At 59.4% G+C, this 909,991-nt stretch carries 820 protein-coding genes, 5 tRNA genes, 3 rRNA genes and 18 pseudogenes (1 of these 846 running past the window's edge); 501 read left to right on the forward strand and 345 right to left on the reverse strand.

Features of this window, described 5'->3' with window-relative positions; genetic code table 11:
• Nucleotides 1-132, forward strand: the final stretch of a protein-coding gene (locus AC3IX1_RS04035) for a tetratricopeptide repeat protein (protein ID WP_489388684.1). 597 nt of this gene lie to the left of the window's left edge; only the last 132 of its 729 coding nucleotides appear in the window; its start codon lies off the left edge, out of view; its stop codon occupies nt 130-132.
• Nucleotides 133-165: 33 nt separating this feature from the next.
• Here the strand turns inward: AC3IX1_RS04035 and AC3IX1_RS04040 are convergent, their stop codons facing one another.
• The 7 genes from AC3IX1_RS04040 to AC3IX1_RS04070 all read right to left on the reverse strand — a co-directional run bounded on the left by AC3IX1_RS04040 (nt 166) and on the right by AC3IX1_RS04070 (nt 6,314).
• Nucleotides 166-1,329, reverse strand: coding sequence for a type III PLP-dependent enzyme (locus AC3IX1_RS04040; protein WP_016986476.1), 1,164 nt, complete (start codon nt 1,327-1,329; stop codon nt 166-168).
• Nucleotides 1,330-1,483: 154 nt separating this feature from the next.
• Nucleotides 1,484-1,891 (reverse strand): hypothetical protein, encoded by a 408-nt coding sequence (locus AC3IX1_RS04045; RefSeq protein WP_489387214.1) that lies wholly within the window; start codon nt 1,889-1,891, stop codon nt 1,484-1,486.
• Nucleotides 1,892-1,972: 81 nt separating this feature from the next.
• Nucleotides 1,973-2,734, reverse strand: coding sequence for a hypothetical protein (locus AC3IX1_RS04050; protein ID WP_489387215.1), 762 nt, complete (start codon nt 2,732-2,734; stop codon nt 1,973-1,975).
• Between the two features lie 132 nt (nt 2,735-2,866).
• Nucleotides 2,867-4,021 carry an osmoprotectant ABC transporter ATP-binding protein OsmV gene (locus AC3IX1_RS04055; RefSeq protein WP_489387216.1) on the reverse strand — a complete coding sequence of 385 codons (1,155 nt, stop codon included), beginning with the start codon at nt 4,019-4,021 and terminating at the stop codon, nt 2,867-2,869.
• On the reverse strand, nt 4,018-4,671 hold the full coding sequence (locus tag AC3IX1_RS04060; protein ID WP_489387217.1) for an ABC transporter permease: 654 nt from the start codon (nt 4,669-4,671) through the stop codon (nt 4,018-4,020). Before AC3IX1_RS04060 ends, AC3IX1_RS04055 begins: the two co-directional genes overlap by 4 nt.
• 12 nt (nt 4,672-4,683) lie before the next feature.
• Nucleotides 4,684-5,577 carry a glycine betaine ABC transporter substrate-binding protein gene (locus tag AC3IX1_RS04065; protein WP_489387218.1) on the reverse strand — a complete coding sequence of 298 codons (894 nt, stop codon included), beginning with the start codon at nt 5,575-5,577 and terminating at the stop codon, nt 4,684-4,686.
• Between the two features lie 20 nt (nt 5,578-5,597).
• Entirely contained in the window at nt 5,598-6,314 is a 717-nt protein-coding gene (locus tag AC3IX1_RS04070; RefSeq protein WP_489387219.1) for an ABC transporter permease, read from the reverse strand.
• A 439-nt stretch (nt 6,315-6,753) separates the two neighbouring features.
• Between AC3IX1_RS04070 and AC3IX1_RS04075 the strand changes: the two genes are divergently transcribed.
• Nucleotides 6,754-8,337 carry a peptide chain release factor 3 gene (locus AC3IX1_RS04075; RefSeq protein WP_489387220.1) on the forward strand — a complete coding sequence of 528 codons (1,584 nt, stop codon included), beginning with the start codon at nt 6,754-6,756 and terminating at the stop codon, nt 8,335-8,337.
• Between the two features lie 336 nt (nt 8,338-8,673).
• A complete protein-coding gene (locus AC3IX1_RS04080) occupies nt 8,674-8,925 on the forward strand; it encodes a hypothetical protein (RefSeq protein ID WP_489387221.1) in 252 nt (83 codons plus the stop codon).
• A 135-nt stretch (nt 8,926-9,060) separates the two neighbouring features.
• On the opposite strand, the gene AC3IX1_RS04085 is transcribed toward AC3IX1_RS04080, so the two are convergent.
• The 9 genes from AC3IX1_RS04085 to AC3IX1_RS04125 all read right to left on the reverse strand — a co-directional run bounded on the left by AC3IX1_RS04085 (nt 9,061) and on the right by AC3IX1_RS04125 (nt 20,997).
• Nucleotides 9,061-10,041, reverse strand: coding sequence for a peptide ABC transporter ATP-binding protein (locus tag AC3IX1_RS04085; protein ID WP_489387222.1), 981 nt, complete (start codon nt 10,039-10,041; stop codon nt 9,061-9,063).
• Complete coding sequence (locus AC3IX1_RS04090; RefSeq protein WP_489387223.1) at nt 10,041-11,009, reverse strand: ABC transporter ATP-binding protein; 969 nt, start codon at nt 11,007-11,009, stop codon at nt 10,041-10,043. Before AC3IX1_RS04090 ends, AC3IX1_RS04085 begins: the two co-directional genes overlap by 1 nt.
• A gap of 10 nt (nt 11,010-11,019) precedes the next feature.
• Nucleotides 11,020-11,931 (reverse strand): ABC transporter permease subunit, encoded by a 912-nt coding sequence (locus tag AC3IX1_RS04095; RefSeq protein ID WP_489387224.1) that lies wholly within the window; start codon nt 11,929-11,931, stop codon nt 11,020-11,022.
• A 10-nt stretch (nt 11,932-11,941) separates the two neighbouring features.
• Nucleotides 11,942-12,952 (reverse strand): ABC transporter permease subunit, encoded by a 1,011-nt coding sequence (locus tag AC3IX1_RS04100; RefSeq protein ID WP_095942372.1) that lies wholly within the window; start codon nt 12,950-12,952, stop codon nt 11,942-11,944.
• A 72-nt stretch (nt 12,953-13,024) separates the two neighbouring features.
• Nucleotides 13,025-14,620 carry an ABC transporter substrate-binding protein gene (locus AC3IX1_RS04105; protein ID WP_489387225.1) on the reverse strand — a complete coding sequence of 532 codons (1,596 nt, stop codon included), beginning with the start codon at nt 14,618-14,620 and terminating at the stop codon, nt 13,025-13,027.
• Between the two features lie 78 nt (nt 14,621-14,698).
• Entirely contained in the window at nt 14,699-16,132 is a 1,434-nt protein-coding gene (locus tag AC3IX1_RS04110; protein ID WP_489387226.1) for an OprD family porin, read from the reverse strand.
• 172 nt (nt 16,133-16,304) lie between these two features.
• Nucleotides 16,305-17,906 (reverse strand): ABC transporter substrate-binding protein, encoded by a 1,602-nt coding sequence (locus AC3IX1_RS04115; RefSeq protein ID WP_489326695.1) that lies wholly within the window; start codon nt 17,904-17,906, stop codon nt 16,305-16,307.
• A gap of 302 nt (nt 17,907-18,208) precedes the next feature.
• The gene (locus tag AC3IX1_RS04120) at nt 18,209-19,834 is read right to left on the reverse strand and encodes an ABC transporter substrate-binding protein (RefSeq protein ID WP_489387227.1); all 1,626 of its coding nucleotides are present in this window, start codon (nt 19,832-19,834) and stop codon (nt 18,209-18,211) included.
• A 446-nt stretch (nt 19,835-20,280) separates the two neighbouring features.
• The gene (locus AC3IX1_RS04125; protein WP_489387228.1) at nt 20,281-20,997 is read right to left on the reverse strand and encodes an SIMPL domain-containing protein; all 717 of its coding nucleotides are present in this window, start codon (nt 20,995-20,997) and stop codon (nt 20,281-20,283) included.
• A gap of 373 nt (nt 20,998-21,370) precedes the next feature.
• On the opposite strand from AC3IX1_RS04125, the gene AC3IX1_RS04130 reads away from it, so the two are divergent.
• From AC3IX1_RS04130 to AC3IX1_RS04170, 9 genes are all read left to right on the forward strand, one after another.
• A complete protein-coding gene (locus AC3IX1_RS04130; protein ID WP_008051702.1) occupies nt 21,371-22,633 on the forward strand; it encodes an ATP-binding protein in 1,263 nt (420 codons plus the stop codon).
• Complete coding sequence (locus tag AC3IX1_RS04135) at nt 22,626-23,186, forward strand: response regulator transcription factor (RefSeq protein ID WP_007973041.1); 561 nt, start codon at nt 22,626-22,628, stop codon at nt 23,184-23,186. Before AC3IX1_RS04130 ends, AC3IX1_RS04135 begins: the two co-directional genes overlap by 8 nt.
• Nucleotides 23,187-23,283: 97 nt before the next feature.
• Nucleotides 23,284-25,011: an ABC transporter ATP-binding protein/permease gene (locus tag AC3IX1_RS04140; protein WP_489387229.1), complete on the forward strand. Its 1,728-nt coding sequence runs from the start codon at nt 23,284-23,286 to the stop codon at nt 25,009-25,011.
• Nucleotides 25,012-25,106: 95 nt separating this feature from the next.
• Entirely contained in the window at nt 25,107-25,856 is a 750-nt protein-coding gene (locus AC3IX1_RS04145; protein ID WP_223467498.1) for a FadR/GntR family transcriptional regulator, read from the forward strand.
• Nucleotides 25,857-26,239: 383 nt separating this feature from the next.
• Nucleotides 26,240-27,151, forward strand: a complete 912-nt coding sequence (gene kdgD, locus AC3IX1_RS04150) for a 5-dehydro-4-deoxyglucarate dehydratase (RefSeq protein ID WP_489318343.1) — start codon at nt 26,240-26,242, stop codon at nt 27,149-27,151.
• A 61-nt stretch (nt 27,152-27,212) separates the two neighbouring features.
• A complete protein-coding gene (locus tag AC3IX1_RS04155; protein WP_489387230.1) occupies nt 27,213-28,658 on the forward strand; it encodes an aldehyde dehydrogenase family protein in 1,446 nt (481 codons plus the stop codon).
• A gap of 164 nt (nt 28,659-28,822) precedes the next feature.
• The gene (locus AC3IX1_RS04160; RefSeq protein WP_489387231.1) at nt 28,823-30,184 is read left to right on the forward strand and encodes an MFS transporter; all 1,362 of its coding nucleotides are present in this window, start codon (nt 28,823-28,825) and stop codon (nt 30,182-30,184) included.
• An 11-nt stretch (nt 30,185-30,195) separates the two neighbouring features.
• Nucleotides 30,196-31,749 (forward strand): galactarate dehydratase, encoded by a 1,554-nt coding sequence (garD, locus tag AC3IX1_RS04165; RefSeq protein ID WP_489387232.1) that lies wholly within the window; start codon nt 30,196-30,198, stop codon nt 31,747-31,749.
• A gap of 187 nt (nt 31,750-31,936) precedes the next feature.
• On the forward strand, nt 31,937-32,878 hold the full coding sequence (locus AC3IX1_RS04170) for an AEC family transporter (protein ID WP_489387233.1): 942 nt from the start codon (nt 31,937-31,939) through the stop codon (nt 32,876-32,878).
• Here AC3IX1_RS04170 and AC3IX1_RS04175 read toward each other — a convergent pair.
• The 7 genes from AC3IX1_RS04175 to gatC all read right to left on the reverse strand — a co-directional run bounded on the left by AC3IX1_RS04175 (nt 32,875) and on the right by gatC (nt 39,895).
• Nucleotides 32,875-34,362, reverse strand: a complete 1,488-nt coding sequence (locus AC3IX1_RS04175) for a PhoPQ-activated pathogenicity-related family protein (protein ID WP_489387234.1) — start codon at nt 34,360-34,362, stop codon at nt 32,875-32,877. The two genes, AC3IX1_RS04170 and AC3IX1_RS04175, sit on opposite strands and share 4 nt — an antisense overlap.
• 232 nt (nt 34,363-34,594) lie before the next feature.
• On the reverse strand, nt 34,595-34,975 hold the full coding sequence (locus tag AC3IX1_RS04180) for a carboxymuconolactone decarboxylase family protein (RefSeq protein WP_489387235.1): 381 nt from the start codon (nt 34,973-34,975) through the stop codon (nt 34,595-34,597).
• Nucleotides 34,972-36,033, reverse strand: a complete 1,062-nt coding sequence (locus AC3IX1_RS04185; protein ID WP_489387236.1) for a calcium/sodium antiporter — start codon at nt 36,031-36,033, stop codon at nt 34,972-34,974. The genes AC3IX1_RS04180 and AC3IX1_RS04185 overlap by 4 nt, the downstream gene beginning before the upstream one ends.
• Nucleotides 36,034-36,083: 50 nt before the next feature.
• Nucleotides 36,084-36,458, reverse strand: a complete 375-nt coding sequence (locus AC3IX1_RS04190; protein ID WP_489387237.1) for a septal ring lytic transglycosylase RlpA family protein — start codon at nt 36,456-36,458, stop codon at nt 36,084-36,086.
• 224 nt (nt 36,459-36,682) lie between these two features.
• Nucleotides 36,683-38,128: an Asp-tRNA(Asn)/Glu-tRNA(Gln) amidotransferase subunit GatB gene (gatB, locus tag AC3IX1_RS04195; protein WP_489387238.1), complete on the reverse strand. Its 1,446-nt coding sequence runs from the start codon at nt 38,126-38,128 to the stop codon at nt 36,683-36,685.
• Nucleotides 38,129-38,138: 10 nt separating this feature from the next.
• Nucleotides 38,139-39,590, reverse strand: coding sequence for an Asp-tRNA(Asn)/Glu-tRNA(Gln) amidotransferase subunit GatA (gene gatA / locus AC3IX1_RS04200; protein ID WP_489387239.1), 1,452 nt, complete (start codon nt 39,588-39,590; stop codon nt 38,139-38,141).
• 17 nt (nt 39,591-39,607) lie between these two features.
• Nucleotides 39,608-39,895 carry an Asp-tRNA(Asn)/Glu-tRNA(Gln) amidotransferase subunit GatC gene (gene gatC / locus AC3IX1_RS04205; RefSeq protein ID WP_007901429.1) on the reverse strand — a complete coding sequence of 96 codons (288 nt, stop codon included), beginning with the start codon at nt 39,893-39,895 and terminating at the stop codon, nt 39,608-39,610.
• 211 nt (nt 39,896-40,106) lie between these two features.
• Here gatC and mreB point away from each other — a divergent pair, with 211 nt between their 5' ends.
• The 8 genes from mreB to tldD all read left to right on the forward strand — a co-directional run bounded on the left by mreB (nt 40,107) and on the right by tldD (nt 51,302).
• Complete coding sequence (mreB, locus tag AC3IX1_RS04210; protein ID WP_002555108.1) at nt 40,107-41,144, forward strand: rod shape-determining protein MreB; 1,038 nt, start codon at nt 40,107-40,109, stop codon at nt 41,142-41,144.
• A 143-nt stretch (nt 41,145-41,287) separates the two neighbouring features.
• A complete protein-coding gene (gene mreC, locus AC3IX1_RS04215; RefSeq protein ID WP_489388685.1) occupies nt 41,288-42,409 on the forward strand; it encodes a rod shape-determining protein MreC in 1,122 nt (373 codons plus the stop codon).
• Entirely contained in the window at nt 42,409-42,900 is a 492-nt protein-coding gene (gene mreD, locus AC3IX1_RS04220) for a rod shape-determining protein MreD (RefSeq protein WP_489387240.1), read from the forward strand. The genes mreC and mreD overlap by 1 nt, the downstream gene beginning before the upstream one ends.
• Nucleotides 42,901-42,932: 32 nt before the next feature.
• Nucleotides 42,933-43,541, forward strand: coding sequence for a Maf family protein (locus AC3IX1_RS04225; protein WP_489387241.1), 609 nt, complete (start codon nt 42,933-42,935; stop codon nt 43,539-43,541).
• A 45-nt stretch (nt 43,542-43,586) separates the two neighbouring features.
• Complete coding sequence (gene rng / locus AC3IX1_RS04230) at nt 43,587-45,044, forward strand: ribonuclease G (RefSeq protein WP_008018726.1); 1,458 nt, start codon at nt 43,587-43,589, stop codon at nt 45,042-45,044.
• 75 nt (nt 45,045-45,119) lie between these two features.
• Nucleotides 45,120-48,923: a YhdP family protein gene (locus AC3IX1_RS04235; protein WP_489387242.1), complete on the forward strand. Its 3,804-nt coding sequence runs from the start codon at nt 45,120-45,122 to the stop codon at nt 48,921-48,923.
• Between the two features lie 69 nt (nt 48,924-48,992).
• The gene (locus AC3IX1_RS04240) at nt 48,993-49,847 is read left to right on the forward strand and encodes a carbon-nitrogen hydrolase family protein (protein WP_489387243.1); all 855 of its coding nucleotides are present in this window, start codon (nt 48,993-48,995) and stop codon (nt 49,845-49,847) included.
• Nucleotides 49,848-49,859: 12 nt separating this feature from the next.
• Nucleotides 49,860-51,302 carry a metalloprotease TldD gene (gene tldD, locus AC3IX1_RS04245; RefSeq protein ID WP_489387244.1) on the forward strand — a complete coding sequence of 481 codons (1,443 nt, stop codon included), beginning with the start codon at nt 49,860-49,862 and terminating at the stop codon, nt 51,300-51,302.
• Nucleotides 51,303-51,350: 48 nt separating this feature from the next.
• On the opposite strand, the gene yjgA is transcribed toward tldD, so the two are convergent.
• Nucleotides 51,351-51,875 carry a ribosome biogenesis factor YjgA gene (yjgA, locus tag AC3IX1_RS04250; RefSeq protein ID WP_008046139.1) on the reverse strand — a complete coding sequence of 175 codons (525 nt, stop codon included), beginning with the start codon at nt 51,873-51,875 and terminating at the stop codon, nt 51,351-51,353.
• A 108-nt stretch (nt 51,876-51,983) separates the two neighbouring features.
• On the opposite strand from yjgA, the gene pmbA reads away from it, so the two are divergent.
• Nucleotides 51,984-53,330, forward strand: a complete 1,347-nt coding sequence (gene pmbA, locus AC3IX1_RS04255) for a metalloprotease PmbA (protein ID WP_489387245.1) — start codon at nt 51,984-51,986, stop codon at nt 53,328-53,330.
• Between the two features lie 209 nt (nt 53,331-53,539).
• Here pmbA and AC3IX1_RS04260 read toward each other — a convergent pair whose 3' ends face one another.
• The 10 genes from AC3IX1_RS04260 to AC3IX1_RS04305 all read right to left on the reverse strand — a co-directional run bounded on the left by AC3IX1_RS04260 (nt 53,540) and on the right by AC3IX1_RS04305 (nt 60,626).
• Nucleotides 53,540-53,812 (reverse strand): HPr family phosphocarrier protein, encoded by a 273-nt coding sequence (locus AC3IX1_RS04260; protein ID WP_007970256.1) that lies wholly within the window; start codon nt 53,810-53,812, stop codon nt 53,540-53,542.
• A 15-nt stretch (nt 53,813-53,827) separates the two neighbouring features.
• Nucleotides 53,828-54,685, reverse strand: a complete 858-nt coding sequence (gene rapZ / locus AC3IX1_RS04265; protein ID WP_489387246.1) for an RNase adapter RapZ — start codon at nt 54,683-54,685, stop codon at nt 53,828-53,830.
• A 2-nt stretch (nt 54,686-54,687) separates the two neighbouring features.
• Nucleotides 54,688-55,152 carry a PTS IIA-like nitrogen regulatory protein PtsN gene (gene ptsN, locus AC3IX1_RS04270; protein WP_489387247.1) on the reverse strand — a complete coding sequence of 155 codons (465 nt, stop codon included), beginning with the start codon at nt 55,150-55,152 and terminating at the stop codon, nt 54,688-54,690.
• A 12-nt stretch (nt 55,153-55,164) separates the two neighbouring features.
• A complete protein-coding gene (hpf, locus tag AC3IX1_RS04275) occupies nt 55,165-55,473 on the reverse strand; it encodes a ribosome hibernation-promoting factor, HPF/YfiA family (protein WP_007941242.1) in 309 nt (102 codons plus the stop codon).
• Nucleotides 55,474-55,547: 74 nt separating this feature from the next.
• A complete protein-coding gene (locus AC3IX1_RS04280) occupies nt 55,548-57,041 on the reverse strand; it encodes an RNA polymerase factor sigma-54 (protein ID WP_015093497.1) in 1,494 nt (497 codons plus the stop codon).
• A gap of 246 nt (nt 57,042-57,287) precedes the next feature.
• Nucleotides 57,288-58,013, reverse strand: a complete 726-nt coding sequence (lptB, locus tag AC3IX1_RS04285) for an LPS export ABC transporter ATP-binding protein (RefSeq protein WP_489387248.1) — start codon at nt 58,011-58,013, stop codon at nt 57,288-57,290.
• Nucleotides 58,013-58,561: a lipopolysaccharide transport periplasmic protein LptA gene (gene lptA / locus AC3IX1_RS04290; protein ID WP_489318361.1), complete on the reverse strand. Its 549-nt coding sequence runs from the start codon at nt 58,559-58,561 to the stop codon at nt 58,013-58,015. Before lptA ends, lptB begins: the two co-directional genes overlap by 1 nt.
• Nucleotides 58,548-59,120 carry an LPS export ABC transporter periplasmic protein LptC gene (lptC, locus tag AC3IX1_RS04295; RefSeq protein ID WP_489387249.1) on the reverse strand — a complete coding sequence of 191 codons (573 nt, stop codon included), beginning with the start codon at nt 59,118-59,120 and terminating at the stop codon, nt 58,548-58,550. Before lptC ends, lptA begins: the two co-directional genes overlap by 14 nt.
• A gap of 7 nt (nt 59,121-59,127) precedes the next feature.
• Nucleotides 59,128-59,652, reverse strand: coding sequence for a KdsC family phosphatase (locus AC3IX1_RS04300; protein WP_489387250.1), 525 nt, complete (start codon nt 59,650-59,652; stop codon nt 59,128-59,130).
• Nucleotides 59,652-60,626 carry a KpsF/GutQ family sugar-phosphate isomerase gene (locus AC3IX1_RS04305; protein ID WP_489387251.1) on the reverse strand — a complete coding sequence of 325 codons (975 nt, stop codon included), beginning with the start codon at nt 60,624-60,626 and terminating at the stop codon, nt 59,652-59,654. Before AC3IX1_RS04305 ends, AC3IX1_RS04300 begins: the two co-directional genes overlap by 1 nt.
• Nucleotides 60,627-60,901: 275 nt before the next feature.
• Here AC3IX1_RS04305 and AC3IX1_RS04310 point away from each other — a divergent pair, with 275 nt between their 5' ends.
• From AC3IX1_RS04310 to hisC, 10 genes are all read left to right on the forward strand, one after another.
• Nucleotides 60,902-61,711 (forward strand): ATP-binding cassette domain-containing protein, encoded by an 810-nt coding sequence (locus tag AC3IX1_RS04310; protein ID WP_007986707.1) that lies wholly within the window; start codon nt 60,902-60,904, stop codon nt 61,709-61,711.
• Nucleotides 61,711-62,508: a lipid asymmetry maintenance ABC transporter permease subunit MlaE gene (mlaE, locus tag AC3IX1_RS04315; RefSeq protein ID WP_489387252.1), complete on the forward strand. Its 798-nt coding sequence runs from the start codon at nt 61,711-61,713 to the stop codon at nt 62,506-62,508. Before AC3IX1_RS04310 ends, mlaE begins: the two co-directional genes overlap by 1 nt.
• Nucleotides 62,508-62,975 carry an outer membrane lipid asymmetry maintenance protein MlaD gene (gene mlaD / locus AC3IX1_RS04320; protein WP_007970271.1) on the forward strand — a complete coding sequence of 156 codons (468 nt, stop codon included), beginning with the start codon at nt 62,508-62,510 and terminating at the stop codon, nt 62,973-62,975. Before mlaE ends, mlaD begins: the two co-directional genes overlap by 1 nt.
• An 11-nt stretch (nt 62,976-62,986) precedes the next feature.
• Nucleotides 62,987-63,640 carry an MlaC/ttg2D family ABC transporter substrate-binding protein gene (locus tag AC3IX1_RS04325; RefSeq protein WP_489387253.1) on the forward strand — a complete coding sequence of 218 codons (654 nt, stop codon included), beginning with the start codon at nt 62,987-62,989 and terminating at the stop codon, nt 63,638-63,640.
• On the forward strand, nt 63,637-63,942 hold the full coding sequence (locus AC3IX1_RS04330) for an STAS domain-containing protein (RefSeq protein WP_489387254.1): 306 nt from the start codon (nt 63,637-63,639) through the stop codon (nt 63,940-63,942). The genes AC3IX1_RS04325 and AC3IX1_RS04330 overlap by 4 nt, the downstream gene beginning before the upstream one ends.
• A 114-nt stretch (nt 63,943-64,056) precedes the next feature.
• A complete protein-coding gene (locus tag AC3IX1_RS04335) occupies nt 64,057-64,296 on the forward strand; it encodes a BolA family protein (RefSeq protein ID WP_489387255.1) in 240 nt (79 codons plus the stop codon).
• 22 nt (nt 64,297-64,318) lie between these two features.
• Nucleotides 64,319-65,584 (forward strand): UDP-N-acetylglucosamine 1-carboxyvinyltransferase, encoded by a 1,266-nt coding sequence (murA, locus tag AC3IX1_RS04340; RefSeq protein WP_489387256.1) that lies wholly within the window; start codon nt 64,319-64,321, stop codon nt 65,582-65,584.
• A 128-nt stretch (nt 65,585-65,712) separates the two neighbouring features.
• Nucleotides 65,713-66,348, forward strand: coding sequence for an ATP phosphoribosyltransferase (hisG, locus tag AC3IX1_RS04345; RefSeq protein ID WP_489387257.1), 636 nt, complete (start codon nt 65,713-65,715; stop codon nt 66,346-66,348).
• A gap of 125 nt (nt 66,349-66,473) precedes the next feature.
• Nucleotides 66,474-67,799: a histidinol dehydrogenase gene (gene hisD, locus AC3IX1_RS04350; RefSeq protein ID WP_489387258.1), complete on the forward strand. Its 1,326-nt coding sequence runs from the start codon at nt 66,474-66,476 to the stop codon at nt 67,797-67,799.
• A gap of 2 nt (nt 67,800-67,801) precedes the next feature.
• A complete protein-coding gene (hisC, locus tag AC3IX1_RS04355; RefSeq protein ID WP_489387259.1) occupies nt 67,802-68,854 on the forward strand; it encodes a histidinol-phosphate transaminase in 1,053 nt (350 codons plus the stop codon).
• 117 nt (nt 68,855-68,971) lie between these two features.
• Here the strand turns inward: hisC and algW are convergent, their stop codons facing one another.
• Nucleotides 68,972-70,132, reverse strand: coding sequence for a Do family serine endopeptidase AlgW (gene algW / locus AC3IX1_RS04360; RefSeq protein ID WP_489387260.1), 1,161 nt, complete (start codon nt 70,130-70,132; stop codon nt 68,972-68,974).
• A gap of 103 nt (nt 70,133-70,235) precedes the next feature.
• On the opposite strand from algW, the gene AC3IX1_RS04365 reads away from it, so the two are divergent.
• From AC3IX1_RS04365 to cysN, 3 genes are all read left to right on the forward strand, one after another.
• Nucleotides 70,236-70,994: a Nif3-like dinuclear metal center hexameric protein gene (locus AC3IX1_RS04365; protein WP_489387261.1), complete on the forward strand. Its 759-nt coding sequence runs from the start codon at nt 70,236-70,238 to the stop codon at nt 70,992-70,994.
• Between the two features lie 260 nt (nt 70,995-71,254).
• Nucleotides 71,255-72,172 carry a sulfate adenylyltransferase subunit CysD gene (gene cysD, locus AC3IX1_RS04370; RefSeq protein ID WP_008046199.1) on the forward strand — a complete coding sequence of 306 codons (918 nt, stop codon included), beginning with the start codon at nt 71,255-71,257 and terminating at the stop codon, nt 72,170-72,172.
• A 9-nt stretch (nt 72,173-72,181) separates the two neighbouring features.
• Nucleotides 72,182-74,080 (forward strand): sulfate adenylyltransferase subunit CysN, encoded by a 1,899-nt coding sequence (gene cysN / locus AC3IX1_RS04375; protein ID WP_489387262.1) that lies wholly within the window; start codon nt 72,182-72,184, stop codon nt 74,078-74,080.
• Between the two features lie 170 nt (nt 74,081-74,250).
• Here cysN and yihG read toward each other — a convergent pair whose 3' ends face one another.
• From yihG to AC3IX1_RS04390, 3 genes are read right to left on the reverse strand one after another with little or no spacing between them, the layout of a single operon-like run.
• Entirely contained in the window at nt 74,251-75,156 is a 906-nt protein-coding gene (yihG, locus tag AC3IX1_RS04380; protein WP_489387263.1) for a 1-acylglycerol-3-phosphate O-acyltransferase, YihG family, read from the reverse strand.
• On the reverse strand, nt 75,157-77,256 hold the full coding sequence (gene pta, locus AC3IX1_RS04385; protein ID WP_489318370.1) for a phosphate acetyltransferase: 2,100 nt from the start codon (nt 77,254-77,256) through the stop codon (nt 75,157-75,159).
• A 60-nt stretch (nt 77,257-77,316) separates the two neighbouring features.
• Entirely contained in the window at nt 77,317-77,643 is a 327-nt protein-coding gene (locus AC3IX1_RS04390) for a DUF3565 domain-containing protein (protein WP_489387264.1), read from the reverse strand.
• On the opposite strand from AC3IX1_RS04390, the gene AC3IX1_RS04395 reads away from it, so the two are divergent.
• From AC3IX1_RS04395 to AC3IX1_RS04405, 3 genes are all read left to right on the forward strand, one after another.
• Nucleotides 77,612-78,097 (forward strand): FKBP-type peptidyl-prolyl cis-trans isomerase, encoded by a 486-nt coding sequence (locus AC3IX1_RS04395; RefSeq protein WP_007901600.1) that lies wholly within the window; start codon nt 77,612-77,614, stop codon nt 78,095-78,097. The two genes, AC3IX1_RS04390 and AC3IX1_RS04395, sit on opposite strands and share 32 nt — an antisense overlap.
• 122 nt (nt 78,098-78,219) lie before the next feature.
• Nucleotides 78,220-78,702, forward strand: coding sequence for a glutathione peroxidase (locus AC3IX1_RS04400; protein WP_110660533.1), 483 nt, complete (start codon nt 78,220-78,222; stop codon nt 78,700-78,702).
• 221 nt (nt 78,703-78,923) lie between these two features.
• Nucleotides 78,924-80,027, forward strand: a complete 1,104-nt coding sequence (locus tag AC3IX1_RS04405) for an NADH:flavin oxidoreductase (protein ID WP_489387265.1) — start codon at nt 78,924-78,926, stop codon at nt 80,025-80,027.
• 119 nt (nt 80,028-80,146) lie between these two features.
• Here the strand turns inward: AC3IX1_RS04405 and AC3IX1_RS04410 are convergent, their stop codons facing one another.
• Entirely contained in the window at nt 80,147-81,346 is a 1,200-nt protein-coding gene (locus AC3IX1_RS04410) for a glycosyltransferase family 4 protein (RefSeq protein ID WP_489387266.1), read from the reverse strand.
• 57 nt (nt 81,347-81,403) lie between these two features.
• Entirely contained in the window at nt 81,404-82,156 is a 753-nt protein-coding gene (gene cysZ / locus AC3IX1_RS04415) for a sulfate transporter CysZ (protein WP_489318374.1), read from the reverse strand.
• A gap of 315 nt (nt 82,157-82,471) precedes the next feature.
• On the opposite strand from cysZ, the gene trxB reads away from it, so the two are divergent.
• Nucleotides 82,472-83,428, forward strand: a complete 957-nt coding sequence (trxB, locus tag AC3IX1_RS04420) for a thioredoxin-disulfide reductase (protein ID WP_223455602.1) — start codon at nt 82,472-82,474, stop codon at nt 83,426-83,428.
• A 178-nt stretch (nt 83,429-83,606) separates the two neighbouring features.
• Here the strand turns inward: trxB and AC3IX1_RS04425 are convergent, their stop codons facing one another.
• The 7 genes from AC3IX1_RS04425 to AC3IX1_RS04455 form a co-directional block, all read right to left on the reverse strand.
• Nucleotides 83,607-84,857 carry a 2-aminoadipate transaminase gene (locus tag AC3IX1_RS04425; RefSeq protein WP_489387267.1) on the reverse strand — a complete coding sequence of 417 codons (1,251 nt, stop codon included), beginning with the start codon at nt 84,855-84,857 and terminating at the stop codon, nt 83,607-83,609.
• A gap of 226 nt (nt 84,858-85,083) precedes the next feature.
• A complete protein-coding gene (locus AC3IX1_RS04430) occupies nt 85,084-85,422 on the reverse strand; it encodes a HopJ type III effector protein (RefSeq protein WP_489387268.1) in 339 nt (112 codons plus the stop codon).
• Nucleotides 85,415-85,711, reverse strand: a complete 297-nt coding sequence (locus AC3IX1_RS04435; protein ID WP_046040093.1) for a DUF1244 domain-containing protein — start codon at nt 85,709-85,711, stop codon at nt 85,415-85,417. Before AC3IX1_RS04435 ends, AC3IX1_RS04430 begins: the two co-directional genes overlap by 8 nt.
• Nucleotides 85,712-85,807: 96 nt before the next feature.
• Complete coding sequence (gene folX / locus AC3IX1_RS04440) at nt 85,808-86,179, reverse strand: dihydroneopterin triphosphate 2'-epimerase (RefSeq protein ID WP_056728405.1); 372 nt, start codon at nt 86,177-86,179, stop codon at nt 85,808-85,810.
• Between the two features lie 2 nt (nt 86,180-86,181).
• Nucleotides 86,182-86,742 carry a GTP cyclohydrolase I FolE gene (gene folE, locus AC3IX1_RS04445; RefSeq protein ID WP_489387269.1) on the reverse strand — a complete coding sequence of 187 codons (561 nt, stop codon included), beginning with the start codon at nt 86,740-86,742 and terminating at the stop codon, nt 86,182-86,184.
• 20 nt (nt 86,743-86,762) lie between these two features.
• Nucleotides 86,763-87,473 (reverse strand): dihydromonapterin reductase, encoded by a 711-nt coding sequence (gene folM / locus AC3IX1_RS04450; RefSeq protein ID WP_489387270.1) that lies wholly within the window; start codon nt 87,471-87,473, stop codon nt 86,763-86,765.
• 109 nt (nt 87,474-87,582) lie between these two features.
• Nucleotides 87,583-88,152: an antibiotic biosynthesis monooxygenase gene (locus tag AC3IX1_RS04455; protein WP_489387271.1), complete on the reverse strand. Its 570-nt coding sequence runs from the start codon at nt 88,150-88,152 to the stop codon at nt 87,583-87,585.
• 223 nt (nt 88,153-88,375) lie between these two features.
• Between AC3IX1_RS04455 and AC3IX1_RS04460 the strand changes: the two genes are divergently transcribed.
• Nucleotides 88,376-89,335 carry a MerR family transcriptional regulator gene (locus AC3IX1_RS04460; RefSeq protein WP_489387272.1) on the forward strand — a complete coding sequence of 320 codons (960 nt, stop codon included), beginning with the start codon at nt 88,376-88,378 and terminating at the stop codon, nt 89,333-89,335.
• 3 nt (nt 89,336-89,338) lie between these two features.
• Here the strand turns inward: AC3IX1_RS04460 and AC3IX1_RS04465 are convergent, their stop codons facing one another.
• A complete protein-coding gene (locus tag AC3IX1_RS04465) occupies nt 89,339-89,944 on the reverse strand; it encodes a hypothetical protein (RefSeq protein ID WP_489387273.1) in 606 nt (201 codons plus the stop codon).
• Between the two features lie 54 nt (nt 89,945-89,998).
• Nucleotides 89,999-90,475 carry a PAS domain-containing protein gene (locus tag AC3IX1_RS04470; protein ID WP_489387274.1) on the reverse strand — a complete coding sequence of 159 codons (477 nt, stop codon included), beginning with the start codon at nt 90,473-90,475 and terminating at the stop codon, nt 89,999-90,001.
• A 102-nt stretch (nt 90,476-90,577) separates the two neighbouring features.
• On the opposite strand from AC3IX1_RS04470, the gene AC3IX1_RS04475 reads away from it, so the two are divergent.
• The 4 genes from AC3IX1_RS04475 to AC3IX1_RS04490 all read left to right on the forward strand — a co-directional run bounded on the left by AC3IX1_RS04475 (nt 90,578) and on the right by AC3IX1_RS04490 (nt 94,159).
• Complete coding sequence (locus AC3IX1_RS04475) at nt 90,578-91,033, forward strand: flavodoxin (RefSeq protein WP_489387275.1); 456 nt, start codon at nt 90,578-90,580, stop codon at nt 91,031-91,033.
• A gap of 227 nt (nt 91,034-91,260) precedes the next feature.
• Entirely contained in the window at nt 91,261-92,043 is a 783-nt protein-coding gene (locus AC3IX1_RS04480; RefSeq protein WP_489387276.1) for a class II aldolase/adducin family protein, read from the forward strand.
• Nucleotides 92,043-92,945 carry an alpha/beta fold hydrolase gene (locus AC3IX1_RS04485; RefSeq protein ID WP_489387277.1) on the forward strand — a complete coding sequence of 301 codons (903 nt, stop codon included), beginning with the start codon at nt 92,043-92,045 and terminating at the stop codon, nt 92,943-92,945. Before AC3IX1_RS04480 ends, AC3IX1_RS04485 begins: the two co-directional genes overlap by 1 nt.
• 302 nt (nt 92,946-93,247) lie before the next feature.
• Entirely contained in the window at nt 93,248-94,159 is a 912-nt protein-coding gene (locus AC3IX1_RS04490; protein ID WP_489387278.1) for an SDR family oxidoreductase, read from the forward strand.
• Between the two features lie 73 nt (nt 94,160-94,232).
• On the opposite strand, the gene AC3IX1_RS04495 is transcribed toward AC3IX1_RS04490, so the two are convergent.
• Complete coding sequence (locus AC3IX1_RS04495; RefSeq protein WP_489387279.1) at nt 94,233-95,003, reverse strand: N-acetylmuramoyl-L-alanine amidase; 771 nt, start codon at nt 95,001-95,003, stop codon at nt 94,233-94,235.
• A 592-nt stretch (nt 95,004-95,595) separates the two neighbouring features.
• Here AC3IX1_RS04495 and AC3IX1_RS04500 point away from each other — a divergent pair.
• The 3 genes from AC3IX1_RS04500 to AC3IX1_RS04510 all read left to right on the forward strand — a co-directional run bounded on the left by AC3IX1_RS04500 (nt 95,596) and on the right by AC3IX1_RS04510 (nt 101,469).
• Nucleotides 95,596-97,389, forward strand: a complete 1,794-nt coding sequence (locus tag AC3IX1_RS04500) for a DUF1302 domain-containing protein (RefSeq protein WP_489387280.1) — start codon at nt 95,596-95,598, stop codon at nt 97,387-97,389.
• Nucleotides 97,390-97,412: 23 nt separating this feature from the next.
• On the forward strand, nt 97,413-98,783 hold the full coding sequence (locus AC3IX1_RS04505) for a DUF1329 domain-containing protein (protein ID WP_489387281.1): 1,371 nt from the start codon (nt 97,413-97,415) through the stop codon (nt 98,781-98,783).
• A gap of 142 nt (nt 98,784-98,925) precedes the next feature.
• Nucleotides 98,926-101,469, forward strand: a complete 2,544-nt coding sequence (locus AC3IX1_RS04510; RefSeq protein WP_489387282.1) for a LuxR C-terminal-related transcriptional regulator — start codon at nt 98,926-98,928, stop codon at nt 101,467-101,469.
• A gap of 15 nt (nt 101,470-101,484) precedes the next feature.
• Here AC3IX1_RS04510 and AC3IX1_RS04515 read toward each other — a convergent pair whose 3' ends face one another.
• Nucleotides 101,485-102,282 carry an IclR family transcriptional regulator gene (locus AC3IX1_RS04515; protein WP_489387283.1) on the reverse strand — a complete coding sequence of 266 codons (798 nt, stop codon included), beginning with the start codon at nt 102,280-102,282 and terminating at the stop codon, nt 101,485-101,487.
• 163 nt (nt 102,283-102,445) lie between these two features.
• On the opposite strand from AC3IX1_RS04515, the gene hmgA reads away from it, so the two are divergent.
• From hmgA to maiA, 3 genes are read left to right on the forward strand one after another with little or no spacing between them, the layout of a single operon-like run.
• Nucleotides 102,446-103,750 (forward strand): homogentisate 1,2-dioxygenase, encoded by a 1,305-nt coding sequence (hmgA, locus tag AC3IX1_RS04520; RefSeq protein ID WP_489387284.1) that lies wholly within the window; start codon nt 102,446-102,448, stop codon nt 103,748-103,750.
• 3 nt (nt 103,751-103,753) lie between these two features.
• The gene (gene fahA / locus AC3IX1_RS04525; RefSeq protein WP_489387285.1) at nt 103,754-105,058 is read left to right on the forward strand and encodes a fumarylacetoacetase; all 1,305 of its coding nucleotides are present in this window, start codon (nt 103,754-103,756) and stop codon (nt 105,056-105,058) included.
• 12 nt (nt 105,059-105,070) lie between these two features.
• Complete coding sequence (gene maiA / locus AC3IX1_RS04530) at nt 105,071-105,706, forward strand: maleylacetoacetate isomerase (protein WP_489387286.1); 636 nt, start codon at nt 105,071-105,073, stop codon at nt 105,704-105,706.
• A gap of 57 nt (nt 105,707-105,763) precedes the next feature.
• On the opposite strand, the gene AC3IX1_RS04535 is transcribed toward maiA, so the two are convergent.
• On the reverse strand, nt 105,764-106,567 hold the full coding sequence (locus tag AC3IX1_RS04535) for a SirB1 family protein (RefSeq protein WP_489387287.1): 804 nt from the start codon (nt 106,565-106,567) through the stop codon (nt 105,764-105,766).
• A 183-nt stretch (nt 106,568-106,750) separates the two neighbouring features.
• On the opposite strand from AC3IX1_RS04535, the gene AC3IX1_RS04540 reads away from it, so the two are divergent.
• Nucleotides 106,751-107,773, forward strand: a complete 1,023-nt coding sequence (locus AC3IX1_RS04540) for a Glu/Leu/Phe/Val dehydrogenase family protein (protein WP_489387288.1) — start codon at nt 106,751-106,753, stop codon at nt 107,771-107,773.
• 159 nt (nt 107,774-107,932) lie between these two features.
• Here the strand turns inward: AC3IX1_RS04540 and AC3IX1_RS04545 are convergent.
• Nucleotides 107,933-108,172 (reverse strand): annotated as a pseudogene (locus AC3IX1_RS04545) (YebG family protein); the annotation flags it as partial.
• 276 nt (nt 108,173-108,448) lie between these two features.
• Between AC3IX1_RS04545 and AC3IX1_RS04550 the strand changes: the two are divergent.
• Nucleotides 108,449-108,949, forward strand: coding sequence for a phosphate-starvation-inducible protein PsiE (locus AC3IX1_RS04550; protein WP_008000650.1), 501 nt, complete (start codon nt 108,449-108,451; stop codon nt 108,947-108,949).
• Here the strand turns inward: AC3IX1_RS04550 and AC3IX1_RS04555 are convergent.
• Together AC3IX1_RS04555 and AC3IX1_RS04560 are read right to left on the reverse strand one after the other, a co-directional pair.
• Nucleotides 108,946-109,260, reverse strand: a complete 315-nt coding sequence (locus AC3IX1_RS04555) for a DUF3509 domain-containing protein (RefSeq protein ID WP_489387289.1) — start codon at nt 109,258-109,260, stop codon at nt 108,946-108,948. The two genes, AC3IX1_RS04550 and AC3IX1_RS04555, sit on opposite strands and share 4 nt — an antisense overlap.
• Nucleotides 109,261-109,569: 309 nt before the next feature.
• The gene (locus tag AC3IX1_RS04560) at nt 109,570-110,946 is read right to left on the reverse strand and encodes an L-serine ammonia-lyase (protein ID WP_489387290.1); all 1,377 of its coding nucleotides are present in this window, start codon (nt 110,944-110,946) and stop codon (nt 109,570-109,572) included.
• 135 nt (nt 110,947-111,081) lie between these two features.
• On the opposite strand from AC3IX1_RS04560, the gene AC3IX1_RS04565 reads away from it, so the two are divergent.
• The 5 genes from AC3IX1_RS04565 (at nt 111,082) to AC3IX1_RS04585 (ending at nt 116,999) form a co-directional block, all read left to right on the forward strand.
• A complete protein-coding gene (locus AC3IX1_RS04565) occupies nt 111,082-112,029 on the forward strand; it encodes a LysR substrate-binding domain-containing protein (RefSeq protein ID WP_108229093.1) in 948 nt (315 codons plus the stop codon).
• 214 nt (nt 112,030-112,243) lie between these two features.
• The gene (locus tag AC3IX1_RS04570) at nt 112,244-112,651 is read left to right on the forward strand and encodes an HPF/RaiA family ribosome-associated protein (protein ID WP_489387291.1); all 408 of its coding nucleotides are present in this window, start codon (nt 112,244-112,246) and stop codon (nt 112,649-112,651) included.
• A 188-nt stretch (nt 112,652-112,839) separates the two neighbouring features.
• Complete coding sequence (locus AC3IX1_RS04575; protein WP_489387292.1) at nt 112,840-113,412, forward strand: RNA polymerase sigma factor; 573 nt, start codon at nt 112,840-112,842, stop codon at nt 113,410-113,412.
• Nucleotides 113,409-114,398 (forward strand): FecR family protein, encoded by a 990-nt coding sequence (locus AC3IX1_RS04580; RefSeq protein ID WP_489387293.1) that lies wholly within the window; start codon nt 113,409-113,411, stop codon nt 114,396-114,398. Before AC3IX1_RS04575 ends, AC3IX1_RS04580 begins: the two co-directional genes overlap by 4 nt.
• 171 nt (nt 114,399-114,569) lie before the next feature.
• Nucleotides 114,570-116,999, forward strand: coding sequence for a TonB-dependent siderophore receptor (locus AC3IX1_RS04585; protein WP_489387294.1), 2,430 nt, complete (start codon nt 114,570-114,572; stop codon nt 116,997-116,999).
• A 79-nt stretch (nt 117,000-117,078) separates the two neighbouring features.
• On the opposite strand, the gene AC3IX1_RS04590 is transcribed toward AC3IX1_RS04585, so the two are convergent.
• A complete protein-coding gene (locus AC3IX1_RS04590; RefSeq protein ID WP_489387295.1) occupies nt 117,079-117,954 on the reverse strand; it encodes a helix-turn-helix domain-containing protein in 876 nt (291 codons plus the stop codon).
• 151 nt (nt 117,955-118,105) lie between these two features.
• Between AC3IX1_RS04590 and AC3IX1_RS04595 the strand changes: the two genes are divergently transcribed.
• Nucleotides 118,106-119,008: a DMT family transporter gene (locus AC3IX1_RS04595; RefSeq protein ID WP_489387296.1), complete on the forward strand. Its 903-nt coding sequence runs from the start codon at nt 118,106-118,108 to the stop codon at nt 119,006-119,008.
• A gap of 27 nt (nt 119,009-119,035) precedes the next feature.
• Here the strand turns inward: AC3IX1_RS04595 and AC3IX1_RS04600 are convergent, their stop codons facing one another.
• Together AC3IX1_RS04600 and AC3IX1_RS04605 are read right to left on the reverse strand one after the other, a co-directional pair.
• A complete protein-coding gene (locus AC3IX1_RS04600; protein WP_489387297.1) occupies nt 119,036-119,545 on the reverse strand; it encodes a DUF2165 family protein in 510 nt (169 codons plus the stop codon).
• 186 nt (nt 119,546-119,731) lie between these two features.
• Nucleotides 119,732-120,706, reverse strand: a complete 975-nt coding sequence (locus AC3IX1_RS04605) for a 2-hydroxyacid dehydrogenase (protein ID WP_489387298.1) — start codon at nt 120,704-120,706, stop codon at nt 119,732-119,734.
• 193 nt (nt 120,707-120,899) lie between these two features.
• On the opposite strand from AC3IX1_RS04605, the gene AC3IX1_RS04610 reads away from it, so the two are divergent.
• Nucleotides 120,900-121,157, forward strand: coding sequence for a hypothetical protein (locus tag AC3IX1_RS04610; protein ID WP_489387299.1), 258 nt, complete (start codon nt 120,900-120,902; stop codon nt 121,155-121,157).
• A gap of 153 nt (nt 121,158-121,310) precedes the next feature.
• Here AC3IX1_RS04610 and AC3IX1_RS04615 read toward each other — a convergent pair whose 3' ends face one another.
• The 5 genes from AC3IX1_RS04615 to norR all read right to left on the reverse strand — a co-directional run bounded on the left by AC3IX1_RS04615 (nt 121,311) and on the right by norR (nt 125,831).
• Entirely contained in the window at nt 121,311-122,060 is a 750-nt protein-coding gene (locus AC3IX1_RS04615; RefSeq protein WP_489387300.1) for a YkgJ family cysteine cluster protein, read from the reverse strand.
• 83 nt (nt 122,061-122,143) lie between these two features.
• The gene (locus AC3IX1_RS04620) at nt 122,144-122,470 is read right to left on the reverse strand and encodes a hypothetical protein (RefSeq protein WP_489387301.1); all 327 of its coding nucleotides are present in this window, start codon (nt 122,468-122,470) and stop codon (nt 122,144-122,146) included.
• Nucleotides 122,471-122,618: 148 nt separating this feature from the next.
• Nucleotides 122,619-123,077 carry a GNAT family N-acetyltransferase gene (locus tag AC3IX1_RS04625; RefSeq protein ID WP_489388686.1) on the reverse strand — a complete coding sequence of 153 codons (459 nt, stop codon included), beginning with the start codon at nt 123,075-123,077 and terminating at the stop codon, nt 122,619-122,621.
• Between the two features lie 27 nt (nt 123,078-123,104).
• Nucleotides 123,105-124,007, reverse strand: coding sequence for a chemotaxis protein CheV (locus AC3IX1_RS04630; protein WP_007970363.1), 903 nt, complete (start codon nt 124,005-124,007; stop codon nt 123,105-123,107).
• A gap of 273 nt (nt 124,008-124,280) precedes the next feature.
• Nucleotides 124,281-125,831, reverse strand: a complete 1,551-nt coding sequence (gene norR, locus AC3IX1_RS04635; protein WP_489387302.1) for a nitric oxide reductase transcriptional regulator NorR — start codon at nt 125,829-125,831, stop codon at nt 124,281-124,283.
• A gap of 156 nt (nt 125,832-125,987) precedes the next feature.
• Here norR and hmpA point away from each other — a divergent pair, with 156 nt between their 5' ends.
• The gene (hmpA, locus tag AC3IX1_RS04640) at nt 125,988-127,169 is read left to right on the forward strand and encodes an NO-inducible flavohemoprotein (protein WP_489387303.1); all 1,182 of its coding nucleotides are present in this window, start codon (nt 125,988-125,990) and stop codon (nt 127,167-127,169) included.
• 266 nt (nt 127,170-127,435) lie between these two features.
• A complete protein-coding gene (locus AC3IX1_RS04645; RefSeq protein ID WP_056728475.1) occupies nt 127,436-127,945 on the forward strand; it encodes a disulfide bond formation protein B in 510 nt (169 codons plus the stop codon).
• A 551-nt stretch (nt 127,946-128,496) separates the two neighbouring features.
• Here the strand turns inward: AC3IX1_RS04645 and AC3IX1_RS04650 are convergent.
• Complete coding sequence (locus AC3IX1_RS04650) at nt 128,497-128,757, reverse strand: hypothetical protein (protein ID WP_489387304.1); 261 nt, start codon at nt 128,755-128,757, stop codon at nt 128,497-128,499.
• A gap of 27 nt (nt 128,758-128,784) precedes the next feature.
• On the opposite strand from AC3IX1_RS04650, the gene cyoA reads away from it, so the two are divergent.
• The 7 genes from cyoA (at nt 128,785) to AC3IX1_RS04685 (ending at nt 134,946) form a co-directional block, all read left to right on the forward strand.
• Nucleotides 128,785-129,729, forward strand: coding sequence for a ubiquinol oxidase subunit II (gene cyoA / locus AC3IX1_RS04655; RefSeq protein WP_489387305.1), 945 nt, complete (start codon nt 128,785-128,787; stop codon nt 129,727-129,729).
• 3 nt (nt 129,730-129,732) lie between these two features.
• Nucleotides 129,733-131,763: a cytochrome o ubiquinol oxidase subunit I gene (gene cyoB / locus AC3IX1_RS04660; RefSeq protein ID WP_150672161.1), complete on the forward strand. Its 2,031-nt coding sequence runs from the start codon at nt 129,733-129,735 to the stop codon at nt 131,761-131,763.
• A gap of 3 nt (nt 131,764-131,766) precedes the next feature.
• A complete protein-coding gene (locus AC3IX1_RS04665; protein WP_489387306.1) occupies nt 131,767-132,393 on the forward strand; it encodes a cytochrome o ubiquinol oxidase subunit III in 627 nt (208 codons plus the stop codon).
• Nucleotides 132,394-132,729 carry a cytochrome o ubiquinol oxidase subunit IV gene (gene cyoD / locus AC3IX1_RS04670; protein ID WP_008046747.1) on the forward strand — a complete coding sequence of 112 codons (336 nt, stop codon included), beginning with the start codon at nt 132,394-132,396 and terminating at the stop codon, nt 132,727-132,729.
• Between the two features lie 11 nt (nt 132,730-132,740).
• The gene (gene cyoE, locus AC3IX1_RS04675) at nt 132,741-133,628 is read left to right on the forward strand and encodes a heme o synthase (RefSeq protein ID WP_008046745.1); all 888 of its coding nucleotides are present in this window, start codon (nt 132,741-132,743) and stop codon (nt 133,626-133,628) included.
• A gap of 243 nt (nt 133,629-133,871) precedes the next feature.
• Complete coding sequence (locus tag AC3IX1_RS04680; protein ID WP_489387307.1) at nt 133,872-134,510, forward strand: DUF6036 family nucleotidyltransferase; 639 nt, start codon at nt 133,872-133,874, stop codon at nt 134,508-134,510.
• Nucleotides 134,494-134,946 (forward strand): hypothetical protein, encoded by a 453-nt coding sequence (locus AC3IX1_RS04685; RefSeq protein WP_489387308.1) that lies wholly within the window; start codon nt 134,494-134,496, stop codon nt 134,944-134,946. The genes AC3IX1_RS04680 and AC3IX1_RS04685 overlap by 17 nt, the downstream gene beginning before the upstream one ends.
• Before the next feature lie 101 nt (nt 134,947-135,047).
• Here AC3IX1_RS04685 and AC3IX1_RS04690 read toward each other — a convergent pair whose 3' ends face one another.
• A complete protein-coding gene (locus tag AC3IX1_RS04690; RefSeq protein WP_489387309.1) occupies nt 135,048-135,326 on the reverse strand; it encodes a DUF3077 domain-containing protein in 279 nt (92 codons plus the stop codon).
• 498 nt (nt 135,327-135,824) lie between these two features.
• Nucleotides 135,825-137,243, reverse strand: a complete 1,419-nt coding sequence (locus AC3IX1_RS04695; protein ID WP_489387310.1) for an aminotransferase-like domain-containing protein — start codon at nt 137,241-137,243, stop codon at nt 135,825-135,827.
• A gap of 148 nt (nt 137,244-137,391) precedes the next feature.
• On the opposite strand from AC3IX1_RS04695, the gene AC3IX1_RS04700 reads away from it, so the two are divergent.
• The 10 genes from AC3IX1_RS04700 (at nt 137,392) to AC3IX1_RS04745 (ending at nt 146,714) form a co-directional block, all read left to right on the forward strand.
• Complete coding sequence (locus tag AC3IX1_RS04700) at nt 137,392-138,492, forward strand: hypothetical protein (protein ID WP_489387311.1); 1,101 nt, start codon at nt 137,392-137,394, stop codon at nt 138,490-138,492.
• A 42-nt stretch (nt 138,493-138,534) separates the two neighbouring features.
• Nucleotides 138,535-139,815, forward strand: coding sequence for an ATP-grasp domain-containing protein (locus AC3IX1_RS04705; RefSeq protein ID WP_489387312.1), 1,281 nt, complete (start codon nt 138,535-138,537; stop codon nt 139,813-139,815).
• 49 nt (nt 139,816-139,864) lie between these two features.
• Nucleotides 139,865-140,359 (forward strand): RidA family protein, encoded by a 495-nt coding sequence (locus tag AC3IX1_RS04710; RefSeq protein ID WP_046040191.1) that lies wholly within the window; start codon nt 139,865-139,867, stop codon nt 140,357-140,359.
• A gap of 80 nt (nt 140,360-140,439) precedes the next feature.
• A complete protein-coding gene (locus AC3IX1_RS04715) occupies nt 140,440-140,925 on the forward strand; it encodes a cupin domain-containing protein (protein WP_489387313.1) in 486 nt (161 codons plus the stop codon).
• Between the two features lie 245 nt (nt 140,926-141,170).
• Entirely contained in the window at nt 141,171-141,815 is a 645-nt protein-coding gene (yfcF, locus tag AC3IX1_RS04720; RefSeq protein ID WP_489387314.1) for a glutathione transferase, read from the forward strand.
• Between the two features lie 32 nt (nt 141,816-141,847).
• On the forward strand, nt 141,848-143,188 hold the full coding sequence (locus AC3IX1_RS04725) for a KamA family radical SAM protein (protein WP_489387315.1): 1,341 nt from the start codon (nt 141,848-141,850) through the stop codon (nt 143,186-143,188).
• A 31-nt stretch (nt 143,189-143,219) separates the two neighbouring features.
• Nucleotides 143,220-144,095 (forward strand): branched-chain amino acid aminotransferase, encoded by an 876-nt coding sequence (locus AC3IX1_RS04730; protein ID WP_489387316.1) that lies wholly within the window; start codon nt 143,220-143,222, stop codon nt 144,093-144,095.
• 18 nt (nt 144,096-144,113) lie between these two features.
• A complete protein-coding gene (locus tag AC3IX1_RS04735; protein WP_489387317.1) occupies nt 144,114-144,872 on the forward strand; it encodes a TauD/TfdA family dioxygenase in 759 nt (252 codons plus the stop codon).
• A gap of 67 nt (nt 144,873-144,939) precedes the next feature.
• On the forward strand, nt 144,940-145,899 hold the full coding sequence (locus AC3IX1_RS04740; RefSeq protein WP_489387318.1) for a diiron oxygenase: 960 nt from the start codon (nt 144,940-144,942) through the stop codon (nt 145,897-145,899).
• 14 nt (nt 145,900-145,913) lie between these two features.
• On the forward strand, nt 145,914-146,714 hold the full coding sequence (locus tag AC3IX1_RS04745; protein WP_489387319.1) for an N-acyl homoserine lactonase family protein: 801 nt from the start codon (nt 145,914-145,916) through the stop codon (nt 146,712-146,714).
• A gap of 113 nt (nt 146,715-146,827) precedes the next feature.
• On the opposite strand, the gene AC3IX1_RS04750 is transcribed toward AC3IX1_RS04745, so the two are convergent.
• The 7 genes from AC3IX1_RS04750 to AC3IX1_RS04780 all read right to left on the reverse strand — a co-directional run bounded on the left by AC3IX1_RS04750 (nt 146,828) and on the right by AC3IX1_RS04780 (nt 154,748).
• The gene (locus AC3IX1_RS04750) at nt 146,828-148,258 is read right to left on the reverse strand and encodes an aminotransferase-like domain-containing protein (RefSeq protein WP_489387320.1); all 1,431 of its coding nucleotides are present in this window, start codon (nt 148,256-148,258) and stop codon (nt 146,828-146,830) included.
• 365 nt (nt 148,259-148,623) lie between these two features.
• Entirely contained in the window at nt 148,624-149,328 is a 705-nt protein-coding gene (locus tag AC3IX1_RS04755; protein WP_489387321.1) for a hypothetical protein, read from the reverse strand.
• Between the two features lie 237 nt (nt 149,329-149,565).
• Nucleotides 149,566-150,393 (reverse strand): ABC transporter permease, encoded by an 828-nt coding sequence (locus AC3IX1_RS04760; RefSeq protein WP_046040210.1) that lies wholly within the window; start codon nt 150,391-150,393, stop codon nt 149,566-149,568.
• Nucleotides 150,394-150,400: 7 nt separating this feature from the next.
• Nucleotides 150,401-151,273: an ABC transporter permease gene (locus AC3IX1_RS04765; RefSeq protein ID WP_489387322.1), complete on the reverse strand. Its 873-nt coding sequence runs from the start codon at nt 151,271-151,273 to the stop codon at nt 150,401-150,403.
• A 10-nt stretch (nt 151,274-151,283) separates the two neighbouring features.
• Nucleotides 151,284-152,396, reverse strand: a complete 1,113-nt coding sequence (locus AC3IX1_RS04770; RefSeq protein ID WP_489387323.1) for an ABC transporter substrate-binding protein — start codon at nt 152,394-152,396, stop codon at nt 151,284-151,286.
• Between the two features lie 88 nt (nt 152,397-152,484).
• The gene (locus AC3IX1_RS04775) at nt 152,485-153,576 is read right to left on the reverse strand and encodes an ABC transporter ATP-binding protein (RefSeq protein WP_489387324.1); all 1,092 of its coding nucleotides are present in this window, start codon (nt 153,574-153,576) and stop codon (nt 152,485-152,487) included.
• Between the two features lie 266 nt (nt 153,577-153,842).
• The gene (locus tag AC3IX1_RS04780) at nt 153,843-154,748 is read right to left on the reverse strand and encodes a LysR substrate-binding domain-containing protein (RefSeq protein ID WP_489387325.1); all 906 of its coding nucleotides are present in this window, start codon (nt 154,746-154,748) and stop codon (nt 153,843-153,845) included.
• A 283-nt stretch (nt 154,749-155,031) separates the two neighbouring features.
• Here AC3IX1_RS04780 and AC3IX1_RS04785 point away from each other — a divergent pair, with 283 nt between their 5' ends.
• Nucleotides 155,032-156,780, forward strand: a complete 1,749-nt coding sequence (locus tag AC3IX1_RS04785) for an amidohydrolase (RefSeq protein WP_489387326.1) — start codon at nt 155,032-155,034, stop codon at nt 156,778-156,780.
• Nucleotides 156,777-157,724 carry a CobW family GTP-binding protein gene (locus tag AC3IX1_RS04790; RefSeq protein ID WP_489387327.1) on the forward strand — a complete coding sequence of 316 codons (948 nt, stop codon included), beginning with the start codon at nt 156,777-156,779 and terminating at the stop codon, nt 157,722-157,724. Before AC3IX1_RS04785 ends, AC3IX1_RS04790 begins: the two co-directional genes overlap by 4 nt.
• A 140-nt stretch (nt 157,725-157,864) precedes the next feature.
• Here the strand turns inward: AC3IX1_RS04790 and AC3IX1_RS04795 are convergent, their stop codons facing one another.
• Together AC3IX1_RS04795 and AC3IX1_RS04800 are read right to left on the reverse strand one after the other, a co-directional pair.
• A complete protein-coding gene (locus AC3IX1_RS04795; protein WP_489387328.1) occupies nt 157,865-159,385 on the reverse strand; it encodes a sensor histidine kinase in 1,521 nt (506 codons plus the stop codon).
• Nucleotides 159,382-160,101, reverse strand: coding sequence for a response regulator transcription factor (locus AC3IX1_RS04800; RefSeq protein WP_056728524.1), 720 nt, complete (start codon nt 160,099-160,101; stop codon nt 159,382-159,384). Before AC3IX1_RS04800 ends, AC3IX1_RS04795 begins: the two co-directional genes overlap by 4 nt.
• A gap of 279 nt (nt 160,102-160,380) precedes the next feature.
• On the opposite strand from AC3IX1_RS04800, the gene msrB reads away from it, so the two are divergent.
• The 3 genes from msrB to msrA are packed head-to-tail and all read left to right on the forward strand — an operon-like array spanning nt 160,381 to nt 163,445.
• Nucleotides 160,381-160,899, forward strand: a complete 519-nt coding sequence (msrB, locus tag AC3IX1_RS04805; protein WP_489387329.1) for a peptide-methionine (R)-S-oxide reductase MsrB — start codon at nt 160,381-160,383, stop codon at nt 160,897-160,899.
• Between the two features lie 33 nt (nt 160,900-160,932).
• The gene (locus AC3IX1_RS04810; RefSeq protein ID WP_489387330.1) at nt 160,933-162,708 is read left to right on the forward strand and encodes a cytochrome c biogenesis protein DipZ; all 1,776 of its coding nucleotides are present in this window, start codon (nt 160,933-160,935) and stop codon (nt 162,706-162,708) included.
• A 29-nt stretch (nt 162,709-162,737) separates the two neighbouring features.
• On the forward strand, nt 162,738-163,445 hold the full coding sequence (gene msrA, locus AC3IX1_RS04815) for a peptide-methionine (S)-S-oxide reductase MsrA (RefSeq protein ID WP_489387331.1): 708 nt from the start codon (nt 162,738-162,740) through the stop codon (nt 163,443-163,445).
• A 23-nt stretch (nt 163,446-163,468) separates the two neighbouring features.
• Here the strand turns inward: msrA and AC3IX1_RS04820 are convergent, their stop codons facing one another.
• Nucleotides 163,469-164,386, reverse strand: a complete 918-nt coding sequence (locus tag AC3IX1_RS04820) for a LysR family transcriptional regulator (protein WP_489387332.1) — start codon at nt 164,384-164,386, stop codon at nt 163,469-163,471.
• Between the two features lie 102 nt (nt 164,387-164,488).
• On the opposite strand from AC3IX1_RS04820, the gene AC3IX1_RS04825 reads away from it, so the two are divergent.
• Complete coding sequence (locus AC3IX1_RS04825; protein WP_489387333.1) at nt 164,489-165,664, forward strand: acetylornithine transaminase; 1,176 nt, start codon at nt 164,489-164,491, stop codon at nt 165,662-165,664.
• 127 nt (nt 165,665-165,791) lie between these two features.
• Here AC3IX1_RS04825 and AC3IX1_RS04830 read toward each other — a convergent pair whose 3' ends face one another.
• Nucleotides 165,792-166,292 (reverse strand): P-loop NTPase family protein, encoded by a 501-nt coding sequence (locus AC3IX1_RS04830; RefSeq protein WP_489388687.1) that lies wholly within the window; start codon nt 166,290-166,292, stop codon nt 165,792-165,794.
• 96 nt (nt 166,293-166,388) lie between these two features.
• Here AC3IX1_RS04830 and AC3IX1_RS04835 point away from each other — a divergent pair, with 96 nt between their 5' ends.
• Nucleotides 166,389-167,477, forward strand: coding sequence for a hypothetical protein (locus AC3IX1_RS04835; protein WP_489387334.1), 1,089 nt, complete (start codon nt 166,389-166,391; stop codon nt 167,475-167,477).
• Between the two features lie 2 nt (nt 167,478-167,479).
• Here the strand turns inward: AC3IX1_RS04835 and AC3IX1_RS04840 are convergent, their stop codons facing one another.
• Complete coding sequence (locus tag AC3IX1_RS04840; RefSeq protein ID WP_489387335.1) at nt 167,480-169,402, reverse strand: alkaline phosphatase D family protein; 1,923 nt, start codon at nt 169,400-169,402, stop codon at nt 167,480-167,482.
• Between the two features lie 204 nt (nt 169,403-169,606).
• Between AC3IX1_RS04840 and AC3IX1_RS04845 the strand changes: the two genes are divergently transcribed.
• From AC3IX1_RS04845 to AC3IX1_RS04875, 7 genes are all read left to right on the forward strand, one after another.
• Nucleotides 169,607-170,587, forward strand: coding sequence for a quinone oxidoreductase family protein (locus tag AC3IX1_RS04845; RefSeq protein WP_489387336.1), 981 nt, complete (start codon nt 169,607-169,609; stop codon nt 170,585-170,587).
• Between the two features lie 13 nt (nt 170,588-170,600).
• Nucleotides 170,601-171,449, forward strand: a complete 849-nt coding sequence (locus AC3IX1_RS04850; RefSeq protein WP_489387337.1) for a TauD/TfdA dioxygenase family protein — start codon at nt 170,601-170,603, stop codon at nt 171,447-171,449.
• A 98-nt stretch (nt 171,450-171,547) separates the two neighbouring features.
• The gene (locus AC3IX1_RS04855; protein ID WP_008050011.1) at nt 171,548-172,600 is read left to right on the forward strand and encodes a beta-keto acid cleavage family enzyme; all 1,053 of its coding nucleotides are present in this window, start codon (nt 171,548-171,550) and stop codon (nt 172,598-172,600) included.
• A 92-nt stretch (nt 172,601-172,692) separates the two neighbouring features.
• Nucleotides 172,693-174,021 (forward strand): MFS transporter, encoded by a 1,329-nt coding sequence (locus AC3IX1_RS04860; protein WP_489387338.1) that lies wholly within the window; start codon nt 172,693-172,695, stop codon nt 174,019-174,021.
• Nucleotides 174,018-174,680, forward strand: coding sequence for a DsbA family oxidoreductase (locus AC3IX1_RS04865; RefSeq protein WP_489387339.1), 663 nt, complete (start codon nt 174,018-174,020; stop codon nt 174,678-174,680). The genes AC3IX1_RS04860 and AC3IX1_RS04865 overlap by 4 nt, the downstream gene beginning before the upstream one ends.
• Entirely contained in the window at nt 174,677-175,003 is a 327-nt protein-coding gene (locus tag AC3IX1_RS04870; protein WP_489387340.1) for a Rieske (2Fe-2S) protein, read from the forward strand. Before AC3IX1_RS04865 ends, AC3IX1_RS04870 begins: the two co-directional genes overlap by 4 nt.
• Nucleotides 175,000-176,010: a YeiH family protein gene (locus AC3IX1_RS04875; protein WP_489387341.1), complete on the forward strand. Its 1,011-nt coding sequence runs from the start codon at nt 175,000-175,002 to the stop codon at nt 176,008-176,010. Before AC3IX1_RS04870 ends, AC3IX1_RS04875 begins: the two co-directional genes overlap by 4 nt.
• 233 nt (nt 176,011-176,243) lie before the next feature.
• On the opposite strand, the gene AC3IX1_RS04880 is transcribed toward AC3IX1_RS04875, so the two are convergent.
• On the reverse strand, nt 176,244-177,272 hold the full coding sequence (locus AC3IX1_RS04880) for an AraC family transcriptional regulator (RefSeq protein WP_489387342.1): 1,029 nt from the start codon (nt 177,270-177,272) through the stop codon (nt 176,244-176,246).
• 356 nt (nt 177,273-177,628) lie between these two features.
• Between AC3IX1_RS04880 and AC3IX1_RS04885 the strand changes: the two genes are divergently transcribed.
• The 8 genes from AC3IX1_RS04885 (at nt 177,629) to AC3IX1_RS04920 (ending at nt 189,630) form a co-directional block, all read left to right on the forward strand.
• On the forward strand, nt 177,629-178,195 hold the full coding sequence (locus AC3IX1_RS04885; RefSeq protein WP_489387343.1) for an RBBP9/YdeN family alpha/beta hydrolase: 567 nt from the start codon (nt 177,629-177,631) through the stop codon (nt 178,193-178,195).
• A gap of 124 nt (nt 178,196-178,319) precedes the next feature.
• Nucleotides 178,320-180,323: a DUF1302 domain-containing protein gene (locus AC3IX1_RS04890; protein WP_489387344.1), complete on the forward strand. Its 2,004-nt coding sequence runs from the start codon at nt 178,320-178,322 to the stop codon at nt 180,321-180,323.
• Nucleotides 180,324-180,364: 41 nt separating this feature from the next.
• Nucleotides 180,365-181,723: a DUF1329 domain-containing protein gene (locus tag AC3IX1_RS04895; RefSeq protein ID WP_489387345.1), complete on the forward strand. Its 1,359-nt coding sequence runs from the start codon at nt 180,365-180,367 to the stop codon at nt 181,721-181,723.
• 168 nt (nt 181,724-181,891) lie between these two features.
• Nucleotides 181,892-182,983, forward strand: coding sequence for a WD40/YVTN/BNR-like repeat-containing protein (locus tag AC3IX1_RS04900; protein ID WP_489387346.1), 1,092 nt, complete (start codon nt 181,892-181,894; stop codon nt 182,981-182,983).
• A gap of 16 nt (nt 182,984-182,999) precedes the next feature.
• Entirely contained in the window at nt 183,000-185,519 is a 2,520-nt protein-coding gene (locus AC3IX1_RS04905; protein ID WP_489387347.1) for an efflux RND transporter permease subunit, read from the forward strand.
• Nucleotides 185,520-185,525: 6 nt separating this feature from the next.
• Complete coding sequence (locus AC3IX1_RS04910; RefSeq protein ID WP_489387348.1) at nt 185,526-187,304, forward strand: acyl-CoA dehydrogenase C-terminal domain-containing protein; 1,779 nt, start codon at nt 185,526-185,528, stop codon at nt 187,302-187,304.
• A 24-nt stretch (nt 187,305-187,328) separates the two neighbouring features.
• Nucleotides 187,329-188,972, forward strand: coding sequence for a fatty acid--CoA ligase (locus AC3IX1_RS04915; protein WP_489387349.1), 1,644 nt, complete (start codon nt 187,329-187,331; stop codon nt 188,970-188,972).
• Nucleotides 188,973-189,288: 316 nt separating this feature from the next.
• Entirely contained in the window at nt 189,289-189,630 is a 342-nt protein-coding gene (locus AC3IX1_RS04920) for a potassium channel family protein (RefSeq protein ID WP_489387350.1), read from the forward strand.
• Between the two features lie 112 nt (nt 189,631-189,742).
• Here the strand turns inward: AC3IX1_RS04920 and AC3IX1_RS04925 are convergent, their stop codons facing one another.
• Genes AC3IX1_RS04925 through AC3IX1_RS04940 form a run of 4 tightly spaced genes read right to left on the reverse strand, consistent with a single transcriptional unit; the run spans nt 189,743 to nt 194,869 of the window.
• Nucleotides 189,743-189,964 carry a formate dehydrogenase subunit delta gene (locus AC3IX1_RS04925; RefSeq protein ID WP_046040259.1) on the reverse strand — a complete coding sequence of 74 codons (222 nt, stop codon included), beginning with the start codon at nt 189,962-189,964 and terminating at the stop codon, nt 189,743-189,745.
• Nucleotides 189,961-192,837, reverse strand: a complete 2,877-nt coding sequence (gene fdhF / locus AC3IX1_RS04930; RefSeq protein WP_489387351.1) for a formate dehydrogenase subunit alpha — start codon at nt 192,835-192,837, stop codon at nt 189,961-189,963. Before fdhF ends, AC3IX1_RS04925 begins: the two co-directional genes overlap by 4 nt.
• Entirely contained in the window at nt 192,834-194,393 is a 1,560-nt protein-coding gene (locus tag AC3IX1_RS04935; RefSeq protein ID WP_489387352.1) for a formate dehydrogenase beta subunit, read from the reverse strand. The genes fdhF and AC3IX1_RS04935 overlap by 4 nt, the downstream gene beginning before the upstream one ends.
• The gene (locus tag AC3IX1_RS04940) at nt 194,393-194,869 is read right to left on the reverse strand and encodes a formate dehydrogenase subunit gamma (RefSeq protein WP_150754863.1); all 477 of its coding nucleotides are present in this window, start codon (nt 194,867-194,869) and stop codon (nt 194,393-194,395) included. Before AC3IX1_RS04940 ends, AC3IX1_RS04935 begins: the two co-directional genes overlap by 1 nt.
• A 590-nt stretch (nt 194,870-195,459) precedes the next feature.
• Here AC3IX1_RS04940 and AC3IX1_RS04945 point away from each other — a divergent pair.
• Entirely contained in the window at nt 195,460-196,404 is a 945-nt protein-coding gene (locus tag AC3IX1_RS04945) for an Abi family protein (protein WP_489387353.1), read from the forward strand.
• A gap of 172 nt (nt 196,405-196,576) precedes the next feature.
• Here AC3IX1_RS04945 and AC3IX1_RS04950 read toward each other — a convergent pair whose 3' ends face one another.
• From AC3IX1_RS04950 to AC3IX1_RS04975, 6 genes are all read right to left on the reverse strand, one after another.
• Complete coding sequence (locus AC3IX1_RS04950) at nt 196,577-196,885, reverse strand: DUF3077 domain-containing protein (RefSeq protein ID WP_489387354.1); 309 nt, start codon at nt 196,883-196,885, stop codon at nt 196,577-196,579.
• Between the two features lie 580 nt (nt 196,886-197,465).
• A complete protein-coding gene (locus tag AC3IX1_RS04955; RefSeq protein ID WP_489387355.1) occupies nt 197,466-198,557 on the reverse strand; it encodes an SIR2 family protein in 1,092 nt (363 codons plus the stop codon).
• A gap of 147 nt (nt 198,558-198,704) precedes the next feature.
• The gene (locus AC3IX1_RS04960) at nt 198,705-199,670 is read right to left on the reverse strand and encodes a hypothetical protein (RefSeq protein WP_489387356.1); all 966 of its coding nucleotides are present in this window, start codon (nt 199,668-199,670) and stop codon (nt 198,705-198,707) included.
• Between the two features lie 231 nt (nt 199,671-199,901).
• Nucleotides 199,902-200,711 carry an ATP-binding protein gene (locus AC3IX1_RS04965; RefSeq protein ID WP_489387357.1) on the reverse strand — a complete coding sequence of 270 codons (810 nt, stop codon included), beginning with the start codon at nt 200,709-200,711 and terminating at the stop codon, nt 199,902-199,904.
• Nucleotides 200,712-200,961: 250 nt separating this feature from the next.
• A complete protein-coding gene (locus AC3IX1_RS04970) occupies nt 200,962-201,291 on the reverse strand; it encodes a hypothetical protein (RefSeq protein ID WP_489387358.1) in 330 nt (109 codons plus the stop codon).
• A gap of 164 nt (nt 201,292-201,455) precedes the next feature.
• Nucleotides 201,456-201,540 (reverse strand) — tRNA-Leu (locus AC3IX1_RS04975).
• A 107-nt stretch (nt 201,541-201,647) separates the two neighbouring features.
• Between AC3IX1_RS04975 and queA the strand changes: the two genes are divergently transcribed.
• From queA to AC3IX1_RS05005, 6 genes are all read left to right on the forward strand, one after another.
• A complete protein-coding gene (queA, locus tag AC3IX1_RS04980; RefSeq protein ID WP_056721282.1) occupies nt 201,648-202,712 on the forward strand; it encodes a tRNA preQ1(34) S-adenosylmethionine ribosyltransferase-isomerase QueA in 1,065 nt (354 codons plus the stop codon).
• A 14-nt stretch (nt 202,713-202,726) separates the two neighbouring features.
• Nucleotides 202,727-203,842 carry a tRNA guanosine(34) transglycosylase Tgt gene (tgt, locus tag AC3IX1_RS04985; RefSeq protein ID WP_191624894.1) on the forward strand — a complete coding sequence of 372 codons (1,116 nt, stop codon included), beginning with the start codon at nt 202,727-202,729 and terminating at the stop codon, nt 203,840-203,842.
• Between the two features lie 43 nt (nt 203,843-203,885).
• Nucleotides 203,886-204,221, forward strand: a complete 336-nt coding sequence (gene yajC, locus AC3IX1_RS04990) for a preprotein translocase subunit YajC (RefSeq protein WP_007982729.1) — start codon at nt 203,886-203,888, stop codon at nt 204,219-204,221.
• Nucleotides 204,222-204,285: 64 nt separating this feature from the next.
• Nucleotides 204,286-206,154: a protein translocase subunit SecD gene (secD, locus tag AC3IX1_RS04995; RefSeq protein WP_489387359.1), complete on the forward strand. Its 1,869-nt coding sequence runs from the start codon at nt 204,286-204,288 to the stop codon at nt 206,152-206,154.
• Nucleotides 206,155-206,163: 9 nt separating this feature from the next.
• A complete protein-coding gene (gene secF, locus AC3IX1_RS05000; protein WP_489387360.1) occupies nt 206,164-207,078 on the forward strand; it encodes a protein translocase subunit SecF in 915 nt (304 codons plus the stop codon).
• A gap of 121 nt (nt 207,079-207,199) precedes the next feature.
• Complete coding sequence (locus AC3IX1_RS05005) at nt 207,200-207,751, forward strand: glycine zipper 2TM domain-containing protein (RefSeq protein WP_489387361.1); 552 nt, start codon at nt 207,200-207,202, stop codon at nt 207,749-207,751.
• Nucleotides 207,752-208,169: 418 nt separating this feature from the next.
• Here the strand turns inward: AC3IX1_RS05005 and suhB are convergent, their stop codons facing one another.
• On the reverse strand, nt 208,170-208,988 hold the full coding sequence (gene suhB / locus AC3IX1_RS05010) for a type III secretion system regulator SuhB (RefSeq protein WP_489387362.1): 819 nt from the start codon (nt 208,986-208,988) through the stop codon (nt 208,170-208,172).
• A gap of 146 nt (nt 208,989-209,134) precedes the next feature.
• Between suhB and trmJ the strand changes: the two genes are divergently transcribed.
• The 19 genes from trmJ (at nt 209,135) to der (ending at nt 226,028) form a co-directional block, all read left to right on the forward strand.
• Nucleotides 209,135-209,905 (forward strand): tRNA (cytosine(32)/uridine(32)-2'-O)-methyltransferase TrmJ, encoded by a 771-nt coding sequence (gene trmJ / locus AC3IX1_RS05015; RefSeq protein ID WP_489387363.1) that lies wholly within the window; start codon nt 209,135-209,137, stop codon nt 209,903-209,905.
• 2 nt (nt 209,906-209,907) lie between these two features.
• The gene (gene cysE / locus AC3IX1_RS05020; protein ID WP_489388688.1) at nt 209,908-210,684 is read left to right on the forward strand and encodes a serine O-acetyltransferase; all 777 of its coding nucleotides are present in this window, start codon (nt 209,908-209,910) and stop codon (nt 210,682-210,684) included.
• Between the two features lie 264 nt (nt 210,685-210,948).
• Complete coding sequence (iscR, locus tag AC3IX1_RS05025) at nt 210,949-211,440, forward strand: Fe-S cluster assembly transcriptional regulator IscR (RefSeq protein ID WP_003227911.1); 492 nt, start codon at nt 210,949-210,951, stop codon at nt 211,438-211,440.
• A gap of 50 nt (nt 211,441-211,490) precedes the next feature.
• Nucleotides 211,491-212,705, forward strand: a complete 1,215-nt coding sequence (locus AC3IX1_RS05030; RefSeq protein ID WP_489387364.1) for an IscS subfamily cysteine desulfurase — start codon at nt 211,491-211,493, stop codon at nt 212,703-212,705.
• Between the two features lie 101 nt (nt 212,706-212,806).
• Nucleotides 212,807-213,193 (forward strand): Fe-S cluster assembly scaffold IscU, encoded by a 387-nt coding sequence (gene iscU / locus AC3IX1_RS05035; RefSeq protein WP_007982746.1) that lies wholly within the window; start codon nt 212,807-212,809, stop codon nt 213,191-213,193.
• A 34-nt stretch (nt 213,194-213,227) separates the two neighbouring features.
• Nucleotides 213,228-213,551, forward strand: a complete 324-nt coding sequence (gene iscA, locus AC3IX1_RS05040; protein ID WP_003227904.1) for an iron-sulfur cluster assembly protein IscA — start codon at nt 213,228-213,230, stop codon at nt 213,549-213,551.
• An 8-nt stretch (nt 213,552-213,559) separates the two neighbouring features.
• Complete coding sequence (hscB, locus tag AC3IX1_RS05045) at nt 213,560-214,081, forward strand: co-chaperone HscB (RefSeq protein ID WP_489387365.1); 522 nt, start codon at nt 213,560-213,562, stop codon at nt 214,079-214,081.
• Between the two features lie 51 nt (nt 214,082-214,132).
• Nucleotides 214,133-215,995 (forward strand): Fe-S protein assembly chaperone HscA, encoded by a 1,863-nt coding sequence (hscA, locus tag AC3IX1_RS05050; protein ID WP_489387366.1) that lies wholly within the window; start codon nt 214,133-214,135, stop codon nt 215,993-215,995.
• A 2-nt stretch (nt 215,996-215,997) separates the two neighbouring features.
• Nucleotides 215,998-216,339: an ISC system 2Fe-2S type ferredoxin gene (fdx, locus tag AC3IX1_RS05055; RefSeq protein ID WP_057398567.1), complete on the forward strand. Its 342-nt coding sequence runs from the start codon at nt 215,998-216,000 to the stop codon at nt 216,337-216,339.
• 14 nt (nt 216,340-216,353) lie between these two features.
• Nucleotides 216,354-216,554 carry a Fe-S cluster assembly protein IscX gene (gene iscX / locus AC3IX1_RS05060; protein ID WP_150726786.1) on the forward strand — a complete coding sequence of 67 codons (201 nt, stop codon included), beginning with the start codon at nt 216,354-216,356 and terminating at the stop codon, nt 216,552-216,554.
• An 88-nt stretch (nt 216,555-216,642) separates the two neighbouring features.
• Nucleotides 216,643-217,068, forward strand: coding sequence for a nucleoside-diphosphate kinase (gene ndk, locus AC3IX1_RS05065; protein ID WP_007903599.1), 426 nt, complete (start codon nt 216,643-216,645; stop codon nt 217,066-217,068).
• Between the two features lie 28 nt (nt 217,069-217,096).
• Nucleotides 217,097-218,239, forward strand: a complete 1,143-nt coding sequence (gene rlmN / locus AC3IX1_RS05070; protein WP_489387367.1) for a dual-specificity RNA methyltransferase RlmN — start codon at nt 217,097-217,099, stop codon at nt 218,237-218,239.
• A gap of 16 nt (nt 218,240-218,255) precedes the next feature.
• Entirely contained in the window at nt 218,256-219,014 is a 759-nt protein-coding gene (gene pilW, locus AC3IX1_RS05075; protein ID WP_489387368.1) for a type IV pilus biogenesis/stability protein PilW, read from the forward strand.
• Nucleotides 219,014-220,042 carry a RodZ domain-containing protein gene (locus tag AC3IX1_RS05080; RefSeq protein WP_489387369.1) on the forward strand — a complete coding sequence of 343 codons (1,029 nt, stop codon included), beginning with the start codon at nt 219,014-219,016 and terminating at the stop codon, nt 220,040-220,042. The genes pilW and AC3IX1_RS05080 overlap by 1 nt, the downstream gene beginning before the upstream one ends.
• A gap of 3 nt (nt 220,043-220,045) precedes the next feature.
• Nucleotides 220,046-221,155: a flavodoxin-dependent (E)-4-hydroxy-3-methylbut-2-enyl-diphosphate synthase gene (gene ispG / locus AC3IX1_RS05085; protein ID WP_007944259.1), complete on the forward strand. Its 1,110-nt coding sequence runs from the start codon at nt 220,046-220,048 to the stop codon at nt 221,153-221,155.
• A 37-nt stretch (nt 221,156-221,192) separates the two neighbouring features.
• Nucleotides 221,193-222,482 carry a histidine--tRNA ligase gene (gene hisS / locus AC3IX1_RS05090; protein ID WP_347910781.1) on the forward strand — a complete coding sequence of 430 codons (1,290 nt, stop codon included), beginning with the start codon at nt 221,193-221,195 and terminating at the stop codon, nt 222,480-222,482.
• Nucleotides 222,483-222,523: 41 nt separating this feature from the next.
• Nucleotides 222,524-223,165, forward strand: coding sequence for a tetratricopeptide repeat protein (locus AC3IX1_RS05095; protein WP_489387370.1), 642 nt, complete (start codon nt 222,524-222,526; stop codon nt 223,163-223,165).
• Nucleotides 223,158-224,309, forward strand: coding sequence for an outer membrane protein assembly factor BamB (gene bamB / locus AC3IX1_RS05100; RefSeq protein ID WP_489387371.1), 1,152 nt, complete (start codon nt 223,158-223,160; stop codon nt 224,307-224,309). The genes AC3IX1_RS05095 and bamB overlap by 8 nt, the downstream gene beginning before the upstream one ends.
• Nucleotides 224,310-224,558: 249 nt before the next feature.
• Nucleotides 224,559-226,028, forward strand: a complete 1,470-nt coding sequence (gene der, locus AC3IX1_RS05105) for a ribosome biogenesis GTPase Der (protein WP_046040936.1) — start codon at nt 224,559-224,561, stop codon at nt 226,026-226,028.
• Between the two features lie 50 nt (nt 226,029-226,078).
• Here der and AC3IX1_RS05110 read toward each other — a convergent pair whose 3' ends face one another.
• Nucleotides 226,079-227,410 (reverse strand): IS4 family transposase, encoded by a 1,332-nt coding sequence (locus tag AC3IX1_RS05110; RefSeq protein ID WP_489385477.1) that lies wholly within the window; start codon nt 227,408-227,410, stop codon nt 226,079-226,081.
• A gap of 177 nt (nt 227,411-227,587) precedes the next feature.
• Between AC3IX1_RS05110 and AC3IX1_RS05115 the strand changes: the two genes are divergently transcribed.
• Together AC3IX1_RS05115 and AC3IX1_RS05120 are read left to right on the forward strand one after the other, a co-directional pair.
• Complete coding sequence (locus tag AC3IX1_RS05115; RefSeq protein WP_489387372.1) at nt 227,588-228,736, forward strand: pyridoxal phosphate-dependent aminotransferase; 1,149 nt, start codon at nt 227,588-227,590, stop codon at nt 228,734-228,736.
• Nucleotides 228,724-229,515, forward strand: a complete 792-nt coding sequence (locus tag AC3IX1_RS05120; protein ID WP_223458608.1) for an amidohydrolase — start codon at nt 228,724-228,726, stop codon at nt 229,513-229,515. The genes AC3IX1_RS05115 and AC3IX1_RS05120 overlap by 13 nt, the downstream gene beginning before the upstream one ends.
• 202 nt (nt 229,516-229,717) lie before the next feature.
• On the opposite strand, the gene leuA is transcribed toward AC3IX1_RS05120, so the two are convergent.
• The 3 genes from leuA to xseA all read right to left on the reverse strand — a co-directional run bounded on the left by leuA (nt 229,718) and on the right by xseA (nt 234,080).
• Nucleotides 229,718-231,397, reverse strand: coding sequence for a 2-isopropylmalate synthase (gene leuA / locus AC3IX1_RS05125; protein ID WP_489387373.1), 1,680 nt, complete (start codon nt 231,395-231,397; stop codon nt 229,718-229,720).
• Nucleotides 231,398-231,875: 478 nt separating this feature from the next.
• Entirely contained in the window at nt 231,876-232,697 is an 822-nt protein-coding gene (locus tag AC3IX1_RS05130) for a peptidoglycan DD-metalloendopeptidase family protein (RefSeq protein ID WP_489387374.1), read from the reverse strand.
• 3 nt (nt 232,698-232,700) lie between these two features.
• The gene (gene xseA, locus AC3IX1_RS05135; RefSeq protein ID WP_056721244.1) at nt 232,701-234,080 is read right to left on the reverse strand and encodes an exodeoxyribonuclease VII large subunit; all 1,380 of its coding nucleotides are present in this window, start codon (nt 234,078-234,080) and stop codon (nt 232,701-232,703) included.
• A gap of 100 nt (nt 234,081-234,180) precedes the next feature.
• On the opposite strand from xseA, the gene AC3IX1_RS05140 reads away from it, so the two are divergent.
• Nucleotides 234,181-234,948 (forward strand): sulfite exporter TauE/SafE family protein, encoded by a 768-nt coding sequence (locus AC3IX1_RS05140; protein ID WP_489387375.1) that lies wholly within the window; start codon nt 234,181-234,183, stop codon nt 234,946-234,948.
• A gap of 180 nt (nt 234,949-235,128) precedes the next feature.
• Here AC3IX1_RS05140 and AC3IX1_RS05145 read toward each other — a convergent pair whose 3' ends face one another.
• Genes AC3IX1_RS05145 through AC3IX1_RS05155 form a run of 3 tightly spaced genes read right to left on the reverse strand, consistent with a single transcriptional unit; the run spans nt 235,129 to nt 237,524 of the window.
• Nucleotides 235,129-235,536 carry a DNA polymerase III subunit chi gene (locus AC3IX1_RS05145; protein ID WP_489387376.1) on the reverse strand — a complete coding sequence of 136 codons (408 nt, stop codon included), beginning with the start codon at nt 235,534-235,536 and terminating at the stop codon, nt 235,129-235,131.
• Nucleotides 235,537-235,544: 8 nt separating this feature from the next.
• Nucleotides 235,545-235,973, reverse strand: a complete 429-nt coding sequence (locus AC3IX1_RS05150) for a DNA polymerase III subunit chi (RefSeq protein ID WP_489387377.1) — start codon at nt 235,971-235,973, stop codon at nt 235,545-235,547.
• Nucleotides 235,974-236,033: 60 nt separating this feature from the next.
• On the reverse strand, nt 236,034-237,524 hold the full coding sequence (locus AC3IX1_RS05155; RefSeq protein WP_489388689.1) for a leucyl aminopeptidase: 1,491 nt from the start codon (nt 237,522-237,524) through the stop codon (nt 236,034-236,036).
• A 415-nt stretch (nt 237,525-237,939) separates the two neighbouring features.
• Here AC3IX1_RS05155 and lptF point away from each other — a divergent pair, with 415 nt between their 5' ends.
• From lptF to pdxJ, 8 genes are all read left to right on the forward strand, one after another.
• Complete coding sequence (lptF, locus tag AC3IX1_RS05160) at nt 237,940-239,058, forward strand: LPS export ABC transporter permease LptF (protein ID WP_489387378.1); 1,119 nt, start codon at nt 237,940-237,942, stop codon at nt 239,056-239,058.
• Nucleotides 239,051-240,112, forward strand: a complete 1,062-nt coding sequence (gene lptG / locus AC3IX1_RS05165) for an LPS export ABC transporter permease LptG (protein ID WP_489387379.1) — start codon at nt 239,051-239,053, stop codon at nt 240,110-240,112. Before lptF ends, lptG begins: the two co-directional genes overlap by 8 nt.
• A 172-nt stretch (nt 240,113-240,284) precedes the next feature.
• Entirely contained in the window at nt 240,285-242,084 is a 1,800-nt protein-coding gene (lepA, locus tag AC3IX1_RS05170; protein WP_223458623.1) for a translation elongation factor 4, read from the forward strand.
• Nucleotides 242,085-242,089: 5 nt separating this feature from the next.
• Nucleotides 242,090-242,944, forward strand: a complete 855-nt coding sequence (lepB, locus tag AC3IX1_RS05175) for a signal peptidase I (protein WP_489387380.1) — start codon at nt 242,090-242,092, stop codon at nt 242,942-242,944.
• Between the two features lie 184 nt (nt 242,945-243,128).
• A complete protein-coding gene (rnc, locus tag AC3IX1_RS05180; protein WP_008053221.1) occupies nt 243,129-243,818 on the forward strand; it encodes a ribonuclease III in 690 nt (229 codons plus the stop codon).
• Entirely contained in the window at nt 243,811-244,713 is a 903-nt protein-coding gene (gene era / locus AC3IX1_RS05185; RefSeq protein ID WP_053162286.1) for a GTPase Era, read from the forward strand. Before rnc ends, era begins: the two co-directional genes overlap by 8 nt.
• 172 nt (nt 244,714-244,885) lie before the next feature.
• Nucleotides 244,886-245,569: a DNA repair protein RecO gene (gene recO / locus AC3IX1_RS05190; RefSeq protein ID WP_489387381.1), complete on the forward strand. Its 684-nt coding sequence runs from the start codon at nt 244,886-244,888 to the stop codon at nt 245,567-245,569.
• A gap of 49 nt (nt 245,570-245,618) precedes the next feature.
• Nucleotides 245,619-246,365: a pyridoxine 5'-phosphate synthase gene (pdxJ, locus tag AC3IX1_RS05195; RefSeq protein WP_489387382.1), complete on the forward strand. Its 747-nt coding sequence runs from the start codon at nt 245,619-245,621 to the stop codon at nt 246,363-246,365.
• A 126-nt stretch (nt 246,366-246,491) separates the two neighbouring features.
• Here pdxJ and mltF read toward each other — a convergent pair whose 3' ends face one another.
• Entirely contained in the window at nt 246,492-247,952 is a 1,461-nt protein-coding gene (mltF, locus tag AC3IX1_RS05200) for a membrane-bound lytic murein transglycosylase MltF (protein WP_489387383.1), read from the reverse strand.
• A 285-nt stretch (nt 247,953-248,237) separates the two neighbouring features.
• Here mltF and purL point away from each other — a divergent pair, with 285 nt between their 5' ends.
• On the forward strand, nt 248,238-252,134 hold the full coding sequence (gene purL, locus AC3IX1_RS05205) for a phosphoribosylformylglycinamidine synthase (protein ID WP_489387384.1): 3,897 nt from the start codon (nt 248,238-248,240) through the stop codon (nt 252,132-252,134).
• Nucleotides 252,135-252,139: 5 nt separating this feature from the next.
• Nucleotides 252,140-252,451 carry an NGG1p interacting factor NIF3 gene (locus tag AC3IX1_RS05210; protein WP_489388690.1) on the forward strand — a complete coding sequence of 104 codons (312 nt, stop codon included), beginning with the start codon at nt 252,140-252,142 and terminating at the stop codon, nt 252,449-252,451.
• 112 nt (nt 252,452-252,563) lie between these two features.
• Here AC3IX1_RS05210 and AC3IX1_RS05215 read toward each other — a convergent pair whose 3' ends face one another.
• Nucleotides 252,564-253,067, reverse strand: coding sequence for a L,D-transpeptidase family protein (locus AC3IX1_RS05215; protein ID WP_007982819.1), 504 nt, complete (start codon nt 253,065-253,067; stop codon nt 252,564-252,566).
• Between the two features lie 121 nt (nt 253,068-253,188).
• A complete protein-coding gene (locus AC3IX1_RS05220) occupies nt 253,189-253,740 on the reverse strand; it encodes an NUDIX hydrolase (protein WP_489387385.1) in 552 nt (183 codons plus the stop codon).
• 14 nt (nt 253,741-253,754) lie between these two features.
• Here AC3IX1_RS05220 and AC3IX1_RS05225 point away from each other — a divergent pair, with 14 nt between their 5' ends.
• The 13 genes and pseudogenes from AC3IX1_RS05225 to tnpC (AC3IX1_RS05285) form a co-directional block, all read left to right on the forward strand.
• Complete coding sequence (locus tag AC3IX1_RS05225; protein WP_185754788.1) at nt 253,755-253,898, forward strand: hypothetical protein; 144 nt, start codon at nt 253,755-253,757, stop codon at nt 253,896-253,898.
• Nucleotides 253,888-254,487 (forward strand): CoA pyrophosphatase, encoded by a 600-nt coding sequence (locus AC3IX1_RS05230; RefSeq protein ID WP_095943064.1) that lies wholly within the window; start codon nt 253,888-253,890, stop codon nt 254,485-254,487. Before AC3IX1_RS05225 ends, AC3IX1_RS05230 begins: the two co-directional genes overlap by 11 nt.
• A 73-nt stretch (nt 254,488-254,560) precedes the next feature.
• Entirely contained in the window at nt 254,561-255,085 is a 525-nt protein-coding gene (locus AC3IX1_RS05235; protein ID WP_489387386.1) for a gamma carbonic anhydrase family protein, read from the forward strand.
• Nucleotides 255,082-255,297 (forward strand): DUF1289 domain-containing protein, encoded by a 216-nt coding sequence (locus tag AC3IX1_RS05240; RefSeq protein WP_489387387.1) that lies wholly within the window; start codon nt 255,082-255,084, stop codon nt 255,295-255,297. Before AC3IX1_RS05235 ends, AC3IX1_RS05240 begins: the two co-directional genes overlap by 4 nt.
• 228 nt (nt 255,298-255,525) lie before the next feature.
• Nucleotides 255,526-255,993 (forward strand): preQ0 transporter, encoded by a 468-nt coding sequence (locus tag AC3IX1_RS05245; protein ID WP_489387388.1) that lies wholly within the window; start codon nt 255,526-255,528, stop codon nt 255,991-255,993.
• An 87-nt stretch (nt 255,994-256,080) separates the two neighbouring features.
• A complete protein-coding gene (purT, locus tag AC3IX1_RS05250; RefSeq protein WP_046040988.1) occupies nt 256,081-257,262 on the forward strand; it encodes a formate-dependent phosphoribosylglycinamide formyltransferase in 1,182 nt (393 codons plus the stop codon).
• Between the two features lie 183 nt (nt 257,263-257,445).
• Nucleotides 257,446-257,994 carry a sugar ABC transporter ATPase gene (locus AC3IX1_RS05255; protein ID WP_489387389.1) on the forward strand — a complete coding sequence of 183 codons (549 nt, stop codon included), beginning with the start codon at nt 257,446-257,448 and terminating at the stop codon, nt 257,992-257,994.
• Between the two features lie 117 nt (nt 257,995-258,111).
• Entirely contained in the window at nt 258,112-259,581 is a 1,470-nt protein-coding gene (gene guaB / locus AC3IX1_RS05260) for an IMP dehydrogenase (RefSeq protein ID WP_008053208.1), read from the forward strand.
• Between the two features lie 99 nt (nt 259,582-259,680).
• Complete coding sequence (gene guaA / locus AC3IX1_RS05265; protein WP_489387390.1) at nt 259,681-261,258, forward strand: glutamine-hydrolyzing GMP synthase; 1,578 nt, start codon at nt 259,681-259,683, stop codon at nt 261,256-261,258.
• 145 nt (nt 261,259-261,403) lie between these two features.
• Complete coding sequence (locus AC3IX1_RS05270) at nt 261,404-266,026, forward strand: NACHT domain-containing protein (protein ID WP_489387391.1); 4,623 nt, start codon at nt 261,404-261,406, stop codon at nt 266,024-266,026.
• Nucleotides 266,027-266,417: 391 nt separating this feature from the next.
• A complete protein-coding gene (tnpA, locus tag AC3IX1_RS05275) occupies nt 266,418-266,735 on the forward strand; it encodes an IS66-like element accessory protein TnpA (protein WP_256453176.1) in 318 nt (105 codons plus the stop codon).
• A complete protein-coding gene (tnpB, locus tag AC3IX1_RS05280) occupies nt 266,732-267,067 on the forward strand; it encodes an IS66 family insertion sequence element accessory protein TnpB (RefSeq protein ID WP_256453175.1) in 336 nt (111 codons plus the stop codon). Before tnpA (AC3IX1_RS05275) ends, tnpB (AC3IX1_RS05280) begins: the two co-directional genes overlap by 4 nt.
• 61 nt (nt 267,068-267,128) lie before the next feature.
• Nucleotides 267,129-268,100 (forward strand): annotated as a pseudogene (gene tnpC / locus AC3IX1_RS05285) (IS66 family transposase); the annotation flags it as partial.
• 79 nt (nt 268,101-268,179) lie between these two features.
• Here the strand turns inward: tnpC (AC3IX1_RS05285) and AC3IX1_RS05290 are convergent.
• The 3 genes from AC3IX1_RS05290 to AC3IX1_RS05300 are packed head-to-tail and all read right to left on the reverse strand — an operon-like array spanning nt 268,180 to nt 271,338.
• Complete coding sequence (locus AC3IX1_RS05290; protein ID WP_489384668.1) at nt 268,180-269,178, reverse strand: tyrosine-type recombinase/integrase; 999 nt, start codon at nt 269,176-269,178, stop codon at nt 268,180-268,182.
• A complete protein-coding gene (locus AC3IX1_RS05295; protein WP_489384667.1) occupies nt 269,171-270,115 on the reverse strand; it encodes a tyrosine-type recombinase/integrase in 945 nt (314 codons plus the stop codon). The genes AC3IX1_RS05290 and AC3IX1_RS05295 overlap by 8 nt, the downstream gene beginning before the upstream one ends.
• A complete protein-coding gene (locus AC3IX1_RS05300; protein WP_489384666.1) occupies nt 270,112-271,338 on the reverse strand; it encodes a tyrosine-type recombinase/integrase in 1,227 nt (408 codons plus the stop codon). The genes AC3IX1_RS05295 and AC3IX1_RS05300 overlap by 4 nt, the downstream gene beginning before the upstream one ends.
• 153 nt (nt 271,339-271,491) lie before the next feature.
• On the opposite strand from AC3IX1_RS05300, the pseudogene tnpC (AC3IX1_RS05305) reads away from it, so the two are divergent.
• The 3 genes and pseudogenes from tnpC (AC3IX1_RS05305) to tadA all read left to right on the forward strand — a co-directional run.
• Nucleotides 271,492-272,082, forward strand: a pseudogene (gene tnpC / locus AC3IX1_RS05305) (IS66 family transposase); the annotation flags it as partial.
• Between the two features lie 113 nt (nt 272,083-272,195).
• A complete protein-coding gene (locus AC3IX1_RS05310; protein ID WP_489387392.1) occupies nt 272,196-273,572 on the forward strand; it encodes a multicopper oxidase family protein in 1,377 nt (458 codons plus the stop codon).
• Nucleotides 273,572-274,069, forward strand: a complete 498-nt coding sequence (tadA, locus tag AC3IX1_RS05315) for a tRNA adenosine(34) deaminase TadA (RefSeq protein ID WP_489387393.1) — start codon at nt 273,572-273,574, stop codon at nt 274,067-274,069. The genes AC3IX1_RS05310 and tadA overlap by 1 nt, the downstream gene beginning before the upstream one ends.
• Before the next feature lie 122 nt (nt 274,070-274,191).
• On the opposite strand, the gene cmoB is transcribed toward tadA, so the two are convergent.
• From cmoB to AC3IX1_RS05350, 7 genes are all read right to left on the reverse strand, one after another.
• On the reverse strand, nt 274,192-275,148 hold the full coding sequence (cmoB, locus tag AC3IX1_RS05320; RefSeq protein WP_477776480.1) for a tRNA 5-methoxyuridine(34)/uridine 5-oxyacetic acid(34) synthase CmoB: 957 nt from the start codon (nt 275,146-275,148) through the stop codon (nt 274,192-274,194).
• The gene (gene cmoA, locus AC3IX1_RS05325; RefSeq protein WP_489387394.1) at nt 275,145-275,924 is read right to left on the reverse strand and encodes a carboxy-S-adenosyl-L-methionine synthase CmoA; all 780 of its coding nucleotides are present in this window, start codon (nt 275,922-275,924) and stop codon (nt 275,145-275,147) included. Before cmoA ends, cmoB begins: the two co-directional genes overlap by 4 nt.
• Before the next feature lie 199 nt (nt 275,925-276,123).
• The gene (locus AC3IX1_RS05330; protein ID WP_489388691.1) at nt 276,124-276,759 is read right to left on the reverse strand and encodes a lysoplasmalogenase; all 636 of its coding nucleotides are present in this window, start codon (nt 276,757-276,759) and stop codon (nt 276,124-276,126) included.
• Between the two features lie 2 nt (nt 276,760-276,761).
• Nucleotides 276,762-277,154: a protease inhibitor I42 family protein gene (locus AC3IX1_RS05335; protein WP_489387395.1), complete on the reverse strand. Its 393-nt coding sequence runs from the start codon at nt 277,152-277,154 to the stop codon at nt 276,762-276,764.
• 216 nt (nt 277,155-277,370) lie between these two features.
• Entirely contained in the window at nt 277,371-279,788 is a 2,418-nt protein-coding gene (gene lon, locus AC3IX1_RS05340) for an endopeptidase La (RefSeq protein WP_489387396.1), read from the reverse strand.
• A gap of 302 nt (nt 279,789-280,090) precedes the next feature.
• Entirely contained in the window at nt 280,091-282,502 is a 2,412-nt protein-coding gene (locus tag AC3IX1_RS05345; protein ID WP_489387397.1) for a glucose/quinate/shikimate family membrane-bound PQQ-dependent dehydrogenase, read from the reverse strand.
• Between the two features lie 191 nt (nt 282,503-282,693).
• Nucleotides 282,694-284,076 (reverse strand): carbohydrate porin, encoded by a 1,383-nt coding sequence (locus AC3IX1_RS05350; protein WP_489387398.1) that lies wholly within the window; start codon nt 284,074-284,076, stop codon nt 282,694-282,696.
• 378 nt (nt 284,077-284,454) lie between these two features.
• Between AC3IX1_RS05350 and AC3IX1_RS05355 the strand changes: the two genes are divergently transcribed.
• Together AC3IX1_RS05355 and AC3IX1_RS05360 are read left to right on the forward strand one after the other, a co-directional pair.
• A complete protein-coding gene (locus AC3IX1_RS05355) occupies nt 284,455-284,685 on the forward strand; it encodes a VF530 family protein (RefSeq protein WP_046041003.1) in 231 nt (76 codons plus the stop codon).
• 2 nt (nt 284,686-284,687) lie between these two features.
• Complete coding sequence (locus AC3IX1_RS05360; protein WP_489387399.1) at nt 284,688-285,329, forward strand: Pr6Pr family membrane protein; 642 nt, start codon at nt 284,688-284,690, stop codon at nt 285,327-285,329.
• A gap of 174 nt (nt 285,330-285,503) precedes the next feature.
• Here AC3IX1_RS05360 and AC3IX1_RS05365 read toward each other — a convergent pair whose 3' ends face one another.
• Together AC3IX1_RS05365 and AC3IX1_RS05370 are read right to left on the reverse strand one after the other, a co-directional pair.
• A complete protein-coding gene (locus tag AC3IX1_RS05365) occupies nt 285,504-286,289 on the reverse strand; it encodes a siderophore-interacting protein (protein WP_489387400.1) in 786 nt (261 codons plus the stop codon).
• Entirely contained in the window at nt 286,286-286,858 is a 573-nt protein-coding gene (locus tag AC3IX1_RS05370) for a PadR family transcriptional regulator (RefSeq protein ID WP_489387401.1), read from the reverse strand. The genes AC3IX1_RS05365 and AC3IX1_RS05370 overlap by 4 nt, the downstream gene beginning before the upstream one ends.
• A gap of 504 nt (nt 286,859-287,362) precedes the next feature.
• Here AC3IX1_RS05370 and AC3IX1_RS05375 point away from each other — a divergent pair.
• The 6 genes from AC3IX1_RS05375 (at nt 287,363) to AC3IX1_RS05400 (ending at nt 294,455) form a co-directional block, all read left to right on the forward strand.
• The gene (locus tag AC3IX1_RS05375; RefSeq protein WP_489387402.1) at nt 287,363-287,851 is read left to right on the forward strand and encodes a CS1 type fimbrial major subunit; all 489 of its coding nucleotides are present in this window, start codon (nt 287,363-287,365) and stop codon (nt 287,849-287,851) included.
• Between the two features lie 109 nt (nt 287,852-287,960).
• On the forward strand, nt 287,961-290,483 hold the full coding sequence (locus AC3IX1_RS05380) for a CS1-pili formation C-terminal domain-containing protein (RefSeq protein WP_489387403.1): 2,523 nt from the start codon (nt 287,961-287,963) through the stop codon (nt 290,481-290,483).
• Nucleotides 290,484-290,486: 3 nt separating this feature from the next.
• Nucleotides 290,487-291,767: a hypothetical protein gene (locus AC3IX1_RS05385; RefSeq protein WP_489387404.1), complete on the forward strand. Its 1,281-nt coding sequence runs from the start codon at nt 290,487-290,489 to the stop codon at nt 291,765-291,767.
• A gap of 59 nt (nt 291,768-291,826) precedes the next feature.
• Nucleotides 291,827-292,567: a molecular chaperone gene (locus tag AC3IX1_RS05390; RefSeq protein WP_489387405.1), complete on the forward strand. Its 741-nt coding sequence runs from the start codon at nt 291,827-291,829 to the stop codon at nt 292,565-292,567.
• A gap of 77 nt (nt 292,568-292,644) precedes the next feature.
• Nucleotides 292,645-293,133 (forward strand): CS1 type fimbrial major subunit, encoded by a 489-nt coding sequence (locus tag AC3IX1_RS05395; RefSeq protein ID WP_489387406.1) that lies wholly within the window; start codon nt 292,645-292,647, stop codon nt 293,131-293,133.
• 62 nt (nt 293,134-293,195) lie between these two features.
• Nucleotides 293,196-294,455 carry a hypothetical protein gene (locus tag AC3IX1_RS05400; RefSeq protein ID WP_489387407.1) on the forward strand — a complete coding sequence of 420 codons (1,260 nt, stop codon included), beginning with the start codon at nt 293,196-293,198 and terminating at the stop codon, nt 294,453-294,455.
• Between the two features lie 61 nt (nt 294,456-294,516).
• Here AC3IX1_RS05400 and AC3IX1_RS05405 read toward each other — a convergent pair whose 3' ends face one another.
• The 3 genes from AC3IX1_RS05405 to AC3IX1_RS05415 form a co-directional block, all read right to left on the reverse strand.
• Nucleotides 294,517-299,181 (reverse strand): dermonecrotic toxin domain-containing protein, encoded by a 4,665-nt coding sequence (locus tag AC3IX1_RS05405; RefSeq protein WP_489387408.1) that lies wholly within the window; start codon nt 299,179-299,181, stop codon nt 294,517-294,519.
• 168 nt (nt 299,182-299,349) lie between these two features.
• Nucleotides 299,350-302,463, reverse strand: a complete 3,114-nt coding sequence (locus tag AC3IX1_RS05410) for a transglycosylase domain-containing protein (RefSeq protein WP_489387409.1) — start codon at nt 302,461-302,463, stop codon at nt 299,350-299,352.
• A gap of 265 nt (nt 302,464-302,728) precedes the next feature.
• Nucleotides 302,729-303,187 (reverse strand): REP-associated tyrosine transposase, encoded by a 459-nt coding sequence (locus AC3IX1_RS05415; protein ID WP_489387410.1) that lies wholly within the window; start codon nt 303,185-303,187, stop codon nt 302,729-302,731.
• 474 nt (nt 303,188-303,661) lie between these two features.
• On the opposite strand from AC3IX1_RS05415, the gene AC3IX1_RS05420 reads away from it, so the two are divergent.
• Nucleotides 303,662-305,083, forward strand: a complete 1,422-nt coding sequence (locus AC3IX1_RS05420) for an amino acid permease (RefSeq protein WP_489387411.1) — start codon at nt 303,662-303,664, stop codon at nt 305,081-305,083.
• Between the two features lie 63 nt (nt 305,084-305,146).
• On the opposite strand, the gene AC3IX1_RS05425 is transcribed toward AC3IX1_RS05420, so the two are convergent.
• Complete coding sequence (locus AC3IX1_RS05425) at nt 305,147-306,280, reverse strand: OpgC family protein (protein WP_489387412.1); 1,134 nt, start codon at nt 306,278-306,280, stop codon at nt 305,147-305,149.
• A gap of 244 nt (nt 306,281-306,524) precedes the next feature.
• On the opposite strand from AC3IX1_RS05425, the gene AC3IX1_RS05430 reads away from it, so the two are divergent.
• The 3 genes from AC3IX1_RS05430 to AC3IX1_RS05440 are packed head-to-tail and all read left to right on the forward strand — an operon-like array spanning nt 306,525 to nt 309,347.
• Nucleotides 306,525-306,899 (forward strand): GtrA family protein, encoded by a 375-nt coding sequence (locus AC3IX1_RS05430; RefSeq protein ID WP_489387413.1) that lies wholly within the window; start codon nt 306,525-306,527, stop codon nt 306,897-306,899.
• The gene (locus AC3IX1_RS05435; RefSeq protein WP_489387414.1) at nt 306,896-307,837 is read left to right on the forward strand and encodes a glycosyltransferase family 2 protein; all 942 of its coding nucleotides are present in this window, start codon (nt 306,896-306,898) and stop codon (nt 307,835-307,837) included. Before AC3IX1_RS05430 ends, AC3IX1_RS05435 begins: the two co-directional genes overlap by 4 nt.
• A gap of 1 nt (nt 307,838) precedes the next feature.
• A complete protein-coding gene (locus tag AC3IX1_RS05440) occupies nt 307,839-309,347 on the forward strand; it encodes a glucosyltransferase domain-containing protein (RefSeq protein WP_489387415.1) in 1,509 nt (502 codons plus the stop codon).
• Between the two features lie 219 nt (nt 309,348-309,566).
• Here AC3IX1_RS05440 and AC3IX1_RS05445 read toward each other — a convergent pair.
• Together AC3IX1_RS05445 and AC3IX1_RS05450 are read right to left on the reverse strand one after the other, a co-directional pair.
• Nucleotides 309,567-310,484 (reverse strand): annotated as a pseudogene (locus AC3IX1_RS05445) (glutamate synthase-related protein); the annotation flags it as partial.
• A 180-nt stretch (nt 310,485-310,664) separates the two neighbouring features.
• Complete coding sequence (locus tag AC3IX1_RS05450) at nt 310,665-311,465, reverse strand: helix-turn-helix transcriptional regulator (RefSeq protein WP_489387416.1); 801 nt, start codon at nt 311,463-311,465, stop codon at nt 310,665-310,667.
• Between the two features lie 124 nt (nt 311,466-311,589).
• On the opposite strand from AC3IX1_RS05450, the pseudogene AC3IX1_RS05455 reads away from it, so the two are divergent.
• From AC3IX1_RS05455 to AC3IX1_RS05470, 4 genes and pseudogenes are all read left to right on the forward strand, one after another.
• Nucleotides 311,590-312,056 (forward strand): annotated as a pseudogene (locus AC3IX1_RS05455) (nitrilase-related carbon-nitrogen hydrolase); the annotation flags it as partial.
• A 649-nt stretch (nt 312,057-312,705) separates the two neighbouring features.
• On the forward strand, nt 312,706-313,149 hold the full coding sequence (locus AC3IX1_RS05460; protein WP_489387417.1) for an NUDIX hydrolase: 444 nt from the start codon (nt 312,706-312,708) through the stop codon (nt 313,147-313,149).
• A 23-nt stretch (nt 313,150-313,172) separates the two neighbouring features.
• Nucleotides 313,173-313,811 (forward strand): LysE family translocator, encoded by a 639-nt coding sequence (locus AC3IX1_RS05465; RefSeq protein WP_489354518.1) that lies wholly within the window; start codon nt 313,173-313,175, stop codon nt 313,809-313,811.
• 2 nt (nt 313,812-313,813) lie between these two features.
• Nucleotides 313,814-314,311 carry a GNAT family N-acetyltransferase gene (locus AC3IX1_RS05470; protein WP_489387418.1) on the forward strand — a complete coding sequence of 166 codons (498 nt, stop codon included), beginning with the start codon at nt 313,814-313,816 and terminating at the stop codon, nt 314,309-314,311.
• A gap of 121 nt (nt 314,312-314,432) precedes the next feature.
• Here the strand turns inward: AC3IX1_RS05470 and metR are convergent, their stop codons facing one another.
• Complete coding sequence (metR, locus tag AC3IX1_RS05475; protein WP_007985733.1) at nt 314,433-315,350, reverse strand: transcriptional regulator MetR; 918 nt, start codon at nt 315,348-315,350, stop codon at nt 314,433-314,435.
• Between the two features lie 117 nt (nt 315,351-315,467).
• Entirely contained in the window at nt 315,468-320,699 is a 5,232-nt protein-coding gene (locus AC3IX1_RS05480; RefSeq protein ID WP_489387419.1) for a dermonecrotic toxin domain-containing protein, read from the reverse strand.
• Between the two features lie 208 nt (nt 320,700-320,907).
• Here AC3IX1_RS05480 and AC3IX1_RS05485 point away from each other — a divergent pair, with 208 nt between their 5' ends.
• The 3 genes from AC3IX1_RS05485 to AC3IX1_RS05495 all read left to right on the forward strand — a co-directional run bounded on the left by AC3IX1_RS05485 (nt 320,908) and on the right by AC3IX1_RS05495 (nt 323,802).
• Nucleotides 320,908-321,942, forward strand: a complete 1,035-nt coding sequence (locus tag AC3IX1_RS05485; protein WP_489387420.1) for an alpha/beta fold hydrolase — start codon at nt 320,908-320,910, stop codon at nt 321,940-321,942.
• A 259-nt stretch (nt 321,943-322,201) separates the two neighbouring features.
• Nucleotides 322,202-322,897 carry a hypothetical protein gene (locus tag AC3IX1_RS05490; protein ID WP_489387421.1) on the forward strand — a complete coding sequence of 232 codons (696 nt, stop codon included), beginning with the start codon at nt 322,202-322,204 and terminating at the stop codon, nt 322,895-322,897.
• The gene (locus tag AC3IX1_RS05495; protein ID WP_489387422.1) at nt 322,894-323,802 is read left to right on the forward strand and encodes a hypothetical protein; all 909 of its coding nucleotides are present in this window, start codon (nt 322,894-322,896) and stop codon (nt 323,800-323,802) included. The genes AC3IX1_RS05490 and AC3IX1_RS05495 overlap by 4 nt, the downstream gene beginning before the upstream one ends.
• A 56-nt stretch (nt 323,803-323,858) precedes the next feature.
• Here AC3IX1_RS05495 and AC3IX1_RS05500 read toward each other — a convergent pair.
• The 8 genes and pseudogenes from AC3IX1_RS05500 to AC3IX1_RS05535 form a co-directional block, all read right to left on the reverse strand.
• Nucleotides 323,859-323,945 (reverse strand): annotated as a pseudogene (locus tag AC3IX1_RS05500) (GlpM family protein); the annotation flags it as partial.
• Nucleotides 323,946-323,968: 23 nt separating this feature from the next.
• Nucleotides 323,969-325,297, reverse strand: a complete 1,329-nt coding sequence (aauR, locus tag AC3IX1_RS05505) for a two-component response regulator AauR (RefSeq protein ID WP_489387423.1) — start codon at nt 325,295-325,297, stop codon at nt 323,969-323,971.
• Nucleotides 325,294-327,195 carry a two-component sensor histidine kinase AauS gene (aauS, locus tag AC3IX1_RS05510; protein WP_489387424.1) on the reverse strand — a complete coding sequence of 634 codons (1,902 nt, stop codon included), beginning with the start codon at nt 327,193-327,195 and terminating at the stop codon, nt 325,294-325,296. The genes aauR and aauS overlap by 4 nt, the downstream gene beginning before the upstream one ends.
• Before the next feature lie 221 nt (nt 327,196-327,416).
• Nucleotides 327,417-328,151, reverse strand: a complete 735-nt coding sequence (locus AC3IX1_RS05515; protein WP_057716227.1) for an amino acid ABC transporter ATP-binding protein — start codon at nt 328,149-328,151, stop codon at nt 327,417-327,419.
• Nucleotides 328,148-328,819 (reverse strand): amino acid ABC transporter permease, encoded by a 672-nt coding sequence (locus tag AC3IX1_RS05520; RefSeq protein WP_095145156.1) that lies wholly within the window; start codon nt 328,817-328,819, stop codon nt 328,148-328,150. Before AC3IX1_RS05520 ends, AC3IX1_RS05515 begins: the two co-directional genes overlap by 4 nt.
• The gene (locus tag AC3IX1_RS05525; protein WP_007985720.1) at nt 328,819-329,565 is read right to left on the reverse strand and encodes an amino acid ABC transporter permease; all 747 of its coding nucleotides are present in this window, start codon (nt 329,563-329,565) and stop codon (nt 328,819-328,821) included. The genes AC3IX1_RS05520 and AC3IX1_RS05525 overlap by 1 nt, the downstream gene beginning before the upstream one ends.
• Before the next feature lie 194 nt (nt 329,566-329,759).
• A complete protein-coding gene (locus AC3IX1_RS05530) occupies nt 329,760-330,674 on the reverse strand; it encodes a glutamate/aspartate ABC transporter substrate-binding protein (RefSeq protein WP_489387425.1) in 915 nt (304 codons plus the stop codon).
• Nucleotides 330,675-330,951: 277 nt separating this feature from the next.
• Nucleotides 330,952-332,580 (reverse strand): glucan biosynthesis protein D, encoded by a 1,629-nt coding sequence (locus AC3IX1_RS05535; RefSeq protein ID WP_489387426.1) that lies wholly within the window; start codon nt 332,578-332,580, stop codon nt 330,952-330,954.
• 416 nt (nt 332,581-332,996) lie between these two features.
• Here AC3IX1_RS05535 and AC3IX1_RS05540 point away from each other — a divergent pair, with 416 nt between their 5' ends.
• A complete protein-coding gene (locus AC3IX1_RS05540) occupies nt 332,997-333,182 on the forward strand; it encodes a hypothetical protein (RefSeq protein ID WP_489387427.1) in 186 nt (61 codons plus the stop codon).
• 64 nt (nt 333,183-333,246) lie between these two features.
• On the opposite strand, the gene AC3IX1_RS05545 is transcribed toward AC3IX1_RS05540, so the two are convergent.
• Nucleotides 333,247-333,753 carry a BRO-N domain-containing protein gene (locus AC3IX1_RS05545; protein WP_489387428.1) on the reverse strand — a complete coding sequence of 169 codons (507 nt, stop codon included), beginning with the start codon at nt 333,751-333,753 and terminating at the stop codon, nt 333,247-333,249.
• 438 nt (nt 333,754-334,191) lie between these two features.
• Between AC3IX1_RS05545 and AC3IX1_RS05550 the strand changes: the two genes are divergently transcribed.
• Together AC3IX1_RS05550 and AC3IX1_RS05555 are read left to right on the forward strand one after the other, a co-directional pair.
• On the forward strand, nt 334,192-335,442 hold the full coding sequence (locus AC3IX1_RS05550) for an AAA family ATPase (protein ID WP_489387429.1): 1,251 nt from the start codon (nt 334,192-334,194) through the stop codon (nt 335,440-335,442).
• 2 nt (nt 335,443-335,444) lie between these two features.
• Nucleotides 335,445-336,071 (forward strand): RloB family protein, encoded by a 627-nt coding sequence (locus AC3IX1_RS05555; protein ID WP_489387430.1) that lies wholly within the window; start codon nt 335,445-335,447, stop codon nt 336,069-336,071.
• A gap of 57 nt (nt 336,072-336,128) precedes the next feature.
• Here the strand turns inward: AC3IX1_RS05555 and AC3IX1_RS05560 are convergent, their stop codons facing one another.
• The 8 genes from AC3IX1_RS05560 to AC3IX1_RS05595 all read right to left on the reverse strand — a co-directional run bounded on the left by AC3IX1_RS05560 (nt 336,129) and on the right by AC3IX1_RS05595 (nt 346,223).
• Entirely contained in the window at nt 336,129-337,613 is a 1,485-nt protein-coding gene (locus tag AC3IX1_RS05560) for an APC family permease (RefSeq protein ID WP_489387431.1), read from the reverse strand.
• Nucleotides 337,614-337,839: 226 nt separating this feature from the next.
• Nucleotides 337,840-339,264, reverse strand: coding sequence for a gamma-aminobutyraldehyde dehydrogenase (locus AC3IX1_RS05565; RefSeq protein WP_489387432.1), 1,425 nt, complete (start codon nt 339,262-339,264; stop codon nt 337,840-337,842).
• 170 nt (nt 339,265-339,434) lie between these two features.
• A complete protein-coding gene (locus tag AC3IX1_RS05570) occupies nt 339,435-340,244 on the reverse strand; it encodes an ABC transporter permease (RefSeq protein WP_489387433.1) in 810 nt (269 codons plus the stop codon).
• Entirely contained in the window at nt 340,234-341,181 is a 948-nt protein-coding gene (locus AC3IX1_RS05575) for an ABC transporter permease (protein WP_489387434.1), read from the reverse strand. The genes AC3IX1_RS05570 and AC3IX1_RS05575 overlap by 11 nt, the downstream gene beginning before the upstream one ends.
• A 1-nt stretch (nt 341,182) precedes the next feature.
• Nucleotides 341,183-342,220 carry an ABC transporter ATP-binding protein gene (locus AC3IX1_RS05580; protein ID WP_489387435.1) on the reverse strand — a complete coding sequence of 346 codons (1,038 nt, stop codon included), beginning with the start codon at nt 342,218-342,220 and terminating at the stop codon, nt 341,183-341,185.
• Nucleotides 342,221-342,468: 248 nt separating this feature from the next.
• Nucleotides 342,469-343,620 carry a putative ABC transporter substrate-binding protein YdcS gene (ydcS, locus tag AC3IX1_RS05585; protein ID WP_489326831.1) on the reverse strand — a complete coding sequence of 384 codons (1,152 nt, stop codon included), beginning with the start codon at nt 343,618-343,620 and terminating at the stop codon, nt 342,469-342,471.
• An 83-nt stretch (nt 343,621-343,703) separates the two neighbouring features.
• Nucleotides 343,704-345,161: a gamma-aminobutyraldehyde dehydrogenase gene (locus AC3IX1_RS05590; protein WP_489388692.1), complete on the reverse strand. Its 1,458-nt coding sequence runs from the start codon at nt 345,159-345,161 to the stop codon at nt 343,704-343,706.
• Between the two features lie 147 nt (nt 345,162-345,308).
• The gene (locus tag AC3IX1_RS05595; protein ID WP_007975056.1) at nt 345,309-346,223 is read right to left on the reverse strand and encodes a LysR family transcriptional regulator; all 915 of its coding nucleotides are present in this window, start codon (nt 346,221-346,223) and stop codon (nt 345,309-345,311) included.
• 194 nt (nt 346,224-346,417) lie between these two features.
• On the opposite strand from AC3IX1_RS05595, the gene AC3IX1_RS05600 reads away from it, so the two are divergent.
• The 8 genes from AC3IX1_RS05600 (at nt 346,418) to AC3IX1_RS05635 (ending at nt 355,865) form a co-directional block, all read left to right on the forward strand.
• Nucleotides 346,418-347,110 (forward strand): tellurite resistance TerB family protein, encoded by a 693-nt coding sequence (locus tag AC3IX1_RS05600; RefSeq protein WP_489387436.1) that lies wholly within the window; start codon nt 346,418-346,420, stop codon nt 347,108-347,110.
• 324 nt (nt 347,111-347,434) lie between these two features.
• The gene (locus AC3IX1_RS05605) at nt 347,435-349,057 is read left to right on the forward strand and encodes a methyl-accepting chemotaxis protein (RefSeq protein ID WP_489387437.1); all 1,623 of its coding nucleotides are present in this window, start codon (nt 347,435-347,437) and stop codon (nt 349,055-349,057) included.
• Entirely contained in the window at nt 349,057-349,593 is a 537-nt protein-coding gene (locus tag AC3IX1_RS05610; RefSeq protein WP_489387438.1) for a chemotaxis protein CheW, read from the forward strand. Before AC3IX1_RS05605 ends, AC3IX1_RS05610 begins: the two co-directional genes overlap by 1 nt.
• A complete protein-coding gene (locus tag AC3IX1_RS05615) occupies nt 349,590-350,861 on the forward strand; it encodes a CheR family methyltransferase (protein WP_489387439.1) in 1,272 nt (423 codons plus the stop codon). The genes AC3IX1_RS05610 and AC3IX1_RS05615 overlap by 4 nt, the downstream gene beginning before the upstream one ends.
• Nucleotides 350,858-351,538 (forward strand): chemotaxis protein CheW, encoded by a 681-nt coding sequence (locus AC3IX1_RS05620; protein ID WP_489387440.1) that lies wholly within the window; start codon nt 350,858-350,860, stop codon nt 351,536-351,538. The genes AC3IX1_RS05615 and AC3IX1_RS05620 overlap by 4 nt, the downstream gene beginning before the upstream one ends.
• Complete coding sequence (locus AC3IX1_RS05625) at nt 351,535-353,808, forward strand: hybrid sensor histidine kinase/response regulator (RefSeq protein WP_489387441.1); 2,274 nt, start codon at nt 351,535-351,537, stop codon at nt 353,806-353,808. Before AC3IX1_RS05620 ends, AC3IX1_RS05625 begins: the two co-directional genes overlap by 4 nt.
• Nucleotides 353,805-354,815 (forward strand): chemotaxis response regulator protein-glutamate methylesterase, encoded by a 1,011-nt coding sequence (locus AC3IX1_RS05630; RefSeq protein ID WP_489387442.1) that lies wholly within the window; start codon nt 353,805-353,807, stop codon nt 354,813-354,815. The genes AC3IX1_RS05625 and AC3IX1_RS05630 overlap by 4 nt, the downstream gene beginning before the upstream one ends.
• A gap of 48 nt (nt 354,816-354,863) precedes the next feature.
• Nucleotides 354,864-355,865 carry a diguanylate cyclase domain-containing protein gene (locus tag AC3IX1_RS05635; RefSeq protein WP_489387443.1) on the forward strand — a complete coding sequence of 334 codons (1,002 nt, stop codon included), beginning with the start codon at nt 354,864-354,866 and terminating at the stop codon, nt 355,863-355,865.
• A 165-nt stretch (nt 355,866-356,030) separates the two neighbouring features.
• On the opposite strand, the gene AC3IX1_RS05640 is transcribed toward AC3IX1_RS05635, so the two are convergent.
• Nucleotides 356,031-357,362 (reverse strand): IS4 family transposase, encoded by a 1,332-nt coding sequence (locus AC3IX1_RS05640; protein ID WP_489385477.1) that lies wholly within the window; start codon nt 357,360-357,362, stop codon nt 356,031-356,033.
• A 185-nt stretch (nt 357,363-357,547) separates the two neighbouring features.
• Here AC3IX1_RS05640 and prfB point away from each other — a divergent pair.
• The 7 genes from prfB to AC3IX1_RS05675 all read left to right on the forward strand — a co-directional run bounded on the left by prfB (nt 357,548) and on the right by AC3IX1_RS05675 (nt 364,589).
• Nucleotides 357,548-358,643, forward strand: a protein-coding gene (gene prfB, locus AC3IX1_RS05645) for a peptide chain release factor 2 (protein ID WP_185754790.1) whose coding sequence is annotated in 2 segments (ribosomal slippage) — nt 357,548-357,619 and nt 357,621-358,643 — 1,095 coding nt in all. Because the reading frame shifts where the segments join, the coding sequence is not laid out codon by codon here.
• Nucleotides 358,644-358,768: 125 nt separating this feature from the next.
• Nucleotides 358,769-360,271 carry a lysine--tRNA ligase gene (gene lysS / locus AC3IX1_RS05650; RefSeq protein WP_150717887.1) on the forward strand — a complete coding sequence of 501 codons (1,503 nt, stop codon included), beginning with the start codon at nt 358,769-358,771 and terminating at the stop codon, nt 360,269-360,271.
• A 99-nt stretch (nt 360,272-360,370) separates the two neighbouring features.
• Entirely contained in the window at nt 360,371-361,087 is a 717-nt protein-coding gene (locus AC3IX1_RS05655) for a TetR/AcrR family transcriptional regulator (RefSeq protein ID WP_489387444.1), read from the forward strand.
• A 249-nt stretch (nt 361,088-361,336) separates the two neighbouring features.
• Nucleotides 361,337-361,891 carry a hypothetical protein gene (locus AC3IX1_RS05660; RefSeq protein WP_489387445.1) on the forward strand — a complete coding sequence of 185 codons (555 nt, stop codon included), beginning with the start codon at nt 361,337-361,339 and terminating at the stop codon, nt 361,889-361,891.
• A 32-nt stretch (nt 361,892-361,923) separates the two neighbouring features.
• Nucleotides 361,924-363,201 (forward strand): flavohemoglobin expression-modulating QEGLA motif protein, encoded by a 1,278-nt coding sequence (locus tag AC3IX1_RS05665; RefSeq protein WP_150728239.1) that lies wholly within the window; start codon nt 361,924-361,926, stop codon nt 363,199-363,201.
• A 147-nt stretch (nt 363,202-363,348) separates the two neighbouring features.
• Nucleotides 363,349-364,263, forward strand: coding sequence for an alpha/beta hydrolase (locus AC3IX1_RS05670; protein ID WP_489387446.1), 915 nt, complete (start codon nt 363,349-363,351; stop codon nt 364,261-364,263).
• Complete coding sequence (locus AC3IX1_RS05675; RefSeq protein WP_489387447.1) at nt 364,260-364,589, forward strand: PA3694 family proteiin; 330 nt, start codon at nt 364,260-364,262, stop codon at nt 364,587-364,589. The genes AC3IX1_RS05670 and AC3IX1_RS05675 overlap by 4 nt, the downstream gene beginning before the upstream one ends.
• Nucleotides 364,590-364,722: 133 nt before the next feature.
• Here AC3IX1_RS05675 and AC3IX1_RS05680 read toward each other — a convergent pair whose 3' ends face one another.
• Entirely contained in the window at nt 364,723-365,067 is a 345-nt protein-coding gene (locus tag AC3IX1_RS05680) for a pilin assembly protein (protein ID WP_150754222.1), read from the reverse strand.
• A 202-nt stretch (nt 365,068-365,269) separates the two neighbouring features.
• Here AC3IX1_RS05680 and ppc point away from each other — a divergent pair, with 202 nt between their 5' ends.
• The 6 genes from ppc (at nt 365,270) to AC3IX1_RS05710 (ending at nt 371,874) form a co-directional block, all read left to right on the forward strand.
• Nucleotides 365,270-367,900: a phosphoenolpyruvate carboxylase gene (gene ppc, locus AC3IX1_RS05685; protein WP_489387448.1), complete on the forward strand. Its 2,631-nt coding sequence runs from the start codon at nt 365,270-365,272 to the stop codon at nt 367,898-367,900.
• 288 nt (nt 367,901-368,188) lie between these two features.
• Nucleotides 368,189-368,836: an adenylate kinase gene (gene adk / locus AC3IX1_RS05690; protein ID WP_489387449.1), complete on the forward strand. Its 648-nt coding sequence runs from the start codon at nt 368,189-368,191 to the stop codon at nt 368,834-368,836.
• 94 nt (nt 368,837-368,930) lie between these two features.
• The gene (tsaB, locus tag AC3IX1_RS05695) at nt 368,931-369,605 is read left to right on the forward strand and encodes a tRNA (adenosine(37)-N6)-threonylcarbamoyltransferase complex dimerization subunit type 1 TsaB (protein ID WP_489387450.1); all 675 of its coding nucleotides are present in this window, start codon (nt 368,931-368,933) and stop codon (nt 369,603-369,605) included.
• A gap of 247 nt (nt 369,606-369,852) precedes the next feature.
• Nucleotides 369,853-370,158, forward strand: a complete 306-nt coding sequence (locus tag AC3IX1_RS05700) for a hypothetical protein (RefSeq protein WP_489387451.1) — start codon at nt 369,853-369,855, stop codon at nt 370,156-370,158.
• Nucleotides 370,158-371,018, forward strand: coding sequence for a DUF72 domain-containing protein (locus tag AC3IX1_RS05705; protein WP_489387452.1), 861 nt, complete (start codon nt 370,158-370,160; stop codon nt 371,016-371,018). Before AC3IX1_RS05700 ends, AC3IX1_RS05705 begins: the two co-directional genes overlap by 1 nt.
• Nucleotides 371,019-371,052: 34 nt before the next feature.
• Nucleotides 371,053-371,874 (forward strand): isocitrate lyase/PEP mutase family protein, encoded by an 822-nt coding sequence (locus AC3IX1_RS05710; RefSeq protein WP_489387453.1) that lies wholly within the window; start codon nt 371,053-371,055, stop codon nt 371,872-371,874.
• A gap of 22 nt (nt 371,875-371,896) precedes the next feature.
• Here AC3IX1_RS05710 and AC3IX1_RS05715 read toward each other — a convergent pair whose 3' ends face one another.
• The gene (locus AC3IX1_RS05715) at nt 371,897-372,517 is read right to left on the reverse strand and encodes an energy transducer TonB (protein WP_489387454.1); all 621 of its coding nucleotides are present in this window, start codon (nt 372,515-372,517) and stop codon (nt 371,897-371,899) included.
• A gap of 93 nt (nt 372,518-372,610) precedes the next feature.
• On the opposite strand from AC3IX1_RS05715, the gene AC3IX1_RS05720 reads away from it, so the two are divergent.
• Nucleotides 372,611-373,393, forward strand: coding sequence for a class I SAM-dependent methyltransferase (locus AC3IX1_RS05720; protein WP_056721019.1), 783 nt, complete (start codon nt 372,611-372,613; stop codon nt 373,391-373,393).
• 112 nt (nt 373,394-373,505) lie between these two features.
• Here AC3IX1_RS05720 and AC3IX1_RS05725 read toward each other — a convergent pair whose 3' ends face one another.
• On the reverse strand, nt 373,506-374,144 hold the full coding sequence (locus tag AC3IX1_RS05725; protein WP_489387455.1) for a TetR/AcrR family transcriptional regulator: 639 nt from the start codon (nt 374,142-374,144) through the stop codon (nt 373,506-373,508).
• 93 nt (nt 374,145-374,237) lie between these two features.
• On the opposite strand from AC3IX1_RS05725, the gene AC3IX1_RS05730 reads away from it, so the two are divergent.
• The 4 genes from AC3IX1_RS05730 to AC3IX1_RS05745 all read left to right on the forward strand — a co-directional run bounded on the left by AC3IX1_RS05730 (nt 374,238) and on the right by AC3IX1_RS05745 (nt 381,107).
• Nucleotides 374,238-375,338, forward strand: a complete 1,101-nt coding sequence (locus AC3IX1_RS05730; protein WP_489387456.1) for an efflux RND transporter periplasmic adaptor subunit — start codon at nt 374,238-374,240, stop codon at nt 375,336-375,338.
• 6 nt (nt 375,339-375,344) lie between these two features.
• Nucleotides 375,345-378,410: an efflux RND transporter permease subunit gene (locus AC3IX1_RS05735; RefSeq protein ID WP_489387457.1), complete on the forward strand. Its 3,066-nt coding sequence runs from the start codon at nt 375,345-375,347 to the stop codon at nt 378,408-378,410.
• Nucleotides 378,411-379,329: 919 nt separating this feature from the next.
• Nucleotides 379,330-379,611 (forward strand): DUF6124 family protein, encoded by a 282-nt coding sequence (locus AC3IX1_RS05740; protein ID WP_489387458.1) that lies wholly within the window; start codon nt 379,330-379,332, stop codon nt 379,609-379,611.
• Between the two features lie 149 nt (nt 379,612-379,760).
• On the forward strand, nt 379,761-381,107 hold the full coding sequence (locus AC3IX1_RS05745) for a Fic family protein (protein WP_489387459.1): 1,347 nt from the start codon (nt 379,761-379,763) through the stop codon (nt 381,105-381,107).
• Nucleotides 381,108-381,152: 45 nt separating this feature from the next.
• On the opposite strand, the gene AC3IX1_RS05750 is transcribed toward AC3IX1_RS05745, so the two are convergent.
• The 3 genes from AC3IX1_RS05750 to plsB are packed head-to-tail and all read right to left on the reverse strand — an operon-like array spanning nt 381,153 to nt 384,827.
• The gene (locus AC3IX1_RS05750) at nt 381,153-381,842 is read right to left on the reverse strand and encodes a DUF4197 domain-containing protein (protein WP_489387460.1); all 690 of its coding nucleotides are present in this window, start codon (nt 381,840-381,842) and stop codon (nt 381,153-381,155) included.
• Between the two features lie 27 nt (nt 381,843-381,869).
• Nucleotides 381,870-382,271, reverse strand: coding sequence for a YbaY family lipoprotein (locus AC3IX1_RS05755; RefSeq protein WP_489387461.1), 402 nt, complete (start codon nt 382,269-382,271; stop codon nt 381,870-381,872).
• Between the two features lie 51 nt (nt 382,272-382,322).
• Nucleotides 382,323-384,827 carry a glycerol-3-phosphate 1-O-acyltransferase PlsB gene (gene plsB / locus AC3IX1_RS05760; protein ID WP_489387462.1) on the reverse strand — a complete coding sequence of 835 codons (2,505 nt, stop codon included), beginning with the start codon at nt 384,825-384,827 and terminating at the stop codon, nt 382,323-382,325.
• Nucleotides 384,828-385,063: 236 nt separating this feature from the next.
• Between plsB and AC3IX1_RS05765 the strand changes: the two genes are divergently transcribed.
• Nucleotides 385,064-385,273 (forward strand): cold shock domain-containing protein, encoded by a 210-nt coding sequence (locus AC3IX1_RS05765; RefSeq protein ID WP_007954750.1) that lies wholly within the window; start codon nt 385,064-385,066, stop codon nt 385,271-385,273.
• A gap of 136 nt (nt 385,274-385,409) precedes the next feature.
• Here AC3IX1_RS05765 and AC3IX1_RS05770 read toward each other — a convergent pair whose 3' ends face one another.
• The 4 genes from AC3IX1_RS05770 to AC3IX1_RS05785 all read right to left on the reverse strand — a co-directional run bounded on the left by AC3IX1_RS05770 (nt 385,410) and on the right by AC3IX1_RS05785 (nt 390,651).
• Nucleotides 385,410-385,787: a hypothetical protein gene (locus tag AC3IX1_RS05770; RefSeq protein WP_046041100.1), complete on the reverse strand. Its 378-nt coding sequence runs from the start codon at nt 385,785-385,787 to the stop codon at nt 385,410-385,412.
• A 75-nt stretch (nt 385,788-385,862) separates the two neighbouring features.
• A complete protein-coding gene (locus AC3IX1_RS05775) occupies nt 385,863-386,672 on the reverse strand; it encodes a putative RNA methyltransferase (RefSeq protein WP_489387463.1) in 810 nt (269 codons plus the stop codon).
• Complete coding sequence (dapE, locus tag AC3IX1_RS05780) at nt 386,672-387,823, reverse strand: succinyl-diaminopimelate desuccinylase (protein ID WP_489387464.1); 1,152 nt, start codon at nt 387,821-387,823, stop codon at nt 386,672-386,674. Before dapE ends, AC3IX1_RS05775 begins: the two co-directional genes overlap by 1 nt.
• Before the next feature lie 236 nt (nt 387,824-388,059).
• Nucleotides 388,060-390,651, reverse strand: coding sequence for a glycosyltransferase (locus AC3IX1_RS05785; protein ID WP_489387465.1), 2,592 nt, complete (start codon nt 390,649-390,651; stop codon nt 388,060-388,062).
• 209 nt (nt 390,652-390,860) lie between these two features.
• Here AC3IX1_RS05785 and tcdA point away from each other — a divergent pair, with 209 nt between their 5' ends.
• Nucleotides 390,861-391,679, forward strand: a complete 819-nt coding sequence (tcdA, locus tag AC3IX1_RS05790) for a tRNA cyclic N6-threonylcarbamoyladenosine(37) synthase TcdA (protein ID WP_489387466.1) — start codon at nt 390,861-390,863, stop codon at nt 391,677-391,679.
• Nucleotides 391,680-391,780: 101 nt separating this feature from the next.
• Here the strand turns inward: tcdA and AC3IX1_RS05795 are convergent, their stop codons facing one another.
• From AC3IX1_RS05795 to AC3IX1_RS05810, 4 genes are all read right to left on the reverse strand, one after another.
• On the reverse strand, nt 391,781-392,185 hold the full coding sequence (locus AC3IX1_RS05795) for a SufE family protein (RefSeq protein WP_489387467.1): 405 nt from the start codon (nt 392,183-392,185) through the stop codon (nt 391,781-391,783).
• A complete protein-coding gene (locus tag AC3IX1_RS05800) occupies nt 392,182-393,387 on the reverse strand; it encodes an aminotransferase class V-fold PLP-dependent enzyme (RefSeq protein WP_489387468.1) in 1,206 nt (401 codons plus the stop codon). Before AC3IX1_RS05800 ends, AC3IX1_RS05795 begins: the two co-directional genes overlap by 4 nt.
• 165 nt (nt 393,388-393,552) lie before the next feature.
• Nucleotides 393,553-394,587 carry a 2,3,4,5-tetrahydropyridine-2,6-dicarboxylate N-succinyltransferase gene (gene dapD, locus AC3IX1_RS05805; RefSeq protein ID WP_489387469.1) on the reverse strand — a complete coding sequence of 345 codons (1,035 nt, stop codon included), beginning with the start codon at nt 394,585-394,587 and terminating at the stop codon, nt 393,553-393,555.
• 32 nt (nt 394,588-394,619) lie between these two features.
• On the reverse strand, nt 394,620-394,982 hold the full coding sequence (locus tag AC3IX1_RS05810) for an ArsC family reductase (RefSeq protein ID WP_008052792.1): 363 nt from the start codon (nt 394,980-394,982) through the stop codon (nt 394,620-394,622).
• A gap of 175 nt (nt 394,983-395,157) precedes the next feature.
• On the opposite strand from AC3IX1_RS05810, the pseudogene AC3IX1_RS05815 reads away from it, so the two are divergent.
• Nucleotides 395,158-396,789: pseudogene (locus tag AC3IX1_RS05815) on the forward strand (Na+/H+ antiporter).
• A 79-nt stretch (nt 396,790-396,868) separates the two neighbouring features.
• Here AC3IX1_RS05815 and AC3IX1_RS05820 read toward each other — a convergent pair.
• From AC3IX1_RS05820 to map, 5 genes are all read right to left on the reverse strand, one after another.
• The gene (locus AC3IX1_RS05820; RefSeq protein ID WP_489387470.1) at nt 396,869-397,654 is read right to left on the reverse strand and encodes a M12 family metallopeptidase; all 786 of its coding nucleotides are present in this window, start codon (nt 397,652-397,654) and stop codon (nt 396,869-396,871) included.
• Between the two features lie 35 nt (nt 397,655-397,689).
• Nucleotides 397,690-398,430 (reverse strand): M12 family metallopeptidase, encoded by a 741-nt coding sequence (locus tag AC3IX1_RS05825; protein WP_489387471.1) that lies wholly within the window; start codon nt 398,428-398,430, stop codon nt 397,690-397,692.
• Between the two features lie 374 nt (nt 398,431-398,804).
• A complete protein-coding gene (gene dapC / locus AC3IX1_RS05830; RefSeq protein ID WP_489387472.1) occupies nt 398,805-400,007 on the reverse strand; it encodes a succinyldiaminopimelate transaminase in 1,203 nt (400 codons plus the stop codon).
• A gap of 171 nt (nt 400,008-400,178) precedes the next feature.
• A complete protein-coding gene (locus tag AC3IX1_RS05835) occupies nt 400,179-402,881 on the reverse strand; it encodes a [protein-PII] uridylyltransferase (RefSeq protein ID WP_489387473.1) in 2,703 nt (900 codons plus the stop codon).
• 41 nt (nt 402,882-402,922) lie between these two features.
• Nucleotides 402,923-403,705 (reverse strand): type I methionyl aminopeptidase, encoded by a 783-nt coding sequence (map, locus tag AC3IX1_RS05840; RefSeq protein WP_489387474.1) that lies wholly within the window; start codon nt 403,703-403,705, stop codon nt 402,923-402,925.
• Between the two features lie 371 nt (nt 403,706-404,076).
• On the opposite strand from map, the gene rpsB reads away from it, so the two are divergent.
• The 23 genes from rpsB (at nt 404,077) to ispD (ending at nt 430,214) form a co-directional block, all read left to right on the forward strand.
• A complete protein-coding gene (gene rpsB, locus AC3IX1_RS05845; RefSeq protein WP_008052780.1) occupies nt 404,077-404,814 on the forward strand; it encodes a 30S ribosomal protein S2 in 738 nt (245 codons plus the stop codon).
• Between the two features lie 189 nt (nt 404,815-405,003).
• The gene (gene tsf / locus AC3IX1_RS05850) at nt 405,004-405,867 is read left to right on the forward strand and encodes a translation elongation factor Ts (protein WP_489387475.1); all 864 of its coding nucleotides are present in this window, start codon (nt 405,004-405,006) and stop codon (nt 405,865-405,867) included.
• A 210-nt stretch (nt 405,868-406,077) separates the two neighbouring features.
• Complete coding sequence (pyrH, locus tag AC3IX1_RS05855) at nt 406,078-406,821, forward strand: UMP kinase (protein WP_056720982.1); 744 nt, start codon at nt 406,078-406,080, stop codon at nt 406,819-406,821.
• Complete coding sequence (gene frr / locus AC3IX1_RS05860; protein WP_042557876.1) at nt 406,818-407,375, forward strand: ribosome recycling factor; 558 nt, start codon at nt 406,818-406,820, stop codon at nt 407,373-407,375. The genes pyrH and frr overlap by 4 nt, the downstream gene beginning before the upstream one ends.
• 14 nt (nt 407,376-407,389) lie before the next feature.
• On the forward strand, nt 407,390-408,145 hold the full coding sequence (gene uppS, locus AC3IX1_RS05865; RefSeq protein WP_489387476.1) for a polyprenyl diphosphate synthase: 756 nt from the start codon (nt 407,390-407,392) through the stop codon (nt 408,143-408,145).
• Nucleotides 408,145-408,951 carry a phosphatidate cytidylyltransferase gene (locus AC3IX1_RS05870; protein WP_489387477.1) on the forward strand — a complete coding sequence of 269 codons (807 nt, stop codon included), beginning with the start codon at nt 408,145-408,147 and terminating at the stop codon, nt 408,949-408,951. The genes uppS and AC3IX1_RS05870 overlap by 1 nt, the downstream gene beginning before the upstream one ends.
• Complete coding sequence (gene ispC / locus AC3IX1_RS05875; RefSeq protein WP_489387478.1) at nt 408,948-410,138, forward strand: 1-deoxy-D-xylulose-5-phosphate reductoisomerase; 1,191 nt, start codon at nt 408,948-408,950, stop codon at nt 410,136-410,138. Before AC3IX1_RS05870 ends, ispC begins: the two co-directional genes overlap by 4 nt.
• Before the next feature lie 53 nt (nt 410,139-410,191).
• Nucleotides 410,192-411,544, forward strand: coding sequence for a sigma E protease regulator RseP (gene rseP / locus AC3IX1_RS05880; protein ID WP_489387479.1), 1,353 nt, complete (start codon nt 410,192-410,194; stop codon nt 411,542-411,544).
• A 74-nt stretch (nt 411,545-411,618) separates the two neighbouring features.
• Nucleotides 411,619-413,994 carry an outer membrane protein assembly factor BamA gene (bamA, locus tag AC3IX1_RS05885; RefSeq protein ID WP_489387480.1) on the forward strand — a complete coding sequence of 792 codons (2,376 nt, stop codon included), beginning with the start codon at nt 411,619-411,621 and terminating at the stop codon, nt 413,992-413,994.
• A 45-nt stretch (nt 413,995-414,039) separates the two neighbouring features.
• Nucleotides 414,040-414,543, forward strand: coding sequence for an OmpH/Skp family outer membrane protein (locus AC3IX1_RS05890; protein WP_056720972.1), 504 nt, complete (start codon nt 414,040-414,042; stop codon nt 414,541-414,543).
• A gap of 3 nt (nt 414,544-414,546) precedes the next feature.
• Nucleotides 414,547-415,602 (forward strand): UDP-3-O-(3-hydroxymyristoyl)glucosamine N-acyltransferase, encoded by a 1,056-nt coding sequence (gene lpxD / locus AC3IX1_RS05895; protein WP_489387481.1) that lies wholly within the window; start codon nt 414,547-414,549, stop codon nt 415,600-415,602.
• A 108-nt stretch (nt 415,603-415,710) separates the two neighbouring features.
• Nucleotides 415,711-416,151, forward strand: coding sequence for a 3-hydroxyacyl-ACP dehydratase FabZ (fabZ, locus tag AC3IX1_RS05900; protein ID WP_007978374.1), 441 nt, complete (start codon nt 415,711-415,713; stop codon nt 416,149-416,151).
• Nucleotides 416,148-416,924 (forward strand): acyl-ACP--UDP-N-acetylglucosamine O-acyltransferase, encoded by a 777-nt coding sequence (lpxA, locus tag AC3IX1_RS05905; protein WP_489387482.1) that lies wholly within the window; start codon nt 416,148-416,150, stop codon nt 416,922-416,924. The genes fabZ and lpxA overlap by 4 nt, the downstream gene beginning before the upstream one ends.
• 2 nt (nt 416,925-416,926) lie before the next feature.
• A complete protein-coding gene (gene lpxB / locus AC3IX1_RS05910; protein ID WP_489387483.1) occupies nt 416,927-418,057 on the forward strand; it encodes a lipid-A-disaccharide synthase in 1,131 nt (376 codons plus the stop codon).
• Between the two features lie 11 nt (nt 418,058-418,068).
• On the forward strand, nt 418,069-418,695 hold the full coding sequence (gene rnhB, locus AC3IX1_RS05915; RefSeq protein WP_340316675.1) for a ribonuclease HII: 627 nt from the start codon (nt 418,069-418,071) through the stop codon (nt 418,693-418,695).
• Nucleotides 418,696-418,771: 76 nt separating this feature from the next.
• A complete protein-coding gene (gene dnaE / locus AC3IX1_RS05920; protein WP_489387484.1) occupies nt 418,772-422,293 on the forward strand; it encodes a DNA polymerase III subunit alpha in 3,522 nt (1,173 codons plus the stop codon).
• 139 nt (nt 422,294-422,432) lie between these two features.
• Nucleotides 422,433-423,380 (forward strand): acetyl-CoA carboxylase carboxyltransferase subunit alpha, encoded by a 948-nt coding sequence (locus AC3IX1_RS05925; protein ID WP_150718431.1) that lies wholly within the window; start codon nt 422,433-422,435, stop codon nt 423,378-423,380.
• A 150-nt stretch (nt 423,381-423,530) separates the two neighbouring features.
• Nucleotides 423,531-424,859, forward strand: coding sequence for a tRNA lysidine(34) synthetase TilS (tilS, locus tag AC3IX1_RS05930; protein WP_489387485.1), 1,329 nt, complete (start codon nt 423,531-423,533; stop codon nt 424,857-424,859).
• Nucleotides 424,860-425,133: 274 nt separating this feature from the next.
• The gene (pyrG, locus tag AC3IX1_RS05935) at nt 425,134-426,765 is read left to right on the forward strand and encodes a CTP synthase (protein ID WP_110657475.1); all 1,632 of its coding nucleotides are present in this window, start codon (nt 425,134-425,136) and stop codon (nt 426,763-426,765) included.
• Nucleotides 426,766-426,770: 5 nt separating this feature from the next.
• A complete protein-coding gene (gene kdsA / locus AC3IX1_RS05940; RefSeq protein ID WP_056720954.1) occupies nt 426,771-427,616 on the forward strand; it encodes a 3-deoxy-8-phosphooctulonate synthase in 846 nt (281 codons plus the stop codon).
• 156 nt (nt 427,617-427,772) lie between these two features.
• On the forward strand, nt 427,773-429,062 hold the full coding sequence (gene eno / locus AC3IX1_RS05945) for a phosphopyruvate hydratase (protein WP_056720952.1): 1,290 nt from the start codon (nt 427,773-427,775) through the stop codon (nt 429,060-429,062).
• Nucleotides 429,063-429,231: 169 nt separating this feature from the next.
• Complete coding sequence (gene ftsB, locus AC3IX1_RS05950; protein WP_007970710.1) at nt 429,232-429,510, forward strand: cell division protein FtsB; 279 nt, start codon at nt 429,232-429,234, stop codon at nt 429,508-429,510.
• Nucleotides 429,507-430,214 (forward strand): 2-C-methyl-D-erythritol 4-phosphate cytidylyltransferase, encoded by a 708-nt coding sequence (gene ispD / locus AC3IX1_RS05955; RefSeq protein ID WP_489387486.1) that lies wholly within the window; start codon nt 429,507-429,509, stop codon nt 430,212-430,214. Before ftsB ends, ispD begins: the two co-directional genes overlap by 4 nt.
• On the opposite strand, the gene AC3IX1_RS05960 is transcribed toward ispD, so the two are convergent.
• On the reverse strand, nt 430,211-431,107 hold the full coding sequence (locus tag AC3IX1_RS05960) for a LysR family transcriptional regulator (protein ID WP_489387487.1): 897 nt from the start codon (nt 431,105-431,107) through the stop codon (nt 430,211-430,213). The genes ispD and AC3IX1_RS05960 overlap by 4 nt on opposite strands.
• A gap of 107 nt (nt 431,108-431,214) precedes the next feature.
• Here AC3IX1_RS05960 and AC3IX1_RS05965 point away from each other — a divergent pair, with 107 nt between their 5' ends.
• The 8 genes from AC3IX1_RS05965 to rpoS all read left to right on the forward strand — a co-directional run bounded on the left by AC3IX1_RS05965 (nt 431,215) and on the right by rpoS (nt 438,351).
• The gene (locus AC3IX1_RS05965) at nt 431,215-432,327 is read left to right on the forward strand and encodes an S-(hydroxymethyl)glutathione dehydrogenase/class III alcohol dehydrogenase (protein ID WP_007970717.1); all 1,113 of its coding nucleotides are present in this window, start codon (nt 431,215-431,217) and stop codon (nt 432,325-432,327) included.
• A gap of 8 nt (nt 432,328-432,335) precedes the next feature.
• A complete protein-coding gene (gene fghA / locus AC3IX1_RS05970) occupies nt 432,336-433,184 on the forward strand; it encodes an S-formylglutathione hydrolase (RefSeq protein ID WP_423502792.1) in 849 nt (282 codons plus the stop codon).
• A 41-nt stretch (nt 433,185-433,225) separates the two neighbouring features.
• Entirely contained in the window at nt 433,226-433,699 is a 474-nt protein-coding gene (gene ispF / locus AC3IX1_RS05975) for a 2-C-methyl-D-erythritol 2,4-cyclodiphosphate synthase (RefSeq protein ID WP_056720941.1), read from the forward strand.
• Complete coding sequence (gene truD / locus AC3IX1_RS05980) at nt 433,696-434,754, forward strand: tRNA pseudouridine(13) synthase TruD (RefSeq protein ID WP_489387488.1); 1,059 nt, start codon at nt 433,696-433,698, stop codon at nt 434,752-434,754. The genes ispF and truD overlap by 4 nt, the downstream gene beginning before the upstream one ends.
• Entirely contained in the window at nt 434,742-435,491 is a 750-nt protein-coding gene (gene surE, locus AC3IX1_RS05985) for a 5'/3'-nucleotidase SurE (RefSeq protein ID WP_008054064.1), read from the forward strand. The genes truD and surE overlap by 13 nt, the downstream gene beginning before the upstream one ends.
• Before the next feature lie 41 nt (nt 435,492-435,532).
• The gene (locus AC3IX1_RS05990; RefSeq protein ID WP_172435346.1) at nt 435,533-436,168 is read left to right on the forward strand and encodes a protein-L-isoaspartate(D-aspartate) O-methyltransferase; all 636 of its coding nucleotides are present in this window, start codon (nt 435,533-435,535) and stop codon (nt 436,166-436,168) included.
• 212 nt (nt 436,169-436,380) lie between these two features.
• On the forward strand, nt 436,381-437,238 hold the full coding sequence (locus AC3IX1_RS05995) for a peptidoglycan DD-metalloendopeptidase family protein (protein ID WP_489387489.1): 858 nt from the start codon (nt 436,381-436,383) through the stop codon (nt 437,236-437,238).
• Between the two features lie 105 nt (nt 437,239-437,343).
• A complete protein-coding gene (gene rpoS / locus AC3IX1_RS06000; RefSeq protein WP_007990225.1) occupies nt 437,344-438,351 on the forward strand; it encodes an RNA polymerase sigma factor RpoS in 1,008 nt (335 codons plus the stop codon).
• A 471-nt stretch (nt 438,352-438,822) separates the two neighbouring features.
• On the opposite strand, the gene fdxA is transcribed toward rpoS, so the two are convergent.
• Both fdxA and mutS read right to left on the reverse strand, forming a co-directional pair.
• Nucleotides 438,823-439,146: a ferredoxin FdxA gene (gene fdxA, locus AC3IX1_RS06005; protein WP_150727667.1), complete on the reverse strand. Its 324-nt coding sequence runs from the start codon at nt 439,144-439,146 to the stop codon at nt 438,823-438,825.
• 142 nt (nt 439,147-439,288) lie between these two features.
• Nucleotides 439,289-441,868 carry a DNA mismatch repair protein MutS gene (gene mutS, locus AC3IX1_RS06010; RefSeq protein ID WP_489387490.1) on the reverse strand — a complete coding sequence of 860 codons (2,580 nt, stop codon included), beginning with the start codon at nt 441,866-441,868 and terminating at the stop codon, nt 439,289-439,291.
• A 209-nt stretch (nt 441,869-442,077) separates the two neighbouring features.
• On the opposite strand from mutS, the gene AC3IX1_RS06015 reads away from it, so the two are divergent.
• The 5 genes from AC3IX1_RS06015 to recX all read left to right on the forward strand — a co-directional run bounded on the left by AC3IX1_RS06015 (nt 442,078) and on the right by recX (nt 445,574).
• A complete protein-coding gene (locus AC3IX1_RS06015) occupies nt 442,078-442,821 on the forward strand; it encodes a LexA family transcriptional regulator (protein ID WP_489388693.1) in 744 nt (247 codons plus the stop codon).
• A 174-nt stretch (nt 442,822-442,995) separates the two neighbouring features.
• A complete protein-coding gene (locus AC3IX1_RS06020) occupies nt 442,996-443,337 on the forward strand; it encodes a phage holin family protein (protein ID WP_489387491.1) in 342 nt (113 codons plus the stop codon).
• A 118-nt stretch (nt 443,338-443,455) separates the two neighbouring features.
• Complete coding sequence (locus AC3IX1_RS06025) at nt 443,456-443,956, forward strand: CinA family protein (RefSeq protein ID WP_056722269.1); 501 nt, start codon at nt 443,456-443,458, stop codon at nt 443,954-443,956.
• An 83-nt stretch (nt 443,957-444,039) separates the two neighbouring features.
• A complete protein-coding gene (gene recA, locus AC3IX1_RS06030) occupies nt 444,040-445,098 on the forward strand; it encodes a recombinase RecA (RefSeq protein WP_489387492.1) in 1,059 nt (352 codons plus the stop codon).
• Between the two features lie 8 nt (nt 445,099-445,106).
• Nucleotides 445,107-445,574: a recombination regulator RecX gene (gene recX / locus AC3IX1_RS06035; RefSeq protein WP_489387493.1), complete on the forward strand. Its 468-nt coding sequence runs from the start codon at nt 445,107-445,109 to the stop codon at nt 445,572-445,574.
• Between the two features lie 45 nt (nt 445,575-445,619).
• Here the strand turns inward: recX and AC3IX1_RS06040 are convergent, their stop codons facing one another.
• On the reverse strand, nt 445,620-446,738 hold the full coding sequence (locus AC3IX1_RS06040; protein WP_489387494.1) for an LOG family protein: 1,119 nt from the start codon (nt 446,736-446,738) through the stop codon (nt 445,620-445,622).
• Nucleotides 446,739-447,219: 481 nt separating this feature from the next.
• Between AC3IX1_RS06040 and AC3IX1_RS06045 the strand changes: the two genes are divergently transcribed.
• Nucleotides 447,220-447,414 carry a hypothetical protein gene (locus AC3IX1_RS06045; protein WP_057716151.1) on the forward strand — a complete coding sequence of 65 codons (195 nt, stop codon included), beginning with the start codon at nt 447,220-447,222 and terminating at the stop codon, nt 447,412-447,414.
• On the opposite strand, the gene AC3IX1_RS06050 is transcribed toward AC3IX1_RS06045, so the two are convergent.
• On the reverse strand, nt 447,415-447,837 hold the full coding sequence (locus AC3IX1_RS06050) for a PA3611 family quorum-sensing-regulated virulence factor (protein ID WP_057716150.1): 423 nt from the start codon (nt 447,835-447,837) through the stop codon (nt 447,415-447,417).
• Between the two features lie 188 nt (nt 447,838-448,025).
• Between AC3IX1_RS06050 and AC3IX1_RS06055 the strand changes: the two genes are divergently transcribed.
• The 3 genes from AC3IX1_RS06055 (at nt 448,026) to AC3IX1_RS06065 (ending at nt 450,090) form a co-directional block, all read left to right on the forward strand.
• Entirely contained in the window at nt 448,026-448,784 is a 759-nt protein-coding gene (locus AC3IX1_RS06055; RefSeq protein ID WP_489387495.1) for a tRNA-uridine aminocarboxypropyltransferase, read from the forward strand.
• A 217-nt stretch (nt 448,785-449,001) separates the two neighbouring features.
• Nucleotides 449,002-449,652, forward strand: a complete 651-nt coding sequence (gene erdR, locus AC3IX1_RS06060; RefSeq protein WP_090453499.1) for a response regulator transcription factor ErdR — start codon at nt 449,002-449,004, stop codon at nt 449,650-449,652.
• Between the two features lie 75 nt (nt 449,653-449,727).
• Complete coding sequence (locus AC3IX1_RS06065) at nt 449,728-450,090, forward strand: diacylglycerol kinase (RefSeq protein ID WP_057716147.1); 363 nt, start codon at nt 449,728-449,730, stop codon at nt 450,088-450,090.
• Here the strand turns inward: AC3IX1_RS06065 and AC3IX1_RS06070 are convergent.
• The gene (locus AC3IX1_RS06070) at nt 450,087-451,013 is read right to left on the reverse strand and encodes a LysR family transcriptional regulator (RefSeq protein WP_046041182.1); all 927 of its coding nucleotides are present in this window, start codon (nt 451,011-451,013) and stop codon (nt 450,087-450,089) included. The genes AC3IX1_RS06065 and AC3IX1_RS06070 overlap by 4 nt on opposite strands.
• A 135-nt stretch (nt 451,014-451,148) precedes the next feature.
• Between AC3IX1_RS06070 and fpr the strand changes: the two genes are divergently transcribed.
• The gene (fpr, locus tag AC3IX1_RS06075) at nt 451,149-451,928 is read left to right on the forward strand and encodes a ferredoxin-NADP reductase (protein WP_008054100.1); all 780 of its coding nucleotides are present in this window, start codon (nt 451,149-451,151) and stop codon (nt 451,926-451,928) included.
• 180 nt (nt 451,929-452,108) lie between these two features.
• Here fpr and tsaA read toward each other — a convergent pair whose 3' ends face one another.
• The 6 genes from tsaA to rimO form a co-directional block, all read right to left on the reverse strand.
• Nucleotides 452,109-452,804 (reverse strand): tRNA (N6-threonylcarbamoyladenosine(37)-N6)-methyltransferase TrmO, encoded by a 696-nt coding sequence (gene tsaA / locus AC3IX1_RS06080; RefSeq protein ID WP_489387496.1) that lies wholly within the window; start codon nt 452,802-452,804, stop codon nt 452,109-452,111.
• Between the two features lie 185 nt (nt 452,805-452,989).
• Nucleotides 452,990-453,760: an SDR family oxidoreductase gene (locus tag AC3IX1_RS06085; RefSeq protein ID WP_489387497.1), complete on the reverse strand. Its 771-nt coding sequence runs from the start codon at nt 453,758-453,760 to the stop codon at nt 452,990-452,992.
• 135 nt (nt 453,761-453,895) lie between these two features.
• Complete coding sequence (locus tag AC3IX1_RS06090) at nt 453,896-454,366, reverse strand: YehS family protein (RefSeq protein ID WP_046041186.1); 471 nt, start codon at nt 454,364-454,366, stop codon at nt 453,896-453,898.
• 75 nt (nt 454,367-454,441) lie between these two features.
• Complete coding sequence (locus AC3IX1_RS06095) at nt 454,442-455,152, reverse strand: rRNA pseudouridine synthase (RefSeq protein ID WP_489387498.1); 711 nt, start codon at nt 455,150-455,152, stop codon at nt 454,442-454,444.
• A 187-nt stretch (nt 455,153-455,339) separates the two neighbouring features.
• Nucleotides 455,340-455,813, reverse strand: coding sequence for a GNAT family N-acetyltransferase (locus tag AC3IX1_RS06100; protein ID WP_489387499.1), 474 nt, complete (start codon nt 455,811-455,813; stop codon nt 455,340-455,342).
• A gap of 112 nt (nt 455,814-455,925) precedes the next feature.
• Nucleotides 455,926-457,263 (reverse strand): 30S ribosomal protein S12 methylthiotransferase RimO, encoded by a 1,338-nt coding sequence (rimO, locus tag AC3IX1_RS06105; RefSeq protein WP_150718460.1) that lies wholly within the window; start codon nt 457,261-457,263, stop codon nt 455,926-455,928.
• 293 nt (nt 457,264-457,556) lie between these two features.
• Between rimO and AC3IX1_RS06110 the strand changes: the two genes are divergently transcribed.
• The gene (locus AC3IX1_RS06110; protein ID WP_489387500.1) at nt 457,557-459,458 is read left to right on the forward strand and encodes a potassium transporter Kup; all 1,902 of its coding nucleotides are present in this window, start codon (nt 457,557-457,559) and stop codon (nt 459,456-459,458) included.
• Nucleotides 459,459-459,715: 257 nt separating this feature from the next.
• On the opposite strand, the gene AC3IX1_RS06115 is transcribed toward AC3IX1_RS06110, so the two are convergent.
• The 4 genes from AC3IX1_RS06115 to AC3IX1_RS06130 form a co-directional block, all read right to left on the reverse strand.
• Nucleotides 459,716-461,011 (reverse strand): virulence factor family protein, encoded by a 1,296-nt coding sequence (locus AC3IX1_RS06115; protein WP_489387501.1) that lies wholly within the window; start codon nt 461,009-461,011, stop codon nt 459,716-459,718.
• Nucleotides 461,011-463,653 (reverse strand): bifunctional lysylphosphatidylglycerol flippase/synthetase MprF, encoded by a 2,643-nt coding sequence (gene mprF, locus AC3IX1_RS06120; protein ID WP_489387502.1) that lies wholly within the window; start codon nt 463,651-463,653, stop codon nt 461,011-461,013. Before mprF ends, AC3IX1_RS06115 begins: the two co-directional genes overlap by 1 nt.
• A gap of 279 nt (nt 463,654-463,932) precedes the next feature.
• Nucleotides 463,933-464,009: transfer RNA gene (locus AC3IX1_RS06125), tRNA-Met, on the reverse strand.
• A 232-nt stretch (nt 464,010-464,241) separates the two neighbouring features.
• A tRNA-Met gene (locus AC3IX1_RS06130) sits at nt 464,242-464,318 on the reverse strand.
• A gap of 300 nt (nt 464,319-464,618) precedes the next feature.
• Here AC3IX1_RS06130 and dinB point away from each other — a divergent pair.
• On the forward strand, nt 464,619-465,680 hold the full coding sequence (gene dinB, locus AC3IX1_RS06135; protein WP_489387503.1) for a DNA polymerase IV: 1,062 nt from the start codon (nt 464,619-464,621) through the stop codon (nt 465,678-465,680).
• A 112-nt stretch (nt 465,681-465,792) separates the two neighbouring features.
• On the opposite strand, the gene AC3IX1_RS06140 is transcribed toward dinB, so the two are convergent.
• The 4 genes from AC3IX1_RS06140 to AC3IX1_RS06155 all read right to left on the reverse strand — a co-directional run bounded on the left by AC3IX1_RS06140 (nt 465,793) and on the right by AC3IX1_RS06155 (nt 470,581).
• On the reverse strand, nt 465,793-466,746 hold the full coding sequence (locus tag AC3IX1_RS06140) for a hypothetical protein (protein ID WP_489387504.1): 954 nt from the start codon (nt 466,744-466,746) through the stop codon (nt 465,793-465,795).
• Nucleotides 466,747-466,765: 19 nt separating this feature from the next.
• A complete protein-coding gene (locus AC3IX1_RS06145; protein ID WP_489387505.1) occupies nt 466,766-468,481 on the reverse strand; it encodes a proline--tRNA ligase in 1,716 nt (571 codons plus the stop codon).
• 142 nt (nt 468,482-468,623) lie between these two features.
• A complete protein-coding gene (locus tag AC3IX1_RS06150; RefSeq protein ID WP_489387506.1) occupies nt 468,624-470,183 on the reverse strand; it encodes an AmpG family muropeptide MFS transporter in 1,560 nt (519 codons plus the stop codon).
• Between the two features lie 44 nt (nt 470,184-470,227).
• Nucleotides 470,228-470,581: an MGMT family protein gene (locus tag AC3IX1_RS06155; protein WP_489387507.1), complete on the reverse strand. Its 354-nt coding sequence runs from the start codon at nt 470,579-470,581 to the stop codon at nt 470,228-470,230.
• Between the two features lie 163 nt (nt 470,582-470,744).
• Here AC3IX1_RS06155 and AC3IX1_RS06160 point away from each other — a divergent pair, with 163 nt between their 5' ends.
• Nucleotides 470,745-471,752 (forward strand): DUF481 domain-containing protein, encoded by a 1,008-nt coding sequence (locus AC3IX1_RS06160; RefSeq protein ID WP_489318624.1) that lies wholly within the window; start codon nt 470,745-470,747, stop codon nt 471,750-471,752.
• A gap of 149 nt (nt 471,753-471,901) precedes the next feature.
• On the opposite strand, the gene AC3IX1_RS06165 is transcribed toward AC3IX1_RS06160, so the two are convergent.
• The gene (locus AC3IX1_RS06165) at nt 471,902-472,111 is read right to left on the reverse strand and encodes a cold-shock protein (protein WP_002554837.1); all 210 of its coding nucleotides are present in this window, start codon (nt 472,109-472,111) and stop codon (nt 471,902-471,904) included.
• A 353-nt stretch (nt 472,112-472,464) separates the two neighbouring features.
• Between AC3IX1_RS06165 and dcd the strand changes: the two genes are divergently transcribed.
• Nucleotides 472,465-473,031, forward strand: a complete 567-nt coding sequence (gene dcd / locus AC3IX1_RS06170) for a dCTP deaminase (protein WP_007940589.1) — start codon at nt 472,465-472,467, stop codon at nt 473,029-473,031.
• 107 nt (nt 473,032-473,138) lie between these two features.
• Nucleotides 473,139-473,348: a hypothetical protein gene (locus AC3IX1_RS06175; protein ID WP_008052149.1), complete on the forward strand. Its 210-nt coding sequence runs from the start codon at nt 473,139-473,141 to the stop codon at nt 473,346-473,348.
• A 66-nt stretch (nt 473,349-473,414) separates the two neighbouring features.
• Here AC3IX1_RS06175 and AC3IX1_RS06180 read toward each other — a convergent pair whose 3' ends face one another.
• The 6 genes from AC3IX1_RS06180 to AC3IX1_RS06205 form a co-directional block, all read right to left on the reverse strand.
• On the reverse strand, nt 473,415-474,179 hold the full coding sequence (locus tag AC3IX1_RS06180) for an ABC transporter ATP-binding protein (protein ID WP_489387508.1): 765 nt from the start codon (nt 474,177-474,179) through the stop codon (nt 473,415-473,417).
• A 13-nt stretch (nt 474,180-474,192) separates the two neighbouring features.
• Nucleotides 474,193-475,311 (reverse strand): succinylglutamate desuccinylase/aspartoacylase family protein, encoded by a 1,119-nt coding sequence (locus tag AC3IX1_RS06185; RefSeq protein WP_489387509.1) that lies wholly within the window; start codon nt 475,309-475,311, stop codon nt 474,193-474,195.
• Between the two features lie 12 nt (nt 475,312-475,323).
• Nucleotides 475,324-476,034: an ABC transporter permease gene (locus AC3IX1_RS06190; RefSeq protein WP_489387510.1), complete on the reverse strand. Its 711-nt coding sequence runs from the start codon at nt 476,032-476,034 to the stop codon at nt 475,324-475,326.
• On the reverse strand, nt 476,031-476,759 hold the full coding sequence (locus AC3IX1_RS06195; protein ID WP_007971646.1) for an ABC transporter permease: 729 nt from the start codon (nt 476,757-476,759) through the stop codon (nt 476,031-476,033). Before AC3IX1_RS06195 ends, AC3IX1_RS06190 begins: the two co-directional genes overlap by 4 nt.
• A 56-nt stretch (nt 476,760-476,815) precedes the next feature.
• Nucleotides 476,816-477,598, reverse strand: coding sequence for a transporter substrate-binding domain-containing protein (locus AC3IX1_RS06200; protein ID WP_056720873.1), 783 nt, complete (start codon nt 477,596-477,598; stop codon nt 476,816-476,818).
• Between the two features lie 354 nt (nt 477,599-477,952).
• Entirely contained in the window at nt 477,953-480,403 is a 2,451-nt protein-coding gene (locus AC3IX1_RS06205; RefSeq protein ID WP_489387511.1) for a penicillin acylase family protein, read from the reverse strand.
• Between the two features lie 193 nt (nt 480,404-480,596).
• Here AC3IX1_RS06205 and AC3IX1_RS06210 point away from each other — a divergent pair, with 193 nt between their 5' ends.
• Nucleotides 480,597-481,154 carry a cysteine hydrolase family protein gene (locus AC3IX1_RS06210; protein ID WP_489387512.1) on the forward strand — a complete coding sequence of 186 codons (558 nt, stop codon included), beginning with the start codon at nt 480,597-480,599 and terminating at the stop codon, nt 481,152-481,154.
• Between the two features lie 171 nt (nt 481,155-481,325).
• Here the strand turns inward: AC3IX1_RS06210 and AC3IX1_RS06215 are convergent, their stop codons facing one another.
• The 4 genes from AC3IX1_RS06215 to AC3IX1_RS06230 form a co-directional block, all read right to left on the reverse strand.
• Nucleotides 481,326-481,532 (reverse strand): SEC-C metal-binding domain-containing protein, encoded by a 207-nt coding sequence (locus AC3IX1_RS06215; protein WP_007955014.1) that lies wholly within the window; start codon nt 481,530-481,532, stop codon nt 481,326-481,328.
• Nucleotides 481,529-482,023, reverse strand: coding sequence for an LEA/WHy family protein (locus AC3IX1_RS06220; RefSeq protein WP_489387513.1), 495 nt, complete (start codon nt 482,021-482,023; stop codon nt 481,529-481,531). Before AC3IX1_RS06220 ends, AC3IX1_RS06215 begins: the two co-directional genes overlap by 4 nt.
• Nucleotides 482,024-482,112: 89 nt before the next feature.
• The gene (locus AC3IX1_RS06225; RefSeq protein ID WP_489387514.1) at nt 482,113-482,589 is read right to left on the reverse strand and encodes a YchJ family protein; all 477 of its coding nucleotides are present in this window, start codon (nt 482,587-482,589) and stop codon (nt 482,113-482,115) included.
• A gap of 4 nt (nt 482,590-482,593) precedes the next feature.
• Nucleotides 482,594-483,091, reverse strand: a complete 498-nt coding sequence (locus tag AC3IX1_RS06230) for a DUF6231 family protein (protein WP_489387515.1) — start codon at nt 483,089-483,091, stop codon at nt 482,594-482,596.
• Nucleotides 483,092-483,280: 189 nt separating this feature from the next.
• Here AC3IX1_RS06230 and AC3IX1_RS06235 point away from each other — a divergent pair, with 189 nt between their 5' ends.
• The 4 genes from AC3IX1_RS06235 to AC3IX1_RS06250 all read left to right on the forward strand — a co-directional run bounded on the left by AC3IX1_RS06235 (nt 483,281) and on the right by AC3IX1_RS06250 (nt 485,947).
• Complete coding sequence (locus tag AC3IX1_RS06235; protein WP_489387516.1) at nt 483,281-483,970, forward strand: PA1041 family peptidoglycan-binding anchor lipoprotein; 690 nt, start codon at nt 483,281-483,283, stop codon at nt 483,968-483,970.
• A gap of 91 nt (nt 483,971-484,061) precedes the next feature.
• Nucleotides 484,062-484,769 (forward strand): PA1041 family peptidoglycan-binding anchor lipoprotein, encoded by a 708-nt coding sequence (locus AC3IX1_RS06240; RefSeq protein WP_489387517.1) that lies wholly within the window; start codon nt 484,062-484,064, stop codon nt 484,767-484,769.
• 148 nt (nt 484,770-484,917) lie between these two features.
• Nucleotides 484,918-485,196, forward strand: a complete 279-nt coding sequence (locus AC3IX1_RS06245) for a DUF1145 domain-containing protein (RefSeq protein ID WP_489387518.1) — start codon at nt 484,918-484,920, stop codon at nt 485,194-485,196.
• Nucleotides 485,189-485,947 (forward strand): collagen-like triple helix repeat-containing protein, encoded by a 759-nt coding sequence (locus AC3IX1_RS06250; RefSeq protein ID WP_489387519.1) that lies wholly within the window; start codon nt 485,189-485,191, stop codon nt 485,945-485,947. The genes AC3IX1_RS06245 and AC3IX1_RS06250 overlap by 8 nt, the downstream gene beginning before the upstream one ends.
• 178 nt (nt 485,948-486,125) lie before the next feature.
• Here the strand turns inward: AC3IX1_RS06250 and AC3IX1_RS06255 are convergent, their stop codons facing one another.
• Nucleotides 486,126-486,590: a CopD family protein gene (locus tag AC3IX1_RS06255; protein ID WP_489387520.1), complete on the reverse strand. Its 465-nt coding sequence runs from the start codon at nt 486,588-486,590 to the stop codon at nt 486,126-486,128.
• 99 nt (nt 486,591-486,689) lie between these two features.
• Here AC3IX1_RS06255 and dinG point away from each other — a divergent pair, with 99 nt between their 5' ends.
• The 5 genes from dinG to pdxH all read left to right on the forward strand — a co-directional run bounded on the left by dinG (nt 486,690) and on the right by pdxH (nt 494,512).
• Nucleotides 486,690-488,834: an ATP-dependent DNA helicase DinG gene (dinG, locus tag AC3IX1_RS06260; RefSeq protein WP_007992389.1), complete on the forward strand. Its 2,145-nt coding sequence runs from the start codon at nt 486,690-486,692 to the stop codon at nt 488,832-488,834.
• Between the two features lie 96 nt (nt 488,835-488,930).
• Nucleotides 488,931-491,342, forward strand: coding sequence for a beta-galactosidase (locus AC3IX1_RS06265; protein ID WP_489387521.1), 2,412 nt, complete (start codon nt 488,931-488,933; stop codon nt 491,340-491,342).
• A gap of 231 nt (nt 491,343-491,573) precedes the next feature.
• Nucleotides 491,574-492,719: a serine hydrolase domain-containing protein gene (locus AC3IX1_RS06270; protein WP_489387522.1), complete on the forward strand. Its 1,146-nt coding sequence runs from the start codon at nt 491,574-491,576 to the stop codon at nt 492,717-492,719.
• A 113-nt stretch (nt 492,720-492,832) separates the two neighbouring features.
• The gene (locus tag AC3IX1_RS06275) at nt 492,833-493,840 is read left to right on the forward strand and encodes an OmpA family protein (protein WP_489387523.1); all 1,008 of its coding nucleotides are present in this window, start codon (nt 492,833-492,835) and stop codon (nt 493,838-493,840) included.
• Nucleotides 493,841-493,864: 24 nt separating this feature from the next.
• Nucleotides 493,865-494,512, forward strand: coding sequence for a pyridoxamine 5'-phosphate oxidase (gene pdxH / locus AC3IX1_RS06280; protein WP_489387524.1), 648 nt, complete (start codon nt 493,865-493,867; stop codon nt 494,510-494,512).
• Between the two features lie 5 nt (nt 494,513-494,517).
• Here pdxH and AC3IX1_RS06285 read toward each other — a convergent pair whose 3' ends face one another.
• Nucleotides 494,518-494,754: a hypothetical protein gene (locus tag AC3IX1_RS06285; RefSeq protein ID WP_489387525.1), complete on the reverse strand. Its 237-nt coding sequence runs from the start codon at nt 494,752-494,754 to the stop codon at nt 494,518-494,520.
• Between the two features lie 165 nt (nt 494,755-494,919).
• On the opposite strand from AC3IX1_RS06285, the gene AC3IX1_RS06290 reads away from it, so the two are divergent.
• Complete coding sequence (locus AC3IX1_RS06290) at nt 494,920-495,384, forward strand: outer membrane lipoprotein (protein ID WP_056720838.1); 465 nt, start codon at nt 494,920-494,922, stop codon at nt 495,382-495,384.
• 104 nt (nt 495,385-495,488) lie between these two features.
• On the opposite strand, the gene nhaA is transcribed toward AC3IX1_RS06290, so the two are convergent.
• Nucleotides 495,489-496,676, reverse strand: a complete 1,188-nt coding sequence (gene nhaA / locus AC3IX1_RS06295) for a Na+/H+ antiporter NhaA (RefSeq protein WP_489387526.1) — start codon at nt 496,674-496,676, stop codon at nt 495,489-495,491.
• 247 nt (nt 496,677-496,923) lie between these two features.
• Between nhaA and AC3IX1_RS06300 the strand changes: the two genes are divergently transcribed.
• A complete protein-coding gene (locus tag AC3IX1_RS06300) occupies nt 496,924-498,021 on the forward strand; it encodes a PLP-dependent cysteine synthase family protein (protein ID WP_489388694.1) in 1,098 nt (365 codons plus the stop codon).
• Nucleotides 498,022-498,137: 116 nt separating this feature from the next.
• Here the strand turns inward: AC3IX1_RS06300 and AC3IX1_RS06305 are convergent, their stop codons facing one another.
• The 3 genes from AC3IX1_RS06305 to AC3IX1_RS06315 all read right to left on the reverse strand — a co-directional run bounded on the left by AC3IX1_RS06305 (nt 498,138) and on the right by AC3IX1_RS06315 (nt 501,222).
• Nucleotides 498,138-499,751 carry an NAD(P)/FAD-dependent oxidoreductase gene (locus AC3IX1_RS06305; protein ID WP_489387527.1) on the reverse strand — a complete coding sequence of 538 codons (1,614 nt, stop codon included), beginning with the start codon at nt 499,749-499,751 and terminating at the stop codon, nt 498,138-498,140.
• Nucleotides 499,752-499,846: 95 nt separating this feature from the next.
• Nucleotides 499,847-500,515, reverse strand: a complete 669-nt coding sequence (locus AC3IX1_RS06310) for a COG3650 family protein (protein ID WP_489387528.1) — start codon at nt 500,513-500,515, stop codon at nt 499,847-499,849.
• Nucleotides 500,516-500,625: 110 nt separating this feature from the next.
• Nucleotides 500,626-501,222 carry a short chain dehydrogenase gene (locus AC3IX1_RS06315; RefSeq protein WP_489387529.1) on the reverse strand — a complete coding sequence of 199 codons (597 nt, stop codon included), beginning with the start codon at nt 501,220-501,222 and terminating at the stop codon, nt 500,626-500,628.
• A gap of 106 nt (nt 501,223-501,328) precedes the next feature.
• On the opposite strand from AC3IX1_RS06315, the gene AC3IX1_RS06320 reads away from it, so the two are divergent.
• Complete coding sequence (locus AC3IX1_RS06320; RefSeq protein WP_489387530.1) at nt 501,329-502,237, forward strand: LysR family transcriptional regulator; 909 nt, start codon at nt 501,329-501,331, stop codon at nt 502,235-502,237.
• 185 nt (nt 502,238-502,422) lie between these two features.
• Here the strand turns inward: AC3IX1_RS06320 and AC3IX1_RS06325 are convergent, their stop codons facing one another.
• The 5 genes from AC3IX1_RS06325 to AC3IX1_RS06345 all read right to left on the reverse strand — a co-directional run bounded on the left by AC3IX1_RS06325 (nt 502,423) and on the right by AC3IX1_RS06345 (nt 507,425).
• Nucleotides 502,423-503,124: an ABC transporter ATP-binding protein gene (locus AC3IX1_RS06325; protein WP_489318650.1), complete on the reverse strand. Its 702-nt coding sequence runs from the start codon at nt 503,122-503,124 to the stop codon at nt 502,423-502,425.
• Nucleotides 503,125-503,892 carry a high-affinity branched-chain amino acid ABC transporter ATP-binding protein LivG gene (gene livG / locus AC3IX1_RS06330; RefSeq protein ID WP_489318651.1) on the reverse strand — a complete coding sequence of 256 codons (768 nt, stop codon included), beginning with the start codon at nt 503,890-503,892 and terminating at the stop codon, nt 503,125-503,127.
• Complete coding sequence (locus AC3IX1_RS06335) at nt 503,889-505,145, reverse strand: high-affinity branched-chain amino acid ABC transporter permease LivM (protein ID WP_223444349.1); 1,257 nt, start codon at nt 505,143-505,145, stop codon at nt 503,889-503,891. Before AC3IX1_RS06335 ends, livG begins: the two co-directional genes overlap by 4 nt.
• On the reverse strand, nt 505,142-506,065 hold the full coding sequence (livH, locus tag AC3IX1_RS06340) for a high-affinity branched-chain amino acid ABC transporter permease LivH (protein ID WP_150812950.1): 924 nt from the start codon (nt 506,063-506,065) through the stop codon (nt 505,142-505,144). Before livH ends, AC3IX1_RS06335 begins: the two co-directional genes overlap by 4 nt.
• A gap of 232 nt (nt 506,066-506,297) precedes the next feature.
• Complete coding sequence (locus tag AC3IX1_RS06345) at nt 506,298-507,425, reverse strand: branched-chain amino acid ABC transporter substrate-binding protein (protein WP_489387531.1); 1,128 nt, start codon at nt 507,423-507,425, stop codon at nt 506,298-506,300.
• A 350-nt stretch (nt 507,426-507,775) separates the two neighbouring features.
• On the opposite strand from AC3IX1_RS06345, the gene AC3IX1_RS06350 reads away from it, so the two are divergent.
• Nucleotides 507,776-508,081: a DUF2288 domain-containing protein gene (locus tag AC3IX1_RS06350; protein WP_489387532.1), complete on the forward strand. Its 306-nt coding sequence runs from the start codon at nt 507,776-507,778 to the stop codon at nt 508,079-508,081.
• A gap of 288 nt (nt 508,082-508,369) precedes the next feature.
• On the opposite strand, the gene AC3IX1_RS06355 is transcribed toward AC3IX1_RS06350, so the two are convergent.
• Complete coding sequence (locus AC3IX1_RS06355; RefSeq protein WP_489387533.1) at nt 508,370-510,565, reverse strand: hypothetical protein; 2,196 nt, start codon at nt 510,563-510,565, stop codon at nt 508,370-508,372.
• A gap of 195 nt (nt 510,566-510,760) precedes the next feature.
• Between AC3IX1_RS06355 and AC3IX1_RS06360 the strand changes: the two genes are divergently transcribed.
• Nucleotides 510,761-511,657 (forward strand): NAD(P)-dependent oxidoreductase, encoded by an 897-nt coding sequence (locus AC3IX1_RS06360; RefSeq protein ID WP_489387534.1) that lies wholly within the window; start codon nt 510,761-510,763, stop codon nt 511,655-511,657.
• Here the strand turns inward: AC3IX1_RS06360 and AC3IX1_RS06365 are convergent.
• Nucleotides 511,614-513,815, reverse strand: coding sequence for a putative bifunctional diguanylate cyclase/phosphodiesterase (locus tag AC3IX1_RS06365; RefSeq protein ID WP_489387535.1), 2,202 nt, complete (start codon nt 513,813-513,815; stop codon nt 511,614-511,616). The genes AC3IX1_RS06360 and AC3IX1_RS06365 overlap by 44 nt on opposite strands.
• A 162-nt stretch (nt 513,816-513,977) precedes the next feature.
• Nucleotides 513,978-514,343: a YkgJ family cysteine cluster protein gene (locus AC3IX1_RS06370; protein ID WP_489387536.1), complete on the reverse strand. Its 366-nt coding sequence runs from the start codon at nt 514,341-514,343 to the stop codon at nt 513,978-513,980.
• Between the two features lie 267 nt (nt 514,344-514,610).
• Between AC3IX1_RS06370 and AC3IX1_RS06375 the strand changes: the two genes are divergently transcribed.
• On the forward strand, nt 514,611-515,960 hold the full coding sequence (locus tag AC3IX1_RS06375) for a spinster family MFS transporter (protein ID WP_489387537.1): 1,350 nt from the start codon (nt 514,611-514,613) through the stop codon (nt 515,958-515,960).
• Between the two features lie 182 nt (nt 515,961-516,142).
• Here AC3IX1_RS06375 and rapA read toward each other — a convergent pair whose 3' ends face one another.
• Nucleotides 516,143-518,989, reverse strand: coding sequence for an RNA polymerase-associated protein RapA (gene rapA, locus AC3IX1_RS06380; RefSeq protein WP_008054181.1), 2,847 nt, complete (start codon nt 518,987-518,989; stop codon nt 516,143-516,145).
• A gap of 216 nt (nt 518,990-519,205) precedes the next feature.
• Between rapA and AC3IX1_RS06385 the strand changes: the two genes are divergently transcribed.
• The 3 genes from AC3IX1_RS06385 to ccoM all read left to right on the forward strand — a co-directional run bounded on the left by AC3IX1_RS06385 (nt 519,206) and on the right by ccoM (nt 520,062).
• The gene (locus tag AC3IX1_RS06385; RefSeq protein WP_489387538.1) at nt 519,206-519,547 is read left to right on the forward strand and encodes an aspartate-semialdehyde dehydrogenase; all 342 of its coding nucleotides are present in this window, start codon (nt 519,206-519,208) and stop codon (nt 519,545-519,547) included.
• 99 nt (nt 519,548-519,646) lie between these two features.
• On the forward strand, nt 519,647-519,808 hold the full coding sequence (locus tag AC3IX1_RS06390; RefSeq protein ID WP_008016476.1) for a hypothetical protein: 162 nt from the start codon (nt 519,647-519,649) through the stop codon (nt 519,806-519,808).
• A 143-nt stretch (nt 519,809-519,951) separates the two neighbouring features.
• A complete protein-coding gene (gene ccoM / locus AC3IX1_RS06395; RefSeq protein ID WP_007976669.1) occupies nt 519,952-520,062 on the forward strand; it encodes a cytochrome c oxidase subunit CcoM in 111 nt (36 codons plus the stop codon).
• A 273-nt stretch (nt 520,063-520,335) separates the two neighbouring features.
• Here the strand turns inward: ccoM and AC3IX1_RS06400 are convergent, their stop codons facing one another.
• Entirely contained in the window at nt 520,336-521,811 is a 1,476-nt protein-coding gene (locus AC3IX1_RS06400) for an inorganic phosphate transporter (protein WP_489387539.1), read from the reverse strand.
• A gap of 376 nt (nt 521,812-522,187) precedes the next feature.
• On the reverse strand, nt 522,188-522,388 hold the full coding sequence (locus AC3IX1_RS06405; protein WP_008054177.1) for a hypothetical protein: 201 nt from the start codon (nt 522,386-522,388) through the stop codon (nt 522,188-522,190).
• Between the two features lie 691 nt (nt 522,389-523,079).
• On the opposite strand from AC3IX1_RS06405, the gene pcaR reads away from it, so the two are divergent.
• From pcaR to pcaC, 11 genes are all read left to right on the forward strand, one after another.
• Nucleotides 523,080-523,922, forward strand: a complete 843-nt coding sequence (gene pcaR / locus AC3IX1_RS06410) for a pca regulon transcriptional regulator PcaR (protein WP_008054175.1) — start codon at nt 523,080-523,082, stop codon at nt 523,920-523,922.
• 123 nt (nt 523,923-524,045) lie between these two features.
• Entirely contained in the window at nt 524,046-525,392 is a 1,347-nt protein-coding gene (gene pcaK, locus AC3IX1_RS06415) for a 4-hydroxybenzoate transporter PcaK (RefSeq protein WP_046041439.1), read from the forward strand.
• Between the two features lie 179 nt (nt 525,393-525,571).
• The gene (locus AC3IX1_RS06420) at nt 525,572-526,429 is read left to right on the forward strand and encodes a CoA transferase subunit A (RefSeq protein ID WP_489387540.1); all 858 of its coding nucleotides are present in this window, start codon (nt 525,572-525,574) and stop codon (nt 526,427-526,429) included.
• Entirely contained in the window at nt 526,429-527,208 is a 780-nt protein-coding gene (locus AC3IX1_RS06425; protein WP_008054172.1) for a CoA-transferase subunit beta, read from the forward strand. Before AC3IX1_RS06420 ends, AC3IX1_RS06425 begins: the two co-directional genes overlap by 1 nt.
• Nucleotides 527,205-528,410, forward strand: a complete 1,206-nt coding sequence (gene pcaF, locus AC3IX1_RS06430; RefSeq protein ID WP_489387541.1) for a 3-oxoadipyl-CoA thiolase — start codon at nt 527,205-527,207, stop codon at nt 528,408-528,410. The genes AC3IX1_RS06425 and pcaF overlap by 4 nt, the downstream gene beginning before the upstream one ends.
• Before the next feature lie 37 nt (nt 528,411-528,447).
• Nucleotides 528,448-529,152 carry a protocatechuate 3,4-dioxygenase subunit beta gene (pcaH, locus tag AC3IX1_RS06435; protein ID WP_150727601.1) on the forward strand — a complete coding sequence of 235 codons (705 nt, stop codon included), beginning with the start codon at nt 528,448-528,450 and terminating at the stop codon, nt 529,150-529,152.
• Between the two features lies 1 nt (nt 529,153).
• Nucleotides 529,154-529,720: a protocatechuate 3,4-dioxygenase subunit alpha gene (gene pcaG / locus AC3IX1_RS06440; RefSeq protein WP_489387542.1), complete on the forward strand. Its 567-nt coding sequence runs from the start codon at nt 529,154-529,156 to the stop codon at nt 529,718-529,720.
• A 193-nt stretch (nt 529,721-529,913) separates the two neighbouring features.
• Nucleotides 529,914-531,218: an MFS family transporter gene (locus AC3IX1_RS06445; RefSeq protein ID WP_489387543.1), complete on the forward strand. Its 1,305-nt coding sequence runs from the start codon at nt 529,914-529,916 to the stop codon at nt 531,216-531,218.
• Nucleotides 531,219-531,263: 45 nt separating this feature from the next.
• Entirely contained in the window at nt 531,264-532,628 is a 1,365-nt protein-coding gene (locus AC3IX1_RS06450) for a 3-carboxy-cis,cis-muconate cycloisomerase (RefSeq protein WP_489387544.1), read from the forward strand.
• 12 nt (nt 532,629-532,640) lie between these two features.
• Nucleotides 532,641-533,432, forward strand: a complete 792-nt coding sequence (gene pcaD, locus AC3IX1_RS06455; RefSeq protein WP_489387545.1) for a 3-oxoadipate enol-lactonase — start codon at nt 532,641-532,643, stop codon at nt 533,430-533,432.
• A gap of 10 nt (nt 533,433-533,442) precedes the next feature.
• Nucleotides 533,443-533,835 carry a 4-carboxymuconolactone decarboxylase gene (gene pcaC, locus AC3IX1_RS06460; RefSeq protein ID WP_489387546.1) on the forward strand — a complete coding sequence of 131 codons (393 nt, stop codon included), beginning with the start codon at nt 533,443-533,445 and terminating at the stop codon, nt 533,833-533,835.
• A gap of 128 nt (nt 533,836-533,963) precedes the next feature.
• Here the strand turns inward: pcaC and AC3IX1_RS06465 are convergent, their stop codons facing one another.
• The 4 genes from AC3IX1_RS06465 to AC3IX1_RS06480 form a co-directional block, all read right to left on the reverse strand.
• Complete coding sequence (locus tag AC3IX1_RS06465; protein ID WP_489387547.1) at nt 533,964-535,223, reverse strand: OprD family porin; 1,260 nt, start codon at nt 535,221-535,223, stop codon at nt 533,964-533,966.
• Between the two features lie 438 nt (nt 535,224-535,661).
• A complete protein-coding gene (emhC, locus tag AC3IX1_RS06470; RefSeq protein ID WP_489387548.1) occupies nt 535,662-537,122 on the reverse strand; it encodes an efflux RND transporter outer membrane subunit EmhC in 1,461 nt (486 codons plus the stop codon).
• The gene (gene emhB / locus AC3IX1_RS06475) at nt 537,122-540,283 is read right to left on the reverse strand and encodes an efflux RND transporter permease subunit EmhB (RefSeq protein WP_489387549.1); all 3,162 of its coding nucleotides are present in this window, start codon (nt 540,281-540,283) and stop codon (nt 537,122-537,124) included. The genes emhC and emhB overlap by 1 nt, the downstream gene beginning before the upstream one ends.
• Before the next feature lie 3 nt (nt 540,284-540,286).
• On the reverse strand, nt 540,287-541,444 hold the full coding sequence (locus AC3IX1_RS06480) for an efflux RND transporter periplasmic adaptor subunit (protein WP_489387550.1): 1,158 nt from the start codon (nt 541,442-541,444) through the stop codon (nt 540,287-540,289).
• 264 nt (nt 541,445-541,708) lie between these two features.
• Between AC3IX1_RS06480 and emhR the strand changes: the two genes are divergently transcribed.
• Nucleotides 541,709-542,341, forward strand: a complete 633-nt coding sequence (emhR, locus tag AC3IX1_RS06485; protein ID WP_489387551.1) for an efflux system transcriptional repressor EmhR — start codon at nt 541,709-541,711, stop codon at nt 542,339-542,341.
• A 269-nt stretch (nt 542,342-542,610) separates the two neighbouring features.
• On the opposite strand, the gene AC3IX1_RS06490 is transcribed toward emhR, so the two are convergent.
• The 3 genes from AC3IX1_RS06490 to AC3IX1_RS06500 are packed head-to-tail and all read right to left on the reverse strand — an operon-like array spanning nt 542,611 to nt 545,188.
• Nucleotides 542,611-543,660, reverse strand: coding sequence for an alkene reductase (locus AC3IX1_RS06490; protein WP_489387552.1), 1,050 nt, complete (start codon nt 543,658-543,660; stop codon nt 542,611-542,613).
• 21 nt (nt 543,661-543,681) lie between these two features.
• Complete coding sequence (locus tag AC3IX1_RS06495; protein ID WP_489387553.1) at nt 543,682-544,851, reverse strand: MFS transporter; 1,170 nt, start codon at nt 544,849-544,851, stop codon at nt 543,682-543,684.
• A gap of 34 nt (nt 544,852-544,885) precedes the next feature.
• Nucleotides 544,886-545,188, reverse strand: coding sequence for an ArsR/SmtB family transcription factor (locus AC3IX1_RS06500; protein ID WP_008019443.1), 303 nt, complete (start codon nt 545,186-545,188; stop codon nt 544,886-544,888).
• Nucleotides 545,189-545,358: 170 nt separating this feature from the next.
• Here AC3IX1_RS06500 and AC3IX1_RS06505 point away from each other — a divergent pair, with 170 nt between their 5' ends.
• A complete protein-coding gene (locus AC3IX1_RS06505) occupies nt 545,359-545,937 on the forward strand; it encodes an acyl carrier protein phosphodiesterase (RefSeq protein ID WP_489387554.1) in 579 nt (192 codons plus the stop codon).
• A 108-nt stretch (nt 545,938-546,045) separates the two neighbouring features.
• Here AC3IX1_RS06505 and AC3IX1_RS06510 read toward each other — a convergent pair whose 3' ends face one another.
• Entirely contained in the window at nt 546,046-546,837 is a 792-nt protein-coding gene (locus tag AC3IX1_RS06510) for a lysophospholipid acyltransferase family protein (RefSeq protein ID WP_489387555.1), read from the reverse strand.
• Nucleotides 546,837-547,592 carry an L-ornithine N(alpha)-acyltransferase gene (gene olsB / locus AC3IX1_RS06515; RefSeq protein ID WP_007996073.1) on the reverse strand — a complete coding sequence of 252 codons (756 nt, stop codon included), beginning with the start codon at nt 547,590-547,592 and terminating at the stop codon, nt 546,837-546,839. The genes AC3IX1_RS06510 and olsB overlap by 1 nt, the downstream gene beginning before the upstream one ends.
• A gap of 155 nt (nt 547,593-547,747) precedes the next feature.
• Between olsB and AC3IX1_RS06520 the strand changes: the two genes are divergently transcribed.
• The 5 genes from AC3IX1_RS06520 (at nt 547,748) to AC3IX1_RS06540 (ending at nt 552,073) form a co-directional block, all read left to right on the forward strand.
• Entirely contained in the window at nt 547,748-548,635 is an 888-nt protein-coding gene (locus AC3IX1_RS06520) for an acyl-CoA dehydrogenase family protein (RefSeq protein WP_489387556.1), read from the forward strand.
• Nucleotides 548,636-548,790: 155 nt separating this feature from the next.
• Nucleotides 548,791-549,885 (forward strand): serine hydrolase domain-containing protein, encoded by a 1,095-nt coding sequence (locus AC3IX1_RS06525; RefSeq protein ID WP_489387557.1) that lies wholly within the window; start codon nt 548,791-548,793, stop codon nt 549,883-549,885.
• Nucleotides 549,882-550,205: an amidase gene (locus tag AC3IX1_RS06530; protein ID WP_489387558.1), complete on the forward strand. Its 324-nt coding sequence runs from the start codon at nt 549,882-549,884 to the stop codon at nt 550,203-550,205. The genes AC3IX1_RS06525 and AC3IX1_RS06530 overlap by 4 nt, the downstream gene beginning before the upstream one ends.
• 118 nt (nt 550,206-550,323) lie before the next feature.
• Nucleotides 550,324-550,914, forward strand: a complete 591-nt coding sequence (locus AC3IX1_RS06535; RefSeq protein WP_489387559.1) for a YceI family protein — start codon at nt 550,324-550,326, stop codon at nt 550,912-550,914.
• Between the two features lies 1 nt (nt 550,915).
• Nucleotides 550,916-552,073 carry a phospholipase D-like domain-containing protein gene (locus AC3IX1_RS06540; RefSeq protein ID WP_489387560.1) on the forward strand — a complete coding sequence of 386 codons (1,158 nt, stop codon included), beginning with the start codon at nt 550,916-550,918 and terminating at the stop codon, nt 552,071-552,073.
• 141 nt (nt 552,074-552,214) lie between these two features.
• Here the strand turns inward: AC3IX1_RS06540 and bglX are convergent, their stop codons facing one another.
• Nucleotides 552,215-554,506, reverse strand: coding sequence for a beta-glucosidase BglX (gene bglX / locus AC3IX1_RS06545; RefSeq protein ID WP_489387561.1), 2,292 nt, complete (start codon nt 554,504-554,506; stop codon nt 552,215-552,217).
• Nucleotides 554,507-554,769: 263 nt separating this feature from the next.
• On the opposite strand from bglX, the gene AC3IX1_RS06550 reads away from it, so the two are divergent.
• The 6 genes from AC3IX1_RS06550 to AC3IX1_RS06575 all read left to right on the forward strand — a co-directional run bounded on the left by AC3IX1_RS06550 (nt 554,770) and on the right by AC3IX1_RS06575 (nt 557,873).
• A complete protein-coding gene (locus tag AC3IX1_RS06550; RefSeq protein WP_489387562.1) occupies nt 554,770-555,375 on the forward strand; it encodes a LemA family protein in 606 nt (201 codons plus the stop codon).
• 37 nt (nt 555,376-555,412) lie between these two features.
• A complete protein-coding gene (locus tag AC3IX1_RS06555; RefSeq protein WP_489387563.1) occupies nt 555,413-556,168 on the forward strand; it encodes a TPM domain-containing protein in 756 nt (251 codons plus the stop codon).
• 28 nt (nt 556,169-556,196) lie between these two features.
• Nucleotides 556,197-556,814: a TPM domain-containing protein gene (locus tag AC3IX1_RS06560; RefSeq protein WP_489387564.1), complete on the forward strand. Its 618-nt coding sequence runs from the start codon at nt 556,197-556,199 to the stop codon at nt 556,812-556,814.
• A gap of 131 nt (nt 556,815-556,945) precedes the next feature.
• Nucleotides 556,946-557,239 (forward strand): helix-turn-helix transcriptional regulator, encoded by a 294-nt coding sequence (locus AC3IX1_RS06565; RefSeq protein ID WP_489387565.1) that lies wholly within the window; start codon nt 556,946-556,948, stop codon nt 557,237-557,239.
• Nucleotides 557,236-557,595 (forward strand): putative holin, encoded by a 360-nt coding sequence (locus tag AC3IX1_RS06570; protein ID WP_056720754.1) that lies wholly within the window; start codon nt 557,236-557,238, stop codon nt 557,593-557,595. The genes AC3IX1_RS06565 and AC3IX1_RS06570 overlap by 4 nt, the downstream gene beginning before the upstream one ends.
• Nucleotides 557,592-557,873, forward strand: a complete 282-nt coding sequence (locus AC3IX1_RS06575; RefSeq protein ID WP_489387566.1) for a phage holin family protein — start codon at nt 557,592-557,594, stop codon at nt 557,871-557,873. Before AC3IX1_RS06570 ends, AC3IX1_RS06575 begins: the two co-directional genes overlap by 4 nt.
• Nucleotides 557,874-557,889: 16 nt before the next feature.
• Here AC3IX1_RS06575 and AC3IX1_RS06580 read toward each other — a convergent pair whose 3' ends face one another.
• Nucleotides 557,890-558,318, reverse strand: a complete 429-nt coding sequence (locus AC3IX1_RS06580; protein WP_489387567.1) for a helix-turn-helix domain-containing protein — start codon at nt 558,316-558,318, stop codon at nt 557,890-557,892.
• A gap of 300 nt (nt 558,319-558,618) precedes the next feature.
• Between AC3IX1_RS06580 and AC3IX1_RS06585 the strand changes: the two genes are divergently transcribed.
• The 3 genes from AC3IX1_RS06585 to AC3IX1_RS06595 all read left to right on the forward strand — a co-directional run bounded on the left by AC3IX1_RS06585 (nt 558,619) and on the right by AC3IX1_RS06595 (nt 560,621).
• On the forward strand, nt 558,619-558,897 hold the full coding sequence (locus AC3IX1_RS06585; RefSeq protein WP_489387568.1) for an Ogr/Delta-like zinc finger protein: 279 nt from the start codon (nt 558,619-558,621) through the stop codon (nt 558,895-558,897).
• 2 nt (nt 558,898-558,899) lie between these two features.
• Complete coding sequence (locus tag AC3IX1_RS06590) at nt 558,900-559,262, forward strand: hypothetical protein (protein WP_489387569.1); 363 nt, start codon at nt 558,900-558,902, stop codon at nt 559,260-559,262.
• A gap of 132 nt (nt 559,263-559,394) precedes the next feature.
• Entirely contained in the window at nt 559,395-560,621 is a 1,227-nt protein-coding gene (locus tag AC3IX1_RS06595) for a class I SAM-dependent methyltransferase (protein ID WP_489387570.1), read from the forward strand.
• Here AC3IX1_RS06595 and AC3IX1_RS06600 read toward each other — a convergent pair.
• Nucleotides 560,611-561,525, reverse strand: coding sequence for a DMT family transporter (locus AC3IX1_RS06600; protein WP_046041497.1), 915 nt, complete (start codon nt 561,523-561,525; stop codon nt 560,611-560,613). The genes AC3IX1_RS06595 and AC3IX1_RS06600 overlap by 11 nt on opposite strands.
• Nucleotides 561,526-561,846: 321 nt before the next feature.
• Between AC3IX1_RS06600 and AC3IX1_RS06605 the strand changes: the two genes are divergently transcribed.
• The 3 genes from AC3IX1_RS06605 to AC3IX1_RS06615 all read left to right on the forward strand — a co-directional run bounded on the left by AC3IX1_RS06605 (nt 561,847) and on the right by AC3IX1_RS06615 (nt 563,271).
• The gene (locus AC3IX1_RS06605; protein WP_008051822.1) at nt 561,847-562,428 is read left to right on the forward strand and encodes a DJ-1/PfpI family protein; all 582 of its coding nucleotides are present in this window, start codon (nt 561,847-561,849) and stop codon (nt 562,426-562,428) included.
• 14 nt (nt 562,429-562,442) lie between these two features.
• The gene (locus AC3IX1_RS06610) at nt 562,443-562,748 is read left to right on the forward strand and encodes a ribbon-helix-helix domain-containing protein (RefSeq protein ID WP_489387571.1); all 306 of its coding nucleotides are present in this window, start codon (nt 562,443-562,445) and stop codon (nt 562,746-562,748) included.
• Nucleotides 562,749-562,926: 178 nt separating this feature from the next.
• The gene (locus AC3IX1_RS06615; protein WP_489387572.1) at nt 562,927-563,271 is read left to right on the forward strand and encodes a YegP family protein; all 345 of its coding nucleotides are present in this window, start codon (nt 562,927-562,929) and stop codon (nt 563,269-563,271) included.
• A 96-nt stretch (nt 563,272-563,367) separates the two neighbouring features.
• Here the strand turns inward: AC3IX1_RS06615 and AC3IX1_RS06620 are convergent, their stop codons facing one another.
• Nucleotides 563,368-564,387: a DUF4917 family protein gene (locus AC3IX1_RS06620; RefSeq protein ID WP_489387573.1), complete on the reverse strand. Its 1,020-nt coding sequence runs from the start codon at nt 564,385-564,387 to the stop codon at nt 563,368-563,370.
• A 91-nt stretch (nt 564,388-564,478) separates the two neighbouring features.
• Here AC3IX1_RS06620 and AC3IX1_RS06625 point away from each other — a divergent pair, with 91 nt between their 5' ends.
• Complete coding sequence (locus AC3IX1_RS06625) at nt 564,479-565,426, forward strand: LysR family transcriptional regulator (RefSeq protein ID WP_489387574.1); 948 nt, start codon at nt 564,479-564,481, stop codon at nt 565,424-565,426.
• 128 nt (nt 565,427-565,554) lie between these two features.
• Here the strand turns inward: AC3IX1_RS06625 and AC3IX1_RS06630 are convergent, their stop codons facing one another.
• Nucleotides 565,555-566,043 (reverse strand): DMT family transporter, encoded by a 489-nt coding sequence (locus tag AC3IX1_RS06630; RefSeq protein ID WP_489387575.1) that lies wholly within the window; start codon nt 566,041-566,043, stop codon nt 565,555-565,557.
• A 77-nt stretch (nt 566,044-566,120) separates the two neighbouring features.
• On the opposite strand from AC3IX1_RS06630, the gene AC3IX1_RS06635 reads away from it, so the two are divergent.
• The gene (locus AC3IX1_RS06635; protein ID WP_489387576.1) at nt 566,121-567,041 is read left to right on the forward strand and encodes a LysR family transcriptional regulator; all 921 of its coding nucleotides are present in this window, start codon (nt 566,121-566,123) and stop codon (nt 567,039-567,041) included.
• A 9-nt stretch (nt 567,042-567,050) separates the two neighbouring features.
• Here the strand turns inward: AC3IX1_RS06635 and AC3IX1_RS06640 are convergent, their stop codons facing one another.
• Nucleotides 567,051-567,335, reverse strand: coding sequence for a type II toxin-antitoxin system RelE/ParE family toxin (locus tag AC3IX1_RS06640; RefSeq protein ID WP_489387577.1), 285 nt, complete (start codon nt 567,333-567,335; stop codon nt 567,051-567,053).
• Nucleotides 567,325-567,564 carry a CopG family ribbon-helix-helix protein gene (locus AC3IX1_RS06645; RefSeq protein WP_489387578.1) on the reverse strand — a complete coding sequence of 80 codons (240 nt, stop codon included), beginning with the start codon at nt 567,562-567,564 and terminating at the stop codon, nt 567,325-567,327. The genes AC3IX1_RS06640 and AC3IX1_RS06645 overlap by 11 nt, the downstream gene beginning before the upstream one ends.
• Before the next feature lie 153 nt (nt 567,565-567,717).
• On the opposite strand from AC3IX1_RS06645, the gene AC3IX1_RS06650 reads away from it, so the two are divergent.
• The 8 genes from AC3IX1_RS06650 to AC3IX1_RS06685 all read left to right on the forward strand — a co-directional run bounded on the left by AC3IX1_RS06650 (nt 567,718) and on the right by AC3IX1_RS06685 (nt 573,475).
• A complete protein-coding gene (locus tag AC3IX1_RS06650; RefSeq protein WP_489387579.1) occupies nt 567,718-568,356 on the forward strand; it encodes a LysE family translocator in 639 nt (212 codons plus the stop codon).
• A gap of 79 nt (nt 568,357-568,435) precedes the next feature.
• Complete coding sequence (locus AC3IX1_RS06655) at nt 568,436-569,782, forward strand: sensor domain-containing protein (RefSeq protein WP_489387580.1); 1,347 nt, start codon at nt 568,436-568,438, stop codon at nt 569,780-569,782.
• Between the two features lie 118 nt (nt 569,783-569,900).
• On the forward strand, nt 569,901-570,059 hold the full coding sequence (locus tag AC3IX1_RS06660) for a KGG domain-containing protein (protein WP_489387581.1): 159 nt from the start codon (nt 569,901-569,903) through the stop codon (nt 570,057-570,059).
• Nucleotides 570,060-570,131: 72 nt separating this feature from the next.
• Complete coding sequence (locus AC3IX1_RS06665) at nt 570,132-570,635, forward strand: DUF4142 domain-containing protein (RefSeq protein WP_489387582.1); 504 nt, start codon at nt 570,132-570,134, stop codon at nt 570,633-570,635.
• Nucleotides 570,636-570,720: 85 nt separating this feature from the next.
• Nucleotides 570,721-570,912, forward strand: a complete 192-nt coding sequence (locus AC3IX1_RS06670) for a hypothetical protein (RefSeq protein ID WP_489387583.1) — start codon at nt 570,721-570,723, stop codon at nt 570,910-570,912.
• Nucleotides 570,913-571,069: 157 nt separating this feature from the next.
• Complete coding sequence (locus tag AC3IX1_RS06675; RefSeq protein ID WP_489387584.1) at nt 571,070-572,155, forward strand: type I restriction endonuclease; 1,086 nt, start codon at nt 571,070-571,072, stop codon at nt 572,153-572,155.
• Between the two features lie 263 nt (nt 572,156-572,418).
• Nucleotides 572,419-573,189 (forward strand): trans-aconitate 2-methyltransferase, encoded by a 771-nt coding sequence (gene tam, locus AC3IX1_RS06680; RefSeq protein ID WP_489387585.1) that lies wholly within the window; start codon nt 572,419-572,421, stop codon nt 573,187-573,189.
• Nucleotides 573,190-573,208: 19 nt separating this feature from the next.
• Nucleotides 573,209-573,475 carry a hypothetical protein gene (locus tag AC3IX1_RS06685; protein ID WP_489387586.1) on the forward strand — a complete coding sequence of 89 codons (267 nt, stop codon included), beginning with the start codon at nt 573,209-573,211 and terminating at the stop codon, nt 573,473-573,475.
• A gap of 167 nt (nt 573,476-573,642) precedes the next feature.
• Here the strand turns inward: AC3IX1_RS06685 and AC3IX1_RS06690 are convergent, their stop codons facing one another.
• The 7 genes from AC3IX1_RS06690 to AC3IX1_RS06720 all read right to left on the reverse strand — a co-directional run bounded on the left by AC3IX1_RS06690 (nt 573,643) and on the right by AC3IX1_RS06720 (nt 578,944).
• Entirely contained in the window at nt 573,643-573,912 is a 270-nt protein-coding gene (locus AC3IX1_RS06690) for a short-chain dehydrogenase (RefSeq protein ID WP_095945127.1), read from the reverse strand.
• A gap of 468 nt (nt 573,913-574,380) precedes the next feature.
• The gene (locus tag AC3IX1_RS06695) at nt 574,381-575,925 is read right to left on the reverse strand and encodes a Fic family protein (RefSeq protein ID WP_489387587.1); all 1,545 of its coding nucleotides are present in this window, start codon (nt 575,923-575,925) and stop codon (nt 574,381-574,383) included.
• 331 nt (nt 575,926-576,256) lie between these two features.
• Nucleotides 576,257-576,330: transfer RNA gene (locus AC3IX1_RS06700), tRNA-Gly, on the reverse strand.
• Between the two features lie 181 nt (nt 576,331-576,511).
• A complete protein-coding gene (locus tag AC3IX1_RS06705) occupies nt 576,512-577,396 on the reverse strand; it encodes an alpha/beta fold hydrolase (RefSeq protein ID WP_489387588.1) in 885 nt (294 codons plus the stop codon).
• Between the two features lie 313 nt (nt 577,397-577,709).
• Nucleotides 577,710-578,402 (reverse strand): pseudouridine synthase, encoded by a 693-nt coding sequence (locus AC3IX1_RS06710; RefSeq protein ID WP_489387589.1) that lies wholly within the window; start codon nt 578,400-578,402, stop codon nt 577,710-577,712.
• A gap of 34 nt (nt 578,403-578,436) precedes the next feature.
• Nucleotides 578,437-578,655 (reverse strand): cysteine-rich CWC family protein, encoded by a 219-nt coding sequence (locus tag AC3IX1_RS06715; RefSeq protein WP_489387590.1) that lies wholly within the window; start codon nt 578,653-578,655, stop codon nt 578,437-578,439.
• On the reverse strand, nt 578,642-578,944 hold the full coding sequence (locus AC3IX1_RS06720) for a diguanylate cyclase domain-containing protein (RefSeq protein WP_489387591.1): 303 nt from the start codon (nt 578,942-578,944) through the stop codon (nt 578,642-578,644). The genes AC3IX1_RS06715 and AC3IX1_RS06720 overlap by 14 nt, the downstream gene beginning before the upstream one ends.
• Before the next feature lie 255 nt (nt 578,945-579,199).
• On the opposite strand from AC3IX1_RS06720, the gene AC3IX1_RS06725 reads away from it, so the two are divergent.
• Together AC3IX1_RS06725 and AC3IX1_RS06730 are read left to right on the forward strand one after the other, a co-directional pair.
• Entirely contained in the window at nt 579,200-579,448 is a 249-nt protein-coding gene (locus AC3IX1_RS06725; protein ID WP_150727543.1) for a hypothetical protein, read from the forward strand.
• Nucleotides 579,449-579,615: 167 nt separating this feature from the next.
• Nucleotides 579,616-580,071, forward strand: a complete 456-nt coding sequence (locus AC3IX1_RS06730) for a hypothetical protein (RefSeq protein ID WP_489387592.1) — start codon at nt 579,616-579,618, stop codon at nt 580,069-580,071.
• Nucleotides 580,072-580,200: 129 nt separating this feature from the next.
• Here the strand turns inward: AC3IX1_RS06730 and AC3IX1_RS06735 are convergent, their stop codons facing one another.
• Nucleotides 580,201-581,313 carry an enoyl-CoA hydratase/isomerase family protein gene (locus AC3IX1_RS06735; protein ID WP_489387593.1) on the reverse strand — a complete coding sequence of 371 codons (1,113 nt, stop codon included), beginning with the start codon at nt 581,311-581,313 and terminating at the stop codon, nt 580,201-580,203.
• 132 nt (nt 581,314-581,445) lie between these two features.
• Here AC3IX1_RS06735 and ung point away from each other — a divergent pair, with 132 nt between their 5' ends.
• Nucleotides 581,446-582,138, forward strand: a complete 693-nt coding sequence (gene ung / locus AC3IX1_RS06740) for a uracil-DNA glycosylase (RefSeq protein WP_489387594.1) — start codon at nt 581,446-581,448, stop codon at nt 582,136-582,138.
• Nucleotides 582,139-582,224: 86 nt separating this feature from the next.
• Here ung and AC3IX1_RS06745 read toward each other — a convergent pair whose 3' ends face one another.
• From AC3IX1_RS06745 to AC3IX1_RS06765, 5 genes are read right to left on the reverse strand one after another with little or no spacing between them, the layout of a single operon-like run.
• On the reverse strand, nt 582,225-583,259 hold the full coding sequence (locus tag AC3IX1_RS06745) for an AbrB family transcriptional regulator (protein WP_489387595.1): 1,035 nt from the start codon (nt 583,257-583,259) through the stop codon (nt 582,225-582,227).
• On the reverse strand, nt 583,252-584,766 hold the full coding sequence (locus tag AC3IX1_RS06750) for a tripartite tricarboxylate transporter permease (RefSeq protein WP_489318720.1): 1,515 nt from the start codon (nt 584,764-584,766) through the stop codon (nt 583,252-583,254). Before AC3IX1_RS06750 ends, AC3IX1_RS06745 begins: the two co-directional genes overlap by 8 nt.
• Before the next feature lies 1 nt (nt 584,767).
• Complete coding sequence (locus tag AC3IX1_RS06755; protein ID WP_489387596.1) at nt 584,768-585,226, reverse strand: tripartite tricarboxylate transporter TctB family protein; 459 nt, start codon at nt 585,224-585,226, stop codon at nt 584,768-584,770.
• Between the two features lie 59 nt (nt 585,227-585,285).
• Complete coding sequence (locus tag AC3IX1_RS06760; RefSeq protein WP_489387597.1) at nt 585,286-586,263, reverse strand: Bug family tripartite tricarboxylate transporter substrate binding protein; 978 nt, start codon at nt 586,261-586,263, stop codon at nt 585,286-585,288.
• A gap of 39 nt (nt 586,264-586,302) precedes the next feature.
• Entirely contained in the window at nt 586,303-587,592 is a 1,290-nt protein-coding gene (locus tag AC3IX1_RS06765) for an OprD family porin (RefSeq protein ID WP_489387598.1), read from the reverse strand.
• 237 nt (nt 587,593-587,829) lie between these two features.
• Here AC3IX1_RS06765 and AC3IX1_RS06770 point away from each other — a divergent pair, with 237 nt between their 5' ends.
• Nucleotides 587,830-588,501: a response regulator gene (locus tag AC3IX1_RS06770; protein ID WP_007979804.1), complete on the forward strand. Its 672-nt coding sequence runs from the start codon at nt 587,830-587,832 to the stop codon at nt 588,499-588,501.
• The gene (locus tag AC3IX1_RS06775; RefSeq protein WP_489387599.1) at nt 588,494-589,882 is read left to right on the forward strand and encodes a sensor histidine kinase N-terminal domain-containing protein; all 1,389 of its coding nucleotides are present in this window, start codon (nt 588,494-588,496) and stop codon (nt 589,880-589,882) included. The genes AC3IX1_RS06770 and AC3IX1_RS06775 overlap by 8 nt, the downstream gene beginning before the upstream one ends.
• Before the next feature lie 145 nt (nt 589,883-590,027).
• On the opposite strand, the gene AC3IX1_RS06780 is transcribed toward AC3IX1_RS06775, so the two are convergent.
• Together AC3IX1_RS06780 and ygfZ are read right to left on the reverse strand one after the other, a co-directional pair.
• Nucleotides 590,028-590,849, reverse strand: a complete 822-nt coding sequence (locus AC3IX1_RS06780) for an HDOD domain-containing protein (protein ID WP_489387600.1) — start codon at nt 590,847-590,849, stop codon at nt 590,028-590,030.
• A gap of 34 nt (nt 590,850-590,883) precedes the next feature.
• Entirely contained in the window at nt 590,884-591,825 is a 942-nt protein-coding gene (ygfZ, locus tag AC3IX1_RS06785; RefSeq protein ID WP_489387601.1) for a CAF17-like 4Fe-4S cluster assembly/insertion protein YgfZ, read from the reverse strand.
• Between the two features lie 149 nt (nt 591,826-591,974).
• Between ygfZ and AC3IX1_RS06790 the strand changes: the two genes are divergently transcribed.
• Together AC3IX1_RS06790 and AC3IX1_RS06795 are read left to right on the forward strand one after the other, a co-directional pair.
• On the forward strand, nt 591,975-592,229 hold the full coding sequence (locus tag AC3IX1_RS06790; protein ID WP_057716026.1) for an FAD assembly factor SdhE: 255 nt from the start codon (nt 591,975-591,977) through the stop codon (nt 592,227-592,229).
• A complete protein-coding gene (locus AC3IX1_RS06795; RefSeq protein WP_489387602.1) occupies nt 592,213-592,665 on the forward strand; it encodes a protein YgfX in 453 nt (150 codons plus the stop codon). The genes AC3IX1_RS06790 and AC3IX1_RS06795 overlap by 17 nt, the downstream gene beginning before the upstream one ends.
• Here AC3IX1_RS06795 and nadB read toward each other — a convergent pair.
• Nucleotides 592,634-594,250: an L-aspartate oxidase gene (nadB, locus tag AC3IX1_RS06800; protein WP_489387603.1), complete on the reverse strand. Its 1,617-nt coding sequence runs from the start codon at nt 594,248-594,250 to the stop codon at nt 592,634-592,636. The two genes, AC3IX1_RS06795 and nadB, sit on opposite strands and share 32 nt — an antisense overlap.
• A gap of 554 nt (nt 594,251-594,804) precedes the next feature.
• On the opposite strand from nadB, the gene rpoE reads away from it, so the two are divergent.
• From rpoE to AC3IX1_RS06820, 4 genes are all read left to right on the forward strand, one after another.
• Nucleotides 594,805-595,386 (forward strand): RNA polymerase sigma factor RpoE/AlgU, encoded by a 582-nt coding sequence (gene rpoE, locus AC3IX1_RS06805; protein WP_003172477.1) that lies wholly within the window; start codon nt 594,805-594,807, stop codon nt 595,384-595,386.
• 31 nt (nt 595,387-595,417) lie between these two features.
• Nucleotides 595,418-596,005, forward strand: coding sequence for a sigma-E factor negative regulatory protein (locus tag AC3IX1_RS06810; protein WP_489318728.1), 588 nt, complete (start codon nt 595,418-595,420; stop codon nt 596,003-596,005).
• A gap of 8 nt (nt 596,006-596,013) precedes the next feature.
• Entirely contained in the window at nt 596,014-596,976 is a 963-nt protein-coding gene (locus AC3IX1_RS06815; protein WP_489387604.1) for a MucB/RseB C-terminal domain-containing protein, read from the forward strand.
• A 178-nt stretch (nt 596,977-597,154) separates the two neighbouring features.
• A complete protein-coding gene (locus AC3IX1_RS06820) occupies nt 597,155-598,579 on the forward strand; it encodes a DegQ family serine endoprotease (RefSeq protein ID WP_489387605.1) in 1,425 nt (474 codons plus the stop codon).
• A 75-nt stretch (nt 598,580-598,654) separates the two neighbouring features.
• Here AC3IX1_RS06820 and AC3IX1_RS06825 read toward each other — a convergent pair whose 3' ends face one another.
• Nucleotides 598,655-600,088 carry a M48 family metalloprotease gene (locus tag AC3IX1_RS06825; RefSeq protein WP_489387606.1) on the reverse strand — a complete coding sequence of 478 codons (1,434 nt, stop codon included), beginning with the start codon at nt 600,086-600,088 and terminating at the stop codon, nt 598,655-598,657.
• A gap of 98 nt (nt 600,089-600,186) precedes the next feature.
• Here AC3IX1_RS06825 and AC3IX1_RS06830 point away from each other — a divergent pair, with 98 nt between their 5' ends.
• Nucleotides 600,187-600,426, forward strand: coding sequence for a sulfurtransferase TusA family protein (locus AC3IX1_RS06830; protein WP_007996208.1), 240 nt, complete (start codon nt 600,187-600,189; stop codon nt 600,424-600,426).
• A 31-nt stretch (nt 600,427-600,457) separates the two neighbouring features.
• Complete coding sequence (locus AC3IX1_RS06835) at nt 600,458-601,528, forward strand: AI-2E family transporter (RefSeq protein WP_489387607.1); 1,071 nt, start codon at nt 600,458-600,460, stop codon at nt 601,526-601,528.
• Nucleotides 601,529-601,653: 125 nt separating this feature from the next.
• Here the strand turns inward: AC3IX1_RS06835 and AC3IX1_RS06840 are convergent, their stop codons facing one another.
• Together AC3IX1_RS06840 and AC3IX1_RS06845 are read right to left on the reverse strand one after the other, a co-directional pair.
• Nucleotides 601,654-602,127, reverse strand: coding sequence for a peroxiredoxin (locus AC3IX1_RS06840; RefSeq protein WP_489387608.1), 474 nt, complete (start codon nt 602,125-602,127; stop codon nt 601,654-601,656).
• A gap of 10 nt (nt 602,128-602,137) precedes the next feature.
• Nucleotides 602,138-602,698, reverse strand: coding sequence for a glycine cleavage system transcriptional repressor (locus tag AC3IX1_RS06845; RefSeq protein WP_007979776.1), 561 nt, complete (start codon nt 602,696-602,698; stop codon nt 602,138-602,140).
• A 328-nt stretch (nt 602,699-603,026) separates the two neighbouring features.
• Here AC3IX1_RS06845 and dapA point away from each other — a divergent pair, with 328 nt between their 5' ends.
• From dapA to AC3IX1_RS06870, 5 genes are all read left to right on the forward strand, one after another.
• Nucleotides 603,027-603,905 (forward strand): 4-hydroxy-tetrahydrodipicolinate synthase, encoded by an 879-nt coding sequence (gene dapA, locus AC3IX1_RS06850; RefSeq protein WP_489387609.1) that lies wholly within the window; start codon nt 603,027-603,029, stop codon nt 603,903-603,905.
• Between the two features lie 17 nt (nt 603,906-603,922).
• The gene (gene bamC / locus AC3IX1_RS06855; RefSeq protein ID WP_489387610.1) at nt 603,923-605,038 is read left to right on the forward strand and encodes an NlpB/DapX family lipoprotein; all 1,116 of its coding nucleotides are present in this window, start codon (nt 603,923-603,925) and stop codon (nt 605,036-605,038) included.
• Between the two features lie 4 nt (nt 605,039-605,042).
• Nucleotides 605,043-605,801, forward strand: a complete 759-nt coding sequence (locus tag AC3IX1_RS06860) for an MBL fold metallo-hydrolase (protein ID WP_218430385.1) — start codon at nt 605,043-605,045, stop codon at nt 605,799-605,801.
• A 28-nt stretch (nt 605,802-605,829) separates the two neighbouring features.
• Complete coding sequence (gene purC / locus AC3IX1_RS06865) at nt 605,830-606,543, forward strand: phosphoribosylaminoimidazolesuccinocarboxamide synthase (protein ID WP_007944067.1); 714 nt, start codon at nt 605,830-605,832, stop codon at nt 606,541-606,543.
• Nucleotides 606,544-606,627: 84 nt separating this feature from the next.
• Nucleotides 606,628-606,717: transfer RNA gene (locus tag AC3IX1_RS06870), tRNA-Ser, on the forward strand.
• Between the two features lie 198 nt (nt 606,718-606,915).
• On the opposite strand, the gene AC3IX1_RS06875 is transcribed toward AC3IX1_RS06870, so the two are convergent.
• A complete protein-coding gene (locus AC3IX1_RS06875; RefSeq protein WP_489387611.1) occupies nt 606,916-607,575 on the reverse strand; it encodes a hypothetical protein in 660 nt (219 codons plus the stop codon).
• Nucleotides 607,576-607,747: 172 nt separating this feature from the next.
• On the opposite strand from AC3IX1_RS06875, the gene AC3IX1_RS06880 reads away from it, so the two are divergent.
• From AC3IX1_RS06880 to AC3IX1_RS06900, 5 genes and pseudogenes are all read left to right on the forward strand, one after another.
• Nucleotides 607,748-609,100, forward strand: coding sequence for a hypothetical protein (locus tag AC3IX1_RS06880; RefSeq protein WP_489387612.1), 1,353 nt, complete (start codon nt 607,748-607,750; stop codon nt 609,098-609,100).
• A gap of 74 nt (nt 609,101-609,174) precedes the next feature.
• Nucleotides 609,175-609,402: a helix-turn-helix transcriptional regulator gene (locus tag AC3IX1_RS06885; RefSeq protein ID WP_489387613.1), complete on the forward strand. Its 228-nt coding sequence runs from the start codon at nt 609,175-609,177 to the stop codon at nt 609,400-609,402.
• 337 nt (nt 609,403-609,739) lie between these two features.
• The gene (locus AC3IX1_RS06890) at nt 609,740-610,687 is read left to right on the forward strand and encodes a YagK/YfjJ domain-containing protein (protein ID WP_489387614.1); all 948 of its coding nucleotides are present in this window, start codon (nt 609,740-609,742) and stop codon (nt 610,685-610,687) included.
• Nucleotides 610,688-610,848: 161 nt separating this feature from the next.
• Entirely contained in the window at nt 610,849-611,052 is a 204-nt protein-coding gene (locus tag AC3IX1_RS06895) for a type I restriction-modification system subunit M N-terminal domain-containing protein (protein ID WP_489387615.1), read from the forward strand.
• Between the two features lie 50 nt (nt 611,053-611,102).
• A pseudogene (locus AC3IX1_RS06900) lies at nt 611,103-611,933 on the forward strand (HsdM family class I SAM-dependent methyltransferase).
• A gap of 158 nt (nt 611,934-612,091) precedes the next feature.
• Here AC3IX1_RS06900 and AC3IX1_RS06905 read toward each other — a convergent pair.
• Entirely contained in the window at nt 612,092-612,241 is a 150-nt protein-coding gene (locus tag AC3IX1_RS06905) for a hypothetical protein (protein ID WP_489387616.1), read from the reverse strand.
• 222 nt (nt 612,242-612,463) lie between these two features.
• Here AC3IX1_RS06905 and AC3IX1_RS06910 point away from each other — a divergent pair, with 222 nt between their 5' ends.
• Nucleotides 612,464-612,919 carry a YMGG-like glycine zipper-containing protein gene (locus tag AC3IX1_RS06910; RefSeq protein WP_489387617.1) on the forward strand — a complete coding sequence of 152 codons (456 nt, stop codon included), beginning with the start codon at nt 612,464-612,466 and terminating at the stop codon, nt 612,917-612,919.
• Entirely contained in the window at nt 612,916-614,676 is a 1,761-nt protein-coding gene (locus AC3IX1_RS06915) for a tetratricopeptide repeat protein (protein WP_489387618.1), read from the forward strand. The genes AC3IX1_RS06910 and AC3IX1_RS06915 overlap by 4 nt, the downstream gene beginning before the upstream one ends.
• Before the next feature lie 246 nt (nt 614,677-614,922).
• Here AC3IX1_RS06915 and AC3IX1_RS06920 read toward each other — a convergent pair whose 3' ends face one another.
• Entirely contained in the window at nt 614,923-615,981 is a 1,059-nt protein-coding gene (locus tag AC3IX1_RS06920; RefSeq protein ID WP_489387619.1) for a diguanylate cyclase, read from the reverse strand.
• A 129-nt stretch (nt 615,982-616,110) separates the two neighbouring features.
• Nucleotides 616,111-616,461: a hypothetical protein gene (locus AC3IX1_RS06925; RefSeq protein ID WP_489387620.1), complete on the reverse strand. Its 351-nt coding sequence runs from the start codon at nt 616,459-616,461 to the stop codon at nt 616,111-616,113.
• A 360-nt stretch (nt 616,462-616,821) separates the two neighbouring features.
• Between AC3IX1_RS06925 and AC3IX1_RS06930 the strand changes: the two genes are divergently transcribed.
• Nucleotides 616,822-617,514 (forward strand): hypothetical protein, encoded by a 693-nt coding sequence (locus tag AC3IX1_RS06930; protein WP_489387621.1) that lies wholly within the window; start codon nt 616,822-616,824, stop codon nt 617,512-617,514.
• Between the two features lie 63 nt (nt 617,515-617,577).
• Here AC3IX1_RS06930 and AC3IX1_RS06935 read toward each other — a convergent pair whose 3' ends face one another.
• The 5 genes from AC3IX1_RS06935 to AC3IX1_RS06955 all read right to left on the reverse strand — a co-directional run bounded on the left by AC3IX1_RS06935 (nt 617,578) and on the right by AC3IX1_RS06955 (nt 625,763).
• Complete coding sequence (locus AC3IX1_RS06935; RefSeq protein WP_489387622.1) at nt 617,578-620,763, reverse strand: UvrD-helicase domain-containing protein; 3,186 nt, start codon at nt 620,761-620,763, stop codon at nt 617,578-617,580.
• 2 nt (nt 620,764-620,765) lie between these two features.
• Nucleotides 620,766-623,381, reverse strand: a complete 2,616-nt coding sequence (locus AC3IX1_RS06940) for a PD-(D/E)XK nuclease family protein (RefSeq protein WP_489388695.1) — start codon at nt 623,379-623,381, stop codon at nt 620,766-620,768.
• Nucleotides 623,382-623,416: 35 nt separating this feature from the next.
• On the reverse strand, nt 623,417-624,397 hold the full coding sequence (locus AC3IX1_RS06945; RefSeq protein ID WP_489387623.1) for a hypothetical protein: 981 nt from the start codon (nt 624,395-624,397) through the stop codon (nt 623,417-623,419).
• A 49-nt stretch (nt 624,398-624,446) separates the two neighbouring features.
• Nucleotides 624,447-624,818, reverse strand: a complete 372-nt coding sequence (locus tag AC3IX1_RS06950) for a hypothetical protein (protein WP_489387624.1) — start codon at nt 624,816-624,818, stop codon at nt 624,447-624,449.
• A gap of 63 nt (nt 624,819-624,881) precedes the next feature.
• Nucleotides 624,882-625,763 carry a hypothetical protein gene (locus tag AC3IX1_RS06955; protein WP_489387625.1) on the reverse strand — a complete coding sequence of 294 codons (882 nt, stop codon included), beginning with the start codon at nt 625,761-625,763 and terminating at the stop codon, nt 624,882-624,884.
• Nucleotides 625,764-625,875: 112 nt separating this feature from the next.
• Between AC3IX1_RS06955 and AC3IX1_RS06960 the strand changes: the two genes are divergently transcribed.
• From AC3IX1_RS06960 to AC3IX1_RS06980, 5 genes are all read left to right on the forward strand, one after another.
• Nucleotides 625,876-626,946 (forward strand): helix-turn-helix transcriptional regulator, encoded by a 1,071-nt coding sequence (locus AC3IX1_RS06960; RefSeq protein ID WP_489387626.1) that lies wholly within the window; start codon nt 625,876-625,878, stop codon nt 626,944-626,946.
• Nucleotides 626,947-627,194: 248 nt separating this feature from the next.
• Entirely contained in the window at nt 627,195-627,809 is a 615-nt protein-coding gene (locus AC3IX1_RS06965) for a hypothetical protein (RefSeq protein WP_489387627.1), read from the forward strand.
• A 327-nt stretch (nt 627,810-628,136) separates the two neighbouring features.
• Nucleotides 628,137-629,567, forward strand: a complete 1,431-nt coding sequence (locus tag AC3IX1_RS06970) for an IS1182 family transposase (protein WP_489387628.1) — start codon at nt 628,137-628,139, stop codon at nt 629,565-629,567.
• Between the two features lie 434 nt (nt 629,568-630,001).
• Nucleotides 630,002-630,325 carry an IS66-like element accessory protein TnpA gene (tnpA, locus tag AC3IX1_RS06975; RefSeq protein ID WP_489387629.1) on the forward strand — a complete coding sequence of 108 codons (324 nt, stop codon included), beginning with the start codon at nt 630,002-630,004 and terminating at the stop codon, nt 630,323-630,325.
• Complete coding sequence (locus tag AC3IX1_RS06980; protein WP_489387630.1) at nt 630,322-630,495, forward strand: transposase family protein; 174 nt, start codon at nt 630,322-630,324, stop codon at nt 630,493-630,495. The genes tnpA (AC3IX1_RS06975) and AC3IX1_RS06980 overlap by 4 nt, the downstream gene beginning before the upstream one ends.
• On the opposite strand, the gene AC3IX1_RS06985 is transcribed toward AC3IX1_RS06980, so the two are convergent.
• From AC3IX1_RS06985 to AC3IX1_RS07010, 6 genes and pseudogenes are all read right to left on the reverse strand, one after another.
• Nucleotides 630,492-634,316, reverse strand: a complete 3,825-nt coding sequence (locus AC3IX1_RS06985; protein ID WP_489387631.1) for a tetratricopeptide repeat protein — start codon at nt 634,314-634,316, stop codon at nt 630,492-630,494. The genes AC3IX1_RS06980 and AC3IX1_RS06985 overlap by 4 nt on opposite strands.
• Nucleotides 634,317-634,591: 275 nt before the next feature.
• A pseudogene (locus AC3IX1_RS06990) lies at nt 634,592-635,170 on the reverse strand (transposase); the annotation flags it as partial.
• Between the two features lie 205 nt (nt 635,171-635,375).
• Nucleotides 635,376-635,711: an IS66 family insertion sequence element accessory protein TnpB gene (gene tnpB, locus AC3IX1_RS06995; protein ID WP_191892900.1), complete on the reverse strand. Its 336-nt coding sequence runs from the start codon at nt 635,709-635,711 to the stop codon at nt 635,376-635,378.
• Complete coding sequence (gene tnpA, locus AC3IX1_RS07000; protein WP_489387632.1) at nt 635,708-636,076, reverse strand: IS66-like element accessory protein TnpA; 369 nt, start codon at nt 636,074-636,076, stop codon at nt 635,708-635,710. The genes tnpB (AC3IX1_RS06995) and tnpA (AC3IX1_RS07000) overlap by 4 nt, the downstream gene beginning before the upstream one ends.
• A 307-nt stretch (nt 636,077-636,383) precedes the next feature.
• Complete coding sequence (locus AC3IX1_RS07005; RefSeq protein ID WP_489387633.1) at nt 636,384-637,175, reverse strand: hypothetical protein; 792 nt, start codon at nt 637,173-637,175, stop codon at nt 636,384-636,386.
• 125 nt (nt 637,176-637,300) lie between these two features.
• On the reverse strand, nt 637,301-637,654 hold the full coding sequence (locus AC3IX1_RS07010; RefSeq protein WP_489387634.1) for a hypothetical protein: 354 nt from the start codon (nt 637,652-637,654) through the stop codon (nt 637,301-637,303).
• 139 nt (nt 637,655-637,793) lie between these two features.
• Between AC3IX1_RS07010 and AC3IX1_RS07015 the strand changes: the two genes are divergently transcribed.
• Nucleotides 637,794-638,141 (forward strand): helix-turn-helix domain-containing protein, encoded by a 348-nt coding sequence (locus tag AC3IX1_RS07015; protein WP_489387635.1) that lies wholly within the window; start codon nt 637,794-637,796, stop codon nt 638,139-638,141.
• Nucleotides 638,142-638,150: 9 nt separating this feature from the next.
• Here AC3IX1_RS07015 and AC3IX1_RS07020 read toward each other — a convergent pair whose 3' ends face one another.
• From AC3IX1_RS07020 to AC3IX1_RS07045, 6 genes are all read right to left on the reverse strand, one after another.
• Nucleotides 638,151-638,480, reverse strand: coding sequence for a hypothetical protein (locus AC3IX1_RS07020; RefSeq protein ID WP_489387636.1), 330 nt, complete (start codon nt 638,478-638,480; stop codon nt 638,151-638,153).
• Nucleotides 638,481-638,531: 51 nt separating this feature from the next.
• Nucleotides 638,532-638,720 carry a hypothetical protein gene (locus AC3IX1_RS07025; protein WP_489387637.1) on the reverse strand — a complete coding sequence of 63 codons (189 nt, stop codon included), beginning with the start codon at nt 638,718-638,720 and terminating at the stop codon, nt 638,532-638,534.
• A 68-nt stretch (nt 638,721-638,788) separates the two neighbouring features.
• Nucleotides 638,789-639,670, reverse strand: a complete 882-nt coding sequence (locus AC3IX1_RS07030) for a recombination directionality factor (protein ID WP_489387638.1) — start codon at nt 639,668-639,670, stop codon at nt 638,789-638,791.
• An 88-nt stretch (nt 639,671-639,758) separates the two neighbouring features.
• Complete coding sequence (locus AC3IX1_RS07035) at nt 639,759-640,760, reverse strand: YqaJ viral recombinase family nuclease (protein WP_489387639.1); 1,002 nt, start codon at nt 640,758-640,760, stop codon at nt 639,759-639,761.
• A gap of 80 nt (nt 640,761-640,840) precedes the next feature.
• Nucleotides 640,841-641,809, reverse strand: a complete 969-nt coding sequence (locus tag AC3IX1_RS07040) for a DUF932 domain-containing protein (protein WP_489387640.1) — start codon at nt 641,807-641,809, stop codon at nt 640,841-640,843.
• Between the two features lie 94 nt (nt 641,810-641,903).
• Nucleotides 641,904-642,233 (reverse strand): hypothetical protein, encoded by a 330-nt coding sequence (locus AC3IX1_RS07045; protein ID WP_489387641.1) that lies wholly within the window; start codon nt 642,231-642,233, stop codon nt 641,904-641,906.
• A 792-nt stretch (nt 642,234-643,025) separates the two neighbouring features.
• On the opposite strand from AC3IX1_RS07045, the gene AC3IX1_RS07050 reads away from it, so the two are divergent.
• From AC3IX1_RS07050 to AC3IX1_RS07080, 7 genes are all read left to right on the forward strand, one after another.
• Complete coding sequence (locus AC3IX1_RS07050; RefSeq protein ID WP_489387642.1) at nt 643,026-644,048, forward strand: helix-turn-helix transcriptional regulator; 1,023 nt, start codon at nt 643,026-643,028, stop codon at nt 644,046-644,048.
• Nucleotides 644,049-644,144: 96 nt separating this feature from the next.
• Nucleotides 644,145-645,155 carry a dynamin family protein gene (locus AC3IX1_RS07055; protein ID WP_489387643.1) on the forward strand — a complete coding sequence of 337 codons (1,011 nt, stop codon included), beginning with the start codon at nt 644,145-644,147 and terminating at the stop codon, nt 645,153-645,155.
• The gene (locus AC3IX1_RS07060) at nt 645,152-647,407 is read left to right on the forward strand and encodes a dynamin family protein (RefSeq protein WP_489387644.1); all 2,256 of its coding nucleotides are present in this window, start codon (nt 645,152-645,154) and stop codon (nt 647,405-647,407) included. The genes AC3IX1_RS07055 and AC3IX1_RS07060 overlap by 4 nt, the downstream gene beginning before the upstream one ends.
• Nucleotides 647,408-647,420: 13 nt before the next feature.
• Nucleotides 647,421-648,311, forward strand: coding sequence for a hypothetical protein (locus AC3IX1_RS07065; RefSeq protein WP_489387645.1), 891 nt, complete (start codon nt 647,421-647,423; stop codon nt 648,309-648,311).
• 16 nt (nt 648,312-648,327) lie between these two features.
• Nucleotides 648,328-651,528 (forward strand): ATP-binding protein, encoded by a 3,201-nt coding sequence (locus tag AC3IX1_RS07070; protein WP_489387646.1) that lies wholly within the window; start codon nt 648,328-648,330, stop codon nt 651,526-651,528.
• On the forward strand, nt 651,525-652,112 hold the full coding sequence (locus AC3IX1_RS07075) for an HNH/ENDO VII family nuclease (RefSeq protein ID WP_489387647.1): 588 nt from the start codon (nt 651,525-651,527) through the stop codon (nt 652,110-652,112). Before AC3IX1_RS07070 ends, AC3IX1_RS07075 begins: the two co-directional genes overlap by 4 nt.
• Nucleotides 652,113-652,123: 11 nt before the next feature.
• Nucleotides 652,124-652,531: an SMI1/KNR4 family protein gene (locus tag AC3IX1_RS07080; RefSeq protein ID WP_489387648.1), complete on the forward strand. Its 408-nt coding sequence runs from the start codon at nt 652,124-652,126 to the stop codon at nt 652,529-652,531.
• A gap of 13 nt (nt 652,532-652,544) precedes the next feature.
• Here AC3IX1_RS07080 and AC3IX1_RS07085 read toward each other — a convergent pair whose 3' ends face one another.
• From AC3IX1_RS07085 to AC3IX1_RS07100, 4 genes and pseudogenes are all read right to left on the reverse strand, one after another.
• Nucleotides 652,545-652,706 carry a hypothetical protein gene (locus AC3IX1_RS07085; protein WP_489387649.1) on the reverse strand — a complete coding sequence of 54 codons (162 nt, stop codon included), beginning with the start codon at nt 652,704-652,706 and terminating at the stop codon, nt 652,545-652,547.
• 18 nt (nt 652,707-652,724) lie between these two features.
• Entirely contained in the window at nt 652,725-653,189 is a 465-nt protein-coding gene (locus AC3IX1_RS07090; RefSeq protein WP_489387650.1) for an ankyrin repeat domain-containing protein, read from the reverse strand.
• 139 nt (nt 653,190-653,328) lie between these two features.
• Nucleotides 653,329-653,520, reverse strand: a pseudogene (locus AC3IX1_RS07095) (integrase); the annotation flags it as partial.
• Nucleotides 653,519-654,778, reverse strand: coding sequence for a tyrosine-type recombinase/integrase (locus tag AC3IX1_RS07100; protein WP_489387651.1), 1,260 nt, complete (start codon nt 654,776-654,778; stop codon nt 653,519-653,521). The gene AC3IX1_RS07100 and the pseudogene AC3IX1_RS07095, both read right to left, overlap by 2 nt.
• A 745-nt stretch (nt 654,779-655,523) precedes the next feature.
• On the opposite strand from AC3IX1_RS07100, the gene AC3IX1_RS07105 reads away from it, so the two are divergent.
• From AC3IX1_RS07105 to AC3IX1_RS07125, 5 genes are all read left to right on the forward strand, one after another.
• A 16S ribosomal RNA gene (locus AC3IX1_RS07105) occupies nt 655,524-657,060 on the forward strand.
• 313 nt (nt 657,061-657,373) lie between these two features.
• Nucleotides 657,374-660,267 (forward strand): 23S ribosomal RNA (locus AC3IX1_RS07110).
• 171 nt (nt 660,268-660,438) lie between these two features.
• Nucleotides 660,439-660,554, forward strand: a 5S ribosomal RNA gene (gene rrf, locus AC3IX1_RS07115).
• The 16S, 23S and 5S rRNA genes sit together here, the layout of an rRNA operon.
• A gap of 159 nt (nt 660,555-660,713) precedes the next feature.
• On the forward strand, nt 660,714-661,640 hold the full coding sequence (locus AC3IX1_RS07120; protein ID WP_489387652.1) for a LysR family transcriptional regulator: 927 nt from the start codon (nt 660,714-660,716) through the stop codon (nt 661,638-661,640).
• A gap of 57 nt (nt 661,641-661,697) precedes the next feature.
• A complete protein-coding gene (locus AC3IX1_RS07125; RefSeq protein ID WP_489387653.1) occupies nt 661,698-662,063 on the forward strand; it encodes a 5-carboxymethyl-2-hydroxymuconate Delta-isomerase in 366 nt (121 codons plus the stop codon).
• 3 nt (nt 662,064-662,066) lie between these two features.
• Here AC3IX1_RS07125 and AC3IX1_RS07130 read toward each other — a convergent pair whose 3' ends face one another.
• The 3 genes from AC3IX1_RS07130 to AC3IX1_RS07140 all read right to left on the reverse strand — a co-directional run bounded on the left by AC3IX1_RS07130 (nt 662,067) and on the right by AC3IX1_RS07140 (nt 665,235).
• Complete coding sequence (locus tag AC3IX1_RS07130; RefSeq protein WP_489388696.1) at nt 662,067-663,005, reverse strand: LysR family transcriptional regulator; 939 nt, start codon at nt 663,003-663,005, stop codon at nt 662,067-662,069.
• A 114-nt stretch (nt 663,006-663,119) separates the two neighbouring features.
• Nucleotides 663,120-664,037, reverse strand: a complete 918-nt coding sequence (locus AC3IX1_RS07135) for a DMT family transporter (RefSeq protein WP_489387654.1) — start codon at nt 664,035-664,037, stop codon at nt 663,120-663,122.
• 13 nt (nt 664,038-664,050) lie between these two features.
• Complete coding sequence (locus tag AC3IX1_RS07140) at nt 664,051-665,235, reverse strand: cyanate transporter (RefSeq protein WP_489387655.1); 1,185 nt, start codon at nt 665,233-665,235, stop codon at nt 664,051-664,053.
• A 472-nt stretch (nt 665,236-665,707) separates the two neighbouring features.
• Between AC3IX1_RS07140 and AC3IX1_RS07145 the strand changes: the two genes are divergently transcribed.
• From AC3IX1_RS07145 to AC3IX1_RS07170, 6 genes are all read left to right on the forward strand, one after another.
• Nucleotides 665,708-667,090: a glutamine synthetase family protein gene (locus tag AC3IX1_RS07145; protein WP_489387656.1), complete on the forward strand. Its 1,383-nt coding sequence runs from the start codon at nt 665,708-665,710 to the stop codon at nt 667,088-667,090.
• A 190-nt stretch (nt 667,091-667,280) separates the two neighbouring features.
• Complete coding sequence (locus tag AC3IX1_RS07150) at nt 667,281-668,930, forward strand: phosphoethanolamine transferase (RefSeq protein WP_489387657.1); 1,650 nt, start codon at nt 667,281-667,283, stop codon at nt 668,928-668,930.
• Between the two features lie 72 nt (nt 668,931-669,002).
• Complete coding sequence (locus AC3IX1_RS07155) at nt 669,003-669,665, forward strand: class I SAM-dependent methyltransferase (RefSeq protein ID WP_489387658.1); 663 nt, start codon at nt 669,003-669,005, stop codon at nt 669,663-669,665.
• 123 nt (nt 669,666-669,788) lie between these two features.
• Nucleotides 669,789-670,922, forward strand: a complete 1,134-nt coding sequence (gene rnd, locus AC3IX1_RS07160) for a ribonuclease D (RefSeq protein ID WP_489387659.1) — start codon at nt 669,789-669,791, stop codon at nt 670,920-670,922.
• Nucleotides 670,919-671,212, forward strand: coding sequence for a YcgL domain-containing protein (locus tag AC3IX1_RS07165; RefSeq protein WP_033041871.1), 294 nt, complete (start codon nt 670,919-670,921; stop codon nt 671,210-671,212). The genes rnd and AC3IX1_RS07165 overlap by 4 nt, the downstream gene beginning before the upstream one ends.
• A 119-nt stretch (nt 671,213-671,331) precedes the next feature.
• The gene (locus tag AC3IX1_RS07170) at nt 671,332-672,264 is read left to right on the forward strand and encodes a D-2-hydroxyacid dehydrogenase (protein WP_489387660.1); all 933 of its coding nucleotides are present in this window, start codon (nt 671,332-671,334) and stop codon (nt 672,262-672,264) included.
• A 124-nt stretch (nt 672,265-672,388) separates the two neighbouring features.
• Here the strand turns inward: AC3IX1_RS07170 and AC3IX1_RS07175 are convergent, their stop codons facing one another.
• Nucleotides 672,389-672,982, reverse strand: a complete 594-nt coding sequence (locus tag AC3IX1_RS07175) for a nitroreductase family protein (RefSeq protein WP_150717811.1) — start codon at nt 672,980-672,982, stop codon at nt 672,389-672,391.
• 164 nt (nt 672,983-673,146) lie between these two features.
• Between AC3IX1_RS07175 and AC3IX1_RS07180 the strand changes: the two genes are divergently transcribed.
• The 4 genes from AC3IX1_RS07180 (at nt 673,147) to AC3IX1_RS07195 (ending at nt 675,877) form a co-directional block, all read left to right on the forward strand.
• On the forward strand, nt 673,147-673,596 hold the full coding sequence (locus AC3IX1_RS07180; protein ID WP_095945369.1) for a YcgN family cysteine cluster protein: 450 nt from the start codon (nt 673,147-673,149) through the stop codon (nt 673,594-673,596).
• Nucleotides 673,597-673,688: 92 nt separating this feature from the next.
• The gene (locus AC3IX1_RS07185; RefSeq protein ID WP_489388697.1) at nt 673,689-674,105 is read left to right on the forward strand and encodes a YcgN family cysteine cluster protein; all 417 of its coding nucleotides are present in this window, start codon (nt 673,689-673,691) and stop codon (nt 674,103-674,105) included.
• A gap of 92 nt (nt 674,106-674,197) precedes the next feature.
• Entirely contained in the window at nt 674,198-674,614 is a 417-nt protein-coding gene (locus AC3IX1_RS07190; RefSeq protein ID WP_489388697.1) for a YcgN family cysteine cluster protein, read from the forward strand.
• A 33-nt stretch (nt 674,615-674,647) separates the two neighbouring features.
• Nucleotides 674,648-675,877, forward strand: a complete 1,230-nt coding sequence (locus tag AC3IX1_RS07195; RefSeq protein WP_489387661.1) for a hypothetical protein — start codon at nt 674,648-674,650, stop codon at nt 675,875-675,877.
• Nucleotides 675,878-675,989: 112 nt separating this feature from the next.
• Here AC3IX1_RS07195 and AC3IX1_RS07200 read toward each other — a convergent pair whose 3' ends face one another.
• The 4 genes from AC3IX1_RS07200 to AC3IX1_RS07215 all read right to left on the reverse strand — a co-directional run bounded on the left by AC3IX1_RS07200 (nt 675,990) and on the right by AC3IX1_RS07215 (nt 678,240).
• Nucleotides 675,990-676,373 (reverse strand): YgaP family membrane protein, encoded by a 384-nt coding sequence (locus AC3IX1_RS07200; protein WP_489387662.1) that lies wholly within the window; start codon nt 676,371-676,373, stop codon nt 675,990-675,992.
• Nucleotides 676,374-676,452: 79 nt separating this feature from the next.
• Entirely contained in the window at nt 676,453-676,923 is a 471-nt protein-coding gene (locus AC3IX1_RS07205; protein WP_007993783.1) for an RNA methyltransferase, read from the reverse strand.
• A gap of 208 nt (nt 676,924-677,131) precedes the next feature.
• Entirely contained in the window at nt 677,132-677,503 is a 372-nt protein-coding gene (locus AC3IX1_RS07210) for a YajD family HNH nuclease (protein WP_007898702.1), read from the reverse strand.
• A gap of 50 nt (nt 677,504-677,553) precedes the next feature.
• Nucleotides 677,554-678,240, reverse strand: a complete 687-nt coding sequence (locus tag AC3IX1_RS07215) for a spermidine synthase (protein ID WP_046043858.1) — start codon at nt 678,238-678,240, stop codon at nt 677,554-677,556.
• A gap of 95 nt (nt 678,241-678,335) precedes the next feature.
• Here AC3IX1_RS07215 and AC3IX1_RS07220 point away from each other — a divergent pair, with 95 nt between their 5' ends.
• The gene (locus AC3IX1_RS07220) at nt 678,336-678,626 is read left to right on the forward strand and encodes a hypothetical protein (RefSeq protein ID WP_489387663.1); all 291 of its coding nucleotides are present in this window, start codon (nt 678,336-678,338) and stop codon (nt 678,624-678,626) included.
• Here the strand turns inward: AC3IX1_RS07220 and AC3IX1_RS07225 are convergent.
• On the reverse strand, nt 678,623-679,096 hold the full coding sequence (locus AC3IX1_RS07225) for a cyclic nucleotide-binding domain-containing protein (RefSeq protein ID WP_056721336.1): 474 nt from the start codon (nt 679,094-679,096) through the stop codon (nt 678,623-678,625). The two genes, AC3IX1_RS07220 and AC3IX1_RS07225, sit on opposite strands and share 4 nt — an antisense overlap.
• Before the next feature lie 205 nt (nt 679,097-679,301).
• Nucleotides 679,302-681,356, reverse strand: coding sequence for a S9 family peptidase (locus AC3IX1_RS07230; protein WP_489387664.1), 2,055 nt, complete (start codon nt 681,354-681,356; stop codon nt 679,302-679,304).
• A 125-nt stretch (nt 681,357-681,481) separates the two neighbouring features.
• Between AC3IX1_RS07230 and AC3IX1_RS07235 the strand changes: the two genes are divergently transcribed.
• Genes AC3IX1_RS07235 through AC3IX1_RS07245 form a run of 3 tightly spaced genes read left to right on the forward strand, consistent with a single transcriptional unit; the run spans nt 681,482 to nt 683,344 of the window.
• Complete coding sequence (locus tag AC3IX1_RS07235) at nt 681,482-681,979, forward strand: MFS transporter (protein WP_489387665.1); 498 nt, start codon at nt 681,482-681,484, stop codon at nt 681,977-681,979.
• A gap of 32 nt (nt 681,980-682,011) precedes the next feature.
• Nucleotides 682,012-682,788: a class II glutamine amidotransferase gene (locus AC3IX1_RS07240; RefSeq protein WP_489387666.1), complete on the forward strand. Its 777-nt coding sequence runs from the start codon at nt 682,012-682,014 to the stop codon at nt 682,786-682,788.
• A 13-nt stretch (nt 682,789-682,801) separates the two neighbouring features.
• Complete coding sequence (locus tag AC3IX1_RS07245; RefSeq protein WP_489387667.1) at nt 682,802-683,344, forward strand: DUF2937 family protein; 543 nt, start codon at nt 682,802-682,804, stop codon at nt 683,342-683,344.
• Nucleotides 683,345-683,388: 44 nt separating this feature from the next.
• Here the strand turns inward: AC3IX1_RS07245 and AC3IX1_RS07250 are convergent, their stop codons facing one another.
• The 3 genes from AC3IX1_RS07250 to AC3IX1_RS07260 all read right to left on the reverse strand — a co-directional run bounded on the left by AC3IX1_RS07250 (nt 683,389) and on the right by AC3IX1_RS07260 (nt 686,784).
• Nucleotides 683,389-685,500: a TonB-dependent receptor gene (locus tag AC3IX1_RS07250; protein WP_489387668.1), complete on the reverse strand. Its 2,112-nt coding sequence runs from the start codon at nt 685,498-685,500 to the stop codon at nt 683,389-683,391.
• An 87-nt stretch (nt 685,501-685,587) separates the two neighbouring features.
• Nucleotides 685,588-685,743 (reverse strand): hypothetical protein, encoded by a 156-nt coding sequence (locus tag AC3IX1_RS07255; RefSeq protein WP_489388803.1) that lies wholly within the window; start codon nt 685,741-685,743, stop codon nt 685,588-685,590.
• Between the two features lie 111 nt (nt 685,744-685,854).
• Nucleotides 685,855-686,784, reverse strand: coding sequence for a LysR family transcriptional regulator (locus AC3IX1_RS07260; protein WP_489387669.1), 930 nt, complete (start codon nt 686,782-686,784; stop codon nt 685,855-685,857).
• A gap of 146 nt (nt 686,785-686,930) precedes the next feature.
• Here AC3IX1_RS07260 and AC3IX1_RS07265 point away from each other — a divergent pair, with 146 nt between their 5' ends.
• The 4 genes from AC3IX1_RS07265 to AC3IX1_RS07280 all read left to right on the forward strand — a co-directional run bounded on the left by AC3IX1_RS07265 (nt 686,931) and on the right by AC3IX1_RS07280 (nt 690,667).
• Complete coding sequence (locus AC3IX1_RS07265) at nt 686,931-688,217, forward strand: MFS transporter (RefSeq protein WP_489387670.1); 1,287 nt, start codon at nt 686,931-686,933, stop codon at nt 688,215-688,217.
• 73 nt (nt 688,218-688,290) lie between these two features.
• Nucleotides 688,291-689,043, forward strand: a complete 753-nt coding sequence (locus tag AC3IX1_RS07270; protein WP_489387671.1) for a 5-oxoprolinase subunit PxpA — start codon at nt 688,291-688,293, stop codon at nt 689,041-689,043.
• Complete coding sequence (locus tag AC3IX1_RS07275) at nt 689,040-689,744, forward strand: 5-oxoprolinase subunit B family protein (RefSeq protein ID WP_489387672.1); 705 nt, start codon at nt 689,040-689,042, stop codon at nt 689,742-689,744. Before AC3IX1_RS07270 ends, AC3IX1_RS07275 begins: the two co-directional genes overlap by 4 nt.
• Nucleotides 689,741-690,667: a 5-oxoprolinase subunit C family protein gene (locus AC3IX1_RS07280; RefSeq protein WP_489387673.1), complete on the forward strand. Its 927-nt coding sequence runs from the start codon at nt 689,741-689,743 to the stop codon at nt 690,665-690,667. Before AC3IX1_RS07275 ends, AC3IX1_RS07280 begins: the two co-directional genes overlap by 4 nt.
• A 103-nt stretch (nt 690,668-690,770) precedes the next feature.
• Here AC3IX1_RS07280 and AC3IX1_RS07285 read toward each other — a convergent pair whose 3' ends face one another.
• Nucleotides 690,771-691,949: a vWA domain-containing protein gene (locus AC3IX1_RS07285; RefSeq protein ID WP_489387674.1), complete on the reverse strand. Its 1,179-nt coding sequence runs from the start codon at nt 691,947-691,949 to the stop codon at nt 690,771-690,773.
• Between the two features lie 12 nt (nt 691,950-691,961).
• Nucleotides 691,962-692,807: an AAA family ATPase gene (locus tag AC3IX1_RS07290; protein WP_007984829.1), complete on the reverse strand. Its 846-nt coding sequence runs from the start codon at nt 692,805-692,807 to the stop codon at nt 691,962-691,964.
• A gap of 205 nt (nt 692,808-693,012) precedes the next feature.
• Here AC3IX1_RS07290 and AC3IX1_RS07295 point away from each other — a divergent pair, with 205 nt between their 5' ends.
• Both AC3IX1_RS07295 and AC3IX1_RS07300 read left to right on the forward strand, forming a co-directional pair.
• A complete protein-coding gene (locus tag AC3IX1_RS07295; RefSeq protein WP_489388698.1) occupies nt 693,013-693,243 on the forward strand; it encodes a DUF4160 domain-containing protein in 231 nt (76 codons plus the stop codon).
• Nucleotides 693,231-693,731, forward strand: coding sequence for a DUF2442 domain-containing protein (locus AC3IX1_RS07300; protein WP_489388699.1), 501 nt, complete (start codon nt 693,231-693,233; stop codon nt 693,729-693,731). The genes AC3IX1_RS07295 and AC3IX1_RS07300 overlap by 13 nt, the downstream gene beginning before the upstream one ends.
• Here AC3IX1_RS07300 and AC3IX1_RS07305 read toward each other — a convergent pair.
• Nucleotides 693,728-694,804: an AsmA family protein gene (locus AC3IX1_RS07305; RefSeq protein WP_489387675.1), complete on the reverse strand. Its 1,077-nt coding sequence runs from the start codon at nt 694,802-694,804 to the stop codon at nt 693,728-693,730. The genes AC3IX1_RS07300 and AC3IX1_RS07305 overlap by 4 nt on opposite strands.
• 129 nt (nt 694,805-694,933) lie before the next feature.
• Between AC3IX1_RS07305 and cysK the strand changes: the two genes are divergently transcribed.
• The 8 genes and pseudogenes from cysK to tnpC (AC3IX1_RS07345) all read left to right on the forward strand — a co-directional run.
• Nucleotides 694,934-695,908 carry a cysteine synthase A gene (gene cysK, locus AC3IX1_RS07310; protein WP_150724362.1) on the forward strand — a complete coding sequence of 325 codons (975 nt, stop codon included), beginning with the start codon at nt 694,934-694,936 and terminating at the stop codon, nt 695,906-695,908.
• 85 nt (nt 695,909-695,993) lie between these two features.
• Nucleotides 695,994-696,931: pseudogene (locus tag AC3IX1_RS07315) on the forward strand (aspartyl/asparaginyl beta-hydroxylase domain-containing protein).
• Nucleotides 696,932-697,407: 476 nt separating this feature from the next.
• Nucleotides 697,408-698,391: a glycosyltransferase family 2 protein gene (locus AC3IX1_RS07320; RefSeq protein WP_489387676.1), complete on the forward strand. Its 984-nt coding sequence runs from the start codon at nt 697,408-697,410 to the stop codon at nt 698,389-698,391.
• Between the two features lie 4 nt (nt 698,392-698,395).
• Entirely contained in the window at nt 698,396-699,466 is a 1,071-nt protein-coding gene (gene rfbB, locus AC3IX1_RS07325; protein WP_489387677.1) for a dTDP-glucose 4,6-dehydratase, read from the forward strand.
• Entirely contained in the window at nt 699,463-700,359 is an 897-nt protein-coding gene (gene rfbD, locus AC3IX1_RS07330) for a dTDP-4-dehydrorhamnose reductase (protein ID WP_489387678.1), read from the forward strand. The genes rfbB and rfbD overlap by 4 nt, the downstream gene beginning before the upstream one ends.
• Before the next feature lie 2 nt (nt 700,360-700,361).
• Nucleotides 700,362-701,246: a glucose-1-phosphate thymidylyltransferase RfbA gene (gene rfbA / locus AC3IX1_RS07335; RefSeq protein ID WP_489388700.1), complete on the forward strand. Its 885-nt coding sequence runs from the start codon at nt 700,362-700,364 to the stop codon at nt 701,244-701,246.
• Nucleotides 701,246-701,791, forward strand: a pseudogene (gene rfbC, locus AC3IX1_RS07340) (dTDP-4-dehydrorhamnose 3,5-epimerase). The gene rfbA and the pseudogene rfbC (AC3IX1_RS07340) overlap by 1 nt, the downstream one beginning before the upstream one ends.
• A gap of 248 nt (nt 701,792-702,039) precedes the next feature.
• Nucleotides 702,040-702,705, forward strand: a pseudogene (gene tnpC / locus AC3IX1_RS07345) (IS66 family transposase); the annotation flags it as partial.
• 230 nt (nt 702,706-702,935) lie between these two features.
• On the opposite strand, the gene AC3IX1_RS07350 reads toward tnpC (AC3IX1_RS07345), so the two are convergent.
• The 8 genes from AC3IX1_RS07350 to AC3IX1_RS07385 form a co-directional block, all read right to left on the reverse strand.
• The gene (locus tag AC3IX1_RS07350) at nt 702,936-703,865 is read right to left on the reverse strand and encodes an NAD-dependent epimerase/dehydratase family protein (RefSeq protein ID WP_489387679.1); all 930 of its coding nucleotides are present in this window, start codon (nt 703,863-703,865) and stop codon (nt 702,936-702,938) included.
• Nucleotides 703,858-705,102: a rhamnosyltransferase WsaF family glycosyltransferase gene (locus AC3IX1_RS07355; protein WP_489387680.1), complete on the reverse strand. Its 1,245-nt coding sequence runs from the start codon at nt 705,100-705,102 to the stop codon at nt 703,858-703,860. The genes AC3IX1_RS07350 and AC3IX1_RS07355 overlap by 8 nt, the downstream gene beginning before the upstream one ends.
• Before the next feature lie 9 nt (nt 705,103-705,111).
• Nucleotides 705,112-706,077: a glycosyltransferase family 2 protein gene (locus tag AC3IX1_RS07360; protein ID WP_489387681.1), complete on the reverse strand. Its 966-nt coding sequence runs from the start codon at nt 706,075-706,077 to the stop codon at nt 705,112-705,114.
• Between the two features lie 35 nt (nt 706,078-706,112).
• A complete protein-coding gene (locus tag AC3IX1_RS07365; protein ID WP_489387682.1) occupies nt 706,113-708,200 on the reverse strand; it encodes a polysaccharide pyruvyl transferase family protein in 2,088 nt (695 codons plus the stop codon).
• Nucleotides 708,197-709,522 (reverse strand): ABC transporter ATP-binding protein, encoded by a 1,326-nt coding sequence (locus tag AC3IX1_RS07370; RefSeq protein WP_489387683.1) that lies wholly within the window; start codon nt 709,520-709,522, stop codon nt 708,197-708,199. The genes AC3IX1_RS07365 and AC3IX1_RS07370 overlap by 4 nt, the downstream gene beginning before the upstream one ends.
• Nucleotides 709,512-710,312 (reverse strand): ABC transporter permease, encoded by an 801-nt coding sequence (locus AC3IX1_RS07375; RefSeq protein WP_489387684.1) that lies wholly within the window; start codon nt 710,310-710,312, stop codon nt 709,512-709,514. The genes AC3IX1_RS07370 and AC3IX1_RS07375 overlap by 11 nt, the downstream gene beginning before the upstream one ends.
• Before the next feature lie 280 nt (nt 710,313-710,592).
• A complete protein-coding gene (rfbC, locus tag AC3IX1_RS07380) occupies nt 710,593-711,138 on the reverse strand; it encodes a dTDP-4-dehydrorhamnose 3,5-epimerase (RefSeq protein ID WP_489387685.1) in 546 nt (181 codons plus the stop codon).
• A 517-nt stretch (nt 711,139-711,655) separates the two neighbouring features.
• Nucleotides 711,656-712,177: a glycosyltransferase gene (locus tag AC3IX1_RS07385; protein WP_489387686.1), complete on the reverse strand. Its 522-nt coding sequence runs from the start codon at nt 712,175-712,177 to the stop codon at nt 711,656-711,658.
• 563 nt (nt 712,178-712,740) lie between these two features.
• On the opposite strand from AC3IX1_RS07385, the pseudogene AC3IX1_RS07390 reads away from it, so the two are divergent.
• A pseudogene (locus AC3IX1_RS07390) lies at nt 712,741-713,674 on the forward strand (IS630 family transposase); the annotation flags it as partial.
• On the opposite strand, the gene AC3IX1_RS07395 reads toward AC3IX1_RS07390, so the two are convergent.
• Nucleotides 713,658-714,026 (reverse strand): hypothetical protein, encoded by a 369-nt coding sequence (locus tag AC3IX1_RS07395; protein WP_489388804.1) that lies wholly within the window; start codon nt 714,024-714,026, stop codon nt 713,658-713,660. The pseudogene AC3IX1_RS07390 and the gene AC3IX1_RS07395 sit on opposite strands and share 17 nt — an antisense overlap.
• 512 nt (nt 714,027-714,538) lie before the next feature.
• On the opposite strand from AC3IX1_RS07395, the gene AC3IX1_RS07400 reads away from it, so the two are divergent.
• Nucleotides 714,539-715,402 carry a DMT family transporter gene (locus tag AC3IX1_RS07400; protein WP_489387687.1) on the forward strand — a complete coding sequence of 288 codons (864 nt, stop codon included), beginning with the start codon at nt 714,539-714,541 and terminating at the stop codon, nt 715,400-715,402.
• Nucleotides 715,403-715,518: 116 nt separating this feature from the next.
• Here AC3IX1_RS07400 and AC3IX1_RS07405 read toward each other — a convergent pair whose 3' ends face one another.
• On the reverse strand, nt 715,519-716,427 hold the full coding sequence (locus tag AC3IX1_RS07405; protein ID WP_489387688.1) for a DMT family transporter: 909 nt from the start codon (nt 716,425-716,427) through the stop codon (nt 715,519-715,521).
• A 159-nt stretch (nt 716,428-716,586) separates the two neighbouring features.
• On the opposite strand from AC3IX1_RS07405, the gene aceK reads away from it, so the two are divergent.
• From aceK to AC3IX1_RS07420, 3 genes are all read left to right on the forward strand, one after another.
• Complete coding sequence (gene aceK / locus AC3IX1_RS07410; protein WP_489387689.1) at nt 716,587-718,305, forward strand: bifunctional isocitrate dehydrogenase kinase/phosphatase; 1,719 nt, start codon at nt 716,587-716,589, stop codon at nt 718,303-718,305.
• A 230-nt stretch (nt 718,306-718,535) separates the two neighbouring features.
• Nucleotides 718,536-722,447 (forward strand): ATP-dependent RNA helicase HrpA, encoded by a 3,912-nt coding sequence (gene hrpA, locus AC3IX1_RS07415; protein WP_489387690.1) that lies wholly within the window; start codon nt 718,536-718,538, stop codon nt 722,445-722,447.
• Nucleotides 722,448-722,788: 341 nt separating this feature from the next.
• Nucleotides 722,789-723,910: a beta-ketoacyl-ACP synthase III gene (locus AC3IX1_RS07420; protein ID WP_489387691.1), complete on the forward strand. Its 1,122-nt coding sequence runs from the start codon at nt 722,789-722,791 to the stop codon at nt 723,908-723,910.
• Between the two features lie 232 nt (nt 723,911-724,142).
• Here AC3IX1_RS07420 and AC3IX1_RS07425 read toward each other — a convergent pair whose 3' ends face one another.
• Nucleotides 724,143-725,474, reverse strand: coding sequence for a putative porin (locus tag AC3IX1_RS07425; RefSeq protein WP_489387692.1), 1,332 nt, complete (start codon nt 725,472-725,474; stop codon nt 724,143-724,145).
• A gap of 281 nt (nt 725,475-725,755) precedes the next feature.
• Here AC3IX1_RS07425 and AC3IX1_RS07430 point away from each other — a divergent pair, with 281 nt between their 5' ends.
• Nucleotides 725,756-726,880, forward strand: coding sequence for a GNAT family N-acetyltransferase (locus tag AC3IX1_RS07430; protein WP_489387693.1), 1,125 nt, complete (start codon nt 725,756-725,758; stop codon nt 726,878-726,880).
• Between the two features lie 11 nt (nt 726,881-726,891).
• Here the strand turns inward: AC3IX1_RS07430 and aqpZ are convergent, their stop codons facing one another.
• The 5 genes from aqpZ to AC3IX1_RS07455 form a co-directional block, all read right to left on the reverse strand.
• A complete protein-coding gene (gene aqpZ / locus AC3IX1_RS07435; protein WP_090453724.1) occupies nt 726,892-727,590 on the reverse strand; it encodes an aquaporin Z in 699 nt (232 codons plus the stop codon).
• A gap of 301 nt (nt 727,591-727,891) precedes the next feature.
• Nucleotides 727,892-729,724, reverse strand: a complete 1,833-nt coding sequence (locus AC3IX1_RS07440) for an ABC transporter ATP-binding protein (protein WP_489387694.1) — start codon at nt 729,722-729,724, stop codon at nt 727,892-727,894.
• A gap of 94 nt (nt 729,725-729,818) precedes the next feature.
• The gene (locus AC3IX1_RS07445; protein WP_489387695.1) at nt 729,819-730,382 is read right to left on the reverse strand and encodes a peptidylprolyl isomerase; all 564 of its coding nucleotides are present in this window, start codon (nt 730,380-730,382) and stop codon (nt 729,819-729,821) included.
• Between the two features lie 3 nt (nt 730,383-730,385).
• A complete protein-coding gene (locus tag AC3IX1_RS07450; RefSeq protein WP_489387696.1) occupies nt 730,386-731,189 on the reverse strand; it encodes an alpha/beta fold hydrolase in 804 nt (267 codons plus the stop codon).
• A gap of 14 nt (nt 731,190-731,203) precedes the next feature.
• Entirely contained in the window at nt 731,204-732,127 is a 924-nt protein-coding gene (locus tag AC3IX1_RS07455) for a PA3225 family LysR-type transcriptional regulator (protein WP_008018223.1), read from the reverse strand.
• A 49-nt stretch (nt 732,128-732,176) separates the two neighbouring features.
• Here AC3IX1_RS07455 and AC3IX1_RS07460 point away from each other — a divergent pair, with 49 nt between their 5' ends.
• The 3 genes from AC3IX1_RS07460 (at nt 732,177) to AC3IX1_RS07470 (ending at nt 734,472) form a co-directional block, all read left to right on the forward strand.
• A complete protein-coding gene (locus AC3IX1_RS07460) occupies nt 732,177-732,491 on the forward strand; it encodes a hypothetical protein (RefSeq protein WP_057400659.1) in 315 nt (104 codons plus the stop codon).
• A 160-nt stretch (nt 732,492-732,651) separates the two neighbouring features.
• Nucleotides 732,652-733,251, forward strand: a complete 600-nt coding sequence (locus AC3IX1_RS07465; RefSeq protein ID WP_489387697.1) for an FMN-dependent NADH-azoreductase — start codon at nt 732,652-732,654, stop codon at nt 733,249-733,251.
• Nucleotides 733,252-733,605: 354 nt separating this feature from the next.
• Nucleotides 733,606-734,472 (forward strand): carboxylate/amino acid/amine transporter, encoded by an 867-nt coding sequence (locus tag AC3IX1_RS07470; RefSeq protein ID WP_489387698.1) that lies wholly within the window; start codon nt 733,606-733,608, stop codon nt 734,470-734,472.
• 60 nt (nt 734,473-734,532) lie between these two features.
• Here AC3IX1_RS07470 and AC3IX1_RS07475 read toward each other — a convergent pair whose 3' ends face one another.
• Nucleotides 734,533-735,831: a mechanosensitive ion channel family protein gene (locus tag AC3IX1_RS07475; RefSeq protein ID WP_489387699.1), complete on the reverse strand. Its 1,299-nt coding sequence runs from the start codon at nt 735,829-735,831 to the stop codon at nt 734,533-734,535.
• 191 nt (nt 735,832-736,022) lie between these two features.
• Here AC3IX1_RS07475 and AC3IX1_RS07480 point away from each other — a divergent pair, with 191 nt between their 5' ends.
• A complete protein-coding gene (locus AC3IX1_RS07480) occupies nt 736,023-737,363 on the forward strand; it encodes a DEAD/DEAH box helicase (protein ID WP_489387700.1) in 1,341 nt (446 codons plus the stop codon).
• A 160-nt stretch (nt 737,364-737,523) separates the two neighbouring features.
• Here the strand turns inward: AC3IX1_RS07480 and AC3IX1_RS07485 are convergent, their stop codons facing one another.
• From AC3IX1_RS07485 to AC3IX1_RS07500, 4 genes are all read right to left on the reverse strand, one after another.
• Nucleotides 737,524-738,258, reverse strand: coding sequence for a DUF899 domain-containing protein (locus AC3IX1_RS07485; RefSeq protein WP_489387701.1), 735 nt, complete (start codon nt 738,256-738,258; stop codon nt 737,524-737,526).
• Nucleotides 738,259-738,449: 191 nt separating this feature from the next.
• Nucleotides 738,450-739,319, reverse strand: coding sequence for a DUF6279 family lipoprotein (locus tag AC3IX1_RS07490; protein ID WP_489387702.1), 870 nt, complete (start codon nt 739,317-739,319; stop codon nt 738,450-738,452).
• A 77-nt stretch (nt 739,320-739,396) separates the two neighbouring features.
• On the reverse strand, nt 739,397-740,119 hold the full coding sequence (locus AC3IX1_RS07495; protein ID WP_489387703.1) for a TorF family putative porin: 723 nt from the start codon (nt 740,117-740,119) through the stop codon (nt 739,397-739,399).
• A gap of 206 nt (nt 740,120-740,325) precedes the next feature.
• On the reverse strand, nt 740,326-740,514 hold the full coding sequence (locus AC3IX1_RS07500) for a hypothetical protein (protein WP_015096330.1): 189 nt from the start codon (nt 740,512-740,514) through the stop codon (nt 740,326-740,328).
• 351 nt (nt 740,515-740,865) lie between these two features.
• Here AC3IX1_RS07500 and AC3IX1_RS07505 point away from each other — a divergent pair, with 351 nt between their 5' ends.
• The 3 genes from AC3IX1_RS07505 (at nt 740,866) to AC3IX1_RS07515 (ending at nt 743,249) form a co-directional block, all read left to right on the forward strand.
• Nucleotides 740,866-741,702: a CvfB family protein gene (locus tag AC3IX1_RS07505; RefSeq protein ID WP_008018234.1), complete on the forward strand. Its 837-nt coding sequence runs from the start codon at nt 740,866-740,868 to the stop codon at nt 741,700-741,702.
• Nucleotides 741,703-741,898: 196 nt separating this feature from the next.
• A complete protein-coding gene (locus AC3IX1_RS07510; protein ID WP_489387704.1) occupies nt 741,899-742,831 on the forward strand; it encodes a DMT family transporter in 933 nt (310 codons plus the stop codon).
• A 289-nt stretch (nt 742,832-743,120) separates the two neighbouring features.
• Nucleotides 743,121-743,249 carry a PA1414 family protein gene (locus AC3IX1_RS07515; RefSeq protein ID WP_007972508.1) on the forward strand — a complete coding sequence of 43 codons (129 nt, stop codon included), beginning with the start codon at nt 743,121-743,123 and terminating at the stop codon, nt 743,247-743,249.
• An 86-nt stretch (nt 743,250-743,335) separates the two neighbouring features.
• Here the strand turns inward: AC3IX1_RS07515 and AC3IX1_RS07520 are convergent, their stop codons facing one another.
• From AC3IX1_RS07520 to speB, 6 genes are all read right to left on the reverse strand, one after another.
• A complete protein-coding gene (locus AC3IX1_RS07520) occupies nt 743,336-743,587 on the reverse strand; it encodes a phosphopantetheine-containing protein (RefSeq protein ID WP_056721421.1) in 252 nt (83 codons plus the stop codon).
• Between the two features lie 70 nt (nt 743,588-743,657).
• Nucleotides 743,658-744,383: an MBL fold metallo-hydrolase gene (locus AC3IX1_RS07525; protein ID WP_489387705.1), complete on the reverse strand. Its 726-nt coding sequence runs from the start codon at nt 744,381-744,383 to the stop codon at nt 743,658-743,660.
• 85 nt (nt 744,384-744,468) lie between these two features.
• Nucleotides 744,469-745,848, reverse strand: coding sequence for a sodium:solute symporter family protein (locus AC3IX1_RS07530; RefSeq protein ID WP_489387706.1), 1,380 nt, complete (start codon nt 745,846-745,848; stop codon nt 744,469-744,471).
• Nucleotides 745,849-746,078: 230 nt separating this feature from the next.
• Nucleotides 746,079-747,590: a purine-cytosine permease family protein gene (locus tag AC3IX1_RS07535; RefSeq protein WP_489387707.1), complete on the reverse strand. Its 1,512-nt coding sequence runs from the start codon at nt 747,588-747,590 to the stop codon at nt 746,079-746,081.
• 55 nt (nt 747,591-747,645) lie between these two features.
• Complete coding sequence (locus AC3IX1_RS07540) at nt 747,646-748,068, reverse strand: YybH family protein (protein WP_489318808.1); 423 nt, start codon at nt 748,066-748,068, stop codon at nt 747,646-747,648.
• 9 nt (nt 748,069-748,077) lie between these two features.
• Nucleotides 748,078-749,028 (reverse strand): agmatinase, encoded by a 951-nt coding sequence (speB, locus tag AC3IX1_RS07545; protein WP_007984912.1) that lies wholly within the window; start codon nt 749,026-749,028, stop codon nt 748,078-748,080.
• 353 nt (nt 749,029-749,381) lie between these two features.
• Between speB and AC3IX1_RS07550 the strand changes: the two genes are divergently transcribed.
• Entirely contained in the window at nt 749,382-750,275 is an 894-nt protein-coding gene (locus AC3IX1_RS07550) for a LysR family transcriptional regulator (RefSeq protein ID WP_007972518.1), read from the forward strand.
• A gap of 5 nt (nt 750,276-750,280) precedes the next feature.
• Nucleotides 750,281-750,877: a tRNA-uridine aminocarboxypropyltransferase gene (locus AC3IX1_RS07555; RefSeq protein WP_489387708.1), complete on the forward strand. Its 597-nt coding sequence runs from the start codon at nt 750,281-750,283 to the stop codon at nt 750,875-750,877.
• 145 nt (nt 750,878-751,022) lie between these two features.
• On the opposite strand, the gene AC3IX1_RS07560 is transcribed toward AC3IX1_RS07555, so the two are convergent.
• Genes AC3IX1_RS07560 through AC3IX1_RS07570 form a run of 3 tightly spaced genes read right to left on the reverse strand, consistent with a single transcriptional unit; the run spans nt 751,023 to nt 755,928 of the window.
• Nucleotides 751,023-752,378 carry an HlyD family type I secretion periplasmic adaptor subunit gene (locus tag AC3IX1_RS07560; RefSeq protein ID WP_489387709.1) on the reverse strand — a complete coding sequence of 452 codons (1,356 nt, stop codon included), beginning with the start codon at nt 752,376-752,378 and terminating at the stop codon, nt 751,023-751,025.
• Nucleotides 752,379-752,387: 9 nt separating this feature from the next.
• Nucleotides 752,388-754,547, reverse strand: coding sequence for a type I secretion system permease/ATPase (locus tag AC3IX1_RS07565; protein ID WP_489387710.1), 2,160 nt, complete (start codon nt 754,545-754,547; stop codon nt 752,388-752,390).
• A 16-nt stretch (nt 754,548-754,563) separates the two neighbouring features.
• Entirely contained in the window at nt 754,564-755,928 is a 1,365-nt protein-coding gene (locus tag AC3IX1_RS07570; RefSeq protein WP_489387711.1) for a TolC family outer membrane protein, read from the reverse strand.
• A gap of 589 nt (nt 755,929-756,517) precedes the next feature.
• Between AC3IX1_RS07570 and AC3IX1_RS07575 the strand changes: the two genes are divergently transcribed.
• The 4 genes from AC3IX1_RS07575 (at nt 756,518) to AC3IX1_RS07590 (ending at nt 772,114) form a co-directional block, all read left to right on the forward strand.
• On the forward strand, nt 756,518-765,175 hold the full coding sequence (locus AC3IX1_RS07575; RefSeq protein ID WP_489387712.1) for a retention module-containing protein: 8,658 nt from the start codon (nt 756,518-756,520) through the stop codon (nt 765,173-765,175).
• Nucleotides 765,176-765,502: 327 nt separating this feature from the next.
• Complete coding sequence (locus AC3IX1_RS07580) at nt 765,503-767,413, forward strand: hypothetical protein (protein WP_489387713.1); 1,911 nt, start codon at nt 765,503-765,505, stop codon at nt 767,411-767,413.
• Between the two features lie 232 nt (nt 767,414-767,645).
• Nucleotides 767,646-769,592 carry a hypothetical protein gene (locus tag AC3IX1_RS07585; RefSeq protein ID WP_489387714.1) on the forward strand — a complete coding sequence of 649 codons (1,947 nt, stop codon included), beginning with the start codon at nt 767,646-767,648 and terminating at the stop codon, nt 769,590-769,592.
• A 233-nt stretch (nt 769,593-769,825) separates the two neighbouring features.
• Complete coding sequence (locus AC3IX1_RS07590; RefSeq protein ID WP_489387715.1) at nt 769,826-772,114, forward strand: autotransporter outer membrane beta-barrel domain-containing protein; 2,289 nt, start codon at nt 769,826-769,828, stop codon at nt 772,112-772,114.
• Nucleotides 772,115-772,188: 74 nt separating this feature from the next.
• Here the strand turns inward: AC3IX1_RS07590 and AC3IX1_RS07595 are convergent, their stop codons facing one another.
• From AC3IX1_RS07595 to AC3IX1_RS07615, 5 genes are all read right to left on the reverse strand, one after another.
• Nucleotides 772,189-778,392, reverse strand: a complete 6,204-nt coding sequence (locus AC3IX1_RS07595; protein WP_489387716.1) for an immunoglobulin-like domain-containing protein — start codon at nt 778,390-778,392, stop codon at nt 772,189-772,191.
• A 261-nt stretch (nt 778,393-778,653) separates the two neighbouring features.
• On the reverse strand, nt 778,654-779,166 hold the full coding sequence (locus AC3IX1_RS07600; protein WP_489387717.1) for a cupin domain-containing protein: 513 nt from the start codon (nt 779,164-779,166) through the stop codon (nt 778,654-778,656).
• 496 nt (nt 779,167-779,662) lie between these two features.
• Nucleotides 779,663-783,229, reverse strand: a complete 3,567-nt coding sequence (locus AC3IX1_RS07605; RefSeq protein ID WP_489387718.1) for a hypothetical protein — start codon at nt 783,227-783,229, stop codon at nt 779,663-779,665.
• Nucleotides 783,230-783,391: 162 nt separating this feature from the next.
• Complete coding sequence (locus tag AC3IX1_RS07610) at nt 783,392-783,790, reverse strand: YbaN family protein (RefSeq protein WP_489387719.1); 399 nt, start codon at nt 783,788-783,790, stop codon at nt 783,392-783,394.
• 10 nt (nt 783,791-783,800) lie between these two features.
• Nucleotides 783,801-784,388, reverse strand: a complete 588-nt coding sequence (locus AC3IX1_RS07615; protein ID WP_489387720.1) for a UPF0149 family protein — start codon at nt 784,386-784,388, stop codon at nt 783,801-783,803.
• Nucleotides 784,389-784,773: 385 nt separating this feature from the next.
• On the opposite strand from AC3IX1_RS07615, the gene recQ reads away from it, so the two are divergent.
• The 4 genes from recQ (at nt 784,774) to AC3IX1_RS07635 (ending at nt 789,138) form a co-directional block, all read left to right on the forward strand.
• The gene (recQ, locus tag AC3IX1_RS07620; RefSeq protein ID WP_489387721.1) at nt 784,774-786,900 is read left to right on the forward strand and encodes a DNA helicase RecQ; all 2,127 of its coding nucleotides are present in this window, start codon (nt 784,774-784,776) and stop codon (nt 786,898-786,900) included.
• 119 nt (nt 786,901-787,019) lie between these two features.
• Nucleotides 787,020-787,454 carry a MarR family transcriptional regulator gene (locus tag AC3IX1_RS07625; RefSeq protein WP_007984163.1) on the forward strand — a complete coding sequence of 145 codons (435 nt, stop codon included), beginning with the start codon at nt 787,020-787,022 and terminating at the stop codon, nt 787,452-787,454.
• Between the two features lie 127 nt (nt 787,455-787,581).
• Nucleotides 787,582-788,817 carry a type IV pilus assembly protein FimV gene (locus AC3IX1_RS07630; protein WP_489387722.1) on the forward strand — a complete coding sequence of 412 codons (1,236 nt, stop codon included), beginning with the start codon at nt 787,582-787,584 and terminating at the stop codon, nt 788,815-788,817.
• 33 nt (nt 788,818-788,850) lie between these two features.
• Entirely contained in the window at nt 788,851-789,138 is a 288-nt protein-coding gene (locus AC3IX1_RS07635) for an Rdx family protein (RefSeq protein ID WP_056721456.1), read from the forward strand.
• Here the strand turns inward: AC3IX1_RS07635 and AC3IX1_RS07640 are convergent.
• Together AC3IX1_RS07640 and AC3IX1_RS07645 are read right to left on the reverse strand one after the other, a co-directional pair.
• Entirely contained in the window at nt 789,132-790,025 is an 894-nt protein-coding gene (locus tag AC3IX1_RS07640; RefSeq protein ID WP_489387723.1) for a DMT family transporter, read from the reverse strand. The two genes, AC3IX1_RS07635 and AC3IX1_RS07640, sit on opposite strands and share 7 nt — an antisense overlap.
• 77 nt (nt 790,026-790,102) lie before the next feature.
• Nucleotides 790,103-790,861 carry a helix-turn-helix transcriptional regulator gene (locus AC3IX1_RS07645; RefSeq protein WP_489387724.1) on the reverse strand — a complete coding sequence of 253 codons (759 nt, stop codon included), beginning with the start codon at nt 790,859-790,861 and terminating at the stop codon, nt 790,103-790,105.
• 134 nt (nt 790,862-790,995) lie between these two features.
• On the opposite strand from AC3IX1_RS07645, the gene AC3IX1_RS07650 reads away from it, so the two are divergent.
• The gene (locus tag AC3IX1_RS07650) at nt 790,996-791,811 is read left to right on the forward strand and encodes a UDP-2,3-diacylglucosamine diphosphatase (protein WP_489387725.1); all 816 of its coding nucleotides are present in this window, start codon (nt 790,996-790,998) and stop codon (nt 791,809-791,811) included.
• Between the two features lie 159 nt (nt 791,812-791,970).
• Here AC3IX1_RS07650 and AC3IX1_RS07655 read toward each other — a convergent pair whose 3' ends face one another.
• Nucleotides 791,971-792,564, reverse strand: coding sequence for an HD domain-containing protein (locus AC3IX1_RS07655; protein WP_489387726.1), 594 nt, complete (start codon nt 792,562-792,564; stop codon nt 791,971-791,973).
• Between the two features lie 27 nt (nt 792,565-792,591).
• Nucleotides 792,592-792,903: an Mpo1-like protein gene (locus AC3IX1_RS07660; protein WP_489387727.1), complete on the reverse strand. Its 312-nt coding sequence runs from the start codon at nt 792,901-792,903 to the stop codon at nt 792,592-792,594.
• 159 nt (nt 792,904-793,062) lie between these two features.
• Between AC3IX1_RS07660 and AC3IX1_RS07665 the strand changes: the two genes are divergently transcribed.
• Complete coding sequence (locus AC3IX1_RS07665; RefSeq protein ID WP_489387728.1) at nt 793,063-794,124, forward strand: AraC family transcriptional regulator; 1,062 nt, start codon at nt 793,063-793,065, stop codon at nt 794,122-794,124.
• Here the strand turns inward: AC3IX1_RS07665 and AC3IX1_RS07670 are convergent.
• Entirely contained in the window at nt 794,081-795,535 is a 1,455-nt protein-coding gene (locus AC3IX1_RS07670) for a TrkH family potassium uptake protein (RefSeq protein WP_489387729.1), read from the reverse strand. The genes AC3IX1_RS07665 and AC3IX1_RS07670 overlap by 44 nt on opposite strands.
• Before the next feature lie 121 nt (nt 795,536-795,656).
• Here AC3IX1_RS07670 and AC3IX1_RS07675 point away from each other — a divergent pair, with 121 nt between their 5' ends.
• Nucleotides 795,657-796,223, forward strand: coding sequence for an NAD(P)H nitroreductase (locus AC3IX1_RS07675; RefSeq protein ID WP_489387730.1), 567 nt, complete (start codon nt 795,657-795,659; stop codon nt 796,221-796,223).
• A gap of 137 nt (nt 796,224-796,360) precedes the next feature.
• Here AC3IX1_RS07675 and AC3IX1_RS07680 read toward each other — a convergent pair whose 3' ends face one another.
• The 6 genes from AC3IX1_RS07680 to AC3IX1_RS07705 all read right to left on the reverse strand — a co-directional run bounded on the left by AC3IX1_RS07680 (nt 796,361) and on the right by AC3IX1_RS07705 (nt 800,631).
• A complete protein-coding gene (locus AC3IX1_RS07680; protein WP_489387731.1) occupies nt 796,361-797,704 on the reverse strand; it encodes a sensor histidine kinase in 1,344 nt (447 codons plus the stop codon).
• A 126-nt stretch (nt 797,705-797,830) separates the two neighbouring features.
• On the reverse strand, nt 797,831-798,280 hold the full coding sequence (locus AC3IX1_RS07685; protein WP_489387732.1) for a Spy/CpxP family protein refolding chaperone: 450 nt from the start codon (nt 798,278-798,280) through the stop codon (nt 797,831-797,833).
• 231 nt (nt 798,281-798,511) lie between these two features.
• Nucleotides 798,512-799,189 carry a response regulator transcription factor gene (locus AC3IX1_RS07690; protein ID WP_007984138.1) on the reverse strand — a complete coding sequence of 226 codons (678 nt, stop codon included), beginning with the start codon at nt 799,187-799,189 and terminating at the stop codon, nt 798,512-798,514.
• Between the two features lie 7 nt (nt 799,190-799,196).
• The gene (locus AC3IX1_RS07695) at nt 799,197-799,610 is read right to left on the reverse strand and encodes an SH3 domain-containing protein (protein ID WP_489387733.1); all 414 of its coding nucleotides are present in this window, start codon (nt 799,608-799,610) and stop codon (nt 799,197-799,199) included.
• Between the two features lie 123 nt (nt 799,611-799,733).
• A complete protein-coding gene (locus AC3IX1_RS07700; RefSeq protein ID WP_056721480.1) occupies nt 799,734-800,033 on the reverse strand; it encodes a YciI family protein in 300 nt (99 codons plus the stop codon).
• Nucleotide 800,034: 1 nt separating this feature from the next.
• Nucleotides 800,035-800,631, reverse strand: coding sequence for a septation protein A (locus AC3IX1_RS07705; protein ID WP_090453780.1), 597 nt, complete (start codon nt 800,629-800,631; stop codon nt 800,035-800,037).
• 87 nt (nt 800,632-800,718) lie between these two features.
• Between AC3IX1_RS07705 and AC3IX1_RS07710 the strand changes: the two genes are divergently transcribed.
• The 8 genes from AC3IX1_RS07710 to AC3IX1_RS07745 all read left to right on the forward strand — a co-directional run bounded on the left by AC3IX1_RS07710 (nt 800,719) and on the right by AC3IX1_RS07745 (nt 809,956).
• Complete coding sequence (locus tag AC3IX1_RS07710; protein ID WP_489387734.1) at nt 800,719-801,582, forward strand: PHP domain-containing protein; 864 nt, start codon at nt 800,719-800,721, stop codon at nt 801,580-801,582.
• Nucleotides 801,583-801,595: 13 nt separating this feature from the next.
• Nucleotides 801,596-802,225 (forward strand): L-threonylcarbamoyladenylate synthase, encoded by a 630-nt coding sequence (locus tag AC3IX1_RS07715; RefSeq protein ID WP_489388701.1) that lies wholly within the window; start codon nt 801,596-801,598, stop codon nt 802,223-802,225.
• On the forward strand, nt 802,226-803,044 hold the full coding sequence (locus AC3IX1_RS07720) for a segregation and condensation protein A (RefSeq protein WP_007984128.1): 819 nt from the start codon (nt 802,226-802,228) through the stop codon (nt 803,042-803,044). It abuts the gene before it with no gap.
• Between the two features lie 11 nt (nt 803,045-803,055).
• Entirely contained in the window at nt 803,056-804,027 is a 972-nt protein-coding gene (gene scpB, locus AC3IX1_RS07725; RefSeq protein ID WP_489387735.1) for an SMC-Scp complex subunit ScpB, read from the forward strand.
• A 295-nt stretch (nt 804,028-804,322) separates the two neighbouring features.
• Complete coding sequence (gene rluB, locus AC3IX1_RS07730; RefSeq protein WP_489387736.1) at nt 804,323-805,543, forward strand: 23S rRNA pseudouridine(2605) synthase RluB; 1,221 nt, start codon at nt 804,323-804,325, stop codon at nt 805,541-805,543.
• Nucleotides 805,544-806,318: 775 nt separating this feature from the next.
• Complete coding sequence (locus AC3IX1_RS07735; RefSeq protein WP_489387737.1) at nt 806,319-807,731, forward strand: amino acid permease; 1,413 nt, start codon at nt 806,319-806,321, stop codon at nt 807,729-807,731.
• Nucleotides 807,732-807,945: 214 nt separating this feature from the next.
• The gene (arfB, locus tag AC3IX1_RS07740) at nt 807,946-808,359 is read left to right on the forward strand and encodes an alternative ribosome rescue aminoacyl-tRNA hydrolase ArfB (RefSeq protein WP_057715927.1); all 414 of its coding nucleotides are present in this window, start codon (nt 807,946-807,948) and stop codon (nt 808,357-808,359) included.
• Between the two features lie 247 nt (nt 808,360-808,606).
• A complete protein-coding gene (locus tag AC3IX1_RS07745) occupies nt 808,607-809,956 on the forward strand; it encodes a hypothetical protein (protein ID WP_489387738.1) in 1,350 nt (449 codons plus the stop codon).
• A 59-nt stretch (nt 809,957-810,015) separates the two neighbouring features.
• On the opposite strand, the gene AC3IX1_RS07750 is transcribed toward AC3IX1_RS07745, so the two are convergent.
• The 6 genes from AC3IX1_RS07750 to phhA form a co-directional block, all read right to left on the reverse strand.
• Nucleotides 810,016-811,215: an MFS transporter gene (locus tag AC3IX1_RS07750; RefSeq protein ID WP_489387739.1), complete on the reverse strand. Its 1,200-nt coding sequence runs from the start codon at nt 811,213-811,215 to the stop codon at nt 810,016-810,018.
• A gap of 99 nt (nt 811,216-811,314) precedes the next feature.
• Complete coding sequence (locus tag AC3IX1_RS07755; protein WP_489387740.1) at nt 811,315-811,500, reverse strand: hypothetical protein; 186 nt, start codon at nt 811,498-811,500, stop codon at nt 811,315-811,317.
• Nucleotides 811,501-811,571: 71 nt separating this feature from the next.
• Nucleotides 811,572-811,703: a hypothetical protein gene (locus AC3IX1_RS07760; RefSeq protein WP_256220589.1), complete on the reverse strand. Its 132-nt coding sequence runs from the start codon at nt 811,701-811,703 to the stop codon at nt 811,572-811,574.
• Between the two features lie 272 nt (nt 811,704-811,975).
• Nucleotides 811,976-813,169 carry an amino acid aminotransferase gene (locus AC3IX1_RS07765; protein WP_489387741.1) on the reverse strand — a complete coding sequence of 398 codons (1,194 nt, stop codon included), beginning with the start codon at nt 813,167-813,169 and terminating at the stop codon, nt 811,976-811,978.
• A complete protein-coding gene (locus AC3IX1_RS07770) occupies nt 813,169-813,525 on the reverse strand; it encodes a 4a-hydroxytetrahydrobiopterin dehydratase (RefSeq protein ID WP_046037728.1) in 357 nt (118 codons plus the stop codon). The genes AC3IX1_RS07765 and AC3IX1_RS07770 overlap by 1 nt, the downstream gene beginning before the upstream one ends.
• A gap of 104 nt (nt 813,526-813,629) precedes the next feature.
• Nucleotides 813,630-814,421 (reverse strand): phenylalanine 4-monooxygenase, encoded by a 792-nt coding sequence (phhA, locus tag AC3IX1_RS07775; RefSeq protein WP_223547430.1) that lies wholly within the window; start codon nt 814,419-814,421, stop codon nt 813,630-813,632.
• Nucleotides 814,422-814,699: 278 nt separating this feature from the next.
• Between phhA and AC3IX1_RS07780 the strand changes: the two genes are divergently transcribed.
• The 51 genes and pseudogenes from AC3IX1_RS07780 (at nt 814,700) to AC3IX1_RS08030 (ending at nt 866,751) form a co-directional block, all read left to right on the forward strand.
• Entirely contained in the window at nt 814,700-816,259 is a 1,560-nt protein-coding gene (locus AC3IX1_RS07780) for a sigma-54-dependent phenylalanine hydroxylase transcriptional regulator PhhR (protein WP_046037726.1), read from the forward strand.
• Between the two features lie 356 nt (nt 816,260-816,615).
• Nucleotides 816,616-817,356, forward strand: coding sequence for a flagellar basal body rod protein FlgF (locus AC3IX1_RS07785; RefSeq protein WP_489387742.1), 741 nt, complete (start codon nt 816,616-816,618; stop codon nt 817,354-817,356).
• 45 nt (nt 817,357-817,401) lie between these two features.
• Nucleotides 817,402-818,187, forward strand: coding sequence for a flagellar basal-body rod protein FlgG (gene flgG / locus AC3IX1_RS07790; RefSeq protein WP_353742318.1), 786 nt, complete (start codon nt 817,402-817,404; stop codon nt 818,185-818,187).
• 52 nt (nt 818,188-818,239) lie between these two features.
• Nucleotides 818,240-818,935, forward strand: a complete 696-nt coding sequence (gene flgH, locus AC3IX1_RS07795) for a flagellar basal body L-ring protein FlgH (RefSeq protein ID WP_095945459.1) — start codon at nt 818,240-818,242, stop codon at nt 818,933-818,935.
• A 27-nt stretch (nt 818,936-818,962) separates the two neighbouring features.
• Nucleotides 818,963-820,051 (forward strand): flagellar basal body P-ring protein FlgI, encoded by a 1,089-nt coding sequence (locus tag AC3IX1_RS07800; RefSeq protein ID WP_489387743.1) that lies wholly within the window; start codon nt 818,963-818,965, stop codon nt 820,049-820,051.
• A gap of 11 nt (nt 820,052-820,062) precedes the next feature.
• Nucleotides 820,063-821,349, forward strand: a complete 1,287-nt coding sequence (gene flgJ / locus AC3IX1_RS07805; protein WP_489387744.1) for a flagellar assembly peptidoglycan hydrolase FlgJ — start codon at nt 820,063-820,065, stop codon at nt 821,347-821,349.
• Nucleotides 821,350-821,359: 10 nt separating this feature from the next.
• The gene (flgK, locus tag AC3IX1_RS07810) at nt 821,360-823,372 is read left to right on the forward strand and encodes a flagellar hook-associated protein FlgK (RefSeq protein ID WP_489387745.1); all 2,013 of its coding nucleotides are present in this window, start codon (nt 821,360-821,362) and stop codon (nt 823,370-823,372) included.
• 13 nt (nt 823,373-823,385) lie between these two features.
• Nucleotides 823,386-824,978 carry a flagellar hook-associated protein 3 gene (locus AC3IX1_RS07815; RefSeq protein WP_489387746.1) on the forward strand — a complete coding sequence of 531 codons (1,593 nt, stop codon included), beginning with the start codon at nt 823,386-823,388 and terminating at the stop codon, nt 824,976-824,978.
• A 299-nt stretch (nt 824,979-825,277) separates the two neighbouring features.
• Nucleotides 825,278-826,207, forward strand: a complete 930-nt coding sequence (locus AC3IX1_RS07820) for a ketoacyl-ACP synthase III (protein WP_489387747.1) — start codon at nt 825,278-825,280, stop codon at nt 826,205-826,207.
• A gap of 248 nt (nt 826,208-826,455) precedes the next feature.
• Nucleotides 826,456-827,901 carry a flagellin N-terminal helical domain-containing protein gene (locus tag AC3IX1_RS07825; RefSeq protein ID WP_489387748.1) on the forward strand — a complete coding sequence of 482 codons (1,446 nt, stop codon included), beginning with the start codon at nt 826,456-826,458 and terminating at the stop codon, nt 827,899-827,901.
• 74 nt (nt 827,902-827,975) lie between these two features.
• Complete coding sequence (locus AC3IX1_RS07830) at nt 827,976-828,326, forward strand: flagellar protein FlaG (RefSeq protein ID WP_489387749.1); 351 nt, start codon at nt 827,976-827,978, stop codon at nt 828,324-828,326.
• An 81-nt stretch (nt 828,327-828,407) separates the two neighbouring features.
• Complete coding sequence (gene fliD / locus AC3IX1_RS07835; protein WP_489387750.1) at nt 828,408-829,793, forward strand: flagellar filament capping protein FliD; 1,386 nt, start codon at nt 828,408-828,410, stop codon at nt 829,791-829,793.
• A gap of 154 nt (nt 829,794-829,947) precedes the next feature.
• Entirely contained in the window at nt 829,948-830,343 is a 396-nt protein-coding gene (gene fliS, locus AC3IX1_RS07840) for a flagellar export chaperone FliS (RefSeq protein WP_489387751.1), read from the forward strand.
• Between the two features lie 17 nt (nt 830,344-830,360).
• Nucleotides 830,361-830,657, forward strand: a complete 297-nt coding sequence (gene fliT, locus AC3IX1_RS07845; protein ID WP_489387752.1) for a flagellar protein FliT — start codon at nt 830,361-830,363, stop codon at nt 830,655-830,657.
• Between the two features lie 172 nt (nt 830,658-830,829).
• Entirely contained in the window at nt 830,830-832,305 is a 1,476-nt protein-coding gene (locus tag AC3IX1_RS07850) for a sigma-54-dependent transcriptional regulator (protein ID WP_489387753.1), read from the forward strand.
• A 128-nt stretch (nt 832,306-832,433) separates the two neighbouring features.
• Nucleotides 832,434-833,627, forward strand: a complete 1,194-nt coding sequence (locus tag AC3IX1_RS07855) for a sensor histidine kinase (RefSeq protein WP_489388702.1) — start codon at nt 832,434-832,436, stop codon at nt 833,625-833,627.
• Between the two features lie 5 nt (nt 833,628-833,632).
• Complete coding sequence (locus AC3IX1_RS07860; protein ID WP_489387754.1) at nt 833,633-835,018, forward strand: sigma-54-dependent transcriptional regulator; 1,386 nt, start codon at nt 833,633-833,635, stop codon at nt 835,016-835,018.
• A 243-nt stretch (nt 835,019-835,261) separates the two neighbouring features.
• Nucleotides 835,262-835,588: a flagellar hook-basal body complex protein FliE gene (gene fliE, locus AC3IX1_RS07865; protein ID WP_008052868.1), complete on the forward strand. Its 327-nt coding sequence runs from the start codon at nt 835,262-835,264 to the stop codon at nt 835,586-835,588.
• A 16-nt stretch (nt 835,589-835,604) separates the two neighbouring features.
• The gene (gene fliF / locus AC3IX1_RS07870) at nt 835,605-837,392 is read left to right on the forward strand and encodes a flagellar basal-body MS-ring/collar protein FliF (protein WP_489387755.1); all 1,788 of its coding nucleotides are present in this window, start codon (nt 835,605-835,607) and stop codon (nt 837,390-837,392) included.
• Nucleotides 837,385-838,404, forward strand: coding sequence for a flagellar motor switch protein FliG (gene fliG, locus AC3IX1_RS07875; protein ID WP_007983391.1), 1,020 nt, complete (start codon nt 837,385-837,387; stop codon nt 838,402-838,404). The genes fliF and fliG overlap by 8 nt, the downstream gene beginning before the upstream one ends.
• Nucleotides 838,405-838,408: 4 nt before the next feature.
• The gene (gene fliH / locus AC3IX1_RS07880; protein WP_489387756.1) at nt 838,409-839,206 is read left to right on the forward strand and encodes a flagellar assembly protein FliH; all 798 of its coding nucleotides are present in this window, start codon (nt 838,409-838,411) and stop codon (nt 839,204-839,206) included.
• Nucleotides 839,196-840,554 (forward strand): flagellar protein export ATPase FliI, encoded by a 1,359-nt coding sequence (fliI, locus tag AC3IX1_RS07885; RefSeq protein ID WP_150724464.1) that lies wholly within the window; start codon nt 839,196-839,198, stop codon nt 840,552-840,554. Before fliH ends, fliI begins: the two co-directional genes overlap by 11 nt.
• Before the next feature lie 6 nt (nt 840,555-840,560).
• On the forward strand, nt 840,561-841,010 hold the full coding sequence (fliJ, locus tag AC3IX1_RS07890; protein ID WP_489387757.1) for a flagellar export protein FliJ: 450 nt from the start codon (nt 840,561-840,563) through the stop codon (nt 841,008-841,010).
• 89 nt (nt 841,011-841,099) lie between these two features.
• The gene (locus AC3IX1_RS07895) at nt 841,100-841,399 is read left to right on the forward strand and encodes an STAS domain-containing protein (protein WP_347911189.1); all 300 of its coding nucleotides are present in this window, start codon (nt 841,100-841,102) and stop codon (nt 841,397-841,399) included.
• 5 nt (nt 841,400-841,404) lie between these two features.
• The gene (locus tag AC3IX1_RS07900) at nt 841,405-843,111 is read left to right on the forward strand and encodes an ATP-binding SpoIIE family protein phosphatase (protein ID WP_489387758.1); all 1,707 of its coding nucleotides are present in this window, start codon (nt 841,405-841,407) and stop codon (nt 843,109-843,111) included.
• Nucleotides 843,112-843,141: 30 nt separating this feature from the next.
• A complete protein-coding gene (locus AC3IX1_RS07905) occupies nt 843,142-843,492 on the forward strand; it encodes an Hpt domain-containing protein (RefSeq protein ID WP_489387759.1) in 351 nt (116 codons plus the stop codon).
• Between the two features lie 100 nt (nt 843,493-843,592).
• Nucleotides 843,593-844,951, forward strand: coding sequence for a flagellar hook-length control protein FliK (locus tag AC3IX1_RS07910; RefSeq protein WP_489387760.1), 1,359 nt, complete (start codon nt 843,593-843,595; stop codon nt 844,949-844,951).
• Between the two features lie 233 nt (nt 844,952-845,184).
• Nucleotides 845,185-845,688, forward strand: coding sequence for a flagellar basal body-associated protein FliL (gene fliL / locus AC3IX1_RS07915; RefSeq protein ID WP_489387761.1), 504 nt, complete (start codon nt 845,185-845,187; stop codon nt 845,686-845,688).
• A gap of 9 nt (nt 845,689-845,697) precedes the next feature.
• Entirely contained in the window at nt 845,698-846,666 is a 969-nt protein-coding gene (gene fliM, locus AC3IX1_RS07920) for a flagellar motor switch protein FliM (protein ID WP_046037701.1), read from the forward strand.
• 66 nt (nt 846,667-846,732) lie between these two features.
• A complete protein-coding gene (gene fliN, locus AC3IX1_RS07925) occupies nt 846,733-847,179 on the forward strand; it encodes a flagellar motor switch protein FliN (protein ID WP_489387762.1) in 447 nt (148 codons plus the stop codon).
• Entirely contained in the window at nt 847,180-847,626 is a 447-nt protein-coding gene (gene fliO, locus AC3IX1_RS07930) for a flagellar biosynthetic protein FliO (protein ID WP_489387763.1), read from the forward strand.
• Complete coding sequence (fliP, locus tag AC3IX1_RS07935) at nt 847,626-848,384, forward strand: flagellar type III secretion system pore protein FliP (protein ID WP_489387764.1); 759 nt, start codon at nt 847,626-847,628, stop codon at nt 848,382-848,384. Before fliO ends, fliP begins: the two co-directional genes overlap by 1 nt.
• On the forward strand, nt 848,381-848,650 hold the full coding sequence (gene fliQ, locus AC3IX1_RS07940) for a flagellar biosynthesis protein FliQ (RefSeq protein ID WP_008058625.1): 270 nt from the start codon (nt 848,381-848,383) through the stop codon (nt 848,648-848,650). Before fliP ends, fliQ begins: the two co-directional genes overlap by 4 nt.
• Nucleotides 848,651-848,653: 3 nt before the next feature.
• Entirely contained in the window at nt 848,654-849,439 is a 786-nt protein-coding gene (fliR, locus tag AC3IX1_RS07945) for a flagellar biosynthetic protein FliR (RefSeq protein WP_489387765.1), read from the forward strand.
• A 3-nt stretch (nt 849,440-849,442) separates the two neighbouring features.
• Nucleotides 849,443-850,582, forward strand: coding sequence for a flagellar biosynthesis protein FlhB (flhB, locus tag AC3IX1_RS07950; RefSeq protein ID WP_489387766.1), 1,140 nt, complete (start codon nt 849,443-849,445; stop codon nt 850,580-850,582).
• A 154-nt stretch (nt 850,583-850,736) separates the two neighbouring features.
• The gene (locus tag AC3IX1_RS07955) at nt 850,737-851,405 is read left to right on the forward strand and encodes a hypothetical protein (protein WP_489387767.1); all 669 of its coding nucleotides are present in this window, start codon (nt 850,737-850,739) and stop codon (nt 851,403-851,405) included.
• 34 nt (nt 851,406-851,439) lie between these two features.
• Nucleotides 851,440-852,125, forward strand: a pseudogene (locus tag AC3IX1_RS07960) (EscU/YscU/HrcU family type III secretion system export apparatus switch protein); the annotation flags it as partial.
• A gap of 224 nt (nt 852,126-852,349) precedes the next feature.
• On the forward strand, nt 852,350-854,479 hold the full coding sequence (gene flhA, locus AC3IX1_RS07965) for a flagellar biosynthesis protein FlhA (protein ID WP_489387768.1): 2,130 nt from the start codon (nt 852,350-852,352) through the stop codon (nt 854,477-854,479).
• Nucleotides 854,480-854,490: 11 nt separating this feature from the next.
• The gene (flhF, locus tag AC3IX1_RS07970) at nt 854,491-855,819 is read left to right on the forward strand and encodes a flagellar biosynthesis GTPase FlhF (protein WP_489387769.1); all 1,329 of its coding nucleotides are present in this window, start codon (nt 854,491-854,493) and stop codon (nt 855,817-855,819) included.
• Between the two features lie 116 nt (nt 855,820-855,935).
• Nucleotides 855,936-856,766: a flagellar synthesis regulator FleN gene (fleN, locus tag AC3IX1_RS07975; protein WP_007975361.1), complete on the forward strand. Its 831-nt coding sequence runs from the start codon at nt 855,936-855,938 to the stop codon at nt 856,764-856,766.
• Nucleotides 856,763-857,503: an RNA polymerase sigma factor FliA gene (gene fliA, locus AC3IX1_RS07980; protein WP_007894214.1), complete on the forward strand. Its 741-nt coding sequence runs from the start codon at nt 856,763-856,765 to the stop codon at nt 857,501-857,503. The genes fleN and fliA overlap by 4 nt, the downstream gene beginning before the upstream one ends.
• A gap of 168 nt (nt 857,504-857,671) precedes the next feature.
• Nucleotides 857,672-858,043: a chemotaxis response regulator CheY gene (locus AC3IX1_RS07985; protein WP_003183998.1), complete on the forward strand. Its 372-nt coding sequence runs from the start codon at nt 857,672-857,674 to the stop codon at nt 858,041-858,043.
• A gap of 21 nt (nt 858,044-858,064) precedes the next feature.
• Nucleotides 858,065-858,853 carry a protein phosphatase CheZ gene (locus AC3IX1_RS07990; RefSeq protein ID WP_008052267.1) on the forward strand — a complete coding sequence of 263 codons (789 nt, stop codon included), beginning with the start codon at nt 858,065-858,067 and terminating at the stop codon, nt 858,851-858,853.
• A 54-nt stretch (nt 858,854-858,907) separates the two neighbouring features.
• Nucleotides 858,908-861,172: a chemotaxis protein CheA gene (locus tag AC3IX1_RS07995; RefSeq protein WP_489387770.1), complete on the forward strand. Its 2,265-nt coding sequence runs from the start codon at nt 858,908-858,910 to the stop codon at nt 861,170-861,172.
• A 48-nt stretch (nt 861,173-861,220) separates the two neighbouring features.
• Nucleotides 861,221-862,351, forward strand: a complete 1,131-nt coding sequence (locus AC3IX1_RS08000) for a protein-glutamate methylesterase/protein-glutamine glutaminase (protein ID WP_489387771.1) — start codon at nt 861,221-861,223, stop codon at nt 862,349-862,351.
• On the forward strand, nt 862,351-863,091 hold the full coding sequence (locus AC3IX1_RS08005; protein WP_489387772.1) for a flagellar motor protein: 741 nt from the start codon (nt 862,351-862,353) through the stop codon (nt 863,089-863,091). The genes AC3IX1_RS08000 and AC3IX1_RS08005 overlap by 1 nt, the downstream gene beginning before the upstream one ends.
• 16 nt (nt 863,092-863,107) lie before the next feature.
• Nucleotides 863,108-863,998 carry a flagellar motor protein MotD gene (gene motD / locus AC3IX1_RS08010; protein WP_489387773.1) on the forward strand — a complete coding sequence of 297 codons (891 nt, stop codon included), beginning with the start codon at nt 863,108-863,110 and terminating at the stop codon, nt 863,996-863,998.
• A 43-nt stretch (nt 863,999-864,041) separates the two neighbouring features.
• Nucleotides 864,042-864,830 (forward strand): ParA family protein, encoded by a 789-nt coding sequence (locus AC3IX1_RS08015; RefSeq protein WP_489387774.1) that lies wholly within the window; start codon nt 864,042-864,044, stop codon nt 864,828-864,830.
• Between the two features lie 39 nt (nt 864,831-864,869).
• Nucleotides 864,870-865,796, forward strand: coding sequence for a CheW domain-containing protein (locus AC3IX1_RS08020; protein ID WP_489387775.1), 927 nt, complete (start codon nt 864,870-864,872; stop codon nt 865,794-865,796).
• A gap of 76 nt (nt 865,797-865,872) precedes the next feature.
• Nucleotides 865,873-866,358 carry a chemotaxis protein CheW gene (locus AC3IX1_RS08025; RefSeq protein WP_007980742.1) on the forward strand — a complete coding sequence of 162 codons (486 nt, stop codon included), beginning with the start codon at nt 865,873-865,875 and terminating at the stop codon, nt 866,356-866,358.
• Nucleotides 866,359-866,751 (forward strand): DUF2802 domain-containing protein, encoded by a 393-nt coding sequence (locus AC3IX1_RS08030; RefSeq protein ID WP_489327151.1) that lies wholly within the window; start codon nt 866,359-866,361, stop codon nt 866,749-866,751.
• Nucleotides 866,752-866,881: 130 nt separating this feature from the next.
• On the opposite strand, the pseudogene AC3IX1_RS08035 reads toward AC3IX1_RS08030, so the two are convergent.
• Nucleotides 866,882-867,091, reverse strand: a pseudogene (locus AC3IX1_RS08035) (EscU/YscU/HrcU family type III secretion system export apparatus switch protein); the annotation flags it as partial.
• A gap of 166 nt (nt 867,092-867,257) precedes the next feature.
• Between AC3IX1_RS08035 and AC3IX1_RS08040 the strand changes: the two are divergent.
• The 7 genes and pseudogenes from AC3IX1_RS08040 to AC3IX1_RS08070 form a co-directional block, all read left to right on the forward strand.
• Nucleotides 867,258-867,512 (forward strand): PAAR domain-containing protein, encoded by a 255-nt coding sequence (locus AC3IX1_RS08040; protein WP_489387776.1) that lies wholly within the window; start codon nt 867,258-867,260, stop codon nt 867,510-867,512.
• 9 nt (nt 867,513-867,521) lie between these two features.
• A complete protein-coding gene (locus tag AC3IX1_RS08045) occupies nt 867,522-868,601 on the forward strand; it encodes a hypothetical protein (RefSeq protein ID WP_489387777.1) in 1,080 nt (359 codons plus the stop codon).
• Nucleotides 868,602-868,636: 35 nt separating this feature from the next.
• A complete protein-coding gene (locus tag AC3IX1_RS08050; RefSeq protein ID WP_489387778.1) occupies nt 868,637-871,513 on the forward strand; it encodes a type VI secretion system Vgr family protein in 2,877 nt (958 codons plus the stop codon).
• 2 nt (nt 871,514-871,515) lie between these two features.
• On the forward strand, nt 871,516-873,477 hold the full coding sequence (locus tag AC3IX1_RS08055) for a phospholipase D-like domain-containing protein (protein ID WP_489388703.1): 1,962 nt from the start codon (nt 871,516-871,518) through the stop codon (nt 873,475-873,477).
• A complete protein-coding gene (locus AC3IX1_RS08060) occupies nt 873,478-874,512 on the forward strand; it encodes an SEL1-like repeat protein (protein ID WP_489387779.1) in 1,035 nt (344 codons plus the stop codon).
• Nucleotides 874,513-874,664: 152 nt separating this feature from the next.
• Complete coding sequence (locus AC3IX1_RS08065) at nt 874,665-875,660, forward strand: SEL1-like repeat protein (protein WP_489388704.1); 996 nt, start codon at nt 874,665-874,667, stop codon at nt 875,658-875,660.
• 44 nt (nt 875,661-875,704) lie between these two features.
• Nucleotides 875,705-875,773 (forward strand): annotated as a pseudogene (locus tag AC3IX1_RS08070) (DUF2802 domain-containing protein); the annotation flags it as partial.
• A 189-nt stretch (nt 875,774-875,962) separates the two neighbouring features.
• Here AC3IX1_RS08070 and AC3IX1_RS08075 read toward each other — a convergent pair.
• Both AC3IX1_RS08075 and fliK read right to left on the reverse strand, forming a co-directional pair.
• On the reverse strand, nt 875,963-876,292 hold the full coding sequence (locus AC3IX1_RS08075; protein ID WP_489387780.1) for an EscU/YscU/HrcU family type III secretion system export apparatus switch protein: 330 nt from the start codon (nt 876,290-876,292) through the stop codon (nt 875,963-875,965).
• On the reverse strand, nt 876,289-877,863 hold the full coding sequence (gene fliK / locus AC3IX1_RS08080; protein ID WP_489387781.1) for a flagellar hook-length control protein FliK: 1,575 nt from the start codon (nt 877,861-877,863) through the stop codon (nt 876,289-876,291). Before fliK ends, AC3IX1_RS08075 begins: the two co-directional genes overlap by 4 nt.
• 199 nt (nt 877,864-878,062) lie before the next feature.
• Here fliK and ccmA point away from each other — a divergent pair, with 199 nt between their 5' ends.
• From ccmA to AC3IX1_RS08130, 10 genes are all read left to right on the forward strand, one after another.
• A complete protein-coding gene (ccmA, locus tag AC3IX1_RS08085) occupies nt 878,063-878,698 on the forward strand; it encodes a cytochrome c biogenesis heme-transporting ATPase CcmA (RefSeq protein ID WP_489387782.1) in 636 nt (211 codons plus the stop codon).
• Complete coding sequence (ccmB, locus tag AC3IX1_RS08090; protein ID WP_007980754.1) at nt 878,695-879,363, forward strand: heme exporter protein CcmB; 669 nt, start codon at nt 878,695-878,697, stop codon at nt 879,361-879,363. The genes ccmA and ccmB overlap by 4 nt, the downstream gene beginning before the upstream one ends.
• Nucleotides 879,364-879,436: 73 nt before the next feature.
• A complete protein-coding gene (locus AC3IX1_RS08095; protein WP_007980756.1) occupies nt 879,437-880,192 on the forward strand; it encodes a heme ABC transporter permease in 756 nt (251 codons plus the stop codon).
• The gene (gene ccmD, locus AC3IX1_RS08100) at nt 880,189-880,365 is read left to right on the forward strand and encodes a heme exporter protein CcmD (protein WP_060541438.1); all 177 of its coding nucleotides are present in this window, start codon (nt 880,189-880,191) and stop codon (nt 880,363-880,365) included. The genes AC3IX1_RS08095 and ccmD overlap by 4 nt, the downstream gene beginning before the upstream one ends.
• Nucleotides 880,362-880,817 (forward strand): cytochrome c maturation protein CcmE, encoded by a 456-nt coding sequence (gene ccmE / locus AC3IX1_RS08105; RefSeq protein ID WP_008052305.1) that lies wholly within the window; start codon nt 880,362-880,364, stop codon nt 880,815-880,817. The genes ccmD and ccmE overlap by 4 nt, the downstream gene beginning before the upstream one ends.
• A 3-nt stretch (nt 880,818-880,820) precedes the next feature.
• On the forward strand, nt 880,821-882,809 hold the full coding sequence (locus tag AC3IX1_RS08110) for a heme lyase CcmF/NrfE family subunit (protein WP_489387783.1): 1,989 nt from the start codon (nt 880,821-880,823) through the stop codon (nt 882,807-882,809).
• A complete protein-coding gene (locus AC3IX1_RS08115) occupies nt 882,806-883,342 on the forward strand; it encodes a DsbE family thiol:disulfide interchange protein (RefSeq protein ID WP_150724492.1) in 537 nt (178 codons plus the stop codon). Before AC3IX1_RS08110 ends, AC3IX1_RS08115 begins: the two co-directional genes overlap by 4 nt.
• Nucleotides 883,339-883,812 carry a cytochrome c-type biogenesis protein gene (locus tag AC3IX1_RS08120; protein WP_489387784.1) on the forward strand — a complete coding sequence of 158 codons (474 nt, stop codon included), beginning with the start codon at nt 883,339-883,341 and terminating at the stop codon, nt 883,810-883,812. Before AC3IX1_RS08115 ends, AC3IX1_RS08120 begins: the two co-directional genes overlap by 4 nt.
• The gene (gene ccmI / locus AC3IX1_RS08125) at nt 883,805-885,007 is read left to right on the forward strand and encodes a c-type cytochrome biogenesis protein CcmI (protein WP_489387785.1); all 1,203 of its coding nucleotides are present in this window, start codon (nt 883,805-883,807) and stop codon (nt 885,005-885,007) included. Before AC3IX1_RS08120 ends, ccmI begins: the two co-directional genes overlap by 8 nt.
• A 14-nt stretch (nt 885,008-885,021) precedes the next feature.
• Entirely contained in the window at nt 885,022-885,429 is a 408-nt protein-coding gene (locus AC3IX1_RS08130; RefSeq protein WP_489387786.1) for a hypothetical protein, read from the forward strand.
• 428 nt (nt 885,430-885,857) lie between these two features.
• Here the strand turns inward: AC3IX1_RS08130 and AC3IX1_RS08135 are convergent, their stop codons facing one another.
• Both AC3IX1_RS08135 and AC3IX1_RS08140 read right to left on the reverse strand, forming a co-directional pair.
• Nucleotides 885,858-886,961 carry an IS110 family RNA-guided transposase gene (locus AC3IX1_RS08135; RefSeq protein WP_489385047.1) on the reverse strand — a complete coding sequence of 368 codons (1,104 nt, stop codon included), beginning with the start codon at nt 886,959-886,961 and terminating at the stop codon, nt 885,858-885,860.
• Between the two features lie 94 nt (nt 886,962-887,055).
• Nucleotides 887,056-888,360, reverse strand: coding sequence for an IS4 family transposase (locus tag AC3IX1_RS08140; RefSeq protein ID WP_489385046.1), 1,305 nt, complete (start codon nt 888,358-888,360; stop codon nt 887,056-887,058).
• A 1,143-nt stretch (nt 888,361-889,503) separates the two neighbouring features.
• On the opposite strand from AC3IX1_RS08140, the gene phnC reads away from it, so the two are divergent.
• The 13 genes from phnC (at nt 889,504) to phnP (ending at nt 900,045) form a co-directional block, all read left to right on the forward strand.
• A complete protein-coding gene (gene phnC / locus AC3IX1_RS08145) occupies nt 889,504-890,337 on the forward strand; it encodes a phosphonate ABC transporter ATP-binding protein (protein ID WP_489387787.1) in 834 nt (277 codons plus the stop codon).
• A gap of 44 nt (nt 890,338-890,381) precedes the next feature.
• Nucleotides 890,382-891,395 carry a phosphonate ABC transporter substrate-binding protein gene (gene phnD / locus AC3IX1_RS08150; RefSeq protein ID WP_489387788.1) on the forward strand — a complete coding sequence of 338 codons (1,014 nt, stop codon included), beginning with the start codon at nt 890,382-890,384 and terminating at the stop codon, nt 891,393-891,395.
• 135 nt (nt 891,396-891,530) lie between these two features.
• The gene (gene phnE, locus AC3IX1_RS08155; RefSeq protein ID WP_489387789.1) at nt 891,531-892,313 is read left to right on the forward strand and encodes a phosphonate ABC transporter, permease protein PhnE; all 783 of its coding nucleotides are present in this window, start codon (nt 891,531-891,533) and stop codon (nt 892,311-892,313) included.
• A 39-nt stretch (nt 892,314-892,352) separates the two neighbouring features.
• A complete protein-coding gene (gene phnF / locus AC3IX1_RS08160) occupies nt 892,353-893,057 on the forward strand; it encodes a phosphonate metabolism transcriptional regulator PhnF (protein WP_489387790.1) in 705 nt (234 codons plus the stop codon).
• Nucleotides 893,058-893,068: 11 nt separating this feature from the next.
• Nucleotides 893,069-893,518 carry a phosphonate C-P lyase system protein PhnG gene (gene phnG, locus AC3IX1_RS08165; protein ID WP_489387791.1) on the forward strand — a complete coding sequence of 150 codons (450 nt, stop codon included), beginning with the start codon at nt 893,069-893,071 and terminating at the stop codon, nt 893,516-893,518.
• Nucleotides 893,518-894,108, forward strand: coding sequence for a phosphonate C-P lyase system protein PhnH (phnH, locus tag AC3IX1_RS08170; protein WP_489387792.1), 591 nt, complete (start codon nt 893,518-893,520; stop codon nt 894,106-894,108). Before phnG ends, phnH begins: the two co-directional genes overlap by 1 nt.
• Complete coding sequence (locus AC3IX1_RS08175; RefSeq protein WP_489387793.1) at nt 894,108-895,184, forward strand: carbon-phosphorus lyase complex subunit; 1,077 nt, start codon at nt 894,108-894,110, stop codon at nt 895,182-895,184. The genes phnH and AC3IX1_RS08175 overlap by 1 nt, the downstream gene beginning before the upstream one ends.
• Nucleotide 895,185: 1 nt before the next feature.
• On the forward strand, nt 895,186-896,049 hold the full coding sequence (locus AC3IX1_RS08180; RefSeq protein WP_489388705.1) for an alpha-D-ribose 1-methylphosphonate 5-phosphate C-P-lyase PhnJ: 864 nt from the start codon (nt 895,186-895,188) through the stop codon (nt 896,047-896,049).
• The gene (gene phnK, locus AC3IX1_RS08185; RefSeq protein WP_489387794.1) at nt 896,046-896,852 is read left to right on the forward strand and encodes a phosphonate C-P lyase system protein PhnK; all 807 of its coding nucleotides are present in this window, start codon (nt 896,046-896,048) and stop codon (nt 896,850-896,852) included. Before AC3IX1_RS08180 ends, phnK begins: the two co-directional genes overlap by 4 nt.
• Before the next feature lie 29 nt (nt 896,853-896,881).
• A complete protein-coding gene (gene phnL / locus AC3IX1_RS08190) occupies nt 896,882-897,601 on the forward strand; it encodes a phosphonate C-P lyase system protein PhnL (protein WP_489387795.1) in 720 nt (239 codons plus the stop codon).
• On the forward strand, nt 897,591-898,736 hold the full coding sequence (locus tag AC3IX1_RS08195) for an alpha-D-ribose 1-methylphosphonate 5-triphosphate diphosphatase (protein WP_489387796.1): 1,146 nt from the start codon (nt 897,591-897,593) through the stop codon (nt 898,734-898,736). The genes phnL and AC3IX1_RS08195 overlap by 11 nt, the downstream gene beginning before the upstream one ends.
• Nucleotides 898,736-899,305, forward strand: a complete 570-nt coding sequence (gene phnN / locus AC3IX1_RS08200; protein ID WP_489387797.1) for a phosphonate metabolism protein/1,5-bisphosphokinase (PRPP-forming) PhnN — start codon at nt 898,736-898,738, stop codon at nt 899,303-899,305. The genes AC3IX1_RS08195 and phnN overlap by 1 nt, the downstream gene beginning before the upstream one ends.
• Entirely contained in the window at nt 899,296-900,045 is a 750-nt protein-coding gene (gene phnP, locus AC3IX1_RS08205; protein WP_489387798.1) for a phosphonate metabolism protein PhnP, read from the forward strand. Before phnN ends, phnP begins: the two co-directional genes overlap by 10 nt.
• A gap of 33 nt (nt 900,046-900,078) precedes the next feature.
• Here the strand turns inward: phnP and AC3IX1_RS08210 are convergent, their stop codons facing one another.
• Nucleotides 900,079-900,960 carry a LysR family transcriptional regulator gene (locus tag AC3IX1_RS08210; RefSeq protein WP_489387799.1) on the reverse strand — a complete coding sequence of 294 codons (882 nt, stop codon included), beginning with the start codon at nt 900,958-900,960 and terminating at the stop codon, nt 900,079-900,081.
• A gap of 296 nt (nt 900,961-901,256) precedes the next feature.
• On the opposite strand from AC3IX1_RS08210, the gene AC3IX1_RS08215 reads away from it, so the two are divergent.
• Nucleotides 901,257-901,469, forward strand: coding sequence for a type II toxin-antitoxin system HicA family toxin (locus tag AC3IX1_RS08215; protein ID WP_223447966.1), 213 nt, complete (start codon nt 901,257-901,259; stop codon nt 901,467-901,469).
• Nucleotides 901,469-901,873, forward strand: a complete 405-nt coding sequence (locus tag AC3IX1_RS08220; RefSeq protein ID WP_489387800.1) for a type II toxin-antitoxin system HicB family antitoxin — start codon at nt 901,469-901,471, stop codon at nt 901,871-901,873. Before AC3IX1_RS08215 ends, AC3IX1_RS08220 begins: the two co-directional genes overlap by 1 nt.
• A gap of 111 nt (nt 901,874-901,984) precedes the next feature.
• On the opposite strand, the gene AC3IX1_RS08225 is transcribed toward AC3IX1_RS08220, so the two are convergent.
• A complete protein-coding gene (locus AC3IX1_RS08225) occupies nt 901,985-903,190 on the reverse strand; it encodes an MFS transporter (protein ID WP_489387801.1) in 1,206 nt (401 codons plus the stop codon).
• 216 nt (nt 903,191-903,406) lie between these two features.
• On the opposite strand from AC3IX1_RS08225, the pseudogene AC3IX1_RS08230 reads away from it, so the two are divergent.
• Both AC3IX1_RS08230 and AC3IX1_RS08235 read left to right on the forward strand, forming a co-directional pair.
• A pseudogene (locus tag AC3IX1_RS08230) lies at nt 903,407-903,502 on the forward strand (hypothetical protein); the annotation flags it as partial.
• Between the two features lie 106 nt (nt 903,503-903,608).
• Complete coding sequence (locus tag AC3IX1_RS08235; RefSeq protein WP_489387802.1) at nt 903,609-904,052, forward strand: hypothetical protein; 444 nt, start codon at nt 903,609-903,611, stop codon at nt 904,050-904,052.
• Nucleotides 904,053-904,114: 62 nt separating this feature from the next.
• On the opposite strand, the gene AC3IX1_RS08240 is transcribed toward AC3IX1_RS08235, so the two are convergent.
• The 5 genes from AC3IX1_RS08240 to AC3IX1_RS08260 all read right to left on the reverse strand — a co-directional run bounded on the left by AC3IX1_RS08240 (nt 904,115) and on the right by AC3IX1_RS08260 (nt 909,839).
• Complete coding sequence (locus tag AC3IX1_RS08240; RefSeq protein ID WP_046037670.1) at nt 904,115-905,113, reverse strand: sulfate ABC transporter substrate-binding protein; 999 nt, start codon at nt 905,111-905,113, stop codon at nt 904,115-904,117.
• A 90-nt stretch (nt 905,114-905,203) separates the two neighbouring features.
• Entirely contained in the window at nt 905,204-906,028 is an 825-nt protein-coding gene (locus AC3IX1_RS08245; protein ID WP_489387803.1) for an ion transporter, read from the reverse strand.
• Nucleotides 906,029-906,049: 21 nt separating this feature from the next.
• Complete coding sequence (locus AC3IX1_RS08250) at nt 906,050-906,964, reverse strand: urea transporter (protein ID WP_489387804.1); 915 nt, start codon at nt 906,962-906,964, stop codon at nt 906,050-906,052.
• Between the two features lie 189 nt (nt 906,965-907,153).
• Nucleotides 907,154-908,569, reverse strand: coding sequence for a pyruvate kinase (gene pyk / locus AC3IX1_RS08255; RefSeq protein ID WP_150716449.1), 1,416 nt, complete (start codon nt 908,567-908,569; stop codon nt 907,154-907,156).
• Nucleotides 908,559-909,839 (reverse strand): glycerate kinase type-2 family protein, encoded by a 1,281-nt coding sequence (locus AC3IX1_RS08260; RefSeq protein ID WP_489387805.1) that lies wholly within the window; start codon nt 909,837-909,839, stop codon nt 908,559-908,561. The genes pyk and AC3IX1_RS08260 overlap by 11 nt, the downstream gene beginning before the upstream one ends.
• Between the last annotated feature and the right edge of the window lie 152 nt (nt 909,840-909,991).

A 909,991-nucleotide genomic window follows, 5' to 3' on the forward strand; every position in this document is an offset into this window, starting at 1 on the left:
AAGGCGTTGGCCGGTGGCAACCTGAATTTTTTGCGAGTGGCCTGTAAGGCATTGTCAGCCGCTAATGTTCCACAGATTCAGGCGATGGCAGTGGACTACAAAAGACGAACCGAACAGTTGGAGACCCTATAGGAGCGAGCAAGCTCGCTCCTACAGTAGTTGCCTTTATACGTAGAACGACTTCAGCGGCGGGAAGCCATTGAACTCGACGGCGCTGTAGCTGGTGGTGTACGCACCGGTCGACAGCCAGTACAGGCGATCACCGATGGCCAGGTTCAGTGGCAGGCCGTACTTGTAGTTTTCGTACATGATGTCGGCGCTGTCGCAGGTAGGACCGGCGATGACCACTTCTTCCATCTCGCCCTTTTTCTCGGTCCAGATCGGGAACTTGATGGCTTCGTCCATGGTTTCGATCAGGCCGGAGAATTTGCCCACATCCGTGTACACCCAGCGCTCTACCGCGGTACGGGATTTACGCGCGACCAGCACCACTTCGCTGACCAGGATACCGGCGTTGGCGATCAACGAGCGGCCTGGCTCGAGGATGATTTCCGGCAGGTCATCACCGAAGTCTTCCTTGAGGAAGCGGATGATTTCCTCGGCGTAGGTTTCCAGGCTGTTGGTGCGGGTGATGTAGTTGGCCGGGAAGCCACCGCCCATGTTGATCAGTTTCAGGTGGATGCCGTCTTCTTCCTTCAGACGCTCGAAGATCACTTTGACCTTGGCGATCGCGGCGTCCCAGACGCTGATGTCGCGCTGTTGCGAGCCAACGTGGAACGAAATGCCGTAAGGCACCAGGCCCAGGTCGCGGGCGAGAATCAGCAGGTCCATCGCCATGTCGGTCTGGCAGCCGAATTTGCGCGACAACGGCCAGTCAGCGGTGGTCGAACCTTCAGTCAGGATGCGTACATAAACTTTCGAACCTGGCGCGGCCTTGGCGATGTTGCGCAGGTCGGCTTCGGAGTCGGTGGAAAACAGGCGCACGCCCTTCTCGTAGAAGTAGCGGATGTCCTTGGATTTCTTGATGGTGTTGCCGTAGCTGATACGGTCGGCGCTGACGCCGCGATCCATCACTTTGTCCAGTTCGTAGATCGAGGCGATGTCGAAGCTCGAACCTTTCTCTTTGAGCAGGTCGATGATCTCGACGGCCGGGTTGGCCTTGACCGCGTAGTAGACCTTGGCGAATTCGAAACCGGCGCGCAGGTCGTCATAGGCCTGGCTGATCATCGCGGTGTCGATCACCACGAACGGGGTTTCCTGCTTGTCGGCGAACGCCTTCATTTTGTCAAAAGTGGCGCGCGCGAAATAATCTTCGACCTGGATCGACATACTTGGGACTCCTAGTGGCAAACATTAGTAATCAATGGGTGCAAATGAACGTCCTCCGTATCCCCACTTTGGTTCGCCTACTTCCCAAGGCATGTCGCCGAAAGCAAAAAGGCCATGGGAAGTGCTGCTTTCCCTTGGCCTTGCTGTCTCGTCGTCAGTACTTGAGCCGGATGGATCGTTTCCAGCATGGACGTTCGGCGCGAACTTTAGGGCGTGAGGGGCTTGAGATCAACAAAAAATGTCGCGTTTTTGCACGCTTCTGACGTGCGTCGCGCACATCACTCTTTGTAGCCGACCGAGATGACGGACAGATGTTCCCCGAGAATTTTTCAGTGTTAAAAATACCTGCACGTTCGACGCTGATATCCGCTAGATTCCAGGTAACTACAATAGCGTCAACATCCTGGACGTTCCCCGCAAAGATGGCGGTCATGGGGTTATTTGCGCGGTCTTGAAGGGTGAGGTGGCGAGCATTTGTTGAGGGCAGGTGTTCATTTTTTTTTCCAGGCGCGGAGGAAGGGGAATCACCCATTAAAACTGGCCGGGCATTCAGTCCAGCCATGGCAATTGCAGTCCATCGCCGGCAAACCTGCCGTACCTCGTGCAAAAAATCCGACGCCTGCCTTGACCCCGCCGATTTGACTCAGGATTTCTCGATTGACTTGCACAGTACCACCCGATCCTTGAGGTGCAGTTCATCCGGGAGTGAAACTTTGTTCATCGCCAGAATGAAATCCATCCACTGGTTTTGTTGTTTCAAAAGGCGCTCAAGCTGTTTTTCACTTGAACCGTTTGGGGGGTTGTCAAAGACATAGGGGTGGCAGCCGGAGAAACCGTTGGGCACCGTGGAAAGAAGCGGGTAATCACGCTCGTAATCAATGTTGCTCTTGACCATCGTGTAGGTCTGCCAACTGGTGTACGACAACACGCCTAGTACAAAAATGCCTAGCAGGGGGAGCGCGATCCGCCACCGCAGTGGTGTGGGAAAGGCTTTGGCCAAGGCTCTGCGAGTCATGAAATCGGTAATTTTCTTTCCATTCACCAGAACCTGCACAACTTCGAAATCGCGCGGGTTGTAGATCGATATCTCTACTTCTTCATTGGGCGGAACCTGTTTGAGTACCAGTTCCTTGTCCGCAGCATTGTGTTCCCATTTCACGGCTGCCTCGTGTCGGGAATAAGTGATTCGAGGGACGAATTCGAAGTTTCCCCGATACAGCAATTTGACGTCGGCCAGGGTTGTATCCGACTCGTTGTAAAGCGCAATTTGGGTACAGGTGTAGCTGTTGTTCCCAGTCACCATCTCTGCTGGAGCGTGAAACAGATAAGGTCCCATTGTTGTCCAGCCAATGGCGTCCGGCAGGTCTTTACGTAGCGAATTCAGTGCTGCAATTTGATCGATCATCCAAGTGTCCTTGATCGGTTCACGCGGACGTTATTATCCGCAAGCCAAGATGCTATCGGCATGTATGTGTTCCGATCAATTCAACTCATTGCAGATGGTCAAGGGCTGCTATGGCAGCCCCATTTCAAATGATCACGCCACCGCCTCGGCCGGCGACACGATATTGGTCTTCATCCCCCGCGAACGTCCTGAACTCAGATACGCCGCAATCGACTCCTGCGTGACCTCGCCGAGGAACACCCGCTCGGCATCCATCACCGGCAACCACGCCCGATTGAACTCGTACATGCGCGACAGCAGGATGCGCAAATGTTCGTCGTACGCCGCCGTGGCATTGAACTCGCGTTGGTACTGCGCGCAGGTGCCGGTCTGACGGTGCAGGTCGCGACGTCGTACATAACCCAGGGCTTTATTCTCGGCGCAAGTGACCACCACGTAGCGTCGGTCATGCTCGTCCATCAACTCCAGCGCTTCGGCCACCGGGGTTTGCGGGCTGACGGATGGCGCGTTGTCCGCCGCATCTTCGGCTTTCACCAACAGCAGACGCTTGAGCGTGCTGTCCTGGCCGACGAAGTTGCTGACAAAGTCATCAGCCGGGTGCGCAAGCAAAGTGTCCGGGTGATCGATCTGCAACAGTTTGCCGGCGCGGAAGATCGCGATCTTGTCGCCGAGTTTGATCGCCTCGTCGATGTCATGGCTGACCATGATCACGGTCTTGTTCAGCGCCCGCTGCATTTCGAAGAACTCGTTCTGGATCATCTCGCGGTTGATGGGGTCGACCGCGCCGAACGGTTCGTCCATCAGCAACAGTGGCGAATCGGCGGCCAGTGCGCGAATCACGCCGATCCGCTGCTGCTGGCCACCGGACAACTCCCGCGGATAGCGATGCAGGTACTGCTTGGGCTCGAGCTTGATCATGCTCATCAACTCGCGGGCGCGGTCGTGGCATTTCTGCTTGTCCCAGCCGAGCAGTTTCGGCACCACGACGATGTTCTCCTCGATGGTCATGTTCGGGAACAAACCGATCTGCTGGATCACGTAGCCGATGTTGCGGCGCAGGGTCACTTCGTCGAGGCCGGTGGTGTCTTCGCCGTTGATCAGGATCTTGCCCGAGGTCGGTTTGATCAGGCGGTTGATCATTTTCAGCGTGGTGCTTTTACCGCAACCCGATGGCCCGAGGAACACGCAGATTTCGCCTTCATTGACGGTCAGGCTTACCGAGTCCACGGCTTTCACATCTTTGCCGTTGCTTTGGAAGGTCTTGCTGAGGTTTTGAAGTTCGATCATTTCAGGAGTCCTTTTGGAGTCAGCGAGCGTTGCAGCACTTGCAGAGCGAGGTCGGCGATGATGGCCAGCAGGCTGACCAGCACGGCGCCGACAATCAGCATCGACATGTCGCTGCGGCTGATGGAAGCGAGGATGAGCACGCCCAGGCCGCCGGCGCCGATGGTGGCGGCGATGGTCATGACGCCGATGTTCATCACCACGGCGGTGCGCACACCAGCGAGGATCACCGGCACGGCAATGGGCAACTCGACCATGCGCAGGCGCTGGCCGAAGGTCATGCCGATGCCGCGGGCGGCTTCGCGGATGCCCGGTTCGACGCTGGTCAGGGCCAGGTAGGTGTTACGCATGATCGGCAGCAGCGAGTACAGGAATACCGCGGTAATCGCCGGCATCGGCCCCAGGCCCTGGCCGAATTTGGAGTAGAACGGCAGCAGCAGGCCGAACAGGGCAATCGACGGCACGGTCAGCAGCACCGTGGCGCTGGCTTGCAAAGGCCCGGCGAGACTTGGGAAGCGGGTCATCAGGATGCCCAGCGGCACGCCGACCAGAATCGCCAGGGTCACGGCAATGCCGACCAGGGTGATGTGTTGCCACGTCAGGTGTAAGACCAATGGCCAGTCGAGATGGGAAAAGGCGTTCAGGAATTCCATGACTTTTCCTCCTTAATTGATCGGGTGCTGGCGCAGGAAATCGGCGGCAACGGCTGAAGGACTTTGGTGCTCGACGTCGACCCGCGCGTTGAGTTCGCGCATGGTGTTGTCGTCGAACAGTTCAGCCAGCGGCTTGAGCTGTGCGGCCAATTGCGGATGCGCATCGAGGTAGGCCTGACGCACCACCGGTGCGGCGGTGTAGTCGGGGAAGTAATGCTTGTCGTCTTCCAGCAGCTTCAGCTTGAAGGCGTTGAGGCGACCGTCGGTGGTGTAGACCAGACCGGCAAACACCTGGCCGTTACGCAGCGCGGTGTAGACCAGTCCGGCGTCCATCTGCCGGATATTCTTGCGGGTCAGGTTCATGTCGTAGAGCTTGACCATGCCATCCAGACCGTCCGAACGGTTGGCGAACTCGGTATCCAGCGCCACCAGGTTGTTGGTATCGGCTTCCTTGCGCAGTACCGTGCTCAGCTCACTGATGGTGTTGATTTGCGGGTATTGGTCGGCGACGTTCTTCGGCAGGGCGAGGGCGTAGGTGTTGCTGAATTTCGACGGGGTGAGCCAGACCAGGCCTTTTTTCCCGTCGAGTTCCTTCACTCGTGCGTAGGATTGTTCGCTGTCGAGTTTTTCAGTGACATGGTTGTAGGCCACCAACGAAACGCCGGTGTATTCCCAGAGCATGTCCAACTGGCCACTTTCGTGGGCGCTGCGGGCCAGATTGCTGCCCAGGCCGCCGGTCACTTGCGCTTCGTAACCCTTGGTGCGCAGGTACTGCGAGGTGATTTCCGCCAGCAGGGTCTGTTCGGTGAACACCCGGGCGCCGATGCGGATCAAGGGTTTGTCAGCGGCTTGGGCAAATCCTGCGAACAGCAGGACGCAGCCTAGTAAAAAGCTTGAAGTTTTCATGACGATTCCTTTGCCGAGGCTTAAGACGGGCGCAAGCCGCGTTCGAGCCAGAGGCGGCTGGCGAGTGTCACCAGGCCGTCGAGCAACAGGGCCAGCAGGGCGGTGCAGGCCGCGCCGAGCAGCAATTGCGGCTGATTGTTCAGGGCGATGCCGGGGAAGATCAGGCTGCCGAGACTGTTGGCGCCGATCAGGAACGCCAGCGGCGCCGTCCCGACATTGATCGCCAATGCCACGCGCACTCCACCGATGATGATCGGCACCGCGTTGGGCAATTCGACTTTCCACAGCACCTGGAGCGGGGTCATGCCGATGCCGACTGCGGCTTCCTTTAGTGAGCCTTGAACGTTTTTCAGGCCTTCGTAGGTATTGCGCACGATGGGCAGCAAGGAGGCGAGGAAGAGGGCGAAGATGGCAGGGCCGCTGCCGATGCCAAGGATACCGAGGGCGATGGCCAGGACGGCCAAGGGCGGAACGGTGTTGCCGATGTTGAAGAACTGCATGAAGCGTTCGGCGCGGCCGACCATGGACGGGCGGCTGAGGAGGATGCCGGCAGGAATGCCCACGACAAGGGCGGCCAGCATGGAAGCGAGAACGAGAACCAGATGAGCTTGCAGGTAAAACAACAAATCGTCGCGGTAAAGTTCGATCGTGTTGATGCCGATCCATTGGATCAGCAGGGCCAGAAGGGCGATTACCAGCGCGCCTCCTATCAGCCCTTTGCCATAGTGGATAGCCACAGGCGGACTCCTTTTTTCAGTCGGCGAATACTTTTTCGTGTGGCAACGCCATTCCTGGCTGCCGAAAAAATGATCGCGATAAGCAGCTCATGCCGAGCGCGTTCCACTGTAGGAGCGAGCTCGCTCGCGAAAAACGTCCAGACAACGCGTACATTCAGGTACCCAGCGTTATCGTTGAGGTCCATCGCGAGCGAGCTCGCTCCTACAGAGGATAGGCGCACGGCTATCGAGCCATGAGCACAGCCTCGTCAGGCCGAATTGCAGGTGTTTCAGGCCCCCGACGAGTGGTCGTTACGGGGGAGTGGACGTCTCCGTGCTTTAAAAGGTTCCCATCTGAAGCAGCACTTGGCCACCCCTAATGTGCTCAACGGTTCGGTTCTTGGATCAACTTGGGCTATAATCTGCGCCCTTTTTTGAATCACCTGCCAGGCGATTTCCCATGACCAAACAGGCCGCCGAAGTCGCGAAACGCCGCACTTTCGCCATTATTTCCCACCCCGATGCCGGTAAGACCACCATCACCGAGAAGCTCTTGCTGATGGGCAAGGCGATTGCGGTAGCCGGTACGGTGAAATCTCGTAAATCCGATCGCCATGCCACCTCCGACTGGATGGAAATGGAAAAGCAGCGTGGTATCTCCATTACCACGTCGGTCATGCAGTTCCCGTATCGCGAGCACATGGTCAACCTGCTCGACACCCCGGGCCACGAAGACTTCTCCGAAGATACCTACCGCACCCTGACGGCGGTGGACTCGGCGTTGATGGTACTCGACGGCGGTAAAGGTGTGGAGCCTCGGACCATCGCCCTGATGGACGTCTGCCGTCTGCGTGACACGCCGATCGTCAGCTTCATCAACAAACTCGACCGTGACATCCGCGACCCGATCGAACTGCTCGACGAAATCGAAGCCGTCCTCAAGATCAAGGCTGCGCCGATCACCTGGCCGATTGGTTGCTACCGCGACTTCAAAGGTGTGTATCACCTCGCCGACGACTACATCATCGTGTACACCGCCGGTCACGGTCACGAACGCACCGAAACCAAGATCATCGAGAAGCTCGACTCCGATGAAGCCCGCGCCCACCTGGGTGACGAGTACGAGCGTTTCATCGAACAGCTGGAACTGGTGCAGGGCGCCTGCCACGAGTTCAACCAGCAGGAGTTCCTCGACGGTCAACTGACCCCGGTGTTCTTCGGTACGGCACTGGGCAACTTCGGCGTCGACCACGTCCTCGACGCCGTGGTTGATTGGGCTCCGCGCCCACTGGCACGCGTGGCCAACGAGCGCACCGTGGAGCCGGTGGAAGAGAAGTTCTCGGGCTTCATCTTCAAGATCCAGGCGAACATGGACCCGAAACACCGCGACCGCATCGCCTTCATGCGTATCTGCTCCGGCAAATACGAAAAAGGCATGAAGATGCGCCATGTGCGCACCGGCAAGGACGTGCGGATCGGCGACGCGCTGACCTTCTTCTCCTCCGAGCGTGAGCAGCTGGAAGAAGCGTTTGCCGGCGACATCATCGGCCTGCACAACCACGGCACCATCCAGATCGGCGACACCTTCAGCGAAGGCGAAGTCCTGGGCTTCACCGGTATCCCGCACTTCGCCCCGGAACTGTTCCGCCGCGTGCGTTTGAAAGATCCGCTGAAATCCAAGCAACTGCGTCAGGGCCTGCAACAGCTGGCCGAAGAAGGCGCGACCCAGGTGTTCTTCCCGGAGCGCAGCAACGACATCATCCTCGGCGCCGTCGGTGTGCTGCAGTTCGACGTGGTCGCCAGCCGTTTGAAAGAGGAATACAAGGTCGAGTGTTCCTACGAGCCGATCACCGTTTACTCGGCTCGCTGGATCGAATGCAGCGACAAGAAGAAGCTCGAGGAATTCTCCAACAAGGCCGTGGAAAACCTGGCATTGGACGGCGGCGGTCACCTGACCTACCTCGCGCCGACCCGGGTCAACCTGGCCCTGATGGAAGAGCGCTGGCCGGACGTGAAATTCCGTGCGACGCGTGAGCATCACTAAGCGCTGAGTTGCAAAATCCAAGAACCCCGTTGCGAAAGCAGCGGGTTTTTTTTGCCTGTCGCAATTCCCTGTAGGAGCGAGCCTGCTCGCGATGATTCCAGGCGCGCTGTGTTTATCCAGACAGAGCGCGTCATCGTTAGTATCCATCGCGAGCAGGCTCGCTCCTACAGGGTGCTGCGGTGTTAGTGGCATTGTGAATAACCCCTATTCCAAACCAATCTCCCAACCCTCTGCATTTTCCCCCGCTCGACAGCATCCAATCTGGAGAACCCGGCTGATCGGAACTAGATTTGACTCAGCGCCAGACAGGCACTCAACGAAAGGAAGGAATCGGCTATGAACAGATTGTTTCGCGTTTTACTGCTGTTGAAGGTGATGGTGATGCTCTCGCTCGGAACTTCGATGGCGTGGGCCGAGTGTATCGATCATGGGGAGCAGGCTTCGAGCGGGCAGGCGGGTTACGCGGGGTTGATGATCGCCAAGTCCGAATCGGAACCGGGAGATCAGGGGCAGGGTGGTGCGGACAACGACGATGACTCGACCACCGACGAGCCGGACTCCGATGAAGAAGGCGACAGCCAGACGTAGTCGCTTTATTGCAGGCAAAAGAAAACCCCTTCTACCTGAGTGATACGCAATCGAGGCGGAAGGGGTCGGGTTAACGCGTAATTACTTGAGCTACTCAATCCCTGTGGGAGCTAGCCTGCTAGCTCCCACAGTTTTTTATGCCGCGCCGTCGAGGAATTGCTCGGCGTAGTGGCAAGCCACCTGGCGGCCGGCGATCAGGCGCAGGGCCGGCTCTTCAGTGCTGCAACGCTCGGTGGCGTACGGGCAGCGCTTGTGGAAGGCGCAGCCGGACGGCGGGTTCAGCGGGTTGGGCAATTCGCCGACGATCTTGATTTTCGGTTTGTTCGGATCCGGGTGGATGGCCGGCGTCGCCGACAACAGCGCCTGGGTGTAGGGGTGCAGGGGGCGAGAGTAAATGTCCTCTTTCGTGCCCATTTCCACCGGGCGACCGAGGTACATCACCATCACATGGTCGGCAACGTGGCGTACCACTGCCAGGTTGTGGGAGATGAACACATAGGCGGTGTTGAACTCTTGCTGCAAATCCATGAACAGGTTGAGCACCTGCGCCTGAATCGACACGTCCAGCGCCGAGGTCGGTTCGTCCGCCACCAGCACTTTCGGTTGCAGCATCATCGCCCGGGCCAAGGCGATCCGCTGGCGCTGACCGCCGGAGAACATGTGCGGATAACGCTGGTAGTGCTCGGGACGCAAGCCCACCTGCTTCATCATCGCCTGGACTTTCTCGCGACGTTCCGCGGCGCTCAGGTTGGTGTTGATCAATAATGGCTCTGCCAGCTGATCACCGACTTTCTGCCTTGGGTTCAACGAGGCGTACGGGCTCTGGAACACCATCTGCACGTCTTTGCGCAGTTGCTTGCGCTGGGCCTTGTCGGCACCGGCGACTTCCTGCCCGGCGATTTTCAAGGACCCGGAGGACGGCTCTTCGATCAGGGTCAGGGCACGGGCCAGGGTGGATTTGCCGCAACCCGACTCGCCGACGACAGCGAGGGTCTTGCCGGCTTCCAGTTCGAACGATACGCCGTTGAGGGCGCGCACGGTGGCGTGCCCCTTGAACAGGCCTCGGGACACCTCGTAGTGACGGGTCAGGTCGCGGGCGGTAAGAACGACGGCCATTACGCCACCTCCTGGTTCAGCGGGTAGAAGCAGCGAGCGAGGCTGTTGCTTTTCTGGTCGAGTGCCGGACGTTGTTGGCGGCAGTTGTCTTTCACGTACGGGCAGCGCGGCGACAGCAGGCAACCCTGCGGACGGTCGTAGCGACCGGGAACGATGCCCGGCAGGGTCGACAGGCGCGCGGCGCCCAGGCTGTGTTCCGGAATCGCCTTGAGTAGCGCTTCGCTGTACGGGTGTGCCGGGATGTCGAACAGTTGCGGCACCTGACCGACTTCGACCGCTTGGCCGGCGTACATCACGCACACGCGCTGGGCGGTTTCGGCAACGACGGCGAGGTCGTGGGTGATCAGCACCAGGCCCATGTTCTGCTCTTTCTGCAACGCCAGCAGCAGGTCCATGATCTGCGCCTGGATGGTTACGTCCAGCGCCGTGGTCGGTTCGTCGGCGATCAGCAGTTTCGGTTCGCCGGCAATCGCCATGGCAATCGCAACACGCTGGCTCATGCCACCGGACAGTTGATGCGGGTAGGCGTCCATACGGCTGGCGGCACCCGGGATCTCGACTTTTTCCAGCAGTTCGATGGCGCGCTTGCGAGCCTGCTTACCGGACATTTTCAAGTGCAAGCGCAGCACTTCCTCGATCTGGAAACCGACGGTGTAGCTCGGGTTCAGCGCGGTCATCGGATCCTGGAAGACCATGGACAGGTCTTTACCGACGATCTGTCGACGCTGGCGATTGTTGAGCTTGAGCATGTTCTTGCCGTCGAAATTCAGGGCGTCAGCGGTGACGATCCCCGGATGCTCGATCAGGCCCATCAGCGCCATCATTGTCACGGACTTGCCGGAACCGGACTCGCCAACGATGGCCAGCACTTCGCCCTTGTCCACTTGCAGATCGAGACCATCGACTACTGGCGTGGCGTTTTTGTCGCCGAAGCGAACGTTGAGATTCTTGATTTCTAACAGTGACATGGGAATCTCCTCAGGCGGCGTTCTTGAGTTTCGGGTCCAGCGCATCGCGCAGGCCGTCGCCCATCAGGTTGATTGCCAGCACGCTGAGCAAAATGGTCAAACCAGGCAGGCTCACTACCCACCAGGCGCGTTCGATGTAGTCGCGGGCTGAAGCCAGCATGGTGCCCCACTCAGGGGTTGGCGGTTGTACGCCAAGGCCGAGGAAGCCCAGTGCGGCGGCATCGAGGATCGCCGAAGAGAAACTCAGGGTGGCCTGAACAATCAGCGGCGCCATGCAGTTAGGCAGCACGGTGACGAACATCAGGCGTGGCAGACCGGCACCGGCCAGGCGCGCGGCGGTCACGTAGTCGCGGTTCAGTTCGCCCATCACCGCAGCGCGGGTCAGACGAACGTAGGACGGCAGGGACACCACGGCGATGGCGATCACGGTATTGATCAGGCCAGGGCCGAGGATGGCGACGATTGCCACGGCCAGCAGCAGGGACGGCAGGGCCAGCATGATGTCCATCAGGCGCATGATGGTCGGGCCGAGCATGCGCGGGAAGAACCCGGCGAACAGGCCCATCAGGATGCCCGGGATCAGCGACATCACCACCGATGACAAGCCGATCATCAGCGACAGGCGCGAGCCAGTGATCAGACGCGACAGCAGGTCGCGGCCCAGCTCATCGGTGCCGAGCAGGAATTGCAGTTGCCCACCTTCCAGCCAGGCCGGCGGAGTCAGCAGGAAATCGCGGTACTGCTCGCTCGGGTCGTGAGGGGCGACCCACGGGGCGAAGATGGCGCAGAAAATCACCAGCAGCATGAACATCAGGCCGGCGACGGCACCTTTGTTCTTGGAGAACGCTTGCCAGAATTCTTTGTACGGAGACGGGTACAGCAGGCTTTGATCGACTGCTACCGATGGAATTGGAGTGGTCATGGTCATGATCTCAGCGCTGATGACGGATGCGTGGGTTGGCAAAGCCGTAGAGGATGTCCACTACGAAGTTGACCACAATCACCAGGCAGGCGATTAACAGGATGCCGTTTTGTACGACTGGGTAGTCCCGGGCGCCAATGGCTTCAATCAGCCATTTGCCGATGCCGGGCCACGAGAAGATGGTTTCGGTCAGGACCGCACCGGCCAGCAGGGTGCCGACTTGCAGACCGACCACCGTCAGTACCGGTATCAGCGCGTTACGCAGGCCGTGTACGAACACTACGCGCGCCGGCGACAGGCCCTTGGCCTTGGCGGTGCGAATGTAGTCTTCACGCAGCACTTCCAGCATCGAGGAACGGGTCATCCGCGCGATCACTGCCAGCGGAATCGTGCCGAGCACAATGGCCGGCAGGATCAGGTGGTGCAGGGCGTCGAAGAAGGCGTCCGGCTCGTCGGCCAGCAGGGTATCGATCAGCATGAAACCGGTGCGTGGCTCGATGTCATACAGCAGGTCGATCCGCCCGGATACCGGGGTCCAGCCCAGGCTTACCGAGAAGAACATGATCAGGATCAGGCCCCACCAGAAGATTGGCATCGAGTATCCCGCCAGGGAGATACCCATCACTCCATGGTCGAACAGGGACCCTCGCTTGAGTGCCGCGATCACCCCGGCCAGAAGGCCCAGGATGCCGGCGAACAACAGGGCGGCCATGGACAGTTCCAGGGTCGCGGGGAACAGGGAGGTGAATTCGCTCCACACACTTTCACGGGTACGCAGGGATTCCCCGAGATCGCCGTGGGCGAGCTTGCCGATGTAATCCAGGTACTGGGCATACAGGGGTTTGTTCAGACCTAGGCGTTCCATTGCCTGAGCGTGCATTTCGGGATCGACCCTACGTTCTCCCATCATGACTTCTACGGGGTCGCCCGGGATCATGCGAATCAACGCGAAAGTCAGCAGGGTGATGCCGAAGAACGTGGGGATCAGTAACCCCAGTCGGCGGGCAATAAAACTAAACATCGTGTGTTGTACCTCATCAGCCGGTTAGGCGTGCCCGGCATGCCTGGGTCAGGAATGCCGGGAGTTTTCTTATTACTTCACCTGGGTAGTGGCGAAGTTATTCGTGGTGAGGGGGCTAATGTGATAACCCTCTACGTTGTTGCGCATTGCGGTGAACATTCTAGTGTGCGCCATGCTGATCCACGGCTGGTCCTGGTTAAAAATAACCTGGGCCTGTTCGTAGAGCGCTGCGCGTTCGGCCGGATCGGTTTTTTCCCGAGCCTGGTCGAGCAGCGCCTGGAACTTGTCATTGCACCAACGTGCGTAGTTTTCTCCGTTCTTGGCCGCTTCACAACTGAGCATAGGCGTCAGGAAGTTATCCGGGTCGCCGTTATCGCCCGCCCATCCGGCGGAAACCATGTCGTGCTCGCCGTTTTTGGCGCGTTTGAGCATTTCGCCCCATTCCATCACGCGGATATCGATCTTGATCCCGACCTTGGCCAGATCGGCTTGCATCATCTGCGCACCGAGCATCGGGTTCGGGTTGGTCGGACCGCCACCGTTGCGGGTGAACAGGGTGAATGTGGTGCCTTCCGGTACGCCGGCTTCCTTGAGCAGGGCGCGAGCCTTGTCCAGATCACGGGCCGGGTTTTTCAGGCTGTGGTTGTAACCCAGCAGGGTGTCCGGGTACGGGTTGACCGCTGCTGTTGCATTGCCTTTGCCGAACAGGGCGTTGACGTAGGCTTCCTTGTCGAAGGCGATGTCGATGGCTTTGCGCACCCTCACATCACTCATGTACTTGTGCGTGGTGTTCATGGCGATGTAGGAAACGGTCATCGCGTTGAGTTCATCGACTTTCAGGTTCGAGTCTTTCTTGATGCTCGGGATATCGTCCGGCTTTGGATACAGCGCGACCTGGCACTCGTTGGCCTTGAGCTTTTGCAGGCGCACGTTGTTGTCGGTGGCGATGGCCAGGATCAGTGCATCGGCCGGCGGCTTGCCACGGAAATAGTCCGGGTTGGCCTTGAAGCGAACCTGGGCGTCCTTGTTGTAGCGCTGGAAGACGAACGGACCGGTGCCGACTGGTTTGTTGTTCAGGTCGCCGGTCTTGTTGGCCTTGAGCAACTGGTCGGCATACTCGGCGGAGTAGATCGACGAGAAGGCCATGGCGATGTCGGCCAGGAACGGCGCTTCACGGCGGGTCAGGGTGAACTTGACCGTGTTGTCGTCGACTTTCTCGACGCTTTTCAGCAGTTCCTTGAAGCCCATGCTTTCAAAGTACGGGAAGCCCACGCTCGACAGTTTGTGCCACGGATGATTCGGGTCCAGTTGGCGCTGGAAGCTCCAGACCACGTCGTCGGCATTCATGTCGCGGGTCGGCTTGAAGTATTCGGTGGTGTGGAACTTGACGCCTTTACGCAGATGGAAGGTGTAGTTCAGGCCGTCTTCACTGATGTCCCAGGAGTCGGCCAGTGCCGGAATCACGTCGGTGGTGCCGGGCTTGAAGTCTGCCAGGCGATTGAAGATGGTTTCGGCCACGGCATCGGCGGTGACTGCAGTCGTGTACTGGACCATGTCGAAGCCTTCGGGGCTGGCTTCCGTGCAAACCACCAGGGGTTTGGCCGAAACGCCGACAGCGACACTGAGCAACGCGGCCGCGATGGCCGCACGTAGGGGAAGCATTTTCATCAAGAACCCTCTGCAATCAGTTAAAGGACAAAAGCCGAACGGCCGATTCGTCATTGAATCAGCCGTTCGGCACGGGTATTACAGGATGTTGAACGGAACCGTGGTCACGAGACGGAACTCGTTGATGCTGCCGTCAGCCTGGTTTTCGCTGGCACGGTGAGCGGTGTAGGTGCCGCGGATCGTGGTGGCCTTGAGCGGGCCGCTCTGCACGGCGTAGGTCGCTCCGATGCCGTATTCATAGTGGTGTTCGCCATCCTGGGACTGGATGCCGTCGTAACCCTTGCCTGCCACGCCGCCGTTGCCGGTGTAGTGAGTACCGTCGATACCCCAGCCGCGAGCCTGGTAGATGTTGAACTTCAGGCCTGGCACGCCGTATTCGGCCATGTTCAGACCATAGGCAACCTGGAACGATTTTTCGTTCGGGCCGTTGAAGTCCGACAGCAGGGAGTTGGCCAGGTAGATACCGTTGGTTTCGTGCAGGTAGTCGAAGTACTCGTTACCGTTCACTTCCTGGTACGAGAAAGTCAGGGTGTGGGCCTGGTGGGTCAGGCCGAACGACAGCGAGTAGGTGTCGTTGTCGATATCGCCGATCAGGGCTTTACCGGTTTCCTTGGTTTTGTAGTAGTTCAGGCCGGTGGTCAGGCTCAGTACCTGGCTGTCGCCCAGTACGTGAGAGGCGCCGAAGTAGTACTGGTTCCAGATGTCTTCAGCCTGGGTCGCCCAGAGGCTGGTGGTCAGGCTGGCAAATGGGGTGTAGGTGATACCGCCGGTGTGAACGTGGTCGGTTTCGACGATGCCGTTGGCGTATTCGGTGCGGAATTTGCGCTGGCTTTCTTCGGTACGCGGTGAGTTGCGGTCGAAGGTGGCCAGGTCGAAGGCCAGGTTGTTCAGCTCTTCGCTGTGCAGGGCCACGCCCTGGAAGCTCGAAGGCAGTGCGCGGTTACCGATCACGTCAACCATCGGGCTGCTGAAGTTCATGCGGCCGGCGGTCAGTGTGCTGTTGGAGACACGAGCCTTGACGTTGGCCAGGCCCAGTTTGCTCCACTGGCCTTGAGCGTCGCCGCCCTCTTTGGTCAGGGTACGGTTGTTGCCCGCGCCTGGACGACTGCCCGGTGCGCCGCCGTTGTTGGACGCCAGGTCTTTGCGGTCCTGGTCCAGGGCGATGGCGTTGTACGCCGCCACTTCGGTGCTGAAGCCTACGGTGCCTTCGGTGAAGCCCGAGTTGTATTTGAGGATGGTGCCCTGGACCCAGTTGATCCGGCGATCGGTCGGGGTCGAAACGCCATCCTTCTTGTAGGCGAACTTGGCGCCGCGTTGCAGTTGCTCGTTGGCGTACCAGTTACGCGTGGTGCCGGTGATCGACTGGCCTTCGACAAAGCCGGTGGCTTCGCTTTGGGCGTTTTTCTCGTTCACGGTAACCGGGGTGAAAGCCTGGCTTTGGGTTTCTGCGTAAGCCGTGGCGCTTACGCTGCTGATGGCCAAGGCCAATAACGCGGTGCTGCTCAGTTTCATGGGTAAAGCTCCTTACTTTCTTTTTTTATGCCGGTCTTTTTTTGTGATCCGGCTATTGGTTTAGAACTCATACACGGCATCGCAAACGTTTGCTGTCAGCCAAATTGGCAAAAGACGGCAAAGCGTCTGCGTGAGGGCGGAAAATCCGCCCCCGGCATTTCTGGCTAATCGGTTATTTTTCTATGCTGACACCCGAGAAAACGTTGCGACCGAACGGGCTCACCTTGAACCCTTCGATTTTGGCGCTCAGCGGCTGGTTGACCGTTGAGTGGGCGACCGGCGTGATCGGCACCTGCTGCTTGAGGTACTGCTGCGCCTGTTTGTAGAGCAGGGTGCGCTGGTCGCGGTCGGTGACGACCTTGGCCTGCTTGATCAGCTTGTCGTAAGCCGGATCACACCACATCGAGTAGTTGTTGCCGCCAATGGCGTCGCAGCTGTAGAGCGTGCCCAGCCAGTTGTCCGGATCACCGTTGTCACCGGTCCAGCCGATCAGGCTGATGTCATGCTCGCCATTCTTGGTGCGCTTGATGTACTCGCCCCACTCATAGCTGACAATCTTGACCTTGAGGCCGATCTTCGCCCAGTCAGCCTGGAGCATCTCGGCCATCAACTTGGCGTTGGGGTTGTACGGGCGTTGGACCGGCATGGCCCAGAGGGTGATTTCGGTGCCTTCCTTGACGCCGGCAGCCTTGAGCAGCTCCTTGGCTTTTTCCGGGTTGTAGGCGGCGTCCTTGATTGTGTCGTCGTAGGACCATTGGGTCGGTGGCATGGCGTTGACCGCCAGTTGCCCCGCGCCCTGGTAGACGGCATTGAGAATGCCTTGCTTGTTCACCGCCATGTCCAGCGCCTGGCGTACTTCGAGCTGGTCGAAGGGTTTGTGGCGCACGTTGTAGGCGATGTAGCCAAGGTTGAAACCAGGCTTCTCGATCAGTTGCAGGGCCGGGTCGCTCTTCAGCGCGGTTACATCGGCAGGGCGTGGATGCAAGGTGATCTGGCACTCGCCGGCCTTGAGTTTCTGCACGCGCACCGAGGCGTCGGTGTTGATGGCGAAAATCAGGTTGTCGAGCTTGACCCGGCTCGGGTCCCAGTAATGCTTGTTGCCGGTGTAACGGATGTTCGAGTCTTTCTGGTAGCTCTTGAACACGAACGGTCCGGTGCCGATCGGCTTCTGGTTGATGTCGCTCGGCTTGCCTTCGGCCAGCAGCTTGTCGGCGTATTCTGCCGAAAGGATGGCGGCGAAGCTCATGGCGATGTTCTGGATGAACGCGGCGTCCACGCTGTTGAGCGTAAAGACCACGGTCAGCGGCCCGGTCTTTTCGACCTTGGCGATGTTCTTGTTCAGGCTCATGCCGTTGAAGTACGGAAACTCTGTGGGATAAGCCTTACGGAAAGGTTGCTGCGGGTCGAGCATGCGATTGAAGGTGAACAGCACGTCATCGGCATTGAAGTCGCGGGTCGGCGTGAAGTATTTGGTGGTATGGAACTTCACCCCTTCGCGCAGGTGAAACGTGTATTTGAGGCCGTCCTCGGAAATATCCCAGCTCGTGGCCAGACCCGGTACGACGTTGGTCGCGCCTTTTTCAAACTCAGCCAATCGGTTGTACAGCGGCTCAGCGGCGTCATTGTCGGTCGCAGTGGTGTACTGCGCCGTGTCGAAACCGGCGGGGCTGCCTTCGGAGCAGAACACCAGGCTGTTGTTGGCGGCCTGGCTGATGGAAGTGGCGGCCAACAGGCCGGTGCCCAGCAATGCGGATAAAACCAGGGTATGGCGCATAACGCTTCCTTTTCTCTCAAAATGTTGTCAATGAGCCGCCGTCCCGTCCGCGGACGTAGAGGCATCACTGATTTCAAGCCATGCACACAGCAGAACCGATGACCCACGCGTGCACTGGTCGGATCCCGACGGTATGAGCCACGGGTCCGGCAGTAAATGCGAAGAGTCCTAAAAAATCGTAGGAAATGGCGATGCGTCCTTACCCGATGCTGTAGTCAGCTGCGGATTTGGATGTAGGCGAATTCCTGCTTTCTCGGTAGATAACGCAACGGCGACGTCAGGAACGTCGCCGTTGCAAAACCTTATTTGCTGACGCTGACGCCGTAGAAGGAGTTCAAGCCAAATGGGCTGATCTTGAAGTCCTGCACGTTGGCGCGCATGGGTTGGAACACCGTCGAGTGGGCGATAGGTGTCATAGGCACTGCGTCTTTGAGGACGTGTTGCGCCTGCTTGTACAGTTCGGTGCGTTTGCCTTGATCCGAAGTGCGCTTGGCTTGCTTGACGATGTCGTCAAACTTCTTGTCGCACCATTTGGAGAAGTTGTTGCCTTCCAGCGAATCGCAGCCGAACAGCACGTTCAGCCAGTTGTCCGGGTCACCGTTGTCGCCGCTCCAGCCAATCAGCATCGCGCCGTTCTCGCCGCCCTTGGAGCGCTTGATGTACTCGCCCCACTCGTAGCTCTGGATCTTGACCTTGAGGCCGATCTTGGACCAGTCGGACTGCAGCATTTCTGCCATCAGCTTGGCGTTCGGGTTGTACGGACGCTGAACCGGCATCGCCCACAGGACGATCTCGGTACCTTCCTTGACGCCGGCTTCCTTGAGCAGCTCCTTGGCTTTCTCGGGATCGTACTTGGCGTCCTTGATGGTGGTGTCGTAGGACCACTGGGTCGGCGGCATGGCGTTGACCGCCAGTTGGCCGGCGCCCTGGTACACGGAGTCGATGATCTGCTGCTTGTTGACGGCCATGTCCATTGCCTGGCGCACTTTCAACTGCGACATCGGGTTTGGCTTGTCGTCACCCTTGATCTTGTCCATCACGTTGTAGGCGATGTAGCCCAGGTTGAACCCGGCCTGCTCAGGCATCTTCAAGGACTTGTCTTCCTTGAGCGCCTTCAGGTCGGCCGGACGAGGGAACAGGGTGACCTGGCACTCGTTCTTCTTCAGCTTCTGGATACGTACCGACGGGTCGGTGGTGATGGCGAAGATCAGGTTGTCGATCTTCACGTCGTCAGGCTTCCAGTAGTCCTTGTTCCCGGTGTAGCGGATGTTGGAGTCTTTCTGGTAGCTCTTGAACACGAACGGGCCAGTACCAACCGGCTTCTGGTTGATGTCGGCAGCCTTGCCTTCCTTGAGCAGCTGGGCAGCGTACTCGGCGGACTGGATCGAGGCGAAGCTCATGGCCATGTTCTGGATGAACGCGGCATCAACGTCTTTGAGGGTGAACTTGACAGTCTTGTCGTCGACTTTATCGATCTTGGTGATGTTGGTATCCATCCCCATGTCGGTGAAGTACGGGAATTCGGTCGGGTACGCTTTGCGGAACGGGTCATCCTTGTTAATCATGCGATTAAAGGTGAACAGCACGTCGTCGGCGTTGAACTCACGAGTTGGCTTGAAGTACGGCGTGGTATGGAACTTGACGCCTTCACGCAAGTGGAAGGTGTAAGTCAGGCCGTCATCGGAGACGTCCCAACTGGTTGCCAGACCAGGAATTACGGCGGTGCCGCCGCGTTCGAACTGGGTGAGGCGGTTGAACATGGTTTCTGCAGAGGCGTCGAAGTCGGTTCCGGTGGTGTATTGACCTGGATCGAAACCGGCCGGGCTCCCTTCGGAGCAGAACACCAGGTTAGTCGCTGCTTGGGCGAACGGTGCGCTGGCTAACAAGCTTGCGCCAACTAAGAACGGAATGACCGCGTGTTTAAGCATGGTGGCCTCATGATTTGTTGTCATTTTTGGAATTAGAGGACGACCTCGTGAGTCGTGCCTGCGGATACTTATGCAGGGGCCATACCCAATGCAAGATCCAGAGTGACTGCAAGCCTTAAACGGTGGCACGAACGTACCTTAATGTCGCATTTGTATAATTCCTGACGTATTTGACCGTTTGCGCGGCATTTTTACGGTGCAAATGACGCACTTTTACCGTGCGCTCTTCACTCAGGTTGCTCTCGCGTGGGGCGGGGTGTTACTTATTCATACCCCGGATTGTGGGGTGGGCATGGCGTGAATAAGAGTGGTTATTGTTGCACCGATAGTGGCCAATCGACGGCTTTTCTCGGGTGGACCTATCCAGTTATAGCTCATGCCTGAAAACTGCCAAAAAAAACGGCGATCATTTTCATGATCGCCGTTTTTGTTTACGGGCTACCGATTCAAGGCATCAGCACTTCAATCGAGCCATCGGCGGTCATGCTGACCTGGCTGGTGCCGGCCTCGACATCCGGCGTCACCGGTGCGCTGTCCATGGCGGCGGCTTTCATCATCATTGGCGCGCGCATGTAAGGCTGTGGATAACCGTTGCTGTTGAGGTTCAGGTTGACGATTTTGTAGCTCTTACCGCCAAGGGCATCGGTGGCCAGTTGGGCGCGGGCCTTGAACGCGGTCACGGCGTCCTTGAGCAGGGCATCTTCACTGGCTTTGCGGGTCGGGGTGGCGATGGCGAAGTCCATGCCGCCCATTTTCAGGTCGGTGAGCAGTTCGCCGGTCAGCTTCGACAGCGCGGCGAAGTCCGAGCTCTCCAGGCGCAATTCGGCACGCTCGCGCCAGCCGGTGATTTTCTGGCCCTTGGTGTCATAGATCGGGTAGCTGTTGCGGCTGCCCTGGCGCAGGGTGATGTCCTTGACCTGCTTGGCCTTGGCCAGCGCCTTGTTCATGGTGGTGCTGACGTCGGCGGCGAGTTTGGCCGGGTCGGTGTTCTGTTCTTCGGTGTAGAGGGTCACGATCATCAGGTCGCGGGCCACTTCCTGACTGACTTCGGCGCGCAGGGAAATCTGGTTGTAATGAAGCTCGTCGGCGGCCAGGGCCGGGAGGCTGGCGACGGTGCCAACACTCAGGGCGAGGAGGGCGGCGCTGCGGCGGAATGTGTGCATGAAGGCTCCTTGAAAGGTGCGCAGGGGTATGGTCCGGGCCTGCGTGAAACCATCAGACTCTAGCTTTTATGCTTCGGTTCGCACAGTTACAACTTCTATACAGATGGAACTCAGGTGGCCCTGTGGCGAGGGGGCTTGCCCCCGTTCGGCTGCGAAGCAGTCGCGATTGCCTCACTTGGTCTGACCGAGAAAAATGCGGCGGCAGGTTTTGGGACTGCTTCGCAGTCCAACGGGGGCAAGCCCCCTCGCCACAAAGTTCATTGCACGCAGATCCATGCGTCTGGCTGTGGCCGTTTGCCGCACTTTTGCCTGTCAGCCCCCGCGCTTGGTTATACTCCCTGCGATCCGCCTGGAGCGCTCATCAGGAGAGCTCATGCTCGCCCCCGTTCAAATCACTTCCGCCACTCGCCAGAACCTCTGGCGGCTGACGTTCATCCGCACCTTGGTGCTGGCCGCCCAGGCCGGTTCCGTTGGCCTGGCCTACTGGCTCGAATTGCTGCCACTGCCCTGGTTTCAACTGGCGGCGACGCTCGCATGTTCAATGCTGCTGTGCGTATTCACGGCCATTCGCCTGCGCACTTCCTGGCCGGTGACCGAGCTCGAATACGCCGTGCAACTGGCCTGCGACCTGTTTATCCACAGCGCCCTGCTGTATTTCTCCGGTGGCTCGACCAACCCCTTTGTCTCCTATTATCTGGTGCCGCTGACCATTGCCGCGGTGACGTTGCCATGGCGTTATTCGGTGATCCTGTCGGGTATCGCGCTGACGATGTACACGCTGTTGCTGGCGCAGTTCTACCCGCTGCAAACCTTCCCGATCGCTCGGGAAAACCTGCAGGTGTACGGGATGTGGTTGAGCTTCGCCCTTGCCGCCGCAGTCATCACCTTCTTCGCCGCGCGTATGGCCGAAGAGCTGCGTCGCCAGGAAGAGTTGCGCGCCATTCGTCGCGAAGAAGGCCTGCGCGATCAGCAACTGCTGGCCGTCGCCACCCAGGCCGCCGGCGCGGCCCATGAGCTGGGCACGCCGTTGGCGACCATGAGTGTGCTGCTCAAGGAAATGCGTCAGGACCACCATGATCCGATGTTGCAGGACGACCTGAGCGTGCTGCAGGATCAGGTCAAGCTGTGCAAGCAAACTTTGCAGCAACTGGTGCGCGCCGCCGAGGCCAATCGTCGGTTGGCGGTGGAGATGCAGGACGTCACCGATTGGCTCGATGAAGCCCTCAATCGCTGGCACCTGATGCGCCCGGAAGCCAGTTATCGCTTCCAGCGCCTCGGCCAGGGCCCGGTCCCCCGCATGGCGCCGCCGCCGGACCTGACCCAGGCTTTGCTGAATCTGTTGAACAACGCTGCCGATGCCTGCCCCGAAGGGCTGCAAGTGACGCTGGACTGGGATTGGGAAAACCTCACCATCAGCATCCGTGACCATGGCGCCGGTGTGCCGCTGGCCATCGCCGAGCAAATCGGCAAACCGTTTTTTACCACCAAGGGCAAAGGCTTCGGCCTGGGCCTGTTTTTGAGCAAGGCCAGCGTGACACGCGCCGGCGGCTCAGTGAAACTCTACAGTCATGAGGAAGGTGGCACGCTCACCGAGCTGCGCCTGCCCCGTGTCGCCCGAGGAGACGAACATGAGTGAAGAGATCCAAGTCGAAGGCGAAGAACTGCCGCATTTGTTGCTGGTCGATGACGACGCCACATTTACCCGCGTCATGGCCCGCGCCATGGCCCGCCGCGGTTTTCGCGTCAGCACTGCCGGTTCCGCCGAAGAGGGCCTGGAGCTGGCCAAGGCCGATCTGCCGGATTACGCCGCCCTGGACCTGAAGATGGATGGCGATTCCGGTCTGGTGCTGCTGCCCAAGTTGCTGGAAATGGATCCGGAAATGCGCGTGGTGATCCTCACCGGTTACTCGAGCATCGCCACCGCCGTCGAGGCGATCAAGCGCGGTGCCTGCAACTACCTGTGCAAGCCGGCGGACGCCGACGACGTGCTGGCGGCGCTGCTGTCCGAGCACGCCGACCTCGACAGCCTGGTGCCGGAAAACCCGATGTCCGTGGACCGCCTGCAGTGGGAGCACATCCAGCGCGTGCTGACCGAGCACGAAGGCAACATCTCCGCCACGGCCCGTGCCCTGGGCATGCACCGCCGCACCCTGCAGCGCAAACTGCAGAAGCGTCCCGTTCGCCGCTGAACCTGCGCTGAACGAATGCGGGCTGTATCTCGCGACAAACCGAACCGATCATCTATGATCGGTTCGTGCGTGTACTTTTCTCTATCGAGCCTTATCCATGAATCAGAACGCTGAGTATTCCGCGGTCAACGACGCCGTGCGCGGGCAGTTTTTTCGCAAAGTGTGGGCGATGATCACGCCTTACTGGCGCAGTGAAGAGAAGGTCAAGGCCTGGACACTGCTGATCGCGGTGATTGCGCTGTCGCTGATCAGCGTGGGGATCTCGGTGTGGTTCAACACCTGGTACAAGGACTTCTACAATGCCCTGCAAAAGAAGGACGAGGCCGCGTTCTGGCAACTGATCCTGTACTTCTGCGCGATTGCGGCGGTAGCGATCATCGGCGCGGTGTACCGGCTGTACCTGACGCAGATGCTGACGATCCGCTGGCGGGCGTGGCTTACTGAAAAGCACTTTGCACGCTGGCTCGCCGACAAGAATTACTACCAGCTGGAACAGGGCGGTTACACCGATAACCCGGACCAGCGGATTTCCGAAGACCTCAACAACTTCACCTCCAACACCCTTGAGCTGGGTATCGGGCTGCTGCGCAATATCGTCAGCCTGGTGTCGTTCTCGATCATTCTGTGGGGCGTGTCGGGCAGTATTGAAGTATTCGGTATCACCATTCCCGGCTACATGTTCTGGTGCGTGCTGGTTTACGCGGTGGTCGGTAGCTGGTTGACGCATTTGATCGGTCGTCGCCTGATCGGCCTGAACAACCAGCAGCAACGCTTCGAAGCCGACCTGCGTTTCTCCATGGTACGAATTCGCGAGAATGCCGAAAGCATCGCGTTGTACAACGGCGAGCCGAACGAAAATCGTCGGTTGAGCAGTCGCTTCGGGATGGTCTGGCATAACTTCTGGGACATCATGAAGGTGTCCAAGCGCCTGACGTTCTTCACCGCCGGTTACAGCCAGGCCGCCATCATCTTCCCCTTCATGGTTGCCGCCCCGCGTTATCTCTCCGGCAAGATCGAACTGGGTGAGCTGATGCAAATCAGCTCGGCATTCGGCAATGTGCAGGAAAGCTTCAGCTGGTTTATCAGTGCGTACCAGAGCCTCGCGTCCTGGCGCGCCACCTGCGATCGTCTGCTGAGTTTCCATCAGGCCATGCGTGACAACGAAGAGCGTGCGCCGGCCATCGACGTACAGAATTCGGGCTCGGTGCTGAAGGTGCACAACCTCGGCCTCGACCTGGCTGAAGGTCGCCACCTGCTGACCAGCGCCGACATGACCGTGGAGGAGGGCGAGCGTGTGATGCTCAGCGGGCGTTCCGGCAGCGGCAAGTCGACCCTGCTGCGGGCGATGGGACATCTGTGGCCGACCGGCCACGGCAGTATTCGCCTGCCATCGGCGCGCTACCTGTTCCTGCCGCAAAAACCGTATTTGCCGATTGGCACCCTGCGTGATGTCCTCAGTTATCCACAGCCCGGTGATACCTATCCGAACGAGCGCTACGCGCAGGTGCTGGAAACCTGCCGCTTGTCGCACCTGATTGCCCGTCTCGACGAAGCCAACCACTGGCAGCGCATGTTGTCGCCGGGTGAGCAGCAGCGCCTGGCCTTCGCCCGTGCGCTGCTTTATGCACCGCAATGGCTGTACATGGACGAAGCCACCTCGGCGATGGACGAAGAAGATGAGGCCACGCTGTATCAGGCGCTGATCGATGAGTTGCCGGGGCTGAGCATTGTCAGTGTCGGCCATCGCAGCAGCCTGAAGCGCTTCCATCCGCGGCACATCCGTATCGAGAATGGCCGTCTGGTGGACCAGGCCGTGACCGCATAAACACCCCGGTTCCCTGTAGGAGCGAGGTGATCGTACAACCGCGTTGCGCTATGATGCGCTTTCAGCCGCCGAACTTTTCGAGACAGATGTTCACCATGGAAAACCCGAACGACGCACCACGCCTCCCTCGCAAGCGCCGCAGCCTCGCTCAGGAACTGGTGACGGTGCTGTCCGAGCAGATCCGCGACGGCCATCTCAAGCGTGGCGACAAGTTGCCCACCGAGTCGGCCATCATGGATGCCCATGGCGTCAGCCGCACGGTGGTGCGCGAAGCGATTTCGCGTTTGCAGGCGGCAGGGCAAGTGGAGACCCGCCACGGTATCGGCACCTTCGTGCTCGACACGCCGAGCCCGAGCGGTTTCCGCATCGACCCGGCGACCGTGGTGACCTTGCGCGATGTGCTGGCGATCCTGGAACTGCGCATCAGCCTGGAAGTGGAGTCCGCCGGGCTGGCGGCGCAACGTCGCAGTCCGGAACAACTGGCCAACATGCGCGCCGCCCTCGATGCGTTGAATGAAAGCGCCGCTCACGCCAGTGACGCCGTGGCCTCGGACTTCGCCTTCCATCTCGAAATCGCGCTGTCCACCGGCAACCGTTATTTCACCGACATCATGACCCACCTGGGCACCAGCATCATTCCGCGCACACGGCTGAACTCCGCGCGCCTGGCCCATGACGACCAGCAGCACTACATGGGTCGCCTGAGCCGTGAGCACGAAGAAATCTACGATGCCATTGCCCGTCAGGATTCCGATGCGGCGCGGGCCGCCATGCGTTTGCACCTGACCAACAGCCGTGAGCGGTTGCGTCATGCCCATGAAGAGGCTGAGGCGCAGCGAGGGTAAGTAATCTGCCCTTGTCCTCCATCGTCTGAACTACCGCTATCGCGAGCAGGCTCGCTCCTACAGTGGATCTCACAACACTGAAGATCACTGTAGGAGCGAGCCTGCTCGCGATAGGGCCGTAAGCCATAAAACAAATCCAGTAGTTTTCCCGCATCTTCCGACAACGTATCTCTCAAGCGACCGTTTATCACGGTGCTCGCAACGGTCCTTCCTCCGCTGAAACTCGCTAAAAATCAGGTCAATAGCCTTTCTTGTCGAACAATTTTCACCCCCTGCGATGAAATGCAGTTGACGGTTGTATTTTAAGTTGTACGATGACCTACAACTTCGGCGCAGGCTGAACGGTTTTCTCACACAACGTCGCTACCCAGGGTGTTCGAATAATGAATCCACAAGAACTGAAGTCCATCCTCTCTTCCGGTCTGCTGTCTTTCCCGGTTACCGATTTCAATGCGCAGGGCGACTTCAACCGCGCTGGCTACATCAAGCGTCTGGAATGGCTGGCCCCATACGGCGCCTCGGCTCTGTTCGCCGCAGGCGGCACCGGTGAGTTCTTCTCTCTGGCGGCCAGCGAATATTCGGAGATCATCAAGACTGCCGTCGATACTTGCGCCACCAGCGTGCCAATCCTGGCCGGTGTGGGCGGTGCGACCCGCCAGGCCATCGAATACGCACAGGAAGCCGAGCGTCTGGGCGCCAAAGGCCTGTTGCTGCTGCCGCACTACCTGACCGAAGCCAGCCAGGACGGCGTTGCCGCCCACGTTGAAGCCGTGTGCAAATCGGTCAACATCGGCGTGGTGGTCTACAACCGTAACGTCTGCCGCCTGACCGCGCCGCTGCTGGAACGTCTGGCCGAGCGCTGTCCGAACCTGATCGGCTACAAGGATGGCCTGGGTGATATCGAGTTGATGGTGTCGATCCGTCGCCGCCTCGGTGATCGCTTCAGCTACCTGGGTGGCTTGCCGACCGCCGAAGTCTACGCCGCGGCCTACAAGGCCCTGGGCGTACCGGTCTACTCCTCGGCGGTGTTCAACTTCATCCCGAAAACCGCGATGGACTTCTACCACGCGATCGCTCGTGAAGATCACGCCACCGTTGGCAAGATCATCGACGACTTCTTCCTGCCGTACCTGGACATCCGTAACCGCAAGGCCGGTTATGCCGTGAGCATCGTCAAGGCCGGGGCAAAAATCGCCGGCTACGACGCAGGTCCTGTGCGTGCACCGCTGACCGATCTGACCGGCGAAGAGTACGAAATGCTCGCCGCGCTGATCGACAAGCAGGGCGCGCAGTAACACATCCGATTAAGTAAGGCCGCTGAGCAATCAGCGGCCTTTTGCGTGAGGAGATCTTCAAGTGGCTGATTCAAAGCGTTTCGATAACTACATCAACGGCGAATGGGTTGCCGGTGGCGATTATTCGACCAACATCAACCCGTCCGAACTGAGCGACGCCATCGGCGACTATGCCAAGGCTGACCTGGCTCAGGTCCACGCCGCCATCGACGCCGCCCGTGCCGCGTTCCCTGCCTGGTCGACTTCCGGCATTCAGGCGCGTCACGATTCCCTGGACAAAGTCGGTACTGAAATCCTCGCCCGTCGCGAAGAACTCGGCACCCTGCTGGCCCGGGAAGAGGGCAAAACCCTGCCCGAAGCCATCGGCGAAGTGACCCGCGCCGGTAATATCTTCAAGTTCTTCGCCGGCGAGTGCCTGCGTCTGTCCGGCGACTACCTGCCGTCGGTGCGTCCGGGCGTCAACGTTGAAGTCACTCGCGAAGCACTGGGCGTGGTCGGTCTGATCACCCCGTGGAATTTCCCGATTGCCATCCCTGCGTGGAAAATCGCTCCGGCCCTGGCCTACGGCAACTGCGTTGTGCTCAAGCCGGCCGATCTGGTGCCGGGTTGCGCCTGGGCCCTGGCCGAAATCATCTCCCGTGCAGGCTTCCCGGCCGGTGTGTTCAACCTGGTGATGGGCAGCGGTCGCGTGGTTGGCGATGCACTGGTCCACAGCCCGAAAGTCGACGGCATCAGCTTCACCGGTTCCGTGGGCGTGGGGCGTCAGATCGCCGTCAGCTGCGTGTCGCGCCAAGCCAAGGTCCAGTTGGAAATGGGTGGCAAGAACCCGCAGATCATTCTCGACGACGCCGACCTCAAGCAAGCGGTCGAACTGTCGGTACAGAGCGCGTTCTACTCCACCGGCCAGCGTTGCACCGCTTCGAGCCGTTTCATCGTCACCGGTGGTATCCACGACCAGTTCGTCGAAGCCATGGCCGAGCGCATGAAATCGATCAAGGTCGGCCACGCGTTGAAGGCTGGTACCGACATCGGGCCGGTAGTCTCGCAAGCGCAGCTTGAGCAGGACATGAAGTACATCGACATCGGCCAGTCCGAAGGTGCGCGCCTGGTCAGCGGCGGTGGTCTGGTGACGTGCGACACCGAGGGTTACTTCCTCGCGCCAACCCTGTTTGCCGACAGCGAAGCGTCGATGCGCATCAGCCGGGAAGAGATCTTCGGCCCGGTGGCGAACATTGTGCGCGTCGCCGATTACGAAGCCGCGCTGGCCATGGCCAACGACACCGAGTTCGGGCTGTCGGCGGGCATCGCTACCACGTCCTTGAAGTACGCCAACCACTTCAAGCGCCACTCCCAGGCCGGGATGGTGATGGTCAACCTGCCGACCGCCGGTGTGGATTACCACGTTCCGTTCGGTGGGCGTAAAGGTTCATCCTATGGATCACGTGAGCAAGGTCGATATGCGCAAGAGTTCTACACGGTCGTGAAAACCAGCTACATCGGTTCGTAAACGCAATACCCCTGTAGGAGCGAGCCTGCTCGCGAAGGTCTCGAGGTCGCGGCGGTAAACCTGATGCCCAGCGTCATCGTTGACCACCATCGCGAGCAAGCTCGCTCCTACAGGGCACAAAAGATTCACCCGCGCATAAAAATAATCAGTGGGAGTACATCTACATGCAATCGACCCAGAAGCCGACTCACGTCCGCTATTTGATCCTGCTCATGCTGTTTCTGGTGACCACGATCAACTACGCCGACCGGGCTACCATCGCAATCGCCGGCTCCAGCCTGCAAAAAGACCTCGGCATCGACGCCGTTACCCTCGGCTACATCTTCTCCGCATTCGGTTGGGCCTACGTGGCCGGGCAAATCCCCGGCGGCTGGCTGCTGGACCGTTTCGGCTCGAAAAAAATCTACGCACTGAGCATCTTCACCTGGTCGCTGTTCACCGTGCTGCAAGGCTTCGTCGGTGAATTCGGCATGTCCACGGCGGTGGTTGCGTTGTTCATGCTGCGCTTCCTGGTGGGCCTGGCCGAAGCGCCGTCCTTCCCTGGTAACGCCCGCATCGTTGCGGCGTGGTTCCCGACTGCTGAACGCGGTACGGCCTCGGCGATCTTCAACTCGGCGCAATACTTCGCCACCGTGCTGTTCGCTCCGCTGATGGGCTGGATCGTCTACGCCTTCGGCTGGGAGCACGTGTTCATCGTCATGGGTATCCTGGGCATCATCTTCTCGCTGGTCTGGCTGAAAGTGATCTACAGCCCGCGCGAACACCCACGGATCAACGATGCTGAGTTCAAGCACATCTCCGAAAACGGCGGCATGGTCGACATGGACCAGAAGGGCAAGAAGGCCGACGGTCCGAAGTGGGACTACATCCGGCAGCTGCTGACCAACCGCATGATGCTCGGCGTGTACCTGGGCCAATACTGTATCAACGGCATCACCTACTTCTTCCTGACCTGGTTCCCGGTATACCTGGTGCAGGAACGCGGCATGACCATCCTCAAGGCCGGTTTCATCGCGTCCTTGCCGGCGATCTGTGGCTTCATCGGTGGTGTGCTCGGCGGGGTGATTTCCGATTACCTGCTGCGCAAAGGCCATTCCCTGACCTTCGCCCGCAAGGCGCCGATCATTGCCGGCCTGCTGGTTTCCAGCAGCATCGTGGCCTGCAACTATGTGGATGTTGAATGGATGGTGGTCGGCTTCATGGCCCTGGCGTTCTTCGGCAAAGGCGTGGGCGCACTGGGCTGGGCCGTGGTGTCCGACACCTCGCCGAAGCAGATCGCCGGTCTGAGCGGTGGCCTGTTCAACACCTTCGGTAACATTGCGTCGATCACCACCCCGATCGTCATCGGCTACATCATCAGCTCCACCGGTTCGTTCAAATGGGCGTTGGTGTTCGTTGGTTGCAACGCATTGGTCGCGGTGTTCAGCTATCTGGTGATTGTGGGCCCGATCAAGCGTGTGGTGCTAAAAGAGCCACCAGCGAACGGTTCTGAAGCCCCTGGCAAATTGTCTCAAGCGCATTCCTGAGGAGCGGCGTCATGCAGTTGATTGAACATTCCGACTCGCCGCGCTACATCCGCCTGCACGAGCGGGACAACGTAGTGATCGTGGTCAATGATCAGGGTGTACCGGCCGGTACCGAGTTTGCGGACGGCCTGGTCACCGTGGACTTCGTGCCACAGAGCCACAAGGTCACCCTGGAAGACATTCCCGAAGGTGGCCAGGTGATTCGTTACGGCCAGGTCATTGGCTATGCCTTGCAGCCGATTCCCCGCGGCAGTTGGGTCAAGGAAGATCAACTGCGCATGCCGACCGCGCCACCGCTGGACAGCCTGCCGCTGTCCACCGACGTGCCGGCCGCGCAGGCACCGCTGGAAGGCTTCACCTTCGAGGGTTATCGCAACGCCGACGGCACCGTCGGCACGCGCAACATTCTCGGCATCACTACCACCGTGCAGTGCGTGACCGGGGTGCTGGATCATGCGGTCAAGCGCATCAAGGACGAGTTGCTGCCCAAGTATCCGCACGTCGATGACGTGGTGGCGCTGACCCACAGCTACGGCTGTGGTGTGGCGATCACTGCGACTGACGCGTACATCCCGATCCGCACGGTGCGTAACCTGGCACGCAACCCCAACCTGGGCGGTGAAGCCTTGGTGATCAGTCTGGGCTGCGAGAAATTGCAGGCCGGGCAAGTGATGCACGAGGGCGATGCTTCGGTTGATTTGAGTGAGCCGTGGCTGTATCGCCTGCAGGATTCCAGCCACGGCTTCACCGAGATGATCGAGCAGATCATGGAACTGGCCGAAACCCGTTTGAAGAAGCTTGATCAACGTCGCCGGGAAACCGTGCCGGCGTCCGAGCTGATCCTTGGCATGCAATGTGGCGGTAGTGATGCATTCTCCGGCATCACCGCCAACCCGGCGCTCGGTTATGCCTCGGACCTGCTGCTGCGGGCCGGTGCGACGGTGATGTTTTCCGAAGTCACCGAAGTGCGCGATGCCATTTACCTGCTCACCTCCCGCGCGGAAAATCAGGACGTCGCCCAGGAACTGGTGCGGGAAATGGACTGGTACGACCGCTACCTGGCCAAGGGCGAGGCGGATCGCAGTGCCAACACCACGCCGGGCAACAAGAAGGGCGGGTTGTCGAACATTGTCGAGAAATCCCTGGGGTCGATCGTCAAGTCCGGCAGCAGCGCAATCAACGGCGTGCTTGGCCCTGGCGAGCGTTTCAAGCGCAAAGGCCTGATCTTCTGCGCGACCCCGGCCAGCGACTTTGTCTGCGGGACCTTGCAGTTGGCGGCGGGGATGAACCTGCATGTGTTCACCACCGGTCGTGGCACGCCTTACGGGCTGGCCATGGCGCCGGTGGTGAAGGTCTCGACCCGGACCGAACTGGCGCAACGCTGGCCGGACCTGATCGACATCGACGCCGGGCGCATTGCCACCGGGCGCGCATCGATCGAGGAGCTTGGCTGGGAACTGTTCCACTACTACCTGGATGTGGCCAGCGGCAAGAAGCAGACGTGGGCCGAGCAGCACAAGCTGCATAACGACATCACCTTGTTCAACCCGGCGCCGATTACGTAAGACCGAGTCGCCTGCTTCGCGAGCAAGCCCGCTCCCACACTGGATTGTCGTCGCGCACAAATTTTGTGTTTGACACTGATCAAATGTGGGAGCGGGCTTGCTCGCGAAGGCGATCTGGCAGGCGCCGAAGTCTTCAGTGGCCTATCATTAGCCCCCTAACGACGCCCACCCCCAAGGTCCTCCCGGCATGCTGGCAATTTTCCTCGAAACCCTGAACATCACCGCGCCGGTGTTTGCCATGCTGTTTCTGGGGGTGCTACTCAAACGCATCGACTGGATCAACGACAACTTCATCCACACTGCGTCGGCCCTGGTGTTCAATGTCACCATGCCGGCGTTGCTGTTTCTGGGCATCCTGCATGCCGACCTGCACGCGGCGTTGCAGCCGGCACTGTTGATCTATTTCTCCCTCGCGACCCTGGCGTGTTTTGCCATCGCCTGGGGCTGGGCGATCTGGAAGTGCCCGCGGGAAGATCGCGGGATCTACACCCAGGGTGCCTTTCGCGGTAACAACGGGGTCATCGGCCTGGCGCTGGCGGCAAGCATGTACGGCGACTACGGGATTTCCCTCGGCGCGATCCTCGCGGCGCTGGTGATCCTGTTCTACAACACGCTGTCGACCATCGTGCTGGCGGTGTACAGCCCGGTGATCAAGTCCGATCCGTGGAGCATCTGCAAAAGCGTGTTCAGCAATCCGCTGATCATCAGCGTGATCACGGCTGCTCCGTTCGCCTATTTCAAGATCGGCTTGCCCGGCTGGCTGGAGACCTCCGGCCAGTACCTGGCGCAAACCACCTTGCCGCTGGCGTTGATCTGCATCGGCGGCACGTTGTCGCTGGCGGCGCTGCGCAAAAGCGGCAGCATGGCGCTGAGTTCAAGCCTGGTGAAGATGATCGGTTTGCCGGTGCTGGCGACGTTGGGGGCGTGGTTGTGGGGCTTTCGTGGCGCGGAGCTGGGGATTCTGTTTCTGTACTTCGGCAGCCCGACCGCCGCTGCCAGTTTCGTCATGGCCAGGGCAGCGCAAGGCAATCATGAACTGGCGGCGGCGATCATTGTGATCACCACGTTGATGGCGGCGGTCACCACCAACATCGGGATCTTTTTGTTGCAGTGGGGCGGATGGATTTAGCGCCCGGCTACGTCAGGCAGGGTTTTGCACAAAGGCCCGGTCTCGGGAGGTGCGCCGGTCGGGTAGCGATCAGGCGTGATTTGCACCGGTGTAGTGGCGACGAAACCATCGGCGAAGGTCGTCTCGACAAATGTAGCTGTCCAGCCCTGTTCGGGCGTATCTATGTGTACCTGTGCACTCAAGGGGCTGGAAGGGGAGATGTGCCTGGGTTCATAGCGAATTCCGCAAGAGTCCCGGAAATCACGAGCCATCGGGTTTACTGCAGTCCACTGAGTCACCTGAACCGGTGCTTCGCTGAACTGCAGGGAAACGGCTTTGCCAGTGCCATTGCTTGTTGTGTTTGTTGTGATGATGGGCAGCGGGCGATTCTGCTGCCACCGATTGATCACTGAAATCAACGAGTTTTCAACGAATTGCCTGATCCCGGTGTGGCTGGCATTGGGGGCAACGCGCAAGCTCTTCGGTCCAGGCAGTTGGTCAAAATAGAAATCCGAGTTGTCGGGAGCGAAAAAATCGTCGCTGCTGGCGTTCACGATGTATTTGGGGATCGACAATCGCTCTGCGTAAGCACTTTCCAGGTAGGTCAGCGGATCTTCGATTTTCATCAGCTTTTTGAAGTTTTCGCTGTGTCGCTGACGCAGGACGCCTTCTGCGTAATAGTCATAGAAAGCCAGCGGCCAGTTTTTTCCAAAGCTTTGATAGGTGTGCTCAAGTACCTTTTCTGTACCCAGGCCATCAATGACAAAGGGCACGACGGCATTGATTCGCTCATCGGCAATTGCCGACAGCCAGGCTGCCCAAGCGCGTTTCGATGCCCCGGTGGCAATGAACCGGTCAACTTGCCATGGTCCCAGTTCTTTCTGGGCCAGATCCATGGTCTTGACCAGCGCTGCCATCATTGGCACATGAACCGACATGTAAGGGCGCGCTTCCGGATTGTTGAGAAACAACTTCCAGCTATGGGCAACGCTGGAATCTTCTGTGCGAGCGAGACCGTCATCGGCATAAGTCAGATATTGATTGGGGATGTTACTTAGCGAAATAACAATAGTGCTGGTTTTGCGTGCAACTTCCAGCGCCATGGCTTGAGTGAAGTCTGTGGGCTCAGAGGCTGCTTTTTTGCCAGCGGGAATGTTGGTTCCGTTATTTGCCACCAACACCGCCTGCCCGCGCATGGCGTTGTGGGGGATGTAGATTTCCACGTCATGTTGCCATTGTTCCGGGCTGACCAGTCCATCAGGTGACCAGCGCTGGGAGGATAGCTCAAAGCTGCGCTTTTCGACGCCTGGAAAAACCTGGGTATCTTTGGCGACATAGAGCAATGGCTGCGAGGCTTGCTCTTTTTTATAGCAATTCAATGTTTCACTGAAGTTGTAAGGGGTGCCAAGACAAGCATTAACGGAAGTTTCGGCTTGTGCAGTGAGGCTTGCAAGCGCAAGGGAAATGCAGGTGCTCGAAAGAATGACACAAAGACTGGATCGCATAGAATGGCTCTCGCTTGTTTCAAATTATATTTGATTTGTTTTTTGCGGGAATTTCTGTGGCGGGAAAAGTTTGTCTTTGTGGGGTTGGTGTTGAAAGTGTTTTTATGAAGGGTTGTTTGTCTGGATATTTGTATTTGAAAGTTGCGAGTGTTAACTGGCGTTAGTTGATGTTGGGTGGGGGCGCATTCAATGGAGAAACCAGGGCCTCCCCATTGAATGAAGGATTAACGCGTTACTGGGGCTGCTGGTATTGCTCGATCACTTCCTGCGCCGCCCGAAACGCATCAATCGCCGCCGGTACACCGGCATACACTGCGCAATGCAGCAACGCCTCGCGAATCTCATCCACAGTGCAGCCGTTGTTCAGCGCACCGCGCACGTGACCTTTCAACTCCTGCGGGCACTTGAGTGCAGTCAGGGCGGCAAGAGTGATCAGGCTGCGGGTTTTCAGCGGCAGGCCTTCGCGATTCCACACACCGCCCCAGGCGTGTTCATTGACGAAATCCTGCAGCGGCTGAGTGAACTCGGTGGCATTGCCCAGTGCGCGGTCGACGAAGGCGTCGCCCATCACTTGGCGGCGGACTTCAACGCCGGTTTTTTTATTCTCGGTCATGGGACTTCCTTCTTATGGTGTTGGCGATGCCAGGCGCGTAGCGACGTGAACAGCAAAAACGCCACCAGCGCCGGCAGGACGAAAAACAGCATCAAGTGTTCCAGCTTGCCGGCCAGTGGCATGCCGGTGGTGAACGACACCACGTGCAGCCCATACGCCAGGTACAAACCCAGAAAAAGCAGGCCTTCGGCGCGGGTCACCCGGTAGCCGGTGTAGAACAGCGGCAGGCACAGCACCGCGACGCCGAGCATCACCGGCAGGTCGAAATCCAGGGCGTTGGGCGACACCGACAGCGGCGACGGTGCCACCAGCGCGGTAAAACCGAGCACACCCAAGAGGTTGAACAGGTTGCTGCCAATCACGTTGCCCACGGCAATATCGCGCTCGCCGCGCATTGCCGCGATCAACGAAGTGGCGAGCTCAGGCAGTGAGGTGCTGACGGCGACGATGGTCAGGCCGATGATCCGCTCCGACAACCCCAGATCGGTGGCGACCGCAACCGCCGCCCCCAGCAGCAAGTGCCCGGCGTACACCAGCATCGCCAGCCCGGCGACGATCATCAGCAGGCTGCTCAGCCATGGCGCTTGCGCATGATGGTCATGGCTCGATACCGGCCGTCCCGAATGCCGTGACTGGCGCAGCAACAAGCCCAGGTAAATCGCCAGAGCCGTCAGTAACATCACGCCGTCGGCACGGGTCAGTTCTTCATTCCAGGCGAGTACGAACACCAACAGGCTGGCGCCGATCATCAACGGAATATCCAGGCGCACCAGTTGCCGGGAAACCCGCAGCGGAATGATCAGCGCGGACAACCCGAGGGTGACGAGGATGTTGAAAATGCTGCTGCCGATCACACTGCCGACGGCGATGTCGGCATTGTGCGCCAGGGTCGCTTGCAGGCTGACCGCCATCTGCGGTGCGCTGCTGCCGAGGGCGACGATGGTCAGGCCGATGATCAGCGGTCGTACGTGCAACCGCGCGGCGATGCGTACGGCGGCGCGCACCATCAATTCGGCGCCGACAATCAGCAGGAGCAATCCGCTGAGCAATTCGATCACGCTGATCAGGGGTAAATCGGCTAGTCCGAAAATGGTCGAGGCTCCATCGGTCAGTCGTCGAGGGCTTGCACGCGAACCCGCGCGGTGCCGCTGCGCAGCATGCCCAGGCGCTCGGCGGCTTCCTTGGACAGGTCGATCAGGCGGCCACGGCTGTACGGGCCGCGATCGTTGATGCGGACCACGCAGGATTTGTCGTTTTTCAGATTGGTGACCTTCACCCGTGTACCGAAGGGTAGCTGGCGATGGGCGGCGGTCATGGAATTCATGTTGAAACGCTCGCCGTTGGCGGTGCGTTTGCCTTGGTGTTTGGCGCCGTAGTACGAAGCCACGCCGGATTTGTCGTAGCCGTGGGGGTCGACGGTGTCGGTGCTGGCGCAACCGGCCAGGAGCGAGAGGAGGGCGCAGGTGCCGAGCAGACGTTTCATTCAAGGGTTTCCCGAAACAAATGTGGGATAGAGCCAATGTGGCGAGGGGGCTTGCCCCCGTTGGACTGCGCAGCAGTCCCAAAATTTCGAAACACGATTTGTAAGATACAAACCGAATCCGGAAATTGGGGCCGCTTCGCGACCCAGCGGGGGCAAGCCCCCTCGCCACAAAAGCTCGCTCCCACAGGGAATGGAGCCAGATTTTAGAGCTGGCTCCATCCTCATCAGCCTTCGAGCTTGCTTTTGAGCAGTTCGTTGACCTGTTGCGGGTTGGCCTTGCCTTTGGAGGCTTTCATGGCCTGGCCGACGAAGAAGCCGAACATCTTGCCGCGCTTGGCTTCGTCTGCCGCGCGGTATTGCTCGACCTGCTCGGCGTTGGCCGCGAGCATTTCGTCCAGTACCGCCGAGATGGCGCCGGTGTCGGTCACTTGCTTGAGACCACGCTTGTCGATGATCTCGTCCGCATTGCCTTCGCCGTTGGCCATCGCTTCAAACACCACCTTGGCGATCTTGCCGGAGATGGTGTTGTCCTTGATGCGCAACAGCATGCCGCCCAGAAGCTCGGCGGAAACCGGCGACTCTTCGATGTCCAGGCCTTGCTTGTTGAGCAGGCTGCCCAACTCGACCATCACCCAGTTCGCCGCCAGTTTGGCGTCGCCGCCGATGCTCGCGACTTTCTCGAAGTAATCGGCTTGCTCGCGGCTGGTGGCCAGCACGCTGGCGTCGTAGACCGACAGGCCGAACTGCTCCTGGAAACGCTCGCGCTTCTGCGGTGGCAATTCCGGCAAGGTGCCGCGCACTTCATCGAGGAACGAGTTCTCGATCACTACCGGCAGCAGGTCCGGGTCAGGGAAGTAACGGTAGTCGTTGGCTTCCTCTTTGCTGCGCATCGGACGGGTTTCGTCCTTGTTCGGATCGTACAGGCGGGTCTGCTGGATTACCTTGCCGCCGTCTTCGATCAATTCGATCTGACGCTGGATTTCGCTGTTGATCGCCTTCTCGATGAAGCGGAACGAGTTGACGTTCTTGATCTCGCAGCGGGTGCCGAACTCGACCTGGCCTTTCGGACGGATCGACACGTTGCAGTCGCAACGTAGCGAACCTTCGGCCATGTTGCCGTCGCAGATGCCCAGGTAGCGCACCAGCGCGTGGATCGCCTTGACGTAGGCCACGGCTTCCTTGGCGCTGCGCATGTCCGGTTCGGAAACGATTTCCAGCAGCGGTGTGCCGGCACGGTTCAGGTCGATGCCGGTGGCGCCGCTGAATTCTTCGTGCAGGCTCTTGCCGGCGTCTTCTTCCAGGTGCGCGCGGGTGATGCCGACACGTTTGACCGTGCCGTCTTCCAGGGCGATGTCCAGGTGGCCCTTGCCGACGATCGGCAATTCCATCTGGCTGATCTGATAGCCCTTGGGCAGGTCCGGGTAGAAGTAGTTTTTACGGGCGAACACGTTGTGCTGGCCGATCTCGGCGTCAATCGCCAGACCGAACATCACCGCCATGCGCACCGCTTCCTGGTTCAGCACCGGCAGCACGCCGGGCATGCCCAGGTCTACGAGGCTGGCCTGGGTGTTCGGCTCGGAACCGAAGGTGGTGGAACTACCGGAAAAGATTTTCGACCGGGTGGTGAGCTGGGTGTGAATCTCCAGCCCGATCACGACTTCCCATTGCATGTGTGTCTCCTCAGAAGCCGGTTGGGGTGCGGGTGTGCCAGTCAGTGTTTAGCTGATACTGGTGGGCAACGTTCAACAGGCGACCTTCCTGGAAATACGGGGCGAGCAGTTGCACGCCGACCGGCAGACCGTCGACAAAACCGGCGGGCATCGACAGGCCTGGCAGGCCCGCGAGGTTGGCGGTGATGGTGTAAACATCTTCCAGGTAGGCAGCGACCGGGTCGCTGTTCTTGGCGCCGAGCTTCCAGGCCGGGTTCGGCGTGGTTGGGCCGAGGATGATGTCGACCTCATTGAAGGCTGCCATGAAGTCATTCTTGATCAGGCGACGGATCTTCTGCGCCTTGAGGTAGTAGGCGTCGTAGTAACCGGCGGACAGCGCGTAGGCACCGACCATGATCCGGCGCTGCACTTCCACGCCGAAGCCTTCGCCACGTGAACGCTTGTACAGGTCTTCGAGGTTTTTCGGGTCTTCGCAGCGATAGCCGAAACGCACGCCGTCGAAACGCGACAGGTTGGAGGAGGCCTCTGCTGGCGCGATCACGTAGTACGCGGGAATCGCGTGCTGCATGTTCGGCAGGCTGATTTCCTTGATCACGGCACCGAGCTTTTCCAGCTCCTTGACGCTGTTGTGGATCAGCTCGGCGATGCGCGGGTCGAGGCCGGCGCTGAAATACTCTTTAGGCACGCCAATGCGCAGGCCTTGCAGCGAGCCGTTGAGGCTGGCGCTGTAGTCCGGCACGGGCTCATCGATGCTGGTGGAGTCGTTCGGATCGAAGCCGGCCATACCTTGCAACAAAATCGCGCAGTCTTCGGCGGTGCGTGCCATCGGGCCGCCCTGGTCGAGGCTGGACGCGTAGGCAATCATGCCCCAGCGCGAAACACGACCGTAGGTCGGTTTCAGGCCGGTGAGGTTGGTCAGGGCCGCGGGCTGACGGATCGAGCCGCCAGTGTCGGTGCCGGTGGCCGCAGGCAACAGACGAGCGGCAACCGCCGCCGCCGAACCGCCGGACGAACCACCCGGAACGTGTTCCAGGTTCCACGGGTTTTTCACCGCGCCGTAGTAGCTCGACTCGTTGGCCGAACCCATGGCGAATTCGTCCATGTTGGTCTTGCCCAGGGTCACGGCGCCGGCAGCGGCCAGCTTGGCGACGACAGTGGCGTCGTACGGTGCCTTGAAGTTGTCGAGCATCTTCGAGCCGCAGCTGGTGCGAATGCCCTGGGTGCAGAACAGGTCTTTGTGGGCGATCGGCGCGCCGAGCAGGGCGCCGCTCTCACCATTGGCCCGGCGGGCGTCAGCGGCTTTCGCCTGCGTCAGCGCCAGGTCTTCGGTGAGGCTGATGAAACTGTTGAGCTGCGGATCGAGCAGGGCGATGCGCGCCAGCAGGACCTTGGTCAGCTCTTCGGAGGAAAACTTTTTATCGGCGAGTCCGCGGGCGATCTCGGCCAGAGTCAATTGATGCATTGCAGGCTCTTTCCCTATTAGTCGATGACTTTCGGAACCAGGTACAGGCCGTTTTCGACCGCTGGTGCGATGGACTGGTAGGCCTCGCGGTGATTGGTCTCGGTCACGACGTCCGCGCGCAGGCGCTGGCTGGCTTCCAGTGGGTGGGCCAGCGGTTCGATACCGTCGGTATTGACCGCCTGCATTTCGTCGACCAGCCCGAGAATGCTGTTGAGGGCCGAAGTGATGTGTGGAAGATCGGCATCATTGAGGCCAAGGCAGGCCAGATGAGCGATTTTTTCCACGTCGGAGCGTTCAAGCGCCATTGGGATTCTCCAGTGGAAAACAAAACGGACGGCGTCCGTGTGTTAGATTGTCGGAACACTACCGCACTTCTACGGTCATAAGGCCGCGATTGTGGGGCTTGGTGCACAGAAAAGCGGCCAATTTAACATATTGGCGCCTTGCCCAAAATCCCTGTCGTTGTTAGAGTTTGCCGCACTTTTTTACCCACGCGTTGCCTAGGGTCCCTTTCCCATGTTCAAGAAACTGCGTGGCATGTTTTCCAGCGATCTTTCCATTGACCTGGGCACTGCCAACACCCTTATTTACGTGCGCGAGCGCGGTATCGTCCTGAATGAGCCCTCTGTTGTAGCCATTCGGACGCACGGTAACCAGAAAAGTGTCGTTGCTGTCGGCACCGAAGCCAAGCGCATGCTGGGCCGTACGCCGGGCAACATTGCTGCCATTCGTCCGATGAAGGACGGCGTGATCGCCGACTTCAGCGTTTGCGAAAAAATGCTGCAGTACTTCATCAACAAGGTTCACGAAAACAGCTTCCTGCAGCCTAGCCCTCGCGTGTTGATCTGCGTTCCGTGCAAATCCACTCAGGTTGAGCGTCGTGCAATCCGTGAATCGGCGCTCGGTGCCGGTGCCCGTGAAGTGTTCCTGATCGAAGAGCCAATGGCTGCTGCGATCGGTGCCGGCCTGCCGGTAGAAGAAGCCCGCGGTTCGATGGTCGTGGATATCGGTGGCGGTACCACTGAAATCGCACTGATCTCCCTGAACGGTGTGGTTTACGCCGAATCCGTGCGCGTTGGCGGCGACCGCTTCGATGAAGCGATCATCACCTACGTGCGTCGCAACTACGGCAGCCTGATCGGTGAGTCCACCGCCGAGCGCATCAAGCAGGAAATCGGTACGGCCTACCCGGGCGGCGAAGTTCGCGAAGTCGACGTTCGCGGCCGTAACCTGGCCGAAGGCGTTCCACGGGCATTCACCCTGAACTCCAACGAAGTGCTGGAAGCTCTGCAAGAGTCCCTGGCAACCATCGTTCAGGCCGTGAAAAGCGCCCTGGAGCAATCGCCGCCGGAACTGGCTTCCGACATCGCCGAGCGTGGCCTGGTGCTGACCGGTGGTGGTGCCCTGCTGCGTGACCTGGACAAATTGCTGGCCCAGGAAACCGGTCTGCCGGTGATCGTTGCCGAAGACCCGCTGACCTGCGTTGCTCGCGGCGGTGGCCGTGCATTGGAAATGATGGATAAACACACCATGGACCTGCTTTCCAGCGAATAAGTCGCCGGATTGCCTCTATGCTGTTGAGCGCGCAGGCGGCACTTTGCAGTGCTGCCTGTTCGCGTTTATCTTCTGTCAGTCTGCATCCAGGCCGGATTGCCGCCGTATGAATAAACAGAACATTTGCCTGGGAGGAGCGGCTTATTAAACCGCTTTTCACCAAGGGCCCTTCACTGGGCGTGCGCCTGTTGGTGCTGGTCGTGCTATCGGTCGCGCTGATGGTGGTCGATGCCCGTTTCAGTCTGCTCAAGCCTGCACGCAGCCAGATGTCGCTGGTGCTGATGGATGCCTACTGGATCACCGACCTGCCCGGACGACTGTGGGAAGGCGTTGCCAGTCAGTTTGGCAGCCGGACCGAGCTCGTCGCCGAAAACGAAAAACTCAAGACCGAGAACCTGCTGTTGCAGGGGCGCATGCAGAAGCTTGCCGCCCTGACCGAGCAGAACGTCCGGTTGCGCGAGTTGCTCAACTCTTCGGCACTGGTCAACGAGAAGGTCGAAGTGGCCGAGTTGATCGGCATGGATCCCAATCCCTTCACCCATCGCATCATCATCAATAAAGGTGAGCGCGACGGCGTGGTCCTCGGTCAACCGGTACTCGATGCCCGTGGCCTGATGGGCCAGGTGGTCGAGTTGATGCCTTACACCTCCCGAGTCCTGCTGCTGACCGATACCACCCACAGCATTCCGGTGCAGGTGAACCGTAACGGTTTGCGGGCGATCGCCAGCGGCACCGGCAACCCGGAGCGTCTCGAGTTGCGGCATGTGGCCGATACCGCTGACATCAAGGAAGGCGACTTGCTGGTCAGCTCCGGCCTCGGTCAGCGTTTCCCGGCGGGTTATCCGGTGGCGACGGTCAAGGAAGTGATTCACGATTCCGGCCAGCCGTTTGCCATTGTCCGCGCCGTCCCGACCGCCGCCTTGAACCGTAGCCGTTACCTGCTGCTGGTGTTCAGCGACAACCGGACTGCCGAAGAGCGCGTCAACGCTGCCGCCCAGGCCCAGGAAAGCCTGGATGCACAGGGCGGTGGGCCGACCATTCCGGCGACGGTTCCGAAACTGGTCAGCCCCACGGCCCCCGCTACACCGGCCGCCGCACCGGCGATTCCTGTCACGGCGGCGCCTGCGGCCACCGCGCCAGCCAAGCCAGTCACCGCGCCAGCCAAGCCTGCGGCAGCTAAACCGCCGGCGGCGCAACCCGCTGCCGCGAAGCCTGCCGCCAAACCGCCAGTCTCCGCGCCGGCCACTCCAGTGGGGAGAGAATAATGGGCGGTGTAAAAGCATCCCGAAACGGCTGGATAGTCTGGCTGACGTTCGCCGTCGGCCTGCTGTTGAGCGTTTCACCTCTGCCGCAATTCATGGAAATCCTGCGCCCGCTGTGGCTGGCTTTGTTGCTGGCATTCTGGGCGTTGAACCTGCCGCAGACCGTCGGGATGGTGACGGCGTTTTGCCTGGGGCTGGCTGAAGACGTGCTCTACGGTACCTTGCTGGGTCAGAATGCCTTGATCCTGACGCTCATCACCTATCTGGTGCTGGCGCTGCAGCAACGCCTGCGGATGTTCCCGATGTGGCAGCAGAGCCTGGTGATCCTGGTGATCTTCGGCCTCGCCCAGCTTGTACAGCTGTGGCTCAGCGCCTTGACCGGCAATCGCCAGCCGACGCTGGCGCTGGTGCTGCCGGCACTGGTCAGCGCATTGCTCTGGCCCTGGGTCAGTTTCGGTTTGCGCGGACTGCGTCGGCGCTACAAAATCAATTAATTCGCTCAGGCATTGGACAGGGAGAGGTCTTGATGAAACGGTTGTACCTCGCCTCTGGTTCGCCGCGTCGACGTGAATTGCTCACGCAGATCGGCGTTCCGTTCTGTGCCATCAGCGCGGACATCGATGAAACTCCCTTGGCTCAAGAATCCCCGTCGGCTTATGTCGAGCGCCTGGCGCGCGGCAAGGCCGAAGCCGGGCGCGGCGGCGTCGTGTCTGACGAACCGTTCTGCGTGCTCGGCGCCGATACCGCCGTGGTGCTCGATGGAAAAATTCTCGGCAAACCGGTTGATCAAGTGGATGCGTGCGCCATGCTGATGATGCTGTCAGGGTGTGAGCATGAAGTCCTGACCGCGATTGCCGTGCTCGATGGCGAGCGTTGCGAATCCCGGGTTGTCACCAGTCGCGTGCGTTTTCGGGATATCAGTCGTGAAGAAGCCGTGGCCTACTGGGCCAGCGGCGAACCACAGGACAAGGCGGGCGGTTATGGCATTCAAGGACTGGGTGCGGTGTTTGTCGCCGGGCTCGATGGAAGTTATTCAGCGGTGGTCGGACTGCCGCTTTGCGAAACCGCGGAACTGCTCGGCCATTTCGGCATACCCTGTTGGCAACCCCGGAACGCATACCAAACAACGTTCTGAACAGATGCGGCCATTATCGTGAACATGCCTGAACGAGACCCTGCCATGAGTGAAGAGATTCTGATCAACATCACGCCGATGGAGTCGCGCGTGGCGGTGGTCGAAAACGGTGTCCTGCAAGAGGTCCACGTCGAGCGTACGCAAAAGCGCGGGATCGTCGGCAACATCTATAAAGGCAAAGTCGTGCGGGTGTTGCCGGGAATGCAGGCGGCATTCGTCGATATCGGCCTGGACCGTGCCGCGTTCATTCATGCGTCGGAAATTTCCCTGCGCGAAGGCCCGGCGGTCGAGAGCATCAGTGCACTGGTGCACGAAGGCCAGAGCCTGGTGGTGCAAGTGACCAAGGACCCGATCGGTTCCAAAGGCGCGCGCCTGACGACTCAACTGTCGATCCCTTCGCGTTACCTGGTGTACATGCCACGCACGGCCCATGTCGGCATTTCCCTGAAGATCGAAGACGAGGCCGAGCGCGAACGCCTCAAGCAAGTGGTCACCGACTGCGTGGCCAAGGAAGGGATCAAGGAGGCCGGCGGTTTCATCCTGCGCACGGCAGCCGAAGGTGCCGGCGCCGATGAAATCCTCATGGACATCCGTTACCTGCGCCGGCTCTGGGACCAGATCAACGCCCAGATCAAAACCATCAGTGCGCCCAGCGTGATCTACGAAGACCTCGGTCTGGCGCTGCGCACCCTGCGTGACCTTGTGAGCCCGAAGATCGAGAAGATCCGCATCGACTCCCGGGAAACCTTCCAGAAAACCACGCAATTCGTCGCCGAACTGATGCCCGAGATTGCCGACCGTCTGGAGCATTACCCGGGCGAGCGGCCGATTTTCGACCTGTATGGCGTCGAAGACGAAATCCAGAAGGCCCTCGAGCGCAAGGTCCCGCTCAAGTCCGGCGGTTATCTGGTGGTCGATCCGGCGGAAGCGATGAGCACCATCGACGTCAATACCGGGGCGTTCGTCGGCCATCGCAATCTCGAAGAGACCATCTTCAAGACCAACCTTGAAGCCGCGACGGCCATCGCCCGTCAATTACGCCTGCGTAACCTGGGCGGAATCATCATCATCGACTTCATCGACATGGAAGATGAAGAACACCAGCGCCAGGTGTTGCGTACCCTCGAAAAGCAACTGGAGCGCGATCACGCCAAGACCAACATCATCGGTATCACCGAGTTGGGCCTGGTGCAGATGACCCGCAAGCGCACCCGCGAAAGCCTTGAACAAGTGCTGTGCGAGCCGTGCAATGCCTGTCAGGGACGGGGCAAGCTCAAGACCCCGGAAACCGTTTGCTACGAAATCTTCCGTGAAATCCTGCGCGAGGCTCGCGCCTATCAGGCGGAAGGCTATCGTGTATTGGCAAACCAGAAAGTGGTGGACCGCCTGCTCGACGAAGAGTCGGGCAACGTTGCCGAATTGGAAGGGTTTATCGGGCGCACCATCCGCTTTCAGGTCGAAACCATGTATTCCCAGGAACAATACGACGTGGTGCTGCTCTGAAGCGTTTCGTCTTGATCGTTCGAGAATGGCTGGCCTCAGCTTTTTGCAAAACTTTTGCCATGGGAGCCACCTGACATGGATCGTCTGACACGCATTTTGGCCGCACTGACCCGCTGGGGTCTGGGCCTGTGCGCGTTGGTTTTGGTGTTGATGGCGCTCTATGTCAGCCTTGGCCGGGAGCTGACTCCGTTAGTCGCCGAGTACCGTGCCGACATCGAAACCAAAGCCAGCGATGCCTTGGGCATGCCGTTGCAGATCGGCGAGCTCGAAGGCAACTGGAGTGGATTCGCCCCCATATTGATGGCCCGCGACGTGACGGTCGGCGAGGGCGCCAATGCCTTGCGCCTGGATCAGGTGCGCGCGGTACCGGACCTTTGGGCCAGCCTGTTGGCTCGTCAGGTACGCATCGCTCATCTGGAATTCAGTGGCCTGAAGATCAACCTCAAGCAAGCTGAGGACGGTCAGTGGGCGCTGGAAGGTTTGCCGGTGCGGCAGGACCAGCCCGCCGATCCGGAGCAACTGCTCAATCAGATGCAGCTGCTCCAGCAACTGTCGGTGCTCGACAGCCAGGTGACCTTGCAGCCATTTGGCGAATCACCGCTGACCCTGACTTATGTCGGTCTGAATCTGAAAATCGGGGCGTCGCGGCAGCGGCTCGACGCACGGCTGACCCTGCCTGACGGGCAACCGGTAGCCATGAGTCTGCGTACTCGTATTCGAGCCAGCGAATGGAAGGACGGTGAAGCCGAGGTCTACCTGAGCCTGCCGCAAAGCGACTGGTCGAAGTGGTTGCCTGAAAGTCTGACCCAACAGTGGAATTTTTCCGAAATCAAGGCCGGCGGCGAGCTGTGGGTGACCTGGGGTAAAGGCACCTTGCAAAGCGCTGCGGTGCGCTTGAACGCGCCACAACTCAAGGGTGCCTACACCGAGCGCAAGCCGATCCAGATCAACAACCTGGCGCTCAATGGATACTTCCAGCGCAGTGCCGAAGGCGCGACAGTGACTCTGGATTCCCTGGCGATGAACCTCGGCGAAACCCGCTGGGAAACGCATTTGCAGCTCACGCAACGCGCCGCGACTGATAAAACCGAAGAGCTCTGGCACCTGCAAGCCGACCGGGTTGATCTCACTCCGCTGACCCCGCTGCTCAACGCGCTGGCGCCGTTGCCAGAAGGTTTAGCCACGGTCGTCGAGCGGCTCAAGGTCACGGGTGGCCTGCGCGACGTGCTGGTCGACTTCCGCCCCAATGCCACTGACGACAGCAAGTTCGGCTTTGCCGCCAACCTCGACCAGGTAGGCTTCGATGCTTATCACGGTGCGCCGGCGGCCCGAAATGTCAGCGGCAGCATCAGCGGTGACCTGGGGCAAGGCGAGCTGCGCATGGACAGTAAGGATTTCATGCTGCACCTGGACCCGATTTTCGCCAAGCCGTGGCAGTACATTCAGGCCAATGCGCGGCTGACCTGGAAACTCGATAAAGAAAGTTTCACCCTGATCGCGCCGTATCTGAAAGTGCTGGGCGAGGAAGGCAAGATCGCCGGCGACTTCCTGATTCGCCTGCATTTCGATCACACACAGGAAGACTACATGGACCTGCGGGTCGGCCTGGTGGACGGCGATGGTCGCTATACCGCCAAGTACTTGCCGACAGTCCTCAGCCCGGCGCTGGACGAATGGCTGCGCACGGCGATACTCAAGGGCGCGGTGGATCAAGGCTTCTTCCAGTATCAAGGTTCGCTCAACCACGGTGCCGCGGACGTCGATCGCAGCATCAGCCTGTATTTCAAGGTTCACGATGCCGAACTGGCTTTCCAGCCGGGCTGGCCCCATGTCAGCAAGGTCAGCGGCGATGTGTTTGTCGAAGACAGCGGCGTGCGGATTCTGGCCAGCAAGGGCCAATTGCTCGACACCCAGGTCAACGATATCTACGTCAACATTCCCCATGTGCCGGACGGGCAGAACGTTCATTTGTTCCTCGATGGCGGATTTGCCGGTGGTTTGGGCGATGGCCTGAAAATCCTCCAGGAAGCACCGATCGGCACCGGGGCAACCTTTGCCGGCTGGGAAGGCGAGGGTGACCTGCAAGGCAAGTTGAAGCTGGATATTCCCCTGGCAAAAGGCGAGGAGCCGAAGATCCTCGTCGATTTCAAGACCGCCAAGGCACGCTTGAAACTGGTCGATCCTGTGCTGGAACTGACCCAGCTAAAAGGTGATTTCCGTTTCGACAGCGGCAAAGGCTTGAGCGGGCAGAACATCCGCGCACGGGCATTCGAAAAGCCGGTCACTGCACAGATTTTTGCCGATGGCAGCCCGGGTAAACTCAATACCCGGGTGACCGCGTCGGGCCAGGTCGAGGTCAAGAAACTGACCGACTGGCTGAAGGTGACCCAGCCTCTGCCGGTGAGCGGCGTGATCCCGTATCAACTGCAACTGACCCTGGACGGTGCAGACAGCCAGTTGATGGTCAATTCCAGCCTCAGGGGCGTGGCCGTCGATTTGCCTGCACCGTTCGGCATCACCTCCGAGGCTGGACGCGACACGACGTTCCGCATGACCTTGCAGGGCGACGAGCGGCGCTATTGGCTCAACTACGGGGACCTGGCGAGTTTCACGTTCGCGGCACCGGCCAGCAATTTCGCCGATGGTCGCGGGGAATTGTCCCTCGGTGGCGGCGACGCCGTGTTGCCTGGCGCCAAAGGCCTGCGGATACGGGGCGTGCTGTCGGAACTGGACGTTGGCCCGTGGAAGGATCTGGTGGACAGATACGCCGGGCAAGACCCCGGCGGTAGCGCCAGGCAATTGCTCAGCGGCGCGGATTTCCAGGTCGGCAAGCTCAGCGGTATTGGCACCACCCTCGATCAGGCTTCGATCCAGCTGGCGCGCAAGCCTTCCGCCTGGGCGCTGCAACTCGACAGCCAGCAGATCAAGGGCAGTGCCAACCTTCCCGATTCGAAGGCCACGCCAATCACGATCAATCTGCAAACCGTGCGCCTGCCCGCGCCGGACCCGACCGTGCTGGCCGATGAAAACTCGCCGGATCCGCTGGCGTCAGTGGACCCGACGAAAATCCCCGCGATGGATATCACCATCAATCAGCTATTCCAGGGGCAGGATCTGGTGGGGGGCTGGTCGCTGAAGATTCGTCCGACGCCCAAGGGCATCGTGTTCAACTCGCTGGATCTGGGCCTCAAGGGCATGCTGTTGGTGGGCAGCGGTGGCTGGGAAGGCGTGCCTGGCGCCAGCAACAGCTGGTACAAGGGCCGTATCAGCGGCAAGAACGTGGCCGATGTGCTCAAGGGCTGGGGTTTTGCGCCGAGCGTCACCAGCCAGGACTTTTATATGGACGTTGATGGCCGCTGGCCCGGCTCGCCGGCCTGGGTGGCGACCAAACGTTTCTCCGGTACGCTCGATGCGACGCTCAATCAGGGCCAGTTCGTCGAGGTCGAGGGCAGTGCCCAGGCGCTGCGGGTGTTTGGATTGCTCAACTTCAACTCCATCGGCCGGCGCCTGCGCCTGGATTTCTCCGACCTGTTCGGCAAGGGCCTGAGTTATGACCGGGTCAAGGGACTGCTGGTCGGGACGAATGGTGTGTATGTCACCCGTGAGCCGATCCAGCTGACAGGCCCGTCGAGCACCATTGAACTCAACGGTACCTTGAACATGGTAGCCGATCAGATTGATGCGAAATTGATGGTGACCTTACCGCTGACCAATAACTTGCCGATTGCCGCACTGATCGTCGGTGCACCCGCGGTCGGCGGGGCGCTGTTCCTGATCGACAAGCTGATCGGTGACCGGGTCGCCCGTTTCGCCAGTGTGAAGTACACCGTCAAAGGGTCGTGGAAAGAACCGAAGATTACCTTCGACAAGGCTTTTTGAGATCCTTTTGAAAAGGCGCTCGGCAAGTCTATGGAGTAGCATGGCCGCATACGATTCCAGGAGTGCGCCATGTCTGTAGCGGTGATTCAAATGGTCAGCCAGAGCGATGTGCTGGCCAACCTGGCCCAGGCCCGTCGACTGCTCGAGCAAGCGGCCGCCGGTGGCGCGAAACTGGCGGTATTGCCGGAAAACTTCGCCGCCATGGGCCGGCGCGACATTGCCGACATCGGGCGCGCCGAAGCGCTGGGCGAAGGCCCGATCCTGCCGTGGTTGAAACAGACCGCACGCGACCTCAAGTTATGGATTGTGGCCGGCACGTTGCCGTTGCCGCCGGTGGATCAACCGGCGGCCAAGGTGCATGCCTGTTCGTTGCTGGTCGATGATCAGGGCGAAACGGTGGCGCGCTACGACAAACTGCATCTGTTCGACGTCGACGTGGCGGACAATCGCGGCCGTTATCGTGAATCCGATGACTATGCTTATGGCAGTGGGGTCGTGGTGGCGGACACACCGGTTGGGCGGGTTGGCCTGACGGTCTGCTATGACCTGCGCTTTCCGGAGCTGTACAGCGAATTGCGCGCAGCCGGCGCGGAGCTGATTACCGCACCATCGGCGTTCACCGCTGTAACCGGCGCGGCGCATTGGGATGTGCTGATTCGCGCACGGGCCATCGAGACACAATGTTATGTGCTCGCGGCCGCCCAGGGTGGGACGCATCCGGGGCCGCGGGAAACCTTTGGGCATGCCGCCATCATCGACCCGTGGGGCCGTGTGCTGGCGCAACAGGATCAAGGCGAGGCCGTGCTGCTGGCCGAACGCGACAGCAGCGAACAGGCGTCCATCCGGGCGCGGATGCCGGTGTCCAGTCACCGGCGCTTTTTCTCGCAGGGCGCCCAGCGACCTGCATCAGAACGACGAATTTAAGGCGTAAAGCATATGAGCGAGTTGTTGTCCTCAGTCAGTGAACACCTGCTGGCGCCCGGTGGCGTCACGATCGAGAGCCTGCAAGGCGTGCTCGGCGATCTGGCCGGGCCGGGCATCGATGCGGCCGACCTGTATTTCCAGGGGCAGATCTCCGAGTCCTGGGCGCTGGAAGACGGCATCGTCAAGGAAGGCAGCTTCAACCTTGACCAGGGTGTGGGCGTGCGTGCGCAATCGGGCGAAAAAACCGGTTTTGCCTACAGCAATGCCATCACCCTGGAAGCCCTTGGCACGGCGGCTCGGGCCGCCCGTTCGATCTCCCGCGCTGGCCAGAATGGCACCGTGCAGGCATTCACCAGCCAGGATGTCGCGCAGTTGTATGCGCCGGACAATCCCCTGGAAGTGCTGACCCGTGCGGAGAAAGTCGATCTGCTCAAGCGAGTCGACGCCGCGACCCGCGCCCTCGACCCGCGCATCCAGCAGGTCACCGTGAGCATGGCCGGTGTCTGGGAACGGATTCTGGTGGCTTCCACTGACGGCGGTCTGGCGGCGGATGTGCGCCCGCTGGTGCGTTTCAACGTCAGCGTGATCGTCGAGCAGAACGGCCGCCGCGAGCGCGGTGGTCATGGTGGTGGCGGGCGGACCGATTACCGTTATTTCCTCGGCGAAGACCGCGCCATGGGCTATGCCCGTGAAGCGTTGCGTCAGGCGCTGGTCAACCTCGAAGCCATTCCGGCACCGGCCGGTACCTTGCCGGTGGTGCTCGGTTCCGGCTGGTCGGGCGTGCTGCTGCACGAAGCCGTCGGTCATGGTCTGGAAGGCGATTTCAACCGCAAGGGCAGTTCGGCTTATAGCGGGCGCATGGGCGAGATGGTTGCATCGAAGCTGTGCACCATTGTCGATGACGGCACCCTGGCCGGCCGCCGTGGCTCATTGAGCGTCGACGACGAAGGCACACCGACCGAGTGCACCACGCTGATCGAAAACGGCGTACTCAAAGGCTACATGCAGGACAAGCTCAATGCCCGCCTGATGGGCGTGGCACGCACCGGTAACGGCCGTCGCGAATCCTACGCGCACCTGCCGATGCCGCGCATGACCAACACCTACATGCTTGCCGGCGAAAGCGATCCGGCGGAAATCATCGCCTCGGTGAAGCGCGGCATCTACTGCGCCAACCTGGGTGGCGGTCAGGTGGACATCACCAGCGGCAAGTTCGTGTTCTCCACCAGCGAGGCGTACCTGATCGAGGACGGCAAGATCACCGCTCCGGTCAAGGGCGCGACCCTGATCGGCAACGGGCCGGAAGCCATGAGCAAGGTGTCGATGGTCGGTAATGATCTGGCGCTGGACAGCGGCGTGGGCACGTGTGGCAAGGATGGGCAGTCGGTGCCGGTGGGTGTCGGCCAGCCAACGCTGAAGATTGATGCGATCACCGTGGGTGGCACGGGTTCGTAAGAGGTGAGGCTGCGGGTGAGCTGCGAGGCAGCTCACCCGATTCGAGAATTAACGCAGACCGCGTTGAGTCTCGTCCAGCTCACGGATGTACTTGAAGATTTTACGGCTGGAAGCAGGAGGCTTGTTTTGCGCAAGCTCATGCTGGGCCTGACGGATCAGGGAACGCAATTGCTGGCGGTCCGCGTCCGGGTAGTCGACGACGAATTTTTCCAGAACGGCATCGTCGCCGGCGATCAGACGATCGCGCCAGCGTTCCAGGTTATGGAAGCGTTCGTTGTATTGACGGGTGGAGGCATCGAGTTGATCGAGCAGAACCAGAATGGCGGCAGTGTCCTGATCGCGCATCAGTTTGCCGATGAACTGAAGGTGCCGTTTACGCGCGATGTTCGCGGTGTGCTTGGGCGCATCGGCCAGAGCCCGACGCATTCCGTCGGTCAAGGGCAGTTTTGCCAGCAAGTCAGGCTTGAGTGTTGTAAGGCGCTCGCCAAGGTCAACCAGAGCATGCAGCTCGCGTTTGACCTGGGATTTGCTTTTTTCTCCCGTATCGAGGGAGTCGTCGTAAGAATCAACCATGGTGGCCGTCCGCAAAGAAACGCCGCCATGATAACCAGTCGGGGGCCGCTTGTCCGGCCCGGTCGCTCGATGACCGTCACCGAAAGCAGAATTTGAGTGGAGAACAGCATGAGTGCAGTTGAAAGCGTCGGCCCACAAGCGTTGCCGGCACTGCAGGAACAAGTCGAGCAGATCATCGCTGAAGCCAGGCGCCAGGGGGCCAGCGCCTGTGAAGTGGCGGTGTCGCTGGAGCAGGGTTTGTCGACTTCGGTGCGCCAGCGTGAGGTCGAAACCGTTGAGTTCAACCGCGACCAGGGTTTTGGCATCACCTTGTACGTGGGGCAGCGCAAAGGCTCGGCCAGCACTTCGGCCAGCGGTCCTGATGCGATTCGCGAAACCGTCGCCGCTGCACTGGCAATCGCCAAGCACACTTCGGAAGACGAAGCCTCGGGCCTGGCGGATGCCGCGCTGATGGCGCGGGAAATCCAGGACTTCGACCTGTTCCACCAATGGGACATCACTCCGGAGCAAGCCATCGAGCAGGCCCTGGCCTGCGAAGCCGCGGCGTTTGCCGCCGACAGCCGGATCAAGAACGCCGACGGCACCACCCTCAGCACCCATCAGGGCTGCCGCGTTTATGGCAATAGCCACGGGTTTATCGGCGGTTACGCATCGACTCGTCACAGCTTGAGCTGCGTGATGATCGCCGAAGCGGACGGCCAGATGCAGCGCGATTACTGGTACGACGTGAACCGCCAGGGCAATCTGCTGGCCGATCCGGTCAGTATCGGCCAACGTGCCGCGCAACGGGCGGCGAGCCGCCTGGGCGCGCGTCCGGTGCCCACTTGCGAGGTGCCGGTGCTGTTTTCCGCAGAGTTGGCCGGGGGGCTGTTCGGCAGTTTCCTGTCGGCGATTTCCGGCGGCAGCCTGTATCGCAAGTCGTCCTTCCTTGAAGGCACTCTCGGGCAGAAGCTATTTCCGGAGTGGCTGACCATCGACGAGCGTCCGCATCTGATGCGTGCCATGGGCAGCGCAGCGTTCGACGGTGATGGTTTGGCAACCTACGCCAAACCGTTCGTCGAAAAGGGTGAGTTGGTGTCGTACATCCTCGGTACCTATTCCGGCCGCAAGCTCGGCATGCCGAGCACGGCCAACGCCGGCGGCGTGCACAACCTGTTCGTCACCCATGGCGACGAAGACCAGGCCGCCTTGCTGCGGCGCATGGGGCGTGGCTTGCTGGTGACTGAATTGATGGGGCAGGGCCTCAACATGGTGACCGGCGATTACTCCCGTGGTGCAGCGGGTTACTGGGTCGAGAACGGTGAAATCCAGTTCGCGGTGCAGGAAGTGACCATCGCCGGCAACATGCGCGACATGTTCAAACAGATCGTTGCCGTGGGTAATGATCTGGAGTTGCGCAGCAACATTCGCACAGGTTCCGTGCTGATCGAGCGGATGACAGTGGCAGGCAGCTAAGCCTCGACCGTTTCGCCAGAAGGCGCGCCACCCATTGGGTGACGCGCCTTTTTTATTGGCTACGCGGCAAACCCCTGTAGGAGCGAGCCTGCTCGCGAAGCGGAATGTCAGGCGACATTGAAGTTGAAAGTGATGACGCCATCGTCGGAACGCCGCCCGGAGCCGGCTCGCTCCTACAATGGCTGGGTCTATCTACTTTTCTGTAGCTGTTATTCGCCTTCGTCGAAGAAGTTGTTGATCAGCGCCACCAACGCATCCAGCGCTTCCTGTTCCTGTTCGCCTTCCGTGCTCAAGTGGATCGTGGTGCCTTTGCCGGCGGCCAGCATCATCATTGCCATGATGCTTTTGCCATCGACCATGGACTCTGGTGTACGACCGGCCCGGATCTGGCACGGGAACTGGCCCGCCACCCCAACGAATTTTGCAGAAGCGCGAGCGTGCAGGCCCAGTTTATTGATGATTTCGATTTCCAGAGCAGGCATCGCGATGTGAATCCTTTAGCTGAGGTCGCGGTGGCGGACCTGGACGTTCTTCAGGGATTGTTGCAGCGTCTGCCCCAGACGCTCGGTCAGGTAGACGGAACGGTGATGTCCGCCAGTGCAGCCAATGGCAATGGTGACGTAGGCGCGGTTGCTGGCGGCAAAACGAGGCAGCCACTTTAGCAGGTATGTGGAAATGTCCTGGAACATCTCTTCGACATCCGGCTGTGCCGCCAGGTATTCGGCAACCGGTTGATCGAGCCCGGACTGCTCGCGCAATTCCGGTTTCCAGTAAGGGTTGGGCAGGCAGCGCACATCGAACACCAGGTCGGCGTCCACCGGCATGCCGCGCTTGAACCCGAAGGACTCCACCAGGAATGCAGTCCCCGGCTCGGGCTGATTCAACAGGCGCAGTTTGATGGCATCGCGCAGTTGATACAGGTTCAGGCTGGTGGTGTTGATCTTGAGATCGGCAAGGTCGGCAATCGGCCCGAGCAGGACGCTTTCGACGTTGATGGCTTCGGCCAGCGAGCGGTTGGCGTTGCTTAGGGGGTGGCGTCGGCGGGTTTCCGAGAAACGCTTGAGCAGGGTTTCTTCGTCGGCGTCCAGGTACAGCACATCGCACTGGATGTGGCGGGCACGGACTTCCTCGAGCAGGTCGGGGAAGCGTGACAGGTGGCTGGGCAGGTTACGCGCGTCAATGGAAACGGCGACCAGCGGCTGCAGCATCTCGGTATGAACCAGGGCGCGCTCGGCCAACTCCGGCAGCAGACCGGCGGGCAGGTTGTCGATGCAGTAGTAGCCGTTGTCCTCAAGAACGTCGAGGGCGGTACTTTTACCTGAGCCGGAACGGCCACTGACGATGATCAAGCGCATGATTACTGACCGTTTTGCTCGTCCAGGACAACCTGATACAGGGCTTCGTTGCTTGACGCACTACGCAGCTTTTCGCGAACTTCCTTGCGGTCGAGCATGCTGGCGATCTGTCGCAGCAGCTCAAGGTGCGCATCGGTGGCGGCTTCCGGGACCAGCAGCACGAACAGCAGGTCAACCGGCGCGCCATCGATGGCGTCGAAATCGATAGGGGCGTCCAGGTGCATCAATGCACTGATGGGCGAAACGCAGCCCTTGAGACGGCAATGTGGAATAGCGATGCCATTGCCAAACCCGGTGGAGCCGAGTTTTTCACGGGCGATCAGTGCCTCGAAGACATCTTGCATCTCCAGGGCCGGCACTTCGCGGGCGATCAGATTGGCAATTTGTTCGAGGGCTTTCTTTTTACTGCCTCCCGGCACGTTCACCAGGGAACGGCCGGGGGTCAGGATACTTTCAAGTCGGATCATGGGTAGGGAGTGTTAACGACCGGTTGCGCCCTGGAGGAGGCTCTGGGTCTTTTCCTTATGCTTTTTGAGTTGTTTATCCAGCTTGTCGGTGAGTGCGTCGATCGCGGCGTACATATCGGTATGTTCCGCGTTGGCGACCACTTCATTCCCGGGAATATGCAGCGTGGCTTCGATTTTCTGCTTCAGTTTTTCGACGGTCATCGTGACCTGCACATTAGTGATCTTGTCGAAATGTCGCTCCAATCGTTCGAGTTTTTCGCCGATGTAGGTGCGAAGAGGTTCGGTCACTTCCAGTTGGTGTCCACTGATGTTGACTTGCATACAGCTTCTCCTTCGTTGCCAGTGCATAAAGCGGTAGATCAGATGATCTACCACTGGAACGCTGTGGCGTGGCTCTACATCAACCGCTTGCGTTCGCTCGAAGGCGCGATCCCGAGGGATTCGCGGTACTTGGCGACGGTGCGGCGAGCCACCTGAATGCCTTGTGCCTCCAGTAAACCAGCGATCTTGCTGTCACTCAACGGCTTTTTCTGATTTTCCGCTGCAACCAGTTTTTTGATGATCGCGCGGATCGCCGTGGACGAGCATTCGCCGCCTTCGGAGGTGCTTACGTGACTGGAAAAAAAGTACTTCAGTTCATAAATGCCCCGGGGGGTGTGCATGAACTTCTGGGTGGTCACCCGTGAAATCGTCGACTCATGCATGCCGACCGCTTCGGCGATGTCATGCAGGACGAGCGGCTTCATGGCTTCGTCGCCGTACTCCAGAAAGCCGCGCTGATGCTCGACGATCTGGGTGGCAACCTTCATCAGGGTTTCATTGCGGCTTTGCAGGCTCTTGATGAACCAGCGGGCCTCCTGCAACTGATTGCGCATGAAGGTATTGTCGGCGCTGGTGTCGGCGCGGCGCACGAAACCGGCGTATTGGGCATTGACCCGCAGCCGTGGCACCGACTCTTGATTGAGCTCCACCAGCCAGCGCTCGTTGTCCTTGCGCACGATGACGTCAGGGACGACGTACTCGGCTTCGGTGGACTCGATCTGCGAGCCAGGGCGCGGGTTGAGGCTCTGGACCAATTCGATCACCTGGCGCAGCTCATCTTCCTTGAGCTTCATGCGACGCATCAGCTGGCTGTAGTCGCGGCTGCCCAGCAGATCGATGTAATCGGTGACCAATCGTTTGGCTTCGGCCAGCCAAGGCGTTTTGGCCGGCAACTGGCGCAATTGCAGGAGCAGGCATTCGCCGAGATTGCGAGCGCCGATGCCGGCAGGCTCGAATTGCTGGATGCGGTGCAGGACGGCTTCGATTTCATCCAGTTCGATGTCCAGTTCCGGGTCGAAGGCTTCGAGGATTTCCTCGAGCGTCTCGTCCAGATAGCCCTGATTGTTGATGCAGTCGATCAGGGTCACGGCGATCAGGCGATCGGTGTCGGACATCGGGGCCAGGTTCAGTTGCCACAGCAAGTGGCTCTGCAGGCTTTCGCCGGCCGAGGTGCGGGTGGTGAAGTCCCACTCGTCATCATCATTGCTGGGCAGGCTGCTGGCGCTGGTCTGGTACACGTCTTCCCAGGCGGTGTCGACGGGGAGTTCGTTGGGGATGCGCTCGTTCCAGTCACCCTCATCGAGGTTATCAACCGTCGGGGCGCTTTCCTGGTAGGAGGGCTCCTGGATGTCAGTGTTGGGCTTTTGTTCGGCGTTGTCGGCCAAGGGATCGGAATTGTCGAAGTCGTCGCCCTCTTCCTGGCGTTCGAGCATCGGATTGGACTCCAGGGCCTCCTGGATTTCCTGTTGCAGGTCCAGGGTCGACAATTGGAGCAGGCGGATGGCCTGTTGCAGCTGCGGTGTCATCGTCAGCTGCTGGCCCATTCTCAAGACTAGCGATGGTTTCATGGCAGGGGCTTAACACCTTATTCGCCGGCGCACATGCGCCATCCACTACAGGGCGCCGGGGCGCCAAACTTAAGCAAATTATATGCCTGAAACTAAAGGGTTTGCCTAGAGCGCTGTAACAATAAAAAACTATAAAGCTGTGTTGCTGCGCTGCCCTTGTCGAGGGCTGACCACGCTTGTCGGCACGAGGTGCTGGAGAGTGGGGCGGTCTGGTGCCCGGGCAACCGCCTGGGCACGGCTCAGCGCTTACAGGCGGAACTCATGGCCCAGATACACTTCCTTGACCAGGTCGTTGGCCAGGATGGTCTCTGCGTCGCCTTCGGCGATCAGTTGACCGTCATTGACGATATAGGCGGTTTCACAGATATCCAGGGTTTCACGAACGTTGTGGTCCGTGATCAGCACGCCAATGCCTTTGGCCTTGAGGTGGTGAATGATCTGCTTGATGTCGCCGACCGAAATCGGGTCCACGCCGGCGAAGGGTTCGTCGAGGAGGATGAATTTCGGGTTGGTGGCCAGGGCGCGGGCGATTTCCACGCGACGGCGCTCACCACCGGACAGGCTCATGCCCAGGTTGTCGCGGATGTGGCTGATGTGGAACTCCTGCAGCAGGCTTTCCAGCTCCTTGCGACGGCCGGCCTTGTCGAGTTCCTTGCGGGTCTCGAGGATGGCCATGATGTTGTCGGCCACCGTCAGCTTGCGAAAGATCGATGCTTCTTGCGGCAAGTAGCCGATACCGGCCTTTGCGCGGCCGTGCATCGGCTGGTGGCTGACGTCCAGGTCATCGATGAGGACGCGGCCCTGGTCGGCTTGCACCAGGCCGACGATCATGTAGAAACAGGTGGTCTTGCCGGCGCCGTTCGGGCCAAGCAGGCCGACGATCTGGCCGCTGTCGATGGACAGGCTGACATCACGCACGACCTGGCGGCTCTTGTAGCTCTTGGCCAGATGCTGAGCTTTCAGAGTTGCCATTACTGGGCCTTTTTCTCGTCGGTTTTCTTCTTCGGCTGGATCACCATGTCGATGCGCGGGCGCGACTCGGTGATCTTGCTGCCTGTGGCGCGACCGGCGCTGGCGAGCTTCTTGTCCGTGTCGTAGACAATTTTCTCGCCTTGGGTGACGTTGTTGTCCTTGTCGACAACCTTGGCCTTGTCGATCAGTACGACGCGATTTTGCGAGGCGTGATACTGGATCGTCACGCCCCAGCCCTGAACAGGCTTGGTATCGCCAGCCGTTTGCAATTGCTCGAAGTACGCCAGGTTGCCCACCGAGGTCACTACGTCAATGTCGCCAGTCGGGGTGCGGGTGATGGTAACGGTGTTGCCTGTCACCTTCATCGAGCCTTGGGTGATGATCACGTCGCCCTTATAGGTAGCAATACCTTGCTTGTCGTCCAGTTGGGCATCGTCGGCCTGAATGCGGATAGGCTGCTGTTGATCTTCCGGCAGAGCCCAGGCGCTCACGCTTCCCAGTGCTGCGCCCAGACTGAGCAAAATCGGGAGGGTTTTAACGAGCCTCATACTGTCCTCTTACGTTCGATAGCAGGTGTATCCTGCTCTCTTTCAAATACGCTTTCATTCCCTTGCCAGTCGATACACCGCCAGCGCCGTCGATTCTAACGTCTTGCTCGGTCTGCGCATATTGCTGCTGCGGGAACACGGTCATGCGGGTGCTGGTGATCAGGGTTCTACGGTTTTTCTCGTCGAAGCGCGTGATGCGCACGTCATCGATCAGTTCGACCTGTGTGCCGTCAGGGTTGACCTCGGCGCGCAGGCTCTGGACGTGCCACGGGAATTCAGTGCCGCGGAACACATTCAGGTCGGGGTTGGTCAGCAATGTCACTTCGGTCGCTTTCAGGTGTTCGACCTTGTCGGACACCAGATCATATTGCAGCTTGCCATCCGGCAGGTACTGCACGCTGTGGGCGTTGATGGCGTAATAGTCGATTGCGCTTTCATCGACGGACGTTACCGGCTTGTCGAGAAAGCGTTCCGGGCTGATGTTCCAGTAGCCAACCGCGGCGAATATCGCCGCGATGCAACTGTACATCAGGGTGTTGCGAAACTTTTTGCTCAGCATAATGGGCTCACAGGTACGCCGCATTGGCCGCGTCGAGACGGTCCTGGGCGCGCAGGATCAATTCGCAGAATTCGCGAGCGGCACCTTCGCCGCCACGGGCGAGGGTGATGCCGTGAGCGTGTTCACGCACGAAACTGGCGGCATTGGCTACCGCCATGCCCAGGCCTACGCGGCGAATCACCGGCAGGTCCGGCAGGTCGTCGCCGAGGTAGGCCACCTGTTCATAGCTCAGGTTGAGTTGGGCCAGTAGTTCGTCGAGTACCACCAGTTTATCCTCGCGACCCTGATAGAGGTGCGGGATGCCGAGGTTTTTGGCCCGCCGTTCGACCACCGGGGTCTTGCGGCCACTGATGATGGCGGTCTGCACGCCAGCGGCCATCAACATCTTGATGCCCTGGCCGTCGAGCGTGTTGAACGTCTTGAATTCGCTGCCGTCTTCGAGGAAGTACAGGCGCCCATCGGTCAGTACGCCGTCGACATCGAATACCGCCAGCTTGATCTGTTTGCCGCGATGCAGCAGGTCCGCACTCATTACATTACTCCCGCACGCAGCAAGTCGTGCATGTTCAAGGCGCCGACCGGGCGGTCTTCACGGTCGACCACGACCAGCGCGTTGATTTTATGATCTTCCATGATTTTCAGCGCTTCGGCGGCGAGCATCTCGGCGCGGGCAGTCTTGCCGTGTGCAGTCATGACCTGGTCGATGGTAGCGCTGTGGATGTCGATGCTACGGTCCAGCGTGCGACGCAAGTCACCGTCGGTAAAGATCCCGGCCAGCTTTCCATCGGCTTCCAGGATCACGGTCATGCCCAGGCCTTTGCGGGTCATTTCCATTAGCGCGTCCTTCAGCAGGGTGCCGCGCTGTACTTGCGGCAACTCCTGCCCGGCGTGCATGACGTTTTCCACTTTCAGCAGCAGGCGTCGGCCCAGGGCGCCGCCGGGATGGGAAAAGGCGAAGTCTTCGGCGGTAAAACCGCGGGCTTCCAGCAGCGCGACGGCCAGGGCGTCGCCCATGACCAGGGCGGCGGTGGTCGATGAAGTGGGTGCCAGGTTCAACGGGCAGGCTTCGTGTTCGACGTGAACATTCAGGTTGACCTCGGCGGCCTTGGCCAGCGGCGAGTCAGGGTTGCCGGTCATGCTGATCAACTGAATGCCCAGGCGCTTGATCAGTGGCAGCAGGGTCACGATTTCATTGGTGGAGCCGGAATTCGAGAGCGCCAGAATGATGTCGTCGCGGGTAATCATGCCCATGTCACCGTGGCTGGCTTCAGCCGGGTGCACAAAAAACGCCGTGGTGCCGGTGCTGGCCAGGGTCGCGGCAATCTTGTTGCCGATGTGCCCCGACTTGCCCATGCCGACCACGACCACGCGGCCTTTGCTGGCCAGAATCATCTCGCAAGCGCGTACGAAATCTGCGTCGATATGCGACAGCAAGCCGTTAACGGCTTCCACTTCGAGGCGGATGGTGCGTTGGGCGGATTGAATCAGGTCGCTGGATTGGCTCATGTCGGAAATCGTTTAGCCTGATGAAAAGGCGGCGATTATAGCGGTTATGATCGAATCCCTCACGCTAGTTCGTCGCGCATTGCCATCCAAGGTGCCGGAAACCTTCTAAACGGGGCTTTCAACCTGTCATTCAGTTGAACATGGCCTGGCTTTGGCCTTGGGCGCGCAGCCTTTGCAGTGATATAGTTCGACGCCAGTTCGGCCTGCCCGGGAGGTATGTGCTTTCGTCAGAAAGCCAGGCGTCCGAGTGAGAGGCTGCATCGCAAGGAGTTTAGATGAGTGCCGATAACGCCTACGCGGTCGAGCTGAAGGGACTGTCCTTCAAGCGCGGTGCGCGCAGCATTTTCAATAATGTCGATATCCGTATCCCGCGCGGCAAGGTCACCGGCATCATGGGGCCTTCCGGGTGTGGCAAGACCACGCTCTTGCGTCTGATGGGCGCCCAGTTGCGGCCCACCAAGGGCGAAGTCTGGGTCAACGGTCAGAACCTGCCAAAACTGTCGCGCAGCGACCTGTTCGATGCACGCAAGCATATGGGCGTGCTGTTTCAGAGCGGCGCACTGTTTACCGACCTCGATGTCTTCGAGAACGTCGCTTTTCCGCTGCGGGTTCACACGCAACTGCCGGATGAAATGATCCGCGACATCGTCCTGCTCAAGCTGCAGGCCGTGGGCTTGCGCGGCGCCATCGAACTGATGCCCGACGAGCTTTCCGGCGGCATGAAGCGCCGTGTCGCGCTGGCCCGGGCGATTGCGCTCGACCCGCAGATCCTCATGTACGACGAGCCCTTTGTCGGTCAGGACCCCATCGCAATGGGTGTTCTGGTGCGCCTCATTCGTCTTCTCAACGATGCGCTGGGCATCACCAGCATCGTGGTATCCCACGACTTGGCCGAGACCGCGAGCATTGCCGATTACATTTATGTGGTGGGCGATGGTCAGGTGTTGGGGCAGGGTACGCCGGACGAGTTGATGAACTCGGATGAACCGCGCATTCGCCAGTTCATGACCGGTGAGCCCGACGGCCCGGTTCCGTACCACTTTCCAGCGACGGATTACCGCGCAGATCTTCTGGGGAAGCGCTGATGCGCAGAATTTCATTGATAGAACGCGTTCGCCGCTTCGGCCAGGCCGGCATCGATGTGTTGGCAGTGTTCGGGCGTTCGAGCTTGTTCCTGTTCCATGCCTTGCTTGGTCGGGGCGGCATCGGTGGCGGGTTCGGGCTGCTGGTCAAGCAGTTGCATTCGGTGGGCGTGATGTCCCTGGTGATCATCGTGGTCTCCGGGGTGTTCATCGGCATGGTGCTGGCGCTGCAGGGCTTCAACATTCTTTCCAGCTATGGTTCAGAACAGGCCGTCGGGCAGATGGTGGCGCTGACGCTGCTGCGTGAGCTGGGGCCGGTGGTGACCGCCTTGCTGTTCGCCGGGCGCGCCGGCTCGGCGTTGACCGCCGAAATCGGCAACATGAAGTCCACCGAGCAGCTGTCGAGCCTGGAAATGATCGGGGTTGACCCGCTCAAGTACATCATCGCGCCACGCATGTGGGCCGGTTTCATTTCCCTGCCGGTGCTGGCGATGATTTTCAGCGTGGTGGGCATCTGGGGCGGCTCGTGGGTAGCGGTCGACTGGCTGGGGGTCTATGAAGGTTCCTACTGGTCGAACATGCAGAACAGCGTGACGTTCGCCGACGATGTGCTCAACGGGATCATCAAAAGTATCGTCTTTGCCTTTGTCGTGACCTGGATCGCCGTATTCCAAGGCTATGACTGCGAACCCACTTCCGAGGGGATCAGTCGTGCCACTACCAAGACCGTTGTGTATGCCTCGTTGGCAGTACTCGGCCTGGACTTTATTCTGACCGCCTTGATGTTTGGAGATTTCTGATGCAAAACCGCACCCTGGAAATCGGTGTCGGCCTTTTCTTGCTGGCTGGCATCCTGGCTTTGCTCTTGTTGGCGTTGCGGGTCAGCGGCCTGTCCCCGACTCCGAGCACCGACACCTATAAACTTTACGCCTACTTCGACAATATCGCCGGTTTGACTGTCAGAGCCAAGGTGACCATGGCCGGTGTGACCATCGGCAAGGTCACGGCCATCGATCTGGATCGCGACAGTTTTACCGGTCGGGTGACCATGCAGCTGGAAAAACGCATCGATAATCTGCCGGCGGACTCTACTGCATCTATCCTGACCGCTGGCCTGTTGGGCGAGAAGTACATCGGTATCAGCGTGGGCGGGGAAGACACCCTGCTCAAGGATGGTGGAACCATCCATGACACGCAGTCATCGCTGGTGCTCGAAGACCTGATCGGTAAATTCCTGCTCAATACCGTTAGCAAAGAAGCTAAATGAGGAACTGTTAAATGATCTCTACCTTGCGACGTGGCCTGTTGGTAATGCTCGCGGTGTTTCCATTGGTGTCCCATGCCGTAGCGGCGCCTTCGGCGCACGATCTGGTGCAGGACACAACCAACCGTATGCTCGCGGACCTGGCGGCAAACAAAGAGAAGTACAAGCAGGATCCGCAGGACTTCTACACGGCGCTGGACAACATCGTCGGGCCGGTTGTGGATGCCGAGGGTATTTCCAAGAGCATCATGACGGTCAAATACTCGAAGAAAGCTACGCCTGCGCAGATGAAGACCTTCGAAGAAAACTTCAAGAAGGGCCTGTTCCAGTTCTATGGTAATGCCTTGCTGGAGTACAACAACCAGGGCATCACCGTTGAACCGGCCAAAGACGAATCGGGCGACCGTACCAGCGTTGGCATGACGGTCAAGGGCAGCAGCGGCGCGATCTATCCAGTGTCCTATACGCTGGAAAAGATCAACGGCGAGTGGAAACTGCGTAACGTCATCATCAACGGCATCAATATCGGCAAGCTGTTCCGCGATCAGTTCGCCGATGCGATGCAGCGCAATGGCAACGACCTGGACAAGACCATCAATGGTTGGGCCGGGGAAGTTGCCAAGGCCAAGGACGCCACCGACAAGAAACCGGAGCAGTCAGCCCAATGAGTGAGTCGGCAGTCCTGATGGACGAAGCGGGCGAGTTACGACTCAGTGGCGTGCTGGATTACCGCACCGGCCCTGGCCTGCGCGAGCAGGGCAAGGCGCTGATCAAGGCCAGCAAGGCTGCAGCGCTGGTAGTCGATTGTTCGGCGGTGACCAAGTCCAGCAGTGTCGGTTTGTCGTTGTTGCTGTGCTTCATCCGCGATGCGCAGGCGGCCGGCAAGGCCCTGAGCATCCGCGGGATGCCGGATGACATGCGTGAAATTGCTCAGGTCAGCGAGCTGACCGAGCTGTTGGCGCATCCCTAACCCGCATCTATGAACAAGCCCCCCGTCCGAGTCCTGCTTGGCGGGGTTCGCAGGCGCGGGGCTTTTTTGTATGATGTCCGACCCGCGCGCACAGGGCGCCGATTGAGGTTGAGCATGCAGGCCAACGAAGTTAAGAGCTTTCTTGAAGGAAAGCTGCCCGGAACGAAAGTAGAAGTCGAGGGCGAAGGCTGCAATTTCCAGCTGAACGTGATTAGCGATGAACTGGAGGCATTGAGCCCGGTGAAGCGTCAGCAGCAGGTCTATGCCCATTTGAACCCGTGGATCACCGATGGCAGCATCCATGCGGTCACTATGAAATTTTTCAGCAGCGCGGCCTGGGCCGAGCGCACCTGAGCCCAAGGGCGTCGAGATTCTTATGGATAAATTGATTATTACCGGTGGCGCTCGTCTTGATGGCGAGATCCGCATTTCCGGGGCAAAGAACTCTGCCCTGCCGATCCTGGCTGCCACTTTGCTGTGCGATGGCCCGGTGACCGTGGCCAACCTGCCGCACCTGCACGACATCACCACCATGATCGAGCTGTTCGGTCGCATGGGCATTGAGCCTGTGATCGACGAGAAACTCTCCGTCGAAATCGACCCGCGCTCGATCAAGACCCTGGTCGCACCGTACGAGCTGGTTAAAACCATGCGTGCGTCGATTCTGGTGCTGGGCCCGATGGTTGCCCGTTTCGGTGAAGCCGAAGTCGCCTTGCCTGGTGGTTGCGCCATCGGTTCGCGTCCGGTTGACCTGCACATCCGTGGCCTGGAAGCCATGGGCGCCGTCATCGACGTCGAAGGCGGCTACATCAAGGCCAAGGCGCCTGAAGGCGGCCTGCGCGGCGCGCACTTCTTCTTCGACACCGTCAGCGTGACCGGTACCGAAAACATCATGATGGCCGCGGCCCTGGCCAAGGGCCGCAGCGTGCTGGCCAACGCCGCGCGCGAGCCGGAAGTGGTCGACCTGGCGAACTTCCTGAACGCCATGGGCGCCAAGGTTTCCGGCGCCGGTACCGACACCATCACCATTGATGGCGTCGAGCGTCTGCACACCACCACTTACAAAGTGATGCCAGACCGTATCGAAACCGGTACCTACCTGGTTGCCGCTGCTGTGACCGGTGGTCGCGTGAAGGTCAAGGACACCGATCCGACCATCCTCGAAGCCGTTCTGGAAAAGCTCCGTGAGTCCGGTGCCGAAATCACCTGCGGCGAAGACTGGATCGAGCTGAACATGCACGGCAAGCGTCCGAAAGCCGTCAATGTGCGGACCGCTCCGTACCCGGCGTTCCCGACCGACATGCAGGCGCAGTTCATCTCCCTCAACGCCATTGCCGAAGGCACCGGTGCTGTGATCGAGACGATCTTCGAAAACCGCTTCATGCACGTCTACGAGCTGCACCGCATGGGCGCCAAGATCCAGGTCGAGGGGAACACCGCGATCGTTACCGGTACCGAAAAACTCAAGGGCGCGCCAGTGATGGCGACCGACCTGCGTGCTTCGGCCAGCCTGGTGATCTCGGCGCTGATCGCCGACGGCGACACCCTGATCGACCGCATCTACCACATAGACCGTGGCTACGAGTGCATCGAAGAAAAACTGCAGATGCTGGGCGCCAAGATCCGTCGCGTTCCGGGCTAGTACCTGCTGCATGGGCACATGGACGTGCCCGTTGAATTGTTGTATGTCGAGCCGGTTTCCGGCTCGATGCGTGTCCGGCGCCGATTGCGACCGGGCATAAGATTCCTGATTAAGGGCTGACGTTTCCCATGCTGACTATCGCACTGTCCAAGGGCCGCATCCTTGACGACACCCTGCCGCTTCTGGCTGAAGCGGGCATCGTGCCGACCGAGAATCCGGACAAGAGCCGCAAGCTGATCATTCCCACGACCCAGGAAGATGTACGCCTGCTGATCGTGCGTGCCACCGACGTGCCGACTTACGTCGAGCATGGTGCCGCCGACCTCGGTGTCGCCGGTAAAGATGTGCTGATGGAATATGGCGGCCAGGGCCTGTACGAGCCACTGGACCTGCAAATTGCCCAGTGCAAGCTGATGACGGCCGGCAAGGTCGGCGCGGTCGAGCCCAAGGGCCGCCTGCGCATCGCCACCAAGTTCGTCAACGTTGCCAAGCGTTATTACGCTGAACAGGGTCGTCAGGTCGACATCATCAAGCTGTACGGCTCGATGGAGCTGGCACCGCTGATCGGCCTTGCCGACAAGATCATCGATGTGGTCGACACCGGCAACACGCTGCGGGCCAACGGCCTGGAGCCACAGGAATTCATTGCTGCAATCAGCTCGCGGCTGATCGTCAACAAAGCTTCGATGAAGATGCAGCACGCCCGTATCCAGGCGTTGATCGATACCCTGCGCAAGGCAGTGGAGTCTCGACACCGCGGCTGATTCACCCGCGCGACGATAAGTCGCGCCCGTCTATCCGCCTCATAGCCAGAATTCTCAGGTGCCCAAGCGGATGGAGTGCTAGCTTCGGGCGCCTGAGTTTTTGCCATTCCTATGAGGCTCTCGCTATGACCGCACCGACTGCAATTCGCCGACTCAACGCTGCTGACCCGGATTTCGCGCATCATCTGGATCATCTGCTGAGCTGGGAAAGTGTGTCTGACGACTCGGTCAATCAGCGGGTGCTGGACATCATCAAGGCCGTGCGTGAGCGTGGCGACGCGGCTCTGGTGGACTTTACCCGCCAGTTCGACGGCCTGGACGTGAAGTCCATGGCCGACCTGATCCTGCCGCGCGAGCGTCTGGAACTGGCGCTCACCCGCATCACCGTGCCTCAGCGCGAAGCCCTGGAAGTTGCCGCAGCTCGTGTGCGCAGCTACCACGAAAAACAGAAGCAGGACTCCTGGAGCTACACCGAGGCCGATGGCACCGTGCTGGGCCAGAAAGTCACGCCGCTGGACCGCGCTGGCCTTTACGTACCGGGCGGCAAGGCGTCGTACCCTTCGTCGGTGCTGATGAACGCGATTCCGGCCAAGGTTGCAGGCGTGACCGAAGTGGTCATGGTCGTGCCGACCCCGCGCGGTGAAATCAACGAACTGGTGCTGGCCGCTGCCTGCATCGCCGGCGTCGACCGTGTGTTCACCATTGGTGGCGCCCAAGCTGTTGCCGCATTGGCTTACGGCACCGAAAGCGTGCCGAAGGTCGATAAAGTGGTCGGCCCGGGCAACATCTATGTCGCCACCGCCAAGCGCCACGTGTTCGGCCAGGTCGGTATCGACATGATCGCCGGTCCCTCCGAGATCCTCGTGGTGTGCGACGGCCAGACCGATCCGGACTGGATCGCCATGGACCTGTTCTCCCAGGCTGAGCACGACGAAGACGCCCAGGCGATTCTGGTCAGCCCCGACGCCGAGTTCCTCGACAAGGTCGCCGCCAGCATCGCCAAGCTGATGCCGACCATGGAGCGCGCCGCGATCATCGAAACCTCGATCAATGGCCGTGGTGCGCTGATCAAGGTGCGCGACATGGAGCAAGCCATCGAAGTGGCCAACCGCATCGCGCCGGAGCACCTCGAATTGTCCGTTGCCGATCCACAAGCCTGGCTGCCGCAGATCCGCCACGCCGGTGCGATCTTCATGGGGCGTCACACCTCCGAAGCCTTGGGCGACTACTGCGCCGGTCCCAACCACGTGTTGCCAACCTCCGGCACCGCACGGTTCTCTTCGCCGCTGGGCGTGTATGACTTCCAGAAACGTTCGTCGATCATCTTCTGTTCCGAGCAGGGCGCGTCCGTACTGGGCAAGACCGCTTCCGTGCTGGCCCGTGGCGAGTCCCTGACCGCCCACGCTCGCAGCGCCGAATATCGCATCGTTGACGACAAGCAGGGGAACTGAACATGAGTAAATTCTGGAGCCCGTTCGTCAAGAATCTGGTGCCTTACGTGCCGGGCGAACAGCCGAAACTGGCGAAACTGGTGAAGCTCAACACCAACGAAAACCCGTACGGTCCATCGCCGAAAGCCTTGGCTGCGATGCAAACCGAACTCAATGACAACCTGCGTTTGTACCCGGACCCGAACAGCGATCTGCTGAAGAACGCGGTCGCCAAATACTACGGCGTGCAGAGCAACCAGGTGTTCCTCGGCAACGGTTCCGATGAAGTGCTGGCGCACATCTTCCACGGTTTGCTGCAGCACGATCAGCCGCTGCTGTTCCCGGACATCAGCTACAGCTTCTACCCGGTCTACTGCGGGTTGTACGGCATCAAGTTCGACGCGGTGCCGCTGGACGAACAGTTCCAGATCAACCCGGCGGACTACGCCAAGCCTAACGGCGGGATCATCTTCCCCAACCCGAACGCACCCACCGGCTGCCTGTTGGCGCTGGAAGCAGTGGAGCAGATTCTCAAGGCCAGCCCGGATTCGGTGGTGGTGGTGGACGAGGCCTACATCGACTTCGGCGGCGAGACGGCAATCACCCTGGTGGACCGCTATCCGAACCTGCTGGTGACCCAGACCCTGTCCAAGTCCCGTTCCCTGGCCGGTCTGCGGGTGGGTCTGGCGGTCGGCCATCCGGACCTGATCGAGGCGCTGGAGCGGATCAAGAATAGCTTCAACTCCTATCCGCTGGATCGCATGGCGAATGTTGGCGCTGCCGCGGCGTTCGAGGATCGCGAGTATTTCGACAAGACCTGTGCGTTGGTGATCGAGAGTCGCGAGAAGGTCGTTGCACAGCTGGAGGAGAAGGGTTTTGAGGTGCTGCCATCGGCGGCGAACTTCATTTTCGCCCGTCACCTCCGGCACGATGCGGCGGGGCTTGCGGCGAAGTTGCGCGAGCAAGGCGTGATCGTTCGGCACTTCAAGCAGGAGCGGATTGCCCAGTTCCTGCGGATCTCCATCGGCACGCCTGAGCAGAATCAGGCGCTGATCGACGGCCTCGGCGACTTGTAAACCACCGCTGCCCCCTGTAGGAGCGAGCTTGCTCGCGATGGTGTCTCAGATACATTAATGTTGACTGACACACCTTCGCGAGCAAGCTCGCTCCTACAAGGGTTTGTATTAGCCGCTTTACTCTTCTTCTTTCTCTTTGACCGGAGCCGGCGGCGGACGCAGGCCGACTTCCGCCATCAGCTTGAGCTCCTTGCCGTTGCGCATCACCTCGATCGCGACCTTGTCGGTCGGCTTGATCCGCGCCACCTGATTCATCGAACGACGGCCATCACCGGCCGGTTCGCCATCGATGGCAAGAATCACATCACCCAGTTGCAGGCCGGCCTTCTGTGCCGGACCATCGCGGAAAATCCCCGCCACGACAATGCCTGGGCGCCCGGACAAGCCGAACGACTCGGCCAGTTCCTGGGTCAGCGGCTGCACTTCGATACCCAGCCAGCCACGAATCACCTGGCCGTGCTCGATGATCGACTTCATCACTTCCATCGCCAGCTTCACCGGGATCGCGAAACCAATGCCCTGGGAGCCCCCGGACTTGGAAAAGATCGCCGTGTTGATGCCGGTCAGGTTGCCGATGGCATCCACCAGCGCACCGCCTGAGTTGCCGGGGTTGATCGCCGCATCGGTCTGGATGAAGTCTTCGTAGTTGTTCAGGCCCAATTGATTGCGCCCGGTGGCGCTGATGATGCCCATGGTCACGGTCTGGCCGACGCCGAACGGGTTGCCGATGGCCAGCGCGACGTCGCCGATGCGGATGTTGTCGGAACGCCCCACGGTGATCGACGGCAGGTTTTTCAGGTCGATTTTCAGAACCGCGAGGTCAGTCTCCGGGTCGCTGCCGATCACCCGCGCCAGGGTTTCCCGGCCGTCCTTGAGCGCCACCACGATCTGGTCGGCGCCGCTGGTCACGTGGTTGTTGGTCAGGATGTAGCCTTCCGGGCTCATAATCACGCCGGAACCGAGGCTCGACTCCATGCGTTTCTGCTTGGGCGAGTTATCGCCGAAGAAGCGACGGAATTGCGGATCTTCGAACAACGGATGATTGGGTTTGTTGATGACTTTGGTGGTGTACAGGTTCACCACCGACGGCGCCGCGGTGGATACCGCTTCGGCATAAGACACCGGGCCCTGCTGCATACTGGTGGTTTGCGGCGCTTGTTGCAGATTGACGTCGAGGCTCGGGAGCCCGACCCATTGCGGGTAACGCTGGATTATCAAAAGAGCGACAAGCACGCCGGCCAACAGCGGCCAGCCGGAAAAACGCAGCGCCTTGAGCATTAAGCAGTTCCTGAGAGAGTTGCAGGCGGTATGAGACCGCTCATAATGACGCGCATTATACGAGGCCGCACGCGCCTCTGAACGGGATATTTAGGAGTCTTTTATGGCCGTCGCCCTGAGCACCCTGGTCGAAGAAGCCGACCGCTACCTCAACAGCGCCAGAATCGCCGATTATTGCCCCAACGGCCTGCAGGTCGAGGGGCGGCCGCAAGTGATGCGCATTGTCAGTGGTGTCACCGCCAGCCAGGCCTTGCTCGATGCGGCCGTGGAGGCCAATGCCGACCTGGTGCTGGTGCATCACGGCTACTTCTGGAAAGGCGAGAACCCGTGCATCACCGGCATGAAACAGCGCCGCCTGAAGACCCTGCTCAAGCACGATATCAGCCTGTTGTCCTATCACCTGCCGCTGGATCTGCACCCGGACGTCGGCAATAACGTGCAGCTCGCGCGGCAGCTCGACATCACCGTCGAAGGTCCGCTGGACCCGGACAACCTGAAGATTGTCGGCCTGGTCGGCTCGCTGAATGAGCCGATGATGCCCCGGGATTTCGCCCGCCGCGTCCAGGAAGTGATGGGGCGTGAGCCGCTGTTGATCGAAGGCAGCGCCATGGTCCGCCGCGTCGGCTGGTGCACCGGTGGTGGCCAGGGTTACATCGATCAGGCCATTCTGGCAGGTGTCGATCTGTACCTCAGCGGCGAGGCTTCCGAGCAAACTTTCCACAGTGCCCGGGAAAACGACATCAGCTTCATCGCCGCCGGTCACCATGCCACCGAGCGCTACGGCGTCCAGGCGCTGGGGGATTACCTGGCGCGTCGGTTTGCGCTGGAGCACATCTTCATCGATTGCCCGAATCCGATTTGACGAAACGCTACCCCTGTAGGAGCGAGCCTGCTCGCGATGAACCTGAGAACTCCGCGGGGTGTCAGGCTCCCAGCGTTATCGTTGACGACCATCGCGAGCAGGCTCGCTCCTACAGGGGAGCGCGTTTGGCCCAAACGCGGGGGCATATTCATATGCTCTTTCGATCTAGTTGGCGTCCTGATTAGAAGAGGTCGCTGTGCTAGGATCCCCGCTCGAACACGGCCCGCTGGCCGTTCATAAGAAAGTTTTCGTGAGTAGCCATGGTCGACAAACTGACGCATCTGAAACAGCTGGAGGCGGAAAGCATCCACATCATCCGCGAGGTGGCCGCCGAGTTCGATAACCCGGTGATGCTGTACTCCATCGGTAAAGACTCCGCCGTGATGCTGCATCTGGCACGCAAGGCGTTCTTCCCGGGCAAGCTGCCGTTTCCGGTGATGCACGTCGACACTCGCTGGAAGTTCAAGGAGATGTACAGCTTCCGCGACAAGATGGTCGCCGAGCTGGGCCTGGACCTGATCACCCACGTCAACCCGGACGGCGTGGCGCAGGACATCAACCCGTTCACCCACGGCAGCGCCAAGCACACCGACATCATGAAGACCGAGGGCCTGAAGCAGGCACTCGACAAGTATGGTTTCGACGCAGCATTCGGCGGCGCCCGTCGCGATGAAGAGAAATCCCGCGCCAAAGAGCGTGTGTACTCGTTCCGCGACAGCAAGCACCGCTGGGACCCAAAGAACCAGCGCCCCGAGCTGTGGAACGTCTACAACGGCAAGGTCAACAAGGGCGAGTCGATCCGCGTCTTCCCGCTGTCGAACTGGACCGAGCTGGACATCTGGCAGTACATCTACCTTGAAGGCATCCCGATCGTTCCGTTGTACTTCGCCGCCGAGCGTGAAGTCATCGAGAAGAACGGCACGCTGATCATGATCGACGACGAGCGCATCCTCGAGCACCTGAGCGATGAAGACAAAGCCCGCATCGTCAAAAAGAAAGTGCGTTTCCGTACCCTTGGTTGCTACCCGTTGACGGGCGCGGTGGAGTCCGAGGCCGAAAGCCTCACGGACATCATTCAGGAAATGCTCCTGACGCGAACTTCCGAGCGCCAGGGCCGTGTCATCGACCACGATGGCGCAGGCTCGATGGAAGACAAAAAACGTCAAGGTTATTTCTAAGGGGCTGTCATGTCGCATCAATCTGATTTGATCAGCGAGGACATCCTCGCCTACCTGGGCCAGCACGAACGTAAAGAGCTGCTGCGCTTTCTGACCTGCGGTAACGTCGACGACGGCAAAAGCACCCTGATCGGGCGCCTGCTGCACGACTCCAAGATGATCTACGAAGATCACCTGGAAGCGATTACCCGCGACTCGAAAAAAGTCGGCACCACCGGTGAAGACATCGACCTGGCGTTGCTGGTCGACGGCCTGCAGGCCGAGCGTGAGCAAGGCATCACCATCGATGTCGCCTACCGCTATTTCTCCACCGCCAAGCGCAAATTCATCATCGCCGACACCCCCGGCCATGAGCAGTACACCCGCAACATGGCCACCGGTGCGTCCACCTGTGACCTGGCGATCATCCTGGTCGACGCCCGTTACGGCGTGCAGACCCAGACCCGTCGCCACAGCTTCATCGCCTCGCTGCTGGGCATCAAGCACATCGTTGTAGCCATCAACAAGATGGACCTCAAGGACTTCGACCAGGGCGTGTTCGAGTCGATCAAGGCCGACTACCTGCAGTTCGCCGAAGGCTTGAAGATGAAGCCCACCACGATGCACTTCGTGCCGATGTCGGCGCTCAAGGGCGACAACGTGGTGAACAAGTCCGAGCGCTCGCCGTGGTACACCGGCCAGTCGCTGATGGAAATCCTCGAGACCGTGGAAGTGGCGGGCGATCGCAACTTCACCGACCTGCGTTTCCCGGTGCAGTACGTCAACCGTCCGAACCTGAACTTCCGTGGCTTCGCCGGTACGCTGGCCAGCGGCATCGTCAAGAAAGGCGACGAAGTCGTGGTGCTGCCGTCGGGCAAGAGCAGCCGCGTGAAGTCCATCGTCACTTTCGAAGGTGAGTTGGAGCACGCAGGTCCTGGCCAGGCTGTCACGCTGACCATGGAAGACGAAATCGATATCTCCCGTGGCGATCTGTTGGTTCACGCCGACAACGTGCCGCCGGTGACCGACAGCTTCGAAGCCATGCTGGTGTGGATGGCTGAAGAGCCGATGCTGCCGGGCAAGAAATACGACATCAAACGCGCCACCAGTTACGTGCCGGGCTCCATCGCCAGCATCGTCAACAAGGTCGACGTCAACACCCTGGAAGAAGGTCCGGCCAGCGCGTTGCAGCTGAACGAAATCGGCAAGGTCAAGATCGCGCTCGATGCGCCGATTGCCCTCGACGGTTACGACAGCAACCGCACCACCGGCGCCTTCATCATCATCGACCGCTTGACCAACGGCACCGTTGGCGCGGGCATGATCGTCGCCCAGCCTTTGGCCCATGGCACCAGCACGCACCACGGCAAGCTGGCCCACGTCGCCACCGAAGAACGCGCACAGCGCTTCGGTCAGCAACCGGCCACCGTGTTGTTCAGCGGCTTGTCGGGCGCGGGCAAAAGCACCCTGGCGTATGCCGTTGAACGCAAATTGTTCGACCTGGGCCGTGCGGTGTTCGTGCTCGATGGCCAGAACCTGCGTCACGACCTGAACAAAGGTCTGCCACAGGATCGCGCCGGGCGTACCGAGAACTGGCGTCGTGCCGCGCACGTGGCGCGTCAGTTCAACGAAGCGGGTCTGCTGACCCTCGCGGCCTTCGTTGCACCGAATGCCGAAGGGCGTGAACAGGCCCGGGAACTGATCGGCAAGGATCGTCTGCTGACGGTCTACGTCCAGGCTTCGCCGACAGTCTGCGCCGAGCGTGATCCACAAGGTTTGTACGCGGCGGCCGGGGATAACATCCCGGGCGAGTCCTTCCCGTACGACGTGCCGCTGGATGCCGACCTGGTGATCGATACCCAGTCCGTTTCGCTGGAAGAAGGCGTGAAGCAAGTGCTGGGTCTGCTGCGTGAGCGTGGTGCGATCTAAGCCTTAGCCGCCAATGAAAAACCCGCCGATGAGTAATCACCGGCGGGTTTTTTATTTTTGGTCAACTCGGTCAAATGTAGGAGTGAGCCTGCTCGCGATAGCGGTGGATCAGTCGACGTAAATTCTGAATGTACGACCGCTATCGCGAGCAGGCTCGCTCCTACAGGGGATTAGTGTTTACCCGGAAATTCGCGATGCATCTGTTCCAGCAATGCATCCTTGTCCTGCCACAGCTGGTTGATCCAGCCCTGAAACTGCAGGCGGTATTCGCCGTCCTGGTCATAGTTCTTGCCAATGAACTGCGGCGGAATCTTCAGCTCTTCAAAGTGCACCACCACATCCGCGACGTTCCCGCACAGCAAATCCCAGAAACCCGGGCGGCCGGCGGGGTAGTGGATGGTCACGTTGACCAGGGATTCAAGCTGCTCGCCCATCGCATCCAGCACAAAGGCAATGCCGCCGGCCTTGGGCTTGAGCAGGTACTTGAAGGGTGACTGCTGTTGCTTGTGCTTGCCCTCGGTGAAGCGCGTGCCTTCGACGAAGTTGAAGATGCCCACCGGGTTGTCGCGGAACCTCGCACAGGTCTTGCGGGTGGTTTCCAGGTCCTTGCCTTTCTTCTCCGGGTGCTTCTCCAGATAGGCCTTGGAGTAGCGCTTCATGAACGGAAAGCCCAGTGCCCACCAGGCCAGACCGATCACCGGGACCCAGATCAGCTCCTGCTTGAGAAAGAACTTCAGCGGCTGAATGCGCCGGTTGAGCACGTATTGCAGCACCAGGATGTCGACCCAGCTCTGGTGGTTGCTGGTGATCAGGTACGAGTGCTGATAGTCGAGGCCTTGCAGGCCGCTGATGTGCCAGCGCGTGCGGCGCACCAGGTTCATCCAGCCTTTGTTGAGGCTGATCCAGGCTTCGTGGGTATGGCTCATCAGCCATCCCGCGAGGCGCTGGGTGAGGGCGAACGGCAGTACCTTGACGAGCGCCACGCAGAACAGGAACGAGCAGAGCAGAATCGTGTTCAGTGCCAACAGCAGCGAGGCGATCACGCCGCGCAACGGGGCGGGTAGGAAGTCCAGCATTTACACATCCATAGGTCGGTTGGCGGCTTGAATCGCGGTCAGGGCGATGGTGTAGACGATGTCATCGACCTGCGCGCCGCGCGGCAAATCGTTCACCGGTTTGCGCAGGCCTTGCAGCATCGGCCCGAGGCTGACGCAGTCGGCGCTACGCTGTACGGCCTTGTGCGTGGTATTGCCGGTGTTGAGGTCGGGGAACACGTACACCGTGGCCCGACCGGCCACCTGACTGTTCGGCGCCAGTTGCCGGGCCACGCTTTCGTTGGCGGCGGCGTCGTACTGCAAGGGGCCGTCGATCAGCAGCGAGTGCTGTTGTTCGTGGGCGAGCAGGGTCGCCTCGCGGACCTTCTCGACGTCTTCACCGCTGTCCGACTCGCCGCTGGAGTAGCTGATCATCGCCACCCGTGGAGTGATGCCGAAGGCGGCGGCCGAGTCAGCGCTTTGCAGGGCGATCTCGGCCAGTTCGCTGGCGCTCGGGTGCGGGTTCATCACGCAGTCGCCGTACACCAGCACCTCTTCCGGGAACAGCATGAAGAACACCGACGACACCAGGGTGCAGCCCGGCGCGGTTTTGATCAGCTGCAGGGCCGGGCGGATGGTGTTGGCGGTGGTGTTGATCACGCCCGACACGAGGCCATCGACTTCATCCAGGGCCAGCATCATGGTGCCGATCACCACGGTGTCTTCCAGTTGTTGCTCGGCCATCGGCGCGTTGAGGCTTTTGCTTTTGCGCAGCGCGACCATCGGCTCGACATAGCGCTCGCGGATCGAGTCCGGATCGATGATTTCCAGGCCCGGTGGCAACTCGATGCCTTGGGCGCGGGCGACGGCCTGCACGTCCTCGGGCTTGGCCAGCAACACGCAGCGAGCGATGCCGCGGGCCTGGCAGATTGCGGCGGCCTGTACGGTCAGCGGCTCGCTGCCTTCGGGCAGCACGATGCGCTTGTTGGCTGCCTGGGCGCGCTGGATCAATTGATAGCGGAAAACCGCTGGCGACAGGCGCATTTCCCGTGGCGTACCGCAGCGCTGGTGCAGCCAGTTGGCATCGAGATGGCCAGCGATGAAATCGGTGATGATTTCGGCGCGCTCGCGGTCGTCGATGGGGATTTCCTTGTTCAGGCCATTAAGCAGGTTGGCGGTGTCATAGGAGCCGGTACTCACGGACAGCACCGGCAACCCGGCCTGCAGGGCGCCGCGGCACAGGTCCATGATGCGCGGGTCGGGCAGGGTGTCGCTGGTCAGCAGCAGGCCGGCCAGCGGCACGCCGTTCAAGGCCGCGAGGCTGACGGCGAGGATGATGTCGTCGCGGTCGCCGGGGGTCACCACCAGCACGCCGGGCTTGAGCAACTCCACGGTGTTGCGCATTGTGCGGGCGCAAATGATGATTTTGGTCATGCGCCGGGTTTCGTAATCACCGGCGTTGAGCACTTGCGCGCCCATCAGGTCGGCGACGTCGCGGGTGCGCGGGGCGTTCAGTTCCGGCTGGAACGGAATGCAGCCGAGCAAGCGGAAATCACCACTGCGCAGCAACGGCGAATGCTCCTTCAGGCGCGTGGCGAAGGCCTCCATGCTTTCCTCGGTCTTGACCTTGTTGAGGATCACACCGAGGACTTTCGGGTCTTTCGGGCCGCCGAACAATTGCGCCTGCAACTCGACGCGACCGGAGAGTTCGGTCAGCACTTCGTTTTCCGGTGCCGAGACCAGGATCACCTCGGCGTCGAGGCTCTTGGCCAGGTGCAGGTTGACCCGCGCGGCGTAACTGGCGCTGCGGGTCGGCACCATGCCTTCGACGATCAGCACGTCCTTGCCGATGGCCGCCTGCTGATAAAGGGCGATGATTTCTTCGAGCAATTCATCGAGCTGACCGTCACCGAGCATGCGCTCGACATGGGCCAGGCCCAGGGGCTGGGGCGGTTTCAATCCGTGGGTACGCGCCACCAGCTCGGTGGATCGTTCCGGGCCCGTGTCGCCCGGATGCGGCTGGGCAATCGGCTTGAAGAAACCGACCTTGAGCCCGGCGCGCTCAAGGGTACGCACCAGCCCGAGGCTGATGGAGGTCAGACCCACACCAAAATCGGTGGGCGCGATAAAAAAAGTTTGCATGCGGATTCTCTAAAGGTGCATTGCAAAGGTGATGACCTATAACTGGTCGTCTACCGAAATTCAGTCGTTAAGGTTATCGCTAACCGAGCCTTGTGCGCACCAACCACAATCAAAGGGTTGGCCTATTTTTTCCTGGCGCTGCGCGGGGTCCATGACCCAGGCGCGGGATTGCCAGGGTGGCTGGTGCCGTAGGTGTTGGGTGTGGCCGCAGGAAAGCTCGGCCACCCAGTGGCCGTCCTCGTCCTGATGGAAGCCTGTGATCGTCGAATCCCGTCTGTCCGGGTTGTGTTCGCTTTCGGACGATGGCTTCGCTAAACTTGGCCTTTCAATCTTCTTATGCAAAAGGTCTCGCCCCATGCTGATCGCCGCCAATAAGGCTGTCTCCATCGACTATACCCTGACCAACGACGCTGGTGAGGTCATCGACAGCTCCGCCGGCGGCGCGCCGCTGGTCTACCTGCAAGGCGCAGGCAACATCATCCCGGGCCTGGAAAAGGCTCTGGAAGGCAAGGCTGTCGGCGACGAGCTGACTGTAGCCGTAGAACCTGAAGACGCATACGGCGAATACGCTGCCGAACTGGTCAGCACCCTGAGCCGCAGCATGTTCGAAGGCGTCGACGAGCTGGAAGTGGGCATGCAGTTCCACGCTTCCGCTCCGGACGGCCAAATGCAGATCGTGACCATCCGTGATCTGGACGGCGACGACGTCACCGTTGACGGCAACCACCCGTTGGCCGGTCAGCGCCTGAATTTCCAGGTCAAGATCATCGACATCCGTGACGCCAGCCAGGAAGAAATCGCGCATGGCCACGTCCATGGCGAAGGTGGCCATCACCACTGATTTCTGCGCTAAGCTCAGATAACTGGAGAGGCGCCCCGAGGGCGCCTTTTTAGTCTGCGGCTGTCCCTGACGACACCGCCAAGTGGCTGTTTCGAAAAGAACACGGGAATCTGGAGTACGTCATGAGTGCTTTTCACGACCTTAAATTGACAGCCCTGGATGGTCAGGAGCTACCTCTGGCGCCTTTCAAGGGCCAAGTCGTACTGGTGGTCAACGTCGCCTCCAAATGCGGTCTGACCCCGCAGTACGCGGCGCTGGAAAACCTCTACCAGCAATACAAGGCCAAAGGCTTCAGCGTGTTGGGCCTGCCGTGCAACCAGTTTGCCGGGCAGGAACCGGGGACCGAGCAGGAGATCAAGGATTTCTGCAGCCTCAACTATGGCGTGACCTTTCCGTTGTCCAGCAAGCTGGAAGTCAACGGGCATGAACGTCATCAGTTGTATCGCTTGCTGGCGGGCGAGGGCGCGGAATTTCCCGGCGACATCACATGGAACTTCGAGAAGTTCCTGCTGGGCAAGGACGGCCGCGTACTGGCTCGGTTCTCGCCGCGTACGGCGCCGGATGATCCGACCATCGTCCACGCGATTGAAAAAGCGTTGAGCTGATATCTCCCCCCCCTGTAGGAGCGAGCCTGCTCGCGATGAACCTGAGAACGCCGCGGTGTGTCTGGCTTACGGCGTTATCGTTGACGAACATCGCGAGCAGGCTCGCTCCTACAATATTCCCTATCTTTTGACCCTTGATCACCGAAATCAATAATGCTGTTCAAGCAGTGGAACTCTCCATATTATCATCGTCATAAAGTCATCCTTCCGTGGAGCGTCCCATGCCCGTCAAAGCCCTGTTCAAACCGTTCCACCTCGGCACCCTCGAACTGCCGACCCGCGTCGTCATGGCGCCGATGACCCGCTCCTTTTCCCCGGGCGGCGTGCCTAATTCCAAAGTGATCGAATACTACCGTCGTCGCGCCGCGGCGGGCGTCGGCCTGATCATCACCGAAGGCACCACCGTCGGTCACAAGGCTTCCAACGGCTACCCGAACGTTCCGCATTTCTATGGTGAAGCGGCCCTGGCCGGCTGGAAGAAAGTCGTCGACGCCGTTCACGCCGAAGGCGGCAAGATCGTTCCGCAGCTGTGGCATGTGGGCAGCGTACGCCGGATCGGCACCGAGCCGGACGCCAGCGTGCCGGGTTATGGCCCGTCGGAAAAAGTGAAGGAAGGTCAGGTCGTGGTGCACGGCATGACCAGACAAGACATCCAGGATGTAATCGCTGCGTTTGCCCAAGCCGCCAAGGATGCCCAGAGCATCGGTATGGACGGCGTGGAAATCCATGGTGCCCACGGTTATCTGGTGGACCAGTTCTTCTGGGAAGGCAGCAACCAGCGTACCGACGAATACGGCGGCAGCCTGGCCAACCGTTCGCGCTTCGCCATTGAATTGATTCAGGCCGTGCGAGCCGCAGTCGGTGAAGGTTTCCCGATCATCTTCCGTTTCTCCCAGTGGAAGCAGCAGGACTACAGCGCACGTCTGGTGCAAACCCCGGAAGCCTTGGGCGAGTTCCTCAAGCCGTTGGCCGACGCGGGCGTGGATATTTTCCACTGCTCGACCCGCCGCTTCTGGGAGCCGGAGTTCGACGGTTCCGAGCTGAACCTGGCCGGCTGGACCCGCCAACTCACCGGCAAGCCAACCATTACAGTGGGCAGCGTCGGCCTGGACGGCGAGTTCCTGCAATTCATGGTCAACACCGACAAGGTCGCGCAGCCCGCCAGCCTGGAAAAACTGCTGGAGCGCCTGAACAACGACGAGTTCGACCTGGTGGCGGTCGGTCGTGCATTGCTGGTGGACCCGGACTGGGCACAGAAAGTGCGCGATGGTCGTGAAGAGGACATTCTGCCGTTCAGCCGAGAGGCGTTGATGACGCTGGTTTAAGCGGCGTCTGGACTGACGCTATCGCGAGCAAGCTCGCTCCCACAGGGGATTTGTGTACGACACAAAACCAATGTGGGAGCGGGCTTGCCCGCGAAGACTGACTCAAGAACACTGCAAAATCAGGGAACAATCGGTGCATTCGGCACCACCATCTCCCCGGTACACGCCCCGCGCAACTGTCCCTCGAACTGCTCGATAATCGACGCCCAACCCTGGCGACTGGCATGCTGGCGTGCATTGAGGCGCACATTGCGCAAGGCTTCCCTTTCCTCCAGCAGCCATGCCGCTGCATCGCAGAACGCTTCTTCATCCCCCGGCATCGCCAGTACGCCGTTGTAGCCATGACGAATATGCTGGGCGGCGGCCGCCTGGTCGTAGGCCACCACGCCAAGCCCCGAAGCGAGTGCTTCAAGCACCACATTGCCGAAGGTTTCAGTCAGGCTCGGAAACAGAAACACGTCGCCCGAGGCGTAGTGACATGCCAGGGCTTCACCCCGTTGCGTGCCGCAGAAAATCGCCTCGGGCATTTCGTTTTCCAGTTCCTGGCGCTGCGGGCCATCGCCGACCACGATCAGTTTCAGCGTGCGCTGGGGATAACTCGCCTTGAGGGTATTGAAGGTGCGCTTGAGCAGGCCGAGGTTTTTCTCCGGAGCCAGGCGTCCGACATGAATGACGGCGATGTCTGCCTCGGCCAGTCCCCATTGCTCGCGCAGGGCATTCAAGCGTTTGGCCGGGTGAAACAATTCACTGTCAACCCCACGGGACAGCAACGCCAGTCGCTCGAACTGACGTCGCTCCAGTTCCATGCGCTGGCTGACGCTGGGCACCAGGGTCATGGTCGAGCGATTGTGGAACCAGCGCAGGTAGTGGGTCAGCAGGCGTGTGAGCAAACCAAACCCGTACTGGTTGGAGTACTGCTGGAAATTGGTGTGGAAACCGCTGACCACGGAAATCCCCAGTCGCCGTGCCGCACGCAACGCAGAGAGGCCCAGTGGGCCCTCGGTGGCGATGTAGAGCACATCCGGGCGGTGACGCGTCCAGCGCCGCAGCAGTTTGTGCATCGACGACTGACCCCATTGCAGGCCGGGATAGCCCGGTAGTGGCCAGCCGCGGCACAGCAGCAACTCATCGTCGCTGCCCAACTGCTGGTCGCAGCCCTGGCGCGGGCGCACCAGTTCCACTTGATGCCCGCGCGCGCGCAAACCGTCGCACAAGCGACCAAGGGTATTGGCCACGCCGTTGATTTCCGGTGGGAAGGTTTCGGTGATCAGGGTGATATGCAGAGCTGTCGTCATGACCCCAGTGTCGACCGGGGCCATGTCGTCAGTGTGACGTCAGGATGATGGATTTGTGACTGCGGTACCGGCGCTGATGGCTCAGCGCTGCGTCACCAGGTTTTCCGCGCCGCGTTCACGCACCCAGAACAACGTCGCCCCGGCCACGGCCGCCGGCATCATCAGGATGTTGACCACCGGGATCAGCAGCACCAGGTACACGCTGCCGCCGAAGCTCATGCTCTGCCAGCGCTTCTGGCGCAGCCAGGCGAGCATTTCGTTCCAGCCCAGCTTGTGGTTGTCCGCCGGGTAGTCGATGTACTGGATCGCCATCATCCACACCCCGAACAACAGCCACAGCGGCGCGGCGATGATGTTCACTACCGGGATGAACGAGAGGATGAACAGCCCGATTGCCCTGGGCAGGAAGTAGCCGAGCTTGCGCATTTCCCGGGCCAGGGTGCGCGGGACCATGGCAATCAGCTCGCCCCAGCTGAAGGCCGGGAAATCATCGGTGCCGCGCACCACCACTTCGACTTTCTCCGCGAGGAAACCGTTGAATGGCGCGGCAATGACGTTGGCGAGCATGGTGAAGGTGAAGAACACCATCAGCACGACGAGCACCACGAACAGCGGCCAGAGGATGTAGTTGAGAAAACTCAGCCAGTCGGGCAGGGACGGCATCAAGGTGTCGACCCACAGGCTGAATTGATGACCGGCCAGGTAGATCAATCCGACGAACAGCACCAGGTTGATTGCCAGCGGCAACAACACAAACAAACGCAGGCTGGGGCTCAGCACCAGCTTGAGGCCTTCGCGCAGGTATTGCGGGCCGGACAGAACAGGGGCGGGCATAAGAGGCTCCGAACAGAGGGAAAACGCGCCGACCTTACCGGCTTTGCTTCACAGGCGAAAGCGCGGTGGCGGTATCGACATTCACTGTAACAAAGACGTCGATATCGTCGGGCAGATGGCATAGAGACCACCTATGAGCTGGATTGTTAAACCGTATTTCCTTAATCTTCGCCCCCTCGATACGCTGCACCCAATCTTTTTACAGGACGGTCGGGTTCAAGCCTTCCCCAAGTGCTTTCAACCGTTCTTTTTTATTCCAGCCGGCAATCCGGCGTTCCGCGCCAGGTGTTCCGGGCCGGTCAACAGGAGCAGGTCATGTCTGAAGTCCGTCATTCGCGAGTGATTATTCTCGGTTCCGGCCCTGCCGGTTACAGCGCCGCGGTCTATGCCGCCCGTGCCAACCTCAAGCCACTGCTGATCACCGGCATGCAGGCCGGCGGTCAACTGACCACCACTACCGAAGTCGACAACTGGCCGGGCGACGTCCACGGCCTGACCGGCCCGGCGCTGATGGAGCGTATGCGCGAGCATGCCGAGCGCTTTGAAACCGAGATCGTTTTCGATCACATCAATGCCGTCGACTTCGCTGCCAAGCCGTACACCCTGATCGGCGATAGCGCGACCTACACCTGTGACGCACTGATCATCGCCACCGGCGCCAGCGCTCGTTACCTGGGCCTGCCGTCCGAAGAAACCTTCATGGGCAAAGGCGTTTCGGCCTGCGCGACCTGCGACGGTTTCTTCTATCGCAACAAGCCGGTGGCTGTGGTCGGCGGCGGCAACACCGCTGTCGAAGAAGCCCTGTACCTGGCCAACATCGCCAGCAAGGTCACCCTGATCCACCGTCGCGAAACCTTCCGCGCCGAGAAGATCCTGATCGACAAGCTGAACGCCCGTGTTGCCGAAGGCAAGATCGAGCTGAAGCTGAACGCGACCCTGGACGAAGTGCTGGGCGACAACATGGGCGTGACCGGTGCCCGCCTGAAGAACAACGACGGCAGCTTCGACGAAGTGAAAGTCGACGGCGTGTTCATCGCCATCGGCCACACCCCGAACACTTCGCTGTTCGAAGGCCAGTTGACCCTCAAAGACGGCTACCTGGTTGTGCAGGGCGGCCGTGACGGCAACGCCACTGCCACCAACCTCGAAGGTATCTTCGCCGCCGGTGACGTGGCTGACCACGTGTACCGTCAGGCCATCACCTCCGCTGGCGCCGGTTGCATGGCGGCACTGGATGCCGAGCGTTACCTCGACGATCTGCAGAACGCTTGATTCTGCTGTTGTTGAAATGAAAAAACGGCTTCGGCCGGTTTTTTTGTGCACACGATTTACAACCCGATCACATTCCAATGTGGGAGCGGGCTTGCTCGCGAAGAGGGAGTGTCAGTCAATATTGATGTCGACTGACACTCCCTCTTCGCGAGCAAGCCCGCTCCCACAGGGATAGTGTTCAGGTCAGTTTTGCCAGGCACGCCTGAAGAATATCCAACCCTTCCTCCAGCACCGCAGCCTCAATGGTCAACGGCGCCAGCAAGCGGATGATGTGCCGCGACTTGCCGCTAGGCATCAACAGCAAACCTGCATCCCGCGCCAGGGCCAGCAGTTGGGTCAATTGTGCCGGGGCGGGCGAGCCATCGGTGTTGATCAACTCGATGCCACGCATGGCGCCGACGCCGGTCAGGCGTCCCAGGTACGGCGTCAGGTTGTTCGCACGCCAGGTTGCATGGCGGCCGACAATCGCTTCTTCCTGCTGTGTGCCCCAGGCATGCAGGTTGGCATCGGTCATTTCGTCCAGGGTTGCCAGTGCCGCAGCGCAGGCGATGGGATTGCCGGAGTAAGTGCCACCGAGTCCGCCCTTGGGCAAATTGTCCAGCAGCGACTTGCGCCCGACCACCGCACCCAGCGGCACGCCGCCGGCGATGCTCTTGCCGAGCAGAATCAGGTCCGGCTCGATGCCCAGTCGCGAGAAGGCAAAGCGCTGGCCGGTACGGCCGAAACCGGACTGGATTTCATCGGCGATCAGCACGATGCCCTTGTCGTCGCAGAACTTGCGCAGTACCTGGGCGAACTCGACGTCCATGGCCAGGAAACCCGCTTCACCCTGCAGCGGTTCGACGATAAAGCAGGCCACATCTTCGACGTCGATCTCGACGCTGAACAGGCGCTCCATGGCTTTGAGGGCCTCGGCACAGGTGACGCTGTTGTCCTGGCTGGGGAAGGGCAGGTGAAACACCGGCCCCGGCAGCACGCCGACTTTCTGTTTGTAGGGCGCGACTTTTCCGTTGAGGTTGAGGGTGGCCAGTGTGCGACCGTGGAAAGCGCCGTCGAAGGCGATGACCGCGCTGCGGCCGGTGGCGCCACGGACGATCTTCAGGGCGTTTTCCGCCGCTTCCGCGCCGCTGTTGGTGAGCATGCCGCTGACCGGGTAACCCACCGGCATGAATGCGCTGAGGCGATCCATCAGTTCGAGGTAAGGCACATGGGGCGCAGCGTTGAACGCGTAGTGGGTCAGTCGGGTGGCTTGTTCGCGAATGGCCTCGACGATGCGCGGATGGCAATGGCCGAGGTTCAACACGCCGATGCCGCCGACAAAGTCGATGTAGCGCTTGCCATCGGTGTCCCAGACCTCGGCATTCTTGCCGTGGCTGAGCGTGACAGGGTGAACGATGTTGATCGACTGGCTGATGGTTTCGCTGCGCATGAATGACCGACTCGGAAGAAGGAGGACTTCTTTTTATCTAAGCCGTGAGCGGTGGTACGGAGCAAACGAAATAAAGTTGCTGGGTCAATCTTAAAAGTCTGGATGTGCTGTCGATCGTTTGTAGGAGCGAGCTTGCTCGCGAAGGTGGTGAACGATTACGCGTAAAACCAGATGCCCAGCGGTGCTCCTGGGTTCTTCGCGAGCAGGCTCGCTCCTACAATTTAAATCAGCGGCGGGTCAGTGGCTGTTGGGTGAAATTCACTCCAGCCAGGCCATGGGCAATCAACGCGCGGATGTTGCCGTGATCGCTGCCTTCAGGTGTGGCAACAACCGAACGGTAATGCTCGCCAAAAGCCAGCAGGGCTTCTTCATCGCTCAAGCCTTCGAGCAGCGCCAGACCCAGGGTCTTGCACGAGCCTTCGTTCTGCCCGGCTGCGTTTTCCACGCCACCGTTGTTGAAGGCCTGAGGCTGATAGTCGTAACCGGCGGCAATGAACGCCAGGGTGTCGGCGAAGGCGTGTTCGCCGCTTTTGAGGCTGGCGCGCAGGGTGTTCAAATCACTCATTGGGTTTTCCTTTGGCGAACGCCGCTTGCTGGTCGGCGCTGGCTTCTTGCTGATATTGGGCTTTCCATTCGGCGTACGGCATGCCGTAAACCACTTCGCGGGCTTCGTCGAGGCTGACCTCGATCTGGCGGTCGTCGGCCGCGGCCTTGTACCACTTGGACAGGCAGTTGCGGCAAAAACCCGAGAGGTTCATCAGGTCGATGTTCTGCACATCCTTGCGGCTGTCCAGGTGGGCCACCAGCCGGCGAAAGGCGGCAGCTTCGAGTTCCAGGCGTTGTTGATCGGTCATGGCGGTCTCTGCGAGTCAGCTTCAAACGGCACGCTTGAAGCTGCAAGTTGGATGGCGGTGGCTGCAAGTTTACAGCCTGGCGCTTGCGGCTTGAAGCTAGCGGCTCGCTGCAAGCGTAATCGACACCGACTCGGCGAATCGCAGCGCGTGGGGCTTGTCGACCTCGACCTCGGCGTACAGCACCGATGCGTTGGCCATCACCAGGTCGAGAATTTCCTGGGTCAGGCGTTCGAGCAGCGCAAAGCGGTTGCCTTCCACATGGGCGATGATCGCCTTGGTAATCGTGCGGTAGTTCAACGCGTGGTCGATGTCGTTGTCCCGTACCGCTTCCTGGGCTGCGTACAGAATGGTGAGGTTGATCAGCACATCCTGCTTGTTGAGGATTTCATCCTCGTTGATGCCGATGAAGGTACGCAGGCCCAGGTCTTTGACCCGGATGCGTGCCATGCCTGGCTGAAGTTGTGGCATTGCTACTTGCTCCGTCCAATCAATTGCAGGAACTCCTGGCGGGTGTTGCTCGACTCGCGAAAGGCGCCGAGCATCACCGAGGTGTTCATGGTCGAATTCTGTTTCTCGACGCCGCGCATCATCATGCACATGTGCTGCGCTTCGATGACCACCGCGACGCCTGCCGCGCCGGTCACTTTCTGCACTGCGTCGGCGATTTGCCGGGTGAGGTTTTCCTGGATCTGCAAGCGCCGGGCGAACATGTCCACCAGCCGCGCGATCTTCGACAGGCCCAGCACCTTGCCGGTTGGAATATAAGCCACATGCGCCTTGCCGATGAAGGGCAGGATGTGGTGTTCGCAAAGCGAGTACAGCTCGATGTTGTCGACGATGACCATTTCATCGTTGTCGGAGGCGAACAGCGCGCCATTGACGATCTCTTCGACACTTTGCTCGTAACCATGGCAAAGGTACTGCATGGCTTTGGCTGCGCGCTTCGGCGTATCGAGCAAACCCTCGCGATCGGGGTTTTCACCGAGACCGATGAGGATCTCTCGATAATTCTGGGGCAGGGATAACGTCATGGAAAATCCTCGCGGGACACTTATTTGATGTGCCTTCCGCCGTTGACGGTCAGGGTGGTGCCGGTGACATAGGGGTTGTCGAGCAGATAGCGCAGGCTCTGGTAGATCACTTCGCAGCCGGGTTCGATGCCCAGCGCGGACTTGGCCAGCGCCTTGGCGCGGTAGGCCGCGTCGTCTTCAGGGTTGAACAGTAGCAGGGCCGGCGCGATCCCGTTGACCTTGATGGCCGGCGCGTACCTGGCGGCGAAGGACAGGGTCAGGCTGTCGAGCCCGGCTTTGCTGGCGCAATAGCCAATGTGCTTGCTGCTGCCCTTGCGGGTCACGTCATCGCTGATGTGCACGATGTCGGCGGGGCTCGAGCGTTGCAGCAGGTCGGCGCAATGCAGGTTGATCAGGTAGGGCGCCAGCATGTGCACGCTGAACATGCGGGTGAATGCCGCGGCGTCGGTGTCCGGCGTTTCGGCCAGCCATTCGGAGGCGTTGTGGACGATCGCCCGCAAACAGTCGGTGTGGGTTTTCAGTTCGCTGATGAAGGCGAGGATCCCGGTCTCGCTGGAGAAGTCCGCGAACACCGCGGTGGCCCCCAGGTCGCGCAGGGCTTGTACGCCGGGGCGCTCGCTGCGGAAGCTGAAAATCACCCGATGGCCATCTTCCAGCAATCGCCGGGCGCAGTGCAGGCCGACACGCTGGCCGGCGCCGGTAATGAGGACAGGGGCTGCGGAAGAAGTCATGAACGGCTCGCATCGCGGTGAGAGCAAAACTATACCAGCGACGGGAGCGCTCTACCTATTGCGAGGGAAACAACTGTGGGAGCGAGCAAGCTCGCTCCCACAGGAGGGATCAATGATTCTGAGTGGAAGGTTCGGCACGCAATGGGCGTGTCGGCGCACTGTTCAGCCAATTGGCCAGCAGACGGGTCGACAGTGGAATGAACAAATAAACCATCAGCGGCGTCAGGCACAGTGTGCTGATGAATACCCGCGGCAGCAGGCTCATGTCACTGATCAGCGGACCCAGCACAAAGTTGAACAGCAGCGAGACCGGAAAGAACGCCAGCCAGATCGCCACGGCCTGTTTCCAGCGCGGCGGGCGTTGACCGACGGTACCGAACCAGCCCTCGATGCCGCTGACCCGATGCTCTGTCGGGTGGGCGAACAGGTCGCTGCCGCGTCCGAGCCAGGCGCTGCGCGAAGCGGAATGTTCCCAGGCATGCAGGGTCAACTCGTCGGCAAAGCGGAAGATAATCTGGAATTCGTCGTCACCGGGCGGCGGTGCGAGTACGCCGGAGCCGAGGTAGCCGGGAAAGTCGGTGGCCAGTTGTTCGCCTTCGCGCAGCCAGGCGATCAGGTCCTGGTAACGTCCATTGGCAACGCGGCGCGCAACCATCAGCGTGACGGGTGGGGTAGACATTGTGCATCTCCGTAAGGCATTTGCGTTGCTCCGGATAGGAGCTTCGCCAGGCGCAGCGCCGGGGTGGTGGGCTGCGACTCGAAACAAGCAAGGATTATTCCTGATTCTGCCCGTGGCGTCTGTGACGTTTATCCGTTCATTCGCGGTATCGATTTTTTACAGAAACTTTACGGGGCAGGGGCATTAGAATAAGGCTCGGACGATACAGGGATGTTTCAACAGGATGCCCGTACTTACAGACGTCGCTTCAGGTTCCGTACAGGCCGTCTCTCTCGAACAGGAAGAGCTCTTTCCCATTCGTGAGGTGTCGCGCCTGACAGGTGTCAACCCGGTCACGCTTCGAGCCTGGGAGCGACGATATGGCCTGATAGTTCCAACACGCACCGATAGTGGGCATCGCCTGTATTCGATGTCCGATATTGAGTGTGTCCAAAGCATCCTCGGCTGGATCGAACGCGGGGTTGCCGTCAGCAAGGTCGGCAAGATCCTGGCCAGGACCGAGCCACTCCAGACGTTGTCGCACATCATCCCCGACAGCCTTGTGGAAGCCGATTACGCGCAGTGGCGGCAGCAGGTTCTTGCTGCGGTCAACGGCTTTGACGACATTCGGCTGGAGCAGGTCTACGGGCAAATCTTTTCCAGTTACGCCCTGCCGGTGGTATTCCAGGACATTCTGATCCCCATCTGGAAGCAGTTGTTGCAACGCCAGGACCAGTTCGGTGGAACCAGCGAGTGGCTGTTCCTGGATGGTTTTCTGCGTTCCCGGGTGGTGCAGCGTCTGTTGTTGATGCGCGAAAAACAGCCGCGTCGCGTGGTCATCTGCGCCCTGGATGGCAATTGCCGGGAACTGGAACTGCTGGCCGCCGCCCTGTTCCTGAGTTCCGGTCCATCGGCCGTTCGCGTGCTGAACATGGGCCAGCCATTCGAGGAACTGGCGCTGATGTGTGAAAAAACCAAGCCCCTGGCACTGGTGCTGTTTTCCAATCATGCGCCGGCTCCCCAGTTGCCGCGGCGCCTGAATCGCCTGGCCATGAGTCTGGAGTGTCGGTTGTTGTTGGCCGGCGATGCTTCTGACCTGGCACAGGAAAGCCTGGCCGGGTCATCGATCGGTTGCCTGGGCAATGAAGGGGAGGTCATGAGCCAGCGTTTGAAGCAGTTCCTGGCGGGTACTCTGGATACTTGAAGTTCAGAGATGCAGCGTTGGATGAGTCAAACGATGCTGTTGCAGGATGAACTGGCGCAGACGCTCGGTTTCGTCCGTATCGCTCTGGCTCAGTTGATAGGCGTAGAAGCCCTTTTCATTTTCTTTCTCGAAGGTACCGCGCAAGGCAATCCGCTCGTAGCCTGAGGGGCTGAACCACAAGGCGAATTGCTTCGGCGGTTTGGTCTTGTTGCGAGCTTCCAGCAAAACCCCTTTGCACGACACTTCGTGTACCCACAGGGTGCCGGGTTGACCCTTGGCGTTTTCCAGCGCTACCGGTTCGTCCAGTACCAGGCGCCAAGGCCGGACCATCGGCCCGTCTTCATAGATGCTCGGTACGCCGAGACGCAAATGCAGTGCATGGAATTCGTCTTCCACCAGGTGCAGGGGGAAGGTCATTTGCTGGTTTTCGAAGCTGGCTTGAATGGTGACCTGCTCATGGGCCGCCAGGCGGGTGAGCAGGTCACGGATTTGCGACCCACCGTTGACGAGCAGGCTCGACGTCGCGTCCCGCACATTGAGTTGCGGGTTGTGTTGCATGGTCTGGATGAAATCCAGCTCATCCTGGGTCAGGAGCGCGTCGCGTTGCATGGCCAACTCGAAGGATATAGTTACAAAGTCATTGGTGATTGTAGTTACTGACCATTAATTCCGGGTTTCGTTTGCGCCGTTCGTCGCCTTGAGCGCGGCAAGCTCGGCCTGGAGTTCAGCCAACTGCCCCTCCAGTTGAACCACGCGCTGTTGCGTCTTGACCTGCACGGTGACGTCTTTCTGCACACCGACAAAATAGGTTTGCCCGTCGGCTGGATTTTTCACCGTTGAAAGGGACAGTTCATTCCAGAACGGAGTGCCGTCCTTGCGGTAGTTGCGCAGTACTTCCCGGCAGGATCCTTCATTGTTCAAGGCGTTGCGAATCAACGGCAGGGCTTGCTGGTCGCGGTCCCCCGACTGCAGGAAGCGGCAATCCTGATAGAGGATTTCTTCGCTGGAGTAACCCGTCAGGCGTTCGAACGCGGGGTTGACGTAAATGAGGATTTTGTCCTGATCGCCTTCCTTTTCGGCAATCACGATACCGTCGTTGGAGGCGTTGATCACCATTTGAAGCAGCTGTGCGTTAATCATCGGAGTATCCTTTCCTGATTGATTGTCAATTGCATTCTAAAAGAATAATCACGACCGTGGTGTTAATATCCCGGTCTTTTACTCGGATTCAGGATCAGATTGATGAAAGTCGCCATCATTTCCGGCTCGGTGTACGGTACGGCCGAAGAAGTTGCCCGCCACGCCGCCAGCCTGTTGAACGCCGCCGGTTTCGAAACCTGGCACAACCCGCGTGCGACCCTCGCCGATGTCCAGGCGTTTGGCCCCGAAGCCTTTCTGGCGGTGACGTCGACCACCGGCATGGGCGAGTTGCCGGACAACCTTCAACCGCTGTATTCGACCATTCGTGACCAATTGCCAGCCGTCTGGCGCGGTTTGCCAGGTGCGGTGATCGGATTGGGCGATGCGAGTTATGGCGATACTTTTTGTGGCGGCGGCGAGCAGATGCGCGAATTGTTCGGAGAACTGGGCATTCGCGAAGTACTGCCAATGCTGCGCCTGGATGCCAGTGAAAGCGTGACCCCCGAAACGGACGCCGAGCCATGGCTGGCGGACCTGATCAACGCACTGCGCGCCTGATTGTTACCCCGGCATCCATGCCAGTCAGGGTTCTGACAGTACGGTAAAAAAAACTGCCAGTCAGACCATCGCTGGGCCGTTCGTTTGACATGTATCCAGGGTGGCGGGGCGACTGACTCACAGGGTCACAAAGCTGGCTGCGAATGCAACTACACGAACCTCAAGGGGTGACTAGACTCGGTAAGCATTGGAAACAATCCATCATAAAAACACCGAGGCTCCTTGCCGTGACTGTCGCTCCCGCCCAATCGCCACACAGTGTCAAAGACCAGGTCAGTGCTGCCAAGTGGCAGACCCGCGTTGACCTGGCTGCCTGTTATCGTCTGGTTGCTCAATATGGCTGGGATGACCTGATCTTCACCCATATCTCTGCCAAGGTGCCCGGTACCGAAGATTTTCTGATCAACCCGTTCGGATTGATGTTTCACGAAATCACCGCGTCGAGCCTGGTCAAGGTGGATCAGGCTGGCAACAAGCTGATGGACAGTCTTTACGAGATCAATCCGGCGGGATACACCATCCACAGTGCCGTGCATGAAGTTCGTCACGATGTCGTCTGCGTGCTCCATACCCATACGGCCTCGGGGGTGGCGGTGTCGGCGCAGAAACAGGGCGTTTTGCCGATCAGCCAGCAATCGTTGTTCGTGCTTTCCAGCCTGGCCTACCACGCCTACGAAGGCGTGGCGCTCAACCATGAAGAGAAAGTGCGGCTACAGGCCGACCTCGGTGAAAACAATTTCCTGATGTTGCATAACCACGGTCTGCTGACCTGCGGCAGCACCATCGCCGATACGTTCCTGATGATGTTCACCTTTCAGCGTGCCTGCGACATTCAGGTCATGGCGCAAAACGGTGCTGCTGAACTGATCGCCATCGAACCGCAGATCCTGGCCGGTGCCAAGGCCATGATCGCGGGTGTCACCCGAAGTGCTCAAGGAATGGGCGGAGCGCTGGCCTGGCCGGCGCTGCTGCGCAAACTCGATAAACTGGACCCGGGTTATAAACTCTAATGACACTCGCCGAGATCCCCCTGTGTGTCTGGCGCAAGCGCAGCCAAGCGTTCGTGTTCCGTGGCCAGACCATCCGTTACTGGACAGCAGGGCAGGGTGAGCCGCTGTTGCTCATTCACGGCTTTCCCTCCGCCAGTTGGGACTGGCATTACCTGTGGCAGCCATTGGCCCAGCGCTTTCGCGTGATCGCATGCGACATGCTGGGCTTCGGCGATTCGGCCAAACCGGCGAATCACGAATACAGCCTGCTGGAGCAGGCGGATCTGCAACAGGCACTGCTTGAACACCTGAGTGTCGAGCAGCCAGTGCACCTGCTCGCCCACGATTACGGCGACAGCGTGGCCCAGGAACTGCTGGCCCGGCATTACGAATCGCGGTTGGAGCTGGCCAGTTGCGTGTTTCTCAACGGCGGGTTGTTTCCGGAAACCCACCACCCGCTACTGATGCAAAAACTCTTGCTCAGCCCTTTGGGCTGGATGATTGGCCGCGCTTTCAGTCGTGACGGCCTGGTGAGAAGCTTTCGGCAGATTTTCGGTCCGCAAACCCGTCCCAGTGAAAGCCAGATGGATGACTTCTGGAGCCTGGTCGAAAGCCAGCGCGGGCCACGGATCATGCATAAATTGATCGCCTACATCCCGGAGCGACGCGTCTGGCGCGACCGCTGGGTGAGCGCAATGCAACGCGGTGAAGTGCCGCTGCGAGTGATCGATGGCGGGGTCGATCCGGTCTCCGGCGTGCACATGGTCGAGCGGTACCGGGAGCTGATCCCGGATGCGGACACGGTGGTGTTGCCCGACATTGGCCACTACCCGCAGATCGAGGCCCCGGGCGAGGTGCTCAAGCACTACCTGGCGTTTCGCGATCAACTGCTGTTGCCGCCGCGCAAAGTGGCGTGTTCCTGAACCTTAAAGTGTACTGTTGTGGCGAGGGGGCTTGTCGGAACGCCGCACCGCCCCGTTCGGCTGCGAAGCAGTCGTAAACCTGCTAAACGCGTTATACCTGAATCACTGCGCTGTATGGTTTGGGGCCGCTACGCAGCCCAACGGGGGCAAGCCCCCTCGCCACAGGGTTTCGTGTCCATTTTCTCCATCAATCATCCCCCAGCCTTATTGCCCACCATTCAGCCTCCCCCGTGTTCATTGTGACCCGCAGCGCCGTGCCTGAAACTCGGACGCACTGTCCCTTGGCCTGCTGGAGTCCCCCCATGAATGAGCCTGTGCGCTTCGAAGATAAAGTCGTGATCATCACCGGAGCCGGTGGTGGCCTGGGACGGGCGCATGCACTGCTGTTCGCCAAACAGGGCGCCAGGGTGCTGGTCAACGATCTTGGCGGCTCGGCCCAGGGCGAAGGCACCAACACCTCGGCCGCCGACCGCGTGGTCGCGGAAATACGCGAGGCTGGCGGCATCGCTGAAGCCAACCACGACTCGGTCACGGATGGAGACAAACTGGTCCAGCACGCCCTGGACGTCTTCGGTCGCGTCGACGTGGTGGTCAACAACGCCGGGATCCTGCGTGACAAGACCTTCCACAAAATGGACGACGCCGACTGGGACCTGGTTTACCGCGTCCACGTCGAAGGTGCCTACAAAGTCACCCGCGCCGCCTGGCCGCACATGCGCGAGCAAAACTACGGCCGGGTGATTTTCACCGCGTCGACTTCGGGCATCTATGGCAACTTCGGCCAGTCCAACTACGGCATGGCCAAGCTCGGTCTCTACGGCCTGACCCGCACCCTGGCCATCGAAGGCCGCAAGAACAACATCCTGGTCAACGCCATCGCCCCCACCGGTGGCACGCGCATGACCGAAGGCCTGATCCCGCCGCAAGTCTTCGAACAGCTCAAGCCGGAACTGGTCAGCCCGCTGGTGGTGTACCTGGCCAGCGAGAGTTGCCAGGAAACTTCCGGCCTGTTCGAAGTTGGCGGCGGCTGGATGGGCAAGGTCCGCTGGGAGCGCAGCCTCGGCATCGGCTTCGATCCACGGGCCGGTTTCTCCCCGGAAGACGTGGCGGCGCACTGGCAGCAGATTTGCGACTTCGAAGGTGCTGCGCATCCGAAGGACAACATCGAAGCATTGAAGGAAATGATGGGGAACTTGCAGAGATATACGCTCTGATACCGTCGGCAACGCCACATTGATTGACCTTGCCGGTTGTTGCATTTGTCGGCTGGGAGCCGTTTGTTACCGATCAGCCAGGAAAGTATTTGACTACCAGTGCCTTCAGGTTGGCGGCTGTTTGCACGTCCATTTTTCCGTCGAAGTTTTCCGGGCGAAAATGCATCTGGAATGCTCGCACCAACTGTTGAAAACCGCCTTCCGTTGACGCGCCCGAAACTTCGTATCCATAGGTTTTGAACAGCTCCAGCAATTCGCCTCGGGCTGGAACGCCTGAAGCGTTGTATTGGCGCAGATACTTGTCCCGAGTAGTTACATCGAACCAGGCGCCGACGCCTTTCAAGTAAAGCTCCCGCCAGGGAAACATCGGTCCCGGGTCACTTTTGCGACCAATCGCAATATCGGAGTGGCCCAGAACCTGGGTCGGCGTGATATCCGGATAGCGCTTGAGGATGTTCAGCGCCAGTTGTTCAATCGCAGCAATCTGCTCGGGGTGATACGGCGGAAAAGTGAATTTGCCTTTGTTGTCGGTCGCCAGGTTGACGACCTCAATGCCGATGGACGTGTCGTTCAGATTGCCGCGGCTACCCCACTGACTGACACCCGCGTGCCACGCGCGATGGGCTTCATCCACCAGGCTGAACACTTCCTGCCCGGTATAGCCGGCTTTCAGGTAGCTGGGGTCCGTGATATCTGGAACCAGATAGTGCGCGCTGACATTCGGGCCGGTCAGGGCACTGGCAGAGCTCGCAAAGTCAGCGGCCGTGTAGTGAAGAATCAGAAAGCGTATTCGACTGTTGAAGCTTCGGGTTGAGCGATAATGGTTGTACTTGATGGGTTTCATGGTTGCACTCGCAATAAGTAAGTTTGAAGTCGGACGAAGATAAAAGTCGTTCGCCGACGTGCTGTTCAACTTAATGACTCGAGTGCTTTTGGTGTTTACCTATGCTTGTAGGCGCTTTCTGAAAGAAATGTAGGTATGCGAAAGTTTGCCTGTATGGTCAGGGGTTACCGATTGGCAGTCGTTATTCATCAAAAACCATCGCCCATAAAAAAGGCCGCTGCAAACGCAGCGGCCAAAGTAAGACGTTGGATCAGGAGCTACAAATCAACGTCAGTGAACACAGGGTGACGAACCGAATCCTCGATTCATCTGAAATCTTTCAGTCACGGCGCAGGCCGGTACAGGGTGCCGGCGGTGGTTTACTGTGATAGCGAGGTAAGAATAAGCCCTCGGCGCTGTAGGAAAAATACCAATTCCCGACATGCACTGTTGCAGCCCCGGCAACAGTCAGGATTCGGGTGCTCGTCGTCTGGGTGATGACCCTGTGCCAGTCATCCTTTAGAGGTACGCCACGAATACCTCCTTGGTGCGCTTATCGACCCCGTTGCCCGGCAGTAGGGTGAGGTCTTCTGTCACTCACCGGGGAAGACGCATGACAAAAACAACAATGCGCGCCATCTTCACACCGCAGGCGCTGGCGGCTGCGGTCACATTGGGCTGCTGTGCCCAGGCTCAGGCCGTTTCGTTCAACATCGGGGAAATCGAGGGGACGTTCGACTCCTCGTTGTCGGTCGGCGCGAGCTGGGGCATGCGTGATGCCGATGACGCCCTGGTGGGTACCGTCAACGGCGGTTCCGGCCAGTCTTCGACCGGTGACGACGGGCGCCTGAATTTCAAGAAAAGCGAAACGTTTTCGAAGATCTTCAAGGGTATTCACGACCTCGAACTGAAGTACGGCGACACCGGTGTGTTTGTGCGTGGCAAGTACTGGTACGACTTTGAACTGAAGGATGAAAGCCGCCCATTCAAGGACATCAGCGATCACAATCGCAAAGAAGGCGCCAAGTCTTCCGGCGGACAAATCCTCGACGCTTTCGTCTATCACAACTACTCACTCGCCGATTTGCCGGGCACGGTCCGCGCTGGCAAGCAGGTGGTCAGTTGGGGCGAGAGTACCTTCATCGGCAACTCGATCAACAGCATCAATCCGGTCGACGTCTCCGCGTTCCGTCGTCCTGGCGCCGAGATCAAGGAAGGCCTGATCCCGGTCAACATGCTGTTCGCTTCCCAGGGCCTGACGGAGAAGTTGACCGTGGAAGGCTTCTATCAGCTGGAATGGGACCAGACGGTCGTCGATAACTGCGGCACTTTCTTTGGTGTCGATGTGGTGGCGGACGGCTGCAACAAGGGCTACACCGTCGCCAGCCCGGCCATTGCACCGTTGCAGCCGATTGCAGCTGCCTTTGGCCAGGGCTTCGAGGTCAGCAAGGAGGGCGTGATCGTTCCCCGTGGCGGCGACCGCGATGCCCGGGATTCCGGGCAGTGGGGTACGGCGTTGCGCTGGCTGGGGGACGACACCGAGTACGGCCTGTACTTCATGAACTACCACAGCCGTTCGCCGAATGTCGGGACCACCACCGCCGGGCTCAGTACGCTGGCAAGCATTCCGGGAATCGTTGCCGCCGCCAACCGCATCGCCCCCGGCAGCGGTTCGGGCCTGGCCCAAAGCGTGATGCTCGGTCGCGGCCAGTATTACCTCGAATACCCGGAGGACATCCGCCTCTACGGCGCGAGCTTCTCCACCACCTTATCCACCGGCACCGCGTGGAGCGGTGAAATCAGCTACCGCCCCAACCTGCCGGTGCAGGTCAATACCAATGACCTGACCCTGGCAATGCTCAATCCGATTGCAGGCGGTGCGGCATCGCCCATCGCCACGTCCCCCGGTGCGGACAACACGGGTTATCGCCGCAAGGAAGTGACGCAGATCCAGAGCACCCTGACGCACTTCATCGATCAGGTCGCAGGTGCGGATCGCCTGACCCTGGTGGGCGAGGCAGCGGTGGTTCGGGTCGGTGGTCTGGAGCCGCGTACCAAACTGCGCTACGGCCGCGACTCGGTGTATGGCCAGTATGGTTTCGGCGGCGATACCGGCGGCTTCGTGACCTCGACTTCATGGGGTTATCGCGGCCGGGCCATCCTCGACTACAACAACCTTATCGCCGGGATCAACTTCAGACCCAACCTCTCGTGGTCCCACGACGTCTCCGGCTATGGCCCCAACGGTCTGTTCAACGAAGGCGCCAAGGCCATCAGCCTCGGTGTCGATGCGGACTATCGCAACACCTACACCGCGAGCCTCAGTTACACCGACTTTTTCGGCGGCGACTACAACGTCCTCACCGACCGTGACTTCGTGGCGTTGAGCTTTGGTGCGAACTTCTGATCTGGCTGAAAAGGATGAATTCAATGCGCAAGATGATTCTGCAATTGGGCACCGTTCTGGCCCTGAGTCTGCTGGCGGCCAACGTGATGGCCGCGGTGTCGCCGGAAGAAGCCGGCAAGCTCGGCACCAGCCTTACACCGCTCGGTGCCGAGAAGGCCGGCAACGCCGATGGCTCGATTCCGGCCTGGACCGGCGGCATCCCGAAAAACGCCGGGGCGGTGGACAGTAAAGGTTTCCTGGCCGACCCGTTCGCCAACGAAAAGCCGTTGTTCGTGATCACCGCGGCGAACGTCGACAAGTACAAGGACAAGCTCTCCGACGGCCAGATCGCGATGTTCAAGCGCTACCCCGAGACCTACAAGATTCCGGTCTACCCGAGCCATCGCACCGTGGCGTTACCGGCAGAAATCTATGAGTCGGCCAAACGCAGCGCACTGAACGTAACACCGATCAACGACGGTAACGGTCTGGCCAACTTCACCGGCAATCGCTACTACGCATTCCCGATTCCGAAGAATGGCGTGGAAGTGATCTGGAACCACGTCACTCGTTACCACGGTGGTAATCTGCGCCGCACCATCACCCAGGCGACACCGCAGTCCAATGGCGACTTCACCGTGATCCGCTTCAAGGACGAGGTCGCCGTGCCTTCGTTGCTCGGCGATCTGAAACCGGGCAGCGACGAAAACGTCCTCAACTACTTCAAGCAGGAAGTGACCGCCCCGGCCCGACTGGCGGGCAACGTGTTGCTGGTTCACGAGACCCTCGACCAGGTCAAGGAATCGCGCAAGGCCTGGATCTACAACGCTGGCCAGCGTCGGGTACGACGTGCGCCACAGGTCGCTTATGACGGCGTTGGCACCTCGTCCGACGGCCTGCGTACCACCGACAACTTCGACATGTTTTCCGGCGCGCCGGATCGCTACGACTGGAAACTGATCGGCAAGAAGGAGATGTACATCCCTTACAACAGCTACAAGCTCGATTCGCCCGACCTCAAGTACACCGATGTGATCAAGGCCGGGCACATCAACCAGGACCTGACCCGCTATGAGTTGCACCGGGTCTGGGAAGTCGTTGCCACGGTCAAGCCGAACGAGCGTCATGTGTACGCCAAACGCCACATGTACATCGATGAAGACAGCTGGCAAGTGGCGCTGGCCGACCACTACGACGGGCGCGGACAGCTCTGGCGCGTCGCCGAAGGGCATGCCCAGTTCTATTACGATCACCAGGTGCCGGCCTACACCGTCGAAGCACTGTATGACCTGATTGCCGGTCGCTATATCGCCTTGGGGATGAAGAACGAAGAGAAGCGCAGCTTCGAATTCAACATCAATGCAAAAGCAGGGGACTACACGCCGGCAGCCTTGCGTAGTACTGGGGTTCGGTAGGTTTCCTACAGGCTCCTACACAAAAGGGTGACTTTGCGGTCATCTTTTTTATAGCGGTCGATCAGTGTGTTGAATACTTCTTCAACAAGCGCTCGGGAGGGGGCTAGGGTGGCGCCAGAATTATAAAAAAGGCGCACCACAAATGACTGCAATGACGCACTGTCTGGACCGCCCTGGCTTCCTGCCCCGACTGTCGTCCCATCATCTGTCCCGCGAGCGACTGATCGAGCCCATGCTGGTCTCGACCGCGCGGGTGAAATTGCTTTGCGCACCGGCCGGTAGTGGCAAGAGCGCATTGCTCACCGAATGCCTTCTGCGGGCACCGGAGCACGCCCGGGTCTGTTGGCTGCCGCTGGCGGGGGCGTCGTTGAGCGCAGCCGATTTTCTGTTGCGCCTGACGCAAGCGCTGGGTCTACCCTCGACGGATGAGCCCGGGTTACTGGCGCATCTGGCGCGATTGCAGGCGCCGACCTGGCTGTTTCTCGACGATTTCTGCCGCGCACCCAACCCGGAACTCGACCGGATGCTTGATCGTCTGTTGGCCGTTGCCAGCCCGGCGCTGACCTGGTGGCTGGGTTCCCGTCGTCGTCCATCCTGCAACTGGCCGCGGTTGCTGCTGGATGATGAGTTGTACGAATGCGAAGGCCGGGCGCTGGCGTTTACCGAGGCCGAGGTCAGGCAGTTGCTTGGCCATGTCGAGCCGACCCTGGCTGCACAAACTGCCAAAAGGGTTGTCGCGCGCAGCGGTGGCTGGTGCGCTGGCGTGCGGATCGCGTTACTCAATGGTTGTCCGTGGTCAGGTGAGCAGGGGCGTTCGGCGACATTGCTCGATTATCTGCAGCATGAGTTGTTCAACACCTTGCCGTCGGAGTTGGTTGAAGTCTGGAAGGTGTTGGTTCATCTGCCCCGCTTCAACGCCAGCTTGTGCGAGCATCTTTTTGGTACGGGTGAGGGCGCGCAGTGGCTGCACGCGTTGCAGGACATGGGGTGCTTCATTGAACCCTGGGAGGATTCGGTCGAGTGGTTGCGGATCTTCGAGCCACTGGCCCGGGAGATGCGAGAAGAGCCGACACCGGCCGGACGATCCTGGCATCGCCGCGCGTGCCAATGGTTCAGCGCCGAAGAAGACTGGCAGGGCGCTTTCGAGCAGGCGTTGCTGGCGCAAGAGCACGAGGTCGCGGTCAGCCTGTTGCAACACTTCAGTTTTGAGCATCTGTTCAAGCGTCAGAACGTCAGCTGGTTACTCAAACTGCACGAGCAGTTGGGTGAACAGTTGACCCTGGGCACACCGCAACGGGTGGGGTTGATCGCCGCGGCGTTGCTGTTTGCCGGGCGTTTCGAGCAGGCGGCTGCCTGCATTGGGCAACTGTCCCGATTTGCCCCGCAACCGACGGCATCCTTGCAACGGCAACTGCTGGCGCGTTGGCAGGCGCAACAGGGTTGGTTGCTGCATTTGCAGGGACGCCTGCCGGCGGCACGGGCGCATTTTATCGAGGCGCTGGACGAACTGGAGGCGGAGGCGTGGCCCGCACGGTTGCTGTGTCTGTCCGGGTTGACCCAGCAAGCGCTGCTCAACGCCGACCTTGATGCCGCCCAGGCCTTCAATCGTGACGCCCTGTGCCTGGCGCGGGCACAAGGCTCGTTGCTGTTTGAAGGCTTGCTCGAACTCGATCATGCGCAGTTGCTGGAGCAGCGTGGTGCACCACGGCGAGCCGGGCAGTTGCTGGCCGACATCCATGAAATGCTCGGACGGCAAGCTGATCGACCGACGCCGCTGCTGGGACGAATCGCCCTTCGGCGTGGTCGGTTGGCCCTGTGCCAGGGTCAGGATGAATTGGCCGGCGAATGTTTCCAGGCGGGCCTTGATGACTGCCTGCACAGTCAGGACAAGCACGTGTTGTACGGATTTTTGGGGCAGGCGCAACTGGCGGCCAATCAACGCGACTACGCCCATGCGTTTGATCGTCTGCGCGAGGCCGAACGGTTGATGCAGCAACGGCAGATCCCCGACACGGTGTATCGCGGGGTACTGCTGCAAATCAGCAGTCATTTCTGGTTGCAACAAGGGCGCCTGGAGTTGGCGCGGGAGGCGCTGACCCGGGTCTTGCGTCATTACCGCGGGGCCCACGCGCGCCAGGCACCGCCGGCCACCTTGCAGCTGATTGCGCGAATCGAATACCAGTTGGTATTGGCCGAAACCCAACTGCAACTGGTGCAACGTCCATTGGATCGACTCAGGGCGTTACTCGAGCACGCGCAACAACACGCCATGCTGGCGCTGGAAACGGAGCTGCAATTGGTCATCTGCGAAGTGGCGGACCTGACGGGGGAGTCGGACATGGCCCACGCAGCACTGGAGGCCGGTCTGGTGTTGGTCAAGCGTTGTCAGGGGCAACAGGCATTGTGTGATTTGAACTTGCGCCAGCCAAGCCTGATCTGCCGTTTACAAGGCGAGGAGACGGTGACCGCGCTGGCCCTGGATGCCAGCCTGCTGAGCAGTCGGGAACTGGAAGTGCTCGGCCTGATTGCCCAGGGTAATTCCAACCAGCAAATTGCCGAGCAGTTGTTCATTTCGTTGCATACGGTGAAAACCCATGCCCGTAGAATCCATAGCAAATTGGGGGTTGAACGTCGCACGCAAGCGGTGGCGATGGGCAAGAAGTTGGGCCTGATCCTGCCTGCCTGATCATCGCCGCTGCGTTCAGGTTGTCGATGAGTCGGGTTCAAAGCCCATGCGCCAGCTCACGGCACGGGTGGCGGCTAACAAACGCTGCGCCGCCGGACCGTTTTCATCAGCATGAAACAGCGAAGTCGGCCCGACCACGGTCAGTACCGCCGCTATTTTGCCCATCGCATTGAACACCGGTGCCGACAAGGCATCCACTCCGGGCATCAACAATCCATGCACATGGTGCAGGCCCCGATGGCGGATCTGTTCGCAAATCGTCGTGTACGCGTGCTGGTCGGCCAAGGCGTGGGCGGTGCTGTTGTGCAATTCCTGATCGCGCAGGTCCACGGTTTCACGCGCAGGCAGGTAAGCGCCGAAGACCAGCCCGGTAGAGGAACTGAGCAACGGCAACACCGAACCCAGTTGTGTCACCACCGTCACCGCACGCACTGCCGGTTCGATATGCACCACGGTCGCGCCCTGATTGCCCCACACCGCCAGAAAACAGGTTTCGTTCAAGTCATCGCGCAGTTCAGCCAGGGGCAGGGCGGCGACTTTCAGCACGTCCATACTGTTGAGTGCCGCCAAACCTACGCGCAAGGCTTCGCGGCCCAGGCCGTAATGGTTGGTGGCGGCGTTCTGTTCGGCGAATCCGCTGGCGATCAGGGCCTGCAAATAGCGGTGAACCTTGCTCGCCGGCATCTGCACATGTTCGGCCAGGCGCGACAGCGAAGTCGAAGGCGACAACTCGGCCAGAGCCTTGAGGATGTCGGTGCCAACCTCGGCCGAGCGGACTTTCTGTTTACCGTTGTTGTCGCTGGTTTTTTCCATGGTGGCTGGGATCCCGGGACGAATGGGCGTCTTTATAGCTTGACGGTCAATACCAATCAAATTACGTTATGCGTAATCAAATTACGATAAAAATAACCCAGGCGTGCCTCGACCTCTGCAACAGAGCGAGCGGCCACTGCCGACTCCCTGTTCAGGAGGCTCCATGAACCCCGATTCAACGACGCCAGCGCTGGCCTACCTGTCAGGCTTTGGCAACGAATTCAGCAGCGAAGCGTTGCCCGGCGCACTGCCTGTCGGCCAGAACTCCCCGCAAAAAGCCCCGTACGGCCTTTACACCGAACTGTTCTCCGGCACGGCGTTCACCATGGCGCGCAGCGAAGCGCGGCGGACCTGGATGTACCGCATTCAGCCGTCGGCCAATCATCCGGCATTCGTCAAACTGGACCGGCAACTGGCCGGCGGCCCGCTGGGTGAGGTGACCCCCAACCGCCTGCGCTGGAACCCGCTGGACATTCCCGCCGAGCCGACCGATTTCATCGACGGCCTGGTGAGCATGGCCGCCAACTCGGGCGCAGAAAAACCGGCCGGGATCAGCATCTACAACTACCGCGCCAACCGTTCCATGGAGCGCGTGTTCTTCAATGCTGACGGCGAAATGTTGCTGGTGCCTGAACGGGGGCGCCTGCGCATTGCCACCGAACTGGGCGTGCTTGAACTCGAACCCCTGGAAATTGCCGTACTGCCACGCGGCCTTAAATTCCGCATTGAACTGCTCGACCCGCAAGCCCGCGGATATGTCGCCGAAAACCATGGCGCGCCGCTGCGTCTGCCGGACCTGGGGCCGATTGGCAGCAATGGCCTGGCCAATCCGCGGGACTTCCTGACTCCGGTGGCGGCCTACGAGAACCTGCAACTACCCACCACGCTGGTGCAGAAGTTCCTCGGCCAGTTGTGGGCCTGCGAGCTCAATCATTCGCCGCTCAACGTGGTCGCCTGGCACGGTAACAATGTGCCGTACAAATATGACCTGCGCCGATTCAACACTATCGGCACCGTCAGTTTCGATCACCCCGATCCGTCGATCTTCACCGTGCTGACCTCGCCGACCAGCGTTCATGGCCTGGCCAACCTCGACTTCGTGATCTTCCCGCCGCGCTGGATGGTGGCCGAGAAAACCTTCCGTCCACCGTGGTTCCATCGCAACCTGATGAACGAATTCATGGGCTTGATCCAGGGCGAATACGACGCCAAGGCCGAAGGCTTTGTGCCCGGCGGTGCTTCGTTGCACAGCTGCATGAGCGCCCACGGTCCCGACGGTGAGACTTGCACCAAAGCGATCAACGCCGACCTCAAGCCGGCGAAAATCGACAACACCATGGCGTTCATGTTCGAGACCAGCCAGGTGTTGCGCCCAAGCCGTTTCGCCCTCGATTGCCCGCAACTGCAAAACACTTACGACGCCTGCTGGGCTACGCTGCCCGCCACTTTCGACCCGACCCGGAGATAACCCATGACGCAGACTTCCATCACTCGCAGCTGGGTTGCATCCGCCAACGGCCACGCGGATTTCCCCCTGCAAAACCTGCCGCTGGGCGTGTTCAGCGTCAATGGCTCGGCACCGCGCAGTGGCGTGGCCATTGGCGAGCATATCTTTGATCTGCAAGCAGCCCTTGAGGCCGGATTGTTCGATGGCGCCGCGAAGGCTGCCGTCGAGGCCACTCGTGGCGGCCAGCTGAATGCGTTCTTCGAACTGGGCCGCGAGGCTCGCGTCGCGTTGCGCGAGCGTCTGCTGGAGCTGTTCGCCGAGGGCAGCACCCTGCACGGCAAGATCGAAGCCCAGGGTGCAAAACTGCTGCCGCTGGCGGCGGATTGCCAGATGCACCTGCCGGCGAAAATCAACGATTACACCGACTTCTACGTCGGCATCGAGCACGCGCAGAACGTCGGCAAACTGTTCCGTCCCGACAACCCGTTGCTGCCGAACTACAAGTACGTGCCAATCGGCTACCACGGTCGTGCATCGACCATTCGCCCGTCCGGTACCGACGTACGTCGCCCGAAAGGCCAGACATTGCCGGCCGGTCAAACCGAGCCGACCTTCGGTCCTTGCGCGCGCCTGGACTACGAACTGGAACTGGGCATCTGGATCGGCCAGGGCAACGACATGGGCGACTCGATTGCCATTGGCGACGCCGCTGATCACATTGCCGGTTTCTGCCTGCTCAACGACTGGTCGGCACGGGACATCCAGGCCTGGGAATACCAGCCGCTGGGGCCGTTCCTGTCGAAAAGCTTCATCACCAGCATCTCGCCGTGGATTGTCACCGCCGAAGCGCTGGAGCCGTTCCGTCGTGCCCAGCCTGCGCGTCCTCAAGGCGATCCGCAGCCGCTGCCGTACCTGCTCGACAAGCGCGACCAGGCCGCTGGCGCATTCGACATCGAACTGGAAGTGTTGCTGCTCACCGAGGCCATGCGCGAACAGAACCTGCCAGCCCACCGCCTGACCCTGAGCAACACCGGGCACATGTACTGGACCGTGGCACAAATGGTCGCGCACCACAGCGTCAACGGTTGCCAATTGCAGGCCGGTGACTTGTTCGGCTCGGGCACGTTGTCGGGGCCGCAGAACGGTCAGTTCGGCAGCCTGCTGGAAATCACCGAAGGCGGTAAAAAGCCGATCGAACTGGCCTCGGGCGAGGTGCGTAAATTCCTTGAGGACGGTGACGAAATCATCCTGCGCGGCCGTTGCCGCCGCGACGGTTTTGCTTCCATCGGTTTCGGCGAATGCCGCGGCAAAGTTCTGCCGGCGCACTAACAGGAGCGGGGCATGGAACTCTATACCTACTACCGTTCGACGTCCTCGTACCGGGTGCGTATCGCGTTGGCGCTCAAGGGCCTGGATTATCAAGCCTTGCCAGTCAACCTGATCGCACCGCAGGGCGGCGAGCATCGTCAGCCGCCTTATCTGGGCATCAACCCGCAGGGCCGCGTGCCCGCCTTGCGCACCGATGAAGGCCAATTGCTGATCCAGTCTCCCGCGATCATCGAGTACCTGGAGGAACGTTATCCACAGGTGCCGCTGCTATCCGGGGACCTGGCTGCCCGTGCTCACGAGCGCGGCGTGGCAGCAGTGATCGGCTGTGATGTGCACCCGCTGCATAACGTCAGCGTGCTCAATCGGCTGCGCCAGTCGGGCCACGACGAACCGCAGGTGGTGGAGTGGATCGGTTACTGGATTGGCCAAGGGTTGGCTACGATAGAGCAGTTGATCGGTGATGACGGATACTGCTTCGGCCCTGAGCCTGGGCTGGCGGACGTCTACTTGATCCCGCAGCTGTACGCGGCCGAGCGTTTCAATGTTTCTCTTGAGGCTTATCCGCGAATCCGGCGAGTGGCGGCATTGGCGGCGACGCACCCGGCGTTCATCAAGGCGCATCCGGTGAATCAGCCAGATACGCCATAACGATTCACACCGTCCCAATGTGGGAGCGAGCAGGCTCGTTCCCACAATGATTTGTGATCAGTGAACGATGGAATTGGGCGGCAGATGCCCCAGCCGTTCCGTCAGGCGAATTCGCTGGATCGGATCGTCGCTGAGCAGTAGCGCATGCTCAAGGTCGAATCGCTCGGCGTTCGGGCAATCCAGCCGCTGGTACAGGCTGGCCCGGGCCAGATAGTCTGAGGCACTGGCGTTGCCCAGTTCCAGGACGCGATCGGCGTCGATCAAGGCATTGATGACGTCGTCGTGGGACAGGTACAACTGGCGCAGGTTGCGCGACAGCCGTTGCAGCATCTGCACCGGTTCGGCGGTTGTCAGGTGCTCGGCGTTGAGCTTCATGTTCGGGCCGTACTGGCGCTGCAACAACTCCCGACAATCGTTCGGATATAGGCGACGGCCGCCGCAGGGATCGAGTAAATGATCGGCGCCCGGCACCCGCAGCAGGAAATGCCCTGGGAAGTTGACCCCGACCATGGGAATCTCCAGGCCTCTGGCCAACTCCAGCGCAATCAGCCCCAGCGTCAAGGGTTGCCCTCGTCGGCGCTCCAGTACCTTGTCGAGCAGTGCCACTTGCGGGCGCAAGGGTGTGAAGTCGTCCTGGGCGAAACCAAGGTCATTCATGCGCCGCAGCAGCGGCTGGGCCAGTTCACTGACCGGCAGCATCGGCAAGCCGCCGCTGACCCGTTGTTGCAACTCCTGGAAATCGGCCAGCAGTGCTTGCGGCTGCACCTCGCTGTCGTGCTCGGCCGCAATCCACAGTGCCGCCTCGAACAGCGCGGGCGGTGAACGTTGCAGGCAGGCGAAGAACGATTGGCGCGGGGTCATCAAAATCTCCGGGCAATGCCTCGTTTTAGCCCCCTCTCCGGCATTCGTCCAGTGCCGCACAAGGGGCAATACAGGTTATTTCCGAAAGCTTGCTTTGTGGCCGCGCTTATTCCTGTGCGCTTCTGCAATTTTTGGGCGCAAGCCTATACTGGCGACTACAAGAAGTGATTCGGGAGCCTTACGATGTTCGCTCTCATGCAAAGCACTCGCCTTGAATCGCTGCATCTGAGCGTTGACTCGGTCACCGGGTTGAAGGCGGTCATTGCCATTCATAACAGCCGGCTGGGGCCTGCCCTGGGTGGTTGTCGTTACCTTGCCTACCCCAGCGACGAATCAGCGGTCGAAGATGCTGTGCGCCTGGCCCAGGGCATGAGCTACAAGGCTGCGCTGGCCGGCCTGGCCCAGGGCGGCGGCGTGGCGGTGATCGTGCGCCCGGCCCATGTGGAAAACCGCGCGGCGCTGTTCGAAGCCTTCGGGCGCTGCATTGAACAGCTCGAAGGCCGCTACATCACCGCCATCGACAGTGGCACCTCTGTGGCGGACATGGATTGCATCGCCCAGCAGACCCAGCACGTCACCAGCACCACTTCAGCAGGTGACCCTGCGCCCCACGCGGCGATGGGGGTGTTCACCGGCATCCGCAGCACCGCCATGGCCCGGCTCGGCAGCGACAACCTCGAAGGCCTTCGCGTGGCCATCCAGGGCCTGGGCAATGTCGGGTATGCATTGGCCGAACAGCTGCATGCCGCCGGTGCCGAACTGCTGGTCAGCGACATCGATCACGGCAAGGTGCAACTGGCCATGGAGCAACTCGGCGCGCACCCGATTGCCAATGAAGCGCTGCTCAGCACACCTTGCGACATCCTCGCGCCTTGCGGGCTGGGCGGTGTACTCAACAGCCATACCGTGTCGCAATTGCGCTGCTCGGCGGTGGCCGGCTCGGCGAACAATCAGCTGACACATCTGGATGTTGCCGACCAACTGGAACGTCGCGGCATCCTGTACGCACCGGATTACGTGATCAACGCCGGCGGGCTGATTTACGTGTCGCTCAAGCACCGCGGCGAAGAACTCTCGACCATCACCGCGCACCTGTCGAAAATCAGTTCGCGCCTGACTGAAGTGTTCGCCCACGCCCAGGCGGAAAAACGCTCCCCCGCACGAGTGGCCGATGAGTTGGCGGAGAAAGTGTTGTACCGGCCATGAAAAAGGCCCTGGGTCATTCGACTCAGGGCCTGTTCAAATTGACTTTGCTTACTTGGCGGCTTTGGGGGCCTTGGCAGGCTTGGCCGGGGTAATCGGCTCAGCGGCTTCAGCGACCTCGGCCGCTGCAACAGGTTGTGCGACTTCAACCGGTGCGCTGAGCAGTTCGGACAGAGCGTCCGGCTGGCTCTTGAACGCTTTGGCGAACACATCGCGATTCTTCGCCATGTAAATTCCGGCTTCTTCCACTTGCTGCTCAGTCAGGGACGGAACGGCTTTTTGCAACACTTCAGCCAGCAATTCGGCCAGTTCGAGCATTTTGTCATGACGGTCAGCTTCGGCTTTATCCATGAACAAGCGCTCCAGATCTCGGCTGCTGCGGTATACCACTTCGACGGCCATTCACCACCTCACATGCCTTCACATTGGTTGTCGATTTCGACTACTGTATCTATATACAGCTAAAGGATAAGCGAAACCCTGTCTTTTGGGTAGTGGCTTTTTAATGTAGACCGGATTCGGGATTTGTCAGGCGAGGCGTTGCACAGGTGCGACCAAACGCCACGGCGCGCAATCTCGAGTGGCTCGCCATCATGGGCTGGCCTTTTTTCTGCATACAGAAAAACCGTCACGTCCAACCCGCATCATCCGGTCGAACCGACCTAAGGAAGCAGCATCGTGAAAATCAACTGGGCCGAAAAACTGCGGCAGAACGTGCATGAACTGGCCGAGTCCCTGGGCAATCTGTTCGTCGAGACCTTTCACTACCTGGCGCTGTTCGCCATTGGTGCGGTGACCGCGTGGGCGGCGGTGATGGAATTTCTCGGGATGATCGAAGAAGGGCACATCAAGATCGATGACATCTTGCTGCTGTTCATCTACCTGGAACTGGGGGCGATGGTCGGGATTTACTTCAAGACCAACCACATGCCCGTGCGCTTCCTGATCTACGTGGCGATCACCGCGCTGACGCGGCTGCTGATTTCCAACGTTTCGCACCACAACCCGCCGGACCTGGGGATCATCTACCTGTGCGGCGGGATCCTGCTGTTGGCGTTTGCGATTCTGGTGGTGCGTTACGCTTCGTCGCAATTTCCTTCGGTGAAGATCGAGAACCCACACCGCAAAACAGGTGCGGGCTCCAGTGAACATCCGGAAGTAGAAAAGGGCGAGCTTTAAAGCCCCATGGCGGGTCGGGGACGGCCATTGGCTGGTGGCGGCAGGCTGTGCATGCCGCCATCGGTCATGGATTCGAGGATGGCCACGGCGCTGTGGCCCTGCTCGATGGCAATGCCGAACTGAATGCTCTGCACCAGTCGTTTCAGGCGCTCGGGGTCATTGCGTTGTTCGGCGCTGATCATGCGCTTTGCGACTACGCGCCCATTGTTGGACAGGGTCAGCATGATGCTGCCATCCAGGCCCTGAATGCTCAGGTTGATCTGGTAATCCGCTGCAAAGGCATCGGTAATGAGCTGGAAAGGGTTGTCCATGATGCGTCACCGCCTGATTGAACGTGCAGTTGTTGACCGGCCGTGATCGGGTTGGTTCGCAATGCCTGACCACCGGCCATCTCGCCATCATTGTTCCAACCAGGATCTAGCAAGGGGCATGCCGACAAATTGTCGAACAAAAAAACACGTTCTGTAGGAGCGAGCTTGCTCGCGATGGTCGTCAACGATAACGCGTAAACCCAGACACCCCACGGTGCCTTTTGGTTTTTCGCGAGCAAGCTCGCTCCTACAAGGGCCGCGTTTTTTGCCCGTTTCAGGGCAATAGCTGCTGGCGTGCAACCAAAATGGTCAACATTCCACCCAGTTCACCGCCAGGCCGCCCCGCGACGTCTCTTTGTACTTGTCGTGCATGTCGGCCCCGGTATCGCGCATGGTGCGGATCACCCGATCCAGGGAGATGAAGTGCTGGCCGTCGCCACGCAGGGCCATTTGCGTGGCGTTGATGGCCTTCACTGCGGCGATCGCGTTGCGCTCGATACAGGGCACTTGCACCAGTCCGCCAACCGGATCGCAGGTGAGGCCGAGGTTGTGTTCCAGGCCGATTTCGGCGGCGTTTTCCAGCTGCTCCGGGGTGGCGCCAAGCACCTCTGCCAGGCCTGCGGCGGCCATGGCGCAGGCGGAGCCGACTTCGCCCTGGCAGCCGACTTCAGCCCCGGAGATCGAAGCGTTTTTCTTGCACAGGATGCCGACGGCAGCGGCGCCCATGAAAAATGCGACCACGTCGTCGTCAGACGCATCGGCATTAAATTTCATGTAGTAGTGCAGCACCGCCGGAATGATCCCCGCCGCGCCGTTGGTCGGTGCCGTGACCATGCGCCCGCCGGCGGCGTTTTCTTCGTTCACGGCAAGGGCGTACAGGTTGACCCATTCCATTGCCGACAAGGTGGAGGTAATGACATTCGGTTTGCCTATTTCCTGCAGACTGCGATGCAGTTTCGCCGCTCGACGCGGAACATTCAGGCCGCCGGGCAGAATGCCTTCGTGACGCAAGCCCTGCTGGACGCATTCGCGCATCACCGACCAGATATGCAACAGGCCCTGGCGAGTATCTGCGTCACTGCGCCATACCCGTTCGTTGGCCATCATCAGTTCGCTCACCCGCAGCCCGTGCTCATTGCACAGCTTGAGCAGTTCGGCGGCACTGGAAAAGTCGTAAGGCAGTTGCACATCGCCGGCCGGTGCGATCCCGGATTCGGCTTCGGCCGCTTCGATGATGAAACCACCACCCACCGAGTAATAGGTTTGCTCGAACAGTTCGCCGGTTTCACCGAAGGCTGTCAGGGACATGGCATTGGGGTGGTAGGGCAGGCTTTCGTCTAGCAGCAGGAGATCGTGTTGCCAGTCGAAGGCAATTTCCGTTAGGCCTGCCAGGCACAGTTTGCCGGTTTCGCGCAGGGTGTGAATGCGGCTGTCGATGGTGGTGGGATCGATACCGTCGGGCCACTCGCCCATCAGGCCCATGACGCAGGCGCGGTCCGTTGCGTGGCCGACACCCGTCGCCGAAAGGGAGCCATAAAGGCGGATTTCCACGCGTCGCACCTCAGCCAGTAAACCCTGATCGACCAGCGCTTGGGCAAAGGTTGCGGCAGCGCGCATCGGACCGACGGTATGGGAACTGGATGGGCCGATGCCGACTTTGAAGAGATCGAAAACACTGATAGCCATGCTAAAGCCTGTACATGCAATGGAGGGGAAATCGCTGCCATTTCTGTAGGACAAGCGCAATTTGGGCGATACTGCCTGTCAAGATCCTGTGTGACCAACGAAAACTCCTAAGACATCCTTTAGCAGGACTAAACGATGAGCCGTCAATTACACGCCCAGACGTATGTCTGGCTGAACGTGTTCGCCTGTGCCGCGCGGCACCTGTCGTTCACCCGATGCGCCGAAGAGCTGCACATCACACCGGGGGCCGTCAGCCAGCAGATCCGCCAGCTGGAAGAGCGCCTGGGCTTTCGCCTGTTTCACCGCCGCGCCCGCGGAGTGGAGCTGAGCGCAGAAGGCCAGCGCCTGGCCATTACCGTCAACGAGGCCTTTGGCAGCATCGACGCGGAATTGCGGCGACTGGATGCGGGCATGATCAGCGGGATTCTGCGGGTGCGCTCGATTCCGTCGTTCCTGAGCAAATGGCTGACGCCGCGCCTGCCGCGTTTGCAGCAGCGTTTTCCGGACATTCAATTGCGCCTGGTGGCCGAGGACAGCAGCGTGCCGTTGCATGAAGGCGACTTCGACCTGGCGATCGACCTGAACGATGGCAGCTACCCGGGCCTGTTATCCACAGCCTTGCTGGATGAACAGATTTTTCCGGTGTGCGCGCCGAGCCTGTTGCGTGGTCGTCCGCCGCTGCACGGTCCGGCAGACCTGATGCACTTTCCCTTGCTGCACGACATCACCGCCTGGCGCGGCAGTTATGAGTACGCGGAATGGGAGTTTTACCTCAATGCCATCGGCTTCGAGGGCGCGGATGTGCGACGCGGGCATACCTTCAACCGCAATCACCTGACCATCGAAGCGGCCATCGCCGGGATGGGCGTGGCGATTGCGCGCCGAACCTTGCTCAATGATGAGTTGGAGCGTGGTGCCTTGATTGTGCCGTTCGGCCTGGCGGTGCCCAATCACAAGCGCTACATGCTGCTTTACGCACCGGGGGCGTTGAGCCATCCGGGTGTGCGTGCGGTGCATGATTGGCTGGTGGAGGAAGCAGGGATTTTTCGTAGCCTGCACCCGCTGGGGGAGCGGCAGATGTGAGAAATTCGGACGGGTAGGCAGGGCGACCTGACTCCCGACATTAACAGTGCTTTTGCTCCTTGTCCGGCTTTTTTTGCGTATGAATATTTATCTTTTTTCAGGGGTTGAATTGTTCAGCGTACAGACCGATTGTGTAGGTAAGAGGTCACGGTGATGACGCCCAAGGGCTTAGCTGACCGGCCTCTCGCGAGCTAGCTGAAATAAGGGATGAACTATGCAAATCCAAGTCAATAGCGATAACCATATTCAAGGCAGTAAACGACTGGAGGAGTGGGTACGTACGACCATTGAGAGCACGCTCGAACGCTACGAAGAGGACCTGACACGAGTCGAGGTTCACCTGCGGGACGAGAACGGCGACAAGCCGGGTCCCCACGACATGCGCTGCCAGCTGGAGGCGCGGCCAAAAGGCCATCAACCGGTTTCCGTCACCCATAAAGCCTCCACCATGGAGCAGGCGATCGACGGAGCGGCCACCAAACTTGAACATGCGCTGGAGCATATGTTCGGCAGATTACGCGGCAAACGAGCCAATGTGGTGCCCATCGAGAGTGCCGCCCATGCCGACCATCTGCTGGAAGAAGAGTTTCTTGAGAACGAACAGGCGGCGCTTAACGGCTGATACCTGATTCACTTTTTACCTTCCCATGAAAACGGGTCTGCATTGCAGGCCCGTTTTGTTTTCGGTGGCTTTTGGATTCCATGCCCCCGATCCTTTTGCATATGAGAATATTTATCATTAATATTGCGACCTTGCCGGCCCCCTGACGCTGTCGTGGCCTCACCGGTTTCCAGGTCGAAACACGAACGATGATCACTCTTCCACCCGACCCTCGCGATATCGAGCGCGATCAGCAGCGCGGCGACCGTGCGCATTTTCTCCAGGTGTTTCTCTCCCAGCGTTCGCAAATGGAAGCACTGGTGAGTCGACGCGTCGGTTGCCGGGCGACGGCGGCTGACCTGGTACAGGATTTGTTCTTGCGATTCTGGCGGCGGCCGCTGGTGCAAGTCGAGGAACTCAGCACCTACCTGCTGCGCTGCGCCGGCAACATTGCCATCGACCACTTGCGCAGTGAAGGCACGCGGGTCCGGGCCAGCGAAGGCTTGATGGTCGAGCCACCGGACAGCCATGGCAGCGGACCGCAAGCAGCGCTGGAGGCGGGCAACGATTTGCGCCACGTCGAAGCCGCGTTGCGCGCCTTGCCGGAGCGTACGCGGCAGATTTTTTTGCTCAACCGCATTCACGGCCGCAAATACGCCGAGATCGCCAAGGCCATGGGCTTGTCCCAAAGTGCCGTGGAAAAACATATGATGCGCGCCCTCGAAGCCTGCAAGGCCAGCCTTCGGGAACCCGAACCGCGTACGCCAGGGAAAGCACCGTGAACCACCTCGAACGCGTCACTCCGACGCCAGCGCAGGAGCAGGCCGCGCTGGCCTGGCTGAGCCTGTTGCATGACCAGCCCAGCAGTGGTGACCAGGCGACGTTCAGCCAATGGCTGCAGGCCGACTCCGCCCATGCCGAAGCCTATGCCCAGGCACAGGTCATGTGGGAGTTGAGCGAAGGGCCGGCGCGCACGCTCGCCGATGCAGACGCTTTTGCCTTGCAGGGCTATCTCAACGCCATGGACAAGTCGCGACGCAGCAGGGTCGGACGCTGGTCCGGTGCGCTGGCGATGGCCGCGTGCCTGCTGTTGATGATCAGTCTCGGTACAGGCTGGCAGCCGATGCGCTGGATGGATGACCTGGGGGCGGATTACGTCTCGGCACCAGGAGAGCTCCGCACCGTCACCCTGGCCGATCAGTCGCAGGTGACACTGGATGCCGACAGCGCCATCGCCGTGGATTTCAGCCGCGGCGAGCGGCATGTGCAACTGCGTCGCGGCGCCGGTTTTTTCAGTGTCACCCACACCGGCGAGCCGTTTGTGGTGGACGCCGAGAAAGGCCAGGCGCGGGTCCTGGGTACGCAGTTCGAAGTCCGTTTGCAGCCCCGCGGTGCACAGGTCACGGTGTTGTCGGGACGGGTTGGCGTGACGGCGGACCAGAACGCCGAACCGCAAATTCTCACTGCCGGCCAGCAAGTGACCTACGGCGAAGGCTCGGCACAAACACTCCACGCGGTGGACAGCGAAGCGCAGTTGGCCTGGCGCCAGGGCTGGCTCAATTACTACAAGGCGACGCTGGCCGATGTGGTGCAGGATTTGGCGCGCTATTACCCCGGACGGATCTTGATACTCAACGATGAACTGGCGACGCGCCGGGTCAGTGGCAGCTTTCCGAGCAGGAACCCGCAGGCGGTGTTGAGTTCGTTGCAGGGGGTGTTGGGGTTTGAGCAGCATCAGGTGTTGGGGCACCTGATTATTTTGCGTTGAAGCGACTGACCTCTTCGCGAGCCTGCTCGCGAAGAGGTCAGTTCAAACACCCCATCACCCTGAATAAAAATATTTTCAAAATTGTAGTGAGGTAAACCCGATTGCCATCCGTGTAGTGACTGAAACTGCGAGTCATTCGCATCCGTTGCAGTTCTACACAGGTCATGAGCAATGAAGTCCAGGGCAAAATCGGGGTCGTTCAAACAATGGTTGGGTGTGTCTGCGTTGAGCTTTTCGGCCTTGGCCTTGTTGCCGCTGAGCGTGGCGCTGGCCGCAGAGGCGGGTAGCAGTCAACCCCGTGGGCAATTCAATTTCGCGCTGGCCGCCAAACCGTTGCCCCAGGCCCTGAGTGATTTCAGCCGAGTGACCGGCATCAGTGTCGTCTACACCGATGAAGCGCCGTACGGCCTCAATGCGCCGGCCATCAATGGCCAGATGAGCGCCGAACAGGCCCTGCAACGACTGCTCACTGGTTCGGGCTTGACGTTCCGGCGCACCGACGGCCACACCATTGCACTGGAACCTCGGCCGACTGAAGGCGCGTTGAACCTGGGCGCGACCACCATCACCTCGTCGATGGATGACTCCATGAGCTACCAGCCGCCACCGACCTCTTCGGTGATGCGCTCTTCGGCCCCGATTCAGGAAATCCCGCAGACCATCAATGTCGTCCCGGCCCAGGTCATTCGCGATCAGGTGCCGCGCAATCTCGATGACGCCCTGGCCAATGTCAGCGGCATCACCCAGGCCAACACTTTGGGCAGCACCCAGGACTCGGTGATGGTCCGCGGCTTTGGCGACAACCGTAACGGCTCGATCATGCGCGACGGTATGCCGATCGTGCAGGGCCGTGGCCTCAACGCCAGCGTGGACCGGGTCGAAGTGCTCAAGGGCCCGGCCTCGTTGCTCTATGGCATCCAGGACCCGGGCGGAGTGGTCAACATGGTCAGCAAGAAGCCCGAGCTTGAGCAGTACAACGCACTGACCGCGCGCGGTTCGAGCTATGGCGACGGCAAGAACGGCAGCGGCGGCGGTCTCGACAGCACCGGAGCCCTCGGCGATTCCGGACTGGCCTATCGCATGGTGCTGGACTATGAAGACGAAGATTACTGGCGCAACTTCGGCGTGCATCGCGAGAGCCTGATCGCGCCGTCGCTGGCCTGGTACGGCGAAAGCACCAGCGTGCTGTTCTCCTATGAGCACCGCGAATTCCTCACGCCGTTCGACCGCGGCACGCTGATCGATCCACGGACCAACCATCCGCTGGACATCTCGCGCAACGAGCGTCTCGACGAACCGTTCAACAACATGGAAGGGCGCTCGGATCTCTATCATTTTGAGGCCGATCACGAACTCAACGACAACTGGAAAGCCCATTTCGGCTACAGCTGGAACCGCGAAACCTACGATGCCAGCCAGGTGCGCGTGACCGCCATCGACACCAAAAAGGGCACCCTGACCCGCAGCATGGACGGCACCCAGAATGCGATCAGCACCGACCGTTTCACCACCGCCAGCCTCGAAGGCAACATGAACGTGCTCGGCATGCAGCACGACCTGCTGTTCGGCGTCGATGACGAGTACCGCAAGATCTATCGCGAAGACTTGATCCGCCAGAAAAGCCTGACCACATTTAGTTACGTCAATCCGGTCTATGGTCGGGAAGTGGCGGGCACCACCGTCAGTGCGGCCGACAGCGCGCAGACCGATGAACTGCGAAGCGATTCGGTGTTCCTGCAAGACTCCATCCACCTCACCGACCAGTGGATCCTGGTAGCCGGCGCGCGTTTCCAGGCGTACGACCAATACGCCGGCAAAGGCGTGCCGTTCCACGCCAACACCGACAGCAACGGGCAGAAATGGGTGCCGCGCGCAGGCCTTGTGTACAAGTACACCGATGCCCTGTCGTTCTACGGCAGCTACACCGAGTCGTTCAAACCCAACTCGACCATCGCGCCACTGAGCGGCAGCAGTACCGTGCTTGATGGCGGCATCGCGCCGGAAGAAGCCAAGTCCTGGGAGCTGGGCGCCAAGCTCGATCTGCCGGGCCGCGTCACCGGCAACATCGCGTTGTTCGACATCAAGAAACGTAACGTGCTGGTGGCGAACTCCGAAGGCCCAACCACGATTTACAGCGCCGCCGGCGAAGTGCGTTCCCGTGGCCTGGAAGTGGACCTGAGCGGTCAGCTCACCGATCGCTGGAGCATGATCGGCAGCTACGCCTACACCGATGCCGAAGTCACCGAAGACCCTGTCTACAAAGGCAATAAACTGCAAAACGTGGCGAAGAACAGCGGCTCGCTGTCGGCTGTCTATGACTTCGGCAGCGTCATTGGCGGTGATCAATTGCGGGTTGGCGCCGGGGCGCGTTATGTGGGTGAGCGCGCGGGCAACGCGGTAAACGATTTCGATCTGCCGAGCTACACCGTGGCCGATGCGTTCGCCACCTACGACACCAAAGTCGAAGGGCAGAAGGTCAAGTTCCAGCTCAACGTGAAGAACCTGTTCGACCGCACCTACTACACCTCGGCGGCGAGTCGGTTCTTTGTTTCGATGGGTGACTCGCGGCAGATTTCACTGTCCAGCACGCTGGAATTCTGATGACAGATCGCGTCATCGTCGGAACGCCGCCCGGAGCCTGCTCGCGATGGCGGCCTGAAAGACGCCGAAAATCCCGCGCCTAGCGCAAAAACGCCTGCCGATATTCACCGGGTGTCCCGCCAAGTGACTGGCGAAAGCGGTTGGTGAAGTGGCTGGCACTGGAAAAACCACAAGCCAGCGCAATCTCCCCCAGTGGCTGCGAGGTCGTGCGCAGCAATACCCGCGCCCGGTCAAGGCGCCGCGCCAGCACATACTGGTGGGGTGGCAAGCCAAAGCTCTCGCGGAACATCCGCGCGAAGTGGTATTCGGACAACGCGCACAACGCCGCCAACTGACCGAGGCTGATGGCTTCGTCCAGATGGCTGTCGATGAACTCCACCAGATGTCGACGCTGATGCGCGGCCAGCCCGCCTTTAAGGCGCAAGCCCTGACGCACGTTGACTTGGCTGAGCAGGGCATGGCTGAGCAATTCGTGAGCCAGGCTGCTGGTGAGCAGGCGCTCGCCCGGCTCGTCCCAGTTCAAGGTGATCAACTGCCGAAAGCGCAGCGCCTGCTGCGGATCATCGAGAAAGGTCTGTTCGCGCAGTTGCATTTCCCGTGGCTCGCGATCGAGCAGGGTGACGCAGCCGAGGGCAAATTGTTCGGGGCTGAAATACAGGTGTGCCAGGCGAATATCGCCGTTGATCACCCAGCCTGACTGGTGATCGGCCGGGAGGATGCACAGTTTGTCCGGACCACCTTTATTGCCGGGCTGGTCGCGGCGAAAGGTGCCGGTGCCGCCGGCGAGGTAACAGGACAATGTGTGGTGGCTGGGCGCTTCGTATTCCTGGGCGTCGTGGTGATTGCTCCACAAGGCTGCGGACAAGCCGTCACCGAGCTCGGCGCTGTGCTCGAGGCGAGCATTGGGCGAGCGGTTGAGGGCTTGAAAAACTTGTAGGGTATCCAGTGCAGCCATGATCGTTGCTCTCTAACACCTGCATCCAGCGCCTTGCATCCTACTCCGTAGACGCGTGCGTGCCAGCCTGTCGCCAGACAAAAGCGCAAGTTTATGCAAGTGCGCCCAGGCGTGGCGCCGGACACTGGGCGCCTATCGAGGAGTCTTAGCCATGAACCTTTCTTTGTACCTGCTGACCGTGCTGATTTGGGGTACCACCTGGATTGCCTTGAAATGGCAACTGGGCGTGGTGGCCATTCCCGTGTCGATCGTCTATCGCTTCGGCCTCGCCGCGCTGGTGCTGTTCGTGATCCTGCTGCTCAGTCGGCGCCTGCAAGTGATGAACCGTCGCGGGCACCTGATCTGCCTGGCTCAGGGCTTGTGCCTGTTCTGCGTCAACTTCATGTGCTTCCTCACCGCGAGCCAGTGGATCCCCAGCGGTCTGGTGGCCGTGGTGTTTTCCACCGCCACGCTGTGGAACGCCCTCAATGCACGGGTGTTCTTCGGCCAGAAAATTGCCCGCAATGTGCTGATGGGCGGTGCGCTGGGCCTGCTTGGGCTGGGACTGCTGTTCTGGCCGGAACTGGCCGGGCATACCGCCAGCCCGGAAACCTTGCTCGGCCTCGGTCTGGCCCTTTGCGGCACTCTGTGTTTCTCGGCGGGCAATATGCTTTCGAGCCTGCAACAGAAGGCCGGTCTCAAGCCGCTGACCACCAATGCCTGGGGCATGGCTTACGGGGCGACGATGCTCACGGTGTGGTGCCTGGTCAAAGGCATTCCCTTCGACATGGAAATGAGCGCGCGCTACATCGGGTCGCTGCTGTACCTGGTGATTCCGGGGTCGGTGATCGGATTCACCGCCTACCTGACCCTGGTCGGCCGCATGGGGCCTGAGCGGGCTGCGTACTGCACCGTGCTGTTTCCGGTAGTGGCGCTCAACGTGTCTGCGTTCGCCGAGGGTTATCAGTGGACGATGCCGGCACTGTTGGGGCTGGTGTTGGTGATGGCGGGCAACGTACTGGTGTTTCGCAAACCCAAACCACGCTTGGTACAGGGGAGTAGCGAGCTCGCTTGAGGTGGTGTTCATCGAGCGCTGAAATCTTCAGTGCTCGACTTTGATCGCAATATAAATCAGCAGCGGTAGTATGAAGTCGACAATATGCCGGGACCAGTCTTTATAACTCCATGCTTGTGATTGGTCCATGTTGAACCATTCCACGCCAATAACCTGGAAACCGACATAATAAAGCAAGAGCGCAATGAGCAGTCCAATGATCGCGGGCTTTTTGGCCTCGTGAAAATCTTCTGCGCTGCTATTCATGTGTTTATAAAGATAACAGGTTCCGATCATGAAGAAGAGCGTGTAGATAACCTCGAGTGTAATGATGAGCCAGTAGATGCGGTGATGGAGAATGTGCGAGGTAATGGCCCTGTAGCTGTACCTCCCGTCCTCATCTGTGGTCTCCATGCTCAGGATATGGCTGATGCTTTCGTAGTTGGTTGTGTAGTCCGTAAAGTTGCTGTACATCACCAGCATTCCAAAAATACTTATGAATAACATTAGCGTGGCTTTGCTGAAGCGTATGATTTTACTTGTCGTAAGATGGTTCAATGTGATGATCTCCTTTATTGTTCCCGTTGTGCCGGGGTAAGTAAGGAGAGTCTAGCGTGTGGTTTTATTGTTGGTTTATTGACTGAATTGCAGGGTGTGTATTCAGACAGCTTTCTGACAGGTTGAGATTGATACTGTTTTATTCTTGGCATTAAAGGGCAGGCGCTGATAACGCCTGCCCTTTTTTCAACCCTTCCAGACTTGCGGGTTGACCAGATCCTGCGGTCGCTCGCCCAACAGGGCACTGCGCAAGTTGGCCAGGGCACGGTTGGCCATGGCATCGCGGGTCTCATGGGTGGCTGAGCCGATGTGCGGCAAGGTCACGGCGTTTTTCAGCTGGAGCAGTGGCGACTCGGCCAGCGGTTCTTTTTCGTATACGTCCAGCCCGGCACCACGAATGCGGTTGTTTTGCAGCGCTTCGATCAGTGCTGGCTCATCCACCACCGGACCACGGGAAATGTTCACCAGAATGGCACTCGGCTTCATCAGCGCCAGTTCACGATGGCTGATCAAATGTCTGGTTCTCTCGCTGAGCGGCACCACCAGGCAGACGAAATCAGCTTCGGCCAGCAATTGATCGAGGCTGCGGTACTGTGCGCCGAGTTCCTGTTCCAGCTCGGTCTTGCGGCTGTTGCCGCTGTAGATGACCGGCATGTTGAACCCCAGGCGACCGCGTCGGGCGATGGCCGCACCGATATTGCCCATGCCGACAATGCCCAGGGTCTTGCCATGCACATCGCAACCGAACAGTTGCGCACCGACAGTGGCCTGCCATTGCCCGGCCTTGGTCCAGGCGTCAAGTTCGGCGACACGACGGGCGCTGCTCATCAACAGGGCAAACGCCAGGTCGGCGGTGCTTTCTGTGAGCACATCCGGCGTGTTGGTCAGCATGATCCCGCGTTCGTTGAAGTAGGCCAGGTCATAGTTGTCATAGCCCACCGAGACGCTGGACACCACTTCCAGGCTGGCGGCGTTCTCCAGCTGTGCACGACCGAGTTTGCGGCCTACACCAATCAAGCCATGGGCATGGGGCAGGGATTCGTTGAACTGGGCGTTGATGTCGCCGTTTTTCGGATTCGGCACGATGACGTCGAAGTCTTGTTGCAGGCGTTCAACCATTTGTGGGGTGACGCGGCTGAACGCAAGGACAGTCTTTTTCATGGGAGGTGGGCTCGTCGGGCGGTGAAGAATGATGAGCACGCTAACATTCTTCACGGGATTTGTGCGAGTCGTCAGGCGGTCAATGCAGCATGCAGCTTACGGTGCTTCATCCAGTTATACTGCCGCACTTCTTATACTGTGGCATGCGGCCCTCTCACCGGGCCCGACATTTCATGCACCACCCGGAGCTTTCATGACTTCCCCGAAACAATCGCCGGTCGCCGACGCCCTGAGCGACGCACAGGCAGAGCTGCCAGACAGCGTCGACTCCAGCGCCGACAGCGAAATCAAAGCCGAAATCCCGGCATTCAAGTTCCCGTTCAAACCGGGCGAACTGGCGGCCGCCAAGGGCTCGAACCAGCCGTGGTACAAGAACGGCGCCAAGAACGGCCACACCAAGACGCCGGGCATGGCACCGCCGGGGACTCGTCGGTCGATGGGTAAGCGCTAGGCCTTCATGCTGCGGTGCTTGACCTGGCCTCATCGCGAGCAGGCTCGCTCCTACAGTGGATCAATGTCGTGCACAATATTCTTGTTCACTGAGGATCCCTTGTAGGAGCGAGCCTGCTCGCGAAGGGGCCGGCACAAACGCTGAAATCCTGGATCAAACCGCCCGCAACGAAATAAACGAGTAATCCGCCGGCACATCCGCCGCCACTTGCGCGCCTGCGGCCAGCACTTGCCCGGCGATATCCTCCCCCGACACGTGAAACCGCCATTCGCTGGCCCACTGCGGCAACGTTTGCCCGGCCAGGTCGTCGATGATCGTGGCGAATTCCGCCATATCCGGAAGATAAGCGGTAAACCCGTCGCCCTTCAGCGCCGTCGTGCGAATCCCCAGTAACGCGCAAATCGCATCCTTCATCAGAATGTCATCACGATCCGCCTGACGGGAGCGCTGGATCAGTTCTGACAACTCCCGGTCGACCAACTCACCACCGACAATCAGGTCCGGTCCTTTTTCCCACGACTCAGGCGGACATTCCTTCACGGCTGTGTTCAGTGGTATGTGTGGATTGATTTCCATCGGATAAATACGGCACACCAGCGGCCGGCGTTCGTAGATGCGACAGAGGTTGTCTTCGTCAAGATTCCGGCAGGGGCCGACATTGTAGGCGGCGAAGGTGATGGCCACGTACGCTTCGGAGTCACCGCTACGCACCGCCGCCGAACGGCGTTCGGCGTGTTCACGTTGCTGTACCGGCAGACCCAGGCCATTGCCCAGAAACGCTTCCACCAGCACGATCACCTGACCGCCATCGGCCGCCCACATCCGGGCTTCGCCCAAGGTCAGGGGCACATGGTGGTCGTTGCAGCATTTGCCGCAGCCTACACAGGAAAACGTCGTATTCATTGAGCGTTCGTTCGCATCACAGGGCATGAAACGGCGACAGAATGCCGCCGCAAAGGCCGCTGTCGAAGCAAGTTATGCGCCACTCAGTTGGTCTTGCCGGTCGGGCGAATGGAGTCCCATTCGGTGACGTATGCAGATTTGCTCTTTTTGTTGTAGAGGCACAACTCGGTGCCTTGTGCGCCTTTCATGTGCTTTTGCGGGTACTGGCCCTGGAGCAGCAGCGCGGTGTAGCCGACCCGGTCATCGAACTGCGCGGCGTTGCCCACGGGTTTGGCGTCCTTCAGGCCGCTGGCCTTGATGCAGCTGGTGAGTACGGCTTTGTCGTAGGTGGCCCAGGCGTCGGGGCTTGAGGCGTGGGCTTGAGTGGTGAGGGCGGTGAGGCAGAGCAGAATCAGTGGCGCAGCTTTCATGGTTCAGGCTTCCTTGGGCTGAGTGGCCAAAGCAGGAGTATGCCTGAAAGGTTGATGGAGACTTTGCTGGCCTCTTCGCGGACAAGCCCGCTCCCACATTTGGAATGCAATCCCCTGTGGGAGCTGGCTTGCCAGCGAAGGCGGTGTGTCAGAGCGGAATCGGCTCCCGGCGGACGGCGCGCATCCCGACGCTTTCATACAAACGCCGCGCCCGAAGGTTGTCTTCACGTACCTTCAGGTCCACGAAACCTTCACGCCGCTGCTGGAACACCTTGAACGCCTGCAACAGCAGCGCACGTCCCAACCCCCGGCCCTGAAACCGCGGGTGTACCACCAGGTTCTTGATATAGGCACTGGTCCAGCACTGGCAAACGCCCACCACTTCTTCGGCATCCAGGGCAATGAAGCATAGGGCCGGGTCATATTCCGGATCGGTTTCGAACTGCCGTTGCCACATGTCCAGCGCGGCTACGCGACCACCGCCGTCGAGATAACCGAACTCCATCAACCGGTGCACGGCTGCGCCCAGTTCGGGGTGGTACTCGCTCAATTGCAGGCCGGCTGGCCAATCGGGGGCCGGCACGACGACAGAGAGGTCGCTCCGCATCAGCCAGCAGAATTCTTCGTTCAACACTCAATAACCCTGTTCGGCGACAGCCTTGGCCGCGGTGATCAGGCACTGGGTCAATTCCGGCGAAGAGAATTTGGTCAGCACTGCGTTCGCCCCCGCCAGTCGTGCTTTCTCGGCGTTCATCGCACTGTCCAGCGAGGTGTGCAGCAGTACGTAAAGATGCGCGAAATCCGGGGTTTCCCGCAGGGTGCGGGTGAAGGCGTAGCCGTCCATCTCCGACATCTCGATGTCCGAGACGATCAGGTTGATCTGCTGCGCGGTGCCTTGCAGGTCCAGCAGGCAGTCGATGGCTTCCTTGGCGCTGCGGGCGGTATGGCATTGCAGGCCAAGGTTACGCAGGGTGTGCACCGATTGTTGCAAGGCGACCTGGCTGTCATCGACCACCAGGATGCGCGCGTTGCCGAGCAGTTCGGCGTCTTCCATGCTCAGTTCGGTCGGCGCCATTTCGATTTGTGCCGGGGCGATGCCATGGATGACTTTTTCGATGTCCAACACTTGCACCAGGGTGCCATCGACCGACGTCACGCCGGTGATGTAGGCACGCAATCCACCGGAGCCGAAGGGTGGCGGGCGGATGTCGGTGGTCAGGCAATGGACGATCTTGCTCACGGCCTGCACGTGCAGGCCCTGCTTGGAGCGGCTGACGTCGGTGACGATCAGGCAGCCGCCGTTCGGGTCTTCCAGCGGACGTTCGCCAATGGCACGGCTGAGGTCGATCACCGACAGCGAGGCTCCGCGCAGGGTGGCGATGCCTTTGACGTGAGGGTGCGACTCCGGCAGCCTGGTCAACGGCGGGCAGGGAATGATTTCGCTGACCTTGAGCAGGTTGATCGCCATCAGCTTGCCGCTGCGCAAGGTAAACAGCAGAAGCGAAAGTGAGTCTGCGCGGGCTTTGGTGGAGGACATAGGAACCTTCTCTGGAAAAAGGTGACGGACAATCCCGGGATCACCAATGACTTCGATGCCGGGTTATCGACTTGTCGGGGGCAGGCTTTAGCGTGAATACCTGTCTCGGGTCAAACACAGGACCATTGTGGCGAGGGGGCTTGCCCCCGTTCGGCCGCGAAGCGGTCGTAAACCCAGCAACTCGGTTTGACTGGCGCAAAGCTGGGGCCGCTTCGCGACCCAACGGGGGCAAGCCCCCCTCGCCACAGTTTTTCATTCGCCACCGTAAAGACACTATTTCATCCCCAACCGCTTGGCCATTCGCCCCAGGTTCGCCCGATCCAGGCCTAGCTCACGGGCCGCGCTTGCCCAGTTGTTGTTGTGCCGCTCCAGGCAGGCACCGATCAATTGACGCTGATAACGCTCGGTGGCCTCGCGCAAATCGCCGGTCACCGCTTGCGTGATGGTGGCGACGGGTTGCTCGGCGACGGCTTCAACGCTGGCATTGGGCAAGTCCAGGTCGGCTGCGCTCAGACTGAGAATCTTCGGCCGTTCCTTGCAATTGCCCAGGGCTTTCAAGGCGCTACGGCCGATCAAGTGTTCAAGCTCGCGTACGTTGCCAGGCCAGTCGTAGGCCAGCAGCGCGGCCTGGGCGTCGCTGTTCAGGCGCAGGCTGTTGAGGCCCATGCGCGAGCGGTTCTGTTCCAGGAAGTAACCGCTGAGCAGCAGCACATCGCGCCCGCGATCGCGCAGGGCCGGCACCAGCAACGGATAAACGCTGAGGCGATGATAGAAGTCGGCGCGGTAACGGCCGCTGCGCACTTCTTCGGCGAGGTCGCGGTTGGTCGCCGCGATCAGGCGCACGTCGACCTGATGCTCCTGGTCCGAACCCAGTCGCTGCAGTTGACCGCTCTGCAGCACCCGCAGCAACTTGGCCTGCACGGTCAGCGACAACTCACCGACTTCATCGAGGAACAGCGTGCCGCCATTTGCCAGCTCGAACTTACCACGGCGGTCGTTCATCGCCCCGGTGAAGGCGCCGCGAACATGGCCGAACAACTCGCTTTCCACCAAGGTGTCGGGCAATGCGGCGCAGTTGAGGCTGATGATCGGCTTGTCGGCGCGGGGCGAGGCGGCATGGATGGCCTGGGCCACCAACTCCTTGCCGACCCCGGTTTCGCCAGTGATCAACACGGTCAGGTCGCTGCCGCCCACCAGGCTGACTTCTTCGACAAGACGCTTGTGGGCCTTGCTTTGGCCAATCATCTCGCGATTCTGCTGGCCGCTGGCCTGGCGGTAGACCTCGGCGCGTTGATGTTCATCTTCGACCCGGTTGTTCAACCGCTCGATGCGCTCGGCGGCGTTGACCGTGGCTGCCGCGAGGCTGGCGAAGGCTTGCAGGGCATCCAGTTCGATCGGTTCGAAGCGCTCCGGGTCGAGGGCATCGAGGGTCAGCAGGCCCCATGGGCGCTCGTCGATGAACAGCGGGCAACCCATGCAGTCGTGGACTTCCAGATGATCATCCAGGCCATCGACCAGGCCGTCATAAGGGTCGGGCAAGTTGCTGTCGGCAGCGAAACGGGTCGGGCCGGGGCCGCTGAGCAGCGCTTCGAAACGCGGGTGCTCGCTGACCTTGAAGCGCCGACCGAGGGTGTCGGTACTCAAGCCGTCGACGGCCAGCGGCACCAGCCATTCACCATCAAGGCGCAGCAGGGCGGCGGCGTCGCACGGGAGCAGGGCGCGCATGGCTTCCAGCAGGCGGCGATAACGCTCACCTTCGGGCAGTTCGCGGGACAGGTCGGAGACCAGGGGTAGCAGGGCGGTGAGCAGGGATTTTGCAGTCATAGTGACTCCGTGTAGTCGGTGTGACTATAAGGCAGGCAGTGTCGAAATGACTATTAAGTTATTAACTCATTGATTTATAACAATTAAATAGTTGGCACGAAAGCTGATATGCATAGGGTAATCCGTTAGCAACCCAAGAAGACCAGGAGTCACCTTATGCTGAGCGCTCAAGACCGTGCCATCGTCAAATCCACCGTACCGCTGCTCGAAAGCGGTGGTGAGGCGCTGATCACGCACTTCTACCGCATGATGCTTTCCGAATACCCGGAAGTCCGCCCGCTGTTCAACCAGGCCCACCAAGCCAGTGGTGATCAGCCGCGTGCCCTGGCCAACGGTGTGCTGATGTATGCGCGCCATATCGACCAACTCGACCAGTTGGGCGACCTGGTGGCCAAGATCATCAACAAGCATGTGGCCCTGCAGATTCTGCCGGAGCACTATCCGATTGTCGGCAGCTGCCTGCTGCGGGCCATCGCTGAAGTATTGGGCGAAGAGATCGCCACCCCGCAAGTGATCGCGGCCTGGGGCGCGGCCTACGGCCAACTGGCGGACATCCTGATCGGTGCTGAAACCAGCATCTACGACCAGAAGGAACAGGCACCGGGCGGCTGGCGCGGGGCGCGGGAGTTCATCGTGGCAGGCAAGGTCGAGGAGAGCGCGGAGATCACTTCGTTCTACTTCGAACCCGCGGACAAAGGGCCGATCCTGGTGGCGGAACCCGGTCAGTACATCGGCATGAAACTGATCCTCGACGGTGAAGAGATCCGTCGTAACTACTCGCTGTCGGCGCTGGCAAACAAAGGCCAGTACCGCATCAGCGTCAAGCGTGAAGCCGGTGGCCGCGCTTCCAACTACTTGCACGACCAGTTGGATGTCGGTGCCAGCATCCAGTTGTTCCCGCCATCGGGCGAGTTCGTCCTGACCGCCAGCGACAAGCCGCTGGTGCTGATCAGCGGCGGCGTCGGCATCACCCCGACCCTGGCGATGCTCGAAGCGGCGCTGGAGACTCAGCGGCCGGTGCATTTCATCCACTGCGCGCGCAATGGCAGCGTTCATGCCTTCCGCGACTGGATCGATGGTCTGGCCGAGCGTCACCCGCAGCTCAAGCGCTTTTACTGCTACTCCGAGGACGACGGCGTGAGCCCGGCGGCGCACAAGGTCGGTTTGTTGAGCCAGCAGCAGTTGAATGCATGGCTGCCGGAGCAGCGTGACCTGGATGCTTACTTCCTGGGGCCGAAAGGTTTCATGGCGTCCATCAAGCGCCACCTCAAGGCATTGGGCGTGCCGGAGAAGCAAAGCCGCTATGAGTTCTTCGGGCCGGCTGCGGCGCTGGAGTAAGACCGAGTCGCCTCCATCGCGGGCAAGCCACGCTCCCACAGGTTTTGTGTCGTTCTCATCAATCTGGACCGACACAAATCCCTGTGGGAGCGGGCTTGCCCGCGAATGCTTCACCTCGGTCTCGAGTTGAAAAAAGTCAGAAAGTTAATCCCTTCTTAACCGCCTTATCGTCTATTCCCCCCGAATCCCCCTCACATGCTCCAGACTCTCAAAGGTCCGGGCCAGCGTGTAGACTGGCGGCAATCGATATCTTGAAGGGAAACGCGATGAGCGATGAATCCATGCGGTTGGGGCGTGAACGGCGCTACCTGGTGTTGTTGGGCATCATTTGCCTGGCACTGATCGGCGGTGCGCTGTACATGCAAATTGTTCTGGGCGAGGCCCCTTGCCCGCTGTGCATCCTGCAACGTTACGCGTTGCTGCTGATCGCGATCTTCGCCTTCATCGGCGCGGCCATGCGCGGCCGTCGCAGCATCACGGTGTTTGAAACCCTGGTGGTGATCTGTGCAGTGGCAGGTGCAGGCGTTGCCGGGCACCACGTCTATACGCAGTTCTATCCGGCGGTCAGCTGCGGCATCGATGTGCTGCAACCGATTGTCGATGACTTGCCGCTGGCGAAGATCTTCCCGCTGGGTTTCCAGGTCGATGGTTTCTGCTCCACGCCATACCCGCCGATCCTCGGTCTGTCGCTGGCGCAGTGGGCGCTGGTCGCCTTCGTGCTGATCGTGGTGCTGGTGCCATTGCTGACCTCGCGTAACCGCAAAGCGCTGCGCTGAGTTCATCTGCCGCCACGCATTGTCGGACAAAAAAGCCCCGTTCCTCGATGAGAGGACCGGGGCTTTTTTTGGCTTGCAGAGCACATTTCAGAGGCCGGGTAAAAAGACTGTGACGGGCGGCAATCAAGGGTGCGACACGTGTGCGACATGTTGTCACAGAGCGAGTGTCGCAGGGCGTTCGAGGAAGCCGGATTGGTGCATGTAAACGTAACGAAATCGGGCTGTTTTGCAGGCTTGCGGTTTTTTCCATTACGGGCACGAACAGGCAGTTTTAACAGGCTCTGGCGAATGGCCAGAGCCCCCGTCATATCGGGCCTTGGGCAAGGTCAAGAGCGGAGAGGAGGGACAGGATACTGTCTGAACCGTGGATGGAAGACCTACTTATTTTGGTGTTTTTGTTGAGAATTAATTTCGATAAGATGCGCCGCTTTTGCGAAAACGGTTAAAGATTGTTGCCGCTTCCGATAAAAATTATTTCGGGATGAGACATGGTTTATAGAACGTTACATATCTACAATCGCCCGCACTGAATTCCCGGCACTGCTCAAATCTTAACCAGGCGTGAGCAGAAACAGGGTGTCGAGAGGTCTGGTGGCTTCATGCGATGCCCAGGTGTCGGAGCCTCCAACTATCCGCACCAAATGGAATTGGTCTGTAACAAGGCCTTTGACCACGTATTCGAATAAGAACTCACCGCAGGCCCGGGATTTGTCGTACAGCGTCTGACGCACGACGGGCATGCCCTTATTCAATCCAAGAAAAATGCCAACCCTTGGCAGGGTGAAGTGTTGGCGATCAAAACCCAACTGCATTGCGCAAGCTGCTTTAGAGGTCGTGAGATGAGTAAAAACAGGTACCCCAGACTACTAGGCTTATTGCCGCTGATCGGCACGTTGCTGCTGTCAGGCTGCAACATGACCTTGCTCAATCCCAAGGGCCAGGTCGGTCTGGACGAGCGAAACCTGATCATCACCGCAACGCTGCTGATGCTGTTGGTCGTGGTGCCGGTCATCGTCATGACCTTCCTGTTCGCCTGGAAATACCGCGCGTCCAACACCAACGCTACCTACACCCCGAAATGGAACCACTCCACCAAGATCGAGATCGCGGTGTGGGCTGTTCCGGTGCTGATCATCATCGCCCTGGGTTACGTCACCTACAAGTCGACCCACGCCCTTGACCCGTACAAGCCGCTGGAATCCGACGTGAAGCCTGTGACCATCGAAGTGGTCGCGCTGGACTGGAAGTGGCTGTTCATCTACCCGGAACAAGGCATCGCCACGGTCAACAAGATCGTGTTCCCGGCGCACACCCCGATCAACTTCAAGATCACTTCCGACGCCGTGATGAACTCGTTCTTCATCCCTGCGCTGGGCGGCCAGATCTACGCGATGGCGGGCATGCAGACCAAGCTGCACCTGATCGCCAACGAAAACGCTGAGATGGACGGTATCTCCGCCAACTACAGCGGCGCGGGTTTCACCGGTATGAAATTCAAGGCGATCGCCACTTCCCAGGAAGAATTCGACGCCTGGGTAAGCGAAGTCAAAAAGGCACCTAAACAGCTTGAACAAGCTGAATACGCAGCCCTTGCCAAGCAGAGCCAGAACAACCCAGTCGAGCTCTACTCCTCGGTGACGCCGAACCTGTTCCAGACCATCGTCGACAAGTACGAAGGCATGAAACCGGGTCCGAAAGTGAAGCACGAGAAAGAAGAGAAAGAAGTGGCCGCTACGCAAGGAATGGACATGAACGCGCATTCAGCTGCCGGGGCAGAGGAGTAAACGATGTTTGGTAAATTAAGTTGGGAAGCGGTCCCGTTCCACGAGCCGATCGTAATGGTGACCATCGCCATGATCGCGCTCGGCGGTCTGGCACTGTTCGCGGGTATCACCTACTTCAAGAAGTGGACCTACCTGTGGACCGAGTGGCTGACGTCGGTCGACCACAAGAAAATCGGCGTGATGTACATCATCGTCGCCATGGTCATGCTGCTGCGCGGCTTTGCCGACGCCATCATGATGCGTACCCAGCTGGCCATGGCCACCGAGGGTTCGCCTGGCTACCTGCCACCTGAACACTATGACCAGATCTTCACCGCTCACGGTGTGATCATGATCATCTTCATGGCGATGCCATTCTTCACCGGCCTGATGAACCTTGCAGTGCCGCTGCAGATCGGCGCGCGTGACGTTGCCTACCCGTTCCTGAACTCCCTGAGCTTCTGGCTGCTGGTTTCCGGCGTAGTGCTGATCAACCTGTCCCTGGGCGTCGGCGAATTCGCCAAGACCGGCTGGGTTGCCTATCCGCCGCTGTCGGGCCTGCAATACAGCCCTGGCGTGGGGATGGACTACTACATCTGGGCGCTACAGCTATCGGGTCTGGGGACAACGCTGACGGGGGTCAACTTCCTGGCCACCGTGCTGAAAATGCGTACCCCTGGCATGAAGCTGATGGACATGCCGATCTTCACCTGGACCTGCACCTGGGCCAACGTCCTGATCGTGGCTTCGTTCCCGATCCTGACCGCTACCCTGGCACTGCTGACGCTTGACCGTTACATGGATTTCCACATTTTCACCAACGAACTTGGTGGCAATCCGATGATGTACGTGAACCTGTTCTGGGCATGGGGTCACCCTGAGGTGTACATCCTGATCCTGCCAGCGTTCGGTATCTTCTCCGAAGTCATCTCGACCTTCACCGGCAAGAAACTGTTCGGCCACCACTCGATGGTCTACGCATCGGGCGCGATCTCGATCCTGGGCTTCATGGTTTGGCTGCACCACTTCTTCACCATGGGTTCGGGTGCCAGCGTCAACGCCTTCTTCGGTCTGGCGACGATGCTGATTTCCATCCCGACGGGTGTGAAGCTATTCAACTGGCTGTTCACCATCTACCAGGGCCGTCTGCGTTTCACCAGCCAGGTTCTGTGGACCCTGGGCTTCATGGTGACCTTCGCCATCGGCGGCATGACCGGCGTACTGCTGGCCATCCCGGGTGCCGACTTCGTTCTGCACAACAGCCTGTTCGTGATCGCGCACTTCCATAACGTGATCATCGGCGGTGCGGTATTCGGTTACATCGCAGGTTTCGCGTTCTACTTCCCTAAAGCATTCGGCTTCAAGCTGCACGAAGGCTGGGGCAAGGCAGCGTTCTGGTTCTGGATCAGCGGCTTCTTCGTCGCGTTCATGCCGCTCTACGCTCTGGGCTTCATGGGCATGACCCGTCGCCTGAACGCCACCACTAACCCTGAGTGGGTGCCGTACCTGTACGTCGCCATGTTCGGTGCGGTGATGATCGCCGTGGGTATCGCTTGCCAGCTGATCCAGCTGTACGTCAGCGTGCGTGACCGCAACAAGCCGGAAAACATGTGCGAACACGGCGACCCGTGGAATGCACACACCCTGGAATGGTCGACCTCGTCGCCACCTCCGTTCTACAACTTCGCCGTGCTGCCAAAAGCCGACGTAGTCGACCCGTTCACCGAAGCCAAGGAAAACGGTACCGCGTACAAGGCCCCGGCCAAGTACCAGCCGATCCACATGCCGAACAACACCGCCACCGGTGTGGTCATGGGCGCGCTGTTGACCGTGTTCGGTTTCGCGATGATCTGGCACATCTGGTGGCTGGCAATCGCTAGCCTGGCCGGCACCGTGATCTACTTCGTGATCCATGCGGCCCGTGATGATCAAGGCTATATGGTGCCGGTCGACGTGATCGAGCGCATCGAAGCCGAGCAGCACAAGCGTCTGGTAGCGGCAGGGAAAATCCCGGCCACCGCCACCCGTGTTGAAACCTCGTTGGAACAGGCTTAAACCATGTCGAACTTAGTGACCAATGCTGGACACACCCATGTCGATGGACATGGGCATGATGACCATCACCACGACTCGGGCGAGATGACCGTATTCGGTTTCTGGCTCTACCTGATGACCGACTGCATTCTGTTTGCGTCGATCTTCGCGGCGTACGCGGTACTGGTTAACAACGTAGCGGGTGGCCCGTCGGGCCACGACATCTTCGAACTGCCATACGTACTGGGCGAAACCGCTCTGCTGCTGTTCAGTTCGATCACCTACGGCTTCGCCATGCTGGCGTTCTTCAAGGGCAACAAGAAGCAGGTCCTGGGCTGGCTGGCCACGACCTTCATGTTCGGTGCCGGCTTCATCGGCATGGAGATCAACGAGTTCCACGTGTTGATCTCCGAGGGCTACGGCCCTAGCCGTTCCGGCTTCCTGTCCGGGTTCTTCACCCTGGTCGGCACCCACGGTCTGCACGTGACCAGCGGTCTGATCTGGATGGCGATCATGATGTATCAGGTGCAGAAAAACGGCCTGACGGCGACCAACAAGACCCGTCTGAGCTGCCTGAGCCTGTTCTGGCACTTCCTGGACGTTGTGTGGATCTGCGTATTCACCGTTGTTTACCTGATGGGGACTATGTAAATGGCTAACACACACTCCCATGACAGCCACGACGCCGGTCACGGCAGCGTCAAGTCCTACGGCATCGGTTTCATCCTGTCGGTGATCCTGACCCTGATCCCGTTCGGTCTGGTGATGTACCCGACGCTGCCGAAGTCGATCACCCTGATGATCGTCGTCGCGTTCGCAGTCATCCAGGTGCTGGTGCACCTGGTGTACTTCCTCCATCTGGACCGTTCGGCCGCGCAGCGTAACAACGTGATTGCGTTTGTCTTCGCCGCGATCGTGATCGTCCTGCTGGTTGGCCTGTCGCTGTGGATCATGTTCAGCATCCACACGTTCATGATGGCGAAGTGAGGTAAGTCCGCATGTCCCTCAAGCACTTTATCCAAATCACCAAACCGGGGATCATTTTCGGTAACGTGCTTTCTGTGGCAGGCGGATTTTTCCTGGCCTCCAAAGGGCATGTCGATCTGGCCATCTTCCTGGCCGCCATGATCGGCACGTCCCTGGTGGTTGCCTCCGGTTGCGTGTTCAACAACTGCATCGACCGCGACATCGACATCAAGATGGAACGCACCAAGAACCGGGTGCTGGTCCAGGGCTTGATCTCCCTGAAACTGGCCCTGATCTATGCGACTGTCCTGGGTGTCGCCGGCGTTGCGCTGTTGTACAAAGTGGCCAACCCGTTGGCCGCCTTGTTCGCGGTCATTGGCTTCGTGATCTACGTCGGCTTCTACAGCCTGTACCTCAAACGCAAGTCGGTTCACGGCACGCTGGTGGGCAGTCTGTCGGGCGCCATGCCGCCGGTCATCGGTTACGTCGCAGTCAGCAACACCTTCGACATGGCCGCGCTGACCCTGCTTGTGATGTTCAGCCTGTGGCAGATGCCGCATTCCTACGCCATCGCGATCTTCCGCTTCAACGATTACCTGGCCGCATCGATTCCGGTGCTGCCAGTGAAGCGCGGCATCCAGGTGGCCAAGAAGCACATCCTGATCTACATCCTGGCCTTCCTCGTGGCGACCTTGATGCTGACCTTCAGCGGCTACGCCGGCATGAGCTACCTCGCCGTCGCCGCGGCCATGGGCATGTACTGGCTGTACATGGCCTGGACCGGCTACAAGGCAGTGGATGACACGGTCTGGGCACGCAAGCTGTTCGTGTTCTCGATCTTCACCATTACCGCGTTGAGCGTGATGATGTCCCTGGACTTCAAAGTGCCGACCGAGTTGTTGCTGACGTACGCGCCTTAAGCGTCGGATGCTGTAAAGAAAAGCCCCGCCTTCGAGAGAAGAGCGGGGCTTTTTGTTGGGGGTAATTTTGATGAACCGTGTTGCCGTCATTGCGAGCAGACTCGCGTAAAGTGGGACGATATGGCACGCGAAAATGCTTACGGATTTACCTTAACTTTCCCACAGGGTTTTCAGGTTGAGGGTCGGAAGTCGCATATCTAGCCTCGGGGATGCTGTCATCACAAGCATCCCAGAGGCTCTACGATGGAACTGCCAGAGATAATCACCCCGCGTGTTAATACGGATACAGCGTTGGGGCAGGCTTTGATTTCGATGTTCAAATCTGTCGAAGCGGAGCTGGAACTTGAGAACGCAGGAGCAGGGGCGGTAAAAATTATCGTCTTCGGTGGCTGCGCTGTTCACCTTTATACCCATCATCGCGTTTCCACCGACGTCGATGCCGAGATTTATGAGGCTCATGTTCCCGAAGGTTTACACCTGCAAACCATGCTCGCAGAGATACCCGAACAGTTTGTTGATGAGCGATCCGGTCGATTGATGGAGCTGAACTACGACCTGCAATACAACACCAGTTTTGGCCCGATACATGAGGACTATTGGGAGCGGAGCCTTCCTTTTGAAGAGTTTCCGATTGAGTCCCCGCTGCACGTTCATATCGCAGCACCTGTCGACATTGCCATCTCCAAGCTGGGCAGGGCGACCGATCAGGACATTGGTGATATCAAGGCACTTCTCAGGGCTGGTTTCATCCTGACTACCGAGTTCCGTCGACTGGCATTGCAGGCGATTGATGTATATGTTGGCAACAAGGAGCCACCAATCTCCGTTCTCACTAATATTTTGCATGATTATCTGGAGAGCACAGATGACGAAGCCCCATAGCGGCCACGTCCTCTTATCCGCCTTGGACACACTGGTAAAAAGACCTTTGAATCAAGCTGATGACGCTGCTCTCGTGAGCGCCGCAAAAGCTGTCTGGTACTCGGACTCAAATCTTGAAAGCGAGGTAACCGCTTTTTTGAATTGTCACACTGACGAAGTGGAGGTTCGGCGCGCTGGCTATCTGCTCGAGCGATTTACTCGATTTACTTGCTTATCCGATCTCCGGGTGTCGGAAACTCTCAATGTCCTCGAGCTTTTTGCACATTCGACTTCCGTGCAAGCCGTGATGCTACAAACCATCACGCCACTGCGTCGACGCCGTGATGAGCTCGCTGTCTCTTGGGGGTTGAGTGAGGGCCTTGGCCTAAAAGCCCAAGCCCTCATGCCTTTTCAGACCCGGCATTACGAAGCTGAGCAGCGCACCATGTTTTCCTGAGCTCTGGTTGCAGCGAAGAGGTTGTATCGTTTGGCCCAAAAGTTGAAACAGCCTGCAGCGCAAAAGCCCCTCCTTTCGAGAGAACGGTGGGGCTTTTTCATTTATGCGCGGTTGTTACATGGTGCATCGAGCACCTTCACCACGTCGTCGATGATTGCCTTGCTCATGTCCTGCAGGAAATGCGAGGCACAGGCATGCCGATCGCTGTCGCGAACCATGGCGGCGTCTGAGGCGAGGAGTTTGGCCAGGTGGAGCAGGTCGGAGGCGTGGTAGAGGGCTTCGATCACCGGGACACCGGCGTTGATGCGAAACAGTGGTTCGTTGGCGTGGTAGGAGAAGGGGGTGAGGCCGATGGTTTTGAGGTCTTGGGGATTGGTCATTGGGCTTCACCTCCTGTTGGTTGGTAGGTGGTGAATGACGTTTGAAGCAGACAGACCAATAGCATTCATGAGTAAAGCTCCCGAATCAAGTTGAGAGCTACCACGTTCGTTATCAGGCGAATGGGTGGCAGCTGTGCGCAGGCTGATAAACCGGAGATACGGGATTCCGGCAGACCCGAAGGTCTCCCACGCACAGCCGCCATTGCACGAATGTGCGGGCATAAAAAAACGCCGGCAATCGTGATTGGTGGCGCTTGTGCGCCCGTATCTTACCCGGGTTATCAGGCCCGGTCGCTGAATTGGCAGCGACAGGGCGAAGTTAGCCGGCGAGGATGAGGTCGGCAATCGTAGCGATCTGGTGGCCGGGGATCTCATTGGATACCACAACCCCTGTGGGAGCGGGCTTGCCCGCGAATGCGGTGTGTCAGGCAATATTGATGCTGGATGTGACGGCCTCTTCGCGGGCAAGCCCGCTCCCACAGGGCCGAGGGCAGTCAGCTATTTTTGGGGATTATCGAGCAACCGGAAAAACCGCTCCCGCACCTGCAAGCTGTCACTGTGCGCCACATTGAATCGCAGGAACTGACTGGCATTCGGGGCTTTGCTCAGCAAGGTGCCCGGCGCCAATACCATATTGTTCTCCAGCCCTTGGCGAGCCAGGTTCTCGGCATGCAAGCCTTCCGGCAACCGTGCCCAGATAAACACGCCTTCGCCGGGCAACGAGGAAAGCGAACACCCGGCCTGCGCCAGCCAACCGGCCACACGGCTATTGGATTCATACAACCGATCCACCGTGCGCCGCGCATGTTTGGCATAGCTGCCGTCGTTGAGCATGGTGCAGGTGATCTGCTCCGCCAGTTCCGACGTCACCCCGCCGCAGGCCATTTTCAGGGCAACCATGCGTGCCGCCAGTTGCGGTGACAGTACGGTGTAGCTGACACGGCTGTTGGCGGTCAGGGTCTTGGAGAAGCCCGACACATAACTCACGTTGTCCAGCCCGCTGGCCGCCAGGCGCGGGGTGCGGCGTTGCTGGATGTCGCAGTACAGATCGTCTTCGACGATGTGGAAGCCATGGCGGTGGCTCAGTTCCAGCAAGCGGTAGACCTGAGCCGGGGTGAACGAGTGGCCGGTGGGGTTATGCAGCGTGCTGTTGGTCATGTACAGCACGGGTTTGTGGGCGATCAGCAGTTGCTCGAAGGCGTCGAGGTCCATGCCGTCGCAATCCCGGGCGATGGTGATGACTTTGGCCCCGTGCAACGCCAGGTTGGCGTGCATGTTGAAGTAGCAGGGGTCGTCGAGCAGCACGGTGTCGCCGGGTTTGACCAGCAGGCGCATCAGCAGGTCGATGGCCTGCATGGTGTTGGCGGTGGTGATGATCTGGTCCACCGGCGCTTCAATGCCGAAGGTCGCAAGTTTCACCCGTAGGGCCTGGCGCAACGGCAGATAACCGCCAGCCACGCCGTACTCGCCCATGCGCAACGACGTTGCTCGCAAGGTACTGCGCACGGCTTTCTGCAATTCTTCGGCGGGTAGCCAGGAGGTCGGCAGAAAACCGCAGCCGGGGCGCAGCGCGCCGTTGTCCAGCAGCAAGGCGCGACGAATCACGCTGAGGGTGTCCTGGGGTTGCAGGTCCGGGCCGGTGCCACTTTTCAGCGCCGCTTCGGAGCGATGCACATAATGCCCGGAGCCCTGGCGAGACACCACCAGCCCCTTGGCCCGCATGCGGTCCAGGGCATCGACCACCGTGGACTTGCCCACGTTCATCAAGTCGGAGAGTTCGCGAATCGGCGGCAGCTTGGCGCCGTGGGGCAGGCCCCCGGTGCTGATGGCCTGGGTCAGCTGATCGACGATCTGCTGCACCAGCGGCGCGCCGGGCTGGAATTCAATGGCGGCGATGACTGCGCGTTGAACCTGCATTTTACTGGTCTCTCCGGCAGTAAAGTTCGTTGGATTCTATACGAACTTGCCCTGATCAGGACAAGCCTCTCTCTCTACCATGCCCTTACAGACTTTTCTGAATGTCGGCCTTTGTTGGCGGGCGTTCACCCGGTTCCTGAGGTGCTGCATGAGTGTCGAAACAACGGTCTCGGTAGCCAAACCGGTCATTAACCTGCGGTTGTTCACGATCCGGATCATCACCGCTGTTTCGCTGTTCGCGGTGCTGGGCAAGGCCAACGTCTGGCTCGACACCGCCACCAACAGCATCCTGGCCCTTGGGTATCGCGCCTTGTTGCTGCTGTTGCCCCTGACTTTACTGGTGCTTGGCCGCCGTTCCCTGAGCGTCACGCTGCTGTGTGCCGGCCTTGGCCTGGTGCTGCTGGCGCTGACCAGCGATCAAGGCATGGTGATGTTTGCTGCCGCGCTGTTTGCCTACGGCATTGCGATTGCCGGTTACCTGATCAAGAGCGAAGCGGCCCAGACCAAGGAAGGCGCGGCCTACAACCGCGTGGCCATGAACATGGGCAGCCTGGTGGCCGGTTTGATCCTGCTGTCGCCACTTCTCACGCCTACGATGTTTTTCCTCGGTGCGGCGGCGTTCGTGTTGCTGTGCCTGCCGATCGCCCTTGGCGCGACCTTCACCTCCGAGCCGGTGGTAGCCCGCCCGGCCAGTCAGGTTGGCAGCAACTGGGGCAACAAACTGCCCTGGGTGATCGCCGGGATCATCATGGGCATCAAGCTGTTCGGGGTGTTCTCGATCCTGCCGCAAGCGATTCTGCTCAAGACCGGCGAACTGCCGGCCTGGTACGGCCTGATGCTGATCCTCAACAGTGCCGTGGTGGTGTTCGCCCAGGTGCCGGTGATGAAGCTGATCGAGCGCACTGGGCGCTTCAAGGTCGTGGCGGTGATCGGGATCATCGTCGGTGGCTTTGCGGTGCTGTCTTCGCCCGCCGCGTTCCACGTCGAAACCCTCGCCGGGGCGCTGGTCTGGGTGGCGCTGCTGTCCATTGCCGAATGCGCCTTCAGCTACCTCGATTACTTCTCGGTCAAACAAAACAACATGTTCGTCAAGGAGGTGTCCCTGGGGGTGGGGGCCGGGCTGACCGTGTTGATCATGCGGGTGGTGCCGGCGCCGTACAACGCGCTGGTGCTGGCCGCCATCGGTGCCGGTGGGATCCTGGCCTGGTATTGGCTCAACCGTAAATCCAATGCGTCGTTGCATGACTGAGTCATCGCCGTTGCGGTTTTCACTTTGCAGGTCGGGGGCATTATGAATACGACTTCATGCGTGGTAGTGGTCGGTTACAACGGCAATCGGGTTCACGACATCCAGAAGCTGCGCGAGCTGTGCAAGTCGCTCTACAACGCCAGGCTTATCCTGCTCGTCGAGAAAATCCAGCCCCATGACGACCAAGTGGCCGATCACGTCTGCAGCACTTCACTGGCCGAAGACGATGTGGCGACGTCCCTTGAACTGGTGGTGGGGTGCCTGAATGCCGACAGCTGGAAGCTGATCGGCGTACTGCCGTTCTCCGATCGCGGCGTGCTGCTCGGTGCGGCGCTGGCCAGTCATTTCGACCTGCCGGGCATTACCCCGGGCGAAGCGCGGGCGGGTCTGGACAAGCAGATCTTCCGCCAACTCGAAGCGGCGGCCAGCACCGCCCCCGAAGAATACCGGCCGGTGTTTTCCGCGCGGGTCGCAAGCCTGTCGGAACTGCGCCAGCGCGTCGTCGAACTGGGCGGCAAGGCCTTCATCAAGCCGGCCTGCGAAGGCGCGAGCCGGGGCTGTCGTGTCATCCATCACCCTTCGGAATGCGAGGATGCCTGGCTCGCCCTGAAGCCTTACCGCGAAGGCGGTATCGTCCTTGAAGAGCTGGTGCAGAACGCCCGCGAATACAGCTGGGACTGCGTGGCCGGCAGCACCTGGGTCACTGAAAAAACCACCACCGAAGGCGCCTACCGCGCAGAGATCCAGCAAGTCGTGCCCGCACCGCTTGCGGCTGAGGTACAGGCGCGTTTGATGGCAGCCGGTCGGCATATGTCGGGCCTGGTCTCCCAGGACAATGGGGCCTGGCACAACGAAGTGTTCCTGCGCAGCGACAACCTGACCTCCGCCGTGGAAACCAACATGCGCCCCGGCGGCATGCACATCTGGGACCTGGCCAAACGCGCCTTCGTCAATTTCGATCCGTGGGAACGCTGGGTGCGCTGGGCGGTGGAAGGCCAGAGCGAACAGCATGAGCCAGTGGCCCGCGGCTACTGCGGCATACGCCTGCTCAGGGCGCCGGCCGGCGGCATCCTGCGCGCGACGCCTGACATCGAGGCCCTGGCCCGCGCCCTGCGTATCGACATGGTGGAGGGGCAGTACGCCAAGCGTGTCGGTGACTCGGTCAGCGCACAGATCAAGGACAACTTCTCATTCATCGGCCACATCGTGCTGTTCAACGAACACTACGGGCAACTGAGCAACGACCTGTTGCGGCTGGCCGAGGTAATTGAGTCTCGCATCGAGGTGACTTGCCTGGCACCGGTCACCCGCGCCGTGTGTTGAGCCGGCAAGCAGCCGTTTTTTTGCATTACTGATCAAGAGGGTTCGATCAATGATCCAGCACATGACCTGCGATGAACGCTTCATCGCCCTGGCCAAAGAGTTTGGTTATGACATCTATGGCGAAAACACCGCGGGCGGGCATTACGCGCCGCTGATCCGTCATCACGATGAGCTGTACATCAGCGGCCTGGTGCCGCGCATGAACGGCAAGATCCATTACCCCGGCCGCGTCGGGCTGGACCTCAGCATGGCCGATGCGCAAGCGGCCGCCAGCATCAGCGCGATGCGCGGGCTGGCGTTGATCGTCGATGCGATTGGCTCGCTGGACAAGATCAAGTCATTGATCCGGGTAACGGTCTATGTGAAGTCCACGGCGGACTTTGTCGATTTGAGTGAAGTGGCCAACGGCGCCTCGGATGTGTTCAGTCATGTGCTGGGCGATGCCGGTAAACATACGCGCACCACGGTGGGTGTTTATCAGTTACCCAAGAACGCAGCGATAGAAGTGGACATGATTGCAGCCTTGCGTCCATCGGTTTTGTAAATTGTTTCCCGGCTTTACAGTGCTGAATCGTTAACTTAAGGTTTAGCGCTAAAGTATGGGGAATTAATAAGGGCGTGCGAATGGATAACTTTCAAGGTGCGTTTTTTTCATATGAGGACTTTCGTCAAAGTCTCCATCATCGACCGCCAGTTCCCAAGGTGTGGAAAGGCACCGAACTGGCAGGTATGCGTCAGACCCTTGAAGCCAGCGACGTTGATATTGTCGCGTTGGCTCACGACAAGAGCATTGAAGGCTGTGAGGTGACGCCTGGCATGGCGATCGCCATGCAATGGCTGAATCCCGGTGTGACGCTCAACGGTCATGCCCATTCCTGGTGGCATCTGTTTGTCATCCAGTGCGGCAGCGGCGTGCTGACCCTCGGCGATGCCGACGGGGTCAACGTCAGCAATGGCGACGTGCTGCTGGTACCAGCGTGGACCAGGCACGGCTTCGTCAACACCAGCAGACACGAGCCTTTGGCGATGCTGAACATGAGCAACATGCCGCAAATGGCGCTGCTTTCGAACTTTGCCGACAGCCATGGCCTGATCACCACCCGACCGTAATTTCCCGTCGCATCAACCCAGGGAGCCAACCTTCGTTGGCTCCCTTTTTTTTTGTTTTTCAGACCTGTCCCGGTATCGCTTTTTGCAGCGCAATTGCCGGGGTTTTGGCTGTGCGTCTGCCGGTGGAGAACAACTTTCTGTATCGATTGAAACGGGCAAATTCTGTATCTATCCAGCCTTCATTCAACTAACTACGATCACTTCCAATGCACGTTAATCCCTGCAGTTGGTCAATGGAGTGCTCTATGGAAAACAGGAAGCTAAAACTATATGTCGGCGCCGATCATGTCAGCGCTTTTGCGATGTCGGCTTTTGTGGCGCTCAAGGAAAAGCAACTTTCATTTGAACTTGTTGCTGTTGATCTAAAAGCACGCGAAAACTATATGCCGAGTTATCGCGGTCTTTCGCTGACCTGCAAGATTCCCACGTTAGTTTACGACGATTTTGCCTTGTCGGAATCATCGGCGATTGCCGAATACCTCGATGAACTCTCCCCTGGGCATAAAAAACTCTATCCGCAGGAGCTCCAGCAGCGTGCCCGTGCCCGTCAATTGCAGGCCTGGTTGCGCAGTGACTTGCTGGTGGTGCGCAAGGAGCGTCCGTTTGACCTGGTGTACTTCGGCAAGAAAAACACCGCGCTTTCCGACGAGGCCCTAGCCGCCGTCGAGCGCCTGTTCTTCGTCGCCGGGCATTTGCTGGAAGAGGGCGCCGAGCATCTGTTCGGTGACTGGAGCATTGCCGACACCGACCTGGCAATCATGCTCAACCGACTGGTTGCCAACGGTGATCCGGTGCCTGCGCGGCTCGCGGCGTATGTACGTCGCCAGTGGGATCGCGACAGCGTCCGGGCATGGATGGACATAGAGCGCAAAGCGCCGGCCATCGCGTAACAACACTCAGGGCAATCACCAGGAGCGCGGCCATGCAAGGACTGTCGGAGCACGAACGCTACAAACCCTATAACTCACGCACCATCCGCGACACACCTTACTGGCACAAGCTGACGCCAGCGCTACAGGAGGCCATGACCGTGGTGGCCCGGGTCATGCCGTTTCGCACCAACGAATACGTGCTGGGCACGCTGATCGACTGGAACAACATTCCGGACGATCCGGTTTTCCGCATGACCTTTCCCCACAAGGACATGTTGCTGGCGGAGGAATATGCCTCGCTCAAGCAACTGATCGAGCTGGATGACAGCGCGGCGATCAAGCGTCGGATCGAGGCGATCTGGCGGCGCATGAACCCGCATCCGGCCGGGCAGTTGACCCACAACGGTGTCACCCTCAATGGAAAAGTCCTGCCGGGCATCCAGCACAAGTACCGCGAGACCGTGCTGTTTTTCCCCGGAGCCGGTCAGACCTGTCACGCGTACTGCACCTTCTGTTTCCGCTGGGCGCAGTTCATCGGCGAAGAAGAACTCAAGTTCAACGCGCGCGAGTCCCAGGAGTTGGTCAGCTACCTGAGGGTGCACACGGAAGTGACCGACGTGCTGATTACCGGCGGCGACCCGATGATCATGAACACCCGCTCCCTGGCCGGTTACATCGAGCCGCTGCTGGATTTGCCACACCTGAAGAACATCCGCATCGGCACCAAGTCCGTGGCGTACTGGCCGCAGCGTTTTGTCAGCGACAAGGATGCGCCTGAGCTGCTGGAGCTGTTCCGACGCATCGTCGCGGCGGGGAAAAACCTGTCGATCATGGGCCATTACAACCACCCGGTAGAGATCCGCCAGGCCATCGCCCGCCAGGCCATCGAGCGCATTCGCTCGACGGGTGCAACGGTGCGCATGCAGGCGCCGGTGATCCGCCACATCAACGAAAACCCCGCCGATTGGGCCGCGCTGTGGACCGAGGGTGTGCGACTGGGCGCCGTGCCTTATTACATGTTCGTCGAACGCGATACCGGCCCCAGCCACTACTTCGCAATGCCGCTGGCCCGGGCCTTCGAGATCTTCCAGGCGGCGTACCGCACGGTGTCGGGGCTTGCGCGCACGGTGCGCGGGCCGTCCATGAGCACCTTCTACGGCAAGGTGTTGATCAACGGCATCGAGACCGTCGCCGGGGAAAAAGTCTTCGTCTTGCAGTTCCTCCAGGCACGCGATCCGCAATGGGTGCTGCGCACCTTCTACGCGCGCTTCGATCCGCAAGTGACCTGGTTCGACGACTTGCAACCGGCCTTCGGCGAGCGTGCGTTCTTCTTTCAGACCGAGCTCACCGCCGTGCCGGAATTGATACCCGTGTTGCTGGAAACGGCGTAGGAAAAATCATGAACAATGGGGAGATATGGATATGAGCTGTATCCCGTTTGATCAGCGCGAGGGCGTTATCTGGCTCGACGGCGAGTTTGTCGAGTGGTCCCGGGCGCAGTTGCACGTGCTGACCCATGGCCTGCATTACGCGAGCACCGTGTATGAAGGCGAGCGGGTCTACAACGGCAGGATCTTCAAGTTGCGCGAACACAGCGAGCGCTTGTATCGCTCGGCGCAACTGATGGACTTTGCCATCCCCTATGAACTGGCTGAACTGGAGGCGGCCAGTCACGAACTGCTGCAACGCAACAAGGTCGTCGACGGCTACCTGCGCCCGGTGGCCTGGCGCGGCAGCGAGATGATTTCCACCTCGGCGCGTTTCAACCGTGTGCACGTGGCCATCGCGTGCTGGCAGTGGCCGAGCTATTTCGACCCGGCCGCGCGCATGGCCGGCATCCGCTTGAAGACCGCGACCTGGCGCCGCCCACCACCGAGCAGCAGCCCGTTCGAAGCCAAGGCCTCCGGGCATTACCAGATCGCCACGCTGAGCAAGCACGACGCCGAGAACACCGGATACCACGATGCGCTGATGCTCGACTGGCGCGGTCACGTTGCCGAAGCCACCAGCGCCAATGTGTTCTTCGTCAAAGGCCACACGCTGCACACCCCTGCACCGGATTGTTTCCTCAACGGTATCACCCGCCAGACCGTGATCGAACTGGCCAGGGCGCTGGACTACCAGATCGTCGAACGCACGATTTTGCCTACAGAACTTGGCGACTTCGACGAGTGTTTTCTCACAGGCACCGCTGCCGAAATCACCCCGGTGCAGAGCATCGACGAGCAACGCTATCGACCGGGCGACGCCTGCCGCGACTTCATCGCCGCGTACACCTCAACCGTCAACGCCGGATAACCCGCCAGGAATCTCACCATGTCAGACCAAGGGATTGTTGCGTCTCAACCTTGCACTTCGCTCGGCCATCGTCACGAAGAACTGTCGACGTTGGGCTGGACGGTGCTGACCCCCGAGGAATTTGCCGATGATGTCGTAGGCACCTTGCGCGAATTCGGCCCGATCATTCCGCAGTTCAACGGCCAGATGGCCTTTCCCATTACCCGCAAGCCGGGTTACGAAGACTTGCCGTATTCCCAGAGCATGAACGGCATCGGCCCGCACACTGAAGCGCCGGTGTACGGACCGCCGCCGCGCTACCTGGCGTTGCATTGCCATAAACAGGCCACGTGCGGTGGCGGGCACACCGGTTTGGTGGACGGCTACGAGTTTCTCAAGTCCCTGGAACGCAGTGAACCAGAACTGCGTGAGTGGCTGGATGACACGCCGATAGAATTTGTCGCCACCGCCAAACCGGGCGAGCCGGGACAGCGGCGGGTCAAGGAATACATTCTCACGCCTACGGAGGACGGGGATATTTTCCGCTTCAGCTACAACCAGTTTCACTACGGCGACGTGAACCCGTCCAAGGACGCGTTGCAGCAATCACTGGTGACCAACAGCACCTCGCCGCTGGCCAGGTTTGCCGTGCTCGGCGAAGCGTACTTCGTCGAGCACAACGTTCCGGTGCTGATTCCCGACGGATGCCTGCTGATTTGGGACAACTGGCGAATGATCCACGCCCGCAGTCGTTACACTGACCCGGCGCGCAACCTGACCCGCTATTGGCTGGCCTGATTTTTCCGGCGCCCTTCATTCCTTTGGCGTACCCCTTGGCGGGTACGCGTCTTACAGGTATCGCGTCATGCAAACAGCAATCGAGATCGCCCAGGTCGATCATCAACTGATCGTGCGGCTCAACCAGGCCTGGACCAAGCGCGCCACGGTGTGCTCGCCGGACAGGGGCCAGGTCGAAGAAGTGTTCGACCCGGCGCGCCCGGATTACCCGGAGTGCATGGTGCCGTTTTTCCATCATCCGAAATTCCAGGCCTTGAGCGACGAGCTCAAGAGCAGTGTGGTGACCTGGGGCTGGATCGGCTACAACCTGCGCACCGTCACAGCCGAAGAACATGTGGTCAATCCGGCGCTGAGCGTCATCGCCAATCAGTACCTGGGCAAGGATGACTGGCATTTTCGCGAGGCCATGCAACAAACCCTGATCGACGAGCACTACCACACGCTGATGCACCTGCGCGCCATCGAGCGGACCAAGCTGGATCGGGCGCTGGATCAGGATCTGGACCTGCCGCCCTCCGTCACTTACCTGCGCCTCAAAGCCCAGCGTGAAGCACTGCCCGAGCAATGGCAGCGGGATCTGGCGGCGATCACTTTTGCCGTGGTGGCCGAGATCAGCGTCAACGCTTATCTGGACTTGCTGGCAGACGACCAGACCATCCAGCCGCAAAACCGCCGGGTGGCCGAGCTGCACAACCGTGACGAGTACGCCCACAGCAAGGTGCTGGCCGAAGTGTCCAAGGTCATGTACGCCAACATGCAGCCCATCCAGCGGGAATTTTTCGCACGCAACCTGTCGGTGGCGCTGAGTGCTTTTATCGCTCAGGACTACTCGATGTGGGAGGCGATTCTGACGCAGCTTGGGGTCGAAGATGCGGCGCAGATCATTGCCGACACCCGCGAGAGCAACAGGAACGCGACCATCATGCGCGACTACAGTGGCCTGCATAAGCTGGCTCAGGACCTGGGCATCAGCGACCAGATCGATTTCGATTTCCGTCCGACCCTCAAAACTACGGCGGTCGCCTGAACCCGGAGGTGTCCATGTCTGCTCCTGTGTACGAAGTGTTCGCTATTCGTGTCGGCGCAAACGCCCAGCGCAGCGCCAGGGAGAATTTTCTCTACGACGCCTGCTGCGGTGATCCGAATGCGCCGATGCCGCTGGATTATTATTTCTGGGTCATCCGCAACGAGCAGCAGGTGATCGTGGTCGACACCTGTTTCCAACCGGCCACGGCGGACCGGCGCAATCGCCAGATGTATCGCCTGCCGGAAGAATCCCTGCGGCAACTGGACATCGATCCTACACAGGTCGAGCACCTGATCCTTACCCATTTGCACTGGGATCATGCCGGCAACCTCGGGCTTTTCCCGAAGGCGACCGTGCATTTGCAAGAAGCGGAACTGCGTTTCTGCACCGGGCCGAAAATGGCCCATCGCACGGTGAACAAAACCTACGAGGTCGAGGACGTGATGTCAGCGCTGCCGCCACTGTTCGAAGGGCGGATGCGGTTGCACAACGGTGTTGTCGAGGTCGTTCCCGGCGTGACCCTGCACCCGGTGGGCGGACATACGCCGGGCAGCCAGGTGGTGCGGGTGAATACTGAGCGCGGCTGGATCGTGTTGGCCTCGGATGCCTCGCACCTGTGGGTCAACATACGTGAGCGCAGCCCGTTTCCGATCCTTGATGACCTGGCGCAAACCCTCGAAGCCTTCACCGAGATCGACCGCCTGGCCGACAGCGAAGACCACGTCATCCCCGGCCACGACCCGCTGATCGCCGAGCGTTTCCCGCACTGGAATGACGACCTGCATATCGTTTGTCTGCACCAGCCCCCGATCTGAAGATCACCCCTCACCTGTAGGAGTGAGCCTGCTCGCGAAGACGGCGGCCCGTTCAGTATTGATGTGACTGACACACCGCTATCGCGAGCAGGCTCGCTCCTACAGGGTTCGGGTCAATCCTGATTTTTCAGGATTTGACCCAACGTCGCCAGCGCCTCATCAATCCGCGGCGAATACGGCGCGCCACAGCCAATGCGCACAAAGTGATCGAAACGCTTGGCATTGGAAAAGATATCCCCAGGTGAAATCTGGATACCGGCCTTCAACGCTTCGTGAAAAAACGCCATCGATGAATGCCGGCGAGGCAGTTCAACCCATAACAACGTGCCTCCCTGAGGGTTGGTCACATGGGTGCCGAGGGGGAAGTAGCGAATAATCGCCTCACTCATCTGTTGACGTTGTTGGGTCAGGGTTTTCCTCAACCGCCGCAGGTAACGTTCGTAGGACGGTGTGCGCATGAACTCGCTGACCGCCAATTGCGATAACGCCTCACACCCCCGTGTTTGCGTATGTTTGAGCATCTCCACACGGTCGTGCCATTTGCCGGCGCTGATCCAGCCCAGACGCATGCCCGGTGCCAGGGTTTTGTTCAACGAGGCGCAATAGATCACGTTGTCGGTGCTATCCCAATGTTTGAGCGTGGACAGCGGCTGTTCGGTGTCCACCAGGTCGCCGTAGGTGTCGTCCTCGATCAGCACGGTGTCGTGCTCGGCGCACAGTTTCACCAGCCGTGCCTTGTTGGCGTCGGGCATGATGCTGCCCAGCGGGTTTTGCAGGTTGGGAATGACGATCAATGCCTTGACCCGTTCGGGGCCTTGCAGTAGCAGTTGCAGGGCCGCCAGATTGAGCCCGGTGTGGGCCGAGGCCGGGACTTCCAGCACGCGCAGGTTCAGGCTTTCGAGAATTTGCAGCAGACCGTAGAAGGTCGGCGACTCCACAGCCACGGTGTCGCCGGGGCGGGTGACCGCACGCAAGGCCAGGTTGATCGCTTCGGTGGCGCCGTTGGTGATCACGATCCGCTCGGGAGCCAGGTGAGTCTTGCTGGCCAGTGCCCGCCGGGCCAGGAGGTTGCGCAACGCGCTGTTGCCGCAGGTTGAGCCCGCAGCACCGAGTAGACCGGCGTCGTAGCGCAGCGACTTGATCATGTTGTCTTGCAAGGTTTTCAACGGATACAACTCTGGCGCGCAGTAGGCGCTGGCGAAATTGACCTTGATCGTCGCCCGCTGACTGGCCTTGAGCACCGCGGACACCTGTTCATGAATGCCGACGTAGACGCTGCTATCCAGTGCGGGCGCCGAGGCAATGGGGGCGGGCTTTGGCACGGTGTCGGGCTGGCGAATGTAGTTGCCGGAACGCGGCCGGGCTTCCAGCACACCGCAGTCTTCCAGTTCCCGGCACACCTGCACGGCGGTCGACAGGCTGACGGCGTGTTTTTCCATCATCAACCGGATCGAGGGCAGGCGTTCACCGGTTTTCAGGGTGCCGCTGCGGATCGCGTCCAGGTAGTGGTTGGCCAACTGGCGATACAAGGGGGTCGTGTTCATGATGACCTCGGCAGTTGCACCACTGAGGTCTGGGCTGGAAAGTGAGTTGACGCTCCCCGCAGGCGGACCCGTGGTGCTCATGGGTGAAGGGAAGTGGTGTTCTGCGTCGATACTGGAAGAGTAATCGCGGTTTTGCCCGAATCACGGGCAATAAAAAGCCCCGCTCGGATGGCGGGGCTTTTAAGGGGGGGCGCTGAGTCACTTGTGGCGAGGGGGCTTGCCCCCGTTCGGCGGCGAAGCCGTCGTAAACTCAGTGAATACGGTGTGCCTGAAAAAATGCGATGACAGGTTTTGGGGCCGCTTCGCAGCCCAACGGGGGCAAGCCCCCTCACCACAGGCAAGCCCCCTCACCACATCTGTGAGTATTACTGCGCAGCGATGCTGTACCCATCGAACGCAGTCTGCTGCTGCAGGGCGGTGATGATGTTCTTGCGGTTGACCGCTTGTTCGGCACCGCTGTTGTCCAGGAACGTCTCGCTTTCCAGTTCCGCCTCTTCGCCTTCGCCAACGAAGGTGAAACCGAGGAATTCCAGGGCTTCACGGTCGACGTTCAGGCGCGAGCGCGGAGTGCGTAGCGGCAAGGTGACGCTGATGCCGTCCTTGCTGATGGTGAACACTTCGACTTCTTTCTTGGCCTTGGCGACTTTGCTCTTGCCGCCGCTCGGGTTGCTGATGGCCTGGTGGGTCTGGTTCAGCACTTTCAGGGCCAGGCCGTAGACGATTTCCTGGAACGCCGGGTCGTCCTTGAAGCTGGACAGGATGCGGCTGATCGGGAATTTGCTGCTCAGGTCTTCCAGGGCGGCGATATCGGCGGCCTCGGCGTCCTTGAGTTGCTTGAGCTGGCCCATCAGTTCGTAGGCTTTGTCATCGTCGAAGCTGTCGTGGGCCTGACGGATGGCGGCACGCAGTTCGCGGATCTGGTCGCTTTCACGGGTGGACTGGAAAGCGTCCAGCACCATCTCGCTGATGGTTTTCGCCTGGGACACGTGTTGTGAAAGATTGATGGAGTTTTCGTATTCCGCTTTGGACGACAAGGTGACTACGGTTTCAGCGGTATTGGAATCGGACATTGAAATTTCACTACTTCTTTGAACTTGAATAGGGGCGAGAAAGCCCGGGGGCTTTTTCAGGTCGCCTAATCTATTGGACCGGGGCGGCGTTGTCACGGATCAACAGGCGGCTGGTCATGTTTTTGCACCCTGTAGGAGCGAGCCCGCTCGCGATGGACGTTAACGATAACGCATTCATTCTGGATGAACGCGTTGCCCTTGAGACCATCGCGAGCAGGCTCGCTCCTACAGGGTGTGTCAGGAATGCTGCAGCTTCTGCGCCCGTTTATCCGCCAGATGCTGAACCACCAGCCTGCCGATCAGCACCAGCAAGGTCAGGCTGATCAGCAACACCGAAATCGCCGCGACGCTCGGGTCGACGTTGTCGCGCAGGCCGCTCCAGATGCGTTTGGGCAGGGTGTCGACGTTGACGCTGGTGATGAACAGCGTCACCGCCACCTCTTCCCAGGACAGGGCGAAACCCAGCAGGGCGGTGGAGGCCAGGCCCAGTTTCAGGTTCGGCAAAATCACCATGAACGTGGTCTGCATCAGGCTGGCGCCGAGGTTGCGCGAGGCCAGTTCGATGCGTCGGTCGATCTGGCTCAAGGCAACCAGCATGGTCACCACGCCGTACGGCACCACCATGATCACGTGGGCAATCACCACACCGGTCAGGGTGTCGTAGCCCATGCCCGGTGCGAAGCGGCCGAGCTTGGTCTCCATGAAGTACAGCACCAGCGCGGAAATCACCGGCGGAATCGCCATCGGCAACAGCACCAGGCCCATCAGCGCCGTGGCCCATTTTGAGCGCATGTACCAGATGCCGAGGCTGAAACTCGCTGCCAGCAATGTGGCGATAATGCTGGTGGCAAAGGCGATGGTCAGGCTCTGGCTGATGGCGTGGAACCAGTCCGGGTTGCTCACCAGCGCCTCGTAGTGGCGCAGCGACCAGTTGCCTTCGGGCATCGACAGGAAGCGTTTGCTGGTGAACGACACCGGAATGACCGTCAGCAGCGGGAACAGCATGAAGGCCATGGCGACCACGGCCAACAGCCGGGTACTCAGGCTTGTGCGATGGGTATTCATAATGATCTCAGCCTACCAGTCGGTTCACGCGGGTCATTTTCAACAGCACCCAGATCAGCGCGCTGACCAGGGCCAGCAACACCACGCTCAGCGCAGCCCCCAGGCCCCAGTTACTGGTCTGGAACATTTGCAGGAACACGTATTCGGCGATCATCACCGTTTGCCCGCCACCCAACAGCACTGGGGTGATGAAGAAGCCCAGGCAGAACACGAAGACCATGATGAACGCGCCCAGGATCCCCGGCAGGGTCTGCGGCAGCAGCACTTGCCAGAAGGTGCGCAAGGCACCGGCACCCAGGCCTCGCGACGCCATGAGCACACGCTGATCCAGTTGACGCATGGTCGACAGCAGCGGGAACACCGCATAAGGGATCATCACGTGGAGCATGCCGATGACCACGCCGATTTCATTGCGGCTCAACTGCAGCGGCTGATCGATCAGCCCCATGCCCATCAGCCCGTTGTTGAGCACGCCGTTGCTGCGCAGGGCGATCAACCAGCCGAAGGCCCGCACCAGCACGGAAATCCAGAACGGGATGAAGATGCAGATCTCCACCACGCGCTGCCAGAACGGCGGGCTGAACACCCAGCAGTACGCCAGCAGATAGCCGATCATCAGGGCCAGGCCGCTGACGGTCAGGCACAGGCGCAAGGTGCGCCAGAGCATTTCGTGGATTGCCGGGTCCGTGGCGATGCGCTGGTACTGCTCGATGCCCGGTGTCGGCAGCGACAAGCTCCAGCCGACCACGCCGAGAAACGGCAGCACGTAGAAGACCAGCAGCAACACCGGCAGCGGAAACAGCAGCAGGCCGCGCTCCAGGCCCGGCGAACTGAACCGGGGCTTGGGGGTGGTCAGGGTTGAGGCCAGGGTGGTAGTCATGGTCACAGGCTCACTTGGACAACCGCGTCAGATACTCTTCCAGGGCTTTGGAATAGTTGTCGGCGTACCACTGGGCGTTGAGGGCGATCTGCTTTTTCAGGTTTTCTTCGGAAGCGCAGTTGGCTTCCAGTTGCTTGGCCGACATCAACTTTTCCGTGGCGCTGTTGGAAGGCCCGTTGCCCAGCAGTTCGAACAGCTTGAGCTGGCCTTCGGGTTGCAACGCTTGCTGGATGAACTGCATGGTCGGTTGCGTGCCGCCGGGGTTGCCGTTCAATACCGCCCAACTGCTGGAGTTGATGAAACCGTTGTCGAAGCTCCAGCGCACGCGGTTGTCGGTGTCTTCGCTGAGCAGCTTGGCGCGGGTGTGCCAGATCGCGCCCACCGACACTTCGCCTTCGACCATCAGTTGCTGGCTCTCGGCACCCGAGCTCCAGAACGACAGGACGTGAGGCTTGATCTCGTCGATCTTCTTCATCGCCCGTGGCACGTCCAGCGGGTACAGCTGATCAGCCGGAACGCCGTCGGCGAGCAGTGCCGCTTCGAGCATGCCGTTCATCCACTTGTACAGCGTGCGTTTGCCGGGGAATTTCTTCACGTCCCAGAAATCGGCCCAGGTCTTGGGCCCGTTTTCACCAAACTTTTCGCTGTCCCAGGCCATGACATAGCTGAACTGGTAGCTGGCGATACCGAAATCGGAGGACAGCGCCGGGGCCACCTGATCGCGCTTGATGGTGTTGTAGTCCAGCGGTTGCAGGATCTTTTCCCGGCCCAGCACGAGGGCGCTGTAGCTCTCGACATCGACCACGTCCCAGCTCGGTTGACCGCTGGCCAGTTGCGAGCGGATCGCGCCTTCGGTCGGGCCGGCGCCGTCGATGCGCACCTGGATGCCGGTGTTTTTGGTGAAGGTGTCGGTCCACGCCGAACGGAACGCGTTCAGGGCATCGCCGCCCCAGTTGACCACCACCAGCGGCTTGTCCGCCGACCAGCTGATGCCGCTGCGCAGCGCCAATGGCACCGCCGCCAGCAGGCCCATGGCCTGGATAAAGGTGCGACGGTTGATCTGACCGTCACGGGCCTTTTCGATAAGCACTTCGATGCAGTCTTGTTGGTGATCCTGGCGCATGGACAAGTCCTCAATCGGCGGGTGTCGCAGCGAGCACCGGCCTTTTTGTTTTGATTGGAAGAGAGCTTTGTGACGCAGTTTTGGGGTTTCAGGCCTGTAGCAGGAAGCTTTGCTGCACCGGCCAGCTCAGCCACACCGGAGCACCGCTGGGCATCTGTGCGCCCGGGTGATTACCCGGCACGGACAAGTTGATCGGCAACGTATCCCCGCCGACCTTCAATGCCAGATGGGTGCTGGAGCCTTGATAAACCTTGTCGGTGAGTTGCGCGGGCATCACGTTGTAGCCCTCCGTGGTCGGGCACTCGCTGTGCAGTTCCATGTGCTCCGGGCGCACGGCCAGCACGATCGGTGCCTTGCTCAAGGCGTTAGGTGCCACGGCGTGCAACAAGCTGGTGCCGCAGTGGCCGCTGGCGGTCTGGCCGTTACGGGTCAGGTTGTCCAGCGGGAACAGGTTCATCTTGCCCAGGAACTCGGCGACGAAACGGCTCTCGGGACGGTTATAGATGTTCTCCGGGGTGTCGACCTGGGTCAGCTTGCCGTGGTTGAAAATCGCGATGCGCGAGGACAATGCCAACGCTTCGTTCTGGTCGTGGGTGACGAACACGAAGCTGGTGCCGACCTGACGGTGGATGCGTTGCAACTCGGTTTGCAGCTGTTCGCGCAGGTTCTTGTCCAGCGCCGACAGTGGCTCGTCGAGCAGCAGCAGTTCCGGCTCGAACACCAGCGCCCGGGCAATCGCCACGCGCTGCTGCTGGCCCCCGGACATCTCGGCGGGCTTTTTGTGCATGTGCGCACCGAGGCCGACCACTTCAAGGATGTGCTTGACCCGGCGGTTGCGTTCTTCGGCCGGGACTTTGCGGATGCGCAGCGGGTAGGCCACGTTCTCGGCGACGGTCATGTGCGGGAACAGCGCATAACCCTGGAACACCATGCCGTAGTTCCGCTTCTCGGCGCTGCGCCGGATGATGTCGACGCCTTGCTCCATCAGCTTGCCCGATGTCGGGCTGAGGAAGCCGGCCAGTATCATCAGCAAGGTGGTCTTGCCCGAGCCGGACGGACCCAGCAGGGTCAGAAATTCGCCTTGGCGAACATCGAGGTCGACGTTATCCAGCGCCGCGAAACGGCCGTAATACTGGCTGATACCTTGAGCGCTGAGCTGGATCGCTGAACGGCTGGACACAATGAGGTTCCTCTTTTTATTGCCCATATGACGTACGAGGACGGATGTGAATCCGAAATGGGCTTTGGGTTCATTATTGTTAAAAGTATCGCTACATCAATGGAATTATTTTGCCCGTATTGGTTAGTTTAATTACCCAATTAACACGGCCTCTGTAGGAGCGAGCTTGCTCGCGATGGTCGATAACGATGATGCGAAAAACCTGACACACAACGGTGCTCTCTGGCTTTTCGCGAGCAAGCTCGCTCCTACAGGGGGATGCGTTGTTACAGGGTGTCCTGCCAGGTCTGGCGGGACGACTGCAGCTGCGTCTTGACCCAGTTGCTGAAGGCCTGGACCACCGCGCGGTCCGCCTTTTGCGGGTCGGTGGCCAGGTAGTAACCACGGTGCAGATCGATGCTGATGTCGAACGGCCGCACCAGCAAACCCTTGGACAAGGCATCGCCGCTGATCAGGTTGTCGCCGATGGCGATGCCCTGGCCGGCAATGCAGGCGGACTGTGCGCAGTGGGCATCGGAGAACAGGATGCCGCTCAACGCATTGACCCCCGAAGCGCCGGCGGCGGTCAGCCAGATGCGCCAGTCCGAGTAGTCGGTCATGTGCAGCAAGGGGTAAGTGCTGAGCTCCTGCGGGTTTTTCAGTCCGCCTAGCGCGTTGATCAGGCGTGGGCTGCACACCGGGAAGAAGCGCAAAGCCACAATCTCTTCAACATTCATTTCCGGCCAGTCGCCAATCCCGTAGGCGATGAACAGGTCGACGTTGGGGTTGTTGGTGTCGTCCGGCGTGCGCGGGGAAATCAGCTGCAACTGCACTTGCGGGTACTGCCGCAAAAACGCACCGATGTGGTGGCACAGCCAATAGGTGGCGAACCCCGGCGCACAACTGACGCACAGCCGGCCGGAGATTTCCTGATCGTCGATCAACTGCCCGGCATCGAGCAGGTTCAGCAGAATCCCGTGCACCTCCCGTGCATAGCGCTCGCCTTGGTACGTCAGGCCAATGCCGCGGCCAATCCGTTCGGTCAGGGCGAAGCCGACGCATTCCTCCAGCTTGCTGATCTGGTGGCTGATGGCGCTGCGGGTCAGGTTCAGTTCACGGGCCGCGACCGACACGCTGCCTGTGCGGGCAACCGCATCCAGCGCACGAAGGGCTGTCATCGAAGGAAATCGCATAAATCATCCCGTTCAAAGGTGGAAGAAAGGCCTGCAGACACCGATCACCGGTGGCTTTCCATATGGTGATGTAAATCGAACAGTCAGGCCAAAAAAAATCGATTGTTGTATCGGTTGATTCAACAATACTAGCGCTAATTGTCATCGGCCGGTCAGGCCCACCCTCAAACCGGGGGCTGCCCGCGACCTTTCCTGCTGACTAAAACAACAACAGTTTTTCAGGTTCCCGACCCGCCTGGCGCCCGGTGGACCTTTCAATCTCCTGAACTCGAAGGTGGCTTACATGGCTGAGTCCGATAACTTTTCCTCTACCCATTCCGTGCAGGGGACCTATGCCGACCTGATCCTTGCCAATGGGCGTATCTATACCCAGGACCCGGCCAACCCGTGGGCCGAGGCCGTGGCCATCCGCGACGGCAAGTTGATCGGTGTCGCCAGGCTCGGCCAGATCGAGATGTTCAAGGGCCCGAACACCCGCGTGCATGACCTGCAAGGCGCGTTCTGCATGCCCGGCCTGCACGACATGCACACTCACCCCGACCTAGCGTTGGCGCCGCGCTACAGCGACGATCTTGACGTCGGCATCGAAGACCCGACCCCGGAACAACTGCGCGAAAGCATCCTCGCCTATGCCGACAGCCATCCCGGCGACGGCTGGATCTACGGTCAGTACTGGGTGCGCTACACCTTCCGCGAAGCTGGCCTGACCCCGGGCCGCGCCTGGCTCGACAGCGTCATGCCGGACCGTCCGGTGGCGCTGCTCGACCGCATGTGGGGCACCATGATGGTCAACTCCAAGGCCCTGGAACTGGCCGGCATCGATGGCAACACCTGCGACCCGCGCAACGGCTATTTCGAGCGTGACGAACTGACCGGCGAACCCACCGGCCTGATGATCGACGGCGCCTACGCGATGATCCACGCAGCCATGCCGCCGACCCCGGTCAGCGTGCTGCGCCGCGCCTATCGCGATGGCGTGCATTTCCAGAGCTCGCGCGGCGTCACGGCGAGCAAGTACGTGCATGTCTGCGAACAGCGCTTGCAGGCCCTCAAGGAACTGGACGACAGCGGCGAACTGACCGTGCGCATCGAAGCGGCGATCAGTTGGCAGGACGACATTTTCCCGGTGCGTCGTCGCTGGGAATTGCTGGCGGGCGAACGTCACTACTACCGCAGCGCACGCCTGAGCGCCAACGCGGTGAAGTTCCACTTCGACGGCACGGTCGAGCCGAAGTCTTCGTACCTGCTGACCCCGTGGCCGCAGGAATCGAGCTGGCGCGGCAAGCTCAACCTGACCCCGGAACACATCACCGACATGGTGGTGGACATGGACCGCAAGGGCATCCGCGTGATTGCCCACTGCACCGGCGACGGTGCGTCGGACGTGTTCCTCGATGCCGTGGCCGAGGCCCGTCGTCGCAACGGTTTCAGCGGCGTACGCCACCAGTGCGCCCACAGCACCTTGCTGCATCCGGGCAACCTGCCGCGCTTCAAGGAACTGAATGTCATCGCCGAGTTTTCCCCGGCCGCCTGGTACCCGACACCATTCGCCAGTGGTGCGCGCTCCGGCTACGGTCAGGAGCGACTCAAGCGCATCTACGATTTCAAAGGCGTGCTCGCCGCCGGTGGCACCGCGGTGATGGGCACCGACTGGCCGGTGGCGTCCATCGACCCGTGGCTGGCGCTGGAAACCATGATCACCCGGCAGAACCCGTGGAACGACGACCCGGCCTGCTTCGGCGACCCGATCAGCCTCGAACAGGCGCTAACCGTGATCACCAGCAACGGCGCCGTGGCCATGGGCCTGGAACACAGCACCGGCAGCCTGCAAGTGGGCAAGGCGGCGGACCTGATCGTCATCGACCGCGACCTGTTCGCCGAGCCGGCGCGCAACTACATCCACAAGACCCAGGTGCTGCTGACCTTCGTTGAAGGGCAACTGGTCTACGACCGCCATTCGACGCTGCAAGCCCTGGGCCTCAAGGCGGTGTGGCAGGGCGAACCACCGGTGCTGGAGGGCAAGGCAGAATGACTTCTCCACGCATTGCCGTGACCGTCGTCTCGGGGTTTCTGGGCGCCGGCAAAACCACGCTACTCAACCGCATGGTGCGCCGTGCCGAAGGCAGTCGGCTGGCGGTGATCGTCAACGACTTCGGTGAGCTGAACATTGATGCGGCCATCGTTTCCGAAGTCACCGACGCGGTGTACAGCCTGCAAAACGGCTGCATCTGCTGCACCGTGCAGGAAGACCTGCTGGCGCAACTGGGCAGCCTTGCTCAATTAGAACCGCGACTGGAGCGCATCGTCATCGAGTGCAGCGGCGTGTCCGATCCGCAGCGCATCGTGCAGACCCTGGCTTATCCACAGCTGCGCAGCCAGATGCAGCTGGACATGGTGATTACCGTGGTCGATGCCACCCGTCATCTGCAACTCGACGGCGAGTACGCGCGGCTGGCCCGGGCGCAGGTGGCGGCCGCCGATTTGCTGTTGCTGAACAAGACCGATCTGGTGGATGAACAACAGTTGCGGACGCTGCGCGAGGCATTGGGCGCCCGGACTCGCGTGCATGAAAGTGTGCAGGCCGAATTGCCCGATGCGCTGTGGCTGGACACCGACCTTGACCTTGAACCTCGGGCGCTGAAACCGCTGACGCGGGTGGCCGATGGCGACCACGGCGAGATGTTCAGCAGCTGGTTGTGGCAGCGCAACGCGGCCCTCGACGTCGAATGCTTGCGTGGCTGGTTGAAGGCGCTGCCCAGCGATGTGTTCCGAGTCAAAGGGTTGGTGATGCTGACACCGGGCAGCACGGCGCACTGGTTGCAACATGTCGGCACGCGCAGTCAGTTTTCCCCGGCAGTGGATGAGGCCCAGGCCAGCTCCACGCGTCTGGTGTTCATCGCACGCCGAGGCTTTGACGGCTGGAAAGCACTGGGGCAAGGTCTGGAGGATTGCATCGTCAAGGATGAGCGTGGGTGAACACACCGAAGACTTCGGATGTTTTGGCTGGCCTCATCGCGAGCAAGCTCCCACAGTGGTTTGGGTTGTTCGCAGATCTTGCGTACACCCGTTAACCCTGTGGGAGCGTGGCTTGCCCGCGATGCAGGCGCCTCGGTCCGTCAGGCCTGCCTCGGTGTATTGAGGTTCATCGACCGCACCGCCAACGCAGTCGCCGTTTCCTCGTCGATCGGCAGCGAAAACCGGAACGTCGCCCCGCGCCCCGGCACATCGACCACCTGAATCTCGCACCCGTGCAATTGCAGGATGCGATGCACGATCCGCAGCCCCAGCCCGCCATCACGTCGTGCACCGCCGATATTGAACGGGCGCAGGAACAGCCCTTCGCGCAGTTCCGGGGCAATGCCGGGGCCGGTATCGCTGACCGTGACTTCGATGAATGAGCCTTGCGGGCGCAGGCCCAGCTCGACCTCGCCACCGGTCGGGGTATGGCGCAGGGCGTTGTCGAACAGGTTGGTCAGCACCCGCTCGATCAATCCGAGGTCCGCGCAGGCCGCCGAGGCGTTAGGCGCGAAGGTGGCCTTGAGTTCGACTTTGCGCGCTTCGGCGGTGAGTTCGAATTTCTGGAAGATGTCCTGGGCCAGGTCGGTCAGGGAAAAGCGTTCCAGCACCGGTTGCACGAAACCGTGCTCCAGCCGCACCAGTTCCAGCAGCGACTGCGCCAGACCGCCGACCTTGCGGCTCTGGTCCAGCGCGATGCCGAGGTAGCGACGACGGTCGGCAGGGGACAGCGTGGCGTCCTTGAGCGACAGGGTTTCCAGATAACCGTGCAACGAGGCCAGCGGCGTGCGCAAGTCGTGGGAGATGTTCGCCACCAGTTCGCGGCGCTCCTGATCCTGGCGGGTCAACGAACGCCACTGCTCGCCCAGGCGGGTCTGCATCTGCCGGAACGCCGCATCGAGCACAGCGATTTCATCGTGGCTGGCGGCTTTTTCCACCGCAACAGGCAGGGCCGGTGTCACCGGGACGCCATCGATGTCGAACTGGCTGACGGTTTCGGTCAGGCGGCGCAACGGCCGGGTAATCAAGGCAAACGCCGTGAGACCGGCAATCAGGCATAGCAGCGCCACCAAACCGATGGACAACAGCGCTGTGTTGAGCGCCGCGCTGGTTGCACCGCGTTCGGCCAGGCGGTCGTGATCCTCACCGAGCAACACCACGTAGAGATAACCGACCGGCTTGCCGTCGACCTTCAGCGGCGCAGCGCTGAACACCTTGCGTGCATCGACGCTGCGCGGGTCGTCGCCGAAAATCGGCAGGGCATCGCCCCGCAACAGGCGCTGGATCGGCGCCAGGTCGATCCGCTCACGACGGATCCGGCCCTCGGGCGCGGCGCTGCCGACAATCTTGCCCTCGGTGTCGAGCAGGTACACCTCGACGCTCGGGTTGACCTGCATCAGTTTGCTGAACAGGTCACGCACGGCATTGGGCATCAGGCCCTGAGTGTCCATCAGCACCGTGTCACTGGCGATGTGCTGCGCCAGGTCCCGGGACAAGCCCTGCACCACTTCCTGCTCATGCATCTGGTTGGAGCGCACCTGCAACCACGCCGACGTGCCGCAGCACACCAGCAGCAGCACGGCGAATACCAGGGACAGGCGTTGCGTCAGGGTCAGCCTCATGGCTGCGGCTCCTCGCCTGTGGCGAATTTGTAGCCACGACCCCAGACCGTGAGGATACGCACCGGTTGCGCCGGGTCGGCCTCGATCTTGGCTCGCAGGCGGTTGATGTGGGTATTGACCGTGTGCTCGTAGCCTTCGTGGCTGTAGCCCCACACGGCATTGAGCAGGTCCATGCGCGAAAACACCTTGCCGGGCTGGCGGGCGAAGAAATACAGCAAGTCGAACTCCCGGGGCGTGAGGTCCAGGCGCCGTCCGTCGAGAGACACATCGCGGGTGATCGGGTCGATGGCCAGGCCGTCGGTGAGCAGGCTGCCGGCGTCCATCTTCAGGTTGCGCGCCATGGCATCGACCCGGCGCAGCAATGCTTTGACCCGGGCCACCAGTTCCAGCATGGAAAAGGGCTTGGCCAGATAGTCGTCGGCACCCAGTTCCAGGCCGAGAATCCGGTGCACTTCGCTGGAGCGCGCGCTGGTGATGATGATCGGCGTGTAGCGGGCCATGGCACGGGCGCGGCGGCAGATTTCCAGGCCGTCGACACCGGGCAGCATCAGGTCGAGGACCAGTGCGTCCCAGTTGCCTTGCTGCAGCAGGCGCATGCCTTCATCGCCATCGGCGCTGTGCACCACCTCGAACTGCTCATCGCGAAGATGCAGGCAGATCAGGTCGGCGATATGCATATCGTCCTCGACCACCAGGACGCGTTTGGTCTGTTCCATACAGCTCAATCCTTCGGCGCAATGGGCGCATTGTGCGAAATGCCACTGTAGGAGCGAGCCTGCTCGCGAAAAACCTGAGGACGCCGCGGGGCGTCAGGTATCCCGCGTCATCGTTGACCTCCATCGCGAGCAGGCTCGCTCCTACATTTGCACTGGCATTGTGCGGGTTTTTCGGGGTCTGAGTTATCACGAATTGTTTAACTTCCCGTGAGGATTTGGCGATCACCCAAAGCCTAGGCTGTGTTCTATGAAAAACCCTTGGATTTTTTGGAGACGAACATGTTTTCACGACGGCAATTTCTTGTGGCGAGCGGCGGGCTGGGGGTGACAGCCCTGGCAATCGGCCTGTTGCCGAAGTTTTCCACAGGCTCGGCATTGATCAGTGAGGCCAGCGCAGCGGAGGTATTCGAAGTGACCCACAGCGACAGCGAATGGCACACGATCCTGAGCGCCGAGCAGTACGACATCCTTCGCGAAGAAGGCACCGAACGGGCCTACAGCAGCCCACTGAACAACGAGCACCGTGAAGGCACATTCGCCTGCGCCGGTTGCGACCTGCCGCTGTTTTCCTCAGCGACCAAGTTCGACAGCCGCACCGGTTGGCCGAGTTTCTGGGCACCGCTGGACAAGGCCGTGGCGACCCGCCAGGACCGTGCGTTCGGCATGGTCCGCGAAGAGGTTCACTGCCGGCGTTGTGGCGGGCATCTGGGCCATGTCTTTGACGACGGCCCGAAACCCACCGGCCTGCGCTACTGCATGAACGGCCTGGCGATGAAATTCATACCGAAGGCGGTGTGATTCCCTTCCACTCACTTTTTGCAGGTAATCGCCATGTGGCTGCTGGTCCTCGCTTATCTCGGTGGTGTGCTGACGATTGTCAGCCCGTGCATTCTGCCGGTGTTGCCGTTTGTCTTCGCCCGCACCGGGCAACCCTTCGTCAAAAGCGGATTGCCGCTGTTGGTGGGGATGGCGCTGACCTTCGCGCTGGTCGCGACATTGGCGGCGGTGGGCGGTGGCTGGGTGGTGCAACTCAATCAGTACGGGCGTTGGCTGGCGCTGGTGTTCGTCGCGTTGTTCGGTCTGACGTTGTTGCTGCCGCAACTGGCCGAGCGCCTGACCCGGCCGCTGGTGGCGGCGGGCAGTCGTTTGTCGGAAGCGGCGGGCGCCGATGCGCGGCCACGTCCCGGTGCTTCGTTGCTGATCGGCGTGGCCACCGGCCTGCTGTGGGCGCCCTGCGCCGGGCCGATCCTCGGTTTGCTGTTGACCGGTGCGGCGCTGCAAGGCGCGAGCATTCAAACCAGCTTTTTGCTGCTGGCGTATGCCGTCGGTGCAGCCACTTCCCTCGCGCTGGCCTTGTTGCTGGGCGGCAAAGTCTTCAGCGCGATGAAACGCTCCATCGGTGCGGGCGAATGGCTGCGTCGCGGCCTGGGTGCGGCGATGCTGGCCGGTGTGGCGGCGATCGCCCTGGGACTGGATACGGGCGTTCTGGCGCGGCTCTCCACGGCGTCGACCGGTGGTATCGAGCAAGCGCTGGTGGAGAAACTGTCCGGCAAGTTACCGCGTAACAGCGGGGCGATGATGGCGCAAAACTCGACCTCCGAGGGTGCGGTGCAAGTGGCTGACAAAACCCCGGGCACCTTGCCGGTCGAAGGCAACCTGCCGCCGCTGGAGGGCGCCGTGCAATGGCTCAACTCGCCACCCCTCGATGCCCAGGCATTGAAAGGCAAGGTCGTGCTGGTGGATTTCTGGACCTACTCCTGCATCAACTGCCTGCGTTCGCTGCCCTATGTCAAAGCCTGGGCCGAAAAATATCGTGATCAGGGCCTGGTGGTGATCGGCGTGCATGCACCCGAGTTTGCCTTCGAGCGCGACGTCAGCAACGTCACCAAGGCTATGAAAGACCTGGGCATCAACTACCCGGTGGCCATCGATAACGAGTTCAAGATCTGGCGCGCCTTCAACAACGAGTACTGGCCGGCGCATTACTTTGCCGACGCCCAGGGACGCATTCGTTATCACCACTTCGGCGAAGGCAAGTACGCTGAATCGGAGCGAGTCATCCAGCAATTGCTGCGCGAGGCGGGGGCGGCCAAGGTCGCGGACGGGCTGATCAGTGCCAAGGCCGACGGTGTGCAAATGGCCCCGGACAAGGACGCCGTGCAGTCGCCGGAAACCTATGTCGGCTACCAGCGCGCTGAGCATTTCGTACCGGAAACCGCGCTGGTGCCGGACAAGGTCGCGACCTACAACCCGCCGGCGCAACTGGCCCTCAACGACTGGAGCCTGGGCGGCCAGTGGCATGTCGGCCCGGAGCGGGCCACCGCCAGCGCGCCGGCCAGTCGCATCGTCTATCGCTTCCACGCCCGTGATTTGCATTTGGTGCTCGGCCCTGGCGCCGATGGCAAGCCGGTGCGCTTCAAGGTGCTGATCGACGGCAAGGCCCCCGGCGATGCCCACGGCATGGACGTGGCCCCCGATGGCAGCGGCACCGTGACCGACCAGCGCTTGTATCAACTGGTGCGCCAGAGCGGCGGCGTGACCGACCGGACCTTCAGTATCGAGTTTCTTGACCCGGGTGCGTCGGCTTACGCCTTCACCTTCGGCTGATAACTATCAACGCTTCAGGAGTTCGCACCATGAAAACCCTCTTTACCTGGCGCCGTACCCTGTTGGGGCTGGCGGCTGCCGGCATCATCAGCCAATGCTCGGCCTTCTCCTTCGGTGGCTCCGAAGAGGGGGTAATCCTTCCACCGCCTGCCCTCGACGAAACCACCCAGGCCCGCAGCGAAACCGCCGTGTTCGCCGGCGGCTGCTTCTGGGGCGTCCAAGGGGTGTTCCAGCATGTCAAAGGTGTGAAGAACGCTGTCTCCGGCTACGCGGGCGGGGCGGCCAATACCGCGCAATACGAGCGCGTCAGCGGCGGTAATACCGGCCATGCGGAATCGGTCGAAGTGACGTTTGATCCGAGCCAGGTCAGCTACGGCACCTTGCTGCAGATCTACTTTTCAGTGGCGCACAACCCGACCGAACTCAACCGCCAGGGACCGGACAGCGGCACCCAATATCGTTCGGCGATCTTTACCAAAAGTGCCGAGCAGCAGCGGGTCGCACAGGCCTACATCACCCAGCTCGACGCCGCCCATGCCTTCGACAAACCGATCGTGACCAAGCTTGAAACCTTCAACGGCTTCTACCCAGCGGAAGAGGAACATCAGGATTTCCTGACCGAGCATCCGACCTATCCGTACATCGTGATCAACGACTTGCCGAAGGTCGCGCAGTTGAAGCAGCTTTACCCGAATCGTTATCAGGAACAGCCGGTGCTGGTGAAGGCGGGGATGTAAATGGCGATCAACGAATGCATGGCCTATTCGGCCGACGGGTGCTTGCCCCACCTCTGTACGGCGAATTCGACGAAGCGCCGCAGTTTCGGCAAACGGTGGCGATCCTGGGCATAGACCAGGTGCATCGGCCGGCTGGGCGGGCAGTAATCGGGCATCAGGGCCAGCAGCTTTCCGTCCTTGAGGTCCTGCTCGACCAAGGCGTCGGGCATCATCACGATGCCCATGCCGGTGCGCGCCGCTTGATGCAAACCCGCCGAACTGTTGATCAGCATCGGCCCGCTGACCCCCACGCTGACTTCGCCATCGGGACCTGCCAGGCGCCATTCCTTTTGCACCGATTGCCAGTCATCGCCGGCCGGATAGGCAAAGGACAGGCAGTCGTGGTGTCGCAGGTCTTCCGGCGTTTGCGGTGTGCCCCGACGGGCCAGATAGTCCGGTGACGCGCACATGGTCAGGGTGTAGTCGATCAGCGGGCGGGCGATCAGGTTCGAGGGCTCCAGCGCGCCGAGGCGAAAAGCTACATCCAGACCGTTTTCCAGCAGATCCGGGCGTCGGTTGGTCAGTACCACGTCGAGTTTCACCCGCGGGTTTTGCCGGCAGAACTCACTCAGTGCCGGTGCCAAACGCTCGGTACCGAAGGTCAAGGGCGCGGTGATGCGCAAGATGCCGCTCGGTTCGTCGAGCGCCTGCTCGGCCAATCGCTCGGAGTCGGCCACCAACCCCAACACTTCCAGGCAGCGCTGGTAATACGCGGTGCCGAACTCGGTCAGCCGCTGGCGCCGTGTGGTGCGGTTGAGCAGGCGCACACCCAGCCGTTGTTCCAGGGCCTTGAGGTGATTGCCGACCATGGTCGTGGACATCTCACACTGCAAGGCGGCGGCGGTCATGCTGCCGGTCTCCACCACTTTCACGTAGACGGTCATTGCCTGGAACAGATCCATTATCAAGCTCTGCTTTTAAATGATTGAAGTTTTTCGGCGTTTATCCAGCTCGGGTGGCTAACCATACTGCAAAAACACCGACCCTTGCTGGAGCTTGATGTCATGACCGCCGCCTGCCTGATGAGCACTTACCAACCCTTGGCCTTGAGTTTCAACAAGGGCCTGGGCACTCGCCTGTGGGATCAGGCCGGTCGCGAATACCTGGATGCGGTCGCCGGTGTGGCGGTGACCAATGTCGGCCACTCCCACCCGAAAATCGTCGCCGCCATCACTGAGCAGGCCGGGTTGCTGCTGCACACCTCGAACCTCTACAGCATCGACTGGCAACAACGGCTGGCGCAGAAACTGACGCGGCTGGCGGGCATGGACCGGGCGTTCTTCAACAACTCCGGGGCCGAAGCCAACGAAACCGCCCTGAAAATCGCCCGGCTGCATGGCTGGCACAAAGGCATCGAGCAGCCGCTGGTGGTGGTCATGGAGAACGCGTTCCATGGCCGCACCCTCGGCACCTTGTCGGCCAGCGATGGCCCGGCGGTACGCCTGGGCTTCAACAAGTTGCCGGGGGATTTCGTCAAAGTGCCGTTCGGCGACCTCGACGCGCTGGACAAGGTGCAACAGGCCTTTGGCTCGCGGATCGTGGCGATCCTGATGGAGCCGATCCAGGGCGAAAGCGGCGTGCAGCCGGCGCCAGCGGGCTATCTGAAGGCCGTGCGCGAACTGTGCAACCGGCGCTCATGGCTGATGATGCTCGATGAAATCCAGACCGGCATCGGCCGCACCGGCCAGTGGTTCGCGTTCCAGCACGAAGGCATCGTCCCGGACGTCATGACCCTGGCTAAAGGCCTGGGCAACGGCGTGCCCATCGGTGCTTGCCTGGCCCGTGGCAAGGCAGCCGAACTCTTCACGCCGGGCAGCCACGGCAGCACGTTTGGCGGTAATCCGTTGGCCTGCCGGGTCGGATGCACCGTGCTGGATATCGTTGAAGAACAAGGCCTGCTGGAAAACGCCCGGCTTCAGGGGGAACGCCTGCTCGAAAGATTGCGCACAGAGCTTGCGGGCAACCCGAACGTCTCACAAATCCGCGGCCAGGGCCTGATGATCGGCATCGAACTCAAGCAACCGATCCGCGACCTGAGCCTGATCGCCGCCCGGGATCACGGCTTGCTGATCAACGTCACGCGGGGCAAAACCATTCGCCTGCTACCGCCGCTGACCATTGATGAGCGGGAGGTGGAGATGATTGTCAGAGGGGTGAGTGGCGTGGTGAAAGAGGCTTGAAATACGCTCGTTGGGCATCGCAATACCTGTGGGAGCGAGCTTGCTCGCGATGGCGATTACACAGTCAATATCGTCGTTGACAGACATTCCGCTATCGCGAGCAAGCTCGCTCCCACAGGTTTGCGTCCTAACTGATCGGTATCACTCCGACTTGCGAGACGAAGTCGGTGATTTCTTTCTTATCCATCAGTTGAATCCTGGATCCGGCAAACCCTTCGAACAACCGCTGATGCGCAGCAAATCCACTTGAATCCTCACGCGTGCGATAGTTGCCCGCCCACTCCAGCAATGCCACCAACCGTTCACCATCCTGTGTTTCCCGCTGGCGAATGTTGGCAACGCAATCCTCGTCATCGACACACAACCAGATCAACGCCGTGGCGCGGTGGAGGATTTCGCTGACGATCCAGCCGTAAACCCCCTCAATCACCCAGCGCTCCTCTTCGGCCGCGATCCGCGCCAGACCCCGTGCCTGTGAGCGGGGGCGGGCGAGGCTATGTTCGTCCGACAGCCAGTGAATCGAATCCAGATCGACCCATGGTGCCTTCAACTGCCTGGCCATTCGCTCGGCCAACCAACTCTTTCCAGAACCGGAATTACCGATGATCAGGATCCGAGTCAGATCCAGTTCGTGTGCATTGCGAAATTTCATCTTCATTCGCTGGCGTCCCACCGGGATAACCCACAGAATCGACCCTCACTCAAGGGGAAGGAGCTCCATCAGGTGTGGGTTCGAATTGCGTTTTTCATGACGTTGGGCATGGCTTCAGGCGTAAATGTTGCAACGCAGACACCGGGCATTGCCGGGCACTACACGCTGCAGGCCAGGGAAATCGTCTCCAGGCTGTCGCTGGCGCCGGACAACACCTTTGAAGCCATGATCGAGTATGCCGGTGCCGAAGGCGCCGCCAAAGGTCGCTGGAAGCTGGTCGACAACACCCTGACCTTGAGCAGTGACGCGGTCGAGCCGCCCGCTGAAAACCTGCTGTTCAATTTAACTCGTACCCACAGTCTGGCAGACCTGCAAGACGCGCATCAGCCCGACGGCGGCAGCCAGTTCAAGCAGGCGCAAAACCACTATGTGCTGAACCTGCGTTACGCCCGCTCCAGCCCCGTGCCGAGCATCGCACCGGTGATGGTGTCGTTCGAGTTCAACCAGGGGCCGACCGCCCAATTGTTGTGGAATAACGCGGTGGGCCGGCAGCTTTACCTGCCGTATTCCGACCAGCGAACCCTGACCCGGGTTGGCCTGCAAAGCAGTGCCGAGCAACCGCCCCAATGGTTTGCCATTGCTCCCCAGACACGCACCCTTTCCTTGAGCTGGAAGGTTGATCGCACGAGCGGGCAAATGACCTATGACAAACCGGATGAGCTTGGCCTGACGCAGTCGCAACAGCTTTTTCGCAACGCACCCAAAGCGCTGGCGCAGATTGATCACAACTACATCCTGACGCTGCTCTACGGCGTGACTGCCCAACCGCCGGCGATCAAGCCTGTGGATATCTATTGGTCGTTCGATGACGGTTCACAAGCGTCGCAACGCTGGACGGATTCGCGGCAACAGCAATTGCTCATGCCGGCACCCGCGGGCAAGATCCTGAAAAAACTCGGTGTGCAGTTGAGCAACGATCAGAGCCCGCAATGGTTCGATGTCATGGCAGACAGCCGGGCAATCGACTTGATGTGGGATGAACGCGTCAACCCCGCACAGATGCGCGATTTGTCCGGGGTCTTCAAAACCCTGGAGCTGGAGGTCAAGGGCGACTGCCTGGCGGTGGACTTGGGCAATGGCATGGCGTGTTATCGCCAGTAGGTTTAGTCGCTGTGCTCGGGCGCAATCATCCGGGTCTTCGGTGCGCCGTTCGAATTGTGCTGATAGATGGTCTGCGGCTGCCCCAGCTCATTGAAAAACACCTGACCGATCCCCGCCGAGTTCCATAGCCGCTCACCGGCTTCGGCGTGTTCGGGCACGTGGGGCACGATGCGCATGCGTCGACGCTTGGTCAGCCAATTCAACGGTGAGCGTGGCGAGTACAGCCAGCGGTTGAGGCGGTCGAACCACTCGAGCAGGGTGGCGGGGAATTCATTCTTGATGCCGCTGCTGGTGATCTGCCAGATGCGCGGCCCGGCCTTGCGGTGGCGAATCAGCACTTCGTAGACGAAGGAGTAGTGCACATCGCCCGACAGCACCACGTAGTTACCCGGGGTGCGCGAGTGACGGAAAATGTTCAGGATCACCTGGGCCGCGCCGCGATGGGCCATCCAGTTTTCCGCGTCAACCAGCAGTGGGTAACCGCACCAGCTGAATACCCGCTGCACGGTTTCAATCAGCTTGACGCCGAAGATCGGCGCCGGCGAAACGATGATCGCACTCGGGTGGTCCAGCAGTTCCTGTTGCAGTTCGCTCAGGGCTTCCCAGTCGAGCAAGCCGGAAGGCTGCTTGAGGTTCATCTCGCTGCGCCAGCGCCGGGTGCGGGTGTCGATCACAACGATGGCCGGGGTGGTCGGCAGCACGTAATGCCAGTGCTGAAACTTCAGCAGATCATTGATCAAATCATCCTGAACGGTGCGGTCGAGGTGACGCTGGTGTGCGCTCGCGCTCAACCCACCGGCCTTTTCCAGCACGGCAGCGAAAGCATCCGGATTGTTGCCCCAGCCCTGACACAACATGTACGCCAGCAACGCGTTGCCGATGATGCGCCGGGAGAACGGATGGCCGTAGGCCGTTTCCTCCCATTGTGCGGAAAGGTTCCAGTCATCGGTGATGTCGTGGTCGTCGAAAATCATCAGCGTCGGCAGATGCGCCAGTGCCCGCGCGACGTTGCCAAGGCCTGCCCTGAAGGCATTGATGTGCGTCTGTTCGAGGGTGTAACGCTTGAGCCGTTCCGGCGTCAGTGTCGGTGCCTGGGGGGCGATCAGGGTCCAGGGCACTGGCGACCAGACCAACACGTACATGGCCATGACTTCGGCAAAGGTCACCAGGTGATTGTCGGCACTGCTGCTGGTGAAAATCGGCTTGCGCGCGCCACCGAAAAATCGCTCGCGCAGGGTTTCATTGCTTTGCAGCGCCGGCAGCAGATCCGCACGGTGGTAGTAACTGGCCGGATGCTCGTAGAGCCTGGCGCTGTCGCTGACCACCGCGCCTTCGAGGTGTTCCCCGAACAGGCCCAGGCGCTCGATCAAGGCGTGAATCGCCCGCAACATCGGCCCCGCGACATCGTCGGCGTAGACCTGATCGCCCGTCATCATCAGCAGTGCCGGGCGGTCCTTGGCGGCGTGTTCCTGCGCCAGCAACCGGTCGACGCACAGCAAGCCGTCTGCCGCCGGGTGATGAGGCTTGCGGCAAGAGCCGTGCAGCATCTGGTCGACCCGTGCGCGCAGGACGAAGTTCGGGCAAGAGGCATCGCCATACAGCAAGTGCGGCGCCCAGTCGGCGATGCCTTGTTCTGTGCCATCGATCAGCAGGTCATAGTCGATCGACTCGTCCCGGGGCAGGGCACCATCGAGTTGCACATCGATCAAGTGCACAAAGGCATGAGCACCCACTGCAATCACCGTGCATTGCCCGGCATCCAGACGGATATCGCCGACGCCCTGCAAGCGCAAGGTCAGCGCCAGCGCCCGGGATCCCACCAGCCACAGCACCAGCCGCGTGGGCTCAAGACGCCGCAACAGCGGGCCGGCCAGGACCGGCGGCAGGGCTGGGTGATCGTCGGGCAGTGGCAGCGTGTCGGACATCCGGGTTCAAGACTCTTGGGGGATCGAGGCGGGCGATGATAGCGCAGGTGGCGACGGGACCGGCTAGTCGATCCCGTTTCTGCCTGTCACCAAATGAAAAGCCATTGTCGTCTGATGAGAAGCGTCCCGACAGGCCTCGTCCTACAGTCCAATCAGCGCAATTCGATGCAACACGCCCACATTGCAGACTGGAGAATAAGAAAAATGGCCAAAGCCGTACGCTTCTACGAAACCGGTGGTCCTGAAGTTCTACGTTATGAGGACGTCGAAGTCGGCGAACCCGGTCCCGGCCAGGTTCGGCTTCGTCATGTGGCAGTCGGCCTGAACTATGCCGACACCTATTTCCGCAACGGCACCTACCCGATTCCGATGCCCAACGGCATGGGTGTCGAGGCATCTGGTGTAGTCCAGGCCGTTGGTGAAGGGGTCACCAACGTCGAGGTCGGTGATCGCGTCACCTATACCGGTTTTCTCAATACCCTCGGCGCCTACAGCACCGAGCGCCTGATCCCGGCCGCGCCTCTGATCAAGCTGCCGGAAACCATCAGTTTCGAAACGGCCGCCGCGATGACCATGCGTGGCCTGACGTCTTCGTACCTGATGCGCCGCATCTACGACTTCAAACCGGGCGACAGCATCCTGTTGCATGCCGCCGCCGGCGGTGTCGGCCTGATCGTTTCGCAGTGGGCCAAACTGCTGGGTTTAAACGTGATCGGCACGGTGTCGACCGAGCAAAAGGCGGAAATCGCCCAGGCTCACGGTTGCGACCATACGATCAATTACAGCCATGAAGACGTAGCCGCTCGCGTTCGCGAATTGACCGATGGCGTGGGCGTCAACGTGGTGTTCGACAGCGTTGGCAAGAACACCTTCATGGGTTCGCTGGATTCGTTGAAACCCCGTGGCCTGATGGTCTGCGTGGGTACCGCGTCCGGGCCGATTCCGGCGTTCGACCCGGTGATGCTGGCGATGAAAGGTTCGCTGTTCCTGACCCGTCCGGCCCTGGCCAACTACATCAGCGATCCTGCGGAAAAAGCTGAGCTGGCCGGTGAGTTGTTCGACCACGTCGGCAGCGGCCGGATCAAGATCGAGATCAACCAGCACTACGCCTTGCAGGATGCTGTGCAGGCCCATCGCGACCTTGAATCTCGCAAGACTACCGGCTCTTCGATTTTCGTCGTTTAAGGAGCGGCCAGCCATGAAAGTCGAACAATTGACCTGCAGCATTGGCGCCGAACTGATCGGCGTCAACCTGGCCGACGCGGTGCATGACGACGGTCTGTTTGCCGAGATCCGTGCCCAGTTGCTCAAGCACCGCGTGGTGTTCCTGCGTGACCAGGACATCACCCGTGCCGAACACGTGGCCTTCGCCCGGCGCTTCGGCGAACTGGAAGATCATCCGGTGGCGGGCAGCGATCCGGAGCATCCGGGCCTGGTACAAATCTACAAGCGTCCGGACCAGCCGGCGGACTGCTACGAAAACTCCTGGCACAGCGACGCCACCTGGCGCGAGGCGCCGCCGATGGGCTGCGTGCTGCGTTGCGTGGAGTGCCCGCCGGTGGGCGGCGACACGATGTGGGCCAACATGGTCGAGGCTTACGCGCGTTTGCCTGAAGACGTGAAGGTGAAGATTGCCGACCTGCGTGCGCGCCACAGCATCGAAGCCAGTTTTGGTGCGGCCATGCCGATCGAAAAACGCCTGGCACTCAGGGAGAGGTTTCCGGATGCCGAGCATCCGGTGGTGCGCACACACCCGGAAACCGGCGAGAAGGTGCTGTTCGTCAACGCCTTCGCCACGCACTTCAGCAACTACCACACCCCGGCGCGGGTACGGTTCGGCCAGGACGCAAACCCCGGCGCGAGCGAGTTGCTGCGTTACCTGATCAGCCAGGCGTACATCCCCGAGTATCAAGTGCGCTGGCGCTGGAAGCCCAACAGCATCGCCATCTGGGACAACCGCAGTACCCAGCACTACGCCGTCATGGATTACCCGCCTTGCCATCGCAAGATGGACCGTGCCGGGATCATCGGCGACAAGACTTACTGATCCACCGCCTCTGCATTCGCTCTCGTAAACACGCCTGCCCGGCGCGACCCCGGGTGGGCGGGACAATCATAAGAACTGGCATAAGAACTGGAGTAACCATGCAATTCTTCGACGATTCCCTGCACCCGGAAAACATGGAAAAGGTAGTCATTACCGTGGCCCCGTACGGCCCGGAGTGGATGCCCGAAGACTTCCCGGAAGACATCCCGCTGACCATGGACGAGCAAGTCCAGAAAGCGGTCGAGTGCTATGAAGCCGGCGCCACCGTTCTGCACCTGCATGTGCGCGAACTGGACGGCAAGGGCTCCAAGCGCCTGTCGAAATTCAACGAGCTGATCGCCGGTGTGCGTGAAGCCGTGCCGGACATGATCATCCAGGTCGGCGGTTCGATTTCCTTCGCTCCGGAAAGCGACGGCGAAGCGGCCAAGTGGCTGTCCGACGACACCCGCCACATGCTGGCCGAGCTGACCCCGAAGCCGGATCAGGTCACTGTGGCGATCAACACCACCCAGATGAACATCATGGAGCTGTTGTATCCGGAATACCTGGAAGGCACCTCCCTGGCCAACCCGATGACCCAGGCTGCCTACAGCGAGATGACCGTACCGGCAGGTCCGGCCTGGGTTGCCGAGCACCTCAAGCGCCTGATGGACAACGGCATCCAGCCGCACTTCCAGTTGACCGGCATGCACGCCATGGAAACCCTCGAGCGCCTGGTGCGCCGTGGCGTCTACAAAGGCCCGCTGAACCTGACCTGGATCGGCATCGGCGGCGGTTTCGACGGCCCGAACCCGTTCAACTTCTTCAACTTCATCCACCGCGCGCCGGACGGTTGCACCCTGACCTCCGAATCGCTGCTCAAGAACGTCATGCCGTTCAACACCATGTCGATGGCCATGGGCATGCATCCGCGTGTGGGCAACGAAGACACTATCATTGACCACAAGGGCGACCGTTTCGGCTCCGTTGCCCAGATCCAGCAAACCGTGCGCATTGCCCATGAACTGGGCCGTGAAATCGCCACCGGCAAAGAAGCCCGCGAGATCTACCGCATCGGCGTGCAGTACGAAACCATCGAAGAAACCCTGTTGGCCAACGGCATGGCCCCCAACCGCAAGGCTGGGCAGAAAGGTACTCCGCAACGCGGTTGACCGTGGGTCGGGACGAGAGGCCGTGACCTCTCGTTCGCCTGACCGTTACACGCTTGATAACAAAAATAAAACAAAGCTCTTGAGGAGGCTGCATGGCCTTTCACCCAATCGCCGCTGACGATGACGACTCCAGCGGAGTCGGCGTTGCGCGCCAATATGCCTGGATCGTCTTTGCCTTGACGTTCGGTTTGTTGATTTCCGATTACATGTCGCGTCAGGTGCTGAACGCGGTATTCCCCCTGCTCAAGACTGAGTGGGCGTTGAGCGACGGACAGCTGGGTCTGCTCAGCGGCATCGTTGCCCTGATGGTCGGCCTGCTGACGTTTCCCCTGTCGTTGATGGCTGACCGCTTCGGCCGGGTCAAGAGCCTGGCGCTGATGGCGTTCCTGTGGAGCGTGGCGACCCTGGGTTGCGCGTTGGCTCAGGACTACCAGCAGATGTTCATTGCGCGATTCATGGTCGGCGTCGGCGAAGCCGCCTACGGCAGCGTGGGCATCGCGGTAGTGATTTCGGTGTTCCCCAAACACATGCGGGCCACCCTGGCCAGCGCCTTCATGGCCGGCGGTATGTTCGGTTCGGTGTTGGGCATGGCTTTGGGCGGTGCGATTGCCGCCAAGCTGGGCTGGCGCTGGTCGTTCGCCGGCATGTCGTTGTTTGGCCTGGTGCTGGCGATGCTTTATCCGCTCATCGTCAAGGAAGCGCGCATTGCGCCCAAGCGTGCAGCCCAGCTGGCGAACAAGGTGGCAGCGGTCAAGCGTCCGTTGTCTACGTTGTGGTCCAGCCGTTCGGTGGTGGCGACCTACATCGGCAGCGGCTTGCAGCTGTTCGTCGGCGGCACGGTGATAGTGTGGATACCGAGCTACCTCAATCGCTACTACGACATGCCCACGGGCAAGGCGGGCGGCTTGGCCGCGATCATCGTCCTGTGCAGCGGTGCCGGGATGATCCTGTGCGGCATGCTCAGCGATCGGCTGTGTCGCAACTCGCCGGAGCGCAAGGTCAGCCTGGCCATCGCTTTTTGCCTGGGCAGCTGCCTGTTGCTGTCGGCGGCGTTCGCGCTATCGGCGGGGCCTTTGCAGCTGGCGCTGATCTGCCTGGGCATGTTGATTGCCGCTGGCACCACCGGCCCCGCTGGCGCGATGGTTGCCAACCTGACCCATTACTCGGTCCACGGCACCGCCTTCGCCACGCTGACCCTGGCCAATAACCTGCTGGGGCTGGCACCCGGGCCGTTCCTGACTGGCCGTGTGTCCGACCTCATCGGCCTGCATGCCGCTTTCCAATTAGTGCCACTGGTCAGCCTCGCGGCGGCAGCGGTGTTCTTCTATGCCAAGTGTCATTACCACAAAGATATCGCCCGGCTTGAGGGTCAGAGCGTGCCTGAGCCCGTCAGTGCAGCCGGGATAGAGGTGAAGTTGTGAGTCGTCGTTTACGAATTGATGTGTTTTTCGATTTTATCTGCCCCTGGTGCCTGATCGGCAAACGCCAGCTGGAGCATGCGCAGGTGCAGTTTCGCAGTCGCCATCCGGACGTGCAGATCACCACGGTGTGGCATGGCGTGCAGTTGCTGCCCCAGATACCGGTAGAAGGTGAACCCTTCGCCGATTTCTACCGCAAGCGCCTGGGCAATGCCGACGCAATGACCATGCGCCAGAATCAGGTGCAGCAGGCTGCCGGGGCGGTTGGACTGGCCATCGACCTCAGCCGTATCGAGACGATGCCCAACACCGCGGACGCCCATCGCTTGTTCGAGCGTGCCAGCGCATTGGGCAATGCCAGTCAGCGTGAAATGTTGCTCGAGCGACTGTTCGCCGCTTATTTCCTGAGACGTGAAAACCTCGGTTGCCGTGAGACCTTGCTTGCCATTGCCCGCTCCTGCGGAGTCGCCCCGGACGCGCTGCTCGATTGCCTGAAGGGTGATGCCACGCCGTTTGAAGGATCCCCCGGCGCGACCAGTGGCGTGCCGAGCTTCAAGTTCGACAACCGCCTGACGGTGATCGGCGCACAACCTGCACAGGCGCTGCTCGCGGCCATGAACGAAGCCCTCAAGGAAAGCGATCGCGAGCGGCAGCCGGCATGACCCGGCGCATTCCCGTGCCGGCCGGCAAACACCCGCAGGCCGGTGGCCGGGCGCTGTTCGAATTCGAAGACAAAAGCCTGGCGTTGTTCAACGTCGACGGGCAGCTGTTTGCCATCGACGACAGCTGCCCGCACCAGGGCTCTTCGCTATGCGCAGGGCGTCTTGAAGGCCGGGTGATTCAATGCCTCGCCCATGGTTTGCGCTTCGATTTGCACAGCGGCTACCTGCTCAATTCCAGGCAGGTCAAAGTCACCAACTACCCGGTCGAGATCATCGACGGCCAGGCGTTTATCGTTATCGCATCCGAGGAGTCCGCGCCATGAGCGCCATTGCTCTTACCCGTATCCACAGTCGCACGCGCGAACTGGCACCGGGGTTTATCGTCAGCCTGATCGTGGCGGCCGCAGCGTCGTTCCTGTCCGAGCACTACGGTGCGCCGGTCATGCTGTTTGCCTTGCTGCTGGGCATGGCCCTGAATTTTCTCGCCGATGACGGCCCGTGCAAGGCCGGCATCGAGTTCACCGCCCGCACCGTGCTGCGCATAGGCGTGGCGCTGCTGGGCATGCGCATCACCCTGGAGCAAATGGCGGCGCTGGGCTGGAAGCCGATAGCCCTGGTGGTGATCCTGGTGGTGGTGACCATCAGCGTGTCTGTGATCGCCGCCAAGGCTCTGGGCTTCCAGCGCCTGTTCGGCATGCTCACCGGCGGCGCGACGGCCATCTGCGGCGCCTCGGCGGCCCTGGCACTGGCAGCGGCGCTGCCGAACCATCCGCAGAAAGAGCGAGCCACATTGTTCACGGTGATCGGCGTTTCGGCGCTGTCGACCCTGGCGATGATCGTCTACCCGATGATCGCCAACTGGCTGGAATTGTCGCCGCAGGTGGCGGGCGTGTTCCTCGGCGCCACGATCCACGACGTGGCCCAGGTGGTCGGCGCCGGCTACAGCATGTCGACCGAAACCGGCGACACGGCCACGGTGGTCAAGCTGATGCGCGTTGCCATGCTGCTGCCGGTGATCGTCACCGCGGCGATGATCACCCGCATGCAAGGCGCCGACCCGACCGGCAAGCGCCCGCCACTGTTGCCGTGGTTCGCCGTCGGCTTTCTGATTCTGGCCTGCATCAACAGCACCGGATGGATAGCGCCTGCGGTGCAAGGATCGGTCAACGAACTGTCGCGCTGGTGCCTGGTGATTTCCATCAGTGCCCTGGGCATGAAGACCCGGCTCAGGGAGCTGGCGGCGGTCGGGATCAAGCCGATTCTGCTGATGGTGGGGGAGACGGTGTTCCTGGTCGTGCTGGTGCTCTTGCTGCTGCGCTGGGGCTTCTAATCGTCAGGTTGATACAAAACCTGTGGGAGCGAGCTTGCTCGCGATAGCGGTTTCACATTCAACACTCATGGCGGCTGACACGCCGCCATCGCGAGCAAGCTCGCTCCCACAGGGCAGGGCTGCACGGCGTTGACTCCTCATGCCGTGGGGCTCCAGACCGGTGCTACAAACACCGGTCTTTCGCGGCGACTGCCCCCAGCAGGCGCCGTTTTTTTTGCACGGTCGATTCAGGGTTATTTCGGGCCGGCGAGGGGTTTGCCAGTGGTTTGTTTCTGCGCGCGCCACGTCGCCGGCGGCATGCCAAACTGACTGATAAACCACCGGGTAAACGAACTCGCCATGGAGTAGCCGAGCATGTCGGCAATGCGGCTGAGGGAGTAGTTGGGGTTGTCCAGGTAGCGCAGCACCAGGTCGCGGCGCACGTCGTTGATCACGTCGTTGAAGGCGCAGCCGTCGTCCTTGAGGCGGCGTTGCAGGGTGCGTACGTTCATGCCCTGGCTCTGGGCGACCTGTTCGATGGTGGCGCGGCCCATGGGCAGCAGCAGGTAGATGGCCTTGCGCACCTCGAACAGCATCGAGGCGCCTTCGTGGTTCTGCAGCGAGTCGAGGTAGCTCTGGGCGTAGCGGGCCATGGCCGGGTCGGCGTTGGGGTTGGTCATGTCGAGGCTGACGTCCGGGCAGACGATGCCGTTGAACTCGCTGCCGAACTCCAGGTTGCAGCCGAACAGGCGGCGATGCAGGTGCAGGTTGTCCGGTGGCTGGTGCATGAAGTTGACGCTGTAGGGGTGCCAGTGCGAGCCCAGCAGGGCCGAGCACAACCGGAACATCACGCCGATGGCCAGCTCTGTGGCCTGGCGGCTGGGCATGGGCGTTTCGGTGACCACTTCTTCGCGAATGATCACCATCTTGCCGGCCTCTTCGATGAAAATCGCCAGCGAGTCATTCATCAGGTGTCGGTAATCCACCACGACCTGCAAGGCATCGCGCAGGGTGCGCTGGTGGCTGAGCAGCAGGCTGACCACGCCGAAGTCCGAGAGCTGGCGCGACTCGGCCATGCTCAGGCCGAAGGTCTGGCAGCCACTGGCGGTGGCCGAGTCTTCCAGCAAGCGGACGGCGGCATCGATCTGGATACGGTGTTCAGGGGCTAGCAGTTGGGCCCTGCTCAGGCCGACAGCGGCCAGCACGTCGCGCGGGTTGAAACCCAGGTACTGGGTGACCTCCAGGTAGTTGGTCAAGACGGCGGCGCGAACAAGCTTGGTCATGCGAAGGTCTTCCCTGGGCCGATGGCGGTTGGCGTGAGCGTGGCGACTATATCCAGCGTATCAACAGTTGAACAGTTGTCATGTCGTCGATGGTTTTCATGCTGTCCGGTCACCCATCTTCTACGCTGCATGGAGCCATCAGCGCCCATCCGTTGATTACAGTGACCTTGCGCCAACCTGCGGGGTTTTTCGACCAGTGGTCGCACTGTCCAAGTGTCCGACAATTTGTCATCAAAAGAAAAGTGCATGACGTCCAATGTAAAGCGCTTCGGGTGGGCGCTCTTTAATGTCGACCCTACAAAAAGCCCCTGGCGAAAACAGCCAGTCGAGTTATCGAGAAAGCGAAGGTGTTGACCGTGGACAAACTGCAAACTGCCGCCACCGTTCTGATCGTCCCAGGTCTGCGCGAGCACGTGGCCGAACATTGGCAAACATTGCTGGCCGCCAGGCTGAGCAACGTGCGCAGTGTCCCGCCACTGGAGACCGACAAGCTCGACTGCATGGCCCGTGTCCGGGCGATCCAGCATGAACTGGAACAGATCGACGGGCCAGTGATTCTGGTGGCCCACAGCGCCGGCGTGCTGATGGTCGCGCATTGGGCTGCGCACTACAGCCGTCCGGTCAGGGGCGCTTTGCTGGCCGCGCCACCGGACCTCGATGCGGTCTGGCCGTCGAACTATCCATCGTCCGAAACCCTGCGTAGCCAGGGCTGGAATCCTCTGCCACAAGGCCCGCTGCCATTTCGCAGCATCGTGGCCGGCAGCACCAACGATCACCTTGCCAGTCTTGCTGCGGTCACCCGCATGGCAGAAGGCTGGGGTGCTGAATTGCTCAATCTGGGCGATGTCGGCCATCTCAATCCGGCCGCAGGATTTGGCCACTGGCAGCAAGCTGAAGCACTCATCCTGGAGCTGGATCGCTAGTACAAGGAGCTGGACTGGCAGTACGCCAACCGGCATTTGCCCTCATTCCTTAAACGCAAACCCGAAGAGGTTTGTGCGAGGGCGGCTGCGCTTAAAACAAAGACAAAAAGGCGGAGACAACTCAATGCACAACAATAAGAGTCACGGCTTCACCGCGCCACGCTGCACCTTGCTGGCCTCAGCCATTCTCGCGGCAACGGTACCTGTGGCCCATGCGGCCGAGATCGAAACGGGGAATCCGGACTGGAACGTACGCGTGGATAACACCATCAAGTACAACTACGGCGTGCGTACCGAAAGCGCCGACAAGCGCATGTTGGGAACGCCGAACAACAACGACGGCGACTACAACTTCCGCAAGGCCGGTACCAACATCACCAACCGTGTCGACCTGTTGACCGAAATGGACGTGGTCTACAAGAACGCCATGGGCTTTCGCGTCAGCGCCGCCAGCTGGTACGACAAGGCCTATGACAACACCGGTTCCAACTCCAACCCGTTCGTCAACGGCAATGGCGAGACGTCGGGCCTGATCGCCAACGACCCGCGCCTGGCAGGGGTCACCCGTGACAACGTCGGCAACGGCAGCCCGCACCTGAGCAATTATGCCCAGCGCTACTACAGCGGTCCTTCGGGCGAAATCCTCGATGCCTTCGTGTTCTACAGCACCGAAGTGGGCGAGGAGTCGATGTTCAGCGCCAAGGCCGGTCAGCACAACGTGTTCTGGGGCGAGACCATTCTCAATCCGGTGCACTCGGTCAGCTATGGCCAGTCCGGCCTCGACCTGGCCAAGCTTGCCGCGTCGCCGGGTACTGAAGCCAAGGAACTGTTCGTTCCGCGCAACCAGTTGTCGATGTCGTTCACCGTCAATCCGGAATTGACCGTGGGCGCCCAGTACTTCCTCGATTGGGACGCCGCGCGTCTGCCGGAAGCGGGCACCTACTACGGTGGTTCCGACCTGGTCGGCTTTGGCGCGCAATCGTTCCTGTTGGGCAACACCAACGGCGTGGTACCGGGCAGCCCGCTGGGTTGTGGCCTGGCGCCGTGCAACGCCTTGACCAATGTGCGTCGTGGCAACGACCTGACTCCGCATAACAGCGGTGACTGGGGCGTCATGGCTAAATGGTCGCCGGCCTGGCTGGATGGCACCCTCGGCGTTTACTACCGCGAAACCTCGGAAATCCTGCCGCAAGCCTGGCTGGATGCCAGGGGTATCAGCTCGGCCAACCCCAACGGCACCCGTCCGGCGGGGCAAGTGCCTGCGGTGATCAACACCCTCAATTCGCTGAACACCGCTACCTATCAACTGGCCTATGCCGACAACATCAAGATCGTTGGCCTGAGCTTGTCCAAGGACGTGGGCGGGATCAGCGTCGGTTCGGACCTGAACATCCGTCACAACATGCCGCTGGCCAGTATTCCGGCGATTGTCAGTACCCGCAGCCCGCAGGGCCTGGGTCAAGGCCTTGGCCTGTTGCCTGCACGTACGGACACCACCGGTGTGGTCTATGACACCCCGAGCCGCGGCGACAGCATGAGCGCCACCGGTGACACCCTGCACTGGACGCTCAACGGTCTGATGACCCTTCCTAAAACACCTGTGTTCGATCAGGCGACGGTGCTTGCCGAGCTGTACTACAGCAACCTGCTCAAGCTCGATAGCGAAAACGAGGCGCTCTACAAAGGCAAGAGCAGCTATCGCGGTATCGACGCGCCGACCCGTGACAACTGGGGTCTGGCAATCAACTTCACACCGACCTGGTACCAGGTATTCCCGGGTGTCGATCTCAACGCGCCGATGTCGGTCAACGTCGGTCTCGACGGTGTGTCGCCGGTCTCCGGTGGCGGTGCCAAGGACACCGGCAACTATGCCGTGGGCGTGGGCGCCATTGTGTACAACAAATACTTCGTCGACCTGAAGTACGTGGACTCTTTCGGCGAAACCGACAAGTGCAATAACAGTGGTGTGAGTACCGGCCCAACCGGCGGTGACGGCTCCACCCCCAACGCCTTCAGCGGCAACGAAAACTACGCCTGCTACGCCGGTGGCTACTCAGCCTTCTCCGGTGGTGGTGCCACGACTGAGGACCGTGGCGCGGTGTACCTGACGATGAAAACTACATTCTGATTCACCACTGATTTGCTTTACGCAAGCAGGAGAATAACAACATGAAATTTGTAAAAACCGTGTTGGCCGCTTCGCTGGCCATGGTCTTCGCCGCTCAGGCACAGGCTGCTGTTTCACCTCAGGAAGCTGCCAAACTGGGCACCAGCCTGACCCAGGCAGGGGCTGAAAAAGCCGGGAACGCTGATGGTTCCATTCCTGCCTACAACGGTGGCCTGACTACCCCGCCAGCCAGCTTCAAGGCCGGCGACAGCATGCGCCCGGATCCGTTTGCCAGTGAAAAACCGGTACTGGTGATCGACGGCAAGAACGTCGATCAGTACAAGGGCCTGCTCACGGCGACCACGGTAGAACTGGCCAAGCGTTTCCCAACGTTCCGTGTCGACGTGTTCCCGACGCACCGCACCGTTTCGCTGCCTCAAGCGATTCTGGATAACGGCGTGAAGAACGCCAGCGGCGCCAAGTCCCTGGAAGGTGGCCTGGCCATCGACAACGTGCTGCCGGGCATTCCATTCCCGATTCCGCAGTCGGGCAACGAAGCGATGTGGAACTTCCTGTTGCGCTACCAAGGCGTCAGCATCAGCTCCAAGTACGACTCCTGGAACGTTGACTCCGCGGGCGTTCCTAGCCTGGCGACCACCGGGCAAGCGAACATCTCCTACCCGATCTATGAAAACCTCTCGCAGCCGATCAGCAGCGCCGACGTGTACTACCAGATGAAACTGGCGTACACCGGCCCTGCGCGCCGCGCCGGTGAGGCGATCATGCTCAAGGACGCCGCCAACCCGTTGCAGCAGCCGCGTCGCGCCTGGCAGTACTTGCCGGGGCAGCGTCGAGTCAAGCTGGCTCCGAGCCTGGCCTACGACACGCCAAACCCTGGTACCGCCGGTGCGGGCACCTACGATGACGTGTTCGTGTTCAACGGTGCGCTGGATCGCTACGACTGGAAACTGGTCGGCAAGCAGGAAATGATCGTGCCTTACAACACCTACAAGCTGACCTACGTGCAGGATCCCAAGTCGCTGACCACCGCCAATCACCTGTCACCTGACTTCGTGCGCTGGGAAAAACACCGCGTCTGGGTCGTCGAAGGCAACCTCAAGGCCGGTGCTCGTCACATCTACCAGAAGCGCCGCTTCTACCTCGACGAAGACAGCTGGACCGCTTTGGCCTCGGATCAATATGACGCTCGTGGTCAGCTCTATCGCGGTTCCTTCGCCTTCCTCAGCCAGAGCTACGACAAGCAGGTTCCGGACTCCACGCCGTTCATGATCTACGACCTGGTCGGCGGTTCCTACAACATCAACGGTGTAGTGGGCCCTTACGGTGGCATCAAGTACATCGAGCCGCTCTCCAAGGCCCAGTGGTCTTCGGAATCCCTGGCCGGCGCCGGCATTCGCTAAGCCAACCGCATTGTGTAGGAGCGAGCTTGCTCGCGATGGACGTTAACGATTACGCGTGTTTTCTGGATGCCCGCGTTGCCCTCCGGTCCATCGCGAGCATGCTCGCTCCTACAACGGCATGAGCTGCACGGCGCGAAGTGTGGCGCGGTTTTCCGAAGAGGACGCAGTATGTGTTCGTATAAAAATAATATGTTGCAGCTGGCGTTTGGCGTTGTGCTCGGCCTGTCGCAGGGCATTGCCCAGGCGGCCGATTACGTCGATGTGCTGGACCTGCCCGCCAGGGTCAGTGCCTTGGCCATTAACAGCCCGTTGTCCGGCATGACCCGCGCCGGTGGGCGTGTGATTACCGTCGGCCAGCGTGGCCATATTCTGTTTTCCGATGATTCGGGAAACCACTGGCAACAGGCCGCCGTACCGGCCAGTGCCGACCTCACGGCGGTGAATTTTCCGACCACCACCCAAGGCTGGGCGGTGGGTAATGACGGCGTGGTGCTGCACAGCAGCGACGCCGGCGCGACCTGGCAAAAGCAGCTCGACGGTCGTCAGATCGGCGCCTTGCTGGTCAAGCATTACACGGCGCTGGCCAGCGCCGAACCGGGCAATGAGCAATGGCCCCAGTTGGCTATGGAAGGCCAACGACTAGCCGATCAGGGCGCGGACAAACCGCTGCTCGGCGTCTGGTTCGCCAACGACAAGACCGGCTACGTGGTCGGCGTGTTCAACCTGATCCTGCGCACCGACGACGGTGGCCTGACCTGGACGCCATTCCAGGACCGCACCGACAACCCACAGGGTTTCCATCTCAACGCCATCGCCTCCACCGGCGACGGTGTGTACATCGCTGGCGAGCAAGGCCTGTTGCTCAAGTGGGACGACAGCGCCCAACGCTTCAATGCCGTGCCGACGCCTTATCAAGGCAGCTTTTTCGGCGTGCTCGGCAAGCCCGGCGAAGTGCTGATCTACGGTCTGCGCGGCAACGTGTTGCGCAGCACCGACGGCGGCCAGAGCTGGACTGCGCTGGACACCGGCCTGCACGTCAGCATCACCGCGGGCCTGATCGACGCCCGTGGCAATTATCGCTTGTTCACCCAGGGCGGGCAGATGCTGGTCAGCCAAGGGACGGGCGCGCAGTTGCATCTGAAGCAGCAACCGGCACCGACCCCGGTCGCCGGCGCCACCCAGTCCGCTGATGGCGCCTTGGTGCTGGCCGGCAGCCGTGGTGCCCGGACGCTGTCCGCCGATCCAGCCCTCGAACCCTAAGAGCGAGAACCCAGACATGGGCAATATCAAACAAGACGCCATGCCGGTGATCCGCGACCTGCGGGATTTCGACCACCGCTCCGGCAACCTCCTAGAACGGCTGGTGTTCAACTACCGCCCGCTGTTCATGCTGCTGATGGCGCTCGCCACCGTGGTGCTGGGCTTCATGGCGGTGACTCGCCTGGAGTTGCGCCCAAGCTTCGAAAAAATGATTCCCCAGAGCCAGCCCTACATCCAGAACTTCCTGGAAAACCGCGCTTCGCTGCGCGGCCTGGGCAACTCGGTGCGGGTGGTGGTCGAGAACACCCAGGGCGATATTTTCGACACCGAGTACCTCGACGTGCTCAAGCAGGTCAACGACCAGCTGTTCCTCACCGAAGGCGTCGACCGCGCGTGGATGAAGTCGCTGTGGAGCCCGGCCGTGCGCTGGACCGAAGTCACCGAGGACGGTTTCCAGGGTGGCCCGGTGATGCCCGACACCTATTCGGGGCAGCCTGAACAGATCGAACAACTGCGCCAGAACATCTCCCGCGCTGGCCTCGTCGGCAGCCTGGTGGCCAGCGACTTCAAGTCGACCATGCTGATCGTGCCGCTGATGGACAAAGCCGCCGCCGGTGGCCAGCGCATCAACTACCACGCTTTCTCGCAGATGCTCGAAGAGCAGTTGCGCGACAAGATCGAATACGCTGGCGACAGCGCTGCGCGTAAATCCGGGGTCGAAGGCACCGGCCATTACAAGGTGCGGGTGATCGGCTTCGCCAAACTCATGGGCGACCTGATCGACGGCCTGATCCAGGTGATGATGTTCTTCGGCCTGGCCGTGGTCACTTCGCTGATCATCATCTACGGCTACACCCGTTGCGTGCGCAGCACCCTGCTGGTGGTCGGCTGCTCGCTGATCGCGGTGGTCTGGCAACTGGGCATCGTCGCCTGGCTCGGCTACGCCATCGATCCGTACTCGGTGCTGGTACCGTTCCTGATCTTCGCCATCGGTGTGTCCCACGCCGCGCAGAAGATGAATGGCATCATGCAGGACATCGCCCGTGGCACCCACAAACTGATCGCTGCGCGCTACACCTTCCGCCGTCTGTTCATTGCCGGTGTCACCGCGCTGCTGGCCGACGCCGTGGGCTTCGCCGTGCTGATGCTGATCGACATCCCGGTAATCCAGGATCTGGCGATCACCGCCAGTATCGGTGTCGCGGTACTGATCTTCACCTCGCTGTTGTTGATGCCGGTGGCACTGTCCTATGTCGGTGTCGGCGCGAAAGCCGCCGAGCGTGCGCTGAAAATCGACAACCGCGCAGAGAAGCACAAAGGCTTCGGTAAACTGTGGGACGCGCTCGATCGCTTCACCACCGCCAAGTGGGCCACGGGCGCCGTTCTGGTCGCGGTGTTGATGGGTATCGGCGGTTTCATGGTCAGCCTGAACCTGAAGATCGGTGACCTGGAAAGCGGGGCGCCGGAGTTGCGCGCCGACTCGCGCTACAACCGCGACAACGCCTACATCACCCAGCATTACGCGCTGTCCAGCGACCTGTTCGCGGTGATGATCAAGACCGCGCCGGAAGGCTGCCTGAACTACAAGACCCTGGTCCTGGCCGATCGCCTGGCCTGGGAGCTGCAACAGTATCCGGGGGTGCAGGCGACCGCGTCCTTGGTCAACGCGGTACGCCAGATCACCGCCGGTACTTATGAGGGCAACCCCAAGCTCAACAGCATCCAGCGCAACCAGGACGTGCTGAACTACGCCGCCCAGCAAGCCTCGGTCAACTCCCCAGAACTGTTCAACACCGACTGCTCGCTGATGCCGGTGATCACCTTCCTCAAGGATCACAAGGCTGAAACCCTGGACGCGGTGGTGGCGATTGCCGACAAGTTCGCCAAGGAAAACAGCACCGCGGATCGCCAGTTCCTGCTCGCCGCCGGTACAGCCGGTATTGAAGCCGCGACCAACATCGTCGTGCGCGAAGCCAACCGCACCATGCTGCTGTACGTGTATGCGGCGGTGACGCTGTTCTGCCTGATCACCTTCCGCAGCTGGCGCGCCACGCTGGTGGCGCTGTTGCCGCTGGTGCTGACCTCGATTCTCTGCGAAGCCTTGATGGTGGCCATGGGCATCGGCGTGAAAGTCGCGACCCTGCCGGTGATCGCCCTCGGCGTGGGCATCGGCGTGGACTACGCCTTGTACCTGCTCAGCGTGCAGTTGCACTTCCAGCGCCAGGGCTTGCCTTTGTCCCAGGCCTACCGCAACGCCGTGTCCTTCACCGGCCGCGTGGTCGGGCTGGTGGGCATCACCCTCGCCGCCGGTGTGGTGTGCTGGGTCTGGTCGCCGATCAAGTTCCAGGCCGACATGGGCATCCTGCTGACCTTCATGTTCCTGTGGAACATGCTCGGCGCGTTGATCCTCATTCCTGCGCTTTCGTACTTCCTGCTGCGCGAACGGGCCCCTCAGCCCGGTTCTGTCGCGGCAACCGAAAACACTGAATCCACTGAACGTCCTGGCATGCCGCATGCCGTGACCACTTCCGAGTAAGCCAAGATGTCTGATTACAAAGCTCCCCTGCGCGACATGCGCTTCGTACTCAACGAGGTTTTCCAGGTGTCCCGGCTCTGGGCACAATTGCCCGGCCTGGCCGACGTGATCGATGAAGAGACCGCCGCCGCCATCCTTGAAGAGGCCGGCAAGATCAGCGCCGAAGTGATCGCACCACTGAACCGCGCCAGCGACGAACAGGGCTGCACCTGGAACGACGGCGCGGTCACCGCCCCGGACGGTTTTGCCCAGGCCTATCAAGCCTTCGCCGAAGGCGGTTGGGTGGGTGTCGGCGGTGATCCGCAGTACGGCGGCATGGGCATGCCCAAGGCGATTTCGGCGCAGGTCGAAGAAATGGTCAACTCGGCCAGCCTGTCGTTCGGCCTGTACCCGATGCTGACCGCCGGCGCCTGCCTGTCGATCAAGGCCCACGCCAGTGAAGAACTGAAAGCCACCTATTTGCCGAACATGTACGCCGGCACCTGGACCGGTTCGATGTGCCTGACCGAAGCCCATTCCGGTACCGACCTGGGCCTGATCCGCACCAAGGCTGAACCCCAGGCCGATGGCAGTTACAAGGTCAGCGGCAGCAAGATTTTCATCACCGGTGGCGAGCACGACCTGACCGAGAACATCATCCATCTGGTACTGGCGCGACTGCCGGATGCACCGGCCGGACCGAAAGGCATCTCGCTGTTCCTGGTGCCGAAAGTGCTGGTCAACGCCGACGGATCGCTGGGTGAAAACAACGCGCTGTCCTGCGGCTCCATCGAACACAAGATGGGCATCAAGGCCTCCGCCACCTGCGTGATGAACTTCGACGGCGCCACCGGCTGGATCGTCGACGCACCGAACAAAGGCCTGGCGGCCATGTTCACCATGATGAACTACGAGCGTCTGGGTGTCGGAATTCAAGGCCTGGCGCAGGGCGAGCGTTCGTACCAGAACGCTGTCGCCTACGCCCGTGACCGCCTGCAAAGTCGCGCACCGACCGGCGCGCAGCACAAGGACAAGGCGGCCGACCCGATCATCGTGCACCCGGACGTGCGCCGCATGCTGCTGACCATGAAAGCCTTGAACGAAGGCGGCCGTGCGTTCTCCAGCTACGTGGCCCTGCAACTGGACATCGCCAAGTACAGCGAAGACGCACCGACACGCCAGCGCGCGCAGGACCTGGTATCGCTGCTGACCCCGGTGGCCAAGGCCTTCCTCACCGACATGGGCCTGGAAACCACCATCCACGGCCAGCAGGTCTTCGGCGGCCACGGCTACATCCGCGAATGGGGCCAGGAGCAACTGGTGCGCGACGTGCGCATCACCCAGATCTACGAAGGCACCAACGGCATCCAGTCGCTGGACCTGGCCGGGCGCAAGATCGTCGGTAGTGGCGGGGCGCTCTACCGTCAGTTCGCTTCGGAAATCCGCGAATTCACCGCCAGTGCCGGCGCGGACCTGGGCGAGTTCACCCAACCGCTGAACGCCGCCGTCGACACCCTTGACGACCTGACCGCGTGGCTGCTGGACCGGGCACAAAACAACCCGAACGAAATCGGCGCGGCCTCGGTCGAGTACCTGCACGTGTTCGGCTACACCGCGTACGCCTACATGTGGGCACGCATGGCCAAGGCCGTGATGAGCGGCGATGCCGAGGACGATTTCTACACCAGCAAACTGGCCACCGCGCGTTTCTACTTCGCCCGGTTGCTGCCGCGTATCCACTCGTTGAGCGCATCGGCCAAGGCCGGCAGCGACTGCCTCTACGAGCTGCAAGCCGATCAGTTCTGATCGAAAGGACAAGGAACCTTAAACATGATGGCGACAAAAATAATTCCGCCCGCCGACGGTGCTTATGCCTATCCCTTGCTGATCAAGCAATTGCTGCTGTCCGGCGTGCGCTACGAGCCGGGCCGGGAAATCGTCTACGCCGACAAGCTGCGCTACAGCTACGAGACCCTCAACAAGCGTATTCGCCGCCTGGCCAATGCGCTGACGGCGGCCGGGGTCAAGGCTGGCGACACCGTGGCTTTGCTCGACTGGGACAGCCACCGTTACCTGGAATGCTTCTTCGCCGTGCCGATGATCGGCGCGGTGCTGCACACCGTGAACATTCGCCTGTCGCCGGAGCAGGTGCTGTTCACCATGAACCACGCCGAGGATGACCTGGTGCTGGTGCATGATGATTTCCTGCCCCTGGTCGAGCAGATCCACGGTCGGCTGGAAACCGTAAAAGGCTACCTGCAGCTCACCGATGACGAGGCGACCACCACCGCGCTGCCGGTGCTTGGCGAGTACGAGAACCTGCTGTCCCTGGCCCCGGAGCAGTACGACTTCCCCGATTTCGACGAGAACTCGGTCGCCACGCTGTTCTACACCACCGGCACCACCGGCGACCCGAAAGGCGTGTACTTCACGCACCGCCAACTGGTGCTGCACACCCTGAATGCCGTCGGCACTCTGGGCGCTTATCAGGGCCAGCCGCTGTTGCGTTCCGACGATGTGTACATGCCCATCACGCCGATGTTCCATGTGCATGCGTGGGGCGTGCCTTATGTCGCGACCCTGATGGGCATCAAGCAGGTCTACCCCGGCCGCTACGAGCCCAACAGCCTGGTCAGGCTGTACCGCGAAGAGAAGGTGACCTTCTCCCACTGCGTGCCGACCATCTTGCAGATGATCCTCAACTGTGAAGAAGGCAAGGCGACCCGTTTCGACGGCTGGAAAATGCTCTTGGGCGGCAGCGCGCTGACCCTGGGCGTGGCCAGCGAAGCCAATGCCAAAGGCATGGTGGTGCACGCCGGCTACGGCATGTCCGAGACCTGCCCGTTGCTGTGCCTGACCTACCTGCGCGATGAAGACCTGCAGCTGTCCGCCGAAGCGCAACTGCCGATCCGCATCAAGACCGGCACGCCGGTGCCGATGGTCGATCTGAAGATCATCGACGCCGAAGGCAATGACGTGGTCCATGACGGCGAGTCCCTGGGCGAGATCGTGGTGCGCGCGCCGTGGCTGACCCAGGGCTATCTGAAAGCCCCGGACAAAGGCGCGGAGCTGTGGCACAACGGCTGGCTGCACACCGGTGACATGGCCTCGATCGACCCATTGGGCGGCGTGGAAATCAAGGACCGCATCAAGGACGTGATCAAGACCGGCGGCGAGTGGATCAGCTCCCTGGAACTGGAAAGCCTGATCAGCGAACACCCGGGCGTGATGTCCGTCGCCGTGGTGGGCATTGCCGATGAACAGTGGGGCGAACGCCCGATGGCTATGGTCGTCTGCGAGCCGGGGCAATACCTCGACCGCAAGATCCTGGAGGTGCATTTGCAAACCTTCGTCGACGGCGGGCGCATCAACAAATGGGCGATCCCCAAGCAGTTCAAGTTCGTCGCCGAAATCCCCAAGACCAGCGTCGGCAAGATCAACAAGAAGCTGATTCGGGAAACTGAAGCGAACTGAGGGATAAACCTGCCGCCGTCCCCGATGGTTGCAAATTTTTTGTAGGAGCGAGCTTGCTCGCGATGGACTGGAGAGCGCCGCGTTTAGCCAGTGAACACGCGTTATCGTTAACGACCATCGCGAGCGAGCTCGCTCCTACAACGAGTCCAGCAGCAGGCGGTTTCTGGATAGCCCGGTCGGCGTCATCTTTGTCATAGTCCTCGCCAAAGATAACGCCCCGTTGGTCGCAGTTTTCAGCGCTTGTGCCAAGCTGAACGGGGTATTGAACCGCCGTGCATTCAATAGCCGGTCAGGCAGACCCCAGGAAGCCCACGACATGAACTTCACCCGTGCATCAAACGTCCGCAAAGAGTTCTACAAAGCCGTCTGGTTCTATTTCAAAGTGGTGTGGCCGATCTTCTCGATACTGCTTTTGGTGATCATCGCGATCGGCCTCGTCATCGCCCAACTGGAAGGATGGAGCCCTGATGACGGGGTCTACTTCGCCTTCGTGACAGGCCTGACCATCGGCTATGGAGAACTGGTGCCCAAGCTGGGCATATCACGGGTGCTGGCGATCCTGCTGGGTTTCAACGGCGTGCTGATGACCGCGACATTCGCGGCGATCAGCGTGCGGGCGATTGAAGTGACCGTGACGGCCTCGAGGAAGGGTGTGTAGGAGCGAGCTTGCTCGCGATGGTCTCAAGGACACCGCGCTTATCCAGGATTCGCGCGTTATCGTTGACGACCATCGCGAGCAGGCTCGCTCCTACAGTTTTTTGGTCAGCAGGCTAAGCCTCCCAACCCGCCCCAGTCACCGCCGCCTGCACCAGTGGGTGCAAATCCGCCCCCTGATGTTCCGTCTGCCAGGCCAGCAATTCCTTGCGCATGCTGGGCGCCCAGTACATCTGCATATGATTGCGCACGCTGAGCACCGCCTGTTGCTGGTCCGGCTGGCTGGCGAAGTACTGGGCGATCTGGTTGGCCATCTTGATCAGGTTGTCCGTGCTCATTTGCGCACCTCGGCTTTCTCAGGGTGCCGACGTTCCTTCAGCAGACGATGCTGTTCATCGCTGAATTCCTGGAAGCGTTTCTGCCACTCCGAAGGGTGATAAACGCGGCTGACCTCCACGGCGGTGACCTTGTACTCCGGACAGTTGGTGGCCCAGTCGGAGTTGTCGGTGGTGATCACGTTGGCCCCCGATTCCGGGAAGTGGAAGGTGGTGTACACCACGCCTGGGGCGACCCGTTCGGTGATCCGCGCACGCAGCACGGTCTGCCCGGCGCGGCTCCCGATGCCGACCCAGTCACCTTCGTTGATGCCACGGCTCTCGGCGTCGGTCGGGTGGATTTCCAGGCGGTCTTCGTCATGCCAGGCGACGTTGTCGGTACGCCGCGTCTGGGCGCCGACGTTGTACTGGCTGAGGATGCGCCCGGTGGTCAGCAGCAGCGGATAGCGACTGTTGACCTTCTCCTCGGTGGGCACGTAGCCGGTGAGCATGAAGCGCCCCTTGCCGCGCACGAACTCATTGATGTGCATGGTCGGCGTGCCATCCGGTGCCTCGGCGTTGCACGGCCATTGCAGGCTGCCGTGGCGGTCCAGTTCGGCGTAGCTGACGTTGGTGAAGGTCGGCGTCAGGCTGGCGATCTCATCCATGATTTGCGACGGATGCTGGTAATTCATCGGGTAACCCAAGGCATTGGCCAGGGCCACGGTGCCTTCCCAGTCGGCCTTGCCGCCCAGCGGTTCCATGACCTTGCGCACCCGGGAGATGCGTCGTTCGGCGTTGGTGAAGGTGCCGTCTTTTTCCAGGAACGAACTGCCCGGTAAAAACACGTGGGCGAATTTGGCGGTTTCGTTGAGGAAAATGTCCTGCACCACCACGCACTCCATGGCCGACAAAGCGGCGGTGACGTGCTGGGTATTCGGGTCGCTCTGGGCGATGTCTTCGCCCTGGCAATACAGGCCCTTGAAGCTGCCGGCCAGGGCCGACTCGAACATGTTGGGGATGCGCAGGCCCGGGTCGGGTTGCAGGGTGACGTTCCAGGCCTGCTCGAACTGCGCCCGTACCACCTCGTTGGAGATGTGCCGGTAACCGGGTAACTCGTGGGGGAAGGAACCCATGTCACAGGAGCCCTGTACGTTGTTCTGCCCGCGCAGCGGGTTCACGCCCACGCCTTCGCGACCGATGTTGCCGGTGGCCATGGCGAGGTTGGCGATGCCCATCACCGAGGTACTGCCCTGGCTGTGCTCGGTGACACCCAGGCCGTAGTAGATCGCCGCGTTGCCACCGGTGGCATACAGGCGCGCAGCGGCACGGATGTCGGCAGCGGGTACGCCGCAGACAGGGCCAAGGGCTTCCGGCGAGTTTTCCGCACGGCTGACGAACTCACTCCAGATCGCGAAATCGCTGTCCTCGCAACGGGCGTCGATAAAGGCCTGGTTGAGCAGTCCTTCAGTGACAATCACATGAGCCAGCGCATTGAGCATGGCGACGTTGGTGCCGGGGCGCAGGGCCAGGTGATACTCGGCGCGGGCATGCACCGTATCCACCAGATCGATGCGACGCGGATCGATGACAATAAGCCGCGCGCCTTCACGTAGGCGGCGTTTGAGTTGGGAGGCGAACACCGGGTGGGCGTCGCTGGGGTTGGCGCCCATCACCAAAATCACGTCGGCCTGCATCACCGAGTCGAAACTCTGGGTGCCGGCGGACTCGCCAAGCGTTTGCTTCAGGCCATAGCCGGTCGGCGAGTGGCAGACCCGCGCGCAGGTGTCGACGTTGTTGTTGCCGAAGGCGGCGCGCACCAGTTTTTGCACCAGGTAGGTTTCTTCGTTGGTGCAGCGGCTGGAGGTGATGCCACCGATGGAATCGCGGCCGTAGGTTTGCTGCAAGCGGCGGAATTCGCTGGCGGCGTAGGTCACCGCCTCATCCCAACTGACTTCCTGCCACGGGTCGCTGATGTTTTTGCGGATCATCGGCTTGGTGATGCGATCCGGGTGGGTCGCATAACCCCAGGCAAAGCGCCCTTTGACGCAGGAGTGGCCGTGGTTGGCCTGGCCGTTCTTGTCCGGAACCATGCGCACCAGTTGGTCGCCTTTCATCTCGGCGCGGAACGAGCAACCCACCCCGCAATAGGCGCAGGTGGTGATCACGCTGCGTTCGGGTTGCCCCAGTTCAACCACGCTTTTTTCCATCAGCGTTGCGGTAGGGCAAGCCTGCACACAGGCGCCGCAGGACACGCATTCCGAATCGAGAAAGTTATCCCCACCGGCAGCGGCCACGCGTGATTCAAAACCGCGCCCGGTAATGGTCAAGGCAAAGGTGCCCTGGGTTTCCTCGCAGGCACGCACGCAGCGGTTGCAGACGATGCACTTGCTCGGGTCGTAGTCGAAGTAGGGGTTGGACGTGTCCTTCACGTCGGCCAAATGGTTGTCGCCTTCATAGCCGTAGCGCACTTCCCGCAGGCCAACCTGACCGGCCACGGTTTGCAGCTCGCAGTTGCCGTTGGCCGAGCAGGTCAGGCAGTCCAGCGGGTGATCGGAAATGTACAACTCCATGACGTTGCGCCGCAGCGTCGCAAGCTTTGGCGTCTGGGTGTGCACGCTCATGCCTTCGCTGACCGGCGTGGTGCAGGACGCCGGATAACCGCGCATGCCGTCGATCTCCACCAGGCACATGCGGCAGGAGCCGAAGGCTTCCAGGCTGTCGGTGGCACAGAGTTTGGGAATGGTGGTGCCCAGCAGCGCAGCGGCGCGCATCACCGAGGTGCCTTCGGGCACGCTGATGCTGCGGCCATCGATGTTCAGGGTGACTTGCACCTGGCTGTCGCGGGCCGGAGTACCCAGGTCAATGTCTGTTTTCGGGTCGAAGAGAGTGATCATTGCTCGGCCTCCGAGGCTTGCAGACCGAAGTCAGCGGGGAAGTGCTTGAGGGCGCTGGCCACGGGATAAGACGTCATGCCGCCCAACGCGCACAGCGAACCGTATTGCAGGGTGTCGCACAGGTCCTTGAGGATGATCACCTGTTCATCGCGACTGTTCTGGTCGGGCGCGGCCAGCAGGCGGTCGATCACCTCGACGCCCCGGGTCGAGCCGATGCGGCAGGGGGTGCATTTGCCACAGGATTCCTCGGCACAGAACTGCATGGCGAAGCGCGCCATGCGGGCCATGTCGAGGGTGTCGTCAGCCACCACCACACCACCGTGACCGAGCATCGCGCCGATGGCCATAAAGGCTTCGTAATCCAGCGGCGTGTCGAATTGCGAAGGTGGCACCCAGGCGCCAAGAGGACCTCCCACCTGCGCAGCTTTCAACGGGCGGCCACTGGCGGTGCCACCGCCGTAGTCTTCCACCAGTTCCCGCAGGGTCAGGCCAAAGGCCCGTTCCACCAGGCCGCCGCGCCGCACATTGCCCGCCAGCTGGAAAGGCATGGTGCCCAGGGAACGGCCCATACCGTAGTCGCGATAGAACTGCGCGCCCTTGGCCAGAATCAGCGGCACCGAGGCCAGGGTCAGCACGTTGTGCACCAGCGTCGGCAGGCCGAACAAGCCCTGTAACGCGGGGATCGGCGGCTTGGCGCGGACGATCCCGCGCTTGCCTTCGAGGGAGTCCAGCAGCGCGGTTTCTTCACCGCAGATGTAAGCACCGGCCCCGACGCGCACTTCCATATCGAAGGCCAGGCCGCTGCCGCCGACATTGGCGCCCAAATAACCGGCATCTCGGGCGATGTTCAACGCTGCGCGCAGCGTGGCCACGGCATCCGGATATTCCGAGCGCACATAGATGTAGCCGAAGGTGGCGCCGACGGTAATGCCGGCAATGGCCATGCCTTCGATCAACAGGAAGGGGTCGCCTTCCATCAGCATGCGGTCGGCAAAGGTGCCGGAGTCGCCTTCGTCGGCGTTGCATACGATGTATTTCTGCGCAGCCTGAGTGCCGCGAACCGTGCGCCATTTGATCCCGGCCGGGAAGGCCGCGCCGCCACGGCCACGCAGGCCGGAATCGAACACCGCCGTCGCGGTTTGCTCGCCGCCAATGGCGATGGCCTGGGTCAAACCCTCGAAACCGCCGTGGGCCCGGTAATCCTCCAACGACAGCGGCTGGGTAATGCCGGCGCGGGCGAACAACAGGCGTTGTTGAGTCTTCAGATAAGGCAACTCTTCCACCAGGCCCAAGGCCAGCGGATGAGCGGATGGCTCGCCTTGCAGTGCATCGAGCACCGACGGCACATCCGCAGCCGTCAGCGGACCGAAGCCGAAACGGCCTTGCGGCGTGTCCACTTCCAGCAGTGGTTCCAGCCAGTACAGGCCACGCGAGCTGGTGCGTTGTATCTCCAGGGGCACAATGCGTCCCCGGGCATGGGTGATAAGGGCTACTACAACCTCTTCGGCGCCCACGGCACGGGCCACCGAATCACGGGACAGATAGAAAGCCGGCATCACGCGTCCTCCCGGCAAGCGTCGAGCAATGCATCCAGACGCTCGGCACTGAGCCGCGCATGCACCCGACCATCCAGCTCCAGAGCCGGCGAACAGGCGCAGGCGCCAAGGCAATACACCGGACGCAAACTGATGCTGCCGTCAGCGCTGCTGCCGTGATCGTCCAGTTGCAGGCGCTCGCGCAACTGCGCGGCAAGCTGCTCGGCGCCACGGCTCTGGCACGACTCCGCCCGGCATAGCCGCAGGATATGCCGCGCGGGCGGCGTGGTACGGAAGTCATGGTAAAAACTGATCACCCCACGAACCTCGGCCTGGCTGAGGTTGAGGGCATGGGCAATCTCGGGGACGGCGACATCGGGGATGTAACCGATGCGCTCCTGAATATCATGAAGAATGGGCAACAGCGCACCCGGAGTACCCTTGTGGCGCTCCAGCAGACTGTTGACCACAGGCAGGTGCAACATCTCATCAGGCATTCAGCAATCCTCACGGTCACGGACAAACCAGGCGGTCGTCGGTTGTCCGAAAGTGTCGGCTGCGGCATTCACACCACGTCACGGTATCGTGGCATCTACAGACCGTCGGCCAGGGCACCCTGAGCGGGCATCTTGTTGTGCCCGGCACGGTCTTTGCCGCGCCTCTATAGGGGCATAAAAGCCAGATTGCCACGCGGCCCTTGATTCGGCCGCACCAGAGCGACGTGTTTGGTTCTGTCTACGACCTTGTATTGAGTCTAGAAGAATGCGGCCCGCGTGGAGGTTTCAGGATGTATGCACAGTGGATCGCTGGGGAAAGCGTTCACCAGAAGAACTCGGGTGTTGCAGATCCAAAAAACCACCACAGCCCCTGTAGGAGCGAGCTCGCTCGCGAAAAATCCGAGGCAACCACCGTTCCTGCTGGCGACGTTGACGTTGACATTGTTATTAGGCTGCGGCAGCATGGATCCCAATCGCGCCCGATCCTCTGGTGCTGGCTCAGTCCGGCATTACGTTCGGGCCTTCTTGTTTATGGAACATGGAAGTTGCCTAAGCCAGCCCCTCCGAAGCCTTTCCTTACGTATCCTGACATGGTTGCGCTCCTGACCAGCAGGGGTGTGCAAATCGATGACCCGTCACGTGCGGAACGCAAGCTCGCGCAGCTAGGGTATTACCGTCTCAGCGGATTCTGGTACCCGGCGCGGGAATTCAAAATGAACGGCCTTCAGCAAGAAGTCTGCCCGGTCGCGGGCAAGCCTCTTCGTCTGGACACTTTCCAAGCGACCACCTCTTTCGATGCGATCGTAGACCTTTACCAGTTCGATAAACGATTGCGAATGCTCATGCTGGATGCAGTCGAGCGTCTGGAGGTCCACCTCAAGACTATAACGGCTCACGAGGTTGGATATCACGACCCGATGGCCTACACCGATGTGAAATTCATTCTGCACAAATGGACCCAGCCATACACGGACAGCCGTGGTAATGCGCGGAACAAGTGGACAGACTGGAGTCTGAAACAGCAGTTGCATATTGCGCGGAGCAAGGAGGACTGCATTCAGTGGCACCTGCGAGCCGGTAAGTCCATTCCCGTTTGGGTCGCCGTGGAAGCTTGGGATTTCGGGGATCTTTCGGAGTTCTTCGAACTGCTCACTAGCAAATATCAGAATCTAATACTCGCACGCCTCGGTTTGAACAACGCCAAGATGCTCAGCCGGTGGATGCAGCAAATCAGCCATTTGCGCAACCGCTGTGCTCACCATACCCGCATCTGGAATCAGGCTTCGGCTAACCCGTTATCGGTCCCCTTGGAACCGTATTTTCAGGTGTTGGGGCTGGATCAGCACGCGCTCAAGCGGCTGTACGGGTTAATTGCGGTCATATGGTTTCTGCTACAGAAGATCGCCCCCGCTTCGACCTGGATCAACGACGTTGCTGATCTGATCGATCGCAAGCCTGCTATGCCCGGCTGCACTTTCAAAGCGATGGGGTTTCCAGATGAAACTGGCTTTCCTCGAAAACTGTTCGGGATCTAACTGGCTTCGATACAAACCCCGAAAACTCGGGGCTATTACCCACCAGACAGCCACACCCCCTGTAGGAGCGAGCTCGCGAAAAACTCAAGGCACCACCATTTCCGATGAGTGCCCGCGCTATCGCAACCAAACTCGCCTCTACAAGCTGATGCCTGACGTCTAGAGCCAGAAGCTATCCCCCAGCTTCCGTCGCCTGCTTAGACGTCGATCCAAACCCCCGATCCCGAGTAAGCACCTTCACCGCATCATCCACCACCGCCTTACTCATCGCAGTCAAATAATGCGCAGCCCAGGCGTGATAGTCCGTGTCTTTGGCGTAAGCCGCATCTTGGGTCAGCGCCTTGGCGAGAAACAGAAAATCAGAAGCCATCGCCAACGCATCCCCAAGCGGAACATCACGAGTGACATGAAACAGCGCTTGATCCGCACAGTAGATGGCCGGTGTCAGGCCGATGGTTTTGAGTTCAGATTGTTCAGTCATTGGCCACCTCCGAGGATGGAGAGGCAATGGTGGAGGGTGTTACGCGATTGGGAAGTGCGTAGAGGGAAAAGCCAAATTTCAAACGGATTGATACTGCGCATTATCCAACTCCTTGATATGAGGAGCTGCCACGTTCGTTTCCACACGAATGGGTGACAGCTGTGCGCAGGGTGGAAAACCGGGAATCAAGGAAACCGGCACGCCCGAAGACGTCCCACGCACAGCCGCCATAACTCACGCCGCAGACACAAAAAAAAGCGCCGGCAGACGTGATGGGGGCGCTGTTGCGCCTTGAATTACACGGGTTTCCACACCCGGTCGCTGAATTGGCAGCGACGGTGGAAGGGTAGCGTCCAGATCCTTTTCCTGCAACCTTCAAAGGGTCTCGATCTTCAAACCAGCCGAGCAGAAAAATGTGTTATATCCGCGTTTTGTTCGTTGCGCATGTGGCAGCCGTTACGCTCAAAGTCCGCTATCTGCCCAGTACCTGACATTCAGCCAAAAAAAACTCCAGACATAACCAACTCCGTTGGTCGATATAGTCAACTCACTAAAGCTGCGCCAGCGAAGGACGAAATGACTACAAGCTGTTAACAAATGATTTTGCGCCATCGAAACTAAAAGTTATTTCACGATTCCCAAAAAATTTTAACCAGTGCCCTCTTATATACTCACTATTCCCCTCGGAAATGTAGTCAACTACATGTATTTTTGCCTCTTTCCTTGTCATTCTTGAAAGTAATTGACGCATTTCAAAGTCAGCTTGAGGCAATGAGTATCCTATGAAAACAATCCTATCCGCTTCTGAAATTTCAATGCCGGCATTTTGCCAAATAATTCTATATTGCGGATTTGATAAATTCTTTAAATAGGTTGGCATTATTAAATTCTGAGAAAGTAAATGCCTACCCGTTTCTTCAGGAAAGTTCCTGTCACAATGACGGCATGAAGTAGAATGTTCAAAGTTATGCATGGCTTCCTTTTCAAAGAACTTCGCATAAAGCCTTGCGCATCTTGGGCATTGCAACCAATTTAGAGAGCCATGAAGTTTTAGAAGCTTTACGTTAAAGCCACCTTGGCCAAGCTTTTCCAGGCCAGGGATTACTGTTGTATCATTTTCATCTTTTGAGCTTATGTAGCAGCAGTAGTCCACAACTCCATCATATTGTTTGTGCGCTAGCAGCGATTTGTATATTGAATTATCAAGAAGAATATCCCAGTTCGTGCTAATTACGCTAACAGGATCATTTCTCTTGTACGCAACCCCAGCGCGTACCGAGGACAATTCAGTAAGGTGGTCCGCGAAACGGTCTATATAATCTTTTGATTTATTAGTTCTGTTTAGCAAAAGTTGGATGGTGCGGCCAACAACATAAAATACAGATTCACGAACTTTCATGATTTTATCAAGACTGATACCTCTGAATTGAGAGCTTTCAGCTAAGCATCGATCCAGTGGTGTAAATATATCTTCAAGATCAATATTTGAAAAACCACCATCCGTCACATTTAGTTGTTCTCTGAGGAAACTGGTAAATTCATCAAACTTTGTAGGCTCAAAGACATGAGGGTTCTCTTTGTAGAGATCGAATGCCTCACGCAAGATGGCAGCCTGGGTCGGCGCGCCTGCCTCGACAGAGAACCCTGCCCCAAGAATGTATACAGTTTTCATCCTTACTTCAGCTCCTTAAATTGTTCTTTTTAAACAAAAAATGGGAAAAATCTATTACTTTAAAAATAAATCTGTCCCCTTTTTTCTTTTTTTTCGGTGAGGGGGCCGATTTTTGAAATTGGCTTTTGGTTAGAGGTGAGTTGACTCTCAGAAGTTTATGCCAAGTTTATGGAAGAATATCTTGTTTCGGATGTTCGCGTCTTTAAGTATTTTATCCCAGCCGAGAACCTCAATATAAAGGTTCAAGCTGTCATGCCATTTGAAATAGCCGAGTCGATCTGGCATAGGTTTGAAGTCTTTTTCATCTTCAAGCCAGCTTTTGGTTTTTTGAGTTAGTTCACAGATAACGTAACCATAAAAAGGCGTGTTATCTCCGATCAATATCTCTCTGCCAGTTGGTGTTTTAAACTCCCCATTTCGGATTTTTCTCACGTATCTTATGATTTGCGTAACTGGGTCTTCACTGGAGGACGGATTGGTGAAGTCATCTCGTTGGGGCTTTTTAAATTCGAAAATTGTTACAGGGTTGCTTTCTACGTTTTCACCTCGGAATAACACCCGTTTATCGTAGGCGATTAAGTCTGGGCGATCGCTATTGCCTTGGAGTGGAAGGTCCGAAGAAAGGTAGTGTGTGAAATTCAGCCTTTCATCGATTAACCATAGGTTGTGGTCTTTGAGTGGTGTTGAAAGGGAGTCACCCTTTCTGGGGAATATGATGTCATGCACAATTCCTTCAGAGGAGTACTTTCCATCAATATTGGTTTCTAGGTTTTTTTCGAATAATTCAATTATATTTTTTCTTGGCGCTATATAGTGAACCAAATCGTTTTTGCTGGCTTCTGAGATTTTTTCTATTATTTCTGCTGTTTTTTCTTCAATGTCAGATTGCTCAGTTGTCGCAAGAATTTGCCGCATTTGGCCTTTGATCTGTACTTCTTGCTCGTATTTTATTTGTTGTAGTCTGCTTTCGATTTCTTCATCTTTAGCGTTGTAAGGGAGGTCCGAAAGGTCGGCGTGCTTCAGGATCTGTGTGTGCCATGGAGCATTATCTCTCACATAATGTGAGACTCGTTCTAATTTTTTTAGTATTCGGGCGTCTACTTCATCATCCACTGCTTTTTTTGCGAAATCTGATGCAATGCTTTCAATTTGTGATTGGGAAACTCCCAGGATGATGTCGTTGTCTTTTTGAAACTCAAATCCCCCTCTTTCAAGGGAGACGTTGTCGTCTAGGTATTTTCCAAAGACATATATTTTTATTATGAAGTTTCTATCTTTTACTTCGAGATCGGTAAGGACTCTATCGTAAAATTCATCAATAAATTCAGGGATATATTTGTGGAGTTATACGCTGGTCACTTCCCGTCGATGAGCGACAAGGCTAACTTTGCTAGTCTGGGTTTTCGGTGAGTAAAACTTAAATACTCGCGCTGTAAATAGTTCGGGTCCTGAAGTGCCCTCGAGATGGAATTCGCCGCTGGCAGACTCAATTTCTTCAATTAAGTGAGAGCCTTCCTTTTCAATGAAATTGTTCAATGTTATGGGGTTTGATTCGTCCTCCTCTCTAAGGACTATCTGAGGGAGTGATTCTGGTTTTATGTAGAAATATGGTAGCAGCTTTTCTACAAGGACTCTTGCGATTGTATGGGTCTTTTTGTCTGGAAGTTTTACGCTTTTTAAATTGGCTAGTGTGACTCTGGATCCAGGCGTGCCACCTGTTATGCTTGATTTAGTTTCATCAACGATAATATCGTTGTCTTTTCCCATTTTGAAGGTTCGAAAGAAAAGACTACTTCCACTCAGGAATGTGCTTTCGATTATTGCTTCGTCGAAATATTTTAAGTAGGTTAGTCGCCCAAACCCCTTTCCTCCTTCCACAATTTTATGTGCGGAATATAGAGTGTCAAATGAGTCTCTGTTAACGTCATTGAAGCCAATTCCGTTGTCGGTAATTATAAATCCGGTTATTTCTGGTAATGATGCGTCTAGCGATATCTGTTTTTCTCTGATGACAATAATTTCGATTAAGCCTTTTGGGTTTTTGTTGGCTTCAATCGCTTGAATTGCGTTGACTATAGATTCGATTAGTGGCGTGTACACACTTGTTCCAGATCGAATATTTTCGATAGCCCTACGGATATTTACGTTGCTCATAGTTAGTCCTCGTGCAAAAAATAGCCATCCTTGTTGAGGCTGGATCTATGATGGTGCAATCATCGAAAATCCATTTTTCGCATTTATTTAGTATTTAGCGATATGCGTTCGCGATTTTCTTCCTTGGAGGGTAGGTTAGCAAGGTCCTTCAAGCTCAGCGGAAAGGGACAGATTTATTTTGGATAAGACGCAACGACCAGCATCGGCCCAGTAGTCAGGCTTTCCCAATCTTTGGGCCGACTGCCTTTACTCACTGTATGTCTTTCAGATAATCCTTGAGCGCGATGAGCGGGGCATCAAGCTGCTCTATCGTCTGAGTAGTGGCAAATTCACCCGCCAACCTCTGCAACTCCCGCCCCAACGGCTTATCCACACCCCCAATGGCTTCCAGCGCCAACCCCACACACTCATCCACCTTCGCCTGGATCGTCTCAACATCCCCCCGCCGCACCAGCAACTCAAACACATCCCGCTGGTAATCACCCATGACCAAATCGTCACGCAAAATCGGGCTCTGACCTTCCGATTCATAAGCCAGTTTGAGGGAGAAGAGGGCGACGGTTTCCAGGTGCAATTCCATGGGGGGGAATCCTTGTGAAATGTTCCGGCGGTGCGGGTGGCGTGGAAGAGAAGAGCAGGAGCAAAAGCATCGCCAGCAAGCCGGCTCCTACGGGTCGGTGGGGTGTCAGCCACTTTATTGCAGACGAAAAAAAAGGCCTTGCAAAGCAAGACCTTTCTTAATTTTGGTGCCCCGAGGGAGACTCGAACTCCCACTCCTTTCGAAAACGGATTTTGAATCCGCCGCGTCTACCAATTCCGCCATCAGGGCTCAATGGCGGCGAAGTATAGAGATGAGATAACCGCTGGTCAATCAGGTACATGGAGAATTTTTGATATTTCCGCTAGACTTCCCGGCCCTGCTAGACGAACCCCATCATGCGCGTTGCTGACTTTACTTTCGAGCTCCCTGATTCGCTGATCGCCCGCCATCCGCTGGCCGAGCGGCGCAATAGTCGTCTGTTGACCCTGGATGGGGTCAGCGGCGCCCTGGCACACCGTCAATTCACTGATTTGCTGGAGCATTTGCGCCCCGGCGATTTGATGGTGTTCAACAATACCCGGGTGATTCCGGCGCGGCTGTTTGGCCAGAAGGCTTCCGGCGGCAAGCTGGAAATCCTGGTGGAGCGGGTGCTCGACAGTCATCGCGTGCTGGCCCATGTGCGGTCCAGCAAGTCGCCCAAGCCGGGGTCGAAGATCCTGATCGACGGCGGTGGCGAGGCCGAGATGCTGGCGCGGCACGATGCGTTGTTTGAGCTGGGCTTTGCCGAAGAGGTGTTGCCGCTGCTCGACCGCGTCGGGCACATGCCGCTGCCTCCTTATATAGACCGTCCGGATGAAGGCGCCGACCGCGAGCGTTACCAGACTGTCTACGCCGAGCGTTTGGGCGCGGTGGCGGCGCCGACGGCGGGGCTGCATTTCGATCAGGTGCTGATGGAGGCGATTGCCGCCAAGGGCGTCGAGACTGCGTTCGTGACCCTGCACGTCGGTGCCGGCACGTTCCAGCCGGTGCGCGTGGAGAAGCTCGAAGACCACCACATGCACAGCGAATGGCTGGAAGTCGGCCAGGACGTGGTCGATGCGGTTGCCGCCTGCCGCGCTCGCGGTGGTCGCGTGGTGGCCGTGGGGACCACCAGCGTGCGTTCCCTGGAAAGCGCCGCCCGCGATGGCGTGCTCAAGCCGTTCAGTGGCGACACCGACATTTTCATCTACCCGGGCCGGCCGTTTCATGTGGTCGATGCCCTGGTCACCAACTTCCATTTGCCCGAATCCACGCTGTTGATGCTGGTTTCGGCGTTCGCCGGTTATCCCGAGACCATGGCCGCCTATAAGGCCGCCGTGGACAACGGTTACCGCTTTTTCAGCTACGGTGATGCGATGTTCATCACGCGTAATCCTGCGCCGACTGCCCCTAAAGAATCGGGCCCAGAGGAAACTGTATGAGTCGCACCTGTCGTATGTCTTTCGAGCTGCTGGCCACTGATGGCAAGGCTCGTCGCGGTCGTTTGACCTTCCCGCGCGGTACCGTCGAGACCCCGGCTTTCATGCCGGTGGGCACCTACGGCACGGTCAAGGGCATGCTGCCACGGGATATCGAGGCGACTGGCGCTGAAATCATTCTGGGCAACACCTTCCACCTGTGGCTGCGCCCGGGCACGGAAGTGATCAAGAAGCACGGCGACCTGCACGATTTCATGCAGTGGAAAGGCCCGATCCTGACCGACTCCGGCGGTTTCCAGGTGTTCAGCCTGGGCGCCATGCGCAAGATCAAGGAGGAGGGCGTGACCTTCGCTTCTCCAGTCGACGGCGCCAAGGTGTTCATGGGCCCGGAAGAGTCGATGCAGGTCCAGCGTGACCTGGGCTCCGACATCGTGATGATTTTCGACGAATGCACGCCGTACCCGGCTGACGAAGACGTCGCCCGTATTTCCATGGAGTTGTCCCTGCGTTGGGCCAAGCGTTCGAAAGAAGCCCATGGCGACAACACGGCGGCGCTGTTCGGCATCGTGCAGGGCGGCATGCACCAGGACCTGCGCATGCGCTCCCTGGAAGGCCTCGATCAGATCGGCTTCGACGGCCTGGCCATCGGCGGCCTGTCGGTGGGCGAGCCCAAGCATGAAATGATCAAGGTGCTGGATTACCTGCCGGGCATGATGCCGGCTGACAAACCTCGTTACCTTATGGGCGTTGGCAAACCGGAAGATCTGGTTGAGGGTGTGCGCCGCGGTGTGGACATGTTCGATTGCGTGATGCCAACCCGTAATGCCCGCAATGGGCATCTGTTCATTGATACCGGCGTGCTGAAGATCCGAAACGCGTTCCATCGCCATGATGATTCGCCGCTCGATCCGACCTGCGATTGCTATACCTGCCAGAACTTCTCCCGCGCTTATCTGCATCACCTGGACAAATGCGGCGAAATGCTGGGAAGCATGCTCAATACCATCCATAACTTGCGCCATTATCAAGTGCTTATGGCTGGTTTGCGCGAGGCTATTCAACAGGGTACATTGGCCGCCTTTGTCGATGCCTTCTACGCCAAACGCGGGTTGCCTGTTCCGCCTTTGGACTGAGTTTACTGACCCCAAGATTCAACATTTGCAACTGGAGTGCTAAATGAGCTTTTTTATCTCTAATGCCATGGCTGACGCCGCTGCACCTGCTGCCGGCCCAATGGGCGGCGGTTTCGAGTGGATTTTCCTGGTCGGCTTCCTGGTCATCTTCTACCTGATGATCTGGCGTCCACAGGCCAAGCGCGCCAAAGAGCAGAAAAACCTGCTGAGCAGCCTGCAGAAAGGCGACGAAGTTGTGACCACCGGCGGCATCGCCGGCAAGATCACTAAAGTGGCCGACGATTTCGTCGTTCTGGAAGTTTCCGACACCGTCGAAATGAAGTTCCAGAAAGGCGCCATCGCCGCCACGCTGCCAAAAGGCACGCTCAAAGCGATCTAAGTTTCAACTTCATTTTCAATCGACGGGGCGCGCAAGGCGCCCCGCGTCATAAACGGGCGGCGTGATGCTGAACAAATATCCTCTGTGGAAATACATTCTGATCCTGGCGGTGCTGGCGGTCGGTCTGATTTATTCCGCTCCCAATCTTTATCCTGATGACCCGGCCATTCAGGTCAGCGGTGCCAGCACTGCGCTGCAAGTCAATCAGGCTGATCTGGATCGTGTGAGCGCTGCGCTCAAGGAATCCGGGATCAACGTCAAGGCTGCCACCCTGGCAGAGGGCGGCAAGGGTGGTCTGATCCGCCTGACCAAGGCTGAAGACCAGCTGCCGGCCAAAGACGTCGTGCGCAAGGCATTGGGTGATGACTACGTCGTCGCGCTGAACCTGGCACAAACCACTCCACAATGGCTGCGCAACCTCGCCGCGCACCCGATGAAGCTGGGTCTGGACTTGTCCGGTGGTGTGCACTTCCTGCTGGAAGTGGACATGGACAAAGCCCTCGACGCGCGCCTGAAAGTCTACGAAGGCGACGTCAAGAGCCTGCTGCGTAAAGAAAAACTGCGCTATCGCAGCCTGCCGCAACTGGGCGGTGCCATTCAGCTGGGCTTCGCTGATGAAGACAGCCGCGAACAGGCCCGCAGCCTGATCCGCAAGAACTTCAACGATTTCGACATTGTTCCGGCCGACCTCAATGGCCAACCGGTGCTGCGTCTGGCGATGACCCCGGCCAAGCTGGCGGAAATCCGCGAATACTCCATCAAGCAGAACTTGACCACGGTACGTAACCGCGTCAACGAGCTGGGTGTTGCCGAACCGATCGTCCAGCGTCAGGGCGCCAACCGCATCGTGGTTGAGCTGCCGGGCGTGCAGGACACCGCCGAAGCCAAGCGTATCCTCGGCAAGACGGCCAACCTCGAGTTCCGTCTGGCGGCTGAGCCTGGCGCTTCGAAAGCCACTTCCGAATCCTTTGAGTTTCGTGAGGGCAACCGTCCTCCGGCACTGATCGAGCGTGGCCTGATCATCACCGGTGACCAGGTGACTGACGCCAAGGCCGGTTTCGGTGAGCAGGGCACGCCGGAAGTGAACATTCGTCTGGACGGTCACGGCGGCGAGCTGATGAGCCGTGCGACCCGTTCGAACGTGGGTCGCAGCATGGCGGTGATCTTCATCGAGCAGCGTCCGGTTACCACTTACGTCAAGCAAGTGGTCAACGGCGTCGAGAAAGACGTGCCGGTGCAGACGTTCAAGGAAGAGAAGAAGATCATCAGCCTGGCGACCATTCAGTCGCCGCTGGGTGCCCAGTTCCGCATCACTGGCCTGAACGGCCAGGGCGAATCGTCCGAACTGGCTCTGCTGCTGCGTGCCGGTGGTCTGGCGGCGCCGATGTACTTCGCTGAGGAACGCACCATTGGCCCAAGCCTGGGTGCCGACAACATCACCAAGGGTATCGATGCATCGCTGTGGGGCATGCTGTTCGTCTCGCTGTTCATCATGGCCATCTATCGCTTCTTCGGCCTCATCGCCACTGTCGCGCTGACGGTGAACATGGTGATGCTGCTGGCCCTGATGTCGCTGCTGGGTGCAACGCTGACCCTGCCGGGTATCGCCGGTATCGTGTTGACCATGGGTATGGCGGTCGACGCCAACGTACTGATCTTCTCGCGGATCCGTGAAGAGATTGCCGCGGGCATGTCGGTGCAGCGTGCAATCAACGAAGGCTTCGGCCGGGCATTCACCGCGATTCTCGACGCCAACCTGACAACACTGTTGGTCGGCGGGATTCTCTTTGCCATGGGCACAGGTCCCGTCAAGGGCTTCGCAGTGACCATGTCCCTCGGGATCTTTACCTCGATGTTCACGGCCATCATGGTGACCCGCGCGATGGTCAACCTGATCTTCGGCGGTCGTGACTTCAAGAAGTTGTGGATTTAAGGGGCTGCCATGTTACGTACAATCAACTTCATGGGCGTTCGCAACTTCGCGTTCGGCGTCACATTGTTCCTTACTGCGCTGGCGTTGTTCAGTGTCGCTACCAAGGGCATGAACTGGGGCCTGGACTTCACCGGCGGTACGCTCATCGAGCTGACCTACGAGCGTCCGGCCGACGTCTCCAAGGTGCGTGAGCAGTTGGCGACCGCCGGTTATAACGATGCCGTCGTGCAGAACTTTGGTGCAACCACCGATCTGCTGGTGCGCATGCCTGGCGAAGACCCGCAACTGGGTCACCAGGTCGCCGAAGCCTTGCAGAAGGTCGGCGGCGAGAACCCGGCGACGGTCAAGCGCGTCGAATTCGTCGGCCCGCAGGTGGGTGAAGAGCTGCGCGACCAGGGCGGCCTCGGCATGCTGATGGCGCTGGGCGGTATCCTGATCTACCTGGCTTTCCGCTTTCAGTGGAAGTTCGCGGTCGGTGCGATCGTGTCCCTGATCCACGACGTGATCGTGACCATCGGTATCCTGTCGTTCTTCCAGATCACCTTCGACCTGACGGTGCTGGCGGCGGTACTGGCGATCATCGGTTACTCGCTCAACGACACCATCGTGGTATTCGACCGGGTTCGCGAGAACTTCCGGGTACTGCGCAAGGCCAGCCTGATCGAGAACATCAACATCTCGACCACGCAAACCCTGCTGCGGACCATGGCGACTTCGATCTCCACTTTGCTGGCGATCGCGGCCCTGCTGTTCTACGGTGGCGACAACCTGTTCGGCTTCTCCATCGCCCTGTTCATCGGTGTTCTGGCGGGTACTTACTCGTCGATCTACATCGCGAACGTGGTGCTGATCTGGCTGAACCTGAGCACGGAAGACCTGATTCCTCCGGTCAATACCGAGAAGGAAGTCGACGACCGTCCTTGAAGGCAAAGTCTTTAAGCGATGTAGTCCAAAAAAGGCGCGAGTTGAACTCGCGCCTTTTTTTGTGCTCCAAGGCAGGGAGAAGCGCGGACATGTTCCGCATGTGATGGTCCAGGAGGTTCATGTGAACAAGTCGATGCTGGTTGGTGCTGTACTGGGTGCTGTCGGTGTAACTGCCGGGGGTGCTGTGGCCACCTACAGCCTGGTTAAAAATAACGGTCCTGAGTACGCGCAAGTACTCGCCGTTGAGCCGGTCAAGACACAAATCAAGACTCCACGTGAAGTGTGCAAGGATGTAGCGGTCACCCGGCAGGCGCCGGTCAAAGATCAACACCAGATCGCCGGTACGGTGGTCGGTGCATTGGCAGGTGGCTTGCTGGGTAACCAGATCGGTGGCGGCACCGGTAAGAAGATCGCCACGGTCGCGGGTGCTGTCGGTGGTGGTTACGCCGGCAACAAGGTGCAGGAAGGCATGCAAGAGCGTGACACCTACACCACGACCCAGACCCGCTGTAACACGGTCAACGACATCAGTGACAAGGTTGTAGGTTACGACGTGCGGTATTCGCTGGACGGCAAGGAAGGCAAAGTGCGCATGGATCGTGATCCAGGCAACCAGATTCCGGTGGATAAGGAAGGCAAGTTGATCTTGTCGGAGAATCAGGCGGCTCAGTGATCTGCTGACGCTGGATAAAAAAGAAGCACCCTGCGGGGTAATGCCAGTCAGTTAAGCGCAATCCATGTGGGAGCGAGCCTGCTCGCGATGACGACGGTACATTCAGCATCAATGTTGGCTGACCCGCCGCTATCGCGAGCAGGCTCGCTCCCACAGGGGAGGGTGTTCAAACTCTTAACTGACTGGCATTAACCCTGCGGGGTGCTTTTTTTGTGTCTGAAATGCAGCTCCGAGAACGCTGCAAAAACCTGTGGGAGCGGGCTTGCCCGCGATGACGGTATCACCTGCGCCATATGCGGTGACTGACCCACCGATATCGCGGGCAAGCCCGCTCCCACAGGGATCTACGGTGTTGTCGGTAGCGATTTTCAGGCATAAAAAAAGCACCCCGAAAGGTGCTTTTTCTGTCGCTGGAAGCTTAGCGCTTCAGCGAGGCCGGCAGGTGTGGCTGGATGGCCGTCAATACTGCCTTGAAGCATTTGGTGTTACCGGCAACGACGTGGCCTTTTTCAAGGAAGTCGTGGCCGCCGGTGAAGTCGCTCACCAAACCGCCGGCTTCCTGGATCAGCAGGGCGCCCGCAGCCATGTCCCACTCGGACAGGCCCGACTCCCAGAAGGCGTCGAAACGGCCGGCGGCCACGTAGGCCAGGTCCAGGCTCGCGGAACCTGCGCGGCGGATGCCAGCGGTCTGGCCAACCAGGGCGCGGAACATGCCCAGGTAGTTGTCGAGGTTGTCCATCTGGTCGTCACGGAACGGGAAGCCGGTACCCAGCAGGGCGCCGTCCAGGCTGGTGCGACCGCTGACGCGCAGGCGACGACCATTCAGTTGGGCGCCGCGACCACGGCTGGCGGTGAATTCTTCCTGGCGAACCGGGTCCAGAACAATAGCGTGTTCCAGGCGACCGCGGTACTTGCAGGCAATGCTGACAGCGAAATGAGGAATGCCGCGCAGGAAGTTGGTGGTGCCGTCCAGTGGGTCGATGATCCACAGGTACTCTTCGCCTTCGATGCCGGTGCCGGCGTGCATGCCGGTCTCTTCACCCAGGATCGAGTGATTCGGGTACGCCTTGCGCAGGGCGTCGATGATTTTCTGTTCGGCGGCGCGATCCACCTCGGATACGTAATCCTTGGCGTCTTTTTCGTCGACCTTGATGGTATCCAGGCGCTCGATGGAGCGGAAGATCAATTCACTGGCGCTGCGGGCGGCGCGCAGCGCGATATTCAGCATGGGCTGCATGGATGTGTCACCTAAGGTTGTTAAAGAAAGCCGGGCATTCTATCAGAAAGTTTCTACAGGAGAAGGACGACGTTCGCTTTCATGGCTTAACGGTAGGATGAGCTGTAAGATTCTGCTCCCGATTATTGTGTTCGAGAGCGCCTCCCTTGCTGCAAAACATTCGTGTCGTCCTGGTCAATACCAGCCATCCGGGCAATATCGGCGGGGCTGCGCGTGCCATGAAGAACATGGGGCTGTCGCGGCTGGTGCTGGTCGAGCCTCGTTTGTTCCCGCATCACGAGGCCGATGCCCGTGCCTCCGGTGCCGGGGACATCCTTGAAAACGCGCAAGTCGTCGCCACCTTGGAAGATGCCTTGGTCGGTTGCAATCTGGTGCTTGGCACCAGTGCCCGCGACCGCCGGATTCCCTGGCCGCTGCTCGATCCCCGCGAATGCGGTACGAAAGTGGTCGAGGAAGCCGGGCAGGGCGCGGAGATCGCTTTGGTGTTCGGTCGTGAAGATTCCGGCCTGACCAACGAAGAGCTACAGCGATGTCATTATCACGTGCACATCCCATCAGACCCTGAGTTCAGCTCGCTGAACCTTGGGGCGGCGGTGCAGGTGTTGGGTTATGAAGTGCGCATGTCCTGGCTGGCGGCCCAAGGTCAGCCAAGCAAGGTCGAGAAGGAAGAAGTGGCCTCGGTCAAAAGCGCTGAGCTGGCGACCATGGACGAGCTGGAACGATTCTATGAACACCTGGAACAGACCCTGGTGGCCATCGAATTCCTCGATCCGGAAAAGCCACGGCACTTGATGGCGCGCCTGCGCCGGTTGTACGGACGCAGCTCGGTCAGCCGGGCGGAAATGAATATTTTGCGTGGCATCCTCACGGAAACCCAGAAAGCGGCCCGTGGTGAGCTCCTTAAGCGGAGGGATTAATGATGTTCGAGCGTTTGCGTGAAGATATCCAGAGCGTATTCCACCGAGATCCGGCGGCGCGTAACGCTTTTGAAGTCCTGACCTGCTACCCCGGCATGCATGCCATCTGGATTCACCGTTTGTCGGCGATGCTGTGGCGCGCGGACCTGAAATGGCTGGCGCGGCTGGTGTCGAACTTCGGTCGCTGGTTGACCGGGATCGAGATCCATCCGGGGGCCAAGGTCGGTCGTCGTTTCTTCATTGACCATGGCATGGGCATCGTCATCGGCGAAACCGCCGAGATTGGCGATGACGTGACTATTTACCAGGGCGTGACCCTCGGTGGTACCAGCTGGAATAAAGGCAAGCGCCACCCGACCCTGGGTGATGGCGTCGTGGTCGGGGCGGGCGCGAAGGTGCTCGGCCCGTTCACTGTCGGTGCCGGGGCCAAGGTGGGTTCCAATGCTGTCGTGACCAAGGAAGTGCCGCCGGGCGCCACTGTGGTGGGGATTCCGGGGCGGATCATCGTCAAATCCGACGAAGAGCAGGACGCCAAGCGCAAGGCCATGGCTGAGAAGATTGGCTTCGATGCCTACGGTGTGACTGAAGACATGCCCGACCCGGTGGCGCGTGCCATTGGTCAGCTGCTCGATCACTTGCAGGCGGTTGATGGTCGTCTGGAGGGGATGTGCGGGGCGTTGAAGGATCTGGGCAGTAATTACTGTGCGAAAGATCTGCCTGAGCTGCGCGAAGAAGACTTCGCTTGTGTGAAGGACAAGGATCAGAGTCAGGTCAGCTAGACCGCGTCGACTTCATCGCGGGCAAGCCCGCTCCCACAGGGATTCTCGGTGTTCACACAATCTGTGTTTCAACCTGGACCTTGTGGGAGCGGGCTTGCCCGCGATGAACGATGACTCGGTATTACTGGCTGTTCAGGCCCAGCCTTTGCTATGATGCGCCCGCTCTTTTGCGGGTAATCCTGACTAAAGTACTAGGTCTTATAGTTGACTTAAATACTCGGGAATTGCATACTCGCCTCATTCCGAACTCCGTGGTAATTGTCCATGCGACTGACTACAAAAGGCCGATACGCCGTGACCGCCATGCTTGATCTGGCGTTGCACGCGCAGCACGGGCCCGTGTCCCTGGCCGATATCTCCGAGCGCCAAGGCATCTCCCTGTCCTACCTCGAACAGCTTTTCGCCAAGTTGCGCCGCAGCAACCTGGTGTCCAGCGTCCGTGGTCCAGGCGGCGGCTACCAGCTGTCACGCGACATGCAGGGTATCCAGGTCGCCCAGGTGATCGATGCGGTGAACGAATCGGTCGATGCAACCAAATGCCAGGGCCAGGGTGACTGCCACTCCGGTGACACTTGCCTGACTCACCACTTGTGGTGCGACCTGAGCCTGCAGATCCACGAATTTCTGAGCGGTATCAGCTTGGCTGACCTTGTGACTCGCCGTGAGGTGCAAGAAGTAGCCCAGCGCCAGGACCAACGCCGTTGCAACAGCAAGGCGCCACGCCTGGACAAGATTGAAGCGTCCGCCGTCGAATGACTGCCAGAGAGCTAGCGGCACGCCAGCCAGCCTGATTTAGGAGATAGTCCATGAAATTGCCGATTTACCTTGATTACTCTGCGACTACCCCGGTTGATCCGCGTGTCGCGCAAAAGATGAGTGAATGCCTGCTGGTCGACGGAAACTTCGGTAACCCGGCGTCCCGTTCCCACGTGTTCGGCTGGAAAGCTGAAGAATCCGTCGAAAACGCTCGTCGTCAGGTCGCTGACCTGGTCAACGCCGACCCGCGTGAAATCGTCTGGACCTCCGGTGCCACCGAATCCGACAACCTGGCAATCAAGGGTGCGGCACATTTCTATGCCACCAAGGGCAAGCACCTGATCACCACCAAGATTGAGCACAAGGCTGTCCTCGACACCATGCGCCAACTGGAGCGTGAAGGTTTCGAAGTGACCTACATCGAGCCTCGTACCGATGGCCTGGTGACCCCTGAGATGATCGAAGCCGAACTGCGCGACGACACCATCCTGGTTTCGGTCATGCACGTGAACAACGAAATCGGCACCATCAACGACATCGCAGCGATCGGCGAACTGCTCCGTGCCAAGGGCATCCTGTTCCACGTCGACGCCGCTCAGTCCACCGGCAAGGTCGAGATTGACCTTTCGAAGCTGAAAGTCGACATGATGTCGTTCTCCGCCCACAAGACCTACGGTCCTAAAGGCATCGGCGCCCTGTACGTAAGCCGCAAACCGCGCGTACGTATCGAGGCGACCATGCACGGTGGCGGCCACGAGCGCGGCATGCGTTCCGGCACCCTGGCGACCCACCAGATCGTCGGCATGGGCGAAGCTTTTCGCGTAGCCAAGGAAGACATGGCTGCCGAGAACGCGCGCATCAAGGCTTTGAGCGAGCGTTTCTACAAGCAGGTCGAGCACCTGGAAGAGCTGTACGTCAACGGCAGCATGACCGCCCGCGTTCCGCACAACCTGAACCTGAGCTTCAACTACGTTGAAGGCGAGTCGCTGATCATGGCGCTCAAGGATCTGGCGGTTTCGTCCGGTTCGGCCTGTACCTCGGCGTCCCTTGAGCCTTCGTACGTACTGCGTGCCCTGGGCCGCAACGACGAACTGGCACACAGCTCGATCCGTTTCACCTTCGGCCGTTTCACCACCGAAGAAGAAATCGACTACGCCGCGCAGAAAGTCTGCGAGGCCGTTATCAAGCTGCGCGCCCTGTCGCCGCTGTGGGACATGTACAAAGACGGTGTCGATATCTCGAAGATCGAGTGGGCGGCACACTAAACAAAGAAGCCGCCGGATACAGGTCCTGTAGCAGCGCGGCGGTAAACGCAGCGTAACTGCAGGGCCTCAAGAGCGGCCCTGATGAGTGAGGATTGAGAATCATGTCTTACAGCGAAAAGGTCATCGACCACTACGAAAACCCGCGCAACGTCGGCAAGATGGACGCGGAAGATCCTGATGTCGGCACCGGCATGGTCGGCGCTCCGGCGTGCGGCGACGTGATGCGCCTGCAGATCAAGGTCAACGACGCCGGCATCATCGAAGATGCCAAGTTCAAGACTTACGGCTGCGGTTCGGCCATCGCTTCCAGCTCCCTCGCCACCGAGTGGATGAAGGGCAAGACCCTGGACGAAGCGGAAACCATCAAGAACACTCAGCTGGCTGAAGAACTGGCCCTGCCGCCAGTGAAAATCCACTGCTCGGTACTCGCTGAAGACGCCATCAAGGCCGCCGTTCGCGACTACAAGCAGAAGAAAGGCTTGATCTGATTTTCGAGTTTTGGCGACGAGTAAGGAGTCACCGATGGCTATCAGCATGACAGAAGCGGCTGCTCGACACGTGCGGCGCTCCCTCGACGGGCGCGGCAAAGGTGAAGGGATTCGTCTGGGTGTTCGCACCACGGGCTGTTCCGGCCTTGCCTACGTGCTGGAGTTTGTCGACGAGGTGGTTGCAGAGGATCAGGTGTTCGAGAGTCACGGCGAAAAAGTGATTATCGACCCGAAAAGCCTGGCCTACCTGGACGGCACCGAGCTCGATTTCGTCAAGGAAGGGTTGAACGAAGGCTTCAAGTTCAACAACCCCAACGTGCGCGGTGAATGTGGCTGCGGCGAAAGCTTCAACATCTGAGGCTTGTCGTGGGTACTCCTTGTCATTTCGCTTTATTCGAGCTGCAACCGAGTTTTAACCTGGACCTCGATCAGCTGGCTACGCGCTATCGCGAGCTGGCGCGCGGCGTTCATCCGGACCGTTTTGCCGACGCATCCGAACGCGAGCAACGGTTGGCCCTGGAGCAATCGGCGAGCCTCAACGAGGCCTACCAGACGCTCAAGAGCCCACCCAAGCGCGCGCGCTACCTGCTCGCCCTGAATGGTGGTGAGTTGCCGCTGGAAGTCACGGTGCATGATCCGGAGTTCCTGCTGCAACAGATGGAGTTGCGTGAAGAGCTCGAAGACCTGCAGGACAGCGCCGACCTCGATGGCGTTGCCGTCTTCAAGCGTCGCCTGAAGGCTGCCCAGGATGTGCTGAACCAAAGCTTCGCAGCTTGCTGGAACGATGCCGCGCAACGTGAACGGGCCGAACGCCTGATGCGGCGCATGCAGTTCCTCGACAAGCTCACCTACGAAGTGCGCCAGTTAGAAGAGCGCCTCGACGATTAACCCAGTGCCGCTCCGGTCGCACGCCTGATATACAGATAAGTCCTGATAACGATGGCCCTACTGCAGATCGCCGAACCCGGCCAAAGTCCTCAACCGCACCAGCGTCGTCTGGCTGTGGGGATCGACTTGGGCACTACCAATTCGTTGGTCGCTGCATTGCGCAGTGGTCTTTCCGAGCCTCTTGCCGACGCAGAAGGGCGGGTCATCCTGCCGTCTGCCGTGCGCTACCACGCCGATCGCGTCGAGGTTGGTGAATCCGCCAAGCTGGCCGCCGCCACCGATCCGTTGAATACGGTGCTGTCGGTCAAGCGCTTGATGGGTCGTGGTCTGTCCGACGTCAAGCAGCTTGGTGATCAGTTGCCATATCGCTTTGTCGATGGCGAGTCGCACATGCCGTTCATCGAGACGATCCAGGGTCCGAAAAGCCCGGTCGAGGTCTCCGCCGACATCCTCAAGGTCCTGCGTCAGCGCGCCGAAGCGACTTTGGGGGGCGAACTGGTGGGCGCGGTAATCACCGTTCCGGCCTATTTCGACGATGCCCAGCGTCAAGCCACCAAGGACGCGGCCAAGCTGGCCGGTCTGAATGTGCTGCGTTTGCTCAATGAGCCGACCGCAGCAGCCGTGGCTTACGGTCTGGACCAGCACGCCGAAGGCCTGGTCGCGATCTACGACCTGGGCGGCGGCACCTTCGATATTTCGATTCTGCGCCTGACCGGCGGTGTCTTCGAAGTCCTGGCTACCGGTGGCGACAGCGCCCTGGGTGGCGATGACTTCGACCACGCGATCGCTGGCTGGATCATCGAGAGCGCGGGCCTGTCCGCCGACCTCGATCCGGGTGCGCAACGCAATTTGCTGCAAACCGCCTGTGCGGCCAAGGAGGCCCTGACCAATGCCGCGACCGTTGAAGTTGCCCATGGCGACTGGAAAGCCGAGCTGACCCGCGAAGCCTTCAATGCGCTGATCGAGCCGATGGTCGCTCGCAGCCTGAGGTCCTGCCGCCGTGCGGTGCGTGATTCCGGTATCGAACTGGAAGACGTGCATGCCGTGGTCATGGTTGGTGGTTCGACTCGCGTGCCTCGCGTTCGCGAAGCCGTCGCCGAAGCCTTCGGTCGCCAGCCGCTGACTGAAATCGACCCGGATCAAGTGGTAGCCATCGGTGCTGCGATCCAGGCCGATACCCTGGCTGGCAACAAGCGCGATGGCGGCGAATTGCTGCTGCTGGATGTGATTCCGTTGTCCCTGGGGCTGGAAACCATGGGCGGCCTGATGGAGAAGGTGATTCCGCGCAACACCACCATCCCCGTCGCCCGCGCCCAGGACTTCACCACTTACAAAGATGGCCAGTCGGCCATGGCCATCCACGTACTGCAGGGCGAGCGCGAGCTGATCAGCGACTGTCGCTCCCTGGCGCGCTTTGAATTGCGCGGCATTCCGGCGATGGTGGCTGGCGCGGCGAAGATTCGCGTGACCTTCCAGGTCGATGCCGACGGTCTGCTCAGCGTTTCCGCCCGCGAGTTGGGTTCGGGTGTTGAGGCCAGCATCCAGGTCAAGCCGTCCTATGGTCTGACCGACGGCGAAATCGCCAGGATGCTCAAGGACTCGTTTCAGCACGCCAATGAAGACAAGGTTGCCCGCGTACTGCGCGAGCAGCAGGTTGACGCCCAGCGCCTGATCGAAGCGGTGCAGGCTGCTCTGGAGGCTGATGGCGAGCGTTTGCTCGACGCCGACGAGCGCATGGTCATCGACCTGCAGGTGCAGGAACTGACCGAACTGATGAAAGGTACCGATGGTTATGCCATCGAGCAGCAGACCAAGCGTCTGTCGCAAGTGACCGATGCCTTTGCTGCCCGCCGCCTGGACTCGACGGTGAAAGCCGCGCTGGCGGGGCGTAACCTGAATGAGATTGAGGAATAACGATGCCGCAGGTCATTTTTCTGCCACACGAAAGGTTTTGCCCGGAAGGCATGGTCGTGGAGGCTGAGACCGGTACGTCCATCCTCGAACTGGCCCATGAGCACCATATCGAGATGGAAAGTGCCTGTGGCGGCGTCTGCGCCTGCACCACCTGTCACTGCCTGATTCGCGAAGGTTTCGACTCGCTGGAAGAGGCCGACGAGCTGGAAGAGGACTATCTTGACAAGGCATGGGGGCTGGAAGCTCAATCGCGCCTGGGTTGTCAGGCCAAGGTCGGTACCGAAGACCTGACCGTCGAAATTCCGAAGTACTCGCTCAACCATGCAGCCGAAGCAGCGCACTGATTCAAGGAATTGTCATGAAACTCAAGTGGACTGATGTGCTGGAGATCGCGATCCAGCTGGCTGAAAGCAAGCCTGACGTGGACCCTATGTCGGTCAACTTCGTCGATCTGCGTAAATGGGTGATGGAACTGCCCGATTTCGACGACATGCCTGAGCATTGTGGCGAAAAGATCCTGGAGGCCATTCAGGCCAACTGGATCGAAGAACGCCACTGAGCCACGCCGCAGGTTAGGCAATACCCGAGAACCCGCGTATAATTCGCGGGTTTAATTTTTCGTAAATTACCGTTTCTGGAGTTACACCATGGCTGTTCAACGTACTTTCTCCATCATCAAGCCTGACGCCGTTGCAAAAAACGTTATCGGCGAGATCACCACTCGTTTCGAAAAAGCTGGCCTGCGCGTTGTAGCTTCGAAACTGAAGCAACTGTCTAAAGCCGAAGCTGAAGGCTTCTACGCTGAGCACAGCGCTCGTGGTTTCTTCAACGACCTGGTTGCTTTCATGATCTCCGGTCCGGTTGTCGTTCAGGTTCTGGAAGGCGAAAACGCTATCGCTCTGAACCGTGAGCTGATGGGCGCTACCAACCCTAAAGAAGCTGCTGCCGGCACCATCCGTGCTGACTTCGCTGACTCCATCGACGCCAACGCTGTACACGGTTCGGACTCCGAAGCCGCTGCCGCTCGCGAAATCTCGTACTTCTTCGCAGCTACTGAAGTAACCACTCGCTAAGCATTGGCTTAAGAGTGAAGGTGAATCCATGACTACATCGACTGTAAAAACTAACCTGCTGGGTCTGACTCAGCTGGAAATGGAAAAATTCTTCGACTCAATCGGGGAGAAGCGTTTCCGTGCCGGTCAGGTAATGAAATGGATTCACCACTTTGGCGTCGATGATTTCGATGCCATGACGAACGTCAGCAAGGTCTTGCGCGAAAAGCTCAAGGCTGTTGCTGAGGTCCGTGGTCCGGAAGTGGTCAGCGAGGACATCTCCAGCGACGGCACCCGCAAGTGGGTGGTGCGCGTGGCGTCCGGCAGCTGCGTCGAGACCGTGTACATTCCCCAGGGCAAGCGCGGCACCTTGTGCGTTTCGTCCCAGGCAGGCTGTGCCCTGGATTGCAGTTTCTGCTCCACCGGCAAGCAAGGCTTCAACAGCAACCTCACCGCCGCCGAAGTCATCGGCCAGGTGTGGATTGCCAACAAATCCTTTGGCAGCGTCCCGGCAACCGTCGACCGTGCCATCACCAACGTGGTGATGATGGGCATGGGTGAGCCGCTGCTGAACTTCGACAACGTCGTCGCGGCCATGCATCTGATGATGGACGACCTGGGCTACGGCATTTCCAAGCGCCGTGTGACCCTGTCGACCTCCGGCGTGGTACCGATGATCGATGAGCTCTCCAAGCACATCGATGTCTCGCTGGCGTTGTCCCTGCACGCACCGAATGACGCATTGCGTAACCAATTGGTGCCGATCAACAAGAAGTATCCGCTTAAGATGCTGCTCGAGTCGTGCCAGCGCTACATGTCGAACCTCGGCGAAAAGCGCGTGCTGACCATCGAATACACCTTGCTCAAAGACATCAATGACAAGGTCGAGCACGCCGTGGAAATGATCGAGCTGCTCAAGAACATCCCGTGCAAGATCAACCTGATCCCGTTCAACCCGTTCCCGCACTCCGGTTACGAGCGCCCGAGCAACAACGCCATTCGTCGTTTCCAGGATCAGCTTCATCATGCCGGCTTCAACGTCACCGTCCGCACCACCCGTGGTGAAGACATCGATGCGGCCTGTGGTCAACTGGTAGGGCAGGTGCTGGATCGCACCCGTCGCAGCGAACGTTATATCGCCGTGCGTGAACTCAACGCCGACAACGATGTAGCGCAAGACGCCGCGCAATAACCAAGAGAGGATCTCTATGTCCCTGCGCTTTGCGCTGCTTTTGCTGTTGGCCAGCCTGTGTGCTGGCTGCGTGCTTTCGGGCGACTACAACCCGATGAAGACCAGCAAGGGCCGTGATGAAGCGCGTGAGGCGTATGTGCAGTTGGGCATCGGTTATCTGCAGCAGGGCATGACCGAGCGGGCAAAAGTGCCGTTGAAGAAGGCGCTGGAGCTGGATGGCTCCGACCCGGATGCCAACGCTGCACTGGGATTGGTGTTCCAGGCCGAAATGGAGCCGGAACTGGCCGATGAGCATTTCCGCAAGGCGCTGTCTTCCCGTCCCGCCGATGCACGAATCCTGAACAACTACGGCAGTTTTCTGTTTGAGCAGCAGCGTTACAAGGAAGCCTACGAGCGCTTTGAGCAAGCCGCCGCCGATACCCTGTATCCTGAGCGTTCACGGGTATTCGAAAACCTCGGCATGACCGCTTCGATGCTGGGGGAGCGTGAGCTGGCCCGGCAGCAACTGGAAAAAGCCCTGCGCCTGAACCGCCAACAACCTCGTGCATTGCTGGAAATGGCTGAGTTGTCTTACGAAGACAGGCATTATGTGCCCTCGCGTGACTACTACGATCGTTTTAGCCTGCTTGCCGAGCAAAATGCACGTAGTCTATTGCTCGGCATTCGGCTGGCAAAAGTGTTTGATGATCGCGACAAGGCCGCAAGCAAAGGCCTGCAACTAAAAAGACTCTATCCCGGTACGCCGGAATATCAGCAATACCTGTCGGAGCAATGATGAAAGCGGCGCATCCCGAAGTTGTAGCAGCGAATCGCGTTAACCCCGGTGAGACCTTGCGCCAGGCCCGCGAAAGCAATGGCTGGTCGCTGGCTGAAGTGGCCCTCAAGCTCAACCTCACCACCACTTCCCTGAGCAATCTGGAAGCCGGCGCCTTCGACAAGCTGCCCGGGCATACCTTTGCCCGCGGTTACATTCGCGCCTATGCCAAATTGCTCGGCATGGACCAGGCCGTTCTGGTCCAGCAATTCGATCAATCCACCGGTACCGACTCCCAGGGCAGCAATGTTCACAGCCTGGGTCGAATCGAAGAGCCGGTGCGGGTTTCCCACACCATTTTGCGAATCGTCAGCCTGCTGTTGCTGGTCGTGGTGATTGGTGGTGGTTTCGTCTGGTGGCAGGATCAGACCTCGATGCGCACCAAGGACCTGATCGGTCTGGCACCAGAACACGTTGAAGTCGAAGGCGCCGACGGTACGACACAGATTCACCCGCTGGACGAGCCGGAAGACCAGGCCGTCGCGGAAGGTCAATCCGAAGGCGGAACCGCCCTCGCGCTGCCACAGGCCGATGCTCCGGCTGAAGCACCAGAACAGGCTCAAGCGATTGCGCCAGCCGCCCCGGCAGCGCCGACCACGCCAGCCGCACCCGCGCACACCACCGCGCCTGTTGTTGCAGCGCCGGTGGCCCCGGCAACTCCGGTTCCGGCAGCTCCAGTTGTTCCGACCCCGGTGGCGACTGCACCGGCAGCCGCTCCGGCTCCTGCTCCAGCAGCGCCGGTGGCCGGTCAAGGCCAGGTCCAGGTGCAGTTCACCTCCGATTGCTGGACACAAGTGACCGACGGTAGCGGCAAGGTGCTGTTCAGCGGTCTCAAACGCAAAGGCGACAGCCTGGCAGTCAATGGCAAGCCACCGTTTTCCGTGCGCCTGGGCTTTGCCCGCGGCGCTCAGGTCAGCTACAACGGCCAGCCGGTTGATGTCGCTCCGTTCACCAGTGGCGAGACTGCTCGCCTGAAGTTGGGTCAATAAGTCATGCACGGCGAATCTCCAATCAAACGTCGCGAATCCCGCAAGATCTGGGTCGGTAACGTGCCTGTTGGCGGCGATGCGCCTATCGCAGTGCAGAGCATGACCAACAGCGACACCAACGATGTCGCGGCCACGGTCGCGCAAATCAATCGCCTGGAAGCGGCCGGCGTCGATATCGTGCGGATTTCCGTACCGGACATGGACGCCGCCGAAGCCTTCGGCAAGATCAAGCAGCTGGTCAAAGTACCTTTGGTTGCCGACATTCACTTCGACTACCGGATCGCTCTGCGCGTAGCCGAACTGGGTGTCGATTGCCTGCGGATCAATCCGGGCAACATCGGTCGCGAAGACCGCGTGCGTGCGGTGGTGGACGCCGCCCGTGACCGCGGGATCCCGATCCGTATCGGCGTGAACGCCGGTTCCCTGGAAAAAGACCTGCAAAAGAAATACGGCGAGCCGACCCCGGCGGCGCTGGTCGAGTCTGCCTTGCGCCACGTCGAGCACCTTGAGCGCCTGAACTTCCAGGACTTCAAGGTCAGCGTGAAAGCTTCCGACGTGTTCATGGCCGTCGAAGCCTACCGCTTGCTGGCCAAGGAAATCGTCCAGCCGCTGCACCTGGGCATCACCGAAGCCGGTGGTTTGCGTTCCGGCACGGTGAAATCTGCCGTGGGCCTCGGTATGCTGCTCGCCGAAGGGATTGGCGATACTATCCGCATCTCGTTGGCGGCCGACCCGGTCGAGGAAGTGAAAGTCGGCTACGACATTCTCAAATCCCTGCACCTGCGTTCCCGTGGCATCAACTTCATCGCCTGCCCGAGTTGCTCGCGGCAGAACTTCGATGTGGTCAAGACCATGAACGAGCTGGAAGGGCGCCTCGAAGACCTGCTGGTGCCGCTGGATGTTGCGGTCATCGGTTGCGTGGTCAACGGGCCGGGTGAAGCCAAGGAAGCCCATATCGGCTTGACCGGCGGCACGCCGAACCTGATTTACATCGACGGCAAGCCGTCGCAGAAGCTGACGAATGACAATCTGGTGGATGAGCTTGAACGCTTGATCCGCCAGAAAGCGGCCGAAAAGGTCGAGGCTGACGCTGCCGTTATCGCGCGCGGCTGAACCTGACTGAAGAGCCGAACGAATTTAAGGATTTAAAGTGAGCAAGTCTCTGCAAGCCATTCGTGGCATGAACGACATCCTGCCCGAACAGACCCCCCTGTGGCGTCACTTCGAAGGCACCGTTTCGCGCCTGCTGGATAACTACGGTTACAAGCAGATCCGCATGCCGATCGTCGAGTTCACCGAACTGTTCAAGCGTTCCATCGGTGAAGTGACCGACATCGTCGAAAAAGAGATGTACACCTTCGACGACCGCAACGGCGACTCCCTGACCCTGCGCCCTGAAGGCACGGCGGCCTGTGTGCGCGCGGTGCTGGAGCACGGCATTACCGGCGGTGGCCAGGTTCAGAAACTCTGGTACATCGGCCCGATGTTCCGCCACGAGCGTCCGCAGAAAGGCCGTTATCGCCAGTTCCACCAGATCGGTGTCGAAGTGTTCAACCTCGACGGTCCGGACATCGACGCCGAGCTGATCGTGCTGACCTGGCGCCTGTGGGGCGAACTGGGCATCCGCGATGCGGTCAAACTCGAGCTCAACAGCCTGGGCACCAGCGAATCCCGTGGTCGTTATCGCGAAGCGCTGGTCGAGTTCCTGTCCGGGCATCTGGACAAGCTGGACGAAGACAGCCAGCGCCGCCTGAAGACCAACCCGTTGCGCGTCCTGGACACCAAGAACGCCGAGACACAGGCGATTCTGGTCGATGCGCCGAAAATGGCCGACTACCTCGACGAAGAATCCCGCGTGCATTTCGAGGGCCTCAAGGCTCGCCTGGACGCCGCCGGCATTCCCTACGTGATCAACCCGAAGCTGGTTCGCGGGCTGGATTACTACAGCAAGACCGTTTTCGAATGGGTCACCGACAAACTCGGCGCCCAGGGCACCGTGTGTGCTGGTGGCCGTTACGACGGCCTGGTCGAGCAGATGGGCGGCAAGCCGACCGCCGGTGTTGGCTTTGCCATGGGCATCGAACGCCTGGTGCTGTTGCTCGAAACCCTGGAGCAGATCCCGCAAGAGATCTCCCGTCAGGTCGACGTCTACCTCTGCGCCTTCGGTGAAGCCGCCGAACTGGCTGGCTTGACCCTGGCGGAGCGCGTTCGTGACCAGTTGCCCAACCTGCGCCTGCAAGTGAATGCCGGCGCCGGCAGTTTCAAAAGCCAGTTCAAGAAGGCCGACAAGAGCGGCGCGCTGTACGCGCTGATCCTCGGTGACGACGAAATGGCCCAGCAAGTGGTAGGTTTCAAACCCCTGCGTGGCCAGGGCGAACAACAAAGCATTGCCTGGGATGCGCTTGCAGCACACCTGGCCACCTGCGTCGTGCAGGGTTGAAGCTGTCTAAACAGCCGAATTAGCGATTAAGGAGTATTGGGGTGTCGAGTACCGAAGACGAACATCTGGCGGATTTCAAGGAGTGGTGGTCACGCAACGGCAAGCCCCTGGTAACTGGCGGCCTGTTGGCGCTGGTCATCGTGTTCGGCTGGCAGGCGTTCCAGAAATATCAGAGCAATCAGTCGCAAGGCGCCTCGATTCTCTATCAGCAATTGCTCGAAACCACGCTGACGCCTGACGGCAAGCCTGATGCGGCCCGTGTTTCGGACCTGGCCGGCAAGCTCAACAGCGAGTTCGGCGGCAGCGCCTACGCGCAGTACGGCAGCCTGTTCGTGGCCAAGGTAGCGGTCGACAGCGGCAAGCTGGACGACGCAGCCAGCGAGCTCAAAGCCATTGTCGCCAAACCGGCCAACCCGGCGCTGGGCGAAATCGCCCGTCAGCGTCTGGCTCAGGTACTCGGCGCGCAGAACAAGGCCGACGAAGCACTGAAGCTTCTCGAAGGCGATGCCGACAAGGCATTCCTGGCCACTCGCGAAGAACTCAAGGGCGACCTGCTGGTGCAGCTGGGTCGTACCGACGAGGCAAGCGCGGCGTATCAAAAAGCCAAGGCGGCACTGTCGGATGAAGCGGCGGTCGGTGGCCTGCAAATCAAGCTGGACGACCTGGCCAAAGGGGATGCATGACGTGATTCGTTGGAAACATGCAGCATTGCTGGCTCTGGCCTTGTTGGCCGCGGGTTGCAGCAGCAACAGCAAAAAAGAACTGCCTCCGGCCGAGTTGACCGACTTCAAAGAAGAAGTGGTTCTGCACAAGCAGTGGAGTCGTTCGATCGGTGACGGTCAGGGCGAAACCTACAACATGCTGGTTCCGGCCATTGATGGCGATACCATCTATGCCGCCGACGTCACTGGCGTGTTGATGGCGATGGACCGCAACACCGGCGACGTCAAATGGAAGAAAGACCTTGAGTTGCCTGTTTCCGGCGCCGTTGGTGTTGGTTACGGTCTGGTCACCATCGGTACGATCAAGGGTGAAATCGTTGCCCTGGACGCGATCAACGGTGAAGAAAAGTGGCGCGCTCGCGTGTCCAGCGAAGTACTGGCACCGCCAGCCAACAACGGTGACGTTGTGGTGGTTCAGACTCAGGACGATCGTCTGATCGGCCTGGATGCCTCCACCGGTAACCGTCGCTGGATCTATGACAGCACGCCCGCGGTACTGACCCTGCGTGGTACCAGTGCGCCGATCGTGACCAATCGCCTCGCGGTGGCTGGCCTGTCGACCGGTAAAGTGGTTGCCGTGGACATCTCCAACGGCGTACCGGTGTGGGAACAGCGCGTAGCGATCCCGCAAGGTCGTTCGGAGCTGGAGCGCGTGGTCGATATCGACGGTGGCTTGCTGCTGTCGGGCGAGACGCTGTATGTCGCCAGCTATCAGGGGCGCGTTGCCGCTCTGGATCTGCAAAGCGGCCGTCAGCTCTGGCAGCGTGATGCTTCCAGCTATGCAGGTGTCGCCCAGGGTTTCGGTACCGTTTACGTGAGCCTGTCTTCGGGCACCGTTGAAGGCGTCGACGAGCGTTCCACCACAGCCTTGTGGAGCAACGACTCGCTGGCCCGCCGTCAACTGTCGGCCCCGGAAGTGTTCTCCAGCTACGTTGCAATCGGTGACCTGGAAGGTTACCTGCACCTGCTGAGTCAGGTGGACGGTCGTTTCGTCGGCCGCGAGCGCATCGACAGCGACGGCCTGCGTGCCCGTCCGCTGGTGGTGGGTGACACGATTTATGTGTATGGCAACAGCGGCAAACTGGAAGCCCTGACCATCAAGTAAGAACTATGCTTGGGGTTAACCACCCCAGGCTGCTTCACTTGTGGGTATGAATGTGGGAGCAGCCGGTCGACGCTCGACTGCTCGCGATGGACGTCAACGATTACGTTTGCGTCCTGAATAAACGCGGTGTCCTGGCGTTTTTCGCGAGCAGGCTCGCTCCCACAGACAAGCGCGCAGTGTTGCCCCGAGCACCAGCCGCTGCCTCGCAGCGGCTTTTGTATTTTCTGAAATAACGAAGTGGAGAGCCGCATGGTTCCCGTAATCGCCCTGGTGGGCCGACCGAACGTCGGCAAGTCCACCTTGTTCAACCGCCTGACCAGGACTCGTGACGCCATCGTCGGCGACTTGTCCGGTCTGACCCGTGATCGCCAGTACGGTGAGGCCAAGTGGCAAGGGCGTTCCTACATTCTGATCGACACCGGCGGTATCTCCGGTGACGAGCACGGTATGGACGAAAAGATGGCCGAGCAGTCGCTGCTGGCCATCGAAGAAGCAGATGTCGTTCTGTTCCTGGTAGATGCCAAGGCCGGTTTCACCGCCGCCGACCAGATGATCGCCGAGCATTTGCGCAAACGTAACAAGCGTTCCTACGTGGTTGCCAACAAGGTCGACAACATCGACCCTGAAATGGCCCGCGCCGAATTCGCTCCGTTGGGCATGGGCCATGCGATTCCGATCGCCGGTGCTCACGGTCGTGGCATCACCCAGATGCTGGAAATCGCCCTGAGTGACTTCCCGAAAGACGACGACGAGCTGGAAGAGGGCGAGGAAGAAGACGTCGCCGAAGGCGAGGAAGCCAAGCGCATTCCTGGCCCAAGCGAAAAAGACGGGATCAAGATCGCGATCATCGGCCGTCCGAACGTCGGCAAGTCGACGCTGGTCAACCGCATGCTCGGCGAAGACCGGGTAATCGTCTACGACCAACCCGGCACCACCCGCGACAGTATCTACATCCCGTTCGAGCGCAACGACGAGAAGTACACGCTGATCGACACCGCCGGTGTGCGCAAGCGCGGCAAGATCCACGAAGAAGTCGAAAAGTTCTCCGTGGTCAAAACCCTGCAAGCGATCAAAGACGCCAACGTGGTGATCTTCGTGATGGATGCCCGCGAAGGCGTGGTGGACCACGACCTCAACCTGTTGGGCTTTGCCCTCGAGGCCGGTCGTGCATTGGTCATCGCGATCAACAAGTGGGACGGCATGACGCCGAGCGAGCGCGACTTCGTCAAGATCGAGTTGCAGCGTCGTCTGTTCTTCGTCGAGTTTGCCGATATTCACTTTATCTCGGCACTGCACGGCACCGGCGTGGGCAACCTCTACGCCTCGGTACAGAACTCGTTCAAGTCCGCGGTTACCCGCTGGCCGACCAGCCGTCTGACCCAGATCCTCGAAGACGCGGTCAGCGAGCACCAGCCGCCGATGGTCAACAGCCGCCGGATCAAGCTGCGTTATGCCCACCTCGGTGGCGCGAACCCGCCGATCATCGTGATACACGGTAACCAGATCGAGAAGGTACCGAAGTCCTACGTGCGTTACCTGGAAAACACTTACCGCCGTGTGCTGAAGCTGGTCGGTACGCCGATCCGCATCGAGTTCAAAGGTGGCGAGAACCCGTACGAAGGCAACAAGAACACGCTCACCGACCGTCAGGTCAACAAGAAGCGTCGTTTGATGTCGCACCACAAGAAGGCCGACAAGAAGCGCCGCGACAAGCGCTGATTGAAGATTTTCCCGTGGGATGGAAAGGGCGCCAATGGCGCTAATGCCAGTCAGTTAAGCTGACTGGCATTTTTATTTTTGATCGGATACTTCGGTGATTTCAGCCGAATCGCCCGAGGATAAACGCGCTCCTCACGTCGATGCGGCAGCACGTAGTGCGGCGCTGAAGCATGAAGCTCGGCCAAATACTTGGGGATGTTCCCGGAACGGTCGGCCGAGACGCTGTTGATAAACCCGAGAATCGCCCAGGTACACGCGGTAAAGCTCATTTCGCACGGGTAAATGCCAGGACAGTGGCGACTCATTTCCACCATCTGATAGCGCAACAAGTTGTAGCCCAACAACACGCCCCACAACTCTTGCTCGATCATCTCGGGTGTCTTGCTGCGCAGCGTATAACTGCTGTTGAGCAGCGTCTGCTTCATTTCCCGAAAGCCTAATTCGATTTCCCAGCGCTGGCTGTACAGATCAACGATCTCGTCGGAAGGAAAACGCAGCGGGTCAGCCATTGAGGTCAGAATCTGACACACCTTGCCCTTCACGGTTTTGCTCAGCAGTCGCGCGGTCAGCCGCTCCGGCAACCCAGGCCATTGCTTGCGGGCCTGCGGCGAAGTGCTCAGCGAAACAATCGCATCCTGGCGCCCCAAACGCTGGATCACCTCGTACTGCGAGCCTTTTTTCAGCGGCATCAGCCAGTGGCGTTCGACGCCTGCCTGCTGCCACTGATGCAGTAAACCTAACGAGTAAAAACCACGATCAAACAGCGTCAGCGAGTGATCGGGGGTGGTTTCGATCAGTTGCTCGGCCAGTTTCATTTCGTTGCTGCGGTAGCCGTCAAACGCACTTCCAATCAGCAAATGGCTGGTCAACTCCATTTGGCAGACCATGCGCACCTGAGGAAAACCGGTGTCGCCGTGCTGGTTGCTGGCGGAGTCATAGCGCGCCCGATTTTCCGGCGTGTCGGGCGTGCGCCAGACAACGCCATCGACGCCCAACAAACGCAGACCGGCCCAAGTCGGATGATTGGCCGCCTCATGCCAACTTTTCTGGGTCAAATCGAAGACTTGTCGTACAGCTTCGCTGCCCAATCTCTGACGGGCCTGGACTACGGCGCTGGGGGCCACCAACGGGCGCTGGCCCGGCAACATGATGTTCATGCGACTGACCACATCCCAGGCCGACATGCGCCGGAAGAACGCCATGGAGATCACGCACCAGAGCATCATTTCCAGCGGCAAACGACGCTTGCGCAGCGTTGCCACACCGGCTTGTTCAAGCGCCTGTTCGACCAAAGAAGGATCGAGCAAGGCATCCAATCCCTCGATGGCGTTGGGGGTAGAGGCGATGTTGTGGGTCAGTTCCAGTGCCCGAGCGAGACGCATAAAAAAATCCGATGCCAGTACAGGCATCGGATTTTGATTTCTTGCGGCCAAAGGTCAAGCGAGAAGGCTTAACTGATCGGCATTAGCCAATGGCGCCCTTTTTCATGCCTGCCGTTTGGGCTATCCTCGGACTCCCCCGCGCCGCCGTAGAGCCGGGTGTAGAGCAGGGAACCACCGATGATCACCAGCAAGCTGCCGAATGTCGGCATCACTATCTTCACTCAGATGTCTCAGCTCGCGGCTCAGACCGGCGCGCTCAATCTGTCCCAGGGCTTCCCCGATTTCGCTGCCCCGCAGGCCCTGTGCGATGCAGTCGGCCGGCATATCGCCAGCGGCCACAACCAGTATTCGCCAATGACCGGGCTGCCGGTGTTGCGTCAGCAGATTGCGGCAAAGATTGCCCGTAGTTATGGCGTGCAGGTGGATGTCGATAGCGAAGTGACGGTCACCCCAGGCGCGACCGAAGCGATTTTCTGCGCCATTCAGGCGGTTATCCACAGTGGTGACGAAGTCATCGTGTTTGACCCGGCGTACGACAGTTACGAACCATCGGTGGAGCTGGCCGGCGGTCGTTGCGTGCATGTGCAACTGGGCCTGAACGACTTCAGTATCGACTTCGAGAAGCTTGCCCAGGCACTGAGCCCGCGTACGCGGATGATCATTCTCAACTCCCCGCACAACCCCAGTGGCGCATTGATCAGTCGTGCCGAACTCGATCAGTTGGCAGCGTTGATCCGTGATCGCGATATCTATGTGATCAGTGACGAAGTCTACGAGCACCTGGTGTATGACGGTGTGCCTCACGTCAGCGTGCTGAATCATGAAGAGCTGTATCAGCGTGCCTTCGTGGTCAGCTCGTTCGGCAAGACCTACCACGTCACCGGCTGGAAAACCGGCTACGTGGTCGCGCCGCCGGCCCTCACGGCGGAGTTGCGCAAGGTGCACCAATACGTGAGTTTCTGTGGCGTGACCCCGCTGCAATATGCCTTGGCCGATTTCATGGCCGAGCACCCTGAACACGTTGAAGAGCTGCCGGCCTTCTATCAGGCCAAGCGCGATTTGTTCTGCGATCTGCTGGCACCGTCGCGTTTCAGCTTCACCCGAGTGACCGGTACCTATTTCCAGTTGGTCGATTACTCGCAGATCCGCCCGGACCTCAATGACGTCGAGATGGCCCTGTGGATGACGCGTGAGCATGGCGTGGCCAGTATCCCGATCTCGGTGTTCTACCAGACGCCACCGGTCGGCCAGCGCCTGGTGCGGCTGTGCTTTGCCAAGCGTGAGGAGACCCTGCTTGAAGCAGCGGAAAAACTATGCGTGATCTGAGTGCATTGCCGAAACTGACCGTTGCGCTGATCCAGACTTCCCTGGCCTGGCACGACCGCCAAGCCAACCTCGAACATTTCGAGCCGTTGCTGGAACAGGCTCGCGGTGCCGACCTGATCATTTTGCCGGAGATGTTCACCACCGGGTTCTCCATGGAATCCGAGACCCTCGCCGAAGCGGAAAACGGCCCCACCAGCAAATGGCTGCGGGCTCAGGCTTTGAGGCTCGATGCTGTGATCACCGGTAGCGTCATCGTCCAGGCCGCCGACGGCAGCCATCGCAATCGCCTGCTGTGGGCGCGCCCGGATGGCGAGGTGTTGCATTACGACAAGCGTCACTTGTTCCGCATGGCCGGTGAGCACAACCACTACACCCCCGGCGAGCGCCAGGTGCAGTTCGAGCTCAAGGGCTGGCGAGTGCGACCGCTGATTTGCTACGACCTGCGCTTCCCGGTGTGGAGCCGCGACGCTCAGGACACTGACCTGCTGCTGTACACCGCCAATTGGCCGGGTGCACGTCGTCAGCACTGGAATCGTCTGTTGCCGGCGCGGGCGATCGAGAACCTGTGCTATGTGGCGGCGGTGAATCGAATCGGTACAGACGGCAAGGGCTTTGCCTATACCGGCGACAGCCAGGTCCTGGATTTCCAGGGCGAAACGCTGCTCAGTGCGGGGGAGGCTGACGGGGTGTTCAAGGTGGTGCTGGACGCGGCAGAGCTGGCGGCGTATCGCACGCGGTTTCCGGCGAATCTTGATGCTGATACCTTCGAGTTCACCTAGTATTTTCGGCGCCTGACAGGGCCTCTTCGCGGGCAAGCCCGCTCCCACAGTTGACCGTTGCGAACACAAGTTTTGTGTACGCCCACATACCCTGTGGGAGCGGGCTTGCCCGCGAAGAGGCCGGTCCAGACAACACAAAACAAGCAGGCAAAAAAAGGCCCCAAGGTTCGCACCTTGAGGCCTTTTTGCATTTCAGCGACGCTTAGGCAGCTTTCGCTTCCGGCTGGCTCAGCGAGCGGTTCAGCGCGCTGAACAGTGCCTTGAAGCTGGCGGTGGTGATGTTTTCGTCGATGCCGACGCCATGCACCGCGCGATCGCCGTTCACTCGCAGTTCAATGTAGGCCGCAGCCTTGGCATTGGTACCCGCGCCGATGGCGTGCTCGTTGTAGTCCATGATTTCCACCGGTACCGGCAGGCCGGCCACCAGGGCTTCGAGGGCACCGTTGCCCTTGCCGCGCCAGTGCAGGTTGGTCTCGCCCTGACCTTGGCTGGCCACTTCCACTTCAACGGCGCTGTGACCGTTTTCTTCCTGCAGACGATGGCTGACCAGCGCGTACGGGGTGTTGGCCTGCAAGTACTCGCTGTACAGCAGCGCGTGGATTTGCTGGGCAGTCATTTCCAGGCCCAGACGGTCGGTTTCACGCTGCACGACCTGGCTGAACTCGATCTGCATGCGACGCGGCAGGCTGATGCCGTATTCCTGTTCCAGGAGGTAGGCGATACCGCCCTTGCCCGACTGGCTGTTGACGCGGATGACCGCCTCGTAGCTGCGGCCGATGTCGGCCGGGTCGATCGGCAGGTACGGTACTTCCCACAATTCGTCCGGTTTCTGTTGGGCAAAGCCCTTGCGGATCGCATCCTGGTGCGAGCCGGAGAACGCGGTATGCACCAGGTCGCCGACGTACGGGTGACGTGGGTGCACCTGGATCTGGTTGCACTCTTCGACGACTTTGCGCACGCCGTCGATGTCGGAGAAGTCCAGCTCAGGGTTCACGCCCTGGGTGTAGAGGTTCAGGGCCACAGTCACCAGGTCGACGTTACCGGTACGCTCGCCGTTGCCGAACAGGCAGCCTTCGACACGGTCGGCGCCGGCCATCAGGCCCAGTTCGGTGGCGGCAACGCCGGTGCCACGGTCGTTGTGGGTGTGCAGGCTGATGATCACGCTGTCACGACGGTTGATGTGACGGCCGAACCATTCGATCTGGTCGGCATAGATGTTCGGCGTCGCGCATTCCACCGTGGCCGGCAGGTTGAGGATCATCTTGTGCTCGGGCGTCGGGTTCCAGACCTCGATCACCGCGTCGCAGACTTCCTTGGCGAACTCCATTTCGGTGGCGCTGAAGGTTTCCGGCGAGTATTCGAAGGTCCACTCGGTGTCAGGCTGCATGGCCGCGTATTTGACGAACAGCTTGGCGGCGTTCACGGCGATGGCCTTGACCCCGTCCTTGTCCTGGTTGAAGACAATGCGGCGGAAGGAAGGGGAGGTCGCGTTGTACAGGTGAACGATGGCTTTCTTCGCGCCGCGCAGGGATTCGAAGGTGCGCTCGATCAGGTCTTCACGGCCCTGGGTCAGCACCTGGATGGTGGTGTCGTCCGGGATGTGGTTGCCTTCGATAAGGGTGCGAACGAAGTCGAAGTCGGTTTGCGAGGCGGCCGGGAACGACGCTTCGATTTCCTTCACGCCGACCTGCACCAGGGTTTTCCAGAAGCGCAGCTTCTTGACGGCATCCATCGGTTCGATCAGCGACTGGTTGCCGTCACGCAGGTCGGAACTGCACCAGATCGGCGCGGCGGTGATGGTTTTCGATGGCCAGGTGCGGTCCGGAATGTCGATGGTCGGGAACGCGCGGTATTTCGAAGACGGGTCTTTGAGCATGCTCATCAGGAAATCCTTATTGTGTTGGCCGAAAAAAGGCGGCCTGCCGGTGGATCAAAAGTTCTTGGAGTAACGCTTGGGACGAGGCACCACGATTCAGCCCGGCAGTCGTGCGCTGACGAGGCACAGGCTGCTGTGCTGGCGGAGCTGAATGAGGGTGTGAGAGGTTTTCATGCCTTCAACCCTAACCGCGGGGGTGAAGGATGGCAAGCGGTCGAAAAAAATTGAGAGGAATACTCGTGAGCGAGTATTTATCGAGATTTTATTGCTTCAAATGGTTGCGATCATCTTGTTGGTTGCGCGAGGTTTGAGTGGTGCGCAATTGGAGAAGGCGCGATTTCAGGGGGGGCAAGGTTGGGGATAACCCTGGATTCTTCTGGTGACTGGAATGCCGTCTTCGCGGGCAAGCCCGCTCCCACAGGGATTGCGCTGTACCTGTGGGAGCGGGCTTGCCCGCGAAGAGGCCATCAGCCTCGGCGAAGATTCAGGGCTGAAACGCACCAATGAAGATAGCCGGATCGACCCGAGCATCGTTCAGGCTGATGTTCCAGTGCATGTGCGGTCCGGTCGCGCGGCCAGTCGCGCCAACCTTGCCAACTACGCCGCCCCGGGCGAGTTGCTGGCCAACCTTCACATCAATTTTCGACATGTGGCAGAACATGCTGATAAAGCCCTGGCCATGGTCGACGAACACCGTGTTGCCATTGAAGAAGTAGTTGCCGATCAGGATCACCTTGCCGGCAGCCGGGGTCTTGATCGGTGTGCCGGCCGGCACGGCGAAATCCAGACCTGAGTGGGGATTGCGCTCTTCACCGTTGAAGAAACGGCGCACGCCAAACTTGCTCGACAGCGGCCCGTTCACCGGTTTGTCCAGCAGCAGGTTGCTCGGGGTGTTGGGGCTGAACGTTCGGTAAGCGGTAATCTGCTCGGCCAGCTCACGCTCGATACGCTTGAGATTTTCCGGGTCAGGATTGACCTGTTGAGTGTTCTTCAGGGTGATGCGCTGTTCCGGGTATTGCTTGTTGCCAACCGTAAAACTCAGATTTCGACCGCCACTGCTGATCGATTGAGTCCCCGGCTTGACCGTCAGCGGTACGCCGACAATGGCCAGCCAGTTGTTCTGCTCCTTGACCACCAGCACCGGTTTGCCTTGATAAGAGGCTTTTGGTGCCTGGGCGGACGTGCCCAGATCCACCACCGCCACGCCGCCCGGCACCGGTTTGTTCAACTGGCGGGTGATGTAGCTGTCGGCGTGGGCGTTGAAGGTCAGGAGCAGCAACAGCAACGGAGCAAAGAAACGCGGCATGGATCAATCCAGTAAAGAAAGGGTGACGGGCGTCAGGTGATTGTCTTCGACCCGCACTTGCAGTTCGCCTTCGCCCAGTTTGGCCTTGAGGCGCTGGCCGGTATGGGTTTGCGCGGCGTTGCGAATGGCGTTGCCGCGCTCGTCCAGCAAAATGCTGTAACCACGGCCGAGGGTCGCCAGCGGGCTGACCACATGCAGTGTCTGCATCTGGCTGTGCAATTGCAGGCGACGGTTCTTCAGCCCTTCGCGGATCGCCCGCGGCAGGCGTTCGGCCAGGCTGTCGAGGCGCTGGCGCAGCATTGCCAGTTGCCGGCCCGGATGTTGTGCGGCCAAACGGGTTTCCAGGCGGATCAAGCGTTCGCGGCGGGTATTGAGGCTGCGCTCGAACGCGCGGCGCATGCGCATGTCCAGGTCATCCAGTCGTTGCGCTTGCTGGCGTAAACGTTCGCCGGGATGGCGCAGGCGTCGGGAGATGCCTTCCAGGCGCAGCCGGTCGCGCATCAAACGGTCGCGCATGCGCATGACCAGTCGGCGGTGCAGGCTTTCGACCCGGCGCACCAGGTCGCTTGAATCGGGTGCCAGCAGTTCGGCGGCGGCGGAGGGCGTCGGGGCGCGAACGTCGGCGACGAAATCACTGATCGACACGTCGGTTTCATGGCCAACGGCGCTGACGATCGGTGTCACGCAGGCATCAACGGCGCGGGCAACCGCTTCTTCGTTGAAGCACCAGAGGTCTTCCAGCGAGCCACCACCACGGGCCAGGATCAACGCATCGAAGCCACGCGCATCCGCGAGCTTCAAGGCGCGGACAATTTGCGCGGTGGCTTCGCGGCCCTGCACGGCCGTGGGGATCAGCGTCAGTTGTATTTGCGGCGCACGGCGACGGAATACGCTGATGATGTCGCGGATCACCGCCCCGGTAGGCGAACTGATGATGCCGATGCGTTGCGGATGCGCCGGCAGCGGGACCTTGCGCTCGGCACTGAACAGGCCTTCGGCGCTGAGCTTTTCCTTGAGTGCATCGAAGGCCAGGCGCAAGGCACCGTCGCCGGCCGGCTCCACGGTGTCGAGGATCAGCTGATAATCACCGCGCCCTTCGAACAGCGAGACTTTGCCGCGCACCTTGACCGCGAGCCCGTCCTTCAAGGCCTGGCGAACCCGTGCCGCGTTCTGCCGGAACAGCGCGCAACGCACCTGGGCGCCGCTGTCCTTGAGAGTGAAATACACGTGGCCGGACGCCGGGCGGGCGAGGTTGGAGATTTCGCCTTCGACCCAGATGTTGCTGAACACGTCTTCGAGCAACACCCGCGCGCGGCCGTTGAGCTGGCTGACGGTCAGGACTTCGCGGTCCAGGCCGAGTCTTGCAAAGGGATCTTTAATCATGGGGCGCAGTTTAAAGGCATTCGGTGGTCAATCTCCATGTGTCAGCACAATTCCCTTGTAGGAGGTAAAGTCGCCAGCGGTATTCAAGGAAGATTGGAGAGTGAGTGTGTTTGAGCTGTTAAACCAATGGCCCTTCGGCCCGCTTGACTGGCTGGTGATCGGTGCAGGCATCGCCCTGGCCTACATCGTGTTCGGCATCGCCGGTTTCGGCACCGCGCTGGTGGCAGGGCCGATTCTGATTCTGTTCATGCCGTTGTCGAAAATCGTCCCGCTGCTTGTGCTGCTCGATTTTGTCGCGGCGTTCGGCAATCTGTTGCCCTCGCGGCGCGATGTGGCCAAACCGGAACTGCTGCGCTTGCTGCCATGCATGGCGGTGGGCTGCACCCTCGGTGTGATTTTCCTGCTGAACCTGAAATCCGATCTGTTGCTGCTGCTGATGGGGCTGTTTATCAGCGCCTATGCCATTTACAGCCTGTGGATAAAGGTCCGTCCGACGCAGTTGTCCGCCGCGTGGGCGCTGCCGATGGGGACAGTGGGCGGAATGTTTGGCGCATTGTTTGGCAGCGGCGGCTTTCTCTATGCGATCTATTTGAACAGCCGGTTGCCTAAGGAGGCGGCGCGGGCCACCCAGAGTGCGCTGATCAGTTGCAGTACGGTGGTGCGTTTGAGCCTGTTTGCAATCGCCGGTGTGTATGCCGATTTGCCGCTGTTGGTGCTGGCGGTTTGTCTGTTGCCGGCGATGGCGCTGGGGCTGTGGTTCGGTCGGCGGTTGACCATGCGCTTGTCCCGCGAGGCGTTCGTGCGTCTGGTGACGTGGTTGGTGCTGGTCAGCGGGATCGCGTTGATCGGGCGTTACTTGAGCGCCTGATCAGAGAACTCGTGGCGAGGGAGCTTTTTGTGGCGAGGGGGCTTGCCCCCGTTGGGTTGCGAAGCGACCCCCTGCTTTTTTCAATTGCACCAGATTGTCTGAATTTGCGACTGCTTCGCAGCCGAACGGGGCGGTGCGGCGGTCCGACAAGCCCCCTCGCCACAGCTAGCCCACATCCATTCAGTCGTTGTACTGGCTCAACAACCGCTCCAGCCGTGCACTGAGGCGGCGTTTGATTTCGGTCTCGATGTGCGGGGCGAAATCGTCGATCACGTCTTGCATGATCAACTGCGCGGCGGCGCGCAATTCGCTGTCCAGGTGCAGCAGGTCATCCGGGTTCTTGCTGGCGGCAAGCGCCGGCGTCGCCGTGGTGACGGGTTCAACGGTGGGGGCAGGGGGTGCCGGTACGACGGTTGGCGAAGGCTCGCTCACGGCGTCGAACAACATGGGAATCTGTTCCTGGTCACCTTCCTCGACCGTGTCGGTCAGCAGGGGCGGTTGCAGGTTGTCATCGCCGAGCAATTGGCGGATCGACTCAAGGTCGTCCAGCAGGTGCGCGGACTGTTGCAGCGGTTTTGGAGTGTCCATTGGAAGGCTCAGAGTCGCTGTAAACGGTGATCTTGCAGAGAATAGCCCTGTTCGCGGTAGAAACGGAAACTCTCCCGCGCGGCCGCTCTGATCGTCGGATCCTCCACCACCACTTCCGCCACCCGGGCGAACTTGTTGGCGAAGGCCGGGACTTTCAGGTCGAGATTGACCAGCAAATCCTGATGCTGACCGCAGTCATCGCCCAACCCCAAGACAATCAAGCCGTCGGGCTCGCTGTCGGCAGGGCCGTGGGGCACGAAGCTTTCGCCCTTGAACGCCCACAGCCGCGCATCGAGATCGTCACGCTGGGCCGCGTCGCTGCAATGCAGGTAGATGCGGTGGCCCATGCGCCAGGCTTTCTCGGTGAGCTTGCAGGCAAAGTCCAGGCGTGCCGAAGGATCGGCGCTGGGCAGGATATAGAAGTCGACTTTGGTCATTGCGGTTCCAGAGCGGCAAGCGGCGTCACCGGGAAGTGACGCCGCCGCCCATCAACGGTTTCAGGCTTTGGCGCGGTCCAGCAGGTACTGGGTCAGCAGGGGAACCGGACGGCCAGTGGCGCCCTTGTCCTTGCCGCCGCTGGTCCAGGCTGTGCCGGCGATGTCCAGGTGCGCCCAGTTCAGGTTCTTGGTGAAACGCGACAGGAAGCAGGCCGCGGTGATGGTGCCGGCTTTCGGGCCGCCAATGTTGGCGATGTCGGCGAACGGGCTGTCCAGCTGTTCCTGGTACTCATCGAACAGCGGCAGTTGCCAGGCGCGGTCGTCGGCAGCCTTGCCGGCGCTCAGCAGTTGGCTGATCAGTTCGTCGTTGTTGCCCAGCAGGCCCGACGTGTGGGAACCCAAGGCAACCACGCAGGCGCCGGTCAGGGTGGCGATGTCGATGACCGCTTGCGGCTTGAAGCGCTCGGAGTAGGTCAGGGCGTCGCACAGCACCAGACGGCCTTCGGCGTCGGTGTTGAGGATTTCCACGGTCTGGCCACTCATGGTGGTGACGATGTCGCCCGGACGCGAAGCGTTGCCGCTCGGCATGTTCTCGGCGCAGGCCAGGATGCACACCAGGTTGATCGGCAGCTTCAGTTCGAGCACGGCACGCAGGGTACCGAACACGCTGGCGGCGCCGCCCATGTCGTACTTCATTTCATCCATGCCGGCGCCCGGCTTGAGGCTGATGCCGCCGGTGTCGAAGGTGATGCCCTTGCCGACCAGCGCGTACGGCTTCTCGGATTTCTTGCCGCCGTTGTACTGCATGACGATCAGGCGCGGAGGCTGGGCGCTGCCCTGGCCGACGGCGTAGAACGAACCCATGCCCAGGGCCTTGATCTTCTTCTCGTCGAGGACTTCGACTTTCAGGTCCTTGAATTCCTTGCCCAGGTCTTTCGCCTGTTCGCCGAGGAAAGTCGGGTGGCAGATGTTCGGCGGCAGGTTGCCCAGGTTGCGGGTGAAAGCCATGCCGTTGGCGATGGCGGTGGCGTGGGTCACGGCGCGTTGCACTTCAGCCTGGGCAGCCTTGATGGTCAGCAGGGTGATTTTCTTCAGCGCGCGGGGTTCGGCTTTCTGGCTCTTGAACTGGTCGAAGCTGTACTCGCCGTCCACCAGGGTTTCGGCCAGCAGGCGGGTCTTGCCATAGCTGTCGCGGCCTTTGACGACCACTTCATCCAGGGCCAGCACCGCATCGCTGCCGCCCAGGCCTTTCAGGGTATTGACGATACCGGCGATGATCTTGCGGAACGGGCGGTCACCCAGCTCGTCGTCCTTGCCAACGCCCACCAGCAGCACGCGCTCGGCCTTGAGGTTGGGCAGGCTGTGCAGCAACAGGCTCTGGCCAACCTTGCCGGCCAGGTCGCCGCGCTTGAGCACTGCGCTGATCACGCCGCCGCTCAGTTCGTCGAGTTGTCTGGCAACAGCGCCGAGCTTGCGGCCTTCGCCGACGGAGACCACGAGAGTGGCGGTCTTCAACGTTTCGGGGTTGACGCTTTTTACAACCAGTTCCATGTCCGGGTCCCTGAATTGATGGTTATCACGCATGCGCCCGACACCTTATGTGCGTCGATTGCTTATAAACAGAAAGGCGCCAGGATCGACCGGCGACAAAGGCCGCAGTTTGAACCTCGCTACCGGCGGCTGACAACCCTCGGTTGTACGATCTTCACGGTTTTGTCGGTCACTGTAGGAGCGAGCTTGCTCGCGAAGAACCTGAGACCAACGTGGGTTTTCAGGCTTTGCGCGTTATCGTTGACGACCATCGCGAGCGAGCTCGCTCCTACAGGCGCTTCCATGCATTGCGCAGTGACAGGCGCACCCAATCACAGGATAATGCGCCATCTTTTTTCGGCGGCTCTGCCTTGCGGGCTGTCCGATACGTTTGCTTGTTTGGCCGCCTTAGCCTGACAACCCTGGAGTGTCTGGTTTGATCGTCTTCCGTTATCTATCCCGCGAAGTCCTGTTGACCTTGAGCGCCGTCAGTGCCGTGCTGCTGGTCATCATCATGAGCGGTCGCTTCATCAAGTACCTCGCCCAGGCGGCCTCGGGCCTGCTGGATCCGGGTTCGCTGTTCCTGATCATGGGCTTTCGCCTGCCAGGGTTTCTCCAGCTGATCCTGCCGCTGGGGCTGTTTCTCGGGATCCTGTTGTCCTACGGGCGCCTGTACCTCGAAAGCGAAATGACCGTGCTCTCGGCCACCGGCATGAGCCAGCAGCGGCTGTTTTGCATGACGCTGTTCCCGGCCACCCTGGTTGCGCTCCTGGTGGCGTGGTTGAGCCTGAGCCTGGCGCCACAGGGGGCCAATCAGTTTCAGTTGCTGTTGAACAAACAGGATGCCCTGACCGAGTTCGATACCCTGGAGCCGGGGCGCTTCCAGGCTTTGCGCGACGGCACCCGGGTCACCTACACCGAGAGCATGTCTGATGACCGAGTGAATCTGGGTGGTGTGTTCATCTCGCAGAAAAACATCAGTTCCAATAACAAGGATCGCGGGATTTCCGTGCTGGTGGCGGAAAAGGGGCGCCAGGAAATTCGCCCTGACGGCAACCGCTACCTGATCCTTGATAACGGCTATCGCTATGACGGTAGTCCGGGGCAGGCCGACTACCGGGCAATCAAGTACGACGAGTACGGCGTATTGCTGCCAAAACCGGACGTCAGCGACGAAGTCACCGACCGTGACGCGATGCCGACCAGTACGTTGATCGGCAGTGACGACATTCGCATGCGCGCCGAGCTGCAATGGCGCATGTCTCTGCCGTTGCTGGTGTTCATCGTGACCCTGATGGCGGTGCCGCTGTCGCGGGTCAACCCGCGCCAGGGCCGATTCCTCAAATTACTGCCGGCGATTCTTCTTTATATGGCTTACCTGACCATTCTGATTGCCGCTCGCGGTGCCCTCGACAAAGGCAAGATCCCCGCGGTGTTTGGATTGTGGTGGGTGCACGGGATTTTCCTGGCCATCGGCCTGGGCTTGCTCTATTGGGAACCCCTGCGCTTGAAGAGGGCGAGTCGCCGCAGCGCGCTGGAGGTGGCCCGTGGTTAAGCTGGATCGCTACATTGGTAGCAGTGTGTTCATGGCGATTCTGGCGGTGCTCGGGATCATTCTTGGTCTGGCGACGCTGTTTGCCTTCATCGACGAGATGGGTGAAGTCAGCGATACCTACACCCTGGTCGATGTGCTGAGTTATGTGGTGTTGACCGCTCCACGCCGGATGTACGAAATGCTGCCGATGGCTGCGCTGATCGGCTGCCTGATCGGTCTGGGCAGCCTGGCCAGCAACAGTGAGCTGACCATCATGCGCGCCGCCGGTGTGTCGATCGGCCGGATCGTCTGGGCGGTCATGAAGCCGATGCTGGTATTGATGCTGGCCGGCGTGCTGATCGGCGAATACGTCGCTCCGCCCGCTGAAACCACAGCGCAGGCCAATCGCTCGCTGGCCCAGGGCAGCGGTGAAGCACAAAGCGCCAGGCACGGCTTGTGGCACCGCCAGGGCGATGAGTTCATTCACGTCAACTCGGTACAACCCAACGGCATCCTGTATGGCGTGACCCGTTATCGCTTCGACAAAGAACGGCACATGCTGTCGGCGAGCTTCGCCAAGCGTGCCGACTTCGAAAATGATCACTGGCAGTTGTCGGATGTCACGACCACGCTGTTCCACGAGCGCAGCACCGAAGTGGTTTCGACCCCGCAAGAGCGCTGGGACGTTGCGTTGAGTCCGCAGTTGCTGAGCACCGTGGTCATGGTGCCGGAGTCGCTTTCGATCAGTGGCCTGTGGGGTTACATCCACTATCTGGCGGATCAGGGGCTGAACAATGGCCGCTACTGGCTGGCATTTTGGGTCAAGGTGTTGCAGCCGCTGGTGACTGCCGCCCTGGTGTTGATGGCGATCTCCTTCATCTTTGGTCCGCTGCGTTCGGTGACCCTGGGTCAGCGGGTGTTCACCGGCGTGCTGGTGGGCTTCACCTTCCGCATCGTTCAGGATTTGCTGGGGCCGTCGAGCCAGGTGTTCGGCTTCCCGCCGTTGCTTTCGGTGCTGGTGCCGGCGGGTATTTGTGCCGTGGCGGGGCTCTGGCTGTTGCGTCGAGCTGGCTGATGGCGGGCATTTTCCGACCGCTTTGACATTAAAAAAACGCCCTTGTCGCAAGACCGGGGCGTTTTTGTAGGCACCGTCTGACCTGCGAACGTGACGCTTGCGCCGTGGATCAGGTACAATTCCCGGCTATTTTTCGGCGGGCTATGCCTGCAGCCTTTTTGAGTGTTGATCCGTGAGTGATTTGAGTCATATCCGCAATTTCTCCATCATCGCCCACATTGACCATGGCAAGTCGACGCTGGCCGATCGCTTCATCCAGATGTGTGGCGGCCTCGCCGAGCGCGAAATGGAAGCCCAGGTCCTGGACTCCATGGACCTCGAGCGTGAACGCGGGATCACCATCAAGGCGCACAGCGTCACCTTGTATTACAAGGCTCGCGACGGTATCAACTACCAACTGAACTTCATTGATACCCCCGGCCACGTTGACTTCACCTATGAGGTGAGCCGTTCTCTGGCTGCCTGTGAAGGCGCGCTGTTGGTGGTCGATGCCGGTCAAGGCGTCGAGGCACAGTCGGTTGCCAACTGCTACACGGCCATCGAGCAGGGCCTGGAAGTGATGCCGGTGCTGAACAAGATCGACCTGCCACAGGCCGATCCGGACCGTGTTAAAGAAGAAATCGAAAAAATCATCGGCATCGATGCCACCGACGCGGTCACTTGCTCTGCCAAGACCGGCCTGGGCGTCGATGAAGTGCTCGAGCGCCTGGTCGCCACCATTCCTGCACCGACCGGCAACTACGAAGATCCGCTGCAAGCGTTGATCATCGACTCCTGGTTCGACAACTACCTGGGCGTTGTTTCCTTGGTACGCGTGCGCCACGGTCGTGTGAAGAAGGGCGACAAGATCCTGGTCAAGTCCACCGGCAAGATCCACCTGGTAGACAGCGTCGGTGTATTCAACCCGAAGCACACCCCTACCGCTGACCTCAAGGCCGGTGAAGTGGGCTTCATCATCGCCAGCATCAAGGACATTCACGGTGCGCCAGTGGGCGACACCCTGACCTTGAGCTCGACGCCGGACGTTGATGTACTGCCAGGCTTCAAACGTATTCAGCCGCAGGTTTACGCCGGTCTGTTCCCGGTCAGCTCCGACGACTTCGAAGATTTCCGCGAAGCCCTGCAAAAGCTCACGCTCAATGACTCGTCCCTGCAGTACACGCCGGAAAGTTCCGATGCCCTGGGCTTCGGTTTCCGTTGCGGGTTCCTCGGCATGCTGCACATGGAAATCATCCAGGAGCGCCTGGAGCGCGAGTACAACCTGGACCTGATCACCACGGCGCCGACGGTAATTTTCGAGCTGCTGCTCAAGACCGGCGAGACGATCTACGTCGATAACCCGTCGAAGTTGCCGGACCTGTCTTCCATCGAAGACATGCGCGAGCCGATCGTGCGCGCCAATATTCTTGTGCCGCAAGAGCACCTGGGCAACGTCATTACCCTGTGCATCGAAAAACGTGGTGTGCAGGTTGACATGCTGTTCCTCGGCTCCCAGGTACAGGTGACCTACGACCTGCCGATGAACGAAGTGGTGCTGGACTTCTTCGACCGTCTGAAGTCCACCAGTCGCGGCTATGCTTCGCTGGACTACCATTTCGATCGTTATCAATCGGCCAGTCTGGTGAAACTGGACGTGCTGATCAACGGTGACAAGGTCGATGCCCTGGCGCTGATCGTGCACCGTGACAACTCGCACTACAAAGGTCGCCAGTTGACCGAGAAGATGAAAGAACTGATTCCGCGGCAGATGTTCGACGTGGCAATCCAGGCCGCCATTGGCGGGCAGATTGTAGCGCGGACAACCGTCAAGGCGCTCAGAAAGAACGTATTGGCCAAATGCTACGGTGGTGACGTCAGCCGTAAGAAGAAACTGCTGGAGAAGCAAAAGGCCGGTAAGAAACGCATGAAGCAGGTCGGCAACGTGGAAATTCCACAGGAAGCCTTCCTTGCAGTGCTCAGGTTGGATAGTTAGGTCCTATGTCGCTAAATTTCCCGCTGTTGCTGGTCATTGCCGTGTTGGTCTGCGGCCTGTTGGCGTTGCTCGATCTGTTGATCCTGGCCCCGCGTCGGCGTGCCGCTATCGCTTCCTATCAGGGCAGCGTCAGCCAGCCTGACATGGTCGTGGTCGAGAAGCTGAACAAAGAGCCGCTGCTGGTTGAATACGGCAAGTCGTTCTTCCCGGTGTTGTTCATCGTGCTGGTGCTGCGTTCGTTCCTGGTGGAACCGTTCCAGATTCCTTCCGGCTCGATGAAACCGACCCTGGACGTCGGCGACTTCATCCTGGTGAGCAAGTTTTCTTACGGGATCCGCTTGCCGGTGATCGACAAGAAAGTCATCGAAGTCGGTGATCCGCAGCGCGGCGACGTCATGGTGTTCCGCTACCCGAGCGACCCGAACGTCAACTACATCAAGCGTGTGGTTGGCCTGCCGGGCGACACGGTTCGCTACACCGCCGACAAGCGTCTGTTCGTCAACGGTCAATCGATTGCCGAGCAGCTGATCGGCTCCGAGCCGGGCACGCTGGGCAGCGCTGAGCTCTACAAGGAAAAACTCGGTGCGGCCGAGCACATGATCCGCAAGGAAATGAGCCGCTACCGCGCCATGCCGGACCATTCGTGGACCGTGCCGGCCGGGCACTACTTCATGATGGGCGACAACCGCGACAACTCGAACGACAGTCGCTACTGGGATGATCCGAACATTCCCAAGGATCTGCTGGGCATGGTTCCCGACAAGAATATCGTCGGCAAGGCCTTCGCGGTCTGGATGAGCTGGCCGGAACCCAAACTCAGCCACCTGCCGAATTTCTCGCGGGTTGGCCTGATCAAGTAATCAGACACGGCGCTGTTGAACACAGCGCCGAATGCATTTCTGGAACCGGCACAATGGGCGCCAGAGGCATTCAAACAATGATATTCAGGACGTTATTTTTGAACACAGCTTTAATTGTCCCAAGCCTGCGCCGCCTCACGGCGATGGCGGTGGAATCCAGCCACGAACTCAGCGTGGGTAAACCGTGAGCGTCTCCTTAAGCCGTCTAGAGCGTCAGCTCGGCTACACCTTCAAGGACCAGGAACTGATGGTCCTGGCCCTGACTCACCGCAGTTTTGCCGGGCGTAACAACGAACGCCTGGAATTCCTCGGTGATGCCATTCTCAACTTCGTCGCCGGCGAGGCGCTGTTCGAGCGCTTCCCGCTGGCTCGCGAAGGCCAGTTGTCGCGTTTGCGCGCACGTCTGGTCAAAGGTGAGACCCTGGCCGTACTGGCCCGTGGTTTTGATCTGGGCGAATACCTGCGCCTGGGCTCGGGCGAGCTGAAAAGCGGCGGTTTCCGTCGCGAGTCGATTCTGGCCGATGCCCTCGAAGCGTTGATCGGTGCGATCTACCTCGATGCCGGCATGGAAATGGCCCGCGAGCGTGTGCTTGCCTGGCTGGCCGGCGAGTTCGAAGGCCTGACGCTGGTCGACACCAACAAAGATCCAAAGACCCGCCTGCAAGAGTTCCTGCAGTCCCGTGGTTGTGAGCTGCCGCGTTACGAAGTGGTGGATATCCAGGGTGAGCCGCATTGCCGGACGTTCTTCGTCGAATGCGAAATCATCTTACTGAATGAAAAAAGCCGAGGTCAGGGTGTGAGTCGTCGTATTGCCGAACAGGTAGCGGCCGCCGCAGCACTGATTGCCCTGGGTGTGGAGAATGGCAATGACTGATACAAACGCAACTCGCTGTGGCTATGTTGCCATCGTCGGCCGTCCGAACGTGGGCAAGTCCACGCTGCTGAACCACATCCTCGGTCAGAAGCTGGCGATCACCTCGCGCAAACCGCAAACCACCCGCCACAACATGCTCGGTATCAAGACCGAGGGCGATGTGCAGGCGATCTACGTCGACACCCCCGGCATGCACAAGGGTGGCGAGAAGGCCCTGAACCGCTACATGAACAAGACCGCTTCGGCGGCGTTGAAAGACGTCGACGTGGTGATCTTCGTGGTCGACCGCACCAAGTGGACCGAAGAAGATCAGATGGTTCTGGAGCGCGTGCAGTACGTGACCGGCCCGCTGATCGTGGCGTTGAACAAGACCGATCGCATCGAAGACAAGGCCGAGCTGATGCCGCACCTGAGCTGGTTGCAGGAGCAGCTGCCGAACGCGCAGATCATCCCGATTTCCGCACAGCACGGGCACAACCTCGATGCACTGGAGCGCGTGATCGCCGATCACCTGCCGGAAAACGATCACTTCTTCCCGGAAGACCAGATCACCGACCGCAGCAGCCGTTTCCTCGCCGCCGAACTGGTGCGCGAAAAAATCATGCGCCAGATGGGCGCCGAGCTGCCGTACCAGATCACCGTCGAAATCGAAGAGTTCAAGCAGCAGGGTAAGACCCTGCACATCCATGCCTTGATCCTCGTCGAGCGCGATGGCCAGAAGAAAATCATCATTGGCGACAAGGGCGAGCGCATCAAGCGTATCGGCACCGAAGCGCGCAAGGACATGGAGTTGCTGTTCGACTCCAAGATCATGCTCAACCTGTGGGTCAAGGTTAAGGGTGGCTGGTCCGATGATGAACGTGCATTGCGTTCGTTGGGTTACGGCGACTTGTAAACCCGATTGGCGTTACGCTGTAGAACCCTGTGGGAGCGGGCTTGCCCGCGAAGAGGATGTAACATTCAGCAGTGATGTTGACTGTTACGCCGCCTTCGCGAGCAAGCCCGCTCCCACATTGGTTTTGGGTTGTATGTAAAACGGCATTCCTTCATTGAGCACTGTGATTTTTATGTCCCAACCCATCCCCCAACCCGCCTACGTCCTCCACTCCCGCGCCTACCGTGAAAACAGTGCGCTGGTGGATTTCCTGACGCCGCAAGGCCGGCTGCGGGCGGTGTTGCGCAGTGCGCGGGGCAAGGCCGGGACGCTGGCGCGGCCGTTCGTGCCATTGGAAGTCGAGTTCCGGGGCAAGGGCGAGCTGAAGAACGTCGGGCGCATGGAAAGTGCCGGGGTTTCCACCTGGCTCATTGGCGAGGCGCTGTTCAGTGGCCTTTACCTCAATGAACTGCTGATTCGCTTGTTGCCCGCTGAAGATCCGCTCCCCTCGGTGTTCGATCATTACGCCGCCACCTTGCTGGCGTTGGCCGAAGGTCGCCCACTGGAGCCCTTGCTACGCTCCTTTGAGTGGCGCTTGCTCGATGACCTCGGCTACGGTTTTTCCCTGACTATTGATATTCATGATCAACCCATCGCGCCGGACGGCCTATACCGTTTGCAAGTGGATGCGGGGCTGGAGCGGGTCTATCTGCTGCAACCGGGTCTGTTCAACGGCACCGAACTGCTGGCCATGGCTGAAGCCGACTGGTCTGCCCCCGGCGCTCTGTCTGCCGCCAAGCGCCTGATGCGCCAGGCGTTGGCCGTTCACCTGGGCGGCCGTCCACTTGTCAGTCGCGAGCTGTTTCGCAAGCCCTGATCACACCGTATGCTGTGCACCGAACTTTCTCTTCTTCTGGAGCGCTTCCGTGACCACCAGCACCCGTATTCTTCTTGGCGTGAACATCGACCACGTTGCCACCCTGCGTCAGGCCCGGGGCACCCGTTACCCGGACCCGGTCAAGGCTGCACTGGACGCGGAAGAGGCGGGCGCCGACGGCATCACCGTGCACCTGCGTGAAGACCGTCGGCACATTCAGGAGCGCGACGTTCTGGTGCTCAAGGACGTGCTGCAAACCCGCATGAACTTCGAAATGGGCGTCACCGAAGAAATGATGCAGTTCGCCGAACGCATCCGCCCGGCGCACATTTGCCTGGTACCTGAAACCCGTCAGGAACTGACCACTGAAGGTGGCCTGGACGTGGCGGGGCAGGAAGCGCGGATCAAGGCAGCGGTCGAGCGCCTGTCGAAGATCGGCTCTGAAGTGTCGTTGTTCATCGATGCCGATGAGCGCCAGATCGAAGCCTCCCGCCGTGTCGGCGCACCGGCCATCGAACTGCACACCGGTCGTTATGCCGATGCCGAGACGCCGACCGACGTCGCCGAAGAACTCAAGCGTGTGGCCGATGGCGTGGCCTTTGGCCTGGCCCAGGGCCTGATCGTCAATGCCGGTCATGGTCTGCACTATCACAACGTCGAAGCCGTGGCAGCGATCAAGGGCATCAACGAGCTGAACATCGGCCATGCGCTGGTGGCCCATGCGCTGTTCGTTGGCTTCAAGTCGGCTGTTTCGGAGATGAAGGCGCTGATTCTGGCGGCTGCTGCCAAGGCTTAAAACACAATACAAATCCCACTGTAGGAGCGAGCCTGCTCGCGATAGCGGTCTGACAGACACAGTTGATGTGGCTGAAAGGGCCTCATCGCGAGCAGGCTCGCTCCTACAGTGGTTTGGTGGTGGTTTTTAGAGCGGCGCTGGCTCTTGAGACGGCTTACTCTTGTCGATCCCCGGAACCAGCAGTTTGCCCTCGGCGACCTGATCGCCTTCAAGTTGCGGCTGCGTGACCCAGGTCAGGATGTCGTAGTAGCGACGGATGTTCGCCACGAAATGCACCGGTTCGCCGCCACGGGCGTAACCATAACGGGTTTTGCTGTACCACTTCTTTTCCGACAGGCGCGGCAGGATCTTCTTCACGTCCAGCCATTTGTCCGGGTTCAACCCTTCCTTGGCCGCCAGTTTGCGTGCGTCATCCAGGTGGCCGCTGCCGACGTTGTAGGCCGCCAGGGCAAACCAGGTCCGGTCCGGCTCCTGAATCGAATCGTCGAGCTGGTCTTTCATGTAGGCCAGGTACTTGGCGCCGCCCATGATGCTCTGCCTGGGGTCCAGGCGGTTGGACACGCCCATGGCCTGCGCGGTGTTCTGGGTCAGCATCATCAGGCCGCGTACGCCGGTCTTGGACGTGACCGTCGGTTGCCACAACGACTCCTGGTACCCGATGGCCGCCAGCAGGCGCCAGTCGACTTTCTCTTTCTTGGCGTATGACTTGAAGTGCTGTTCGTACTTGGGCAGGCGTTGCTGCAAGTGTTGGGCAAACGTGGTGGCGCCCATGTAGCCGAGGACGTCGACATGCCCGTAGTAGCGGTCCTTGAGGCGTTGCAGGGTGCCGTTCTTCTTGACCTTGTCGAGGTAGTCGTTGATTTCGTTGAGCAGGCTGTTGTCGTCGCCCGGGGCGACGGCCCAGCTCTGGTTGCTGGCGTCACCGAGGTCGAAGGCGACCCGGATGTTGGTGAAGTACACCTGGTTCATCGCCACTTCGTTGGAGTCGACCAGCGTCATGTCGATCTGACCTTCGTCCACCATGCGCAGGAGATCGACGACCTCGACCGCGTCAGACTCTTCGTATTCGATGCCGGGAAATTTCTGTTTCAGCTGCGCCAGTTGTTCGGCGTGGGTGCTGCCCTTGAGCACCATGATCTTCTTGCCCACCAGATCCTTCGCATCGGTCGGCCGGGACTGGCCGTTGCGATAGATGATCTGCGGGGTGACTTCCAGATAGGAGTGGGAGAAGCGCACCTGCTTCTTGCGCTCTTCGCTGCTGACCAGGCCGGCCGCCGCCAGCACCGGGCCATTGGGCTTGCCGACCTGATTGAACAGGTCATCGAGGTTGTCGGCGGTCTCTATCTTGAGCTCGACCCCCAGATCGTCGGCGAAGCGCTTCACCAGCTCGTATTCGAAGCCGGTTTCACCGTTGCGATCCTGAAAGTAGGTGGCGGGGCTGTTTCGGGTAACCACCCGCAGCACACCATCCTCCTTTACGTGCTCGAGCGTGTTGGGTTTATCAACACAGCCACCGAGCATCAGGAAGAGTCCGGTTGCGATCAGCCATTTGGCGTACCGCGGACGCAAAGCCGTTGGGAAAAACATGTGCGCAGTATACGCAAAGGACCACGGGCGCCATATCTCGACAGCGAGGGGCTTGTCTGCTAGAGATCACAAAACTGGCCGAAACCCCGCAGGAATGGGCTTTATCTGCATTTTGTTACAGTAAAAATAAGCTGTCGTCACACGCCCCATTAACCTGACTTTCGAGGCAGAAACACAGATCGACACCCGAGTGCAACCGTGCGTAGCGTTTCGGGTGCTGTCGCGGGCTGTTTAGGCTAGAATGCACGGCCTCAAAGCACACCCCTTCCCGAGGCTGTCCCGAAGATGTTGATCCTGCGCGGCGCTCCTGCCCTTTCTGCCTTTCGCCACAGCAAACTCCTTGAGCAACTGAGCCAGAAGGTTCCGGCTGTCAGTGGCCTGTATGCTGAATTCGCTCACTTCGCCGAAGTTACCGGCGTCCTGACCGGCGACGAACAGCAGGTGCTTGCGCGCCTTCTGAAGTACGGTCCAAGCGTTCCTGTACAGGAACCGACCGGTCGTCTGTTTCTGGTGCTGCCGCGTTTCGGCACCATCTCGCCGTGGTCGAGCAAGGCCAGCGACATCGCCCGTAACTGTGGCCTGGCGAAAATCCAGCGCCTCGAGCGCGGCATCGCGTTCTACGTGGCCGGCCAGTTCAGCGACGCTGAAGCCCAGCTGATCGCCGACGGTCTGCACGACCGCATGACCCAGATCGTCCTGGGCAACCTCGAACAGGCTGCCGGCCTGTTCAGCCACGCCGAGCCAAAACCCCTGACCGCCATCGATGTGTTGGGTGGCGGCCGCGCCGCGCTGGAAAAAGCCAACACCGAGCTGGGCCTGGCCCTGGCCGAAGACGAGATCGACTACCTGGTCAACGCCTTCGTGGGCTTGAAGCGCAACCCGCACGACATCGAACTGATGATGTTCGCCCAGGCGAACTCCGAGCACTGCCGTCACAAGATCTTCAACGCCAGTTGGGACATCGACGGCGAGAGCCAGGAAAAAAGCCTGTTCGGCATGATCAAGAACACCTACGTGATGCACAGCGAAGGCGTTCTGTCGGCTTACAAGGACAACGCTTCGGTAATCGTCGGCTCCGTGGCCGGTCGCTTCTTCCCGGACCCTGAGACCCGCCAGTACGGCGCGGTGCAGGAGCCGGTGCACATCCTGATGAAAGTCGAGACCCACAACCACCCGACCGCGATTGCCCCGTTCCCGGGCGCATCCACCGGTTCCGGTGGCGAGATTCGCGACGAAGGCGCCACCGGCCGTGGTGCCAAGCCGAAGGCTGGCCTGACCGGATTCACCGTGTCGAACCTGCAGATCCCGGGCTTCGAACAGCCGTGGGAAGTGCCGTACGGCAAGCCTGAGCGCATCGTTACCGCGCTGGACATCATGATCGAAGGCCCGCTGGGCGGCGCTGCGTTCAACAACGAATTCGGTCGTCCGGCCCTGACCGGCTACTTCCGTACCTTCGAACAATCGATCACCACCCCGCACGGCGATGAAGTCCGTGGCTACCACAAGCCGATCATGCTGGCTGGCGGCATGGGCAACATCCGTGAAGAACACGTCAAGAAAGGCGAGATCCTGGTCGGCTCCAAGCTGATCGTGCTCGGCGGCCCGGCGATGCTGATCGGCCTGGGTGGCGGCGCGGCTTCCTCCATGGCCACCGGCACCAGCTCGGCAGACCTCGACTTCGCTTCGGTACAGCGCGAAAACCCTGAGATGGAACGTCGCTGCCAGGAAGTCATCGACCGTTGCTGGCAGCTGGGCGACAAGAACCCGATCAGCTTCATCCACGACGTGGGTGCGGGCGGTCTGTCCAACGCCTTCCCGGAACTGGTCAACGACGGTGACCGTGGTGGCCGTTTCGAATTGCGCAACATTCCAAACGACGAGCCGGGCATGGCCCCGCACGAAATCTGGTCCAACGAATCCCAGGAACGTTACGTCCTGGCCGTCGGCCCGGCTGACTTCGAGCGCTTCAAGGCGATCTGCGAACGTGAGCGTTGCCCGTTCGCCGTGGTCGGCGAAGCCACTGCCGAACCGCAACTAACCGTGACCGACAGCCACTTCGGCAACAGCCCGGTGGACATGCCACTGGAAGTGCTGCTGGGCAAGGCTCCGCGCATGCACCGTTCGGTGGTGCGTGAAAACGAACTGGGCGACGATTTCGATCCGTCGACCCTCGACATCGCCAACTGCGTCGAGCGCGTCCTGCATCACCCGGCCGTAGCGAGCAAGAGCTTCCTGATCACCATCGGCGACCGCACCATCACCGGCCTCGTGGCCCGTGATCAGATGGTCGGTCCGTGGCAGGTTCCGGTGGCCGACGTTGCCGTCACCGCCACCAGCTTCGACGTCTACACCGGTGAAGCCATGGCCATGGGCGAGCGTACTCCGCTGGCACTGCTGGACGCTCCGGCGTCGGGCCGCATGGCGATCGGCGAAACCTTGACCAACATCGCGGCTTCGCGCATCGGCAAGATCTCCGACATCAAGTTGTCGGCGAACTGGATGTCGGCTGCCGGTCACCCGGGTGAAGACGCACGTCTGTACGACACCGTGAAAGCGGTCGGCATGGAACTGTGCCCTGAGCTGGGCATCACCATTCCGGTGGGCAAGGACTCGATGTCCATGGCCACCCGCTGGAACGATGAAGGCGTGGACAAGTCCGTCACTTCGCCGATGTCCCTGATCGTGACCGGTTTCGCGCCAGTGACTGACATCCGTCAGACCCTGACCCCGCAACTGCGCATGGACAAGGGCACCACCGACCTGATCCTGATCGATCTGGGCCGCGGCCAGAACCGCATGGGCGCCTCGATCCTCGCGCAGGTTCACGGCAAACTCGGCAGTCAGGCTCCGGACGTCGATGACGCCGAAGACCTGAAAGCCTTCTTCGCGGTGATCCAGGGCCTCAACGCCGACGGCCACCTGCTGGCTTACCACGACCGTTCCGACGGTGGTCTGCTCACCAGCGCCGTGGAAATGGCGTTCGCCGGTCACTGTGGCCTGAGCCTGAACCTCGACGGTCTGGCAGAAACCTCCGCCGACATCGCCGCCATCCTGTTCAACGAAGAACTGGGTGCGGTGATCCAGGTTCGTCAGGACGCCACCCCGGACATCCTCGCGCAGTTCAGCGCTGCCGGTTTGGGCGACTGCGTATCGGTGGTCGGTCAGCCGATGAACAACGGTGAGGTCAGCATCACCTTCAACGGCGAAACCGTGTTCGAAGGTCAGCGTCGTCTGCTGCAACGCCAGTGGGCCGAGACCAGCTACCAGATCCAGCGTCTGCGTGATAACGCCGACTGCGCCGAACAAGAGTTCGACGTGCTGCTGGAAGAAGAAAATCCGGGCCTGAGCGTCAAGCTGAGCTACGACGTCAACCAGGACGTCGCCGCGCCTTACATCAAGAAAGGCATCCGCCCACAGGTTGCCGTGCTGCGTGAGCAGGGCGTCAACGGTCAGGTGGAAATGGCGGCTGCGTTCGACCGCGCTGGTTTCAACGCGATCGACGTGCACATGAGCGACATTCTGGCCGGCCGTGTCGACCTGAACGAGTTCAAGGGCATGGTCGCTTGCGGTGGTTTCTCCTACGGCGACGTACTGGGTGCCGGTGAAGGCTGGGCGAAATCCGCGCTGTTCAACAGCCGTGCCCGCGATGCGTTCCAGGGTTTCTTCGAGCGTAACGACAGCTTCACCCTCGGCGTGTGCAACGGTTGCCAGATGATGTCCAACCTGCACGAGCTGATCCCGGGCAGCGAGTTCTGGCCGCACTTCGTGCGTAACCGCTCCGAGCAGTTCGAAGCCCGTGTTGCCATGGTGCAGATCCAGGAGTCGAACTCGATCTTCCTGCAAGGCATGGCCGGTTCGCGTATGCCGATCGCCATCGCCCACGGTGAAGGTCATGCCGAATTCTCCAGCGAGGAAGCACTGCTGGAAGCCGATCTGTCCGGTTGCGTGGCGATGCGTTTCGTCGACAACCACGGCAAGGTCACCGAAAGCTACCCGGCCAACCCGAACGGCTCGCCGCGCGGGATCACCGGTCTGACCAGCCGCGACGGTCGCGTGACCATCATGATGCCGCACCCGGAGCGAGTGTTCCGCGCCGTGCAGAACTCGTGGCGTTCCGATGACTGGAACGAAGATGCACCGCTGATGCGTATGTTCCGTAATGCTCGCGTGTGGGTGAACTGATAGCCGTGTACAAGCTCAGCTTCTTTGTTCCCGACAGTCATGTCGAAGTGGTCAAGAGTGCCGTATTCGCCGCCGGTGGCGGTCGAATCGGTGCTTACGATCACTGCGCATGGCAGGTGTTGGGCCTGGGCCAGTTTCGTCCACTGGACGGCAGTCAGCCGTTCATTGGCGAGGCAGGGCAGGTCGAGCAGGTCGAGGAATGGAAGGTTGAGCTGGTGGTGGCCGATGAGTTGATTCGCGCGGTGGTGGCGGCTCTGAAACAGAGCCATCCCTACGAGGCGCCGGCTTATGAAGTGTGGAGGCTGGAGGATTTCTGATTCTTCACCGCTGAAATGAAAAACCCGCTGAAAGAGATTTCAGCGGGTTTTTTGTTTTCCGTAGGAACTGCCGGTGCAATGCAATCGCCACAAAGCCCCTTTCACAACGAAATCAAGGGCGGATTTCGATCATCGTGCCGTCCGGCACCAGATTCCAGACTTCGCGCATGTCCATGTTGCGCATGGCGATGCAGCCGTCGGTCCAGTCCAGGGTGTGGAACAGGTCTTCGGGGGTGTCTTCGCTGTCCGGGGTGCCGTGGATCATGATCATGCCGCCGGGCTCGACGCCTTCACGACGGGCGCGGGCAGAGTCGCTGATGTTCGGGTAGGAAATGTGCATCGCCAGGTTGAAGCGGTCGCTGATCTTGCGCCAGTCGACCCAGTAGAAGCCTTCCGGGGTGCGCTTGTCGCCCTCCATCAGCTTGGGCCCCTTGGGACGCTTGCCCAGGGAAATGCGATAGGTCTTGAGCGGCTTGCCGTCATTGATCAATTGCAATTGATGGGAAGACTTGAGAATCAGGATCTTCTCGATGACCTTGCCGTCCAGGGTTTCCACGGCAGAAGCCTGGGACACCGTGACAAACGACAAACAGAACAGGGCAAGCAACCAGCGCATTGAAACGATTCCCCAGGAGGTGTCGCGACTATTTATGTATAGAAGTTTTTGCAGGAGCTGCCGCAGGCTCGTGCCGCGTTCGGGCGGTCTTTCGGCGCCTTTGAGTGATGTTGAGATGACATCAGATAATGGCAGGCTGAGCAAGTGGCGGGATCGATTCAGACCGAACGGGATAGACCTCGGTCCGCCGGTCAGCGAAGAAGCATTCTAAGGTACGGCCCACCGTGCGGAAAGCCAGCTCATCCCATGGAATGTCCGCTTCGTCGAATAGTTGCACTTCCAGGCTCTCGGGGCCGGCGCAAAAGTCCAGGTCCGCCAGCTCGGCACGGAAGAACACATGCACCTGGCTGATGTGCGGCACGTCGATCAGGGTATAGATGTTCAGGTTGCGCACCCGGGCGCAGGCTTCCTCGGCGGTTTCGCGGATGGCGGCCTGCTCGATGGTCTCGCCGTTCTCCATGAAACCGGCGGGCAGGGTCCAGTAGCCGCGACGTGGCTCGATGGCCCGTCGGCACAGCAACACCTTGGAGCCCCAGGTCGCCACGCAGCCGGCGACGATGTTGGGGTTCTGGTAGTGAATGGCGTGACAGCTGTCGCAGACAAAACGCAGGCGCGAATCGCCTTCGGGAATGCGCTGGGTCACCGGGTTGCCGCACTGGCTGCAAAATTTCATGCTGGGGTTCCTGAATGCTGCGCCTATCTTGGCGTGCGGCAGTGCCGGTCGGCAAGTTGTCGTTTCGCGACATGGGGCGGTTGCGGGGGTTGGGCGACCGCAGCGATTGGTGCATGATGCCGGGTAAGGCACAGATCGAGAACACTCATGCTGGATGAGCTACTGCATCGGGTTAGTCACCACACACCACGCACATTGGAGACCGACCGTCGTTTTCCCGAGGCCGCGGTGCTGGTGCCCATCACCCGCAGTGACGAGCCCGAGCTGGTGTTGACCCTGCGTGCCAGCGGCCTGTCGACCCATGGCGGCGAAGTCGCCTTCCCCGGCGGACGCCGCGACCCCGAAGACCCCGACCTGATTTTCACCGCCCTGCGTGAAGCCGAAGAAGAGATCGGCCTGCCGCCGGGGCTGGTCGAGGTGATCGGCCCACTCAGCCCGCTGATCAGCCTGCATGGCATCAAGGTCACGCCCTATGTCGGGGTAATCCCGGATTTTGTCGAATACCGGGCCAACGATGCCGAGATCGCCGCGGTGTTCAGCGTGCCCCTGGAGTTCTTCCGCAAAGACCCCCGCGAACATACCCATCGCATCGATTATCAGGGCCGCAGCTGGTACGTGCCGAGCTATCGCTTTGGCGAGTACAAGATCTGGGGGCTGACGGCGATCATGATCGTCGAGTTGATCAACCTGCTGTATGACGCCAAAATCAGCCTGCATCAGCCTCCCAAAAGCTTTATCAATATCTGAAGCCATCGTTCGAATGGCCTGAATCCTGATTTCGCTGAAAAAAAAGCCCGCCTGAGCCTTGAGGAATACAACAATGAAATACCGCCTGGGCGATGCCCGCGTCGAAACCCATCCACAGAGCTGGGTCGCACCCAATGCCGTGCTGGTGGGCAAGGTCAAGCTGGAAGAGGGCGCCAACGTCTGGTTCAACGCCGTATTGCGCGGCGACAACGAATTGATCCTGATCGGCAAGAACAGCAACGTCCAGGACGGCACCGTGATGCACACCGACATGGGCTATCCGCTGACCATCGGCACCGGCGTGACCATCGGCCACAACACCATGCTCCACGGCTGCACCGTTGGCGACTACAGCCTGATCGGCATCAATGCGGTGATTCTCAATGGCGCGAAGATCGGCAAAAACTGCATCATCGGCGCCAACTCGCTGATCGGCGAGGGCAAGGAGATTCCGGACGGATCGCTGGTCATGGGGTCGCCCGGCAAAGTGGTGCGCGAGTTGACCGAGCCGCAAATCAGGATGCTGGAGGCCAGCGCTGCTCACTACGTGCACAACTCGCAACGTTATGCCCGCGACCTGGCCGAGCAGGAACAATGACTGCCACCGAACGCCCGGTGGCATCGCCCTGCGTGAACATTTGTGCGCTGGATGACGATGACATCTGCACCGGTTGCCAACGCACGGTGGAAGAGATTACCCGCTGGAGCCGCATGGACAACGACGAGCGGCGCAAGGTGCTGGGGTTGTGTCATGAGCGGGCGAAGGCCAGTGGGTTGATCTGGATGTTGCCTTCCAAATCCGATCGCTGAGTCGTCAGGGCTTTTTGTGGCGAGGGGGCTTGCCCCCGTTCGGCGGCGTAGCCGTCGCAAATCCGGCTAGTCGGGTGTATCTGAAACTATTCGATTGAATGGTTTTGGGGCCGCTTCGCCGCCCAACGGGGGCAAGCCCCCTCGCCACAAAATCGCCTCGCCACAGGTTATTTGTGTACCGAAGATGAAGTATCCTGTGCACAAAATTGACAGGTATTCCCACCCCTCATGCTCTTCCTTATCGCCTACATCAGCAGCGTCGTGCTGATCAACTTCGCCTTTTCCACCGCCCCCCACCTGGACATCATCTGGTCGGCCTGGGGCGGGCTGGTGTTTGTGTTGCGCGACATGGTGCAAGCCCGGTTCGGGCATGGCGCCCTCGCGGCGATGCTGGTGGCGCTGGTGTTGTCCTATATCACCTCCGATCCGTCCATCGCCCTGGCCAGCGCCACGGCGTTCGCGGTTTCCGAGTGCATCGACTGGCTGGTGTTCAGCATCACCAGACGCCCGCTGCATGATCGCCTGTGGATAAGTTCGGCCCTGAGCATTCCCCTCGATACCTTTATCTTTTTCGGTATGATCGACGCCCTGACGCCGGGGGTGATCCTCGCCGCCCTGGGTTCGAAGTTCGCCGGGGTCACCGCCGTGTGGCTGATCATGGCCTGGCGCCTGCGCAAACAGGCTGTCGTCAGCTGAAGTTCATGTAAAATGCCGCGCTTTCTCCCCATGGGAAGCGCGCATGGCGACGCGTCCCTCGATGATCCGCTTCTTGAGGACCTTAAGATGACCCGTATCGGAACCCCATTGTCGCCGACCGCGACCCGCGTATTGATGTGTGGCTGTGGCGAGTTGGGCAAGGAAGTGGTGATCGAGCTGCAACGCCTGGGCGTTGAAGTGATTGCCGTGGACCGCTACGCCAACGCGCCGGCCATGCAGGTGGCGCATCGTAGTCACGTGATCAATATGCTTGATGGCGCTGCCCTGCGTGCCGTGATCGAAGCCGAGAAGCCGCACTTCATCGTGCCGGAAATCGAAGCCATCGCTACCGCGACTCTGGTCGAGCTGGAAGCCGAAGGCTTCACCGTGATCCCGACCGCCCGCGCCGCGCAGTTGACCATGAACCGCGAAGGCATCCGCCGCCTGGCCGCTGAAGAGCTGGACCTGCCGACCTCGCCGTACCACTTCGCCGACACCTTCGAGGATTACAGCAAGGCCGTCGAAGACCTCGGGTTCCCGTGTGTGGTCAAGCCGGTCATGAGTTCGTCGGGCAAGGGCCAGAGCCTGTTGCGCAGCGTCGATGACGTACAGAAAGCCTGGGACTACGCCCAGGAAGGTGGCCGTGCCGGTAAAGGTCGGGTGATCATCGAGGGCTTCATCGATTTCGACTACGAAATCACCCTGCTGACCGTGCGTCACGTCGGCGGTACCACCTTCTGTGCGCCGGTCGGCCACCGTCAGGAGAAGGGCGACTACCAGGAATCCTGGCAGCCGCAGGCCATGAGCCCGGTTGCCCTGGCTGAGTCCGAGCGTGTTGCCAAAGCGGTGACCGAAGCCTTGGGTGGCCGTGGTCTGTTCGGCGTCGAACTGTTCATCAAGGGCGATCAGGTGTGGTTCAGCGAAGTGTCGCCGCGCCCACATGACACCGGTCTGGTCACCCTGATCTCCCAGGACCTGTCGCAGTTCGCCCTGCACGCACGGGCCATTCTCGGTCTGCCGATCCCGTTGATCCGTCAGTTCGGGCCTTCGGCCTCGGCGGTGATCCTGGTGGAAGGGCAGTCGACCCAGACCGCTTTCGCCAACCTGGGTGCTGCCCTGAGCGAGCCGGATACCGCGCTGCGCCTGTTCGGCAAGCCTGAAGTCAACGGCCAGCGCCGCATGGGCGTGGCCCTGGCTCGCGACGAATCGATCGAAGCCGCCCGCGCCAAGGCGACCCGTGCTTCGCAGGCGGTTGTCGTAGAGCTGTAAAAACAGCGGCGGCGGGCCTATAACTTCTATGGGCTCGCCACAATTCACTGTAGGAGCGAGCCTGCTCGCGATAGCTGAGTGTGCATCAACATCTGTGTTGAATGTGACATCGCTATCGCGAGCAGGCTCGCTCCTACAGGGATTGTTGATCGACCCTTTCATTAAAGCTTCAGGCCTGTACCCATGAATTCCCAAAGCATCATCGTCCCGAAAATCTCCACCCTGCCGGTGCACGAGCCCCGGGCCCGGGCGATCGTGCGTTGGCTGGTGCGCAAGAACATCATCGAGGAAGAACTGACCACTTGCGGCCGCACTGGCAATCGCATGGCCCACGCCATCGCTGAAGGCGCGCGCGCCGTGGTGCTGCACCCCGAAGCCCTGCCGTTCGGCGAACCGGTCAACGGACTGGAAATCATCACCAAGCGCTGCATCTATACGCCGGCCAAGGGATTCCTTGAAGAGGCGGGCTGCGCCGAGTGCCGCAAGGAAGTCGGTGAAGCCCTATTCGAAAGCCTTGAAGACTGGATGCCGGGGCGCACCGACAACTTCACCTGCCCCGAATGCGGGCATGAAGACGACATCAACGGCTTCCTGTTCCTGCAGGAATGCGGCTTCTCCAACCTCGGTTTCATCTTCAACAACTGGGCCGAAGCGGGGTTCAAGCAGAGCTTTATCGATGAATTCGCCGATTGGCTCGATCAGCCGGTCAGTTGGGTGAAAGTCGAATTGTAGGCGGCGCCAATCTCCGTATGTCAGTAATGCCAATAATAGACAGAGTTTTACATTGAACCCGAAGAGGTGTCTGACTATAATGGCGCGCTTCCATTTTCCCGCTCGGGAGCCCCCGCGATGCTGCGTATCAGCCAAGAAGCTCTGACATTCGACGACATTCTCCTAGTGCCCGGTTATTCCGAGGTGCTTCCTAACGAAGTCAGTCTCAAGACCCGCCTTACCCGTGGCATCGAGCTGAATATTCCACTGGTTTCCGCCGCCATGGACACCGTCACTGAAGCCCGTCTGGCAATCGCCATGGCTCAGGAAGGTGGTATCGGTATCATCCACAAGAACATGACCATCGAGCAGCAAGCTGCCGAAGTGCGCAAGGTCAAGCGTTACGAAGCTGGTGTGGTCAAGGACCCGATCACCATCGTCGCCGACGCCACCGTGCGCGAGTTGTTCGAACTGACCCGCATGCACAACATCTCCGGCGTTCCGGTGCTGCACAATGGCGACCTGGTCGGCATTGTCACCTCCCGTGACGTGCGTTTCGAGAACCGTCTGGAAGCCACTGTCCGTGAAGTGATGACGCCTAAAGAGCGTCTGGTCACGGTCAAGGAAGGCGCCGACAAGAACGATGTGCGTGAACTGCTGCACAAGCACCGCATCGAGCGCGTGCTGATCGTCGACGACAAATTCGCCCTCAAGGGCATGATGACCGTCAACGACATCGAAAAAGCCAAGGCTTACCCGCTGGCCAGCAAGGACGATCAAGGTCGTCTGCGTGTTGGCGCTGCAGTCGGCACCGGTAAAGACACCGGTGACCGCGTTGCAGCCCTGGTCGCCGCTGGCGTTGACGTGGTGGTGGTCGACACCGCTCACGGTCACTCCAAGGGTGTGATCGACCGCGTTCGCTGGGTCAAGCAGAACTTCCCTGAAGTGCAGGTCATCGGCGGCAACATCGCCACCGGCGCTGCCGCCAAGGCCCTGGCCGAAGCCGGCGCTGACGCAGTCAAGGTCGGTATCGGCCCTGGCTCGATCTGCACCACCCGTATCGTCGCCGGTGTCGGCGTCCCGCAAATCAGTGCCATCGCCAACGTCGCCGCTGCCCTCGAAGGCACTGGCGTTCCGCTGATCGCCGACGGCGGCATCCGTTTCTCCGGTGACCTGTCCAAGGCCATCGTAGCCGGTGCTTCCTGCGTGATGATGGGCTCGATGTTCGCCGGTACTGAAGAAGCACCGGGCGAGATCGAACTGTTCCAGGGCCGTTCGTACAAGGCTTATCGCGGCATGGGTTCGCTGGGCGCCATGTCCCAGGCTCAAGGTTCCTCCGACCGTTACTTCCAGGATTCCTCGGCAGGCGCCGAGAAGCTGGTTCCGGAAGGCATCGAAGGGCGTGTTCCGTACAAGGGCACCCTGAGCGCCATCATCCATCAGCTGATGGGCGGCCTGCGCTCCTCGATGGGCTACACCGGCAGTGCCGACATCGAAGAGATGCGCACCAAGCCTGAATTCGTGCGGATCACCGGCGCCGGCATGGCCGAATCCCACGTTCACGACGTGCAGATCACCAAGGAAGCACCAAACTACCGCGTAGGTTGAGCCTTCAAGCAACAAGCTAAGCAACCGGGGCTGTTTTATTCAGCCCCGAGTTGTTTCTGAATCACGACTGTTTCTGAATGACTTAGACGAGACTGAATCATGGCCCTCGATATTCACGCTCACCGCATCCTGATCCTCGACTTCGGTTCCCAGTACACCCAGCTGATCGCCCGCCGCGTGCGTGAAATCGGCGTGTACTGCGAACTGCATCCGTTCGATATGGACGAAGATGCGATCCGCGAATTCGCTCCTAAAGGCGTCATCCTCGCCGGCGGCCCGGAGTCGGTTCACGAAGCCAACAGCCCGCGCTGCCCGCAAGCGGTTTTCGATCTGGGCGTGCCGGTCTTCGGTATCTGCTACGGCATGCAGACCATGGCCGAGCAACTGGGCGGCAAGGTTGAAGGTTCCGAGCTGCGTGAGTTTGGTTATGCCCGTGTTGACGTGGTCGGCAAGAGCCGCCTGCTCGACGGCATCGAAGACCACATTGACGCCGACGGCCTGTTTGGCCTCGACGTGTGGATGAGCCACGGTGACAAAGTTACCCGCATGCCGGAAGACTTCCACATCCTGGCCAGCACCCCGAGCTGCCCGATTGCCGGTATGTTCAGCGACGAGCGTCGCTATTACGGCGTGCAGTTCCACCCGGAAGTGACCCACACCAAGCAGGGCGGTCGCATCCTGTCGCGCTTCATCCTCGACATCTGCGAGTGTGAAGCCCTGTGGACCCCGTCGAAAATCGCTGAAGACGCCATCGCCCAGGTTCGCGCCCAGGTCGGCACCGACAACGTCCTGCTCGGCCTGTCCGGCGGTGTTGACTCCTCCGTGGTTGCCGCGCTGCTGCACAAAGCCATTGGCGACCAGCTGACTTGCGTATTCGTCGACAACGGCCTGCTGCGCCTGCACGAAGGCGAACAAGTGATGGCCATGTTCGCCGAGAACATGGGCGTCAAGGTGATCCGCGCCAACGCCGAAGAGCAGTTCCTCGGTAACCTGGCCGGCGAAGCCGACCCGGAGAAGAAGCGCAAGATCATCGGTCGCACCTTCATCGACGTATTCGATGCCCAGTCCAACAAACTGGACAACATCAAGTACCTCGCTCAGGGCACCATCTACCCGGACGTGATCGAGTCGGCTGGCGCGAAAAGCGGCAAGGCTCACGTGATCAAGTCGCACCACAACGTGGGCGGCCTGCCGGAAGAGATGAACCTCAAGCTGGTTGAACCCCTGCGCGAGCTGTTCAAGGACGAAGTCCGTCGTCTGGGCCTGGAACTGGGCCTGCCGTACGACATGGTCTACCGTCACCCGTTCCCGGGCCCGGGCCTGGGCGTGCGCATCCTCGGTGAAGTGAAGAAGGAATACGCCGACCTGCTGCGTCGCGCCGACCACATCTTCATCGAAGAACTGCGCAAGGCCGACTGGTACCACAAGGTCAGCCAGGCATTCGTGGTGTTCCAGCCGGTGAAATCGGTTGGCGTGGTCGGCGATGGCCGTCGTTACGCCTGGGTCGTGGCCCTGCGTGCCGTGGAAACCATCGACTTCATGACCGCGCGTTGGGCTCACCTGCCTTACGAACTGCTGGAAACCGTCAGCGGCCGCATCATCAATGAAATCGAAGGCATCTCCCGCGTCACCTACGACGTGTCGAGCAAGCCGCCAGCGACGATTGAGTGGGAGTGATCCCACAGCGCTGCATGAAAGAACCGGCTTTGGCCGGTTTTTTCATGCCCGCGATAATGGCTTATTCTCGCTATTGAAAGAGCCGCATTATGTTGGCAGCAGCTCTCTGTCGGTAGCTGGATATCGTCAAATACGGAAGACCAGAATGAAAGTCCTCACAGATGATGAGATTAGCGTTGCGTACGCTCACGTCGAAGCCGTAGACGAAGGGCGCGTGGGACCAGATAGAGCAAATTATCTTGCGTTAACGGACGCTGATTTTGAACTCCTCCTGTACAGCATCTATAGAGGGCGTGCGTCTGAGTTGCCGTGGTACAGCAATGCTCGTTTGATGGTCACGGGAGCTGACCAAGGGCGGGATGTTTGGCTCACGAAGGATGAGCGGCCTGTTGGGCTTATTCAGTGCAAAAAGGTTAAAGCTGGTTTCACTCGGCCGGACACGCTCCGTGAGGTAATCAAGTTCCTTCTAAATGTCGTGCTTGAGCCGGCGCTTATGCCAGACCCGACTGATTTCCGCTTTATTCTTGCGCTTGCTTCGGATCCTGCAAGTACAGCAACCGATTTTTTCGATACGCCACAGACTTGGCTAACTGCCAATGAAGCAGAGATTTTAGGTCTGGTTGCCGACGTCATTAAAAAGTATGAAGCATTCTCGACGCTGAAAATCGAGGCTGTCATGCCAGGCATCAGTACGACCCTGAAGAGCCTGAAATATGAGCTTCTTAGGCCAGTCGACCTCGACGAGTTACTGGAGCGCATCCCTGCTGTCCGTCAGCGGTTTTTCAAAGTTCAACTTGTCGTGGCTGTGGAGGATGCCGAGGCCATGATTGAGGCTCGGTTCGCTGCAGTCGGCTTGGTTTCAAAGAGCACAAAGACATTCACCAGAGCTGATGTTGAGGAAGACATTACGCGCGGGTCACGCGGTCTGGCTGATTGGCCTCAAATGATTTGGGGGCAGCATATAGAACGACCAGAGTTCGACGATCTGATCCAGCGGATCAGTCGGCATCCTGCAGGCTCCTCGCTGGTCGTCGGAGGAGCAGGGACTGGGAAGTCAGCACTTCTCGCTGAGCTGTATTGTGCCCTCAAAGCTCGCGGCCAAATTGTGCTGGCGATAAAGGCCGACATGCTCAGTCCAGATATTGTGGACTTCGCCGATCTCGCTCGCGATCTTGGCATGTCAGGTGATATCGAGCAGGAGCTTCTCCTGCTGGCGGTTGAAGCTCCGGTTGTACTGATCATCGATCAGCTTGACGCTGTCAGTGAAGTGATGGACCAGAGTTCACAGCGCATGCAGGTCTTGCTTCGCCTTGCGTCTCGGCTTCAGGAAGCAAAAGGTCAAGAGGACAATAAACTCCCCATCCATGTCATCGTTTCTTCTCGACCATTTGAGGCGAAGTTCGACGCTCGATTTAGGTTGCTTGATGCGGATGAGTTACTACTTTCCCTGCCTCCGTTCGAGCGGATGTCTGCGCTGCTCGGTGAGCTCGGTATCGACGCCACGGTAGTGCCGGATAGTCTCAAAGAGACGCTGCGTACACCATTTGCTCTAGGTATATACGTCGATCTTGCCAAATCTGGCTTGAACCCCGCAGATCTGACAGCAGCAAATTTGCTTGATCGATGGCTCGACAAGAAACTACCCGCAGGGGCAGGACGGGCTTCGTGTATGGCGTTCTTGCGCCAGCTTGCAGCCGACATGACACAGTATGAGAGCCTCTGGCGGCCAGCGGCTCACTATGACCCGGACTACAGCGAGATGCTGCGTTGGGCCGAGTCGATTGGCATCGTTATTCGCGAAGATGCCAACATCGGCTTCAGTCATCAGTCGTGGCTCGATGATTTCCAGGCTAAAACGCTCCGAACCGCAGAGGGGTTGGCTGATTACGCTTGGAGTCGCCAGGAAGGGTTGTTTGCGAGGGGAACAATATTGCGCGGCCTTGAGCACATGCGTCGGGTTGATGTGGCTTCCTATGAGATGGCTATTCGCTTGTTGCTACCAAACCCCAGGACGCGCAGACATTTGCGCCATCTTGTGGCCGATTATTTAGCGAGTACTGATGATCCAGACTTAAGTGATGTTGCTTGGGTCGACTGGATGGCACGAAACGATCATGCACTTGGGAATCGGGCATTCAGGCAGGTAGCAATAAGATGGCCGCGCTGGAGATCAGGACTGATGACGCTCCTACCTTTTCTTCTGCAGGACGAAAAGCATCGCTGGAATGCGATCATGCTGCTCGTTCGAGAGGTTGCGGAGGATTCGAGCCACGTTATGGATCTGGTCGACCGCTATTGGTCGGATGCTTCACATGACGGAGACGTGTTTAGTCTCTGCCAACGCTCTGGTATTGCGTCCGATCGTGCAATCGCTCATGTCCGTAAGATATTCAGTCGAACGGCGCTGGCAGATTGGGCGATATCCCATTACGCCAAGACTTTGCATGAGAACGGTAATAGCCGCGTTGCTTTGGATCTCATCTCATTTTGGGCTGAGACACAGACCGGGGATCGGTACAACGGCATCAAGGTTTATGGTGTTGAAAAGATTGCCGCAGCCGCACCGCTATATTGTGCCGAACGACTCCTGCCTTGGTTTGTCGGGGTGGCATCACGAGAGGTTGGCGATGGACGGCCTGGGCATAGGTATCCGCAGTCCATATCTATTCCATACGATTGGAAAAATGACTCTGGCCAAGGCCATTTGATTCAGCTTCTGCAAAGTGTGCTCGAAGAGTCAGCAGTATCTGACCCGGTAGGTGTACGCGCCTTGCTTGGTACTGTTGTTGCCATTGAAATTGACGAGGTCCAGTCGCTAGTTGCCGGTACCCTGGCGGCGAATCCGAAACTTCTTACTGAGTATGCGCTCGCTTTTCTTTTTGCAGATCAGCGACGCCTTCATCTAGGTAGCGACACGTTCGACGATGAAAGAGGTGTTGGTCAGATGATCTGTGGCTGGTCATCAAGCAATCTGATCGCCCAAGTCATTCCTCACCTCTTCCACGGTGATATTGAGCGGATTCGTGACTATATCGAGTCTTGGGAACCTTGGAAGGAGGAATTACAGGAAGAGCGAGATCCCGCTCAGAGACGGAACTTGCTTCGTTGGTCTGATGAGCGCCGATTGCGTTTGCTTGCCGAGTTACCAGTGCAAGTGCTAACGGCTCGTCGCCGTAGGCAAGTTGAGGAGTGGAAGGTCGAACAGCCCAAACTGCAAATAAAGCACCGAGGCCGGAGGCTGGCGCGGTTCGTTGAGTCCCCCATGAACCATGTTCAGATGGCAAGGGCAAATGACGACGCGATAATCAAAATGCTCAATGCAGTCAACGACAAAGCTGGTCGCCATGAGAATCCGAAACATTGGTTAAAGGGTGGTGTTATTGAGTTGTCGCGGGCTTTTGCCGCATTTGCGAAATCGTCTCCAGATCGTGCTCTTCGTATCATTCCATATTTCCAATCTGGTCTGCACGAGCAGGTAGCGGGCGCAGCTATTCGGGAGTTGTCAGCGATCGAAGAGGTTAGCGCCCAGACCACTAAGGAGTTGGTTTGGGATCTTCATGCCCGAGGCTTCTCTTCGCGCGATTTCTGCCAGGATGCTGCCAGTGCTATGGCGGAACTCGCAAAGCGTATGAAGGGGCTTGAGGATCGCGACATCAGGCTCCTTCGTAGCTGGCTGCAACGTGATCCCAATGTGTTGGTCGCTGAAACAGTGCGTCATGCCGAGCTAAACAGATCCAATCGCGAACGGAATGAGAAGCCAGATCAACACCCTGAGGCCATGCTGTTTGGCCGAGGCGGTGGAATGCACTTTCTCCCTCAGCGCAATTTCACGCTGCTATCAGCGATCGCCGCAGGATATGTCCATCGTGACGGCGTGGATTGTCATGGTTGGCTCGCGGAGTTAGAGCACCATGTTACTCATCCTGAAGATCCCGAAGTTTGGAGTGGGATCCTAATGTTCAGGTCGCATGAGCTCTGGTGGGCGGACGCCTCAAGAGTGGGCGAACTGATTGAGGCGATCTGGCGCAGGTTTCCTGCAGCGTTTGAAGATGCTGCAGTAGTCCAATCGTTGTGGCGCCTGCGCGTTCGCATGCGTATGGGCCTACAGCAGGAGATAGTCAACTTCTGGCTCAGACATAGCGATCATAAACTCAGACAGATTGGTGGTGAGTTCTCTGCTGCTAGCGTGATTGTCGATAGCGCTGTTTTTGGTGAGATGGGCGATCTAGTCGAAGCGGTGATGGCAGGGAGTGATATTTTTGCCAGGTGTGGCGTGTTATTTGCGGCTGCTGCGGGATGGAACGAGCCTGATCGCGATATCCGAAGTCGTTCGCACGCCTATCTCATTCCTGCCGCCAGTATTGTCAGTGGATTCGAGGCTCATGCTCTATCTACAGCTATCGATCGTGGCGAGCGATTGCCTCCCGACGAGATGACGCGAGCCCTGCTGGCTTCTATTGCAATAAATATTGATCTGCTTAAAGAGTCCATGGCGCGTCTGTTTGTACACTCGCTTCAGCACCTGCTGCTTTATCCTGGCTTTGAGATGCTAGTGCTTGAAATCGCAGAGGCTGCAACTGAACTTACATGTACATCACCAGAAAGGAACGTTGGAGGGATGTACGACGGCGAATTTATAGGGCTTGTGATTGCACTTCAGCGCTCACCAATAGAGATCAAAACTCGTGCGATGACGATCTATGAGCGCCTGCTTGACGCTGAGGTTTATGGCGCAGAGGACGCTGCAGCATTTGCTTTGCGCCGTTGAGCGGCCCAAGCCGGTGCCTTGGAGGGTGCAGTATCCTAGCGATACAAGCCCTTGAGAGGGATTTTGATCCTGTATGGTATTTTTCATGGTTTTAAAATTATAGGTGCCTTTAAGACCTATAAATTACTGGTATGAGCGCGTCTATTGATAATAGAGTGAGAATGATCCCGCACCAGCCCTGAAGGGTTGATCGCAGGATGAAAAGCCGTGTGAACGAGAGTTCACGCGGCTTTTTGCATTGAAGCAGGCCCTGCCTGCGGCCCGTCGTCACGCCCACTTTGCTGTTTCTTTGTAAGCGTCCAGCCAACACACCTTCCGAACTCCAGCGTTAAGGGCGATGGTGTCCGCGTATTTTTAAGCGGACGCGATCGCCCTTAACGTCAGGATTTCCATGCGCCAACGAAGCTCTTACCCGAAACCGTTCAAAGCCCAGGTTGTTCAGGAATGTCTGCAACCGGGCGCAACCCTATCCAGCGTTGCCATCAGCCACGGCATCAATGCCAACGTTATCCGCAAGTGGCTACCGCTTTATCGAGATCAGCTACCAGCGGCGTTGCCGGCTTTCGTTCCGTTGAAAGCTACGCCTAAACGGCAGGTGGAAGCGTTGGCGACCATTGAGTTGCCGCTTGGCGAGCAATCGATCACAGTGAAATGGCCAACGTCCGATCCTGAAGGCTGCGCCCGCTTTGTCCGTGGACTCACTCAATGATTCGCATCGACGCCATCTGGCTTGCCACCGAGCCCATGGACATGCGTGCCGGTACTGAAACGGCGCTGGCCAGGGTGATCGCGGTGTTCGGTGCGGCGAAGCCGCACTGTGCTTATCTGTTCGCCAACCGCCGCGCCACTCGTATGAAAGTGCTGGTGCATGACGGGATTGGCGTCTGGCTGGCTGCTCGCCGGTTGAACCAAGGCAAGTTTCACTGGCCCGGTATTCGGAATGGCTGCGAGATGGAGCTGGATACCGAGCAACTTCAGGCCTTGGTGCTCGGTCTGCCTTGGCAGCGCGTTGGGGCGGGCGGTGCAATCACACTGCTTTAACGCCCGCCATTAGCCCATTGGTCTATCGCCGCAAACGGCTTGCTCTGGCAAAATTCGCGGCATGACTTCATCGCCCAATCTCGACCAAATGTCCCCAGACCAACTGCGTGCCCTCGCGGCGCAGTTGCTGTCCCAGGTTGATTCTCTCGGGCAGCAGGTCGACCGGATGGGCAAGAAGAACGACCGCGACCAAACCATCATCGAGCAGCTCACCCACGAAATCGCCTGGTTCAAACGTAACAAGTTTGCCAAGCGCAGCGAGCAACTGAGCCCTGCCCAAGGCAGCCTGCTCGACGACCTGCTCGACACCGACATCGCGGCCATCGAAGCCGAGCTGAAGGCGCTGAATCCGCCGGCTGCGCCGGCCGAACCACGCAAGCAGCCCAAGCGTGTTTCCTTGCCAGCGCAGTTTCCGCGTACCGTGATTTATCACGAACCCGACACCACCCAGTGCGCCTGCGGCTGCCAGCTCCAGCGCATCGGCGAAGACGTCAGCGAGAAGCTGGATTACATCCCGGGCGTGTTCACCGTCGAGCAGCATGTGCGCGGGAAATGGGTCTGCCGCAAATGTGAAACGCTGAGTCAGGCTCCGGTTCCGGCCCAGGTCATCGACAAGGGCATCCCGACCGCAGGGCTGCTGGCTCACGTGATGGTGGCCAAGTTCGCCGACCATTTGCCGCTGTATCGGCAAGAGAAAATCTTTGGCCGCGCCGGCCTGGCTATCGCCCGCTCGACCCTGGCGCAATGGGTCGGCCAAACCGGTGTGCAGCTCCAGCCCTTGGTCGATGCGCTGCGCGAAACAGTGCTTGCTCAAGGTGTGATCCACGCTGACGAAACGCCGGTACAGATGCTCGCGCCGGGCGAGAAGAAAACCCACCGTGCTTACGTCTGGGCCTACTGCACCACGCCTTTTTCGGCGCTCAAGGCAGTGGTGTACGACTTCAGCCCGAGCCGGGCGGGCGAACATGCACGCAATTTTCTTGGCCAGTGGAATGGCAAGCTGGTTTGCGATGATTTTGCCGGTTATGTTGCGGTCTGAGTTATGTTGCGGTGGTAAGAGGCGCCGCCTCCCAATCGGGAGTTCGGCGCAAAAAGTGGCACATAAATTCATGTTACAGCCCTCGCATGAACGCCATGAGAGATGCTGAACTCGGTCGCAGGCGCACAGCCTCAGGCACATTTGTGACGTCCAAACATGCAAGCGCCTTGGCCTTCATTTCGAGATCGACTTCCGCGTAGATGTGGGTTGTGTCCAAGGAGACATGCCCCAGCCAGGCCCGAATTGTATTGATATCGACCCCGGCTCTTAACAGGTGAACGGCGGTCGTGTGTCGAATAGTGTGCGGGCTGATGCGCCTGCCTTGCATGGAATCAACCCACTTGCCGGCTGCTCGTCCATACACCGACACAACGCGATGGATGCCGAATCGAGTCATGGGATTCCCGGCACGACCTATGAATACGCGATCCTCTGTTCTGCGTTCGACGATGAGTGCCCGCAGCGCTGTAGCTGTTACTGACCACAGGGGGCAGACGCGCCATTTGTTTCCCTTACCCAGAATGCGCACGGAGGGTGAAGTCCCAAGTTGCAAATTACCAACGCTGAGGCAGGCAGCTTCGTCAGCGCGGGCGCCGGTGTTGTATAGGAACAGCAAAATCGCATAGTCCCGTGCACCCTGGCTCGTAGCCCGATTAGGTGCCCGGAGCAGAGCCTCCACTTCTGGCTTGTCGAGGTAGTGGATGACTGCCTGGGTAGTTTTTTTGAACGGGATAGAACGGATCTCTGTGCACCACGCCAAATGCTCTGGCGATCGCATAGCAATGAAACGCCCTAATGAATGAATCGCGCAGAGCCGCTGGTTGCGCGTGACGATGCCACAACCGCGCTCGTGTTCGACGTGTTCAAGGAATGCGCGCACGATGGCGGGCGATATGTCGAGCACCGTTAAATGGTCGATTGCCACCGAGGCTCGTCGACTGACAAATGGAAGCAGGAGCGTCAGCGTGTCGCGGTAACTGATCTGGGTGTTGTGGGATAGGTTGCGCTCGGCGACCAGATACTCCAACAAGAAGCGACGTACCCATGCCCCGAGGCGATTGCGGTCAATCATGATCAATCTCCTGGCCTGAATAAATGGCAAATCGGCGACTCGCTTCGTGCAACAGTTCGGGAGTCATATGCAAATAGCGCTGGGTCGACCTTATGTCGACATGCCCCAAATACGTTGCCAATTGCGGCAATAGCCGCTGTACATCCTTACCGGCGCGATACCATCCCAGTACACGATGAACGGCGGCTGTATGCCGCAGATCATGGAGGCGCGGTGGCCGTAGCTCGCCAGTTGGGCGAGCAATACCTGCCGCCAAACGAACACGTTGGAACACAGTTATGACGTATTGGTAGTTCAGGCGATGGCCAGTACGAGTGCACAGCAGGGCAGAGTCTTGGCCCAGTGGAAGTGCCAGCGCGCAACGTTGTCCTAGATAGACTCGCAGTTTCGATGCCAGCCTGGGCCCAATCGGCACCAGTCTTGTCTTATAGAACTTCGTGTCACGAACGGTGATGATTCGCTGCTCGAGGTCGACGTCACAGAGATTTAGTCTGATCGCCTCTCCGACGCGCAACCCTGCACCGTAAAGGATCAGCAGGAGGGTTCTGTATGTCGCAGCTTGAAGGCGACTGAGCGAGGTACTCAGTATGACGGTGGCATCTAACAAGTGCTGTATTTCTGCGGTGGCATAGACATAGGGAGTCTGTGCCGGTGGAAACTGTGGTGGTCGTTCCGGCAGGGGCGAGATCGTTGTGTGACCACGTGCGATTGCGAAGCGATAAAAGCTAACAAGTAATCCTCGCTTCGTCTTCCACGTAGCGCTTAGCTCACCGTGCCCATGCAGAAATGCGGCTACTGCCTCTGGAGTAACTTCGGGCAGCGGCAGGTTTCCAGTCTCACGTGCAAACTGACGTAGTACTCTGGCACTGCTATTCAGGCCCACGCCTTGGGCACGACGGACAGCCACGTAGGCATTGACTACGTCCAAGGTTCTCATAGCAGGTCTCCCAGGTCGAAGTCACCGACTTCACGTAACGAGACCAGATCAACCTTGGTGTACGTCATTGTCGCCGACGTGCTGCGGTGGCCCAGGTGGTCGCCAATCTCCTTGAGGCTCAGCCCATTGGCGAGCAGCCTGGCCGCGCATGCATGTCGCAGCGCGTGCGGCCCCAAATGTGCGACTTGTATGTTGAGCAGACGCAATCTGCCGCTGACGATGTTGTATAGGCCAGCAGCGGAGATGGGGACTCGCGGCGCCCGAGTTCGGATGAATATCTCAGGGTGCAGTACCTTCGGACGCACTGTGTCGACGTATTGCGCTAATGCCTCAGCCACTGTGAACGCCAATGGATAAACCTGTGGCTGACGGCGCTTCAATCGCCAAATATGCAATTGGCCAGCAGCCCAGTCGATCTGATCCAACCGGAGTGCGGCAACTTCTCCCCGGCGTAAACCGTAGACGGCGAGAAGCATCAGGATGGCTCGGTCGCGCACATCGCGTTCAGAGCTTGAATTTGTAGTTGCGAGTACTCGCTGAACATCCTCCCAGCTCAGTGCATAGGGAAGTGACTCTAGGGCGTAATGTCGCGGGGCGCGGATCGAGTCGGCCAATGTACTGCTGCATGCTCCCTGCGTTGCCGCGTAGCGCAGGAATACCCGCAACATTGTTGCGACGTGCCCTGCCGAAATTCGCGACCACCGTTGCGCACCGTAGGTGATGAAGTAGGCATCAATATCCTCGGGGCTAAGCGTCGAAAATCTGCGGCCTGTGTTGAAGCACCAGCGCAAAAAGGTTGCCGTTCGACTGCGCCATTGACTGATGGTACATGGTGTCAACCCGCGTTCATCCCGCATCCACGAGACGAAAAGCTCAAGATTCTCCTCGAATGGAATTGGCTCCGCCGTTGGCTCTTGCCACCAGCCCAGGAACTTAAACCAAGGTCTTGCGGTGTTTATCAACGTCGTAGCAGTTGCAGGAGAATTGGCCGGCAATGGCCCTTCGTGAATGATCTGGCGCAGCCGTGACGAATTGATTGCATTGAGGTCGCTTGGCTGCACCCGTTCGGCGATCCAAAGCAAGCAGCACGCCTTCAAGTAAAGGGAGGCATGCGTACAGCCCTGCTCAGCACAGTGCTGTAGATATCGCTCGCGTTCAGCGGCCAGCGATCCCACACGATGGCGTTTACAGGCAGCGTTTGAAGAATAGATATTCTCGAACATGGCAGACACTCCAGGTGATGAGGGTCTACCAAGGCGCTGCAACTTATGTTGCGTCAATCACCTATCGACAACAGAGAAACTGCCTATTCGCCCGGTCGGGATCACATAACTCAGGCCGCAACATAACCGGCATTATGTGTTGCAACACATAATGCCGGCTACAAAGCCAGCTTCCAGCAAGGCATCACGGAAATCGGCTGCCTGGCCCACGCCCGCCGCAAGTTTTTCGATTTGCACGCGACGAATAAAAGCCAACTGGCTGAGCAGGCGCTGCACTCAATTGGCGGGTTGTACGAAATTGAACGGCAAGCGCGGGAAATGACCGACGAAAATCGCTGGCGAATACGCCAGGAAAAAGCGGCCCCCCTGATCGACGCACTGCATACCTGGATGTTGGCCCAGCGCGATCTTGTGCCCGAAGGGTCGGCCATCGCCAAAGCTCTGGATTACAGCCTCAAACGCTGGACGGCACTGACTCGATATCTCGAGGACGGGGCTGTGCCCATAGATAATAATGCGGTCGAAAATCAGATAAGGCCGTGGGCACTTGGACGCTCGAACTGGTTGTTCGCCGGGTCGCTACGCAGCGGTAAGCGGGCAGCTGCGATCATGAGCTTGATCCAGTCAGCCCGCATGAATGGGCATGATCCTTATGCGTATCTCAAAGATGTGTTGATGCGCCTGCCGACGCAGCGGGCAAGTGAGATCGACCAACTGCTGCCGCATCAGTGGGTGCCGGCCTAACTTACGCAAGGTGAGTTGGGCAGACGCTTACGTTTCTTTCACAACTGCGGGTGTATCGTATTCGCCTTTTGCGGGCCCAGGGCCTGCCGCGTTCAAGTGAGGTAGTTGAGTTCATGTCGTTTACCCGTCGCCAAATCCTCGGTGGCCTGGCCGGTCTTGTTGTCGTTGGTGTCGGTGCGGGGGGCGCGTCGCGCTACTGGCTGGGCAAGATGGCTGACGCCGAGGCGGGCCACGACTACGAGCTGATCGCAGCGCCGCTGGATGTCGAGCTGGTCGCCGGGCACAAGACCCAGGCCTGGGCATTCGGCCCGTCGGCGCCGGGCACCGAATTGCGGGTGCGCCAGGGTGAATGGCTGCGGGTGCGCTTCATCAACCATCTGCCAGTCGCCACCACCATTCACTGGCATGGCATCCGCCTGCCGCTGGAAATGGACGGTGTGCCTTACGTGTCGCAATTGCCGGTGCTGCCGGGTGAATACTTCGATTACAAATTCCGTGTGCCGGATGCCGGCAGCTACTGGTATCACCCGCATGTGAGCAGCAGCGAAGAGCTCGGCCGTGGTCTGGTCGGTCCGTTGATCATCGACGAACGCGAGCCCACGGGGTTCAAGTACGAAAAGACCTTGAGCCTGAAAAACTGGCACATCGATGAGCAGGGCAATTTCGTCGACTTCAGCATTCCCCGTGAAGCGGCGCGTGGTGGTACGGCGGGGCGCCTTTCGACCATCAACGGGGTGCCGCAGCCGGTCATTGAACTGCCTGCCGGGCAGATCACCCGGGTGCGTCTGCTCAATCTCGACAACACCCTGACCTATCGCCTGAATATTCCCGGCGTTGAAGCGCAAATCTATGCGCTGGACGGCAACCCGGTCGAGCCTCGGCCCCTGGGCAAGGAATACTGGCTCGGCCCCGGCATGCGCATTTGCCTGGCAATCAAGGCCCCGGCGGCGGGTGAAGAGCTGTCGTTGCGTAACGGTCCGGTGCGCCTGGGCACTTTGCGCTCGGTGCCCAATAGCGATGCGCCGACCGAATGGCCACCCGCGCTGCCCGCCAACCCGGTAGCTGAGCCGGACCTGGCCAATGCCGAGAAACTCAACTTCAATTTTGAATGGGTAGGCTCGGTGTCGGTCAATGTCGACAACGGCAAGCCGCCGAGCCTGTGGCAGATCAACGGCAAGGCCTGGGACATCACCGACAAGACCTGCGCCGACCGGCCGATTGCCAAGCTTGAGAAGGGCAAGAGTTACATTTTCGAATTGAAGAACATGACCCAGTATCAACACCCGATTCACCTGCACGGCATGAGCTTCAAGGTCATCGCCTCGAATCGGCACAAGGTGATTCCGTATTTCACCGACACCTATCTGCTGGGCAAGAACGAACGCGCGCAAGTGGCGCTGGTGGCGGATAACCCCGGTGTCTGGATGTTCCACTGCCATGTGATCGACCACATGGAAACCGGCCTGATGGCCGCCATCGAGGTGGCGTGATGCGTCAGATTCGTCCCGCCGCCATCATCGACCGCAGCCGTGATCGCGAATTCATGCGTGAGGCCCTGGCACTGGCAGCCCAAGGCGCGGCCCTCGGCGAAGTGCCCGTGGGCGCGGTACTGGTGCAGGATGGAGAGATCATCGGTCGCGGCTTCAATTGCCCTATCAGCAGCAGCGACCCGAGCGCTCATGCCGAGATGGTCGCAATCCGCGCCGCCGCCCAGGCCGTGAGCAACTACCGACTGCCGGGCAGCACGCTGTATGTGACCCTGGAGCCGTGCAGCATGTGCGCAGGGCTGATCGTGCATTCGCGGATCGCGCGGGTGGTGTACGGCGCGCTGGAGCCGAAAGCCGGTATCGTGCAGAGCCAGGGGCAGTTCTTTACCCAAGGCTTTTTGAATCACCGGGTGGTGTATGAAGGCGGGGTGTTGGCGGAGGAGTGCGGGGCGGTGTTGAGCGAGTTCTTCAAGGCCCGCCGCGCCAAACCATCAGACTGAACACAAAACCCATTGTAGGAGTGAGCCTGCTCGCGATGAGGGCCTGACAGTCAGCGATGATGTTGAATGACAGACCGCTATCGCGAGCAGGCTCGCTCCTACAGGGATCTCCATCGGGACAATTATTTGCGGGCGACGATAACCGCCCGCATCGGCGCCGGCAGCCCTTCAACGGTCTTGCTGTGATCCTCGGGATCGAGGAAATCGCTGAGAGACTGATACTTCATCCACTCCGTCCCTCGCTGTTCCTCGACCGTGGTGGTGCTCACGTCCACGCACTTCACATCGGTGAACCCGGCACGACGCAACCACAGTTCCAGCGCCGGCACCGACGGCAGGAACCACACGTTGCGCATCTGCGCGTATCGGTCTTCCGGCACCAGCACCTGATGCTTGTCGCCTTCGACCACCAGGGTTTCCAGCACCAGTTCCCCACCCTTGACCAGGCAATCCTTCAGCGCCAGCAAATGCTCGATGGGCGAACGGCGGTGGTAGAACACGCCCATGGAAAACACCGTGTCGAACCCTTCGAGGTTCGGCGGCAGGTCTTCGAACGGGAAGGGCAGGTGCCAGGCATTCGGCTCGGACAAGTAACGCTGCACGGCCTGGAACTGGCAGAAGAACAACCAGTTCGGGTCGACACCGATCACGCTGTCTGCGCCGGCGCCGAGCATGCGCCACATGTAATAGCCGTTGCCGCAGCCAACATCGAGGATGCGCTTGCCCTTGAGATCCAGGTGCGGGGCAACCCGCGACCATTTCCAGTCCGAGCGCCATTCGGTGTCGACGTGCACGCCGAACAGGTCGAATGGCCCCTTGCGCCATGGCGACAGGCCCATCAGCGCGGTGCGCATTTGCGCACGGGTTGCATCGTCGCAATCGGTGTCCAGCTTCAAGCCGTTGAGCAGATCGACTTCGCTCGGCTGGATCTTCGGCAAGGCGTCCAGCGCGCTTTGCCAGCGCTCAAGGTCGCCGTGGCCCTTTTCCATTTTCTTGTCGAGTTGCGCCTGCAGGGTGTTGGCCCAATCGGCCAGCGGGGTGCCGGCCAAACGGCGGGCGAGGGGGGACAGATCAATCATGGCAAGGCAATCAACGAGGCAAAGTTAAGACACTGGAACCACGGCACGACTTTCGAGAACCCGGCGGCCAGCAGGCGTTCGCGGTGTTCTTCGAGGCTGTCGGGCTTCATGACGTTTTCGATGGCGCTGCGCTTCTGGGCGATTTCCAGCTCGCTGTAGCCGTTGGCGCGTTTGAAGGCGATGTGCAGGTCGGAGAGCAACGCGTGTTCCTGCTCGTCTTCGAAGCGCAGTTTTTCCGAGAGGATCAGGGCACCGCCGGGCAACAGCGACTGACGGATGCGCGACAGCAACGCCGTGCGCTGGTCCGGGGCGATGAATTGCAGGGTGAAGTTCAGCGCTACCACCGAGGCCGGCTGGAACTCCAGCGCGAGGATGTCGCCTTCGATCACCTCGACCGGCAGCAGCTCCTGGAACATCGAATCCTGCCCGTTGAGGTACTCGCGGCAGCGTTCGACCATTGCTGCGGAGTTATCCACAGCGATGACGCGGCAACCATCGGTGCGCACGTGCCGGCGCAGGGCCTGGGTCACGGCACCCAGCGACGAACCGAGGTCGTAGAGCACGCTGTTGGGTTGGGCGAACTGCGCGGCGAGCACGCCGAGGTTTTCGACGATGGTCGGATAACCCGGCACCGAACGCTTGATCATGTCCGGGAACACCCGCACCACGTCCTCGTTGAAGGCGAAGTCAGGCACTTGGGCCAAAGGCTGGGCGAAAAGGCGATCGGGTTCTTTGCTCACGGCGGTTCCAGCGGTGTAGGTGGAAAAGGCCGGCATTTTAGCCAAGTTGGCGCGGGGATGCGCGGGTTGTCTGATAAAGCGGTGGGCTCACTATGATTTATGGAGAGAAACACCATTGTGGCGAGGGAGCTTGCTCCCGCTGGGCCGCGCAGCGACCCCAAAACCATTCAAACTGGTTTGCCGGGATAGCGACTGCTGCGCAGCCGAGCGGGAGCAAGCTCCCTCGCCACAGGGGTTAGCGTGTTCTTTGGGAGAAAGCCGAGGCAGTGATACCCCATTGCCCCAGCCAATAACTGAGGATAATCACATAAGGCGCCGCGTCGAACGGCACCACAAACCGGCTGATGCCGATCACGCTGTCGGAGAACACGAACGCCACTGCGCCCGCCGCCGCCAGCAGCGCAGAGCGTTTGGGCACGTCGGTCCCGAGTCGGGCCAGGGCGCGCCAGAGCATGGTGCTGATCGCCGTGCCGTAGACAATCACGGGCACCAGCAATGGGCCGAGGCCGTTGGAAATCAAAATCCCCAACAGGACGGCACCGACACCGAGGGCCAGCACCAGCGGCAGCACGGCCAGGCGTCGGCAATCGCTCAGATAAGCCTTGAGATAAGACAGATGCGCGACCAGAAACGCGCCAAGGCCAAACACGAACAAGTCCCCCGGCCACGCCAGCAACACGTCGCCGACCAGGGAGAAAATCAACCCCAGGCTGATCCACCGCCGATATTCGCCGGGCGGTGCGTCATGCAGCCACCCGAGCAGGGCCAGCACCGGCAGCGGCTTGACCAGCAGGCACAGCAGGGAGGCATGCACGCTCACGCCATAAAGGAAGGTCACTGCGCCCATCAGCGCCAGAATCAGCCAGCCCACGGTCAGTTGACCGAGATCGCGCAGTCGAACGACTCCACGGGCAGCACTTCCGGCGCCCATGGTTGCTGCGAGGTCAGGCGCAAACGTCCGGTGCCGGGCGCAAAAGCCTGAAAGCGCCAGGTCGAGACCCCGGCCGCGCCGACGATGCCGGCATCTTCCGGATTTCGATAAACCTCTGGCCCCAGGGTGTGCAACACGCCGCCGGCCGAATCCTGGATCGCCCAGCGATAGCCCGTGCTCGGATTGCTCGGCAGGGTCAGGATCAGGTTTTGCCCGTTGCTGAGCTGAACCGGACATTCGCTTTGTTTTTCCACGGTCACGTTGTGGGCGGGTTGCGTGGCGCAAGCGGCCAGCAAGGCGAGTGCGAGGGGGACAAGCAGGCGAATGGGGGACATGGGGTCAGGGGCTCCGGCGTTCACGACGAACGGCGAGCATAACCGAGATGAGACAAATTGTGACAGCCACGGAAGGAAGCGGTGGCAGGGCTGACGCCATCGCGAGCAGGCTCACTCCTACAGTGGTTGGCGGTGTTCACAAATTGTGTGTTCATCGCAAAACCCTGTAGGAGCGAGCCTGCTCGCGATAGCGGTGGTGCAGGCGCTACATGACTGTCAGAACAACACCTTCGCCACATCTGCAAACTTCTTGGCAAAGTGCACGGTAATGCCTTCCTTCAAATACTCCGGCAGTTCCTCGAAATTCCCTCGGTTGGCCTCCGGCAGAATCAGTTCGAAAATCTTCTGCCGCCGCGCCGCAATCACCTTTTCCCGCACCCCGCCAATCGGCAGTACATGCCCGGTCAACGTCAATTCACCGGTCATGGCCACGCCTTTTTTCGGTGGCTGGTTGCGCGCCAGCGACAGCAGGGCGCTGGCCATGGTCACGCCGGCGCTCGGGCCGTCCTTCGGCGTGGCGCCTTCCGGTACGTGCAGGTGGACGAAGGCTTCGTCGAAGAATTTCGGATCGCCGCCATAGGACTTCAGGTGCGAGCTGACGTAGCTGTAGGCGATCTCCGCCGACTCTTTCATCACGTCACCCAGTTGCCCGGTGAGCTTGAAGCCACGGTTGAGGGTGTGGATGCGCGTGGCTTCGATCGGCAGGGTCGCACCGCCCATGCTGGTCCAGGCAAGGCCAGTGATCACGCCGACACCCGACAGCACCTGCTCGTTGCGGAACACCGGTCTGCCGAGTGAGGCCTCCAGGTCTTTCGGGCCGAGCTTGATCACGGCTTGCGGTTCGTCGAGCAGTTTCATCACCGCTTTGCGCACCAGTTTGCCGAGGTTTTTTTCCAGTTGGCGCACGCCGGATTCACGGGCATAACCGTCGACCAGCGCCTTGAGCGCGCTGTCGCTGATGCTCAGGCTGCCCTTGGACACGCCGGCTTTCTCAAGCTGCTTGGGCCAAAGGTGACGCTTGGCGATGGCGACTTTTTCTTCGGTGATGTAACCCGACAGGCGAATCACTTCCATCCGGTCCAACAGCGGGCCTGGGATCGAATCGAGGGTGTTGGCGGTGCACACGAACAGCACTTTCGACAGGTCCAGACGCAAGTCCAGATAGTGGTCGAGGAATTCGACGTTCTGCTCTGGATCGAGGGTTTCCAGCAGCGCCGAGGCCGGGTCGCCCTGGTAGCTCTGGCCCATCTTGTCGATCTCGTCGAGCATGATCACCGGATTCATCACTTCGACGTCCTTCAACGCCTGCACCAGTTTGCCCGGCTGTGCGCCAATGTAGGTGCGGCGATGACCCTTGATCTCGGCTTCGTCGCGCATGCCGCCGACGCTGAAGCGGTAGAACGGCCGGCCCAGAGATTCGGCGATGGATTTGCCGACGCTGGTCTTGCCCACGCCCGGTGGCCCCACCAGCAATACGATGGAACCGCTGATCTCGCCCTTATAGGCGCCGACCGCGAGGAATTCGAGGATGCGGTCCTTGATGTCATCGAGGCCGGCGTGGTGTTTGTCCAGCACCTTGCGCGCGTGCTTGAGGTCGAGTTTGTCCTCGCCGTACACGCCCCACGGCACCGAGGTCGCCCAGTCGATGTAATTGCGGGTCACCGCATATTCCGGCGAGCCGGTTTCGAGGATCGACAGCTTGTTCATTTCCTCTTCTAGGCGTTTCTGCACCAGCGCCGGCAGGACTTTACCCACCAGCCGCTGCTCGAACTGTTCGAGGTCGGCGCTGCGGTCGTCCTTGGTCAGCCCCAGCTCCTGCTGGATGACCTTGAGTTGTTCCTTGAGGAAGAACTCGCGCTGATGTTCACCGATCTTGCGGTTAACTTCGGCGGAAATTTCTTTTTGCAGGCGCGCGACCTCGACTTCCTTGCGCAGCATCGGCAGGACTTTTTCCATGCGCTTGAGCATCGGCACGCAGTCGAGCACTTCCTGCAGCTCACTGCCTGTGGCCGAGGTCAGCGCGGCGGCGAAATCGGTCAGCGGCGACGGATCGTTGGGGCTGAAACGGTTGAGGTAGTTCTTCAGCTCTTCGCTGTACAGCGGGTTGAGCGGCAGAAGCTCCTTGATCGCATTGATCAGCGCCATGCCGTAGGCCTTGACCTCGTCGGTCGGCTCGGTGGGCTGGTGCGGGTATTCGACTTCCACCAGGTACGGCGGGCGGTGATGCTTGAGCCAGGTCTTGAGGCGGACGCGGGTCAGGCCCTGGGCGACGAACTGCAGCTTGCCGTTTTCGCGGCTGGCGTGGTGCACCTTGACCAGGGTGCCGTAGAGCGGCAGGGCCGAGGTGTCGAAATGGCGCGGGTCTTCCTGGGGCGAGTCCACGTAGAACAGGGCCAGGGAGTGGTGTTCGGACTTGGCCACCAGGTCCAGGGTCTCGGCCCACGGTTCTTCGTTGACGATGACCGGCAGGACCTGGGCCGGGAAAAACGGTCGGTTGTGGATCGGGATGATGTAGACCTTGTCCGGCAGGTTCTGGCCAGGCAGGGCGAGGCCTTTGCCGGGGGCGTGGTGCGGGGTGTTTTCCGGGTCGGCGTATTCGCTTGGGTCTTCGGGGAATTCCTGCTGGTCGCTCATGGGGGCACCTGCGCAATGGGTATGGGTCTTAGATGGGGCAGGTTGGCGGTGGTTTCAACGGTCATTTTCTGCGACGCGGTGTTTCGCAGGTGTGTTCAGCGCAGAGACAGGTTAGCTGGGATTCGGCTCGACACCGTTCAATTGTAGGAGCGAGCCTGCTCGCGATAGCGGTCTGACAGTCACTTCAAGGATGTCTGCCATGTCCTCATCGCGAGCAGGCTCGCTCCTACAATGGGACGATGCTGACCATAAAAAAGGCGACGCCTGTGAGGGCGTCGCCTTTTTTTGACTGCCGCTAAAACTTACTCGGACAGTTTGTACGCAATCACATAGTCACCCATCTTGGTGCCCAGTGAGCCGTGGCCACCGACGACCAACAGCACGTACTGCTTGCCGTCCTTGCCGGTGTAGGTCATCGGCGTAGCCTGACCGCCAGCCGGCAGGCGCGATTTCCAAAGCTCGTTGCCGGTGTTGACGTCATAGGCGCGCAGGTATTGATCCAGCGTGCCGCTGAGGAAGCCGACGCCGCCGGCGGTGACCATCGAGCCGCCCATGCTTGGCACGCCGAGTGGCAGGCCGATAGGCAATGGCGAGCTGTCGCGGCTGGTGCCGTTCTTGCGTTTCCACACGACTTTGCTTGTGGTCAGGTCGATGCCCGCCACGTAGCCCCAGGCCGGAGCCTGGCACGGTACGCCGAGCGGCGACATGAACGGGTGCATGATCACCGCGTAAGGTGCACCCGTGTTCGGTTGCACGCCCGCGGTTTCGCTCTCGCGCTTGCTGTCGGCCGCGACTTCGGCGCGTGGCACCATTTTCGAGACGAAGGCCATGTAGTTCGGGCTGGTGAACAGCATCTGGCGAACCGGGTCGACCGAAACTCCGCCCCAGTTGAAGACGCCGACGTTACCCGGATAGATCAGGCTGCCCTGTTCCGACGGCGGGGTGTACTGACCTTCGTAACGCAGTTCCTTGAACTGGATGCGGCACAGCATCTGGTCAAACGGGCTGGCGCCCCACATGGCTTTTTCGGTCAGTTCCGGGGCCAGCAGGTTCAGGTCCGAACGGGCCTGGGTCGGTGCGGTGTGGTCGCCTTTCACCGCGCCTTGCGGCACGGGAATTTCGCGGATCGGGATGATCGGCGTGCCGTCGCGACGGTCGAGGACGTACAGGCTACCCTGTTTGGTCGGGGCGATCAGCGCAGGTTTCACGCCGTCGGCGGTTTTCATGTCCAGCAGGGTTGGCTGGCTGCCGACGTCCATGTCCCACAGGTCGTGGTGAGTGAACTGGTAGTTCCAGCGCACCTTGCCGGTGGCCAGATCCAGCGCGACCAGGCCGGCACTGAACTTCTCGGCGCCCGGGGTGCGGTCTGCGCCCCACTGGTCAGGAGTCTGGTTGCCCAGTGGCAGGTAGACCATGCCGAGTTTTTCATCGACGCTGGCCAGCGACCACATGTTGGCCGAGTTGCGGCTGTAGTGTTCGCCCTCTGGCAGCGGTTCGGTCGCGTCGGGATTGTTGCTGTCCCAGTTCCACACCAGATGACCGTCGTGTACGTCAAAGGCACGGATCACACCGGATGGCTCGTTGGTCGACTCGTTGTCGGTGACGTGGCCGCCCATGATCACCAGGTCACGGGTGATCGCTGCCGGCGAGGTGGAGTAGTAGCCACCGGGGGTGAACGGTCCGATGCCTTGAGTCAGGTCAACCACACCGTTTTTACCGAAACCTTCGCAGACCTTGCCGGTGTCGGCATTGAGTGCGATCAGGCGTGCATCGGCGGTTGGCAGGTACAGACGACGCGGGCAGGCCTGGGCGACGGCTTTGCCGGCCTCGGAAATCACTGCGGAGGCAGCGTTTTCAGACTTGGCGTAGGCCGCTTCGTCGTAGTACGACACGCCACGGCAGGTCATGTGGGCGAAGCCCTTGAAGCCCACCGGGCTCTTGATCTGCGGGTCGAAACGCCACAGTTCCTTGCCGGTGTCCGGGTCCAGCGCCAGCACCCTGCTATGGGCGGTGCAGGCATAGAGCATGCCGTTAGCCTTGAGCGGGGTGTTTTCGTTGGTCAGTTCCACCGGGTCGTCGGCGGTCGGCAGATCGCCGGTCTGGATACGCCAGGCTTCTTGCAGCTTGCCGACGTTGGCCGGGGTGATCTGCTTGAGCGGCGAGTAGCGGTCACCGAATTCGCTGCGGCCATAGGCCTGCCAGTCGCCTTCGGGCATTTGCGGCGCAGTGCTGCTCATGTCAGCCGAGTCACGACCCAACTCGCCGAGGGTCTCGCCCGGATGGGTGAACTGGCTGGCCACGGCGGTGACACCGGCCAGGACCACGGCCACGCTCAAGGCGCCGGTGCCCATGGGGGCAGGGCCGTTGATCAGCAATGGACGACGGAACCACGGCAGCAGCATCACCACACCGAGGGCGAACCAAAGCGCCAGGCGCGGCACCAGTTGCCACCAGTCGAGGCCGACTTCCCACAGCGCCCAAACAGTGCTGGCGAACAGCACCAGTGCGTACAGGCCCAGCGCGGCGCGGCGGGCGGCGATCAGCAGCACGCCGCTCAACGCGATGCCGATACCGGCCAGCAGGTAATACAGCGAGCCGCCAAGCATGCTCAGCTTGATCCCCCCGGCCAGCATGGCCAGGCCCATCAGTAGAAGCAGAATGCCGAGCAGGGTCGGCCAAAGACGGCTTCGACTCGAGGCACTATCAGTGCTCATAGTGTGATTCTCCGTGACGTTTCAAGTAGTCCTGCGCAAGTTCACTGTAGATGACGATCTTGTGCGGGCATGTTGTAGGAGCGAGCTTGCTCGCGAAAAACCTGAGAACGACGCGGGGAGTCAGGTTCGCAGCGTTATCGTTCACGACCATCGCGAGCAGGCACGCTCCTACAGGGGTTTTTCGGTGTTTTCTAGAACGACGACTGGACCTTGATCCCGCCGATCAGCGCATCATCAACCTCGTTCACGCCACCGGGATGGCGGATGTATTGCAGGTTCGGGCGCACGGTCAGCCAGTTGGTCACGTGCACGCCGTAATAGAGTTCGGCGCTGTATTCGGTGTCCTGGGGCGGCAGGTAGGACGGATTGTCGTAGTCGAAGACGACATTGGCCTGGTTGGTCGCCTCGGCATTCTTGCGAAAGGCCGGGTTGACGTGGACACGGGCCATGGCAAAGCCGATGTCGTCCCGGGCGCGCGCGTCGAACGGGCCTTTGTAGACGAGGCCTGCCTGGACGTAGTTGTCGATGGCGTTGGTCTTCTTGTCGTGCATCGTGCCGTTGGCGAACAGGCTCAAGCCCCGGGAGTGGTCGCTGGCGAGGCTGGTGACCTGCTGCTGAAGGCCCAGCCACATGCCGTGTTTGCTCGACGCGCTGCGGTAGGCTTCGCCGCTCAGGGCGGCAGGCTGGCCATTGCTGTCCTTGTAGACGTCGGTGGCGCTGGCGCTGCTGTAGTAGTAACCGGCGCGGTATTCACCCGGCAGGCCGTTGAGCTTCGGCGTCCACACCAGCTCCACCGGCAGGACCGCGCCCTGGGTGCCGCTGCCGCTGAGCTTGAAGCCGTTGTCGCGGTCAAGGTTCGACGGGTTCTGTTCATACGCGCCGATCTGCGCGTACAACTCCGGCGTCAGGTGATATTTGACCCGTAACGCCCACTGGCTGACCGGCCAGTTGTACCAGATGTCGCCCGCCCAGTTGCCCACCTGGGAGCCGCAGAACGCCAGGTTCTGGAAGTCACAGGGGAAGCTGTTGAAATCTTCACCTTCGCCGAAGCGGCCAACCTTGATGTCGAATTTCTCATCGAAGAATTTCTGCTGATACCACATCTGCGTCAGGCGCCAGGTCTGGCCGCGGCCCCAGACTTCCTGGGCCGAGGTGAAGCCGCCGACACGCGGATCGTTGATGCGGTCGTTGCTGATGTTGTTGCCGCTGCGTTCGGTGATGGTCAACTGGAACTCGGCGTCGTCCCAGCCGAGGATTTTCTGCAAGTCCAGATGGGTGCCCAGGCCGAACTGGTCGCTGTAGCGCGCCGTGCGGTCGTGGTCGTAGCCGCCGTGCAGATTGCTGCCCATTTCACCGGTGTAATCGACTTTGAAGTCGTAGCCTTTTTCCGCGAGTTCTGTGCGAGTGCCGTTCCAGTCGCCGAGCATCCACGGTGAATCGCTATCGAAGGCAGGCGCCGCCTGAACGCAGGAGGCAAGGCCCAGCGCGGTGAGACCACCGATCAGGGGCAGGATGTTCCGGTGGGCAGTAGTTGCAAAGACAGCGCTGTCTCGCAAAGATTTAAAGTCAGGCATAGAGACGGAGTTCTTGATCTTTTCTGGGGGATAAACGGAAAGCAGCAGGCGTGAAGCGAAAGCGGAAGCGTTTCAGCAGGCAGCGGGGCGTAAGGATAATGTTCTGTTACAAATAGAGAAAGAGCTTTTGCTGACATGCATCGTTTCGGATTTGGTAACAGTCAGCTCTTTGTAGGAGCGAGCTTGCTCGCGATGGTCGTGAACGATAACGCGTCAAACCAGATACCCAGCGGCGTCGTTGCGTTTTTCGCGAGCAAGCTCGCTCCTACAGAATTGCAGGATCCCAAGATCACCTACATTTAACAGATCGCTTCCACCCGACGAAGCCCTCGGCTAAGGTGCGCGGCTTCCAATTCCCACTCTGCTCGAAGGCCCGGCATGACCGAACACAACACCGATCCGTTGCATGGCGTGACGCTGGAACAGATCCTCAACGCGCTGGTTGAACACTACGAGTGGTCGGGGCTGGCCGAGCGCATCGATATCCGCTGCTTCAAGAGCGAACCGAGTATCAAGTCGAGCCTGACGTTCCTGCGCAAGACTCCGTGGGCGCGGGAGAAGGTTGAACGCCTGTATGTGAAGTTGATGCGCACCAAACGACCGCTTTGAACATGGCCGACCCGTCTGCGTTTCGCCGTCGTTTTGTGGCCGTGGCTGCTCTGCTCGGCTGGGCGGGATTGAGCATCCAGATGTACCTGATTTTCCATTCACGCTGGACGCTGGGCGCCAGCCTGATCGGCGGGCTGATGAGTTTTTTCAGCTATTTCACCGTGCTGAGCAACACCCTGGTGGCGACCGTGCTGACCTGTGAATGGACATCCCGCGAGTCAGCCGGGCGTCGCTGGTTCCTGCAGCCCTGGGTCAGCAGTGGGATTGCCGTGAGCATCGCCGTGGTGAGCCTCGCCTACAACCTGCTGCTGCGCCACCTGTGGCACCCCGAGGGCTGGCAATGGCTGGCCGATGAGCTGTTGCACGACATCATGCCGCTGCTGTTTCTGGGGTATTGGTGGCGTTGTGTGCCCAAGGGCACATTGCGCGTGTGGCATATCGCGCCGTGGGTGATTTATCCGCTGCTGTATTTCGCCTATGCCTTGTTGCGCGGGCATCTGCTGGCGGTTTACCCGTATCCCTTCGTGGATGTGGACAAACTGGGTTATCCACAGGTGTTCATCAATGCCGGCGGGTTGTTGGCGGGGTTTGTGGTGATTGCGTTGCTGGTGATCGGGCTGGATCGGTGGCGGGCGCGAAGGTAACCGCGGATATGGCGGTGTGGAATGCTTTTTGTGGCGAGGGGGCTTGCCCCCGTTGCGCTGCGCAGCAGTGCTAAAACCTGCAACGAGGTTTTATCTGAAACACCGTACGAGCAGATTTTACGACTGCTTCGCAGCCGGACGGGGGCAAGCCCCCTCGCCACATTGTGATTCCAGTCACTCCTCGTCGCTATTCCCCAATTTCCAGTACCCAACCGCCTTGACGAACTGCTCGTCCAGCCCGTGCTCGTCGAGCAACACCCGACGAATCTGCCGCGACACCTTGCTCTCGGTCGCCACCCACGCGTACAGGCTGCCGGCCGGCACCTGGATCTGGCGCACAGTTGTCAGCAGATTGTCCTTGCCACCTTCGCGCAGCACCCAGATCACATTGACCTCGGCCGCACTGTGCAGCACTTGCTGCTCCTTGCCGTTTTCCACTTCTACGATCACCAGCGCACGGCGGTTGGCCGCAAGGCCTTCGAGGCGCCGGGCTATGGCGGGCAGGGCGGTTTCGTCGCCGATCAGCAAGTAGCTGTCGAAAATGTCCGGCACGATCATCGAACCCCGTGGCCCGCCGATGTGCAGGTACTGGCCGGGTTTGGCCTGTTCGGCCCAAGTCGAGGCAGGGCCGTCGCCGTGCAGCACGAAGTCGATGTCCAGCTCCAGGGTATCGAGGTCATAGCGGCGCGGGGTGTAGTCGCGCATTTCGGGCAGCGGACCGTTGTCCTTGCCGGCGCCCAGCACCAGGGTTTCCAGTGCCGCAGCCTGCTCGGCGTTCTGCGGGAACAACAGTTTGACGTGATCGTCCGTACCCAGGCTGACGAAACCTGCCAATTCAGGGCCGCCCAAGGTAATCCGGCGCATGCGCGGGGTCAGGTCGACCACGCGCAACACTTCCAGGCGACGGCGTTTGATGTCGTGCATGACACGGTGAATGGTCGATGCGATCACTTCAGTCATTCGGCGTTCTCCTGAATGGTTTGAACGGCGGGGCCGTCGACAATGGCTTTGGCGGTGTTGTTGAGCAGGTCACGTACCCGCAGGATTTCGTCCGGGCTCCAGCGCCCATGGTGCATTTGCAGGGCGTGGCGCAGGTTATGCACAGCCTCATGGATTTCCGCCGGGCGATCATGGCCGCGCAGTGAACGCTTGCTGACGTCGATGCGCATGCGCACGCCATCCAGTGCAACGGCTTGCTCTTGCAGGAATAGACGTCCGGCATCGGTGATGGTGTAGCGTTTTTTTCCGCCTTCGGCGTCGCCCAGGATCAGTTCGCTTTCTTCCAGGAACGTCAGGGTCGGGTAGATCACGCCGGGGCTGGGGCAGTAGGCGCCCTCGAACATGCCTTCGATCTGGCGGATCAGGTCGTAGCCATGGCACGGCTGTTCGGCGATCAATGCCGGCAGCAACAACTTCAGATCGCCGGGGGCAAACACCCGGGGCCCGCGGCCGCTACGTTCGCGGGGACGTTTCTCGAAGCCGTCGCGGCCATCGCCGTGCTCACGGTGGGGGGAATGATGGTCTCTCATTTTCTGCTTTCTCTCGTCGTGTTTAGATACAACTTAAGATATATCTTAACGAGGGCGCAAGAACACCCGACCAGCGGCCGTCCCATCTGATTCACCATGGGAAGCCATCAAGATCGAAAAAATAGTAGGTGTTAATGCAGGTGAAAAACTTAAAATTAGTGTTAACTCTCTAATGTCGTGTTTTCGCCTATTGATTGCGGGGCGTGTGGTATTGGTCTTACAGAAGTGCCTTCGTTAGTATTTGCTTGTCATTCCTTATAACGCGCGGTTTGTAGTCTGTCTCTTACAGTCAGACTTTGATTTTTATGTTGTTTCAGGTTTTTTCTTTCCAAGGTGATAGCACTTTGGCTACGCACTTGCAGGAACTTGCCTGCTTACTTTCCAGACCAATTGACCGATCATCTTTCGGCGTTGAAAGTTCAGTTGAGCAAATAGCTGCTCGTGACGGTTTTGCCCTTCATGAACTTTCAACTCTTCGATCATTTAAAAAACAGGTACTGAAAGATGTTCAAGAAAATCGCGTTCGCTGCACCTCTGGCTGTTCTGGCATTGAGCTCCTCGATGGCGTTTGCTGCAGAAGAAGTGCGTAGCTCTATCAATATCAGCGCCACCATTCCAAGTAAGGTATTTCACGCTCAACCGGTAAATCCTGACTTCGGTAAAGATGAAAATATGGCGTACAACCTGGCGGATGGCACTCTGAACTCGCTGCGGGCGGCTTATGATGTTCGGCACACCAACGGTTCGGTTGGCGCTTATGTGGAAGGTGGTCCGCAACCTCTGTTCAACGGTGCCAACAACATTGCACTGACCTACACCTTCAATGGCGTGACCTTGACCGGAGCTTCTCAAGAAGTGGTAGGCGATGCCGAATCCAACGGCGGTATGCGCGCTGATCTAGTGATTGCCGCGGCCAAACCATTGGCCACTCAAACGGGTCTTTACACGGCCAATCCGGTTGTGATCTTCGATGCCATCCCGCGCATCCCGTAATAGGGTTATGACTTAAAGCTTGTCCTTTTTCGTTAACGCTTACCGGTCGATGGGTAATCACTACCTGTCGATCGGGTTTTAACGCACTTATCTTCAGAGTACTTAGTTCATGTTCCCGATGACTCCCATCGCGACGGCGCTTGCCTTGCTTTTTTGCGCAAATGCACTGGCCGCGTCAGAGGAAAACCGCCATACCCCTCGAAGTTTGCTGGCGCAGGCCAAGGGTTTGCCAACCGAATTCGAGGAGCACTTCTTTGATGTGCCGTTGGCGGTGCGCGTGGAACTGGACCAACAATTTCTCGGTGAGGCGATGGTGGTGTTAACCCGCGACGATCGCATCACCCTCGTTGACTTCGCTGATGTCAGTGACAGCACGATCAAGGCCAGCGAACGCGACACTTGGTCGAACTATCTGAAACAGGGTGTAGCACTAGGCGGCTGTAAAGCCACATGCCCGGAACAACTGTTGGCGGTGCACTACAGCCTTGAAAACTCGCTGGTGTCGATCCTCACGGAAAATGCCGAGCGCGATGACCAGGAACAGCTGTACTACGCATTGCCCGAGGGCGGTAGCACCGGTTTGATCGTGCGCAATCAACTGAACCTCAACGGTGGCCAGAATCAGGATCTGGGTGGACGCTATGGTCTTGAGGCCAGTAGTAGCCTGGGCAACTGGACTCAAGCGATCAATATGCAATTGTCCCGATTGGGCGGTATAGACGATACGCTCTACCACTCGGTGAATGAGCTTTACACTCAGCGCGAACTGGAGGGCAGCTTCCTGCGCCTGGGGCTTTTCACACCCTCGTCCGAGGGGTTGACCCGACAGCCGCGTACCTTTGGCACCAGCCCGGACACTGCGCTGGGCGTCATGTACGGCAGCTCCGACAGTCTGGCCATCAATAATCCGAAACCGGCGGTCTATCCGATCTACGTCACCGCCAATCGGCAAGGCTCGGTGGAAATCTACCGTGATGGTTTATTGATCAACACCCAGGCAGTGCCCGCCGGGTTGCAGACCCTCGATACCCGGCCGTTGCCGGGAGGGATCTATGAAGTGGAGGTGCGTCTGATCGAAGACGGTCAGATCACCTCCAGCACCCAGGAACTGGTCTATAAGCCCAGCAATTGGCGCAATCACGACGAGCGCTGGCGCTACAACCTGTTCGCCGGTCGTGAATCCAAAGTGCTCAGTAATTGGGACGAACAGGACGACGGCGACATGACCGCCGGTGCGGCGATCAACTACCTGTTACATCCACGGGTTATCCTGGGCCTGAGCGGGCGGCAGGTGGGTGACGCCTTGCAATACGGCACCTCGGTCGACTGGGCGGTCGTCAACAATGCCAGCCTCTATGCCAATGTCTACCAGACCGAGGACTACGGCACCGGCCTCGACGTGCAGGGGCTCTATTCCTATGGCAGCGGCAGCATCGTCGCCAGCCACAACCGCAGTTGGCTCGACACGACCCGGCTCTACGACACGTTACCGGACGGTACGCGAGTGCGGCAGCGCAATGTGTTTGTCGGTCAGACCAGTAACTCTTCGCTATCGGTCAACCATCGGTTGACCAGCAAAAGCTCGGTCAATGCCAGGGTGTCCCACAGCGAAGGCAATACTGAAGGTACGGGCGTTGATCTTGGCTGGACCCAACGCACCCAACTGTTTGGCAGCGATGCCAACTGGCGGTTGTCTCTGTTCGACCGACCCGGCAGTTTCAGCTCGGGTGACGACAGAAATCGGGGCATCGACCTGAGCGTCAACATCGCCCTTGGCGGCCCGGGCGAGCAGATCTCCGGCAGCATCGGCACCCGTACTGACCGTGATGGCGGCCGGGATAACAATGCGTCGATCACCTATCGCAAAGACCTTCAGGATCACTTGCTGCAAAGTGTCTCGGCCACGGCAATCACCGATACCTACGGCGTCGGTTTGAATGCCATGGCAACGATGCAATCGGACCTGGTCAACGCCGACGGTTTTGTTCAGCGTTCGTCTTTCAACAATGATCTCACCGGCGGTCTTAACCTGGACAGTACCGTGGCCGTCGGCGCGCGCAAGATGGTTATGACCAGCCAGTACCACCGCGATGGTGCCGGCATGATCATCGATGTGGAATCGGATATCGATGGCATCGCCCTGCGTGCCGACGACTTGAGTGGCGGAAACGCAGTGCTACGTCCGGGGCGTAACTTCGTGCCCATCACCGCTTACAAAAGCAGCTCGGTGAGCTTCGATTTTGAAGGTAATCATGTGCCTGCCGCCACCATTCAACCGGCCCGTTCCAGCTATCACCTGAACAAGGGCGGCGTGGAGTACCGCAAGATCACCGTCAGCAAAACCGTCACCGTGCTCGGGCGCCTGGTCGACCCCCAGGGCAAGCCGCTCAAGGGCCATCACATCATCAATCACGCCAGTCGTGGCGTCAGCGAAATTGACGGCTTCTTCTCCATGGAAATGAACGCGGGCTCACCCACCCTGGAAGTTCGCTCCGGCAACCAGTTGCTCTGCCAGTTCCGTCTCGATCCGGACAGTGCTCATCGGGAAAACGATGTGTTGATGATCGGGGACTTGCGTTGTTCGCCGGAGACATTGGCGGATGCAACTTACAAAATCGAGAGTGCGGGTTAAACCATGAACGGACTGGACAAGATTAAACGAAAAGTCAAAGTAAGCGTCTTGACCGCCATGGTGTCTGGTCTACTGACAACATCGGTCTTGGCCGATGTGGTGGAGATTAGCGCGGAGTTTACACCCGATCCTTCGAATCCAGGATTGAACAGCTTCAAAAATACAACGCCCGTTAGTGGTTACTGCGCACAGTTTCCGGTAACTTGTAATCAAAGAAGGCTGTTCAGTCTTGAAAGTAATATTACTGCCCAATCTGATGCTCCCATTCAGGCTAATCATAGCCTGCGTAAGGGCCCCATGTTTCAGATTCCGGCACAATGGCGTGATGTAGAAGTACTTCATGAGAATGGGGCTCAATCAGAAACAGTCCAGCTCCGTGTAGTCAGCCTCGGTACTACGTATCGTCTAAGCCGCACGGCGCAGGAGTTGACTGGAAGGCCTGAGCTAAATGATTTCGATGCACATGGGGTTTTATGGGCGAACTCGACGATTTTTCCTACTCGCGGGCATTGGATTTACGGTTCGCCTCCTTGTGACAACATAACTAGTACCACTAGCACTGGTAGGTATCACACCACCTTTTATTGGAGGGTGCCGCAAGCATGTGGAAAAACAGCACTCTTCGATATTCCAGGCTTCTCCTATTCAAAACTGGGTTTCATGTATGAACTGGTCACACCCAATCCACTGAAAATGAAGTCGGGCATTTATACCGGAAGTTTGCGCTATACCGTCGGTCCGATGATGGACTTTGACTTGGGTGACATTATGATTCCCAGCGAGAACGAACTGGTTTTCAATTTCACGCTGAAGGTCGATCATATTTTTAAAGTTGAAGTTCCACCGGGCGGCAATAAAGTCCTCTTGCTGCCTGAAGGCGGTTGGCAGGTCTGGCTGAATCAAGGCCGAAGACCCGCGCGGTTGTTTCGCGATCAAACCTTTAATATCTGGACCTCTGTACCGTTCAAAATGAGCATGGAGTGTCAGTATCCTGCGGCCAACAGTACCTGCGCTCTACAGGACGATAAAAACAATCGAGTGCCGGTGGAGGTCTCGGTGAGTTTGCCCAGCGGTTTAACCGACGCTGAACGGCAATCGGTGAGCCGCCGCCGATTGCGGGTGGATGGTGTCGGGAGCGAAAAATTCGAACCTGTTCTGTATGTCGATCGCAAGCCAGGAACCTTGCACTTTGAAGTGGCCAAAGATGTTGTGGAAGAGATGTTGCAGCGCGACAGTCTTGGCTATTCAGGCGACATCACGGTTATTTGGAATTCGGAAGTTTAAGCGGCGCTCGGGCTATGACGACCCGGTTCGGTTGTGTTTAATAATTGAGGTTTAACGTTATGAAACGGCTGTTGGCATTATTCGGTTTTTACTTACTTTCTCAGGTGGCTCAAGCCGGGCCGCAGATCAATGTCGGGGTTGTATATGACTACCTCGATGGCGATAAAAGTACCTACCTGAAACGGGTATTCAACGGCGGTGAGAGCACGGCGTTCGTAAAAATCAATATCCTCGAAATCATCTATGACGCCGATGGCACGGCCCGCGAGATTCCGTTGCAGAGTCAGGTCGATGGCACTTCCCGCAATGGCCTGATGGCCAGCCCGGCACGATTGATCGTGCCTGCCAATGGCATGCAAGGTTCGCGTTTGCTGTTCATGGGCGAACGGGAGAAAGAACGTTACTTCCGTGTGCGTTATGTGCCCGTAATGCCAGAGAAGGAAGATGAGTTTGCCGTGTCTGCCGAAGAACGTGAAGACTACAAAAAGAATCTGTCGGCCGGGGTCAACGTGCTTGCCGGTTATGGCACGGTGTTTTTCGTGCGTCCGAAAGAGACTCGTTTTGACAGTGTGATCGAGAACGACGCCAGCCAATATCGGATCCGCAACAACGGCAACAGTGTGGTGGTGGTCGATGAGTTCAAGGACTGTTCGATGAAAAACGAACAGGAATGCCAACCGACTACAAAACATCACATCCTGGCCGGTCGTACTTTTAAGTTCGATAAGCAGATCGGTCGTGAATACCGTTTTACCTTGGTTGAAGGCTCCAAAGTCTCGAAGCTGGACGTAAAGGGTTAGCACTGAGTATGGGAGGGGAGTTTTATTTCGGCTTTCAACCTTTTTAATCGCGTGCAGTGCACAAATAGGTGATCACTATGTTTAAAACATCAAAGACCGTCATTTCGATGATGTTGATGACGTTGGCCAGCGCAAATGCGTATGCGCTCGTGGAGCGAGAAACCTTTGAAGTATCGGTCACCATCCCGACGGCGGAATTTTATGTGTTGCCGACCGATCCGAACTGGATTGGGCGGGAACAAAAACTGGCCTGGAATTTGACTACGCAGGAACTAAGCCCGCTGCGTAAACAATTCGATGTCAAAAACAGCAATGGCGAGATCACTGCGCGATTAAGTGAAGAACCTTATTTGAGCAATGGCAGAGACGTAGACAACATTGCTTTGGACGTTCAGTTCAACCGAATCAAGCTCACGGTACATGATGCGCCTGTCATTTCGGAAATGGACGGCAAAACCGGCAAGCGTGTGGAACTGCTGATTGCGGCAGTCAAACCGGATGACGGTTACAAGCCCGGTGAGTACTACGGCAGTGTACATATGATTTTTGAGGCCATTGCTCCTTGATCTTGCTTTGGGCAATAAGTGGCGGGTGTTTTCATTACGTTGGAATTTCAGGTCAATTCATAATGAAGTTGTTTTTTTCGCCAAGAACAATGGCGGCGTTCTCGCTGGCGGGAGGCTTGCTGGCCGGGTTGCATACCCCGCTCGCCGGAGCGGTGGTGCAGGAAATAAGCGCCAAGTTCATACCTGATCCGGCGAATCCCTTGCTCAACAAATTTATCAACACAACGCCACAAAGCGGACTGTGCACAACCCATATAGCTACCCGCTGTAAGCAATTAGGCATCTTTAGCCTGCAGGTACCCACTTTGAAATTTCTTTCTTCAAAGCCTATTCCAGCCGGGCATGCCGACCCCAGGCAGGGGGCGACTTTCAGTGTGCCGTCGAGCTGGCGCGAACTGGACGTCGTCCACAGTCGTACGGGGGAGCGAGAGACCGTTGAGGTGCGAGTCGCCGGAATTGGTGGTACCTGGTGGATCGCGAGGCCACCGGGAGTAAGTGCCTGGGCACGGCCGGGGAGCACCGATTGGCGCGGTCCATGGACACGTCCGCCCGCCCCCTGTACGGGTCTGAACATACCTATCGCCGGCGTCGCTCATGCGTATTTTTTTTGGCTCTATCCTGAAGGAGCGGGGGCCTGCGGAGTAGTGCCTTCTGTGGATGTTCCCAAATTCGACCACTCTTCGGTCGAGTACGTCTATGAACTCAGGACGCCCAACCCTCTGGGTATGTCGTCAGGGCAATATCAAGGTTCATTGACTTACACCACGGGTCCGGGTGGTGACTTCGACATGGGCGATGTCATGCTGCCGACTGACTCGTCGATCACGCTCAATTTCACCCTGGATGTCCAGCATTCGCTCAAAGTTGAGATCCCGCCGGGCGGCCATCAAGTCGAACTACTACCCCAAGGCGGTTGGCAAGCCTGGTTGAATCAAGGACGTAAACCGGTGCGGTTGTTCCGGGACCAGACGTTCAATGTTTCTTCCTCATCACGGTTCAAGATGCAGCTCGAATGTCAGTATGTCGTGGGCAATACCTGCGCACTGCGCGACACGGGCTCTGCCGATCTTGTGCCCTTGAATACCAGCGTGACACTGCCATACGGCTTGACCGATGGAGCGGGACAACCTGTTGAGCGTCTCCCCCTTCGACTTGATGGCAGTGGCACTGAGTTGTTTCAACCTGGTTTATACGTCGATCGAAAGCCGGGAACCCTGCACTTTGAAGTGGCTCGGGAGCACGTCGAACAGATGTTGCGTGAAGGGGGAGCCAAAACCTATACGGGAAATGTCACGGTGATCTGGGATTCGGAAGTGATCTGACAACGCGCCCCTGAAGGCTCATTTTACGAATTCTTCAGGGGCGGTATCAGCTATCGATCGTTTAAATGTTGGCTCTTGTCATGGCTTCTCGAGTCAAACGTCTTGCTAGTTCTTTTTCTTCGTCTCCCAAGTCGATGAGCAGTCGATTGTAAGTATCTTCACTTATTGGAGTGCCGGAAAACACTACGTCTTCCTGAATCGAAAAACCCTTCATGAGTCCAATAAGTCTGGTTCGCAAGTCCAAGCGTTGGACTTTCGTCAAATGCGTCGAATAGACCCACTCAAGCTGGGTGCTTAGTAACGTATCGAGCCGCTCTGATTTACTCAGATAGAGCTGTTTGTTTTCTTCGAACTGCGAAGGGTATGTTTCACGAAGAAAGCGTTCCCAGAAGTCCAGCTCAAGCATTTTGTTGACCAGTCCATCACCATTCTCCAAGGACAGAACTGTTTCGTAGGCGCCGTCAATCATGGCATCGGTGACGCCGGACACCGGCCGGTAAAGCATGGATTCGGATTGCCAAGGCAGGCCCAAACGTCCAGCCAAGCCCGTCTGATAAGCCAGGTAGACTTCCACTTCGTCAGGGTTGCCTTCACGGCTGCTCATATCGGCCCGGGCGATATCGTTTACCAGTTCCAGTCGCGCGGAACCCTTGGCTAGCATCACTAATTTATTTTCAAGTATCGCTGGATCGGTGGAGTAGGCGTGCGCCTCAAAGGCGAGTACCTCAATCCCCATATTGTTGAATAACTGCGCACCCGCATCGGCACATCTCACGGGATCCTTCGCCATTGTGAATAGCTTTTCCCTAAGCTGGGTGTCGATGTAGACGGCATCAAGCATGCGCCACAGGCGATCCAGTAGCTGTGTCCGAGCTTCGCCTCCAGCACGATAATCAGCGAAGCCCTCTGCCCCATTAACGATAGACAGAAAAGGTCCGGAGTTGGGTTCGTGTTTCAGTTCCTCCCAATGATTGATGCGTTCAGGACTCACGTCGGGAGCACCGGACCATATCGATATGGCCGGCGGGATCTCGATAATAGGCGACGCACCTATCTCATTGGGAAGGCCCAACCATTGACGTATTTGATTAATCCTGAGACGGTCAGAACTCGATAAATTCTCGATATCGAGGCGTGTTAGACCTACCACCCATGCATTTGGCGAATTATGAATCACTTCAGGTATTAGATTGATTGGATTGCCCCGCATGTCTAAAACAAACGCCTGAGGTCTGCGTCTGGTAAAAGTGCCGGTTGGCCAAGTAGTAATGCCGGTGTTCCTCAATCCGACAGTATTTAGTCGGGGCATGCGCTCAATATCCGGCAGTAGGGTTAATGGATTGTCGTCCAGCTCAAGAACTTCCAGATAAGTCAGATTCCTCAGTTTCTCGACAGCGGGAGGGTCCAGGGTAATAGCGTTTGAACTCAATCGCAGGCATTCCAAGCGATGCATGGCACCGATGCTATCTGGCAAGCGAGTCAGTTCGCAGTGGTTGGCATTGAGTTCTCGCAGGTTTGGAAAGTCCTTTAGCACCCCGTATAGCTCGCTGGAGAACCTTGTATTGTCGAGCTTGAGCACGGTTACTTTGTCGAGATATTTTTTTAGTTTTGGGCGTTTGGACCACCAGGTTTCCAGATCCAGTGGCAGTAATTCCCTGGAGAGATCGAGAGAGTAGGAGTATGGATCGGTGCGGTTACCAAGCCCTGTATTTTTCCGCTCGTAACAGTCAATGAGCCGTTCGACTATGTGACTTCCCCCACCGCCTTGAAATCCATTGTTGTCCGAAACCGGGCTAACGGGCTGTTGCCGCTCCCAGTGTTCGAGTATCCCCCGCAACTCCGCGAGATCCTTTTCCTGCTCCTCTATAGCCTTAAGTGGTTCATCTGTGGTGCTCAAAGCATTAGCAAATGAATTAACTTCGGCCTCGCTGAAGTGCGGATGAAGATCCTGAATGCGCTCGTGCAGTGTTTTTCCTTCCTTGCTGAGTCCCCCTCCACGAACCAATAACATCGTTTCATGCTGGGCAATCGGTCGGATTGGGGGTGTAGCAAGGACAGTCCTGCGCTCGCTGGGCGGCTCTGATTTAGCGATGACCCATTGCCTGAACCATTCGCCATTGCCCGGCCTGTAACCCAGTGCGTTTCGTCCGTTCCTTTGTGTGGCATGGATCAGGGCTTCGAAAAAACCATCTGGCCCATGGATCGGCTGATCCAAACCATCACGCACTTCATATTTGCCTGCGTCGTCTCGAATCAACACCCGCACCTGCGCTGCGTCTTCTGGCCCAGCGCTACAACGAAGCTCGCCGTCGAATGTTGCCTGACGAATTTCCAGGCGCAGATTGCCGAAGGTGTCGGTATTGATACGCAAGGCGCCCAAGGCCAGGCGTTCGGTGTCGATGTTGCTCAAGGTGTCGCGGTACAGACCTTGGGCGGCACGGACCGATTGCGTTTCGAATTGCAGTTCCCGTGCCCGGGTTTTCAGGTTGAGCGGCAGGCGTTTGTTTTGCGCGATTTGCTGGCGCTCCGATGCCGTGGCGCTGGCGAGGACTTTATCCGCGATGGTTTCAGGCAGCTCGGGGAAATCAGCGAACAGCAAGGCGGTTTCGGGGGATGAGGTTGCGCTGTTGCTGGCGTCAGGGCCGAGGCGTTGCAGGGTGTCAGTCAGCAGCGCAGGAGGTGGGGCATTCTCGACATGCATCCTTCGCAGTTCGGCTTCGTCGGTGCCGCTGATCTGGCGAATCTGTTCCAGTTGTTCGTCGTTGAAGCCGTCGGTGGTGTGACCGATGCGTCTCATCAACGTCGAGCCTTCCCACCCTCGCGGATTTTCCGTTTCGCTGACCCAGGCGCCGTGTCCGTTGTGCCGCAGGGTGGGTGCGTACGCGTCGGGTCGTTGCGGATGCCGGATGCGGTGTTGTTCCGTGACCGGGATCTCCTGCACTTCAAAGTGTTGGTTGTCCAAGCGGATAATCTGTTGACCCTGGTGTTGATAAATTCCCCGTTGATCGGGCTTGGTGCTCGTCGGCAAGTCCAGGTCCGGTTGTCGATAGGGGCGCAGGTCAGGGTTCCACAATCGTGTTTTACCGTTGGCCAACTGCACCGGTTTCAGGCTTTCGAAAAACGGTGAGAGCTTCGCTCGTGCGACGGTACCCAGCTCAGAGCCTGCCGCGAAAGCCCCCAGTTGCACGATACTTTCCAGCACGCCGATCGCCTGTTCACCCGCTTCGGCCAGACGGCCTTCGGCCAGGTCGACAATCCCCTCGACCACCTCTTCGGTCAGTTGACACGCGGTATACACCAGCATCAACACACCCATTTCGGGCACGAACGGTGTCACCACCATCAAGGCAATGTTGAAAATGTCCGAGAGCATTTTTTCCAGGTTGTCCCACCAGGCCCAACGGGCCATGCGGTCGGCGTATTCGGTGGAAATGGCGATTTCCCGGGCGTCGTTGAGAATCTTGTTCAGTTTCTGCCGATAGCAATAACCCCACAGATCGCTTTTGAATTCGGTCTCGCGATCGTCCCGGATGTTCGACACGTGAAATTGCAGATTGGGGTTATCCACAGCCGTTTCGCGCCAGCTCGGCAAGTCGGAATACGCCGGGACCGGCTGCCATGTGATCCGGCTCAAACGCTCATTCAATCCGGCAAAAAAATGGCCACGTTGCTGATGCGGGACGAACTGGCTGAAGAACTGTTGATAGCTGTTGGCGGACGAGCCGTCGCGCAACTGACGTGTCAGTTCGGCCATGAATTCAAGCGACGATGGATACTGCTTGAGCGGGTGCTCCGGGTCATGAGGGACGTAGGCAATCACAGGGACGGGGCTGGTGGCGTTGGCTGCGTCGGCGGCAATGAGAACGATGCCGGTCAGTCGCGTGTCCATCATCGCCAGGTTGTAATAGCCGACGGGTTGGTCGTGCCATTTCAAGCGTGAACGGTCATCGAGCATGCCCTGGATTACGTCATGAGCGGCCTGATCAATGTCGTTTTTCATCAGCGCCATTTGCGCCGCGACATTCAACGCGCTCTTCTGGCTGAGAATGACTTTGTAGCGCAGAGCATTGCTGGCCACTTTCTCGGCTGGTAGTAAACACGCGTTCAGGTGCTCCTGGTAGCGGGCACCGATGTCCAGTTCGCGACACAGGGACTTGAACTGATCGATGCTCAATTTGTGCTTGAGCCGTTTCACTGTGAAATGGCCGCGGAAATCGGGGCGTGTGATGAAATCGGAGTCTTGGGTAAACGCCTCGTCGCGGGAAAAGTTGTGCAGCGCGGCATCCAGTAGCGACACGGTCCGGCTGGTGGTTCCAGCGGAGAAATCATGCACCCACCATGAAGTTTTTACCGGCACATACAGGTGCAGCCAGGTCTCCTCGACGTCCTCTTCGACACCGAAGCGGTCCTTCAACGCCTGTTGCAGCAGAGGTTTGGCAAAGGCGTACACATCCTGCAGATTGTGCAGCGCCTTATCGACATTATTTTGCGAAGTCCAGTTGAGCTTGATGGCGTTTTTCAAACTGCGGTGATTCGCTGCCGAAGCGTTCTTGTGCCAGTCGGGAAGCTCCACCTTGACGGATTTCAGGGCGTTGACCCGCGTCATGGAGGTACTGCGCAGCCAGGCGGGGATGGCCTTGCTGACTGTTTCGAAGTGGATGCTTGTATCGGAATGGGCGATTGAGGGTTGGTCAGACCCTTGAATCGCCTGAGGAAAATTAGACATTGCATGATCGTCCGTTGATCAGAATGGAGCGACCAGACTAAGTAAATGACGTGTCCCGAAAAAGCTCAAAATTTGTTTGCAAAAATGTCGTTTTCGCTTGGATGCTCCCGAAATCAAAGAGTGAAAAGTACATAGTTACCACCCACCATTTCCACCGTTGATCCTCGCTCAACGAACAGCCGTCCTCGCGTTTGGTTCGCACATCGTGTGGGTGCCCGGTTGCAGGTACGGCGTCAGAATCGGTGCCATGCCTTTGAGCACCTGCACCGGCAACGCCGAGGTGAAGGTGAAGCTCTCCGCCGAGCGGCCCGGCACATACGCCGTCAGGGTGCCGAAGTGGGTATCGCCGATGTAGAACACGAACGTGGCCGTACGGTTGAGCGATTTTGAACTCAGAATCCGCCCGCCGGAGCCGATGGCTTCGATACGGTTGTCGCCAGTGCCGGTCTTGCCGCCCATGGCCAGCGGAGTACCGTCGGGCAGCTTGAAGCTGCCGGCAACACGTTTGGCCGTACCGGCATCCACCACCTGTGAAAGGACTTCGCGCATGGCGGTCGCCACCTCGGATGGCATCACCCGTTTGCCGACGTCCGGGTCATTGATCAGTTGGGTTTCAAAGGGTGTGTGCGCGGCGAAATGCAGGCTGTCTATGCGTAGCGTTGGCATGCGCACACCATCGTTGAGGATGGTGCCGATCAATTCGGCCAGGGCGGCCGGACGGTCGCCGGAGCTGCCGATGGCGGTGGCCAGCGACGGCACCAGGTGGTCGAACGGATAACCGACTTTCTGCCAGCGCTGGTGGATGTCGAGGAACGCTTCGATCTCCAGCATGGTGCGGATGCGACTGTCGCGGGCACCCTTGTGCCTGCTTTTGAATAGCCAGCTGTAGACCTCCTGGCGCTCGAACTGGCTGGCTTTGACGATGTCGCCCCACTTGGCGTCAGGGTGATTGAGCAGGTAGCCCATCAGCCACAGGTCCAGGGGGTGGACCTTGGCGATGAAGCCCTGGTCCGGCAGGTCGTAGGAGCCGGGACCGTAGGCCTCGTAGAGTCGCACGAGACGTTCATCAGTGAGTTTTTCCGTGAGCTTGGCGCCGGTGAGGTGCGAGCGCACGAAGGCGTTGAAGCTTTCCTGACTGGCCTGTGGCAGTAGGTAGCGGTGCACGGCGGCCATACGGATCGGGGTCGGCCGCATGCTGTCGAGGAAGGTTTCGAGCCGGTCCTGGGTGTCCTTGTTCTTGTACTTCTTCCAGAACTTGAGCAGGAACGAAGTGCCCTCGCGGTCTGCGAATTCGGCCAGGTACTCCTGACGCCGCGGATCGCGGTCGTCCTTGAGCAGTTCGGCACTGCTGTTGGGGCCGGAGTAGATGGTGTAGCGCACCAGGTCTCGCATCAGGCGGATGAACGGCAGGTTGATCGATTCGCGCAGGGCGTCGCGCAGGGGCGGTATCCGGCCGTTGTCTTCCTTGCGGAAGTTGTTGAACACGTGCAGGCCGCCACCGGTGAAAAACGCCTCGCCGGGGCTGGCGGAGTATTTGCGGTCCAGGGCGGCGCCGAGCATTTTTTTCAGGTCGCGGTCCTTGTTCTCGATCATGTAGTCGACCGCCCAGCGGCTCAGGCGATCCTGGTCCGGCACGTCGACTTTCTTCAGTTCCGGAACGGTCATGCCGACGTATTTGTCGTGCAGCTCGGCGATGATTTGCAGGTAGGTGGTCAGCACACGCATTTTTGCGGTGGAACCCAGTTCCAGCTTGCTGCCTTCGTTGATGTCGAACGGCTGGTCGGTGCTGTCGGTCTGCACCCGAACCCGCGAGCCGTCCGGGGTCAGTTCGAACAAGGTGAAGCTGTAGCGCACCTGGGTGGTGCTGGTGGTGGTCAGGAGGCGCTCGCCGATCAGGCCGATTTGCGTGGCAAACTCAGGGTCGGCCAGTTTTTTCAGGTACTCGGTGGCCTCGGTCTGCAACTCGCCCTGCAAGGTGCTGGTGGCGGACAGGTCAAGGCGGTCGAGGTCATACAGCGGGCGATTGAGCATGCCGGCCAGACGGCTGCGCGCCACACTGATGCCTTTATTGGTTTCAATCGGTTGAATGGTCGGCTGGGTGGCCCAGTCGCGGTAGGTCACTTTGCTGGCCAGGGCGGCGGCGGCGAACTCGGCGTCGATCACATGGTTTTGCGCCAGCAGGCGAATATGGCTGTCGGTGAGGTCGGCCAGTTCATCGTGACCCTTGGTCAGGTAGTGCGACGGGCGGCGCTGGGCAATCATCAGCGATAGCATCTCACGCAGGGCCAGGCCTTTTTCCGCCATGGTCTTTGGATCCGTAGCGGTGCTGGACAGCGCTTCGTTGGCCTGATTGAAGTCGGAGCCGTACCACACGCGCAACCCTTCAGCCATGCCGTGCACTTCACCGTGGCCTGGTACGGCCGACAGCGGCACGCTGTTGAGGTAGTCGCGAACCACGTTCTGCCGGGCTTCGAGGGTTTGTGGCCCGGCCTGGTAGGCGCGCACGGTGGCGGAAATCATCTGGCGAATCTTTTCCGCGCCATTGACCGTCAAGCCATCGGGGGAATGCCGGTACTTCTCCAGTTGCGTGGCCAGGGTGCTGCCACCGGCGGATTGGCCGGGCACGTGCAACATTTTGGCCAGCTGGGACCACGCCGCCATGCCGAACCGAGGCCAGTCCACCGCCGGATTGGCCAGCGGTTGCCTGGGGTCGAGCAGGAAGCGGTTCTCGATGAACAGCAGGCTGTTGACCACCACCGGCGGGATCGAGGCAAAGGTCGAGTAAAGCTGCTGTGGATAGTTGTACTGGTACAGCGGTGCTGCGCGGCAATCGGTGATCGACAGCCCGGCCTGGATTTTTTCGGTGTAAGGCACGAACAGCCCCTTGTCGCTGTACTTCAACAGCGCCGGGGAAAAGCGGGTTTGCGCCTCGACGACGAAATCGCGCTTGATCAGGCGCGGCAGGAACTCATCCAGAGAGCTGTAGCCCAGACGCCGATCGAACGGACCTTCCCCCGGATAGCGAATCGCATCGCTGGGGCCGGGTTTGAGCTCATAGTTCAGGGACGCGGCGTATTTGCTGACTTCCCGGGCCTGGAACTTCGAGGTGCGCATTTCCCTCGCAGCCGCCAACCCCACGACAACCGCGATTATCAACAACAATAGCCAGAACGCTCCCCATCCGTGCCTGGAGCGACGGGGTTTTTCAGGTGTAGGCGCTTCATCCTCTCGTTCATTCGGAACCACGGCTTTACTCGAATCGGTTTGCCACAAAGCGCCCATAGTCGACTGATCCATTCACGCAGATTGATCGGACTTCACTGAAGCTTAGACGGTGGTTGGCGAAGGTGAAAAAAATGTGAAGGGCAAAATGTCGGGTAATAGCCTCTTTTTGTGGCGAGGGAGCTTGCTCCCGCTGGGCTGCGAAGCGGCCCCCAGGAAGGTGAATGCGATTTGTCTGGATAATATGTTTCACCGGCTTTACGACTGCTGCGCAGTCGAGCGGGAGCAAGCTCCCTCGCCACAGGGGGATCAGCCAGCCATTTGATCAGAGCCAGCAGGCATCCCAGAGCGGGTAGTCGCCGATTTTCTCCACAAGTCCCGCCCTGAGTGGATTGGCAACAATGTAGCGGGCGAACGGTAGAAGGTCCTCTCCATCGCGAATGGCCCGGTCGTGGTAGCCGGTTTGCCAGAAGGCACCGCTCTCGTTTAACGCCCGGTTGATCGTCAGTGTGCTGCGGGATTTGATGGCCTGCATGAGTTGCGCCAGCGTGTACCGCTCAAGCTGAATTAACCAGTGGAAGTGGTCTGGCATGATGACCCAGGCCATTGAGTTGACCCATTTTTGCTCGTGGGCCCGCCTGAACTCCTCAACCAAAAGGCGTCCAAGCCGCCAATCCGCGAATATTTGGCGGCGTTGATGCACGACTGCCGTTATTAAATAGCCCCGTCCTGGTTCTGAGTAACGTCCGCGGCGCAATAGATGTGAGTTTGGACGGGGATGCATTCCGTTGCTTCCTTCAGCGGTTGTCTAAATACGCTAGCTCCTTGTTTTCTTACTTGTATCTGCATTGGCTGAATGAAATTTCTCCGCTTATTGAAGGACTCAAAGCAACGTGTGGCGAGGGAGCTTGCTCCCGCTCGGCTGCGCAGCAGTCGCAAAACCAGAGGTCCGGATCAACCAGACAAATCATGGTTGCTGAATTGAGGACTGCTTTGCAGTCCAACGGGAGCAAGCTCCCTCGCCACAGTGGGGTGGCGGTCTGAAACACTTGAGTTAGAGCTTTGTAGGCTTTTTTCTGGGCATGACGATGCACCATTGTTGTGCAATACTCGGCGCCGTTTTTCCCACTGATCTTGCGGGTTTTTCCTACAAGACGACTCTGCCCACGAAGCAGAACCGGTTCGGGAGGCGATGGCTTATCGGTCAGCGCTTCGCCACTCGGTGGTCATATCCAATAACAAGACGAGGTTGTCCCCCATGCCCGTAGGCAATCACCTGCCCCAAGGCGAGACCGCTCAGGGCGGTCCGCTTAAACGCGAACTCGGCGAACGGCATATTCGCCTGATGGCACTCGGTGCCTGTATCGGCGTCGGCCTGTTCCTGGGCTCGGCCAAGGCCATCGAAATGGCCGGTCCGGCCATCATGCTGTCTTACATCATTGGCGGTCTGGCGATCCTGGTGATCATGCGCGCCCTCGGCGAGATGGCCGTGCACAACCCGGTCGCCGGCTCGTTCAGCCGTTACGCCCAAGACTACCTCGGCCCGCTGGCGGGCTTCCTGACCGGCTGGAACTACTGGTTCCTGTGGCTGGTGACCTGCGTCGCGGAAATCACGGCCGTGGCGGTGTACATGGGCGTCTGGTTCCCCGATGTGCCGCGCTGGATCTGGGCGCTCGCTGCGCTGATCAGCATGGGCTCGATCAACCTGATCGCGGTCAAGGCCTTCGGTGAGTTCGAGTTCTGGTTTGCCCTGATCAAGATCGTCACCATCATTGCGATGGTGTTCGGCGGCATCGGCATCATCGCCTTCGGTTTCGGCAACGACGGCGTGGCCCTGGGGATTTCCAACCTGTGGACCCACGGCGGCTTTATGCCCAACGGTGTACAGGGCGTGTTGATGTCGCTGCAAATGGTGATGTTCGCCTACCTGGGCGTGGAGATGATCGGCCTGACCGCCGGTGAAGCGAAGAACCCGCAAAAGACCATCCCCGACGCCATCGGCTCGGTGTTCTGGCGGATTCTGCTGTTCTACGTCGGCGCGTTGTTCGTGATCCTGTCGATTTACCCGTGGAACGAAATCGGCACCCAGGGCAGTCCGTTCGTGATGACTTTCGAGCGCCTGGGCATCAAGACCGCGGCGGGCATCATCAACTTCGTGGTGATCACCGCGGCGCTGTCGTCCTGCAACGGCGGCATCTTCAGTACCGGGCGCATGCTCTACAGCCTGGCGCAGAACGGCCAGGCCCCGGCCGGCTTTGCCAAGACCTCGAACAACGGCGTGCCGCGTCGTGCATTGCTGCTGTCGATTGGCGCGTTGCTGTTGGGCGTGTTGCTCAACTATCTGGTGCCGGAAAAGGTGTTTGTCTGGGTGACGGCGATTGCCACCTTCGGCGCGATCTGGACCTGGGCGATGATCCTGCTGGCCCAGCTCAAGTTCCGCAAAGGCCTGAGCGCCAGCGAAGCGGCCGGTCTGAAGTACCGCATGTGGCTGTACCCAATCAGCTCGTACCTGGCGCTGGCGTTCCTGGTGCTGGTGGTCGGCCTGATGGCGTACTTCCCGGATACCCGCGTGGCGCTGTATGTGGGCCCTGCGTTCCTGGTGCTGCTGACGGTGCTGTTCTACGTGTTCAAGCTGCAACCGACCAATGTTTCGCAAGGTGCGGCGCGTTCGGTTTCGTAAGCTCCAACGCTTGAAATGAAAAAGCCCCGGTCGTAAATGATCGGGGCTTTTTGGTTTTGAAGATCAATGGATCGCAGGCTGCGATCCTTTGATTGTCTGGTTCAACCGCTTGTTGAACTCAAGCCACGCCGCCAACAGCGCCATCAACCCGGCGCCCACCAGCGCCGTGAAGATCTGCATGGCAAAAGCATCGTCGGTCAGCGCATTGACCATGTCCGCCAATGGCGCCAGCAGCACGCCCAGGCAGAAAATCTCCAGCGAGAAACGACCCATGCGGCAACTTTGCTGCGCGAGCCAGTGTTGCGTCCATCCGCTGTCGGGAATCATTTTCGCCGTGACGTAGGCCAGTGCCAGGAAATGCAGCAGACGCACGGGGGACAGGTCGGTCTTGCTGATGGGGTACAGGACGTTTTGCAGGCTCGCTGGCACCACGGCATCGTGTATGTCCGGCCAACGCCACAGGACAGTCAACACACCCGCGACCACGACATACAGCGCCGCACCGACAAACAACGGCTGGCGAACCAATGGGCGGGTCTCGGGCAAGCGCGGGCGCTGGCTGTGGATCGCAGCGGCACCGCCGAGCACGAACAGCAACTGCCAGGCGACCGGGTTGAAATACCACACGCCGTCCTTGATGGCCGCCAGGTTCCAGCCAGCCAGCGGTACCATCAGATACAGCGCCAATGACATCGCGACCACCACCCAGGCCTTGTGCACCAGAATCGGCAGCACCAGGGGCAAGCCCGCCAACAGCACGATGTACAGGGGCAACGGGTCCATCAGGTTCGGCTTGAAGCGCAACAGCAGTTCATCGATCAGGGCCTGCTGAGGGTTGCTGATGAAATGATGCATGCCCATTTCCTCCACCAGGTCCCGTGTTTCCACGTGACTGTTGGCGAAAAACACAATGCCCATCAGCATCGCCAGCAGGAAGATATGCACCACGTAGAGCACCCACGCCCGGCGCAGGATTTTCACGCAGGCGATCAGAAAGCCTTCGCGCGCCAGGACTTTGCCGTACGCCAGCACGGCTGCGTAACCTGCCAGAAACACGAAAACCTCGGCCGCATCGCTGAAACCGAAGTTACGCAGGGTGATTTGCCCCAAGGGGTTGTGGGGCACGTGATCCCAAAAGATGAAGATCAGTGCCAGACCACGAAAAAAGTCGATCCGGTGATCGCGCGCTAAGGTCATGGCAGCAGGCTCGTAACAGCGGGTGAAAATGGGATTGGCCGCGGGCGCAAAGGCCGCGCGCCCAAGCAGCGGGGCGCAGGGTGGACTGATTCGCGGGCAATTGCAAAACCGGGATATTACCGGATGTCTCGGGTGTTGCCCCAAGGCTCAACCGCTGGTCTGAAAGGTCCAAAAACCTGCGATTTCTGACAGTAGACAGGCTCAAATGACAATGAGTACAACGTACTGAAAGCGGGAGCCTCACATGAGACTGTTGTGGAAAGGGCTGTCCAGTTATACGGTGATCGGGGTCGCCAACACCCTGATTCACTGGCAGATCTTTTTCCTGTTGAGCGTGGCGGCCGGCCTCAGCCAGGCGGTCAGCAACCTGGCGGCCTTTTGCGTGGCTGCGTCGTTTTCCTTCTACATGAACGCGCAATTTACCTTCGCCGCCAGCGCCACGGTCGCAGGTTACCTGCTGTTTCTGTTGGGCATGGGGGCATTGAGCCTGGGTGTGGGCCATCTGGGCGACATCTGGCGATTGCACGGTTTGTTCACCGTGGCCGCGTTTTCGGCGTTGAGCCTGGTGCTCGGTTTCCTGTATTCCAAATACGTGGTGTTCCGCGAGCGTGATCAATGAAAATCTCGCTCATAGTCCCGGTGTTCAACGAAGAGCAGTCCATCAACCTGTTTTATCAGGCGGTGCGACGGGAGTTGAGGCTGGGCGACACCGAAGTCGAGATTGTGTTCATCAACGACGGCAGCTCCGACCGCACGGCCGAACAGGCTGCGGCACTGGCCCAGGCGGACGATCAGGTCATGCTGATCAATTTCTCGCGCAACTTCGGTAAGGAACCGGCACTGTTTGCCGGCCTGGAGCATGCCAGCGGCGATGCCGTGATCCCGATGGATGTCGACCTGCAGGACCCGATCAACGTCATTCCGTTGTTGATCGAACAATGGAAAAAGGGTGCCGACGTGGTACTCGCCAAACGCCGCAGCCGGGCCGCCGACGGCTACCTCAGGCGCCAAAGCGCGTCGATTTTCTACCATGTGCTCAATCGCATCGCCTACACCCGCATCGAGGAAAACGTCGGGGACTTCCGGCTGATGGATCGCAAGGTGGTCGACGTGATCCGTTCCCTGCCCGAGCACCAGTTGTTCATGAAAGGCGTGCTGTCGTGGGCCGGGTTCAACACCGTGGTGGTGGAGTTCGAGCGGCCAGGAAGGGTGGCGGGGAGCAGCAAGTTCAATGTCTGGAAGCTGTGGAACCTGGCCCTGGAAGGCGTGACCTCGTTCAGCACGGTGCCGCTGCGCTTGTGGACTTACGTCGGTGGCGGCATTTCGATTTTCGCGGTGCTTTACGCGGTGTACATGGTGCTGGACAAGATTTTCTTCGGCAACAGCGTCCCCGGTTATCCGTCGCTGATGACCGCGATCCTGTTTCTCGGCGGCGTGCAACTGATCGGCATCGGCATCCTCGGCGAGTACATCGGTCGCATCTATATCGAGGCCAAGCACCGGCCGCGTTACGTGATCAAGGACATCGTCGGTGGTAAAGACCGGGGCGGGCGCTAGCATGGGCCGGTTCAACGATTTCTTTGTTCGCGAGCTCAGCCGGCATCAGGTCTGGCGGTTTTTTCTGTTCGCTACCTTGGTGTATGTCCTGCCGTTGATCCTCGCGGACTATCCCTACATCGATGACAACTGGCGCTCGCTGGCGGCGGGCATGGCCTGGGCCGAACAGGGCCGGCTCTTCGCCCAGCTGTTCTACAACGCGCTGACCTTCAGCCCTGCCGCGCCGAACATCTTTCCCTTGCCCTTGTTGATCGCCACGCTGGCCATGACGTCGGCGCTGACCAGCCTGACGTTCCATTACTTCCGCCAGCCCAGCGTCGCTTGTTGCCTGGTGTTGTTGCCGCTCTGGTACAACCCGTTCTTCCTGCAGAACCTGTCCTATCAATACGACGGTCCCACCACGACCCTGAGCCTGGTGGCGGTGATCTACGCCATCACCTTTCGTCACCCGTGGCGTAGCGTGCAATGGCTGGTGCCATCGTTCCTGATTGCACTGGCGCTGGGGTTGTATCAGATCAGCCTGAACGTGTTCCTCGGCCTGTGTTGCCTGGAGTTGCTCAGGGCCGCGAACGATAAAACGTCCCCGGTGCCATGGCGCGACCTGCTGGGCTGGAAAGCCGCCCAGGTCATCCTCGGCTGGTTGATCTACAGCGTCAGTGCTTATCTGTTCATGGACTCGAATCGTACATTGCTGCTCGATTGGGCGGCGCATCCTTTATTGCAGATCCAGATCAACATCGGCCGGGTCCTGGAAAAAGTCGTGCTGCTGTTCCATGGCGGATGGCTCTGGGTGTTTGCCGTGTTGCTGCTGGTGGCAATAGCCGGAGCGATGCGGTTGGGACTGAACGTCGCGGCGCGTCAGGATGATGCACCGAAGAAGCTGCTGATCGGCCTGATGTGTTTGTTGACAGTGCCGGTGGTGACGCTGCTGGTGTCCGGTTTCGCGCTGTTTTTCCGCGATTTCAACGAGGGCGCCCGCACCTTGATGGGCTTCGCCGTGCTGCTGGTGTTGCTGTTCTATTTGAGCCATCTGGCGCTGGCGTCGATCCATGAACGACTGCCACTGTTGTTGGTCATTCCGCTGCTGGCCATGTTGTCGTTGTCGTTCGCCTATGGCCGGGTGCTGACGGTGCAGAAAACTTTCGCGTCCACGGCACTGGCCAGCCTTTCGTACGACATCGCCAGCCGTCAGGCACTGCGCGAAGCCAAGCGGATCTATATGTCGGTGAGTTATTCCGACTACTGGTTGCTGGCGGCAGCTGGCTCGTTCAAGCAGTTGCCGGTGCTGCACTACCTGCTCAATACCGACTTTTACATGCTGGCCGAGAATCTGCCGAAAGCAGGTATCACCAACGTGGTGGCGGAGCGGGAGCGGCGTAACGCGACGCGGGTCGGTTATCAGGGCTATCCGGCGCTGGTGGAGAGCCAGTACTACCGGATTTACCTGTTAGGTGATTACGGTTTCATCGTGATGAAGGAGCCGACCCCGAGCAAAACCCTGCGGTGGTGACGCACGATTTTGATCGGGGTGGCGAGGTCATGCAGCTTCTATTTCACTGGGCTCGAAACTGTCGGCCCGGGCCATCTGCCACATCCGCGAGTAGAACTCGCCGTTCACTTCGCCGGTCAGCAACTCCCCCGGTTTGAGGAATACGTGCAACTGCGAGAACAGCTTGATCTCGGTCGCCGACATGCGTCGCACCAGGTGCTTGGCCGACAGTTGCGACGGATGTTCGAGGCCGGCGGCAGCGAGCATTTCCGCCAGGGCCTTGAGGGTGTTGCGATGGAAGTTGAACACGCGCTGGGCCTTGTCTGGCACCACCAGCGCGCGTTGGCGCAGGGTGTCCTGGGTGGCGACACCGGTCGGGCATTTGTTGGTGTGGCAGCTCTGCGACTGGATGCAGCCGATGGTTATGGCCCCCAAAACTCAACTAATGCCCGGTGAGTGAGTGAGTACGGGCCATGTGAGTAGTTGGGTGTACTACTCACGAACCGAGCGTGACGCTTCCCGCAACGGAAAGGGAGCCCTAACCACCCACCAGAATCGTATCCCCATTCGGCACGATGGCCTTATCCCCTAGGTGAATAAGCTTGAATTCAACGTTATGCGTGGCCTCTCGATACGCCGCCTCGCTGTCGTCGAATGACGCAGCAACGATGCTCTGAAGGTTCTTCTGGGAGGAAAGCTTTTGGAGCAATGCCAACTGGCTTTTCGTTGCCATCGAGTGCTGCTCGGGTCGCTCAACGGCGCCGGGCGCATGGAGTGGCCGATGAATTCGAAGCCCGACTGATACACATCGATCAGCGTGCCGAAGGGTTTGTCGGCGGTTTCATTCTTGGCCCGGGAGTAGACCAGTGAGCGCTGGGCCCGGGAAAAGGGCAGGGCGTCGCTGTCGGATTCGAGCAAGTACTGGCGGATTTCCGGGCGGATGCCTTCGACCAGGTAGCGGATATTGCCGAGGATCGGGTAATTGCGGCGCACCGCATGTGGGCTTTGCAGCAGATCGAACAGGCCGATCAGACTGAGGATAGCGGTGACGGCGGTGATCGGCCAGAGCCAGTCATAGTCAAGAAAAGGCAGGCTGGCGAGGGTGAAGATCACGCAGACGGCAAAGAAGGCGTAGCGGCTCAGGAGTGACAGGCTCATACGGTTTCCTTGGGTTCGGACTCAATAACATTCAGTGCAGCGGGTGCATGGATACAGAGATCCCCTGTGGGAGCGGGCTTGCTCGCGAAGACGGAGTCACATCCAGCATTTTTGTTGACTGACACACCGCTTTCGCGAGCAAGCCCGCTCCCACATGAAGCAAAGCACCTCACCGGGCATTCAGGCATTTTGTGCCTGGAGAAAAATCGAAAACAGCTCGGACTGGGATTTGATCCCCAGCTTGCTGTACATGTGCTTCTTGTGGACTTTCACGGTTTCGACAGAGATTTCCAGCTTACGGGCGATCTCTTTACTGGAGCAACCGCTGAGCATCAAACGCCCGACATCCAGCTCCCGGGCCGTCAACTGCGCACCTTTGAGCTGTTGCACCGAAGCCTCCAGCTGTACCCGCCAATCGGCTTGCGGTGGTGCGGGGGCCAGGGCCACGACTTCGTTGATTTCATAGGGTAGACGCTGGCGCAACAGGCTGAGCACCCACGGCTGGATCAACGACAGCAAGGCGATCTGCTGGCCGCTGAAGCGCTGCTTGCTGCCCAGGGACAGGCACAGCGTGCGGTCGCCTTCGAGCTGACAATTGAACTGGATTTCGTCGGCCACCACATTCAGACGAAAGTAGCGCTGGTAATACTCGGTCAGCTCGAAGTGCTCCGGGGCCACCTCCGACAGACGATACAGCCCGGTGCGCGACTGCTCGCGACAGGCGATGTAGAAGGGGTCGAGCAGGTACAGACCGCGCAGGTAATCCTGGAACAACTGGTCAGGGCTGCCGTCCTCGCCGGGGCACTCGGCAAACACCTGGGGGCGCTGATTGGCGCTGAAAAGCAGCGCCACCCAGCTGTCGAAGGACACGTACTGGTCCAGCAACCGGACAAGCTGGGTCCAGAAATTGGGCTTGTCCAGAGCGTCGATCAGTTGCCCCACCGAGCGGTGCCAGGCGATGTCGTCCAACGAGAGTGTCATGCATCTACCCCTATCGTATTACCCCGGCGGCGTAATTCCGCGCCCGGTTGCTTGCTGCGCATACTGGCGCACAGACACCGACCGGGCAATCTTTCTGCCGCCCGGCGCATAACAAGGAATACCCATGAAGGTCGAACTCGCCCAGTTGGCAGGCCGTGACAACAACACCGCTTACAACCTCGAACGCACTCTGGCGGCGATGGCTGCGTGCGCAGCCGATACGCAGCTGATCCTGTTCCCTGAAGGGCACTTGATGGGCTTCCCTTCGGCCGAGTCCGTGGCCATCGGCATGGCCGAGAACGACAACGGCCGCTTCTACAACACCACGCTGCTGATTACCCCTGAAGGCATCGCGCTGAAATACCGCAAGACGCACTTGTGGGCCTGCTGATTTGCTATGACATCGAATTCCCCGAAAGCGCCCGCGCACTGGCGCAGTTGGGGGCCGAACTGTTGATCGTCACCAACGGCAACATGGACCCGTACGGCCCGAGCCACCGCACCGCGATCATGGCCCGCGCCCAGGAAAACCAGGCGTTTGCGCTGATGGTCAACCGGGTGGAAGAGGGTGACGGTGTGTTCGCCTTTTCCATTTCAAGCCTGGACAGGTTGTATTTGCTGTTTTTTTTCTTCGTGTCTTTGTTTGTCGCGAGGCAGGGCGTTAATGCAGTAGTTGACGTAGTAGAAGGTGAAAAGTCCGGTATAGACCAGGTTCATGCGTAGTTCGAAGTTGTGTTCAGCCAAGGCATATGCCCTTAACACCCTTCGTACACGGAAACACCAGAGCAGGGTCAGCAGTAAATATAGTATGAACAGAACACCTATAAGGGCGAATGCATAGTAGTGAGATACCGAGCCGAGAGTTCCGATAGAACCAATGATGATCAGGTAGAAGACAAATAAAGCCGGGCTCATCGTCTTGATGTGGGTGACCTCCTCAAGTGCCGTGAAGGTTTTGTACATCCAGACATTTATATAGAGCCCACCAGTCAATAGTCCCAGTAGAAGGAGAGGAAACGTTCTGGTGTTGATTTTTTCTTTCAGCGTTGAAATGTCGGACATGCAAGGCGTTCCAGTGGCGGCGGAGGGCGATTGACCGGTGAAGATCGGCAGAACACGCTACCAAAGTCGTTCGTGGGAAATTTCCGGGCTTGTTGGCGGATAGTTCTGGATTCATCCTTGGCCGAGTTTTGAAGGCGTGGGATTCTGTGCATCCCTCAATATGGACCTGTAGTCAGCGATGTCTTCTTCTACTGATGTTTCACTCAATCATTCCAGGCTCATCCGCATCGCCGCCGCCCTGTTGATCGGCCCCGACGGTCGCACGTTGCTGGTGCGCAAGCGCGGTACCACGGCGTTCATGCAACCGGGTGGCAAGATCGAACCCCATGAGCTGCCGATTCATGCACTGGCCCGGGAGCTGGAAGAAGAGCTGGGTCTGGATATCGACCCGGCGCAGGCCGTTTACCTTGGTCACTTCTCGGCACCGGCCGCCAACGAGCCGGGATTTGTCGTACACGCCGAACTCTTTCAGTTGAATATTGATGCAGACGTCACCCCGGCGGCGGAGATCGAAGAGGTGATCTGGATCGACCCGGCCACTGACGGCGATGTCAGCCTGGCGCCATTGACTCGGGACCTGATCCTGCCGTTTTATCGAGCATCGCTGACCGCGATCGCCTGATCATCACGCAAAGGACCTCGCCCATGATCCCGCTTCAAGACCTGCTGATTTTTGCCGCTGCCGCGTTGCTGATGGTACTGACGCCGGGGCCGAACATGATCTACCTGATCTCCCGTTCGATCTGCCAGGGGCGCAAGGCCGGGGTGATCTCGTTGCTTGGGGTGGTCGCCGGATTCTTCGTGCACCTGTTTGCCGCCGCTGCCGGTTTGACCGCGGTGTTCCTGGCCGTGCCGATGGCCTATGAGGTGTTGAAGTGGGCCGGTGCGTTATACCTGTTGTGGCTGGCCTGGCAGGCGGTCAAACCCGGTGCGCGCTCGCCGTTCGAGGCGCAGCAGTTGCCCCCGGATTCGTCGCGCAAGCTGATCACCATGGGCTTTCTGACCAGCGCCCTGAACCCGAAAATCGCGGTGTTCTATCTGTCGGTGTTTCCGCAGTTCATCACGCCGGAGCACGGTTCGGTGTTCAGCCAGAGCATCATCCTCGGCCTGACCCAGATCAGCGTCAGTTTCTGCGTCAACCTGCTGATCGCCATGTTTGCCGCGGGCATCGCCTCGTGGTTCGTCAACAATCCGACCTGGTTGGCGATGCAGCGCTATTTCATGGGCTTCGTGTTGTCGGCGCTGGCGCTGCGGCTGATGCTTGAGCAAAAACGGATGGTCTGAGGATGTGGATCGAACGACTGGATGCCAGCCATGCCCTGGCTTATCGAGAGCTGATGCTTGAAGCCTACGACTTGCACCCGCAGGCTTTCACGTCGAGCGTTCGCGAACGTGCAGCGATGCCGTTGGCGTGGTGGGAATCGCGCCTGACCAGCAAGCTCGATGTGGTGTTCGGGGTGTTCGAAGAAGGCAAGTTGGCTGGCATTGTCGGGCTGGCGTTCGAGTCTCGGGAAAAAGCCCGGCACAAGGCGACGTTGTTTGGCATGTACATTTCGCCGACGGTCCGTCAGCGCGGGCTCGGCTATCAACTGGTTCAGGCGGCATTGGCCGAGGCGCGCAAGCAGGCGGGGTTGCGCCTGATCCAGTTGACCGTCACCGCCGGCAACAATGCCGCGTTCAACCTCTACCGGCACTGCGGTTTCGTCCAGTTCGGCCTGGAACCGATGGCGGTGCGGGTGGGGGAAGATTACTTCGACAAGATCCATATGTGGCGCGAAGTATAAGGATCACCAAGATTCCTGTAGGAGCGAGCCTGCTCGCGATGGCGGCGTGTCAGTCAATGCAGATTTTGAATGTCAGACCGCTATCGCGAGCAGGCTCACTCCTACAGGGATTTTTGTCGCTCTATCGAACCGCACTAACCCCATCCAGCGTCGAAAACGACGTGTCCTTCGCCGTCAGCAAAAAATCCCGCATGTACGGCGCATCCAGCATGTCGGCGCGGATCGCTGCGTATAGTGTGGCGAACAGACCTTTCTCACCCAGCCGCTTGGCCTTCACATAACCCCGTGAGCTGTATTCATGCAGCGCCCAATGGGGCATGCCGCACACGCCGCGACCGCTGGCCACCAGTTGCATCATCATCACCGTCAGTTCCGAGGTGCGGACCTGGGCCGGTTCGATGTCGGCGGGTTCGAGGAAACGGGTGAAAATGTCCAGTCGGTCCCGTTCCACCGGGTAGGTGATCAAGGTTTCCGGGAGCAGGTCTTCGGGGACGATATAGGCCTTGCTGGCCAGGCGGTGCTGGTTGGCCACCGCGAGCATCGCTTCATAAGTGAACAGCGGTACATAGGTGATCCCGGCCAGATCCACCGGGTCGGAGGTCACCACCAGGTCCAGGTCGCCACGGGCCAGGGCTGGCAGCGGGGCGAAGGAGAAGCCCGAGGCCAGGTCCAGTTCGACTTCCGGCCAGGCGTCGCGGAACTGGTCGATGGTCGGCATCAGCCACTGAAAGCAGCTGTGGCATTCGATGGCCATGTGCAGACGACCGGCGGTGCCCCCGGCCAGGCGACTGATGTCGCGTTCCGCGGCGCGCAGCAGCGGCAGGGTGGCGTCGGCCAGTTGCAGCAGGCGCAAACCGGCGCTGGTGAAGCGCACCGGTTTGGTCTTGCGCACGAACAGCGGCATGCCCATGCGCTCCTCCAGCTCCTTGAACTGGTGGGACAGGGCCGACTGGGTCAGGTGCAGGCGATCGGCCGCATCCACCAGGCTGTCGGCTTCGCGCAGGGCGTGCAGGGTCTTGAGGTGACGGATTTCAAGCACCGGGGGCTCCATGAGGAAAACTTGTCGATAAATCGAAAATGGTGAGTTTGTCTCATGTTGATGCCGCTGTCGACCATAAGCACGGCGGAGCACATTGCGTGCTCCGCCGTTGTTACATTACAGCGCGGAAAAGTGTTTGTTGCCCAGCGGTTTGCCGATGTCGCCGCGCCAGATCGCATCGACCGTACCGCCACTGGCGGCCACGTCCTTCTGCCATTGCAGGCCCAGGTTGCGTTGTTCCGGCAGTTTCAGGTGGCCTTTGACGAAGTCGTTGAATACAGGCGTGTCCGAGGTGTAGTGAAAGTGCGCATACCACAAGGTTTGCGCCGGTTTTCGGGTCAGATCGCGCACTTCATACTCCTGTAGAAAATCCCTGCGCCCGTCCGGGCGTTTGCCCAGATCCCGCAAACCACCTTCCTTGCGGATGTCCACCACCCGTTGTTCCAGCAGATAGTCGAGGTATCCCTCGGTAGGCGTTTTGCTGTTCAGGGTCTGGTCAATTCGCAATGTGCGCCCGGCGAGCGACAATTCAGCCGCGCGATTGCGCAATTGCACCGCGACAGGCTCCGAGGGCGACAGCCGTTCGATGGTCTGGGCACGCATGCTCAATTCCGCGGCTTCGCTGCTCATCATGTGCTCAAGATCGACTGGCAACATATCTCGCCGGGCATAGCCTTCGACTTTGCTTTGGTAGGCCGCCACGGTGCCGAGCCTTTTCCTGGCCTCTACCAGTAACGGCGTGACATCGGTCGCAGGCGGAGTTTGCGCCACCCCAACGGGTTCACTGAGGTGATATTTGCCGCTGGAGCGGGGTAGCCAGGTTTCAGTGTGGCCATCGGCACTCTTGATGGTGAACCGCGTTTGCCGGGTGGTGACATCAACGCTGGCGACCCCGATCAGCAATTTATTGTCTTCGGTCTCGAACAGTTGATGGGCGGTACGTCCTTTTTTCGGCGTGATAGAGGACCGGTTCTTGATGGAGCTCCGAGCGTGGTCTTCGACCTTCGCCAGATTGTCCAGAAACGCTGTGACCTGATCCATATCAAGGTGCTGCGGGTAGCCTAGCGACCAGGCGCTGAGGTGGCGACGGAACTCGGCATAAATGGCCAGGCAGTCTTCAAGCACTTTGTTGCGCTGGCTGACACTGGCACGCACTTCAGGAAGTTGATGCTGGGTCAGTAGGGCGCGTCCAACCTTGTTGCGTGCGGTTTTGAGCTGGATATGGAAGTACGTCCAGGACGGATCGGCAACAGCGTCATAGCGGCTGATGATTTCCAGTGCATGTGCTGCTTTCAGGTAATCGCGGTTGGCGTTGCTGTATTTCTCGCTAAAGTTCGCGATGTCTTTGGCCATCTCCGATTTTTGCGTGCGGTTGGTGATACGACGGTTCCATCGGTGAGTTTGTTCGACTGCCAGATGCAGTTGGTCGAAGTCCTGGAGAAAGTCTTTTCGAACCTGTTTGCGTTGCGCCATTAGCCGCAAGTGCGCCGATGTATCGCTAACGGGTGTCGCATCTGAAAGGGCAACTAACCGATCGATACGGTCGAGGTGTTCCACCAATCGCTGACTGGCCAACGTGACCCGGCTCACCAATCGATCGACAATTACCCAGGCGCAGCTGCTTTGGATGTCTTCGATCTGCGCGCGTTTTCGGCCGTGGCTGAATTGCATCAGTTCTTCAAGATTCAGGTACTGGGCCTGTGCAAGATCGATGTCGTTTACACAGGCGATGTCGGCATCGGCTCGATGGGGTTGGCGCTGGCTTGGCTCAAGTTTGAAATAGTTTTTGAGGATGACATTGGAGCGACGAGTCTGGGTACCGAGTTGCAGGGTGTAGGCATCGGCGGTGTTGGTCAGTGTTCTTTGCCGGCGCAAAGCCCGATCGGTCCACCAACGTGGCAGCCAGCGGCGAATGGCAGCCGGCCACAGCGGGTCCAGGCCGTCGGCCATGTGACCGAGCACCGCGCCGCCTCCGACACCGCCGCCTGCTGTCACGGTGCCGTACACCGCGTAATGGGTGTTCCAGTTGCCGGCTTCATCGAGGGCAACCGGTTGTTTGTAGGTTCGCGTGCTCGTTGCGCTTAAACGCCATTGCGGCGGGTTGTTGGTCAACTCGATACGGTAGATGCGTCCCTGGCTGACCATGAAGTCGCCGTCGGCGTGTCGATACACGTTGCGATAAATGCCTTCGGTGCCCGGTTGCAGGCCGGCCAGGGAAATCTCGCGTTCGTACTCATAGCCCTTGAAGCGTTCCAGGGTGCGTCGCGCCTGCCGTTGCGTCGAGATCTGCAAGGCACCCGGGCGTTTGGTCAGTGTTTTTAATTGGCGCAGGCGCGTGAGTGAGCGTGCACCTCTGGAAGTGGCGGGAACACTGGGAAGAATGTCCATTGCTGCATCAATCAGGGACAGAAGCACCGCTTCCACCTCGGCCAGGCCGTGACCGACTTCACCGCGCAGAAAAGCCGCGACCGCCAGGTTGGCACTGTTCCAGGCGTCATACAGCGCAATGGCGCTGCCGACAAAGGGCACCATGCCCAGCGCCATCTTCATGTAGTTGAACAGCGCGCCGCATTTCAACGCGGCATCCTCCAGGTACAAAGCGTCGTTGGAGCGCGATGTTGCCCGATGCGCTTCGAGCAATCGGCCCATATGCACGTTGAGCAGGTGCGCTGCCAGGGACGTGCTGGCCGGCCAGGCTGTGCCGACGCCGATCAATCCATCGAAGTTTTTCAACAGGGCCTGGTTGATCCGGCTGACGTGATGGGCGAAATCCCCGGTCAGGGCCCGTTCGGCCAGGTAGTTGACCATTCTTGTGTGCAGGCACAGGTTGAACAGAGCCTTGCGCGCCTCTTCCAGACTGTCGTACTGACGCAGAACTGTTCCGTCAGGGCTGTCGGGCAGGTAGAGCAGGGTCAGGCCTTTGATCTGTTCCTCGATGAAAGTGACCCCGGCCAAGGTGCTCGGCCCCTGTCTCGGCGTGTCCTCACCGCCTACCGTGAGGTGTGCGGGCAATAGCACGATGCGTTTGCCGTTGGCCGCGTAAGCTTGGCGGCTATTGGCGTCGATGGCGATCTCCAGCACTTGCTGGCCGTCAGGCTTGATATCTTTTTGCAGCAGAGCGAACTCGCCTTGCAGTTTGAGCATCAGGCGCCAAGGCTCGCTCAGGCATTCACGGCGATATTGGTTGTTGAAGGCCGACTCGCCCGAGGGTCCGAGGAAGGTCTCACGGATCAGCGCTTCATATTTCCCGGCCAGATCCAGCTCGGTGACCATCTTGCGCAGCCAGGCTTGGGTGATGCCGCTTTTCACCTTCTGGCGTTCAGCCTCGTCAGGGCCGCTGACCTCGACCTGCATTAACGACAGACGCCACCACATGGCCTGGTTGATGTTGCTTTGCGCCAATTCGGCGAGCGAGAGCTTGCTTCGTTGCGGGCTGGCGATCAGCCTATTTTTTTGAGGCGTCCCCGGCGCAGCGCCCTCGGTGACAACTCTGCGCCAGGTGGTGGAGTCGGGAACGTCCAGCAACACTTCAATGCTTTGCATGAGGCCGAACTCCTGGCGCAGGCGGGCGTCGATGGCCTTTTGGCTGAATGCGCCACGTGGCGGCAGTTCGCGTTCAAGCAACTCATGGGAACGCTTCATTGCTGTGATGTACGACGTGAACAGCGCCTTGAGGCCGTTGCGTCGAGTCTCGGGTAATTGGCCAAGCCACGACGGCAATCGACCCGCCAAGGCGCTGCTGTGGTTTTGCTCGATCAGCTGTGCGTAAGCCAATTCGCGGGCTGTGGCGATGGGGACGGTCAGGCGAGCGAGAGTCTGTTCGCGCAGGTTTTCCAGTTCCGCCGCGCGTTGGCTGGCATGAGAGGGGACGGGGTTGTCGGTCATCAGCCGGATAACTTGTTGGACGCAGGTATAGAGCTGCATTTGCAACGCGTATTCGAACGGATTGCCGCTCAGCGCCAAGAGTTGCAGCGCTTGCGTTGTGTCGTTGGCCGAGAGTTTGAACAACGCCTGTTCCAGGGCCTGGCGAGAGGCGAACCGTTGCAGGCCACCCAGGCGCCCTGGCCAATAGAGCAACAGGCTGTGGGTCGAGGACGGCAGCAACGCGGATGCATGGGCAAACAGCAGCACACCGTCCAGCTCATGGGTTTGAGTCCGGGTGGTTTCGCCCTCGGTGTCAGTCGCCAACAGCATCAGGCGGGCGACGACCACATCGGCCGGCCGGGTTTGATCAGGAGCATCCAGCACCGACTTGAGCCATTGATGTTCTTCGCTGCTGATCTGATTGAGGCTCAATTGCAGCTCGGCTTCAGCGCGCAAACCGCTCAGGCGTGCCTGGTAAAGGGCGGTGTAATGCGGATTCGACGGGTGCCGCAGCTCCAGCATCTTCTGTGCGGTCTCTGTTTGCAGGAGCGCCGTCGCGGCGGCGTTGCTGGCCTGCTCGGCAGTCGCGAGGGCGTCGAGTTGCTGTTGCAGCCGTTGCAGGCGCGGGTCGTTGTGGTCGCCTTGAAAGTCATTGCCGAGCAGGTTTTCCAGCGCTGTTTGCTGTTGCCTCAGGGCACCGAGCCGCATACCCAGCGGAATATCCGGGCTCAGTTGGCCGAATGGGAAGAGGCTTTCGCTGACGTCCGATTCCGGTAGGTCGGGGGGCAAGGAAAAAACCGTTTGGTTACGTTGCCGATCCGCACTCAGGCTAGACAATCTTGCCTGCAGGGACTCGGCACTCTTCTCCAACTCTGGAGCGTCGAGGACGCTGAAGTCAACGCTGATGTTTTCTGCTTCAAGGCGCAGTTGGCCGAACAACTGCGGCTGCTGCTCGATCAGCCAGCGCTCCAGGTCGTTGCGGTTTTCAAAGCTCATCCAGGCGGATGGTGAAGAGGGTAAATACAGTAACTGAGTAACCGGTTGATCGGTGTCCAGGGTAATGACCAACGCTCCCGACAGTTCGACAGTCAGGCCACTGTCGCCCTTGAGCATCGGTTGTTCGACAAACACATGGGCCTCGGGCGTTGTTGCTTGCACTGCCGGGTTGATGAGTGCCTGAAGCGCTTTCATCTGTTCAGCACTCAAGGTGCCTTCGGCGAATGCCAACTGGCTCGACACCTCGAAATGCTGGCGATACAAGCGGATTGCCTGGGCCTTGCGCGAAAGATTCGTGCCGCGCGCACGCGCACTCCACCAGGCTCCATCAAGTGGTGATTGCTGGTTCTGCGCCATGAGGGCGAGCCAATGATCGTGGCAATCTTTCCAGCGCGCCGAGGCGCTCAGATACAGGTTTTCGTCCAGGTTTTGTGCCAATGGGTGGCTCAGGCCGAAGTCGGCTGGGGGGATGGTGAGTTCTTCGAGCATAAAGTGACGGACTCCAATGGGTGAGTGAGTCGGGCCATTAGAGGTCAGTCGGTATCGGGGCTGGTGGTACATAGTTATCGCGTGGTGGTGTGCGGCCTGATGACCGCTCGGCACTGTTCATCAAACTGTCATGGAACTGTGGCAGCGCGCTTGAACAAACTTCATCAGACTCGCGCTCTACTGGGGTTCTGCGTTTTGGTGTTTTTTCATGGGTGCTTCATTCTTTTCACGAATCGTATTTCTGACCGCGTTGTTGTTTGGCCTGCCGTCCCTGGCGGCTTCGCGTTGTGACGTCAATGTTCCGACTGAACGGGTGGATCTGGCCCAGGTAAGCCTGGCGTACCAGAGCATCGGTCGTGCGTCGGATCCGGCATTGCTGCTGGTGATGGGCCTGGGCGGGCAATTGATCCACTGGCCGGACGAGGTGGTGGTCGCGCTGTGCCAGCAGGGTTTTCGGGTGATCCGCTATGACAATCGCGATGTCGGCCTGTCGACCTGGCGGCAAGCACCGGCCGAAGCCAACCTGACCTTCGAAGTGCTGCGCTACAAACTCGGATTGCCGGTGTCGTCACCGTACTCGCTGACCGACATGGCCGACGATGGCCTGGGACTGATGGACGCCTTGCATATCGACCGATTCCACGTGTTGGGCGCCAGCATGGGCGGGATGATCGCCCAGCACATGGCGGCCATGGCACCGCAACGGGTCGAGAGCCTGACCCTGATCATGACCACCTCCGGCGCCGAAGGCTTGCCGGCGCCGAGCGGGGCGCTGGTGCAGTTGTTGTCCCGGCGCGGCGCACCGAACCGCGAAGTGGCCCTGGAGCAGCAGGCCGACCTGTTGGCGGCATTGGGCAGCCCGATGGTCACCGATGATCGTCAGGCGCTGCTGCATCAGGCGGCGCAGTCCTATGACCGGGCGTTCAACCCCGAGGGCGTGAAACGCCAGATCATGGCCATTCTTGCCGAGCCGAGTCGGGTGACCCTGCTCAACCAGTTGCGAGTGCCGGCGCTGGTGGTGCATGGCACCGCCGACCCGCTGTTGCCGGTGATGCACGGCGTGCATCTGGCGGCGCATCTGCGTGGCAGTCAGTTGGTCCTGATTCCGGGCCTGGCCCATCGCTTCCAGGAGGTGTTCAAGGCGCCGTTGCTGGGGGCGGTGTTGCCGTATTTGCGCGAGCATCGTGAAGACACTTCGCACTGGGCACAGATCGAGCCTGTGGTCGATCGCAACCTCCTTTAACCCCAATCACCTGTAGGAGCGAGCCTACTCGCGATAGCGGGGCATCAGTCGACATCATCATTGACTGACATACCGCCATCACGAGCAAGGGGCCTGCCGCGTACTCAGACACCAGGGGGGCGTGCAAGTTTTCCGGCGCCTTTCCAGTTGCGAGGTGCGTAATGATTGCAGTCGTCAAATAAGTGTCAATGTGCCACTAATGTTTTGACCGTTGCTGCCGATAGATGCAACAACGTTTTCAATCATAGGGATTTGATCCATGACATTTCACGCTCTACGTACATTTGCAGCACTGACATTGCTTGCCTGCCTGACCCTCACCGGCTGCGCCAACGTGCAACCTCCGGTACCGCTTGACCAACAATTCTGGGATGCCAAGGAGCCGACCATCGGCGTGGCAATCAGCATCTTGCCGCCCCCTGTGCTGGCATTGACCGGAAACCAGGGGATTCTCGATTACGCCATCAATTCGGGCGTCAACAGCAAGCTCAGTGACAACGTCAAAACCTGGCAGGTTCGAGACTTCGATACTTTGCCGGATGCGATCGTCGCCAAGTTGCAGGCCAAGGGTTACAAAGCCAAGCGCATCGACGAGAAAGTGGATTTGACGGCTTATAAGGAAATTAAATTCCGCGAAGGTTACACGACCAGGGACTTGACCCCGATCAAGGCCAAATATGGCGTCGATCGTCTGCTGTTGGTGTATGTCACCGCCACCGGTGCGACCCGCAGTTACTACAGTGTCGTGCCAACCAGCGTGCCGATGGCACAGGTGGGCGGGCAAGGCATGGTGGTTGATCTGACGGACAACAAATTGTTGTGGTTCCAGCCATTTGTCGCGGTGCAAGCCGCACAGGGCGAGTGGGACGAGCCGACTTACACCAACCTGTCCAATGCGTTCTACCAGGCTGTGGATAGCAGCCGTCAGCAAATGATCACCCCGTTCGCCAAATGAAGCATTCAATCGTAGTGGCCAGCGCGCTGGCCCTGCTGATGTCGGGCGGTTGTGCGCAGAAACCGGCTCCCGAGGCCGGTTTCAAAGACCCGGGGGCATTGCCTTACGTCCAGGCGCACGGGCTCAAGGTCGAAGTGCAAGTGCCACAAGCCTTTGTCGGGGCCAGTACGGTGATCGATAGCAAGGACGCCTTGAAGGCGGCCTCGTCGAGTCAGGCCCTGTTGCTGAACTCTGGCACCAGTGCCGGGCTGGCCGGGGTGATGGTTGCCAGTCTGGTCAATACCCAGATGGGCAGCGGCACCTTGCAGCGCGATGCGGAAAAGACCGCCCTCAAGGACGCGCGGCCAATGGCTGATTTGCTCGCCGGCGTGCCACTGCAGGAACGTCTGCAGCAGCGCTATCAGCAGGCTTCGCAAGCGGCTGGGCTCAAGCAGGGCGAGGGGCAGGTTACGGCTCGATTGTTAATTGAACCGAAACTGATGCTGACTCCGGATCGCGGCAGTTTTGTCCTGATCAATCAGGTTCAGGTCCAGGACATCGCCGGTTCGCCGCTGTACCGTATGCGCATCGAGGTCACCAGCCAGCCGATCCGTCGTTGCGGCAACCAATGTGTCGATGACGGTGTGCTTGAACTGGCGAAAGTCACCGCCCTGCTCGACGAGTGCATCGACGAGTCCATGCGGGTCCTGGCCACCGACCTTATGCAGCCGACGCCTCCGCCGGCCGCCCAGGAAACCTTGCGGTACGTGCTCGATGGTCAGCGCGTGGTCGAGCGCGGTTATCAACTGGCCAACAACGGTAGCTATTGGCGTTACCGCAACCTCTACGGCGCGGTGAAGTCAGTGCCGGTGCCGTTTGAGGATGCGCTGACCCAGGCGCAGCTCGAGAAGGTATACGGGCGCTGACTCGAAAGGGAGCGCTCAAGATCCCGCCATCTGCTCGCGCCCACAGGGGACTTTGCTCAAGTCTGGAAACGAACCCAGACAGTCACCAAGACAGTGGCCGCCATCAACCACGCCACCATCGCCGCACCCAGGGTTGCTTTGAGAATCAGGTCCACGCAGGTCTCGCTTAATGGCTCAGGCCGTACTTTTTCACTTTGTCGAACAACGTGGTCTTGGCCATGCCCAGTTCCTGGCTGGCCTGGGTCAGGTTGCCGCCGCTGCGTTGCAAGGCATCGCTGAGCAGGTTGCGCTCGAACGCTTCCACCGCTTCGGCAAAGGCCAGGCCCTGATTGCCGCCGCCGGCACCGCTTTTCTTGAACGCCGGCAGGCCCAGGGCAAAGCGCTCGGCGACGTTGCGCAGTTCACGCACATTGCCCGGCCAGTCGTGGCTCATCAGGTGCGAAACGGTCTGGTTGTCCAGTTCCGGCACCGTGCGGTCGAAGCGCAGGGATGACTGCTGCAAAAAGTGTTCGAACAATTGCAGGATGTCTTCGCGGCGCTCGCGCAGCGGCGGCAGTTCCAGGGTCACCACGTTGAGGCGGTAATACAGGTCGCTGCGGAACTCGCCGGCCTTGCTCGACTCGACGAGGTCGGATTTGGTCGCTGCGATGACGCGGCAATCCACCGCTACGCTCTGGTTCGAACCGAGGCGTTCGAGGGTGCGTTCCTGCAATACCCGCAGCAGTTTGATCTGCAAGGGCAGGGGCATGCTTTCCACTTCGTCGAGGAACAGCGTGCCGCCGTCGGCGTGTTCGATCTTGCCGATCCGCCGTTTACCCGCGCCGGTAAAGGCGTTGGCTTCGTGGCCGAAAATTTCGCTCTCGAACAGGTTTTCCGGCAGACCGCCGCAGTTCAATGCCACGAACTGCTTGGTGTGCCGCCGGCTAAAATCATGCAGGCAGCGCGCGACCAGTTCCTTGCCGGTGCCGGTCTCGCCTTCGATCAGCACGTTGGCCGAGGTATCGGCAACGTTGGCGATCAGTTCGCGCAGGTTCTGCATGGCCGGCGAGCGGCCGATGATCCGCCCTTCGAGGGAGTCGCGTTCGGCCAGTTGCCGACGCAGCGACGACACTTCCCGCGCCAGACCGCGCTGCTCCAGGGCGCGGCGGGCGACATCAACCAGGCGCTCCGGGGAGAACGGCTTTTCCATGAAGTCGTAGGCGCCTTTCTGCATCGCGCCGACGGCCATGGAGATGTCGCCGTGGCCGGTAATCAGCACCACCGGCAGGCTGCGGTCGCGGGCCTTGAGCCGGGTCAGCAGTTCCAGGCCATCGATGCCCGGCAGGCGGATGTCGCTGACGACAATGCCGGCGAAATCGTCGCCGACCCGCTCCAGGGCTTCTTCGGCGCTGCCCACGCCAATGCAGGGGATGTCTTCCAGGGTCAGGGCCTGTTGGCAGCCGAGCAGCACATGGGGGTCGTCTTCGACGATCAATACACTAAGGTCGTTGTTCATATTGGCTCGGCGGGAGTGGGGCTTACCAACGGTAAACTGAGGACGAATGCGGTACCACCGCTGGCCGGGTGCTCGACACCCAGGTGACCGCCGGTGGCGGCGGCGAGGCTGGCGGAAAGGGTCAGGCCAAGGCCCAGGCCCTGTTCGCCGGGTTTGGTGGTGAAGAACGGTTCGAACAGGTGCTTGCGCGCTTCGGCGTCGATGCCGTGGCCGTTGTCACACACCCGCAGGCGGTATTTGCCATCGAACGCTTCGCCTTCGAGCCACAGCTCGGGTTGCGGCTGCGCTTGCATGGCGTCGAGGGCGTTGCCGATCAGGTTGACCAGAATCTGCTCCAGGCGGGTCTGGTCGATCTGCACCTGCACAGCCTGGAAATGGCGGTGCAATTGCAGAGGGGTGTTTTCCACTCGTGCGCCGTGCAATTGCAGGGCCGCGTCCACCGCTTTGCCGAGGCAGGCCTGGCCCTTGTCGTCCCCGCGCCGGGCGAACGAGCGCAGGCTGGCGGTGATGCGGCCCATGCGGTCGATCAGTTCGTTGATGGTCTTGAGGTTGGTGCTGGCCACGTCGAGCTGGCCGCGTTCGAGGAAGCGCACGGTATTGCCGGACAAGGTGCGCAGCGCCGCCAGCGGCTGGTTCAGTTCGTGGGCGATGCTGGTGGACATCTGGCCGATGGCCGCGAGTTTTCCGGCCTGTACCAATTCATCCTGGGCGCGGCGCAAGGTCTCTTCGGCGAGCCGGCGTTCGCGGATCTGGCCCTTGAGCCGTTCGTTGCTGGCGCGCAGGTCGGTGGTGCGTTCGGTAATCCGACGCTCCAGCTGGTTGTTGGCTTCCTGCAAGGCTTCCCGGGCCGCAAGACGGGTGGCGATTACCTTGCGCCGCTCGTTCCAGGCGATCAACAGAAAGGCGAAGAGGGCAAACGCCACGGCCACCAGAATCCCCTGGTTGATCGCTTCGCGGCGCAGATCCTGCAGCGGCGTGAGCAGGGTGAAATTCCACGGCGTATCGCTCAACGGCCGGGTCTGTGCCAGGTAGCTGATGTTTTCGTCGTCGGACACCAGTTCGCTGTTGGCCGGGAACGTGAGTTTTTCCACGCCTTCGGACAGGGTTTCCCGAGCCAGCGGCTGCAATTCGTTGAGCGGGAACCAGTAGTACTGCAGGCTGCGGGCGAGTTTTTCCTTGGTTTCTTCGCTCAGCGGCACCACCGATTTCAAACGGCGCGCCGGATCGCTGGACAGAATGATGATGCCGTTTTCATCGCTGACGAAGGCTTCCAGGCGTGCCCGTTGCCAGCGTTCTTCCATGGCTTCCAGGCGGACCTTGACCACGGCGACGCCGATGATCTTGCCGTGTTCTTCCAGGCCATGGGCCAGGTAGTAACCGGGTTCGCCGTTGGTGCTGCCGATGCCATAGAAGCGCCCCGGCTGACCGCGCACGGCGTTCTGGAAATAGGCTCGGAAGGACAGGTCTTCACCCAGGTAACTGTCGACATCGCGCCAGTTGCTGGTGGCCATGACGCGACCGGTGGTGTCCATCACGTAGATGGCCCGACTGCGGCTGCGCCGGTTCAGGCCTTCAAGGTAATCGTTGACCGTCTGCCGGTGTTCCGGGGTCGGGTCGGCCAGCAACTGCGAAACACTGGTTTCGAGTTCCAGCAGACTGGGCAGGTAGGTGTATTTGCTGATTTCGCTTTCGACGGCACGGGCGTGCAGTTCCAGCTGACGCTGACCGTTCTCGCCAAGGCTGCGAATGCCATAGTGCTCGCTGATCCAGAAGCCGATATAGCCCAGGCCGATCATCATGGCGATGATCAGCGGCGGCAGGAACAAATGACGAACCAGACGGGGTTTCACGGCGAGTGATGGCGACGCTGCGCGATAAAGAGTGGGGTCGCATTTCATCACAGATGCCTTGGGTCAACCACAACACAAATCTGCAAGCCACCGCCGCCCCCTGTGGGAGCGAGCTCTGTGGCGAGGGGGCTTGCCCCCGTTCGGCTGCGAAGCAGTCGTAAACACTGTGCGTGCGGTTCGACTTTGCAATGCAGGGGCCGCTCCGCGACCCAACGGGGGCAAGCCCCCTCGCCACAAAAGCCCGCCTCCACAGAGGGGGCGGTGTTTGCTTAGTGCTGCAGAATCTTGTTGAGGAAGTGCTGCGTACGCTCGGCGCGGGCGTTGATGTCGCCGAAGAACTCTTCTTTCTTGCAGTCTTCGATGATCTTGCCCTGGTCCATGAAAATCACCCGGTCGGCCACTTTACGGGCGAAGCCCATTTCGTGGGTCACGCACATCATGGTCATGCCTTCGTGGGCCAGTTGCACCATCACGTCGAGCACTTCGTTGACCATTTCCGGGTCCAGCGCCGAGGTCGGTTCGTCGAACAGCATGACGATCGGGTCCATCGCCAGCGCACGGGCAATCGCCACACGCTGCTGCTGACCACCGGACAATTGGCCCGGGTGCTTGTGGGCGTGGGCCGAGAGGCCGACGCGCTCGAGCAGTTGCAGGCCTTTCTTGGTGGCTTCTTCCTTGCTGCGGCCCAACACCTTGATCTGCGCGATGGTCAGGTTTTCGGTGATGGTCAGGTGCGGGAACAGCTCGAAGTGCTGGAACACCATGCCCACGCGCGAACGCAGTTTCGGCAGGTTGGTCTTCGGGTCGGCGATGGAGGTGCCGTCGACCACGATGTCGCCTTTCTGGAACGGTTCCAGGGCGTTGACGCACTTGATCAGGGTCGACTTGCCGGAACCGGATGGCCCGCACACCACGATCACTTCGCCTTTTTTGACCTCGGTGCTGCAATCAGTCAGTACCTGGAAGTCCCCATACCACTTGTTGATGCTTTTGATAGAGATCATACGGCGAACCTTTTTTGCAGACGCTTGACCAGCTGCGAGGCGGCAAAGCTGATGATGAAGTACACGAGACCCGCGAAAATCAGGAACTCATTGGAGCGGCCAATGATGTCGCCACTGGCGCGCGAAGCATTGAGGAAGTCCACCAGGCCGACGGCGTAGACCAGCGAGGTGTCCTGAAACAGGATGATGCTCTGTTGCAGCAACAGCGGCGTCATCTTGCGGAACGCTTGCGGCAGGATGATCAGGCGCATCATCTGCCCGTAAGACATGCCCAGTGCTTGGGCAGCACCCATCTGGCCCTTGGGAATCGACTGCACACCGGCGCGGACGATTTCGCAGAAGTACGCGGCTTCGAACATCATGAAGGCCACGATGCACGAGGCGAACGCGCCGATCGGCGTGTCTTCGCCAGTGATCCAGCGCAGCACGAACGGCACCGCCAGGTAGAACCAGGTGATCACCAGCAGCAAGGGGATCGAGCGGAAGTAGTTAACGTAGGCGCCAGCAATGTTCGACAGCAGCTTGCTGTGGGACAGGCGCATTAACGCCAGGATGGTGCCGAGGATGATCCCGCCGACGACGCCCAGCGCCATCAGTTGCAGGGTCATGACCATGCCGTTCCACAGGCCCGGCAGGGACGGGATGATGCCCGAGAAGTCGAATTCCATCATTTACCCCCTACGGAAATCAGGCCCGGTACGGCGACTTTCTTCTCGACCAGGCGCATCAGCAACATCAGGCTCATGTTCAGGGTGAAGTAGATCAGCGTTGCCAGGGTGAAGGCTTCGAACAGGTTGGCGGAGAACTCGGCGGTCTGTTTGGTCTGCGCGAGCAGTTCCATCAAACCGATCAGCGAGGCCACGGAGGTGTTCTTGAAGACGTTCAGGAATTCCGAGGTAAGCGGCGGAATGATGATCCGGTAGGCCTGGGGCAGCAGCACGTTCCAGTAGATCTGCGGCAGCTTGAAACCCATGGCGCGGGCCGCGGATTCCTGGCCTTTTGGCAGGGCCTGGATACCGGTGCGCACCTGTTCGCAAACCCGGGCGGTGGTGAACAGGCCCAGGCACACGACGACGCTGAGGAAGGCCGAAGTGGTCGGGTTCAGGTCCTGCTTGTACCACTCTTGCAGGTCGGCAGGCAGCAGATCGGGCACCAGGAAGTACCAGATGAACAGCTGAACCAGCAGCGGCACGTTACGGAAGAGTTCGACGTAGCAGGTGGCGATGCCCGATACGATGCGGTTCGGCACGGTGCGCATGACGCCCAGGATCGAGCCCAGTGTCAGGGCGATGATCCAGGCCGCGATGGCGATGCCGATGGTCCAGCCCAAGCCGGTCACGTACCAGTCGAAATAGGTCTCGCTGCCCACGCCGGTGGACTTGAAGAACACGCCCCAGTCCCAGTTGTAATTCATTAGGGTCTCCCCTCAGTTCAATCGATGTACAAGTGCCCGCTTGGGGGAAGCTCCGTTCCCTCCTGATCTTTACGATCAGGCACACGCTCCCGGCTCGACATCCACCGGTTCGAGTGTTTCCAAAAAATGCCAGCAGGAAGTGACAACCTCCTGAAAGGGCGAGGGCCCTCTCAGGAGATAAGGTTAGTCAGAAATCAGGACTTCTTGTCGTCAGCCGCTTTATCAGTCGGTTTGGCGATCAGGGCCTTGAGTTCGTCGCTCATCGGGAAGTTCAGGTTCAGGCCTTTTGGCGGGATTGGCGCCATGAACCATTTTTCGTAGATCTTGTTGATCTCGCCCGATGCGTAGGTGGCCTTGATGGCGTCATCCACAGCCTTTTTGAACGGCTCGTCGCCTTTGCGCACCATGCAGCCGTAGATTTCGTAGGACTGTGGAGTGCCGGTTACGGCCCAGTCACTGGCCTTCTTGGCCTTGGCAGCTTCACCGGCCAGCAGGGCGTCGTCCATCATGAAAGCCACGGCACGGCCGGTTTCCAGCATCTGGAACGACTCGCCGTGGTCTTTGGCGGAGATGACGTTCATGCCCATCTGCTTGTCGGCGTTCATCGCCTTGAGGATGCGCTCGGACGTGGTGCCGGCGGTGGTCACGACGTTCTTGCCGGCCAGGTCAGGGAAATCCTTGTACTTGGAGTCTGCCTTGGACAGCAGGCGAGTACCGATTTCGAAGATGCCAACGGAGAAGTCAACTTGCTGCTGACGCTCGACGTTGTTGGTGGTGGAACCGCACTCGAGGTCCACGGTGCCGTTCTGCACCAGCGGGATACGGGTTTGCGAAGTCACCAGGTTGTACTTGACCTGGAGGTTCGGCATGTCGAGGTCTTTTTTCAGCGCTTCGACGACTTTCAACTGGATGTCGTGGGAGTAGCCGACCGGTTTGCCGGAAGCATCCGCGATATAGGAAAACGGAATGGAAGCGTCGCGATGGCCCAGGGTGATGGTGCCGGACTCTTTGATCTTCTTCAGGGTGCCGGTGAGCTCGGCGGCGAAAACTGGCGTGCTGATCAGAGCGGCAGCAATGGCTGCGCCCAGGATATGGGGAACGATGCGCATCAAATTTTCCTCGACTTTGTTTTTTTTATGGAGCCAGTTCATCGGCCCTTTTGTGCTGCAAAACACCTGAGCGCTATTGAGAGTCGGCGCAAAGGACATTCGTCGAAGAAGTGTAGAGCATGACTCGTGCCAGACCAGTGTGAATTGATCAAAGCCTTGATTTGTAAGGGAATTAAATATTTTTTGCGTTGAGATTTCACTGGGATGATCCGGTTAACCGAACCGACCCGCAGGTCACGTTCGGAAAACCGAATGGTGGCAGGGTGCTACCCGGTCATCAGCTGTACTTGCGCTTGTCGGGTGCTGGCGGGAAGTACTGGTACAACCAGGTTTCACTCAGCGTGCGGTCGTTGGTGCGGATGAACAGGCGCAGCTCGACAGGCTCGACGCTGTCATTGGTCGGGTACCAGTCAAACAGGATGCGGTAGCCCTTGATGTCGTCGAGCTTCAGGATGCTGAAATCCTTGACCTCGCCGTTCGAGCAGGTAACGACCGGCTCGATGCCCGTACCTTCGGGCAAGCGGTCCAGGCCGCCACCGGTGAAGTCCACGGCAAAGCGCCGCGCCCATACTGGCGGGTAATGCTCGCCTGGCGCCCAGCCCTCGGTGAAGCCGCCCATGCCCGAACGGGTCGCATTGACCCGTGCCAACGGCGTTCCGACTGGCGGCAATGCGCTCCAGTACAGCTTGTAGCCGTAGTTCAGCGAATCCCCCGCAGCCACCGGTTTCTTCGGCGTCCAGAAAGCGACGATGTTGTCCATGGTCTCGCCGGTGGTCGGGATCTCCAGCAGATCGACCGAGCCTTCGCCCCATGCGGTGGTTGGTTCGACCCACAGGCTCGGGCGGCGGCTGTACCAGTCGACGGTGTCCTGATAGTTGGCGAACTCGTGGTCGGTCTGCACCAGGCCGAAGCCCTTCGGGTCAGTATCGGCGAAGGCATTGAATTGCAGGGTCGCCGGGTTGTTCAGCGGGCGGCAGATCCACTCGCCGTTGCCGCGCCACATGGCCAGGCGGTCGGAGTCGTGGATCTGCGGGTGGATGGTGTCGCACATCCGGCGTTCGTGGGTACCGCAACTGAACATGCTGGTCATCGGCGCAATGCCCAACTGGTCGATGGCGGTGCGCGCGTTGACGTGGGCATCGACCTCCATCACCACGCGCTCGGCCTGGCAGTCGATATCGAAGCGGTAGGCGCCGGTGGCGCTCGGCGAGTCGAGCAGGGCGTAGACCACGAAGCGGGTGCTGTCCTTGTTCGGTGTCTCGAACCAGAACTTGGTGAAGTCGGGGAATTCTTCGCGTTTCTTGGCGTAGGTGTCGATCGCCAGGCCGCGGGCCGACAAACCGTACTGGCCGGTGGCGTCCACCGCACGGAAGTAACTGGCGCCGAGGAAGGACACCACGTCGTGCTTGTCCAGCTCCGGGGCCTTGAACAACTTGAAGCCGGAGAAACCCAGGTCGCCCTTGAGCTGTACGGTGTCGACCGTGGTGTTTTCATAGTTGAACAGCGACGGGCGGAAATGCACTTCGCGGGCCATCCGGGTTTTCGGATCGACGCTGTACATGCGCACCGGCTGCTTGAACCCCATGCCGACGTGGAAAAACTGCACGTCCAGTTGACCCTTGAGCTCTTTCCACAACGAATGATTGCCGTCGTAGCGGATCGCATTGAAGTTCTGCGGCGTCATGGTCGCCAGTGTCGGCGGCAACTGTTGCTTGGTGTCCTGGTAGCGATTGCTGGCGAGCTGTTTGGCCTGGAGCTTCAGCGCCTCGAAATCGAACGCGGTGGCCTCGCCATCAGCGGTTCCGCCGCTGGCGGCCCAGGCCTTGGCGGCCAACAGGCCCGTGGCGGACAAACCGGTGTAGGCCGCGATGGCCATGGAGGCTTTGAGCAAGTTCCTGCGGTGCATAAATACAACCTGTCGTGAACAATCCCGCGCCGTTCCTGGCACGTGCTGGATCAGAAATATCGGTTCGGACATGCCTTCGGCCAAACGCAACGGACTTTTACACAGATGCCCGACAGCTTAAACCGTTCGATTGCAGAGCAAAATTGATTGATGGCACTGCGCCGGCTCGGCAATGAAACAAGACATGTCGGGAAACAATTCCGACAGGGGTTTCTGATTTACAGGGCATTTCTGCTTTTTTCGACTAATTACTCTAAAAACCGCTTTTCAGCGCCCGGAATATTTCTATTCTGTGCACATGACCGGTTTATGCCCGAAAGACCGGTGCGGTTCAGTCGGCACGATGCGGCTGCTGAAAAGGGGGAGGGCGATGCGGTTTTTTGCAGTTTTCTTTGACGTTTAGAAGGACATCGTCCATGTCGAAAGTACAAGGCATCACCGAAATGTTGGGAATCTTTCCGTGTCTGTCCCTGGGGCGACGAAGACGCCGGCTCAATAGCGAGGAAATGAAACTGGTGGAGCGCTATCGGGAGCTGTCGGAGAGCGACAGGATCGCGATGAGGTATCTGGTGGATGCGATGAGGAGTGTTTCGAGGTTTTAATGAGGCAAACCAAAGGGACGGACTGTGAAGTCTGTCCCTTTTTTCATCAGCCCGATTTATCCCTTCAACGGCAAGTGCCCGCGATTGGGAAGGGTCGCTGTACCTGCATCAGCTCAGGCATGTCTCGCCACTTGATCCAGGCGTGATGTTGGTAATGCAGCAAGGGCACCGAAACTCCGGCCCAATTCAAGGAACTCAGGCATGGCAGGTTTTCCACAGGCGCTGATTTCGCATCACGTAGCGAGGGTATGACTTCGTTGCTCAACCACTGACGCAGATTGCGGTTTTCCGGGACGAAGTGGTGCACCAGCAAGGCGTACATGCCTGATTCGCTGACCATCAGGGTTTCGACCGTTTTGCCGTCCTTGCGCAGCCAGACGGTGCGACGTTGGTCGGGATCGAGTTTCAGGGTCAGGCGTTCATTGAGTGGTTTGCCCATCAAGCGACCCAGATCCTGGGCACAGAACCAGGCTTGATTGTCTTGCATGAAGGCATGGAGGAAGCGGTTGTGGCGGGTGAAGACGGTGGGATCGAAATAGGGAAGAGGCGAGCTTTGAGGATGCATTGGCATAGCGTGATTTCCGTTTTGGCTTGGAAAGTCGCCACCAACCCTTCGACAGATTGGGTGGCGGACCGAGTGGCGTTCGAAGTCGGGACACTTCCAAGTCAAAACGGAAGCCGAAAGGCCCGCGCCACACGGCCCGCCATAATGCAGAACTGAAGGCATAAAACAGCCACAGTTCTATGGGGGCACACGAGCACCGTTTTGACTTGTTCCGGCTTCGACTCCGGGCCGCTGATTTGGCAGCGACGGAGCAAAGCCTATCGGTCAGGCGCTCGCGGCGCCAAGTCTACTCTGGCGACGCTTATTGTAGGAATCGAGGGTTTTTCAGGAAGGCTTCGACTGTAGGAATTTTCTGTTTTTGCATTGGCTGCAGAGAAGCAGCACCTGAAGCGCGTTTTTTCCTTTATTTATTCGAACCCAGCAAACGAACTGCAGGTTTTCTCCATGCTGATCGAATTCTCGGTTACCAATTACCGCTCTTTCCGGGACAGGCAAACCTTGTCCATGGCGGCGACTCCTCTCCTGAGCAAAACGCGTAACACATTCAAGCCGCCCTGCGCAGAAAAGCTCCCCGATCTGTTGAAGGTGGCTGCGATTTACGGCCCAAACGCTTCCGGCAAGTCTTCATTGGTCCGCGCGATGGGGATCGTCGGGCGCTTGCTCGCAACGGAATCCAATCCCAGTGACGAATTGCTATCGGTTTCGCCTTTTCGTTTTGATCGCGCGTTGAAGGATGCGCCCAGCGTATTTGAATACAACTTCATTCAAGGAGGGCTGCGCTATCGGTTTGTGCTGGGGTTAACCGGACAGCGGATTGTCAAAGAGCAGTTGCTCTCTTATCCGAGAGGGAAAGAAACGCTCCTGTATGACCGCCAATTCGACGCCGAAGGGGAGCGTTATGTTTTCGGGAAAACGCTGGAGGGCGGGAAAGAAGTGCACGGCGCATGGCGGCGTCTGACGAGCCCAAAAATGCTCTTTCTCGCGCAGGCCGTGAAGAACAGTAATGAAGAAATGACTCAATTGCGAATGCCGTTCAGCTGGTTCCAAACCGGACTTCTCGTGGTCGAGCAGAACAGCATGATGGAGCTGTCGACGGCGTCGATCCGATTTCTTCAGATGGTATCGAGCCAAACGAACGGTCTTCGGGACTTTCTCAAGGCATTGGACATTCCCGTCTCTATCATTGAGCTCAATTCAGACGAGTTCGATTCCGTTCAGAACAATAAAAAACCTACCCTGAAGGAGATCTGCGCGGCGGTTCAAAAGAACAAAGTGACCCTCACACACTCCAGTCATTTAGGTGCTGCGGAGTTTGATTTTTCAGAAGAATCGTGCGGTACAAAGAACCTGATTGGTTTTTGGTTGCCCTGGTTCATGATGAGTCAGGCGGGGGGTAGCGGGGTGCTTTGTGTCGATGAGCTCAACAGCAGTCTTCATCCAGACATCGTCGCTGACTTGATCGGCAAGCATCTGGACAGTGGCCTCGATACCCAGCTGATTTTTACAACGCACGACACCCATCTAATGAATGAAAAGATCCTGCGGCGGGATCAGTTCTGGATTACCGAACGTGATGTCAACGGCGCCACATGTTTGTTTTCCATTCACGATTTTGAGGGGAAAGAGAGTGAGGATGTCGAGAAACGCTACTTTGAAGGCCGCTATCGCGGATTACCGCTGATAAGGCAGGGATAAGCATGGCGAACTCAGGTAAGTCATTTGATCGCAAGACTTCACTGTACAAGCCTCAGCCTAAAGTGTTGGTGCTGTGCGAGGACAGCAAGTCAGGAAAGCGATATCTGGAAGAAGCTGCATTTTATTTTCGGGCCAAGACTCAGGTGGAAATTGCTCACTGCGGTGTCACGCATCCGAGTGGCATTGTTGAGCGAGCAATCATCCGGCAGAAGCGCTTCGACAAAGTGTTTTGTGTTTTGGATCGCGATACACACCTTTGCTTCCAGCGGGCATTGAATGTTGCGCAGCTTCATCCAAAGATCAAAGTCATTGCATCGTATCCCTGCTTTGAGTTTTGGCTTCTGCTGCACTTCGGTTTTAACCGAAAGCCCTTCAGAGCTGTCGGCAAACGCTCCCCGGGCGATTTGGTTAGCAAGAGTCTGCGAGAAAAACCCAGCATGGAGAAATACGAGAAGGGCAAAGACATCAGTTACTTTGCCCAACTGCTGGGAGAACCCTTCCAAACAGCACGAACCCTGGCACCGAAGATCATCGAAGACGTCGCCATCAGCGGCGAACCGAATCCCAGTACCGAAATCCATTTACTGATTGATGAATTCGAAAGCCTCTCTAAACCCCAGCCAATCTAGCGCCGTGAATCCTGCCCGCATCGCGACGGGCAGGGTGTTTGTTCGAAGGCCAATACTTTACCGACTAACCTTCCAGGCATCCCCAGCAGGCGCCATGCCGTGGTCATACGGCTTGGCGATCCACATGTAGAGCAGGCCCAGGCCAATCACGATGGCCGTACTCAGCACCATCGCGTAGTTGATGTACCACGCGGCATCCGGGGTGCGTGGCCAGGCCATGTTGATGATGGCACCGACACCATAGACCAGCGCGCCGATGTTCACCGCCCAGCCCCAGGCGCCGAGGGTGAATTTGCCGCTCGGTTTCCAGCCCTTCATGCGGGCGTACAGGGCCGCGAGCACGATCATCTGGAAAGCCAGGTAGATGCCGATGGCCGCGAAGCTGACGATGGTGGCGACCGCGTCTTGCAGGAAGAAGCCGAGGATGATGATCAGTGCCGGCAGGACTCCGGACACGAATAGCGCGGCAACTGGAACCTGAGTCGTAGGGGAAATCTTCTTCAGCAGTCGGCTGCCGATGACCATTTCGTCACGGGCGTAGGAATACAGCAGACGACTGGCTGCCGCTTGCAGGCTGATCACACAGGAGATGAAGGAAATCATCACCACACCCATCACTACTTTCGAGCCGACTGGCCCAAAAGCGTTGTTGAGGATGGTGGTGACCGGGTCTTTGTCGGTGCCGTTGATCACCGCTTGCATGTCCGGCACGGCCAGGATCAGCGCCAGGCAGGCGAACATCGCCGCGATGCCGCCGATGTAGATGGTCATGCGCATGGCCACCGGGATTTTCTTGCTCGGGTTCGGGGTCTCTTCGGCCACGTCGCCGCAGGCCTCGAAGCCGTAGTACAGGAACATCCCTGCCAGCGAGGCAGTGAGGAAGGCCGGCAGGTACGAGCCGTCGACGCTGATATCGAAGGTGTTGAACAACACGCTGATCGGTTGATGACGCTCGAAAATCAGCAGGTAAACGCCGACGATCACCGCGCCCACCAATTCGCAGAGGAAGCCGAACATGGCGATCCGCGCCAGCACTTTGGTGCCGCTGAGGTTGACCAGAGTGGCGAACAGCGTCAGGAACAGGGCGATGATGATGTTGGTGTTGTTGCTCGGTTCAAAGCCCATCATGGCGGCGAGGTACGGACCGGCACCGACAGCAACGGCGGCGATGGTTACGCACAGGGCGATGGAGTAGATCCAGCCGACCATCCATGCCCAGCGCTTGCCCACCAAGCGGCGAGCCCACGGGTACACACCGCCGGAAATCGGAAACTGCGAAACCACTTCACCGAAGATCAGGCACACCAGCAACTGGCCGCAACCGACCAGCAAGTAGGCCCAGAACATCGGTGGCCCGCCTGCGGCCAGGCACAGGCCGAACAGGGTATACACGCCGACCACCGGGGACAGGTAGGTGAAGCCCAGGGCGAAGTTTTCCCACAGGCTCATGCTGCGATTGAAGTTGGAGGTGTAGCCCAGCTTGCGTAGTTGCTCGGCATCGCTGTCGGCAAGGGCTGCAGAGAGATCGGGTGTTGCACTCATATGTGATAGCTCCGGAAAATCGGCAGATTTCGGATGTCCGAAACCGTGACGGGGCCTTGGGGCACCGCCCGGATCGGTGGTTATTGTTTTGTCTTCTTTGGGGTGGAGCCTGGTGGTGCTGGTGCCGGTTTCTTCCTTGAGTTTGCGGTGAGGCCTTCGCGGGCAAGCCCGCTCCCACAGGGACAGCGGTGATCTTGTGGGAGCGGGCTTGCCCGCGATGCTTTTCTTAATGCTTGAACATCACATGCCGAACGACGGTGTAGTCCTCAAGCCCGTAGATGGACATGTCCTTGCCATAGCCGGACAGTTTCTGACCGCCGTGAGGCATTTCGCTGACTAGCATGAAGTGTGTGTTGACCCAGGTGCAGCCGTACTGCAAGCGCGCCGACAGACGATGGGCGCGGCCGACGTCGGCGGTCCATACCGACGATGCCAGGCCGTAGTCCGAATCGTTGGCCCAGCCCAGCACTTGTGCTTCGTCGCTGAATTTAGTCACCGAGACCACCGGCCCGAACACTTCACGGCGGACGATTTCGTCATCCTGCTGCGCGTCGGCCAGTACGGTCGGTTCGAAGAAGTAGCCGTTGCCCTCGACAGCTTTGCCGCCAGTGATCAAACGAATGTGCGGCTGGGCGATGGCGCGCTCGACGAAACCGGCAACACGGTCGCGGTGTTGTGCGGTGATCAGCGGGCCGAGTTCGGTTGATGGATCATCCTGCAAGCCGTACTTGATGCTGCTGACGGCAGCGCCGAGTTTCTCGACGAACTTGTCGTAGATGCCTGCCTGGGCATAGATGCGGCAGGCGGCGGTGCAGTCTTGCCCGGCGTTGTAGAAACCGAAGGTGCGGATGCCTTCGACGGCGGCGTTGATGTCGGCGTCGTCGAAGATGATCACCGGGGCTTTGCCGCCCAACTCCATGTGCATGCGTTTGACGCTGTCGGCGGTGCTGGAAATGATGTTCGAGCCGGTGGCGATCGAACCGGTCAGCGACACCATGCGCACTTTCGGGTGGGTGACCAATGGGCTGCCGACGGTAGGACCACGGCCGAACACCAGGTTGAGCACACCGGCCGGGAAAATGTCCGACGCCAGTTCGGCCAGACGCAGGGCGGTCAGCGGGGTTTGTTCCGACGGCTTGAGCACCACGGTGTTACCGGCGGCCAGGGCCGGGGCGATTTTCCAGGCGACCATCATCAATGGGTAGTTCCACGGCGCGATGGAGGCGATCACGCCCACCGGGTCGCGACGGATCATCGAGGTGTGGCCCGGCAGGTACTCGCCGCCAACCGAACCGCTCATGCAGCGGCTGGCGCCGGCGAAGAAACGGAACACGTCGGCAATCGCCGGGATCTCGTCGTTCAGCGCGGCGCTGTAGGGCTTGCCGCAGTTGTCCGACTCCAGTTTGGCCAGCTCTTCGCCGTGGGCTTCGATGGCATCGGCGAGTTTGAGCAGCAGCAGCGAACGCGCTTTCGGCGTGGTGTGCGACCAGCTGTCGAATGCGGCGTCGGCGGCGCGTACGGCGGCATCGACCTGGGCTGCGCTGGCTTCGTTGATTTCCACCAGCACACGACCCAGCGCCGGGTTGAATACGGGTTGGGCGGGGCCTTCGCCGTTGAGCAATTGGCCGTTGATCAAGAGTTTGGTTTGCATGGCATTTGTCCTCACTAATACTTTTATTTTTCTGCCTGAACCGGATCTAAATGTAGGAGTGAGCCTGCTCGCGATGACTGACTGTCATTCAACAGAAATGTCGACTGTAAGACCGCTATCGCGAGCAGGCTCACTCCTACAAAGATTCGGTTCCTTCAGTGGTTACTCGGTTATTTCCCGCCGCTGCCGGCCACGCTTTCGCCGCCCCGGGTCAGGTAATAGGCGCCGAGGATCGGCAGCATGGTCACCAGCATCACCAGCATCGCCACGACGTTGGTTACCGGCACGTCCCGTGGGCGGCTGAGCTGGTTGAGCAGCCACAGCGGCAGGGTGCGTTCATGGCCGGCGGTGAAGGTGGTGACGATGATTTCGTCGAAGGACAGGGCAAACGCCAGCATGCCGCCGGCCAGCAACGCCGAGCCGAGGTTCGGCAGGATGATGTAGCGGAAGGTCTGCCAGCCGTCGGCGCCGAGGTCCATCGAGGCCTCGATCAAGCTGTGGGAGGTGCGGCGCAAGCGGGCGATGACGTTGTTGTAGACGATCACCACGCAGAAGGTCGCGTGACCGACGATGATGGTGAACATCCCCGGCTCGATTCCCAGTGTCTTGAAGGTCGCCAGCAACGCGATCCCGGTGATGATCCCCGGCAGGGCAATCGGCAGGATCAGCATCAGCGAGATGCCTTGCTTGCCGAAGAAGTCCCGACGGTACAGCGCGGCGGACGCCAGTGTGCCAAGGACCATGGCGATCAGGGTGGCAATCGAGGCGATCTGCAACGACAGCTTGATCGCTTCCAGTACGTCCGGCCGCGAGAACGCCACGCCGATCCACTTCCAAGTGAAACCCTTGGGTGGAAAGCTGAACGCCGCATCTTCGGTGTTGAAGGCGTACAGGAAGATGATCAGGATCGGGAAGTGCAGGAACACCAACCCGCCCCAGGCCGCTATGCGCAGGCCAAAAGAAGCTTTCTCAGAGTGCATCGAAGGCCCCCAGTCGTTTGACAATGGACAGGTAGATGGCGATCAGCACGATCGGCACCAGGGTGAAGGCGGCAGCCATTGGCATGTTGCCGATCGCACCTTGCTGGGCATACACCATGCTGCCGACGAAGTAGCCGGGCGGGCCCACCAGTTGCGGCACGATGAAGTCGCCCAGAGTCAGGGAGAAGGTGAAGATCGAGCCTGCGGCAATGCCCGGGATCGACAGCGGCAGAATCACTTGCGTGAAGGTCTGGCGTGGCCTGGCGCCGAGGTCGGCGGAGGCTTGCAGCAGCGACGGCGGCAGGCGCTCCAGGGAAGCCTGGATCGGCAGGATCATGAACGGCAGCCAGATGTAGACGAACACCATGAAGCGGCCCAGGTGCGAGGTCGACAAGGTGCTGCCACCAACCCCCGGAATGCCCAGCACGAACTGCAGGATCGGCTCCAGCCCCAAGTGCTGCACGAACCACTGCGCCACGCCGCCCTTGGCCAGCAGCAGCGTCCAGGCGTAGGCCTTGACGATGTAACTGGCCCACATCGGCATCATCACCGCGATGTAAAAAAACGCCTTGGTCTTGCCGGTGGTGTAGCGCGCCATGTAGTAGGCAATCGGGAACGCGATGACGGCGCTGGCCATCGACACGACGACCGCCATGCTTAACGTGCGCAGGATGATGTCGAAGTTCGACGGCTGGAACAGCGCGGTGAAGTTCGCCAGGGTCAAGTCGGGAGTGACCGCCATGGTGAAGTCATCGAAGGTATAGAAACCTTGCCACAGCAGCACCAGCAACGAGCCCAGGTAGATTGCGCCGAACCACAGCAGCGGCGGCACCAGCAGCATCGACAGGTACAGGTTCGGCCGGCGATACAACAGGTTGGAAAACCTGCGCAACGGCGAGCCGCCTGACGAGGTTTGAGTAATAGCCAAGGCGCTCATCTCACACCCCGCCTGCAAGGGTGTCGTGCAAATGGACCATTGCTTCCCGTGCCCAGCGTGCGCTCAGGCGCTGCCCGGTCTGGTGTTGCGAGCTGCTGTCGATCCACTGATTGTTGGCCTGGCTGATGTTCAGGGTCTGGCCGTTTTCCAGTTTCAGTTCGTAGCGGGTGGCGCTGCCCTGGTACTGGATGTCGTGGAGCAAACCGCTGACTTCAATCTCGTGGCTGGCCAGCGGGCCTTCGGCGAAGCGCACGTGTTCCGGGCGAATCGAAAACGGCTGTGGATTGCCACTGAGTTGCCAGGCCAGGTCACCGCGAATCACGTTGGAGGTGCCGACGAATTCCGCCACGAAGGTGGTGGCCGGTTTCATGTACAGGTTGCGCGGGCTATCGACTTGTTCGATGCGCCCCTTGTTGAACACCGCCACGCGGTCGGACATCGACAGCGCTTCGGTCTGGTCGTGGGTGACGAAGATGAAAGTGATGCCGAGCTGGCGTTGCAGCTTCTTCAGCTCGCCCTGCATTTGCTCGCGCAACTTCAGGTCGAGTGCTCCTAGGGGTTCGTCGAGCAGCAACACACGTGGACGGTTGACCAAGGCGCGGGCCAGGGCCACACGCTGGCGCTGACCGCCGGAGAGCTGCACCGGCTTGCGCTCGCCGTAGCCGCCGAGGGCGACCATTTCCAGGGATTCCTCGGCGCGCTTGAGGCGTTCGACCTTGCCGATGCCTTTGACTTTCAAGCCGTAGGCGACGTTGTCGCGCACGTTCATGTGCGGGAACAGCGCGTAATCCTGGAACACGGTGTTCACGTCGCGCTGGTACGGCGGCAGGCCGGCGGCCTCTTCGCCATGAATGCGGATGGAGCCCGCGCTCGGTTGTTCAAAACCGGCGATCAGGCGCAAACAGGTGGTCTTGCCCGAGCCGGAAGGCCCCAGCATCGAAAAGAACTCGCCGTCCTGGATGTCGATGGAAACCCGGTCTACGGCTTTCACTTCGCCGAACTGACGGGAGACGTTGGTGAACTGGACTGCAAGCGTCATGGTGCGGTGCTCCCAAAAGGCGAAGGCCGTCGCAGCGGCCCTGCCTGGACTTCTGAAAAAACAGTAATTCGAAAATCAGCTTTGCTTCTTGAAAAGCGTCGATCACATAAAGTCGTTTCGGGAGCGTAGCGAGCGGCGATTAGCCGTGTCCGGCCAGCGCGCAGCCCCCGGAGCGTACGTCAGTACGTGAGGAGGCGAGCACTGCCCGGGCGCGGCTGGTCGACGCGCAGTAGCTACCGGAATGACTTTTAGCGGCCGCCCATGATCGCGATGTAATCCTGGGTCCAGCGGCTGTACGGCACGAACTTGCCGCCTTCAGCCTGCGGGGTTTTCCAGAAGGCGATCTTGTCGAACTGGTCGAAACCGTTGGTCTTGCAGCCTTCGGCACCGAGCAATTCACTGCCCTGGCACGCTGCCGGCACCGCTGGCAGCGAGCCGAACCACGCCGCTACGTCACCCTGGACTTTCGGTTGCAGCGACCAGTCCATCCACTTGTAGGCGCAGTTGGGGTGCTTGGCCTCGGCGTGCAGCATGGTGGTGTCGGCCCAACCGGTGGCGCCTTCTTTCGGGATGGTCGAGGCGATTGGCTGCTTCTCGTTCATCAGGCCGTTGACCTGATACGGCCAGGCGCCGGAGGCGACCACGCCTTCGTTCTTGAAGTCGCTCATTTGCACAGTGGTGTCGTGCCAGTAGCGGTGGATCAACGGCTGCTGGGCGCGCAGCAGATCAAGCACGGCCTTGTACTGGGCTTCAGTCAGTTCGTACGGGTTCTGGATGCCCAGTTCCGGTTTGGCGGTCTTCAGGTACAGCGCCGCGTCGGCGATGTAGATCGGGCCGTCATAGGCCTGCACGCGGCCCTTGTTCGGCTTGCCGTCCGGCAGGTTTTCCGCATTGAACAGCACGCCCCAGCTGGTGGGCGCGGTCTTGAACACGTTGGTGTTGTACATCAGCACGTTCGGGCCCCATTGATAAGGGGTGCCATAGGTCTGCTTGTTGACCACGTACCACGGCGCGTCTTTCAGGCGCGGGTCGAGGTTCTTCCAGTTCGGGATCAACGCGGTGTTGATCGGCTGCACACGCTTGCCGACGATCAGGCGCAGGGACGCGTCGCCGGACGCGGTCACCAGGTCGTAACCGCCCTTGGCCATCAGGCTGACCATTTCATCGGAGGTGGCCGCGGTCTTGACGTTGACCTTGCAGCCGGTTTCCTTCTCGAAGCCGGTCACCCAGTCGTAGGCCTTGTCGCTCTCGCCACGTTCGATGTAGCCAGGCCAGGCCACAATATCCAGTTGGCCTTCGCCCGCCCCGACAGCTTTGAGCGGCTCGGCGGCCTGGACACTGGCGCTGGCCAGCAGCGCGGTGGTGATTGCACTGAGCAGTGCGGTCTTGTGCACGAACATGGGAATTCCCTCTTCTTTAAATTATGGTCGGGGCAGTTGTGAACGTGGTGAAGCATGCCGTTGGTGGCTTGTTATTAGCGTAGTCAGAGATGCTCGCCATGGCGGGCCATGATGTGCCGTACCACGCTGTAGTCCTGAAGCGAATCGCTGGACAGGTCTTTGCCGTAGCCCGAACGTTTCAGGCCGCCATGGGGCATTTCGCTGACCAGCATGAAGTGGCTGTTGATCCAGGTGCAGCCGTACTGCAAGCGCGCCGCGACCTGCATGGCCTTGTCGAGGTTCTGGGTCCAGACCGACGAGGCCAGGCCGTATTCCGAATCGTTGGCCCAGTCCACCGCTTGTTCCAGCTCATCGAAGCGGGTCACGGTGACCACCGGCCCGAACACTTCGCGCTGGACGATTTCGTCACTTTGCTTGCAGCCAGCGAGCAGGGTCGGCTGGTAATAGAAGCCGGCGCCGGAATGCACCGCCGCGCCGGTTACCCGCTCAATATGCGGCTGGCCGAGGGCGCGCTCGACGAAACTGGCCACGCGGTCGCGCTGACGGGTGCTGATCAGCGGGCCGATTTCGTTGTCGGCATCGCGCTTGCCGGCGAAGCGCAGGCTGCTGACGGCGGCGCCGAGTTCGGCCACCAAGCGGTCATGAATCCCGGCCTGGGCGTAAATGCGGCAAGCGGCGGTGCAATCCTGGCCGGCGTTGTAATAGCCGTAGGTGCGCACGCCTTCAATCACGGCCTGAATGTCGGCATCGTTGCAGACGATCACCGGAGCCTTGCCGCCGAGTTCGAGGTGGGTGCGTTTGAGTGTCTTCGATGCGGCCTGGAGAATCTTCTGGCCGGTGACGATATCGCCGGTCAGCGACACCATGCGGATCTTCGGATGGCTGACCAAATGGCTGCCGACCCCTTCGCCACCACCGCAAACGATGTTGATCACACCGCGCGGCAGTATCTCGGCCAGCGCCGGCGCCAGGGCCAGGATCGACAGTGGCGTGTGTTCCGACGGTTTGAACACCAGGGTGTTGCCGGCGGCGAGGGCCGGGGCGATTTTCCACGCGGCCATCATGATCGGGTAGTTCCACGGCGCAATCGACGCCACGACCCCGATAGGATCGCGCCGGACCATGCTGGTGTAGCCCGGCAGGTATTCGCCGCTGAGCTGGCCGGTCTGGCAACGCACGGCACCGGCGAAGAAGCGGAACACGTCGACCGTGGCGCTCAAGTCGTCCTGACGGGCCAGGTGCAGCGGCTTGCCACAGTTCATGGATTCGAGGCGGGCCAGCAGGTCGGCGTTTTTTTCGATGGCGTTGGCGATCTCCAGCAACAGGTTCGAACGCTGTTGTGGCGTGGTCCGCGACCAGCCGGCAAAGGCACGGTGGGCGGCGAGGATCGCGGCTTCGACTTGCTCGGTGCTGGCTTCGGCGATTTGGGTCAGGACTTCCCCGGTGGCGGGGTTGAGAATCGGCTCGACGCAGCCTTGACCGGCAACCAATTCACCATCGATCAACAATGCGGTGAACAACGGGGTCTGCGCGCCAGCCATTTTTCGGGTTCTCGTTTTTTGTGTGGCTTCTTGTGTAGACATGGCAGCGCTCCCTGTGACTGGGGCCCGGCCGTCTTTATTAGATGCAACAAGACTAGTTCGCGGACCCGAGGACAACAAATACTAAATACTGAAGGTGGCGTTCGATTAAATAGATGGCTTGCGCCCGCCGTGGGGTTGTTCGCGGGCAACCGTGAGGAAGGGGTCCACCAGCGCCGGCCTAGCCGTGCCGCGACGCCAGGCCAGGCCGACATCCAGGGTCTGGCTGAGGTCGGCGATCGGCCGCGCTTCGATGATGTCGCCCTCCAGTGACCACGGGCGATAGGTCATGTCAGGCTGGATCGACACGCCCAAGCCGGCGGCCACCAGGCTTCGCACCGCTTCGGTCGAGGCCGTGCGCAGGGTGATGCGCGGTTGCAGCGAAGCAGCGGACCACATGCGTTGGGCATTGCGGTCCATTTCATCGACGTTCAGTTGAATCAATGGCTCGCGGGCCACGTCGGCGAGGTTGATGCTGTCGTGTTCCAGCAACGGGTGCTGGGCCGGCAGCCATAGCCGGTGCGGCGAGTGGGTCAACACTTCGGTCTGCAAGGCGTGGCGGTCTTCGAGGTTGGAGAGGATCAATACGCCGACATCGATCTCGCCGCTGACCAGCAAATGCTCGATGTACGGGCGCTCATCTTCCATCACGCGGATTTCCACGTTGGGGTAGGCGCGCTGGAAACGGGTGAGCAGATCCGCCAGGTAATAACCGGCCACCAGGCTGGTCACGCCGACGATCAGTTGCCCGGCGACCTGGTCGGTGCTCTGTTGCAGGCTGCGCTTGGCGTTATCCACCGTGGCCAGGATCAAGTGCGCCTGACGCAGGAATTGATGCCCCTGGTGGGTCAGGGTCATGCCCTTGGCGTGGCGGCTGAACAGGCTGACGCCGATTTCCTCCTCCAGTTGCTGGATCGCCAGGGTCAGGGTGGACTGGGAAATGAACGCGGTTTGCGCGGCGGCCGAGATCGAACCGGTCTCGGCCACGGCGATGAAGTGACGGATCTGACGCAAGGTCATCATGGGAAAGCACCCGGTGGGCTGTTTTTATCGATTGGCGAGAGTGTATATCGTTTTTTCTGATAGTCAGGCTCAAGCGGCGATGCGCGCATTGAGGTAATGCAACATCTGGAAGCACTCTCGCCCACGGGGCGTGGGCACTTTCGTTTTAGGCTGGTGGTCTTGGTTTCAGGTTAAACGTCTTGTGGAGGCGATAAATGAACACCCGTGGATTGCTCGATCAACTACTCAAGTCCGGCCAGGACCTGTTGCAGAACAAGGCCGGCAGCCCGCAGCAAAAGGGCGCGAGCGGTGGCACCGGTGGCCTCGGCAGCTTGCTCTCCGGCGCGAGTGGCGGGGCATTGGCGGCCGGCGCCATGGGCTTGCTGCTCGGCAGCAAAAAGGCCCGTAAAGTCGGGGGCAAGGTCGCAGTCTACGGTGGTCTCGCCGCGTTGGGCGTGCTGGCCTATAAAGCCTATGGTAACTGGCAGGCACAGCAGGGCGGTGCGGCCGGTACGGAGCCGCAAACCCTGGATCGCGTGCCGGCCGCACAAGTCGAGCTGCACAGTCAGGCGATTCTCAAGGCGCTGGTGGCCGCGGCCAAGGCTGACGGCCATGTCGATGAGCGCGAGCGTGCCTTGATCGAAGGCGAGTTCACCCGGCTCGACAGCGACCAGGAGCTGCAACACTGGCTGCACGCCGAGCTCAACAAGCCGCTGGACCCGAGCGATGTCGCCCGCGCCGCCCGCTCGCCGGAAATCGCTGCCGAGATGTACATCGCCAGCGTGATGATGGTGGACGAGGAGAACTTCATGGAGAAGGCCTACCTTGATGAGCTGGCGCGCCAGCTCAAGCTGGAGCCAGGGTTGAAAGCAGAGCTGGAGAAGCAGGTTCGCCAGGCTTCCCTGTAAACCTTCAGACTGCATTCGCGAGCAGGCTCGCTCCCACATCAGGTCTTCAGTGTTCACAGATTCTGCGTACGCCAGAGATTCAATGTGGGAGCGAGCCTGCTCGCGATGGCGTTTTCAGCCACACCACCGCCCCAATGGCCATTCCACGGCCCCTTTCTACCCAATCATCCCTGGCACCCATCCCCTTCATTAGCGGACAGTCCCCACCCAGAGCCCATCCCGCCTTTTTTCAACGGGATGAGAGGTAGCGCGCAACCGTCTTATAAATGAAACACCGCCCTCGGCTATACTCCCCGCATTTCGAATCGGCCCCGAGGAATGACTGTGAAGAACTGGACGTTACGCCAACGCATTTTGGCGAGCTTTGCGGTGATTATCGCCATCATGTTGCTGATGGTCGTCGTGTCGTATTCCCGTTTACTGTCGATTGAGTCCAGTGAGAACGTTGTGCGCTCGGACAGTGTTCCCGGGATTCACTACAGCTCCCTGATTCGCGGTGCCTGGGTCGATGATTACGTGCTGACCCAGCAACTGATCGGGCTGGGGGGCGGTCGAGGCATGACCCAGGCTGACAAGGATATGTACCAGGGTATTGAGGAAAGGCTGCAACGCTCGATGGCCAGCTACCGCGGTACCATCTTCGAGAAAGCTGATCTGGCAAGGTTCGAGGAGTTTGAAAAGCTGCACGATCAATATGACAAGCTGCTCGAAGAGGTGCTCGATGCCTACCAGCAAAAGGACTTCGAACAGGCCCGTCGCATCCTCGCCGAACATTTGACCCCGGCATGGGCTGCCGGCCGCAAACAGCTGGATGAACTCATCGAATTCAACAGGGAGGCGGCTGAGGCGGCCACTGACTCGATCATTTCATCGGTAGCGGTGGCGAAGCTGATCATGGGCATTTCGTTGCTGGTCGCAGTCATTAGTGCCGGGTTGTGTGGTCTTTTGTTGATGCGCGCGATCATGGCGCCGATGAACCGCATTGTGCAGATCCTCGAAATAATGCGTACCGGCGATCTCAGCAGTCGTCTGAACCTTGCGCGCAAGGACGAATTCGGCGCCGTGGAAACCGGCTTCAACGACATGATGACCGAGCTGACGTCCCTGGTGTCCCAGGCCCAGCGTTCCTCGGTGCAGGTCACCACCTCGGTGACCGAGATTGCTGCCACCTCCAAGCAACAGCAAGCGACCGCCACCGAAACCGCCGCCACCACCACCGAAATCGGCGCGACGTCCCGTGAAATTGCGGCCACTTCGCGGGATCTGGTGCGCACGATGATCGAAGTCTCCACCGCCGCCGATCAGGCCTCGGTACTTGCCGGATCCGGGCAGCAAGGGCTGGCGCGGATGGAAGAGACCATGCACTCGGTGATGGGCGCGGCTGATCTGGTCAACGCCAAACTGGCGATCCTCAATGAGAAGGCCGGCAACATCAATCAGGTGGTGGTGACCATCGTCAAGGTCGCCGACCAGACCAATCTCCTGTCCCTCAACGCCGCCATCGAGGCCGAAAAGGCCGGTGAGTACGGCCGCGGTTTTGCCGTGGTCGCCACCGAAGTGCGGCGTCTGGCGGACCAGACCGCCGTCGCCACGTACGACATCGAGCAGATGGTGCGCGAGATCCAGTCGGCGGTGTCGGCCGGGGTGATGGGCATGGACAAGTTCTCTGAAGAAGTGCGCCGCGGCATGTCCGAGGTGCAGCAAATCGGCGAGCAGTTGTCGCAGATCATCCATCAGGTTCAGGCGTTGGCGCCGCGGGTACTGATGGTCAATGAGGGCATGCAGGCCCAGGCCACCGGTGCCGAGCAGATCAACCACGCACTGGTGCAGTTGGGCGATGCCAGCAGCCAGACCGTCGAGTCCTTGCGCCAGGCCAGTTTCGCCATCGATGAGCTGAGCCAGGTGGCCGTTGGGCTGCGCAGCGGCGTTTCGCGATTCAAAGTCTGATGAGCGAACCCACGGCCAAACGCACCGCCGTGAAGCAGGCGCTGCATGCATTGTTTCTGGTGTTTCGCCTCGGCAACGAGCGCTATGCCTTGAAGGCTATCGAAGTGGCTGAAGTGCTGCCGCGCCTGCCCTTGAAGCCTATTCCCCATGCCCCCGCCTGGGTCGCCGGGGTGTTCGCCTATCGGGGCACCGTGGTGCCGGTGATCGACTTGAGCGCACTGACCTTTGGCATGCCAGCACAGGCCCGTACCAGCACGCGGCTGGTGCTGGTCAACTATCGCCCGGATGAAACCGCCGAGACCCAACTGCTCGGGCTGATTCTGGAGCAGGCGACCGACACCTTGCGCTGCGATCCGGCGGATTTTCAGCCCTACGGTCTGGACAACCGCCAGACGCCTTACCTCGGGCCGGTGCGCAAGGACGAGCAGGGTTTGCTGCAATGGGTACGGGTCGGCGATCTGCTGGACGATCAGGTGCGCGTCTTGTTGTTTCCCTCGCCGCCAATGGATCCGGCACTGCTGCAGGAGCGGCCATGAACAGCGACCAGCGTTTTTTCGACTTCCTCAAGGAAGCTATCGGACTCGACGTAACCTCGGTAGGGCCGGCGATCATCGAGCGAGCGGTGCGCCAGCGCAGCATCGTTTCGCAAGCAGTATCGGCCGATGAATATTGGCGCACCTTGCAGGGCTCGCGGGACGAGCAGCAGGCGTTGATCGAAGCGGTGATCGTTCCGGAAACCTGGTTCTTCCGCTATCCGGAATCCTTCGTCACCCTGGCGAAACTGGCGGGCAAGCGTCTGGCCGAGATCAACAACCTGCGCGCACTGCGGATTCTCAGCCTGCCGTGCTCCACCGGCGAAGAACCGTACTCGATCGCCATGGCGTTGCTCGATGCCGGGCTCAAACCGCACCAGTTCAAGGTCGACGGCATGGATGTCAGCCCGTTGTCAGTGGAAAAAGCCCGGCGGGCGCTGTACGGCAAGAATTCCTTTCGGGGGGACGACATTGCGTTTCGCGACCGTCATTTCATCGCCGAAGGCGAGAGCTATCGCCTTGATCAACGGGTGCTCGAACAAGTTCGCCTGCAAGTCGGCAACCTGCTGGATCCGGCCCTGCTGGCCGGTGAACCGCCCTTCGATTTCGTGTTTTGTCGCAACCTGCTGATCTACTTCGACCAGCCGACCCAGAAGCAAGTCTTCGAAGTGCTCAAGTGCCTGACTCATGTTGATGGTGTGCTGTTTATCGGTCCGGCCGAAGGCAGTCTGCTGGGGCGTTTGGGGATGCGCTCGATCGGTATCGCGCAGTCCTTCGCGTTCAGTCGACAGGGCACAGCGGACCCTGATCCCTTGCCGATATTCGTGCCTGCACCGCTGCCAGTGCCTCAACCGCTGCGCAATCCACCGCCTGCACCAGTGCGCAGCCGCCCGTTTGCCCGGGTTGCTTCGCTACGGCCTGCGCCTGCCACCGCCGGTTCCGACACGGCCGCTTTGCTGGCGAACATCGCCGCACTGGCCGACGAAGGCAAAAGCGCCGAGGCGCGAGCGGCGTGTGAAGGTTACTTGCGCAGCCATGAGCCGGTGGCTCAAGTCTTTTATTGGCTCGGACTGCTCAGCGATGTGGCCGGTAATACCCTGGAAGCCCAGGGCTTTTATCGCAAGGCGTTGTATCTCGAACCGCAACATTCCGAAGCGTTGATGCACCTGGCCGGGTTGCTTCAGGCCCAGGGCGACGCGATGGGAGCCAGACGATTGCAGGAGCGTGCCGCCCGCAGCGCACGTTCCGCCGACAGTGAGCGTAAACGATGATCGCCTCCGACACCTTTAGCGTCACCCGGGATGCCCAGGCCATCGACGACTGCTGGAACCGCATTGGTATCCACGGCGACAAATCCTGCCCGTTGCTGGCCGAACATGTTCATTGCCGCAATTGTGCGGTGTATTCGGCGGCCGCCACACGCTTGCTCGATCGCTATGCGTTGCAGCAGGAGGATCGCGGGCCAGCGTCCGTCGCGGTCGAGAGCGAGGTGAAAACCCGTTCGTTGTTGATGTTCCGTCTGGGTGAAGAGTGGCTGGGTCTCCTGACTCGTAGTCTGGTAGAGGTGGCACCGCTGCAGGCGATTCACTCCTTGCCTCATCAACGTTCTCGCGCCTTGCTCGGCGTGGCGAATGTGCGCGGCGCGCTGGTCGCCTGCCTGTCGCTGGTGGAGCTGCTCGGCCTTGACGGCACCGGCAACGTGGCACCCGGCGCGAGGGTCATGCCACGCATGCTGATCATCGCTGCCGACGGTGGACCGGTGGTGGTGCCGGTGGATGAAGTCGACGGGATTCACGCCATCGACGAGCGCACCCTCGATGCCGCATCACGCTCGGGTACCCAGGCCAGCGCCAAATACACCCGTGGTGTGTTGCAATTCAAAGGTCGCAGCCTGCGTTGGCTGGATGAAGAACAGCTGCTGTCCGCCGTGACCCGGAGCCTCACATGACCCCCGAGCAAATGCGCGACGCCTCTTTGCTGGAGCTGTTCAGCCTGGAGGCCGAAGCCCAGACCCAGGTCTTGAGCGCCGGCCTGCTGGCGCTCGAGCGCGACCCGACCCAGGCCGATCAACTTGAATCGTGCATGCGTGCCGCACACTCGCTCAAGGGGGCGGCGCGGATCGTCGGTGTCGACGCAGGGGTCAGTGTCTCCCACGTGATGGAAGATTGCCTGGTCAGTGCCCAGGAAGGCCGCCTGTTGCTGCGCCCTGAGCACATCGATGCGTTGCTGCAAGGCACTGATTTGCTGATGCGCATCGCCACACCGAGCAACAACCCGGAAGCCGCGGACATCGAAGCCTACGTGGCATTGATGGCGCGGTTGCTGGACCCGGCGGCCCCACTGGTTGCGCCTGTCGCACCGGTGATGGCCGAGCTTCAGCTCGAAGCACCCGCGCCCAGGGTCGAGCCACCGGTGCCTGCCGTCGAACCGCCATCGGCCCCGCGCAAGACCAAACGCACCACCGAAAACGGAGAACGTGTGCTGCGTGTCACCGCCGAGCGCCTGAACAGCCTGCTCGATCTGTCGAGCAAATCCCTGGTGGAAACCCTGCGGCTCAAACCGCACCTGGCGACCATGCAGCGACTCAAGCGCATGCAGAGCAACAGCCTGCGCGCACTGGAGAATCTCAATGTGCATCTCAAGGATCACGCCTTGAGCCTGGAGGCCCGGGAAGCCCTTGAGGATGCGCGGCGTTTGCTCGCGCAATCCCAGCAACTGCTCATGGAAAAGAACGCCGAACTCGATGAGTTCGCCTGGCATGCCAGCCAGCGGGCGCAGGTATTGTACGACACGGCACTGGCCTGTCGCATGCGGCCGTTTGCCGATGTGCTGACCGGGCAGGTGCGGATGGTCCGGGATCTGGGGCGCGATCTGGGCAAACAGGTGCGGCTGGAAATTGAAGGCGAAAACACCCAGGTCGATCGCGACGTACTGGAAAAACTCGAAGCACCGCTGACTCACCTGTTGCGCAATGCGGTCGACCACGGCATCGAAACCCCGGAGCAGCGCCTGCTGGCGGGCAAGCCGGCGGAAGGTTTGATTCGCCTGCGCGCTTCGCATCAGGCCGGTTTGCTGGTGCTCGAATTGAGCGATGACGGAAACGGCGTGGACCTGGAAAAGGTCCGTCGCAGCATCGTTGAACGAAGTTTGTCACCTGCGCAAACCGCCGCGCAGCTGAGCGAAGAGGAGTTGCTGACGTTCCTGTTCCTGCCCGGTTTCAGCCTGCGCGACACAGTCACCGAGGTGTCCGGTCGCGGCGTCGGCCTGGATGCGGTGCAGCACATGGTCCGGCAGTTGCGCGGCGCGGTGGTGCTGGAGCAGACGGCGGGCGAGGGCAGTCGTTTTCACCTTGAGGTGCCGCTGACCCTGTCGGTGGTGCGCAGCCTGGTCGTGGAAGTCGGCGACGAAGCCTATGCTTTTCCGCTGGCGCACATTGAGCGGATGTGCGACCTGGAGCCGGCCGATATCGTGCAGGTCGAAGGCCGCCAGCATTTCTGGTACGAAGGCCGGCATGTCGGTCTGGTAGCGGCCAGTCAGTTGCTCCAACGTCCGGCCAGCCAGAACAGCGGGCAAACCCTGAAAGTCGTGGTGATTCGCGAGCGCGATGCGATCTACGGCGTGGCAGTGGAGCGGTTTATCGGTGAGCGGACCTTGGTGGTGCTGCCGCTGGATGAGCGTTTGGGCAAGGTGCAGGACATTTCCGCCGGGGCCCTGCTCGACGACGGCTCGGTGGTGCTGATCGTCGATGTCGAAGACATGCTGCGTTCGGTGGAGAAGCTGCTCAACACGGGACGTCTGGAGCGCATTGCCCGCCACAGCAATCAGGTGGTCGAGGCGGCCCGCAAACGAATTCTGGTGGTGGATGATTCCCTGACCGTGCGAGAGTTGCAGCGCAAGCTGTTGCTCAATCGCGGATACGACGTGGCGGTTGCGGTGGACGGCATGGACGGCTGGAACGCGCTGCGTTCGGAGGATTTCGATCTGCTGATCACCGACATTGATATGCCGCGCATGGACGGCATCGAACTGGTCACGCTGCTGCGTCGGGACAATCGCCTGCAATCGCTGCCGGTGATGGTGGTGTCCTACAAGGATCGTGAAGAGGACCGGCGCCGTGGACTGGATGCCGGGGCCGACTATTATCTAGCCAAGGCCAGTTTTCATGACGACGCCTTGCTCGATGCAGTGGTCGAGCTCATCGGAGGAGCACGGGCATGAGGATCGCAATCGTCAATGACATGCCCATGGCGGTGGAGGCCCTGCGCCGCGCCTTGGCATTCGAGCCGGCCCACGAGGTGGTCTGGGTCGCCGGCAATGGTGCCGAGGCGGTGCGCCAATGCGCGCAGGACACGCCGGACCTGATTCTGATGGACCTGATCATGCCGGTAATGGATGGCGTCGAGGCCACGCGGCGGATCATGGCCGAGACCCCGTGTGCCATCGTCATCGTCACCGTGGATCGCCAGCAGAACGTGCACCGGGTATTCGAGGCCATGGGCTACGGTGCGCTGGACGTGGTCGACACACCGGCCCTCGGCGCCGGCAATGCTCAGGAAGCGGCCGCGCCGTTGTTGCGCAAGATCCTGAACATCGTCTGGCTGATCGGCGACAAGGGCAACCGCCCGCGCCCGGCGCCGGCACCGTTGCGCAGTTCGGGCTCTCGCCAGAGCCTGATCGCCATTGGCTCATCCGCCGGTGGGCCGGCAGCGCTGGAAGTCTTGCTCAAGGGACTGCCGCGTGATTTCTCTCCGGCCATCGTGCTGGTGCAGCATGTTGACCAGGTGTTTGCCGCCGGCATGGCCGAGTGGCTCGGCAGCGCCAGCGGCCTCGACGTGCGCCTGGCCCAGGCAGGCGAGCCGCCGCAAAGCGGCACGGTGTTGCTGGCCGGCACCAATCATCATATTCGCTTGCTGAAAAACGGCACGCTGGCCTACACCGCCGAACCGGTCAACGAGATCTACCGGCCCTCCATCGATGTGTTCTTCGAGAGCGTGGCCAGTTACTGGAACGGTGACGCCGTAGGCGTTTTGCTCACCGGCATGGGGCGTGATGGCGCCCAGGGGCTTAAACTCATGCGCGAACAGGGCTACCTGACCATCGCACAAGACCAAAGCAGCAGCGCGGTGTACGGCATGCCGAAGGCGGCTGCGGCCATCGACGCTGCCGTGGAGATTCGCCCGCTGGACAAGATAGCACCACGATTGCTGGAGATTTTCGCCAAATGAGCACCTTTTCCCTCATTCCTGGCTCAGGTAGTACTCAGGTGACCGCACATGACTGAATTACAACTCGACGACTTCAAGACCGACGAAAACGCCGCCATGGTGTTGCTGGTGGACGATCAGGCCATGATCGGCGAAGCCGTGCGTCGCGGCCTGTCGAACGAAGAGAACATCGATTTCCACTTCTGCGCCGACCCGCACCAGGCCATCGCCCACGCGGTGCGCATCAAGCCGACAGTGATCCTGCAGGATCTGGTCATGCCCGGCCTCGACGGCCTGAGCCTGGTGCGCGAATACCGCAATCACCCGGCGACCAAGGACATTCCGATCATCGTCCTGTCGACCAAGGAAGACCCGCTGATCAAGAGCGCGGCCTTTGCCGCCGGGGCCAACGATTATCTGGTCAAGCTGCCGGACAACATCGAACTGGTCGCGCGCATCCGCTATCACTCGCGCTCCTACATGACCCTGCTGCAACGGGACGCGGCGTACCGCGCGTTGCGGGTCAGCCAGCAGCAACTGCTCGACACCAACCTGGTACTGCAACGCCTGATGAATTCCGATGGCCTGACGGGGTTGTCGAACCGTCGGCACTTCGATGAATACATGGAGCTGGAGTGGCGCCGTTCGCTGCGGGAGCAGAGTCAGTTGTCGTTGCTGATGATCGACGTGGATTACTTCAAGGCCTACAACGACAGCTTCGGCCACCTGGAAGGCGATGAAGCCCTGCGCAAGGTCGCCGCGGCGATCAAGGATGCCAGTGCCCGGCCTTCGGACCTGCCGGCCCGCTACGGCGGCGAAGAGTTTGCCCTGGTACTGCCCAACACCTCCCAGGGCGGTGCGCGGCTGGTGGCTGAGAAGCTGCGCCAGACCGTGGCCGCCCTGAAGATTCCGCATATCTCGCCGACCGAAGGTTCAAGCCTGACCATCAGCATCGGCCTGTCGACGATCACGCCGAAAGCGGGCAGCAACTGCCGTGACCTGATCCTGGCGGCGGACAAGGGGCTGTATTCGGCGAAGAACAATGGGCGTAATCAGGTGGGCGTGGAGTGATCTACCCTATTTCCTGAGCGACGCAAAGCCCTGTGGGAGCGAGCTTGCTCGCGATGGCGTTGTGTCAGTCGATAGTTCCATGGACTGACACGCCGTCATCGCGAGCAAGCTCGCTCCCACAATGGCCTCAATGGCTGTAAAGAACGCCTGTAACCCTAATGCCAGTCAGTTAAGCTGACTGGCATTTTTATTTTTGATCGGATACTTCGGTGATTTCAGCCGAATCGCCCGAGGATAAACGCGCTCCTCACGTCGATGCGGCAGCACGTAGTGCGGCGCTGAAGCATGAAGCTCGGCCAAATACTTGGGGATGTTCCCGGAACGGTCGGCCGAGACGCTGTTGATAAACCCGAGAATCGCCCAGGTACACGCGGTAAAGCTCATTTCGCACGGGTAAATGCCAGGACAGTGGCGACTCATTTCCACCATCTGATAGCGCAACAAGTTGTAGCCCAACAACACGCCCCACAACTCTTGCTCGATCATCTCGGGTGTCTTGCTGCGCAGCGTATAACTGCTGTTGAGCAGCGTCTGCTTCATTTCCCGAAAGCCTAATTCGATTTCCCAGCGCTGGCTGTACAGATCAACGATCTCGTCGGAAGGAAAACGCAGCGGGTCAGCCATTGAGGTCAGAATCTGACACACCTTGCCCTTCACGGTTTTGCTCAGCAGTCGCGCGGTCAGCCGCTCCGGCAACCCAGGCCATTGCTTGCGGGCCTGCGGCGAAGTGCTCAGCGAAACAATCGCATCCTGGCGCCCCAAACGCTGGATCACCTCGTACTGCGAGCCTTTTTTCAGCGGCATCAGCCAGTGGCGTTCGACGCCTGCCTGCTGCCACTGATGCAGTAAACCTAACGAGTAAAAACCACGATCAAACAGCGTCAGCGAGTGATCGGGGGTGGTTTCGATCAGTTGCTCGGCCAGTTTCATTTCGTTGCTGCGGTAGCCGTCAAACGCACTTCCAATCAGCAAATGGCTGGTCAACTCCATTTGGCAGACCATGCGCACCTGAGGAAAACCGGTGTCGCCGTGCTGGTTGCTGGCGGAGTCATAGCGCGCCCGATTTTCCGGCGTGTCGGGCGTGCGCCAGACAACGCCATCGACGCCCAACAAACGCAGACCGGCCCAAGTCGGATGATTGGCCGCCTCATGCCAACTTTTCTGGGTCAAATCGAAGACTTGTCGTACAGCTTCGCTGCCCAATCTCTGACGGGCCTGGACTACGGCGCTGGGGGCCACCAACGGGCGCTGGCCCGGCAACATGATGTTCATGCGACTGACCACATCCCAGGCCGACATGCGCCGGAAGAACGCCATGGAGATCACGCACCAGAGCATCATTTCCAGCGGCAAACGACGCTTGCGCAGCGTCGCCACACCGGCTTGTTCAAGCGCCTGTTCGACCAAAGAAGGATCGAGCAAGGCATCCAATCCCTCGATGGCGTTGGGGGTAGAGGCGATGTTGTGGGTCAGTTCCAGTGCCCGAGCGAGACGCATAAAAAAATCCGATGCCAGTACAGGCATCGGATTTTGATTTCTTGCGGCCAAAGGTCAAGCGAGAAGGCTTAACTGATCGGCATTAGCCTGTAACCCCGTCTTTTCGGCCAAGCGGACTGCCGTTGCCGACCGTTTCCCGGTATACTCGCCGGCTTTCAAAAGTTCGCCAACGAGTGCTGCCCGTCATGGAAATCAACCCGATCCTGAACACCATCAAGGACCTGTCCGAGCGCTCCGAAACTATTCGGGGGTATCTTTGACTACGATCAAAAGCATGAGCGTCTGACCGAAGTCAATCGCGAGCTTGAAGATCCGAGTGTCTGGAACAAACCTGAGTACGCCCAGGAACTGGGCCGCGAGCGCGCTGCGCTGGCGCAGATCGTCGATACCCTGGACGAATTGAACACGGGTCTGGCCGATTGCCGCGACCTGCTGGACATGGCCGTTGAAGAGAACGACGAAGGCGCAGTGGGCGATGTCGTCGCCGAGCTGGCCCGTCTTGAGGAAAGTCTGGCCAAGCTGGAATTCCGCCGCATGTTCAGCCACGAAATGGACCCGAACAACGCCTACCTGGACATCCAGGCCGGCTCCGGCGGTACCGAAGCACAGGACTGGGCCAACATCCTGTTGCGCATGTACCTGCGCTGGGCCGACAAACGCGGTTTCGACGCCACCATCATGGAACTGTCCGCCGGTGAAGTCGCCGGGATCAAGGGCGCGACCGTGCACATCAAGGGCGAATACGCGTTTGGCTGGTTGCGGACCGAGATCGGCGTGCACCGTCTGGTGCGCAAGAGCCCGTTCGACTCCGGCAACCGTCGCCACACCTCGTTCTCCGCGGTGTTCGTCTCGCCAGAGATCGATGACAAGGTGGAAATCGAAATCAACCCGGCAGACCTGCGGATCGACACCTATCGTTCCTCCGGTGCCGGTGGTCAGCACGTAAACACCACCGACTCGGCCGTACGTATCACCCACGTACCGACCAACACCGTGGTCAGCTGCCAGAACGAACGTTCCCAGCACGCCAACAAAGATACCGCCATGAAAATGTTGCGGGCGCGCTTGTACGAGCAGGAAATACAGAAACGCAACGCGGCGTCCCAGGCGCTGGAAGACACCAAGTCCGATATCGGCTGGGGTCATCAGATCCGTTCGTACGTGCTCGATGCCTCGCGGATCAAGGATCTGCGCACCAACATCGAACGCAGCGACTGTGACAAGGTGCTCGATGGCGACATCGACGAATACCTGGAAGCGAGCCTGAAGTCCGGGCTGTAAGCAATGCAATGCCGGATCGCCTGACACAGCGCGATCCCTGTGGTAGCGGCGGTGCGGCGATCCGACTTGCCCGCGATCCCCAGCCGCAGGCTGGGGACAACGAACCTGATGGAATATCTAAAGACATGAGCGACCTAGAACTCGACCCGCAAGCCCTGCAACAGGAAGAAAACTCCCTGATCGCCCTGCGCAAGGAAAAGCTTGCTGCCGAGCGCGCCAAGGGCAATGCCTTCCCGAACGACTTCCGCCGCGAAAACTACTGCGAACAACTGCAGAAACAGTACGCGGACAAGACCAAGGAAGAGCTGGCAGAAGCTGCAATCCCGGTCAAGGTTGCCGGTCGCATCATGCTCAACCGTGGCTCGTTCATGGTGATCCAGGACATGACCGGTCGCATCCAGGTCTACGTCAACCGCAAGACCCTGTCCGAAGAAACCCTGGCCGCGGTGAAAACCTGGGACATGGGCGACATCATTGCCGCCGAAGGCACCCTGGCCCGTTCCGGCAAGGGCGACCTGTACGTTGAAATGACCAACGTGCGCCTGCTGACCAAATCCTTGCGCCCGCTGCCGGACAAGCACCACGGCCTGACCGACACCGAACAGCGCTACCGCCAGCGCTACGTTGACCTGATCGTCAACGAAGACGTGCGCCAGACTTTCCGCGTGCGTTCGCAAGTCATCGCCCACATCCGCAGCTTCCTGATGCAGCGTGACTTCCTGGAAGTGGAAACGCCGATGCTGCAGACCATTCCGGGCGGCGCGGCAGCCAAGCCGTTCGAAACCCACCACAACGCTTTGGACATGGGCATGTTCCTGCGTATCGCGCCGGAGCTGTACCTCAAGCGCCTGGTTGTTGGCGGGTTCGAGAAAGTGTTCGAGATCAACCGCAACTTCCGTAACGAAGGCGTTTCGACTCGTCATAACCCAGAATTCACCATGTTGGAGTTCTACCAGGCCTACGCCGACTACGAAGACAACATGGACCTGACCGAAGAACTGTTTCGCGAACTGGCGCAGCTGGTCCTGGGCAGCACCGACGTGCCGTACGGCGACAAGGTGTTCCACTTCGGCGAGCCGTTCGTGCGTCTGTCGGTGTTCGACTCGATCCTCAAGTACAACCCTGAGCTGACCGCCGATGACCTGAACGACATCGACAAGGCCCGTGCCATTGCCAAGAAGGCCGGCGCCAAGGTGCTGGGTTTCGAAGGCCTGGGCAAGCTGCAGGTGATGATTTTCGAAGAGCTGGTCGAGCACAAGCTGGAGCAGCCGCACTTCATTACCCAGTACCCGTTCGAAGTGTCGCCGCTGGCCCGTCGTAACGACGACAACCCGAACGTCACCGACCGTTTCGAGCTGTTCATCGGTGGTCGTGAAATCGCCAACGCCTACTCCGAGTTGAACGACGCGGAAGACCAGGCCGAGCGCTTCATGGCCCAGGTGGCCGACAAGGACGCCGGCGACGACGAAGCCATGCACTACGACGCCGACTTCGTGCGTGCGCTGGAGTACGGCATGCCGCCAACGGCGGGTGAAGGCATCGGTATCGACCGTCTGGTGATGCTGCTGACCAACTCCCCGTCGATCCGCGACGTGATCCTGTTCCCGCACATGCGGCCGCAAGCGTAAGTGTTTCAATTAAAAAACCGCCTTTTCAGGCGGTTTTTTATTGCCTGTCTGGTACAAACGTATCAACTTGTTACTTTCATCTGAGAGGAAATACCTGTCGTGATTCGTGCAATGGCTCAAGAAGGTGCAGCGGGTATCGCCACTGCGGTCGCTGAAAGTGTTCAGTACCAGGGTCGCAAGGCCAGCCGACAGGGCAGCGAACAGCGACGACAGGAAATCCTGGATGCCGCCATGCGCATTGTCGTGCGTGACGGTGTGCGGGCCGTAAGGCACCGTGCGGTGGCCGCCGAGGCGCAAGTGCCGTTGTCGGCGACCACTTACTATTTCAAGGATATCGATGACTTGCTCACCGATACCTTCGCTCAATACGTGGAACGCAGTGCGGCGTACATGGGCAAGTTGTGGGTGAACAATGAAGGCCTGCTGCGCGACATGATCGCCAGTGGCGATGGCAGCCCGCAGGCGCGCTCGAAACTGGCGGACGATATTGCGCGACTGATGACCGATTACGTTCACCGGCAACTGGTCAATCGCCGCGAACATTTGATGGCCGAGCAGGCGTTCCGCCAGGAAGCATTGCTCAACCCGCGTCTGGCCGAGCTGGTGCGCTCGCATCAGCAAATCCTGTTGCAGGGCTCTTGCCAGCTGTTCCAGGTGCTGGGCTCACGCGAGCCGCATCAGGATGCCAAGGTGTTGACGGCGATTATCGGCCGGATGGAATATCAGGGGCTGCTCAACGTAGACGAGCCTGCCGCCGAAGAGGAAATGCTCGGCATCCTGACGCGCTACATGCACCTGGTGCTGGCGTCGGTGTAGTTCTGGCTGGTGCTTCACCCTGTGGGAGCGAGCTTGTGTGGCGAGGGGGCTTGTCGGAGCGCCGAACCGCCCCGTTCGGCTACGAAGCAGTCGTAAAACCCGCGCATCCGGACAGACTGTCTCACCGAGGTAGCTGGTTTTGGGGCGGCTTCGCCACCCAACGGGGGCAAGCCCCCTCGCCACACAGGCTCGCTCCCACAGAAGGGCGCTGTTCATCTGAGGGCGACGTATGTTCATAGGGAGTTTTGAATGAAAGCCTGGCGTGTCGTTGTGATCGCCTTGTCGTTCCTGCTGCTCAGTGGCTGTCTGGTGACCTTCAAGGAACCGCTGCCTGCAAGCGAACCCGCGCCCAAGGGATTGCTCGGCAAATGGACCAGCACCAATGCCTGGGGCGAGCCGCTTAACCTCGAACTGACCCGCATCGGTGACAACCGCTATCAGGCCGTCAGCTATTACCGGACCAGACCCAAGGAGCGGGAGGCCTATCCCTTCACCGTGACGCGCCATGGCAACCGCTGGTATCTGTCGGCGAAGGTGCCGGCACAGTTCGGCGGGCATTTCACCATTGGCGGGTTTGAACTGACCGACAAGCATGAGCTGGTGGTCTACAACCTCGACCTCGACCAGATCAACCAGGCCATGAAGCAGGAAGCCCTGAGCGGTGAAAGCTTCCAGACCAACGACGGCGATGGCGTATTGATCGACAGCCACATGGATCAAGTCGCCGCCTACCTCGACGACCCGGCCAACTCCGATGTGTTCATCGAAGCCGTACGCTACCAGCGTCAGGCCAAAGCCAAATAAGCAGCACCAACAGGTTTCTACAGGAGTTTCGGGTGGACGATTACCAACAGTCGATACGCATTTTGTCCGATCGCATCGTGCTGGCGCAGACGCCGATCCGCGTCCTCGATGCGGTCAAGTGGGACGACAACATTCGTAAGGGCTTCCTCAAGGCCAAGGGCAAGGAAATGCCGGCGGTGGACCGCGACTACTACCTCAACCGGCCGCTGGCGTTCGACTCCAGCAAAGTGAAGCTGGAGTTCCAGAACATCGAGCGCGACATCACCCGCCAGCTCGGCCAGTTCAACCCGGTCGGCCAGATCATGCGCCGCATGTGCAAGGAATACCGCATGGTGGTCCGCATGCTCGAAGCGCGCGGCACCGAGGATTTCGGCCTGATTTCCCAAGAGCTGTACGGTGCCGCGTCCGACGCGTTCCACGCGGGTGACCCGACCCTGTCCGACCTGGGCATGATGTTGTCCGAATACCTGAACAACATCGACGGCCGTGGCGACCTCAAGGACGAGCCGAAGACCCTGACTGCCAAGGATGCGGTCGACATGCTCCAGCATCGCTTGAACAAGGTTTTTGGCGAAGCCGAGGAAACCATCCGGGTGTTCGAGTCCGACGGCATCGTCGCCGATGCGGCGGCGGGCGCCGACTACATCAAGATCCGCTCCGACGCGATGTTCAACGACCGCGACGTGCGGGCGCTGGAAGTTCATGAAGGGCTGGTGCATGTCGGCACCACCCTCAACGGCCTGAACCAGCCGATCTGCACTTTCCTCTCCAAGGGGCCGCCCTCGTCGACGGTGACCCAGGAAGGCCTGGCGATCCTGATGGAAATCATCACCTTCGCCTCTTACCCGAGCCGCCTGCGCAAACTGACCAACCGCACCCGCGCCATTCACATGGTGGAGGAGGGCGCGGACTTCCTGCAGGTGTTCGAGTTCTTCCGTGAGCAAGGCTTCGAAATGCCCGAGAGCTACAGCAACGCCAGTCGCGTTTTCCGCGGCTCGGTGCCGACAGGTCTGCCATTTACCAAAGACTTGTCCTACCTCAAGGGCTTCATCATGATTTACAACTACATTCAACTGGCCGTGCGTAAAGGCAAGCTGGAGCAGATACCGCTGTTGTTCTGCGGCAAGACCACCCTGGAAGACATGCGTACCTTGCGCCAGCTGGTGGACGAAGGCCTGGTGGTGCCGCCCAAGTACCTGCCGGAACAGTTCCGCGACATGAACGCGTTGTCGGCATGGATGTGTTTCTCCAACTTCCTCAACCACCTGAGCCTGGACCGGATCGAGGCGGATTACTCCAACATCCTTTAAGGCTGGTGAGATCCAAATGTGGGAGTGGGCTTGCTCGCGAAAGCGGTGTGTCAGCCAACTGAGATGTTGAATGTTAATCCGCATTCGCGAGCAAGCCCGCTCCCACATTGAACCGTGTTCCACCATTTTTTCGCGAGGTTTCAACGGATGAGAATCCTCGGCATCCTCTGCCTTCTCCTGGCCTTGAACGGTTGCAGTTCGCTGTTGTTCTACCCCGAACCCGGCCAGCTGTTCACGCCGGAAAAGGCCGGGCTCGAATATCGCACCGTCACCCTGCTCACCGCCGATGGCCTCAAGCTGAATGCATGGTGGCTGCCGGCGAAGAAGGGGGTCGAGGTCAAAGGCACGGTGCTGCACCTGCACGGCAACGGCGGAAACCTGCCCATGCACCTAGGGGGGAGCTTTTGGTTGCCGAAAAATGGTTACCAGGTGTTGCTTGTGGACTATCGCGGTTATGGCCTGTCCGAAGGTGAGCCGACCCTGCCGGCGATCTATCAGGACATCGACGCGGCCTTCAAATGGCTCGATCAGGCGCCGGAGGTCAAAGGCAAGCCACTGATCCTTCTCGGCCAGAGCCTCGGTGGCTCGATGGCCGTGCACTATCTGGTCCAGCACCCGGAACGGCAGAAACAACTGAAGGCTATTGTCCTCGACGGTGTACCCGCCAGTTACCGCAGCATCGGTCAGTTTGCCTTGAGTACTTCATGGTTGACCTGGTCGGTGCAGGTGCCGTTGTCGTGGCTGGTGCCGGACGGCGACAGCGCGATCAACTCCATGGCGCAACTCAATGATGTGCCGAAACTGATCTACCACAGCATCGACGATCCGATCGTGCCTCTTTCCAACGGCATCCGACTGTATCAAGCTGCGCCGCCGCCACGGGTGCTGCAACTGACCCGTGGCGGTCATGTGCAGACGTTCGCCGACCCGGTCTGGCGCAAGGTCATGCTGCGTTATCTCGATGATCCGCAACATTTCAACGGCCTGCGCCGTCTGGGTGAGATCCCCAATTACCCGGTGCCCCCGAATTCAGAAATCGAACCACCAGAGAGCCCGCAATGAGTGAAGAACGTAACGCCATCCCGCTGATCATCACCGGTATCTGCAGCATCCTCGGCACCGTCGGTGCCCTGTGGTGGTACGGCTACCTGCACTTCGCCAAGCCTGAGGATGCGTTGCTGCTCAACGAATTCACCATGCTCAAGACCGTGCCGGGTGAAGACTACAAAGTCTCCCTGCAACCGGCCGCCCAAGTGGCGCAGTGCATCGATGGCGTGCTGGTGCTGTTCGACATGGAACAGAAAGGCCTGACCGGCGTGCTGGTCGACAGCAAGAAAAAAGCCGTGCGCTGCATGGGGCAGGAAACGCCGCAGAAGCTGGAACCGTAAACCGGTTCTCGCAGGCAACATAAATCAAATGTGGGAGCGGGCTTGCTCGCGAAGACGGTTTCACATCCAACATATGTGTTGGCTGATCCACCGCTTTCGCGAGCAAGCCCGCTCCCACAGGTTTTGCGGATGTTCAGTGTTTCTGTTTGTCGTCCGGCATCGACAAATCGTGCAAATGCCGACGGGACAGCGCCAGAAAACGCGGCGTCGGCCCGATGTCTTCGTACAGCGGATCGCCTTCTTCGTCGGTGGCGACCACGGTCGTGCCTTTGACGTACGGGAAGCTTCTTTCCAGCTCTTCCAGTGCGGCGCCGATCAGATCGCCGAGCAGTTCTTCGGGATGCCGCTTGGGGTACATCTCGACGAGCGCGGCCAGCCGTGCGGCAGACTCCACGTCCAGATGAATCGAGTAGCCGGTGTCGGTCAGGCGACCCTTGGCGTTTTCTTCCCAGTGGTGGGCAAGCTCGCGGATTTTCATATTGACCTCATTGCGCTCCCGCTCGTGGCAGGCAGGGTGAGTGTCCGGCACTGGCCGGCGATAACCGTTGTACGGCTTACCGTTCAGACTAGCCTCAACAGGCAAGGTTTAAAGGCCCTTCGTCGTCTTGCTTGTAAGAACCTGCCTGGGGCGGCACTCTCTTGTTTCTTAGCCGCCCGGATTTTTTGCTGGAGACCTGCTGATGACCGATATTGATGCACGCTTGCGCGAGGACGTTCACCTGTTGGGTGAGCTGTTGGGCAACACCATTCGTGAGCAATATGGCGACGGTTTTCTCGACAAGATCGAGCAGATCCGCAAGGGCGCCAAGGCTGATCGGCGCGGCTCCATGGACGCCGAACTCAGCGCCAGCCTCAATCAGCTGAGCGAAGACGAGTTGCTGCCGGTGGCGCGGGCGTTCAACCAGTTCCTCAACCTGGCCAACATCGCCGAGCAATATCAGTTGATTCACCGCCGCGAGGAATCCCAGGAGGCACCGTTCGAAGCCCGGGTGCTGCCGGAGTTGCTCGCGCGCCTGCGCGCCGAGGGGCATGGCGCCGACGCGCTGGCCCGGCAACTGGGCCGGCTGGAGATCGAGCTGGTACTCACGGCGCATCCCACCGAAGTTGCACGCCGCACACTGATCCAGAAGTACGACGCCATCGCCGCGCAACTGGCGGCTCAGGATCACCGCGACCTGACCAGTGCCGAGCGCGAGCAGATCAAGACCACCTTGCAACGCCTGATCGCCGAAGCCTGGCACACCGAGGAAATCCGCCGCACGCGCCCGACGCCGGTGGACGAAGCCAAGTGGGGTTTCGCGGTGATCGAGCATTCGCTGTGGCAGGCCATTCCCAATTATCTGCGCAAGGCCGATCAGGCCCTGCACGCCGCCACCGGCCTGCGCCTGCCACTGGAGGCGGCACCGATTCGCTTTGCCTCGTGGATGGGCGGCGACCGCGACGGCAACCCGAACGTGACGGCGGCGGTGACCCGAGAGGTTTTACTGTTGGCGCGCTGGATGGCGGCCGATTTGTACCTGCGCGATGTCGATCGCCTGGCCGCCGAGCTGTCGATGCAGCAGGCCAGCGATGAATTGAAGGCCAAGGCGGGAGACAGTGCCGAACCGTACCGGGCAGTGCTCAAACAGCTGCGCGATCGCTTGCGGGCAACGCGTAACTGGGCACACGCCGCCTTGTCGACGCCAGCGCCGGCACCGACCGAAGTGCTGCAAGACAACCGCGAACTGCTCGATCCACTGGAGCTTTGCTACCACTCCTTGCACGCGTGCGGCATGGGCGTGATCGCCGATGGGCCGTTGCTCGATTGCCTGCGTCGGGCAGTGACATTCGGTCTGTTCCTGGTTCGTCTGGATGTACGCCAGGACTCGTCGCGGCACTCCGCTGCGATGACCGAAATCACCGACTACCTCGGCCTGGGTCGCTACGAGGACTGGAGCGAGGAGGAGCGCATCGCCTTCCTGATGCGCGAATTGAGCAATCGTCGGCCTTTGTTGCCGACGTACTTCAAACCCTCCGCCGACACTGCCGAAGTGCTGGCGACCTGCCGGGAAATCGCCGCTGCGCCGTCGGCATCCCTCGGTTCCTATGTAATTTCCATGGCCGGTGCGGCTTCCGATGTGCTCGCCGTGCAGTTGCTGCTCAAAGAGTCCGGCGTGTTGCGACCGATGCGCGTGGTGCCGCTGTTCGAAACCCTGGCCGACCTCGACAACGCGGGGCCGGTGATCGAGAAGCTGCTGCTGTTGCCGGGCTATCGCGCGCGCCTGCAAGGGCCGCAGGAAGTGATGATCGGCTACTCCGACTCGGCCAAGGACGCCGGCACCACCGCGGCGGCCTGGGCGCAGTACCGGGCGCAAGAGCGACTGGTGGATATCTGCCGCGAGCAACAAGTCGAACTGCTGTTGTTCCACGGTCGCGGCGGCACTGTGGGGCGCGGCGGCGGCCCGGCCCACGCGGCGATCCTGTCGCAGCCACCAGGTTCGGTGGCGGGGCGTTTTCGCACCACCGAACAGGGCGAAATGATTCGATTCAAATTCGGCCTGCCGGACATCGCCGAGCAAAACCTCAATCTGTACCTGGCCGCCGTGCTGGAGGCGACCTTGCTGCCTCCGCCACCACCTACACCTGAGTGGCGCCATCTGATGGACGAACTGGCCGCAGACGGTGTCAGCGCCTACCGCGCCGTGGTGCGGGAAAATCCGCAGTTCGTGGAGTACTTCCGCCAGTCGACGCCAGAGCAGGAACTCGGTCGTTTGCCGCTGGGCAGTCGTCCAGCCAAGCGCCGGGCCGGGGGGATCGAAAGCCTGCGGGCGATTCCATGGATCTTCGGCTGGACCCAGACGCGCCTGATGCTGCCGGCCTGGCTGGGTTGGGAAGCGGCCCTGAGCAAGGCACTGGAGCGTGGCGAAGGCGAGCTGCTGGGGCAAATGCGCGAGCAGTGGCCGTTCTTCCGCACCCGCATCGACATGCTGGAAATGGTCCTGGCCAAGGCCGATGCCGACATTGCGCAGTCCTACGATGAGCGTCTGGTGGAGCCGAATCTGTTGCCATTGGGTGCGCATTTACGCGACCTATTGTCGCAGGCGTGCACCATCGTTCTCGGCCTGACCGGGCAGTCGCAGCTGCTGGCACATAGCCCAGCGACCCTTGAGTTCATCCGCTTGCGCAACACCTACCTCGACCCGCTTCATCTATTGCAGGCCGAGTTGCTGGCCCGTTCAAGAGTGCAGGACGTGGCGCAGGGCAGCCCGGTAGAACAGGCCTTGCTGGTGTCTGTGGCGGGGATTGCCGCCGGTTTGCGCAACACCGGCTAAGGTTTTTGCCGTGGGGTCAGGCATCCGGCGGGTGCACCGGATGCCGTCGTTTGGCGGGGTTAAAAGTGCTGTCAGGCGACAGTTAATGATGGGGTTGCGACTTGGGGAACTGTGCGCAATGGTCGCAAGAGGCGGCGGTTTCTCCGACTTTTGGCGTCTTGTGTGGGCGCAGCCTGCTGTGTATCTTGATCAGCCTTTGGCCGTTTGGGCGGCCACGACCCTATTTTTGAGATTGGCCCCACGAGGCGAATCTGACGTTATCCATATAAAAAATTGAGGAGCACATCGATGCGCGTCATTCTGCTGGGAGCTCCCGGGGCCGGTAAAGGTACTCAGGCTAAGTTCATCACCGAAAAATTCGGCATTCCGCAAATCTCCACCGGCGACATGTTGCGTGCAGCGGTCAAGGCCGGCACCGAGCTGGGCATGAAGGCCAAGAGCATCATGGATGCCGGCGGCCTGGTGTCCGATGACCTGATCATCGCACTGGTCAAGGACCGCATCGCCCAGTCCGACTGCGCCAACGGTTTCCTGTTCGACGGCTTCCCGCGCACCATTCCCCAGGCAGAAGCCCTGGTGACTGCCGGCGTCGAGCTCGATGCCGTGGTTGAAATCGCCGTTGAAGACGAAGAAATCGTCCAGCGTATCGCCGGTCGCCGTGTTCACGAGGCCAGCGGCCGCGTGTACCACATCGTCTACAACCCGCCGAAAGTAGCTGGCACAGACGACATCACCGGTGAAGAACTGGTACAGCGCAAGGACGACACCGAAGAAACCGTGCGTCATCGCCTGTCGGTCTACCACTCCCAGACCAAGCCGCTGGTGGATTTCTACCAGAAGCTGTCGGCTGCCAATGGCAAGCCGAAGTACAGCCACATCGAAGGCGTCGGTTCGGTTGAAGCGATCACCGCCAAGGTGCTTGCAGCCCTGAGCTGAAAAGTCTGATCCGCTGCATCATCCACGGCCCGCTTGCGGGCCGTAGTTGTTTATACTGACGCACTTTTTTCTGATCTCTCTTGTGGATACATCGATGAGCACCTTGCTGGCCCTGGACACCGCGACTGAAGCTTGCTCCGTTGCCTTGCTGCATGACGGCAAGGTCACGAGCCATTACGAGGTGATCCCGCGCCTGCACGCGCAAAAGCTGTTGCCGATGATCAAGCAATTGCTGGCCGATGCGGGCACCACGCTGCAAGCGGTCGATGCCATTGCGTTCGGCCGCGGCCCGGGCGCCTTCACCGGTGTGCGCATTGCCATCGGCGTGGTGCAGGGCCTGGCGTTTGCCCTGGATCGCCCGGTGTTGCCGGTGTCTAACCTGGCCGTGCTGGCGCAACGTGCGCTCCGTGAACACGGCGCCACTCAGGTCGCCGCCGCCATTGATGCGCGCATGGATGAAGTGTATTGGGGTTGCTACCGTGAAACGGCCGGGGAGATGCGCCTGGTGGGTGCGGAAGCGGTGCTGCCGCCGGAGTCCGCTGGTTTGCCGGCTGATGCCAGCGGCGAATGGTTCGGCGCAGGCACCGGTTGGGGTTATGGCGAGCGTATCGCCGTCAGCCTGAGCGGGCAGGACGCGGGCATGTTGCCCCATGCTGAAGACTTGCTGACTTTGGCACGGTTTGCCTGGGCGCGCGGCGAGGGGATCGTGGCTGATGAGGCACAACCGGTTTATCTGCGCGATAAAGTGGCGACGCCTAAAGCTCGATAGTATCCAGGGCCGAGTCGGTCCAATCGCGGGCAAGCCACGCTCCCACAGGTTATGCGCAGATCCTGTGGGAGCGGCGGTGCGACGATTCGACTTGCCCGCGATGGCGATCTATCGGACGCAGCCAATCGTCTTTTTCTAACCTCAGCTTTAAACCTTTTGCCTTTTATGTGTTCTAGTTATCACTCGGCGGTTTGCGAAGTGGGTTGTGCGCCACTAAACTGCCATCACTGATTCCGAGTATGCATGTATGCGTATAGACGGCGTTTCCTCTCAGTCCTACCCCATCAAGCGCAAACCTCGCAAAGACCGCGTGGTGGAAGACGACGCCATTGATATCGAAGGCGAGCTGGAATTCCCGACTGAAGAGCAACTGGCTGCCCGCGCCGCCAAAGCCTCTGCGCAAAAACTGAGCAATCTTCCCGCCCGTCAGCAAGATCTGATTTACCACCGTGCCATGAGCAAAAGCGTGGCGACAGCCCTGGCCAGCTACCTGAGCACCGCCGGTTTCGTCGATTGGGAAGCGGATGTGCTGGGTCTCGACCTGTACATCTGATGTTGCTGCCGTATTACCTCGGTTGTCCGTCCTGGAGCGAAAACGCCTGGCGCGACTACCTGTATCCGCCGGACGCCAAACCCGCCGATTTTCTTGATCTCTATTCCCGGGTTTTCAATGCCGTCGAAGGCAACACGACCTTCTACGCGAGCCCGGCTGCCAGCACCGTGCAGCGTTGGGCCGAAACGATGCCCGAGCACTTTCGCTTCACCGCCAAGTTTCCCGGCGAGATCAGCCACGGTGGCGACCTGCGCGAGCAACTGACCGCCGCCGAAACCTTCGTGCAATTGCTCAGCCCGCTGGGTGAGCGGGTGTCGCCGTTGTGGTTGCAGCTGTCGAAAAGCTTCACGCCCCAACGTTTGCCTGAGCTGGCCGGATTTATCGATGCCCTGCAGCGACCGCTGGCTGTGGAAGTGCGGCATGACGAGTTTTTCGCCAAGGGTGACAGCGAGCGAATGCTCAACCGCCTGCTGCTGGATCGCGGTGTCGAACGCATTTGTCTCGATCCCCGTGCGCTGTTCAGTTGCACCTCGACCGAGCCTTCGGTGCTCCACGCCCAATCGAAGAAACCCCGGGTGCCACCGCGCCCTGCGGCATTCACGCAATTCCCGCAGGTGCGTTTTATCGGCCATCCGACGCTTGAGGCCAACGATGCGTTCCTGGAGCCGTGGGTCGAGAAAATCGCGTTATGGATCGAAGAGGGCCGCACGCCGTACATCTTCCTGCACACCGCCGACAACCTGCTGGCGGCGAAACTGGCGCAGCGTTTTCACGCGCAGCTGATGCTGCGTTTGCCTGGCTTGCCGGCGCTGCCTGAGCTATACAGAGAGCCCGTCGCCGAGCAACTTGGCCTGCTCTGAGGCGGATTCTTTCCCCTCTTCAGGAGCCTGCCCAATGGATGCGCAAACCCTTCGAGCCCAGGCGTTCAAAGCCCTTCATGAACGCCCCGGGGTTTTTGTGATTCCCAATCCGTGGGATGCAGGTTCAGCGAAAATGCTCGCCAGCCTCGGCTTCGAGGCGCTGGCGACCACCAGCGCCGGTTATGCCTTTTCCCAGGGCCGTGCCGATGGCGGACTAACCCTCGACGATACCCTGATGAACGTTCAGGCGATTGTCGCCGCCACCGACCTGCCGGTTGCCGTGGACCTGGAAAACGGCTTTGCCGACAACCCGGCCGACTGCGCGAAAAGCATTTTGCGCGCGGCAGAGGCCGGCGCTGTCGGTGGTTCGATCGAAGATGCCACCGGCCGCGAAGAAGGCCCGATCTACTGTTTCGAACACGCCGTGGCGCGCATCGAGGCCTCTGTGGCTGCCGCTCGCAGTTTGCCGTTCCCTTTCACCTTGACCGCCCGGGCGGAAAACTTCCTGCACGGCAATCCCGATCTGGCCGACACCATCCGCCGCTTGCAGGCATTCGCCGAGGCTGGTGCCGATGTGCTTTATGCACCCGGTTTGCGCAGCGCCGAGGATGTGTTGGCGGTGGTGCGCGCTGTGGCGCCCAAGCCGGTGAATGTGTTGATGTCGGGCGGCTTGAAGCTGACGGTCGCGCAGTTGGGTGAGATGGGCGTCAAACGCATCAGCGTCGGCTCGGCGCTGGCATTGGCGGCCTATGGCGAATTCTTCCGCGCCGCCGAAGAAATCCAGACGTCAGGCACGTTCGGTTTCACGTCCCGGTCGATGCCGTACCAGAAGGCCAATCAGTTTTTCAAAGGCTGAGGGACGAGGGCGCAGCTGAGGATCAGGCGGCGATACGCAGGTTCTGCAGGATGATCGGGCGCGCCCAGCCATTGTCGTAATCGAGTTGTTTCTGCTGCTCTACCCGTTCTTGCGGCGAGAACGGCGGGAACGGCTTGTCCAGCAGATCGAGTTCAAACTCGGCGATGGGCAGGTGCAGCGGACGCGGTTGCGGGGCAGGGCCAGCTTCTGGCAGCGGCTGACCGGCGTTCAACACGATCGGGCGAACCCAGCCGCTTTCGAAATCCTGCTGTTTTTGCTGGGCGACGATTTCGTCCGCCGGGAACGGAGGGAGCGGCTTGTCGGCCAGGTCCATTTCGAATTCGGCAATCGGCAGGAACAGCGGCTCGGGCGGGCGGATTTCGTTGTCCTTCACCTCGCATTCACGCTGGGACACGATGTGCGCCAGCAGGTCGCTGCCAACGGTGGGCTCAACCGGGCTTTCGAGGTCGACCGGTGGAAAATTCAGGGATTGCGGCAGCACTTCACCCGACTGTTCGGCCAGCGCTCGGGCAAAGAAATCCTGCCAGATGTGGCTGACGCCGCTCAGTGCCTGGGTGTTTCGCAGGTTGTAGTCGCCGTAGGGCGAGATAAAACCTGTGATTGTGGGTTGAATGTCTGACATTTCTCTCGGTCGACGCTCAGCTCTGGCAAAATGCTCGATAGTTTTGTTATCGGCAGTTTTTGCCGATCATTAATTTTTTGAGCGTGTTTTCCGATGATTGATCAACCTGCGGCCTGCCGCATCCATGTCCAGGCCCTCGACGCGGCTTTCGAGCCACAAGCCGAGCAATGGGCCGAGCGCCTGGGCTTGCCGATGCAAGTGGCGGACGGCGAATTTGCCTTGCAGGTGGGTGACATGGGCTTGCAGCTGCAACAGCTGGGGCCGGATGCGCCGGGGCCGGTGCGGGTGGACTTCGTCGAGGGTGGCGCGGCCCATCGCCGGTTGTACGGCGGCGGCAGCGGGCAGATGATCGCCAAGGCTGTTGGCGTCGCCCAAGGCGTACGCCCGCGGGTGCTGGATGCCACGGCGGGGCTGGGCAAGGACGCGTTCGTGCTGGCCAGCCTTGGTTGCGAGATGAGTCTGATCGAGCGTCAGCCGTTGATTGGTGCCTTGCTCGAGGATGGCCTGGCCCGTGGCGCGGAAGATTTCGACGTGGCGCCGATCGTGGCGCGCATGCGCTTGCTCAAGGGCAATTCGATCGAGGTCATGCGCAACTGGGAAGGCGAGCCGCCCCAGGTGATCTACCTCGACCCGATGTTCCCGCACCGCGAGAAAACCGCGCTGGTGAAAAAGGAAATGCGCCTGTTCCGGCCGCTGGTAGGCGATGACCCGGATGCGCCGGCATTGCTTGAGGCCGCGTTGGCCCTGGCCAGCCACCGGGTGGTGGTCAAGCGACCGCGCAAGGCGCCGTGCATCGACGGGCCGAAGCCGAGTCATGCGCTCGATGGCAAGTCCAGTCGGTATGACATTTATCCGAAGAAGGCGCTCAAGCCCTGAGACCGAGTTGCTCCCATCGCGAGCAGGCTCGCTCCTACATGTTGCATAGAGCCAGTGTAGGAGTGAGCCTGCTCGCGATGGCGTCAGTCCAGACACCAACAATCCACCAGGCTCACTCAGGCCGATAAGCCCGCATAAACAACCCCACCACCTCCCGCACATGGCTCTCCGCCTCTTCGCCAACCGGCGGTTCGCCGCAGCCATACAGCAAGCGGAAATTTCCGGCGCCCTTGAGCAGGCAGAAGAAGTGCTCGGCCGCGTTGTGCGGTTTGTCGATGCGCAGCACGCCACTTTCATCGATCTTGCTCAGCAAGCGCTCCATGCCATGCAGCATGCGCTGCGGCCCGGCCTCGAAGAAGATCTGCGAGAGTTTCGGGTCCTGGCTGCCCAGGGTCATCATCAAACGGTGCAGGTTCACGGATTCATCACTGTTGATCAGATGATGAAAACCGCGCGCGATGTTCAGCAGCACGGTCTCCACTGCCACGCCTTCCGGCAACTCGAAGAACAGCGGTGGCAACTGCTCCTCGCATTTGGCCATCACCGCAGCGGAGAAAAGCGTCTCCTTGTCGTTGAAGTGGCTGTAGACCGTCAGTTTCGACACACCGGCCTCGGCTGCGACGGCATCCATGCTGGTATTGGCATAACCCTTACTCAAAAACAGCGTTTTCGCCGCATCGAGAATTGCCTGGCGCTTGGCCAGGTCCTTGGGTCTGCCTGGGCCATTGGGTGCTGAAAGATTGTTTGGCATATTCGTTTTTATTACTGGACTGGTGAGTTTGCTATTAATAACATACTGCTCAGTATAATTATTCAAAGCACCATTAGCGAAAGGTCCTTCACCATGTTCCGCTATGCCTTGCCCCTCGCGTTGCCAGTCACCCTGGCTTTTTTATTGTCTGCGTGCGGTCATGAAGAGGCGCCGCAGGTCAGCGTGCGCCCGGCCATGGTGGTCCAGCCAGAGCCTTCGGCGCAGGCCATGGAAAGCTATCCCGGTGAAGTTCGCGCGCGGTATGAACCGGACCTGGCGTTCCGTATCGGCGGTAAAGTCAGCCGACGACTGGTTGAGGAAGGGCAGCGGGTCAAGGCCGACCAACCTTTGGCGGAACTCGACCCTCAGGATGTACGCCTGCAACTGGAGGCCACTCGCGCCCAGGTCGCCGCCGCCGAAGCCAATCTGAACCTGGTGCGTTCCGAGCGTGATCGCTACAAGACCCTGATGGAGCGCCAACTGGTCAGCCGCTCGCAATACGACAACGCCGAAAACCTCTACCGCTCCGGTGAGGCGCGCCTCAAGCAAATCAAAGCCGAATTCAACGTCTCCAATAACCAGGCCAGTTACGCCGTGTTGCGAGCGCCGCAGGACGGCGTCGTGGCCAAGCGCCTGGTGGAAGTCGGGCAAGTCGTGGCTGCCGGGCAAACGGTGTTCACACTGGCAACCGATGGCGAGCGTGAAGTCTCGATCAGCCTGCCGGAGCAGAACTTCGGCCGCTTCAAGGTAGGTGAGCCGGTGTCGGTGGAGCTCTGGACCCAACCCGATCAGCGATTCGAAGGGCGTATCCGTGAACTGTCGCCGTCGGCTGATCCAAAATCCCGCACCTTCGCGGCCCGCATTGCCTTCAGTTCCGGCAAGGTACCGGTCGAACTGGGCCAGAGCGCCCGAGTGTTCGTGCAGGCCGTCGACGTGGTTCCACTGTCCGTTCCGCTGTCTGCGCTGACGGCGGAAAACGGCGTGACCTATGTCTGGGTCGTCAGCGCCAACAACACCTTGAAAAAGGCCCCGGTGCGGGTCGGTGCCTTCGGCGAGAAAACCGTACCGGTGCTTGAAGGGCTCAACGCCAGCGACTGGGTGGTGGCCGCCGGTGTCCATGTGCTTCTCGAAGGGCAGCAGGTGCGCCCGGTGGATCGCTCCAATCGCGTGGTCAATCTGGCGGACAAGGAGTAAGCCCCGATGCGCTTCAACGTTTCCGAGTGGGCACTGCGTAATCGCCAGATCGTCCTGTTCCTGATGCTGTTGCTGGCCGTTGTCGGCGCACTTTCCTACACCAAGCTCGGCCAAAGCGAAGACCCGCCGTTCACCTTCAAGGCCATGGTGATTCGCACCAACTGGCCGGGAGCGACCGCCGAGGAAGTCTCGCGTCAGGTCACCGAACGCATCGAAAAGAAGCTGATGGAAACCGGCGAATACGAACGCATCATGTCGTTCTCCCGCCCCGGCGAATCCCAGGTGACCTTCATCGCGCGCGACTCCATGCACTCGGTGGAGATACCGGAGCTCTGGTATCAGCTGCGCAAGAAAATCAGCGATATCCGCCATACCCTGCCGCCGGGGATTCAGGGGCCGTTCTTCAACGACGAATTCGGTACCACGTTCGGCAATATCTACGCCCTGACCGGCGAGGGTTTCGACTACGCCGTGCTCAAGGATTACGCCGACCGCATCCAGATCCAGCTGCAACGGGTCAAGGATGTAGGCAAGGTCGAACTGCTGGGGTTGCAGGACGAGAAAGTCTGGATCGAACTCTCCAACGTCAAGCTCGCCACTCTCGGCTTGCCGCTGGCTGCCGTCCAGCAAGCCCTTGAAGAACAGAACGCGGTGTCCACGGCAGGTTTCTTCGAAACCAGCAGCGAGCGCTTGCAGCTACGGGTGACGGGGAATTTTCAGACAGTCGACGAGATCAAGAACTTCCCGATCCGCGTCGGTGATCGCACCTTCCGCATCTCCGACGTGGCCGATGTGCGCCGTGGTTTCAACGATCCACCGGCGCCGCGCATGCGCTTCATGGCGCAAGATGCCATCGGCCTGGCGGTGGCGATGAAGGACGGCGGTGACATTCTGGTGCTGGGCAAGGCGCTGGAAATCGAGTTCGCCCGCATCCAGAAAAACCTCCCGGCCGGTATGCAGCTGCGTAAAGTCTCCGATCAACCGGCGGCGGTGAAAACCGGTGTTGGCGAGTTTGTGCAAGTGTTGGTCGAGGCGCTGGCCATTGTGTTGCTGGTGAGCTTCTTCTCCCTCGGCGTGCGCACCGGCATGGTCGTAGCGCTGGCGATTCCGCTGGTGCTGGCGATGACGTTCGCGAGCATGTATTACCTTGGCATCGGCCTGCACAAGATCTCCCTCGGCGCGCTGGTACTGGCCCTGGGTTTGTTGGTGGACGACGCGATCATCGCCGTGGAAATGATGGCGATCAAAATGGAGCAGGGCTTCGACCGGGTCAAAGCGGCGAGTTATGCCTGGACCAGTACCGCGTTCCCGATGCTCACCGGTACGCTGATCACCGCGGCCGGCTTCCTGCCGATTGCCACGGCGCAATCGGGCACGGGCGAATACACCCGTTCGATTTTCGAAGTGGTTACCATCGCGCTGTTGGCGTCGTGGGTGGTCGCGGTGGTCTTCGTGCCGTATCTGGGGGAAAAACTCCTGCCGGACCTGGCGAAGATTCACGCCGCCAAACACGGTACCGGCCAGCCCGATCCCTATGGCACACCGTTTTATCAGCGCGTCCGGCGCCTCGTGGAGTGGTGCGTGCGCTGGCGTAAAACCGTGATCGCGGCGACCGTGATGTTGTTCATCGCTTCCATCGTGTTGTTCAAGTTTGTGCCGCAGCAGTTCTTCCCGGCATCGGGTCGCCTGGAGTTGATGGTCGACCTGAAACTGGCCGAAGGCGCTTCACTGAGCAACACCGCCGACGAGGTCAAGCGCCTCGAAGAGCTGCTTAAGGACAAGGCCGGGATCGACAATTACGTGGCTTACGTCGGTACCGGTTCGCCGCGTTTCTACCTGCCGCTGGATCAGCAACTGCCGGCGGCGAGCTTCGCCCAGTTTGTCGTCCTGGCGAAAACCATCGAAGAACGGGAAACCCTGCGCACCTGGCTGATCACAACCCTCAACGAGCAATTCCCGACTCTACGTTCGCGGGTCACGCGCCTGGAAAACGGTCCTCCGGTTGGCTATCCGGTGCAGTTCCGCGTGACCGGGGAGCACATCGAAGAGGTGCGGGCGCTGGCGCGTAAAGTCGCGGCCAAGGTTCGCGAAAACCCGCATGTGGTCAACGTCCACCTGGACTGGGAGGAACCGAGCAAAGTCGTATACCTGAATATCGATCAGGATCGTGCGCGGGCGCTGGGTGTGAGCACGGCGAACCTGTCGAGGTTCCTGCAAAGCTCCCTGACCGGTTCCAGCGTCAGCCAGTACCGCGAAGACAACGAGTTGATCGAGATCCTGTTGCGCGGCACCTTGCATGAGCGCACCGAGCTGTCATTGCTGCCGAGCCTGGCGGTGCCGACCGATAACGGTCGCAGCGTCGCGCTGTCGCAGATCGCGACCCTGGAGTACGGCTTCGAAGAGGGCATCATCTGGCACCGCAATCGCCTGCCCAACGTGACGGTTCGCGCCGACATCTACGGCAAGGAACAACCGGCAACGCTGGTGCAGCAGATCATGCCGACACTCGATCCGATCCGTGCCGAACTGCCGGACGGCTACTTGCTGGATGTCGGCGGCACGGTGGAAGACTCGGCGCGCGGACAGAATTCGGTGAAGGCCGGGGTGCCGTTGTTCATCGTGGTGGTGTTGACCTTGCTGATGCTGCAATTGCGCAGTTTTTCGCGCACGGCGATGGTGTTTCTGACGGCGCCGTTGGGGTTGATCGGGGTGACGCTGTTTCTGTTGGTGTTTCGCCAGCCGTTCGGTTTCGTGGCCATGCTGGGGACTATCGCGTTGTCAGGGATGATCATGCGTAATTCGGTGATTCTGGTGGACCAGATCGAGCAGGATATCGCTGCCGGGTTGAAGCCTTGGCAGGCGATCATCGAGGCGACGGTGCGGCGGTTCCGGCCGATTGTGTTGACGGCGCTGGCGGCGGTGTTGGCGATGATTCCGCTGTCGCGCAGTGTGTTTTTCGGGCCGATGGCGGTGGCGATCATGGGGGGGTTGATTGTGGCCACGGCGTTGACGCTGCTGTTTTTGCCCGCCCTTTATGCCGCCTGGTTTCGGGTTCGCAAAGAGTCGGTTTGATGGTTTGGGCGTGGCGGCCTTTGGGCCGACCATGCTCTTGATTGATTGAGTACATATCCGTTTCTGCGGTAACGGCGGCTTATGGTTTCGCCCTTACGGCGAGTCACTTTGGCAAACGCCGGAGTGCCGGCCCAGCCCAAAGTAACCAAAGGTCTCGCCCCGAGCGTCCGGCCCCTCGCTTAGGCTCGGGGTTCCTTCGCTGCGGTATTCATCCGGGGGCATTGCCCTCCGGTCGGCTTCGCTTCGACCTACATGCAACGAGTTCGACTGCGTCGAACGGCGCTGCGCGCCAGTCCCCGGATGAACACCTCCACTCAGCCTCCCGAGGGGGCGGGTGGATCAAGATCAAAAGCTGCAGGCGAGCTAACGCTCGGCCTGATGAGTGGTGAAGAGCGTGGTGTACGCCGATGCTTTTCTGTAGGAGTGAGCCTGCTCGCGATGACGGCCTTCCAGCCGACCTGGTTTTTGCAGGTGTCCCCAATCCCTGTGGGAGCGGGCTTGCCCGCGAAGACGGTCTGCCAGCCAACCAATCCCTCACAGATGTACCCAACCCAATTGTAGGAGCGAGCCTGCTCGCGATGACGGCTTATCAGTCAAAGTATTTATCGCTCAATCAACCATTCAGACCATTCCCACAAGACTTTCAGCTTGCCCGTCGGAAGCATGATCTCTAGCCTTTGCCCGTCGCTGCCAATTCAGCGGCCGGGACTGCAAGCCCGCCAATAGTTTGTTAGGCGCCTACAGGCGCACCTATAATCGTGGCGCTTTTTAGCAACCACCGATTTATGGTGGCTGTGTGCGGGAGATCTTCGGGTCTGCCGAGGTTGCCTAACGACTCGGTCTTGCAGACCCGCATGCAGCTGCCACCCATCATCTGCAAGTGATGCTGGCTGCTCCAACTTTCGTTAGGAGCTTCACAATGATCAAACCCAGCCCCAACCCCCCGGCTTCAGAGTCCGAAGAAAATACCGGCACTTCAAACCGCCCCTGCCCAATTTTCACCATCCGCCCGGACGTCGATTCCGAAACCCTGCTGGTTCATGCCTATGAAACTCTCGCCTCTGCGAATGTAATGGCAACCGAACTGTCGTCCATCCTGAGCGGCCCAACCTGCAATCTGGCACTCGGCATTCAGCAGATGATCGTCCTGGCGCAGCTATCAGTGAACCGCGTCCTCGATCAGTTGGATCCGCAGCAATAGCAATAGCAAAAGGAAAAAGCCCGCTGAACCTGTACCAACCAGCGGGCCTTCATTGTTCCTACATTGATCTCGGACCTGTCTGATATTGAGGCTAAAAAGCTCAGGTGTTGTACTCAGAGCCCGGTTTCACGCATGTTTGAGACAGCGCCATGAAAAATCCACCCACTTTGAGGGGCCAGTCCGATCCGGTGTTTGATCGGCTGTTGCGATCGCCTCACAAGGAACGCCTTTCGGAATACCTCGCCTTGCTTAAGCCCCTGGACGATCAGGGGCGTTACCTGCCTTTCGATTCGTTGCGCTACCGCTGGGCGCCTGGGCTGGATTCGAACCTGTGCTGGGCCTTGGTCAAGAAAGCGCGGACTGCACAGTATTCGAGCCTTTTGCCATTGGGTGAACCGGCGTGCTGGCTGAAGTTCATGCTGACGCCGCAGGCGCAAAAAGCGATTTCCGTAGTGGATCGTCAGGCGACAACCGCTGTGCTGGAATACATGACCGGCCAGATTGGCGAGCGTGCTCATTTCAGCTATTTGCTCAATGATCTGATCGAAGACGAGGCCATCAGCAGCAGTCAGCTCGAAGGTGCGGCCACCACGACGCGGGTGGCCAAGGACATGCTTAAGCGCCGTCGCTCGCCGCGCACGCCGGATGAGCGAATGGTCATCGGTAACTTCAAGATGATGAACTTCGCCTGGGAGCAGCGTTACGAGCCACTGAGCGTTGAGCTGATTGCAGCCATGCATCGGGTTGGCGTCGAGGGCATCGACGATTCGCAGTACTCGCCTGGCGTCTTCAGGATCAACGATGACGTCGTAGTCCAGGATGGCGAGGGCAACACCGTGCATTCGCCACCGCCTGCAACAGGGCTCGTGTCACGTTTGCAGGTGCTGGCCAAGTGGATCAACCAACCCCACAACAACCCTCATCAAGCGGACTACCTTCATCCATTGATCAAAGCCATCGCGCTGCATTTTGTCTTGGGTTACGAGCATCCTTTTCGCGACGGCAACGGTCGGGTAGCGCGTGCGTTGTTTTACTGGTTCATGTTCAAAAATGACTTCTCGGCGTTTCGCTACATCGCCATCAGTGTTTTGTTGCGCAATGCGCCGTTGAAGTACGGGCGGTCGTATTTGAATACCGAAGCGGATGACCTGGATCTGACGTACTTCATCGATTTCCAGTGTTCGGTGGTGTTGCGGGCTGTGGGCAGTTTTACCGAGACGTATCGGAAAAGTCTGGACGATGCGCAGCAATTTGATTGCTGGTTGCGTGAAAGTGGTTTTCTCGACCAGCTCACCGAGAAGCAGCGGGCGCTGTTTCAAGTGGCCAGGAGCGGAATGGCCAAGGAGTTCACGGCGGTCAATGTGAAGGAGAATCTGGGTTGTTCTTACAACACAGCATCAGCCACGCTAAATGGGCTGGTCGCGTTGAAGTTGTTCGAGAAACGCAAGATGGGGCGGGAGTGGGTGTTCTTTCTAAGACCCGTATCAGCGGCCTGAACCTTTGTGGGAGCAAGCCTGCTCCCACAGGTTTTGTGTCGCGGCTCAGAGCGTACCAAACACCTTCTTCGCCAAACTGGTCGCCGCAGCCGCCGGGTTCTGGCGGATGGTTTCTTCCTGTTTGCCGATCATCTCGAACAAGCCATTCAGTGCCTGCTCGGTGACGTAGTTTTCGACGTTGGCATTCTTCGCATCCACTACGCCCATGGTCGCCGCTTGCCCGGCGAACGAGTTGTACTGCTGGGCCAGGCCAACCTTGTCGGTAGCTTGCTTGACGATGGGCAGGAACTTGGCGCGGATCTGTTCGCGACTGGTCTTGTTCAGGTATTGGGTAGCCGAGTCGTTGCCACCGCTGAGGATGCCCTTGGCATCTTCCACGGTCATTTTCTTCACGGCATCGACGAGGATTGGTTGGGCCTGGGTCACGGCGGTTTCCGCCGCCTTGTTCATACTGGCTTCCAGCAGATCGACCTGATCACCCATACCAAACTGTTTCATTTTGCTGGCGACTTTGCCCAGTTTGCCCGGCAGTTCGATTTTCACGTCGGGGTTGTTGCTGAAGCCACCCGGGGTGCCGAGTTGTTTGACGGCCAGTTGCGCGCCTTGGGTCAGTGCGTCCTTGAGCCCGCCGGTGGCGTCTTTCTGCGACAGGTCGGTGAGGGACAGCGCCAGGGCGTTGGCACAGATCATCAAGCCTGCGCACAGGCCGGCAAAGCGGAGGGTAGGGCGGAACATGGCAACTTCCTTTTTCGAAAAAGACACTTAGTAGCGGGCCGGGTCGACACGGACCTTCAGCGGTTGTGGATCGGTGCCGTCCAGGCGCACGGCATGATTCTCGGTGGTGATGAACATCAGTTTGCCATCGACTTCGATGCGCGCGCTCACCGAGTAACGGTGGTTGGGCTCTACCTTCAGCGGGTCGTAGCTGAGATGGAAGGCCAGGGGCACCTGGCCTTTGATCTGGCCGCGCTGTTCGTCGATGACCTTCGCCGGGGCATCGGCGAGTGAAATGTCCTGCAGGCTGACGCTCAGGACCGCCGTCGGTGGCAGTGCGATGCGTTGCAGGTAGAAGACTTCCCCATCAAGGGAGGCCTTGGGAGCCGGTGTCGGGTGCTGGCAGGCTGTCAGTAGGACGGCGGCTGCGATCAGGGGCAGTTTTTTCATCGGTAAATCTCCGTGTCGAGGGCGCCAGAACCGACTGGCGCCCTGATCAATCTAGACGCTTTGCACAGGTGGGGCGGGTTGGTCGGCGGCATCTTCACTGCGATGCAACGCCACCTGACGGATCGACAAACGAATCTCCGCCGGCAACACCCGCTTGGCCGCGCCTTCGGCCAGTTCGCCGAGCAGTTCGTGGTAGCTCAACTTGCCCGCTTCGTCGCGCTTGAGGACTTCCAGGTCGAGCATCGTCTGGATGAAGTGGCGGAACAGGCTCTTGTCGAAGAATTCCGGGGCGTTCAGGCCATGCAGGATCGACAGGCGCTGGGCCATGACCGTGCACAGGTCTTCCAGTTCTTCGGCGCTGATGCTGTTCTGGCCGCTGTTGAGCAGCAGGGACACGGTCATGTAGAAGCGCTGCAAGGTCTGGGCGATGCTTTTCGACAGCAAGGTCAGCAGTACGAAATGCCGCGAGCTTGGCGCCGGGCGCAGGTACACGTCGTTCTCGAAGCGCAGCAGGCCTTGCTCGACGAAGGCTTCCAGCCATTGTTCGATCACCCCGTCCAGTTCCTCCAGCGACCAGCGAATGAACAGCTCCGCTTGCAGGTACGGGTACAGCGCGCGAGTGTAGCGCAGGATCTGTTCGCGGCTCATGCGCGAGGCGCTCTGGAAGAAGCTCGCCAGCAACGCCGGCAGTGCGAAGATGTGCAGTACGTTGTTGCGGTAGTAAGTCATCAAGACGGCGTTCTGCTCGTCCAGATACAGGATCTTGCCTAACGCATCGCTCTGCTCGGACAGCAGGTCCATGTCCTTCACATGCTCGATCAGCGCCCGACCATCGCCTTCCGGCAATGTGGTGTGCGGCGAATACGGGACCTTGCGCAGCAGCGCCAGGTACAGATCCAGCACCCGCGCCATGGCCCGGTCGTCCAAGGCCAGGCGGCTGGTGGACAGCAACGCCAGTGCCACCAGGTTGACCGGGTTGATCGCCGCCGCTTCGTTCAGATGCCGAGCGACTTTCTCGCCGAGGCGGTTGGTGGTTTCGTTGAGCCAGACGGGTCTGAACTGCGGGCCGAGCTCTTGTTTGCGCCAGTCCGGCTGTTCGCTGTCGAGGAATTCCGCCAGCTTGATTGGCTCGCCGAAGTTCACCGCCACCTGGCCAAAGCGCTGTTTGAGTGCGCCGATGACTTTGAAAATATCGAAGATCGACTCTTTCTTCTTGGCCGCACCGCGCAACTCGCCAAGATAGGTTCGACCTTCCAGTACGCGCTCGTAGCCGATGTACACCGGCACGAAGACGATGGGCATGCGCGACGAACGCAGGAAGCTGCGCAGGGTGATCGCCAGCATCCCGGTCTTCGGTTGCAGCATGCGCCCGGTGCGCGAGCGACCGCCTTCGACGAAAAACTCCACCGGGAAGCCCTTGGTGAACAGGGTATGCAGGTATTCGTTGAACACCGAGGTGTACAGCGGATTGCCCTTGAACGTGCGGCGCATGAAGAACGCGCCGCCGCGACGCAGCAGGCCGCCGATCACCGGCATGTTCAGGTTGATGCCGGCGGCAATGTGCGGCGGGGTCAGGCCATTGCGGAACAGCAGATAGGACAGCAGCAGGTAATCGATGTGGCTGCGGTGGCACGGCACGTAGATCACTTCGTGACCCTGGGCGACCTTCTGCACACCTTCGATGTGGTTGACCTTGATGCCGTCGTAGATCTTGTTCCAGAACCAGCTCAGCACCACTTCCATAAAACGGATCGCAGTGTAGGTGTAGTCCGAGGCGATTTCGTTGCCGTAGCGCAGCGCCTGGGCTTTGGCTTTCTCCGGCGAGATGTTCTCGCGCTCGGCTTCGTCGAGGATCGCTTGTTTGACCTGTGGCTGGTTCAGCAGGCCTTTGACCAGGTTACGGCGGTGGGAAATGTCCGGGCCGATCACCGCAGCCTTCAGGTTGCGGAAATGCACCCGCAGGATGCGCTGGGCCATGCGCACGGTGCGCTCGTGGCCCTTGTCGTGCTCGATCAGTTCGCGCAGGTGGATCGGCGCGGAGAACTGCACGCGGGTCTTGCGTCCCAGCACGATGACGCTCAGCAAGCGACGCAGGCGCCCGGTAACGGCCCAGCTGTCGGCGAACAGGAGTTTCCACGGGCTGTTTTCGCTGTCCGGCGACTGGCCCCAGAACACGCTGACCGGAATGATCTGCGCATCTTCGGCGGCGTTCTGGCTCAGGGCGCTGACCAGGCGGGTCAGTGTCGGCGGCGCGCCGCGCTTGTCCTGGCGGCCGAGCCAGTCCGGGTCGGGCGTCAGGTAGAAGAACGCGGCAGGTTCCAGCAGGTTGCCCACCGATACCGGCAGTACCGGGCGCGGCAGGCCGGCCTTGCTGCACTCGGTGTCGACCACGGCGAGGTCGGTCAGCGAAGGGTTTTGCAGGACGTAGAACACCGGACGACTGCGGTCGAGGTTGAGGGTGAACGACGACTGGTTGATCGTCTCCGAGCGAACCCAGAGGTACAACAGTCGGCGCAGGGTGCCAAACACAAGACGGCGGAACGGGGAGCGGGTCATACGGCTTCTGCGTGAGTGAATAAAACCGAGCGTTTGCTCGGGCGGCCGATAGTGTGCCGGATTCGCTGAAAATCGGCAAAAAAGCGGCTAAGTAAACTCCTGTTGAGAGTTTTAGCGTCTGTCATATACTCGGCGCTCTGTCGCCGTTGCCCTCATGGGACCGGTATGCGCAGGCTGACGTTCCCGAGGCTTTCCTGCGAAAAGCCCGACCAATAATAAAAAGGGAGTATGAACAAATGGCAACACGCGAAACCGGCAATGTGAAGTGGTTCAACGACGCCAAGGGCTACGGCTTCATCCAGCGCGAGGACGGGGTGGACGTGTTCGTGCACTACCGCGCGATTCGCGGTGAAGGCCACCGTTCGCTGACCGAGGGCCAGCAGGTTGAATACGCGGTGGTGGAAGGGCAGAAGGGGTTGCAGGCTGAGGATGTTGTAGGTCTGTAACCAAAATCTTCAGAACACCCAAAAGCACTGTGGGAGCGAGCTTGCTCGCGATGAGGACCTTTCAGCCAACTTAGATGTTGAATGTAAGTCCGCTATCGCGAGCAAGCTCGCTCCCACAGGTTTGGTGTGCAGGCTTTTACGCGGTTTTCCAGGTGATCTCTTCTTCACCATCGGCGCTGATGCGAATCCAGCGGTCCGCCGTCTCTTCACCTTCTTCCTCGACCCAGGTGCCCGGTGCGCAACGCACTTCCACGTTCAGCGCGGCAAACGCGGCGCGGGCGCAGGCGATGTCGTCGTCCCATGGGGTCTGGTCGCTTTCCAGGTACAGGCTGTTCCACTTGCCGACGGCTTTTGGCAGCCAGGTCACCGGCACGTTGCCGGCCTTGCACTTGTAGGTCTGGCCCTTCTGGACCCAGTCGGTGCAAGGGCCCAATGCCGCACCGAGCCAGGCGGAAATGGCCTTGTGGTCGACGTCGGCGTCTTTCAGGTAAATCTCGATATCGGGTTGGCGCATGGATGTCCTCACTGCGGGTCTGAAAAATCCATTCGCGGATTTAGCCGGTCTCGGGCGATTGCCCGGAACCAAAAGTTATTGAAGAACGAAATAATCGTAGCGCATTGATACGGTGGTCTCGAACGGCTCGGCCTGTTCGATAACCGCTGTCCGGCGCTCGGCACTGGCACGCCAGCCATGGGGCGTCATCGCCAGCAGGTTGGCGCGGTCCTGCGGCTTGTCCAGCGTCAGCTTGAACGTCAACGTCTCGCTGTGCGCCAGCGCCATGCCTTCCGGCACCAGGTCCAGATGCTTGTCGTCAATGTACTCGCGGACTTCGTCGTACAGCCGCTCACGCAGTTCCATCAGGTGGCCGCTGGTCGGCCCGACTTTCATCAGGCCGCCGCCAACACTGAGCAGGCGCTTGGCTTCTTCCCAATCCAGCGGGCTGAAGACACTGGCCAGGAACTGGCAACTGCCGGAAGCCAACGGCACCCGCGCCATGCTGGCGATCAACCAGGTCAGCTTCGGATTGCGTTTGCAGGCGCGTTTGACCGCTTCGCGGGAGATGTCCAGGGCATAACCTTCGGCACTCGGCAAAGCCTCGGCGATTTGCGCGGTGTAGTAACCCTCGCCACAACCGATGTCCAGCCAGTGCTGTGGCGCGTAGCCGGCCGCCAGCTCCGCCAGACGCTTGGCCACCGGGGCGTAGTGCCCGGCGTTCAAAAAGTCGCGGCGGGCTTCGACCATTGCCTGGTTATCCCCAGGGTCGCGGCTGTTCTTGTGCTGCACCGGCAACAGGTTCAAGTAACCCTGGCGCGCGCGGTCGAAACGATGCCCGGCGGGGCAGGCCACGCCGTTGTCCACCGCATTGAGCGGCTCACTGCAGATCGGGCACGCAAGCATCAGGCGAGCAACTTGATCAGGGTCTGGTAGTAGATCTCGGTCAGCACGTCGAGATCGGCGGCCAGCACGCGTTCGTTGACCTGGTGGATGGTCGCGTTGACCGGGCCCAGCTCAACCACTTGGGTGCCCATGGTCGCGATGAAGCGCCCGTCGGAGGTACCACCGCTGGTGGACGCCTTGGTTTCACGACCGGTGATGTCCTTGATGCTCGCCGACACCGCGTCGAGCAGCGCGCCCGGTTCGGTGAGGAACGGCAGGCCGGACAGCGCCCAGTCGATGTGCCAGTCCAGGCCATGCTTGTCGAGGATGTCGGCGACGCGCTTTTGCAGGCCTTCGACCGTCGATTCGGTGGAGAAGCGGAAGTTGAACACCGCCACCAGGTCACCGGGGATCACGTTGGTCGCGCCAGTGCCGGAGTTGACGTTGGAGATTTGGAAACTGGTCGGCGGGAAGAAGTCGTTGCCGTGGTCCCAGTGCTCGGCTGCCAGTTCGGCCAAGGCCGGGGCAGTGAGGTGGATCGGGTTCTTGGCCAGGTGCGGGTAGGCCACGTGGCCCTGCACACCGTGCACGGTCAGCTTGGCGCCGAGGGAACCGCGACGGCCGTTCTTGACCACGTCACCGACCAGGGTGGTGCTCGACGGTTCGCCGACGATGCACCAGTCCAGACGTTCCTTGCGCGCGGCCAGGCGTTCGACCACGGCCTTGGTGCCGTGGTGTGCCGGGCCTTCTTCGTCGCTGGTGATCAGGAAGGCAACTTTGCCCTTGTGGTTCGGGTAGTCGGCGACAAAGCGCTCGGAGGCGACGGTCATGGCGGCGAGGCTGCCTTTCATGTCGGCGGCGCCACGGCCGCAGAGCATGCCGTGTTCGTCGATCAGCGCATTGAACGGTTCGATCTGCCAGGCCGCCACAGGGCCGGTCGGGACCACATCGGTGTGGCCGGCGAAGCACAGCACCGGACCGTCGTCCTGGCCGTGGGTGGCCCAGAAGTTATCCACATCTTCGATGCGCATCGGTTCCAGGGTGAAACCGGCATCGCCCAGGCGCTGCATCATCTGCTTCTGGCAATCGGCGTCGATCGGCGTCACGGACGGACGGCGGATCAGGTCGATGGCGAGTTGGAGGGTCGGCGAAAGGTCGGCGTGGGCCGTCATGGAAAACTCCGGAAACATGAATGTGGGCGCGGACTGAATGTAGGAGCGAGCCTGCTCGCGAATGCGGTATGTCAGTAACCATAAACATTGAATGTTACACCGCTATCGCGAGCAGGCTCGCTCCTACAGGTATTGGGTTCGATCGGCAAACCGCGACACGCCAAGCCCCGCAAAATGGCGCTTATCTTAAAGCAAAACGGCGACCATTGGCCGCCGTTTAGTGCATCCGCATAGATTTAGACGACAGGTGCCGTTTCAGGTTCGGCGGTCGGTTTCGGCAGCGACGACAGGAACGCCATGATCAGCGCCGCGACGTACGGCAGCGACTGCACCAGCAACATGGTGACCCAGAAACGCATGTCGTTGCTCGGCAGGCCCTGCACCAGGAAGATCCCCAGCGCCGCGCCCCACAACAGCAGCATGATGAACATCTCTTCCCGGGCTTCCGAAATCGCCACCCAGAAGCCGTGGTTGTCGGCATTCTTCGGCGTACGGAAGAACGGAATGCTGCTGGTGAAGAAGCCGTACAGCACCGCTTTGGCGATGGTGTGGGACAACGCCAGACCGGCCAGCGCCGCGCAGAAGGCATCCTTCAGATTCACTCCAACCGCACGACGGTAGAGGAAGATGATCTTGGCGACCTTGAACACGAACAACGCCAATGGCGGGATTGCGAAGATCAGCAGCGGCGGGTCGACCCGTTGCGGCACGATGATCATCGCCGCCGACCACAACAGCGCGCCGACGGTGAAGAAGATGTTCATGCCGTCCGCCACCCACGGCAACCAGCCCGCGAGGAAGTGGTAGCGCTGGCCACGGGTCAGCTCGGTGTCCTTGCCGCGCAGCAGGCTGGCGGTGTGGCGCTTGATGATCTGGATCGCTCCGTAGGCCCAGCGGAAACGCTGTTTCTTGAAGTCGATAAAGGTATCGGGCATCAGGCCCTTGCCGTAGCTGGTGTGGTAATACGCCGCCGACAGGCCTTTTTCGAATACCCGCAGGCCGAGCTCGGCGTCTTCGCAAATGCACCAGTCGGCCCAGCCCAGCTCTTCGAGCACCGTGCGACGGGTCATGGTCATGGTGCCGTGCTGGATGATCGCGTCACGGTCGTTGCGGGTGACCATGCCGATGTGGAAGAAACCCTTGTATTCCGCGTAGCAGAGCTTCTTGAAGGTGCTTTCGTTCTGGTCGCGGTAATCCTGCGGCGACTGCACCACGGCGATTTTCGGGTCAGCGAAGTGCGGCACCATGTGCTTGAGCCAGTTCGGGTGCACGCAGTAATCGGAGTCGATCACCGCGATCACTTCGGCATCCTTGGCGGTGTGCGGGATCAGGTAGTTCAGCGCGCCGCCCTTGAAGCCGGCCAATGGCGCAACGTGGAAGAACTTGAAGCGCGGGCCGAGGGTTTCGCAATAATCGCGCACCGGCTCCCAGACTGCCGGGTCCTTGGTGTTGTTGTCGATGATCAGGACTTCGAAGTCCGGATAGTCGAGGTTGGCCAGGGCGTTGAGGGTCTGTTTGACCATCTCCGGCGGCTCGTTGTAGCAGGGCACGTGAATCGACACTTTCGGACGGTAGCTGGAGTCGCCTTCCACCGGCAGGAACTCGCGCCGGCGCTTGTGCACCCACACCGCTTCGGCCAGTTCATGGGCTTCGGTCAGCAGCACGATAAACACCCCGAGCGCACCGAGGGCGAGCAAGAAGCCCACTGTCAGGCTGAACCAGGTGCTGTATTGCTGGCTGTAGTCGTAACCGATCCACACCAGCACCGAACCGCACAGGAACGCAATGAAGGTCAGGAAGGTGCGGCCACGCTGGCGCAGGGCCGAGCCGTCGATCATCAGCAGGGTCAGCGACAACAGCGCCAATACCACCGAACCAATGGCCAACACGCGCCATTGCGGAATCGCCACTACCGGGCCTTCGAAGTTGAACTTCTGCTGGCGCGCGGCGTTGAACACGCCCCAGTAGGCGCCAACGGAACCTTCGTCGCTGGCTTTCCACGGCTGGTCAAACGCTTCGATCACGAAGTAGTTGAAGCCCTGGCGGTTGAGCTTGTTGACCAGGGTTCGCAGGTATATCGCCTGGTCCGCCGGGGAGGCATCGGCGCCACCGCGCATGCGGCCGTTGCTCGGCCAGCCCACCTCGGACAGCAGCAGTGGCTTTTTCGGGAACATCTTCTTCAAGTCGCGGGCGCGGTCGAGGACGAACTGCCCGGCCTTGTCCATCGGGACGAACTCCCAGTAAGGCAGGATGTGCGCGGCGATCAGGTCGACATGCTTGGCCAGTTCCGGGTGTTCTTCCCAGACGTGCCACTGCTCGGACGTCGTCACCGGCACTTTCACGGCAGCGCGCACACGATCGAGCATGACGCTGAGTTCCTGGGCGGTGATTTCCTTGCGGTAAATCGCCTCGTTGCCCACCACCACACGAACCACGCTGCGCGAGGAGTTGGCAATTTCAATGGCGCGGGTGATTTCCCGTTCGTTGCGTTCCTGGTCCGGGCTGATCCAGATCCCCAGGGTCACGCGCAAGCCGAACTCTTCCGCCAGTTTCGGGATGTTCTGCAGCGTGCCATCGACCGAGTAGATACGGATGTTGTCCGTCAGCTTGCTCATGATCTCCAGGTCGCGGCGCATTTGATCGTCGGTCGGGTACTGGTCCTTCTGCGGGAACTGGCCCTGCTGGAATGGCGAGTACGAGAAGCCGGAGATCTGTTCAGGCCAGTTGGGGGCGGTGACCGGGCGGTTGATCAGCGCCCAGAAGCCGGTAAACAAGGCTGCGATGGCAAGCACCACGACCAGGTTGAGTCCAAATTTACGCGATGACATAGTTATTTCGGGTTCCAAAGACTGTGGAACGAAGGAACGGTTGGCGGTCGCCAAGGGGCGCGCATCCTACACCGGGCATTCTCTGGTCGTACAGCGGACAGGGAATTGCCGGACTTTGGGCAATCTGAATTCGTTAAAGTTCTTTCTCTTTTTCCTGTAACTGATTTTGTCTTCATATCGCCATATAATGCCCGCCGGTTTTTGGGGTAATGGTCATGAGTACTGAAGATCCGCGGTTTGCCGGCATTGCCCGTTTGTACGGCATTGAAGGCCTTGAGCGCCTGCGCGCGGCCCATGTAGCGATTGTCGGCGTCGGTGGTGTCGGTTCCTGGGCGGCGGAAGCAATGGCACGCTGTGGGGTGGGCGAGATTTCGCTGTTCGACCTGGACGACGTCTGTGTCAGCAACGCCAACCGTCAGTTGCACGCGCTGGACAGCACTGTGGGCAAGCCCAAGGTCGATGTGATGGCCGAGCGTCTGCGCGGGATCAACCCGAAGTGCACGGTGCACGCGGTGCCTGACTTCGTCACTCGCGATACCATGGCCGAGTACATCACGTCGAACATCGACTGCGTGATCGACTGCATCGACAGCGTCAACGCCAAGGCCGCGCTGATCGCCTGGTGCAAGCGGCGCAAGATCCAGATCATTACCACCGGCGGTGCGGGCGGGCAGATTGACCCGACGTTGATCCAGGTTTGCGACCTGAATCGTACGTTCAACGATCCATTGGCTTCGAAAGTGCGCTCCACGCTGCGCCGCGACTACGGCTTCTCACGCACAGTGACCCGCCATTACAGCGTGCCGTGCGTGTTTTCCACCGAGCAACTGCGCTACCCGAAACCGGACGGCAGCATTTGCCTGCAGAAAAGTTTTGTCGGGGATGGGGTGAAGCTCGACTGTGCCGGCGGGTTTGGCGCAGTGATGATGGTGACGGCGACGTTTGGCATGGTCGCGGCGACCAAGGCTGTGGATAAGATTGTCGCGGGTGTGCGGCGGCCGGCGGAGCGGGTCAAACCGCAGGTTTAAAGTGCTGCTGATGGCCTCTTCGCGAGCAGGCTCGCTCCCACATTGGAATGCATTCCTCCTGTGGGAGCGAGCCTGCTCGCGATGGACTGCGCAGCAGTCCTTTACTGAGCCAACTCCCGCATCCGCTGTAGCACCGCATTCAAACCATTACTGCGGGACTCGGACAACTGCCGCCCTAGCCCAAGCTGATTGAACCAGTCCGGCAAATCCACCTGCTGCAACTCGGCCGCCGACAACCCGTTGACCCGCGCCAGCAGCAGCGCCACCAACCCGCGAATCAACCGCGCATCGCTGTTGGCGCTGAATTGCCAATTGCCATCGCGCAACTCGCCCACCAGCCACACCTGGCTTTCACAGCCGTGCACCCGGTTGGCATCGCACATCTGTGCATCACTCAAGACCGGCAGGCGTTCGCCCCATTGCATCAGCAGGCGTGCGCGTTGTTCCCAGCCGGCCGCTTTCTGAAAGGTCTCGAGTGCCGTCTCGGCATCGGCAGGCAGGTTCATCGCAATAGCTCCAGCGCCTGATCCAGGGCTTCGAAGAACCGCTCCAGGTCTTCGGAATCGTTGTACAGCGCCAACGACACCCGAATCGCTCCGGCCAGTTCGAAGCGTTTGAGTAGCGGCATCGCACAGTGATGGCCGGCACGCACTGCGATCCCTTGTTCGGTCAGCAAATGCGCGAGATCGGAGTTATGCACACCCTCGACGGTGAAACTGGCCAGCGCCACTTGCGGTTTGCCCAGTAGGCGAATGCCGTTGCGCGCCTCCAGGCCCTTGAGCAGACAGGCATGCAGCGCCGCTTCATGGGCGGACACGGCGTCCTGATCGAGCCCGGCGAGGTAGTCCAGGGTTGCTCCCAGGCCGATCACGCTGGCAATCGGCGGCGTCCCGGCCTCGAAACCCAGCGGTGCCGGGCGAAAGCGTGCGTCGTGATAATTGGCATCCAGTACCATTTCACCGCCGAACTGCCAGGGACGCAGTTGTTGCAGCGCCGTATTGCGCCCGAACAGCACACCCAGGCCATCGGGGCCGTAGAGCTTGTGGCTGGAGAACACATAAAAATCGCAGCCTAGCGCTTGCACGTCGTGGCGGCCATGGACCACGCCCTGGGCGCCATCGATCACGGTCAGGGCATTGTGCGCATTGGCCAGTGCCAGCAATTCAGACAGCGGCTGCCATGCGCCAATCACGTTGGACAACTGGCTAACGGCCAGCAGACGTGTGCGCGAGCCGATCAAACCGGCGGCTGCTTCAAGGTCGATCACGCCGTCGGCATCCAGCGGCAGGATCACCAGTTTCAGCTCGCGACGGTGCGCCAGTTGCTGCCAGGGCAGCAGGTTGGCGTGATGCTCCAGGGCGCTGATGACAATCTCGTCGCCCGGATTGAAAAGATGTTCCAGGCCGTAGGCCAGGAGATTCAGCGCGGACGTCGCGCCGTGGGTAAAGACGATCTGCCCGCATTCGCCGGCATTGAGCCATTGCGCGGCTTTGCGGCGGCTGTCCTCGAACGCCTGGGTGGCGTGGGCGCCGGGCAAATGCTGCGCCCGATGCACGTTGGCCGCGCCGTTGGCGTAGTAGTGCGCCAGGGCATCGAGCAGGGCTTGAGGTTTTTGCGTAGTGGCGGCGTTGTCCAGATAGGTCTGGTCCTGCCGTTGCAGGGCGGCGATGGCCGGAAAATCGGCGCGCCAGGGAGAGAGAATCATCATGCTATCGGGCCCTGGTGAGGGTACGCCGTACCCATGTAGGAGAAGCCGGTCGACGCTCGATTGCTCGCGATGGACGCATGGACGACGCGTGCTGTCTGGTGCCGCGCGTAATCGTTGACGTCCATCGCGAGCAAGCTCGCTCCTACACAGGTGATCGTGTAACGCTTAGTTGTGAGCGTGCAGCGCTTCGTTCAGTTCGATGGCCGATTTGTGGGTTTTGCATTCCACGGCACCGGTCTCCGAATTGCGACGGAACAGCAGGTCCGGCTGGCCGGCCAGTTCACGGGCCTTGACCACTTTGACCAGTTGATTGTTCTCGTCCAGCAGCGCCACTTTGGTACCAGCGGTCACGTACAGGCCCGACTCGACGGTGTTGCGGTCGCCCAACGGGATACCGATACCGGCGTTGGCGCCGATCAGGCAGCCTTCGCCGACCTTGATCACGATGTTGCCGCCGCCCGACAGGGTGCCCATGGTCGAGCAGCCGCCGCCCAGGTCCGAACCCTTGCCGACGAATACGCCAGCGGATACGCGGCCTTCGATCATGCCCGGGCCTTCGGTGCCGGCATTGAAGTTGATGAAACCTTCGTGCATCACGGTGGTGCCTTCGCCCACGTAAGCGCCCAGGCGCAGACGCGCAGCATCAGCGATACGCACGCCGGCCGGAACCACGTAGTCGGTCATTTTCGGGAACTTGTCTACCGAGAACACTTCCAGCAGCTCGCCGCGCAGGCGGGCTTCGAGTTGCAGTTCGGCCAGTTCGCTCAAATCGACCGCGCCCTGGCTGGTCCAGGCCACGTTTGGCAGCAGCGGGAAGATCCCGGCCAGGTTCAGGCCGTGTGGCTTGACCAAGCGATGGCTCAGCAGGTGCAGCTTGAGGTAGGCCTCAGGGGTGGACGACAGCTGGGCGTCTTCAGCCAGCAAGGTGGCAACCAGCGGCTTGTGGCTCTCGGCCAGGCGGGTCAGCAGGGCAGCCTGGGCGGCGTCGACGCTTTTCAGCGCTTCGGCCAGTTGCGAGGCCTGGGCGGTGCTGAACGCGATGGCCTGATTGCCTTCGGTGTAGCCCAGGATCGGTGCGATAGCGGCGAGGACTTCAGCCGATGGCTTGAGTACCGGGGCGGCGTAGAACACTTCCAGCCATGCGCCTTGACGGTTTTGAGTGCCGACGCCGAAGGCCAGGCTGAACAGGGTAGCGGACATGTGTATACCTCTAACAAAATTGAACGGGCTGCTTACTTGAGCGCGGCCGCGTAGATATCTGGCTTGAAGCCAATCAGGGTTCGGTCACCGAGATCGAGCACCGGGCGCTTGATCATCGAGGGTTGTGCCAGCATCAGTTCGATGGCTTTCGTCTGGTCGAGATCGGCTTTGCGTTCGTCGTCGAGCTTGCGAAAGGTCGTACCTGCACGGTTCAACACCACTTCCCAACCGTGCTCGTTGCACCATTGGGTCAGGTGTTCTCGGTCGATACCGACCGCCTTGTAATCATGAAAGTCATAGCTGACAGCGTGTTCATCGAGCCAGGTGCGCGCCTTTTTCATGGTGTCGCAGGCTTTGATGCCGAAAAGGTGCAGCGTTTTGCTTGAAACGGTCAAGGAATTGCCCCTTTTGCAGGTGCCGTAAGTATAAGGTGACGGATTATGCCATGTGCATTGAGTTAAAACGCAAAACCTGTGGGATTGACGCGTTCCGGGTGCGACATAGGTGCAAGGGTCACCGATAGTCTAAGCAGCTAATATGGCACTTCAATGCGTCCGGGAATCCCGCTTTATGCAAACCGCCTACACCGTCCTGATCCTTTTGATGCTGGTCGGCGTTTCGCGCCTGATCGGACGGGTGGTTCCACTGCCGTTGCCGTTGGTGCAGATTGCCGCCGGGGCCTTGCTTGCCTAGCCGACGCTCGGCCTGCATGTAGCCCTCGATCCCGAGCTGTTCCTGTTTCTGTTCCTGCCGCCACTGTTGTTCTCCGACGGCTGGCGCATGCCCAAGCGCGAATTCTGGCACCTGCGCGGACCGATCCTGACGCTGGCGGTGGGCTTGGTGCTGTTTACCGTGGTCGGTGCCGGCTATTTCATTCACTGGTTGCTGCCCGGTGTGCCGTTGCCGGTGGCGTTTGCCCTGGCCGCAGTGCTGTCGCCGACGGATGCGGTGGCGGTGTCGGCCATTTCCCGCAATCGACTGCCGACCCCGTTGATGCACATCTTGCAGGGCGAGGCACTGATGAACGACGCCTCGGGCCTGGTGACATTCAAGTTTGCCCTGGTGGCGGCGGTGACCGGTGTGTTCTCGCTGGCCAGCGCCAGTGTCACTTTCGTTCTGGTGGCGGTCGGCGGCCTGGCGATCGGTGTTGCATTGAGCTGGCTGGTCGGACGCCTGCGCGCGTGGATGATCGCCCGCGGCTGGGACGACCCTGCTACGCATGTGGTGTTCATGTTGCTGTTGCCGTTTGCCGCTTACGTGCTGGCCGAACGGGTGGGCGTGTCCGGCATTCTTTCGGCGGTGGCGGCGGGGATGATGCAGAGCTGGCTCGACCTGCTGCCGCGCCAGACCAACACGCGCCTGCTCAATCGCAGCGTCTGGTCGTTGCTGGAGTTCGCGTTCAACGGCTTGATCTTCCTGCTGCTGGGCTTGCAGCTGCCGGACATCATCAAAGCGGTGGCTAGTCACGAAACGTCTTTGTGGCCGACCTTGTTCTATCGCTGCCTCGATGTCGTGGCGATTCTCCTGGTGCTGTTGGCCTTGCGCTTCGTCTGGGTACAGAGCATTTGGCGATTGTCGGTGCTGCTGCGGCGTCTGCGCGGCAAAGGTGAAGTGACCCGGGTGCCGACCGCGCGATCCTGCTGGTTGCTGACGGTCGGCGGGGTACGCGGGGCGGTGACGCTGGCGGGTGTGATGTCGGTGCCGATGCTCATGGGGGCGGGCGCATTTCCCGAGCGCGACTTGCTGATCTTCATCGCTGCCGGGGTGATTTTGCTCTCGTTGATTGCGGCGTGCATCGCGCTGCCACTTTTGTTGCGTGGCTTCGAGGCCAGCCCGGACGACAAGCGGCGTGATGAAGTGCGCGAGGCTTGGCGCAAGACCGCCGAAGCGGCGATTCATGCCCTCGAAACGGAGGAGGTCAATCCACAGGATGCCGCCCAGTCGGCGCTGGCGGCGGAGCTCAAGGCGCGGATCATGTCCGAGTATCGGCATCAGTTGGAAGTGTTCAATGATTCCGCAGAGGCACAAGCCCTGGCGTTTCAGATGGATTTACTGGAGCGGCGTCTGCGTTTGAAGGCGCTGCGGGCACAGCGCTTGGAGCTTTACAGCCTGAGTCGTCATCACCAGATTGGTGATGACGTATTGCGTGAGGTGCTGGGGGAGCTGGATCTGAGTGAGGCCAAGCTTGGGGTGGTTAAGTAATGAAATTTTATTTGATTGTTTTCAGTGTCGTATAGCGGTGTATATCGAGTAGTCGGCGTTGGCTTGAAGGTTTTATGTTCTAGCGAGAGTTACCGGTAAACGGCGTTTTCAGATAGTTGAATAAATCTGAAAGTGCCTCGAGTATAGTTTTATGAGGGTAGATCTTGCGAATTGTCTCCTTGTCTTTTTCGCTCAATGTAAGGTTTGCAGCTTGCTTCCAGTTGCCTATGGTGGCTTGCTCATCTATCTCGTAATGCATAATTGATAGGGGGTCGTAATCACTGTAGGTGGCATCTGTAGAGTAAGGGCGTGGTAGGACATCGAAATCAACCCTCTCGCGGTCATAGTTGCCATAGAGGTCGTAGATTTTTTCCAAGTCCCATGGAATGGTTGCGTCTGGATGTTGATGTTCGTGAAGAAGTCCCAGTGCGTGACCAAACTCATGCAGTACAGTCCCTTCGAATTCGTCGTCTTCCAAGGGGATGCCTATGCACATGGTTGGGTGTTCAGGAGGTTGTTTCAAAGAGTCTGTACCGACAGTGGAATAAGAAAGCAACGTTTCATTTTTCTCGATTTCCAAACGGATATCTCCTATTGCACCTGGTATAAATTCAAACTTTAAGTTGGCGTGCTCTAACCATTGGTTTGCAATATTTTTTACGATGTCGACGGTTTTTTTGTCCGTGTCATATGTCGCAATTTTCAGGGTGCGCCCAGGCTCCCAGAAGCGCGTATGGGAGGCAACGCTTCTTTTTGTGCGTCCGGAACTGCTGCGTTTTACATTGTCACTGCGCTCATTGATAGCGGCCTCATAAGAAGCAGCTGGATCAATGTTTCTGACGATGCTGCAAGTTTCAATTTTCATAAGTGACGTCCGTGTCATTTATCGAATGTGATGTATCACTGAGAGGGTAACGTTTTTGGATAAATTTTCCGCATCAGTCGTCGATCATTCTGGCTGATGCTTATGTTCTTCTCTACGCTCCAGTCACCGGTAGTCAGTTCATTCGGGACGGGGTAATGCATGATCGACGTTTTGTCGTAGGGCGTTGTACGTGTATTGAGTGATTCCAATGTTTTGAATAAGTTGTGATCAACTTCTTCTTTTGACCAGTTATATCTTGTGAGGTAGTAGTGGTAGACAAATGGCTTGTTCCAGGGGATATCGGCTTTGGGGTGTTGGTGCTCATGTTCCAACCCTAAAGCATGACCAAATTCGTGCAGCACGGCGGCTTCAAGTCCGGGGTGTGCGAGGTCCGTGCCAATATTCATGGTGTTTTCATTGGGCGCGCGCAACGTGGCGTCCGTTCCAATGGCTGAATAATTGAGTGGAGCATCCATGGTGATTCGAATGTCGCCCTCAGTACCACTGACAAACTCCAGTTCGAGGTTGATGGAGGGTTGCCATAACACGATAGCCCTGATCGCGGACTCGCGGTGCGCTTGGGAAGGGGGATCAATAAAGGCGACTTTCAACACTCTGTGGCTTGCCCAGAATTTTGAGTGGGTGGCGACTCCCCGTTTGTGTCGACCACCGGAATGAACATTCTGTCGATTGTCCGGGTTTTCGTTAATGGCGGCTTCAAAAGATTTCTGTTCGTCAAATGGAGCAATCGTTTTGCAGGGGTGTTGATGGGGCATTGACTATTTCCTTGTCAAAATATGTGATCATCCAGGCTTGATTCCTATTCGCTGTTGGTTCAAATGTTTTCGGTCGAAGAGGCAGGATCTACCCTAAATTTATGGGTGGATTTTTCGCATGAACGCAATGTCGCCAGCGCTTATCTGCTTAGAATCGACAGAGGCGGTTGTGGTGATGGTTTTGCAATGGTTTTGATCGGTAGCTTTTATATGTTTTGTGTTGTTGGTGAGTCGTCAAGGTATTTAAGGGCGTGAGGGTTGTCCAGTCGTGGGGAGTTTCAATTTATTGCTTGAAGGTTGTTGTTTTAAGTTTGGCTGGGGCGGTTGCATAAAATAACTTGCACCGCGTTGCACGGTGCAAGTAGCCAAGGTTATTAGTTGCTTCTATTTTTTATAAATACGCGAATACGCTCGGCAGCCTCAATACACTCCGCCAGCGGCGCAACCAACGCCATGCGCACGCGCCCGGCCCCCGGATTGACGCCATCGACATCCCGCGACAGGTAAGAACCCGGCACCACCGTCACGTGCTCCTGTTCGAACAGGTCGCGGCAGAACGCTGCGTCGTCACCGGCGACATTCGGCCACAGATAGAAGCTGCCATCCGGCCGCTGTACGTCCATGACCGGGCTGAGGATTTCCAGTACCGCATCGAACTTCTCGCGATACAGCGCCCGGTTGGCGCGCACGTGCACTTCGTCATTCCACGCGGCAACGCTGGCCAGTTGGGTTTGAACCGGCATCGCGCAGCCGTGGTAGGTGCGGTAGAGCAGGAAGCCCTTGAGGACGTCGGCATCACCGGCCACAAAGCCCGAGCGCAGGCCTGGCAGGTTCGAACGCTTGGACAGGCTGTGGAACACCACGCAGCGCTTGAAGTCCTTGCGTCCCAGTTCTGCGCAGGCGCTGAGCAGGCCTGGTGGCGGCGTTTGTTCGTCGAAGTACAGTTCGCTGTAGCACTCGTCCGCGGCGATCACGAAATCATGTTCGTCGGCCAGGGCGATCAGCTTTTTCAGGGTTTCGACCGGGATCAAGGCACCGGTCGGGTTACCTGGAGAGCACAGGAACAGGATCTGGCAGCGTTTCCAGATGTCCGGCGACACGGCATCGAAATCCGGGTTGAAGCCGTTTTCGTCCAGGCACGGCAGGTAATGCGGCTTGGCCCCGGCGAGGAACGCCGCGCCTTCGTAGATCTGGTAGAACGGGTTCGGGCTGACCACCAGTGCGTCATCGCCACGGTTGACCACGGTCTGGGTGAAGGCGAACAGCGCCTCGCGGGTACCGTTGACCGGCAGCACGTTGCGCGCCGGATCGATCCAGCCCTTGGGGACATCGAAGCGACGCTCGCACCATGCCGCGATGGCTTCGCGCAGCTCCGGGATGCCGAGGGTGGTCGGGTACACGGCCATTTTTTCCAGATTGCTGGCCAGGGCCTCGGCGACGAAGCTAGGCGAACGGTGTTTCGGCTCGCCGATGGACAGCGCGATCGGACGCTTGTCCGGGTTCGGCGTCACGCTGCCGAGCAGGGCGCGGAGCTTTTCGAAGGGGTAGGGCTGGAGCTGGGACAGAGCGTTGTTCATCGGGGGCCTCGTTCAATGTGGGAGCGGGCTTGTGGCGAGGGGGCTTGCCCCCGTTGGGCTGCGAAGCAGCCCCAAATTCTCTGATTTACCAAAGATCTTGTGAGTGCTACGCACTCAAACGGGGGCAAGCCCCCTTGCCACAGGCGTTCCCACAGCGGGAAATTGTTCAATTCAGATGCTGATGCGCGACAGTTTGATATCGGGTTCCTGGTTGACGCTCAACTGCTCAACGATTGCATCCTGTAACCGGCTGCACAGCAGCGGGTCGGATAACGGTTGATTGTTGGCGTCGGTGATGAAGAACACGTCTTCCACGCGCTCGCCGAGGGTGGCGATCTTGGCGTTCTGCAGCGACAGATCGAACTCCAGGAAAATCGTGCCGATCCGCGCCAGCAGGCCCGGGCGGTCGGGGGCGGTGAGTTCGAGTACCGTCACTTGACGCTGGGCATCGTTGTGGATCGTCACCTGTGGCGCAAAGGCGAAATGCTTGAGTTGACGCGGTACCCGGCGCTGGATGATGGTCGGGTAGTCGTCCGGGTTGCGCAGGGCTTCGGTCAGACCCTCGCGGATCTGTTTAACCCGCGCTGGATTGTCGCCAATCGAGTCGCCGTCGGTGTCGAGCACGATATAGGTGTCGAGGGTGAACTGGCTGCTGGAGGTGATGACCCTGGCGTCGTGAATGTTCAGGTTGAGCTGGTCCATCGCCGCCACGGTCACGGCAAAGAAGTCGTGCTGGTCCGGGGCATAGATGAAGATCTGCGTACCGCCTTCGAACTCTCGCTGGGTGGTTTCCTTGATCAGCACCAGTGGCCCGCCGTCGGCCGGTTGCTGGAGGATCGCGTCACTATGCCAGGCCACATCGCCGGCGGTGTGGCGCAGGAAATAGTCATCACCCAACTGCGCCCACAGTTGCTCGACATCGTCCGGGTCGGTCCCGCCGCGCACCAGGATATCCAGCGCGGCGCTCTGGGTCTGGCGGATCTGCTCTTCGCGATCCACCGGGTTTTCCAGGCCGCGACGCAGGGCGCGCTTGGTCTCGGTGTAGAGCTGGCGCAGCAGGCTGGCGCGCCAGGAATTCCACAGGGTCGGGTTGGTCGCGTTGATGTCGGAGACGGTCAGCACATAGAGGTAGTCGAGGCGGGTTTCGTCGCCGACGATCTGGGCGAAATCGTGGATCACCTGCGGGTCGGACAAATCCTTGCGCTGGGCGGTGGTCGACATCACCAGGTGGTTCTGCACCAGCCATACGATCAGGCGGCTGTCCCACACTGGCAGCTGATGGCGCTGGCAAAACGCCTCGGCGTCGACCGCGCCGATGTCGGAGTGGTCGCCATGCCGGCCTTTGCCGATGTCGTGGTACAGGCCGGCCATGTAGATCAGCTCGGGTTTGGGCAGCTTGCCCATGAGCTTGCTGGCCAGCGGGAATTTTTCCGACACCTGGGTGTACTGCAACTTACGCAGGTGTTTGATCAGGTTCAGGGTGTGGGCATCGACTGTATAGATGTGGAACAGGTCATGCTGCATCTGCCCGACGATAAAGCCGAATTCGGGCAGATAGCGCCCCAGGATGCCATAGCGGTTCATCCGTCGCAGGTTGCGGTGGATGCCGATCTTGCACTTGAACAGTTCGATAAACAGGCTGGTGTTGCGAATATCGTTGCGGAAGTCGTCGTCGATCAGGTGGCGGTGTTCCCGCAGTAGACGAATGGTGTCGGCGCGCACGCCCTTGATTTCCGGCTGCTGGGCCATCAGCACGAAGATTTCGAGCATGGCGAACGGGGTGCGGCGGAAAACGTTGTCGTTGCGTGCCTCGATGTAGCCGTCATGCAACTGGAAGCGCGAGTTGATCGGCTGAGGTGGGGCTTCGTCTTCCGGTGCGAGGATGACTTCCTCGAAGTGCTGGATGATCAGGTCGCTGAGCTGGGCGATGCTCATCACCACCCGATAATACTGTTGCATGAAGTTTTCGATGGCTTGCTTGGCGTCGTCGCCTTTGAAGCCCAGCAGCCCGGCAATGGTGCGCTGGTGATCGAACAGCAGGCGGTCTTCGGAGCGGCCAGCCAGCATGTGCAGGGCATAGCGTACCTTCCACAGGAACTCCTGGGAGGAGGCGAGCAGGGCGTTTTCACTCTCGACCAGGAAGCCTTCGCCAGCCAGTGCCCGGAGGTTCAGGGTGCCGTACTCGCGACGGGCCACCCAGAGAATCGTCTGGATATCCCGCAGACCGCCGGGTGAGCCTTTGACGTTGGGTTCCAGGTTGTATTCGGTGTCGTTGTACTTGTGGTGGCGAGCCTTCTGTTCGGCACGCTTGGCCAGGAAGAAGTCCTTGCTCGGCCACATGTGCCCGGTCCCGGTGACGTCCAGCATGCGCTGGCGCAAATGCTCGGGGCCGGCAATGGTGCGGCTTTCCATCAGGTTGGTGACGACCGTCAGGTCGGCGCGGGCCTCGACGGCGCACTCGTCGACCGAGCGAACGCTCTGACCGACCTCCAGGCCGATGTCCCACAACAGCGTCAGAAAACGCTCGATGGAATCGCGGAAAACTTCGTGGTCGGCGCTGTCCAGCAGGATGAGCAAATCGATATCGGAATAAGGGTGCAATTCGCCACGGCCGTAGCCACCGACCGCGACCAGCGCGATGTCGGCGTCCTCACTCCAGCTGAACTGCTCCCAGGCCTTTTGCAGGATGTTGTCGACGAACCAGGCGCGATCCTCTATCAGCCGGCGAATGTCCCGACCGTTGCGAAAGCGCGTGTCGAGCACCTCACGGGCCTGGCGGATCGCCTTCTTGAAGGCCGAGATCGGGCTTGCCTTCAGGGCCAGTTCAGCCTGGAACTGGCCGCGGTCGAAGAGTTCGGGATCCACCTGCGGCATCGATTGGCTTTCCTTTCTATAGGCGATGTACGGTAACGGGATCAGGCCGAAACGCGAGGGATGGTGTCATCGCCGCGCAGGGTGAAGATCTCGTAGCCGGTATCGGTCACCAGCAGGGTGTGTTCCCACTGTGCCGAGAGCTTGCGGTCCTTGGTGATCGCGGTCCAGCCGTCGCCCAGTACTTTGGTGTCGGCACGGCCCTGGTTGATCATCGGCTCGATGGTGAAGGTCATGCCGGCCTTGAGTTCCATGCCGGTGCCCGCGCGGCCGTAGTGCAGGACCTGCGGCTCTTCGTGGAACACCTTGCCGATACCATGGCCGCAGAATTCACGAACCACCGAGAAACCGTTCTTTTCCGCGTGCTTCTGGATGATTTCGCCGATGTCGCCCAGGCGGCAGCCGGGTTTGACGATCTCGATCGCCTTGTACATGCATTCCTGGGTCACCTGGGACAGGCGCTCGGCCCAGACCGGCACGGTGCCGACGTGGAACATGCGGCTGGTGTCGCCGTGGTAACCGTCCTTGATGACGGTGACGTCGATATTCAGGGTGTCGCCATCCTTCAGCGGCTTGTCGTTCGGGATGCCGTGGCAGACCACATGGTTGATCGACGTGCAGATCGACTTTGGATAGCCCTTGTAGTTGAGCGGGGCAGGGATGGCTTTCTGCTCATTGACGATGTAGTCGTGGCAGATCTGGTTCAGTTGATCGGTGGTAACGCCCGGCTTGACGTATTCGGCAATCATTTCCAGCACATCGGCGGCCAGTTTGCCGGCGATACGCATTTTGGCGATATCCTCGGGGGTTTTGAGGGTGACGGTCATACAGGCTCTCTCTGCGCCAGGCGGCGCTTTCTAAACGGAAAGGGCGTTGCGCGATTGATTTTCGCGGCCCTGAAAAATGCGATTCTACCAGACGAGCAGCGCAAATCTGCGCCTGTGTGCATCGCTTCTCTCTATAGAATGGTGCATTCTTGGCGGATTCCAAGGGAAGGAGCAAAACGCTCGCCAGGATTTCAGAATCCGGGTTCCGTTTTGCCCTGTCTTGTGATATAAAATGCGCCGCTTTCCGGGGATGTCCCGTAAAGCCTAAATCCACACACGTGTCGACACGATGACCTGGGTGCCTTCAGCTGATGCTGCTGGTTGGTCATTGGGATACGTGGAGGCCAAACCCGACTTATTAAGGAACTATCATGTCCCAAGTCAACATGCGCGATATGCTGAAGGCCGGTGTGCACTTCGGTCACCAGACCCGTTACTGGAACCCGAAAATGGGCAAGTACATTTTCGGCGCGCGTAACAAGATCCACATCATCAACCTTGAAAAAACCCTGCCAATGTTCAACGAAGCTCTGACTTTCGTAGAGCGTCTGGCCCAGGGCAAAAACAAGATTCTGTTCGTCGGCACCAAGCGTTCCGCTGGCAAGATCGTTGCTGAAGAAGCAGCACGTTGCGGTTCGCCGTACGTCGATCACCGCTGGTTGGGCGGCATGCTGACCAACTTCAAGACCATCCGTGCTTCCATCAAGCGTCTGCGTGACCTTGAAGTTCAAGCAGAAGACGGTACTTTCGCCAAGCTGACCAAGAAAGAAGCGCTGATGCGCACTCGTGACCTGGAAAAGCTGGATCGTTCCCTGGGTGGTATCAAGGACATGGGCGGTCTGCCAGACGCTCTGTTCGTTATCGACGTTGATCACGAGCGCATCGCGATCACCGAAGCCAACAAGCTGGGCATCCCGGTTATCGGCGTAGTCGATACCAACAGCAGCCCGGAAGGCGTTGACTACATCATCCCAGGCAACGATGACGCAATCCGCGCTATCCAGCTATACATGGGTTCGATGGCTGATGCTGTTATCCGTGGTCGCAACAATGTTGCCGGCGGCACTGTAGAGTTCGCAGCTGAAGAAACTCAGGCTGCAGCTGAGTAATTGACGCCCTGGCGTTGACTCAGTAAGCAAAAAGGGGGCTTGGCCCCCTTTTTGCCACCTCGAAAACCATTTGTCGGCGCCCACTGCTCTATCTGTAACGTGCGGCAGCTAACAAGGGTGGTTGGGGAAGAATTGATCGCCCGTTCGATCGGGTGGAATGGTTGAAAACCTATCCAAGAGGATTTTGAAATGGCAGAGATTACTGCAGCGTTGGTCAAAGAACTGCGCGAGCGTACCGGCGAAGGCATGATGGATTGCAAAAAGGCCTTGACCCAGGCTGGCGGCGACATCGAGAAAGCCATTGATGACATGCGTGCTTCGGGCGCCATCAAGGCTGCCAAGAAAGCCGGCAACGTTGCCGCTGAAGGCGCTATCGCCATCAAGTCTGACGACAAGGTAGCTGTGCTGCTGGAAGTCAACTCGCAGACCGACTTCCTGGCCCTGCAAGACGACTTCAAGAACTTCGTTGCTGCCAGCGTAGAAAAAGCCTTCGACGAAAAACTGACCGACGCAGCTCCGCTGATCGCCGCTCAGGAATCGGCTCGTGAAGCCCTGGTGGCCAAAGTTGGCGAAAACGTCAACATTCGTCGCCTGGTACGCGTAGAGGGCGACGTTGTCGGCACCTACCTGCACGGTAACAAGATCGGTGTTGCTGTCGTTCTCAAGGGCGGCGATGTTCAGCTGGCCAAAGAGATCGCCATGCACGTGGCGGCAAGCAACCCAGAGTTCCTGCTGCCATCGCAGGTTTCGCCAGAAGCCATCGAACGCGAGAAGGGCGTTTTCCTGACCCTGAACGAAGACAAGATGAAAGGCAAGCCAGCTGAAATCGTCGAGAAGATGATCGCCGGCCGCATCACCAAGTTCCTGGCTGAAGCCAGTCTGGTCGAGCAAGCTTTCGTCATGAACCCGGAAGTTACCGTGGGTGCCCTGGCCAAGAAAGCCGGCGCTGAAATCGTTTCCTTCACTTACTTCAAAGTAGGCGAAGGCATCGAGAAGCCAGTGGACAACTTCGCAGAAGAAGTTGCTGCCCAGCTGGCTGCCGCCAAGCAATAAGACGGTTTTTTAACTGTCGCCCAGAAGAGGCTGCCCGCTCACGCGCGCAGCCTCTTTTCAGATGGGGCACCAATTTTTAATTGGTTTTCTTTTGGAACTGGCTTACAAAGCCGTGTTCCGATGGCGCTGAAGCAGCGCCAAGCTAGAGTGAGCGCCAGCTGTAAACAGCTCGCAAAGAATTTTTAAAATACGCCGCAGGAGAGATTCGCAATGGCTCAGCAGGGCAGTGGTTATCAGGCTCGCTATAAACGCATTCTACTCAAGCTTAGCGGCGAGGCCCTGATGGGCTCGGAAGAGTTCGGGATCGATCCGAAAGTTCTGGATCGCATGGCATTGGAAGTTGGCCAACTGGTCGGCATCGGTGTCCAGGTCGGTCTGGTTATCGGTGGTGGCAACCTGTTCCGCGGTGAAGCGCTGAGCAAGGCTGGCATGGACCGGGTCACCGGCGACCACATGGGCATGCTGGCCACTGTGATGAACGCCCTGGCCATGCGCGACGCGCTCGAACGCGCCAACATCTCGGCCATCGTGATGTCCGCTATTTCCATGGTTGGCGTGACCGATCACTACGATCGTCGCAAGGCCATGCGCCACCTGAACTCCAAGGACGTGGTGATTTTCGCGGCCGGTACCGGCAACCCGTTCTTTACGACGGATTCGGCAGCCTGCCTGCGTGCAATCGAAATCGATGCCGATGTCGTGCTCAAGGCGACCAAGGTCGATGGCGTCTACACCGCAGACCCGTTCAAAGACCCGCATGCCGAGAAGTTCGATCATCTGACTTACGATGAAGTGCTGGATCGCAAGCTGGGTGTGATGGATCTGACGGCCATTTGCCTGTGCCGCGACCACAAGATGCCACTACGCGTATTTAACATGAACAAGCCCGGCGCCCTGCTGAACATCGTACACGGCGGCGCTGAAGGAACCCTGATCGAGGAAGGCGCACAATGATCAACGAAATCAAGAAAGACGCTCAAGAGCGCATGCAGAAATCCCTGGACTCTCTGGCCCATGCTTTTGGTCAGATTCGTACCGGCAAGGCCCACCCAAGCATTCTGGGCAGCGTGATGGTGCCGTACTACGGCGCTGACACCTCCATCACTCAGGTGGCCAACATCACCGTTAAAGACTCGCGCACCCTGCAAGTCGTGGCGTTCGAGCGCAACATGCTCGCGGCGGTCGACAAAGCGATCCAGAGCGCCGGCCTGAACCTCAACCCGACCAACCTGGGCGAGTTGTTGCTGATCTCCATGCCTGCCCTGACCGAAGAAACCCGCAAGGGTTTCACCAAACAGGCGCGCAGTGCTGCTGAAGACGCTCGTGTTGCCGTGCGCAACATTCGTCGTGATGCCTTGGGCGACCTGAAAAAACTGGTTAAAGACAAAGAAATCAGCGAAGACGAAGAACGTCGTGCCGCTGCCGATATCCAGAAGCTCACCGACAAGGCTGAAGCCGATATCGACGCGGCTACCAAGCAGAAAGAAGCGGATCTGATGGCCGTATAAGGGTCGAGTTTTTAATGGACAAGACCAAGCAGACTGCGCCGTCCGCGGTGCCGCGCCATGTCGCGATCATCATGGATGGTAACAATCGTTGGGCGAAAAAACGCTTTATGCCGGGTGTCGCCGGGCATAAAGCGGGTGTGGATGCGGTACGGGCGGTGATCGAGGTGTGTGCCGAGGCCGGGGTCGAGGTGCTGACACTGTTTGCCTTCTCCAGTGAGAACTGGCAGCGTCCGGCCGATGAGGTCAGTGCTTTGATGGATCTTTTCTTCAAGGCGCTGCGTCGTGAGGCCAAGCGCCTCAACGACAACAACATCAGCCTGCGCATCATCGGCGATCGCTCGCGTTTTCATCCCGAGCTGCAGGCTGCCATGCGTGAAGCCGAGGCCATGACGGCTGGCGCCAATCGATTTGTCCTGCAGATCGCCGCCAATTACGGCGGTCAGTGGGATATCGCGCAAGCAGCGCAGCGACTGGCGCGAGAGGTCCAGGCCGGACACCTGCGTCCGGAAGACATCACGCCTGATCTGCTGCAGACCTGTCTGGCCACGGGCGACCTGCCGCTGCCGGACCTGTGTATCCGCACCGGTGGCGAGCACCGCATCAGCAACTTCCTGCTCTGGCAGCTGGCCTATGCCGAGCTGTATTTCTCCGACCTGTTCTGGCCGGACTTCAAACACGATGCCATGCGCAATGCGCTGGCCGATTACGCTTCCCGCCAGCGCCGCTTCGGTAAAACGAGCGAGCAGGTCGAGGCTGGAGCCCGGGTTTAATGCTTAAACAACGAATCATCACCGCACTGATCCTGCTGCCGATTGCCCTGTGCGGGTTTTTCCTGCTTGAAGGTTCCGGTTTTGCACTGTTCATCGGGCTGGTCGTGACCCTGGGTGCCTGGGAGTGGGCGCGTCTGGCGGGTTTCGCCGCTCAATCGTTCCGCGTCGGCTATGCCGGCGTGGTCGCTTTGGCGCTGTTCCTCATGTACATCCTGCCCGGCCTTGCGCCTTGGGTATTGGGCGCTTCAGTGCTGTGGTGGGCAGTGGCGACGTATCTGGTGCTGACTTATCCGCGTTCGAGCGAGCATTGGTCCAATGCGGCAACCAAGTTGGTGATCGGCCTGCTGATTCTCCTGCCGGCCTGGCAAGGCCTGGTGCAGATCAAGCAATACCCGCTGGGTAACTGGCTGATCATGGCGGTGATGGTGTTGGTCTGGGGGGCCGATATTGGCGCGTACTTCTCCGGTCGTGCTTTCGGCAAGCGCAAGCTCGCACCGCAGGTCAGTCCGGGCAAAAGCTGGGAAGGCGTGTACGGTGGTCTGGCGCTGAGCCTGGTGATTACCACAATCGTTGCTCTGGTACGCGACTGGACGGTGGCCGAACTGTTCAAAGGGTTGATCGGTGCCGCGCTGATCGTGTTCATTTCGGTGGTGGGTGATCTCACTGAAAGCATGTTCAAGCGTCAATCCGGGATCAAGGACAGCAGCAATCTGCTTCCGGGTCACGGCGGCGTGCTGGATCGTATCGACAGCCTGACGGCGGCGATTCCGCTGTTTGCGGTACTGCTGTGGATGGCGGCCCCATGAGCGGCCCGCAACTGATTACCGTCCTGGGGGCGACCGGCTCGATTGGCCTGAGTACGCTCGACGTCATCGCTCGTCACCCTGATCGATACCAGGTCTTTGCCTTGACTGGCTTCACCCGCTTGAGTCAATTGCTGGCACTCTGCGTGCGCCATGTCCCGCGATTTGCCGTGGTGCCTGAAGTTGCAGCTGCCCGCACCCTGCAGGATGATTTGCGCGCGGCAGGTCTTTCGACCCGTGTTCTGGTAGGTGAGGAAGGTTTGTGTCAGGTCGCTTCCGATCCGGAAGTCGATACGGTCATGGCAGCCATCGTCGGTGCAGCGGGATTGCGCCCGACACTGGCGGCGGTCGAGGCTGGCAAGAAGATCCTCCTGGCCAATAAAGAAGCGCTGGTCATGTCCGGCGCGCTGTTCATGCAGGCGGTGCGCAAGAGCGGTTCGGTGTTGCTGCCGATCGACAGCGAGCACAACGCCATTTTCCAGTGCATGCCGCTGGATTATGCCCGTGGCCTTGAGTCGGTCGGCGTACGCCGGATTTTGCTGACGGCTTCCGGCGGTCCGTTCCGACAGACGCCACTGGCTGAACTGGCGCATGTTTCTCCCGATCAGGCGTGCGCTCACCCGAATTGGTCCATGGGGCGAAAAATCTCCGTGGACTCGGCCAGCATGATGAACAAGGGGCTTGAGTTGATCGAAGCCTGCTGGCTGTTCGATGCCAGGCCTTCGCAGGTCGAGGTGGTGATTCACCCGCAAAGTGTGATCCATTCGCTGGTCGACTACGTCGATGGTTCAGTCCTGGCGCAGTTGGGCAATCCGGACATGCGCACACCCATCGCCAATGCCCTGGCTTGGCCGGAGCGGATCGATTCTGGTGTGGCGCCGCTGGATCTGTTTGCCATTGCGCGGCTGGACTTCCAGGCGCCCGATGAAGAACGTTTCCCTTGCTTGCGTCTGGCCCGTCAGGCGGCCGAAGCGGGTAACAGCGCGCCAGCCATGCTCAATGCGGCGAACGAAGTGGCGGTGGCGGCATTTCTCGACGAACGGGTTCGTTACCCGGAAATCGCGAGTATCATCGAGGAAGTACTGAATCTGGAGCCCGTAGTGGCTGTGGATAATCTCGATGCAGTGTTCACGGCAGACGCGAAGGCGCGATTGCTGGCCGGACAATGGTTGAGCCGTCACGGGCGGTAAATGCTGCGGATAGTCGACCCAGGCAGCAGCGGATAGGAATGCGGAGAAAGTAGATGAGCGCGCTCTATATGATTGTCGGCACCCTGGTCGCTCTGGGTGTGCTGGTTACCTTCCACGAGTTCGGCCATTTTTGGGTCGCGCGTCGCTGTGGGGTCAAAGTGCTGCGCTTCTCCGTAGGCTTCGGCATGCCTTTGCTGCGCTGGCACGATAAGCAGGGTACCGAATTTGTCGTCGCCGCCATCCCGTTGGGCGGCTACGTCAAGATGCTCGACGAGCGCGAGGGTGAAGTACCGCTCGATCAGCTTGATCAAACCTTCAATCGCAAATCCGTTCGTCAGCGTATTGCCATCGTAGCCGCGGGGCCGATTGCCAACTTCCTGCTGGCTTTGGTGTTCTTCTGGGCATTGGCGATGCTCGGCAGCGAGCAGGTGCGTCCGGTCATCGGCGCTGTCGAGTCCGGCAGTATTGCGGCCAAGGCGGGTTTGAGCCCCGGCCAGGAAATCGTCGCCATTGATGGCGAGGTGACTTCCGGCTGGGCGGCGGTGAACCTGCAGCTGGTACGTCGCCTGGGCGAGAGCGGTTCGTTGCAGGTAATGGTGCGCGAACAAGGTTCTACGACCGATTCTCCTCGTGAACTTGCGCTGGACAAATGGCTCAAAGGGGCTGACGAGCCCGACCCAATCCATTCGTTGGGGATTCGTCCGTGGCGTCCGGCATTGCCGCCTGTCCTGGCCGAACTCGATCCAAAGGGGCCGGCTCAGGCTGCCGGCCTGAAGACCGGTGACCGGCTGCTGGCGCTCGATGGTCGTGCGCTGGATGACTGGCAGCAGGTTGTCGATACCGTCCGCAAGCATCCTGATACCAAAATCATGCTGCGGGTCGAGCGCGACGGTGCTCAAATCGACGTCCCTGTGACGCTTGCAGCTCGCGGCGAGAGCAAGTCACCCAGCGGTTATTTGGGGGCTGGGGTGAAGGCGATCGACTGGCCGCCGGAGATGATTCGCGAGGTCAGCTACGGGCCATTGGCAGCAATTGGCGAGGGGGCTCGACGCACCTGGACCATGAGCGTGCTGACCCTCGATTCACTGAAGAAAATGTTGTTCGGTGAGCTCTCGGTAAAAAACTTGAGTGGACCGATAACCATTGCTAAAGTGGCGGGCGCTTCGGCCCAGTCGGGTGTTGCTGATTTCCTGAATTTCCTTGCTTATCTGAGTATTAGCCTGGGTGTTCTGAATTTGTTGCCCATTCCGGTACTGGATGGGGGGCATTTGTTGTTTTATCTGATCGAGTGGGTGCGTGGTCGTCCCTTGTCAGATCGGGTGCAAGGTTGGGGGGTACAGATCGGTATCAGTTTGGTGATCGGGGTGATGTTGCTTGCTCTTGTCAATGATCTGGGTCGACTGTAACGCTTCGCTGAATTGCGAATCTGCCGCATTTTGCGGCAGTTTGTTTATTGCCAGTTGGAATAAGAAAGGACTTCATGAAACGTCTGCTGCTAACTGCGGTTCTCACCGTATTGATGATCGCCGAAGTTCACGCCGAGTCCTTCACTATCTCTGATATTCGCGTCAATGGCCTCCAGCGGGTCTCCGCGGGTAGCGTCTTTGGTGCTTTGCCGTTGAACGTCGGTGAACAGGCGGATGATCGTCGCCTGGTGGAATCCACTCGTGCGTTGTTCAAAACCGGTTTCTTTCAAGATATCCAGCTGGGTCGCGATGGCAACGTCCTGGTCATCACGGTAGTCGAGCGCCCGTCGGTCGCCAGTATCGAGATCGAAGGCAACAAGGCGATCTCTACCGAAGACCTGATGAAAGGCCTCAAGCAATCCGGTCTGGCCGAAGGCGAGATCTTCCAGCGTGCCACCCTCGAAGGTGTGCGTAACGAACTGCAACGCCAGTACGTTGCCCAGGGTCGCTACTCGGCTACCGTCGACACCGAGGTGGTGCCACAGCCGCGTAATCGCGTCGGCCTGAAGGTCAACATCAACGAAGGCACCGTTGCCGCTATCCAGCACATCAACGTGGTGGGCAACACGGTCTTCCCTGATGAAGACCTGATCGACCTGTTCGAACTCAAGACCACCAACTGGTTGTCGTTCTTCAAGAACGACGACAAGTACGCCCGTGAAAAACTGTCCGGTGACCTGGAACGCCTGCGTTCCTACTACCTGGATCGTGGCTATATCAACATGGATATCGCTTCGACCCAGGTCTCCATTACGCCAGACAAGAAGCACGTCTACATCACCGTCAACGTCAACGAAGGCGAGAAGTACACCGTTCGTGACGTCAAGCTCAGCGGTGACCTGAAAGTCCCTGAAGACCAGGTCAAGTCCCTGCTGCTGGTGCAAAAAGGCCAGGTGTTCTCGCGCAAGCTGATGACCACCACCTCCGAACTGATCACCCGTCGCCTGGGTAACGAAGGCTATACCTTCGCCAACGTCAACGGCGTGCCTCAACCGCACGATGAAGATCACACCGTAGATATCCTGTTCGCGGTCGATCCGGGCAAGCGTGCCTACGTGAACCGCATCAACTTCCGTGGCAACACCAAGTCCGAAGACGAAGTGCTGCGTCGTGAAATGCGTCAGATGGAAGGCGGATGGGCTTCGACCTACCTGATCGACCAATCCAAGACCCGTCTGGAGCGTCTGGGCTTCTTCAAGGAAGTCAACGTTGAGACTCCAGCCGTGCCGGGTGTCGATGACCAGGTGGACGTCAACTACAGCGTTGAAGAACAAGCCTCCGGTTCGATTACCGCCAGCGTCGGTTTTGCCCAGAGCGCCGGTCTGATCCTCGGTGGTTCGATCACCCAGAACAACTTCCTGGGTACCGGTAACAAGGTCAGCGTCGGTTTGACCAAAAGCGAATACCAGACTCGCTATAACTTCGGTTTTGTCGACCCCTACTGGACCGCCGACGGCGTGAGCCTGGGTTACAACGCGTTCTACCGCACGACTGACTATGACGAGCTCGATACCGACATCGCCAGCTACGCCGTAGACAGCCTGGGTGCAGGCGTGAGCGTTGGCTACCCGATCAGCGAGACTTCGCGTCTGACCTTTGGCCTGACGGCTCAGCAGGACGAGATCAAGACCGGTGTGTACACCGTTGACGAGATCTTTGACTTCGTTAACCAGGAAGGCGACAAGTACCTGAACTTCAAGGCTTCGGCCGGCTGGTCCGAGTCCACTCTGAACAAGGGCGTACTCGCTACCCGTGGTCATTCCCAGAGCCTGGTGCTGGAATCCACGATTCCAGGCAGCGACCTGTCGTTCTTCAAGCTCGACTACCGTGGCCAGTTGTTCCAGCCATTGAGCGAGAACTACACCATGCGTCTGCACACCGAACTGGGTTATGGCGATGGTTACGGATCGACCGATGGCTTGCCTTTCTATGAAAACTACTATGCTGGTGGTTTCAACTCGGTACGCGGCTTCAAGGACAGCACCCTGGGTCCTCGCAGTACGCCAAGTACCGGCAAGAACCCTGGTACAGCGTTCGACCCGGACCAGGATCCGCTGCCGTTCGGTGGTAACGTCCTGATCCAGGGTGGTGTGGAAGTTCTGTTCCCGCTGCCGTTCGTCAAGGATCAACGCTCCCTGCGTACATCGGTATTCTGGGATGTGGGTAACGTGTTCGATTCGTCTTGCTCGGATACCACAAACGCGGATGGCTCGAAGTCCAACACCAAGTGCAATGACATCAGCCTGAGCAACATGGCCAGTTCCGTCGGTGTGGGTGTGACCTGGGTCACCGCACTGGGTCCTCTGAGTTTCGCTTTGGCCATGCCGGTCAAGAAACCGGATGATGCTGAAACTCAAGTGTTCCAATTCTCTCTCGGCCAGACGTTCTAAGCGTCTGACCCAAGATAACGACAATGAATTTTGTAGGAGTGCATCGTGCGTAAGTTGACTCAATTGGTTCTCCTGGCCAGCGTACTGGTCGCTGGTCCGGCGTTCGCCGACATGAAAATTGCTGTTCTGAACTATCAGATGGCTCTGCTGGAGTCCGACGCGGCCAAGAAATACGCCGTGGATGCCGAGAAGAAGTTCGGCCCTCAGCTGACCAAGCTCAAGTCGCTGGAAACCAGCGCCAAGGGCATTCAGGATCGCCTGATGGCCGGTGGCGACAAAATGCAGCAGGGCGAGCGCGAGCGTCTGGAGCTTGAGTTCAAGCAAAAGGCCCGTGACTTCCAGTTCCAGTCCAAGGAACTGAACGAAGCCAAAGCCGTTGCCGACCGTGAAATGCTGAAGCAGCTCAAGCCGAAACTGGACAGCGCTGTGGAAGAAGTCATCAAGAAAGGTGCTTTTGACCTGGTCTTCGAGCGTGGCGCAGTGATTGATGTCAAGCCTCAGTACGACATCACTCGCCAGGTTATCGAGCGCATGAATCAGCTGAAGTAACCCATGACCGTGACCATTAAGCTCGGCCAGCTGGCCGAGTTCCTCGGCGCCACGCTACGTGGCGACCCCGAGAAAGCAATTACTGGGCTAGCCACCTTGCAGGAGGCTGGCCCAGCTCAGTTGAGCTTTCTTGCAAACCCCCAATACCGCAAGTACCTGGCAGGCAGTCAGGCTGCAGCCCTGTTGCTCAAGGCCGCTGACGCCGAAGGTCATGGCGGGGATGTGCTGGTGGTACCGGATCCGTACGCAGCCTACGCGCGTGTTTCTCACCTGTTCGATCCCAAGCCCAAGGCCGCAGCCGGGATTCATCCGACGGCGGTGATCGCGGCGGATGCGGTTGTCGACCCGGCGGCGAGTATCGGCGCTTTTGTGGTGATCGAAAGCGGTGCGCAGGTGGCAGCCGGTACGACTGTCGGCGCGCATTGCTTCATTGGCGCTCGCAGCGTGGTGGGTGAGGGTGGCTGGCTTGCGCCGCGGGTGACCTTGTATCACGACGTTCGCGTCGGCAAGCGGGTCGTCATTCAGTCCGGTGCGGTACTCGGCGGTGAAGGCTTCGGCTTTGCCAATGAAAAAGGTATCTGGCAGAAAATCGCCCAGATCGGTGGTGTGCTGGTCGGCGATGATGTTGAAATCGGCGTGAACACGGCTATAGATCGCGGTGCGTTGGCCGATACCGTCATCGGTAACGGCGTGAAGCTCGATAACCAGATTCAGATTGCCCACAACGTTCAGGTGGGCGATCACACTGCCATGGCGGCGTGCGTCGGGATCTCCGGCAGCACCAAAATCGGCAAGCATTGCATGCTCGCCGGTGGCGTAGGCCTGGTGGGGCACATCGACATTTGTGACAACGTTTTCATCACCGGGATGACCATGGTGACCCACTCGATTACCGAGCCAGGCGCCTATTCTTCCGGTACGGCCATGCAGCCGGCGGCCGAGTGGCGCAAAAGCGCGGCACGCATTCGTCAGCTCGATGACATCGCGCGGCGTCTGCGCCAGCTGGAAAAGCAGGTAGGGGAAGTGACCCCTGACGGTAATGCTTCATCAGATGGCTGATACCATTTCCATATCAAGTGTGCACAGCCGCTAGACTGCCTCCTTGATTTGCTAGAGGAACGTGCGTCAGTCGCGCGCTCCCAATCTTTACATAGGCTTCCCCCCGAAATGATGGACATCAACGAGATTCGCGAATACCTGCCTCACCGTTACCCGTTCCTGCTGGTGGACCGGGTAGTGGAGCTGGATGTTGAAGGCAAGCGCATTCGCGCCTACAAGAATGTCAGCATCAACGAACCATTCTTCAATGGTCACTTCCCTGCGCACCCAATCATGCCGGGCGTATTGATCATCGAGGCAATGGCTCAGGCTGCCGGGATCCTTGGTTTCAAAATGCTCGATGTGAAACCGGCCGATGGCACGCTCTATTACTTCGTCGGTTCCGACAAGCTGCGCTTCCGCCAGCCGGTGTTGCCGGGCGATCAACTGATCCTTGAGGCGAAGTTCATCAGCTGCAAGCGTCAGATCTGGAAGTTCGAATGCCAGGCTTCGGTCGATGGCAAGCCTGTCTGCTCGGCTGAAATCATCTGTGCGGAACGCAAACTATGAGTTTGATTGACCCTCGTGCAATCATCGATCCGACAGCCGTTCTGGCTGACGGCGTCGAGGTCGGCCCGTGGTCGATCGTCGGCGCAGGTGTGGAAATCGGCGAGGGGACAGTCATCGGGCCACACGTGATTCTCAAGGGCCCGACCCGAATCGGTAAGCACAATCGCATCTACCAGTTTTCCTCGGTGGGTGAAGACACACCAGACCTGAAGTACAAGGGCGAGGAAACCCGCCTGGTGATCGGTGATCACAACGTCATCCGTGAAGGTGTGACGATTCACCGTGGCACCATCCAGGACCGTTCCGAAACGACCCTGGGCGATCACAACCTGATCATGGCCTATGCCCACATCGGCCACGACAGCGTTATCGGCAACCACTGCATCCTGGTGAACAACACCGCACTGGCGGGCCATGTGCATGTGGAAGACTGGGCGATCCTCTCCGGTTTTACCCTGGTTCACCAGTATTGCCACATTGGCGCCCACAGCTTTTCAGGCATGGGTACGGCGATCGGCAAGGATGTTCCTGCGTATGTCACGGTGTTCGGCAACCCTGCCGAAGCCCGGAGCATGAACTTCGAGGGCATGCGCCGTCGGGGCTTCAGCGAAGATGCGATCCACGCGCTGCGTCGCGCCTACAAGGTGGTGTACCGCCAGGGCCTGACCGTGGAGCAGGCACTCGCCGAACTGGCCGAGCCTTCTACGCAATTCCCGGAAGTAGCGGTATTCCGTGACTCCATCCAGTCTTCGACCCGCGGCATCACTCGCTAACCATGGCCAATCTGCGTATTGCGCTGGTAGCGGGTGAGGCTTCCGGTGACATTCTGGGTGCGGGCCTCATGCGCGCGCTCAAGGCTCGCCACCCGGCGGTCGAGTTCATCGGTGTCGGTGGTCCGTTGATGCAGGCTGAAGGCCTGACCTCGTATTTCCCGATGGAGCGTCTGTCAGTCATGGGCCTGGTGGAAGTGCTGGGCCGGTTGCGCGAACTGCTGGCGCGGCGCAAGAAGCTGGTCGCCGACCTGATCGACGCGAAACCCGATGTGTTCATCGGTATCGACGCCCCGGACTTCAACCTCAATATCGAACTCAAGCTGCGCCAGGCCGGAATCAAGACCGTGCATTACGTCAGCCCGTCGGTCTGGGCCTGGCGGCAGAAACGCGTGCTGAAGATTCGCGAAGGCTGCGACCTGATGCTCACGCTGTTCCCGTTCGAAGCCAGATTCTACGAAGAGAAAGGCGTGCCGGTGCGGTTCGTCGGCCATACCCTGGCCGATGCCATTCCACTCCAGGCCGATCGCGCTGCTGCGCGGGCCGAACTCGGTTTGCCCGACGGGCCGCTGGTGGCATTGATGCCCGGCAGCCGTGGCGGTGAAGTCGGCCGGCTCGGTGCGTTGTTTCTCGATACGGCGCAGCGCCTACGGGCAATGCGTCCGGGTGTGCGATTTGTCATGCCCTGCGCCAGTCCTCAGCGCCGGACCCAGATCGAAGCATTGCTGGCCGGTCGCGATTTGCCACTGACCTTGCTCGATGGCAAATCCCATTTGGCCCTGGCAGCATGCGATGCGGTGTTGATTGCCTCCGGCACTGCAACGCTTGAAGCGCTGCTGTACAAGCGGCCGATGGTGGTCGCCTATCGCCTGGCGCCGCTGACGTTCTGGATTCTCAAACGCATGGTGAAAAGCCCCTACATTTCGTTGCCGAACTTGTTGGCCCAGCGTCTGTTGGTGCCCGAGTTGTTGCAGGACGATGCCACGGTCGATGCGCTGGCCCAGACCTTGTCGCCGCTGATCGAGGGTGGGGAAGAGCAGACCCGCGGTTTTGACGAGATACACCGGACCCTGCGTCTGGATGCCTCCAACCAGGCTGCGGACGCAGTGCTGAACCTGATCGGCCAAGTAAAATGAGTAAAACGAATATGCAGATGGGGCTGGATTTCACCTTGGTCGCTGAAATCGAAGAGTTGGTTGCCGGTGTCGATGAAGTCGGTCGCGGTCCGCTCTGTGGCGCGGTGGTGACGGCGGCAGTGATCCTTGATCCGAACCGCCCGATCCTCGGCCTGAACGACTCGAAGAAACTCACCGAAGCCCGTCGCGAAAAGCTCTACGACGAAATCTGCGAAAAAGCCCTGAGCTGGTGCATCGCTCGCGCCGAAGTCGAAGAAATCGACGAACTGAATATCCTGCACGCCACCATGCTGGCCATGCAGCGCGCGGTCGCCGGGCTGCACGTTCAGCCGAAGCTGGCGATGATCGACGGCAACCGTTGCCCGAAACTGCCGATGCGCTCCGAGGCTGTGGTCAAGGGCGATAGCAAGGTTCCAGCCATCGCCGCCGCATCGATCCTGGCCAAGGTCAGCCGCGATCGTGAAATGGCCGCGTTCGAATTGATCTACCCGGGTTACGGCATCGGCGGGCATAAAGGCTACCCGACGCCCGTTCATCTGGAAGCACTGGCACGGCTTGGGCCGACCCCGATTCATCGGCGTTCGTTTGCTCCGGTGCGGCTGGCATATGAGGCTCGTGAAGGTTTGATCGAGAGTTAGTCGCAAGGCTGATGTTTTACTCAAGGCCCGGTACAATCCGGGCCTTGTTGTTTTCATGACTTAACGCAGGATCACTATGCCGGCTTCATTCGTTCACCTACGCCTGCACACTGAATACTCCCTGGTCGACGGTCTGGTGCGGATCAAACCGCTGGTCAAGACCCTGGTCGGCATGAACATGCCTGCCGTAGCGGTCACCGACCAGAACAACATGTGTTCCCTGGTCAAATTCTATAAAAACGCCATGGGTGCCGGGATCAAGCCGATCTGCGGCGCCGACCTGTGGCTGTCGAACAAGGATCCGGACAATCCGCTTAGCCGGATCAGCCTGCTGGTGATGAACGCCGAAGGCTATCGCAACCTTACCGAACTGATTTCCCGCGGCTTCATCGATGGTCAGCGCAACGGCGCGATCATCATCGAACGCGAATGGGTAGCTGAAGCCAACTCGGGCTTGATCATGCTGTCGGCGGCCAAAGAAGGCGAGATCGGCCAGGCCATGCTCAGCGGCAACCCCGTCGAGGCCGAAACCCTGGCCCGCGAATGGATGGAAGTGTTTCCGGATCGTTTCTATCTGGAAATCCAGCGCACCAACCGCCCCAACGATGAAGAGCAACTGCACGGCGCCGTGGCCCTGGCCGAGAAGCTCGGTGCGCCGCTGGTGGCGACCAACGATGTGCGCTTCATCAAGCAGGAAGACTTCGCTGCCCACGAAACCCGCGTTTGCATCGGTGAGGGTCGCGCCCTCGACGATCCGCGGCGTTCGAAGAATTACAGTGATCAGCAGTACCTCAAAAGCGCCGATGAAATGGCCGAGCTGTTCAGCGACATTCCCGAAGCGCTGGAAAACACCGTCGAGATCGCCAAGCGCTGCAACATCGAAGTGAAGCTGGGCACGCACTTCCTGCCCAACTTCCCGATCCCCGATGGCATGACCATCGACGAGTACTTCCGCAAGGTGTCCTTCGACGGCCTGGAAGAGCGCCTTAGTGTACTGCTGCCCAAAGACACCACCGAAGACTACGAAGCCAAGCGTCAGGTCTATGTCGACCGGCTGAATTTCGAGCTGGATATCATCATCCAGATGGGGTTCCCGGGATACTTCCTGATCGTGATGGACTTTATCCAGTGGGCCAAGAGCAACGGCGTGCCGGTGGGTCCTGGCCGTGGATCGGGTGCCGGGTCGCTGGTGGCCTACGTACAGAAGATCACCGACCTCGATCCGCTGGAATATGACCTGCTGTTCGAACGTTTCCTTAACCCGGAACGGGTATCGATGCCCGACTTCGACGTCGACTTCTGCATGGACGGTCGTGACCGGGTCATCGACTACGTGGCCGAGAAGTACGGCCGCAATGCGGTAAGCCAGATCATCACCTTCGGTTCCATGGCGGCAAAGGCTGTGGTCCGCGACGTGGCGCGGGTGCAGGGCAAGTCCTACGGCCTGGCGGATCGTCTGTCGAAGATGATTCCGTTCGAAGTCGGCATGACCCTGGAAAAGGCCTACGAGCAGGAAGAAATCCTGCGCGACTTCATCAAGGTCGATGAAGAGGCCGCGGAAATCTGGGAAATGGCCCGCAAGCTCGAAGGCATTGTGCGTAACGTCGGCAAGCACGCCGGTGGTGTTGTAATCGCCCCGACCAAGCTGACCGACTTCTCGCCGATCTATTGCGACGAGGCCGGTGACGGCCTGGTAACCCAGTTCGACAAGGACGACGTCGAGGCGGCCGGCCTTGTGAAGTTCGACTTCCTCGGTCTGCGGACCCTGACGATCATCGACTGGGCGCTGAAAACCATCAACCGCGACCGCGCCAAGGTCAACGAACCGCCGCTGGATATCGCGTTCATTCCGCTGGACGACAAGCCGACCTACACCTTGCTGCAAAAAGCCGAAACCACGGCGGTGTTCCAGCTTGAATCCCGGGGCATGAAAGAGCTGATCAAAAAGCTCAAGCCCGACTGCCTGGAAGACTTGATCGCACTGGTGGCACTGTTCCGTCCGGGCCCGCTGCAATCGGGCATGGTGGACGACTTCATCAACCGTAAGCACGGTCGCGCCGAGCTGGCGTATCCGCACTCGGACTACCAGTACGAAGGCCTCAAGCCAGTACTGGCGCCAACCTACGGCATCATCCTGTATCAGGAACAGGTGATGCAGATTGCCCAGGTCATGGCCGGTTACACCCTCGGTGGTGCGGACATGCTGCGTCGAGCCATGGGTAAGAAAAAACCCGAGGAAATGGCCAAGCAGCGCGGCGGCTTCATTGAAGGTTGCGCCACCAACAATATCGACGCGGACCTGGCCGGTAACATTTTCGACCTGGTGGAAAAATTCGCCGGTTACGGCTTCAACAAGTCCCACTCCGCCGCCTATGGCCTGGTGTCGTACCAGACCGCATGGCTGAAGACGCACTACCCGGCGCCGTTCATGGCCGCGGTACTCTCGGCGGATATGCACAACACCGACAAGGTCGTGACCTTGATCGAAGAAGTGCGGACCATGAAGCTGCGTCTCGACGCGCCGGACGTGAACACGTCCGAATTCAAGTTCACGGTGAACGACGAAGGCCGGATCATTTACGGCCTGGGTGCAATCAAGGGCGTGGGCGAAGGCCCGGTCGAGGCGATCACCGAAGCGCGTCTGGCCGGTCCGTTCAAGGATCTGTTCGATTTCTGCGCCCGGGTCGACCTCAAGCGTATCAACAAGCGCACTCTCGACGGTTTGATCCGCAGCGGTGCCCTGGATCGCCTCGGGCCGTATTTCCACGACGAGCAGAAAGCCTACCAGGCCAACATCGACCGCAATCGCGCGGTGCTGCTGACGGCCATGGAAGAAGCGATCAAGGCGGCCGAACAGACCGCGCGCACCCAGGACAGCGGACACTCCGACCTGTTTGGCGGTCTGTTCGTCGAAGAAGACGCCGACGTCTACGCCAATCACCGCAAGGCCAAGGAGCTGACCCTCAAGGAGCGCCTGAAAGGGGAGAAAGATACCCTCGGCCTGTACCTGACCGGTCACCCGATCGACGAATACGAAGGTGAAATCCGTCGCTTCGCCCGCCAGCGCATCATCGACCTGAAACCGGCGCGCGATACCCAGACTGTTGCCGGGATGATCATCGCCTTGCGGGTGATGAAGAACAAAAAGGGCGACAAGATGGGGTTCATCACTCTCGACGACCGCTCCGGACGGATCGAGGCCTCGCTGTTTTCCGAGGCGTTCCATTCCGCGCAGTCGCTGTTGCAGACCGATGCGATGGTGGTGGTCGAAGGCGAGGTCAGCAATGACGACTTCTCCGGTGGCCTGAAGTTGCGGGTCAAGCGGGTGATGAGCATGGAAGATGCGCGCACCAACCTGGCCGAGAGCCTGCGCCTGAAGTTGCATGCCAAGGACCTCAAGGGCGATCAGCTACGCTGGCTGGGTGAACTGTTGAAGCGTCACCGCGGCGCGTGCCCGGTCACCATGGACTACACCAGCCCTGATGCGAAGGCCATGTTGCAGTTCGGCGAAGGCTGGCGGATCGATCCGGCGGATGCGTTGATTCAAGCCCTGCGTGACCAGTTCGGGCGAGACAACGTCTTCCTCCAATACCGTTGACGGTCAGTGCTATCAGATTGCCCTGACCTTGACCTGAATTTTTAATCTCGACCTCAACGCGCCTGTCCCTTAAGGTAGGGCGCGAATAGACAACCGGCCGGCCCAAGAATCCTTGGGACTCGACCCAAGACGGACGCCTATGAACCCGAATTTTCTAGATTTCGAACAGCCGATCGCCGACCTGCAAGCCAAGATCGAAGAGTTGCGCTTGGTCGGTAATGACAATTCGCTGAATATCGGCGATGAGATCTCCCGCCTGCAGGACAAGAGCAAAACGCTGACCGAAGACATCTTCGGCAAGTTGACCAGCTGGCAGATCGCACGTCTGGCGCGTCACCCGAAACGTCCGTATACCCTGGACTACATCGAACACATCTTCACCGAGTTCGACGAACTGCACGGTGACCGTCACTTCTCCGACGACGCTGCCATCGTTGGCGGTATTGCCCGTCTGGACGACAAGCCGGTGATGATCATCGGTCACCAGAAAGGTCGTGAAGTGCGCGAGAAGGTTCGCCGCAACTTCGGCATGCCGCGTCCGGAAGGCTACCGCAAGGCTTGCCGCCTGATGGAAATGGCCGAACGTTTCAAAATGCCGATCCTGACCTTCATCGACACCCCGGGCGCTTACCCTGGCATCGACGCTGAAGAGCGTAACCAGAGCGAGGCGATCGCCTGGAACCTGCGTGTCATGGCCCGCCTGAAAACCCCAATCATCGCCACCGTGATCGGTGAGGGTGGTTCCGGTGGTGCACTGGCGATCGGTGTCTGCGACCAGTTGAACATGCTGCAATACTCAACCTACGCGGTGATCTCGCCGGAAGGTTGCGCTTCGATTCTGTGGAAAACCGCCGAGAAAGCACCGGATGCCGCAGAAGCGATGGGCATCACCGCCGAGCGCCTCAAAGGCCTGGGCATCGTGGACAAGGTGATTGGCGAGCCACTGGGCGGCGCGCACCGTGACCCGGCCACTGCCGCTGCATCGATCCGCGCCGAGCTGAGCTCGCAACTGGCGATGCTGAAGAAGTTCGATAACGACGCGCTGCTCAAGCGCCGCTACGATCGACTGATGAGCTACGGTCTCTAAGCCGTACACGCAGTACCCATGTGTGGGAGCGAGCCTGCTCGCGAAAGCGGTATAACAGCCAACGAATGTGTTGAATGTTGAACCGTCTTCGCGAGCAAGTCGGGACGCCGAACCGCCGCTCCCACATTTGATTTGTGCAAGGTGATGGATATGAGTCGGTCCAATATTGATCTGCCCGCCAGACTCTTGTTGAATCTTGCCTCGTGGCGCAATGCCGCCACTTGGCACATAGCCTTCTCCGGCGGCCTGGACTCCACCGTCCTGCTGCACCTTCTGGCAACACTCTCCAAAACCCAATCCCTGCCGGCGCTGAGCGCCATCCATGTTCATCACGGCCTTCAAGCCGTGGCGGATGCGTGGCCGGAACATTGTCGTGCTGTGTGCGCTGCGCTGGGCGTTCCGCTGCAAGTGGTTCGCGTGCAGGTGCAACCGGGTGCCAGCCTTGAACGTGCAGCCCGGGATGCGCGGTATCACGTCTTCACTGAAACCGTTCAGGCCAACGAAGTGCTGCTGACGGCCCAGCACCGCGACGATCAGGCGGAAACCCTGTTGTTTCGCTTGTTGCGCGGAGCGGGCGTGCGCGGATTGTCCGCAATGCCGCGTCAGCGCCCGTTGGGCAAGGGGCATCTGCTGCGGCCATTGCTTGATGTGACACGGGCTGAACTGGAGGCTTATGCCAGTGAGCATGGCTTGAGCTGGATCGAAGATCCCTCGAACCAGGATCGACAGTACTCGCGCAATTACCTGCGGCATCAAGTCCTGCCCGCGCTGATCCAGCGCTGGCCGCAAGCGGTGGCGACCATGGCCCGCAGCGCGGCGCATTTGACTGAAGCGCAGGGGCTGCTCGAAGAACTGGCGGACATGGATTTGCGTGAGGCCAGCTCTGCCAGTGAGTTTGCCTGGCTGGGCTTGCGATCCCTTGAACTGGCGCCCCTTGCGCAACTGTCAGATGCCCGGCAGCGCAACGCCTTGAGTCATTGGCTCGAACCGCTGACCCGCCTGCCGGATACCGACCATTGGTCGGGTTGGGAGGATTTGCGCGATGCCACCGGCGATGCCTGCCCGGTGTGGCGGCTGGCCGATGGCGAACTGCATCGGGCGGGCGGGCGGATCTGGTGGCTGTCCGGCCACTGGCTGCGGCCTTTGCCCGGCGCCGGGGTGTGGCTGGATCCGGCTTCTGCGCTGGCTATCCCGGGCAACGGCGTGCTTTTGCTCACCGGCCAAATCCCCGATGGCCCGCTGCATATCCGCTATCGTGAAGGGGGAGAGGTCATGGCATTGCCAGGCCGCGGCCACCGTGACCTGAAACGTTTGCTCAATGAAAACGCTGTACCGTCCTTCGTACGCGGCAGATTGCCGCTGCTCTACAAAGACGGGCAACTGCTGGCGGTAGCGAACCTCAAGGGGCTCGATGGTGGTGCGCTCGGCGACTGGCATTTGCATTGGCAGCCACTGAACGAAGATCAAGGTTTGAGCTGAAAGGGGCTTTCCGGTAGACTACGCTCCCTTCTTGATACAACTTCTGTGGATTCGCCTGAATTGCAGGAGTTGCCGATTACCAAGCAGTCTTTGCTGGGCGATTCCAAAAAATGTGTAGCGAGCAACGAACCGGTGTTTCATTTTCCGGTCTGTCCCAACGCGGCGGTTTTTTTGAAAGGTGCACTGTGATTAATGCAGGTGATCGGGGGCTTCGGCCTTCCTTCGCTTTCCCCGGCGGCTCGGACCGCTTTAACGCAGACTTCTAGGGTTTTTCATGACGCGCTACATATTCGTCACGGGCGGTGTTGTTTCTTCATTGGGGAAAGGCATTGCATCGGCATCATTGGCGGCCATCCTGGAGGCGCGGGGACTTAAGGTCACCATGCTGAAGCTGGACCCGTACATCAACGTCGACCCGGGCACCATGAGCCCGTTCCAGCACGGTGAAGTGTTCGTCACCCACGACGGCGCCGAGACCGACCTGGACCTGGGTCACTACGAGCGGTTCATCCGCACGACCATGACCCAGAACAACAACTTCACCACCGGCCGTGTCTACGAACACGTCCTGCGCAAGGAGCGCCGTGGTGACTACCTGGGCGCAACCATCCAGGTGATCCCGCACATCACCGACGAAATCAAGCGCCGCATCATCAAGGGCGCCGGCGATGCTGACGTGGCAATGGTCGAGATCGGTGGCACCGTGGGTGACATCGAATCACAACCGTTCCTCGAAGCCATCCGCCAGCTGCGTTTCGAAGTCGGCGCCAAGCGCGCGATGCTGATGCACCTGACACTGGTGCCGTACATCGCCACTGCCGGCGAAACCAAGACCAAGCCAACCCAGCACTCGGTGAAGGAACTGCGTTCCATCGGCCTGCAACCGGACGTGCTGGTCTGCCGCTCCGACCACCCGATCGATGTGTCGTCGCGTCGCAAGATCGCGCAGTTCACCAACGTTGAAGAACGTGCGGTGATCGCGCTGGAAGACGCCGACACCATCTACAAGATCCCGGGCATCCTGCACTCCCAGGGCCTGGACGATTTCGTCGTCGAGCGTTTCGGCCTGCAATGCGGCGGTGCCGATCTGTCCGAGTGGGAAGCCGTGGTCGACGCCAAGCTCAACCCTGAGCATGAAGTCACCATCGCCATGGTCGGCAAGTACATGGAGCTGCTGGACGCCTACAAGTCGCTGATCGAAGCGATGAGTCACGCCGGCATCAGCAACCGTACCAAGGTCAACCTGCGCTACATCGATTCCGAAGACATCGAGAACCAGGGCACCGCGCTGCTGGAAGGCGTCGACGCCATCCTGGTACCAGGCGGCTTCGGTCTGCGTGGCGTTGAAGGCAAGATCACTGCCGTTCAATACGCTCGCGAAAACAAGGTTCCGTACCTGGGCATCTGCCTGGGCATGCAAGTGGCCGTTATCGAGTTCGCACGTAACGTGATGGGCTGGAAAGACGCCAACTCCACCGAGTTCGATCGTGCAAGCGGTCACCCGGTCGTGGGCCTGATCACCGAGTGGGAAGATGCCACCGGCGCTGTCGAAACCCGTACCGAAACCTCCGATCTGGGCGGCACCATGCGCCTGGGCGCGCAGGATTGCCTGCTGGAGCCGGGTTCCCTGGTTCATGGTTGCTACGGCAAGGATGTGATTGTCGAGCGTCATCGTCATCGCTACGAAGTGAACAACAACCTGCTGCCGCAAATCATGGAAGCCGGTTTGAAAATCTCCGGTCGCTCCGGTGATGGCGCACTGGTTGAAGTGGTTGAAGCTCCGGATCACCCATGGTTCGTCGCTTGCCAGTTCCACCCTGAGTTCACCTCGACGCCACGCGACGGTCACCCGCTGTTCAGCGGTTTCGTCAAGGCAGCGTTGACTCAACACCAGAAGAAGGCGTAACCCCGATGGCACAGAAGATCATCCGCGTCGGCGACATCGAGATTGCCAACGACAAACCCATGGTGCTGTTCGGCGGCATGAACGTGCTGGAAAGCCGTGATATGGCCATGCAGGTTTGCGAAGAGTATGTGAAGGTCACCGAAAAGCTCGGTATCCCTTACGTGTTCAAGGCCAGTTTCGACAAGGCCAACCGGTCTTCTGTGACCTCCTATCGTGGTCCTGGCCTGGAAGAAGGCATGCGCATCTTCCAGGACATCAAGCAAGCCTTCGGCGTGCCGATCATCACCGACGTCCACGAGCCTGATCAGGCCGCGGTCGTCGCTGAAGTCTGCGACATCATCCAGTTGCCGGCCTTCCTGTCGCGCCAGACCGACCTCGTTGTCGCGATGGCAAAGACCGGCGCTGTGATCAACATCAAGAAAGCCCAGTTCCTCGCACCTCAGGAGATGAAGCACATCCTGAACAAGTGCGTGGAAGCGGGTAACGATCAGTTGATCCTCTGCGAGCGTGGTTCGAGCTTCGGCTACAACAACCTGGTCGTCGACATGCTCGGTTTCGGTATCATGAAACAGTTCGAATACCCGGTGTTTTTCGACGTGACCCACGCGCTGCAAATGCCTGGTGGTCGCTCCGATTCCGCCGGCGGTCGTCGCGCCCAGGTCCTCGATCTGGCAAAAGCCGGCATGAGCCAGTCCCTGGCTGGCTTGTTCCTCGAAGCTCACCCGGATCCGGACAACGCCAAATGCGACGGTCCTTGCGCCTTGCGCCTGGACAAACTGGAGCCATTCCTGGCCCAGCTCAAGGCTTTGGACGAACTGGTGAAGAGTTTTCCGACGGTAGAAACCGCGTAATCCTCAATTCTCCGGTAAAGTACCGCACGATTTAACGCCCAGGCCCTCGGGCCTGAGCCTTGTCGTCTGCAAGACTGCCCGCTGCACCTCACTTGCCGACGATCAAAGATTTCCTACAGCTGCGTCGTTTTCGTCAACTTTGGAGTGTTTACAACAATGGCTAAAATCGTCGACATCAAAGGTCGTGAAGTTCTCGACTCCCGTGGCAATCCCACCGTGGAAGCGGACGTGCTTCTCGACAACGGCATCATCGGCAGTGCCTGCGCGCCGTCCGGTGCTTCCACTGGCTCGCGTGAAGCGCTCGAGCTGCGTGATGGCGACAAGAGCCGTTACCTGGGCAAGGGCGTTCTGAAGGCCGTAGCCAACATCAACGGTCCGATCCGCGACCTGTTGAAAGGCATGGACCCAAGCGACCAGAAAGCGCTCGATCTGGCAATGATCAAGCTCGACGGTACTGAAAACAAAGGTTCCCTGGGCGCCAACGCGATCCTCGCCGTTTCCCTGGCCGCGGCCAAGGCAGCAGCACAGGACCAGGACCTGCCGCTGTACGCTCACATCGCCAACCTGAACGGCACCCCGGGTGTCTACTCGATGCCGGTTCCGATGATGAACATCATCAACGGTGGCGAGCACGCCGATAACAACGTCGACATCCAGGAATTCATGGTTCAGCCGGTTGGCGCCAAGTCTTTCTCGGAAGGTCTGCGCATGGGCACCGAGATTTTCCACCACCTCAAGGCTGTACTGAAGGCCCGTGGCCTGAGCACTGCCGTGGGTGACGAAGGTGGTTTCGCACCGAACCTGGCTTCCAACGAAGACGCTTTGAAAGTGATCTCCGAAGCCGTGGCCAACGCCGGTTACAAGCTGGGCACCGACGTGACCCTGGCCCTGGACTGCGCGGCCAGCGAATTCTACGAAGACGGCAAGTACAACCTGTCCGGCGAAGGCCAGGTGTTCACCGCCGAAGGTTTCGCTGATTACCTGAAAGGTCTGACCGAGCGTTACCCGATCATCTCCATCGAAGATGGCCTGGACGAGTCCGACTGGGCTGGCTGGAAGATCCTTACCGACAAGATCGGCGAGAAGACCCAGCTGGTAGGCGACGACCTGTTCGTCACCAACACCAAGATCCTGAAAGAAGGCATCGACAAGAAGATCGCCAACTCGATCCTGATCAAGTTCAACCAGATCGGCACCCTGACCGAAACCCTGGAAGCCATCCAGATGGCCAAGGCTGCCGGTTACACTGCCGTGATCTCGCACCGCTCCGGCGAAACCGAAGATTCGACCATTGCCGACCTGGCCGTGGGCACCTCGGCTGGCCAGATCAAGACCGGCTCCCTGTGCCGTTCCGACCGTGTTTCCAAGTACAACCAACTGCTGCGTATCGAAGAGCAGTTGAACGGCAAAGCCAAGTACAACGGTCGCAGCGAGTTCCGCGGTTAAGCGGTAACTCGTAAAAAGTCAGCGGATTGTGTCGGAAAAATCGCTACAGCGACGTTTTTGCCACTAATCTGATGCCTTATATGCACAAGCCTGGTTCTTCCAGGCTTCGTGCTATCAGAAGCTTCACGTTTGGCATGGCTGTCTTTTTTCACTGGATACCTGATATTCGATGCGCAGTCCCAATTGGTTGTTCCTCATCCTGCTTTTGTTGCTGGCTGGCCTGCAGTACCGCCTGTGGGTGGGAAACGGCAGTCTGGCGCAAGTGGCCGAGTTGACTCAGCAGATTGCCGATCAGCAAGCTGAGAACCAGGCACTACTGGAGCGCAACCGGGTGATGGACGCCGAAGTCAGTGAGTTGAAAAAGGGCATGGAGACCGTCGAAGAACGGGCTCGCCATGAGTTGGGCATGGTCAAGGACGGTGAAACCCTTTACCAGTTGGCCCAATGATTAATTCGTTACCGGCCTTCTGGGCCGTGATTCCTGCCGCGGGCGTCGGTGCCCGTATGGCCGCGGACCGTCCCAAGCAATACTTGCAACTGGGCGGGCGCACTATTCTCGAACACAGCCTTGGCTGTTTCCTTGATCATCCATGCCTGAAAGGTCTGGTGGTCAGTGTTGCCGTTGACGATCCTTATTGGCCGAACCTGGCGTGTGCCAGTGATCCGCGTATTGCCCGGGTCGAGGGCGGCGCCGAACGTTCCGGCTCGGTGCTCAATGCCTTGCTGCACTTGCATGCGCAGGGTGCCGACGATGAGGATTGGGTACTGGTTCACGATGCCGCACGGCCGAACCTCAGTCGTGACGATCTGGACAAGCTGCTGGCTGAGCTGGCTGACGACCCTGTCGGCGGGCTGTTGGCGGTTCCGGCGCGGGATACGCTCAAGCGGGTCGACAAGCACGGTCGTGTGGTCGAAACCGTGGATCGCAGCGTGATCTGGCAGGCCTACACGCCGCAGATGTTCCGCCTTGGGGCGTTGCATCGGGCTTTGGCGGATAGTCTGGTGGCCGATGCCGTTATTACCGACGAAGCTTCGGCGATGGAGTGGGCCGGTTCGGCACCGCGCCTGATCGAAGGGCGGTCCGATAACCTCAAGGTTACGCGTCCCGAAGACCTTGAATGGTTGAGACAGCGTTGGGTCAATCGTCGCTAATTGGCGTACTCAGGCTGTTCCGCCAACCCCACCTTCAAAAAATCCACCAGCTTGCGCACCTTCGGCGACAAATGCCGCTGCTGCGGGTACAACGCCCAAACTGCCGTGTTCGGTGGTTGATGCGCCTCCAGCAATGAAATCAACGCGCCGCTATTCAAATGCTCCAACACGTAATAGTCCGGCAACTGACACAACCCCACGCCCTGTAGCGCCGCATCCAGCACGGCTTGCCCACTGTTGCAGCGCCAGTTTCCCTGCACCCGTTGGGAAAATTCCCTCCCGTTCTGTTCCAGTTGCCAAAGGTCGGAACTGCCGATGAGGCAATTGTGGCGACTGAGTTCCGACAGACTGTGCGGCCGACCGTAGCGTTCAAGATAGGAGGGCGATGCACAGAGAAACATGCGTCGCGGCGCGAGACGGGTGGCGACCAGCCGTGAATCCTGCAAGCGCCCGAGGCGAATCGCCAGGTCCAGGCCTTCGTGCACCAGATCAAGCTGGCGATTGGTCAGTTCGATGTCGATGCGCAGTTGCGGATACAGCCCCATGAAGCGGGTCACCAGAGGCACGATGAAACGTTCGCCGTAAGCCACGGCGCAGGTCATGCGCAGCATGCCCTTGGGTTCGCTGGTCAGGTCACCGACCGCGCGCAACGCTTCTTCGCGACCATCCTGCAAACGCTGACAATGTTGCAGGAAGGTTTGCCCGGCTTCGGTCAGCGCGACCCGGCGAGTACTGCGGTAGAGCAGACGGGTTTGCAGGCGTTCTTCGAGGCGTACGATTTGTCGACTGATATGGGAGGAAGAAACCCCCAGGCGCTCCGCAGCAGCGGTGAACTGGTTGCATTCGGCAACGGCGACGAACTCGTCGATCCCTTCCCAGCGATTTTCGGACATTGATGATTATCCCTGTACGGCAATAATATTTTGCATTTGCCTCGATTATTCATCGTTGAGCCATGTATTACACTCACTGTCTCGTTTTTATTCGCTGGAGAGTCATCATGATCAAGTCGCGCGCCGCCGTTGCCTTCGAGGCCAAGAAGCCCCTCGAAATCGTTGAAGTCGATGTCGCCATGCCCAAGGCCGGCGAAGTATTGCTGCGCGTGGTGGCCTCCGGTGTTTGCCATACCGATGCCTACACATTGTCCGGCGCTGATCCGGAAGGCATCTTCCCGTCGATCCTCGGCCATGAAGGTGGTGCGATCGTGGAAGCAATCGGCGAGGGCGTGACCTCCGTTGCGGTGGGCGATCATGTGATCCCGCTGTACACCCCGGAATGCCGTCAGTGCAAATTCTGTCTGTCGGGTAAAACCAACCTCTGCCAGGCGATTCGCGCGACCCAGGGCAAAGGCTTGATGCCCGACGGGACTTCGCGTTTTTCCTACAAGGGCGAAACGATTTTCCACTACATGGGTACTTCCACCTTCTCCGAGTACACCGTACTCCCGGAGATTTCCGTTGCGAAAATCGCCAAGGAAGCGCCACTGGAAAAAGTCTGCCTGCTGGGCTGCGGTGTCACCACCGGTATCGGTGCCGTGCTCAACACCGCCAAGGTGAAACCGGGTGACACCGTGGCCATTTTCGGCCTCGGCGGCATCGGTCTGTCGGCTGTCATCGGCGCTGTCAAAGCCAAGGCTGCCCGCATCATCGCCATCGACATCAACCCGGCCAAATTCGAAATCGCCAAGCAGCTGGGCGCAACCGACTGTGTGAACCCGAAAGACTTCGATCGCCCGATCCAGGAAGTCATCGTCGACATGACCGATGGCGGCGTCGACTTTTCCTTCGAGTGCATCGGCAACGTGCAACTGATGCGCGCGGCGCTGGAGTGCTGCCACAAAGGCTGGGGCGAGTCGGTCATCATCGGTGTTGCCGGTGCCGGTCAGGAAATCTCGACCCGTCCGTTCCAGTTGGTCACCGGCCGCGTCTGGCGGGGTTCGGCGTTCGGCGGCGTGCGCGGCCGTACCGAGTTACCAAGCTATGTGGAGATGGCCGAGTCCGGTGAGATTCCGCTGGATACCTTCATCACCCACACCATGGGCCTGGAAGATATCAACAAGGCGTTTGACCTGATGCATGAAGGAAAAAGCATCCGCTCCGTCATCCATTTCTGAGGTCCGCCATGAGCCTGGAAAACATCTCCTGCCAGAAAAGCTTCGGCGGCTGGCACAAACGCTATCGCCATCGCTCGGAAGTGCTCGGCTGCGACATGGTGTTCGCCGTGTACCTGCCGCCGCAAGCGGAGCAGGGCGGCAAGCTGCCGGTGTTGTACTGGTTGTCCGGCCTGACCTGCACCGATGAGAACTTCATGCAAAAGGCCGGCGCCATGCGCATGGCCGCCGAGTTGGGGCTGATCATCGTCGCACCGGATACCAGCCCTCGCGGTCCTGATGTGCCGGGTGATCCGGATGGCGCCTGGGACTTCGGCCTCGGCGCCGGGTTTTACCTGAATGCCACCCAGGAGCCTTGGTCGCGCCACTATCGGATGCATGACTATGTCGTGCAGGAATTGCCGACATTGGTTGAAGCCCATTTCCCGGCATCGGACAAGCGCGGCATCAGTGGCCATTCCATGGGCGGCCACGGTGCGCTGGTCTGCGCATTGCGCAATCCGGGGCGCTATCTGTCGGTGTCGGCGTTCTCGCCAATCAACAATCCGATGGATTGCCCGTGGGGGCAGAAAGCCTTCTCCCGGTATCTGGGAGAGGACCGTTCGAAGTGGCGCGAATGGGATGCCTGCGCGTTGATTGCCGAGGCCGATGAAAAGCTGCCGCTGCTGGTCGACCAGGGAGATCGCGACGATTTCCTCGCCAACCAGCTCAAGCCCGAAGCCTTGCAGCAGGCGGCCAAACTGGCCGGCCACCCGTTGACGTTGCGCCTGCAACCGGGCTACGACCACAGCTATTTCTTCATCGCCAGTTTCATCGAAGATCACTTGCAACATCACGCGCATGCTCTAGGCACTCAATAGCAGGTAGAATCACGCCCTGACAAAAATCGGGGCGTTTTTTTATGCGTATTGGCCACGGCTATGATGTGCACCGTTTCGCTGAAGGCGATTTCATCACTCTGGGCGGCGTGCGCATTGCACACAGCTTCGGGCTGCTCGCTCACTCTGACGGTGACGTCCTCTTGCACGCCTTGAGCGATGCCTTGCTCGGCGCCGCGGCGCTGGGAGACATCGGCAAGCATTTCCCGGATACCGACCCGAAATTCAAGGGCGCCGACAGCCGTGCGCTGTTGCGTCACGTCGTCGCACTGGTCCATGCCAAAGGCTGGAAAGTCGGCAACGTCGATAACACCATCGTCGCCCAGGCGCCGAAAATGGCCCCGCATATCGAATCGATGCGCGCGCTGATTGCCGCGGATCTTCAAGTAGAGTTGGATCAAGTGAACGTGAAAGCTACCACCACCGAAAAGCTCGGCTTTGTCGGTCGCGAAGAAGGCATCGCCGTGCACTCCGTTGCCTTGTTGCTGCGCGCATGAACGAATTGCAATTGCTCGGCCCGCGGGCTTACGGTGAGGCCCTCGGCACGGCGGTCCTGAAAGCGATCGCGGAAGATTTCCAGGTCGACGAAGTCCTCGACATTCCCCTCAGTGGCGAAGGCGAACACCTGTGGATCTGGGTGGAAAAGCGCGGCCTGAACACAGAAGAAGCGGCGCGACGGATTGCCAAGGCTGCCGGCGTGCCATTGCGCACCGTCAGTTATGCCGGGCTCAAGGACCGTCAGGCGTTGACTCGCCAGTGGTTCAGCGTGCAATTGCCGGGCAAGGCCGACCCTGATTTGTCGGCCGCAGAAAACGATACGCTGAAGATCCTCAAGACCACCCGCCACAAGCGCAAGCTGCAACGCGGTGCGCACTCGGCCAACGGCTTCACCTTGCGCCTGACGCAGTTCGCTGGCGACAAGGCAGCGCTTGAAGAGCGTCTGCAACTGATCGCCAAACACGGCATCCCCAATTATTTCGGCGCCCAGCGCTTCGGCCATGACGGCGGCAACGTCGTCGATGCTCGCGCCTGGGCCGCGCGCAAGGCCTTGCCGGAGCAGCGCAACGTGCGCTCGCGCCTGCTTTCCACGGCGCGCAGTTTTCTGTTCAATCAGGTACTGGCCGCACGTGTCGCCGATGGCACCTGGCAGCGTGCCCAGGTCGGCGATCTGCTTGCGTTCACCGACAGTCGCAGCTTTTTCCCGGCAGGCGAAGCCGAGTGCAGCGACCCGCGCCTGGCGATTCTCGATCTGCACCCGACCGGTCCGCAGTGGGGCGAAGGTGACTCGCCGGCCACGGGCGTTGTCCATGAACTGGAGCAGGCGATTGCTGCACGCGAAGCGGACCTTCGCGATTGGTTGATCAGCGCCGGTATGAGCCACGAACGTCGCATCCTGCGGCTGCCCATTGGCGGGTTGACGTGGCATTATCCCTCGCTGGACATTCTGCAACTGGAATTCGTCCTGCCGGCCGGATGCTTCGCCACCGTATTGGTGCGCGAGCTTGTTGATCTGGTGCCGGTGGGGCAGACGGACAGCCCATGCGTATTCTGATTTCTAACGACGATGGGGTAACAGCACCCGGTCTCGCCGCGCTTTATGCTGCGCTGGCGGATTACACCGAGTGCGTGGTTATCGCCCCGGACCAGGACAAGAGCGGCGCCAGCAGTTCGCTGACGCTCGACCGTCCGTTGCACCCGCAAACCCTGGCCAACGGCTTTATCAGCCTCAACGGCACTCCGACCGATTGTGTGCACCTGGGCCTCAACGGCCTGCTGGAGCGCGAAGCGGACATGGTAGTTTCCGGTATCAACCTGGGCGCGAACCTGGGGGACGATGTGCTGTATTCCGGTACGGTGGCGGCGGCCCTCGAGGGGCGTTTCCTGAAACACCCTTCGTTTGCCTTTTCGCTGGTCTCACGCCAGGTAGATAACCTTCCCACAGCTGCCCATTTCGCGCGCAAACTGGTCGAAGCCCATGCTGACCTGGATCTGCCACCGCGTACGGTACTGAACGTGAACATTCCCAATTTGCCGCTGGATCGTATCCGCGGTATCCAGCTGACTCGCCTGGGCCATCGCGCCCGAGCCGCGGCACCGATGAAAGTGGTGGATCCGCGAGGCAAGTCCGGTTACTGGATCGCGGCGGCCGGGGATGCCGAAGACGGTGGCCCGGGTACCGATTTCCATGCAGTGATGCAGGGTTATGTTTCGATCACGCCGCTGCAACTGGATCGCACCTTCAATGATGCCTTCAGAAGTCTGGACGGCTGGCTGGAGGGGCTGCGCTGATGGGTCGCGAACAAGACGATATGCTGCGTCGCGGCATCGGCATGACCTCCCAGCGAACCCGGGAGCGGCTGATCCAGCGCCTGTACGAAGAAGGCATCTCCAACGCCAGGGTACTGGAGGTCATTCGCCGGACCCCGCGCCACCTGTTCGTCGACGAAGCACTGGCGCACCGTGCCTATGAAGACACGGCGCTGCCGATTGGCAACAACCAGACCATCTCCCAGCCTTATATGGTGGCGCGCATGAGCGAGCTGCTGCTGGAGGCCGGTCCTCTCGACAAGGTGCTGGAGATCGGCACCGGGTCGGGTTATCAGACGGCGGTGCTGTCGCAACTGGTCGAGCGTGTGTTCTCGGTCGAGCGCATCAAGGTTCTGCAGGATCGGGCAAAGGAACGTCTGGTCGAACTGAACCTGCGCAACGTGGTGTTCCGCTGGGGAGATGGCTGGGAAGGCTGGCCGGCACTGGCACCGTACAACGGGATTATCGTCACCGCAGTGGCGACCGATGTGCCCCAGGCACTGCTTGACCAGTTGGCACCGGGAGGCCGAATGGTGATCCCGGTCGGGGCCGGCGAAGTCCAGCAATTGATGCTGATCATTCGCGAGGAACAAGGTTTTTCCAGGCATGTCCTGGGGGCTGTGCGCTTCGTGCCGTTGCTCAATGGGCCACTGGCCTGAGCATTTGTTTCGGCGCGCTGAATTCTCTTCGATTGCCTTTGTCTTACAGCAGCATCGTTGGGTTGAACGGGATTCATCGTCAGGCAGCAAACGTGTGCGCGACGCCAATTCGCTACATTAAAGGTAAAGCGTGCACGGCCCGTTATACTTGCGACAGTTCATTACCGGACTCCGGTATTTCACATTTTCAGCCACCACAGAGGGAGCGGCGGGTGAGTCTCACAGTCATTGCGCAGCGAATGAGTAAAACGAGCTTTCAGCGCCTGGTGACTGGCCTTGTCTTGAGCACCTTGCTGGTCGGTTGTTCCAGCAACAAGTCCAGCGATGTTCGTGTCGTGGACCGCAACAATGCCGCGGCTCAGCGTCCAGCCGTGACCACCGGACAATACGTGGTTCGGCCCAAGGACACCCTGTTCTCCATCGCCTTCCGTTACGGCTGGGACTACAAGGCCCTGGCGGCACGCAACAACATTCCTGCGCCTTACACCATTCGTCCGGGTCAGACGATTCGCTTTGATGGACGTACCGATTCAACGTCGACGGCGGTGGTCGGTTCGTCCAGTTCAACACCTTCGTCATCGAGTAAAACAACAGTCATCCGTCGTTCGGCAAACGGTACGACCACCAGCACAACGACGGTTGTACCGTCCGTCGCGAGCAAGCCTGCCTCCGCTGCGATGCCCCCTCCGGGGCCAGCCCCGACCGGCTGGGGATGGCCATCTAATGGCATTCTGATTGGAAAATTCTCTTCAAACGGTAGTTTGAATAAAGGAATTGATATCGCCGGAGATTTGGGACAGCCTGTTTTAGCTGCGTCTGATGGGACGGTGGTATACGCCGGGAGTGGCTTAAGGGGCTACGGCGAATTAGTAATCATCAAACACAGTGAAACCTACGTAAGTGCCTACGGACATAACCGCAGGCTGTTGGTTCGGGAGGGGCAGCAGGTCAAGGTCGGACAGACAATTGCCGAAATGGGGTCAACGGGTACAGACCGGGTGAAACTGCATTTTGAGATTCGCCGCCAGGGTAAACCTGTAGATCCGCTGCAATTCCTGCCACGTCGTTGATCGCTTACCAGCCTGTTCCGTCGCGTAGAGGGGACAGGCTCCAGCGTTGCCAGGGAGAAAGGCGCCGCTTGAGCTTGAGGTCGAACTCACCAAAGGACTATAACAATGGCTCTCAGTAAAGAAGTGCCGGAGTTTGACATCGACGATGAGGTTCTCCTGATGGAGAGCAGCATCGATACGGATTCGATGTCGAATGATGAAGGGGCGGCTCCACCTTCCGTTCGTGCCAAATCCAAACACTCCGCATCCTTGAAACAACACAAGTACATTGATTACACGCGGGCACTTGATGCCACGCAGCTGTATCTCAATGAAATTGGTTTCTCTCCCCTGCTATCACCCGAAGAAGAAGTTCATTTTGCGCGCCTGTCGCAAAGTGGCGATCCGGCCGGGCGCAAACGCATGATTGAAAGTAACCTGCGGCTGGTGGTGAAAATCGCCCGGCGTTACGTCAATCGTGGGTTGTCGCTGCTGGACCTGATCGAAGAGGGCAACCTCGGCTTGATCCGGGCGGTGGAGAAGTTCGATCCGGAACGCGGTTTCCGCTTCTCGACCTACGCGACCTGGTGGATTCGCCAGACCATCGAACGCGCAATCATGAATCAGACCCGGACCATCCGGCTGCCGATCCATGTGGTCAAGGAGCTGAATGTGTACCTGCGGGCCGCGCGGGAGCTGACGCAAAAACTCGACCATGAACCCTCACCCGAAGAAATCGCCAACCTGCTGGAAAAACCGGTGGGAGAGGTCAAGCGCATGCTGGGCCTTAACGAACGGGTTTCTTCGGTCGACGTCTCGCTGGGTCCGGATTCGGATAAAACCCTGCTCGATACCCTGACTGACGACCGTCCAACCGATCCATGCGAGCTGCTGCAGGACGACGACCTGTCCCAGAGCATCGATCAATGGCTCTCGGAACTGACCGACAAGCAACGCGAAGTGGTTGTACGCCGCTTCGGCCTGCGCGGTCATGAAAGCAGCACCCTGGAAGACGTAGGCCTGGAAATCGGCCTGACCCGTGAGCGGGTCAGACAGATTCAGGTCGAAGGCTTGAAGCGGCTGCGCGAGATCCTGGAAAAAAATGGTCTGTCGAGTGAGTCGCTGTTCCAATAAGGCGCTCACTGCGATGGCATGAAAAACCCCGACTGGCTCGGGGTTTTTTATTGTCTGGCCAGCAGACCGAATCCCCTCGGGATTTTGGTTTCGTACTGTAAGCCTGGGCTTACTCTTGCGTAAGTGTTCGTTATTTTTACACCCTGGCAGTCGTCCATGCGGAACGCTGTTCGCCTCTATATTTATGATCTATATGGCTATTTTTTAATATTAATGATGTGTGACAGCTGGATCTGGCGCCAAGGGGCGATTGATCCCGGAGGGGAAAGCTCTAGTATTGAGGTTGTGTCGACGGACAGACACGTCCTTCATGGATGAGGGATATGGATATCGCAGGACGCGATTCATCAGGACGATGAAAAGGAACACAGGGAATAGGGAAAAAATGTGGGCGGGTCAAACCGCCCCTTTTTTTGCCTGCAGAAAAGCAAAAAGGCCCTTGTGGGGCCTTTTTCGCGAACGCGGGGGTAATCAGCGTTCGAGGTCTGCGATCTTGCCTTTCTTGCCATCCCACTCTTCAGCGTCGGGCATCGAATCTTTCTTCTCGGTGATGTTTGGCCAGATATCGGCCAACTCAGCGTTCAGCTCGATGAAGTTTTCCATGCCGGCCGGAACCTCATCCTCGGAGAAGATAGCCACGGCAGGGCATTCAGGTTCGCACAGCGCGCAATCGATGCACTCATCCGGGTGGATCACCAGGAAATTCGGGCCTTCGTAAAAGCAGTCCACCGGACAGACTTCTACGCAGTCGGTGTACTTGCACTTGATGCAGTTGTCGGTGACGACGAAGGTCATTTCTAATTTTCTCCTCAGGCGCGGCTTGCTGCGCCCCTTCTCGTAGGGGTCGCCAGGTTCGGGAGCGATAGTCTGCTGGCCAGGCTATTAGCCAGCAGCATCCCAAACCGCGCGAGATTCTAACAGCTTGCAAGCCGCTGCGTTAGATCCGTGTCTTTAGTGTATAGAGCATTTCGAGAGCACGACGTGGCGTCATGTCGTCCAGGTCGAGCTTGGCCAAGTCATCCAGCACCGGGTGCGGCAGGCTGGCAAACAGATCGCTTTGCTGCGGCGCGGCTGGTTTGCCTTTGGCCGGTGCAGGTGTTTCATGGGGCAGGGCGGTGTCTTCCAGGCGGCTCAGATGCTCGCGAGCACGGGTGATGACCTCGCTCGGTACGCCTGCCAGTTGCGCAACGGCCAGGCCATAACTCTGGCTGGCCGGCCCGGGCAGCACGTGGTGCAGGAACACGATGCGCTCGTTGTGCTCGGTGGCATTGAGGTGCACGTTGGCCACCAGCGGCTGGGCTTCCGGCAGGACGGTCAGTTCAAAGTAGTGGGTGGCGAACAGCGTGTAGGCGCGCAGATGCGCCAGGCGTTCGGCAGCGGCCCATGCCAGGGACAGACCGTCGAAGGTGCTGGTGCCGCGTCCGACTTCGTCCATCAGCACCAGGCTGCGTTCGGTGGCGTTGTGCAGGATGTTCGCGGTTTCGCTCATTTCCACCATGAAGGTCGAACGCCCGCCGGCCAGGTCATCGCTGGAGCCGATCCGAGTGAAGATGCGGTCGACCAGCGACAATTCGCAACTGGCCGCCGGCACGAAGCTGCCGATGTGCGCCAAGAGCACGATCAAGGCGGTCTGACGCATGTAGGTGGATTTACCGCCCATGTTCGGACCGGTGATCACCAGCATGCGGGTGTTGTCGTCCAGACTCAGGTCGTTGGCCACGAACGGCGTGGTCAGCACCTGCTCGACCACCGGGTGACGGCCCTGGCTGATGCGCATGCACGGCTCGCTGACGAAACGCGGGCAGTTCAGGTCGAGGTTCAGCGCGCGTTCGGCCAGGTTGCTCAAGACATCCAGCTCGGCCAGGGCGCCGGCGGTGTCCTGCAACGGTGGCAGCTGGCTGATCAGGTCTTCGAGCAGCGCTTCGTACAGCATCTTCTCGCGGGCCAGGGCGCGGCTCTTGGCTGACAGTGCCTTGTCTTCGAACGCCTTGAGTTCCGGCGTAATGAAACGCTCGGCACCTTTGAGCGTCTGGCGGCGAATGTAGTCGGCCGGTGCCGATTCCGCCTGCTTGCTTGGCAGTTCGATGAAGTAGCCGTGGATGCGGTTGTAACCGACCTTCAGGTGCGACAGGCCGGTGCGGGCCTTTTCCCGTGCCTCGAGGTCGATCAGGAATTGCCCGGCGTTTTCGCTCAGCGACTGCAGTTCGTCGAGTTCGCTGTCGTAGCCGGTTTTCAGCACGCCACCGTCACGAATGACCGCGGGCGGGTTGTCGATGATGGCTTTTTCCAGCAGTGCCGCCAGTTCCGGGTAGGTGCTGGTGATGGTGGCGAGTTGCTGGAGATGCGGGGCTTCGAGCTCCGTCATTGCCACTTGCAGTTGCGGCAGTGCGCCGAGGGCGTCACGCAAGCGGGCGAGGTCGCGGGGGCGGGCATTGCGCAGGCCGATCCGCGCAAGAATTCGCTCGATGTCACCGATCTCCTTGAGCTGCGGTTGCAGTCTTTCGAAGCGGTAACCGTCGAGCAGGCAAGTGATTGAGCTCTGACGCGCCAACAGCACCGTCAAGTCGCGCAACGGGCGATTCAGCCAGCGGGTCAGCAGGCGGCTGCCCATGGCGGTCTGGCAGCGGTCCACCACCGATTGCAGGGTGTTGTCGCGGCCCCCGGCCAGGTTGGTGTCGAGCTCCAGGTTGCGACGGCTGGCGCCATCGAGCACCACGGTGTCGTCCAGGCGCTCATGACGCAGGCTGCGCAAATGAGGCAGGGCGGTGCGCTGGGTTTCTTTGGCGTAGGCCAGCAGGCAACCGGCGGCGCCGATCGCCAGGGTCAGGTTTTCGCAGCCAAAGCCTTTGAGATCCTGGGTCGAGAATTGCTGGCACAGGCTTTTGAGCGCCGAATCGCGCTCGAAATCCCACGGCGCGCGGCGACGTACACCACGGCGTTTTTCTGCCGGCAAGTCCTTGGGCCAGTCATCCGGGATCAGCAGTTCCACCGGGTTGACCCGCTCCAGTTCCGCCAGCAGGTTTTCCCAACCCTTGATTTCCAGCACGCTGAAGTTGCCGCTGGTGATGTCCAACACCGCCAGGCCGAACAGGCGCTCATCACCCAGGACGGCGGCGATCAGGTTGTCCCGACGCTCGTCGAGCAGTGCCTCGTCACTCACCGTCCCCGGCGTGATGATGCGCACCACCTGCCGCTCCACCGGCCCTTTGCTGGTGGCCGGGTCGCCAACCTGCTCGCAGATCACCACCGATTCGCCAAGCTTCACCAGTTTTGCCAGGTAACCCTCGGCGGCATGGTAAGGAATCCCGCACATCGGAATCGCCTGGCCAGCCGACTGCCCGCGGGCGGTCAGGGTGATGTCCAGCAACTTGGCGGCCTTCTTCGCGTCTTCATAGAAGATCTCGTAGAAGTCGCCCATGCGGTAGAACATCAGCTGGTCCGGGTGCTGGTTTTTCAGGCGCCAGTACTGCTGCATCATCGGGGTGTGGGAGGACAGGTCGGAGACGGCTTTATTCATCGGATTGTCAGGAAGCTCGTTGAAAGAGGTGGGGCAAAAGCAGGGCTACGGCCGGGCTTTTCCGCGATGGGCGCAAGGTTACCATGGGCGGTCTGCCCGACGCAGGCACCACGGCCGGGTGGCATCTTTTACGATGCAAAAATCGTGTTATGCATCGATTATGCAAATCGGCATTGTCTTCTTCGAAAAGAGCAAGCACTATGCTTGTTATGCAAAAACGCAACGTATCTACTGTCTTAAGGGCATTGCTCGATCAGCACGGGATCTCCCCCACGGAGCTTCACCGTCGCACCGGCGTGCCTCAATCCACGCTCTCGCGCATTCTCAGCGGGAAGATCGTCGATCCTTCGGATAAACATATTTCGAAGATCGCCGAGTATTTCTCCCTGAGCACCGACCAGTTGCGTGGCCGCGCGGGCGTCGCGCCTGTCGCTAATGCCAAGCGCGCTCCCGTGCATTCGGAACTCAAGGATATAAGTCTGTGGGACGACGATACCCCTGTCGATGATGACGAGGTGTCGGTCCCCTTTCTTCGCGAGGTTGAATTGACTGCGGGATCAGGAAGATTCGTCATCGAAGAAAGCGAGCGCTCTAGCCTGCGCTTCGGCAAGCGAAGCCTGCGCCATAACGGTGTGCAGTTCGACCAGGCCAAATGCGTGACAGTACGGGGCAACAGCATGTTGCCGGTACTGCGCGACGGCGCCACGGTCGGGGTCAATGCCGGCAAGTGCGGCAAGTGCGGCATTGGCGATATCGTTGACGGCGACCTTTATGCAATCAATCACAACGGTCAATTGCGGGTGAAGCAGCTGTATCGCCTGCCGACCGGGATTCGCTTGCGCAGCTTCAATCGTGACGAACATCCGGACGAAGATTACACCTTTCAGGAAATCCAGGAGGAGCCGATTGTTATTCTCGGCCATGTCTTCTGGTGGGGCATGTACGCCCGCTGACACTCCCTGCGTTCAGATAAAACTCGCTTCCCGAGCGGGTTTTTTTTCGCGTGCTGAAAACATTGGATCATCTTTTAAATGCGTTGGTGCATTGACTGTGTATGCATCAGTGCATAATCTGCTTGCCTATCTAGGCAAGAGAGCGGTGTGACCGTTCACTCAAGGAGGCATGAAATGACCGCTGAGCAATATGCGTTGCTGGACATGCCTCTGTGGCTGCTCATCAGTCTGCCAATACTCGGTGGTGTGGCCGGTGAAATGTGGCGTGCCGATAAAGAGGGTGTTCGTGGCTGGCCCCTTGTCCGACGCCTGAGCCTGCGGTCTGGCTCCAGCATGATCTGCGGCGCTTCGGTCATCATGTTGCTGCACGCCGCCAGCGTTTCAATTTGGGCTGCTTGTGCGGGTGGTTGTTTAGCGGCGATGGCCGGGACAGAAGTGGTTCTAGGGTTGTATGAGCGTTGGGTGGCCAAGCGTATGGGGGTCGGTCATGCCCCGTCCGGTGACGTCGAAGATTGATTCCCCGACAGGCCTTTTCCAGAGCCTCTGGTTCTTTACATTTTGATCGGTCCCGTAGCTTGCAAGTGCGGTCTGCTCGTGTACGGTTAACCTCATCCCGCCCGATCAGGAGATGACCGTGAACGAAATCACCCAGCTCGCCGCCGAACTTGGCAGACGCCTGCAGGTTCTCAATGCCCACGTCACCACGGCGGAGTCCTGCACCGGCGGCGGCATCGCCGAGGCAATCACCCGCATCCCCGGGAGTTCGGCCTGGTTCGAGGCCGGATATGTCACTTACTCCAACCGGCAGAAAACCCTGCAACTGGATGTCCCGGTGGAGTTGTTCACCACCGTGGGCGCGGTCAGCCGCGAGGTGGTCGAGGCCATGGTCCGGGGGGCGCAGAAGAAAAATAGCGCGTATTTCTCCGTGGCGGTCAGTGGCATCGCCGGTCCGGATGGTGGAACGGCGAACAAGCCGGTTGGCACGGTTTGGCTGGCCTGGGGCGTTGGAGACCAGGTGTTCTGTGAGCGGCAGCACTTCCCGGGTAATCGCGACGACGTCCGCCGACAAACGGTGAAGGCCGCGCTAGAGGGGCTGCTGCGGTATGCCGCGGCAGAAATCTCAAATCAGGGGTAGGCGATCCGGAATCGCTGTGGAATAATACTGGCTACTTATACAGGTGTTGGCCGTCAGGCCTTATTGATTACGTGAGGACTTTAATGGACGACAACAAGAAGAAAGCCTTGGCTGCGGCCCTGGGTCAGATCGAACGTCAATTCGGCAAGGGTGCCGTAATGCGTATGGGCGATCAGGACCGTCAGGCGATCCCGGCCATCTCCACTGGCTCTCTGGGTCTGGACATCGCTCTCGGCATCGGCGGTCTGCCAAAAGGCCGTATTGTTGAAATCTACGGTCCTGAATCCTCCGGTAAAACCACGCTGACCTTGTCCGTGATCGCCCAGGCTCAAAAAGCCGGCGCGACCTGCGCATTCGTCGACGCCGAACACGCCCTCGACCCTGAGTACGCCGGCAAGCTGGGCGTCAACGTCGACGACCTGCTGGTTTCCCAGCCGGACACCGGCGAGCAGGCCCTGGAAATCACCGACATGCTGGTGCGTTCCAACGCGGTTGACGTGATCATCGTCGACTCCGTGGCCGCCTTGGTGCCAAAGGCTGAAATCGAAGGCGAAATGGGTGACATGCACGTGGGCCTGCAAGCCCGTCTGATGTCCCAGGCGCTGCGTAAAATCACCGGTAACATCAAGAACGCCAACTGCCTGGTGATCTTCATCAACCAGATCCGTATGAAAATCGGCGTGATGTTCGGTAGCCCGGAAACCACCACTGGTGGTAACGCACTGAAGTTCTACGCATCGGTTCGTCTGGACATCCGTCGTACGGGCGCGGTGAAAGAAGGTGATGAGGTCGTCGGTAGCGAAACCCGCGTCAAGGTTGTGAAGAACAAAGTAGCTTCGCCGTTCCGTCAGGCCGAGTTCCAGATTCTTTATGGTAAGGGCATCTACCTCAACGGTGAGATGATCGACCTGGGTGTTCTGCACGGTTTCGTCGAGAAGTCCGGTGCCTGGTATGCCTATGAAGGCACCAAGATCGGTCAGGGCAAGGCCAACTCGGCCAAGTTCCTGGCAGACAACCCGGAAGTCGCGGCAAAGCTGGAGAAGCAACTGCGTGACAAGTTGCTGTCCCCGTCATCGGTAGCAGACGCCAAAGCTTCTGTGGTCAAAGAGACCGAAGACGACCTGGCTGACGCTGATATCTGATCGAAGCAATGACCGCCGTACTCGATACACTCGTCGCGGTGCGGCGAACCGCAATGGACCTGCTCGCACGGCGCGAGCACGGTCGTGTCGAGCTGACGCGTAAACTGCGTCAGCGCGGCGCCCTCCCTGAAATGATCGAAACAGCACTCGACCGGTTGACGGAAGAGGGGTTGTTGTCCGAAACCCGTTACCTCGAAAGTTTCGTTTCCTACCGCGCACGTTCCGGTTATGGCCCTTTACGCATTCGTGAAGAGTTGAGCCAGCGCGGCCTGCAGCGCACCGATATTGAACTCGCCCTTCGTGAGAGCGGTATCGACTGGCAGGAGCAATTGATCGACACCTGGCGGCGCAAGTTCTCCGGGGAATTGCCGGCAGACGCCCGGGAGCGAGCCAAACAAGGCAGGTTCCTGGCGTATCGGGGATACTCCATGGAAATGATCAACTGCCTGTTCAGCGGTCGAGGGATGGACGATTGAACTGAAACGGCCCGCTACTTCGATAGCGGGCCGTTTTTTTATGCCTCACGAAACCTTTGATGGCTCCCGGGTGCGTTGTTGTACCTGGGGTTTTGATTGTGCCCAGTTTTCCGCCAGGTTGATGTAGTCCACAAGCTCGCGCAGGCGGCCATGATTGCGGGCGTTGAAGTTGAAGACCAGCCGCGCCAGATGGCTGAATTCGGCTTCGTTGTGTTCCTCGGCGCTGTAAGTGTGCTGATGGAAATGATCACTCAGGCACAGGTCGGCGAAAGCCTCCTGCATGTGTTCGAGTGCGTGGTCGCTGAGTGTGTGATTCATGCGAATCAGGAACTGATGCTTGAGCCAGCGACTGGAGTGGAAGTTGCTGTAGAACTGGTTGATGTGCTCTACCGCTTCTTCGACGTTGTAGACCAGTTTCACCAGCTTCATGTCAGTGGGCAGGATGTATTGGTTTTCCTCCAGTTGCTGGTGAATGAAGTCCAGTGCGCCTTGCCAGAATTTGCCGCCCGGCGCGTCGAGCAGCACTACTGGCACCAATGGACTCTTGCCGGTCTGGATCAGCGTCAGCACTTCCAGTGCTTCATCCAGCGTACCGAAGCCACCCGGGCACAGCACCAGGGCATCGGCCTCCTTGACGAAGAACAGCTTGCGGGTGAAGAAGAAGTGGAAGGGTAGCAAGTTGGTCGTGCCGTCGACAGTGGGGTTGGCATGCTGCTCGAAGGGCAGGGTGATGTTGAAGCCCAGGCTGTGTGTCAGGCCGGCACCCTCATGGGCAGCGGCCATGATGCCGCCACCGGCACCAGTGATCACCATCATGTTCGAGCGCACCAGCGCAGCACCGAGCTCCCGGGCCATGCTGTAGAGCGGATGTTCCATGGGGGTACGGGCCGAGCCGAAAACAGTGACCTTGCGCCGCCCCTTGAATTGTTCGAGCACGCGGAAAGCCTGTTCCAGTTCGCGCAGGGCTTGCAGGGTGATTTTGGCATTCCAGCGATTGTGATCTTCCTGGGCCATGCGCAGCACGGTCAGGATCATGTCGCGGTAGATCGGGATGTTCGGGCTGTTGGGTGAAATCAGCTTGAGCTGTTCTTCGACCTTGCTGATGAGGTCGTGGCCGCTTTCTTCAAAATGACGGCTCAGGAGGTCATTCGGTTGGTAAGGCATTCAACTTCTCCTTCTGCACAGAACCCTCGGCCCGACAATGTACGTCGGTGCCACGACACTTCATGTGTCGCTGTCTGCCCAGGCCCATGCCTGGGCGACCTACTTGACCCGAAAGGCATCGGATCATCCAAACAGGCTCTGTTTTCCCTTGGATGAAAGAAACGTTCGCACAACACGACAAGCGACGGCCAGCCCCTTTCCAGCCCTGAAAAAGTGAACGTGGGTACCCTGAAATCCAGGCCTTCACAGTGATTTGCGCTGCTTTGATCATTGCGCCACAAAGTCTTTCCTGGCAACCGCTTATTGACGATTTGCAAGGTGCTTTCGCCGCTCGTCTGAACGTACGTCGCATGTGCTGCACTCTGATTTACTAAGTTACAGGTGTCACACGACAACTTTGCGTCAACGGCAAGGCGCACGGTACAAGCGATTCAAGGATTTATCACTCAAACATGAGTGAAGTGCAGGGAGGCGGGAAACCATGGCCAGAGTCGTTCTGGAGATCGATACGCAACTGTATCGATTGCTGAAGTCATCAGCCGAGACCCATCATTTGAGTCTCGAAGAGGAGTGCTGCCGGCGTTTGCGAGGTGGCGAACGCCGTTCACATTACTTGCAGGCGCTGCTGGCAGAACTGCGAGCCGAAGATGAACAACGGCGCGCCAATTCCAGGTGATTACTTTTTCTTCTTGGCCGGTTGCAGGCAATCCGATTCCTGGAAGCTTGCAGAGCCGACCGGGCGGTTGGTCTTCACCTCGGTGAAGTCGTAACGCATGATCGCGCCCTTGGCCATCAGCTTGCGAAACCCTTCGTTCCTGCAGACAGAAGCTCCCAATTGGAAGTACACGGCTTTCGGGTCTGCACGCATCTTGTCGGCGTGGCTGCTCTGCACGCTCAGGTGGTTGATCAGCTGTTTGCCGTCAACGGTGTAGCCTTGATCGAGAATGTCTTCGTTGATCGCTCGAGGAGTGCCGACGCTGCTCTGGGTGGCGACGTTTTGCAGCATTTTGTTCAGTTCCGTGTCTTTCAAGGACGCAGCCTGGGCGTTGAAGGACGACGCCAGCAAAATGGCCGCGGTAGGAACGATAAGGCGCAGCATGAAACTCTCCTGGTTCAGTGATGGGGGTTGGACCCGTCACGTGGCTGTGCGTTCAGTGGCGGCGAATTATAGGGGAGGCTGGCTGGACGGTACAGGCTTGCGCCGGGCGCTCTGGTAAACTGTTGGCACTTTTTACCCTGTCGAGTGTTTTTCGTGTCGATTTCCCTTCTCTGTGGGCGTTGCCCGCCATGAGTCATACCCCCGCGCGCTTTGCCTTGAATGCCGTAGCCCGCTTGCGCGATCAGCGTGAGGAGGAGGGCATCAAGCCGATTCAGGCCCGCGGCTGGCGCGCGACGCGCTGCCGTGACTGCCGGGTGATCGAGAGTCACTGCCTGTGCGCTTGGCGTCCGCAGGTCGCTACCCGCTCCGGCGTGTGTCTGATCATGACCAACAAGGAAGTGTTCAAGCCGAGCAATACCGGTTGGCTGATCGCCGACGTGGTGCCTGACAACCATGCTTTCATCTGGTCCCGTACCGAGACCGATCCGAAGTTGCTGGCGCTGTTGTCCGACCCGCAATGGCAGCCTTACCTGGTGTTTCCGGGTGAGTACGTCGAGCCTGAGCGTGTGACAAACAGCGTGGACGTCAATGGCACGAAGCGCCCGTTGTTCATTCTGTTGGATGCGACCTGGACCGAAGCACGGAAGATCTTTCGCAAGAGCCCCTATTTCGATCGATTGCCGATCCTCAGCCTGCTGCCGGAGAAACTCTCCCGCTACCGGTTACGCCGCTCGACTCGCAGCGAGCATCTGTGCACGGCGGAAGTGGCGGCGCTGTGCCTCGACCTTGCAGGCGATGTCGCCGCGGCATCGGCGCTGGATGCCTACTTTGATGTGTTCAGCCAGCATTACCTCGACGCCAAACACCAGTTGGACATGAACGTTTCGACCCCGGCGCACGCGGAGTTGATGCCCTATGTCCGGTCGGTCACCCCATTGATGGACTGATTGTTGCGCATACTGCAATAAAGTGTACCGGCCATGCTGCTTGACCACCCCGGCTTCGCTGGGCATGCTTGGCGCCGATTAGGGTGCGGCCGGAGTTTTCGACGCCGTTTTTGCGTTGAACGTGCCTTGTCAGTGCAGCTCCGTGGCTGTGCCTTAAGGTGCTTTGGCGAGGTCCGAATGCATCAGGCGTCCCATGAAAAACAGGATCATTTAATAAATGGCCACATACGAAATCCTGATTGCCGATGACCACCCACTGTTTCGTAGTGCCTTGCATCAAGCGCTGACCCTGGGCCTTGGCCCGGATGTCCGTCTGGTGGAAGTGGCGAGCATCGCCGAGCTGGAAGCGCGTCTGACGGAAAAGTCCGACTGGGATCTGGTGCTGCTGGACCTGAACATGCCGGGGGCGTACGGTTTTTCCGGGCTGGTCCTGCTGCGCGGTCAGTACCCGCAGATTCCGGTGGTCATGGTCTCGGCCCAGGAAGAGCCGACCATTATGGTCAAGTCTCGTGAGTTCGGCGCCAGTGGCTTCATTCCCAAATCCAGCGACTTGAGTGTGATCCAGAAAGCCGTGCGTGCGGTTCTCGATGGCGACGTGTTCTGGCCGCCGCAGGCGTTCGAAGCGGTCAGTGTCTCGGATGAGGCCAAGGCGGCCAGCGAAGGCCTTGCCAGCCTGACTCCGCAACAATTCCGTGTGCTGACCATGGTCTGCGAAGGCCTGCTGAACAAGCAGATCGCCTACGAGCTGAGCGTCTCCGAGGCGACTATCAAGGCGCACGTGACCGCGATTTTCCGTAAACTGAATGTACGGACCCGGACCCAGGCTGCGCTGCTCCTGCAACAACTTGAGTCAATTTCCAGCCATTGAAGGCTGGAAAATTCACGCTTTTTTGACTTTGGTTGAACTAGCTTTCCCACTTCTTTTTTGCCAGTTGCCCACTCTATGTCACCTTTCAAAGGCCAGACCGGCCTGAAACGTATTCTCAATGCTTCCGGCTATTCGCTGGACGGTCTGCGCGCAGCCTTCACCGGTGAAGCCGCCTTTCGGCAATTGGTGTTGCTCAACGTCATCCTGATTCCTTTGTCATTCTTCCTGAATGTCAGCCGGGTCGAACAGGCGTTGTTGATCGCGGTATGCCTGTTGGCGTTGATCGTCGAGTTGCTCAACTCGGCGGTGGAAGCGGCCATCGACCGCATTTCCCTTGAGCGGCACCCGCTGTCCAAGAATGCCAAGGACATGGGCAGTGCCGCCCAGGCCGTGGCATTGAGCATGATTGCCCTGGTGTGGGCGGTGATTCTGCTCTAAGCGATCGTCGGCAGCACGATCTCGTCGCTGCGCTGAACCCCTGCGGTGAAGGCGCGGCACAGATCGAGGAACTCGCGCATCGCCGAGGTCTGATATTTCTGTTTATGCCAGATGAAATAAAACTGTCGCGCCAGATCCAGATCCGGCGTCTCGACAGGCACCAGGCTGCCGCGGCGGAATGCGTCGCGCAAAGCCAGCCTGGAAATGCAGCCAATCCCCAAACCTGATTCCACTGCGCGTTTGATCGCTTCGGTGTGCTCAAGCTCGAGCCGGATGTTTAACGAAGTGCGGTGATGGCGCATGGCTTGGTCGAAGGTCAATCGCGTGCCCGAGCCCTGTTCGCGCAAGATCCAGGCTTCGTGGCTCAACTCGTCCATGGTGGCCGTGCCGCGTTTGGCCAACGGATGCTGAGGCGCGCAAAACACCACCAGCTCATCCTCAACCCAGCTTTGCACTTCGATGTCCGGGTGGCTGCAGTCGCCTTCGATTAGACCCAGATCAATTTCATAGTGGGCCACTTGTTGCACGATATTGGCAGTGTTCTGCACATGCAGCTTCACCTGGCTTTCCGGGTGGCGCTGCATGAAGCTGCCGATCAATAACGTGGCCAGGTAATTGCCGATGGTCAGGGTCGCGCCCACGGCCAGCGAGCCGAAACCGGACTTGCCATTGAGCAGGTCTTCGATTTCCTTGGCCTGGTCCAGCAGCGCCACCGCTTGCGGTAACAGCTGTTTGCCTAGGGCGTTCAGGCTCAACCGTTTGCCGGCACGGTCGAACAACTGGCAGCTGCACTGGCGCTCCAGTTCGGTGATCGAGGTGCTCGCCGCCGATTGCGAAAGGTTGAGCAGGCCCGCGGCACGGGACACACTTTCCTGCTGGGCGACGGCGACGAATACTTGAAGTTGACGGAGAGTAAATCGCATATCTATATAACCGATAACCCTTATCTTAATAATCCATTTAACAGATATTGTGTCTGCCTTTAGAATGCGATGCAATTGCGCAGAGCTCACCGTCACCGAGCAGGCGCTCGCGATATCTCCAGGAGTCCCACGTACATGAGCAACATGAACCACGAGCGTGTCCTCAGTGTTCACCACTGGAACGACACTCTGTTCAGCTTCAAGTGCACCCGTGATCCGGGCCTGCGCTTCGAGAACGGTCAGTTCGTGATGATCGGCCTGCAACAGCCCAACGGCCGCCCGCTTATGCGCGCTTACTCGATTGCCAGCCCGAACTGGGAAGAGCATCTCGAGTTCTTCAGCATCAAGGTGCCTGATGGTCCGCTGACTTCGCAGTTGCAGCATCTGAAGGAAGGCGACGAGATCATCATCAGCAAGAAACCTACCGGCACGCTGGTACTGGATGACTTGAAGCCTGGCAAACATTTGTACCTGCTCAGCACCGGTACCGGTCTGGCGCCGTTCATGAGCGTCATCCAGGACCCGGAAACCTACGAGCGTTTCGAAAAAGTGATCCTGTGCCACGGCGTGCGTTACGTCAACGAAGTCGCTTACCGCGAGTTCATCACCGAGCATCTGCCGCAGAACGAGTTCTTCGGCGACGCGCTGCGTGACAAGTTGATCTACTACCCGACCGTGACCCGCGAGCCGTTCGAGAACGAAGGTCGCCTGACCGACCTGATGCGCAGCGGCAAGCTGTTCAGCGACATCGGTCTGCCACCGATCAACCCGCAGGACGACCGCGCCATGCTGTGCGGCAGCCCGAGCATGCTCGACGAGACCAGCGAAGTGCTGAACAGCTTCGGCCTGAAGGTTTCGCCGCGGATGCGCGAGCCGGGTGATTACCTGATCGAGCGTGCGTTCGTCGAGAAGTGACCTCAGGTCACTTGTAGGAGCTAGCTTGCTAGTGATGGTCGTCAACGATAACGCGTGTTCACCGGGTAAATGCGGTGTGTTCGAGTTCATCGCTGGCAAGCCAGCTCCTACAGTTGCCGCGTAGCACAAAGAAAGCCCGCGTGACCTGGAAAGGTGACGCGGGCTTTTTCGTTTCCGGGATTATTTGACCGGAATGACTTCCAGCACGCGGATCAGCGCCGGTGTCGGATAGTGCCAACGCACATCGACATCCCAGAACTGCGCGCCGTACTCCCGCTCCGGTGCCGGCGTTTGATAGGCCGGGCGCGGATCTTGCGCCAGGCATTGCTCGATCAACTCGACCAAGGGCTCTGCAAGGCGCTGGGCATGCTCGTGAGCCTGTTGCAGCGCTGTATCCGTCCACTCCACGGGGATCAGCTGCGGCGTAGCGCTGGCGATGCTGTTGACGGCGCTGTCGATGATGTCGGCGTAGGGCACGTAGGGTTTGATATCGAGAATCGGCGTGCCATCCAGCAGATCGATGCCCGAGATCCACAACCGGCCGGCTTCGACCTTGTCCAGTTTCACCACCGACTGCCCGATGCCGTTGGGGCGGTGGGTGGCGCGGGTGGCGAACACGCCCATGGACTTGTTGCCGCCGAGACGAGGAGGGCGAACCTTCAGGCGGGGCTTTTCCTCCAGGGCCTGGTGGAACAGGAATAGCAGCCACACGTGGCTGACCTGTTCCAGGCCCTGCACCGCGTCTCCTTGATCGAACGGCGCCACCAGTTCCAGCACCCCACGGGCAGCCGGGGCCAATTGGGGTTGGCGCGGAATGGCGAACTTCTCCTTGAAGCAGGAGCGCACGAAGCCGATGGGGGAAACGCTGTAGGTCATGGTTTGGGGTCGAGGCGATAGTGGAGGCGGGCATGATAACCCGATCAACCATTGCTTAGGCGGTGCCTGTCAGTCCGTCATCGCGGGCAAGCCACGCTCCCACAGGTTTTGTGATGGGCACAAATTCTGTGTGCGCTCGAGAACCCTGTGGGAGCGAGCTTGCTCGCGATAGCCGCACCGCCGATCTACAGACTGAACCCGCCATCCAAAGGAATAATGTTTCCGGTCATATAGGCCCCAGCGGTACTTGCCAGACTGATCGCCAGCGCCGCCATCTCTTCCTCGCGCCCCCAACGCTTCATTGGAATCAGCGCCGTATCCTGCGCCAGTGCCTGTTCATCACTGCCAATGTGCTGGGTCATCTTGCTCGGAAAGCGCCCCGGGGCGATCACATTGACGTTGATGTGCTGGCTCACCAGTTCGCGCGCCAGAATCCTCGACAGTTGATGCAACGCAGCCTTGCTCGGCCCGTAGGCATACGCCTGTTCGCCGAAGGATGAAATCCCGGCCACCGATCCGATGTTGATGATCCGCGCCGGATTCGCCTCGGAACCGGCCTTGCGCAGCAAGGGCAGGAACTGCTGGATGCAGTTGAACACCGAGGTCACGTTGAGCTGCATGACCTTCTCCCAGCCCTTGATCGGGTAGCTCTCCAGCGGTGCGCCCCAGGTGGTGCCGGCATTGTTCACCAGAATGTCCAGATGGGTGATCTGCTCGCCCAGGCGCGTGGCCAGTTGCAGGACGCCCTCTTCGGTGGCGAGGTTGGCCGCGATGGCGCGGCAGAGGCCAAGTGCACCGAGTTCGTCAGCGGTTTGCTGGCAGGCTTCGACGTCGCGGGCGCAGACGTACACGGTGGCGCCTGCCTCGACGTAGGCCTTGGCGATCATCTTGCCGATACCACGGGTGCCGCCGGTCACCAGGGCGGTGCGGCCTTGCAGGGAGAAGTAGGGATGCATGGCGAATCCTGAGAACTGAGGTCTTAACACCCTAGTCGTCAGCCGCCAGAAGCGGAGCCACTATTTTTGTGCGGAATGAGGGGCCATTCGGCCCGGCCTTGAACTGCATGTATGCAGTTCAAGGCCAGCGGGCGTTTACTGTGGGCGAACGCGCAGGGTCAGGCCCTTGAGGAAGTTGCGCAGCAGCTGGTCGCCGCACGGGCGATAGTTGGTGTGGCCGAACTTGCGGAACAGTGCGCTCAGCTCAGGCTTGGACACCGGGAACTCGGCGGCCTTGAGGATCGCGTGCATGTCGTCTTCTTTCAGCTCGAACGCTACCCGCAGCTTTTTCAGGATGATGTTATTGGTCACCGGCACTTCGATCGGCTGCGGCGGACGGCTTTCGTCCTTGCCGCGCTTGAAGATCACCAGGCCGTCGAGGAAGTGCGCCATGACTTCGTCCGGGCAGCGTACGAAGCCTTCCTCGTCTTCCTCTTTCTTGTCGAGGTAGGTCAGCAGGTCCGGCAGGGTCACGTCCAGGCCGCCGAGCTTGATGATCTCGATGACTTTCTTGTCGCTGATGTCGAGCATGTAGCGCACGCTGCGCAGTACGTCGTTATGAATCATGTGTGCAGTCCTGATATTCAGCTGTGGGCGTCGCGACCAGGCGCGACGCCGAAATGTGTGGCGGCGAGAAAAGCCTTAGAACTTCTCTTTGCCGGACAGGTAGCGCCATTGCCCCACCGGCACTTTGCCGATGGACACGCCGCCGATGCGGATGCGACGGATGGCGACGACCTTGAGGCCGACCGCCTGGCAGAGCAGGGCGATGATGCCCGGCTGCGGGTTCTTCATGGCAAAGCGCAGGCGGTTCTCGTTCTGCCAGCTGGCCTTGACCGCCGGCAACTCCTTGCCCTTGTAGGTCAGGCCGTGGTTCAGGCGGTTCAGGCCGTGGGCCACCATCTCGCCTTCAACCTCGACCACATACTCTTGCTCGATCTTGCTGGAGTCGGCCGTGAGTTTGCGCAGGATTTTCCAGTCCTGGGTGAACACTAGCAGACCGCTGGCGTTGGCCTGCAGGTCGGTGCTGGCGGTCAGGCGCAGGAAGTGCCCGCGCAACGGGCGCTTGCCGTAGCGGTGCTCTTCGCTCAGGGTTTCGGCGCCGAGGGTGGCCATGGCGGTGTCTGGGTCCATGCCGGCGGGCACATTGAGCAGCAGCGTCACAGGTTCCGGTGCGGTGGCCTTGGCTTCGGGATCAAGCTCGACTTTCTGGGTGTCGACCTTGAATTGCGGCTCGTCGATGACCACACCGTCGACGGTGACCCAGCCGCCCTCGATGAACAACTCAGCCTCCCGACGGGAACAGCCGACGAGTTCGATGAGGCGTTTGGAGAGACGAATCGGGTCAGTCATGTCAGGGCCGTAACAAAAAGGGGGTGGGCATTGTACCTGCCTGGCGCCGGTTAATCCCGGTTCCATTTTGGTAATGCTTTTTGTAGGAGTGAGCCTGCTCGCGATAGCTGAGTGTCAGGCAATGAATTTTCAAGCTTATCTACCACTATCGCGAGCAGGCTCACTCCTACATTGGTTTCGTATTGTGTCAGCCATTGCGCGTCAATTGTTGCGGCTGACGCATACGCATGTGCAACAACGGATACGGCTGCCCCATGCCATCGACTTCCGAGCGACCGATGACCTCGAAGCCCTGTTTGAAATAAAACCCCAGGGCTTGCGGGTTCTGTTCGTTGACGTCCAACTCATTGGCGTTCAGGTGTTCCAGGGCATAGCGCAACAATTTCTTGCCCAGGCCCTGGCCGCGATGGTCAGGGTCGATGAAGAGCATTTCGATCTTGCCTGCCGCGATGCCAGCGAACCCGGTGATGCGCTGGCTCGAATCCTTGGTGCAGATCAGCATCACCGAGTCGAGGTAGCGGGTCAGCACCAGGTTTTTCAGCAGTTCGATGTAGCTGTCCGGCAGAAAATCGTGGGTCGCACGTACCGAGGCCTCCCAGACCCGGGTCAATTCTTCGTAGTCGCCGAGTTTCGGCGTGTGGATGACCGAATGCTGACGCATGCCCGTCTGCCTCTTGTGCAGTGGTTGATAGGAATCCTTTCAACCTCAAACAATAGCCGTAAAAAAGCCCCGCATCTCGTCAAGAGAGCGGGGCTTTGCGTATTTTTTGCGTTTAGATCTGTTCAGCCCACAGATCGTATTCGTCGGCGTCGGTCACTTTGCACCAGACCTTGTCGCCCGGCTTGAGGTTGCTGCCGTTGTCGATGAATACGTTGCCATCGATTTCCGGGGCGTCGAAGAAACAGCGGCCCACCGCGCCTTGCTCGTCGACTTCATCGACCAGCACTTCGATTTCGCGGCCGATGCGCATTTGCAGGCGCGCCGAGCTGATGGCCTGCTGGTGCGCCATGAAACGCTCCCAACGGTCCTGCTTGACGTCGTCCGGGACGACTTCCAGGTCCAGGTCATTGGCCGGTGCGCCTTCTACCGGCGAGTACTGGAAGCAGCCGACGCGGTCGAGCTGGGCTTCGGTCAGCCAGTTCAGCAGGTACTGGAAGTCTTCTTCGGTCTCGCCCGGGAAGCCGACGATGAAGGTCGAACGGATGATCAGGTCCGGGCAGATTTCGCGCCAGTTCTTGATCCGCGCCAGGGTCTTGTCTTCGAAGGCCGGGCGTTTCATCGACTTCAGCACTTTCGGGCTGGCGTGCTGGAACGGGATGTCCAGGTACGGCAGGATCTTGCCGGCGGCCATCAGCGGGATCAGCTCATCAACGTGCGGGTACGGATAAACGTAGTGCAGGCGAACCCAGACGCCGAGGGTGCTCAGGGCTTCGCAGAGTTCGGTCATGCGGGTTTTCACCGGCGCGCCGTTCCAGAAACCGGTGCGGTACTTCACGTCGACGCCATAGGCGCTGGTGTCCTGGGAGATCACCAACAGCTCTTTGACACCGGACTTGACCAGGCGCTGGGCCTCGTCGAGCACGTCGCCCACCGGACGGCTGACCAGCTTGCCGCGCATCGACGGGATGATGCAGAAGCTGCAGCTGTGGTTGCAGCCTTCGGAAATCTTCAGGTAGGCGTAGTGGCGCGGGGTCAGCTTGATGCCTTGTGGCGGCACCAGGTCGATCAGCGGGTTGTGGTCCTGGCGCGGCGGCACGACTTCGTGCACGGCGTTGACCACTTGCTCGTACTGCTGCGGACCGGTCACGGCCAGCACGCTCGGGTGTACGTTGCGAATATTGCCTTCTTCGACGCCCATGCAGCCGGTCACGATGACCTTGCCGTTTTCCTTGATGGCTTCGCCGATCACTTCCAGGGACTCGGCCTTGGCCGAATCGATGAAGCCGCAGGTATTGACCACTACAACGTCGGCGTCCTGGTAGGTGGACACCACGTCATAGCCTTCCATGCGCAGCTGGGTAAGGATGCGCTCGGAGTCGACCAGTGCTTTGGGGCAACCCAGGGATACGAAGCCAACCTTTGGATTGGCCGACGCAGGAGTGGTGGACATGTCTAACCTCGGTATTTTGTGACGCCGCTTGCCGGGAAGGGCAAAACCGACGGACGGGCGCTTGAACTGCGCCTCTGATCAAAAAGTGCGCAATTCTAGCGATGAGTCGCTCACTTGACCAGCTTTATGCAGGGAAATACGACGAGTGCTGCGCTATGCTTCGCGCCGTTACGCTTTACTGATTTTTTATAGTCAACAAAACGTCTGTAACGTGAAGTAAAACAGCGCATGCTGCACGACAAAGCATAGTGCTTCATTCAAAGAAGCCCGGGTCTGAGAAGTAGGAGTGGTGGATGGGTCAGGCAAGTAGTCAGGCTGCGGGCGCCGAGCATTCGGCAGCGAAACCGATCGGTATGCTGGTCGCGGCGGTCGGGGTGGTTTATGGCGATATCGGCACAAGCCCGCTGTACACCCTGAAAGAGGTTTTTTCCGGACACTACGGGGTTCCGGTCAACCATGATGGAGTCTTCGGGATTCTGGCACTGATCCTCTGGTCGTTGATCTGGGTCGTTTCGATCAAATACGTGGTGTTCGTGCTGCGTGCCGACAACCAGGGCGAAGGCGGGATCATGGCCTTGACCGCCCTCGCTCGGCGGGCTGCGGCCGGGCATCCGAAGTTGCGCACGTTGCTGGTGGTCTGCGGGCTGATCGGTGCGGCGCTGTTCTATGGCGACAGCATGATCACTCCGGCGATCTCAGTGCTCTCGGCGATTGAAGGCCTGGGACTGGCTTTCGAGGGTATCGACCATTGGGTGGTGCCACTGTCGCTGATCGTGCTGGTGGCGCTGTTCCTGATACAACGTCACGGCACCGCGCGGATCGGCATTCTGTTCGGGCCAATCATGGTCACCTGGTTTGTGGTGCTGGGGGCGCTGGGTGTCTACGGCATCATGCAGCACCCGGAAGTGTTGCAAGCGATGAACCCGGTCTGGGGTGTGCGCTTCTTCGTTGTGCACCCGGGCATGGGCGTGGCGATTCTCGGCGCGGTGGTGCTGGCACTGACGGGCGCCGAAGCGCTGTACGCCGACATGGGCCACTTCGGTCGCAAGCCGATTGCCCGTGCGTGGTTCATCCTCGTGCTGCCGGCACTGGTGCTGAATTACTTCGGCCAGGGTGCGCTGCTGCTCGGCGATCCAGAAGCCGCTCGTAACCCGTTCTACCTGTTGGCACCGAGCTGGGCGCTGATTCCGTTGGTGGGGTTGTCGACCCTGGCCACGGTCATTGCTTCTCAGGCGGTGATTTCCGGTGCGTTCTCCCTGACTCGTCAGGCGATTCAGCTCGGTTACATACCGCGCATGCACATTCAGCACACCTCCAGTGCCGAACAAGGCCAGATCTACATCGGCGCGGTGAACTGGGCGCTGATGGTCGGCGTCATCCTGTTGGTGCTGGGCTTCGAGTCCTCCGGCGCGCTGGCTGCGGCTTACGGCGTGGCCGTGACGGGCACGATGCTGATGACCACCATTCTGGTGTCGGCGGTGATATTGCTGCTGTGGAAATGGCCTCCGGTCCTCGCGGTTCCGCTGTTGCTTGGTTTTCTGGTGGTGGACGGTCTGTACTTTGCGGCCAACGTGCCGAAAATCATTCAGGGCGGGGCGTTCCCGGTGATCGCCGGTATCGTGCTGTTTGTGCTGATGACTACCTGGAAACGCGGCAAGCAGTTGCTGGTCGAGCGCATCGATGAGGGTGGATTGCCGCTGCCGATCTTCATCAGCAGCATTGCCGTACAACCGCCCCATCGAGTTCAGGGCACCGCCGTGTTCCTGACGGCGCGGGCGGATGCCGTGCCCCATGCGTTGTTGCACAACCTGCTGCATAACCAGGTGTTGCACGAGCAAGTGGTGTTGCTGACGGTGGTGTACGAAGACATCCCGCGGGTGCCACCGCAACGGCGCTTCGAGGTCGATTCCTACGGCGAAGGTTTCTTCCGCGTAATCCTGCATTTCGGATTCACCGATGAGCCGGACGTACCGCAGGCGCTGAAACTGTGCCACCTCGATGAACTGGATTTCAGCCCGATGCGTACCACCTACTTCCTCAGCCGCGAGACGGTCATTGCCTCCAAGCTCGAAGGCATGGCCCGTTGGCGCGAGGGGTTGTTTGCCTTCATGTTGCAGAACGCCAACGGCAATTTGCGCTTCTTCAATCTGCCGCTGAACCGGGTGATTGAACTGGGGACGCAGGTGGAGATGTAAGCGACCCACAAAAAGCCCCCGTTGCCGCAAGGCAGTGAGGGCTTTTTTGTGCTCAATGCAATTTCTGAGGCCAGTGAAGATCCCTTGTGGGGGCGAGCCTGCTCGCGAAGGCGGACTGACATTCAGCATTTAAGGTGACTGAAAGACTGCTATCGCGAGCAGGCTCGCTCCCACAGGGGATCTGTGGCGCCTGGTGGAATGAAAAAAGCCCCCGTAACCAAAAGGCTGCGGGGGCTTTTTTGCAGGCGCTGCTCAGGTCATTCCTGAGCAGCCGTTTCCTTCGCCTGCCGCTTCTCGATCACATCCACCAGGCGCTTGGCCAGCGCCGGGTAGTTCTCGTCGAAGTGGTGGCCGCCAGGCAGCTTGATGGCTTCGCCCACCGCCGTCTTGTCGGTACAGCCACTCTCGTCGGTTTCCTCCTCGCCGTAGATGCACACCACTTTGGCGGCCGGCAGCTTGGCCATTTCCGGGCCGGTGGCGGCTTCCTTGCCGGCGTTGCCGAGCCAGCCTTCGACTTCGATCTCGAAGCTGCCGGTGCGGGCGAAGGCCAGCAGGATGATGGCGTCGACGCGTTGCTGCTCCGACTCGGCCAGACGGTTGTAGATCGCCGGCAGTACGTCGGCGCCGAACGAGTAGCCGGTCAGGATGAAACGCTTGGTGCCCCATTTCTGCCGGTAGTGTTGCATCAGTTCAGCCAGGTCCAGCGCGCTTTGCTCCGGGCTCTTGTGCTGCCAGTAGTAGCGCAGGGTGTCGATGCCGACCACCGGGTAGCCGATCTTGGCCATCTCGCCCGCCACGTCGCGGTCGAGGTCGCGCCAGCCGCCGTCACCGGACAGGAACAGGGTCACGGTGTCACTGGCCTGGCCCGCTGGCACTTCGACCACCGGGATCTGCAGGCCGCCAGCGGCTTTGTCGCCACCGACGAGGATCTTGCGCAGTTCGTTGTTCAGCACTTGCGGCAGGTTGATGTCGTAGTCGCTGATGCTGGTTTCGGCGTTCGGTTGATCACGCACGAAGCCGGCACTGGTGTCGTCCGGGTTGTCGTTCCACGCCGCCAGCCAGTGGCCGTGGGCGGCGCTTTTCGGCAACAGATGCGTGCAGCCGCCCTTTTCCAGGGCCAGGTCAACCGAGACGGCCTGGGCCTTGTCGTCCTTTTGCTCGGACAACCAGCGCCAGGCCAGTACGGCGCCAGGGCCGATGCCGCTGACCAGGGTCGCCGGGCCTTTGAGTTCCCGCAGGCCCGATTGCAGGGCACGGCTTTGCAGCAGGCAATCCTTGGGCAGGATCACCTGGACAATTTGCGCCGAACCACTGCGGCTCAGGGTCATCAATTGCTTGTCGCTGAGTTTCTGGTCTTCGTTGACCGCCACCAGCACCTGGGCGCGTGGCGTGGTGCCGGGGATGACACGGGTCATCGCCGCACCATCGGCCGGGGTCAGCAATTCGAGAGTCGGTTCCGGTACCGGGCGTTTCAGGTACCAGAAACCGCCACCGAGAATCAGGGCCACTATCACCAGCGTGCCCAATACATACCGCAAGGAGCGTTGAATCATCAGCGTTTCACCAATCCGGTCAAGCCGCCCGCGATCAGGGCAGCAGTGTCGGCCAGCGCAACCAGCGGATCGAGTCCGGCGGGCACGGCCATATAACGGGGTTCCCAGTCAGGCTGGAACTTGTCTTTGAAGCGGCGCAAGCCCTGGAAGTTGTACAGCTGCTCACCACGGCGGAATACCATCGAGCCCAGGCGCTGGGTAAGTGGTGCGCCACGACGGGGTTGCAGCCCCGACAACGGCACCATGCCCAGGCTGAAACGCGCGTATCCATGGTTTTTATAATGTTGAATCAGGCCGACCATCATGTACTCCATGGTCAGCTTCGGGGCATCCGGGTGCGCGCGCATCAGGTCTAGGCTGGCCAGGTCATGGCCGTAGGTCTCGAGCAGGTTGGCGAACGCCACCGGGCGTCCTTCGAAACGAATCACCGCGATGCGGAAATGCTTGAGGTAGTCGTCGCTGAAGCGGCCCAGCGAGAAGCCTTTCTCCCGGACGTTCTTGCCGGTCAGCCAGGCATCGGAAATCACCTTGAGCTCATCCATCGGCGCCTGGCCCGGTTCATGGATTTCCAGGGACAGGCCGTCACGGGTGCCACGGTTCCAGGTGTAGCGCAGGTCCTTCATCTCTTTGCCCTTGGCTTCGAGATCAAAACGCTTGAGGTCGACCCGGGCTTCTTCGCCGAGCTTGATCGCGGTCAGGCCGATGTCCATGTAGTACGGCAGGTTCTCCGCGCGCACTTGGTAGAACACGGGACGGGCGTGGTGGATGTCGCACAGGTCGCGGAACTGCCAGATCATTTCCGCCCGTTGCTGGCCCGGGCCGATCGGGTCATACAGCGCCACCAGGCTGCGGCCGCGACGGGCGTACATCAGGAACGCTTCGTCGTTGGGGTGGAACAGCAGCGCCTTGTCACCGGTCAGGGCCAGGCCGCCATCCGGTTGGGCCGAAGCCATGAGGATCTTGCTGGCGCGCTCCAGTTCGTCGGGCGTGGGCAAGTGAATGACCGGGCGCGCAGTGCGCAGCAGCCAGGTCAGGGACACCACCACCAGCAGCACGGCGGCCCCGAGCAGCGAACGCAGGCCGCGAGGGGCGTCGGCATCCAGGGTGAACTGCCACCAGAGTTGGTGGCTGTAGGGAACGTCCTGGTAGGCGAACAGCAGCAGCCACATCGACGCACCGAGTACGCACAGGCTGGCCACCAGATACAGCGGCGAGAACGGTAGTTCGGTCAGGCGGCTGGGGCGATAGAACGAGCGGCGGAATACCCCGAGCAGGCTCGCCGTCAGCACCATCAGGCTGGCTTCTTCCCAGTCGAAGCCTTTGAGCAGCGAGAGCAGGGCGCCGACCAGCAACAGAATGGTGGTCAGCATCCACGCGGCCGACAGCCGGCGACGCAGCCCCTGGGCCAGCAATAGGCAAAGCACACCGACCAGGCTGGCACCAAAGTGCGAAGCATCGACCAGTCGATGGGGGATCAGAAAACCGATGTGTTCCAGGCGGGTATCGATTTCCGGAGTGGCGCCGGAGAACAGCAGAACAACACCGGACAGGAACACCAGCACCGCCAATATCGGAGCCGCCAGGCCTGAGGCCGCGCGCAACGTCTGGCGTGTCTGGAACAGGCGCTGGCCTTCGTTGATCAGCAACAACAGGCAGGCCACCAGCAGGGGCAGGACCACGTAGATCAAGCGATAGAGCAGCAGGGCGGCCGCCAGTGGCGCAGCGCCCAGGGTGTCGGAAAACGCCGCCAGCAAAATGGCCTCGAACACCCCGACGCCGCCCGGCACATGGCTGAGCACGCCGGCGGCCAGGGCCAGCAGGTAAACCAGAAGGAACGCGCCGAAGGGCGGTGTTTCCGGCAGCAGCAGATAGAGCACGGTCGCGGCGGCTGCTACGTCCAGGGCGGTGATGACCAATTGCAGGAATGTCAGGCGACGTCCGGGCAGGCGCAAGGTGCGGCGCCCGACCCTTACCAGCAGGTTATCCGGGTAAGGCTGTTCCGGCAGCCGACGACGGTAGATACCGATGGCCAGCACCGAAAACAGCAAGAGTACGGCGCTCGCCACCACGCCCAGCAACGTTTCGGAGAGACCCAGGGCGTTGGACGCCGCTGGCAGGTCGCTGAGCGTCGCCAGGGCGGCCAGCGGCGGTAGGGCGCAACCCAGCGAGAGGCTGGCGAACAATGTCATGCGGGCGACTTCAGCCGCTCCCAGGCCATGACGGGCATAGAGGCGATAGCGGACCGAACCGCCCGACAACATTGAAAGACCGATGGCATTGCCGATGGCAAAGGCCGTGAACCCACCCAGCGCCAACTCGCGCGGTGCCAGGCTCACCCCGGCATAGCGGCTGGCCGACCATTCGTAGCCGAGCAGAATGATGAAGCCCACCACGGTGGCGCCCAGTGCGCCCATCAAGGCTGGTTTTGGAACATCGAGGATCGAGTCGTGCAGCGCGTAAAGGTCGAGTTCGCTCAACAGGTGGCGACAGGCAATCAGCGCGATCGCGAACAGCAGCAGGGTGACCGCCAGGCCAATGGGTTGACGGTACTTGCTCAATCGATCAAGCAGGCGCAGGCGCTCGGCATTGATCGGTTGTTCCGCTGTGACAGTGTCTTGTGAATCAGACGAGTTGGCGCGCATCAATCACCTCTTGGATTGTGCGCGACAGGATGGAGGTATCCAGCCAAGTTACCAATCCCTGTAGAAAAAAATAATCACAAATATCAACGCCTATCACCGGGCAACGGAGACGGCGCGTTATCAGTCGTGGAGGCTTCAGTCTGTGATTGAGCATAGTCTGAACCCGGCGCATGGGTGCTCCCCAAATGGCTTGCTACACAGTGACAGGTCATTGTTGCGAAAGGACTTTTTCAACAGATACAAAAAAGGCCACTCTTTCGAGTAGCCTTTTTTTATGTTTGGTTGCGGGAGCCGGATTTGAACCGACGACCTTCGGGTTATGAGCCCGACGAGCTACCAGACTGCTCCATCCCGCGTCTGTGTGGCGGCATTCTATAGAGATACGCCGGGGTGTCAACCGTTAATCCTGAAGCAGGTCAAATAAATGTTGAATCGCGTCAAACGGTCGCAGGGATAGCCTAAGTTTCGGAATCAGAACGATTTCCAGTTTCGGAATCGTTGAGCGTCCAGGCCTTGTTCCAGCATTCGGTGCTACAAAACGAGCGCGCACAAAAAAGGCCACTCTTTCGAGTAGCCTTTCTTGATGTTTGGTTGCGGGAGCCGGATTTGAACCGACGACCTTCGGGTTATGAGCCCGACGAGCTACCAGACTGCTCCATCCCGCGTCTGTGTGGCTCATTCTATAGAGATGCGCTCGGGTGTCAACCTCAAATTCCGATAAAACCTCTTCCCGTTCAATCGGTTAGCGTTCAAAAGGGGCGATCGACCGGTCTGTGAGGCAGGCAGGACAAGGCCTGCGCGTCTATTGAAAGTAATTTTTCGATTGAAAAAATAAATTCACAATCGACTCTTCCTACGAATGGAAAAGAACATTCAGACTACTGGTGCTATATACAGGTGTCGGTGAGATACTGTTTATCCGGCACGCCATGACGCCTTTTCTTTGCCATGAACACGGCTTTGCTATGACCCAACGCAAGATCATCCACGTCGATTGTGACTGCTTCTATGCGGCCATAGAGATGCGCGACGACCCACGCCTCGCCGGTAAGCCACTGGCGGTAGGTGGGGCGGCGGACCGGCGTGGGGTGATCGCCACCTGCAATTATGAGGCGCGAGCGTACGGGGTGCGTTCGGCGATGTCCTCCGGGCATGCCTTGAAGCTGTGCCCGGACCTGACCATCGTCAAGCCACGCATGGATGCCTATAGAGAAGCGTCCAGGGAAATTCATACGATCTTTCGCGATTACACCGAGATCATCGAACCGCTCTCGCTCGATGAGGCGTACCTCGATGTGTCGGACAGTGCGCATTTCGCTGGCAGTGCAACGCGCATCGCCCAGGACATCCGGCGCCGGGTCTCCAACCAGTTGCATATCACCGTGTCGGCGGGTGTGGCGCCGAACAAGTTTCTGGCCAAGATCGCCAGTGACTGGAAAAAGCCCAACGGCCTGTTTGTCATCACTCCGGACCAGGTCGAGGACTTTGTCAGTGGCTTGCCGGTGAGCAAATTGCACGGGGTCGGCAAAGTCACCGCCGACAAGCTCGGCAAGCTGGGGATCACCGATTGCCTGCAATTGCGCGAGTGGGACAAGTTGGCGCTGGTGCGTGAATTCGGCAGCTTTGGCGAGCGACTCTGGAGCCTGGCCCGTGGGATCGATGACCGTGTGGTACACAACGACAGTCGTCGACAGTCGATCAGTGTTGAAAATACCTACGACGTTGACCTGCCGGACCTCAAGAGCTGTCTGGAAAAATTACCCGAACTGCTGGAGACCCTGGCGGGTCGCATGGCGCGGATCGACAGCAGCTATCGTCCGGGCAAACCATTCGTCAAAGTGAAGTTCCACGACTTCACCCAGACTACATTGGAGCAGGCCGGGGCAGGGCGGGATCTGGGCAGTTATCAGTTGATGCTGACCCAGGCTTTCAATCGCGGCGGTAAACCGGTGCGGTTGTTGGGTGTCGGAGTGCGGCTGGAGGACTTGCGGGGTGGGTTCGAGCAGATGGAGTTGTTTGAGCGGTAGCTTAGTGGTGAATGTCAGGCCGCCTTCGCGAGCAGGCTCGCTCCCACATTGGATTTGTGAACACCTGAAATCCTGTGTGGAAGCGAGCCTGCTCGCGAATGCTCCTGGCTTTTTAGTTCAGCCCCGGATTCGCCACCAGTCGCTCACCATTCTGGGCCAGTGACTTCAGGAATTCGGTCTGCAATTCTGGATCGTTGCGCGTCAGTTCGATCAGGCTCTGTTCCAGTTCGCTGGCTTCTTCTTCAAGACCCAGTTCCGACAGGCGCTTGACCCGGTGGACCCACTGATTGACTTCGTCGCCCTCGAGATCGTCATAAATCAGCCCGTGGGCCTCATAGAGCTTGCTGCGCAAGGTGCTGCTGACGGCTAGCGAGGAGTCGCTGTGTACGTCGTCCTGGGCATCCTCGACACGAATCAGCAACCGGCTCAGGTGATTGATGTCATGTTCGGCGAACGGGTTGTCCAACAGATTCAGGCGCAACACGCCGTTCTTGTCGGTGGTCAGTTCGAAGGTTTCCTTGCCGGCCTTGACCTCGACCGGCCGCTCGCTCCAGGGCAGGCTTGAGTATTCCGTACGCTTGTCGCGCTGGACTTCATCAATACCGGCCAGGTTCTGCTGCGCGCGGCCGTGGGACTGCACGTTCATGAACGGGTTGAGCCCGGCGAAACCGTAGCTCAGCCAGTCCTTGGTCACGCTGTCCGGCAGATTGCCGAGGGCGAACACATTGACCACGTTGGCACCGACACCCGCCACCACGGCCACCGCGCCCAGCGGGATTTCGTAAATCTCCCGCCAGGGTTGGTACGGCGTATAGCGATCGTAGTGACGAGTGACTTCGTACTCGGTGACTTCGAAAGTCTTCTGCTCGTGGATTTTCACCCGCCGTTGCGGCAGCTCAAGCACCTTGGGCTCACCGACATCGATCTGCAGGCTGTGATCGAGCAATTTGCGCTCGATCCGTTCCTCGTGCTCGCTGCGTTGTGACATGTGATTGGCACAGCCGCTGACCAGCAGGGCGCCGCACAAGGCGGCACCACCGAGGCCTAAGGTGTTTCGCTTGAACATGACGTCTCTATATCTGCTATCAGCGGCGGATGCGGGCCTGAAGGAAGGACAGCACGTCGGCGACCGGCAGCGCTTGTGCGTCGGCCTCGGTACGGCTCTTGTATTCCAGGTTGCCTTCGGCCAGGCCGCGGTCGCTGACCACGATCCGGTGTGGAATGCCGATCAGTTCCATGTCCGCGAACTTGATGCCCGGGCTGGTTTTCTTGTCGCGGTCGTCCAGCAGCACTTCGAAGCCGGCAGCGGTGAGTTCCGCGTACAGCTTGTCGGTGGCTTCACGAACCTGCTCGGTCTCGTAGCGCAGCGGCACCAGGGCGATCTGGAATGGCGCGAGGGTGTCGCTCCAGATGATCCCGTTTTCGTCGTTGTTCTGCTCGATGGCAGCCGCCACCACGCGGGACACGCCGATACCGTAGCAACCCATTTCCAGGGTGACCGGCTTGCCGTTCTCGCCCAGCACTTCGCACTTCATCGCTTTGCTGTACTTGTTGCCCAGCTGGAAGATGTGCCCGACTTCGATGCCGCGCTTGATCTCCAGGGTGCCCTTGCCGTCCGGGCTCGGGTCGCCGGCCACAACGTTGCGCAGATCGGCAACGGTTGGAACAGGCAGGTCGCGTTCCCAGTTCACGCCGAAGTAGTGCTTGTCGTCGATGTTGGCACCGATGCCGAAGTCGCTCATCAGTTCGACCGAGCGGTCGATGATGATCGGCAGTGGCAGGTTCAACGGACCCAGGGAACCGGCACCGGCGCCGATGGCGTCGCGCAGTTCGCTTTCCGAGGCCATGACCAGCGGGCTGGCAACGCCTGGCTGGTTGGCGGCCTTGATTTCGTTCAGCTCATGGTCGCCACGGATGATCAGGGCAACCAGCTTGCCTTTCTCTTCGGCGTGTACCACGAGGGTCTTGATGGTTTTCTCGATCGGCAGGTTGAAGCCTTCGACCAGTTGCGCAATGGTCTTGGCGTTCGGGGTGTCGACCAGGCGCAGCTCTTCGCTCGGAGCGGCGCGCGAGGTTTCGCGGGGCACGGCTTCGGCTTTCTCGATGTTGGCGGCGTAGTCGGAGCCGTTGCTGAAGACGATGTCGTCTTCACCGGACTCGGCCAGCACGTGGAACTCGTGGGAGCCGGCACCGCCGATGGAGCCGTTGTCGGCTTCTACAGGGCGGAACTTCAGACCCAGACGGGTGAACACGTTGCAGTAGGCCTGGTGCATGCGGTCGTAGGTGACCTGCAGCGAAGGCTGGTCGGCGTGGAACGAGTAGGCGTCCTTCATGATGAATTCGCGGCCGCGCATCAAACCGAAGCGTGGGCGGATTTCGTCACGGAATTTGGTCTGGATCTGGTACAGGTTGATCGGCAGCTGCTTGTAGCTGCTCAACTCGTTGCGCATCAGATCGGTGATGACTTCTTCGTGGGTGGGACCTGCGCAGAAGTCGCGACCGTGGCGATCCTTGAAGCGCAGCAATTCAGGGCCGTACTCTTCCCAGCGGCCGGATTCCTGCCACAGCTCAGCCGGTTGCGTGCTCGGCATCAACACTTCGAGAGAGCCGGCGGCGTTCATTTCTTCGCGAACGACGGCTTCGACCTTGCGCATTACCCGCAAGCCCATCGGCAGCCAGGTGTACAGGCCCGAGGCGAGTTTGCGGATCATGCCGGCGCGCAGCATCAGCTGGTGGCTGATCACGACCGCGTCGGAAGGCGTTTCTTTTTGTGTGGCGAGCAAAAATTGACTGGTGCGCATGGTTGGCCGTTATCGATTGCTGATGACGAGAAATGACGGAGCATTGTACGGGCGAGATCCGCTGGCGTACAGGCGTGCGGTCGGTGGTGTGGCAGGAGGGCGCGATTCACTCGGCCCTCCGCGATTCTTCCTGCGCAGGAGCCTACGACTCTTCGGCGACCGGAGTCTGCACCGGTTCCGGTGTCGGTGTCGGGCCTTCACGGCGGTTTTCCTGGAACCAGTGCAAGGCGATCAACAGCAGGGTCGGGACGCCTAGCAGGGCGGTGATCAGGAAGAAGTCATGGTAACCGAATTTTTCCACCATGACCCCGGAGTAGCCGCCGATCAGGCGTGGCAGCAACAGCATGATCGAGCTGAGCAGGGCATATTGGGTGGCGGAGAACTTGAGGTTGGTCAGGCTCGACAGGTAGGCGACGAACGCCGAGGTCGCCAGGCCCGAGCTGAAGTTGTCCAGGGAGATGGTCAACACCAGCATGTTCAGTTTGGGGCCCATGTCGGCGAGCATCAGGAACAGGATGTTGGTCGCCGCGGATGCGACACCGCCGATGAACAGGATCGGCAGGATGCCGAAACGCACGATCAGCAGGCCGCCCATGCCGGCACCCACCAGGGTCATGATCAGGCCGAAGATTTTACTGACGCTGGCGATCTGGTCCTTGGTGAAACCCTGGTCGATGTAGAACACGTTGGCCATCACGCCCATGACCGTATCGGACATCCGATAGGTGGCGATCAAGCCGAGCAGCAGCAGCGCTTGCCAGCGGTATCGCAGGATGAAGTCATTGACCGGCGTCAGCACCGGCGCCAGGCCACGGCGGCCCATGGCCGAAAGGCACAGGGCAGTGAGTGTGGTGTAGAGGATGGCCCGCAGGAGCGCGCGGTCTTCGAGCAGCAGGTCGAGCGGGCTCACGCCTTCGAACAGTACGCTGGCGAAGTCGGTGTTGTAGAGCTGGGTGAACATGGCCGGTACGGACACCAGCATAATGATCAGTACGAACACCGAGGCCAGTTGATGCACGAAGCTGTAGCGCCCGGCCTGCAGTTGCGTGCGCAACGGTACCGGCGGTTCGCGCATGAACAGGCTGGTCAGCAGTGCCGGGACCATCAGGGCGCCGAACAGAATGTAAGTGCCGGCCCAGGCCGAATGCTTGTAGTTGAAGCCGGTGGAGCCAAACCCTTCGGCGAAGTACAGCGCGCCTGCAGTCGCCAGCAGCGCCGCGACCCGGTAACCGGACATGTAGCTGGCAGCCAGGGCGGCCTGACGATTGTCTTCGGCGATTTCCAGGCGATAGGCGTCTACCGCAATATCTTGCGTCGCTGATGCGAAAGCGACGACCACGGCAATGGCGATCAGCCAGGACAAATGCTTTTGCGGGTCGCAGAAACCCATCCCGATCAGACCAAGGATGACCAGTGCCTGGGACAATACGAGCCAGGATCGTCGTCGACCGAGTTTGCCGAGCAATGGCAGTCGCCATTGGTCGAGCAGAGGCGACCAGACCCATTTGAAGGCATACGCCAGGCCGATCAGGCTTGCATAGCCAATGGTTTCACGCGCCACGCCGGCTTCACGCAGCCAGACTGAAAGTGTCGAAAACACCAGCATGTAGGGCAGGCCGGCGGCGAAACCAAGCAGCAACAGCACGAGTGTCGAGGGGCTGGCATAAGCGGCGAGCGCGGCGCGCCAGGTTTTACGGGGCATGGGCTGGAGTCTGCCTCAAGAAATACGGAAACAAAGCGCGCACTCTAACCTCTGTGCTCTACCGGACGCCAGCCATGGCGCTGAATATCAACACGATTATTCTGGATACTGATGCCCTCCATGCGTAATCGTGCACGTTGCTCATCACCCGAAGGGCTGCCCGCCGGCAGGCTGATACGCCCGTTTGCGCCCAGAACGCGGTGCCAGGGCAGCTTGCTGTCGCCGGGCAGTTGACTGAGGGTGCGCCCGACCCAGCGGGCGGCGCGACCCAGTCCTGCAAGCTCGGCCAGTTGGCCGTAGCTGACGACTTTGCCCTCGGGTACTTGTGCCAGCGTCAAATACAGCGCCGTGCGTCGGATTTGCGCTGCGCTCTCGGGGTCATCGATTGGATCAGTCACGTCCGTCAGTCCTGAGGAAGATTGCTTTACTATCTGTAGAGTAATTCCTGCGCAGGAAGTTGAGAAATGAACTCAACAGAAATAGTCGGGTCAGTCCTTGTCATGGTCTTGTTCCTACGGATAATGCCGACTTTTCTCGCAAGCCTGAGCCTGTATTTTGTTTATGTTGTCCAGATCCCTTCTGTGTCTCGCCGTCCTTGGCGCATCCTCTCCCTTGCTGGCCGATACCGTGTGGTTGAAGAACGGTGACAAGCTGAGCGGCAAAATCACGCTGTTCGATGGCGGCAAACTGCTGATCCAGACCGAGTACGCCGGTGCGGTGACGATCGACTGGAAACAGGTCAAGACCCTGGACAGCGATCAGGAGTTGCTGGTCAAGCAGGATGCCTACAGCGGCGAGAAAGCCAAGTCGCTGATAGCGGCGGACGCCGGCAAGGTCACGCTGGCCAACGGCGAGACACCAAAGACGGTCGAACTGGCAAGCATCCAGCAGATTCTCAAGCCAAAACCGGTGGTCGAGGATCTGGTGTGGAAAGGCAACGTCGATGTCGCGCTGGATTATCAGCGGGCGGAAAACGACACCGATGACTACGACATCGATTTCAAGACCAGTGCGCGACACGGTCGCTGGCGGCACACCGCTGAAGGTGAATACAACCGTGAGTTCCAGGATGACGTGGTGACCACGGACAATTGGCGGGCGGAGTACTCCATCGACCGATTCCTGACCGAGCAATGGTTCTGGCAGGGGCGCCTGGTCTACAAGCGCGACAAGGTCGAGGACCTTTCCCGTCAGCGCACGGTCGGTACCGGTCCTGGGTATCAGTTCTGGGATAACGAACTTGGAGCATTCTCCCTGGGCTCACTGATCAACCGCACGGACTATGAATTTTCCGATGGCAGCAATGACAATTTCTACGCCTTGGCCATGAAGTGGGACTACAACCGCTACCTGGTCGGCAAGCGTGTCGAGTTCTTCACCAATGGCGAGGTTGGCAAGCCGCTGTCGGGGGTGGCCGACTACGCGCTCGATGCCGAGATGGGGCTGCGCTACAAGGTGACTGACTGGGCATCGCTGAACCTGAAGGCGGAACGCGACATCATCAGCGGTACTGACGATTCGGATCTGGACAAGACACGCTACACCGCAGGGTTTGGCGTGACCTGGTAAGAAAACCAAAAGCTCGCCGCCTTCGACAGCTCCTGCAAGGTCAGCGCAAGAGCTGTCGAAGGTGGCGAGCTTTTTTATATGGACAAAACACTCGCCCACAAAAAAGCCCCGCTGTTGAGGGCGGGGCTTTTTACTAAAGCAAGTACAAGTTAGATAACTTGTACTTCTTCAGCTTGCATGCCTTTCTGACCGCGGGTAGCGATGAAAGAAACCTGTTGGCCTTCTTTCAGGCTTTTGAAGCCGTCGGATTGGATAGCTTTGAAGTGAACGAACAGGTCGTCACCGGATTGTGGAGTGATGAAGCCGAAGCCTTTTTCATCGTTGAACCACTTAACGGTACCGGTTTGGCGATTAGACATGGTGTAACTCCTTGAACAAAGATAACTGCGACTCAGGAAGAACCCTGGCCGAGACTGAGTGCAAAGAGCAGGAAAAATTCTTGTAGATGGTTGGATCGAAATTCAACATATCGTGTAGAGATTCTCAGTGACACAAGCAGCACAGTGACGCCACCTTAACCCTTTTTCCGGGACGTGCCAATGCTTCTTGCGAAGGTTTCTCTGTTTTAAGGATCGGCGGTGTGACGGTTCGTCGCCAGAGCAGGTAATTCCTGCCTGTTCGGCGAGAATTGCACCGCGGACTTTGAACCCGGCGGCGCGCCCGGTAAGATGCCGGACAGAATTTTTCGACCTCGCTATTCAGGACACCCGCCATGAGCATCAAATCGGACAAGTGGATTCGCCGCATGGCGCAGGAACACGGCATGATCGAGCCTTTCGTCGAGCGCCAGATGCGCGGCAGCGACGATAGCCGTGTGATCTCCTACGGCGTGTCGAGCTATGGCTACGATGTGCGTTGCACCAATCATTTCAAGGTGTTCACCAACATCAATTCGGCCATCGTCGACCCGAAGAACTTCGATGCCGGCAGCTTCGTCGACATCCACAGCGACGTGTGCATCATTCCGCCGAACTCCTTCGCCCTGGCCAGCACCGTCGAATATTTCCGCATTCCGCGTAACGTATTGACCATTTGCCTGGGTAAAAGCACCTACGCTCGCTGCGGCATCATCGTCAACGTCACGCCGCTCGAGCCTGAGTGGGAAGGCCACGTGACCCTGGAGTTCTCCAACACCACCAATCTGCCGGCGAAAATCTACGCAAACGAAGGCGTGGCGCAGATGCTGTTCCTTGAGTCTGACGAAGAGTGTGAAGTGTCCTACAAGGACCGTGGCGGCAAGTATCAGGGCCAGCGTGGCGTGACCCTGCCGCGCACCTGAGTCAACCGTCTGACAAATGTCGGGAATTCCTGAGCGGGCGTACACTCTATGGGGTGTACTGTTCCGATCCGCGCAAGGCGGGTCGGGCCATCGCTCAGGAGTGCCGAATGAAGATCGATCCGCGAATCAGTGCCGAACTGGCAAGGCTTGAACCCAATCAGGTTGGCGTTCTGGCCTGGTCCTTGTTGGCACACCCGCCCGTCAGCATGGCAGGGGGTATTCCCGGCCAGCCAGATCCTGATACCCCGAACGAACAGCCTAATGAACCGGGCGAGCCTACGCTGCCGGATGAGCCGCCGCCTGCGCCTGTCGTCTGATTACCAGTTACTACAGATCAAAATAATGTGGGAGCGAGCTCGCTCCCACAGGTATTGCTGTAGTCGTTACTTCAGGTTGCCGCTGAGGAACTGCTTCAATCGCTCGCTTTTCGGATTGCCCAGCACGTCTTGCGGCGCGCCTTCTTCCTCCACCAGGCCCTGGTGCAGAAACAACACCTGGCTCGACACTTTGCGCGCAAAGCTCATTTCGTGGGTCACCATGATCATGGTCCGGCCTTCTTCGGCCAGGCCCTGGATCACCTTGAGCACTTCACCCACCAGTTCGGGGTCCAGCGCCGAGGTCGGTTCGTCGAACAGCATGACTTCCGGCTCCATGGCCAGTGCGCGGGCAATCGCTACCCGTTGTTGCTGACCGCCGGACAGGAAGGCCGGGTATTGGTCAGCCACGCGGGAGGCCAGCCCCACCTTGTCGAGATAGCGCCGGGCGCGATCCTCGGCTTCTTTCCTGTCGCAGCCCAGCACCCGGCGCGGGGCCATGGTGATGTTTTCCAGCACCGTCATGTGGCTCCACAGGTTGAAGTGCTGGAACACCATGGCCAGGCGGGTGCGAATCCGCTGCAGTTCATCGGCGTCGGCCACGTGCATGCCGTGACGATCCTTGATCATGCGGATGTTCTGCCCGTCGAGGCTCATGGCGCCGTCGTTGGGTTGTTCCAGGAAGTTGATGCAGCGCAGAAAGGTGCTTTTACCCGAGCCGCTGGCGCCGATCAGGCTGATGACGTCGCCGGTCTTGGCCTTGAGCGAAACGCCTTTGAGGACTTCATGGTCGCCGTAGCTTTTATGCAGGCCTTCGATGGTCAGTTTGTACATGGGGCGTGCATCCTCAAGGCGAAAGTAGATAGCCGCTGCGATAGGCTTCGGCGCCCGCGACGTGGGCGATCACCATGCCGGCAGTGGCCATGCGGCGCAGCGAGCGGGCGTACATCAGCCCGGCTGTGGCGCAATGAACGGGAGTGACCAGATCGTTGACCGGATCAATGATCTCGGCGATCAGTTGCCCGGCTTCAAGGTATTCACCCGGCAATGCGGTGAACACCAGCAGCCCGCCCACTGGCGTGGTCACCGGCTCGACACCGGCCAGCGGTGTCGCCGGGTAGGGCAGGTCGGGCAGGGGCGCGGGTTCGCCGGCGATCGCGCCGAAATGGGTCAGGTAGTCGATCAGCGCCTGGCAGTCGAGGCTCGCCAGCGGGTGATTGACGTCGCCCTGTCCGCGCAGTTCGACGGTCACCGAAAAGCTGCCCGGCGGAATGTCGAACTGCTCGCCGAAGCGTTCTTTCAACTGCCACCAGAGCAGGGTGAAGCATTCGTCGAACGACTGGCCGCCGGAATCGGTTGCCAGCAGGCTGGCCTCGGCGCCGATGTAGCGGGCCAGCGGCTCGACCTGCGGCCAGGCATCCGGCGTGGTGTAGAGGTGAGCGACCGCTTCGAAATCGCAATGCAGGTCGAGCACCATATCGGCGTCGCAGGCCAATCGTTGCAGGGTCAGGCGCTGGGATTGCAATTGGGTGGCGGCGGTCTGCCGGGCGAGCGCATCGCGCAAGTTGCTGCGGATCAATTGCAGGTTGTGCTGCGGATCGTCACCGAGCTTGCCTTCGATCGCGTTGCCGACTTCCTCACTGAGGTCGACGAACCAGCGGTTGAAGTTCTGGCCGCTTTCCAGCTCGTAGCGGCCCAGCGGCACATCCATCAGTACCTGTTCCAGGCCCACCGGGTTGGCGATGGGCACCAGCACTATTTCGCTGCGCAGGCGACCGGCGGCTTCCAGCTCCGCCAGGCGCTGCTTGAGGTGCCAGGCCACCAGCATGCCAGGCATTTCGTCGGCGTGCAGGGAGGCCTGGATGTAGATCTTGCGGTTGGCCGGTTGTGGGCCGAAGTGAAAACTGTGGATCTGTCGTGCGGTCCCGGGCAGCGGGGCCAGCAGGTCATGTTTCTGGTGGCGCATTTACGATTAGTCCTAGTGGGTCGGCCCGAGGAAGGCCAGCCATCGGCGTTCGGCAAGGCGGAACAGGCCGACCAGCGCAAAAGTGACGGTCAGGTAGATCAGCGCGGCGATGCCGAACGACTGGAAGGTCAGGAAGGTCGCCGAGTTGGCGTCCCGAGCAACTTTGAGCACGTCCGGGATGGTCGCGGTGAAGGCCACGGTGGTCGAGTGCAGCATCAGGATCACTTCGTTGCTGTAGTACGGCAACGAGCGACGCAAGGCCGATGGCATGATCACGTAGGCATACAGTTTCCAGCCAGTCAGGCCGTAAGCCTTGGCCGCTTCGACTTCGCCGTGGTTCATGCTGCGAATGGCCCCGGCGAAGATCTCCGTGGTGTAGGCGCAGGTGTTCAGGGCGAAGGCCAGGATCGTGCAGTTCATCGCATCGCGAAAGAATGCGTCCAGTACTGGCTGGGCCCGAATGGCGGCGAGGCTGTAGATCCCGGTGTAGCAGATCAGCAGCTGGATATACAGCGGCGTGCCGCGGAACAGGTAGGTATAGAACTGCACCGGCCAACGGATGTAGAAATTCGGCGATACACGGGCGATGGACAGCGGGATCGACACGATGAAACCGAGGAAGATCGAAGCGCTGAGCAGCCACATGGTCATGGCCAGGCCGGTGATGTTGTTGCCGTCGCTATAGAGGAAGGGTTTCCAGTATTCCTGCAGGAGTTCGATCATCGAACGGCCTCCCGGGTCCCGGCGGAGTAACGACGTTCGAGCCAGCGCAGGATGAAGTTGGATGCGCTGGTAATTACCAGGTAGATCAGCGCGGCAAGCACCAGGAAATAGAACAGCTGATAGGTACTTTTACCGGCGTCCTGGGCAGCCTTGACCAGGTCGGCGAGGCCGATGATCGACACCAGGGCCGTGGCCTTGAGCATCACCATCCAGTTGTTGCCGATACCCGGCAGGGCATAACGCATCATCTGCGGGAACACCACGATCCAGAAACGCTGGCCGCGCTTGAGGCCATAGGCGGTGGCCGCTTCGACCTGACCCCGTGGGACGGCGAGAATCGCGCCACGGAAGGTTTCGGTGAAATACGCACCGTAGATGAAGCCCAGGGTGATGACCCCGGCACTGAACGGGTTGATCTCGATGTATTCCCATTCCATGTAATCGGTAAAAGAGGTCAGCCAGGTTTGCAGGCTGTAGAAGATCAACAGCATCAGGACCAGGTCCGGAACGCCGCGAATGAGTGTGGTGTAGAGCTGGGCAGGCACGCGCATCAGTTTGACTTTTGACAGCTTGGCACTGGCGCCGAGCAGCCCGAGCAACACGGCTACCAACAGCGACAACGCCGACAACTTGATCGTCATCCAGGTGCCTTGCATCAGCAGCGGACCGAAGCCCTTGAGGCTGAAGGCAGAGAGCCCCAGATTTTCTAATAGGTTTTCGAACATAAATCAGCAACCTGATCGGATGAAAAAAGCGCCCATCGAGAGATGGGCGCCGGGCATTATTTGCCGCTGTACAGATTCAGATCGCCAAAGTGTTTCTTCTGAATGGTGGCGTAGGTGCCATCATCGTGTAACGCTTTGATACCTTTATCCAAAAGTGCTTTCAGCTCGGTGTTACCTTTCTTAATGCCGATGGCTGTTTTGGCTGGCAGCAAAGCGTTGTCGACCGGCTTGCTGACGTCGTAGTCGGCACCCTGTGGCGACTTCAGGAAGCCCAGTTCGGCTTGCAGCATGTCCTGAATCCCTGCGTCGAGACGACCGGAAGTCAAGTCGGCGTAGACCTGATCCTGGTTGGCGTAGGCCTGGGTTTTCACGCCGGCCTTGTCCAGAACGGCTTTGGCATAGGCTTCCTGAATGGTGCCTTGTTCGTAGCCGACGGTCTTGCCCTTGAGCGAGGCGACGTCTTCAGTCACGCCAGAACCTTTCTTGGACACGTAGGCGGTTGGGCCGGAGAACAGTTCGCTGGAGAAATCGATGACTTTTTCACGGGCTTCGGTAACGGTCATCGACGAGATCACACCGTCGAATTTATTGGCTTTCAGGCCCGGAATCATGCCGTCGAAATCGCTTTCGACCCATTTGCACTTGACCTTCAGTTCGGCGCAGATCGCGTTGCCCAGATCGATATCAAAGCCTACCAGGCTGCCATCGGCCGCTTTCGACTCGAACGGTGCGTAGGAAGGGTCAACGCCGAAACGCAGTTCTTTGTACTCCTTCGCCATGGCGGAGCCAGCAGCCATGCACAACGCCAGTGCAGAAAGGGTCAGCAATGCTTTTTTCATTATTCAATCCCTAAAAACCAATATGAGCGCTTGTGGCGCAGAATTATTGTTACTGGAAAGCGTAAGACCTGTTGAAAGTAGCAATTTCCGAACCAGAGTGCCGAACAAGCGTTTTAAAAGGTGCTTGGAAATGGCCGGAGACAGATTTATGCACGAAAACGGGCGCAGGGAAATGGGTGCACCAAATCATCTCGCCACAAAAAACGGTTTGACTGAGCAGGGTCACCAGGCTCTCCACCGGGTGACACGACTCATCCTCGCGTCAGCGCAACGGCGATAGCGGTCTGACATTCAACCTCTATGTTGAATGTCAGACCGCTATCGCGAGCAAACTCGCACAGGTAAAGGTCCGGGTTACTTCCCTGGAGTCAGCGTCAACCGCGCCTTGCCATAGGCGTTGTCGAAGTTCTGCGGCTGCATCGGCAGGCTCATGTACTGGCCCTTGAGCCACGGCTCGATGCTGTTGAGGTAGTTCGGGCTGGCCGGGTTGCCGGACTGGCCAGTGCCGTTCTGCGCCATCAGCGGTTCGGACTGGCCGAAGTCGACGATAAAGCGCATGGCAGGCGCCAGCGTGGTGTTGAAGTCCTGGCCCCAGGCGAAGGCGGCGGTGTTGAGAGTGGTGTGATCGCCACCGGCCGGCAGCGGTCCGCGTACGGTCTGGCCGCTGCTGTTTTTCCATTCATAGCGATGCAGTTTGCCCCACTGCCAGGCTTTGTGATCGCCGCCCAACTGGCTGTCGCCTGCACTGATCGCGGCGGCGAGGCTGCGAGCGAGAATGGCCGGTTTGTCTTCTTTCTGCGCGGTACGTACGTCATCCCAGAACGGGCTGTCTTCACGCCCGAGCAAGTGATCGGCCTGGGCTGCGTAGGACAACTTGCCATCGGCGACGAAGGCCTTCCACGCCGGGCTGCTTTCCGGACCCAGTTCATCGAGGAAGATCTGCCGCGAGCTTTCCTGCAGGAACAGTTCGTAGATGGCCGCATCCGTGGAGGTCGGGCTGAGCTTGCCATCGAACGCCATCAAGCGGCTGTAGGCTTCGTGTGCCTTGGCGCGATCGACCGCCGGCAAGGCGTCCATGGCTTGTTTGAGCGGTTGGGCCATGCCCGGCGCTTCGAACATTTTCTTCAGCTTGGCAGCGAAGGTGGTGGTCTGGTCGTATTGCATGGCGATCAGGCTGCGGCTGTCGTGCTTGCCTGCGCCGGCCAGTTCGGCCAGGCGCTCGCCGCGCTCCGGAGCCGCCCAGGAATTGGACAACTGCATGCCGTAGCCATGGGGGATGACCCGCTGGTTGGCCGTGCCGAGCCAGCCTTGGGCCGGGTCCTGGTCGTACGGGTGCAGCATCGGGTCGGCGTAACCGTCCCAATCGTAACGACCTTCCCAGCCCGGCGAGGGCAGCAGGCCTTCGCCTTCACGGCGGTTCGGGTAACGACCGGTGACTTGCCAGCCGATGTGGCTGGCGTCGGCGAACACCAGGTTCAGCGCGATGGCGCGGATTTCGCGGCTGGCATCCGAGGCTTTCTCGACGGTCTGGGCGCGGGACAGGTCGAAAAACGCGTCCAGGGTCTTGTCGTCGGTGAAGTTCGGCGTCTGCAAGGCCAGGCCGAAACCATTGGCCAGCGTGGTGCCCTGGGCGCTGTTGAGCAGCGGGCCATGGCGGGTTTCGTACACCGCTTCGCGAATCGACCGCTGGCCTTTCACGAAGTAGGTTTCGTTGCGCACGATCGCCGGCTGCCACTTCCCGGCGTTTTCGTAGGTAAGCCCGCTGCCCTGGCGCTTGATCTTCTCCAGGAACAGGTCCTGGTTGTCGCCCATCACGGACGTCATGCTCCACGCCACCTTGCCGTTGAAACCGCCAAGCACCATCGGCAGGCCCGCGATGGTCACGCCGGACGCCTGATACTTCGGCGCGCGAATCTGCACGTAACTGAATAACGAAGGCACGCCCAGCGGGCCGTGACTGTCACTGGCCAGCAGGCTTTTGCCGCTGCGGCTGCGTTGCGGGGCGATGGCCCAGTTGTTCGACGAAGTGGCGCCCAGCAGGTTGAGGTCCGACAGTTGGCCCGTGGCCTTACTGAGTTCGGCCAGCCCCGGTACTTGCCCGTTTAGCTTGATGCCCTGCAGTTTTTCGCTTTCGGCGGCCGGCAGTTTTTCGTCGGGAGCCGACGGCGTCAGCCATGCCAGTTTGTCGGTGGTGACGGTCTGGGCCAGTACCAGCGAGGAAATTTCTTCCGGCAGGTTGGTCGACTGGCTGAAGTTCAACAGGCAGAAAATCAGCGCCGAATCTTCCGGCTGCCAGTACTCAGGCTTGTAGCCGGTGGCTGCCAGATCCGCCGGTAGTTTGTCGCGGTAGCGGAACAGGTAAGCGTTGACCCCCCGCGCATAGACTTCGAAGAAACGCTTGAGGCGCGGCGAAGACGCCTTGTACAACTCGCCAGCACTTTTCTTCAGGTTGACCGCTCGCATGTAGCGGTCGGCATCCAGCAGGTCGGCACCGTGCATCTCGGCCAAACGGCCCTGGGCCAGCAGGCGCAGGGTGACCATCTGCGTAATGCGGTCGCTGGCATGCACGTAACCGAGGGTGAACAGCGCGTCGTGGAAGCTGTTGCTTTCGATCAGCGGCATGCCCATGGCATTGCGGCGCACCGAAACGTTCTGCGCCAGGCCCTTGAGCGGCTGTACGCCGGAAGTCGGCGGGAGGGTGTCCTGGGCGTTGAAGCTCTGACAACCGGTCAGGCTCAATACGCCGGCCACTGCTGCGGCAACGCCGAACCGGGGTAGAAAATGAGTAAGGGCTGGCGAGGCCATGGCAAAGCTCCTGCGGGGGTAGAGGCGGCGGCGCGCAATAAAGGCGCTACGTTAGTGAGCGGGAGGTGGCCGCGCAAGCGGGGTACAGGGTTATTTCAGGATTTGTCTGATAAACCGGAAAGATCACAGCCTTGCCAGTCGCAATGGGGGATGTTGAAGTGCGACCTGCTCACAATCCAGGAGAACAGTCGGCATGGAGCTCAAGGCAAACGCGGCACTGATCATCATCGATCAACAGAAAGGCATCCTGCATCCCAGGCTCGGCCGCAGGAATAATCCCCAGGCTGAAGAGCGCATGCTGGAATTGCTCGGTCATTGGCGGCGTACCGGTCGGCCGGTGATCCATGTGCAGCACCTGTCCCGCTCGGAGGACTCAGTGTTTTGGCCACAGCAGTCGGGGGTGGAGTTTCAGGAGCGCTTTGCACCGAGGGCCGGCGAACGCTTGATCCAGAAACAGGTGCCGGATGCGTTTTGCTCAACCGGGCTGGAGTCTGGATTACGCGAGGAGGGTATCGGGCAGCTGATCATCGTGGGCGTTGCGACTAACAACTCGGTGGAGTCCACGGCGCGTACCGCGGGCAACCTGGGGTTTGATACGTGGGTGGCCGAGGATGCGTGCTTTACCTTCGACAAGGCTGATTTTTTCGGCCATGCCCATAGCGCCGAAGAGGTGCATGCGATGTCGCTGGGGAATTTGCACGGCGAGTATGCGACGGTGGTCAGCGCTGCCACCCTTCTGATGGACGACTGACAACTATTGTGGGAGCGGGCTTGCTCGCGAAGAGGGCCTAAGATTCAACATCGTTGTTGGCTGACACACCGCTTTCGCGAGCAAGCCCGCTCCCACAAGGGAACTGCATTCACACAACAGGTCTGCTCGCGAAGGCGATTCAACAGGCGAAGCAAGTCTTCGCCCGAAGCATCAAGCGCCGTGGCACTTCTTGAATTTCTTGCCGTTGCCGCATGGGCACGGATCGTTGCGGCCGACATCTTTCAGGGCATTGCGCACCGGTTCCTGGTGAGCGTGGCCGCAGTTCGGACCATGGACATGGCCGTGGTCGTGATCATGGTGGTGATGGTCATGATCGTGGTTACAGTCAGGGCCGTGGACGTGGGGTTGCTGGGTCATCGGTGTTGCTCCGGAATTAAATCGGCGGCGATTATCACGCCATTGCGCGCCAGGTGCACGTAGTGGGCGATGAATATACCGGTTTCCAGTTCACCTTCCAGACGATAGGGAATGGGCTGATCGGATTTTTTCAGCAGTTTGGCCATTTCACGGACCTTGGACCACAGGTTGGTGCGGATCGGCACCTTGAAGTAAGCGCTGTGCCTGGGGCTGATGGTGAACCAGTGTTCGTACTCGCCGTCGGCCAGCAGTATGTCACCCAGGTGAACGCGGTACTCCAGGCTGCGCACCGTCAGGTCGCTGTAGTTGGGGTTGTCGATGCGAAAATGCAGGAGGAATTTCTGCTCCAGCAGTTTGGTGCTGACCACTTCGATCTTCACCAGATGGACCTCGGGGTCCGGCAAGTCGTCACCGAACCACGATGCACAGCCGCCAAGTCCCAGTGTCAGGAACAAAGTGAGCAGATAGAGTGCGCCGCGGCGGATGATCATCGTGGTATTTCTCCCTTGAGCCCCAGTCTAGACCCAAAAGATCGCAGCCTTCGGCAGCTCCTGCGAAGGCAGGCAGGACATTCCATGTCCTAATTGCTGAAATACCCCGCGCAACACTTCTTGAACTTCTGCCCACTCGCGCACGGGCAGGCGTCATTGCGCCCGAGTTTGAGTTGCACGGTGGGGTCGATGAAATACCAGCGACCGGTGTTTTGCACAAAGGACGAACGCTCTCGGTGGCTGTGCTCGCCACTACTGTCGTGCCACCGCGCGGTGAAGGTCACGAAAGCGTGTTCAGGCTGGCCGCCCAGCACTTCGGAGCTTTCCACCTCAAGGCCCAGCCACGTACTTTGCGCGCTCCAGTCGCTGATCGATTGACGGTCGAGGCCGGCCTGTTGGGCGGGCAGGGTGGTGGCCACCAGATAGTCGACCAACCCCAGCACGTAGGCGCTGTAGCGCGAGCGCATCAAGGCTTCGGCACACGGTGCCGGGTGTCCGGCATGGTAGTGACCGCAGCAGGCGTCGAGCAGGGTACCGCTGCCGCAAGGGCAAATGGATGTACTCATTGCATTACCACCAGTATTTCCCGAAGTTTTCCGGATTGGCCCAGAAGCGCGAATTGAGCCAGTCAGGGACTTGTTTGTATTCAAGCAGATCGTAGGTGAACAGGGTCAGGACCTGTTCGTCCCGTTGGAATCGTTCGCTGGCTTGCAGCGCCAGGGAGAAAAAATCCGTTTCCTGCCAACCACAGGCCGGCAGATCCGCCAGCACCGCGATGCGGCTGGCGTTGAGGTTGCGGATGCCTCCCAGCAGGTTCAGGCCGTCGCGCTTGGGCAAATGCTCCAGGCAATCGACCACCAGGGCCAGGTCGAAACGGCGGGCCGCCAGCTCGGCGGGCAATGGCCCGGGGGCAGCGAAAGCGACGCAGCTGTCCGGGTGAGCAAGTTTGAAAGCTTGCAGTGCCGGGAACTCGCTGGCGCCGATCAACAACAGGCGCGCGGGGGCATATCGGTCAAGTAAAGCGGCCAGGGCCTGCTGCGGTGTGCGTGAAGAAATACCTGCAATCATCGAAGATCCCCAATCAGATCTGCCAAGACTAGCTTGCCCGAGCGTTCGGGCCTAGAGCGGCCTTGCGACAAAAGCGCCAACCTGTCGTTATTACACTAATAAACAGCATGGCCTATTGCTGGCGGAGTTTAAAACTCGGGTCTTTACTACCTGAATCGGTTCTAAGCCGATCCTTCAGGAGAAAACTAGATGAGCATAGTTCGGACAGCATTACCCTTGGTTCTGCTAACCAGTGTCTTGACTGGTTGCGCAGGTTTGCAGAAAACCGACTGGCCGACCTGTGCGGCGGTCGGTGGTGTCGTGGGTGCGGGCCTCGGTGCGACCGAAAGCTCGGCATGGGCAGGGTATGGTGCTCTGCTCGTCGGCGGTACGGCAGCGGCTTATTGCTGGGTGCACGGTGATGGCGACGAAGACGGCGATGGCGTACCGGACAGTCGCGACAAGTGCCCAGGCACGCCAAAAGGCGTTCAGGTCGATGCCAACGGTTGCCCACCACCAGCGCCTGTGGTCGAAGAAGTGGTTGTGGTCCAGGAAGAAACCATCGTCATCCGCGATGTTCACTTCCAGTTTGATAAAGCCACGCTCACTTCGTCCGACAAGCAGGTACTCGACAAGATTGCTACTCGCCTGAAAGCGGAAGCCCCGACTGCTCAACTGACCGTAACCGGCCATACCGACAGCGTGGGCAGCGACACCTACAACCAGAAACTGTCTGATAAACGCGCCCACTCGGTGGTTGAGTACCTTATCGAGCAAGGCGTACCTCGCAGCAACTTCGTGTCGGTTGTCGGTGCCGGTGAGAGCCAGCCAGTTGCGGACAACAAAACCGCTGACGGTCGTGCACAGAACCGTCGTACGGAAATCAAAATCCAGCGTTAAGCTCCCCTCGTATCCGCGCCTTGTGCAGTCGCGGATGCGGGTCTTTACTCCTGTGTAACCGGTATTGGCCGGTGACACAGGAGCTTTCAACATGATCGTTCTCACAAGGACCGTCTTGCCGGTTCTGCTACTTGGCAGCCTCTTGACCGGCTGCGCGACCCACAGCGATGGCACTGCCCCCCTCAATCAACGCACCTGGCCAATTTGCAGCCTCATCGGCGGCCTGGTCGGTGGTGGCCTGGGTGCAATCGAGAGTGGCGGTTGGGCCGCGGGTGGGGCGGCGCTGGGTATCTTGTCCGGCGGCTTGATCTGTTATGCCCAGGATGGCGACGAAGACGGCGACGGCGTTTTCGACCGACGCGACCGTTGCGCTGATACTCCCGCCAATACCCCGGTCGACCATCGCGGCTGCCCGGTGCCGCAGTACCCGGACAGCGTCCAGGCCGAGCCTGCGCAATCCGAAGTCATTACTCTGAGCGATGTACTGTTTGTCTTCAATCAATCCGACCTGACCCCGACGGCGAAGAGTCAACTGGATGCGTTGATGAGCAAGTTCGAGGATGCCGATGTGGTCAGCATCAAGGTGGTCGGTCATACCGACAGCGTCGGTTCGGATGCCTATAACCAGGCCTTGTCGGAGCGGCGTGCCAGCAGCGTGGCGGAATACCTGTTGAGCCAGGGTGTGGCGCCGAACAAAGTCACCAGCGAAGGCAAGGGCAAGAGCCAACCGATTGCCGATAACGAAACAGAAGAAGGCCGGGCGAAAAACCGTCGCGTGGAGCTGCATATAAACCGCTGAGCCAAGAGATAGAGCCGTCGGGCGACTGCTGTGATCGCTGCGACGGCCGTTCGGCGGCCATCAAGAAGATTTTTCCGTTGCCCTCTGGCTTATCCCGCGTGGAAGCCGTTACTGTGCGCGCAAACAATAATTCTCATCGGGGGCGCGTATGAAAGTCTTATGGGGGCTGGGGCGGTTGCTGATCTTGCTGTTCTGGTCGGTAGTGCTGGTCAATCTGCTCACACCGTTTGTCTTTCCGCTGCACCCGTTGGTCAACCTGGTCGGCGGCTTGTTGGGGTTCATCCATCTTCTGGAAGCGTTGCTGTGCTATCGCAGCCTTCGAGGTCGTGCCCATCCCTGGCTTGACCGCCTGAAGATCGTCATTTTCGGCGTGTTCCACCTGCAAACCATTCCAGCCCCCACCGCTTCGAAGGCTTCCCATGCGTAAACTCTGTCTGCTCGCCGCACTCATCAGCCCATTGGCCAGCGCACAGGTGGTGAGTGTCGAAACCAACTCGCTGATGCGCTTGCCCAACACCGCCAGCACCCTGCAACTGGAACGCCTGGAAGTGGCCGATTACGGCACCTTGCTGATTCCTTCGAACGTCACGGAAGTCACCGTGGGTGAATTGCATCTGGGGCGTGAAGCGCGCATTGCCATCGTGCCGGGGGAACAGGCGTTGGCGCTGAAGGTCCGTCGCGCCGATTTGTCCGAAGGCAGCCAGATTACCTCCCGTGGCGCCCCCGGGACTTACCAGAAGGCCGCTCGATCCGGACGCAGCCTTGATTTGCAGATCAAGACACTGAACGCAGCGCAATTGATCGTTGATGCTCGCGGTGGTGCGGGCGCACCGGGGTTCGTTGGTCTTGATGGGGCCAACGGCCAGGAACCGGGCTGCACCTGGGGTCAGGCGGGGCGCGGTGCCGATGGCAGTGATGGCAGCAATGGTCAGCCGGGAGCACCGGGGGCGCTGGTCAAACTGGCAGTGCCGCACGACTTCCCGGCAGACCGGATCAAGGTTCAGGTGGCCGGCGGTGCCGGTGGCCTGGCCGGCCCTGGCGGCAAACCGGGCGCGGGTGGCAAGGCCAAGGGCTGCCTGATTTACAAGGCTGATGGCGGCAAGAGCGGTAAGCCCGGGGCTGATGGTCAGCCTGGGCCGGAAGGTGCAGCGGGTTCGGTGACAGTGCAGCGGTTGTAAGCAACACCGAGAGCCCTGTGGTGAGGGGGCTTGCCCCCGTTCGGCTGCGAAGCAGTCGTAAAACCAGACACCGCTAACCTTCAGCAGTATTGCGATTGCCGGAATTGGGGCCGCTTCGCGGCCCAACGGGGCGATGCGGCGTTCCGACAAGCCCCCTCGCCACAAAAGCTCGGCAGATTCAAAACATCGGCCGAGCCGCAGCAATCGCCACCACAGCCAACCCCACCAGCAGATTGATCCCCACCAACTTGCGGATCCGCCCCAGCACCGCTGCACCGGCTGGCCAATCCTGCTCGGCCACGGCGGTGCGCAGTTCCGGCAGCATCAGCGCCTGGATACGGATAAACAGCGCGGTCATCACCACATACAGGCCCATCATCACCTGCACATAACGCGGCGCGGCTTCAAAACCATTGAATTGCATGTGCAGCATGCCCACGCCGCTGACCGGCAACAGCACCACCGCCACCCAGACCCAGCGGAAAAAACCTTGAAACACTTCAACCCACAGCTTCAGCCGGGCAGGGCCTTCAAGTGCCTTGATCGCAGCGGGGCGCAGGACCATCCAGGCGAAAAACATGCCGCCGACCCAGACCAGGGCCGCCAGTACATGCAGGCTATAAATAAGGCTAAAAGGTGTCATTGGGTTACTCCGTTCTGCGCGGGATTAATTAGCGGGGTATGATAGCGGCCGAACCGAACCACTGAAAATTTATCCAGCGTTTTTTGCGCCCGACAATCCATGATCAGCACTGAACTCAAAACCACGATCCAGGGCGCCTACTCGCGTTTTCTCGAAGCCAAGAGCCTCAAGCCGCGTTATGGCCAACGCCTGATGATCGCCGAAGTCGCCAAGGTCCTGGGTGACATCGACACCGACGACGAAGGCCGGCGCAGTGGCGACCCCGCGATTGTCGCGGTGGAAGCCGGCACCGGTACCGGCAAGACCGTGGCCTACAGCCTGGCGGCGATCCCCACGGCGAAGGCCGCCGGCAAACGCCTGGTGATCGCCACGGCCACCGTGGCCCTGCAAGAGCAGATCGTCTACAAGGACTTGCCTGACCTGATGCGCAACAGCGGGCTGAATTTCAGCTTCGCCCTGGCCAAGGGGCGCGGGCGCTACATGTGCCTGTCCAAGCTCGACATGTTGCTCCAGGAAGGTCACGCGCAAACCGCCACGGCGCAGTTGTTCGAAGAAGAAGGTTTCAAGATCGAGGTCGACGAGGCCAGCCAGAAGCTGTTCACCAGCATGATCGAAAAACTCGCCGGCAATAAGTGGGACGGCGACCGCGACAGTTGGTCCACCGCCCTGGAAGACGCCGATTGGGCGCGCCTGACCACCGACCACAGCCAGTGCACCAACCGTCATTGCCCGAACTTCGGCCAGTGCGCCTTCTACAAGGCCCGCGAAGGCATGGGCAAGGTCGACGTGATCGTCACCAACCACGACATGGTCCTGGCCGACCTGGCCCTGGGCGGCGGCGCTGTGCTGCCGGACCCGCGCGACACCATCTACGTGTTCGACGAAGGCCATCACCTGCCGGACAAGGCCATCGGCCACTTCGCCCATTACACGCGCCTGCGCTCCACCGCCGACTGGCTGGAAACCACCGCCAAGAACCTCACCAAGCTTCTGGCCCAGCACCCGCTGCCGGGGGACCTGGGCAAGTTGATCGAGCAGGTCCCGGAGCTGGCGCGGGAGATCAAGACCCAGCAGCAGTTCATGTTCACCGCGTGCGAACAGATTGCCGATTTCAAACCCGGCGAAGACGTCGAAGGCCGCGAACGCCCGCGTCACCGATTCGTCGGCGGGGTGATTCCCGAACACATGCGTGAAATGGGCATCGAGCTGAAGAAAGGCTTCGCACGGCTGACCGATCTGTTCACCCGCCTGACCGAGCTGCTCAAGGAAGGCATGGACGGCGAGGTCAACATCGGCATCGCCAGCAACCAGGCCGAGGAGTGGTATCCGCTGTTCGGCAGCCTGCTTTCGCGTTCTTCCGGCAACTGGGAGTTGTGGACCGCCTTCACCGTCGAAGACCCGGAAGACAACCCGCCCATGGCCCGCTGGCTGACCCTGGCCGAAAGCGGTTCGCTGTTCGATATCGAGGTCAACGCAAGCCCCATCCTTGCGGCGGAAATGCTTCGGCGCAACCTGTGGAACGTGGCCTATGGCTGCCTGGTGACGTCGGCGACCTTGACGGCCCTCGGTACCTTCGACCGCTTCCGCATGCGCGCCGGCCTGCCGAAAAAAGCCGTGACGGCGGTGGTGCCAAGCCCCTTCCATCACGCTGACGCCGGTGTGTTGCGGGTGCCGAACCTGAACGCCGATCCCCGTGATGCAGCGGCGCATACCGCCGCGATCATTCGTGACCTGCCTGAGTTGGTCGAAGGCTCGCGGGGCACCCTGGTGCTGTTTTCCTCGCGTAAACAGATGCAGGACGTCTTCGACGGCCTCGACCGCGACTGGCGCAAGCAAGTGTTCATCCAGGGCAACCTGTCGAAACAGGAAACCCTGAACAAGCACAAGGCGCGGGTCGATGGCGGGGATTCCAGCGTGTTGTTCGGCCTGGCGAGCTTCGCCGAAGGGGTCGACTTGCCCGGCGCTTATTGCGAGCACGTGGTCATTGCCAAGATTCCATTCTCGGTACCCGATGATCCGGTCGAGGCCGCACTGGCCGAGTGGATCGAAGCCCGGGGCGGTAATCCGTTCATGGAAATCTCCGTGCCGGACGCCTCGCTGAAGCTGGTCCAGGCCTGCGGTCGCTTGCTGCGCACCGAAGAAGACCGCGGCACCATCACCTTGCTCGACCGGCGCCTCGTGACCCAGCGCTATGGCAAAGCCATCCTCAATGCGTTGCCGCCGTTCCGTCGAGAAATTTCCTGAAGCACCGGTGGGCAGTTTTGCCCACCGCGTTGTCTATCTCTCTGCCATCGCTTTTCCACTGGCCCATTGAAGGTCGTTAGGGAGAAATTCGTTCTCATGATTTGCCGTTCGTTGCCTGCTGTTTTTGCCCTGATGTTCGCAACACCGCTGTTGGCCGCCCCCGCCAGCCAGCAGACGCTGTTCAACTTTGTGCGCCCCGCCGATGTGGTCCAGGTGGCGACTCAGGACGCCAGCCTGCCGCAATCCAACGCCGAGCAAACCCCCGAAGGCGAAGTGCTGCGCCGGGTGACGTTCAACCCGGTCGCCCGGCCGACTTTGCGCCTGACCCCGCAAACCGGCGCCTGGGACTGGTCGCAGTCGGGCGTCATGAGCCTGCGGATCCAGAGCGCGATGAACTGGGCCTTGACCCTGTACGTGACCATCCAGAGCAACGACGGCAAGACACTGGTCAGCCGCGTCGATCTGCCGGCGGGGCCTGCGCAAACCCTGTTGGTACCTCTGCAAGCGACATCACCGCTGAGCCAGGGCATGAAGGCTGGCCCGCCGATGCCGATGACCGTCGAGGGCCAGCGTGTGTTGCTGGCCAGCAGCGCCGGTGAACTGGATCGCAGCCAGGTGGTATCGGTGAGCTTGTCGATGGACCAGCCCAAAGCCGCGCAAAGCATCCTGCTGGAGCGCTTTGGTGTGCAGGACGGCGAGTCGGTCACCCAGGCCGTGTACGGCGGATTGGTAGATGCATATGGCCAGTCGACCCGGACCAAATGGCCGGAAAAAGTCAGCAGCGACGAACAACTGAAAAGCGCCGCCAGCAAGGAGCAGCAGCAACTGAAAACCTGGCTGGCCGAGCGCGAAAAGTCCTCCCTGGACAAATTCGGCGGTTTGACCAAAGGCCCGACCTTCAAGGCCAGTGGCTTTTTCCGCACCGAGAAACGCGACGGACGCTGGTATCTGGTGACACCGCAAGGCCATCCGTTTTATTCACTAGGGGTTAACACCGTCGCTGCAGACGTCAACCCGACCTACGTTGCCGGTCGCGAGTGGATGTTCGAATCCCTGCCCAAAGCAGATGACACACTTGCCAGCCACTACGGCGAAGGCGACAACCGTGGCGGCAACGGTGCCGATCAAGGGCGTGGCTACAATGCCGGTCGCTGGTACGACTTCTACGGTGCCAACCTGCAGCGTCTGTATGGCGATCCGTGCGTGAAGGGTAGCGATACCAAGGCAGGAGTCGCTGCGGCAGCTAAGGCGGATGCGGTTGAGGCTACGGTCGCGAAAGCCGCAGAGCCAGAATCTGTCGAACCGTGCAAAGCGCTGTTGAACGAACAGCGCTGGGCCACTCACACCCTTGATCGCTTGCAGGCCTGGGGCTTCAACACCATCGGCAACTGGAGCGCCCCCGTACTGGGCGACGCTGATCGCGTGCCGTACACCTTGCCGCTGTCGATTGTCGGTGACTACGCCAGCATCAGCACCGGCACCGACTGGTGGGGCGGCATGCCCGATCCCTTCGACCCGCGTTTCGCCATGGCCACCGAGCGTGCAGTGGCGATTGCTGCCCGCGACCATCGTGACGATCCGTGGCTGATCGGTTACTACGCCGACAACGAACTGGGCTGGGCCGGTCCCGGCGACGACCCGAAAGCCCGTTATGCCCTGGCCTACGGCACCTTGAAAATGACCACCGACGTGCCGGCCAAGCGCGCATTCCTCAAGCAACTGCGCGACAAGTACCGCAATCAGGCTGGCCTGTCGAAGGCCTGGGGCATTGATCTGCCTGCCTGGGAACTGATGGAAGATCCGGGGTTCGTGCCACCGCTGCCGAGCGCCGAGCACCCGGAAATCGAAGCCGACTTCAAATACTTCCAGAAGGTCTTTGCCGACACTTACTTCAAGACCATCTCCGACTCACTCAAGTGGCACGCGCCGAACCAGTTGCTGCTCGGCGGCCGTTTCGCCATCAGCACACCGGAAGCCGTGGAGTCCTGCGCCCAGTATTGCGACGTGTTGAGCTTCAACATGTACACCCTGCAACCCCAGGATGGCTACGACTTCGCCAAGCTGCGCAGTCTCGACAAACCGGTGCTGATCACCGAGTTCAATTTCGGCTCGGCTGATCGTGGCCCCTTCTGGGGAGGCGTCACGCTGTTGTTGAAGGAAGAGGACCGCGGCCCGGCGTACGCTAACTTCCTCAAGCAGGCATTGAGCGAGCCGTCGATTGTCGGTGTGCATTGGTTCCAGTACCTCGATCAACCGGTCACCGGGCGCCTGCTTGATGGTGAAAACGGTCACTTCGGGTTGGTGGGCATCACTGATTTGCCGTTCCAGGGCTTTGTCGACAGCGTGCGCAAGAGCAACCTGGCGACAGTCGAGCAACTGGGCAAAGAGGCCGAGAAGGCTGCGGCCGCCGCCGACAAAGCCAGCCACGACGCCGAGGGCGGTCGCAAGGCCGAGGCCGGCAAGGGGCCGGGGAAGGGCGCTGGCGGGCATTCCGGCAATGGCCATTAAAAACTGAAACCCTGTGGCGAGGGGGCTTGCCCCCGTTGGGTTGCGTAGCGACCCCAGAATCTCGGCAACTGCCCAAGACTTTGGGAGCGCTGCGCACTCCAGCGGGGGCAAGCCCCCTCGCCACAAAAGCTTGGTGGCAAGACAACCATCCAGCCCAACCCTGTTCCCAAAACCCTCAAGGGCTGGAACAATGCCGACCACTTTGTAGAGCGTTAATCCAGGGAGTTGCGGGTGCAGATTCAGGGTCATTACGAGCTTAAGTTCGAAGCGGTGCGAGAGGCGTTCGCGGCGCTGTTCGACGATCCCCAGGAGCGTGGCGCAGCGTTGTGCATCCAGGTCGGCGGCGAAACCGTCGTCGATCTGTGGGCCGGCACTGCCGACAAGGACGGGGCCGAGGCCTGGCACAGCGACACCATCGCCAACCTGTTCTCCTGCACCAAGACCTTTACCGCCGTCACCGCGCTGCAACTGGTGGCCGAAGGCAAGCTGCAACTGGATGCCCCGGTTGCGCGCTACTGGCCCGAATTTGCCGCAGCGGGCAAAGAGTCCGTCACCCTGCGTCAATTGCTCTGCCATCAGGCCGGCCTTCCGGCATTGCGCGAGTTGCTGGCCCCCGAAGCCCTTTACGACTGGCAAACCATGGTCGACGCCCTGGCTGCCGAAACACCGTGGTGGACGCCGGGCGAAGGCCACGGTTACGCGGCGATCACCTATGGCTGGCTGGTCGGCGAATTGCTGCGCCGTGCCGACGGTCGCGGGCCGGGTGAATCCATCGTCGCGCGGGTCGCCAAGCCGTTGGGCCTGGACTTCCACGTGGGGCTGGCTGACGAAGAATTCCATCGCGTGGCCCACATCGCCCGGGGCAAGGGCAATATCGGCGATGCCGCCGCCCAGCGCCTGTTGCAAGTGACCATGCGTGAGCCAACGGCCATGACGACCCGGGCGTTTACCAATCCACCGTCGATCATGACCAGCACCAACAAGCCCGAGTGGCGACGCATGCAGCAGCCGGCCGCCAATGGTCATGGCAATGCTCGCAGTCTGGCCGGGTTCTACGCCGGTCTGCTCGACGGCAGCCTGCTGGAAAGCGAAATGCTCGATGAATTGACTCGTGAGCACAGCCTCGGCGAGGACAAGACTTTACTGACCCGGACCCGTTTCGGCCTGGGGTGCATGCTCGATCAACCGGACGTTGCCAATGCCACCTTCGGCCTTGGCCCGCGGGCGTTTGGTCATCCGGGTGCCGGCGGTTCCATTGGTTTTGCCGACCCGGAGCACGATGTGGCTTTCGGATTTGTGACAAATACCCTGGGGCCGTACGTCTTGATGGACCCGCGCGCACAAAAGCTGGTGCGGGTTCTGGCCACTTGTCTGTAAAAACGACTATCGGGTTCCAGGGCTGGAACCCGTTAGCCTTTCCAGTTTCAAAGCGTCTGCTTCTACCGGCCAATGTGGCCTGATTTTTTTGACTTCATTTTTGTGGATATCCAATGTCATCCAATAAAACCCTCGCTTTGGCCCTGTGCTTCGCTATTACCGGTTGCGCACAGACTCCACAGAAAGACGCGACGGCACCTGTCGCCAAGACTGAAAGCGGCAGCCACTGGTACTGGCCGTTCGGTTCCGACGACAGCGCCGGCAAGCCCGTGGCCAAGCCGGAGGTGAAACCCGCAGTCAAACCCGTTGCGGTGGCCAAGGCCGAAGCCGATAGCGGCAGCAAGTGGTGGTGGCCGTTCGGCGGTAGCGAGCAGAGCACCGCCAAGGTTGTGCCGATGCCCGACCCGAAAGTCACCCAGGCCTGGCTTGACGATTACGAGCCGCGACTGCGCGAGGCGGTCAAGGGCAGCAACATGCAACTCGAGCGCCGCGAAAACGTGCTGGTGGTGACTGCGCCGGTCGAAGGCTCGTTCAACCCTGATCGTCCGGCCATGTTGCTGCCGGTCACGCTCGGACCGTTCACCCGCGTTGCCAAGATCCTTGAAGCCGATCCAAAGACCGCTGTGCTGATCCTCGGCCACAGCGATACATCCGGCGCTGCGCCTGCCAACGTCAAGTTGAGCCAGGAGCGTGCCCAGTCCGTTGCGGCGATTTTCCGTCTCAGTGGTTTGCAGCGTGATCGCTTGATGCTGCGCGGCCTTGGCGGTGATGCGCCGCGTGCAGCCAACGACAGCGTGCAAGGTCGTGCGTTGAACCGTCGCGTGGAACTGCTGGTGACCCCGCAAAACACCATGGTCGCACTGCTGAGCAAGTACAACATGCCGGCTCCGGCACCGGTGACCATGGTTGCTGCCACGGACGCCAAGCCGGTCTCCAAGCCTGTGACACCGGCCCCTGCGACTAAAAAGGCTGCTGTTCCAGCGACGAAAAAAGCGCCAGCGAAAAAAGCGCCGGCCAAGAAAACACCTGCGAAAACTGCAACGCCAGTGAAGAAAACCACGCCAGCCAAAGCCTCCACGGCTGACAAGAAAGTCGCTGCCACCGATACTGCAAAGCAGTGACTCGTTAACCAAAAGGAATGCGCCATGACCCAGGGCCTGGCTGATATGCGTCGTGACTACACCCGTGATGGCCTGACCGAGGCACAAGCCCCGGCCGAGCCGTTCGCACTGTTCCACCAGTGGTTCGCCGACGCGGTGAAAACCGAGCAGGCGCCGGTGGAAGCCAACGCGATGACCCTGGCCACTGTCGACCAGGACGGTCGACCGCACTGTCGCATTCTGTTGCTCAAGGGCCTGGACGAGCAGGGCTTCACCTTTTTCACCAACTACGAAAGCGCCAAGGGCCAACATCTGGCTGCGAATCCGTTCGCGGCCATGACGTTTTTCTGGCCGGCGCTGGAGCGCCAGGTGCGTATCGAAGGGCGGGTTGTGAAGGTGACGCCTGAGGAGTCCGACGCCTATTATCAGGTCCGCCCACTGGGCAGTCGCCTGGGGGCTTGGGCGTCGCCGCAGAGCCGGGTGATCGCCGATCGTAGCGAGCTCGAAGCGCTGCTCAAGGACACCGAGCAACGTTTCAGCGACACCCAGCCCCATTGCCCGGAACACTGGGGCGGTTATCGCCTGCTGCCGGAACGCATCGAATTCTGGCAGGGCCGCCCAAGCCGCCTGCACGACCGCCTCAATTACCGCCAGCAGGGTGCCGACTGGACTCTTGAACGTCTGGCACCCTGAGCGGCCTACCGATCGGGATAGCCTGCCGCAGCGGCCTCCAGCCACTTCGGCAGGTCTCGACGCTTGATCTTTTGCGCCCGGGCACTCGCCAATCGTTCGAGCATGAAGGCCTTTTTCTGCTCGTCCTTGCCCGCCAGCGATAGCGCCAGGTCGCGGTCCATCCAGCGTTTGATCCGCACGTACAGCCACCAATGGAAGTACAAACCGGCAACAGTCGTGACGACGATGATAAAGTAGTCCATTGAAATCCTTGGCCAGTGGGGCAGTTTTCCGAATTTGCCGCTACTGTGTGAGTTCGTGGAGGTGCCTTAACGGAGCCTGAATCAAACCAATTTTACCCGGGCGATGCCGTGACAGGCGTCAAGCTGCGGAGTTTAATGAATAACTGTTTCTTTGGAGTTGATGCTATGCGTAAGTCTGTTTTGCTGGTTGCTTCCTTTTCCACGATGGCGATGTTGCTCACTGGTTGCCAATCGAGCCTGACCGGTGACTCCTACTCCCGTGACGAGGCGCGTCGTGTGCAGACCGTTCGCATGGGCACCATCGAAGCACTGCGTCCGGTGAAAATCGAAGGCACCAAAACCCCGATCGGCGGCGCTGCAGGTGCAGTGGTCGGCGGCGTTGGCGGCAGCTCCATTGGCGGCGGCAAGGGCAGTATCGTTGCGGCGGTCATTGGCGCAGTCGCTGGCGGCCTGATCGGTTCGGCCGCAGAAGAAGGCCTGACCCGCACCCAGGGCGTGGAAATCACCGTACGCGAAGACGATGGCAGCATGCGCGCCTACGTTCAGGAAGTTCAGCCGAACGAAGTATTCCGTGTTGGCGAGCGTGTGCGCATCGCAAGTGTGAATGGCACCAGCCGCGTTTCGCACTAAGCGCAAACACCGGATAAACAAAAAACCCGATCAGGTGACTGATCGGGTTTTTTGTTTTTCAGCTCAGGTGAGTCTTGATTGGCGCCAGGCATTATCGCTGTTTATCAGGAGGCCAGCGCGGTGTTCTTGCTGCTCGCCATTGCCGTCACCACATAACCGATCAGCGCCGCCAGAATCGAACCGGTCAAGATCCCCATGCGGTCCATCCCGGCGAAATCACTCACACCCGGCTCGAAGGCCAGCGAGCCGACAAACAGACTCATCGTGAAACCGATGCCGCAGAGAATCGCCACGCCCAGTATCTGGCCCCAATTGGCGCCTTGGGGCAGGGTGGCAATACCGATTTTCACGGCCAGCCAGGTCAGGCCGAAGACCCCGACGGTCTTGCCCAGCAGCAGTCCGGCGGCAATGCCCATGGGGACGTGGTGAGTGAAGCTTTCGACGGTGACACCGCTCAGGGACAGGCCGGCGTTGGCAAAGGCGAACAGCGGCAGGATGCCGTAGGCCACCCACGGATGCAGGGCGTGTTCCAGGGTCAGCAATGGCGAAGGCTCGGCATTTTTCGTACGCAGCGGAATGCAGAAAGCCAGGGTCACGCCGGCCAGGGTGGCGTGGACACCGCTCTTGAGCACGCAGACCCAGAGGATCAAGCCAATGATCATGTACGGTCCGAGCTTGACCACCCCGAACCGGTTCATCCCGATCAGCGCCGCAATACAGGCCGCGGCCAACGCCAGGGACAAGGTCGACAGCGCGCCGGAGTAGAAGATCGCAATGATGATGATCGCGCCGAGGTCGTCGATGATCGCCAGGGTCATCAGGAACAGTTTCAGCGAAACCGGAACCCGTTTGCCCAGCAGCGCCAGCACGCCAAGGGCGAAGGCGATGTCGGTGGCGGTCGGGATTGCCCAGCCGTTGAGGGCCGGTGGCGTATCGCGATTGAGGTACCAGTAGATCAGCGCCGGCACCACCATGCCACCAATGGCGGCGGCACCGGGCAGGACGATCTGCGACGGCTTGGACAACTGGCCGTCGAGGACTTCGCGCTTCACTTCCAGGCCGATCAGCAGGAAGAACAGTGCCATCAGGCCGTCGTTGATCCACAGCAGTAACGGCTTGGCGATTTTCAGCGCGCCGATCTGGGCGACCACGGGGGTGTCCAGCAGGCCACCGTAAAGCCACGACAGCGGTGAGTTGTTGATAATCAGAGCCAGAACGGCAGCGGCGATCAGTAACAGACCGCTGGCAGCTTCCAACTGAAGGAAACGCGTGAAAGTGCTACGCAGAGGCAAGGTCGCTCTCCATCTGTGAACTCAAAAGGTGTTACACCCTAACAAGTACTGTTAGTTGTTAAAACAAAAGTTATATTCTTTTTTGTTATATGCCGTTACAGAGTGATCCGCCAGCACCGACCTGAGCCTAGCAGTTGCCTGGCGTATTGGATCTCAGCTGTACCTGTGCTGGCTGCAGGTTTTTTCCTAAGCTTGTTAAGTAAGCCTTTTCAAAAGGCCGACTCCTGCCCGATTCAACGAGAAAACCATCATGAGCGACAACCGACAGTGGTCCCGCGAAGCGATCCGGATCATCGAAGCCGATTTCCAGCGCAGCGCCGACACCCACTTGATCCCTTTGCCGCTGCCGGGTTTTCCAGGCATCGAGTTGTACTTCAAGGATGAGTCAAGTCACCCCACGGGCAGCCTCAAGCACCGCCTGGCCCGTTCACTGTTCCTGTATGCGTTGTGTAACGGCTGGCTCAAGCCCGGTGCGCCGGTCATTGAGGCTTCCAGTGGTTCGACGGCGATTTCCGAAGCATATTTCGCGCGCATGCTGGGCTTGCCGTTCATTGCGGTGATGCCGGCGACCACGTCCAAAGAGAAGATCGCGCAGATCGCCTTCTACGGTGGCCAAAGCCACCTGGTGGACGATCCGACCCAGATCTACGCCGAGTCCGAGCGTCTGGCTCGCGAACACGACGGCCACTTCATCGACCAGTTCACCTACGCCGAGCGCGCCACCGACTGGCGAGCCAACAACAACATTGCCGAGTCGATCTTTCAGCAGATGCGTTTCGAGCAGCATCCCGAGCCGAGCTGGCTGATTTCCAGCCCCGGTACCGGCGGTACCACGGCCACCCTGGGCCGATACGTGCGTTATCGCCAGCATGGCACCCGCGTGCTGTGTGCCGATGCCGAGCGTTCGGTGTTTTTCGATTACTACCAGACCGGCGATGCCAGCCTGCGTCTGGACCACGGCTCGCGCATTGAGGGCATTGGCCGGCCACGTGTGGAAGCATCGTTTTTGCCCAAGGTGATCGACGCCATGGTCAAGGTTCCGGATGCCTTGTCACTGGCGGCCATGCACTACCTGGCGGAGCGTCTGGGACGGCATGTGGGCGGATCGAGCGGGACCAACCTGATCGGTGCACTGATGGCCGCCCAGCACATGAAGGCGGCAGGTGAGACGGGGTCGATGGTGGCGATTCTGTGTGACAGCGGCGAGCGCTACGCCACGACCTATTACGATCAGGACTGGCTCAAGGCTCAGGGGTATGAATTGAGCGGTTTGATGGCTGCGGTGGCGGCGACGGTGGAGCGGGGTGAGGCGCTGCCGACCTCGGTGTTGCGCGCCAATATCTAAGGCGCTGAATACCAATGTAGGAGTGAGCCTGCTCGCGATGGCGGATCAGCATTCAACAGTGATGTTGACTGATCTACCGCTATCGCGAGCAGGCTCACTCCTACAGGGGATTTGCGTTAGGCTTCGAGGCCCAGAATGTCGCGGGCCACTGCCTCGGCAATGCGAATCCCGTCAACACCCGCCGACAGAATCCCGCCCGCATAACCCGCGCCTTCACCGGCCGGGAACAAGCCCTTCACATTCAGGCTCTGCAGCGACTCGTTGCGGGTAATGCGCAGCGGCGAGGAGGTGCGGGTCTCGATGCCGGTCAACACCGCGTCGTGCAGCGAGTAACCACGAATCTGCTTCTCGAATGCCGGCAAGGCTTCGCGAATTGCTTCGATGGCGAATGCCGGCAGCGCCAGCGCCAGATCACCCAGGGCAACACCCGGCTTGTAGGATGGCTCGACGCTGCCCAGTTCGGTGGAAGGTTTGCCCGCGATAAAATCGCCGACCAACTGCGCCGGCGCTTCGTAGTTGCTGCCGCCCAGCACGAATGCGTGGGATTCCAGGCGTTCCTGTAATTCGATACCGGCCAGCGGGCCACCCGGATAATCGACTTCCGGGGTGATGCCGACGACGATACCGGAGTTGGCATTGCGCTCGTTACGCGAGTACTGGCTCATGCCGTTGGTGACCACGCGGTTCGGCTCGGAAGTCGCCGCCACCACGGTGCCGCCCGGGCACATGCAGAAACTGTAGACCGAACGACCGTTCTTGGCGTGGTGCACCAGTTTGTAGTCGGCAGCGCCCAGTTTCGGGTGGCCGGCGTATTTGCCCAGGCGCGCACGGTCGATCAGCGACTGCGGGTGCTCGATGCGGAAACCCACCGAGAACGGCTTGGCTTCCATGAACACGCCTCGGCCGTGGAGCATGCGGAAGGTGTCGCGGGCGCTGTGGCCGAGGGCCAGGATCACGTGTCTGGAGTGGATCTGCTCACCGCCATTGAGCTCGACGCCGACCAGTTGGCCGTCTTCGATCAACACGTCGGTGACACGCTGCTGGAAGCGCACTTCACCGCCCAGGGCGCGAATCTGCTCACGCATGTTTTCCACCACGCCGGTAAGGCGGAACGTACCGATGTGCGGCTTGCTGACGTAGAGGATTTCTTCCGGGGCACCGGCCTTGACGAATTCGTGCAGGACTTTGCGGCCGAGGAATTTCGGGTCCTTGATCTGGCTGTAGAGCTTGCCGTCGGAGAATGTCCCCGCGCCGCCTTCACCGAACTGCACGTTGGATTCCGGGTTGAGCACGCTTTTGCGCCACAGGCCCCAGGTGTCCTTGGTGCGCTGGCGTACTTCGGTGCCGCGCTCGAGGATGATCGGCTTGAAGCCCATTTGCGCCAGCAGCAGCCCGGCGAAAATCCCGCACGGGCCGAAGCCGACAACGATCGGGCGTGCACTCAGGTCGGTCGGCGCCTGGCCGACTTCTTTGTAGCTGACATCCGGCGCCACGCTGACGTTACGGTCATCGGCAAACTTGTGCAGTATCGACGCCTCATCGCGAACTTCAAGGTCGATGGTGTAGATGAAGCACAGTTCGGAGGACTTTTTGCGCGCATCGTAGCTGCGCTTGAACAAGGTGAAATCGAGCAGGTCATCGCTGGCAAGCCCTAAGCGCTGCACGATGGCAGGGCGCAGGTCTTCTTCGGGATGGTCGATCGGCAACTTGAGTTCGGTGATTCGTAACATGGCGGGATCCGGTTCGCGGGGCGCACAACTGCGCCAGGGCGTTTGAAGCCCGCGATTATAAGCCCCAAAGGCGCAGGCCCGTGAGGCTTAAACGATCAGTCGTCGCGCGATCCGCCGAAATACCCGCAGCCGCGCTGTACCTGACCATCGATGCGCAGTTCGGCGCTCATGTGCTGGATGCTGCCGGTGCTGCTGTCGACGCAACGTTGCGGTGCAACCCACAGTTCGATGTGCTGGTTGTTGGCTTCGGTGCTGAGGTTGAAACGGCCATCGCCCAGTTGCTCCTCGACGTAAGGCACGGCCAACGGTGGCTGGCCGGCCCGGTCGAGGACCATGCCTTTGCCGCTGACTTTCACGCTCCACTCCGGGGTATGGCCGGCTGCGCGCAGGATCAGCAGCTTGAAGTTCGGATCGTCGCACGCGTTGCCCGAGCGCTCGACGCGGTACAACTGCTCCAGGTCGAGCTGGCCGTCACCACCGCTGCCGGCCACAACCCGCCCGCGCACGTCGGCAAACAGCTTGCCCTGCTTGTCCGCGAGATTTGCGGCCTGCTGCAGGACACTGGTACCGCCCGTATCGTTGACCACGTAGCGGCTTGCCTGGTTGCACGGCTGGAACAGCAGTTTGCCGTCCGCCGCGGTCAACTGGCCTTGCATGCGTGTCTGGCCGACATGGGAGGCGCTCTGCCGTTCACCCTCGAATAACTGGCAAGCGGCGAACAGCGGAAGCAGGGCAACGAGGACTAAGGAACGGGCAACACGCATCTTGGGGTCTCCTGACAGGTGCCGCCACGTTACTCAGCCTGACCGTTCATCACAACCCGTTATCGTCTCCACTTTGTATTGGCGCTGATGCAGGTTGCGATTTTTTATCTTCAGATGTGAAAGGTCTGACCTGTTTGCAGGCCTTCCACGCTTTTGGCGTAGGCCAAAGCCACATCTGCCGCTGGAACCGGCTTGAAGCCACGGAAGTACGGCGCGTATTTGCCCATGGCTTCGACCAGGACGTTCGGGCTGATCGAGTTCACGCGCAAGCCGCGCGGCAGTTCGATGGCGGCGGCGCGGACGAAGCTGTCCAGTGCACCGTTGACCAGTGCTGCCGACGCACCGCTGTAGATCGGATCGTGGCTGAGCACGCCGGTGGTGAAGGTGAATGAAGCGCCGTCATTGGCGAACTCGCGGCCGATCAGCAGCAGGTTGACCTGGCCCATGAGCTTGTCTTTCAGGCCCAGGGCAAAGCTCTCTTCGGTCATCTCGTTGAGCGGTGCGAAGGTCACGTTGCCGGCGGCACACACCAGTGCATCGAATTTGCCGGTTTGCTCGAACAGTTTGCGAATCGAGGCGCTGTCGCTGATGTTCACCTGGAAGTCGCCGCTGGTGCGACCGATGCGGATGATTTCGTGGCGTTGCGACAGTTCCTTGTCGACGGCCGAACCGATGGTGCCGCCTGCGCCGATCAAAAGAATTTTCATGGGGGCTGATCCTCGTGTGGGTTGAACGAGGTTTCAGTTTAGGGTGGTTTTTTCTCCGGATAAGCGCACTAATAGGCAACCTTTGGTTTTCAAATGGAAACAATCCATGAGCGAGATGGATGACCTGGCGGCGTTCGCGGTGTTGATCGAAGCGGGGAGTTTTACCCTGGCGGCGCAGCAGCTTGGTTGCAGCAAAGGCCAGCTGTCCAAACGCATCAGCCAGCTGGAAGCGCAGTTTTCCGTGGTGCTGTTGCAGCGCACCACCCGCCGCTTGAGCCTGACCGCCGCCGGTGCTGCGTTGTTGCCGCAGGCCCAGGCGCTGGTGGTGCAAGTCGAGCGGGCACGCCAGGCCCTGGCGCGCCTGAAGGACGATATGGCCGGCCCGGTGCGGATGACGGTGCCGGTGTCGCTCGGGGAAACCTTCTTCGATGGCCTGTTGCTGGAGTTCTCCGCCAAGTATCCCCAGGTGCAGATCGAGCTGGAACTCAACAACAGCTACCGCGATCTGTCCCGCGACGGCTTCGATCTGGCGATTCGTTCCGATGTGGCCATTGACCAGCGACTGGTGGCGCGTCCACTGCTGGCCTGGCAGGAACTGACCTGTGCCAGCCCGGCCTATCTGGAGCAATACGGTGAACCGCAAACCCCCCAGGAATTGGCCGAGCATCGCTGCCTGCTCAACAGCCATTACAGCGGTCGCGAAGAATGGCTGTATCACCAGCAGCATGAGTTGTTGCGGGTGCGGGTGTCAGGGCCGTTCGCCAGTAACCACTACAACCTGTTGAAGAAAGCCGCACTGGTCGGCGCCGGTATTGCGCGCCTGCCGTCTTACTGTTTGTCGACGGAATTGGCTGACGGACGTTTGCGATGGCTCCTGCGCGATTATCAGACCCGCAGCATGCCGATGTACCTGGTGCATCCGTATCAGGGCGGTTTGCCCAAGCGCACGCAGGTGCTGGCGGATTATTTGATCGGGTGGTTCAAGCGCAGTGGGGAGGTTTTGGATCGGCTCTAAATCATCACTCGAACCTCTGTAGGAGTGAGCCTGCTCGCGATAGTAATTTCAAATTCAAAAGAGATGTACCTGACCCACCGCCATCGCGAGCAGGCTCACTCCTACAGGGTTCTGTGTTGTTGGTGAGATTGTGCCAGGTATAAAAAAACGGCCTGCGAAGGCCGTTTTTTGTTTACCGCAATGGATCAACCGCCGAGGTACGCTTCGCGCACTTTCGGGTCGGTCAGCAGTGCTTCACCGGTGCCTTGCATCACCACCCGGCCGTTCTCCAGAACGTAGGCACGGTCAGCGATCTTCAGCGCCTGGTTGGCGTTCTGCTCGACCAGGAACACCGTCACACCATCCTTGCGCAGCTGTTCGATAATGTCGAAGATCTGCTGGATGATGATCGGTGCCAGGCCCAGGGAAGGCTCGTCGAGCAGCAACAGCTTGGGCTTGCTCATCAACGCACGGCCGATGGCGAGCATTTGCTGTTCGCCGCCGGACATGGTGCCGCCGCGCTGGTCGAAGCGCTCTTTCAGGCGTGGGAAAAGTCCGAGAACCTTGTCCATTTGTTCCTGATAATCGCCCTTGGCGGTGAAGAAACCACCCATGGAGAGGTTTTCTTCCACAGTCAGGCGGGAAAACACCCGACGACCTTCCGGCACTACGGCAATGCTCTTGCGCATGATCTGCGAGGATTCCTGGCCGACCAGTTCCTCACCCATGTAGCGGATGCTGCCGCTGTGGGCGCGTGGCGAACCGCACAGGGTCATCAGCAGGGTCGACTTGCCGGCACCGTTGGCACCGATCAGGGTCACGATCTCGCCCTGACGGACTTCGACGTTGACGCTGTGCAGGGCCTGAATCTTGCCGTAGAAGGTGGAAACGTTTTCGAACTGCAGCATTTACGCTTCCCCCAGGTAGGCTTTGATCACTTCAGGATTGTCGCGGATCTGTTCCGGCGTGCCGTTGGCCAGGGGCGTGCCCTGGTTGATCACGACGATGTGGTCGGAAATGCTCATGACCAGTTTCATGTCGTGTTCGATCAACAGCACGGTGACGTTGTGCTCTTCACGCAGCACGCTGATCAGCGCCTTGAGGTCCTCGGTTTCCTTCGGGTTCAGGCCGGCGGCCGGTTCGTCGAGCATGAGGATCCGCGGACGGGTCATCATGCAGCGCGCGATTTCCAGGCGGCGTTGCTGACCATAGGCCAGGGTGCCGGCCGGGCGGTTGGCGAACTCCTTGAGGTGAACCTTTTCCAGCCAGTACTCGGCGTATTCCATGGCCTCGCGTTCGCTTTTGCGGAACGCCGGGGTCTTGAACAGACCGGCCAGGAAGTTGGTGTTCAGGTGACGGTGCTGGGCGATCAAGAGGTTCTCGACCGCCGTCATGTCCTTGAACAACCGCACGTTCTGGAAGGTACGCACCACGCCCTTGAGGGCGATCTTGTGGCCGGGCAGGCCCTCGATCGATTCGCCATCGAGCAGGATGCTGCCGCCGCTCGGCTTGTAGAAGCCGGTCAGGCAGTTGAACACGGTGGTCTTGCCGGCGCCGTTGGGGCCGATCAGTGCCACGACCTGTTTTTCCTTCACGCTCAAGGCCACGCCGTTGACCGCCAGCAAGCCGCCGAAGCGCATGCTCAAATTTTCTACTTTCAGGATCTCGCGGCTCATTTGCGCAGCTCCATGTGAGGGCGTTGCATGGGCAGCAGACCTTGAGGACGCCAGATCATCATCAGCACCATCAAGGCGCCGAACATCAACATGCGGTACTCACTGAACTCACGCATCATTTCCGGCAACAGGATCATCACGGTGGCTGCGAGCACCACGCCCAATTGCGAGCCCATGCCGCCCAACACGACGATGGCGAGAATGGTCGCCGACTCGATGAAGGTGAAGGACTCCGGTGTCACCAGGCCCTGACGCGCGGCGAAGAAGCTGCCGGCGAAACCGGCGAAGCAGGCGCCCAGGGTGAAGGCTGAAAGCTTGATGATCGTCGGGTTCAGACCCAACGCACGGCAGGCGATTTCATCTTCACGCAGCGCTTCCCAGGCACGACCCAGGGGCATGCGCAGCAAGCGATTGATGACGAACAGTGCGAACAGCGCAAGGAACAATGCGACCAGGTAAAGGAAAATCACCTTGTTGATCGAGTTGTATTCCAGGCCGAAGTACTCGTGGAACGTCTGCAGGCCTTCAGCGGCTTTACGTTCGAAGGTCAGGCCGAAGAACGTCGGCTTCTCGATGTTGCTGATGCCGTTCGGGCCGCCGGTGATGTCGGTCAGGTTACGCAGGAACAGACGGATGATTTCACCGAAGCCCAGGGTCACGATCGCCAGGTAGTCACCGCGCAGGCGCAGTACCGGGAAACCGAGCAGGAAGCCGAAAGTGGCCGCCATCATCCCGGCGATCGGCAGGCAGATCCAGAAGCTCAGGCCGTAGTAATGCGACAGCAGGGCATAACTGTAGGCGCCGACGGCATAGAAGCCGACGTAACCGAGGTCGAGCAGACCGGCCAGGCCGACCACGATGTTCAGGCCGAGGCCGAGCATCACGTAGATCAGCACCAGCGTGGCGATATCCACCGCACCGCGAGAGCCGAAGAACGGCCAGACCAGGGCACCGGCGATCAGCGCGATGATGATCCAGCGCTGAGTGGTCGGCAGGGTCAGGAAGTTACTGGCCTTGGCCGGCATCAGCGGCATGCTTGGCGAAGAACGCCAGGCCGAGCTGATCTGCTGGTCGAACAATACCCGAAGGAACATCAGTACCGAGCACACCGCGATGGTGATCAGGGTGGCGTCGCTGGTGCCATGAACTTCGAGGTTGATGCCGACGATGGTCAGCTTCAGACCGAGTACCGGGTAGGCCACGGCCCACACCAGCAAAGCGCTGAACAGCGCCTGTTTAAGATTCCTAGTCATACCTTCTCAACCTCCGGACGGCCCAGCAGGCCGGTTGGCCGGAACAACAGCACCAAAACCAGCAGACCGAACGCCACGACGTCCTTGTACTGGTCGCCGAAGATATCGGCACCAAAGGCTTCCGCCACGCCAAGTACCAGCCCGCCGAGCATGGCGCCCGGAATGCTGCCGATACCGCCCAGTACTGCTGCGGTGAAGGCCTTGAGGCCGACGAGGAAACCGGCGTTCGGGTTGATCACGCCGTACTGCATGCTCAGCAGGACGGCGGCAATCGCTGCCAGCGCCGCACCGATGACGAAGGTCAGTGCGATGATGTTGTTGGTGTTGATACCCAGCAGGTTGGCCATCTTGATGTCTTCGGCACAGGCGCGGCAGGCGCGACCCAGGCGAGAACGGGAGATGAACAGCGTCAGGCCGAGCATGGCGACAAAGGTCACCACGAACACCACGATTTGCATGTAGGAAATCAGCACTTCATGTGCACCACCTGGCCCAAAGGCAAAGTTGCCCGGAATCAGGTTGGAGATGGATTTGTCCTTGGAGTCTTGCGCCAGCAGAACAGTGTTCTGCAGGAAGATCGACATGCCGATGGCGGAAATCAGCGGGATCAGACGGTTGCTGCCGCGCAGGGGGCGGTAGGCGATCCGTTCGATGCTGTAACCGTAGGCACTGGTGACGACTATGGTCGCCAGGAAAGCGGCGGTCATCAACAGCGGAACACTGTCGAGTCCCAGCATGGCCAGCCCGGCGATGGCGATGAACGCCACGTAGGAGCCAATCATGTATACCTCGCCGTGGGCGAAGTTGATCATTCCAATGATGCCGTAAACCATCGTATAGCCGATGGCGATCAGGGCATACGTGCTGCCAATGGTCAGGCCATTAACCAGCTGTTGGAAGAAGTGATAGATGTCAGGCATTACAGCGCTCCTAAAAACCTGATACGCATTTCACTGGTGGAGTCATTTTCCCGCCCGAGCCCCGTGGATCTGCATCCACTTCGAATTCGGGGTTTGCCAGCGAACCGCTGATGACGGTTTTGAGATTTTCAGGTGGGGAGACTGGCGGATCACGCCAGCGCGGCCCAATACGTTCGTAAAACAAAGCCCACGGCACGCCGTGGGCTTTGTTGGCAGTCAGTCAGGCAACGCCTTACTGAGGCTTGGCTTCAGTTTTAGGTTTGCCGAAGTGCCACTCGTAAACCACGAATTTGAAGTCTTTCAGGTCGCCTTTCTCGTCGAAGCTCAGGTCGCCGGTAGGCGTCTTGAAGGTGCCAGCGTGGATGGTTTCAGCCACTTTGGCAGTGTCCTCGGACTTGGCAGCCTTGATGCCGTCGGCGATCACGGTCACAGCCGAGTAGGCCGGGAACACGAACGGACCGCTTGGATCTTCTTTCTTGGCTTTGAACGCATCAGCCAGGGCAACGTTGGCCGGATCCTGGTCGAAGGATTTCGGCAGGGTCACCAGCAGGCCTTCGGAAGCGTCCTTGGCGATCTGCGAAATGGAGTCGTTACCCACGCCTTCCGGACCCATGAACTTGGCTTTCAGGCCTTTTTCCTGGGATTGACGCAGGATCAGACCCAGCTCCGGGTGGTAGCCGCCGTAGTAGACGAAGTCGACGTTGGCTTGCTTGAGCTTGGCGATCATCGACGAGAAGTCCTTGTCGCCGGCGTTGATGCCTTCGAACACGGCAACCTTGACGCCTTTGCCTTCCAGGGTTTTCTTCACGGCGCTGGCGATGCCTTCACCGTATTGCTGTTTGTCGTGCAGGACGGCAACGATTTTCGGTTTTACGAAATCGGCAATGTAGTTACCGGCGGCAGGGCCCTGGGCGCTGTCCAGGCCGATGGTGCGGAACACCATTTTGTAACCACGGGCGGTGATGTCCGGGCTGGTGGCAGCCGGGGTGATCATGATCACGCCTTCGTCTTCGTAGATGTCCGAAGCCGGTTGAGTGGAGCTGGAGCACAGGTGACCGACCACGAACTTGACGCCGTCGTTGACGACTTTGTTCGCGACTGCCACAGCTTGTTTCGGATCACAGGCGTCATCGTATTCAACGGCTACGAGTTTCTTGCCGTCTACGCCGCCCTTGGCGTTGATTTGCTCGATGGCCATTTTGGCGCCACTGAACTGCATGTCGCCGTATTGGGCTACAGGGCCGGTTTTAGGGCCGGCGATGCCGATCTTGATGGTGTCAGCTGCGAACGAATGGCTGGCAACCCCGGCCAGAACCATAGCGGCAAACAGTTTGGAAATCTGCTTAGTAGCCTTAGTCATAGTGCTCCACTCTTACTGTTGTAGTTTTTATAGTCCTGGCGCCGAAAGCAGCAGAACCGGGTCAGATATCTGCGACATTCCCCGGAAAAGTCCCTCGGCAACTGTACCGGTACAGTGTAGAGCGCCGATTGTCAGCCTGGGAAGGCGGCTCCGGGGGACAAAACCTGCAGGTGTCGCTTTATTGAAAGTAAAAGACAGAATTGCGGCGGGGTGTTGAGGGGCTTATAGCCGGATTCAGTGCATTCCCTGGCTTTCCTGCGCTTTTCATTTCGGTCACTCAATTGCATCCGGGTTTTTCTGCCAGTCCACCGACGTTATCATCTGCGTCGATTTCTTTTCCGGACAGTCCCATGAATCAAGAACCTAGCACCCTCTATGCCAAGCTGCTTGGTGAAACCGCATCTATTACCTGGAAAGAGCTGGAGCCGTTCTTCGCCAAGGGTGCCCTATTGTGGGTCGATCCTGGCCTGGATCTGATCGCCGCCGCCGAGGCCGTGGCCCAGGATGAAGGGGAGAAAGTGGCTGCCTGGCTGGCCGCCGACAAGCTCGGCAAGCTGTCTGAAACGCGGGCGCTGGATCTTTTTGAGCGTGATCCGCAGCTGTGGGCCGTGGTTGTTTCGCCGTGGATTCTGATCCAGGAAAGGGTGCAGGCTTAAAGGTTGCACCTGATTGGTGCGCTTCTTTCAGGGGGAAAAGTGTGTAGCCGAGTAGCGTGATGGCATGTTGCCGTAGAGAAAGGCCACAGCTTCACGGTGACGTAAACGTAACGGGAACAGTTGGGAGGGCAACTGAACGTCTGCTCAATTGTTTCTAGATGTTGATTTGCAGTGAATTCAAGGCCGCCTTCGCGAGCAGGCTCGCTCCCACAGGGATCTCATATGCACTGAAGATCCAATGTGGGAGCGAGCCTGCTCGCGATGGCGGCGACGAGTTTTCGCGTCTTGTTAAGCCGTCCTGCCCGTATGGTTATTCAACGAAATAACCTTGGTCTTGCCGATGCGGTGACGGTAGATCTCGCGCAGGTACTTGATGGCTTTCTTTACGCAATCGCGGGACAGGCGGATGTCGTTGATCGAGACGAACTTGTCCTTGTCGTTGATCAGTTCACGGTACTTCTTCTCGTACATCGGCTTGATCGCGTACCAGTTGGTATCGAGGATCTTCGCCGGGTTCTCGAATTCGTTGAGCAACTCGTCGATCCGGTCTTCATCGAACTGTTCGTTGATGATGAAGTCCAGGATCGAGTTGTCCAGGGTCTCGTCGAAGCGGTACGGGTTTTTCGCGAAGCAGCGCTTGATGAAGGCCACGATCAGCGTCAGGAAATCGTCCGACAGGCACGGGCTCTTGGCGATCAGGGTGGTCAGCGACAGGTTGGCCGAAGCACCGATCACCAGCGCGTAGCGCTTGAGCGTGGTGTTGGGAAACAGGCTGTTGAGGTGAGTCTTCAACCGGTTCAAATCCATGTAGGACAGCTTGTAGTCCTTCGGCAAGGAAACGATCGACACCACCGACGAGCAATTCTTGAAGAAGTGCAGGTCATGCAGGGCCGCTGCGTCGTACCCCGAGTTCTTGTACTGCTCCAGCGACGCGCGATAGCGCTTGGACTCGATCGGCAACAGGCTGATGCCCTCGATGGCCTGGGTGACCTTGTTGAAGTGCGGCAGGTCGATCGAACGGAAGAACAGATCGTCGATGTTCAGGCGCTGCGGCTCTTTCTCGAACACCTTGAATTTGTCGCTGCTCGGCGCCGGGGTTTCCGGCACCACGGACTCGGCGTAGGCAATCGCCACCGGGCCGGCCAGGCTCATGAACAGGTCGTTGGCGTCCAGGCGGATGGTTTCGCCGATGTCGATGCCGGCGCGACGGAAATAGTTCTGGTCGTAGTCAGTCGTGACCGCCTGCGCCGTCAGGATGTTGAAGATCTGCTGCGAGATGTACTGGTTGGCATGCTTTTCCATGGCATTGACATCAATGTTCTGGATATTGCCGTCATCGTTCTCTTCGGCGTAGCGCATGATGTCGTTGGAGATCAGCATCATCGCGTTCCATGGGCGGATGCGGCCCATGACGCTGGCTTCGCTGCTGTCTTCGTTGGCGAAGTTGTAGGAGAAGTCCCACTCTTCCGACAGGTATTTGCACAGCAGGCGACCGGCATTGATGTGCAGGGCCTCGGACATTTCACTGCGATGATCGGAAATGTTCGGCAGTACACAGATGCCACTGGTGAAAATCGGTTCGAAGACGAAGGAGTGGCCGCTCTTGCTGTCGTGCTCGTCCATCGGTTTGGTGTCGAACGTCTTGTTCATGTACGAGTGCTGCTGGGCCAGGCCGAATTCCGAAGCCATGCCCGAACCGGTACCGCCGCCGGCACTGAAGATCGAGAAATACAGGCGCGACTGGTTGGCCTTGATGCCGCAGCTGTCGATCAGGTACGAGTGAATCATTTTCCAGTCAGGGCTGGAGAAGCGCTGGGTGTCCTTGTTCAGGATGATCTTGGCCAGGTACTGGCCGAGGATCGGCGCGTTACCGGCGCCACCGGCGTGGACTTCCGACAGGTCCATGATTTTCATCTTGCTGTAGTCGCGCAGGAAGCCGCTTTTTTCGCCCTTGCGCGAGAAGCGGATGCGGCCGGCGATGTCCTTGTCCAGGTCACCGAGCATCACCAGCGGCTCGACCAGAAACACCGGCTTGGTGTTTTTGTTCTGGCCCAGGCGCAGGTTGTTGCGGATCCACTGGGCCGGGCTGTAGCCCTTTTCGGCAAAACGCTTGTCCGGCGACAGGCGATCTTCGTTGTTGAATTCGTTGAGGTAGAACTTGCGGGCGTTGTACACCAGCTCCGCCACGTCCAGCGCAATGTTCGAGCCGCAGCGGCCCAGCCCGATCAGGCACACTGACGGGAATTCCTGATCGCTGTGCTGTTCGCTGTCGCCTTCCAGGTGCGGTGCGCGCGGGAACACCATGTCGCGCAGGCCGTCGAGGTTGTCGAGGATGCGGTCGGTGTTGGTTTCGGTGAAGTAGAGGTATTGCTGGGTCGCCAACGGGCGCGATTGAATCAATGGCTTCGGGGATGACGGGCTGTTGGCCGCGGGGCTCAGCGTCAGATCGGTTACCGCAGTGGCCGGGTTGTTTTTAGAAGTCATTGTTCGCCATCTACCTGGGCTGATTGGTTGGCCGACTTACTGTGTCGAACCGTCACGGAATACAATCGCGTCTTTTTTCAGCGCGTACCTGGACCATGCCTTGGTCTTTAGCCTGAGCATCGCTCGGGGTGAATCCTTTCCTGAGTCATGATGAATCGGCCAGTATTCGGTGATCTTTAATCAAGAAGAGGCAAAATGATGTCAACGCTACCTTCGCTAGGTTTTGCCGGGATCGGCCTGATGGGGCTGCCAATGTGCCGGCGCCTGCTGGCTGCGGGTTATCCGCTGGCGGTATGGAATCGCAATCCGCAGAAGTGCAAGCCGCTGGTGGAGGCGGGCGCACGCCAGGTCGCCAGCCCGGCGGAACTGTGCCAGCACGCTGACGTGGTGATGCTGTGCCTGGCGGATACGTCGGTCGTACGCGAGGTCGTGTTTGGTCCGGCAGGCATTGTGGATGGCGCCAAAAACGGCCAGCTGCTGGTGGATTTCTCCAGCCTGGAGCCCAACGCCACGCGGAAAATGGCCGCAGAACTCGCCGCTAAAACCGGCATGGGCTGGCTCGACACGCCGGTGTCCGGTGGCGTGGTCGGTGCCGAGGCTGGAAGCCTGGCAATCATGGTCGGCGGTGAAGTACAGAATCTGGAGCGGGTCCGGCCTGTGCTGTTGAACCTGGGTCAGCGTGTGACGCACATGGGCGGCGTCGGGGCAGGGCAGGTGACCAAGGCGTGCAATCAGATGATCGTTGCCTGCAATGCATTGGTGATTGCCGAAGTGGTCGCGCTGGCGGAACGTTCCGGGGTCGATGCCAGCCTGATCGCCCAAGCGCTGGCCGGCGGCTTTGCCGATTCGAAACCTTTGCAGATCCTGGCCCCGCAGATGGCGGAAAACCGTTTCGAGCCGGTCAAGTGGCACGTGCGCACGTTGCTCAAGGATCTGGATACAGCGGTGAAGTTTTCCCGTGAACAAGGCTCGGCGACACCGATCAGCGGTCTGGCCGCGCAGTTGATGCGCCTGCATGGGAGTCAGGGTTTCCTGGAAAAAGACCCGTCTACATTAGTGCAGATGTACCGTGAGCCAGACTCAGCGTCGTGACGGTGTAGGCGTGCTTGCGCTGGTTGATTTCATGCAGCACCGGAAGCAACTCGGCCAGTGGCACCGGCCGGCTCAGCAGATAGCCCTGAACGAAGTCACAGCCGTGGTTTTCCAGGAATTGGTATTGCTCGAAGGTTTCGACCCCTTCGGTGACTACTTGCAGGTGCAGGGTATGGGCCATGACGATGATCGCCTGGACAATTTCCATGTCCTGGGTCGCCTTGGGGATGTCCTGGATGAACGAACGGTCGATTTTCAGCGTGTTGAGCGGCAAGCGCTTGAGGTAGGCCAGGGATGAGTAGCCGGTGCCGAAGTCATCGATCGACAGCGAAACGCCGAGGGCGCGTATCTGCCGCAGCAGCACCAGGGTGTTGGCGATATTGCCCATCAAGGCGTTTTCGGTGACTTCCAGTTCCAGCCGGTGGGGCTCCACACCGGAGACTCGCAATGCGTACTCGATTTCATCGGCCAGTTCTTCGCGCGCCAGGTTCAGTGGCGAGCAGTTCACGGCGATCTTCAGGTCTTCACAGCCTTGGCACGACAACTCGCCCAAGTCCTCGCAGGCCTTGCGCAGCACCCAGTTGTCCAGTTCGGCGATCAGGCCATTGGCCTCGGCGATGGCGATAAAACGATCCGGTACAAGCAGACCGTGGACCGGGTGTTGCCAGCGAATCAGGGCTTCGAGCTTGCTGACCTGACCGGTCTTGAGGTCATAGATGGGTTGGTAATAGAGCATCAGGCCGATGTCTTCACGCAGGGCGTGGCGCAACTCTTCTTCCAGTTGCAGCTCGAGTGTGGCGCGGGTTTTCAGGTTGGCGCTGAAAAAGTTCAGCCCGTTGCGGCCGCTGCCCTTGGACTGATACAGCGCCAGGTCGGCGTTCTTCAACAGTTCCTCACAGGTCTTGCCGTCTTCCGGAAACAGGCTGATGCCGATACTGGTGGTCATGACCATGCGCCTGCCGGCCAGCTCGATGGGCTCCTTCATCTTCAGCATGATGCGTTGGGCCATATGCCGCGCTTCTTCACGATCACGCAGGTCAATGAGCAGGCAGAACTCGTCGCCACCGAAGCGCGCGACCACATCCTCGTGGCTGCGAATCGAGCTCTTGATGTGCCCGGCAAGCACTTTGAGCAGTTCGTCACCGGCATCGTGGCCAAGGCTGTCGTTGATCCGCTTGAAATGGTCGATGTCCAGGAACAGGACCGCCAGCATCCCGCCTTCGCTGGTTTTCTCGATGAGCTTTTCGGCGAATATCTGGTTGAACCCGCGGCGATTGATCAGGTTGGTCAGCGCGTCGTAGTGCGCCACCTGTTGCAGCGACATGCGCGCCTGGTCCAGTTGGCTGAGCAGGGAGTTGACCCGTTGCAGGTCGTGGTCCTTGCGTTGCAGCTTCTTGTCCGCAAGTGCCGCGCTGATGCTGCTGCCGATGATCAGCAGGGCGATGACGGTCACGGTCAGTGCCAGTTGCAGGTGGCTGTGTTCGCCGGATTGCGCCGGCAGGCTGTCGCTGGGCAGCACCAGGTTGAAGGCGGCCATGGCCGTGAGGTGCATACTGAGGATGCCCGCTCCGAGCAGCAGGCTGGCGCAGTATTTGAAGAGCTGATGCAGCATGCCGGCGCCGTCGCGCAGATACCATGCCAGCAACAAGGCGGCCAGCGCGGCACCGATCGCGAGTGCGATGGAAAGGGCGAACAGGCCCGGATGGTAATAGACCGAGGCATTGGAGTGCATGGCCGTCATGCCCACGTAATGCATGGTCGTGATGCCCAGGCCGATCCCGATCGATGCCATTAGACACCGCTGCAAACTCAAGTCAGGGAGGCTGAGGGTATGCATTGCCAGCCACGCGGCGAGCAGCGCGATGGTCAGCGAGAACAGCGTGACAGGCAGTTGGTAGTGAAGATCGACAGGCGCCTGGAAAGCCAGCATCCCAACGAAGTGCATGGCCCAGATACCGCCGGCCAGGCATCCGCTGCCCACCCAGCGCCAGAGCGTCTTGGACGCGGATTTTTCAGCGTGAGCAACCCGCTCGGCCATGTCCAGTGTCGCGAAACAGCCGACACAGGCGACCAGATAAGCCAGCAGCACCAGAAAAGGGTCATGTGTGCAATTGAGTATGACCTGCCCGCTCTCTGGTAGCTCGGTAATGAAATGCAAACCAAGCCACTCCATAGCATGCCCCGTCGTTATCCCTCAGGCCGGTGCAATGAGCGCCGGCGAATGTCATGGAGTATAGAGGGCGTGGATGGAGCGCAAGCCGTAGTGGCACATTGGTGCCAATCATTTTTACATTAGCCTAATAGCGATTAGTGCTAATCCTCAGGCGATTTGCTTCTGAGGCGTCTCGAACGCGGGTTGCAGGGCCGGCAAGCCGAAAGCGGCACGGGCCGCGTCGCAATCGGCATTGGCCAGACCATCGACCCACGAAGCCTCGAACTCCCGACAGGTGCTCGAGCGTTTGTCGTAAATCGAGCATTGCACCGTACTGCCCACGTCTCCCACCAGGCTGGTGCAGCGCACGGGTTTGCAGCCTGTGCCGAGCATCGCGACCCGACTGGGGCTGATCTGCTCGACAAGCTCATCGGGTACCGTCCCCCCGGACGAGGCGCATTCACCCCAGAAAAATGACACGCGAAAATGAGAACAGCAGGCACCGCAATTCAGACACGGACTGGCTTCGGACATGGGCGATTATCTAAGGAGGAGTGGAGACGCAGGGGGGAAACAAGGCCGCTATTCTAGGCTTCGCCAACGGCTTGGGAAGGGGGGCTCAAAGGTATTTTTCATCGGCCGGACGGGCTGCGAAATACCCGCCCTGTGAAAGCTCCTACAGGTTGCGTCCCATGGGTTGATATCAGCCTGACGAATAATGAAAGACAGGTGCGGCCGGCGTGTCTAGATTGCAAAGTCCGGGGGCAGTGACGCCCCAAAAACAATAAAAGAGACGGACCCATGCAGAACTCGACCCAAGCGGCCAATGCCTGGCGCATCCTGTTCCTGTTGTTCCTGGCCAACCTGTTCAATTTTTTCGACCGCACCATCCCGGCCATCATCATCGAACCCATTCGCATGGAATGGCACCTCAGTGATTTCCAGTTGGGGATCATCGGGACGGCATTCACCATCGTCTACGCCATTGCCGGCTTGCCGCTGGGGCGCATGGCCGATACCGGCTCGCGCAGCAAGCTGATGGGCTGGGGGCTGGCGGTGTGGAGCGGGCTGACGGCGGTCAACGGCATGGTGGGCAGTTTCTGGAGTTTCCTCATCGTGCGCATGGGCATCGGCATCGGCGAAGCCAGCTACGCGCCGGCCGCCAACTCGCTGATCGGCGACTTGTTTCCGGCTCACCGCCGGGCGCGGGCCATGGGGATCTTCATGCTGGGGCTGCCATTGGGGCTGTTGCTGGCGTTCTTCACCATTGGCTGGATGGTCAAGGCCTTCGATAGCTGGCGCGCGCCGTTCTTCATCGCGGCGGTGCCCGGGTTGTTCCTGGCGATCTTCATGTTTTTCATCAAGGAGCCGAAGCGCGGCGCCGCCGAGAGCGTTCAGGTTTCACAGGAAAAGATCGATCGGCCGATCCGTCGGGTACTGGCTGTTCCAACCTTCCTGTGGCTGGTGATGGCCGGCCTGTGTTTCAACTTCGCCACCTATGCCTGCAACTCCTTTCTGGTGCCGATGCTGCAGCGCTACTTCCTCATGCCGTTGCAGGATGCCGCGGTCGCCACCGGGGTTATTGTCGGCGTGACCGGGTTGGTCGGCCTGACCCTCGGTGGCTGGATCGCGGACAAGATTCACCAGCGGGTTGCCAACGGACGGCTGTTGTTTGCGGCCTTCAGCCTGGTGATTTCGACGGTCTGCACCGCGTGGGCGCTGCATTCCGGGCGAATCGAGATCGGTGTGTTCGTCGCCGTATTCAGTCTCGGCTGGCTGTTCGCCTACAACTTCTATACCTGCGTGTACACGGCGATTCAGGATGTGGTCGAGCCGCGGTTGCGGGCGACGGCCATGGCGTTGTTCTTCGCCGGGCTGTACCTGTTGGGTGGCGGCCTGGGGCCGGTGGTGGTCGGGGCCTTGTCGGATCACTTCGCCCACACGGCGATGCTTGCGGCGGGCGCGCAACAGATGACCGAGGCGTTTAAAGCGGTCGGCCTGCATGACGCGATGTACCTGATTCCGGTGGCGCTGTTGTTCACCGTGGTGTTTCTGTTCCTGGCTTCGCGGTGTTTTGTGCGCGATGCAACGCGGATGAAGGACGGGTTGGTGGCGGTGGTTGAGCCTGAAGGATCTGCGGTGACTGCTTAACCGCCTTCGTCGGAACGCCGCCCGGAGCAAGCCCGCTCCCACATTAGATTTTCAGCGCATATGAGATCCCTGTGGGAGCGGGCTTGCCCGCGAAGAGGCCATCAGCAGCACTACTGAAATTGAAGTAAACAAAAAGGCCCGCATCGCTGCGGGCCTTTTTTTAAGCAGAGTGGAGCAGGGGATTAACCCGCCACCAACACCCGAATCGCTTCCAGTCGCAGCGCAGCCTTGTCGAGCATGGCCAGGCCTTGCTCGCGTTGTTTGCGCAGGGCCACCAGTTCGCTGTCGCGCACGGTCGGGTTGACCGCTTGCAAGGCAGTCAGGCGCGCCAGTTCTTCCTCGGTATCGGCGGCCAGGCGACGCTGCGCCTCGGCGACACGTTCAGTGTGGCGCGGCAGGATCTTCGCTTCACCGGCGTTGATCCGTGGCGTCAGTTGGTCACGCTGGGCCTGGATGAACTTGTTGGCGCTGGCACGCGGCACGCTTTCGAGCTGATCGTTCAAGGTTTCGAACGACACGCGGGCCGACAGGTCGTTGCCGTTGGTGTCGAGCAGGCAGCGCAGGGCGGCCGGCGGCAGGTAGCGGCCCAGTTGCAATGAGCGCGGGGCAACCACTTCGCTGACATACAACAGTTCCAGCAACACGGTGCCCGGCTTCAGCGCCTTGTTCTTGATCAGCGCCACGGCGGTGTTGCCCATGGAACCGGACAGCACCAGGTCCATGCCGCCCTGAACCATCGGGTGCTCCCAGGTGATGAACTGCATGTCTTCACGGGACAGCGCCTGGTTACGGTCGTATGTGATGGTCACGCCTTCGTCGTCGCCCAGCGGGAAGCTGGCGTCGAGCATTTTTTCGCTCGGCTTGAGGATCAGCGCGTTTTCCGAATGGTCTTCGCTGTCGATGCCGAAGGCGTCGAACAGGGTTTCCATGTAGATCGGCAGCGCGAACTGGTCGTCTTGCTCAAGGATATCTTCCACCAGCGCATCGCCTTCGCCCGCGCCGCCGGAGTTCAGCTCCAGCAAACGGTCACGGCCGGTGTGCAACTCGGCCTCCAGACGCTCACGCTCGGTGCGGGCTTCGTCGATCAGCGCTTGCCACTCGCCATCGTCGGCCTCTTCGAGCAGTGGCAGCAGGCGCGGGCCGAACTGGTGCTGCAAGGCGTTGCCGGTCGGGCAGGTGTTGAGGAATGCGTTCAGCGCTTCGTGGTACCACTGGAACAGGCGCTCTTGCGGGCTGGTTTCCAGATACGGCACGTGCAGTTCGATGATGTGCTTCTGGCCGATCCGGTCCAGACGACCGATGCGTTGCTCCAGCAGGTCCGGGTGGGACGGCAGGTCGAACAGCACCAGGTGATGGGAGAACTGGAAGTTGCGACCTTCACTGCCGATTTCCGAGCAGATCAACACTTGCGCACCAAATTCTTCGTCGGCGAAGTAGGCGGCGGCGCGGTCACGCTCGAGGATGTTCATGCCCTCATGGAACACCGTGGCCGGGATGCCGGAACGCACGCGCAGGGCGTCTTCCAGGTCCATGGCGGTTTCGGCGTGGGCGCAGATCACCAGTACTTTGGTGCGTTTGAGCATCTTCAGTTGATCGATCAGCCACTCGACGCGTGGGTCGAACTTCCACCAGCGTTCTTCTTCGCTGGCGTCCGGTTGGGCCTGGAAGCTGACTTCCGGGTACAGCTCGGCGTGATCGCCCAATGGCAGTTCGAGGTATTCGTCCGGGCATGGCAGCGGGTACGGGTGCAGCTTGCGCTCCGGGAAACCCTGCACGGCGGCGCGGGTGTTACGGAACAGCACGCGGCCGGTGCCGTGGCGGTCGAGCAGCTCGCGCACCAGACGGGCGCTGGCTTCAGTGTCGCCATCGTTGACGGCGGCCAACAGGGCTTCGCCTTCGTTGCCCAGGAAACCGTGGATGGTCTTGTGGGCTTGCGGCGACAGGCGTCCCTTGTCCAGCAACTCCTGAACGGCTTCAGCCACCGGGCGATAGTTCTCGCTCTCGGCGCGGAAGGCTTGCAGGTCGTGGAAACGGTTCGGGTCGAGCAGGCGCAGACGAGCGAAGTGGCTGTCCTGGCCCAGTTGCTCCGGGGTCGCGGTCAACAGCAGCACGCCGGGAATGGTCTCGGCAAGTTGCTCGACCAGGGAATACTCAGGGCTGACCTGATCTTCGTGCCACACCAGGTGGTGAGCTTCGTCGACCACCAGCAAGTCCCAGCCGGCCGCGAACAGCGCGTCCTGGGCTTTCTCGTCGTCCACCAGCCACTCAAGCGCGACCAGTGCAAGTTGGGTGTCTTCGAACGGGTTGCTGGCATCGCTTTCGATGAAGCGTTCTTCGTCGAACAGCGCGACCTGCAGGTTAAAGCGGCGGCGCATCTCGACCAGCCACTGGTGCTGCAGGTTTTCCGGAACCAGGATCAGCACGCGGTTGGCGCGGCCCGAGAGCAATTGGCGATGGATCACCAGGCCGGCTTCGATGGTTTTGCCCAGGCCCACTTCGTCGGCCAGCAGAACCCGTGGCGCGATACGGTCGGCAACTTCGCGGGCAATGTGCAACTGGTGCGCGATCGGTTGCGCACGCACGCCGCCCAGGCCCCAAAGGGAGGACTGCAACTGGCGGCTGGTATGTTCCAGTGTGTGATAACGCAGGGAGAACCAGGCCAGCGGGTCGATCTGGCCGGCGAACAGACGGTCGCTGGCCAGACGGAACTGGATGAAGTTCGACAGCTGGGTTTCCGGCAGGGTGACCACTTCGTTCTGCCCGTTGAGGCCGTGGTAAACCAGCAGGCCATCGACGTCGTCGACTTCGCGAACGGTCAGCTTCCAGCCTTCGAAGTGAGTGATGGAGTCACCGGGCGAAAACCGCACACGGGTGAGGGGCGCATTCCTTAGCGCGTACTGGCGAGTGTCGCCAGTGGCCGGATAGAGCACGGTCAACAAGCGGCCGTCCTGTGCCAGAACGGTGCCTAAACCCAGCTCGGCTTCGCTGTCACTGATCCAGCGTTGCCCCGGTTGATACTGCTGCGCCATGCTGCCTGACTCCCACCTGAAAAAGCGGGCTATCTTAACGGAATGAGGGCTTCAGGGCCAAAGGACTCTCAGAAAAACTCACAGTCATACGTTAGCCCACCTGTGCATGACGTGCCGCCCGGTGCACTAATGAGTGCCAAATGGGTCACAGTTTGCGACCGATGGCTCAAGTCGCCATCCCCGCAGCCGACAGCCTGCTGACAGGAGACTGAAATCATGCTGCCACCGATGCTCCCCTTGAGTGCCGTGCCGATCACTTCACAGACCGACCCGATCCGTCAGCGCCCGGATATTCCACCGGTGGTGCCGGTGCAGGAAAGCTCCAGTGAAAGCACCATCGACCTGCAAAAGCGCAATCCCGACGAGGACGGGTTGGTGCTGCGCGAGGAGCAGCGCCGCAAGCAGGAGCAGGAACGACGTCGCCACGAGGCTGATAATGATCCCGAGGCTCACCTGGCGATTCCCGGGGATGAACTCAATGCCGACAACACCGTGCCGGTGGCGCCGCTGATGGAAGATCAGCCGCGGCAGGGGCTGTGGGTCGATATCGAGATTTGAGCGCAGGCTGGTCAGCGCGGCCGTCAGGCCGCATTATTGGTGCAGGGTTGCCGAACGCTACGGTGGCTGAAACTCATTTCAAGCGATGCACTGACCGCCATGAGCCAAGACGACAAACTGATTGACCTCAACGCTGAGCGCGCCAAGCGTGTTCATGACCTCAATGACAAGCGGCTCAATGAAGTTCGCCAGGCGTTCGAGCAGGCCATGCCATTGGGCAAAGCCAAAAAAAAGCCGAAAAACAAACCGAAAAAACGCTGAATTCCCCCGCATTCATTGATGCGGGTCAAGCTTCTCCCTTCCTCTTGCCCTGTCTCGGGCGACATTGATCCCGGTCAATATTCTCTCCTGCCCGTTTGGTTAACTTAGCCCTATCGCAACAGGGCAGGTACAGGAGACGCGTCATGTTTTTCGACAACGTGGTGATCGCCGGAGTGCTGACTGTCAGCCTCATGTTTGTATTTTTTGCAGGATTCGGACTTTTTATCTGGAAGGATTCGCACAAGCGGAAATAACCGTAGTTCTTTCTGGATGTAATGAGCACGCAAGGCATTTTGGGCAACTTCGGTTGCCCTTTTTTTTTGCCTTTGAAAATCTACCAGAGTGCATAGAGCCACTGTGGGAGCGAGCCTGCTCGCGAATGCTTTGTGACATTCAACATCAATGCAGACTGAAATATCGCTTTCGCGAGCAGGCTCGCTCCCACAGGAAACTTCAGTGTTTGGTAAATGGCAGCAATAAAAAAGGCGCGTTCCTTGCGGAGCGCGCCTTTTTCGTTTGACTGCTTATCAGCTGCCAAGGGCCTTCGAGGCCAGCCAGAACAAACCGGCCGACAGGGCCACGGTGGCTGGCAGGGTCAATACCCAGGCCAGCAGGATGGTTCTGACAGTGCCGCTTTGCAGGCCGCTTTTGTTGGCGACCATGGTGCCCGCCACGCCCGAGGACAGCACGTGGGTGGTGGAAACCGGCAGGCTGAAGATGTTGGCCATGCCGATCAGGCTGGCGGTGGTGATCTGCGCCGACATGCCTTGGGAGTAGGTCATGCCTTGCTTGCCGATCTTCTCGCCAATGGTCAGTACCACGCGTTTCCAGCCGACCATGGTGCCCAGGCCCAAGGCCAGTGCAACTGCCAGGATCACCCAGAACGGAGCGTATTCGGTGGTGGTGGTCAGGTCCTTGCGCAGCTTGTCCAGGTCAGCCTTTTCACGGGGGGCGAGCGTTGGCAGCTTGCTGACTTTCTTCGCCGTGTCGTCCAGGCAGAGCAGGTAGCGACGTACTTCGATGCGGCTTTCCGACGGCAGCGAGTGGTAGTCGGCTACACCCTTGAGGGTGCCGAGCAGGGCGGTGATGGTCGGTTCGGTCTGTTGCGGGTTGCAACGGAACTTCTCCGGCAGATCGCCTTCCACGCTCTTGCCCAGGGCCAGGAACTCGCCCAGGGTTTCAGAATTGCGCTGGTAGAACTGGCTCAGGTGCAGCGTGGCGTCGCGAGTCCGCTCGATCTGATAGGTCGTGCTGTTCAGGTCGAGGACGAACTGGGCCGGCACGATACCGATCAGGACCAGCATGATCAGGCCGATACCTTTCTGACCATCGTTGGAGCCGTGCACGAAGCTCACGGCCATGGCCGAGATTACCAGTACCAGGCGATTCCAGAACGGCGGGTGCTTCTTGTCGTCGATCTTGCGGCGCTGTTCCGGCGTCTTGTGCATCTTCGACAGTGGACGCCACCATTTAAGGCCGATCAGGATCAGCGCGGCGATCAGGAAACCGGCCATTGGCGAGAACACCAGCGACATGCCGATATCGATCGCCTTCTGCCAGTTCACGCCATCGGCCAACGGTATTTCGTTGATCAAGGCGTTCGCCAGGCCCACGCCGAGGATCGAACCGATCAGCGTATGGGAGCTGGAGGCCGGGATACCGAAGTACCAGGTGCCCAGGTTCCAGGTGATGGCTGCGGCGAGCAACGAGAACACCATCGCCAGACCATGGCCGGTGTTCACATTGATCAGCAGCTCCACCGGCAGCAGGTGAACGATGGCATACGCCACGCCAACGCCGCCCAGCAGCACGCCGAGGAAGTTGAACACACCGGAGAAGAACACCGCCAGATGAGGCGGCATGGCTTTGGTGTAGATAACGGTCGCCACCGCGTTAGCGGTGTCATGAAAGCCGTTGATGAACTCGAAGGCGAGGACAAAGGCCAGGGCGAGCAAGAGGCTCACAAGCACCCAAGCATCCAGTCCGCTGAATAAATCGATCATGAAGGTTTTCTGACCCGGTCATAAGGGGGCGCGATTATGCCAGAAAAGACTGCTAATCAATGCACTAGCTGCTCATCGGTTACATTCTTCAACGATTTTTTTTGCCGCAGCACCTGAAAACCCACGGTTTTGCTGCGTTTTTTAAGTAATTGATTTAATTGAAAAAATACACTGTCACAAAACCTTCACGGCTCGGTAAGAGGGGCTTGAACGGTTGTGAGAAATATCTGAGAAATAGGTCAGATACCGGAAATATGCCGGATTCGGCGACGGTGATGGCCGCTGCCCGCTCGTAGCGGGCGCGAAAGGCAGCATCAATACATCCCGCTTTTAACGGGTGCAGAGGCAGGCTCTTGTAAGGATCAGGCCGAAGCAGTCACGGCTCTTCGGCTTTGAGTTCCTTTTCCATTTTTTGAATTTCCTGCTGGAAAACCTGATCCTGAACGGTGGCGCGTTTACGCCAGGGTTTGCGTTCCGGTTCGGGTTGAGCGGCGTAAGTGGTGACTTCTCCGCCGTAAACTTCCTTGTAACGTTGTTCCTGGCGCTCTAGTTCCGCGCGCAGTTCGTCTTTCGTCACAGTGCTACCTGTTTGAGTTGGGATAAATTCTGGTGAAAACGCGCTGCATCAAATCGTTTGATCACGTTCGTTGAATGGGCAATGCCCGTCAAGGCATCGTTTTTGACAACAACGTGATCAATACTTCCATGTCACAGGCGGCCACGGCACCAGAGATAAACAGCTGACGTAGCTTCAGTTTCCTGTTTCGGCAAGCGCACTGGCAAGGCTGTGCAATGCGGATCTGGCGCTTGCAACGGGCAACGGCGATGGAGCATCGCATTGCCGGGCAGCGGGTTCGGCAAGTAAAAAACCGAAGCGCTACTGAATTGTATTATAGCGGCCGATTTGAAGAACACTATCTCCAAAGAGTTAAAGTTTGTTCTTGGTGTGTGACGGTTTTGTTGCTCGCAACTTTACCATTAAGTAGAGCATCGACTGATACCAGATCGCCGCGATGCCTTTCTGACGCCATTAAGTCAGGCAAGTTACGGTAATTGGATTGCCCCATTAAGTCCTGTGTCTAGTCGACGTAAGCATGGGGGCGAGAGTCGGAGAAAAACCGGGCATTGGCGGAACGGGAGATTTTCACGACGGATTGCGATTATCGGTCGAGCGTTCGATAATCGCACGGAGTTGGCGGGCCGGGCTTGAGCGTCAGGCGCCAGCCCTTTGTAATAGTCGCTGATCCGAATGGGTAAAAGGACCTTGTATGAACGATCAAATGCGCAATTCCTTCGCTTCAGTGGCTCCTCCCATCGTTGCCTCGCCTGCCAAACGGATCCAGGCACTGACCGGCGATCCGGATTTCATGACGTCCCTGGCCCGTGGCCTGGCCGTGGTGCAAGCGTTCCAGGAACGCAAGCGGCACCTGACCATCGCCCAGATCAGCCACCGCACGGAAATTCCCCGCGCCGCCGTGCGCCGTTGCCTGCACACCCTGATCAAGCTCGGCTACGCCACCACCGACGGCCGCACCTATTCGTTGCTGCCCAAAGTGCTGACACTCGGCCATGCCTATGTGTCATCCACGCCACTGGCGGTGTCAGCCCAGCCCTACCTGGACCGTATGAGCGAGCAACTGCACGAGGCCTGCAACATGGCCACGCTGGAAGGTGATGACATTCTATACATCGCCCGCTCCGCGACCACGCAGCGGCTGATTTCGGTGGACTTGTCGGTGGGCGGGCGCTTGCCGGCCTATTGCACGTCGATGGGGCGGATCCTGCTGGCCGCGCTGGATGACACGTCGCTGGGCGAATACCTCGACCACGCCGAATTGCAGGCCAAGACCAGCCGCACGATCCACACCCCCGAGGCGTTGCTCGAATGCCTGCAAGAAGTACGACTGCAAGGCTGGTGCATCGTCGACCAGGAACTCGAGCAAGGGCTGCGTTCGATTGCCGTTCCGGTGTATGACGCTTCCGGGCAGGTGGTTGCGGCCCTAAACGTCAGCACCCATGCCGGGCGGGTCAGCCGCAATGAACTGGAACAGCGTTTCCTGCCCGGTTTGTTGAGCGCCAGCCGCGACCTCAGCGCCCAGCTGTTTGCCTAAGCTGTTCGATAAACGCACAGAGTCGCGTTTATCGAATTGACGCTGTTTCCTCCGGATCATTACTGTCGCGGCTTCGTCAGCATCTGCTGACACCGTTCGACTGCGATCCGTGGAATAAAAATAATGAACCAGCCTCAGTCTGCTGTAGGTAACTGCCTCGACGTGCAGTCCTTCATCAATGCCCAACCCATTTCGCGCTACCAGTGGCGCGTGGTGATCCTGTGTTTCCTGATTGTCTTCCTCGATGGCCTCGACACCGCGGCCATGGGTTTCATCGCCCCCGCCCTGTCCCAGGACTGGGGTATCGACCGCGCCAGTCTCGGCCCGGTGATGAGTGCGGCGTTAATCGGGATGGTTTTCGGCGCACTGGGCTCCGGCCCTCTGGCTGACCGCTTCGGGCGAAAAGTCGTACTGGTCGGTGCGGTGCTGTTGTTCGGTGCCTTCAGTCTGGCCTCGGCCTACAGCAGCAATGTCGATCAGTTGCTGGTGTTGCGCTTCCTGACCGGCCTGGGTCTGGGCGCCGGCATGCCGAACGCCACGACCTTGCTGTCGGAGTACACCCCGGAGCGCAAAAAGTCCCTGCTGGTGACCAGCATGTTCTGCGGTTTCAACCTCGGCATGGCCGGCGGCGGATTTATCTCGGCCAAGCTCATTCCGGCCTTTGGCTGGCACAGCCTGCTGCTGATCGGCGGAGTTCTGCCGCTGATCCTCGCCGTCGTCTTGCTGCTCTGGCTGCCGGAGTCGGCGCGTTATCTGGTGGTGCGCAACCGCGGTACGGACAAAGTGCGCAAGGCACTGGCGCCGATTGATCCGACGGTAGTGGCCCAGGCGTCCAGCTTCAGCGTGCCGGAACAGAAAACCGTGAAGGCGCGCAATGTGTTTGCCGTGATCTTCTCCGGCACCTACAGCACCGGCACCTTGCTGCTGTGGCTGACCTACTTCATGGGCCTGGTGATCGTTTACCTGCTGACCAGTTGGCTGCCGACCCTGATGCGTGACAGTGGCGCGAGCATGGAGCAGGCGGCCTTCATCGGCGCGCTGTTCCAGTTTGGTGGCGTGCTGAGTGCAGTGGGCGTGGGCTGGGCGATGGACCGGTTCAATCCGCACAAGGTCATCGGCACTTTCTACCTGCTGGCCGGGGTGTTTGCCTACGCGGTAGGGCAGAGCCTGGGCAACATCACAATCCTGGCGACCCTGGTGCTGGTGGCCGGGATGTGTGTCAACGGTGCGCAATCGGCAATGCCGTCACTGGCAGCCCGGTTCTATCCGACTCAGGGGCGGGCCACCGGCGTGTCGTGGATGCTCGGCATCGGCCGCTTCGGGGCCATCCTTGGTGCCTGGATGGGCGCGACGTTGCTGGGGCTGGGCTGGAACTTCGAGCAAGTGCTGACGGCGCTGGTGATTCCGGCGGCGCTGGCAACCACGGCGGTGGTGATCAAGGGCATGGTCAGTCATGCGGATGCGACCTGACAGTCTGCTCGCGAGGTTTTGGGGATCGGTAGTCAGACAACAATACGTTCGATAATCGAACAGTTAGTCGATTATCGGATTGTTTGGCGTTTTGCACGGGCTTAATCTTCAGTCATTCCGGCGCTGCGCATCGGCGCCTTCTTCCACTGTCGGTTAACAATAAACGGGAGCCTGCCCCAATGGCTGAAATCCTTTCGCTGCACGACGCGGTGAAGCAATTCGTAAACGACGGCGATACGGTCGCGCTCGAAGGCTTTACTCACCTGATCCCGACGGCGGCGGGTCACGAAATCATTCGCCAGGGCAAGAAAGACCTGACCCTGGTGCGGATGACCCCTGACTTGATCTACGACCAGTTGATCGGTGCCGGTTGTGCCCGCAAGCTGATTTTCTCCTGGGGTGGTAACCCTGGCGTAGGTTCGCTGCACCGTCTGCGTGACGCCGTAGAGAAGCAGTGGCCCCACGCGCTGGAAATCGAAGAACACAGCCACGCCGACCTGGCCAATGCCTACGTCGCCGGTGCTTCCGGCCTGCCATTCGCGGTGCTGCGCGCCTACGCCGGTTCCGATTTGCCGAAGGTCAACCCGCTGATCAAATCCGTCACCTGCCCGTTCACTGGCGAAGTGTTGGCCGCCGTGCCTTCGGTGCGCCCGGACATTACCGTGATTCACGCGCAGAAAGCCGACCGCAAGGGCAACGTGCTGCTGTGGGGCATTCTCGGCGTGCAGAAAGAGGCCGCTTTGGCCGCCAAGCGCTGCATCGTCACCGTTGAAGAGATCGTCGACGACCTCAATGCACCGATGAATTCCTGTGTACTGCCAACCTGGGCCTTGAGTGCTGTTTGCCACGTGCCTGGCGGTGCGCATCCGTCCTACGCCCACGGCTACAACGAGCGCGACAACCGCTTCTACCAGGCCTGGGACCCGATTGCCCGCGACCGTGAAATCTTCACCGCGTGGATCAACGAATACATCCACGGCAGCGCTGACTTCAGCGAGTTCCAGGCCAAACTGGCCGCCGCTTCGGAGGCGAAGTAATGACTTACACCACCAATGAAATGATGACCGTCGCCGCCGCTCGCCGCTTGAAGAACGGTTCGGTGTGCTTCGTCGGTATCGGCCTGCCGTCGAAAGCGGCCAACCTGGCACGCCTCACTTCTTCCCCGGATGTCGTCCTGATCTATGAATCGGGTCCGATCGGTGCCAAGCCAAGTGTATTGCCACTGTCGATCGGTGACGGTGAGTTGGCGGAAACCGCCGACACCGTAGTCCCGACCGGCGAGATTTTCCGTTACTGGCTGCAGGGCGGACGCATTGACGTCGGTTTCCTCGGCGCGGCGCAGGTCGACCGTTTCGGCAACATCAACACCACCGTTGTGGGTGATTACCACGCGCCGAAAGTCCGTCTGCCGGGTGCCGGCGGCGCGCCGGAGATTGCCGGTTCCGCCAAGAGCGTGTTGATCATCCTCAAGCAGTCGTCGCGCTCCTTTGTCGATAAACTCGATTTCATTACCTCGGTCGGCCACGGCGAGGGCGGCGATTCGCGCAAGCGTCTCGGCCTGCCAGGCGCCGGTCCGGTGGGGATCATCACCGACCTGTGCATCATGGAACCGGAGGAGGGCACCCACGAATTCGTGGTCACCGCATTGCACCCGGGCGTGACCCGTGAGCAAGTGGTTGCTGCCACCGGTTGGGCGATTCGCTTTGCCGACCATGTCGAGCAAACTGCCGAGCCGACTGAAGTCGAGCTGACCGCGCTGCGCGACCTCGAAGCCCGCACCGCTGCCGCACACGGCCAAGCCCCCGGAGAAGCGTGATGCGTGACGTTTATATCTGCGACGCGATTCGTACCCCCATCGGCCGTTTCGGCGGTGGCCTGTCGACGGTGCGTGCCGATGACCTGGCTGCCGTGCCGATCAAGGCCTTGATGGAGCGCAACCCGTCAGTGGACTGGAACGCCGTGGACGAGGTGTTCCTCGGCTGCGCCAACCAGGCCGGTGAAGACAACCGCAACGTTGCGCGTATGGCGCTGTTACTGGCCGGCCTTCCGGAAAGCATTCCCGGTGTGACCCTCAACCGCCTCTGCGCTTCGGGCATGGATGCCATCGGCACCGCGTTCCGTGCTATCGCCAGCGGCGAGATGGAGCTGGCGATCGCCGGTGGTGTCGAGTCGATGTCCCGTGCGCCGTTCGTGATGGGCAAGGCCGATGCCGCGTTTTCGCGCAACATGAAGCTCGAAGACACCACCATCGGCTGGCGCTTCATCAACCCGTTGATGAAAGCCCAGTACGGCGTGGACGCGATGCCGCAGACCGCTGACAACGTGGCCGACGATTACAAGGTGTCCCGCGCCGATCAGGACGCGTTCGCCCTGCGCAGTCAGCAACGCACGGCCGCCGCGCAAGCCGCCGGGTTCTTCGCCGAAGAAATCGTTGAAGTGCGGATCGCCCACAAGAAGGGTGAAACCGTGGTCAGCCAGGACGAACATCCTCGCGCCGATACCACCCTGGAAGCCCTGACCAAACTGAAACCGGTCAACGGCCCCGACAAAACCGTCACTGCCGGTAATGCGTCGGGCGTGAACGACGGCGCCGCCGCGTTGATCCTCGCCTCGGCCGAAGCGGTGAAGAAACACGGCCTGACTGCCCGCGCCAAAGTGCTGGGCATGGCCAGCGCCGGTGTTGCCCCGCGGGTGATGGGCATTGGCCCGGTGCCGGCGGTGCGTAAACTGATCGAACGCCTCGGTGTGGCGGTCAGCGATTTCGACGTGATCGAGCTCAACGAAGCCTTCGCCAGCCAAGGTTTGGCGGTGCTGCGTGAACTGGGAATCGCGGACGACGCGGCCCAGGTCAACCCGAACGGTGGCGCGATTGCCTTGGGTCACCCGTTGGGCATGAGCGGCGCGCGGCTGGTGTTGACCGCGTTGCATCAGCTGGAAAAAACCGCTGGCAAGAAAGGTCTGGCGACCATGTGCGTCGGTGTCGGCCAGGGTCTGGCACTGGCGATCGAGCGCGTCTGACGCGCTCTGAAGACTTATAAGAACTGAGGAATGCTTCATGACTGACAAGCCTGGTTACCGTCGCCCGCAGGCGGGCACTCAGCCGGAATACCTGCACCCGGCCTATCAATCCACCAACCTGCGCTCGCCATCGAAGCCGTTGGTATTCCTGCCCCATTCGTTGTCGGAAATTACCGGTCCGACCATCGGCGCCGAGCGCGTCAACGAGAAAGACAGCGACCTGACCGCCCAGCACGAGGGGCAGCCACAGGGTGAGCGCATCATCATCCATGGCCGCGTGCTGGATGAAAACGGTCTGCCGGTGCCGGGGATTCTGGTGGAGATCTGGCAGGCCAACGCCGCCGGTCGCTACGCCCATGCCCGCGACCTGCACGACGCTCCGCTGGACCCGAATTTCACTGGTACCGGCCGCACCGTGACCGACGCCGATGGCTGGTATCAGTTCCAGACCATCAAGCCCGGCGCTTATCCATGGGGCAACCACCACAACGCGTGGCGCCCGGCGCACATCCATTTTTCGCTGTTCGGGCCGAGCATCCTGACGCGCCTGGTGACGCAGATGTATTTCCCGGGCGACCCGTTGCTGGCGTACGACCCGATCTACAACTGCGTGCCCGATACCAGCGCCAAAGAGCGCTTGATCGCCACGTTCGATCTGGAAAAAACCATCCCTTCCTATGCCCTCGGTTATCGCTGGGACATCGTTTTGCGCGGCCGCGACGCCACGCCGATGGAGAAATAAGATGACGCTGACTGCGACCACGTCCCACACCGTCGGGCCGTACTACCACATCGGCCTGACCTGGCTGAACCGCGAAAACCTGACCGTCGAACAAACCCTGGGCGAGCGCGTGGCGATCACCGGGCAAGTGGTCGATGGCAATGGCGACATCGTCAACGACGCGATGCTGGAAGTATGGCAGGCCAACGCCGCCGGCAAGTATGACCACCCGGAAGACGACCAGGACAAACCCCTGGACCCGAACTTCGAAGGCTTCGGCCGGGTGCCGGTGGATGCCGAAGGGCGTTTTCGTTTCACCACCATCAAGCCGGGTACGGTCGAGGGGCTCAAAGGCAAGACCCAGGCACCACACCTGGTGGTACTGGTATTTGCCCGTGGCCTGGTCAAGCACTTGCTGACGCGGATTTACTTTGATGGCGAAGCCGCCAACGTCAACGATCCGTTGCTGGAATGCGTACCGGCCGAGCGCCGCAGTACGCTGCTGGCCAGGCAGGATGCGTCGGGCGTGTACCAGTGGAACGTGATTCTGCAGGGCACCGATGCCGAGACGGTGTTCTTCGACTATTAAGTGAACACCGTTCACCTGTAGGAGCGAGCCTGCTCGCGATGGCGTCGGTACATTCACCGTCGATGTCGTCTGACACACTGCTATCGCGAGCAGGCTCGCTCCTACAGGGGTTACGTATTGCTGCTGTATCTGCGGAACAGGAGTGTTGCAAAGTGTGTCTAGACTCTCACTGTCCCCATTGAGTGAAAAAATAATGACAACACCCGCAGCACCTATAGCTCTTTATACGAGCGAAGAACGCAGCAAGCGGATCTTCGCCATTGTCGGTGCCTCGTCCGGCAACCTGGTCGAATGGTTCGACTTCTACGTCTACGCCTTCTGTGCGATCTATTTCGCACCGGCGTTTTTTCCGTCTGATAACCCCACCGTGCAGCTGGTCAACACCGCTGGCGTGTTCGCCGCCGGGTTCCTGATGCGGCCGATTGGTGGCTGGATTTTCGGGCGGTTGGCGGACAAGCACGGACGCAAGAATTCGATGTTGATCTCGATTCTGATGATGTGCTTCGGCTCGCTGCTGATCGCCTGCCTGCCGACCTACAACAGCATCGGAGTCTGGGCGCCGATCCTGTTGCTGTTCGCCCGTTTGCTGCAAGGCTTGTCGGTGGGCGGTGAGTACGGCACTACCGCGACCTACATGAGCGAAGTGGCGCTCAAGGGCCAGCGCGGTTTCTTCGCTTCGTTCCAGTACGTGACCCTGATCGGCGGCCAGTTGCTCGCGGTGTCGCTGGTGGTGATCCTGCAACAGTTCCTCACCGAAGATGACCTGCGTGCCTACGGCTGGCGGATACCCTTCGTGGTGGGTGCCATGGCGGCGCTGGTTTCGCTGTATCTGCGTCGTTCGCTGAAAGAAACCAGCAGCAAGGCAATGCGCGAAAACAAGGACGCCGGCAGTATCCGCGCGTTGTTTCGCGACCATAAAGCAGCGTTCATCACTGTGCTCGGTTACACCGCCGGTGGCTCGCTGATCTTCTACACCTTCACCACTTACATGCAGAAGTACCTGGTGAACACCGCCGGCATGCCGGCCAAGACCGCCAGTTACATCATGACCGGCGCGCTGTTCATCTATATGTGCATGCAGCCGATTTTCGGCATGCTCGCCGACAAGATCGGCCGGCGTAACTCGATGCTCTGGTTCGGCGCCCTCGGCACGCTGTTCACCGTACCGATCCTGTTGAGCCTGAAAAGTGTCAGCAGTCCGTTCCTGGCCTTTGTGTTGATTACCCTGGCGCTGGTGATCGTCAGTTTCTACACCTCGATCAGCGGTTTGGTAAAAGCCGAAATGTTCCCGCCCGAGGTGCGTGCACTGGGTGTCGGCCTGGCGTATGCGGTGGCGAATGCAATCTTCGGTGGTTCGGCGGAGTATGTGGCCTTGAGCCTCAAGGCCGTGGGTATGGAAAACTCCTTCTACTGGTACGTCACGGTGATGATGGCGGTGGCATTTTTGTTCAGCCTGCGCCTGCCGAAACAGGCGAAGTATCTGCAGAACGACCTTTGATCTTCACGCGCGGGTCGCAAAGGCCCGCGCCTTCAGGAACTGTTTATGAACCAGCGACCGGGCAATCAATTGTTCGATGCCTATTTCACTGCCCGCGATATGCGTGAGGTGTTCTGCGATCAGGGCCGGGTCCAGGCCATGCTCGATTTCGAAGCGGCACTGGCCCGGGCCGAAGCGCGGGTAGGGATGATTCCGTCGAGTGCTGTCGCGCCGATTGAAGCAGCTTGCCGCGCCGGGCTTTACGACTTTGCGGCGTTGGGCGAGGCGATTGCCACGGCGGGTAACTCGGCGATTCCGTTGGTCAAGGCGCTGGGCAAGCAGATCGCGGCCACCGATGCCGTAGCCGAACGCTATGTGCATCTGGGCGCGACCAGCCAGGACGTGATGGACAGCGGCCTGGTGCTGCAACTGCGCCGGGCGCTGGAACTGATCGAGAGCGACCTGGCACAACTGGGGCAGACCCTCGCGTCCCAGGCCCAGCGCTACGTGACCACGCCATTGGCCGGACGCACCTGGCTGCAGCATGCGACGCCGGTCACCCTCGGCATGAAAATCGCCGGCTGGCTGGGGGCGGTGACCCGCAGTCGCCAACGCTTGGCCGAACTCAAGCCGCGTCTGCTGGTGCTGCAATTCGGCGGTGCGTCCGGAACCCTGGCGGCCCTTGGCGACCAAGCCATGCCGATTGCCCGGGCGCTCGCCGAAGAACTGCAACTGACCTTGCCCGATCAGCCGTGGCACACCCAGCGCGATCGCGTGGTCGAGTTCGGCGCCGTGCTTGGCCTGATCGCCGGCAGTCTCGGCAAGCTCGGGCGTGATATCAGCCTGTTGATGCAAACCGAGGCCGCCGAAGTGTTCGAACCTTCGGCACCGGGCAAGGGCGGTTCCTCGACCATGCCGCACAAACGCAATCCGGTGGGCGCGGCGGTATTGATCGGCGCGGCGACTCGCGTACCCGGTTTGCTCTCGACGCTGTTCAGCGCCATGCCCCAGGAACACGAGCGCAGCCTCGGCCTGTGGCATGCCGAGTGGGAAACCCTGCCGGAGATCTGCTGCCTGGTGTCGGGCAGCCTGCAGCAAGCGCTGTTGATCGCCAAAGGACTGGAAGTGGATGCCGAGCGCATGGCTCGCAACCTCGATTTGACCCAGGGCCTGGTGCTCGCCGAAGCGGTGAGCATCGTCCTCGCGCAACGGGTAGGGCGCGATACCGCGCACCATCTGCTGGAACAATGCTGCAAACGCGCCGTGGCCGAACAACGTCACCTGCGCGCGGTCCTCGGCGACGAACCGCAAGTGACCGCCGAACTGTCGGCGGCTGAGCTCGATCATCTGCTGGACCCCGCCCACTATCTCGGTCAGGCCAAAACCTGGGTCGAGAGGGCGGTGGCTGAACATTCTGCATTGACTGCCTGAAGGAGACTTGCTGTGGCTTTTGTACAACTCGCCGAGGGCGAACTGCATTACCAAATCGATGGACCGGTCGATGCGCCGGTGCTGGTGCTGTCCAACTCCCTGGGCACGGACCTGCACATGTGGGACGCGCAGATCCCGGCGTTCTCCGAGCATTTTCGCGTGTTGCGTTTCGACACCCGCGGCCATGGCCAGTCATTGGTGACGCCGGGGCCTTACAGCATCGAGCAACTGGGCCATGACGTGCTCGCATTGCTGGATGCCTTGCACATCGACCGCGCGCATTTCTGCGGTTTGTCCATGGGCGGGCTGATTGGCCAGTGGCTGGGGATCAATGCCGGCGAACGCCTGAACAAACTGATCGTGTGCAACACCGCGGCGAAAATTGGCGATCCATCGATATGGAATCCGCGCATTGAGATGGTGCTGCGCGATGGTCAGGCGGCCATGATTGCCCTGCGCGATGCGTCGATTGCCCGCTGGTTCACCCCGGACTTCTCCGAAGCCAACCCGGCGGCGGCCAAGCAGATTACCGACATGCTCGCGGCCACTTCCCCACAGGGCTATGCAGCCAACTGTGCAGCCGTGCGCGATGCCGATTTCCGTGATCAGCTGTCTTCGATCAAGGTGCCGCTGCTGGTCATCGCCGGCACCGAAGACGCCGTGACGCCACCGTCTGGCGGGCATTTCATTCAAGAGCATGTGCGCGGGGCCGAGTACGCCGAGTTCTACGCAGCGCACTTGTCCAACGTCCAGGCAGACAATGCGTTCAGCGAGCGCGTGCTGGCGTTTCTGTCGGCTGATTGAGGGTATTCCCGTGGATGAGAAACAACGTTACGACGAGGGGATGGAAGTCCGTCGCGCGGTGCTCGGCGACGCCCACGTCGACCGCAGCCTGACCGCCCTGACCGAGTTCAACTCGGAGTTTCAGGAGATGATCACCCGCCACGCCTGGGGCGACATCTGGACTCGTCCCGGCCTGCCACGCCACACCCGCAGCCTGATCACCATCGCCATGCTGATCGGCATGAACCGCGAGGGCGAGCTCAAACTGCACCTGCGTGCGGCTGCCAACAATGGCGTGAGTCGTGGTGAGATCAAGGAAGTGATCATGCAGAGCGCAATCTACTGCGGCATCCCGGCTGCCAACGCGACGTTCCACCTGGCCGAGTCGGTGTGGGATGAGTTGGGGGTTGAGTCGCGGGGGTGATCCCGGTGGTTTTGTGTCGATTGAACTGACGCCATCGCGAGCAGGCTCGCTCCCACAATTGACCGAGTTACCCTGGCGGACGCGGTCTAATGTGGGAGCGAGCCTGCTCGCGATGGCGGTGGTGAGGTTTACAGCAGGCTGATCGGATAGCTGATGATCAAGCGGTTCTCATCGAACTCGTTATTGCTGTAGTCCCGGCGCATGGTCGAGTTGCGCCATTTCAGGTTCAGGTCTTTCAGCGCACCGCTTTGCACGGTGTAGCCCAGTTCACTTTCGCGTCCCCATTCCTTGCCGTCGGTGATAGTGCCGGTGTGCACATTGTCACCGCTGATGTAGCGGTTCATCAGGGTCAGGCCCGGTACGCCCACGGCGGCGAAGTTGTAGTCGTGACGTACTTGCCAGGACTTCTCCTGGGCATTGTCGTAGCTGGAGTTGTAGCTGTCGTTGGCCAGTGTGCCGCCACTGGTGCCGTTGACCCGCATCCAGGCGTTGTCGCCGGTGAGTTTTTGCAGGCCGACGTAGAAGGTGTTGCCGCCGTGCTTGGCCGAAAACAAGCCGTACATGGTCTTGTTGTCCAGCTCGCCGGCCCGGGCGCTGCCGTCATCCTTGCCGTAGAAGAAACCCAGGTTGGCACCCAGGGTCCAGTCGCCAAGCGGCTGGCTGTGGATCAGATTGATGAATTGCTGGCTGTAGATGTCCTTGAGCTCGGCGTTCCACAGACCAATCTGGGTGCGCTTGTCGTTGAACACGTACTCGCCGCCCTGGAAGTTGAAGCGGTCGGAGGTGAACGCGGCTTTGCCGGTCATCGACATGTCGCTCATGCTGCTGTCGTCGCGTGGGCTGTTCTGGCGGAACTGGCCGCCGTAGAGCGTCAGGCCATTGATTTCCTTCGAGGTGATCTGGCCACCCCGGAAGGTTTGCGGCAGCGAACGACCGTCGTCCGAACGCAGGATTGGCAGCACCGGCATCCACTCGCCGACTTTGACTTCGGTCTGCGACAGCCTGGCCTTGAACGCCACGTTGGTGCGCCCGAAGTTATCCGCCGGGCGACCATCATGATCCAGCGGCAGCAGTTGCGTACCGCCGGTGCCTTTGCCGCCGTCGAGCTTCACCGAATACAGACCGAGCACATCCATGCCGAATCCGACGGTGCCTTGGGTGAACCCGGACTTGGCGTCGAGGATGAAACTCTGCGTCCACTCTTCAGCCTTGCCCTGGGCCTTGGTCGGGTTGGTGAAGTTGCGGTTGATGTAGAAGTTGCGCAGGTTCAGGTTGACCTTGGCCCCTTCGACAAAGCCCGGCTCCTCGGCGTAGGCGGGCAGGGCGGCACTGGCCAGGGCGGCGGCGATCAGGCTGGGGACGAAATACTGCGCGGTGGAAGACGTCATGAGCTCGGGTCTCTCTAATTCTTGGGGATGAAGCGGGGTGATGCCGCAACCCGGGGTTGCAGACGAATATTCGAAATCACCACAAAACGAAGCGGGTCAGCCGGAGAGGGCAGGGCGCGGGGGCATGGCGTCGAACCTGTTGTTATTGGTTTTGTGGTTCGGATGGTGCGTGGAATGTACTGGATGGTTCAATCGTAAAAAGCGGGTTTTGGGCGATTATCGAACGCAAGATTGGTCGGGGTTTTGTAGTATCTGTAAGGGCCTCATCGCGGGCAAGCCCGCTCCCACAAGGATTGATGTCGTTTACTTAATTTGTGCTCGACACCAAAACCTGTGGGAGCGGGCTTGCCCGCGATGGGGCCATAACCGACAACACAACTTTTCAGGCAACCAACAAAAAGCCCACCAATCGGTGGGCTTCTTGTTTTCACTGCGCTATCAGAAGTACTTCATCTTCGGCGCTTCTTCTTTCAACGGCTCGTTCTTCGCCGTCTGTTCGTTCCAGCCACCACCCAGGGCCTTGTACAGGTTGACCTGGCTGACCAGCTGCGCCAGACGGTCGGTGATCAGCACCTGTTGCGCGCTGAACAGCTGACGCTGGGCATCGAGGAAGGTCAGGTTGCTGTCGACACCGATGCGGTAACGACGCTCGGCGAGGCGGTAGTAGTCCTGGTTGGCACTGACGAAGTCTTTCTGTGCCTGCAACTGCTGGACGTAGGTCTGGCGGGCGGCCAGGCCGTCGGCGACTTCCTGGAAGGCCGTTTGAATGGACTTCTCGTAGTTCGCCACGCCGATGTCTTTCTGGATTTTCGAGTAATCCAGGCTGGCGCGCAGGCTACCGGCGTTGAAGATCGGCAGGTTGATCTGCGGCTGGAACAACCAAGTGCCCGAACCGCCCTTGAACAGACCGGACAGGTCCGGGCTCAGGGTACCCGCATTGGCCGTGAGGCTGATGCTCGGGAAGAACGCAGCCCGCGCCGCGCCGATGTTGGCGTTGGCGGCCTTGAGGTTGTACTCGGCCTGAAGGATGTCCGGACGACGATGCAACAGGTCCGACGGCAGGCCGGGCGGAACGTCGCTCAGCAGGTCGTCGTCAAGCGGTTTGGCCGCTTGCAGGTTGGCTGGGATACCGGTGCCGAGCAGCAGCACCAGGCTGTTCTCGTCCTGGGCGACCTGACGGGTGTACTTGGCCAGTTGCGCACGGGCGTTTTCCACCGAGGTACGCGACTGCGCCAGGTCCAGGGCCGAGGCGACGCCGACTTCGTTGCTGCGGGCGGTGAGCTTGTAGCTCTCCTCGAAGGCGGCCAGGGTGTCCTGGGTCAGCTTGTACAGTTCCTTGTCGGCCTGCCAGGTCAGGTAGGCATTGGCCACACTGGCCACCAGGCTGATCTGCGTGCTGCGGCGGCCTTCTTCAGTGGCGAAGTACTTCTGCAACGCTTCTTCGTTCAGGCTGCGAACCCGACCGAACAGGTCGAGTTCATAGGCACTGACGCCAACAGTTGCCGAGTAGGAACTGCTGATGCCGGCTTCGCCAGTCTGCGAAGCGTTAGCCGGAAGCCGCTGACGGCTGCCGGTGCCGTTGGCCGAGACGGCCGGGAACAGATCGGCACGGGAGATGCGGTATTGAGCCGCAAACGCGTCGATGTTCAGGGCCGCGACACGCAGGTCACGGTTGTTTTCCAGGGCCACCTGGATCAGCTGTTGCAGCGCCGGGTCATGGAAAAACTGCTTCCAGCCCTGCTCGGCAGCCGCTTGCGCCGGTGCCTGGGCCGGCGAGTACGCCAGGCCCTTCGGGTACTGGCCCGCCACCGGCGCTTCGGGCTGCTGATAATCAGGTATCAGCGAGCAGCCACCGAGCACGAAGGCGGCGACTGCCAGGGAGAGTAGCGACTTGCTCATTAGCCAGCCTCTTTAGAAGTTTCAATAGCGTCATCCTGGTCGGCGATTTTGCGCTGGCCTATGGACGACACGGTGACGAAGAACAGCGGGACCCAGAAGATCGCCAGCACAGTCGCCGTGATCATACCGCCGATCACGCCGGTACCGATTGCATGCTGGCTACCGGAACCTGCGCCCGTGGATATCGCCAGTGGTACCACACCGAGGACGAAGGCGAGCGAGGTCATGATGATCGGTCGCAGACGCATGCGGCAGGCTTCAATCGCCGCATCGCGCAGGCTACGCCCCTGTTCGTGCAGTTCCTTGGCAAATTCGACAATCAGAATGGCGTTTTTCGCCGCCAGACCGATAGTCGTCAACAAGCCTACCTGGAAGTACACGTCGTTGGACAAACCGCGCAGGCTGGTGGCCATCAGTGCACCGATGATCCCCAGCGGTACCACCAACATCACCGCGATCGGAATCGACCAGCTTTCATACAACGCCGCCAGGCACAGGAACACCATCAGCAGCGACAGGGCGTACAGCGCCGGTGCTTGCGAACCGGACAGACGCTCTTCGTACGACAGGCCGGTCCAGGAAATACCGACACCCGCCGGCAGTTTCTTGGCAATGGCTTCGACTTCGAGCATGGCTTCACCGGTGGAATAGCCTGGCGCCGGGGCACCGAGGATTTCCATCGCTTCCACGCCGTTGTAACGGGCCAGTTTCGGCGAACCGTAAATCCACTCGCCCTTGGCGAACGCCGAGAACGGAACCATGGTGCCGACACTATTGCGCACGTACCACTTCTGCAGGTCTTCAGGGCCCATTCGAGCGCCCGGCTGGCCTTGTACGTACACCTTCTTCACCCGACCACGGTCGATGAAGTCGTTGACGTAGCTACTGCCCAGGGCAATCGACAAGGTGTTGTTGATGTCGGCGATGGTAATGCCCAGGGCACTGGCCTTCTCGTCATCGATTTCCAGCTGGTATTGCGGTTCGTCGTTCAGGCCGTTCGGACGCACCTGAGCCAGGATCTTGCTTTGTGCGGCCATGCCGAGGAACTGGTTGCGCGCTTCCATCAGTTTTTCGTGACCGATACCGGCACGGTCCTGCAGGAACACGTCGAAACCGGTGGCGTTACCCAGTTCCAGTACCGCCGGTGGCGCGAAGGCGAACACCATGGCATCGCGGAAGGTGAAGAAGTGCTGCTGGGCACGGGCCGCCACCTTGAACACGTTGTTGTCAGCGTTACGTTCGTCCCACGGGCGCAGCATGATGAACGCCATGCCCGAGCTCTGGCCCCGGCCGGCGAAGTTGAAGCCGGTCACGGTAAACACCGAGTTCACCGCATCGCCTTCGCCGCCATCCTTGCCAGGGCGCAGCAGGAATTCACGCATTTCGTCGACGACCACCTGGGTGCGCTGGGATGTCGAGCCGGCCGGGGTCTGCACCTGGGCGAACAGTACACCCTGGTCTTCTTCCGGCAGGAACGCGGTTGGAATGCGGGTGAACAGCCAGATCATGCCAACCACGATCAGCAGGTACGCCAGCAGATACGGGATCTTGCGCTGCAGGATATTGCCGACACCGCGTTCGTAGCTGCGAACGCCGCGGTCGAAATTGCGGTTGAACCAGCCAAAGAAACCGCGCTTGGGTACACCGTGCTCGCCTTTCGGGATCGGCTTGAGCATGGTGGCGCAAAGCGCCGGGGTGAAGATCAGCGCGACCAGTACCGACAGGGCCATGGCCGAGACGATGGTGATCGAGAACTGCTTGTAGATCACACCGGTGGAACCGCTGAAGAACGCCATCGGCAGCAGAACCGCCGACAACACCAGGGCGATACCGACCAGTGCGCCCTGGATCTGTCCCATGGACTTCTTGGTGGCTTCCTTGGGTGACAGGCCTTCTTCGCTCATCACCCGTTCGACGTTTTCCACCACGACGATGGCGTCGTCCACCAGCAAGCCGATGGCCAGCACCATGCCGAACATGGTCAGGGTGTTGATGCTGAAACCCGCTGCCGCGAGGATCCCGAACGTACCGAGCAATACCACCGGCACGGTCATCGTGGTGATGATGGTGGCACGGAAGTTTTGCAGGAACAGGAACATCACCAGGAACACCAGCGCGACCGCTTCGACCAGGGTATGAACCACGCCCCTGATCGATTCCGTTACTACCGGAGTGGTGTCGTACGGGAACACTACTTCCATCCCTTCCGGGAAGAACGGCTTGAGGCTGTCGATGGTGGTGCGCAAGGCTTTTGCGGTGTCGAGGGCATTGGCACCGGTGGCCAGTTTCACCGCCAGGCCCGAAGCCGGGGCGCCGTTGAACTGGGCATTGATGCTGTAGTTCTCGCCACCCAGACCGACTTCGGCGACATCTTTGAGGCGAACCTGGGAACCGTCCTTGTTGACCTTGAGCAGGATCTTGTCGAATTGCTCCGCGGTCTGCAGGCGGGTCTTGCCGATGATCGTCGCGTTCAACTGGGTGCCGGGCAGGGCAGGCAGGCCGCCGAGCTGGCCGGACGACACCTGGACGTTTTGCGCAGCGATGGCGGTTTTGACGTCGATCGGGGTCAGGTTGTAGTTGTTCAACTTGGCCGGGTCGAGCCAGATACGCATGGCGTACTGGGAACCGAACACCTGGAAGTCGCCGACACCGGCGGTCCGCGAGATCGGGTCCTGCATGTTCGACACGATGTAGTTGGACAGGTCGTCCTTGGTCATGCTGCCGTCACGCGACACCACGCCGATCACCAACAGGAAGTTCTTCACTGCCTTGGTGACGCGGATACCCTGTTGCTGCACTTCTTGCGGCAGCAGCGGGGTGGCCAGGTTCAGCTTGTTCTGGACCTGAACCTGCGCGGTGTCGGAGTTGGTGCCTTGCTCGAAGGTCGCGGTAATGGTCATGGTGCCGTCGGAGTTACTTTCCGACGAGACATAACGCAGGTTGTCGATGCCGTTGAGCTGTTGCTCGATCACCTGAACCACGGTGTCCTGTACCGTTTGTGCCGAAGCACCCGGGTAGGCCACGGAGATGGCGATCGCTGGAGGCGCAATGCTCGGGTACTGGTTGATCGGCAACCGGAGGATCGATAGTGCCCCGACCAACATGATCACCAGGGCAATGACCCAGGCGAAAATCGGACGGTCGATAAAAAATTTCGACATGGTTTACTCCCCTTTGCCGCCAGAGGCTTTATCAGCTGCCTGGGCGGGGGCCGGGTTCCTTACGGCTACGTTGGTCGCTTCACTGGCCTTGACTTCGATGCCGGGTTTGACGAATTGCAGGCCTTCGGTGATCAGGCGATCGCCGGCCTTCAGGCCGTCTTCGATCAGCCATTGATTGCCGACGGTGCGGTTGGCCTTGAGTTGACGCAGTTCGACCTTGTTGTCCGGGCCGACAACCAGTGCGGTTGGCGTCCCCTTGAGGTCGCGGGTCACGCCTTGCTGCGGGGCCAGGATCGCCGCGCTGTTCACGCCGGCCAGCAACTTGGCGTGCACGAACATGCCCGGCAGAAGGGTGTGATCAGGGTTCGGGAAAATCGCGCGCAAGGTGACGGAACCGGTGGTCTGGTCAACCGAGATTTCAGAGAACTCCAGCTTGCCGTCCAGCTTGTACTCGCTGCCGTCTTCGAGGGTCAGCTTGACCGAGGCTGCGTTATCGCCGGCCTTTTGCAGGCGACCGCTTTCCAGCTCACGGCGCAGTTGCAACAGCTCGACCGAGGACTGCGTCACGTCGACGTAGATCGGGTCGATTTGCTGAATCACCGCCATCGCGTCGACCTGGGCATTGCTGACCAGCGCGCCTTCGGTCACCGAGGAGCGGCCGATGCGACCGGTCAGCGGGGCATAGACCTTGGTGTAGCGCACGTTGATCTGTGCGGTTTGCAGCGCGGCTTCCGATTGCAGGCGGTTGGCCACGGCGGTGTCGTATTCCTGGCGGCTCACAGCCTGTTCGTCGACCAATTGCTTGTAGCGGTCGGAAATCGACTTGGTCGAACGCAGGTTGGCTTCGGCGCTGGCGAGCGTTGCTTCATAGATCGATGGATCGATCTGATAGAGCTGTTGGCCTGCCTTGACGTCGCTGCCTTCCTTGAACAGGCGCTTGAGAATGATGCCGTTGACCTGCGGGCGGACTTCGGCAATGCGGAACGCGCTGGTACGGCCAGGCAGATCGGATGTCAGGGTGAAAGCTTGCGGTTGCAGAGTCACGACGCCGACCTGAGGCGGTGGGGCGGCCGGTGCTGCCTCTTCCTTTTTGCATCCGCTGAGCAGCGATGCCAGGGCGACGGCGGCGACCAGAGCGGTAACAGCTGGCTTGAATTGCATGAAAATCCTCGGGTCAGGCGCGCAAGTTGCGCACTAGAAAGGTGGAAGGTTGAAAAATGCTTGCCGAGTAGATAAGTAGCTTACTAAGGAATATACTTACGTACATGGCTGTTTGTAAATACCCAGGCTGTGTCCCACGCCGTTACACAAGCCGTTGAAAGGTTGGAATTGTAGGCCGGGGACGAACCCCCAGAACGTTCGCCCCACTTTTATTCAGCCGATGTTCAGGCATCGCTGAAGCACCCTGATTGAGGTTGTACTGCCATGGTCCGTCGTACCAAAGAGGAAGCTCAGGAAACCCGTGCGCAAATTCTCGTGGCGGCCGAAAAGGCCTTTTACGAGCGAGGCGTGGCGCGCACGACCCTGGCGGACATCGCGACCCTGGCCGGCGTCACTCGAGGGGCCATTTACTGGCATTTCAGCAACAAGGCGGATCTGGTGCAGGCCATGCTCGACACCCTGCATGAGCCCCTGGAAGAAATGGCCAAGGCCAGCGAGAGCGAAGACGAACTCGATCCCCTGGGCTGCATGCGCAAGCTGTTGATTCATTTGTTTCATCAAATTGCGCTGGACCCGAAAACCCGACGCATCAACGAGATTCTTTTTCATAAGTGCGAATTCACCGATGAAATGTGCGACCTGCGCCAACAACGGGTGTCAGCCAGCCTCGAATGCAATGTGCGGATCGGTCTGGCCCTGAGTAATGCCGTGAATCGTGGCCAGTTGCCGGAAACCCTCGACACCGCCCGCGCCGCGATCAGCTTGCATGCTTATATTGATGGCATCCTGTACCAGTGGTTGCTGGCCCCCGACAGTTTTGAGTTGCACACCGAAGCCGAGCGTTGGGTCGATACCGGGCTGGATCTGTTGCGCTTCAGCCCCAGCCTGCGCAAATAAAGCAAAATGCGTAATCGGCGCCTTGTGTGTCAACCGTTGACGCCGAAGATGAACAGTTCTTCACGCACCCTTCGATAATGGGGTGCTTTTATATACTTACACTCGGCAGGTTGACAGGTAGCAAGCTCAGTAATTTGTAGGGAATTTGTGTCGAGTCTGTGAGCACCTGCCGATGATCGCGGCTCCCACAGTGGATAGTGTCAAACCGTCAAGTATTAAAAAGCCCCGGCTCTTTCGAGTCGGGGCTTTTGCGTTTCCACGGTTGCTGATTACAGCGTCGGGTAGTCGATGTAACCGACAGGCCCCTTGGCATAGAACAGTTCAGGGCGCGCTTCGTTCAGCGGCGCGTCAGCCTGCAAGCGTGCTGGCAGGTCGGGGTTGGCAATGAAAGGTACGCCGAAGGCGACTGCATCGGCCTTGCCACTGGCGAGCAACGTGTTGGCGCTGTCCTTGGTGAAACGTTCGTTGGCAATGTAAGGGCCGCCGAAGGCTTCTTTGAGTTGTGGGCCGAGGCTGTCGGCACCTACTTTCTCCCGCGAGCAGATGAAGGCGATGCCACGCTTGCCCAGTTCGCGAGCGACGTAGGTGAAGGTTTCGGCCAGGTTGTCGTCGCCCATGTCATGCAAGTCGGCGCGTGGCGACAGGTGCACGCCGACACGGCCGGCGCCCCAGATTTCGATGGCCGCGTCGGTCACTTCCAGCAGCAGGCGGGCACGGTTTTCCAGGGAACCGCCGTAGTTGTCGGTGCGCTGGTTGGTGCTGCTTTGCAGGAACTGGTCGAGCAGGTAACCGTTGGCGGCATGGATTTCCACACCGTCGAAGCCGGCAGCCTTGGCGTTCTCGGCACCGACGCGGTAAGCGTCGACGATGTCGGCGATTTCAGCGGTTTCCAGGGCGCGCGGCACAGGGAAGTCGGCCAATGGACGCACCAGGCTGACGTGGCCCTTGGGCTGGATGGCACTCGGGGCGACCGGGGCCTCATCGTTCAGGTACAAACCGTGGGAAATGCGACCCACGTGCCACAGTTGCAGAAAGATCTTGCCGCCCGCACCGTGGATAGCCTTGGTCACGTTGGACCAGCCACGCACCTGATCGTTGGACCAGATGCCCGGGGTGTCCGGGTAGCCGACGCCCATCGGTGTGACCGAAGTGGCCTCGCTGAGGATCAGGCCGGCGGAGGCACGTTGCACGTAGTACTCGGCCATCAGCGCGTTGGGCACGCGACCTTCGTCGGCGCGGCAGCGGGTCAGTGGCGCCATGATGATGCGGTTGGCCAACTCGAGGTCGCCCAGTTTGATCGGATCGAAAATAGTCGTCATTTAGTGGCTCTCTTTTGGAGATCAGTTAGAAGTAGCAGGGGCCAGATCGGGATTGCCGCTCTGACGGAAAGTAATCAGGGTCACCAGCAGGGCGAGTACCGCCAGTACGGCTGCCGCGAGCGGCACGCTGGTCAGGCCGAAGCCGTGGGCGATCACACTGCCGCCGACCCAGGCACCCAAGGCGTTGCCTATGTTGAAAGCGCCGATGTTCAGGGTCGACACCAGGTTCGGTGCGGCCTTGCCGAAGGTCACCACGTTCACTTGCAGCGCCGGGACGGCGGCGAAGCACGCGGTGGCCCAGAGGAACAGGGTGATTTCGGTCGGGATCAGCGCGACGCTGGTCCAGGTCAGCACGGTGGACACTACGGCCATGGTGATGAACACGCCGATCAGCGTCGCGGCCATGCCTTTGTCGGCCAGCTTGCCGCCGATGATGTTGCCGACCGTCAGGCCCAGGCCGATGAGCATCAGGGTCCAGGTCACGCCACGGGGCGAGACGCCGGTGACTTCGCCCAGCAGCGGCGCAACGTAGGTGAACAGGGTGAACACCGAGGCGGCGAACAGCGCGGTCATGCTCAGGGACAGCCAGATGCCGCCGCCCTTGAGTGCTGCCAGTTCGGCGCGCATGTCGAGTTTTTCTTCATCACGCTTGGCCGGCAGGAAGCGGATCAGACCGATCAGTGCGATCACACCGATCACGGTCACGGCCCAGAAGGTCGAACGCCAGCCGGCTTCCTGACCGAGGGCGGTGCCCAGCGGTACGCCGAGGACGTTGGCCAGGGTCAGGCCGGTGAACATCAGGGCCACGGCCGAAGCGCGTTTGTTCGCAGGCACCAGGCCGGCGGCTACCACTGAACCGATACCGAAGAAGGCGCCATGGCACAGGGCGGTGACCACACGGGCGAACATCAGCACGTTGTAGTCGCCGGCCACTGCGCAGAGCAGGTTGCCGATAATGAAGATGCCCATCAACGCCACAAGGGCAGCCTTGCGCGGCAACCGGGCGGTGGCCAGCGCCATGAACGGCGCACCAATGGCCACGCCCAGGGCGTAACCGGTCACCAGCCAGCCGGCACCGGGGATCGACACACCGAGGTCAGCCGCCACGTTGGGCAGCAGGCCCATGATGACGAACTCGGTAGTGCCGATGGCGAAGGCACTCAAGGCCAGGATGAGTAGCGAGAGGGGCATGTCTAATTCCTTGTCGGCTGGCTGACGTTAAGGGTCAGAGCTCTTTACTGAAGGTTTTGAGGAACTCCTGAATGGTTTCCTCGTTACGTTTGAAAAAATGCCACTGGCCGACTTTGCGGCTGCTGATCAGGCCGGCGCGTTGCAGGGTCGCCAGGTGTGCGGACACCGTCGACTGCGACAGGCCGCAACGTTGATCGATCTGCCCGGCGCAAACGCCGTGCTCGTTACTGTGGGACTGGTCGGGAAATTCGACGGTCGGGTCCTTGAGCCAGTGCAGGATGTCTCGCCGTACTGGGTGTGCCAGGGCTTTTATTATTTCGTCGAGATTGATGGTCATGATGTGGGCTCGTGATGTTTAAAACGCTATATCGCGATGAGGCGAACTTTAAATCGGTATTTCGCGATATACAAATATGATTTGGCTCTGACCAACTCGCATTTCGGTATATCGAGTTATAACGATATGTTGAGTGTAACAAGACAAGGGGGCAGTGCTAAGCTGCGCCCATGAACTATCTCGCACATCTTCACCTCGGTGGCCAGCGTCCCGGCCAATTGCTCGGCAGTCTGTATGGCGATTTCGTCAAGGGACGCCTGCAAGGGCAGTTCGCTCCGGACATCGAGGGGGCTATCCAGTTGCACCGCAGCATCGACGTGTTCACCGACCGCCATCCGCTGGTGGACGTCGCGTTGTCGCGTTTCTCCCTGACCCGTCGTCGCTACGCGGGCATCGTGCTCGATGTGTTTTTCGACCATTGCCTGGCCCGGGACTGGACGCTGTATGCCGACCGGCCCTTGGCGTTGTTCACTTCGGACGTTTACCGGGTGCTGTCCAGCGAACGGCAATTGCCGGAGCGGCTGGCGAAGATTGCGCCGCACATGGTGGCCAATGACTGGTTGGGCTCGTATCAGGAATTCGAAGTGCTGGAGCAGGTGTTGCGCGGGATATCGCGGCGCCTGACCCGGCCGGAGGAGCTGGCGGCGGCGATGCAGGAGTTGCGGCGGCTGTATGAACCGTTGAGCGAGGACTTTCGGTTGTTCTATCCGCAGCTTCAGGATTTTGCCCGGAACTATCCAGCATCATAAAACCACTGTAGGAGCGAGCCTGCTCGCGATTACGGTCTGTCATTCAGCATCATCGTTGAATGTTAATCCGCTATCGCGAGCAGGCTCGCTCCTACAGGGAGCATGTGTTTACGCTGCTATTGCGGGGCGCATTGGTGCTCGTTGCGGTTCGACAATTTCACCAAACAACACCTTCTGCACCGCCTGCTGCGCCTCGAACGCCAGCGCCGCGCGTTCCCGGCCCTGGCACTCGATCGGCTTGAGCAGATGAATCTCCACACCGCCACGGTCGTTGGCAAACAACCGCATCAGATGCGACAGCAAGTCATCGTCGCCAATGAACGGCGCCAGCGCGCAAGGCTGGCCGTTACGCACATAACGAATCGCCACCGGCTGCATCGCCACTTCGGAATCGATGGCGGCGGACAGCAGGCGGCCATGGAAAGTACGCAGTGAACGGCCATCGGTGGTGGTGCCTTCCGGGAACATCAGCAGGGGGTGCGCCTGTTCCAGGTGACGGGTCATCTGTTTGCGGATCAACTGGCTGTCACCCGAGCCACGGCGGATAAACAGGCTGCCGGCCTTGGCCGCCAACCAGCCGGCCACCGGCCAGGTGCGCACTTCGGCCTTGGACAGGAACGACAGCGGCGTGAGCATGCCCAGCAGTGGGATGTCGGTCCAGGACACGTGGTTGCTGACCCAGAGCATCGGCGTCTTCGGCAGCTCGCCGTGGACGGTCACGTCGAAGGGCAGGGCATTGCTCAGACGGGCCATGAAAAACCGCGACCAGCGTTGCCGGCGCGCCATCGAATGGGCCATGCCCAGGCGCTCGAACACCCCGAACACACTGGCCATGCCCAAGCCCAGCGTCACCACCAGCAGCACTCGCGCGATTCGCGCGTACACCCGCAACCGGCCCATTACACAGCCGCCTTGAAGTGTTTGGCGTAACGCGGGCAGAGTTCGTCGCGCTTGAGCAGGATGAACACGTCGGCGACCTGGAAGTCTTCGTCCCAGCATGGTTCGCCGCAGATCTTCGCGCCCAGACGCATGTAGGCCTTGAGCAGTGGTGGCATTTCGGCAATCACGTTCGACGGGATGTCCAGGCTCGGCAGCGGGTTTTTCGGCTCGGCGCGCAGGTGTTCGGTGCACAGGTAGCGTTCGCGCAGACGCTGCATGATCGCGTGGGCCTGCACGCCGCCATCCTGCATCGGAATGCTCGCGCACCCCATCAGGTAGCTGTAGCCGCCCTGGTTCAGGACTTCGGCCAGTTCGCCCCAGAGCACGGCGATGGTGCCGCCGTTGCGGTAGGCCGGGTCGACACAGGTGCGACCGATTTCCAGGATCGGGCCTTGCAGGTGCACCAGGCCGTGGAGGCTGAATTCTTCTTCGCTGTAGAATTTGCCCAGGCTGCTGGCCGCCGTGTGGTCGAGCAGACGGGTGGTCGCCACCAGACGGCCGGTGTTCAAGTCACGCACGCCGATGTGGGCGCAGTGAACGTCGTAGTCATCCATGTCCAGACCCAGTTCCGCGCCTTTCAGCTTGGCGTTGAACTCACCGCTGAACACGTTGAAGCGCAAGGCCTGGGCTTCCTGCAAAGCCTCGGCGCCCACCAGGCGTTCGGCTTGCAGGCGGCGTTCGTTGCCGGTGTCGCTGATACGGGCGATCTGAGTCATGGCGAATCTCCGTGCGGGCTGCTCACCCGTCTTTGGGCTACAGCGAATCGACTTTCTTTGTCTAGCCGTGTTGTGCAAAGTCAGGCTATGTAGCCCCGGTGTCATCGCCATTAAGCTTTGGTGATGCTTATATGACAGCCCTTGAGGAGCCTCTTATGCCCTGGCAAACCCTGTTGAACCGTCGTGATCGCTTGCCCGCCAACCCGGATCTGGCCGAAGGTTTCGCGACCTTGCTGCAGCAGTTGGGAACGGTCACGCCGTTTGAATTGGCGGTGCTTGGCGGGCGGTTGATGGCGACGCCGGGGCTGGCGTTTCTGGTGGGTTATCAGGCGGCCTTGCGCATGCTCTGGCCGAGCGCGCCCCTGAGCCTGGGCGCGCTGTGCGCCACCGAACAGCGCAGCCTGCGCCCGGCCGACATGCAAACCCGGTTGAGCGGTTTGCGCCTGAGCGGACGCAAGGATTTCGTCACCGCCGGTAATGCCGCCGACTGGCTGCTGGTGGCGGCGCGCAGCGAGGAGCCCGGTGCCGATCCACGCTTGAGCCTGGCGGTGATCTATCGCGATGAGCCGGGTGTGCGGGTGGAAAAACTGGCGCCGATTCCGTTGATGCCAGACATCAGTCATGGGCGATTGATTCTGGATAACGCGTTGTGCGAATTGCTCGCCGGGGACGGCTGGGATGCGTACGTCAAACCGTTCCGCACCCTGGAAGACATCTATGTGCTGAGCGCCATGACAGCATGGTTGTATGGCGTCGGCCAGGAATGCGATTGGCCACAAGGCTTGCAATTGCGCTTGCTGGGGTTGCTGGCGGGGTGCGCGGAAATCAGCCGCCAGCCACCGACCCATCCGGCCGGGCATGTGTTGCTTGGCGGGTTGTTTGCGCAGTTCGAAGGGCTCAAGGCTGAGGTGAATGAGGCGCTGGCTGGAGGGCCTCAAGAGTGGGCGACGATGTGGCAGCGGGATCAGGCGGTGATGGATTTGGCGGCAGGGGCTCGGGGCAAGCGGTTGGCCAAGGCTTTGGCGGAATCTTCATTGAATTGACTGGCCTCATCGCGAGCAGGCTCGCTCCTACATTTGGAACGCATTCTCCTGTAGGAGTGAGCCTGCTCGCGATAGCAATCTTTCAGGCAATACAAATTTCAGAACTGTCATCAACCTCCACTAGGCTCAGCAAGTTCAATCTCCGAGCCCTCGTCATGCCCAAACGCTTGTCCCTGACTTTCCTGCTGTTGCTCAGCCTCACGGCCCAGGCCGAAAACTGGCCCGCCGAGCAATGGCCGACTGCCCCGACGCCGACCGGTCCGGCGCTTCAAGCCCTGGAGGCCTACGCCTTCCCATCCCGCGATGACACCACTGGCCAGGGCATTCGCACCGATGCCTTGCTGGTGATCCGTGACGGCCAGTTGATCTACGAACGCTACGCCGGCCCGACGACGGCCGAGACGCCGCACCTGACCTGGTCTATCAGCAAGAGCCTGATGGCCACGGTCCTCGGCGTGGCCTACGGCGAAGGCTTGTTCAAGCTCGGCGACCCGGTGGCGAAGTTTTATCCACCCCTGCAAAAATACCCCGACATGACCATGGCCGACCTGCTGCACTGGGCCTCGGGACTGGATTGGCAGGAAGACTACGAATACGCACCGCTGAAGTCTTCGGTGGTGGCCATGCTCTACACCCGCGGTCACCACGACATGGCCGCGTTCACCGCGGCCCATGGTTCATACGCGGCGCCGGGCCAAGCGTTTCGCTACTCCAGCGGTGACAGCAACCTGTTGTCCGCGGCATTGAAAACCATCGTCGGCCCCGGCCGCTATCCGGACTATCCGTGGACTGCGCTGTTCGAGCCGCTGGGCATTCGCCATGCCGTTTGGGAAACCGATGCCACGGGCACTTTCGTCGCTTCGTCCTATGCCTACCTCACTGCAAGGGACCTGGCCCGGATCGGTCTGTTGATGGCCCGCGAGGGTCGCTGGGCGGACAAGCAACTGCTGCCCAAGGACTGGGTGGCGTTCAATCGCGAGCCGTTCGCTGAATATCACGCCGATCAAGACGAGGCCGTCCCTGGCGGACATTGGTGGCTCAATCGAGCCGTTGAGGGCGCGCCACGACCCTGGCCCGATGCCCCCGCCGACACCTTCGCCGCGTTGGGCCATTGGGGCCAGGCGATGTACGTGATCCCCAGTGAACAGCTGGTGATCGTCCGCTACGGCGATGACCGCGACGGCCGTTACCGGCACAACCAATTGCTCCAGCTCGCGCTCAAGGCCTTTGCCGGGAAGGTGCAGCCATGAGCGGTTTCATTCGCCATCGACCGGTCAGTTCCCTGTTACTGATCCTGCTGATCGCCTTGTTCGGCTGGCTCTGGCACGAGCGGGTGGCGCTGTGGGCGTTCCCCGACATCATCAGCGCCTACACCGCCAAGGAATACTGTTCGTGCCGCTACGTGATGAACAACGACGCCGAGTACTGCCACGGTTATGTGAAACAGTGGCTGCCCGCCAGCGGCTTTGCCGATGACCCGGTCGGCAAGCGCGTCACGGTCAGCGGCATGGGCCGCAGCAACAGTGCGGTGTGGATCGGCGAGCGCCAGGGCTGTCGCTTGCAGCCCTGAGTGCGATGAAGTGCCTGGGTGAGAGGAGGGCTTTTGTGGCGAGGGGGTAACGGATGGCTTGCAATGCGCTGAAGGCCAGTTAAGGTTCAGCACAGGTTTATTTGCCCTACGAGTCTCTATGTTCAAGCGCTCCACCTTCCAAACCCTCACTTTCCTGCTGCTGGCCGGTGCCGCGTTGTCGGCCCGTGCCGATTGGTACCTCGATGGCGAGTCTTCGCGCCTGTCGTTTGTCAGCACCAAGAATGCCAATGTTTCCGAAGTGCAGCGCTTTCTGGTGCTGCACGGCAAGGTCGATCCCGAGGGGGTGGCGCAGGTGGAAGTCGAGCTGGAGTCGATCAACAGCGGCATACCGCTGCGCGATGAGCGCATGCGCAAGGAACTGTTCCAGATCGACCGGTTTCCCGACGCCTTGATCACCACGAAAATCGATCTGCGCCCGATCAATGATCTTGCTCCCGGCGCACAGCTGGAGTTGCGCCTGCCACTGACCGTCGACCTGCACGGCAAGCAACACGAATACAACGCACAGTTGCTGGCGACCCGTCTCGATGACCGGCGCTTCCAGGTGGTGACTCTCGAACCGCTGGTGATCAATGCCGAAGATTTCGATTTGGCTCCCGGCCTGGAGTCGTTGCGCAAACTGGCCGGTTTGTCGGCGATCAGTCTTTCAGTGCCGGTGGGTGCGGTGCTGATTTTCACGGCGCGCTGACATGGCCGGAGCGATTTTTCCCTGGCGTGAAGGCAACCACTTCGAACTGCTGGTCGATGGTCCGCAGTTTTTTCCGCGCATGCTGGTGGCGATTGCCCGCGCCGAAGAACAGGTTGAGCTGGAGCTGTATCTGGTGGAGGCGGGCGCCTGCGCCGAAGCCATGGTCCAGGCCTTGGTGCAGGCCGCCGAGCGCGGTGTGCGGGTGCGCTGCCTGTTCGATGATTACGGCAGTCTCGCCTTCACCCTGACCTTGCGTCAGCGACTGATGGCCGCCGGGGTTGAGCTGCGGTTCTACAATCGCCTGAGCTGGCGGCGCTGGGTCGGCAACTTCTACCGCGATCACCGCAAGCTGTTACTGGTGGACCAGAGCATGGCAGTGGTCGGTGGCACCGGTGTCACTGATGAGTTCTGGACACCGGGGGAAGACGTCAGCGAATGGCATGAGGTGATGGTGGAAATCACCGGGCCGCTGGTGCTCGACTGGCAGTTGCTGTTCGACCGCCAGTGGATCGCCAACCGCCATCGACGTGCCTGGCGCCCCGCTTCGCATTTCGGCTTGCCGCGCCTGCCTCGGGTGCCGTCGATGGGCGAGGGCATGGGCCGGGTGGCCTATGCCGACGCCCGTCAACACCGGGACATTCTGCAGTCGCTGGTGCGAGCCCTGAACAGCGGTCAGCGACGGATCTGGCTGGCCACGCCGTACTTTTTGCCAACCTGGAAAGTCCGCCGCTCCCTGCGCCGGGCGGCTGCCCGGGGCGTCGATGTACGGCTGCTGCTGACCGGCCCCCGTACCGATCACCCGTCCGTGCGCTATGCCGGGCATCGTTACTACCCGCGACTGCTCAAGGCCGGGGTGAAGATCTTCGAGTACCAGCCGTGTTTCCTGCACCTGAAAATGGTCCTGATCGATGACTGGGTGAGCATCGGTTCGTGCAACTTCGATCACTGGAATCTGCGCTTCAACCTGGAAGCCAACCTGGAAGCACTGGACCCCGGATTGACCCGCTCGGTGGCGGCGAGTTTCGAACGGGACTTCGGGTTGAGTGAGCAAGTCAGCCTGGAGGAATGGCAACGCCGGCCACTGTGGCGGCGAGTCAAGCAGCGGGTGTGGGGATGGGTGGATCGGGTGGTGGTGAATCTGCTGGATCGAAGGGGTTGAACCCAAACTTTCAAACACCCTGAAACCACTGTAGGAGCGAGCCTGCTCGCGATGGCGGCCTGACAGTCAACAATGATGTTGAATGTTATGGTCTCATCGCGAGCAGGCTCGCTCCTACAGGTTTTTGCGGTGTGTCAGGGATTACAGCAACTCAAAACTCTGCTGCGTCACATCCTCTGAATCCAGGCCGATCTGCACGTTGAACTTGCCCGGCTCCGCCGCGTATTTGAGCTGGGTGTTGTAGAATTTCAGGTCGTCCTCGGTGATGGTGAAGTGCACGACCTTCTGTTCGCCGGCCTTGATCATCACTTTCTGGAAGTTCTTCAGTTCCTTGATCGGGCGGATCATCGAGCCTGCCACGTCCTGGATATACAACTGCACCACGGTTTCGCCGTCGCGCTTGCCGGTGTTTTTCACTGTGACGCTGGCGTCGAGCTTGCCGGTCTTGTTCAGCGTGGTCGACGACAGCGCCATGTCGCTCAGGCTGAAGTCGGTGTAGCTCAGGCCGTAGCCGAACGGGTACAGGGGACCTGTGGTGTCATCGAAATACTGCGAGGTGTAGTTGCCTGGTTTGCCCGGGGTGAATGGCCGGCCAATGGTCAGGTGGTTGTAGTAGGTCGGAATCTGGCCTACCGAACGCGGGATGCTGATCGGCAGTTTGCCCGACGGGTTGTAGTCGCCGAACAATACATCGGCGATGGCGTTACCGCCTTCGGTACCGGTGAACCAGGTTTCCAGGATAGCGTCGGCCTGTTCTTTCTCTTCGAGGATCGTCAGCGGGCGGCCGTTCATCAACACCAGTACCAGCGGCTTGCCGGTGGCTTTCAGGGCACGGATCAGCTCGCGCTGGTTTTCCGGGATGTTCAGGTCGGTGCGGCTCGACGATTCGTGGGACATGCCACGGGATTCGCCGACGGCGGCAACCACCACATCAGCATCCTTGGCCGCTTTCACCGCTTCGTCGATCAGCACCTTCGCCGGGCGCGGGTCATCCACCACTTCCGGGGCGTCGAAGTTGAGGAAATTCAGGTAACCGAGGATTTTCGGGTCGCTGGTGATGTTGGCACCACGGGCGTAGATCAGTGTCGATTTGTCGCCCAGGGCATTGGTCATGCCATCGAACAGGGTCACCGATTGAGCAGGGCGACCGGCAGCGGCCCAGCTGCCCATCATGTCAATCGGCGCCTTGGCCAGCGGACCGACCAGGGCGATTTTCGCGGTCTTCTTCAGTGGCAGGGTTTCGTTGCGGTTTTTCAGCAGCACCTGGCTGCGGCGTGCCACATCACGGGCCTCGGCGCGGTGCAGGCGGCTGTCGGCGTAGGTGTCGACCGGATCATCCACGGCCTTGCCGATGCGCAGGTACGGGTCCTTGAACAGGCCCATGTCGTACTTGGCGCCCAGTACCGCACGCACGGCGTTGTCGATGTCGCTCTGCTGGATCTCGCCGGACTTCAGCAGCCCTGGCAGCTCCTTGCCGTACAGGGTGTCGTTCATGCTCATGTGGATGCCGGCCTTGATCGCCAGCTTCGCCGCTTCGCGACCGTCGGCGGCAACACCGTGCTTGATCAGCTCAAATATCGCCCCGTGGTCGCTGACCGCCAGGCCCTTGAAGCCCCACTCCTTGCGCAGCAGGTCGTTCATCAGCCAGGTGTTGGCGGTGGCCGGAACGCCGTTGATCGAGTTCAGCGCGACCATCACTCCGCCGGCACCGGCATCAATTGCGGCACGATACGGTGGCAGATAGTCCTGGTACATCTTGACCGGGCTCATGTCGACGATGTTGTAGTCGCGGCCACCCTCGACCGCGCCATACAGGGCGAAGTGCTTGACGCTGGCCATGATGCTGTCGGCGGCGTTCGCGCCCGTGCCCTGGAACGCCTTGACCATCACGCCGGCAATGCGCGACACCAGGTAGGTGTCTTCGCCGAAGCCTTCGGAAGTACGACCCCAGCGCGGATCGCGGGAGATGTCGACCATCGGCGCGAAGGTGATGTCGAGGCTGTCAGCCGCGGCTTCCTTGGCGGCAATGCGCCCGGACAGGCCGATGGCGTCCATGTCCCAGCTCGAGGCCAGGGCCAGCGGGATCGGGAAAATGGTGCGGTGGCCGTGGATCACGTCGTAGGCGAAGAACATCGGGATCTTCAGGCGGCTGCGCATGGCCGCGTCCTGCATCGGCCGGTTTTCCGGGCGGGTAATGGAGTTGAACGTACCGCCGATGTTGCCCGCTGCGATTTCCTTGCGGATCATTTCGCGCGGCATTTCCGGGCCGATGCTGATCAGGCGTAACTGGCCGATTTTTTCATCGAGGGTCATTTGCTTCATCAGGTTGCTGACGAAGGCTTCCTTGTTCTCCAGGGGGGCGGGCGTCGTGGCGGCCAATACGTTATGACTGGCCAGGCTGACGAACAGGCCCAGCAAACACAGCTTCTTCATGAATAGTTTTCTCAAGGGCCCAAACGGCGATGTACACGCCGGCCAGCCAAAATTTAGGGAGCGTCTATTGTTGTTCGGGTGCCGGCTCAAAAGACCAGAGCCAAAAAACGACAGCCAGAGGGCGGATGCGGTTTCGCGCAGGGCCTCTTTTTAGCCCATCGGCCCGTTGCAATCCAGAAGCGCGGGCGATTATGCCCCAAGAGCCGGCCCAGAAGGTTTCACGGTCGGTTTTTTCATGAAATGCACAAGGGAGCATCATCCTGATGAATGTAAGTCCAACCTACCGCTCGCGTTTGCAGGTCGTCACGCTGCTGATGCTGGCCTCGTTGCTGACCGCCTGCGGCATCAACAACATTCCCACCCTCGACGAACAGGCCAAGGCCGCCTGGGGCCAGGTGCAGAACCAGTATCAGCGGCGCACCGACCTGATTCCCAACCTGGTGGAAACCGTCACGGGCTATGCGGCCCACGAGAAGGAAACCCTGACCGCCGTCATCGAGGCCCGGGCCAAGGCCACGTCGATCCAGGTGGATGCCTCGACCCTCGACAACCCGGAAAAACTCAAGCAGTACCAACAGGCTCAGGATCAGCTCAGCGGCGCCTTGAGCCGTTTGATGGTGGTTTCCGAGCGTTATCCGGACCTCAAGGCCAACCAGAACTTCCTCGCCCTGCAATCGCAGCTTGAAGGCACCGAGAACCGCATCAGCGTGGCCCGGCGCGATTTCATCCTCGCGGTGCAGAAGTACAACACCGAGATCCGCACGTTCCCCGGTCGCCTGTGGCACACCGTGATGTACAGCGACCTGCCGATGCGCGAGACCTTCGAAGCTACACCGGGTTCGGAAAAGGCTCCCGAGGTCAAATTCTGAACAGCGGTAATCGGCGTCACCACGCAAGAGGTTGCCAATGCGCGTCCTGAAAACAGGCCTGTTGCTGTTGTTATGGGTGGTGGTGATCGCTGCCCGGGCCGAGCTGAGCTTTCCGGCGCTGACCGGGCGGGTGGTCGACAATGCGCAGATGATCGAGCCATTGGTGCTCCAGCAACTCAGCCAACAACTTCAGGCCCATGAGCAAGCCACCGGCGAGCAGCTTGTGGTGGTGACTTTGCCGGATTTGCAAGGCACCGACATCGCCGACTTCGGTTACCAACTCGGCCGCCACTGGGGCATCGGGCAGAAGGACAAGAACAATGGCGCCTTGCTGATCATCGCCCGGGACGAGCGCCGGTTGCGTATCGAAGTCGGTTACGGCCTGGAGGATCGCCTGACCGATGCCCAGAGTTCGGTGATCATCAACCAGGTCATCACCCCGGCATTCAAGTCCGGCAACTTCAGTAAAGGCATCAGTGACGGCGTGGCAGCGATACTGGTGGTGCTGGGCGGCAACCCCCTGGACGAACCCTCCACAGCGTATGAATCCAGAGGCGATCCGGGGGACGATTTCGTCGCAAGGCATCCCGGTTTGTTCGTGTTTTTGGTGATGTTGTTCATCCTGACTGTTTTTGTGTGCCAGATGCTCGGTATCCTTCCTGCCGGTCGGGGCGGCTCCGGTGGATCCGGGGGCGGCTTTGGCGGTGGTGGGTTTGGCGGCGGCGGTGGAGGGGGAGGCTTCAGCGGCGGCGGGGGCAGTTTCGGCGGGGGCGGTTCGTCCGGCGGCTGGTGATAATAAAAACGAGCAGGCACTTCACGACATGGCATTACTGACTGAACACGAACAACGCAAGGTGGCCGAGGCCATTGCCCGGGTCGAGCGCGACACCGACGCAGAACTGGTGACCGTGCTCGCGGCCCGCGCCGACGACTATGCGTACATCCCGTTGCTGTGGGCCAGCCTGCTGGCACTGCTGGTGCCGGGCATCGTGCATTACTTCACCGGTTGGATGACCCTGCACAGCCTGCTGATGGTGCAATGGGCGCTCTTCATCGTGCTGTGCCTGGTGTTCCGCCTGCCGAAAGTCACCACCCATCTGATCCCGCGCTCGGTACGCCACTGGCGCGCCTCGAACCTGGCGCGCCGGCAGTTCCTGGAACAGAACCTGCACCACACCGAGGGCAGCACCGGCATGCTGATTTTCGTTTCCGAAGCCGAGCGTTATGTGGAGATCCTGGTGGATGAAGGGATTTCCAGCCAGCTGGACAACAAGAACTGGGACGCGATAGTCGCGACGTTCACCCAGCAGGTTAAACAGGGGCAGACGCTGCAGGGCTTTGTCAGTTGCGTCGAGGCCTGTGGAGAGTTGCTCAAGGTGCATGTGCCGGTGACGCATGTGCGCAACGAACTGCCGAATCGTCTGGTGGTGCTGGGTTAAGCCAGGGTTTCATCCGCTTTTGTAATGCGCCGCGACACAGTTCCGGAACGTTGTCCGCCGCGGAGCTTGTCTTCAACATCTCTCTCATGGTGCACGCCCTGCGATGGGCGTTCTGTGTAGAGGGGGTTCTTATGAAAACGCAACGATCGTTGGATACCTTGGTGGAGTATGCACCCGGTAGCGCAATGTTTACTCCGCCGGTGCAACTGACAACGAAAGAGACACAAGCCCTGGAGTGGTGCCTCAAAGGCAAAACGTCCTGGGAGATCGCCAGGATTCAGAGTTGCTCGGAATCCACCATCAACTTCCATTTCTCCAATATCCGCCGCAAGTTTGCCGTCAGATCTCGCAACGCTGCCGTGTTCAAAGCGCTGGAGTCGGGAGTCATCACTGTTGATCCATCGCAGTCGCGAGATAATCCATGAGCCTGACTGATTCGACCTACAACAGTATCAGCGGGCTCATGGTGGGGTTGGGTATTGCGACGTTGCCGGTTATCAATGGAGAAGTCCTGTTCGGCGCGACGCTTGGCGCGTGGCTGGTCACGACCACTCGCGCCAATTTCAAGGCCTGGCAACGCATCGGTTCCTGGCTGTTATCGGCGGGTGTCGGTTACCTGTTTGCCCCGGTCGCCCAGCCACTGGCGCCTTTTCTGACAGCTGGTGTGACGGCCTTTCTGTGCGCGTTGCTGGTTATTCCCATCAGCATCAAGCTCATGCAGTGGATCGATGGCGCCGGCCTCGGTGACATCCTTCGTCATCTCAGAGGGCGAGGGCAATGACCTTTGAGATGGCGGCTCTGGTGTGGGTGACGGGCGTGGCTCACCTGATCAGTGCGTTCAGGCTGGCGTGTTACCAGCGCGACGAGCTGCGTTACAACTGGCGCGACAGGATATTGATCAGCTTGTGTGGCGCAGTGTTTTGCCATGCCGGCATCGATGTATTGCTGATATTTCTGCCGGTGAGCCCATGGCATGCAGTGGTGAGTGTTTTTTCATGCGTAATGATTGTTCGCAGTAGTGGCAACATTATTGTTTTGTGGCATGCCTTCAAGCATTGAAACGTCGGATTTCAAGTCAGGTTTTGTTCGAGTGTCCAAGTGTTGCCAGGATGGCGGCCATTTCCGAAAGTTGCATTTCCAGATCCCGCAGGCGTCGCTTTTCCTCCAATGCGCTTTGTATTGCGCAGCGGTCATCCTCATCAAGCAATCGCCACAGCGAAAGGAGGGTGTTTTCCTGCGTTGTTGCAGTTTCCGCAACATTTGCAGACGCGTTGACATGGGTTTGCCGCAGCATCGGCCCCTCGCCCAGCAGCAACCAGTCAAGGGAGATGCCGCGAGCTTGTGCAATATCTACGCATAATGAGTATGGCGTGCTGTCACGGCCTTTCCAGCTACTGAGTGTCTGCGGGCTGATCTGTAGCGCAGAGGACAGGGAAGCGTCAGTTTTTGTGCCCGTTACTTGCTTCAGGCGGGCCAAGACAGCTTGTGATTTTTTGCTACGCAATTTGAGCCTCTTCCTTTTGACATATGCTTTTTGAGTGCTTAACGTATGCGTAATGAGTACTTTTTTTCTTGTAAGTAATCAATCATCAACTATGAATCAGAAGAATACGATGTCGAAACTTCCTAATGGTATCAGGGTGATTTCCTACGAGCTTGGCTCGTATCTATTACGTGTCCGCCCGTTGCACTTCCTTTTGTCTGGCGGACGTTGTTTGCAGCACCGGTCTTTTACGAATTGTGTTTCAAGCAGTATTGCGTTTGATCAATTCGATTACCACCGGATGGCCCAAGGGAAGCATGTATGAGTACTTACAAGATGGTGTGCCCGCACTGCTTGAGCAGGATGCGCATACGTACCAGTGAAGGGCGGCATATTTTCCTGCGGGTGGCGTACCTGCAATGTACGTCGGAGGCCTGTGGCTGGTCGGTACGGGCCGAGTTCGAAATGACCCATGAGCTTTCCCCCAGTGGCATGCCCAATCCGGCCGTGCACCTGCCGTGCGCCGGACCTGACTTGCGCCGCGCCGCGCGGCCTGTCGCCGAGAGTGATCCGGCGGCGCAAACGCAACAGGAGTCTTGAGCATGAAGGAGGTTGATGAACAGGCCCATTTGAATGAGGAACTATTGGCCATAGCGCAGGCGTTTCTGGCCCGTCATGAGGGCGAGGGTGTGATTGATGATCAAGTGCTGTTCTGCCGTGCGGTGAGGCATTTGCAGAGTCTGGATATGCCGATACACCAGGCGGAGCGGCTGGTCAGCCACGCGTACGGATTACTCAAGTCCAGCAACGATCGCCGACGTCTGGATCTGTCTGCAAGTTCCGAAACTGTCGCCGTGGTCACTGATCCGGCCAACGGTCTGACGTGGGCGGTGCCGGTAGGGTTGATCGTCAAGTTCGTCATCAACTCGCCGACCAATCGCAAACTTCGATTGGTGGAGTCATGAGGTAGCGAAGGTTGGATTCAGGTCCCGATCGGCGGGAACGGGACCTGGCGCAAAATTACCCCGTGCCCAAAACCCTCGTCCCCCCTAAAATACCCGGCATCCCCCGATTCGTATTGCCGAGGCCGTTTTTCCATGTCTGTCACCGCCACTCCCGCCAGCCTCGCGCCGGATCATCACGCCCAGTTCATCGATTTGCTGCAATCGAGCCTCGAGCACAACGCTTTCATCAAACTGGTGCTGGCCAAGTACGTGGGCGATGAAACGGACCTGCAGCGGATCATCATCAAGCCGGTGACGGTCAAGGCGCAGCCTTGCCTGTCTTTTGTCTATCGCTACAAGACCCGCGATATCACCAAGAACCTGCCGCTGGCCGAAGGCGTGGCGAACGTTGCCGGGCTGCTGCCGGCGTCGTTCAAAAATGCGCATTTGTTGTCGTTAACCGACGAAGCCCAGCTCGAATACAGCAAAAAGGGCAAATCATCGCTGTTCAAGAGCCAACCTCAGCAATTGCGCGAAGTGCCTTCGGCCGAGCACAACCGTGAGAAAAACCGTTTTCTTGACCTGAGCCGGCCGTTTCTCGCCGACCTGGGTGTGACCAACAAGCAGCATGAGCTGATCCCGGCGATGTCGCGCAAGTGGAAGCAGATCAACAAGTTCATCGAAGTGTTCAGCCATGCGCTGACCTCGTCACCCCTGGCGCTGGACAAGCCGGTGCGTGTGGCGGACTTCGGATCGGGCAAGGGCTACCTGACCTTCGCCATCCACGATTACCTGCGCAACACCTTGAAGGCCGAAGGCGAGGTGACCGGCGTCGAGTTGCGTGAAGACATGGTCACCCTGTGCAACACCGCCGCCGCCAGGCTTGAACACCCCGGCCTGGTGTTCAAGTGCGGTGACGTGCGCAGCGTGGCGCCGAGCGAGCTGGACGTGATGATCGCCCTGCATGCCTGCGATATCGCCACTGACTATGCGATCCACACCGGCATCCGTTCCGGCGCCTCGATCATCATGTGCTCGCCGTGCTGTCACAAACAGATCCGCCTGCAAATCCAGAGCCCGGCGCTGCTCAAGCCGATGTTGCAATACGGCTTGCACCTGGGCCAGCAGGCCGAGATGGTCACCGACAGTTTGCGTGCGTTGTTTCTTGAGGCCTGCGGCTACGAAACCAAGGTGTTCGAGTTCATCTCCCTGGACCACACCAACAAGAACAAGATGATCCTGGCGGTCAAACGCGCCGAGCCGGTGGACCCGACCCAGCTGCTGGCGAAGATTCAGGAGCTGAAGGATTTCTATCACATCAGCGAGCATTGCCTGGAAACCTTGCTGCGCGCTGACGGTTTCCTCGGTGCTAAGGCTTGAGCTGAACCCCTGTCGGTAACGTGCCCGGTTGTGCCGGGCGCACTGCTGTCTTGCGTCCCAGCATCACCGTCACGATCACCCCGCCAGCAAACAGCCAGGTAATCGGCTCCACATGTTCACCGAAGAACAGCGCCGAGAAGGCGATGGTGAAGAAGATCTGCAGCAACTGGATCTGACTGACCCGGGCAATGCCGCCCATGGCCAGCCCGGCGTACCAGGCGAAGAAACCGATGAACTGCGAAAACAGCGAGACGTAGCCGAAGGCCCACCAGGTCTTGGCGGAAATTTCGCCCTGATGCTGCAGCGCCAGATACACCACCGGCCCGATCAGCAGCGGCGTCGACAGCACCAGCGCCCAGCAGATCACCTGCCAGCCACCCATTTCCCTGGCCAGCCGGCCTCCCTCGGCGTAACCCAATCCGCCCACTGCAATGGCGCCGAGCATCAGCAAGTCACCGGCCTGAATGCTGCCGGCACCGCTGATCAGTGCATAACCGAGCACCAACGCACTGCCCAATGCGGCGCAGGCCCAGAAGGCTTTCGAAGGCCGCTCATGGGACAGCCACGCGGCGTACAGCGCCACGCACAGCGGCTGCAAACCGTTGACCAGCGCACCGTGGGATGCCGGCAAGGTTTGCATGGCCCAGGCCGACAATACCGGGAAACCGAGGATCACCCCGGCCATCACCAGCGTCAGGCCTTTGACCTGTTTCCAGGTCGGCCATTTTTCCCGATGCCACAGCAACAGCAGCGCCGCCGGAACCGCTGCAAACAGTGCCCGGCCCAGGCCATTGAGCAGAGGGTGCAGTTCCTGCACGACGATCCGCGTGAAGGGCAGGGTGAGGCTGAAGATCACAACGCCGAGCAGGCCCAGGGCCATGCCGGTGTTTTCGCGCGAGGACATGATGGCAACCAGAATCGTGGAGGGTGGGAGGTGGTGTTATCTAGCCATAAACCCGGCGCTTTGGCGCTTACAGCTGGTTGCAGAAATATCCGTACAGTTTTGAGTACACCTTTGTGGCGAGGGGGCTTGCCCCCGTTGGGCTGCGCAGCAGCCCCTATCCGGTTTCATCAATCGAACCGCGCTGTTCGATTTTGCGCCTGCTTCGCAGGCGAACGGGGGCAAGCCCCCTCGCCACAAGGTAGTAGCCGGTTGTTACCCGACCCACCGGATAAGGACTACCTTGAATACTCCTGCAAGCCCACTTCCAGAGGAGTCCTCCCCATGGCTGCGAAAAAAATTCTGATGCTGGTCGGTGATTACGTCGAAGACTATGAAGTGATGGTGCCGTTCCAGGCGCTGCTGATGGTCGGCCACACGGTGCACGCCGTTTGCCCGGACAAGGCTGCCGGCCAGACCGTGCGCACGGCGATCCATGACTTTGAAGGCGACCAGACCTACAGTGAAAAACCCGGTCACCTGTTTGCCCTGAACTTCGATTTCGCCAAGGTCAACGCCGCCGATTATGACGCTGTGCTGATTCCGGGCGGCCGCGCGCCGGAGTACCTGCGCCTGAACGAAAAAGTCCTGGAACTGGTGCGCGCATTCGACAAGGCCGGCAAGCCGATCGCTGCCGTGTGCCATGGCGCGCAGCTGCTGGCGGCAGCGGGTGTTCTCGAAGGTCGCGAATGCAGCGCTTATCCGGCCTGCGCTCCGGAAGTGCGATTGGCGGGCGGTACGTATATCGATATTCCGGTGACGGACGGCCATGTCCAGGGCAATCTGGCCACGGCTCCGGCCTGGCCTGCGCACCCGAACTGGCTGGCCGGTTTCCTGGGGTTGCTGGGTACCAAAATCACGCTGTAACGAGGGATAGGTCCATGTGCGAGCTGTACGTCAAAGCCGACCCGATACTCTACGAATCGCGCTCCCGCTCGCTGCGCATCTGTGGGGTGGTCACCACCCTGCGGTTGGAGAATCAGTTCTGGGACATCCTCAGCGAAATCGCCGAGGTCGATGGCATGACCACCAATCAGTTGATCGCCAAGCTGTATGAAGAGGTGATGGACTATCGCGGCGAGGTGATCAATTTCGCTTCGTTCCTGCGGGTCAGTTGTACGCGGTATCTGAGCCAGCGGCGGACGTCGGCGCCGGAGTTGTCGGTGGTGCGGGCAGTGGTGAAATAGCTGCGACCGCATCGCCTCTTTCGCGAGCAGGTCGGATCGCCGCACCGTCGCTCCCACAGTAAAGCACGTCCCTCTGTGGGAGCGAGCCTGCTCGCGAAGGGCCGGCACAGGCGACAGAAGCCTGAGGCTGGTCTTTACTGTGAAGCGCGCAACCTCTCAATCGCCAAGGAGAAACAGCATGTCCGGATGGTATGAAGTGAGCAAAAGCAGCAATGGCCAGTTCAGGTTCGTCCTCAAGGCGGCCAACGCCGAGACCATTCTGACCAGCGAGCTGTACACCACCCACGCCGCCGCCGACAAAGGCATCGCCTCGGTCCAGGCCAACAGCCCGCTGGATGAGCGTTACGAGAAGAAAACCACCAAGGATGGCCACCCGTATTTCAACCTCAAGGCGGGCAATCACGAGATCATCGGCAGCAGCGAGACCTATTCCTCTGATGCCGCCATGGAGAAAGGCATTGCCAGCGTGAAGACTAATGGCCCGAGCAAAGTGGTCAAGGACAAGACCTTGCCAGTGCTTTGAACGCTACCGTCACATCCAGTACAAATCCTGTGGGAGCGAGCTTGCTCGCTCCCACAGGGGTAATGCGATCCGACAATGGCGCCAGCCGCGTCGCCGCTAAACCTCGACAGGAATCGTGAGCCTCGTGCCACCCAACGCATGGCTCTTGGAATCAAAAAACCGCAACTCAACCCCCGTCCCCTCAAACAGCTTCGCGTAATGCCGCTTCTGATGCTGGATGAACGCCTTGCTGCGCGGGTAGATCGAGATCGCCACCACCTGCGGTTTCGCCAGGCGCAAGGCGTGGATGATGTGGCTGTCCTGATCCCCCAACGCATGGCCGAAGATGCACAGCGCCTGGTCGTGACCGAGTAATTGCTCGTAGCAGAACGACAGATAGTCCGAACTGCGAATGGTCTTGAGCTTGTCCGCACTCGGCCCTTCGTTGACGAACAGCGGCACATCGTCGAGGGTCTTGATCGTGTTGTTGATGGCGAAATTGCCCAGCAGCGTGCCCTCGGTCGACATCAGCTTGCGCGCCGTGCCGTCCTGGTTGCGCACCAGGTGCAGACCGCCGTGCAAGTACAGCAAACGGGTTTTATCGGTGGCGGTGTCGCTCAGGTCGAAACCGGGCTCGGCGCCCTGGAACAGATCGGTGATCGCCTCAGGCCGGTGTTGCACCGCCCAGTAGTTGAGCAAGTCGTAGTTGGTGGTGAACACCGTGCGGTAGCTGGCCAGTTCCTGATTGATGGTTGCCAGTGTCGAAGGCACCACCAGCCGCCACGGGATATGCACCGCATGCACGGTGTTGATCAGCGCTTCCTTGATCGCGTAGTAGCGATTGCGCGGGGCGGCGGAGCTGACAGCCAGGGCCTTGTTGACCCGGCTGGTGGTTTTCAGGGCGCTCAGTACCTGCTCGAAACTGCGGGTCTGCATCGCATCGAACACGCTCAGCTCGGACGGGCTCAGGGGTTTTTCTTCAACGGTACGGGCGTTTTCGAACAGCGACTCGTAGCCGAAATCGTCCCACACCGCGCGACTGGCACCGTTGCCCACCAGCAAACCACTGAACGAAGTGGTGCTGCGCAAGGCGTTCCAGTCTTCAAGTTGAGCATCGACATCCTGGAAATCGGTCATTGCGGTCTTCGTCTCACGGCAAAAGGTCTGTGGGCGGCGACTTTATCACGACCGGTGCCCGGACCACGGCACGACGCGGGCGAAGAACGCTATGCTGCGGTTTCGCCTGAGCCGACTTCGCCGAGTACCCGATGCTGCAAAAAGCCTGATCCGCCGTCTCGACCTGATCACCCTGCAACTGTTCGTGGCCGTGCATGAAGAGGGCACGCTGACCCATGCCGCCTCGCGCGAAGCGATTGCAGTCTCGGCGGCGAGCAAGCGCTTGATGGAGCTGGAGGAGGCGCTGGGTATCAGCCTGTTCGTGCGCCAGGCCAAGGGCATGTCCCTGACGCCGGCCGGTGAGACCCTGCTGCACCACGCCCGGCAGATGTTGTTCAACGTCGAGAAAATTGGGCTTGAACTGGGGGAGCACAGCCACGGTGTGCGCGGCTATGTGCGGATGCTCGCCAACCTGTCGGCGATCATTCAGTTTTTGCCCGAGGACCTGCGGGATTTTTCCGAGCGTCATCCACAGGTCAAGACCGACCTCGAAGAACGCCCCAGCGCCGGGGTGATTCAAGGCGTGCTCGACGGGGTGGCCGACCTCGGGATCTGTTCCATCGACAGTGACATCAAGGGCCTGCACAGCGTGCTGTATCGCCAGGACAAACTGGTGGTGTTGATGCCGCCGTACCATCCATTGGCGAGCCGCTCGAGCGTGGCGTTCGCCGATACGCTGGAGAGTGATTACGTTGGGTTGCATGCCGCCAGTTCGATCAACATGCGTACCCACGCCGCAGCGCGCCAGGCTGGCAAGGTTTTGCGTTTGCGCATTCATGTGCCGGGGTTTGATGCGATGTGCCGGATGGTCCAGGCCAACATGGGCATCGGCATTTTGCCGCACAAGGCTTATGAACTGTTCGGCCGGGAGCTGGGTTTGCACGCGGTGCCGCTGACGGATGAATGGTCCGATCGGGCGTTGATTCTGGTGGTGCGTGATGAGGCGCTGCTGTCGCCGGTGAGCCGGATGTTGTTTGAGCATTTGCGCGGGCCAGCCTGATAGTTCTTCGCTGACTGGGCCGGCCTCTTCGCGAGCAAGCCCGCTCCCACATTGGAATGCGTTCCCCTGTGGGAGCGGGCTTGCCCGAAGGCTGACTGAAAAACACCATCGTACTTTCAGTTGTCCCCTCAACCCGCCGTCGCCAAGCCCTTGGCCGGTGCATCAAAAAATTGAATCAACACCACCCCGGCCATCAACAGCGCCACCCCAAACACCTTGGGCAAAGTGACCTGCCGCTCCGCCAACCCAAACCAGCCGTAGTGATCCAGCAACAACGACGCCACCACTTGCCCCGCCAGCGCCAATGCCATGAACCCCGCGGCACCGAGCTTGGGCAGCAGCACCAATGCCAGGGAAATAAAGATCACCCCAAAAGCGCCACCGGCCCACATCCAAAGCGGCGCCTTGCTGATGAATGCCAGTGACGGCAATGGCAAGCGCATCGCCACGATGATCGGCAACAGCACGATAACGCTCACCAGCAGCGAAGCGAGCGTCGCCCACAACGGATGGCCCAACCCGCGCCCGAGATTGACGTTGATCGCGCTCTGAAACGGCACCACCGCCCCGGCGATCATCGCCAGCCCCATCAGGCCGGCCCAATGCAACGTACTCATGATCGATCTCCAACAGGTTTTGCTGGACTCTAGGGTATTCGTCGCGCAGATTTAAATTCCGTTTTGTTATCCAGAACATGCAGCAAATGAATGATCTTCGACGTATCGACCTCAACTTGCTGGTGATCCTCGACGCCTTGCTCAGCGAGCAACACGTGACCCGGGCGGCCGAGCGTCTGCATTTGAGCCAGCCAGCGGTCAGTCATGCGCTGGCGCGCTTGCGTGACCTGCTCGGCGATCCGCTGCTGGTGCGCGCCGGTGCCGGCCTTGTACCGACTCCGCGAGCGCTGGAACTGGTGGCACCGCTGGCCGAAGCCCTGGCCCAGGTGCAAGCGCTGCTGGCGCCGAACGCCTTCGATCCCGCGACCACCCAGCGTACCTTCCGCCTGGCGATGTCCGACTACGGCGCAGCCATTGTCCTGCCGGGACTGATCCGAACCTTGCGCCGCGAAGCGCCGGGCATCGACCTGCAAATCAGCCATGGCAGCCGCGAAAGCATGCTCGAAGGGGTGCTCAACGGTGACATTGATGTCGCCGCCGGGGTATTCCCGGAAATGCCCAACGAATTGCGCAGCACCCCGCTGTTCGAAGAGCACTACGCCTGCCTGGTGGACCGCAACAACCTGCCCGCCGATGGTGTCCTCGACTTGCCCACCTACCTGGCACGCCCCCACGTCCTGTTGGAAATGCGTGGCAGCGGCACCCCGGAGATCGAGCGCGCCTTGACCGCCTTGCGCGAACGTCGACGTGTCGCCATCAGCCTGCCGCACTGGAGCGTCGCCCCGCAGTTCATCAACGGCACCGACCTGATCCTCACCGTCGCGTCGCGCGGCTTGCGCGATATCGACGAGTCCTCATTGGTTGTCGTGCCACCGCCGTTTCACATTCCGTCGTTCACCTTTGTGTTGGCGTGGCATAAACGGCGGGGTGGGGATCAGGCGTTGAACTGGCTGAATCGGAGGGTTGAGGAGGGGATCGAATGCCAGAGGCTTTTCTGACAATGGCCTTTACCAATTGGAAGGTGGCAGACGACGTGCATGAAAAATTCGCAGTACCTGAAGCCTACCTTGGCGAACCCGGTAGGGAATCAAATAGGGGCGATCAGGCATGACCCATTCCCGGGTACCGGGTAAGCGTCCTTCACGACCCGTCGCTGGAAATCGGGCAAGGTGATCGACACTGGCGAGAATTGCCCGGACAAAATCTGCTGCAGCTTCTGGATTCTCGATGGCGATGTACGCGGCTTCATCATCCAGATTCTTTAACGCCGTACGCAACCACTCAACGCGCATTCGCCGTCCACTTGTCAGCCATTGCGTTCACTTCTTCTTGTGTCGCGAAGTCACCGTCATCGGCTTCTTTCAAGGCTTTCTGAATTTCCTCGATTTGCCACGCTTCACGGGCCAGGTATTCACGCAGCGCATCCACGGCCAGAAACGATTTGCTGCGGCCCGTTGCTTTGGAAAGACTCGCGAGAGTATCGGCAATTTCGTCTGGTATGCGCAGGGACATAACTGACATGGCGGTCTCGATGTAGTGGTTTGTAATACAACATACTACACCGTCATCTGTGAGACAGGGCCAGGCCGTTCGTCTGTCGAGATGTTTCAGTCGACAGGCAATGACCTGATATAGACTGGCCACCATTCACCAAGTTGTTCATAAGGACCTCCCATGACCCCATCGTTGCTAATGGCCGTGCTTGCCTCGGGCTTTATCTACGGCATCACCCCGGGGCCGGGTGTGCTGGCGGTGTTCGGCATTGGCGCGGCCCATGGGCGACGGGCCGGGGCGGGGTTTCTGTGCGGGCATTTGCTCGGCGATGTGGTGTGGTGCAGCACCGCGCTGATCGCGATTGTCGGTGCGCGGGAGATCGGCAGTACCGCGTTCGACGTGCTTGGAGTGCTCAGCGGCCTGTACCTGTTCTGGCTCGGATGGCGTGCGGTGCGCGCCCGGCGCAGCATAGGTGATGCGCCGCAGGGCCCGGCGCGGCAGCCGTTCTGGCACGGCATTCTGTTTGGCCTGACCAATCCCAAGGCCTATCCGGTGGCGGTGGCGACGTTCACGGCGTTGCTGTCGAGCCGCGCGGAACTGCTCAACTGGTCAATGCTGCCGGCGCTGATCGCCCTGAGTTTCGTTGGCGGTTTGCTCGCCTACGCTATTCTCATTGGCGTTGTCGGCGCGCGGCGGGTGCGCAGTTTGTATCAGTGTCATGAACTGGCTATCACCCGGTTGTGTGGGGTGATGTTCATCGGTTTCGCCATCAACGCGCTGGCACATGCGCTGCCGGGGCTGATGCCGAACAAGGCTTGAATGTGAGCACAAGGATGCAAGGCTGACAGGGCAGGGATGATTGATGAGCGCTGTATTATCGGGACACCCACGCTGAACCATGGAAAACCGGAATTCCGCGCCACTGGCGAGCTATATCGATCTGTTGCTGGATGCCGTTTGTGCGGTGGACAAACAGGGCCGCTTCGTCTTTGTCAGCGCGGCGTGCGAGCGCATTTTCGGCTACAGCGCCGATGAGATGATCGGCCAGCCGATGATCGACATGGTGCACCCCGCCGATCGTCAGCGCACCCTCGACGCCGCCCGGGAAATCATGGGTGGTGAGCCCAAGCTCAACTTCGAAAACCGCTACCTGCGCAAAGATGGCAGCGTGGTGCACATCCTCTGGTCGGCACGCTGGTCCGAGGACGATCAGTTGCGCATCGCGGTGGCTCGCGACATTACCGAACGCAAGCAGGCCGAATCCCGGCAGGCGGCGTTGTATGCGATTTCCGAAGCGGCCCATGCGGCAGAGGATCTGCTGGCGTTGTTCAAGCGCATTCACCTGATCATCGGCGAATGGCTGCCGGCACTGAATTTTTCCGTGGCGCTGTACGACGAGCACTGCGCGCAGCTGAATTTCCCTTATCACGTCGATGACCACGAACCTCAGCCCGAACAGCCCGGAACCATGACCGGGCGTCTGTGTGCCGAGGTGATCCGCACGGGGCAGCCGATCCTGTTGACCCCGGACCAGTGCACACCTCCTGCCGGCTTCGAAATGCTGCAGGACGAGCAGAACGCACCCTGTTGGCTGGGTGTACCGCTGAACTCGCAAAACGGCACCATCGGCGCGTTGATCGTCAAAAGCATTCCGGGCGGCGAGCGCTACACCGAGCAAGACAAGGAACTGCTGCAATACGTCTGCGCCCAGGTCGCGACCGCCATCGAGCGCAAGCAACTGCATGCCCGTCTGCAATACATGGCCCAGTACGACCAACTGACCCAGTTACCCAACCGCGAGCTGCTGCGCGACAGGCTCAAGGCTTCGATGCGAGCGGCCCGGGAGGACGGCGGGCGCATGGCGTTGTTGTACGTCGACCTCGACCGCTTCAAGCAAGTCAATGATACCCATGGTCACGCGGTCGGCGACATGCTGCTGCAAGCGGTGGCCAACCGGCTCAAGGGCTGTGTGCGGGAAACCGACACCGTGGCCCGCATCGGCGGCGATGAGTTCGTGGTGTTGCTGCACAGCATTCGTGCTGCGGGCGATACTGACATTGTGGTCGAGAAAATCCGACAGGTCCTGGTCCAGCCACTGCGGCTGGACGGGCACAGCGTGAACATCCAGCCAAGTATCGGCGTCGCCCGATACCCCGATCACGGCACCGAAGAGAAGCAATTGTTCCGGCATGCCGACGAGGCGATGTACTGCGCCAAACGCGAGCATCACCTGCGACTGGTCTGAAAAACCGCGCACCGTTCGTCGTGGCATCCACGTAATTTTCTAAACCTTTTGGGGCGCGCAAATTCATATTCTATGCGGGCTACAGCTCGCCGCGACTATCACCAAGAGGAAGAGAATCATGCCTGATTCAAGAAACTCGAACTCGGGGAACTTTGCCAACGATCGAACGAAGGCCTCTGAAGCCGGTCGCAAGGGTGGGAAAACCACTACTACGACCGTCGATAAAGACCCGGCGAAACCCGACATGGGCCGCAAGGGCGGTCAGAAATCCCGCTGAAGGATGCAGGTGGTTTTGATTGAGAGGCGGGGGCGAAAGCTCCCGTTTGAATTTGAAGAGGAGGGCGCGACCATGAACCGGATGGCCACCCGATTATGTAAGACCAGTCTTGCCACGTTACTGGGCCTGTTTGCCAGCGGCGTCTTTGCCCAGTCGACTGCCGAATTCATCGACGAGGCCTCGGCAAAAGGTATTGCCGATATTGAAGCGAGTCGCCTGGCGCACCAGAAAGCCGAGTCCAAAGAGGTCAAGGACTACACCATTATCGTCATCAACGACCGCACCACCGCGAACCAACACCTGGCGAAAATCGCCAAACAACTGGATATACCGGTTGCCCCTCGCGAAGAAATTGTCGAAAAGGCCAAAGCCCTGATGCCACAAGTCATGGATGGGGCGACCTACGACGAGGCTTATACCGCCAGTCAGGTGAAGACCACCCAGGAAGCCATCGATCAGTTGCAGCAGGAGGCGCAGACCACCGACGTGCCACAAATCAAGGCATTCGCCGAAGAAACCCTGCCTAAACTGCAAAATCACCTGGAAATGGCCAAGGCGTTGCAGGCCAAAAGTTGAACGCAAGGTTTGAACACAAACGGCGCGGGGCTTCAGTCACGCGCCGTTTTTCTGTTCAGCACTGATCCAGATGTAGCTTGGGATTATGCGTTGGATTCAGGCCATTGAGGTCGAACGCTTCGTTTTCACCTATGGCGCGGTAATGCCTGCGCAGCGTCTCCAGGAACGTCCGGGGTTACCGGCCCAGAGGGCGAGTTTCCGCGAGTTTTTTTCGATTTTCATGATCGTGTTCTTTGTAGGGGATGAACCTGAAGCCCAGGCATCGGTGGCGAGATGAAAGTTCGGCTGGGGTTGCAACCCAATGAAGCACGGCGGTGGGCAAGATCTTAATTCTTGGTGGGATTCTTCCTTTGTGTCGGTTTGTGTCTAGTATCAATGGCAGTCAATTTGCCAGCATGTGTTCACACGGATCGAAACCGGAAAAGAGGCTACTCATGGAATTCTTCGAAAAGTTAGCAAGTCTCGCTGCCAAAGTTCGTTTGCAGAGCGCTGCCATTCAAACGGAAGAAGCGACCAAGAATGCTTTTGTCATGCCCTTTATCAGCACGGTACTGGGCTACGATGTTTTCGATCCGACGGAAGTGACACCTGAATTCGTTTGCGATATAGGAACGAAGAAAGGGGAGAAAATTGACTACGCAATCATGAAGGCAGGAGAGGTACAGATCCTCATCGAGTGCAAGAAAATAGGCGAGCCACTGCACATCAATCATGCCTCCCAACTGTTTCGCTATTTCCATGTCACCAGTGCTCGAATTTCCATTCTCACTAACGGTCAGGTCTATAAGTTTTTCACTGATCTGGATGCGCCGAACAAGATGGACGAGAAACCATTCCTTGAACTCGACCTGCTGGATATCGACGAGTATTCCGTCCCAGAGTTGGTGAAACTCACCAAATCTGCATTCGATGTGGAGTCGATCATCAGCGCCGCAGGTGAGTTGAAGTACGTCAGCCAAATCAAAAAGGTGATTGCTTCTCAGGTCAGCAAGCCGGACGACGATTTTGTGAAAGTCTTCGCTTCACGTGTTTACGACGGGGTGATTACTCAAAAGGTCCGCGAGCAGTTCCATGAGCTCACGAGAAAGGCTGTGGTGCAGTTTCTCAACGAGCAAATCAATGACAGGCTCAAGTCGGCAATGAGTGGCGCCATCCAGCCTGCGCTCGCCTCTTTACCAGTCGCTACCGGTGACACTGAGCAACCCGATGTTCGAGATGAGTCAGAGGACAAGGTTCTGACGACATTGGAAGAACTGGAGGGCTATCACATCGTCCGGGCCGTGGTTCGGTCGGTTGTTGATGCCAAGCGGATTGTTCAGCGCGACACACAGAGTTACTTCGGCATCCTGCTCGACGACAACAACCGCAAACCGATCTGCCGACTGCACTTCAACCGATCGCAGAAATACATCGGTATATTTGACGAAGAGAAGAATGAAACCCGGCATGCAATAAATTCCGTCGATGACATTTACGAGTACTCGGATCATTTGAAGAAGACTGTCGGGTATTACGATTAAGACTGCTGTCTAGCGACGAAAAAAACTGGCCAATAGAGCCTAAGTCGATCAGTCAAGGTGAAAAAACTGTGGGAGCGAGCTTGCTCGCGATAGCGCCATGTCAGTCGACGACGATGTTGACTGTGCAATCGCCATCGCGAGTAAGCTCGCTCCCACAGATGTTTTCGCGCCAAAGGTGGAATAGTGCAGAACCTATTGGCCGATGTATCGTAGTGAACTGGTTGTCTGCCCAGATCACGACAACGCACCGACAGGAGAACGCAATGAGTTGGTCCGCCAAACAGTACGTCACTTTTGAAGATGAACGCACCCGCCCCGCCCGTGACCTGCTGGCGGCCGTCCCCGCCGGGGACGTGCGCTCGGCCATCGATATCGGTTGTGGGCCCGGCAACTCAACCGAGTTGCTGGTGGAGCGTTTTGCCAATGCCACAGTGCGTGGGCTGGACAGTTCCAGCGACATGATCAAAGCCGCTCGCAAGCGCTTGCCGCAAGTGCAGTTCGACATCGCCGACATCGACACCTGGAATGACAGTGGCCCGTTCGATGTGATTTTCGCCAACGCGGTGTTGCAGTGGGTGCCTGATCACGCGACTTTGCTACCGTCGCTGGTGAGCAAACTGGCTCCGGGTGGCAGCCTGGCCGTCCAGATGCCTGACAACCTGAATGAACACTCGCACCGCTTGATGCGTGAAGTCGCCGCTGATGGCCCATGGGTCGGCAAACTGGCAGGCGCCGCCGGGCAGAGGACCGAAATGGCCGATGCCAGCAGTTATTACTCGATACTCAAAGCCTGTTGCACCCGCGTCGATGTGTGGCGCACCACTTACCATCATCCGCTCGCGGGCGGTGCGTCTGGCGTGGTGGAGTGGTTCAAGGGCAGTGGCTTGCGGCCGTTTCTCGATCCGTTGGACGAGGCGGAACGGGCGCAGTATCTGAAGCAATATCAGACTGCTATCGAACGGGCGTATCCGGCAATGGCCGATGGTTCGGTGCTGCTGCCGTTTCCGCGACTGTTTATCGTTGCGACCCGCTGATGCAAAACAGGGACAGTTGATGAGCTTCAACTGTCCCCGTTTTACAGCTTGGAAAAATCATTGCGGCTTGTTCTTTTTTGAGCGTCGGGCGCTCAAGTACTCAAAGGTAAACGAGGCAAAGCCGAACAACCCGATCAATGAAATGATCATGATTCCCAACTCTGAATTGTGCATGTTGATCTCGGGGCGAAGGGTGAGCCGGGAGAATAAGGGATCAACTGCCGGGCTCAACGCAGCTCTACGGCTTCTTTACTCGCTTGCGGTGATCTATACGCAAAAGATATGAGCGTCTGGGTGGCGACGAGTAATTGCAACCTGTGGCGAGGGAGCTTGCTCCCGCTGGGTTGCGAAGCGACCCCGAAAAGGGACTGCTGCGCAGTCCAACGGGAGCAAGCTCCCTCGCCACTATCGCCCACGCTATCTCTTAACTGGCCGCGTTTGGCCGATGTGATGTCAGGACGGTTCTGCATCCATTCGTCGAGCGATTACATCCAGCACATCGCAACCGTCGCGCAATGGCACGCAGCAGAGCAATGCGAAGTCACTGAGTACAACTGAGTCAGAGGTCAGGTCGCCGCGCATTGCGAGGTTTTCAAGAAGCTGCGTCACGGCGCGAATTCTGTAGCTGGCGGTACTGAGCAGGGAGTGCAGGGGTTGAGTGGTGTTGACGTAGAGGGAGGGGAGGTCGTCGGCGTTGCTGGTTAAAGCCATGTATTCATTCATGAGTGATCACCATGTTGGAGGAGGACGCACCACTCAATCGTCGCCAAACAATAGGGTGGTAGCTGTACGCGGGTTGGCGAACCGGGCCATGGTAAAACCGGCAGACCCTAAGGTCTCCCACGCACAGCTACCAAAAAACAGGCAGCCAACTGCGTTCAAAAGCACTCCGAGAAACTCTCGGAGGCTTCTATACCACGGCATCGAGTCGCCAAACCCGATACGCCATTTGGGCGCGGTCGGACTATAGGTCTCATGACAAAGGCACAGCAATGCGCAAGTCTACGGACATTTCCCTGTGTCGTGTAGGACGTTGCTTTTTCTGGCGTTGATCTCCGTTGGGCCTTTAAAAGTGGGCCATTAACACTAGCGTTGGCAGGCGCATCACCAAATCCCGCGCACAAAAAAACCGGTCACCCGGACCGGCTTTCTCCTGAGCTGCAGATGTACGCTATCCAGTTCTACCGGAGATCACTCTTCACCGGCCCCCATCAATCGATCCTCAAACGCCGAACGCACTGCATCCACAACACGTTGCGCCATGCGCTCATCTTCAAGTATTGGGTACCCTTTTTTCAGCTTGCCGGAGACCTTCCAACCGTTTTCCTTGATCGAGCGGATGATGCGATTGGCATCCTGATCCGGCATCTCAAGCACTTCTTTGAGTTGTTCCTGCGCTCGCTGAAAGATCACCAGTACTCTGGCCTCATCTGCCATCTCCGTACGAATCGTATGTTCGACAACGCGTGCGGTGTAGAGAACGTGCTCGGTCAGGTCTGGGTACCGCCAGGCAAAGCTTGCGTCTACGTATTCATCGAAGTTGAAATTGCTAAGCGTTCCGTCCTCGTAGGTCACCAGTTCGCCAAACCGATAGGCTGCCGCGTAACGGCGCATGAACGGTCGTGAGAATACTTCAAGCGTACGATCGTAGCCGGCCCTGAAATCGATAGAACTGGTGATCGTGGCTGACACGGGCAGAATCACTCCGTCGGGCACTGCCTTGTCCCGGATCAAGGTGTCGTTGATCAGGAAGCGATGAATCCGGCCGTTGCCGTCACGCATGGGATGGATGTACACGAAGCCGAATGCAAGCACCGCGGCACGTGCCACTGACTCGGCACCACGCGTTGCGATCTCGAACTCGTTGAGGCCTTCCAGCAGCGGGGTAAGTTCTTCAAAGTGCGGGGCAATGTAATGCACGATGTCTTCGCGCATTGTGGCTTGTCCCACGAAGACAGGGGAGCGTCGCAAGCCTAGTCCGATGGCATCGTGGCCCAGAATGCCGGCTTGCAGGGATCGAAGGGTGTCGTTGCTCAATGGGGCATCTATATGGCCACAGTGCTGGGCAATGACATGCGCAAACCGCTGGATGCGATCGGCCTGGTCGGCTTCCTTTTCGATGAGAAAGCTCGCGCGCGATTCCTTGAACGTCAGCCAACTGGCCGTTCGCATCAGGATGTCGGAACCAAAGGCTTGATCCAACTCATCCAATGCCGCACGCAGATCGAATTGCAAGGCCTCCCGCACTGGCTCTGTACGACGAACCAAGGGGCAGAACTGGGGTGTCCCCGGCAGATTGTTATTGATTCGCCAACGCCGCGTTCGCAACGACTCGCGACGAGTCAGGTAATTTTGTGGTGAAAGTACATCAACATAGGCGCCATTGGTCACATCAGGCACCTCCAGACGTTCTCCTGTCAGCCATTCGTAGAGGAATCCTGTGCGACGGGCATACTGGCCAAAAGGCTCCCGTCGACACCAGTCTTCAACAGGCTGCGGGCCTATGGCCGCAAACAGGCGAGCAAAGAACTCGAGATGAATCTCTTCGTATTTGAGACCGAACTCGAAATGCCCTGCGAAATCGTCTGCAGGGCGGTAGCGTGGCGGATACCTGTTCTCCACCTTTCCTGCACTTTCACGGCTGACACGTACGGTGCCGATCATCGACTGTACGCGCAGAGGCTGTGCCAATGCGATGTTGTAACGGTTCACGAGGGTCTGGAAACCGACTTGCATTGACGAAATCCTTTATGGAGACAGGAAAAGCGTTAACAGAACTTCCATATTATGGCGAAACGATAATTTCGTGGGTGGAAAAATATTAATGCTGGATGAAATTTGATACTGAATTCGTATTTTTGGAGAAAAACGCTAATAGCTTTCAGAGTAGTCGCCACAACCGCGAAAGAAAGAATGTACTCATCGATCACCGGAAAGTGACCGACCAAGCTATCCACAAATCCGACGCCATCAAATTACGCCCACAAAAAAACCGGCCATCAAGGCCGGTTTTTTCTGTCTCTACATCCCCCGTCAAAACCACCCTGACGTGAGATCAAAATTCGATTGGAGCGGGTGAAGGGAATCGAACCCTCGTTATCAGCTTGGGAAGCTGGAGTAATGCCATTATACGACACCCGCTCAGAGCGGTGACTTTGTACCAGATACGGCCGCGGATTTGAAGTTTTTCTTTACGTGGAGCGGGTTTAACGCAGATGTGACAAAAAAGCCCGGACCGCATGACGGTCGATCGCGGGCAAGCCTCGCGCCTGCAGAATACGTTTAACGCAGCAGGGCGGGGCTTGCTCGCGATGACGCTACTTCAGCTTGCCAATGCATGGTGTTCCTGGACGTTGTGGTAACGCGGTCGGCTTTCGAGTTGCGCTGGTTTCAGGAAGCCCATCAGTGCGTTGCGGCTGTCTCGGCAGGCGGCCTTGTGTTCCATGTCGAGAAAGTGGCCGGTGGCCTGAATGGTACTGAACGTGCTGTGTTGCACGTGGCCGGCGAACAACCGGGCGTCGTCGGCGGCGGTGTACTCGTCCCATTCGCCGTTGAGGAACAGCACCGGCACGTCGATTTTCTTCGCCGCGTGCAGGTAGCACTGGCGGTCGCTGTGCAGCACGTCGCTGATGTGGAAGTGCATCTGCCCGTACTCATGTTCGGCCAGGGAGCTGACGTGGCGATAGTTGAAACGCTTGAACAACGACGGCAGGTGTTTGCCGATGGTGTCGTTCACCAGGTGTCCGACCCGGTCGCGGTCCAGGTTGCCGAGGTGTTCGACGCCGCGCTCGAGGTAGTCGAGCATGTGCGCATTGACCACCGGGGAGAACGAGCTGATCACGGCTTTTTCGATGCGCCGTGGCCGTTGCGACAACGCCATCATGGTCGCCGCACCGCCCCAGGAAAACGACAGCACGTGTTCGGCGGCGAAGTGGTCGATCAGCTCAAGAAGGATCTGCCCTTCGACTTCCTTGGTGAGCATTTTTTCATGCAGGTTGTGGGCTTTTGACCTGCCCGCGTAGGGCTGGTCGTAGCAGACGACGTTGAACTGCGGATGGAGGTTTTTCACGGTTTGTGCAAACGACGCAGTCGTGGCCATCGAGCCGTTGACCAAGATAATGGTCTTCTCTGCGGCGTCTGCGCGATAGAACTCCGTGTAAACCCGATACTGACCCTGTATATCCAGCACAGCGATTTCTGGCCTCATGTCATAAGACTCCTGGCAAGCGGGTATGCGCGCAAATGAGATTGCACGAGCTTTGTGACAGGTAGGCATACGCCTGGAATTTGAGAGGCCCATGTCGATCCATTGCAGTCCGGTCGACGGGTATTGTTATTGGCGGGCAGTCTGCCGGATGAGGCCGGAACCCAAGGGTTCCTACCGGCAAAAAGTTTCTTAGAAGTATGTGGTGACTCGTCGGTCACATTTCGGCCGACGTCCTGATTCAAGCAGGGGTCACGTCATCGCGCAAGTGCCGTTGGTAAATTGTTCGACAACTTTCTGCTCGGCGGTCGCCTGCTTAGATCAATCCGATCTCTTCATCGCTCAGTGGGCGGTATTCGCCCGGTTTCAACGCGTCGTCGAGCACCAGCGGTCCCATGCGTTCGCGGTGCAGACGCATCACCTTGTTGTTGAAGTGGCCGAACATGCGCTTGACCTGGTGATAGCGGCCTTCGACGATGCTCAGACGCGCGGATTTTGGCCCGAGCAGCTCTAGCCCGGCCGGTTGAGTGGTGAGGTCTTCGAAGGCGAAGTACAGCCCCTGGCTGAACGTGATCGCGTATTCGGGGCCGATGTCCTGCTCGGTTTCGACGTAATAGACCTTGGGCAGTTTGGTCTGCGGTTGGGTCAGGCGCCGCGACCAGCTGCCGTCGTTGGTGATCAGCATCAGGCCGGTTGTATTGAAATCCAGGCGTCCGGCGATGTGCAGTTCGTCCTTGTCCGGTTCATCGATCAAATCGAGCACGGTCGGGTGCTGCGGATCCCGGGTGGCGCTGACGCAGCCGGCGGGCTTGTGCAACATGAAGTGGCGCAGGGGTTTACCGACTTGCAGCACCTCGTTGTCGACTTCGACGCGGCTGAATTCACGGACTTCGCTGTGCGGGTCACTGACGATTTTTCCGTCAACCCTGATGCGTTTTTCCACCAGCAACAGGCGCACCTGCTTACGGTTGAAGCACGGCAGGTTGCTGAGGAAACGGTCGACACGCATGACTTAAGGATCGGTAAAGAAAGGGGCGCGCATCTTACTTGATCGCCCCGGACGCTGCTTGCAACTGCGCCTCGACCTCCGCGCAGCGCGGGCACAGGCAGGAGGCGTCGCGCAGTTGCGCCGGCAGCGCCTGGAGCACGGCCGGGTCGATGCTGACGCCGTAGCACCAGCAGGCGCGGTCAGCGGTTCGCGGATCGGCCAGGGTGCAGTCGTTGGGTGCACCGCAGGCGGGGCAGAGGTCAGGCTGGTTCATAGCTGGAGTGAGACATTTCCACGCAGGTTCGGTTACGGCCACTTTGCTTGGCCCGATACATCGCATGATCCGCCCGTGACAGCAGGCTGTGCAAGGTGTCATCGGGCTGCAGGGTGGTGAGACCGATGCTCACCGTCAGCGGCAACTCGGTGTTGACGATGTTGTCGCGGATCGAGGCCCGGGAGGCGTAGTAACTGAGGAAGGAGGTGGCGAGGAAACCTGCGCCCAGCAACGCGACCAGCGTGAGCACCAACGAACGTTGAGAGTACAGCGGCGAGCGAAGCGGCATGGCAGTTCCATTGGCAGTCATCCGATGGTCGCATTCTAATGGCACTGCCGGGAAATAACTGCTCTATGTGTGCCGCGAATGGTCGTTCACACATATCGCGAAGGCGTCATCGCGAGCGAGGCCGCAATGTGATGCAACCTGTCCGCCGCTGATCAGACGGTGGGTGCAACGTCGCACTTGGCAGGGGATTGCCAGTCAAAACAGGTGTAAGTCGGTGTGTGCCGGCTGCTGCTACAGGTCTTTACGGAGGCCGCCATGTTGCGTCGATTATTGTTAGGTGCAGTGCTTGGTCTTGGATTGTCTGGCTGCTACTACTACGCCGGTCCTGCCGACGTATACGGGGGACCTTATTACTACCCCGGCTACTACTCGCCCTATTACTACGGCTACTACGGTCCACGTTACTACGGTGGTTATCGCTCCTATTACTACGGTGGGCATGGTTACTACCGTGGCCACGGCGGCGGACATCATGGCGGTGGACATCGCGGTGGCCATCGTTGATCAGGACGTGAATGGATGAAAAACCTTTCATCGGCCAGATGTTTCCATGTGTTTCGGGGACGCACCAGATTCCGAATTCGGTGTCTGATGTTTCGACAGTCACCGAACATTTGACTGTCGCCTGCCAGCGTCGCTGGTGTGGCTTACCCGCGGTCCAGGAGGCCGCCATGCTCTGTCGAATTCTTCTGCTAGCTGTGTTGGGATTATCCCTTGGTGGGTGCGTGCCTTATTACGATGAAGGAGGCAGTTACTACAGTTCCGAGGTCTATACCTCGCCATCGCCAACCTATTACGCCGGGGGGAGTTCCTACTACTCCAATGGTGGCGGTTACTACACACCGCCGCCCCGGTACTACGTGCCGCCAGCGCGGTATTACCAGCCGACACCGCGCTATTACTCACAGCCGCGGATCTATCACCCGTCGCGCTATTACTCGCAGCCGCGGATGTATCAACCCTCGCGCCATTACCAGTCGGCCCCTCGTTACTATCAGCCGTCGCGGGGTGACTACCGCATGCATCAGAACCATGGTTGGGACGGCCGTAACCGCGGGAACTGGAACAACGACTATCGCGGTCACGACGGGCGCGGCTATCGCAACGGGCGGGGTAATCACCGCTAATCATTAAACTGAATACAAAACCTGTGGGAGCGAGCCTGCTCGCGAAGGCGGTGTGTCAGACAGCAATAACGTCGACTGACACGCCCTCATCGCGAGCAGGCTCGCTCCCACATTTTTTATGCCCGGACTTCAGTATTCGGACAAATCCGCCAACGGATGCCGACCTTCCCACGCCTTGTGAAAGTGCGCCTCTACCACCGCATCCGGCACGTTGTTGATGTCCGGCCAGTGCCAGTGCGGCTTCTGGTCCTTGTCGATCAGCCGGGCTCGTACGCCTTCGCTGAATTCCGGATGACGACAGCAGTTGAGGCTCAGGGTGTATTCCATCTGGAACACTTCGGCCAGCGACAGGTGCCGGGCACGGATGATCTGTTCCCACACCAGATGAGCGGTCAGTGGCGCGCCTTCGCTCAGGGTCCTGGCTGCACGGCTCAGCAATAGGTCGGTGTGATCGCGCAAGGCGCTGATGGCCTTCCAGGCGCAACGTACGTCGCTGACGTCCAGCAGTTCGTCGATCTGCTGTCGGCGCGGCAGCCACTGGGCTTCGGGTATCTGCGCCACGGCTTCCTGCTGCAAGGCTTTGAGCAGGCTGTTGAGCTGCATCGGTGTCTGTTCCTGCCAGTTCAATTGCAACAGGCCTTCGATCAATTGCGGCTGCTGCTCATCGAGCAGGAAGCGATCGGCCAGGTCCAGGTCGATGGCATCGCGGCCGTTCATGTGCGCACCGCTCAGGCCCAGGAACAACCCGAGCTTGCCGGGCAGGCGCGACAGAAACCAACTGGCGCCAACGTCCGGGTACAGGCCGATGCTGATCTCCGGCATGGCCAACCGGCTGCTCGGCGTAACGATGCGGATGCCTGCCCCTTGCAACAGTCCCATGCCACCGCCGAGCACATAGCCATGGCCCCAGCAGATCAGCGGTTTCGGGTAGGTATGAAGTTTGAAGTCCAGGCGATATTCCGCGGCAAAAAACTGCGCAGCCAGTGGCGGTACTTCGCCCGGATGGACGCGACAGGCTTCCACCAGGCTGCGCACTTCGCCGCCGGCGCAAAAGGCCTTGGCGCCGTTGCCGCGCAACAGGACGCAGACGATCTGCGGGTCCTTGGCCCAGGCTTCCAGGCGGTCGCGCAGGGCGTTGATCATCGGCAGGGACAGGGCGTTCAGGGATTTTTCGGCATCCAGGCTGGCGATGCCGATGCGCGCGCCGTCGGTGCCGGTGAGTTCTTCGAAGTGCAGATTCATCGTGACCTCGATCGGGAATTTGAGGGTTAAGTATGATCGCTGTGTGGGAAAGTGCCGGATCTGCATCAGATCAATTGACAAGCGTGATGCGCTTTCCTAGGGTTCGCCCCATTGTTTTTGCCGGATGTAACCATGACTGCTGACGACCGTATCAAACTCGAACCGGGCTGGAAGGAGGCACTGCGTGCCGAATTCGACCAGCCCTACATGGCAGAGTTGCGAAACTTCCTGCAACAGGAGCGGGCGGCCGGCAAGGAGATCTATCCGCCGGGGCCGATGATTTTCAATGCGCTCAATTCCACGCCGCTGGACAGGGTCAAGGTGGTGATCCTCGGCCAGGACCCTTATCACGGCCCGGGCCAGGCCCATGGCTTGTGCTTCTCGGTGCAACCGGGCGTGCCAGCGCCACCGTCGCTGGTGAACATTTACAAAGAACTCAAGCGCGACCTGAACATCGACATCCCCAACCATGGCTACCTGCAGAGCTGGGCCGATCAGGGGGTGCTGATGCTCAACACCACCATGACCGTCGAGCGCGCCAACGCCAATGCGCACAAGGACAAGGGCTGGCAGTTTTTCACCGATCGGGTCATTGAAGTGGTCAGCCAACAGCAACCGCACCTGGTGTTCATGCTGTGGGGCGCCCATGCCCAGAGCAAACAGAAACTGATCGATGCCACCAAACATCTGGTGCTGACCTCGGTGCACCCGTCACCGCTGTCGGCCTATCGCGGCTTCCTCGGTTGCGGGCACTTCAGCCGCACCAACAAGTTTCTGGAACAGAATGGCGAGACGCCGATCGAGTGGCGTCTTCCATCTGTTTGAAAAAAGCATCGCGAGCAGGCTCACTCCTACATTGAAATGCGTTCCCTGTAGGAGTGAGCCTGCTCGCGATGAAGTCGACTCGGTCTTTACTCTGGATCGCGGTTCCAATACTTGAACAACGGCTCCGCCAGAAACAGCACAAACAACAGCCGCATCACCTGCATCGCTGTCACCAGCGGCACCGACAGTTGCAGGGTTTCCGCCGTCAGGCTCATCTCGGCAATACCGCCCGGCATCATGCCCAAGGTCAGTGAACGCAGATCCAGATGGGTCAGCGCACTCAAACCCAATGCCGCCGCTGTGGCGATCAGCATGGTCAACACCGTGCCGATCAAGGTGCGCCCCATGAACGATGGCGCACGCCGGAAAAACTGCCGGTTGAAGTGACAGCCCAGACCGCTACCGATCAACCATTGGCCGATCTGGCTACCGCCGTTGGGCAAGCCGATGTGCAGATCCCAGCCGATGCTGACTGCCGCGCTGACCAGCAACGGCCCGAACAGCCAGGGGTTGGGTTGACGCAGGCGTTCCCAGATCCAGGCCGCCAACGCGCCAGCGGGAAACAACACCGCCAGCCAGCGCCAATCGATGCTGCCGACGTGGGAAATCGGCGCACCGTCGCCCAACAAATACTTGAAGGCTGCTGGTACGCACAGTACGACCACCAACACCCGCAAACTCTGCCCCGCCGCCACGCGGCTGAGCACCGCACCATTGCGGGCGCCGAGGTTGACCATCTCCCCGGAACCACCGGGCATGCTGGAAAAGAACGCGGTGGCGCGATCTTCACCGGTGCGGCGCATCAGCCACACGCCGACGACCGCCGACAGGCTGGTGACCAACGCACCGAAGAAGATCAGTCCGAAATGACTCAGCACCTGCTCCATCACCAGCGGGGTGAAGTGCAGGCCGATACCGATGCCGACGATCCACTGGCCGCATTTGCGCCCGCCAGGGATTTCGGCCAATTGCCAGGGTGTCAGGCAGCGCACGAGGATGATCGCCAGCAACGAGCCGACCATCCACGGCAAAGGCCAGCCGACCTGGCTGGCGAGGTAACCGCCCAGCAGGCCGACCAGCGGGGTTCCCCACCAGAGTTTGAAGGGGGACCGATCAGACATCGGCGATAACGCGTTGCGCCACTGAACGTTTACGCCAGATGCGCACAATCGGCACCAGCAACATGACCACGATCAACCCCCAGACTCCGACGGTGATGCCGCTCGACCAGAGAATATCCAGCGAACCGTTGGAAATCGACAGCGCCCGACGCAGATTCTGCTCCATCAAGCCACCGAGGATGAAACCCAGCAAAACCGGCGACAACGGGAAGTCCAGCTTGCGCAGGATGTAGCCGAAGATGCCGATGCCGATCATCAGGAACAGGTCGAAGGTCGTGGCATGCACCGCGTACACGCCAATGGCGGTGATGATCGCGATCATCGGCACCAGCGCCCAGTTCGGCACGGCAAGGATTTTGGTGAAGATGCGGATCATCGGAATATTCAGGATCACCAGCATGATGTTGGCGATGAACAACGATGCAATCAGGCCCCAGACGATGTCCGGTTGCTGTTGAAACAGCAGTGGGCCTGGCGTGATGTTGTACAGAGACAGCGCGCCGATCATCACTGCCGTGGTGCCCGAGCCGGGAACGCCGAGGGTCAGCATCGGTACCAGTGCACCGCAAGCTTCTGCGCCAATGGCGGTTTCCGGGGCGGCCAGGCCACGTTTGTCACCTTGTCCGAATTTTCCGCTTGGGCCAGCGATGCGTTTCTCGGTCATGTAGGCCACGGCACTGGCCAGCGTTGCGCCGGCACCCGGCAGTACGCCCATGATGAAGCCGAGCACACCGCAACGCATGTTCACCCAAAATACCGATGCGGCTTCCTTGAAGTTGAACATCATCCGGCCGGTGGCCTGGAAGGCTTCCTGGCCACGGTGGGTTTTTTCCAGCAGCAATAGAATTTCGCTGATGGAGAACAGGCCCAGTACCAACACCACAAACTGAATGCCGTCGGTGAGGTGGATGTTGTCCCCGGTGAACCGGTACACACCGCTGTTGGCATCAATGCCGACGGTCGACAGGAACAGCCCGATCAACGCCGCGATGAATGTCTTCAGCGGTCGATCCCCGGCCATGCCGCCGAGGCAGACAATCGCAAATACCATCAACACGAAGTATTCCGCGGGACCGAAGGCAATCGCCCATTTCGCCAGTATCGGCGCAAACACCACCATCCCGCAGGTGGCAATGAAAGCGCCGATGAATGAACTCCACGCCGACAGCGACAACGCTACACCGGCCAGCCCCTGACGGGCCATCGGATAGCCGTCGAGGGTGGTCATGACGGTCGAAGCTTCGCCCGGGATGTTCAGCAGAATCGAACTGATCCGCCCGCCATATTCGCAACCCAGGTAAACCGCGGCCAAGAGGATCAAGGCCGACTCCGGTGGCAAGCCCAACGCGAAGGCGATCGGGATCAACAACGCCACGCCGTTGATCGGGCCCAGTCCCGGCAGCAGGCCGACCACCGTACCGATCAGCGTGCCGCTGAGTGCAGTCACGAGGTTGTAAGGGGTTAGCGCGACACCGAAGCCGTGACTCAAGTAACCAAGCGTATCCATATCAGTTCTCCAGAACGTCGAGCAGGCCCAGTGGCAGTGGCACGTCCATGACTTTGTCGAACAGCAGGTACAGACCGACGCTCATCAGGCTGATGATGATCGCGCCCGGCAGCCAGCGCCCGCCGTACAGGCGAGCCAGAGGAATGCCAACCAACATGCTGCTGAGGATGAAACCCAGCGGTTCGAACAGCCCGGCGAAGACCAGCAGCAACAGCACGCAGATACCAATCTTGGTCAGGGTCTCGCGATCCATCGGCGGATCTTCGTCGGTGTGTTTGATCGGCGAGGGGCGATACACCATGTAAACCAGTGCCAGGCCCATCAGTCCCAGCATCAACAGGGGGAACGCGCGCGGGCCGATCGGTTCGTAGGAAAAAGGTGCCTGGTAGGGCAAGGCCATCAGCACCAGGCTGAGACAGGCCAGCAACAGCACCGAAGCAAAAATGCGTTGTAAGAGCATGGGGGAACTCCTGTGCCGCGACTCCGCCAAACGGAGCCGCGGCCGCTAGACAGAGGCGATCACTGGATCAGGCCGAACTCTTTGGCCAGCACTTTGTAGTCCGCAACCTGCTTCTTCACGTAGGTGTCCAGCTCCGGGCCGGTCATGGCGAACGGGAAGAGCTCGCGCTGATCGCGCAACTTGGCGAAGTCTTCGGAAGCCAGCAGCTTGTCGAAGGCCGCTTTCCACCAGGCATAGTCTTCATCGCTGACTTTTGGCCCAAGGTAGAAACCACGGACCACTGGCCAGACGATGTCATAGCCTTGCTCGCGGGCGGTCGGAATGTCCTTCATTTCCGGCTCGTCCAGACGCTTGTCGGAGAACACAGCCAGCAGGCGCATGTCGCCGCTCTGGATGTGTGGCATGGAGTCGGAAATGTCGGTGCTGCCAACCTGGATGTGGCCGCCGAGCAGGGCGGTGGCAATTTCGCCGCCACCTTCGAGGGCAACGTAACGCAGGTCACGGGGGTTGATCCCGGCGGCCTTGGCGATCAGCGCGGTTTGCATCCAGTCCTGGCTGCCGACGGTGCCGCCGGAACCGATCACCACTTTGCTCGGATCTTTCTTCAGTGCCTGCACGAGGTCGTCGAGGGTCTTGTAGGGCGAATCGCTCTTCACCGCGATGGCGCCGTAGCTGGTGCCGACGGCAGCGAGCCAGCGCACGTTGGTTTCATCGAAACGACCGAACTTGCCTTGGGCCAGGTTCAGCAGCGAACCGCTGGACCAGGCCACCAGGGTGCCGGCATCGGCCGGACGCTGGGCGACCACCGCGTTGTACGCCACCGCGCCGACACCGCCGGGCATGTAGGTCACGCGCATCGGTTTGGTCAGCAGTTTTTCATTGATCAGCGCACTTTGCGCCAGTTTGCAGGTCAGGTCGAAACCACCGCCGGGCGAGGCCGGGGCGATGCATTCCGGGCGTTTGGGTTCGGCAAGCGCTTGGCCGGTGAACAGCAGGACGCTGGCGGCGAGGGCTAGTTTACGCATTGACAGGTTCATTCAAGTCTCCTTGGGAGTTGTTGTTATTGACGCACTGAATTACCAAAGGGCAACGCTATAGCTCACCAGCAGACGCACTTCATCGGCATCGCGAGCAGAGTAGTTGGAACGGTAGGTGGCATTGCGCAGGCGCACGGCGACATCCTTGAGCGCGCCGCTTTGTACAACATATTTAATCTCGGAGTTGCGTTCCCATTCCTTGCCTTCGTCACCGCTCTTGAGCTTGATGTTGTCACCGCTCACGTAACGGCTCATGAAGGTCAGGCCGGGGATGCCGAGGGTGACGAAGTCGAAGTCATAACGCGCTTGCCAGGAGCGCTCTTCGGCGCCGGCAAAGTCGTTGATCTGCACGAAGTTCACCAGGTACGGGTCGGCGCCATCCACATACGGGAACGCGCTGTCGCCGGACATGTGCTGGTAGCCCGCGCTGAGCTTGTGTCCGCTCAAGGCGTAACTCACCAGGCCGTTGAGGGACTTGTTGTCGATCGGACCGCCACGGGCCTCGCCCTGGTCGTCACTGATGGCAAACCGCAGGTCGGTGCCAAAGGTGCCGGGGCCGAATGGCTGCGAGGCGATCAAACCGAGGAAATGCTGGTTGTAGACTTCATCGAGTTGCGCGAAGTGGTAGCTGCCGGTGATCTTGTCGGTGAACTTGTAGTCCAGGCCGCCAAAATCAAAGTGCTTACCGGCCACGGTGCCAGCGAAACGGCCGTTCTTGTTGTTGAGGGCAATGTCCTCGAAGTCGGTGCTGTCACGGTCCTTGGCTTTATCCAGACGCCCGCCGGTGAAGGTCAGGTTCTTGATCTCTTTGGAGGTCAGCATGCCGCCCTCGAAGGTCTGCGGCAGGATGCGCCCGTCATTGGGCTTGAGGATCGGCAGTTCCGGAATCAGGGTGCCGATCTTCAACTCGCTGGCGGAGATTTTCATTTTGCCGGTCAGGCCGAGCTTGGAGTATTCGTCCACGGCGCGCCCATCGTCGGTCGGCAGCAGGCCGGTACCGGTACGGTCCGGGCTTGAATCGAGCTTGACCCCCAACATGCCCAGCGCATCGACACCGAACCCCACGGTGCCATCGGTGTAGCCTGATTTCAGATTGAGCATGAACCCCTGGGCCCACTCGTCACGCTTGGACTGTTGGGCACTGGTGCCATCGCGAAAATCGCGATTGAAGTACATGTTGCGGGTTTCGAAAGTGGCCGAGCTGTCTTCGAAGAATGCGGCCTGGCTCAACGGTGAAAAGCCGGCAAGGGCGGCAGCGCTGGCAAGCGCAGTGTGGCTGAAACGGGAGAGGCGGGCAGGCGCGATAGCCTGGGTCTGCAGGGACTGCATGGATGACTTACTCCGTTTATTGTTCTTATTTGTCGAAAACGCTTCGAGGCGTTTTTCGTATCGCTGTGTGGCTGCAGCGACGGCAGTCGAAACTGTCCGTGGCTGGACTGTAACGGGCTAACCTTTCGCTAACCTTTCAGCTGACTTTCACGGTTTTCGGGCTTCACAGCGGCGGTTGCGGCTGTAAACTTCGCGCCAGAGAATGGCGTCGACCATCCCGGAATGAGGTAAAGATCCATGCGTGTCCTGCTCGTCGAAGACCATTTGCAGCTCGCCGAAAGTGTCGCCCAGGCGCTCAAGAGCACCGGGCTGACCGTGGACGTTCTGCACGATGGCGTGGCAGCCGACCTGGCGCTGGGCAGCGAGGAATACGCCATGGCGATCCTCGACGTCGGCTTGCCGCGCATGGATGGTTTCGAAGTGCTGGCGCGATTGCGGGCGCGGGGCAAGAACCTGCCGGTGCTGATGCTGACCGCCCGCAGCGACGTCAAGGACCGGGTCCACGGCCTGAACCTCGGCGCCGACGACTACCTGGCCAAACCGTTCGAACTGACCGAGCTCGAAGCCCGGGTCAAAGCCTTGTTGCGCCGCAGCGTGCTGGGCGGTGAGCGCATTCAGCGTTGCGGTGTGCTGGCCTACGACCTGGAAACCCGGCGTTTCACCCTCGGCGAAGAATTGCTGACCCTGACTTCCCGCGAGCAAGCCGTACTTGAAGCCCTGATCGCGCGCCCCGGTCGGGTGATGAGCAAGGAGCAATTGGCGTCGCAAGTGTTCGGTCTCGATGAAGAGGCTAGCCCCGATGCGATCGAAATCTATGTGCACCGCCTGCGCAAGAAGCTCGACGGCCAGCCGGTCGCCATCGTGACCTTCCGCGGCCTCGGTTACTTGCTGGAAAGCCGCGATGCATAAGCCCAGCAGCCTGCGCTGGCGGTTGCTGTGGAATCTGGCGCTGTTGTTGGTGGTGTTGATGCTGGCCAGTGGGTTGAGCGCCTACTGGAACGGGCGCGAAGCCGCCGACACGGCCTATGACCGGACCCTGCTGGCCTCGGCGCGAACCATCGCCGCCGGCGTCTCCCAGCGCGACGGCACCCTGAGTGCCGACGTGCCGTACGTGGCCCTCGATACGTTTGCCTACGACAGTGCCGGGCGAATTTTCTACCTGGTCAACGACATCAATCAGAAGCTGATTTCCGGTTACGAAAACCTGCCGGCGCCACCACCGGGAACGCCGCGCACCGATGACTATCCGGCGCTGGCACGTTTCTACAACGCCCAGTACCGCGGGCAGAACGTGCGCGTGGTAAGCCTGCTCAAACCCGTGAGCGAGCCGAACATGAACGGCATGGCGGAAATTCGCGTGGCGGAAACTGATGAAGCGCGGGTGAGCATGGCCCGCAGTCTGGCGACAGATACTTTGCTGCGCCTGGGCATGCTGGCGGGTGGGGCCTTGATGTTGGTGTGGTTTGCGGTGAGTGCCGCGTTGCGCCCGCTGGAACGCTTGCGCACGGCAGTAGAAGAACGCCAGCCGGACGATCTGCGCCCCTTGCCGTTGGTGGAAGTGCAGCGCGAATTGTGGCCGCTGGTGCGCGCACTCAATCACTTTACCGAGCGCTTGCGCGGGCAGTTCGAGAAGCAGGCGCAATTCATCGCCGATGCCGCCCACGAGCTGCGCACGCCATTGGCGGCACTCAAGGCGCGCCTGGAACTGGGCATGCGCTCGGCCGAGCCCGACACCTGGCGCAGCACGCTGGAGACTGCCGCCCAGGGCACGGATCGCTTGACCCATCTGGCCAATCAGTTGCTTTCCCTGGCACGGGTCGAAAATGGCGCCCGGGCGATTGCCGAAGGCGGCGCGCAGTTGCTGGACCTGAGTCAGCTGGCCCGGGAACTGGGCATGGCCATGGCGCCGTTGGCCCACAAGCGTGGTATCGCGCTGGCACTGGAAGCGGATGAGCCGGTCTGGCTGCGGGGCGAGCCGACGCTATTGAACGAACTTTTGAGCAATCTGGTGGATAACGCACTGGCCCACACGCCGCCGGGTGGCAACGTGATTCTGCGCGTCTCGGCGCCCGCCGTGCTGGAAGTCGAAGATGATGGCCCCGGCATACCGCTTGAAGAACGCGATCGGGTATTCGAGCGTTTTTACCGGCGCAATCAGCAAGTGGCCGGCTCCGGATTGGGTCTGGCGATTGTCGGTGAGATCTGCCGCGCGCATCTGGCGCAGATCAGCCTGCACGATGGTGAGCACGCAGGGTTGAAGGTGCGGGTGAGTTTTGTCTCCGGGGAGTAACACAACATTTGTGGCGAGGGGGCTTGCCCCCGTTGGGCTGCGAAGCTGCCCCAAAACCTGCGACCGTGTAAGCCAGGCACACCGCATAGTCAGGATTTACGACTGCTGCGCAGCCGAACGGGGGCAAGCCCCCTCGCCACAATGATCAGTAAAACATCGTGCGTGTTTCTTCCAGATCGGCGCACATCGCCTTGTCGTCAAAGTCGATTCCGAGTGCCTTGTAGGCCGGTGCATTCAACGCATCGGCACGGGCGAGCGGGTGATCGGTGTCCTGCAGGCAATACAGGCTGGCCACCTGCACCAGATCCACATAGTCGACCTGCGCAGACTGGCGCTTGAAGTTCAGGTATAGCCGCGGCACTTGCACCAGCATGTCGGGAAATTCCCAGACCTTGAGCAGTTTTTCGCCGATCAGCGGATGAATCTGGTCGATCACGTGGTTGAGGCTGACCGGGTCGGACAGCAGCTCATAGTGATCTTCGGCGTAGGTCAGAATCGGCAGCACGCCGATCTGGTGCACCAGCCCGCCAAGGGCCGCCTGATCGGGCTTGAGTCGGGTGTAGCGGCGACACAAGGCGTAGCTGACGCCGGCGATTTCCAGGCTTTTACGCCAGACATCGCGCATCTTCTGTTCCACCACGTCGGAGCGGGCATGGAAAATCTGCTCCATGACCAGGCCGATCGCCAGGTTACAGCTGTAGTTGATGCCCAGGCGGGTGATCGCGGTATGCAGGTCGGTCACTTCCTGGGCCGCGCGCAACAACGGGCTGTTGACCACTTTGATCAGGCGTGCCGACAGCGCGGTATCGCGGCCGATCACTTTGCTCAGGGTACTGACGCTGACTTCCGGGTTTTCCGCGGCCTTGCGAATCTGCAGGGCCACTTCCGGTAATGTTGGCAGAACCAGGTCATCGTTATTGATGGCCTCAACCAAATCCTGTTGGACCTTTTCCGCCAGCTTGCTCATTTAGTCTCTCTAGGTGTCGCGCCAGGTGCTGCCGTTATTGCTGGATTTCGCGGTCGCGATCCAGTTCATAAGGCAGGTCGAGCAGCTGCAAGGACGGCCCTTCGAGCGCGCCCAGGTGGAGGTCTCCACTATCTGCTGCTTCGGCTTGCAACACCGCCAGGAGTTCAATGTTCTGTCCGGCGCGGGCAGCCAGCACCACTTCGCCGATGGAGCTGCCGTGGGTCGGGGAAAACAGCGGGGTACCCGGTTCAGGCAGTTCGCCGGCAGCCAGTTGCAGGCGATACAGGCGGCGCTTGAGTTTGCCCAGGTACTGCATCCGCGCGACGATTTCCTGCCCGGTGTAGCAACCTTTCTTGAAACTCACGCCACCGATCGCTTGCAGGTTGAGCATCTGCGGGATGAACAACTCGCGGGTGCCGGGCATGACCTGGCCGATCCCTGCGCGGACCTGGCCCAGCAGCCATTGATTCAGATCGCCTTCGCTCAGTACCGCTGAAAGCTTGCCTTTGACCGCATCGGCCTGACCGGCGGCGACCCACAGTTCGGCACGTTCAGGCGAGATACGGATGGCGATCAGCCCGTCGTTGCGCACGACGCTGTCGGTTTCTGCCGGCAGGTCCAGGCCGAGGCTGACCAGTGCGGCGTCGCCATGGTCAACGCCGAAGCGGACCCAGGCGGCACTTTCGTCGGTCAGTTTCGACTTGGAAAACACAGCGTATTTTTTCAGGTCCGCCAGTTGCGGTTCGAGCAATTCGGTGGCCATGGCCAGGACCACGCCGTCCCCTTCGAGCAGGATGCGGAAACTCGATTGCATCCGGCCTTTTTGCGTGCAACGGGCACCGAGGCTGGCCCGGGAATCGCTCAGGTAGTTGAGGTTGCAGGTCAGTTGGCCTTGCAGGAATTTGCTGGCGTCCGCGCCGCGGACCGCGAGAACACCTTCATGAGAAAGGGTGCAGAAAAAAGCAGAATCGGCCATGGGTCATCGCAGGGTAAATAGTCTGGAGGACATCATAAGGGGCCTCCTTCGAAATGGGTAGTTAACAAAGGCTCGGCGGTGCCCGACCAAAGCCGTCTGTTCGACGGGGCGCGGGCCTGTATACTTGCGGCCTATTTGAGGAGCGCTCCATGGTCGAAGATGTTGAACTGAACCGCCTCTACTGGCACAGCCGCCGCGGCATGCTTGAGCTTGACGTGTTGCTGGTGCCGTTTGTGAAAGAGGTTTATCGGCACCTCAACGAGGTTGATCGCGCCTGCTACGTCAGGTTGCTCGAATGCGAAGATCAGGACATGTTCGGCTGGTTCATGGAACGCAGCGAATCGGAAGATCCTGAGCTGCAACGCATGGTTCGCATGATCCTGGATCGTGTCCAGCCCAAGTAATGGCTTCGAATGCCGCTGGCATGCCTCACGGCAGTTGCTGGCGGCGTATCTTCTGGCCCAGCTGTTCGCGTTGGGTTCTTTGTTTTTACTGTCGGTTCCGGTCTGGGCCAGCTCGCTCGGCGTCGTGTTGTGCGTGGTTCATGGAGCCTGGGTGTTACCCCGGCAAATCCTGCTGACCCACCCGCAGGCCTTTTGCGGCTTGCGGCGCGATGCCGATGGCTGGCAGTTGTGGAGTCGGGCCAGGGGTTGGCAACCCGTGCAACTGAGGCCGGACAGTCTGGCGCTGCCATTGGTGGTGGTACTGCGTTTTCGATTGCGCGGCGAGCGTCGGGTCAGGGCCATTTGCGTGCCCCGGGATGCGCAGGCGGCGGATGTGCACCGACGCCTGCGGGTCCGGCTCAAATTCAGCCGACGTAGGTGGGCGGCACCAGAATAGTGTCCAGCGCGACCGGCAGCATGTCCGGGTAGTCGAGGGTGTAATGCAGGCCACGGCTTTCCTTGCGCTCCATGGCTGACAGAATCATCAACTCGGCCACTTGGGCCAGGTTGCGCAGCTCGATCAAGTCCCGGCTGACCTTGTAGTTGCTGTAGAACTCGTCGATTTCATCCAGCAACAATTGCACGCGGTGTTGCGCCCGTTGCAAGCGCTTGTTGGTGCGCACGATGCCGACGTAGTCCCACATGAATCGCCGTAGTTCATCCCAGTTGTGCGCAATGATCACGTCTTCATCGGAATCGGTGACCTGGCTCGCATCCCAGACGGGAAGGGGGGCCGGCATCGGCACCCGGGGCAGCTGTTCAAGAATGTCTGCCGCCGCCGAGCGGGCATAGACGAAACATTCCAGCAGCGAGTTGCTGGCCATGCGGTTGGCGCCGTGCAGGCCGGTGAAACTGGTTTCGCCAATGGCGTACAGTCCCTGCACATCGGTACGACCCTGTTGATCGACCATCACGCCACCGCAGGTATAGTGCGCCGCCGGGACCACCGGAATCGGTTGTTTGGTGATGTCGATGGAGAACTCCAGGCAGCGTTCGTACATCGTTGGGAAGTGCGACTTGATGAAGGCTTCAGGCTTGTGGCTGATGTCCAGGTAGACGCAGTCGATGCCCAGGCGCTTCATTTCATGGTCGATGGCCCGGGCGACGATGTCCCGTGGCGCCAGCTCGGCCCGTGGATCGAAACGCTGCATGAAGCGCTCACCGTTCGGCAGCTTGAGGTGGGCACCTTCGCCTCGCAGGGCTTCGGTGATCAGGAAACTCTTGGCTTGCGGGTGATACAGGCAAGTGGGGTGGAACTGGTTGAATTCCAGGTTCGCCACCCGGCAGCCCGAGCGCCAGGCCATGGCAATACCATCGCCGCAGGCGCCGTCAGGGTTGCTGGTGTAGAGGTAAACCTTGGCCGCACCACCGGAGGCGAGGATCACAAAGCGGGCGCCGTAGGTGTCGACTTCGCCGGTGCCGCGATTGAGCACATAGGCACCGAGGCAACGATCACCTTCGAGTCCCAGGCGTTTCTCGGTGATCAGGTCAACCGCAACCCGCTGTTCCAGCAGTTCGATGTTCGGTCGTTTCCGGGCCTGGTCGAGCAGGGTGGTGAAAATGGCAGCGCCGGTGGCATCGGCGGCGTGGATGATGCGCCGATGGCTGTGACCGCCTTCGCGGGTGAGGTGGAACTCGAACCCGCCATCTTCGTTGCTCGACTGTTCATCGCGGGTAAAAGGCACGCCTTGGTCGATCAGCCATTGAATCGCTTCCCTGCTGTGCTCGACGGTGAAGCGCACGGCGTCCTCATGGCACAGGCCGCCGCCGGCATTGAGGGTGTCATCGACATGGGATTCAACGGTATCGGTGTCATCAAGCACGGCCGCAACGCCGCCCTGGGCCCAGAAAGTCGAGCCATTGGCGAGGTTGCCCTTGCTCAGAACGGCAATGCGCAAATGACCGGGCAAGGTCAGCGCAAGGCTCAAGCCGGCAGCGCCGCTGCCAATTACCAGAACATCGTGTTGAAACTGTTGGCTCATTTCAGGATTCCGCTCAAAGCGACCCGGGACGGGGGTGGCGCAGCTGGACTGGCGAGTCAGGCAGCCGCACAGCCCACTAGTATATAGAGGGGGGGAGCGGCACAATACCCGAGCCAGCATGGCATTGTGAAACTACTGTGACGCAAAATGTCGGTCGCTTCGTCGGATGTTTTTCTGCTCGTTGGGCGCGAGAATGACTGTATCGCCGATGTAACAGTCATTTTCCCTTCACGGTTGCACAATGTCGGGTTTGCACAGCTATAAATATTTGGAACTTTTGCCAAAGGGCCAAGATCAATAGAAGGTTGCCTGAAACAACAAGGGACAGTGTCGGTTTCAGTACGGGATTGCAGTTCGATCCTTGCTGAAAAAACCGATGACAAGATTATCCGCGCAGCCGGGTCAACTCGTGCTGCGCTTTTCGTGCGTGCCAAATCAGAGCCCGCAGGAAACTTGCCTGGAGGGGGAGAACTTTTGCGAAAAGCCCGAGTCTATGTTTGCAAGTCTGGTGGTTTACTTCTGCAAGCCTCCTCCGAGCTCATCGAGGAGTGTTCATGCTAACCCAGGAAGAGGATCAGCAACTGGTCGAACGCGTTCAGCGCGGCGACAAGCGTGCTTTCGATCTGCTAGTGCTGAAATACCAGCACAAAATTCTCGGGTTGATCGTGCGTTTCGTGCACGACACCCATGAAGCCCAGGATGTGGCACAAGAAGCCTTTATCAAGGCATACCGTGCACTTGGAAATTTTCGCGGAGACAGCGCGTTTTATACGTGGCTTTACCGCATCGCCATCAACACGGCGAAAAACTATCTGGTTTCACGCGGCCGTCGGCCGCCGGATAGCGATGTCAGTTCCGAGGATGCAGAGTTCTACGATGGCGATCATGGCCTCAAGGATCTCGAGTCGCCAGAGCGGGCCTTGCTGCGGGATGAGATCGAAGGCACCGTCCATCGAACCATTCAGCAACTGCCGGAAGACTTACGTACGGCTTTAACTTTACGTGAGTTTGATGGTCTGAGTTACGAGGACATTGCGAGCGTCATGCAATGTCCGGTAGGCACCGTGCGCTCCCGGATCTTCCGCGCCCGGGAGGCCATCGACAAAGCCCTGCAGCCGTTGTTGCAGGAAAACTAAAGACAGCGGCGACAGCCAAGAGAGGAACGCCATGAGTCGTGAAGCCCTGCAGGAATCGCTGTCCGCAGTGATGGATAACGAAGCGGACGAATTGGAATTGCGTCGGGTATTGAATGCCTGTGACGATGTTGAAACCCGTGATACCTGGGCTCGTTATCAGATCGCTCGGGCAGTGATGCACAAGGATCTGCTGCTTCCACGCCTGGACATCGCGGCGGCTGTTTCTGCTGCCCTGGCTGACGAAGCCGTACCGGCAAAAGCCTCCCGTGGTCCATGGCGCAGCCTGGGTCGTCTGGCGGTCGCTGCCTCGGTGACCCTGGCGGTGCTGGCCGGTGTGCGTCTGTACAACCAGGATGAGATCGCCGGTGTCGAACTGGCCCAGCAATCCAGTCAACCAGGACTGGCCGCTCCTCAAGTAAAAGGCCCAGCCGTTCTGGCAGGCTACAATGAGAGTTCGGATGCTACCGGCCCAATGGCCAACGGCGTATTGCAAGGTCAGCCAGGCTGGCACGATCAGCGTCTGCCAGGTTACTTGCGCCAACACGCACAACAGGCTGCACTGAAAGGCACTGAGAGCGCTCTGCCATACGCTCGTGCCGCAAGCCTGGAAAACCGTTAAGGAGGATCATGCGCGCCATACCTCTACTTTCGCTTTTGCTCAGCGGCTGGTTCATCGTTCCAGCCCAGGCCGATGAAGCCCAGGACTGGTTGACCCGTCTGGGTCAGGCAGAGCAACAGCAAAGCTTTCAGGGCACTTTCGTCTACGAGCGTAACGGTAGTTTTTCTACCCATAACATCTGGCACCGCGTCCAGGATGGAAAGGTCCGCGAGCGATTGATCCAGCTAGACGGTTCCGCTCAGGAAGTCGTTCGCATTGATGGGCAAACCCAATGCGTCAGCGGCACACTGATAGCCGGGCTTGGGGACTCCCCGAACTCCGCTGCCCGTGCACTCGATCCTCAAAAGCTCAAGAATTGGTATGAACTCGCCGTCATCGGCAAGTCGCGTGTCGCCGGGCGTTCGGCGGTGATCGTATCGCTGAAGCCCCGTGATCAGCACCGCTACGGTTTTGAACTGCATCTGGACAAAGAGACCGGCCTGCCTCTGAAGTCCTTGCTGTTGGACGACAAGGGGCGGTTGTTGGAGCGCTTCCAGTTCACGCAACTGGATACCGCTGACGTTCCTTCCGAAAAAGACCTCCTGGCCAGTAATGATTGCAAGCCAGTCAACCTCGAAAGCGACAAGGCTTCTGCCGTCAAGGCTGCCCAGATCTGGCGTTCCGACTGGTTGCCGCCCGGCTTCGAGCTGACCAGCAGCACCGCTCGCAAGGATCCGCAGACCAAGACCCAGGTCAATAGCCTGATGTATGACGATGGCCTGACGCGCTTTTCGGTATTCCTCGAGCCGTTGAATGGCGCGACAGTCACCGACACCCGTACTCAGTTGGGGCCGACCGTTGCGGTTTCCCGGCGCCTGACCACGACGCAGGGTGACATGATGGTGACCGTCGTCGGCGAGATACCGGTCGGTACTGCTGAACGGATAGCGCTTTCGATGCGCACCACAGACGCCGCTGCAACCAAGCAGTGAGCTGAATTCGAAATGTTTCGTGAGCATTTCAATTTGCAAAAAACCGGTAAATTTCTTATAGGTCAGAGCCCCTCGGCTCTGGCCTTGTTTGTTGTTCCCGGAACAAAAATACCGGCGTATCGTTCCCGGTGTTCCTTGCTCCATATCGCTTAACCATGCTCGTCGTAACGGGAGCCGTATGTCGATACCACGCTTGAAGTCCTACCTTTCCATTTTTGCCACCGTGCTGGTGCTCGGTCAGGCGGTCACCGCCCAGGCGGTCGAATTGCCTGACTTTACGCAACTGGTCGAACAGGCCTCGCCTGCGGTCGTGAACATCAGTACCACGCAAAAGCTGCCGGATCGCAAAGTCAGCCAGCAGATGCCCGACCTCGAAGGCTTGCCGCCGATGCTGCGCGAATTCTTCGAACGGGGCATGCCGCCACAATCGCGCTCACCTCGCGACCGCCAGCGCGAGGCAACTTCCCTGGGCTCAGGTTTCATCATCTCTTCCGATGGCTATATCCTGACCAACAACCACGTAATCGCCGATGCTGACGAAATCCTCGTTCGTCTGGCTGATCGCAGCGAAATGAAAGCCAAACTGATCGGTACCGACCCACGTTCCGACGTAGCGCTGCTGAAAATCGAGGGCAAGGACCTACCGGTGCTCAAACTCGGTAAATCCCAGGACCTGAAGGCTGGCCAATGGGTTGTCGCCATCGGTTCGCCATTCGGCTTTGACCACACGGTGACCCAAGGCATCGTCAGTGCTGTCGGTCGCAGCCTGCCGAACGAAAACTATGTGCCGTTCATCCAGACCGACGTGCCGATCAACCCGGGTAACTCGGGCGGCCCGCTGTTCAACCTCAACGGTGAGGTGGTCGGGATCAACTCGCAGATCTATACCCGCTCCGGTGGCTTCATGGGTGTGTCGTTTGCAATCCCGATCGACGTGGCCATGGATGTTTCCAATCAGCTGAAATCCGGTGGCAAGGTCAGCCGTGGCTGGTTGGGCGTCGTGATTCAGGAAGTGAGCAAGGACCTGGCCGAGTCGTTCGGTCTGGAGAAACCGGCCGGTGCGCTGGTTGCCCAAATCCAGGATGATGGTCCGGCTGCCAAGGGTGGCCTGCAAGTGGGCGACGTGATCCTGAGCATGAACGGTCAGCCAATCGTTATGTCAGCCGACCTGCCGCATCTCGTTGGCGCATTGAAAGCTGGCACCAAGGCCGATCTGGAAGTGATTCGTGACGGCAAGCGCAAGAATGTCGAGTTGACGGTCGGCGCAATTCCGGAAGAAGGCAAGGAGCTGGACGCGCTGCCAAAATCCGGCATCGAGCGCAGCAGCAATCGCCTGGGTGTTTCCGTGGTCGAGCTGACTGACGAGCAGAAGAAAACCTACGACCTCAAGGGTGGTGTGCTGATCAAGGAAGTGCAGGACGGCCCTGCCGCCCTGATCGGCTTGCAGCCGGGTGATGTGATCACCCACCTGAACAACCAGGCCATCGGTTCCACCAAGGAGTTCGCGGACATCGCCAAGGCGTTGCCAAAGAACCGCTCAGTGTCGATGCGGGTACTGCGTCAGGGGCGTGCGAGCTTCATCACCTTCAAGCTGGCTGAATAACCCGGTTGTTGGTTGAATAAAAAACCGCCTCGAAAGAGGCGGTTTTTTGTGTCCGGACTTCTTGTCTCCAGGGCGTCAGCCCATCATGTCCTTGATCATGCGCTCCTGTTCCATCAGCTCGCGTTGCCGCGCGTCGATCCGCGAAGACAGCGGGAAGTTGCTGCCAGCCCTGCGTTTGGCGAAGTCCAGTTGCTGAATGGCCTGTTTGTAGTCCCCGACCAGCGCAAAGTATTCGGCGCGAGCCTGATGCAGGCCGATGATATTGCCCGACAGGCCGCGCGTCTCGGCAACCTGATACCACACGTCCGGATCATCCGGGCGCGACTTGAGCAGGCCTTCGAGGGCTTTCTCCGCATCCGCGGCGCGGTTCTGCTTCAGCAGCAGGTCGACGCGCACCTGGTTCAGCGGGTAGTTGCCAGGGTACTGGGCCATCAACCGCTCAACCCGGGACTGGGCGTCCGGCAGGCGATTGTTGGTGATGTCCAGGTCGACCTGAGCCAGGTTGTAGATGATTTCGTTGGGTGACTTGGCCAGCAACAGCTTGAGGTTTTCCCGTGCTTCGTTCAGTTGACCGCCCTTGATCTGGGCAATTGCCAGGCCGTAGCGCGCCACGTCGTTTTTCGGGTTTTCGTCGAGCTGGGCGCGGAAGCGCTTGGCGCCGAGCCCCGGGGTTTCTTCATAGATCAACTGGACGCGCGCGCGGATCAGTTGATAGCGCATGCTGTCTTCGATGCCGCCCTGTGGCGCCTGTTCGGCGCGGTTGCGGGTGTCGGCGATACGCGATTCGGTGACCGGGTGAGTCAGCAGGAATTCCGGTGGCTTGGCATCGTAGCGGTACTGACGCCCCAGGCGCTCGAACATGCTGGGCATCGACCGGGGGTCATAACCGGCCTTTTCCAGATTGAGAATGCCGATGCGGTCGGCTTCCTGTTCGTTCTGGCGGGAGAATCGCCGCTGTTCCTGAATGGCCGCTGCCTGTGTACCGGCAATGGCCGCGATTCCCGCGTCACCGGCGCCCGCGGCTGCAATCACGATACCGGCCAGCAATGCGGCCATCATGGGTACTTGCATGCGTTGCTGCGCTTCGACGCCCCGGGCAAAGTGGCGCTGCGACAAGTGAGCCAATTCGTGCGCCATTACCGAAGCGTATTCGCCTTCGGTCTGGGCGTTGAGGAACAAACCTCCGTTCACCCCGACGATCCCGCCCGGCGCCGCAAAGGCGTTGAGCTGCGGGCTGTTGATCAGGATAAATTCCAGGCGCCGGTCAGTGACCTGGCTGGTTTCGACCAGTCGGTAGACGCTGGACTCAACGTAATCCTTGAGTTGCGGATCGTTGAGCTGCGAAACCTGACTGCGCAACATGGCCAGCCAGGCGCGGCCGAGCTGGTATTCCTGTTGCGGTGAGACAATGGCAGAACTGGCGTCGCCGAGTGACGGCAGGTCGTCGGCGAAGCCCGGTGAGGCGAGCAGGCAAGCGAGCGTCAGCAGGGTAGGGCGCAAAAATGTCATGCACAAAGCCTTAGTCGACAAAGACCTTACTGTAGCCGGACACCGGCGTTGCGACCAGATATTCTAGGCAACTCAACCACCTGACCCGGAGTGATGCAATGACCGACGCTGTAGAGCATGACGTTGAACTGGACGCCAGTGGCCTGAACTGTCCGTTGCCGTTGCTCAAGGCCAAGATGGAGCTCAACCGGCTGGCCAGTGGTGCGGTACTCAAGGTCATCGCCACCGATGCGGGTTCGCAGCGCGACTTTCGCACCTTTGCCCGATTGGCCGGTCATACCCTGCTTCGTGAAGAAGATGACGCGGGTGTTTACCGCTACTGGTTGAAAAAAGCCTGATATCGGCTGCGTTTGCTCCTAAGGATTATTGATGTTCAAAGTGTTACGCGACTGGATTCAGCGCTATTTCTCCGATGAAGAAGCGGTGGTGCTGGCTGTCCTGCTGTTTCTGGCGTTCACCGCCGTGCTGACCCTGGGCGGTATGCTGGCGCCGGTGCTCGCGGGCATGGTGCTGGCGTACCTGATGCAGGGGCTGGTGGTGACCCTCGAACGCCTGCGGGTGCCGGGCGGGGTCGCGGTGGGGCTGGTCTTTGCGTTGTTCATGGGGCTGTTGTTGGTGTTTATCGTGGTGGTCGTGCCGTTGCTGTGGCATCAACTGATCACCTTGTTCAACGAGTTGCCCGGCATGCTAGCCAAGTGGCAGTCACTGTTGCTGCTGCTGCCCGAGCGCTATCCGCATCTGGTGTCCGATGAGCAAGTGCTGCAGGCCATCGAGGCGGCGCGGGGCGAAATCGGCAAGTTTGGCCAGTGGGCACTGACGTTCTCGCTGTCGAGCCTGCCATTGCTGGTGAACATCATGATCTACCTGGTGCTGGTGCCGATCCTGGTGTTTTTCTTCCTCAAGGATCGGGTCATGATCGGCCAGTGGGTGCGCGGTTACCTGCCCCGTGAACGGGCGTTGATCACCCGGGTCGCCCATGAAATGAACCGGCAGATCGCCAACTACATTCGCGGCAAGGTCATTGAAATCTTCATTTGCGGTGGTGTGACCTACATCGCCTTTGTTGTTCTTGAACTCAACTACGCGGCGCTGCTGGCTCTGCTGGTGGGGATTTCGGTGGTGGTGCCTTATGTCGGCGCCGTGGTGGTGACCGTACCCGTGTTTCTGATTGCGCTGTTCCAGTGGGGCTGGAGCGATCAGTTCATCTACTTGATGGCGGTCTACGGGATCATTCAGACGCTGGATGGCAACGTGCTGGTGCCATTGCTGTTCTCGGAGGCGGTCAACCTGCACCCGGTGGCGATTATCTGCGCAGTGCTGCTGTTTGGCGGGTTGTGGGGGTTCTGGGGGGTGTTCTTTGCAATTCCCCTGGCGACGCTGTTCAAGGCCGTGCTGGATGCGTGGCCGCGCAAGGAGCCGGTGGTGGCGCCGTTGCTTTAGCGGTCAGCCTTTATTTTTCAGTGAGGCTGATGGCCTCTTCGCGGGCAAGCCCGCTCCCACAGGATCAGCGCAGTCCTTGTGGGAGCGGGCTTGCCCGCGAAGGCGTATTGGCAGACGCAGATGAATCAGGCCTTGCTCAGCGCCTGAGCCGCAGCCAAAACCGCATCAACATGCCCCGGCACCTTCACGCCGCGCCATTCCTGACGCAGTACGCCGTTGGCGTCGATCAGGAACGTGCTGCGATCCACGCCCATGTATTCCTTGCCGTAGAGCTTCTTCAGCTTGATCACGTCGAACAGCTGGCAGATGGCTTCGTCCTTGTCGCTGATCAGCTCAAAGGGGAACTCCTGTTTGCACTTGAAGTTCTCGTGGGATTTCAGGCTGTCGCGAGACACGCCGAACACTTCGGTATTGGCGGCCTTGAACGCAGCGTACTGATCACGAAAGCCTTGGCCCTCGGTGGTGCAGCCCGGCGTGCTGTCCTTGGGGTAGAAGTAGATCACCACCTGCTTGCCCTTCAGGCCGGCGAGGCTGACGGTCTGCCCGCTGGTGGCGGGGGCTTCGAAATCGGCAACCGGTTGGTCGATGGCAACGGCCATGAAAGCTTCCTTACATTGGGTTCTGTGGGCGCCAGGGTTCGATCAGGGCATCGAGGTTCAGCGCGTCGGCAAAATCCAGGAACTGATCGCGCAGCCAGCTGATTTGCACGCCGGCCGGCAAGGTCACGGTAAACGTGGCGTTGAGCATGGTGCCGCCGGTCTGCGGGGCCTGGTAGGTGTCGCAGGTCAGGTTTTCCAGCTCGACATTGTGGTCCATGAAGAACTGGCACAGCTCGTTGATGATGTCCGAGCGGTAGGCTGAGCTGACATAGGCGACGTACGGCAGGGCCTGTGGACGGTTTTCCAGGGCAGCACTGCGTACCACGTTGACCGTGAACGCATGCCGCTTGGCCAACACTGGCAGGCTGCCTTCCAGGCGCGCGAGGGCATCCCAGCTACCGGAGATTTCCAGAACCAGCGCACTGCATTCGCCATGACGGGTCAAGCGAGAGGTGACAACGGCGCAGCGGTTTTCATGGCTGGCGCGGCACAGGACGTTGGTCAGCTCCATGGGGTTGGCGCCGAGGGCACTGATAACAAGGAATTGTTCGCGAACTGTGGGGGTGGACATGCAGCATTCCTAAAGCGATGAGCGGTCGGTACGTCCAGAGGGCGTTTTGCCGGGAGCGAGCCTGCGGATGCGAATTCAGAAAACCCCAGACGGCAGGTTGCGACGTGCTCCGGCAGGGCGGGAGCGAGAGGCGGCAACGCTGGATCAGGGCTTGTGATGCCGAAAATGGAGGCTGAAACCCGACGCACGAGCTTGTCTGTACCGATCAAAGTCTGAAGGGTAGCGAAAACCGGCGCCAAGGGGAATGGCGGCAGCACAGTACTTCGCTTGTGCAAGCATCTTGGCGCCAGTACCATTACGGCTCTCTTTTTCCGGCAGGAGCGGTTTCATGATTGCGGGCAGTATGGTGGCACTGGTCACACCCATGGATGCACAGGGGCGTCTTGACTGGGACAGCCTCAGCAAACTCGTGGACTTCCACCTTGAAAACGGCACCCATGCCATTGTCGCCGTCGGTACTACCGGCGAATCGGCAACCCTCGATGTCAACGAGCACATCGCAGTCATCCGTGCCGTGGTCAAGCAGGTCAATGGTCGCATTCCGGTGATCGCCGGTACCGGCGCCAATTCGACCCGCGAAGCCGTCGAATTGACCCGTAATGCCAAGGAAGCCGGCGCCGACGCTTGCCTGCTGGTCGTGCCGTACTACAACAAGCCGACCCAGGAAGGCCTGTACCTGCACTTCAAGCACATCGCCGAAGCGGTCGACATCCCGCAGATCCTCTATAACGTTCCCGGCCGCACCTCCTGCGACATGCAGGCCGAGACCGTGATCCGCCTGTCCACCGTGCCGAACATCATCGGTATCAAGGAAGCGACCGGCGACCTCAAGCGCGCCAAGGCCATCCTCGATGGCGTAAGCAAGGACTTCATCGTCCTTTCCGGCGATGATCCGACCGCGGTCGAGCTGATCCTGATGGGCGGCAAGGGCAACATCTCCGTCACCGCCAACGTCGCTCCGCGTGAAATGGCCGATCTGTGCGAGGCCGCCCTCAAGGGTGACGCCGAGACTGCGCGGGCAATCAACGAAAAACTGATGCCGCTGCACAAGGACCTGTTCATCGAAGCCAACCCGATTCCGGTGAAGTGGGCTTTGGTTGAAATGGGCCTGATGCACGAAGGCATTCGCCTGCCGTTGACCTGGCTGAGCGCACCTTGTCACGAAACGCTGCGCACGGCCCTGCGCCAGTGCAGCGTCCTGGTTTAATTGAGGAAGTACAACGCATGAAGCGAATGGCCGGACTTTCCGCACTTGCCTTGATTATCTCCAGCACCAGTGGCTGCGGATGGATCTGGGGCCCGGAAGGTTATTTCCGTGACCGTGGTAGCGATTACCTGGAAGCGCAACAGACTGCACCGATGCAAATACCGCAGGATGTCCGTACCGCCAAGCGTCTGGATCCGCTGTTGCCGATCCCGCGCAACGTGGCCGATGACACCGCCAAGGGCGAATACATCGTTCCTCGGCCGCAGCCGCTGACCGCGGGTGCCGACGCCAGTGCCTACTCCCTGCAGAAGAACGGCGGTACCAGCTCCATCCTGGCGCAGAACCCGCCGGCCGAAATCTGGCCCGTGGCCGTTCAGTTCTTCCAGGACAACGGCTTCCGTCTGGATGAACAACGTCCGCAAACCGGCGAGTTCACCACGACCTGGCAGCATTCCGACGAACTGTCCGCCGCCGTGGGCAAGCGCCTGAGCGCGGCCGGCGTCAGCACGGACAGCGAAACCCGCGTGCGGGTGCGCATCGAGCCGGGCGTGCAGCGCAACACCAGTGAAGTCTATGTGGTCAGCGCCGAGCGTCCTGCCGGCAGCACCGCTGACGTGGCTTTCACCAACCGTTCGGTCAACACTGGCCTGGACGCGGCGCTGGTCGACGACATGCTCGCGAGCATGAGCCGTATCTCGGAGAAGGGCGGTTCGGTCTCGATGCTGGCGTCGCGTGATTTCGACGCGCCTAGCCGTGTCAGCCTGAGCGAAGACGGCAGCGGCAACCCTGTGTTGAACGTGGGTACCGACCTGGATCGTGCCTGGTCGAGCGTCGGTCGTGCGCTGGAACAGGGCGAATGGCGCGTTGAAGACATCAACCGCAGCCTGGGCCTGTACTACATCAACCTGGCCGAGAAAGCCGAGAAGAAAGACGACAAGCCAGGCTTCTTCAGCAGCCTGTTCGGCAGCGCGCCGAGCAAGGAAGAGCTGGATGCCCGCGCCGAGCGCTATCAGGTTCGCCTGAGCAAGGTTGGCGAGAACGTCCAGGTCACCGTCGAGAAAAATATCAACACCGTGGCGCCGGCAGATGTGGCGCGTAAAGTGTTGAGCGTGATTCAGGACAACCTGGGCTGATCACATGCGTTTTGCCGTTCTCGGCAGCGGTAGCCAAGGGAACGGCACGCTGATAGCCAGCGCTGACACGTATGTGCTGGTGGATTGTGGTTTCTCCTTGCGGGAAACCGAAAAACGCCTGCTGCGCCTGGGTGTGAACCCTGCGCAGTTGAGCGCGATACTCGTGACCCACGAACATGCCGACCACGTGCATGGCGTGGGTTTGCTGTCTCGGCGCTACAATCTGCCTGTCTACCTCAGTCGCGGGACCTTGCGCGGGATGCGCAAACCGATTGAACCCGCGGGCTTTCTGGCCGGCGGCGAGCAGCTGCAAATCGGCGACTTGAGTATCGGTGTCATTGCCGTGGCCCACGATGCACAGGAACCGACGCAATATGTGTTCAGTGACGGTGAGAGGCGTTTCGGCCTGTTGACCGACCTGGGTTCGTATTGTGACAAGGTGCTGGACGGCTATCGGGACCTCGATGCGTTGATGATCGAGTCCAATCACTGCCGTGACATGCTGGCTCGCGGTCATTACCCGTACTTTCTCAAGCAGCGGGTGGGCGGTGAACTGGGACATTTGAATAACCACCAGGCGGCATTCCTGGTGGCTGAGCTGGGCTGGAAAGACCTGCAACACCTGGTCCTGGCCCATCTGAGCAGCAAGAACAACCTGCCGCGGCTGGCCCGGCAATGTTTTGTCGACACCCTCGGGTGCGACCCGGACTGGCTGCAACTGGCCGATCAAGATTCAGGGCTCGACTGGCGTCACATCGCCTAGCCCATCTACTTAGCAAGCGGAGCCCATCATGGAAAAACGTGAAGAACTCTATCGCGGCAAAGCCAAGTCGGTTTACAAGACCGACGACGCTAACCGTTTGATCCTGCTGTTTCGCAACGACACCTCGGCGTTCGATGGCAAGCGTATCGAACAGCTTGACCGCAAAGGCATGGTGAACAACAAGTTCAACGCCTTCATCATGCAGAAGCTCGAAGCGGCTGGCGTGCCGACCCAATTCGACAAATTGCTGGGCGACAATGAATGCCTGGTGAAGAAGCTCGACATGATCCCGGTCGAGTGCGTCGTGCGTAACTACGCCGCCGGCAGCCTGGTCAAGCGTCTGGGTGTCGAAGAGGGCATGAAGCTCAACCCCTACACCTTCGAACTGTTCCTGAAGGACGACGCCAAGGGCGACCCGTTCATCAACGAATCGCACGTCGTGGCCTTTGGTTGGGGTACCGCCGAGCAACTGGTTCGCATGAAAGAGCTGTCGCTCAAGGTCAACGAAGTCCTGAGCAAGCTGTTCGACGACGCCGGCCTGCTGCTGGTCGACTTCAAGCTGGAATTCGGCGTGTTCCACGATGGCTCCATCGTGCTGGGCGACGAATTCAGCCCGGACGGCTGCCGTCTGTGGGACAAGGCCACCGGCAAGAAAATGGACAAGGACCGCTTCCGTCAGGGCCTCGGTGACGTCATCGAAGCCTACGAAGAAGTCGCCAATCGTCTGGGCGTACCGCTTTAACCGACGCAAGCATCTGATAGCACAGAAATATTTCGCTTAGGGGGGTTCGCTTCCTGCGAAAGTGTTGTTATGATGCGCGCCGTTGGAGAGATGCCAGAGTGGCCGAATGGGACGGATTCGAAATCCGTTGTACCTTCACCGGTACCTAGGGTTCGAATCCCTATCTCTCCGCCATATTTAACCTTAAAAGCCCAGCAATGCTGGGCTTTTTTGTTTTCTAGCGTAACTGTTCCCCCATTTGCTCCCCCATCAAGAATTCAAACGATTATCTTCGGTGTGCGCTCCATTGTGCTGGAGTCGTTGCTCAAGACGTTCCCCCTTTCTGCGCACTCACCGCGACTGCCTAATAGGGCTTGCCGAGTGCCGATGCCTTCAAATAAGCCTTGCGCTAACAATGTCATGCTTGAAGGCTATGGTGCTGAGCGATCTCTTGATTCCCTTCATCCTTTTTTCTACTTCTAGGCGTACGTCTGCCTCGTCACCAGCGAAAGGCGGCTGACGGGTCTCCATAGACGCCTCCCACATCAGTAGCAGCTCCACGTGACGCTCCAGATGCTTCATCGCCTCATCTAACTGGTTTCTGAGCAAGGTGTTCGTTTGCTTGGCTGCCTCTCGCTCAAGTCGTGCGGCTTCCTTCATCTGCTTTGTTTCTGCCTGTTGTTCCTTGGTCGCGCTGTTTAGCTCGTCGATGAGGTTGGTGACAATCAGGGTTTCTGGTTGCTCGTGAAGCTTGGCTAGGCGCCGAAGGTTTTTAACGGTGGCGTTGGGAAGTGAGAATGTGCATGCCTTCCTACCGTTCCCAGGTGATCGATACCTGCGCTGTCGTAGGGCGTTCTTCAGTCTCTCGATGAGCTTCAGTCCATCAGGGACTTTCTCTAGGTCGTCAATGATCTGCACTGTCCCTTCGTAGCCAGCGGCCCTGAATCGTGCGTGGACGATGTTGCTGAGGCTATAGGGTGCGCGTTCTTGCAGGTAGCGTTCTGCCCATTCCCATTCGTCCTCGCGCATCCATTTCGGGGCGTTCTTGGTCACGTATCCACCTTGTTTTCATTCTTATAGGAATCAGCTTTGTAGCCAAAGGCGGCCCAAAGTGCAACTGGTTTTTTAGTCGTTACAGTAACGTTATGCGTTTGTTATAGGTCATTGTTTGATAATTTTAACAGGGTGTATAAACTGATCTTTAATTTGAGCTTATTGGCAGCCTATGCTTAATTTTGATGATGTGGGCGTAGATCTGAGTGGCTGTGGTGCTTCCGCCAGATTTCTTTTTGGGGCTATGGCGTGCAACGCTTTGTACGATGACGCGGGAGGATTGGCGCGCAGTGCGAAGGCACTCGCCAAGCAGTTCCACATCTCCGAAAAATCAGTGAATGACGCGTTAGCCGAACTCGCTCATGTCGGCGCTGTGAGTCAGCTGTCGAAGATATCAGGTAGAGGAAGACCAGCAGTCACCTACGCGCTGGTGCCTCGGTTTGTGAAAAGCCTGAGCGCGGGGAATATTGCATTTGGTGATCATGCAGAGATTCTCAAGCAACTGTTCTCAGGCGATGACATGGTCGTCGGTGCGCTGGGTGCGGAACCCCAAAAACGAGATGAGCAATTCGAAGCACCTGATGTTGTGCGCTCCAAGTCGCTGGGGAGGCGTGGCCGATTGAGTAGCCCCAATCGCTTGCTTTTCGCGGTGTTGCTATACCGCTCTGACAGGTTTGGGGTGGTTCAGATCGGTTTTCCAGAGTTGAGCCGCTATACGGGGATGGACGCTGCGCAACTGAAGTACCGAGTACGCCGCTTAATGAATCTGGGGTTGATCAGACAGCAGATACCTGGACTCTCAAGCTCGATTTTCTCGTTAGGCCGGGTCAGTAGTACGTACTTTCTAAATCTGAGCAGTCCGGTCTTCATGGCGACGGATATCAGTGTTGTTGTCCATCTAGCTCACAATTGGGACGGCAAGGACACAAGCCATGCCAACGTTCTCCGCTATGACGTCAACGATCACGTCAAAGGTCTGGGTCTAAGAACGATTGAAACTCCGCTTGGTGTCATTCGCTTTCTTGCTGGCCAGAGGCGAGCAGTCTTTGCTGTGCTTCAGTTGATGCTGTATCGGTTCGCGGCCCATCTGCTCTCTGGTCACTGGAATTCGTTAACGACAGAAAAAGCTCCGGCGGACGCGAGGCTCTGGGGAATGATTGAGGAGTGTTTCCGTCAGCCCCCATCTAGTGGCTGCGATGGCGAGCTATCCAGGCACGATTGGGATCAGGTCTGCGGCCATTTCTACAAGCTGGCCGTTGAGATCGCCTGTGAGTTCAGGTCGCGGTTCGATCAGTCAAACTGGATCGATTTTGATTCTGTGGATGTATGCATCCTGCCTACGGCTGACGACCTTGGATACAAAACGATCACCCTGATGTTGCGACCGGCACCTTCTCATCTGGATAGGTTCGCTGTATTCCAGGAGCAACGTCTCGGTGATGTAAAGCGCTTGCCTTATAAGGATGAAGCTGAGCTCCCTGTGCAGAACCGGTTTGACTTCGGTCTGGCGGGCAGCCCTGGCTAGCGGTCAACCAGCACGAGTGCCAGTTAAAAAAACCATTCCCTGCAGATCCTCTGAGCCAATAGAGGAGCCTGCTCATGAGGATCATCCGCCTGAAAGAAGTCATCGATTCGACCGGTCTGGCACGGTCGACTATTTATAAGTACATCGGGGAGGGCACCTTCCCGAAGCCGGTCTCATTGGGGGACCGTTGTGTCGGTTGGGTTGAAAGCGAGGTGCACGAATGGATTTTGGCAAGAATCGAAGAGCGCGACTTGGCTGAGAGTGCTACAGCCCGACCCGGCCGCCTGAGTATGGCCAGCTAGAAACCACCATTTGCGCCATGACCGGTTCGTAGCTGGTCATGGCGTCTTTGCCGCTTGGGGAATCTGTGCATTCTCAGCTAACTCCCCCAGTATCCCAATGGGCAATCTCTCGGCAGGCTTGGCAATGTTGCTCCCCATTGTCTTGCCTAGCCGTGATCGTCCACCGTGGACTGAGGTGCTTCTAGTTATATAGATATAGATATTAACTATCAATCAGTAACTACCTATCATCTGACTCGGCCACACAGAACCTACTACCAGGGCTAACGATAGGTCATCGGTTAAAAATAAACCCACCACGTACCTGATATGCGAAGAACACATCAGGTACACCACCATGACCAAGCGCACTACCTACACCTACCTTCCCCAGTCCGACATTGCCATCCAGATCGAACGACTCGTCCAGGCCATTGAGCAGCATGACAGCCCAGCTTTTCGGTTCAGGCAAACCCGTACAGGTTATGAGCGAGTTGAGGAGACCAGACTCTCCAGATACTTCACTCACATACGGCAGATGATGGACTTGTTCGATGACCGAGTTGAATACCGCTACAGCGAACACCTGCAAGCGTTTAAGGAGGCCTGTCAGGACATCGGATTGGAACGTCGTCCTACCGGTCCTGTCTGCTTGAATGAAGAGGGTACGGCCTGGCTAGACCATCAGCACAGCATGAACGTGCTGGTAGCACGGATCCGTCAGTTGACGCGTGAACTATGGTATCGCCGTAAGAAGGGTGACCGTCGTCGTCAGGCTAGGCAGCAGGAGGACCGTGTTTGTGATTATTCCGATGCTGTGGTTGAACGCTACTCGCGCACCAACATTATCAGGATCGATCTCTACTACCGGCAGGAAGCCCAGGTCAGGTTGCGTGTCGAGAACGTGTTCGATGACCTGGGTAGGCTGATTGCGGAACATGAGCGCAACCCGATCTTTGACCACCTCACTGGTTACATCTGTGCGGTTGAGCAGGGGGAGGATCGGGGCTACCACATCCATGCGGCCTACTTCTTCAATGGCAACGAGGTACGTGGAGACGTCTACAAGGCACAGCAAATCGGTGAACTGTGGGGGCGCATCACTCGGGGGCAGGGCCACTTCAATAGCTGCAATCACGATAAAGAGAAATACGAAAGCGAGTGTGGGGTCGGCATCGTTCTACGGAACGATCGAACGATCCGGCGCAATGTTCATAAAGCGGTGCGGTATCTGGTTAAGGACGCCCAGCAACTGCGGATGAAGCCGCTCCGGGGCAAATGCCTGCGCAAAGGATTGCCACGGTAGCTATCTACCTGAAATCTTTACAAGTCGCAGCCCGCGTGCTGGTTTTCAGCGCACTGACCGGTTAAGGTTCTGCCATCAGTAACACAACCAACGCAAGGAGGTACCGGGGCGATCATCTCACGATAAGCCTCCCTGCGTTCACCCGTTTAAAGGATTCCTGCGTGAACCAGCAACAGCAAAATCTCGCCGATTTCATCTGGAACGTAGCTGACGTGCTGCGTGGCGACTTCAAGCAATCCGAGTTCGGTCGCATCATCCTGCCGTTTACCGTGTTGCGTCGTCTGGAGTGTGTGCTGGAGCCAACTCGTGACAAGGTGCGCAGTCAGTTCCTGGCGATGCAAGCCAGCGGCGTGGACATGATCTGATTCTGCCTGCCACCGCCGGTGCCACCTTCTACAACGTCTCACAGTTCGCTCTGGACAGTATGGGCTCCACCAGCACTCGCGCCAATCTGGAGGACTACATCGCCAAATTCTCCGCCAATGCCCGTCAGGTGTTCGAGCACTTTGCCTTTGATGGTTGGTTGAGCAAGTTGGAAAACGCCAACCTGTTGTACTTGGTTACACAGAAGTTCGCCAGCATCGACCTGCACCCCAACGTCATCAGTAACCACGAGATGGGTCTGGTGTTCGAGCACCTGATCCGCAAGTTCGCCGAATCCGCCAACGACACTGCCGGGGAGTTCTTTACTCCACGTGACGTTGTGCGCTTGGCCACCACGCTGATCTTCGCTCCCGACCACTAGGCCCTGAATGGCGAAGGCGTGGTGCGCACCGTGTATGACTGCGCTGCTGGTACGGGTGGCTTCCTCTCCTCAGCCATCGAGCAGGTAGCCGAGTGGAACCCCAATGCGCGGCTGGTGCCCTACGCCCAGGAATTGAACCCGGAAACCTACGCCATCTCGGTGGCGGACAAATTGATCCAGGGTTTCGAGACCAAGAACATCAAGCTGGCTAATACCCTGTCCAACGACCTGCTGCCCCATGAGCAGTTCGACTACTGCCTGGCCAATCCGCCGTTCGGCGTGAAATGGGAAAAGGTGCAGAAGCAGGTACAGGACGAGCAAACCAGTCTCGGCTTCGCCGGGCGCTTCGGTGCTGGCCTGCCAAGGGTGGGTGATGGCTCGCTGCTGTTCCTTATGCACTTGCTGTCCAAGCGCAAACCGGCAGAGCAGGGCGGTATCCAAGCTGCAAATGGAAAGAGAGACTCCCGGGCTGCCGCAAGGCATACCTTAGAATGCAGTTAGCTAGGGGCCGGGGTTAGCAAATCATGGTGTGACCGGTAAGGTCGTTCATGAACGACCGAATTCCGCCAGATGGATAATTGCATCGACTTGCCCACCCATTTGCATTCCACTTGACCAGTTGCGTCCGCACTGACGAGATGCTTGAAGAGAAGGGGCTATTACTGGACCTCGACGATGTCGGCTTCGCGTTCGAGGGCATTGGTAACGACGCTCGCATGCAGGCCAGGCACACCAAGACTGTCGACCGCGATCCCGACCGCTCTGGCATCCTGGCCGACCAGGGGCATACGTCCCGATATAAATCTCACCGTAGGCACCAGAAGACGCGCCCCGAAACTGTCGGGTGCAGGGGATATTTGGGTGCCGCTGCTGGCATCTAAAGCGTGCGCATCCTAAGCTTTCCAAGGTGCGCTTTAACCTGTGCTTGTCTCAGGGGCCTGCTGTTCTTCAAGGCTAGACATTCTCAGGATGCACGTCTGATTTTCCTAAGGCGAGCAAGTGCCAGTCTTCAGGCACCCTGGGAGTAGTACATGATCACTCGATTTTGGAACATCCTTCTCATCAGCGTACTGGTCACGGCGTGCAGTTCAACCGGTAACAAACAAAGCTTGGGTGCCCTGTTGGGTGGCGCGGCCGGGGCGTTGGTTGGCGCCAAGGTCTCGAAGGACTCTAACCGGGCTGCCAGCGTTGCAATTGGCACCGCCGTAGGAGCTTTGGTCGGCTATGGAGTTGGACGCTATCTGGACGATCAGGACCAGCAGCATCTGGCCGCCGCCACCGTCAAAACGGCAGAAAGTGGCCAGACGCAAGAAGTACGTAATAGCGAAACGGGTACGACTATTCGCACCACGCCGGTATCCAGCCCTTCTCAGGCGTCGAGTGACGGTTGCCGGACGGTCAAGCAGTCGGTCGAATTACCTGATGGGCGCCACGAAAGCGAGGACGTTCGGCTTTGCAAAGGACCGAATGGCTGGGAGGCAGCATGAGCCCCGCGCGAGCGCTGGCGATTGCGTTGGTCAGCCTTATGTCGGCCAACGCTATGGCAGCCATGAAGGAATTGGAGCTGCTGACGCTGCCAAAGTATCCTGGCATGACGGCGATTCTCGACTACGGTTCGGAGGGTTGCGACGAGACTCTGTTTGTCTCGATAAGGGCCTTTCAAAAGAGCAACCTGGCGGATGGTAAGGCGGTGCGTAAGGTGATGGCCTGGGCGCAAATGATGGCGCAGACGGAATGCCCTCAGTCGTCGGCCATTGAATTGGTGGCCGGGGTTGATGGCAAAGAAGTCTACAAGGGCATTGCGCACAAGGCCAATGGTTGGATATTGACCGAGGTCAAGCCCCCCAAGCCGAAGGTACAGGCGAAGGCCTCTCCTGCTGCGCCTCCAAAGGTAAAGGCGGTGGCGGAGGATGGTCCAGCAGGTAGGGGCGTTGAAGCTGTCGCTCTCGCGGAGGGAGGTCCCAACCCGCCCAGTGAGCCCGATGAGGCGCTACGGTCGCTTCCTGTCACGCCATCAACGGTTGTCCCTGTGGCGCAAGATAATCCCCCCGTCAGCGGCCAAGTCGGTATTGCAGCCGGACAGCATACTGGGGCTGCAAACCAAGCGCCGGCCGACGGCGATGATCCCGGCGAAATTAAGCAGGGGAGTAGTTTAGCCGGCTTACCCACCAAGCAGGCCCCAACGTCGTTGTATCTTTCATCCCTGGAGCAGCTACGTCTTGCTGCGGAGCAGGGCGACGCCAGCGCTCAGTACGTTCTCGGGGTGAGGTACGGCTTAGGCCAGGGCGTGGCACAGGATAGACAACAGGAGGCCACCTGGTATCGGAAAGCTGCGGAACAAGGCCACTCCGACGCTCAGTACTATCTCGGGGGGATGTACGCGGAGGCCCAGGGCGTGGCACAGGACCACCAGCAGGCGGTCTCTTGGTATCGCAAGGCAGCGGAACAAGGCCACTCCCACGCTCAGTACGATCTCGGGGTGATGTACGCGAACGGCCAGGGCGTGGCGCAGGACCCACAGCAGGCGGTCTCCTGGTATCGCAAGGCCGCGGCACAAGGCGACGCCAGCGCTCAGTACAATCTCGGGGTGATGTACGGCTTAGGCCAGGGCGTGGCACAGAACCACCAGCAGGCGGTCTCTTGGTATCGCAAGTCAGCGGAACAGGGCGACGTCAAGGCTCAGTACAATCTCGGGGTGATGTACGCCAAAGGCCAGGGTGTGGCACAGGACCCACAGCAGGCGGTCTCCTGGTTTCGTAAGGCCGCGGAACAGGGCGACGCTAGAGCTCAGTACAATCTCGGGGTGCTGTACAAAACCGGTAAAGGCGTGGCACAGGACCACCAGCAGGCAGCCTCCTGGTATCGGAAGGCTGCGACACAGGGCGATGCCAAGGCTCAGCACAATCTCGGGATGCTGTACGACACCGGCAAAGGTGTGGCACAGGACCACCAGCAGGCAGCCTCCTGGTATCGGAAGGCTGCGACACAGGGCGATGCCAAGGCTCAGCACAATCTCGGGATGCTGTACGACACCGGCAAAGGTGTGGCACAGGACCAACAGCAGGCGGCCTCCTGGTATCGCAAGGCTGCGGAACAGGGCCACGCCGACGCTCAGTACAATCTCGGGGTGCTGTACGACACCGGCAAAGGTGTGGCACAGGATCAACAGCAGGCAGCCTTCTGGTATCGCAAGGCAGCGGAACAGGGGCAAGAGTCAGCCCAAAAGATCCTTAATTCTTACTAAGCAAGTGAATGGGCTACGCGTCGAGTGAAAGTCCGTAGATGGCCGTTCTCTGCCGGTCGTAACTACGGCGTGTGCTGGTCCATTCAGTTTTCAAGCTGCGAAACACGTGCTCCATCGGGGCATTATCCCAGCAGTTTCCACGAGGAAATTACCTGGTTGCTGTAAACCACTTTTTTGAGTTGTTAACCTCAGTGGTTTACAGATCAAAAAATTGGTTTACAAGGTGTCTAGCGAATCCACTGTGATTCAAGGTGCGTTGACGATGTCGCCTAAGGTGAAATGGACCTTGTCGCGCCCACTGTTCTTGGCCGCATACAGCGCCTTGTCGGCTTCGTTGAGCCAGTCTGCGGCGTCGGTCATTGCACTGCAGCACGATGCCAAGCCGATACTCAGGCTGACTCGCAGCTCAGGCAGTTGCTCATTGCGGTAGTTGCCCATTGCCCCTCGCAGTCGCTCCATAATTTCGCCGGCCTGGCTCAGTGGGCTGTTGGGCAGGATCACACAGAACTCGTCTCCACCACAGCGACCGGCTAGGTCACCTTGGCGAAGGTTTTTCTTAAGTTCGGCGCTCAGCTGGCGTAGCACGCTGTCGCCAACGAGATGGCCGTAAGTGTCGTTGATCTGTTTGAAGTGATCGACATCAATGATCGCGATCACCGTTTCGAAGCTCTCCTGCCGGCAGGTGAAAAACTGCAGGTGAAGCAAATCCTTCCACGCCCCATGATTGAGCAGGCCGGTGAGACTGTCGGTACAGCTCAGGGCGCTAAGACGGCGCTTGTGGTCGGCGAGCTTAATGGCCAGGCGATAACAGACCCAGCCCAGCGCTAATGGGTAGAGCGTCAGCATCGGCAAGCAGGCGTAGATCTGTAGGGCGGTTACAGTAAGTTGCACCTGCGGGCCGAACAGTGTTATCGCAAGCAGAATTCCGACAACTTGGGCCAGCGCGCCATGCACGAATAAACGCTGGCCGCCTGCAGCGACGTTGTTCATCGTCATCATCGAAAGGATGGTGACGGCAGGCAACGGATTGAACTGCATGGTCGCGGTCCAGAACCCGCCCATCACTGAGTCGTAGAGTAAGTTGCGCCGCTCCGCCTGATACGGCTCACTAGCACGGGTGGCCAATTGATAGGCCAGATGCGGCCAAACCAAGCCGTTGAAAAGCAACAGTACCCATACCCATCCCGGCAGGCCCAGCGGCGCAATGGCGGCCAGTACGCTCAGCATGCCAATCGCCAGGCCAATAAGGCGTGGCAGGTAGATTCGTTTGGCAAAAGACTGTCCTTTGCCAATCTTATTTTCCATTATCCCATCACCATTCATGTTTCGCTCCCTCGATCGTTATTGTCTACTGCAGGAGTCACCGCTAATCGCATAAACATTCTTCAATATTAACGCGAGGGTGAAGAGCGACCTTGCAAGCGCTCTCAAGGCTTAGGCAAACCGCTCTGACTCCTGGCCTGCCACGATCGTACAAGCCTCGCTGGCCTTTCGATCATAATATTGAATCGCCAGCAGAGCGACTTCTGAATCGGTCCTGGTTTCATAGGCACATCTGACGGGCTGTTTTTGGCCGATTCTGTTGAAAAAGTCGGTTCGCCCAAACAGCCTGGTCATTGACTGGTTAAAACGCCTTTTTTGCACACTGCTACGTGAAATCTGAGTCCGGAAGCCTCTTCCGAAAGTAAAGATTTCAATCTCGGACGCATACTTTTCTGCTGCGGAAACCATGGTCGACTTTTTCAACAGAATCGGCCGATTGAAGCCGGTCGCGAAGGGCTGCAAGATAGTCCGTCCCACCTTCAACGATACTGGTAACGGTTGGGGCGCGACGTACGTGCCCCCAACCATTCAAGCAAACATAAACGCATCAAGTTCATCATGACCGGTGATCAACACCGCAGGAGAAACACCCAAAGGACCAAAGCCACGCTGCTCTGCATCAGCTTCGCATTGCGCTCAACATCGAACGCAGCCGTCATGAGGTCGCCCAATGGCTCTCATTTGTATTGGTCTAATGAAGCCAGACACCCATTTAGGCGAGAATGCTCGCCAAATAGGAGTGCCTGATGAGTATAAAACGTCGCTCCAGTAACTTTACTTCGAGCAAGCACTACTCGCGCTGGACAGCGCTAAGGAAGCATTATGTCCGCTTTCAATCTCAACGAATTTCCCACGTTCTTTTGTGCATACAACTGGTCGAATGCGAACCATAAGGCACGAGGCTATCCGGGCGACATATACCCCGACTTCCCATGGATGAAATCATTGGAAGAGCGAGGCGCGTGGCTCACAGTACAGTCTGAAGTGGCTGCCGCGCCGACGGACTACGTCCGTGAGCTTCTCGCGTGGGGAGCTGGCAAGAATGATCCCCGAATGAGGTTTGAAGTCGGGTTGGGCAACGTGTCGCTGCTGGGTATCTTCCAGCCGGTGGTTGCCAATATTGATGATCCAAAGGCCGCAATCACTGCAGCGCTTCAGATTCCCGGTTGCGGGTTGACCTACGCATCGAAGTTGCTGCGCTTCTTGCGGCCGAATTTGCACGCCAGCCTTGATGGGCGCATACGCGAAGCAATGCTCAAAGCCGGGTTGCTGAGCAGGATTTACGACAGTAATGAAAATTCGATGGTCCGAGGCTATGTCGCATTTCAGGGATTTTGCGCTGACTTGGTTGCGCGACTCGATGCGGCGAAGATCGCACGACCGGGATGCAATCTTCCGGCGGCGCCAACGGCGACAGGCTGGCGAGTGGCAGACGTAGAGATGGCGCTGTTCGCATGGGCTGACCGCTCGAATCCGGGAGCAGGCCCTGAGGGCCAGATAGCTACCCCTGAGTGAAAAAATTGCGGCCCGTACCTGGGCCGCAATAAGGGTTATCGGTCGTTCAAAACCGTTACTTGCTCAAAAGACCCGCACGGCACCGGCAGCTGTGGGAAGGAAAATCCATCCTTGTGCTATCGGTTTGCCCGACGCCATTTGGATGGCCCTGGCATAAGCTTCGAGCTGGCCGATGTGCTCGTCGGCCAATTCATCCCAGCGCGCCATCGGTGAAGGGTTCGATTTGTGATCGATCAGTACCCAGCCTTCATGGGTATCTAGCAACAGGTCAATACGCCCGTTCAAGACCTGACCGGTCTCCAACACTTGTTGTACCGGGTATTCAGCCATTGCCCGTGAGCCCGGCCACCGAGATTCAATCCAGTCGTGGAATGCACCCACTTGATCGTGAAGCTGCTGTGCACTCAGATTTTCGAGAAGGTCATGGGCCGCCAGCAGGCGGCGAATGTCCTCCAGGACGATCGGCTGATCCGTGTCGGCGAATGAAAGACACATACTGGCGTGGATCGCGGCCCCCAAGACGCTCATTACCGGGCTGCCCTGAAGCACGATACGTGCCCCAATCTGGCATTTATCGCGATGCGTAGAAAAGGTGCGTGTTTCGCTACTGGAAGGCCGGAATGTCAGTGGCAGTCTCGGCTCACTGGCCGGACTCGGTGCAAACCAATGAAGTGTTTCAGCGCTGACATCAACTGGAATCGGTGAGCTCCGCGGTGAGAGCTTTTGGGTGTTGGCGAGCAGCGTTGAACCGCCGGGCAACGTCAATTGTTGTTCGCCCTCCGGGAGTGTCAACCAAGGAGCGTTTACGCAGTTGAGCCATGGACCGCTCATTTTTCTAGCGGGAGATGCAATCACCAGTAGATCGCGGGCACGGGTCATGCTGACGTAGAGCAGGCGCTTGGCCTCTTCTGTGGCCTCGTGCTTGAACATGATACCTGCTTCAGAGTTCGCAATCTTTTCGGCTATGGGCACTTTCTGCTGTTTGCCAAGCGGCCATGGCCAGTAGCGAATGAACCGGTCATGCAACGGCCTGTGCGGGTCGAAAATGCTGTTTGAGCGTGCCGAGACAGACCACAAGCGATCCCCGAAATCACGCGCCAGATCCATCAAGATGACCACGGGCCATTCCAGCCCTTTGCTGGCGTGATGGGTCATCACCTGCACAGCATCCAGAGCGGGTACCGGTAGTGCATCACTTTGGCTCTTCGCGAGTTCGTCTAGCCAAAGAATCAGGCCGGAAATGGATGCGGCGCCCAGCCCATTTCGACAAAGTTCCTCATGCTGCTGGGCGAGGTCGATCAGCGCATCGAGGTTGGCCAGGCGTTGTTGTGCTTGAGCCGCAGAGGAGGACCAGGCAGTGACGAGGGACAGGAGGTCGCATTCGGCTATAAGGCGTTGCAATGCTTCCTTGGGCGTTATCAGCGCGAGGTCAGCACGCAACAAAGCGATTGCGGCGACCACCGGGTGGGCGGCGTGGTCTTCAAAATCTTGCTCACGCCACTGTGCCTGCGGATGTTCCGCATCCAGATAGCGCAATCGCTCAGAGACCCAGGCTTCGGGCTCCTCGGTGCCGGTGAGTGAAACGATCTGGGCAGAGGCCAATGTATCGGCAGAATCATTCAAACGACGCAAACATGCCAGCGCCAGAGTCGCCTCGGCACTGGCCAGTAATCCCGGCTGAGCTGTCGAGCAGTGGAGTCCAGCTTGGGCAAGGGCGCTGGCTACTTTGGTCACGTTGCTGTTTGAGTAGCAAAGGACCGTGATATCGCCAAGGCGAACATTTCTAATGGATTTACTGACGTTATCGAATACAGGGTGGCCTTGATCGATCAGTTGCTGGATACCTGCTGCTAATGCCTCCATATGCTGAACGACGTTACTACCGTCCAGGCTCCAGTTAGCGAACGCCGGTCCGGGCAGACGGTCCTGACGAGTGGGTGAAAGCCGTACCTCAGGTGCTGCCAGGTCGGGTTCGAATGCAGGCGCAAAAACGTCGTTGACCAGCTCTACCAGTTCTGGCCGAGAACGCCAGGATTGAGTCAGGACCTCTTTTTCTCCGCCGAGTTGCGGAAGTGACTTGAGGATGGCGTGCATCAAGGCGCTGTCACTGCCGCGGAAACCATAAATGGCCTGTTTGATATCACCCACCCAGTAAACCCGTTTAGCCAACTGCGACAATTTCAAGAAAATCGCCAGTTGCATCGGACTGGTGTCCTGGAACTCATCGACCATGACCAGATCCAGCTCTTCCCCCAGTACCTGGGCTACTGCAGGGTTATCCAGCAATTTAAGGAGTGCATGCTCTTGGTCTGCGAAATCGAGCACGCCCAGTTCACGCTTGGTGTCGCCATAGACCTTCACAACACTGATTGCCAGGCAAAACACTTGTTCGAGGTAGTCCTGAATGTCGTTGTGCAGCGTTCGACTCTCGGCGAAGCGCGCAGCGGTTTCACCTATACGCTCGACCAACGGCTTGAGTTTCTTTTCCGGTTCGGTCTTCGACAGCTTTGCCCAGTCACTCCAGCGAGCGCTGTCCTGACACAGGGACCGCTGGAAATCCTTGAGCAACGATATGTAGGTGCGCGTGGTGCCGACTTTGCTATCAGCGGCTATCAATTGAGCGAGCACATCGGGAATGGTGGAGAGCAGTTCATGCTTCAAGTCTGATTTTGCAGGTGCCGGAAAATGGGCAAGCAGTTCATCGACATTGCGCTTGGCGAAACCCATGGCTGACTCGAGGTCAATGTCATTGGTGCGTAGCTGGCCAAGTATCTGACGCAGATCGTCGAGCCAGTTGTGAGTTTTGAATTCTCCCGTTTGCTCGTTTATTTCCAGGCCCATACGACGAGCAACAGCGAGGAAACGTTCCAGCATCTCGCCATTGAGTACACGATCGATGGCCTGGTTCAGCAGCACTTTTGCCTGGCTGTCTTCCAAAACACGTTGTTGAGGCGGCATGCCAGCCTCAAAGGCAAATCTTTCCAGCAACTGGCCGCACAGACTATTCACTGTGCCGATGCGCGCCAGGCCCATAGCTGTGGCCAGTCCTGTGTTGCCTTGTTTGAGCAGATGGCCACGAACCCGCTCGCGCAACTCCGATGCCGCCTTTCGGGTGAAGGTGGTGGCAATGATGCCGGCCGGGTCGACATGGCCACTGAGCAGTTCCTGATGAAGGATCTCTGTGAGCCGGTGGGTTTTGCCACTGCCTGCGCCGGCGCTGATGAAGGTGATGCGAGGTGGCGTCGGCATGCTCATTGCTCCCACCCGACAAGAGCCAAGTAGTGGTTATAAGATTCTTTGAGGTATTCCATCGACATTGCTCCAGCAGGCGGGACGGATAGTTCGTCCTCTTCGATACCCTCCAAGGCAACTTCGAATACTCCACCGGCAATCTGCGCCTGACGCCATGCCCATGTTGCTGTAAAGCTCTGCCACAGCTCGCGCGTGGTGCCCGGTGGATTTGCTGGAATGCACTCAGAGTCCGCGAATGCTCGATCATCCGGCGTTAGAAGGCGGGCGGAGTCGAGTATGAAATACCCCACTGAAGGCATCGATCCAGTGGTCTGGCGCAACAGTTCGGCATAGATCGCCAGTTGGAGGTGCCGATTGCCCTTGAGTTGGTCAGGATATGTCTTGCCTCCGGCCCACTTCATGTCGACGACCGCTTGATGGCCATCCGCTTTGGTGATGATAAGATCGGCTGATCCGGCCAGCACGCCCCCCGCAAACTGTCCTTCAAGCTGTATTTCGCAGATAACGCTTTGGACTGACGCGGCCGAAAAATGAGTCAGCAGCTGCTTCAGTGCCTGTCGCACCCGGTGGCGAAAGGAAGCCAGGTCAGCACCACGGCCGTCCATCAACAGCACCGCGCCTTCCTCTCTGATCACTTGGTCAAAGTGGACCGCGAACCAGGCTGAAAAATCGCCGTCACTCATGTTCATAGCGTGCTGCGAAGTAAAAAAACGCTCCGCTATGCGATGAGCCAACTTTCCCTTGAGCTGAAAACTCTCGCCCAAGGTGAGGCTTTGCGAAGGGCGAATTCGCGCTCCGTAATGCAACAGCCATTGATAAGGGTTGAACAGGAGCAGATTCAAACTGGAGAAAGACGCTTTTTCCATCGTTGACAGTGGCGTTCGGTCAGGCAGCTTCCACCAGCGTTTGCGCAACGGCAGAGGAGCCAGCCGATGAGGTTGGGACAAGGGGCCTGGGGCAATCAATAGCGCTTCCAACACCTCGACCTTGGGATGATCGACCAGCGTTTCCACCATCTGCCATAAAGGATGGCTTTCCTCGCTCTGTCGCCCGAGTACCAGGACCAAATGGTGGTCGGCGGCCAATAGGGGGCGTAGCCAGTCCTGGGAGGCTTGGGCAAGAAGGGTCGCGCCCGTTGGCACTGCCACACCCATTTCTTCAAGTTGTTTGAGTTCTGCGTTGGACCACACCGAATGGCCGGGGAGCACCGGCATGCTCATGTTCCACCACACCACAGTGTCCACATGCTCGATAGCCGCTCCGGGGCGTGAGATCGCCAGTTGCGCCCCCACTTGCGCCGCCAGTAAGGGGTTATCGTTTCCAGCCGCGGTAGCCTGTTCCACCATTTGCTGCAGCTGGCGTGGGCGAAGCAGATACACACCCTGCGCGACAAGGGTTTCAAGTGCTTGCTCGATGGCTGTGCACTGTGCGTGGCCTGCGTGTGATGCGAGATGGTGTGACGCTTCTACGCGCCCCATTCGCCCTTGGAAGAATCTGCTCAGCCGTCGGACTCGCCCCAGCACGTCCTCCAAGGGTGCGCCCTGGTCTTTGCTGTATGTCGGGCCCTGTATCCAAGCGGTTATGGATTCCAGAACCTGCGATGCTTCTTCCCCATAGTACTGGCTGATACCGCCTACTACGTCCTCCCAGAGGACACCCTCAATACCGGGAGACGCAGCAATCTTGGCCGCCAGCTTGCGACGAGCATGGGTGCGAATCGGACATATTGAGTGTGTGAGGAATTGCAGAAGAGCTGGATAGTTCAGAGGCGCCCAGAGCAGCTCCATTGCCAATGGCAACACCTGGAGCGCAGGCCGCAATGTGCTTGCACTGTCGAGTCCCTGCCGAGCCCGGCTGGCGCCAACCATGTGTGCATCAAGGCAATCACCTTCCTGGCTCGAAACCAGCAGTAGTGAGTCGATGTCCTTAAACGAGCGACTGAGCCAACTGGCCGCGAGGGAGCGGGTTTGTGCCTGTACTACGTGTACTGTGCCGTCGTCCTGCCAGATGAGCGGGTCAAGCTGTTCGCCAGCAATGCTTCTTTGAAGCTGTGCTTGCAGCTGTCCTAGAAAGCCTTTCGCCCGGCCTGAAGGTCGCTCGATGGATGCATGCGGAAGGCATTGGAGCACGGCTTGCCAGGCGCGCGGGTACGTTTGCCAGTCATCCGCCAACAGGATTTTTTCAATGGGCGTGCGACGCGTCTGCAAAGTTGACGTTATGCGTAGCAGGCGCTCGCCCACCGAGGGCGCGACACAGTGCTTTGCTCGCTGTTCAACATGGGCGAGATCACTGATGCGTGCGCTTCCATGAGGGGAGGCATTGCCATCCCAGCCGTGTAGATATAGATCGTCACGCCACGAGAGCAGTTCGGCAGCCACGCCCAGTTCATCGGCCAGGAAACTGGCGAGATAGAAGCGTTTGTTATCGGCACCTTCCGCAAGACAATCTCGATACGCTGCTGCTCGCTGGACGGCACAAGGCTGTAGCGCAACCAGCCCAAGCTGTGTTTCGAGAATTTCCAACAACCCCCGCGGACCCACTGTCACAGATCCAAGGCGATTGCCAGGCCGTATCGGCCGCTGGCCATCGAGTTGCATGCCAAATGTAATCCGCATATCAGACACGTTTACGCTCCCTGCTGATTTTTAATCTAGAAGCCCCGCGAAATATGGCTTCGCGTCCATTTGTGCCGACAATCCATGCAAGCGAAATCCTGCGTCACCTCATGATCCGTGACTGTCACCTGCTGCGATTTCCGCTTGCCCGTCAGCCGATCATTCACAATTTGCTCCACGGATCGCACTTGATAGACATTTTCCCGGTAACCGGTGAGCTTTATCGCACGATGGTGGCAGCGTGGGCACTCTTTGTTTTTCTGCTGTTCAATCCAGAGAATTTGCACATGCGGTACAACCCAGATCAATGAGCTCAGCAGCGCGAGAATGATGGCCAGATCGGACGCGCTACTCGATAGGCTTACTTTCGAGAACACCGGGATCAGGCACAACCCGCCCAAGATACCGAGCCATACCAGGCCCCAAATCAGCCGCTGGCTGCACAACGATCGATAACGTTTCTCGCGGCGGTTGATGTGCGCGGCGAACGAATCATCCTCCTTATGTGGGGCAACTCCGGTAACCGCGTCCGTGTACTGGGTCTGATCGAACGCATTGTTGTAAAACTGCCGGGCTTGCAGCTGTAGCTGGATGCAAAACTGCTTGGGTAGCAGCATGTATTCATTCTTTTCGGTCGAGTACAGCTTGAGTTTCAGCGATGCTGCGTCACACAGCGTGCGCAGCTGGCAAGGCGCGGGGTCCAAAAAAAATACGCCGATTTCATACAGGTCTCCACGGCGGTACTCGCAGGCCTTGTTGGGGAAGTAGTTCAGTTCGATTCGCTGGTCATCCGTCAGTACAACCAGTTGCGAAGGCAGCCAGCCGCCCGAGCGCGACGTCTTTATTTCAAGATCAAGAATCAGATGGTCCGACGTCCGGCGAATACTGCGACGCCAGGACAACGTGAGTTCATTCGCCCCCCCGCGATGGCGGCAATGGCGCAGGTGCTCAATGGTGGTCAAACCCTCGAACTCATCTGTTTCAACCGATACGTAGTCTCCTTTGATACTCATCATTGCCCCTCTGGAAGTACGTTGCACGTGCTGAAAAATGTCGCTGAGGTATTCAGTTCGACGAGTCCGAATCAGTGCCTTTTGCCTTGGCGATCATGACGTCCAGTTGAGCAAGAAAATCGTCTACGTCGATTTCTACAAACTCTCCGCAGGACGCAGCGATGATTTTTTCGGCAAACTCGGCGCTGTATTCGAGGGGCTGATAATCAGGGTGAGTCTTATCCAGGGTTTTGAAAAACCACTCTCCCTCCACTTCTTCGCCCACCAGGCATTCGAGTTCCTGCAGGCCCAAGAGCGCCGATTGGTATTGCGCCTCCTCAAGTTGCGGATAGTTACGGACTACGGCGTGTTTCAGGTCGATGGCGCACATGCCGTTCGCAGCAAGGTCAACTATTAGGGTCTGCATCGGACTCAAGCGTTTCATCGTTCACCTCAAGAATTCAGTGGGTGACCCTCGTTCCTGGAACGAGGGCAGAACTTCCCGACGTCAGGCGGCCACAGCTACTCGCTGAAGGCCGAGGTCATAGCCGATCATGAACAGCGCTGCTTCGAGGGCGCGCATCGGATCGTGGGGGGCGGCGACCGAATGGAAGGGGCTGGTTTTCGCTGCCGGGTGCGCCAATACCGCGCTCAATACCCAGTTGGCGCGCAGATTCCAGAGTGCGTGATGAGCGCCCGAGCGCAGCCCTTTGAAGTGGAGATTGCCGGTACCTGGATTGCGACATTTAGGTGCCGTTGCGTTGGGCGCTTCTTTCGCGGCTGCCCAAGGGAAGCACAACGCCTCCGGCACTTTCAGGATCCCCTGAGATTGGCAGTATTTCACTACAAGCCAGCCGAGCGCTGCGGCGACGCGGCTGTCATATATGACGAAATTTTTGCACAGCAGCGAATAAACCTTGGTCATTCCAGAGTTGAAACGCAGATGCTTCGAGCGCAGAACTGGAGCCAGTTCATCGCCGGCATCCATTGCTATCTGTACTGTTTTCAGCAGATCCGCCAGTCCTTCCTTGTTCGCTTTGAGCCAGCTCGCGTTACCCGCGCTCACGCCACCCCAGCTCATTACGTCAAGCGAAGCATCGACAGCGCGACTGTCATTTTCTTTGATGTTTTCGAGATCCTTGCGCAGTGCCGCGAGGGCAAGGCCATTGCTCGTAGAGCAGTTACCGGGATTGAACGCCAGTCGCGAGTTTCCCGGATGATTCCAGCGGTAGCCGGTGAAGGCATCGAACAAGCTATTGCACGACCATTGCGCCCCCGAACGACGATCAACATACTGGTGTGTGAAGCCCGATTCAGAGTCGAGTTCTGTCGCGAGCCAGTCAATGAACTGAGACACATGTGGACGGGCTAGGTAAGTTTGGCGATTCATGAATACTCCTGTGGGCTGGCACTACGGTTAGCGAGATTGCGTGCCAGCCAGAGCATAAAACCATCAGATAGGGACAGATCGTGTCCGCAATAGGATGACTGTGGAAAATAAAGTGGATTTGTTTGATCGCCGAGATTGTCTGCGCAAGATTTTGCTTGAGTACAAGGATCCGCAGTCGACCACCGTTCTGCATGAGCGTCTCTGCTCCGAGTTAGCGCTTGAGAACCACATTCCCAGAAGTACGCAACGGGATCTTGATGCATTGGAACGCATCGGGGATGCCAGGCAGGTCAAGCAGGACTCAGACCTGCGAGCCAATTTTTGGGAGTGGGCAGGGCCGGGCCTTGATCTGACGCTCTTGCCTACGGAGGCCATGACGGTATCGGCCATCATCGATCATGCGGCTCGTTTTGGCCTTCAGGCGCCACCCGAAATGCTGGGGAAACTGCGTAAATACGTTGATGGCGTCATGAGCAAGGGACCTCGCCGAAAGCTGGAGTGGGCCAAGCGCATCACCACGGGTACACGCTTCACGGTGTTGCAACCCGGGCGATCCGATCCCGCTCACGTGGCCAGGATTCAAGATGCTCTTCGATACAATGAGCCGTTGAAGGTCACATACCTGCCCCGGGATGCCGGAGGCGTCGAGTGTGTCTACCACCTCAAACCTCTAGCGCTCTCTTACCAAGATTCGAACATCTACCTGTCAGCCTACGTGCTGGAGGAGGAGTGGCCAGAAGGCTGTACACCCGAGCCCGGCGCAAAGCGCGGCAAATACAGCAGCAATGGTCCTAAAACACTGTGCGCGCTCATGCTGCATCGCGTGGTGGCCGTTACTGAAAGCAGTAGGGTGGTTCCGGAGCCTGAGGACTTCGACGTCAATTCGCTCGAAATGCAGAGACACCTCATGACCATTAATGGCGATGAGCCTATTGAGCTCAGGCTTCGGCTGGGCGCCAACTTGCACAACCGACTTACGGAAAATCCGCTGGCGGATGACCAGACCATGGTGCAATCGATTGACGGAAAATGGGATCTGAATTGCACCCTACGCGATACTCAAGGCCTAAGGCTCTTTCTGCTAAGCAATGCGGACGAGATCGAAGTGCTCGGACCTCTAGTGATTCGTGAGCATATGCGAGAAACACTACGCCGCGCTGTGACTCTTTATGCTGATGATTGAACCGGTGTATTGCGGGAAATGTAGACCTGCTTAACCACCTGCGACGGGGCAAATGTAAGTCAATTTCAGCATTCGCTACCCAACTGAAAGGAAGTGGATTGCATGGTTACAGATGTGACGTCTGCCATTAAGAATGCCAACTGTTTGATTGTTGACGTAGCAGCAAGCGATACGTGTGAACTGCTATGGGTCGAAACTTCCTGCCCCTTGATCCTGTGTGCCCCACGATCGATACTGAGTTATGGACGATGACTGTTGAATTATTCCGAGCAATCCCCGAAAGCAAGCTGGCCGAATCCTCTGAAGGGTACCAACGCCAGAGTACTCTGCGAATTCCCAGTAATGTTCCTTACGTTGTCGATAACCTTTGGGAGTGGCTGCGCCCGGATTCAATGCCATCGCGCCGGCATGCCGTTTATGCCAGTGGGACCCCTGAATTAGCTCTGGAGAACGCCAGCGCCCCGCTTGCCAACGGCGAATGCTACGTTGCATGCCGAGTGGTCGTCGGTGCGGATGAGATTCGCGTGGCACAACTTCTAGTGAGCGATGCTCGTAATCATGAAGACATCCAATTGATTTCTCGCTGGCTCAGTCGTTACAGCCGGGAGTTCACCGAGATATCCTTAGCCAAGAGACAGATTTTGGCGCTGTTGTTTAGCCCAGGGCTGCGGCAGAATGAATTAGAAGAGCTGCGACAACAGAGTCAGCTAATTCAGAAGCTTTGCGCTCATGTACAGGAACACTCGACGCTCTGGCCCACAGCATCCGCAGCTCCGAATGCAACTTCAGGAGAGTTGTTTTTTGAATTGCTTGACTCCGCCCTTTACCGACTCGAACCACTCCCAGCAGTTAAAGCTCGGTAGCCGCTTTCCGTGATCACTTGGTTTGTGTGTTGGGGTTGTGCCGTGTGCGGTTGATGATCTCGTGCAGCCACCGCCAAGGAGAGGGAACGACCCAATGCGGTATCGTGAGCTACTGCATCGGATCGTTGATTCGAACGCCCCTACACCAATCCACGTGAGTACTTTGTCGTCCGTGTGACAGACTTTTTTCGCAGAAGAAATCAGAAAATTGAATCGGTCCTAGTTTCGTAGGCACATCTGATGGGCTGCTTTTGGCCCAGAGTGTGTAAAAACGACTCCGTGAACCCTTGCTATGATTTCTGAGGAATTTCATCGCAGGGATCGCCCATGAAGCGTTTTATCCAAGGTGAACATCGAGGCCAAGGCACCTTACTTCCCGAGAGCCTCGACGATTACGTCAGCGATACCAATCCGGTGCGTGTAGTCGATGTCTTCGTAGATGAACTCGACCTGATCGTCTTGGGTTTTGACGGCGCTATTCCAGCTGACACAGGCCGGCCTGCTTACCACCCCGCAATCCTGCTGAAGATCTACATCTACGGCTATCTCAACCGTATTCAGTCGAGTCGACGACTGGAACGGGAAGCCCAACGCAACGTCGAGCTGATGTGGCTGACTGGACGTTTGATGCCTGATTTCAAGACTATCGCCAACTTCCGAAAAGACAACAGCAAGGCCATCCGAGGCGTCTGCCGTCAGTTCGTTGTGCTCTGTCAACAGTTGGGACTGTTCGGAGAAAATCTGGTCGCTATCGACGGCAGCAAATTCAAGGCCGTCAACAACCGCGACCGCAATTTCACCAGCGCCAAACTGAAGCGACGAATGGAAGAAATTGAATCGAGCATCAGTCGTTATCTGGCCGCACTCGATACTGCCGACCGGCAAGAACCAAACTCCTCTGAGCCCAAGGCTGTGCGGCTGGAAGAGAAAATCGCCAAGTTGAAGACGCAAATGAAAGAGCTTCAAGCGATCGAAATCCAGCTCAATGAATCGCCAGATAAACAGGTCTCACTGACCGATCCAGACGCCCGCTCCATGATGACGTGCGGTACGGGAATCGTCGGCTACAACGTGCAGACAGCGGTCGATACGCAGCACCATTTGATCGTTGCGCATAAGGTGACCAACGTCGGTTCCGACCGCGATCAACTCAGCTCGATGGCCAAGCAGGCCTGCGAGGCAATGGCGTCAGATACGTTGTCGGTAGTGGCTGACCAAGGTTACTTCAAAAGCGAACAAATCCTGGCTTGTCACGATGCCGGCATCACCGCCTATGTGCCCAAGCCGATGACCTCTGGAGCCAAGGCTGACGGGCGTTTCAATAACGATGCCTTCATCTATGACGCGGCAAAAAACGAATACATTTGCCCGGCTGGAGAGGCGCTGATCTGGCACTATTCCTACGTTGAAAAAGGCCTGAAGTTGCATCGTTACTGGAGTTCGAAATGCCAGGGTTGCGCGTTGAAGTCGCAATGCACCCCGAGCACGGAGCGACGAGTTCGACGCTGGGAGCATGAAGCCGTGCTGGAGGACATGCAGCTTCGGCTGAGCAAAGCGCCGGAGATGATGCGAGTTCGAAAACGGACGGTTGAGCATCCCTTCGGGACGCTCAAACAATGGATGGGTGCGACGCACTTCCTGACGCGAAAGCTGGCCGGGGTGAGTGCGGAGATGAGCTTGAATGTGCTCGCCTACAACTTGAAACGGTTCATAAAAATCATCGGTGCCAACGGTTTGATGAAAGCGCTGTCAGCCTAAGAAAGGCTGACTTTGGCCCACCCCAAAGGCTGTAAAAACAGCGCTGACGTGTTCCAGGTCGCGACCGATGCAACACGCAGCATTGACCGTGCGATCGCACCGCCAACGAACGTCGATGCTCCAGGAAGATAAGGTCATGAGCGTTTTTATACACTCTGGGCCGTTCTCTGCCGACCCTGGTTACAAAGCGTGCCGGTCCAATTCGATGCAATCGGTGGTCAGAACGACTGCAAATGACTGGTCGGGTCGAATGCAAACCGGTGTGGCAGTCTAGAGAACCCCCGTATACGGTGGCGAGTCTGTGAGATTTTGGAAGGGGGAGAGCAAGCGTTCAAGGCGCGTGCTCGGCGTAGGCGTCCGGCCAACACACCTTCCTGACCCCAACGCTTATGGCGAAGATGGACACCATTTTTAGTCCTAACAAGCGGATTGCCATGCGCCAACGAACCTCTTATCCCAAGCCCTTCAAAGCCCAGGTCGTCCAGGAATGCTTGCAACCGGGCGCCTCGGTGGCCAGCGTCGCCATGAGCCACGGCATCAATGCCAATGTCATACGCAAAAGGTTACCGCTTTATCGCGACCAACAACTCACAAACTTGCCAGCGTTTGTTCCTTTGAAACTGGAACCGAAAATTCAGGCTGGGCCGGAGAAATCGATCAGCATCGAGGTTCCGTATGAGGAAAAAAACCTGACAGTGAAATGGCCTGCGTCCGATCCCGAGGGCTGTGTCCGGTTCGTTCGCGGACTGACGCAATGATCCGCATCGACTCCATTTGGCTCGCCACCGAGCCCATGGACATGCGCGCCGGCACCGACACCGCGCTGGCGCGGGTCATGGCGGTGTTCGGTGCGGCGAAGCCGCATTGTGCCTATCTCGCTGAACTGTTCCGGGATGGCCGTTACTACGATGCAGACGGCTGGCCTTAAGATTCCAGACCACATCCATATTGAGCCATCTGCTCACGGATCATTTCGACCTCATCCTTGGACTCCTGCGTTTTCAACACTGTGGTAAGCGCCTCGAACAGCAGCAAGGCTTCTCGCAACAATCCGCAACTCTTGCCCGCATCCCCGGCCGTGTTCGCAACAGAAGCGAGAAGCGCCAAGGTAACGCCGACATAGCGCTGCGCCTCGGGCGTGCCCAGTTGGGCGGCCAGTTCACGGTTGATAGTTAAACTTTCTTGATACAGCTCGCCGGCATGCACCCAGTCGCCCTGCGCCCACGCCGCCTGCCCAACATGCTGCAACGCAGTCGACAAATCGCGCTGTGCCTCAGGTGTACCCAGTTGCGTGGCTACTTCACGATTGATCGCCAGGCTTTCACGATACTGCTCACCGGCTTGCGTCCAATCGCCCTGCGCCGCTGCCGCCACCAAGCCCACTTTATCCAGCAAGACCGACAAATCACGCCTTGCCTCGACAGTTCCCAATTGCGTGGCCAGTTCACGACGGACCGCTAGCGCCTCGCGCATCAGTTCGTCGGCTTGGGTCCAGTCCCCCTGCAGCCGTGCCACTGCAACCGCAACCGCTCCGACATTTTCCAGTGCAATCGACAAATCTCGTTGCGCCTCGGTAGTCCTCATTTGTGCAGCCAGTTCACGACGGATCGCCAACGCTTTTCGATACTGCTCATCGGCCTTCACCCAGTCGCCCCGCAACCGCGCCACTTTGCCAATATCTTCCAGTGCCACCGACAAATCACACCATGCCTCGGGCGTATCCAGCTGCATGGCCCGTTTCTCGGCGAGTTCGCAGCGGATTGCCATAGCCTCGCGATACTGCTCGTCGGCTTGTGGCTTGTCGCTCTTCAACCGCTCCAGCACGTCGATACGCTCGAGGGCAATCTCCAAATCGCGCCACGCTTCGGGCGTATCCAGTTGCTTGGCCAGTGCTCGGCGGATAGCCAGAGCCTCGCAATACAGTTCGTCGGCCTGCGCTCTGTTGCCCTGCAATCGCGCAATCATGTCGACGCTTCCCAGTGCAATTGACAAATCGCGCCATGCCTCGGGTGTATCCATTTGTGCAGCCAGGTCGCGACGGATCGCCAGAGCCTCGAGATACAGCTCTTGAGCTTGCGCCAAATCGCTTTGCTCCTGTGCCACCACACCGACTTTCTCCAGCGCTATCGACAAATCACGTCGTGCCTTGGGCGTACCCAATTTTGCGGCGAGCTCCCGGTTGATCATTAGACTTTCGCGAAACAAATTGTCAGCTTGCACCAAATCGCTCTGCTCCCGCGCCACCACGCCGACTTTCTCTAGCGCTATCGACAAATCGCGTCGCGCCTCGAACGTACCCAGGTGCTTGGCCAATTCGCGGTTGATCGCCAGGCATTCGCGATATCGTTGGTCGGATTTCGCCCAATCGCACTGCTTCTGCGCCACCGCGCCAAAACGCTCCAGTGACGCCGACAAATCGCGCCACGCCTCAGGCGTACCCAGCAAGCTGGCCAGTTCACGGCTGATCGCCAAAGCCTCGCGATACAGCTCTTCGGATTGCGCCCAGTCGCCCCGTTCCTGCGCCAACGAGCCGACACACTCAAGCGAATCCACCAAATCGTGCCGCGCCTCCGGCGTACCCAGCTGAACGGCCAATTCGCGACTGATTGTCAGTGCCTCGCGAAACAGCTCGTCAGCTTGCGCCCACTCTCCCTGCACTTGTGCCAATTCTCCGATGAGATGCAGCATCACTGGCACGAGACTTCTTGCTTGGGGGATATTCAATTGGTCAGCCAGTTCACGACGGATCGCCAACGCTTCACGATACAGCTCGTCAGCCTGAGACCATTCACCCTGCGATTGCGCCAGCTGGCCAGCAACACCCAGTGCAATCGATAAATCGATCCGCGCCTCGGTCGTGCCCGTTTCAGTGACTAGTTCGCGTGACCGTTGAAGGATCGCTCGGGTAAGAGTTATCGTTTTCGTCGGCCCGAACCAGGCACTCAATGCCTTCCTCACCTCATCCACATTGACCATGGGAAAGCTTTCAATATTCCAGCGTTTGGCCAAACCCTCTTCAAAGCGCACAGCAAGTTCCGCTGCACGTGCAAAGTCACACCCCTGCCTGGCGGTCAATGCTTGATGCACCAGTTCGAGCAAAGCTCGGCCAGCATAGTGGCGTATTGCCTGTTCAGGATGGTCCTCGGCCAACCCAACCAACACGCACCACACGGTAGTCCGCTCCTGCGCAGACAGTTCCTGCCAGCGATCAGGGGTATCAACAAAAGAAATCGCGGTAGCAAGCAGAACTCGCTCAATATCGCTCGGGTTACCCACATGCCCCCCAAGTAGAGCAAAGGCGGCCTCTCGATACGCGCGTTGCGCAAACCCTGCCACGCCACCATCAACGCCGACCACCAAGCGATGTGGATACTGAGCACTCTGAATCCCATCCGCTGCACCACTCAAATCCAACGCTTGTGCCGTGGCTGTTGTCAGCTGGCAGAGAAACTCCATGCCCTGCACGGAAGACAGGGCAACAGCTTGCCGGACAGTTTCAGGAGTCGAATCGCTCTCCAGACGCTCAAGAATCAACGCTACCAGGCTCGTTGCACGAAGCTCGATCTCCGCTCGCGCGTGCGGCGTGAGTCCTCCATCACCTTTACATCGCCAGGCCGGCGACCGGCGCACAAGCTCTACCAGCTCTATGAGAACCTGAGGGTTACCGTCCGCCTTGCCTAGAAGCAAGGCCACATCCGCAGGTGGCAATCCTGGCAAACCTGACCGCAAAAGCTCAGCCAAAGCAGGCTCTTTCGGCAGATCGATCAACAACCCGCCACGAGCTGATCGGGCATCTTTTCTGAACGTAGAAGCACAAGTACGGCGCTGCTTTTGCCTTGCGTCGTGAGTCCACTCAACCGCCCAATGCGTCAGCACCAAAAGCAGTGGCCAGCCATTGAGGTGGGCGCGAAGCCACAAATCACTTAGTAGACGCAGCGCGCCTTCATCGCCGCCCTCGCATGCGAATTGCGCGTCATCGCAAAACACAACGATGGGCAATGGTGTCAATTCGGGCCCAGGTGCCAGCAGTTCGGTAAGGTCAGCCAGAGTGTGAGTCAGGATGTCGTCGGCACGGTCACTCTCTGCCCGAATCAAGTCTAGATTTCGTTGTTGCTCTTGCAGCTGATATTCCTGACGAACCGCATCTGCCGCTCTCTTGCCCTTTTCGGCGTACTGCAGAAAGAGTTCCAGCGCGGTGGCTGCGATACCGAGCCCCGGAATGGACTTGACTGCTTCAATAAGCAACGTCTTCCCCAATTCCGTTCCCGCATCGATACCGGCACCCTTTAGCCGCTCACGCGCAGCAGCTGCACGCCTTGCATAGAACACGGGGCCAAGATGGGGATCCAGGGTCGCTCGGTGGGTGGCCATGTCATTACGAGCAGCGTTGCGTACGATAGGGTCTGACAGGCGAAACCCCCACCACAGGAACGGCATCGGACGCTCTTCCAGCTTGAAACTTCTGTAGTGGTTTTGCACAGCCGGATCCGCCAGGTGGGGTGCAACACACAGATTCTTCCCAACGAAGAGCGACGTATCGTCAGGCCAATAGTTCTGCGGGTCGTACTGGGCGGCAAGAACGCGGTACAGCTCTTGGGCGAGCCGAGTCTTCCCCATCCCGCGCTCCCCCAAAATCACAGTAAGCCGAGGGCCTTGTCCAGCTTGTACCTCCTGAAACCTGCTGACGAGCTGCGCCAGCTCTTGAACACGCCCACAGAAGGTGTCTCGCCAATCACTGACGTCAGCCATTGCGGCATTTCCTTGGGATCGAAGGAGTAACGTGAGCATGTCACTGAGCAGCACTGAGATGAAAAAGCTCAGAAAATCGCGGTCGTTTCGCCTGTGAGTAACCCAGTGATCACATGACGATTGGCCTCACATTGCCCTTATTGATGATTACCCGATATTTAGAATAGTCAGCAATTTCATCGGCGAGGCAGATGATCGCCTCAGGCCCGACCAAGGGTGCAATGCCGTGATCGCCGTCATAAATAGGTGTCCACCATCGCCCTAAGCGACGGGATCAGGAACCCGGCGGTCGGGATGCCCTTGTCGATGAGCTGCGCCGGCACTGGCGCTTGGATCAGTGCTTCGCACTCATCACAGACCCACTTGCCACGGATATGGCGCTCGACCGTAAAAACGCCAGGTGTGTAGTCCAGTTTTTCGCTGACATCTTCACCGATACGCTTGAGTGCGCAACCGCAAGGGCAGTGAGTGTTGTCCGGTTCGTGATGGATCAGCGTGCGTGGGAACTCCGGCGGCAACGCCGTGCGTTTAGGTTTTTGCTTTTTCTCGGTCGCAGGTGGAGCTGTTTGCAATGCCTGAAGCTCAGCCTCAATCGCCGCGATATCGGTATCGATCAAATCGTCCAGCAAGCTGGCCTGCTGCGGATTTAACTGTTCGCTACGCTTGGCAAACTTCAACCGCTTGAGCTGTGCAATCTCGTGGGTCAGCTTCTCGATAACCGTTTGGTCGCGGTGGATCTTTTTGCCCATTGTCTCGACTGTCTGATAGAGACTCTCCACACGCTGCATCAACTGCGCTGCCAGAGCGCGCAGTTGTTCAGGGCTTAGGTGGTCGAGATTGGGGAGCGAAGTCATGCCGCCGATTTTGCCAGAGTAGGCGAAAACCGACGACAGGCTGATCGGACAATTGCACGGCCAGGCGGGACAGTCTAGAACTCTGAGCGGCTTGTTCGCTTCTATGTATGCGTCCGGCCATCACGCCTTGGGGAGCGAAGTCATGGTGCCGATTTTGCCAGACCAGGCAATTCGCGGCGATAGACCGATAGGCTAATGGCAGCCGTTAAAGCAGTGTGATCGCACCGCCGGAGCCCGCGCGCTGCCATGGCAGGCCCAACACCAGGGCCTGGAGTTGCTCGGTATCCAACTCTATTTCAGAGCCATGGCGAATGCTTGGCCAGTGGAACTTACCTTGGTTCAACCGGCGAGCAGCCAGCCAGATGCCGAAGCCGTCATGCACCAGAACTTTCATACGAGTGGCGCGGCGGTTGGCGAACAGATAAGCACAGTGCGGCTTCGCCGCACCGAACACCGCGATCACTCTGGCCAACGCAGTCTCGGTGCCAGCTCGCATGTCCATCGGCTCGGTGGCGAGCCAGATGGAGTCGATGCGGATCATCGCAGCAGGTCTCGAAGAAAGGTCGCGCAGGCAGCAGCACTTTCGGTTGGCCAGTTCACTTTGACGGTGCCGCGCGGGTGCTGGATTTCAACGCAGATATTCGATGCTGCTGCGTGCGAATTTGCTACGGCCAGCTGCATGGGTAACGGAATGAATGCAGGTTGCAGCGCCGTGCTTTTCTGCGCTTGCACCCGAATCCATTTGTGTACGAGGTTTGCGTTGAGGCTATGGCTGAGCGCGATGCTGGCAATCGAAGCGCCGGGCTGGGCACACTCTTGAATGACCTGGGCTTTGAAGGACTTGGAGTAGGAACGGCGTTGTGGCTGCATGAAATACCCGCTTAAAAGGCTAGAACTGGTGCCCACTTAAATTTAAGTGCACACCATGTCCTGGCCTTGCGGGGCTGGGTAGATGACTTGGCCGGACGGATACTGCTCGGCGTTTACGCATAGTGCTTTAGTCGGCTACGAACATCTCTCTGGCGATTGCTCTCATAAAGGCTACTGCTCAAAGTGGTCCTCGCCATTGCGATTGTCTGGACAGGCGATGCGATTATGCCCTTGGCCAAAAATAAAAACTGAAGTGAAGTCAATAGGGGCGTAAGCCCCCTACCTCAGGATTAGCAAGGAGACTGTTTTGGCTCGTGCAACTGTGCAGCTGTGCTCAGGCTTGTTATTGCAACAGATAGCCCATCGGCTGGTCATCTTTGTCGAAGCAGAGAATGGTTTCGCAGTGGCCGCCTAGCTGATCGGCATTCGATTCGCTGATGTCGGGCAACCATTTACCCAGTTCTGCGATTGGAACCCTCTTCTCGTTGATGTAGCAGTCATCGTCCATGCGCGGGTTGCACCATGCACTTTTTACATCCGGCCATTCGGATTGGGGCGAGGTAGCTGGTGACTGTACAGCTGCTGCTTGAGTACCTCCTTTGTGTGCTTGCCAAGCTGCGTAGCCGCCTTCATAGCGCCCGTCAAACGTGGGGACGAGCTGATTATCAGGGACGCCAATATCCAGGTAGAACTGGTACAGGATAGAACCGGCTTTGGCGTATGACACCTGGTGAGAGGTATCGACCCGGTAGGCCACTGGCTTGCCGTCGGTGCTGATGCCGATGCGATACCAGATCGACAGCGCGAAGAAGGCATCCTGATTCCACTCACCTACCAATGTAGTGTTTGTCCGGCACTTACCGCGCAGACACGTACCACTTACTTGGTTGACATAGCGACGGTCCTGCTGGCGCTGGGCATCCCAGATGAGCACTTCGCGGGAGGTCTCCAGCCAGGTGCACTTGATCATAGGTTGACCGTTAAAGGATTTCTTGGCGATACACGGAATAGCTTCGGGAAGACCGTTGGTAGAGGTCTCGTCTGGGAAGGCGATGTTGCCCCATGCGTAATGATCCACGACGGCGTTTGCGTTGGCGCAGAAAGCGAGCAGAAGGATGCTGAGTATCCGTTTCATGGGTTCTCCAGTTTGTTGCTTTTGTTGAGGGCGAAATAAGAGCAGGCCGTTTAACGGCCGATGATGAAGGCAAACCCCGGCGTGTCGTGGGGCAATCAATGTCGCTTTCGGTAACTATCTGAGAGCTATTTCTTGTACGTGATCCTGAGCTTTTTATTGACGTAGTCTTTGAGGATTTCGTAGTCGGGGTTGTAAGTGACTAGCGCATGGCCCACACCTGCTACGGCCGTCAATGTTGCTATGGTCAATGTTGCAGGTGTTGTCAGGACGCTGAATACAGCACCAAGTGTGCCGCCCTGTACCACAGTACTTTTCACATCACTTGTGACTCGACACTTCAGTCCCAGACTGTCAATCTTGGTTTCGACAAGTTTAATACCTGCCATGAAATTGCCCCTGAGGCCATGGATCTCGAAGGACGCTTTGCTCTTCACGAGACCTTCAATCTGCGCTTCATTCAGACCTGTTACGACGATCATGGTTTTTTTGAGCTCCCTGCATGAGGTGGTGGATTAGCGAAAAAGTCGAATATCAACTTTTTGAGGTGAGTCTCGGTTTGAGAGGTCCTTCATGTCAACAGGTTGATAGCCAACTATCCAGGTTGAACTGGAGGGTGGCATGTCAAAAACCAAATCGAAGCTGCTGGCGGAGCTTGTCGGCCAAGCAATTGCTCGCCAGCGTGCGCGTTGCAAGCTGAGTCAGGAGCAGGTTGCGGAAAAGCTTGGGATTGGAAGCGAGGCCGTATCCCGTATCGAGCGTGGAATCGTCATGCCTAACATCGAGCGTTTGGTCGAATTGGCGGCAATTTTTTGTTGCGAAACAGCCGACCTGCTTACCGAGGGGAGTTCGCGCCCAGAGGACCAGACGCGCAGGCTCTATGACTTGCTCTCCAGGCTGGAGCCGCATGACCGCGACTTTGTCATGGACATGGTGGAGCGTCTTGTGACCAGACTTGATCACGACTGATTGGCTCAGTCACGTCGGTTGCTTTGTTCTTTCGCATGCCTCCTGTGTTACTGGTTCATCAAAAAGAGCGCCGCAGCGCAGGCATAAGACGTTGAACCCCGCGAAGTTATATTTGGCGACATCCTCGGCTACCCGCGATGCCGATCGATAGACGGGAGTAATGGCGGCCAACCCATGATGAGCAGGTGGCTGTCTGGCGCTTGGGGTGTTTTCATTCGCTTTCTGCGTTTCTCGCAACGCGCTGTCAGCCAAACCGACCAACAGGGCGATGCCCTTGGCTGTTTCTTGGGTCAGAACTGCCTGGAGTCGCAGATCAAACAGTGACGGAGCATGATTCACTCTCCTGTAAAGCGGCCGTGTGCATGGCCGCTGACGGTGATTTTGAGTATTTCAGGTGGGATAGCTCTGGCCGGGGGACAGTAGCGTCAGCAAGCGGCTCAGGATCCAGCAGGCCAGCACCACGGCCAGTAACAGCGGCGGGAAGCGCAACATGAGCAGAATGCTCAGCACCAGCGCCCCGGCGGCGGCAAGCGTGCCGACGAATATGAACAAGCAGAGCAAGAATCGCAGTAGTAACATGGAAGGTCTCCAAGAGTTTCTGCCTAGCCGATGTACTCAGCACAGACAGGTTTGAATTAGTGGGCCTGTTAGGCGAGAGCTTTCAGCTTGCTCGCCAGAGAGTTGGGAGCTGGCTGCGATTCACCGTGGCTAGAGTTGCTGGCGGGCTCCGAGTTTGCGAAGAACTCCTCGATCACGACGTGACTGTCCTCCTCACTATCTTCGAAGGCTCCGTTGCCGAAACCCCGACTAGCGGCGTCATCCAGTGCCGTTTGGTCGAAACCTGCTGCTTGTCTCTGTGTATCGAGCTCGCTCGCTTTCTGCAGCGCTTCGGTCATATCCATGCCATTGCGTACCGTGAGGTCGACGTAGAAGATCGGCGTTCCGTGGCTTTGCCTGGTGGATTTACCTCGCAGGCGCAGCTCCAGTGGCAGGCAAGCCAGCCGATTACCTGAGATGGCCTGGAAGTAATGCAGTCGAGCGGCCAGCGTGCGGATGCTGTTGAATCCGGTGGTGCGGAATACAAAGCTACCCAACGAATCTTCTTCACCGATGATCACATTCAGTCGTCCGTAAGGCTTGCAGGCACCGCCCTTGGCCAGTGGGCAGGCATCGGGCGAAGGGCAAGGCAGAGACTGTATGCCGTCCTGGGTAATGCGCTTGCAGGTTTCACCATTGCCGACGCACAACGGTCGCCCGGATTGCCGGTCGAACAGGGTGTAGTCGGCCCGGAAATTCAGTTCCGGTTCGTTGAACAATAGGCGTACAGGAATGCTGCGCAGCTTGTCTTCCTTACTCTGGCGCAGTTCGTCGTTGAGTGGGTGGAGCAGCCAGCCATCCCTGCTTTGCACCTGGGACGTGATGGTGAACTGATCATCTTTCTCCGGCAGGCGTTTACCGTTTTTCTCAACGACTTTGCCGATGGATATGCGTCCGAGCACGGGCGGCGTCAGGGCTAAGCCTTTCAACATGATGGTTCTCCTGGAAATGAAAAAAGGCCAGCCACGCAGCGCGAACTGCGTGGACTGGCCAAGGGGAGGGAAGTGAGGAATAGCGGAGTCAGTTGATCAGGAAGCGTCGGCTGCCTTCCTTCATCTTGATGTAGCGCGCCTGAAGATAGGGTTTGTCCTTCAGCATGCATTCGACATCGAGCACAGTGCTGTCTTTGGACTTTTTCCAGGTGATGAAGCCGTGACTGAAGTCGGCACGGGTAGCATCCCCCATGGCCTGCTGCAGCATTTGCTTGAGCTGGGCTTCACGAGTTTCTTTCTCCGCTATCGACTGACGTACCGCCTTCAGTTCGATATAGGTGGCGGTCAGTCCTGCAGATTTGCTGAGATCCAGCGTCTGGCCGTTGTCTTCCGGATAGAGCGCACGCAGAGCCATTTCAGCCGAGGCTGAGCCATCGGCAGGTGGTGGCGTGTCGGTCTCGACGTAGCGCCAGAACTTACGCTCCAGCTCGATCAGGCGAGCAATCATCTGCTCGTCCCGTTCGATGCGGTGGATCTCCAGCGTCTGGCCGCCCAGCAGCACGGCCACGTCCGCATTCTGCTTGCCGGTGACAGCGAGCTGGTGCATCACCTGTAGTTGCACATACTCGGGCACGCCTTCTTTCCAGAGGCGTGCGCCATTTATGCCGGCTGTCTTGCATTCGAGAATCTGCACATCGTCAGCACCGATCACCTCGCGGTCGATATTGGCCAGCATCCAGGGCAGCTCAGGATCAGGGTGCTGCAGCACGGCGTTGATGCGCCGCACCTTGTTCTTCGTGCGTTTGCTGTAATGCCAGGCCACGATGGGTTCCAGCACGTTGCCCCAGTACATCGGGCTTTCCTCATCGTGCGGATCGGCCTTCGGCAGTGTGGTGTCGCGTCCCGTTTTCTCCAGCCACAGTTCTAGCTGTGATTTATATGGATTGAGGCCAACGGCCGCGCCTGCATCCGAACTGCCGATGCCCTGCTTACGCACGGCCAGCCAATCTTCACGCGGTAATTCCTTGGTACTGATTAGGCGCAGCGCTGGGCGCGCCTTGCGGGTGCAGCTCAACGGAGTAGCTGTCATGGCATTCACCTTGCGGAAATAGAAACGCCCGACCAGCAACTACGCTGATCGGGCGTTATGGAGTTGAAGGAGGTAAGCGGTCAGGCGACCAGTTGCAGGGCGGTGTCCAGGGCACGTTGCTTGATCTGTGCTCCCTGGCCGAACCAAGCCGAGTCCATGCGGTACTCATTGCTGCGTGCACGACGCTCGTGATCGACAAACTCGGTCACGGAGTTAAGCAAGCCCCAGGCGGTGCCGCGTGCCGAGTCGAGCTGACTGCCCCGACCACGACCTTCGTACAGCTCCTGAACCTTGCGCAGAGCGCGTTCGTTGGGCAGTACCTCCGGCAGTGCGCCGGTTGGACTGGTCTCACACAGCACGGTCATGAAGAATTCCAGCGCCTCATGCCACTGCACCTTGCGCTCAGACAAGGCCCGAATGCGGTACATAAACTCATCCCACTGCGAGACGGCGATGCCGAGCTGCTTCTTCACTGCTTTCGGATCGAAGCGGGTGTTGTGCGGCACCTTGATCGCGCGGCTGGTGCCGTCCAGGGCGATGGTCAGGGTGTTGTTGCACACCACTCGCACGGTGGTTGGCGTTGCTGTGGTCGCCAGGGTGCCGTCGCAGGAAGTGGCGAGCAGCAGGTAGCCGTTGACCTGGTCGTTACCTTTCAGTGCAGCACCTTGACCAGTACGTGCCAGCGCCCAGAACTTGCGACCACCCTTGAGCACGCCAGCGGTTTCCAGCTCGTAGCCGGATACCTCAGTGAGATCCCGGTAGAACTCCAGCACTTCGCGGGGTTGAACGGTGTGATATCGCTGGGAAACTACCGACAGCGGTGCCTTGGTATCCGAACGGAACAAGACTTTCTGCTCGGGGAACGAGTGGATAGCACCCAGATGGCCGATGGCATCCGATTTGAAATGCACGGGGCTTTCCTGGATCTGCCAGTCCATACCGGCTTCGCGTTGCCAGATTTCGATGGGTTGTTTCTGAGTGAGCTGATTGCCCAGGCCATGCCACGGTGCAGCGCCAGCGTAGGCCATAGTTTCGACGAGATGAGCCATGGTGAGATTCCTTTGGGTGCAGGCCGGCATAAAGCGCCGCGCACAGCGCAGCACCGTCCGGATGAAATGGATAGAAATAGGTGGTGTGGCCAGATCAGGCGGGAAGGTTGAAGCGGTGACCGCAGAGCAGGCAGAGGTTGTGAGCTAAGACGTGACGGTCGAGCGTATCGCCTAACTGCGCGCCGAGCGCACAACCACCAACCCCGCCGGCCAGGCCTCCGAGGATGGCGCCTGATACATAGCCGAGCGTGATGCCGAAAGGCCCTGCGATAGTGCCAATCAGCGCACCTGCCTGACCGCCAGCCAGTGCAGCGCTGACGCCACGTGCAACACCGCCTACGGTGCCGATGGCCGCACCAACTTTCGTGGCTTGATGGAATGAAGCGACTTTAGGGGAGTGACAGCGGGGACACTGCGATGACATGGGATGAACCTTCTTGGTAGTGATGTCATTGCTGTTATGTAGAGTTGAGATTTTTTTGAATCGAATCAGTACGCGCCTTTGGGTGCGTGATTTGGTCGCTACGGCAGTGAACGCATCCAGCCGCTTGTATTGGACCGCAATTATGAAGAGTTGGGTCTGCTAAGCGAGGCGACACACATTGTCGTACCTACCTGGCAAGCTAGCGCCATTAGATAGCCGTAGGGCACCGCTATGCCAATCTCCCCGCGTCCGTTCACCCTTGTCTGTGCTCACTGCTCTTGGAAAAAAACGGTTCTGCCTCACAACGATTTGGCATCGCTCGGCCAAGCTGCGTTCATGCTTTGTCCTGAGTGTCATACCCCTTCACTGGAGGGGCGAGAGGCCAATCGTCATGAAATCCTCAGAACCCGCCTGGAGCAATTTCTTAGCCTCAACGATTGACGTTTCAAGATCGCGACACATCTTGTCGATCCACCTGAAAAATGATCAAAAAGACCTAGGAGATTACGATTATGAAAAACCTGTTTGCCGTCATCGGATTTTGTGTGGTTCTAAAAAAAAGCTGTGAACTGTATCGCGAGTACAGCGAAATGAAGCGCGATAGGGAAGGGCGTCAGTCTTCTCCCTCCTGAGTTGTGGGCGGAGTCTCAAGTTCCGCGCGGCGCTGTCGAAAGACTTAAGTCTTTTATTGAATACAATAGATGGCAAAACGCCATTTTAATCAGTAGCATCGACGCCAAATTGGCGCCGGCCTGCTGGCTATCAGTTGAACCATAGAACAAGGTAGTCACCATGTCCGAAGCGAAGGATACGCTGCTCAGGTTATTCGCATTGCTGCGCCTGATCCCCACAGAGCCGCAGCGTATTGCAACTCCGACCCTGCTCGAAAAGCTTCGCGATAGAGGGTTTTCCGTAACACTTCGCTCGGTTCAGCGCGATTTGAACCGGTTGTCGATGCCATTTTCGTTGCAATGCGACGATAGCGAGATCCCGTTTCGCTGGAGCTTCACACGGGATGCGCCGCTCAGATTGGAGGATATGGATGCATCCACCGCACTGGCCTTGTATCTGTCGGAAAGCCATCTGGCCACGCTGCTGCCACAGACTGTGCTAGACCAGCTCGGTCCACAATTTCGACGCGCACGTAATTTCCTAGGCGATCTCGGCCACAACGGATTGGCCGATTGGGCGCGACGAGTTCGTGCGATTCCCAATGGGAAAACCTTGCTGCCCGCTGCGATCGATCCCGAAGTCTGGGGGCAAGTGTCTGCCGTTTTGCTGGAGCACAGGCAATTGCAAGTGACCTATCAGAGTCGGAGCAAGGGCGAACTTAAACAGTTTCGCCTGCATCCGGCGGGCCTGGTATCGCGACATGCCATCAGCTACTTGCTGGCCTCTGTGGATGGCTATGGTGATTTGCGCCAGTTTGCCCTGCACCGTATTCAGCACGTTCGTGTACTCGATGAGCCGTCCGTGCTGCACGCCACCTTTGATGTGGACGATTACATCGCGAGCGGCATATTCAGCCATCGCCAAACCAACATTCGGGTGGAGCTGATCGCGGATGTTCATCCGCAGATTGCCGTCCTGCTCGGCGAGACTCCGCTGAGTCATGAGCAGACCTTGAGAGATATTCCCTCACATACCTGGAAGCGTCTGCGTGCCCAAGTTCCGCTGGATCGTGAAACGCTGTGGTGGATCTTTGGCCTGAACGACAACATCCGTGTGCATGGGCCGCAGGTTTGGGTCGATGAGATAAGCGCCAGGTTGCACAGTATGCAAAATCTCTACACGTCAACTGATCACGCGACATGAGCTGTCGCACTGCCGTGGAAGACTGCGGCCGATTAACCGCCAATGGATTAACGCTTATTGGGTGCCCAAGGCACCGAGCAATAGGGATAGAAGCTGATGACGCGCTCCACCGTTACGCCTACAAAATCCCGAAAAGCCGGGAATTCGGCGCCTGCTGGCACCGCCACGTTCGATGTGTTGGTGTTGGCCACGATGAGTGCAGGCAAAACGTCGTTCATCAACGCACTGATTGGCCAGGAACTGCTGCATACCGCCAATGAAGCCACCACTGCCTGCGTGACCCGTGTCGAGCATCGCCAGGGTGCCCGGCGATTCAGTGGTGCCTGCTATTGCTACAACGACACCGAATTAGCCTCCCAGCGTTCGCCGTCAGTAGCACTGCTGCGGGACTGGAACGCCAACGCCGAGGTCAAACGCATCAGCTTGGCCGGAACCTTCAAAGTGGTGCCGCGCCCGGCGCCTGGGTTGGTACTTCACGACACCCCAGGGCCGAACAACAGCCAGGATGAAAGCCATGCCAGACTGATGCTGGAGGCTATCCGCAATGTGTCGTTCAAGGCGCTTTGCTATGTGCTCAACGCCAGTCAACTGGGGACTCATGACGATCGGTTGTTGCTCGAACAGCTGCGCGAAGAACTCGCCGCCAAGCCTGCCCAGCCTATTTATTTCATCCTCAACAAAGTGGATTTGCTCGATCCGGAGAAGGGCGAAAGCATTGAAGGCTATGTGCACAACGCCCAGCGCTATTTGCGCGATATCGGTTTTGAGCAGCCGATCATCATTCCGACAATGGCCAGTGCAGCGCTGTACGCTCGCAAGGCCCTGAGTGCCGAAACACTGACGCGCGCACAGCGTTCCAAGTTGCGCCAAGTTCTCGATGACCTAGACGCCAACAAGCGTGCCTTGCTCAATGCCACTGTCGCGCCAGACCTGATCAAGCGCCGCGTCGGCAAGGCGCTCTACAACCTCGAACGCAAACAGCGGGACAAGGAACCAGATACCCGGGCCTACGATAAAAACCAATTGCACCAACTGGTCACCATCAGCGGGCTTAAAACCATTGAAGCCCTTATCAATCATCAACGCCGCTTAGATGAGCAACCATGAATACTATTGAAATCATCCATAACCCCTTCATCGTCGAGACGCAGTTTCTGATCAGTGGCCAGCCGCCGGCTGAGGGCTGCAAGCTGTCGAGCTATAAAGAATCGCGGCTGCAAGTGTGGATCGAGAAGCTGTTTGATGAGTTGAGCCAGTTGTTCAACGGCGACAATAACTATGAGGTCACTTTCAGAGGGGTCGAGTCGGATTACCTGGACGTGGTTGATGCTGCGAAAGTTGCGACGGACAAAGGAATGCAGGTCACGCTGCAGTTTATCGAAGCGGACCCGGCCGAAGAGCGGCTGACTCGTATTCGTGCGTTGATGGAAGAGGCCAAGCTTCATCCTGAATTTGAGCATTTCATTCGGGACAATGCCGACGTCAGCCAATCCTTTGAAGAAGCGTTCAACAAAGATTTCGACGTGTATGTGGTTGCGACCATGTCCTCGGGAAAGTCGACGCTGATTAACGCCATGCTTGGCCAGGACCTGCTGCCGGCGGCCAACGAAGCCACGACCGCGACCATTGCCCGGATCACCGACAACGCATCTATGGGCCAGCGCTTCGCCGCCCAACGCGTGACCAATGATCACCGCGTTGCGGAAAACAGCGATGACGTGAGCCTGGAAGTGCTGCAGGCATGGAACAACCTGCCCGATACGATGCGCATTGATATCGAGGGCAAAATTCACGCGATTCAAGACCGCGACAGTGTACGCCTGGTACTGACCGACACGCCCGGCCCGAACAACAGCCAGGATGAAAAGCACCAGCTCAAAACCATGAGCTTCATTCAGGACTCGCAGCGCAACCCGCTGATTCTGTATGTGCTCAATGCCAGCCAGTTGGGTACCAACGACGACAAAAACCTGTTGGGACTGGTCGCCGAAACCATGCGCAAGGGTGGCAAGCAGAGCAAGGATCGGTTCATTTTCGTCATCAACAAGATGGATGTGTTCGACCCGGAGAAAGGCGAGGACCTGCCGTCTGTGCTGGCCCGCGTCAAAAACTATCTGGTTGAAAACGGGATCTTCAATCCGCTGATCTACCCGGTGTCGGCCAACCTGACGCGGCTGCTGCGCAAGCCCCAGCACTTGCATTCACGCAAGGAACGCGGCGAGTTGAACTCCATGATGGACATGTTCGGTGAAGAGCCGAGCATGAACTTGCTGCAATACATGCCGATTACCGAGCGGGTCAAACGTAGCCTGCAAGAGAAGCAACTTCCCGAGATCGTGCTGAGCAGCGGCTTGCCGGCGGTCGAGGCGATGATTGACGAGTACATCGACAAGTACAACTTCCCGCATCGGGTCAAGCGCGCCTATGACGCGATGATCAAAGCCATTGCGGTCGGACTCAACGAAACGCAACTGATCGAGCAACTGGATCAGGACGAGAAGACGCTGGCGCATATCAATGAAGAGATCCAGGCGCTGGAATATCGGCAGGAGAAGGGGTTCGATACACAGGCCTATAAGGACAAGATCGCGCGTGAAGGGAAAGCTTTGCCCCGGGCCACTGAGGATGAACTAGCGACCCTGGAAAATTCTGCTGGCAAGTATCTTAGATCGGTCAGTGAGCGTTTTATCGGAGCGGTTGAACCGCGCATCGCTGAAATGCGGGTCAAGGAAGTTGAAGAGGAACTTCAGTTCCAGTACCGAAAACTCATCAATGCGTATGAGGCCGTGTTCATCAGCAGCCAGAAAATCATTCGCGATGACCTTGAAGGCGAATACCAGCGCTATATCGTTGATCTGTTCAAGGACTGCCAACATTTGAAGTTGCCCATCCTGGACAGCCTTCAAAAAGCTGCGGGTGATATTTCATTCAATCTCACCATCAAGAGTCATGAGGTCCAGACCAAAGAAGTGGTGGTGGGCAGCTACGAAGTCAGTGACAGCAGTTGGTACAACCCATTCTCGTGGGGGTCTACCCGCACGGTTTACAAATATGGCGAAGAAAAGTCTGTTGACCTTGGCGAGCTCTGGAAAGAGCGCAGCACTCGTATTGACTCTGAGTTTGCTCGATTGGTAGTGGCCGCTCGTACTGAAATCGACAATGGCAAGACCGTCCTGATTGATCAGTTCATGGCTTTTATGGGGCGTGAGTTCGAAACCAAGTTCAATGAGTTGATTGACTCACTCAAAGAAAAAATGACGGATCGCGACGTTCGTAAACAAGCCCTCGAAGAGGCACGTGAGCTGCAAGCGTGGATCAATCAATTCAAAGAAAAACTCGACGAAACCCTCGCCGTTTGACTTCGGAGCTTCTATGACGACTAACGCCACAATGATTGGAAAAGTCCGTGAGCAGTTTTTGACGGCGCTCGATGACACGCAGGTCAGCACCGAGCTGTTGAAGCAGTTGGTGGATGCCGCGCAACAGTCTCCGGGGGTGATGGACACTCACGAGGTGAATGGCATTACTCGCGCCATTGATGTGGACCCCGTGAGTTGGAACCCGGACTATTTCAGTCGGCAAAAGTTTTTCGCTACCCGCAACTTCTCCAAGGAGCGACTGGAACATCTGATCCAGGTCCGCGACGTGTTTCGTCAACGAAACGAAAAGGGATTTACACCTACCGTTGCCGCTTCACATGCGAGAAAAGCTCCGATGAACAGTGCGTCCTTCGATTACCAGCCTTCCAGCAACCTCAAGAAGTTTGTCGACGAAGGCGACTTATTGACGATTCGAACTGCGTTGCGCCTGGAGCTCAACGATCGTCGTCTGGATGGCGCCGAATTGCACGGGGCGCTGCCGTGGGCCAAAGACAATGTTCCCGGGATCTTCGAGGTCTTTTCAGAGGGGGCATTCGCGCGTGAGCTTTTGTCAGATCAGAACCAATGGACCGAGGACTATTACGATCTACAGGTCACTTATCTGAAAACCAACTTCTCAGAAAAGCGCTTTGTGCACTTGATCGAGGTACGCGAGTTATTGCGCAACAGCGCTGTTGAGGGCTTTGCTTCGACCAAGGCGGCAGCGCCCAAAACAGCCTCCGGCACACGCTCCGCTGCCCCAGCAGCACAAGCGTCAAGGGCCAACTCCTGCCAGCCCATTTCCGATAGCGCACCGGAACGCAACCCAGCCTTCAAAGCCGCGCTGCTGATTGGCGGCGCGATTGCAGCCGTGGTGGTGTTCCTCGTGGCATTGGTTCGGTGAGCTTATGACAACTTCAATGCTGACTCGCACCGCTGTGCAGGATATTCGTGATAACGCCGGCCTGACCCTTGAGGCTGGGCGTGCACTGATTAATCGTAGCTACCTGTCGGAACTGGAGCGTTATCCGGTCCATGCCTTTGCCGAGAAAGGGCTTCGGTTCAATGCCGCCAGTGACGTGCGGATTTTCCGCGTCGAGCGCATCGTCCAGGACAATAAGCAATCAGTACTGGAAAGCACCACGGCCGCTTACACCGCCCTGGGTGCGGCGGGTTACTCGGTTTTCCTAATATTGCGCTCCAACGGTATCGAAACCGACCTTTACATCGGTACCCGGGGTGAACCCGGCAAAACCCTCGGGCACAGTTCCGGCGAGTTGCTGCGGGAGACCTTCAAGGGGCACTTCTCAGGCAGTTCGTTAGTGCCGCTGCAGCAACAGGAGGCCGACGTCTTGCTGGGCGCGATCCAGGCCGAAAAGGCCAACCCGTCGGCGAGCATCACTGCGGTCACGGGTGTGCCGGCCCTGTCGACGGAGAACCGCGAGCACTTCATGCAAGGGCTCGAGCGTTTTATCGACGCGGCTGAGCGCAGGGTGTATCACGCGATCATCCTCGCCGAGCCGGTGTCGTCGCAAAACCTTGATCTGATCCGCGCCGGCTATGAGCAAGTGGCTACGCAACTGTCGCCACTGCTCAAGCAGCAACTGTCGTTCGGCGAACAGGACAGCGACAGCGTCGGCCTGAGTATCAGTCAAGGCTTGAGCGACTCCCTCGGGCACAGTCTTGGGCTGACCGAAACCAAGGGAACCTCGACCACACTGGGGACGTCAACCACGGAAACGACCGGTACCAGCGAGTCGTTCAGTGCGCAGACCATCACTTCCAAGGTTGCTGCTGTTGGCGCCAATTTATTGGGCAAGGCTGTGGCAACGCTGTTCAATGAACAACGCACCACCGGTACCAGCCATTCCACCTCTACCGGTCACAGCGAAAGCCACGGCACCTCCTTCAGCGAGGCCGCGTCGAAAACCACTTCGACCACGCATACCACCAGCAGCACCGACACTCATTCGTTGAACAAAACCACGGGCTCTAATCGGCAGATCTCGATTGAGACCCTGGACAAGACCATCGAGCAGTTGCTGAGCAAGATCGATCACCACCTTGAGCGCATTGACGAGGCCAAGACGTATGGCGGTTGGAATTCGGCGGCGTATTTCGTCGGTGATAGCACCGCGTCGTCAGAATCGCTGGCGAGCATCTTTCTCGGGCTGGTGCGGGGCAGCAAGTCCAGTCATGAAGACTTCGCCTTAACCACCTGGAAATCCGCCAACAAGTCCGCCGTGCTGGATTGGCTCAGCGCGTTCAGCCACCCGCAATTGAAACCGGGGTTCTCGAAAAAGATCCCGATCAGCTACCTCACGCCCGCCACGCTGGTGTCCGGTAAGGAGATGGCGATCCAGCTGAGCCTGCCCCGTCGCTCCACCTCCACGGTGGCCGTGCTGGAAACCCAGGCGTTCGGCCGCAAGGTGCAGCGCCTGGATGGTCACAGTAGTGAGCTGGGCAAGGGGAAGACACTGACCTTGGGCAACATCCGCCACTTGTGGGAAAACCTGCCGCAAAAGATCGAGTTGAGCCTCGATCAGTTGGCTAGCCATGTGTTTGTCAGTGGTTCGACCGGCGCCGGCAAAAGCAACACGCTGTATGAAATGCTCAGCCAAATCAGCGCTGCCGGTGTGCCGTTTTTGGTGATCGAACCGGCCAAGGGCGAGTACAAGCACGTCTTCGGCCATCGCGATGACGTCAGTGTATTTGGTACGCATCCAGCGCACAGCGACTTGCTGCGCATCAACCCGTTCCGTTTTCCGTTGGCCATTCATGTGCTGGAGCATGTTGATCGCCTCGTAGAGATCTTCAACGTCTGCTGGCCGATGTATGCCGCAATGCCCGCAGTACTCAAAGAGGCGATTCTGCAGGCGTATCAGCAGTGTGGTTGGGACTTGGACCTGTCGACCAACCGTTACAGCGATGCGTTGTTTCCTACGTTCAGTGATCTGCTCAGTACCCTGCAAAGCGTGATTGAGGCCTCTGCGTATTCCCAGGAACTCAAAGGTAACTACATTGGCTCGTTGTCCACGCGGATCAAATCCCTGACAAATGGCTTGAATGGGCAAATTTTTACCGCCAACGAAATCGACAGCGCAGTACTCTTTGATCAGAGTGCAATCGTTGACCTCAGCCGCATCGGTTCATCCGAGACCAAGGCCCTGATCATGGGGATCCTGGTGATGCGCCTGAGTGAACACCGAATGGCCGGTGGTGGCATGAACCAGCCGCTGCGCCACGTCACGGTCCTTGAAGAGGCGCATAACATCCTCAAGCGCAGCCCTTCCGAAGGCGGCGCTGAAGGGGCGAGCGTGGTAGGTAAGTCGGTGGAGATGCTGACTAACGCCATCGCCGAAATGCGTACCTATGGTGAAGGTTTCATCATTGCCGATCAGTCGCCCCATGCGGTGGATATCGCCGCGATTCGCAATACCAACACCAAAATCATCATGCGTCTCCCGGATGAAATGGACCGTCGTTTAATCGGCAAGTCGGTGGCATTGCGTGATGATCAACTTGAAGAGATCGCCAAATTACCCAAAGGCGTGGCAATTGTTTATCAGAACGACTGGCTGGAACCGGTGTTATGTCAGGTGAAGAAATTCGCCGGTCACGAGACGCCCTATGTGTACACGGCCGATGACACGCGCGCAGTGCGTAGCCAGAATTTCAACCAGCAGGTGCTCAACCTGCTGCTGAGCAACCGTATACGCACGCCAGTCGCCTTGGATTTAGCGTTGCTGGAACACGGGTTGTGTGAATTGCCGTTGCTGGCTCGCAGCAAAATCGCGCTGTTCGAAGTGCTCAATGCCTGCAAAGAAGAGAAGCTGTCGGCGTTGTGCAAGCCCGAGGCATTTGCCTTCGCTGCACAGTTGGTGGTCGATGTGCTCGGTTGTCGGCAGCAGGTTCAGCAGATAATTCAAACGGCGACCGACTACGGGCAACTAAGCAATCAACTTGACCTATTACTCCACGAGCGAGCGACAGGCTTGAGCGCTGAACTGACCTTGGCTAGCCAGCAGTGTCTGATGAAGGACTACAGCCTGCAGCACGAGAGTCATATCGATATTTATTCCGCGTGGCGTGCGCGCCTCGAAACTGGGAGTGTTCTGTGAACTTTGAAAATTTCTTTGCTGAGAAATCCGAGGTTCCGTCCAGTCTGGCGTTATTGGCCCGTGAAATGCCGGACCGCTGCCTTATCGTTGTCGAGCTCGATCGACCTATCGTGCTCACCCAGGAAACTCGTCTGGAACTTCCGGAAATGTCGCCGGAAACACGTGAGCGGCTTGAGCTGCTGGGCGTTCCGAAAGAGGTTCTGGATGCCATAGGCAGTGAGGCCGAAGCGAAGATCTATGAAAATGCCAATCTTGAGCCAGCCGAGGTCAACGGCAAGGATGCACTGATTCGTACCGACATCGATTACGATCAAAAAGATGCCATGGGCACCACTAACCTGGATCGGATGAAGTCGGGAAGGGCTCCGCTGGATGCCAATGGAAGGCCGATCGAGTTACATCACATTGGCCAGAAACAGGACTCGCCATTGGCAGAGTTGACCAGCGCTGAGCACCGTGGCAACGGAAACGACAACGTGCTGCACAACAAGCAGAAGGAGTCCGAGATCAATCGTGAAGACTTCGATAAAGAGCGAAAAGACTACTGGAAGGCGCGAGCCGAACAGATTGAGAATCAGCGCTGAGGGCGAATCTTATGAAAAAGCTTGAACAACTTGTTGATCTCCATCAGGCCGACACCCGGCCAGTAGATACCGCCATCATCCATAATCTTGAGCGGAAACTGGGATTCGTACTGTCTGACGAATACAAATGCTACCTGTCGACTTTTGGAGTCATTGTCTTTGACGCCTACGAAACCTATGGTTTAGGCGTGCCTGAGGACTATTACCTGAATGTCTCTGCCGCATTCTCGGACCTGGGTCGTGACCCGAACTACCCGAAAAATACTGTGCCGCTGCTGGAGATTGGTGATGGTCAGTACTATCTGTACGACAACCAGGCACGGAAAGTTCTGGTTTGGGCTACACCGAATGGCGGCATTGTGCGTGTCTTGGAAGACGGGCTGGAGGCCTTTTTGATCAAGCATGTCTTCGCAGGCTAGTTGAAAGCATACTTTAGATAGTTGGTACTGGTGTTGCCTGCTCAAGCTGCTCTGCAATGCACGCCAGTTCCTGCTTAGAGGCACATCGCTTGCCGTCCTGAGCGAGCCGCTTGGCTAGCCCTTCCAAGGCTTCTGGATTGTCGATCAAAGATTCAACCTGTTCTAATGGTGTCATCCCTTGAGCGTTGCGCTGCTAGGCAAGTTTGGGTGCCAGATCCAGCAGGCGTCTGACAGCATGCAAGTTGGCGGTCCAGCTTGCTGTGTGTAGCGGTGACTGTCCGTCGTAAGTGACATAATCCAATCGGCAAGGATGATCAAGCAGGGCATCTACGCAACTGTCCTCGCTAGATTTGATCGCAGAGTGAAGAGTTGTCATTCCATGCCAGTCCTGAGTTTCCGGATCGGCACCAGACTGCAGCATGAGCCTGACAAGCTCGGTGTCGCCAGCCTCTGTCATTAACATCAGAGGTGTCTGGCCTTTGATATCTGCAATGTTTAATTGTTCTGGTGAATACTGAGCTAGCAGCCGGAGGAACTGCCTCCAATGGTCTAACATCGTTTCAAAGCGACGTGTTTCTTCCCTCAGTTCTGATGGGGCTAACTGATGCATCAGCGGAAGTTTTTGCAAGAAACTGCTACGCATCTTGATCAGCAGCATCAATACCGAGTTACCGTCCACGTCTGGTAGGTTAGATCTCAGCAGTCGGCGATTGGCTTTTATCCAAGCCTTCGACCGTCTTGATCGCCATTAGAGAGCCGCGGCATCAGTTCTTTGAGCATTTGCTGACTCGCTTTGCTGGCTCGGCGTTTCTCAGTTGGGAACCCCGGGTATATGCGCTGCTTACCTCGTCGTTATCGACGTAGGCAAGCGCAACCTCGATCAATTCAGGATCCCAGCCCTGCTCGTTGAGGATGGTGCTCGCCATTGAGCGCATTCTATGACTTACCAGGCACCCTTGGAAAACCATCCGTTTCAGTGCCATTTTGCTAAGGAATGGTTGACCCATTTACGTCGAGGGTCACAAAGTTGGACCATTCAATCATCAGTAAGCGGCGTTTTTCCAACAAGTCACTGCGCCAGTAGGCGGCCTCCGCACCGTTGGCGACAACGTGAGCCAAAGCCATCTCGCAGACTTCGCGTGCATGGTGCGTACATTCAGCCGCCCAGTCTCTAAATGTGCTGCGAAAGCCGTGAGCTGTGATGACTCTATCGTTGTTATCGCGCCAGCCTTTACCTCCATCTTCTAGGTCCTTTTGGTCCATGCGACGCAGGGTCATCAGCATGGCCATATTGCTAATCGGTCGACCTTTGCGGGAACCCGGGAACAGTAGCGAGCTGCCTTTGATACGTGGGAGCCCTTCCAGTAGCGCAATAAGGGGATCGGAGAGTGGCACGGTATGGACTTTTCCTGCTTTCATGCGCGCAGCTGGAATCGACCATAGCTTGGCTTTCAGGTCGATCTCACTCCAGTCGGCGTCGAGAACTTCGCTGGTTCGGCAGGCCGTGAGGATGGTCATTTTGAGGGCGCTGGCAGAGAGTCCTTCCACACTATTAAGTGCCGGCATGAAACGAGACAACTCTGAGTAGGGCAATGCTGGGTGGTTCTGGGTGCGTTTTGCCTTGGAGCTTGGGGGTAACAGCTTGTCCAGGTGTCCACGCCAGCGGGCTGGATTTTCACCGTCTCGTAATCCACGTGCTTTAGCAGCATCGAGGACCAGTTCGATCCTGTTGCGCACCCGGCTAGCAGTTTCGGCTTTGCTGGCCCAAATAGGCTTCAGGATTTCGAGAAGATGCTCGGTGGTGATCTGACTAGTCGCTAGCTCACCGATGATGGGGGCTGCGTAAGTCACCAGTGTATTCGTCCATTGCTGAGCATGTTTTACGTTTTTCCAACCGGCACGATGGGCCTCGATATAATCGGCTGACACGTCCTGGAAGGTGATTGCTTTGCTTTGGCGTTGCTGCTCGGCGGCGAGTTGCACCGCTCGTTCGGTGTCGCGAGCTTGTAAGGGATCAATGCCATCTCGCAATAGTCGACGTCTATCACTGCTTTTTTGTCGAGCCTCCTTCAGGCCTATTGCAGGGTAGGCGCCTAAGCCCATTTCGCGACGCTTTCCGGCCAGTTGGAAGCGCAGCACCCAATACTTCCTTCCGTTGGGTTTGACCTGGAGGCGCAGGCCTTCCCCATCTTCGTAGGTGCCGGGAGTTGACAGGCTGTCTATTTGCTTGACGGTTAGCTTTCCCAAGGAGCGCTCCTTTATTTGTCTTATTCCCCCATCCGCTCCCCCACGGTAAGTCGGAAGGTGGGGGGTGTTGATGGACGTTATGAGACGATGATAAGTGCTAAGGTGCCGTATTATAAAGTCTTAAAGGCTCTTGTTGGACTCTGCTGGACTCTAGTATGGCGGACTATCTCTCCGCCATTATTGAATAAGACTAAGCCCCTGAAATGGTTAAACATCTCAGGGGCTTTTTCGTTTCTGGCATATTGATCGGGGTTTCGTGCCCTGCATGCCGCGCCGTTGTTGCCCCTGCATGTCCAGGCGACGTGGTTTGGGTTCGCTGCTGTCTCAGTGCTTTATATAGACGCTGGAGGTTTTCATGGTGGTAACCCGGGCGCCCTGGTAGGGAAGAAGATTTTTCAGGCGGGGGGGGGGGTTGACCACGTATTTTAATGCTGTACTATTCGCCTCCCGCTAACGATCAGTTTGATGTTGCTCTTGGTTTAAGTAGTTGATTTTGTTGAAAAATCAGAAACTTTTAAGGTTGCAAATTGAAAAGATGCGCTGTAAGATGCGCACCTCGGTTGAGACGAAAGATCTTAACCAACCGCTCTTTAACAACTGAATCAAGCAATTCGTGTGGGTGCTTGTGGAGTCAGACTGCTAGTCAACAGATTATCAGCATCACAAGTTACTCCGCGAGAAATCAAAGATGTAACCAACGATTGCTGAGCCAAGTTTAGGGTTTTCTCAAAACCCAAAGATGTTTGAACTGAAGAGTTTGATCATGGCTCAGATTGAACGCTGGCGGCAGGCCTAACACATGCAAGTCGAGCGGATGACAGGAGCTTGCTCCTGAATTCAGCGGCGGACGGGTGAGTAATGCCTAGGAATCTGCCTGGTAGTGGGGGACAACGTTTCGAAAGGAACGCTAATACCGCATACGTCCTACGGGAGAAAGCAGGGGACCTTCGGGCCTTGCGCTATCAGATGAGCCTAGGTCGGATTAGCTAGTTGGTGAGGTAATGGCTCACCAAGGCGACGATCCGTAACTGGTCTGAGAGGATGATCAGTCACACTGGAACTGAGACACGGTCCAGACTCCTACGGGAGGCAGCAGTGGGGAATATTGGACAATGGGCGAAAGCCTGATCCAGCCATGCCGCGTGTGTGAAGAAGGTCTTCGGATTGTAAAGCACTTTAAGTTGGGAGGAAGGGCATTAACCTAATACGTTAGTGTTTTGACGTTACCGACAGAATAAGCACCGGCTAACTCTGTGCCAGCAGCCGCGGTAATACAGAGGGTGCAAGCGTTAATCGGAATTACTGGGCGTAAAGCGCGCGTAGGTGGTTTGTTAAGTTGGATGTGAAAGCCCCGGGCTCAACCTGGGAACTGCATTCAAAACTGACAAGCTAGAGTATGGTAGAGGGTGGTGGAATTTCCTGTGTAGCGGTGAAATGCGTAGATATAGGAAGGAACACCAGTGGCGAAGGCGACCACCTGGACTGATACTGACACTGAGGTGCGAAAGCGTGGGGAGCAAACAGGATTAGATACCCTGGTAGTCCACGCCGTAAACGATGTCAACTAGCCGTTGGGAGCCTTGAGCTCTTAGTGGCGCAGCTAACGCATTAAGTTGACCGCCTGGGGAGTACGGCCGCAAGGTTAAAACTCAAATGAATTGACGGGGGCCCGCACAAGCGGTGGAGCATGTGGTTTAATTCGAAGCAACGCGAAGAACCTTACCAGGCCTTGACATCCAATGAACTTTCCAGAGATGGATTGGTGCCTTCGGGAACATTGAGACAGGTGCTGCATGGCTGTCGTCAGCTCGTGTCGTGAGATGTTGGGTTAAGTCCCGTAACGAGCGCAACCCTTGTCCTTAGTTACCAGCACGTAATGGTGGGCACTCTAAGGAGACTGCCGGTGACAAACCGGAGGAAGGTGGGGATGACGTCAAGTCATCATGGCCCTTACGGCCTGGGCTACACACGTGCTACAATGGTCGGTACAGAGGGTTGCCAAGCCGCGAGGTGGAGCTAATCCCACAAAACCGATCGTAGTCCGGATCGCAGTCTGCAACTCGACTGCGTGAAGTCGGAATCGCTAGTAATCGCGAATCAGAATGTCGCGGTGAATACGTTCCCGGGCCTTGTACACACCGCCCGTCACACCATGGGAGTGGGTTGCACCAGAAGTAGCTAGTCTAACCTTCGGGAGGACGGTTACCACGGTGTGATTCATGACTGGGGTGAAGTCGTAACAAGGTAGCCGTAGGGGAACCTGCGGCTGGATCACCTCCTTAATCGACGACTCAGCTGCTCCATAAGTTCCCACACGAATTGCTTGATTCATTGTAGAAGACGAGAGGCCAGCCTTTAAGGTGGTCTGCTTCGTTAGAGTTTAGAAAATGAATATTCCAGCGTGAATATTGATTTCTAGTCTTTGACTAGTTCGTTCTTTAAAAATTTGGGTATGTGATAGAAAGATAGACTGAACGTTACTTTCACTGGTAACGGATCAGGCTAAGGTAAAATTTGTGAGTTGCTCTTAGGAGCTCAATCGAATTTTCGGCGAATGTCGTCTTCATAGTATAACCAGATTGCTTGGGGTTATATGGTCAAGTGAAGAAGCGCATACGGTGGATGCCTTGGCAGTCAGAGGCGATGAAAGACGTGGTAGCCTGCGAAAAGCTTCGGGGAGTCGGCAAACAGACTTTGATCCGGAGATGTCTGAATGGGGGAACCCAGCCATCATAAGATGGTTATCTTGTACTGAATACATAGGTGCAAGAGGCGAACCAGGGGAACTGAAACATCTAAGTACCCTGAGGAAAAGAAATCAACCGAGATTCCCTTAGTAGTGGCGAGCGAACGGGGACTAGCCCTTAAGTGGCTTTGAGATTAGCGGAACGCTCTGGAAAGTGCGGCCATAGTGGGTGATAGCCCTGTACGCGAAAATCTCTTGGTCATGAAATCGAGTAGGACGGAGCACGAGAAACTTTGTCTGAATATGGGGGGACCATCCTCCAAGGCTAAATACTACTGACTGACCGATAGTGAACTAGTACCGTGAGGGAAAGGCGAAAAGAACCCCGGAGAGGGGAGTGAAATAGATCCTGAAACCGTATGCGTACAAGCAGTGGGAGCCCACTTTGTTGGGTGACTGCGTACCTTTTGTATAATGGGTCAGCGACTTATTTTCAGTGGCGAGCTTAACCGAATAGGGGAGGCGTAGCGAAAGCGAGTCTTAATAGGGCGTCTAGTCGCTGGGAATAGACCCGAAACCGGGCGATCTATCCATGGGCAGGTTGAAGGTTGGGTAACACTAACTGGAGGACCGAACCGACTACCGTTGAAAAGTTAGCGGATGACCTGTGGATCGGAGTGAAAGGCTAATCAAGCTCGGAGATAGCTGGTTCTCCTCGAAAGCTATTTAGGTAGCGCCTCATGTATCACTGTAGGGGGTAGAGCACTGTTTCGGCTAGGGGGTCATCCCGACTTACCAAACCGATGCAAACTCCGAATACCTACAAGTGCCGAGCATGGGAGACACACGGCGGGTGCTAACGTCCGTCGTGAAAAGGGAAACAACCCAGACCGTCAGCTAAGGTCCCAAAGTTATGGTTAAGTGGGAAACGATGTGGGAAGGCTTAGACAGCTAGGAGGTTGGCTTAGAAGCAGCCACCCTTTAAAGAAAGCGTAATAGCTCACTAGTCGAGTCGGCCTGCGCGGAAGATGTAACGGGGCTCAAACCATACACCGAAGCTACGGGTATCATCTTCGGATGATGCGGTAGAGGAGCGTTCTGTAAGCCTGTGAAGGTGAGTTGAGAAGCTTGCTGGAGGTATCAGAAGTGCGAATGCTGACATGAGTAACGACAATGGGTGTGAAAAACACCCACGCCGAAAGACCAAGGTTTCCTGCGCAACGTTAATCGACGCAGGGTTAGTCGGTCCCTAAGGCGAGGCTGAAAAGCGTAGTCGATGGAAAACAGGTTAATATTCCTGTACTTCTGGTTATTGCGATGGAGGGACGGAGAAGGCTAGGCCAGCTTGGCGTTGGTTGTCCAAGTTTAAGGTGGTAGGCTGGAATCTTAGGTAAATCCGGGATTCTAAGGCCGAGAGCTGATGACGAGTGTTCTTTTAGAACACGAAGTGGTTGATGCCATGCTTCCAAGAAAAGCTTCTAAGCTTCAGGTAACCAGGAACCGTACCCCAAACCGACACAGGTGGTTGGGTAGAGAATACCAAGGCGCTTGAGAGAACTCGGGTGAAGGAACTAGGCAAAATGGCACCGTAACTTCGGGAGAAGGTGCGCCGGTGAGGGTGAAGGACTTGCTCCGTAAGCCCACGCCGGTCGAAGATACCAGGCCGCTGCGACTGTTTATTAAAAACACAGCACTCTGCAAACACGAAAGTGGACGTATAGGGTGTGACGCCTGCCCGGTGCCGGAAGGTTAATTGATGGGGTTAGCTAACGCGAAGCTCTTGATCGAAGCCCCGGTAAACGGCGGCCGTAACTATAACGGTCCTAAGGTAGCGAAATTCCTTGTCGGGTAAGTTCCGACCTGCACGAATGGCGTAACGATGGCGGCGCTGTCTCCACCCGAGACTCAGTGAAATTGAAATCGCTGTGAAGATGCAGTGTATCCGCGGCTAGACGGAAAGACCCCGTGAACCTTTACTATAGCTTTGCACTGGACTTTGAATTTGCTTGTGTAGGATAGGTGGGAGGCTTTGAAGCGTGGACGCCAGTTCGCGTGGAGCCAACCTTGAAATACCACCCTGGCAACTTTGAGGTTCTAACTCAGGTCCGTTATCCGGATCGAGGACAGTGTATGGTGGGTAGTTTGACTGGGGCGGTCTCCTCCTAAAGAGTAACGGAGGAGTACGAAGGTGCGCTCAGACCGGTCGGAAATCGGTCGTAGAGTATAAAGGCAAAAGCGCGCTTGACTGCGAGACAGACACGTCGAGCAGGTACGAAAGTAGGTCTTAGTGATCCGGTGGTTCTGTATGGAAGGGCCATCGCTCAACGGATAAAAGGTACTCCGGGGATAACAGGCTGATACCGCCCAAGAGTTCATATCGACGGCGGTGTTTGGCACCTCGATGTCGGCTCATCACATCCTGGGGCTGAAGCCGGTCCCAAGGGTATGGCTGTTCGCCATTTAAAGTGGTACGCGAGCTGGGTTTAGAACGTCGTGAGACAGTTCGGTCCCTATCTGCCGTGGACGTTTGAGATTTGAGAGGGGCTGCTCCTAGTACGAGAGGACCGGAGTGGACGAACCTCTGGTGTTCCGGTTGTCACGCCAGTGGCATTGCCGGGTAGCTATGTTCGGAAAAGATAACCGCTGAAAGCATCTAAGCGGGAAACTTGCCTCAAGATGAGATCTCACTGGGACCTTGAGTCCCCTGAAGGGCCGTCGAAGACTACGACGTTGATAGGTTGGGTGTGTAAGCGCTGTGAGGCGTTGAGCTAACCAATACTAATTGCCCGTGAGGCTTGACCATATAACACCCAAGCAATTTGCTTACTTCGAAAGAAGCATCAGATTGCGGTGTGTGAAGACGAAAGAACCGAAAGTTCGGCTCTGCTCACAAAAGCAGCACAAAACACCGAAGCTATCACATACCCAATTTGCTGAAGCGAGGCCAGCTGGCCACGACTCAGTACCCGAATTTCTTGACGACCATAGAGCGTTGGAACCACCTGATCCCATCCCGAACTCAGCAGTGAAACGATGCATCGCCGATGGTAGTGTGGGGTTTCCCCATGTGAGAGTAGGTCATCGTCAAGATTAAATTCCGAAACCCCTATCTGCGCATGCAGGTAGGGGTTTTGTTTTTGGCCGCGGGAAAGTTCGTACACAGTATCAGGCTGTTGGACCTGAGTCGGATAGACGGAAGTCGCATCCGATACCTAAACTGTCAGCAGATTTGGGGATCGGGGGCAGTAGATGAATCGCAATGAACTTCGCAAGGCGGATATCAACCTGATGGTGGTGTTCGAAACATTGATGCTCGAGCGCAATGTCACTCGGGTGGCGGAGAAGCTGTTTCTCGGCCAGCCGACCATCAGTTCGGCGCTCAACCGCTTGCGTGCGATGTTCAATGATCCGCTGTTCATACGCGTTGGCCATCGCATGGAGCCGACGGCACGGGCCGAGGAGATCATCAGGCATCTCTCACCGGCGCTGGATTCCTTGTCCGTGGCCTTGAGCCTGACCCATGATTTTGACCCGGCCAGCAGCACGATGACGTTCCGCATCGGGTTGTCCGACGATGTCGAGTTCGGCCTGTTGCCGCCATTGCTGCGAGCATTGCGCCAGGAAGCGCCCAACGTGGTGTTCGTTGTGCAGCATGTCGATTACTGGCGGATTCCCGACTTGCTGGCGTCCGGCGATATCACGGTGGGTATCAGCCAGACCCGTGGCTTGCCGGCCAATGCCAAGCGCAAGTTGCTGCGGCACATCCAGCCCAGCATTTTGCGCGCCGATGCCTCCGACACACCACTGACCCTCGATGAATATTGCGCGCGGCCACACGTGCTGGTGTCCCATACCGCCAACGTCAGTGGCTACGCCGACGAGTGGCTGGCGGACATCGGCCGCACGCGCCAGGTGGTGCTCTCGGTACCGCAATACAGTTCTTTGCCGGCCCTGCTTGCCGGGACGGACCTGATTGCCAGCCTGCCGGACTACACCGCCGAGGCGATGGCTGCATCGGGAATGCTGTTCAAGGAACCCTTTCCGATCAAGACACCCACCCTGGACCTGTCCATGGTCTGGCTCAGTCATGTCGATACCGACCCTGCCGAGCGCTGGTTGCGCTCGCGCCTGGAAGCGTTCATGAGTGAGCGTGCCGTTTTGCCACTGCCCGAATGAACAGGGCGGTGCTGTGCTATATGTACGACCTCTCCACCCACTTACAGGAACTGACTCATGCCTCACCTGCACATGGAATACACCGCCAACCTGACTGATCTGAATGCCGATGTGGCATTGATGCGGTTGAACAATACGTTGGTGGGTTCCGGTCAGTTTGCTGCCGAATTCGACATCAAGAGCCGCGCGGTCAAGGTCGATACGTTCAAGGTCGGTACGGCGCTGGCTGAGCGAGCGTTCGTGCATGTGAAACTGGCGCTGTTGAGTGGTCGTTCCGCACAGATCAAGAAACAGCTGTCTGAAAACCTGCTGGCAGTGGTGCGGGACCTGTGTGAGTGGCCGAGCAGCATTGAGGTCCAGTTATGCGTGGAAATTCTCGACATCGATCGCGACTCCTACAGCAAGACCGCCATCAACAACTGAACATCAGGCTGACTGCTGCTCGATGCAGGCCTGGATCACTTGTGTTCGCAACCAGGTGCTGGCGCTTTCCTGATCGACACCCTGGTTCCACTGCATGTCGAGGGTGAAACCCGGCAAGCCTTCGGGCGCTTCACAGTGATTGAAGGTGTCTGCACTGGCCAGCAATCGCTGGATGCGCCGGGGCAGGGTCAGGACATAGTCGGTGCCGGTAATCAGCTTCAGCGCGGCACTGTAGCTGTTGGCGCGTGCGACGATCCGGCGCTGTTGTGCCTGCTGCGCAAGCCAGCCGTCGACCATATTGGTGGCGGACGTCCAGGGTGTCGGGAACACGTGTCGACGTTCGACATAGGTTTGCAGGCTCAAGCGTGGTTCTGCCGGCGTGGCGCGTTTGTCGAACACACACACCAGATCATCTTCGAGCAGCGTCTGCGATTTGAAATCGACGTGACTGCGATGAAAGTTCGGGCCGAAGCACATCACCAGGTCGAGTCTGCCTTCGCGCAATGCTTCGGCAGGGATATCGGCTTCGAGTTTGAACACATTGACCATCACCGGAAGATCGGCGAGGTCGAAGGTTTTCAACAGACGCGGCAGGATCAGTTGTTCGAAATATTCCGGGGCGCAGATGTTGAAGGTCACGGGTCGCAGGCCCGGGTCGAACGTGGGTAAGCCGGCGTGACACAGGTTGATGCTTTCGAGGATTTTCAGCACGTGAGGGTACATCGCGCTGGCCTTGCCGGTGGGCTGCATGCCGCCGGTACGGGTATTGATGAACAGCTCGTCCTCGAAGCTTGTGCGCAGTTTTTTCAGGCAGTAACTCACAGTGGACTGGCTGACGCAGAGCGTCTCGGATACGTCGGTGACGCTGTTCTGCTCATACAGGGCGACGAACACCATGAGGTCCTGCATGTCGAGCTTTCTAAGCGAATTACTGTTGAGCATCCATTCCATCTCGCTGCGTCCCTTACGCTGACCGTGTGCAAGGGTGGGTGAATTATCCTAGCGGAATGAGCGAGCATGGAAAATGCCTTGCAGGACGTTTCGCCCAAGACCCTGTCAGCCCTGGACCATCGCCGACACGGCGCGGCGGCTGGACATCAATAGCGCGAACATGCCGAGGCCCACCAGCACTGCGCCGGCCATTTCCAGCGGCAGCGGCATCTGGCGCCCCCAAAGCCAGTGAAACAAAGTGATGAACAGCGTGCTCAGGTAGATGTAGGAAATCACCGAGGACGGCGCGATCACGCCGATGGCCCGGTGCAGCAGCCAGAACGTCGCCAGGGTGGCGAACACCGCCAGGTACATCAGCCAATAGAAATCGTTGAGCGTCAGCAATGATGCCGAGCGCCAACCGCCACTGAATCCACAGAACACCAGGAGAAACAGCGCACCGAACAGCATGTTCCAGAACGTCATGGGTACCGGTCCGCGTCCCTTGAGGCTATTGGTTTTCAGGCGTTGGCTGAGGGGGGCGTAGAGCGCCATCGCCAGGCAGCCAATGCCGTACACCGTCAATGCATACGGTGATGGCAACTCGCCGGGGCCGGTGCCTTTCATGATCAACAAAACCGCCCCGGCGGCGGCGAGCAGCATGGGCATAATCCGTTGTTTCTGGCGACAGTCAGGTGTCAGCACGGCTTCGAACCCCAGGGTCATCAGCGGCACCAGCGTGAACATCGTCCCGGTGTTGACGGCCGAGGTGTAGCGCAATGCTTCGAACAACGAACCGAAGTACAACGCCAACAGCAGGCCGAGCACCGCGTGACCCAGTAGCGCGCGGGCGGTCATGACGGCATCGCCTTTTAGCAGCAACAGCGGCAGAAACACCAAGGCGCAAAACAGCAGGCGCAAACCGGTCAGCAGGATCGGGTCGATGGCCTGGCTCACTTGCGCCGCCGCGGAAAACGATGCGGCGATCAACAAGGCCCAAAGCAGCATGCTGGTGTGAGCGAGGGCGAAACCGGTGATTTTCATGGCGGGCCTCGGATCAATGGATGTGGCGGATGTAGTGCCTTGGGTTGAAGCGCAAAACCATCAGCATCATCAGCGCCATGACCGCCGTCAGCGACCACCAGGCCCATTCAAAGCTGCCGAGCCGGTCGCGGATGATCCCCGCCAGCAGCGGCGACAGGCCGGCGATCAAGTAGCCGATGCTTTGTACGAATGCGGTCAGGCCACCGGCACGCAATGGATTGTCCAGGTGATCCAGCGATACGATCAGGCTCATCGGGAACAGGCCTCCAATGCCCAGCCCCAGCAGGCATGGCCACATCAGGCTCAAATGCCGTGGGCTCAGAATCAGTCCGCAGAAACCGGCGATGATCAATGTCAGCAATACCATCAGCACGACGCGCCGGTCGCGGCTGCGATTAGCGATGACGGGCGTCAGCAGGCCCGACAGCACTTCCATGGCGGTCAGAAACCCGAGCAGCAAACCGGCGTGCTGTTCGCTCCAGCCCATTTCCACGTAATACGGCGCCAGCCAGGCCAGGACACAGGTGTAGGACGCAGTACCCAGGCCAAAGAAAATCGCGAGTAACCACGCGCGGGAATTGGCGAAGTACGAACCTTTGCCGGATGCCCTGGAATCCAGTGTTGGCATCCCCACGTTTTGGCTGCGCCAGAAGAACAACGCCAGTACGGCGAGAACGGCCCAGATCGCCAGGCCCATACGCCAGCTTCCAGTACGCTCCATCACCAGCGGCGCAAAGGAAGCACCCAAGGCGGCACCGCCCATGATCGACGTGACGTAGAGACCCATGCACAGGGCAACGTGGTCGCTGAAGCGGTATTTGATCAGCGCTGGCATCAGGGCCTGGATCAGGGCGATCCCGATACCTGCCAGCACTGCGCTGAGGAGCAGCTCCGCGGCTGAATCAAGGAACAATCGCGAAAGCGTGGCCACGCCGATGATCAGCAAGGAGAACACTACCGTGCGCTGCTCGCCGAGTCGCTGGCTGATGCGCAGGCCGACGAACATCGCCAGCCCCATGGCCGTCACCGGCAACATTGTCAGCAGTGAAGCCTGGCTGAAGCTCATCGCAATGTCGTTGCGAATCGCCAAGAGTAGAGGCCCGACAGCGGCCATGGAAGGGCGCAGATTCAGGGCAATCAGGACAATGCTGAACATGAACCAGAGGGCAGGGCGGGAAGTGACTCGGGTGTTTTCCATGATCGGACCTTGAACAATAGGGTTCCGATTAGGCGCGCGAGGCCTGGAGGCGGCAAATCAGAAACTCCGCCGAAGTATTTAGAAATTAAATACAAGTCGCAGCCAAATGTTTAGCCAGACGACATCCAAGGTTCTTCAAATCCCGATTTAACGACTTAGGCCATCGTGTGACGCTGCGGGTCATCAGTTTTCTGTGGTTCTCTCTATGGACGGTTGGCCAGTCGCAATCCACATCAAGGCAGTCATCGACGCTCGATCGTCGAGCCTTGGTCGTCGATTCACGCCCGCCACCGCACCGAACCTCTCTGCACTTCCTTCTGAACTGGCTTTCTGGGCGCTGTGGCATTGTCGCCATGCGCGCCCGCCGGATTCCTGCTTTTTCCGCTGATTGTTCCTACCTGTTCCGCTTGATGGCGGGATTAAAGTGCGGGTGCTTTTGCGTACCCGTCTGACACGGAAAAAGAGAGTTCCCATGAGTTGTGCCACGACCTCGTTTGCCACTCGGCAAGAAGCCCTGACCTTTCTGGAGCAGAACCCGGATATTGAAATGTTCGAGCTGTTCATCCTCGACAACAATGGAGTACCGCGCGGCAAGCTGTTGCACCGTGACGAGTTACTGGCGGTGTATGACAGCGGGCGGCCATTGCCGAGCACCATCCTCGGCTTGACCATCAATGGTGATGATGTGGAAAACTCCGGGCTGGTCTGGGACGTCGGTGATATCGACTGCCGGGCCTATCCGGTCAGTGGCAGCCTCACGCGTATGCCGTGGCGTCTGATTCCGACGGCGGCCGTGCAGGTCAGCATGCACCCGACGGAAGGAATGCCCGCCACCATTGCCGATCCCCGTCATTTGCTGGCGAAAGTCATCGAAGGGTTGCAGGCCGACGGTTATTACCCGGTCTTGGCGGCGGAATTGGAGTTCTACTTGCTGGATCAGCAACGCGACAGCAATGGCCGACCGCAACCGGCACGGGATGTCGATGGCGGCCGTCCGCGCGGTACCCAGGTCTATGGGTTGCGCGAACTCGAGCAGATCGAGCCGTTCCTGGCCGATCTCTACAACGCCTGCAAACTCCAGGGGATTCCGGCGCGCACGGCCATTTCCGAATACGCGCCGGGGCAAGTGGAGATCACCCTCGAACACCGCAACGACGCGCTACAGGCGATGGACGAAGCGGTGCGCTACAAGCGTCTGGTCAAGGGAGTGGCGCACAAACACGGCATGACAGCCTGCTTCATGGCCAAACCCTTCGATGACCTGGCCGGCACCGGGATGCACATGCACGTGAGCCTGGCGGACAAGGACGGCAACAACCTCTTTGCCAGCGAGGCCCCGGATGGAACGCCCCTGCTCAAACAGGCCGTCGCCGGCATGCTCGGTACCCTGCTCGATTCGCTGTTGCTGTTCTGCCCTAACGCCAACTCCTACCGTCGATTCCAGGCCAACAGCTATGCGCCCCTGGCGGCCACCTGGGGCGTGGACAATCGCACCGTGAGCCTGCGAGTACCTGGCGGGCCGGCGTATTCACGGCACATCGAACATCGTATTTGTGGCGCAGATGCCAACCCCTATCTGGCGGCTGCGGCGATTCTGGCTGGTATTCATCGCGGTATCCGCGAACAGCTCGATCCTGGTGCGCCGGTGGAAGGCAATGGCTACGCCCAGGCCGCGAAACTGTTGCCGACAGACTGGCTGACCACCTTGCGATCGCTGGAAGGTTCGAGTTGGGCCAGGGAAGCCTTCGGCGGCGAATTCCTCGGCGTCTACCTGGCGGTGAAACGCGCCGAATATCGTCAATTCATGGGGGAGGTCGGTGAGCAGGACTGGCGCTGGTATTTGCACCAGGCTTGAGTCGACGCTAAACCAGGGCTGAACCATTCTCAAATAGTCTGAAAGTGTCAGGCGAACTTAATAAGCCAACTAATTGTTGGCTTATTTTTCACAAAAAATTGATGGTTGGCTACCTAAAATTAGAGCTGTCTCGGTAAATGAAATTTTCACATTTGCCAAAGACACTTATTTTCAGGGGCCGCCAAATCTCATGTTTAAAATTAAAACCGTGCGCCCCGAATGGGTGACACTGATTGCCAGTGCATTTTTGTTAGTTGGCTTCAATTTTGTACTTTGGCAACACCTGTTCGAAATCACTGCATCCGATGGCAAAGGCATCGTCATGCGTGTGGCCTTCGGGATGATGATCTTCGCGGCTTTCAATATAGTGCTGACCCTGCTGGCATTCCGGCCGGTGCTCAAGCCGGTGCTGACCCTGCTGTTCATGACCAGCGCGGGGGTGGCGTATTTCATGAGCCAGTATGGTGTTCTGATCGACACCGGCATGTTACGTAACTTCGCTGAAACCAATGCAGCGGAAGTGCGTGACTTACTGTCGCTCAAGTTGTTTGTTTATATTTTGTTGCTCGGCGTTTTACCGTCCTGGCTGTTGTGGAAGACGCCGATTAATTATCGTCGTTGGCACCGTGAACTACTCAGTAAAGTTCTGGTGACTTTTGCCTCGGCAGCGGTCATTGGTGGTGTTGCACTGGTTAACTATCAAGGCCTGTCTTCGCTGTTTCGCAATCACCACGAGTTGCGCCTGATGGTGGTACCAAGCAACTACATTGGTGCCTCGGCTGGTTTCTTGCGCGAGAAAGTGGCGACGGCCCGGCAACCCTTTGTCAAAATCGGTGAGGATGCCCAGCGCAACCTCGCCTGGCAAACTCACGGGCGCAAATCCCTGACGGTTCTGGTCGTGGGTGAAAGTGCCCGGGCGGAGAACTTCGGCATCCTTGGCTATAGCCGTGACACCACTCCGAAACTGAGTAAGGAAGATGGCCTGATCGCTTTCACCGATGTGCATTCCTGCGGTACTGAAACCGCCGTATCGGTGCCTTGCATGTTCTCCAATATGGGGCGCAAGGACTACAACGCCAGCAAGGCAAAGAACGAAGAAGGCCTGCTGGACGTGCTCAAACATGCGGGCATCGACGTGATCTGGCGTGACAACCAGTCAGGCTGCAAAGGTACGTGCGATCGCGTCACCCTTCAGGACGTCAGCAATCTGAAGGACCCGGCGCTGTGCGCCAACAGTGAATGCCGCGACGAAATCCTGCTGCAAGGGCTACAGCATTTCATCGATACCCTGGACAAGGACACGGTACTGGTATTGCACCAGATGGGCAGCCACGGTCCGGAGTACTTCAAGCGTTATCCGAAAGAGTTCGAGCGTTTCACCCCGGTTTGCGAGAGTAATGCCCTGAACAATTGCAGTCGCGAAAGTATCGTCAATGGCTACGACAACACCCTGGTCTATACCGACCATGTGCTGTCGACCTTGATCGATCTGCTGCGCAGCAACCAGGACAAAGTGGATACCGCGATGCTGTATCTGTCGGACCACGGCGAGTCCCTGGGTGAATACAACTTGTTCCTCCACGGCACGCCTTACATGTTGGCACCGGAGCAGCAAAAGCATGTAGCCATGTTTGCCTGGTTCTCCGACAGCTATAAAAAATCGTTTGCGGTAGATACCCGCTGCTTGCAACAGGGCCGTGAAAAGTCCCTCAGCCAGGACAACCTGTTCCATTCGATGCTTGGGCTGCTGGAGGTCAACAGCAAGGTCTACAACCAGGGTCTGGACATGTTTGCCGGATGTCGTGGTCCAGTGACCGACGGCGTGTTGGCCAAGGATTGAGTGCTCCGATTCTGTTTCACGCGACGGCCGCCGACCTGCGGCCTGTAGAACTTTTACCAAGAGCCATTGCACATGTCTGCTCAGCCCCCATCCGCCATCGAGCTTGAGATCGCCCGGCGCTACGACCAGGAACACGCGCGCGTCTGCCTTCAGCCGCAAACGCCGGGCGTGGTCGGGCGACTGGCGCTCTGGCGTGAGGAGCGTCTGGTGCGCAATGCGCTCAAGGTGGCCGGCGAGCCGGGTCTGATCCTTGACGTGGCCTGCGGTGTGGGGCGTTACTGGTCGGTGCTGGCCGAACATGCCAATCGGGTGATCCTCGCAACGGATCCGTCCCAGGGAATCCTCGATCATGCCCGCACCCATCACCCGCAGAGTCTGTTGAGGCGGGTCAACACCTTTCAAAGCTCTGCGTTCTCGATTGGCCTGTCGGAGAACGCGGTTGACTGCATTTTTTGCATGCAACTGTTTCAGCACCTCCATAATCCGGAACATCGTCTGGCGATGCTTGGCGAGTTTTACCGGGTCAGTCGCGATACGGTGATTGTCGCGGTGTGCCTCGACGGTCGTTTCAAGGGCGCGCGCCCAGGCGTGGAGGGTGTTCCGGCCCCGCCGTTGCCGACCCAGGCCGAAGTGGAAAGCGAGTTCAGGCAGGCGGGTTTTCGCTTGCTCAGCCATCAGGACTTTTTGCCCGGTTGCGCGCGGATGCGGGTCTACGTGCTGGGTAAGACCAGCTAGCCCGGCTTTGTCGGACTATTCTGTATGTCACGCAGTAATTTTCGCTAACGCTCTTGTTCAGTGGATGCGCGGAAATCGCCGGGGGCGATATATACTGCGCGCCATTCTTCAAGGGAGAGCCGTGTGGCCATCGATATTCACTGGATTCGCGACAACGATAGCCTCGGACGGTTGTGCGCCGAGTGGCAACAGTTGCCATTCGTTGCCCTCGATACCGAATTCATGCGGGTCGACACCTTCTACCCAATCGCCGGCCTGCTGCAGATCGGTGATGGCGTTCGCGCCTATCTCATTGACCCGCTGACCATCGACAACTGGCAGCCATTAGCCGCGTTGCTGGAAAATCCGGCAGTGCTCAAAGTTGTCCACGCGTGCAGCGAAGACCTCGAAGTCCTGCTACGCCTGACCGGCAGCCTCCCGGCGCCGCTGTTCGATACGCAGCTGGCTGCCGCTTACCTGAACCTTGGTTTTTCCATGGGCTATTCGCGACTGGTGCAGGAAGTGCTCGGCATCGACCTGCCCAAGGGTGAAACCCGTTCCGACTGGCTGCAACGTCCGCTTTCCGAAACCCAGATCAGCTATGCCGCCGAAGACGCCGTGCATTTGGCTGAAGTCTTCGTAAAGCTGCGTCCAAAGCTGTCTGACGAGAAGTGCGCCTGGGTCCTGGAAGACGGCGCTGAACTGGTGGCCAACCTGCGCCGCGAAATCGACCCGTACGAGGTCTATCGCGATGCCAAGCTGGCCTGGAAGCTGTCCCGCGCCCAACTCGCCGTTTTGCGTGAGCTCTGCGCGTGGCGCGAAAAGGAAGCCCGGGTCCGCGACCTGCCGCGCAACCGGATTATCCGCGAGCATTCGTTGTGGCCGCTGGCGCGTACGCAACCGGATAACCTCGGTGCCCTGGCGAAAATCGAAGACATGCACCCGCGTACCGTGCGTCAGGACGGCGAGTTTCTGCTTGATCTGATCAAGCGCTCTGGCAGTGTGTCGCCTGATCAATGGCCGCCAGCCGTGCCGGAGCCGTTGCCGGTGGATGCCGCTGCGCTGCTCAAACAAATGAAGGCCATAGGCCAGGCCGAAGCCGAGCGCCTGAACATCGCGCCGGAACTGATGTTGCGCAAGAAAACCCTGGAAGCGCTGCTCAAGAGCGGCTTCCCCAATGGTCCCTACCAATTGCCTGATTCGCTGCGTGGCTGGCGCCGCGAATTGATGGGCCAGGCGCTGCTCGACAGCCTGGCCACCGCCGGAGAACAGCCTTGAAACGTATTTGTTCCATCTATCGCAGCTCGAAGAGAAACGAAATGTACCTGTATGTGCTCAAGAGCGACGCTCTGGAGCGCGTGCCGGAGCCCCTGATGGCAGCCTTCGGCAAGGCCATCCATGCGTTCGATCTGGTGCTGAGCCCCGAGCGTAAACTGTCGCGCGAAGACATCACGGTTGTGCTGGAAAACCTCGAAAAACAGGGTTATCACTTGCAAATGCCACCTGCCGAAGACGAATACATCGAGCACCTGCCGGAAGAATTGTTGCGTCGCAACGATCCGATGTGAGCGGCAGACAGGCTCTGTTCAGAGTGGTTATGGAACACTGATTGATTTTAGCGATGGCAGCATCGACGGAGCACTGCTCCGTCGGCGGCCGTCTGCACCGTTTTTGAAAGGTTTGAAGCATGCGCGTCCTGATTGCTGAACACGACCACCCGGTGTACGCCCAACTGTTGCGCGAGGCGGCACCGGACCTGGAGGTGCTGACCAGCGGTGATTCTGCCGAACTGGCCAGCCAGGCCGCCGATTGCCCGGTGTGGCTCGGCCAGCCTGATTTGCTGGCGACCCTGTTACGCCAGGGCCATCAACCGCAATGGCTGCAATCGACCTGGGCGGGCATCACGCCGCTGTTGGCCGATGGCTTGCCGCGGCACTATCGGCTGTCCCGTGCAGTCGGAATCTTCGGCCAGGTCATGGCCGAGTACGTGCTCACCTACATGCTCGGTCACGAACGTGAAGTGCTGGCGCGACTGGTCAGCCAGGTCGAGCGCAAGTGGGACAGTCGCCATGGCCAGAGCCTGGCGGGGCGCAAGGTGTTGATCGTCGGCACCGGTGATATCGGTCAAAGTGTCGCGCAGTTCCTCGTGCCGTTCGGCGTCGAGTTGTATGGCGTGGCCAGCAGCGCGCGGGAGCAGGCACCGTTTATCGAAGTCGGTTCGCTGGCGGATCTGCCTCGGCTGGTCGGTGAAGTCGATTACGTGGTCAATCTGTTGCCGAACACGCCGGACACCCATGACATCTACGACGCGGCGCTGTTCAGGCAATTCAAGCCGACCGGGTTGTTCATCAACGCCGGGCGCGGTGTGGCGGTGGTCGATGCGGACCTGGTGGACGCCTTGAAGGAAGGGCATTTGGCCGGCGCGGTGATTGACGTGTGCCGTCAGGAACCCTTGCCCCAGCGTCATCCATTCTGGACGGCCTGGGGCCTGCTGCTGACCGGCCACAGCTCGGCACCGACTTCGCCTTCGATGATGGTGAAGCAGTTTGTCGAGAACCTGCGGGCGTATCAGGCGGGAGAGGCGTTACGCGGGGAAGTGGATTTCGATCGGGGGTATTGAAACCTCCGCGCTCAAAATTGTAGGAGCGAGCCTGCTCGCGATAGCGTTGGGTCATTCAACATATCTTTGACTGACACTGCCTCATCGCGAGCAGGCTCGCTCCTACAATGTTTTTTGCAGTGGCTTAAAGGGTGAAATCACCTTCAGCCGCCAACTCGCTCAATGGACGACGCGGGCTTGGCTCCTCACGGGCTTGCAGGTAATCCGCCAGGCTGGCCTTGTCCCCCAGCTTGCCCACCGCGACGGCCGCGTGCAGTGCGTAGCCTTCAGGAATGTTCAGCTCCTTGCGGGTCAGCTCCTGGTCGAAACCGGCCATGCCGTGGGTGTGCCAGCCGCTCAGGCTCGCTTGCAAGGCCAGGTGGCCCCAGGCGGAGCCGGTGTCGAAGGTGTGCCACAGGGCCGGGGTTTCTTCGGTGGCGCCAGGCGCAGTGAAGGTGGTTTTCGAAATCACGATCACCAGGGCCGACGCATGTTGCGCCCAACTGCGGTTGAATTCGTTCAGCAGGCCCAGGTAACGCTCCCAGTTTGGCGTGTCGCGACGAGCGTAGAGGAAGCGCCAGGGTTGCGAGTTGTAGGCCGAGGGTGCCCAGCGGGCGGCTTCGAAGAAGCTCAGCAGGGTTTCCTCTGGAATCGTTTCGCCAGTGAAGGCGCGGGGCGACCAGCGATCGGTGAACTGAGGGTGAATGGCGTAATCGGCAACGCGTGGGTTGGCGCTCATCAAGAGATTCCTGGCTACGTTTGAAAGTGGGAGCAACGCAAAACCCTACTTGGCAGCGCAAAAACTGACAAGCCCGTTCTACCGACAGTCGCCAATGCTTGGCCCACGGGGCTACGGGCACTAGACTGGCGGCCTTTTCACCACCTGATGTCGATACTCGAACCATGGCCGCCAAAGTAGAACCGTTCTGGATACGCAAGACCCTCGATCAACTCGATCAGGAGGAATGGGAGTCGCTGTGCGACGGCTGTGGATTGTGCTGCCTGCAAAAGCTTGAAGACGAAGACGACAACAGCGTCTATTACACACGCATCGCCTGCAAGTTGCTGGACCTGAAAACCTGCCAGTGCAAGGACTATCCCAACCGTCGTGACTCGGTGCCGGACTGTATCCAGCTCACGCCGGGCAAGGCCGACGAATTCAAATGGCTGCCGCCGACCTGCGGCTATCGCCTGGTCAGCGAAGGCAAGGACCTGCCGTTGTGGCATCACCTGGTGTGCGGTGATCGCGATGCCGTGCATCACGAGCGGATTTCCCAGTCCGGGCGCATGCTCGCCGAAGGCAGCGTGCCGGAAGATGACTGGGAAGATCACCTGATTTTCCGCGCAGGCTGATAGCCTGAGCTTCAGTTTCACGAAGGAGTGTGTATGGCTGTGGGATGGCGGCAAGCGTGGATCCTTGGATTACTGGCCGTGAATTCGCCCGTATGGGCTGCGAACAAGGTCAACCTGGATTACCACGTGCGCTGTGCGACGGCTGTGGATTGTGCTGCCTGCAAAAGCTTGAAGACGAAGACGACAACAGCGTCTATTACACACGCATCGCCTGCAAGTTGCTGGACCTGAAAACCTGCCAGTGCAAGGACTATCCCAACCGTCGTGACTCGGTGCCGGACTGTATCCAGCTCACGCCGGGCAAGGCCGACGAATTCAAATGGCTGCCGCCGACCTGCGGCTATCGCCTGGTCAGCGAAGGCAAGGACCTGCCGTTGTGGCATCACCTGGTGTGCGGTGATCGCGATGCCGTGCATCACGAGCGGATTTCCCAGTCCGGGCGCATGCTCGCCGAAGGCAGCGTGCCGGAAGATGACTGGGAAGATCACCTGATTTTCCGCGCAGGCTGATAGCCTGAGCTTCAGTTTCACGAAGGAGTGTGTATGGCTGTGGGATGGCGGCAAGCGTGGATCCTTGGATTACTGGCCGTGAATTCGCCCGTATGGGCTGCGAACAAGGTCAACCTGGATTACCACGTGCGCTGTGCGACGGCTGTGGATTGTGCTGCCTGCAAAAGCTTGAAGACGAAGACGACAACAGCGTCTATTACACACGCATCGCCTGCAAGTTGCTGGACCTGAAAACCTGCCAGTGCAAGGACTATCCCAACCGTCGTGACTCGGTGCCGGACTGTATCCAGCTCACGCCGGGCAAGGCCGACGAATTCAAATGGCTGCCGCCGACCTGCGGCTATCGCCTGGTCAGCGAAGGCAAGGACCTGCCGTTGTGGCATCACCTGGTGTGCGGTGATCGCGATGCCGTGCATCACGAGCGGATTTCCCAGTCCGGGCGCATGCTCGCCGAAGGCAGCGTGCCGGAAGATGACTGGGAAGATCACCTGATTTTCCGCGCAGGCTGATAGCCTGAGCTTCAGTTTCACGAAGGAGTGTGTATGGCTGTGGGATGGCGGCAAGCGTGGATCCTTGGATTACTGGCCGTGAATTCGCCCGTATGGGCTGCGAACAAGGTCAACCTGGATTACCACGTGCGCCTGTTGCCCCAGAGCGATCAGGCCGAAGTGCGCCTGACGCTCGCCCAGGGCTCGGCGGTACGCAGCCTGGATTTCGACCTCGGCGACGGCAGCCACTACAGTGATTTCAAGGCTGACGGCCAATGGCAGCTGACCCCCGGCAAAGCGGCGCGCGGTGTCTGGCATCCGACGGCCGACAAGGCCAGCCTGACCTACCGCGTGAACATCAGCCACGGGCGCAAGAGCGGCAGCTTCGACACGCGCATGACACCACACTGGGCGTTGATGCGCGGCGACGATCTGGTGCCGGCTGCCAGACTCGATCAACAGGACGGCATCGAACTGGTTTCACGCCTTGAATTCGAACTGCCTGGTGGCTGGAAAAGCGTTGAAACCGCGTGGCCACGAATTGGCCCGAATAAATTCCGTATCGATAACCCTTCCCGACTGTTCGACCGGCCCACGGGCTGGATGCTCGCTGGCCAGCTTGGCAGCCGCCGTACTCGTCTGGGCGAGACAGAGGTCACCGTCGCCTCGCCGCTGGGGCAGGGTATGCGCCGCATGGATGTGCTGACGCTGCTGACCTTCGTCTGGCCGCAAGTGCAGGCGCTGTATCCGCGACACCCGGGCAAACTGCTGATCGTCGGGGCCAATGATCCAATGTGGCGCGGCAGCCAGTCGGCCCATGAGTCGATCTATCTCAACAGCCGTCTGCCGTTGGTCAGCGAAAGCGGCACCAGTGCCCTGGTCCGTGAGTTGGCCCAGATGTTCGGGCGGATCAACGGCACCCGGCGCAGCGACTGGATCAGCGAAGGCTTTGCCGAGTATTACGCCATCGAACTGATGCGCCGGGCCGGCGGCATGAGCGATGAGCGCTATGAGAACCTGCACGGAAAACTGCTCAGGAGCAGCCAGAAAGTCACCACGCTGCGCGGTGAACAGATCACTGCGGTGCAGGTGGCCAGGGCGGTGGTGTTGCTGCAAGAACTGGACCGCGAGATTCGCCTGAAAACTCACAACAAGCGTTCACTGGATGATGTGTTGCGCGGGGCGATGCGGCTGGGGGAGATCGATACCAAGGCGTTTGTTCTGCTCAGTGAGAGCGTGATCGGTGGTTCTTCAAAAGTGCTCAGTACCGAGTTGATTCAGTAGCGCCGCCATCGCGAGCAGGCTCGCTCCCACATTTGGTCTGCGCCGTACACAAATCCCCTGTGGGAGCGAGCTTGCTCGCGATAGGGCCATCAGCCCCGCCGGACGATCCGGATCAAATCCCGGCCTTCGGCGACTTCAACGAATCATAGCCGGTCACGGTCACGGTCGCGGTTTTGGTCGCCGCCTCGGCATTGGCCTTCAACTGGCTCAGTTCTTCACCCGCCCGCTGAATTTTCGCCCGCACGTTGTTCATGTCCTGACGGCCTTTCTCCAGCAGGCTTTTCGCCGAGCTGTGGCCGGTAATGCCACGGGCCAGGGCCACGCCGCCGATGGCCACCTGGAGCAGGCCAAAGATCCCGCCACGCCGCAGGCCCTTGCCCACCATCACCACTCCGCCGGCCAGGGAGCCGATGCGTTCCCAGCCCTGCACGTTTTGCTCGGAGGGGCTCTGGAACGGGGTGGATTCGATACGCTCGACGCGTTTGAGTTCGCTCATGGTCTGTCTCCAGGCTTCAGTGATCGATAGATAAGCTGACTGCCAGGGCGGGCAGCTTGTTCAATCGGATGTGCGGCAATTAGCGGAATTTTGGCCCGGAGCGGGTATTGAGCCCCTTGGACATGCGGTCGTAGAGCACGACGTTGACCGTGGCGGCGAGGTTCATGCAGCCGGTGGTGGGGATGTAGACCACGTCTTCGCACCAGTCGCGAATTTCTTTATCCAGCGATCCGTCTTCCGGGCCGAAGATGTAGAGCGCGCGATCCGGGTGGGTGTATTCCGGCAACGGGCGGGCGCCCTCGACCAGTTCCACGGCGACGGGCACACAATTGAGGGGCAGGATTTTCTTCAGGTCGTCGATGCCGATCAGCGGGATGTCGTAGTGCACGCGCTTGGTATCGGTGACGAAGTCGGCGGCGCGCTCATAGCGCTTGCCGGTGTAGAACACCGACGCCACGCCATAACAGCCAGCGGCGCGCATCACCGAACCGACGTTCTCCGGTGATTTGGGGTTATACAAACCAATGCAGCTGTACCGTTTGTCTGCCACGAGCGGGGTGCCTTTCGGGAAAAAAGCGCGATTATACGGGGATTGGGGCGGGGGTGCTCAGGTTGGAGATCTGTGGTGTCAGGACTATTGCTATCGCGGGCAAGCCCGCTCCCACAGAGGTCTCTGTCGTTCACAAAATTTATGTACACCAGAGAACCTGTGGGAGCGGGCTTGCCCGCGAAGAGGTCAGTTCAGGCACTGAAGATTATTAATCTTCCTTTTTCATGAGACCCGCCAACGCCGCAAACGGATTGTGCGTGGCCTTGGCGATTTTCGGCGTGCTCAGCGAGCCTTCGTCGAAATACTGCTGGTCGGTATAACGCGAGTGCTCGTTATCGTGGCAGTACAGGCACAACAGCTCCCAGTTCGAGCCGTCCTGCGGGTTGTTGTCGTGGTTGTGGTCGCGGTGGTGCACGGTCAGTTCGCTCAGGCGCTTGCCGGAGAACTCACGGGCGCAGCGGCCACAGACGTGCGGGTACATCTTCAGGGCCTTGTCGCGGTAGCCCATTTCCTTGTCACGCTGGTTGTCGGCGAGGATGCGATCCAGCTTCGAAGTGTTGGTCGGGGTGGACGAACTCATGGGTTCACCTTTGTAGAAAGACTGATGACGGTTATAGGGTGAAGTTTAGCCTAGCCCTTGAGCTTCTCGGCAATCCAGATGGTGTGGCGGGTGCCCTTGTTGCCGTGGGCGAAGACCTGCACTTCCTCGGCCTTGAAACCCGCTTTCTTCAGTTTGTCGGAAAATTGCCGGTCAGCGCTGGCCGACCAGACGGCCAACACGCCTTTTGGCCTCAGGGCCTTGGCGCAGGCGCTCAGGCCGCCGGCAGAGTACAGCCAGCTGTTGGCTTTCTGGGTCAGGCCTTCGGGACCGTTGTCGACGTCGAGCATGATGGCATCGAAGCCCTGGGGCTCGGCCTGCAGGACTTTGGCCACGTCTTCCATGCGAATCACGGTCCGCGGGTCTTGAAGCGGGTTTCCGGCTTTCTCGCCGAGTGGCCCGCGATTCCATTCCACAACGCCAGGCACTAATTCAGCGACCACCACTTCGGCGGTCTTGCCCAGGTGCTTGAGCGCCGAAGCGAGGGTGAAGCCCATACCCAGGCCGCCGATGAGCACCCGTGAATTCGGTCGACCGGCGACCTTGCGACACGGGATCTCGGCCAGGGCGTCTTCGGAACCGTGCATGCGCGTGTTCATCAATTGTCCGCCGTCGCCGCCCTGGATCTTGATGACAAAATCCTCGCCGTATTCGAACAGGCACAGGGCGCCGCCGTTTTCGGGAATGGGGGTGGTGTCCAGCAGAACGAAACGTTTCATGGGGCTCACTTGAAGAAAATTGGCAGAACTCGGGAGGGCAAACAGACGCAGTTGGGAGTAGCCTGTTTATGACGACAAGGCCAACGGAGCCATTGATGAAGCGCACCATTCTAACGGTCATTGCCCTGGCCGCGCTCTCGATAACTGCAGTGCAGGCTCAACAGCTGCAATCGATTCCCGTCAGCCCCGCGCCAATGCCCGGTTCGCCTGGCACCGCGACGCCCACACCGTACCCGCAGATCAGCCCGGCACCTTTGCCTAAAGTCGGCCCCGGCAGTAGCGGTCCGCCGTTGGTGCCGATCGAAATGCCGAGCCCGCCGATCAAGGATCAGCCGGTGCCGGGGATTGCGCCGAGCCCGCCGAAGCCCAAATCGCCGGGCGGCTAGACCTGCTGCGAAAGCAGTTGGCCGTCGGCCATGCGCAGGCGTTTGGAGAGGGATACGGCGAGGGCGCGGATGATCTTGGCGGCGATTTTCGGTGCGTCGTTTAGCATCTTTTCCAGTGAGTCCTTGCCCAGGTTGAGCAACTGGCAGTTGCTTGCAGCCACGCAACTGGCCGAGCGCCGTTCGCCGTCGAGCACGGCCATTTCACCGAACGAGCGGCCGCTGCGCAACGTGGCGATGGTGACTCGCTGTCCGTCAGCGTTGGTTTTCTGCACCGCCACCTGACCGGTGTGGATGATGCACATGAAACTGCCCGCATCGCCCTCCTGGAAGATCTCCTCGCCCTGGGCAATGGTGCTGATACTGAAGTAGCCCGAAGCCGCGGCGAAGTCCGCCGGCAGCAGTTGATTGAACAGGCCGCAATCCATCAGCCAGTCACGAATTTCGTTGTTCAGAAAGGTTGGTTCAGACATGTCGTCACGGTCTTTTTGTAGTGTCTGTTATTTCGGGTATTGAATGGCCTTTGTAGGAGCGAGCCTGCTCGCGATGAGGCCGGCACATTCGATGTTGATGTTGAATGTGCCACCGCTATCGCGAGCAGGCTCGCTCCTACAAGGGATACGGGTTGTATCGGCCGCCGGTGCGTGGAGTTAAGACCGGCACACCGCGCCAGGTTCCTCAGGCAATACCTAATACCTTGAACAAAAATGCATATTCGAGTGCTACGTCACGCAATCCCTGGTAACGACCGCTCATCCCGCCATGCCCGGCACCCAGTTCCGTCTTGAGCAGCAGGGGATTGCTGTCAGTCTTGGTCGCGCGCAATTTCGCCACCCACTTGGCCGCTTCCCAATACTGCACGCGGCTGTCGTTGTAGCCGGCGATCACCAGGGTCGCCGGATAAGCTTGCACGGTGACGTTTTCGTACGGGGCGTAGGCCTTGATCCGATTATGGACGTCCGGTTCTTCAGGGTTGCCCCACTCGTCGTACTCCGTCACGGTCAATGGCAGGTCAGGGTCGAGCATGGTGTTGAGTACGTCGACGAACGGCACTTCGGCGATGGCGGCGCCAAACAGCTCCGGCCGCTGGTTGAGCACCGCGCCGATCAGCAAGCCCCCGGCGCTGCCGCCGCTGATCGCCAATTGCGGTGCAGTGGTGAAGCCTTGGGCGATCAGGTGTTCGGCGCAGGCGATAAAGTCGCTGAAGGTGTTGTGCTTGTGCTCCTGCTTGCCGGCGCGATACCAGGCTTCCCCCAGTTCGCCGCCGCCACGCACGTGGGCAATGGCAAACGCCATGCCGCGATCCAGCAGGCTCAGGCGCGCATGGGAAAACCACGGGTCGAGGCTTTCGCCGTAGGCACCATAGCCGTAGAGGTACAGCGGTACGGGTTTGCCGAGGTCTGCGCGTTTGATCACCAGGCTGATGGGCACTTGCGTGCCGTCCGGCGCAGTGGCCCACAGGCGCTGGCTGACGTAGGCGTCGGCATCGAACGGGCCGAGCACCGGAGTTTGCTTGAGGACTTTCTGCTCGCCGGTCGCCAGTTCAAGCTGACGGATTTGCGCCGGACGGTTCAACGCTTCGTAGCGCAGGCGAATCCGGTCGCTTTCGAACTCCAGGCTGTTTTGCACGTGCAGGCTGTAGGCCGCATCCGGCAGTTGCACGCGATAAGGCGACAGGCCTTGCGGGTGAACTTCAATGACTGGCAAGCCGCCAACCCGCAGGCTGAGGGTCATGGCCCCGGTGTTCAGGCTGATGCCGTCGATCATCACCGTGTCGCTGTGGGGGATCAGGTTCTGCCAGTCGGCTTCGGTGGGCGCGACGCCGGTATCGACAGCGGTGTACAAGGCGAAATTGATGCCGTCACGGTTGCTGCGAATGAACCAGGTCCTTTGACCGCCGAGTACGCCGTGGTCGACGTCGTACTCATGATCCTCGACCCGTGGCGCGATACAGGTAAAGGCTTGCTGCGGCTGGTTGGCGTCAAGGACCCAGGCTTCGCTGGTGGTCTTGCTGCCCACGGACAGCAGCAATTGCTGCTCGGAGCTTGAACGGTAGCAATGCATGAAGAAGCGACCGTCCGGCTCATGGAACACTTCTTCGGCCGCCGTGCCCTCCAGTCGATAGCGATACAGCTTGTGCGGGCGATGGGTGTCGTCCAGTTCACCAAAGAACAGTGTCAGGCTGTCGTTGGCCCAAGTCATGCTGCCGTCGCAGTCCTGGAACTCCAGCTCGCTGATGCGGCCGTCGGACAATTCCTTCACGAACAGCGTGTAAATCTCCTCGCCGCTGGAATCGATGCTGTAGGCCAGGCGCTGATGGTCCGGGCTGATGCTGAACGCCCCCAGGGAAAAGAAGCCGCCTTTGGCCAGCTCATTGGGGTCGAGCAGCAGTTGTTCGCGGCTTTCGTCGAGGGTCAGGCTGTCATCGGCCGGACGCGGGCAGCGGTAGTGCCGTGCGTACTCATCGCCCGCCGTGGTGCGGGTGTAATACAGATACGGTCCCCACGGCGAGGGCAGGGACAGATCGGTCTCGAGAATCCGCCCCTTGATCTCTTCGAACAGGGTTTCGCGCAATCCGGCCTGGTCGGCGGTTTGCGCTTGCTGATAGCTGTTTTCAGCCTTCAGATAGTCGAGCACTGCCTCGGTGTCGCGCTCTTGCAGCCAGGCATACGGATCGGAGCCTTCAGCCTTGTGGGCGATCGGAGCGTCGTGAATGTTGGCGGATAGGGGCATGAAGGGCTCTCGAACAGTGTACGGAATAGGGGCCTGGCAACCTGGATAGCGCCCAACAGTCAGGCATTGATGCAGCCTGATGGGCGAAAAGCCGTTATCATAAGCGCCTCTTTGCCTGCCTTGCCATGGACACCATGACCGAGAACGACTATCTGATCGCTTGGGGCCTCTACGCCTTCGCCGCTTTGGGCTGCCTGTTGGTGTGGATGCGCTTGACCCGCTGGATGTGGCGATGGCTGCGTGAGCCGCTGCGGCTGGCGATGGTCGTGCTGCTGTTCAGCCCGACCATCATTGACCCGGTGAAGGACAAAATCGCACCGGCCGTCGCCATTACCGCGCTCGACCTGCTGTTCAAGGTCGGCAACAACGCCTGGCGGGCGATTTCCGATCTGTTCATGTACGGCATGATCGCGTTCGGCCTCTATCTGGTGCTGGTGGCGATCCGTTTCCCTATCGAACGCGCCTCCAACGCCCGCAAGGAACAGGCTGCCGCCGCCAAAGTCGCCGTCCGTGCCGACGAGTCTGAGAATGATCAACCATTCGGCGGTGCCGGCGATGATCGTTACGGTCGTCCACCGGTGCCGAGCAATCCTCAGCGGATGCGAGTCGAACCCCGTCTGTAACCTTGCCCCTGCGATTGAGCGAGAGTCCGAGCATGTGTGAGTTATTGGGCATGAGCGCCAATGTCCCGACCGATATCGTGTTCAGCTTCACCGGGCTGATGCAGCGCGGCGGACGCACCGGCCCGCACCGCGATGGCTGGGGCATTGGCTTCTATGAAGGCCGTGGGCTGCGACTGTTCCAGGACCCGGCGGCGAGCAGCGAGTCGGAAGTCGCGAACCTGGTGCAGCGCTATCCGATCAAGAGTGAAGTGGTGATCGGGCACATCCGCCAGGCCAACGTCGGCAAGGTCTGCCTGTCCAACACGCATCCGTTCGTCCGTGAGCTGTGGGGGCGCAACTGGTGTTTTGCCCATAACGGCCAGTTGGCGGACTTTCAGCCTGCGGCCAGTTTCTATCGCCCCGTGGGTGATACCGACAGCGAAGCGGCTTTCTGTGATTTGCTCAACCGTGTGCGTGCGGCATTCCCCGAACCGGTCGAGGTCGAAGCGTTGCTGCCGGATCTGGTGGCCGCTTGCGCCGAGTACCGCAGCAAAGGCGTGTTCAACTGCCTGCTCAGCGATGGCGACTGGTTGTTCTGCTATTGCTCGACCAAGCTGGCGCAAATCACCCGTCGTGCACCGTTTGGCCCGGCGCGCTTGAAAGATGTCGACGTGATCGTCGACTTTCAGGCCGAAACCACGCCTAACGACGTGGTCACCGTCATCGCCACCGAACCCCTGACCGAAAACGAAACCTGGACCCGTTACGAACCGGGTCAATGGAGCCTTTGGCGACGCGGCGAATGCGTCAGCCAGGGCCAGACCTCATAAGGATTCAACCCCCATGTTGCTCAGTTATCTACGGCTGGTGTTGTTTGCGGCGGGCCTGTTGATCGGTGTCCAGGTGCCAGGGTTCATCAACGATTACGCCAAGCGGGTCGAAGCGCACCTGATCGAGGCGCAGGCCAGCCTGAGCGGCTTCCAGAACACCGCCAATCAGTTCTTCAAGGGTGACATGCAGGCCCTGGTGGCCCACTACCGTGCCAGCGAAGACCCGATCTTTCGCAGCGATGCCGACAGCCTGAGCAACCTGTTGACCCGTCAGGTGGCGCTGGACAAGCAATTCCAGGCGATGCAGGGCCCGTGGTACATCCGCTTCCTGCAAGTGGTGCTGGCTGCCGATCCGGACATCCGCAAGGAAACCTGGAATGGCTACAGCTACCAGATCCTGTTGACGCCCGAAGCGATGGTCTGGGGCATGAGTGGCGCGTTGCTGTTGTCGTTCGGGATCGAGTGCCTGTTCCGTCTGATCGACTGGGTGGTGCTGGGCGGCAAGCGTCTGCGCCAGAGCCGTCCGATCGAAGAGCGGGATTTGCGCGGGTTGTAACACCGTCGAACGTCAAGGAGCCGGCAAGCCGGCTCCTTGCTTGATTACCAATCAATCGAATAGGTCATGCTCAAGGTACGGCCTTCGGCGTTGGGGTAGGGCGCTTTGGCGTTGGCCTGGGCGAACAGGTTGACGTACGTGCGGTCGGTCAGGTTGTACACCCCGCCTTCCAGACGGCCGACCGGCAAGTCCACGGAGCCGAGCAGGTCCACCAGCGTATAACCTTCGATGTCGCGCCCGTTGTTGTCCTTGGCGGCAGCGTCGTAACTGGACAGGTGCATGCCTTGCAGGCGCAGGGTGTAGTCGTCTTCGGTGTAGCCGACGAACAGCGTGGTCTTGGCCGGTGAAATGCGTGTCGCCGGCAGGTCGATCCATTTCCCGTTCTGCTGGGTCTCGCCTTTGGCCCAGGCATAGGTGCCACCCACCGACCAGTGATCGGTCGCGCGGTAGGTCAGGCTGTTTTCGATACCGCGAACCCGCTCCTTCTGGTTGATCAGACGCAAGACACGGCTATTGGCATCGTAGAACTGGGTCACGTCCGAGGTGTTTTCATAGACGGTGACGTCGGCCTGCCACCGGTCCCAGTCACCGCGCCAGCCCAGCTCGTAGCTGTCGACCTTGATGGCCTGGGCGTTGAGGCTCTGGATGTCGAAGGTGCTGCTCACGTCACGCAAGAAACGCTGGATGTCCGGCAGCGAAAACCCCTGGCTGTAATTGGCGAAGACGTCCTGATGTTCACTCAGGTGATAGACCGCGCCCAGGTTATAGAGCGTGGCGTCGTATTTGAGGGTGTCACCGGGCAGGATGGCGCGTACGCCAGTCTGGACGATCTGACCGTAGGCGATGCTGTCGGAGACCTCGCTTTCGATCCATTCGCGGCGCACACCGCCACGCAAGGTCCAGTCTCCGATGTCCCAGGACATCTGCCCGAACAGCGCCTTGGTGGTGGTTTCGATATCCGGGCCCATCTCGTAAGTGGTGCCAGTCTTGGTGTAGTTCAGCCCTTTGACGGTGTATTGGTCACCGCGCTGGCGGGAGCGTTCGTGATCATAGTCGGCACCCCAGACCAGGTTGCCCGTGGCGCTGCCGATGGCCGGCAACGGCGTGTCGATGGCCGCACGCAGGCCGTAGACATCCTGCACGCTGTTGTTGTCGGCGATCCCGGCCTTGCCCCGCGACAGGTCCGGGAAGAACAGCGCGTCGGCCCGGCGCCAGTAGCTTTCCAGTTGCAGGCCCTGGCCGTAGAAGTCGTTGTCGGTGTAGTTGAGGTTGGCCGCCTGGTTATGGGTGTAGGGCTGGTCGTCGAGATTCAGTCCTTTGACCGCCACGGCCTCTCGCAGGTTTTTCGGGTCTTTTGTGTAGCCGGTGTCCTGCTGGTCCTTGTAGTCCTGCAGCGACAGGCTGAGTTTTTTATCGGCATCCAGTTCGTAACCGAAACGACCTTGCAGGTCATAGGTGTCGGTGTCCATGTTGCTGCCCTGGGATGTGTCCTGAGGGATGCGATTGCCATTGCCGTCGTACTGATCGTTGCGCTGGGTCAGGTCGGCGGACAGGTACCAGTCCAGGGCATCCTTGCGCCCGGTCACACTCTGAAAGGCCTCGTAGGCGAAACCCTTGCTGTTGAGGTTGTTGCCGCTGGTCAGGCCCAGTTTGCTGTTGTAGGCAAGGTCCTGGCCCTGGTTGCGCTTGGTGATGATGTTGATGATGCCGCCCGAAGCACCGGCGCCATAAATGCTGCTGGCACCGGAAACCACCTCGATGCGTTCGATACTGGCCGGCGCGATGCTGTTGAGCTGGCGGAAGTTGTCCCGCGTGGCGTTCTGCGACACGCCGTCGATCAACACCAGCATGTTGCGCCCGCGCAGGGTCTGGCCGAAGTTGCTCATCCCGCCGCTGGACGGCGCCAGGCCGGGAACCAGTTGTCCCAGGATGTCGGAGACCCGACGCCCGGCGCCACTCTGTTGGCGGATCTGTTGTTCGTCGATCACCTGGACCGAGCCTGGAATCGAGGCAATGGTCGCTTCGCTGCGCGTCGCGGAAACGACGGTGGCTTGCATGTTCAATGTGCCGGGTTGCTGGTCGGTGTCTTCGGCCCAGGTCTGGGCGCTGACGGAGCCGAGCAACGGAATCAACAGGGAAAGTTTGGTTCGGGTCATGAATTAGTCTTTTTTTAGTCGTGAGCCAGAAACTGTTGCCCAGGCCCAGGGCAAAACCCTGCTGGCTTGAAGGCACGGTGTTGGCGATCAGTGCAAAGGCGAGGGGGAGCAGCGCTGCTCGGCGGGCTCCAGGGTTTTGCTCAAAGGGTCGAAGGTGATGCGGTGGGACTGGAAGGCTTGAGTGCCGAGGGCTTCGCTCCAGTTTGAGAGCAATTGCTGCTGTTTTTGCGTGTAAGCGCGCATCGAGTCCGACTCCTTCTGGACAGTGATTTAGCTGAATGCGCGCAGAGAATACATTTTCAAAATATTAATGCAAATGATAGTAATTGCTACTTGTGGCGTTTGATCTCCTTTTCAGGGTCTGGGCAGGGGTTTGCTCAAAACCATGTAGTGCTCGCCCACCTTCTGCGCATAGTGCTCCACCACGTGCTGACACAGCGTCACGATCTCTTCGACCATCTCTGCGCCAACTCGCCATGACACCACTACTTGCAGGTTGGGCGGGCGTTGGTCGATGGCCAGCAAGGTCAATTCTCCCCGCTCCAGTTCCTCGGCCACCAGCACCGGTGGCAATGCGCCGATGCCGAAACCGTCGCGCAGCAAACGGGTGATGGCCGACACCGAATTTACGCAGTTCAGTCGCGGTGTCATGACACCGTTGGCCTGCATCAGTGCCAGCACTTCCTGATGCGGATGAGAGTTTTTCGAATAGGTGATGATCCGCTCACGCGCCAGTTCGGCGACGTTCGTGTAATGGCGGTTGTAGATCGAGTTGCTGGCGACGATCCAGCCAATCGGGTGACTGGCCAGCTCCAGGCTGCGCACGCTTTCCTGGCGCAGCAGGTCGGTTTGCAGGATCACGTCGAGAAAACCTTTTTGCAGCTGATCGCAGAGGTTGAGCGAGGTATCGGCTACCAGCTCGATTTCCACCAGCGGGTAGTGGTCGGTCATCTGCGCCACCAACGGGCTGAGCCAGGTATGGATCACCGTGTCCATCACGCCGATGCGCACCCGTCCGACCTTGCTCGAGCGGGTCTCGATCGACTGCTTGAGTGCCTGCATGGTGTCCATCATCTGCTCGGCGTAATCGAGCACTTTGAGGCCTTCGGGCGTCAGGCTCACACCGCGCGAATCCCGCAGAAACAGCTTTACCCCGAGCTCACTTTCAAGCACTGCGATGCGGCTGGAAATCGAGGCCTGAGTGGTGAAGAGCTTGTCGGCGGTCAGGCGGAAACTCTTGAGTCGGGCGACCCAGACAAATGTCTCGAGAAACTTCAGGTTCATGGGATAAAGATTTCTTATGTCTAAGGCGGGTTTTTATTAGTTGGACGCAGCAGGCGCGCGCGTCCAAAAATCGACGCATCCGGTTCCCACGATAGGCGTCGTCGGGGCTCAGAACAATACCAATAAAATCAGCGCGGAGATTTGCCATGAGTGCGCCCGACACCACTGCCATTCCGAAAGTCTCGGCCCGCCCGGGTCCTTTCGACTGGTATCGCAACATCAATCAGCAGGAACGCCGCACCTTCTGGAGCTGCAAGATCGGCTATGGCCTGGACGGCATGGACACCCAGATGCTCAGCTTCGTGGTGCCGACCCTGATTGCCATGTGGGGCATCACCACCGGCCAGGCCGGGCTGATTCACACCAGCACGCTGATCGCTTCGGCCATCGGTGGCTGGGTGGCGGGGATTCTCTCCGACCGCATCGGTCGTGTGCGCACCTTGCAACTGACCGTGCTGTGGTTTGCCTTCTTCACCTTCCTCTGCGGCTTTGCCCAGACCTACGAGCAACTGCTGATTGCCCGCACGTTGATGGGCTTCGGTTTCGGCGGCGAATGGACGGCCGGTGCGGTGCTGATCGGCGAAGTCATTCGTGCCCAGGACCGTGGCAAGGCGGTTGGCATGGTGCAATCCGGCTGGGCGCTGGGCTGGGGGCTGACGGCGATTCTGTATGCGCTGCTGTTCTCGGTATTGCCACCGGAAGACGCCTGGCGCGCGCTGTTCATCCTCGGCATCGTGCCGGCAGTCTTCGTGATATTCGTCCGCCGCCTGGTCAAGGACCCGGAAATCTATCGTGAAGCCAAAGCGAAACAGGAGCCGAGCAACCCGTCGAAGTTCTACGAGATCTTCGCCCCCGGCATGCTCTTCACCACGATTCGCGCTTCGTTGCTGACCACCGGCGCGCTGGGTGGCTACTACGCGATCACGTCTTGGTTGCCGACTTTCCTGAAGAACGAGCGCGGTTTGAGCGTACTCAATACCAGCGGTTATCTGGCGATGGTGATCGTCGGTTCCTACGTCGGTTATGTCATCAGCGCTTATTTGACCGACATCCTCGGACGTAAAAAGAACTTCATCCTGTTCGCCGTGGGCTCGTTCACCATTGTCTTGCTGTACACCCAACTGCCGGTCAGCAACGCTGTGATGCTGTGGCTGGGCTTTCCGCTGGGCTTCTTCGCCTCGGGGATCTTCAGTGGCATGGGCGCATTCCTGACCGAGTTGTTCCCTACACGCATTCGCGGTTCTGGCCAGGGCTTTTGCTACAACATCGGCCGGGCGTTGGCGGCGTTGTTCCCGCTGCTGATCGGCCTGCTCAGCCAGACCGTGCCGCTGAGTGTAGGCATCGGTGCCTTTGCGGCGGTTTCCTACGGCGTGGTGATCCTCGCGGCTCTGAGTTTGCCGGAAACCCGTGGCAAGCAACTCGACGCCCAGTAACTGATAACCTGCGGGGCTGTCATACAGATATGTCCCGCAGCTGAAAAGAATAAAGCCTACAGGAGTGTTCAGTGTGAGCCGCCTGCTATTGAACTGCGACATCGGCGAGAGTTTCGGCAGCTGGACCATGGGTCTGGACGCGGAAATCATGCCCTTTATCGATTGCGCCAACATCGCCTGCGGTTTTCACGCCGGCGACCCGAGCATCATGCGCAAGACCGTCAGCCTGGCCCTCAGCCACGGCGTGCAAGTTGGCGCGCATCCGGCCTATCAGGACCTTGTGGGATTCGGCCGCCGCTCCATGGCCTATGCCACCCAGGAACTTCAAGACATTCTGCATTACCAGATCGGCGCCCTCGACGGCATCTGCCGGGCCCAGGGCGGGCGGGTCAGTTACGTCAAACCCCATGGCGCGATGTACAACGACATGATGGCCAATCCAGCGCAATTGCGCGCCGTTTTGCAAGCCGTGGCGTCCTATGACCGCAACCTGCCATTGATGTTGATGGCCACCCGCGACAACAGCGCCGCACAGCAGTTGGGCGATGAATACGGCGTGACCCTGTGGTTCGAAGCCTTCGCCGACCGAGCTTACGACAGCGCAGGCAGGCTGGTGTCGCGACAACTGCCGGGAGCAGTGCATCACGACCCGGAAACAATCATCGGGCAGGCGCTGACCATTGCCCGTGGCGATCCGCTCACCGCCAGCGACGGCAGCGCCCTGCATTTGCAGGCCAACACCCTTTGCGTGCATGGCGACAACGCCAGTTCGGTCGCTGCCGTGCAACGCATCCGTGAAGCCTTGAACCGGCAGAGTGCGTCATGAAGCTGCGGGTAGAAGTGGTGGCGCTGGATTGCCTGATGGTGCGCCTGTTCGATGAAATTGCCGAAACCAACATGCCGTGGATGCTGGCGGCCAGTGAAAGTCTGCGCGCGGCGTTCGCCGGGCATCTGATCGATCTGGTGCCGTCCTATACCACCTTGATGGTGCATTACGACTTGACTGCGCTGAGCCCGAACCAGGCTCGGGAATTGATCGCCGAAGCCTTGATCGACCTGACGCCCAACGCGCGCACTCGTGGCACCTGTCATGTGTTGCCGGTGTGGTACGACTTGAGCGTCGGCCCGGAGCTCAGCCTATTGTCGCAACGCAGCGGATTGGCGGTGGAGGAGGTGATCCGTCGTCACTGCGAGCGTGAATATCAGGTGTTCGCCCTGGGCTTTGCGCCGGGTTTCGCCTTCATGGGGCTGGTAGAAGAGGTGCTCGCCGCGCCGCGCCTTAAAACACCCCGCAAGAAAGTCGCCGCCGGCAGTGTCGGCATCGCCGAGCGGCAGACGGCGGCCTACCCGGTGGTGTCGCCGGGGGGGTGGAACCTGATCGGCCGCACGCCGGCCAGATTGTTCGATCGCAACCGTGACGGCTACAGCCTGATGCAGCCCGGTGACACGGTACGCTTCGAAGCGATTGGCCATGCTGAGTTCATTAACCTGGGCGGTGACGACACGCCACTGGAGGCCCTGGCATGAGCCGTCTGACGATTGAAGCGAGTACGCCGCTGTGCCTGTTGCAGGATGCCGGTCGATTCGGCGTGCGACATCTGGGCGTGACCCAGGGCGGAGCGGCCGATTGGCGTTCGATGTCCTGGGCCAACTGGCTGTTGGGCAACGCACTGGATGCGCCAGTAATCGAAATCACCCTCGGCGGGTTCACCGTGGTGGCCAAGGAAGATTGCGTGCTGGCATTGGCGGGAGCGGATCTTGGTGCGCAGGTGGACGGCGAAGCGTTGGCACCGTGGCGCAGTTTCAGGCTGCACAAAGGTCAGCGTCTGCAATTCACCCAGCCGTTGCTCGGCGCTCGCGCCTATCTGGCGGCGCCGGGTGGGTTTGATGCACCGAAAGTACTGGGCAGTAGCGCGACGGTGGTCCGTGAGGAACTCGGCGGCCTGGACGGAATGGGCCATGCGCTGGGCAAAGGCGCGAGTTTGAGCTATTCGGGCAACTCGGTGATGTTGCTGCGCGAATTGACCGCAGACCAGCGGCCGGACCTGAACCTTGATGCTCCGTTGGACCTGGTCCTCGGTGCACAGATCGGCGAATTCAGCGGGCAGAGCCTGTTCGACGCGTTCAACAGCGTGTGGAGCCTCGACAGCCGTGCTGACCGGATGGGCATTCGCCTGTTGGGCACGGCGCTGCAGTACCAGGGCAAACCGATGATTTCCGAAGGCATTCCGTTGGGGGCGGTCCAGGTGCCGCCCGACGGGCAGCCGATTGTGTTGCTCAATGATCGGCAGACCATTGGTGGTTATCCGCGTCTGGGAGCGTTGACGCCGTTGGCACTGGCGCGATTGGCGCAGTGCTTGCCGGGGGCGCAGGTGCGATTGCGGCCGGTGGTGCAGGAAGTGGCGCACCGGGAACATGTCGAGTATTTGCAGCGATTTTTGAGCCGCTAAAAGCATCGCGAGCAGGCTCACTCCTACATTTGATCTGTGTCGTACACAAAACCAATGTAGGAGCGAGCCTGCTCGCGATGGGGCCCTTTCAGGCAATGCATTTCTACTTGGAAAGAAACCGCATCCCTTCCTCCAACCCGCGAAGGGTCAGCGGGTACATCTGGTCGTCGATCAAATCCCGCACGATATTGGTCGACGAGGTATAGCCCCACGTGTCCTTCGGATACGGATTGATCCAGATGAGTTTCTTGTACTTCTCCTTGAACCGCTGCATCCACACGTAACCGGCTTCTTCGTTCCAGTGCTCGACGCTGCCGCCTGCCTGGGTGATTTCGTAGGGCGCCATGGCGGCGTCGCCGATGAAGATCACTTTGTAGTCGGCACCGTACTTGTGCAGCAGGTCCATGGTCGAGGTGCGCTCGGAGGTGCGGCGCATGTTGTTCTTCCACACCGATTCATAAATGAAGTTGTGGAAGTAGAAGTACTCCAGATGCTTGAACTCGGTCTTGCAGGCCGAGAATAATTCCTCGCAAATCTTCACATGGGCGTCCATCGAGCCGCCGATGTCGAACAGCAGCAACAGCTTGACGGTGTTGCGCCGCTCTGGCCGCATCTGGATGTTCAGCAGGCCGGCATCCTTGGCTGTGTGATCGATGGTGCCATCGATGTCCAGTTCTTCCGCCGCGCCCTGACGGGCAAACTTGCGCAGGCGGCGCAGGGCGACCTTGATGTTGCGTGTGCCCAGCTCGACCGAATCGTCGAGGTTCTTGTATTCGCGCTGGTCCCAGACCTTGGCCGCCTTGCCCTGGCGCTTGCCGGCATCGCCGACCCGAATGCCTTCCGGGTTGAAACCGCCGGAACCGAACGGGCTGGTACCACCGGTGCCGATCCACTTGTTGCCACCGGCGTGGCGTTCCTTCTGTTCCTCAAGGCGTTTCTTGAACTCTTCGATCAGCTTGTCCAGGCCGCCGAGGGACTGGATCGCCGCCCGCTCTTCATCGGTCAGTGAACGCTCGAATTCCTTGCGCAGCCAGTCTTCGGGGATCAATGCCTGAAGATGATCGTCGAGCTTTTCCAGGCCATTGAAGTAGGCACCGAACGCCCGGTCGAACTTGTCGAAATGTTTTTCATCCTTCACCAGGATCGTCCGGGACAGGTAATAGAACTCGTCCATGTCGGCGAAGGTCACGCGCTGTTTCAGCGCGTTGATCAGGTCCAGCAGCTCTCGCACCGAGACTGGCACCTTGGCTGCGCGCATTTCATTGAACAGGTTGAGCAGCATGGCATCAGCCTCTTAGCGGGTGCCGCGACGGCTCATGAACGCCAGACGCTCCAGCAGTTGCACGTCCTGTTCGTTTTTCACCAGCGCACCGGCCAGCGGCGGGATGGCCTTGGTCGGATCGCGCTCGCGCAGCACCGCTTCGCCGATGTTGTCGGCCATCAGCAGCTTCAGCCAGTCCACCAGCTCGGAGGTCGAAGGCTTCTTCTTCAGGCCCGGCACCTTGCGCACGTCGAAGAACACGTCCAGCGCTTCGCTGACCAGGTCTTTCTTGATGTCCGGGTAGTGCACGTCGACGATCCGCTGCATCGTGACGCGGTCCGGGAAGGCGATGTAGTGGAAGAAGCAGCGGCGCAGGAACGCGTCCGGCAGCTCTTTTTCGTTGTTGGAGGTAATGATGATGATCGGGCGCTTCTTGGCCTTGATCGTCTCGTCGATCTCGTAAACGTAGAACTCCATCTTGTCGAGTTCTTGCAGCAGGTCGTTGGGGAACTCGATGTCGGCCTTGTCGATTTCGTCGATCAGCAGGATGACCCGTTCTTCGGATTCGAAGGCTTCCCAGAGCTTGCCCTTTTTCAAGTAGTTGCGAACGTCGTGGACCTTTTCCGTGCCAAGTTGCGAATCGCGCAGGCGGCTGACCGCGTCGTACTCATAGAGGCCCTGGTGAGCCTTGGTGGTGGATTTGATGTGCCAGGTGATCAGCTTGGCGCCAAAGGATTCGGCCAGTTGCTCGGCGAGCATGGTCTTGCCGGTGCCCGGTTCGCCCTTGACCAGCAACGGCCGCTCCAGGGTGATGGCGGCGTTGACCGCCAGCTTCAGGTCATCGGTGGCGACGTAGGCCTGGGTGCCTTCGAACTTCATCTGCTAATCCTCGAACGGTAACGCCGACCTGAACGAGGCAGGACGGGGGCGCAATAAAATGGTCAGCCCCGACTATAACGCGGTGTCCGGTCGACTGTGAACGCAGACGGCTTATTCAGTCTCTGAATGGAGCGTCACATCTTGACTCAGTCTCGGTAACTGGCCAGCATAGAGATATAGCCATTTTGGCGATAGCATGCCGGGCATGTCTACAAAATACCGATTTCGAGATACATACCGCATTCAGTTGCGCGAAAAGGATCATCCACCGCCACACGTTCCTCTGAAGGGTGGCGGGCTGGACGTCATGTTGAGCCTGGAAACTGTCGAAGTGATGGTGGGCAAGGCGCCGCCGCTGATTCTCAGGGAAGCTCTGGAGTGGGTCAGAGCTCACCAGACTCAATTGCTGGAGGATTGGAAACGATGCTACCCATGAAACGACCACGGCTATCGGCAGTGCAAGCGTTGTCGGATTATCGTTTGGCGCTGACATTTATCGATGGCCAGCAATTGATGCTCGATTTGAGCCGCGACCTGCATGCCTATCCAGGCCTGCAACCTTTACAGGGAGTCGCTTTTGAGGATGCGGTGTTGGGTGACGATGGCTGGAGTGTCGAATGGCCTGAGCTTGATATCCAGATTGGCGCAGACACTATCTACCTGGATGCTTTGGCGCAAAATGCAGCCGACGAGAACACCCGAATCTTTATCGATTGGCGTGCTCGCACCGGGTTACCGCTTAATCAGGCGGCTGAAGCGCTGGGGGTCAGTACCCGCAGTATCACCCGATACAGTAGTGGTCGCGAAGCGGTGCCGCGATCGTTAGCCTTGGCCTGTCTGGGTTGGGATTTCCTGCAACAGCAATCGAATTCATCCCGTGCGGCAGAAGACACTGGCCGGTACATCGTCACGCGCAAAAATTAGCCTGCATCCGGCTGGGGTCGTTCATACCGCGCATTGAACGCCTGGATGAAACCATTGCGTAAAATCTGTAAAAAAGCCTGGAATGCGCTGACATCTTTCTGATGCACGTTGCCCTTGAGTTCGACCCGTGTCGCAAACTGGTTTTTGCCCTGGTTTTTCAAGAGGGTCTCGGTACCGCCGACGAGAGCTTCCCAAATCGAGCGGAACAGTCCTTTGTCCTTGCTTTGCACATCCTGCTGCCAGTTGAACACATCAACATCGCGCAGCAGTGGTTTGATGTAGCCGGTCAGCCGCCCCTTGTTGGCTGAGGCTTCGATCACCACGTCGCCATGGCCGGCATTGAAGTCGAACTTGCCGTAGGCCGCGGCGAAGTCGTTCAAGCGCTTGAGCTCGATGTCCGTGGTGCGCAAGCGAAACTCGAAGTCTTCGAAGTTGCTCAAGGGATCGAAAGTGGCCGTGGTTTCCAGTGGCGCGTGCCCCAGCAGCAGGGCTTTGCCTTCGAAGCGCGCATCACGCTTGCCTTTGGTGTCGACCACGTTGGTCAGGTTGTAGATGTTGGCATCCACTTTTGTGGCATTCATGTTCACGGGTGGTTTGGAGTTGAAGTTGCGAAAACTGATCTTGCCGTCGTTGATCCGCACTTCGTTCAGGGTAATGGGCAGCAGCTTGCCTAATTGGGCGCGCCAGTCGGTACCCTCGCCGGTCTGGGAATTTTGCTTGTTGGCACCACCATCGACGAAGTTGACCTCGGGATTGATGAACTGCACCTCGGCTACTACTGCTCGGTCGTACCACAGCGAATGCCAACTGATCGAGAGGTCGATCAACGGCGCGTTGACGAAGGGCACCGGAACCTTGCCCTCGACCTTGACGATTTTCAGTCCGTTGATCTTGTAGGCCCCGCGCCACAGGGCCAGGTCCACGTCGGTGATCTGGCCACGGTAGTCGCCCATGTTCGCCAACCGCTCATTGAGGTAGTCGCGCACCAGGTAGGGCAAGGCGATGTGTAGCGATATCAGCAGTAAAACGAGGCCGAAGAGGGTTCGCAGGGGCCAGCTGTATCGACGTTTCATGGGGGCAAATCTCTGGCGATCTAAAGCCATTGACTGCGCTGATAAGCGGACGTTCGACCTGACTGGACGCGTGCGGGCAAGAGGCTTACCTTGATGCCCTATTTCCATGCTGTCGTTAAGGACCCAGCCATGAGCCGCATTTTCGCTGACAACGCCCACTCCATCGGTAACACGCCGCTGGTGCAGATCAATCGCATTGCGCCGCGTGGTGTGACCATTCTGGCCAAGATCGAAGGGCGCAACCCGGGTTACTCGGTCAAGTGCCGGATCGGTGCGAACATGATCTGGGATGCCGAGGGTAGTGGCAAACTCAAGCCGGGCATGACCATCGTCGAACCCACCTCCGGCAATACCGGCATCGGCCTGGCCTTCGTGGCCGCCGCCCGTGGCTACAAACTGATGCTGACCATGCCTGCGTCCATGAGTATCGAACGCCGCAAGGTGCTCAAGGCGCTGGGTGCCGAACTGGTGCTGACCGAGCCGGCCAAAGGCATGAAAGGCGCCATCGAAAAAGCCGGTGAAATCGTTGCCGGCGACCCGTCGAAGTACTTCATGCCGGCGCAATTCGACAACCCGGCCAACCCGGCCATCCACGAAAAAACCACTGGCCCGGAAATCTGGAACGATACCGACGGTGCGGTCGACGTGCTGGTGGCAGGCGTCGGAACCGGTGGAACCATCACCGGAGTTTCACGGTATATCAAGAATACCCAAGGCAAACCGATTCTCTCGGTGGCGGTGGAGCCAGCGGTGTCGCCGGTGATCACCCAGGCCCTGGCTGGCGAAGAGATCAAGCCGAGCCCGCACAAGATCCAGGGCATCGGTGCCGGCTTTGTGCCGAAGAACCTCGATTTGTCGATCGTCGATCGGGTGGAGCTGGTCAGTGACGAAGAGTCCAAGGCCATGGCCTTGCGCTTGATGCAGGAAGAAGGAATTTTGTGCGGGATTTCCTGCGGCGCCGCCATGGCAGTGGCCGTTCGGCTGGCCGAGACCCCGGAAATGCAGGGCAAGACCATCGTCGTGATCCTGCCGGATTCCGGTGAACGTTACCTGTCGAGCATGCTGTTCAGTGATCTGTTTACCGAACAGGAGAATCAACAGTAAGCGCTGAACATTGGCGGGTCGTGGCTGGCGGCCATGTCGGGCAATAGACGTGGTGCAGTGCAGTTTATCTTCAAAGGAGTTGTTGATGACCTTATCGGTTGCCGCGAAGGCATCGTTGTTGTTGCTGTTTCTCGGCAGCACCCTCTATGTGCATTTGCGTGGCAAGGCGCGCCTGCCGGTTTTGCGCCAGTTCGTTAACCATTCGGCACTGTTCGCCCCCTATAACGCCTTGATGTACCTGTTTTCCAGTGTGCCTTCGAAACCGTATCTGGATCGCAGCAGGTTCCCGGAACTGGATGTGCTCAAGGACAACTGGGAGGTGATTCGCGATGAAGCGATGCACTTGTTCGACGAGGGGTATATCCGCGCGGCGGCAAAGAACAACGACGCCGGTTTTGGCTCGTTCTTCAAGAAGGGCTGGAAGCGTTTCTATCTCAAATGGTATGACAAACCGCTGCCTTCGGCCGAAGCCTTGTGCCCGAAAACCGTGGAGCTGGTCAGCCGCATTCCCAGCGTCAAAGGCGCCATGTTCGCATTGCTGCCGGGCGGCAGCCACCTCAACCCGCATCGTGATCCGTTTGGAGGCTCCCTGCGTTATCACTTGGGTCTCTCCACCCCCAATTCCGATGATTGCCGCATCTTTGTCGACGGTCAGGTTTACGCCTGGCGCGATGGTGAAGACGTGATATTCGACGAGACCTACGTGCACTGGGTCAGGAATGAAACTGAAAAGACCCGCGTCATCCTGTTCTGCGATATCGAACGTCCGCTGAGCAATCGCCTCATGACTCGTATCAACCGCGGCATCAGCGCTTGGCTCGGGCGCGCCACGGCACCGCAGAACCTCGACGACGAGCGGGTGGGGGGATTAACAGGGCCTATGCCTGGAGCAAGAGCTCCAGTGACCGGGTGAGTAGCAGGGTAAAACAGTGGAAGCGTCGTCATCCCAAGGCTTACCGGGTGATGCGGCCGGTTTTGGCAGTAGGGGTGTTGACATTGATGGGGTACTGGTTGTTTAGCTAAGCAAACCCCCGCTGTTGAAAAAAGATCGCCGAACGGCGATCTTTTTTTTGTGTTCGTGGGAACTTTTCTACAGCTTTGTAGTACGATTCGCACCTGTAAATGCCCTGAAGCTTTCAGCTGCTTCCTGCAGAGCCCGCCGCAGATTCAAAGCAGCATCCGGCTTTATTGCGGCCGTCATATCAAACATCCGTCTTTCGTGTCAGTCCGGGGGCATCACCTGGAATTGGGGCTGGTTTTTACATGAAGTTGTTTTCGAAGTGTTCAGAACTTTATCCAAATCAGCTTGAGGCCTAAGCGGACCCATTGCCGGTGGCGCTTGGTCGAGGTCGTGGGTTTCCCGGGCATCGATCGTTTTGCACAATTTTCTCGCGCGATGAATGACCCGATGCCGGAACGATATTTACTTCTATCGTTTTGATTTTCTGAAGAAATATTAGTGGCCAGCACAACCTGTCGAATGCAGGGAAGGAAATTTTTTGAGTATCTTGGAGTCCAGCGTTCTTCTTTCTTGTGTCGGTGACACATTGACTGATTGCGGCACTGAAAAAGTTGCAATCCTGATGTGCTCCTACAACGGAGAGACGTTTCTACCTGAGCAGTTGGCCTCGCTCCAGCGCCAGACTCATCGCGACTGGACTGTGTATGTCTCCGATGATGGCTCTCAGGACCGGACGCTGGAGATCCTGCAAGCAACGAGCATTCAATGGGAGGCCGGTCGGCTGCAGGTATTCGACGGCCCCCGAAATGGTTTCGTCTCCAACTTCCTGTCATTGACCTGCCGCAGCGAGATAAACGCTGATTTTTATGCATGGTCCGATCAGGACGATATCTGGAAGGATGACAAGCTCGAGAGAGCGGTCACCTGGTTGAAGAGCGTGCCGGAGAATACTCCCGCGCTGTACTGTGGCCGCACCGAACTCATTTGCGAGTCAGGCGTGCCTTTCGGCTACTCACCCAAGTTTGTCCTTGCCCCGCATTTCTCAAATGCGCTGGTGCAGAACATTGGCGGCGGCAACACCATGGTGTTCAACCAGGCCGCACGGGCGCTGCTGCAGGAGGCGGGCGCCAACATGGATGTCCCCTCCCATGACTGGTGGGCATACCAGCTGATTTCCGGGGCTGGCGGGGCGGTCCATTATGACCCCGTGCCTGCGGTACTATATCGCCAACACGATGAAAACGTGGTTGGCACCAACTCCAGTTGGTGGGCTCGCATCAAGCGGCTGCGCATGGCCTTTCAGGGACGCTTTTATGAGTGGAACTCCCAGAATATCCAGGCACTTGAGTCGATGCGTCACCAATTGAGTCAAGAGCATCAAGCGAAGCTGGACCAATTCAAGGCTGCGCGCGAACAACCATTACTCTCAAGGATTCTGGGTTTCAAGCGTGCCGGTCTATACCGGCAGACTCTCGTTGGAAACCTGGGGCTGATCCTCGCAACTTTACTGAAAAAGATCTGAATCAATGACCATCTTAGTAACTGGCGGTGCTGGCTTCATCGGGGCGAACTTTGTATTGGACTGGCTGGCTCAGTCCGATGAAACCGTGGTCAACCTGGACAAGCTGACCTATGCGGGCAACCTGGACAACCTCGTCAGCCTGGAAGGCAACGAGCGTCACGTTTTCGTGCGTGGCGATATCGGTGACAGCGCCCTGGTCGCGCGCCTGCTGGAAGAGCATCAGCCTCGCGCCATCCTGAACTTCGCTGCCGAGTCCCATGTCGATCGCTCGATCCATGGCCCGGAAGACTTCATCGAGACCAATATCGTCGGTACCTTCCGCTTGCTGGAAGCTGTGCGCGCCTACTGGAAAGGCCTGGCGTCCGACGCGCAAAAGGCGTTCCGCTTCCTGCATGTGTCCACCGACGAAGTCTATGGCTCCCTGGCCAAAGACGAGCCTGCGTTCAGCGAAACCCACCAGTACGAACCGAACAGCCCGTACTCGGCCAGTAAAGCGGCCAGCGACCATTTGGTGCGTGCCTATCATCACACCTATGGCCTGCCGGTACTGACCACCAACTGCTCGAACAACTACGGCCCGTATCACTTCCCGGAAAAGCTCATCCCGCTGATGATCGTCAACGCCCTGGCTGGCAAGGCATTGCCTGTCTACGGTGATGGCCAGCAGATTCGTGACTGGCTGTATGTCAAAGACCACTGCAGCGCCATTCGCCGCGTGCTGGAAGCCGGCACCGTGGGTGAGGTCTATAACGTGGGCGGCTGGAACGAAAAGCCAAACCTGGACATCGTGAACACGGTCTGCGCCTTGCTGGACGAGATGCGTCCACGCGCCGACGGTCAGCCATACAACGCACAAATCACCTACGTGACCGATCGTCCCGGGCATGACCGCCGTTATGCCATCGACGCTCGCAAGCTTGAGCGCGAGCTGGGCTGGAAACCGGCAGAAACCTTCGAAACCGGCATCCGTAAAACCGTGCAGTGGTACCTGGATAATCAGGATTGGGTCAGCAATATCCAGTCGGGTGCTTATCTTCAGTGGGTAGAGAAAAACTACGCCGGACGTACTGCATGAAAATTCTATTGCTCGGTAAAAACGGCCAGGTCGGGTGGGAACTGCAACGCAGCCTTGCCCCGCTGGGCGAGTTGCTCGCATTGGACTCCCGCAGCCCGGATTACTGTGGCGATTTGAATGATCTGGCGGGGCTCGCTGCCACCGTACAGCGCTTTGCGCCTGACGTTATTGTCAATGCCGCGGCGTACACCGCTGTCGACAAGGCTGAAAGCGAATCGCAGCAGGCGCATCGGGTGAATGCCGAAGCGCCTGCTGTTCTGGCTCGGGAAGCGTTGGCTCTGAATGCCTTGCTGGTGCATTACTCCACGGACTATGTATTCGCCGGCGACGGCGATACCCCATGGCAGGAAAGCGATCCGGTCGCACCGTTGAGTGTCTATGGCTCCAGCAAGCTGGCGGGCGAACAGGCGATTCAGGCCAGCGGCTGCTCGCATCTGATTTTCCGTACCAGTTGGGTATACGCCGCGCGAGGGAACAACTTCGCCAAGACCATGCTGCGCCTGGCCCGTGAGCGCGATAGCCTGAACGTCATCGACGATCAGTTCGGTACGCCGACCGGGGCAGAGCTGCTGGCCGATGTCACTGCCCATGCTATCCGCAGCACCGTCGCAAGCCCCGAACTCGGCGGGCTCTACCATCTTGCGGCCTCTGGTGAAACCACATGGTGTCGCTACGCGCGTTTCGTGCTCGAACGAGCCGAGTCGGCCGGTGAAAACCTCAAGGTATCGCCTGCCATGGTCGGAGCAATCGGCACAGAGGCGTACCCGACGCCAGCACAACGTCCAAACAATTCCCGTTTGAATACTCAAAAACTGCAAAAGGCCTTTGCGCTGAACTTGCCTGAATGGCAGGTCGGCGTGGCACGGATGCTCACAGAAATACTAGAGAAATAATTATGCTTAATCGTAAAGGAATCATCCTGGCCGGCGGCTCAGGCACTCGGCTGCATCCGGCAACTTTGGCCATCTCCAAGCAGTTGCTGCCGGTATACGACAAGCCGATGATTTACTACCCGCTTAGCACGCTCATGCTGGCCGGTATCCGCGATATCCTGATTATCTCCACGCCTCAAGATACCCCGCGTTTCGAGCAACTGCTGGGTGACGGCGCCCGTTGGGGCCTGAATATCTCCTACGCAGTGCAGGCATCGCCGGATGGCTTGGCGCAGGCGTTCATTATTGGTGAAGATTTCATCGGCAATGACCCGGCTGCTTTGGTGCTCGGTGACAACATTTACCACGGCCATCATTTCAATGAGCTGTTGGCGAGTGCCATGGCGCGCCAGGACGGTGCCAGCGTTTTTGCGTACCACGTCAATGATCCGGAGCGCTATGGGGTTGTCGAGTTCGATGCTCAGGGCAAGGCCATCAGCCTGGAAGAGAAGCCTCTCAAGCCTAAATCGAACTATGCGGTCACCGGCCTGTATTTCTACGACAACCAGGTTGTCGAGATTGCGAAGAGCATCAAGCCGTCGCCCCGTGGCGAACTGGAAATTACTGACCTTAACCGCATCTATCTGGAGCAAGGCAACCTGTCTGTGGAAATCATGGGCCGCGGTTACGCCTGGTTGGATACCGGCACCCACGACTCACTCCTGGAAGCCAGTCACTTCATTGCCACACTTGAGCATCGCCAGGGTCTTAAGGTTGCCTGCCCGGAAGAGATCGCCTTCCGTCAAAAATGGATTGATGCTGAACAGCTTGAAAATCTTGCTGCTCCGCTTTTGAAAAACGGCTATGGCCAATACCTCAAGCGTCTCTTGCAGGAAACGATTTACTGATGAAAGCCACACCGTTAGCCATCTCCGATGTTGTGCTATTCGAACCTAAAGTGTTTGGTGACCAGCGAGGTTTCTTCTTTTAAAGTTTCAATCAGTGCGTTTTTGAAGAGGTAGTGGGACGTTCCGTTCATTTCGTACAGGGCAATCACTCTCGCTCAACTAAAGGCGTGCTTCGCGGCCTGCACTATTAGGTACAACAGCCTCAGGGGAAGCTCGTTCGCGTCGTCCAGGGCGAAGTGTTTGATGTGGCCGTTGATATTCGTCGTGACTCCGCAACATTCGGGCAGTGGGTCGGTGCGTATCTGTCAGCTGAAAACAAGCATCAGCTATGGGTGCCAGAAGGTTTCGCCCGTGGATTTGTAGTGCTCTCGGACACCGCCGAGTTCCTTTACAAGACCGCGGACTTCTACGCGCCTGCCCACGAGCGGTGCATACGTTGGGATGACCCGGCTCTGGGTATCGATTGGCCAATCAATGAGCCCCCGGCACTGTCGGCGAAAGATGCGCAAGGTGCTTTGTTAGCACAGGCTGAGGTGTTTGGTTAATGCAGCACTTTTCAATCTCCCCAGTAGGAATGGTCGCCAGTTTCTGGCGTAACCGCGCACTGATTGCCGCGCTCACCAAGGGATCCTCCGATCAACTTGCCACACGGCAGTGGCAAGTCGGAAATTCCACGGTGTGCATCGCTATTTGCGGAAAAACGCCTTTTGCCCTGCTGTTTGGCGGGCTTTGCGCTCGTTTCTCCGCGTCAGGCGCGCAACTCGCCCATACCCATCAGCTGTTTTCGAGTCATCCGTTGCGCCTGCTGGAAAGTTATCGCGGCTACGTGATGACTGGCGATTACGCAGGTTATAACGCCTTGGCGTTGCAGCCGGGCGTGGAGCGTCTGGCGTGCATGGCTCTTGCGCGGCGCAAGTTCGTGGACACACAAAAAGTGCAACCCAAGGGCAAGACGGGGCGTGCCGATATTGCGCTGACGATGATCAACAAGCTTTACGGCGTCGAGCGCGAACTCAAGGATGTTAGCGATGAGCAGCGCTTCACAGGTCGCCAGGAAAAGAGCCTGCCGATCCTGGCTCAGTTGAAAAGCTGGCTGGATAAAACGCAGCCGCAAGTGACGCCACAAAGTGTGCTTGGCAAGGCCGTTCATTATCTGGCGAACAACTGGAGCCGACTGGAGCGTTACGTGGAGGCTGGCTTTTTGCCGATAGACAACAATGCCGCCGAGAGAGCGATAAAGCCATTTGTTATCGGGCGCGGGGCTTGGCTCTTCAGTGATACACCTAAGGGAGCGACCGCCAGCGCGCAGATCTACAGTCTGGCCGAAACTGCCAAGGCCAACGGCCAGGAGCCCTATACGTGGCTGCGCCACGTCTTGGAGCGTCTGCCGCACGCCTCGTCGGTAGAAGACTACGAAGCCTTGCTGCCGTGGAACTGCTCACCGGAAATGCCACGGTAAACGGGAGGCACATCTGGCGGTAGGTGTACTTCGTGGATCGCATACGTTTATGGATCGCATACATTACCCCACCTATCCAAACGGCGGCGCTTGAGGTAGGGGGAATCAAATCATGCTCGCTCCCGGAGTCTGCTTACATGTTGCTCTCAGTTTTCGCGGCGACCCAGTTTAAAACTGGACAAGCCATATATAAATAGACTTGTCCAGATTCTCAAGCCAAAAGAAATCACTTACAAGCCAGAAGATTTAACCCACTCAAAAGTATCCTGAATACCTTGAGAAAACTCAACCTTAGGTGTCCACCTCAACACCTCAGCAGCTCGCGAAATATCCAAAATACTTATCGGCACATCCATATTGCGCCGTGGCATATAGTTAACTTCTATTTTCTTACCCATCACATCTTCCAGCGTGACAATTATCTCGTTAATACTCACGCCTCGACCGGAGCCAATGTTGAATATTTTTTTATCCGTCCGATTAAAAACAGCTAACTCGATAGCACTAACAACATCATCAATAAAAATATAATCACGAACGACGGAGCCATCCCCCCACACGTCAATAGGCTCATCATGGATGGCATGCCGCAAAAATGCAGAGATCACGCCCTGATTTTTCTTATTTGTCTGATACGGGCCGTAGGGATTAGCTACCCGCAAAACAGTATAATCAAGGCCGTAAAGGTGATTATAAAGAGAAAGATACTTTTCAATCGTTAGCTTACTTACACCATAAGCCGTAATAGGATCATTCTCAGCCGTTTCTGGGGTAGGCATCACAGAGGGAACACCGTAAACAGTCCCCCCAGAAGAAATGAATACAACTTTCTTGACGCCCGAATTAACGCATGCATCCAGTAAGTTCAACGTAGAAACAACATTAGCCTCTAGATCCGCCACTCTATTGACATTCGCACTCGCTGGCGTTGTGGCATTCACTAAATGAATGACTGTATCGCAATCAGCAATCGCATTGGTGACTTGGTTAATGTCAGAAAAATTGCCCTCAATCCATCTGCACTTACTAAACGCCGAGGGGTACAACGGACTCCGACCGAAAGCTTTAAGGTTCGGAATTCTAGCGCCCATCACCTCACACAGCCTCGAGCCGATAAACCCACTCGCGCCTAGAACAATGCACCGCTGGCTATTAGGCATTTGAATTTTCCAATGTCTCGGAGCTTGAGATCGAGGTAAGCGCCCTGCTCAGTTTAAGGGCTTCTTCCTCCCAACTTGAAATATCCGCAATCCGGATACCTTCTGCCTTAATGCTCGCATGAAGCGCTGAATTGGTCAGCAGCTCACAAATACCATTGGTGAGATCTTCAACCGTCGCCTTGGTCAAAATAGAGTTATCATCATTAAGAATCCATTCAGTGCAAGGCGATCTATTACTGACCACAGGAACGCCGCAGGCCATCAACTCAAGTGGGAGAAGTGAAAGATTAGTAAATGACAAGACCAGCGCGGCATCACATTGGTTATAGAGATCCGGTAGTTCTGCAATATTCAACGTCCCAGCATTTAAATGCTCAAACGGAATCTCATAATTCGACACGTCCCAGCCTGCAAAAATAACCTTCACATGAGGAAGCCGTTTCACCACCTCATTCAACGTTAACAAACCCAACTCAAATGCGCGACGTTGAGTGGGCGGTCGAGCATAGAAAAATACGCGTTTTATTTCTGGCTCGCGCCGATGCATTAACCGATAAAGATCACGATCATAGGAGAAGCTAATTGGGAAAGTATGCGCTTGGTATTCATCCGCTAGTTTTTCCGCCAACCAGTTCCCTGCTGTGATTGCGCTAAAACCAAAGGAGTAAGTCGCCTCAGCCATTGCAGACTCAGAACCCACAGCATAAAAATACGGTTCAAAATCCTGTACAAAATAGCATTTATGTTTAGTTGTCTGGAAATTCTTGACATAGTAAGCAGTCTGCCAAGAGGTCGCGACACTATAAAAAGCGGCCGGGACACCCTCGGTCCCATCATAAACAGGTGCAGTCAAAGGAAAAAACCACTCGGAAATCTGAGACTTAGCTTCAACCAAGTCATACTTGGAATGGCCACCCACGATTATAATACGACACTCATACCCGAGGCGTTCCAATAAAAAAACAAATCTAAATATATTGAGATGCCCACCCGAACCACGACCATAAGGAGGAATAAACCAATTTATCGTTTTATCGCCCACACCACCATTAAACTTTGAGCCGTATGGCCGATCCAGGACGAAATCGTAGAACCCCAGCACATCAGTCTTCTTGAAGAGCGTGGCTGAGGAGTCTTGAACTGTTACGCTTGCCTTACGCAGCAGCGACAAAAAACCATGCGCTTTATAATGTGAAAATGCTTGTTTTGCTTTATGCACAACCATGTGAATATTCATTTTATCCCCTTACTGCGCAAACAGCTTTTTGTCTCTAGAGATTTGTTTTCTTACAAGCTTTGGTATTTTTTCTCCGCGGCTACCCAAATAGTGCCCTAAAAGGCGCATCAAATTATCGATAACTGCGTGCACGACTTGAAGCGGGGCCTGCCTCAACATCCCAATACTTCTAGCATACTTAACATCTCTTCGGCTCAACGCCATAAATGACTTAAACATCGAACTAAAGTCCGGACACAAGATGTACCCAAAAAAACGCTTGAATGCATAACTCTCGTCGAAGCTTCTTTGCAATCGTTCAAAAAGAGTATAGTCATGCGAGTGGTACACCGCCCCGTCCTCAGAATAAGCTTTATAGTATCCGGCCTCTATTATAGATTTCGCCCAAGACTGGTCTTCCGCAAAATCGACATCGGGGTATGGAATCGTTTGCCATACTGAACGACGCAACAACGCATTGTTATCTGAGAAGAAGTGTAAGAACTGCCTATAGCCCACATCTTCAGCATAGCGCTTGGGATCTTCCAGATGCACAATGGGCGCTTCATTGAACCCAGTAAAGTGCAACTCTAACTCCCTAGCAGTAAAAACAGAGGCCTGCGGATAAGCAATATGTTTACCAAAGACCCCTGCAATTCTGGCATCGGACTCTGCAATATCAACCAAGCGCTGTAGCCAGTGATTATTTACAGGCTGTGCATCATGAGTGATGACAGCGGCATACTCGCCAACCGAGTTAGCAATGGCAAAATTTCTAGAGCGACCATGACCAAACTCATGAGCCGGGATTTCGATTAACTTCACATTTACCTTGCTCTTGACAAACTCCACCGTCCCATCCTTGGATCCGGAATCTATGACCACCACTTCGAATGGCCAATCAGTCAACTGACTCAATACAGATTCAAGGACGGGTCTAAAAACCCCGCCGGGATTCTTAGTCGGTATTATCACTGTAGCCTTAATATCACTCATAACATGCTTTTCCATGCCCATAATTATCATTGCTATCAAACACTATTTTTTTCAGCCAGCTCAGACACCAATAACTTTTCTTCCAGCGTCTTTATCAACTCATCACGATATGATATCTGGGAGACTGAGTTGTTCTTTTCAGCGACCAATAACGCTTCTAAATCTTTAACTAACAGATCTCTATAATCAATCTGCTCAATCGCATTTTTCTTTTCAGCGACCAATAACGCTTCTGAAGCTTTAACTAACAGATCTCTATAATCAATCTGCTCAATCGCATTTTTCTTTTCAGCGACCAATAACACTTCTAAATCTTTAACTGACAGATCTCTATAATCAATCTGCTCAGCCGCATTTCTCTTTTCAGCGACCAATAACGCTTCTAAATCTTTAACTAACAGATCTCTATAATCAATCTGCTCAATCGCATTTTTCTTTTCAGCGACCAATAACGCTTCTAAATCTTTAACTAACAGGTCTCTATAATCAATCTGCTCAATCGCATTTTTCTTTTCAACGACCAATAACGTTTCTAAATCTTTAACTAACAGATCTCTATAATCAATCTGCTCAATCGCATTTTTCTTTTCAGCGACCAATAACGCTTCTGAAGCTTTAACTAACAGATCTCTATAATCAATCTGCTCAATCGCATTTTTCTTTTCAGCGACCAATAACGCTTCTGAAGCTTTAACTAACAGATCTCTATAATCAATCTGCTCAATCGCATTTTTCTTTTCAGCGACCAATAACGCTTCTAAGTCTTTAACTAACAGATCTCTATAATCAATCTGCTCAATCGCATTTTTCTTTTCAGCGACCAATAACGCTTCTAAATCTTTAACTAACAGATCTCTATAATTAATCTGCTCAGCCGCATTAGTTTTCTCGGCTCGAAGCTGAGCCTCTTGACTGGCCAGCTGATCACGAACAATCGATTCGCGAACGCAAGATTTACCATGAGCTGCTTTGTAAAGGCGATCAATCTCTACGGAAAACGAAGATGGATTTTTGCCCTTGCTTTGTAAAAGCTCTTCCAAAAACAACATGATCTTCTTATGCTTTAGCTCGGTCAATACGGTCTTATCTGAAGCGTCCTTTACCAGAGCATCAATAACCGTATGAGTCTGAGCTTGAAGCACTGAAAAATCTTCAAACAGCACACCATGACCTTCAGCTGAAAAGTACTCCCTTATCTTATTAGAGTACTTACCAACGTAGGAAATATTATTTATCCCGTACGCATTGGAAATAATATTTCCATGTAAACTAGATCCAATAAAACCAGAGCTACATGCAAGCACCGATATCTTCTGCTCGAGTGTAATACCTGGATAGGTGGCCCTACTTACAAACGCGTAACCTGTGACCGCCGCAAGCTCTCGAAGGTACTCAGTATCACCAAGACACCCGCCAATCTCTATCAAAACAAATGGCTTATCAAGCGCCTTCTCAATCTCTTTTAATACTTTAGCAGTATCTTCAACTGAGGCACATATATCAACATTCCCCTGAAAGCACAGATACCCAGAATCATATCCACCGAGCACATCAGCCACTATGGAGTCGCATGCTGTCTTATTTATCACATACGGCAAGGAATGCACAAAGTCGGGTACAATAGTATAATTAACACCCGCATGCTCTTCTAAGAGTTTAGCGCTCCTTACATCTCTGATGGCCGCAGATGCCACTCTTGAAAAACTATTCTTCAAGAATACCGAAAGTACATCATCGACATCGTAGGGCAGCCCTACCGCCAGTAACGCCAGGCGACGACTGTTCGTTTCGGTAGGAGACAAAATTTGCGTAAATGTCAATTCAGGTGAGTCTTCCCCATATGTTTGATACAGAGAATAATCATCATTACGAATTAAATCACCGCCACCAATTAAAATAAAATCGAATGGTGCAACGGCATCATCATCATCCAACTGCGAAATAGGTGCATAAGGCACCTGATCCGGATACAAATATGCCACAGGGCAAGTTGGGCTATAGAAGCAAACATCCACAGCCGCTCTCGAGCCACAAACAAGATGAATCAACTTTCCCGTAACCCAAGGAAACAATAGGTCACCCAGGTTATCCAAATCAAATGTGCCGACCTGTGCAATTTTCATTTAGTTAGATACTCAAAATCTACTTTAGAGTTTAAGTCAACCAGCCCGATCACTGTCTTATCTGCCAATATCGTCAGCTTGGCAGCTTCGTACCTGCGATCAAGCGGCGTACTGACCCCATCAATAAAATCAGACAACCCTAACGATAACGAATACTCTCCTGGCGCCAAGCTTAGTATCTGCCTGAACGATATGCTTATAACCGCCCCTTTGGACTGGGGGCCGATAGGAGTATTCAAATAATGAGTATTGCCGCTATACAGCTCGATACCCCGCCGGTCCTTTATGTAAAATCCCGAGACAGGATTCAATATATCCTTTAGGAACTCGATCCGCAGCCTAATTTCAACACTTTCGTCATTCTGTATAACACCGTCAATCTTATTCCCATCGGCTTTATACAATCCAAAATCAGCAATAGTCGCATCCTTCGTACCATAACGGTACTCTAAATCCTCCTCTAACGATGCTTTTTCCAACTCCGATTCCAGCGCATCGTTAGCCTCGCTTTGCTGTATCATCACCTCCTCTACAACAGCGGTCTCGCTTTCACTATGAGAGTTTATCTTAATATATTCGTTAACCACCGCTTTAGGATCTCCGATTTTAATCAGTTCTCCCTTGTGCAGCAAAACAGCCTTATCACACAATAGCTTTACTGAAGTAACGTCATGTGAAACAAACAATAACGTGATGCCCGACGCCTTGAGCTGTTTGAGTCTTTCAAAACACTTCTGCTGAAAAAAAACATCCCCGACAGCCAGAGCCTCATCAATGATAAGAATCTCAGGGGAGCTATGAATGGCCACAGAGAAAGCAAGACGAATAAACATACCACTTGAGTAAGTTTTTACTTGCTGGTCGATATAAGCTTCGATTTCAGAAAAGTCAATTATATCAGCAAGTTTGCTATCAATCTCTTTTTTGCTTAACCCCAAAATCGAACCATTTAAATAAATGTTTTCTCTTCCGGTAAAATCGGGGTTAAAGCCCGCCCCCAATTCTAGCAGAGCCGCAATTCTTCCATTTCTAGTAATGCTTCCGGAGGTGGGTGTCAGAGTGCCGCAAATCATCTGAAGCAATGTTGATTTGCCAGACCCATTCCGACCAATGATCCCAACCGAATCCCCTCTATTAACTTCAAAGCTCAGAGGGTTCAACGCCCAGAAATCGCGATAAAATGTTTTTTTCTTTCCATTAAGCCTAGTGTAGATATACTGCTTTAGCCGATCCTCAGGCTTAGCATAGACATGATAATTTTTCGAAACATTATCAACTATGATGGACGGCACGATAGTAGCCACTTGCAGTTCAGAGGACATCAGCAAAACCTTTTCGTGCTTTTTGAAATAAGAAATAGCCTGCCGCAAAAACAATCAAGCTCGGCACCAATGACATCGAATACTGCAACCAGTCTATAGAGTACCCCTCAACAAGAACCAATCTCGACTGTTCGATTATGTTAGTCAACGGGTTCAAGCGCAACCATGTTTGAAATTCTTCAGGCAGCGCATTGACGGGATAAAAAATCGGACTCAAGAACATCAGCACGCTGGTCAATACCGTCATGATCTGACCGATATCTCTTAAATAAACGCCGGCCGCGGACAAAATCCATAGAATACCGGCCGTAGAAAATATCAATGGCACTAACACAACTGGAAACAGCAGCGCTGTTATAGGCAAAGTTCCCTTCACTACTAGTTGCGCAACCAACAAGACTCCACAACTAATCGCCAATTGAAACAGCGATACCCCTATAGCAATAAATGGCAATACCTCTAGCGGGAATACTATTTTTTTCACATAATTCGTATTGGACGTAATAATTTGCGGCCCTTTGAGCAGGCACTCTGCAAAAAACGTATAGACCATCAGGCCAGCAAATAGCATAATGGCGAAATCCGCCTTACTATCAGGCACCACATTATTCCAACGAGACTTAAAAACTTCTGAAAAAACAAATGTATATACGCACAGCATAAAAAGTGGTGTAAAGAACGCCCACCCCAGGCCAACCAATGAATCCTTATACTTAACTTGGACCTCTCTCCGAATCATCCCATAGATTAGCTGCCTATGAGTTGAAACCGTCTTAACAATTGCAAGCATAAAACCATACTCCTATCAAATAAAAAAACCTGGCGAAGACCACTTCCAAATCAGGCCAAATTTAGCATATACACTGAATTTTTCTTATGCTAAACGCGAGTCTATCACGCCTCGCAAAATACACCCACCTACCTAGCGGTCTGTTTGTTTAATTAATTTATCTATTTAAACTATGTGGTCGCCTGTTTCTGGGTGATTTAGATTAATGAACTACCCGTATAGGCCGCTAGCGGTCGTTCATTTCCACATTATTTACTATCTGTACTTATACAGGCACTCATTAAAATACCAGCGCCTCGGCGAAGGACATTGCTCCAGCGTCTTTATTAGATAACGTAACATCCCCAACAAAAGGCCAATCAATATTTAAATCAGCGTCATCCCAACGCAACGCTGCGTCGCAATGGGGTGCATAATAATCTGTTGTTTTGTACAGCACTTCTGCACTGTCGGACAGCGTTATGAAGCCATGGGCAAAACCTTCAGGAATCCAAAGCTGCTTTTTATTGTCTGACGTCAGATGTTCCCCAACCCATTGACCAAAAGTTGGAGATGATCGGCGAATATCAACAGCTACATCATAAATATGCCCAGCTGTCGCCCTTACTAACTTCCCTTGTGCATGAGGTGCGTGCTGGTAATGCAATCCGCGCAAGACACCTTTTGCAGACTTTGAGTGATTATCCTGTACAAAATTTACAGGCCGACCGATGGCTTTCTCAAACAGGTTCTGATTAAAACTCTCGAAGAAAAAACCGCGTTCATCCGCAAACACTTTTGGTTCGATAAGCACAACATCAGGAATGGCCAAACAGGTAAAAATCATGAGTTAACCTTGTTTAATAGAAAACCGGCAGCTTTTGGGCTACCCAGTGTGAACCGAACCAACACTCCAAGACCCTCGCTCATGCCCACATACTCCATGGCTGGACGACACCTACATGATAAAATACACGCAGTGCTTCCCTTCCCTGGCCAATCGCCTTAATGAAAATGACCATTCCTAAATCCTATTGGTTATCACAGCCAAGACAAGACCAAGATTACCCAATAACGTCTGCCGATAAATCTTCCTGGCCAGCATAATCTTTACTTTTCCAATGAGCCGAGCACTGCGCGCCTTAGAGAGGCTTTGCAGCGGCATGGCATTTGATTTCGTCAACTGAGGTGCGTCATAGTTAACACGGTAATATTTTTAATATTCCACTGCGCGGAAGTACCTCAAAACATTCGCCTGAGCCACTCTAGACGGCTTACGAATGTGGTATTGGCACTCTGGCTATGTTGTCGATAATCAAGTGTAGGAAGAGCATCATAATAGATCGATCCCCCACAACCGGTTATCAGTAAGTACGTCCACCAGTCGTGGCAACCAACGGTGCGTCGTCAGGTGTCTTTTGCAAAATTTTACAGGCGGCCAGGTTGATGACCATCGTATTGCCGCCAGCCAGATTCTGCATGAGCGCATTTTCAAACGAAGGTGGTTTCTTGAAAAGAGGTGAAAAACCGATCAGCTCACCACTTTCGCTCACCAACTGTGTTCTGCCGCGGTAGAGCGAAGGGACGCCAGTCGATTGACGGCCTAACCAATCAAGCGCTCGCTCAAGCTTTTCAGGATGCCAGAGATCGTCCTGGTCACAGTACGCGTAGTACTCATGCTGACCACACGCTCGCCCCAAGACTGACAGGAAGTTGTTCGAAAACCCCGACTCAGGTCCTCGAGAGATCACCAACCGATCTTCCCCCCAAGAAGCCCGATACCGAGATAGAATTTCGAGCGTTGCGTCGGTAGAGCCATCATCCGAAGCGTAGACGGTCCAGTGCCCATAGCGTTGAGCTGCAATGGACTCGAGCTGCTCGGCCAAAAAACGCCCACCGTTGTACGTACAGAGCAAAATAGCTACGCTAGCGGCGGAACCTTGGACCCTTTCGGTTGCTCCCATCATGGCTTGGAGAGATCGATTAAGCACAACATTGATAGCCCTTTCAGTACTCGCGGAGCTAGCTCCAGCGTGATAGCAAAGGATACGAGTTTACCGGTTTTATCAGCGCTTTACATCGCGCGATAGGTAGGATTAATTGTTTTTCGTCGGTCCACTTTTCGGCGTCTTTGAAGCGAATGGTGCCATTCTGATAGCATCGCGCTCTTGCCCGGCAGCCTCTCAGGTAGCCCGAGCGACACCCCGTGGACCATTAATGGCGCCCTGTCGATGACAGAATTCGTTCAATTGATTGCAGGTAAAAGCCCCCAGTTTTCCGAGGTGCGAAGCTGACGCCGCTTACGAAAGATTGATCAACGGGGAGAAGATTGCTCGCCTTACTCACTCTGCCGGATCCGTAGCGAAGAGCCTAGTGTGCTGTTTTCGAAATAAGCTATCCAGCATTTTTGCTACACTCCAGGTGTCATTCCTGCCTCGGAGAATCCTTGGTGAGCGCTCTGAATATTACGCTTAGCCCCGAAGAGTCAGCCGAACTGAACCGTCGCGTACGCTCTGCCACCATCAGCAAATGGGATGGTCGTCGAGCCCGAATCATCTTGCTGGCGGCGCAAGGGGTAACCCGAGAGGAAATCGCACGATTGACTGGGTTTTCCCGCCCCACGTTTACCGATTGGTGCCAGCGTTTTCAGGCACTGCGACTCGAAGGCCTGCTCGACAGGCCTGGCCGCAGGCGCAAATCGTCCCTTCCTGCCGACACGATCCGTCGCGTCCTCGAACAGGTCACCAAGCCCCGTATTGGCGAGCCCCGCTGGAGCTGCCGAAGCATGGCCCGTGCGGCCGGAATATCGGCGACTACCGTCCATAAACTATGGCCTGCCAATGGCTTGAAGCCTAATCTGACACGTACCTTCAAGGTGTCGAACGACCCGGAGTTCGAGGAAAAATTCTGGGGTGTCATCGGGCTGTATCTGGCTCCGCCAGACAAGGTGTTGGTGCTCTGCTGCTACGAAAAGAGTCAGGTTCAAGCCTTGGAGCGCACACAACCCGGGCTGCCATTGGGTATCGGTCATATCCAAGCAAAACCAATGATTACACTCGCCACGGCACGGTGACGCTGTTCGCAGCGCTGGATTATCTCCAGGGCAAGCTGATCAGTAGCATCGAGCATCAGCACCGCCATCAGGAGTGGCTGGCATTCCTGAGAAAATCAACAGGGAAACTCCCAAACACCTCCAGCTTCATCTGATCGTGGGCAATTACACCACGCACAAACCCCCGAAAGTGAAGGCTTGGCTTGAGAAGTACAAACGTTTCCACATGCATTTCACCCCGACCTCCAGCTCGTGGATGAACATGGTTGAGCGCCTCTTTCGCGACATCACGGTGTATTTGCGGGAGGGCAGTTTCAGCGCGGTTCGCGAACGTCAACCGGTTCGTTACCGAGTGGCAACCAGTAGCGCGCACCGCGGGCGTCGTTCGCGTGCAGGACCTCCGTTCCGTCAGTGGTGCGATGCAATTGGGCATACAGCACCAGCTTGCGTTTGATCCGGGCCTTTTCAATCTCCCAGTCCAGAACCGAGGGTGTCGGACTGCGTCCGGATTCGTCGCTCAGGTTTTGCGCATTGAGTGTATCGGGCAGGAGTGCAAGCTCATGCAAGCGTCGTTCGGCGGTGCGCTTGGTATCAGCTTGTTTGAGTTGGTTCAGATGGACAAAGGCCAGCTGCGTATCCCATACCACTGGGGCATCGAGACCAAGAAGATCGGGGTTTGCCACTGGATACCTTCCTTGTCGCAAAATGTTAATTCTGATTTTTAATTTTGCGTATTGTATGTTGTCAAGTGTGTTTTGATTTGTTTTTCAATTAAAACACAGATTGCGACATCGATTCCTTGAAAGTTTTACTTGACGGCACTACAAACCGTGACACGCAGTAATCCATTGCAATACTTGTGCAGCGCTGGTTATAGTCAGCCCTCGGCAGGTCCATGACTTGCTTTTCCTGCTCCTGAAAAAGATCAGCCCAATGCCTGCATCCCACATCAACGCGGTAGTCGATTCAGCGGTCAACGCTGGCGTCGTGCCGTGCGGGAATCAGCAGCCTGGGCAGATCAGTCATTACCCCCATCCTGTCAGTCACACGCCAGTGTGTGCGGTGGTCTCACCGCCAGGCGTTGGCATTTCGGGCTGATCGGCTGCTTTCTGCCGTTCCCCCTGCCTGCCTGAAAAAAACGACTGAATTTCAGCTTCGGCTGAGTTGGCTTTTTGCCTGACTACAGGTGGTATTCATGTTTGTCCTTTCGAAAAAGTCCGCGCTCGCGGCGGCGTCCACGAGCCTGTTCGTTCTGCTGTGGAGCAGCGGGGCGATTTTCTCCAAATGGGGGCTGGCCCATGCGTCGCCCTTTGCCTTTCTGATGTTCCGTTTCGTCATCGCGCTTTGCGGCCTGGTGTTGCTGGTGCCGTTGCTCAAGCTGAAGTTGCCCAAGGGCGGCAAACCGATGCTGTATGCGATGGCGACCGGCGTGGTGTTGTTGGGGGCTTATCAGATTTTCTATCTGCTGGCCCTGGACCTTAAAGTCACGCCTGGGGTGATGGCGACCATCATGGGTGTGCAGCCGATCCTCACCGTGGTGCTGATGGAGCGTCAGCGTTCCTTGAGCCGGATGTTCGGTCTGGCCTTGGGGCTGACTGGGTTGGTCATGGTGGTCTATCAGGGCATCGGGCTGGCCGGGATGTCGCTGGCCGGGATGCTTTTCGGTCTGCTGGCGCTGGCGAGCATGACTTTCGGTTCAATCATGCAGAAACGCATCACTGACAATCCCCTCGGCACACTGCCGGTGCAGTATCTGGCCGGGCTGCTGTTGTGCGGGATGTTTGTACCCTTCCAGCCGTTTCACTTCGAACACAGCAGTGGATTCATCCTGCCGGTGCTATGGATGGGGCTGGTGGTGTCGGTGCTGGCGACGCTGTTGCTCTACCGCTTGATCGCCCGGGGCAATCTGGTGAATGTCACCAGCCTGTTTTACCTGGTACCGGCGGTCACGGCGGTGATGGACTATCTGATCTTCGGCAATCGCCTGGCGATGTTGAGCCTGTTCGGCATGCTGTTGATCATCGTCGGTCTGGTATTCGTCTTCCGTAAGACCGCGTAATTGCGAGGAAACCCGATAAGGCCTGGAGCAATGCTCCGGGTCTTTGTGATTTTTGGCGTCTGATCAGCCGCCTTCGCGGGCAAGCCCGCGATGGCGTCATTTGAAACACAACAACTCTACCGGTCAGCCAGCAATCCCGGTTTCACAGCAGCCGGCTTCAACACCAACCACAACGCCAGCGCAATCAACAACCCACCATATATATGTGCCATCGACAGTGGCTCATCGAGAAACAGCGCCCCCCACAGCACGCCGAACAGCGGGATCAAAAAGGTCGTAGTCATCGATTTCACCGGACCAATCGAGCTCAGGAGCCGGAAGTAAATAATGTACGCAAACGCCGTGCATCCCAGACCCAACCCCAGCAACGAGAGCCAGACACTCCAGCCGCCCCAGCTCGCGGGTGGTTGGCTGATCGCGCTGTAGCCGAACAGCGGCAGCAGGAACAACGTCGCGCCGAGCATGCTGCCCACTGCCGACAGGCGACTGTCGAGACCACCAGCCTGATCGAGCCAGCGGCGGGCCAGAAATCCCGCAAATCCGTAGCAAGTGGTCGCGAGCAGGCAGGCGACGGCACCCATCAGCAGCTCCATATCGAACGCCACCGGACCGGCACGGGTCAGCACGCCCACGCCGAACAGCCCCAGGCACACGCCGCCGAGTTTGGCGCCCGTGAGCCTTTCATGGAAAAACAGGCCGCCGATCAGCACGCCCATCAAGGGGGTCGTGGCATTGAAAATCGACGAGTAACCGGCTGGAAGCACTTGCGCGGCCACCGAATAGAGCGTCGCCGGAATCCCGGAGTTGATCACCCCGAGCAGCATCACGGTCTTGAGTTTGCCTTTGAAATCCCAACTGATGCGCATCAGCCCGAGAATCACCAGCAGTCCGGCAGCGGCTATCGATACACGGAAAAAAGCGGTCGGAATGCTGCCGATCACCGGGGCGATGATGCGCATGAACAGAAAGCTCGCACCCCAAATGGCCGCCAGGGACAGTAAACGGAAAATATCGACGGGGTTCACAGCGAGGTCCTTCCTTGGGGGAGGGGCGAAAGTGTTGCTGAGTGTGTGATCGATGGCAACCGAAAACCGGGCATTTAATTCAGCTGGAAAATTACGCTTCTCCTGCACCCGGTTCACTGGCTAAGCTCAAGCCTCTCGAATTCCCGCAGAGGTCTCACCATGCCGCAGCAATGGCCAGCCGCCGACATCGCCCGCTTGATCCTCGATGGCTTTGACGATTACCGCGAGCATTTCCGGCAGATCACCGACGGCGCCAGGGCTCGCTTCGAACAGGCCAGGTGGCAGGAAACGCAGACGGCGTCGGCGGCACGGATCAATCTGTATGAAGACAAGGTCGGTGAAACGGTGGAGCGACTGCGCACCGCGTTTGACGCCGACACCCTGGACGTCAGCTGCTGGCCGCTGGTCAAAAGCGCCTACATCAGCCTGATCGACCTGCGCTTCGACGATGAACTGTCCGAGACCTGGTACAACTCGATCTTCTGCGGGCTGTTCAGCCATGACCTGATCAGCGACGGCTGCATGTTCATCCACACCACCCGACCGAGCCTGCGCCGTGCCCGGGCCGCGCAAACCCGCACCTACAAGCCGCAAGGCCAATTGTCGGCGATGCTCGCCAGCATCTTCGCAGACTACCGCTTCAGCGAGGATTACGCCGACCTGTCCGGTGACCTGAAGCGTCTCGAAGCGCAGTTGCGCGAGAACCTGCCGGATTGGGTGTGCAAAGACCCGGAGCTGAGCGTCGAGCTGTTTTCCTCGGTGCTGTACCGTAATAAAGGTGCGTACCTGGTGGGGCGCATCTACACCGCCGACGAGCAATGGCCGCTGGCGATTCCATTGCTGCACCTCGAGGGTCGCGGTATCCAGATCGATGCGCTGATCACCGATGAGGCGGACGTGTCGATCATTTTCTCGTTCACTCGCTCGTATTTCATGGTGGATGTGCCGGTGCCGGCGGAGTTTATCGGCTTCCTGCGGCGTATCCTGCCGGGCAAGCATATTGCCGAGCTGTACACCTCGATTGGCTTCTACAAGCATGGCAAGTCGGAGTTCTACCGGGCGCTGATCAATCACCTGGCCAACACCGATGACCAGTTCATCATGGCCCCCGGCGTGCGCGGCATGGTCATGAGCGTGTTCACCCTGCCGGGTTTCAACACCGTGTTCAAAATCATCAAGGACCGTTTCTCGCCGTCGAAAAACGTCGACCGCGCGACAGTGATCGAGAAGTACCGGCTGGTGAAAAGCGTCGACCGCGTCGGTCGCATGGCCGATACCCAGGAGTTCGCTGACTTCCGTTTTCCGCTGAGCAAGTTCGATCCGGCGTGCCTTGAAGAACTGCTGGAAGTCGCGCCGTCCACAGTGTCGGTGGAAGACGATACGGTGCTGATCCGCCACTGCTGGACCGAGCGCCGCATGACCCCGCTGAACCTGTACCTGGAAAACGCCAACGAGGCGCAGGTGCGCGAAGCCCTGGAAGACTACGGGCTGGCGATCAAGCAACTGGCCGCGGCCAACATCTTTCCCGGCGACATGCTGCTGAAGAACTTCGGGGTGACGCGTCACGGCCGGGTGGTGTTCTACGACTACGACGAGATCTGCTTCCTCACCGAGGCCAACTTCCGGCACATTCCGCAACCCCGCACCCCGGAAGACGAAATGGCTTCCGAACCCTGGTATTCGATCGGGCCGCTGGATGTGTTCCCGGAGGAGTTTCCGCCGTTCCTGTTTGCCGACTTCGGGCAGCGCAAGTTGTTCGATCAGTTGCATGGCGAGTTGTACAACGCCGATTACTGGAAGAGCCTGCAGGAGGCGATTCGGGCGGGGAAGGTGATCGATGTATTCCCCTATCGGCGTAAAGGCTTGGACAACGAGTAGCGTCGTCGAGTCGGCATTCTGTGGCGAGGGGGCTTGTCGGAACGCCGCACCGCCCCGTTGGGCTGCGAAGCGGCCCCGAAACCATTCAACCAAGTTCTTCAGATAAATCATGTTGTCTGATTTCACGACTGCTTCGCAGCCGAGCGGGGGCAAGCCCCCTCGCCACAGAGGTTGCTAAATCTGCGACAATCCGCACCCTTGCGCCACTAGACGACTGAATTGCGTACCCGATGACCGACGAATCGCCCTCCATCGACAAACTGCTGAAAAACCTCGATCACGCCATGCTCGCCGACCGCCACCGGCTGCGGCGGCAGTTGCTTGAGCTGCGCAAGAAACCCGACGAGGCCAGGCTGGGCCAGTGGGTGACGCGGATGCAGGCGTCCTGCGATCAGGTGCTGGCGCGCAAGGCCAGCCTGCCGGTGATTCGTTACGACGACAGTTTGCCGATCGCCGCCAAGCGCGACGAAATCAAGAAGGCACTGGAAAAGCACCAGGTGCTGATCATCGCTGGCGAAACGGGCTCGGGTAAAACCACCCAGTTGCCGAAGATCTGCCTGGAAATCGGTCGCGGCCAGCATGGCCTGATCGGCCACACCCAGCCGCGCCGGATCGCGGCGCGCAGCGTCGCCAGCCGGGTCGCCGAAGAACTCGGCACGCCGCTGGGCGCGTTGGTCGGCTATCAGGTGCGCTTCGAGGATCAGAGCGATTCCAGCACCCTGATCAAGCTGATGACCGACGGCATTCTGCTGGCGGAAACCCAGAACGACCGCTATCTGGAACGCTACGACACGATCATCGTCGACGAAGCCCACGAACGCAGCCTCAACATCGACTTCCTGCTCGGCTACCTGAAAACCCTGCTGCCGCGTCGTCCCGACCTGAAGGTCATCATCACTTCGGCGACCATCGACCTGGAGCGTTTCTCCAAGCACTTCGATGATGCGCCGATTGTCGAGGTGTCCGGCCGCACCTACCCGGTGGACACCTGGTATCGCCCGCTGACGCTTGAGCAGGACGAAGAGGGCAACCGCGTCGAGGACGACCTGACGGTGGATCAGGCGATCCTCGCCACCCTCGACGAAATCGCTGCCTTTGAACGCAGCGAGCGGCGCAGTCCTGGTGACGTGCTGGTGTTCCTGCCCGGCGAGCGCGAGATTCGTGACGCTGCCGACATGCTGCGCAAGGCCCAACTGAAACACACCGAAATCCTGCCGTTGTACGCGCGACTGTCGCCAGCCGAGCAACAGCGGATTTTCCAGTCGCACCCAGGGCGTCGCGTGGTGCTGGCAACCAACGTCGCGGAAACCTCGCTGACTGTGCCGGGCATTCGTTATGTGATCGACAGCGGCACCGCGCGTATCAGTCGCTACAGCTACCGGGCCAAGGTCCAGCGCCTGCCCATCGAAGCCGTTTCCCAGGCCAGCGCCAACCAGCGTAAAGGTCGTTGCGGACGGGTCGAGCCGGGCATCTGTGTGCGCCTGTACAGCGAAGAGGACTTCCTCGGACGCCCGGAATTTACCGATCCGGAAATCCTCCGTACCAACCTTGCGGCGGTCATCTTGCAGATGTTGCATCTGCGCCTCGGCGAGATCACTGCGTTCCCGTTCATCGAGCCGCCGGATGGCAAGGCCATCAGCGACGGTTTCAACCTGCTGCAGGAACTCTCGGCAGTGGACCGCAACAGCGAGTTGACCCCACTCGGTCGTCAACTGGCGCGGCTGCCGGTGGACCCGCGCATGGGCCGCATGTTGCTCGAAGCAGCCAAGCTCGGCAGCTTGCAGGAAGTGCTGATCGTCGCCAGCGCCATGTCGATCCAGGACCCGCGCGAGCGCCCGCCGGAGCGTCAGCAAGCGGCGGATCAGGCCCACGCCCAGTGGAAAGACGCCGACTCGGACTTCGCCGGGCTGGTCAATCTGTGGCGCGGTTTCGAAGAGCAGCGCCAGGCGCTGACCGCCAGCCCGTTGCGCAACTGGTGCCGCAAGAATTTCCTCAATTACCTGCGCTTGCGCGAGTGGCGCGACTCCCATCGCCAGTTGAGCCTGATCTGCCGCGACATGCAGTTGAGCCTCAATAAAGAGCCGGCGGACTATCCGAAACTGCACAAAGCGGTGCTGGTGGGGTTGCTCAGCCAGATCGGGCAGAAAACCGAAGACGGCGATTATCTTGGCGCCCGTCAGCGGCGCTTCTGGATTCACCCGTCGTCGGGCATCGGCAAGAAGCGCCCGCAGTGGCTGATGACCGCCGAACTGGTGGAAACCACCAAGCTCTATGCGCGCATGGTGGCGAAGATCGATGCTGACTGGATCGAGCCGCTGGCCGGGCACCTGATCAAGAAAAACCACTTCGAACCCCACTGGGAGAAGAAGCGCGGCCAGGTCGTGGCGTTCGAGCAGATCACCCTGTTCGGCTTGATCGTGGTCGGTCGCCGGCCGGTGCATTACGGCCCAGTGGACCCGGTGGTGTCCCGCGAACTGTTCATCCGCGAAGGGCTGGTGCGCGGTGAGATTCAGTCCAAAGCCAAGTGCCTGACGGCCAACAAACTGTTGCTGGAACAGCTCGACGAACTGGAAGCCAAGGCCCGTCGTCGCGACATCCTCGCCGACGAAGAAACCCTGTATGCCTTCTACGACGCGCGGCTGCCGGCGGAGATCCACCAGACCGCGACCTTCGACAGCTGGTACCGGATCAACAGCCAGAAAGACCCGCAGCTGCTGATCATGCGCGAAGAAGACGTGCTGGCTCGCGAAGCCAGCGAAGTCACTGCCCAGCATTACCCGGACACCCTGCACATCGGCGATCTGGAATTGGCCTTGAGCTACCACTTCGAGCCGAATCACCCGCGCGACGGCGTGACCCTGCGCGTGCCGGCACCGCTGTTGCCGATGCTGCCACCGGAACGCCTGGAATGGCTGGTGCCGGGTGTCATCGAAGCCAAGTGCATCGCGCTGGTGCGCAACCTGCCCAAGGCCTTGCGCAAGAATTTCGTACCGGTGCCGGACTTCGTCAAGGCGGCCTTGCAGCGTATGACCTTTGCCGAGGGCTCGCTGCCCCAGGCCTTGGGTCGCGAGCTGCTGCGCATGACCGGTGCCCGCGTCAGCGATGAAGCCTGGACCGAGGCGGCGCAGCAGGTCGAAAGCCATCTGCGGATGAACCTGGAAATCGTCGACGCCCAGGGCAAGTTCCTTGGTGAAGGTCGCGATCTGTCCGAACTGACTGCACGTTTCGCCGAGGCCAGCCAGGCCGCATTGGCCGTGCCGCAAACCGCGAAGAGCCAGCAGCCGGTGGAGCCGAAAGTGTTCGCCGCCGTGGCCGAGAAAACCCAGCAGAAGATCGCCGGGCTGTCGATGACGGTCTACCCGGCGCTGGTGGAAGAGGCCGGGACGGTCAAGGAAGGGCGTTTCTCGACCCCGGCCGAGGCCGAGTTCCAGCATCGCCGTGCCCTGCAACGCTTGCTGATGCAGCAACTGGCCGAACCTGCCAAGTTCCTTCGTGGCAAGTTGCCGGGCCTGACTGAATTGGGCCTGCTCTACCGCGACATGGGACGCGTCGATGCGCTGGTGGAAGACATTCTGCTGGCCAGCCTCGACAGTTGCATTCTTGAGGGCGAAGACCCGCTGCCCCGTGACGGCGCCGCTCTGGCGTCCCTGGCCGAGCGCAAGCGCGGCGCCTGGACCGAGCACGCCGAGCGTGTGGCGAAGCTGACGCTGGAAATCCTCAAGCTTTGGCATGGCCTGCAAAAACGCTTCAAGGGCAAGATCGACCTGGCGCAGGCCGTGGCCCTGAACGACATCAAGCAGCAACTCAGCCACCTGGTGTATCCGGGATTTGTCCGGGAAACGCCGATGCAGTGGCTCAAGGAGTTGCCGCGTTACCTCAAGGCGATCGAACAGCGTTTTGAAAAAATCGCTGCCCAGGTGCAGCGCGACCGGGTCTGGAGCGGCGAATTGAGCGGCCTGTGGACGCAATACCAGACCCGCGCCAGCAAACACGCCCAAGAGGGCAAGCGCGATCCGCAGTTGGAGTTGTATCGCTGGTGGCTGGAGGAATACCGGGTTTCGCTGTTTGCGCAGCAACTGGGGACCAAGGCGCCGATCTCCGACAAGCGCCTGAACAAGCAGTGGTCGCAAGTCGAACCGTAGGCCCGAGGCTGGTTAGTACCCTGTGGGAGCGGGCTTGCCCGCGAAAGCGGTATGTCTGTCACATTAATGCTGGATGTGCTGACGCCATCGCGGGCAAGCCCGCTCCCACAGGTCAGGTGGTGTATCAGTAGGAGTTTGATCCAGCAAAAGGGGCGAAATGCCCACGTTTATGGCAAACTTCGCGCCTATAAACGCCGGCCCCGCGGTTTTGAGCCTTCACGGTCTCGGGCAGGTCGGAATAAAGCGATGCCAGGTTTGCGTTCCCCGGATGGGAATAGACCCTTTGTGTGTTGGTACGACGGTACCAATGCTTTCTGCCTGAACAGATTAGAGACACGACCATGCATAACGTCGTCATCAGCGGCACCGGCCTGTACACCCCGGCCAACAGCATTTCCAACGAAGAGCTGGTGCAGTCTTTCAATACTTACGTCGCGCAGTTCAACGCCGACAACGCCGATGCCATCGCGCGCGGTGAAGTGCAAGCATTGACCGAGTCCAGCGCAGCGTTCATCGAAAAAGCCTCCGGCATCAAGAGCCGCTTTGTCATGGACAAGGACGGCATCCTCGACCCGCAACGCATGGCCCCACGCCTGCCGGAGCGTTCCAACGACGAGTGGTCGGTGCTTTGCCAGATGGCCATCGGCGCTGCCGAACAAGCCTTGCAACGCGCCGGCAAGACCGCCGCCGATATCGACGGCGTGATCGTCGCCTGTTCCAACCTGCAGCGCGCCTACCCGGCGATTGCCATCGAAGTCCAGGAAGCACTGGGCATCCAGGGTTTCGGTTTCGACATGAACGTGGCGTGTTCCTCGGCGACCTTCGGTATCCAGACCGCCGCCAACAGCGTGCAACTGGGCCAGGCCCGGGCAGTCCTGATGGTCAACCCGGAAGTCTGCACCGGCCACCTGAACTTCCGTGACCGCGACAGCCACTTCATCTTCGGTGACGCTGCCACTGCGGTGATCATCGAACGTGCTGACCTGGCGACCTCCAAGTACCAGTTCGACATCGTCAGCACCAAACTGCTGACCAAGTTCTCCAACAACATCCGCAACAACTTCGGCTTCCTCAACCGCGCGGCGCAAGAGGGCATCGGCGCCAAGGACAAACTGTTCGTGCAGGAAGGCCGCAAGGTGTTCAAGGAAGTCTGCCCGCTGGTTGCCGAGCTGATCGGTGAGCATCTGCAAGAGAACCAGCTCAACGTCAGCGACGTGAAGCGCTTCTGGCTGCACCAGGCCAACCTCAGCATGAACCACCTGATCGTCAAGAAACTGCTGGGTCGAGACGCCACCGAACAGGAAGCGCCGGTGATTCTCGACACCTACGCCAACACCAGTTCCGCCGGCTCCGTGATTGCGTTCCACAAGAACCAGGACGATCTGGCCGCCGGTTCGCTGGCCGTGCTCAGTTCGTTCGGTGCCGGTTATTCGATTGGTAGCGTGTTGCTGCGCAAGTTGTAGGATGTAGGAGCGAGCTTGCTCGCGAAGAACTCAAAGACGCTGCGTTTATCCAGATTGCACGCGTTATCGTTGACGACCTTCGCGAGCGAGCTCGCTCCTACATTCAGGTTGGATTAGCAGAAATAGAAACAGCCCGGCGTTGATGCATCGGAGGATGATGGGGACCGACACATCAACGCCAGGCTGTAAAAGGGGCTCAGGCATCTTTGCCTGAGTCGTGTAGCGAGGTGAATCAGAACTTGGCTTCGGCATCCAGTTGCAGGGTGTTGATGTCCGAATCGGTTTTCTTGATGTTGGCGTTGGTCTGGTCCGAGGTCGCCATGTAGTAGGTCGCGCCCAGGGTGAAGTTCTTGTCCAGCTCGTAGCTCACTTTCAGCTTGCTGCCGCGCGAACCGGTGAAGCCGTTGGCGAAGTCGGAGTCGGTGAAGGCGCCAACCACAGCGTTACGCTGCACGTCGCGGTAGTTGTAGTCCACGCCGAAGCCGTAAAGCTTGGTCTTGACACCGGCCAGCCAGCCAGTGTCCTGGTCGTTGCTGGCATCGGCGTTGTTGACGTACTGACCGTACAGCGACAGCGGTACTGGCAGATTGGAGAAGTCCAGCTGACCAAAGCCTTCGTACAGTTTGAACTGTTCGCCCGGGCTGTTGCCGTTGACGGCCAGTGCGCATGGCGTGGTGATGGTGCCGCTGGTAGGGCAGGCGCTGCTGTCATCGTTGTCGTAGGCGTAGAGACTGCCGCCCAAGGTCATTTTCATGCTGTCGGTGATGGCGAAGCGGCCACCCAACTGGCCGGCATACAGGCGCAGGTCGTGCTTGAACTGCACGCCTTCACCGTCGACGTTGTCCTTGAGGGTGTAGTGACCGGCGCTACCGAACAGCTCGGTGCTGCCGCTCAGCGGATACTTGTAGGTGACGGCCAGACCTTCCGGGCTGATGTCGCTATCCCAGATGATGTCGCCCATGCTCACCCATTGTTGTGGCATCTTGCCGCCAACCAGGTGCAGGTTCTTGATGGCGTCAGGGTGGTAGTCGACGTAACCCTGGTCCAGCCAGATCTGCTTCTTGTCGAAGTAATTGTCCAGGCTCTGGTTGGTGGATCGAGCGTCGTCGTTGTTGCCGGTGGCGATACGGATACCGGTGTCGACCTGCGGGTTGATTTCGGTGTAGGCACCCAGGCGGGCACGAATGCGCTGACGATCCTGGTCCTTGTTGTTTGGCACGCCATCGTTGTGCACGGTTTCCTGACGGAAGCGCACGTCGCCCTTGAACTGGGTCTTGGCAGCCCAGGCCAGTTTCTGGTCGAAAGCGCTCAGTGTGTCGGTTTTCTTCGCGGTGGCCGCGATTTGCTCGTTGGTCTCTTGCTGAGCCTGACGGGCGATCTGCTGGTCTTTCTGATCCCTGGCCAGCTCGGCTTGCAGTTCGCTGTACTGCGCGTTGGTGATCGAGCCGTTAGCCTTGAGCATGTCGAGCAGTTTGGCGTCGACTGCGGCACTGGCCGGAACACTCATGGCCAGCAACAGGCCACCGCACAAGGCCGCCGCAGTTTTCGTGGAAGCAAGACGCATATCAATCTCCGAAGATGAGAGGGGATGACAGAGCCATCCGGGACACAACCGACCATTAGGGGCGGAAAACAGTGGCCGGGTTAGAACCCGACGCTCTAAAAACAGGCGCCAGTATCGCGATGGTTTATGACAGAGCGGTGGCAATGTGATGTCATGTCGATGACGATACAAAGTCGCCGTGAACTATTGAGTTAGAGCACTGTCGTCGTTTTGCCCGTGTGCATTGCAGGGCGATAGGCGATACTCGCGGGGCTTTCACGCCATGAAGAGTGAGGATGGTGATGCCGTTGCAACGCCTGCAAAAACTGTCAGAAATCGCCCCGCAGACGTGGGACGCACTGGTGCCCGAGACTCAGCCTTTTCTGCGTCACGCCTTTTTGAGCGCACTGGAAGACAGCGGCAGCGTCGGACCCCATACCGGCTGGCAGCCCGAGCATTTATTGCACGTGGAAGGGGATCGACTGATCGCCGCGCTGCCCGGATATCGCAAGTGGCATTCCTATGGCGAGTACGTGTTCGATCACGCCTGGGCCGATGCCTGTGAACGTGCCGGCATCGACTACTACCCCAAACTGTTGAGCGCGGTGCCGTTCAGCCCGGTCAGCGGGCCGCGGCTGTTGGCGGCCACGGTCGAAGACGGTTTCGAGTTATTGAAAAGCCTGCCGGGCTACCTTGAGCTTGAAGGGCTCTCCAGCGCACATATCAACTTCACCGACCCGTTCACCGACGCGGCACTGAGCGAGCAACCGGGCTGGCTGCAGCGCGTTGGCTGTCAGTACCACTGGCAGAATCGCGGCTACCGGGATTTCCAGGACTTCCTCGACGTGCTCAGTTCGCGCAAGCGCAAACAGATGCGCAAGGAGCGCGAGCAGGTGGCCGGGCAGGGCTTCGATTTCGAATGGCTCGAAGGTCGGGAGCTGAGCGAGGCGCAATGGGATTTCGTCTATGCCTGCTACGCCAATACGTACGCGGTGCGCCGGCAAGCGCCGTATCTGACGCGGGAGTTTTTCAGCCTGTTGGCCGAGCGCATGCCGGAGTCGATTCGCGTGGTGCTGGCCAAACAAGGTTCACGGCCGGTGGCGATGGCGTTCAGCCTGGTGGGGGGCGACAGCTTTTATGGCCGTTACTGGGGATGCCTGGCGGAGTTCGATCGCCTGCATTTCGAGACCTGTTTCTACCAGGGCATGGACTATGCCATTGCCAACGGTTTCCAGCGGTTTGATGCCGGGGCACAGGGGGAGCACAAACTGATTCGCGGATTCGAGCCAGTCATTACCCATTCCTGGCACTACTTGCGGCATCCGGGATTGAAAGCGGCGGTGAAAGACTTCCTGGAGCAGGAGCGGTTGGGGGTGCTGGCTTATGCGGAGGAGGCGAAGTCAGCCTTGCCTTATCGACAAGGCTGATCTTCAGCGTTTCAGCTTTCTTCCTTGCCCAGCCAGCGATACAGCACGCCGCCGACCACTGCACCGAGTAGCGGTGCGACCCAGAACATCCACAGTTGTTGAATCGCCCAGCCGCCGACGATCAGCGCCGGGCCGGTGCTGCGCGCCGGGTTAACTGAAGTGTTGGTGACCGGGATCGAGATCAGGTGGATCAGCGTCAGTCCCAGGCCGATGGCAATCGGCGCCAGTCCTGCTGGTGCACGTTTGTCGGTGGCGCCGAGGATGATCAGGATGAACATCGCCGTCATCACCAGTTCACAGACAAACCCTGCCGCCATCGAATAGCCGCCAGGGGAGTGTTCGCCATAGCCGTTGGATGCCAGGCCTCCCGCCAGTTCGAAACCGGGTTTGCCGCTGGCAATGAAGTACAGCAGGGCGGCTGCAATCACGCCGCCTATGACCTGGGCAATGATGTAGGCCGGCAATTCCTTGGCCGGAAACCGTCCACCCACCACCAGGCCGAGGGATACCGCGGGGTTGAGATGACAGCCGGAAATATGGCCGATGGCGAAAGCCATGGTCAGCACGGTCAGGCCAAACGCGAAGGACACCCCGAGCAGACCGATCCCCACCTCCGGAAAAGCCGCCGCCAATACCGCACTGCCGCAACCACCCAACACCAGCCAGAACGTACCTACCAACTCAGTCGCCGAACGTTTTAACAGAGACATAAGAGAGTGCCCTTTCGAGATTATGCTGCCTTTAGCATCCAGCCGATGGACTGCAGAACCACCTCCAGAACGTTGGAGTGAGTACAGCACGGTTTTTTCAGAATTCCAGCAGGCATAAGAAACCGCCAGGCCCCGTTGTTGGCGGGGGGCTGGCGGTTTTCTGTGATCGATCGGCTTCACTCTTCCCCTGTGGGAGCGAGCCTGCTCGCGATGTCGGAATATCATTCAACAATGATGTTGTCTGACTCACCGCTATCGCGAGCAGGCTCGCTCCCACAGGGGAAGAGTGTTGTTCAGGGAATCAATCAATCCCGACAAACCCACCAGTCTGGTGTTGCCACAACCGTGCATACAGACCGCCATGGGCGAGCAGTTCGGCGTGGGTTCCGGTTTCGGCGATCTTGCCGTTTTCCAGCACCACCAGCCGGTCCATCCGGGCGATGGTCGAGAGCCGGTGAGCGATGGCGATCACGGTTTTGCCCTGCATCAGGGTTTCGAGACTTTCCTGGATCGCCGCTTCGACTTCCGAATCCAGTGCCGAGGTGGCCTCGTCCATGATCAGGATCGGCGCGTCCTTGAGCAGTACCCGGGCGATGGCGATGCGCTGGCGCTGGCCGCCGGAGAGTTTCACCCCGCGCTCACCGACGTGGGCATCGAAGCCGCTACGGCCTTCAGCGTCCGACAGTGAAGGAATGAAGCCGTCAGCCCGGGCCTTGTACACCGCTTCCCAGAGTTCGGCGTCGGTGGCGTCGGGCTTGCCATACAGCAGGTTGTCACGGATCGAACGGTGCAGCAGCGACGTGTCCTGGGTGATCATGCCGATGCGTTCGCGCAGGCTTTCCTGGCTGACGTCGGCGATGTTCTGGCCGTCGATCAGGATGCGCCCGCCTTGGACGTCGTACAGGCGCAGCAGCAGGTTCACCAGGGTCGATTTGCCGGCACCGGACGGGCCGATCAGGCCGATTTTCTCGCCAGCCTTGATGGTCAGGTTGAGGTCGCCGATGATCCCGCTCTGCTTGCCGTAGTGGAAATCCACCTGTTCGAAGCGCACTTCGCCACGGGCCACCGCCAGGGGTTTGGCCTGGTCGCGGTCGGTGACGCTGACCGGTTGTGAAATGGTCTGCAGGCCGTCCTGAACCATGCCGATATTTTCGAAGATGCCGGTCACCACCCACATGATCCAGCCGGACATGTTGACGATGCGGATCACCAGGCCAGTGGCCAGGGCAATCGCACCCACGCTGATCAGCGACTGCGTCCACAACCACAGGGCCAGGCCGGTGGTGCAGACGATCAGCAAGCCATTCATGCTGGTGATGACCACGTCCATGCTGGTGACCACACGGCCGGCCAGTTGCGCCTTCTCGGTCTGTTCCTTGATGGCTTCGCGGGCGTATTGCTGTTCGAAGTTGGTGTGGGCGAACAATTTCAGGGTAGTGATATTGGTGTAGCCGTCGACAATCCGCCCCATGAGTTTGGAGCGCGCATCGGACGCCACTACCGAGCGATCCTTGACCCGTGGCACGAAGTAACAGAGGGCGCCGATGAAGGCGAAGATCCAGGTCAGCAGCGGGATTATCAGGCGCCAGTCGGCTTCGGCGAACAGCACCAGCGAACTGATGGCGTAGATCAGCACATGCCACAACGCATCCACGGCCTGCACGGCGGAATCGCGCAGTGAGTTGCCGGTTTGCATGATGCGTTGGGCGATGCGCCCGGCGAAGTCGTTCTGGAAGAAATTCAGGCTTTGCTTGAGCACGTAGCTGTGGTTCTGCCAGCGGATCATGCTGGTCATGCTTGGGCTCAGGGTCTGGTGCACCAGCAGGTCATGCAGGCCCACGAATATGGGGCGCAGTACCAGCGCAACCACCACCATCCAGGTCAGTTCGAGGGCGTGATCCTGGAACAGACTGACGTTCGGCGTGCCTTGGGCCAGGTCGATGATGCGGCTCAGGTAGCTGAACAGCGCCACCTCGATCAAAGCACCAATCAGGCCGACGATCAGCAGGGCGGCGAAGCTCGGCCAGACCTGCTTGAGGTAATAAGTGTAGAAAGGGAAAACCCGGTCCGGCGGAGACGCCGTCGGTGCTTCACGGAAAACATCGATCAGTTTTTCAAAGCGGCGATAAAGCATTGGTTGTTCGCCCGCGAGCGGGCTCTCCTTTTAACGGTTTGAGCGTTGCCGGCAAACACCGGCAACGGCTCGGACATCCTTGTCCAGCTTAGTCTCAGTCGATGCGCTTGGCCGACTTGATGAAGACAGGATCGGCCGGCACGTCGCGCATGCCGTTTTTGCTGGTGGTAGGCGTATTGACGATGATATCGACTACATCCATGCCCTTGACCACTTTGGCGAACACGGCGTAGCCGGCATCGCGGCCAGGATCAAGGAAGTCGTTGTCCTTGACGTTGATGAAGAACTGGCTGGTGGCCGAGTCAGGATCAGAGGTGCGTGCCATCGACAGCGTGCCACGCACGTTATGCAGGCCGTTGCTGGCTTCGTTCTTGATCGGGTCTTTGGTTGGTTTCTGCTGCATCGAGGAGGTGAAACCACCGCCCTGGGCCATGAACCCCGGGATCACCCGGTGGAAAATCGTGTTGTTGTAGAAGCCGCTGTCGACGTACGCAAGAAAGTTCTTGGTACTGATCGGGGCCTTGACCGGGTCCAGTTCGATTTCGATCTGGCCGTTGGTGGTGTCCAGCAGCACATGCGGTGCTTTTTCCGGCGTCGCGGCCATCAGGTTGGCGGCAAACAGGACGGAGCCTGCGGCGAGGGCGATTTTTTTCAGCATGGGTCAGTGATCCTGAGTGGTGGTGTCGACTGCGGTCAGAAACTCCAGCAGTGTCTGGTTGAAGTGTTCCGGCTGGTCCAGCGGCGTGGCGTGGCGTGAATCGGCGATCACCACCAGCCGCGCGTCGGGCAGCAGTTTTACGTAGTTTTCCTTCAGCGCCACCGGCGTGTAGTCACGGTCGGCGCTGACGATGAGGGTTGGACAGGTGACCTTTGAAAGTCGTTCCTGGACCCCCCAGCCGACAATGGCATTGAAGCTGGCGAGATAAGCATGTTTGTCGTTTTTTGCCCAGCGTTCGGCCATCTTTTGTCGCAAGTCGGCCTGCTCGGGTTTCGGGAACAGCTTGCCACCCAACGCCTTGCCGATGGTGCCCAGGCTGAGTGCGCGCATCAGGCTCCAGCGCTTGAGCCACTGCCAGTAGTCATCGCGGCTGCGCAGTTTGACCTCGGGCGCGCTGTTGACGATGCACAGGCTCTTGAGCAGTTGCGGCTGATCCACGCCCAGCTGGAAGCCGATCATGCCGCCCATGGACAGGCCGACATAGTGTGCCGGACCGAGATTGAGGTGCTCGATCAGTGCAATCAGGTCGGCGCTGAATCCGGCAATGCTGTAGCGCTCCCGGGGTTTGTCCGAACGGCCGTGACCGCGCACATCCGGGACGATCACCCGGTAGCGGGTGGCAAGTGCCGGGATCTGTTTTTCCCAGTCCAGCGTGCTGGAGCCAAGACCGTGGACCAGCAGCAGCGGCGTGCCGTGGCCGTATTCCTCATAGTGCAGGTTGCAACCTTCGTGTTCGAAATAGGCCATGCATACACTCCGTGTCAGGCTTGTTCGGGGGCGGCGAACGGTGCGTCCAGTGGTGCGGTGTCAAACGTACGCAGCAGTTCGATGAGAATCTGCGTGGCCGGCCCGAGCGGTTTGTCCTTGTTCGAATACAGGTAGAAGCTCGGGTTACGGCTGCCGCCCTGATCCAACGGTAGCAGCTTGAGCGTACCCTCCTTGAGTTCCCGTTCGATCATGTGCCTGGGCAGCCAGGCAAACCCCAGGCCGCTGCTGACGAAGGTCGCGGCGGTGGCCAGGCTGCCGACGGTCCAGCGCTGTTCGGCACCGAGCCAGCCGACGTCCCGTGGTTGCTGGCGGCCCGAGTCGCGGATCACCACTTGCATCTGGCTTTCCAGGTCCTGGAAGCTCAATTCGCGGTTGAGGCGGTGCAGGGGATGTTCCGGGTGGGCGACCGCGACGAACTCGACGTCGCTCAATTCCGCGCCCAGGTAACCGGGGATACTGAAGCCCGTGATGGCCAGGTCGGCCACGCCTTCGAGCAGGACTTCCTCCACACCCGACAGCACTTCCTCACGCAGGCGCACCCGGCAGCCACGGCTTTGCGGCATGAAGGCGGTCAAGGCGCGGACGAGGCGGGCGCTTGGGTAAGCGGCATCGACCACCAGGCGCACTTCGGCTTCCCAGCCCTGCTCCATGTGATGGGCCAGGTCTTCGAGTTGGCTGGCCTGTTTCACCAGTTGCCGGGAACGGCGCAAGAGCACGCCCCCGGCTTCGGTCAGCACGGCTTTGCGTCCGTCGATGCGCAGCAACGGCACGCCGAGTTGATCCTGCATGCGGGCCACGGTGTAGCTGACTGACGATTGCGAGCGATGCAGCGCCTCGGCGGCCTGGGCGAAACCACCGTGATCGACCACGGCTTGCAGCGTTCGCCATTGATCAAGGGTCACGCGGGGCGCTTTCATGTTGAGCTCCTCTTGTCCTAAGCTGGCAGCCCTTATTGGAGGCTGCTGAATGAAAAAATTCTGTTGTGTGCTGCTGGCGCTGCTGCCGCTGACGGCGATGGCTTACCCGATCGATGTGAAGAAAGACCTCAACGGCATGAAGATCGATTACCAGACCTACGACACGGATAACGACATCGGCTCCATTCAGGTGGCCAACTACGGCGACGTCGATGCCAGCTGCAAGGCCGTTTTCATCAATGGCCCGGAAGCACCGCGTACCCGCAAGATCGACGTCCCGGCCGGCAAGCACAAAAATGCCACCGCCAAATTCACCCGCAGCATCATCAAGCTGCGCATCGAGCTGACCTGCACCCCGAAATGACAGCAATCTCATGTGGGAGCGAGCTCCCACATGGATATGGTTTGCTTATAAACGAATTTATCGATGGGTTATAGCAATTATTTGCGCTTTTTCATCGATATGACTCTGTTTAACCTTCACTCCATCGACCTACAGCATTCTCAGATGGAGGCTACATCCCATGTCCCGCGTTCTGATCATCGAAAGCAGTGCCCGTCAGCAAGACTCGGTTTCCCGCCAGCTGACCCAGACCTTCATCAGCCAGTGGAAAGCGGCTCACCCGAATGACCAGATCACCGTCCGGGACCTAGCCGTCAAGCCGGTGCCGCACCTGGACATCAACCTGCTGGGGGGCTGGATGAAACCCGCCGAGCAGCGCAGCGACATCGAACAGGCGTCCCTGGAACGCTCCAACCAGTTGACCGACGAATTGCTCGCCGCCGATGTACTGGTCATGGCCGCGCCCATGTACAACTTCGCGATCCCCAGCACCCTGAAAGCCTGGCTCGACCACGTGCTGCGTGCCGGCGTGACCTTCAAGTACACCGATACCGGCCCGCAAGGCCTGCTCAGCGGCAAGCGTGCCTATGTGTTGACGGCTCGCGGCGGTATCTATGCCGGCAGCACCGCCGATCACCAGGAACCGTACCTGCGCCAGGTCATGGGCTTCATCGGCATCCACGACGTGACGTTCATCCACGCCGAAGGCATGAACCTGGGCGGTGACTTCCAGGAGAAAGGCCTGAACCAGGCGAACGCCAAGCTTTCGCAAGTGGCCTGACCGGTTAATCGCCAGATAATCGCTGGATGGTCTAGTGACCTGGCGCAACCCTTCAAGCCTGTACGCGCATCGAACCTCCCTTCGCACTTGTTGCTCCTGAGTGCCCTGGCCCGATTGAACGCTTTAGCGAGATCGGGCTTTTTTTTGCCTGCGATTTTATAGACACCCACGCAACCCTGTAGGAGTGAGCCTGCTCGCGATGACGGAGTGTCAGACGACAATGATGTTGACTGATCCACCGCTATCGCGAGCAGGCTCGCTCCTACAGGGACTTGTGTGTTTTCCGACAGCTATCGGGGATCGCGATTCAAAGCAAAACCCGCTATCGTCGCCGCCATTCGAAATGAGGCGAGCATGGGCTATCTACTTTTTGTCACGCTGATCCAGGCGTTTTCCTTCAGTCTGATCGGCGAATACCTGGCCGGTCATGTCGACAGTTACTTCGCCGTGCTGGTACGTGTGCTGCTGGCAGGGCTGGTGTTCATCCCGCTGACCCGCTGGCGCTCGGTGGAACCGGCGTTCATGCGCGGCATGCTGCTGATCGGCGCGTTGCAGTTCGGCGTGACCTACGTCTGCCTGTACCTGAGCTTTCGCGTACTGACGGTGCCGGAAGTGTTGTTGTTCACCATCCTCACACCGCTGCACGTGACCCTGATCGAAGATGCGCTCAATCGTCGCTTCAATCCCTGGGCCCTGGTCGCAGCGCTGGTGGCGGTGGCGGGGGCGGCGGTGATTCGCTTTGACCGGATCAACCCGGACTTCTTCATGGGTTTCCTGTTGCTGCAACTGGCCAACTTCACCTACGCCGCCGGGCAGGTGCTCTACAAACACCTGGTCGCGCGCCACCCGAGCGATCTGCCGCATTATCGACGCTTCGGCTACTTCTACCTCGGCGCACTGGCGGTGGCGTTGCCGGCGTTTCTGTTGTTCGGCAAACAGAATTTCCTGCCCGAAGCGCCGTTGCAATGGGGCGTGCTGCTGTTCCTCGGTCTGGTCTCGACCGCTTTGGGGCTCTACTGGTGGAACAAGGGCGCGTGCCTGGTCAACGGCGGGACATTAGCGGTGATGAACAACTTGCATGTGCCGGTGGGGTTGCTGATCAACCTGCTGATCTGGAACCAGCATGAAGAACTGGGGCGGTTGTTGCTCGGTGGCTCGGTGATTTTGCTGGCGGTGTGGATCAGTCGGTTGGGTATACGCAAGCCTTTGGTCGTTCACTGAACCCTGGATAATCCGATATCCCTGTGGGAGCAAGCTTGCTCCCACAGTTTTTTTGGGGTGTTACACCCTGCGCTTTTCGGCTTCGGGAATATGGCTCGCGCCCAGTACCGCCGGCAGTATCCCCGCACGCAAATCCGATCCGCTGGGCTGCTGATAAAGACTCAACCCAAACTCCGGCAGCACCGCCAGCAGGTAGTCGAAAATATCCCCCTGGATCCGCTCGTAGTCGGCCCACGCCGTGGTGCGGGTAAAGCAATAGATTTCCAGCGGAATACCCTGGGCCGTGGTCTGCATCTGGCGGACCATGCAGGTCATGTTCGGCTGGATTCCCGGGTGACTCTTCAGGTAGGCCAGCGCATAGGCACGGAAAGTGCCGATGTTGGTCATCCGCCGGCGATTGGCCGACATGGCTGCGACGTTGCCCTGGGCTTCGTTCCAGGCCTTGAGTTCGGCCTGTTTGCGGGTCATGTAGTCAGTGAGCAAGTGCACCTGAGACAGCTTCAGCTCTTCGTCGTCACGCAGAAAGCGTACGCCGCTGGCGTCGATGAACAGGCTGCGCTTGATCCGGCGGCCACCGGAAGCCTGCATGCCGCGCCAGTTCTTGAACGACTCGGACATCAGGCGCCAGGTCGGAATCGAAACGATGGTCTTGTCGAAGTTTTGCACCTTCACCGTGTGCAGGGTGATGTCTACCACGTCGCCGTCGGCGCCGACCTGAGGCATCTCGATCCAGTCGCCGACCCGCAGCATGTCATTGCTGGTCAACTGCACGCTGGCGACGAACGACAGCAGAGTATCCTTGTAGACCAACAGGATCACCGCCGACATGGCGCCCAGACCCGACAGCAGCAACAGCGGCGAGCGGTCGATCAGCGTGGCGACGATGATGATCGCGCCAAACACGTACAACACCATTTTCGCCAGTTGCACATAGCCTTTGATCGAGCGGGTGCGGGCGTGCTCGGTGCGGGCGTAGATGTCCAGCAGCGCGTTGAGCAGGGCGCTGACCGCCAGCAGCAGAAACAGGAAAGTGAAGGACAGGGCGGCGTTGCCGAGGAAGTTCAGGCTGGTTTTGCTCAGGTCCGGCACTAGATTGAGACCGAACTGGATCACCAGCGAAGGCGTGATCTGCGCCAGGCGATGGAACACCTTGTTCTGTAGGAAATCATTGACCCAGTGCAGGGCCGGCTGGCGGCCGAGCATTTTTGCCGCGTGCAGAATGAGGTAGCGCGCCACCCGTCCGAGGAACAGTGCAATCGCCAAAAGCAACAACAGCGACAGGCTGGAGTGCACGAGCGGGTGCTGATCGAGGGCACCCCAAAGGTCCAGGATGTTGATCCAGAGCTGTTTGATATCCATGGTCGAAACGATTCTTCTGTAAGGCGCGAGAGGGGATTAGAGCATTTAAGACGCTTTGTATTACGTTTCGGGAAAAATCAGGCAACAAAAAACCAACTGTTTACCGCCATTTGTATAAAGAAACTCGGCCTGAGCGCTCGAAACCGTTACCCTATGCAGCTGTTTTTTTGTATTTCTTCGAGGTAGCACCCGTGTTTTCCGAATTCGCCCTGCACGAACGCCTGCTTAAAGCCGTGGCCGAGCTTAAATTTGTCGAGCCTACGCCTGTGCAAGCAGCGGCTATTCCGCTGGCGCTCCAAGGGCGTGACCTGCGGGTGACAGCGCAAACCGGCAGCGGCAAAACCGCTGCATTCGTTCTGCCGATCCTCAACCGCCTGATCGGCCCGGCCAAGATCCGCGTCAGCATCAAGACCCTGATTCTGCTGCCGACTCGTGAGCTGGCCCAACAGACTTTGAAAGAAGTTGAACGCTTTTCGCAGTTCACCTTCATCAAGTCTGGCCTGATCACCGGTGGTGAAGACTTCAAGGTCCAGGCCGCCATGCTGCGCAAGGTGCCGGACATCCTCATCGGCACACCGGGCCGGATGATCGAACAATTAAACGCCGGCAACCTCGACTTGAAAGAAGTTGAAGTGCTGGTGCTCGACGAAGCCGACCGCATGCTCGACATGGGCTTCGCCGATGACGTTCAGCGTCTGGTCGACGAATGCACCAACCGTCAGCAGACCATGCTGTTCTCGGCCACCACCGGTGGTTCGGGCCTGCGCGAGATGATCGCCAAAGTCCTGAACAACCCTGAGCACCTGCAGCTCAATGCGGTCAGCCAGCTGAACGAAACCACCCGTCAGCAAATCATCACCGCTGACCACAACCAGCACAAAGAACAGATCGTCAACTGGCTGCTGGCCAACGAGACCTACCAGAAGGCCATCGTGTTCACCAACACCCGTGCCATGGCCGATCGCATTTACGGTCGCCTGGTGGCGCAGGAATACAAGGCGTTCGTGCTGCACGGCGAGAAAGACCAGAAGGATCGCAAACTGGCGATCGACCGTCTGAAGCAGGGCGGGGTGAAAATTCTTGTGGCTACCGACGTTGCCGCTCGCGGTCTGGACGTGGACGGCCTGGACCTGGTGATCAACTTCGACATGCCACGCAGCGGCGACGAATACGTGCACCGCATCGGTCGTACCGGCCGCGCCGGCAACGATGGCCTGGCCATCTCGCTGATCTGCCACGGCGACTGGAACCTGATGTCGAGCATTGAGCGCTACCTCAAGCAGAGCTTCGAGCGCCGTACCATCAAGGAAGTCAAAGGCACCTACGGCGGACCGAAAAAGGTCAAGGCCTCGGGCAAGGCTGTCGGTGTGAAGAAGAAAAAGACCGACGCCAAGGGCGACAAGAAAAAAACTGCCGCCAAGACCCCGACCAAGCGCAAGAGCGCCAACCGGCCAAAGAGCGATTCCCTGGTCAGCAAGGACGGCATGGCTCCGCTCAAGCGCCGCAAGCCGGAAGCGCCGGCGGCTGAATAAGTCGTTGTCGTGACCCAAAAAAAACCGGACTGATGTCCGGTTTTTTTATGTGCGCCCAGCCCGCTCCCACAGGGGCTTGGTGTGAACACATATCTTGTGTACGACACAAAACCTGTGGGAGCGTGGCGTGCCCGCGAAGGCCGCGCCTCGGTGTCAGGGGCTAACCACCATGACAGCAGCTCGACTTCTCCTGTTCCTCATATTTGTCATGGTGCCGTACCCACTCCATGATTTCGTCCTCGTTGCGCCCCTTGGGCGTCAGATCGAGGTAGTTGTAGGCACCGACCAGCATGTCCAGGCCCCGGGCATAGGTGGAGTAGGTGTGGAAAATTTCGCCGGCGTCATTACGATAAAACACGCTGAGACCGGGGAGTTCTTCCTCGGAACCGTCGGTTTTTTCGTAGTTGTACGTAGCCTTTCCGGCGGCGACCTCTTCGGCTCGGGCACAGACGCCAAAGTCGTAGTTGAAATCGCATCCTTCTGACGACACCCAATCGAATTTCCAGCCCATGCGTCGCTTGAACGCCTGGAATTCAGCGAAAGGTGCGTGGGAAACCGCCACCACTGCAACGTCGTGGTGGGCCAGGTGCTGGTTGGCGCCGTCGATGTGATCGCTCAGGTACGAGCAACCGGGGCAGCCCTCGTCCCAGCCCTCGGCGAACATGAAGTGATAGATGACTAACTGACTGCGGCCGCCAAACAGGTCAGCCAGTTTCAGTTCGCCGTGGGGCCCCTGGAAGTGGTAGTCCTTGTCGATTTTCACCCAGGGCAGGGCGCGGCGTTCGGCGCTGAGTTTGTCCCGTTCCTTGGTGAAGGCTTTCTCGCGGGCCAGGTGCTGTTTGCGGGCGGCGAGCCATTCTTCCCGCGACACGACGGGATGGTTCTGAATGTTCATATTGTTTTCTCCTGCGTGGGGCGGGGAGGTGACCTACACAGCCTAGTCGTTTGGCAGGTGTGGAATTCGACATGCCGCCGGTCGGTCGTCAGCAAAAAGTCCGGCTGATCGACAGCGGTATTCCCGGCAATGATCACCCGCGGCAGGCTCTGGACGAGCAGGCTCGCTCCCACAGGGGGCTTGTGTTGCAGTCAGTCTTGTTTCGCAGCTTTCAAACACTTCAAGTCGCTGAAGTCCTTCCTCACACCCTCGATTTTATTCAGCAGACGTTCGCGTTGGTTCGGCGTGCTTTCAGCCATCAGATCCACGAACAGCGAACGTGCCTGGGCCTCGGTGTTGGCAAAGGCCTGACGATAGGCAGGTGTCCACAACCTCTCACGATTGACCAGAAGTGTCTCGATACGTTGTGGGAATTGGGGGCTGTGGCGTTGGGCAACAGCCGCACTGAACTGCTTCTGCCAATGGACGCGGTTGGCAAGCCACTGGGTGTTCTGCTCGCCCAGGGCGTTGGACCATGCGGTTACCCGTTGTTGCTGGGTAGTGCTCAGTGGCCCGAGCCAGTTGTTCAAGCGCTTCTCCATGCGCGCGCCGCGCTCCTTGATCTGCTGGTCGAGGGAGGGCTTGAGGTATTCCTCCTGGCGTTTGCGCTGGTCCTTGGCAAAGGCGTCGTTCATTTCGGCGACTTGCTTGTCATCCAGCCCTTGCAGCAGCTCGATGGCCGACGGGGTTATTTCCCGCGCGGTCTCGGCGATCGCCTGTTCGGCTTCGTGGGCGCGGGCCTGCAAGGCGGCGTCGGTGACCTGGTTGGCGGCGATCATGGTTTGCAGGCGGTCCAGCCAGTCGAGGTAGCCGGGCAGTTGGGTGGTGCAGTGCCAGCTCAGGTGTTCCTTCAGGCGTTCGTCCAGCCAGCTTTTTTGCTCGCCGTTCATGTCCAGGTAGTCGCTGAGCGTCCACGGGATGATCACATCGAGATTGCGGTAGGCCAGGCCCATGCGGCTGCACGCGCCGAGTGTGAGGGCGATGGTCAGCACTACGGCGATGTGATTGAACCAGCGGGACATGGGCGAGTCCTTGCGATAGCCAGCTTTCGGGGTCTGATTCTCATGTGAACCCAGGATGAGCCAGGCAGTTCAGCCGATCAATAAAAGGCGTGCTCGGCCTTGAGGGTGACCAGCCCGTCGCACTGGCTGTTGTGCCCGGCATAGGCCGAGCAACTGCTGCCGCTCAAGCTGGAATCGCTGTAGATCAGGTCGAGGTCGATGCCCATGAATGGGCGGGACAGTTTCAGCGACCAATCGGCATAACTGCCTACATACCCGCCATCCACCGCCACTGGCGTGTTGAATTGGTGGGTGGTGTATTTCAGGCTGATGCCGACGCCGAATGGTTGGTTGCCGCTCAAATCAGCGAACAGCGTGTTGTTCTGTTTGTCCGGGTCATTGCTGAAAGCGATGCCGAAACGGCTGCCGAGCAAAGTCAGGCCGCCGAACAGTTCCTGGCTGTCGAGAGTCGTGACTTGCGGGTAGCTGTAGCGGATCAAGCCCACTTCGTAGCCGAGGGTTTGGTCGAAGGGTTGTTTAAAGCCTGCGTAGGAATCGATCTCGAGGTTTTTCCCCGGGCTGATGCCCATGCTGGGCGACCATTGACCCATGTAGAAACCGCTGTCGTGGCTCAGGTCCAGGCCACCGTGGAACGAGCCAACGGCCGAAGGTTTGACCAGGCCCTGGGCCATGCTGCGGGTGGGGGTGGTGCCGAGCTTGAGGTCGAAGGCACCCAGCTCACGCTGAAAGATTTGTGCGTGGGCTACGGAGCAGGCCAGCAGGCTGCCGAGCAATGCCAATAAACAGGAAGGTTTGAACATGCGTCACTCCATGAACAGCGAGGGCAGGCTGGCAGGCCCGCTGGAACGCTTGATCCAGACGCGTGCAAGGATACCGGCGAATGATCGGCAATGCAGGCCGTTCGTCGATTTCTACGGGATTTGAGGGAGTGGCGGAGGAGTAGCGAGGGTTCCAGTCCAAGCGCTTCGAAGCTCAAAGCGCTTTGGGACCAGGTGACGCGAGGGGTTTACTTTTTGCCCAGGGTGATCTGCTTGGACGGGCCGAACGTCTGGCCGCTGACGCCTTTGGCAATTTGCTGGATTTCACCGCCGGACTTGAGGAACGCAGCGATCTGGCTGTTGATCGATTCGCTGGTTTCGACGGCTGGAGCTGGCTTTGCTTTGCTGGTGGATGCTTTTACGCGCATGGCGGCCATTAACCTGTAGAAAATTAACTTGGCCAGGCATCGTACAGGAATTACCTGATAATTGCTTGGCAAATATCCCCTCGGCATATTCGTGAGGGCGGGGTAATTAGTCACCGGCCAATATTCGAAATATGCACCTAAGCCGCTGTTTTAACTAATAACATTGCCTGGAAAAATACCGCGTGACGCTGGCCTGGGCATGGCGTAAATGCCCGGATCGGCCTGACGAGCGGCCAGGTGTGCGATGAAAACCCGTGAAAACCAAGGCCTTCAGAGGATTTTCTCGTACCACCGGGCCGGGTGCCGAACGCGGGGCTTAAAACCGGGTAGAATGCCGCCCACGCAATGAGGGTATTGGACATGGCTTTAGTCGGGCGTTACAACAGTTTGCAAGTGGTTAAACACACTAACTTCGGTTTATATCTGGACGGTGGCGCGGATGGCGAAATTCTTCTGCCTAATCGTTATATTCCAAAAGATATTCCTACCGAAGATGAAGACTGGCTCAACGTTTTTGTTTATCTGGACAGCGATGACAAACTCATCGCAACTACTGAAAAACCGAAAGTTCAAGTCGGTGAATTCGCCAGTTTGAAAGTTGTTGAAGTCAACAGCATCGGCGTATTTCTGGACTGGGGGTTGCCGAAAGACCTGTTGCTGCCGTTCTCCGAAGAGAAGCGTCAGATGACGGCGGGCGAGTATGTGGTGGTGCACGTCTATCTCGACAAACACACCCGTCGCATCACCGCGACCGCGCGCCTGGATCGCTACCTGGACAAGACCCCGGCCAACTACACCGCGGGCCAGGAAGTGGATCTGCTGGTGGCCGAAGCCACGGACATGGGCTTCAAGGCCATCATCAACAACAAGCATTGGGGCCTGATCCACAAGAACGAAATCTTCAAGTTCATGCGCGCCGGTAAAGAAGAAAAGGGCTTCATCAAGGAAGTTCGCGCCGACGGCAAGATCAGCCTGAGCCTGCAGCCGGTCGGCCAGGAAGCGGCCACCAGCCTGAACTCGAAGATCCTCGCCAAGTTGCGCGAAAACAACGGCAGCCTGGCGGTGAGCGACAAGAGCGATCCGGCGTTGATCAGCAGTCTGTTTGGTGTCAGCAAGGGCAACTTCAAGAAGGCCATCGGTGCGTTGTACAAGAATGGCCAGATTGTCATTCATGCCGATCGCATCGAACTCAGTTGATGTGCTGACAAGACAGAGGGCCAGGATGGCGCAAGCAGAGAAGTAGAGGTCTCTGGCGGGCGGCATTTTCTGGCCTTCTGGTTAATAATCGACAACATGATTTTTCGCCCCGGTGATTTCTTTTCAACGAGAAGGCCGGGGTTTTGCTTTTTTACTGCCGAGTCTTTGCCATGGATTGTGTCTTCGAGGTGTTCCGGTGAGCGCCACCCGGCGCAGCGCCGACGGGTTTGCCCTGCAAGTGATGGTCGGGTTGTGCCTGGTCTGGGGCGTTCAGCAGGTGATGATCAAGTGGGCGGCGGCCGATATCGCGCCGGTGATGCAGGCGGCCGGACGTTCCGGTATGTCGGCGTTGCTGGTCGGGCTGCTGATCTGCTGGAAGGGCGGCTGGAACCAGGTGGGTGCGACATGGCGCGGCGGTCTGTTGGCCGGTGCCTTGTTCGGCCTGGAGTTCTTCTTCATTTCCGAAGGCCTGCAACTGACCACAGCGGCGCACATGTCGGTGTTTCTCTACACCGCGCCGATCTTCACCGCATTGGGGGTGCACTGGTTGCTGCCCAGTGAGCGATTGCGGCCGTTGCAATGGCTGGGGATCGTCCTGGCCTTTATCGGGATTGCCATTGCCTTTGCCGGTGGGGTGTCCTGGGACAACCTTGATTACCGCATGTTGATGGGCGATGCCTTGGGTGTGCTGGCGGGTGCCGCCTGGGGTGCGACCACGGTGGTGGTGCGCGCCTCGCGCCTGTCGGAAGCGCCGGTGACCCTGACGCTGTTCTATCAGTTGATTGTCGGCTTCTTCGGCTTGTTGTTGATCGCGCTGCTCAGCGGCCAGATCACCCATGTCAGCCTGACCCATGTGGCGGTGGCCAGTGTGCTGTTCCAGGGCGTGGTCGTGTCGTTCTTCAGTTACCTGATCTGGTTCTGGCTGCTGCGCCGTTACCTGGCGGCCAACCTCGCGGTGTTTTCGTTCATGACGCCATTGTTCGGCGTCACCTTCGGTGTGGTGCTGCTCGGCGAGGAACTGAGCCTGAACTTCGTCATCGGTGCCGTGCTGGTATTGGCGGGCATCACTTTTGTCAGCGCCGAACAGTGGTTGCGTCGTCGTTTGCGCAAAGCCCTCGGGCAAAACTGACCGGCGCGAGCAACAGACCGCCGGCGATCAACAAGCCGCAGCCGGCGACCACCAGTGCCCGCAAAGGCATGGTCGAGGCAACCTGAATGCCTGGATCGAGCAGCAACAGGTGGTTTTTCCGCCGGCACGGGTGCGGGCACGGGAAATGGCCTGAACACAGGCTGATTGTGATGGATTCAGTAACAGATCATTGTGACTTTGCACGAGCATTGCGTAGGACTTCGGACTATTATCTGTACGAAGGGGCTACAGAACTTTGGCCGCTCGGCACTACCCTGAAGGGGGCACCATGAAAGAGAAAATCCAAAACTGGCTGCATGACCTGGGCGTCGCTCTCGGTTTGATCGAGCCGCCTCTGCAACCCGTGCCTGTTCGTACTGACGATGAACAACGTCGGCGCCAGCAGCGACGCCGGTAATGGCAGATGACATCTGACAGGTGAAAGGTTTCCCGTGGCGAGGGAGCAAGCTCCCTTGCCGCTTCGTGTACGCTTGATCACCAGCCTTAGTACCGCCCGATCTCCAGCAAGAACCGGCTCAAATCATTCGCCGTCCTGGCGGTCTTGAGCATCCGGTCTTCCTCCACCGTAAACGCCGTGACACCCAGTTCATCTTCCAGATGGAAGATCAGCTCTTCGATATCATTTTTATCCAATCCCAACTGCGCCAGGCTGGCGTTGTCGTCGAAGTCATCCCGACCTTCCAGAAGGCGGCTGATGTAGCGATGTACGACAGCACGAAGGGCGGCTTCTTTCATGATCGTTCTTCGAGGAGGTGGGTGTGATTCTCCCTGCCGGTGCAGTTCCTGTCGTTGAGTACAGCAGGCTTTAGCCGTGTGAGCGCTGCCATTCGTCAATCATGTTGCGCAAATGCTCCCCGGAAAAACTGCCGAAATGCCCGCCATGCACCGTGCGGATCGACAGCGCGTGCAAGCGTTGCAGGCTGCGGTCGTAGTCATCGAGGTTGGAGTGGTAGGCGTCTTCGATCAGCGGGCCGTCGTAGATGATGTCGCCGCTGAACAAAGTCTCGGTGGCGGCTTCGTACAGGCAGATGCCACCCGGCGAGTGTCCCGGTGTGTGCACGACCTGCAACACCCGATTGCCCAGGTCCAGCACATCGCCATCTTCGACAAACCCCGTGGCCGGTGCGGCCTTGACCCGGTATTCGGCGTAGCACAGCGGGCAATCAGGGTGCGCCTCGAACATGTCGTCGCCGACAAAGGCTTTGCTCAGGTCGTTGTCGCCATCCGGCGCGGCGAGAATGTCCGCCTCGGCCGGATGCACCAGGCGTTCAGCGAATTCGTGATGACCGGCGATGTGATCGAAATGGCAATGGCTGGCCACCGCCACCAGCGGCCGCTCGGTGATCCATGGCAGTTGCTCGCGCAGGCTGACCAGGCCCGAGCCGCTGTCCAGCAGCAGGTCTTTGTCACGGCCCTGGATGTGCCAGAGGTTGCAGCGGTAGAAAGGCCGGATGTACGGCTCGTGAATCAGGCGGATACCGTCACTGAGATGTTTCACCTCAAACCACTGGTCGCGGCTGACGATCTTCATGTGCAGTTTCCTTCAGACGAAAAAAAACGAGTGTGGCAACCGACGCCACACTCGTCGAAGAAAGCATCAAGTCGTTATGTTCAGCTTAGGCCGCGCTGGCCACAGTCACCGGTCGACGGGACAGCAGGCTGACTGCAACAAAGCTCACCAGACCTACACCAAGGCTGTAGTAGATCGGGGTGTTGGCGTCCAGACCGTCCTTGAACATGAACAGCAGCGCGGTGGCGAAGCCCATGCCCATGCTGGCGATAGCGCCGGCGGTGGTGGCGCGTTTCCAGAAAATCGCACCCATCAGCGGGATCAGCATGCCGCCGACCAACAGGTTGTAGGCCAGGGTCAGGGCGCTGATCACGTCGTTCACGATCAGGGCGATACCCAGTACCACGATGCCGGTCAACAGGGTGAACAGGCGGTTGATCGCCAGGCTCGACTGTTTACCGCCGCGCAGTTTCGGCAGCAGGTCTTCGGTCAGGGTGGTAGCAGCGGCGAGCAGGCCGGCGCTGGCGGTGGACATCATGGCGGCCAGTGCGGCAGCGATCACCAGGCCACGGATACCGTCCGGCAGGGACAGTTTCACAATCGCGGCGAAGGCGTTGTTGACGTTGTCCAGATCCGGGATCAGTACGTGGGCAGCCATGCCGATCAGGGCGCAGGCCAGGCCGTAGAGGATGCAGTAGATGCCGGCGGCGGTACCGGCAACCTGAGCCACTTTGGCGGTCTTGACGGTGAACACCCGTTGCCAGATGTCCTGACCGATCAGGATGCCGAAGAAGTAGATCATGAAGTAGGTGATGATGGTGTCCCAGCCGATGGTGGTGAAGCTGAATGCGGTCGCAGGCAGTTTCAGTACCAGTTCGTCCCAGCCGCCGACGCGGTACAGGCAGATTGGCAACAGGATGAACATCAGGCCTACGGTCTTGATCACGAACTGGACGATGTCGGTCAGGGTCAGGGACCACATGCCGCCGATCGCCGAATAAATCACCACCACGCCACCGCCGACCAATACCGACAGCCAGAACGGCAGGTCGAACAGCACTTGCAGCACGGTGCCAATGGCCAGGATCGAGACCACGCCGATCATCAGCGCATACGCCAACATGATCACCGCGCTCGCGGAGCGGGCCATCGGGTTGTAGCGTTTTTCCAGGACCTGGGTAACGGTGTAGATCTTCAGTTTCAGCAGCGGTTTGGCGAGGAACAGGTTCAGCGCCACGATCCCGCAACCCAGGGCCGCACACAGCCAGAAGCCGGAGATGCCATGCACGTAGCCCAGACGCACGGTGCCCACGGTGGACGCGCCGCCCAGAACGGTGGCAGCCATGGTGCCCATGTACAGGCTCGGGCCGAGGTTACGACCGGCGACCAAAAAGTCTTCGTTGGTCTTGGCCTTGCGCATGCCGTAGTAGCCGAGTATCAGCATCGCGGCGGCGTAGATGAGTACGACGAATAAATCCAAAGCCATTGTGGCGTGTCTCCGATTGTCTTTTTTATGTGGAACTAAAACTGCATTACTGTGATGTCGACGCCGTGTGGCGAGGGGGCTTGCCCCCGTTGGGTCGCGAAGCGACCCCAAAACCTGACAATGCGGTTCTTCAGTTAGAACCCGTTATCCGTATTGCGACTGCTGCGCAGTCGAACGGGGGCAAGCCCCCTCGCCACAAAGGCTTCTGGACACAATGTCTGCGTGTTGAATCAGGCGACTTGACGCATCGCCGGTTTAGCGAGCGAATCCGTGCTCTTGTTGCGAAGGTCGTTCGGGCCATACACAGCGTTGGCTTCCGGGAACACTTTGAGCAGAACCAGGTACACCAGCGAGGCCAGGCCCAGGGTCACCGGCAGGCTGATGTCGATACCACCGGCCATTTCGCCCAGCGGCCCGACAAACTGACCCGGCAGGTTCACGAAGCACAGGCCGACGGCCGCGCTCGGGATCCAGGCGCCCAGGCCACGCCAGTTCCAGCCGTGGGTGAACCAGTAGCGGCCACCTTTCTCGCCGCGGGTGAACACTTGCAGGTCATCCGGGCAGTAGAAGCCGCGACGCACCAGCAGGCCGATGATCATGATCACCATCCATGGGGTGGTGCAGGTGATGATCAGCACGGCGAAGGTCGACACGCTCTGCACCAGGTTGGCCGCGAAGCGCCCGATGAAGATGAAGGCAATCGACATCACACCGATCAGCAGCGTGGCCTTGACCCGCGACAGCACCCGAGGGAACACGCTGGACATGTCCAGGCCGGTGCCGTAGAGCGAGGTGGTGCCGGTGGACATGCCGCCGATCACCGCGATCAGGCACACCGGCAGGAAGAACCAGCTCGGGGATACCGCTAGCAGGCCGCCGACATAGTTGTTGGCCGCGATGTAGTCCGGTGCCTTGACCGCGACAATGGTGGCGGTGACGAGGCCGAACAGGAATGGAATCAGCGTGGCGAGTTGCGCGGCAATCACCGACACCATGATCCGGCCTTTGGGCGTATCGCGCGGGATGTAGCGCGACCAGTCGCCGAGGAATGCACCGAAAGAGATCGGGTTGCTCATGGCGACCAGTGCTGCCCCGATGAACGCCGCCCAGAAACCGGCCTGGCCCATGGCGACGGTGCCGGCGTACTGGCTGTCGAATGCAGGGGCGAAAGCGAAAACCCCCAGCAGGAACAGCAGGCTGGCTGCCCACACCGCAATGCGGTTGACCCACAGCATGAAGCGGAAGCCATAGATGCACACGGTCAATACCAGCAGCGCGAACAGACCGTAGGCCAGGCCCAGGGTCAGATCGGTTTCCGGCAGATCGATCAGGCGTTTGGCACCGCCCACCAGCGCATCGCCCGAACTCCAGACAGAGAGCGAGAAGAACGCGATAGCGGTCAGCAGCGACAGGAAGGAACCGACGATTCGCCCGTGTACCCCGAAGTGCGCACCGGAAGAGACGGCGTTGTTGGTGCCGTTGATGGGGCCGAACAGGCCCATCGGCGCCAGGATCAGCGAGCCGAGTACCACGCCCAGCACAATCGCCCAGACGCCCGCCTGAAAGGACAGGCCGAACAGTACCGGGAAACTGCCGAGCACGGCGGTGGCAAAGGTATTGGCGCCGCCGAAGATCAGGCGAAACAGATCGCTGGGCTTGGCGTCACGCTCATTGTCCGGGATCTGTTCGACCCCGTTTGTTTCGATGCTGCTAAGGCTTTTTTCGTTGTTTTTGTTATTCATGATCTGCTCCGATCATAAAGGCGCGCTCATCGTATGTGAGCGTCGCCTGTGTTGGCTAAGGGGTTGGCAGCCCTTCCGGCATCGCGGACAAATGTTCGTGGCAGGCCAGCCATAGGCCTTGTTGTTCTTGGCCAGACGCTTGTTTCTTGAAAACAATCGTCTCGCGCTCCTGGCTGAAGTGTTGCTCCCCTTGCATGCGCAACTCGGTGGCCACGTCATGGATGAAAATCGCCACGTCACCCTGCAGGCTGACGAAAGCGTTGCTTGAAGTGCACGAGAGCACCTCGAAGCCATCCTCAGAGCGCCAGCCGTCCCACATCGCCTGATAGGCGTCGCGCGACAGCAGGGGCTGTTCGAGGGTGTAGAAGACGAAGCTGGCATCGGCGCTGAACGCGCCGAAGTAGGCTTCGCGATCGTTACGGGCAAAAGCGGACACCAGATCGGCGGCGGCTTTGAGCACCTGATCACGTTCGTTCATGACCGATCCTCAGCGGTGGACTACGCCAGGCAGTACGCAGAGCATTTCGTACAGCAGGTTGGCGGCCAGCAGCGAGGTGTTGCCGGTGGTGTCGTAAGCGGGCGAGACTTCTACCAGATCGCAACCGACCAGGTCGAGGCCTTGGCAGCCACGAACGATCTCGATCGCCTGAATGGTCGTCAGACCGCCGATTTCCGGGGTTCCGGTACCCGGAGCCCAAGCAGGGTCAATGCCGTCGATGTCGAAGCTGAGGTAAACAGGACCGCCGCCGACTTTTTCGCGGACTTCAGCCATCAAAGGCTCCAGCGATTTGTGCCAGCACTCTTCGGCCTGAACCACACGGAAGCCCTGGTTGCGGCTCCAGTTGAAGTCGTCAGCGGTGTAGCCCTGGGCGCGCAGGCCGATCTGCACGACACGGTCCGGATCCAGCAGGCCTTCTTCGACGGCGCGGCGGAAGGTGGTGCCGTGGGCGATCTTCTCGCCGAACATGTGGTCGTTCACATCGGCGTGGGCGTCGATGTGCACCAGGCCGACCTTGCCGTGCTTTTTATGGATGGCACGCAGGATCGGCAGGGTGATGGTGTGGTCGCCGCCCAGGGTAAGGGGGATCACATCGTGTTCGAGGATGTTGTCGTAGGATTCTTCGATGATCCGTACGGCATCCAGCAGGTTGAAGGTGTTGATCGCGATGTCGCCGATGTCGGCAACCGACAGCGAGTCGAACGGCGCAGCGCCGGTCGCCATGTTGTACGGGCGGATCATCACCGATTCGGCGCGGATTTCGCGAGGTCCGAAACGGGTGCCGGGGCGCAGGGAGGTACCGATGTCCAGCGGCACGCCGACGAAGGCAGCGTCCAGGCCGGCAGCGGTATTCAAATGGGGGAGCCGCATCATGGTGGCGATGCCGCCGAAGCGCGGCATTTCGTTGCCGCCCAGTGGTTGGTGAAGAATCTTGTCCACGGGTAGGGCCTCATCGTCGTTGTTTTATTTATTTAGGTAAGCCGTTCACGGGAGTACGGGCGAACCTTGTGGCGCCGATTCTGCGAAATGTAGTGGCCGGGAAGAATCGCTACGGGCAAATACTTAGTTCAGATTTTTCTAAACTAATGGCGGAGGGAGCTATAGACTTCATGCCATGCGCAAGACCCTGTGGCGAGGGGGCAAGCCCCCGTTCGGCGGCGCAGCCGCCGTAAATCACGCTGACGCGGTTTGCCTGATGCACCTCGGATGACGGGTTTGGGGCCGCTGCGCAGCCCAACGGGGGCAAGCCCCCTCGCCACAGTGTTCCGCGTCGATCTTTGGAGAGAGTCCCCATGGCCAACGCTTTACCCGACCTGAAACTATTGCGCATCTTCGTCAGCGTGGTGCGCCATCAGGGGTTCGCCAACGCCCAGCAGGAGCTCAATCTCTCGACGTCGGCCATCAGCACCTACATGAGTCAGCTCGAAGCAGCTCTTGGCCTGGTGCTGTGTCATCGCGGCCGTGGCGGTTTCAGCCTGACCAGCAAGGGCGAGTTGTTCCATCAGGAAACCCTGCGTCTGTTGGGCGAACTCGAAGGCTTCGAGCAGTACGCCGCCGCCCTCAAGGGCGAGTTGCGCGGCACCTTGAACCTCGGTGTGATCGACTCCACGGTCAGCGACAAGGCCCTGCCGTTCGCCGAAGCCATCGGCGCCTACAGCCAGGAACACCCGGCCGTGCACTTGCACCTGTCGGTGATGAGCCCTTACGAATTGCAACTCGGCGTGCAGGACAACCGTCTCGACTTGGCCATCGGTGCGTTTTCCACGCGCATGAGCGGCCTGGTGTACATGCCGCTGTACCGTGAACAACACTGGTTGTATTGCAGCACGCGGCATCCGCTGTTCAACGAGCGGCGTATTCCCGAGCAAGTCATCACCCAGCAGCGCATGGTCGGTCGTGGCTACTGGAGCCAGGCCGAACTGGCGCGCCACGGTTTCAAGCACAGCGCCGCAACGGTGGAAAGTATGGAGGCCCAGTTGATTCTGGTGCTGTCGGGCGCCTACATCGGCTACCTGCCGGAGCACTACGCCCAGGCCTGGGCCGACAAGGGCGACTTGCGGGTGTTGCTGCCGGCGACCTTTGGTTATCAGGCGCCGTTCTCGATGATCGTGCGCCGGGGCCGTAGCCGCGAGCCGCTGATCCAGACCTTCCGTGATCTGCTCAAAGCACAACTGAATCAGGCGTAAAGACGATGTCCAGAATTCAATGTCCGCGCTGCCTGCGCCCGCAAAGCCACTGCCTGTGCCCGTTGATCCCGAGCCTCGACAGCCGCACCCGGGTACTGTTGTTGCAGCATCCGAGCGAAGTGAACCATGCGTTGAATACTGCGCGTCTGGCGGCGCTTGGGTTGAAGAATGCCGAGTTGATTGTGGGGGAAGTGTTCGAGGATTTGCCGACGCTGTTGAATCAGCCGGGGTATCGGGCGCGGTTGCTGTTTCCCGGCGAAGATGCCCAACCGATGCAGGCTTGTGCCGCGACGGACGAACCCTTGTTGCTGGTGGTTCCCGACGGCACCTGGCGCAAGGCGCGCAAGATGCTGCACCTCAATCCGCTGCTGGCGGCGTTGCCGAGGGTGACACTGGCCGAAGGCGGTGTGTCCCGCTATCGCCTGCGCAAGGCGCCGGGGCCGGGAGCGTTGTCGACGGTGGAGGCGATTGTGCAGGCGCTGGAAACCCTCGAAGCGCCGGCGACGTTTGCGCCGTTGCTGAAGCCGTTCGAGGCGTTGATCGAGGGGCAGATTGCGGCGATGGGGGAGGAGGTTTTTCAGCGTAATCATGCCGAGATGTGATCGTTGTATGTGCCGGCCTCTTCGCGGGCAAGCCCGCTCCCACAGGTTCAGTGGCGTTCGCAGATTTTGTGTACACAACGGACACTGTGGGAGCGGGCTTGCCCGCGAAGAGGCCGGTTCAGTCACTGTAATCCTCGAAGAATGACTACCTTTCCCGCATCGCCTCGGTCCGCGCTTTCAACACCGGTTTAAGCAAGTAATCCAGTACCGTTTTCTCCCCGGAAATAATGTCCACCGTCGCCACCATCCCCGGGATGATCAGCAGCGGTTTCACATCCCCGCCCAAATGGTTTTTATCGGTACGCACCTGAATCAGATAGAAACTGTTGCCCTTGTCGTCGGTGATGGTGTCGGCGCCGATCAGTTCCAGTTTGGCGCTCAGGCCGCCGTAAATGGTGTAGTCGTAGGCACTGAACTTGACCATGGCTTTCTGGCCCGGATGCAGGAATGCAACGTCCTGCGGGCGCACCTTGGCTTCGATCAGCAGGTTGTCTTCCAGCGGCACGATTTCCACCATGTCACTGCCGGGCTGGACCACGCCGCCGATGGTGTTGATCTTCAACACCTTGATGATGCCGTGCACCGGCGAGACCACTGTGGTGCGGGTGACACGGTCGTCGATGGCGATGCTCGACGCCGTTATTTTCGACAGGTCGGTGCGTTTCTCGTTCAGCTCTTTGGCGGCTTCCGAGCGGAAGGTTTGCTCCGACTCGTCGATCTTGCTTTTGATCTCGTTGATCGCCGATTCCGCCCGGGGAATCGCCAGGGTGGTGGCGTTCAGCGAGCCGCGAATCTCCACCGCGCTGCGTTTGAGCCGCAGGATTTCCACCGGAGACACCGCACCGGTGCCCACCAGCGGTGCGGACATGTTCATCTCTTGTTGCAACAACGCCAGGCTGGAACTGAATTGCCCCTGTTTCGAGCGAAACTCCGCCAACTCCTGGGTTTTTTGCCGAAGTTGTTCGCTCAGGGTGCGCTGCTCGCTGGCCAGTCGCCGCTGTCGTTGCTCGTACAGCGAGCGCTCGTCTTCGGCCACTTGCGGAGCCTTGGCGATCACTTCTTCCGACAGCTTGAACGGCCGGCCTTCGGCTTCGGCCGAAAGCCGTTCGACCTGCGCGGTCAAGGCATAGCGATCGGCTTCGCTTTCGCCCTTGTTCGACAGGTAGCGCGTGTCATCCAGGCGCAACAAGGTATCGCCCTTGTTCACCATTTGTCCTTCGCGGACGAAAATCTCAGTGACGATGCCGCCCTCCAGGTTCTGGATCACCTGGACCTTGCTCGACGGAATCGCCTTGCCTTCGCCCATGGTCACTTCCTGCAACACGGCGAATTTGGCCCAGACCACTGCGCTGACCACCAGCGCGGCGGCCAGCCACACGGTGATCCGCGACCAGCGCGGTGAGTCCTGCAAGGAGGCGCCGGCGGTTTCCGGCATGAACTCGGTCTCGGCACTTTTGTTGAAACTGTCGAAGTAGCCACGGGATCCTTGATCGGCAGACATGGACGACTCCTAGACGGCCGCAGAGCCGACACGGCCCTTGCGCAGTGCATCGATGACCGCTTCTTTCGGACCGTCGGCGACGATCCGTCCGTTGTCCAGCACCACCAACCGGTCCACCAGGCTCAGCATCGAGGTGCGGTGGGTCACCAGCAGGATGGTTTTGCCCTGGACCCAGGCGTGAAGTTTTTGCCGAAGGACGTCTTCGCTGCTGTTGTCCATGGCGCTGGTGGGTTCGTCGAGCAGCATGATGGGCGGGTCGAGCAACATCGCCCGGGCCATCAACACGGCCTGACGCTGGCCGCCGGACAACAGTTGCCCGCGTTCGCCCACGGGCCGGTCGAAGCCTTGCGGGTGTTGTCGGGCCAGTTCGGTGACGCCGGTCATTTCCGCCACTTCGAGCATGCGTGAGTCGCTGATATAGCGCGCGCCGAGGGTCAGGTTGTCACGCAGGCTGCCGGCCAGAAGCGGCAGGTCGTGGGCGACGTAACCGATTTGATGGCGCAGGTCGGCGACGTCCAGTTGCCGCAGGTCCAGGCCATCGAGCAGCAACTGGCCTTCATCCGGTTCGTAGAAGCCCATCACCAGCCGCGCCAGGGTGCTTTTGCCCGAGCCGCTGCGGCCGATGATGCCGACGCGCTCGCCGGGCTTCACACTGAAGCTGACATTGGCCAGGGCGGGAGAACTCTGGCCGTTGTAGTGGAAGGTCACGCCGACGACATCCAGCGCGCCTTGCAGTTGGGTGCGCTCCAGCGGCCGTTGCCTGGCGTCGCGCTCCTGGGGCAGGCCCATCAGCGCGTCGGTGCTTTTCATGGTCAGTTGCGCTTGCTGGTAGCGGGTGATCAGGCCGGCGATCTGCCCAAGCGGCGCCAGTACCCGACTGCCCAGCATGTAGCTGGCCACCAGGGCACCAACGCTGAGGTTGCCGGCGATGATGCTGTAGACCCCGGCGACGATGGTCGCCATGCCGGACAGTTGCTGGATGAACAGCGTGCCGTTGGTGGCCAGGGCCGAGAGGTTGCGTGCATGGCTGTCGAGGCGGGTGAGGGCGCCGTGGGTGCTTTCCCATTTGTGCTGGCGTTCGCTTTCGGCGCTGCAGGCCTTGAGGGTTTCCAGGCCGCTGAGGGTTTCGATCAGCAGTGCCTGGCGTTCGGCGCCGAGGCTGAGGCTTTTCTGCACGGTGTCGCGCAGGCGCACCTGGATCACCATGGCGAAGATGATGGTGATGGGAAACGCCAGTATCGGGATCACCACCAGCCAGCCACCGAGCAGGCCGATCACCAATAGCATCAGCAGGCAGAAGGGCAGGTCGATCAGACTGGTGAGGGTTACGGCGGTGAGAAACTCCCGCAGGCCCTGGAAGTCATGAATGCTTTGGGCGAAGCCACCGATGGTCGCCGGTCGCGCTTTCATCGCCATGCCGGTGATGCGCTCGAACAGGGTGGCTGACAGGATCACATCGGTTTTCTTGCCGGCGGTATCCAGCAAGTGCGCGCGCACGACTCGCAGCACCAGTTCGAAAGCGGTGCCGATCAGCAGACCGATCGCCAGCACCCACAAGGTCGAAGTGGCCTGGTTCGGCACCACGCGGTCGTAGGTTTGCATCACGAACAGCGGCACCATCAGGCCCAGCAGGTTGATCAGGAAGCTCGCCAGGATCGCATCGCTGTATAGCCATTTCGACAGCTTCAGCGTATCGCGAAACCAGGCCTGCACCCGAGGCACCAGCGGCGAACGCAAGTCTTCGAGTTCGTGGCGTGGCCGGGCAAACAATGCCTGGCCACTGTAGTGTTCGGCCAGCTCTTCGGGGCTGAGCCATTGTTCGCCGCCGTCGGCTTCGCTGGGCAGGATCAGCACCTTGCCGTCCTCGCCATAACGGCGCAGGACGGCCGTGCGGCCGTTGTTGAGCAACAGCAGCACGGGCAGGTTGAGCGAGGAGATGTCTTTGAGGTCGCGACGCAGCAAGCGCGCCTGCAAACCGGCCCGGGCCGCTGCACGGGGCAGCAGGTCCAGGCTCAGGCGTTGGTGTGCCATTGGCAGCCCGGCACTGAGGCTGGCGCGACTGACCGTCGCGCCGTGGAGTTTGCAGAGGATCAACAGGCCGTCCAGAAGCGGGTCATCGAAGCTCAGGCGCGGATCGATACCGGTGTTGCCGGGTTCCATGCTGGTCATTGAACCCTCCCGGGCGCTACTTCATTTCAGGCAGACGAGCTTCGTTTTTCACTTCGGTCTGGGCGATCGCGTCGGCGGGCAGTACGACCCGTTGCTTGTTCAACAACTGGCCCATGTCCGCCAGGATACGGTACATCGAGAACTCTTCGGTGTAGCGCACTTCGGTGTAGCGACGGTTGGCGTTGTAGAGTTCGTTTTCACTGTCGAGCAGGTCCAGCAGGGTTCGTTGACCGAGGCCGAACTGGTCCTGGTAGGCAATGCGTACGCGCTTGCTGGTTTCGGCATATTCACGGGCGGTCGGGGTTTGTTTCTTGGCATTGACCATGGCGTTCCAGGCCAGGTGAATGTTTTCGTTGAGCTGGCGCAGGGCATTGTTACGGATGTCCATGGCCTGGTTGATCTTGTGCGAGTCGGAGGCCAGGCGCGCCTTGTCGCTGCCACCGCGGAACAGGTTGTAGTTCATCACCACACCGACCCGCCATTCGTTGTCGTGACCTTCATCACCCTGCACATTGTTGTTCGCACCTACGGCTGCCTCGGCGTCGAGGCGTGGGTAGAACGGCGACTTGGCGACTTCGTACTGGCTTTCGGCCGATTGCACGTCGGCCTGGGCCGATTTCAGGAAAGGGTTGTTTTCCACCATGCTCTGCTGGGCTTCGGGCAGGGTGGTGGGGACTTCGCCGCGAATTGATGGCGGGGTTTCGAGTTCATCGGGCATGCGCCCCACAACGGCATAGAAGTTCGACTCGGCATCGGCCAGATCGACTTCGGCGGTGTCGAGGTTGTTTTCTGCCAGTGCCCGGCGAGCGCTGGACTGGTCGGCATCGGCATTGCTGCCCACGCCTCGCTGGGTGCGCAGGCCGATCTGGTCGTTGACCCGCAAGTGCGCTTGCAGGTTGTTCTTGGCCAGTGTCACCAGTTCGCGGCGCTTGAGCACTTCGAGGTAAACCTCGGTGGTGCGCAGGGCCAGATCCTGAGCCGTACCCTGAGCGTAATAGGCTCGCGAGTTGACCACGCCTTTGGTGCGTTGGACTTCGTTGGAAGTGTTGAACCCGTCGAAGATCATTTGCCGCAGGCGCAATTCCGACTGGGTGTAGTTCAAGGTTTCGGTGTTGTGCCCGCCGGGGGTGAGCGCCCGGGTATTGGTGTTATCGCTGTACCCGCGCCCGTAGGCGGCGTTCAGATCAACCGATGGATAAAAGCCCCCTTTGGCGACCTTCACGTCCTCATCCGCCGACAGACGGCTGTCCACCCGTGATGCCAGTTCCGGGTGGGTCGCGATGGTGCTCTGGATTGCTTCGGTCAGCGTCATTGCCTGAGCCTGGGACGAGCAGGCCATGGCCAACAGAACCGCGCTGCAGAGGGGGGTTAATAGGCGCATGTACATCTCCCTGATTCCTGATGGTGCTTATCTCGATCGCCAAATATTTGACGACATTTGTGGGTAAAGTTGTTTCACCTCTTTAACAAAAGAGCTAAGAACATTCTGGAGCGTAGCTAAGAAATTTTTTTCATAAGGACTATGCAAAAAAAAACTTATGCGCTCTGTAAAATCCAGCACATTGTTCAATTGGAAAGCCCTTGTTTTATGGGCTCTAGGGCGCTCATCGGGGTTTGAGGAAAGTTCCAATCCACTTATCGAAATAGAGCGGAGAAGTGCTGGAGGGGAGGGATGCGAACGATCTGATGGCGACGGTTTTTTGTCACTTGAGTGCTTCGAGATCGTTACGCATCGCTCACAGGCAACGTTGTTGCGAACAGGGATCCGATGCCATTGATTGCAGAGGGTTTTTCCCGAAATCGTAAACAGCGCAGTGAGCGACTGGCTGGGTGAGATCGTTGTCGGGGCCGCGGCTTACTCAAGTAAACCGGCACCCGCAACACGATCCGCCAGACAACCCGCTTGAGCCATGAGCACGTTCTTCGCACAAACAAGCTGCCGACAGCGGTTGGCTGCGGAGGAAGTGCACATGGCTACGCTCATCGGTATCGTCAGTAAGGTCATCGGTCAGGTGTTCGCGGTTGCGAGCGACGGCACCCGGCGTGCTTTGGTCGAGGGGGACCGGCTGTTTGCCGGCGACCAACTGAGCACCGGCGCTGAAGGCGCGGTGGCGGTGCATCTGCAAAATGGCCAGGAGCTGACCCTTGGGCGCGGCAGCAGCATGCAGATGACCCCGCAGTTGCTCGCCAATCAGATTCCCCATGTGGACTCGCCTGAAGCGCTGACGCCGAGCGAAGCGCAACTGACCGATGTCGAACAGCTGCAAAAAGCCATTGCGGCGGGCGACGACCCGACCCAGACCGCTGAAGCCACCGCTGCCGGGCCTACCACGACTACCGGTGTACCGGGCGGCATCCCGGGCAGTGGCCATAGTTTCGTCCTGCTCGAAGAAGTGGGCGGACGAGTCGAACCGGTCATTGGCTTCCCCACGGCCGGGTTCAATGGCATTCCCGAACTTCCCGAAGAACGCCTGAACGCTAATCCGGACAACGCTGTAGCGGACGAAGCCCCTGTGGTGCCGCCGGTGGTGCCGCAGGTGCCGAACAATCCGGTCACCTTCGACGGCCTGTCGCAGCAGAACGGCGAGCGGACCGTCAATGAAGCCAACCTGGCCGACGGTTCGGCGAGGAACGAAGGCTCGCTGACGCGAAGCGGCACCTTCACCATCAATGCGCCAGACGGGCTGACCAGCCTCAGCATCGGCGCGATCAACTTGATCAGCGGCGGCGTGGCGGCAGGTTTCCCGCAGTCTATAACCTCCCCGCTGGGCGGCACGCTGACCGTCACCGGTTTCAACCCGGCCACGGGCGTGGTCAGTTACAGCTACACCCTCAACCGTGCCGAATCCCACGTGAGCGGCGAGGGTGCCAATAGTCTTGTCGAACACGTCACCGTGGTGGCCAGCGACAGCAATGGCGACAGCACTACCGGTACAGTGACAATCAACATCATCGACGACGTGCCGCAAGCAGTCGATGACAACAATGGCACTGCTTCGGAAACCCTGCTGACCCTCAACGGCAACGTACTGAGCAACGACGTGCAAGGCGCCGATCGGGTAACCGTCGGGGAAAACAGCGGCCCGATCACCCCTGGCACTTTCACCGGCACCTACGGCACCCTGGTGCTCAATGCCAACGGCACTTACACCTACACCCTCAACACCAGCGATGCGGATTTCAAGGCATTGCACGGCGGTGGCGACGGCACCGAAACCTTCACCTACACCCTCACCGACTCGGACGGCGACAGCAGCACCGCGAATCTGGTGCTGCAGATCCACAACAACGATGATCCGATCACGATTGGCGGTTTGAATGCTGAGGGAGGCGAGTTGACCGTCTTCGAGAAAAACCTCAGCGACGGCAGCGCACCGGATGCCACCGCGCTGACCCAGAACGGCACCTTCACCGTCGCCGCCCTCGACGGCGTAACCACCCTGACCGTCGGCGGCATCGCCGTGGTCACCGCTGGCGTGGCCGCCGGCTTCCCGCAATCGATCACCACCCCGTTGGGCAGCACCCTGACCATCACCGGCTTCAACGCCGCGACTGGCGTGGTCAGCTACAGCTACACCCTGGTGGACAACGAAGCCCACCCGACCGCCAACGGTACCAACACCCTGCCTGAGCAATTCGCCGTGACCGTGGTCGACGACAACGGCACCACCGCGACCGGTTCACTCGACGTCAACATCGTCGACGACCTGCCCAACGCCGTGGGCGACAGCAATGGCACTGCCTCGGAAACCCTGCTGACCCTCAGCGGCAACGTGCTGAGCAACGACGTACTAGGTGCCGACCGGGTAACGCTCGGTGAAAATGCCGGCCCGATCACCCCCGGCACCTTCACTGGCACCTACGGCACTTTGGTACTGAATGCCAACGGCACTTACACCTACACGCTGAACACCAGCGATGCCGATTTCAAGGCATTGCACGGCGGCGGCGACGGCACCGAAACCTTCACCTACACCCTCACCGATTCGGATGGCGACAGCAGCACCGCGAACCTGGTGCTGCAGATCCACAACAACGATGACCCAATCACGATTGGCGGATTGAACGCTGGGGGCGGCGAGTTGACCGTCTTCGAGAAAAACCTCAGCGACGGCAGCGCACCGGATGCCACCGCGCTGACCCAGAACGGCACTTTCACCGTCACGGCCCTCGACGGTGTCACCACCCTGACCGTCGGTGGTATCGCCGTGGTCACCGCCGGCGTGTCGGCAGGCTTCCCGCAATCGTTCACCACTCCGTTGGGCAGCACCCTGACCATCACCGGCTTCAACGCGGCGACTGGCGTGGTCAGCTACAGCTACACCCTGGTCGACAACGAAGCCCACCCGACCGCCAACGGTACCAACACCCTGCCTGAACAGTTCGCCGTGACCGTGGTCGATGACAACGGCACCACGGCCACGGGTAGCCTCGACGTCAACATCGTCGACGACCTGCCCTATGGCGTGGACGACAGCAATGGCACTGCCTCGGAAACCCTGCTGACGCTGAACGGCAACGTGCTGAGCAACGACGTACAAGGCGCGGATCGGGTAACGCTCGGTGAAAACAGCGGACCGATCACCCCCGGCACTTTCACCGGCACCTACGGCACCCTGGTGCTGAATGCCAACGGCACCTACATCTACACCCTCAACACCAGTGATGCCGATTTCAAGGCGTTGCACGGCGGCGGCGACGGCACCGAAACCTTCAGCTATACGCTGACAGACGCCGACGGCGATAGCAGCACCGCCAACCTGGTGCTGGAGATCCACAACAACGACAATCCGGTGGTCCTCCATGGCCTCAACGTATATGGCGGTGAACTGACGGTTTACGAAAAAAACCTCAGTGACGGCAGCAACCCTGACGCACCAGACCTGACCCAGAACGGCACTTTCACCGTCACGGCCCTCGACGGTGTCACCACCCTGAGCGTCGGTGGCATCGCCGTGGTCACCGCCGGCGTGGCCGCTGGCTTCCCGCAATCGATCACCACGCCGTTGGGCAGCACGCTGACCATTACCGGGTTCAACGCGGCGACCGGTGTCGTGAGCTACAGCTACACCCTGGTCGACAACGAAGCCCACCCCAATGCCAACGGCGCCAACACCCTGCCTGAGCAGTTCGCCGTGACCGTGGTCGATGACAACGGCACCACCGCGACGGGCAGCCTCGACGTCAACATCGTCGACGACTTGCCCTATGGCGTGGACGACAGCAATGGCACTGCCTCGGAAACCCTGCTGACGCTGAACGGCAACGTGCTGAGCAACGACGTGCAAGGCGCCGATCGCGTGACTGTTGGTGAAAATGCCGGTCCGATCACCCCCGGCACCTTCACTGGCACCTACGGCACTTTGGTGCTCAATGCCAACGGCACTTACACCTACACGCTGAACACCAGCGATGCCGACTTCAAGGCGTTGCACGGCGGCGGCAACGGCAGCGAAACCTTCACCTACACCCTTACCGATTCCGACGGCGATAGCAGCACCGCCGACCTGGTGCTGAACGTCCACAACAACGACGATAAGGTCACCCTCAACGGCCTCGACGTGTATGGCGGTGAGCTGACGGTCTACGAGAAAAATCTCAGCGACGGCACCAGCCCCGATACGCCGGCCCTGACCCGCAGTGGCACCTTCACCGTGGCCGCTCTCGATGGCCTGCAAACCCTGACCGTGGGCGGCATCACGGTCGTCAGCGGTGGCGTGGTCGCCGGTTTCCCGCAAACCGCCGTCACGCCACTGGGCAGCACCCTGACCATCACCGGTTTCAGCCAGGGCGTGATCAGCTACAGCTACACCCTCAACGATAACGAAGCCCATCCAGTGGCCAATGGCACCAACAACCTCATCGAGAACATCAACGTCGTGGCCACCGACACCGATGGCGACAGCGATACCGGGCAGATCAACGTCAAGATCGTCGATGACCTGCCGAGCGCCAAACCCGACGCGGATTCGGTGCAGGAGGGCGGCACCGTTAGCGGCAATGTGCTGGACAACGACATCGACGGGGCCGATGGCCCTGCTATCACTGGTGCAGTGGTTGGTGTGCGTTCCGGCGATGACACCTCAAGCTCGGCCATCGGCGGGCTCGGCGACCACATCGCCGGCACCTACGGTTACCTGACCCTCGATGCCAACGGCAACGCCGTTTATCACAGCACGCCTAACGCAGTAAGCGGTCCCGGCGCGGTGGATGTGTTCACCTACACCGTGCGCGACTCCGATGGTGACGAAAGCACCACCACCATCACTATCGACGTCTACAACAGTTACCTGAAAGCCGTCAGCGACAACGACGTGACGGTTCTGGAAAAAGCCCTCGACCTGAACCAGGAAGACCAGGACCTGGTCGCCGGCACCGTCGCCGGCAGCGATCCGACCAATACTGGCGAAACCGCTTCCGGCACGCTGGTGGGCTCGGTCACTCAAGCCGTCGGCGCGATCACCTACGCCCTGGTCGACAGTAATCTCGGGGCATACGGGCAGATTCAGCTCAATGCCAACGGCACCTACACCTACACCCTGACGACGCCACCGAGCACCACGCCGCAGGCCAATGACGGCCCGAACGTGATGCACGAAACCTTTACCTACCAGGCCACCGATTCGTTGGGCAACATCGTCACCAGCACCATCGTGGTGAACATTGTCGATGACGTGCCCAAAGCGATGAACGACAGCAACCTCGGCACCGCTTCGGAGGCAGTGCCAAGCCTCAGCGGCGATGTGTTCGGCAACGACGTGATCGGCGCCGATAAAGTCGCCATCGGCCCGGATGCCGGCCCGGTCACCCCAGGCACCTTCAACGGTACCTATGGCACCCTGGTACTCAATGCCAACGGCACCTACACCTACACGCTGGATCCCGATAATGCGGACTTCAAAAACCTGCATGGCGGTGGCAGCGACACCGAATCCTTCACCTATACCCTCACGGACGCCGACGGTGACATCAGCACCGCCGACCTGGTGCTGAACGTCCACAACAACGACGATAAGGTCACCCTCAACGGTCTCGACGTGTATGGCGGTGAGCTGACGGTCTATGAGAAAAATCTCAGCGACGGCACCAGCCCCGATACGCCGGCACTGACCCAGAGCGGTACCTTCACCGTGGCCGCCCTCGATGGCCTGCAAACCCTGACCGTGGGCGGCATCACGGTCGTCAGCGGTGGCGTGGTCACCGGCTTCCCGCAAACCGCCCTCACACCACAGGGCAGCACCCTGACCATCACCGGTTTCAGCCAGGGCGTGATCAGCTACAGCTACACCCTGAACGATAACGAAGCCCATCCAACGGCCAACGGCACCAACAACCTCATCGAGAACATCAACGTCGTGGCCACCGACACCGATGGCGACAGCGATACCGGGCAGATCAACGTCAAGATCGTCGACGACCTGCCAAGCGCCAAACCAGACTCGTCGTCGGTAGTGGAGGGTGGCACCGTCAACATCAGTGTGCTGGGTAATGACGTCAGCGGCGCCGATGGTCCGGCGACGGTGGTTGGCGTGCGTGCCGGCGGCAACACCTCGACGTCTGCCATTGGCGGGCTGGGCAATCAGATCAACGGTACCTATGGCTACCTGACGCTCGATGCCAACGGCAACGCGGTGTACCACAGCAACCAGAATTCGGTCGGCGATGCGGGCGCGACCGATACGTTCACCTACACCGTGCGTGATTCCGATGGCGATGAAAGCACCACCACCATCACCATCGACGTCGCCAACAGCATCATCAAGGCCAACCCCGACAGCGACGTGACGGTCTACGAAAAAGCCCTCGACCTGAGCATGGACGGCCAGGACCTGGTCGCCGGTACGGTCACCGGCAGCGACCCGGGCAACACCGGCGAAACCGCGTCCGGGACCCTGGTCGGTTCGGTCTCGGGTGCCAGCGGCGCGCTCACCTATACCCTGGTCGGCAGCGCCACAGGCACCTACGGAAAGATCCTGATCAACCCCGACGGCAGCTACACCTACACCCTGACCTCGGCTCCGAAAACCTCGCCGAACGCCAACGACGGGCCGAACAGCCTGAGTGAAAGCTTCACCTACAAAGCCACCGATGCGCTGGGCAACAGCAGCACCAGCACCATCGTGGTCAATATTGTCGATGACGTGCCCAAGGCGGTGGCAACGGATCGCTCGGTGGCGGCGGTGGAGATCGATTCCAACCTGCTGATCGTGCTCGACGTCTCCGGCAGCATGGCCGACGCTTCCGGCGTGTTCGACGTGTCGGGCGCGAGCCTGTCGCGCCTGGCCTTGGCCAAGCAGGCCATCAGTGCCTTGCTGGATAAATACGATGACCTGGGCGATGTGAAAGTGCAGCTCGTCACCTTCAGCAGCAGCGCTACCGACATGACCTCGGTGTGGGTCGATGTCGCGACCGCCAAGACACTGCTGGCCGGCCTCATCGCGAACGGCGGCACCAACTACGATGCGGCCGTGGTGACCATGCAGACCGCGTTCAACACCTCTGGCAAACTGACCGGTGCGCAAAACGTCGGCTACTTCTTCTCCGACGGCAAGCCCAACACTGGCCTGGAAATCGGCACCGCCGACGAGACTGCGCTGAAGGCCTTCCTCGATGCCAACGACATCAAGAACTACGCGATCGGCCTGGGCAGCGGCGTGAGCAATGATAATCTCAATCCACTGGCCTATGACGGTAGCAGCCACACCGACACCAATGCGGTGGTGGTGACCGACCTCAACCAGCTCAACTCGGTGCTGTCCGGCACTGTGATCGGTGCGCCTGTGACCGGTTCGCTGCTGGGCGAGGGCGGTACATTCGGCGCCGATGGCGGTTTCATCAAGACCATCACGGTGGACGGCACCACGTACACCTACGATCCAAGCGGCAACACGAATCAGGGTTCGCTGAACTTCAGCGGCGGGCTCAACCATGGTACGTTCAACACCGTGGACAACACGTTGAGCATTGCCACCAACAACAGCGGCACCTTGCAGGTCAATCTCGACACCGGTGAATACGCCTACATTTCGCAGAAAACCACCTCGGTGTTGATCACCGAAAACATCGGATTCACCGTCAGCGACAACGACGGCGACCTGGCCAGTTCCACCCTGACGATCAAAGTCATACCGAACGCACCGCCAGTGGCCGCCGATGACCACGTCATCACCAACGTGCTGTCGAGCAACATCGTGGTGCCGGGCGAACTGTTGCTGGCCAATGACACCGACCCCAACGGCGATCAACTCTCGGCAACACCGACTTCGTTCAACACCGGCTGGATCGCCAGGGACGCGGACTTCACCGGCACCGGCGCGATCAGCTTTATCGGTGAAAATAACAACCCCGCCAACAAGAGTCTGGCCAACGTGCGTAACGCCTTTGCGGTCAACACGGCCATGACGGCGCTGCTGGTGGTCAGTGGCTATCTCGGCGCGGCGAACAATTCCAATGGCAACAATGAAGACCTCATCACGGTCAAACTGAAACAGGGTGAGACGCTCAGCCTCGATCACAATCTGGACCCTGGGCACGTCACAATGGAGTATTCGCTCAACGGCGGGGCGTTCGTAAGCATCGCCGATGGCGGCACCATCACCGCAAGCGCGGAAGGCACTTACCAGATCCACCTGACCAACATCACCAACACCAGTGGCAGCGATGAGAACTCGGCGGAAAACTATCAGCTGACCATGACCATCAACTACGCCGGGGTACAGGCCGGTACCACGGACTACCACGGCACCTACACCGCCAACGACAACCACGGCGGCAGCGACTCGGCCAACCTGATCATCAGCTATCAGGACGGTCACACCCTCACCGGCACCAGCGGGGATGACGTACTGGTGGCGGGCACGGGCAACAACATCATCAATGCCGGCGACGGCAACGATGTGCTCACTGCCGGTTCCGACAACAACGAGCTGCATGGCGGCGCCGGCAATGATCTGCTCTACAGCGGTTCGGGCAATGACATCCTCGATGGCGGTACGGGCATCGACACGGCCAGTTACGCTCACGCCACCGCCGGGGTGACGGTCAACCTCAGCCTGCTCGCTACGCAGAACACACTCGGCGCGGGCACGGACACCCTGACGGGCATCGAAAACCTCACCGGCTCGAACCTCAACGACACCCTGACCGGTGACAACAACAGCAACGTGATCAACGGCGGCCTGGGCAACGACATCCTCAATGGCGGGGGTGGCGATGACTTGCTGATCGGTGGCCTGGGCAACAACACCCTTACCGGCGGTACCGGGGCGGATACCTTCCAGTGGCTCAAGGGCAACAGTGGCCATGACGTGATCACCGACTTCACGCCCGGCACCGACAAGCTCGACCTGTCGCAACTGCTGCAAGGGGAGAACGGCACCATGGCTTCGCTGGATGACTACCTGCACTTCACCATCACCGGCAGCGGGCCGTCGACGGTGACCAGCATCGACGTCAGCGCCATGGCCGGCGCCGCGTCGAACCAGACCATCGACCTGGCTGGCGTCAACCTCGCCAGTCATTACGGTGTGACTCCGGGAGCGGGTGGGGTGATCGCGGGCGGACACGACACGGCGACCATCATCAACGGCATGCTCAACGATCATTCGTTGAAGGTGGATACCGTGTAAGCCGAAGCCGCAACCACTGAACCCGCGCTCTCAATCAATCGGGAGCGCGGGTTTTTTTATGGACACTGCAAAATCAGGTGATTTGAGGGCCGTTTTGCGATGAGTGGTCGCAATACCTGTTATTTCTGACAGTAGGCAGTATCAGCGGACAGGCGTTTAATTAGGCCCATCAGATGCGCCGATGTGATGACCGTGAAGGCAGTTTTGCACGTGACTCACTGGCCAGGCGCATTGCACTTGATTCATTGCCACGGAGTATCAGCGATGCCGTCCCCGAAATTTCCGATAGACCCAGAGCGTACCGGGCCTGCCCAGGGTGAGGACGGTATGGCCCTGCCGTTGCCTATCGTTCCGGTCATTCTCAAAGACGAGGACGGTAATGAAAGTGCGGATGGGCTGGTGCCGCGCAACGTTTTGAATAGTGATCTGCAGGTCACTGTACCGGCGTGGAATTTTTCCACCGATCCGGTTTTTGTCGCAGACATTGTTGCCGTTGGTTGGAGGCCGGTAGGACACGTTTTTTTTGAAGTCAGCAGATTTCGATTTCCCATCCCCATTGATTCGGGGGACAAGATCGTATCGGTACCACGGGATTTGTTGGTTCACGGGGTCTATGACCTGTCGTACAAGCTCATCATCGGGGGCAACTCGGCTGAATCCGAAATCAAGAAAATCACGGTCGACCGGATTCAACCCGATGATGGTCAGCAACCTGTGGCGCTGCAGATGCTGGATCTCGTGGGCAACATCACTGACGACTATTTGACCCGGCACGGGCAAGTTCGCTTCAAAGTGCCTAAATATGTCGATGTGCAGGCTCGGGATCGGGCGATTTATTACTGGACGGATACTCCCAATCCACCGGATTCGGAAGCGGAAATTCGCGAACAGGCCTTCAGCCAGCTGGATATCGACAATGATCAACTGATCATCACGATGTACGAGGCGGATATACGGGATCGGGGCCACGGGGAGCGTTACATCTATTACCGGCTGCGGGACTGGGCCGGTAACCGTGGGCCACGCTCGACGTTTTTAGCGCTGACGGTCGACTTGCTCCCGGCGCCGGGCAATCTCAAGCCGCCACGCGTGCCGCTGTCGGCCAGAGGCTTGATAGACCGTCAGCATGCTCGTGAAGGTGCGGTGAACCAAGGTGCGGTAACGGTAGAAATCGATGCCTATGACAATCCCGATGTGGGCGATGAGGTGTTGATCGACTGGGATGCAAACCCCTTGGCACCGCTGAAAGTCGACCCCGTACAGTTCCCGCTCGTGGCTCCGGTGCCTTGGTCGGTGCTCCGCGCCAATGGCCTTGGCCCAATGACGGCGCGCATCACTTACAAGGTGAAACGCGGCAGTGGAGACACGCCGCCATCGCTTGAAACGCGGGTGCCGATGGATTTGACCGTGGCCGGGCAGGACCATGCCAATGCACCAGCGCTGCTGAACTCCACGCTGGCCCTGCTTGAAGTGTATGGCGTCAAATCCCAGACCTTGAACACCTTGCTCTCTGAGGATTTTGGTGAAGATGCCGAGGCATTTCTGACCTTGTTTGACGATCCACAACGCGGGCAGACGATCGAGTTGTACTGGGGGGCGATCAGCACACCGGTTGCGCAATATATTGTCCAGTCCGGCGACGTTGCGGGAAAAAGGGTGCCGATTACAATCCCCTGGTCTGCGATTGACCAGGATCGGGACAACCCGGCTCTGCCGGTCTACTACACCACCAGCAACGGTATCAATCTGCAGCAAGCGCGAATCACCTCGGTCCGTGTCTTGATTGTGGTCATTGAGGATCTGAAAGAGCCGTCGTTCCCCCATGCGGGCAAATTCGGTGTTCTCAATTGTTGTGCATGCCCGAGGCTCTGGAAGGGGGTCTGGGTGAAAGTGGAAGGTAATCCGGCCTTCAATGTGAACGATGTCGTGACCCTGCATTGGCAAGGGTGCGCAGGGATGAATGGTACATCGCCCATTCCCGGCGTCGTTGACACGTTTGCAACGACGTTGACCACAGAACAGGCGCTTAATGGTTTCGAAGTTCATGTGGCTGATTATGAAAAACTGATTGCACCCATGGTGAACAATGGTTCCGCCCTTTGTTATTACGACTTGAAAAAGCTCAATGGCGCAGTGGGCGTTTCCAAGAAGGATTTCGTCATCATCAGCAGGACCATGCCCAGTGGTGAAGTGTGTTCGCCGACGAATGAAACTTGTCTGGAACCCTGCGATAAGTAATCGCTTCTGTCGTTGAGTTACCGATGTTTATTGAACGTGTTTGTTCCGGTTTTCGTGGCGCGTAACCCTGCATGTTGATAAGTGTTTTTTGAATGTTGAAGTCTGTGCCTTTCGAGGTGCTGTCTGTATGCGCTTGATGTTTTTTTAAATTGCGTCTTGGCTGTTGTCAGTCAAGTGCTCGGTTGAAATGCCTGGGGCAGGTAAAGCCCGTTTATTGAGTAGGAGTTGAGCTATGTCAAGTTTAGAAAAAATTACGTCCGCAAAACAAAGCCGGTTGGATTATCAAAAGATTCGCCTCGCAAGCCCAAAAGTTGTCGCGGATCCACCCAGCCTGCATGCCGATAATCCATTGTTGCCGGACACCCCTGATGATCTGCCTAATCAATTGCATCGCATCTATCAAGGGGTGGCACTCAAGGTTGAAGTGCCAAGGCCCGCCGTTGCGGACGATCCGAACGGTATTCCAGGAATCATTCAACTGACCTGGAATGGAAGTCGGGTGGGAAATATTTATAGGTACACTACACCGCTGGACTCCGGGATTGTCAAAATTGATCTGAATTTGCCGGAGAATTTGAGCAATCAAGCCGGAACCCATGAATTAGGTTACTACCTGGCGCAAGGTGGTAACCCCACTGACGTGACACCACTGATCATTAATGTTGATACGCACCACCCAGAAACCAATGGGGTGGTAACGGTTCCAGCGGAGGTGGACCGTGACGGTATTACCAAGAAGTACCTGGACGACAATGGTTTTGTTCCGGTAGCCGTACCTGAGTATGCAGGTAGAAAAATCGGCGATGTCATCGAACTCTATTTTGGTGATGCATTGCCAACTTCTCGCAAGTTTGATGAGATTAGGCGGACCGACACCGGTGTTCCGGTAACCTCCGACAAGTTGACTGCCAGCGTGGTGGGGGACAAGGAAGGGCAACATGCAATCTTTTACTACATCAGCAACCGCAAAGGCTTTCAAAGTGGAGTTTCTCTATTCAAACAACTGAATGTCACGCTGACCGACCCGCCAGTAGGTTTGTTGCCGCCGGATATTCCGCTGTACGACGACGGCCTGATCGACCTGGCGGATGCCCAGACCCCGGTAGGTGTAGGGATCAAGGATGAATACACAAACTTTGTGAATAGCGATCAATTGCTGGTGAATTGGGACGGTATCCCGCAAGTAGCCAAAACCATTGTCGGATTCCCCGTTTACGTGGATGTACCGTTCAGAGATGTCTTCAATGGTGACGCGGGTGAAAAAACGGTCAAAGTTGAGTATCAAGTCCAGCGCGGCACGCTTCGTTTTCCGTTAACTCCACTGTCTGTGGATGTCAAAGTGGACATGAGGAAACCGGGTGGCGGGATTGATCCTAGTAAACCAGACCCTGTTAACCCGGACCTTGCTCTGGTGACGGTTCAGGGGAAGGGCGGTAATGGTCCAAACGTGTTGACAGAAGCTGACAAGGACCAGGACGTCGATGTATCGGTTGTCATTTACGACGGGGCGAAAGCTAACGACGTGGTTCAACTTGTCTGGAAGGGTGTTCCCGTACCGGAAGCCAATGGCGGTGTATTTAGGGTGGTCGGGACTCCGGTGCCTCCAGCCACAATTGACTGGAGCATTGACTGGAGTGTTGTCGCCGACGGGGGGAACGGAAATCCAATTCTTGTAAACTACGAAATCGGACACCCGGATGTGAACGACAACAAAGACATCTCCCCTGATCAAGACGTTGATGTCGAAATTGTTCCCGGTGTTGTTCCAGAGGCGAAGTTTCAAAACCTTGACCCGGACTTTCCTGACTGGTTGAACTGCGGTTCATTGCGTCAGGATGCTGTGAAAGGCACCGTTGTCGAAGTACTGGTGCCAGGTGGCGAACCTCAACTTGCAGACCAGGACCTGGTTTTTAAATATCAGGGTTATACCGACAATTCAGGTACGGTGAAACCTGGCACGGCCATTGATGTTCCGTATAAACCCACCGCTCAAGAAGCAGTCAATGGTTTTATCGTGAAAATCCCTTATGCCCCAATTTTGGCAACCGAAAATGGCTATGGGGACATTAGATACACTGCTGTTGTCGACGGCCGCCCAGTACCGTCCGAACCACATCTGGTAAGGGTTTACTTGATTGATCCGGGTGATGGAGGCACTTGCAAAATCACTCGACGTTAAGCCGATTTGAGTATCCGGCGGGAGGCGCGTAATGCGCCTTCCGCTTTCGGGTGTCTTTCGTTGAGCGCGTCTCTGGTGTCGAGGCTTACGGAATGAAACCTGGAATTACTCGTGGTTAAAAAAAGGATTACTCCTACATTCGTGCCTGCATGTACTGGGTATTGTCTGCGCTCTCTTAGTCTTTTGCTCTGTTTCATGGAAGACGCGAGGCCTTGAACAATCGGAGCCATTTTATGAAGATCAGTAATAGCAAGTCGCACAAACCTGCCTTCGCAGGCCCATTCCAAATGCTGGTAGCCATACCGGCATTTTTTTTTCTGAGCCCTGCCGCATTGGCAGCGACCATCGTCGATAACACCACGCTGGACATCGATGCAACGACGCCAACCATTGACTACCTGGTGCGCAACAACGGCGTGCTCAACGCCACAGGCGCCAATACCAATGAGATTACCGCGACCGGCGGGTCGACACTGAACATCAATGGCGCGACCATTACTGCGAGAAGCGGTATCGAAGGGGTCACCATTACCAATAGCCAAGGGACGCTCAACCAGGCCAACGTCACCAGCGATACCCTGGCTCTGTCGGTCAATCGGCTGAGTTCCTCGACGCAAGGTTCGACGGTAACGGCCACAGGCGGTTTTTACCGCGGGGGTGACGCCGGGGCTCAAGTCACAGGCTTGAGTACTCTTACGCTCATCAATACCGAAGTCACCGGAACAGGCGCCAACAGCATTGGCCTGAATCTCCTCGGTGGTGATGTGCGCGCAACGTCGGGTACTCGCATCAGCGGTGACGCGGCGGGAGTTCGCATGGCCAGCGACCCGTCTCGCCTGGGCAACAATTCACTGGTGCTGGACAATGCCAGCGTGGAAGGCCGTAACGGCGCGGCGATTGTGGTGGATACCGGTATCAGCGCGAATATCGAAGTGCTGAACAATTCCACGCTGCAAGGGAAAGACAACCAACTTCTGATGATAAAAGGGGCCTCCACGGCCGCTTTGAAAGTGGCCAACAGCACCCTGCAAGGCAACGTGAGCGTCGACGGTGGGAGCACCGCGAACCTGACGTTCGATGCCGGTCACATGGTTGGCGATGTGGTGAAGGTCGATGATGCCTCGACGGCCAATGTCACCCTGCAAAACGGTTCGACACTCACCGGCCGCCTCGACAAGGCCAACGGTGTAACCATCAACAGCGGTTCGAACTGGACACTCACCGGCAACGACAGCATTGGCACGCTGGCCATGAACGATGGTCGTGTCAGTTTTGGCGCGGCGGGAGCCCCGGCTACTTACTATCAATTGAATGTCGGGACACTGGCGGGCAACGGTGTGTTCGCCATGAAAGGTGACTTCGCCACCGGCAACCACGACTTCCTCAACGTTACCGGCGTGGCAACGGGCGACTTCGGCCTGGCCGTGGCCGCCTCCGGGCTGGACGCGGCATCGCCGCAGGCCTTGACCCTGGTGCACACCGCGGCGGGCGATGCGAAATTCTCGCTCGAAGGTGGCCCGGTCGACGTGGGCACCTGGTCCTACGACCTGGCCCAGCGCAGCACGGGGGCAGGGGAGACTGAATGGTTCCTCGACCCGACCACCAAAACCGTCAGCCCCGGCGCGCGCTCGGTGCTGGCCTTGTTCAATGCACCGGTCACCATCCTGTATGCCGAGAATGCATCGCTGCGCAGCCGCATGGGCGAACTGCGTTTCAACGGCGGTAAAACCGGCTTCTGGATGCGCGGCTACGGCAACAAATACAACATCACTTCCGGTTCCGGCGTGGCCTATCAGCAGACCCAGCAAGGCCTCTCCCTGGGAGCGGATGTGCGTTTGGGCGAGAGCCAGTGGCTGGCAGGTGTCATGACCGGTTACAGTGATTCCGACCTGAACGTCGAGCAGGGCACCTCCGGGACCATCAACAGCTACTACCTGGGGCCGTACGTGACCTGGCTGGACGCCGAGACGGGCTACTACTTCGACGCCACGCTCAAGTTCAACCGCTTTCACAATGACGCCAAAGTCAGCATGAGTGACGGCACCCGCTCCAAGGGCGATTACCGCAACTCCGGCATCAGTGCTTCCGCCGAGTTCGGGCGCAACATCAAGCTGGATCAGGGCTACTTCGTCGAGCCGTACGCGAAACTGTCGACCGCGGTGATTCAAGGCAGCGACTATGACCTGGACAACGGCATGCACGCCGACGGTGATCGTGCACGCTCGATTCTCGGCGAAGCCGGTGCCACCGCCGGCCGTACCTTCAACATGGACAACGGCATGATCGCGCAACCTTATGTGCGTGCCGCCGTGCAGCAAGAGTTCATCAACAACAACCGGGTCACCGTCAACCACGACAACCAGTTCAACAACGATTTGTCCGGCACCCGCGGGTTGCTGGGGGCGGGTATTGCACTGGCGGTGACCAAGGACGTGCAAGTGCATGTCGATTTCGATTACAGCAACGGTGAGAACATCGAACAGCCGTATGGGGTGAATGTGGGGGGGCGTTTGGATTTTTAATCTCGAGCACTTATCGGAGTTTAAAAAACGCCCCTCATGATTCATGAGGGGCGTTTTTTCATCTGCTTATTGCGTTAGCCGTTTCTTATGCCATAACCATTTGCCGTATCACCTCCGAATCCGAAATCCCTAAGTGGTTGAGTTTGCCCGGTTGCCGGATAGATCGCCCACCGCTTGCCGATGCCGGCCTGATCGGCGGCCCAGCACCAAGCCGCTTCGGTTGGCACCCCGGTGTAGATGTTTCGGTATGAGTTCCATTCTGCCAGTGACGGGATGCGCCCACCTTGACTCGCGGCAGCGTTACTACATTGCGTGTAAGTATTGAAAGCGCCGGTTCCGAAAATTCGGTGCACATTCGACACCGATACCGGATACGAGGCGGTCTGATTTGCGCTATCTCTCACCGTGATCGTAGCGCTGCCATTGCCTTTGGAAATCACCCGTCCGGTGGAAGCATTCACCTCGGCCACCGCAGGATTGCTCGACGCATAGCGATAGGGCGGAACACCGCCGCTCGCGGTTCGGTCGACGAAGGCACCCGCGGGTGGATTGGTGGGCGTGTAGTCACTTCTGAAAATCCACGCAGACAACGTGACCTGACCAGGGGCAATGATTAACGGCGGGGTCGCCGTGTTGACGGTAAAACCGCGGGCATTGGAAAACTGCCCGGTGCTGACCGCTTTCGCCGTGATGCTGTGTGAGCCCAGGGCCACGGACAGGGTGGTATTCCAGGTTTCGCCCACGGCTCGCACCGTGTGTTTGGGCACGTTGTTGTCGTGGATCTGAACCTCATGGTTGGGCGTGACTTTCCCTTGAAGGCTCACGGTCGTATCAGTGGTACTTCCTCCATTTGTCAACTCGCCTCGGGAATCCCTGACGGACGTGATTGTCGGGGCTATATGGGCCGCTACCGCAAAATTACGAGGCGCAGACACCTGGCCGTTGCCGTACAGTGCCAGTGCCTTGAGGCTGTAGGCCTTGACGGTCAATGAATTGAGCACCTGGTTCCAGTCACCGCTGGCATTGGCTTGAGGCTCACCGAGCGATGTTGCGCCATCGAGGAGTCGGACTTTTTGATTGGGGCTGGCCTTGCCGGTGACGGTGACGCTGCGATCAAAGGTGGTGCCACCCGGCGCGACGGTGCCTTTGGAGTCGGTGACATTGGTGATGGTCGGGACAATGGTCTCGGCCACGGAAAAGGCGCGCAGTGGGGACTCCGGTCCATCGCCATACAGCGCCAGTGCCTTGAGGCTGTAGGCCTTGACGGTCAATGAATTGAGCACCTGGCTCCAGTCACCGCTGGCATTGGCTTGAGGCTCACCGAGCGATGTTGCGCCATCGAGGAGCCGGACTTTTTGATTGGGGCTGGCCTTGCCGGTGACGGTGACGCTGCGATCAAAGGTGATGCCACCGGGGGCGACGGTGCCTTTGGAGTCGGTGACATTGGTGATGGTCGGGGCAATGGTCTCGGCCACGGTAAAGGCGCGTAGTGGGGACTCCGGTCCATCGCCATACAGCGCCAGTGCCTTGAGGCTGTAGGCCTTGACGGTCAATGAATTGAGCACCTGGCTCCAGTCACCGCTGGCATTGGCTTGAGGCTCACCGAGCGATGTTGCGCCATCGAGGAGCCGGACTTTTTGATTGGGGCTGGCCTTGCCGGTGACGGTGACGCTGCGATCAAAGGTGATGCCACCGGGGGCGACGGTGCCTTTGGAGTCGGTGACATTGGTGATGGTCGGGACAATGGTCTCGGCCACGGTAAAGGCGCGCAGTGGGGACTCCGGTCCATCGCCATACAGCGCCAGTGCCTTGAGGCTGTAGGCCTTGACGGTCAATGAATTGAGCACCTGGCTCCAGTCACCGCTGGCATTGGCTTGAGGCTCACCGAGCGATGTTGCGCCATCGAGGAGCCGGACTTTTTGATTGGGGCTGGCCTTGCCGGTGACGGTGACGCTGCGATCAAAGGTGATGCCACCGGGGGCGACGGTGCCTTTGGAGTCGGTGACATTGGTGATGGTCGGGACAATGGTCTCGGCCACGGTAAAGGCGCGCAGTGGGGACTCCGGTCCATCGCCATACAGCGCCAGTGCCTTGAGGCTGTAGGCCTTGACGGTCAATGAATTGAGCACCTGGCTCCAGTCACCGCTGGCATTGGCTTGAGGCTCACCGAGCGATGTTGCGCCATCGAGGAGCCGGACTTTTTGATTGGGGCTGGCCTTGCCGGTGACGGTGACGCTGCGATCAAAGGTGGTGCCACCCGGCGCGACGCTGCCTTTGGAGTCGGTGACATTGGTGATTACCGGTGTATCGGCGGAGGCCACGGTAAAGGCGCGCAGTGGGGACTCCGGTCCATCGCCATACAGCGCCAGTGCCTTGAGGCTGTAGGCCTTGACGGTCAATGAATTGAGCACCTGGCTCCAGTCACCGCTGGCATTGGCTTGAGGCTCACCGAGCGATGTTGCGCCATCGAGGAGCCGGACTTTTTGATTGGGGCTGGACTTGCCGGTGACGGTGACGCTGCGATCAAAGGTGATGCCACCGGGGGCGACGGTACCTTTGGAGTCGGTGACATTAGTGATAGTCGGGACAATGGTCTCGGCCACGGTAAAGGCGCGCAGTGGGGACTCCGGTCCATCGCCATACAGCGCCAGTGCCTTGAGGCTGTAGGCCTTGACGGTCAATGAATTGAGCACCTGGCTCCAGTCACCGCTGGCATTGGCTTGAGGCTCACCGAGCGATGTTGCGCCATCGAGGAGCCGGACTTTTTGATTGGGGCTGGACTTGCCGGTGACGGTGACGCTGCGATCAAAGGTGATGCCACCGGGGGCGACGCTGCCTTTGGAGTCGGTGACATTAGTGATAGTCGGGCTGATGGTCTCGGCCACGGTAAAGGCGCGCAGTGGGGACTCCGGTCCATCGCCATACAGCGCCAGTGCCTTGAGGCTGTAGGCCTTGACGGCCAATGAATTGAGCACCAGGCTCCAGTCACCGCTGGCATTGGCTTGAGGCTCACCGAGCGATGTTGCGCCATCGAGGAGCCGGACTTTTTGATTGGGGCTGGCCTTGCCGGTGACGGTGACGCTGCGATCAAAGGTGGTGCCACCCGGCGCGACGGTGCCTTTGGAGTCGGTGACATTGGTGATGGTCGGGACAATGGTCTCGGCCACGGTAAAGGCGCGCAGTGGGGACTCCGGTCCATCGCCATACAGCGCCAGTGCCTTGAGGCTGTAGGCCTTGACGGTCAATGAATTGAGCACCTGGCTCCAGTCACCGCTGGCGTTGGCTTGAGCTTCACCGAGCGACGTTGCGTCATCAAGAAGCCGGATCCATTGATTGGGACTGGCCTTGCCGGTGACGGTGACGCTGCGATCAAAGGTGATGCCGCCGGGGACGACGGTGCCTTTGGAGTCGGAGACATTGTCGATGGTTGGGGTAATGGTCTCGGCCACAGCAAAAGCCCGAAGCAGGCTGTCCACAGGGTCGGCGGCATATTTGGCGCGCGCGACAATGTGGTAGTCCTTCACCTCCAGACCGGTCAGCAGTTTTTTCCAAATGCCATCGGCACCGACGTCGGCCTCACCTTTTGAAGTGGAGCCATCAAACAACTCAACGCTTTCACCACGGGTCGCCGTGCCTTCAACGGTCACTTCCTTATCGAACGTGATTCCACCCTCCGCAACCGGGCCTGTTGAGTCAATCACATCAGTGATCACTGGCGTCAGGTAGTCGTAGCGAGTTTTGACGGTCAGTTCTAGCAACGGAAACTCGATGGCCGCGCTTTCCTGCGAATCGCCATCGAAGGCTACCTTGCAGATCACGGTCGCCGGTGAAGCATGGCCCAGTTTCAGCAGTTCGGATCTGAGGAGGGTTTCATTGAGGCCGTTGGCCAGTTGTGTCGGCGTGATCTCCGTACCGTTGAGCAGTTCAATCGTGTGAGTCACCCCCGAAACGGTCTTGCCTTGCAGCCTTAGCCAGACGCGTTGCTTGAGCGCGATAAATGGCCATTTATCGACAGTGACTCTGGCGTCGCCGGTAAAGGTCATCAGGTCAAGGATGCCATTGGAGGCCTGGGGCACTTGTGGGCGCGGAAGCTCGTCCTCGGGATTTTGAAAAGTCAGGACTCTCAAGGCCTGTGTCTCTGACGGTGACGCGAAACCATAACGTTTGACGTCATAACCGACGCTCACCATCTTGTTGATGTTGGCGCCGACAAACGAGGGAGCCAGATGAAACCGCACTTTTTTACTCCCGTGCCCAGGAAGCTCAAGATCTTCGGAGGTACCTGCTCCTGGTACTCCAAGCCACTTCAGTGTGATGACATCCAGTGTCGGATCCATGCTGGCATAGCCGGCGTCGATATCGACGCCGCTAATGGCATGCATGGGATTGAGGCTGACATTGGGGGCTTCGCCTTGAGCCTGAATCACGTCGGGTGCAGGCAACTCACCCACCAGGTAGCCGATCATCAGGTTCAGGGTGTTGGAGTAGCTGTACAAGCCGGTGGCGGCGTGTTTCAAGGTGTAGCGCACTTTCACATAACGCCCGACATTGGCGGTGACATAGGCGGCATCCACCCGGAAGTGCACGGGCTTACCCGCTGTTAAAGTGGTAATCGGCAACCAGTCACTGGTGCTGGCGAAGGGGTTAGGGCTGGTCCAGTAATACGTCAGAATGTCGTCTTTGACCGTCCCCAGGTATTCGACCAGCACCGTGGCGTTATCGAAAATTTTTGACGGGTCCAGCACATCGTCATCGGCCTCCACCACCTTGGGCGCCGGCAGCGTGGCCCGGATGGCCTTGACGTCGACCAGCAGGTGCTCGGATTCTCTGACCCCGTAAATGGCTGCCTGATCGTTGGACACCACATAAGACAAATCAAGCCTGCCGTCAGTCAGCACGGCGATGTGTTCACCCGGCACGTAAATCGTAATCTTCTTGCGATCCGCATCCCCCTGGCTGACGGTGTACTCCTCGTCATGGACATAGGGCAGGCCATTGGATCGGGTGCCGAGCCATCTCAGGTTGATGAAGTCGCCGTTGGTCATCCCAGGGTAAGTGATATCGACGGTGGCCACGCCGTTGTCGGGTTCGAGGAGGTTGCCGACCAATTCCCGGATCGTCGGCGCCGGATGCGCATACACATCGCCGACCACGCTGGCGAAGGCGCGTTTGGAGGAGAGCGGTGGATCGCCATTGAGTTTGGTCAGGACGTAGGAGGCGTCGGCCGAGCCCATGGCGATGGCGCGCACGTCAGCGTAAGTCACCTTGAACTCCCTGACACTCGGGATGTTGTCCACGATCCATGATTCGGTGTGAATCAGCGGGTTGCCGGTGAGCGGCGTGCCGATCCAGGTCATCCTGACCGTATCGTCGATGTCGAAATCGGGGCCCTGGACCAGGACTTGTACTGTCACGTCTTGCTGGTTCAGTTGCTTGAGGTCGATCACGCCGTTGACCGACTCCTTGATGATCGGCGCATCCAGGCGCCAGGCGCCTGCCTCCACACGCACATGGGTGGATTGCGACCATTGTTCGGAGAAGTTCCAGACTTCGTCGTGGACCTCGTATTGCACCAACAGTGCTGTGCTGTCGCCGCCCGCCAGTATGTCGGCCTGCGTGGCGGTGATCACGATAGGCACAGAGCCATCAGCTTGTGCCGCCGTGACAACGTGAGGTGTCAGATAAGCGCTGCCCCATTTCACCTGAATCACATCGCGCACGGTGATGTTCGGGTACACGCCGATGGTCATGGGCACCCCCTTTGCTGCCCATTCGGCATCCACGCCATTCTGGATGACATCCTCCGGCAGTTGCGCAATATGCAGTTCTGAATGACCCGGCAAATGTGGGTCCTTGTCGCGCCCGGCCGGCCGATCCAGTTTCACCAGCAACCGCAACGGCACGGCCGGGTCATCGGGTACGGTTTCGCCCTGGCGGGTCAGCACGTAATAGACTTCCTCGACCCAGCCGGGAACGATCTTCTCGACAGGCAGGAAAAAAAACACGGTCTTGTCGATTTCATCTTGCTCGACAACCCGGGTAACGAGTTTCTCGGTACCCCAGAAGATATCCAGCGTATCGCCGGCGAGCATCGGAAAGCTGTAAGCATTGACCGCGCACAACATCCCCTCGGGGCTGTCAGTGACGGCGTGGATGTTGATGCCACCGTCACCGTCAACGACGGGATACGTCATGCCGGCAACCAGCAAGGGGCGTAGAGCGAGAGGGGAAATGGCGGCAGGGAACACCGGAACCAGAAATGAGCGGAAATGCGACATGGAAAAGCCCTCGTCGATGTGGTGCTATTCAGACGTGAATAGATCGTTCGATTGGGCTCCAGGCCGAGGGGGTTGGCTACTGTCAGAAATAACAGGTTGGGGTGGGTTTTCGATGAGTGGTAGGGGGGGGGCGTCGGACCTGAAAAGCGTTACGCAGCGAGCTTGGAGAGTGTCTAGAGAACCCGGGGCGATTCAGACTATCCCTAAGCGCCGAAGCCGTAAAAAATCCCGTTGAGCCTTCAAACCCAACGTTTTTTTGTGCTATCGACCCCACCGATGCATTTGGATCTGCTCTGGCGCAATCAGCTTGCATGCCACGTTGTCGATGTAGAGTGGGCCTTTTACTTTCAGCGGATCGGAAGGGAAGGAAAATCTGATCTCAATGTCCACAACGTCGGGAGGCATGATGCCGGTGTACTGAATATGTTTCTGATCTCGTGTTAGCCACCAGAGACCAATGTCAGTTTGAATTATTTCGCCGTCTTGTGAAAAACCCGAGAACAAGAAAACCAAGATTGGATGAGTCTCTATCTGAGGTGGACCTTCCTGATGTTTGGCATTGGGGGCAAAAGCATCAAGCTCTACGGTGAAGTTGCCTGAATCGGCGTTAAAACGGGTGAAGAGCAGTTGCCCGGTATCCTCGCCTGGCTCCATTTTCGCCTGAAAGCTGCGATTGTGATGGACGACATTTGCCGGTGTACCAAAGTTCTGCACTGTCCAATACTGAAAGGTACCGCTTTCAAAGTTTCCGTTTTTGATCAGGTTTTCTGTCATGTCAGTCTCCGTCTTGTTTTATTTACTGGAATTGCCCCCCCCTGATAGAACTATTGGGCATTGAACGGGGCTTCGCTTTCTTGGGAAAAGCGTTGCCCCGTCCAATAACCCTCCGTATTAATTTCTGCCAATAGGAAAAATCCAGATTTGGGAGCAAGCGATAAGCGCCACCTGTTCAAGGGGAGGCGCCTATCGTGGATTACCGTACTTCGTATCAACAGTTCCGGCTATCGTTCCATCATAATGTGGGACTCCCCCCAGGACGAGCGCATGTTGAATACGGGGTGGAGTGCTCCCCGTGCCTTTACACCGGCATTCCTACACCGCTATGTTTTGTGGAGAAAAAAGGCCCTTTTTTGCACCGGCGATTTTGTCTCCATTTTGTGCCGTCCATGACTTTATGGTTTTTGCGTCGCGTATATGGACTCGGGGTTGCGTTTGAACCATGTGGGTGGAGCCTGGAGCCCCGGTGGCCTAGCTTCGTCAGGGCGCCATGCTATGCGTCACTTCTTGGTCGGTGGAATAGGTGTATGGATTGGTTGCCTGCGTGGTTTTCAATCCGGAACCTCTGATATATATTGTTGTCGTTTGGATCGAAGAGTTCGGGCCGGAGTCTCGAATATGTCATCGCTAATACATAGGAAGGGGCGTACTTTGCCCGAAAGACGATTGATCCATTGGGCCGATCCTCGCGGATAAAACTCTGGTGTGAACTGCCATTATATAAATTAAGCGCAACCTCGCTGGTGCTCATCCCTATTGCGTATTCTGGAGTAAAATAGCTAAATCGGATCCCGGTTGAACCGTCCAGCTGGTCGACGAAATGGAAAACCTGGTAGCCGTTCCCTGTGGGAGTATTCGGATATATTAGCCCGTCTGCGGCGTAGCCCGTGATTACGATATCTTCATTCCCTGTTAATACTCTAATAGCTCGGGCGGTGGAGCTCGGTGAGTCGCCATAGTGCGCTTTGGCCGTAAAGCTATGGCTACCTAACGCCAGCCCGGACAGGTTCTTGGTCCAAGTGCCGCCGTTGGCGATGACCTTGCCCAAGGGCATGTTGCCATCAAATACTTCCACCTCCAGACCCGCCGTAGCTGTGCCGGTCAACGTGACATTGGTCGCAATGGTGATGCCTCCGTTTAGGATGTCACCGCCCTCAACATTATCTTCTACTGAGATAATGTTCGGCCTGACTGCTACCGCCACCGTCAGTGTGCGTGCGGCCGACACTTGCCCACTGCCGTACAACGCGGTGGCGGTGAAGTTGTGGGCGGCCACGCTCAACCCGGTCATGGTCAGGGTCCATTCGCCGTTGGTGGTGTTGGCGGTGGCTTCCCCCTTGACCGTCGCACCGTCCTTGATCTGGACCTTCTGGCCCTTGCTCGCCACCCCGGTGAGCTTGACGGTGGTGTCGACCGTGAAACCAGCCTCTGGGATCAGAACGTTCTTGGAGTCTTCAGCCTTGGTGATCTCCGGCTTCAACTCCACTAGCGCCTTGACGGTATAAGTCCGTACAGGGAAGACCACGGCTTCGCTTTCATTCTGGCTCTTGCCCAGCGCCGCCTTGAACTCCATGGTCAGGCTGCTGCCGTCCTTGAGATTTTTTAACCCCGCGAGTGCGATGGCGTTTTCGTAGTAGCTATTATCGATCCACCCTTGATAGACAGACGAACCGGGTGCCTTGAGTAGCTGGTTGGTGTAGACGGTGCCATCCGCATTTGTGCCCTTCAGGACCAACCATACATATTGGCGAGTGGCAATCAGCGGCCAGACACCCATGCGGTAGGTGGCATTGGCGGTCAGGTTGGCGACGTTGAACACAGGGCCCTGGCCATTGTTGTCGGCATCCATGATGATCGGTGAATTCAGCACGTTGACCGGCAAGGTCCCGACATTCAGGCTCAACGGCAATGACGTAACAGGCTTGCCGTCACGGGTAATGGTAAACGTCACGCTCACCGTTTTGCCCAGGTTGAACGCCAGCACCGTGACCGGCAGCGCAATGCTCAGGTCCGTCTCACTGATCAGCCTGGCTTCGGTGGTATGAGAGGCTTCCGCATGGCTGCCGGCCACAGCGGCCCAGGTCACGCTCAACAGGTCGGTCAGCAGCAACCCCTCCGGCGGAACCACGGCCGTCAGCGCCTCCACGGCGTTCATCGGCAACAAGGTTTTGCCGTCCGCTTCGGCTTGCTGAATTCGCGGTGGGTCGAGCTGCAGTGCCACGCCCACGCTGAAGTCCAGTGGTTGCGAATACCGGGTGTTCTCCCCGGCACGTTCGACGAAGTACCTGGCTTGTACCGTGCCGCCCTCGTTGCCCTTGATCAAATTGGCGCTGATGGGGAACGGCACCGGATTACCGGCGGTGATCGTGGTCAGTTCGATCCAGTCGCTGTGCAGACCGGTTATCGACCCCTCCCATTCTCCTGTCACCTTGTCGTTGGCCAAGGTGTTCAGCCAGGTGGCGGTCAGCGTGGTGCCGTTGCGGTCCGGGTCGAGGACGCTGTCGACCACGCCGTCTACCCTTGGCTCCGGCAGCTCCAGGCGTGGTTCGCCAATATTGAGCAGCGATGCATGTTCGGATTCGCGCAGCGCATTGAGCGCGCTGTAGTGATCCAGCTTCGCCAATACGCTGTCGTCGCTCAGCAATTGGTAATAGAGCTCCAGCGTGCCGCCTTCCAGTGGCTTGATATGGACGCCGTCAACGGTGATGTACAGCGGCAAGCCGGCGGAGATGTCGCCATTGGTGATTGGTCGCAATGGCAGGTCGGGCAGGTGCGGTGTGAGATCCGGCAGGGTGCCGAGCCAGAACAGCTTGATCGCCTGGCCGGCCTCGAACGAGGCATCCCACGGGATTTCGATGCGGGTGCGCGGCAAGTCTGGATCGAGCGCCCCTTGCGAGGCGTCTTCGGCGATCGGCGGCTTGAGGCGATGGAGTTCCCCGATGACGCTGATGAACTGTCCTTTGGAATGAATATCGGCCGAGCCATCGTCTTTCTGGATGCGGTACGACAGCACCATCTGGGTCTTGGCCAGGCGTCGCAGCAGTGCATTGGGGATCGGTATTTCAAGGATGCTCGGTACGCTGCCCAGGACCTTGCCCGGCAGTTCGTGGTCGATCGGTACCCCTTCCACCGGCGTGCCTTTGACCCTGAGGAAGATGGTGTCGTCCTCCGCGAAAAACCTGGCGTCCACGGCAATGACTTGCCCGGTACCCAGGGCATCGCCCAGCTTGTCGACATCCAGCACGTTGTTCAGCGCTTCCTTGAGCAGCGGTGCATTTGGACGCGCCGTGTCGATGCTGACCACCACCCGTTGGGCGGCACTCCAGTCCTCGGAACGGTTGTCGACCTTGTCGTACAGTTCGAAAACCACCGCCAGGCCGGTGCTGTCAGAGTCCCCCGCGTCACGAATCGTGGCCTCGTCGACATGAATGACGATGGGCGTTTTGCCGTCGGCCTGATCCTGGGTCAGGGGTGGGCTGAGCACAAAGACACCGCCCCAGCTCAGGCGGATCACATCGCCGGGGGCAATGTTCGGGTAGGGGTCAATGGTGATGTCGACGCCAGCGCTCACGTTGTCCTGATCGATGCCGCCTTCGAGGATCTCGCGGGGAATGTGCATGACCAGCTTGGAGTGGCCCGGCGTGTCGTTGTCATCCTTGCCGCCGGGGCGGGTGAGTTTGACGAACACCTTCATCACTTCGGAGGGCTCGGCCGTCTGGCCCAGACGGGTCACGGCGTAGGAGACATTGAAGTTGCCGGCAATGATGTGCCGTGCCTCCACGAACATCCGCAGTTCGGTGTCGACCTCTGAAGCGGCCACGGTCTTTTGCAGCACCTGATTGCCGGGGCCCCAAAAAATTACCAGCCGGTCGCCTTGACCCATGACCCCCCACGGGCCGGCCAGGCATTTCAGGCCATGGCGCGGGAAGTTGTCCAGTACCGCCGCGATGTTCAGGCCCCAGACATCGGGATTGGTGGAGATCGGGTTTACGGTACGCCCGGGAATGCCCAGCTCACGCAGGAGTTTGATGCTGTTGTCGGGGGGCTGGGGTGAATTCATGAGAGGAACTCCTGTCGAGGGGAAGGGTGACGGAGTGATTTAAGGCTGAAGCAGATGCGGTGGCTACTGTCAGATCTGACAGGTCGGGAAGGGTTTTCGATGAGTGGTAGGGGTTGTGCCGTCAGGGTGAGGGCGTGTTGGGCAGGGCGCGAGGATGTTGCTTCAGGGGCTTTTTTGCAGGGTCTTCTGCCGCAGTATATAAACCGTCACCAGCACCGCACTGGTCAGCATGAAGCCCTGTGCCCAAGGCTGCGCTACCAGATAGCAGGAGAGCAGGATGCTCGCCCACATCAGGCCGATGGCGTAGACCTTGCTCTTTAGCGGGATGCCGTTGCCGTCGAGGTAGTCACGAATCCACGGGCCAAGCCGTGGATGCTCGACCAGCCATTGATAAAAGCGCGGGGAACTGCGGGCGAAGCAGGCGGCCGCCAGTAGCAGGAAAGGGGTAGTGGGCAATACCGGCAGGAAAATCCCGATCACCCCCAGCGCTACGCTCAGCCAGCCGATGGCCAGCAGTACGCAGCGCAACATCAGGGGGCGGTTGCCTATGGGGTTGTCCATAGGCAGAACCTTAGTGGTGACGGGGCTTGAGAATCGCCGGTTTTTCGTCTGGCGCGTTGCACAGCAGGTACAGCGCGGTCAGGGCTTCCGGGATCTGCACGATCATGTCGTCCATCAGGTTGGCATCTTTGGCGATGTCTTCGAACTCCGGCTGCTCGTCGAATAGGCCCGAGCCGACCATGATCGGCAGCAGCATTTCGCTGACTTCGTCTTCGGCACTTTCGAACCAGGCCGCTTCGCGCAGGAATACACCTTCCATGAAGCCGATGCACCAGCCGCGCAGGTCGGAATCATCCGGATCGTCGCCCAGGTCGAGGTCGCACGGCAGCTCGAATTCTTCGTCGGAGGCCAGTTGGCGAGCGATGTGGGCCTTGAGGCCGATCAGGGTGGCTTCGATCTCTTCGCGCTGGGCTTCGCCGCTGTAGTGCGGCTCCTCGGCGAAGAGTGCATCGATCCACTCACGATCGGGAACGACTTCGGAACAGATCGACAGCGCGGTGAGGTAGCCGTGGGCGGCCACGTAGTCCAGCGCCTCGTCATGCAGTTCATCAGCGTCGAGGAAGACTTGCAGGCGGGTTAGTTGCTCAGCGAAGGACATTAAAGGACTACCTTGGGGAATGTTCGATGCGGGAATTCTAGGCCTTCTTGAGCACTTGGGCCAGCCGCACGGCATATTTGCACCGTATTCCCTATAGGAGCGAGCCTGCTCGCGAAGCGGTGGGTCAGTCACCATTGATGTTGAATGCAACGTCGCCATCGCGAGCAGGCTCGCTCCCACCGTTTTGGCATTGCATGGGCGGTGTCTTATCAGCGGTGCCCTTTGCCGGACGGGGCTCGGGTATACTCGCGCGTTTTGTGATGCCCTGCTGGCGTCACGGCTGAAATGTGAAGCGTCATGCAATGCGCACTTACGATTTGTCGGTGCAGCGTCGCGTGTTCTGAACCAGCCTTGCAGGGATGATTCGGTGATTTTTGGAGTTTCTATGCTCGAACAGGCTCAACGCGTCCTCAAGGACATCTTCGGCTACGACAGTTTCCGTGGCCGCCAGGGTGCAATCATTGAGCGCGTGGCCAGTGGCGGCGATGCCTTGGTCCTGATGCCTACCGGCGGCGGCAAGTCCCTGTGTTTCCAGGTCCCGGCACTTTTGCGCGAAGGCCTGGCCGTGGTGGTCTCGCCGCTGATTGCACTGATGGACGATCAGGTCGCCACCCTCGAAGAGCTGGGCGTGGCCGCCGCCGCATTGAACTCCACCCTCAGCGCCGAGCAACAGCGTGACCTGGCCGCCCGCATCCGCCGCGGTGAAGTGAAAATGCTCTATCTGGCGCCGGAACGTCTGGTCCAGCCGCGCATGCTGTCCTTCCTGCAGGGGCTGGACATCGCCCTGTTCGCCATCGACGAAGCACACTGCGTGTCGCAATGGGGCCACGATTTCCGCCCGGAATACCTGCAACTGGGCCAACTGGCGGAAATGTTCCCCGACGTGCCGCGCATCGCCCTGACCGCCACGGCCGACAAGCGCACCCGGGAAGAAATCGTCACCCGGCTGCACCTGCAAGACGCCGAGCGCTTCCTGTCGAGCTTCGACCGGCCGAACATCTTTTATCGCATCGTGCCCAAGGAACAGCCGCGCAAGCAGTTGCTGGCGTTCCTTGCCGAGCGCCGTAGCGATGCGGGCATCGTGTATTGCCTGTCACGTAAGAAAGTCGAGGAAGTCGCTGCGTTCCTCAGTGAACAAGGCTTCCCGGCGCTGCCGTACCACGCCGGCCTGCCCAACGACCTGCGGGCCCACAATCAGAAGCGCTTCCTCAATGAGGAAGGCCTGATCATGGTCGCGACGGTGGCGTTCGGCATGGGCATCGACAAGCCCAACGTGCGCTTCGTCGCGCATCTCGATTTGCCGAAATCCCTTGAGGCCTATTACCAGGAAACCGGTCGTGGCGGCCGCGATGGTCTGCCGGCGGATGCCTGGATGGCCTACGGCCTGCAAGACGTGGTGATGCTCAAGCAGATGCTGCAGAACTCCGAAGGCGACGAGCGCCACAAACGTCTGGAGCAGCACAAGCTCGACGCCATGCTCTCGCTCTGTGAAGAAACCCGCTGCCGTCGGCAAACGCTGCTGGCCTACTTTGACGAAGATATGCCCGAACCCTGTGGTCATTGCGACAACTGCGTCGACGGCGTGCAGACCTGGGATGCCACCGAGCCGGCGCGTCAGGCGCTGTCGGCGATCTACCGCACCGGTCAGCGCTACGGCGTCGGGCACCTGGTGGATGTATTGCTGGGCAAGGACAACGAAAAGGTCCGCAGTTTCGGCCATCAGCACCTGTCGGTGTTTGGTGTTGGCAAGGCGAGGGCTGAAGGCGAGTGGCGCTCCCTGTTCCGCCAGTTGGTGGCTCGCGGACTGGCTGATGTTGACCATGAAGGCTATGGAGGCTTGCGCCTGAGCGACAGTTGCCGGCCGCTGCTCAAGGGTGAAGTGACCCTGGAACTGCGCCGCGATCTCAAGGCGCAAACCGTGGCGAAAAGCAGCAAGAGCCAGGCGAGCCAGCTGGTCCGTGGCGAGGAGCGCGAACAATGGGAAGCCTTGCGCGCCCTGCGCCGCAAGCTCGCCGAAGAACATGGCGTGCCGCCGTACGTCATCTTCCCCGACTCGACCTTGCTGGAGATGCTGCGCAGCCAGCCGACCTCGCTGGCGGAAATGGCCACGGTCAGCGGTGTCGGCGCGCGCAAGCTCGAGCGTTATGGCGAGGCCTTCCTCGAAGTGCTCGGCGGCCAGGTCGAGGCGCCGAAAGCGGTGGCCGACGTACGTCACGAACTGATCACTCTGGCGCGGGCCGGGATGACGCCGGTGCAGATCGCCGGTCAGTTGCAGTGCTCGGAAAAGAATGTCTACACCATGCTGGCCGAAGCGATCGGCAAGCAGCAGTTGTCATTGGAACAGGCGCTGGATCTGCCTGAAGACCTGATGGGTGAAATCCAGGACGCCTTCCTCGACGGCGAAGGCGAGCTGCCGCCGGTTTCCGAGATCGCCGCGCTGTTCACGGGCAGGGTGCCGGAAGGGGTGTTGTACTGCGTTCGGGCGGCCTTGCAGTCGGAATTCGAGATTTGAGACATCGGTAGTGCTGATGTAACGATTCACTACAGATCAAGTCTTGCCTCAAGTCGAGGCTCATGCTTAGCTGACTAATAATTAGTTTTTATTTATTTCAGTCTAATCATGAGTGTTTTATGCCGTTAACCGATCAACACCGCTTTGGCATGCAATTGGCCCAGATGTCCCGTGGCTGGCGTGCCGAACTGGACCGCCGACTGGCGGGCATGGGCTTGTCCCAGGCGCGCTGGCTGGTGCTGCTGCACCTGGCCCGTTTCGAAGAAGCACCGACCCAGCGTGAGCTGGCACAAAGCGTTGGCGTCGAAGGCCCGACCCTGGCTCGTTTGCTCGACAGCCTGGAAAGCCAGGGCCTGGTGCAACGCCAGGCAGTGCTGGAAGACCGCCGGGCGAAGAAAATCGTGCTCTGCGCGCCAGCGCGTCCCCTGATCGAACAAATTGAAACCATTGCCACGCAACTGCGTCACGAACTGTTCGAAGGCGTCGATGAGGCGGATTTGAAGGTGTGCATGCGGGTTCACGGGCACATCCTGGGCAACCTTGAAAAATCTTGAGGCATAACCGACTGCCAGGTTTTTGAGATAGCGCATTGGGCTGACTATAAGAACTACTCGGCAATATCGTGTTCGTAACGGATGTACGAACGCGTACGGGTAGTTTCTGTAGATCTCAAGGATGCTCATGCTCAAGTGTTGGCGATTGGTTTTACGCGGTTGTTCTAAGTGGTTGCTGGCCGGGGCCGCGGTCACTTACTCGGCATGGGCGCCTGCGCTGGGCCTGGGTGAAATCACCCTGCATTCGGCGCTGAATCAACCGCTGCGTGCCGATATCGCACTGGTGGATGCGGCTGGCCTGGAGGAGAACGAACTGTCGGTGAGCCTGGCAACGGCAGACGAGTTCAGCCGTGCCGGGGTCGACCGGGTATTTTTCCTCAACGACCTGACGTTCACCCCGGTGCTGCGCGGTAATCGCAGCGTGATCCAGGTGACCTCCGGCAAACCGGTCAGTGAACCCTTCCTGAATTTTCTCGTGCAGCTCAATCAGCCTAAGGGGCGATTGCTGCGCGAGTACACGGTTCTGATCGATCCGCCGGGTACGCCAGGTGTTGTTCCCGCCACCGAAGAAGCGGTTTCCAGCTCCCCGGTGTCCGCATTTCCCCGTGTTCAACCGGTCCGGGCGCCGTCACCCGTGGTCAAGGCGCCGCCGGTTGATCCTGCGGTCGAACAACTGGCCGCCAGCACCCTGCAAAACCACCAGTTGCAAACCACTGTCGATGAGCTCAACACGAAGCTACAAGGCCAGGATGAGCTGATCGCCAGCCAGAAAATACAGTTGGCCGAGCTGCAAACCCAACTGGCGGAGCTCAAGAAGGTAAAGGCGCAACCCATTGCTTCCGACGCAGTGGCGCCAGCCCCCGCTATTGCTGAAAATCCCGGGGTTGGCTGGCTGCCGATTGCCGGTGTGTCGGCGCTGATAGCGTTGCTGGTGCTGGGCTGGTTTGTTCGCCGCCAGCGCCAGCAGTTTCAGGCCACAGCTTCAGAGGCGCTGCCGTCGCAGCATGAACCGTTGGCTGAGCTCTTGATCGAGCCAGTGATGTGGCCCCCCGTCATGCAACCGTCCGCTGTGCATCGCGACGAGGTGCCGGCCAACGATGAGCTTGAGCGGGTCGACAGCAGTCATTCCATTCCGGTCGCTGCTGCCGTGGCGGTGGTTCCGGGTCTGGCGATGTCCGGCGAATCCACCACTGACGATGAGTACCGGCTCAACCTGGAGGAACTGTCCATGGCGTCGAGTTGGGACGTGATCAGCCTAAGCGAGAGCCCGCAGCCGGCGGCTCTGGCCATGATCGAGCCCGGGTTCGAGCTGGAGGCGCAACTCGCTCCGCCGCCTCGACAGCCACCGGTCGGGCTATCATAGCGGCGTCGTCAAACTCTGGAGTCAGGCCCCATCATGACCGTCAGCAAACCGGAAATCATCATCACCTATTGCACGCAATGCCAGTGGCTGTTGCGCGCGGCCTGGCTGGCCCAGGAACTGCTCAGTACCTTTGGTGATGATTTGGGCAAAGTTTCCCTGGTGCCGGGCACCGGCGGGGTCTTTCATATCTACTGTGACGCCGTGCAGATCTGGGAGCGCAAGGCGGACGGTGGCTTCCCCGAGGCCAAGGTACTCAAGCAGCGGGTTCGCGACCAGATCGACCCGGACCGCGACCTGGGGCACAACGACCGCACTCAGTGAGACGCGGCCTCGGCTGCAATGGCCTTCTTGCTTGTGCCACTTGAGAACCGGCTGGACACCACAATCGCCACAATGATCAGCGCGCCCCCCAGCAACATGCGCAGGGTCGGGTTTTCGTTGAACAGCAGCCAGGCGACGGTGATGCCGTAGACCGGCTCCAGGGCGAACACCACGGCGGCAGTGCGTGCCTTGATCACCGCGAGGCTGGCGACGAACAGGCTGTGGGCGACACCGGTACAGAACACACCGAGCAGGCCGATCCACAGCCAGTCGATGGCGCGCACTTCGCTCAATTGAGGCGCCGCCACCGGCAGCAGGCACAGGGCAACCACCACGTTCTGGCACAGCGCCGCCTGTACCGGCGGGACCCGCCCGGAGCTGGCACGGTTGGTCAGTGACAGCAGGGCGAACAACAACCCGGAAGCCACGGCCCACAGCAGGCCGGTGGTGGCGCCGCTGGCCAGGTCAAAATCAGGCGTGACCAGCACCAGGCCGACACTCACCAGCAGTACCAGCACGATCTCATTGGCGCGAATGCGCTCGCGGAAGATCAGCCCCTCGAGGATCACGGTAAAGGCCGGGAAACTGGCGAAACCGAGCGTCGCAATCGCCACGCCGGCGACTTTCACCGCAATGAAGAAGCTCACCCAGTGCCCGGCCAGCAACAAGCCGCTGAGCAGCAGCCGGCGCCAGTCCACGGCCTCGAGTTTCTGCCAGCGCGTCTGGCTGGCGAACCGTGCAAAAAACGCCAGCGCGAGCACAGCAAACGCGGCACGGCCGAACACGATGATCGCCGGTGACGCGGCAGCCAGTTTGCCGAACACGCCAGTCAGGCCGAACATCAATGCGCCGATATGCAAGGCGCCAAGGGCGGTACGGGGAGTCATTGCAATCCTTAACGACAAACGAACAGAGGGCTCATTGAAACGCGTAATGGCCCATCAAGTCTGTCGGCAAACTCGCGTTATTTGTCGCCAGCCTCGCGCCGCAGTTTTCCGGGCGATGCCCCGAACTCGCGCAGCACCGCTGCCGCGAAGGCACTCTGGGAGCTGTAGCCGACGCGGCTGGCAATCTCGCCAATGGGCAGCGCCGAATTGCGCAGCAAGCCCACCGCAATGTGCAGGCGTCGGCTGCGGATATAGTCCATCGGCGTTTGCCCGCATTCGGTCACGAACCGCGCATGCAATCGGGCACTGGAAAGGCCGGCCACCCGAGCCAGGTCGGCCACTTGCAGCGGGTACGCCGCGTACTGATCGATGTGTGCGTTCAGCGCGGCATAGGGCAGGCGCCGACCGCCGACGGCCGCGGGCCTGGCGTTGTTGAGACTGGCCAGCAACAGCACCGCGCCTTGTTGTGCGATCAACGGATCATCGACCGGACTGTTCGCCAGCCAACTGACCAATTGGCTTTGCCCGGCATCCAGGGGCAGGCGCCCGGCGTTGTCGAGCAAGCGTCGGCTGGACTCGGCGTGATCGCCCAACGACTGGGCAACCCATTGCTCGCCGGGGACATCCAGCACCAGGCAACGGCTGCCATTGGCACTGCCACACGCGTGATGCGCTCCGGAGGGCACCACCACGAAACTCTGCTGGACCACCTGGCTGCCACGGCCGTCGACCTCGAAATCCAGGGCGCCCGAAAGCCCGAACACCAGTTGCGCGTGTTCGTGGCTGTGGACGATCAGGTCGTGGCTGTATTGGCGAAGCGTGAGGATCGGTCTCATCGCGGGTCTCCCGGTTCAGGGCGTCAGTCTACACCGAGCGGGCCAACAAGCGCTGTCACAGGACTGACTTGACGCTGTCATGGACCATTAACCGGCTCGGGGCAGACTTGGCAAAACTTGCCAGAGGGTTGCCCATGACCAGCGCCGAGCTCGCCAAACCCACCCGTAAGCAACGCGTACGGACTTTATGGATTTCCGACGTGCATTTGGGCACCCGGGATTGCCAGGCTGAACACCTGTCGCAGTTTCTCAAGGGCTACCACGCAGACAAGATCTACCTGGTCGGCGACATCATCGACGGCTGGAAACTGCGCGGCGGCATGTACTGGCCGCAAGCGCACACCAACGTCATCCGTCGCCTGCTGACCATGAGCAAGCGTGGTACCGAGGTGATCTATGTCACCGGCAACCACGACGAATTCCTGCGCCGCTATTCGAAGCTGATCCTGGGCAATATCCAGTTGGTCGACGAAGCCGTGCACGTCACCGCCGACGGCCGGCATCTGCTGGTGATCCATGGCGACCAGTTCGATGTGATCACCCGTTACCATCGCTGGCTGGCGTTTCTCGGTGACTCGGCCTACGAATTCACCCTGACCCTCAACCGCTGGCTCAATCATTGGCGCGCGCGATATGGCTACGGCTACTGGTCGCTGTCGGCCTACCTCAAGCACAAGGTGAAAACCGCGGTCAGCTTCATCAGCGACTTCGAAGAAGCCATCGCCCATGAATGCGTCAAGCGCGAGCTGCACGGCGTGGTGTGCGGGCACATTCACCATGCTGAGATTCGCAAGGTCGGCGAGGTGGACTACCTCAATTGCGGCGACTGGGTGGAATCATGCACCGCGCTGATCGAGCACTGGGATGGTTCGATCGAGTTGTATCGCCTGGCGGATGCCCAGACGCGGGAGGCGCAGTTGAAGGCGGCCAGGGTTGCAGAGGTGGCGTGATTGATTTGATTTTTGTGGCGAGGGGGCTTGCCCCCGTTCGGGGGCGAAGCCGCCGTAAACCTATAAATGCCGATCTATCGGTGTTCCGTGGTGAATGGTTTTAGGGCTGCTGCGCAGCCCAACGGGGGCAAGCCCCCTCGCCACAACGGTCGCCATAGGTCATGAGGCTGGCGATTGCTCTTCCATCGCCGCCTTATAAATCGAGTTTCGGGGGTGCGCGAACAAGCGCTCCATCATCGGTTCGAAAAAGCTTAACGGCAGTGTGTCGTACGCCGGGTCAAACGCCGCCGCATCGTACCTGGCACAGAACTCGACGGTCGCCTGGTACTGCGGATGGTCCTGGAATTGCTCACGCAGATGCCGGTCCATGCCCAAGTGATGGAAGAAGTAGTAACCCTGGAAAATCCCGTGCTTTTCCACCATCCACAAGTTCTCGGCGCTGACGAACGGCTTGAGGATCGCCGCCGCGATGTCCGGGTGGTTGTAAGAGCCCAAGGTGTCGCCGATATCATGGAGCAGGGCGCAGACCACGTACTCTTCGTCGCGGCCGTCACGCCAGGCGCGGGTGGCGGTTTGCAGGGAGTGGGTCAGGCGATCCACCGGGAATCCGCCAAAATCACCCTCCAGCAACTTCAGGTGCGCCACGATCCGTGTCGGCAATTGTCGCGCGTAGGCACTGAAATCCGCGGCGATGATCGCCCAGTCTTCCTGTGTGCCGTCCTTCATGTGAGTGAAGCGGGCATTGGCATTCATCGGCAACTCTCTTGTGACGCAAGTCAGCTAGAACGGAACGCGCCCCATAACCATGTCCCGGTACATGACAAAATCACCGAGCAGGCTATAGAAGGGGTGTTGGAACGTTGCCGGGCGGTTCTTTTCGAAGAAGAAATGCCCGACCCAGGCAAAGCTGTAGCCTGCCAGTGGCAGGGTCCACAACAGCATCCAGGCTCCGCGACCAACGGTCAGCGTCAGAATCAAGATAACCAGGGTCGTGCCGATAAAGTGTAAACGGCGGCAGGTGCTGTTGCTGTGCTCACTGAGGTAGTAAGGATAGAACTCAGCGAAGCTGTTGAATCGTTTGACGTTTTCCACGACAGCGATCTCTGTGGTTATTGTTCTTGCTGCAAGTTGTTCTGCGGGTAGCTTATTTGAGTCTAGAGTGATCAATGGCATCAGCCACTGACAATAGGCGCCACTTTAGTATCCTTCGGTCAATAGCCGTAGCATGCGGCCACCATGTAAGAAAACGCCATGAGTGAACGAACGACTTCTGCAAGCTGGGCGATGGGGATTGTCAAAGCGCTGGAGATGGACGGCCTGGATTGCCGGGCTATGTTCAAGCAGCTGGGGCTCGACTACGCGGCACTGGATGATCCGGATGCTCGCTTCCCGCAAGACTCCATGACACGGCTGTGGCAGCGCGCGGTCGAGCTGTCTGGTAACCCGGCCATCGGTCTGAACATGGGCAAGGTGGTGCGACCGGCGCAGTTTCATGTGACCGGTTACGCCTTGATGTCCAGCCGGACCCTGGCCGAAGGCTTTCAGCGTCTGGTGCGCTACCAGCGGATCATCGCCGAAAGTGCCGACCTGAGTTTCCAGCTGCTGGAAGAAGGCTACGCGCTGATTCTGACGGTGCATGGCGATCACCTGCCGCCGACCCGGCAAAGCGCCGAAGCTTCGCTGGCCTGTGCCTTGGCGCTGTGCGGCTGGTTGACCGGGCGTACGTTACATCCACGCAAAGTGCTGGTACAAGGCGCCGAGCCGGTCGACCTTGAACCCTATAAACAAGCCTTCCATGCACCGCTGGTGTTCAACGCGCCTTACGATGCGCTGATTTTCGAACGCGCCGATATGGAAGCCCCACTGCCAACGGCCAACGAGGCCATGGCGTTGCTGCACGACCGATTTGCCGGCGAGTACCTGGCGCGCTTTTCCGAAAGCCGCGTGACCCACAAGGCGCGGCAGGTGTTGTGCCGCCTGCTACCCCAAGGCGAGCCCAAGCGCGACACCGTGGCGCAGACGCTACATCTGTCCCAGCGCACCTTGCAACGGCGCTTGCAGGAAGAGGGCACGAGTTTCCAGGCGCTGCTGGACGATACCCGACGCGAACTGGCCGAGCAGTACCTGGCGCAACCGACCATGACTTTGCTGGAAATTGCCTACTTGCTGGGGTTTGCCGATCCGAGCAACTTCTTCCGTGCTTTCCGCCGCTGGTTCGATGCCACACCCGGCGAGTACCGGATGCGGCTGATGCAATCAGCTGAAGCGGTCAATGACGCCAAAATGCCGGAATACACAGCACAAACACCGTAATGATCTCCAACCGGCCCAGCAGCATGCCGAACGAGAGAATCCACTTGGCGGCATCCGGCAAGGTGGCGAAGTTGCCCGCCGGGCCGATGGTTTCGCCGAGCCCCGGGCCGACACCGGACACGGTACTGGCCGCACCGGTGAGAGCGGTCATCCAGTCCACGCCGAGCAGCGACAGCAACAGCGCAATCACGCAGATGGTGATTGCAAAGAAAAACGAAAAGGTCAGGATCGAACGCACGATTTCTTCGTCGAGGCGGTGACCGTTGTACTTCTGCTTGATCACCGCGCGCGGGTGAATCAGCTGGTTAAGGTTGGCCTTGAGCAGGATATAGGCCACCTGGAAGCGGAAAATCTTGATCCCGCCCGCGGTCGAGCCGGAGCAACCGCCGATAAACCCCAGGTAGAAGAACAGCATCAGCGAGAAATTGCCCCAGAGGCTGTAGTCCCCCAGCGCGAAACCGGTCGTCGTCACCACCGACGTTACGTTCAGCGCCACATGCCGCAACGCCTCCAGCCAATGCAGCTGGGTAGTCCACCAATACCAGGTGCCGAGCACCAGCCAGGTCACCAACAGCATGCCGAGCAGGCCTTGAACCTGTTCGTCCTTGATCAGCGCCCGACGGTTACCACGCAGCGTGGCGACATACAGAGTGAACGGCAGGGCACCGAGAATCATGATGACGATCGCGACCCAATGCACCGCAGGTTGCGGCCACTTGGCCAAAGACAGGTCGGAGGTGGAAAAGCCGCCGGTGGAAATCGCCGACATCGCATGGTTGATGGCGTCGAACAGGCTCATCCCGGCCCACCAGAACGCCAGGCTGCCGACAATGGTGATGCCGACGTAGGTCGCAACGATCAAACGAGCCACCATGTGCGAGCGGGGCATGACTTTTTCCGAGCGGTCCGACGATTCGGTCTGGAACAGCCGCATGCCACCGATGCGCAAGAGCGGCAGGATCGCCACCGCCATGCCGATAAAGCCGATGCCGCCAAGCCAGTGCAGCAGGGAGCGCCACATCAGGATGCCGGGGGACATGGTGTCCAGGCCGCTGAGCACGGTTGCGCCAGTGGCGGTGATGCCGGACATGCTTTCGAAGAATGAATCGGTGTAGCTGATGTGCTGGGTCAGCAGGAACGGCAGGGCGGCGAAGATGCACACCACCAGCCAACTGCTGACGGTCAGCAGGTACATGTCCCGGGGGCGCAGGTGAATGTGTTCGGGGCGCCCCGGAATCACCAGCGCCAGACCGGCGACAAAGGTGATCATGCTGGCCCAGAGGAACGACGGCAGATCGCTGGTGCGGTCGAAAATGACCAGCGTGGCCATGGGCACGACCATGGAGATCGCCAGCGTGATCAGGAAGATGCCGATGATGAAACCAATGATCCGTAAGGTCGGCAACGCCATGAGGTCCGCTCGGCTGATAGTGGAAAGGGCGCCATTCTACCTGCGAGGCAGGGCATGTAAACCGGCACTGCTGCGGTAGTTACAGCTAGAATAGCCACACAAATTTTTCAGGAGGTGGCCGATGCAGGCTCTCGACGCTTTGCTCAACCGTGTTTCCGTTCCACGACTGCTTGACCCGGCACCTACCGCCGAGCAGCGCGAGGTGCTGTTCGGCGCCGCCATGCGCGCCCCGGATCACGGTCACTTGCAGCCTTGGCGTTTCCTGACGGTGGAAGGCGAGGCGCGCGAGCAAATGGGCGAGTTGCTGGCCGAAGCGGCGAAACTGCAGGACGGCGAAGTCAGCGAAGCGGCCATCGACAAGGCACGCAATGGTCCGCTTCGGGCACCATTGGTGGTGGTAGTGATTGCTCGCGTGCAGGATCACGTCAAATATCCGAAGTCCGAGCAGTTGCTGGCGGCAGGCTGCGCGGCTCACGGGATTTTGCTCGCGGCCTATGCGCAGGGCATTGGTGCGGTGTGGCGTACCGGTGACCTGGCTTATTCGCCGCATGTGGCCAAGGGGCTGGGCCTGGCGGAGGGGGAGGAGGTGATTGCTTTCCTGTATCTCGGCACTCCACAGAAAGAACCGCGTGTGGCCGAGAAAGTCGATCTCGCCGAATTCGTCAGCGCCTGGCCGGGCAAGGTCTGACACCGCAAAACCTGTGGGAGCGAGCCTGCTCGCGAAGGCGGACTTTCTGACCCATTGATGTTGGATGTGCCTACGCAATCGCGAGCAGGCTCGCTCCCACAGTAGATCTGTGTCATTCAGATAATTGGGGGATAACCTCAGGGTTGTACGACAGCCCCCGGCACCAACGGCAATTCCAGGCTGGCAATGAACCCGCCCTCGGGGTGATTGGCCAGCACCAGGCTGCCGCCATGTCGCTCTGCCGCACGGCGGGCGATGGCCAGGCCCAGGCCGTGTCCGGCCGCAGTCTGCCCCGGCGCCCGATAGAACGGCTCACCGAGCTGGTTCAAATATTCGGCACTGACCCCCGGCCCGTGATCGCGCACGGTCACGACGATCCGCTCACCCTGTCGCAGTGCCTGCATTTCGATCGGCAGGCCGCCCACTGGATTGAAGCGCTGGGCGTTGCGCAGCAAGTTGTCGACGGCTCGCTCGATCATGGTCGGCCAGCCCTTCAGGTTCAGTTGCGACTCGGCTTCGAGGTGGACCAGTTGCTCGGGTGAACCGAGTTGCGCATCCTTTTGCAGGCTATTGAGCAGGGCGTTCAGGTCCACCTCTTCGGCACTGGCGTTATCGGAGTCGACCCGCGCCAGTACCAGGATTTCGCTGATCAGCGCTTCCAGTCGGTCGCACTCGCGGGTCAGGCGCGGCCACAGCTGTTCCCGTTCCTGCGGGGTGGCCCGTTCGGCCAGTGCCAATGCGATACGCAGGCGGGCGAGGGGCGAGCGCAGTTCGTGGGACACATCCCGCAGCAGTTGCCGCTGACTGCCAATCAGGCTTTGCAGGCGCGCGCCCATGCGGTTGAAGTCGTTGGCCAGGACGCCGAACTCATCGCGACGGTTGGCCAGCTTGACCAGGCTGTTCTGTTGATAGGTGGTTTGTCCCAGGTCATGCACCGCGCCGCGCAGGCGGCTGAGCGGGCGAGTGATGGAAAAGGTCACCAGCAGGCTGAACAGGGTCAGCACCACCAGGGCGATTCCCAGGGCACTCAGCGGCCAGAGCAGGCTTTCGCGGTGCCAGGCGTCCAGTTCCGGATGCGGAATACGGTAGATGAACAGGAAGGTGTCACCGGTTTTTTCGCTGGTGAACTCATCGGTCAGACGCCGCCATGGCAGGCGTCGGTCATCATTGTTCTGGCGCGCCTCAAAGGCCGCCGCACGTCTCGGAAAGGTGCCGTGCACCACGGGATCGCCGCTTTCGTTAAGCACCTGAACGTTGATGTGATACTGGCGTTTGCGTTGTTGGAGAATGTCCTGGGCGGCGTCTTCGCCCTGGCTTTCGTAGGTTTGCGTCCACTCTTCGGCCAGCGTGTTGAGGCCCGGGTGGCGGCTGAGAATCCAGGCGTCCTGGTTGAGCATGTGCCCGAGCAGGATGGAAAGCCCTGCAACCAGAGCGATGGCCAGCCAGAAGCTGGCCAGGATACGCCAGAACAATGAACGCACAGGAAATCCTCAAACAAACGCAACTAATGTGGGAGCGAGCCCCCTCGCCACACAAGCCCGCTCCCACATTAAATCGGGTGGTGCCAGACCCAGCGGTGAAAAACCGTTGGGTCCGGGATCAGCGCATTATTGCGCTTTTTGCGGTTGTTGCGCTTTCCAGGCCTTGAACTCGGCCCATTCAGCGCGACGCTCGGCCTGTTTTTTCTGGATCTCGTCGAATTTCTTCTGTTGATCCGGTTTCAGCAAGGCGCGCACGTCCGCTTCAGCTTTCTTGTGGTTAGCGGCCATCTCATCCTTCATGGCTTTCTGGTCGGCTGGCGAGAGCTTCTCCAGGTACTTGTCGACCAGTTGCTTACGCTCGTGCATCTGCTCGCCCATGATCTTGCGGATCTGCTCGCGCTGTTCGCGGCTCAGGTCCAGTTCACTGTACGGGCCTTTGCCGTGCATGCCGTGCATCTGACCGCCGTGGCGCGAACCGTCCATCGACCCATCCATGGGGCCTGAGCCTTCAGGCATGGCCATGGCAACGGTCGGCAGGGCAGCAGCGAACATCAGAGCGATAAGAGTTTTGCGCATGGTGTATCTCCTTGTCTCGTTCCCGGTACGTTCCGGATGAGTACAGGTTACGCAGATCAAGGTCAGCGGCGGTCAGCGGAGGGTAAAGCTTGGGTAAAGACGATTTCCCGCCAACCTGACAAAACGTCCGGGTGACTGTAGGAGCGAGCTTGCTCGCGATGAACTCACAGGCAGCGCGCTTTTCCAGACAGCATGCGTAATCGTTCAACTCCATCGCGAGCGAGCTCGCTCCTACAAGCTGTAGTAGTAACCGCGGCTGCGCAGGGCCACGATGCGCGGTCGGCCATCGGGGTGTGGGCCGATCTTCTTGCGCAGGTTGCTGACGTGCATGTCCAGGCTGCGGTCGTACAGGGTCAGCTTGCGGCCGAGGGCGATCTGCGCCAGTTCCTGTTTATCCAGGGGCTCTCCGGGCTGCTTGAGCAGGGCTTCCAGCAGGCGGCTTTCGGAGACGGTGAGGGTGAATTCCTGTTCGTCGATGCTGACCACGCCGCGCACCGGGCTGAAACACAGGTCGCCCAGTTCCATCTGGCTGGACACCGCTGCCGGGTGGCTACGACGCAGGACCGCACGCAGGCGGGCGGTCAGTTCCCGTGGGTCGCAGGGCTTGGCCAGGTAATCGTCGGCGCCGAGTTCCAGGCCGAGGATACGGTCCAGGGGCTCGCCCCGGGCCGAGAGCATCAGCACCGGCAAATCCGGGTGATCGCTGCGCAACTGCTTGAGCAGTTCCAGGCCGCTGCCATCGGGTAACATCACATCCAGCACCACGGCCGCCGGGGCGGTTTCGGCCAGCGCGCGGCGTGCGCTCTGGCCGTCGTGACAGGCACGTACCTGAAACCCTTCCTGGCTCAGCCAACTGCTCAGGAGCTCACACAGCTCCTGGTCATCATCAATAAGTAACAGCTCGCTCATGACTCACTCAATTTAGCCATTGTCGACGTTTTCGACTTGCTCCACTGGCGAAGATACCGCAGAGCAGAGCCAATAGCGCTACCCCGGCGCCAATGACGAACCATTGTTGCTGGTCGGTCAGCAGGCGCGGCAGCGGACTGCTGGCCTGGGCCTCCTTGAGTTGCAGCTTCAAGCGCTGGTTCTCCTGGCGCAACCGGGCCAGCAGCGGGCTTTCGCGTTCGCTATCGGCAGTTTGCAATTGTTTGTTCAGATCTTCCCGTTGCCGTTCGCTTTCTTTCAAGCGTTGCTGCAATTCGGTGATCTGGCTGCCGGCGCTCAAGGACAGAGGCGTCGAATTACCGCTCTCGACACTTTCCTCACCGTGGGCGGGCGCCCCGATCGACAACGTGACCAACATCAGGCACAACGGACCCTTGCGCATGGCGACTCCTGGTTCCAATACGAGTATTGGGGAAGTTGTCGGCCGGCAAACGAGAATAATGAGCGATTGAGAACGCGATGAACCGATATGGTTCACCGCGTGGGGGCAGTTGAAAGAAGAAAGTTACGGAAGGACTTGCTTGAACGGCTTGACCAGAACGTTAGCGTAGACGCCTGCGGCGATGTACGGATCAGCGTCGGCCCAGGCCTGGGCGGCGCTCAGGGAGTCGAATTCGGCAACGATCAGGCTGCCGCTGAAACCCGCCGCGCCCGGATCATTGCTGTCGATCGCCGGGTGTGGGCCGGCCAATACGATGCGACCTTCGCCCTTGAGCACTTGCAGGCGCTCCAGGTGTGCAGGCCGTGCGGCCAGGCGGGCTTCCAGGGAGTTGGCGACGTCTGTGGCAATGATTGCGTAAAGCATGTCAGTCCTCGGTTTTTGGCGTTGTGGTATCGGCATCGTGCAGATGGCGGGACAGGTAGATGCCCTGGCCGATCAGGAACAGCAAAGTCATGCCCAGGCTGCCGAAGACCTTGAAGTCGACCCAGTAGCTCTGGAAGGTGAACGCGACAAACAGGTTGGCGGCACCGCAAAACAGGAAGAAGGCGATCCAGGCGATGTTCAGGCGCGTCCAGACCGGCTCCGGCAAGCTCAGAGCATGGCCCATGATGCGCTTGATCAGCAGGCTGTCACCGACGAAGTGGCTGCCGATAAACGCCAGGGCGAACAGCCAGTTGACCACCGGGGCTTTCCACTTCAGGAACGTCTCGCTGTGGAATGCGAGCGTCAGGCTGCCGAAGACCAGGCAGGCGATCAGGGTCAGCCACTGGCTCTTCTCCAGCTTGCGCTGCTTGATGAACAGTGTGCCGTAGACCACCAGGGAACTGACGATCAGCATCGCGGTGGCGCTGTAAATACCGCCTACAGTGATCTCATGACCGGCGATGTCGACGACCTGTGGGTCGATTTTGAAGACGATGAAAAACAGCAGGAGCGGGATGAAATCGATGAATTGTTTCACAGTGGCAGCCAGAAGCAGGATGTGGCGGCATAATAACAAACATATGGGCGCGCGATAGCGCCAGCTTATTTGAGGTTACAAAGCCCTGTGAATGTTGATTTGCACTGCCATAGCACGGCCTCCGATGGCGCCCTGGCGCCTGCGGTTCTGGTGGCGCGGGCGTTCGAGAAAGGCGTGCGACTCCTGGCCTTGACCGATCACGACACCCTCGAGGGCCTCGACGAGGCCCGGCACGCGGCTACCGCGCTGGGGATGCAACTGGTCAATGGCGTCGAATTGTCCTGCACCTGGGGCGGCGCGACCATTCATGTCTTGGGCTACGGATTCGATGTGAACGCCGCGCCGTTGGTCGAGGCCATCGCCAGATTGCATGATGGCCGCTGGCTGCGCTCCGAAGAAATCAGCCGCAAACTGGCGCTCAAAGGCATGCCGGGGGCGCTGGAGGGCGCCCGCAAGATCCAGCAGGCGCTGGGCGACAGCGGTAACGCGCCGGCCCGCCCGCATTTCGCCGACTGGATGGTGCGTGAAGGTTTCGTCAAGGATCGCGCCGAGGCGTTCCGCAAATGGCTGGGCGCCGGCAAGTTGGGCGACGTCAAGCAACACTGGCCGACCCTGGAGGAGACCGTCGAAACCCTGCGCGCAGCCAAGGCCTGGGTCAGCCTGGCACACCCCTGGCACTACGAATTCACCCGAAGCAAGCGTCGTCGCCTGATTGCCGACTATATTCAAGCAGGGGGCCACGCCATCGAAGTGGTCAATGGTTATCAGCCTGCCGAGCAAGTGGGCAGCCTGGCCATTCTGGCCCGCGAGTTCGGTCTGCTGGTCAGTGCCGGCAGTGATTTTCATGGCCCTGGAGGCTGGTCGGAGATCGGTGAATACCGGCCACTCCCGGAGGATCTGCCACCACTATGGTGTCGATTCAAACATGACCCAGTTATTGCCGCCGTCTGAACAGGTAGAGAATGTGAGTCAATTTTTCCAGATTCATCCGGAAAACCCGCAAGCGCGCCTGATAAAACAGGCAGTCGAAATCATCCGCAAGGGCGGGGTGGTGATTTATCCCACAGACTCTTCCTACGCCATTGGTTGCCAGATCGGCGACAAAGTGGCTGTGGAGCGCGTTCGGCGCCTGCGCCAGCTGGATGAAAAGCACAACTTCGCGCTGATCTGCAGCGACCTGTCGCAACTGGGTCTGTTCGCCAAGATCGACACCGGCACGTTCCGCATTCTCAAGGCCCATCTGCCGGGACCGTATACCTTCATTCTCAACGCCACCCGCGAAGTACCGCGGCTGTTGTTGCACCCGAAGAAACGCACCATCGGCCTGCGTGTGCCGAGCCACCCGATTGCCCTGGCGCTGCTGGCTGAACTGGGCGAACCGTTGATGAGCGTGACCCTGATCATGCCTGGCGATGAAGATCCGTTGAGCGACCCGCACGAAATGCGCCAGTTGCTCGAGCACCAGGTCGACCTGATCATCGACGGCGGCTTCGGCGGAATCAAGGCGTCCACGGTGATCAACCTCGCCGACGGCGAGCCGGAAGTCATCCGCGTCGGTTGCGGCGACCCTGCGCCGTTCATGGTCGAGGCCTAGATGTCCGCAGTAGAACCCGTCGACAGTCAGGCCGGAGCCCAGCAGGAACTGCCCTTCGCCATGGTCTATGGCCAGGCGGTCATGGAAATGCCGCTGGACCTGTACATCCCGCCGGATGCCCTCGAGGTCTTCCTCGAAGCATTTGAAGGCCCGCTCGACCTGCTGCTGTACCTGATCCGCAAACAGAACATCAACATCCTCGACATCCCGGTGGCGGAAATCACTCGCCAGTACATGGGCTACGTCGAGTTGATGCAGTCGGTGCGCCTGGAACTGGCCGCCGAGTACCTGGTGATGGCCGCGATGCTGGCCGAGATCAAGTCGCGGATGCTGCTGCCACGGGCCGAAACCGTCGAAGACGAGGAGGAAGACCCGCGCGCCGAACTGATCCGCCGCTTGCAGGAATACGAACGCTTCAAGGCTGCCGCCGAAGGCATCGATGGCCTGAGTCGCGTCGGCCGTGATGTGGTGGTACCCAAACTGGACGCCCCGGAGGCCCGGGCGCGCAAGCTGCTACCAGACGTGCGTCTGTCAGAGCTGCTGTTGTCCATGGCCGAGGTCTTGCGCCGTGGCGACATGTTCGAAAGCCACCAGGTCAGCCGCGAGGCGCTGTCGACCCGCGAACGCATGAGCGATGTGCTGGAACGCCTCAAGGGCGGTGGTTTCGTGCCGTTCGTCGAGCTGTTCACCGCTGAAGAAGGGCGCCTGGGGGTGGTGGTGACCTTCATGGCGATCCTTGAATTGGTCAAGGAATCCCTGGTCGAGCTGGTGCAGAATGAGCCATTTGCCGCGATCCACGTGCGAGCCCGAGCCGAATAACGAGTCGAAACATGAACCTGACTGAACCCCGTGATCTGGCACCCTTGCTTGAAGCCTTTCTGTTGGCCTCGGGAAAGCCGCAATCTTTGGAAAGCCTGTTCGAACTCTTCGAAGAAGGCGAACGCCCGGAACCGCCGGTCTTCAAGAAGGCCCTGACGATTCTCGCCAAATCCTGCGATGGCCGCGCCTTTGAACTGAAGGAAGTGGCCTCGGGGTATCGGCTGCAGATTCGCGAGAAATTTGCGCCGTGGGTCGGGCGTCTGTGGGAAGAACGTCCGCAGCGTTACTCCCGGGCCATGCTGGAAACCATGGCGCTGATTGCCTATCGCCAGCCGATCACCCGTGGCGAAATCGAAGACGTGCGGGGCGTGGCGGTCAACAGCAACATCGTCAAGACCTTGATGGAGCGCGAGTGGATCCGCATCGTCGGCTACCGCGACGTGCCCGGCAAACCGGCGATGTTCGCCACCACCAAGGCGTTCCTTGATCACTTCAACCTGAAGAACCTCGACGACCTGCCGCCGCTGGCGGAACTGCGCGAACTGGAACCGGATCCGGTGCTCGACTTCGACGACGCGCCGGTGCCCGCAGCCCTGCAAGAGCTGGCCGATGCCAGCGCCGAGCCGGAGGAGCCGAAGGAAGAAACCAGTTTCCACACGCTGTTGCTGGAACTGGACAGTATGGAAGAGGGGCTCAAGACCGACTTCGACGATTTGCTACGTGATGGCGTGTCGCCTGAGTTCGATCCGGAACAGTCGGTTATCGAGCCAGAAGTCGAAGCGGCACATCCCGAGCCTGAGCCGGAAATTGAACCGGAGCAGGACGACGACATCCTCGGCGTTGCCGAAGCCCGGGAAAAACTCCTGGCCGCCGTTGCCGCTCTCGAACAGCCGAAACCCGAGCCGGAGCTGTCGGACGAAGAGGCTGAAGCCCAGGCCCTGGCCGAAGCCATCGAAGCCGAACGCCGCGAGTTCGAAGATTGATCGCAACTTCTGCGACCACCAAAGATCCCTGTGGGAGCGGGCTTGCCCGCGAATGCGGAGTGTCAGCCAATAAATATGCCGACTGACACGCCCTCTTCGCGAGCAAGCCCGCTCCCACAGGAGAATTGTGGTCACCGCAAAACAGCGGACCACCGGCCAGCGGAAAAACAAATAACCTTGCCTTGATCAGCTAGTCTCTGATGCGCAAACGCCCTCATGCGCGTATGATTCGCGACCCTTCGGCGATCCCTTCGCCCAAGTACCCAGTTTTCAGACCACACCGGGAGGTGCCCAGATGAGTATCAAAGACCAGCAAGACGACCAGCCAATCGGCCCAGCAGGCGAAAAACTGCAGAAAGTCCTCGCCCGTATCGGCGTCGGCTCGCGCCGTGACGTGGAAGCCTGGATCAGCCACGGCCGCATCAAGGTCAACGGCAAAGACGCCACCCTTGGCCAGCGCGTCGACATGCACGACGCCATCACCATCGATGGCAAGGTGATCAAGCGCGAAGAGGCCGCCGAGTCGGTGCGCCGCGTGATCATGTACAACAAGCCCGACGGCGAAATCTGCACCCGTGTCGACCCGGAAGGCCGTCCGACCGTGTTCGACAAGATGCCGCGCCCTAAAGAGGGACGCTGGATCAACATCGGCCGCCTGGACATCAACACCACCGGTCTGCTGATGTTCACCACCGACGGTGAGCTGGCCAACCGCCTGATGCACCCTTCCTACGAAATGGACCGTGAATACGCGGTACGTGTGCGTGGCGAAGTCGATGACGAGATGATCGAGCGCCTGAAGGCGGGCGTTGTCCTTGAAGATGGCCCGGCCAAGTTCACCGACATCAAGCAGGCGCCAGGCGGTGAAGGTTTCAACCACTGGTATCACTGCGTGGTGATGGAAGGCCGTAACCGCGAAGTTCGTCGCCTGTGGGAATCCCAGGGCCTGGTGGTCAGCCGTCTGAAGCGCGTGCGTTTCGGCCCGGTGTTCCTCAACTCCGACCTGCCGATGGGCCGCTGGCGCGAAATGAGCCAGTACGAAGTCGACATCCTGAGTGCCGAGGTCGGCCTGACGCCGGTCGCGATGCCGCAGATGAACGCCAAGAGCAAAGACAAGCTTGACCGGATGCAACGCAAGTCGTCGCGTCCGATGGCCAAGACCGAGCGCGTGCGTACCCTGCGTCCAGCCACTGGTGCAGCTTCGGCACCTGCCGCTCCTCGTGCCAACCGCGAGCTACAGATCGAAGGCGAGCGTCCAGGGCGCAAGCCTGCTGCCCGTCAGGACGGTGAGCGCGGTCCGCGCACGCCACGGCCGGCCAATGGCCGTACCGAGCGTGGCGAAGGTCGTGGTACGCCGGTAGCCGATCGCCCGGCCGACACCAAGCGCCCGGCCAAGCCTGCGCCGAAGCGTCCGGGGATCAAACTGGTCGACGGTGACACGCCATCGGGCAAGCGTCGTGGCGCACCGGCCGGTTCCGGCCAGCGTCCGGGCTTTGGTCGTCGCAAGCCGGAGTAATAGGCTGAGCGCTTCATAAAAAACGCCAACCTTCGGGTTGGCGTTTTTTTTGGGGTCTGGATTTATGTCTGTGTTGTTTTTGAGGCCGCCTTCGCGAGCAGTTGCCGCACCGGGATGTCCGAAGTGGAAAGCCAAAATTACGCACTGTAAAGAATTCATGACGAAATCAGCAGATTAACCCCGTGAAATCGCCCCTCCTCGAATATTGTAAGAAAATTCTTACGCGTCATTGCCTTACGTCCTTCTCCCAGAGCTCTAGCCTGCTTGTTTCAGCGCACCATGCAGGGTGTTATGCGCGCCATGCCTGTCGTGCAGGTGCATAACAAAAAGGAGGCGCAATGAACGCCGTATTCCATCTCCATCTCTCTGCGAGGGGCGGTTTTCCTGCCTTTTCCGTCGATGATCCGCAAGGATCTGACCCATTTTTTGCAGCCGCCCGAGCCTCTCGGGGCGGACACAGGCAATCCCGGCCATAGACACGCTTGTCCAGCGGGTCTGGCAGCAGGGGGTTACGGGTGTACAATGCGCCGCGTTTTACCTGTGACCTCCTGCGCATCTGCGCAAACCTCAAGGCTATCCGCCTTGTTCACTCCGTCGCGTCACGAGCGTGTCGGGTTCGATTTCGTCACAGATAAAAACAAACAGGTGACGCATGACCGTTGTAATTACGCTGAACTCCTGGTGCCTGCGCTGGGGTTTGATCGGTGCCGCTTAACGCCTTTCTTGAGCAGCAACGTCTACTGAACATCATCAAACCTTGCGTGAGACCCTTTTCATGAGTGGACAAAACCCGCAATCAGGCGAGCTGAAACGCGGCCTGAAAAATCGCCACATTCAATTGATCGCCCTCGGTGGCGCGATCGGTACCGGCTTGTTCCTCGGCTCGGCCGGGGTACTGAAATCCGCCGGCCCGTCGATGATCCTCGGCTACGCCATCTGCGGCTTCATCGCCTTCATGATCATGCGCCAACTGGGCGAAATGATCGTCGAAGATCCGGTGGCTGGCTCCTTCAGCCACTTCGCGCACAAGTACTGGGGCGGCTTTGCCGGCTTCCTGTCGGGCTGGAACTGCTGGATTCTGTACATTCTGGTCGGCATGTCCGAGCTGACCGCGGTCGGCAAATACATCCACTACTGGGCGCCGGACATCCCGACCTGGGCCTCCGCAGCTGCCTTCTTCGTGCTGATCAACGCCATCAACCTGGCCAACGTCAAAGTCTTTGGCGAGGCCGAGTTCTGGTTCGCGATCATCAAGGTCGTGGCGATCGTCGGCATGATTGCCCTGGGCAGCTACCTGCTGGTCAGCGGCAACGGCGGCCCGCAAGCAGCGGTCAGCAACCTGTGGTCCCACGGTGGCTTCTTCCCGAACGGCGTCAGCGGCCTGGTGATGGCCATGGCGTTCATCATGTTTTCCTTCGGTGGCCTGGAAATGCTCGGTTTCACCGCTGCCGAGGCTGACAAGCCGAAAACCGTGATCCCGAAAGCCATCAACCAGGTGATCTACCGGATCCTGATTTTCTACATCGGTGCCCTGGTGATCCTGCTGTCGTTGACCCCGTGGGACAGCTTGCTGACCACCCTGAACGCCTCCGGTGATTCCTACAGCGGCAGCCCGTTCGTGCAAGTGTTCTCGATGCTGGGCAGCAACACCGCCGCGCACATCCTCAACTTCGTGGTCCTGACCGCGGCGTTGTCGGTGTACAACAGCGGCACCTACTGCAACAGCCGCATGTTGCTGGGCATGGCCGAGCAGGGCGACGCGCCGAAGGGCCTGGCGAAGATCGACAAGCGCGGCGTGCCAGTGCGTTCGATCCTGGCCTCGGCCGCCGTGACCTTGATCGCGGTACTGCTGAACTATCTGATCCCGCACAGCGCGCTGGAACTGTTGATGTCGCTGGTGGTGGCCACCCTGGTGATCAACTGGGCGATGATCAGCTACTCGCACTTCAAGTTCCGCCAGCACATGAACAAGACCAAGCAGACGCCGCTGTTCAAGGCCCTGTGGTACCCGTACGGCAACTACATCTGCCTGGCGTTCGTGGTGTTCGTCCTTGGTGTGATGCTGTTGATTCCGGGGATTCAGACATCGGTGTATGCGATTCCGGTGTGGCTGGTGTTCATGTGGGTCTGCTACGGCATCAAGAACAAGCGCAGTGAGCAACACTCGTTGCAGGCTGCAGTGAAGTAACTCAGTCGCAGAAACAACGAACCCGGCCATGTGCCGGGTTTTTTGTGTGCGCTGCAAAAACCTGTGGGAGCGTGGCTTGCCCGCGATGAACGATAACGCGGTGTACCTGATAAACCGTGGCGCCTGAATCGCGGGCAAGCCACGCTCCCACAAGGTCCGCATTCATTCAATCTAATCGCGGTATCCTGCACGCTCTGAATACGGACGCTTTTCCATGCTGGTGATTTCCAACAACGTGCAGCTGCCGGATGCCGAGATCGAGTTGACCGCCATTCGCGCCCAGGGCGCCGGCGGGCAGAACGTCAACAAGGTCTCCAGTGCCGTGCACCTGCGCTTCGACATACCTGCGTCGTCCTTGCCCGAGTTCTACAAGGAGCGGCTGCTGGCGCTGCGCGACAGCCGCATCACCAGCGACGGTGTGTTGATCATCAAGGCCCAGCAGTACCGGACGCAGGAGCAGAACCGCGCCGATGCGCTGTTGCGGCTGACCGAGTTGATCCTCAGTGCCACCAAGGTCGAGAAAAAGCGCCGTCCGACCAAGCCGACCCTCGGCTCGAAGACCCGTCGCCTCGAGTCCAAGAGCAAGCGCGGCAACATCAAGGCCGGGCGCGGCAAGGTGGATTTTTAGTTGTTAAACCTGTAGTGCGTTTTTTTGATTTCTAAAGTTTATATAGCGTAATAGAAGCACTAAACAAAAATCAATTTCTAATTGATATGTAAAACTGTCAGATTTTACAGGCGACAGTCCGACTTTTGATGTGTCAAATAGTTGGGTGTTTTATTGGTTTAAGTCTGTCTGATGGGCGACGCTTTTTGTGAAGGTGCTCTCTAGTTTTAGAGCTTGCCCGGAAGCTATTTTCGAGGTGATAAGTAAAATGAGTAATTTAAAGTCGGAAGTAAAGGGGGAGGTTGTCAGAGGAAGCCTGGACTACGAGTTTGGTATGCTTGGTAAAGTATATTTGTACGACGACGTATCTGGAAGACTTCCTCTGTTACCGAGGGTCGTTCACCTGATGGACGACGGTAGAATATTGTGCGCGGCGGTTTCCCAGAGTGGTGAGACTATCTGCTTGGTAATGTTGGATGAGTTCGGTGTGGTTGACGAAAGCTTCGGTAAGGCCGGTATATCCAGAATTAACGTGACGGATTTTTTTCCTGAAGTAAGCGAGCCTGTTCCTTACGACATAAAAGTCGATGCAGCACGACAAAAAATTATTGTAGGGTTTGGTGCCATTGGGCCAGGGTCGTGGCGAGTTACTGGATTGGCAAGATTCGAACTCAATGGCGATCCAGATAGCGGCTTTGGTCGGGTTGGGGTTATTGTCTATGACTTTCTCGAGTCCTCCATCGCTTCGGAGTCAAATAGCTCCTCATGTGCAGGTAGCCATCAAGGTGCATCGCAAGAACCGGATTCTGTAGGGTTGAGTCGGTATCCGGGCGGGATGTTGTTGCAGGAGGATGGTAGCGTGATGCTTCTTTTTTCCTTAGGGCTTGAGGGTTTTTTCCAAGGGGTTCTGTTAGCGAAAATAGGTATTAATGGTCGTTTGGATAGGTCTTTTTCAACCGCTGGATTTAAGATATTTGACCGAGACGGCCTGAAGAGATTACGAGCAGAAACTATTGTGCCGCAAGGCGATAACTTCCTGATTGCTCTCACAACCAGCGCTTCTGAGGAGGGTGGCTGGTATGTTGCCAGGTACGATAAAGATGGAGAGCTTGATACCACGTTTGCCTTGGGTGGCTATTACGATGGTCAGCCCGGAGTAAAACGAACTGTCTTGATTGGGGAGTCGTTGTCCGAGATTTATGTAGTAGGGACTTCTGCTAATGCGGCGACACAGCACCTGTTTCTCATGCTGCAACGGCGTGGAGGTGATGGCCAACTAGACCCTCTTTTTGGCGAGCAAGGCTGGGGTGATGCTGTGGATGCTGGAAGCCCTGGGACGCCAGACCTTGTGGTATGGAAGGCGGAACTTTATGAGCCGAAATCAACAGTGGTCGTTGCTGGAACTGTGGCGTATAGCTCTTCCGGGATTAACAAAGGGTTTATTCTCAGCCTCGAGCAAGATATGGGGTGGGATATTGGCTTTGGTGATCAGGGAAAAGTTCTGTTTGATGGCAAGGGCGATATTTATGGGCTTGCTGTGCAGCCGGACCGAAAAATTCTCTTCATTTATGACGTTGACGATTCATCGGTATCTGCTCTTGTGCGGTTACATGGATAAGTTGTAATGGCTGAACTGGTCAGTGAGTCGCTGTTTTTTCAATGACCAGTTTTCAGAACTTACTTTACTCTGCGTGCCTCTCGGTGTTTCGGCGCTTGCCGGTACAAGTAAAGGCTCAGTATCAATCCGCTCAACGCGGCGAGGGCGGCGAACAGGAAGATCGATGCAAAACCAAACCCTGCCGCAATCGCACCGGCCAATGGTCCGGTAATGCCCAGCGACAAGTCGATGAACAGCGAATAGGCGCCGACGGCTGCGCCACGGCTGGACGCCGGCACCAGGTTGACCGCCTCCACTCCCAGTGCCGGAAACACCAGCGAAAAGCCGAAGCCGCTCAGCGCCGCACCCGCCAGTGCCCAATGGGCATCCGGTGCCAGCCACAGCAACAGCAATCCCAGGGTTTCCACTGACAGGCAGGCAATGGCCACGCGAAAGCCGCCGAGGCGGTTGATCAGGTTGCCGAACAGCAAGCGCGCGCCGATGAAGCTGGCGCCGAACAGGCTCAGGCACAGCACCGCGTTGTCCCAGTGTTGCGTGGCGTAGTACAGGGTGATGAAGGTGGCGATGGTGCCGAAGCCGATGGAGCCCAGGGCCAGGCCGCAGCCGTGGGGGAATACCCGCCCGAGCACATGCATGAACGGCAGGCGCTCACCGGCAACGATCGGCGCGGCGGTTTTCGGCCAGGCCAGCAGCAGGCCGAGCACGGCCAGCAACACAATGCTCACGCCCATGCTCCACAAGCCCAGTTGATGGACGAGCAGTACCCCCAAGGGCGCGCCGACAGCCAGTGCGCCGTAGCTGGCGATACCGTTCCACGAGATGACTTTGGCCGTGTTCGCCGCGCCGACCCGGCCGATGCCCCAGCCAATCGAACCCGAGCCCACCAGGCTTTCGGCGCTGCCGAGCACCAGGCGGCCGATCAACAGGCTGATCAGGCTCAAGGTCGGCAGGCTCTGGGTCCAGGCCGAGACCAGCATGAACACACCGCTCAAGCCGCAACCGGCCAGGCCATACATCACAGCCAGTTTGCTGCCCTTGTTGTCGATGATCTTCCCGGCATAGGGGCGGCTGAGCAGGGTGGCCAGGTATTGCACGCTGATCACCAGGCCCGCGATCACCGCGCCGAAGCCCAGGTCGCTGTGGACGTAACCGGGCAATACGGCCAAGGGGATGCCGATGTTCAGGTAGCCGATGAAGGTGAAAAGGACGATGGAAACAACTTGCAGCGTGACCGCCAGGGGGCGCTGGTTTTCGGGCATGGGTAAAGGTCCACGGTAAAGCAGGATAGATAGGCTGCTTATGATAGCGGTGTGGACGGTCACAGGTTGTGAAAAAGTAAAACTATTTGCCGGGCGCTGTCATTCAGGATTGGCGGGAGCGACCAGTTGCGTGGTGACCAGGGCGGCCAGCGCATTTTCCTGGGTGCCGAAGCGGGCGAGCAAGGCGGCTTGTTTCTCGGGGGAGAGGCGATTCCAGATCCCGATCATTTTCTCGGCGGTGCCGATCAGGACGCTGGCCTGCGCTTCACTGAATTCATCGGTCATGGTCAGGCTCGTTTCAGGCAGTGTGGAAAGCGCATGGTAGCGCTTTCCACACGGTCTGTGCGGCGGGTGTTTCAGTCTTCTCTGTCAGCCTGGCGGCTGTCAGTGGCTTCTTTCGGCTCGGGCTGTTGGGCTCCGGCTTGCTGCGTGGTCGTCTGCTCAGGTTCGTGCAGGCTTGGGAAGGGGAGATTAGGAATCTCGTGCATGGTTGCGCTCCTCGCTAAGTCTGTTGATAGATCTGGTAGATCCGCGCTTTAAAAAAGCCTGGGCAGGATACAGCAGTAAAAATGACAAACGGACTTTTATATCCATTTGTTTCGACGGATGGGGTTGTATAGACAGATCGATAACACTGGCGCAGAAACAACTGTAGGAGTGAGCCTGCTCGCGATAGCGGTGTATCAGTCAACATCAACGTTGAATGACGCTCCGCATCGCGAGCAGGCTCGCTCCTACAAGGGGTTACAGTGTTTGAAGGTTATTTGCAGACCTTGGCAATCGCCTCGGCCAGCAGATCCAGGCGCGTGGCATCAATCCCCGCCACGTTGGCCCGGCCGGAGCTGACCATGTACACGCTGTGATTGTCCCGCAGGTTCTTCACTTGCACAGGCGTCAAGCCGGTGTAGGAGAACATCCCGCGTTGCACGCCAATGTGCGCAAAGCGCTCGCGCAAACCGTGAGGCTCCAGCGCTTCCACCAGACCGCTGCGCAGTTGGGCGATACGCAGGCGCATGGCTTCCACTTCGTCAGCCCAGAGGTTTTTCAGCTCCGGGTCGCCGAGGATGGTCGCGACCACGGCCGCACCGTGATCCGGCGGCGTCGACCACAGGTTGCGGGCGATGTTGGCCAGTTGGCTGCGGATGTCAGTGAGCTTGTCCGCGCTTTTCGCACAGACAATCAGCGCACCGGTGCGGTCGCGGTACAGGCCGAAGTTCTTCGAGCAGGAACTGGTGATCAGCAGTTCCGGTAACTCGGCGGCGAACAGCCGGGTCGACCAGGCATCCTGTTCCAGGCCATCGCCGAATCCTTGATACGCGAAGTCGATCAGTGGCAGCAGTTCGCGCTTGCGTACTACCTCCAGCACCCTTTGCCAGTCATCCTGGGACAGGTCGAAACCGGTCGGGTTGTGGCAGCAGGCGTGCAGCAACACCACGTCACCCTTGGGTGCTTCATTGAGCGCCGCGAGCATGCCGTCGACGTCGAGACGGTTGTCACTGCCCACGTACGGGTAGTGGCTGACCTTGACCTTGGCTGCCGCGAAAATCGTTTCGTGGATCGGCCAGGTCGGGTTGCTCAACCATACGCCGCGCCCTGGCAGGCATTGGGCGATGAAGTCCGCGCTCAGGCGCAAGGCCCCGGTGCCGCCCGGAGTCTGGGTGGCGCCGGCGCGTTGTGCGCTGATCAGCTTCGAGTCGGCGCCCAGCACCAGCTCATTGATCGCTTTGCCGAACGCCGGTTCGCCGTGACCACCGATGTAGGTCTTGGTGGACTGACTGTCCACCAGGCGTTGCTCGGCAAGCTTCACCGATTGAAGAATCGGCGTCAGGCCCTGGGCGTCCTTGTAGACACCCACGCCCAAATCGAACTTGCGCGGGTTCGGGTCCTGCGCGTAGGCCTCCATCAGGCCCAGAATCGGGTCGCCAGGCACTCGACCGATGGCGTCGAAATGCATTACTTGCGCCCCTCGGCGTCCTTCGCCACTTCGTCAGTGCGCGCGGCCATGATGAAGTCGTTGCGGTGCAGGCCCTTGATCGAGTGGCTCCACCAGGTCACGGTCACTTTGCCCCACTCGGTCAGCAGGCCCGGGTGGTGGCCTTCGGCCTCGGAGATTTCACCGACGGCGTTGGTGAACGCCAGGGCGTGCTTGAAGTTCTTGAACAGGAAAACCTTTTCCAGCTGCATGATGCTGTCACGGACTTCGATGTTCCAGTCCGGGATCTGCTTGATCAGGATCGGCAGTTCTTCGTCGCTGACTTGTGGAGCATCGGCGCGGCAGGCTTCGCAATGGGCTTGAGTTAATGCGGTCATGATGTGTTCCTGAAATCGAATGTTGGGAAATCGGCCCTCAGTGCTACCACGCTAATCCAAAGCGATGGTTTCTGACAGGCTCACTTGATTCTAAAAGCGGCGGATCACGCGGCTTTTGGTTTTGGCGGAAATTTCGGCGCGTGCAGACCCATCTGCATTGCTTGCTTGACCATGCCCATGATGTCTTCGTGAGCGAGGTCGAACAGACGCTTGAGATTTGGCAACGCGAAGTACAGTGGCTGCAAGATGTCGATGCGGTAGGGCGTGCGCATGCATTCCAGCGGATCGAACGCCTGATGCTCAGGCTCGTCCGACAGGCAATACACGGTCTCTTTCGGAGAAGACAGAATGCCGCCGCCGTAGATGCGTTGGCCTTGCGGGGTGTCGACCAGGCCGAATTCGATGGTCATCCAGTACAGGCGCGCCAGGTACACGCGTTCTTCCTTGGTCGCCTTGAGGCCGAGCTTGCCGTAGGTGTGGGTGAATTCGGCGAACCACGGGTTGGTCAGCAGCGGGCAGTGACCGAAGATCTCGTGGAAAATGTCCGGCTCTTGCAGGTAGTCCAGTTCTTCGCGGGTACGAATAAAGGTCGCCACCGGAAACTGCTTGCTGGCCAGCAATTCGAAAAAGGTCTGGAAGGGAATCAGTGCGGGAACCCGGGCAACTTGCCAGCCGGTGGTTTCACCGAGGACCTTGTTGATCTCGCCGAGTTGAGGAATGCGGTCGTGGGGCAGACCGAGTTTTTCGATACCGTCCAGGTACTCCTGGCACGCACGCCCTTCGATCACTTTCAGTTGACGAGTGATCAGCGTGTTCCACACCGCATGTTCTTCGGCGGGGTAGTCGATAAAACCTTGCGCATCGGGCTCGCGAGCCACGTATTGCGTCTGCTTCATGCTGCTCTCCTGCTAGGGGATTTCGTTCTTGTTATGTACTGCTATGGACCTAGAAATACTCCAAGGATTGCACTGTTGCAGCAGGTGCTCGGCGTCATGCGTAGGAAAATTCATCGATTTTCGTAAAGTTTTCGTTACGTATTGGGCGTCGGTGCGCAAATGTTGAGATTGGCGGGTGGGAAAAGTCCTCCACCTGTCACATAATCTTGACGACTATCTGAGCGCCTGAGCAGAAAATATCCCTGCGCACCTTACTCACCGTTTTTTTGGGTCTTTATATGCGTATCAAAGTCCACTGCCAGAACCGCATCGGCATCCTGCGCGACATTCTCAACCTGTTGGTGGAGTACGGGATCAACGTGGCCCGCGGTGAGGTGGGCGGTGAGCATGGCAATGCCATTTACCTGCATTGCCCGAACCTGATCAACATTCAGTTCCAGGCCCTGCGCCCGAAATTCGAAGCGATTGCCGGGGTCTTTGGCGTCAAGCGTGTAGGGCTGATGCCCAGCGAACGTCGGCACATGGAGCTCAATGCACTGCTCGGTGCGCTGGAATTTCCGGTGCTGTCGATCGACATGGGTGGTTCCATCGTTGCGGCCAACCGGGCAGCGGCGCAGTTGCTCGGTGTGCGGGTCGACGAGGTGCCGGGGATCCCCCTGTCGCGCTACGCCGAGGATTTCGATTTGCCGGAACTGGTGCGCGCCAACAAGTCGCGGATCAACGGGCTGCGAGTCAAGGTCAAGGGGGATGTGTTCCTGGCCGACATCGCGCCGCTGCAATCGGAACACGACGACAGCGAAGCCATGGCCGGTGCGGTACTGACGCTGCACCGCGCCGACCGGGTGGGCGAGCGCATCTACAACGTGCGCAAGCAGGAATTGCGTGGCTTCGACAGCATCTTCCAAAGCTCGAAAGTCATGGCCGCTGTGGTGCGCGAAGCCCGGCGCATGGCGCCATTGGATGCGCCGCTATTGATAGAAGGGGAGACCGGCACCGGCAAAGAATTGTTGGCGCGGGCCTGTCATCTGGCCAGTCCTCGCGGGCAGTCGCCATTGATGGCGCTCAATTGCGCCGGTCTGCCGGAGTCCATGGCCGAGACGGAGTTGTTCGGCTATGGCCCTGGTGCCTTTGAAGGGGCGCGGGCCGAAGGCAAGCTCGGGCTGCTGGAACTGACAGCGGGCGGCACGTTGTTTCTTGATGGTGTCGGGGAAATGAGCCCGCGCTTGCAGGTGAAGTTGCTGCGCTTTTTGCAGGACGGTTGCTTCCGTCGTGTAGGCAGCGATGAAGAGGTCTACCTCGACGTGCGAGTGATCTGCGCGACCCAGGTCGACCTGTCCGAATTGTGCGCTCGCGGCGAGTTCCGCCAGGACCTCTATCACCGCTTGAATGTGTTGTCGCTGCACATCCCGCCGTTGCGCGAATGCCTCGACGGTTTGACGCCGCTGGTGGAGCACTTCCTCGATCAGGCCAGCCGGCAGATTGGTTGTCCGTTGCCCAAACTGGCCCCGGCGGCCATGGAGCGGCTCAGCCACTACCATTGGCCGGGCAACGTGCGACAACTGGAGAACGTGCTGTTCCAGGCGGTTTCCCTGTGCGACGGCGGCACGGTCAAGGCCGAGCACATTCGCCTGCCGGACTATGGCGTGCGTCAGCCCCTTGGCGATTTTTCCCTGGAGGGTGGGCTGGACGAGATCGTCGGGCGTTTCGAGAAGGCGGTGCTGGAGCGGCTGTATTCCGAGCATCCGAGCAGTCGGCAACTGGGCAAGCGGCTCGGGGTTTCGCATACCACCATTGCCAACAAGTTGCGTGAGTATGAGGTGGGCAAGGACAACACCTGAGTCTCTGGTGGTCGAGCTTTTGTGGCGAGGGGGCTTGCCCCCGTTGGGTTGCGAAGCAGCCCCCCGCAATCTTTCAGGTACACCGAGTTGCCCGGATTTACGACTGCTGCGCAGCCGAGCGGGGGCAAGCCCCCTCGCCACAGGGAAAGTAATGGCTGCAACGGTCACACCTTGCCACCCACCGGCAGGACACCGCCGGTTTTTCGTCTCTGATACAAATCCCCCATCCCCTCTGAATCCTCAAAGTCCCCTGTTTGCCGGGCCTCGCGCTGCCAAAAACGAGTTGGTCTGCAAATTGCTTATGGCTCAGCAGTACAGCAGCGGACGGCAAACGTCCGGCAGGCAGAGGAACAATTGTGGACAAGTACCTTTATGTGGCAATGACCGGCGCCAGCCAGAATGCACTGGCGCAAAAGGCTCATGCCAACAACCTCGCGAACATCTCCACCAACGGCTTCCAGAAAGACCTGGAGCAGGCTCGTTCGATGCCGGTGTTCGGTGACAGCTTTCCGGCGCGTGCGTTTGCCATGTCCGAGCGCCCGGGCACGGATTTCTCCCCTGGTTCACTGGTGGAAACCGGTCGCGACCTCGACGTCGCCGTGCAAGGCAACGGCTGGATTGCCGTGCAGACGCCCGATGGCGGTGAAAGCTACGTGCGCACCGGCAGCCTGAACGTTGACGCCCTGGGTGTGCTGCGCGCCGGCAACGGCATGCCGGTCATGGGCAATGGCGGGCCGATTGCCGTGCCGCCGGAGCAGCAGATCGAAGTCGGCGAGGACGGCACCATCAGCATCCGCGCGATGGGCGAAGGTCCCCGGGTGATGGCGGAAGTCGACCGCATCAAGCTGGTCAATCCGGACCTCAAAAACATGACCAAGGGCCTGGATGGTTCGATCCACACCAAGGACGGCGCGCCTGCGCAGGCCGATGCCAACGTCAAGCTGGTGTCCGGATTCCTCGAGTCGAGCAACGTCAATGCCGTGGAAGAGATGACCTCGGTACTGGCCCTGGCCAAGCAGTTCGAGCTGCATATCAAGATGATGAACACCGCCAAAGACGATGACCAGGCCATGGCTCGGGTCTTGCAGATCAGCTAATTACCAGAACGTCGCGCCGTAAAACAGGCGCACGAGGAGAATCGAATGCTTCCGGCTCTATGGGTTGCCAAAACAGGTCTGTCCGCCCAGGACACCAACCTGACCACCATTTCCAACAACCTGGCCAACGTGTCGACCACGGGTTTCAAGCGTGACCGCGCCGAGTTCCAGGACCTGCTCTACCAGATCAAGCGTCAGCCAGGCGCCCAGTCGACCCAGGACAGCGAGCTGCCGTCGGGTCTGCAACTGGGTACTGGTGTGCGCATCGTCGGCACCCAGAAAAATTTCACCGCCGGCAGCCTGCAAACCACCGAGCAGCCACTGGACATGGCCATCGACGGTCGTGGTTTCTTCCAGATCCTGCAACCGGACGGCACCACGTCCTACACCCGTGACGGTACGTTCCACCTGGACTCCAACGGCCAGATCGTGAACGCCAGCGGCTTTGCCCTGGAGCCGGCGATTGTCATTCCGAACGAAGCGCAGACCTTCACGGTCGGCCGCGACGGCACCGTGTCCATCACCATTGCCGGCAACCCGGCAGCCCAGGTGATCGGCAACCTGCAAACCGCCGACTTCATCAACCCGGCCGGCCTGCAGGCCGTGGGCAACAACCTGTTCCTGGAAACCGCCGCCAGCGGCGCGCCGCAAGTCGGCACCCCGGGCCTGGCCGGTTTCGGCACCACGCTGCAGAACACCCTGGAAACGTCCAACGTCAGCACTGTTGAGGAGATGGTCAACATGATCACCACCCAGCGCGCCTACGAGATGAACTCCAAGGTGATCTCCACCGCTGACCAGATGCTCTCGTTCGTAACGCAGAATCTGTAATCAAGTCTATGTGGCGGCCATGAGGCCGCCTGCAACACCGTGAGGTAGGGTCATGAATCGCTATGTATCTGTTCTGGCACTGAGTGGGATCGCCGCGCTCGCAGGTTGCGTGCCGGCGACGCCCAAGCCCAATGACCCTTACTACGCTCCGGTGTTGCCGCGCACGCCGTTGCCGGCGGCCGCGAACAACGGCTCGATCTATCAGGCCGGTTTCGAACAGAACCTCTACAGCGACCGCAAGGCGTTCCGGGTCGGTGACATCATCACCATCACCCTGAACGAAAGGACCCAGGCCAGCAAAAACGCCAACTCGCAAATTGGCAAGAACAGCAAGGCCAACATCGGCCTGTCTTCGCTGTTCGGCAGCAGCGCCACCACCAACAACCCGTTCGGCGATGGCGACCTGAGCCTGAGTGCCAGCTACGAAGGTGACCGCGCGACCAAGGGTGACAGCAAGGCGGCTCAGGGCAACACCCTGACCGGTTCGATCACGGTCACCGTCGCCGATGTGTTGCCCAACGGCATCATCGCGGTACGCGGCGAGAAGTGGATGACCCTCAACACCGGTGACGAGCTGGTGCGGATTGCCGGCCTGGTTCGCGCCGATGACATCGCCACCGACAACACCGTGCCGTCGACCCGTGTCGCCGATGCGCGCATCACCTACTCGGGCACCGGTTCGTTTGCCGATGCGAGTCAGCCAGGCTGGTTCGACCGTTTCTTCCTCAGCCCGCTGTTCCCTTTCTAGGTGGCTACGTTGAATTTCAGAAGTCTCATGATGGTTGCGTTCCTGATGTCCGCAGCGTTCAACGTTCAAGCCGAGCGCCTGAAGGACATCGCCAGCATTTCCGGCGTGCGTTCCAACCAATTGATCGGTTACGGCCTGGTGGTCGGGCTTAACGGCACCGGCGACCAGACGACGCAAACACCGTTCACTCTGCAGACCTTCAACAACATGCTCTCGCAGTTCGGCATCAAGGTGCCGCCGGGTTCGGGCAACGTGCAGTTGAAGAACGTCGCGGCGGTATCGATCAGTGCCGATTTGCCGGCGTTCGCCAAGCCGGGTCAGCAGGTCGACATTACCGTTTCGTCCATCGGCAACTCCAAGAGTCTGCGTGGCGGCACCTTGCTGCTGACGCCACTCAAGGGTATCGACGGCAACGTCTACGCGGTGGCCCAGGGCAACCTGGTGGTCGGCGGTTTCGATGCGGAAGGGCGAGACGGCTCGAAGATCACCGTCAACGTTCCGTCGGCCGGTCGCATCCCTGGCGGTGCATCGGTGGAGCGTGCGGTGCCGAGCGGTTTCAACCAGGGCAACAGCCTGACGCTGAACCTCAACCGTTCCGACTTCACTACTGCCAAGCGCATCGTCGACAAGATCAACAACATGCTCGGCCCCGGCGTGGCCCAGGCCATCGACGGCGGTTCGATTCGCGTCACCGCGCCGCTCGATCCGAGCCAGCGCGTCGACTACCTGTCGATCCTGGAAAACCTCGAAGTCGATCCGGGCCAGGCGGTGGCGAAAGTCATCATCAACTCCCGTACCGGCACCATCGTGATCGGCCAGAACGTCAAGGTGTCCCCGGCCGCCGTGACCCACGGCAGCCTGACCGTGACCATCACCGAAGACCCGATCGTCAGTCAGCCCGGCCCTCTGTCCAATGGCACGACGGCGGTGGTGCCGCGTTCGAAGGTCAACGCCCAGCAGGAAGCCAAGCCGATGTTCAAGTTCGGCCCTGGCACCACCCTCGACGAGATCGTGCGGGCGGTGAACCAGGTCGGCGCGGCACCGGGTGACTTGATGGCCATCCTCGAAGCGCTGAAGCAGGCCGGCGCCCTGCAAGCCGACTTGATCGTGATCTGAGGACGGCCATCGTGGATATGCGCAAGAGCGGTCTGGTCAGCAGCAGCGATTCGGGTTCCTACTCGGACCTCAATCGTCTGAATCAGCTCAAGGTCGGCGACAAGAACAGCGACGGCAACATGCGCAAGGTGGCGCAGGAGTTCGAATCGCTGTTCCTCGGTGAGATGCTCAAGTCCATGCGCTCGGCAACCGAAGCGCTGGGGCAGGACAATCCGATGAACACCCCGGCGGCCAAGCAGTACCAGGAAATGTACGACCAGCAACTGGCCGTTTCCATGTCCCGCGAGGGCGGAGGTATCGGCCTGGCGGACGTGCTGATGCGCCAGATGTCGAAGAACAAACCGCTGGCGCCGGGCGAGGCGGCCGCTGCATCGCTGGCCAAGCAAGAGGCTGCCAAGGCGGCTGTGCAAACGCCGGTGGCGGCAGGTACGGTGGCGATCAACGGGCCGCTGTCGCGGGTCAACGGCCAGCGCCCATTGTGGGCTTCGCGATCGGTCCATGCGCCGCAGGAGGCGGGCGAGGGTGGGCATCGCAATGACATGGCGCTGATCAATCAGCGGCGCCTGGCACTGCCGCCGAAACTGGCTGATCGGTTATTGGCCGGGCTGGTGCCTTCGGCGACGACCGCTGCCACCACGACGATCAACAAGACACCGTTGCCTGAGCGCACGACGAACACCGGCACGGGACCGTTGTACAACGGCGACTGGCTGGCGACCGCGCAGCAATCCTCCGCTGGCGGCATGCAGATCTACGGTCGCGCCATGGCGCAGATTCCACTGGCGCCAGCGAAAAAAGCCTTCAGTTCCGCCGACCAGTTCGTCAACACCATGTTGCCGATGGCCAAGGAAGCGGCGGCCCGCATTGGTGTCGATCCGCGTTACCTGGTGGCCCAGGCGGCCCTGGAAACCGGCTGGGGCAAGTCGGTCATGCGTGCCCAGGACGGCAGCAGCAGCCACAACCTGTTCGGCATCAAGGCCAGCAATAGTTGGCAGGGCAATTCGGCGCGGGCGATCACCAGCGAATTCAGGAACGGGCAGATGGTCAAGGAGACGGCGCAGTTCCGTTCCTACGACTCCTACAAGGACAGTTTCCATGACCTTGTGACTTTGCTGCAGACCAACAATCGCTATCAAGATGTCGTGAAGTCGGCCGATAACCCAGAACAGTTTGTACGCGAGTTGCAGAAGGCCGGTTACGCAACCGACCCGGACTACGCGAGCAAGATTTCGCAGATAGCCAGGCAGATGACGAGTTACCAGAACTACGCTGCGGCGGGCGTTTCAACGAATTTATAAGGTTTGAACCATGAGTTTGCTCAACATCGGAATGTCGGGTTTGTCCGCTAGCCACGCATCGTTGGTGACTACCGGTAATAACATTTCCAACGTCGACACCATCGGGTACTCGCGCCAGCAAACTGTGCAGGGCACCAAAAGCTCTATTCAGAATGGCAATGTGTTCATCGGCACCGGTACGACCCTGGCGGATGTGCGCCGGGTGTACAACAGCTACCTTGACGCGCAATTGCAGACCACCACATCCCTCAATGGCGATGCGCAGGCTTATCTTGGCCAAGCCACGCAAGTTGACAAGCTGCTGTCCGACAGCGGCACCGGCATCAGCAAGACTTTGCAGTCGTTCTTCTCGTCACTGCAAACCTTGTCCGGCAACTCAAACGACAACGCTTCGCGCCAGGCCTTGCTGACCAATGCCCAGGGCTTGAGTAGCCGCTTCAATGCCATGTCCCAGCAATTGAAGCAGCAGGGCACCTATATCAATGATCAGTTGGGCTCGATGGCCGATCAGGTCAACAAGCTGGCGTCGACCGTCGCCGCCTACAACAAGAAAATTGGTGAAGTCAGTGGTTCCGGTGGTACCCCCAACGAACTACTGGACCAGCGTAACGAAACCATCCGCCAGCTCAACGAACTGGTCGGCACCCAAGTCACCGAAACCGACGGCCGACTGGATATTTACCTGGGCAGCGGTCAGCCGCTGGTAGTCGGCGACACCGTCAACAAGTTGCGCGTGGCGGCAGATCCGACCGACCCGACCCGCTCATCGATCATCATGGATCGTGGCAGTTCGTCGATCGACATCACCGGCGTGATGAGCGGTGGCCAGATGGGTGGGCTGTTGCGTTACCGCAGTGAAGTGCTGACGCCCGCCGTCAACGACCTGGGGCGTATTGCCATGGTCGTGGCCGATCAAGTCAATAAACAACTGGGTCAAGGCCTGGATCAGAATGGCAATTTCGGTGCGGCGCTGTTCAACAACATCAACAGCACTGCGGCCATCAGTCAGCGCAGTATTGCCAACGCCAACAACGATCCGGCGTCCGGCAATCTGAATGTCACCATCAAAGACACCAGCAAGCTGCAAGCCAGTGACTATCAAGTGACGGTCACTGCCTCGGGCTACAACGTGCGTCGACTGTCGGATAACACCGACATGGGTAACTTCGCTTTCGCCACGCCTCCTGCGGCCGATCCGGTCATCGATGGATTCAGCCTGAGCTTGAACAGTGGTTCGGTCGCCGTCGGGGACTCCTTCAAGATTACCCCGACCCGCAGCGGTGCTGCGGACATGACCACGGTCATGTCTGACACCAAAACCCTGGCCACCTCCGCACCGCTGACCTCCACCAAGGCCTCGGGGAATGACGGCACCGGTGCTGTCAGCCAGCCGAACCTGACCACCAGCCTGGATATCTACGATCCGGTCCAGCGCTTGGAAGTGCAGACGGCGGTCAAGGCATCCATGCCGGTGCGCATGCTGATGACCAGTGCCACCGCGTATGAAGTGTTCGATTCCAAGGGCAACAGCATCGGCACCGGCAACATCGTGCCAGGTCAGAACAACGACCTGAGTATCGCAGTGCCCTACACCGATGCCGGTGGCAATGCCAAAACCTTCAATGTGGGGATGACCGTCAGTGGTAGCCCCGCTTCGGGCGACAGTTTCAACATTGCCATGACAGCGGCGGGCAGCACCGACAACCGCAATGCCCAGTCGCTGTTGGGGTTGCAGACCAAGGCGACGGTGGGGGCCACTGCCACCAGTCCTGGCGTGAGTTTCACTGATGCGTATGGTGGACTGGTGTCGACGGTCGGCTCGCTGACCAAGCAGGGGCAACTGGATGCGACGGCCACCGACACCATCCTGACGGGGGCACGAAACGCCCGTGATTCGCTGTCCGGTGTCGATCTGGATGAGGAGGCCGGCAACCTGACCAAATTCCAGCAGTACTACACGGCCTCTTCGCAGATCATCAAGACTGCGCAGGAAATTTTCAGCACTCTGATCAATGCCCTTTAAGGAGCCGTAGAACATGCGCATTTCTACCGCACAGTATTACGCGACCACGGCTGCCAACTATCAGCGCAACCTCAACAACGTGATGAAGACTGCCGAGCAGGCCAGCAGTGGCATCAAGCTTGAGACCGCGGCAGATGATCCGGTCGGTGCGGCACGCTTGCTGCAACTCGAACAGCAAAAAGCCATGTTGGGTCAGTACACCACCAATATCAATGCTTTGAACACGGCGCAGGCGCAGGAAGAAAGCGTGCTCGACAGCATCAACAACGTGCTGCAAAAAGTCAGCGAGTTGGCGGTGCGTGCCGGCGGCGGTTCGTTGAACGACGATGACCGTAAATCCATTGCCGCCGAACTCAAGCAGTCCGAAGAGCAATTGCTGAGCCTGATGAACAGCAAGGATGCCAACGGCAAGTACATTTTCTCCGGCGCGAGTAACAACACTCAGCCGTTTGTACGCAACAGTGACGGCACCTATAGCTATCAGGGCGACCAGACCCAGCTGGAACTGAAAATCGGCGATTCGATGTCCCTGGGCCTGAACGATACCGGTTGGGAAGTTTTCCAGCAGGCAATCAATGCCGCCCGCAGTTCGACCACCATGACAGCACCTGGCGTTAATGACGGGCGGGTGGACTTGTCCCCGGGGCTGGTAAGTTCCGGTCCGGCCTTCGATTCGAGTTTCCGCAACGGCCAGCCTTACACCATGTCGTTCACCAGCAGTACCCAGGTCGTGATTACCGATGCGCTGGGAAATGACGTGACCGCCGAAGCGACTGGCGGTGGCAAGTTTGATCCGAGTGCCAAGGGTGGTTCCGACGTCAACTTCCGTGGTGTGACTTTTAAGCTGGACATCACTTTCCAGCCGGGTGACACCCCTGCCGACTCCGCCAGTGCCGACGCCGTGATCGCTGGTCACAGCTTCCAGTTGACGACCAAGCCGGACAGCTTCGTCGCCAACCGCGCCCCGAACAACCCATCGACGGCGATCATTGCCCAGACTACGGTAACCAACGCTGCCGACTATAAGAGCTTCTTCCCTGAGGGCGGCGCAGTCCTGAAGTTCACCGGTCCTGGCACCTTCGAGCTGTACGCCCGTCCACTGACCAGCACCAGTACCCCGGTCACCTCCGGAACTGTGGTGGCAGGCGTGGCGACGGCGGCCGGTGTCAGCTTTACCTTGGGGGGCACGCCGCCGACACCGGCAGCAGGTGACCAGTTCGACATCGCGGTCAACACCCACCAGACCCAGAACGTCCTCGATACCATTAGCCAGCTGCGTACGGCGCTCGACTCGCCGACCCAGGGCAATCCAGCCGCCCAGCGTTTCCTGGAAGACACCGTCGCTTCCGCCATTGCCAACCTGAACAACTCCAAGAACCAGGTCGACCTGGCGCGTGGTGCGATCGGTGCACGGGGCAATGTCATGGATATGCAGGCAGATCAGAACACGAGTTCCGGCCTGATCAACGAATCGACCGGCAACTCGATCAAGAACACCGACCCGGCGGAAGTGCTGACGCGACTGACCTTGCAGCAAACCATGCTGCAGGCTGCGCAACTGGCCTTCGCCAAGGTTTCCCAGTTGAGCCTGTTCAACAAGCTTTGAGTCGGTCTTGACCGCTCGCGGCCAGCCCCTTTTATCGGGGGCTGGCTTTTTTTTCATTTTTTCAGGCGCATGCGAGGCGGGGTGGGGCGGGATCTGGACCACAAAATCAAATAAAGCAGCGATCTCTGAGTGACCCGTCAGTCAAAACGCGCATCTTCACTGTATCCTGTCTGCGGGCGGTGAAAGGTGGCGGACTGTTCAAGGTGTTTGCTTGAGCGCCGACGATGCCAGGCCCTGACTGTAGACGCCCTCGATTCAGCGAGCGGCGATGTTCAGCTGTTTATTATTGGGAAGCCATAATGATTGGCATAAAAAATATTGCGAGTTACGTGCCGGCAGCCGGGGTTGATAACTACGCCCAGGGTGCAAAGTTCGACAAGGACGAAACCTTCATCCTTGGCAAGATCGGTTCGGCGTTTTTGCCGCGTATGGATGCCGATCAGGAAACGTCCGACCTGTGTGTCGAGGCCGCCAACGCGCTGTTCGCCGCCAGCCCCGAGCTCAAACGTGAAGCAATCGACTGCCTGATCGTCGTCACCCAGAACGGTGATGAAGAAGGGTTGCCGCACACCGCTGCGATCGTTCAAGACAAGCTGGGCCTGCCGACCCATGTCGCCGCTTTCGATATTTCCCTGGGTTGTTCCGGCTATGTGTACGGCATCTACGCGATCAAAGGCTTCATGGAAGCGGCAGGTCTGAAAAACGGCCTGCTGATCACCGCCGATCCGTATTCGAAGATCGTCGACCCGGAAGACCGCAACACCACCATGTTGTTCGGCGATGCCGCCACTGCGACCTGGATGGGCGAAAACGCTGTCTGGCAGCTGGGCAAGTCGAAGTTCGGCACCGACGGTTCTGGCGCGCCGCACCTGAAGGTCACCGACGGTGTGTTCTTCATGAATGGCCGCCAGGTCTTCAACTTCGCCTTGTTGAAAGTCCCGGCGCATTTGCATGAGCTGCTGGATGAGTCGAACTTGCAGGCCAGCGACATCGATGCCTTCTGCATTCACCAGGGCAGCGCGGCCATCGTCGATGCCGTAGCTCGCCGTTTCGAAGAAGGTGAGCCAGAGAAGTTCGTCAAGGACATGCTCGAAACCGGTAACACGGTTTCCTCCAGTATTCCGCTGCTGCTGCAGAATCACGTGTTCGATTCGAAATGGACGCGCGTGGCCATCAGTGGCTTCGGTGTAGGTTTGTCGTGGGGCTCGGCGATTCTCTATCGCGGTTGAGGTCTGGAAGACAGGCATAAAAAACGCCCGGTAACGTAAGTTGCCGGGCGTTTTGCGTTTTACTGGCGCCAGATTTTCTGGCTGTAAAGCCTTGAATATAAAGGGCTGGCACGCTGCCACTAAAAATTTGCAAAAAACCGCTCAAGCAAAGCCTCTTCACGACGATAACTATTACGTAGGTTCTCTAGGCCAAACCCGACGGATGTCAGGGCCGGAAGCCGAAGTATCCATCCAACGAGGATTTCGTCATGGCTTTAACAGTAAACACCAACCTTGCTTCCTTGACCGTTCAGAACAACCTGAACAAAGCTTCCGGCAACCTGCAGACTTCGATGCAGCGCCTGTCCTCCGGCCTGCGTATCAACAGCGCAAAAGATGACGCCGCTGGCCTGCAAATTTCCAACCGCCTGACCAGCCAGATCAACGGCCTGGGCGCTGCCATCAAGAACGCCGGTGACGGTATCTCCATCGCGCAAACGGCTGAAGGCGCGATGCAGGAATCCACCAACATCCTGCAAAAAATGCGTACCCTGGCCTTGGCTTCCGCGAACGGTTCGCCAAGCGCTGAAGATCGTAAGTCGAACAACGCTGAATACTCGGCACTGACCGCTGAACTGACCCGTATCGCTACCACCACTACTTTCGGTGGTCGTAACCTGCTGGACGGTTCTTTCGGTACTACCGCTTTCCAAGTTGGTGCTAACGCCAACCAGACCATCAACATGACTCTGGGCGACGTATCGGCCAACAATATTGGCTCGCAGCAATTGAAGAGCGTGGCTAACCCGCCGAGCGCTACTGGTGGTATGAAACTCGGCACGATCACCGTAACAGGTGGTGGTCAAACTAGTACTCCTCTGGCTGTTGCTGTTGGTGATTCGGCCCAGAAGATTGCAGCTAAATTGAACGGTTCTGTAGGTGGTTTGTCTGCGACGGCTAGCACTGAGGTCCAATTTGCGGTTACTGCTACTGCTGCTCTCCCAGCCAAGTTCGACCTGACAGTTGGTTCTGCAAAGGTGACCTTTGGAGGGGTGACGAGCACCGCCGATCTGGCTGACCAGTTGAAGTCCAACGCCGCAAAATTGGGCATCAGCGTTAACTATGATTCCTCGACCCAAAGCCTGTCGGTGAAATCTGATACCGGTGAGAATCTGGTGTTCGATAATGCTGATGCGAATGCTGGTACCGGTATCAAGGTCGCGACCAAAGATGGTTCCGGTACCCCTACTGCTTTCGTTGCGCTGGACTCGACGGCGTTGGCGAAGATCGTTGCCACTGGTTCAATTTCGCTGAACTCCACCAGCAGCTACTCGATGTCCGGTGCAAGTGTGGAAGGACTGTTCGCAGCGGCTACTTTTACTTCTGCTAACTCGGCCAAACTCACCGTCAATAAAACTGATGTGACTACCGCCGCCAACGCGCAAAACGCAATTGACGTAATTACCCAGGCGATCTCCAATATCGACTCCCAGCGTGCTGACCTAGGTGCGGTACAAAACCGTTTCGACAGCACGGTGGCGAACCTGCGCAGCATCTCGGACAACTCCACTGCTGCACGTGGAGTGATCCAAGACGTTGACTTCGCCTCGGAAACTGCCCAGCTGACCAAGCAGCAGACCCTGCAGCAGGCTTCCACCGCGATCCTGTCCCAGGCTAACCAGCTGCCATCGGCTGTGCTGAAGCTGCTGGGTTAATTCCGGCGCTTGGTAACAGACGGAAGGGCGCGTTTACGCGCCCTTTTGTTTTTTTCATGAACAGGAGATTAGGCATGGACATGAGCGTCAAGTTGAACCAGCCCTATCCTGCCGTTGCCCCGCAGGGCGTAACGCCGAATGTCACTGGAAAACCGGAACAGCCTAAGGCTGAAGCGGTGAAGTCCTCGAGCTTCGAGCCGAAGCGTGACGAGCTGGAAAAAGCTGTTACCGATATTCAGGAATTTGTCCAGGCTGCCCAGCGCAATCTGGATTTTTCCATTGATGATTCCACAGGCCGTGTCGTGGTCAAGGTCATCGCCACCGAAACGGGTCTGGTGATTCGTCAGATACCGTCGGAAGCAGCGCTAAAGCTGGCTCAGAGCCTGTCGGACGCCAGTAGTTTGTTGTTTGACGACAAAGTCTGAACTGGCATGAATTTTGTTGTTGTCACCGTTTAAGACGTTCCAGGTCAAGAAAACGGCAGCCACTGGTTAAGGAGAGAGATGATGGCGGGTACATCGGTTAGCGGTATTGGTTCGAACATCGATACCCAGGCGATTGTGAAGTCTTTGGTGGACTCCGAAAGGGCACCGAAACAGACTCAGATCAACAATCAAACGCTGAAGGCAACCACCTCGCTGTCGTCTATCGGAAAAATCCAGGCGGCCCTGGATGCCTTCCGTGGCGCGCTCGAAACCATGAAAACCACCGCCAGTTTCAGTGGCTTGGCCGGTTCGTCGTCTGATGAGAAAGTGGCCACGTTGACCACCGGTACTGGCGCGGCGGCGGGTAGCTTTTCGCTGTTGGTCACCAAGCTGGCAACAGCGTCGAAAATTTCCACCAGGGTCTTTGCCGGTGGCGCTTCTTCAGTGGTCAATGCCGGCTCTACGCCGACCACGCTGAGCATCAAGCAGGGCAGCAATACGTTCGATGTCAGCGTGCCTGCCGGCGCAACGTTGCAGCAGGTCCGCGACTCGATCAACTCGCAGTACGCTAACCAGGGTTTGAGTGCCAACATCCTGACCGATGCCGGCGGTTCTCGAATGGTGTTGACCTCCAGCACGACGGGTGTTGGTTCGGACTTGATCCTGTCGGGGACCTCCGGTCTGCAAACCGGCTCTTCGGTTCTCGCTCCGCCACAGAATGCCGAATACGTTCTGGATGGTGTGTCGATGACTTCCAAGAGCAATACCGTTGTCGATGCAGTGAGTGGCATTACGCTCAAGCTGACAGGCGTTTCTCCCACTCCGTCCGGGGGTGGTTCTGCGACGCCGGCCACAATCACGGTGGCGGCCAACGCTTCGACGCTTAAGTCGTCGGTCAAGGGCTTCGTTGATACCTACAACGCCCTGATCAAGGCTGCCAACACCGAGACTACGGTGACCACCAATGCCGATGGTTCGGTGACGTCTGGCGCCCTCACTGGCGATGCCTCGCTGCGCTCGTTGCTGTCGGCGGTGCGCACTGAATTGAATGCGATGAGTGGCACCGGTCAGATGAAGTCCCTTGCTCAGTTCGGTGTTAAAACCGACCAGAAAACCGGGACACTATCAATCGACGACAAGCTGTTTGATGCCGCGGCGCTGACCAATGCGGCCGACATCAACGGTATCTTCACTAGCGATACCGGTTTGCTGGCGCGCATGAAAACAGCCACTGACAGCTTTGCCCTAAGCAAGACCGGCGTGTTCGCCGCGCGCTCGGCGAGCCTGACCGACAGCCTGAATGACTTGAAAAAGCAGCAGGACTCACTTGATGCGCGCATGACCAGCCTGCAAGCGAGCCTGACCGCCAAGTACACGGCCATGGACTCCCTGGTAGCCAGGCTGCGCGCGCAGAGCGACAGCATCATGACCACGCTCAATGCGCTGAACAATCCGAAAGACGACTGATTCGGATCAGGTCTAAAAAAACCCAGGCAGTCTGTAATCACTGCACCTGGGTTTTTTCATTGTTGGAGGGTCTGCGTTAAAGTTATGTGTCGCTCAGTCGATATAAAGATCAGAGCCATCCTTTTTCAGTTGTTGTCTGTCACGAGGTAGAAACATGAACCCCATGAGAGCCCTTCGCCAATATCAGAAGGTCAATTCCCATGCTCAGATCTCTGAAGCCAACCCCCATCGCCTAGTGCAGTTGCTGATGGAGGGTGGGCTGGATCGCATGGCTCAGGCCAAGGGCGCCATGGAACGTGGTGACATCGCACTCAAGGGGTTGATGATGGGCAAGGCCGTAGACATCATCATTGGCCTGCGCGATGGCTTGAATCCGGAAAAGACCGAAGATCCGGCATCGCTGCAGCAGCTCGACAATTTGTACGCCTACATGATGACGCGTCTGATGGAAGCCAACCGCGATAACAACGCGGCAATCATCGACGAAGTATCAGGTTTGCTCGAAACCCTGAAAAGCGGATGGGATGCGATTGCCAGCCCACAGGCCTGACGGCCGAGGATGACGTCATGAGTCAAGCACTGCAGCGAATTGAAGAAACTCGTGAGGCCCTGGTCGATGCCCTGGCGGCGCGCGACTGGGATGCTATTGGCGAACTGGATGCGGCCTGTCGAGATTGCGTCGATGAGGTGCTGAGTGAAGCGCCGATCGACGAAGTAGCGTTGCGCACTAATTTGGAAGGGCTGCTGGCCGTCTATAAAGACTTACTTACCGCAACGATGGGCGAGCGCCAGGCGATAGTCGAAGAGATGTCGCAGATCAACCAAGCACAAAAGGCGTCAAAGGTTTACCATCTGTTTGGTTAATTGACGCCAGTTAATCCAAACATAGTGCGCCATAAATTTGACTGTGCACGGTTTTTTGACTTAACTAGTGGCTGTTCCAGATTTCAGTCGTCTTCAGGCATATTTGTGCCTGCAAGCGTTTAGCTTGCCCCAGCATTTTGGGCATCGAGTTGACTAGGGAAGTTGCTATTGCATGTGGCGTGAAACCAAAATTCTGCTGATCGATGACGATAGCGTCCGCCGCCGCGACCTGGCGGTGATTTTGAATTTTCTCGGCGAAGAAAATTTACCCTGCGGTAGCCATGACTGGCAGCAGGCTGTCGGCTCTTTGTCGTCAAGTCGTGAAGTGATCTGTGTCCTGATCGGGACGGTCAATGCTCCTGGTTCGCTACTGGGCTTGCTAAAGACACTCTCGACATGGGATGAGTTCCTTCCGGTTTTGTTAATGGGCGATAATTCTTCCATTGACCTGCCGGAAGACCAGCGTCGGCGAGTGCTTTCGACCCTCGAAATGCCGCCCAGCTACAGCAAATTGCTCGATTCGCTGCACCGTGCCCAGGTCTATCGCGAGATGTACGACCAGGCCCGCGAGCGCGGTCGTCATCGCGAACCCAATCTTTTCCGCAGCCTTGTCGGCACCAGTCGGGCGATTCAACACGTCCGGCAGATGATGCAGCAGGTCGCCGACACCGATGCCAGCGTGCTGATCCTCGGTGAGTCCGGCACTGGCAAGGAAGTGGTTGCGCGCAACCTGCATTACCATTCCAAGCGCCGCGAAGCGCCGTTCGTACCGGTCAACTGCGGGGCGATCCCGGCCGAGTTGCTGGAAAGCGAATTGTTCGGCCATGAGAAGGGCGCCTTCACCGGGGCGATCACCAGCCGCGCCGGTCGATTTGAACTGGCCAACGGCGGCACCCTGTTCCTCGATGAAATCGGCGATATGCCGCTGCCGATGCAGGTCAAGTTGCTGCGCGTGTTGCAGGAGCGCACCTTCGAACGCGTGGGCAGCAACAAGACCCAGAGCGTCGATGTGCGCATCATTGCCGCGACCCACAAGAATCTCGAAAGCATGATCGAGTTCGGTACCTTCCGCGAAGATCTGTACTACCGCCTGAATGTGTTCCCGATCGAGATGGCGCCGTTGCGTGAGCGCGTCGAAGACATTCCGCTGCTGATGAATGAACTGATCTCGCGCATGGAGCACGAGAAGCGCGGTTCGATCCGTTTCAACTCTGCGGCGATCATGTCGCTGTGCCGCCATGGCTGGCCGGGCAACGTCCGCGAACTGGCCAACCTGGTGGAGCGCATGGCGATCATGCATCCATACGGCGTGATCGGCGTGGTCGAGTTGCCGAAGAAATTCCGCTACGTCGACGATGAAGACGAGCAGATGGTCGACAGCCTGCGCAGCGATCTGGAGGAGCGCGTGGCCATCAACGGCCATACCCAGGACTTCACCGCCAATGCCATGCTGCCGCCGGAGGGCCTGGACCTGAAGGACTACCTCGGTGGTCTGGAGCAAGGGTTGATCCAGCAGGCGCTGGATGATGCCAACGGCATTGTGGCCCGCGCCGCTGAGCGCCTGCGCATTCGTCGTACCACGCTGGTGGAAAAGATGCGCAAGTACGGCATGAGCCGTCGTGATGGAGACGAACAGGCGGATGATTGACGCCTGTTTTTCAACTAATTCATTTATAAGCAATTTTTTTTAGGCACGGGTATTGCTACGTCCCTCGCAACGTTCCGTTTCACTGACGGTCAGCCAAGCGAGAGAGCACGATGCCCCAAGCCGCCCAGATGTCTCCTGTCCCTGATGCTTCGCGGCAACCGTCGTCCGTAGAGCAGGCGAGCCGGCTTGGCCTTGAGCAGGCATTCGCGCTGTTCAATCAGATGTCCAGTCAGTTGACCGATTCCTACAGCATGCTTGAAGCCCGGGTCACCGAGCTCAAGGGTGAACTGGCGGTGGTCAGCGCCCAGCGCATGCAGGAACTGGCTGAAAAAGAACGCCTGGCCAACCGCCTGCAAAACCTCCTCGATCTGTTACCTGGCGGTGTCATCGTCATTGATGCCCAGGGCATTGTGCGCGAAGCCAATCCGGCGGCGTGCGAGTTGCTGGGGTTGCCGCTGGAGGGTGAGTTGTGGCGCCACGTCATTGCCCGCTGTTTTGCGCCGCGCGAAGACGATGGCCATGAAGTCTCCCTCAAAGATGGGCGGCGCCTGTCGATCGCCACGCGCTCGCTGGACGCCGAGCCTGGCCAGTTGGTGTTGCTCAACGACCTGACCGAAACCCGCCATCTGCAGGATCAACTGGCCCGTCATGAACGCCTGTCGTCGTTGGGGCGCATGGTCGCTTCGTTGGCTCATCAGATACGCACGCCGTTGTCCGCCGCGTTGCTGTATGCCAGTCATTTGACCGAGCAGGAGCTGCCGGTCGCGACCCAGCAGCGCTTTGCCGGGCGCCTCAAGGAGCGTCTGCACGAACTGGAGCACCAGGTGCGCGATATGCTGGTGTTCGCCCGGGGCGAGTTGCCGCTGACCGACCGCGTGACCCCCGGTCAGCTGATGCAATCGTTGCAGGCAGCGGCACTGACCCACGTACAGGATCTGCCAATCCGCTGGCAGTGCGACAGTCACTCGGGGGAGTTGCTGTGCAATCGCGACACCCTGGTCGGTGCGATCCTCAATCTGATCGAGAACGCCATTCAGGCCAGTGCCGGCCAATTGCGCCTCAAGATTCACCTCTACACCCGCGGCAACAACCTGCGCCTGTGTGTCAGCGACAGTGGCTCCGGTATCGATGCCGCCGTTCTGGCGCGATTGGGTGAACCCTTTTTTACCACCAAGACTACCGGCACAGGGCTTGGCCTGACCGTGGTCAAGGCAGTGGCGCGTGCTCATCAGGGACAATTGCAGTTGCGCTCGCGGCTCGGTCGCGGCACCTGCGCGCAGGTGACCCTGCCGTTGTTCAGCAGCGCTCAAGGAGCGGAGTGACACAGATGGGTATCAAGGTTTTATTGGTCGAGGATGACCGCGCATTGCGCGAGGCGCTGGCCGATACGCTGTTGCTCGCGGGGCACGATTACAAGGCCGTGGGTTCGGCAGAGGAGGCGTTGCTTGCCGTCGGCGGCGACGCCTTCAGTCTGGTGATCAGCGACGTCAACATGCCGGGCATGGACGGCCACCAGTTGTTGGGCCTGCTGCGAGCGCGGCAGCCGCAGTTGCCGGTGTTGCTGATGACGGCTCACGGTGCGGTCGAACGTGCGGTCGATGCGATGCGCCAAGGGGCGGCGGACTACCTGGTCAAGCCATTCGAGCCCAAGGCGTTGCTCGATCTGGTGGGGCGCCATGCCCTGGGCCGGCTCGGCCAGAGCGAGGGTGAAGGGCCGATAGCGTTCGAGCCGGCGAGCGCACAGCTACTCGAGTTGGCGGCGCGGGTCGCACGCAGCGATTCCACGGTGTTGATCTCGGGTGAGTCCGGCACGGGCAAGGAAGTGCTGGCGCGCTACATCCACCAGCATTCTCATCGCGCCAGTCAGCCGTTCATTGCGATCAACTGCGCGGCGATCCCGGACAACATGCTCGAAGCGACCTTGTTCGGGCACGAGAAGGGTTCCTTCACCGGCGCCATTGCCGCGCAAGCCGGCAAGTTCGAGCAGGCCGACGGCGGTACCATTCTGCTCGACGAAATTTCCGAAATGCCCTTGGGGCTCCAGGCCAAACTGCTGCGCGTGTTGCAAGAGCGCGAGGTCGAAAGGGTTGGGGCGCGCCAGCCGATCACGCTGGACATTCGCGTGGTCGCCACCACCAATCGCGACCTGGCGGGTGAAGTGGCGGCGGGGCGCTTCCGTGAGGATCTTTATTATCGCCTGTCGGTGTTTCCCCTGGCCTGGCGCCCGTTGCGCGAGCGCACCGCCGACATCCTGCCACTGGCCGAGCGTCTGCTGGCCAGGCACGTCAATAAAATGAAGCATGCGGCTGCCAGATTGTCGTCCGAAGCCCAGGCGTGCCTGATCGGTTATCCGTGGCCGGGTAACGTGCGTGAACTGGACAACGCGATTCAGCGTGCGCTGATTCTGCAGCAGGGTGGCTTGATCCAGCCGCAGGATTTCTGCCTGGCCGGGCCGGTGGCCTGCGCTCCACTGCCTGCGTTGGCGCAGGCGTCGGTGCGTCCTGTGGAAGTCCAGTCCGAGTCGGCCGGTGCGCTGGGCGATGACCTGCGTCGCCGTGAATTCCAGATGATCATCGATACCTTGCGTGCCGAGCGCGGTCGTCGCAAAGAGGCGGCCGAGCGCCTGGGTATCAGCCCGCGAACCCTGCGCTACAAGCTGGCGCAGATGCGCGATGCCGGCATGGATGTGGAAGCCTTTTTGTTCGCGACCTGATCCTGATTGTGTCCCTGTAGGAGCGAGCTCTGCTCGCGATGGTCGTTAACGATAACTCGGCTGGTCTGAAGGCGCGCGGTGTCCCGGCATTCATCGCGAGCAAGCTCGCTCCTACAGGGATCGGAATAAAGCTCAGGATAGGCTTTTGTTCAGAGTGGCCATGGAGCTGGCACCCTTGTTGCTAACACCTCATCACCCGTCGAGTGAGTGTCAAAAAAATGCGGGTCGCCAAAGAGAGAAACCATGAGCCAAGGTATTGAATTCAATCGGTTGATGCTGGATATGCGCGCCATGCAAATGGATGCCATGTCTGCGCCGAAATCGACTGCCGTCCCTGAAATGACGGGCAGCAGCTTTTCCGACATGTTCGGTCAGGCCATCAATAAAGTGAACGACACCCAGCAGGCTTCCACTCAGCTGGCCAGTGCGTTCGAAATCGGTAAAAGCGGCGTCGATCTCACGGACGTGATGATTTCATCGCAGAAGGCCAGCGTGTCGTTCCAGGCGTTGACCCAGGTGCGCAACAAAGTGGTTCAGGCCTACCAAGACATCATGCAGATGCCGGTTTAAAGGACGAGATTGAGTCATGGCAGAAGCAGTCGCCGATAACGTTCCGGCCAAGGCCACTCCAATTGACGGCAAACCGCCGCTGTTCGGGTTGTCCTTCCTGGAAAACCTCTCCGAGATGACCATGTTGCGTCAGGTGGGCCTGTTGGTCGGCCTGGCGGCGAGCGTGGCGATTGGTTTTGCCGTGGTGTTGTGGTCCCAGCAACCGGACTACCGGCCTCTGTACGGCAGCCTTGCCGGCATGGACGCCAAGCAGGTCATGGATACCCTGGCCTCCGCCGATATCCCGTACACCGTCGAACCCAATTCCGGTGCCTTGCTGGTCAAGGCCGATGACCTGTCCCGTGCGCGGCTCAAGCTCGCGGGCGCTGGTGTCACTCCCAGCGACGGCAACATCGGTTTTGAAATCCTCGACAAGGAACAGGGACTGGGCACCAGCCAGTTCATGGAAGCGACCCGCTATCGTCGCGGCCTCGAAGGCGAGCTGGCCCGCACCATTTCCAGCCTGAACAACGTCAAGGGTGCCCGTGTGCACCTGGCGATCCCGAAAAGTTCGGTGTTCGTGCGCGACGAGCGCAAGCCGAGCGCGTCGGTTCTGGTTGAACTCTATTCCGGTCGCTCCCTCGAGCCAGGCCAGGTCGTAGCCATCATCAATCTGGTGGCCACCAGCGTTCCCGAACTCAGCAAGTCGCAAATCACTGTCGTCGACCAGAAGGGCAACCTGCTCTCGGATCAGGCGGAAAACTCCGAACTGACCATGGCCGGCAAGCAGTTCGACTACAGCCGTCGCATGGAAAGCATGCTCACCCAGCGCGTGCACAACATCCTGCAGCCGGTGCTGGGCAACGACCGTTACAAGGCCGAAGTTTCGGCTGACGTGGATTTCAGCGCGGTCGAGTCGACATCCGAGCAATTCAACCCGGATCAGCCGGCATTGCGCAGCGAACAGTCGGTCAACGAACAACGTACCGCCAGCAATGGCCCGCAAGGCGTGCCGGGTGCCTTGAGCAATCAGCCGCCGTCGCCAGCCTCCGCGCCGCAGACCACCGGTGGCGCCACTGCGTCGGCCGGCATGGTGCAGCCAGGACAGCCGCTGATCGATGCCAACGGCCAGCAAATCATGGACCCGGCCACCGGTCAGCCGATGCTCGCGCCCTACCCGGCAGACAAGCGTCAACAATCGACCAAGAACTTCGAACTCGACCGTTCCATCAGCCACACCAAGCAGCAGCAGGGTCGCTTGAATCGCCTGTCGGTGTCGGTGGTGGTCGATGATCAAGTCAAGATCAACCCGGCCAACGGCGAAACCACCCGTGCGCCGTGGACCGCCGATGAATTGGCGCGCTTCACTCGCCTGGTGCAGGACGCGGTCGGCTTCGATGCCAGCCGTGGTGACAGCGTCAGTGTGATCAACATGCCGTTCTCCGCCGAGCGCGGTGAAGCGATTGCCGAAATTCCGTTCTACTCCCAGCCCTGGTTCTGGGACATTGTCAAGCAAGTGCTGGGCGTGCTGTTCATTTTGGTGCTGGTGTTCGGCGTGCTGCGTCCGGTGCTCAACAACATCACCGGTGGTGGCAAGGGCAAGCAGCTGGTCGGTATCGGTAGCGACGTCGAGTTGGGTGGCATGGGCGGTCTGGACGGCGAACTGGCCAACGACCGTGTCAGCCTCGGTGGTCCGACCAGTATCCTGCTGCCGAGCCCGAGCGAAGGCTATGACGCTCAGTTGAACGCAATCAAGAGTCTGGTGGCAGAAGATCCGGGTCGTGTGGCCCAGGTCGTGAAAGAGTGGATTAACGCAGATGAGTGATAACCGAGCCGTTGCCGCCAAACTGTCCAAGGTCGACAAAGCCGCAATCCTGTTGCTGTCCCTGGGCTCCACCGACGCTGCCCAGGTGCTGCGCCACATGGGGCCCAAAGAGGTTCAGCGCGTGGGCGTGGCCATGGCCCAGATGGGTAATGTGCACCGCGAGCAGGTCGAGCAGGTGATGAGCGAGTTCGTCGATATCGTCGGCGACCAGACCAGCCTGGGCGTCGGCTCCGATGACTATGTGCGCAAGATGCTCACCCAGGCCCTGGGCGAAGACAAGGCCAACGGCCTGATCGACCGCATCCTGCTCGGTGGCAACACCAGCGGCCTCGACAGCCTGAAGTGGATGGAGCCGCGCGCCGTCGCCGACGTGATCCGTTACGAGCACCCGCAGATCCAGGCGATCGTGGTGGCGTATCTCGATCCGGACCAGGCCGGTGAAGTACTTGGCAACTTCGACCACAAGGTGCGACTGGACATCATCCTGCGGGTTTCCTCGCTGAACACCGTACAGCCAGCCGCCCTGAAAGAACTCAACCAGATTCTCGAGAAGCAGTTCTCCGGCAACTCGAATGCCTCGCGCACCACCCTGGGTGGCATCAAGCGTGCGGCGGACATCATGAACTTCCTCGACAGCTCGATCGAAGGCCAGCTTATGGACTCGATCCGCGAAGTCGACGAAGACCTGTCGGGTCAGATCGAAGACCTCATGTTCGTGTTCAACAACCTGGCCGATGTCGACGACCGCGGGATCCAGGCGCTGCTCCGCGAGGTGTCCTCCGATGTGCTGGTGCTGGCCCTCAAGGGGTCGGACGAAGGCGTCAAGGAGAAGATCTTCAAGAACATGTCCAAGCGTGCGGCGGAACTGTTGCGCGACGACCTGGAAGCCAAGGGGCCAGTGCGCGTCAGCGACGTGGAAACCGCGCAGAAGGAAATCCTCACCATCGCCCGCCGTATGGCCGAAGCCGGAGAAATCGTTCTCGGCGGCAAGGGCGGCGAGGAAATGATCTAACACCATGGTCAAGAATGATGATGCACCCACTGACCTGATCCGGGCCAGGGATGTCAGTGGCTTCGATACCTGGGCGCTGCCCAGCTTCGACCCGCCGGAACCCGAGCCGGAACCTGAGCCTGAACCCGAGCCGCCGGAAATGGAGGACGTGCCGCTGGAGGAAGTCCAGCCACTGACCCTCGAAGAGCTCGAAAGCATTCGCCAGGAAGCCTACAACGAAGGTTTCGCGGTAGGTGAGAAGGAAGGTTTTCACAGCACCACGCTCAAGGTCCGTCAGGAAGCCGAACAGGCGCTGGCGCCGAAGCTTGCCGGGCTGGAACAGTTGATGGCGCACCTGTTCGAGCCCATCGCCGAGCAGGACACCCAGATTGAAAAGTCGCTGGTCGACCTCGTGCAGCACATCACCAGACAAGTGATTCAGCGCGAACTGGCCATCGACTCGACGCAGATCGAACACGTGATGCGCGAGGCGCTCAAACTGTTGCCGTTGGGCGTGGGCAATGTGCGGCTGTACATCAATCCGCAGGATTTCGCACAGGTCAAAGCCTTGCGTGAACGCCATGAAGAAACCTGGCGCATCGTCGAGGACGAATCGTTATTGCCTGGCGGTTGCCGGGTCGAGACGGAACACAGCCGCATCGACGCCACGGTGGAAACCCGCATCGCGCAGGTGATGGACAAGTTGTTCGATCAGTTGCACGAGCAGGCCTTGCACCCGGCCGCGCCGGACCTGAGCCTGGAACTGCCAATCGACAGCAAGCCTGCGGCCGCGCCGGAAGCGGATGCACCTGATGCGCCTTGAACGCACCAGCTTCGCCAAGCGCCTGGGCAGTTACGCCGAGGCGACTGAGTTGGCCGGCGCGCCGATCCTTGAGGGGCGCCTGCTACGCATGGTCGGCCTGACCCTCGAAGCCGAAGGCCTGCGCGCCGCCATGGGCAGCCGCTGCATGGTGATCAACGACGACAGCTATCACCCGGTGCAAGTTGAAGCCGAAGTCATGGGCTTCTCCGGCAGCAAAGTCTTTTTGATGCCTGTCGGCAGCGTTGCGGGTATCGCACCCGGCGCCCGCGTTGTTCCCCTGTCCGATACCGGTCGCTTGCCGATGGGCATGAGCATGCTCGGGCGGGTGCTCGATGGCGCCGGTCGTGCGCTGGACGGCAAGGGCGGGATGAAGGCCGAGGACTGGGTGCCGATGGACGGCCCGACCATCAACCCGCTCAAGCGCGAACCGATCAGCGAACCGCTGGACGTGGGCATCCGTTGCATCAACGGCATGTTGACGGTCGGTCGCGGTCAGCGGCTCGGGCTGTTCGCCGGTACCGGTGTCGGTAAATCCGTGCTGTTGGGCATGATGACCCGCTTCACCGAGGCTGACATCATCGTCGTCGGGCTGATCGGTGAGCGGGGTCGTGAAGTCAAAGAATTCATCGAGCACATCCTAGGTGAAGAAGGGCTCAAGCGTTCGGTGGTGGTGGCATCCCCGGCGGACGATGCGCCGCTGATGCGACTGCGCGCGGCCATGTACTGCACGCGCATCGCCGAATATTTCCGCGACAAGGGCAAGAACGTCCTGTTGCTCATGGATTCGCTGACCCGTTTCGCCCAGGCCCAGCGGGAAATCGCCCTGGCCATCGGCGAACCGCCAGCGACCAAGGGCTATCCGCCGTCGGTGTTCGCCAAACTGCCGAAACTGGTGGAGCGGGCCGGCAACGCGGAGAAGGGCGGGGGTTCGATCACCGCGTTCTACACCGTGCTGTCCGAAGGCGATGACCAGCAGGATCCGATTGCCGACTCGGCGCGGGGCGTACTCGACGGGCACATCGTATTGTCCCGGCGTCTGGCCGAAGAGGGGCATTACCCGGCCATCGATATCGAAGCGTCCATCAGCCGGGTGATGCCGGCGGTGGTGTCGCCGGAACACATGGCTCGTGCGCAGTATTTCAAGCAATTGTGGTCGCGTTATCAGCAGAGCCGCGACCTGATCAGTGTTGGTGCCTATGTCGCCGGCGGAGATCGTGAGACCGATCTGGCGATTTCCCTGCAACCGCAATTGGTCAAATACCTGCGCCAGGGCCTCAACGACAGCATCAGCCTGGGCGAAAGCGAGGCGTATCTGGCCTCGATCTTCGCGCCCGCGGCAGGCGGTTAAGCGGTCATGGCCCTGAGTCGGGCAGGAAGGCTGGCGCCGGTGGTGGAAATGGCCGAAAAGGCCGAGAAAACCGCGGTCCAGCGCCTGGGGCACTTTCAAGGGCAGGTTCGCCTGGCACAAAGCAAACTCGCCGACCTCGAAGCCTTCCGTCTCGACTATCAGGAACAATGGATCGTACGCGGCAGCAGCGGTGTCTCGGGCCAGTGGTTGCTGGGCTATCAGGGTTTTCTCGCGCAACTGGGCACGGCCATCGACCAGCAGCGGCAAAGCCTGGCCTGGCATCAGAACAACCTGAACAAGGCTCGGGAAACCTGGCGGCAGGCGTTTGCCCGGGTCGAAGGCTTGCGCAAGCTGGTTCAGCGCTATGCCGATGAGGCGCGGGCGCTTGAAGACCGGCGCGAACAGAAACTGCTGGATGAATTGTCCCAGCGCTTGCCACGCGAGAATCCCTATTGAGCGTGCTTTCAAAAAACAGGCTGGCTTGCCCTCATTCCCTCCTGATGCTAAACCTTCTAAACGTTTTCCAAAGACAAGGAAGCCATTAAATGTCAGTCGTTACAGAAATGTCCCAGGACGGGCAAAAGCTGACGATCTCGGTCAAGGGTCGTTTCGATTTCGCCAAGCATCAGGAATTTCGTCAGTCCTACGAAGATAAACAGCTGTCGGCGGTCGTGGTCGACCTGAAAGACGCCACTTACCTCGACAGTTCGGCCCTGGGCATGCTGCTTTTGCTGCGCGATCACGCCGGTGGCGACGACTCCGATGTGCGTGTCGTCAACAGCAGTACCGACGTGCGCAAAATCCTCGCCATCTCCAACTTCGACAAACTGTTCGACATCAGTTGATTGCCATGCAACCACTGGAGTCGCTGACGATCCTGATTGCCGAGGACAGCGCTGCTGATCGCCTGCTGTTGTCGAGTATCCTGCGCCGCCAGGGGCATGACGTGCTGACGGCGGCCAACGGCGCCGAAGCGGTCGAGGTGTTTGGCCAGCATCACCCGCACCTGGTGTTGATGGATGCGATGATGCCGGTCATGGACGGCTTCGAGGCGGCCCGGCAAATCAAGTCCCTGGCCGGGGAAACCCTGGTGCCGATCATCTTCCTCACGTCTTTGTCCGAAAGCGAAGCCTTGGCCCGCTGCCTGGAGGTCGGCGGTGACGACTTTCTGGCAAAGCCCTACAACCAGGTGATTCTCGCTGCCAAGATCAAGGCGATGGATCGCTTGCGGCGCTTGCAGGACACCGTGCTGCAACAGCGTGACCAGATCGCCCGGCACCACGACTACCTGCTCAACGAACAGCGCGTGGCCAAGGCCGTTTTCGACAAGGTGGCGCACTCCGGCTGCCTGAATGGCGCACCGAATATCCGTTATCTGCAATCGCCCTATGCGCTGTTCAACGGCGACCTGTTGCTGGCCGCGTTCACCCCGGCCGGAGACATGCACGTGCTGCTGGGCGACTTCACCGGCCACGGTCTGCCGGCGGCGGTGGGCGCCATGCCCCTGGCCGAAGTCTTCTACGGGATGACCGCCAAGGGCTACGGCCTGGCGGAAACCCTGCGCGAGATGAATGCCAAGCTCAAGCGCATCCTGCCGGTGGACATGTTCTGCTGTGCCACGTTGCTGTGCCTGAGTTTTCAGCGCCGTTCGGTGGAAGTCTGGAACGGCGGCATGCCGGACGGTTACCTGCATCGCATCGCCAGTGGCGAGCGAACGCCTCTGCCGGCGCGGCACCTGCCTTTGGGGGTGCTGAGCCCGGAATCCTTCGATGAGCGTACCGACGTGTTTCCCATGGCCCTCGGGGATCGGGTGTTTCTCCTGTCCGATGGGGTGATCGATACCTGTGACGCCAATGATCAGTTGTTTGGCGTGCAGCGATTGCAGCAGGTGTTTGCCGCCAATCGGCAGCCGGATGTGCTGTTCGAAGAGATCGAACAGGCGCTGCGTCATTTCGGCGGAGAAGCGCGCGACGATGTCAGCATGGTCGAAATCAGCCTGCTCGAGCCGGCGCAGATCGCCCCGCCGGCATTGGTCTACTCCGACAGCGGCCAGTCCTGCCCGCTGGACTGGTCGGTAAGTTTCGAGTTTCGCGCCGCCACGCTCAAGCGCTTCAACCCGTTGCCCTACCTGTTGCAGTTGCTGCTTGAGGTCCATGGCCTTCGGGCTCAGAGCGGTGAGCTCTACAGTGTGCTGGCGGAACTGTATTCCAATGCGCTGGAGCATGGCGTGCTGGGGCTGGACTCGAACCTCAAGCGCGATGCATCGGGGTTTGCGCGGTATTATCAAGAGCGCAATACCCGGCTGGACGAGCTGCGCGAAGGCTATGTACGGTTAAATTTGCAGGTGACGCCAACGGATGATGGCGGTTGCCTGACCATTCACATCGAAGACAGTGGCAAGGGTTTCGATGTCGAGCGGGTGATGGCAAGACCTTTGGAAGACATCCGCCTGTCGGGACGTGGGGTCAGTCTGATCCGTCAGTTGGGGCGTAATGCCCGCTGGACCGACGATGGTCGAAGTGCACGCGTGGAGTTTATCTGGGAGGCTCTGGCATAATCCGCGCATTCTTGATCAAGGAGTGAGCAAGTGGACGACACACATGTGGATCGCGACGTGCTGAGTGCTTTGCAGGAAGTGATGGAAGAGGGCTATCCGGATCTGCTGGATATCTTTCTTGCTGACTCCGAAGAGCGCCTGAAAGTCTTGAGAACGGCTGACAGTGCCGCACTGCTCGTTGAAACCGCCCATAGCTTCAAGGGCAGCAGCAGCAATATGGGCGCCCTCAGGCTGACCGAGCTGTGCCACCAGCTTGAGCAGCAGGCCAGAAGCTTGCCATGCACCGCCGTTCAGGAGCTGGTCGGCGAAATCGATCGCGAGTTCGCCGGTATCCGGCCTCTGTACGAAGCTGAACGACAGCGTTGCCCGGCGAAAATCTGAGCACACGCTGCATTTGCTCTTCTACGAGTGAAACTGGCTCGACCTTTGCAGTCAACTCATCCAACTGTACTTACGAGCCCCGTGCAGCGGAGACCGTTTCATGCCCGTTACTCCCGATATTCTGCTTCAGGCCGCCAGGCAGGCCAAGACTCAAGCCGCCTCCGCCAATCCCCCGGCGCTGACCGCTGAGCCCGGGGACAAGGCTGCAAGCTTCGCTCATGTCTATGCCAGCCAGGCCCAGGGCAAGCCCAATGCGGTGGCGGATGCCCCGGTCAGGCCGGGTCGCGACAAAACCAGCGATGTTGCCGAAAAAAAAGACGCTGGTGAGGACAAGTCTGCCACCGAGGAACCGATGGTTGCCGATGGCGGCAAATCCTTGCCTGCCGACCATTCGGCGCAGGCTGACGACAAGACCGCCAGCGATGAAACGTCAGATGCCGACCCGGCTCCGGTCATCGATGCCGCATCGCTCGACCCGGCGCTTGATCCTGCATTGCAGCAAGCCATACAGCCAGTGGTGCCTGCGCCGACAACGCCTGCCGTAGCCGATGCGGTGCAGCCAACGGTTGAAGCGCCGGTTGCGGCAGCGATCACGGCTACAAACGTTCCGGCTCCGACCGGCACTGACGGTGATTTCGATCCCTCGACCGATCCGCTCGACGCATTGCCGGCTGTGCGCCTGGCGATGGAGCAGGGCGGTCACGTATCGGCTTCCAGCCAGGCGCAGCCCAAGGCTGCACCGACCCAGGCGCAAGCCCAGGCTGACGGTGAGCTGACGTCGGCGCAGAACTTTGCCGCCGGCATGGCGACCATGCTGGATGTTCAGGCCGACAAGAGCAGTGCCGGTCAGGGCGACGACAAGGCTTTCAGCGGCTTGATCGATGACGGCCTGAAAGATCTCAAGTCCGCCAGCAGCGACACCCGTGTCGATGATTTCGCCAACCGTCTGGCCGCACTGACCCAGGCGGCCACACCGAAGACCGCCAATGCCTTGCCGGTGAACCAGCCGATCGCCATGCACCAGAGCGGCTGGACTGAAGAGGTGGTGAACCGGGTCATGTACCTGTCCAGCGCCAACCTCAAGGCGGCGGACATCCAGTTGCAGCCCGCTGAACTCGGTCGCCTGGACATTCGGGTGAACATGGTTCCCGATCAACAGACCCAGGTCACGTTCATGAGTGCGCATCCAAGTGTTCGCGAAGCGCTGGACGGGCAGATGCATCGCCTGCGTGACATGTTTGCCCAACAGGGCATGGGCCAGGTCGATGTCAATGTTTCGGACCAGTCCCGTGGTTCGCAGCAAGGGCAGGAACAAGCCGGGCAAAGCCAGAGCGGGCGGACCAGTGCCAGCGGCGGTCGCCTCGATTCGATGGATGAAGACATCACCCCGAGCGTCGCTGAGGTCGCGGCCAATACCACCAGCGTGATCGGCTCCAGCGCGGTCGATTACTACGCCTGACCAGGCTATACAAAAAAACCTGTGGGAGCGGGCTTGCCCGCGATTGCGGTGTCGCAGTCGATGAAGATGTTGACTGACATGCCCCCATCGCGGGCAAGCCCGCTCCCACAGTGTTTTGTGGTGTTCTCCGTGCTGCAAGTTTGCCCACCCATCCCCTCCGACACTTCTGGCATAACACTTGCTCTTGCCTTGCCGTGCGACTGTGAAAACCCGAATAGTGACGGATTATTGGCATGGCGAAGAGCGACGCTGCAGTAAAAGACCCCGCAACCAAAGGCAAACTCAAGCTGATCATCGTGATCGTGGTGGCCCTGCTGCTGGCGATCGGTGTGTCCGTGGGGGCGACCTGGTACTTCATGCACAGCGCTCAGAGCAAGCCTGCCGCGGTTGAGGCGCAGACCGCTCCTGTCGGCAAGCAGCCAGCGATTTTCGAGTCGATGGCACCGGCTTTCGTGGCCAACTTCAACCAGAACGGTCGCCAGCGCTACATGCAAGTGAGCATCACCATGCTCGCGCGCAACCAGGCGGATCTGGATGCGCTCAAGGTCCACATGCCGGTGATCCGCAATAACCTGGTGATGCTGTTCTCCGGGCAGGACTTCGCGACCCTCGCCTCGCCGGTCGGCCAGGAAATGCTGCGGCAGAAAGCCACCGCCAGCGTCCAGGAAGTGGCGCAGAAAGAGCTCGGCAAAGTGGTGATCGAACAGTTGCTTTTCACTAATTTCGTACTGCAGTAGGAACACGACATGGCCGTGCAGGACCTGCTGTCCCAGGATGAGATCGACGCGCTGTTACATGGCGTCGACGATGGTCTGGTACAGACCGATAACGCTGCCGAACCGGGCACCGTCAAAAGCTACGACCTGACCAGCCAGGATCGCATCGTCCGTGGACGCATGCCGACCCTGGAAATGATCAACGAGCGTTTCGCCCGCTACACACGCATCAGCATGTTCAACATGCTGCGTCGCTCGGCGGACGTGGCGGTCGGCGGCGTGCAGGTGATGAAGTTCGGCGAATACGTGCACTCGCTGTACGTGCCGACCAGTCTCAACCTGGTCAAGATCAAACCCCTGCGCGGCACCGCGTTGTTCATCCTCGACGCCAAACTGGTGTTCAAGCTGGTGGACAACTTCTTCGGCGGCGACGGCCGCCACGCCAAGATCGAAGGGCGTGAATTCACGCCGACCGAACTGCGCGTGGTGCGCATGGTGCTGGAGCAGGCGTTCGTCGACTTGAAGGAAGCCTGGCAGGCGATCATGGAAGTCAACTTCGAGTACATCAACTCGGAAGTGAACCCGGCCATGGCCAACATCGTCGGCCCGAGCGAAGCCATTGTGGTGTCGACCTTCCACATCGAACTCGATGGCGGTGGCGGCGACCTGCACGTGACCATGCCGTATTCGATGATCGAGCCAGTGCGCGAAATGCTCGACGCCGGCTTCCAGTCGGACCTCGACGACCAGGACGAGCGCTGGGTCAACGCCCTGCGCCAGGACGTGCTGGACGTCGACGTGCCGATCGGGGCGACGGTGGCTCGTCGTCAGTTGCGCCTGCGCGACATCCTGCACATGCAGCCGGGGGACGTGATCCCGGTCGACATGCCGGAAGAAATGATCATGCGCGCCAACGGTGTGCCGGCCTTCAAGGTCAAGATGGGTTCGCACAAGGGCAACCTGGCGTTGCAAGTGATCGAGCCGATCGAGCGCCGTTGACCGGCGCTCGTACCCATTCGCGATTAACCGAATTCTGAACTTTTGCTCGCCGAGGACACTGACAATATGAACACGCAAGACGACCAGGCTCTGGCCGATGAGTGGGCAGCAGCCCTGGAAGAAACCGGTGATGCCGGGCAGGCCGATATCGACGCCTTGCTGGCCGCCGATGCCAGCAGTTCCGCGTCCAACCGCCTGCCAATGGAAGAGTTCGGCAGCGTGCCGAAAAACAACGAGCCGGTCAGCCTCGAAGGTCCGAACCTGGACGTGATCCTCGATATCCCGGTATCAATCTCCATGGAAGTGGGCAGCACCGACATCAACATCCGCAACCTGCTGCAACTGAACCAGGGGTCGGTGATCGAGCTGGATCGCCTGGCCGGCGAGCCGCTGGACGTGCTGGTCAATGGCACGCTCATCGCCCACGGCGAAGTGGTGGTGGTCAACGAGAAGTTCGGCATCCGCCTGACGGACGTGATCAGCCCAAGCGAACGCATCAAGAAGCTGCGCTAAGTGAAAAGGCTTTTGGGGGTTTTGTCGGCGTTGCCGTTCAGCGTGCTGGCGGCCGAGCCTGTGGCGACCGCTGCCACTGCCGCTGCGCCTGTGGCCAGCAGTGGTGTAGCCGGGCAGTTGACGCAGCTTGTGCTGGGTTTGTTGCTGGTGCTGGGGTTGATCTTCTTCCTCGCCTGGCTGTTGCGCCGGGTCCAGCAGGCCGGACCTGCGGGCAAGGGCCAGGTGATTGAGCTGATCGGCTCCCGAGCCCTCGGCCCGCGCGACCGCCTGATGCTGGTGCAGGTCGGTAACGAGCAGATCCTGCTCGGCCTGAGTCCCGGCACCATCACCGCGTTGCACGTGCTCAAGGAGCCGGTGCAGGTGCCGAGCGCGACTGAAAACGCGACCCCCGAGTTTGCCCAGCGCCTGATGGAGCTGTTGGGCAAGGATCAGAAGGATAAGAAGTAATGGCTGCGCTGCGCATCGTCTTGACGCTGGCCCTGATGCTGGCGGCGCCGCTGGCGCTCGCCGCCGACCCGTTGTCGATCCCGGCAATCACTCTGGGCACCAATGCGCAGGGTGCCCAGGAATACTCGGTCAGCCTGCAAATCCTGCTGATCATGACCGCGCTGAGTTTTATCCCGGCGTTTGTCATGCTGATGACCAGTTTCACCCGGATCATCATTGTCTTCTCGATCCTGCGCCAGGCCCTTGGCCTGCAACAAACGCCATCGAACCAGATTCTCACCGGCATGGCGCTGTTCCTGACCCTGTTCATCATGGCGCCGGTGTTCGACCGGGTGAACCAGGACGCCTTGCAGCCGTACCTGGCGGAAAAAATGACCGCCCAGGATGCCGTGGCCAAGGCCCAGGTGCCGATCAAGGACTTCATGCTGGCGCAGACCCGCACCAGTGATCTGGAACTGTTCATGCGCTTGTCCAAGCGCACCGACATTGCCACTCCGGATCAGGCGCCACTGACCATCCTGGTGCCGGCGTTCGTTACTTCGGAGCTGAAAACCGCGTTCCAGATCGGCTTCATGATCTTTATTCCGTTCCTGATCATCGACCTGGTCGTGGCGAGTGTGCTGATGGCCATGGGTATGATGATGCTCTCGCCGCTGATCATTTCCCTGCCGTTCAAGATCATGCTGTTCGTTCTGGTCGATGGCTGGGCGCTGATCATCGGTACCCTGGCCAGCAGCTTCGGCGGTGTCTCGCCATGACGCCGGAAGTAGCCGTCGACATCTTCCGCGAAGCGCTGTGGCTGACTACGCTGATGGTTGCCGTGTTGGTGATTCCAAGCCTGCTGGTGGGCCTGATCGTGGCGATGTTCCAGGCCGCCACCCAGATCAACGAACAGACCTTGAGCTTCCTGCCGCGCCTGCTGGTGATGCTGGTGACCCTGATCGTGGCCGGGCCGTGGCTGGTGCAGACCTTCATGGAGTACATCCTGCAGTTGTACGGCAGTATTCCGCAGGTCATCGGCTAAGCCATGTCTTCAATGCTGCAGTTGACGGATACCCAGATCAGCACCTGGGTGGCGGCGTTCATGTTGCCGCTGTTTCGCGTCGGTGCCTTGCTGATGGTCATGCCGGTGTTCGGCACGTCCCTGGTACCTAAGCGCATCCGCCTGTATTTCGCCCTGGCCATCACCGTGGTCATCGCGCCCGGCCTGCCGCCGATGCCACCGGTGAATGCGCTGGACCTGAGCGGCTTGCTGCTGATTGCCGAGCAGATCCTCGTCGGCGCGATCCTCGGCTTCTCGCTGCAGCTGTTCTTCCAGGCGTTTGTGGTCGCCGGGCAAATTGTCGCGATCCAGATGGGCATGGGCTTCGCCTCGATGGTCGACCCTACCAACGGCGTGTCGGTGGCGGTGATCGGGCAGTTCTTCACCATGCTGGTGACGCTGATGTTCCTGGCGATGAATGGCCATCTGGTGGTGTTCGAGGTACTCAGTGAGAGCTTCACCACGCTGCCGGTCGGCAGCGGCCTGATGGTCAATCATTACTGGGAACTCGCTGGCAAGCTGGGTTGGGTGCTCGGCGCGGCGCTGTTGCTGGTGCTGCCGGCCATCACCGCGCTGCTGGTGGTCAACATCGCCTTTGGCGTGATGACCCGGGCGGCGCCGCAACTGAACATCTTTTCCATCGGCTTCCCGCTGACCCTGGTGCTTGGCCTGTTTATCGTCTGGGTCGGGCTGGCGGACATTCTCAACCAGTATCAACCGCTGGCCACCGAGGCCCTGCAGTTTTTACGCGAACTGGCAAAGGCGCGCTGACGCATGGCTGAGAGCGAAAGCGGTCAGGACAAAACAGAAGACCCCACGGAGAAAAAGAAAAAGGACGCCCGGGAGAAGGGTGAGATCGCCCGTTCCAAGGAGCTCAATACCCTGGCGATCATGCTCGCCGGTGCTGGCGCGCTGTTGGTGTTCGGTGGGGCGCTGGCCGAGGACATGATGGAGCTGATGCGCCTGAACTTTTCCCTGTCGCGAGAGGTGGTGCTGGATCAGCGGGCGATGGGTACCTACCTGCTGCGCTCGGGGCAGATCGCCTTGCTGGCGATTCAGCCGGTGATGATCACCTTGTTGCTGGCGGCGTTGATCGGTCCGATCTCCCTCGGTGGCTGGCTGTTTTCCGCCGGCACCATGGCCCCCAAATTCAGCCGGATGAACCCCGGCGCTGGCCTCAAGCGCATGTTCTCGGCCAAGGCCATTGCCGAACTGCTCAAAGCCCTGGCGAAGTTTTTCATCGTATTGTTCGTGGCGCTGTTGGTGTTGTCGGCGGACATCGACGACCTGCTGCGCATCGCCCATGAGCCGCTGGACCGGGCGATCATCCACAGCCTGCAAGTGGTTGGCTGGAGCACCCTGTGGATGGCCTGCGGCTTGATCATCATCGCGGCTGTCGACGTGCCGATCCAGCTCTGGGAAAGTATCAAGAAACTGAAAATGACCAAGCAGGAAGTGCGCGACGAGCACAAGGACCAGGAAGGCCGACCTGAGGTCAAGCAGCGCATTCGTCAGCTCCAGCGCGAAATGTCTCAGCGGCGGATGATGGCGGCCATTCCCGACGCCGACGTAGTCATCACCAACCCGACCCATTACGCCGTAGCCCTCAAGTACGACCCGGACAAGAGCGGCGCGCCGATGTTGATTGCCAAGGGCAGCGACTTCCTGGCGCTGAAGATTCGTGAAATCGCGGCGGCTAACGAGATCCTGCTGCTGGAGTCCCCGGCGCTGGCGCGGTCGATTTACTACTCCACCGAGCTTGAACAGGAAATTCCCGGCGGACTCTACCTGGCGGTTGCGCAGGTGCTGGCTTACGTCTACCAGATTCGACAGTATCGGGCGGGCAAGGGCAAGCGTCCGGATCCGCTCAAGGATGATTTGCCGATTCCGCCGGATTTGCGGCGCGATCGCTGATCCAACCGTTGGTCTGAAAGTTCCACAGACCTGTCAGTTATGACAGTAGACCCCGAGTGCTGTCTTGCTATTCCATGGCCCTCGACAGGTTGCTGTCAGGCGCAGGGCCTGTCAGCTGTTACCTGTCTTACTGATGATAGGTAAGGAGTAGGTCATGACGGTGGATTATCGGCGGCTCGAAGGGATGGCGTTGACGTTTGTTTCCGGCACCCTTGAGCAGAATGACGAGCGAATGCTCAGTTATGCGGTTACTTTCAGAATGTCGCTGGACTTCGTGCATTTCTTGCACATGAGCAATCAGTTTCTTCCGGGGTATCTGGATAATCCGGTCAATGCGATCAGGCCGGAGCTGGGTGGGCTGGCTTATCACTACTCCTACAATTACTTTTTCTCTGCCGCTGGTGGTATCAGGAGTAGCGCAGATCTGTTCAAGGTCTTCGCCAGTCCCGAATACTACATGGATGCTTGGTCGACCGGAGGGCTGGAGCACCGATACGGCAAGCCAGACTTTCGGCTTGTCGGTGGACAGTTGGAAGTGACTGTTCGTCGGGATTTTCGTTGGGAGGACGGTGCGCCGATTTACGTGAAGGATTTGCCGCTCATTACATTTGATTGGTCGCTCAATGTAATGCAGGGGCATTCATCTCAGATGCCGAAGCCGATGCCGATGCTTGCTCCTGCTTCGGTCGTCATTTTTGGCTATACGGAAGCTGAAACAGTGGAGATCGGTGGAGTGCCGGTGCGCAAGCGCATGCGTTACATGGTAGGCAGCGAGTTGCAACTCGGCGCCATTCTCCCTGAGCAGATTCTGACCGCCGAGTAATTGTTTTTCACCCTGAATTTCAGCAATCCGTTCTCTGGCAAAATGGTCGATCCAGCCGATGATGATCACCTTGGTGCTGGCCGCCATCATCGGCCCGATTTCCCTGGGCGGTTGGCTGTTCGCGGCGAGTTCCATAGCGCTCAAGTTCAGCCGTTTGAACCCCGGTCCCGGCCTCAAACGCATTTTCTCCACCAAGTCGCTGGTCGAACTGCTCAAGGCCCTGGCCAAGTTCATCATCATCCTGTTCGTGGTGCTGGCGGTATTGTCGTCGGACATCGATGACCTGCTGCGCATCGCCCATGAGCCCTTGGACATGGCGATCAGCAACGCGAGATGTCCCAGCGCCGGATGATGGCCGCCATTCCCGAGGCCGACGTGGTCATCACCAACCCGACCCACTACGCCGTGGCGCTCAAATACGACCCGGAAAAGGGTAATGCGCCGGTATTGTTGGCCAAGGGTAGCGACTTCCTGGCCCTGAAGATCCGCGAAATCGCGGCGGCCAACGAGATCCTGCTGCTGGAGTCCCCGGCGCCGGCGCGGTCGATCTACTACTCCACCGAGCTTGAGCAGGAAATTCCCGGCGGGCTATATCTGGCGGTTGCGCAGGTGCTGGCTTACGTTTATCAGATTCGACAGTACCGGGCAGGCAAGGGCAAGCGCCCGGATCCGCTCAAGGATGACCTGCCGATTCCGCCGGATCTGCGCCGCGATTCCTGATTTCGATATCGATCAGTGTGGGAGCGAGCTTGCTCGTGATAGCGCCCGCACAGGCACAATTTGCGTCGACTGACACGCCGCCATCGCGAGCAAGCTCGCTCCCACAGAATCCTACAAAACCCCTCTGTTACCTGGCTCTGCAAAAGTTGGAAGGCTTCTTGCAGTACCCGCCCCGAGCCTGCTTCAGGCGTCAAAAGTTTGCTTCAAAGGAACGGGGAAAACCGGTGGATCGCTCTCAGTTAATCAACAGTGCCCGCACAAACGTTGCCGACCTCAGTCGAGGCAATCTGGGCGTGCCGCTGTTGCTGCTGGTCATGTTGGCGATGATGATGTTGCCGATCCCGCCGTTCCTGCTCGACGTGTTCTTCACCTTCAACATTGCACTGTCCATCGTCGTGCTGCTGGTGTGCGTCTACGCCCTGCGGCCGCTGGATTTCGCGGTGTTCCCGACCATTCTGCTGGTGGCAACGCTGTTGCGCCTGGCGTTGAACGTGGCCTCCACCCGGGTGGTGATGCTCCACGGCCAGGACGGTCACGCGGCCGCCGGCAAGGTGATCCAGGCGTTCGGCGAGGTGGTGATCGGCGGTAACTACGTGGTCGGTATCGTGGTCTTCGCGATCTTGATGATCATCAACTTCGTCGTGGTGACCAAGGGTGCGGGGCGGATTTCCGAGGTGAGCGCGCGTTTCACCCTCGATGCGATGCCCGGCAAGCAAATGGCGATCGACGCCGACCTCAACGCCGGCCTGATCGATCAGGCCCAGGCCAAGGCCCGTCGTTCGGAAGTGGCCCAGGAAGCCGAGTTCTACGGCTCCATGGACGGTGCCAGCAAATTCGTTCGTGGTGACGCCATCGCCGGCCTGCTGATCCTGTTCATCAACCTGATCGGCGGCATGGCGGTCGGTATCTTCCAGCACGGTATGACCTTCGGCGACGCCGGCAAGGTGTATGCGCTGTTGACCATTGGTGACGGTTTGGTGGCGCAATTGCCATCACTGTTGTTATCGACAGCTGCGGCGATCATGGTGACCCGTGCGTCCGGTTCGGAAGACATGGGCAAGCAAATCAATCGCCAGATGTTCGCCTCGCCCAAGGCGCTGGCGGTGGCGGCAGGCATGATGGCGGTCATGGGCCTGGTGCCCGGCATGCCGCACTTCTCGTTCCTGAGCATGGCGGCCCTGGCGGCTGGTGGCGCTTACCTGTTCTGGAAAAAGCAGAACGTCGCCAAGGTGCAGGCCCTGCAAGAGGTCAAGCGTCAGCAGGAGTTGCTGCCGTCGCCGGCCCGCGCCCAGGAAACCAAGGAGCTTGGCTGGGATGACGTGACCCCGATCGACATGATCGGTCTGGAAGTGGGTTATCGCCTGATTCCGTTGGTGGACCGCAACCAGGGCGGTCAGTTGCTGGCGCGGATCAAGGGGGTGCGCAAGAAGCTGTCCCAGGATCTGGGCTTCCTGATGCCCACGGTGCATATCCGCGACAACCTCGACCTGGCACCAAGCGCCTATCGCTTGACCCTCATGGGTGTGATCCTGGCCGAAGCGGAGATTTACCCGGATCGCGAACTGGCGATCAACCCGGGGCAGGTCTACGGCACGCTCAATGGCATTACCGCCAAAGATCCGGCTTTCGGCCTGGAGGCAGTCTGGATCGAAATCAGCCAGCGCGCCCAGGCGCAATCCCTCGGTTATACGGTGGTCGATGCCAGTACAGTAGTGGCTACCCACTTGAACCAGATACTCTACAAGCATTCCAGTGAACTGATCGGTCACGAAGAAGTGCAGCACCTCATGCAATTGCTGGCCAAAAGCTCGCCGAAACTGGCCGAGGAGCTGGTGCCTGGCGTGGTTTCGCTGTCGCAGTTGCTCAAGGTGTTGCAAGCGCTGTTGGCCGAACAAGTGCCGGTGCGCGACATCCGCAGCATTGCCGAGGCCATCGCCAACAATGCCGCCAAGAGTCAAGATACCGCCGCGCTGGTGGCTGCCGTGCGGGTTGGCGTCTCCCGTGCAATCGTGCAAAGCATTGTAGGCACTGAGTCGGAGCTGCCAGTTATCACCCTGGAGCCAAGGTTGGAACAGATATTGCTCAATAGTCTGCAAAAGGCAGGACAAGGCTCGGAGGAGGGCGTTCTGCTGGAGCCAAGCATGGCTGAGAAGCTGCAACGTTCGTTGATCGACGCGGCGCAGCGCCAGGAGATGCAAGGTCAGCCGGTGATTCTGCTGGTGGCCGGTCCGGTTCGCGCGATGCTCTCGCGATTTGGCCGGCTCGCAGTCCCGGGTTTGCACGTGTTGGCTTACCAGGAAATCCCTGACAACAAGCAAGTGACCATCGTTGCGACAGTAGGGCCCAACGGCTGAGGTAGTGGTTTATGCAAGTTAAGCGTTTTTTCGCCGCCGATATGCGTCAGGCCATGAAGCTGGTTCGCGACGAGCTGGGCGCTGATGCCGCCATCATTGGCAACCGCCGGATCGCCGGGGGTGTCGAGCTTACAGCTGCCCTGGATTACAAGCTGTCGGCGCTGGCTCCGCGCGTTCCGAACATGGAACTCGAAGACGAGCTGCGCAAGACTCAGTCGCGGATCGTCACCGCCCAGGCCGAATTGAGCCTGCGTGGCGATGGCGAGAGCGACAATGCAACCAATCGCCAGTTGTTCGCCGGCTTGCCGTTGACCGCCGCCGAGCCGCTGATCGAGCCGACTTACGCCGAACCCCGTCGCCCCGTGGCGGCCGCTGCCCCAGCGTCCGGTGGCGTGGACCCGCGCGCGTTCGACTCGATGCGTTTCGAGCTCAACAGCCTGCGCGAACTCATGGAAGTACAACTTGGCTCCCTGGCCTGGAATCAGCTGCAAGGCAGCCGTCCGGACCAGGCCAACCTCTGGCGTCGCCTGCAGCGCATCGGCCTGTCTGGCCCGTTGTCGCGCGACCTGCTGGCGATGATCACAGAAATCGAAGAGCCCCGTCAGGCCTGGCGCATGTTGCTGGCGCACCTGGCGCGCATGATCGTTACCCCGGAAGTCGAGCCGCTGGAAGAGGGCGGTGTGATCGCTATGGTCGGCCCTGCCGGCATGGGCAAGACCACAACCCTGGCCAAGTTGGCTGCCCGTTACGTGCTCAAGTACGGCGCGCAGAACATTGCGCTGGTGAGCATGGACAGCTTTCGCATCGGTGCCCAGGAGCAGCTCAAGACCCTGGGGCGCATTCTCAATGTGTCGGTGACCCACGTCGATCCGGGCCAGTCCCTGGTGCAGGCCTTGGAGCCACTGCTGCGCAAACGCGTGGTGCTGATCGATACCGCCGGCCTGCAGGCCAGCGATCCGGCCCTGCGCATGCAGCTCGAAAGCCTGGCCGGACGTGGCATCCGCTCGAAAAATTATCTGGTCCTGGCAACCACCAGCCAGAAACAGGTTCTAACGGCCGCTTATCACAGTTACAAGCGTTGTGGGCTCGCAGGCTGCATCCTGACTAAACTGGATGAAACGGCAAGTCTGGGCGAGGTGTTGAGCCTTGCCATCAGTCATGAACTGCCGGTGGCTTACCTGACCGATGGCCCGCGGATCCCGGATGATTTGCATCTGCCGCGTCGTCACCAGTTGGTCAGCCGCGCCGTGAGCGTGCAAATGCAGGAAGAACCCAGCGAAGAAGCCATGGCTGACATGTTCGCTGACATCTACCACAGCCCGACCAAGCAGGTTGGCTGAGGTAATAATGAACAGTTTTTGTACCTACATCGATGGTCTGCCATGCATTGTTCCGTTTGTGAACGCGCAGCCAGTAATGTGGCCTCCGTCTATGCAAGACAAGGTAAAGAAATAACATGGGCAGCATGCATCCCGTACAGGTGATCGCGGTGACCGGCGGCAAAGGTGGCGTCGGGAAAACTAATGTGTCAGTGAACTTGTCCCTGGCTTTGGCCGAGCTTGGCCGGCGCGTCATGCTGTTGGACGCCGACCTTGGACTGGCGAACGTCGACGTTCTGCTGGGCCTGACACCCAAACGTACCCTGGCCGACGTGATCGAAGGCCGCTGCGAACTGCGCGATGTATTGCTGCAGGGACCCGGCGGCATCCGTATCGTTCCGGCCGCATCCGGCACTCAGAGCATGGTGCATCTGAGCCCCGCGCAACACGCCGGCCTGATCCAGGCCTTCAGTGATATCGGCGACAACCTCGACGTATTGGTGATCGACACCGCTGCGGGCATTGGTGAGTCGGTCGTCAGTTTCGTTCGCGCCGCCCAGGAAGTACTACTGGTGGTGTGCGACGAACCGACCTCGATTACTGACGCCTACGCCTTGATCAAGTTGCTCAACCGCGACTACGGCATGAACCGTTTCCGCGTCCTGGCCAACATGGCCCAGAGTCCGCAGGAAGGGCGCAACCTGTTCGCCAAGTTGACCAAAGTCACGGATCGCTTCCTCGACGTCGCCCTACAATACGTCGGCGCGGTGCCCTACGACGAAAGCGTGCGCAAGGCCGTGCAGAAGCAGCGCGCCGTCTACGAGGCCTTCCCGCGTTCCAAGTGCTCGCTGGCGTTCAAGGCCATCGCGCAGAAAGTCGATACCTGGCCGCTGCCTGCCAACCCGCGCGGGCACCTGGAGTTTTTCGTCGAGCGGCTCGTGCAGCAGACAGCAGGACCTGTTCTATGACAGCCAGCGGCTACAACCTCTACAAGAAGTCGGCACGCGATGCGCAGTACGAGCTGATCGAGCGTTACGCGCCGCTGGTTAAACGCATTGCTTACCACTTGCTGGCGCGCTTGCCGGCCAGTGTCCAGGTCGAAGACCTGATCCAGGCCGGGATGATCGGCCTGCTTGAAGTGTCGACCAAATATGACGCCAGCAAAGGCGCCAGTTTCGAGACGTACGCGGGCATACGAATCCGCGGCGCCATGCTCGATGAAGTGCGCAAGGGGGACTGGGCGCCACGTTCGGTCCACCGCAATACGCGCATGGTCAGCGATGCCATTCGCTCGATTGAAGCTAAAACCGGCCGTGACGCTAAAGATCACGAAGTTGCGGCCGAACTCCAATTGAGTCTCGACGATTACTACGGGATTTTGAACGACACCCTGGGCAGCCGGTTATTCAGTTTCGACGATCTGTTGCAGGACGGCGAACACGAAGGGCTGCATGAGGATGGCGCGAGTGCTCATCTCGAGCCGTCACGCGATCTGGAAGATGAACGCTTCCAGGCTGCGCTGGCGGACGCGATTGCCAATTTGCCGGAGCGTGAGCGACTGGTGTTGGCGCTGTACTACGACGAAGAGTTGAACCTCAAGGAAATCGGTGAGGTCCTGGGGGTCAGCGAATCGCGGGTCAGCCAGTTACACAGCCAGTGCGCGGCCCGTTTGCGGGGGCGTTTGGGGGAGTGGCGAGCGCGCTGAAGGCAGTGTGGGGGACACTGCGAACGAGGCTGGTGTGGTGTTGAACTGCGCCGGTCGCGATCTGTTGTGCTCCAGACAGTCATTGAGTGCATTGCCGGATTGATTGAAATGGCGCGTCCAGGTGCTGGGCGCGTTTAAGACTGCTTGGAGGTCGAATTGGACAAGAACATGAAAATCCTCATCGTTGATGACTTCTCAACGATGCGGCGGATCATCAAGAACCTGCTGCGTGACCTTGGGTTCACCAACACCGTCGAGGCCGACGATGGCACTACCGCCATTCCGGTGCTCAACAGCGGAAGCATCGACTTTCTGGTAACGGACTGGAACATGCCTGGCATGACCGGTATCGATCTGCTGCGCCACGTGCGTGCCGATGAAAAGCTCAAGCACCTGCCGGTGCTGATGGTGACCGCTGAGGCCAAGCGCGAGCAGATCATCGAAGCGGCCCAGGCCGGCGTTAACGGCTATGTGGTCAAGCCCTTCACGGCCCAGGCGTTGAAAGAAAAAATCGAGAAGATTTTCGAACGCATCGGTTGATGAGTGCGCCACGGGGGAGCTATGGGCAATAACGAAACTTCATTGGGCGATTTTGAATCGACCCTGAAAAAACACGCCGTCGAATTGGTCGAGAGCCTTGAAAAAGGCAAGTTCGGCGACGCGGTGCAATTGATCCATGAGCTCAACCAGACCCGTGACCGCGGCCTGTATCAGGAAGTGGGCAAGCTCACTCGCGAACTGCATAGCGCGATCGTCAATTTCCAGATTGACCCGCACATGCCGCAAGCCGAAGAAGTGTCGCAGATCACCGACGCCACCGAGCGCCTGGGGTATGTGGTCAAGCTGACCGAGGCGGCGGCCAACCGCACCATGGATCTGGTGGAAAGTGCCACGCCGCTGGTCAATGGCCTGGCCGATGAAGCCAAGGTGTTGAGCGCGGACTGGGGGCGTTTCATGCGTCGCGAAGTCGGCGCCGAAGAGTTTCGTGAACTGGCCCGGCGGGTCGACGGGTTCCTGACGCGCAGCGGCACGGACAATCGCGCGGTGTCGGGCAACCTCAACGACATCCTGCTCGCCCAGGATTACCAGGACCTCACAGGCCAGGTGATCAAGCGTGTGACCCAGTTGGTCACCGAAGTTGAAAGCAACCTGCTCAAGCTCGTGCTGATGGCCAGTCAGGTGGACCGCTTTGCGGGCATCGAACATGACCGTGAAGCGATGCTTGCTGAAAAAGATCCACAAAAACATCTCTCTCAGGGTGAAGGTCCGCAGATTCATGCCGATAAAAGAGAAGACGTTGTGTCCGGTCAGGACGATGTGGACGATTTGTTATCCAGCCTGGGATTTTAGAGTTTTAGAATTTTAGGTTTTTTGGGTTTTTAGACCTGTAGGAGCACCCCCTTAATGAGCTTCGGCGCCGATGAAGAGATCCTTCAGGATTTCCTGGTTGAGGCCGGCGAGATTCTAGAGCAACTGTCCGAGCAACTGGTCGAGCTGGAAAGCCGTCCGGATGACGCGGATCTGCTCAATGCAATTTTTCGCGGTTTTCACACTGTAAAAGGGGGCGCCGGCTTCCTCCAGCTCAACGAGCTGGTGGAGTGCTGCCACATCGCCGAGAACGTGTTCGACATCCTGCGCAAGGGTGAACGTCGCGTCGACTCGGAACTGATGGACGTGGTTCTCGAAGCACTGGACGCGGTGAACAGCATGTTCAGCGAAGTCCGCGAACGCAGCCCGATCACGGCCGCGACACCGCAACTGCTCGCGGCGCTGGCCCGTCTGGCCGAGCCGCAATCGGCTGATGAGGTGGCTGCTGCACCTGTCGCCGCCGTGCTCGAAACGCCTGTTGCTGAAGCCGAATCGGGCGATATCACCGACAATGAATTCGAACAATTGCTGGACTCGCTGAACGCCGTCAAGGCCCAGGCCGAGGCTCCGGCGGCTGCTCCAGCGCCCGCCAGCCATGCCGCTGGCAGCGATGAAATCACCGATGCCGAGTTCGAGTCGTTGCTCGATCAACTGCACGGTAAAGGCCAGTTCGCCGTCGATGCAGTGGTCCCGGCACCGGCTGCGCCAGAAGCGCCGAAAGCGGCCGGCGACAGTTCCGATATTACTGACGACGAATTCGAAGCACTGCTCGACCAGCTGCACGGCAAGGGTAACTTTGCTGTCGAGGCGCTGGAGTCGGCCATTGCTTCGGTGCCTGCACCCGCGGCACCAAGCGCGGTGGCGGCCGGCAGCGATCTGATTTCCGATCACGAGTTCGAAGCGCTGCTCGACGAATTGCACGGCAAAGGCAAATTCAGCGAAGTCGGCACCGCGACGGTGGCCAACGGTTCGAACGCTTCCGTTGCAGCACCGGCAGCCAAGGCTGCGGCGCCGAAACCTGTAGCCAGGGCACCGGAGCCAAAAGCCGAAGCGCCGGCCCCGGCAGCCGCCGCTGCACCGGCTGCTGCCCGCGCCCCGGCCGCGCCTCCTGCGGAAAAACCGGCGAGCGAAGCCGAGACTACCGTGCGTGTCGATACCGCGCGTCTCGACGAGATCATGAACATGGTCGGCGAGTTGGTGCTGGTGCGTAACCGCCTGGTCCGCCTGGGACTCAACAGCGGCGACGAAGCCATGTCCAAGGCCGTGTCGAACCTCGACGTGGTCACCGCCGACCTGCAGACCGCGGTCATGAAGACCCGGATGCAGCCGATCAAGAAAGTCTTCGGGCGCTTCCCGCGCCTGGTTCGCGACCTGGCCCGCCAGCTCAAGAAAGAGATCAATCTGGAACTGGTCGGCGAAGAAACCGACCTCGACAAGAACCTCGTCGAGGCCCTGGCCGACCCGCTGGTCCACTTGGTGCGCAACGCGGTCGACCACGGCATCGAGTCACCGGAAGAACGCGAAGCCTCGGGCAAGTCCCGTGGCGGCAAGGTGATCCTGGCGGCCGAGCAGGAAGGCGATCACATCCTGCTGTCGATCTCCGATGACGGCAAAGGCATGGATCCGAACGTCCTGCGTTCCATCGCGGTAAAACGCGGTGTGATGGACAAGGATGCCGCCGATCGCCTGAGCGACACCGAATGCTACAACCTGATCTTCGCCCCGGGTTTCTCGACCAAGACCGAGATCTCCGACGTATCGGGTCGCGGTGTGGGCATGGACGTGGTGAAAACCAAGATTTCCCAGCTCAACGGCTCGATCAACATCTACTCGGCCAAGGGCCAGGGTTCGAAGATCGTCATCAAGGTGCCGCTGACCCTGGCGATCATGCCGACGCTGATGGTCATGCTCGGCAACCAGGCGTTCGCGTTCCCGCTGGTGAACGTCAACGAGATCTTCCACCTCGACCTGTCGACCACCAACGTCGTGGACGGCCAGGAAGTGGTGATCGTGCGGGACAAGGCGCTGCCATTGTTCTATCTCAAACGCTGGCTGGTCCGCTCCGCCGCTCACGAAGAGCAACGCGAGGGCCATGTGGTGATCCTTTCGGTGGGCACGCAGCGGATCGGCTTTGTCGTCGATCAGCTGGTGGGCCAGGAAGAAGTAGTCATCAAGCCATTGGGCAAAATGCTCCAGGGAACGCCGGGCATGTCCGGCGCCACCATCACCGGTGACGGCCGCATCGCGCTGATTCTCGATGTTCCGAGCATGCTCAAGCGTTACGCCACACGGCGTATTTGATTCTGGTGGAGCGGGGCGCCTGGCCTCGCTCCATCTAATGGAGTGTTTATGGCAGTCAAAGTCCTGGTGGTGGACGATTCGGGGTTTTTCCGCCGCCGCGTCTCGGAAATTCTTTCAGCGGATTCCAATATCCAGGTCGTCGGTACGGCGACCAACGGCAAAGAGGCGATTGATCAGGCGCTGGCCCTCAAGCCCGACGTGATCACCATGGACTACGAGATGCCGATGATGGACGGCATCACCGCCGTGCGGCACATCATGCAGCGCTGCCCGACCCCGGTCTTGATGTTCTCCTCGCTGACCCACGAAGGCGCCCGGGTCACCCTCGATGCGCTGGATGCCGGCGCGGTGGACTTCCTGCCGAAGAATTTCGAAGACATCTCGCGCAACCCCGAGAAGGTCAAGCAACTGCTGTGCGAGAAGATCCTCAGCATCTCGCGCAGCAATCGTCGAATCAGTGCCTACAACGCTCCGGCACCTGTTGCTGCACCAGCCCCGACGCCTGCGCCTGCGAGCATCGGCAGTTACGGCAGCAGCACGCCCGTACGTCCGGCACCGACACCGATCCCTGCGCGTACGCATGCGGCTACTGCGTCCTCGCCTGCGCCGAAGCGCAAAGCCTACAAACTGGTGGCCATCGGTACGTCTACCGGCGGCCCGGTTGCCCTGCAGCGGGTGTTGACCCAATTGCCGGCCAACTTCCCGGCCCCGATCGTGCTCGTCCAACACATGCCGGCCGCCTTCACCAAGGCCTTCGCCGAGCGCCTGGACAAGCTCTGCCGCATCAGCGTCAAGGAAGCCGAGGATGGCGACATCCTGCGTCCAGGCCTGGCGCTGCTGGCGCCGGGTGGCAAGCAGATGATGATCGACGGCCGCGGCGCGGTGAAAATCCTCCCGGGTGACGAACGTCTCAATTACAAGCCGTGCGTGGACATCACCTTCGGTTCGGCAGCCAAGACCTTCGGTGACAAAGTTCTGGCGGTGGTGTTGACCGGCATGGGCGCCGACGGTCGCGAAGGCGCGCGCCTGCTCAAGCAGGGCGGCAGTTCGATCTGGGCGCAAGACGAAGCCAGTTGCGTGATCTACGGCATGCCGATGGCCATCGTCAAAGCCGAACTCGCCGACGCGGTGTACAGCCTGGACGACATTGGCAAGCACCTGGTCGAGGCCTGTATCTGATGGATGTTCTAAGCCTGATTGGCATCATCATGGCCTTTGTCGCGATCATCGGCGGCAACTACCTTGAAGGCGGTCATCTCGGCGCCCTGGCCAACGGCCCGGCCGCGCTGATCGTGCTCGGCGGCACCATTGGCGCCGCGCTCCTGCAATCGCCGATGAGCGCCTTCAAGCGCGCCATGCAGATCCTCGCCTGGATCCTGTTCCCGCCCCGTGTCGACCTGGCCGGTGGCATCGACCGCGTGGTGAACTGGAGCCTGACCGCCCGCAAGGAAGGCCTGCTGGGCCTTGAAGGCGTCGCCGACGCCGAGCCCGACAACTACGCGCGCAAAGGCCTGCAACTGCTGGTGGATGGCGCCGAGCCGGAAGCGATCCGCAGCATTCTGGAAGTGGACTTCTACACCCAGGAAAGCCGCGACATCGAAGCGGCCAAAGTCTTCGAAAGCATGGGTGGTTACGCGCCGACCATCGGCATCATCGGTGCGGTCATGGGCCTGATTCATGTCATGGGCAACCTCGCTGATCCATCGCAGCTGGGCAGCGGTATTGCCGTGGCGTTCGTCGCCACTATCTACGGTGTGGCCAGTGCCAACCTGGTGCTGCTGCCGATCGCCGCCAAACTCAAATCCATTGCGTTGCGCCAGTCGCGTTATCGCGAAATGTTGCTGGAAGGGCTCCTGTCGATCGCCGAAGGTGAAAACCCACGCTCCATTGAGTTGAAGCTTCAGGGCTTCATGGATTGATGGGGGGTAATGGACTATGGCTCGTCGTCGACATCAGGAAGAACATGTAAACCATGAACGTTGGCTGGTTTCCTACGCCGACTTCATCACCTTGCTGTTCGCCTTTTTCGTGGTGATGTACTCCATCTCTTCGATCAACGAAGGAAAGTACAAGGTCATTTCCGAAGCGCTGATCGGGGTCTTTACCGATTCCGATCGTTCGCTCAAGCCGATCCCCATCGGTGACGAGCGGCCGAAGACCGTGACCCCGGCCAAGCCACTGGTCAAGGACAGTGACCAGGTCGATGCCGGCGTCTCCGGCGCCAGCGATCCGCTCAAGAGCATCGCCGACGACATCAGCGCGGCGTTTGGTGACCTGATCAGCTCCAACCAGATGACCGTGCGCGGCAATGAGTTGTGGGTCGAGATCGAGCTCAATTCCAGCCTGTTGTTCGGCAGCGGCGATGCTATGCCCAGCGACATCGCGTTCAACATCATCGACAAGGTCGCGGCGATCCTGAAACCGTTCGACAACCCGATCCATGTCGAAGGTTTCACCGACGATCAACCGATCCGCACCGCGCAGTACCCGACCAACTGGGAGCTGTCCTCGGCGCGCTCGGCCAGCATCGTGCGCATGCTGGCGATGCAAGGGGTGAACCCCGGTCGCCTGGCTTCGGTGGGCTACGGCGAGTTTCAGCCGGTGGCCAACAACGCCACCGCTGAAGGCCGCGCGCGCAACCGTCGCGTGGTGCTGGTGGTGTCGCGCAACCTCGATGTTCGCCGCAGCCTGACCGGCACCGGAACCGCCCATGCGCAACCGGATGCCGCGTTGAAGCGTGCTGGCACACAAACTGCACCGACCCCGGTCAAGTCGCCGGTACGAGAGAGCGCCGTCAATTCTCCGGCACCGGCATTAACACGTTGAGCTATTTCTCGGTCGATCCATTCGGCCGGGAGGAACAATCCGAATGAGAGTCTGGGCAGTCGCCAATCAAAAGGGTGGTGTCGGTAAAACCACTTCCTCCATCGCTTTAGCCGGTTTACTGGCGGAGGCGGGCAAGCGCGTGGTCGTGGTCGATCTCGACCCCCACGGCTCCATGACCAGCTACTTCGGCTACGACCCCGACGCCCTGGAGCACAGCAGCTACGACCTGTTCCTGCACAAGGGCAGCGTGCCGCAAGGCCTGCCGGGTCAACTGCTGCTGTCGACCAGTGACGAACGCATTTCCCTGTTGCCGTCCAGCACCGCGCTGGCCACCCTTGAGCGCCAGTCGCCCGGGCAGAGTGGTTTGGGCCTGGTGATTGCCAAGAGCCTGGCGCAACTGTGGCAGGACTTCGATTACGCCGTGATCGACAGCCCGCCATTGCTCGGCGTACTGATGGTCAATGCCTTGGCGGCGAGCCAGCAACTGGTGATCCCGGTGCAGACCGAACACCTGGCGGTCAAGGGCCTGGAGCGCATGGTCAACACCCTGGCGATGATCAACCGTTCGCGCAAACAGGCGTTGCCCTTCACCATCGTGCCGACCCTGTTTGACCGACGCACCCAGGCGTCCCTCGGAACCTTGCGCGTGTTGCGCGACAAATACCCCGAGGAAATCTGGCAGGGCTACATCCCGGTGGACACGCGTCTGCGCGATGCCAGCCGCGCCGGTCTGACGCCTTCGCAATTCGACGGCAAGAGCCGTGGCGTTCTCGCTTACCGCGCGTTGCTCAAGCATATGCTGGCGGCGCAACTTGTTACGCAGGTAGCGTGACATGAACCCAATTCCCGTAGCGCCCGCGCAGGTGTGCCAATGAATCGGCCGATGAAGACGACATCGCGGCCGCAACTGGCGTTGCAGTCGTACCTGGACAACCTGCTGCAAGACGCAACCGAAGAGATGACGCCGGAGATCGAGGCGTTGGTCGAGGTTGTCGAAGCGGTGAATGTCATCGAAGAGCAAGCCGTGCTGGACGAGTTCCAGGCCGCGGTGCTCGAAGAGCAGGCCCTGGATGCACAGAAAACCGCAGTGGCTGCCGCTCCGGCTGTCGCGCCTTTGGCAAAGACTCCCGTAGCCGTGGTCGAAGCCCCGGAACCCGTTCTGGCGCCGGTATCGACCCTTGCGTCGCTGTTGCAAACCCTGGTGGCTCCAGTCATTGAGGAGCCTGCGGCGCTGGTGCCGCCAGTCGTCGAAGTGCATCTGCCGCCGAGCAATACGCCGCCACCGGTGGAAACCGATGGTCGTCCGTCCTGGGCTGCCGAACCCTTCGAATGCCTGCTGTTCGATGTCGCCGGCTTGACCCTGGCAGTGCCGCTGGTGTGCCTGGGGTCGATCTACTCCCTGGCCGGTCACGAATTGACGCCGTTGTTCGGCCAGCCGGAGTGGTTCCTGGGCATCCTGCCGAGCCAGGCCGGCAACCTCAAAGTGCTCGATACCGCGCGTTGGGTCATGCCCGACCGTTACCGCGACGATTTCAAGCAGGGCCTGCAATACGTGATCTCGGTGCAGGGCTACGAGTGGGGGCTGGCGGTGCATCAGGTCAGCCGCTCGTTGCGCCTGGACCCGAATGAAATCAAATGGAGAAGTCACCGAGGTCAGCGGCCATGGCTCGCCGGCACGGTGATTGAACACATGTGCGCCTTGCTCGATGTCGCCTCACTGGCCGAGTTGATCGCCAGCGGCGGAGCCCGGCACATGTCCGGCAGCAAGCCGGGCCACAAACCGACATCAGTCAAATAAACAAAACAGGCGACGTCACTCTGATGATGTTGCACAGAACACACACCGCCAGGGCGGTTTCTTGAGGGGGCAGGGTATGAATGACAAGGCAACGGCGGCAAAGGGTTCCGAAGATCCGATCCTGCAATGGGTCACCTTCAAGCTGGACAACGAGACCTACGGCATCAACGTGATGCGCGTCCAGGAAGTCCTGCGCTACACCGAAATCGCCCCGGTCCCGGGTGCCCCGAGCTACGTGCTGGGCATCATCAACCTGCGCGGCAACGTCGTCACCGTGATCGACACCCGCCAGCGCTTCGGCCTGATGAATGCCGAGATCAGCGACAACACCCGTATCGTCATTATCGAAGCCGACAAGCAGGTGGTCGGGATCATGGTCGACAGCGTGGCCGAAGTGGTTTACCTGCGTCAGTCGGAAATCGAAACCGCGCCGAACGTGGGTAACGAAGAGTCCGCCAAGTTCATTCAAGGCGTATGCAACAAAAACAACGAATTGCTCATCCTGGTCGAGCTCGACAAGATGATGAGCGAAGAAGAATGGTCGGAACTGGAGAGTATCTGATTGATTCTCGAGGTGGCGGTCATTGTCCTGTTCCTGTTCTGGGCAGGCACGCTGGCAATGTTCCTGGCGTACATACGCGGTCAAAAGCAGATCGCTGCACAACAGGCCAAGGGAGATGCGCTGCGCGATCAGCGCATCAAGGACCTGGCCAAGCATGTCGACGACTACCAGAACGGCAATGTGCGCATGGGCGAAGACCTGTATGAACTGCGGGCGATCGTTGCGCCGTTGCCGGACAAACTCGCTCAACTGGAACAACGCGACCCCTCAAGCCTGTCGTTCGCCCAGGCGGCGCGACTGGTCGGGATGGGCGCCAGCGTCAACGAACTGACCCAGTCTTGCGGCTTGACCCAGGCTGAGGCGGAGTTGATGAGCAAGCTTCACAAGAACTGAGTTTTGCGATTGGCCTGAGATCCCCTTCGCGGGCAAGCCCGCTCCCACAAGGTTTGATTGTGGTTACAAGATCTGTGAACACCTCCAATCCTGTGGGAGCGGGCTTGCCCGCGATGGCGTCCTCGAATCCTCAGTAGTCGTCCCCGCGCTCGGTAATGTCCTTCTCTACCATCAGAGCTTCCGGATCCTGCCCCGCCGGAAACTTCCCCTTCAAACTCCACGCAAACGCAATGATCTCGGCAATCGTCAGATAGAGCTCCTGCGCAATCCCCCTAGCTCCATCCCCGTCTGCAACCTCAACGCATCCATTTTCGTGAATAGGCCCTTCGTGATCTCGGGCAGGTTCGCACTCGGGATACGGCCCACGTGGTCCTGGGAATCGGACTACTTGATTTGAGGAATGTGCCGACTTGAGACGGTCGGCTTCCGTCAGTACCGTGCAGTTCCTTTATTTGCTCTCGGTTTTGGACTGATGTCCTGCCCATGTTCAAACACGGAAGTTCACCATGCGCCTCATCATCGTTATCGACGACCCGACCTCTGATGGAGGGCGGGTGTGTGAAGGATCGCCCTGGACGGATATCAACGGTCTCGCGGTTGCGAGGGTCGGTGATCGAGTCTTGTGCCCGCACGGGGAATGCATGATCGAAAGTGGCGATGAAACACTGCTGGTCGATGACAGGGCGGTTGCTCGTGAAGGTGACCTGACTTCCTGCGGTGCAAGGCTGATAGCTACGCAAAAGGACACTGGCCTTCTCTAAGGAACAGAGATGGAATATCGAAGAAGTATCTACGATCGGATCTCCGAACGCCGGTTGGCGGCGCAGGAGGCGCAACGTCTGGCTGATGCGATATTTCCCGTGGGGGATTTCACCTCCAGCTGCGTCAGCATTGCGCGGGCCTGGGTCTGGCTGCCTTGCGGCGCCTATGACGCACCGTTGCCGGTGAGCGAACTGGCAGGGATGCGTGCCGACTTCTCTCACGACCCGCGCCTGCTGGATGCCAGCGGACTGCGCCGGCCCATTCGCCGTCTGGCCACTCCCGCCGAGGGGCGGCCAGCGGTCGAGGCGCTTGGGCGTTCCGGTGAAATCCTGCAGGGCGCCCTGAAAAAATGGGCGTCGACAATGCGCGGCTCAATCGACTGGTCGAACACCCGGGTCGTGTTGTTCGCTCCAGCTGCCGTTGGTGCGATGGACTGGGTTGATCGAGCCGTGAGCCTGTGGCCTCGGGAGCTGATGCCGCTACATGGTTTTGACCTGCAGACGGGGCCCCCCGCGCAGTGGTTGCCCGAGGCCCTTGGTCAAAGTACCGGGCCGCAGTACCTGTTGTGCCTGAGTCTGGACACCTGGGTCTGCAAGGAGCAGGTGGCGTGTTGCGCACCTGATGAGATGGCCGGCGAAGCGGTCAGCGCGGTGTTACTGCGCCGCCAACCGAAACAAATGGATCCGCGGACCGACAGCGCTCCGAAACTGTTTGCGCCGATCCAGCTGGATCATCCGGCGCGCGCTGCACAGGCGCGTACCGACACGCAAACCCTCGAGCTGTTGATGACAAGGCTGTGCGAACTCACGGCCATCGATCCGGCGCGAGTCAGCGTGCTGATCGGGGAGGGCGCACTGGGTGGCAACCGCTTCAGTCAGCTCGGCGAATATGCCCGGAATGTCTTGCCTGGCCTGGACCTCGAGCGACAGGTTCGCCTCAACGCAATCGGCGCCCGGTTCGGACCTGTGACTGAGCAGTGGGTGCAAATCGGCCTCGCCTGGCTGACCGCAAGTGCCGAGCCGGGCTGCGCCGTGTGGATATTGGATCGCACGTTATCCGACCAGACCCGGGGTTGGCTGATCGGTTGAAGCCTCATGGACTTGAGATACAGGGAGTTTGAACGGTGAATTCATTCACAGACAACGCATTGGCCGCGTTTGCCCAGCCGTTGAGCCAGGCTGGACGCCTGTTGCAACTGACGACACCCCAAGGGCAGGAGCTGTTCGCATTGCGAGCCCATGCCCGGGAGCAGTTGGGCCGGGTGCCTCGATACACGGTAGACGTGATCAACCAGGCCACGGTGTTCGACCCGGAACAGCTCATTGGTCAGGCGGTGCAACTGAGCATCAAGCTGGACGACGGCAGCTTGAGCCCCAGGCATGGCTGGGTGGAAAGCGTTCGCTACCTGGGAAGTGATGGCGGTCTGGACGACTGGCAACTGGTCTTCGCCCCCTGGTTCAGCCTGCTGGAGTACCGTGTGGATTGCCGGATCTGGCAGGAAGTGAGTCTTCCCGACATCCTCGCCCAGGTGTTCCAGCACTACAGCCAGGCACGGGGCGCGTACCGCTTCGAACTGTCGCGGGAGTATCCGCTGCTGTCCTACGTCACCCAGTTCAACGAGACCGATGCCCATTTCGTGCAGCGCTGGTGCGAACAGGAAGGTTTGTTCTGGTACGTGGAGCATGCGCTCAATAGCCACTGCATCGTCTTCACCGACACGGTTATTTTTTTGCCGACCTTGAACCCGCCAGCCTTGCGTTTTCATGCGCAACAGGCCGCTGATCAACAAGACAGCATTACCCAATGGAGCCCCGGGGCCCGATTGCTCAATGGCGTGGTGCAATCGAGCAGCAGCGACTACCTCTGTCACGCCCGATCACAAATCACCCGAACCCCGGCGCTGCCTGCATCTTCGGCGCCACCGGCGCTGGAGCGTTATCAATACCGCGGGCAATATGCCTGGCAAAATTCGGACCGTGGTGACTGGCTGAGCCGGGTACAGATTGAGCAGGACGAATCGGCTGCCAGGCGCATCCATGGGCAAGGTGGCGTGCGCCAGATGCAACCGGGTCATGGCTTCGAGCTGACCCAACATCCGTTGTACGAATACAGGCCGGTCAAGGAACGCCAGTTCCTGATCATCGCGGTCGAGTTTTTTGTCCAGAGCAACTTGCCGGTCGGCACGCAGCGCGTCAGCCCGCCGGGTAGCCTGAAAGCGCTTTTCGAATCCGAGCAGGGACCGGCGACGCATGCAGTGGGTAGCGAAGGTTTCTACCTGAACCGCTTTGAGGCCCAGCGCCTGGACATTGCCTATCGCAGCCCTTTCGTCCATGCCAAACCGGCCAACCCCGGCCCACAGACCGCTGTCGTCGTGACCCCGAGCGGACGCGAGGTCTTTACCGACAAACTCAACCGCATCTGCGTACGCTTTCATTGGGACCGTCTGCTCAAGGACGGTGAGCTGGGCTCATGTTGGCTGCGCATGATGCAGGCCAGCAGTGGCGAGGGCTGGGGCAGTGTGAACGTGCCGCGCTCGGGGGAGGAGGTCGTGGTGACGTTCCTCGACAACGACATCGACCGCCCCCTGGTGATGGGGCAAGTCTATGGCGGACACAAGCCCGCCTGGCACTCCAGCGGGTTGATGAGTGGTTACAAGAGCCAGGAGATCAAAGGCCTTGGCTACAACCAATGGGTGATGGACGACTCCACCGGCCAGGTACGGACCCAGATCCACAGCAGCCATGGCCACAGCCAGCTGAACCTCGGTTATCTGATCGATCAGCAGGGCAATCAGCGTGGCGCCCTGCGGGGCACAGGTTTTGAGTTACGCACCGATGCCTACGGTGCCTTGCGCGCGCAGCAAGGGTTGTACCTCAGCACCTGGCCACGCACCAAAGCGCAAGGCGGCCAGGTCGATGTCCAGGAAGCCCGGACGCAACTGACGAACGCACAAGAGCGGGTCAAGGCACTGTCCGAGGCCGCTCGCCAGCACAACGCCCTGCCGATGCAGGGAAGTGTCGACAGCCTCGATCAACTTGATGTCGATACCCGGCTGGACTATGGCAGTGAAGACAAACACCTCACCAGCAATCAACGACAACCCCGCAATGGCGGCGACACCGATACGGCGATCAGCAGTGGTGGCCGTGGTCGCACGGCCGGCTTTCACAAGCCGCTGTTGATCGCTTCCGCGCCTGCCGACATCGTCACCGCGACGCCGCAAAATACCCACGTTCATAGTGGCAAGCAGTTGACCTTGTCGAGCGGAGAGGACATCAACCTTGCCAGCGGCCAGTCATTGCTGGCCAGTGTTGCTCAAAGCATCAGCCTGTTCGCCAAGGCCGCGGGCGCCAGGCTGTTTGCGGCCAAAGGCAAGATTGAAATACAGGCACAGAGTGATGCCATCGAGCTCACTGCCCAGGACAGCGTGCGTATCACGTCGACCGCGCGTTCCGTCGAGATTGCCGCCCAGGATGAAATCCTGCTGACCAGCGGTGGCGCCTACATCCGCATCAAGGACGGCAACATCGACATCCATGCACCCGGCACCATTGATGTAAGGGGCGTGAAAAAGACCTTCAAGGGCCCGGCACAACTCAACCGCGACAATCCTGCGTGGCCAACGGGCTCGGTCAGTCAGACGCTGGCATTGGCGGTCGGGAAAAGCACTGCCGCAGGTTTTCAGCCGTGGGAGGGCATGCCTTACACACTCTTCGCCGATGGGGTTCAGGCCGCAAAAGGTGTCATGGACGCCACTGGCCGGATCGCTGTCGACCACCACGTCACCACCAGCCGTTATCACATCGAACTGGCCAACGGCATCAGCTTCGAGGTGCCGGTGGGCGGCGATTACCTGGGAGAACAGGGCAATGCCGAACGGGCCAACCAGGGTTTCCACCGTCATGAGCACCAACCCCGACCGGGCGATACGCCGCTGGACAGCTCCAGCCGGTTCCGCCAGGCCTATGCCCAATTGAACACGCCAGAGTCGGAGGCTTGAAGATGACCACCCCCACGATCACCGTCCCGATCGCCACGAGCAAGGCCACCTCCTGCCAGCTCAACCTGCCGTGGTTCGTACAGTGCACCGAATACGTCCCGGCGCCCGCCACCTTCGAGCCGCTGGTGAATGGCGAGCGCGCCTTCGGCTCGGTTTATGACGCCATCTGGGCCGCCAAAACCAGCGTGGAAATCATCTGTTGGGGGTTTCAGCCGTCGATGTACTTCAAGCGCGGCGATACCAGTTCGCTGTGCATCGGCGATCTGTTGATCAAGAAAGCTCTTGAAGGCGTTCAAGTCCGAATCCTGTGCTGGTACGACAGCTTGCGTGTCGCCCAGACTTCGGAAAACCCGACGCCCGGTGACAACGTCACCAACTGGTTCGGCAAGTACAAGCAGAACCGCAACGACGCACAAATCGAATATGACAAGATGTGGTATCGCCAGATCCGGCTGGCCTACACGGGCGCTGAAACCGGCCCCATCGAGCTGGGCCAGCGTTTCTTTCGCTTGTTGCTATGGGGCAACGATCCCTCTCTGCGGATCAAGAACATCGAATTCGTCACTCGCGACTTCGGCTTGCTGGATCGTGCGGAAATTGCCTGGCGCCTGAAATTGAAGGCACTGGACAAGGATCGCAGCACGACCAACAAAGTCATGAGCTCGGTGGCGATGGTTGCCGAGCCGAGCCACCACCAGAAAATGGTACTGGTGGACTACGAGCAACCAGAGGTCGCCGTCGGGTTCGTGATGGGGCACAACACGCTGGATGCCTATTGGGACAATGATGTTCACAGCCACGAGCGACATCACGCGCAGTTCGGACGCAACGGCGAAACGCCCCGGCAGGATATTTCCAGCCGAGTGAGCGGTCCGGTGCTTGAGTTCTTGAACGACAACTTCTGTGCCGCCTGGAAAAAAGAAACCCGCGTCGACCTGCTCGGCCCTCGTCAACACCTCGCCAGTCAACTGCGCCTACGCCCAGACTACGGCCCTCCGGTCATGGCGCAGATACTCAGGACCCAAAGCCAGGAAAGCATCCGGGACATCGAGAAGGTCTACCTGAAGGCCGTCAACAACACGACCCGATTCATCTACATCGAGAACCAGTACTTTCGCTGGCCACCGCTGGCGGACAAGATCAAGAGTGTCGTGCAAAACCTTCTCGAAAAGGGGCGTGATCTTGAAAAAGACGGGCCGCTGTACCTGTTCGTCGTCACCAACTCCTCCACCGAGGCCATGGGCGATGGCTCCGTCAATACCTTCCGCATGTTGGAGCAGTTGGGCCGCCCGGAGCTGATGCCGGGTGTCGCCAAGGCCGAGCGGCGTGACGGTCTGCTGGCCGAACTTGAACAAGCCAGGCTGGCCGAACGCCTGGCTTCCATCAATGCGCGCATTTTCAAGGATCAACGCGATACCGAGCATGACCAGGTGGCGGCTCGATACAACGAAACCTTGAAAGACAAGCTGGATCGCGCACGCGCCAAGGTTGCGCAGCTTGAAAAAGAGTTTTCCGAGAAGGACCAGTCCGTCATTTCACCCACGGAAATTCCCGGCCTGAAAGTGCACATTTGCACCCTGGTGGCACCTGATTCCCCGCCAGAAAACTGGATGGATGTGTACGTGCACAGCAAGTTGATGATTGTCGATGATGTGTTCACCACCCTGGGTTCCGCAAACATCAATACCCGCAGTATGCAGGTGGACAGTGAGTTGAATATTTGTATTGAGGATCCTGCGGTGACAAGGCCGTTGAGGGAGCATTTGTTTGGGGTGCATACGGGGGGGAGGGCGATGGGGAATGATATGAAAAAGGTATACGATAAATGGAAACAAATCGTTGGCAAAAACGATGAGCGAAGAACGCGTAGCTTGCAAAGAAAAACTGTAATGGATTCAAAGTCTCCGATCGCATCATTGGTTGAATTTTTGCAAGAGAGTCCTGTCAGGAGGAATTTGGACTAAGTGATGAAAAAACCATTTGTTATTTTGTTGTTGTGTTTTTCAATCTTGGGTTGTTCAAAAAAGGAAGAAAGTATGCCGGATGCCTCGCAGACAGACTTTGCCTACAGTAGATTGGAATTTAAGTGCGTATATGAGCGCGATTCATTACCGGTGTTGAGTCAGGACGCGGACGTCTTGTATCGGTATGGCCTTTACTTGGAAAAGCGTAAAGGGCAGAAGGATTACGACGAGATCGCCCGCTATTATCGGATCGCGGCTGCACACGATCATTACAAGGCCGCGACCAATCTGCAATTCCTGCTGTCAACCGGACAAGCCCGCTCTCCTGACGCGAGTAAAGAGGTCATCGATCTGGCCGAATTTTATATTGCTCAAGGCATCCCCGGGGCTTATTACGACATGGCGCATTACCTGGAGTTGGGTTATGGCGTCAAACAGGATGTCGCGGCCTCCAGAGCCTATTTTCGGCGAGCGGCCGATTTGGGGAATCCGGACGCCCAATACTACATAGGCAGGCTTCTATCCTATGTACCCAATACGGCCGAAACCATGCTGGCGATGTACAAGTGTGCGATGGAACAAGGTAATCGCTCGGCGGGAAGAAAATACGCAATTTATTCGCAAGGTTCAGAGCTATACCAAGAAGCTCTACAAGGCTTCCAAATAGCAATTCGCAATGGCGATGACAGCAGTGCTAGTCAACTGGCGAGTGCCTTCGAAGGGCCGCCAGCGTCCGATGAACTGTACTATCTGGCTGTTCAGCAAGATGACGAACGCGTCGATCGATACAATAAAATCAGCGATTTCCTGACGCGCCACGAACACCTCGGAGCAAAAATCCCCGATCTGGATGACATCGTCCCACTCCCGCCTGCCATCCTCCCCGAGTGGGACGGTACCTTCCAATGGAAACGAGAGCGTGACTCGGCTGTACCCATCATTCCATCAGCAGAGCTAATCGAAAAACTCAGCGCTGAAAAGGGACTTGATCCCGCCACGGGCTTGCCGCTGCCAAAACCTACCGGGAATACCTGACCATTACCGTCGGGGGGCATCCTGTTTGGCAGTTCGGAGAAAGAGAATCGATGACGAGTAAGTCATTGATATCGAGTGAGGTTATGCAGGGAAATTTAATAAACAATCGTGTGGGGGTGAATAAGCTACTACTGGCATTGTTCAGCTTCTTGATGATCATGGCCTGCTCAAAAGAAGAAGAGCAGATGCCTGATGCCGCGTCGGTGGATTTTGCCTACAGTAGATTGGAGTTCAAGTGCGTATATGAACGCGATTCGTTGCCAGTATTGAACCAGGATGCAGATGTTTTCTATCGGTATGGCCTTTACCTGGAAAAGCGTAAAGGACAGAAAGATTACGACGAGATAGCCCGCTATTATCGTATCGCGGCTGCACACGACCATTACAAGGCCGCGACCAATCTGCAATTCCTGCTGTCAACCGGACAAGCCCGTTCTCCTGACGCGAGTAAAGAGGTCATCGATCTGGCCGAATTTTATATTGCTCAAGGTATCCCGGGGGCTTATTACGATATGGCGCACTACCTGGAGTTGGGTTATGGCGTCAAACGGGATATTGCGGCCTCCAGGGCCTACTTTCGTCGGGCGGCCGATTTGGGGAATCCAGATGCTCAGTATTACATAGGCAGACTTCTGTCCTATATACCCAATACGGCCGAAATCATGCAGGCGATGTACAAGTGTGCGATGGAGCAAGGCAATCGGTTAGCGGGAAGAAATTATTCAAGCTACTCGAAAGTCACCGGGCATTATCAAGAGGCTCTGCTCGGCTACCAGACCGCTACCCGAAATGGCGACGATCTGAGTGCGTATAGTCTCGCTAATGCATTCAAAGGACCGCCTGCTTCCAATGAACTGAACTATCTGGCTTTACAGAAAGATGACGAGCGAGTCGATCGATACAATAAAATCAGCGATTTCCTGACGCGACACGAACACCTCGGAGCAAAAGTCCCCGATCTGGATGGCATCGTCCCGCTCCCACCTGCGACCCTCCCTGAGTGGGACGGTACCTTCCAATGGCAACGCGAGCGTGACTCGGCTGTACCCATCATTCCATCAGCAGAGCTGATCGAGAAACTCAGCGCCGGAAAGGGACTTGATCCCGCCACCGGTTTGCCGCTGCCAAAACCCATCGGGAGCCTCTAATTAATGCTGTCCCTGCACTAACTGCACGTAGTGGTCGGCATGGACTGACCCAGTCCTGCGGCTTGACCCAGGCTGAGGCGGAGTTGATGAGCAAGCTTCACAAAAGCAGCTAGAAAACCTGTAGGAGCGAGCCTGCTCGCGATGGACGTTAACGATGACGCGAGCCTCCTGGAGAAACGCGGCGCTCATACCGCCATCGCGAGCAGGCTCGCTCCTACAATTGCTCAGTGGTGCTCACACAACGTGTGTTCGCTGCTGCTCTCTGTAGGAGCTGGCTTGCCAGCGATGGCGTCTTCGAATCCTCAGTAGTCTTCCCCGCGCTCGGTAATGTCCTTCTCGACCATCAGCGCATCCGGATCCTGCCCCATCGGAAACTTCCCCTTCAAACTCCACGCAAACGCAATGATCTCGGCAATCGTCAGATAGAGCTCTTGCGGAATGCTGTCCCCCAGCTCCATGCGCGCCAACAATCTCACCAGTTCGGCGTTTTCGTAGATCGGCACTTCGCAGTCGCGGGCAATGCGCAGGATTTCTTCCGCCAGCGCTTCGTCGCCCTTGGCGGTGAGGGTGGGGGCGTGGGTGCCGTCGTATTTGAGGGCGATGGCCTGGCGTGGGGTGTTGGGGTTTTTCATGCGGTTTCGTCGACCCAGCGTTGTTCGAGGCGGGTTTGCGTGCCTTGGGGCGGTGTGCCGAGGTGGCAATCGAGGTCGCCGACGTTCAGGCCGGCGGACAGCAAGCGGTCACGCAGCCCGCTCAGGTTGCTTTCGATCAGGCTGGCGGTGTAAGGCCGCTGGGCCCAGAGCTGGCTGGAAAGGCAGCCCTTGATCAGTTGCGCCTGAATTTGCAGCGGCCCCAATGGTTCCATGGCGAAGGCCAGTTCCACACGCCACAGCTGTTGCTTGGGTTCGCGTTCTTCGCGACGTTCCTTCGGCTGTTCTTTTTCGGGTGAGTCTTCACGCTGGAACTTGACCTGCAAGGGCACGATGTCTTGCAGATTGCGCATCGGGATTTCCAGCTGCCAGGTGCTCATCAGCCGTCCGTCGGCGGTTACGCCGGATTGCTCCAGGCTCGACAGCTGATGGCTTTGCAGGCGTGAAACGGCGGCGGCGGCCAGGCGCAGCAGATGTTCGAGGTCGTTTTCACCGTCGGCGCCTTGCAACTGGCGTTCGGGCAGCGGGAAGCCGGTCGGCGAAGGCTTGGCACTGACCTGGCCGAGCATGCCCAGGGCATTGCGGACGAAGTTCGGCATGGCCTGGGCCAGGGTGTTGGCGGCGATGATTGCGCCGAGGCCGGTGTTGGCCGGCAAGCCCTGACTCAATTGCGCAACCAGTTTGAGCAGGTTGCCCTTCATGTCCGGCGCGAACGTCGGGTTTTGCCCGGTCAATAGTTTGCTTTCGAGAAACACACCGCTGCTGGCCAGGGCCTGGGCCAGGCCCTTGGGGGTGCTCAACTGTTGAACATCCGGCAAGCCGGCGAGCAACCGGGTAGCGGCGCTGCGCAATTCAACGGATGTCTGGTCCGAGGGCGCAAGGTTCTGCAGGCGCTTGAGCAAGCCGTCCAGCGACCCTTGGCGGCTTTGCTGGTCGACCAGTTGCCGGGTCACCGCCAGTTGTTCCTGTCGGCTGCTCAGGGGCACGAATTTCACGGTCTGGGCGTCCTGCACCTGCGCGCTCAACAAGGTGTCGATGCGCAAGGGCTGCGGGCTGTCGATGCTCAGGGTGCTGCCGCTCAGTGCGGTGTTGAGCAGGCCCACCATCGAGCGAAACACCATGGGTTGGCCGGGTACCTGCGGCAGCACTTGCGAGGTCAGCACTTTGCCCTGCAGCAGGGTGCCAACGGGCAGTTGCGCGGTGTCGAGGCGGGTGAGGGTAGTAACGCTGGAGGCAATGGCCTGTTGCACCGTCACAGCAAGATTGCCGGCCGAGGGCTGGGTGACGACCAGCGTGGTACCTTGGGCCAGCGGTTGGTTACTGGTGGTCTGGACCGTGGTCTGGCGGCCGCTGTCGAGGGTCACCTTGAGCAGCATCTGGAAAGACTGATCCGCCTGCTTGAGCGACAACACTTCGGCCTGGGCGGTTTGACCAATGCTGATCAGCCCCTCCATGGGCGTCAGCAACTTGAGCAACTCGCCGCTGACCACCTGCGGGCGCGAAGTCGCCGGGAGGGTTTGCGGTAGCGGGAGGATGTTCATTTCGCCTGTCATACGCGGTCACAACCTGAGGAAAATGCACTCTTTAGAGTAAGGCATGGCATGTATAATGCCGCGCCGTTGTATCCAAAAATGGCGAAAACTTTGCAATTGTTTGACGCAGCTCTCTAGAACAAGACGTCATTGCATCTATGCTGCATCTCTTTAACGGCCGCGCCAGAGCCGACTTGAACCGTATAAGGCCCGTGAACCCTTGACCAGTCCTGTCCTGCAAACCGTTGCCCTTGCCTGTGAGCGAGACCTTCGGCTGCTCTTCGAAAATCTCGATTTGAGACTGGCCAGTGGCGAAATGATGCAAATCAGCGGCCCCAACGGCAGCGGCAAGACCAGCCTGTTGCGCCTGCTCTCGGGGCTGATGCATCCGACCGCCGGTCAAGTGCTGCTCAACGGCCAGCCGCTGAACGAGCAACGCGGTGAGCTGGCGCGCAACCTGCTGTGGATCGGCCACGCTGCCGGGATCAAGGATTTGCTGACGCCGGAAGAGAACCTGAGCTGGCTGTGCGCCTTGCATCATCCGGCGACCCACGAGGCGATCTGGCAGGCGCTGGCCGCGGTCGGGCTGCGCGGATTCGAGGATGTGCCTTGCCACACCCTGTCCGCTGGCCAGCAGCGTCGCGTCGCCCTGGCGCGCCTGTATCTGGACAGTCCGCCGCTCTGGATCCTCGATGAACCCTTTACCGCCCTCGACAAGCAGGGCGTGGCACAGCTTGAATCTCATCTGGCCGGCCACTGCGAACGCGGCGGCATGGTGGTGTTGACCACCCACCACACGCTGAGCCGGATGCCGGCCGGTTATCGCGACATCGATCTGGGGAGCTGGGCCGTATGAGTGTTTTCGGCCTTCTGGTCGCCCGTGAGGCTCGTCTGCTGTTCCGCCGTCCGGCGGAGCTGGCCAATCCGCTGGTGTTCTTCGCCATCGTCGTTTCCCTGTTCCCGCTGGCGGTCGGACCCGAGTCTCAATTGTTGCAAACCTTGTCTCCAGGGCTGGTCTGGGTGGCAGCGCTTTTATCGGTTTTGCTCTCGCTGGACGGGCTTTTCCGCAGTGATTTCGAGGATGGATCCCTCGAGCAGTGGGTCCTTTCGCCGCACCCCCTGGCTCTTCTGGTTTTGGCCAAGGTGCTGGCACACTGGGCTTTTTCCGGCCTGGCACTGGTTTTGCTCGCGCCTTTGCTGGCGCTGATGCTCGGTTTGCCTGCCGCCTGTCTGCCAGTGTTGCTGCTTTCGTTGCTGCTCGGTACACCGGTACTGAGCCTGCTCGGTGCGGTGGGCGCGGCGCTGACGGTCGGTTTGAAGCGCGGTGGCCTGTTACTGGCACTGTTGATACTGCCGTTGTACATCCCGGTGTTGATCCTTGGCAGTGGCGCCTTGCAGGCTGCCTTGCAGGGAATGCCGGCGACCGGTTATCTCCTGTGGCTTGGCAGCCTGACCGCCCTGGCGATAACCCTGACACCTTTTGCAATAGCTGCTGGCCTGAAGATCAGCGTCGGCGAATAATGAGGTCTGGTTAAAAAACAACCAGCAAAGACCCTGGCTCTTCACAGTAAAGAGCAACCGTGATGGAAACAGTATGAACTGGACGTGGTTTCACAAGCTTGGCTCGCCCAAATGGTTTTACGGCATCAGCGGCAAAATGCTGCCCTGGCTAAGCGTCGCGGCGTTGCTGCTGATCAGCGTTGGCGTGGTCTGGGGCCTGGCTTTTGCGCCGCCGGACTACCAGCAGGGCAACAGCTTCCGCATCATTTATATCCACGTCCCGGCCGCCATGCTGGCGCAGTCCATCTATGTGATGCTGGCGGTGTGCGGCATCGTCGGCCTTGTGTGGAAGATGAAACTGGCCGACGTCGCGCTGCAATGCGCGGCGCCCATCGGTGCCTGGATGACCGCCGTGGCGCTGGTCACCGGGGCGATCTGGGGCAAGCCGACCTGGGGCTCGTGGTGGGTCTGGGATGCACGCCTAACGTCCATGCTTATCCTGCTTTTCCTGTACTTCGGTCTCATTGCGCTGGGCAACGCGATCAGCAATCGTGACAGCGCGGCCAAGGCCTGTGCGGTGCTGGCGATTGTCGGCGTGATCAACATCCCGATCATCAAATACTCGGTGGAGTGGTGGAACACCCTGCACCAGGGCGCGACCTTCACCCTCACCGAAAAACCGGCGATGCCCGCCGAGATGTGGCTGCCATTGCTGCTGACGGCGTTGGGTTTCTACTGCTTCTTCGGCGCGGTCCTGCTGCTGCGCATGCGTCTTGAAGTGCTCAAGCGCGAAGCCCGGGCCAGTTGGGTCAAGGCCGAAGTGGAAAACAGCCTGGAGGTCGCTCGATGAGTTTTGCTTCATTCGGCGACTTCATCGCCATGGGTCATCATGGCCTGTATGTCTGGTCAGCCTATGGCATCTGCCTGGCAGTACTGACCCTCAACGTGGCGGCGCCGATCCTGGCCCGCAAGCGGTATCTGCAACAAGAGGCGCGTCGTCTGCGCCGGGAGAACGGCAAGTGAATCCGCTGCGCAAAAAGCGTCTTATCATCATTCTCGCGATCCTGGTCGGGGTCGGCGCTGCCGTCGGCCTGGCCCTGAGCGCCCTGCAGCAGAACATCAACCTGTTCTACACACCGACCCAGATCGCCAACGGCGAAGCCCCGCAGGACACGCGTATCCGTGCCGGCGGCATGGTCGAGGCCGGTTCCTTGCAGCGCTCCGGCGACTCGCTGGACGTGAAGTTTGTCGTCACCGACTTCAACAAGTCCGTGACCATCACTTATCGCGGCATCCTGCCGGACCTGTTCCGCGAAGGGCAGGGCATTGTTGCCCTGGGCAAGCTCAATGCCGATGGCGTGGTGGTGGCCGATGAAGTGCTGGCCAAGCACGACGAGAAATACATGCCGCCGGAAGTGACCAAAGCCCTGAAAGACAGCGGCCAGTCGGCACCCACTCCTGCGAAAGAGGGCTAACTGATGACAGCTGGAATCTTCATCCCCGAATTGGGCCACCTGGCCATGATCCTGGCGCTGTGTTTCGCGCTGGTTCAGGCGGTGGTGCCATTGGTCGGTGCCTGGCGCGGTGATCGCTTCTGGATGAGCCTGGCCCAGCCGGCCGCGTGGGGACAGTTCGCGTTCTTGCTGTTCGCCTTCGGTTGCCTGACCTACGCCTTCATGGTCGACGATTTCTCCGTGGCTTACGTGGCCAACAACTCCAACAGCGCGTTGCCGTGGTACTACAAGTTCAGCGCGGTGTGGGGTGCCCACGAAGGCTCCCTGCTGTTGTGGGCCTTGATTCTCGGCGGCTGGACCTTCGCGGTGTCGGTGTTTTCCCGGCAGTTGCCGCAGGTCATGCTGGCCCGCGTGCTGGCAGTGATGGGCATGATCAGCACCGGTTTCATGCTGTTCCTGATCATGACCTCCAACCCGTTCAAGCGCATCCTGCCGCAAATGCCCACCGACGGTGCCGACCTCAACCCCTTGCTGCAGGACATCGGCCTGATCGTTCACCCGCCAATGCTGTACATGGGCTACGTCGGTTTCTCGGTGGCCTTCGCCTTCGCCATCGCCGCGCTGATGGGCGGTCGCCTGGATGCCGCGTGGGCGCGCTGGTCGCGTCCTTGGACCATTGTGGCCTGGGCATTCCTCGGTATCGGCATCACCCTCGGTTCGTGGTGGGCGTACTACGAGCTCGGCTGGGGCGGCTGGTGGTTCTGGGACCCGGTGGAAAACGCCTCGTTCATGCCATGGCTGGTGGGCACCGCACTGATTCACTCGCTGGCGGTCACGGAAAAACGTGGCGTGTTCAAGAGCTGGACCGTGTTGCTGGCCATCGCCGCATTCTCCTTGAGTCTGCTGGGCACCTTCCTCGTGCGTTCCGGCGTGCTGACTTCGGTTCACGCCTTTGCCTCCGATCCGGAGCGCGGCGTGTTCATCCTGATTTTCCTGCTGTTCGTGGTCGGTGGTTCGCTGACGCTGTTCGCCCTGCGCGCACCGGTGGTCAAGAGCCAGGTCGGCTTCAACCTCTGGTCCCGGGAAACGCTGTTGCTGGGCAACAACCTGGTGCTGGTGGTGGCGGCGTCGATGATCCTGCTCGGCACCTTGTACCCGCTGATTCTGGACGCCATGACCGGCGCCAAGCTGTCCGTAGGCCCGCCGTACTTCAACGCGCTGTTCATTCCGTTGATGGCGTTGCTGATGGTGGTGATGGCGGTCGGCGTGATCGTGCGCTGGAAAGACACCCCGGTGAAATGGCTGGTGAGCATGCTCACCCCGGTCTTGCTCGGCAGCGCTGCGCTGGCGGTAGTGGCTGGCGTCGCCTACGGCGATTTCAACTGGGCCGTGCTCGCAACCTTCATGCTCGCCGCCTGGGTGTTGCTGGCCGGTGTGCGTGACATCTTTGACAAGACCCGACACAAGGGCCTGATCAAAGGCCTGCCAACCCTGACCCGCAGCTACTGGGGCATGCAGGTCGCGCACCTGGGCATTGCCGTGTGCGCGCTGGGTGTCGTGTTGTCGAGCCAGAACAGTGCCGAGCGCGACCTGCGCCTGGCGCCGGGCGAATCCATGGACCTGGGTGGCTATCAGTTCGTCTTCGAAGGCGCCAAACACTTCGAAGGCCCGAACTTCACCTCCGACAAGGGCACCGTACGGGTGATCCGCAACGGCAAGGAAGTCAGCGTGCTGCACCCGGAAAAACGCCTCTATACCGTGCAGAACTCGGTGATGACTGAAGCGGGCATCGACGCCGGTTTCACCCGCGACCTCTATGTCGCCCTCGGTGAACCACTGGGTAATGGCGCCTGGGCCGTGCGCGTGCACGTCAAACCGTTCGTGCGCTGGATCTGGTTCGGCGGCTTGCTGACAGGCGCAGGCGGGTTGCTGGCGGCGCTGGATCGGCGTTATCGGGTCAAGGTCAAAAGCCGCGTGCGTGAAGCACTGGGCATGTCGGGAGCCACTGCATGAAGCGTTGGTTGATGTTGTTGCCACTGGCGATTTTTCTGGTGGTCGCGGTATTCCTTTACCGTGGGTTGTACCTGGATCCGGCCGAGCTGCCTTCGGCCATGATCAACAAGCCGTTCCCGGAGTTTTCCCTGCCATCGGTGCAAGGCGACAAGACCCTGACCCGCGCTGACATTCTGGGCAAACCGGCGCTGGTCAACGTTTGGGGGACCTGGTGCATTTCCTGCCGGGTCGAGCACCCGGTGTTGAACAAGCTGGCCCAGCAGGGCGTGGTGATCTACGGCATCAACTACAAGGACGTCAACGCCGACGCCTTGAAGTGGCTGAAGGACTTCCACAACCCGTATGCGCTGGACATTCGTGACGACGAAGGCTCGCTGGGCCTGAACCTCGGCGTGTACGGCGCACCGGAAACCTTCTTCATCGATGCCAAGGGCATCATCCGCGACAAGTTCGTCGGCGTGATCGACGAACAGGTCTGGCGCGAAAAACTGGCGGGCAAGTACCAGGCGCTGGTCGATGAGGCCAAGCCATGAAGCGCTGGATCGCTGCCGTTGCCCTGGGCTTGAGCCTGGCGGGCGTGGCCCACGCGGCCATCGACACCTACGAGTTCGCCAAGGAAGATGATCGCGAGCGTTTTCGCGAGCTGACCAAGGAACTGCGTTGCCCCAAGTGCCAGAATCAGGACATCGCCGATTCCAACGCACCGATTGCCGCCGACCTGCGCAAAGAGATTTTCCGCATGCTCGGCGAAGGCAAGGACAACCAGCAGATCATCGACTTCATGGTCGACCGCTACGGTGATTTCGTCCGCTACAAGCCTGCGCTGAACGCCAAGACCGCCGTGCTCTGGTTCGGCCCCGCCGGCCTGCTGCTGGGTGGTGTCGTGATCATCGCGGTGATCGTCCGCCGTCGTCGCGTGCAACGCGCCGGTACCCAGGCTGAGCTTTCTCCCGAGGAGCGCTCGCGCCTCGACCACCTGTTGGATAAAACCAAGAATGATTGATTTCTGGCTCGCTGCAGGTCTGCTGCTTCTGGTTGCCCTGAGTTTTCTGTTGATCCCGGTGCTGCGCAGCCGTCGCGCCCAGCGTGAAGAGGATCGTACCGCCCTGAACGTCGCGCTTTATCAGGAGCGTGTGGCTGAGTTGCAGACTCAGCAGGAAGAGGGCGTGCTCGATGCGGCGCAAATGGACGCCGGCCGCGCCGAAGCTGCCCGTGAGTTGCTGGCGGACACCGAGGGCGTCGAAGCGCCGCAGGTATCGCGTCTGGGCAAACCCTTGCCATTGCTGGCGGCCGTTCTGGTGCCGGTACTCGGCCTGGGGCTGTACATGCATTACGGCGCCAGCGACAAGGTTGAGCTGACCCGCGAGTTCGCCCAGGCACCGCAGTCGATGGAAGAGATGACCAAACGCCTGGAGCGCGCGGTTGCCGCACAACCGGATTCCGCTGAAGGCATGTACTTCCTCGGTCGTACCTACATGGCTCAGGATCGCCCGGCGGACGCGGCGAAGATGTTCGAACGCACCGTGAGCCTGGCCGGTCGTCAGCCTGAGCTGCTCGGTCAATGGGCCCAGGCCCAGTACTTCGCCGATGGCAAGAAGTGGTCGGACAAGGTCCAGGCCCTGACCGACGAAGCGCTCAAGGCTGATCCGAAAGAAGTCACCAGCCTCGGCCTGCTCGGCATTGCCGCGTTCGAAAGCGAGCGTTATCAGGACGCCATCGATTACTGGAATCGCCTGTTGGCGCAATTGCCGCCGGAAGACAAGTCCCGCGAGGCACTGCAAGGTGGAATTACCCGGGCCACGGAGAAGCTGGTGGCCAGTGGCGGCAAGGTTGCGCAAGCACCGGCGGCCAAGACCGTGGCGTTGCTCAAGGTCAGCGTCGATCTGGCAGCGGACCTCAAATCCAAGGTCCAGCCCGGCGACAGCGTGTTCATCTTCGCCCGTGCGATCTCCGGCCCTCCGGCCCCGCTGGCGGTCAAGCGCTTGACCGTGGCCGACCTGCCGGTGACCGTCGAACTGGGCGATGCCGACGCAATGATGCCGCAATTGAAACTGTCGAACTTCCCTGAAGTCCAACTGGTTGCGCGCATTTCCCGTGCCGGAAAACCAACCGCCGGCGAATGGATAGGTCGCAGCCAGCCCCTGGCCAGCAGCACCACCGCGCCGCAAACACTGACCATCGATAGCCCGGATAAATAACAGGAAACGCCACCATGACCGCCATTGCTCGTATTGCCCTGCTCAGCGCTGTTTTGGGGTTAAGCGCTTGTGCGGTCCAGCAACCAACGGAACATCAGGCACCAACACCGTTCCCGCCGTCGCAGCCGAGCCCCACGCCATCGACGTCGCCTGTACCGAGCAAGCCGACCATCCCGGCCAAACCCTCCAAGCCGTTGCCGCGCACCTCTGCGAGTTTCGCGCCACCACCGGGGGGCAATAGCCATTGGGATCCGAAGCTTGGGGTGTATGTGCTGGATGACCAGCCCAATACCTTTTATCGCCAGCGTACCTATTACCGTTGGGATAGCGGCTGGAGTCGGTCGATCAGTCCGAACGGGCCGTGGGAAGATACTGACATCCACGGTGTGCCGGGTGGCCTGGGGCGGAAATTCGGGCAGTAACGCAAAGAGGCAACCTTCGGGTTGCCTCTTTTTGTGGGTTCGAAGTTGTGCTTTCAACCACAGCCCCTTGTGGGAGCGAGCCTGCTCGCGAAGGCGGCCTGACAGCCGACCTGTCTTTTGTTGACCGCGTATATATCCATTCCTTCGGTAACGGCCACCTATGGTTTCGCCCTTATGTATGGACTCGCCCCTACGGTCTACCTGCTTTTCAAACACTGCTACCCGGTTGCATCTATGTATAAGGCCTGTTCGAGGAAGCTGTCTTCGGCTTCTGGCCAACATTGGTTGAGCTCGCGGCATGCCGATTACGTTCAGGCCTCGAAGGCCGGTAAGGGCGCAGGCATCGATCCGCGACGGTCTGACCTGGGGTCAATGTTTTCTAGCAGGGGCTGGAGCGCCTTGGCGCCCCGGAGGCAGAACGCTGTCGATCAGTAACTTGGCGCAGCTGGCCGGCCATTGGCCGGTTGGCTGCGGTAAGTCTGGTCATTTTGTAGCAGCACCCAAACGATTCGAAGGTTGCGGTTCGCCAACCGTATCGCCGCTTCCTTGCGTCCCAGTCGACCCAGCCAACGTTGCAACCGACGATCGTCGGGCTGCTCTGAATCAGGGCGCAAATGCCTCAATACCGCGTGAGCCCCTTGAACCATCAGGCTGCGCACATAGCTGTCGCCTCGTTTGCTCATCCTGCCCAGGCGAATCTTCTGCCCACTGCTGTTCTGCTCAGGCACCATGCCAAAGTAGGCCGCGAACTGGCGTGCATTGGCAAAACGTTCAGGTTCGGTCTCCTTGGCCAAAAGCGCTGTGGCGATGATCGGGCCGATACCGCGCACGGTCATCAGTCGCCGGGCTGTTTTATCCTCGTTCGCGGCGCTCTCCAGGCGACCGGTCAGCACGTTGATCCGTTCGCCTAACTGACGCCACTCGCCCAGCAGCTCGTCTATCAGCTCACGCAATATGTCTGGCAATGGTTGTGTCGCGTCTTCCAGCACCCGAGGCAGGGTCTGACTGATAGCGACATCACCTTGTGCCAGGGTTATACCGTGTTCCATCAGCAAGCCCCGCATCTGGTTACTCATGGCTGTGCGCCGACGGACATAACCCTGCCGGGCACGGTGCAAGGCCTGCATGGCCAGTGCTGTGGCACTTTTGATGGGGACCGCCGCAATTTTGCTGTCGCGCCCCGCACGCAATATGGCCCGGGCATCATTACGATCATTTTTGGCGCCGCTGCGGTGCTTGGCCACAAGTTGCGCCGGAAGAATTCGCGCCAGATTGCCCTGAGCCTGTAGCTGCCGCGCCCATGCTTGAGCGCCTGGGCCCGTTTCTACCAGCACCACTACGGTTGGCGGCAGTTTGCGCAGGAAGGTATGAAAGGCTTCACGCGACTTGATTCGCTCTTCGTAAAGCACTTGGCCAAGGGCATCTTCCCCCGCGACCTGGAATATCTGCTTGGCAAGATCGACTGCCACTGTCGTGCATGTCGATAGATCGGTTGGAGACAGGGACTGTTTAACCGTCGTATTCTTTTTCATGGATTCGCCCTCGCTGTCGGTGGCTTCTTAGACTGCCCCCGTGGCGCATTGACGCCTCGGCGCGGGCGAGTCCATCCAATTACGGCCAGCCCTTTCAAGGTGTTTTCCCTTTATGGGCCTTAAGCCCCCGATCGGTCGACACATGAGCATGCGCAGCTTTGCCGTCCAGCCACTCCTTGGGTTTGGCGATTTTGGGACCGCGTATGCTTTTGGCCACTTGCTTGGGCTTGATATTCCTGGCCAGCGCCAACAGTCGCATTGCCAGCGTTTCCAGGGTCGTTTGAAGGGGCAGGTAATCTGAGGGTAACGCGATCTGCATGCCCTCGTAACCGCTACGCACTTGCACGGTCAGATGGAAGATCGAAGCCTCCCAACCTTCAGGCAATGTCTCGCGATGAGCCTGTTCCACGCTACGTTTGAGCACTGCCAGGACGTTGTAGGCCAAGATCGCCGAAGCAAAACCCAGCAAGGCCGCCCGGGGAGCGCCAAGGCTTTCGATTTCACTGTCCAGCACCGATTCCAGGCGTTGGAACATCCCTTCGATACTCCAGCGACGACGATATAAATCGGCGATTTGCACGGCGCTGATGGTGTCGGGCAAGTTGCTCCAGAACCACATCACGCAGTCGCCTGATTCGGTAGGTGTTTGCAGGGTCAGTTCAACTCGGCGCCAGCGATGACCACCTTTGAGTTCGATGATTTGCTCGCGCACCGTGCCGGATTCAACCGCCACAGGTTCTTGCCAGCTGCCTTCCTCCATCAACCGTGGATGTTTGCTTGGCTGGCGAATAATGAACGAAGCCTGCGTTTCCTCGCAGGCTTGCATGACGGGCAGCGTGCAATACAGCCGATCGGCCATCCACAGCTGACCCTTAGTAGCGCGGGCCAACAACGGCAGCACGCTGACGCGTTCACTCGCGTAGGCATCCTCGCAAGGTTGCAAGTCGACGATCTGATCCAGGTCCGGGTCGTAGACCACGACTGAAAACCCTGGCCGGGCCGCACCTCGTTCCCGGCGCAAAGCCCCCAAGCGTTTTTCGGTAGAAGGCAGGTGGTTACCGTCGACAATGCGCAATTGCCAGCCAGGCAAAATGGCGGGACAACCCAACTCCTCTATCGTCGGGGTCAGGCGCTCAGCGCTCCCTGTGACCAACGCCCGCAGCAATGCAGGCTCTGTGCGACTGACCTTGTCATAGAGCGCCGCCAAGGTAACCGGTAGGTCATCCATCTGGCGGGCAGCGGCATGCAAGGAAGGGCGCAAACCCAATGAAACAAGGGACATCAGTTCAACGATGGTCGAAAACAAAAGCTCACGCGGGTATTGGCGTTGACGGTGTTCTTCGAACACCTGATCAACCCATTCGGCAGGAACAGCCTGCTCCAGTATCAACTTGGTCATGACACTGGCCGGTGTCTTTTTTTCAAACCGTGCTAGAATTTCTGCCCACATCGTTTTCGTCACCCTGACTGGAGTTTTGGGGGAGTTTAAACGAAGACCTTGAAAGGGCTGGCTCTTACAGCGGGTCACTTTGGCAAACGCCCCAAAGTAACCAAAGGTCTCGCCCCTTACGTACGGCCCCTCGCTTAGGCTCGGGGTTCCTTCGCTGCGGTATTCATCCGGGGGCATTGCCCTCCGGTCGGCTTCGCTTCGACCTACATGCAATGAGTTCGACTGCGTCGAACGGCGCTGCGCGCCAATCCCCGGATGAACACCTCCACTCAGCCTGCCGAGGGGGCGGGTGGATCAAGATCAAAAGCTGCAGGCGAGCTAACGCTCGGCCTGATGAGTGGTGAGAAACGTGGTGTACGCCGTTCGCCTTTGCTCTTCTGTGGGAGCGGCGGTACTGCGATCCGACTTGCCCGCGAAGGCGGCCTGACAGCCGACCATTTTCTTTCGAATATACCCAGCCCAACTGTAGGAGCGAGCCTGCTCGCGATGACGGCCTGTTAGCCGACTCAATTCTCTCAGGCGAACGAACCCCGCGTTCAGGCCGGCCGGTCGGCCGCCTCGCTTTGGCTTTGGTTTTGGCTTTTGATCTTGATCTTCTTGCCCCCTCGAGAGGCCGAGCGCAGGTTCTGCGCAGTGGGCAACCCGGCATGGATGCCGTGTTAGCCGCCGCCGGCCATGGATGGCAGATGGCGGCGGGCCCATGGAGCAGGACCGGAGCGAGGGAATGCCGAGCCACGGCGAGGCACCGAATGTCAGGGGCAAGAGCCCTTTGGTTACTTTGGGGCTTTTCCAAAGTGACCCGCTGTAAAAGCGGAACCCTAAGTGGCCGTGACCGCAGAAACGGATATGTACACCCTCAAAAATCCATATCGCCTGCCGAGCAGCCATCGCGAGCAGGGTTCCTCAGTGGACACCCAATCTGGGGCCAACCGCGACCAAATGCGCAAACCTCCAGCTCAACCTTTCACAAAACCTTCATCAAATGGTCCATCCAGCGACATGTGCAAGTCATAGGGCTGACATGCCCGGTGCCTAAAGTCTGTTGAACTCAAATGCAGCCACGGATGGCTGTTCAACCAGACAGAGAAGCCCATGAACGCAGCTATCCATGTCGATCATCTGAACAAGACCTTTGCGCGCAAAAGCGCACTGGTCGACCTCGAACTGACCATCGCGTCCGGTGAGATGGTCGCGCTGATCGGCGCGTCCGGCTCCGGCAAATCCACCTTGTTGCGTCATCTCGCGGGCTTGGCCTGTTGCGATAAAAACAACGGCGGCAGCGTCAAAGTGCTGGGGCGGGAAGTACAGGCGAGCGGTCGGCTCAACGGCAAGGTGCGCCGTTTGCGCGCCGACATCGGCTACATCTTCCAGCAGTTCAACCTGGTCAACCGTTTGAGCGTGCTCGACAACGTGCTGCTCGGTTGCCTGGGGCGCATGCCGCGCTGGCGTGGCAACCTGGGCCTGTTCAATGCCGAGGAAAAGCAATTCGCCATGGAGTCCCTGGACCGTGTCGGCCTGGCTGACCTGGCGGCACAACGGGCCTCGACCCTGTCCGGTGGCCAGCAACAGCGCGTGGCGATTGCCCGTGCGCTGACCCAGCGTGCCGAAGTCATTCTCGCGGACGAGCCGATTGCCTCCCTCGACCCGGAGTCCGCGCGCAAGGTCATGGAAATCCTCGCCGACATCAATCGCCGTGACGGCAAGACGGTTGTGGTGACCCTGCATCAAGTCGACTACGCCACCCGTTATTGCCCGCGAGCCGTGGCGCTCAAGGCCGGCCGGATTCATTTCGACGGTCCGGGTTCTCAATTGAGCGGCCAGTTCCTCAACGATTTGTACGGTGCCGACATCGACACCAGCCTCATGTGTTCCGAGTCTTCGCGTCACAGCGAAGCGGCGCCGCGCCTGGTACTGGCGCGCGTGTGATCAACCCCGGATTCCCCAACCGTTCACCCTCAGGAAACCTTTCCATGTTGAACCGTATCGGTCGCGTTTTTGCTGGTGCAGCACTGCTCACCGGTTGTTTGATGGGCAACGCCCAGGCGGAAGAAAAAGCCATCAACTTCGGCATCATGTCCACCGAGTCTTCGCAAAACCTCAAGAGCATCTGGCAGCCGTTCCTGGATGACATGCAGAAGCAGACCGGCCTGAAGATCAACGCCACGTTTGCCTCTGACTATGCAGGCCTGATCCAGGGCATGCGCTTCAACAAGGTCGATGTGGCCTGGCTGGGCAACAAGGCCGCCATCGAAGCGGTGGACCGCTCCAACGGTGAGATCTTCGCCCAGACCGCCGCCGCCAGTGGCGCTGCCGGTTACTGGAGCGTGCTGATCGCGCGCAAGGACAGCCCGATCAACTCCGTCGACGACATGCTGAAAAACGCCAAGAACCTGACCTTCGGCAACGGTGATCCGAACTCCACCTCGGGCTACCTGGTGCCGGGCTACTACGTGTTCGCCAAGAACCACGTCGATGCCGCCACCGCGTTCAAGCGCACCCTCAACTCCAGCCATGAGGTCAACGCGCTGAGCGTGGCCAAGGGCCAAGTGGATGTGGCGACCTTCAACACCGAAAGCTGGGATCGCCTGGAAGTCACCCAGCCTGACAAGGCAGCACAGCTCAAGGTGATCTGGAAGTCGCCGCTGATCCCCGCCGATCCGTTGGTGTGGAGCAAGGCGCTGAGCGACAGCGAGAAGAGCAAGATCCGCGATTTCATCTTCAGCTATGGCGACACCGACGAAGAGAAAGCGGTGCTCAAGGGCATGCAACTGGGCAAGTTCCTGAAATCCAGCGACGACCAGTTGTTGCCGATTCGCCAGCTGGAACTGTTCAAGCAACGCACCACCGTCAGTGCCGACGACAAGCTGGAAGCGGCCGACAAGGCCAAGAAACTGGCCGACATCGATGCCGAGCTGGCCAAGCTGCAAGAGCGTCTGACCTTGCTCGACAAAACCGCCGACAAAAAATCCGCAGCCAACGGCTAACCCCTGTAGGAGCGAGCCTGCTCGCGATGAACATAAGGGCACCGCGTTTCTCCCGGTTTCCCGCGTCATCGTTGACGACCATCGCGAGCAGGCTCGCTCCTACAGGTTCTGCATTACGCAATCTAGAGAACCCTCATGACCACTCTGCACGCTGAAGCTGTCGGCAAGCGTACCTGGCCGCAATACGCCGGTTGGGGCCTGTTCCTGGTCCTGCTGGCCTGGGCCTGGCACGGCGCCGAAATGAATCCGGTCGCGCTGTACCGCGACTCGGGAAACATGGCGACCTTCGCCGCGGACTTCTTCCCGCCGGACTTCCATGAATGGCGCATGTACCTCAAGGAAATGCTCGTCACCGTACAAATCGCCCTGTGGGGCACGGTGCTGGCGATTGTCTGCTCGGTGCCGCTGGGCATTCTCTGCTCGGAAAACATTACGCCCTGGTGGATTCACCAGCCGTTGCGCCGGGTGATGGATGCGTTTCGCTCGATCAACGAAATGGTCTTCGCGATGTTGTTCGTGGTGGCCGTCGGGCTGGGGCCATTTGCCGGGGTGCTGGCGCTGTGGATCAGTACCACTGGCGTACTCGCCAAGCTGTTTGCCGAAGCGGTCGAGGCGATTGATCCAGGCCCGGTCGAAGGTGTACGTGCCACCGGTGCCAGTGCCTTGCAAGAGGTGATCTACGGGGTGATTCCGCAAGTGATGCCGCTGTGGGTGTCCTACGCGCTGTACCGCTTCGAGGCCAACGTGCGCTCGGCGACGGTGGTGGGGATGGTGGGTGCCGGCGGGATCGGGGTGATCCTGTGGGAGAACATCCGCGCCTTCCAGTTCACGCAGACCTGCGCGGTGCTGCTGGTGATCATCGTCATCGTCAGCCTGATCGACATCCTCTCGCAACGCCTGCGCAAGCAGTTCATCTGACTTTTTCGGAGGGGTGCCCGCGGGCGCTTTTTTTAAAGCATGCAGTTGTCTAGACAAGATGAGCCGGTGTACCGCGAGTTGGCCGACATCCTGCGGCGGGAGCTGGCGGATTACCGCGCCGGAGACTTCCTGCCGGGCGAGGTGATGTTGGCCGAGCGCTTCGGCGTCAATCGCCACACCTTGCGCCGCGCCATCGATGAACTGGTGTTCGAGGGCAGCCTGTTGCGCCGCCAGGGTAAGGGCACCCAGGTGCTGGAACGGCCGCTGATTTACTCGATGACCGCCGACAGTGCCTACAGCCAGTCGCTGTCAGCCCAGGGGCATGGCGTCGAGGCGGTGCTGCTCAAGCGTCGCTACTGCTTCGCCAGTCGTGAAGAAGCCCAATACCTGGGCATCGCCGAGATGGCGTCGATGATCGAACTGCAAACTTTGCGCAAGCTCGACAACCAACCGGTCAGCCTGATCCGCCATCGCTACTGTGCCAGTCACGCGCCGCTGCTGGCCGATTACACCGGTGGCTCCCTGCGCCAGTACCTGAGCGAACGGGACCTGCCGCTGACCCGCACTCAAAGCCTGATCGGCGCTCGCTTGCCTAATCGTGAAGAGGCCGCGTTGCTGCTGATGCCCCGGCATCTGCCGGCCCTGAGTGTGTTCACCCTTTCCCGCGATCGCGACGGCCGTGCCGTGGAGCTGGCCCAGTCCACCAGCCGTTCGGATCGCTTCCAGTACCAGGTCGTCACCTGATGGAGAACGCAATGCAAAACCCTGTTCCTCATACCGAACGGCAGCACTGGATCGGTGTGCTGGCCCGCGCCAGCCGCAGTGAATTGCAGCCCTTCGAAGCCGCTTTGCGCGATGTCGAGTACCAACTGATCCGCGCCCCGGAAATCGGCATGACCCTGGTCCGTGGCCGCATGGGCGGTAACGGCGCGCCGTTCAACGTTGGCGAAATGAGCGTGACCCGCTGCGTGGTGCGCCTGGCCGATGGTCGCACCGGTTACAGCTATCTGGCGGGTCGCGACAAGGTCCACGCCGAACTGGCCGCCCTGGCCGACGCGCATTTGCAGGGCGGGCAACAGCGCCATTGGCTGGCGGACATGATCACACCGCTGGCAGCAGCTCAGGCCGAACGCCGTGCGCAAAAAGAGGCGGAAACCGCCGCCACCAAAGTCGAATTCTTCACCCTCGTGCGAGGAGAAAACTGATGAGCGCACAGCTGTTGCAACCGGCGTTCGCCGACCCGGTGCTGGATGCCCAGCGCGGATTTCGCGCGGCACTCAAGGCCTTGGCCGGCCCCGGTCTGATCCAGACGCTGCACGCCTCGCCGAGCCTCGAAGGCCTGGCGCCCGCGACCTACGCACTGTGCCTGGCGCTGCTCGATGTCGACACGCCGCTGTGGTTGGCGCCGTCCTTCGACACGCCGCTGATCCGCGCCAACCTGGCGTTCCACTGTGGTTGCCCGTTTACCGTCAAGCGTGAAGACGCACGGTTTGCTTTGCTCGCCGCTAACGATTTGCTCGATCTGAGCCGCTTCGATACAGGCAACGACCGTTACCCCGATCAGTCCTGCACCCTGCTGGTTCAGCTGCCAAGTCTCGACGGCGGGGCAGGGCTGGTATGGCGCGGGCCTGGGATCGAACGCGAACATGGCGTCGCGCTGCCGGTGGCCGATGGCTTCTGGCGCGAACGCGAACTGCGCAACGAATTCCCCCGGGGTCTGGACCTTTTTTTCACCGCCGACCATGACCTGATCGGCCTGCCCCGCAGCACCCGCATCGCAGAGGAGCACGCCTGATGTACGTAGCCGTCAAGGGTGGCGAACAGGCCATCGACAATGCCCACCGCCTGCTGGCGAAAAAGCGCCGGGGCGATACCTCGGTCGCGGAGCTCGGCGTCGAGCAGATCCGTCAGCAACTGCCGCTGGCGGTGGCGCGGGTGATGAGCGAAGGCTCGCTGTACGACGAAGAACTGGCTGCGCTGGCGATCAAGCAAGCGGCGGGCGATCTGGTCGAAGCGATCTTCCTGCTGCGGGCCTACCGCACCACGTTGACACGCTTCAGCCCGAGCCTGCCGATCGATACCCAGAACATGCAGCTCAGCCGGCGTTTGTCCGCGACCTTCAAGGACGTGCCGGGCGGGCAACTGCTGGGCCCGACCTTCGATTACACCCATCGTCTGCTGGACTTTGCACTGCTGGCCGAAGGCGAATACCCGGGGCCGCAAATCAGCCCCGATTCGAGCCTCGAACCCTGTCCGCGAGTCCTCGGTTTGCTGGCGCAGGAAGGCCTGATCAAGACCGAATCCGACCACGGCGAAAGCGTGGCGGACATCACCCGCGACCCGCTGGAACTGCCGGCCAGTCGCGCTCAACGCCTGCAAGCGTTGGCCCGTGGCGACGAAGGTTTCCTGCTGGCGCTGGGCTATTCGACCCAACGCGGTTACGGACGCAACCACCCGTTCGCCGGGGAAATTCGCATCGGTGAAGTCGAGGTCTGGATCGACCCTGAAGAGCTGGGTTTCCCGATCAACCTGGGCTGCATCGAAGTCACGGAGTGCGAAATGGTCAACCAGTTTGTCGGCTCGGCCACTGAGTTGGCGCAGTTCACTCGCGGCTACGGCCTGGCCTTCGGACACGCCGAGCGCAAGGCCATGGGCATGGCGCTGGTCGACCGTGCGCTACGCGCCGACGAATACAACGAAGAAATCGTCTCGCCAGCCCAGCAGGAAGAATTCGTGCTGATGCACTGCGACAACGTCGAGGCCGCAGGCTTCGTCTCGCACCTGAAGTTACCTCACTACGTCGACTTCCAGGCCGAACTGGAACTGATCCGCAAACTGCGCAAGCCTGCCGAGGGGCAAAACCATGAATGACTTGAGCCAGTCACCGGTGCGCGATGCGGCGTACAACTTCGCCTACCTCGATGAGCAGACCAAACGCATGATCCGCCGCGCCTTGCTCAAGGCCGTGGCGATCCCCGGGTACCAGGTGCCGTTCGGTGGTCGCGAGATGCCGTTGCCCTACGGCTGGGGCACTGGCGGCATGCAGTTGACCGCCGCGATTCTCGGCGACGATGACGTGCTCAAGGTTATCGACCAGGGCGCGGACGACACCACCAACGCCGTGTCGATCCGCCGCTTCTTCGCCCGCACTGCTGGCGTCGCAACTACCGAAAGTACGCCGGACGCGACGGTGATCCAGACTCGTCACCGCATCCCGGAAACCCCGCTGCACGCCGACCAGATCATGGTCTATCAGGTACCGATTCCCGAGCCACTGCGCTTTATCGAGCCATCGGAAACCGAGACCCGGACCATGCACGCCCTCAATGATTACGGGGTCATGCACGTCAAGCTCTACGAAGACATCGCCACCTTCGGCCACATCGCCACGGCCTACGCCTACCCGGTGATGGTCGACGAGCGCTACGTGATGGACCCGTCGCCGATCCCCAAATTCGACAACCCGAAACTCGACATGAGCCCGGCGCTGATGCTGTTCGGCGCTGGCCGTGAGAAGCGTCTGTACGCGGTGCCGCCGTACACCAAAGTCACCAGCCTCGACTTCGAGGATCACCCCTTCGAAGCGCAGAAGTGGGAAGAGTGCTGCGCGATCTGTGGCAGCCGTGATTCGTTTCTCGATGAGTTGATCCTCGACGACGCCGGCACCCAGAGCTTCGTCTGTTCCGACACCTATTACTGCGCACAGCGCGTCAGCCAGCAGGAGCAGGGCCAATGAACCAGGCGCTGAATAACCAATTGTCCGTGTCCACCGAGCCCTTGCTGCGGGTGCGCGATCTGTCGCTGTTGTACGGCCCGGAGAAGGGCTGCCAGGACGTCAGCTTCGACTTGTATCCCGGTGAAGTGCTGGGGATTGTCGGCGAGTCCGGCTCGGGCAAGTCGACCTTGCTCTCGCTGCTCAGCGGGCGCTTGCCACCGCAGCGTGGACAGATCGGCTACCGCGACAAACAGGGCCAATGGCTGGACCTGTACAGCGCCAGTGAAGCCGAGCGCCGCACCTTGCTGCGCACCGAATGGGGCTTTGTCGAGCAGAACCCCCGCGACGGTTTGCGCATGGGGGTGTCCGCCGGCGCCAACATCGGCGAACGCTTGATGGCCCAAGGCGTGCGCAATTACCAGCAACTGCGCGGGGCCGGGCTCGATTGGCTGAGCCAGGTGGAAATCGACCCGCAGCGTATCGACGACTTGCCCCGGACCTTCTCCGGCGGCATGCAGCAACGCCTGCAAATCGCCCGCAACCTGGTGTCCAGTCCACGGCTGGTGTTCATGGACGAGCCGACTGGTGGCCTCGATGTGTCGGTGCAAGCGCGCTTGCTCGACCTGCTGCGCGGACTGGTGCGTGAGCTGGACCTGGCCGTGGTGATCGTCACCCACGATCTGGCGGTGGCTCGGCTGCTGGCCGACCGCTTGATGGTGATGCGTCGTTCGCGGGTGGTGGAAACCGGGCTGACCGATCAGATCCTCGACGATCCGCAGCACCCTTATTCGCAACTGCTGGTGTCTTCGGTGTTGCAGCCGTGAAGCCCCGTTCAATAGTGGAAAACCCTGCGATGAATACCTTGATCGAGGTCCGTGACCTCTCGAAAACCTTCACTTTGCATCAGCAGAACGGCGTGGTCCTCAATGTGCTGCGCGCAGTGGATTTCAGTGTGGCGGCCGGCGAATGCCTGGTCCTGCATGGCCAGTCCGGCGCGGGCAAGAGCACCTTGCTGCGCACCCTGTATGGCAACTACCTGCCGGCGGGCGGCAGCATCCGCGTGCAGCACGACGGCCAATGGCGGGAACTGGTGGGCGCCGAGCCCCGGGACATCCTGCAAGTGCGCCAGCGCACCCTGGGTTATGTCAGTCAGTTCCTGCGGGTGATCCCGCGTGTGGCGTGCCTGGACGTGGTGATGGAGCCGGCCCTGGCCCGTGGCTGGTCGAAAGAGCAGGCGCAAGCGCGAGCTGAATCATTGCTCAGTCGCCTGAACATTCCGCAACGGCTCTGGCAACTGGCGCCCGGCACCTTCTCCGGCGGCGAGCAGCAGCGGGTCAACATCGCCCGTGGGTTCATGGTGGCGTGGCCGGTGATGTTGCTCGATGAACCGACTGCATCACTCGACGACAGCAATCGCCAGGTGGTGCTGGAGTTGATGAACGAAGCCAAGAACGCCGGTGCCGCGCTGATCGGCATCTTCCACGACCGCATCGCCCGCGAGGCGGTTGCCGATCGTCATCTCGACATGACCCCAGCCGCCGTGAACCAAGAGGAATACGCCGATGCCCGTTGAACAGATCCTCAGCAATGCCCAACTGGTCACCGCTGACCGTGTGTTCTACGGCACCGTGGTGGTGCGCGACGGTTTGATCGCCGAGGTCGCCGAAGGCCCGAGCCGCTTGCCCCAGGCCCTGGACCTCAATGGCGATTACCTGCTGCCGGGTCTTGTCGAGTTGCACACCGACAACCTGGAGCGCCACATGACCCCGCGTCCGGGCGTGGACTGGCCGTCGGTGCCGGCGGTGCTCAGCCACGATGCGCAGATCATCGCGGCAGGCATCACCACGGTATTCGATGCGGTGTCCATCGGCGATGTGAACCCCAAGGGCAATCGCATGCAGAAACTGCCGGCGATGCTCGACGCCATCTCCAAAGCCTCCGACGCCGGGCTGACCCGCGCCGAACACCGTTTGCACCTGCGCTGCGAACTGTGCCACCCGGACACCCTCAGTGTGTTTCGCGATCTGGTGGAGAACCCGCTGGTGCAATTGGTGTCGGTGATGGACCACTCGCCGGGTCAGCGCCAGTTCGTGCTGGAATCCAAGTACCGTGAGTACTACATGGGCAAATACCACCTGACCACCACGCAGATGGACGAATTCATCACGCTGCAAATGGCCAACTCGCGCACCTACAGCGACCGCTACCGCGCGGCGATCGTCGAGCACTGCCTGGCCCTTGGCCTGTCGGTGGCCAGCCATGATGACGCGACCCTGGCCCACGTCGAGGAGTCGGCGCGCTACGGCATGTCCATCGCCGAGTTCCCGACCACCGTCGAGGCCGCGCGCGGTTGCCGGGAGCGCGGCATGAGTGTGTTGATGGGCGCGCCGAACATCGTGCGCGGCGGGTCGCACTCGGGTAACGTGGCGGCCTTCGATCTGGCCGCTGAAGGTTTGCTGGATATTCTGTCCAGCGATTACTACCCGGCGAGCCTGCTGCAATCGGCATTCGCGCTGGCGGCGCAGAGTGAGCGGATCGGTCTGGCGGAAGCGGTGCGTATGGTCAGCCTGAATCCGGCCCGGGCCGCCGGGCTGAACGATCGTGGCGAGATTGCACCGGGCCTGCGGGCCGATCTGCTGCAAGCGCGCAGTCAGGACGGTCTGCCGGTGGTCCAGCAAGTATGGCGACAAGCGAAGAGGGTGTTTTGATGGCGGGCAGGTTGATTTATCTCATCGGGCCTTCAGGTTCGGGCAAGGACAGCCTGCTGGATGCGGCGCGAGAGCAGTTGGCAGAACGCGGCTGCCGTATCGTGCGGCGGGTCATCACCCGTTCGGCGGAAGCGGTGGGCGAGGCGGCACTCGGTGTCAGCCCGCAGCAGTTTGCCGAAATGGAGGCAGAAGGTGCGTTTGCCCTGAGCTGGCACGCCAATGGCCTGTCCTATGGCATTGCGCGGGAAATCGACGATTGGTTGGCCGCCGGACAGGATGTGCTGGTCAATGGCTCGCGGGGGCATCTGGAGAAAACCCGCGAACGCTATCCGAATGTGCTGGTGCTGTTGTTGACCGTCAATCAAGCCGTGTTGTGCGAGCGCTTGCTGGCGCGCGGACGGGAGTCTGTCGCCGAGATCGATGCCCGGCTGGCACGTAACGCCCGCTTCAACCAGAGCGTGCTCGCCGACAACGACCCGACGCTGCATGTGCTGGATAACTCCGGGGCACTGGAGCATACGGTAGAGCGCATGCTCGCCTGCATTGATGGCCAGGCAGCATGCGCCTGACGCTACTGGGCACCGGCGATGCGCGGCAAGTCCCGGTCTACGGCTGCGAGTGCATGGCCTGTGACCGGGCTCGTCGTGATGAACGCTGGCAGCGTCGACCCTGCAGTGCGTTGATCGAATGCGGCGATCAGCGCTGGTTGATCGACAGCGGCTTGCCTGACCTGTGCGAACGTTTCCCGCCGCGCAGTTTCAACGGCATTTTCCAGACCCACTACCACGCCGACCACGCCCAGGGCCTGCTGCATCTGCGTTGGGGCCAGGGCCTGGTAATCCCGGTGCACGGTCCGGTGGACCCGGAAGGCTTGGCCGACCTCTACAAACACCCCGGCATTCTCGATTTCAGCCAGCCATTCGAGGGCTTCGAAACCCGGCGGTTCGCTGCGCTCAGCGTCACCGCGCTGCCGCTGCAACACTCGAAACCGACCCTTGGTTACTTGCTGGAAGGAGAAGGGCGGCGAATCGCCTACTTGACCGACACCGTAGGCCTGCCGCCGGCCACGTTGAGCTGGCTGCGGCGTGAACCACTGGATGTGCTGGTGCTCGATTGCTCCATGCCACCTCAACCCCAGGCCCCGCGCAATCACAACGACCTGAACCTGGCCTTGCAGTGCATTGATGAGTTGCAACCGAAGTCGGCGGTACTGACCCATGTCGGGCATACCCTGGATGCCTGGTTGGTGGATCATCGGGGTGAATTGCCGGCGAATGTCAGGGTGGGGTTTGATGGGTGTGTGGTGTAGGCCTGTGATCTATTGATTTTGATTCAGCGGTTTTTACCCCGCCAACAACCCCTGCACATACTCCACAAACGCCCGAGCCTTGGCGCTGGCCATTCTCCCGGTGGGGAACACCGCCCATAGATCCAGGTTCGGCAGTGTCCAGTCCTTCATCACTTCCCGGACCGAACCGTCGGCCAGTTCCGGCGCGAACATCCATTGCGAGGCCATGGTCAGCCCTTGATGGGCCAGCACGGCTTCACGCAGGCCTTCGGCGGCGTTGACGCGGATCCGGCCGCTGATGTTCACCGACTGCTCCTCGTCGGCCTTGTTGAACAGCCAACTGGCGCCGCCACCGAGGGTGTAGAGGATTGCCTGATGCTTGCACAGGTCGGCGGGGCAGGTGGGCTCGCCGTGTTTTTCGAAGTACGCCGGTGTGCCCAGTACCATGCGCCGGCATTCGGCGATCTTTCGTGCGGTCAGGCCCGAGTCGCTCAACACGCCCATGCGCAGGGCGATATCGACACCTTCTTCCACCAGGTTGACGTTGCGATCGTCGAGCATCAGGTCGATGTCCAGCGCCGGGTTCTGCTCCAGGAAGGGCCCCAGGTGCGGAACGATGTGCAGTCGGCCGAAGGTGACAGGCGCGCAAATGCGCAGGTTGCCACTCAGCCCGCCGGCGGAACCCCGTGCGGCGTTATCGGCCTCGTCGGCTTCTTCGATGGCGCGCCTGGCCCGTTCGAAAAAGGCCAGCCCGGCCTCGGTGGGCGTCAGGCCCCGGGTCGAGCGCAGCAACAGCCGCACCGCCAACCGCGATTCGAGTTGCGCAATGGTTTTCGACACGGCCGGCTGGCCGATGTTCAAGCGCCGGGCCGCGGCGGAAAACGAACCGGTTTCCACCACGAAGACGAAGGTTTCCATTGCGCCGAGGCGGTCCATCGGAAGTCCTTGTAGAGATCAAATGTGGGAGCGAGTCTGCTCGCCCCCACAATTGATGAAGGTTGTCAGTGTGAACCGCGAATTGTATCCAGTATCGCCTCAGGTTCGGGACGCTGAGTGTAATCCGGGTTGACTTCGGCGTAACGGATCACACTATCTCGGTCGATCACATAATGCCCCGGCATGGGCAGCATCACACTCTGTAAAACAACCGAGCGTCGTACTGCGAGATTTTGTGCTTGAGTAAAGATAACTCCAGGGTTACTTTTAATTGGGCCGGAGCAAGGAGGCTGGTGGTGCAGAGCAGGCTATTGATCAAGGAGTTGGTGGAAGCGGGTTGGACCCTGGACCGGGTCACTGGCAGTCATCACATCTTCACGCACCCTTACAACCCGTACACCATTCCCGTCCCTCATCCAAAAAAGGATTTACCGATCGGGACGGTCAAGAGCATCAGGCGGCGAGCCGGGCTTTACTGCCCGCCAGCCAGTTACGCAGGAGATCCATAATGCAATATCCAATCTGTATCGAATGGGGCGACGAGAACACCGCCATCGGTATCCAGATCCCCGATATTCCAGGCGCGGTGACCGCCGGGGATACCTTTGAAGAGGCTTACAACGCAGCCGTCGAAATTGCCCACATCATGCTGCAGGAGATGGCGGCGGACGGCGATACGATTCCGATGCCGACTTTGGCGGCATTGCACCGCGGCAATCCGGAATTCGCCGACATGGGTTGGGGCATGCTGGAACTGGACATCTCGCCGTACATGGGCAAGACCGAGAAGGTCAATGTCACGCTGCCCGGCTATGTGATCCAGCGCATCGACCGCTATGTGCGCGAGCACAACGTCAAAAGCCGCTCCTCCTTTCTCGCGGATGCGGCGATGGAGAAGCTGGTTCGGCAATAAGTTGTCTCAGTCAGATCGCCTTCGCGGGCAAGTCGGATCGCCGCACCGCCGCTCCCACAAGGTTGGCGAATAACCTGTGGGAGCGGGCTTGCCCGCGAAGCTTTTGAGGCCTTAAGTCGTCGCCAATGAAGCCTTCTGCGAAACACTCAAGAACCGCAGCAACGCCAACAGCGGAAATGCGCTGCCGACGATCACGATCCACAACCAGCCGCCGTGTTCGTACACCGCGCTGGCCACCGAAGAGCCGAAGGCGCCGCCGATGAAGATGCTGGTCATGTACAGCGCATTCAGGCGGCTGCGGCTTTTGCCGTCGAGGGCGTAGACCGCGCGCTGGCCGAGGACCATGTTCATCTGCACGCAGAAGTCGAGCACCACGCCGGTCACCGCCAGGCCGATGACGCTGTAGGCCGGGTGGATAAACGCCGGCACGAAGCTCAGGCTGGCGAACAGCAGGGCCAGCAACGAGGCGATGCGGGTGTGACCGGCATCGGCCAGGCGTCCGGCGATGGGTGCGGCGATGGCGCCGATGGCGCCCACCAAGGCGAAAATCGCGATCTCGCTTTGCGACAAACCGTGATTGCGCGCCAGTTCCAGCGGCACGGCGGTCCAGAACAAGCTGAAGGTGGCAAACATGCAGCCCTGGTAAAACGCCCGCTGGCGCAGCACCGGTTGTTGGCGCAACAGCGTCCACAGCGAGCCCAGCAATTGGCCATAGGACGCGCTGTGATCAGGTTCACGCTTGGGAATGGTCACGGCCAGCACGATACTGATGGCCGCCATCAACCCGGCGGCAATCATGAACATCGCCCGCCAGCCGAAGTGGTCGGCCACCACGCTGGACACCGGCCGGGCCAGCAGGATACCGAGCAGCAAACCGCCCATGATCCCGCCCACCACCCGGCCACGGGTTACTTCCGGCGCCAGGTGCGCGGCCAACGGAATCAGGATCTGTACTGAAACCGAACTGAACCCCACCAACAGCGAGATCAGCAAAAACACGTTCGGTTGATCGGTGAACGCCGCACCCAGCAGGCTGACAATCGCCACCAGCGTGGTGATGATCATCAACCGGCGGTTCTCCAGCAGATCCCCCAGCGGCACCAGGAAAAACAGGCCCAGCGCATAGCCGATCTGGGTCAGGGAAACGATCAGGCTGGCCATGGTGTTGGTCAGGCCGATGTCCGGGGCGATCAGGCCGATGATCGGCTGGGCGTAGTAGATGTTGGCGACAATGGCCCCGCAGCAGAAGGCGAACAGTAGCACCATCCCTGGGGTCATTGTCGCGGTGCCGTGGGACACCTGGGTCGCTGGGTTCATAACGGGTCTCGCTGTACGGAAAGGAATGCGCGCAGGCTAATAGGCTGACTGAAACGGCGGAAGTGGGATTGGAGTGATAGCAATCATTCCATTGCGGAATGACTGACGAACGCGTGTGTCGCCCGTCGAAGAGCCTTGCGTCAGAACTATGGAGGTGAATGATACATTCACTTACATCTTGTTCGATAGCGTGCTTATGTTCTCTCAGCCTGTCTTTTGAAGATCGTGACCTTTGTGACCCAGGGCGCTGACGGCACGCTCACCGCTCAATCCATCTCGGCGGGCAAGGATGGCGTGACGCCGCCGATGTAGTCTTCGCAGGCCTGACCGACTATCCGAAGAAATGCCCACATTTGCCTGACAACTAGAATCAACAGGGGGATCACTTCAACGCGTCCTTTCAAGCGGGAGTATCACGATGAAAATCGTATCTTCGCTGGCGTTGGTGGTAGCGGTTGGGTCGATCTCTGGGTGCTCGACGGTGCCTGATCGTCAGGTCACCAACGTTCCCCTGAACGCTACTTCCATCAATGCCGGGAATATCGCCCGGCCCATCATGATGTCCGACGGTAATGCAACGGTGTTCTGGTTCGCGGTCAGTGGCGAAAGCATGGGCAGTGCTTTGCCGGGCCGTTTGCAGGCTTATATCTATCCGGGAAGCTGTGCGAGCCTGGGTACGAAACCGGCCTATGACATGAACGACGGACCCAATGCACGCTTCTATTCAGCGGCGTCGCACCAGTATTTCTGGAAAAGCGCACCGGTCGCCTACGAGACTCTTCGAGCGGGCGGCTATTCGTTGGTTGTGCGTGAAAGCCCGGCCGACGGAAACCGGAATATTTTCTGCGGCAACCTGAGCTGAAATTGACGGCCACAAAAAAGGCGACCTGTGCAGGTCGCCCTTTTTTTGTGGCCGCTCAGCGATTACTGACCGCTGTAGATCTGGTCGAAAACCCCGCCATCATTGAAGTGGGTCTTCTGCACGGTGCGCCAGTCGCCGAAGGTTTTCTCGACGGACAGGAAGTCCACTTTCGGGAAGCGGTCGGTGTACTTGGCCAGCACGGCCGGGTCGCGCGGGCGCAGGTAGTTCGCTGCAGCAATCTCCTGGCCTTCGGGCGACCACAGGTACTTCAGGTATTCCTCGGCAGCGGCGCGTGTGCCTTTCTTGTCGACGGTCTTGTCGACCACCGACACCGGTGGCTCGGCTTCGGCGGAAACGCTTGGGTAGATGACTTCGAACTGATCACGGCCGAACTCGCGGGCGATCATTTCCGCTTCGTTCTCGAAGGTCACCAGCACGTCGCCAATCTGGTTGGTCATGAAGGTGGTGGTGGCGGCACGGCCACCGGTATCGAGCACCGGCGCTTGCTTGAACAGTTTGCCGACGAAGTCTTTGGCCTTGTTCTCGTCGCCGCCGTTTTTCAGCACATAGCCCCAGGCCGAGAGGTAGGTGTAGCGACCGTTGCCGGAGGTTTTCGGGTTCGGGACGATGACCTGAACGCCGTCCTTGAGCAGGTCCGGCCAGTCTTTCAGGGCTTTCGGGTTGCCCTTGCGTACGATGAACACGGTGGCCGAGGTGAACGGCGCGCTGTTGTTCGGCAGGCGCGTGACCCAGTTGTCCGGGACCAGTTTGCCGTTGTCCGCCAGGGCGTTGATGTCGGTGGCCATGTTCATGGTGATGACATCGGCCGGCAAGCCGTCGATGACCGAACGCGCCTGTTTGCTGGAGCCGCCGAAGGACATCTGCAGGACGATGTTTTCGTTATGCTCGGCTTGCCAGTGTTTCTGGAACGCAGTGTTGTAGTCCTTGTAGAAATCTCGCATCACGTCGTAGGAAACGTTGAGCAGGGTCGGTGCAGCCTGGGCGATGTTGCCCAGGGCCAGGCCAGCGGCGAGAAGCGAGGCGCCAAAGAGTTTTTTCACTGCGAATTCCTTGTTCTATTAAAAGTGGGCAATTTGCCGGCGACTATAACTGGGCTCGTTTAGTCCCTTAAAGATTAAAAAGCTCTTTGCTTATTCCAGTTTTTTGAACAGTGCATTGCCACAACGGGAGCAGAACGACGCCTCGGGTTCATGGCTGTCCTTGGCGCACACCGGGCAGTCGCGATGCAACTGGCCGCCACGCATGGCCGTGGCCAGTTCAGCGGTGAAGATCCCGGTGGGTACGGCGATGATCGAGTAACCGGTGATCATCACCATCGACGAAATGACCTGGCCCAGTGCGGTCTTGGGCACGATGTCGCCGTAACCGACGGTGGTCAAGGTCACGATAGCCCAGTAAATGCCTTTGGGAATGCTGGTGAAGCCATGTTGCGGGCCTTCGACCACATACATCAGGGTGCCGAACACGATGACCAGTGTGCAGACGCTGAGCAGGAACACGAGGATTTTCTGCTTGCTGCCGCGCAGGGCATCGAGCAGGTAATGGGCTTGCTTGAGGTACGGACCGAGCTTGAGCACGCGGAAGATCCGCAGCATCCGGATGACCCGGATGATCAGCAGGTACTGGGCATCGCTGTAGTACAGCGCGAGGATGCCGGGCACGATGGCCAGCAGGTCCACCAGACCATAGAAACTGAAGGCATAGCGCAGGGGCTTGGGCGAGCAGTACAGGCGCAGGATGTACTCGCCGAGGAAGATCACCGTGAAGCCCCATTCGATGTACGCCAGCAGGCTGGCGTAGTTCTGGTGGACGTCATCGATGCTGTCCAGGATCACCACCACCAGGCTGGCGAGGATGATCAGCAGTAGGCTGGAGTCGAAGCGTCGACCGGCAACGGTGTCGGTCTGGAAAATAATCACGTACAGGCGGTTACGCCACGTGTCGTTGCTGTTCATGCCCATCGCCTTGGCCGCAAATCAGCGCAGCCTAGGTTGATTCTCCCCGGGAGCGCAAGGCGTGCTTTCGACCGTGGCTTTGCCGAGCATTTGCACGACGCTGCGAATCAGCCAGCCGGCAAGAATGAACGGCGCGGTCAGCGTGGGCAGACCGATGGCGGCAAACAGCGGCGTCAGCAACAGCGCCAGGCCGATGCCAACCAGCGGCAGCCAGGGTTGGCGATGCTGGGAGCTGAAGGCGAGGGCGGCCAGCACGGCGTTATAGCCACCGAGGCCGAGCAATGCAGTGTAGAAATCGTGGTGCAGCAGGCTCCAGCCCATGCCCGCGACAGACGCCAACAATGCCCAGCAGAATGCGCGGCGATCAGCGATCAGCAAACCGGCGGCAATCATCGCACCGGCCAGCGGATGACCGAGGAACATCACCTGACCAATGCCTTTGAGTGGCGCGGCGAGCATGTTCAGGGTGCTGACTTCGATCAAGTGCGGCTCAGTCGAGGGTGTGGCGAAGCACAGCAGCAACCAGCCCAGCCCGACGAAGGGCGCGGTGTAGGCCGGCAGGCATTGGCTGAACCGGACGCGCTTGAGCCACTGCTGGGTGACCATCGCGCTCAGGCCACCGGCGGCCAGAATCAGTGGCGGCATCATCGCCGACCAGGGGAAATACAGGCTCAGCAACAGTCCGAGCAGGACGCCGTTATAGCTGAACAACCCGGCCTGACGATCAGCCTTGGCATAGTTGCGGCGTTGCGCGGTGAGCAGCCCGGCGACACCACCGAGCAAGGCGCCGCCGAGCAGGGCGGGCGCAGTGAACAAAATGGCCAGGACGCACAGCAGGCCGCACAGCGGATTGCGCTGGAGAAAGATCTGGCTGAAGCCGTTGAGTAACGCTTCGGCCCAGTCGGGGCAGTGGGTGTTGAAATGGTTGGCAGGCATGATGAGGTCTGGGGGCAGTAGGAAAAACCATGGTCTTGCAAAAGTCTGTGGCGAGGGGGCTTGCCCCCGTTGGGTCGCGAAGCGACCCCGGATCCGGTAAATGCGGATTCTCTTTGGAACCCGTCATGCCGGAAAACGACTGCTACGCAGTCGAACGGGGGCAAGCCCCCTCGCCACAAAAGCTGTTCTTTAAATCAGCGTTTCGATGCGCAAAGAGTTAGTCGATCCCGGCTGGCCAAAGGGCACACCTGCTGTGATCAACAGTGTGTCGCCACGCTGCGCCATGCCCTGGGCCTGTGCGATCTCCAGTGCCGTGGAGCAGACTTCATCGACCTGACGCAGGCGGTCGTTGACCACCGAGTGCACACCCCACGCCACGCTAAGGCGACGGGCGGTTTGCAGGTTCGGTGTCAGGTTGAGGATCGGCACCGTCGGCCGCTCTCGCGCCGCACGCAGGCTCGACGCGCCGGATTCGCTGTAATTCACCAGCACCGCCACCGGCAGCACGTTGCTGATGCGGCGAATGGCGCAGCTGATCGCGTCGGAAACAGTCGCCTCGGCTTTCGGCCGGCTGACGTCAAGTTGAGTCTGATAGTCCGGACCGTTTTCCACCTGGCGGATGATCTTGCTCATCATCTGCACGGCTTCGAGCGGGTATTCGCCGGACGCGGTTTCCGCCGACAGCATTACTGCGTCCGCACCTTCGGCCACGGCATTGGCCACATCGGTGACTTCGGCGCGGGTTGGCGCCGGTGAGAAGCGCATCGACTCCAGCATCTGCGTCGCCACCACCACCGGTTTGCCGAGCTGGCGGCAGGTGCTGATGATGTTCTTCTGGATCTGTGGCACGCTTTCGGCCGGCACTTCCACGCCCAGGTCACCCCGGGCGACCATGATCGCGTCGCTCAGTTCGGCGATCTCGCGCAGTTGTTCGACGGCCGAGGGCTTCTCGATCTTGGCCATCAGGAACGCCTTGTCGCCGATCAGGGAGCGGGCTTCACGGATGTCATCGGGACGTTGCACGAACGACAGTGCCACCCAGTCCACACCCAGCTCCAGACCGAAGGTCAAGTCGCGGCGATCCTTGGCGGTCAGCGGGCTCAGGTCGAGCACCGCTTGCGGCACGTTCACGCCTTTGCGGTCCGACAGTTCGCCGCCATTGAGCACGGTGGTGTCGATGGCGTCGGCGTACTTGGTCACGACCCGCAGACGCAACTTGCCGTCGTCCAGCAGCAGGTCCATGCCGGGTTCCAGCGCGGCGATGATTTCCGGGTGCGGCAGGTTGACCCGGCGCTCATCGCCCGGCGTGGCATCGAGGTCCAGGCGCAAGGCCTGGCCGCGTACCAGTTGCACCTTGCCTTCGGCGAACTTGCCGACCCGCAGTTTCGGGCCTTGCAGGTCCATCAGGATGCCCAATGGATAATTGAGCTGGCGCTCGACTTCACGAATCCACTGGAAACGCTGGGCATGGTCGGCGTGATCGCCATGGCTGAAGTTCAGGCGGAAGATGTTGACCCCGGCCAGCACCAGCTCACGGATGGCGTCGATGCCGTCGGTGGCCGGGCCGAGCGTGGCGAGGATTTTGACCTTTTTATCAGGCGTCATGTTTAGTGCTCTCAAGGATCAGAATGGCGCGGAAGTCGTTGACGTTGGTACGGGTCGGCTCGGTGACGATCAGCGCGTCCAGCGCCTCGAAGTAGCCATAACCGTTGTTGTTGTCCAACTCGTCGCTGGCGCTCAGGCCCTTTGCCGCGGCGCGGGCGTAGCTGTCCGGGGTCATGATCGCGCCGGCGTTGTCTTCGGAGCCGTCGATGCCGTCGGTGTCACCGGCCAGCGCATAGACGCCGGGCAGGCCCTTGAGGCTGTCGGTCAGGCTCAGCAGGAACTCGGCATTGCGCCCGCCACGGCCATTGCCGCGTACGGTCACGGTGGTTTCACCGCCAGAGAGAATCACGCAGGGCGCCGCCAGCGGCTGACCGTGCAGGACGATCTGTCGTGCGATGCCGGCGTGGACTTTCGCCACCTCGCGGGATTCGCCTTCAAGGTCGCCAAGGATCAGCGGACTGAACCCGGCCTGACGGCATTTCACCGCCGCCGCTTCAAGGGATTGCTGCGGGCGGGCGATCAATTGGAAATGACTGCGTGCCAGGCTCGGGTCGCCGGGTTTGACGGTTTCCGACTCGGGGCTTTGCAGCCAGGTGCGCACCGAAGCCGGAATCTCGATGGCGTAGCGTTTGAGGATCGCCAGCGCTTCGGCCGACGTGCTCGGGTCGGCCACGGTAGGGCCGGAGGCGATGACCGTGGCGAGGTCGCCGGGTACATCGGAAATCGCATAGGTATAAACAGTGGCAGGCCAGCAGGCTTTGCCCAGGCGGCCGCCCTTGATCGCCGAGAGGTGCTTGCGCACGCAGTTCATCTCGCCGATGGAGGCGCCGGACTTGAGCAGGGCTTTGTTGATCGACTGCTTGTCGGCCAGGGTGATACCTTCGGCCGGCAGTGCCAGCAGGGCAGAGCCACCACCGGAGAGCAGGAAGATCACGCGGTCGGATTCGTTCAGGTCGCTGACCAGTTCCAGCACACGCTTGGCCACGGCCAGGCCAGCGGCATCAGGCACCGGATGCGCGGCTTCGACCACTTCGATTTTTTCGCAAGGTGCGCCGTGACCGTAACGGGTCACCACCAGGCCGGACACTTCACCCTGCCAGCAGCGCTCGACCACTTGGGCCATGGCGGCTGCGGCTTTGCCGGCACCGATGACGATCACGCGACCGCTGCGGTCGGCAGGCAAATGGGCTTCGAGGACTTGTTGCGGATGCGCCGCGTCGATGGCTGTGGCAAACAGCTCGCGCAGCAATTGTTGCGGATCGACCGACATGGCGGGCTCCCGGAATTCTTGTTATTGGAGGTAGAGCAACTCGGACCTGTGGGAGCTGGCTTGCCTGCGATTCAGGCGCCGCGGTCATTCAGGCAAACCGCGTCGATGCCATCGCGGGCAAGCCCGCTCCCACAGGGAACGGGCCAGATTCA

It is taken from the genome of Pseudomonas sp. KH_046_2 (genome assembly GCF_057838985.1).

What these genes read in the sequence shown, in the direction of transcription:
- AC3IX1_RS06290 (WP_056720838.1), top strand. Translation starts at nt 494,920, where the DNA reads ATGCGTAAGTCTGTTTTGCTGGTTGCTTCCTTTTCCACGATGGCGATG.
- AC3IX1_RS06950 (WP_489387624.1), bottom strand. Translation starts at nt 624,818, where the DNA reads ATGAAACGCTTGAGTCCGATGCAGACCCTAATAGTTGACCTTGCTGCG.
- AC3IX1_RS06500 (WP_008019443.1), bottom strand. Translation starts at nt 545,188, where the DNA reads ATGACCATCAATCTCGACGAAATAATAAAAGCCCTGGCACACCCAGTA.
- pcaK (WP_046041439.1), top strand. Translation starts at nt 524,046, where the DNA reads ATGAACCAGCCTCAGTCTGCTGTAGGTAACTGCCTCGACGTGCAGTCC.
- ccmD (WP_060541438.1), top strand. Translation starts at nt 880,189, where the DNA reads ATGAGTTTTGCTTCATTCGGCGACTTCATCGCCATGGGTCATCATGGC.
- dinB (WP_489387503.1), top strand. Translation starts at nt 464,619, where the DNA reads ATGACCCAACGCAAGATCATCCACGTCGATTGTGACTGCTTCTATGCG.
- AC3IX1_RS06775 (WP_489387599.1), top strand. Translation starts at nt 588,494, where the DNA reads ATGCATAAGCCCAGCAGCCTGCGCTGGCGGTTGCTGTGGAATCTGGCG.
- AC3IX1_RS05625 (WP_489387441.1), top strand. Translation starts at nt 351,535, where the DNA reads ATGACCCCCGAGCAAATGCGCGACGCCTCTTTGCTGGAGCTGTTCAGC.
- iscU (WP_007982746.1), top strand. Translation starts at nt 212,807, where the DNA reads ATGTCTTACAGCGAAAAGGTCATCGACCACTACGAAAACCCGCGCAAC.
- tadA (WP_489387393.1), top strand. Translation starts at nt 273,572, where the DNA reads ATGCGTCAGATTCGTCCCGCCGCCATCATCGACCGCAGCCGTGATCGC.
- AC3IX1_RS05495 (WP_489387422.1), top strand. Translation starts at nt 322,894, where the DNA reads ATGAAGCATTCAATCGTAGTGGCCAGCGCGCTGGCCCTGCTGATGTCG.
- eno (WP_056720952.1), top strand. Translation starts at nt 427,773, where the DNA reads ATGGCTAAAATCGTCGACATCAAAGGTCGTGAAGTTCTCGACTCCCGT.
- lepB (WP_489387380.1), top strand. Translation starts at nt 242,090, where the DNA reads ATGTCGCTAAATTTCCCGCTGTTGCTGGTCATTGCCGTGTTGGTCTGC.
- AC3IX1_RS04780 (WP_489387325.1), bottom strand. Translation starts at nt 154,748, where the DNA reads ATGCGATTTCCTTCGATGACAGCCCTTCGTGCGCTGGATGCGGTTGCC.
- AC3IX1_RS07400 (WP_489387687.1), top strand. Translation starts at nt 714,539, where the DNA reads ATGTTTGTCCTTTCGAAAAAGTCCGCGCTCGCGGCGGCGTCCACGAGC.
- AC3IX1_RS07475 (WP_489387699.1), bottom strand. Translation starts at nt 735,831, where the DNA reads ATGGATATCAAACAGCTCTGGATCAACATCCTGGACCTTTGGGGTGCC.
- ccoM (WP_007976669.1), top strand. Translation starts at nt 519,952, where the DNA reads ATGTTTTTCGACAACGTGGTGATCGCCGGAGTGCTGACTGTCAGCCTC.
- AC3IX1_RS06640 (WP_489387577.1), bottom strand. Translation starts at nt 567,335, where the DNA reads ATGCGCGTTGAGTGGTTGCGTACGGCGTTAAAGAATCTGGATGATGAA.
- AC3IX1_RS05785 (WP_489387465.1), bottom strand. Translation starts at nt 390,651, where the DNA reads ATGTCATCGCGTAAATTTGGACTCAACCTGGTCGTGGTGCTTGCCATC.
- AC3IX1_RS04750 (WP_489387320.1), bottom strand. Translation starts at nt 148,258, where the DNA reads ATGAACACGACCCCCTTGTATCGCCAGTTGGCCAACCACTACCTGGAC.
- AC3IX1_RS08260 (WP_489387805.1), bottom strand. Translation starts at nt 909,839, where the DNA reads ATGTCGGTCGATCCGCAACAATTGCTGCGCGAGCTGTTTGCCACAGCC.
- AC3IX1_RS06055 (WP_489387495.1), top strand. Translation starts at nt 448,026, where the DNA reads ATGAGTCATACCCCCGCGCGCTTTGCCTTGAATGCCGTAGCCCGCTTG.
- AC3IX1_RS06115 (WP_489387501.1), bottom strand. Translation starts at nt 461,011, where the DNA reads ATGATTCAACGCTCCTTGCGGTATGTATTGGGCACGCTGGTGATAGTG.
- AC3IX1_RS06915 (WP_489387618.1), top strand. Translation starts at nt 612,916, where the DNA reads ATGAGCCCCGCGCGAGCGCTGGCGATTGCGTTGGTCAGCCTTATGTCG.
- AC3IX1_RS05440 (WP_489387415.1), top strand. Translation starts at nt 307,839, where the DNA reads ATGGGCCGGTTCAACGATTTCTTTGTTCGCGAGCTCAGCCGGCATCAG.
- AC3IX1_RS06400 (WP_489387539.1), bottom strand. Translation starts at nt 521,811, where the DNA reads ATGATCGATTTATTCAGCGGACTGGATGCTTGGGTGCTTGTGAGCCTC.
- AC3IX1_RS04725 (WP_489387315.1), top strand. Translation starts at nt 141,848, where the DNA reads ATGCAAGGACTGTCGGAGCACGAACGCTACAAACCCTATAACTCACGC.
- AC3IX1_RS06845 (WP_007979776.1), bottom strand. Translation starts at nt 602,698, where the DNA reads ATGTCCACCCCCACAGTTCGCGAACAATTCCTTGTTATCAGTGCCCTC.
- AC3IX1_RS05960 (WP_489387487.1), bottom strand. Translation starts at nt 431,107, where the DNA reads ATGTCCGAAAATCGCTGGGAAGGGATCGACGAGTTCGTCGCCGTTGCC.
- phnG (WP_489387791.1), top strand. Translation starts at nt 893,069, where the DNA reads ATGCAAAACCCTGTTCCTCATACCGAACGGCAGCACTGGATCGGTGTG.
- phnH (WP_489387792.1), top strand. Translation starts at nt 893,518, where the DNA reads ATGAGCGCACAGCTGTTGCAACCGGCGTTCGCCGACCCGGTGCTGGAT.
- lptA (WP_489318361.1), bottom strand. Translation starts at nt 58,561, where the DNA reads ATGAGGCTCGTTAAAACCCTCCCGATTTTGCTCAGTCTGGGCGCAGCA.
- AC3IX1_RS05520 (WP_095145156.1), bottom strand. Translation starts at nt 328,819, where the DNA reads ATGGAATTCGACTTCTCGGGCATCATCCCGTCCCTGCCGGGCCTGTGG.
- AC3IX1_RS07535 (WP_489387707.1), bottom strand. Translation starts at nt 747,590, where the DNA reads ATGAATAACAAAAACAACGAAAAAAGCCTTAGCAGCATCGAAACAAAC.
- fliH (WP_489387756.1), top strand. Translation starts at nt 838,409, where the DNA reads ATGGTCAAGAATGATGATGCACCCACTGACCTGATCCGGGCCAGGGAT.
- AC3IX1_RS05580 (WP_489387435.1), bottom strand. Translation starts at nt 342,220, where the DNA reads ATGACGCTTGCAGTCCAGTTCACCAACGTCTCCCGTCAGTTCGGCGAA.
- AC3IX1_RS05295 (WP_489384667.1), bottom strand. Translation starts at nt 270,115, where the DNA reads ATGAGAACCTTGGACGTAGTCAATGCCTACGTGGCTGTCCGTCGTGCC.
- AC3IX1_RS07895 (WP_347911189.1), top strand. Translation starts at nt 841,100, where the DNA reads ATGTCAGTCGTTACAGAAATGTCCCAGGACGGGCAAAAGCTGACGATC.
- AC3IX1_RS04475 (WP_489387275.1), top strand. Translation starts at nt 90,578, where the DNA reads ATGAAAGTCGCCATCATTTCCGGCTCGGTGTACGGTACGGCCGAAGAA.
- kdgD (WP_489318343.1), top strand. Translation starts at nt 26,240, where the DNA reads ATGAATCCACAAGAACTGAAGTCCATCCTCTCTTCCGGTCTGCTGTCT.
- rfbB (WP_489387677.1), top strand. Translation starts at nt 698,396, where the DNA reads ATGACCATCTTAGTAACTGGCGGTGCTGGCTTCATCGGGGCGAACTTT.
- pyrH (WP_056720982.1), top strand. Translation starts at nt 406,078, where the DNA reads ATGGCTCAGCAGGGCAGTGGTTATCAGGCTCGCTATAAACGCATTCTA.
- AC3IX1_RS07760 (WP_256220589.1), bottom strand. Translation starts at nt 811,703, where the DNA reads ATGCACGAGATTCCTAATCTCCCCTTCCCAAGCCTGCACGAACCTGAG.
- AC3IX1_RS04665 (WP_489387306.1), top strand. Translation starts at nt 131,767, where the DNA reads ATGTCGAACTTAGTGACCAATGCTGGACACACCCATGTCGATGGACAT.
- fliG (WP_007983391.1), top strand. Translation starts at nt 837,385, where the DNA reads ATGAGTGATAACCGAGCCGTTGCCGCCAAACTGTCCAAGGTCGACAAA.
- hrpA (WP_489387690.1), top strand. Translation starts at nt 718,536, where the DNA reads ATGACCGACGAATCGCCCTCCATCGACAAACTGCTGAAAAACCTCGAT.
- AC3IX1_RS06325 (WP_489318650.1), bottom strand. Translation starts at nt 503,124, where the DNA reads ATGCTGCAGTTCGAAAACGTTTCCACCTTCTACGGCAAGATTCAGGCC.
- AC3IX1_RS08220 (WP_489387800.1), top strand. Translation starts at nt 901,469, where the DNA reads ATGCAATATCCAATCTGTATCGAATGGGGCGACGAGAACACCGCCATC.
- fliA (WP_007894214.1), top strand. Translation starts at nt 856,763, where the DNA reads ATGACAGCCAGCGGCTACAACCTCTACAAGAAGTCGGCACGCGATGCG.
- AC3IX1_RS05360 (WP_489387399.1), top strand. Translation starts at nt 284,688, where the DNA reads ATGGCCGACCCGTCTGCGTTTCGCCGTCGTTTTGTGGCCGTGGCTGCT.
- AC3IX1_RS04555 (WP_489387289.1), bottom strand. Translation starts at nt 109,260, where the DNA reads ATGGACAACCCTTTCCAGCTCATTACCGATGCCTTTGCAGCGGATTAC.
- hmgA (WP_489387284.1), top strand. Translation starts at nt 102,446, where the DNA reads ATGAACCCCGATTCAACGACGCCAGCGCTGGCCTACCTGTCAGGCTTT.
- tnpB (WP_256453175.1), top strand. Translation starts at nt 266,732, where the DNA reads ATGATTCGCATCGACGCCATCTGGCTTGCCACCGAGCCCATGGACATG.
- AC3IX1_RS07590 (WP_489387715.1), top strand. Translation starts at nt 769,826, where the DNA reads ATGAAGATCAGTAATAGCAAGTCGCACAAACCTGCCTTCGCAGGCCCA.
- AC3IX1_RS06750 (WP_489318720.1), bottom strand. Translation starts at nt 584,766, where the DNA reads ATGGATACGCTTGGTTACTTGAGTCACGGCTTCGGTGTCGCGCTAACC.
- AC3IX1_RS07465 (WP_489387697.1), top strand. Translation starts at nt 732,652, where the DNA reads ATGTCCCGCGTTCTGATCATCGAAAGCAGTGCCCGTCAGCAAGACTCG.
- AC3IX1_RS07645 (WP_489387724.1), bottom strand. Translation starts at nt 790,861, where the DNA reads ATGAGACCGATCCTCACGCTTCGCCAATACAGCCACGACCTGATCGTC.
- AC3IX1_RS05600 (WP_489387436.1), top strand. Translation starts at nt 346,418, where the DNA reads ATGAACACCCGTGGATTGCTCGATCAACTACTCAAGTCCGGCCAGGAC.
- dnaE (WP_489387484.1), top strand. Translation starts at nt 418,772, where the DNA reads ATGCCGGCTTCATTCGTTCACCTACGCCTGCACACTGAATACTCCCTG.
- AC3IX1_RS06820 (WP_489387605.1), top strand. Translation starts at nt 597,155, where the DNA reads ATGTCGATACCACGCTTGAAGTCCTACCTTTCCATTTTTGCCACCGTG.
- folX (WP_056728405.1), bottom strand. Translation starts at nt 86,179, where the DNA reads ATGCCACAACTTCAGCCAGGCATGGCACGCATCCGGGTCAAAGACCTG.
- algW (WP_489387260.1), bottom strand. Translation starts at nt 70,132, where the DNA reads ATGCTCAAGGCGCTGCGTTTTTCCGGCTGGCCGCTGTTGGCCGGCGTG.
- fliQ (WP_008058625.1), top strand. Translation starts at nt 848,381, where the DNA reads ATGACGCCGGAAGTAGCCGTCGACATCTTCCGCGAAGCGCTGTGGCTG.
- AC3IX1_RS08135 (WP_489385047.1), bottom strand. Translation starts at nt 886,961, where the DNA reads ATGAAAAAGAATACGACGGTTAAACAGTCCCTGTCTCCAACCGATCTA.
- AC3IX1_RS05470 (WP_489387418.1), top strand. Translation starts at nt 313,814, where the DNA reads ATGTGGATCGAACGACTGGATGCCAGCCATGCCCTGGCTTATCGAGAG.
- fliI (WP_150724464.1), top strand. Translation starts at nt 839,196, where the DNA reads ATGCGCCTTGAACGCACCAGCTTCGCCAAGCGCCTGGGCAGTTACGCC.
- AC3IX1_RS06840 (WP_489387608.1), bottom strand. Translation starts at nt 602,127, where the DNA reads ATGGCCGTTGCCATCGACCAACCGGTTGCCGATTTCGAAGCCCCCGCC.
- phnN (WP_489387797.1), top strand. Translation starts at nt 898,736, where the DNA reads ATGGCGGGCAGGTTGATTTATCTCATCGGGCCTTCAGGTTCGGGCAAG.
- AC3IX1_RS05835 (WP_489387473.1), bottom strand. Translation starts at nt 402,881, where the DNA reads ATGCCGCAGGTGGATCCCGAACTCTTCGACCGCGGCCAGTTCCAGGCT.
- AC3IX1_RS05735 (WP_489387457.1), top strand. Translation starts at nt 375,345, where the DNA reads ATGCGCTTCAACGTTTCCGAGTGGGCACTGCGTAATCGCCAGATCGTC.
- AC3IX1_RS04890 (WP_489387344.1), top strand. Translation starts at nt 178,320, where the DNA reads ATGCACAACAATAAGAGTCACGGCTTCACCGCGCCACGCTGCACCTTG.
- AC3IX1_RS05620 (WP_489387440.1), top strand. Translation starts at nt 350,858, where the DNA reads ATGATCGCCTCCGACACCTTTAGCGTCACCCGGGATGCCCAGGCCATC.
- AC3IX1_RS07560 (WP_489387709.1), bottom strand. Translation starts at nt 752,378, where the DNA reads ATGTCTGCCGATCAAGGATCCCGTGGCTACTTCGACAGTTTCAACAAA.
- rapZ (WP_489387246.1), bottom strand. Translation starts at nt 54,685, where the DNA reads ATGCGCTTGATCATCGTCAGTGGCCGTTCCGGCTCAGGTAAAAGTACC.
- fliN (WP_489387762.1), top strand. Translation starts at nt 846,733, where the DNA reads ATGAACACGCAAGACGACCAGGCTCTGGCCGATGAGTGGGCAGCAGCC.
- motD (WP_489387773.1), top strand. Translation starts at nt 863,108, where the DNA reads ATGGCTCGTCGTCGACATCAGGAAGAACATGTAAACCATGAACGTTGG.
- AC3IX1_RS04970 (WP_489387358.1), bottom strand. Translation starts at nt 201,291, where the DNA reads ATGGAATTGCACCTGGAAACCGTCGCCCTCTTCTCCCTCAAACTGGCT.
- AC3IX1_RS04860 (WP_489387338.1), top strand. Translation starts at nt 172,693, where the DNA reads ATGGCCTTTCACCCAATCGCCGCTGACGATGACGACTCCAGCGGAGTC.
- AC3IX1_RS06645 (WP_489387578.1), bottom strand. Translation starts at nt 567,564, where the DNA reads ATGTCAGTTATGTCCCTGCGCATACCAGACGAAATTGCCGATACTCTC.
- AC3IX1_RS07765 (WP_489387741.1), bottom strand. Translation starts at nt 813,169, where the DNA reads ATGCATTTCGACGCCATCGGTCGAGTGCCTGGCGACCCGATTCTGGGC.
- hscA (WP_489387366.1), top strand. Translation starts at nt 214,133, where the DNA reads ATGGCCCTACTGCAGATCGCCGAACCCGGCCAAAGTCCTCAACCGCAC.
- scpB (WP_489387735.1), top strand. Translation starts at nt 803,056, where the DNA reads ATGAACCTGACTGAACCCCGTGATCTGGCACCCTTGCTTGAAGCCTTT.
- AC3IX1_RS05925 (WP_150718431.1), top strand. Translation starts at nt 422,433, where the DNA reads ATGAACCCGAATTTTCTAGATTTCGAACAGCCGATCGCCGACCTGCAA.
- AC3IX1_RS06225 (WP_489387514.1), bottom strand. Translation starts at nt 482,589, where the DNA reads ATGAGTACATCCATTTGCCCTTGCGGCAGCGGTACCCTGCTCGACGCC.
- AC3IX1_RS05640 (WP_489385477.1), bottom strand. Translation starts at nt 357,362, where the DNA reads ATGCGTCTCGCTCGGGCACTGGAACTGACCCACAACATCGCCTCTACC.
- tnpA (WP_256453176.1), top strand. Translation starts at nt 266,418, where the DNA reads ATGCGCCAACGAAGCTCTTACCCGAAACCGTTCAAAGCCCAGGTTGTT.
- AC3IX1_RS04080 (WP_489387221.1), top strand. Translation starts at nt 8,674, where the DNA reads ATGAACAGATTGTTTCGCGTTTTACTGCTGTTGAAGGTGATGGTGATG.
- AC3IX1_RS05450 (WP_489387416.1), bottom strand. Translation starts at nt 311,465, where the DNA reads ATGACACTCTCGTTGGACGACATCGCCTGGCACCGCTCGGTGGGGCAA.
- AC3IX1_RS04855 (WP_008050011.1), top strand. Translation starts at nt 171,548, where the DNA reads ATGCAATTCTTCGACGATTCCCTGCACCCGGAAAACATGGAAAAGGTA.
- phnC (WP_489387787.1), top strand. Translation starts at nt 889,504, where the DNA reads ATGAACGCAGCTATCCATGTCGATCATCTGAACAAGACCTTTGCGCGC.
- AC3IX1_RS05245 (WP_489387388.1), top strand. Translation starts at nt 255,526, where the DNA reads ATGCTCTTCCTTATCGCCTACATCAGCAGCGTCGTGCTGATCAACTTC.
- AC3IX1_RS05405 (WP_489387408.1), bottom strand. Translation starts at nt 299,181, where the DNA reads ATGTCTAATTTTCCTCAGGCGATTCAAGGGTCTGACCAACCCTCAATC.
- AC3IX1_RS06335 (WP_223444349.1), bottom strand. Translation starts at nt 505,145, where the DNA reads ATGACTAGGAATCTTAAACAGGCGCTGTTCAGCGCTTTGCTGGTGTGG.
- AC3IX1_RS04485 (WP_489387277.1), top strand. Translation starts at nt 92,043, where the DNA reads ATGACACTCGCCGAGATCCCCCTGTGTGTCTGGCGCAAGCGCAGCCAA.
- AC3IX1_RS06095 (WP_489387498.1), bottom strand. Translation starts at nt 455,152, where the DNA reads ATGACTGACCCGATTCGTCTCTCCAAACGCCTCATCGAACTCGTCGGC.
- AC3IX1_RS07700 (WP_056721480.1), bottom strand. Translation starts at nt 800,033, where the DNA reads ATGCTTTACGCAATCATTGCCACAGACGTCGCCAACTCCCTGGAAGCC.
- lptB (WP_489387248.1), bottom strand. Translation starts at nt 58,013, where the DNA reads ATGGCAACTCTGAAAGCTCAGCATCTGGCCAAGAGCTACAAGAGCCGC.
- AC3IX1_RS06930 (WP_489387621.1), top strand. Translation starts at nt 616,822, where the DNA reads ATGTCCGCTTTCAATCTCAACGAATTTCCCACGTTCTTTTGTGCATAC.
- bamB (WP_489387371.1), top strand. Translation starts at nt 223,158, where the DNA reads ATGCATGACGTGATTCGTTGGAAACATGCAGCATTGCTGGCTCTGGCC.
- dapE (WP_489387464.1), bottom strand. Translation starts at nt 387,823, where the DNA reads ATGACGGCCCACGCCGACCTTTCGCCGACCCTCCAACTCGCCATCGAC.
- xseA (WP_056721244.1), bottom strand. Translation starts at nt 234,080, where the DNA reads ATGATTAAAGATCCCTTTGCAAGACTCGGCCTGGACCGCGAAGTCCTG.
- AC3IX1_RS05590 (WP_489388692.1), bottom strand. Translation starts at nt 345,161, where the DNA reads ATGGCTGGCGCGCAGACCCCGTTGTTCACCGCATTGTTGATCGATGGT.
- iscA (WP_003227904.1), top strand. Translation starts at nt 213,228, where the DNA reads ATGGCTATCAGCATGACAGAAGCGGCTGCTCGACACGTGCGGCGCTCC.
- queA (WP_056721282.1), top strand. Translation starts at nt 201,648, where the DNA reads ATGCGCGTTGCTGACTTTACTTTCGAGCTCCCTGATTCGCTGATCGCC.
- AC3IX1_RS06255 (WP_489387520.1), bottom strand. Translation starts at nt 486,590, where the DNA reads ATGACACCTTTTAGCCTTATTTATAGCCTGCATGTACTGGCGGCCCTG.
- AC3IX1_RS06375 (WP_489387537.1), top strand. Translation starts at nt 514,611, where the DNA reads ATGCAGAACTCGACCCAAGCGGCCAATGCCTGGCGCATCCTGTTCCTG.
- AC3IX1_RS04875 (WP_489387341.1), top strand. Translation starts at nt 175,000, where the DNA reads ATGAGCGCCATTGCTCTTACCCGTATCCACAGTCGCACGCGCGAACTG.
- AC3IX1_RS06175 (WP_008052149.1), top strand. Translation starts at nt 473,139, where the DNA reads ATGAAGATCGATCCGCGAATCAGTGCCGAACTGGCAAGGCTTGAACCC.
- AC3IX1_RS04595 (WP_489387296.1), top strand. Translation starts at nt 118,106, where the DNA reads ATGAACCTTTCTTTGTACCTGCTGACCGTGCTGATTTGGGGTACCACC.
- AC3IX1_RS04955 (WP_489387355.1), bottom strand. Translation starts at nt 198,557, where the DNA reads ATGAAAACTGTATACATTCTTGGGGCAGGGTTCTCTGTCGAGGCAGGC.
- ftsB (WP_007970710.1), top strand. Translation starts at nt 429,232, where the DNA reads ATGCGCAGTCCCAATTGGTTGTTCCTCATCCTGCTTTTGTTGCTGGCT.
- AC3IX1_RS06040 (WP_489387494.1), bottom strand. Translation starts at nt 446,738, where the DNA reads ATGCCTTACCAACCGAATGACCTCCTGAGCCGTCATTTTGAAGAAAGC.
- AC3IX1_RS07175 (WP_150717811.1), bottom strand. Translation starts at nt 672,982, where the DNA reads ATGAGCGCCAACCCACGCGTTGCCGATTACGCCATTCACCCTCAGTTC.
- AC3IX1_RS05550 (WP_489387429.1), top strand. Translation starts at nt 334,192, where the DNA reads ATGCTGATCGAATTCTCGGTTACCAATTACCGCTCTTTCCGGGACAGG.
- AC3IX1_RS05395 (WP_489387406.1), top strand. Translation starts at nt 292,645, where the DNA reads ATGTTTAAAACATCAAAGACCGTCATTTCGATGATGTTGATGACGTTG.
- AC3IX1_RS05255 (WP_489387389.1), top strand. Translation starts at nt 257,446, where the DNA reads ATGAATTCCCAAAGCATCATCGTCCCGAAAATCTCCACCCTGCCGGTG.
- uppS (WP_489387476.1), top strand. Translation starts at nt 407,390, where the DNA reads ATGGACAAGACCAAGCAGACTGCGCCGTCCGCGGTGCCGCGCCATGTC.
- AC3IX1_RS05385 (WP_489387404.1), top strand. Translation starts at nt 290,487, where the DNA reads ATGAACGGACTGGACAAGATTAAACGAAAAGTCAAAGTAAGCGTCTTG.
- cmoA (WP_489387394.1), bottom strand. Translation starts at nt 275,924, where the DNA reads ATGCCGGCCTTTTCCACCTACACCGCTGGAACCGCCGTGAGCAAAGAA.
- tilS (WP_489387485.1), top strand. Translation starts at nt 423,531, where the DNA reads ATGAGTCGGTCCAATATTGATCTGCCCGCCAGACTCTTGTTGAATCTT.
- AC3IX1_RS04330 (WP_489387254.1), top strand. Translation starts at nt 63,637, where the DNA reads ATGAGTGAGTCGGCAGTCCTGATGGACGAAGCGGGCGAGTTACGACTC.
- AC3IX1_RS05415 (WP_489387410.1), bottom strand. Translation starts at nt 303,187, where the DNA reads ATGCATCCCCGTCCAAACTCACATCTATTGCGCCGCGGACGTTACTCA.
- rpoS (WP_007990225.1), top strand. Translation starts at nt 437,344, where the DNA reads ATGGCTCTCAGTAAAGAAGTGCCGGAGTTTGACATCGACGATGAGGTT.
- AC3IX1_RS04425 (WP_489387267.1), bottom strand. Translation starts at nt 84,857, where the DNA reads ATGCGCAGCGAAACCATCAGCCAGTCGATCAACATCGTTCACCCTGTC.
- AC3IX1_RS07305 (WP_489387675.1), bottom strand. Translation starts at nt 694,804, where the DNA reads ATGAAACGTCGATACAGCTGGCCCCTGCGAACCCTCTTCGGCCTCGTT.
- AC3IX1_RS04910 (WP_489387348.1), top strand. Translation starts at nt 185,526, where the DNA reads ATGTCTGATTACAAAGCTCCCCTGCGCGACATGCGCTTCGTACTCAAC.
- gatB (WP_489387238.1), bottom strand. Translation starts at nt 38,128, where the DNA reads ATGCAATGGGAAGTCGTGATCGGGCTGGAGATTCACACCCAGCTCACC.
- AC3IX1_RS06180 (WP_489387508.1), bottom strand. Translation starts at nt 474,179, where the DNA reads ATGTACAAACTGACCATCGAAGGCCTGCATAAAAGCTACGGCGACCAT.
- AC3IX1_RS07090 (WP_489387650.1), bottom strand. Translation starts at nt 653,189, where the DNA reads ATGCTGCTGATCAAGATGCGTAGCAGTTTCTTGCAAAAACTTCCGCTG.
- AC3IX1_RS07600 (WP_489387717.1), bottom strand. Translation starts at nt 779,166, where the DNA reads ATGACAGAAAACCTGATCAAAAACGGAAACTTTGAAAGCGGTACCTTT.
- fghA (WP_423502792.1), top strand. Translation starts at nt 432,336, where the DNA reads ATGAGCCTGGAAAACATCTCCTGCCAGAAAAGCTTCGGCGGCTGGCAC.
- AC3IX1_RS04130 (WP_008051702.1), top strand. Translation starts at nt 21,371, where the DNA reads ATGCTCGCCCCCGTTCAAATCACTTCCGCCACTCGCCAGAACCTCTGG.
- AC3IX1_RS07275 (WP_489387672.1), top strand. Translation starts at nt 689,040, where the DNA reads ATGAAGCTGCGGGTAGAAGTGGTGGCGCTGGATTGCCTGATGGTGCGC.
- AC3IX1_RS08195 (WP_489387796.1), top strand. Translation starts at nt 897,591, where the DNA reads ATGCCCGTTGAACAGATCCTCAGCAATGCCCAACTGGTCACCGCTGAC.
- guaA (WP_489387390.1), top strand. Translation starts at nt 259,681, where the DNA reads ATGGCCCTCGATATTCACGCTCACCGCATCCTGATCCTCGACTTCGGT.
- AC3IX1_RS05230 (WP_095943064.1), top strand. Translation starts at nt 253,888, where the DNA reads ATGCTGGATGAGCTACTGCATCGGGTTAGTCACCACACACCACGCACA.
- AC3IX1_RS07360 (WP_489387681.1), bottom strand. Translation starts at nt 706,077, where the DNA reads ATGAGTGATATTAAGGCTACAGTGATAATACCGACTAAGAATCCCGGC.
- AC3IX1_RS04045 (WP_489387214.1), bottom strand. Translation starts at nt 1,891, where the DNA reads ATGGCTGGACTGAATGCCCGGCCAGTTTTAATGGGTGATTCCCCTTCC.
- AC3IX1_RS06970 (WP_489387628.1), top strand. Translation starts at nt 628,137, where the DNA reads ATGAAGCGTTTTATCCAAGGTGAACATCGAGGCCAAGGCACCTTACTT.
- AC3IX1_RS07605 (WP_489387718.1), bottom strand. Translation starts at nt 783,229, where the DNA reads ATGAATTCACCCCAGCCCCCCGACAACAGCATCAAACTCCTGCGTGAG.
- AC3IX1_RS04310 (WP_007986707.1), top strand. Translation starts at nt 60,902, where the DNA reads ATGAGTGCCGATAACGCCTACGCGGTCGAGCTGAAGGGACTGTCCTTC.
- AC3IX1_RS06390 (WP_008016476.1), top strand. Translation starts at nt 519,647, where the DNA reads ATGAGCCAAGACGACAAACTGATTGACCTCAACGCTGAGCGCGCCAAG.
- AC3IX1_RS04680 (WP_489387307.1), top strand. Translation starts at nt 133,872, where the DNA reads ATGGAACTGCCAGAGATAATCACCCCGCGTGTTAATACGGATACAGCG.
- AC3IX1_RS05530 (WP_489387425.1), bottom strand. Translation starts at nt 330,674, where the DNA reads ATGCGCATCGTTCCCCATATCCTGGGCGCAGCCATTGCTGCCGCTCTG.
- AC3IX1_RS08210 (WP_489387799.1), bottom strand. Translation starts at nt 900,960, where the DNA reads ATGGACCGCCTCGGCGCAATGGAAACCTTCGTCTTCGTGGTGGAAACC.
- AC3IX1_RS04190 (WP_489387237.1), bottom strand. Translation starts at nt 36,458, where the DNA reads ATGAAACGTCTGCTCGGCACCTGCGCCCTCCTCTCGCTCCTGGCCGGT.
- AC3IX1_RS05755 (WP_489387461.1), bottom strand. Translation starts at nt 382,271, where the DNA reads ATGAAAAAACTGCCCCTGATCGCAGCCGCCGTCCTACTGACAGCCTGC.
- AC3IX1_RS06965 (WP_489387627.1), top strand. Translation starts at nt 627,195, where the DNA reads ATGACTGTTGAATTATTCCGAGCAATCCCCGAAAGCAAGCTGGCCGAA.
- AC3IX1_RS04925 (WP_046040259.1), bottom strand. Translation starts at nt 189,964, where the DNA reads ATGAGCACGGACAACCTGATCAAGATGGCCAACCAGATCGCCCAGTAC.
- AC3IX1_RS06760 (WP_489387597.1), bottom strand. Translation starts at nt 586,263, where the DNA reads ATGAACCTGTCAATGCGTAAACTAGCCCTCGCCGCCAGCGTCCTGCTG.
- AC3IX1_RS05535 (WP_489387426.1), bottom strand. Translation starts at nt 332,580, where the DNA reads ATGCACCGCAGGAACTTGCTCAAAGCCTCCATGGCCATCGCGGCCTAC.
- AC3IX1_RS04605 (WP_489387298.1), bottom strand. Translation starts at nt 120,706, where the DNA reads ATGAAAAAGACTGTCCTTGCGTTCAGCCGCGTCACCCCACAAATGGTT.
- AC3IX1_RS06190 (WP_489387510.1), bottom strand. Translation starts at nt 476,034, where the DNA reads ATGATCGAACTCCTGCAGGAATACTGGAAACCCTTCCTCTATAGCGAC.
- AC3IX1_RS04715 (WP_489387313.1), top strand. Translation starts at nt 140,440, where the DNA reads ATGGATAACTTTCAAGGTGCGTTTTTTTCATATGAGGACTTTCGTCAA.
- AC3IX1_RS06065 (WP_057716147.1), top strand. Translation starts at nt 449,728, where the DNA reads ATGTCACCTTTCAAAGGCCAGACCGGCCTGAAACGTATTCTCAATGCT.
- AC3IX1_RS06085 (WP_489387497.1), bottom strand. Translation starts at nt 453,760, where the DNA reads ATGCATCCCTACTTCTCCCTGCAAGGCCGCACCGCCCTGGTGACCGGC.
- AC3IX1_RS07350 (WP_489387679.1), bottom strand. Translation starts at nt 703,865, where the DNA reads ATGCCTAATAGCCAGCGGTGCATTGTTCTAGGCGCGAGTGGGTTTATC.
- AC3IX1_RS04535 (WP_489387287.1), bottom strand. Translation starts at nt 106,567, where the DNA reads ATGACCCCGCGCCAATCGTTCTTCGCCTGCCTGCAACGTTCACCGCCC.
- pta (WP_489318370.1), bottom strand. Translation starts at nt 77,256, where the DNA reads ATGCAAACTTTTTTTATCGCGCCCACCGATTTTGGTGTGGGTCTGACC.
- AC3IX1_RS04050 (WP_489387215.1), bottom strand. Translation starts at nt 2,734, where the DNA reads ATGATCGATCAAATTGCAGCACTGAATTCGCTACGTAAAGACCTGCCG.
- AC3IX1_RS06650 (WP_489387579.1), top strand. Translation starts at nt 567,718, where the DNA reads ATGACCCCATCGTTGCTAATGGCCGTGCTTGCCTCGGGCTTTATCTAC.
- AC3IX1_RS08015 (WP_489387774.1), top strand. Translation starts at nt 864,042, where the DNA reads ATGAGAGTCTGGGCAGTCGCCAATCAAAAGGGTGGTGTCGGTAAAACC.
- folE (WP_489387269.1), bottom strand. Translation starts at nt 86,742, where the DNA reads ATGACGTTATCCCTGCCCCAGAATTATCGAGAGATCCTCATCGGTCTC.
- AC3IX1_RS06525 (WP_489387557.1), top strand. Translation starts at nt 548,791, where the DNA reads ATGCCCAAACGCTTGTCCCTGACTTTCCTGCTGTTGCTCAGCCTCACG.
- AC3IX1_RS07135 (WP_489387654.1), bottom strand. Translation starts at nt 664,037, where the DNA reads ATGAAAATCACCGGTTTCGCCCTCGCTCACACCAGCATGCTGCTTTGG.
- mltF (WP_489387383.1), bottom strand. Translation starts at nt 247,952, where the DNA reads ATGTTTTTCCCAACGGCTTTGCGTCCGCGGTACGCCAAATGGCTGATC.
- lysS (WP_150717887.1), top strand. Translation starts at nt 358,769, where the DNA reads ATGAGCGACCTAGAACTCGACCCGCAAGCCCTGCAACAGGAAGAAAAC.
- AC3IX1_RS07685 (WP_489387732.1), bottom strand. Translation starts at nt 798,280, where the DNA reads ATGCGCAAAACTCTTATCGCTCTGATGTTCGCTGCTGCCCTGCCGACC.
- AC3IX1_RS05715 (WP_489387454.1), bottom strand. Translation starts at nt 372,517, where the DNA reads ATGTCAGACATTCAACCCACAATCACAGGTTTTATCTCGCCCTACGGC.
- AC3IX1_RS07060 (WP_489387644.1), top strand. Translation starts at nt 645,152, where the DNA reads ATGAATACTATTGAAATCATCCATAACCCCTTCATCGTCGAGACGCAG.
- AC3IX1_RS07665 (WP_489387728.1), top strand. Translation starts at nt 793,063, where the DNA reads ATGAGTGAACGAACGACTTCTGCAAGCTGGGCGATGGGGATTGTCAAA.
- cyoA (WP_489387305.1), top strand. Translation starts at nt 128,785, where the DNA reads ATGAGTAAAAACAGGTACCCCAGACTACTAGGCTTATTGCCGCTGATC.
- AC3IX1_RS08130 (WP_489387786.1), top strand. Translation starts at nt 885,022, where the DNA reads ATGACCGCCATTGCTCGTATTGCCCTGCTCAGCGCTGTTTTGGGGTTA.
- AC3IX1_RS06250 (WP_489387519.1), top strand. Translation starts at nt 485,189, where the DNA reads ATGCGTAAACTCTGTCTGCTCGCCGCACTCATCAGCCCATTGGCCAGC.
- AC3IX1_RS06985 (WP_489387631.1), bottom strand. Translation starts at nt 634,316, where the DNA reads ATGGCTGACGTCAGTGATTGGCGAGACACCTTCTGTGGGCGTGTTCAA.
- maiA (WP_489387286.1), top strand. Translation starts at nt 105,071, where the DNA reads ATGGAACTCTATACCTACTACCGTTCGACGTCCTCGTACCGGGTGCGT.
- AC3IX1_RS07985 (WP_003183998.1), top strand. Translation starts at nt 857,672, where the DNA reads ATGAAAATCCTCATCGTTGATGACTTCTCAACGATGCGGCGGATCATC.
- AC3IX1_RS04870 (WP_489387340.1), top strand. Translation starts at nt 174,677, where the DNA reads ATGACCCGGCGCATTCCCGTGCCGGCCGGCAAACACCCGCAGGCCGGT.
- AC3IX1_RS06635 (WP_489387576.1), top strand. Translation starts at nt 566,121, where the DNA reads ATGCAGCAAATGAATGATCTTCGACGTATCGACCTCAACTTGCTGGTG.
- ispG (WP_007944259.1), top strand. Translation starts at nt 220,046, where the DNA reads ATGCACGGCGAATCTCCAATCAAACGTCGCGAATCCCGCAAGATCTGG.
- AC3IX1_RS06385 (WP_489387538.1), top strand. Translation starts at nt 519,206, where the DNA reads ATGCTGCCACCGATGCTCCCCTTGAGTGCCGTGCCGATCACTTCACAG.
- AC3IX1_RS06050 (WP_057716150.1), bottom strand. Translation starts at nt 447,837, where the DNA reads ATGCTGCGCCTTATCGTTCCTACCGCGGCCATTTTGCTGGCGTCGTCC.
- AC3IX1_RS05080 (WP_489387369.1), top strand. Translation starts at nt 219,014, where the DNA reads ATGAAAGCGGCGCATCCCGAAGTTGTAGCAGCGAATCGCGTTAACCCC.
- AC3IX1_RS05145 (WP_489387376.1), bottom strand. Translation starts at nt 235,536, where the DNA reads ATGGACACTCCAAAACCGCTGCAACAGTCCGCGCACCTGCTGGACGAC.
- AC3IX1_RS04125 (WP_489387228.1), bottom strand. Translation starts at nt 20,997, where the DNA reads ATGCACACATTCCGCCGCAGCGCCGCCCTCCTCGCCCTGAGTGTTGGC.
- AC3IX1_RS05400 (WP_489387407.1), top strand. Translation starts at nt 293,196, where the DNA reads ATGAAGTTGTTTTTTTCGCCAAGAACAATGGCGGCGTTCTCGCTGGCG.
- AC3IX1_RS05490 (WP_489387421.1), top strand. Translation starts at nt 322,202, where the DNA reads ATGACATTTCACGCTCTACGTACATTTGCAGCACTGACATTGCTTGCC.
- AC3IX1_RS05660 (WP_489387445.1), top strand. Translation starts at nt 361,337, where the DNA reads ATGAAAGCCTGGCGTGTCGTTGTGATCGCCTTGTCGTTCCTGCTGCTC.
- AC3IX1_RS08250 (WP_489387804.1), bottom strand. Translation starts at nt 906,964, where the DNA reads ATGCCTGCCAACCATTTCAACACCCACTGCCCCGACTGGGCCGAAGCG.
- AC3IX1_RS05740 (WP_489387458.1), top strand. Translation starts at nt 379,330, where the DNA reads ATGATCAAACCCAGCCCCAACCCCCCGGCTTCAGAGTCCGAAGAAAAT.
- AC3IX1_RS04090 (WP_489387223.1), bottom strand. Translation starts at nt 11,009, where the DNA reads ATGTCACTGTTAGAAATCAAGAATCTCAACGTTCGCTTCGGCGACAAA.
- yfcF (WP_489387314.1), top strand. Translation starts at nt 141,171, where the DNA reads ATGGAAAACAGGAAGCTAAAACTATATGTCGGCGCCGATCATGTCAGC.
- AC3IX1_RS05540 (WP_489387427.1), top strand. Translation starts at nt 332,997, where the DNA reads ATGTCGAAAGTACAAGGCATCACCGAAATGTTGGGAATCTTTCCGTGT.
- AC3IX1_RS04390 (WP_489387264.1), bottom strand. Translation starts at nt 77,643, where the DNA reads ATGGAGACAGCCTTATTGGCGGCGATCAGCATGGGGCGAGACCTTTTG.
- AC3IX1_RS06305 (WP_489387527.1), bottom strand. Translation starts at nt 499,751, where the DNA reads ATGTTACGAATCACCGAACTCAAGTTGCCGATCGACCATCCCGAAGAA.
- AC3IX1_RS04760 (WP_046040210.1), bottom strand. Translation starts at nt 150,393, where the DNA reads ATGAATACCCATCGCACAAGCCTGAGTACCCGGCTGTTGGCCGTGGTC.
- kdsA (WP_056720954.1), top strand. Translation starts at nt 426,771, where the DNA reads ATGGCACAGAAGATCATCCGCGTCGGCGACATCGAGATTGCCAACGAC.
- AC3IX1_RS05720 (WP_056721019.1), top strand. Translation starts at nt 372,611, where the DNA reads ATGATTGATCAACCTGCGGCCTGCCGCATCCATGTCCAGGCCCTCGAC.
- fliL (WP_489387761.1), top strand. Translation starts at nt 845,185, where the DNA reads ATGGCGAAGAGCGACGCTGCAGTAAAAGACCCCGCAACCAAAGGCAAA.
- AC3IX1_RS06860 (WP_218430385.1), top strand. Translation starts at nt 605,043, where the DNA reads ATGCGTTTTGCCGTTCTCGGCAGCGGTAGCCAAGGGAACGGCACGCTG.
- AC3IX1_RS08120 (WP_489387784.1), top strand. Translation starts at nt 883,339, where the DNA reads ATGAAGCGCTGGATCGCTGCCGTTGCCCTGGGCTTGAGCCTGGCGGGC.
- AC3IX1_RS08040 (WP_489387776.1), top strand. Translation starts at nt 867,258, where the DNA reads ATGCGCCTCATCATCGTTATCGACGACCCGACCTCTGATGGAGGGCGG.
- AC3IX1_RS04900 (WP_489387346.1), top strand. Translation starts at nt 181,892, where the DNA reads ATGTGTTCGTATAAAAATAATATGTTGCAGCTGGCGTTTGGCGTTGTG.
- AC3IX1_RS04920 (WP_489387350.1), top strand. Translation starts at nt 189,289, where the DNA reads ATGAACTTCACCCGTGCATCAAACGTCCGCAAAGAGTTCTACAAAGCC.
- AC3IX1_RS06450 (WP_489387544.1), top strand. Translation starts at nt 531,264, where the DNA reads ATGAACCAGCGACCGGGCAATCAATTGTTCGATGCCTATTTCACTGCC.
- AC3IX1_RS04135 (WP_007973041.1), top strand. Translation starts at nt 22,626, where the DNA reads ATGAGTGAAGAGATCCAAGTCGAAGGCGAAGAACTGCCGCATTTGTTG.
- AC3IX1_RS04170 (WP_489387233.1), top strand. Translation starts at nt 31,937, where the DNA reads ATGCTGGCAATTTTCCTCGAAACCCTGAACATCACCGCGCCGGTGTTT.
- AC3IX1_RS08095 (WP_007980756.1), top strand. Translation starts at nt 879,437, where the DNA reads ATGAACTGGACGTGGTTTCACAAGCTTGGCTCGCCCAAATGGTTTTAC.
- AC3IX1_RS04630 (WP_007970363.1), bottom strand. Translation starts at nt 124,007, where the DNA reads ATGTCCTCCACCAAAGCCCGCGCAGACTCACTTTCGCTTCTGCTGTTT.
- AC3IX1_RS05300 (WP_489384666.1), bottom strand. Translation starts at nt 271,338, where the DNA reads ATGTTCGAGAATATCTATTCTTCAAACGCTGCCTGTAAACGCCATCGT.
- AC3IX1_RS04915 (WP_489387349.1), top strand. Translation starts at nt 187,329, where the DNA reads ATGATGGCGACAAAAATAATTCCGCCCGCCGACGGTGCTTATGCCTAT.
- ispF (WP_056720941.1), top strand. Translation starts at nt 433,226, where the DNA reads ATGCGTATTGGCCACGGCTATGATGTGCACCGTTTCGCTGAAGGCGAT.
- AC3IX1_RS05515 (WP_057716227.1), bottom strand. Translation starts at nt 328,151, where the DNA reads ATGATCTCTATCAAAAGCATCAACAAGTGGTATGGGGACTTCCAGGTA.
- AC3IX1_RS05710 (WP_489387453.1), top strand. Translation starts at nt 371,053, where the DNA reads ATGGATGCGCAAACCCTTCGAGCCCAGGCGTTCAAAGCCCTTCATGAA.
- AC3IX1_RS07300 (WP_489388699.1), top strand. Translation starts at nt 693,231, where the DNA reads ATGCTACCCATGAAACGACCACGGCTATCGGCAGTGCAAGCGTTGTCG.
- bamA (WP_489387480.1), top strand. Translation starts at nt 411,619, where the DNA reads ATGAAACGTCTGCTGCTAACTGCGGTTCTCACCGTATTGATGATCGCC.
- AC3IX1_RS05990 (WP_172435346.1), top strand. Translation starts at nt 435,533, where the DNA reads ATGACCTCCCAGCGAACCCGGGAGCGGCTGATCCAGCGCCTGTACGAA.
- AC3IX1_RS04650 (WP_489387304.1), bottom strand. Translation starts at nt 128,757, where the DNA reads ATGCAGTTGGGTTTTGATCGCCAACACTTCACCCTGCCAAGGGTTGGC.
- der (WP_046040936.1), top strand. Translation starts at nt 224,559, where the DNA reads ATGGTTCCCGTAATCGCCCTGGTGGGCCGACCGAACGTCGGCAAGTCC.
- adk (WP_489387449.1), top strand. Translation starts at nt 368,189, where the DNA reads ATGCGCGTCATTCTGCTGGGAGCTCCCGGGGCCGGTAAAGGTACTCAG.
- AC3IX1_RS07670 (WP_489387729.1), bottom strand. Translation starts at nt 795,535, where the DNA reads ATGGCGTTGCCGACCTTACGGATCATTGGTTTCATCATCGGCATCTTC.
- rimO (WP_150718460.1), bottom strand. Translation starts at nt 457,263, where the DNA reads ATGTCCACCACTCCTGCGTCGGCCAATCCAAAGGTTGGCTTCGTATCC.
- AC3IX1_RS06725 (WP_150727543.1), top strand. Translation starts at nt 579,200, where the DNA reads ATGTTGCGTCGATTATTGTTAGGTGCAGTGCTTGGTCTTGGATTGTCT.
- AC3IX1_RS04305 (WP_489387251.1), bottom strand. Translation starts at nt 60,626, where the DNA reads ATGAGCCAATCCAGCGACCTGATTCAATCCGCCCAACGCACCATCCGC.
- AC3IX1_RS05225 (WP_185754788.1), top strand. Translation starts at nt 253,755, where the DNA reads ATGCTGCGCCTATCTTGGCGTGCGGCAGTGCCGGTCGGCAAGTTGTCG.
- map (WP_489387474.1), bottom strand. Translation starts at nt 403,705, where the DNA reads ATGACCGTCACCCTCAAAACCCCCGAGGATATCGCCAAAATGCGTATC.
- AC3IX1_RS06605 (WP_008051822.1), top strand. Translation starts at nt 561,847, where the DNA reads ATGGCTGCGAAAAAAATTCTGATGCTGGTCGGTGATTACGTCGAAGAC.
- fliT (WP_489387752.1), top strand. Translation starts at nt 830,361, where the DNA reads ATGAGTCAAGCACTGCAGCGAATTGAAGAAACTCGTGAGGCCCTGGTC.
- AC3IX1_RS07200 (WP_489387662.1), bottom strand. Translation starts at nt 676,373, where the DNA reads ATGAGCGAACTCAAACGCGTCGAGCGTATCGAATCCACCCCGTTCCAG.
- AC3IX1_RS08175 (WP_489387793.1), top strand. Translation starts at nt 894,108, where the DNA reads ATGTACGTAGCCGTCAAGGGTGGCGAACAGGCCATCGACAATGCCCAC.
- olsB (WP_007996073.1), bottom strand. Translation starts at nt 547,592, where the DNA reads ATGACTCAGATCGCCCGTATCAGCGACACCGGCAACGAACGCCGCCTG.
- AC3IX1_RS06630 (WP_489387575.1), bottom strand. Translation starts at nt 566,043, where the DNA reads ATGAGTACGTTGCATTGGGCCGGCCTGATGGGGCTGGCGATGATCGCC.
- cysK (WP_150724362.1), top strand. Translation starts at nt 694,934, where the DNA reads ATGAGCCGCATTTTCGCTGACAACGCCCACTCCATCGGTAACACGCCG.
- AC3IX1_RS04325 (WP_489387253.1), top strand. Translation starts at nt 62,987, where the DNA reads ATGATCTCTACCTTGCGACGTGGCCTGTTGGTAATGCTCGCGGTGTTT.
- gatA (WP_489387239.1), bottom strand. Translation starts at nt 39,590, where the DNA reads ATGCATCAATTGACTCTGGCCGAGATCGCCCGCGGACTCGCCGATAAA.
- AC3IX1_RS05365 (WP_489387400.1), bottom strand. Translation starts at nt 286,289, where the DNA reads ATGACTGAAGTGATCGCATCGACCATTCACCGTGTCATGCACGACATC.
- AC3IX1_RS06165 (WP_002554837.1), bottom strand. Translation starts at nt 472,111, where the DNA reads ATGTCTAATCGCCAAACCGGTACCGTTAAGTGGTTCAACGATGAAAAA.
- AC3IX1_RS07635 (WP_056721456.1), top strand. Translation starts at nt 788,851, where the DNA reads ATGACCGTCAGCAAACCGGAAATCATCATCACCTATTGCACGCAATGC.
- AC3IX1_RS08000 (WP_489387771.1), top strand. Translation starts at nt 861,221, where the DNA reads ATGGCAGTCAAAGTCCTGGTGGTGGACGATTCGGGGTTTTTCCGCCGC.
- AC3IX1_RS04735 (WP_489387317.1), top strand. Translation starts at nt 144,114, where the DNA reads ATGTCAGACCAAGGGATTGTTGCGTCTCAACCTTGCACTTCGCTCGGC.
- AC3IX1_RS04590 (WP_489387295.1), bottom strand. Translation starts at nt 117,954, where the DNA reads ATGGCTGCACTGGATACCCTACAAGTTTTTCAAGCCCTCAACCGCTCG.
- AC3IX1_RS04240 (WP_489387243.1), top strand. Translation starts at nt 48,993, where the DNA reads ATGTCTGTAGCGGTGATTCAAATGGTCAGCCAGAGCGATGTGCTGGCC.
- AC3IX1_RS07800 (WP_489387743.1), top strand. Translation starts at nt 818,963, where the DNA reads ATGATGGTTGCGTTCCTGATGTCCGCAGCGTTCAACGTTCAAGCCGAG.
- AC3IX1_RS07190 (WP_489388697.1), top strand. Translation starts at nt 674,198, where the DNA reads ATGGGCTGCGAACAAGGTCAACCTGGATTACCACGTGCGCTGTGCGAC.
- AC3IX1_RS06275 (WP_489387523.1), top strand. Translation starts at nt 492,833, where the DNA reads ATGTCATCCAATAAAACCCTCGCTTTGGCCCTGTGCTTCGCTATTACC.
- fliD (WP_489387750.1), top strand. Translation starts at nt 828,408, where the DNA reads ATGGCGGGTACATCGGTTAGCGGTATTGGTTCGAACATCGATACCCAG.
- ispC (WP_489387478.1), top strand. Translation starts at nt 408,948, where the DNA reads ATGAGCGGCCCGCAACTGATTACCGTCCTGGGGGCGACCGGCTCGATT.
- AC3IX1_RS04880 (WP_489387342.1), bottom strand. Translation starts at nt 177,272, where the DNA reads ATGACCAAGCTTGTTCGCGCCGCCGTCTTGACCAACTACCTGGAGGTC.
- phnL (WP_489387795.1), top strand. Translation starts at nt 896,882, where the DNA reads ATGAATACCTTGATCGAGGTCCGTGACCTCTCGAAAACCTTCACTTTG.
- AC3IX1_RS05270 (WP_489387391.1), top strand. Translation starts at nt 261,404, where the DNA reads ATGAAAGTCCTCACAGATGATGAGATTAGCGTTGCGTACGCTCACGTC.
- AC3IX1_RS05345 (WP_489387397.1), bottom strand. Translation starts at nt 282,502, where the DNA reads ATGAGCACTGATAGTGCCTCGAGTCGAAGCCGTCTTTGGCCGACCCTG.
- AC3IX1_RS04510 (WP_489387282.1), top strand. Translation starts at nt 98,926, where the DNA reads ATGACTGCAATGACGCACTGTCTGGACCGCCCTGGCTTCCTGCCCCGA.
- AC3IX1_RS08065 (WP_489388704.1), top strand. Translation starts at nt 874,665, where the DNA reads ATGATCATGGCCTGCTCAAAAGAAGAAGAGCAGATGCCTGATGCCGCG.
- AC3IX1_RS06200 (WP_056720873.1), bottom strand. Translation starts at nt 477,598, where the DNA reads ATGAAAAAAGCATTGCTGACCCTTTCTGCACTGGCGTTGTGCATGGCT.
- purL (WP_489387384.1), top strand. Translation starts at nt 248,238, where the DNA reads ATGTTGATCCTGCGCGGCGCTCCTGCCCTTTCTGCCTTTCGCCACAGC.
- AC3IX1_RS06945 (WP_489387623.1), bottom strand. Translation starts at nt 624,397, where the DNA reads ATGATGAGTATCAAAGGAGACTACGTATCGGTTGAAACAGATGAGTTC.
- arfB (WP_057715927.1), top strand. Translation starts at nt 807,946, where the DNA reads ATGCTGGTGATTTCCAACAACGTGCAGCTGCCGGATGCCGAGATCGAG.
- AC3IX1_RS06980 (WP_489387630.1), top strand. Translation starts at nt 630,322, where the DNA reads ATGATCCGCATCGACTCCATTTGGCTCGCCACCGAGCCCATGGACATG.
- ccmB (WP_007980754.1), top strand. Translation starts at nt 878,695, where the DNA reads ATGAGTGTTTTCGGCCTTCTGGTCGCCCGTGAGGCTCGTCTGCTGTTC.
- AC3IX1_RS07210 (WP_007898702.1), bottom strand. Translation starts at nt 677,503, where the DNA reads ATGAGTTCGTCCACCCCGACCAACACTTCGAAGCTGGATCGCATCCTC.
- mreD (WP_489387240.1), top strand. Translation starts at nt 42,409, where the DNA reads ATGGGCGGTGTAAAAGCATCCCGAAACGGCTGGATAGTCTGGCTGACG.
- AC3IX1_RS07050 (WP_489387642.1), top strand. Translation starts at nt 643,026, where the DNA reads ATGTCCGAAGCGAAGGATACGCTGCTCAGGTTATTCGCATTGCTGCGC.
- AC3IX1_RS07455 (WP_008018223.1), bottom strand. Translation starts at nt 732,127, where the DNA reads ATGAAAGCGCCCCGCGTGACCCTTGATCAATGGCGAACGCTGCAAGCC.
- AC3IX1_RS07530 (WP_489387706.1), bottom strand. Translation starts at nt 745,848, where the DNA reads ATGGCTTTGGATTTATTCGTCGTACTCATCTACGCCGCCGCGATGCTG.
- AC3IX1_RS04235 (WP_489387242.1), top strand. Translation starts at nt 45,120, where the DNA reads ATGGATCGTCTGACACGCATTTTGGCCGCACTGACCCGCTGGGGTCTG.
- AC3IX1_RS04110 (WP_489387226.1), bottom strand. Translation starts at nt 16,132, where the DNA reads ATGAAACTGAGCAGCACCGCGTTATTGGCCTTGGCCATCAGCAGCGTA.
- AC3IX1_RS07080 (WP_489387648.1), top strand. Translation starts at nt 652,124, where the DNA reads ATGAAAAAGCTTGAACAACTTGTTGATCTCCATCAGGCCGACACCCGG.
- pcaG (WP_489387542.1), top strand. Translation starts at nt 529,154, where the DNA reads ATGACGCTGACTGCGACCACGTCCCACACCGTCGGGCCGTACTACCAC.
- AC3IX1_RS06425 (WP_008054172.1), top strand. Translation starts at nt 526,429, where the DNA reads ATGACTTACACCACCAATGAAATGATGACCGTCGCCGCCGCTCGCCGC.
- AC3IX1_RS07130 (WP_489388696.1), bottom strand. Translation starts at nt 663,005, where the DNA reads ATGCTCAACAGTAATTCGCTTAGAAAGCTCGACATGCAGGACCTCATG.
- fdhF (WP_489387351.1), bottom strand. Translation starts at nt 192,837, where the DNA reads ATGATCACTCTCTTCGACCCGAAAACAGACATTGACCTGGGTACTCCG.
- AC3IX1_RS06625 (WP_489387574.1), top strand. Translation starts at nt 564,479, where the DNA reads ATGCTGCGGTTTCGCCTGAGCCGACTTCGCCGAGTACCCGATGCTGCA.
- emhC (WP_489387548.1), bottom strand. Translation starts at nt 537,122, where the DNA reads ATGAGCAAGTCGCTACTCTCCCTGGCAGTCGCCGCCTTCGTGCTCGGT.
- cysN (WP_489387262.1), top strand. Translation starts at nt 72,182, where the DNA reads ATGTCGCATCAATCTGATTTGATCAGCGAGGACATCCTCGCCTACCTG.
- AC3IX1_RS08045 (WP_489387777.1), top strand. Translation starts at nt 867,522, where the DNA reads ATGGAATATCGAAGAAGTATCTACGATCGGATCTCCGAACGCCGGTTG.
- ygfZ (WP_489387601.1), bottom strand. Translation starts at nt 591,825, where the DNA reads ATGGCCGATTCTGCTTTTTTCTGCACCCTTTCTCATGAAGGTGTTCTC.
- AC3IX1_RS06110 (WP_489387500.1), top strand. Translation starts at nt 457,557, where the DNA reads ATGGGTCAGGCAAGTAGTCAGGCTGCGGGCGCCGAGCATTCGGCAGCG.
- AC3IX1_RS04770 (WP_489387323.1), bottom strand. Translation starts at nt 152,396, where the DNA reads ATGCGCCAGGATCACCAACAAGACTGCATCGAAGTGCTTATCGAAAAG.
- AC3IX1_RS04730 (WP_489387316.1), top strand. Translation starts at nt 143,220, where the DNA reads ATGAGCTGTATCCCGTTTGATCAGCGCGAGGGCGTTATCTGGCTCGAC.
- AC3IX1_RS05355 (WP_046041003.1), top strand. Translation starts at nt 284,455, where the DNA reads ATGACCGAACACAACACCGATCCGTTGCATGGCGTGACGCTGGAACAG.
- flgK (WP_489387745.1), top strand. Translation starts at nt 821,360, where the DNA reads ATGAGTTTGCTCAACATCGGAATGTCGGGTTTGTCCGCTAGCCACGCA.
- AC3IX1_RS07425 (WP_489387692.1), bottom strand. Translation starts at nt 725,474, where the DNA reads ATGCGTCTTGCTTCCACGAAAACTGCGGCGGCCTTGTGCGGTGGCCTG.
- tsf (WP_489387475.1), top strand. Translation starts at nt 405,004, where the DNA reads ATGGCAGAGATTACTGCAGCGTTGGTCAAAGAACTGCGCGAGCGTACC.
- AC3IX1_RS05610 (WP_489387438.1), top strand. Translation starts at nt 349,057, where the DNA reads ATGAGCGAACCCACGGCCAAACGCACCGCCGTGAAGCAGGCGCTGCAT.
- AC3IX1_RS06830 (WP_007996208.1), top strand. Translation starts at nt 600,187, where the DNA reads ATGACCGACGCTGTAGAGCATGACGTTGAACTGGACGCCAGTGGCCTG.
- AC3IX1_RS07450 (WP_489387696.1), bottom strand. Translation starts at nt 731,189, where the DNA reads ATGGCCTATTTCGAACACGAAGGTTGCAACCTGCACTATGAGGAATAC.
- AC3IX1_RS06230 (WP_489387515.1), bottom strand. Translation starts at nt 483,091, where the DNA reads ATGATTGCAGGTATTTCTTCACGCACACCGCAGCAGGCCCTGGCCGCT.
- AC3IX1_RS07265 (WP_489387670.1), top strand. Translation starts at nt 686,931, where the DNA reads ATGAGTGCGCCCGACACCACTGCCATTCCGAAAGTCTCGGCCCGCCCG.
- AC3IX1_RS06670 (WP_489387583.1), top strand. Translation starts at nt 570,721, where the DNA reads ATGCGTTGGATTCAGGCCATTGAGGTCGAACGCTTCGTTTTCACCTAT.
- AC3IX1_RS06730 (WP_489387592.1), top strand. Translation starts at nt 579,616, where the DNA reads ATGCTCTGTCGAATTCTTCTGCTAGCTGTGTTGGGATTATCCCTTGGT.
- AC3IX1_RS04620 (WP_489387301.1), bottom strand. Translation starts at nt 122,470, where the DNA reads ATGAAAGCTGCGCCACTGATTCTGCTCTGCCTCACCGCCCTCACCACT.
- aqpZ (WP_090453724.1), bottom strand. Translation starts at nt 727,590, where the DNA reads ATGTCTCTGTTAAAACGTTCGGCGACTGAGTTGGTAGGTACGTTCTGG.
- AC3IX1_RS07295 (WP_489388698.1), top strand. Translation starts at nt 693,013, where the DNA reads ATGTCTACAAAATACCGATTTCGAGATACATACCGCATTCAGTTGCGC.
- AC3IX1_RS06350 (WP_489387532.1), top strand. Translation starts at nt 507,776, where the DNA reads ATGAATCAAGAACCTAGCACCCTCTATGCCAAGCTGCTTGGTGAAACC.
- AC3IX1_RS07735 (WP_489387737.1), top strand. Translation starts at nt 806,319, where the DNA reads ATGAGTGGACAAAACCCGCAATCAGGCGAGCTGAAACGCGGCCTGAAA.
- AC3IX1_RS06150 (WP_489387506.1), bottom strand. Translation starts at nt 470,183, where the DNA reads ATGCCCCGTAAAACCTGGCGCGCCGCGCTCGCCGCTTATGCCAGCCCC.
- AC3IX1_RS07215 (WP_046043858.1), bottom strand. Translation starts at nt 678,240, where the DNA reads ATGAAACGTTTCGTTCTGCTGGACACCACCCCCATTCCCGAAAACGGC.
- AC3IX1_RS05150 (WP_489387377.1), bottom strand. Translation starts at nt 235,973, where the DNA reads ATGACCAAAGTCGACTTCTATATCCTGCCCAGCGCCGATCCTTCGGCA.
- AC3IX1_RS07185 (WP_489388697.1), top strand. Translation starts at nt 673,689, where the DNA reads ATGGGCTGCGAACAAGGTCAACCTGGATTACCACGTGCGCTGTGCGAC.
- AC3IX1_RS07690 (WP_007984138.1), bottom strand. Translation starts at nt 799,189, where the DNA reads ATGAGCGAGCTGTTACTTATTGATGATGACCAGGAGCTGTGTGAGCTC.
- recQ (WP_489387721.1), top strand. Translation starts at nt 784,774, where the DNA reads ATGCTCGAACAGGCTCAACGCGTCCTCAAGGACATCTTCGGCTACGAC.
- phnP (WP_489387798.1), top strand. Translation starts at nt 899,296, where the DNA reads ATGCGCCTGACGCTACTGGGCACCGGCGATGCGCGGCAAGTCCCGGTC.
- AC3IX1_RS05630 (WP_489387442.1), top strand. Translation starts at nt 353,805, where the DNA reads ATGAGGATCGCAATCGTCAATGACATGCCCATGGCGGTGGAGGCCCTG.
- AC3IX1_RS07065 (WP_489387645.1), top strand. Translation starts at nt 647,421, where the DNA reads ATGACGACTAACGCCACAATGATTGGAAAAGTCCGTGAGCAGTTTTTG.
- AC3IX1_RS06505 (WP_489387554.1), top strand. Translation starts at nt 545,359, where the DNA reads ATGAACTATCTCGCACATCTTCACCTCGGTGGCCAGCGTCCCGGCCAA.
- ispD (WP_489387486.1), top strand. Translation starts at nt 429,507, where the DNA reads ATGATTAATTCGTTACCGGCCTTCTGGGCCGTGATTCCTGCCGCGGGC.
- AC3IX1_RS04690 (WP_489387309.1), bottom strand. Translation starts at nt 135,326, where the DNA reads ATGACCAATCCCCAAGACCTCAAAACCATCGGCCTCACCCCCTTCTCC.
- recA (WP_489387492.1), top strand. Translation starts at nt 444,040, where the DNA reads ATGGACGACAACAAGAAGAAAGCCTTGGCTGCGGCCCTGGGTCAGATC.
- rluB (WP_489387736.1), top strand. Translation starts at nt 804,323, where the DNA reads ATGAGTATCAAAGACCAGCAAGACGACCAGCCAATCGGCCCAGCAGGC.
- AC3IX1_RS04085 (WP_489387222.1), bottom strand. Translation starts at nt 10,041, where the DNA reads ATGGCCGTCGTTCTTACCGCCCGCGACCTGACCCGTCACTACGAGGTG.
- AC3IX1_RS07250 (WP_489387668.1), bottom strand. Translation starts at nt 685,500, where the DNA reads ATGACCCGAACCAAACTTTCCCTGTTGATTCCGTTGCTCGGCTCCGTC.
- frr (WP_042557876.1), top strand. Translation starts at nt 406,818, where the DNA reads ATGATCAACGAAATCAAGAAAGACGCTCAAGAGCGCATGCAGAAATCC.
- AC3IX1_RS07015 (WP_489387635.1), top strand. Translation starts at nt 637,794, where the DNA reads ATGTCAAAAACCAAATCGAAGCTGCTGGCGGAGCTTGTCGGCCAAGCA.
- AC3IX1_RS07575 (WP_489387712.1), top strand. Translation starts at nt 756,518, where the DNA reads ATGGCTACGCTCATCGGTATCGTCAGTAAGGTCATCGGTCAGGTGTTC.
- ptsN (WP_489387247.1), bottom strand. Translation starts at nt 55,152, where the DNA reads ATGATCCGACTTGAAAGTATCCTGACCCCCGGCCGTTCCCTGGTGAAC.
- rpoE (WP_003172477.1), top strand. Translation starts at nt 594,805, where the DNA reads ATGCTAACCCAGGAAGAGGATCAGCAACTGGTCGAACGCGTTCAGCGC.
- AC3IX1_RS04950 (WP_489387354.1), bottom strand. Translation starts at nt 196,885, where the DNA reads ATGACTGAACAATCTGAACTCAAAACCATCGGCCTGACACCGGCCATC.
- AC3IX1_RS04470 (WP_489387274.1), bottom strand. Translation starts at nt 90,475, where the DNA reads ATGATTAACGCACAGCTGCTTCAAATGGTGATCAACGCCTCCAACGAC.
- AC3IX1_RS04395 (WP_007901600.1), top strand. Translation starts at nt 77,612, where the DNA reads ATGCTGATCGCCGCCAATAAGGCTGTCTCCATCGACTATACCCTGACC.
- AC3IX1_RS06890 (WP_489387614.1), top strand. Translation starts at nt 609,740, where the DNA reads ATGACCAAGCGCACTACCTACACCTACCTTCCCCAGTCCGACATTGCC.
- msrB (WP_489387329.1), top strand. Translation starts at nt 160,381, where the DNA reads ATGTTTTCACGACGGCAATTTCTTGTGGCGAGCGGCGGGCTGGGGGTG.
- AC3IX1_RS06885 (WP_489387613.1), top strand. Translation starts at nt 609,175, where the DNA reads ATGAGGATCATCCGCCTGAAAGAAGTCATCGATTCGACCGGTCTGGCA.
- mlaD (WP_007970271.1), top strand. Translation starts at nt 62,508, where the DNA reads ATGCAAAACCGCACCCTGGAAATCGGTGTCGGCCTTTTCTTGCTGGCT.
- recO (WP_489387381.1), top strand. Translation starts at nt 244,886, where the DNA reads ATGTCCCAACCCATCCCCCAACCCGCCTACGTCCTCCACTCCCGCGCC.
- AC3IX1_RS05555 (WP_489387430.1), top strand. Translation starts at nt 335,445, where the DNA reads ATGGCGAACTCAGGTAAGTCATTTGATCGCAAGACTTCACTGTACAAG.
- rlmN (WP_489387367.1), top strand. Translation starts at nt 217,097, where the DNA reads ATGACTACATCGACTGTAAAAACTAACCTGCTGGGTCTGACTCAGCTG.
- AC3IX1_RS06520 (WP_489387556.1), top strand. Translation starts at nt 547,748, where the DNA reads ATGCCCTGGCAAACCCTGTTGAACCGTCGTGATCGCTTGCCCGCCAAC.
- AC3IX1_RS07755 (WP_489387740.1), bottom strand. Translation starts at nt 811,500, where the DNA reads ATGACCGATGAATTCAGTGAAGCGCAGGCCAGCGTCCTGATCGGCACC.
- AC3IX1_RS04585 (WP_489387294.1), top strand. Translation starts at nt 114,570, where the DNA reads ATGAAGTCCAGGGCAAAATCGGGGTCGTTCAAACAATGGTTGGGTGTG.
- AC3IX1_RS05425 (WP_489387412.1), bottom strand. Translation starts at nt 306,280, where the DNA reads ATGACCTTAGCGCGCGATCACCGGATCGACTTTTTTCGTGGTCTGGCA.
- mlaE (WP_489387252.1), top strand. Translation starts at nt 61,711, where the DNA reads ATGCGCAGAATTTCATTGATAGAACGCGTTCGCCGCTTCGGCCAGGCC.
- AC3IX1_RS05575 (WP_489387434.1), bottom strand. Translation starts at nt 341,181, where the DNA reads ATGAGCGCCTTGGCTATTACTCAAACCTCGTCAGGCGGCTCGCCGTTG.
- AC3IX1_RS06810 (WP_489318728.1), top strand. Translation starts at nt 595,418, where the DNA reads ATGAGTCGTGAAGCCCTGCAGGAATCGCTGTCCGCAGTGATGGATAAC.
- AC3IX1_RS06265 (WP_489387521.1), top strand. Translation starts at nt 488,931, where the DNA reads ATGATTTGCCGTTCGTTGCCTGCTGTTTTTGCCCTGATGTTCGCAACA.
- AC3IX1_RS07120 (WP_489387652.1), top strand. Translation starts at nt 660,714, where the DNA reads ATGAATCGCAATGAACTTCGCAAGGCGGATATCAACCTGATGGTGGTG.
- msrA (WP_489387331.1), top strand. Translation starts at nt 162,738, where the DNA reads ATGAAAACCCTCTTTACCTGGCGCCGTACCCTGTTGGGGCTGGCGGCT.
- AC3IX1_RS07140 (WP_489387655.1), bottom strand. Translation starts at nt 665,235, where the DNA reads ATGGAAAACACCCGAGTCACTTCCCGCCCTGCCCTCTGGTTCATGTTC.
- tgt (WP_191624894.1), top strand. Translation starts at nt 202,727, where the DNA reads ATGTCTTTCGAGCTGCTGGCCACTGATGGCAAGGCTCGTCGCGGTCGT.
- AC3IX1_RS07825 (WP_489387748.1), top strand. Translation starts at nt 826,456, where the DNA reads ATGGCTTTAACAGTAAACACCAACCTTGCTTCCTTGACCGTTCAGAAC.
- hisG (WP_489387257.1), top strand. Translation starts at nt 65,713, where the DNA reads ATGCTGACTATCGCACTGTCCAAGGGCCGCATCCTTGACGACACCCTG.
- murA (WP_489387256.1), top strand. Translation starts at nt 64,319, where the DNA reads ATGGATAAATTGATTATTACCGGTGGCGCTCGTCTTGATGGCGAGATC.
- AC3IX1_RS07240 (WP_489387666.1), top strand. Translation starts at nt 682,012, where the DNA reads ATGTGTGAGTTATTGGGCATGAGCGCCAATGTCCCGACCGATATCGTG.
- pilW (WP_489387368.1), top strand. Translation starts at nt 218,256, where the DNA reads ATGTCCCTGCGCTTTGCGCTGCTTTTGCTGTTGGCCAGCCTGTGTGCT.
- AC3IX1_RS05465 (WP_489354518.1), top strand. Translation starts at nt 313,173, where the DNA reads ATGATCCCGCTTCAAGACCTGCTGATTTTTGCCGCTGCCGCGTTGCTG.
- rseP (WP_489387479.1), top strand. Translation starts at nt 410,192, where the DNA reads ATGAGCGCGCTCTATATGATTGTCGGCACCCTGGTCGCTCTGGGTGTG.
- AC3IX1_RS05560 (WP_489387431.1), bottom strand. Translation starts at nt 337,613, where the DNA reads ATGAGTGCAACACCCGATCTCTCTGCAGCCCTTGCCGACAGCGATGCC.
- AC3IX1_RS06550 (WP_489387562.1), top strand. Translation starts at nt 554,770, where the DNA reads ATGAATGTAAGTCCAACCTACCGCTCGCGTTTGCAGGTCGTCACGCTG.
- AC3IX1_RS04945 (WP_489387353.1), top strand. Translation starts at nt 195,460, where the DNA reads ATGGTTGCGCTCCTGACCAGCAGGGGTGTGCAAATCGATGACCCGTCA.
- lpxA (WP_489387482.1), top strand. Translation starts at nt 416,148, where the DNA reads ATGAGTTTGATTGACCCTCGTGCAATCATCGATCCGACAGCCGTTCTG.
- flhB (WP_489387766.1), top strand. Translation starts at nt 849,443, where the DNA reads ATGGCTGAGAGCGAAAGCGGTCAGGACAAAACAGAAGACCCCACGGAG.
- AC3IX1_RS06315 (WP_489387529.1), bottom strand. Translation starts at nt 501,222, where the DNA reads ATGAAAATTCTTTTGATCGGCGCAGGCGGCACCATCGGTTCGGCCGTC.
- AC3IX1_RS06015 (WP_489388693.1), top strand. Translation starts at nt 442,078, where the DNA reads ATGCAAAAACGCAACGTATCTACTGTCTTAAGGGCATTGCTCGATCAG.
- AC3IX1_RS06420 (WP_489387540.1), top strand. Translation starts at nt 525,572, where the DNA reads ATGGCTGAAATCCTTTCGCTGCACGACGCGGTGAAGCAATTCGTAAAC.
- pcaH (WP_150727601.1), top strand. Translation starts at nt 528,448, where the DNA reads ATGACTGACAAGCCTGGTTACCGTCGCCCGCAGGCGGGCACTCAGCCG.
- AC3IX1_RS06705 (WP_489387588.1), bottom strand. Translation starts at nt 577,396, where the DNA reads ATGAGGCCAGAAATCGCTGTGCTGGATATACAGGGTCAGTATCGGGTT.
- AC3IX1_RS07540 (WP_489318808.1), bottom strand. Translation starts at nt 748,068, where the DNA reads ATGAACGAACGTGATCAGGTGCTCAAAGCCGCCGCCGATCTGGTGTCC.
- AC3IX1_RS07610 (WP_489387719.1), bottom strand. Translation starts at nt 783,790, where the DNA reads ATGGACAACCCCATAGGCAACCGCCCCCTGATGTTGCGCTGCGTACTG.
- ndk (WP_007903599.1), top strand. Translation starts at nt 216,643, where the DNA reads ATGGCTGTTCAACGTACTTTCTCCATCATCAAGCCTGACGCCGTTGCA.
- AC3IX1_RS05525 (WP_007985720.1), bottom strand. Translation starts at nt 329,565, where the DNA reads ATGAATTACAACTGGGACTGGGGCGTGTTCTTCAAGTCCACCGGCGTG.
- truD (WP_489387488.1), top strand. Translation starts at nt 433,696, where the DNA reads ATGAACGAATTGCAATTGCTCGGCCCGCGGGCTTACGGTGAGGCCCTC.
- AC3IX1_RS06735 (WP_489387593.1), bottom strand. Translation starts at nt 581,313, where the DNA reads ATGAATCTGCACTTCGAAGAACTCACCGGCACCGACGGCGCGCGCATC.
- fliF (WP_489387755.1), top strand. Translation starts at nt 835,605, where the DNA reads ATGGCAGAAGCAGTCGCCGATAACGTTCCGGCCAAGGCCACTCCAATT.
- AC3IX1_RS05965 (WP_007970717.1), top strand. Translation starts at nt 431,215, where the DNA reads ATGATCAAGTCGCGCGCCGCCGTTGCCTTCGAGGCCAAGAAGCCCCTC.
- AC3IX1_RS06935 (WP_489387622.1), bottom strand. Translation starts at nt 620,763, where the DNA reads ATGCCGACGCCACCTCGCATCACCTTCATCAGCGCCGGCGCAGGCAGT.
- AC3IX1_RS04335 (WP_489387255.1), top strand. Translation starts at nt 64,057, where the DNA reads ATGCAGGCCAACGAAGTTAAGAGCTTTCTTGAAGGAAAGCTGCCCGGA.
- AC3IX1_RS04685 (WP_489387308.1), top strand. Translation starts at nt 134,494, where the DNA reads ATGACGAAGCCCCATAGCGGCCACGTCCTCTTATCCGCCTTGGACACA.
- AC3IX1_RS05775 (WP_489387463.1), bottom strand. Translation starts at nt 386,672, where the DNA reads ATGCTTGCGTGCCCGATCTGCAGTGAGCCGCTCAATGCGGTGGACAAC.
- AC3IX1_RS05680 (WP_150754222.1), bottom strand. Translation starts at nt 365,067, where the DNA reads ATGAAAATCCGCGAGCTTGCCCACCACTGGGAAGAAAACGCCAAGGGT.
- fabZ (WP_007978374.1), top strand. Translation starts at nt 415,711, where the DNA reads ATGATGGACATCAACGAGATTCGCGAATACCTGCCTCACCGTTACCCG.
- AC3IX1_RS06920 (WP_489387619.1), bottom strand. Translation starts at nt 615,981, where the DNA reads ATGGAAAATAAGATTGGCAAAGGACAGTCTTTTGCCAAACGAATCTAC.
- hisC (WP_489387259.1), top strand. Translation starts at nt 67,802, where the DNA reads ATGAGTAAATTCTGGAGCCCGTTCGTCAAGAATCTGGTGCCTTACGTG.
- tnpB (WP_191892900.1), bottom strand. Translation starts at nt 635,711, where the DNA reads ATGATCCGCATCGACTCCATCTGGCTCGCCACCGAGCCGATGGACATG.
- AC3IX1_RS07860 (WP_489387754.1), top strand. Translation starts at nt 833,633, where the DNA reads ATGGGTATCAAGGTTTTATTGGTCGAGGATGACCGCGCATTGCGCGAG.
- AC3IX1_RS07910 (WP_489387760.1), top strand. Translation starts at nt 843,593, where the DNA reads ATGCCCGTTACTCCCGATATTCTGCTTCAGGCCGCCAGGCAGGCCAAG.
- AC3IX1_RS05700 (WP_489387451.1), top strand. Translation starts at nt 369,853, where the DNA reads ATGCGTATAGACGGCGTTTCCTCTCAGTCCTACCCCATCAAGCGCAAA.
- cyoE (WP_008046745.1), top strand. Translation starts at nt 132,741, where the DNA reads ATGTCCCTCAAGCACTTTATCCAAATCACCAAACCGGGGATCATTTTC.
- pmbA (WP_489387245.1), top strand. Translation starts at nt 51,984, where the DNA reads ATGAGTGCAGTTGAAAGCGTCGGCCCACAAGCGTTGCCGGCACTGCAG.
- AC3IX1_RS04940 (WP_150754863.1), bottom strand. Translation starts at nt 194,869, where the DNA reads ATGCCTGATGAGATGTTGCACCTGCCTGTGGTCAACAGTCTGCTGGAG.
- AC3IX1_RS05750 (WP_489387460.1), bottom strand. Translation starts at nt 381,842, where the DNA reads ATGTTCCGCCCTACCCTCCGCTTTGCCGGCCTGTGCGCAGGCTTGATG.
- rng (WP_008018726.1), top strand. Translation starts at nt 43,587, where the DNA reads ATGAGTGAAGAGATTCTGATCAACATCACGCCGATGGAGTCGCGCGTG.
- AC3IX1_RS07490 (WP_489387702.1), bottom strand. Translation starts at nt 739,319, where the DNA reads ATGTCCCGCTGGTTCAATCACATCGCCGTAGTGCTGACCATCGCCCTC.
- AC3IX1_RS07005 (WP_489387633.1), bottom strand. Translation starts at nt 637,175, where the DNA reads ATGAAACGGATACTCAGCATCCTTCTGCTCGCTTTCTGCGCCAACGCA.
- AC3IX1_RS06045 (WP_057716151.1), top strand. Translation starts at nt 447,220, where the DNA reads ATGGCCAGAGTCGTTCTGGAGATCGATACGCAACTGTATCGATTGCTG.
- dapD (WP_489387469.1), bottom strand. Translation starts at nt 394,587, where the DNA reads ATGTCCGCTACCCTGTTCAGCCTGGCCTTCGGCGTCGGCACTCAAAAC.
- AC3IX1_RS07630 (WP_489387722.1), top strand. Translation starts at nt 787,582, where the DNA reads ATGCTCAAGTGTTGGCGATTGGTTTTACGCGGTTGTTCTAAGTGGTTG.
- AC3IX1_RS06530 (WP_489387558.1), top strand. Translation starts at nt 549,882, where the DNA reads ATGAGCGGTTTCATTCGCCATCGACCGGTCAGTTCCCTGTTACTGATC.
- AC3IX1_RS06710 (WP_489387589.1), bottom strand. Translation starts at nt 578,402, where the DNA reads ATGCGTGTCGACCGTTTCCTCAGCAACCTGCCGTGCTTCAACCGTAAG.
- AC3IX1_RS06565 (WP_489387565.1), top strand. Translation starts at nt 556,946, where the DNA reads ATGAAAACGCAACGATCGTTGGATACCTTGGTGGAGTATGCACCCGGT.
- AC3IX1_RS07290 (WP_007984829.1), bottom strand. Translation starts at nt 692,807, where the DNA reads ATGAAGTTCGAAGGCACCCAGGCCTACGTCGCCACCGATGACCTGAAG.
- era (WP_053162286.1), top strand. Translation starts at nt 243,811, where the DNA reads ATGACTGATACAAACGCAACTCGCTGTGGCTATGTTGCCATCGTCGGC.
- AC3IX1_RS05370 (WP_489387401.1), bottom strand. Translation starts at nt 286,858, where the DNA reads ATGAGAGACCATCATTCCCCCCACCGTGAGCACGGCGATGGCCGCGAC.
- AC3IX1_RS04435 (WP_046040093.1), bottom strand. Translation starts at nt 85,711, where the DNA reads ATGACCGATCAACAACGCCTGGAACTCGAAGCTGCCGCCTTTCGCCGG.
- dapA (WP_489387609.1), top strand. Translation starts at nt 603,027, where the DNA reads ATGATTGCGGGCAGTATGGTGGCACTGGTCACACCCATGGATGCACAG.
- AC3IX1_RS06215 (WP_007955014.1), bottom strand. Translation starts at nt 481,532, where the DNA reads ATGACCCAGCAACCCCACGTCCACGGCCCTGACTGTAACCACGATCAT.
- AC3IX1_RS07375 (WP_489387684.1), bottom strand. Translation starts at nt 710,312, where the DNA reads ATGCTTGCAATTGTTAAGACGGTTTCAACTCATAGGCAGCTAATCTAT.
- AC3IX1_RS04280 (WP_015093497.1), bottom strand. Translation starts at nt 57,041, where the DNA reads ATGAAACCATCGCTAGTCTTGAGAATGGGCCAGCAGCTGACGATGACA.
- AC3IX1_RS04965 (WP_489387357.1), bottom strand. Translation starts at nt 200,711, where the DNA reads ATGAGCAACGTAAATATCCGTAGGGCTATCGAAAATATTCGATCTGGA.
- AC3IX1_RS06185 (WP_489387509.1), bottom strand. Translation starts at nt 475,311, where the DNA reads ATGCGCCACCAGAAACATGACCTGCTGGCCCCGCTGCCCGGGACCGCA.
- cyoB (WP_150672161.1), top strand. Translation starts at nt 129,733, where the DNA reads ATGTTTGGTAAATTAAGTTGGGAAGCGGTCCCGTTCCACGAGCCGATC.
- AC3IX1_RS06240 (WP_489387517.1), top strand. Translation starts at nt 484,062, where the DNA reads ATGATCGTTCTCACAAGGACCGTCTTGCCGGTTCTGCTACTTGGCAGC.
- AC3IX1_RS04710 (WP_046040191.1), top strand. Translation starts at nt 139,865, where the DNA reads ATGATCCAGCACATGACCTGCGATGAACGCTTCATCGCCCTGGCCAAA.
- AC3IX1_RS04785 (WP_489387326.1), top strand. Translation starts at nt 155,032, where the DNA reads ATGGCTGAGTCCGATAACTTTTCCTCTACCCATTCCGTGCAGGGGACC.
- emhB (WP_489387549.1), bottom strand. Translation starts at nt 540,283, where the DNA reads ATGTCGAAATTTTTTATCGACCGTCCGATTTTCGCCTGGGTCATTGCC.
- AC3IX1_RS06445 (WP_489387543.1), top strand. Translation starts at nt 529,914, where the DNA reads ATGACAACACCCGCAGCACCTATAGCTCTTTATACGAGCGAAGAACGC.
- AC3IX1_RS04095 (WP_489387224.1), bottom strand. Translation starts at nt 11,931, where the DNA reads ATGACCACTCCAATTCCATCGGTAGCAGTCGATCAAAGCCTGCTGTAC.
- AC3IX1_RS06140 (WP_489387504.1), bottom strand. Translation starts at nt 466,746, where the DNA reads ATGTTCAAGCGAAACACCTTAGGCCTCGGTGGTGCCGCCTTGTGCGGC.
- AC3IX1_RS08140 (WP_489385046.1), bottom strand. Translation starts at nt 888,360, where the DNA reads ATGACCAAGTTGATACTGGAGCAGGCTGTTCCTGCCGAATGGGTTGAT.
- AC3IX1_RS07245 (WP_489387667.1), top strand. Translation starts at nt 682,802, where the DNA reads ATGTTGCTCAGTTATCTACGGCTGGTGTTGTTTGCGGCGGGCCTGTTG.
- AC3IX1_RS07195 (WP_489387661.1), top strand. Translation starts at nt 674,648, where the DNA reads ATGGCTGTGGGATGGCGGCAAGCGTGGATCCTTGGATTACTGGCCGTG.
- dinG (WP_007992389.1), top strand. Translation starts at nt 486,690, where the DNA reads ATGATCAGCACTGAACTCAAAACCACGATCCAGGGCGCCTACTCGCGT.
- AC3IX1_RS05820 (WP_489387470.1), bottom strand. Translation starts at nt 397,654, where the DNA reads ATGAAAATTGAAACTTGCAGCATCGTCAGAAACATTGATCCAGCTGCT.
- folM (WP_489387270.1), bottom strand. Translation starts at nt 87,473, where the DNA reads ATGACTTCTTCCGCAGCCCCTGTCCTCATTACCGGCGCCGGCCAGCGT.
- AC3IX1_RS04505 (WP_489387281.1), top strand. Translation starts at nt 97,413, where the DNA reads ATGCGCAAGATGATTCTGCAATTGGGCACCGTTCTGGCCCTGAGTCTG.
- AC3IX1_RS06765 (WP_489387598.1), bottom strand. Translation starts at nt 587,592, where the DNA reads ATGCAGTCCCTGCAGACCCAGGCTATCGCGCCTGCCCGCCTCTCCCGT.
- AC3IX1_RS05030 (WP_489387364.1), top strand. Translation starts at nt 211,491, where the DNA reads ATGAAATTGCCGATTTACCTTGATTACTCTGCGACTACCCCGGTTGAT.
- AC3IX1_RS05155 (WP_489388689.1), bottom strand. Translation starts at nt 237,524, where the DNA reads ATGGAACTGGTTGTAAAAAGCGTCAACCCCGAAACGTTGAAGACCGCC.
- hpf (WP_007941242.1), bottom strand. Translation starts at nt 55,473, where the DNA reads ATGCAAGTCAACATCAGTGGACACCAACTGGAAGTGACCGAACCTCTT.
- AC3IX1_RS06555 (WP_489387563.1), top strand. Translation starts at nt 555,413, where the DNA reads ATGCGCGTCCTGAAAACAGGCCTGTTGCTGTTGTTATGGGTGGTGGTG.
- AC3IX1_RS04495 (WP_489387279.1), bottom strand. Translation starts at nt 95,003, where the DNA reads ATGAAACCCATCAAGTACAACCATTATCGCTCAACCCGAAGCTTCAAC.
- cysZ (WP_489318374.1), bottom strand. Translation starts at nt 82,156, where the DNA reads ATGCCCGCCCCTGTTCTGTCCGGCCCGCAATACCTGCGCGAAGGCCTC.
- AC3IX1_RS08025 (WP_007980742.1), top strand. Translation starts at nt 865,873, where the DNA reads ATGAATGACAAGGCAACGGCGGCAAAGGGTTCCGAAGATCCGATCCTG.
- AC3IX1_RS05565 (WP_489387432.1), bottom strand. Translation starts at nt 339,264, where the DNA reads ATGCAAACCAAACTCTTGATCAACGGCCAATTGCTCAACGGCGAAGGC.
- AC3IX1_RS04565 (WP_108229093.1), top strand. Translation starts at nt 111,082, where the DNA reads ATGAGCCGTCAATTACACGCCCAGACGTATGTCTGGCTGAACGTGTTC.
- AC3IX1_RS05480 (WP_489387419.1), bottom strand. Translation starts at nt 320,699, where the DNA reads ATGCTCGAAGAACTCACCATCCCCCCAGCCGACTTCGGCCTGAGCCAC.
- AC3IX1_RS06195 (WP_007971646.1), bottom strand. Translation starts at nt 476,759, where the DNA reads ATGTTCGAAAACCTATTAGAAAATCTGGGGCTCTCTGCCTTCAGCCTC.
- AC3IX1_RS07180 (WP_095945369.1), top strand. Translation starts at nt 673,147, where the DNA reads ATGGCCGCCAAAGTAGAACCGTTCTGGATACGCAAGACCCTCGATCAA.
- recX (WP_489387493.1), top strand. Translation starts at nt 445,107, where the DNA reads ATGACCGCCGTACTCGATACACTCGTCGCGGTGCGGCGAACCGCAATG.
- AC3IX1_RS07430 (WP_489387693.1), top strand. Translation starts at nt 725,756, where the DNA reads ATGCCGTTGCAACGCCTGCAAAAACTGTCAGAAATCGCCCCGCAGACG.
- AC3IX1_RS05310 (WP_489387392.1), top strand. Translation starts at nt 272,196, where the DNA reads ATGTCGTTTACCCGTCGCCAAATCCTCGGTGGCCTGGCCGGTCTTGTT.
- AC3IX1_RS05220 (WP_489387385.1), bottom strand. Translation starts at nt 253,740, where the DNA reads ATGAAATTTTGCAGCCAGTGCGGCAACCCGGTGACCCAGCGCATTCCC.
- cysE (WP_489388688.1), top strand. Translation starts at nt 209,908, where the DNA reads ATGTTCGAGCGTTTGCGTGAAGATATCCAGAGCGTATTCCACCGAGAT.
- AC3IX1_RS04540 (WP_489387288.1), top strand. Translation starts at nt 106,751, where the DNA reads ATGTTCGCTCTCATGCAAAGCACTCGCCTTGAATCGCTGCATCTGAGC.
- AC3IX1_RS06955 (WP_489387625.1), bottom strand. Translation starts at nt 625,763, where the DNA reads ATGAATCGCCAAACTTACCTAGCCCGTCCACATGTGTCTCAGTTCATT.
- AC3IX1_RS04845 (WP_489387336.1), top strand. Translation starts at nt 169,607, where the DNA reads ATGGCCAAAGCCGTACGCTTCTACGAAACCGGTGGTCCTGAAGTTCTA.
- AC3IX1_RS04625 (WP_489388686.1), bottom strand. Translation starts at nt 123,077, where the DNA reads ATGCGGAGCGACCTCTCTGTCGTCGTGCCGGCCCCCGATTGGCCAGCC.
- AC3IX1_RS07745 (WP_489387738.1), top strand. Translation starts at nt 808,607, where the DNA reads ATGAGTAATTTAAAGTCGGAAGTAAAGGGGGAGGTTGTCAGAGGAAGC.
- purC (WP_007944067.1), top strand. Translation starts at nt 605,830, where the DNA reads ATGGAAAAACGTGAAGAACTCTATCGCGGCAAAGCCAAGTCGGTTTAC.
- AC3IX1_RS05375 (WP_489387402.1), top strand. Translation starts at nt 287,363, where the DNA reads ATGTTCAAGAAAATCGCGTTCGCTGCACCTCTGGCTGTTCTGGCATTG.
- fliR (WP_489387765.1), top strand. Translation starts at nt 848,654, where the DNA reads ATGTCTTCAATGCTGCAGTTGACGGATACCCAGATCAGCACCTGGGTG.
- AC3IX1_RS06465 (WP_489387547.1), bottom strand. Translation starts at nt 535,223, where the DNA reads ATGACGTCTTCCACCGCGCAGTATTTCGTCCCCAGCCTGATCGCCGCC.
- livG (WP_489318651.1), bottom strand. Translation starts at nt 503,892, where the DNA reads ATGAGCCGCGAGATCCTGAAAGTAGAAAATTTGAGCATGCGCTTCGGC.
- ppc (WP_489387448.1), top strand. Translation starts at nt 365,270, where the DNA reads ATGACCGATATTGATGCACGCTTGCGCGAGGACGTTCACCTGTTGGGT.
- AC3IX1_RS05290 (WP_489384668.1), bottom strand. Translation starts at nt 269,178, where the DNA reads ATGATTGACCGCAATCGCCTCGGGGCATGGGTACGTCGCTTCTTGTTG.
- phhA (WP_223547430.1), bottom strand. Translation starts at nt 814,421, where the DNA reads ATGAAGCAGACGCAATACGTGGCTCGCGAGCCCGATGCGCAAGGTTTT.
- surE (WP_008054064.1), top strand. Translation starts at nt 434,742, where the DNA reads ATGCGTATTCTGATTTCTAACGACGATGGGGTAACAGCACCCGGTCTC.
- AC3IX1_RS06535 (WP_489387559.1), top strand. Translation starts at nt 550,324, where the DNA reads ATGTTCAAGCGCTCCACCTTCCAAACCCTCACTTTCCTGCTGCTGGCC.
- AC3IX1_RS06600 (WP_046041497.1), bottom strand. Translation starts at nt 561,525, where the DNA reads ATGTCCTCGCGCGAAAACACCGGCATGGCCCTGGGCCTGCTCGGCGTT.
- AC3IX1_RS06910 (WP_489387617.1), top strand. Translation starts at nt 612,464, where the DNA reads ATGATCACTCGATTTTGGAACATCCTTCTCATCAGCGTACTGGTCACG.
- AC3IX1_RS07225 (WP_056721336.1), bottom strand. Translation starts at nt 679,096, where the DNA reads ATGTCTGAACCAACCTTTCTGAACAACGAAATTCGTGACTGGCTGATG.
- pcaR (WP_008054175.1), top strand. Translation starts at nt 523,080, where the DNA reads ATGAACGATCAAATGCGCAATTCCTTCGCTTCAGTGGCTCCTCCCATC.
- AC3IX1_RS08110 (WP_489387783.1), top strand. Translation starts at nt 880,821, where the DNA reads ATGACAGCTGGAATCTTCATCCCCGAATTGGGCCACCTGGCCATGATC.
- AC3IX1_RS04105 (WP_489387225.1), bottom strand. Translation starts at nt 14,620, where the DNA reads ATGAAAATGCTTCCCCTACGTGCGGCCATCGCGGCCGCGTTGCTCAGT.
- AC3IX1_RS06660 (WP_489387581.1), top strand. Translation starts at nt 569,901, where the DNA reads ATGCCTGATTCAAGAAACTCGAACTCGGGGAACTTTGCCAACGATCGA.
- tsaB (WP_489387450.1), top strand. Translation starts at nt 368,931, where the DNA reads ATGAGCACCTTGCTGGCCCTGGACACCGCGACTGAAGCTTGCTCCGTT.
- AC3IX1_RS06685 (WP_489387586.1), top strand. Translation starts at nt 573,209, where the DNA reads ATGAGCTTCAACTGTCCCCGTTTTACAGCTTGGAAAAATCATTGCGGC.
- AC3IX1_RS07170 (WP_489387660.1), top strand. Translation starts at nt 671,332, where the DNA reads ATGCGCGTCCTGATTGCTGAACACGACCACCCGGTGTACGCCCAACTG.
- AC3IX1_RS07580 (WP_489387713.1), top strand. Translation starts at nt 765,503, where the DNA reads ATGGCCCTGCCGTTGCCTATCGTTCCGGTCATTCTCAAAGACGAGGAC.
- ung (WP_489387594.1), top strand. Translation starts at nt 581,446, where the DNA reads ATGACTGCTGACGACCGTATCAAACTCGAACCGGGCTGGAAGGAGGCA.
- AC3IX1_RS07025 (WP_489387637.1), bottom strand. Translation starts at nt 638,720, where the DNA reads ATGTTACTACTGCGATTCTTGCTCTGCTTGTTCATATTCGTCGGCACG.
- AC3IX1_RS07085 (WP_489387649.1), bottom strand. Translation starts at nt 652,706, where the DNA reads ATGACACCATTAGAACAGGTTGAATCTTTGATCGACAATCCAGAAGCC.
- AC3IX1_RS05115 (WP_489387372.1), top strand. Translation starts at nt 227,588, where the DNA reads ATGATCACCAGCAAGCTGCCGAATGTCGGCATCACTATCTTCACTCAG.
- lpxB (WP_489387483.1), top strand. Translation starts at nt 416,927, where the DNA reads ATGGCCAATCTGCGTATTGCGCTGGTAGCGGGTGAGGCTTCCGGTGAC.
- phnD (WP_489387788.1), top strand. Translation starts at nt 890,382, where the DNA reads ATGTTGAACCGTATCGGTCGCGTTTTTGCTGGTGCAGCACTGCTCACC.
- AC3IX1_RS07155 (WP_489387658.1), top strand. Translation starts at nt 669,003, where the DNA reads ATGTCTGCTCAGCCCCCATCCGCCATCGAGCTTGAGATCGCCCGGCGC.
- AC3IX1_RS06235 (WP_489387516.1), top strand. Translation starts at nt 483,281, where the DNA reads ATGAGCATAGTTCGGACAGCATTACCCTTGGTTCTGCTAACCAGTGTC.
- AC3IX1_RS07445 (WP_489387695.1), bottom strand. Translation starts at nt 730,382, where the DNA reads ATGCTGAAAAAAATCGCCCTCGCCGCAGGCTCCGTCCTGTTTGCCGCC.
- AC3IX1_RS06940 (WP_489388695.1), bottom strand. Translation starts at nt 623,381, where the DNA reads ATGCGGATTACATTTGGCATGCAACTCGATGGCCAGCGGCCGATACGG.
- AC3IX1_RS04410 (WP_489387266.1), bottom strand. Translation starts at nt 81,346, where the DNA reads ATGGCCCCGGTCGACACTGGGGTCATGACGACAGCTCTGCATATCACC.
- fliJ (WP_489387757.1), top strand. Translation starts at nt 840,561, where the DNA reads ATGGCCCTGAGTCGGGCAGGAAGGCTGGCGCCGGTGGTGGAAATGGCC.
- AC3IX1_RS06655 (WP_489387580.1), top strand. Translation starts at nt 568,436, where the DNA reads ATGGAAAACCGGAATTCCGCGCCACTGGCGAGCTATATCGATCTGTTG.
- AC3IX1_RS05545 (WP_489387428.1), bottom strand. Translation starts at nt 333,753, where the DNA reads ATGCCAATGCATCCTCAAAGCTCGCCTCTTCCCTATTTCGATCCCACC.
- AC3IX1_RS07625 (WP_007984163.1), top strand. Translation starts at nt 787,020, where the DNA reads ATGCCGTTAACCGATCAACACCGCTTTGGCATGCAATTGGCCCAGATG.
- AC3IX1_RS04455 (WP_489387271.1), bottom strand. Translation starts at nt 88,152, where the DNA reads ATGTCTACCCCACCCGTCACGCTGATGGTTGCGCGCCGCGTTGCCAAT.
- fliP (WP_489387764.1), top strand. Translation starts at nt 847,626, where the DNA reads ATGGCTGCGCTGCGCATCGTCTTGACGCTGGCCCTGATGCTGGCGGCG.
- AC3IX1_RS04490 (WP_489387278.1), top strand. Translation starts at nt 93,248, where the DNA reads ATGAATGAGCCTGTGCGCTTCGAAGATAAAGTCGTGATCATCACCGGA.
- AC3IX1_RS06720 (WP_489387591.1), bottom strand. Translation starts at nt 578,944, where the DNA reads ATGCCGCTTCGCTCGCCGCTGTACTCTCAACGTTCGTTGGTGCTCACG.
- AC3IX1_RS06815 (WP_489387604.1), top strand. Translation starts at nt 596,014, where the DNA reads ATGCGCGCCATACCTCTACTTTCGCTTTTGCTCAGCGGCTGGTTCATC.
- mreB (WP_002555108.1), top strand. Translation starts at nt 40,107, where the DNA reads ATGTTCAAGAAACTGCGTGGCATGTTTTCCAGCGATCTTTCCATTGAC.
- AC3IX1_RS06360 (WP_489387534.1), top strand. Translation starts at nt 510,761, where the DNA reads ATGATGTCAACGCTACCTTCGCTAGGTTTTGCCGGGATCGGCCTGATG.
- AC3IX1_RS07830 (WP_489387749.1), top strand. Translation starts at nt 827,976, where the DNA reads ATGGACATGAGCGTCAAGTTGAACCAGCCCTATCCTGCCGTTGCCCCG.
- AC3IX1_RS07750 (WP_489387739.1), bottom strand. Translation starts at nt 811,215, where the DNA reads ATGCCCGAAAACCAGCGCCCCCTGGCGGTCACGCTGCAAGTTGTTTCC.
- AC3IX1_RS06320 (WP_489387530.1), top strand. Translation starts at nt 501,329, where the DNA reads ATGAGCGAGATGGATGACCTGGCGGCGTTCGCGGTGTTGATCGAAGCG.
- AC3IX1_RS04820 (WP_489387332.1), bottom strand. Translation starts at nt 164,386, where the DNA reads ATGGATCTGTTCCAGGCAATGACCGTCTACGTGAAAGTGGTGGAGACC.
- AC3IX1_RS04055 (WP_489387216.1), bottom strand. Translation starts at nt 4,021, where the DNA reads ATGATCGAACTTCAAAACCTCAGCAAGACCTTCCAAAGCAACGGCAAA.
- AC3IX1_RS07010 (WP_489387634.1), bottom strand. Translation starts at nt 637,654, where the DNA reads ATGATCGTCGTAACAGGTCTGAATGAAGCGCAGATTGAAGGTCTCGTG.
- AC3IX1_RS05130 (WP_489387374.1), bottom strand. Translation starts at nt 232,697, where the DNA reads ATGCCGCGTTTCTTTGCTCCGTTGCTGTTGCTGCTCCTGACCTTCAAC.
- AC3IX1_RS04180 (WP_489387235.1), bottom strand. Translation starts at nt 34,975, where the DNA reads ATGACCGAGAATAAAAAAACCGGCGTTGAAGTCCGCCGCCAAGTGATG.
- AC3IX1_RS07515 (WP_007972508.1), top strand. Translation starts at nt 743,121, where the DNA reads ATGAAAGAGAAAATCCAAAACTGGCTGCATGACCTGGGCGTCGCTCTC.
- AC3IX1_RS08245 (WP_489387803.1), bottom strand. Translation starts at nt 906,028, where the DNA reads ATGAACAGCAACGACACGTGGCGTAACCGCCTGTACGTGATTATTTTC.
- AC3IX1_RS07525 (WP_489387705.1), bottom strand. Translation starts at nt 744,383, where the DNA reads ATGAAGATCGTCAGCCGCGACCAGTGGTTTGAGGTGAAACATCTCAGT.
- AC3IX1_RS05435 (WP_489387414.1), top strand. Translation starts at nt 306,896, where the DNA reads ATGAAAATCTCGCTCATAGTCCCGGTGTTCAACGAAGAGCAGTCCATC.
- rfbD (WP_489387678.1), top strand. Translation starts at nt 699,463, where the DNA reads ATGAAAATTCTATTGCTCGGTAAAAACGGCCAGGTCGGGTGGGAACTG.
- flhF (WP_489387769.1), top strand. Translation starts at nt 854,491, where the DNA reads ATGCAAGTTAAGCGTTTTTTCGCCGCCGATATGCGTCAGGCCATGAAG.
- AC3IX1_RS08005 (WP_489387772.1), top strand. Translation starts at nt 862,351, where the DNA reads ATGGATGTTCTAAGCCTGATTGGCATCATCATGGCCTTTGTCGCGATC.
- AC3IX1_RS06835 (WP_489387607.1), top strand. Translation starts at nt 600,458, where the DNA reads ATGTTCAAAGTGTTACGCGACTGGATTCAGCGCTATTTCTCCGATGAA.
- tam (WP_489387585.1), top strand. Translation starts at nt 572,419, where the DNA reads ATGAGTTGGTCCGCCAAACAGTACGTCACTTTTGAAGATGAACGCACC.
- iscR (WP_003227911.1), top strand. Translation starts at nt 210,949, where the DNA reads ATGCGACTGACTACAAAAGGCCGATACGCCGTGACCGCCATGCTTGAT.
- AC3IX1_RS04745 (WP_489387319.1), top strand. Translation starts at nt 145,914, where the DNA reads ATGTCTGCTCCTGTGTACGAAGTGTTCGCTATTCGTGTCGGCGCAAAC.
- tldD (WP_489387244.1), top strand. Translation starts at nt 49,860, where the DNA reads ATGAGCGAGTTGTTGTCCTCAGTCAGTGAACACCTGCTGGCGCCCGGT.
- AC3IX1_RS05380 (WP_489387403.1), top strand. Translation starts at nt 287,961, where the DNA reads ATGTTCCCGATGACTCCCATCGCGACGGCGCTTGCCTTGCTTTTTTGC.
- AC3IX1_RS08225 (WP_489387801.1), bottom strand. Translation starts at nt 903,190, where the DNA reads ATGAACCCAGCGACCCAGGTGTCCCACGGCACCGCGACAATGACCCCA.
- yajC (WP_007982729.1), top strand. Translation starts at nt 203,886, where the DNA reads ATGAGCTTTTTTATCTCTAATGCCATGGCTGACGCCGCTGCACCTGCT.
- AC3IX1_RS04100 (WP_095942372.1), bottom strand. Translation starts at nt 12,952, where the DNA reads ATGTTTAGTTTTATTGCCCGCCGACTGGGGTTACTGATCCCCACGTTC.
- hisD (WP_489387258.1), top strand. Translation starts at nt 66,474, where the DNA reads ATGACCGCACCGACTGCAATTCGCCGACTCAACGCTGCTGACCCGGAT.
- secD (WP_489387359.1), top strand. Translation starts at nt 204,286, where the DNA reads ATGCTGAACAAATATCCTCTGTGGAAATACATTCTGATCCTGGCGGTG.
- AC3IX1_RS06245 (WP_489387518.1), top strand. Translation starts at nt 484,918, where the DNA reads ATGAAAGTCTTATGGGGGCTGGGGCGGTTGCTGATCTTGCTGTTCTGG.
- fliS (WP_489387751.1), top strand. Translation starts at nt 829,948, where the DNA reads ATGAACCCCATGAGAGCCCTTCGCCAATATCAGAAGGTCAATTCCCAT.
- AC3IX1_RS05635 (WP_489387443.1), top strand. Translation starts at nt 354,864, where the DNA reads ATGACTGAATTACAACTCGACGACTTCAAGACCGACGAAAACGCCGCC.
- AC3IX1_RS04700 (WP_489387311.1), top strand. Translation starts at nt 137,392, where the DNA reads ATGAGTGTCGAAACAACGGTCTCGGTAGCCAAACCGGTCATTAACCTG.
- AC3IX1_RS07440 (WP_489387694.1), bottom strand. Translation starts at nt 729,724, where the DNA reads ATGCTTTATCGCCGCTTTGAAAAACTGATCGATGTTTTCCGTGAAGCA.
- AC3IX1_RS07820 (WP_489387747.1), top strand. Translation starts at nt 825,278, where the DNA reads ATGATTGGCATAAAAAATATTGCGAGTTACGTGCCGGCAGCCGGGGTT.
- secF (WP_489387360.1), top strand. Translation starts at nt 206,164, where the DNA reads ATGTTACGTACAATCAACTTCATGGGCGTTCGCAACTTCGCGTTCGGC.
- AC3IX1_RS04515 (WP_489387283.1), bottom strand. Translation starts at nt 102,282, where the DNA reads ATGGAAAAAACCAGCGACAACAACGGTAAACAGAAAGTCCGCTCGGCC.
- AC3IX1_RS06370 (WP_489387536.1), bottom strand. Translation starts at nt 514,343, where the DNA reads ATGTCCGAAGCCAGTCCGTGTCTGAATTGCGGTGCCTGCTGTTCTCAT.
- AC3IX1_RS07145 (WP_489387656.1), top strand. Translation starts at nt 665,708, where the DNA reads ATGAGTTGTGCCACGACCTCGTTTGCCACTCGGCAAGAAGCCCTGACC.
- AC3IX1_RS07285 (WP_489387674.1), bottom strand. Translation starts at nt 691,949, where the DNA reads ATGCTGCTCAACCTGTTCAATGAAATGCGCGCAGCCAAGGTGCCAGTC.
- livH (WP_150812950.1), bottom strand. Translation starts at nt 506,065, where the DNA reads ATGCCTGACATCTATCACTTCTTCCAACAGCTGGTTAATGGCCTGACC.
- AC3IX1_RS07770 (WP_046037728.1), bottom strand. Translation starts at nt 813,525, where the DNA reads ATGACCGCATTAACTCAAGCCCATTGCGAAGCCTGCCGCGCCGATGCT.
- AC3IX1_RS06070 (WP_046041182.1), bottom strand. Translation starts at nt 451,013, where the DNA reads ATGCGATTTACTCTCCGTCAACTTCAAGTATTCGTCGCCGTCGCCCAG.
- AC3IX1_RS07495 (WP_489387703.1), bottom strand. Translation starts at nt 740,119, where the DNA reads ATGTTCAAACCTTCCTGTTTATTGGCATTGCTCGGCAGCCTGCTGGCC.
- AC3IX1_RS07570 (WP_489387711.1), bottom strand. Translation starts at nt 755,928, where the DNA reads ATGCGCCTATTAACCCCCCTCTGCAGCGCGGTTCTGTTGGCCATGGCC.
- AC3IX1_RS07780 (WP_046037726.1), top strand. Translation starts at nt 814,700, where the DNA reads ATGCGTATCAAAGTCCACTGCCAGAACCGCATCGGCATCCTGCGCGAC.
- tsaA (WP_489387496.1), bottom strand. Translation starts at nt 452,804, where the DNA reads ATGACCTACAGCGTTTCCCCCATCGGCTTCGTGCGCTCCTGCTTCAAG.
- phnE (WP_489387789.1), top strand. Translation starts at nt 891,531, where the DNA reads ATGACCACTCTGCACGCTGAAGCTGTCGGCAAGCGTACCTGGCCGCAA.
- AC3IX1_RS04610 (WP_489387299.1), top strand. Translation starts at nt 120,900, where the DNA reads ATGACTTCCCCGAAACAATCGCCGGTCGCCGACGCCCTGAGCGACGCA.
- AC3IX1_RS06220 (WP_489387513.1), bottom strand. Translation starts at nt 482,023, where the DNA reads ATGATCATCCGCCGCGGCGCACTCTATCTGCTCACTTTGTTCCTGACA.
- tcdA (WP_489387466.1), top strand. Translation starts at nt 390,861, where the DNA reads ATGGTCATGAGTACTGAAGATCCGCGGTTTGCCGGCATTGCCCGTTTG.
- AC3IX1_RS04560 (WP_489387290.1), bottom strand. Translation starts at nt 110,946, where the DNA reads ATGGCTATCAGTGTTTTCGATCTCTTCAAAGTCGGCATCGGCCCATCC.
- purT (WP_046040988.1), top strand. Translation starts at nt 256,081, where the DNA reads ATGACCCGTATCGGAACCCCATTGTCGCCGACCGCGACCCGCGTATTG.
- AC3IX1_RS07150 (WP_489387657.1), top strand. Translation starts at nt 667,281, where the DNA reads ATGTTTAAAATTAAAACCGTGCGCCCCGAATGGGTGACACTGATTGCC.
- AC3IX1_RS05430 (WP_489387413.1), top strand. Translation starts at nt 306,525, where the DNA reads ATGAGACTGTTGTGGAAAGGGCTGTCCAGTTATACGGTGATCGGGGTC.
- cysD (WP_008046199.1), top strand. Translation starts at nt 71,255, where the DNA reads ATGGTCGACAAACTGACGCATCTGAAACAGCTGGAGGCGGAAAGCATC.
- AC3IX1_RS08020 (WP_489387775.1), top strand. Translation starts at nt 864,870, where the DNA reads ATGAATCGGCCGATGAAGACGACATCGCGGCCGCAACTGGCGTTGCAG.
- lptC (WP_489387249.1), bottom strand. Translation starts at nt 59,120, where the DNA reads ATGCTGAGCAAAAAGTTTCGCAACACCCTGATGTACAGTTGCATCGCG.
- AC3IX1_RS06780 (WP_489387600.1), bottom strand. Translation starts at nt 590,849, where the DNA reads ATGAGCAAGCTGGCGGAAAAGGTCCAACAGGATTTGGTTGAGGCCATC.
- yjgA (WP_008046139.1), bottom strand. Translation starts at nt 51,875, where the DNA reads ATGGTTGATTCTTACGACGACTCCCTCGATACGGGAGAAAAAAGCAAA.
- AC3IX1_RS05215 (WP_007982819.1), bottom strand. Translation starts at nt 253,067, where the DNA reads ATGCGCTGGTTGCTTGCCCTGTTCTGTTTGTCGTTTGTCACGGTGTCC.
- AC3IX1_RS05350 (WP_489387398.1), bottom strand. Translation starts at nt 284,076, where the DNA reads ATGCCTGACTTTAAATCTTTGCGAGACAGCGCTGTCTTTGCAACTACT.
- AC3IX1_RS04430 (WP_489387268.1), bottom strand. Translation starts at nt 85,422, where the DNA reads ATGAGTGATTTGAACACCCTGCGCGCCAGCCTCAAAAGCGGCGAACAC.
- AC3IX1_RS04465 (WP_489387273.1), bottom strand. Translation starts at nt 89,944, where the DNA reads ATGCAACGCGACGCGCTCCTGACCCAGGATGAGCTGGATTTCATCCAG.
- mprF (WP_489387502.1), bottom strand. Translation starts at nt 463,653, where the DNA reads ATGCGCGCCAACTCGTCTGATTCACAAGACACTGTCACAGCGGAACAA.
- AC3IX1_RS04460 (WP_489387272.1), top strand. Translation starts at nt 88,376, where the DNA reads ATGCCCGTACTTACAGACGTCGCTTCAGGTTCCGTACAGGCCGTCTCT.
- AC3IX1_RS07055 (WP_489387643.1), top strand. Translation starts at nt 644,145, where the DNA reads ATGACGCGCTCCACCGTTACGCCTACAAAATCCCGAAAAGCCGGGAAT.
- AC3IX1_RS06755 (WP_489387596.1), bottom strand. Translation starts at nt 585,226, where the DNA reads ATGCTCTTACAACGCATTTTTGCTTCGGTGCTGTTGCTGGCCTGTCTC.
- aauS (WP_489387424.1), bottom strand. Translation starts at nt 327,195, where the DNA reads ATGAAATGCGACCCCACTCTTTATCGCGCAGCGTCGCCATCACTCGCC.
- AC3IX1_RS06615 (WP_489387572.1), top strand. Translation starts at nt 562,927, where the DNA reads ATGTCCGGATGGTATGAAGTGAGCAAAAGCAGCAATGGCCAGTTCAGG.
- AC3IX1_RS04575 (WP_489387292.1), top strand. Translation starts at nt 112,840, where the DNA reads ATGATCACTCTTCCACCCGACCCTCGCGATATCGAGCGCGATCAGCAG.
- fdxA (WP_150727667.1), bottom strand. Translation starts at nt 439,146, where the DNA reads ATGACCTTCGTCGTCACCGACAACTGCATCAAGTGCAAGTACACCGAC.
- AC3IX1_RS04570 (WP_489387291.1), top strand. Translation starts at nt 112,244, where the DNA reads ATGCAAATCCAAGTCAATAGCGATAACCATATTCAAGGCAGTAAACGA.
- AC3IX1_RS05675 (WP_489387447.1), top strand. Translation starts at nt 364,260, where the DNA reads ATGAGTGAAGAACGTAACGCCATCCCGCTGATCATCACCGGTATCTGC.
- rfbC (WP_489387685.1), bottom strand. Translation starts at nt 711,138, where the DNA reads ATGATTTTTACCTGTTTGGCCATTCCTGATGTTGTGCTTATCGAACCA.
- AC3IX1_RS06585 (WP_489387568.1), top strand. Translation starts at nt 558,619, where the DNA reads ATGAGTACTTACAAGATGGTGTGCCCGCACTGCTTGAGCAGGATGCGC.
- AC3IX1_RS06490 (WP_489387552.1), bottom strand. Translation starts at nt 543,660, where the DNA reads ATGACGACTATTTTCGATCCGATCAAACTGGGCGACCTCGAGTTGGCC.
- AC3IX1_RS04160 (WP_489387231.1), top strand. Translation starts at nt 28,823, where the DNA reads ATGCAATCGACCCAGAAGCCGACTCACGTCCGCTATTTGATCCTGCTC.
- ydcS (WP_489326831.1), bottom strand. Translation starts at nt 343,620, where the DNA reads ATGTTCGTGCACAAGACCGCACTGCTCAGTGCAATCACCACCGCGCTG.
- cmoB (WP_477776480.1), bottom strand. Translation starts at nt 275,148, where the DNA reads ATGATTGATCTGTCCCCCCTCGCCCGCCGTTTGGCCGGCACCCCGCTG.
- AC3IX1_RS04225 (WP_489387241.1), top strand. Translation starts at nt 42,933, where the DNA reads ATGAAACGGTTGTACCTCGCCTCTGGTTCGCCGCGTCGACGTGAATTG.
- AC3IX1_RS06675 (WP_489387584.1), top strand. Translation starts at nt 571,070, where the DNA reads ATGGAATTCTTCGAAAAGTTAGCAAGTCTCGCTGCCAAAGTTCGTTTG.
- fdx (WP_057398567.1), top strand. Translation starts at nt 215,998, where the DNA reads ATGCCGCAGGTCATTTTTCTGCCACACGAAAGGTTTTGCCCGGAAGGC.
- AC3IX1_RS08055 (WP_489388703.1), top strand. Translation starts at nt 871,516, where the DNA reads ATGACCACCCCCACGATCACCGTCCCGATCGCCACGAGCAAGGCCACC.
- AC3IX1_RS06570 (WP_056720754.1), top strand. Translation starts at nt 557,236, where the DNA reads ATGAGCCTGACTGATTCGACCTACAACAGTATCAGCGGGCTCATGGTG.
- AC3IX1_RS05705 (WP_489387452.1), top strand. Translation starts at nt 370,158, where the DNA reads ATGTTGCTGCCGTATTACCTCGGTTGTCCGTCCTGGAGCGAAAACGCC.
- hmpA (WP_489387303.1), top strand. Translation starts at nt 125,988, where the DNA reads ATGCTGAGCGCTCAAGACCGTGCCATCGTCAAATCCACCGTACCGCTG.
- AC3IX1_RS07255 (WP_489388803.1), bottom strand. Translation starts at nt 685,743, where the DNA reads ATGCGCGCTTACACGCAAAAACAGCAGCAATTGCTCTCAAACTGGAGC.
- yihG (WP_489387263.1), bottom strand. Translation starts at nt 75,156, where the DNA reads ATGCTGGACTTCCTACCCGCCCCGTTGCGCGGCGTGATCGCCTCGCTG.
- AC3IX1_RS05670 (WP_489387446.1), top strand. Translation starts at nt 363,349, where the DNA reads ATGAGAATCCTCGGCATCCTCTGCCTTCTCCTGGCCTTGAACGGTTGC.
- AC3IX1_RS04840 (WP_489387335.1), bottom strand. Translation starts at nt 169,402, where the DNA reads ATGTCCGACACGCTGCCACTGCCCGACGATCACCCAGCCCTGCCGCCG.
- AC3IX1_RS07230 (WP_489387664.1), bottom strand. Translation starts at nt 681,356, where the DNA reads ATGCCCCTATCCGCCAACATTCACGACGCTCCGATCGCCCACAAGGCT.
- AC3IX1_RS07470 (WP_489387698.1), top strand. Translation starts at nt 733,606, where the DNA reads ATGGGCTATCTACTTTTTGTCACGCTGATCCAGGCGTTTTCCTTCAGT.
- AC3IX1_RS05235 (WP_489387386.1), top strand. Translation starts at nt 254,561, where the DNA reads ATGAAATACCGCCTGGGCGATGCCCGCGTCGAAACCCATCCACAGAGC.
- erdR (WP_090453499.1), top strand. Translation starts at nt 449,002, where the DNA reads ATGGCCACATACGAAATCCTGATTGCCGATGACCACCCACTGTTTCGT.
- phnF (WP_489387790.1), top strand. Translation starts at nt 892,353, where the DNA reads ATGCAGTTGTCTAGACAAGATGAGCCGGTGTACCGCGAGTTGGCCGAC.
- AC3IX1_RS07355 (WP_489387680.1), bottom strand. Translation starts at nt 705,102, where the DNA reads ATGAATATTCACATGGTTGTGCATAAAGCAAAACAAGCATTTTCACAT.
- AC3IX1_RS06285 (WP_489387525.1), bottom strand. Translation starts at nt 494,754, where the DNA reads ATGGACTACTTTATCATCGTCGTCACGACTGTTGCCGGTTTGTACTTC.
- AC3IX1_RS05745 (WP_489387459.1), top strand. Translation starts at nt 379,761, where the DNA reads ATGAAAAATCCACCCACTTTGAGGGGCCAGTCCGATCCGGTGTTTGAT.
- AC3IX1_RS05825 (WP_489387471.1), bottom strand. Translation starts at nt 398,430, where the DNA reads ATGCCCCATCAACACCCCTGCAAAACGATTGCTCCATTTGACGAACAG.
- AC3IX1_RS07030 (WP_489387638.1), bottom strand. Translation starts at nt 639,670, where the DNA reads ATGTTGAAAGGCTTAGCCCTGACGCCGCCCGTGCTCGGACGCATATCC.
- AC3IX1_RS06825 (WP_489387606.1), bottom strand. Translation starts at nt 600,088, where the DNA reads ATGACATTTTTGCGCCCTACCCTGCTGACGCTCGCTTGCCTGCTCGCC.
- AC3IX1_RS06880 (WP_489387612.1), top strand. Translation starts at nt 607,748, where the DNA reads ATGCTTAATTTTGATGATGTGGGCGTAGATCTGAGTGGCTGTGGTGCT.
- bglX (WP_489387561.1), bottom strand. Translation starts at nt 554,506, where the DNA reads ATGAAGAAGCTGTGTTTGCTGGGCCTGTTCGTCAGCCTGGCCAGTCAT.
- AC3IX1_RS06480 (WP_489387550.1), bottom strand. Translation starts at nt 541,444, where the DNA reads ATGCAATTCAAGCCAGCTGTTACCGCTCTGGTCGCCGCCGTCGCCCTG.
- rnhB (WP_340316675.1), top strand. Translation starts at nt 418,069, where the DNA reads ATGCAGATGGGGCTGGATTTCACCTTGGTCGCTGAAATCGAAGAGTTG.
- AC3IX1_RS07555 (WP_489387708.1), top strand. Translation starts at nt 750,281, where the DNA reads ATGTCCAGAATTCAATGTCCGCGCTGCCTGCGCCCGCAAAGCCACTGC.
- AC3IX1_RS07720 (WP_007984128.1), top strand. Translation starts at nt 802,226, where the DNA reads ATGTCCGCAGTAGAACCCGTCGACAGTCAGGCCGGAGCCCAGCAGGAA.
- AC3IX1_RS07235 (WP_489387665.1), top strand. Translation starts at nt 681,482, where the DNA reads ATGGACACCATGACCGAGAACGACTATCTGATCGCTTGGGGCCTCTAC.
- AC3IX1_RS06595 (WP_489387570.1), top strand. Translation starts at nt 559,395, where the DNA reads ATGTCTGTCACCGCCACTCCCGCCAGCCTCGCGCCGGATCATCACGCC.
- fpr (WP_008054100.1), top strand. Translation starts at nt 451,149, where the DNA reads ATGAGCAACATGAACCACGAGCGTGTCCTCAGTGTTCACCACTGGAAC.
- emhR (WP_489387551.1), top strand. Translation starts at nt 541,709, where the DNA reads ATGGTCCGTCGTACCAAAGAGGAAGCTCAGGAAACCCGTGCGCAAATT.
- AC3IX1_RS07640 (WP_489387723.1), bottom strand. Translation starts at nt 790,025, where the DNA reads ATGACTCCCCGTACCGCCCTTGGCGCCTTGCATATCGGCGCATTGATG.
- AC3IX1_RS05240 (WP_489387387.1), top strand. Translation starts at nt 255,082, where the DNA reads ATGACTGCCACCGAACGCCCGGTGGCATCGCCCTGCGTGAACATTTGT.
- AC3IX1_RS07520 (WP_056721421.1), bottom strand. Translation starts at nt 743,587, where the DNA reads ATGAAAGAAGCCGCCCTTCGTGCTGTCGTACATCGCTACATCAGCCGC.
- AC3IX1_RS07995 (WP_489387770.1), top strand. Translation starts at nt 858,908, where the DNA reads ATGAGCTTCGGCGCCGATGAAGAGATCCTTCAGGATTTCCTGGTTGAG.
- AC3IX1_RS07070 (WP_489387646.1), top strand. Translation starts at nt 648,328, where the DNA reads ATGCTGACTCGCACCGCTGTGCAGGATATTCGTGATAACGCCGGCCTG.
- AC3IX1_RS07550 (WP_007972518.1), top strand. Translation starts at nt 749,382, where the DNA reads ATGGCCAACGCTTTACCCGACCTGAAACTATTGCGCATCTTCGTCAGC.
- AC3IX1_RS07505 (WP_008018234.1), top strand. Translation starts at nt 740,866, where the DNA reads ATGGCTTTAGTCGGGCGTTACAACAGTTTGCAAGTGGTTAAACACACT.
- AC3IX1_RS04115 (WP_489326695.1), bottom strand. Translation starts at nt 17,906, where the DNA reads ATGCGCCATACCCTGGTTTTATCCGCATTGCTGGGCACCGGCCTGTTG.
- AC3IX1_RS08115 (WP_150724492.1), top strand. Translation starts at nt 882,806, where the DNA reads ATGAAGCGTTGGTTGATGTTGTTGCCACTGGCGATTTTTCTGGTGGTC.
- rapA (WP_008054181.1), bottom strand. Translation starts at nt 518,989, where the DNA reads ATGGCGCAGCAGTATCAACCGGGGCAACGCTGGATCAGTGACAGCGAA.
- AC3IX1_RS04140 (WP_489387229.1), top strand. Translation starts at nt 23,284, where the DNA reads ATGAATCAGAACGCTGAGTATTCCGCGGTCAACGACGCCGTGCGCGGG.
- AC3IX1_RS05765 (WP_007954750.1), top strand. Translation starts at nt 385,064, where the DNA reads ATGGCAACACGCGAAACCGGCAATGTGAAGTGGTTCAACGACGCCAAG.
- AC3IX1_RS06610 (WP_489387571.1), top strand. Translation starts at nt 562,443, where the DNA reads ATGTGCGAGCTGTACGTCAAAGCCGACCCGATACTCTACGAATCGCGC.
- AC3IX1_RS05725 (WP_489387455.1), bottom strand. Translation starts at nt 374,144, where the DNA reads ATGCCAAACAATCTTTCAGCACCCAATGGCCCAGGCAGACCCAAGGAC.
- AC3IX1_RS08235 (WP_489387802.1), top strand. Translation starts at nt 903,609, where the DNA reads ATGAAAATCGTATCTTCGCTGGCGTTGGTGGTAGCGGTTGGGTCGATC.
- pdxH (WP_489387524.1), top strand. Translation starts at nt 493,865, where the DNA reads ATGACCCAGGGCCTGGCTGATATGCGTCGTGACTACACCCGTGATGGC.
- AC3IX1_RS04405 (WP_489387265.1), top strand. Translation starts at nt 78,924, where the DNA reads ATGCCCGTCAAAGCCCTGTTCAAACCGTTCCACCTCGGCACCCTCGAA.
- AC3IX1_RS07485 (WP_489387701.1), bottom strand. Translation starts at nt 738,258, where the DNA reads ATGAACATTCAGAACCATCCCGTCGTGTCGCGGGAAGAATGGCTCGCC.
- AC3IX1_RS04705 (WP_489387312.1), top strand. Translation starts at nt 138,535, where the DNA reads ATGAATACGACTTCATGCGTGGTAGTGGTCGGTTACAACGGCAATCGG.
- AC3IX1_RS04795 (WP_489387328.1), bottom strand. Translation starts at nt 159,385, where the DNA reads ATGAGGCTGACCCTGACGCAACGCCTGTCCCTGGTATTCGCCGTGCTG.
- AC3IX1_RS05870 (WP_489387477.1), top strand. Translation starts at nt 408,145, where the DNA reads ATGCTTAAACAACGAATCATCACCGCACTGATCCTGCTGCCGATTGCC.
- AC3IX1_RS06205 (WP_489387511.1), bottom strand. Translation starts at nt 480,403, where the DNA reads ATGGCCTCGCCAGCCCTTACTCATTTTCTACCCCGGTTCGGCGTTGCC.
- AC3IX1_RS07655 (WP_489387726.1), bottom strand. Translation starts at nt 792,564, where the DNA reads ATGAATGCCAATGCCCGCTTCACTCACATGAAGGACGGCACACAGGAA.
- AC3IX1_RS07675 (WP_489387730.1), top strand. Translation starts at nt 795,657, where the DNA reads ATGCAGGCTCTCGACGCTTTGCTCAACCGTGTTTCCGTTCCACGACTG.
- mutS (WP_489387490.1), bottom strand. Translation starts at nt 441,868, where the DNA reads ATGAATAAAGCCGTCTCCGACCTGTCCTCCCACACCCCGATGATGCAG.
- AC3IX1_RS04765 (WP_489387322.1), bottom strand. Translation starts at nt 151,273, where the DNA reads ATGACTACCACCCTGGCCTCAACCCTGACCACCCCCAAGCCCCGGTTC.
- suhB (WP_489387362.1), bottom strand. Translation starts at nt 208,988, where the DNA reads ATGCAGCCCATGCTGAATATCGCGCTGCGCGCCGCCCGCAGCGCCAGT.
- AC3IX1_RS05410 (WP_489387409.1), bottom strand. Translation starts at nt 302,463, where the DNA reads ATGGGCGCTTTGTGGCAAACCGATTCGAGTAAAGCCGTGGTTCCGAAT.
- AC3IX1_RS05595 (WP_007975056.1), bottom strand. Translation starts at nt 346,223, where the DNA reads ATGATGACCTTGCGTCAGATCCGTCACTTCATCGCCGTGGCCGAGACC.
- AC3IX1_RS06690 (WP_095945127.1), bottom strand. Translation starts at nt 573,912, where the DNA reads ATGAATGAATACATGGCTTTAACCAGCAACGCCGACGACCTCCCCTCC.
- AC3IX1_RS07045 (WP_489387641.1), bottom strand. Translation starts at nt 642,233, where the DNA reads ATGTCATCGCAGTGTCCCCGCTGTCACTCCCCTAAAGTCGCTTCATTC.
- fleN (WP_007975361.1), top strand. Translation starts at nt 855,936, where the DNA reads ATGGGCAGCATGCATCCCGTACAGGTGATCGCGGTGACCGGCGGCAAA.
- AC3IX1_RS07900 (WP_489387758.1), top strand. Translation starts at nt 841,405, where the DNA reads ATGCAACCACTGGAGTCGCTGACGATCCTGATTGCCGAGGACAGCGCT.
- AC3IX1_RS07040 (WP_489387640.1), bottom strand. Translation starts at nt 641,809, where the DNA reads ATGGCTCATCTCGTCGAAACTATGGCCTACGCTGGCGCTGCACCGTGG.
- AC3IX1_RS04755 (WP_489387321.1), bottom strand. Translation starts at nt 149,328, where the DNA reads ATGTCCGATTCCAATACCGCTGAAACCGTAGTCACCTTGTCGTCCAAA.
- AC3IX1_RS04400 (WP_110660533.1), top strand. Translation starts at nt 78,220, where the DNA reads ATGAGTGCTTTTCACGACCTTAAATTGACAGCCCTGGATGGTCAGGAG.
- guaB (WP_008053208.1), top strand. Translation starts at nt 258,112, where the DNA reads ATGCTGCGTATCAGCCAAGAAGCTCTGACATTCGACGACATTCTCCTA.
- trxB (WP_223455602.1), top strand. Translation starts at nt 82,472, where the DNA reads ATGTCTGAAGTCCGTCATTCGCGAGTGATTATTCTCGGTTCCGGCCCT.
- AC3IX1_RS04145 (WP_223467498.1), top strand. Translation starts at nt 25,107, where the DNA reads ATGGAAAACCCGAACGACGCACCACGCCTCCCTCGCAAGCGCCGCAGC.
- AC3IX1_RS08075 (WP_489387780.1), bottom strand. Translation starts at nt 876,292, where the DNA reads ATGAAAAACCCCAACACCCCACGCCAGGCCATCGCCCTCAAATACGAC.
- aauR (WP_489387423.1), bottom strand. Translation starts at nt 325,297, where the DNA reads ATGAACAACGACCTTAGTGTATTGATCGTCGAAGACGACCCCCATGTG.
- AC3IX1_RS04740 (WP_489387318.1), top strand. Translation starts at nt 144,940, where the DNA reads ATGCAAACAGCAATCGAGATCGCCCAGGTCGATCATCAACTGATCGTG.
- AC3IX1_RS04800 (WP_056728524.1), bottom strand. Translation starts at nt 160,101, where the DNA reads ATGGAACAGACCAAACGCGTCCTGGTGGTCGAGGACGATATGCATATC.
- AC3IX1_RS05110 (WP_489385477.1), bottom strand. Translation starts at nt 227,410, where the DNA reads ATGCGTCTCGCTCGGGCACTGGAACTGACCCACAACATCGCCTCTACC.
- AC3IX1_RS06100 (WP_489387499.1), bottom strand. Translation starts at nt 455,813, where the DNA reads ATGCGTCAGCATTCGGTCATCCACACGCCGAAACTCGGCGACTACGAA.
- bamC (WP_489387610.1), top strand. Translation starts at nt 603,923, where the DNA reads ATGAAGCGAATGGCCGGACTTTCCGCACTTGCCTTGATTATCTCCAGC.
- AC3IX1_RS04060 (WP_489387217.1), bottom strand. Translation starts at nt 4,671, where the DNA reads ATGGAATTCCTGAACGCCTTTTCCCATCTCGACTGGCCATTGGTCTTA.
- aceK (WP_489387689.1), top strand. Translation starts at nt 716,587, where the DNA reads ATGCCGCAGCAATGGCCAGCCGCCGACATCGCCCGCTTGATCCTCGAT.
- AC3IX1_RS06210 (WP_489387512.1), top strand. Translation starts at nt 480,597, where the DNA reads ATGGAGCTCAAGGCAAACGCGGCACTGATCATCATCGATCAACAGAAA.
- AC3IX1_RS04645 (WP_056728475.1), top strand. Translation starts at nt 127,436, where the DNA reads ATGAGCGATGAATCCATGCGGTTGGGGCGTGAACGGCGCTACCTGGTG.
- flgG (WP_353742318.1), top strand. Translation starts at nt 817,402, where the DNA reads ATGCTTCCGGCTCTATGGGTTGCCAAAACAGGTCTGTCCGCCCAGGAC.
- fliM (WP_046037701.1), top strand. Translation starts at nt 845,698, where the DNA reads ATGGCCGTGCAGGACCTGCTGTCCCAGGATGAGATCGACGCGCTGTTA.
- AC3IX1_RS07650 (WP_489387725.1), top strand. Translation starts at nt 790,996, where the DNA reads ATGACCAGCGCCGAGCTCGCCAAACCCACCCGTAAGCAACGCGTACGG.
- AC3IX1_RS06510 (WP_489387555.1), bottom strand. Translation starts at nt 546,837, where the DNA reads ATGGGCCGGTTGCGGGTGTACGCGCGAATCGCGCGAGTGCTGCTGGTG.
- garD (WP_489387232.1), top strand. Translation starts at nt 30,196, where the DNA reads ATGCAGTTGATTGAACATTCCGACTCGCCGCGCTACATCCGCCTGCAC.
- AC3IX1_RS07695 (WP_489387733.1), bottom strand. Translation starts at nt 799,610, where the DNA reads ATGCGCAAGGGTCCGTTGTGCCTGATGTTGGTCACGTTGTCGATCGGG.
- AC3IX1_RS06090 (WP_046041186.1), bottom strand. Translation starts at nt 454,366, where the DNA reads ATGATTCATAACGACGTACTGCGCAGCGTGCGCTACATGCTCGACATC.
- AC3IX1_RS05460 (WP_489387417.1), top strand. Translation starts at nt 312,706, where the DNA reads ATGTCTTCTTCTACTGATGTTTCACTCAATCATTCCAGGCTCATCCGC.
- AC3IX1_RS07220 (WP_489387663.1), top strand. Translation starts at nt 678,336, where the DNA reads ATGAAGCGCACCATTCTAACGGTCATTGCCCTGGCCGCGCTCTCGATA.
- lpxD (WP_489387481.1), top strand. Translation starts at nt 414,547, where the DNA reads ATGACCGTGACCATTAAGCTCGGCCAGCTGGCCGAGTTCCTCGGCGCC.
- AC3IX1_RS05390 (WP_489387405.1), top strand. Translation starts at nt 291,827, where the DNA reads ATGAAACGGCTGTTGGCATTATTCGGTTTTTACTTACTTTCTCAGGTG.
- AC3IX1_RS06560 (WP_489387564.1), top strand. Translation starts at nt 556,197, where the DNA reads ATGGCATTACTGACTGAACACGAACAACGCAAGGTGGCCGAGGCCATT.
- AC3IX1_RS05795 (WP_489387467.1), bottom strand. Translation starts at nt 392,185, where the DNA reads ATGAACCTGCCTGCCGATGCCGAGACGGCACTCGAGACCTTTCAGAAA.
- pyrG (WP_110657475.1), top strand. Translation starts at nt 425,134, where the DNA reads ATGACGCGCTACATATTCGTCACGGGCGGTGTTGTTTCTTCATTGGGG.
- phnK (WP_489387794.1), top strand. Translation starts at nt 896,046, where the DNA reads ATGAACCAGGCGCTGAATAACCAATTGTCCGTGTCCACCGAGCCCTTG.
- leuA (WP_489387373.1), bottom strand. Translation starts at nt 231,397, where the DNA reads ATGAGCATGCTCAAAGACCCGTCTTCGAAATACCGCGCGTTCCCGACC.
- AC3IX1_RS06020 (WP_489387491.1), top strand. Translation starts at nt 442,996, where the DNA reads ATGACCGCTGAGCAATATGCGTTGCTGGACATGCCTCTGTGGCTGCTC.
- AC3IX1_RS04850 (WP_489387337.1), top strand. Translation starts at nt 170,601, where the DNA reads ATGAAAGTCGAACAATTGACCTGCAGCATTGGCGCCGAACTGATCGGC.
- AC3IX1_RS06345 (WP_489387531.1), bottom strand. Translation starts at nt 507,425, where the DNA reads ATGACTAAGGCTACTAAGCAGATTTCCAAACTGTTTGCCGCTATGGTT.
- AC3IX1_RS06540 (WP_489387560.1), top strand. Translation starts at nt 550,916, where the DNA reads ATGGCCGGAGCGATTTTTCCCTGGCGTGAAGGCAACCACTTCGAACTG.
- AC3IX1_RS07370 (WP_489387683.1), bottom strand. Translation starts at nt 709,522, where the DNA reads ATGTCCTCTGAACTGCAAGTGGCTACTATCGTGCCGTCCATCATAGTT.
- AC3IX1_RS04695 (WP_489387310.1), bottom strand. Translation starts at nt 137,243, where the DNA reads ATGCAGGTTCAACGCGCAGTCATCGCCGCCATTGAATTCCAGCCCGGC.
- AC3IX1_RS07955 (WP_489387767.1), top strand. Translation starts at nt 850,737, where the DNA reads ATGACGGTGGATTATCGGCGGCTCGAAGGGATGGCGTTGACGTTTGTT.
- cyoD (WP_008046747.1), top strand. Translation starts at nt 132,394, where the DNA reads ATGGCTAACACACACTCCCATGACAGCCACGACGCCGGTCACGGCAGC.
- fahA (WP_489387285.1), top strand. Translation starts at nt 103,754, where the DNA reads ATGACGCAGACTTCCATCACTCGCAGCTGGGTTGCATCCGCCAACGGC.
- AC3IX1_RS07500 (WP_015096330.1), bottom strand. Translation starts at nt 740,514, where the DNA reads ATGGCCGCCATGCGCGTAAAAGCATCCACCAGCAAAGCAAAGCCAGCT.
- AC3IX1_RS04895 (WP_489387345.1), top strand. Translation starts at nt 180,365, where the DNA reads ATGAAATTTGTAAAAACCGTGTTGGCCGCTTCGCTGGCCATGGTCTTC.
- AC3IX1_RS07260 (WP_489387669.1), bottom strand. Translation starts at nt 686,784, where the DNA reads ATGAACCTGAAGTTTCTCGAGACATTTGTCTGGGTCGCCCGACTCAAG.
- AC3IX1_RS07615 (WP_489387720.1), bottom strand. Translation starts at nt 784,388, where the DNA reads ATGTCCTTCGCTGAGCAACTAACCCGCCTGCAAGTCTTCCTCGACGCT.
- AC3IX1_RS06495 (WP_489387553.1), bottom strand. Translation starts at nt 544,851, where the DNA reads ATGCCCCTCTCGCTACTCATCCTGGCCTTGAGTGCCTTCGCCATCGGC.
- rpsB (WP_008052780.1), top strand. Translation starts at nt 404,077, where the DNA reads ATGTCCCAAGTCAACATGCGCGATATGCTGAAGGCCGGTGTGCACTTC.
- AC3IX1_RS05335 (WP_489387395.1), bottom strand. Translation starts at nt 277,154, where the DNA reads ATGTCCCCCATTCGCCTGCTTGTCCCCCTCGCACTCGCCTTGCTGGCC.
- AC3IX1_RS06695 (WP_489387587.1), bottom strand. Translation starts at nt 575,925, where the DNA reads ATGCAAGTCGGTTTCCAGACCCTCGTGAACCGTTACAACATCGCATTG.
- AC3IX1_RS06575 (WP_489387566.1), top strand. Translation starts at nt 557,592, where the DNA reads ATGACCTTTGAGATGGCGGCTCTGGTGTGGGTGACGGGCGTGGCTCAC.
- AC3IX1_RS07815 (WP_489387746.1), top strand. Translation starts at nt 823,386, where the DNA reads ATGCGCATTTCTACCGCACAGTATTACGCGACCACGGCTGCCAACTAT.
- AC3IX1_RS06355 (WP_489387533.1), bottom strand. Translation starts at nt 510,565, where the DNA reads ATGACTTCTAAAAACAACCCGGCCACTGCGGTAACCGATCTGACGCTG.
- norR (WP_489387302.1), bottom strand. Translation starts at nt 125,831, where the DNA reads ATGACTGCAAAATCCCTGCTCACCGCCCTGCTACCCCTGGTCTCCGAC.
- AC3IX1_RS05485 (WP_489387420.1), top strand. Translation starts at nt 320,908, where the DNA reads ATGGGTGCTTCATTCTTTTCACGAATCGTATTTCTGACCGCGTTGTTG.
- AC3IX1_RS07280 (WP_489387673.1), top strand. Translation starts at nt 689,741, where the DNA reads ATGAGCCGTCTGACGATTGAAGCGAGTACGCCGCTGTGCCTGTTGCAG.
- AC3IX1_RS07365 (WP_489387682.1), bottom strand. Translation starts at nt 708,200, where the DNA reads ATGAAAATTGCACAGGTCGGCACATTTGATTTGGATAACCTGGGTGAC.
- AC3IX1_RS07850 (WP_489387753.1), top strand. Translation starts at nt 830,830, where the DNA reads ATGTGGCGTGAAACCAAAATTCTGCTGATCGATGACGATAGCGTCCGC.
- AC3IX1_RS07420 (WP_489387691.1), top strand. Translation starts at nt 722,789, where the DNA reads ATGCATAACGTCGTCATCAGCGGCACCGGCCTGTACACCCCGGCCAAC.
- AC3IX1_RS05730 (WP_489387456.1), top strand. Translation starts at nt 374,238, where the DNA reads ATGTTCCGCTATGCCTTGCCCCTCGCGTTGCCAGTCACCCTGGCTTTT.
- AC3IX1_RS06620 (WP_489387573.1), bottom strand. Translation starts at nt 564,387, where the DNA reads ATGACCGATTTCCAGGATGTCGATGCTCAACTTGAAGACTGGAACGCC.
- AC3IX1_RS07585 (WP_489387714.1), top strand. Translation starts at nt 767,646, where the DNA reads ATGTCAAGTTTAGAAAAAATTACGTCCGCAAAACAAAGCCGGTTGGAT.
- AC3IX1_RS05770 (WP_046041100.1), bottom strand. Translation starts at nt 385,787, where the DNA reads ATGCGCCAACCCGATATCGAGATTTACCTGAAAGACGCCGACGTCGAC.
- AC3IX1_RS07565 (WP_489387710.1), bottom strand. Translation starts at nt 754,547, where the DNA reads ATGACCAGCATGGAACCCGGCAACACCGGTATCGATCCGCGCCTGAGC.
- AC3IX1_RS06145 (WP_489387505.1), bottom strand. Translation starts at nt 468,481, where the DNA reads ATGCGCACCAGTCAATTTTTGCTCGCCACACAAAAAGAAACGCCTTCC.
- AC3IX1_RS07990 (WP_008052267.1), top strand. Translation starts at nt 858,065, where the DNA reads ATGGGCAATAACGAAACTTCATTGGGCGATTTTGAATCGACCCTGAAA.
- AC3IX1_RS07035 (WP_489387639.1), bottom strand. Translation starts at nt 640,760, where the DNA reads ATGACAGCTACTCCGTTGAGCTGCACCCGCAAGGCGCGCCCAGCGCTG.
- AC3IX1_RS04040 (WP_016986476.1), bottom strand. Translation starts at nt 1,329, where the DNA reads ATGTCGATCCAGGTCGAAGATTATTTCGCGCGCGCCACTTTTGACAAA.
- dapC (WP_489387472.1), bottom strand. Translation starts at nt 400,007, where the DNA reads ATGAACAACGCTCTGTCCCAGCTCCAGCCCTACCCCTTCGAAAAGCTC.
- AC3IX1_RS04500 (WP_489387280.1), top strand. Translation starts at nt 95,596, where the DNA reads ATGACAAAAACAACAATGCGCGCCATCTTCACACCGCAGGCGCTGGCG.
- iscX (WP_150726786.1), top strand. Translation starts at nt 216,354, where the DNA reads ATGAAACTCAAGTGGACTGATGTGCTGGAGATCGCGATCCAGCTGGCT.
- AC3IX1_RS04790 (WP_489387327.1), top strand. Translation starts at nt 156,777, where the DNA reads ATGACTTCTCCACGCATTGCCGTGACCGTCGTCTCGGGGTTTCTGGGC.
- AC3IX1_RS05120 (WP_223458608.1), top strand. Translation starts at nt 228,724, where the DNA reads ATGCGTGATCTGAGTGCATTGCCGAAACTGACCGTTGCGCTGATCCAG.
- ccmI (WP_489387785.1), top strand. Translation starts at nt 883,805, where the DNA reads ATGATTGATTTCTGGCTCGCTGCAGGTCTGCTGCTTCTGGTTGCCCTG.
- AC3IX1_RS07460 (WP_057400659.1), top strand. Translation starts at nt 732,177, where the DNA reads ATGAAAAAATTCTGTTGTGTGCTGCTGGCGCTGCTGCCGCTGACGGCG.
- AC3IX1_RS04825 (WP_489387333.1), top strand. Translation starts at nt 164,489, where the DNA reads ATGACCGCCGCCTGCCTGATGAGCACTTACCAACCCTTGGCCTTGAGT.
- AC3IX1_RS07125 (WP_489387653.1), top strand. Translation starts at nt 661,698, where the DNA reads ATGCCTCACCTGCACATGGAATACACCGCCAACCTGACTGATCTGAAT.
- rfbA (WP_489388700.1), top strand. Translation starts at nt 700,362, where the DNA reads ATGCTTAATCGTAAAGGAATCATCCTGGCCGGCGGCTCAGGCACTCGG.
- AC3IX1_RS06745 (WP_489387595.1), bottom strand. Translation starts at nt 583,259, where the DNA reads ATGTCTGATCGGTCCCCCTTCAAACTCTGGTGGGGAACCCCGCTGGTC.
- fliK (WP_489387781.1), bottom strand. Translation starts at nt 877,863, where the DNA reads ATGACAGGCGAAATGAACATCCTCCCGCTACCGCAAACCCTCCCGGCG.
- AC3IX1_RS04075 (WP_489387220.1), top strand. Translation starts at nt 6,754, where the DNA reads ATGACCAAACAGGCCGCCGAAGTCGCGAAACGCCGCACTTTCGCCATT.
- gatC (WP_007901429.1), bottom strand. Translation starts at nt 39,895, where the DNA reads ATGGCGCTTGAACGCTCCGACGTGGAAAAAATCGCTCATCTGGCCTGC.
- AC3IX1_RS04175 (WP_489387234.1), bottom strand. Translation starts at nt 34,362, where the DNA reads ATGCGATCCAGTCTTTGTGTCATTCTTTCGAGCACCTGCATTTCCCTT.
- AC3IX1_RS06790 (WP_057716026.1), top strand. Translation starts at nt 591,975, where the DNA reads ATGGTCGAAGATGTTGAACTGAACCGCCTCTACTGGCACAGCCGCCGC.
- AC3IX1_RS06310 (WP_489387528.1), bottom strand. Translation starts at nt 500,515, where the DNA reads ATGCGTGTTGCCCGTTCCTTAGTCCTCGTTGCCCTGCTTCCGCTGTTC.
- AC3IX1_RS06770 (WP_007979804.1), top strand. Translation starts at nt 587,830, where the DNA reads ATGCGTGTCCTGCTCGTCGAAGACCATTTGCAGCTCGCCGAAAGTGTC.
- AC3IX1_RS06160 (WP_489318624.1), top strand. Translation starts at nt 470,745, where the DNA reads ATGTTGTCCAGATCCCTTCTGTGTCTCGCCGTCCTTGGCGCATCCTCT.
- nadB (WP_489387603.1), bottom strand. Translation starts at nt 594,250, where the DNA reads ATGAGCCAACAGTTTCAACACGATGTTCTGGTAATTGGCAGCGGCGCT.
- AC3IX1_RS04120 (WP_489387227.1), bottom strand. Translation starts at nt 19,834, where the DNA reads ATGCTTAAACACGCGGTCATTCCGTTCTTAGTTGGCGCAAGCTTGTTA.
- flgH (WP_095945459.1), top strand. Translation starts at nt 818,240, where the DNA reads ATGAATCGCTATGTATCTGTTCTGGCACTGAGTGGGATCGCCGCGCTC.
- dcd (WP_007940589.1), top strand. Translation starts at nt 472,465, where the DNA reads ATGAGCATCAAATCGGACAAGTGGATTCGCCGCATGGCGCAGGAACAC.
- lon (WP_489387396.1), bottom strand. Translation starts at nt 279,788, where the DNA reads ATGAGCGACCAGCAGGAATTCCCCGAAGACCCAAGCGAATACGCCGAC.
- tnpA (WP_489387629.1), top strand. Translation starts at nt 630,002, where the DNA reads ATGCGCCAACGAACCTCTTATCCCAAGCCCTTCAAAGCCCAGGTCGTC.
- AC3IX1_RS04810 (WP_489387330.1), top strand. Translation starts at nt 160,933, where the DNA reads ATGTGGCTGCTGGTCCTCGCTTATCTCGGTGGTGTGCTGACGATTGTC.
- AC3IX1_RS04905 (WP_489387347.1), top strand. Translation starts at nt 183,000, where the DNA reads ATGGGCAATATCAAACAAGACGCCATGCCGGTGATCCGCGACCTGCGG.
- AC3IX1_RS04260 (WP_007970256.1), bottom strand. Translation starts at nt 53,812, where the DNA reads ATGCCTGCTCTGGAAATCGAAATCATCAATAAACTGGGCCTGCACGCT.
- AC3IX1_RS05420 (WP_489387411.1), top strand. Translation starts at nt 303,662, where the DNA reads ATGCCCGTAGGCAATCACCTGCCCCAAGGCGAGACCGCTCAGGGCGGT.
- AC3IX1_RS06590 (WP_489387569.1), top strand. Translation starts at nt 558,900, where the DNA reads ATGAAGGAGGTTGATGAACAGGCCCATTTGAATGAGGAACTATTGGCC.
- AC3IX1_RS06665 (WP_489387582.1), top strand. Translation starts at nt 570,132, where the DNA reads ATGAACCGGATGGCCACCCGATTATGTAAGACCAGTCTTGCCACGTTA.
- plsB (WP_489387462.1), bottom strand. Translation starts at nt 384,827, where the DNA reads ATGACCCGCTCCCCGTTCCGCCGTCTTGTGTTTGGCACCCTGCGCCGA.
- AC3IX1_RS04365 (WP_489387261.1), top strand. Translation starts at nt 70,236, where the DNA reads ATGGCCGTCGCCCTGAGCACCCTGGTCGAAGAAGCCGACCGCTACCTC.
- AC3IX1_RS05800 (WP_489387468.1), bottom strand. Translation starts at nt 393,387, where the DNA reads ATGATGATTCTCTCTCCCTGGCGCGCCGATTTTCCGGCCATCGCCGCC.
- AC3IX1_RS05615 (WP_489387439.1), top strand. Translation starts at nt 349,590, where the DNA reads ATGAACAGCGACCAGCGTTTTTTCGACTTCCTCAAGGAAGCTATCGGA.
- AC3IX1_RS04300 (WP_489387250.1), bottom strand. Translation starts at nt 59,652, where the DNA reads ATGAGTGCGGACCTGCTGCATCGCGGCAAACAGATCAAGCTGGCGGTA.
- AC3IX1_RS04935 (WP_489387352.1), bottom strand. Translation starts at nt 194,393, where the DNA reads ATGCCGGCTTTCTATCTGTCCCGTGATTCGGTGGCCCGTGCCGTGGGC.
- AC3IX1_RS07855 (WP_489388702.1), top strand. Translation starts at nt 832,434, where the DNA reads ATGTCTCCTGTCCCTGATGCTTCGCGGCAACCGTCGTCCGTAGAGCAG.
- pyk (WP_150716449.1), bottom strand. Translation starts at nt 908,569, where the DNA reads ATGACGCCTGATAAAAAGGTCAAAATCCTCGCCACGCTCGGCCCGGCC.
- AC3IX1_RS06715 (WP_489387590.1), bottom strand. Translation starts at nt 578,655, where the DNA reads ATGAACCAGCCTGACCTCTGCCCCGCCTGCGGTGCACCCAACGACTGC.
- AC3IX1_RS07595 (WP_489387716.1), bottom strand. Translation starts at nt 778,392, where the DNA reads ATGTCGCATTTCCGCTCATTTCTGGTTCCGGTGTTCCCTGCCGCCATT.
- fliE (WP_008052868.1), top strand. Translation starts at nt 835,262, where the DNA reads ATGAGCCAAGGTATTGAATTCAATCGGTTGATGCTGGATATGCGCGCC.
- AC3IX1_RS04065 (WP_489387218.1), bottom strand. Translation starts at nt 5,577, where the DNA reads ATGAAAACTTCAAGCTTTTTACTAGGCTGCGTCCTGCTGTTCGCAGGA.
- AC3IX1_RS04615 (WP_489387300.1), bottom strand. Translation starts at nt 122,060, where the DNA reads ATGAATACGACGTTTTCCTGTGTAGGCTGCGGCAAATGCTGCAACGAC.
- AC3IX1_RS05570 (WP_489387433.1), bottom strand. Translation starts at nt 340,244, where the DNA reads ATGCACTCTGAGAAAGCTTCTTTTGGCCTGCGCATAGCGGCCTGGGGC.